The sequence below is a fragment of the Pseudomonas wadenswilerensis genome (genome assembly GCF_024749185.1).
Classification (GTDB): Bacteria; Pseudomonadota; Gammaproteobacteria; order Pseudomonadales; family Pseudomonadaceae; genus Aquipseudomonas; species Aquipseudomonas wadenswilerensis.
On sequence record NZ_CP087191.1, the window covers coordinates 4,244,765 to 5,167,510 of the forward strand.

A 922,746-nucleotide genomic window follows, 5' to 3' on the forward strand; every position below is an offset into this window, starting at 1 on the left:
TTTCGTCATCACCAATGTTGGTGATGTCGTGAGTCCAGCCAGGCACCGTCTCGACAATGGTCGGCGTCTCGCCTGTGGTCTCGAGTTCATAGAACTCGCCGGACACGATGTGACGGAAGCGGAAGTTGGCCTTGCCTTTGATCACCAGAAATTTTTCGGTTTTCGAATGGTGATAATGGCCACCACGGGTAATTCCCGGGTGTGCGGTGAAATAGGAGAACTGCCCGGCATCCGGGGTTTTCAGCATTTCCACGAACACACCGCGAGGGTCGCCGTACTTGGGTACCTCGTAGGTGAACGATGCCGGCGGCAGGTAGCTCAGGTAGGTAGAGTAAAGCGCCCGCACCAGACCGGTTCCGACCGGCTCGGTGATCAACGTCGCGCGGCTGGCACGAAATGCGCGGATCTGCTCGGCAACAGCCCCCACAGTGGTGGCATACACCGGCTCAACATCGACCTTGCCTGGTGCTGATACCTGACCATCCATGATCGCCAGGAAGTGGCGAACGACATCGTCAACATACACCAGGGTGAGCGCTGCCGACTCATCGTGAATCTGGATAGGCAGATCATGTGCGATGTTATGGCAGAACGTGGCAACGGCAGAGTTGTAGTTGGGCCGTGCCCATTTACCAAACACGTTGGGCAAACGGAAGACATAGACCGGGCAGCCATGCTGTCCGGCCAGTTCATCCAGCGCCTGCTCTGCTGCCAACTTGCTCTGGCCGTAGGGGTTGTCCCGATCGGCCTGTATCGAAGAGGTGTAGACCAACGGAATTTTGCGGCCGGAGGCGACCACTGCATCACACAGTTGCCGAGTCAGGTCCCTGTTGCCGGTCGCAAATTCAGCAGGGTCTTGGGGACGGTTTACACCGGCAAGATGAAAGATGCAGTCAACTTCGGCAACTCTGGCTTGCAACAACGCCGGGGCATCACCACGGGCAAAACCCAATACCTCGATATCGCTGCGCTCGCGCAGGTGAGCCACCAGGTTACTGCCAATGAAACCGTTAATGCCGGTAATCAGAACCTTCATCTACTACTCCTCTGGCGTGGCATGCTCGCCACGCTGGATCGCCTGCATGAATTCCAGCTTCAGCAACAGTTGCTGCATGCCGGCAACGTCCAGACGCTGAGTATTGTGCGAGTTGTAGTCTTCGGTGTGGGAGATCTTTTCTTCGCCTTGTTCGACAAACTTGCTGTAGTTCAGATCGCGCAAATCTGGCGGTACACGGAAATAGTCGCCCATGTCTTCGGCACAGGCCATCTCTTCGCGGCTGAGCAAGGCTTCGTAAAGCTTCTCGCCATGACGGGTACCGATGACCTGAATAGGATGCTCAGGCTTGCCCACCATCTGGGTCAGGGCTTTGGCCAGCGTCTCTACCGTGGCGGCCGGCGCCTTCTGCACGAACAGATCGCCGCTGTTGCCATGCTTGAAGGCATACAGCACCAAGTCGACTGCGTCAGCGAGCGTCATCATGAAGCGGGTCATGTTCGGATCAGTGATCGACAGCGGAACACCCTGGCGAATCTGTTCGATGAACAACGGGATCACCGAACCACGCGATGCCATCACGTTACCGTAGCGTGTACCGCAGATTACGGTCTTGCGCTCATCGACGTTACGGGACTTGGCAACCATGACTTTTTCCATCATGGCCTTGGAGATCCCCATGGCATTAATGGGGTAGACCGCCTTGTCGGTGCTCAGGCATACCACCCGACGCACTTCGTTCTGGATAGCCGCCTCGAGTAGGTTTTCGGTGCCGATGACGTTGGTCTTGACCGCTTCCATCGGATGGAATTCGCAGGATGGCACTTGCTTGAGCGCCGCCGCATGGAAAATATAATCAACACCGCGGGTGGCGTTCAGGACACTTTGATAATCACGCACGTCGCCGATATAGAACTTCAGCTTGCTATTGGCATAGCGCTTGCGCATGTCATCCTGCTTTTTCTCATCACGGCTGAATATGCGAATTTCTGCAATATCCGTATCGAGAAAACGCTTGAGCACCGCATTACCAAAAGAGCCGGTGCCGCCAGAAATAAGAAGTTTTTTTCCACTGAACATAATGAGTCCTGAATTCGATGCAAGCGTCTGTCAGTTTGATTGCAAGGCTGAGTAGATGACGTCGTCCTTTTGCTGCGCGCTTGGGTAGCTGATCAATACGGCGCGGTAAGGCCCCTTGAACACAAAGAAGCTACCTGCCGAAACGCCCACCACGCCACACTTGGCAATCACTTTGTGCATGTCCTCGAGCGATCCGCCGCCGCCAAGGATAGTGATGGGGATATTGACCGTCTGGCGCAGTTTAACCGCGAGCTCGACATCGTAGCCTTTCATCCGACCGTCGTTGTCGATCGAATTGATGACAATCTCCCCGGCTCCGAGCTCGGCCATCTCGGCAGCGACCTCCAGGACCGAGCGTTTGGTATTGCGGGTACCGTTGTGAGTCCATACATCCTGGGTGCTACCCAGCAACCTGCGCTTGTGGTCAAGGACCACGACCACGCTCTGGCGTCCGATTTCCTCAGCGATCTGGGTGATCAGCTGCGGGTTTTCCAGGGCTGCCGAACTGATCGCAACCTTTTCCACACCCAGGCTGATGATCTTGCGGGCTTGCTCGGGAGTGCGTACACCGCCACCATAGCAAAGCGGCATGCGGCATTCGGCGGCCAGGTTGGCAATACGTTGGTAGTTGGGCTCTGCGCCTTGTACCGAAGCGTCGATATCCAGCACCACCAACTCGTCAGCTTCCTTCTCGTTGAAGATTTTGACTGCGTTGATCGGGTCGCCGACGTATTTAGGGTCCTTGAAGCGGACGGTCTTTACCAGACCGCCATCCTGAATCAGTAGGCAAGGAATAATTCTGGGCCTGAGCATGTCAAATTTCCGCGAAGTTCTTCAGGAGGTTGGAACCCCAGTGATGGCTTTTTTCGGGGTGAAACTGAACACCGAAAACATTGCCTTGCGCCACCGCACAGACAAAATCATGGCCATAGGAGGCGCTAGCCGCAGCCCCTTCGGCACCTTCGCAATCAAAGTAGAAAGAGTGCAGGAAATAGAACCTGGCATCGTCTTCCATACCCTTGAACAACGGAGAGCCCGACGCCGGACGCACATCATTCCAGCCCATGTGCGGCAACGGAAGGTCCTTCAGACCGGGGGCACTGGCAAATGCCTTGACCCGCCCGTTGACCCAGCCCAGCCCAGGCAACGAGCCTTCATCGCTGGCTGCCGCGAGAATCTGCATGCCCACGCAGATCCCCAACACCGGCACCTTCTCTTCACCCACCATACGCTCAAGGGTAGGACGCATGCCTGAAGCGTCCAGGCGCTCCATCGCATGATCGAATGCGCCGACCCCTGGAAGGATCAGGCGCTGTGCGCCCCGCAAGTCATCCGCCTGCCGGGCAACGCTCACGGGAATGTTCAAGCGCTTGTAAACATTGACAAACGCCTGAATGTTACCTAATCCATAATCGATGATCGTGATCATCTGAACAGCCTTCTTTCCAAGCCCAAAGCGCTCATTACACGCGATCCGACGCCAATGAGGAAGCGCTTGTTACGGTAATCGTGGTAGGTCTTGTTGTCGCCTTCGAAAATTTCCTGCAACTGTTCGACTGTCAGGTCCAGTTTGTTGGCGACATACTCGAACTCGCCTTTGAGGAACTGCTCGTCCAGCTCGGGCGTGGAAATGCGTTCCAGCGCCGCGTCACGGGTCATCTGGCCGGTCATGATCAGGCTCGAGAAGTGTGCGCGACGCTTCTCATAGCCGAATTTGCGAGGCATCCAGTAGTCTTCATAGAAACGAGTAAAACGCGACTCATGGTGCTTATGTTTGAAGCGCTTCCAGCCGAACTTCTGCTCGAGGGTATCCTCGGCGTCCTTCTTGATATAGGGCACCAGGTTCAGCGGCTTGACCACTTCCATGCCCAGGATGCGCTGGTAGAGAATCTTGTAGATGAGAATATCGGTCAGCGGGAAGCTCTTGAGCTGACGTGTCCCGAAGCGACCGTGAATATCCTTGAATAGTGTCTTGTCGATACCTGGGTAGCCGCCCCACTCCTCGGGCTCACGACAGCATTCGGTCGAGTAGTTGGCACCAGTCAGCACATACTTGATCCGGTGCTGACGAGCAAATTTGTACAACCCGGAGAAAAAAGCCGCATCCTGCGGCATGTCCTGATCCGCAATCTGGGAACGCAAGAACGCCACTTGCAGGTCCTTCATCTCTTCCCAGTTGATCACTTCGGTATAGAGATCAAGCCCAAGGCCGTCGACCAGCTTTTCGATGTTGCCAACCGCCTGATCCGTGTTCCATCCGGCATCGACATGGAACAACAGCGGGCGCAAGCCCATCTTTTCCTTGGCTACGTAAGCCGCATAGGAGCTGTCCAACCCTCCGCTCAAACCAATGATGCAATCGAAATCCTTGCCACGCCCATGGGCCTTGATTTTGTCGGCCAACGCCATCAGCTCGGCTTCGCCGCGGTGATCTGTATGCCAGTTTGGCTTGATCGCTGCATTGAAGTTGTTGCAGTAGTCACAAATCCCATTGGCATCGAACGTGATCCGTGGGTCACGCGTATCCATGATGCATTGGGTACAGATCTGGTAGTGAGCCATTGTAAATTCCGTGGTTAAACCAAAAGGCGCGTCGCCATGCGGCGATAGTCTAAAAGGTCGGATGCGATTTCCAAAGAGCGCTGTGACATTTCCTCCAGTGCCGCCGGATTGCTTTCGACCGATCTGAAGGCTTCCACCAGTTGCTCTTGAGTGCTTACCTTCCAGCCGTTGCCTTTCACGAACGGCTGGTGGCTAGGAACATCGGCGATCACAACCGGGCGCCGGGCACACAGGCTCATCTGCATAGTGGCAGACTGGCTTCCAGGCTGAACATAGACATCGACAGCGCAGAGCAAACGGTACAACTCATCTGCAGTCTTCCATCCCAAGTGCTGCACCCGGGCGTCCGCAGAGGATAACTGAGTGACTTTTTCTTCGATTGACTCATGAACGCGGCCGACGATCAGAAAGCGAAAATCCTCGGCGCGTGTCGACGCAAACGCAGCCAGGCTTTCAATCAGCTTTTTCTTGGAGTCAAATTTCCCGGACTGCAGAAATACCGTGTGGTGCTGCTGGAGCCCCAGCGACGCCCTGGCTTCTGAGCGGTATTTTTGGTAGGTCGCATCGTCGGCAATATAGCCTCCCAGCGGAAAGAACTCCATGTCCTTCTCAGCCACCCCGTACTGATCACGGCAAAAATCAACGGTTTCCAAAGAGATGCATAGCACCTTGTCAATCCAGGGTAATGCGCGCCGAATAATTGGACGGTAGTAGAACCGATGGAGCAACTTGGATAACGTACCCGTCGCACTGTTATTCGCGTCTTCGTGGCTATCGACGTAGAGCCGCACTTGAGGATTGGCACGCTTGTAGGTTGCGACAGTAAGCAACTCCCAACCGCACATTCCATGAAAGACAATCACATCCGGGGAAAAGCGCTCAAGAATGGAAGCCACACCAGGGTGCATGCGGAGTTTTTTCTTGATGAAAAATGGAAACGCACCGGCATACGGCAAGCGAATAACCTTTGCACCATCGCTGCCCATGTACTCACTTGGAGCAACATAACCAAGGGATAAGTTATCAATATAGGTTTCAGTCGAAGCCACGACCAGTACATCGTGCCCGGCGGAGACATGCTCACGTACCAGTTCGTTTTCCTGGTAGCGATAGTTGTCGATGTAGAAGCAGGACAAACAGAGGTGAACGATTTTCATAAGAGGTTCTGACTTTTCAAAAAGGCTTCCGGGTCATTGAATTGGGTAGCGACCGCTGCCAGCTTCTCGTCAGAGTACTCCCACCACTTGCTCGCTAACAGCCCGGTGATGATTGCTTCAGAAAAACGATAGCGAATCAATTTTGCTGGATTACCAGCATAAATCGCATAGGGTGGAATGTTTTTTGTGACCACACTCCCCATTCCGACAACTGCACCGATGCCAATCGTCACCCCCCCTTTGACAAAAACCCCCTCACCGATCCAGACGTCATGCCCAATTGCAGTTTTTGCCTCCCAGCGATAGTCGTGCCGAGAGAATTTTTTCTTGATACTTTCCTTGTGTGCAAGAAATACCGGACTGGTGGAAACGAACTCGATCGGATGGCGCGCGCCACCGACAACCACGCGACTGGCAATTGAGCAAAATCGCCCAACCGAGGTATTGATAAAGGAGCAGTCATAACCGCAAAACGAATGCTCACCAAACTCACTCGAAATCACAGTACAACCAGATTCGATTTTTGAAGTTGCAGGAATGGACGAGTCAATGACCGCAGCCCCTCTCGCCTTCTTTAGAATCCTTGAAAACAGGTATCCAATCATTTTCTTACCTTCGCACGAATCTAAATCTGAATTTGTCCAGCCACAGCACCAGGATCCACAGCGCACCGCCAAATGAAGTCAACGCGGTAAAAATCGACCCATTCGTCGTTACAAATGCAAGCGGAAAAAGCACAGCAATCAAAAACAACTTATCCCAACCTCGCGATACTCTGTCGAGCACCAACATCCACAAGGTATATAAAAGACAGATAATCAAGACCCCAACATTGCCAAAACCAGCCACCCCGTCGGTTGCAATAAAGCTGGCATTGGATTGACTCTGAATACCCAGCAACCGTTCGGCAAGAATTTTGCCGATTGCCGGCCACTTGTCGTCACCCGCATAGGCTGCAGGAATATCTACAAGACTACCGATGACAGAAATATGCGCCCACTGCGTATACCCTTCAACCGAGAAAAAATCATAGTACTGACTTACCAACAAACCGGGACCGGCAATCAACCGAGTGAAAAAATAGAATCCTATCTGATTCAGAAAGCCCGATGACTCAGAAAACAAAGCCACCAAGGCAACCATCAACACCCCCGCGATGAACAAACCGCGAGTATTTCTTGCTCCAAATCCGCGCCAACGAAACATCATGACCAGTACAGTGATGACAAATGGCAGCAGCAGAACGGTACGCTCGGCGGTAATCATGTACATGAAAACAAATCCGCAGAAACCCACGAACAGTAGAAAAAACCGTTTATAGATGAGTCCCGTAGCAAACAACCCGGGAGAAAAAACATAAGCCAGGTAAACCTGACAGTAACCGATAAACAACGACGTGGCCGCCCCGGCCTCTCGCTGTTGATAAATCTGATCCAGGCCAGAGAAGGAAAGGATCGCACCATAGGTAGAATACAGCGTGATAAAGCAAATAGCCGCGCCCGCCAAAAAGCCGCTGATTACCAACGAGGATGGGCGTTTGGCACCTTGCTCACTGACGGCCACGGCGCGAACGGCAATACAACAAATCACAATACCCAGGGAAAAATTAAAAAAAAGCCAAAAATACCGCGCTAATGAATCGTTGTAATTAAGCATCGCAACAATCAAAGAGGGTACGTAAACAAAAAATAAATGGCATAGATAAATAATGAAGATGGCTTCTGAAAGTGCAGCGGCAAGAAAGCGGCTGTACATGCCAGGAAAGTGAACGCTACTAACAGTGCGCCCACGCCATACTCGGGTTGATTGAACCCCCAGAATGCTTGCTCCACAGCAAGGTACCGCTCGTGCCCCAAGACAATAGCGCCCCCATAGACCAACACCCAGAAAATCAACCATAGGCGATCCTTGGACACAAGCCAGGATACCTTTTTGCCCGGCTCCATCACCTCTATAGAACTCAACACCACCCCCGCGCACCTTTATTAGACAATTCTATTAGCTCAGCAACTCCTAGCCGCCTGCAGGAGATCCAGACACCGCCCCTGAACCCAACCAAAATGCTTAAATTTTTTCTAAGCTCAAAAACAGTCAACCCAGGATACTCGAATAGAACGCTCGCTCTTCACGGGTTAGCAAGTTTGAATTATGCCAAAGCAACGTAAACTGACCGCCTACCGCTCGACAGGCAGCCTTGAGCTCTTCAACCAACGCCAGCGCCTGATCTCCCACCCCAAGACCCAAATAAGAATCACTCGTCAAGGTCACATCCATAACCACCAGCGGTCGGATACGAAGCTGCAGTTGCTTTTGCTCAACCGCGTCGAACGCTGGATACTCATGGCAGGTTCCACACCGGAACCCCGGAACCTCAGCATACCCTAAAGTGCTGTCGTACCTCATGAGCGCCTCTTCCCAGGCGTTGAGAGTGACAGGATGTCGCCAACGCAAAAAATGCATCCGCCCACCCCACGTCTGTTGCACAACCCCCTCCTCCTCACACACCTTGCGTAGGCGGTCGGCCTCTCTCTTTACTCCGGCGGGCGACAAGTAGGTGTTGTAACTCGGATGCAGACCGATTTCATGGCCACGCTGGTGAATGGAGCGTAATAACTCCCGAATGGCTGGATGTTCAATCTCATAGTCACTATCTTTGCTAGCATCGGTGCGGCCACAAATGAAGTAAAAAGCGCTCACCAGGCCATGCTGCTCCGATTGATCCATCAGCCAGGCGAAGGTGTTGCTCGGATCCAAACGACTTATGCGCTTTCGGCCGGCATACTTGATAAACGGTCCGCGTATTGCTGATAGCAAGTCACGACGCTTGAGCAAATCCCCACCCATGGCCCGCACCACCCCTCGAGCAGAGCGAAAAGCATATCTGCTTGGTTCATCTACATCATGGGAAACCAGAGTAGTGAAAACCGGTTGTTTCAGCGAAATATCTTGCCATTGTCGACAAACCATCTCTCCAAAAACCGCCAACCATTCATCAACTAGAGGACGATCCAGGTACCCTCGTTTGAATGCATTGGATTGGTAGGCTGGAAAGCGATCATGCTCATCGACGACTGAAGAGTGAATTTCCTCACAACGCGCGAGCATCCAGTAGATGAAACCGAACAAATCATAATTAACCAGATAGCCGCCATCCTTCTCAGATACCAACGGCGCGGGTAAATGCTCGACCCCCGGGGCAATCAATGTATCCAGATAGACAGGGCTCCAACCTTCCTGCCGCGCCGGCCATTGCGCGCAAGGAAGCTCTGAGTCGTGGCGGTTGAAGGTCACAACATCGATTGGAAACTGCAAGCTCCCAGACCGCCCTGCGATAGACACGTTGAGGAAAGGCGCTGAAAGTTCAAATACGAACGCTTGCCCGAACCGCTCGTAAAGCAGCGCATGCAACCAGTCAAAGATGGACTGATTCGGCCAACCGGAAGCACTCATTAGCCTTTCCTCCGGAGATCCTGAAGAAAAAAATAAGTCTTCAGCAGTTTGGATGGGGTCTTGGTAATGGAGAAGTAAGGAACTTGCGACGCACCAAAACCGCGAAAAAATCGCTCAACAGGCTCAAGCATCGAACCTTCGAAATCGAACGCCTTGGTTACTGTGCTGGCCAGCTTTATTGCTTCCCACATGCACAGGCTGGTAGCACCACTATTGCGCAACTCGGGATCACCGCCCCCCATGATGTAATAGGCACTGTTCTGGTCCCAGACGATATAAACACCGGCGTGACGGCGCCCTTCCGGGTCTTCGGCGATCAGAATCGCACGACGCTTGCGCTCCGCGCAGGCGTCGTCAATGCGCTTGACCAAATCACGGGAGTAAGGGACCTTCATCCCCTGCCGCTGAAAGACAAGGTTGTTGAGCTTGAGAAACTCGTCCACATCCAGGTCAGTTCTTATTTTTAACGAAAAACGCCCTTCCGCCTTTCTAACGTCGCCGCGAATATTCTGCTGGAATTGATCCCAGAGTGCCGTGTGATCATTCAAGTTATCGAGAATATAGGTGTAACGGGTCGTCTGGGCAAAACCCGCCCAATAGAAGGGCAACCAGTTAGTTTTACTGCTTGGCCAACCAGCAGCAAAATGATCGAAATTATAGGCAGAGAGTTGCCCGACCAACTCCGTCAGCAAATCCTTCTCATGTGCCAAACGCTTTGAGTATTTGGCCGAAGTTGGCTTGAACCAGGGCCCCAGGTGCTGAGTGAGTACAGGCATGGTCAGAAGCTTCAGACCTGCTCGTTTCTTCACAACGAATGGCATGCTCGCGACGACCTGATCGTCCTTGAGGCACAGGGCCACATCCCAATCTTCCCCAGCTACCGCGTCCAGCCACCAATCCTGGCTAAAAAGGGGCAATGCGTCTTCCGAACGACATAGCGCGCGATAACGCTGTTTCCGGTCAATCACAGTGACCCCCTTCTCAAAACAGTGACTAAGACAAATACGGCGAAACGCTTGATACTGAACGCCTGGGTCAATTTAATAGTTCCTTCTTTACAGGCAATGCGATACTCCCCGTTTTGGCGGTGTATTCTACCAACACGAAGTTGGCTTGTATCCTCTAACCGATAGTCCTCAACAGACCACCGCTGCCCACGGTAAAGGCCCTGAGGCGGCGGCACGGCATTCAACCATTGCTCGGTGCCACGAAGAACATGCCAAATTTTTTCAATCGACCAGGTCTGCCAATCAATGATTGCCCCGTGTTCTTCGGTCTTGAGATTACGAGCACGGACAGTCGGCGAGTCCGCCGGTTGCGCCATGCGTTGCTCTGCCCCCGCCTCCAACTGATCTAGAACACGTAAAAGCAAAGCGACTCCCAGCTCACTGACAACTCTTTGAGAACGCTCCGGTGACTTCATGCCCAAAGGAACGTCGAGTTTCTCCTGCAGCAGAATATCCCCTGTATCTTCCCCGTCGTCGACAAAGTGAACAGTCGCCCCAGGATGAAGATCGACATCATAGTAGTGCCAAAAATCTGGGTTTGGACCACGGTAATTAGGTAAATATGAAGGATGGAGATTGATCGCCCCTAGCCGCGGAATCGAGTAAATGTTTCGACGCAGCAACTGCGACATGCTATGGACAACAATCACATCCGGCTGCAACTGACGGAGCCACTCCTCCAGCCCGGCATCCTGGCTCGAATACATCAAGCGATAGGCGATACCTTTCTGTTGGCAAAAGCTTTTCAGGAAGCCAACAGCAAAAAGCCACTGAGCCAGCCACCCTAGAGCGTTACGCATGAACACGGAAATACGGCCTCTGGCCGCGCCACGCGACGCAGATTCAAGAATCCCTACCACCGAGTGGCCAGATTCGACCAAGGGGGGAACTATTCGGGAAACACCCTGGGTAATGATGACTATCTTTAACGACATTTAGCATCCCTTAGCCGAATAAAATGCGCTCACCCCGAGCGAATCGGTACGTCATGAGGCCATTGACGATATACATGACACTATATCCAATACTAAACAGGACCAGCGCCAAGTGGACATCACCGTTATAACCACCAAGTGCGAGGGAAGAGCACACGACAAAAAACAGAAAGAACTGCCAGATCAAATCGGCACGTTGCTTGCCAGCAATAAAGAACATGCTACTCAACGGGCTGGTAATAAACTGAAAGAACAACATGGGCGTAAGAATTCTGGCGTACTCCCCAGAAACCGTCCATTGCGCACCAAACACCCAACCAAAGAAATCCGGGGCAATCAGGAAAAACACCAAGAACGGCACTACCGATATACACAGTAAACGCTTAAACGTTTTTCGATAGATATCCTTGCACTCGCCGTTACGCGAGTACTCTTCACTTGCCTGCTGCCTAAATACGTCACCAATCGCCCCTGCGACAATACTCATGGGCGCACCGATTACACGCTGGGTCAGCATGAAAAAACCTGCCACACCACTGCCAAAGAAAGTCCCTAACAGAAAAATCGGTGACTGGAACGATGCCATGTTAAAGCTATGCGCAAGTACCAAAAATTTTGGAAAATCCGAATGGCGTCTTGCCGCGGCCTTGATCCTTGGACCCGTCAACTGGGCAAAGGCTTTGCGATCGTTACGAAAAACCCCTTGCAGCAACATCAAGAAAGCAGAAACATGTCCGAATACTGCGCCGGCTATCAGCCCGAGCATGCCAAACCCGGCATACCCCAATGTCAGGTGTACCGCTGACATCCCGGAATTTTGCACTACCCGTGTGGAGGACATGCGTCGATAGTAAGCTCGTCGGTTACACCAGTAGTTAAGACTTTGATATGCTGCAGTTAGCATGACGCTGAGCGGAACCCAGTACAACCAGTGAGCATGTCCAGAGATATTGAACAGACGGGCAATAGGCTCATTAAATACACTGACTACGACCAACAACAATGCACTGATGCACAAACAACAAAGAAATGCGACTGCAACAATCGCAGCCGCATCGCGATCTCGCTTGGGGACCATAATCGCCAGTTCATAACGTCCGGTCGCCAACACCGCCAACACCGAGACAATTGCCATGTACAGCGCGAAAACCCCGAACTCCGCAGGGCTGTACAATCGGGTCAACAAGGGGCTGATTGCAACCGGAATCGCTTGGGCCAAGGTGGTGCCTGTCATTAATGTGATGACATTACGGGCAAACGCCCCCTTGGGTAAGAGTTTCGCGATCACACTTGAGCTTCCGCAAGCACATCAACAATCAGCGCTTGATCGGCACCTTTCAAATAGGGGTGCATTGGTAGACTCAGCACGGTTTCAGCCAGTTGATCCCCGATGGGAAGCACTACCTGATGATCGGCTACCGCCGGCTGACGGTTGAGAGGAATCGGGTAGTGCACCGCCGTTGGTACACCGCGCTCCTTCAGCTTTTTCTGCACCTTCTCGCGCTCTGCAACACAGACCGTGAACTGAGCAAACACACTCTTGTTATGTGCCGCGACAAATGGTAGCCCACTCAGCCCCACCCGCTTGAGCAAGTCCATATAGTTATCTGCCACTTGTTGGCGAAGCGCTATTTCTTCTTCAAAGATATCCAGCTTGGGTAGCAGAATTGCCGCCTGCATTGTGTCAAGACGACTGTTAACGCCGACACGAACATGGTGGTAACGACGATCCTGACCGTGACGGGCAATTTGCCGCAACACCGTGGCCAACTGTTCATCGTTGGTAAAAATTGCCCCGCCATCGCCGTAACAGCCCAGAGGTTTGCTCGGAAAGAAACTGGTGCAGGCCAAGGTGGTCAGATTGCACGAGCGGCGCCCGTTATACTCGGCACCAAAACTCTGGGCAGCATCTTCAATAACCGGTATTCCGTAACGCTCGGCAATCGCATTGATGGCATTAAAATCCGCGCACTGCCCGTACAACGATACCGGGATAATTGCTTTTGTTCGGGGGGTTATCGCGGCTTCAAGCAAAGCCGGGTCGAGATTGTAGGTGAGCGGATCAACATCGACATAGACAGGCTTCGCCCCCAATAGCGCAACAGTCTCGGCGGTCGCGATATAGGTAAAACCAGGGGTAATGACTTCATCGCCGGGACCGATACCTAGTGCCATTTGGGCAATTTGCAAAGCATCGGTACCATTGGCAACAGTAATACAGAATTTCGCGCCGACAAATGTCGCCAACCGCTGTTCAAGTTCGCTGACTTCAGGGCCAAGGATGTATTGACCGTGCGCAAGAACACGTTGAATCGCAGCATCCAGATTACTCTTAATCCGAAGTTGCTGAGCACTGAGATCGATGAATTCAATCACGATTTAACTTCCTTCTTGGTTACACAACCTGCAGCCAGTACATAATGAGCGCTGGAGTGAATGCAGGCCGCCTCGCCTTCCCCGCTCAGGGGTAACTCCAATTGCTCACCATATTCACTCATCCAGCCAATTTGACGAGCTGGAACACCGACCATCAATGCGTAGGCAGGCACATTTTTGTTCACTACCGCGCCGGCGCCGATAAACGCATATTCCCCGATTGTCACACCGCAGACGATCGTACAGTTGGCGCCGAGCGTGGCACCTCGACGCACCAAGGTATCGCGGTACTCACTTTTACGTTCAATCAACGAGCGCGGATTATATACGTTGGTAAACACCATGCTCGGGCCACAGAACACACCCTCTTCCAAGGTTACGTTGTCATACACCGAGACATTGTTTTGAATTTTGCAATGGTCACCGATGGAAACTTTATTACCGACGAATACGTTCTGCCCCAGGGAAACACCCTTTCCTATAATCGCCCCGGAACAAACATGAACAAAATGCCAAACCCTTGACCCCTCGCCAATTTGCGCACCTGGGTCGACGATTGCGCTTGGATGTTGAGTATGCAGCATGATGCTCCTCCGCGATCAGTGTTGCGGGAAAAGTAGTTTCGCCAGGACCGGTGCCGCGGCTTCGCCATATCGACGCGCGCCCCGTTCATTCAAGTGATGATTGTCCTGGTAGATGAGCATGCCATCCTCATAGGGGGCATGCTGAAAAAATGGCAGCGGGGAAAGATCCAGGAAATAGACATTGTCAATTCCCGACAGCCGCTCGGCGACCTTGCTGTTCCCCGCCTTCCAGGCTGCATTGAACTCCGGTGCCATGTGCATGCCCAGCACGGAAAAGCGCTGCATTCGTTGCACATTGACTTCAAACATAGGTACCTGACCCAGTACGATAACTCGCTTGCCTTGACTGGCAAGCGTCTTGACGAAGTCGGCAAGCGCTTGCAGGAACGCATCGCTTTGAGCCTGCCATTGCCACATGCCGGCAATGATGACCCTATCTGTCCGCGCAAGCATAGGCGCCAGCGCCTGACTTTGTGCCAGGCAATCCGCCCGGGAGTAGTCAGGTATGCGTTCGACGTCGAATCCCGGGATGGGCACACAATTGCTGGCAGAAATGACCTGCACCGCAAATTTCTGCTGCTTCCCGGCCGTATCGAAAAAGTAGTTCAGCTGAGCCGCATGGCTGTCCCCGAGCACAAGCGCAGCCACAGGCTGCTCCGGATCGCCTCGCCTGCATTGGCCAACCAGCTTACCATGGCATATCTCTTCGGCCGGCGCATAGCGGGTCAACTCCACAGGCAGCGGCCGCTGGATCTTTTCATTCACAGTGGGCGCGACGGCAAAGGCGACTAACAAGACCACAGCGACCAGCCCGCCAAGACGCCCCATGGAGCCGGGCTTGCGCATTGGCGTTTCGATCCAGTAGTAGGACGCACACGCCAGGGACACCGTGAGCAATGCAAATAACAGCATCGGCACCAGGCCCAATTCATAGCGGCCAGACCAATACCGAATGAATGCCAGAACCGGCCAATGCCATAGATAGAGAGAATAGGAAATCGCCCCAATCCACACCAAGGCCGGGTTGGACAACCCACTACCGATCCGGCTCTTGTTACCGACGATGATCAGCGCTGTCGCTAGACAGGGCAAAATTGCGAGCAGGCCGGGAAAATGTGCTGCATCGATCAAAAAAAAGCATGCAAGCAACAACAAGACGCCACACACGCTAGCGGCCTCTGCCCTCGCGCCCCGCCAGCTGCGCCCGATGGCGCTGGCGGCGAGCCAAGCACCGATAAGAAACTCAGGGACTCGGGCGAGTAATGCAAAGTAGACATGTCGCTGGTTATCGACCTCACCGAGCTGCCATTGGGCGTAGACCGTACAGGCGACAATGGCAACGAGCAATGCCGGGGGTACCCATCGCTTGGGCAGCACAAACAAAAGCAGCGGCAGCAGCAAATAAAATTGCATTTCTACGGCCAGCGACCAGGTATGCAGCAATGGCAACTCATGGGCCGCCGGAGCAAAGTAGCTACCGAAATCAGAAAAATAGGAGTTGCTATGAAAAAGCAACGCCGACTGGAAACTGTCCTGAAAAAACTTAAAGTCCGACGGCACCAGGAGTACTGACGCCACCAGACAGGAGAACAGCAACGTCACCAGATAGGCCGGTACGATTCGTCGTATTCTTCCCAAATAGAAAGACCGCGAAAAGCCGCCTCCACCGCCTGTAACGATAGAGGTAATGATGAATCCGGAAATAACAAAAAATACGTCCACGCCTAAAAAACCAGCTGGCAGCCAGTTTTTGTTGACGTGGTAGAGGATCACCGCGAGAACGGCGATGGCGCGAAGACCTTGAATATCGGTGCGATACCCGGCCGACGGCTCTCCCTTGATCGAATGCAGTGTGTGAGCCACTTCTTTATTTAATAATTTTACATTCACAACACGTGACTCAAGCGCAGGCATCAGCAACCTGGGCAGCGCTTTACGCCGCCCAGCCTTTTCAATTCAAATGCTCAAACGAGCCAGAACCGGATGCCCTTCTCCTGGTGCAGCCGACACAACAGGAGCCGACCGAATGTACTCAACCGTTTCCACACAGTGCCTGGCATCTTCAATACCATAGCCACGCCCCGCCAGAATCTCCTGGTAACTGACAGTATGCAGATCGGTAAAGCCTTCCGAAAACTCCATTTCCTTACCGTTTACGGTAATCGAGCGATAGGTAGGTTTCTTACCTTTCACTGAATCAGGAAGATCATTGGCGTCGATGGACAGGAACCACCGGACACGGGCTTTCTCGTATTCCAGAAAACCGGCAGCCTTATAGTTGTCGGCATAATGCACAACATTGCGCTGAAGCTTGCCGAAGACAAAGTGCAGCATATCGTAAAAGTGCACACCGATATTGGTTGCTACACCGAAGGACTTTCGCGGATCGCCCTTCCAGCTCTCCATGTACCACTTGCCACGTGAAGTGATATAGGTCAGCTCGACTTCGTATTTCTCTTCCCGCTGCTCTTCGGCCACTTTGGCCTTTAGGTCGAGAATCGCCTGATGGTGACGCAGCTGAAGAATATTGTAGACACGTTTACCGGTCTCTTTCTCGATCTGTGCCAGTTCGTCAAGCACTTCTCGGTTAGGGACCAGCGGCTTTTCGCAAATTACATCACAGCCCAGGCGCAGGCCTGCTGCTATATGGGCGTGATGAAGATAGTTAGGCGAGCACACCGCTACATAATCCAGCGCTGTCGCAGACTGCCGTTTCAGTCGATAAGCATGTTCCTGAAAACGCTCGAATTCGGTAAAGAACTCACTGTCAGGAGAAATGCTGTCAATTACCCCAACAGAGTCATTGATATCATAGGCAGAAACCAGAACGTTGCCAGTATCTTTGATAGCGCGCATATGCCGCGGCGCGATATAGCCTGCGGCACCGATCAGAGCAAATTTTTTCATCTAACGACCTTTCATAATCGAAGCCGGAAGACACTCTGTCTTCCGGCGAAATCAGTTAAATTATGCTTTGATAATATTCGCCGCAGCTGCGCGATACTTTCCACGACTGTCAACGATCAACTTAGCGGAAGACTTGATCAGCTCATAATCAAACTTGTCATGGTCCGTCGCGAGCACAATGGCGTCAAAACCAGCAAGATTCTCAGCGGTCAATGGCTCGCTGCTCAGCGCGAAGTGATGTTCGCGCATGGTCGGGAATACTGGTACGTGGGGATCGCTGTAAGCTACGACGCAGCCTTTGGCTTCGAGCAACTCCATGATTTCCACCGATGGCGACTCACGCATGTCATCGACGTTCTTCTTGTAGGCGATACCCAGGACCAGAACCTTGCTGCCCTTCAAGGCTTTGCCATGCTCGTTGAGACCGTCCATCAGTTTGCCTACAACGTATTCCGGCATTGCCTGGTTTACTTCACCGGACAGCTCGATGAAACGCGTGTGCAGACCGTATTCACGGGCTTTCCAGGTCAGGTAGAACGGGTCGATCGGGATACAGTGGCCACCCAGGCCCGGCCCTGGGTAGTAAGCGGTGAAGCCAAAGGGTTTGGTCGCTGCGGCATCCACCACTTCAAAAATATCGATCCCCATCCGGTCAGCAACGATTTTCATCTCGTTGACCAGGCCGATGTTCACGGCGCGGTGGATGTTCTCGAGCAGCTTGGTCATCTCTGCAGCTTTGGTCGAGCTGACAGGAACCACTTTATCGATGGCTTGCTCGTACAGCGCAACACCGACTTCCAGACACGCGGCAGTGTCGCCACCGATGATTTTAGGAATAGTCCGGGTTTCGAAATTAGGGTTGCCCGGATCTTCACGCTCAGGCGAATAGACCAGGAAAATGTTCTCACCGACGACCAGGCCTCCTTCCTGCACCCGCGGCAGCAATTCTTCCTCAGTGGTACCCGGGTAGGTGGTGCTCTCCAAGGAGATGACCTGACCCGCTCGCATATAGGGCTTGAGCGCATCGGTGGTATTGATCACGAAACTCATGTCCGGCTCGCGATACTTGTTCAGCGGGGTCGGCACACAGAGAATCAGTGCATCACACTCTGTGGCGCGTGAGAAATCCGTAGTTGCCTCGAAGCCACTTTCACGGGCAGCCGCGATTTTGCTGGCCGGAATATGCTCGATGTAACTTTCACCTTTGTTCAGGCGGGCAACTTTACTATCGTCGATATCGATACCCAGCACGCTGAAACCGATAGCATTATAGCGAAGCATCAGCGGCAAGCCGACATAGCCAAGTCCCACGATCCCAACCAGAGCTTTTCGGCTTTTAAACTTCTCTATGCTGGCCTGCTTCTGCAACGACATCCCTAATACTCCAACTTAATAATCGTAAAAACGAGTCAAATTCCACACGTCATTTATGGTGAGACAAGGACCGCGCCAAACATAGAGCCCTGACCGTCAGCGCGTCACCATTACCTGGTCGCAGCTGCCCACGCCATACATGGATCGCATCATATCGCTCCTTGCTCCCGACGGCCACTGACTTTGCCCTCCCTCCCGGGGATACCTAGACTTTGGCCGGCAGCACAACCGGTGCAATGCCGGGCTTGTCGAGCGAGTCCAACCGGGTCACCCCCGAATGAACAAATGAATGGCTCCGAGCCATCAAGTGGCGAATTGACACTATCAGTACACCCGCCGCCAGACCAAGCAATAGGCCGAGAATCACAACCAACCCCTTTTTGGGCTTAATCGGAGCAACAGGCTCAACAGCTTGTCGATCAACAACCGCTAATTTCAAACGGGCCAGGTCGATATCCAGACTCTTGAGGCGAACCATCTCTCTATTCATTGCCTCGGTGTCCTTCAAAAAATCGTCCTCGCCTCGACGACTTTTCAGCACCTCGACCTCACGGTTGCTGCGCAGCAACTGCAATTCTTTGTTTATCTGCGCAATACGCGGCTCAGCAAAGTCGTCCGACACCCGGCGCAAGAGTGCCTTTTTCTCTGCTTCCAGCGCATCACTACCCATAAAGTAAAGGGGCGTAGTCTGATTGGTAACTTCGGTGCGCAGGACATTGACTGCCGCCCCCGACTCAGACGCACCCAGTGCGGAAGGCGTGGTCGGTCGCTTAATACCCAATGAACTTGCGATCTGAATGGCTTCGGACAATTCCGCGATACGGTCCGCACGGCGCGCCTTCAATTGCGCGCGAAGGGCCTTGAGCTCATCCACCAACTGGGCATGCTTGATGCTATCGGCCTCAAGCAGCCTGGCAATTCTGGAGTTCTTGTCGATTTGATATACCGCGCGCGACGCAGAAAGTTTATCTTCTAGCTCCTTGATTCGATTGCGGACAATAACTTCCATATCCGCCTCAATCTCAGCCCGCTCCTGGCTAATAGCATATCCAACCAGGCCGTTGACGATGGAAACACCATCGACCCCCTGCGGGTAGGTCAATTGCAGCTCGATTTTTGGCGACAATGCATCGGACTTCTTGGGATCAGGCAAGACCAAAAGCACATCACGATTAAATCGCTGAAAACTTTGCTCGGCAGTCAAGCCAGGCATTTGATAGTAAGTCATCAGCGCAGGATTGCTCTGAAAAAAACCAAGACGAACTTCGTAAGAGTTCAGTGCACCTGCAACTTCTAATAACGCTTCTTGCGGTGTCAGGCTGTAAAGATTCGTGCGATTGAGCGCATCCAGCTCATTCAGCGCAGCGGGCCGAAGCACAGAGTTGACCGAATAAGTGGGGGTAGACAAATACGCGTAAGCAGCCGCAACCAAAGCAAACATGAACCCACAAACAACGAGGATGTTCTTCTGCCTCCAGATATCTTTTGCGAGTGCAACGAGATCTATTTCACTGAAATGAGCTGCGGGGAGCTGGTTGAGCGTGGTCAAGGTTAGCCTGCCTTCTATAAGAAATGCGGGCTCGCTGGAGAAATCGGCTTGGGGGAGTCTGTTCCCGGTGGGGCAATAGCCCCACCATCAGCCTTGCCTGGCCATCGAGCGCCAGGCATTTTGCCACTAAATTACCACTTCACCAAGGGCAACCCATTCAGGCTGCTTCCCTTTCATGTACCGACTGTCGCCTCACGCGAGCGGCGCCCCAGCAAATAGCCAAACATTGCTATCAACACACCCACCACCAAGCCCAGGGCCGCCCCACCCGCAACAGCCATCACGCGCTTGGGCTTGACAGGAATATCAGGCTGACTGGTTGGCCCGTCGAAGCGAAAGACCGATACAGCCTCCGAATCGACCTCCAGATACTTGTAAAAATCGTACTTTGACTGAAGATCCCTCAAACTGTGAATGAAGGGATCATCCGATTTGCGCTCCTTAAGATTGCGAATCTCAGCCTCAAGTGCGTTGGTGCCGCGCATATAAGTCAGCTCACCATCCATGCCAGCCGATACTTCGCTCGACAGGTTCCCACTGATCAGAGGCGGTTTGTGAAGACCAATCGCCTGCGCAACTGCAAGCGCCTCATTCAACTGGATGATCAAGTCTTCGCGGACCTTCCTGCCCGTTTCGCGCAACATGTTGATCTGCCGACTGAGGTTCCGCGCAAGCACCTCCGCCTCACGCTCGACGTTGCTGATCAGCTCAGCCTTGGCCTGTGCCCCGGCTTGCTCGATAAACAACGATGCCCATCGGGCCGCCAATGCGGGATCACTACTCTGCACCTGCACCGAATATCGATCAGGTACACTTTTGTCAATCAGGGTAATCTGCAGCGTACGCGAGAAATCACGGTACAAGTCGGCTTCCGAGCGCTGCTTGCTTTTAGCATCCAGCGAAGGGAGGTACTGCTCTTCGAAAAAGCGACGGCGCAACGTTTCCGAGCGAAGATTGCGCAGAAAAACATCATAAACAGCAGAAATATTGAACGGTGCCAATCCGGATTCACTGGTACGCCCGTAGTTCAGTTCGGCAATACCATTCTGGGTCGGCGGAATCACCACGCCCTTGGCTTCGTAAATGGGAGTCACCAAAATGGCATAAGCAACACCACAGGCGCCCCCTAGCAACATCATGCTAACAATCAGCACTTTTTTTAACCATAGCCAATGCGCCAGATCAAAAAGGTCAATATCACCCTCTCGTGCAACTCGGTCAGATCTACTCTGCATTTAATCATCGGCCTTTTTCAGTTTAGCGGTCGTTATTGTTATTTGATTGAAGATGGCATTCTATGCGATTACAGAGCAACTACGAACCGGCTCCCATCAAGTTAAGAACTCTCCTACGCGCCCCCATTACTGACAGCCAACGCCAGGGCTTCGACACCAGCATCCGACCTGCTACCGCCTAATTACTCGACTGCCGAGCACCAACAAGGGCCCAACCGATAACCCAAGTACCAAGGCCACAAGCACAAACACCGACAAAGGCATCGAAGGTAACGTCAACCCAAGAAAAGCCAAGGTCGCCGGCTGCTGATTCTCCAAAACAAATATCAATACTGCCGCCACAAGCAGTAAAAAAAATACGACCAGAATCAACTGCTTGAAGTTCCGCACGGTGACTCCCTTTTATCCGAATTAATGTTCGTCCAGCCCTTCTTCCTCATTCACCCGATCCCGCAATTCCTTGCCTGGCTTGAAGTGTGGCACAAACTTGCCATCCAGGCTGACGGACTGACCGGTTTTCGGGTTGCGGCCTACGCGGGGGGCGCGGTAATGCAGGGAGAAGCTGCCGAAGCCGCGGATTTCAATGCGGTCGCCAGTAGCCAGGCATTGGGACATCTGCTCAAGCATGGTCTTGATGGCCAGCTCGACATCCTTGGATGAGAGCAGCCCTTGATGGGTGACAATACGTTCGATCAGCTCCGACTTCGTCATATTTTTCCCTTCTTTATCAAGCAGCTAGATCATTGCTTCGTTGTTTTTAGCACGACCTGAGGGATTTGAACAGGGCGGTTCTTGACTTAATCGGATTCTCAAAAAATGGGCGTAGGACAAATGTATAGTGGCGCTTTACCACTGCCCCCGGCAAAGCGCGCTGGCACAAGGGTTCCAGCCGCAACAAGAAATCGCAGGCACAAAAAAGGGCGACCGAAGTCGCCCTTTTTTAAACACCAGCAGAACTTAGTTCTGTTTGGCCATTGCCTGACGCAGCAGCGCAGCCATGGTGGTGTCAGCAGCTTCCGCAGGAGCTTCTTTCAGGCTCTGGATAGCTTCTTTCTCTTCAGCGTCGTCTTTCGACTTGATCGACAGCTGGATGACGCGCGATTTGCGGTCAACGCTGATGATCTTCGCTTCGATCTCTTCGCCTTCTTTCAGGACGTTACGCGCGTCTTCAACGCGGTCACGGCTGATTTCAGAAGCTTTCAGAGTGGCTTCGATGTCGTCGGCCAGGGTGATGATGGCGCCTTTGGCGTCAACTTCTTTTACAACACCCTTAACGATTGCACCCTTGTCGTTAGCAGCAACGTACTCGGAGAACGGATCGCTTTCCAGCTGCTTGATACCCAGGGAGATGCGCTCGCGCTCTGGGTCAACAGACAGGATGACGGTGTCCAGCTCGTCGCCCTTCTTGAAGCGACGTACGGCTTCTTCGCCGACTTCGTTCCAGGAGATGTCCGACAGGTGAACCAGGCCGTCGATGCCGCCATCCAGACCAATGAAGATACCGAAATCGGTGATCGACTTGATGGTGCCGGAGATCTTGTCGCCCTTGTTGAACTGGCCAGAGAAGTCTTCCCATGGGTTGGACTTGCACTGTTTGATGCCCAGGGAGATACGACGACGCTCTTCGTCGATGTCCAGAACCATGACTTCCACTTCGTCGCCGACTTGTACGACTTTCGAAGGGTGGATGTTCTTGTTGGTCCAGTCCATTTCGGAAACGTGTACCAGGCCTTCCACGCCTTCTTCCAGCTCTGCGAAGCAGCCGTAGTCGGTCAGGTTGGTAACACGCGCCATGACGCGGGTGCTTTCTGGGTAACGAGCCTTGATAGCAACCCATGGGTCTTCACCCAGTTGCTTCAGACCCAGGGATACACGGTTACGCTCGCGATCGTACTTCAGAACCTTGACATCGATCTCGTCGCCAACGTTGACGATTTCCGATGGGTGCTTGATACGCTTCCAAGCCATGTCGGTGATGTGCAGCAGACCATCAACGCCGCCCAGGTCAACGAATGCGCCGTAGTCGGTGAGGTTCTTGACGATACCTTTGACTTGCTGGCCTTCCTGCAGGGATTCCAGCAGAGCTTCGCGCTCGGCGCTGTTCTCGGCTTCCAGGACGCTGCGACGGGAAACGACAACGTTGTTGCGCTTCTGGTCCAGTTTGATGACCTTGAATTCCAGCTCTTTGCCTTCCAGGTGGGTGGTGTCGCGCACTGGGCGGACATCAACCAGGGAACCAGGCAGGAACGCACGGATACCGTTAACGTCGACAGTGAAGCCGCCTTTAACCTTACCGTTGATAACGCCCTTGACCACTTCTTCGGCGGCGAAAGCTGCTTCCAGAACAATCCAGCACTCGGCGCGCTTGGCTTTTTCACGGGACAGTTTGGTTTCGCCAAAGCCGTCTTCGACCGCGTCCAGCGCAACGTGAACTTCGTCACCGACCTTGATGGTCAGCTCGCCAGCTTCGTTGTAGAACTGCTCGAGCGGGATGACGCCCTCGGACTTCAGGCCAGCATGTACGGTAACCCAGTCGCCGTCGATGTCGACAACGATACCGGTGATGATCGCACCCGGCTGAAGATTGAGGGTTTTCAGGCTTTCTTCAAAGAGTTCTGCAAAGCTTTCGCTCATTTTAATTCCTGTAGATTAGGGCGGGACATACGCCCATCAGCCACATTCCAGACAATGTGGGTTTCGTTCATATAAAGGAAAGCCGACAGGACGTTGACTGGTGCCCCTGCCTGCCTTCCTGGTCATCAGGCGATATCGCGCAGGGCGATCTCGCTCTTGATGCGTTGCAACACCTGCTCGATGGACAACTCCGTGGAATCCAGCTGGATCGCATCGGCCGCCGGTTTGAGCGGGGCCACTGCGCGCTGGGTGTCGCGCTCATCACGCGCACGAATCTCATCTAGCAGACTCGACAGACTAACATCTTCGCCCTTGGCCTTCAACTGCAAGTAACGGCGACGGGCACGTTCCTCGGCGCTGGCGGTCAGAAATACCTTGAGCGGTGCGTCCGGGAACACCACGGTGCCCATGTCGCGACCATCGGCAATCAGCCCCGGCGCTTCCTGGAACGCCCGCTGGCGTTGCAGCAGGGCTTCGCGCACCGCCGGCAGCGAGGCGACCATGGAGGCGCCGGCACCCACGGTTTCGGTACGGATGACATTGCTGACATCCTCGCCTTCAAGAATGATCTGCTGCAGCTTGCCCGGCTCGGCGGCGATGAACTGCACATCCAGGTGGGCAGCGATCTTGACCAGCAGCTCTTCATTGGTCAGGTCGACACCGTGGTTGCTGGCGGCAAAGGCCAGCAAGCGGTATAGCGCGCCCGAATCCAGCAGCTTCCACCGAAGCTCCCGAGCCAGCAGGCCGGCAACGGTACCCTTGCCCGAACCGCTTGGCCCGTCGATGGTGATGACCGGTGCGTTGGAGTTCACGACTTGCCCTCTTCTGCCACGCGGATACCGACTTCGGCGCACAGGGCGAGGAAGTTCGGGAACGAGGTCGCGACGTTGGCGCAGTCATGGATACGGATCGGTGCCGTAGCGCGCAACGAGGCAACGCTGAAAGCCATGGAAATGCGATGGTCGCCATGACCGTGCACTTCACCGCCACCGATCACGCCGCCGTCGATGATGATACCGTCCGGGGTCGGCTCGCACTTCACGCCCAGGGCCAGCAGGCCGTCGGCCATGACCTGGATGCGATCGGATTCCTTGACCCGCAGCTCTTCGGCGCCGCGCAGCACGGTACGGCCTTCGGCACAGGCGGCAGCGACGAACAGCACCGGGAACTCGTCGATGGCCAGCGGCACCAGATGTTCGGGAATCTCGATACCCTTGAGTTTAGCCCCGCGCACGCGCAGGTCAGCCACCGGCTCGCCGCCGACCTCACGCTGGTTTTCCAGGGTGATGTCGCCGCCCATCAGGCGCAGGATGTCGATGACGCCGGTGCGGGTCGGGTTGATGCCGACGTGCTCGAGCAGCAGCTCGGAACCTTCGGCGATCGACGCCGCCACCAGGAAGAAAGCTGCCGAGGAAATGTCCGCTGGCACTTCGATATGAGTTGCCGTCAGCTTGCCGCCGGATACCAGCGAAGCCGTAGGACCGTCGACTTTAACGCTGTAGCCGAAACCGCGGAGCATGCGCTCGGTGTGGTCACGGGTTGGCGCAGGCTCGGTGACAGTGGTCTTGCCCTGGGCATACAGGCCGGCCAGCAGCAGGCAGGATTTGACCTGGGCACTGGCCATAGGCAACGTGTAGGTCAAGGCCTTGAGCGTGTGGCCGCCACGGATGGTCATCGGCGGACGACCTTCGGCGGCGGTTTCGATCACTGCGCCCATTTCCCGCAGCGGGTTGGCCACGCGATTCATCGGCCGCTTGGACAGCGAGGCATCACCAGTCAACACGGTGTCAAACGGCTGCGCGGCCAGCAGGCCGGAGAGCAGGCGCATCGAGGTACCGGAGTTGCCCAGGTAGATCGGGCCCGGTGGCGGCTTCAGACCATTAAGGCCAACGCCGTGGATGGTCACCCGGCCATGGTGCGGGCCTTCGATGACCACACCCATGTCACGGAAGGCCTGCAGGGTCGCCAGGGCGTCTTCGCCCTCGAGGAAACCTTCCACTTCGGTGGTGCCTTCGGCCAGGGAGCCGAGCATGATCGAGCGATGGGAAATCGATTTGTCACCTGGTACACGAATACGGCCAGACACGCGGCCACCAGGATTTGCCAGGAAAATCAGGTCGTTGGAGTTCATAGCGTCCACATAGGCCCGGCGGGCCAGGATTTTACTGAAATGCTCGCGGGCAACACGGGCGCGAGTGAAGACGCCCAGCAGCTGATGCCCATCCCCTGCATCGACCGCGTCGCGCAAGGCGTCGAGATCGCTGCGAAATGTATCGAGTGTGCGCAGGACAGCTTCGCGGTTGGCGAGAAAGATGTCGTGCCACATGACCGGGTCGCTTCCGGCGATTCTCGTGAAATCGCGGAAACCTCCGGCAGCGTAACGGAAGATATCGAGGTTTTCATTGCGCTTGGCCAGGGAATCGACCAGGCCGAAGGCCAGCAGGTGTGGCAAGTGGCTGGTAGCGGCCAGGACTTCGTCGTGGCGCTCGACCTGCATGTGCTCGACATCGGCCTCCAGCGCACGCCAGAGCTGATCGACCAGCGCCAGGGCAGCCGGATCGGTTTCGGCCAGCGGCGTAAGAATGACTTTGTGGCGGCGGAACAGAGAAGCATTGGAAGCTTCCACCCCGCTCTGCTCGGAGCCGGCAATCGGATGGCCAGGCACGAAACGCGGCAAACGCCCGGCAAGGGCCTCGCGGGCTGCGCGCACGACATTGCCCTTGGCACTGCCGACGTCGGTCAGCACCGCCTGCCCCAGATCGAGCCGAGCCAGGCGGGTGAGGAGTTTTTCCATGGCCAGGATCGGCACGGCAAGCTGAATGACATCGGCGCCGACGCAGGCGACGGCGAGATCTTCTTCGCAGCGGTCGACCACGCCCAGTTCCACCGCCAGCTTGCGCGACTGCGGGTCAAGGTCGACACCGACTACTTCGCGGCACAGGCCGCTTTCACGCAAGCCTTTGGCGAAGGACCCGCCAATCAGGCCCAACCCGACTACCACCAGGCGACCGATGACCGGCCCAGGCTTGTTTACCACGACTTCACCCACGGAGCTGGACCCTGTTCAAAACTGCATGCACGCCATTCATAGCCTCAGAGTACCGCTTTCGGGTAGGAACCCAGCACCTTCAGGGCCACGGCTTCCTGGCTGATCTGCTCGAGCACGGCCTTGATCAGCGGATCGCGGTGGTGGCCGACGAAATCGATGAAGAACACGTAGGTCCATTTGCCGCTGCGCGACGGACGGGTCTCGATACGGGTCAGGTCGATACCGTTCTCGTGGAACGGCACCAGCAACTCGTGCAAAGCGCCCGGCTTGTTGCTCATGGAGACAATGATCGAGGTCTTGTCGTCGCCGGTCGGCGGTACTTCCTGGTTACCGATCATCAGGAAGCGCGTGGAGTTGTCCGGACGGTCTTCGATCTTCTCGGCCAGACGGGTCAGGCCGTACAGGCCCGCCGCCATGTCGCCGGCGATGGCCGCCGAGTTCCACTCGCCCTTGACCCGCTTGGCCGCTTCGGCGTTGCTCGACACCGCCACGCGCTCGACATTCGGGTAGTGGGCATCCAGCCACTTGCGGCACTGGGCCAGCGACTGGGCGTGGGAGTAGATACGGCTGATGCTGTCGGTCTTGGTGTTCTCACCCACCAGCAGGTGGTGGTGAATGCGCAGCTCGACTTCGCCGCAGATCACCATGTCGTGCTCAAGGAAGCTGTCGAGGGTGTGGTTGACCGCACCTTCGGTGGAGTTTTCCACCGGCACCACGCCAAAGTTGACGGCACCGGCCGCCACTTCGCGGAACACTTCGTCGATCGCCGCCATCGGCTTGCTGATCACCGCATGGCCGAAATGCTTCATTGCCGCAGCCTGGGTAAAGGTACCCTCAGGGCCGAGGTAAGCGATCTTGAGCGGCTGCTCCAGGGCCAGGCACGACGACATGATTTCGCGGAACAAGCGCGCCATCTCTTCGTTGCCCAGCGGCCCCTGGTTGCGCTGCATGACGCGCTTGAGCACCTGCGCCTCCCGCTCGGGGCGGTAGAACACCGGCGTCTCGCCTTCGGCCAGGGTCGCGGTCTTGACCCGCGCCACTTCCTGCGCGCAACGGGCGCGGTCACTGATCAGCTCGAGGATCTTCTCGTCGAGGCTGTCAATGCGCACCCGCAGCGCCTTGAGTTCCTGCTCCGACATCAGCCGTGCTCCTTCTCGAATTCAGCCATGTAGGCAACCAGCGCTTCGACGGCGTCCAGGCCCAGGGCGTTGTAGATCGAGGCGCGCATGCCGCCAACCGAACGGTGACCCTTGAGGTTGAGCAGGCCACGGGCATCGGCGCCAGCGAGGAAGGCCTTGTCCAGGCGCTCGTCAGCCAGGCGGAACGGCACGTTCATCCACGAACGGGCGTTGACGCTGATCGGGTTGGTGTAGAAATCGCTGTTGTCGATGAAGCCGTACAGACGGTCCTTCTTGGCCCGGTTGCGCTGCTCCATGGCCTCGACGCCGCCCTGCTCTTTCAGCCACTCGAAGACCAGCCCGGACAGGTACCAGGAATAGGTCGCCGGAGTGTTGTACATCGAGCCGTTGTCGGCCGCAACCTTGTAGTCGAGCATGGTCGGGCAGCTGCTGCGGGCACGGCCGAGCAGGTCTTCACGGACGATCACCACCACCAGTCCGCTCGGGCCGATGTTCTTCTGGGCGCCCGCGTAGATCAGGCCGAAGTCGGAGACGCCAACCGGTCGCGAGAGGATGTCCGACGACATGTCGACCACCAGCGGTACGTCACCGGTCTGCGGCACCCAGTCGAACTCCAGACCACCAATGGTCTCGTTCGAGGCGTAGTGCACATAGGCGGCGTTCTTGCTCAGGTTCCATTCGTTCTGGCCAGGGATGGCCAGGTAGTCGTAAGCCTTGGCGCTGGCAGCAACGTTGATGTTGCCGTAGCGACGGGCTTCCTCGATGGCCTTTTTCGACCAGATACCGGTTTCGATATAGTCGGCAGTGCCGTCTTCAGGCAGCAGGTTGAGCGGGATTTCAGCGAATTGCTGGCTCGCGCCGCCCTGCAGGAACAGCACCTTGTAATTGGAAGGAATGGACATCAGGTCGCGCAGATCCTGCTCGGCCTTCTCGGCGATCGCCACGTAGTCGTCGCTACGATGACTCATCTCCATCACCGACAGGCCTTTGCCACGCCAGTTCAGCATTTCAGCCTGGGCGCGCTGCAGTACAGCGTCAGGGAGCGCAGCAGGGCCTGCGCAGAAGTTAAAGGCTCGTTTGCTCACATCCACTCTCGCTCTGCTCTCGATGTCCGCAGGAGCCGGCCGGGCAGCGAGCTGTGCTCGACTGCCGCGGCCTTCCCCCACCAGGGTTGCGCTACTAATTTATTCCGGCTGTGCCTCTTCGTCGGCAGCGGCGTCGGCCTGTGGTGCCGCATCGGCGTCCACTTCAGCGCCATCCACCTCGGCGTCGAAGTCCTCGTCGCCTTCCTCTTCGGATGGCTCCTGGACCCGTTCCAGCCCCACCAGGGTCTCGTCGCTGGCCAGTTTGATGAGGGTCACACCCTGGGTGTTACGACCCAGGCTGGAGACTTCACCGACACGGGTACGCACCAGGGTGCCCTGGTCGGAAATCAGCATGATTTCCTCGCCATCCTGCACCTGCACTGCACCCACCAGGCGACCGTTACGCTCGTTGCTGACCATGGCGATAACGCCCTGACCGCCACGTTTGTACTCGGGGAACTCGGCGATTTCGGTACGCTTGCCGTAACCACGCTCGGAAGCGGTAAGGATCTGGCTGCCTTCTTCCGGGATGATCATGGAGATCAGCTTCTGCCCTTCGGTCAGACGCATGCCGCGTACACCGCGGGCGGTACGGCCCATGGCGCGAACGTCGGATTCCTTGAAGCGGGTGACCTTGCCGGCGTCGGAGAACAGCATGACCTCACGCTCGCCATCGGTGATGGCCGCGGAAATCAACACGTCGCCTTCGTCCAGCTCCAGGGCGATCAGGCCGACGCTGCGCTGACGGCTGAAGGATTCCAGCGGGGTCTTCTTCACGGTGCCGTTGGCGGTCGCCATGAAGATGAAGTGACCTTCGGTGTACTCCTCGACCGGCAACATGGTCGAAATGTACTCGCCCTCGTCCAGCGGCAGCAGGTTGACCAGCGGTCGACCGCGCGCGGCACGGGAGGCCTCGGGAATTTCATAGGTCTTGAGCCAGTACACCTTGCCCTTGCTGGAGAACAGCAGCAGGGTGGTGTGGCTGTTGGCGACCAGCAGGTGCGAGATGTAGTCCTCGTCCTTGACGCCGGTAGCCGACTTGCCTTTACCACCGCGACGCTGGGCCTGGTAGGCGGCCAGCGGCTGGGTCTTGGCGTAGCCGCCATGGGAGATGGTCACGACCCGGTCTTCTTCCGGAATCATGTCACCCAGGGTCAGGTCCAGGCGTGCATCGAGGATCTCGGTGCGGCGCACGTCGCCGTATTCGGCACGGATCAGTTCCAGCTCTTCGCGGATCACTTCCATCAGGCGCTCGGCGCTGTTGAGGATGCGGATCAGCTCGCCGATCTGGTTGAGGATCTCCTGGTACTCGGCCAGCAGCTTCTCGTGCTCAAGACCGGTCAGGCGGTGCAGGCGCAGGTCGAGAATGGCCTGGGCCTGTTCCGGCGACAGGAAGTACTTGCCGTCGCGCAGACCGAACTGCGGATCGAGGTTTTCCGGGCGGCAGGAGTCGGCGCCAGCGCGCTCGACCATCACCTGCACGGCGCTGGATTCCCACGGCGTGCTGATCAGCGCTTCCTTGGCCTCGGAAGGCGTCGGCGAGGCCTTGATCAGGGCAATTACCGGGTCGATGTTGGACAGGGCAACCGCCTGGCCTTCAAGGATGTGCCCGCGCTCACGCGCCTTGCGCAGTTCGAACACGGTACGACGGGTGACCACTTCACGACGGTGACGAACGAAGGCTTCGAGCAGATCCTTGAGGTTCAGCACCCGCGGACGGCCGTCGATCAGCGCAACCACGTTGATGCCGAAAACGCTCTGCAGCTGGGTCTGGGCGTAGAGGTTGTTGAGGATCACCTCCGGCACTTCGCCACGACGCAGTTCGATGACGATGCGCATACCGTCCTTGTCGGACTCGTCGCGCAGCTCGGTGATGCCTTCGAGTTTCTTCTCCTTGACCAGCTCGGCGATCTTCTCGATCAGACGCGCCTTGTTCAGCTGGTACGGCAGCTCGGTGACGACGATCTGCTGGCGGCCACCGACCTTGTCGATGTCTTCGACCATCGAGCGGGCGCGCATGTAGATGCGGCCGCGACCGGTGCGGTAGGCCTCGATGATGCCCTGGCGGCCGTTGATGATCGCGGCGGTCGGGAAGTCGGGGCCCGGGATGAACTGCATCAGCTCATCGATGGTGATGTCGGCGTTGTCGATCAGTGCCAGGCAACCATCGATGACTTCACCGAGGTTGTGTGGCGGAATGTTGGTCGCCATGCCCACGGCGATACCGCTGGAACCGTTGACCAGCAGGTTGGGGATCTTGGTCGGCATGACCGCCGGGATCTGCTCGGTACCGTCGTAGTTGGGTACCCAGTCGACCGTCTCTTTATGCAGGTCGGCCAGCAGTTCGTGGGCCAGCTTGGTCATGCGGACTTCGGTGTATCGCATGGCGGCGGCGTTGTCGCCGTCGACCGAACCGAAGTTACCCTGGCCGTCGACCAACAGGTAACGCAGCGAGAACGGCTGGGCCATGCGTACGATGGTGTCGTAAACGGCGGTATCACCATGCGGGTGATACTTACCGATCACGTCACCGACCACACGGGCGGATTTCTTGTACGGTTTGTTCCAGTCGTTACCCAGTTCGCTCATCGCATACAGAACGCGGCGATGCACGGGCTTCAAGCCATCACGCGCATCGGGCAGTGCACGCCCGACAATGACGCTCATCGCGTAGTCGAGGTAGGACTGTCTCAGTTCGTCTTCGATATTGACCGGGAGGATTTCTTTGGCCAGTTCGCCCATGAGAAGCCTGATTCCTTTTTCTGGTGAAACCTCGTCACATCCATATGGGACGAACGAAGCTCGCCGCTGCAAAGTGACTCCTTGCAACGACTTACGACAAATCAACGAGTTATGCCATGGATCTGCGCAGTAAAGGCTGCCCCGCGGGGCAGCCTTGGAAACCGTCGGATGTTACCACAATCGCCCAGAGGGTGGGAGTAGGCTGCGGCACTACTACCCTACTGCTCGTCGAGAACGCCCGTTAGCCGCTACAGCAGGCCGCAGACGGGGGCAAAGTCTCAATGCAAACGCTTGCGACACATCAGTTGCGCCATCTTCACCGTGTCCGGGCGCTCGACGATGCCTTTCTCGGTGACGATCACGTCGATCAGGTCGGCCGGGGTCACGTCGAACACCGGGTTGAACGCCTCGAAAGCAGCGCCCAGCGGCTCGCCGCCAAGCGCCAGCAACTCGCTGGCGCTGCGCTCTTCGAGGAGGATGTCGTCGCCGCTCTCCAGGTTCATGTCAATGCTCGAACTCGGCGCCACGACCATGAAACGCACGCCGTGGTGCATGGCATTGACCGCCAGCTGGTAGGTACCGATCTTGCTCGCCACATCGCCATTGGCGGTGATGCGGTCGGCGCCGACGATCACCCAGGTGATGCCTTTGGTTTTCATCAGGTGGGCGGCGGCGGAATCGGCGGTAATGGTTGCCGGGATGCCCTCGCCTGCCAGCTCCCAGGCACTCAGGCGCGAACCCTGTAGCCACGGGCGGGTTTCATCGACATAGACGCGCTCGATCATGCCCTCCAGGTAAGCGGCGCGCACCACCCCGAGGGCAGTGCCGAAGCCGCCGGTGGCCAGGGCGCCGGTATTGCCGTGGGTAAGGACTGCCTGCTCGTTACCCTGGTGCTTGCGGATCAGGTCGACACCCAGCTGTGCCATGGTCAGGTTGGCTTCGCGGTCGCTTTCATGGATGGCCATGGCTTCGGCCTCCATGATGGCCAGCACGTCATCACCTTCCTTGAGCCGCAGCAAGCGCTCGCGCATGCGGTTCAGGGCCCAGAACAGGTTGGCGCCGGTCGGCCGGGCATGCACCAGCAGCTCGAAATCCTCTTCCAGGGCCATCTCCCAGTCACCACCGGCGGCCAGGCGCTGACGAATCGCCAGGGCCAGGCCATAGGCGGCGCTGATGCCAATGGCTGGCGCACCGCGCACCACCATCGAACGAATGGCCTCGGCCACTGCGGCGGCATCGCTGCAGGCCAGCCAGACCTGCGTGCCCGGCAGCGCGCGCTGGTCGAGCAGATAAAGGGTGCCATCCCGCCAATCGATGGCTTTCACCTTCTCTGCAGCCATTAGTCGATCGCGCATGCCTCACCCCATCATTCGGACATCAAAAGCGGACGATTATAGCGAGCCCCAGGCGCGGACGCTCGGGTATACTTCGCCCTCACCTTCAGTCGCCCAGGGAAACCTGCCATGCCCAAACCCGCTACGCCGCTCGACCTGCTGCTCCTGCCTACCTGGCTGGTGCCGGTCGAACCTGCCGGAGTGGTTTTGAAGGATCATGCCCTGGGCATCCGCGACGGGCAGATCGTGTTCATCGGCCCGCGCAGCCAGGCCCAGGCGTTCATCGCTGGCGAAACCCGCGAACTGCCGGGCTGCCTGCTCAGCCCGGGGCTGGTCAACGCCCACGGCCATGCGGCGATGACCCTGTTCCGCGGCCTGGCCGATGACTTGCCGCTGATGACCTGGCTCGAAGAGCACATCTGGCCGGCCGAAGGGCGCTGGGTCGATGAAGACTTCGTCCGTGATGGTACCGACCTGGCCATCGCCGAGCAGGTCAAGGGCGGCATCACCTGCTTCAGCGACATGTATTTCTACCCCAAGGTGGCCAGCGAGCGCGTGCACCACAGCGGCATCCGTGCGCAGATCGCCGTGCCCCTGCTGGATTTCCCGATCCCCGGCGCGCGCAGCACCGAAGAAGCCCTGCAACTGGGCATCGAGCTGTTCGGCGACCTGCGCCACCACCCGCGCATCACCGTGGCCCTGGGCCCGCATGCGCCGTACACGGTGAGCGACGACAACCTTGAAAAGATCCGCGTCATCGCCGAAGAGCTGGACGCGCCGATCCACATGCACATCCATGAAACCGCCTTCGAGGTCGAGCAATCGCTGCAGACCCGCGGCGAGCGCCCCCTGGCCCGGCTTGCCCGCCTCGGCTTGCTCGGCCCGCGCTTGCAGGCGGTTCACATGACCCAGGTCAGCGACGAGGATCTGGCCCTGCTGGTAGAAAGCAACACCAGTGTGGTGCACTGCCCGGAGTCCAACCTCAAGCTGGCCAGCGGCTTCTGCCCGGTCGAGCGCTTGTGGCAGGCCGGCATCAACGTTGCCGTTGGTACCGACGGTGCGGCCAGCAACAATGACCTCGACCTGCTCGGCGAAACCCGTACCGCTGCCCTGCTGGCCAAGGCTGTGGCCGGCTCGGCAAGTGCCCTGGATGCCCATCGGGCGCTGCGCATGGCAACCCTCAACGGCGCCCGGGCCCTGGGCCTTGAGGCGATTACCGGCTCGCTGGAGCTGGGCAAGGCTGCCGACCTGGTCGCCTTCGATCTTTCGGGGCTGGCCCAGCAGCCGGTGTATGACCCGGTTTCGCAACTGATCTACGCCAGCGGCCGGGACTGCGTGAAGCACGTCTGGGTCGCCGGCAAGCCACTGCTTGACGACCGGCGCCTGACCCGCCTGGACGAACAGGCCCTGCACGCCACCGCCTGCGCCTGGGGCCAGCGGATCGGCGAGCACAACGAATAAGCGCCCGGCAGCCAGTGCTGGCGGGCAAGAGCAAATTATCCAAGTTTCAGAGGACTGTTCCATGAGCAACGTCGACCACGCCGAAATCGCCAAGTTCGAAGCCCTGGCCCACCGCTGGTGGGACCGCGAGAGCGAGTTCAAGCCGCTGCACGACATCAACCCGCTGCGGGTCAACTGGATCGACGAGCGGGTCAAGCTGGCCGGCAAGAAGGTCCTCGATGTCGGCTGCGGCGGCGGCATCCTCAGTGAAGCCATGGCCCTGCGTGGCGCCACCGTCACCGGCATCGACATGGGTGAAGCGCCACTGGCCGTGGCCCAGCTGCACCAGCTCGAATCCGGGGTCAACGTCGAGTACCGGCAGATCACCGCCGAGGCCCTGGCCGAAGAGCTGCCCGAGCAGTTCGACGTGGTCACCTGCCTTGAGATGCTCGAGCATGTGCCAGACCCGTCCTCGGTGATCCGCGCCTGCTTCCGCATGGTCAAGCCGGGTGGCCAGGTGTTCTTCTCGACCATCAACCGCAACCCCAAGGCTTATCTGTTCGCCATCATTGGCGCCGAATACATCATGAAGCTGCTGCCGCGCGGCACCCATGACTTCAAGAAATTCATCCGCCCGTCCGAACTTGGCGCCTGGAGCCGCGACGCCGGCCTGACCGTCAAGGACATCATCGGCCTGACCTACAACCCGCTGACCAAGCACTACAAGCTGGCCAACGACGTTGACGTCAACTACATGATCCAGACCCTGCGCGAGGAATAAGCATGCGTTTGCGAGCGGTACTTTTCGACATGGACGGCACCCTGCTCGACACGGCGCCGGACTTCATCGCCATCTGCCAGGCCATGCTCGCCGAGCGCGGCCTACCGGCCATCGAGGACCAGAAAATCCGCGACGTGGTCTCCGGCGGCGCCAAGGCCATGGTCTCGGTGACCTTCAACCTCGACCCTGAAGCCGAAGGCTTCGAGGCTCTGCGCCTGGAATTCCTCGAGCGCTACCAGCAAGGTTGCGCGGTGCACAGCAAGCTTTACGACGGCATGGCCGAACTGCTGGCCGACATCGAGAAAAGCAACCTGATCTGGGGCGTGGTCACCAACAAGCCGGTGCGTTTCGCCGAGCCGATCATGCAGCAGCTGGGCCTGAGCGAGCGTTCGGCGCTGTTGATCTGCCCGGACCACGTGAAGAACAGCAAGCCGGACCCCGAGCCGCTGATCCTCGCCTGCAAGACCCTCAACCTGGACCCGGCCAGCGTGCTGTTCGTCGGCGACGACCTGCGCGACATCGAGTCGGGCCGCGATGCCGGCACCCGCACTGCGGCAGTGCGCTACGGCTACATTCATCCAGATGACAACCCCAACAACTGGGGCGCGGATGTCGTGGTCGATCATCCGCTGGAGCTGCGCAAGGTGCTCGATAACGCGCTTTGCGGCTGCTGAAACCTTCGTACTGGCAAGGCTTTGCCTTGCATCGCCGGCAAGGCCGGCTCCCACAGACCACCATCAACCTTGTGGGAGCTGGCTTGCCAGCGATGAAGCCATCACCTACCTAGAGGTAACCCCATGTTCGATTACTCTGCCCGCCCCGACCTGCTCAAAGGCCGGACCATCCTGGTCACCGGCGCCGGTCGCGGCATCGGCGCGGCTGCGGCCAAGAGCTATGCCGCCCATGGCGCCACCGTCTTGCTGCTGGGCAAGACCGAAGCCAACCTGAGCCAGGTCTACGACGAGATCGAAGCGGCCGGCCACCCGAAACCCGCGGTCATCCCGTTCAACCTGGAGACTGCCCTGCCACATCAGTACGACGAGCTGGCAGCGATGATCGAAGCCGAGTTCGGCCATATCGACGGCCTGCTGCACAACGCCTCGATCATTGGCCCGCGCACGCCGCTGGAGCAGCTTTCGGGCGACAACTTCATGCGCGTGATGCAGGTCAACGTCAATGCCATGTTCATGCTCACCAGCACCCTGCTGCCGTTGCTCAAGCTGTCGGCGGATGGTTCGGTGATCTTCACCTCCAGCAGCGTCGGGCGCAAAGGCCGGGCCTACTGGGGTGCCTATGGAGTGTCGAAGTTCGCCACCGAGGGCCTGATGCAGACCCTCGCCGACGAGCTTGAAGGTGTGGCGCCGGTGCGTGCCAACAGTGTCAACCCGGGCGCCACCCGTACCAGCATGCGCGCCCAGGCCTACCCTGCGGAAACACCGGAAAACAATCCGCTGCCAGAGCAGATCATGCCGGTCTACCTGTACCTGATGGGTCCAGACAGCACCGGCATCAACGGCCAGGCGTTCAACGCCCAGTAAGCTCAGCCCTCGGCCAGCTCCGCCCGGGCCCGGGCGGGCTGCTGGCGCTGTTCCTGCTCTTGCTGCATGCAGCGCTCAAGGAACAGGAACATATAGTCATAGCTCTTGCAGATGGCCCGGCGCAATTCGGTTTGCAGCGCCACCGACGGGTTATTGCCGGCCAGGGTGCAGACGATCTCCAAGGCCTCCCAAGGGTGTGCGTCATCGTACTGGGCGTGCATCTTCAGCCACTTCATCGCGCGCTTGCGGCCTTCTTCCGGGAAGCCCTGGGCGTAGACGCCAGTCGAGCAAACCACCGCCGACCACTCACCGGTTGCGCCTTCGATGGCGTAGTTGGTGGCAGCAATGGCAACCACCAGCGAATCGGTCGCGCAGGTATGCCAGCACCAGTCGCTGAGGGCGTTGAGTTCGCTAGGTACTTCCTGCGCCTGCAGGTCTTCGAGGCTGACGCCATGGGCCTGGGCCCAGAACAGCCAGTAATCGGCATGGTTGAGTTCGACGCGAATGTTGCGCATCAGCCAGCGCCGCGCCATGTCTTCGCCGGGGTGGCGGGCGTACTGGGTCTTGGTGAGGTTCTTGGCCATGTACAGGGAAAACTGCTCGACCACCGGCCAACCGCCGATCAGGTACTGGCGCATGGTCCGGCCACTGAGGCGGCCATCGCGCATGCGTTGATAAAGCTCGTGCTCCACCACCCGACGCTTGCTCTCGCTGCAGTCCTTGATCAACTGCTGGGCCCAAAGCGGGTAACTGCTGGGGTCCATCAATGGACCAGTACGAATAAACGCGTCAATCACTGTCAGCTCCTTGTTCCTTGTGATTATCGGTGGATCTCAGCGAAAGGTCCCCGGCGCCTTGAACAACAGGGGCCTTGCAGCAATCCGTTTGCGCTGCAAGCTGTCACAGGTGAACACCTGTGGCCGCTCGATCAGGTATCCCTGGGCGTAGTCCACGCCTATTTCCTGCAGGGCCTGCTCGATCAACGGGGTTTCGACGAACTCGGCGATGGTGCGTTTGCCCATCACGTGACCGATGTGATTGATCACCTCGACCATGGCCCGGTTGATCGGGTCATCGAGCATGTCCTTGACGAAACTCCCGTCGATTTTCAGAAAGTCTACAGGCAAATGCTTCAAATAAGCGAACGACGACATACCGGCGCAAAAGTCATCCAGCGAGAACCGGCAACCTAGGCCCTTGAGCTCGTTGATAAAGCGGATGGCACTGCCGAGGTTGGCAATCGCGCTGGTTTCGGTGATTTCGAAACAAATCATGTGCGGCGGGATGGCGAACTCGCTGAACAGCCGCTGCAGGTACTCGAGGAACTTGTCATCACCGATGCTGCTGCCCGACAGGTTGATCGCGCACATGGCCAACGGGCCATCGCGCTGTTCGTCCAGGCACTGGCGGATGACCTTGAACACACTGCGCACCACCCAGCGGTCCAGCGCGGTCATCAGGCCATAGCGCTCGGCGGCGGGAATGAAGCTGTCAGGGAGGATGATGCGGCCGCCCTCGTCGTGCAGGCGCAGGAGGATCTCGATATGCCCGGCGCCTTCATGGGGTCCAAGGGCGGCAATTTCCTGGGCATAGAGGCAGAAACGGTTTTCTTCCAGGGCCACGTGCAGGCGCTGGATCCAAGCCATCTCGCCAAAGCGCATGGACAGCTCGCTGTCATCGGCGTGATACACCTGCACGCGGTTGCGGCCCTTCTCCTTGGCCATGTAGCAAGCCATGTCGGCGGCCCGCAGCGAGGCTTCGAGGGTGGTCGGCCCTTGGGCAATATGCACCAGGCCCAGGCTGACGGTGGTCATGAACGGCCGCCCTTTCCACACGAAGTGCAGGCTCTGCACGGCCTGGCGCAGGCTCTCGGCAATGCGCTCGGCCTGCTCCTGGGGGCAGTTCTCCAGAAGGATACCGAACTCGTCACCACCCAGCCGCGCCAGGGTGTCGCCTTCGCGTAGGCCGGCCTGGAGCACAGCACAGATATGCCGCAGCAACTCATCGCCGGCGGCATGACCGCAGGTGTCGTTGACCAGCTTGAACTGGTCCAGGTCAAGGAACATCAAGGAGTGGCGCGCCGGTTTGCGCGCCATGGCGTTGAGCGCCAGTTCCAGGCGGTATTCGAATTCGCGGCGGTTGGCCAGGCCGGTCAGGGCGTCGTGGGTCGCCTGCCAGGACAGGTTGGCGATGTACTGACGCTCCTGGGTCATGTCGTGCAGCACCAGGACGATGCCGCTGATCTTACCCTCAGCCATGATCGGCGCACCTACCAGGGTGACCGACACGGTGCTGCCGTCCAGGCGCTGGATCAGCTTGGTATGTTCACTGCCGCCCTTGAGGCCACCTTCGAGCACGCGCTCGACCAGGGTCAGGCTGTCCTTTTCGGCATTCTCGTCGAGCAGGCTGAACAGCGCAGCCAAGGGCAAGCCCTGGGCCTGGGCCGCATGCCAGTGGGTCAACTGTTCGGCGGCCGGGTTCATGTAGGCGATGCAGCCTTCGACATCGGTGGTGATGACGCCATCGCCGATCGACTCAAGGGTGATCTGCGCCCGCTCCTTCTCCACTTCGAGGGCATTGGCAAAGGCCTGGCGCTGAGCCAGCAGCTTGCTCGAACGCATCCAGGCCAGGGCAATCAGGAACAGCGCAGTGGCCAGGTTGGTGACCAGCAATACCCGCAGCAACATCCGCGACCCTTCACCCAGGGCATCGCTGAACGCCCGGGCAGCCGGGGTCACGGCATCGTTGATCGAAGCAATCTGCGCCTTCCAGCCCGCGACGCTACGGGCATCGGCACGGCCAGCACGAAAACCGCTGTACATCTGCTCGGCCACTTCATCCAGCTGGCGCAAAAATCCGTCACCGACCGCCCACAGCTCGATGGCCTTCTGCATATAGCTGACCTGATGAAAGTTCAGGTACAGCCAGATCACACTGGAAACGTCGTCGGGATGGTTGCCGCCCTGGAGGATGCCACGGCGTGCGGCGTCGATATCCGGGGTCGGCAGGTCGAGGGCCACGCGCAGGTCATGCCCGCCCTGGGGCACGGCAATCGCCTTGCGATACTTCTGAAAGGCCACCTCGTCGCGGCTGTCAGCGTACTGGTTGAGGTAATAGATGGCGTCTTTCTGGCCCTTGGACCACAGGCTCTCCCCCGCCACATAACCACGCACTGCCGACAGCGCGTACAGGCTGATGCTCCCGAGCAAGGCCTGAAACAGCACCACAGCAACAAATGGCCAGATAATGCCCAACAACTTTGGCGCTTCGAGAGTCCGTTTTCGCTTCATGAGGTCCCTTGCAACAGAGCCGGATGAATCCCACCTACCAAAGCACAGCCTAGGCTATTTGCCATTAATACTGCAGAGCTTTTCTCACTTGCACACCAATTTGCCCTAACTCTGTTGCAAATGGCCGTACAGCTTGGCGTACAAGCCACCATCGGCGATCAGTTGCTGGTGATCGCCGTCCTCGGCGACATGGCCGCCGTCGAACACCAGCACCCGGTCGGCCTGCTTCACTGCAGATAGGCGATGGGCAATGATCAGGGTGGTACGGGCGCTGAGAAAGCGGGTCAGGGCCTGATGCAGGTTGTATTCGGTGGCCGCGTCCAGCGCCGAGGTGGCCTCGTCGAGGATCACCACCTTGGGTTCGGCCAGGACCATCCGCGCAATCGCCAGGCGCTGGCGCTGGCCACCGGACAAACGCACCCCGGAGCGGCCAACCACGCTGTCCAGGCCTTGCGGCAAGGCAGCGATGGTGGCGTCGAGCTGGGCGATGTTCAGCGCCTGCCAGCAGGCATCATCGCTGCAGTCGCGGCCCATGGTCAGGTTGGCGCGCACCGTGTCGTTGAACAGTGACGGGTGCTGCAGCACGACCGCGACATGCTCGCGCAGGGTTTCCAGGCCGATTTCCTGCAGGGTCGAGCCACCAAAGCGGATGGTCCCGGCCTGGGCGCTGTACAAGCCCAGCAGCAGTTGCACCAGGGTGCTCTTGCCGCCGCCGCTGGCGCCGACGATGGCGACCTTCTCGCCCGGGGCGATCGACAGGTTGAGCTGATCGAGCACCGGCTCGTCGTTGTAGGCAAAGCGCAAACCCTGCACTTCGATGCCGACGGTGTCGCGGCCCTTGAACGGGTCGATGCCGCCGGGATACTGCGGCTCGTCGGCACGCGCCAGCAGCTCGTTGAGCCGGCTCAAGGCGCCGCCGGCGGCGTAATAGGCGTATTGCAGGTTCAGCAGTTGCTCGACCGGGCCGATCATGAACCACAGGTAGCTGAACACCGCCAGCATCTGCCCGATCGACAAATCGGAGAACAGCACCGTGAGCATCGCCGCCGCGCGGAAAATATCGATACCGAACTGGAACAGCAAGCCACTGGCACGCCCGCTGGCATCGCTTTTCCATTGCGAGGCGACGGCGTAGTTACGCACCTCCTGGGCGCGCAGGCCGAGGCGACCGAGGAAATAGCCCTGGCGGTTACTGGCGCGGATTTCCTGGATGGCATCGAGGGTTTCGGTCAGCGCCTGGGTGAAGCGCGAGGTGCTGTCGTTCTCCAGCTTCTTCAGGTGCTTGACCCGCTTGCCCAATTGCACCGTGGCGAAGATCACCAACGGGTTGAACAGCAGAATCAGCAGCGCCAGCTTCCAGTGCATCCACATCAGGATGGCCGCGGTACCGGTCAGGGTCAGCATGGCCACCAGAAAGCGGCTGAGGGTTTCGCCGACAAACTTGTCGAGGGTGTCCAGGTCGGTGACCAGGTGGGTGGTCACGGTACCGCTACCGAGGCTCTCGTACTCGCTGAGGGAGATGCGCTTGAGGCGCTCGATCAGGCGAATGCGCAAGCGGTAGACGATGTCCTTGGCCAGGCCCGCGAACAGCTTGGCCTGCACCACGTTGAAGGCCAGGGCGGCGCAGCGCAGGGTCAGGGTGAACAGCAGCATCAGGCCGATGTAGCCAGCAGCAACCTGCCAGTTACCGGGCAGGAACTGGTTCATCCACTTCAGTGCGGCATCGCCATGGCCGAGTAGCACTTCGTCGACCAGCAACGGCAACAGCAAGGGGATCGGCACACTGCACAATGCCGCCAGCACGGCCACGCCATTGGCGATCCACAGGGCTTTTTTATGACGCAAGGCCAGGCGGCGGATTTCTGCCCAGCTCAAGCGATCAGCATGCACAGGGCCTGGCCCTGGTACCGGGTCGGGTGAACCCGGCAGGTCAAGCACAGGCGGCCTGCTTCAGCCAGCGGCCGAGCAGCGGTTCGAGGGATTCGAGGGTCTGGTAGCCGTTGGTCAGCAAGGCCAGCTGGCCATTGCGCTCGGCCAGCAGGGTCGGGAAACCGGCGATGCCCAGGTCCTGGACCCAGGTGAAGTCTGCCGCCGTGGCCGAGCGTTGTTCGGCGCTGGTAAAGGCGTCGGCAAAGGCTGTGCGGTCGTAACCGGCCTGCTCGGCGAGCTCCACCAGCATCGGCGCGCGAGTAACATCTTCGCCACGCTGGTAGAAGGCTTGCTGGATCAGCTTGAGCAAAGAGCCGACACGCTGCGGGTCAAGGCTGCGCGCGGTGACCAGGGCCCGGCAGGCAGGCTCGGTGTCGTAGACAAAACCGTCTGGCAGCGCACCTTCGAACTGAAAGTCCTGCCCGGTGGCGTCGTGCACCGCCTGCCAATGATCGAGGATGTAACCGCGCGTCGAGGCATCCAGCGCCCGGCTGCCGGAACGCAGGCCGCCAAGCACCACCTGGGTCGGCACGCCCGCAGCCTGAGCCTGGGCGATCAGGGCCTCGGCGACGGGAGCAAAGCCCCAGCACCAGGAACACATCGGGTCCATCACATAGAGCAGGCGTGCGGACATCAATCAGGCCTCGGCAGCTTTGCGGTAGTTATGACCGATCGGGTGAGGCTGATTGCGTGCCTTGGCCAGCTCGATCTGCTTCTGCCGGTCAATGGCGCTGCGACGGGTCTTTTCGCTCAGGCTGTCCCAGCAATGCGGACAGCTGATGCCTGGCGAATAGTGCTCGGACGCACGTTCTTCCACACTGATCGGGGTGCGGCAGGCATGGCACTGGTCGTAATCGCCCTCGGTCAGGTCGTGACGCACGGTGACCCGGTTGTCGAACACGAAGCAGTCGCCCTGCCAGCGGCTTTCATCCTGTGGCACCTCTTCGAGGTATTTGAGGATCCCGCCCTTAAGATGATAGACCTCTTCAAAACCCTCGCCGAGCATATAGCTGGAGGCTTTCTCGCAACGGATGCCGCCGGTGCAGAACATCGCCACTTTCTTGTGTTTGGCCGGGTCGAAATTGGCCTTGATGTACTCGGGGAACTCGCGGAAGGTGGTGGTCTTCGGGTCGATCGCACCCTCGAAGGTACCGATCGCCACTTCGTAGTCGTTGCGGGTGTCGATCAGCAGCACTTCAGGATCGCTGATCAGCGCGTTCCAGTCCTGGGGTTCGACGTAGGTGCCGACCTTGTGGTTCGGGTCCACGCCCGGCACGCCAAGGGTGACGATCTCTTTCTTGAGCTTGACCTTGGTGCGGTAGAACGGCTGTTCGTCGCAGTAGGATTCTTTATGGTCGATATCGACCAGGCGCGCATCGCTGCGCAACCAGGCCAGCAGGCCGTCGATACCTTCACGGGAAGCCGACACGGTGCCGTTGATGCCTTCTTCGGCCAACAGCAGGGTGCCTTTGACGCCATTCTTTTCCATGGCCTCGAGCAGCGGTTCGCGCAGCTCGACGTAATCTTTCAGGGTGACGAACTTGTACAACGCCGCGACGACGATAGCTTGGGACATGCAGTAAATCTCCAGGTGGTCACCCTCGCAAAGGGCGGACCGGATAACAAAAAAAACGCGCCGACGAGCGGCGCGTTTTTTATTCTAGCAAAAACCTGGCGAGGAAATCAGTGCTTGCTGCCACCGACACAGGTAGGCGACGCCGGAGCGACCCCTACTTTTTGCCATTCCTGCGGCGTGTAGGTGTGCAGCGCCAGGGCATGGAACTGGCCCATCAAGTCGCCAAGGGTGGCGTAGACTTTCTGGTGGCGCTTGACGCTGTTCAGCCCCTCGAACTGCTCGCTCACCAGCACGGCCTTGTAGTGGGTCTGCTGACCGCGGCTGTGCATGTGGCTTTCGTCGAGCACCTGCAGGTGCTGAGGTGCCAGCGCTTGCAGGCTTTGCTCGATCTGTTGCTGCATGGTCATGTCAGGCTCCGCTCGTTACTTCTTGGCCGGCGCGGCCTTGCCGGCGTTCGGGTCGAGTTCCTTGGTCATGTCAGCCAGCAGCTTGTTGACCACCGGTACCGCGCTTTCCAGTTTCTGCTGGGTCAGCTGGGCCGATTGCTGGGTCACTTGCGGCATCTTTTCCAGGACTTTCTTGCCCAGTGGCGACTGGTAGAAGGCTACCAGGTCCTTCAGTTCGCTTTCGGTGAAAGTGCTGGTGTAGAGCTTGACCATGTCCGGCTTGAGCTTGTTCCAGCCGATGGCCTGGTCCAGGGCGGCATTGGCCTTGGCCTGGTAGCTGTCGAGCACGGATTTCTTCGAGGCTGGGGCCTTGGTTTGTTCGAAACGCTGGGCAAACATCTGCTGCACCTGCATGTAGACCGGAGTACCGAGCTTGTCGGCATGCGCCATCATGAGGAATTTTTCAGCACTGGCGTTGTGACTGGCGGTATCTGCAAGCACCTGGCCGCTGGCGCAGACCAGCGCTACAGCAGTGCAGAGGGCGCGAAGACGGGTCATCGGAATTCCTTCAATAGACAGAGGAGGTAGTACCCCAGAGTAGAGCATTCTGCGCCGACAGTGGCACAGTGCTCAAGTAGGGCGACGTGCGATGGAACCGCTACGCCAAATAAGGACCTAAACTGCGAATTCAGACCACAAGGGAGTGAGCGCAGCATGAGCCGTATCGAAACTGACAGCCTGGGGCAGGTCGAAGTTCCTGACCAGGCCTACTGGGGTGCCCAGACGCAACGCTCGCTGATCAACTTTACCATCGGCAAGGAGCGCATGCCGCTGGCGGTTTTGCATGCCCTGGCACTGATCAAAAAAGCCGCAGCCCGGGTCAACAACCGCAACGGAGACCTTCCGGCGGATATCGCCCGACTGATCGAACAGGCCGCCGACGAAGTGCTCGACGGGCAACTGGACGACCAGTTTCCACTCGTCGTCTGGCAGACCGGCAGTGGCACTCAAAGCAACATGAACGTCAACGAAGTGATCGCCGGTCGGGCCAACGAACTGGCCGGCAAGGGCCGTGGCGGCAAAGCGCCAGTGCACCCCAACGATCACGTCAACCGCTCGCAGAGCTCCAACGACTGCTTCCCCACCGCCATGCACATCGCGGCTGCCCAGGCGGTACAGCACAAGCTGCTGCCGGCGATCATCGAGCTGTCTTCGGGGCTGGCCGAATTGGCAGTGCGCCATCAACACCTGGTGAAAACCGGCCGCACCCATATGATGGATGCCACGCCGATCACCTTCGGCCAGGAACTCTCGGCTTATGTCGCCCAGCTCGACTACGCCCAGCGCGCCATTCGCTCGGCCTTGCCGGCGGTGTGCGAGCTGGCCCAGGGCGGCACCGCCGTGGGCACCGGGTTGAACGCCCCGCACGGTTTTGCCGAAGCCATCGCCGCAGAGCTTGCCGCCCTTTCCGGCCTGCCTTTTATTACCGCGCCGAACAAGTTCGCAGCCCTCGCCGGCCATGAGCCGCTGACCACCCTCGCCGGCGGCCTGAAAACCCTGGCCGTGGCCCTGATGAAACTGGCCAACGACCTGCGCCTGCTCGGCTCCGGGCCACGCGGCGGCATTGCCGAAGTACGCCTGCCGGCCAACGAGCCGGGCAGCTCGATCATGCCCGGCAAGGTCAACCCGACCCAGTGCGAGGCCCTGTCGATGCTGGCCTGCCAGGTGCTGGGCAACGACACTGCGATCGGCTTTGCCGCAAGCCAGGGGCACTTGCAATTGAACGTGTTCAAGCCGGTGATCATCCACAACCTGCTGCAGTCCATCGAACTGCTGGCTGACGGTTGCAGTAACTTCCAGCAGCACTGCATTGCCGGCATCGAACCGGACCCCGAACAGATGGCCGCGCACCTGGAGCGCGGGCTGATGCTGGTGACCGCACTCAACCCGCACATCGGCTACGACAAGGCCGCCGAAATCGCCAAGAAGGCCTACAGCGAAGGCACCACCCTGCGCGAGGCGGCGCTGACCCTGGGCTACCTGACCAACGAGCAGTTCGACCAGTGGGTGCGCCCGGAAAAAATGCTCGAACCGGGCGGCAAAGGCTGAGTCACCGGGCCAGGCGTACGCGCCTGGCCCGCCAGCCGGCCATGATCGACGGGCCCAGGGCGGTCAGTACCGAGCCCAGCACCACCACCAGCGCACCGATATAACCCAGGGTGTTGATCTGCTCGGCGTGCACGTAGTCAGGCCAGAACCAGGCTGCCAGGGCCACCGCGACAAAGGTAATCAGCGGAGTGATCGCCAAGGTCGCACTGACCTTGGAGGCTTCCCAGTGCGCCAGGGCTTCGGCAAAAGCGCCATAGGCCACCAGGGTGTTCAGGCAGCAGGCGAGCAGCAGCCAGCCTTGCAGCGGGCTCAGTTTCAGCGCCTCGGACGGATGCACCCAGGGCGTCAGCAACGCCGCGCAAAACAGGTAGATCACCATCATCACCTGCACCGAATTCCACACCGTCAATAGCTGCTTCTGGCTCAGCGCATAAAACACCCAGATGGTGGTCGCCAGCAGGATGGTCAGCACGCCGGTGGTGTAGACGCTCAGGGAGGTGAGCAACTCATCCAGGCGCTGATTGAAGAACAGGCCGAAGCCCATCAGCAGGATCACCAGGCCCATGCCCTGCCCCAGGCTGAAGCGTTCCTTGAACAGGAACACACTGGCCACCAGCAACAGCACCGGGCCCATCTGCACCACCAGTTGCGCAGTCCCGGGGCTGAGAAGCTTGAGCCCGACCAGGTAGAGGACGTAGTTGCCGACCAGGCCGCAGGTGGCCAGCAATACCAATCCCCAGCCCTTGCGCCCGAGGGTTTTGAACGACGGCAGGCGCTTGCTCGCCGCCAGCCAGGCCAGCAGCAGACCACCGGAAACCAGCAGGCGAAACCAGGTCACGGTGATCGGGTCCATCACCTGCAGCACCTGTTTGAGCTTGATCGGCAGGATGCCCCAGAGCACGGCGGTCAACAGTGACAAGGACAGACCGTAGACCCAGCGTCCGGAAGAAATATGCATAACCAGCCTCGATAGCCCTTTGGTGGGGGGAAACCGGATTCTACGGGGTGGGCTGATGGGGAGACAGGCGCGATTGCGGAAAAGAATTCAGTACTTCATTCCCTGAGTTCCTGCTGGGGCCGCACGCGCCCCATCGCCGGCAAGGCCGGCTCCCACAAGGCCAGCTTTGCACCATTTCTGTGGGAGCTGGCTTGCCAGCGATGAGGTCCTATTTCTTGTGCTTCTTGAACGCCGCCTCCAGCGCCTCATTGATAGTGCGCAACACCTTGACCCGCGCCCAGCGCTTGTCATTGGCTTCGACCAGGGTCCAGGGCGCGATCTCGGTGCTGGTCCGGTCGACCATGTCGCCCACCGCCTCCGCGTACTGCCCCCACTTGTCGCGGTTGCGCCAGTCTTCTTCGGTGATCTTGAAGCGCTTGAACGGGATCTGCTCGCGCTCCTGGAAGCGTTCGAGCTGGGTCTGCTCGTCAATCGACAACCAGAACTTCACCACCACCACACCCGCGTTGCTCAGCTGTTCTTCAAAGTCGTTGATCTCGCCATAGGCGCGCATCCAGTCGGCCTGGCTGCAAAAGCCTTCGACCCGCTCGACCAGCACCCGGCCGTACCAGGAACGGTCGAACACGGTGAACTTGCCACGCGCCGGAATATGCCGCCAGAAGCGCCACAGGTACGGCTGCGCACGCTCCTCGTCGGTGGGCGCGGCAACCGGCACGATGCGGTACTGGCGTGGGTCGAGCGCTGCCGCCACCCGGCGAATGGCGCCGCCCTTGCCCGCCGCGTCGTTGCCCTCAAACACGGCAATCAAGGCATGCCGGCGCATGCGCTTGTCACGCAACAAGCCGGCCAGGCGTGCCTGTTCGGTAATCAGTTGTTCCTGGTAGTCGTTCTTGTCCAGACGCAGACTCAGGTCGAGGCTGCCGAGCAAGCTGCGCTGGTCGATGCTTTCGCCCAGCGGGGCGATGTTGGCCTGGTGAATCGGCGCATGATTGACCTTGAGCGCGGTCTGCAGCCCTTCCAGCAGAATCTTGCCCACGGCCAGGCTGCGGTAATGCGGATCGACGCCTTCGATCACATGCCAGGGCGCGTAGTCCCGGCTGGTTTGCCGCAGCACCCGCTCACCAAAACGCACGAAACGGTCGTAGGTTTCCGACTGTTGCCAGTCCAGCGGGCTGATCCGCCAGCTGTGCAGCGGGTCGTCTTGGAGCGCCTTGAGCCGGGCTTTCATCTGCTTCTTTGACAGGTGGAACCAGAACTTGAAGATCAGCGCACCTTCATCGCAGAGCATCTCCTCCAGGCGCTCGGCGCCGCGGATAGCCTGGTCGAGCACGGCATCCTTGAACTGGCCGTGCACCCGGCCCTGAAGCATCTGGCTGTACCAGTTGCCGAAAAACACGCCCATCCGCCCCTTGGCCGGCAGCGCCCGCCAGTAACGCCAGGCGGGGGGGCGAGCGAGTTCTTCGTCGGTCTGCTGGTCGAAAGTGCGCACCTCGATCAGGCGCGGGTCCATCCATTCATTGAGCAGCTTGACCGTCTCGCCCTTGCCCGCGCCTTCGATGCCGTTGATCAGCACGATCACCGGGAACCGCGCCTGCTGCTTGAGTTCGAACTGGGCCTCGAGCAGCGCTTCACGCAGCGCCGGGACCTCGGCTTCATAGGTGTCTTTGTCGATGGCGTGACCAATTTCAGCGGATTCGAACATACCAGGCTCCCTACTTGGATAAGCAAGACTAGCGGATTGTCGAAACCTTTGTCGGCACAAAACAAAGCCTGCCACAGGTCAAACAGCCTGGCGCCGATCAGCTAAAATGGCCCTCTTGCCAATGCTGAGCCGAACATGACCGAAGTAACCCAATACGCCCAGATCGACTGGGATGACCAGGGCCGACCGCACTCGCGCCAATACGACGACATCTATTTCTCCAAGGAGCAGAGCCTGGAGGAAACCCGTCATGTGTTCATCGACCAGAACGATCTGCGCCAGCGTTTCAGCGCGCTGGGGCCGGGCCAGTGCCTGGTGATCGGCGAAACCGGCTTCGGCACCGGCTTGAATTTCTTCTGCGCCTGGCAGCTGTTTGCCGAGTGCGCCCCGGCCGATGCGCGGCTGCATTTCATCAGCGTCGAAAAATACCCCCTGACCCGTGCCGACCTCAGCCGCGCCCTGGCCCTGTGGCCGGCGCTGGCGCCGTTCAGCAGCCAGTTGCTGGCCCAATACGTGGCGGTGCACGAAGGCTTCCAGCCGTTCGAGTTCGAACAGGGCCGGGTGCGCCTGACCTTGATGATCGGTGATGTGCTGGAGCAATTGCCGCAGCTCGATGCCGAAGTCGACGCCTGGTTTCTCGACGGTTTTGCCCCGGCCAAGAATCCGGAAATGTGGACCCCGGAATTGTTCGCCCAGATCGGCCGGCTGTCATCGCCCACCGCCACCCTCGGCACCTTCACCAGTACCGGCTGGGTACGCCGCGGCCTGATTGCCGTGGGCTTTACCATGAAGCGCATTCCTGGCATCGGCAAGAAGTGGGAGATCCTGCGCGGCACCTTCAACGGTTGGCCGGCCGAACAACCGCTGCCGCCCGCCAGCGCGCCGTGGTTTGCCCGCCCGCCCGCAGTGCCCGGGCCGCGCCAGGCGCTGGTGATCGGCGCCGGCCTTGCCGGTTGCGCCAGCGCCGCCAGCCTTGCTGCCCGCGGTTGGCAGGTGAAGGTGCTGGAACGCCATGCAACGCCGGCAGCAGAAGCCTCGGGTAACCCGCAAGGGGTGCTGTACCTCAAGTTGTCCGCTCACGGCACGGCGTTGTCGCGCTTGATCCTCAGCGGTTTCGGCTACACCCGGCGACTGCTCGAACGCCTGCAGCGCGGGCAGGATTGGGATGGCTGCGGGGTACTGCAACTGGCCTTCGACGCCAAGGAAGACCAACGCCAGCAACAACTGGCCGAGGCTTTCGATCCGCAATTGCTGCAACGCCTGAACCGTGAGCAGGCTGAACAACTGGCCGGGGTTGCCCTGGGCAGTGGCGGGCTGTTCTACCCCGAAGGCGGCTGGGTGCATCCGCCGGCGCTGTGCCAGGCGCAACTGCAACACCCGAACATCACCTTGCTGCCCCATCATCAAGTGCTGCAACTGCGCAAGGTCGATGGCCAGTGGCAGGCCTGGGAAAGCGACAAACTGCTGGCCAGCGCGCCGCTGGTGATACTGGCTACAGCCGCCGAAATCCAGCGTTTCGAGCCTTGCGCCGGCCTGCCGCTCAAGCGCATTCGCGGGCAGATCACCCGCCTGCGGGTCACTGGGCAAAGCCAGGCGCTGGCCACAGTGGTCTGCGCCGACGGCTATGTAGCACCGCCACGCAACGGTGAACACACCCTCGGCGCCAGCTTCGACTTCCACAACACCGACCTCACGCCCACCACCGGCGAGCACGTCGGCAACCTCGGCTTGCTCGAAGAGATCTCCAGCGACCTGGCCGAACGCCTGGGTGCCCACAGCCTCGACCCGCATGCCCTGCAAGGGCGCGCCGCCTTTCGCTGCACCAGCCCAGACTACTTGCCGATTGTCGGCCCGCTGGCTGACCAGGCGCAGTTCAACCAGGACTACGCGGTATTGGCCCGGGATGCCCGGCAAATTCCCGCCACCCCCTGCCCCTGGCTCGAAGGCCTGTTCATCAACAGCGGCCATGGTTCGCGCGGGCTGATCACCGCGCCGCTTTCAGGCGAATTGATCGCCGCCTGGGCCGACAACGCACCCCTGCCAGTGCCCCGCGCGGTGGCCGAAGCCTGCCACCCGAATCGCTTCATGTTGCGGGAGTTGATCAGGGGGAAAAAAGCAGCGGCAAGCGGCAAGCCACACACTAAAAGCTGATTGACCCGGCGCCCTCTTGCAGCTTGAAGCTTGGCGCTTGCAGCTACAGCTTATAACCGATTGATCTAAAACTCTCGCTATCCGCACCGGTCAGTTTCCATGTGCCCGCGGTTCGGGCACTTTCCCCAACGGCAAAACCGGTAAGGACTTATGTGCGGATTAGCTGGAGAGTTTCGTTTCACCCCTGTTGCCCACCCACCACGCCCGGCGGACCTCGCCGCAGTCGAGCGGATCACCCATCACCTGGCACCTCGCGGCCCCGACGCCTGGGGCTTTTATAGCCAGGGGCCGATTGCCCTCGGCCATCGCCGATTGAAAATCATGGATCTGTCCGACGGCTCGGCCCAGCCCATGGTCGATAATCCGTTGGGCCTGGCGCTGGCCTTCAACGGTGCCATCTATAACTTCCCCGAGCTGCGCAGCGAGCTGGAAAGCCTCGGTTATGCCTTCTATTCGGACGGTGATACCGAAGTGCTGCTCAAGGGTTATCACGCCTGGGGCGCCGACCTGCTGCCGCGCCTGAACGGCATGTTTGCCCTGGCGATCTGGGAGCGCGACAGCCAGCAACTGTTCCTCGCCCGCGACCGCCTCGGGGTCAAACCCCTGTACCTGTCGCGCACCGGCGAACGCCTGCGCTTTGCCTCAAGCCTGCCAGCGCTGCTCAAAGGCGGCGACATCAACCCGGTGCTCGACCCGCTGGCGCTCAACCACTACCTGAACTTCCACGCCGTGGTGCCGGCGCCGCGCACCCTGCTGGCCAATGTCGAGAAACTGCCACCGGCCAGCTGGATGCGCATTGACGCCCAGGGCCGCTGCGAGCAGCAGGTCTGGTGGCAACTGCATTACGGCCCGCGCACCGATGAACAGGACCTGAGCCTGGAGGACTGGCACGATCGTGTACTCGACAGCACCCGCGAGGCGGTGGCGATTCGTCAGCGCGCCGCCGTGGATGTCGGCGTGCTGCTCTCCGGCGGTGTCGATTCGAGCCTGCTGGTCGGCCTGCTGCGCGAGGTCGGCGTCGACGACCTGTCGACCTTCTCCATCGGCTTCGAGGATGCCGGCGGCGAACGCGGCGACGAGTTCCAGTACTCCGACCTGATCGCCCGCCATTACGGCACCCGTCATCATCAGTTGCGCATCGACGAGCGGGAGGTCATCGAGCAATTGCCGGCAGCTTTCCGCGCCATGAGCGAGCCGATGGTCAGCCACGACTGCATTGCCTTCTACCTGCTATCGCGGGAGGTGGCCAAGCACTGCAAAGTGGTGCAAAGCGGCCAGGGCGCCGACGAGCTGTTCGCCGGTTATCACTGGTACCCGCAGGTCGACGGCGCACGCGATCCGTTCGCGGCCTATCGCGAGGCCTTCTTCGACCGCAGCTACGACGACTACGCCGCCACCGTGCAGCCGTCCTGGCTGCTCGATCACGACGCTGCCGGCGACTTCGTCCGCCAGCACTTCGCCCAGCCCGGGGCCAGCGATGCGGTGGATAAAGCCCTGCGCCTGGACAGCACGGTGATGCTGGTCGACGACCCGGTCAAACGGGTCGACAACATGACCATGGCCTGGGGCCTGGAGGCGCGCACGCCGTTCCTCGACTACCGCCTGGTCGAACTCTCGGCGCGGATTCCGGCACGCTTCAAGCTGCCCGACGGCGGCAAGCAGGTGCTCAAGGAAGCCGCGCGGCTGGTCATCCCCAGCGAAGTCATCGACCGCAAAAAGGGCTACTTCCCGGTGCCGGGCCTCAAGCACCTGCAGGGCGCAACCCTGGACTGGGTGCGTGAACTGCTGCTCGATCCCAGCCAGGACCGCGGCCTGTTCAACCCCGCCGCCCTCGACCGCCTGCTCAGCGATCCCCATGGTCAGTTGACGCCGCTGCGCGGCTCCAAGCTCTGGCAACTGGCCGCCTTGAACCTGTGGCTCAGCGAACAAGGAATCTGATCGATGAAAGCCCATGCCTCACCTTACGGCCAGCGCCTGCTGCGCGGCCAGGTGCCGTCCTATGAGCGACTGCAGGCGCAACTGGCCGGCGATGGCAGCCAGCCCCACGACCAGCCGCGTTCGCTGCATTGCGGCTGGGGCCGGCTGCTGATCGGCCACACCTACCCTGACCCGGCCAGCCTGGCCAGCGCCTTGCTCGACGAACGCCCCGGCGAGCGCGATATCGCCTTGTACGTGGCGGCGCCGCAGCAAGTGCTGGCTCAGGCGCCCCAGCAACTGTTCCTCGACCCGTCCGATACCCTGCGCCTGTGGTTCAGCGACTACCGTCCGGCGCAGCGGGTGTTTCGCGGCTTTCGTATCCGCCGGGCGCAGAGCGACAGCGACTGGCAGGCCATCAACGCCCTGTACCAGGCCCGCGGCATGCTGCCGATCGACCCCGAGCTGCTGACCCCGCGCCACCATGGCGGGCCGGTCTACTGGCTGGCCGAAGACGAAGACAGCGGCGCGATCATTGGCAGCGTCATGGGCCTGAATCATTACAAGGCCTTCGCCGATCCGGAGCATGGCTGCAGCCTCTGGTGCCTGGCGGTGGACCCACAGTGCACCCGTCCCGGTGTCGGCGAAGTGCTGGTGCGGCATTTGATCGAGCACTTCATGAGCCGCGGCCTGACCTGCCTCGACCTCTCGGTGCTGCACGACAACCGCCAGGCCAAGCGCCTGTACGCCAAGCTGGGGTTTCGCAACCTGCCGACCTTCGCGGTCAAGCGCAAGAACGGCATCAACCAGCCGCTGTTCCTGGGCCCAAGCCCTGAAACCGGGCTCAACCCCTATGCGCGGATCATCGTCGAAGAGGCGTACCGGCGCGGTATCGAGGTGCAGGTCGACGATGCCGATGGCGGCCTGTTCACCCTTATCCATGGCGGTCGGCGGGTACGTTGCCGGGAGTCGCTGAGCGACCTGACCACGGCGGTCAGTATGACCCTGTGCCAGGACAAAAGCCTGACCCACAAGGTGCTCGCCAACGCTGGCCTGCAAGTCCCCGCGCAGCAACTGGCCGGCAATGCCGACGACAACCTGGCCTTCCTCGAAGACCACGGCGCGGTGGTGGTCAAGCCGCTGGACGGCGAACAAGGCAACGGCGTGGCAGTCAATCTGACCACCCTGGAGGAAATCAATGAAGCGGTAGAGGCCGCCCGGCAATTCGACAGCCGCGTGCTGCTGGAAAGCTTCCACGCCGGCCTCGACCTGCGCATCGTGGTCATCGGTTTCGAGGTGGTGGCCGCCGCCATCCGCCATCCGGCGCAGATCGTCGGCGACGGCCAGCACGCCGTCGGCGCCCTGATCGAAGCCCAGAGCCGTCGGCGCCAGGCGGCGACCGGCGGCGAAAGCCGCATCCCGCTGGACCACGAAACCCAGCGCACCCTGCACGCCGCCGGCGTCGACTACGACAGCGTACTGCCCGCCGGCCAGCGCCTGGTGGTGCGCGGCACTGCCAACCTGCACACCGGAGGCTGCCTGGAGGACGTCAGCGAACGCCTGCACCCAGTGCTGGTGGACGCCGCCATCCGCGCCGCCCGCGCCCTGGACATTCCGGTGGTGGGCCTGGACCTGATGGTCAAGGCCGCCGACCAGCCCGACTACGTATTCATCGAAGCCAATGAGCGGGTCGGCCTGGCCAACCATGAACCGCAACCAACTGCCGAGCGCTTCGTCGACCTGTTGTTCCCCCACAGCCGACCGGCGCCATGAGCACAGGAGTTCGCATGCCAGAACAGATCCCCGAACCGGACCTCAACTACCTGCAGAAAGTCCTGCTGGAAATGCTCGCCATCCCCAGCCCCACCGGCTTCACCGACACCATCGTGCGCTACGTCGCCGAACGTCTGGAAGAGCTCGGCATCCCCTTCGAGCTGACCCGCCGCGGCACCATCCGCGCCACCCTCAAGGGCCGCAAGAGCTCACCGGACCGTGCGGTGTCCGCGCACCTGGACACCATTGGCGCCAGCGTGCGGGCGATCCAGGACAACGGCCGGCTGTCGCTGGCAGCGGTGGGTTGCTGGTCCAGCCGCTTTGCCGAAGGCAGCCGCGTCAGTGTCTTCACCGACACTGGCGTGCTGCGCGGCAGCGTGTTGCCGCTGATGGCCAGCGGGCATGCGTTCAACACCGCCATCGACCAGATGCCGGTCAGTTGGGAGCACATCGAACTGCGCCTGGATGCCTACTGCACCACCCGCGCCGATTGCGAGTCGCTGGGCATTGGCATCGGTGACTTCGTCGCCTTCGACCCGTTGCCGGAATTTACCGAGAGCGGCCATATCAGCGCCCGCCACCTGGATGACAAGGCCGGTGTCGCAGCGCTGCTGGCATCACTCAAGGCCGTGGTTGAAAGCGGCGCGCAGCCGTTGATCGACTGCCACCCGCTGTTCACCATCACCGAAGAGACCGGCTCGGGCGCCGCCGCAGCCCTGCCTTGGGACGTCAGTGAATTCGTCGGCATCGACATTGCCCCGGTGGCGCCCGGGCAACATTCCAGCGAGCATGCAGTCAGTGTGGCCATGCAGGACTCCGCCGGCCCCTACGACTACCACCTGTCCCGCCACCTGCTCAAGCTTGCCCGCGAGTACGAGCTGCCGGCGCGACGCGACCTGTTTCGCTACTACTTCAGCGACGCGCACTCGGCGATCACCGCCGGCCACGACATCCGCACCGCCCTGCTGGCCTTTGGTTGCGACGCCACCCACGGCTACGAGCGCACCCATATCGACAGCCTGGCGGCGCTGAGCCGCCTGCTGACCGCCTACCTGCTCAGCCCGCCGGTGTTCGCCAGCGACTCGCAAGCCACCGGCAGTTCGCTGGAAAGCTTCAGCCATCAGCTTGAGCACGATACGCAAATGGAAAGCGATACCCGCGTGCCGGCAGTCGATAGCCTGGTCGGCAACAAGCACTAGCGCCTACACAGCCAGGACAGGTTTCGCGTAGCATGGCGGTACCTTTTCGCCAGACCTGTCCTGTTCATGCTGATTCCCTACGACCAACTGGAAGCCGAAACCCTCACCCGCCTGATCGAGGATTTCGTCACCCGCGACGGCACCGACAACGGTGACGACACCCCGCTGGAAACCCGCGTGCTGCGAGTGCGCCAGGCGCTGGCAAAAAAACAGGCGTTCATCCTCTTCGATCTCGACAGCCAGCAATGCCAGCTGCTGGCCAAGCACGACGTTCCCAGGGAACTGCTCGACTGATTCAGCCCGCTTGCTTGGCCAGATGTTCGACGATGCGTTTGTAGATCTCCGCCCGGTGCACTTCGATGTGCCGTGGCGCGCTGATGCCGAAGCGCACCGTGTTGCCTTCCACCGACAACACCTTGATCTTGATGTGATCGTCGATGGCGATGATTTCACCTATTTCCCGGCCTATTACCAACATGCTCCGCTCCTCCACAAATCAGGGAATCCGGAGACTGCACGGGGTGCCGGACGCCTTCAATGCTCCGGCGGTTAATTAGACAAATCCCACTTTCCCAAGCGACTTTGCCTACAGATTTCCTTGGTTTTCGCTCCTTCAAGCACTCTGCAGGCGTGGCCCCAGGACGATGATGCTCGCGCCCAATACACACAGCAGCGCGCCAATCCAGTCACTGCCCAGCGGCCGGGCACGCTCGACCAGCGCCAGCCACAACAGCGACGTGACGATGTAGATACCGCCATAGGCGGCATAGGCGCGACCGGCATAAGCGGCCTCGACACGGGTGAGAATCAGGGCGAACAGGGTAAGGCTGAGCAAGGCCGGGGCAATCCACCACGCGCTCTTGCCCAGGCGCAGCCACATGTAGAAGGCATAGCAACCGGCGATCTCGAAGACCGCCGCGAGGAAAAACCACAGGTAATTGATCACACCAGGTACTCAAGGCTGTTTCAGGGATGGCCAAGAATACCTGACACCGGCGCTCACGCCTGGGAAGGCCGGGCCTTGGCGCGCATTTTCTCGGCCATGCTGGCCATTTCGTCGTAGAGCATCTGCGGGTTGCGCTGCTTGAGCTTCCAGGCTTCGCGGCCCTGCTCATGGGGCAGGATCAGGAACTCGCCGGCGGCCACTTGCTGGTGGATGTAGTCGGCAATATCGGCGGCGCTGATCGGCGAGCTTTCCAGCAGCTTGCCGACCTGGGCTTTCATCGCCGGGGTCGGGCCGCGGAACGAGTCGAGCAGGTTGGTCTGGAAGAACGACGGGCATACCACGTGCACCGCCACTTCCTGCTGGCGCAACTCGATCAGCAGGCTTTCCGACAGGGCCAGCACCCCGGCCTTGGCGACGTTGTAGTTGCTCATCGCCGGGCCCTGCATCAAGGCTGCCATCGAAGCGATGTTGATGATCTTGCCCTTGCTGCGCTCCAGCAACGGCAGGAAGGCCTTGCAGCCCTTGACCACGCCCATCAGATTGATTGCGATCTGCCAGTCCCAGTCTTCCAGCGACAGCTCGGCGAAAAAGCCGCCAGAGGCCACCCCTGCGTTGTTGACGATGACATCGATACCGCCGAGTTTTTCTTCACAAGCCTGGGCCAGGGCGGTGAGCTGGCTGTAATCGCGCACATCGCAGCGCTGCACGAAGCCGTCGGCACCAGCCTCACGCACCAGCGCCAGGGTTTCCTTGAGGCCGGCCTCGTTGACATCGGCCAGGGCCAATTGCCAACCCTCGCGCGCCCAGCGCAAGGCTATTTCGCGCCCAAGCCCCGAGCCGGCACCGGTGATCATCATGCGCTTTTGCATAGCAGGCTGCCTTGTACTGTTCTGGAAAGTTCAGGCCAGTGTAGCGAAGGCGACGCCGCGACCCACGCAGTATCAGGATGCTGAATGGCCAGGGCAAACAAGGGTGAAAGTGCCGAGTAAAGATGCAATAAAACTTTTAGCCACTGGCAGGAGTCGGAATTAACAGGCGGGCATGAAACACATGACCGAAGAGATGGATTGCACCGTAACGCCTACTTCTCAAGTCAAACAAGGATACTGCCATGGGCACCATACTTATCATCATCCTGATTCTGCTGTTGATCGGTGGCTTACCCGTCTTTCCGCACTCCAGAAGTTGGGGCTATGGGCCGTCCGGCATCATCGGTACCGTGCTGATCATCCTGTTGATCCTGTTGTTGCTCGGCAAAATATAGAAAAGCTGCAAGCCATAAGCAGCAAGCCGCCAGTCAAAGCAGTACGCGTACGGCTTCAACTGGCGGCTTGTAGCTTGGAGCGTGCAGCTGGAAAGGCAGCCAAAGGCTGCCTTTTACTTACTTAGTGAGACACCGCACCGCTGGCACCCAGGCCAGTCTGCGAGCGCACGAACTGCGGGAAGAACAGCGCACGTTCATCGTCGGCTGCCTTGGACTTGTCGGTGATCGAGAAGAACCAGATACCGGCAAAGGCAATGATCATCGAGAACAGCGCCGGGTACTCGTACGGGTAGATCGCCTTCTCGTGACCGAGGATCTGCACCCAGATGGTCGGGCCGAGGATCATCAGCGCCACGGCACTGATCAGGCCCATCCAGCCGCCGATCATGGCGCCACGGGTGGTCAGTTTCTTCCAGTACATCGACAGCAGCAGAACCGGGAAGTTACAGCTGGCGGCGATGGAGAATGCCAGGCCGACCATGAAGGCAATGTTCTGGCTTTCGAACAGGATGCCCAGGCCGATCGCCAGCACCGCGAGGGCGATGGTGGTGATCTTCGAGACGCGGATTTCATCCTTCTCGTTGGCCTTGCCCTTCTTGATCACGCTGGCATACAGGTCGTGGGACACCGCCGAGGCACCGGCCAGGGTCAGGCCGGCAACCACTGCCAGGATGGTGGCGAAGGCTACCGCCGAGATGAAGCCGAGGAATACGCTGCCACCCACGGCATCGGCCAGGTGCACCGCCGCCATGTTGTTGCCGCCGATCAGGGCGCCGGCGGCGTCCTTGAACTCAGGGTTGGTGCTGACCAGCAGGATCGCGCCGAAGCCGATGATGAAAGTCAGGATGTAGAAGTAGCCGATGAAGCCAGTAGCGTACAGCACGCTCTTGCGCGCTTCCTTGGCGTCGCTGACAGTAAAGAAGCGCATCAGGATGTGCGGCAGGCCAGCGGTACCGAACATCAGCGCCAAGCCGAGCGAAAACGCCGAGATCGGATCCTTGACCAGGCCGCCCGGGCTCATGATCGCTTCACCTTTGGGGTGAACCTTGATCGCCTCGGAGAACAGCGCATTGAAGTCGAAGTTGACGTGCTTCATTACCATCAGCGCCATGAAGCTGGCACCGGAAAGCAGCAGCACCGCCTTGATGATCTGTACCCAGGTGGTCGCGAGCATGCCGCCAAACAGCACGTACATGCACATCAGGATGCCGACCAGAATCACCGCGACGTGGTAGTCGAGGCCGAACAACAGCTGGATCAGCTTGCCGGCACCGACCATCTGCGCGATCAGGTAGAAGGCCACCACCACCAGCGAACCCGAGGCCGACAGGGTGCGGATTTCCTTCTGCCCGAGGCGGTATGAGGCCACATCGGCAAACGTGTATTTACCCAGGTTGCGCAGGCGTTCGGCGATCAGGAAGAGGATGATCGGCCAGCCGACCAGGAAGCCGATCGAGTAGATCAGGCCGTCGTAGCCAGAGGTGAACACCAGGGCGGAAATACCCAGGAAAGAGGCTGCCGACATGTAGTCGCCGGCAATCGCCAGGCCGTTCTGGAAACCGGTGATACGCCCGCCGGCGGCATAGTAGTCGGAGGCGGACTTGTTACGTTTGGAAGCCCAATAGGTGATGCACAGGGTGGCACCGACGAAGGCGACGAACATGACGATCGCCGACACGTTCAACGGTTGTTTCTGCACCGCGCCGGTGAGGGCGTCAGCGGCCCAGACGGCGGGTGCAAAAACGCCGAAGGCCAGGGTTGCCAGTAGACGCCGGATCATTGCTGAGCCTCCTTGAGGATCGCCTTGTTCATCTCGTCAAACTCGCCGTTGGCGCGACGCACGTAGATGGCCGTGAGGATGAAGGCCGAGACGATCAGACCAACACCGAGGGGAATACCCCAGGTGATCGACGAGTCAGGGCTGAGCTTGGCACCCAATACATGCGGGCCATAGGCAATCAACAGGATGAAGGCGGAATAGAGACCGAGCATGATCGCCGAGAGAATCCAGGCGAAGCGTTCGCGTTTTGATACCAGCTCCTTGAACCGCGGGCTGTTTTGTATCGAGAGGTAAATGCTGTCGTTCATTGTTTTTGTCCTCGCAGCACAGATTAGGTAGAACCCACTCCACTTTATGCTGCCTTCGAACGCACTCCAGACGACCTTAGTCTTAGATGCAAAACTCTTTTACCGATTCGGTAACAGCCTGAAACGACAAGGCCGCGACAGCGTTTTCGCTGCCGCGGCCCTGGAAGGTGCCAGACAGAGGCTTTAAGCCATTACTTGCCGGTCCATTCCGCTACGCGTTCCGGGTGTTTGGCCACCCAGTCCTTGGCCGCGGCTTCGGGTTTTGCGCCCTCTTGAATGGCCAACATGACCTCACCGATTTCATCCTTGGACTGCCACTGGAACTTCTTCAGGAACGCCGCCACTTCCGGCGCCTTCTTGTCCAGGTCCTTGCTACCGATACTGTTGACGGTTTCCGCGGCGCCATACACGCCTTTGGGATCCTCGAGGAACTTGAGCTTCCACTTGGCGAACATCCAGTGCGGCACCCAGCCGGTCACCGCGATCGATTGCTGCTTGGCATAGGCGCGGCCCAGTTCTGCGGTCATCGCTGCGCCGGAGCTGGCCTGTAGCTTGTAACCGGCCAGGTCGTAGTCCTTGATTGCCTGGTCGGTCTTGAGCATGACGCCGGAGCCGGCGTCGATGCCGACGATTTTTTTCTTGAAGCTGTCATCGGTCTTGAGGTCGGCCAGGGAACTGGCCTTGACGTACTCGGGGACGATCAGGCCGATCTTGGCATCCTTGAAGTTGGGGCCGTAGTCGACCACGTTGTCCTTGTTCTTGGTCCAGTATTCGCCATGGGTTACCGGCAGCCAGGCCGAAAGCATGGCGTCGAGCTTGCCGGTGGCAACCCCCTGCCACATGATGCCGGTGGCCACGGCCTGCAGTTTGACGTCATAGCCGAGTTTCTGCCTGATGACTTCGGCGGCGACGTTGGTGGTCGCCACACTGTCGGACCAGCCATCGACATAGCCGATGCTCACTTCCTTGGCCAGCGCGTGCCCCGCGCCAATGGCCATTACCAGGGCGGTGCCCACCCCCAGGAGTCGTCGCATTTTCATCCAAGCATCCCCTCGTCACGTCACGGAAGCTGCATCATCAACCGCGCATGGTCGCTGACCTGCTCTGGTAACGACCTCAAGGCAACGAGAAACGACATCACATCGCCAGCAAGGCAGATCGTTACATCAAGCAACACCCACCCTGGCTAAGTTTGTAGCCCAAGGCTTTGGCCGGCGCCATTTGCGGGTACTATTGGCGGCTTTGTTCCCAGACGGTCCGATCCATGCCCTCGACTGCGCGCTTCCCGCTCCTACCCTACCTGTTCGCCTGCCTGCTGGGCCTGTTTGCCCTGGGAGGGCTGTGGTACGGCCTGGGCAAGCCGGTGGTGCTGCCGGATGCGGCCAGCGCTTCGCACAAGCTGCAATGCGCCTCCTACACCCCGTTCGACAAGGACCAATCGCCGTTCGACCAACCGTTCCAGCTGCGCCCGGCGCGCATGGACGCCGACCTGGCCCTGCTGGCCCGGCGTTTCGAGTGCATTCGCACCTACTCGATGACCGGCCTTGAGGCCATCCCGGACCTGGCCCGCAAGCATGGCCTGAAGGTGATGCTCGGCGCCTGGATCAACGCCAACCCGGTGGACTCGCAAAAAGAGGTCAAGGCCCTGATCGCCTCGGCCAACGCCAACCCGGATGTGGTCAAGGCGGTGATCGTCGGCAACGAAACCCTGCTGCGCAAGGAAGTCACCGGCCCGCAACTGGCGGCGCTGATCAACCAGGTGAAAAGCCAGGTCAGCGTGCCGGTGACCTACGCCGATGTCTGGGAATTCTGGCTGCAGCACCCGGAGATCGCCCCGACGGTGGACTTCTTGACCATCCACCTGCTGCCCTACTGGGAAGACGATCCGAAGAGCATCGACGATGCCCTGGTGCACGTCGGCGAGATTCGCCAGGTGTTCGGCAACCGCTTCGCGCCCAAGGATATCGTCATTGGCGAAACCGGCTGGCCGAGCGAAGGCCGCCAGCGCGAGACCGCCCTGCCCAGCCGGGTCAACGAGGCGCGGTTTATCCGTGGCTTCGTCGCCATGGCCGAACAACAGGGCTGGAAGTACAACCTGATCGAAGCCTTCGACCAGCCGTGGAAACGTGCCAGCGAAGGCGCCGTGGGTGGCTACTGGGGCCTGTATGACGCCGACCGTCAGGACAAGGGCATTCTTGAAGGGCCGGTGAGCAACCTGACGTTCTGGCCGCAATGGCTGGGTGCCGGTGTCGTGCTGTTCGGCATCACCCTGCTGCTGGCCGGGCGTGTGCGCGGTACCCGCGCTGCGTTGCTGCTGCCGCTGTTGGCAGCGCTGGGCGCAGCCAGCCTGGGCTTGTGGGGTGAAATGGTGCGAATCAACAGCCGTTTTGCCGGAGAGTGGCTCTGGGCGATCCTGCTGGTGGGGCTGAACCTGCTGGTGCTGGCCCATGCCGCGCTGGCATTGGCGCAGCGCCAGGGCTGGCGCGAACGGGCGTTTGCCTGGCTTGAAGCGCGTGCGGGCTGGTGGTTGCTGGCGGCAGGTTTTGCTGCGTCGGTAAGCATGCTGGCGCTGGTGTTCGACCCGCGGTACCGCAGTTTCCCGAGCCCGGCCTTGCTGTTGCCGGCGGTGGTGTACCTGCTGCGGCCGGTAGCGGCACGACGGGCTGAAGCGGCCTTGCTGGCGTTGATCATTGGTGGCGGCATTGCCCCGCAGTTATTCCTTGAGGGGCTGAGCAACCAGCAGGCGCTGGTCTGGACCGGGGTCAGTGTACTGATGGTGGCGGCGTTGTGGCGCAGCCTGAGGGTTCGGGCTCAGCAGTGAGCCATCGCGGGGCAAGTCGAGGCGTCGCACCGCCGCTCCCACAACAGATCCTGTGGGAGCTGGCTTGCCAGCGATGGCAGCGCCGCAATGTCAGCTGGAGCGCCGCACCAAGCGCAACCCCGCCAGCACCACGGCAAACACGGCAATGCTCGCAGTGTACAGCACCAACGCCGGAATGCCGCACACCAGTGCCGCAACCGCCAGGCGCCAGCCTGCGCGTCCGGACACCAGCATGGCCAGCAACGCCAGGCCCAAAGCCGACCACGCCAGCACCCTGAAGTGAATCATCAAGCCCATCACCGAACGCGCCTGGCAGCCCCAGAGTTGCGCCTGGTCGGCGCAGGTAGCGACCCAGTGGGCATCTTCCATCAGCACATAACGCAGCCCATAGCTCGCCGCCAGCCACAAGGGCAGAAAAACCAGCAAAGCGATCAGCGGTAAACGGCGGGACATGCGACACTCCAGAAACTTGAAATCGGCGCCCAGCATAATCGTCCGGGGCGTCTATGCAAGGCAAAAGCGCCAGCCTCAGCTACTTTGTCCTATAGAGAAATGGAACCAATTGTTGCGAGCCCTCATGGGACAGCGGCAACATCTGGGACGATAAATGCCGGAGCGCCAGGCAACTTTGCCAGGGCCACCATGGTCCTAGCCTGCGTAACGCACTTTGCTGCTGCTTTTTTGGGGATCCGTCATGCTTCGTTCTCTGCGCCTCGCTGCCCTGTTGGGTGGCTTTATCTCGAGTGCGTGCGCTTGGGCACAAACCATCGACGCCGCCACTTATGGCTATCCGTTGACCAACCCGTTCGAGGCGACCATCGCCACGACGCCGCCGGAGCTACGCCCGGAACTGCCCAGCGACGACGACATCACCCAGTCCGACTACAGCCTGAACATGCGTCCGGAGCGGGCCTTCACCCTGCCGGACAACTTCTGGGCGGTGAAACAACTCAAGTACCGCCTGGCCCGCCAGGACCACGAAGCGCCGCTGATCTTCCTGATCGCCGGTACCGGCGCGCCCTACTCCAGCAGCATCAACGAATACCTGAAGAAGCTCTACTACAAGGCCGGCTACCACGTAGTGCAGTTGTCGTCGCCGACCAGCTTCGACTTCATCACCGCCGCCTCGCGCCACGCCACCCCAGGCGTAACCAAGGAAGACGCCGAAGACCTCTACCGGGTGATGCAGGGTGTGCGTGCCCAGCACCCGCGCCTGCCGGTCAGCGAGTACTACCTCAGCGGTTACAGCCTCGGCGCCCTGGACGCAGCCTTCGTAAGCCACCTGGACGAAACCCGGCGCAGCTTCAACTTCAAGCGCGTGCTGCTGCTCAACCCGCCGGTCAACCTCTACACCTCGATCAGCAACCTCGACAAGCTGGTGCAGACCGAGGTCAAGGGCGTCAACAACAGCACGACTTTTTATGAGCTGGTACTCAACAAACTGACCCGTTACTTCCAGCAGAAAGGCTACATCGACCTCAACGATGCGCTGCTCTACGACTTCCAGCAGTCGCGCCAGCACCTGTCCAATGAACAGATGGCGATGGTCATCGGCACCTCGTTCCGCTTCTCGGCGGCCGATATCGCCTTTACCTCCGACCTGATCAACCGCCGTGGCCTGATCATTCCGCCCAAGTACCCGATCACCGAAGGCAGCAGCCTCACGCCGTTCTTCAAGCGTGCCCTGCAATGCGACTTCGACTGCTACCTGACGGAGCAGGTGATCCCCATGTGGCGTGCCCGCACTGACGGCGGCAGCCTGCTGCAACTGGTCGATCAGGTCAGCCTCTATGCGCTCAAGGACTACCTGCAGAAGAGCCCGAAAATCGCCGTGATGCACAACGCCGACGACGTCATCCTCGGCCCTGGCGACCTGGGCTTCCTGCGTAGCGCCTTTGGCGACCGCCTGACCCTGTACCCTCACGGCGGCCATTGCGGCAACCTCAATTACCGCGTCAACAGCGACGACATGCTGGAGTTCTTCCGTGGTTAAACGCCTACTGATTATTAGCGCGCTGCTGGCCAGCGGCCTGGCCCAGGCAGCCGAAGAAACCGCGCCGCGCGCCAGCGTCATCGAGGCCGACAAGGTCGATACCGATGGCTTCACCGAACCGCTCAAGGAACTGAAATTCAACCCGGGCCTGGACCAGCGCGAATTCGAACGCTCGACCCTGGCGGCGCTAAACGTCTATGACCCGCTCGAGTCGATGAACCGCAGGATTTATCACTTCAACTACCGCTTTGACCAATGGGTATTCCTGCCGGTAGTCAACGGCTACCGCTACATCACCCCGCACTTCGTGCGTTCCGGCGTGAGCAATTTCTTCAGCAACGTTGGCGATGTGCCCAACCTGCTCAACAGCCTGTTGCAGTTCAAGGGCAAACGCTCGATGGAAATCACCGCGCGGCTGCTGCTCAACACCACCATCGGCGTTGCCGGCCTGTGGGACCCGGCGAGCAAGATGGGCCTGCCGCACCAGAGCGAAGACTTCGGTCAGACCCTGGGTTTCTATGGCGTGCCGGATGGCCCGTACCTGATGCTGCCGATCCTCGGTCCGTCGAACCTGCGCGATACCGGGGGCCTGGCGGTGGACTACAGCGCCGAGAACTGGATCAACTTCCTCAACGTTGCCGAAGTCAGCAGCAATCATCCGGAAGTCTGGATATTGCGGGGTGTCGACAAGCGCTACACCACCAGCTTCCGTTATGGCCAGCTGAACTCGCCGTTCGAGTACGAGAAGGTGCGCTACGTCTACACCGAGGCACGCAAGCTGCAGATCGCCGAGTAAGCTGTTCTAGGCAAGCGGCGGCAGGCCGAGAAAGCTACACAGTTCGCGGCGCTTGGCCAGCGCGTCGCGGCGCCCCAGCTCGATCAGCTCGCAGCAGTAACCGGCTTCGAACAGCAGGTAGCTGAGCACCCCGGCGCCACTGGTTTTGGTCGCTCCCGGGCCGCGCAGGAACAGGCGCAGGGCGGCCGGCAATTCACGCCGGTGGCGGGCGGCGATCTCGTCCAATGGCTGGCTGGGCGCGACGACCAGCACCTCGACCGGCGCCAGGCCCAGGCGCCGGCGTTCCAGGTGCTCGGGCATCAGGTGGCTGAGATGATTGAGCCGCTGCAGCAGTTCGATATCGTCTTCCAGGCTGTCAATGAAGGTGCTGTTGAGCATGTGCCCGCCGATCTGCGCCAGGCTCGGTTGCTGACCGCTGAAGATGCGCTGACGCATCTCGCCTTCATTGGGCCGCTGCGGGTTGCCGCTGACCCCGACCACCAGCACCCGGCTGGCCCCCAGATGCAGCGCCGGGCTGATCGGCGCCGACTGGCGCACCGCACCGTCACCGAAGAACTCCTCACCGAGCTTGACCGGCGCGAACAGCAACGGGATCGCCGAACTTGCCAGCAGGTGCTCGACGCTCAGGCGGGTCGGCAGGCCGATACGCCGGTGGCGCAGCCAGGGGTCGATGGCGCCTCTGCCCTGGTAGAAGGTCACCGCCTGGCCAGATTCGTAACCGAAGGCCGTCACCGCCACGGCACGCAAGTGCTGTTGCTCGATGGCGTGGCCGATGCCGTTCATGTCCAGGTGTTCGCTGAGCAGCTTGCGCAAGGGTGAGCTGTCGAGCAGCGCCACCGGCACCGGTGCGCCGAGGCCGAGCAGGCTATGGCCGACGAAGCGGCTGGCCTGGCGGATTACCCCAGGCCAGTCGCTGCGCAGCACCTGATGGCTGCGAAAGCCCTGCCAGAAGCTGGTCAGGCGGCGGATTGCGTCGGCAAAGTGCAAGGCGCCGCTGGCCAGGGTCACGGCATTGATGGCGCCCGCCGAGGTGCCGACGATCACCGGGAAGGGATTGGCCGCGCCCGGCGGCAGCAGGTCGGCGATGCCGGCCAGCACACCGACCTGGTAGGCAGCGCGGGCGCCACCGCCGGAGAGGATCAAGCCGGTGATCGGTTTTGCTGCCATGGGTTCCTCCCGCCAATTGTGTCGCCCCTATCGCCGGCAAGGCCGGCTCCCACAGGTTCAGGGCTGGCTCGACCCTGTGGGAGCTGGCTTGCCAGCGATAGCCTCAACGCCGTTTTTCGTAGAGCTTGGGCGCCCCCGGGGGCCGCGACTTGAAGCGCCGGTGCGCCCACAAGTACTGCTCCGGACACTCGCGCAGCGCAGCTTCAATCCACTGATTGATGCGCAGGCAATCGGCCTCTTCGGTCTCGCCGGGGAAGTCCGCAAGCGGCGGATGAATCACCAGCCGGTAACCGCTGCCGTCGGCCAGGCGCTGCTGGGTGAAGGGAATCACCCGCGCCCTGCCCAGCCGGGCAAACTTGGTGGTGGCGGTAACGGTCGCCGCCTCGATACCGAACAGCGGCACGAACAGGCTCTGCTTGGCGCCGTAGTCCTGGTCGGGTGCGTACCAGATGGCGCGTCCGGCGCGCAGCAGCTTGAGCATGCCGCGCACGTCCTCACGCTCCACCGCCAGCGAATCGAGGTTGTGCCGCTCGCGGCCCCGACGCTGGATGAAATCGAACACCGGGTTGCCGTGTTCGCGGTACATGCCGTCGATGGTATGTTCCTGGCCCAGCAGTGCGGCGCCGATCTCCAGGGTGGTGAAGTGCAGGGCCATGAGAATGGCACCCTGGCCATCACGCTGGGCAGCCTGCAGGTGTTCCAGCCCTTCGATGTGCGCCAGGCGCGCCAAGCGGGCCTTTGGCCACCACCAGCTCATGGCCATTTCGAAGAAGGCGATGCCGGTGGAAGCGAAATTTTCCTTGAGCAGACGCTGCCGTTCGACGGACGGTAGTTCGGGGAAACACAGTTCCAGGTTGCGCGCCGCAATGTAGCGGCGCTCGCCGGCCACCCGGTACATCAGCGCCCCCAGGGCACGGCCGATCACCAGCAATGCCCGGTACGGCAGCTGCACGATCAGCCACAGCAGGCCCAGTCCCAGCCACAGCAGCCAGAAGCGCGGGTGCAGAAAGTAACGACGAAAACGCGGGCGATCCATTAAAGATTCCGGAAAGACAAGGGCCGGGCATTCTACAACGGTTCGGCACGGGTTGCGGCCAACCGGTGTTCTCGTTATAAGTCTGGGCACTTTTTCGTAACAAGCCGCCCTAATGCAGACCATGAGCCAATCCCAAACGCCAGACCAAGACCCCGTGTTCCAGCTCAAGGGCAGCATGCTCGCCATTACCGTGCTCGAGCTTGCCCGGAACAACCTCGAAGGCCTCGACCGGCAGTTGGCGGCCAAGGTGGCCCAGGCACCGAATTTCTTCAGTAACACCCCGCTGGTGCTGGCCCTGGACAAGCTCCCGGCCGGCGAAGGCGCGGTCGACCTGCCCGGGCTGATGCGCGTCTGCCGCCATCACGGCCTGCGCACCCTGGCCATCCGCGCCAGCCGTATCGAAGACATCGCCGCAGCGATCGCCATCGACCTGCCGGTGCTGCCACCGTCCGGCGCCCGTGAGCGGCCGCTGGAGCCAGAGCCGGAAGTGAAGAAGCCCGAGCCTGCGCCAGCACCGCCGCCCCCGCCGGAACCGTCCATCCGCCCGACCAAGATCATCACCACGCCAGTACGTGGTGGCCAGCAGATCTACGCCCAGGGCGGCGACCTGGTCGTGGTGTCGTCGGTCAGCCCGGGGGCGGAACTTCTCGCCGATGGCAACATCCATGTGTACGGTGCAATGCGAGGACGGGCACTGGCCGGGATCAAGGGCAACACCCGCGCGCGGATCTTCTGCCAGCAGTTGACCGCCGAGATGGTCTCGATCGCCGGGCAATACAAGGTCTCCGAGGACTTGCGCCGCGATCCGCTGTGGGGGGCCGGGGTGCAGGTCAGCCTGTCCGGTGACGTGTTGAACATCACCCGTCTTTAACGGATACTTGCCGCCATTTTCTGCGCAACTTTTTTCGATGTTGCCGTTTTTTGTATTTTTAGGGACTCGACGTCCTTTTCTTTAGGGGTGAAACACCTTGGCCAAGATTCTCGTGGTTACATCCGGCAAGGGTGGTGTGGGTAAGACCACCACCAGCGCCGCTATTGGTACCGGCCTCGCACTGCGCGGCCACAAGACTGTCATCGTCGACTTCGACGTCGGCCTGCGTAACCTCGACCTGATCATGGGCTGCGAACGCCGCGTGGTGTACGACTTCGTCAACGTGGTCAACGGCGAAGCCAACCTGCAGCAAGCGCTGATCAAGGACAAGCGCCTTGAGAACCTCTACGTGCTGGCCGCCAGCCAGACCCGCGACAAGGACGCGCTGACCCAGGAAGGCGTGGAAAAAGTCCTGATGCAGCTCAAAGAGGACTTCGAATACGTGGTCTGCGACTCGCCGGCCGGTATCGAGAAAGGCGCCCACCTGGCCATGTACTTCGCGGACGAAGCGATCGTCGTGACCAACCCGGAAGTCTCCTCGGTACGTGACTCGGACCGTATGCTGGGCCTGCTGGCGAGCAAATCGCGCCGCGCCGAACGCAACGAAGACCCGATCAAGGAGCACCTGCTGATCACCCGCTACCACCCGGAGCGCGTCAGCCAGGGCGAAATGCTCGGCGTCGAAGACGTCAAGGAAATCCTCTCGGTGGCCCTGCTGGGTGTTATTCCGGAATCCCAGGCGGTGCTCAAGGCATCCAACCAGGGTGTACCGGTGATTCTTGACGACCAGAGCGATGCTGGCCAGGCCTATAGCGATACCGTTGACCGCCTGCTGGGCAAAAACGTGGAACATCGGTTCCTTGATGTGAAGAAGAAGGGATTCTTCGAGCGCCTGTTTGGAGGCAACTAACCAATGAACCTTTTTGACTTCTTTCGTGCCAGCAAAAAAGTAAGCACCGCCTCGGTCGCGAAAGAGCGTCTACAGATCATCGTGGCGCACGAGCGCGGTCAGCGCAGTACTCCGGACTACCTGCCAGCCCTGCAGAAGGAACTGGTGGAAGTGATCCGCAAGTACGTCAACATCGGCTCCGATGATGTGCAGGTCGCTCTGGAAAACCAGGGCAGCTGCTCGATCCTGGAACTCAACATCACCCTGCCCGATCGCTGATAGCGTTTTCCGGCACCCTGTGGGAGCGGGCTTGCCCCGCGATAGCGATCTGTCAGTCACATCGCATCGCGGGGCAAGCCCGCTCCCACAACTATTTTGGAACACGCAATGCCGCTGTCCAACGTTCACATCCTGCATGAAGATGACGCCATCCTGGTGGTCAACAAGCCGACCCTGCTGCTGTCCGTGCCGGGCCGGGCCGAAGACAACAAGGATTGCCTGATCACCCGCCTGCAGGAAAACGGCTACCCCGATGCCCTGATCGTCCACCGCCTGGACTGGGAAACCTCGGGGATCATCCTCCTGGCCCGCGACGCCGACAGTCACCGCGAACTGTCCCGCCAGTTTCACGACCGCGAAACCGAGAAGGCCTACACCGCCTTGTGCTGGGGCCAGCCGGCGCTGGACAGCGGCAGCATCGACCTGCCGCTGCGCTACGACCCGCCGACCAAGCCGCGGCACGTGGTCGACCACGAGCAAGGCAAGCATGCCCTGACCTTCTGGCGCATCGTCGAGCGCTGTGGCGATCATTGCCGGGTTGAGCTGACACCGATCACCGGGCGCTCGCACCAGTTGCGTGTACACATGCTGTCGATCGGTCACCCGCTGCTGGGCGATCGCCTGTATGCCTATCCCGAGGCGCTGGCGGCCCATGAGCGGCTGTGCCTGCATGCGAGCATGCTGAGCTTTACCCATCCGGTTTCCGGGGAGCGGCTGCGCTTCGAGTGTCCGGCGCCGTTCTGATCGACCGCAGCGCTCCAATCGCCGGCAAGGCCGGCTCCCACAGGACCTGTGTGGGAGCCGACCTTGCCGGCGATGGGGTCCGCACAAATCCCCAGCCAAGTACGCTAAACTCGCGCCACTGCTGTCTGGAGTGACCTATGCGCGATGCACTGAATCAAGGCCTGATCGACTTCCTCAAGGCCTCCCCTACGCCGTTCCATGCCACCGCCGCCCTGGCCCAGCGCCTCGATGCCGCCGGTTACCAGCGCCTGGACGAGCGCGACAGCTGGGCCACCGTGGCCGGCGGTCGCTACTACCTGACCCGCAACGATTCCTCGATCATCGCCTTCAAGCTCGGCCGTCACTCGCCGCTGCTCGACGGTATCCGCCTGGTCGGCGCCCACACCGACAGCCCGTGCCTGCGGGTCAAGCCACAGCCCGAGCTGCAACGCCAGGGCTTCTGGCAACTGGGCGTGGAAGTCTACGGCGGCGCCCTGCTCGCACCGTGGTTCGACCGTGACCTGTCGCTGGCCGGGCGGGTAACCTTCCGCCGTGACGGCAAAGTCGAAAGCCAGCTGGTCGATTTCAAGCTGCCGATCGCGGTGATCCCGAACCTGGCGATCCACCTCAACCGCACCGCCAACGAAGGCTGGGCGATCAACCCGCAGACCGAACTGCCGCCGATCCTGGCCCAGGTCGCCGGTGACGAGCGCGTCGATTTCCGCGCCCTGCTTACCGACCAACTGGCCCGTGAGCACGGCCTGAACGCCGATGTGGTGCTGGACTACGAACTGAGTTTCTACGATACCCAGAGCGCCGCCCTGATCGGCCTGCACGGCGAGTTCATTGCCGGCGCCCGCCTGGACAATCTGCTGTCCTGTTATGCCGGCCTGCAGGCGCTGCTCACTGCCGACAGCGATGAAACCTGCGTGCTGGTGTGCAACGACCACGAAGAGGTGGGCTCTTGCTCGGCCTGTGGCGCCGACGGCCCGATGCTCGAACAGACCCTGCGCCGCCTGCTGCCCGACGGCGACGACTTTGTCCGCGCGATCCAGCGCTCGCTGCTGGTCTCGGCCGACAACGCCCACGGCGTGCACCCCAACTACGCCGACAAGCACGACGGCAATCACGGCCCCAAGCTCAATGCCGGCCCGGTGATCAAGGTCAACAACAACCAGCGCTACGCCACCAACAGCGAAACCGCCGGCTTCTTCCGCCACCTGTGCATGGCCGAGGAAGTGCCGGTGCAGAGCTTCGTGGTGCGCAGCGACATGGGCTGCGGCTCGACCATCGGCCCGATCACCGCCAGCCACCTGGGCGTGCGCACCGTCGATATCGGCCTGCCGACCTTCGCCATGCACTCGATCCGCGAGCTGTGCGGCAGCCATGACCTGGCGCACCTGGTCAAGGTGCTGACGGCGTTCTATCGCAGCCGCGACCTGCCGTAACTGCGCGGCGCCTGCATCGCTGGCAAGCCAGCTCCCACATGCCGAACCTGTGGGAGCTGGCTTGCCAGCGATGAGGCCCGCCAGCCTGACCCCGATCAACCCTCCCCCCGGCGAATCCCGCTATGCTTGAGCCATAACTCTCAAGTAAGGACCTTGCCGCATGTCAGCCTTTGCCTCTCTGTTCCTTCCGGTCATCGCCGGCCTGATCCTGCTGACCGTGGGCTTCAACATGCGCGATCGCAATATCGGTGTACTGATGATGTGGGTCGGTACCCTGGGCATGATCGGCATCATGTGCTGGAAGATCCTCGAGAAACTCAACTGACAAATACACTACACTCGGGCGATTGATCGTTTTGAGGTTGATTGTCCGGTGCCTGTCTTTTTCCGCGTTATTCTTTTGCTTCTGCCCTTGTTCTTGGTTGCGCCAGCGCACGCCGCCGGCCTGCCGGGCCTGCTCGGTGGCGGCAGCAAGGCCCAGCCCGAAGCCACAGAACCCCTGGGCCAGTCACTGGACGAAGTGATCAAGAGCCTGGAGAACGACCAGCAACGGGCCAAGCTGCTGGCCGATCTGAAAAAGCTGCGCGACAGCACCAAGCAGGCGCAACCCAGTGCCGAACAAGGCGTGCTGGGCCTGATCGGCAGCACCTTCAACGAGCTGGAAAAACAGTTCAGCGGCGAGGCCAGCCCGTTCAACCGCTGGACCCGCGAACTGGAGCTGGCGCAGATCGAGCTCGACGCCCGCCTGGTGCCCTGGCACGAGTGGCCGCCGATCCTCTTCGGCTTTGCCGCGATCATTGCCCTGTGGAGTCTGCTGGCCTACGCCCTGAACTGGGTCGGCCACCAGGTCCGCCTGCGCTTCGGCCTCACCGAAGAACTGCCACAACATCCACGGACCTGGGACCTGGTGCGCTTCGCCCTGCGCAAGCTCGGGCCCTGGCTGGTGGCGCTGGTGATCACCGTGTACCTGAGCTTCGCCCTGCCCTCGTCACTGGGCAAGTCGATGGCCATGGTCCTGGCCTACGCGCTGGTGGTGGGTACCTGCTTCTCGGCGATCTGCGTCATCGCCTTCTCTTTGCTCGACGGCCCGCACCGCCATCGCGCCCTGCACATTCTCCGCCACCAGGCCTTTCGCCCGCTGTGGCTGATCGGCAGCTTCGCCGCCTTCGGCGAGGCCATGAACGACCCGCGCATGGCCAGCGCCCTGGGCGATCACCTGTCGCACACCCTGGCAACCCTGGCCAATATCCTTGCCGGGCTGTCTACCGGGTTGTTCATCCTGCGCTTTCGCCGGCCCATCGCCCACCTGATCCGCAACCAGCCGCTGTCACGGCGCCTGACCCGCCGGGCGTTGAGCGACACCATCGAAATCCTCGGGACCTTCTGGTACCTGCCGGCGCTGGTGCTGGTGGCGATCTCGCTGATCGCCACCTTCATCTCCGCCGGCGACACCAGCACCGCCCTGCGCCAGTCACTGATGTGCACGGTGCTGCTGATTTTGTGCATGGTCATCAACGGCCTGGTGCGCCGCCACGGGCTCAAGCCGCAGCGGGCCAACCGTCGTCAGGCGGTGTACTCGGAACGCTTGAAGAGCTTTACCTACACCCTGGTGCACCTGGCCATCTGGCTGGTGTTCATCGAACTCGGCCTGCGCGTCTGGGGCTTTTCGCTGATCGGATTTGCCGAAGGCGAAGGCCATGAAGTGGCGGTGCGCCTGTTCGGCCTGGCCGGCACCCTGATCGCCGCCTGGCTGGTGTGGATTCTCGCCGACACCGCCGTGCACCACGCCCTGACCCGCTCGCGCAAGGGCCTGGCCAATGCTCGCGCGCAAACCATGATGCCGCTGATCCGCAACGTGCTGTTCGTGGCGATCTTCATCATTGCGGTGATCGTCGCCCTGGCCAACATGGGCATGAACGTCACCCCGCTGCTGGCCGGTGCCGGTGTCATCGGCCTGGCCATCGGTTTTGGCGCACAATCGCTGGTCGCCGACCTGATCACCGGGCTGTTCATCATCATCGAAGACTCCCTGGCCATCGACGACTACGTCGATGTCGGCGGCCACCTGGGCACGGTCGAAGGCCTGACCATCCGTACCGTGCGCCTGCGCGATATCGACGGCATCGTCCACACCATCCCGTTCAGCGAGATCAAGAGCATCAAGAACTACTCGCGCGAGTTCGGCTACGCGATCTTCCGCGTGGCCATCCCGCACAGCATGAACATCGACCAGGCGATCACCCTGATCCGCGATGTCGGCCAGAAGATGCGCAACGACCCGCTGATGCGCCGCAACATCTGGTCGCCGCTTGAACTGCAAGGCGTGGAAAGCTTCGAGTCGGGCTCGGCGATCCTGCGCGCGCGTTTCAAGACCGCGCCGATCAAACAGTGGGAAGTGTCGCGGGCCTTCAACCTGGCGCTCAAGCGTCAGCTCGATGAAGCCGGCCTGGACCTGGCCACCCCGCGCCTGAGCGTGCAGGTGATCACCGCCGATGCCAGCACGCCGTTCAGCGAAACGCCCACCAAGGCCTAACCGGCTTCGGCCTTGATGCGGATCGCATCATGGCGCCAATACTCCAGGTCACAGTCGATCAGCCGCCCGTGCTGGTCGCTGTTGACCCGGGTGATGTGTAGGCCGGGGCTGCCCGCCGACACCTTGAGCGCCAGCGCCGCCGCCACCGGCAAGGCGGTCGGCAGGATCTCGAAACGCACCCGGCCATACTCGATGGCGTAATGGCGGGCATAGAGCTCGGTCAGCGACTGGCTCAGGTCATGCTCGAGAATGCTCGGAAAGTATTCAGGGTTCAGGTAGTGCTCGGCATACAGCACCGCGCGCCCGTCAATCCGGCGTAGCCGGCAGACCTGGATCACACTCGACAACGGCGCCAGTTGCAGCCGCGCGCACACCGTTGCCGCCGCCGGCTGCAGGCGCGCCGACAATAGTTCGGTGCGCGCCTCGCGCCCTTGCTCACGGACCATGGCATGGAAGTGACTGCGCTCGTTCAGATCGTAGGTCAGCCGTGCGGGCGCGACAAACCAGCCGCGCCGCTCCTCGCGGTAAATCAGCCCGCGCGCCTCCAGTTGCACCAGCGCCTCACGCAGAGTAATGCGCGTGGTGTCGAACACCTCGCTGAGCTTGCGTTCGGCCGGCAGCTTGCAGCCGGGCGACAGGAGGCCATGCTCGATCTGCTCCTGCAGGGCATGACAGATGGCTGTTACTGCGCGTGGCGGCAGTGGCTGCATCAAAGGTTACCTATCTGGACTAGTCCAGCACCGGCAGCGCCCACATTTGGCGCCTTCAGGGCTATGAGAATAGTGCAAGCCTAGGCACTCCAGATGAATGCCAGATGACAGCCAGGGTGGTCTACGCTTGATTTTCAGGGGCGCGAGCCCTGGCTGGCAGCACGCCTGGACATCAAATTGTCATGCAACAGGCCTACCTTGGCTCAGGTATTGCTGACCTAGACCAACCGAACCGCAACAACGTCCAACAACACCATTAGCGTTTTGCAAGGCACCCATCAAGGAGCTTCGGATGAAACAGTTTTTTCTGGCGTCACTGTTAGGCTCGAGCATCGCTCTGTGCACCACGGCCATGGCCGCCGACACCGACCTCAAGGCCCTCGAGGACGCCGCTCGCAAGGAAGGCGCGGTCAACAGCGTGGGCATGCCCGATGCCTGGGCCAACTGGAAAGGCACCTGGGAAGACCTGGCGAAAAAATACGGCCTCAAGCACATGGACACCGACATGAGCTCGGCCCAGGAAGTGGCCAAGTTCGATGCCGAAAAAGACAACGCCAGTGCCGACATCGGTGACGTCGGCGCCGCCTTCGGCCCGATCGCCGTGGCCAAGGGCGTGACCCAGCCGTACAAGCCGAGCACCTGGGATCAGATCCCGGGCTGGGCCAAGGACCAGGATGGCCACTGGGCCCTGGCCTATACCGGCACCATCGCCTTCATCATCAACAAGCAACTGGTGAAGGAACAAGACATGCCGAAAACCTGGCATGACCTGGAAAAAGGCAAGTACAAGGTCGCCATCGGTGACGTCGGCACCGCCGCCCAGGCCGCCAACGGCGTACTGGCCGCAGCCATTGCCTACAAAGGTGACGAGAAGAACATCGAACCGGGCCTGCAGCTGTTCACCAAGCTGGCCCAGCAGAAGCGCCTGTCGCTGGCCAACCCGACCATCCAGACCCTGGAGAAGGGCGAGATCGAAGTCGGTGTGGTCTGGGACTTCAACGGCCTGAGCTACCGCCAGCAGATCGACCCGAAACGCTTCGAGGTGCTGATCCCGTCTGACGGTTCGGTGATCTCCGGTTACACCACGATCATCAACAAGTACGCGAAAAACCCCAACGCCGCCAAACTGACCCGCGAGTACATCTTCAGCGATGCCGGGCAGATCAACCTGGCCGAAGGTCACGCCCGGCCGATCCGTGCCGAGCACCTGAAGTTGCCGGCCGAGGTTCAGGCCAAGCTGCTGCCTAACGAGCAGTACCGCGCCGTGCAGCCGATCAAGGATGCGGCGGCGTGGGAAGCGACCTCCAAGGCCCTGCCGCAGAAGTGGCAGGAGCAAGTGATCATCGAGATGGAGTGAACCTTTGGGGGGTGTCAGGCAGCCCCTGCCGCCCCGATCGCTGGCAAGCCAGCTCCCACAAGGTCCGGTGTATGCAGTACCTGTGGGAGCTGGCTTGCCAGCGATGAGGTCAGCCACAATTGCGGAGTCCCTATGAACCACAACGTCATCCTGGTCCTGCTCGATGGCCTCAACCATCAGGTCGCGCACCACGCCATGGGCCATCTGCATGCTTATGTCGAAGCCGACCGCGCCGCGCTGTACCGGGTCGAATGCGAGCTGCCGTCGTTGTCGCGGCCGCTGTACGAATGCATCCTCACCGGTGTCGCACCGATCGACAGCGGCATCGTCCACAACAACGTCAACCGCCTGTCCAACCAGCGCAGCGTATTCCATTACGCCCGCGAAGCCGGCCTGGGCACGGCAGCGGCGGCCTATCACTGGATGAGCGAGCTGTACAACCGCTCGCCCTTCGACCCGCTGCGCGACCGCCACACCCACGCGCCCAAGCTGCCGATCCAGCATGGGCTGTTCTACTACGCCGACCACTACCCCGACTCGCACCTGTTCGCCGACGCCGAATACCTGCGCCGCCGTCATGCACCGAACTTTCTTCTGGTGCACCCGATGAACATCGACGATGCCGGCCACCGTCACGGCCTGGACAGCAGCCAGTACCGCAACAGCGCGCGCAGCGCCGACATCCTTCTGGCCGACTACCTGCGCACCTGGCTCGAAGAGGGCTATCAAGTGCTGGTCACCGCCGACCACGGCATGAACAACGACCGCTCGCACAACGGCCTGTTGGCCGAAGAACGCGAAGTACCACTGTTTGTTTTTGGCGAGGCGTTCAGCCTCGACCCGGCAGCCAAACCGCTGCAGACCGAACTGTGCGGCACCCTCTGCGAATTGCTCGGCGTGCCCCACGACAAACCGGTGTGCCGGGAGCTGCTCAAGTGAATTCGATCACGCGCGGCAAATGGCTGGCCCTGCTCTGCCTGGTACCTTTCGCAGTGTTTTTCATCATCTTCCAGATCGCCCCGCTGGCCTGGGTAATGCTCCACAGCGTGCAGGTGGAATCGACCTGGGGCCTGGATAACTTCAGCAAGGTGTTCAGCTCGAAGTTCTATCGCCAAGCGATCCAGCACAGCCTGGAAATCAGCTTCTGGTCGAGCCTGTTCGGCATCCTCATCGCCATCCTCGGCAGCTATTCCTTGCGCCGGGTCGACTCGCGCCTGCGCGATTTCGTCAACGCCTTCGCCAACATGACCAGCAACTTCTCCGGGGTGCCGCTGGCCTTTGCCTTCATCATCCTGCTCGGCTTCAACGGCGCGTTGACGATGCTGCTGAAACAGGCCGGGATCATCGAAGACTTCAACCTCTATTCCAAGACCGGACTGATCATCCTCTACACCTATTTCCAGATCCCCCTCGGCGTGCTGTTGCTCTACCCGGCCTTCGACGCCCTGCGCGAGGACTGGCGCGAATCGGCCGAGCTGCTTGGCGCCGGCGCCTGGCAATACTGGCGGCACATCGGCCTGCCGGTGCTCACCCCGGCGCTGCTGGGCACCTTCGTGATCCTCCTGGCCAACGCCCTGGGCGCCTACGCCACGGTCTATGCGCTGACCACCGGCAACTTCAACGTGCTGCCGATCCGCATCGCCGCGCTGGTGGCCGGCGACATCTCGCTGGACCCGAACCTGGCCAGCGCCCTGGCGGTCATCCTGGTCGGGCTGATGACCCTGGTGACTTTCGTCCATCAATGGCTGTTGAAGCGGAGCTACCATGTCGCGCGCTGAACCGGGCTCTGCCACGTTGTACCACCGCCTGGTGGTCTACCTGCTGTTCATCATTCTGCTGCTGCCGCTGGCCGGCACCCTGCTCTACTCGCTGGCCACCAGTTGGTCGGCCAGCCTGTTGCCCAGCGGCCTGACCTTCAAGTGGTACCTGGCGCTGTGGAGCGACCCGCGCTTTCTCGCCGCCTTCGGCCAGTCGCTGCTGGTCTGTGTCGGCGCCCTGCTGCTGTCGGTGCTGCTGATCCTGCCGCTGTTGTTCGTGGTGCATTACCACTTCCCCCGGCTCGATGCGCTGATGAACATCCTCATCCTGCTGCCCTTCGCGGTGCCGCCGGTGGTGTCGTCGGTGGGCCTGCTGCAACTCTACGGCTCGGGGCCGATGGCCATGGTCGGCACGCCGTGGATCCTGATCGGCTGCTACTTCACCGTGGCCCTGCCGTTCATGTACCGGGCGATCACCAACAACCTGCAGGCGATCAACCTGCGCGACCTGATGGACGCCGCCCAGCTGCTCGGTGCCAGCACCTTCCAGGCCGCCTTCCTGGTGGTGTTGCCGAACCTGCGCAAGGGCCTGATGGTGGCCTTGCTGCTGTCGTTCTCGTTCCTGTTCGGTGAGTTCGTGTTCGCCAACCTGCTGGTCGGCACCCGCTACGAGACCCTGCAGGTGTACCTCAATAACATGCGCAACAGCAGCGGCCACTTCAACAGTGCCCTGGTGGTTTCCTATTTCCTCTTCGTGCTGGTGCTGACCTGGGCAGCCAACCGCCTGAACAAGGACAAGTCCTGATATGAGCTTCGTCAGCGTACAGAACCTGCAAAAAAGCTATGCCGGCAGCCCGGTGTTCAACGACATCAACTGCCAGATCGAACGCGGCGAATTCGTCACCCTGCTCGGCCCTTCCGGTTGCGGCAAATCCACCCTGTTGCGCTGCATCGCCGGGCTGACCGCCGTGGACAGCGGGCGGATCTTGCTCGATGGCAACGACCTGGTGCCGCTAAGCCCGCAAAAGCGCGGGATCGGCATGGTGTTCCAGAGCTACGCGCTGTTCCCCAACATGACCGTCGAGCAGAACGTCGCGTTTGGCCTGCGCATGCAGAAGGTCAACAGCGACGATAGCCAGGCGCGGGTACGCGAGGTGCTGCAACTGGTCGAGCTGCAGGATTTTGCCCGCCGCTACCCGCACCAGCTGTCCGGCGGCCAGTGCCAGCGCGTGGCCCTGGCCCGCTCGCTGGTCACCCGCCCGCGCCTGCTGCTGCTCGACGAGCCGCTGTCGGCGCTGGACGCGCGTATTCGCAAACACCTGCGCGAGCAGATCCGTGCCATCCAGCGCGAGCTGGGCCTGACCACCATCTTCGTCACCCATGACCAGGAAGAAGCGCTGACCCTGTCTGACCGCATCTTCCTCATGAACCAGGGCCGCATCGTTCAGAGCGGCGATGCCGAAACCCTCTATACCGCGCCGGTGGACGTATTTGCCGCCGGCTTCATCGGCAACTACAACCTGCTCGATGCCGACAGCGCCAGCCGCCTGCTGCAGCGGCCGATTGGCAGCCGCCTGGCAATCCGCCCGGAAGCCATCGTCCTGAGCCTCAACGGCGAACTCGAGGGGCTGGTACGCAGTCACAGCCTGCTCGGCAACGTGATCCGCTACCGGGTCGAAGCGCGCGGGGTAGAATTGCTGGTCGATGTGCTCAACCGCTCGTCCGCCGACCTGCACCCGGATGGCCAGCGGGTATCCTTGTCGATCGATCCCACCGCCCTCTGCGAAGTCGCCTGAGGGTTGCACAGGAGTTTTTCTGAATATGGCACTAGCGATTTTCGATCTGGACGAAACCCTGATCCACGGTGACTGCGCGTCATTGTGGAGCGAGCAGATGGTCCGCCTTGGCTGGGTCGATGGCGAGTCGTTCCTGCGTCGTGACAAGGAACTGATGGATGCCTACGGCAAGGGCCATCTGGCCATGGAGGACTATATGACCTTCAGCCTGGAGCCGCTGATTGGCCGCACCCCGGAAGAAGTCGAGCATCTTGTAGCACCGTGGGTGGAAGATTTCATCGAGCCGATCATCTTCAGTGACGCCACCAAAACCATTGCCGCCCACCGCAAGGCTGGCGACCGGATCCTGGTGATTTCGGCCTCCGGTACCCACCTGGTCAAGCCGATTGCCGACCGCCTGGGCATCGATGAGATTCTCGGCATTGAGCTGGAGGTTGAGCGCGGCGCCTATACCGGCAAGACCACTGGCGTGCTGACCTACCGCGAAGGCAAGATCACCCGCTTGCTGGAATGGCTGGACCAGGAAGAAGAAAACCTTGAAGGCGCGAGTTTCTACTCGGATTCACGCAACGATCTGCCGTTGCTGCTGAAGGTGGATTTCCCGCATGTGGTCAATCCGGACCCGGTGTTGCGTGAGCATGCCGAGAAGAACAAGTGGCCGATTCATACCTGGAAATGAAAAGCATCGCTGGCAAGCCAGCTCCCACAGGTACTGCATATACCTGACCTGTGGGAGCTGGCTTGCCAGCGATGGGCGGACTACACCAGGCTCTCGTCGATCACCAGCACCAGCTTGCCCGACACCTGATTACTCGCCAGCTCGGCAAACGCCGCTTCGGCATCCTTGATCGGGAAGGCCTTGGCCAGTTGCGGCTTGAGCCGGCCTTCGCTGAACAGCGGCCACACCTGTTGGCCCAGATCGCTGAGCAGGTCAGCCTTGAACTGATCATCACGGGTACGCAAAGTCGAACCCATTACCTGCACGCGCTTGCCCAGCAGTTGCGCCAGGTCCAGCTCGGCCTTGCGCCCGCCCATCAGGCCGATGATCACCCAGCGTCCGTCCCGTGCCAGCAGCTTGAGGTTGAGCTCGGCATAGTTGGCGCCGACCGGGTCGAGGATCACGTTGAATGGGGCGAAATCATTCAGCGCGTTGAGGTCTTCACCACGCACCACGCCGCCGCTGGCGCCCAGCCCTTGGCAATAAGCCAGCCGCTCGGCCGAGCCAACGCTGACCCAGCACGGGCTGCCAAAGGCCTTGCACAGCTGGATCGCCGCCGAGCCGACGCCACTGGCGCCGGCATGCAGCAACACCTTCTCACCGGGCTTGAGCGCGGCCAGCTGGAACACGTTGAGCCAGGCCGTGGCATACACCTCGGGGATTGCCGCTGCTTCCTGCAGGCTGAGGCCTTCGGGTACCGGCAACACGTGGCGGCCATCGACCACCACTTCCTCGGCCATGCCGCCGCCGGCGAGCAAGGCACAGACCCGATCGCCGACCTTCCAGGAGGAACCGGCGCCCACTTCGCTGATGATCCCTGAGCATTCCAGGCCGAGAAACTCGCTGGCCCCCGGCGGTGGCGGGTAGAGCCCGGCACGCTGGAGCAGGTCGGCACGATTGAGGCCGGCTGCGGCCACGCGAATTCGTACTTGACCGATATCGCAAGCTGGACTTGTCGTCGCAACCCACTCCACATGTCCGTCAACGCCTTGCAATGCCTTCACAGTGCCTCCATAGTTGAGTCATGACTGAGCCCGGGTGCTGTAGCCCCGGGCTTTTTGCATTATGCGTCCGGTTTTCATGGAACCGGCGAATTCAAAGACGGCCTAATATGCGTGATCAATTGTCCCTACGTCGAATCAGCATGAAGCATTTTCTGCCGAGCACCACCCTCGCCCTGTTGATCGGTCTGGGCAGTCTGCCATTGGCGGGCAGTGCATGGGCCGCCAACAGCTGGGATAAGCTCCAGCCTGACCGCGATGAAGTGGTCGCCAGCCTCAATGTGGTCGAGCTGCTCAAGCGCCACCACTACAGCAAGCCGCCGCTCAACGATGCGCGCTCGGTAATCATCTACGACAGCTACCTCAAACTCCTCGATCCTGCGCGCAGCTACTTCACCGCCAGCGACATCGCCGAGTTCGACAAATGGAAGACCCAGTTCGACGATTTCCTCAAGAGCGGCAATCTCGACCCCGGGTTCACCATCTACAAGCGCTACCTGGACCGGGTCAAATCACGTCTGGACTTCGCCCTCGCCGAGCTGAACAAGGGCGTCGACAACTTCGACTTCACCACCAAGGAGACCTTGCTGATCGACCGCAAGGACGCTCCGTGGATGAAGAACCAGGCCGAGCTCGACGACCTCTGGCGCAAACGCGTCAAGGATGAAGTGCTGCGCCTGAAAATCGCCGGCAAAGAGCCCAAGGCGATCCAGGAACTGCTGACCAAGCGCTACAAGAACCAGCTCACGCGCCTGGACCAGACCCGCGCCGAAGACATCTTCCAGGCCTACATCAACACCTTCGCCCAGTCCTACGACCCGCACACCAACTACCTGTCGCCCGACAACGCGGAAAACTTCGATATCAACATGAGCCTGTCGCTCGAAGGTATCGGTGCCGTGCTGCAAAGCGACAACGACCAGGTCAAGATCGTGCGTCTGGTACCGGCCGGCCCTGCCGCCAAGACCAAGCTGGTGGCACCGGCCGACAAGATCATCGGCGTGGCCCAGGGCAACAAGGAAATGGTCGACGTGATCGGCTGGCGCCTGGATGAAGTGGTCAAGCTGATTCGCGGGCCGAAAGGCTCGGTGGTGCGCCTGGAAATCATCCCGGCCAGCAACGCGCCGAACGACCAGACCACCAAGATCGTGCCAATCACCCGTGAAGCGGTGAAACTCGAAGAGCAGGCCGCGAAAAAATCGGTGCTCAAGCTCAAGCAGGACGGGCGCGACTACAAGCTCGGCATCATCGAGATCCCGGCCTTCTACCTGGACTTCAAGGCCTTCCGTGCCGGCGATCCGGAGTACAAGAGCACCACCCGCGATGTGAAGAAACTGCTGACCGAACTGCAGAAGGAAAAAGTCGACGGCGTGGTCATCGACCTGCGCAACAACGGCGGCGGCTCGCTGCAGGAAGCCACCGAGCTGACCAGCCTGTTCATCGACAAGGGCCCGACGGTGCTGGTGCGCAACAGCGACGGCCGCGTCGACGTGCTTGAGGACGAGAATAGCGGCGCCTTCTACAAAGGCCCGCTGGCGCTGGTGGTCAACCGCCTGTCGGCCTCGGCGTCGGAAATTTTCGCTGGCGCCATGCAGGATTATCACCGCGCGCTGATCCTTGGCGGGCAGACCTTCGGCAAAGGCACGGTGCAGACCATCCAGCCGCTCAACCATGGCGAGCTGAAACTGACCCTGGCCAAGTTCTACCGGGTTTCCGGGCAGAGCACCCAGCACCAGGGCGTGCTGCCGGACATCGATTACCCGTCGATCATCGACACCAAGGAAATCGGCGAAAGCGCCCTGCCCGAAGCCATGCCATGGGACACCATCCGCCCGGCGATCAAGCCTGCGGTCGACCCGTTCAAGCCGTTCCTGGCCCAGCTCAAGGCCCGTCACGACACCCGTACGGCCAAGGATCCGGAGTTCGTCTATATCCGCGACCGCCTGGCCCTGACCCAGAAGCTGATGAACGAGAAAACCGTCAGCCTCAACGAAGCCGAACGCCGTGCCCAGCATGCCGATATCGAAAGCAAGCAACTGGCGCTGGAAAACACCCGACGCAAGGCCAAGGGCGAAGAGCCGCTCAAGGAACTGAAGAAGGAAGACGAAGACGCCCTGCCGGTCGAGCCGGACGATACCAAGCCGGAAGACGACGCCTACCTGAAGGAGTCCGGGCTGATCCTGCTGGATTACCTGGGCCTGAATTCGCAGGTGGCGCGGAACAACCCGTAAAACGGTGATGGCAAAATAATGTGACTGTGCGTCATTGCGTCATCAAATAGTCATCAGACTGTCGTGAAATAAGGGACTGAGCGCCGCGGGTGCTCAGTCCCTTTTTTTCAAGGTAGCCCTGCCATGACCGTCAACGAACAGCTCAGCGCGTTGAGCACCATCCTGGCTCAAAGCGGCTTGCACAGCCTGTTCCAACCCATTGTCTGCCTGTCCGAACGGCGCATCCTCGGCTACGAAGCACTGAGCCGCGGCCCGTCCAACAGCCCGTTGCACTCGCCGATCAACCTGTTCGCCGTGGCCCGCCAGGCCGGCCGCCTGACCGAGCTGGAAGTGGCCTGCCGCGAGAGCGCCTGCCGGCGTTTCAGCCAGCAGAACCTCGAAGGCAAGCTGTTCCTCAACGTCTCGCCGGAATCCTTGCTCGAGCCGCAGTACCAGTCCGGGCGTACCCTGAAGATGCTCCACGAGCTTGGCGTGCCGCCCAGCCGGGTGGTGATCGAGCTCACCGAACAGACGCCGACCGACGACTTCCAGCTGCTGTTCAACGCCCTGCACCACTACCGCGACATGGGTTTTTCCATCGCCCTCGACGACCTCGGCGCCGGCTATTCGAGCCTGCGCCTGTGGTCGGAGCTGCGCCCGGACTACGTCAAGATCGACCGTCACTTCATCGACGGCATCCACCTGGATGCGGTCAAGCGCGAGTTCGTCGGCTCGATCCTGCAGATCGCCCGAGCGTCACGAGCCCAGGTGATTGCCGAAGGTATCGAACTGGCCGAAGAGCTCAAGGTGCTCACCGAGATGGGCGTCGACCTGGTCCAGGGCTACCTGCTGGGCCGCCCTCAGGAGCTGGCGGCGCGGGATGTGCAGGGCATGCTCGGGCAACCGGCGCAGGTGCTGCAGAGCCTCAATGAAGACAGCGGCAACCTCGCCGCGCTGCTGATCGAACAGCCCGCGGTGAACCGCGAGGCGCCCACGCCGCAGGTGCTCGAACTGTTTCGCAGCCAGGCCAATCTCAATTCCCTGGCGGTGCTCGACGCGCATGGGCAGCCATGTGGCATCGTGCATCGCCACTCGCTCTCCGAGGCCCTGCTCAAGCCGTTTGCCACTGATTTGTTCGCGCGCAAGCCGATCAGCCGGTTGATGAGCGATGATTTTCTCGCCGTGGATCTGGGCCAGTCGCTGCAACAGGTCAGCCGCCTGCTCACCAGTCGCGCCCGCCAGCGTATCGAAGAAGATTTCATCATCACCCACAACGGCCGCTACCTGGGCCTGGGGCGGGTGATCGACGTGCTCAAGCTGATCACCGAGCAGAAGATCCAGCAGGCCCGCTATGCCAACCCGCTGACCCTGCTGCCGGGCAACGTGCCGATCCAGCAGTGCCTGACCCGCCTGCTGCAACAGCAACGCGCGGCAGCGATCTGTTACGTGGATATCGACAGTTTCAAGCCGTTCAACGATATCTACGGCTATGCCCGCGGCGATGAAGTGCTGCTGTGCCTGGCCCAGTGCCTGAGCGAACGGGTCGACCCCAGCCGGGATTTCGTCGGCCATATCGGTGGCGACGATTTCATGCTGGTGCTGGGCTCGGAAGATTGGCAACAGCGCTTGCAGCTGTTGCTGGAGGACTTTCAGAAACAGTGCCGGCGCTTCTACCGTGCCGAGCACCTGCAGGCCGGGTGCTTCGTTGCCACCGACCGTCAGGGCCGGCGCCAGGAATTCGCCTTGCTATCGCTGTCGATCGGCGTGGTGCAGTTGCACCCGCAGGCCTGTGCCGGGCTCGATGCCGGGCAACTGGCCGAGCTGGCCTCACAGGCCAAGCATCAGGCCAAGGATGTGCCCGGGCACAGCCTGTACCTGATCGATACCGCGCCTGCCGTTCAGGCTTCTTCGTGTTCGGGGTAGCTGTACTCGAACACCCGCACCACTTCCGAGGCGTGCCAGGAGGCTGCGGCCATACCGTCGGACGGCCCGGAGAAACGCCCCAGGCGCTCGACGCACTCGAAGAAACCGGTGCGCGGCAAACGGCTGGCACCCTGGCTGATCACCAGCGAACTGCGCAGCGGCTGCTCGGCGCGGGCGTCAAGCGCCGCCAGGTGCTCCAGCGCCGCGGTCAGGGTCTGCATGGCCGGGCTGGGCAATTGCAGACGCTCGAGCAAGGCACGGTAAGTCAGCAGGTGACGTTGGCGGCGGGCGACATCCAGCTCGCCGAGCAGGCCTTCCCAGTGCTGGCGGCTGATCCGCACGCTCACGACGGCTCGCTCCAGCCGGCCACACCCAGTTCCCAGGCCAGGCTGCGGCGGATCGCGGCATCCGGCTGGCGTTCGCCGCTTTCGATCAGCGCCAGGTACACCGGGCTGATGCCGACGCTGCGTGCCAGCTGCTCCGGCGCCAGGCCCTTGCCCTCACGCAAACGCGCCAGCTCGCTGAAACTCGGCAAGCTGGCGCTGTCTGTGGCGCTGGATGGTGTGTTTTCGGCGGCAACCGGCTCGCCTTGCCCGGCTGCTTTAAGCAGTGCCTGGTACTGCTCCCAGGGAACAACCGCGTACTCGGGTTGACCGTCTCGGCTGATGACCTGAATACCCATTACAACCCCCTTGTAGGATTACGATATGTAATCGGTAGGCATAATCCTTATGCCAATTATATTACCAGCCAACAAGGGTGTGCAGGGTCGCGATGTGATCAGCTTTTTTCCTGTTCCAGACGTAGCGCTTCCGGCGTGTCGGGCAGGCGTTCGACCACCCGCAGTTTTTCCGGTGCCTGACGGCTGCGCCAGGCGCTGAAAGCGGCCAGTTCATCGGATACGGCTTTCATCACCCAGGCCAGCACGGCGATGTCGTCGAGCATGCCGACGCCCAGCAACCAGTCGGGGATCGCATCCAGCGGGCTGACAAAATACAACAATCCCGCCACTACCGTGATCAGCGCCTTGGGGCTGATGGCCCGGTACTCGCCGCGCCACCAGGCCAGGCACAGGGCCTGCATCAGGCGCACGTCCTCGCGCAGCTTGCCCAGCCGCGGGCCTTTGCGCGCCACGGCAAAAATCAGCGCCGGCAGGCGCCCGCGGCTGAGCAAGCGCTCGGCCAGGGGCAGAAATCGGGCGAAATTCCACGGTGCTTTCATACGGCCTCCAGGGCCAGTGCCAAGGAAGGTTATCCACAATAATTGTGGATAACCTTGTGAACAGAGCTCAGTTTCAGGCTCAAGGCGCCCGCCCGGCAAGGGTCCGGGTTAAATCGGGCGTTTTTTACACACCTGTTTCAATCACGCAAACGTTTTGCCCGCTGCGCCATGATTCGTCAACAGCCGCAGCTTTTAAGACCCTGCATGGCCCCGAGGGTTCGTTAAACCCCAGAAACGACAACGCCCCGTCGAGACGGGGCGTTGCCGGTATCAGCTGGCCTTACTCGGCAGCAGGATCGGCAGGCTCATCAGCCTTGGCCTGGTCCTTAATACCCAGCAGTTCCAGTTCGAATACCAGCACCGAGTTGGCCGGGATCATCGGGCTCGGGCTCTGGGCGCCGTAAGCCAGGTCCGACGGGATATACAGCTTGTACTTCTCGCCCACGTGCATCAGTTGCAGGCCTTCGACCCAACCCGGGATCACGCCGCTGACCGGCAGGTCGATCGGGCTGCCACGCTCGACGGAGCTGTCAAAGACCTTGCCGTCGATCAGCTTGCCTTCGTAGTGGACGGTTACCACGTCAGTCGGTTTTGGCTGGGCGCCATCAGCCTTCTTGATCACTTCGTACTGCAGGCCCGAAGCGGTAGTCACTACGCCAGTCTTCTTGCCGTTTTCTTCAAGGAACTTCTTGCCGGCCGCAGCCGACTCTTCGCTCATCTTGACCAGGCGCTCTTCAGCGCGCTTTTGCAAGGCTGCGAAGGCTTCAACCAGCTCTTCGTCCTTGATCTTCTGTTCTTTCTTGCCGACAGCGTCTTCGATACCTTGAGCAACAGCTTTCGAATCAAGGTCGTCCATGCCTTCCTGAGCCAGGCTTTTGCCCATGTTCAGGCCAATACCGTAGGAGGCTTTCTGTGCCGGAGTCTTCAGCTCGACGCTGGTCTGCGAATCGCAACCCGCCAGTACCAGGCTAACCAGGGCAACCGCAGCCGCCAACCGATGCTGTTTCATGCTATTTCCTTGTTCATGCGCCAATAGGGCAATCGAGTAAAGCCGCGAGCTTATCAGGCGGCCACGACCAATGGCTACCGGCATGAGAGCAAGAAAACCCGGATAAGTTCAGCCAGATTAAACCTTCTTCATCCTCGGCTGCAGCCAGTGGCCAGTATTGACGGGACCCGGCAGTTGGGCAAATCCGCCGGTGAGGTTTTGTAGCAGTTTGTATCGATGCCGTGCAGCGGGCGGTTATCATCCTGGGCAGCGCAGCAGCGGCAAGGACGGCAGCAATGTGGGACGGCAGGGTCACCTTCAGCGACTACTGGTTCGGCTATGTGGGACACAGTGAGGATTCATCGGCCCACAGCCATGTGGCCATCCAGCTTTGCATCGGGATTCGCGGCCCGGTGCGGGTCGATTTCGAACAGCACAGCCTGGAAGGCGCTGGCGTCATCATCGGGCCTTTCGTCAAACACCGCTCGGTGCAACAGCCGCAGCCGCTGGCGTTTCTGTTCATCTACCCGGAATCGCCCCTGGGGCGCGCACTCAACGCACAGTTGCCACTCAATGGCAGCGCCCTGGCCAGCCAGGCCATCGTCGACTGCTTCGCCCAGCAGCGCAGCACCGAACAGACCGTAGCGGCACTGAACCGCATCGTCGGCAGCCCAGCGGATTTCGACCCGCGCCTGGCCAGCGCCCTGTCCTTGTTGCGCGAAGACTGCGACGGCAGCGGCGCGGTCGGCCGCGCAGCCGAAGCGGTCGGGCTGTCCAGCCCGCGCCTGCGTCACGTGGCCACGCGCGACATGGGCGTGCCGCTGTCGCAGTGGATCATCTGGCGCAAGCTGGAGCGCGCCGCACACGCCCTGGCAGCCGGCCATAGCTTGAGCGAAGCGGCCGTGGATGGCGGCTTTGCCGACCAGGCGCACCTGAGCCGGATGATGCGGCGCATGCTCGGCCTGTCTCCGGCGCAAGCGGCTGGCGTGCTGATGCGCACGAGCGATTCGTTCAATACCTGACCTGCTGCACACGCCAAGCTCTGCCCTTCTTGATGACTAGAGGCGCAGTTCATGGGCAAGCCTACCTACCTGAAGCTAGTGGTCTGTACCGCAGTAATCGGCAGCCTGATGCTGCTCGGCTGGCAACGCTGGCAGTACAAACTGCAATACGTCAGCACCGATAACGCCGAGGTCGAGGGCATCATCGTGCCGATCCGCGCCAGACTTTCGGGCATCGTTGTGCAAGTGCCGGTGCAACACAACGGCCGGGTAGCCAGCGGCGACCTGTTGCTGCAGCTGCGCGATGATGAATACCTGCAACAACGAGACAAGGCCCAGGCAGCATTGAACAGGTTGCATGCGGCCACCGGCAGCCAAGGCACGCCCGGATTGCTTGATAGCCAGGCGCGCAGCGCGGCGGCCAACAGCCAGGCCGCCACCGCAACCATCGGCCAGCTCTCTGCCGGGCTTGAACAGGCCCGTAGCGACTTTCAGCGCGCCCGACGCCTGGCCGCCCAAGGCGTCCTCAGCAACCAGGACCTGGAAGCGGCCAAGGCGCAGTTCGATGCCCTCGGCCACCAGTTGCAGGGCGCGCGCAACAACGCCCAGGCCGCGGCGCAGGGCAGTCTGGCGCAACAGGCTGCGCTGAAGTTGCAAAGCTATCGAATCGATGCCGCCCGGGCCGACCTGGAACTGGCGCAGATTCGCTTGCAAGACACCCGTCACCGCGCGCCGCTGGCCGGTATCGTCGCCGACAAGCATGTCGAACCCGGGCAGTTCGTGGTGGCCGGGCAAAAGTTGCTGAGCCTGGTCGCTACCGATCATTTGTGGGTAGTGGCCAACTTCAAGGAGACCCAGATCAGCCGGGTCCGGGTTGGCCAGCCAGCACGCGTCACGCTCGACGCCTTCCCCGACAGGGTATTGCGCGGCCGGGTGCAGAGCCTGGTGCCGGCCACAGGGGCACGCTTCTCGCTGCTACCGCAGGAAAACGCCAGCGGCAACTTCACCAAGGTGGTCCAGCGCCTGCAAGCGCGGATCGAACTTGAGCCGCTTGCGCTGCCTTACCAGGCCGCCATGAGCCAGGGCATGAGCGCCTTGGTCGAAGTCGATACCGGTGATGAGCAACGCTTATGAAATCGCCCTGGCTGGTCGCCTTCAGCGTGACCCTGATCTCGATGATGGAGCTGCTCGACGTCACTATCGTCAACGTTGCCATTCCCAGCCTGATGGGCAGCTTCGGCGCCTCGGTGGATGAAATTTCCTGGGTCTCGACCAGTTACATCGTCGCCAACGTGGTAATCCTCCCGGCCAGTGGCTGGCTGTCGGCCTGGTTCGGCCGGCGCAACTACTACCTGGTTTCCTCGATCCTGTTCGTACTGGCCTCGCTGGGCTGCGCGATGTCCACCGAACTCTGGCAACTGGTGGCCTTTCGGATTATCCAGGGCCTGGCCGGCGGTGGCTTGCTGGGTATCTCCCAGGCGATCATCTACGACGTGTTCCCCAAGGAAAAGGTCAGCACTGGCCTGGCCCTGTACGGGGTCGGGGTAATGATGGGACCGACCCTGGGGCCCTCGGTGGGCGGTTACCTGATTGATGAATTCTCCTGGCACTGGATCTTTCTGATCAACCTGCCGATCGGCGCTGTGGCGATCCTTCTGTCGTGGCTCTGCGTGCATGACTCGATCAACGAGAAACGCCCGCAAAGCATCGACTACATCGGCTTCGCCCTGCTCGCCCTGGGCGTCGGCAGCCTGCAGATCATGCTTGAGCGTGGCGAACACTGGGACTGGCTGGAGTCGGACCTGACTATCGCCTGCCTGTTGCTGGGCAGCTTCGGCCTGCTGGCGTTTTTCTGGTGGGAGCAGCGCGTGGCCACGCCGATCGTCAACATGGCGCTGTTTCGCAACCGCGAGTTCCTCATGGGCTCGATCTGTGCCTTTTGTGTCGGCTTCGGCCTGTACAGCACACTGTTCATGGTGCCGTTGCTGCTGCAGACGCTGCTTGAGCAGAGCGCCTACCAGAGCGGCATGGTGATCTTTCCCGGCGCCCTGGCCAGCGCCGTTAGCACCCTGGTGATCGGCAAGCTGTCCCAGGAAAACAAGATCGATGAACGGCTGTTCGTCAGCATCGGCATCCTCATCTACGGCTATGCGATGTACCTGCACACCCAGTTCACCCTGCAAAGCAGCCCCGACACCCTGTACTGGCCGCTGATCATCCGCGGGCTTGGTCTGGGCATGATTTTCGTTCCGCTCACCAACCTGGCGATGCGCCAACTGCCTGCACAACTGATCTCGGTCGGCTCGGGGGTGCTCAACCTCATGCGCCAACTCGGTGGCAGCGTCGGCATCGCCATTGCCGCAACTTTGCTGACGCGCTTTTCCTGGGCGCGCTACCGGCAATTATCCGAGCACGTCACCGAGTCGAGCATCATCGCCAGCGGTTGGGATGTTGCCCGCTACGACCCGCGCGTGCTTTCGCTGGGCACCAGCGATCCCGCTCAGGCGCAAGCCCTGCTGGTCCTGGTCAATACCCGTGAACAGGCACAGATGCTCGGCTTCAGCATGCTTTTCGGCCTGCTCGGCGCAGTCATGCTGATCGGTGTGCCGATGGTCCTGCTGATGCGCAACCCCAAACGAATCGCTCAACCCGAACAGGAAGCCTTGCCGTGCTCGAACAACTCTCGCGAATCCACGCAGGCCTGATGGCCCTGGCACTGCTCGGCAGCAGCCAGCAGGCCCGGGCTGAAGACCTCTACCAGCTCTATCAAAAAGCCCTGGCCCATGACATGAAATACGCCGCGGCCATCGAACAGCAACGTGCCAGCAACGAAAAAGAACCCCAAGGCCGCGCCCTGCTGTTGCCCAACCTGTCACTTGAAGGGGGCGCCGCTTGGGTCGACCGCGACGACAGCGGTGCAGCGACACGCAATCGCGACAACTCCAATGCCTACGCACTGGTGCTGATCCAGCCGCTGCTGCGCTGGCAGAACGTGATCGGCCATGACCAGAGCAAGGCGCTGGTGCTGGCCGGGGAAATCAACCTGCAGGCCGCCCGCCAGGACCTGATGCTGCGGGTCGCCGACGCCTACTTTGACCTGCTGCTGGCCGAAGACCTGCTCGGCACCAGCCGCCAGCAGGTGCGCACCCTGCAGGAGCAACGCGGCAAGGCTGAACGCTTCTACCAGGCCGGCTCCGGCACCGAAAGCGAGGTGCAGCGCATCCAGGCCCGCTACGACCTGGCCTATGCCCGGCAGATGGCCACGCACAACGCCGTGCAATTGCACCAGGAAACCCTGGCGCAGTTGACCGGCAGCGTGCCCGCGTCCCTCGCCCGACTCGACCCGCAGGTGCGTTTTCAGGGGCCGCAACCGGCGTTGATCGGCACCTGGGCCGAGCAGGCGCAACAGCACAACCTCAAGGTCCAGGCGGCGCAGATCAAGCGCCTGGTGGCAGAAAAGGAGATCGACAAGCAACAGGCCGGGCATTTGCCCACGGTCGACCTGGTGGCCGCTCACGGGCGCTTCGCCTCGGTGGGCGGCAGCCTGTACGACGTCACCCTGCCGGAAGAAAAGTACACCCAGACCGTGGTCGGTGTGCAGGTCAGCCTGCCGTTGTACGCTGGTGGCGGCACTACCAGCCGCAGCCGCGAGGCCCGCGCCCTGCACGGTGTGGCCCTGGATGAAGTCGAAGACGCCCGCCGCGAGGCTGGCCTGATGGCGCGCCAGGCCTACCTGACCCTGACCAGCGGCATCAGCCAGTATGCGGCGCTGCAGCAGGCGCTGCGCTCGAGCCAGACCAACCTGACCTCGACCACCCGTGCCTTCGAAGCCGGTGCGCGGATCAGTGCCGATGTGCTGGATGCCGAACAGCAGGTGACCCAAACCGAGCAGCAACTGGCCGAACAGCGTTATTCAATCGTGCTGGCCCAGCTCAGGCTGCTGGCCGCCAGCGGCAGCCTCGGCGATGCCGGCCTGCAAGAAATCAACGCGCTGTTGTCAGCGGGCACTCAAGGGTAGTGGCCGTCGCGGTACTGCGCCGCCACCTCGCGCAAAACCTCGCACAGCCATTGCGCCGGCACTGCCAGGGGCAAGGCGGCGTTGCTGCAGATGCCGACCGAGCCGCCCGGCTCGCTGACGCCCAGGTCCAGCTCGCACAGCTCACCGCGGCCGAGGTCGACGCGCACCGCATCCCGAGGCGCAACCCAGACCGCATCGCTGCCTTGCACATAACGGCGGCTGAGGGCCGGCGACAGGGTTTCCAGGCGCTGCGCGGGTTGCTCGATGGCGCACTGCACGAACAGGCTGTCGGCGTGCTTGCGGATGGTCGTGCCGGCCAGCGGCAACACCAGCGGGTAGCGCCCGACCTGGCTGCGCTCGATCGGCTGGCGGCCCAGCAAGGGATGACCGGGGCGCACCACCAGCGACATCGACTCACTGTACAGGTGCTCGAACATCAGCCCCTGGATTTGCGGGCTGTCGGTCATGCGTCCGATCACCAGGTCCAGTTCCCCCACATGCAATTGCCCGAGCAGGTGCGCGCTGGGGCCGGTGGCAACGCTGACCACCAGGGCGTCATGGCGCTGGTGCAGGCGGCAAAGTACTTCGGGCATCAGCAGGCTTTCGACGGTCGACAGCACGCCGACACGCACCTGGGGCGGCGCATGCTCTTCGCCGCGCAAGGTGCTGACGCCTTCGCGCAGGGCCTGCACGCTGGGGCCGGCGTAGCGCATGAAACGCACCCCGGCCGGGGTCAGCTCGACGCCCTGCTTGCTGCGCTCGAACAGCCGCGTCTGCAGCAGGTCTTCAAGTTCCTTGAGGGTCTTGGAGATGGCCGGCTGACTGATCGCCATGGCGTCGGCGGCCTTGGCAAAACTGCCCTGGCGGGCAATCTCGAGAAAGCACAACAGGTGGCGGAATTTGATCCGGGTATCGAGGTTCATCCCCGGAGTTTATCGGGGCTCCGGCAAGACTGCGACCGCTTTGCGGTCGATCGCCGGCAAGACCGGCTCCCACAGGTACTGCATACCCCAGACACTGTGGGAGCTGGCTTGCCAGCGATGAGGCCATCAATAGCGCCCCAGCTCTACCTGCTCGCCACTGATCCGCACCGGCCACACCTGCAACGCCTGCTGCGGATCCTCCAGGCAACGCCCGTCACGCAAGCAGAAATGCTGCTTGTACAACGGTGCCGCCACCACCAGTTCGCCCTTGAGCTCCCCCACCAGCCCGCGGCCGATCACATTGGCCCCGGACCTGGGGTCGTGGTTGTCCACGGCAAACACCGGCGTGGCCTGCCCTGGCAGGTAGAACAGCGCCACCTGGCGGCCGTCGAACCACACCACCACCCCCGACTGGGCGACCAGGTCGGCACGGGTGCAGACCGTCTGCCAGTGTTGCGCCTGAACAGTTATCGCAGCGTTGGACTGGCTCATCAAAGCACCTCCTCGGTGGTCGGGATCAAGTGAAGTTCGCCAGCGCCGATGGGCCGGCGCTGGCCGCGTTCGCGGACAAAGTGCACACCCGGGTCCGGGCGCTGGTCGTTGACGAAGGTACGGAAGCGCTTGAGCTTGTCCGGATCCTTCAGGGCATTGGCCCACTCGCACTCGTAGCGGTCGACCACCTGTTGCATCTGCGCTTCCAGCTCGGCACCCAGGCCGAGGCTGTCGTCGAGGATCACCTGTTTGAGGTAGTCCAGCCCGCCCTCCAGGCTTTCGCGCCACACCGAGGTGCGCTGCAGCTTGTCGGCGGTGCGGATGTAGAACATCAGCACGCGGTCGATGATGCGGATCAGGCTGGCGTCGTCCAGGTCGGTGGCGAACAGTTCGGCATGCCGCGGGCGCATGCCGCCGTTGCCGCAGATGTACAGGTTCCAGCCTTTCTCGGTAGCGATCACGCCGATGTCCTTGCTCTGTGCCTCGGCGCATTCGCGGGTGCAGCCGGACACCGCGAACTTGAGCTTGTGCGGCGAACGCAGGCCCTTGTAGCGGTCTTCCAGGGTCAGGGCCATCTGTACGCTGTCCTGTACGCCGTAGCGGCACCAGGTGCTGCCCACGCAGGATTTCACCGTGCGCGTCGACTTGCCGTAGGCGTGGCCGGTCTCGAAGCCTGCGGCAATCAGTTCGGCCCAGATTTCTGGCAATTCATGCAGCTGGGCGCCGAACAGGTCGATGCGCTGGCCGCCGGTGATCTTGGTGTAGAGGTCGTATTTTTTCGCCACTTCGCCGATGACGATCAGCTTCTCGGGGGTGATCTCGCCGCCGGGAATCCGCGGCACCACCGAGTAGGTGCCGTTCTTCTGCATGTTGGCCATGAACGTGTCGTTGGTGTCCTGCAGCGGCACCAGCGACGGGTCCATGATCGGCTGGTTCCAGCACGAGGCGAGGATCGAGCCGACCGTGGGTTTGCAGATATCGCAGCCGACATGGCCGCGCCCATGCTTGGCGAGCATCTCGTCAAAGCTGAGGATGCCCTCGACCCGCACCAGCGCGTACAGCTCCTGGCGGGTGTAGGCGAAGTGTTCGCACAGGCTCTTGTCGACGCTGACGCCGCGGGCGATCAGCTCATGCTCGAACACCTGCTTGAGCAATGCCGCACAACCGCCGCAACCGGTGCAGGCCTTGGTCTGCTGCTTGAGCTGGCCAAGCTCGCCGCAACCGCTGTCGATGGCGGCGCAGATCGCGCCCTTGCTGACGTTGTGGCAGGAACAGATGGTCGCGCTGGCAGGCAAGGCATCCGCGCCCAGTGCCGGCGCGCCGGCCGACTGCGGCAGGATCAGGCCGGCCGGATCGGCTGGCAGGGCAATACCGTTCTGCACGTATTGCAGCAGGGTATCGTAGTAGCTGTTGTCGCCAACCAGCACCGCACCGATCACCTGTTTGCCGCTGGCATCGACCACCAGGCGGCGGTAGGCCGAGGCAGCTTCATCGATAAAGCGATAGCTGCGCGCACCCGGGGTGGCGCCATGGGCGTCGCCAATGGAGCCGACATCGACGCCGAGCAGCTTGAGCTTGGTCGACATGTCGGCACCGGTGAAGCTGCCACCGTCCTCACCGGACAGCGCCGCCGCGACATTACGGGCCATGCTGTAGCCCGGCGCTACCAGGCCGAACACGCTGCCGTTCCACGAGGCGCATTCGCCGATGGCGAAGATCCGTGGGTCGCTGCTGCGACAAGCACTGTCGATCATCACCCCGCCGCGTGGCGCGATGTCCAGACCGCTGCTGCGGCCCAGGGCATCCTGCGGGCGGATACCGGCGGAGAACACGATCAGGTCGGTTTCGAGAAATTCGCCGCCGTCGAAGTTCATCCGGTAGCGATAGTCTTCACCGGCAACGATGGCCTGGGTCGCCCGCGACAGGTGCACGCCAACCCCCAGGGCTTCGATCTGCGCACGCAAGGCCGCGCCGCCTTCGGCATCCAGTTGCACCGGCATCAAGCGCGGGGCGAACTCCACCACGTGGGCTTCCAGGCCCAGGGATTTCAAGGCATTGGCCGCCTCCAGGCCGAGCAGGCCACCGCCGACCACCACGCCCCGGCGGGCACTGTTGGCGGCGGCACGGATGGCATCGAGATCATCGAGAGTGCGATAGACCAGGCGCGCCGCCCCGTGCGAGCCTTCGATCGGCGGCACGAACGGATAGGAGCCAGTGGCCAGGACCAGTTGATCGTAAGGATAACGCCCGAGGTGGGTGACCACTTCGCCGCGCGCCCGGTCGATCTCCAGCACCTGCTCGCCCAGGTGCAGGTGAATGCCGTGCCCGGCGTACAAGCCCGCCTCGCCCAGCGCCAGGGTCTCGGCATCGCTGCCGCTGAAGTATTCCGACAGGTGCACGCGGTCGTAGGCGCGCTGGCGTTCTTCGCCGAACACCCGCACCTCGAAGCGACCCAGGGCACCGCGTTCGATCAGTTGCTCGACGCAGTGATGACCGACCATGCCGTTGCCGACGATGATCAGCTGTTGCCGCGCTTCGATGCTGGTAAACCCATTCATACCCGATCCTCACTCAAGGCCATTCACGGTGGCTTTGCTGCTGGGGCCAACCCCGAAAAACAAAAAAAGGCGCCTGGAGCCGAAGCTCCAGGCGCCTTTGCCTGGTCGTTTTATGTAGTCCCGGTTGCGAATCGCCATTGACCCGCGAGGACGTTGTACTTAAGCAAAAGCAGGTAGCGTGCCAACTGCCAAAGCCTTTGAAACCGGGGCTTGAGGACTGTCCACCACGGCCGTTATCGACCCAGGCTGGTGCAGCCCTCCCCCTTATGGGGCACTCAGTACACGTCGCGCAGGTAGCGTTTGGCGCGGCTCAGCTCGCTGACATAGGCCTCGGCCCGCTCCACACTCATGCCGCCGTACTGATGCACCACCTGCTTGAGCGCCGCATCGACATCCCTGGCCATGCGCTCGGCGTCACCACAGATGTAGAAATGCCCACCCTCCTCCAGCCAGCGCCAAAGCTCGGCGCCCTGTTCGAGCAGGCGCTGCTGCACGTAGATCTTCTGCGCCTGATCGCGGGAGAACGCGGTGTCCAGGCGGGTCAGGTGGCCGTCGCGCTGCCAGGCCAGCAGCTCGTCGCGGTAATAGAAATCCGTGGCGGCCTGCTGTTCACCAAACAACAGCCAGTTGCGGCCTGTGGCGCCTTCAGCCTGACGCTCCTGGAGGAACGCCCTGAACGGCGCGATACCGGTACCGGGGCCGACCATGATCACTGGCGCCGTACTATCGCTGGGCAGGCGAAAGTGCGCGGTCGGTTGGCTGAAGATTTCTACGCGGCCCGGCTCACCGCGGTCGGCCAGGTAGGTCGAGCACACGCCCTTGCGCTGGCCGTAACGGACGGTGGAAACCGTCAGGTGAACCTGATCAGGGTGCAACTTCTGGCTCGAGCTGATCGAGTACAGCCGCGGCTGCAAGGGTTTGAGCAGGCTCAACCAGGTCTCCAGGCTCAGCTCGGGTGTGCAGCCGTACACCAGGTCGATCAGTTGCTTGCCCCACAGCCAGTCCTTGAGCGCAGCCTTGTTGTGCGGTTCAAGCAACTCGCGCAACTGTGGATTGCCAACCGCGAAGGCCTCGAGCAGCTGCGGGGTAATGCGGGCGATCTCCAGGTGTTGCAACAGCGCCTCGGCCAGCGGCATGTCGGCCTGGCCCTTGAGGCTGACGCAGCGGCTGCCATCGAAGCGGGTGGCGCTCAGCAGTTCGTCGACCAGCGCCGGGCAGTTGCGCGGCCACACGCCCAGGGCGTCACCGGCCTGATAAGTGAAACCGCTGTCGCCCAGGTCGAATACCAGTTGGCGGGTTTCCTTGAGCGCGCCGGGGCCGTTGAGCAGGCGATTGCCGACCAGGGTCGTTGCCAGCGGCCTGGTTTTGCTGAAGCCGGTTGCGGCCGGCGCTGCCACTGGCGCTTCGAGCAGCAGCTGGCCGTGGCCCAGTTTGCCCAGCAGCGCCTGCAGCCATTGCCCGGCCGGTTCATTGAAATCGCCCTCGCAATCGACCCTGTCGAGCAAGCGCTCAGCCCCCAGTTCTGCCAGGCGCTGATCGAGCTTGCGACCAAACCCGCAGAACTGTTCATAGCTGGAATCCCCCAGGGCCAGCACCGCATAAGGCAAGCCGGCGCAGCGTTGAGAATGCTCGCCGTGCAGGCCACGCCAGAATGCCGCGCCGCTGTCCGGCGCGTCACCGTCGCCAAAGGTGCTGGCGATCAGCAGCAGGCTGGCCGGGCTGTCCAACCGCTCCAGGGCCACGTCTTCCATACAGCTCAACTGCACCGGCAAGCCGACCTTGCGCAGGCGCTCGGCACACTGCTCGGCCAGGGCCTGACCGTTGCCGGTTTGCGAGGCCCAGAGCAGCAGGTGCTTGTCCTGTACCGAAACGGGCTGCTGATCGATCTGGACGGCCTCGATACGTTCGCCAGCGACCCGGCTCAGGGCCACCGCGCAATACTTGAAGGCCGGTTGCAGCGACAGCGGATCGACCGCGTCGCTGGTGAGCGCATTGATCGCCAGGTGTTCACCGTAGACGTCGTTCCAGTGGAACGGCGCAAAGCAGTTGCCCGCCAATACCCGGGTGGTGATCCGTGCCGGCAGTACGGCCTGCCCGCGGCGTGAACGGATCTGCACCTGATCCTTTTCAGCAATGCCCAGGCGCTCGGCATCGTCCGGATGAATTTCCACGAACGGCCCGGGGTCAAGCTTGTTCAGCGCCGCCACCTTGCCGGTCTTGGTCAGGGTGTGCCACTGGTGCTGGACCCGGCCGGTGTTGAGCACCAGCGGGAAGTCAGCGTCCGGCAGCTCGGCGCTGGGCAGGCACGGCCGGGCAAAAAAGCGTGCCTTGCCCGTGCGGGTGGGGAAGGCAATGGCAGGTGCCTCGCCTTGCGCATCGCGCAACAGGGCCTGGCTGATACCGTCGTTGCGATAACGCAGCGGGCTGCGATCGTTCTCACGCCCGGGTTCACACGGCCATTGCTGCGGCGTCTCACGCAAAGCGGCATAGCTGACGCCGCGCACATCGTAGCCGGTGGCCGGGTTCCAGGCCTGGCGCAACTCGTTGAACACCGCTTCAGCATTGGCGTAGCTGAACGCCTCGGCATAGCCCATGGCGCAGGCGATACGGGCAATGATCTGCCAGTCGGGCAAGCTCGCGCCCGGCGCCTCGACGGCCTGGTTCATCAGGGTCAGGTTGCGCTCGGAATTGACCATCACCCCCTCGCCCTCAGCCCACAGCGCGGCGGGCAGGAGAATATCGGCGTAGCGGTTAGTCTCGGTGTCGAGGAAGACATCCTGGGTGATCACCAGTTCCGCCGCCTGCAAACCTTCGATCACTTGCTGGCGGTTGGCGACGCTGGCCACCGGGTTGCTGCAGATGATCCAGCAAGCCTTGATCTGCCCGGCAGCGAGGTTTTCGAACAGCGCCACCGTGCCGTCACCGGCTTCGCTGCGCAGGCTGCCGGTGGGGATCTGCCACAACTGCTCGACGAAGGCGCGATCCGCCGCGACCAGCGCCGAGCGTTGCCCTGGCAGGCCCGGGCCCATGTAGCCCATTTCGCGCCCGCCCATGGCATTGGGCTGGCCGGTCAGCGAGAACGGTCCGCTGCCCGGCCGGCAAATGGCGCCGGTGGCCAGGTGCAGGTTGCACAGGGCGTTGCTCTGCCAGGTGCCATGGATGCTCTGGTTCAGGCCCATGGTCCAGCAGCTCATCCACTCCGGGGCCTGGCCGATCCAGTTGGCGGCCTGGCGGATATCGGCTTCGCGCAGCCCGGTGATAGCAGCGACCCGCTCGGGTGTGTAGTCCTGTAAAAAGGCCGGCATATCCTCCCAGCCTTCGGTGTAGCGCTGGATGAAGTCGGCGTCGCACTGACCGTTTTCCAGCAACAGGTAGAGCAGGCCATTGAGCAACGCCAGGTCGGTACCTGGCTTGATCTGCAGGAACAGGTCGGCCTTGTCGGCGGTGGCGCTGTGCCTGGGGTCGACGACAATCAGCCGGGCACCGGCCTTGAGCCGGTCGAGCAGGCGCAAAAACAGGATCGGGTGACAATCGGCCATGTTCGCGCCGATCACCAGGAACACCTCGGCGCGGTCAAAATCCTGGTAGCTGCCCGGCGGCCCGTCGGCGCCCAGCGACAGCTTGTAGCCGCTGCTGGCGCTGGCCATGCACAGGCGCGAGTTGGACTCGATATGCCGGCTGCGGACAAAACCCTTGGCCAGTTTATTGATCAGGTACTGGGCCTCCAGCGACATCTGCCCGGAGACATAGAACCCCAGGGCATCGGGCCCATGTTCATCAATGATCGCCTGCAGGCGCTGTGCTGCCTGTTCGATAGCGGTATCGATGCCGCTCTGCACCGGGTCGCGCTGACGCTGGTCGCGCAAATAAGCGTGCTCCATGCGCCCGGACTCGCGCAGCGGTTGATGGGCGGTCAGGCCCTTGGTGCACAGGCGGCCAAAATTGCTGGGGTGCAGTTTGTCACCACTGACCTTGGTCACCCGCCCGCCTTCGACGCTCATGACGATGCCACAACCGACGCCACAATACGGGCACACGCTGCGCACGCTGGTGCTGCTCATCGGCCTACCTCCTGATTGCGCAAACAAAAAGGCGCCCTGCTGCCTCGGCTTGAATGAACAAGCGGGGCAACACGGCGCCTTTGTCGTGAACGGGGCAATCTGCGTTGATTGCCGGATACTCAAGCTGTAGCAAGGGCCGCGCCAGAATGGCCGGAGCCTTGCGTTACGGGGCTCAGGCACTTGGCGGCGCCTGGCAGCCTGCACCGCAATGGGCCCGCTTGCACCATCGGATGGCACTGCCACCCGGCGAGGCCTTATCATTGGCGCACATTCCGAGAGACGAAATACCTTCCCCCATGAGCCAAGTGGTCCTCAAAAACGCCGAGCAGCTGGCCCTGATGCGCAATGCCGGGCAATTGTTGAGCCAGGTGTTCGCCCACCTCGACAGCTTCATCGCCCCCGGGGTCAGCACCCTGCAGATCAACGACCGGGCCGAGGCCTTTATCGTCGATGTACTCAAGGCGCGCCCGGCGAGCAAGGGCCAGTACGGCTTCGCCTATTCGCTGAACACCTCGGTCGACCATGTGGTGTGCCACGGCGTGCCGCATGCCGACGAGGTGCTCAAGGCCGGCTCCATCGTCAATGTCGACATCACCCTTGAGCACGGCGGCTACATTGCCGACTCGTCGAAGATGTATTGCCTGGGGCAGATCGATGCCGCCGCCTGGCACCTGGTCGACACCACCTATGCCGCGCTCTGGCAGGGCATCCGCCAGGTACGCCCGGGAGCGACCCTGGGCGATATCGGCTACGCCATCCAGCGCCATGCCGAAGCGGCTGGCTACAACGTGGTGCGCGAGTACTGCGGCCATGGCATTGGTCGGCAGATGCACGAGGCGCCCGAGGTGCTGCACTACGGCCACAAGGGCAGCGGCCTGCAGCTCAAGCCAGGCATGGTGTTTACCATCGAACCGATGATCAACCAGGGCGGGCGCGGGGTGCGCACCCTCAAGGATGGCTGGACGGTGATCACCCGCGACCGCAGCCTGTCGGCGCAATGGGAACACACCATCGCCGTCACCGCCGAGGGCTTTGAGGTGCTGACCCTGCGCGAGGAAGAGCGCGCCATGCTGGCCAGCGCCTAAGTCGGCGAATCCGGTTTGCCGCGCACCGCGCGGCTCTCTACAATCCGCGCCATTACGGCCGGCACCCGCACATTCCCCTACCGGCCCCGGAGCTTTTTCATGGAAGAAATCGAGCAGCACTGGCTGTACGCCCTTTCCGCCCCCATGGCCGCCCTCAACGGCGCCAGCTACACCGCCGCGACCTACTTCGAGACCTACGACGAAGACGAGACCGACCTTAAAAAGTGGTGGGGCATCAACAATCGCCAGGAGTTGCTGAACATGCTCAGCATGGCCGACACCGGCCACGCCCTGGAGCTCAAGGACGCCTACTGGCAAGCCGCGCGCTGCCTGCCCAGCGAATGGCCGCAGGTGCTTGAAGCGCTGACACCGCGCAAGCGCATCCAGTACGAGTTCGCCCGGCGCACCCTGGCCGACTGCGGCCAGGGCGGCGTGCGCGCCTGGGACCTGGGGCGCATGGGTTACCTGCTGCGGGCAGGGTTGCGCAAGGGCTACCTCAGCATCGCTGAAAGCCACTGGCTGCAAGGCCGCCTGGCCCTGCGTGCACGGCACTACTACAACAGCTGGGACCGCTACCTGGCCGGCTACCTGTTTGGCAAGGCGCTGTGGAACTGCTCCAGCGCCAGCGACGAAGAACTGGCGCAGTGCCTGGAGCGCCAGGGCAGCGAACACTGGAACCGCTGCATCATGATGAACCTGAGCCAGGACGCCCTGGGCTTTTTCGCCAGCATCCCCTGGGAGCTGCCGCTGAACCTGCCGGAACGCCCCGACACCCTGCAAGGAGGCTGGTCATGAGCTGCTGGATTCGCCTGGGCATCGAGCCGACCAACGACCCCGATGTCATCCGCGGCGCTTACCGCGCGCTGTTGCCGCAGCACCACCCGGAAACCGACCCGCAGGGTTTCCAGGCCCTGCGCGAGGCTTACGAGCACGCCCTGCGCCTGGCCCGCGACGAGCAGGATGAGGCCCCTGAGCACGACGAGCCGGTGCTGGTGCGTAATGCACTGATCGAACAGACCATGAGCGACTTTTCCAAGCTGCTCGGCGACCCGACCCGCCGCTTCGACCCGCCAGCCTGGCAGGCCTTCATCGATGGTTTCGCCAGCCTGACCCTGGATGACCAGGAACAGGTCAGCTGGCACTTGCTGTACAAGCTGATGGAGACCGGCCCGTTGTCGCACGCCTGCGTGCAACTGATGGCCAGGCACCTGGGTTGGGAAAACGAGGTACTGCGCCTGGAAGATCCGCGCCAGGCTGATGAATTTCTTGAACGCATCAGCGAGCCGGACCCGTTTGACACCGGCGTGATGAAGCACTGGTCGATAGAAGCGCAAATAGAAACCCTGTGGTTCGCCAGGAACCTGGATTTCCTCTACCACACCCGGCCGCTGTTCGAGTTCGAGAGCTTCGTCACCCTGCACACCTGCCTGCCGTTCCCGGATGACCCGGCCTTTATCCAGCGCCTGATGGTCAAGCTGTGCCAGGCCGGCATCGGCAGTACCAGCTTCTTTGCCATGATCGCCGAGCAGCAACGCCAGGCACCGGACGATATCGACCTGCTGTACCTGCTCGCCTGCCAGGCCAGCGACACCGGCCAGGAAGAACTCGCCCGCCAGTGCTGGACCCGCCTGTGGTGCGAGCACCAGCACCCGGAAGCGGGACGCTGGCTGCTCAACCTGTGCGCCCAGCACCAACCGCAGCGCCTGCCGCTGTTGATCCAGGCCCTTGATCGCCTGGAGCCGGTGTACCAATGGCCACAAGACTTGAACGATCTGGCGCAGATCTGGGGCAGCCCGTCGCAGCGCCCGGAAACCCTGACACGCTGGTTCGAAGCCGCACGTGACGAGCACGAAGGCATCGCCGGGATTTTCGTCAAATGGCGCCTGGACGGCAAAGACGAACTGCCGCTGCTGGCCTGGCTGCTCGACGACCAGCCGGATCGCCAGCTGCAGCGCCTGTACCGCCACGCCTGGGCGCTGCACCGTGGTGACAGCGGCCTGCTGCGGCAGATCATGGCCGAGCCGCTGGGCGACGACCCGCTGGATCAACTGATCATCGAAGGCTTCAAGTACCAGGCCGAGCAACAGTTGCGCTGGCTCGAGCAGTCACCGCTGGCCCTGGCCCTGACCGCCTTCATCAACAGCCCTTCGCCACAGCCGCAACTGCCCGAAGTGCTCTGCGAAGGCAGCGGCCTGTCGGTAGCCCGCGACTGGCTGCGGCGGATGCGCAGCTACCCGGCCGCCACCCTGCCCAAGCTGACCGCGCTGATCAAGCCGGCCAACCTGATGCCGACGCCTTTCGGCGTGCAGCTGCTTTCGGACCTTGCCGAAGCCGGCATCGAACTGCCGCGCCCACCTGCCGACGATGGTCTGTGGACCTGGCACCGGCAGAACCTGTTCATGCTCGCCCTGGTTGACCAGCCCCAACGCTGGCTGGCGATGGTGCCAGCGCAGTTGCTGGCCAGCCTGCCATACCCGGCCGGCCATCCGTTCGCCGGCCTGCAGCAGTTGCTGCTACGCCTGCAGGGCCAGCAAGGCAACGTCGATGGCCTGCTCGGCTGGCTGGATGACAACGACCCGCTGCAAGGCTTTATCGGCCAGCGCCTGTCGACGGTGCAGCAAGCCCTGGACAGCGCCAAGCTGCCCAGCAACCTGAAACTGTACGCCTGCCTGGAAAACGACCCGCACGCCTTCGATGATGACGTACTGGGCATGATGGTGCTGTGCGCCATTCTCTATCACGACCCGAGCCTGAACGCCGAACAGCATGGCAGCCTGCTGCGGCGCATCTCGACCCTGACCTGCCCGGATGCCTGGTTCGAACCGTTTCGCAACGGCCTGATCAAGGGCGAGCCGGTGCGCCCGCCGCGCAAGGTGCTGGAGGAAGACGAGCTGATCAACAGCACGCTGTTCTACAGCATGCTCGACAGCCTCAAGGACCTGGCGCGTTACGGCAGCGCCGGGGTGCCGCGGGCCAAGGTGCTCAAGGAATTGCAGCGCGGCAAGGATTACCCGGGCATGGACGCCGGCATTCGCGCAGCCCTGACTGCCTTGTTGTCGTGGTCCGAGCGCCTGCTGCTGGCCAATTCCGGCAGCCAACCGGTACCGGCCTCGCACGTGTGGAAAATCGATAGCCGCCTGGGCCGCAAGGGTTACGGCGTGCAGGTAGTCGCCAGCATCCTTCTCGGGCCGATCCTGACCCTGATGGCCAGCAGTGCAGTCGAGCAGATCTTCTTCGGCCTGCTGTTCGTCGGCCTGCTCGGCAGCGCCACCCTGCGCCGCCTGCACGACATTGGCCGGGGCATCCCGATGATGATCATCTTCGTGATGCTGATCCCGTTCCTGCACTTCTTGCCGCTGGTGCTGCTGCTCCTGCCGGGCGAACCGCTGCCCAACCGCTACGGCGTGCCGCCCGTCAATCAGCCGCAGGACAACCTGCAGGGTGGCCTGCAAGCCGCCCTGCGACGGCTCAACGGTCAGTAACGCATGTCGTCCAGCGCCTCGATGAGGCGCTGGCGAGCGCCGGCGATCTCGGTCGACTCCTGGCCGGCCAGGATCGCGCTGAACTCATTGAGCCAGTCGCCGATCGCATCGCGTTCAGCCCCCAGGCTCTGCGCCCAGGCCCGCTCCAGGCGTGCCAGCAAGGTGCGGTTGGGCAAGGCATCGCGCGGGTGGATCTTCAGCCCGGCAAGGCGTTCATGGCTGGCTTGGCGCGCGTCTTCATCCAGCCCGGTGGGGCTGCGATCGATCACGTGACTGAACTGCTCGCGAGTCTGCGGCAAGGTCACATCGACTTCCAACAGGCCGTTGATGTCATAGCTGAAGCGCACGTCCAGGCGCTGGATCTTGCCGTTCGGGGTCAGCGGGATCTTGAAAGAATCGACAAAGATGTTGTCTTCGACCCAGGGCCGCTCGCCTTGATAGACGCGGATGCTGATGGCTGTCTGTTCAATATGAGTGCTGTAGAACGGCTTGATCCGTGACGTAGGGATCACGGTATTGCGGTCGATGATCGGCGCAAAGATCTCGGTCTGGTATTCGCCATCCATCGCGGCGATACCCAGTGTATAGGGGCAGACGTCGGTGAGGATCAGCTCTTCGATCGCCGAATCGCGCGCCTTGCACGCCGCCTGGGTGGCAGCACCGAGGGCAACGATGGTGTCCGGGTCGAGGTAGCGGTAAGGCAGGCGGCCGAACAGGGTCGAGACCATCTGCTGGATTACCGGCATGCGCGTGGCACCGCCGACCAGCACCAGGCTGTCGAGGTCGCTGGCGCGCAGGCGTGCATCGCGCAGGGCCTGCTCGATCGGTGCACGAATCCGCGCCAGCAACGGCGCCCAGATCTTCTGCGCACGGGCTTCATCGAGCGACCAGTGGCGGCTGACGCCGTCACCGTTCCAGCTCAAGTGCTGCTCGCCCTCGCCCAGCTTGCACTTGAGCTGCTCGATGGCATCGGCAAGGCTGGCCAGGGCCTGGGGCGCAAGCATCGCCGGCTTGAGTTGCCAGTGCTGCAGGCAGGCCTGCAGCAAGGCGCCGGTAAAATCTTCGCCGCCGAGGAAGTTGTCGCCGGTCGAGGCATGCACCTCGATCAGCGGCAGCGCGTATTCCAGTACAGTCACGTCGAAGGTGCCGCCACCGAGATCGAAGATCAATGTGCGTTCGAATTTCTGCTCGTGCAGGCCGTAGGCCATGGCCGCGGCGGTCGGTTCGTTGATCAGGCGCTGGACTTTCAGGCCAGCAAGCTCGGCGGCAAAGCTGGTGCGCTTGCGCTGCTCGTCGCTGAAATAGGCCGGCACGGAAATCACCGCTTCGCTGATCGGGCAACCGAGAAACGCTTCGGCATCGGCCTTGAGTGCACCGAGCACCAGCGCCGACAGTTCTTCGGGGCTGAATACCTGGTCACCGAGGGTGATCTTTTTTTCGCTGCCCATGAAGCGCTTGAAGGCGGCGGCGGTGCGTTGCGGATGGGTAGTCAGGCGTGAGCGTGCGGCCTTGCCGACCAGAATGCTGCCGTCTTCGTCGAGGCTGACCACCGAAGGCGTGAGCACGTCGCCAAGGGCGTTGGGGATCAGTTGTGCCCGGCCATCCTGCCAGACCGCCACCAGGCTGTTGGTGGTGCCCAGGTCGATACCCAGCATTGGCGCCGGGGAAGTGCTTGCATCCTGCATGTTCGTTCTCTTGCTCAGAAGTGGTGCTGGCACGGAGCAAAACAGTAGCGTCCCAGCGTACTGGTGGATTCTGGACGAATTCCAGAAACAAAAAAAGCGACCCTAAGGTCGCTTTCTTTGTTGCTTCCGGGTGTTCAGTGGGCCCTGGAAGCTAAATATGGCGCAGCGGACGGGACTCGAACCCGCGACCCCCGGCGTGACAGGCCGGTATTCTAACCGACTGAACTACCGCTGCGCGATACACTGAGAAGTGGTGGGTGATGACGGGATCGAACCGCCGACCCTCTGCTTGTAAGGCAGATGCTCTCCCAGCTGAGCTAATCACCCTTCGTCTCGGTGTGGCGCGCATTCTACGGAGCACCGAACACTCTGGCAAGCACTTTTTTAAAAAAATTTTTGAGGCGTTCCAAAGACTTAGCGGTGCTTGGCCTGAAGTGCCCGCTCGGAGTTTAATGCCCTCCTTATGTGTTGAGGAGAGATTCACCCCATGTGGTTCAAAAACCTGCTGACCTACCGCCTGACCCAGGACATTTCGTTCGACCCCGAGGCACTGGAAACCGCTCTGGCCAGCAAGCCGGCTCGCCCATGCGCCAGCCAGGAGTTGACCACTTACGGCTTCGTCGCCCCGTTCGGCAAAGGTGAAGACGCACCGCTGGTGCATGTCAGCGGCGACTTCCTGCTGATTGCCGCGCGTAAAGAAGAGCGCATCCTGCCGGGCAGCGTCGTGCGCGATGCGGTTAAAGAGAAGATCGACGAGATCGAAGCCGAGCAGATGCGCAAGGTCTATAAGAAGGAGCGCGACCAGATCAAGGACGAGATCATCCAGGCCTTCCTGCCGCGCGCCTTTATTCGCCGCTCGATGATCTTCGCCGCCATCGCCCCCAAGCAAGGCCTGATCCTGGTCAACTCGGCCAGCGCCAAGCGTGCCGAAGACCTGCTGTCGACCCTGCGTGAAGTCATCGGCTCGCTGCCGGTGCGCCCGGTGACCGTGAAGATCGCCCCGAGCGCGACCATGACCGACTGGGTCAAGACCCAGCAGGCCGCGCCTGACTTCTATGTACTGGATGAGTGCGAGCTGCGCGACACCCACGAAGACGGCGGCATCGTCCGTTGCAAGCGCCAGGACCTGACCAGCGACGAGATCCAGCTGCACCTGGGTACCGGCAAGGTGGTCACGCAACTGTCGCTGGCCTGGCAGGACAAACTGTCGTTCGTGCTCGACGACAAGATGGTCATCAAGCGCCTGCGCTTTGAAGAGCTGCTGCAGGACCAGGCCGAAGAAGACGGCGGCGACGAGGCCCTGGGCCAGCTCGATGCCAGCTTCACCCTGATGATGCTGACCTTTGGCGAGTTCCTGCCGGCGCTGTTCGAGGCGTTGGGAGGAGAAGAAATCCCGCAGGGGATCTGAGTATTGTAGCGACCTTGCCGGCCTCATCGCCGGCAAGGCCGGCTCCCACAATGGATCTGTGTACGCCGAACCTGTGGGAGCTGGCTTTGCCAGCGATCGAGCGCGCAGCGGTCGTGATAAGAAGGACCTGCGCCATGCGTACCCTCGCTGCCCTCAGCCGCTTCGTCGGCAATACCTTCGCCTGGTGGGTGCTGTTGTTCGCCATCCTGGCCTTCTTGCAACCGCAGTGGTTCATCGGCCTTAAAAGCGCCATCGTGCCGCTACTCGGCCTGGTCATGTTCGGCATGGGCCTGACCCTCAAACTCGATGACTTCGCCGCCGTCGCCCGCCAGCCCTGGCGCGTGGCCCTGGGCGTGGTCGCGCATTTCATGATCATGCCCGGCGTGGCCTGGCTGTTGTGCCGGTTGTTCCAGCTGCCGGCGGAAATCGCCGTGGGCGTGATCCTGGTGGGCTGCTGCCCCAGCGGCACTTCATCCAACGTCATGGCCTGGCTGGCCAAGGGCGACCTGGCCCTGGCCGTGGCGATTGCCGCCGTCACCACCCTGCTCGCCCCGCTGCTGACCCCGGCGCTGATCTGGCTGCTGGCCTCGGCCTGGCTGCCGGTGTCTTTCCTCGACATGTTCTGGTCGATCCTGCAACTGGTGATGCTGCCGATCGTGCTTGGCGTGCTGGCTCAACGCCTATTGGGCGCGCGGGTACAACTGGCGGTGCAGGTGCTACCGCTGGTGTCGGTGGTCAGCATCGTGATGATCGTCTGCGCCGTGGTGGCCGCCAGCCAGGCGAAAATCGCCGAGTCCGGCGTACTGATCATGGTGGTGGTCATGCTGCACAACGGCTTTGGCTTCATGCTTGGCTATATCACCGGCAAGCTGTTCAAGCTGCCGTTGGCACAGCGCAAGTCGCTGGCGCTGGAGGTCGGCATGCAGAATTCCGGGCTGGGCGCGGCCCTGGCCAGTGCACACTTTTCGCCATTGGCGGCGGTGCCCAGCGCACTGTTCAGCGTCTGGCACAATATTTCCGGGGCGTTGCTGTCGACCTGGTTTCGGCGCATGCAAGAGCCTGAGGTGGAGCTTAAAACCCAGCCGCTCGGTTAATGCCAACACTGTGGGAGCCGGCCTTGCCGGCGATGGGCCGCAAAGCGGCCCAACTTGCAGTACAAAAGCAACTTGGGCACCATACCGCCCACTGTGAGGACGGCCTCACGACGCACCGCGTGACCATTCCGGGGACGGCCCCATCACTTGATGGAGACTCTGCATGTCCTGGATCATCCTGTTTTTCGCCGGCCTGTTCGAAGTCGGCTGGGCCGTTGGCCTGAAGTACACCGACGGCTTTTCCCGCCCCCTGCCCACCGTCCTCACCGTCGGCGCCATGGTCATCAGCCTCGGCCTGCTGGGCCTGGCCATGAAAGAACTGCCGCTGGGCACCGCCTACGCGATCTGGACCGGAGTCGGCGCAGTCGGCACGGTGATCGCCGGGATCATCCTGTTCGGCGAATCCATGGCCCTGGTGCGTCTGGTCAGTGTGGCGCTGATCATCTGCGGCCTGGTCGGGCTCAAGGTCAGCGCCAGCTGACCCAGCCCTGCCCCTTCAGCGTGAGTCGCCGCGCAGCTCGCTGACCCGCTCACGCAGCAACGCCGGTTCCGCCGCCTCTACCGGGACGGCAGAACCGGCCACCAGGGTCACCCGCGACCACAAGCGGCGGAAGAACCCCTTGGCCGGGTCGCGGCTGAAGAAACTCCCCCACAAGCCCTGCAACGCCAACGGGATCACCGGCACCGGCGTCTGCTCGATGATCCGGCTCACACCGCCCTTGAACTCGTCGATTTCACCGTCGGTGGTCAGCTTGCCTTCAGGGAAGATGCACACCAGCTCTCCATCGGCCAGGTACGCAGCGATCTGCTTGAACGCGCGCTCGTAGGTCTCGGCATCTTCGCTGCGCCCGGCAATCGGAATCGCCCCGGCGGTACGGAAGATGAAATTGAGTACCGGCAAGCGGTAGATCTTGTAGTACATGACAAAACGAATCGGCCGGCGCACCGCGCCACCGATCAGCAGTGCATCGACGAACGACACATGGTTGCACACCAACAGTGCTGCGCCCTGATCAGGAATCTGCTGCAGGTCACGGTGCTCGACGCGGTACATGGAATGGCTGAGCAGCCAGATCATGAAACGCATGGTGAACTCGGGGACGATGCGGAAGATATAGAAATTCACCGCGATGTTGAGCAGCGACACCACCAGGAACAGCTGCGGGATGCTCAGCTCAAGGAAGCTCAGCAGCACCACGCTGAAGATCGCCGAGACCACCATGAACAGTGCGTTAAGGATGTTGTTGGCGGCAATCACCCGCGAACGCTGGTCTTGCGGGGTGCGCGACTGGATCAGTGCATACAGCGGCACGATATAGAAGCCGCCGAACACACCCAGGCCGAGAATCGACCCCAGCACCCACCAGGCCTGGCCGATGCCCAGTACCGCCAGCCAGTCGTAAGGCGCGGCCGCCGGCAGGATCTCGCCGGAGTGCCACCACCAGAGCAGGCCGAACAGGCTCAGGCCGAAGGAGCCGAACGGCACCAGGCCGATTTCCACCTTGTGCCCGCTCATGCGCTCGCACAGCAGCGAACCGACGGCGATGCCCACCGAGAACAGGGTAAGGATCAGGGTGACCACGGTCTCGTCGCCGTGCAGCCATTGCTGGGCGTAACCGGGGATTTGCGTCAGGTACACCGCGCCGATGAACCAGAACCACGAGTTGCCGACGATCGAGCGCGACACCGCAGGCGTCTGCTTGAGGCCCATGCGCAGAGTGGCCAGGGTCTGGCTGGCGATGTCCCAGTTGATTTTCAGCTCCGGTGTAGAAGCTGCGGCGCGCGGGATGCTGCGACTGGCCAGGTAGCCCAGCACGGCCACCAGCACCACCGCCGACGCAGCCCAGACGCCGTAATCGGCGCTGGACATCAGTACCCCGGCACAAATGGTGCCGGCGAGGATCGCCAGGAAGGTGCCCATTTCCACCAGGCCATTGCCGCCGACCAGCTCTTCCTCGCGCAGGGCCTGGGGCATGATCGAGTACTTCACCGGGCCGAACATGGCCGAGTGGGTGCCCATGCCGAACAACGCCAGGAGCATCAGCAAGGGTATCTGGGTCATGATGCCAATGGCACCGACCGCCATGATGGCGATCTCGGCCAGCTTGATCACGCGGATCAAAGCGTCCTTGGCGTACTTCTCACCGAACTGCCCGGCCAGCGCCGAGAACAGGAAGAACGGCAGGATGAACATCAAGGCGCAGGCGTTGACCCAGATGGCAGTGTCCTGGCCGTGGGGGCTGGCGATCTTGTAGAGAAACAACAGGATGACCGACTGCTTGAACAGGTTGTCGTTGAACGCACCCAGCGACTGGGTGACGAAGAACGGCAAGAAGCGCCGTTTGCCAAGCAGGCTGAATTGTGAAGATTGACTCATCGTCCGTGTACCTGAGTGGGGCTTTGTTATTGGATACGCGCAGGCCGCACAAAGCCACAAACCCCCAGGTAAATGCAATCTACTTGTTCAGACCGGCAATGCATGGCGACACGAACAGCTCACCGTGCCAGGCGCCGCGCAGGGTCAGGGCGGTGACCAGCAGCCAGAGTGCGGCCAGCGCCACCACCAGTAGCATGCCCAGCTCATGGAAGAAGCCCAGGCCCAGCCAGGCCGCCAGTTTCAGGGTGGCCAGGGTGTACACACCGAGCGGGAAGGTAAAGCCCCACCAGCCGAGGTTGAACGGCATGCCGTGGCGGATGTAGCGCAGGGTGATCAGCACCGCCGTCAGTAACCACCACAGGCCCGCACCCCACAACACGATGCCGGCAATCAGGCCCAGGCCGCGGGCGACTTCACCCAGGTTACCAAGGCCGTTTGCAGCGAAGATCGCCGGGGCATCGGCCCCCAGCAGCAACATGCCCAGGGCGCCGGTACCGATCGGCCCCAGGGCCAGCCAGCTCGACGCGGCCATGTTGGCCTGCGGCAGTTTGTGCAGGGCCATGCGCAGCATGAGGATGGTGAGGATGCTGAACGCCACCGGCAACGACACCGCCCACAGCACATAGCTGGTGATCAGCACCTGAAATTGCGCGTGCGTATCCACCAGGTGCGGCGCCAGCAGGCCGCCGCTGGCAGCGGCGACTTCCGCGGCCACTACCGGCAGCAGCCACACGGCGGTCATCTGGTCGATGCTGTGTTCCTGGCGGGTGAACATCAGGTAGGGAATGGCCACGCCGCACAGCAGTGCCAGGCCGACGTCGAACCACCACAGCGCCTCGACCCAGGGCAGGATGCCCTCGCCCCAGCGATTGATGCCGAACACCAGGCAACCGTTGAGGATGGTCGCCAGGCCCATGGGGATGGTGCCGAAGAACATCGATACGGTGGAATGGGCGAAGATCCGCCGCGCTTCATCAAAGAACAGCACCCAGCGCGCGGTGTACAGCAGGGTAAACAGCACGAACAGGCCGATGGTCAGCAACCACAGGGATTCGGCCAAGGCGTGCAGGCCGGGTACATCGACCTGCGCCAGGGCCAGGGCGAGCACGCCGGTGCCCATGGTCGCGGCGAACCAGTTGGGGGTGAACTGACGGATCACTTCACGCGGATGCGCCAGCTGGCTCAGCGGGCGTAACGGCGAGGTGCGGGTTTGGCTGCAAGGCATGATGAATTCTCCTGTCCTCCGGTGAGGTTGAGTTCATCTTATGCTGGGAAAATATATCTATATAACGGGTAATTTCTCTATCTGTTATCGGTTTTACCAATATACAAATTGCCTTGCACAAGGCGTATGCTCAGCGCCGATAACAACAAGGACGTCGTTAATGCTCACCGCCATCAAACGCTATGCACCGCAAGTTCGCCTGCTGCTGGCGACCACCTTCACCCTGACCCTGGCCCGGGCGATCACCCTGCCCTACCTGGTGGTCTACCTTGCACAGAACTTCGCCCTGGACATCAGCGGCATCGGCCTGATGATCGGCGGCGCGCTGATCGTCGCCTCCTTGCTGAGCCTGTACGGCGGCTACCTGATCGATACCCTGCGCAGCTACACGGTGATCATCGCCGCGACCCTGACCTTTACCCTGGCCTTCATTGGCGCGGTGGTCAGCCGCGAGCTGAGCCTGTTCTTCATCTGCCTGGTGCTGATCAACCTGGCCCTGGCGGTGGTGGACATCGCCGCCAAGGCCGGCTTTTGCGCGCTGCTGCCGCTGGAGGAGCGCAGCGAAGTGTTCTCGATCAAGTACACCCTGAGCAACGTCGCCTACGCGGTCGGGCCCTTCGTCGGCGTGGCGCTGGTGCTGCTGGATGATCACCTGCCGTTTTTGCTCTCGGCGCTGCTCGGCCTGGCCATGTGCCTGAGCTACCGGCGCTGGGGCGAGCGCGCGGCGCGGGCGCGGGTCGAAGGCAGCGAACAGGCCGGGTTTCTCAGTGTTGGCGTGCAACTGGTGAAAGACCGCCGGCTGATCTGCTTCACCCTCGGCGGTGCCCTCAGTGCGGTAGTGTTCGGCCAGTTCACCGCCTACCTGTCGCAGTACCTGGTGGTGACCAGCAGCGCCAGCGAAGCGGCGCGCTACATCAGCTACCTGGTGGCGACCAACGCGGTGACGGTGATTGCCTTGCAGTATGTGATTGGCCGGCGCATCAGCAGCCGCCAGCTGATGCCCTGGCTGATCGCCGGCATGACGCTGTTCCTGGTCGGCCTGCTGGGATTCTCGCTGGCCCAGTCGCTGCTGGTCTGGTGCCTGGCGATGCTGGTGTTCACCCTCGGCGAGATCATCGTCATCCCTGCCGAGTACATGTTCATCGACAGCATCGCCCCGGAGCATCTGCGCGGGGTGTATTACGGCGCGCAGAACCTGTCCAACCTCGGCGCGGCGCTGGGCCCGGTGATCTGCGGCTTTGCCCTGGCGCACCTGGTGCCGGTGGCGACCTTTTACCTATTGATCGGTTCGGTGCTGTTGGCGGCGCTGTTTTATTACCTGGGGGCTCGGCGAACGCCGAATTAAAGCATCGCGGGGCAAGCCCGCTCCCACTGGCTCTGCAGTGAACCCGTGGGAGCGGGCTTGCCCCGCGATGAGGCCAGTACCGTCAGCCGCGGGCTCGGTATTGCGATCCTGAACGAGCTCGATAAACCCACAACCAGCAGCGAGAAATCGCAATGCCGTAAGTGTTTTCTGTCAGACCGTTCTGAATCATACTTCCGGCGCCGTTGCTCTGTTGTGCCATGTCCGTCATGGACCTAGGCTGCTGTCGTCGTTGGAAAATCCAATGAGCGGATTTAGCAGTCCGAGAATGACAGAGATCTACGAACACCCCTGTTATGGCGGTTGTACGTGGGGCACCTTCGGGTGCGCCGGTTCTCTGTCACCGGTCTGCTAACCCGCGTACAGCTGCCACCTTTCGTTTAGCAGCGAAAGATGGTTGCGCCACTGACAGAGGTTACCCATGAAGAAAATCGTCCCCGATCCCCCTAGTCTCGACCTGACCGAGACGACCACCGCGAGCACATCGTTCGGCACCAACCGCATGTTCAGCGTCCGCGAAGGCATACCTGCCGAAGAGGCCCTGCTGCACGCAGGCCAACTTCTGCGCTGCGCCGAAGCCACAGTGAGCGATGCGCTGGATCATCTCACCCTCAACGACCGCTCAATCGTCGCTGGCGCAGGCCAGCATATCGAGACTGCCCGCGCGCTGATCGATGCGGTGATTGATGGGGGTGGCGTGCAACGGATTTTCTCGGACTAAAAGCATCGCGGGGCAAGCCCGCTCCCACAGAGGATCAATGAAATCCTGTAGGAGCGGGCTTGCCCCGCGATGAGGCCAACACAGTCAGCCGCGGGACAAAGCCCGCACCGGCAAGCTCAGAATCGCTGCCACGGCACACAGTATGATCACCCCCAACGCATAAACCTCCCCGGTCGGCACCAGGCCGAAGCTGCGCACCATCCACCCGGCCAGCATGGCCGGCACACAGAAGGCCAGGTAGCTCAGCACATAGAATGTCGCCATCAGCCCGGCACGCTCGTGGGCCTCGGCCAGCGGCATGATGCTGCGTAGCGCGCCCAGGAAGCTCGCGCCAAAGCCGACGCCGGTGACCACCGTGGCCATGAAAAACAGCCCCAGTTCACCGCGATGCAACGCCAGCAGGATCAACAGCATCCCAGCCGGCAACACTCCAGTGCCCAGGCGCAGGATCTGCCCGGCCGGGCGCAGTCGCAGGTGGTAGATCGCCACGGCGCCGGTCACCGTCAACGCCGCCACCAGCCCGCCGCCCACCAGGTTGGAGGTCGCCCCGGTCGCCTCGCGCGCCAGTGACGGCGCCAGCGACAGGAAGAACCCGCCCAATGCCCAACCGGCAACGTTCACCGGCAACATCCGCCACACCGCTGCTCGCGCCTGGGGCGGTACATGCAGGGCCGGGCGCAACGATGCCAGGACGCCGGGCTGGCGGCTGACGCTCTCGGGCAGATGCCACACCAGCAACGCCTGCGCCACAAACAGGCCGAGCAACAGCCCGTACGCCAGGCGCAACGGCCATGGGGCAAACTCCACCAGCAAACCAGTACCCAGCGCACCGCTGGCCATGCCGAGCAAGGGGGTCAGGCTGTTGACCAGCGGCCCCTGTTCCCGGTCGATATCCAGCAACGCGGCCCCCAGCACACTGGTGGCCATACCGGTGGCAAAGCCTTGCAGGATCCGCGCCGCGATCAACCCACTGACACTGTCGGCCTGCAGGAACAACAGCATGGCGACGCTTTCCAGTACCAGCGCGGTAAAGATCAACGGCCGCCGCCCCAGGTAGTCCGACAGCGAACCGACCGTCAACAGCGCCGCCAACAGGCTCACGGCATACACGGCGAAGATCAGCGTCAGGGTCACCGCCGAGAACTGCCACGCTTGCTGGTACAGGTGATACAAGGGCGTGGGGGTGCTCGACGCCGCGAGAAAACCAAGCAGAGCAGTGGCCAGAAACACCAGACGAAAACGCCGCGAGGCCGGGGCTTTGAACAACATGAACATGGTCAGCACTCCGCTAAAGCAATTATTTAGCTTTTGCGCAGTCTGCTCGCCTTCATTCCTTAACGCAAACCCTTTGTGTTAAGGTCGACCGATGGCGATTAAAGAAGGTATCCGCACGGGTGGGCGCAGCGCCCGTGTTCAGGCATCGGTACATGCGGCGGTACGCGAGCTGCTCAAAGAGCAGGACCGCGCGAGCCTGACCGTGCCGCAAATTGCTGCCCGCGCCGGCGTCACCCCGTCGACCATCTACCGGCGCTGGGGCGAACTGGCGGCCTTGTTGGCCGATGTCGCCGTCGAGCGTGTGCTGCCCGACGTGGCGCCGCTGGACACCGGCGAGCTACGCGCCGACCTGCGCGCCTGGACCGAGCAATACCTCGACGAAATCACCTCCGAGCCAGGCCGCAACCTGATGCGCGACGTGCTCAGCAGCGCCTGCCCGGGTTACTGCACCAACATCCTGCGCGGGCAGTTGCAGGTCATTCTCGATCGTGCCCAGGCGCGCGGCGAGGCCTTGCCAGACATCGAGCACCTGCTCGATTTGATCGTCGCGCCGACTGTCTACCGTACCTTGTTCGCCGAAGCCCCGCCGACCCTGGAACAGCTCTACCGCCTGCTTGACCTGGCCTTGCCCGGTTAAGGCCTGCGACGCTCTGCCACTGCGACCATCGTCGGCGCTGACGAAGCCTCGGCGGCGTGCCAGACTGATTGATCGAGGTTCGCTGTCAGGCTGAATCACCCTTTTGCTTCGGAGTTGTCATGTCGCTGTCCAGTGGGCTGATCGCCGTGGTCGCCCTGGCCTATATGGCCATCATGTTCGCCATCGCCTTCTACGGCGACCGCCGCAGCACACCGTTGCCGCCGCGCCTGCGTGCCTGGGTGTACAGCCTGTCGCTGGCGGTGTACTGCACCAGCTGGACCTTCTTCGGTGCCGTCGGCCAGGCCGCCGAACAACTCTGGGCGTTCCTGCCGATCTATCTCGGCCCCGTGCTGTTGCTGCTGTTCGCCCCCTGGGTGCTGCAGAAGATGGTGCTGATCAGCAAACAGGAAAACATCACCTCGATCGCCGACTTCATCGCCGCCCGCTATGGCAAGTCGCAGAGCCTGGCGGTGGTGGTGGCGCTGATCTGCCTGATCGGCGTGCTGCCGTATATCGCCCTGCAGCTCAAGGGCATCGTGCTCGGCGTCAACCTGCTGATCGGTGCCGGCGCCGACGCCACCGGCAGCCGCGTGCAGGACACCGCGCTGGTGGTGTCGCTGGTGCTGGCGCTGTTCTCGATCGTCTTCGGTACCCGCAGCCTGGACGTCACCGAACACCACCGCGGCATGGTCCTGGCCATTGCCTTCGAATCCCTGGTCAAGCTGCTGGCATTCCTTGCCGTCGGCGCCTTTGTCACCTTCGGCCTGTTCGATGGCTTCGACGACCTGTTCAGCAAGGCGCAACTGGCACCGCGCCTGGAAGGTTTCTGGAGCGAGACCATCAACTGGCCGTCGATGATCGTGCAGACCGGCGTGGCGATGATGGCGATCATCTGCCTGCCGCGACAGTTCCACGTCACCGTGGTAGAGAACATCGAACCCCAGGACCTGCGCCTGGCGCGCTGGGTGTTCCCGATGTACCTGATCCTCGCCGCGCTGTTCGTGGTGCCGATCGCCCTGGCCGGGCAGATGCTGCTGCCTGACTCGGTGCTGCCCGACTCCTTCGTCATCAGCCTGCCGCTGGCCGAGGCCCATCCGGCGCTGGCGCTGCTGGCCTTTATCGGCGGCGCCTCAGCGGCCACCGGCATGGTCATCGTCGAGGCCGTGGCGCTGTCGACCATGGTCTCCAACGACATGCTGCTGCCCTGGCTGCTACGGCGCAACAACGCCGAGCGGCCGTTCGAAGCCTTCCGCCACTGGATGCTCTCGGTGCGCCGGGTGACTATTGTCGTCATCCTCCTGCTGGCCTATGTCAGTTACCGCCTGCTTGGCTCCACCGCGAGCCTGGCGACCATCGGCCAGGTGGCCTTTGCCGCCGTGACCCAATTGACCCCGGCCATGCTCGGCGCCCTGTACTGGAAGCAGGCCAACCGCCGCGGTGTGTTCGCCGGCCTGGCCGCCGGGGTGTTCCTGTGGTTCTACACCCTGGTGTTGCCGATTGCCGCCCATAGCCTGGGCTGGTCGCTGGAGCTGTTCCCGGGCCTGGCCTGGCTGCACGGCAACCCGCTGAACCTGCCGATCACCCCGCTGACCCAGGGCGTGGTGCTGTCGCTGGCGGGCAACTTCACCCTGTTCGCCTGGGTGTCGATCCTTTCCCGCACTCGGGTGTCAGAGCACTGGCAGGCCGGGCGCTTTATCGGCCAGCAGACCAGCGCACGGCCGAGCAGCCGTTCGCTGCTGGCGGTGCAGATCGACGACCTGCTGCACCTGGCCGCACGTTTTGTCGGCGAAGAGCGCGCACGACAAAGCTTCATCCGTTTCGCCTACCGCCAGGGCAAGGGCTTCAACCCCAACCAGAACGCCGACGGTGACTGGATCGAGCACACCGAGCGCCTGCTCGCCGGCGTGCTCGGTACCTCCTCCACTCGCGCCGTGGTCAAGGCCGCCATCGAAGGCCGCGACATGCAGCTGGAAGACGTGGTGCGCATCGCCGACGAAGCCTCGGAGGTACTGCAGTTCAACCGCGCCTTGCTGCAAGGGGCGATCGAGAACATCAGCCAGGGCATCAGCGTGGTCGACCAGTCGCTGCGCCTGGTGGCCTGGAACCGCCGCTACCTGGAGCTGTTCAACTACCCCGACGGGCTGATCAGCGTCGGCCGGCCGATTGCCGACATCATCCGCTACAACGCCGAACGCGGCCTGTGCGGCCCGGGCGAGGCCCAGGTGCACGTGGCAAGGCGCCTGCACTGGATGCGCCAGGGCCGTGCACACACCTCCGAGCGCTTGTTTCCCAATGGCCGGGTAATCGAGTTGATCGGCAACCCGATGCCCGGTGGCGGCTTTGTCATGAGCTTTACCGACATTACGCCGTTCCGCGAAGCCGAACAGGCCCTCAAGGGTGCCAACGAAAGCCTGGAGCAACGGGTCGCCGAACGTACCCATGAACTCTCGCAACTGAACCAGGCGCTGACCGAAGCCAAGAGCCATGCCGAAGCGGCCAACCAGTCCAAGACCCGCTTCCTTGCTGCCGTCAGCCACGACCTGATGCAACCGCTGAACGCCGCGCGGTTGTTCTCGGCGGCGCTGTCGCATCAAGGTGACGGCCTGTCGGCCGACGCCCAGCAACTGGTCCAGCACATGGACAGCTCGCTGCGCTCGGCCGAAGAACTGATCAGCGACCTGCTGGACATTTCGCGCCTGGAAAACGGCAAGATCACCCCGGACGTCAAGCCTTTCGCCCTCAACGAGCTGTTCGACACCCTCGGCGCCGAATTCAAGGTGCTGGCCCAGCAGCAAGGCCTGGATTTCCGCCTGCGCGGCAGCCGCCTGCGGGTGCAGAGCGACATGAAGCTGCTGCGGCGCATTTTGCAGAACTTCCTCACTAACGCCTTCCGCTATGGCAAGAGCCCGATCCTGCTGGGTGTGCGCCGCCAGCAAGACCGCTTGTGGCTGGAGGTCTGGGACCGTGGCAGCGGCATCGCCGATGACAAGCTGCAGGTGATTTTCGAGGAATTCAAACGCCTGGACAGCCACCAGACCCGCGCCGAAAAAGGCCTGGGCCTGGGCCTGGCGATTGCCGATGGCCTGTGCAAGGTGCTCGGGCATCCGCTTGAAGTGAAATCCTGGCCGGGCAAGGGCAGCGTGTTCCGCGTCAGCGTGCCGCTGGCCACGGCGCCGGCGGTACCGGTGGTCAGCCCCGCCGAACAGGCCGGGCAGCCATTAGCGGGCATGCAGGTGCTATGTGTCGACAATGAAGACAGCATTCTCATCGGCATGAACAGCCTGCTCAGCCGCTGGGGCTGCCAGGTGTCGACCGCGCGCAACCGCGCAGAATGCGATGCCTTGCTGGAAAACGGCCTGCGCCCGCACCTGGCGCTGGTCGACTATCACCTGGACGATGGCGAGGTCGGCACCGAGCTGATGGCCTGGCTACGCACCCGCCTCGGCGAGCCGGTACCCGGCGTGGTAATCAGCGCCGACGGGCGCAGCGAGATGGTTGCCCAGGTACATGCCGCCGGCCTCGACTACCTGGCCAAGCCGGTCAAGCCGGCGGCCCTGCGCGCCCTGCTCAATCGGCATCTGAGCCTGGTCCAGTAAGGGCACTGGCGGCCAGCGGGTCGCCTTCGCTCATGGCCCGCTCGAGCAAGTCGGCAGGCAGGCTCTTGCTGGCCCGGGCGCCGAGCAGCTTGAGCTGTTCGCTGCGGCTGATCAGGTTGCCACGGCCTTCGCAGAGTTTGTTGCGCGCCGCGCTGTAGGCTTTGTCGACCTGTTGCAAGCGGTTGCCCAGCTCGTCCAGGTCCTGGATGAACAGCACGAACTTGTCGTACAGCCAGCCGGCGCGCTCGGCGATTTCCCGGGCGTTCTGGCTCTGGCGCTCCTGCTTCCACAAGCTGTCGATGACCCGCAAGGTGGCCAGCAAGGTCGTTGGGCTGACGATCACGATCTGGCGGTCGAAGGCTTCCTGGAACAGGTTCGGTTCGGCCTGCAAGGCCGCCGAAAACGCCGCCTCGATGGGCACGAAGAGCAGGACGAAATCCAGGCTGTGCAGGCCTTCGAGGCGGTTGTAGTCCTTGCCGGACAGGCCTTTGACGTGGTTGCGCAGCGACAGCACGTGCTGCTTGAGCGCGGCCTGGGCGATCTCGCTGTCGTCGGCGGCAACGTACTGCTGATAGGCGGTCAGGCTGACCTTGGAGTCGACCACCACCTGCTTGTCGCCCGGCAGCATGATCAGCACGTCGGGCTGGAAGCGCTCGCCATCGGCACTCTTGAGGCTGACCTGGGTCTGGTACTCGCGGCCCTTCTCCAGCCCCGCGTGTTCCAGCACCCGCTCCAGAATCAGTTCGCCCCAGTTGCCCTGGGTCTTCTGACCCTTGAGCGCCTGGGTCAGGTTGGTGGCTTCATCGCTCAGGCGCAGGTTGAGCTGCTGCAGGCGTTCCAACTCCTTGGCCAGCGAGAAGCGCTCGCGGGCTTCCTGCTGGTAGCTGTCTTCGACACGTTTTTCGAAGGCCTGGATGCGCTCCTTGAGCGGATCGAGCAATTGCCCCAGATGTTGGTGGCTGGTCTGGGCAAAGCGCTGCTCGCGCTCATCGAATATCTTGGTGGCCATTTCGGCGAATTGCGCCCGCAGCTCGTCACGCGAGCCCTGCAGGTCGTCGAGGCGTTGCTGATGGCTTTCCTGTTGTTCGCGCAGCTCGGCGCTCAGGGCTGCGCTCTGGGCGTCCAGGCGGCGCAATTCGGCTTCACGGGCCGAACGCTCCAGCTGCCAGGCGTGGGCGGCATCCCGAGCGTTATCACGGTCGATCTGCAACAGCTCAAGCTCGCGGGCCTGGGCGGCCAAAGTGGCCTGCTTGGCGGCGTTGGCCTGGCTCAAGTCGCTGATTTCGTCACGGCTGGCATCCAGCTGGGCGAGCAGGCCTTCCTGGGCCAGTTGCACGCTGCTCAGGCGCTCTTCGAGCAAAGCCGCTTGCGCCTGGCGCGTACTCAGGCGCCGCTGCACCTGCAGCACCAGCGTCAGACACGGCACAGCCGCCACCACGATACCCAGCAGAATGCTGGTCAGATCCACTGCCATAGCCACCCCGAACTCCCTCGGCCAACAATCAACGGCTCAGCTTATCAGCCTTGGGCCTGTGCGCCGTATTCAGGCTTCAGGCAATTGCCTGAGCAGGCGCAGGGCTTCCTGCGAGCCTTGGGCTGCCGCCTGCTCCAACCAGAAGCGGCCCTGAGCGGGTTCGTTCAGTTGCCCCAGGACGCACAGCCGGCCGTATTCAAGCTGGGCCCGGCGATCACCGGCCCGCGCCGCTTGGCGCAATAGTTCATGGCCGATACGACGGTCGCGCGCATTGCCGCAATCGCGGCAGAGCATCTGCCCCAAGCGGCTCTGGGCCACCACCACGCCCTGGCGCGCCGGCTGCTTGAGCAAGCGCCCGGCAAAGTGCTTGACGTTGGGGTTGTCACCCAGGCGCGGACTGTCGAGCAACCACAAGGCAACCTTCAAGGAGAAGCGCTTGGGCTCGGGCAGAGGCGGTTGGGCAGCTGGGTCAACGGGGATTTTGGAGCGAAACTTCATAAAAAACAGCGAAGGCAACTCGAGAGGCGCGCCACTCTACTCCATTTCTCTGACAATGGCCCGGTGCTTTTTTGCACTTTTTTTCAAAATATTTCAGCGTTTTTTCTTGACGTCAGGGCGGGCATTTTGTCGCTGACAGAAGACTGCCGAAGGATTGTCGGACACCGGCTAAAAAGCTGGCACGCCCGTCCTAGAGCAAGCGCTCGGGACAATCCACAGAAGCTGTGGATAACTCGGTGGACAACCCCCTAAACCACCCCGCAAACCCCTATGGAATGGGGCTTTCAGTCAAACTGTCGATTTTTTCACCAGCTAAAATAAGTGTTTTTTTTCATTGACTTAAGGCAACGGCCAAGTCATTAGCGGCCATGTGCCGCGTTGTTGCAGGGCTGTAACAGGGGCCGCCCCAAATGTGTACAACCGCCCTGAAGCGAGGCGTTTATCTGCACGAAACTGGCACGTTCCCTGCCTCACGACGCTACAAAGCCGGTGAAATACCACTTCACAGAGCGCCGGGAACGCGACATACTGATCGGCTCGCCAGACGAAAACCCCCAAAGCTTGCCAAGACCCGGAAAGTCCTGTAGTCTTGCCGCCGTTAGTACCAAGCTGAAAGTCAATTCTGGCCAAAGCAGTCCTTACAGTGCCCTGCCCCCTCACATCGGACAGGCCTGTTGAAACCAGGACCGGCCCACTCGATGGTTCCCCAGGTAAATCACTTCTTACTCTGACCGAACCAACCTGCAGATTGATCAGGATCTTCACCCAGCGGCATTGAACCCGACCCTGGCTGTTGCCTGTCCTCCGACGTACCTACCAGTCAGCCCCAGCGCCACATGATAAATGCGCCCAAAACTGGCTGCCCTGTTCCAGTCAGGTTCTTCGCACCGGCTTAAATGCCCGCGTTACTGGAACGTTTTATATGTGCACGGATCGAATCCGTGTCTATTGCAGGAACACCTAATAACTATGAATCACTCCAACCATACTCAGGCTGCCATTCGCACCCTTTCCCAGGCATTTGCCCCTCTGAACTGCTTGATCCTGGCGTCGCGCAAAGGCGGCTTCAGCTTCACCCTGGTCAACGAGCACGGCATTGCCCGTCACAGCGAGCGCCTGTACCCGGAGCAATACTCCGAAGCCGAGCCGCTGCAGGCCGTCATCGAGCGCACCCGTCAGGCCCTGGTGGCCTGATCCGCACGGCGCTGCAAACGCTCAAGCCCCGCCCTCTGGCGGGGCTTTTTTATGCCTGGTAAATCTGTCGAATCCCCCTGTGGGAGCTGGCTTGCCAGCGATGAGGGCAGCCCCGGCTAACGTGTTGCGGCCATCGCTGGCAAGCCAGCTCCCACAGGAATTTGGCCATCCTTAAGTGCGAATCACTAATCGCCACACGGCATATGATTTATAACTAAAAGCCGCAAATGTTTTAAAAACAGGCCTTTACAGCGTGAATATGACACTACACTTCAACTCAAGCGGCAAAGGCCGCTTCCGGCGGGCCTGACCGACTCACCAGCTGCCAAGCTCCAGCGTCCGCCGGTCAATTTCAAGTTCGAGGGCATCATGGGTATCGCCGCGAGCGAGTTGAGCCAGTTTGTCATTCGTCCGACCCTGATCTACCTGGGTCGTCATTGCGCCAGCGCCGAAGCCCTGCTGCTCGGCGTCGCCGCCAGCCAGTCAGCACTCGGTTCGGCCCTGCACGACCGTCGCGGGCACGGCCTGTACCGCATCGGCGAACTGCGCCACCAAAGCCTCTGGGACCAGTTCCTGGCCCGCGACCCGGACCTTGCCAGCCTGGTCCGCGGCCTGGCCAGCCAGCACGCCTTCCTCAGCGGCCCGCACCTGGAACTGACGGTAAACCTGCGCTACGCCACCGCCATCGCCTGGATGCTGATCGAAGAACAGGCCCCTGAACTGCCCGCCGCCGACGATTTACTGGGCCTGGCACGCATCTGGCGACAAACCTTCCAACCTCAGGGCCGGCTGCGCGATTTCACCTGCGCCTGGCAAACCTGCATCGCTCCTGTGACTCTTCAGGCCTGCTGAGAGTCACTGCTTTCCATAATCGGAAAATTCCCGCCATTTTGGTCGGATTGTCCTACAAAACCGCTCTATCTCCTGCGATACAGCCTATAGCGCTGCGGGCGAAATGTTGGTAGTTTTCGCCCCGGAGATCCCAAGGAGTTCTAATAATGAAAAAAGTCATGCTCAAAACCTCTCTTAGCCTCGCCGTCACTCTCGCTTCGACTCAACTGTTCGCCAGCGGCTTTGCCCTCAACGAACAAAGCGTCAGCGGCATGGGCACAGGTTTCGCGGGTCGTTCTTCTTCTGCCGATGATGCCAGCACCGTTTTCGGCAACCCTGCCGGCATGTCGCGCCTGAAACGCGAACAGATCACCGTTGGCGGCGCCGCCGTCATCGCCAAGTCCGACATTTCCGGTGGCGGCCGCCCAGGCGGCAGTACCGATGGTGACATGGTGCCGTTCGTTGGCGTGCCCATGGGCTACTACGTCAAGCCGATCGATGATCACTGGACCGTCGGCTTTGGTGTCTACGCACCCTTCGGCCTGGTGACCGAATACGAAGACGAAGCTGCCAGCCGCTACTGGGGCAAGAAAAGCTACGTTGAAGTCATTACCTTCCAGCCTACTGTCAGCTATGCCTTCAACGACAAGGTCTCGATCGGTTTCGGCCCGACCTTCAACCGTATCAAGGGCGAACTGAGCTCCAACGTCCTCAACCCACGCAGCCCGGGCTTCAACGACGGCGAAGTGAAGATCAAGGGCGACGATACCGCGGTCGGCTACAACATCGGCGTCATGGTGCAAGCCACCGACAAGACCCGCCTGGGCCTGACCTACCACTCGATGGTCGACTACAAGCTCGAAGGCAACACCAAGATCAACTCGGCCCTGATCGGCCCGTTCAGCGGCAGCAAGTTTGACGCCGAACTGAAGATCAAGACCCCTGAGTCGGTAGACTTCTCGGTCACCCACGAACTGGATGACCAGTGGACCCTCTACGCGGGCAGCACCTGGACCCGCTGGAGCCGTCTGGAAGCGATCACCGTAACCAACGAAGTGCCTGCGCCGATTGCCGGTCAGTTCGGCACCATCAACGAAGACCAGAACTGGCACGACACCTGGGCACATGCCATCGGTGCTTCGTACAAGCTGAACAAAGAGTGGGTACTGCGCACCGGTTTCACCGTCGACCAGTCGCCGACCAACAACCACGACCGCTCGCCACGCATTCCGACTGGCGACCGCAAGGTGTTCAGCCTGGGCGCTGGCTACAGCCCTACCGAAGACATGACCATCGACCTGGCTTACTCCTACCTGTGGGAAGAAGACACCAAGGTCAACCTGGCCAGCCCGACCAAGGGTTCGTACAACGCCAAGTACGAAAACAGCGCTCACGGTATTGGCGCGTCGCTAACCTATCGCTTCTGATTGCAGCACCACTAAAAAAACCGCCTTCATTGGCGGTTTTTTATGCCTGATGGACCGGCCAGGCAGGCCCGACCTCAAGCTGGATGTACTCCATGAACGCCCGCACCTTGGGCGTCAGGGCAAAGCGATCGGCCACGCACAGATAGACGTCCATCGGCTCGGTCTGGGCATAGGCCATGGCGGGCTGCGAATACTCGAACAGCGCCACCAGCTGGCCACGCTCAAGCAAGGGCCGGGCGACGAACTCGGCCAGCCGGGCGATGCCACCATCCTGCACGGCCATCTGGGTCAGTACATCGATGTCATCGCTGATCAGCACATTGTCGAACTCGGCATCAAAACGCAGACCCTCGCGGATAAAGCCCCAGCGTAAAAAGCGTCCGTCTACCGGGTAACGAAACACCAGGCAGCGATGCTCCTTGAGCTGCTCGGGCGATTGTGGCCAGCCGGCCGCCGCCAGATAGCCCGGGGAGGCGCAGCAAATGAACGGCACCCTGGCGATGTGCCGGGCCAGCAGGCCATCTTCGAGTTGTGGCTGGATGCGAATACTGACATCGACGCCCTCCTGGGCATGATTGACCCGCCGATCATTCGTAACCAATTCAATTGAAAGCTGCGGGTATCGTGCGCTGAACGCCGGAATCAACGGCGCCAGTACATGACGGCCAAACGCCGAAGACGAAGCGATGCACAAGCGCCCCTTGGGTTCGCAATCCGGGGTGGTGACCGCCTGCTGCGCTTGTTCAAGGTCGCGCTCGATATGCTTGACCTTGTCGTAGTACAGGCTGCCACTGGGCGTCAGCACCATGCTACGGGTGGTGCGCGCGAGCAGGCGCACCTGCAGGTGAGCTTCCAGGCGGGCGACGTTCTGGCTCACGGCGGCGGCACTCAAACCCAGGCTACGGGCGCCACCGGCAATGCTGCCGGCTTCGACAACCTTGATGAAACTCTTGATCGAACCGAGCAGGTTCATGGCAGGCTTCCGGGCATTCGTAAGATCTTCTTTATAAAGACCTAAGCCGCAGGCGTCTACCCGAGCCAAAGGCGGCCTTGCTAGGCTGCGCCCTCCCCCACACCAATGGAGCCAGCATGACGACCCAGACCAGCGCCCGCAGCCGACGCAAACTCGGCGTTCGCGCCACCCCCTACGTGTTTGCCTTCTACATGTCGGCGATCATGGCCCTGTTGATGTGCTTCGTGATCACCGCCGCCAACGCCGGCATCGACGAGCAGTACCTGGGCAACGTGCTCAAGGCCTACCAACTGGCCATGCCGGTGGCCTTCGCCTGCGTACTGGTGGTACGCCCGATCGTGCTCAAGCTGGTGGCCTGGACCGTGCACGCCAGCCACTGAGGCCGCTCAGGGCTGGGAAGCGATGGCCTTCTCGATCGCCGCCTTGAACGCCGGATCATCCGGCTTGGTTCGGCTGGAGAAGTTAGCCACCACCTTGCCCTGGCGGTCGATCACGTACTTGTAGAAATTCCACTTCGGCGCGCTGCTCTGCGCAGCCAGCTCCTTGAACAGTGGCGTGGCATCACTGCCGCGCACCGGCTGGGCCTGGGTCATGGTGAAGGTCACGCCGTAGTTGGCATAGCAAACCTTGGCGGTTTTCTCGGCATCGGCGTCTTCCTGCTTGAAGTCGTTGGAGGGCACCCCGAGCATTTCCAGGCCCTGCTCGCGGTATTCCTTATAGACGCTCTCGAGCCCTTCGAACTGCGGGGCAAAGCCGCAATAGCTGGCGGTATTGACTACCACCAGCGGTTTACCGGCAAAGCGCTCACAGAGGTCGATCTGCTCCTTGCCGCGCAGTTCCGGCAGCTTGCTGTCGAGCAGCGCCGGGCAATCGGCGGCCAGGGCATTGGCAGCGGCGGCCAGGGTCAACAGCGGAACCAACATCCAGCGTGTGCGCATCTTCTCTCTCCCTCGAACGTTCCTGGAGAAATCAGAGTACTCCTAGCACACGCCCATGCCCAACTGCATCAATGCCAGGCCGCCCTCATGCCAGCCCCACCAGGCCAACCCCAGTAGCAACAGTGCGCCAAGGCCGAGCAAGGTGCGAATAGCGACAGGGTTCATGCCGCTTGCGCCTGCAAGCGCGCGACCGGGCGCTCGCGTACCGGCCAGTTGAGTGCCGCGGCGAGCAGGCTGAGGAGGATGGAAATCTGCCAGACCAGGTCGTAGTTGCCGGTCTGGTCATACACCACCCCGCCCAGCCAGCCGCCAAGGAAAGCGCCCAACTGGTGGAAAAGGAACACGATACCGCCAAGCATCGACAGGTTGCGCACACCGAACAGGGTAGCGACGGTGCCGTTGGTCAAGGGTACGGTCGACAGCCACAGCAGGCCCATGGCAATGCCGAACAGGTAGGCGCTGAACTGGGTGATCGGCGCCCACAGGAACAGCACGATCACCACCGCACGCAACAGGTACAGGGCGGTCAGCAGGCGCGGCTTGGACATACGCCCGCCAAGCCAGCCGGCGGTGTAGGTGCCGACGATATTGAACAGCCCGACCAGCGCCAGCACCGTGGTACCGATGGTCGCCGGCAGGTGCTGGTCGACCAGGTAGGCCGGCAGGTGCACACCGATGAACACCACCTGGAAGCCACAGACGAAAAAGCCCAGGGCCAGCAGCCAGAAACCGGAATGCGTGCAAGCTTCGCGCAGGGCCTGGCCGAGGGTCTGCTCATTGCCGGTGCTGGGCAAAGGCCGATCACGCAGCAAACCCACCAACGGCACGATAAAGGCCACCAGCAAACCCAGTACCAGCAAGGCCGCCGACCAGCCCAGCGAGCCGATCAGGCCGAGGGTGCCGGGCAGCATGGCGAACTGGCCGAAGGAGCCGGCGGCGCTGGCGATGCCCATGGCCATGCTGCGTTTCTCTGGCGGCACGGCGCGGCCGACCACGCCCAGGATCACCGAGAACGAGGTGCCGGACAGGCCGATACCGATCAACAAGCCGGCACTGAGCGACAGGGTCAGGGCCGAGTCCGACATACCCATCAGCACCAGCCCGACGGCATAGAGAATACCGCCGACCATGACCACCTTGGCCGCCCCCAGGCGATCAGCCAGGGCACCGGCAAACGGCTGGGCCAGGCCCCAGATCAGGTTCTGCAAGGCGATGGCGAAGGCGAACACACCGCGGCCCCAGCCAAAATCGGCGCTCATCGGCGCCAGGAACAGGCCAAAGCCATGTCGCACGCCCAGCGACAACGCCAGGATCAGCGCCGCGCCGAGGAGAATCCAACCACTGGTTCGCCATACCGATGTCATTTTTGTTGTCTCCAAAGCGCCGCAAGGCTTATGCGGGTATATACCCGCTTATAGTTTAAAAAAGCTCAGGCCAACAGCTCCAGCAGGCGTACCAGTTCATCGCGCCGGCCCTCGCCCAGGGTATCGATCAAGTCGCTTTGCGCCTGTTCCCAGGCCGGCTCTGCCGCTTGCAGCCTGGCTTGGCCCTGCTCGGTGAGCAGAACGATCCGGTTACGCTGATCCTGCCCCTCGGCCAAAGCCACCAGGCCCTCAGCCTCCAGCACCCGCAGGTTGCGCCCGAGGGTGCTGCGGTCCAGGCCCATGGCCTCGGCCAGGGTGGAAATGCTCGGTTGGTCCAGGCGACGCAAATGCCGTAGCAAAGAAAACTGCGCGACATTGATCCCAAAGCCTTCGAGGGCCTCGTCGTAGTGTCGGCTCACCCCGCGGGCGGCGCGACGCAGGTGGGTGCAGATGCATTCGCTGGTCAACATAATGCGTGTATATACCCGCACCTGGCCAACTGCAAGCTTTTACTCGCCACTCACAGCACCAGGGCGATCAATACCGCCAGCTCCAATAGCTCAAGCATGGCCCCGGCGGTATCACCGGTGGTGCCACCCAGACGGCGAACCATCAAGCGACGCAGCCAGGCGAAGACCCCTGCGGCAACCAGCACAACCCACAGGCCCTTGAGCCCCGCCAGCAGCACACAGGCCAGCGCACTGACCAGCAATACCAGCTTGCCCGCCCCACGAGGCAGGTGGTCCGCCAGGGCCTGGCCCAGCCCACCGCTGCGCACATAGGGCGTGCTGAGGAACAAACCCAGCAATGCCGCGCGGCCGATCAGCGGCGCGAGCAACAACAGCACGCCCTGGCCGCTGTCGAGCAACGCCAGCAAGGCACAGAACTTGAGCAACAGCACCAGCACCAGCGTGACCACGGCAATCGGCCCGCTGCGCGGGTCCTTCATGATCAGCAACGTGCGCTCGCGGTCGCCGAAACCGCCCAGCCAGGCGTCGGCGCTGTCGGCCAGGCCATCCAGGTGCAAGGCGCCGCTGAGCAGCACCCAGGCACTGAGCAGCAAGGCAGCGTGCAGCAGCACCGGGCTGCCCGCCAACAGCGCGTTCAGCCCCCAGAGCAGCACCCCGAACAACAGCCCCACCAGCGGGTAATACAGCAGTGAGCGGCCCATTTGTTCGGGGGCCGGCATGCCCGGCAGGCGCACCGGCAAGCTGCTGAGAAATTGCAGGGCGATCCAGAACGCCAGCATGTCAGTGCACTTCCCGCAGGCTGCCGTCCGCCAGCAGCTCAAGGCGACACAGGGCACCATGGGCCACTTCGACCTGCAGCAACTGCTCACGGGGCAAGCCTCGAGCGCGGGCCAGCAACAGGCGCATCACACCGCCGTGAGTGACCAGCAACAGGCGCTTACCGGCGTGCGCCTGGTGCAAGGCGCTGATGGCTTGCAGCACGCGTGCGGAAAAGTCCGCCACCGGCTCGCCAGCAGGCGGTGTGAACGCATAGGGATCAGCCCAGAATTGCCCAAGTTCGGCTTCGTGGGTGAGCATCAGATCTGCGGCACTACGCCCTTCCCACTCACCAAAATGCAGCTCCTGCAGACCCGGCACCCGCTGCAGCGGCAGGTTCAACTGCGCCGCCAACGCTTCGGCAAAGCGCGCGCAGCGCTGCAAGGGCGAGCTGACCAGCACATCCCAGAAGCCCGCGCCACTCACTGCCGCATGCATCTGCGCCCAGCCCTTGGCGGTCAGGGCATCGTCGAGGCTGCCACGCAGGCCGCCACCCAGTTCAGTTTCGCCGTGGCGCAGCAGGTCGATGATCATGCCGGGCGGTCCGCCACTGCCGCTTCGGCGAAGGTCGCCATCTGCCCGTGCAGGTCGCAGGCCAGGCGCAATACCGGCACCGCCAGCGCCGCGCCACTGCCCTCGCCCAGGCGCAGGCCCAGCTCCAGCAGCGGCTCGGCGTCGAGCTCGGCGAGCACCCGGCGATGCCCGGGCTCGGCGCCACGATGGCCGAACAGCAGCCAGTCGCGGCAACCCGGGTTGATGCGCGTCGCCACCAGCGCAGCGACCGTGCAGATAAAGCCATCCACCAGCACGGCAACACCGGCCTGGGCGCACCCCAGGTAGGCACCGACCAGTGCGGCGATCTCAAAGCCACCAAAACAGAACAGGCGCTGCAGCGGGTCGTCGCCGAGATCTGCATGCTGCTGCAACGCTCGCTCGATGACCTCGGCCTTGTGCCGTACACCGGCGGCGTCCAGCCCTGTGCCCGGGCCGCTGAGCTCCACAGCCGGGCAGCCGAGCAAGGCACAGGCCAGGGCGCTGGCGGCGGTGGTGTTGCCGATGCCCATCTCGCCGCCGATAAACAACTGGGCGCCGCTGGCGGCCGCGCGCAAGGCACTCTCGCGCCCGCCCTGCAGGGCCAGCACGCCCTGTTCATGGGTCATCGCCGGCACCTGGGCGAAGTTCGCCGTGCCGGCGCCGACGCGCAGATGGCGTACACCCGGCAGCTCCAGCGCGAGGTCGATGGTGCCCAGGTCGACCACTTCCAGCTGTGCATTCAACTGCCGCGCCAGCACGCTGATGGCGGCGCCACCGCTGACGAAGTTATGCAGCATCTGCCCGGTCACTGCTTGCGGATAGGCCGAGATACCCTCGGCGACCACGCCGTGATCGCCGGCAAAGATTGCGATCCAGACCTGCTCAACGCTGGGCTTGAGCTGGCCTTGCAAGCCGGCCAGCTGCACCGCCAACTGCTCCAGGCGGCCCAGCGAGCCAGCCGGTTTGGTCAGTTGCTGTTGACGCGCCAGGGCCTGTTCGCGAACAGCCTGGTCAACAGGACGACAGGCTTCAAGCCACCAGGTTTGACTCATAGTGCAGGTCCTTTAAGGGTGAGCGGCAGGCCGGCGACGGTCAGCACCACGCGCTGACAGCGTTCGGCAATGGCCTGGTGCAGCCAGCCGGCTTCATCGACATAACGGCGGGTCAGCTCGCCCATGGGCACCACGCCCAGGCCGGTTTCGTTGCTGACCACAATGATTTCGCCCGGCAGCTGCGCCAGGCAATCGAGCAGTGCAGTGCGTTCAGCCGCCAGGCGCTCGGGGTTGTCGAGCATCAGCAGGTTGGTCAACCACAGGGTCAGGCAGTCGACCAGCAGGCAGCGCCCGGCACTGGCATTGGCACGCAGCACCCGGGCCAGTTCCAGCGGCTCTTCGATCAATGCCCACTCCGGCGGACGCCGCTCGCGGTGCAGTTGCACCCGCGCGTTCATCTCGCCGTCGAGCGGTTCGCTGGTGGCGATGTAGGTAACGGCCAGGCCGCTCTGCACCGCCAGCTGTTCGGCCAGGCGGCTCTTGCCCGAACGGGCACCGCCAAGAATCAGGTTGAGCATTTCAGTTCAGTCCGCAGAGTTGGCGCAGGCGCGCGGTGTCCAGGTGCTGCTCGACCAGATCGGCAAGGCGCTCGATGTCGCGTTCGCGCAGGGCCTGATAATCGATCTGCTCTGCCTCCTGCAGCCCGGCCCAGCGCAACAGCGCGGCGCAGCAATGCGGCGCCTCGAACAGGCCATGCAGGTAGGTGGCGAGGATCTGCCCGTCGGCGCTAATGGCGCCATCGGCGCGACCATCGTCCAGTTGCACCGCCGGGCGCTCCAGCGCCGGTCCCTGGGTGACGCCGGCATGAATCTCGTAGCCGTTGATGGCCGCTTGTTCCAGTTGCAGGGTACCGGCGACATTGCGCAGCTGTTTCTCGGCCTCCAGCACGGTGACAAAGTCCAGCAGCCCCAGGCCGTCGCTGACACCCGCCGGCCCTTCCAGGCCCAATGGGTCTTCCACGCGCCGGCCGAGCATTTGCAGCCCGCCGCAAATACCCAGGACCTTGCCGCCATAACGCAAATGACGGCTGATCGCCTGGTCCCAGCCGCGCTCGCGCAACTGCGCCAGATCCCCGCGCACACTCTTGGAGCCGGGCAGGATGATCAGGTCGGCCGGCGGAATCGGCTGGCCGGGGCCAATGAACTGCAGGTCGACCTGCGGGTGCAGGCGCAGCGGATCGAAATCGGTGTGGTTGCTGATACGCGGCAGCACCGGCACGATGACCTTGAGCTGGCGCCCGGCCTTGATGCCCTGGCGCTGGTCGATGCCGTCCTCGGCTTCCAGGTGCAGGTCCATCACATAGGGCAGCACGCCCAGCACCGGTTTGCCGGTACGTTCTTCGAGCCAATCCAGACCGGGCTGGAGCAAGGCGATGTCACCGCGAAAACGGTTGATGACAAAACCTTTGACCCGCGCCTGCTCGCTCGGCGAGAGCAATTCCAGGGTGCCGACCAGATGGGCGAAAACCCCGCCACGGTTGATGTCGGCAATCAGGATCACCGGGCAATCCACCGCCTCGGCAAAACCCATGTTGGCGATGTCGCCGGCCCGCAGGTTGATCTCGGCCGGCGAGCCGGCACCTTCAACCATCACCACCGGATAGGCTGTGCTCAGGCGCTGGTGCGAGGCCAGCACAGCCTGCATGGCGATGACCTTGTAGTCGTGATAGGCCACGGCATTCATGCTGGTGACCGCGCGGCCATGGACGATTACCTGGGCCCCGGTGTCGCTGTTGGGCTTGAGCAGCACCGGGTTCATGTCTGTGTGCGGCGCCAGGCCGGCTGCCTGGGCCTGAACCGCCTGGGCTCGGCCGATCTCGCCACCCTCGGCGGTCACTGCACTGTTGAGCGCCATGTTCTGCGGCTTGAACGGCACCACGGCAACGCCCTGACGCAGCAGCCAGCGGCACAGCGCGGTCACCAGGGTGCTTTTGCCGGCATCGGAGGTGGTGCCCTGCACCATCAAGGTGGTCATGGCTGTTCCTTGCGGTAATCGGTGAAGGCCCGGGCCAGGCGCTGGAAATCCTGCTCACTGGCCGGCAGGCCGAAGCGCAGGCTGGGCGGCTGGTTGAACAGGCGCAGCAGGATGCCGCGCCGGGCCATGAATTCATGCAGTTGCGGCGCCTGCTCGGTGACCAGGTACTGGAACAGGTCGCAGCTGCCGTGCGCAGCGAATCCACCAGCGCTGAGCACCTCGGCCAGGCGCTGGCTGGCCACGGCGCAGCGGATAATCTGCTGCTGATGCGCGGCGCTATCGAGCAGGCACGCCTGGCCGAGGATGCGCGTCGGGCCACTGATGGTCCAGGGCCCGAGCTGTTCGGCGAGCAATTGCAGGAGTTGCCGCTCGGCAAGGACAAAGCCCAGGCGCACACCGGCCAGGCCAAAGAACTTGCCGAACGAGCGCAGCACGATCAGGCCCGGGCGCTCGGCGTGTTCGCCGATGCTGTGCTGCGGGGTGTTGTCCATGAAGGCTTCATCGACCAGCAGCCAAGCACCGCGACGGGCCAGGCGCGCATGCCATTCGAGCAGTTGCTCGGCAGGTATCAGCCGCCCAGTGGGGTTGTTGGGGTTGACCACCACCAGTACGTCGAGACTGTCGAGGTAGTAGTCAACCTGATCTTCAGCCAACTCACGCACCCGATGCCCGGCACGGCGCCAGCCTTCGGCGTGCTCGGCGTAGCATGGCGACAGTACGCCGACCGTACCGGGGCGGCGCAAGCGCGGCAACGCCTGGATCGCTGCCTGGGAACCGGCCACGGGCAGCAACTGGTTGACCTGGTAGTACTCGCAGGCAGCCTGTTCCAGGCCGTCGTCGGTCTCGGGCAAGCGTGCCCAGGCGCGCAGCGGGATCTCGGGGATTGCATAGGGCCAAGGCGCAATACCGCTGGACAGGTCCAGCCAGTCTTCGCGGGCGATACCGTATTGCTGCACTGCGCGCTGCAGGCGACCACCGTGCTCAAGCATAGAATTCAGCCCCCAGGCACAACAGCAGTAACCACAACCACACGCCCTGGCACACCAGGCGCCAGCCGCGCTCGATGGCCTCGGCATCGGCCTGCGGGCCTTCGCCCAGCTGCGGGCGCTCGTGCAGCTCGCCGTGGTACACCGCCGGGCCGCCCAGCTCGACACCCAGCGCCCCCGCTCCGGCAGCCATTACCGGGCCGGCGTTGGGGCTGTCCCACAACGGCGCCTGGCGCCGCCAGCAGTTCAGGGCCAGGCGGGTCTTGCCCAGCAGCGCGTAGGTCAGGGCCACCAGCCGCGCCGGAATGTAGTTGAGCAGGTCGTCGATCTTCGCCGCGGCCCAGCCGAAGCGTTCGAAGCGCTCATTGCGATAGCCCCACATGGCGTCCAGAGTGTTGCTCAGGCGATAGAGCACCACCCCCGGCACACCGCCAACGACGAACCAGAACAGCGCGGCAAACACCGCATCGCTGCCGTTCTCCAGCACCGACTCGGTGGCGGCGCGGGCCACGGCGGTTTCATCCAGCTCACGGGTTTCGCGGCTGACCAGGTAACCCACGCGCTGGCGGGCGTGTTCCAGGTTGCCCTGGCGCAAGGCTTCGGCCACCGGCGTCACGTGCTCGCCGAGGCTGCGCAGGCCCAGGGCGCAATACAGCGCCAGCACTTCCACCAGCCAGCCAATGTACGGCAACCAGGACAGCAGCATGGCCAGGAAGGTCAGCGGCACCACGGCCAGGAACCAGGCGGTGACGCCATGGCTGCGCCAACCGCGGCCACCGGCATTGAAGCGTTGCTCCAGGCGCCCGGCCATGCGCCCGAACGCGACCAGTGGATGCCGGCGCTTGGGCTCGCCCAGCAACGCATCCAGCGCCACCCCGGCCACAGTCAGCAACGCCACACTCATCAAGACTCTCCCCACTGGTTTTCAAACAGCATTTCGTGCAACGGACGCGCCGTGGTCCAACCTTCAAGCACCAGCATGGGCGCCGGGTAAAATTCGTGCACCGGCCCCAGGCAAAGGATTGCCAGCGGCTTGGCACCGGCCGGCATGCCCAGCAGCTCGGCCAGGGCCCGGGGTTCGAACAGCGATACCCAGCCCATGCCCAGGCCTTCGGCGCGGGCGGCCAGCCAGAGGTTCTGGATCGCACACGACAGCGATGCCAAGTCCATTTCCGGCAAGGTTCGGCGGCCGAAGATATGCGCTTCGCGCTCATCCATCAGCGCGGCAACCAGCAGTTCGGCACAGTCATTTATGCCTTCGACCTTGAGCTTCATGAAGTCGTCGGAGCGCTCGCCCAGGGCTTGGGCGGTACGCAACCGCTCCTCCTCCACCAGGGCCTGGATACGCTGGCGCAGTTCACGTCGGGTAATGCGGATAAAGCGCCAGGGCTGCATCAGGCCAACACTGGGGGCCTGATGCGCGGCTTGCAGCAGGCGTGCAAGCAGTTCAGGGGCGACTTCGCCGCCGCTGAAGTGGCGCATGTCACGGCGTTCGCCAATGGCGCGGTAGACCGCCGCGCGTTCGGCTTCGGTAAAGGCATGCTCGGTCATGGACACAACAGCGCCGCCGACGCCTGGGGGTTGGAGGCAAAGTAGAAATGCACGTAGGAAGCGGTCAGCCGGCCACAGCGATACACCGCTTCGGCACCACGGCCACCGTTGGGGCTCTGGCCACGGGCAATCGGCTCAAGCCCGGTGCTGGTCAGCGAGTGATGGTAGGTGTGCCCGCGCAAGGTACCTTCGGGCAATTCCACCGCCTGCAAGGCCAGGGCGGCCAGGCGCTTCTGCATCACCGCCTCACCAGCCAGCAACCCGAGCAATTCGGCGCGCTCACCAGCGACATCGGTCAGGGCATCGAGCAGATAGAGCATGCCGCCACATTCGGCGAGCAACGGCTTGCCGGCGTGATGATGGGCGCGAATGGCTGCGAGCATCGGCGAGTTGGCCGCCAGGGCCTGGTGATGCAGCTCCGGGTAACCACCGGGCAGGTACAGGCTGTCGGCCTGCGGCAAACTCACGTCATGCAGCGGCGAGAAGAACGCCAGCTCCGCGCCCATGGCCCGCAGCAGGTCGAGGTTGGCGCCATAGGTGAAGGCAAAGGCTTCGTCGCGGGCGACCGCGATGCGCACACCTTGCAGCAAGGGCTCGCTCACAAGCTCGGTCGGCGCGGCGAAACTCACCGCCGGCGGCAAAGCCGCATCGCAACTGGCGCCCAGGGCGGCTGCAGCTGCATCCAGGCGTGCTTCGAGGTCGTTCAGTTCACTGGCCTGGACCAGGCCCAGGTGGCGGCTCGGCAGTTCGATGCCGGTTTCTCGCGACAGCCCGCCGTACCAGCGCAGCCCTTCGGTCAGGCTGCCTTCGAGCAATTGAGCGTGGCGCAGGGTACCGACGCGGTTGGCCAGCACCCCGGCAAACGGCAGGTCCGGCTGATAGCGCGCCAGGCCCAGGGCCAGGGCACCGAAGGTCTGGGCCATGGCCGTGCCATCGATCACCGCCAGCACCGGCACACCAAAATGACGAGCGAGGTCGGCGCTCGATGGCGTGCCATCGAACAGCCCCATGACCCCTTCGATCAGGATCAGGTCGGCCTCAGCCGCCGCTTCCCATAACAGACGGCGGCTTTCCTGCTCGCCGACCATCCACAGGTCGAGCTGATACACCGGCGCACCGCTGGCGCGCTCGAGAATCATCGGGTCGAGAAAGTCCGGGCCACACTTGAATACGCGAACCTTGCGCCCCTGGTTGCGATGCAGGCGCGCCAGAGCGGCGGTCACCGTGGTCTTGCCCTGGCCGGAGGCCGGTGCGGCGATCAATACCGCCGGGCAATGGCGCGCATCCCTCATAGCTCGACGCCCTTCTGGGCGCGGATACCGGCCTGGAAGGCGTGCTTGATCATGCCCATTTCGGTGACGGTGTCGGCCAGTTCGATCATTTCATCCTTGGCCGCACGACCGGTGACAATCACGTGCTGCATCGGCGGGCGCGCCTGCAGGTCGCTGAGGACCTGGTCCAGATCGAGGTAACCGTGCTTGAGGGCGATGTTCAGCTCATCGAGCACCACGAAGGCAATCGACGGGTCCTGGAGCATCTGCCGCGACACTGCCCAGGCGGCTTCGGCAGCAGCGATGTCGCGCTGGCGGTCCTGGGTTTCCCAGGTGAAGCCCTCGCCCATCACGTGGTAGCGCACCTGTTCCGGGAAGCGCCGGAAGAACAGCTCTTCGCCGGTGCTGTTGCGGCCCTTGATGAACTGCACCACGCCGCACTGCATGCCATGGCCCATGGCCCGGGCGAGCATGCCGAAGGCCGAACTGCTCTTGCCCTTGCCGTTGCCGGTGAGCACCAGCAGCAAGCCGCATTCGTTAGGCGAATTGGCGATGCGCTCGTCGATAACGGCCTTCTTGCGCTGCATGCGCGCCAGGTGGCGTTCGTCGCGCTCGGTGGATTCAGTCATGAGGTTCTCCGCAAACCACTGTCGGCCGACCCGCAACGAGCGTAGCAGTCTATGGCTGCTCAGGGTTCGCGGCGAGGAACGGCGTGACAAATGAATGGATATGGCAGACGGAAAACGCGCAGGGCTACGGCACAGGCCGGAGGAACCGCGCATCACCCTCCGTGATGCCGTTGGCTGTAACAGGCCGGTCTCCGGGCTTGTGAGCGGGGCCATGAACACCCGGGACCGCGCGCCTTCCCGGGTCGAGCACCCAGTGGCCCTGCGCGGCCTTGACTCACCTACCGTTGCGGGGGCAGCGCCGGATTCGCGCGCCTTGCGCGCCCACCGGCTTCCCTGTTTCACCCTGCCAGGCCATCGCCTGCAGAGCACCTGAAACAAGTCGCGAAGGTTAGAGGGTTGCACCCGGAGCGTCAATGAAAGGCGCTGAACTGGCCTGGATCAATGGCGCCTTTGACATCTTGTGCAACACTGACTTCAGTGATATCAAATAGCCATACCTCGGCTGTACTCGATCACAACTATAAGGGAGAGCAGCATGCAAGGCCTGATCATCAACAATGCGCGCCTGGAATTCCTGCGCCCCGCCCTGGAGCGCTGGGTCGATTGTATCGACCGCTTCAACCAGACCCTCGGTGATGGCGATGCGCCCTACTGGCACGGTGCCCAAGCCAACCTCGGCCTGCTTTCGGCCGCCGCCTGGCAAGCCGAGCTGGTGACCCTGCAGCAGCATCAGAGCAAGAAGCAGCGCGATGAAGGTGATCGTGAAGGTCGCTGCGACCTGTACATCGCCAACCGCGAAGAAGCCGCCTACCTGCAAGCCAGCCAGCGCTGGCCGAAAATTGCCAGGCTGGACCTGAACAATGCCCTGGCCGAAACCGTGTATGCCGCACGCCAGGTTGCCGCGCCCAGCCAGCTCAAGGTCGCCGCGCTGTTCGCCAGCCCCTGGAAAGCCGGCCAGCACGCCAGCCCCGAAGAACTACAGGACCTGGTCGACGACCTGCAAAAGCACAACGCCTGCGCCATTGCCTGGTACTTCCCCTACGCCTACCGCAAGCTGCACAACGAAGCCGGCCAGTACCACCCCGGGGTGGCGTTGCTGCTCAAGCAGGCCTGAACCAGGGAACCTCCCGCGCCTGATCCGCCTCTACTGGCAATAGCGGCCATCATCGCGAGGGAAACGACATGGGCATCAGCCGGATTGCACTGCTGCTGGCAGTGACTGCGGGATTAAGCGGGTGCGGCGAGAACGCGCGCCTGGAGGTCAGCGACGGGGTCGGCCCGTCGCCGCAATTGCCCGAACCCAACAAGACCCTGATTCCCACCGTCAACATCGCCCCGGCCATCGGCTGGCCCCGGGGTATGACGCCCAAGGCCGCGCCCGGCACTCAGGTGGCGGCCTTTGCCGAAGGCCTGGACCACCCGCGCTGGCTCTACGCCCTGCCCAATGGCGATATCCTGGTGGCCGAAACCAATGCCCCGCCCAAGCCCGATGACGGCAAGGGCATTCGCGGCTGGGTGATGGGCAAGGTCATGGACCGCGCCGGCGCCGGCGTCCCCAGCGCCAACCGCATCAGCCTGCTGCGCGACAGCGACCATGACGGCGTCGCGGAAACCCGCACGACCTTTATCGAGAACCTCAATTCTCCGTTTGGCATGGCCCTGGTTGGCAACGACTTCTACGTCGCCGACACCGATCGCCTGCTGCGCTTTCATTACGAATCCGGCGCCACCTCGATCAAGGGCCCGGGTACGCCGGTGGCTGATTTGCCGGGCGGCACACTGAACCATCACTGGACCAAGAACGTGATCGCCAGCCGTGACGGCAAGAAGCTCTACGTCACTGTCGGCTCCAACAGCAATGTCGGCGAGAACGGCATGGACCAGGAAAAAGGCCGTGCGGCGATCTGGGAAATCGACCCGGCCAGCGGCCAGCAGCGCATATTCGCCTCCGGCCTGCGCAACCCCAACGGCCTGGCCTGGGAACCCCATACCGGCCAGCTGTGGACCGCCGTCAACGAGCGCGACGAGATCGGCAGCGACCTGGTGCCCGACTACATTACCTCGGTCAAGGATGGCGGCTTCTACGGCTGGCCCTACAGCTACTACGGCCAGCACGTCGATCAGCGGGTCAACCCTTCTGATCCGAACCTGGTAGCCAGCGCCATTGCGCCGGACTATGCAGTGGGGCCGCACACGGCGTCGCTGGGCCTGACCTTTGCCGAGCAGGGCGTGCTACCGGCGCCTTTCGAGCAAGGCGCATTCATCGGCCAGCATGGCTCATGGAACCGCAAGCCGCACAGCGGCTACAAAGTGATCTTTGTGCCGTTCAGCACCGCAGGCAAACCTGCAGGCAAGCCAATTGACCTGCTGACCGGGTTCCTCAATGACGAGGGCAAGGCCATGGGCCGCCCGGTCGGGGTGATCAACGACCGGCGCGGAGGGTTGCTGGTGGCGGATGATGTGGGCAACAAGATCTGGCGGGTGAGCAAGGCCAAGTGACCTGGGGGCCGCTATGCGGCCCATCGCCGGCAAGGCCGGCTTGTGTCTTGAGGTAGGAATAGAATCAGAAGTGAGAGCGGTGAATGGCAAGCTGTACGCCGGTAGTGCTTAAAGCACGTGTGGGAGCAAAGCTGCCATTCACCTCTCCACTCTGGCCCGAGCCCGAACAGTTGATTGAGCGCCTCTCGAATCACAAGCGTGGGCCAAGCCAGAGCGCTCTCACAACTGAGTGTAAGAGGGTTCAGCCATGTTGTCTTCTGTTGGAATCGACACTGCCAAAGCCACTTTGGAAATCTGCATCAAACCTCAGAAAATCCGCTTCGAAGTGGCCAACAACTCCGCAGGCTTCGAGGCGTTGCTTGAGCGTCTGAAGGACTTCAATATCAGTCGAGTGCTGATCGAAGCGACAGGCGGCTACGAGAAAGATGTGTTGATCGCCCTGGCCTCAGCAGGACTGGAAACCATCTGCATCAACCCAGCCCGTGCCCGAAAATTCGCCGATGCCATGGGTAAAAAAGCCAAAACCGACAAGATCGACGCCGAAGTCCTTGCGGACTTCGCTGCACACCTCAGCGCCCCTCAAGGCCAACCGGTCAGCCCTGAACGCGAAGAGCTGCGCGAGTTGGTGAAGCAGCGCGCCCAATTTGTGCAGAGCCGTGATGACGACAAGCGGCGTCGCCAGCAATGTCGCTCGGCAACAGTGATGGCCCACTTCGATGAGCATATAGAGCAGCTGAAAGTGCTGATCAAACGCCTCGACGAAGAAATTGATCAGGCGATGGTGCAACTGGACGATACTAGGGCGCGTCAGTTATTGGCAGTGACCGGAATCGGTCGGGTAACCGCCGCAAATCTGCTCGCCTCACTGCCTGAACTGGGGCAGTTGGACCGCCGTCAGATCGCCGCGCTGGTGGGCGTAGCGCCTTACAACAACGATAGTGGTAGCCATCGAGGGCACCGCCAGATATGGGGTGGTCGGGCCCATGTAAGGCGAGTGCTGTACATGTCGAGCTGGATCATCATCCGTCACAACACAGAATTTAAAGCACGCTACGAAGCACTTCGGGCACGTGGCAAGTGCGCCAAGGTGGCACTCGTAGCTTACATGCGGGTGCTGATCGTCAGGCTGAATGCAATGCTGCGGGACAATACCCCTTGGCGAGAGCAAACAGCCTGATCAAGACAGTTGCTCCCACACAGATCGCATGCACCATTACCCAGCGCCCTCTCAGCGCTTGCGGCACAGGGTCAAGCCATCGCCAATCGGTAACATCGACAGGTCCACCCGCGGGTCATCCTTGAGTGTGAGGTTCAATGCCTGGATCGCCCGGGTGTCTTCGCTGTCCGGCGCTCCCTGCAGCACCCGCCCGCTCCACAAGGTGTTGTCGAACAGCACCAGCCCGCCAACCCGCAGCAAGCGCAGGGCCTGTTCCAGGTAGTGTGGATAGTTGGCCTTGTCGGCATCGATGAAGATCAGGTCGTAGCGCTCTGACGGCAGCGTCGCCAGGGTCTGCAGGGCGGGCGCCAGGCGTAGTTCAATGCGCTCGGCGACCCCGGCCTCCTGCCAGTAGCGCCAGGCCACGGCGTTGTAGCTGCCTTCAAGATCACAACAGAGCAACTGCCCGTGTTCCATGGCCTGGGCCATGCATAAGGCGCTGTAGCCGGTGAAGGTACCCACTTCAATCACCCGCTGCGCGCCGATCAGGCGTACCAGCAGTGCCAGCAGTTGCCCCTGTTCCGGTGCTACCTGCCAGCGCGCTTCGGGCATGGCCTGGGTTTCGGCACGCAAACGGGCAAGCAACGGCGTTTCGCGCAGCGACACGCTTTGCAGGTAGTGGTAGAGGGGGTCGTCGAGGTAGAGCGTCTGCGCGGTCATCATCTACCTCGCGAAGGTCAGGGGTTACGCGCCAGATGCGCTGGCTGCAGCACGCGCTTGGCATTCAGGTAGGTTTTTTGCCAGTAGCTGTTGGACAGGTAGTCCAGGCGCACCGTTCCGCCGGTGGCCGGGGCATGGACGAAGCGCCCCTCGCCGACATAGATGCCGGCATGGCTAACCTGCGAACCGCCATTGGTGGCAAAGAACACCAGGTCGCCGGACTGCAGGTCGGTGCGCTCGATGCTCGGCGCTCGGATGCCGATCATTTCCCGGGTCGAACGCGGCAGCGAAATACCGGCGGCATCGCGATAGACATAGCCAATCAGGCCGCTGCAATCGAAACCCGAATCCGGGGTGTTGCCGCCCCAGCGGTACGGCGTGCCAACCAGGCCCAGGGCGCGGAACAGCACGTCTTCGGCAACCGGGGAGAAATAGACTTGCGGGGCCATGACCGCAGGCTCGACCACTTTACGCGGGGCCGGGGCATGACTTGAGCATGCACCGAGCAGTGCTGCGAGGGAAAGTACAGCGAAGCGCGCCATCATCGCCATGGTCAGAACATCCTGTCTGAAGCCGCTTCGGCCAAGAGCCGAAAAGAGTTGAGAATTTAGATTAGACGCTTTCTGTAAACACGCACGGCGACGAGCTTTTCAGCTACGTCGCCGTGGTCAAACCTGTCGAAGGATCAGTTGCGCGAGAGGGTGGTCGCGGCCGGAGCCATGGCCAGTGCACGCTTGGCTTCGATGAAGGTCTTGCTCCAGTAGCGATCACCGAGCTTGTCGATGCGCACACCACCGCTGCGGCGGCTGCTGGAGTGGATGAACTGGTCGTCACCGAGGTAGATCCCGGCGTGACTGACGCGGCCGCGGCCATTGGTGCTGAAGAACAGCAGGTCGCCTGGCTTGAGGTTGTTACGGGCAACCAGCGGGGCCTTGACGTTGATCATTTCGCGGGTGGAGCGCGGCAGGTTGAGGCCAGCTTCTTCGCGGAACAGGTAGCCGATGAAGCCGCTGCAATCAAAGCCGGTGTTCTCGGAGGTACCGCCGAAACGGTAGCGGGTACCGATCAGCGACATGCCGCGCTCGAGAATGTTGTCGGCCAGGGCGGGCAGTTGGTAAGGCTTGCTGCTGGCGAAATCTTGCAGCTCTGCTTCGGTGTTCAGCTCTTCCTCGAACGTCGCCTGGACGGAGGACTTGGTCAAAACCTGAGCGGTAACCGGTTGCTGCTGAACCTGCTGCTGGGATACGGGACCGGTGGTCGCGCAACCAAAAAGCAGGGTCACGAGTGCGAGGGGCACGAGGGGTGCGAAGCGATTTAGCATGGGCACGACCGTGTCTGGGATTTAAAGAAGCCGAGACTATGCCTTCTATCGCATCGATTTGCAAATTCAATCGAAAAAAATGTGACTTTTATGTGCCGAGGCTCTAGCCCCTGCCTTACCAGCCCAAAGTTTCTTTCAAAAACGGGATGGTGAGTTTGCGCTGAGCCTGCAAAGAGGCCTGATCGAGGCGCTCGAGCAGGTCGAACAAAGCACTCATGCTGCGGGTACCACGCGTGAGGATGAAGTGCCCGACCTCATCGGTCAGGTGCAAACCACGGCGCGAAGCGCGCAGTTGCAGGGCGCGCAGCTTGTCTTCGTCCGACAGCGCACGCATCTGGAAGATCAGCGCCAGGGTCAGGCGCGACTTGAGGTCGGCGAGCTTGATCGGCAGTTCCCGGGGCGAGCTGGAGGCGGCGAGCAACAGGCGCCGGCCACTGTCGCGCAGGCGGTTGAAGAGGTGGAACATGGCCTCCTCCCACTCCGGCTTGCCGGCAATTACATGCAGGTCATCGAGGCACACCAGTTCGTACTGTTCGAGGTTGTCGAGCAGTTCGACGCCGCGGTCGAGCAATTGTGCCAGGGGCAGGTACACCGCCGGCTCACCCAGTTGCTCAAAGCGCAGGCAGGCGGCCTGCAGCAGGTGGGTACGGCCCACGCCTTGCTTGCCCCACAGGTAGATCAGGCTTTCGGTCCAGCCGGCGTCGGCTTCGCAGAGTCGCTCGACGTAGCCCAAAGCGGCGGCGTTGGCACCCGGATAGTAGTTGATGAAGGTGGCGTCATCACGCAGACGCACACCCAGGGGCAACTGGATCGGTTTCATGCTGGCTGGGCAGTTCCGGGGAACCGCAAGGGGCCTTTTGTGAAAAGTCTGCAAAGTTTATACCCGTGGCGCCAGTCGCACAATCGGCGCAGACCACAAGTAAAATCAAAGGCTTGCATTAGCGTCTAACGACCAATGCAAGCCAGGTGCTATCAAGCTACAGATCCGGGTCGATTTCACCGCCGTAAATATCCGACTCTTTATACAGGTCGTGGACATGGCGCAGCAGCACCATGATCACGGCCGCCACCGGCAAGGCCAGCAATACGCCGGTAAAGCCGAACATTTCACCACCGGCGAGAATCGCGAAAATCACCGCCACCGGGTGCAGGCCGATACGATCGCCCACCAGCAACGGCGTCAGCACCATGCCTTCGAGCGCCTGACCGACCATGAACACTGCTGCAATCCCGAGCAATGGGTAGGGGTCGCCACCAAACTGGAACAGCCCGGCAATCATCGCCGCGCCGATACCGATAATGAAACCCATGTACGGCACGATCGCCGCAAGGCCCGCCAGCAGGCCGATCAATAGGCCAAGCTCCAGGCCCACCAGCATCAGCCCCGAGGCATAGATGATGCCCAGGGCCAGCATCACCAGCAGCTGGCCACGGACGAAGGCGCCGAGCACCTCGTGACATTCCCCCGCGAGCGCCACCACCCGCTCCTCGCGCTGACGCGGCAGCAGGCTGCGGATTTTGGCCATCATCAGGTCCCAGTCGCGCAGCAGGTAGAAACTCACCACCGGGATCAACACCAGATTGGCCAGCCAGCCGAGCAGGGCCAGGCCCGAGGCGGTGGCCTGGGACAGGATGACCCCGACGATGTCGGTGGTCTGGCCCATGTGCTCGCTGATGGCCGCCTTGATCTTGTCGAACTTCCAGAAACCGTCGGCCAGACCCAGGCGCGCCTGTACCCAGGGCAGGGCCTGGTGCTGCAGCCAGTCGAGCATCTGCGGCGCCAGCTCGTACAGGCGCACCAGCTGCTTGGCCAGCATCGGCACCAGCACCAGCAGCAACAAGGTCAGCAACAAGGTGAACAGGGCGAAGACCACCACCACGCCCCAGGTGCGCGACAGGCCTGCGCGCTCCAGGCGGTCGACCAGCGGGTCGGCCAGGTAGGCCAGCAGGATGCCGACCAGAAAAGGCGAAAGAATCGGGTGCAGCCAGTAAAGCAAGGCGGCGCACAGTAGCGCCCCGCCTACCCATACCCAGCGACGTGTATCAGTCATGAACGGCTCCGGCCAGGTCAGGGGTTACCAACGAAAACGCAGCCCGTTGAAGGGTTGTGGGGCGGCGGCCTGGGTTGCCCCGGGATTGGCCGGATCGACGGCGGCAGGTGCCGCTGGCGCTTCGGGCGGCAGTTCCTGCAGTTTGGCCAGGCCCAGTTGCGCGCGCAGCTGATCGCTATTGCCGGTGACCTGGTAGGTCAGGGTGTCGCCCTGCACCACCTTGAGTCGCGCACCATAAGGTTCGAGCACCCGGCCCAGTTCGGCATAACGCTCCAGGGTCATGCCCTGGACCTGCACCTGCATTTCGCTGCTGGCGCCTGGACGGGCGACGAAACGCGGGGCCAGGCGATTGCTGACGGCAAGCATCACCGCATCGGCCAGGGCAGCCTGGTCAGCAGCCTCGACAGTGCCCTGCTCGCGCTGGTCACCCAGCCACAGGCGCCATTTGCCCTGCCACTTGCCATCGGCTTCGCTGGCGTGCACCGCCAGCAAGGCATCGGCGCCATAGCGCTCGGAAGCCTCACGCAGCGGCGCCGGGTCAGTGCCTTCAAGGTTCTTGCCGGTCGCCACCAGTTGCTCCTGCAAGTCTGCCAATGGCAGCCGCAATGGCAGCCCACGGTGCTGGGCTGCACGGCGCAGCGGTTCGGCGCTGCCCTGGCCGTCGCCGACCAGGCTCGAGCCCTCGGTGCTGTCGTTCAACCACCAGCCGAGGATCGACGGCCGGTTGTTGCCCCACAGGGCCAGGCCGGCCTGGCGCAAGGCGCGCTCGGTGCTGCCGGGATCGAAGTCGACCAGCACGGTTTCCGGCGGACCGGCCTCGAAACCGAACTGGCTGATGATCTGTTGCGGGTCTTTACGCAGCGCAGCCAGGCCCGGGCTTTGCGCGGCCTTGGCATCGCCGGTCAGGCGCAGCACCAGGGTCTCGAGGGCTTTTCCGGTGGCCTGGGTACGGGCTTCGGCGCCCTGGCCGTTGACCGGCTCGCGGACCTGATACAGGCCGGAGAGGGTTTCGGCCTGAGCCGAGAGGCCGAACAGGGCCAGACAGCCGGCGGCCAGGTAGTTACGCAAACGCATGGAGGATTCCTGTCCTGGTAATAAAGAAGCGAGGGCGACAAAAACGGACGCAGCTCAGACCGCAGCACCCGGTAAAACATTCAACCGCTGGCGGTAAATTCTGCCCATCGCCTTTGCTATACCTTATACAGCCTGCGCCGTGGCAACCAGTCGCGCACTGTTAAAGCGTATTTTTCGCAAGAATAAAGGCTCTGCCCGTCGGCCTGAGGATGGCCGCTACCGGGCAACCCTGATAAAATCGCGCGCCTTCGCAGACCGGCGACGGTCAGGCAGCCGGATTCCCTCCGCCTTGCCTGGCAGGTCACGGTCGATTCCCCTGAATCCCTCCCCCCTAAAGGCCTGGATCATGAGCAAGCAACCCTCCCTGAGCTACAAGGACGCCGGTGTAGACATCGACGCCGGTGAAGCATTGGTCGAACGCATCAAAGGCGTTGCCAAGCGCACGGCGCGCCCGGAAGTCATGGGCGGCCTGGGCGGTTTTGGCGCCCTCTGCGAGATCCCGGCCGGCTACAAGCAGCCGGTTCTGGTCTCCGGCACCGACGGCGTCGGCACCAAGCTGCGCCTGGCACTGAACCTGAACAAGCACGACAGCATCGGCCAGGACCTGGTCGCCATGTGCGTCAACGACCTGGTGGTCTGCGGTGCCGAGCCGCTGTTCTTCCTCGACTACTACGCCACTGGCAAACTCAATGTCGACGTTGCCGCCACCGTGGTTACCGGTATCGGCGCTGGCTGCGAACTGGCCGGCTGCTCCCTGGTTGGCGGTGAAACCGCTGAAATGCCAGGCATGTACGAAGGCGAAGACTACGACCTGGCCGGCTTCTGCGTCGGTGTGGTGGAAAAAGCCGAAATCATCGACGGCTCCAAGGTTGCCACCGGTGATGCGCTGATCGCCCTGCCATCGTCCGGCCCACACTCCAACGGCTACTCGCTGATCCGCAAGATCATCGAAGTCTCCGGTGCCGACATCGAAACCGTGCAGCTCGACGACAAGCCGCTGACCGAACTGCTGATGGCCCCGACCCGCATCTACGTCAAGCCACTGCTCAAGCTGATCAAGGACACCGGCGCGGTCAAGGCCATGGCCCACATCACCGGTGGCGGCCTGCTCGACAACATCCCGCGGGTACTGCCAAAAGGCGCCCAGGCCGTGGTTGACGTGGCCAGCTGGGAGCGCCCGGCGGTGTTCAACTGGCTGCAGCAGCAAGGCAACGTCGACGAGCACGAAATGCACCGTGTCCTCAACTGCGGCGTCGGCATGGTCATCTGCGTCGCCCAGGACCAGGTCGATAACGCCCTGAAGGTCCTGCGTGAAGCTGGCGAGCAGCCATGGGTCATCGGCCAGATCGGCGTCGCCGCCGAAGGCGCTGCCCAGGTCGAGCTGAAGAACGTCAAGGCACACTGATGCCGAGCAAGACCTGTGATGTCGTGGTGCTGTTGTCCGGCACCGGCAGCAACCTGCAAGCGTTGATCGACAGCACCCGCACCGGCGACAGCCCGGTGCGGATCTGCGCGGTCATCTCCAACCGCGCCGACGCCTATGGCCTGCAGCGTGCCAAAGACGCCGGCATCGCCACCGCCGTGCTCGACCACAAGGCCTTCGACGGCCGCGAGGCGTTCGACACGGCGCTGGTCGAGCTGATCGATGGCTACCAGCCGCAGCTGGTGGTGCTGGCCGGTTTCATGCGCATCCTCAGTGCCGGTTTTGTCCGTCACTACCAGGGCCGCCTGCTGAACATCCACCCTTCCCTGCTGCCCAAGTACAAAGGCCTGCACACTCATCAACGGGCGCTGGAAGCCGGTGATGCCGAGCATGGCTGCAGCGTGCACTTCGTCACCGAGGAACTCGACGGCGGGCCGCTGGTCGTACAGGCAGTAATACCGGTAGAGTTGGATGACACGCCAGAACGCCTGGCACAGCGGGTTCACAGCCAGGAACACCTGATCTATCCGCTGGCGGTGCGCTGGTTTGCCGAAGGCCGTTTGCGCCTGGGCGAACACGGTGCTCTACTGGATGGCCAGCCTCTGGCGGCCAGCGGCCACTTGATTCGACCCTAGGAGAAATTATGCGTCGCGCCCTGCTCTTCGCTCTCGCCGTGCTCGCGTTGCCGTTGCAGGCAGCCGATCTGAAGCCTTTCTCGGCCAGCTACACCGCCGACTGGAAGCAGTTGCCCATGAGCGGCACTGCCGAGCGCAGCCTGGAAAAGAACGCCAACGGTACCTGGAACCTCAATTTCAAGGCGTCGATGATGATCGCCAGCCTGATTGAGCAAAGTACCCTGACTCTGGACAAGGACACCCTGCTGCCAAAGACCTACCACTTCGAACGTGGCGGCCTGGGCAAAGCCAAGAAGGTTGACCTGGACTTCGACTGGACGACCAAGAAGATCACCGGTACTGACCGCGGCGACGCGATCAACCTGCCACTCAACCGCGGCGTGCTGGACAAGTCCACCTATCAACTGGCCCTGCAGCATGACGTGGCAGCGGGCAAGAAGAGCGTGAGCTACCAGGTGGTCGATGGCGACGAGATCGATACCTACGACTTCCGCGTCCTGGGCACCGAAAAAGTCACCACCAAGACTGGCCAGGTCGATGCCATCAAGGTCGAGCGCGTGCGCGACCCGAGCCAGAGCAAGCGCATCACCGAGCTGTGGTTCGCCAAGGACTGGGATTACCTGCTGGTGCAACTGCGCCAGGTCGAGACCGACGGCAAGGAGTACGTGATCGTGCTGCAGGACGGCACGGTCGATGGCAAGGCGGTCAAGGGCAACTGATAGCCCTGATTGCTGCTAGTAGCCGAAACCCCGCCTGGTGCGGGGTTTTTTATTGCCCTTGGCCAGTCAGCTCCCAAGAGCCTGCGCCTACGTGAAAGATGTTTCATGCGCCAGTCATTTACTTAGCCTGCTAACAAATTCTATAAAAGAGACCTGCGACACGGTGCCGCAGTTAACTGAAAGTGGAGTTTGCAGATGACTGTCAAAGTAACTGAGCGCGACGAAAGCAAAATGTCTCACGAAGGCCTGGCTGCAGGCGTGCGCATCTGGGATGTGCATCAGCAGGGCGAGCTGGTCGGCATGTTCCACAATGAACATGAGGCCCACAGCTACCGCATCGAGCTGGAATACCTCGAGACCAGACGGCAACAGCAATAACCCCTCCAGAAAAAACAAACCCCGCCGAAGCGGGGTTTGTCGTCATTACCACATCAGATCGTCAGGGATCACGTAGGCCGCGTACGGATCGTCGGCATCCGGCTCTTCTACCTGGGTGTTGAGCAGGACGATACGCTGCGGGTCGCGCTCCTGGATCTTCAGCGCCGCCTCACGGGGGATCACCTCGTAACCGCCTCCATGGGCAACGATGGCCAGCGAACCACTGCTCAGCTTGCTGCGCATCAGGGCGTTGACCGACAGGCGCTTGACCTTCTTGTCGTCGACGAAGTTGTAGTAGTCCTCGGTGGTCAGCTTGGGCAGGCGCGAGACCTCGATCAATTGCTTGACCTGGGCGGCGCGGGCCTTCTGCTCGGCCTTCTCCTGCTGCTGGCGGTTGAGCTCCTGGTCGCGCTTGGCCTTCTCGGCCATGGCTTCCTTGGCCATCCGCTGCTGGGTATCGTCGACCTCGACCTGGCCTTTGTGCTCCAGGCGCTTTTGTTTCTTCTGTTCTTTACTGACCTGCTTGACCTGTTTCTGGTTGACCAGACCGGCCTTGAGCAATTGGTCGCGAAGGGAAAGGCTCATCGTTCACTCACTTATGCAACAGCTCAGCCGCAGCTGGGCAGGTTCTTTTCCTGACGTTTGGCTTCGCCCCAGAGCGCATCCATGTCTTCGAGGGTGCAATCTTCAATCGGACGGCCTATGTCGCGCAATGCCTGTTCGATAAAACGGAAACGTCGCTCAAACTTTCTGTTGGCCCCGCGCAGGGCGTTTTCCGGGTCGACCTTCAGGTGCCGGGCCAGATTCACTGCGGCAAACAGCAGGTCACCGAGCTCGTCAGCCAGGGCCACGCTGTCATCGTCGGCCATGGCCTGGAGCACTTCATCGAGCTCTTCGCGGACCTTGTCCAGCACCGGCAAGGCATCCGGCCAGTCGAAACCGACCCGGGCCGCGCGCTTTTGCAGTTTGGCCGCCCGCGACAAGGCCGGCAACGCTGCCGGCACATCATCGAGCAACGACAACTGCTCGGGCTCGCCCTTCTCGGCGCGCTCCTGGGCCTTGATCTCGTCCCAGCGCTGCTTGACCTGGGTTTCGTCGAGCTTGGGTGTGTCGAGCGCGGCGTAGAGCTCGCCGGTGGGGAACACATGCGGGTGACGGCGGATCAGCTTGCGGGTGATGCTGTCGACCACGCCGTCGAATTCGAAACGGCCTTCTTCGCGCGCCAACTGGCTGTAGTAAACCACCTGGAACAGCAGGTCACCGAGTTCGCCCTGCAAGTGCTCGAAGTCGCTGCGCTCGATGGCGTCGGCGACTTCGTAGGCTTCTTCGAGGGTGTAGGGGACGATGGTCGCGTAGGTCTGCTTGAGGTCCCACGGGCAGCCATACTGCGGGTCGCGCAGGCGGGCCATGAGGTGGAGCAGGTCGTCTAGGGTGTACATCAAAAGGCTCTCTCAGGTCTGGCCTCATCGCTGGCAAGCCAGCTCCCACAGGATCGGAGCAACCTGTTTCCTGTGGGAGCCGGCTTGCCGGCGATAGGGCCTCAAGGCGTACGGTTACGCCGCGTCTCGATGATGTTCGGCAGTTGCGAAATCCGCCCCAGCAAGCGCCCGAGGGCATCCAGGCCAGGAATCTCGATGGTCAGCGACATCAATGCGGTGTTGTCTTCCTTGTTCGAGCGGGTGTTGACCGCCAGCACGTTGATCCGCTCGTTGAGCAAGACCTGGGAGACGTCTCGCAGCAAGCCCGGACGGTCGTAGGCACGGATGATGATATCCACCGGATAGGTCTGTACCGGCACCGGGCCCCAGCTGACCTGGATGATCCGCTCCGGCTCGCGCCCGGCCAGTTGCAGCACCGAGGCGCAGTCCTGGCGGTGGATGGTGACGCCGCGGCCCTGGGTGATGTAACCGACGATCGCATCGCCCGGCAGCGGCTGGCAGCAACCGGCCATCTGCGTGAGCAGGTTGCCGACGCCCTGGATCTGAATGTCGCCACGCTTGCCCGGCTTGTAGCCGGTAGCCTTGCGCGGTACCAACTCGACATGATCGCTGCGCTCCGGCTCCACCAGTTGCTGCGCGGCGTTGACCAGGTGCGCCAGGCGCAGGTCACCGGCACCCAGCGAGGCGAACATGTCCTCGGCAGCGCGCAGGTTGGCTTTTTCCGCCAGGCGTTCGAAGTCGACCTGCGGCAAGCCCAGGCGGTTGAGTTCGCGTTCGAGCAGGGTCTTGCCGGCGGCGACGTTCTGGTCGCGAGCCTGCAGCTTGAACCAGTGGACGATCTTCGCCCGCGCCCGCGAGGTGGTGACGTAGCCCAGGTTCGAGTTCAGCCAGTCGCGGCTGGGGTTGCCGTGCTTGCTGGTGATGATCTCGACCTGCTCACCGGTCTGCAGGCTGTAGTTGAGCGGCACGATACGGCCGTTGATCTTCGCCCCGCGGCAGTTGTGGCCGATCTCGGTGTGCACCCGGTAGGCGAAGTCCAGCGGCGTGGCGCCCTTGGGCAGGTCGATGGCGTGACCATCCGGGGTGAACACATAGACCCGGTCCGGCTCGATATCGACCCGCAGCTGTTCGGCCAGGCCACCGATATCGCCCAGCTCTTCGTGCCATTCCAGCACCTGGCGCAACCAGGAGATTTTCTCTTCGTAGTGGTTGGAGCTGGATTTGACGTCGGTGCCCTTGTAGCGCCAGTGCGCGCAGACGCCGAGCTCGGCCTCTTCGTGCATGGCGTGGGTGCGGATCTGCACCTCGAGGACCTTGCCCTCCGGACCGATCACCGCCGTGTGCAACGAGCGGTAGCCGTTTTCCTTGGGGTTGGCGATGTAGTCGTCGAACTCTTTGGGGATATGCCGCCACAGGGTGTGCACGATGCCCAGCGCGGTGTAGCAGTCGCGCATTTCCGGGACCAGCACGCGCACCGCGCGCACGTCGTAGATCTGGCTGAATTCCAGACCCTTGCGCTGCATTTTGCGCCAGATCGAATAGATGTGCTTGGCCCGGCCGCTGATATCGGCGTTGACCCCGGTGGCCAGCAGCTCGTTCTGCAGCTGGTTCATCACGTCGCTGATGAAGCGCTCGCGGTCCAGCCGGCGCTCGTGCAGAAGCTTGGCGATCTGCTTGTACTGATCGGGTTCGAGGTAGCGGAAGGACAGGTCTTCCAGCTCCCACTTGATATGACCGATGCCCAGGCGATGGGCCAGCGGCGCATAGATATCGAACACTTCGCGGGCGACGCGGTTGCGTTTCTCGTCGTCGGCGCCCTTGACCGCGCGAATCGCGCAGGTGCGTTCGGCTAGCTTGATCAGCGCCACACGGACGTCGTCAACCATGGCCACGAGCATCTTGCGCAGGTTCTCGACCTGCGCCTGCGAGCCCAGCACCAGCGACTGGCGCGGGCTGAGGCTGGCGCTGATGGCGGCCATGCGCAGCACGCCGTCGATCAGCTTGGAGACTACCGGGCCAAAGCGCTGGCCGACTTCAGCCAGGGTCACCTTGCCTTCGCGTACGGCGCGGTAGATGACCGCGGCGACCAGCGAGTCCTGGTCGAGCTTGAGGTCGGCAAGGATTTCGGCGATTTCCAGGCCGGCCTGGAAACTCGACGTACCATCGGCCCAGGAATGCTTGGCCGGGTTGCCCTTCTTCTCGATGTCCTGGGCGAACTCGCAAGCGGCCTTGAGGGCCTCCCGGTCCAGCGCCAGGTCGACGCTCACCACATGATCCAGCCATGCTTCGAGATTGATACTGCCGTCGGTGTTGACCGGCTGGTGCACTCTCACCTGTACCATCTTTGTTTACCTTTCCCTACAGCGCATTCGCGATGCGCTTGAAATCACTGGTGCTGCCCCTGCCGGACCCAAGGTGCAGCGCCGAACGCGTCAGCCTGGCTAACCCGCTTCGAATAACGCCATGGCTTCGACATGCGCCGTCTGAGGAAACATGTCGAGAATCCCGGCACTTTTTAACCGGTAACCCTGCCTGACCAGTTCGACGGTGTCGCGGGCCAGGGTCGCCGGGTTGCACGATACATAAACAAGACGTTTTGCGCCGAGGTCTGCGATTTTTCGCACAACCTCGAATGCACCGTCACGCGGTGGGTCCAAGAGTACCGCAGAAAAGCCTCCTGCGGCCCAGCCCGACGCCGCCAAAGGCTGCGATAAATCGGCCTGAAAAAACTGCGTGTTATGCAAATTGTTACTACGAGCATTGGCTGCCGCCCGCTCGACCATCGCCTGCACCCCTTCCACCGCCACCACTTCCCGCGCCTGCCGGGCCAGCGGCAGGGCAAAGTTGCCCAGACCGCAGAACAGGTCGAGCACGCGTTCATCGGCTTGCGGCGCCAACCAGGCCAAGGCCTGCTCGATCATCGCGGTGTTGACCTGGGCGTTGACCTGGACGAAATCGCCGGGCCGGTACGCCAATTCAAGGTTCCAGGGTTCAAGACGAAAACCGAGGCTCTGACCCGCATCCACCGGTGAAGGTTCACCCTCGCCTTGTAACCACAGCTGTACACCCGCCTGCGCGCAGAACGCCTGCAGGCGCGCCAGGTCGCCGTCCCCCAAGGGCCCGGTATGACGCAACAGCAGCGCCAGCGCGGTACCGCTGAACAGCTCGACGTGGCCAACCACCTGCGGTTTGCTCAAGCTGCGCAAGAGCGTGGGCAGGTGACGCATGATCGACTGCAAGGGTTGTACCAGCACCGGGCAGTCGTCGATGGCGACGATGTCCTGGCTGGCTTCGGCGCGAAATCCGACGTCGAGATGTTTCGCCTTGTTGTCCCAACGCACCGCAACCCGTGCCCGGCGCCGGTAGCCGAACTCCGGCCCGGTCAGCGGCGCAGCCCAGTGCTCGGGCTGCACGCCCGCGACCCGCTGCAACTGTTCGGCCAGCAGGCGTTGCTTGAGCGCCAGTTGATCGGCATGAGGCAAGTGCTGCAGGTTGCAGCCGCCACAGCGGTCGAAGTGCTTGCACGGGGCCTCGCGGCGCGCCGGGCTGGCATTGAACACCCGCTCCAGGCGGGCCTCGACCACCTTGCCGTGGGTATTGAGTACCCGCGCTTCGACCTCTTCCTCGGCCAGGGCGCCACTGACGAACCAGGTGCGACCGTCGAGAAAGGCAATGCCACGGCCGTCGCCAGCGAGGCGCTCGATGCTCAGGCGCTGTTTCTTGCCGGTGGGGATCTGTGGCGCGCGGGTGCCACCGGCCGGCTGAAAGCGCAGGCCGCTGTTACGTTTGTTCTTGGACATCAGTTCACTGAATCGAAAATGCCGGTCGACAGGTAACGGTCGCCACGGTCGCAAATGATCGCCACCATCACGGCGTTTTCCAGCTCGCGGGACAGCCGCAGCATGGCTGCCACTGCACCACCGGAGGACACGCCACAGAAAATGCCCTCTTCGCGGGCTAACCGGCGGGTGGTTTCTTCGGCTTCGCTCTGGGCCATGTCGACCACGCGGTCAACGCGCTCGGACTGGTAGATCTTCGGCAGGTATTCCTGCGGCCAGCGGCGGATGCCGGGGATGGCCGAGCCTTCCATCGGCTGCAGGCCGACGATCTGCACCGCCGGGTTCTGCTCCTTGAGGTAGCGCGAGCAGCCCATGATGGTGCCGGTCGTGCCCATGGAGCTGATGAAATGGGTAATGGTGCCCTGGGTCTGGCGCCAGATTTCCGGGCCGGTGCTCACATAGTGGGCTTCAGGGTTGTCGACATTGCCGAACTGGTCAAGCACCAGTCCACGGCCTTCGGCCTGCAGGCGGTCGGCCAGGTCGCGGGCACCTTCCATGCCCTCTTCCTTGCTGACCAGGATCAGTTCGGCACCGTAGGCGGTCATCGCCGCCTTGCGCTCGGCACTGGAATTGTCGGGCATGATCAGGATCATCTTGTAACCCTTGATCGCCGCCGCCATGGCCAGAGCGATGCCGGTGTTGCCCGAGGTCGCTTCGATCAGGGTGTCACCCGACTTGATCTGCCCACGCAGTTCGGCGCGGGTGATCATCGACAGCGCCGGCCGGTCCTTGACCGAGCCTGCCGGGTTGTTGCCTTCGAGCTTGAGCAGGAGGGTATTGCTGGTTTCGCCGGCAATGCGCTGCAGGCGGACCAGAGGCGTGTTGCCGACGCAATCGGCGATGGTTGGGTACTGCAAGGTCATGGCGTATTCGCAATCCAGACTGCGGGGGCGCCTATCATACCGGCAAACGGGATTTGCCCATATCACGCAATGTGTTGGGGTTATAGCTGCAAGCTATAAGCAAGAGTTTACGGCCCTCTCGCTGGCAAGCCAGCTCCCACAGTGGATTTGCATGCCCCTAGTACCTGTGGGAGCCGGACTTGCCGGCGATGGGCCGCGAAGCGGCCCCAGGATCACACCGCCGGCAGTTGCATGTTCAGCCGCAGGCCCTGGCCGGTGTTTTGCGCCCACAGACGCCCGCCCTGGCGGACGATGGCATTGCGGGCAATGCTCAGGCCCAGCCCGAAGCCACCATCGCCCGGGCGCGAACCGTCCAGCCGGGTAAAGGGCGCGAAAATACGCTCAAGCTCACTTTCCGCTACCCCACCGCCCTGGTCTTCCAGCCAGATCAGCCAGTCATCGCCCTGACGCCGCCCGTCCAGGCGAATCACGCCACCGGCTGACGAATGCCGAATGGCATTACGCAAAATGTTTTCCAGGGCCTGGGCCAGGCTGTTGAGGTTACCCTGCACCCAGCACGAGGCGTCCAGCGCACAGTGCAGTTGCGCCCCGGGCCAGGCACTTTCGTAGCAGGCATCCTCAGCCAGCATCTCCCACAGAGCCTGGACCTGGATCGGCTCCTTGCTCATCGGCGCCCGCTCGGTGTCGAGCCAGGCCAGCTGCAGTGCATCCTCGACCAGGCGCTGCATGCAGTCGATTTCGCGGCCCAGGCGCTCGCGCAGCTGGCCGGCATCAGCCTCGCTGTCGCAAGCCACGCGCAAGCGGCTCAAGGGCGTGCGCAGTTCGTGGGAAAGGTCGCGCAACAGCTGCTGTTGCAGGGCCACCGTGCCCTGCAGGCGTTCGGCCATGTCATCGAAGGCGCGGCCCAGCTCGCCCAGTTCGTCCTGGCGGCTGGTGGTGCTGCTGGCGACCCGTGCCGAGAGCTGATCGGCGCGCCAGGCATTGGCCTGCTCTCGCAACTGGATCAACGGCACAATCAGCATGCGGTACAGGCCGACACATAGCAGCAAGGTAAACAGCCCGGGGATGATGCCGTTGGTCACTACTCGCCACAGTACCCGGTACTGCCCCGGCGCCAGACGTTGCGGCAGCTCCATGACCAGGGTGCCCAGGTGCGGCTGCTGCGGGAAAGGCAAGCGCATCCACGGCATGCCGATCGAGCGCGGGCTCACCGGCCAGTCGATTCCGCGCAGGAAGGTCAGGCGCCGGCTTTCAACCTCGTTGAGCGGCGTGCTGCTCAACGACTGCAGGTCCGGGCCTATCACCCCGACCCAGCCGGGCTCCTGTTCGCGAACTGCCGCCAGCCAGGCGTCGATACCTGCCTGCCCTCCTCGCGACCAGGCCTGCTCGGCCTCGCCGGCATAGCCTTGCAGGGTGGTTTTGGCCACCTCGGACAGAAAGGCATTCTGGGTTTCCATATGCCGGCCCCAGGTCCAGCTCAGGCCGATCATCAACAGGCAGAAGCCGACCAGCAGGATGGCCAGTTTCCAGAACAATGAATGACGGTTCGGCACTTCAGTTGACCTCGGCGCCGCTAAGCACATAACCCTTGCCCCACACCGTGCGCACCTCGCGCTCGAGGTAACCGATGGCCTTGAGCTTGCGGCGGATCTGGCTGACATGCATGTCCAGGCTGCGATCGTGGCGGGCATAGCCGCGCTGCAACACTTGCTGGTAAAGGAAGGCCTTGCTCAGCACCTCTTCATCGCTGCGGTGCAGGGTGTCGAGCAGGCGGTACTCGCTGAGGGTCAGCCCCGCCCACTGCTCGCCATAACAGACATCGCACGCCTCTTCATCGAAGCGCAGTTCCCCGGCCTGTACCTGTACGGGTTGTTGATGGCGCCGCTCCAGCGCCACCCGGCGCAGGATCGCCTCGATGCGCACCTGCAGCTCGATCATGCTGAAGGGCTTGGGCAGGTAGTCATCGGCACCGCGCTGGAAGCCGGTGATGCGGTCGGCCTCGGCGCCCAGCGCAGACATCAGGATCACCGGCGTCGAGCTGCTCTGGCGCAGCTGCGCCAGCACATCCAGGCCGTTGAGGCCGGGCAGCAGGATGTCCATCAGCACCACGTCAAAGCAGCTGTTTTGCGCGACCTGCAGGCCATCGCGGCCATTCTGGCACCAGGTGACCTTGAAGCCGCCGCGTTGCAGCTCCTCACGCAGGTACGCACCCAGGACCGGATCGTCCTCGATGGCAAGGATGTTGGAGGTGCTAATAGATACAGGAGTCATTGGCTGATGCTAGCAATTCTCAATCACGCGATTATTGGTTATTCACTGCGTGCAGGCAACCAGGGCTGGACCAAAGCCCCGGTTATAGTTGGCAATCGACAAAAGCAGATACAAATGAGTGCATTACGCGAGTAGGCGCGGTACTTTTCCGACTTGGTCCGTCAGCAGGAGCTGGCGGAGGCTTACAGCGCTTACCGGGCACAGGAGAGTGGCGTGCTGAATAGATTGGGGATCAGAAGCCGCGTGCTGTTGCTCGCCTTGTTACCAGCCGGCCTGATGGCGCTGGTACTGGGCGGCTACTTCACCTGGTTGCAGCAGAGCGAGCTGCAGACCCAACTGCTGCAACGCGGCAAGATGATTGCCGAGCAGCTGGCCCCGCTGGTGGCGCCAGCCCTGGCGCGACACGACCCGGCGCAGCTGGAGCGTATCGCCGCCCAAGCCCTGGAGCAGTCCGACGTGCGTGCCGTGGCCTTCCTCGGCCCCGACCGCAACGCCCTGGCCCACGCCGGCCCGAGCATGCTCAACCAGGCGCCCACCGGCGGTGGCACGCAGTTGCTGCAACGCACCGGCAATGACGCCACCCGTTACCTGCTGCCGGTGTTCGGCCGCCACCGCGACCTGGCCGGCGAGCTGATCCCAGGTGAAGCCGACCGCCTGCTCGGCTGGGTGGAAATCGAGCTGTCCCACGACGGCACCCTGCTGCGCGGCTATCGCAGCCTGTTCACCAGCCTGCTGCTGATCCTGCTGGGGCTGGCCGCCACTGCCCTGCTGGCCTTGCGCATGAGCCGCACGATCAACGGCCCGATCGGCCAGATCAAGTACGCCGTCACCCAGTTAAAAGATGGCAACCTGGAAGAACGCCTGCCGCAAATGGGCAGTTACGAACTGGACGAGCTGGCTGCGGGCATCAACCGCATGGCCGAAACCCTGCACAACGCCCATGAAGAACTGCAGCACAGTATCGACCAGGCCACCGAAGACGTACGCCAGAACCTGGAAACCATCGAGATCCAGAACATCGAGCTGGACATGGCGCGCAAGGAAGCCCTGGAGGCCAGCCGGATCAAGTCCGAGTTCCTCGCCAACATGAGCCACGAGATCCGTACGCCGCTAAACGGCATCCTCGGCTTCACTCATCTGCTGCAAAAAAGCGAACTGACCCCGCGCCAGCTCGACTACCTGGGCACCATCGAAAAGTCCGCCGGCAGCCTCCTGGGAATCATCAACGAGATCCTCGACTTCTCCAAGATCGAGGCCGGCAAGCTGGTGCTCGACAGTATCCCGTTCAACCTGCGCGACCTGATCCAGGACACCCTGACCATCCTCGCCCCGGCCGCCCATGCCAAACAGCTGGAGCTGGTCAGCCTGGTGTATCGCGATACGCCGCTGTCGCTGGTCGGCGACCCGCTGCGGCTCAAGCAGATCCTCACCAACCTGGTCAGCAACGCCATCAAGTTCACCCGCGAAGGCACCATCGTTGCCCGGGCCATGCTCGAAGAGGAACGTGAAGACAGCGTGCAGCTGCGCATCAGCGTTCAGGACACCGGTATCGGCCTGTCCAGCCAGGATGTGCGGGCGCTGTTCCAGGCCTTCAGCCAGGCCGACAACTCGTTGTCGCGCCAGCCCGGCGGCACCGGTCTGGGCCTGGTAATTTCCAAGCGCCTGATCGAACAGATGGGCGGCGAGATCGGCGTCGACAGCACCCCCGGCGAAGGTTCGCAGTTCTGGGTCAGCCTGAGCCTGCCCAAGGCCCGCGACGATGCCGAAGACCTGCCCATGCAACCGCTGGTGGGCCGCCGGGTTGCGATTGTCGACAGCCACGAACTGGCACGTCAGGCCCTGGAGCATCAACTGGAAGACTGCGGCCTGAGCGTCAGCCTGTTCGCCACCGTCGAACAATTGCTGCACGCGGTCGAAGCCGCCACCCTGGCCGGGCAACCCTTCGAGCTGGCGGTGCTCGGGGTCAACCTCGACAGCGTCTCGCCGGAACGCCTCGGCCAGTACATCCAGCAACTGGAGCACCTGGCCTGCCAGGCTCTGGTGCTGTGCCCGACCACCGAACAGGCGCTCTATCATCCGTACCTGCCCAACGCCCACGGCCAATTGCAGGCCAAGCCTGCGTGCACGCGCAAGCTGCGCCGGGCGCTGGTCGAGATGGTCCAGCCGCGGCGTCCGGGCAGCGAGAGCAAGCCGGTGTCCGACCAGCCGTTGCCGAAGGTGCTGTGCGTCGACGACAATCCGGCCAACCTGCTGCTGGTACAAACCCTGCTGGAAGACCTCGGTGCCGAAGTGCTGGCGGTCGACAGCGGTTATGCGGCGGTTCAGGCGGTGCAGGACGAGCGTTTCGACCTGGTGCTGATGGACGTGCAGATGCCCGGCATGGACGGGCGCGAATGTACCGAACAGATCCGCCAGTGGGAAAGCAGCCAGAGCGGCGCGCCCCTGCCGATCGTCGCCCTCACCGCCCACGCCATGGCCAACGAAAAACGCGCCCTGCTGCACAGCGGCATGGATGACTACCTGACCAAGCCGATCAGCGAACGGCAACTGGCCCAGGTGGTGCTCAAATGGACCGGCCTGGCCCTGGGCGCACCGCGCCAGGAACGCTCGCTGGAATCCACGCCGGACAGCAGCGAACTCAAGGTGCTCGACCCGGAGGAAGGCTTGCGCCTGGCAGCCGGCAAGCCGGACCTGGCCGCCGACATGCTGGCCATGCTGCTGGCGTCGCTGGAGTCCGACCGCGAAGCGATTCGTGCGGCCCGCGAGGTCGCTGACCGCAATGGCATGATCGAGCGCGTGCACCGGCTCAATGGCGCCTCGCGCTATTGCGGGGTGCCACAATTGCGTGCTGCCTGCCAACGCAGTGAAACCTTGCTCAAGCAGGATGACCCGCAAGCGCCGCAAGCCCTCGACGAACTGGACCGGGCCATCACCCGGCTCACGGCCCAGGCGCGGATGAGCGCCTGAACCCTGGCTGACCTGGGGCAAGCCTTGATCCTTGCCCCTTGGTTAAACTTTCAGGCAAAGCCTTCAGGAAGATCCCATGCGCGTATTGTTTTTCAGCAGCCAGGCCTACGACCAGGACAGCTTCACCAACGCCACAGCCGTGCCGGGGCTTGAGCTGCACTTCCAGCCCGCACGCCTGACCGCAGACACCGCAGCGCTGGCCGCCGGCCATGAAGTGGTCTGCGCTTTCATCAACGACGACCTCGGCGCTGGCGTACTGGAACGCCTGGCGGCGGCCGGCACGCGCTTGATCGCCCTGCGTTCGGCCGGTTACAACCATGTCGACCTGGCCGCCGCCAAACGCCTGGGCCTGGCCGTGGTGCGGGTGCCCGCCTACTCGCCCCACGCCGTGGCCGAACATGCGGTGGCGCTGATCCTGGCGCTCAACCGGCGCCTGCACCGGGCCTACAACCGCACCCGCGAAGGCGACTTCACCCTGCACGGCCTGACCGGCTTCGACCTGCACGGCAAGACCGTCGGCGTGGTCGGCACCGGGCAGATAGGCGCGGCCTTTGCGCGGATCATGGCCGGTTTCGGTTGCCAGCTGCTGGCCTACGACCCCTACCCCAATCCCGAACTGCTGGCGCTGGGCGCGCGCTATCTGAGCCTGCCGGAGCTGCTACGCCAGGCGCAGGTCATCAGCCTGCACTGCCCGCTGACCGACGACACCCGTCACCTGATCAACGCCCAGAGCCTTGCCGACCTGCAACCCGGTGCCATGCTGATCAACACCGGCCGCGGCGCCCTGGTCGACACCCCGGCGCTGATCGAGGCGCTGAAAAGCGGCCAGCTCGGCTACCTGGGGCTGGATGTCTATGAAGAGGAAGCCCAGCTGTTCTTCGAAGACCGCTCCGACCTGCCATTGCAGGACGACGTGCTGGCGCGGCTGCTGACCTTCCCCAATGTGATCGTCACCGCCCACCAGGCCTTCCTCACCCGCGAGGCGCTGGCTGCCATTGCCGCCACCACCCTGGACAACATAACCCGCTGGGCGGCGGGCAATCCGCAGAACTTGGTCGAGGGTTGATGCTAGGATACGCGGCAGATTTGGAGGACCCATGGTCGAACACGATTTCCGCTACACCCTGTTTAACCCGCAACACACCCTGATCGAGTGCCGCGCCCTGGTGCCGGGCCGCTATCAAGTGACCGGCAACGGCGGCTCGATCCAGAAGAACGACGTTCTGCTGGTGACCCTCAAGGGCAGCAAGGATTTGTCCATGCGCCTGACCGTGGAATCCGTGCGCCACCTGATCAACCCGACCGGCCAATGGGTCGCGGTGGCCAGTGGCCCGGTGTTCGGCGAGCTGGCGATCCATACCTGGGACGTCAACTGCGACAGCTGCCAGGCAACCCTGAACTTCGAGTTCGCGGTCGACGCCAAACTGGGCAAAAAAGCCCAGCAACCGGCCGCCACTGCGCGCATCGCCGAACTCGGCTGGATCAGCCGCGGCGACAAACACCTGTGCCCGAAATGCAAGGAGACGGCCCAGTGAAAACGCTGTTGCTCTCAGCCCTGACCGGCACGGCCCTGCTGGGTTGCGCCGCCGAGCCGATGAAGCTGGAACAGGAACGCAGCTACCTGCTGGAGTGGATTGGCGAGCGTCCGCTAATGGACTACAGCCACCTGACCCTGACCCTGGCCACCGACGGCCGCGCCTATGGCAATGCCGGCTGCAACCACTGGTTCGCGCCTTACCAGCTGGACGGCGACAAGCTGACCTTCGGCAAGGTCGGCAGTACCCGCAAGCTGTGCGCGCCGGCGCTGATGGAGCAGGAAAAACGCTTCCTCCAGGCGCTGGAAACCGTGCAGCGTTGGGATATCTCGCCGATCGAGCAGGTGCGCTTCTGGCCGGCCGAGGGCAAGCCACTGCGTTTCTGGCCTGAGGAAGGCTGACTTAAGCGGCAAGCCACAAGCTTCAAGCAGCAAGTAAAAGCAGACTGTGCGCGGTCTTGCTCTATCTTGCAGCTTGTCGCTTGTAGCTTGAATCTGCTGTCAAGCGCCCTTGAGCGCCTTGATCTTCTGGTTCAAACCCTCAAGCGTCTGCTCGCCCATCAACTGCTCCCTTACCTTGCCCTTGTCATCGATGATGTAGGTCACCGGCAAGGCTTCACTACGCGGCAGTTGGTAACGCTCGGCCGGGTCGCTGGCCAGCACCGTGAAGCCGATGCCCAGCGCTTCGCTGGCCTTTTTCAGGTCTTCTCCCTGCAGGCCGTCGAAGTTCACCCCGAGCACCTGCACGCCCTGCCCCTGCCATTGCTTGGCAGCAGCGTTGAGTTCGGGAATTTCTATGCGGCACGGGCCGCACCATTCCGCCCAGTAGTTGAGCACCAGCCAGTGCCCTTCAATCTGCTCGGCTTTCACTGCCTGGCCGTGTTGGTCCAGACCGTAATCTGCACCGCATCCGCCGAGCAACAGGCTCGCGGTGATGGCCAGTGCTGCTGCCAAACGCCTTGTCATGGGTCAATCCTTCTCGAAGATTCAAGCAAAATGCGAAGTCGCTGCGGTTAGAATAGCCGCCACACCCTGCTGGATGCGACCCGAACATGACTGACCTGACCCTCTATCACAATCCGCGCTGCTCCAAATCCCGTGGCGCCCTCGAGCTGCTCGAAGCCCGCGGCCTGGCCCCGACCGTGGTGCGCTACCTGGAAACCCCGCCGACTGCCAGCGAACTCAAGGCCCTGCTCGGCAAGCTGAACATCAGTGCACGCCAGCTGCTGCGCAGCGGTGAAGACGAATACAAAACACTCAACCTGGCCGACGCCAGCCTCAGCGAGGCGCAGTTGATCGAAGCCATGGTCCAGCACCCCAAGCTGATCGAGCGGCCAATCCTGATTGCCGGCGATAAAGCCGTGATCGGCCGGCCACCGGAGAAGGTGCTGGAGATCCTGCCGTGAGCGCGCCGTACATCCTGATCCTGTTCTACAGCCGTCACGGCTCGACCAGCGAGATGGCCCGGCAAATTGCCCGCGGCGTCGAGATGGCCGGCCTGGAAGCGCGCATCCGCACCGTACCGGCGATTTCCACCGAGTGCGAAGCGGTAGCCCCGGACATCCCCGATACCGGCGCGCTGTACGCTACCCTGGACGACCTGCGCCATTGCTCGGGCCTGGCCCTGGGCAGCCCGACGCGCTTTGGCAACATGGCCGCGCCGCTCAAGTACTTCATCGACGGCACCAGCAGCCTGTGGCTGAGCGGCGGCCTGGTCGGCAAGCCGGCGGCGGCGTTCACCTCCACCGCCAGCCTGCACGGCGGCCAGGAATCGACCCTGCTGTCGATGCTGCTGCCGCTGATGCACCACGGCATGCTGATCATGGGCCTGCCCTACAGCGAGTCGGCGCTGCTGGAAACCCGCGGCGGCGGCACCCCTTACGGCGCCAGCCACCATGCCGGTGCCGACGGCAAGCGCGATCTGGATGCCGACGAAATCGCCCTGTGCCGCGCCCTTGGCCAGCGCCTGGCGACCACCGCCAACCTGCTGGAGAACGGCCGTGGCTAAAAAGCCCAAGGTGCTGCCCCCGATCGCATGGCTGACGCCGCGCCTGCGCCTGACCCGGGCGCTGAGCCTGGCGAGCTTTTTCGGCCTGATCGCCTTGCTGACCCTGAACAACCTGCTGTTCGCCGACCTGCACGGTGCGCGGGTCGGGGTGATCCTGGCGATTGAACTGGTGCCGCTGGTCCTGCTGTTGCCAGGCATGCTCCTGGGCAACGCCCGCGCCCACGCCTGGACCTGCTTTGTGGTCAACCTGTACTTCATCAAGGGCGTGCTGGCCGCGTTCGACCCGGCCCGGGCACTGTTCGGCTGGCTGGAAGTGGCGATCAGCCTGGCGCTGTTCGTCAGTGCCCTGCTGTATGTGCGCTGGCGCTTTCAGTATGAGCGGCGGCTGGCGGGGGAAGGTTCGAACTAAGAGTTGAATCCATCGCTGGCAAGCCAGCTCCCACAGGGTTTTGTGGGAGCTGGCTTGCCAGCGATCATGGCACCACCGATCTCAGTGGTTGACGGTATGCGCCAGCATCACCGACAGCTGGCACAACGGCCGCCCACTCTCGGCATGCCACTGATTGAAGGCATCCTGCACCAGGGCCAGATCGCGCTGGCTGGTCGGCGGCTTGTCGATGATGTCCTGGGCGATCAACGCCGCAGCCATGTCATTGGTGGGGATGAACGTGTCCTTGCCGCACATGCGCAAGAAGCGCGGCGCCGACAGCCCGCCCAACTGGTTGCCATGCTTGGCCAGGTACTTCCACAGGCCGACGATATCGGTCACCGGCCAGTCGGCGATAAACGCACCGAAACTGCCGAATTCCTTCTCGATATCGAGGATCATCTGCGCATTGCGCGGCACGCTCTTGAGCTTGCCCAGGTGGCGGATGATCCGCGTGTCCTGCATCAGCCGCTCCAGGTGCTCGGCGCCCATCAGCACGACCTTTTCCGGGTCGAAGCCAAAGAACACCTGCTCGAAGGCCGGCCATTTGGCGTCCACCAGGCTGTGCTTCAAACCGGCGCGAAACACCCGCAGGGCCAGGGTCGACAGGTAACGGTCGGCGCCGATCGCGCGCAACTGCTCGGGGCTTTTCGCCTGGGGCAGGTGCGCTTCGAGGGCGGCGGCCGAGCCGAAGCGGTTCAGGCAGTACTCATGCAGCCAGTGGTAATCGCGCATGGCCGTCAGATGTTCAGCACGTCGACAAAGCGCGGGGTGGCGGTCTCGTCGATCTTCAGGCTGGTGAAGTCGAACAGGTTGCGGTCAGCCAGTTGCGACGGCACCACGTTCTGCAGGCCACGGAAGATATTCTCGGTACGCCCCGGGGTCTTGCGCTCCCACTCCACCAGCATGTCCTTGACCACCTGACGCTGCAGGTTTTCCTGCGAGCCGCAGAGGTTGCACGGGATGATCGGGAATTCGCGCATGTCCGAGTAGGCCTGGATGTCCTTCTCGCTGCAGTAGGCCAGCGGGCGGATCACCACGTTGCGCCCGTCATCGGCACGCAGCTTGGGCGGCATGGCCTTGAGGGTGCCGTTGAAGAACATGTTGAGGAAGAAGGTCTCGACGATGTCGTCGCGGTGATGCCCCAGGGCCATCTTGGTCGCGCCGATCTCGTCGGCGAAGGTGTACAGGGTACCGCGACGCAGGCGCGAGCACAGCGAGCAGGTGGTCTTGCCTTCCGGGATCAATTCCTTGACCACCGAGTAGGTGTCCTTCTCGACGATGTGGTACTCGACGCCAAGCGTCTCGAGGTAGGCCGGCAGCACGTGCTCGGGGAAGCCCGGCTGCTTCTGGTCCATGTTCACCGCAACGATGTCGAACTTGATCGGCGCCACTTTCTGCAGGTGCAGCAGAACATCGAGCATGGTGTAGCTGTCTTTGCCGCCGGACAGGCAGACCATGACCTTGTCACCGTCTTCGATCATGTTGAAGTCGGTGATGGCTTCGCCGGCGAGACGACGCAGGCGTTTTTGCAGTTTGTTCTGGTTGACCGAAAGGGTGCCCATAGCGCTTGGAATCCGCGAGGTGTGACAAAAGCCGAACATTTTACCCTTAAACCGCAGGTGGGCGTAGGCCAATCCGATAAAGACTGCATTGTGATTAAGCAGGCCCCTGACAGCGCGATTTGCTCTAAAAAGCCGGCTTTGTGCGGCGAACGCCTTTCTATACTGCGACATAAGGCCACACAAAGGTGACCTCCAACCTCTGGCCCAGACTTGGGGCCGCAAGCGCTCCACTGGGGGGCGATGGCAACAACGAAGGAGTGACCGGCATGATCCATCACGTTGTTGGGCTGTTTACCCATCCCGATCAGGAATGGAAAGAAATACGCGGTGAAGAAGAAAGCATCAGCCACATGTACCTGACCCACACGCTGATCCTCGCCGCGATCCCGGCGATCTCGGCGTTTATCGGTACCACCCAGGTCGGCTGGGTCATTGGCGATCGCGCCCCGGTTATGCTGACCCAGGAAAGCGCACTGTGGATGACCATCATGTCCTACCTGGCCATGCTCGGCGGCGTGGCGGTGATGGGCGCGTTCATCCACTGGATGGCCCGCACCTACGACGCCAACCCCAGCCTGGCGCGCTGCATTGCCTTTGCCACCTACACCGCAACGCCGCTGTTCATTGGCGGCCTGGCGGCGCTGTACCCGCACCTGTGGCTGGGCATGATCGTCGGCACCGCCGCGGTGTGCTACACGGTTTATCTGCTGTATGTCGGCCTGCCGACTTTCATGAACATTCCTTCCGATGAGGGCTTTCTGTTCTCGAGTTCGGTACTGGCGGTAGGGCTGGTGGTGCTGGTCGCCATCATGGCCTTTACCGTGATTGTCTGGGGACTGGGCGTGGGGCCCGTCTACACCAACTAACCCAAACCATTAGAATCAACGGCAACATAGGTGCAACAACCTTCAGGCCGCCGCAAGGCGGCCTGATGCTGTGCGCTGACAGGTGGCTCGGCAGCGCCGCCGCGGTTGCGGCATAATTATCGGCCAGGAGTGTTCCCCGATATGCCCGAACTGCTCAAATCCCGCGTCGAAACCTGTTACCAGCAAGCCGAAACCTTTTTCAAACGCCCCTTCCCGCGCCCCGAAGTCAGCTTCAAGCTGCGCGGACAGAAGGCCGGCGTCGCGCACCTGCACGAGAACCTGCTGCGCTTCAACCTGCAGCTGTACCGCGAGAACAGCGACGACTTCCTCAAACAGACGGTGCCCCACGAGGTCGCCCACCTGGTTGCGCACCAGCTGTTTGGCGACCGCATCCAGCCCCATGGCGAGGAATGGCAATTGATCATGCGCGGCGTGTACGAGCTGCCGCCGCACCGTTGCCACAACTACGCGGTCAAGCGCCGCACGGTGACCCGCTATATCTACCGCTGCCCCTGTGCCGGCAGCGACTTCCCGTTTTCGGCCCAACGCCACAGCCTGGTGCGCCAGGGGCGGCGGTACCTGTGCCGGCGCTGCCGCAATACCCTGGTGTATAGCGGCGAGACCCGGGTGGAGTAAAAGCATCGCGGGGCAAGCCCGCTCCCACCCCATCTGTAGGAGCGGGCTTGCCCCGCGACGAAGCCCCCCCGCAGACACAAAAAAGCCCATCCGAAGATGGGCTTTTTGCGTTACGCAGCCTGCCTGTTAGCGAGCAGGACCTTCAGCCACGCCCAGGTCATCCATCGGACGGGTGTCAGTCAGTGGCGAACCACCGGAAGCCAGCTCGGCCTGCAGCTTGTCTTCGTCCAGCTCGTTGACCCACTTGGCCACGACCACAGTGGCCACGGCGTTACCGATCAGGTTGGTCAGGGCGCGGGCTTCGGACATGAAGCGGTCGATGCCGAGGATCAGCGCAAGGCCGGCAACCGGCAGATGGCCAACAGCCGACAAGGTCGCGGCGAGCACGATGAAACCACTACCGGTAACGCCCGCAGCACCTTTGGAAGCCACCAGCAATACCAGCAGCAGGGTGATCTGGTGGGTGATGTCCATGGTGGTGTCGGTCGCCTGGGCGATGAACACGGCGGCCATGGTCAGGTAGATCGAGGTACCGTCGAGGTTGAACGAGTAGCCGGTCGGGATCACCAGGCCTACCACGGATTTCTTCGCGCCCAGACGCTCCATCTTGGTCAGCATGCGTGGCAGCGCCGACTCCGAAGAAGAAGTACCCAGAACGATCATCAGCTCTTCACGGATGTAGCGGATCAGCTTGAGGATGCTGAAGCCGTGGGCGCGGGCGATGCTGCCGAGCACCACCAGGATGAACAGCACGCAGGTGACGTAGAAGCAGATCATCAGCTGGCCCAGTTGCACCAGCGAACCGACGCCGTACTGGCCGATGGTGAAGGCCATGGCACCGAAGGCACCGACTGGCGCCAGCTTCATGATCATGTTGATGATGTTGAACATGACATGGGCGAAGCGGTCGATCAGGTCCAGCAGCGGCTTGCCGTAGGCACCCAGGCGATGCAGGGCGAAGCCGAAGATCACCGAGAACATCAGCACTTGCAGGATATCGCCGTTGGCGAAGGCGCCGACCACGGTGTTGGGGATGATGTTGAGCAGGAAGCCCACGGTGGTCTGCTGCGCGCCGGCGGCGGCGTAAGCGGCCACACTGCTGGCGTTCAGGGTGCTGACGTCGATGTGCATGCCGGCGCCAGGCTTGACCACGTTGACCACGACCAGGCCGATGATCAGGGCGATGGTCGAGACGATTTCGAAGTAGAGCAGCGCGTAGCCACCGGTCTTGCCGACCGATTTCATGTTCTGCATGCCGGCGATGCCGCTGACCACGGTGCAGAAGATGATCGGGGCGATGACCATTTTGATCAGTTTGACGAACCCGTCACCCAGCGGCTTCAGGGCCACGCCGGTTTCAGGGTAGTAATGGCCCAGCAGGATACCGATGGTGATCGCTACTAACACCTGGATATACAGCGATTTGTACAGTGGCTGACGCGTCGTCATGGCTAATTCCTCAAGGGTACCGGCCCATCCTTCCCAGGATGCGGGGTACCTAAAGCGCGAACCCTCCTGCACTGGAGGGATTTGTTGTGTCGAGCTGCCTGGCAGAACTCTGATGAGTCCATAGCAAGCCCGATGCCAAAATGCGCTTTAACGGTGCAAGCCCCGGTTTTACGGGGCTGCAATGCACAACGAGGTTGCAGGTTGACGCGATGGGGTTGGCGGTTTTCCGCACGCCACGGAAAAGAATCCGACAATGATGGCGGTAATCCGCCTAGGTATTTCTTTCCAACTCGAAGCGAATGCGAAAGGCAGCACCGCCCAGTGGCGAGTCATCGAGGGTCAAGGTCGCGTCGTAGCTTTCGATGATGTCCTTGACCACCGCCAAGCCAATGCCCTGCCCCGGGTTCTGCCGGTCGAGACGCTCGCCACGCTGCAGGATGCGCTCGCGCTGATCGGGCGGCACACCCGGGCCGTCGTCCTCGATACACAGCACCACCTGCGTTTCGCCCGCCTGCAGACTGATGCGCACCTGGTTCAGGCACAGGCGGTAGGCGTTTTCCAGCAGGTTGCCAAGCAGTTCGAGCAAGGCGCCCTGCTCCATCGGCACCATCGCATTCGCCGGCACATCCACACTGATGTGCACGTGTTTGTCGCGATAGACCTTGGCCAGGGTGCTGCACAGGCTGTCGAGCAACGGCCGCAACTGCACCTGGTGGCGCACCAGGCCGCTCTTGCGCAGGCTGGCGCGTTGCAGCTGATAGTCGATCTGCTGGCTCATGCGTTCGATCTGGCTTTGCAGCACCCGCGCCTGTTCACGGTCTTCGCGGCGCTGGGCCATGCTTTCGCTGACCCCCTGGAGCACGGTCAGCGGGGTTTTCAGGCTGTGGGCCAGATCGCCCAGCGAATCGCGGTAGCGCCGGCGCTGCTCACGCTCGCTGCGCAGCAGGCGGTTGAGCGAGTCGGTCAGGCGCAGCAGTTCACGCGGATGCTCGCCGCTCAGGCCTTCGCGGGCACCTGATTCGACATCATCGAGTTCGCGGCTCATCTGCCGCAGTGAACGCAGGCCCCAGGTCAGACCGGCCCAGAGCAGCACCAGCAAAGCCAGCAACGCTGCGCCAAAGCCCAGGTAGAGCTTTTCGCGCAGGCCGTCGAGGGTGTGCTGGTATTCACGTACCGGCTGCAGGGCAACGATACTGAAGGCGGCGGTCTTGCCACCGAGCAGCTTGACCTCGACGTCATAGACGAAAAACTCCTCGCCGTCGTCCTGACGAATCCGCGCGAACTCGTTGCCGCGCCCGTCGTAACGCGGGGTGTAGTTGATGTTCTCGTCCGCCGTGGCCCGAGAGCGCCACACCAGGTTGCCCTGGCGGTCGTAGATGTAGCCGAGCAGGCGGCTGTCGGGCAGGTTGAATTTCTCGTCGGGCAACAGCACCGGCATCTGCAGGTTGCCGCCCTCGATGCGCGCGGCGGAAATCAACGTGGTGACGTCCGACGCCAGGCGCTGCTCGATCGACTCCTGCAAGGCCAGGCTGAAGGCCTTCTGCAAGGCCGGCAGCAAGCCGAGCATGAACAGTAGCGCCAGCACCGCGGCCGCCAGCATCAGACGCAGGCGTAGCGAACGGATCATCGGCAACGCTCGGTGAACAGGTAGCCCAGGCCACGCACGGTATCGATCGGCTTGAAGCCGTTGCTACCCTCAAGCTTGCGCCGCAAACGGCCGACCAGCACCTCGATGACGTTCGGATCGCGCTCGTCATCGTCCGGATACAGCTGCTCCATCAAGCGGTCCTTAGCCACCACCTGCTGGTGATGACGCATCAGGTATTCGAGGATGCGGTATTCATAGGCGGTCAGCGCCAGGGGCTGTTCGTCGAGGGTTGCCTGCTTGCGATTGAGGTCGAGCACCAGGGGGCCTGCGGCGATGGTCGACTGGGTAAAGCCGCTGGAGCGGCGCAGCAAGGCGTTGAGGCGGGCTTCGAGCTCTTCGAACTGGAAGGGTTTGACCACATAATCGTCGGCGCCGGCGGCCAGGCCTTCGACCTTGTCCTGCCAGTTGCCGCGGGCGGTGAGGATCAGGATCGGGAAGCTCTTGCCCTGGGACCGCAACTGGCGGATCAGGTCGAGCCCGCTCATGCCCGGCAGGCCCAGGTCGATCACCGCCAGGTCATGATTGAACTGCTCGGCCTGGTACAGGGCCTCCTCGGCATTGGCCACCGCTTCGACCACATGCCCGCTTTCCGTCAAGCGGCTGTACAAGTGATGACGCAAAAGTGCTTCATCCTCGACCACCAGCAGTTTCATACGCTCCTCCAGACCCGTGCCGGCCTTCATTGGCCAGTCAGTTTTGTAGACCGAATGCAGAATAACAGCGAACCGGCCGTGCGCATGCAGGCCGGTTCGGACATCGCCAGGCGACTTAGAACGCGTAGTTGGCCGACAGGTAGGTCTGGGCGCTGCTGTTCAGGCGCAGGCTGCCGACTTTCGGACCATCATGTTCGGACAGCTCGGTGCTGGCGTTGCTGCGCAGGTAACGGTAGCCCAGTTCCACCGAGGCATTGTCGCTGACTTGCTGCAACACGCCGGCTTGCAGGCCGATGGCGTAGCCGGTGTCGGTGTCGCGGCTGTAGCCGGAGGACTCCATGCTCATCTTGGTCAGGCCGGCGCTGGCGCCACCGAACAGCTTGGTGGTGCTGCCCAGCGGGTAGAACAGGTCGTAGCTGCCCAGCAGGTTTTCCTGGCGCACTTTCAGGCCGCTGTGGTCGTTGGAGACGTTGTCGTAGGTGAGGTAGTAGCGGCCCTGGTCGTTCATCTGGCCGACGCGGATGCCGTAGGTGCTGTCCTTGCTGATGATGCCGTCGGTGTTCAGGTGATCAGTGTTGCGGGTCAGCAGGCCGGACTTTTTCATCTTGTCGCTGGTCTGACCATAGGTGACGCCGGCGAAAGTGGTGTCAGCGGCCTGGGCGGCGGCGCTGGCGCCAAGGAAAGCAACGGTGAGCAGCAGGGTGTTGAGCTTTTTCATCGTGTGGTACTCCAGGTGATGCACTGTGTTGGTGTGGAAGCTAGAGTAAGCAAGCCGTCCTGAACCGCCGCTGAACCCAGGCTGAACCTCGGCTGAACAGCTGCACTGAGTGCAAAACCGACTGCAAGTAAGGAGTACGACCATGCGTTGTCTGCTCGCTCTGGCCCTGATCGGTGCCGCCAGCCTGGCCCAGGCGGCGGTGCAAACCCGTGAGATCCCCTACCAGGACGCCGACGGCAAGCGCCTGGTCGGCTACTACGCCTACGACGACGCCGCCGAGGGCAAGCGCCCGGGCGTGGTGGTGGTGCATGAATGGTGGGGGCTCAACGACTATGCCAAGCGCCGCGCCCGCGACCTTGCCGGGCTTGGCTACAGCGCCCTGGCCATCGACATGTATGGTGACGGCAAGACCACCGAGCACCCGGCCGATGCCCAGGCCTTCATGGCCGCCGCGCTTAAAGACCCGGATGCGGCGGCCGAGCGCTTTGATGCCGGGGTTGAGCGGCTGAAGATTCAGCCGCAGACCGATACCACGCAGATCGCCGCCATCGGCTACTGCTTCGGCGGCAAGGTGGTGCTCGACGCCGCGCGCCGCGGCGAAGCGCTGGCCGGTGTGGCCAGTTTCCATGGTGCGCTGGTGACCAACACGCCGGCGACGCCGGGCAGCGTCAAAGCCAAGGTGCTGGTCGAGCACGGCGCCAAAGACAGCATGGTGACGCCGGAGCAGGTGGAGAAATTCAAGGAAGAAATGGACGCGTCCGGGGCGAGCTATGAGTTCGTCAGTATTCCCGGAGCCAGGCATGGTTTTACCAATCCGGATGCCGACCGCCTGAGCCATGGCGGGCATGGCGGACCGGATATTGGCTATAACAAGGCCGCAGATGAAAGCTCCTGGGCGGATCTGCAGGCGTTCTTCAAGAAGATCTTCAAGTAAACCGAACACGGTGAAGCACTCTGTGGGAGCTGGCTTGCCAGCGATGTGGCCGGTGCAATCGACGCAGAATGCACTGCCTGAATCGCGAGCGCGTTGCGCTCGATCGCTGGCAAGCCAGCTCCCACAAGAACGGCCCGTGCAAGGTATCTGGTCAGCCCTCCCGCACCACGGCACAATAGCGGCCATGAATCGACTGCCCACCTGCTGCGCCCCGCTCCTGCACCACTGGCCCCTGCCGCGTCCGGTCCCCGGCGCGATTCTGGTCAGTTGCCCGTTCGACCCGGCCCTGCTCGCCAGCGACGACTTCAGCCGCGCCGGTATCGAACAGACCGCCAGCCTGCAACGCTCGGTGGCCAAGCGCCAGGCCGAGTACCTGGCTGGCCGGGTGTGCGCCCGCGCGGCCTTGATGCAGCTCGATGGCCGCGACTATGTCCCGGGCACTGACGAAGACCGCGCCCCCATCTGGCCGGCCGGTATCAGTGGCTCGATCACCCACGGCAAAGGCTGGGCCGCCGCGGTGGTGGCGCGCAACAGCGATTGCCAGGGCCTGGGCCTGGATCAGGAAAGCCTGCTCAGCGACGAACGCGCCGAGCGCCTGGCCCGGGAGATTCTCACCGAAGCCGAAATGCAGCGCATGAACCCCAGCCAGGTGGGCCTGAGCGTGACCCTGACCTTCTCGCTGAAAGAAAGCCTGTTCAAGGCGCTCTACCCGATCGTCAGGCAGCGCTTCTATTTCGAGCACGCCGAAGTGCTGGAGTGGTCCGCCGACGGCCATGCGCGCTTGCGTCTGCTGACCGACCTGTCGGCGCAGTGGCACCACGGCCGCGAGCTGGAAGGGCAGTTCTGCCTGCAGGATGATCAACTGTTGAGCCTGGTCAGCGTCTGAGCTTCAGGGCAGTAGCGGGCAGTGCTCGCAATGCCCGACCCAGTCGACCTTGTAACTCAGGCAGCAGGTACGGCGCCGACGCCGGCCCGCAGCATCCTGGCTGACAGCGGCATACAAGGGGCTGCCGGGCGTTTGCAGCAGCACCTGCAATCCTGAGCTGCCCCCCCTGCCTTGCAGCGCCTGATCCAGGCAATCGCCGGCATTGCCCCACAACACCGCCATCGAAACCGGTCCCAGCTCGGCCAGGCGCACAACCAACGGTTGCAGATGCTCAGCGAACAGGTCCTGGCACGGTGTTGCTTCGGCGACCAGCGTGACCGGCAAACCGCGCGCATCCACCTGCACCGCGGTATCGCTGAAAGCCGACAAGGGTTCGCCCTCGCCCAACATCCGCCAGACCAGTGCGAAGTAATACTTCGACCACTGCGACACCAGCACCGGCCGTTGCGCAGGCATCAACTGGGGGCCATAAAGCGCCAGCAGCAGAGGGTCGAACCGTGCTTGGTCGAGCAAAGCCTGCAGGGCAATCGGCGAACTCATGCGCCGTCCTGATTGCGCGGCCAGTTCAGGCTGAAGCAGGCGCCGCCCAGGCGCTCGCTGTGCCCCACTGACGCTCGCCCGCCATGCCAATAGATGATCCGCCGCACGATCGACAAGCCCAGGCCATGCCCGCCCGAAGCGCGGGTGCGGCTGTCATCGAGGCGGGTGAAGGGGGTGAAGATGCGCTCCCAGACGCTTTCCGGCACGCCGGGGCCATCGTCCTCGACATCGATCCGGCAACGCTGCAGGCCCAACTGATAGCTGAGGCTGACCTGCGATTCGGCGTGGCGCATGGCGTTGCTGACCAGGTTCTGCAACGCCCGGTGCAGGTAGCGCGGCTCGGCCTCGACCCACGGTCCCTGCCCGTCCGGGCCTTTTTCACCGCCCTGGCACGGGCCACGCAGCACCCGCACCTCGCGGCGCAGCGGCGCCAGTTCAGCGATCACCTGGTCGAGCAAGGCATCCAGGTCGACCCGCTGGAAATGCAGGGCCGGCGCGCCCTGCTCCAGGCGCGCGTAGGTGAGCATCTCATCGACCAGCTTGTCCAGGTCCTGGATATCGCCATCCATGCCGGTCAGGTACTTGTCCCGGGCCTGGTCATTGCTGGCGCTGGCGATCATTTCCAGGCCAAAGCGCAGGCGCGCTACCGGCGTGCGCAGTTCGTGGGACACCGCCCGCACCAGCTCGCGCTGGATGGTCAGCGAGCGCTGCAGGTGTTCGGCCATGCCATTGAACGCCGCGGCCAGGCGCCCGACCGAATCGGCGTCGTCGGCGGCTACGCGGGTTTCCAGGCTGCCCTGGGCAATCAGCGTTGCGGCGGCTTCAAGCCCGGACAGGCGCCGTTCCAGCTGGCGCACCAGCAGGTAGACGATCAGGCCGATCAGGCACAGGCCCAGCACCGCAATCAGCACCAGCAGTTGCGGCGGATAGGGGTTCATCTGGTACAGCGGGCCGATTTCCAGCACCCAGGGCGTACCGACCAGGCCGGCGAACACACGGATCGAGTTGCCGTCCTTGCCCAGGGCCATCACCGTGTCGCCTTCGTCGATGCGTCGGCGCTGGTCTTCGTCCATGTTGGTCTGGCTGACCCGCTGCAGGCGCAGGTCGAAGCCAAAACCCTTGCTCTGCTTGAGTGCGGCCAGGCGCTGGGGCTGCTCGGCCACCGGGTAGCGCACCAGCTCATCGGCCAACAGGTAGATAGTGGCACGGGCCAGTTGCTCGCTGATCTGCTGCACTTCGCCAACCAGCAGCAAATCCTGGTCACCGACCTGACGCAGCACCTTGGCCGCGTGCGGGCCGGTCTTCTCGACCAATACCTGGCCGCGCTGCAACTGGCTGCGCTGGCTGCCGTCGAGGGCAGTGCTGCTCAGCACCTGCAACTCCAGCGGAATCCCCAGCAGGCGCTCCCAGATCAGCAGGGCGCGCTTGCGCTCGACAGCGTCCAGTGGCGCCAGGTTGTCAGCCATCAGGGTAAAGGTGCCGTGGGCCAGGCGCTCGCGGTACTGGCCGGCGCGCACCTCGTTGAGCAGATGCAGGCTGAGCACGCCCAGCACCGCCACCAGCACCAGGGCGGCGAGCATGCCGCCATAGATGCGCAGGAAGATCGAGTTCATTGCACCTGGCCCATGGCTTCGGCCGCTTCGCGGACGAACAGGTAACCTTTGCTGCGGATGGTCTTGATCATCCGCGGGTGCTCCGGGTCGTCGCCTATTTTCGGACGGATGCGCGAAATACGCACATCAATGGAGCGGTCCTGGCCGTCATAGCCGACGCCGCGCAGGGAAGTGAAGATCTCTTCGCGCGACAAGGTGCGCCCGGCGTTGCTCACCAGCAGCCATAAAAGGTCGAATTCGGCGCTGGTCAGTTCGATACCGCTGTCGTACAGCCAGGCCTCGCGCAGGGTGTTGTCGACCCGCAGCGGGCCGAACTGCAGGGCTTGCAGCGCTTGCGCCTCAGCCGGCGCCTCGCTGCGGCGCAACAGGGCATTGATGCGTGCCAGCAGCAAGCGCGGGCGCACCGGCTTGCATACGTAGTCGTCGGCGCCCAGGTCCAGGCCCTGGATCTGATCAAGGTCGTCGCTGCGCGCGGTCAGCATCAGGATCGGCCCGGGGTACTGTTGGCGCACCTTGCGGCAGATGCTCAGGCCGTCCTCACCGGGCAGCATCAGGTCGAGGATCACCAGGTCCGGCTGCTCGGCAATGATCCGCGCCGCCGCCCGGGCGCCATCGCCCTCCACTTCCACGGCAAAGCCATTGGCCTGCAGGTATTCACGGGTCAGGTCGGCCAGCCGCTGGTCATCCTCGACGATCAATACCCGACTGCTCTGCTCCACGGCTCACCTCAACAGCTTGTTGTTATAAAGAGTGCCCACTTCACCAAAAGGCAACATTGGCCCCGGATACTACGTCGGGCACCCGCGCCTGCCAACCGCCGTTGCAAGCGGTTAAAAACCTGCGGGAAAGCCGCTCGGACAAGCCGATTTTTTGTGATAGGGTTCGCGCCCGCAAAATCGGCCTGCGACCCTAAGACCTGCGAAAAAATCGGTGACAGCCGGTCATTCCGCGCTAAGACGCGGCCTACAAGGGGTTGAGTGAAATCACTCACAAAATACGCACAAGTTATCCACAGACCCCGACCTTGCATTACCCCCAAGACCGCATTATCTTGTATCCCCAGCGAAACAAAACACTACATCTTGGGGTTTCCTGAAAATCCCAAGCACAAGTCAAGCAGAGAACTCAAGCCCTCAACGGGTAGATTTTTTGCTTGAACTTTAGAAGAGATCAGCAGCCAAACCGCTCCTGCGGAGGCGACCGGTGCAAACCCCTGGAGGGTGTTGTTTCGGGTACGGGTGAGGCCAACGGCACACCCGACAGCAACAGTTTTGAGTCGTAGATTCAAGACCTTTGACTTCGGCCAGGGAGCGGCAAGCATTTGCCCTAATTCCTGAACTGTCCCGAAGTGAGTATGCCCGACCTGTGCGGCATGCCGGAACTCTCGTTCCTGCGCGCCCTCGGGGTCGGTTGTTGAGCTTTCGGACGGAACGGTTGGCGCTCACCAAGCGCCTAAACATACTTAGAGAACGTGGAGACACCCATGCAAACCGACACAACTCGCGAGAACCCGCAGGCCAAGGCGCCGCAGGCCGCTGATTCGAACCAGGATCTGGCTGCCACCGCCCCGGGCCAACTGCGCGTGATCAAGCGTAACGGCACTGTCGTCGCCTACACCGATGACAAGATCACCGTGGCCATCACCAAAGCGTTCCTCGCAGTTGAAGGCGGCACCGCTGCCGCCTCGTCGCGCATCCACGACACCGTTGCCCGCCTGACCGAACAGGTCACCGCGACCTTCAAGCGTCGCATGCCTTCGGGCGGCACCATCCACATCGAAGAAATCCAGGACCAGGTCGAACTGGCCCTGATGCGTGCCGGCGAGCAGAAAGTCGCCCGTGACTACGTGATCTACCGCGACCAGCGTGCCAAGGAGCGTGCCACCCGTGGCCACGCCGAAGACGCCAGCGTCCAGCCGCACCCAAGCATCCGCATCACCCTGGCCGACGGCAGCCTGGCGCCGCTGGACATGAACCGCCTGAACACCATCATCAGCGAAGCCTGCGAAGGCCTGGCCGAAGTCGATGGCGAGCTGATCCAGCGCGAAACCCTGAAGAACCTCTACGACGGCGTGGCCATCACCGACGTCAACACCGCCCTGGTGATGACCGCCCGCACCCTGGTCGAGCGTGAGCCGAACTACTCGTTCGTCACCGCCCGCCTGCTGATGGACACCCTGCGCGCCGAAGGCCTGGGTTTCCTCGAAGTTGCCGACAGCGCCACCCACCACGAGATGGCCGACCTGTACGCCAAGGCCCTGCCTGCCTACATCGCCAAGGGTGTCGAGTTCGAACTGCTGAACCCTGCCCTGGCCGACTTCGACCTGGAAAAACTGGGCAAGGCGATCAACCACGAGCGTGACCAGCAATTCACCTACCTGGGCCTGCAGACCCTGTACGACCGCTACTTCATCCACAAGGATGGCGTACGCTTCGAGCTGCCTCAGGTGTTCTTCATGCGCGTGGCCATGGGCCTGGCGCTGGAAGAGAAAGAAAAAGAAGCCCGTGCCATCGAGTTCTACAACCTGTTGTCGTCGTTCGACTACATGGCTTCGACCCCGACCCTGTTCAACGCCGGTACCCTGCGTCCACAGTTGTCGAGCTGCTACCTGACCACCGTGCCGGACGACCTGTCGGGCATCTACCACGCGATCCACGACAACGCCATGCTGTCGAAATTCGCCGGTGGCCTGGGCAACGACTGGACCCCTGTGCGCGCACTGGGCTCCTACATCAAGGGCACCAACGGTAAATCCCAGGGCGTCGTACCTTTCCTGAAAGTGGTCAACGACACCGCCGTCGCCGTTAACCAGGGTGGCAAGCGCAAGGGCGCTGTCTGTGCCTACCTGGAAACCTGGCACCTGGACATCGAAGAATTCATCGAGCTGCGCAAGAACACCGGTGATGACCGTCGTCGTACCCACGACATGAACACCGCCAACTGGATCCCTGACCTGTTCATGAAGCGCGTCTTCGATGACGGCAAGTGGACCCTGTTCTCGCCATCGGAAGTGCCAGACCTGCACGACCTGACCGGCAAGGCCTTCGAAGAGCGCTACGAGTACTACGAAGCCCTGACCGAGTACAACAAGATCAAGGTGTTCAAGACCATCCAGGCCAAAGACCTGTGGCGCAAGATGCTCTCGATGCTGTTCGAGACCGGCCACCCATGGCTGACCTTCAAGGATCCGTGCAACCTGCGTTCGCCGCAGCAGCACGTGGGCGTGGTCCACAGCTCGAACCTGTGCACCGAGATCACCCTGAACACCAACAAGGACGAGATCGCGGTCTGCAACCTGGGCTCGATCAACCTGCCGAACCACATCGTCGATGGCAAGCTGGACACCACCAAGCTGCAACGCACCGTCAACACCGCCGTGCGCATGCTCGACAACGTGATCGACATCAACTACTACTCGGTGCCGCAAGCGCGTAACTCGAACTTCAAGCACCGTCCGGTCGGCCTGGGCATCATGGGCTTCCAGGACGCGCTGTACCTGCAGCACATCGCTTATGGCTCCGACGCTGCCGTCGAATTCGCCGACAAGTCGATGGAAGCGGTCAGCTACTTCGCCATCCAGGCTTCCTGTGACCTGGCCGACGAGCGTGGCGCCTACGAGACCTTCCAGGGCTCGCTGTGGTCCAAAGGCATCCTGCCGCTGGATTCGCAACAGATCCTGATCGAAGCCCGTGGCCAGAAGTACATCGACGTCGACCTGAACGAGACCCTGGACTGGGCACCGGTGCGTGCCCGTGTACAAAAAGGTATTCGTAACTCGAACATCATGGCCATCGCGCCGACCGCGACCATCGCCAACATCACCGGCGTATCGCAGTCCATCGAGCCGACCTACCAGAACCTGTACGTGAAATCGAACCTCTCGGGCGAATTCACCGTGATCAACCCGTACCTGGTTCGCGACCTGAAAGCCCGCGGCCTGTGGGACTCGGTCATGATCAACGACCTGAAGTACTACGACGGTTCGGTGCAGCAGATCGAGCGCATCCCGCAAGAGCTCAAAGACCTCTACGCGACTGCCTTCGAAGTGGAAACCAAGTGGATCGTCGACGCCGCCAGCCGTCGTCAGAAGTGGATCGACCAGGCCCAGTCGCTGAACCTGTACATCGCCGGCGCCTCGGGCAAGAAGCTCGACGTGACCTACCGCATGGCCTGGTACCGTGGTCTGAAAACCACCTACTACCTCCGTGCCCTGGCCGCGACCAGCACCGAGAAGTCGACCATCAACACCGGCAAGCTCAACGCCGTTTCCAGCGGTGGCGACAGCGCCCCGGTACAAGCAGCGCCAGCCGGCCCTGCTCCGGTACCGAAGGCTTGCGCGATCGACGAGCCGGATTGCGAAGCCTGCCAATAAGCGCCTGAAAGCTGGCCAGCTCTCCTGTGGGAGCTGGCTTTGCCAGCGATAGGGCCGGCCCTGCCGCCCTCTTCGCCAGGCCGAACAACAAGGTCGGGGCCACCCCGACCTCCCCCGAGGGCCTCAGCCCCGGGAAGCATTCCAAGTTTTTGCGTGCACCGCAGTACCAACCGCAAGCACCGCAACCAAGATCCACCGGCCATACTGATATGGCCCTCAAGCAGGAGACCCACCATGCTGAGCTGGGACGAATTCGATAAAGACGAAGGCGAAGAAGCCGCCAAAGGCACTACCGCCACTCAAGCTGCTGCCGCAGGCATCGACAAGCTCGACAACGCCGGCGGTGTTGCTGCCCTGGAAGCTCGCGCCGTAACTGCCGAAGACTCCGAAGCGGTCAAACGCGCCAAGGCTGCCCTGGACCAACTCGACATCGCCGAAGGCCTGGCTGAGCTGGAAGGTTCCGCTGCCCGTGTCGCGGTTGACGAAAAGCGCATGATCAACTGCCGCGCCGACCTCAACCAGCTGGTGCCTTTCAAGTACGACTGGGCCTGGCAGAAGTACCTGGACGGTTGCGCCAACCACTGGATGCCGCAAGAGGTCAACATGACCGCGGACATCGCCCTGTGGAAAAACCCGGAAGGCCTGACCGACGACGAGCGTCGTATCGTCATGCGCAACCTGGGCTTCTTCTCCACCGCCGACTCCCTGGTTGCCAACAACCTGGCCCTGGCCGTGTACCGCCTGATCACCAACCCCGAGTGCCGCCAGTACATCCTGCGCCAGGCGTTCGAAGAGGCGATCCACACCCACGCCTACCAGTACTGCATCGAATCGCTGGGCATGGATGAAGGCGAGATCTTCAACATGTACCACGAGATCCCGTCGGTCGCTAAAAAAGCCGCCTGGGGCCTGAGCTACACCCGCGCGATCTCCGACCCGGAATTCAACACCGGTACCGTCGAGACCGACAAAGAGCTGCTGCGCAACCTGATCGCCTACTACTGCGTCCTGGAAGGCATCTTCTTCTACTGCGGCTTCACCCAGATCCTGTCCATGGGTCGTCGCAACAAGATGACCGGCGTTGCCGAGCAGTTCCAGTACATCCTGCGTGACGAATCCATGCACCTGAACTTCGGTATCGACGTGATCAACCAGATCAAGATCGAAAACCCGCACCTGTGGGATGCCGAAATGAAGGAAGAAGCCTCGCAGATGATCCTGCAGGGCACCCAGCTGGAAATCGAATACGCCCGCGACACCATGCCTCGCGGCGTGCTGGGCATGAACGCAGCGATGATGGAGGACTACCTCAAGTTCATCGCCAACCGTCGCCTGTCGCAGATCGGCCTGAAGGAAGAGTACCCAGGTACCACCAACCCGTTCCCATGGATGAGCGAGATCATGGACTTGAAGAAAGAGAAGAACTTCTTCGAGACTCGGGTGATTGAGTATCAGACCGGTGGGGCGTTGAGCTGGGATTGATTTCCCCGTTCATGTTCTACAAGAAAAGGCTGCCGCTAGGCAGCCTTTTTTATTTGTCCTGCTCAAGCCTCAGCGAAACGCCCAAGTACAGTCTCGACAAAGCACCGAAGCTTGGCCGTGCGCTGACGGCTTGCCGTATAGAGCAAATGCATCTGCCGGCTCGGCGGCTGGTAGTCAGCCAGCACCCGCACCAGCTCGCCACTTTGCAGCGCCGGGCGCAGAAAGTCTTCCGGCCCCAGCACAATCCCGAAGCCATCCAGCGCCGCTGACATCAGCGCCCTGCTCTCGTTGACCTGCAAACGGCTGGCGACCTGCACCTTGTGCAGCGTATCGCCCTGGACGAATTGCCATTCACGGTCGGCTGGGCGCGACCAGTAGGCGTAGCCCAGGCATTCGTGCTGTTCGAGGTCGGCTGGCGTTCGTGGGGTGCCGTGGGCGGCCAGGTAGCGCGGCGATGCGCAGGTCACCAGCCGGTAGGGCGCAAGCGGCCTGGCGGTCAGGCTGGAGGTGCCCAGGGGGCCGATGCGAAATGCCACTTCGAAGCCCTCCTCTACCAGGTCGACGAAGCGGTCGGTCAGGTGCAGGTCGATCTCGACCTCGGGGTACTGGCGCAGAAAGTCGGTCACCAGCGGCATCAGGCTGTAGGAGCCGAAGGTGACCGGCGCACTGACCTTCAGCTTGCCACGGGGCGTTTCGTTCATGATCTGCGCCAGGGAGTCGGCCGCCTGCGCCTCGCTGAGGATGTGTTTGCAACGCTCGTAGTAGGCGCTGCCAAGCTCGGTCAGGCTCTGGCGGCGGGTTGTGCGGTTGAGCAGGCGCGCGCCCAGGCGTTGCTCCAGGGCAGCTACATGCTTGGCGACCATCTGTGGCGACATGCCCAGACGCAGCGCTGCACTGGCGTAGGAGCCCGCTTCGGCCGCCATCACAAAGGCGCCCATGCTGGTCAGGCGATCCATCATTCAACACTCCTGGTAACGACACTTGATCCAGACCGCTAATTTATCTCCATCTGGTTGCCAATCATCATAAACGCTCCTATCACGCAACGGAGCAAGGACATGCGTATCGGCATTATCGGGGCAGGTTTTATCGGTCGGGCAGTAGCGCAGCTGGCGCTGGCAGCCGGGCATGAGGTGATGCTCAGTAACTCACGTGGGCCGCAGACCATGAGCAGCGTGCGCAGCGGCATTCTGGGCTGCGAGGTGGGCAGTGCAGAAGATGCGGCACGGTTTGCTGAGCTGGTACTGGTGGCGATTCCCTTCGCGCACTACCGCAGCGTGCCCGCGCAGTGGCTGGAGGGCAAGATCGTCATGGACGCCAACAACTACTACCCGGACCGCGACGGTCAGTTTCCCCCGCTGGAGCGCTTCGAGACTACGACCAGTCGCCTGCTTGCCGAGCACCTGCCGGGTTCGCGGGTGGTGAAGGTGTTCAATGCAATCCTTGCCCAGGACCTGGAGAAAGACGCACGTGTCAGGGGTGCGGCAGATCGGCGTGCCCTGCCTATTGCCGGCGATGATGATGAAGCGAAGTCAGCGGTGAGCAAGTTGCTCGACGATCTGGGCTACGACGCCGTCGATGCCGGAGGCCTGGATGAAAGCTGGCGGTTCGAACGGGCCAAGCCGGCTTACTGCATCCCCTTTGATGTAGAGGGCTTGAAGCTGGCCCTGGCGCAAGCCGAGCGTGAGGTTGAAGTGCCCGAAGGTGCCTGGCGGCGTTGAATTGCAGCGCTCCAGTTGAATCTGATCCGTATTTTGCAGCGCCATCTGCATCTGTTTCGGTAACAGCGCCAGAGCGAAAATACGCCTGCGCCCCGCTCTACCGGGCGCATTTCGCGGGTGCGGCCTGGCGCTGCACCGCAAAACCTCTATCTGGAGCGCTCAATGGGTAAGCTTGCATTCTTCGTCGTAGGGTTTCTGGTGCTGGCCATTGCGATTGGCGCACTCGGTACCATTTCTCCCCTGTAAACAACGCTGTTCTCCAACCTTCTGACTCAAGCCTCCAGCATGACGTTGACGATGGCGCCGCATCCGCCGCCAACCTGTGCGAAAATAGGGGGCTTTTGTTCATATGTTTGGAGATGTACAGCTTGGTAATGCACTACTCAACCAGCGGCGACGCAGTCGCTTGCGGTCGCGCCGGTAACAACCTCACCAGCACCTCCACCCCTGACCAGGTTTCCTGCAAGTCGTGTCAGCGGTCCCTGGTCAAGACGGAATCGCCTGCGTCGGCCAAGAAATCCACCCCGTCCCTGGCAGAGCTGCGTAAACAACGCATGGCCAAGGCCAGCCCCAGCCCCAGCCCCAGCCCCAGCACGTTCTGCTTCAAGGCCAGCTGGCGTGCACGCCTGAGCGCCCTGCCCGGCAGCAACCGCCTGCCCCGCGGCGTAGTGCCTCAGCGCTTCGTCTAAGCGCCCTTGCGAGGACACGTGGGGCCGACACCCGGCCCCACGTGATCTTGCCTTCACCGCGGCTGACGATACTCCGCCAGCCAGTGCTCCAGTTCATCATCCATCCCGCAGCCGATCAGCACCCACAGTAATACCCGGCATTTGCGCGGGCACAAGAACCCCGCCATCAGCGCGCCCTTGCGTTGCAGGTCCATTTCCCCACCCTCGAAGCCATAGGTGTGGCGCGCCGTAGGACCGGAGCCGGTTCGCGAGGCGACAATGACCGGCATTCTCGTGACGATGTATCCCACGCATTTGGCCCATGCTGCCGGCACGTGCCCGGCGCCAAAGCCGGCGATCACCAGGCCTTCGTAACCCAGGCCGGCGACTTGCTCGAGCAGCAGGGTATCTGCGGCGAAATCAGCCTCCAGCAACGCCACACGCTGATCCAGGCGCCAGGGTTCGGGCAAGGGATGGCGAGGCCTGGCGGGCTTCAGATAGCAGGCGCGCCCCTCGATCAGCAACCCTTCGCAGCCGAAGTGCGGTGAGCTGAATGCGGCCATAGCCAGGCTCTCGGTTTTGCGCACATGTTCAGCGGCGTGGATCTGATCATTGATCACCACCAGCACGCCTCGTCCACGACTCTGCGAATCCAGCGCCACCTGCACCGCCGCCAGCAGATTGGCCGGGCCATCGGCGCCGGGCTCGCTGGCCGCACGCATGGCGCCGGTCAGGATCAATGGCGCGTCAAAGGGCCAGAGCAGTTCGAGAAAGTACGCCACTTCCTCCAGGGTATCTGTGCCCTGGGTCAGCACCACAGCGTGTGCGCCCTCTTCCACCTGGGCTTTGGCCCAGTACAAGACATCGATCAGTTGAATGAACGACAACGATGCACTGGGCAGCATTTGCAGGGTTTTCGCCGAGATGCGCGCAAGGCTTGCAAGCTGCGGCGCGTCGGCCAGCATCTGCGTGCTGTCCAGGCCCGGAGTGACACCTTCGCCAGCTGCTGCCTGGAGCATGCTGAGGGTACCGCCGAGGGTTCCTATGGCTAGTGTGGGCAGGGTCATGCGTCACCTCCTGCAACCAGGCTGATGAAGGGGAGAACTAGCAAAGTGGAAATAGCCATAGACAGCACATTACCGATGAAGCCATGCATATGACTTGGCAGGCGCTGGCTGATAGAGGCCGCCAACGGTGGAGCCACAAGGGCTCCCAAGACCGCACTGAGCCCGATCACCTGCCAGTTGCCGCCGAAGGTCAGCACGGCGGCCGGGACAACTGAGACGATCGGGATATAGGTTGGATACCAGCCCTGGCGCATCCATTGCCTACGCCAGATCAACACGCCGACAAAGGATGCCAGTGCTTGCCCTGCCACTATTTCCACTACCAGCTGTGAGCCGTACGCAGGGCCAGTGGGTGACAGGATGTAGGCCAGCAATACGCCCAGCAACAAGCCGAGGCTCGCCAGTTCATTGCCGAAGAACGGTGCTTCACTGAAGTCGGCCAGCACCCGGCGCAACGTCCAGGTGATGCCGTAATCGGTTTGGATCTGGCCGAGCGCTTGTGGGGTGTAGCCCGACGCGGTTGACCTCACCAGCAGCGGAAATCGGCGGATCAAGATGAACGCCAGGACACTGGCAACCGCCATGCCGCCGACATTGCCGACTACCACTGGCAGCTTCAAGGGATAGCACAGGTAGTTGACCAATAGCAGGCTGGCTGGCGTTACCAGCAAAGCGCCCATCAGCGCGCCATTGAAAGCCACCTTCCAGCCCGCACCGAACACCAGCACCATGGCCGCCGGCAGCGAAACGAAAGCCACGAAGGTCGGTTGCCAGATGCCACTGTTCAAGGTCCAGCCCCATAGCGCATGGCTGAACCACAACCCCAGCAGCGAACTGGTCACCAGCCACGGCCACAAGCCCGTGCCGTAACAGATGGCGAAGCCTTGCCAACGCTTGCCGTTGCGGTTGGCCCAATGAGCCAGGGCCGCGCCCGCCAGCAAGCCCAGTGCCGGCAACTCATGCTTGTAGAAGGCCGCTTCACTGATATCACCGATGACCCAGCGCAAACGCGCCAAGGGCTCGCCAAGATTGGCCATCATGTGCGCATAGTCTGGCCACTGGCCAATCCAGGCGTCGGCGCGGCCGCTGATAACTTCAAGCAGCACCGTGGTGACCAACGACACCGTCAGGCACAACAACAGCAAAGGCCAGAAGGTGGAACGGGAGGTTTCGATTGAGTTGTCCATCCCCCCTCCTTAGCGCGGCAAGGCTGGGTGCAGGTCATAACCGAGCATCGAGCCGTAGAGGTCGGTCCGTCCCCAGTTGTTCAGGCTAGGGCCGTCCGCCAGAGCTTCGGCGTGAGCCCAGGCTTCGGCGCGGGTATTGAAGCTGTAGCCGGTGTTGGTCAGTTCAGGCAGGACTATCAGATTGGCGCCCTCACGAACCGCTTGTTCGGCGAGCTGCAGGCCATGGCAGAGGTTGTTGTCGCAGTGTTCAAGACCCACCTGCGGGTCGAACTGGATGACTGCGACGCGGGCGGGACTGATCGGGGCGGCATTTGCAGACATGGGCGTTGGCCTTCTTATCGTTATGGGAGGGACGCCAGTTAAGCGGACACTCGGCTAGATAAGACAGTCAGGCGGGTCTGAAGCTACTGTGGGAGCGGGCTTGCCCCGCGATGCGATGTGGCTGACAGAAGGGGATCGCGGGACAAGTCGAGGCATCGCACCGCCGCTCCCACAGTGGCAAATGCCAGAAAGACAAAACCCCTACCTGCGTACGCAGATAGGGGTTTCGGAATTTAATCTTGACGATGACCTACTCTCACATGGGGAAACCCCACACTACCATCGGCGATGCATCGTTTCACTGCTGAGTTCGGGATGGGATCAGGTGGTTCCAATGCTCTATGGTCGTCAAGAAATTCTGTTGCCAGAAGGTCTTGTTAGACACTCCAGCGAATCGGGTATGTGATGCTTGTGAGTTACAAATTCTCGGCTTTGCAGTCTTCACTACCGCAATTTGGCCTGCTCTTTATTTAGGAGCAGCAAATTGCTTGGGTGTTATATGGTCAAGCCTCACGGGCAATTAGTATTGGTTAGCTCAACGCCTCACAGCGCTTACACACCCAACCTATCAACGTCGTAGTCTTCGACGGCCCTTCAGGGAGCTCAAGGCTCCAGTGAGATCTCATCTTGAGGCAAGTTTCCCGCTTAGATGCTTTCAGCGGTTATCTCTTCCGAACATAGCTACCCGGCAATGCCACTGGCGTGACAACCGGAACACCAGAGGTTCGTCCACTCCGGTCCTCTCGTACTAGGAGCAGCCCCTCTCAAATCTCAAACGTCCACGGCAGATAGGGACCGAACTGTCTCACGACGTTCTAAACCCAGCTCGCGTACCACTTTAAATGGCGAACAGCCATACCCTTGGGACCGGCTTCAGCCCCAGGATGTGATGAGCCGACATCGAGGTGCCAAACACCGCCGTCGATATGAACTCTTGGGCGGTATCAGCCTGTTATCCCCGGAGTACCTTTTATCCGTTGAGCGATGGCCCTTCCATACAGAACCACCGGATCACTAAGACCTACTTTCGTACCTGCTCGACGTGTCTGTCTCGCAGTCAAGCGCGCTTTTGCCTTTATACTCTACGACCGATTTCCGACCGGTCTGAGCGCACCTTCGTACTCCTCCGTTACTCTTTAGGAGGAGACCGCCCCAGTCAAACTACCCACCATACACTGTCCTCGATCCGGATAACGGACCTGAGTTAGAACCTCAAAGTTGCCAGGGTGGTATTTCAAGGATGGCTCCACGCGAACTGGCGTCCACGCTTCAAAGCCTCCCACCTATCCTACACAAGCAAATTCAAAGTCCAGTGCAAAGCTATAGTAAAGGTTCACGGGGTCTTTCCGTCTAGCCGCGGATACACTGCATCTTCACAGCGATTTCAATTTCACTGAGTCTCGGGTGGAGACAGCGCCGCCATCGTTACGCCATTCGTGCAGGTCGGAACTTACCCGACAAGGAATTTCGCTACCTTAGGACCGTTATAGTTACGGCCGCCGTTTACCGGGGCTTCGATCAAGAGCTTCGCGTTAGCTAACCCCATCAATTAACCTTCCGGCACCGGGCAGGCGTCACACCCTATACGTCCACTTTCGTGTTTGCAGAGTGCTGTGTTTTTAATAAACAGTCGCAGCGGCCTGGTATCTTCGACCGGCATGGGCTTACGGAGCAAGTCCTTCACCCTCACCGGCGCACCTTCTCCCGAAGTTACGGTGCCATTTTGCCTAGTTCCTTCACCCGAGTTCTCTCAAGCGCCTTGGTATTCTCTACCCAACCACCTGTGTCGGTTTGGGGTACGGTTCCTAGTTATCTGAAGCTTAGAAGCTTTTCTTGGAAGCATGGCATCAACCACTTCGTCGCCTAAAGGCAACTCGTCATCAGCTCTCGGCCTTAAGATCCCGGATTTACCTAAGATCTCAGCCTACCACCTTAAACTTGGACAACCAACGCCAAGCTGGCCTAGCCTTCTCCGTCCCTCCATCGCAATAACTAGAAGTACAGGAATATTAACCTGTTTTCCATCGACTACGCTTTTCAGCCTCGCCTTAGGGACCGACTAACCCTGCGTCGATTAACGTTGCGCAGGAAACCTTGGTCTTTCGGCGTGGGAGTTTTTCACTCCCATTGTCGTTACTCATGTCAGCATTCGCACTTCTGATACCTCCAGCAAGCTTCTCAACTCACCTTCACAGGCTTACAGAACGCTCCTCTACCGCGTCACCTAAGTGACACCCGTAGCTTCGGTGTATGGTTTGAGCCCCGTTACATCTTCCGCGCAGGCCGACTCGACTAGTGAGCTATTACGCTTTCTTTAAAGGGTGGCTGCTTCTAAGCCAACCTCCTAGCTGTCTAAGCCTTCCCACATCGTTTCCCACTTAACCATAACTTTGGGACCTTAGCTGACGGTCTGGGTTGTTTCCCTTTTCACGACGGACGTTAGCACCCGCCGTGTGTCTCCCATGCTCGGCACTTGTAGGTATTCGGAGTTTGCATCGGTTTGGTAAGTCGGGATGACCCCCTAGCCGAAACAGTGCTCTACCCCCTACAGTGATACATGAGGCGCTACCTAAATAGCTTTCGAGGAGAACCAGCTATCTCCGAGCTTGATTAGCCTTTCACTCCGATCCACAGGTCATCCGCTAACTTTTCAACGGTAGTCGGTTCGGTCCTCCAGTCAGTGTTACCTAACCTTCAACCTGCCCATGGATAGATCGCCCGGTTTCGGGTCTATACCCAGCGACTAAACGCGCTATTAACACTCGCTTTCGCTACGCCTCCCCTATTCGGTTAAGCTCGCCACTGAATATAAGTCGCTGACCCATTATACAAAAGGTACGCAGTCACCTAACAAAGTAGGCTCCCACTGCTTGTACGCATACGGTTTCAGGATCTATTTCACTCCCCTCTCCGGGGTTCTTTTCGCCTTTCCCTCACGGTACTGGTTCACTATCGGTCAGTCAGTAGTATTTAGCCTTGGAGGATGGTCCCCCCATATTCAGACAAAGTTTCTCGTGCTCCGTCCTACTCGATTTCATGACTAAGAGATTTTCGCGTACAGGGCTATCACCCACTATGGCCGCACTTTCCAGAGCGTTCCGCTAATCTCAAAGCCACTTAAGGGCTAGTCCCCGTTCGCTCGCCACTACTAAGGGAATCTCGGTTGATTTCTTTTCCTCAGGGTACTTAGATGTTTCAGTTCCCCTGGTTCGCCTCTTGCACCTATGTATTCAGTACAAGATACTCAGCTTATGCTGAGTGGGTTCCCCCATTCAGAGATCTCCGGATCAAAGTCTGTTTGCCGACTCCCCGAAGCTTATCGCAGGCTACCACGTCTTTCATCGCCTCTGACTGCCAAGGCATCCACCGTATGCGCTTCTTCACTTGACCATATAACCCCAAGCAATCTGGTTATACTGTGAAGACAACATTCGCCGAAAACTTGTAATTACTCACAAATTTTACCTTAGCCTGAACACACACCAGTGAAAGTGCTGTCCAGTCTATCTTTCTATCACATACCCAAATTTTTAAAGAACGATTCTGAAAAAGTTCAGAAATCAATATTCGAGGCGAATATTCATTTCTAAGCTTTGACGTAAGGTGGTGGAGCCAAGCGGGATCGAACCGCTGACCTCCTGCGTGCAAGGCAGGCGCTCTCCCAGCTGAGCTATGGCCCCGTATTGCTACAGGCTGCACCACATGTAATTGGTGGGTCTGGGCAGATTCGAACTGCCGACCTCACCCTTATCAGGGGTGCGCTCTAACCAACTGAGCTACAGACCCAATCGTCTTCTTCAATGAATCAAGCAATTCGTGTGGGAGCTCATAAGACAGCTGATGTCTGTCGATTAAGGAGGTGATCCAGCCGCAGGTTCCCCTACGGCTACCTTGTTACGACTTCACCCCAGTCATGAATCACACCGTGGTAACCGTCCTCCCGAAGGTTAGACTAGCTACTTCTGGTGCAACCCACTCCCATGGTGTGACGGGCGGTGTGTACAAGGCCCGGGAACGTATTCACCGCGACATTCTGATTCGCGATTACTAGCGATTCCGACTTCACGCAGTCGAGTTGCAGACTGCGATCCGGACTACGATCGGTTTTGTGAGATTAGCTCCACCTCGCGGCTTGGCAACCCTCTGTACCGACCATTGTAGCACGTGTGTAGCCCAGGCCGTAAGGGCCATGATGACTTGACGTCATCCCCACCTTCCTCCGGTTTGTCACCGGCAGTCTCCTTAGAGTGCCCACCATAACGTGCTGGTAACTAAGGACAAGGGTTGCGCTCGTTACGGGACTTAACCCAACATCTCACGACACGAGCTGACGACAGCCATGCAGCACCTGTGTCAGAGTTCCCGAAGGCACCAATCCATCTCTGGAAAGTTCTCTGCATGTCAAGGCCTGGTAAGGTTCTTCGCGTTGCTTCGAATTAAACCACATGCTCCACCGCTTGTGCGGGCCCCCGTCAATTCATTTGAGTTTTAACCTTGCGGCCGTACTCCCCAGGCGGTCAACTTAATGCGTTAGCTGCGCCACTAAAATCTCAAGGATTCCAACGGCTAGTTGACATCGTTTACGGCGTGGACTACCAGGGTATCTAATCCTGTTTGCTCCCCACGCTTTCGCACCTCAGTGTCAGTATGAGCCCAGGTGGTCGCCTTCGCCACTGGTGTTCCTTCCTATATCTACGCATTTCACCGCTACACAGGAAATTCCACCACCCTCTGCCCTACTCTAGCTCGCCAGTTTTGGATGCAGTTCCCAGGTTGAGCCCGGGGATTTCACATCCAACTTAACGAACCACCTACGCGCGCTTTACGCCCAGTAATTCCGATTAACGCTTGCACCCTCTGTATTACCGCGGCTGCTGGCACAGAGTTAGCCGGTGCTTATTCTGTCGGTAACGTCAAAATACTCACGTATTAGGTAAGTACCCTTCCTCCCAACTTAAAGTGCTTTACAATCCGAAGACCTTCTTCACACACGCGGCATGGCTGGATCAGGCTTTCGCCCATTGTCCAATATTCCCCACTGCTGCCTCCCGTAGGAGTCTGGACCGTGTCTCAGTTCCAGTGTGACTGATCATCCTCTCAGACCAGTTACGGATCGTCGCCTTGGTGAGCCATTACCTCACCAACTAGCTAATCCGACCTAGGCTCATCTGATAGCGCAAGGCCCGAAGGTCCCCTGCTTTCCCCCGTAGGGCGTATGCGGTATTAGCGTTCCTTTCGAAACGTTGTCCCCCACTACCAGGCAGATTCCTAGGTATTACTCACCCGTCCGCCGCTGAATCGAAGAGCAAGCTCTTCTCATCCGCTCGACTTGCATGTGTTAGGCCTGCCGCCAGCGTTCAATCTGAGCCATGATCAAACTCTTCAGTTCAATACTGCTTGGGTTTTGAGAAAACCCTAAACTTGGCTCAGCAATCTCAAATGACTTACTTTCAAATCTTTCGATTTTTCGTGTAACCACTTGTGATGCTGATAATCTTTTTGACTATCAGTCTGAGCTCACAAGCACCCACACGAATTGCTTGATTCAGTTGTTAAAGAGCGGTTGGTTAAGAGCTTTTCGTCTCAACCGAGGCGCGCATTCTACGCTTTCCTCAGAGCCTGTCAAGCGTTTATTTTGAAGTTTTTCGTTCAACTTCAACCACTTGACTCGCTGCGATCTCTCGTCAGCGGGAGGCGAATTCTACAGCGTTTCAAACCGCTGTCAACTGCCTTTTTCACCGCTGTCGATCTTTCGATCGAAGCCCTTCCGGATGACCCTGGAACCGCTAACTCTTTGAAACTCAAGGAGTTTTCAGTTCCGACTGCGCCGGAAGTGGGGCGAATTATAGAGAGATTAAATCGGGCGTCAAGGGTTAATTCAAAAAACATTGAACAAAGGCAAAATGAGCACCATATATAGAATGAGCACCTTATATAGAGAGTACCGGCCTGCCCTGGGAGGCACTATGTTTGAACCTTACCTGCAACACTGGCAATTAACCGCCGACGGCGAGCCAATCATCACCCACAGCAGCCACTTGCTGCCCGTCCTTTATAAAGGCAAGGCAGCGATGCTCAAAATCGCCCACGAACCCGAAGAACAGTCCGGTGCCTTGTTGATGCAGTGGTGGGATGGCCAAGGCGCCGCCGCGGTGCTCGAGCACACCGATCACGCCGTCCTGCTTGAGCGGGCTCAGGGGACCGCCTCACTGGCCGATTATGCTCAACACGGTCGCGACGAAGAGGCCACGCGTATCCTCTGCACGGCGATTGCCCGCCTGCATGCACCACGGGACCAGCCGCTGCCGCCACTGGTCGAGCTCCAACCCTGGTTTTCCGGCCTGTGGCCCGCCGCCGAAGAAAATGGCGGGCTGTACCGACGTTGCGCCGACATTGCCAGCCAGTTGCTCGCCTCCCCCGGCGAACAGAGGGTGCTGCATGGAGATATCCACCACGGCAACGTTCTCGACTTCGGCAACAGAGGCTGGCTGGCCATCGACCCCAAGCACCTCTACGGCGACCGCGCCTTCGACTACGCCAACCTGTTCTGTAATCCGACCCACGCTCTGGCCACCGACCCACACTGTTTTCAGCGGCGCGTGCAGATTGTTTGCGAAACAGCCGACCTGCCTCGTCAGCACATGCTGCAGTGGATCGTCGCCTGGTGTGGTTTGTCGGCGGCCTGGTTTCTCGAGGATGACTTGCACGAAGACGCCCGCACGCCCCTGCAGGTCGCGCAACTGGCACTGAACCTGCTGGAGGCAGGCAACTAATCGAAGCAGCGTCGATCTGTAGATAAGGCACCCCATAGATGAGCCACCGCCATGAGTGAAGCGCAAAGCGGCAAAACCCCCGGCCTGTCTGCAGACGAAGAGCAGGAAGTCAGCCATAACCAGCCACCCCGCGCGGCGGTATTGCACGAGATCATTCGTTTCCAGGGTGACCAGGAGCTGGAGCGCACCATCGCCGCGCTGTTCTGGTCGGCACTTGCCGCCGGGCTGAGCATGGGCCTGTCGCTGATGGCCATGGGGCTGTTCTATTCGCGCCTGCCCGAAGACGACAGCAGCCAGGTGATCGCCAGCCTGGGTTACTCGGCCGGATTTCTTGCCGTGATCCTGGCCCGCCAGCAACTGTTTACCGAAAACACCCTGACCGCGGTACTGCCGGTGATGACCGAACCGAGCCTGCGCAACTTCGGTCGCTTGCTACGTTTATGGTCGGTGGTGCTGCTCGGCAATCTGGCCGGCACCATCCTGGTGTCCTATGTGATGCTCAACCTGCCGATCTTCGACAGCAAGACCGACGTCGCCTTCCTCGACGTCGGCCGCAAGGTGATGGAAAACGACCTGAACCAGATGTTTGCCAAGGGCATCATCTCGGGCTGGATGATCGCCACCATGGTCTGGATGATCCCGTCGATGGAAAGCGCCAAGGCGTGGATCATCCTGATGATCACCTACCTGATGGCCCTGGGTGATTTCACCCATATCGTCGTCGGCTCGGTGGAAGTGTCCTATCTGGTCTGGGCCGGCGAAGTCAGCTGGACGGCATTCTGGCTGGACTTCGCCGCGCCGACCCTGATCGGCAACATCATTGGCGGCAGCTTCATTTTCGCCCTGATCAGCCACGCCCAGGTGCGTAGCGACAGCAGCAAGCCGCCCACTGCCCTACCCCGGCGTGACCGGCAAAGAGACCAGTCGGCAGGCAAGAAACCCTAGGGTTCTCGCGCCGCCAGCACCCGTTCGCCGCCCGGACGCAGCTCCCGTTGTGGCTTGGACTGCCACCAGGCCGGCCCACTATGCGGCTGCTCGATGCTGACCCGCTCGCCGATCTGCGGCGTACTCAACGGCACCTGAGCAGCGTTGGCCAGGGCCAGGATGCGGTCGAACGGTTCATGCCAACTGTGGGTGGAAAGGTCAAAAGTGCCGTTATGAATCGGCAGCAGCCAGCGCCCACGCAGGTCAAGGTGCGCCTGCAGACTCTGCTCGGGCTGCATATGTACATCGGGCCAGTTGAGGTTGTAGGCGCCGGTTTCGATCAGGGTCAGGTCGAAGGGGCCGTACTGCTTGCCGATCGCCTTGAAGCCATCGAAATAGCCGGTATCGCCACTGAAAAACACCTTCAGCTGGTCATCGATCATCACCCAGGACGCCCACAGGGTGCTGTTGCTGTCGAACAGGCCACGTCCGGAAAAATGCTGAGCCGGGGTCGCGATGAATCGTACGCCTTCGACACTGGTTTCCTGCCACCAATCCAGTTGCCGGACCTTGGTCGCCGGCACGCCCCAGGCGATCAGGATATCGCCCACGCCCAGGGGGGCGATGAAATGCTCGGTGCTGGTGGCCAGTTGGCGTATGGCCTGCTCGTCGAGATGATCGAAGTGATCGTGGGAAAGGATGACGGCGGTTAACGGCGGCAACTCGTCTAGTTTCAGTGGCGGCTGATGAAAGCGCCGGGGGCCGGCCCATTGCACCGGCGAGGCGCGCTCGGCGAACACCGGGTCGGTAATGAAGAAGCGCTCGCGCAGTTTCAGCAGTACCGTGGAGTGGCCCAACCGCCAAACACTGTGGTCCGGCGCCTCCAGCAACTGCTGGCGACTCAGGGGCTGCACCGCAATACTGACACTGGGCCGAGTATCGGCGGGTTTTTTAAGCAACAGGTACTTAAGGCCAATGCGCAGTTTTTTCATCACCCCGTCCTGTGGCAACTGCGCCTGGTTGCGATAACGCCCATCCTGGCGTTGAGCCGGTTCACCGGCCTGGGAGGTCAGCGGGGCCATGAGCAGAAACACTCCAAGGATGAAGGTAAGTTTCATGGTACCCCACAGTGATTGGATCAACCGTGAAATGGCTTGTAAGGCCATTTTTCAACAGCCTGCGATTGTTCAACAATATTGACAGCAATTATGCGATAAACGGCGCCCCGGAACAGACCAGCATCCATGATGGAAAAGAAAAGCGGTAAGGGACTTTCATTTGTAAGGCGGATTTACCTGCCGCGTATCATCGGCCTGGGGATCGGCATGCTCAGCGTAATGGCCGGGATTTCCAGCCTGCCTGTGCCGTCCTGGGTCTGGGGCCTGCTGCTGTTCAACGGCCTAGCCTGGCCGCACCTGGCCTATCAGATCGCCCTGCGCGCCAACGTTCCGTACCACGCCGAGTACCGCAACCTGCAACTGGACTCGCTGATGGGCGGGTTCTGGACCGCCACTCTGCAATTCAACCCGCTGCCCAGCGTGACCATCCTGGCGATGATGGCCATGAATAATTTCGCTGCCGGTGGCCAGCGCCTGTTCTTCAAGGGCCTGTTGATCCAGGGCCTGGGCATGCTGCTGTCGATCGCCCTGTTCGGCCCTGGGCTGCAACTGCACGCCAGCACCCTGCAAGTCTATGCCTGCCTGCCGATGCTGACCCTCTACCCCATGGCCGTCGGCTGGGTCTGCTATCGCCTGGCGATGAAGCTGTCTGAACACAAGCGCCGACTCAGCGCCCTGAGCCGTACCGACAGCCTGACCGGCCTGCTCAATCACGGCTCGTGGAAAGACCTGCTGCAGCTCAAGTTTCAGATCTGCCAGCAGCAACGCCGCGAGGCGGTGATCGCAATCATCGACATCGATCACTTCAAGACCATCAACGACACTTACGGCCATGTGGTCGGCGATTGCGTCCTGCACCAGTTGAGCAATGAACTCAAGCGCACCCTGCGCGAGGACGACCTGGCCGGGCGTTACGGGGGTGACGAGTTCTGCGTGATCCTCCCGGACACCCGCCTGGAGCACGCGAGCCAGGCCATGGAACGCCTGCGCGAGCGGGTCGGCAGCTATCGCAACCCGCAATTGCCGGAGCTGCGCATCAGCCTGAGTATCGGCCTGGCCAGTTGCAACGAGGCCCTGCCCGGCCCGGAAGCCTGGCTCAATGAGGCCGACAAAGCCCTGTACTGCGCGAAGAAAGCAGGCCGTAACCAGGTCAATTTCGCCCATTCGGACCTCACCGCGCTGAAGCTGGCCTATCCTGACTGAACGTTCGTCCTTGCGGCCTGGCCGCAGGGATGCAGCTTCAACAAGGATCAGCCCGCGTATGGACAGGATTGCCGATGCTCCGCCAGCCAGCCAACGCCCCAGCCTGCAGACGCGCAAACTCATTGCCGCGATAGCGGCGCTGTTCGCCCTGGCCTGCCTGATCGCCCTGGGGGCATTGTTCAATATCGCCACCACGCTCAATGCCAACGAGCGGGAAAAAAGCAGCTTCTACGCCCATAAGGCCCTGGAGCAGCGCCTGGAGTCGTCGCGCCAGTTCCTCTCCAGCTATGCGGTATGGAACGCCGCCTACGATCACCTCAATGGCAGCCCCGACCTGCACTGGGCCTATGAAGAGAAGAACGTCGGCGATTCGCTCTACACCGCCAGCGGCTACGAAGGGGTGTTCGTTGTCGACGACCAGATCACCAAGTACGCGCTGTTCAAGGGCCAGCTGAGCAAAGCGCCGGCCGGTACATATATAGAGAACCCGCTGCCCCCGATCATCGCCAAGGCGCGCAATGTTGCCGCCGAACGCCAGCAGATCACCGAGCACGTGCTGTTCAATGGCTGGCCCGCGGTGCTGGTGGCTGCGGCCATTCGCCCGGATGACGAAGTGCTGAGCATCGATCCGCAAACCACCTCGGTGATGCTCTTCGTTGATCAGCTGACCCCGGAAAAGCTCACCCGCCTGGGCACCGGCGTCGGCCTCAACGGCATGCACATCGAGAAAGCCAACGCCCCCCTGGGTGATCAACCCAGCCTGCTGTTGGGCGATACCGGCTACCGGCTCGACTGGATCACCCCGCGCCCTGGCGACCAGTTGCTCTGGGCGGTGTTGCCGCCGTTGCTTGGCGCCATGCTGGTGCTGGGTTTGCTGATGGTGTACTTCTTCCGCTATGCGCTGCGCACATCACGAGAAATCGACGCCAACCTGCGTAGCCTTCAGGCCAGCAATCAGGCGCTGGAGGCCAGCGAGCAACGGTTTCGTGCGGTGGCCGAAGCGGCGTCGGACTGGATCTGGGAAACCGACCGTCATCACCGCCTGAGCTACCTGTCCCAGCGTTTTGTCGCGGTTACCGGCTTTCAGAGCGAAGACTGGCTGGGCCAACCGCTCAACCAGCTGCTCAGTTGCGAGACCACGCCGCTGATCCAATGGCTGGATAACCAGGCCGACGCCGACTCGCCGCAAGTTGCCAACCTGCGCTGCGCCTATCGCGATCAGAGTGGCCAGGTACGGTTTTGCCGGGTTTCGGCGCGCTCGATCATGTTCGACGGCAAACTGGCCGGTTATCGCGGCACCGCCAGCGACATTACCGATGAAGTGGCTGCCCACGCACGCATACAGCACCTGTCGATGCACGATGCGCTGACGGGCCTGGCCAACCGCAACAAGCTCTCGCGCTTCCTCGATCACGCGTTGCTCAAGGGCCAGGAAGCCACGCCGCTGACCCTGTTGCTGCTCGACCTGGACAGCTTCAAGCCGATCAACGATTCCCTCGGCCACGCCGCTGGCGACGCCGTCCTGCTGGAAGTGGCCGCACGCTTGCGCGAATCGACCCGCGACGGCGACCTGGTGGCGCGCTTGGGGGGCGACGAGTTCGTGCTGGTAATGAACGGCATGGACAGCCGCAACGAGATCGACCGCTTTTGCGGGCGCTTGATCGACAGCCTGCACCAGCCGATCTACTTCGAAGAGCAGGCCCTGCATATCGGCGCCAGCCTGGGTGTGGCGCAGACGCGCCTGCAGGGTTTCGATGCGGGTGAACTGATCCGCTGCGCCGATATCGCCCTGTACCAGGCCAAGGCCGAGGGCAAGAACACCTGGCGCTACTTCTCGCCGGAAATGAACGAGCAGATCCAGTACCGCCGCCAGCTGGAAAACGACTTGCGCAAGGCGCTGAAAAACAACGAGTTCGTTCTGCACTACCAGCCGCGCTACCGCCTGGAATCCCTTGAGATCGTTTCGGTCGAGGCGCTGGTGCGTTGGCAGCATCCGGTCGAGGGCCTGCTTGGTCCGGACACCTTCATTCCCCTGGCCGAGCAGACCGACCTGATCGCGCCCCTGGGCCGCTGGGTGCTACGCGAAGCCTGCGAAACTGCCCGCAACTGGCCAGCCAACCTGCTGGTGTCGGTGAACCTGTCGCCCGCGCAGTTCTCGCGCAGTGACGTGGTCAAGGATGTTCACGAGATCCTGGTGGAGACCGGCTTCCCGGCCCAGCGCCTGGAACTGGAGATCACCGAGAATGTGATGCTCAACGATATCGAGGGCGCGCTAGGGACCATGAACGCACTCAAGGAACTGGGCGTGCGCCTGAACATGGACGACTTCGGCACCGGCTACTCGTCGCTGGGCTACCTGCGCACCTACCCGTTCGACAGCATCAAGATCGACAAGCGCTTTATCGCCGGGCTCAGCAGCGATGGCAACGACCGTGCCGTGGTTCAGGCGATCATCAACCTGGGCAAGGCCATGGGCTTGACCGTGACCGCCGAAGGGGTGGAAACCGAGCAGCAACTCATGGCCCTTGGCAAGGAGAAGTGCCATGAGGTGCAGGGCTACTACCTGAGCAAGCCGATCGACAAACTGGCCTTCGAAGCGCTACTGCAATCAGGAAAGAACAGCCGCGCCGGTGTTTCCTAGGCCGCAGGCAAACCAAGCCGGGCCCGAACCAGCTTGAGCAGGTTCGGCCCGACCTCGTCGAAGCCCTTGTTCTGCGCGACGATTTGTACTCCCTCGAGCAGCAGCGTCAGCTCGAACGCTGCCTGCTCTGGCTCGACCATCCCCGCCTCCTCGCACAAGTGCACCAAGCGTGCCGCCTGACGACGCTTGTGCGCCTCGATCAGCTCGCGCGCCGGGCTGTCGCACACCGGCAGCTCTGCCAGGGTGTTGGTGTAGGCGCAACCACGGTGCGAAGACAGCACCGGCTCCTGGACCAGGAATTCGGCAAAGCCGAGGATCTGCCGCGCTGGCTGGCCGCTGAACTGCTCGGCCAAACGCGCCCAGACTTCATCGTACTCGGCCATCAACAGGCGCAGCCATTCCAGTACCAGAACGTCCTTGGACTCGAAATGCCGGTACACGGTCATCTTGGTGGTTTCAGCCTTCGCGGCAATGGCATCGACGGTGACGCGGCTGATGCCCTCATTGAAAAACAGCTCGTGGGCGGCATCCAGGACCCGCTCACGAGGGGGCAGACGGGCGATTCGTTGCGAACGCATGGGCAGACTCCGGTTGACGACGATACTGACAAGTATCACTCTATACTCATGAGTATCGCTCGATACCCATCGGTATTTTATCGTCAATTGTCACGGGAGTGCGCAATGAAGGTGAGTGAATATGTGCAATTCGACGCCATCGGCCTGGCCGACCTGATTGCTCAAGAGCAAGTCAGTGCCGACGAAGTGCAGGCGGCAGCGCGGCAGGCCATCGCCGACGTCGAGCCAAAGGTCAATGCGCTGGCCGAGCACTGGCATGACGAACCTCTACCCGCCCGCGCTGAAGGGCCGTTGAACGGCGTGCCGTTTCTGATCAAGGACCTGGCGATCAGCATGCAGGGCCGCGCCCACGAGTTCGGCAGCCGCCTGGCACAAGGTACCGGCAGTACGGCCGATTCGTTCCTGATGCAGCGTTTTCGCCGGGCCGGGCTGGTCACCCTGGGGCGCACCACCACGCCGGAACTGGCCGTCAGCACCACCACCGAATCGCGCCTGTGCGGCCCGACCCGCAACCCCTGGGACCTGAACCGCAGCGCCGGTGGTTCCAGCGGTGGTTCGGCAGCAGCAGTTGCCAGCGGTATGGTGCCCGTTGCCCATGCCACCGATGGTGGCGGTTCGATCCGGGTGCCTGCTGCGGCCTGCGGTTTGTTTGGCTTGAAGCCCAGCCGCGGGCTGATTTCCATGGGGCCGTTCCTGGACGAAGCCTGGAACGGCCTGGCGGTGCAGGGTGTGCTCAGCCGTTCGGTACGCGACAGCGCCCTGCTGCTCGATTGCATGACCGGGCCGGAACCTGGCGATCCGTTCCAGGTGGCACCGGCCAAAGGCAGTTACCTGAGTGCAGTGAAGCAAGTGCCTGGTCCCTTGAGAATTGCCGTGCAACTGCATCCGCTCAATGGTCAGCGCAGCAATCCGTTGATGGTTGAGGCTTTGCAGGGGGTGGTCCAGACCCTGGAACATCTTGGTCACCAGTGCGAACTGGTGGACCTGGATATCGGCATGTCGTGGGACGCTTTCGTCGAGATGAATGCGCGTTTCTGGGCCAGCAATACAGCGGCCTGGCTTGATGCCCTAGGTGCCGAGACTTGCCGCCCGCTCAACGGTGACTGGCTGGAACCGGCCACACTGGCGCTGCATCGCTATGGTAAAGCGCTGTCGGCTATCGACCTGCTGGCGGCGATGGATCAGCGCAACCTGGTCAGTCGGCAACTGGGCGGGTTCTTCCAGCGTTTTGATCTGTTGCTGAGTCCGACCCTGAGCGAGTTGCCGCCAGTAGTCGGTGCCTACAACGCCGGGCAGGAGCAGCTCGATGGGTTGGGCTGGATGCACCGGGTGTTCAACCACTCTCCTTTCACTGCCCTGGCCAACATCAGCGGCACGCCGTCGATGTCGCTGCCGTTGTCTCAGGATGCGGCCAGCGGTATACCGATCGGCATGCAGTTCACGGCGGGTGCAGCAGGTGAGCGCCTGCTGCTGAGCCTGGCCGGGCAGCTGGAACAGGCGTTGCCCTGGCGCGGGCGAACCCCGCCGGTCTGGGCGGCGCAAGACTGAGACGCATCGCGGGGCAAGCCGCTCCTGCAGTGGGAGCGGGCTTGCCCCGCGATCAGGCCCGCAAGCGCCGCTGCGCGGCGATTTCCGGCAGGTCCTTGCGGCGCAGATACACCCGCAGCGGCTCTGTCACATTGAGCCGCTCATCGACATTCTGCGCCAAAAGAATCTCGATCAAGGCACGGCTCAAGGTCATGACCTCACCATCGGCGCCCTGCCAGACGAATTCGCTGCTGGGGGTAATGCTGTCGTCAGCCACGTCCATGCCGAACGAGTCTTCGCTGAATCGCACGATGTGCTTGCCAAGCTTGCGGTGAAAACCGACAAAGCCCTTGAGCTGGTCGGCAGCGGCGCAGATGTCCTGGGATGTGATGTGCATGTCAAACCTCGCTTGAACAGGGGATTGGCACGCTGGCGAAAGGGGTTGCGCTCTGACGGGCAACTCGGGGCCAAGGTTAATGGAAATTCATCGCATCCGGTAAAGGATTTTTTTACCCAGGCGCCAGTTGCTCGCTAGACTTATCCTTTTCAACGCCTCCCAGCCGTCAGCGAACGTGGATGATTCATGAGCACCCCCGTCACTTCCGATATCGCCACGATCAGCCGTATCAATGCAGTACCTGCCATCCTGCAAGTTATCTGCGAGACCACCGGCATGCGTTTTGCGGCAGTCGCCCGGGTCACCGACAGCAGCTGGACGGCCTGCGCGGTTCTCGATTCGCTGGGCTTTGGCCTGGAGGTCGGCGGCGAGCTGGACCTGATCACCACCCTGTGCCACGAGAATCGCGCCAGCCACCAGACCATCGTGATCGACAAGGCCAGCAAAGACGAGCTGTACTGCAACCATCACACACCGCGCATCTACAAGTTCGAAAGCTATATCTCGGTGCCGGTGTTTCGCACCGACGGCAGTTTCTTCGGCACTATCTGCGCCCTCGACCCTTTGCCTGCCGAGCTCAAGGGCAGCGCCATCCAGCCAATGATGGAGTCCTTCGCCCGCGTGCTGTCGATCCAGATCGAAAGCGAAGAGAATGCCCAGCAGACCGAGCAGGCCCTGGAGGAAGCACGCGCCATCGCCGACCTGCGCGAACAGTTCATCGCCGTGCTCGGCCATGACCTGCGCAATCCACTGTTCGCCATTACCGCAGGCGCGGAGTTGCTGGCTCAGCGCCTGCAGGATGAAAAAAGCCGCGCCATCGCCCAGCACATCCTCACCTGCGGACGACGCGCCAACCAGCTGGTACGCGATGTCCTCGATTTTGCCCGCGGCCGCCTGGGCAATGGCATCATGATCAACGTCCAGCCCTGCCCGGACCTGGCCGAAGCCCTCTGCCACGTGGCCTCTGAGCTGAAACGGGTGCACCCCGAACGGCTGATCCGCCTGAACATCGGCGACCTCAGCGGCCTGCACTGCGACCGCGAGCGGGTTACCCAGTTGCTGTCCAACCTGATCGCCAATGCCCTGACCCATGGCGCTGCCGACAGCCCGGTGGATGTCATGGCGGATATCCGCGAGCAGGTGTTCGTCCTCGGCGTGCACAACCTGGGCGAGCCCATTGCGCCACAGGTCATGGCGCAATTGTTCCAGCCCTTTTCGCGACCACGTGACGATGCACCGCAGCCCGGCCTCGGCCTGGGCCTGTACATTGCCAACCAGATCGCCCTGGCCCACGGCGGGTGTATGGAAGTGGTGTCGAGCGCCGAGGCCGGAACGCTGTTTACCTTCCGCCTGCCACTGGATCGAGTTGTGCCTGAAGCAACTGCGCCAGCCAGTCCATAAAGGCCCTGACACGTTGCGGCACGTGCAGTTGCCCGGCGTAGAGCAATGACACCGGCATCGGCGGTGCGCTGTACGCCTCCAGCACGGACACCAGTTCACCGCGCTCCAGGTATTCGCGCAACCCGGCAGCCGGCGCCTGGATAATCCCGAGCCCCGCCAGGCAAGCGCTCTCATAGGCTTCGGTACTGTTGACCGTGATCACCCCGGCCATCGTCCGATACCGCGTGGCGCCGTCCTGTTCATACTCGAAGCCCGGGCTGCGGGCGCCCAGTTGCCTCACATAGTGAATCAACTGATGATCGGGCAAGTCCGCAAGGCTGGTCGGCGTACCAAAGCGGGCCAGGTAGGCGGGACTGGCGCAGTTGACCATGCGCAGGCTACCCAGGGGCCGGGCGACCAGGTTCAGGTCACTCAACACGCCGATACGCAGCACGCAATCAAAGCCTTCACGCAGCAGGTCGACCTGACGATCGGTGCAACTGATCTCCAGTGTCAGGCCCGGGTGGCGATCCACGAACTGCGGCAGGTTCGGCAGAATGATGCGCCGCGCCATCAAGGTCGGCAGATCGATTCGCAAGCGGCCACTCAGGGCTGCGGCATCGGTGCGGAACAGCCCTTCGAGCTCATCCATGCGCGCCAGCAGGTCTTTGCTACGCTCGTACAGTTGCAGGCCTTCCTGAGTGGCCTGCACCCGCCGCGTGGTGCGGTTGAACAGACGCGCACCGAGCAGCATTTCCAGCGCCCGGACCTGTTCGGAAACACTCGAACGCGGCAACCCCAGGCTTTCTGCGGCGAGGGTGAAACTCGACAACTCGCTGACCCGCACGAAGGTGCGCAGCAATTCCAGCTTGTTCATGGGCGAACGCTCTATTGTTCGAATTACTCGAGCAGTATTTCCGAATTTGCTGGATTTATCAGCAGAATTCAGACCAATAAACTCCTCTCAACTTCAGCCACCGGCTCAACCACGAGGACCACACCATGACCCGCAAACTCGCTTTGATCACCGGTGCCAGCCGCGGCCTGGGCAAGAACACCGCCCTGCACCTCGCGGCCCAGGGCATCGATATCATCGGGACCTACAACAGCAAGGCCGATGAAGCCCAGGCACTGGTCAATACCCTCGAGGCCAGCGGTGTGCGTGCGGCCATGCTGCAACTGGACGTGAGCAATAGCGCCAGTTTCGAGGACTTTGCCCAGCAGTTAAGCGAAACCCTGCAGCACGTATTCGGCCGCCAGCAACTGGACTTTCTGGTAAACAACGCGGGTATCGGCATCAACGCGCCGTTCAGCGAAACCAGCGAAGCGCAGTTCGAACAGTTGTTCAACATCCAGCTCAAGGGCCCGTTCTTCCTGACCCAGCGCCTGCTGCCGCTGATTGCCGACCAAGGCCGAATCGTCAACATCTCCACCGGCCTGACCCGCTTCGCCCTGCCCGGCTATGCCGCCTACGCGGCAATGAAAGGCGCCATGGAAGTGCTGACCCGGTATCAGGCCAAGGAGCTCGGTGCCCGCGGCATTCGTGTCAATATCCTGGCCCCGGGGGCGATCGAGACCGACTTCGGCGGCGGCGTTGTGCGCGATAACACTGAGGTCAACGATTTTATCGCCGGCAACACCGCCCTGGGTCGGGTAGGCCTGCCAGACGATATCGGCGCCGCGGTTGCCCTGTTGCTGGGCGATGGCGGCGGCTGGATTACCGGTCAGCGCCTGGAGGTGTCAGGCGGGATGTTCCTTTAAGCGCTCAGCGCTGCACTTCATCCTCGCGCACCTGCACGCTGGCGGTCATGCCGGCGCTCAGGTTGACCCCTTCAGGCACCTGGTCGAGCTTGATCCGTACCGGAATGCGCTGGGCCAGGCGCACCCAGTTGAAAGTCGGTTCAACTTCGGCGAGCAACTGGCTGTCGGGGTTGGCGTTGCGGTCGGTGATACCGCGGCTGATGCTTTCGACATGCCCCTGCATCGGTTCACCCGCACTCATCAGCCAGACCTTGACCGGGTCGCCAACGCGGATGCGCGGCAACTTGGTCTCTTCGAAATAGGCTTGAACGTAAAAGGTCGAATCATCCACCAGGGCCATCACTGACTGCCCGGCATTGACGTAGTTGCCTTCGGCCAGGCGCAGGTTGGTGATGTGCCCGTTGCGCGGCGCCTTGACCTGGCTGCGCGCCAGGTTGATGGCCGCGACCTTGACCTCGGCGAGCGCTTCGCGCAGCTCGCCACGGGCAACGGCGGCGTTGATCTGGGCATTTTCGCGCAACTCGGCGCTGATCGCCTGGGGCCCCAGGGCGGCACGACGCGAGGCTTCGTGTTCACGCAGGCGCAGTTGCTGCTGGCGGGTTTCGGCCACGGCATTGGCCTTGTCCAGGGCCGCTTCGAAGCGGTCGCGATCGATCGCCATGAGCAACTCGCCGGCCTTGACCTGCTGGTTGTCGTGCACCTTCAACTCACGCACCCAGCCGGACACGTCCGGAGCAATGATCACCACGTCGGCGCGAATCTTCGCATCACGGGTCCAGGGCGTGAGCATGTAGTACTGCCAGAGTTTCCATCCGGCAAAAATGGCCACCACCACCAGGCACAGGGTTACTGCGATACGTACAGCAGCACGCATGGTCACACTCCTTATAACGGCCCCAGCACATGGGTCACCAGGGTCAAAATACACACGAAAAGCGCGCAGTCGAACAACGCCTCATGCCAGACCCAGCGCCCCAATGGCGTGTAGCGCAACAACAGGCGCACCACGCCGGTCAGCAGCAAGGCCAGCAGCACATAAACCAGAAACGGGCTGAGCAACACACCGCCCAGCGCCCACTCACGCAAGCCCATGAATTTCCTCCTGTCGACGGCACCACTTGCCCCAGCTCTTCTGCAATTGCAGCACGGCGCCAACGGCCAGGCGCAGCGGGTCACTGCTCGGCACTCGCTGCAGGGCCTCGATGAACTGCTCGCTGGCAGCGTCCAGGCGCTGGCCACGACCCGGAGCCGGGCCACTGGCCAATACCGCTTCAAGTTGTTGCAAGTACTGGCGCTCGGCCGCGGCCACCGGCGCCTGGGCGACCGCCAGGCACATGCGCAGGTGCAGCAGTTCGTCACCGATATCCAGGCCGTGCAGGCCATCATCCCAGCGCCCACGCTCCTGCTCGGGCAACGCACTGTAATGGCGGGCCAGTTGCAGCAGCCGATCGGCCATGCGCCCGCCAAACCAGGTGTCGGCGCCACGCAACTCACGGCGGGTCAGACGCACCAGGTCGCTCTGGGTGGCAGCGCGCAGGCGCTTGCCATGCCAGGCCGGGTTGCGCAGCACCAGCAGCTTGAATGCCAGCACCGCGGCGCCGACGCCCATCAGCATGGCCTGAGCGCTGTTGAAGAAGGTGGCGACATCGAAACTCATGACATTCAGCGGCGCCACCAGCACGATGAAGTGCAGGCAGTAGGAGGTCGCAGTGGCGCCAATCTTCGGATTGGCCATGCCCAGGGCACCAAAGAACAGCGGCACGCCCATGGCCAGGCAGAGCATGGCAAAACTGCTGAGCTCCGGCAGCAGGATCTGCCCGACCACGAACGCCACCGGAATCGCCAGAAGAATCCCGCGCAGGAAGCTCATGCCGATCTGCGCGCCGTTCTCGCGGCTGGCGAACAGGCTGCACACTACACAGGTCAACACCAGGCCACCGGGGGCAGCCTGCCAGGCGGTGGCCAGCCAGAAGCTGGCCATGGCCAGAAATGCCAGGGCGCTACGCGAGCCGAACAACAGGGCCAGCGACACATCGCGGTGAGCGGCCAGGCTGTCGGGCACATCGGCGGCCGGCTTGCCCTCCTCTACCCCGCTCAGGGCCAGGGTCGCGGCCATGGCGTTGTCCAGCAGCAGGGTCAGGCGCGCCAGGCAGTAGTGTTCGGCGGAGCTGATGCGCTCATCGTGGGCAGCATCCCAAACGCGCTGGCGCAACAGCAACAGGCTGGCCTGATCAGGATTGGCCAACAGCGCCTGGACCTCTTCGAGCCAGGGCGCCATGTGCTGCGCCTGCTGCTCATCCAGTTGCCGCCATTGCCGGCGCACCGAACGGGAAATACGCAACAGCACCAGCAGCTTCTGGCTCAGCCCGCGAATCGCCCGGGCGCGCTGGCGGCCGAGGCTGCCTTCGAACCAGGCATGCTCGCGCTGGGAATCAACGGCGACAATGCGCCCGAGTATCTCCAGCAGGCCCTTGCGTCCCTGTGCTTCACCACTCAAGGCGGCACTGGCGGCGTGTAGACCGCTTTGCCAGGCCTGCCGCGCCTGCCCGCTCAGTTGTTGCTCGACGCGCATAGGCCAGAACAAGGCGCTGGTGGCAGTAGCGCAGACAATCCCCAGGCAGATCTCGGTACAGCGCGCCACCGCCTGGTCGAACACTAGCAGCGGATGGTTGATGGCCGGCAGGGCAATGATCGCCACCGTGTAACCGGCCAGCACGAACGAATAGGCCCAGGCGCTGCGCAGCAAGGTCGAGCAGGCGGTACACAGCGCCAGCCACAGGGCCAGGGCCAGCAAAAACAGCCACGGGGTCTGGGCGAAGGCGCCGATGAACAGCACCGACATGACGGTTCCGACCAGCGTGCCGAGCAGCCGCGCCAGGCCCTTCTGCACCACCATGCCCGACAGCGGCTGGGCGACGATGAATGCCGTCATCAGGGCCCAGGCCGGCTGCTCAAGGCCCCAGCGCAGCGCCAGCCACAGGGCCAGGCCGCCGCCAAGCAGGGTCTTGAGGGCAAATTGCACAGCGGATTTGTTTGGCGCCAGCAGGGCCTGCAACGTGATGGGCACGGGACGCACCTTGAACGACGGTGTGGTAAAGATAGTCAGAATGAGGCAAGAAGTTCAGGGCTTAATTATTAGCTAGCTAACTATTAATAGTCCAGAGGTGCTGAAAGGTTTTTTCACCGGACAAAAAAATGGGCGACCGAAGTCGCCCTAAATGCCTTGCGTGCTCGTGACTGAAAAGGATCAGCGCTCTTTGCGCTTGTTCGAGTCTTTCCAGATGAAAATTCCGAATCCGACGAAGAACAGCAGCATCAGACCGACTGTAATCACTCCAGCGATAACCACATTATCGAAGAACATGTCGGCCTCCATTCGCCTGAACCTGTCCGATGGGCTTAAGGTAACGAATGGGGCGGGGGAGGAAATTGACCGAGGTCAATAGCGCCCGGAACCGGGCGCGCAAGGCGGGTGCAGGCTTGACCTGCATCAAGTTTTCAACGCTTCTTGGGTTTGCCCTTGGGCTTCTTCTTCGCCTTGCCCAGCGGCATGGCCTGCTCGAACGCCTGGCGAACTTCGTTCAGGCGCTTTTCATTGAGGTCGTGGACCCGGCGTGCACGTTCGGCACCGAGGTCGATCAGGTTGTCGTCTTGGCTCATGGTGGGCTCGGGAAGCTGACTGCAGTGCTGCAATGATGAAGGCTGCAGCCGGCGCTGACCAGTAGCGCTTGTATCCTCAGACTTCGATGTCCACCAGCAGCCCCTGGCGCGGCTGCTCACCCATCAACGGCGCCACCGGCACGGTGTTGTCGGCGTTGACCTCATCGCCGGGCAGCGCTTGATACAGTTCTTCGTCCTGGCTCGACTGGCGCCGACGCTGGTGACGCCGCTGCTCTTCGCGCAAGAGAATGGCCGCCTGCTCCGGGTCACGCTGCTTGAGGTCGATGGCACTGTCACTGGAGGTCGGCTGGGCCGGGACCACGGGCTTGATGTCCGGCGTCGGCTTCACCGGGTCCAGTTGTTGTGTCACGGGTGCAGCGCTGAGCGGGATGAGGGGCGGCAGCATGGGGTGATCTCCTGTCGCCAGTGTGTCGGCTGATGGCCTAAGGCCTTTAGCCAGGGCCGGTAAAATGTGCGGGGCGCTTCACAATTGCCGGCTACTGATCGTCTTCCTCGTCCGTCGGCGCGGGCTGGGCTTCGCTCCACGGACGTTTGAGCACCTTGTTCCACACTTCGTTCAGATGATCGCGCAGGGCTTGCGGCGCGTCCTTGAGCGACGGGCTGTCTTCGCGCTCACCGCCATAGGGCTCATCGCCCTCGATCGCGATCAGCGACTGGCCATTGATAGCATAGCTGGCCTGGCCTTCACGCAGCTCGACATGCAGTTCATGGGGGTCGATGCCGCCACCACAAAAGGCGTGGCTGGCCACCGTCAGTTCAGCCACGCCGTTGTTGTTCAGGTCGCTGACGCCGCTGACATCGGTATAGAAGCCGACATCCAGGTCGAGCCCGGCACAGGTGGTCTCGTTCTCGATCTTCCAGCGCGCCTTGAAGCTGTCATCGCCCTGGCGCTCATAGAGTGTTGCACTGAGCACCACGCGGTCGACGTCCTGATCGGTTTCCTCGTCGCTGACCTGATCGTCATTGCGGCTCAGCATGAGCAGGCCTTCGCCCTCGTGGTCGCGGTAATGCACGCTCTGCACCGGCGATTGCACGCCCAGGGCCTCAAGCTGCGCAGTGGGAATCGGCGCAAGTATTTCGAAACTTTTCTTGTCGCAGGCACCCAGCAGTAGCAGTCCCGCCACGGCCAGTGTTCGGATGAACCAGGGGTTGGAGATCGGCATGGCTGTATCAGGCCCTCACTGGCGACAGCGGTTTTCGTCGATGAAGTTGCTAGACTCTTTGGTCTGCACAGAGCTATCCGTTAAGATAGTCGGCTTTTCATGGCGGGAGTCAGGCAGTATGGCGCAGCAGTATCAACCGGGGCAACGCTGGATCAGCGACAGCGAAGCCGAGCTGGGTCTGGGGACCGTTCTGGCACAGGACGGCCGCTTGTTGACCGTGCTCTACCCGGCCACTGGCGACACCCGCCAGTACTCCCTGCGCAATGCGCCCCTGACCCGGGTGCGCTTCTCGCCTGGCGACCAGATCACCCATTTCGAAGGGTGGAAGCTGACCGTGCGCGAGGTCGAGGATGTCGACGGCCTGCTGGTCTATCACGGCCTCGACGCCCAGAACCAGGCGCGCACCCTGCCGGAAACCCAGCTGTCGAACTTCATCCAGTTCCGCCTGGCCAGCGACCGCCTGTTTGCCGGGCAGATCGACCCGCTGCCGTGGTTCTCGCTGCGCTACAACACTCTGGAGCACACCAGCCGTCAGCTGCAGTCGTCGCTCTGGGGCCTGGGCGGCACCCGCGCACAACCGATTGCCCACCAGCTGCACATCGCCCGGGAAGTGGCCGACCGTATCGCTCCGCGGGTACTGCTGGCCGACGAAGTGGGCCTGGGCAAGACCATCGAAGCAGGCCTGGTCATCCATCGCCAGTTGCTGTCGGGCCGCGCCAGCCGCGTGCTGATCCTGGTCCCGGAGAACCTGCAGCACCAGTGGCTGGTGGAAATGCGCCGGCGCTTCAACCTTGAGGTCGCCCTGTTCGATGTCGAGCGCTTTATCGAAAGCGACGCCGGCAACCCCTTCGAGGATGCCCAGCTGGCGCTGGTCGCCCTGGAATGGCTGACAGAAGACGAGAAGGCCCAGGACGCGTTGTTTGCCGCCGGCTGGGACTTGCTGGTGGTCGACGAGGCGCACCACCTGGTCTGGCATGAAGAGCAGGTCAGCCCCGAATACGCCCTGGTCGAGCAACTGGCCGAGGTCATCCCCGGCGTGCTGCTGCTGACCGCCACCCCGGAGCAACTGGGCCAGGACAGCCACTTCGCCCGCCTGCGCCTGCTCGACCCGAACCGTTTCCACGACCTGGCCGCCTTCCGCGCCGAGAGCGAACACTATCGCCCGGTAGCCGAAGCGGTACAGGAACTGCTCGACGAAGGCCGCCTGTCGCCCAAGGCCCACGCTACCATCGAAGGATTCCTCGGTGCCGAAGGCGAAGCTTTGCTGGCCGCGGTCAACGATGGCGACACCCAGGCCAGCGCCCGCTTGATCCGCGAGCTGCTTGACCGCCACGGTACCGGCCGCGTGCTGTTTCGCAACACCCGCGCCGCCGTCCTGGGCTTCCCTGAGCGTAACCTGCACCCCTATCCGCTGCCCAACCCCGACCAGTACATGGAGCTGCCGCTGGGCGAGCACGCCGAGCTGTACCCGGAAGTGGCCTTCCAGTCCCAGGGCGAAGGCAGCGAAGAAGAGCGCTGGTGGCGTTTCGACCCACGGGTCGACTGGCTGATCGACACCCTGAAGATGCTCAAGCGGGTCAAGGTCCTGGTGATCTGCGCCCACGCCGAAACCGCCATGGACCTGGAAGACGCCCTGCGCGTGCGCTCCGGCATTCCGGCCACGGTGTTCCATGAAGGCATGAGCATCCTTGAGCGTGACCGCGCCGCCGCCTACTTCGCCGACGAAGAGTTTGGCGCCCAGGTGCTGATCTGCTCGGAAATCGGCAGTGAAGGCCGCAACTTCCAGTTTGCCCATCACCTGGTGCTGTTCGACCTGCCCGCCCACCCGGACCTGCTCGAGCAGCGTATCGGGCGTCTGGACCGGATCGGCCAGAAGCACACCATCGAACTGCACGTGCCGCACCTGCAGAACAGCCCGCAAGAGCGTCTGTTCCAGTGGTACAACCAGGCCCTGAACGCCTTCCTCGCCACCTGCCCGACCGGCAACGCCTTGCAGCACCAGTTCGGCCCGCGCCTGCTGCCGCTGCTCGAAAGCGGTGACGACGATGAGTGGCAAGCGCTGGTGGACGAGGCCCGTGCCGAGCGCGAGCGCCTGGAAGCCGAGCTGCACAGCGGCCGCGACCGCCTGCTGGAACTCAACTCCGGTGGCGCCGGTGAAGGCCAGGAACTGGTCGAGGCGATTCTTGAGCAGGACGACCAGTTTGCCCTGCCGATCTACATGGAAACCCTGTTCGACGCTTTTGGCATCGACAGCGAAGACCATTCGGAAAACGCCCTGATCCTCAAGCCGAGCGAAAAAATGCTCGACGCCAGCTTCCCGCTGGGCGACGACGAAGGCGTGACCATTACCTACGACCGCAACCAGGCGCTGTCGCGTGAAGACATGCAGTTCATCACCTGGGAGCACCCGATGGTCCAGGGCGGCATGGACCTGGTGCTGTCCGGCTCGATGGGCAACACCTCGGTGGCGCTGATCAAGAACAAGGCGCTCAAGCCCGGTACCGTGCTGCTGGAGCTGCTGTACGTCAGCGAAGTGGTTGCCCCGCGCGCCCTGCAACTGGGCCGTTACCTGCCGCCAGCCGCCTTGCGCTGCCTGCTCGACACCAACGGCAACGACCTGGCTTCGCGAGTTTCCTTCGAAACCCTCAACGACCAGCTCGAAAGCGTGCCCAAGGCCAGCGCCAACAAGTTCATCCAGGCCCAGCGCGACGTGCTGGCCCCGCGGATCAACGGTGGCGAAGCCAAGATCATGCCGCGCCATGCCGAGCGTGTCGCCGAAGCCCAGCGCCGTCTGGCCGCCGAAACCGACGAAGAGCTGGCGCGCCTGACTGCGCTGCAGGCGGTCAACCCGACCGTTCGCGACAGTGAAATCGACGCCCTGCGCAAGCAGCGTGAACAAGGCCTGGCGATGCTGGAGAAAGCGGCGCTGCGCCTGGAAGCGATCCGGGTGTTGGTCGCCGGCTAAACCGCGTCGTGTTCATCGCTGGCAAAGCCAGCTCCCACAGGATCTTTATCAACCTGCAGATTGCAGGCAAACATTGAACCTTGTGGGAGCCAGCCTTGCTGGCGATGAGGCCCCTCAGGCCTGGGCAAACTTGCCCGCTCCCCCCTCACTGTCAGCCACCATCCCCTCCCTCATCCTCTGCGCATCGCGGCTAAAGCACCGAGAGGCGAACAACAGGAACACCAGCGTCAGCGACAACGCCACCGGTATCAGGTACATCGCCCCATGCAGGCCTTCAGCCTTGAACGCCTCGCTCATCTGCACCTGCCCCGCGGCCTGCATCGCCGCCACGGCAAAATGGTCCGACAGCGCCCCCACTACCACCGGCCCCAAGCCGCCGCCCAGCAGATAAAGCCCGGCAAAGAACAGCGCCATCGCCGTCGCCCGCAGCCGCGGCTGCACCACATCCTGAATTGCGGTGTAGACGCAGGTATAGAAGTTGTAGGCAAACAACCAGCCGACACCGAACACGGCCACGAACACGCCAATCTCGATGCGCCCCGCGTGCAATGCCCAGGCGGTGGCCAGCGACGCAATCAGCATGCTCAGGGCACCGAACAACAAGCGTCCGTTGGCAAAGCGCTGGTGCACCTTGTCGGCAATCCAGCCGCCGAGGGTCAAGCCCACCAGGCCGGTCAGGCCGACGATCACCCCGGTGGCTACCGCCGCCTGCTGTAGCGAGAGCAGGAAGTAACGTTGCAGCATCGGCACCATGAACGAGTTGCACGCGTAGGTAGCAAAGTTGAAGGTCAGGCCGGCCAGCACCAGCCAGCAAAAGGTCGGTACGCTCAGGACCCGGCGTAACGGCCGGTCCAGCGGCGCCTGGGAAATCGCCACCGACTCTGCCGCCCCCCGCGCCGGCTCGCGGATCATGAACATGAACACCGCCAGCAACAGCCCCGGCACCGCAGCGATAAAGAATGGCGCCCGCCAGCTGTCAAAGGCTTGCACCATCGCACCAATAGTGAAGAACGCCAGCAACAACCCCAACGGCAGCCCGAGCATGAAGATGCCCATGGCCCGCGCCCGCCGTTCAGCGGGGAACAGGTCGCCGATCAGCGAGTTGGCGGCTGGCGCATAACTGGCTTCACCGATGCCCACGCCCATGCGCACCAGCAAAAAGCTCCAGAAACTGCCGACCATGCCGTTGACCGCAGTCAGCCCGCTCCAGGCCATCAGCCCCCAGCCCATCAATTTGCTGCGTGAACCGTTGTCGGCCAAGCGCCCCAACGGCAGCCCGGCAATCGCATAAACCAGAGTGAAGGCCGTGCCGAGCAAACCGATCTGAAAGTCGCTCAGGTGCCATTCCAGGCGGATCGGCTCGATGATGATGGCGGGAATGGTGCGGTCGAAGAAGTTGAACAGGTTGGCCAGAAACAACAGAAACAGGATTCGCCAGGCGTTCGCCGCTTGAGTGGAGCTCTGCATCGATCAGTCCCTCGTTGTTATTGTTCGGGGCTTTCCAGCACACCGAACTGAATCTAGAGGGCCATCTGCGATCTGTCTGCCACCATTGACCGCACTGATACTGGGTAATTGTAACCATTTGCAGTTTTAGAACCCGGCGCTATTGGCTCAATGACCAAATCGTAGGAGTCAATGTGCCATTAATCAGGATGGGCTAATGCTGAGTTCCTATACTCCTGCAGAACGGTCTCCGAGCGGGCGATTGGGGGACGAGTGCACACTCGACGACGAGGAATGCTATGGAGTGGCTGGGGCTAGAAATGCTCGCCGAACTTCCGGCAACCGGACAGATCCTGATTGATTGCAGGCATAACCCCTACCTGGTGCTGCTTGCATTCCTGATTGCCTGTGCTGGCAGCTTCGCCACCCTCGATATGGCCGAACGCCTGAGCCACGTCGAATTGCCCGCAGCCCAGCGGCAGTGGCGCCTGCTCGGTGCCTGCTGCCTGGCTGGCGGCATCTGGGCCATGCACTTCATCAGCATGCTGGCCTTGCAGACACCGCTGGAAGTTCACTACGACGTAGCCCTGACCGGGGTGTCGCTGCTGATCATGCTGCTGGCCGGCTGGATGGCCATGAATACCCTCGGCCGCCAGGAACTGCGGCCACGCCACTACCTGCAAGCGGCGGTTTGCTTCGGCCTGGGCATCGTCGCCATGCACTACACCGGCATGGCTGCCATGCGCTCGACCGCCCAGCAGTTCTATCGCCCCGACCTGTTCGCCGCCTCCGTCGCCGCCGCAATCGCTACCAGCCTGGCAGCGCTGCTGTTCGCCCGCTTCTTTCGCAACGGCAGCGGCACCCTTTATCAACTGATGAAGTACGGCGCCAGCCTGCTGATGGCCGCTGGCATTGTCGGCACCCACCTGCTGGGGATGGCGGCACTGACCCTGGTGATTCCCCCAGACACCCCGTTGGCGCTGCCGGTCAGCGACAACAGCCTGCAACTGAGCCTGACCATCGCCTTTATCACCCTGCTGATCAGCGCCAGCAGCATCAGCGCCGCGCTTTCGGACAAGAAGCTGCAAAGCAAGGAGCACGACCTGCGCCGGGTCAACGTGTTGCTCAGCCAACTGGACCAGGCCCGGGTCTCCCTGCAGCAGGCCGCCCACTACGACGCCCTGACCAACCTGGTCAACCGCCGCGGCTTCAACCAGGTGTTCGCCGAGCGCCTGGCCGAACAAACAGCCAATGACGGCATGCTGGCAGTGATGTTCCTCGATATCGACCACTTCAAGCGTATCAACGACAGCCTCGGCCATGACGCTGGCGACGAGCTGCTAAAGGTGATTGCCACGCATATCAAGACTGCCACCCGCAGCCAGGATGTGGTCGCCCGTTTTGGCGGCGACGAGTTCTGCATCCTCACCGCCCTGCACAGCCGCGACGAGGCCCGGCACCTGGCCCAGCGCATCATGCAGAAGATGAAAGAGCCGATCGACCTGGCCGGGCGGCGCATGGTCATGACCACCAGCATCGGTATCAGCGTGTTTCCCGACGATGGCCGCAGCTGTGAAGAGCTGCTGAAAAACGCCGACCTGGCCCTGTACCAATCCAAGGGCTGCGGGCGCAATAACCTGAATTTCTTCAACAGCAACCTGAAAACCCGCGCCACCCTCGAGCTGCAACTGGAGGAGGAGCTGCGTATCGCCCTTCTGGAAGAGCGGGGCCTGCGCATCCACTACCAACCGATTTTCGATTTGCATAGCGGCCAGGTCGCCAAGCTCGAAGCACTGGTGCGCTGGCAGCACCCGCAGCATGGCCTGCTCAGCCCCGACCGTTTTATCGGCATTGCCGAAGCCAATGGCCTGATCGCCGAACTCGACCTCTGGGTACTGCGCCATGCCTGCGAAGACCTGGCCCAACTTAACCGCCACGGTTATGACGGGCTCAAGGTGACGGTCAACTGCTCGGCCTTGACCCTGGCCCGCGAGGAACTGGCCCGGGAGGTTGAAGATGCCCTGCGCCAGGCCGGTATCCCGGCGCACCAACTGGAACTGGAAGTCACTGAAAACGCGCTGATGGGCAACATCCACACCACCATCACCCTGCTCAAGGGCATCCGTGCCCTGGGCGTGTCGCTGTCGATCGATGACTTCGGCACCGGCTACTCGTCACTGGCCTACCTCAAGCGCCTGCCGCTGGACACCCTGAAGATCGATCGTTCGTTCATTCAGGATGTACCGCGTTGCCGACAGGACATGGAAATCGTCCAGGCAATCATCGTCATGGCTCACACCCTGCACCTGCAGGTGATCACCGAAGGCGTCGAAACCATCGAGCAGTACCAGTTCCTCGCCCAGCAAGGCTGCGATTTCCTCCAGGGTTATCTGCTCAGCCGGCCAGTACCGCTGGGTGAACTGCGGCCGATCCTTGGCGAGCTAAACCAGCGCCATGAACAAGCGCTGAGCAGCTTCAATCCTTACGCCGGTACAGATCAATCAAGGTCGCCGGATCTTTTTGCAGATAGCCCTGACTACCATGCAAGCGCATCAGTTGGGCGGCCAGGCCACTGATCGGCGTCGACGAACCCTGTTCGCGGGAAAATTTCACCGCAGTGTCCAGGTCCTTGAGCAAGGTGCGCACGTGCCACTTCACCGGCTCGAAACGGCTTTCGGCCATTTGCGGGGCAAGGATCTGCAGCGGCTTTGAATCGGCGAAACCACCCGCCAACGCCTCGGCGATCAGGCTGGCGTCCACGCCCGACTGCTCGGCCAGCGCCACCACTTCGGCAATTACCAGCGCATTGCAGGCGACGATCATCTGGTTACAGGCCTTGGTCACCTGCCCTGCCCCGACCGGTCCCATGTGGGTCACGCGCTGGCCGAGGGTCAAAAGCGCCGGGCGTACGCGATCAAGGTCCGCCACCGCACCACCGACCATGATCGCCAAGGTACCGGCTTCGGCGCCCGGAGTGCCGCCGGATACCGGGGTATCGAGCCAGCCCATGCCGGTCTTCGCTGCCAACTCGCTGGCCATCTCGCGGGTGGCTGTCGGTTCAAGGCTGGAGAAATCCACCAGCAACTGACCGGCCTTGCCCGCGGTAACGATGCCCTGTTCGCCAAACACTACCTCGCGCACCACGGCCGTGTCGGCCAGGCACAGCATCAACACATCGGCGTGCTGGCACAGCTCGGCCGGGGTCGCCACCTGACGGGCACCGGCCTTGACCAGTTCGGCGCATTTGTCCGGCGAGCGGTTCCACACCGTCAGCGGATAACCCGCCGCCAACAGCCTACGACACATCGGCAAGCCCATCAGCCCGATACCGGCAAACCCCAACGAAGGACGTGCAGTGCTCATGTAAAGCTCCAGACAGATTAAAGAAGTTGACTGATCGGACGATTCAGTTTGCAGGCGTGGCAAGGAAAACACCTACATAGGCATAGGGTTAACCCCTATCGCTCACGCCAAATGCGCACTGATACAGTCGCGAACCTCATCCAGTGATGGCTCTATGCTACCTACTAGAACAGCCACCCACCTCCAGGCAAATGGCGCAAAATGACCTCCAAGACTACTTCTGCCAACGCGGTTTCCGAGCTGACTTCATCCACTCCCGCGTACAGCGCTCCCGGCTCGAGTTTCTACAGCCCGCGGGCGCTTAACCCGCAGCAGTACCTGTACTTCACCGAGACCGATATCCAGCGCATCCTCGACAACCTCGACGGCCTGCGCGACCTGGTGTTCCCGCCCAGCGTGCATGTCGAAGACGACACCCAACTGCGCCTGGACCAGCAGTTTCCTTCGGTGTGCCTGATCGGCCTGGGCCGTTGTGGCTCGAACATCGCCCTGGATGTTGCAGAACTTGTATACAACGCCAGGACCTTCTACCTCAACGAATTCAACAACGAAGACCGCGCCGGCAGCGAACCGAACTACAGCCCGGCACGCTGGATTCGCAACAACCTGCGCCTGGTGCAGAACAAGGGCAGCAAACCGGTATTCCTGGTAGAGCCACTGGTCATGCTCGGTGATCTCGACAAGGACATCGCCGGGCGGATCCGCTTTTCGCGCAAGGGCGAGAAGAGCGGCTTTATCCGCGACTACAGCAAGATGAAGATCATGGACCTCTCGGAAGTCCATGCCGGTGGCGCCGGTAACGCGCCGATCCTCGGCCAGTACCTGGCCAAGATCATCCTCAACAAGGAAACCCACCGCTTTTCCAGCGCGGACTGGAAGCTGATCCACTCGTACCTGATCGACTCCTGCGGGATCAAGGCCAACCAGTCGCGGCTGTACTTCTACATCTTCAGCGCCGGTGGCGGTACGGGTTCGGGCATGGCTTCGGAATTTGGCCTGGCCCAGCAGTACTCGTACATGAACAAGACCTTCGACACCAAGCCGGCCGACGAGAACGACGGCAAGAGCGGTCATTCGTTCGTCTTCGAGCCGATCTTCACCAGCGGCATCTGCGTGCTGCCAAACATTTCCGATCACCGCAGCGAAATGTCCGAAGCCCTGCACATCAACGCCGGGCGGCTGCTGTGCAAGTATTTGTCGGAGGAATGGGACTTCTCTTACAACTTCGACAATGAAGACAGCAGCGAAGCCAGCGTCATGGGCCGCATCCGCCCGTGGAACGCGATGATGCTGATTTCCAACGACATCATGCGCTACGCCGAAGAGAACGATGACGGCAACATCCAGAACATCGACGTCAATGCCATGGAGAAGCACGCCAACCAGTACATCTCCCAGCAGATCTTCAACATCCTCACCGCCCAGGCGGTAACCACCGACTACGACCAGAACTACTTCCGCCGTGCCGGCATCGACATCGGCGAAACCATCCGCCTGGATGCCAACGACCTGTTCATGAGCCTGGCCGGCCCCGTGGCCATTGCCTATGCCGAATCGGTGGTACCGGAACAGCCGTCGCCAAGCTCGGACAAGTTCAAAGTGTTCGAGAAAGAGCAGCCGCGGCTGAACATCGACGACCTGTTCTTCCGTTCCATCGACCTGCCGCATTTCAACAAGGTGACCCAGGCGATCGAAGGTATCAGCCTGTTGCCGATCGAATCCCGCCGCTACCGCGCCGCCCTGGAGCAATACCAGGCCTCCGGCTATGACGCAGCGGCGCTGCACGACCTGCACTTTTTCAAGAATTGCTCGTCGGTGGTGTCGATCGTCTCCCTGCCCAAGGACTACAAGCTGTCGTACATGGACCTGAACCGGCTCAAGACCCACCTCAACAGCCTGTTCCCCAACACCACGCTCAAGCGCTACGCGCTGGTCATCGGCGCCTCGGCCAACCTCTCGCTGACCACCCTGATCGCCAAGAGCCCGTGCCTGTCGGACGACTTCCTGACCTTGATCGTGGCGTTCATCAAGCGTTGCTTTGCGCGTAACCCGTACCGCTTCGACGATACCCTGGACAATGCCATCCTCGAGTTCATCACCAGCGACGCCTTCGATGAAGACCGCATCGATGAGCTGCTCAACGAATTCGAGAACCCGGCGAAGATCCTCGATACCAACTGGTACGCGATCAAACCGATGTACGAGAAGAAATACCGCGAGCTGATCAACGACAAGAGCAAGTTCGTCTCGATCAATGACATCCGGCTGTCACGCGAATGCGTGAAGAAAGCGGTGAAATACCTGCGTGAGATTTACCGTCACCGCATTGGCAAGACCCGGGTGATCTCTTTGAACAGCCACACCGGGAAAGTGGATTACTGATTGAAAGCATCGCGGGGCCAGCCCGCTCCTACATCTGTAGGAGCGGGCTGGCCCCGCGATCAGACTGTTACCGTACTCTCTCGGCACACCCAACTGTTACCAACAGCCACCCCGGCTGAACAGTCCCGCGCACCAAAACCTCCTCGCTGTGCATTTTCACGCACCATTTTGGCGCGCTTTCAACCGTTGGTCTTTTCCTGAATCACAATGAACGGCGAGACCACCACGGCCCAGATCTCTGGATCGCGGTTCTGAAGGTCTAGCGCCTGCTCTGCAGTGACCGGGCCGACAGTGCCAGCATTACGCCACTCAGCGAAGGTTTCGCTACGGTTTTCGGCCATTGCCTGTGCAACTTCGATCAGGTCCAGGGTTGGGTCGACCCAAATCAGGTCACCCTTGGCCCAAAAACGCTCCAGCGCTTTCCACTCGATTCTTCCAGTCTCGCCGAGCAATTTGGCATAGAGGGTGCTTGGTTGATCTGTCATGGGTTCCTACCAGAAATAATTCGACCGCGATAAAGGTCGGTATTTTTGCAGAAAAACCCAGTTTCAAAATAAGTAATTGATCGACAAGGTGGTAAATGCCCGGGATGGGCCAGTAAAACTGGCTAGCCAGTGGCGTTTTTCTATAACTTTCTGTCGATTAGGCGACACCCCTGATTTTGCCCCAGCGGGCCTGCTTTTCAAGCGACAAAGCAGCGCTCTACACTGTACCGGTACAGTTGCCAGGGCCAATCCGGGGGTTATCCGGGTCCGTGACGAGGCGTGGCCTCCCATGGAACCTGATCCGGTCCTCAAGCTCTGGCCGCCAGGACTATAAAAATTACAACAGAATGAGTGGAGCACTATGAGTAAGGCTACTAAGCAGATTTCCAAGCTGTTTGCCGCAATGGTTCTGGCCGGGGTTGCCAGCCATTCGTTTGCAGCCGATACCATCAAGATCGGCATCGCCGGCCCGAAAACCGGCCCGGTCACTCAGTACGGCGACATGCAGTTCATCGGTGCAAAACAGGCCATCAAGGACATCAACGCCAAGGGCGGCGTCGACGGCAAGATGCTTGAAGCCAAAGAATACGATGACGCCTGCGACCCTAAACAGGCCGTGGCAGTCGCCAACAAAGTGGTCAACGACGGCGTCAAGTACGTGGTCGGCCACCTGTGCTCCAGCTCCACCCAGCCTGCGTCCGACATCTACGAAGACGAAGGCGTGATCATGATCACTCCGGCCGCCACCAGCCCGGAAATCACCTCCCGCGGCTACAAGCTGATCTTCCGTACCATCGGCCTGGACAGCGCCCAGGGCCCGGCAGCCGGCAACTACATTGCCGACCACGTCAAACCTAAAATCGTTGCCGTACTGCACGACAAGCAGCAATACGGTGAAGGCATCGCCAGCGCCGTCAAGCAGACCCTGGAAGGCAAAGGCACCAAGGTTGCCGTCTTCGAAGGCCTGAACGCCGGCGACAAGGACTTCTCCTCGATCATCCAGAAGCTCAAGCAAGCCAACGTCGACTTCGTCTACTACGGCGGCTACCACCCAGAGCTGGGCCTGATCCTGCGCCAAGCCAAGGAGAAAGGCCTGAACGCCAAGTTCATGGGCCCGGAAGGTGTCGGTAACGATTCCATCTCGCAAATCGCCCAGAACGCTTCCGAAGGCCTGCTGGTCACCCTGCCGAAGTCCTTCGACGCCGACCCTGCGAACAAGGCAATCGCCGATGCCATCAAGGCCGACGGCAAAGACCCAAGCGGCCCGTTCGTGTTCCCGGCTTACTCGGCTGTCGAGCTGATCGCCGAAGGCATCAAGGCCGCCAAGTCCGAAGACACCGACAAGGTGGCTGCAGCCATCCACGCCGGCACCTTCAAGACCCCGACCGGTGACCTGTCGTACGACGCCAAAGGCGACCTGAAAGACTTCAAATTCGTGGTCTACGAATGGCATTTCGGCAAACCTAAAACCGAAGTTTCTCCTCAGTAATCCCGTCTGACTATATGACTACAAGCCCACTGTGCGAGCAGTGGGCTTTGTTTTACGAGGTTCATGGGCCTGATTCCCGCGATCCGGGAGCAGGTTCACCTGAAAATCTTAAAACCGTCACCAGCGGTTCGCTGGCAGTTGCCTGTGCCGAAGTGGCCAAGACCACAAGACCGGGCCGGGGGCACCCCCACCAGTGAAATGCGTATCAGGTTTTTAGGAGCGCTGTAATGCCTGAGATCTATCACTTCTTCCAACAGCTGGTTAATGGCCTGACCATTGGCAGCACCTATGCCTTGATAGCCATTGGCTACACAATGGTTTACGGCATCATTGGAATGATCAACTTCGCCCATGGCGAGGTGTACATGATCGGTTCCTACGTGGCTTTCATCGCCCTTGCCGGGCTGGCCATGATGGGTATCGATTCACTGCCGATATTGATGACCGTCGCCTTCGTCGCCACGATCTTCGTAACCAGTGCCTATGGCTACAGTATCGAACGGGTCGCCTACCGTCCGTTGCGTAACAGCAACCGGTTGATCCCGCTGATTTCTGCCATCGGCATGTCGATTTTCCTGCAAAACACCGTATTGCTATCCCAGGACTCCAAGGACAAGTCCATCCCCAACCTGATCCCTGGGAGTATCTCCTTCGGCCCGGGCGGCGCAGAGGAAGTGCTGATCTCCTACATGCAGATCCTGGTTTTCATCGTCACCCTGGTGGCCATGACCGGTTTGACCCTGTTCATCTCCCGCTCGCGTCTGGGCCGGGCCTGCCGGGCCTGTGCCGAAGACATCAAGATGGCCAACCTGTTGGGCATCAACACCAACAACATCATCGCCCTGACCTTCGTCATCGGTGCTGCCCTGGCAGCCGTGGCGGCCGTGCTGCTGAGCATGCAGTACGGGGTGATCAACCCCAACGCCGGTTTCCTGGTGGGCCTGAAGGCCTTTACCGCGGCAGTGTTGGGCGGCATCGGCAGCATTCCGGGCGCCATGCTCGGCGGGCTGGTGCTGGGGGTGGCTGAAGCCTTTGGCGCCGATATCTTCGGTGACCAGTACAAGGACGTGGTGGCGTTCGGTCTCTTGGTTCTGGTGCTGTTGTTCCGTCCGACCGGCATTCTCGGCCGTCCGGAGGTTGAAAAAGTATGAACAAAAATCTCAAACAAGCGTTTTTCAGCGCCTTGCTGGTCTGGGCCGTCGCCTTCCCGGTGCTTGGCCTGAAACTCAGCATCGACGGCATCAACCTGATCGTCCACAGCCAAGGGCCGTTCACCCTCACGGTCATCGCCGTGTGTTCGGTGCTGATGTTCTTGCGCGTGCTGTTCGACAAGCAGTGGAGCGCGGTAACCAGCCGGCGTTCGAGCCGCAAGTTGATCTCGCCGGCCATGAGCAACTTCCTGACCCTGCCCAAGACGCAACGCTGGGTCATCATCGGTCTGATCATGGTTGCGCTGGTCTGGCCGTTCTTCGGCTCGCGCGGCGCGGTCGACATCGCCACCCTGATTTTGATCTACGTGTTGCTGGGCCTGGGCCTGAACATCGTGGTCGGTCTGGCTGGCCTGCTCGACCTGGGTTATGTCGGCTTCTACGCCGTCGGCGCCTACAGCTATGCCCTGCTGTCGCACTACTACGGCCTGAGCTTCTGGATCTGCCTGCCGATCGCCGGCCTGATGGCGGCGACCTTCGGCTTCCTGCTCGGTTTCCCGGTACTGCGTCTGCGCGGCGACTACCTGGCCATCGTGACCCTGGGTTTCGGTGAGATCATCCGTCTGTTCCTGCGTAACCTCACCGGTCTTACCGGCGGTCCAAACGGGATCAGCAACATCGAGAAACCAACCTTCTTCGGCCTGACCTTCGAACGCAAGGCCGCCGAGGGCATGCAGACCTTCCACGAGTTCTTCGGCCTGCAGTACAACTCGATCAACAAGGTGATCTTCCTCTACCTGGTGGCACTGCTGCTGGCGTTGCTGGCACTGTTCGTGATCAACCGGCTGCTGCGCATGCCGATCGGTCGCGCCTGGGAAGCCCTGCGTGAAGACGAGATCGCCTGCCGCGCACTGGGCCTGAACCCGACCATCATCAAACTCTCGGCGTTCACCCTGGGTGCCTGCTTTGCCGGTTTCGCCGGCAGCTTCTTCGCCGCGCGCCAAGGCCTGGTGACACCGGAGTCGTTCACCTTCATCGAGTCGGCCATCATCCTCGCCATCGTCGTGCTCGGCGGCATGGGCTCACAACTGGGCGTGATCCTCGCGGCCATCGTGATGATCCTGCTGCCGGAACTGATGCGTGAGTTCAGCGAATACCGCATGTTGATGTTCGGTGCGCTGATGGTGTTGATGATGATCTGGCGTCCGCAAGGCCTGCTGCCTATGCAACGTCCACATATGGAGCTGCGTCGATGAGCCGCGAAATTCTGCAAGTCAGCGGCCTGAGCATGCGCTTCGGCGGCTTGTTGGCGGTCAACGGCGTGGCCCTGACCGTCAAGGAAAAACAGGTGGTGGCGTTGATCGGCCCGAACGGCGCCGGCAAGACCACGGTGTTCAACTGCCTGACCGGTTTCTACAAGCCGAGCGCCGGCAGCATCCTGCTCGACGGCCAGCCGATCCAGGGCCTGGCCGGCCATCAGATCGCCCGCAAGGGCGTGGTGCGGACTTTCCAGAACGTGCGTCTGTTCAAAGAGATGACCGCCCTGGAAAACCTGCTGATCGCCCAGCACCGGCACCTGAACACCAACTTCTTCGCCGGCCTGCTCAAGACCCCGTCCTTCCGCCGCAGTGAGCTCGAAGCAAAAGAGTACGCACGGTACTGGCTGGAGAAGGTCAACCTCCTCGAGTTCGCCAACCGCCCCGCCGGCACGCTTGCCTACGGCCAGCAACGGCGCCTGGAAATCGCCCGCTGCATGATGACCCGTCCACGGATCATCATGCTCGACGAACCGGCGGCCGGCCTCAACCCGAAAGAGACCGAAGACCTCAAGGCCCTGATCACCGTGCTGCGCGAAGAGCACAACGTCACCGTGCTGCTGATCGAGCACGACATGAAGCTGGTCATGAGCATCTCCGACCACATCGTGGTGATCAACCAGGGCACGCCCCTGGCCGACGGTACGCCGGAACAGATCCGCGACAACCCTGAAGTGATCAAAGCCTACCTGGGGGAAGCGTAAATGCTGCAGTTCGAAAACGTTTCCACCTTCTACGGCAAGATCCAGGCACTGCACAGCGTCAACGTCGAGATCCGCCAGGGCGAGATCGTCACCCTGATCGGCGCCAACGGCGCCGGCAAGTCGACCCTGCTGATGACCCTCTGCGGCTCGCCGCAGGCCCAAAGCGGCAGCATCCGCTACCTGGGTGAAGAACTGGTCGGCCAGCCGTCCTCGCACATCATGCGCAAAAGCATCGCCGTGGTCCCTGAAGGCCGCCGGGTGTTCGCCCGCCTGACCGTGGAGGAGAACCTGGCCATGGGCGGTTTCTTCACCAACAAGGGCGATTACCAGGAGCAGATGGACAAGGTCCTGCAACTGTTCCCGCGCCTGAAGGAGCGCTTCAGCCAGCGCGGCGGCACCATGTCCGGCGGCGAACAGCAGATGCTCGCCATCGGCCGTGCGCTGATGAGCAAGCCCAAGCTGCTGTTGCTTGACGAGCCGTCACTGGGCCTGGCGCCGATCATCATCCAGCAGATCTTCGACATCATCGAGCAACTGCGCCGCGATGGCGTCACGGTGTTCCTGGTCGAACAGAACGCCAACCAGGCGCTGAAAGTCGCTGACCGTGCCTATGTGCTGGAAAACGGCCGGGTAGTGATGGAAGGTACCGGTGAAGCGCTGCTGACCGATCCTAAGGTTCGTGACGCCTACCTGGGCGGTTGATACCCACGGTTGCATGCAACATCAGGAAAAAGGCCTTCGGGCCTTTTTTCTTGCCCGCTGTAACGCCTCCCGGGCAAGGGACTCTAGTGCTGCAGGTGAGCCAGAACCACTGGCTCTTACCTCCTCTTACTACTGGAGCCTCATCATGAACAAGACCCTCAGCGCCGCCGCACTCATCCTCTCCCTGGGCTCGGCCCTGGCCTTCCTGCCTGCGGTACAGGCTGCCGACGACATGAAAATGAGCAAGGAAGCGAGCATGGACAAGGACATGAAAATGGACAAGAAAATGGCCGACGACAAGATGATGGACATGAGCAAGGACAAGAAGATGGAAAAGGACGACAAGATGATGAAAAAAGAAATGAACGACGACAAGATGTAACCCTAGAGGGTCCGTAGCGCCTGACTGCTACGCCTGAACCAGGCCAGCAGGTAATCGGCCAGCACCTGGACCCGCTTCGGCATCCCGCCCTGATAGGGGTGTACCAGAAACAACGGTACGCTGCGCGTCTGATAGTCGCGCAGCAACCACTGCAGGCGACCGTCAGCCAGTTCTGCATGCAGCATGTACGACGGCAAGCGAGCGACGCCAGCACCCAGCAGTGCCGCCTTCTTCAGCAAGCTGTAATGATTGCTCGCAAAGCTTCCGGCCACCTGCACCCGCAACAATTCATGCTGCTGGTGGTACAACCATTCTTCACGGCCACTGTAATGGCTATTGAGCAGGCAACGATGGCCGCTCAAGTCGGCCGGTATCCGCGGCTCTCCATGACGTTGCAGATAGGCTGGGCTGGCACAGGTGAGTTCCTGCATGGCCAGCACCGGACGAGCCACCAGGCGCGCGTCATCCTGCACCTCGGTACGAATCGCCAGATCGAAACCCTCGCCCAAAAGGTCGCGATAACCATTGTTCAGCTCAAGCTCCACCTGCAGGTCCGGGTAGGTGGCGGCGAACTCCATCAGCAACCCCTCGAAGAACGTCTCCCCCAACGACACCGGCACGGTGATACGCACCGGCCCCGCCAGTTCGTCCTTGAGCATGGCCAGGGTTTGCCGTGCCCCTTCCATCTGCCGCACCAACGCCTGCGCTTGAGGCAGCAACATGGCGCCGGCAGCCGTCAGGCTCAGGCGCCGGGTGGTGCGGTGCAGCAACTTCACTGAATGGCTGGCTTCCAGGGCGCTGATGCGCTTGGACAGTTGCCCCTTGCTCCAGCCCAGTTGCTGCGCGGCCAGGGTGAAACTGCCGGCATCCATCAACGCGGCAAAGGCCGCCAGATCGTCGAGGTCGCTCACGGATTGTTTCCACATGAAAACCAAAGGTTGCCTATTAGCACGCTTATCTGCAGAAAAATCCACCCTAGACTTGAGCCTTGTCTTCACTACCCACGAGGAATGGCTCAATGAAAATCCTGTTGATCGGCGCCAGCGGTACCATCGGTTCGGCGGTTGCCAAAGAGCTGGAACAACGTCATGAAGTGCTGCGCATCGGCCGCAGCAGCGGCGACTATCAGGTGGACATCAGCGACAGCGCCTCGATTCGCCGCCTGTTCGAACAGACCGGCCGCTTCGATGCCCTGGTCTGCGCCGCCGGTAACGTGACCTTTGCCCCCCTTGATGAAATGAATGCGGAGCACTTCGCCCTGGGCCTGAGCGACAAGCTGATGGGCCAGGTCAACCTGCTGTTGATCGGCCGCGAGTTCATCAACGATGGCGGCTCATTCACCTTTACCAGCGGCATTCTCAACCGCGACCCGATCCGCTCCGGCGCCTCGGCCAGCCTGGTCAATGGCGCGCTCGATGCCTTCGTCAAGGCGGCAGCCATCGAATTGCCCCGTGGCCTGCGGGTCAACTCCATCAGCCCCAACGTACTGGTCGAAGCCATGCCGGCCTATGCTCCGTATTTCCGCGGGTTCAAGCCGGTGCCGGCCGCCGACGTGGCACTGGCCTATGCCAAGAGCGTTGAAGGAATGCAGACCGGCCAGACCTACCAGGTTGGCTAAGGCCTTGTGATCGGCGAGCAGCCTGCGTAACGTGGCGGCACCTTTTGCTCGAGATGCTGGAGTTTGCTTGATGCGTGCCGCCCCTTCGCTGTTGCTTGTCGCCTTGTTGCCGTTGTTTGCCGGCTGCCAGATGCTGGCTGAAAAGCCGCAAGCCGCCTCTACCGCAGGCCAGACCCGCATGCAGGGCGAACTGACTGCCCAGGGCGGACAACTGCTGTTCAAGCCCTGCGAAGAAACCCGCCGCTTTGCTGTCAATGACAGCGGCAACACCGGCCTGCTGCAGGAAGCCAGCGCACTGGCGGCAACGCCCGGCACCCTGTTCGCCGACGTGCGCGGCACGCTGTCGGCCAGCCAGAAAGGCGGCAACGATGGCCAGTTGAATGTGCAGCGCCTGTACCGCGTCGAGCATTCCAGCAGCGCCTGCAGCGATCCCAACTTCAAGCGCCTGACCCTGCGCGCCAGCGGCCATGAGCCGGACTGGAGCCTCAAGGCCGGCGGCAAGGGCATGGTCCTGGAGCGCGTCGGTCAGCCTTCGCTGGCCGTGCCCTACCTGGAAGAACAACTGCCCGACGGACGCTTCAGCCTGAGCACCGAGGCCAACGGCCAGAAAGTCGAACTCTGGGTCGCCCCGCAGCGCTGCGTCGACAGCGCCACCGGCAGCGTCCAGCACCTGAGCGCCGAGCTGCGGGTGGACGGCAAGACCCTGCGCGGTTGTGCCTACTACGGCGGCTCGCGCAACGACTGATCATCGGCGCCTGCGTTTAACCTGTCTGCAAAGGCGGCGAACAGCTTATACTTGGCGGTTTGTGTAAAGCCGCCGGCCGTTCATGGCCGGGATACTGGACCCTGCCATGTTACGAATCACCGAACTGAAGCTGCCGCTGGATCATCCTGATGAAGCCCTGCGCGAGGCCATCGTGCAACGCTTAGGCATCAGCGACGAGCAACTGCTGGACTTCACCCTGTTCAAGCGCAGCTACGATGCGCGCAAGAAGAACAGCGAGCTGCTGTTCATCTACACCATCGACCTGCAAGCGAGCAACGAAACCGAACTGCTGCAAAAGTTCGCCGACGATCACAACGTCAACGTCGCTCCAGATGTCAGCTACAAAGTGGTTGGCCAGGCCCCCGCCGACCTGCAGGAGCGCCCTATCGTCGTCGGCTTCGGCCCGTGCGGGATTTTTGCCGGCCTGCTGCTGGCGCAGATGGGCTTCAAGCCGATCATCCTTGAGCGCGGCAAGGAAGTTCGTCAGCGCACCAAGGACACCTGGGGCCTGTGGCGTAAAAGCGTGCTCAACCCCGAATCGAACGTGCAATTTGGCGAAGGCGGTGCCGGGACCTTCTCCGACGGCAAGCTCTACAGCCAGATCAAGGACCCGCAGCACCACGGCCGCAAGGTACTGCACGAGTTCGTCAAAGCCGGTGCACCGGACGAGATCCTCTACGTCAGCAAGCCGCACATCGGTACGTTCCGCCTGACCGGCATGGTCGAGAACATGCGCCACGAAATCCACGCGCTGGGCGGCGAAGTGCGCTTCGAGCAAAAGGTCACCGACCTGCTGATGGACGACGGCCAGCTCAACGGCGTGGTCCTGGAAAGCGGCGAACAGCTGCATTCGCGCCATGTGGTCCTGGCCCTGGGCCACAGTGCCCGTGACACGTTCCGCATGCTGCATGCCCGCGGCGTGTTCATGGAGGCCAAGCCGTTCTCGATCGGCTTCCGTATCGAACATCCGCAATCGCTGATCGACCAGGCGCGCCTGGGCAAGTATGCCGGTCACCCGAAACTGGGCGCGGCCGACTACAAGCTGGTGTACCACGCCAAGAACGGCCGTTCGGTCTACAGCTTCTGCATGTGCCCGGGCGGCACCGTGGTTGCCGCTACCAGCGAGCCGGGCCGGGTGGTCACCAACGGCATGAGCCAGTACTCGCGTAACGAGCGCAATGCCAACTCCGGTATCGTCGTTGGCATTACCCCTGAGCAGGATTATCCGGGTGGCCCGCTGGCCGGTATCGAGCTGCAGGAAAAACTCGAAGCCCACGCTTACGTGCTGGGTGGCAGCAACTACCAGGCGCCGGCGCAACTGGTCGGTGACTTTGTCGCCGGACGGCCGTCCACTGCCATCGGCAGTGTCGAGCCGTCCTACAAGCCAGGTGTCAGCCTGGGCGACCTGGCCCCGAGCCTGCCCGACTTTGCCATCGAAGCCATTCGTGAAGCCCTCCCGGCCTTCGATCGGCAGATCAAGGGCTACAACCTGCCTGACGCGGTATTGACCGGGATCGAAACCCGTACCTCATCGCCGCTGCGCATCACCCGTGATGCCAGCATGCAGAGCCTGAACCTCAAGGGCTTGTTCCCGGCGGGTGAAGGTGCAGGTTATGCCGGCGGGATCCTGTCGGCGGGTGTTGACGGGATTCGCATTGCTGAAGCGGTGGCGCGCAGCATGCTCGGTCTGCAGGCCTGATTCATACCGCAACACAGTAATCGCCGGCAACGCCGGCTCCCACAAGGGCCTGATTTGTGGGAGCCGGCGTTGCCGGCGATGGGCTGCAAGGCAGCCCGCCTTCAAACACCCTCGCGCAATACCGACGCCGGCAACGCCTCACCGCGCTCGACACAAGCAGCCACCGCCGCAATCATCCCCTCCAGCTGATACCCCTGCCCGCTCAACCAGTCCTGGTCATAGTACGTGGTCGCATAGCGATCGCCGCCATCACACAGTATTGCCACGATCGACCCGGCCTCCCCCGCCGCGCGCATTTGCTGCGCCGCTGCCAGGGCGCCAATCAGGTTGGTGCCGCTGGAACCGCCAACACGCCGTCCCAGGCGCTGGGCCAGGTAATGCATGGCCGCCAGGGACAGGGCGTCCGGCACCTTGACCATGGCATCGATCACCTGCGGCAGGAACGAAGCCTCCACTCGTGGCCGGCCGATGCCTTCAATGCGCGAACCGCAGTCCAGGCGCAGGGAACGGTCACCCGTCTTGTAGCAGTCGAAAAACACCGAGCGCTCGGCATCGGCGCACAGCACCCGAGTGACGTGCTGGCGATAGCGCACATAGCGGCCTAACGTAGCGGTGGTACCGCCCGTGCCCGGGCTGGAAATCAGCCAGCTCGGCTCCGGGAACTGCTCGAAGCGCATCTGGGCAAAGATCGACTCGGCGATGTTGTTGTTCGCCCGCCAATCGGTAGCGCGCTCGGCATAGGTGAACTGGTCCATGAAGTGCCCGCCACTTTCCCGGGCCAGGCGCTCGGATTCGGCGTAGATCTGCGTCGGATCCTGCACCAGGTGGCTCTGGCCGCCATAGAAGGCAATCTGGGCAATCTTTTCCTGCGAGGTGCTGGCCGGTACCACGGCAATGAAGGGCAAACCGAGCAAACGCGCGAAGTAGGCTTCGGAAATCGCCGTCGAGCCGCTGGATGCTTCGATCACCGGCGCGCCCGGGCGCAACCAGCCATTACACAGGGCATAGAGAAACAACGACCGCGCCAGCCGGTGCTTGAGACTGCCGGTGGGGTGGCTCGACTCATCCTTGAAATACAGCTCGACCTCGGGAAAGCCTGGCAGCGGCAGCGGGATCAGGTGAGTGTCGGCGCTACGCTGGAAGTCCGCTTCGATAATACGGATGGCTTCACGAGCCCACTGGCGGTGATCGTTCATGGTCGATTCTCGGGCAAAAAGGTCGAAGTTCTGCAGAACATGTTAGGAAAATTCTGATAATTCCTACAGATACAGCCACGGTGAATTATCGACTACAACTGCTAGGCTGCAGGGCGTGAGATGGTTACAGCTTATAACAAAAAAGAATATAGTTTTTGTTTTAAAGAATATCACCACAGGGTAGGGTGTGCCCCTATCAGAACCTTCAGGATGGAGAGCGCCCTTGCCCCTGCGTAGCACTTTCACACGTTTCTTTCAGTTGGAAGCTGCCAGCGGTCTATTACTGATTGCTGCAGCTGCCCTGGCCCTGATCATCAACAACTCGCCGCTGTCGTACCTGTACAACGGCCTGCTGGATGTTCCCGTGGTCGCCCAGATTGGCGCGCTGAAAATCGCCAAACCCTTGCTTTTGTGGATCAACGACGGGCTGATGGCCCTGTTCTTCCTGCTGATCGGCCTTGAGGTCAAGCGCGAAGTGGTCGACGGGCACTTGTCCAAGCCCTCGCAAATCGTCCTGCCCGGTGCTGCCGCCATCGGCGGCATGGTGGTGCCGGCGCTGATCTACTGGTTCCTCAACAAGGACAACCCGGCCGCCGTTGCGGGTTGGGCCATCCCCATGGCCACCGACATCGCCTTCGCCCTCGGCGTGCTGGCCCTGCTGGGCAAACGCGTACCGGTTTCGCTCAAGCTGTTTTTGATGACCCTGGCGATCATCGACGACCTGGGTGCGATCATCGTCATTGCCCTGTTCTACTCCGGCACGCTGTCGAGTCTCTCGCTTGGCCTGGCGGCAGCCTGCCTGCTGGTGCTGATCGCGATGAACCGCATGGGCGTGGTCAAGCTTGGTCCGTACATGGTGGTTGGCCTGATTCTCTGGGTCTGCGTGCTCAAGAGTGGCGTGCACGCCACGCTGGCCGGGGTCACCCTGGCACTGTGCATCCCGCTGCGGACGAAAAACGCCGAGCCCTCGCCGCTGCTGAGCCTGGAGCATGCCCTGCACCCCTGGGTCGCGTATGGCATCCTGCCGTTGTTCGCCTTTGCCAACGCCGGTGTGTCGCTGTCCGGCGTCAGCCTCGAAAGCTTCACCCATCACGTGCCGATGGGCATCGCCGTGGGCCTGCTGCTGGGTAAAACCCTCGGGGTGTTCGGCTTCGCCTGGGTGATGATCAAGGCCGGCATGGCCGCCTTGCCCGCGGGTGCCAACTGGGGCCAGGTGCTGGGGGTGGCAATTCTCTGTGGCATCGGCTTTACCATGAGCCTGTTCGTCGGCTCCCTGGCCTTCGTACCGGGCAGCAGCGAGTACGCCGGCATGGACCGCATGGGTATTCTTACCGGCTCCATCCTCGCCGCGCTGATTGGCTATGGCATCACCGCGCTGTCGAGTCGCAAGCCCGTCACGGCCTGAGCCTCAAGGCAATAAAAAACCCCGACCGGCATTGCCGAGTCGGGGTTTTTAATGGGGGGGCAAAACTCAGTGAGTGACGCGGCTGGTGCCGTCGACCGTCATGATCCGCACACGCTCGCCTACGCGGAAAATCTCGTTCTGCTGCACTGCCTGCACGTAGGCACGCATGCTGCCGTCGTCTTCACGCACGGTGATTTCCACGCCCTGGGTGCGGGTCAGGCCTTCTTCAGCCGCGGAGCCTGCCAGGCCACCGGCCACGGCACCGATCACGGCGGCAACGATACTGCCGCGACCACCACCCACCGCGCTACCGGCGACGCCACCGACGATTGCACCAGCGCCACCGCCGATCGGGGTTTTGGTACCTTCGATTTTCACCGGACGCAGCGACTCGATGGTGCCCATGCGCACGGTCTGCACACGACGCGCTTCATCACGGGAGTACGAATCGCCGGTCAGGCTCGAGGCACAACCACCAAGCAGCAGCGACATTGTGGTGAAGCTTGCCACCAGCAGAACAGATTTACGCATTGGATGATCTCCGTAAGACAGATGCTCATTAGACTCCGCGCATTGACGACTGTCACGACACATGCGGGGTAAAATTGCTTCCATTCAGCTTCCGTACAGCCTGTGCTATCGGGGCAGCCTGTAGAAACTTCTAGCGCAAGGATAGACATGGATTACTTCATCGTCGTCATCACCACCGTGGCAGGCCTGTACTTCCACTGGTGGATCTACGTTCGCATCAAGCGCTGGATGGACCGTGACCTGGCCTTGTCGCTGGCCGGCCAGGACGAAGGCAAGAAGGCCTTCATGCTACAACGTCTGGACAGCGCCAAGGCGCAAAAGGTCAAACGCAGTGAACTGGCGGCCTGGCTGGAACGCGAGGCCGCCGGTTACCAGGCCGATTAAGGCGCGAGGCGCTCACGCAGCCAGTTGCCCTGCTGCAAGCGGTAGTTGAGACGATCGTGCAGGCGGCTGGCGCGGCCCTGCCAGAACTCGATGCGCTCGGGCAGCAGGCGATAGCCGCCCCAGTGCTCCGGGCAGTGTGGCTGACTTTCGCTGAAGCGCTGCTGGGTGGACTTGACCAGCCCTTCGAGCTCCGCGCGATCGGCGATCACCTGGCTTTGTGGCGAAGCCCAGGCCCCCAGGCGGCTGCCCAGCGGGCGCACCTGGTAATACTCGTCCGATTCCTGCGAGGTGACCTTGACCACCTTGCCTTCGATACGTACCTGGCGTTCCAGTGCCGGCCAGAAGAAGGTCATGGCCGCGAAGGGGTTGGCCAGCAATTGCTGGCCTTTGGCGCTTTCGTAGTTGGTGAAGAAGGTGAAGCCCTGCTCGTCCAAGCCCTTGAGCAGGACGATGCGGCAATGCGGACGGCCGTCGGCGTCCACCGTGGCCAGGGTCATGGCATTGGCTTCCACCGGTGGCTGCTCGGTTTTCAGGGCATCATTGAACCATTGACGAAACAACCCGAACGGTTGCTCCGGGGCCTGGGCTTCAGTCAGGCCGTCACGGGTATAATCGCGGCGCATATCGGCCAGGGACTGGGTCATTACTGCGTTCCTTGACGATCAGTTGGTCTTCGCAGGGCTGGTGTTGGCAGCAACTTTTTTCGCCGCCGGTGCCGCAGCCTTTTTCGCTGCGGGCTTGGCCGCAGGCTTCTTGGCAGCAGCCTTGGCCGGTGCGGCCTTCTTGGCTGCAGTGGCCTTTTTCGCCGGGGCCTTGGCCGCAGGCTTGGCAGCCGGTTTCGCTGCGGCCTTGGCCGGAGCCTTGGCATCCTGCACGGCAACCAGTTCGGCCGGGCTCGGGGTTGGCTGCTTGTATTTGGCCAGCAAGGCGACCATGGTGTTTTGCGGCGTCAGCACCAGTTCGACGCGGCGGTTCAGCGAACGGCCTTCAAGGCTGTCGTTGGCTGCACGCGGCATTTCCGAGCCCATGCCGCGCAGCATCAGGCGATCGCGCTCCAGGCCGCTGAGGCGGAAGATGGCGGCTACCGACTGGGCGCGCTCCTGGCTGAGCTTGGTGTTGGCTGCGGCGACACCACTGGTGTCGGCATGGCCAAGCACCAGTACCGCGGTCTGCTTGTCGGTCTCGACGGCCTTGGCCACACGGGTGATCGGGCCGAGGGTGACCGGCAGAAGCATGGCCGGACGATCCGGGTTGTAGGAGCTGTCGACCGGTACGGTAACTACCAGCACGTCTTCACGGCGCTCGACTTCGAACTTGCTGTCCTTGATGGCTTCGCGCAGCTTCGGCTCATAGCTGTCCAGCCAGGCCTGGGTGGCTTTGTGGTCGATTTTCGGCACGGCAGCGACCTTGCCCTTGTCACCCTCGCCAAACGGCCACCACCAGCGGCTGGCGCTTTCCGACTTGGCGTCGGCCTTGGCGACTTTTTCGGTTACCACTTCCTTAACTTCCTTGTCGACGACCTGGTCCGAGCCAAACGGCCACCAGTTGAAGCCGGCATCAGCGGCCCCGTCCTTCTGAGGATGCTGCGCGCAGCCGGTGACGGCCAGGCACAGGGCGAGAGCTAAGGATTTATGCGAAGACATCAGCGATACACCATGAAAATGAAAGAAATTTGGCCCAGCAATGCAGGGCTTTGGAATTCAGAATAGTCAAAGGGTTCAGGCAGCATCGGGGTTAACCGATCAAAGGCAGCGGGCCAATACCCGTACCAGCTTCTGCGCCCGGGGGTCCATGAGCACATAAGGGCCCAGGGTATTGGTAACAAAGCCAAAGGAAACATCATGTTCCGGATCGGCAAAACCTACCGAGCCGCCCGCCCCCGGGTGACCGAAGGCGCGCGCGCCCAGACCAAAGGTAGCGTTGGCAACGCTTGGCTGGTCGAGCATGCAGCCCAGACCAAAACGAGTCTGGGTCAGCAAGGTCTGATCCTGACCGAGGCTGTGTTCCCGGGTCAGCTCATCCAGCAGTTCCGACTCCAGCAGGCTGCCATCGAGCAAGCCGGCATAGAAACCGGCGAGACTGCGGGCGTTGCCGTGGCCATTGGCCGCCGGTTGCTGCATGCGCCGCCACTCCGGTTTATTGACACTGGTGAGCATCCCTGGCGGGTTGGTGAAGGCGCGGGTCGACAAGGCCTGTGGCTCGCGCAGGGTCACCTGCAGCAGGCGCTTAGCCGCCTCGTCACCCATGTTGCCTTTGCCGCGGGCGATATGCGCGACGCGGTGGAACTCTGCTTCGGCCAGGCCTATATGAAAGTCCAGGCCCAGCGGCCTGGCCGTGCGTGCAACGATCGACTCGCCAGGTTCACGGCCATCGGCACGGCGGATCAACTCGCCGATCAGCCAGCCAAAGGTGATGGCGGCGTAACCGTGGGCGGTACCCGGCGTCCACCAGGGCGATTCGCCAGCCAGCGCCTGGACCATGGTTTGCCAGTCGTAGAGGGCTTCGGCCGGCATCATCTCGCGCAAGGCCGGGACACCGGCGCGATGGCTGAGCAACTGGCGCAGGGTAACCGACTGTTTGTCGGCCTGGGCGAATTCCGGCCAGTAGCGCGCCACCGGCACATCCAGGGCCAACTTGCCCTCGCCCACCAGTTGCAGGGCGGTCACGGCGGTGAACATCTTGGTGCAGGAAAACAGGTTGGCAATGGTGTCGCTGTGCCAGGCCTCGGCCCCGTCTTTATCGGCGCTGCCGGCCCAGAGGTCGATGACGGTTTCGCCGCCGACCTGGATGCACAATGCCGCGCCACGCTCCTGAGGATCGTCGAACAGCGCCGCAAAGGCTTCACGCACCGCTTCGAACTTTAGCTCGTAATGACCCTGAATCTGCACCCAGCAACTCCCCGCGAAACCGGCTTCTCAAAATGGCGTGCATTGTTTCAGCCTGCGCACGATTTGGGAACAGACAGAAGCCGGGCGGTCCATGCCAGGCGGCTGGGGTCAGGGGGCCGTGGGCGCTTTTTCTGTGACACTAAGCGTTTTGCCGAACTGTTCCTGAGTCTGCAGGTTGCTCTTGCGCACACCGTCGACAAAGCCCTGGAATGGCACATCGGTAATACCGACCAGGCCGAAGTGGCCGTTCTCGCCATCGAGCAGACGCCCGCTGGCCGGCTGATCGAGGTACTGGAACCAGTGCACGCCGACAATCGACGGCTCATCCAGCGCCGCCTTGACGAAGCTGGCATAGGCCGGCGCCCTGCCCTCTTCCTTGGCCACTTCCATCGGCCCCGGCCAGAACGGGCCACGGTCACGGGAGCCGAACTGGAACTCGGAGACCAGCACCGGTTTGTCCAGCGCCTTGAGCTGGTTGAAGTCGTAACCGTCCTGAGGCTTGGGCGTGTAGAAGTTGAAGCTGATGACGTCGCAGTACTCGGCACAGGCGGCGACTGCTTCCGGAGTACTCACGGCATAACGGCCACCCAGCAGCAGGTGGTTGGGCGCATGCCATTTCAGTGAGTCGGCAATGGTCTTGAAATAGGTTTCGGCGAAGACCTTCTGGAAGTACTTGAAGTCGGCTTCGATCTCCGGGTGTTCCGGGCTTGGCAGCGGCGGCTCGAAACCCGGGTCTTCCATCAGCTCCCAGGCTGGCAGGTCGATGCCCCAGGCCTTGGACAGGCCAGCCTGGTTGCGGTACTTGTCGCGCAATTGCTTGAGGAAGGCACGCTTGGCCGGCACGTCGGTGGTCAGGCGCAAGGTGCCGTAAGCCAGGGCGTAGCGCGCTTTGGGGTCATCACCGGGGGCAGCCCAGGCCAGTTCGTTGTCGGCAAAGTAACCGATCAGCCAGGGATCGTCGCGGTGGTCGCGGGCGGCAATCGCCACCGCACGCTCGGTGGCCATGGCAAAGCGCGGGTCGAACGGGTCGGGCATACCGCCCCACCAGTCCATGCCGGTGCTGATGCTGGTGTAATCGCCGACGATCGACAGCGGCAAGGTATAGGGCATGCGGCTGGCCTGGCCCAGCGACGGCTCGCTCCAGTTGCCCAGGGTATTGAAGCCCCAGGCCTGCAGGCGGTCGAGGCTATGACCCTGCCAGCGTTGCTTGTCGAAGCTGGCTACCGGGCACTCGACCGCCGGAGCCTTTTCGCTGGCCGCGACCGGCGTGCACGGCGTGCCATGGCTGCGCTCGATATTGGCGGCATAAAAGTCGAACCAGCGCCCCTGGTTGAAGTTGCGGCCACGGGCCGAGCCATTGCCGTCGTTGTTGTTGCCTTCACCGTAGAACTGCGCCAGCGCTTCGCCGGCTTGAGGCAGCGCACTGAACATGGTTTCGCGCCCGGCCACATAGGTGCGGCCACCGTCGGCGGCCACGGTGTTGACGCCCAGGGAATAGAACGGGTGCCCTTCCGGGGTCACCAGGTACCAGCGGCCATCGCGTTTTTCAGTGCGAAAGAAGCCCTTGGCCTCGAACGCCGGGCCATCGCTGATGCCGCCGAACTTGTCCAGCTTGAGCTTGCTGCGCTCGCCCAGCCAGCCCTTGAGCTGCTGCTGTTCACGGCTGGCAGCGGCCTTGAGCTGATCGTCGCTGACAATCTTTTCCGGCCAGCGGCCGCGGGTGGACTGGCCATAGCCGTCGATCAAACCGGTGTACACGGCCTTCTGCAGTTGGTCGTCATCCTGGGTGCCGACGCGCTCGATGAGGATGCTCTGGGCGACGTTGGGTTTGTTCATCGACAAGGTCACCGACACCACCTGCTTGAGATCAACCTCGCCGGCACTGCTGGTCAGCAGCACCCGTTGGCCTTCATGCACCCACGGCATCGGCGGCCCGGCACGCATGCCCTGGCTTAACGGCGAACTGGCCTTGAGCGGCACGTAAACGGTTTGCGCCGGGCCCGCCGGCAGGTCGATGCGGCTGGTGAGGGTCTTGCCGTCGCTGCTTTGCACCGTCACATCGACGGTCAGCGCCCAGTCCATGGCGCTTTGCAGGCGCAGGGTCAGGGCCGTGGCGCTGGACCAGTCCCAGGCCCCGGCTTGCGGGCTCAGGCGTAGTTTTGGCTGCTGCACCGGGTTGAACACCACCCGGCGCAGCACCTCGCCCTCGGCCGTCTGCTCTGCGTTGTACTGCGGCAGGCTGGCATCTTCGGTCACCACATTGACCACGGCGGCCGGGCGAACGAAGCTGAACAGCGTCTGTTGCCCGGCCAGCAGCGGCGTGCTGAACAACAGTGCGAATACGGCAGGCAAGGTACGGCGAATCATAGGGCTGGAGCTCTCCTTGAGGGCCCATGGGGCCTTGAACTGAGTGATAGACAACGCCCGGAGCATTGCGCTCCGGGTTTCAGGAAATTTCTCTGCGAAACGGTGGCAACGCATTGAGAATAGCCTTGCCGTAGCGCTGGGTGACCACGCGCCGATCAAGCAGGGTGATGGTGCCGCGATCCTCTTCGGTGCGCAGCAGACGCCCGCAGGCCTGGATCAGCCGCAGCGAGGCATCCGGCACGGCAATCTCCATGAACGGATTGCCGCCTCGGGCCTCGATCCATTCGGCCAGGGCGGCCTCGACCGGATCATCCGGTACGGCGAATGGGATCTTGGCAATTACCACGTGCTCGCAATAGGCACCCGGCAGGTCGACGCCTTCGGCGAAACTGGCCAGGCCGAACAGCACGCTGGAATCACCGCCATCGACCCGCGCCTTGTGCTTGTTGAGGGTTTCCTGCTTGGACAGGTTGCCCTGGATGAACACCTGCTTGCGCCAGTCGCGATCCAGGCCGTCGAACACGTCCTGCATCTGCTTGCGCGAGGAAAACAGCACCAGCGAACCGCGCGAACCTTCCACCAGCTCCGGCAGGTCGCGGATGATCGCCGCCGTGTGGGCGGCGGCATCACGCGGGTCTGCGCGCAGGTCCGGCACTCGCAACACACCGGCATCGACGTGATGGAACGGGCTCGGCACGACGCTGGTGACCGCAGTTTTGGGCAGCCCGGCACGCATGCGGAAGCGATCGAACTTGCCCAGCGCAGTCAGGGTGGCCGAAGTCACCAGGGCGCCGTGGGCGACGTTCCACAGGTTGCGCCGGAGCATTTCGGCGGCGAGGATCGGGCTGGCATTGACCTCGATATCGAACAAGGCGCCGCTTTCGGCCAGGGTCAGCCAGCGGGCCATGGGCGGGCTGTCTTCCGGGTCTTCGGCAGTGAAAGCGGTCCACAGCTCCCAGTTGCCCTGGGCGCGCATCAACAGGCTGCCGAACAGCGGGTACCATTCTTCGGCCTGATGGCTGGCAATACCGATGTTGACCTCGCCATCCATGCCTTCCTTGAGCAGCTCGGTCAGACGGGTGAACAAGTCGTTCAGTCGCGAGAAGCCCTTCTTCAGCTCGATGCCCATCTCGCGCATGTGCTCGGGCACCACGCCGCCTTCGAAGCGATGGCGGGGCCGCTCGCGGCCTTCCGTGTCTTCGCCTGGGCGGAAGTCGGCGACCTGTTCACAGGCGCTGAACATGAACTGCTGCTGGGCCTTGATCTCCCGGGCCAGTTCCGGCACCTGCTCGATCAGCTTGCCCAGGTCACCCGGCAGCGGGTGCTGGGCGAGTAGTTTGGTCAGGTTCTTGGCGGTCTGCTCGAGCCAGTCGGCGGTCGAGCGCAGCCGGGTGTAATGGGCGAAGTGGCCGATGGCCTTGTCGGGCAGGTGGTGGCCTTCGTCGAACACATAAATGGTGTCGCGCGGGTCCGGCAGCACGGCGCCGCCACCCAGGGCCAGGTCGGCCAGGACCATGTCATGGTTGGTAACGATCACGTCGACCTTGCCCATGCCTTCACGGGCCTTGTAGAAGGTGCATTGGCCGAAGTTCGGACAATGGCGCCCGGTGCACTGGCTGTGGTCGGTGGTCAGGCGCGCCCAGTCCTGGTCTTCCAGGGCCTGGGGCCAGCTGTCCCGGTCGCCATCCCAGCGGTTGCCGGCAAGTTTCTCGATCATGCTGGTGAACAGCTTCTGGCTGGCCTCATCGACCTCGATCCTGAAGCCTTCTTCTTCGAACAGCTGAGCGGTAGCCGATTGTGCCTGGCCTTCCTGCAACAGCACGTCGAGTTTCGACAGGCACAGGTAGCGGCCCCGACCCTTGGCCAGGGCGAAGCTGAAGTTCAGGCCACTGTTGCGCATCAGGTCGGGCAGGTCCTTGAAGACGATCTGCTCCTGCAGGGCAACCGTGGCGGTGGCGATCACCAGGCGCTTGCCGGCCGCCTTGGCCGCCGGGATCGAGGCCAGGCTGTAGGCAACCGTCTTGCCGGTACCGGTACCGGCCTCGACTGCGACCACGGCCGGCTCACCGACGCGCCGACCTTCGTCGTCGCAGTCGATATCGCCAAGCACCTTGGCCACTTCGGCAATCATCAGGCGCTGGCCATAGCGGGGCTTGAGGCTCTTGGCTTCGAGAAAACGCGAATAGGCGCCCTGAATCGTGGTTTTGAGTTCGTTGCTGATCATGGTTTCGGGGCGCCCGAAGGGCTGGATAAATTTTCAGTGTTTCGATTGGGTCGCTATCATACCCCGCTATTGCCCTTTGCGCCGAATGGAGATCCCGATGCCCGTCTTTGCCCTGTCTTATAGCCTGCATGTTCTGGCCGCCCTGGTGTGGGTAGGCGGGATGTTCTTCGCCTGGCTGGTCCTGCGCCCGGCGGCGGTTGCAGCCCTGGACGGTCCCGCTCGCCTGCGCCTTTGGGTGGAAGTGTTTCAGCGTTTTTTCGTGTGGGTGTGGATGGCAATTGCGCTGTTGGCGATCAGCGGTATGCTCATGATCAACACGCGTTTTGCCAGCTTCGAAACGACACCGCGCCATGTCCAGGTGATGATCGGCGGCGGCATCGCGATGTTCGCCCTGTTCTTTCGTATCCAGTCGTTGCTGTACCCGGAGTTGCGCAAGGCGGTGCAGGCCGAAGACTGGCCTGCGGGCGCGGCGGCAATGGCGAAGATTCGGCGGATGGTCGGGATCAACCTGATGCTGGGGATTGCGGTGGTGCTGTCGGGTGGGGTGTTGTGGTGAATTGAAGGCCGGGGGGCTGCTACGCAGCCCATCGCCGGCAAGGCCGGCTCCCACAGGGTCGGCGTATTTTTTACAGGCGCTGCAAAATCAACTCCCCAGCCGCCCCGGCCGAGCCCGGCTGACCCGCCGCACCAGGCTTGCCCGCAGCACCGCCCGCCGTGCTGTAAACCAGACAACCCTTGCTCGCGCCACCAGCACCCGGCTTGCCCGCTGCCCCTGCGACGCCTGGCGCACCACCCTCTAGCTGCACCACTATGCGCTCGGCGGGGAAACCTGCCGGTAGCGCCAGCCGTACCCGGCCACCAGGCGCGCCATCATGGCCATTGCCACCGTTGTCGCCATTAGCCCCGCGGCTGGCCTGGCCCCAGGTACAGCCACCGGGCTTGCCGTTGGCGCCATCGAGGCCGACGTACCCCGGAGCACCGGCTCCGCCACGGGCATCAATTGCCAAAGTCGACGCCTGCAGCTCATGCAACTGCAACTCCAGGTTGCGTCCGGCCTTTGCCGCCTTTTCATACGTACCCGGCGCACCATGGGCGACAATCTGGCTGCCCTCGCCCAAACTGGCCCGGCTCACTTCGATCTGCAGGGTGGTCTCTGCCGGCACGATGGCAATCCGCGCCTCTTGGCCCAGGTGCAACTCATCGACCTTGAGATCGACCAGGCTGGCGGGCAACAACAGGGTGGCGGAATCAGCAACGTCCAGGCGCTGCAAGTGCACGACGCTGGACTTGTTTGGCAAGCGCAGCACCGAATGGGCGGCCACGCTGATGGCATCGGCCAGGGCCAGGGGGCTGAACAACGCGGCCAGAATGATCAATTTACGCATGAGCAGCTTCCTTGCGGGGTGCCGGAATTGAAAGAACATGAAAAATACCGACCAGCAGGATCTGCAAGCGATCGAACCAACGGTGGCTGCGCTCGCGCAAGCAACCATTGAACATCAACACTTCCAGCAGGTGCAGGCCAAGCAGGGCAGCACCGGCGGCATTGATCAGCAGGTGGAAGGGGTGCTCCAGCGGGATCAGCAGATTCACCAGTACCACCCACCAGAACACCACGGTAAGGGCCTTGGCCAACCCCAGTAAGCCTTGCATAGGCGCCCCCTGTTGTTATTTTTCACAGGCGATGCCAGGTACGCTGGCATCGCCTGCAACAGTAACGGCTGACACAGCCCTTGTGCCAGCGCTTCGATCAATTAAGGTGCAGCTCCACCCTGCGGTTCTGCGCGCGGCCGGCATCGGTCGAGTTGTCGGCGATCGGCTGGCTTTCGCCACGGCCCTGGCTGGTGACTTTCGACGGCGCCAGGCCCTGACTGATCAGATACTCGGCAACGCTACTCGCACGCCGCTCGGAGAGTGCCTGGTTGTAGGCATCGGAACCCTGACTGTCGGTATGGCCGATGACCTTGACGCTGACGACGTTGGCGCCATTGAGCTTGCCGGTCAGCGCCTGCAGCTGTTGATGGGCCGCGCTGGTCAGTTCCGCTGAGTCGTAGGCGAACATCACGGCGCCCTGATCGTTGAGGGTGATCACTTCTGAAGTAGCCGCAGGTTCCGCCGCTTTCTGACTGGTCGGGTACTGCGGCAGCGGGCAACCGGTGTGGCTGACCGGAGTGTTGGCCGGTGTATCGGGGCAACGGTCGCGACGGTCGAACACGCCGTCTTCATCTTTGTCACCGTCCTGGGCATAACAGATCAGGCCGCCGGCAATTGCACCGGCGGCACCGGCGCCGGCTGCCCAGGCGGAGCTTTCGATGGCGCCCAGGCCACCACCGACCAGGCCGCCCAGCAGACTGCAGATAGGCCAGGTCCTTTGATTGAGTGGGGCACTGCCATCGCTGTGGGTCGCGCAACCGGAGAGCAGGCTTGCGGCCATAAGGACCGGCAGCGCGGCCTTGGAGAGAACACTCATGAGAATTGCTCCTGTGTCACCGGCCTCTACCGGTCACACAGGAGTAAAGACCGGCCTGCGGTACTTCTCAAGCCGCAGGCCGCTGGCGCTTCAGCGCTCGATGCGAATTTCCGTACGACGGTTCTGCGCCCGGCCATCGGCAGTGGCATTGTCGGCCACCGGCTGGGTTTCACCCGCGCCCTGTACCGAAACGAAACTGCTGCGTGGCACACCGCTCTCGATCAGGTACTCGGTGACCGAATGGGCGCGGCGTTCCGAGAGCTTCTGGTTGTAGGCATCGGAGCCTTTGCTGTCGGTATGGCCGGTGACGCTCAAGCGCGCGCTCGCCGCTTCGTTTTTCAGGCGCGTGGCAATGGTATTGAGGCGTTCCTTGTCGGCCGCGGTCAGCTTGGCCGAATCGAATTCGAAGTGAACATCACGGATGACAATGACCTCTTCCTTGACCACGGCCACTTCTTCAACCACGGCCACCGGCTCTGGTGGACAGCCGTTGGCATCGACCTGCACGCCACGCGGTGTGCCCGGGCACTTGTCGCGGCTGTCTGGCACGCCATCGCCATCTTCGTCGCCATCACCATGGGCCCAGCAGTAGCCCGCCGCCAGGCCACCGCCCAGCAACGCGCCCCAGCCTGCCCAGCTGGAACTTTCGATGGCGCCCAAGGCTGCGCCGCCTACGCCCCCGACGGCAGCACACTTCGGCCAGTCGGTTTTTTGCAAACCTGCACAACCAGTCAACACGCTGGTTAGCAGAACCAGAGGTAATGCTGTGCGTACTATGCTCATTTTGATGCATCTCCTAGGGGGAATCGGTGCAAAACCGATGCTCTGGGAGTAAAGACCGCCTCATTGATATCCGCCAGCAATAGGCCATGATGCGACGGCGCAGCACTATGCCAAGTGACGCCAGACCGTTAATCTTGACGCATCTGACCGAGGATTCCCGATGATGGACGGCTTTTCCCAACGCACTCCGCAACAGGCCCTCGCCGCCCTGCTCGATCGCCACGTACCGCAACGCCTGCTATTGATAGGTGAGCGATTTCCGGCCCTGGAGGCTTTCGCCCTGGCCCATCCCGAGGTGCACATCGACGTCGCCAGCCCCGGCCCGCTACCTGTGGAGCTGGCAGCGCAACGCTTCGACCTGGCGCTGCTGGTCGATTGCCTGGAGCACCTGCCCAAACGCGATGGCCTGCAGTTGCTCGGCGGCATCCGCAACCTCAATACCAGCCGCGTGGCGGTGCTGGCCGACTTGAGCGCCTGCGGCTGGCAGGAGACCGACTTCTTTGCCCTGGCGTTGCAGGCCAGCGAAAAATTCAAGCGGGATGCGCAGGTTCTGAACCTGTTCACCTATGATCTACGTGAATACAAACAGGTCCCGGACTGGCTCAACGCCAAGTTCTGGGCCAACCCGGAAAATTTTGGCAAGTACTGGTGGTGAAGCAATGAGTATCTCGGTTTGTCCCTGCGGTAGCGGCGATCTGCTTGATACCTGTTGCGGGCATTATCACGCAGGGCTTCCCGCCCCCGACGCACAGACCCTGATGCGTTCGCGCTACAGCGCCTACGTGCTGGGGCTGGTCGACTACCTGGTGACCACCACCCTGCCGGTGCAGCAGGCAGGGCTCGATCGCGAGGCGATCAAGGCCTGGAGCCAGCAAAGCACCTGGCTGGGCCTTGAGGTGGAAAGCGCCGAGGTGTTCGGTGGCAAGCCTGAACATGCGTTCGTGACCTTCACCGCCCGCTGGCACGACAACGACGGCGAGCATTGCCACCGCGAACGCTCGGCTTTCGTGCAGAACCAGGGCTGCTGGTACTTCATCGACCCCACGGTTGGCCTCAAGGCCACGCGCAACGATCCCTGCCCGTGCAACAGCGGGCAGAAATTCAAGAAGTGCTGCTCCAGTTACCTGGGTAGCTGAGCCTGATGGCCCGCCTGTTGCTGATCGGCGTTTTGCTACTGCAACTGGCGGGTTGCGCCAGCTGGCTGGACGCTGACTATCAGGACCCGCAGGTCCATCTGCTCAAGGTCGAACCGCTGAAGATGCGCCTGCTGCAACAGGAGTTCGTGCTCCATGTGCAGGTCGACAACCCCAATGACAGCCGTCTGTTCATCCGTTACCTGGGCTACAAGGTGCTGATCAACGACCTGCCGCTGACCGAAGGCGAAGCCAGCCTGTGGCGCAGCGTCGGCCCTCACGCGCGGCGCACCTTCAAGATTGCGGTGCGCACCAACCTCTGGCAGCAGGTCAAACCCCTGGCAAAACTGCTCAAGGGCGCCGAGGGTCCATTGCGCTATCGCCTGGAAGGTGAGCTCAGCAGCGGATTATTCTTCGCTCGCGACCTGCACTTGTCGCGCAGTGGTGAGATAATTCCCGGCGATCTTATTCCGGAGTAACCTAAGATGACCCAGCAACCCCATGTCCATGGCCCTGACTGCAACCACGATCATGATCACCACGACCATGACCATGGCCATGTACACGGCCCGCACTGCAACCACGGCCACCAGGAGCCGGTGCGCAACGCCCTGAAGGACGTCGGCCGCAACGATCCGTGCCCATGCGGCAGCAGCAAGAAGTTCAAGAAGTGCCACGGGGCCTGATCGCGGCCCCATAGCAGTGGTCGCCGCTTGTGTCCTGCGCAGGCGCGACCGCTAGCCCCACCCTTTCAGGCTTGACGTCACGTCAGCTACTGAAAATAAAGGCTGCGCCCCGCTTGCATGGCGTGATCGCGCTCACTAACGTAGCGCCTTTTACCGCCACGCCCTGCAGGAGCCTGAACATGGCCGCGCCAGCCCTTCCCCCTTTTACCCCCCGGTTCGGCGTAGCCGCTGCGTTGCTCGGGCTGCTCAGCCTGGGTGGCTGCCAGATGGCCGGCCAGCGTGACAGCGTGCTGCCCAGTACCGGCGTACAGCCGCTCAAGGGCCTGGCGCAGAATGTTTCGGTACGCCGCAACGCCATGGGCATGCCGCTGATCGAATCGAGCAACTTCCACGACGCACTGTTCGCCCTGGGTTACGTCCACGCCGGTGACCGTATCGGCCAGATGGTCGGCATGCGCCTGCTGGCTCAAGGTCGCCTGGCGGAAATGGCCGGCGCCGATGTGCTGGAAGTCGACCGCTTGATGCGCGCGGCCAACCTCAAGGCCAGCGCCAACCAGCTGTACGCCGATGCCTCGCCACGCCTCAAGCGTTTCTTCGAGGTGTATGCCCGCGGGGTCAACGCTTATATGTTCCGCTACCGCGACAAGCTGCCGGCGCCACTGGCGCAGAGTGGCTACCGCCCGGAATACTGGAAGCCCGAGGACTCGGCGCTGATCTTCTGCCTGTACAACTTCAGCCAGTCGGTCAACCTGCAGGAAGAACTCGCCGCCCTGGGCCTGGCGCAAAAAGTCGGCACCGACAAGCTGGCCTGGCTGTTGCCAAGCTACCCTGACGAGCCCCTGGCCCTGGCCGAAACCGACAAGCTCAAAGGCCTGAACCTGAACACCCAGCTGGCGGGCCTGGCGCCACTGACGGCGGTCAGCGAACAATTGGCCGCGCTCAACCTGCTCGGCACGGCCGGCTCCAGCAACTGGGCGATTGCCCCGCAGCGCAGCCGCAGCGGCAAGAGCCTGATGGCCAGCGACAACCTCGGCGCCTGGGCCATGAGCCCGGTGCAGATCCGTTCGCCCAAGTACCAGGCCGCGGGCGTGTCGATTGCCGGCCTGCCGCTGGTGCTCTCCGGCTACAACGGCAAGCTGGCCTGGAGCGCCAGTGCGGTGATGGCCGACAACCAGGACCTGTTCCTGGAAAAACTGCGCAAGGAAGGCAGCCGCCTGATGTACCAGGCCGACGGCAAATGGCTGCCGGCCCAGGCACGCAACGAGACCTTCTTCATCAAGGGCCAGCGCCCGCTGCGTGAAACCCTGTACGACACCCGCCACGGCACCCTGCTCGGCCAACCGCAGAATGCCAGCCTGGGCCTGGCCCTGCGCATGCCTGAGCTCAAGGGCGACCAGAGCCTGGACGCCTTCTTCAACCTGTCGCGGGCGCAGAATGTCGAGCGCGCCTTCGACAACACCCGCGAGATTGGCGCTGCGGCGCTGAACTTCGTGTTTGCCGACGCCAGCAATATCGGCTGGCAGGTCAGCGGGCGCTTCCCCAACCGCCGCGAAGGCCAGGGCCTGCTGCCGTCGCCGGGCTGGGACGGACGCTACGACTGGGACGGTTACGCCGACCCGATGCTCCACCCCTATGACCAGGACCCGCCCCAGGGCTGGATCGGCAATGCCAACCAGCGCAGCGTGCCCAAGGGCTATGGTATGCAGCTGTCCAACAGCTGGTACTACCCCGAGCGCGCCGAGCGCCTGGCGCAACTGGCCGGCAACGGCAAGCACGACAGCCGCAGCCTGATGCTGATGCAAAACGACCAGACCACGCTGTTTGCCGACAAGCTGAAAAAGATGTTCCAAGCCCCCGGCATGGCCCAACCGCTGAAACAGGCGATCGACGCCCTGCCTGCCGAGCAACGGACCAAGGCCCGCGAGGCCTACACCCGCTTGATGGCCTTCGATGGTCGGCTGAGTACCACTTCGGCAGATGCCGCCCTGTACCAACTGTTCCTGCAGGAAAGCGCCAAGCTGACCTTCCTCGACGAGCTCGGCCCTGAATCCAGCCCGAGCTGGCAGGCCTTCGTCGGCAACGCCCGGCTGTCGTACTCGGCCCAGGCCGACCACTTGCTCGGTCGCGAAGACAGCCCGTTCTGGGACGATCAGAAAACCGCGCAAAAAGAAGACAAGCCGGCCATTCTCGCCCGCAGCCTGGCAGCAGCAATCACTGCCGGCGAAGCGCAACTGGGCAATAATCCGCGCGCCTGGCAATGGGGCAAGCTGCACCAGTACCGCTGGCCGGCGCCGACTTTCCATGGACTGGGTGACGCGGTCAGTCGCGGCCCGCTGGCCACGGGCGGCGACCACAGCACCTTGAACCTTGCGCCCTATGCCTGGGGCAAGGACTTCAACGCGCAATTGGCACCGTCACTGCGCATGGTGGTGGACTTCGGCCAGATTGAACCGCTGCAACTGCAAAGCAGCAGCGGCCAGTCCGGCAACCCGGCCAGCCCGCACTTTGCCGATGCTCTGGATGCCTGGTTCAAGGGCCGCTACATGAGCCTGCCGCTGCAACCACAAAACTTCGACCGCGCCTACGGCAACAAGCGCCTGACCCTGGTGCCGGGCAGGTAAAACCGCGCAATCCGCATGCGCAGCCGGTGCAATGCCGGCTGCGCTGATCCATATCAACAGCCCCCGCCGGCAAATCCCTTACAACGAAACTGAGGCAAGTTTCGTTACCCGCCTCCGCCTGATGAACCATAAAAACGATTGCAGCCCTGCGCCCAGGGGACCACCCCAGGCCAGGTGACTAAAGGAATAATGCAATGGCATCTGCCTTCTCCCGTCTGGCCCTGGTGGCCACGACCGTGTTCTCGTTCTCCGTCCTCGCCAGCGAGCCGTCCCCGGCAGCGGCGGCCGACAGCGAACTGCTTGCCCGAGGCAAATACATCGCCCAGCTCGGCGACTGCATTGCCTGCCACACCGCCCCGCAAGCACCGGAAATGGCCGGTGGCCTGCAACTGAAAACGCCGATGGGTACCATCTACTCCAGCAACATCACCCCCGACCCGGACACCGGCATCGGCCGCTACAGCTTCGAGCAGTTCGACAAGGCCATGCGCGAAGGCGTGACTCCGGACGGCACCAACCTCTACCCGGCAATGCCCTACCCGTCCTACGCGAAAATGAGCGAAGCGGACATGCGCGCTCTGTACGGGTATCTGATGCAGGGCGTGACGCCGATCAGCCAGTCCAACCAGGAAGCGGACATGAGCTGGCCGTTCAACATGCGCTGGGGCCTGTCGCTGTGGAACTTCGCCTTCGTCGACAGCGAGCCCTTCGAGCCCGATCCCGCCAAGGACGAAGTGCTCAATCGGGGTGCCTACCTGGTGCAGGGCCTGGGCCATTGTGGTGCCTGCCATACCCCGCGCGGCATCGCCTTCCAGGAAAAGGCCATGAGCGACGCCGGCCGCAGCGGCAAGCACTTCCTCGCCGGTGAAACCGTGGAGCATTGGCAGGCCCTGAGCCTGCGCAACCTGTGGACGGTGCAAGACACCGTGCAATTGCTCAAGACCGGGCAGAACCGCTTTGCCACGGTGTCGGGCAACATGGCCGACGTCATTCATCACAGTACCCAGCACTTCAGCGACGGCGACCTGGTGGCCATCGCCAGCTACCTGAAATCGCTGCCGCCGGGCAAGGATGACCTGCCGATGCCGGATATTCCGCTGGCCGCAGCCGTCGCCCCGGATGACCTGTTCAGCAGCCGCGGCGGCCTGGGCTACACCCAGTTCTGCAGCGATTGCCACCGCCCGGACGGGCGTGGGGTCCCGGGCCTGTTCCCGCCGTTGGCCGGCAACCCGAGCATCGCCTCGGCCAACCCGACCTCCTTGCTGCACATCACCCTCACCGGCTGGGAGACCGCGCAAACCGCCACCCATTCGCGGATCTACACCATGCCGGGCTTCGCCCGCCTGGCCGATGAAGAAATCGCCGAAATCCTGAGTTTCGTGCGTAGCCGCTGGGGCAACGACAGCTCGCCGATCACCGCCAAACAGGTGAAAACCCTGCGTGGCCAGCTCAACCCGCAGACCACCGACTCAACGGCGTTTGAAACCCCGCGCCTGGCCAACCTGCTCGCCGCAGCCAACGCCGACCAGGTGATCCGTGGCATGCGCCTGCACTTGCAGACCCGCGAGTTGCTGCCGGACAACGTTGGCAACGCGCTGAACTGCACCAGTTGCCACCTCAACGCCGGTACCGTGGCCGACGGCTCGCCGTTTGTCGGCGTTTCGGCGTTCTTCCCCAGCTACGCACCCCGGGCGGGCAAGGAAGTCACCCTTGAAGAGCGCATCAATGGCTGCTTCCGTCGTTCGATGAACGGCAAGCCGCTGCCGCCGCAATCAGCGGACATGCAGGCGATGGTGGCCTATTTCGACTGGATGAAAATGAACACCCAGCCGGGCGACAAAGTGGCCGGGCGCGGGGTCGGCAAGATCGATACCGCGATCAAGCCGGACCTGGACAACGGCAAGCAGGTGTATGCCGAACAATGTGCGGTGTGCCATGGCAGCAATGGCGAGGGCCTGGCCCGTGAAGACGGCAGCCTGGTGTACCCGCCGCTGTGGGGCGATCAGTCGTTCAACATCGGCGCCGGTATGGCCCGCACCTATACCGCCGCAGCGTTCGTCAAACGCAACATGCCGATCGGCTTCCACGAGAAGTTCCCGCTGGGCCAGGGTGGCTTGAGTGATCAGGAAGCGGTGGATGTCGCAGCCTGGTTCTCGCAGCAGCCACGGCCGGACTTCCCGGACAAGGTCAAGGATTGGCCTAACGGTGGCAAGCCGGTGGATGCGCGCTACTGAGGCTATTCAGGGCCGCGCTGCGGTCCATCGCTGGCAAGGCCAGCTCCCACAGAATGTGGGCGCTGGCCTGGAATATGGTGTGAAACTTGCTATCACTGTGTTGTCTGGCATCGACCGGTAACGGCTTTGTGCCACCCCAACACTTTGCGAATCCAAGGACACACAATGAAAAAAGCATGGCTGACGCTTTCCGCACTCGCGTTGTGTCTGGCTGCGGGGAATACCCTGGCCAAGGAATACAAGGAGCTGCGCTTTGGCGTCGATCCGTCTTATGCACCGTTCGAATCGAAAGCCGCCGACGGTACCCTGGTGGGCTTCGATATCGACCTGGGCAATGCCATCTGCGCTGAGCTCAAGGTCAAGTGCAAGTGGGTGGAAAGCGACTTCGACGGCATGATTCCGGGGCTCAAGGCCAATAAGTTCGATGGCGTGATCTCGTCGATGACCGTTACCCCGGCGCGCGAGAAAGTCATCGACTTCTCCAATGAACTGTTCTCCGGCCCCACCGCCCTGGTATTCAAGAAAGGCTCGGGCCTGACTGCCGACCCGGCCTCGCTCAAAGGCAAGACCGTCGGCTATGAGCAAGGCACCATCCAGGAAGCCTATGCCAAGGCAGTGCTGGATAAAGCCGGAGTCAAGACCCAGGCCTACCAGAACCAGGACCAGGTCTACGCCGACCTGACCTCCGGACGCCTGGATGCCTCGATCCAGGACATGCTCCAGGCTGAACTGGGCTTCCTCAAATCGCCAAAAGGCGTCGACTACGAAGTCAGCCAGCCGGTCGAAAGCGAATTGCTGCCGTCCAAGACCGCCATCGGTATCAAAAAAGGTAACACTGAGCTCAAGGCGCTCCTGGATAAAGGTATCAAAGCGTTACACGACGATGGCACCTACGCCACGATCCAGAAAAAACACTTCGGTGACCTGAACCTCTACAGCGGCAAATAACCATTGGGGGAACCGGTAACGCCGGTTCCCCCATGATCGTGTCTACTGGCATAGGTTCGTTTCATGTTCGAAGACCTGCTGCAGTTCCTGGGGCTCTCGGCATTCAGCTTGAAGGGCTTTGGCCCCTTGCTGCTGCAGGGCACCTGGATGACCATCAAATTATCCATCATGTCGCTGCTGGTCAGCGTTGGCCTGGGCCTGCTCGGCGCCAGCGCCAAGCTCTCGCCGGTGCGCCCGCTGCGCCTGATCGCCCAGGCCTACACCACGCTGATTCGCGGGGTGCCGGACCTGGTACTGATGCTGCTGATTTTCTACAGCCTGCAAACCTGGCTGACGACCCTGACCGATACCATGGAATGGGAATACATCGAAATCGACCCGTTTGCCGCCGGGGTCATCACCCTCGGTTTCATCTACGGCGCCTATTTCACCGAAACCTTCCGCGGCGCCATCCTCGCCGTGCCCCGTGGCCAGGTCGAAGCAGCAACCGCCTACGGCCTCAAGCGCCTGCAACGCTTTCGCTTCGTGGTCTTCCCGCAAATGATGCGCTTCGCCCTGCCGGGCATCGGCAACAACTGGATGGTGATGCTCAAGGCCACCGCCCTGGTGTCGATCATCGGCCTGGCCGACCTGGTCAAGGCCGCCCAGGATGCCGGCAAAAGCAGCTACCAGCTGTTCTACTTCCTGGTGGTCGCGGCCTTCATCTACCTGTTGATCACCAGTGCCTCGAACGTGGGCCTGCGCTGGCTGGAACGGCGCTATAACGTCGGCACCCGGGAGGCCATCCGATGATCGAACTCCTGCAGGAATACTGGCGCGACTTCCTCTACACCGACGGCACCCACATCACCGGCCTGGCCATGACCATGTGGTTGCTGACCGCGTCGCTGGCCATCGGTTTCGTGGTCTCGATCCCGCTGTCGATTGCGAGGGTTTCGCCGCGCTTCTGGATTCGCTGGCCGGTGCAGTTCTACACCTACCTGTTCCGCGGCACGCCGTTGTATATCCAGTTGCTGATCTGCTACACCGGGATCTACAGCCTGGAAGCGGTACGCGCCCAGCCAATGCTCGACAGCTTTTTTCGCGATGCGATGAATTGCACCATCCTCGCCTTCGCCCTCAACACCTGCGCCTACACCACGGAGATTTTCGCCGGGGCGATCCGCAGCATGAACCACGGTGAAGTCGAGGCCGCCAAGGCCTACGGCCTGCGCGGCTGGAAACTTTATGCTTATATCATCATGCCGTCGGCGCTGCGCCGCTCGCTGCCGTACTACAGCAACGAGGTGATCCTGATGCTGCATTCCACCACGGTGGCCTTCACCGCCACCGTGCCGGACATCCTCAAGGTCGCCCGCGACGCCAACTCGGCCACGTTTCTGACATTCCAGTCGTTTGGCATTGCCGCCGTGATCTACCTGTGCGTGACTTTTGCCCTGGTAGGGCTGTTCCGCCTCGCCGAACGTCGCTGGCTGGCTTTTCTAGGACCGACTCACTAGGACTGATATGCATCACTCGACTCACGACATTCTGGCACCGGTGCCCGGCATTGCCCGCCAGATCCACAGCTTCCACTTCGGCCCGCGTGACGCCGGCAAAATCTACATCCAGGCTTCGCTGCATGCCGACGAACTGCCCGGCATGCTGGTGGCCTGGCACCTCAAGCAACGCCTGGGTGAACTGGAGGCCCAGGGCCGGTTGCGCCGCGAGATCGTGCTGGTGCCGATCGCCAATCCGGTGGGCCTGGAGCAGGTGCTGATGGATGTGCCGCTGGGCCGTTACGAACTGCAAAGCGGCGAGAACTTCAACCGCCACTTCGTCGACCTGAGCGACCAGATCGGCGACCAGATCGCCGATCACCTGAACCAGGACCCGCAGCACAACATCGCCCTGATCCGCGAAAGCCTGCGCCGCGCCCTGGATGCCCATGCCGCCCACACCCCGCTGCAATCCCAGCGTCTGACCCTGCAGCGCCTGGCCTGCGATGCCGAGATGGTGCTCGACCTGCACTGCGACTTCGAAGCCGTAGCGCACCTGTACACCACCCCGGAAGCCTGGCCCCAGGTCGAGCCGCTGTCACGCTACCTCGGGGCCCAGGCCAGCCTGCTGGCCACCGATTCGGGTGGCCAGTCCTTCGATGAGTGCTTCACCCTGGTCTGGTGGCAATTGCAGCAGCGCTTCGGCAAGCAGTTCCCGATCCCCCAGGGCAGCTTCTCGGTGACCGTCGAGTTGCGTGGCCAGGGCGATGTCAGCCATCCGCTGGCCGAACAGGACTGTGCGGCAATCCTCGATTACCTGACCCGTTACGGCGCCATCGACGGCGAACCGGCCGCCCTGCCCGCCCTGAGCTACCCGGCAACGCCGTTGGCCGGTGTGGAGCCGGTGGCAACTGCGCTGGGCGGCTTGCTGGTATTCCACGTCAAACCGGGCCAGTACCTGCAGGCCAATGAACTGATCGCCGAAGTCATCGACCCGTTGACCGACCGGGTAACCCCGGTGCGCAACACCCAGCCCGGCCTGCTCTATGCCCGCTCGCTGCGGCGCATGGCCACCGCCGGCATGGTCATCGCTCACGTGGCCGGTAACCAGGCCTACCGCAGCGGCTACCTGTTGTCGCCTTGAATCTCACCTTTAGAGCCTGCGCATGTACAAACTGACCATCGAAGACCTGCACAAACGCTACGGCGAGCACCATGTGCTCAAGGGCGTTTCGCTCAAAGCGAAGACCGGCGACGTGATCTGCCTGATCGGCGCCAGCGGCTCGGGCAAGAGTACCTTCCTGCGTTGCATCAACTTCCTCGAGCAACCCAACGAAGGCAGCATGACCCTCGACGGCAAGCCGGTGCACATGACCCAGGACCATCATGGCCTGCATGTCACCGACCCGGACGAACTGCAGCGCCTGCGCACACGCCTGGCCATGGTGTTCCAGCACTTCAACCTGTGGAGCCACCTGAGCGTGCTGGACAACATTGCCATGGCGCCGCGGCGGGTGTTGGGGGTGAGCAAGCACGAAGCCGAAGAACGCGCCCGGCGCTACCTGGACAAGGTCGGCCTGGCGCCACGGGTGGCGGATCAGTACCCGGCATTCCTCTCCGGCGGCCAGCAACAACGGGTGGCGATCGCCCGGGCACTGGCGATGGAACCTGAAGTCATGCTGTTCGATGAGCCGACCTCGGCCCTCGACCCGGAGCTGGTCGGCGAAGTGCTGCGGGTGATTCAGGGGCTGGCCGAAGAAGGCCGGACCATGATCATGGTTACCCACGAAATGGCCTTCGCTCGCAAAGTGGCGAGCCAGGTGATGTTCCTCCACCAGGGCCTGGTGGAGGAACAAGGGCCGCCGGAAGAGGTGCTGGGCAATCCGAAGAGCGAACGCCTGCGTCAGTTCTTGAGCGGCAACCTCAAGTAGGGCTCAGGCGACGGGTGCCGGCGGTGGCTCGTCCGGCAAGGTCGGCTCACCGGGTTCCATCGGCGGATTATCGCCTGGTTGCGGCGAGTCCGGAGTGTCTGGATCAGGCTGACCGGGCACGCCACCTGCCTGCACGATGTGCGGGTGCGGATGAGCCAGCAACGACCAGGCCAACACCCCAACGCTGTTGGGTTGCAGCACGGCCAGCTTGGCACTGATGGTCGGGTCGAGTTTCATGGGCTGCTCCTGGTTGACGTCCGCCTGGCGTGGTGCCGGACGGAACGGTTCAACTCTTTGGAGTCTGCCGGCGGCGAGGAATTCCCTCGTTTTGTCGCCTCAGGTGCGTGGCAGGGTGACGCCGCGCTGGCCCTGGTACTTGCCGCCACGGTCCTTATAGGACACTTCGCATTCTTCATCGGATTCGAGGAAGAGCATCTGCGCCACGCCTTCGTTGGCGTAGATCTTTGCCGGCAGTGTGGTGGTGTTGGAGAACTCCAGGGTCACGTGACCTTCCCACTCAGGCTCGAGCGGGGTGACGTTGACGATGATGCCGCAACGGGCATAGGTGCTCTTGCCCAGGCAGATGGTCAGCACGTTACGCGGGATACGGAAGTATTCGACGGTACGGGCCAGGGCGAACGAGTTCGGCGGGATGATGCAGACGTCGCTCTTGACGTCGACGAAGCTGCCGGCGTCGAAATTCTTCGGATCGACGGTCGCCGAGTTGATGTTGGTGAACACCTTGAACTCGTCGGCGCAGCGCACGTCGTAGCCGTAGCTGGAGACGCCGAAGGAGATCAGCCGATTATCGCTCTCACCGCGCATCTGGCGCTCGACGAACGGCTCGATCATGCCGTGCTCCTGCGCCATGCGGCGAATCCACTTGTCCGATTTGATGCTCATGGCGGGGGTGTCCTGAAATTGCGTGGTGAAAAAATTCTGTGCGGCATCTTACCGGGCCCGGCGCCGGGTTCAAAGTTCCATGCTGCATCAACCGTCGGATCCACGTATGACGGGGCCTGCACGGGGGCCCCAGGCACCGTCAGTCATGAATTATGAGAAAGCATCACAAGACCATTGGCACGTTCTGGAAAAAGGGTTAAGGTGACGCCACTGTGCTGCACGTGTCACTGAGAATATCTACCTGATGCAAGATTTCGATCAACCCATCTTCATGAATTTTCTGCCTCTTTGCACTCAGTCTCGGCCAGGGCGTTTCCTGAGTCGTAGTTAACTTTGTCCAAGGAGACAGACCATGTCCAATCGCCAAACCGGTACCGTTAAGTGGTTCAACGATGAAAAAGGCTTCGGCTTCATCACCCCACAATCCGGTGACGACCTGTTCGTACACTTCAAAGCCATCAAGGCTGACGGCTTCAAGAGCCTGAAAGAAGGCCAAGCGGTCTCTTTCATCGCTACCCGCGGTCAGAAAGGCATGCAGGCTGAAGAAGTAGAAGTTATCTAACTTCCGCTTTACAGCTTGAAGAAAGCCCCGCCCTTAACAGGTGGGGCTTTTTTTATGCCCTGATTTTAGGCTGCCTGGTGGCCCATCGCTGGCAAGCCAGCTCCCACAAGGTCCAGTGCATGCAGAACCTGTGGGAGCTGGCTTGCCAGCGATAGCATCACCTCAATCTTCGCTGATAGTGATATTCGGCATCGCCGGTGCCGCCGCTTCCTGCAACACGATCCGCGCCCCCACCTGGCGGGCCAGCTCCTGGTAAACCATGGCAATCTGGCTTTCCGGCTCGGCAATCGCCGTCGGCTTGCCGCTGTCGGCCTGCTCACGGATCAGCATCGACAAAGGCAACGATGCCAACAGCTCGACACCGTACTGGGCCGCCAGCTTCTCGCCACCGCCTTCGCCGAACAGATGCTCGGCATGGCCGCAGTTCGAGCAGATGTGCACGGCCATGTTCTCGACCACACCCAGCACCGGAATGTTGACCTTGCGGAACATCTCCACGCCCTTCTTGGCATCGAGCAACGCCAGGTCCTGCGGCGTGGTGACGATGACCGAACCGGCCACCGGGACTTTCTGCGCCAGGGTCAGCTGGATGTCGCCAGTGCCCGGCGGCATGTCGATCACCAGGTAGTCGAGGTCGTCCCAGGCGGTCTGGGTTACCAGCTGCAGCAGTGCCCCGGAGACCATCGGCCCGCGCCAGACCATCGGCGTGTTGTCGTCGGTCAGAAACGCCATGGACATGACCTCGACACCATGGGCCTTGAGCGGCACGAACCACTTCTGCTCGCGGATCTGCGGCCGTGTACCTTCGGCGATACCGAACATCACGCCCTGGCTCGGGCCATAGATGTCGGCATCGAGAATCCCCACCCGCGCACCTTCACGGGCCAGGGCCAGGGCCAGGTTGGCGGCGGTGGTCGACTTGCCGACACCGCCCTTGCCCGAGGCTACGGCGATGATGTTCTTGACGTTGGCCAGGCCCGGAATCTGCGCCTGGGCCTTGTGCGCGGCGATGACGCAGTTGATCTCGACCCGCGCCGAGGCAACCCCGTCGATACCTTCGACGGCCGTTTGCAGAACTTGCGCCCAACCGTTCTTGAACAGGTCGGCGGCATAGCCCAGTTGCAGTTGCACGCTGACGCGATCGCCCTGGATATCGATGGCCTGGACACAGCCGGCGCTGACCGGGTCCTGGTTCAGGTAAGGGTCGGTGTACTGGCGAAGAACGGCTTCGACGGCTGCGCGAGTGACGGCACTCATGGAGACTCCCGTGATAAAGACTGAGCAAAACAGACCACTATGCTAACCCGCCATACATCCTCAGATACGTCCATGGGGTGAAATATATTTCCCGGCGTTTTATAGTGGCCGATCACCGTTTCATCTCAAGTAGCCGAAAAAAGTAGCCGAGCCCCCATGTCCGAGCCACGTCAGATTCTCGTCACCAGCGCCCTGCCCTATGCCAATGGTTCCATTCACCTTGGCCATATGCTCGAGTACATCCAGACAGACATGTGGGTGCGCTTCCAGAAGCTTCGCGGCAACCAGTGCATTTATGTCTGCGCTGACGACGCCCACGGTTCGGCCATCATGCTGCGCGCCGAGAAGGAAGGCATCACTCCTGAACAGCTGATTGCCGCCGTCCAGGCCGAGCACAGCGGGGATTTCGCCGATTTCCTGGTCGATTTCGACAACTTCCACTCGACCCACGCCGAAGAAAACCGCGAGCTGTCGAGCCAGATCTATCTCAAGCTGCGTGACGCCGGGCACATTGCCACCCGCTCGATCACCCAGTACTTCGACCCGGACAAGAAAATGTTCCTGGCCGACCGCTTCATCAAGGGCACCTGCCCCAAGTGCGCCGCTGAAGACCAGTACGGCGACAATTGCGAAAAATGCGGCGCCACCTATGCGCCGACCGAGCTGAAGAACCCCAAGTCGGCGATCTCCGGCGCCACCCCGGTGCTCAAGGACTCGCAGCACTTCTTCTTCAAGCTGCCCGACTTCCAGGCCATGCTCCAGCAGTGGACCCGCAGCGGCACACTGCAGGACGCGGTTGCCAACAAGATCGCCGAATGGCTGGATGCCGGCCTGCAGGAATGGGATATCTCCCGTGACGCGCCGTACTTCGGCTTCGAGATCCCCGACGAGCCGGGCAAGTACTTCTACGTCTGGCTGGACGCACCGATCGGCTACATGGCCAGCTTCAAGAACCTCTGCGCACGCCGCCCGGAGCTGGACTTCGATGCGTTCTGGAACAAGGACTCGAAAGCCGAGCTGTACCACTTCATCGGCAAGGACATCGTCAACTTCCACGCCCTGTTCTGGCCAGCCATGCTCGAAGGCGCCGGCTACCGCAAGCCGACCGGCATCAACGTGCACGGCTACCTGACCGTCAACGGCTCGAAGATGTCCAAGTCGCGCGGCACCTTCATCAAGGCCCGCACCTACCTGGATCACCTGGCGCCGGAATACCTGCGCTACTACTACGCCTCCAAGCTGGGCCGCGGCGTCGACGACCTCGACCTGAACCTGGAAGACTTCATCCAGAAGGTCAACTCCGACCTGGTTGGCAAGGTGGTCAACATTGCCAGCCGTTGCGCCGGCTTCATCCACAAGGGCAACGACGGCGTAATGGTTGACGGCGACGCCGCGCCTGAGCTGACCGAAGCTTTCCTCGCCGCCGCGCCGGGCATTGCCGAAGCCTACGAAGGCCGCGACTTCGCCCGGGCCATGCGCGAAATCATGGGCCTGGCCGACCGCGCCAACGCCTGGATTGCCGACAAGGCGCCATGGTCGCTGGCCAAGCAGGAAGGCAAGCAGGACGAAGTCCAGGCGATCTGCGCCCAGGGCATCAACCTGTTCCGCCAGCTGGTGATCTTCCTCAAGCCGGTGCTGCCAGTGCTGGCCACCGACGCCGAGGCGTTCCTCAACGTCGCCCCGCTGACCTGGACCGACCATCAGACCCGCCTGAGCAACCACCAGCTCAACCCGTTCAAGGCGCTGATGAGCCGTATCGACCCGGCCAAGGTCGAAGCCATGACCGCTGCCTCCAAGGAAGACCTGGCGGCCAGCCAGACCAGCGTTGTCACCGGCAATGGTGAACTGACCAAGGACCCGCTGTCGGCCGAGATCGACTTCGACACCTTCGCCGCCGTCGACCTGCGGGTTGCCCTGATCCTCAAGGCCGAAGCCGTGGAAGGCGCCGACAAGCTGTTGCGCCTGACCCTGGATATCGGCGACGAGCAGCGCAACGTGTTCTCCGGCATCAAGTCGGCCTACCCGGACCCGGCCAAGCTCGAAGGTCGCCTGACCATGATGATCGCCAACCTCAAGCCACGCAAAATGCGTTTCGGCGTCTCCGAAGGCATGGTCATGGCCGCCGGCCCTGGCGGCGAAGAGATCTACCTGCTCAGCCCTGACAGCGGCGCCAAGCCGGGCCAACGCATCAAGTAAGGCTCTCGCCCCGGCTGATTGCGGCCGGGGCGTTCTCATCCTCGCGTCATTGCCGGATAATGGCGGACAGCCTCAGCATTCGGCCCCCTCATGAGCGAATTCTTCCTGGCCCTGGTCAGCGCCGCGCTGATCAACAACCTGGTCCTGCACCAGGGGCTGGCCATCGACCCACTGCCACGCAGCAGTACCGATCAGTATCGGCGTCAGGTGCATGCGCTGGGGCTGGCGACTTTGCTGTTGCTGGTTTTGACCGTCGGGATCGGGCAACTGATTTATCGCTTGGCGTTGTTGCCCCTGGCGCTTGAGTACCTGCGCCTGTTCGTGTTCCTGGCGCTGAGCGTGCTGCTGATCTCGCCACTGCTCAAACTGCTGACACACCTGCTACCGGCCCTGCCGTTCGATGACCTGCTGCCACTGCTGCTGGCCAACATGGCACTGCTAGGCTTGAGCCTGCAGGTCAGTGAAGGCGGCTATGGCATCGCGCAAACCCTGGGCTGGAGCCTGGGGGGCGGCCTGGGTTTCTGGCTGGCCCTGAGCCTATTCGCCGACCTGCGCCAGCGCAGCGACAACGACGATATCCCCATGGCTTTTCGCGGCCTGCCGATCGAGCTGATCGGCGCCGGCGTAATGGCCATGGCGTTTCTCGGTTTCAACGGATTATTCAACCCATGAGCCTGATTCAACGCATCGACGCCCTGCTGCCGCAGACCCAATGCGGCAAATGTGGCCACCCGGGTTGCCGGCCTTACGCCGAAGGCCTGGCGGCGGGCGAAGCGATCAACAAATGCCCGCCTGGGGGCCGCGAAACCATCGCCGCCCTGGCCCGGCTACTGGATGTGCCGGTGATCGAACTTGATCACGAGCGCGGCCATGCACCGGCGCAGGTCGCCTATATTCGCGAAGCCGAATGCATTGGCTGCACCAAATGCATCCAGGCCTGCCCGGTGGACGCCATCATCGGCGCGGCCAAGCTGATGCACACCGTGATCAGCGCCGAATGCACGGGCTGCGACCTGTGCGTGGCGCCCTGCCCGGTTGACTGCATTGACCTGCTGCCGCTCACCGCCAGCAGCAACGTCGTGCCAATTGTCGGCGGCCTGGCCCGGGACGCCGAAGCGCTTGCAGCCCGCGGCCACAAGCGCAACCATGCCCGGCGGCGCTTTGAGCAGCGCAACCAGCGCCTGCAGCGCGAAGAAGCACGCAAGCAGGCCGAACGCCTGGCTCGCAGCCAGCGTGCGGCCAACGCCACCGCCGCCACCTCGAGCGCGGTTGTCGACGACCCGATCAAGGCCGCCATCGAACGCGTCAAGGTGCAAAAGGCCGCTGCCGCCGATGCCGCCCTCAAGCAGGCGAAAATCGCCGCTGCCATGAGCCGGGCGCAACTGAACAAGGCCAGGGCTGCCTTTGGCGATGTACCTAGCGAGGCCCAGCAAGCACAACTGGCTGAACTTGAGAGCGAAGCGCAACTGGCCCAGACACGCCTGCAAGCGCTACAACCGGCAGCCGGCGATGGCCGCGGCTGATAACCGCGAGCGCCTGCGCAGCACCATGGCCCTGGTGCTGCTGGCCTGTGCGCCAGGGTTGCTGACCTTATTGTGGCTGCACGGCTGGGGGCTGCTGCTGAATCTGCTGCTGTGCGCCAGTGCCGCGTTGGCAAGCGAAGCGATGCTACTGAAACTGCAACAACGGCCGAGCCTGCCCGCACTGAACGACGGCAGCGCCCTGGTCACTGCCGTCCTGCTGACGGCAGCACTGCCCGCCTACGTCCCCTGGTGGCTGCCAATGATTGCCGCCAGCAGCGCCATTGCCCTGGGCAAACAACTCTACGGCGGTGTCGGCAAGAATCTGTTCAACCCGGCAATGGTTGGCTATGCGCTGGTGTTGTTGGCGTTTCCACAGCATATGACCCAGTGGCCGGTCACTCAGGTGCTTGGACTGACAGACACGCTGCAGCAGGTATTCGGCCTTGGTTCCGGCAGCCAGCCGGATGCCTGGGCGCAAGCCACGGTACTGGACGGCCTGCGCAACAACCGCAGCCTGACCATGGATGAGCTGTTCGCCAGTCATCCGGGCTTCGGGCGCTTGGGTGGCCGGGGCAGCGAAGCGGTCAACCTGGCCTTTTTGCTCGGCGGCCTGCTGCTGTTGCAGCGCAAGGTCATCAGCTGGCACGCCCCGGTCGGCCTGCTGGCCAGCCTGATGCTGATCAGCCTGGTGTGCTGGAACGGCTCGGGCTCGGACTCCAACGGCTCGCCGCTGCTGCATCTGCTGTCCGGCTCTACCATGCTGGCAGCGTTTTTCATCGTCACCGAGCCGATATCAGGGCCGAAAAGCCCAAGGGCCAAGCTGCTGTTTGGCATCGGCGCGGGCTTGCTCATCTACCTGATCCGTACCTGGGGCAGCTATCCCGACGGCGCCGCGTTCGCGGTATTGTTGATGAATCTATGCGTTCCGACGCTGGAGCGCTGGGCAGAGCGTGGGCAGACGCAATGAACACCTCATCGATACGCACCGCGCTGCTGTTATTGACGCTCATCGTGCTGGCCGTAGGCGGCACGGTACTCTGGCAGCAGTTCACCGCCCCGCGCATCACTGAAGCCGAGCAACAGCTCAAAGCCCAGCGCTGGCTGAGCGTGCTGCCAGAACAGCGTTACGACAACCAGCCGCTGCAACACCCCCTGCGCCTGGGGGCCGCCACCCTGGATCACAGCCGCCTGCTCGCAGGCTATCTGGCGACCCTGAAGGGCCAGCCCCGCGCGGTCGTGCTGCATAGTCAAACCCAGGGCTACGGCGGCCCGCTCGACCTGCTGATTGCCATTGACGAGGGCGGTCGCCTGATCGGCGTCAAGGTGTTGCAGCAACAGGAAACCCCAGGCCTGGGCGGCAAGCTGGTTGAGCCCGGCAACACCTGGCTGCAGGGTTTTGTCGGCAGCAGCCGGCAAAGCATTGCCGATACAGCCTGGGCGCTCAAGCGAGATAGCGGCCAGTTCGATCAACTGGCCGGCGCTACCGTCACCTCACGCGCAGTCATTCAGGCTACCCACGATGCCCTGCGCTATTTCGACGAGCACCGTCAGCAGCTACTCGCTGGAGGCGCCGATGAATAGACCATGGCTCGCCGCCGTAAGCCTGGCACCCTTGCTGGGAGCTACCCAGACGTTGCTGCAGGCCAGTGCCATTGCGCTGTGCAGCCTGCTGGTCATCGGCCTGCACCGGCTGTGCATGACACCGCTGCGCAAGGTGCTGGACGGTAGCGCCAAGCTGTTCGCCAGCGTGCTGCTGGCAGCCTTGCTGGTCACCTGTCTGGAACTGGGCCTGCGCGCCTGGGCCCTGCCGCTGTCGCTGGCACTGGCCCCCTATCCGGCATTGATCGCCGTACAATGCCTGCTGTTCGAGTTTGCCCTGGGTAACAATGCCCGCTGGCGTACTGCTGCGATGACGTTGGCAGGATTCGCCTCGCTGTGCATTGCCATGGGGCTCACGCGACAGTTGCTGGGCGAATTTGCCAATCTGCGCCTGGCCAGCCTGTTGCCGGGTGCGCTAATGCTTCTGGGCCTGTTACTGGCCTTGTATAACCGGGTTCGCCAGAGGCGGGCCCCTTCACGTCGTCAAGGAAAGCTTTGACCCCATGAATGCCGCCAAACGCCTGGAAATCTTTCGCAGGCTGCACGAAGACAACCCCGAGCCGAAAACCGAGCTGGCCTACACCAATCCTTTCGAACTGCTGATTGCGGTAATCCTCTCGGCCCAGGCCACCGATGTCAGCGTGAACAAGGCCACGGCCAAACTGTATCCGGTCGCCAATACCCCGGAAGCGATCTACGCCCTGGGCGTTGAAGGCCTGTCCGAATACATCAAGACCATCGGCCTGTACAACAGCAAGGCGAAAAACGTCATCGAAACCTGTCGCCTGCTGGTCGAGCAGCATGGCAGCCAGGTGCCGGAAACCCGTGAAGCGCTGGAAGCCCTGCCCGGAGTTGGCCGCAAGACCGCCAACGTGGTGCTGAACACTGCGTTTCGGCAAATGGCCATGGCCGTCGACACGCATATCTTCCGGGTCAGCAACCGCACCGGCATAGCCCCGGGCAAGACTGTTCTGGAGGTCGAAAAGGCTTTGATGAAGTTCGTGCCCAAGGCTTACCTGCTGGACGCTCACCACTGGCTGATCCTGCATGGCCGCTATGTGTGCCAGGCACGCAAGCCCCGCTGTGGAAGTTGCCGCATCGAAGATTTGTGCGAGTACAAGCAGAAAACCTCGGACGATTGAGCGGATAGTGAAAACACTGCCCAGTCGATTGAAAAAATCTTTTTTACCCGCTCAGAAATTCTCGCTATAAGGTGCGCCAATGGCCCTCTTGGCTTGGAGTGACTTATGAGCACCGATAAAGAAGACCTGGATGTAGAGGTAGTAGACGACATCGGCACTGAAGATGCAGATGACGAGCCCCAGGTTGAAGTGGCGAAAACCAACCTGAGCAAACGCCGCACCATCGATAACCTGCTGGAAGAGCGGCGCTTGCAGAAGCAATTGGCCGATTACGACTTCGACCTCTGACGGATCGACGTCTATTAATCAAAAAGCCTCCTTGCTGGAGGCTTTGTTGTTTCTGGGTGTATCAAACCAGACCGTTGCGCTGGGCCAGTTCGATCAGGTCAACCAGCGAGCGTGCATTGAGCTTGAGCAGCAAACGCGTCTTGTAAGTGCTGACCGTCTTGTTGCTGAGGAACATGCCATCGGCGATCTCCTTGTTGGTCTTGCCCCGCGCCAGTTGCTGCAGGACCATCATTTCCCGCCCCGACAAGCGCTCGACCATATCAGCCTCGCTTGAGCCACCGAGGTTCGACCGTACCGAATGCAGCGCCTGGTTCGGGAAATAGCTGTAGCCGGAAAGCACCGCCTTTATGGCACTGAGCAACTCGGTGAGATCCTGTTGCTTACAGACATACCCGGCTGCCCCTGCCTGCATGCAGCGCATGGAAAAATGCCCGGGTGCCTGGGACGTCAGCACCAGTACCTTGATACCGGCATTATTGGCGGTCAACCTGGCGATGACCTCCAGGCCATCAAGCTTGGGGATGCCGATATCCAGAATGACGATGTCCGGGCCATGCTCCCGCGCCAACTGCAACGCGTCCACGCCGTTATCCGTCTCCGCAATGACTTCATAACCATGCCGCTCCATCAACATGCGTACAGCCAGGCGAATGACCGGATGATCATCCACGATCAGGACTTTATTCATGGGCAAATCCAATTGTTCGCTGTTCTATTTTTTGAGTCCGCACAATAGCCTAGTTACATGACATATTGTATTGCGCCATTAACCAGCAATTGCATACAAGGACACTGCCTACAGCCTTAAAAGAATTATCCTACAAAGCACCTAAATAACGATACTTTGCAAAATAGCATTGGAGCACACGCACAAAGCCTCCAACACTTATTGGATAAAGGTAGCACCAGATATAGAAACCACCTATGAAACTTAGCTTAATTACCTGAAGGAAATGTCCTATAGGCTTGTTTGATAAAAACAAAATCCCCCAGCAACGAAATACCGCCCTACGTAACCCGGGATATATTGCCAAGCCGTGAAATGCGCCACGCTGTCCGAATACCGTCGGAGATGCTAAACCCTGCTCTCACACCGCAGTGCAATCGCTGAACGCAAGGGGAGCTGTATGAGTAAAGCCGAGCCGAAAAGCCCACTGACGATCATTGCCATTTTCGCGGGCATCATCGAAGCGTCGGCACTGGCCTCTTTGCCATTTCTGGGCGAGGATAGCCAGAGTACCTACACTTGGTTCCTGGTGGGATTCCCGTTCTTCCTCACGGTGTTGTTCTTTCTTACCTTGAACTTCAACTATAAATCCCTTTACTCACCCGACATTAGCGAGCCGGCGCCCGGCACAATCACCGGCCCTGCTCCGGTGGTCAGGCCCATGTATATACCCGCCTTGCCTGAAACATCCGCAACCGAGGATCTCCGCGCAAGTTCAGCGAGCATACAAGCTGAAACAATTAACGCAACGCATATGCTTCCGGATATTTCCGAACAAAGTACAGTGATCATCACCCTGCGCGGGCCTGCAGCAACTCACCTGATGAAATACTTCGCCCTACAGGCACTCCAACCCTCGCGGCTGCCGTGTAATAAATGGATTCTGTACAACCTCGACACCGGGGCGCAAACCACTCTGCAGACTCAATCATCGAGCGAAACCCAGCCTTGAGTGCAACCTGCAGCTAAAAAAAACCCCGGCAAGCCGGGGTTCTTTCACAGGCAGCAATGATCAGATCAGGGTCCGACCCTTGTTGGCCGCAATGCGCATGCGCAGGGCGTTGAGCTTGATGAAGCCCGCTGCGTCTGCCTGATTGTACGCGCCGCCATCTTCTTCGAAGGTGGCGATGTTGGCGTCGAACAGCGAGTCGTCCGACTTGCGGCCGGTGACGATGACGTTGCCCTTGTACAGCTTCAGGCGTACCACACCGTTCACGTTGACCTGCGAAGCGTCGATCATCTGTTGCAGCATCAGACGCTCCGGGCTCCACCAGTAACCGGTGTAGATCAAGCTGGCGTACTTGACCATCAGCTCATCCTTCAGGTGAGCGACTTCGCGGTCCAGGGTGATCGACTCGATCGCCCGGTGGGCGCGCAGCATGATGGTGCCGCCTGGGGTTTCGTAGCAGCCGCGCGACTTCATGCCGACGTAACGGTTCTCGACGATGTCCAGGCGACCGATGCCGTTCTCGCCGCCGATGCGGTTGAGGGTGGCCAGTACGGTGGCTGGCGACATTTCAACGCCGTCCAGGGCAACGATGTCGCCGTTGCGGTAGGTCAGTTCCAGGTAGGTCGGAACGTCCGGGGCGTTTTCTGGCGACTTGGTCCAGCGCCACATGTCTTCTTCGTGCTCGGTCCAGGTATCCTCCAGTACACCACCCTCGTAGGAGATGTGCAGCAGGTTGGCGTCCATCGAGTACGGCGACTTCTTCTTGCCGTGACGCTCGATCGGGATACCGTGCTTCTCGGCGTAGTCCATCAGTTTTTCACGGGACAGCAGGTCCCACTCACGCCATGGCGCAATGACCTTGACGCCTGGCTTGAGCGCGTAGGCACCCAGCTCGAAACGTACCTGGTCGTTGCCCTTGCCGGTCGCACCATGGGAGATGGCATCGGCGCCGGTCTCGTTGGCGATTTCGATCAGGCGCTTGGCGATCAGCGGACGAGCGATGGAAGTACCCAGCAGGTACTCGCCTTCGTAGACGGTGTTGGCGCGGAACATCGGGAACACGAAGTCGCGTACGAATTCCTCGCGCAGGTCATCGATGTAGATTTCCTTGACGCCCATGGCCTGAGCCTTGGCGCGGGCCGGCTCGACCTCTTCGCCCTGTCCCAGGTCAGCGGTGAAGGTCACCACTTCACAGTTGTAGGTATCCTGCAGCCACTTGAGAATCACCGAAGTATCAAGGCCGCCGGAATACGCCAGTACGACCTTTTTTACGTCCGCCATGCCATCACTCCACGGGGTTGTACGGAAAGCCGTCGATTCTACCGGCCTTGCGACAAAATTTACAGTGGGGCGACAGCTTGTGACGACAAAGCGACAGGAACTGTCGAGAGCGCGACGGACGGTCGCAGCTCAGGACTTGCTTGCGGGCTTGACAGTATCGGCTACGGCAGCAGGCGTGGCCGGCGGTTTGGCTGCCGGCTCAACGGGTTTTGCTACCGTTTTTTCGACAGGCGTCACCCGATCGAGCTGAATGTTCACCCGCCGGTTGCGCGCGCGGTTGGCCGCGGTGTTGTTGCGCGCCAGCGGATAGCGCTCACCATGAAAGCGCACGGTGATCTGCTCTTCGGGAACGCCGTGGGCCTTGAGGTACTCCATCACCGCCAGCGCCCGGCGCCGCGACAGATCGCGGTTGGTCAGGCGGTTGCCGCTGTTGTCGGAGTGGCCGTCGAGCTCGACGTGGTTGACCGTCGGGTCGGCCTTGAGGAAGTCGAGGATCACGTCCAGGCGTGCCCGGGCATCGGCATCCAGGTCAATACCACCGCCCGGAAAGCCGACCCGCGCCTGGCGCACCTGGTCATAGTTCATCGGCAGGAGTTTCGCCGCGCAGGCCTGATAATCTCCGTAGGCCTTGTTGAACTTGACCGGCAACACCCGCACTTCCATGGTCCGCCCGGCTTCACCGGCAGCGTTGCGCACCACGGTGCTGCGTCCATCGAGCAAACCGTTGATAAGGCGGCTGGCCTGGCCCTGGGAGCTGGTAAAAAGCACACCGCTGCGGGCCATGCGCACCGCGCCCAGGTTGATATCGCCCCGCCCGGGCTGCCACGGCGCAGCCGCCGCCAGCAGAGTGGCGGAGCCGGCACCCAGTACATTGCTGCTTGAACGCAGCTGGAAAGTCGGCTGTTCACCGGCACGGCGGACAAACTCGCCGCTACCGAAATCGGCAATGGGTTGAACCAGCCGACATTCGAACTGATCGCCTTCGACCTTCCACTCGATGTTCTCCAGACGGGTCTGGAAGGTGAGTGCCATGGCGGGCATGCTGGCAAACACACTGAGCAGGGCTAGATAACGCTGGCGCACGGGCGGCTCCACAGATTTTCACGGTATACCTGCACGCTATCGGTCGGTCGCGGCAAAACTTGATAGCGAGTGCTCGTAACCGGCTTTTCCGGTAGCATTCACCTTGAGTTCGACCCGCCTGGAATCCCCAATGTCCGACCGCCTGACCCTCCTGCGTCCCGACGACTGGCACATCCATCTTCGTGATGGCGCTGTATTGCCGCATACCGTCGGCGACGTTGCGCGCACCTTTGCCCGCGCAATCATCATGCCCAACCTGGTACCACCGGTGCGCAACGCCGCCGAAGCCGGTGCCTACCGCGAGCGCATCCTCGCCGCACGCCCTGCCGGCAGCCGTTTCGAGCCGCTGATGGTGCTGTACCTCACCGACCGCACCCAGCCCGAGGAAATCCGCGCGGCCAAGGCCACCGGCTTCGTCCACGCCGCCAAGCTCTATCCGGCTGGCGCGACGACCAACTCTGACTCCGGTGTAACCAGCGTCGACAAGATCTTCCCGGTGCTCGAAGCCATGGCCGAGGTCGGCATGCCACTGCTGGTGCACGGTGAAGTGACCCGCAGCGAAATCGACGTGTTCGACCGCGAAAAGCTGTTCATCGACGAACACCTGCGCCGCGTGGTCGAGCGCTTCCCGACCCTCAAGGTAGTGTTCGAACACATCACCACCAGCGACGCCGTGCAGTTCGTCAACGAGGCCCCGGCCAACGTTGGCGCGACCATCACTGCCCAGCACCTGCTGTACAACCGCAACCACATGCTGGTAGGCGGAATTCGTCCGCACTTCTATTGCCTGCCGATCCTCAAGCGCAACACCCACCAGGTGGCCTTGCTGGACGCCGCCACCAGCGGTAGCAGCAAGTTCTTTCTCGGCACCGACTCGGCTCCGCACGCCCAGCACGCCAAGGAAGCCGCCTGTGGCTGTGCCGGTTGCTACACCGCCTATGCCGCGATCGAGATGTACGCCGAAGCGTTCGAACAACGCAATGCGCTGGACAAGCTCGAAGGCTTCGCCAGCCTGCACGGCCCGGCCTTCTACGGCCTGCCGGTAAACACCGATAGCATTACCCTGGTCCGCGACAGCTGGACCGCCCCAAGCAGCTTGCCGTTCGGCGAGCAGACCGTTATCCCGCTGCGCGCCGGTGAGCAACTGCGCTGGCGCCTGCTGGAGGAAACTGCGTGAGCGAAGATCAGTACGAAGACGACCAGGAAGGTCATGGCGGCGGTTCGCGCCACCCAATGGCTGAACGCTTTCGCGGTTACCTGCCAGTAGTTGTCGATGTTGAGACCGGCGGTTTCAACAGCGCAACCGACGCCCTGCTGGAGATCGCCGCGGTCACCATCGGCATGGACGAAAAAGGCTTCCTGTTTCCGGAACACACCTATTTCTTCCGCGTCGAGCCGTTCGAAGGCGCCAACATCGAACAGGCTGCCCTGGAGTTCACCGGGATCAAGCTCGACCACCCGCTGCGCATGGCGGTCAGCGAGGAGTCGGCCCTGACCGACATCTTCCGTGGCGTGCGCAAGGCGCTGAAGGCCAATGGCTGCAAACGGGCGATCCTGGTCGGCCACAACAGCAGCTTCGACCTGGGCTTCCTCAATGCCGCCGTGGCCCGCCACGACATGAAGCGCAACCCGTTTCATCCGTTCTCGAGCTTCGACACCGCCACCCTGGCCGGCCTTGCCTATGGCCAGACCGTACTGGCGCGGGCCTGCCAGAGCGCCGACATCGACTTCGATGGCCGTGAGGCGCACTCGGCGCGTTACGACACCGAGAAGACCGCCGAGCTGTTCTGCGGCATCGTCAACCGCTGGAAAGAAATGGGCGGCTGGCAGGACTTCAACGACTGATGTTGGAGCGGGCTTGCCTCGCGATGCGATATAGCATGCAGAATGCTATCGCGGGGCAAGCCCGCTCCTTCAGGCATAAAAAAACCGGCCATCAAGGCCGGTTTTTTTATGCCTGGCAATTACAGCTTGCCAGCGTTCTCGCTCAGGTAAGCAGCAACGCCTTCTGGCGAAGCGGTCATGCCCTTGTCGCCTTTTTTCCAGTTGGCAGGGCAGACTTCGCCGTGCTCTTCGTGGAATTGCAGGGCGTCGACCAGACGCAGCAGCTCGTCCATGTTGCGGCCCAGCGGCAGGTCGTTGACGATCTGCGAGCGAACAACGCCCTTGTCGTCGATCAGGAAAGCACCACGGAAAGCTACGCCGCCTTCGGACTCTACGTCGTAGGCCTTGGCGATGTCGTGCTTCATGTCGGCAGCCATGATGTACTGGACCTGACCGATGCCGCCGGCATTGATCGGGGTGTTGCGCCAGGCGTTGTGGGTGAAGTGCGAGTCGATCGACACGGCGATCACTTCAACGTTGCGCGCCTTGAATTCGGCCATGCGGTGGTCCAGGGCGATCAGCTCGGACGGGCAGACGAAGGTGAAGTCCAGCGGGTAGAAGAACACCAGGCCGTACTTGCCCTTGATGGCCGAAGCCAGGTTGAAGCTGTCGACGATTTCGCCGTTGCCCAGAACAGCTGGAACGGTGAAGTCCGGGGCATTTTTGCCAACGAGTACGCTCATGCGATATCTCCTGATGGGGTGGAATCATCTTGCACAGGCCAGCATGCAGCGGCCCGGCATCGAAATGGCCGACCATCATACACCGCCCGGCGCGACTCGCCGAATTTCAGTCCGAATGCTCGACAATCTGCCGTTGGTCGCTCTAGTCCGCGCCTTGCAGAAAGAGTTTTGACAAGCATTCTCATTAACATTAAGCTTCTTCGCATTGAGCCTTAACCAGCGATGGTCAGCCCTATGTATGTGTGTCTTTGTGTTGGTGTGACCGACGGACAGATCCGCGATGCGATCTATGAAGGATGCTGCAGCTACAAGGAAGTCAGAACCGCCACCAACGTGGCGAGCCAGTGTGGCAAATGTGCCTGCCTGGCCAAGCAGGTAGTGCGCGAAACCCTCACCGAGCTTCAGGTCAGCCAGGCTGCCCTGCCCTATCCTGTAGAATTTACTGCAGCATAATTCAGCGAATTCCAAGAACCGGACCCAGTGTCCGGTTTTTTTATGCCTGTAATTCAAGTAGTTAGAGGTTTAACGCGGAACACAAACATTCTTATTCCGATTAATTTTCATTTATTATTCAATAACTTAGGTTTGACAGTAGAAGTTGCGAGGCTCAGACTTGCCTTTATAGACACACTTACAGGGCAGGACCCCATCATGAAAGGCGACGTTAGCGTCATCCAGCATCTCAACAAGATCCTCGGAAACGAGCTGGTCGCAATCAACCAATACTTCCTGCATGCACGCATGTACGAGGACTGGGGTCTGGAGAAGCTCGGCAAGCACGAGTACAAAGAATCCATCGAAGAGATGAAACACGCTGACAAACTGATCAAGCGTATTCTGTTCCTCGAAGGCATCCCCAACGTCCAGGACCTGGGCAAGTTGCTGATTGGCGAGCACACCAAAGAGATGCTTGAGTGCGACCTGAAGATCGAGCAAAAAGGCCTGGTCGACCTCAAGGCCGCCATCGCCCACTGCGAGACCGTCGGCGACTTCGGCAGCCGTGAGCTGCTCGAAGACATTCTCGAAGCCGAGGAAGAGCACATCGACTGGCTGGAAACCCAGCTGAGCCTGATCGACAAGGTCACGCTGGAGAACTACCTGCAGTCGCAAATGGGCGAGTAAGTTCAACGCCCTGCCCTACAGGCACAAAAAAGCCCCGCACTGCGGGGCTTTTTTTTGACCAAACCTGGAATCAGGCCTTGGCTGCCTCAGCCTTGGCTGCAGCTTCCTTGATCAGGGTCTGCAGTTCGCCGTTGGCAAACATTTCGGCCATGATGTCGGAACCGCCGACCAGCTCACCGGCAACCCACAGTTGCGGGAAGGTTGGCCAGTTGGCGTACTTTGGCAGGTTGGCGCGGATTTCCGGATTCTGCAGGATATCCACGTAAGCGAATTTTTCGCCACAACCCATCACGGCTTGCGCCGCCTTGGCCGAAAAACCGCACTGCGGGGCATTCGGCGAGCCTTTCATGTAAAGCAGAATGGTGTTGTTGGCAATCTGCTCTTTGATTGTTTCAATGATATCCATGAAGCACCTCGCGGCTGAACTTTCCGACCTGGTTGTCGGCACGGTGACGCATTGTATCGGAAAGCCGAGCAGGACGCTCGGCCTTGCCGATATCAGGCCGCAACCACCTGCACCGGCACGCCGTTGAGCGCCGCATTGCCCGACACCGCATCCAGCTGGCGCTCATCGGTAAGGTCGTTGGCGCTGGCGCCGGGCTGGCCCTGGGCGATCTCCATGCGCACCCCGGCACGGGCATGGCCAAAGCCATGGGGCAAGCTGACCACCCCCGGCATCATGTCGCTGCTGGCCTGCACCTCGACCTCGATTTCCCCGACCCGCGAGCTGACCCGCACCCGCTGGCCATCCTGCAACTGGCGGCCGGCCAGGTCATCCGGATGCATCAACAGCTGGTGACGCGGCTTGCCTTTCACCAGGCGATGGTAGTTGTGCATCCAGGAATTATTGCTGCGTACATGGCGACGACCGATCAGCAGCAGTTGATCCGCCGCCAGCGGCTGTTGCCCGGCAAAGCGCTGCAGGTCGCCGAGAATCTCCGGCGGTGCGGCTTGAACCCGTTGGTTAGCCGTCTTCAAACGCGCAGCCAGGTTCGGCTGCAGCGGGCCCAGGTCGATGCCATGCGGGTACTGATCGAGGGTCTCAAGCGACAGTTTGAACGCCGAAGCATCCCCATATCGGCCCTGGCGCAAGCCGATATCGATCATTTGCGCCGGCGGCAAGGTCGGCTTCAACGGCTTCTCGCTGAGAGCGGCAAAGGCCTTGGCCAGGCCGACGAAGATCTCCCAGTCATGCAAGGCGCCTTCGGGTTTGGGCAGCATGGCCCGATTGAAGCGACTGACATTGCGTACCGCGAACAGGTTGAAGGTGGTGTCGTAGTGATCGTTCTCCAGTGCCGAGGTGGACGGCAGGATCAGGTCGGCGTAACGGGTAGTTTCGTTGATGTACAGGTCGATGCTGAGCATGAACTCAAGGCCGTCCAGGGCCCGCTCCAGCTGCCGGCCATTGGGCGTGGACAGCACCGGGTTACCCGCGACCGTCACCAGCGCGCGAACCTGCCCTTCCCCTTCGACCAGCATCTCTTCGGCCAGGGCCGCCACCGGCAATTCGCCGCCGTACTCGGGAAGCCCGGAGACCCGGCTCTGCCAGACATTGAAATGCCCACCCGACGTACTGGCCACCAGATCCACCGCAGGCTCGGTACACAGGGCGCCACCCACGCGGTCGAGGTTGCCGCTGACCAGGTTGATCAACTGCACCAGCCAGTGGCACAAGGTGCCAAAGGCCTGGGTCGAGACGCCCATGCGCCCGTAACAGACCGCCTTGTCGGCGGCGGCAAAGTCCCGGGCCAATTGGCGAATTACCTGGGCATCGACGCCGCACAGCGGGCTCATGGTCTCGGCGGTGAACGGCGCGATCGCCGCTTGCACCTCGTCCAGACCATCGACCGGCAATGTCGATTGGCGGGTAAGGCCCTCGGCAAACAAAGTGTTGAGCAGGCCGCAGAGCAGCGCCGCATCACCGCCAGGACGGATGAACACATGCTGGTCGGCCATGGCCGCCGTCTCGCTACGGCGCGGGTCGACCACCACCAGTTTGCCGCCGCGGGCCTGGATTGCCTTGAGGCGCTTCTCGACGTCCGGCACGGTCATGATGCTGCCGTTGGAGGCCAGTGGGTTGCCGCCAAGGATCAACATGAACTCGGTGTTGTCGATGTCCGGGATCGGCAGCAGCAGGCCATGGCCGTACATCAGGTAGCTGGTCAGGTGATGCGGAAGCTGGTCCACCGAGGTGGCAGAGAAGCGGTTACGGGTCTTGAGCAGGCCGAGGAAGTAGTTGCTGTGGGTCATCAGCCCGTAGTTGTGCACACTCGGGTTGCCTTGATAGACGGCCACGGCGTTCTGCCCGTGGGCCTGCTGGATGGCCCAGAGCTTTTGCGCGGCCAGTTCGAAGGCTTCCTCCCAACTGATCGCCTGCCAGCTGTCAGCGACGCGCTTGTGTGGCGCACGCAAGCGATCCGGATCGTTCTGAATATCCTGCAAGGCCACCGCCTTGGGGCAGATATGGCCGCGGCTGAAGCTGTCCTCGGGGTCGCCCTTGATCGAAGTGATGCGCGGGGCGGCATCGGGTTCGTGGGTGATCTCCAGGGTCAAGCCGCAGATGGCTTCACATAGATGACAGGCACGGTGATGCTGGGTCTTGTTCATGGCCACCTCTTGCTCGGGTGTCTGGGATCAACCGACTATGAGCCTGACCCGGCCTGGCGACCAGTGAGGTTTGTCGCGTGAATCTTCAGGCATCAGGCGCAGCGATTCGCCGCGGGGCCGCTGCCGGGTTTGCCAAGGCGCTGGCAGGCAGTGTAAAACCCTTGTGTAACGTATAAAAAAAGCTTCTGACCAATGGGTTACGACACTGCCTGAAACATCGGCGACGAAACCCCCTCTTGGTATGACGCGACATTTAATTATAGTATTGCGTCTTCCCCTAATTCGTCGCCCCGTGCGGCTTTCGCCGCAGGTCACTTCCGTTGTTTTGAAAAACCGGTATGGCTGATCTGCGGTCTGTTGCAAAAAGGTAGTCAAAAATGAGCGCTAGGCACTTTCTCTCCCTGATGGATTTCACACCCGACGAACTGCTCAGTGTGATCCGTCGAGGTATCGAGCTGAAGGACCTGCGTAACCGCGGCGTACTGTTCGAACCGCTGAAAAACCGCGTGCTGGGGATGATCTTCGAAAAGTCCTCGACCCGCACCCGCCTGTCGTTCGAAGCCGGCATGATCCAGCTTGGCGGCCAGGCCATCTTCCTCTCGCCACGGGACACCCAGCTGGGCCGTGGCGAGCCGATTGGCGACTGCGCCATCGTCATGTCGCGCATGCTCGATGCGGTGATGATCCGTACCTTTGCCCACAGCACCCTGACCGAATTCGCCGCCAACTCGCGGGTGCCGGTGATCAACGGCCTGTCCGACGACCTGCACCCGTGCCAGCTGCTGGCCGACATGCAGACCTTCCTCGAGCACCGCGGCGCCATCCAGGGCAAGACCGTGGCCTGGATCGGCGACGGCAACAACATGTGCAACAGCTATATAGAAGCGGCGATCCAGTTCGACTTCCAGCTGCGCATCGCCTGCCCAGCCGAATTCGAGCCCAATCCGCAGTTCCTGGCCCAGGCCGGTGACCGCGTGCAGATCTTCCGTGAACCCAAGGATGCGGTGCAGGGTGCCCACCTGGTGAGCACCGATGTCTGGACTTCCATGGGGCAGGAAGAGGAAACTGCACGGCGTCTGGCCTTGTTCGCGCCTTACCAGGTAACCCGCGAACTGCTCGACCTGGCAGTACCCGATGCCCTGTTCATGCACTGCCTGCCCGCTCACCGCGGCGAGGAAATCAGCCTGGACCTGCTCGACGACCCCCGTTCGGTCGCCTGGGACCAGGCCGAAAACCGCTTGCATGCACAGAAGGCGCTTCTCGAATTTCTTGTTGAACCGGCCTATCACCACGCATGAGTCAACCTTTACTGCTTAACCTGCGCGAGCTCGCCTGTGGCTATGGCGAGCAGCGCATCGTCCAGAACCTCAACCTGCACCTGAACGCCGGCGACATCGGTTGCCTGCTGGGCTCCTCAGGCTGCGGCAAGACCACCACCCTGCGCGCCATCGCCGGCTTCGAGCCGGTGCACGAAGGCGAGATCCAGCTGGGCGGCGAGGTCATCTCCAAGGCCGGATTCACCCTGGCACCGGAGAAACGCCGGATCGGCATGGTGTTCCAGGACTACGCGCTGTTCCCGCACCTGACCGTGGCCGAGAACATTGCCTTCGGTATCGGCAAGCACCCGCAACAGCGCCAGGTGGTCGAAGAGATGCTCGAGCTGGTCAAGCTCGGCGGCCTGGGCAAACGCTACCCCCACGAGCTTTCCGGCGGCCAGCAGCAACGTGTGGCCCTGGCCCGCGCGCTGGCGCCCGAACCGCAACTGCTGCTGCTCGACGAGCCGTTCTCCAACCTCGACGTAGAGCTGCGCCGGCGCCTGAGCCACGAAGTGCGCGACATCCTCAAAAGCCGTGGCACCAGCGCGATCCTGGTCACTCACGATCAGGAAGAAGCCTTCGCCGTCAGCGATCACGTCGGTGTGTTCAAGGAAGGCCGCCTGGAGCAATGGGATACCCCCTACAACCTCTACCACGAACCGCTGACGCCGTTTGTGGCCAGCTTCATTGGCCAGGGCTATTTCATTCGCGGCCAGCTGACCAGCCCGGAATCGGTACGCACCGAGCTCGGTGAACTGCGCGGCAACCGTGCCTATACCCTGACACCTGGTAGCGCCGTGGATGTGCTGCTGCGCCCGGACGACATCATCCATGCGCCGCACAGCGAGCTGAAGGCGCTGATCGTGGGCAAGAGCTTCCTTGGCGCCTCGACCCTGTATCGCCTGCAACTGCCGACGGGCAGCCAGCTGGAAGCGATCTTCCCGAGCCACAACGACCATCAGGTCGGTGCCGAAGTAGGGATTGAAGTGGCGGCGGATCACCTGGTGGTGTTTGCCGTTCCGGGCAGCGTGGCGGCGCAGTTGCCGGTGCCGGAGAACGGCGTTCGCCGGTACAGCTCGGCGGTCTGATGTAAGGCCAATCGCGGGGCATGTGGGAGCGTGCTTGCCCCGCGATGCTTCTAAATCATCAAAACCCCACTGGCCACCAGCCTGGCATTCCCGGCAATCTTCACCCGCTCCCCCTCCAGCCGGCAGAACAACTCACCGCCGCGACTCGAACACTGGAACCCGCGCAGCTCGCTCTTGCCCAGGCGCTGCGCCCAGTACGGGATCAGGCTGCAGTGGGTGGAACCTGTCACCGGATCTTCCGGTATGCCTATCCCCGGCGCAAAGTAGCGCGAAACAAAGTCGTGCTCGATACCTGGCGCCGTGACGATCACTCCCAGCCCCGGTAATTGCGCCAGTGCTGTCATGTCCGGCGTACAAGCGCGCAACACCTGCTCGGATTCGACCCGCACCAACAGTTCGCTGGTTTTCCATACTTCCAGCACCGGGCAGCCCAGGGCTTCGGCCACCGGCAGCGCTTCATCCAGCAGTTGCGGATCGACACGCGGAAAATCCAGCTGCAAGCGCCCGCCCTCGCGGCTTACGCTCAGCGGGCCGGATTTACTCTGGAACAGCAGCCGCTCGCCCGGCACGTTATAGATCTCCAGCAACACATGAGCACTGGCCAGGGTCGCGTGGCCACACAGCGGTACTTCGGTGGTCGGGGTGAACCAGCGAATCTGCCAGCCTTCGGTATGGGGGACGACGAACGCGGTCTCGGCCAGGTTATGTTCGGCGGCAATCTGCTGCATCAGCTCATCGGCGAGCCAGCTGCCGAGGCGATAGACCATGGCCGGGTTGCCGGCAAAGGGACGGTCGCTGAAGGCATCGACCTGATGGAATTCAAGCTGCATGGGACGATTTCTCTCAGTGGCGGGCCACAGAGCATGCCCGCCAAGCACTGACGACCGACAGAGACAGAATCAAGCGATTTTGAGCATACAGATGTCAGTCACGACCAATGGCGGCGAATTTTCCCTGGGTGTGCTCGGCCAGCACCGCAGCGGCCAGTTCGACTTCCAGACCCCGGCGGCCGGCACTGACGAAAATTGTTTCAAAGGATTGAGCGGTTTCGTCAATAAAGGTACGCAGGCGCTTCTTCTGGCCCAACGGGCTGATCCCGCCCAGCAGGTAACCGGTCGAACGCTGGGCCGCCGCCGGATCGGCCATCTCGCACTTCTTTACCCCGGCAGCATGGGCCAGACCCTTCAGATCCAGGCTACCGACCACCGGCACCACCGCCACCAGCAACTCGCCCTTTTCGCTACTGGCCAACAAGGTCTTGAACACCTGCGCCGGCTCAAGATTGAGCTTCTCCGCCGCTTCCAGGCCGTAGGACGCAGCTTTGGGGTCATGTTCGTAACTGTGGATATGGTGTTCGGCGCGAACCTTTTTCAGCAGATCCAGGGCGGGCGTCATGCAGGACTCCAAACAGTAGGGTGAATGCCATTTCGCTGGCTACTTTAGGGCAAAACCCCAACCGCAACCAACGCCCATCACCGCCTCCAATAGTCAGATTATGAATGGTGGTTCACTTTCGACCTTTGACATAAGCGTTTCTTGTCTATATTTTTTCGATTATGAATATAGCTATGCCCCGTTAAGGTGCATTTCCTGCCGCCGCCCGACCGAAATGGGGATTTCTGTCGGGTTTTTGTCGAGCGCTCACTGCGCCTCACAACAACAAGAACCGAGGTAACGAATGACGACTGCTCTGCGACAACCAACACTTTCAAGCCAGTGCATGGCCGAATTTCTCGGCACCGCACTGCTGATCTTTTTCGGCACCGGTTGCGTCGCTGCGCTCAAGGTGGCGGGTGCCAGCTTTGGCCTGTGGGAAATCAGCATCATCTGGGGCGTCGGCGTGAGCATGGCGATCTACCTGACCGCCGGGGTTTCCGGCGCGCACCTGAACCCGGCGGTAAGCATCGCCCTGTGCCTGTTCGCCGGTTTCGAGAAGCACAAACTGCCGTTCTACGTCGTCGCCCAGATCGCCGGCGCCTTCTGTGGCGCAGCGTTGGTTTACACGCTGTACAGCAACCTGTTCTTCGATTTCGAACAAGCCCATGAAATGATCCGTGGCAGCCAGGCCAGCCTCGAGTTGGCCTCGGTGTTCTCCACCTACCCGCACCCGGCGCTGTCCACCGGCCAGGCCTTCCTGGTCGAAGTGATCATCACCGCCGTACTGATGGCGGTGATCATGGCCCTGACCGATGACAACAACGGCTTGCCGCGCGGCGCCATGGCGCCCCTGCTGATCGGCCTGCTGATTGCAGTGATCGGCAGCGCCATGGGCCCGCTGACCGGCTTCGCGATGAACCCGGCGCGGGATTTCGGGCCCAAGCTGATGACCTTCCTCGCCGGCTGGGGCGAAGTCGCCTTTACTGGCGGTCGTGATATTCCCTATTTCCTGATTCCGATTTTTGCGCCGATCATAGGGGCAAGCCTTGGGGCCGCCCTGTACCGCGGTGTGATCGCCCGCAACCTGCCGGTTGCCGAGAGCGAAAGCGCCCAGACCGACGCCAACCCTCAGGGCAAGACCCAGGCATCCTGATGCCTGCAGTGGCGAGCCAGGCTCGCCCCGCCCTGATCTCCACCCTATTTAGTGCAAGGCCAACGACATGACAGACACCCAGAACAAGAACTACATCATTGCCCTGGACCAGGGTACGACCAGTTCGCGGGCCATCATTTTCGACCGTGATGCCAACGTGGTTGGCACCTCGCAGCGCGAATTCGCACAGCATTACCCACAAGCCGGCTGGGTCGAGCACGACCCGATGGAAATCTTCGCCACCCAGAGCGCGACCATGGTCGAAGCTCTGGCCCAGGCAGGCCTAAGCCACGACCAGGTAGCCGCCATCGGCATCACCAACCAGCGTGAAACCACCGTGGTGTGGGACAAGGAAACCGGTCGTCCGGTGTACAACGCCATCGTCTGGCAATGCCGGCGCAGCACCGAGATCTGCGAACAGCTCAAGCGTGACGGCCTGCAGGACTACATCCGCGAAACCACCGGCCTGGTCACCGACCCGTACTTCTCCGGCACCAAGCTCAAGTGGATCCTCGACAACGTCGAAGGCGCCCGCGAGCGCGCCGAGCGTGGCGACCTGCTGTTCGGCACTGTCGACAGCTGGCTGATCTGGAAATTCTCCGGCGGCAAGGTCCACGTCACCGACTACACCAACGCCTCGCGCACCATGCTCTTCAACATCCACACCCTTCAGTGGGACGAGAAGATGCTCGAGGTGCTGAACATCCCTCGGCAGATGCTGCCCGAAGTGCGCAGCTCCTCGGAAGTCTACGGCCGCACCAAGAGCGGTATCGCCATTGCCGGTATCGCTGGCGACCAGCAGGCCGCGCTGTTCGGCCAGATGTGCGTGGAGCCCGGCCAGGCCAAGAACACCTACGGCACCGGCTGCTTCCTGCTGATGAACACCGGCGACAAGGCGGTCAAATCTTCCCACGGCCTGCTCACCACCATCGCCTGCGGCCCTCGCGGCGAAGTGGCCTACGCCCTGGAAGGCGCCGTTTTCAACGGCGGTTCCACCGTGCAGTGGCTGCGTGACGAGCTGAAGATCGTCAACGACGCCCACGACACCGAATACTTCGCCAGCAAGGTCAAAGACAGCAACGGCGTGTACCTTGTACCGGCCTTCACCGGCCTGGGCGCACCGTACTGGGACCCCTACGCCCGTGGCGCGCTGTTTGGCCTGACCCGCGGGGTCAAGGTCGATCACATCATCCGCGCGGCGCTGGAGTCGATCGCCTACCAGACCCGCGACGTACTCGACGCCATGCAGCAGGACTGCGGCCAGCGCCTGAGCGAGCTGCGGGTCGATGGTGGTGCTGTAGCCAACAATTTCCTCATGCAGTTCCAGGCCGACATCCTCGGCACCTGCGTCGAGCGCCCGCAAATGCGTGAAACCACTGCCCTCGGCGCGGCCTACCTGGCGGGCCTGGCCTGCGGTTTCTGGGGCAGCCTGGATGAACTGCGCGGCAAGGCAATCATCGAGCGCGAGTTCACCCCGCAACTGGACGAAGTGCAGAAAGAGAAGCTGTACGCCGGCTGGCTGAAGGCCGTGGATCGCACGCGCGATTGGGAACCGCACGAGGAGTGAGCAGTAGAAACAAGCTGTAAGCTACAAGCTGCAAGCGTGTAGGCCACGAATCATCTTGTGGCTTGCAGCTTGCAGCTTGAGCTGTTTTCATGGCGCAATTTGCCCGGCTGCCCCAAAGGACCGCCCATGAATCTGCCCCCTCGCCAACAACAAATCCTCGAACTGGTCCGCGAACGCGGCTATGTCAGTATCGAAGAAATGGCGCAGCTGTTCGTCGTCACCCCGCAAACCATCCGCCGTGATATCAACCAGCTGGCGGAGGTCAATCTGCTGCGCCGTTACCACGGTGGCGCAGCCTACGACTCCAGCATCGAAAACACCGCCTACGCCATGCGCGCCGACCAGATGCGCGATGAAAAACAGCGTATCGCCGAAGCCATTGCTGCGCAGATTCCCGACCACGCCTCGCTGTTCATCAACATCGGCACGACCACCGAATCCATCGCCCGCGCCCTGCTCAACCACAACCACCTGAAAATCATCACCAACAACCTGCACGTGGCTTCGATCCTCAGTGCCAAGGATGATTTCGAAGTGCTGCTGGCCGGCGGCAATGTACGTCGCGACGGCGGCGTGGTCGGCCAAGCCAGTGTCGACTTCATCAACCAGTTCAAGGTCGACTTCGCCCTGGTCGGCATCAGCGGCATCGATGAAGACGGCAGCCTGCTGGATTTCGACTATCAGGAAGTGCGGGTATCCCAGGCAATCATCGCCAATGCCCGCCAGGTGATCCTCGCCGCCGACTCGAGCAAGTTCGGCCGTAATGCCATGGTGCGCCTGGGTTCGATCAGCCTGATCGACTGCCTGGTGACCGACCAGGCACCAGTGCCCGCCCTCAGCCAACTGCTCAACCAGTACAAGATCCGCCTCGAAGTGGTCTGAGCCGCCGCAAGCTGCCATCGCAACGATGGCAGCTCGAATGTTCGTTATTTTTCATTTATTTGTCATCTGATCAGTATTTTCTATGGGAAGTGACTGGCGAGCAGCATTCTGTTGCGCTAGTATTTTCGAAAGTGAACATTAATGTTCAGATTCGATGTCGGAAAGACCTTCAGGAGGCCACCCGTGTCCCAATCCAGCGTGTCATCGCCCGCCCTTGCCGAAATCTATGACCTCGCCGTAATCGGCGGTGGCATCAATGGTGTGGGGATTGCCGCCGATGCAGCCGGACGCGGTCTTTCCGTGTTCCTTTGTGAAAAGGACGACCTGGCCAGCCATACCTCCTCGGCCAGCAGCAAGCTGATCCACGGCGGCCTGCGCTACCTCGAACATTACGAATTCCGCCTGGTGCGTGAAGCCCTGGCCGAGCGCGAAGTGCTGCTGGCCAAGGCGCCGCATATCGTCAAGCCGATGCGCTTCGTCCTGCCGCACCGCCCGCACCTGCGCCCGGCATGGATGATCCGCGCCGGCCTGTTCCTCTACGATCACCTGGGCAAGCGCAAGCAGCTCGGCGCTTCGCGCAGCCTGCGCTTCGGCCCGGGCAATCCGCTCAAACCGGCGATCACCCGTGGTTTCGAATATGCCGACTGCGCCGTAGACGACGCCCGCCTGGTAGTACTCAACGCCATGGCCGCCCGTGAAAAAGGCGCCGATATTCGTACTCGCACTCGCTGCACCAGCGCCCGCCGGGTCGATGGTGTGTGGAACGTGCAGCTGGAAAACGCCGACGGCAGCCAGCAGTCGATCCAGGCCCGTGCCCTGGTCAATGCGGCCGGCCCGTGGGTGGCCAAGTTCATCCAGGACGACCTCAAGCTCGACGCGCCATATGGCATCCGCCTGATCCAGGGCAGTCACCTGATCGTGCCGAAGCTGTACGACGGCGAACATGCCTACATCCTGCAGAACGAAGACCAGCGCATCGTCTTCGCCATTCCGTACCTGGAACGCTTCACCCTGATCGGCACCACCGACCGCGAATACACTGGCGACCCGGCGAAAGTGGCAATCACCGAGGGCGAGACCGATTACCTGCTGAAAGTGGTCAACGAGCACTTCAATCACCAGCTCAGCCGCGCCGATATCCTCCACACCTATGCCGGAGTTCGTCCGTTGTGCAACGACGAGTCCGACAACCCGTCGGCCGTTACCCGCGACTACACCCTGGCGCTGTCGGCCAGCACTGGCGAAGCACCGCTGTTGTCGGTATTCGGTGGCAAACTGACCACCTACCGCAAACTGGCCGAGTCGGCGATGGCCGAGCTGGCCCCGTTCTTCACCCAGATGCGCGGTAGCTGGACGGCTACCGCCCCTCTGCCGGGCGGCGAAGACATGAGCACCCCGCAAGCGCTGGTCGATGCCATCCTGACCCGCTACGGCTGGTTGCCCGCCGAAATCGCCAAGCGCTGGGCACGTACCTATGGCAGCCGCGTGTGGCGCCTGCTGGAAGGCGTACAAGGCCCGGAAGACCTGGGTGAGGCGATTGGCGGCGGCTTGTTCACCCGTGAGGTGGATTACCTGTGCAGTGAGGAATGGGCGGTGAATGCCGATGACATCCTCTGGCGCCGGAGCAAGCTGGGGCTGTTCACTACCGCAGCTGAACAACAGGCTTTGCAGGACTATCTTCAGCGCCTGGAGCTGAATCGCGCGCGGGTTCAAGCTGCCTAGTCGCTGACCAACATCGCGGGGCAAGCCCGCTCCTACACTGGGAGCGGGCTTGCCCTCGGACGCGGCCCATCATTCGGATTTCCGAACACCAAACCCCGCCGCATTCGGCCATCCGGACGAATCCTACCTCCCGCAAACCGTCAAAAAAGATTAATCCCCCGATTTTTCATGGCGTTATGATCGAAATCAGGGCTTGGCACGAGTCATGCTCTACACTCAGTACCCGAATGCGCAAACCGCTTCACTGCAGTGTTCGCTGAACGAAAGAGCCGGCCAACGGCTCCATAAAAAAAACAACGTCGAGGAAATTTTGATGCGTATCGTTCCCCATCTGTTGGGCGCCGCTGTTGCGGCCGCTTTGATCAGTGCGCCAGCCTTCGCTGCCGAACTGACCGGCACCCTGAAAAAGATCAACGAGTCGGGCACCATTACCCTGGGGCACCGCGACGCTTCCATTCCGTTCTCCTACATCGCCGACGCTTCGGGCAAACCCGTCGGTTACTCCCATGACATCCAGCTGGCAATCGTCGAGGCCCTGAAAAAGGACCTGAACAAGCCGGACCTGAAGGTCAAATACAACCTCGTCACCTCCCAGACCCGTATCCCGCTGGTACAGAACGGCACCGTTGACGTCGAATGTGGTTCGACCACCAACAACGTCGAGCGCCAGCAGCAGGTCGCCTTCTCGGTCGGTATCTTCGAAGTCGGTACCCGCCTGCTGACCAAGGCAGAAGACGGCAAGCCGGAAAACGCCAAGTACAAGGACTTCCCGGACCTGGCCGGCAAGAACGTGGTCACCACCGCCGGTACCACTTCCGAGCGCATCCTCAAGGCCATGAACGCCGACAAGCAGATGAAGATGAACGTCATCTCGGCCAAGGACCACGGCGAGTCGTTCCAGATGCTCGAGTCCGGCCGCGCCGTGGCCTTCATGATGGACGACGCGCTGCTCGCCGGTGAAATGGCCAAGGCCAAGAACCCGAAAGGCTGGGCAATCGTCGGTACGCCGCAGTCCTATGAAATCTACGGCTGCATGGTCCGCAAGGACGACCCGGCGTTCAAGGCTGCCGTCGACAAGGCCATCGTCGAGCTCTACAAGTCGGGCGAGATCAACAAGATCTACGACAAGTGGTTCAACCAGCCAGTCCCACCTAAAGGCCTGAACCTGCAGTTCCCGATGAGCGACGAGCTCAAGGCGCTGATCGCCAATCCTACCGACAAAGCTGCAGACGAAAAGAAGTCCTGATCCCCAGCTAGTTAGTGTCTAACCTTTCATCCGAGGGCGCCTTGCGCCCCCGGATGCTCGAAGGTGCCCGTGAAACAACTGATCTGAGGGGAGATCCCGATGAATTACAACTGGGACTGGGGCGTATTCTTCAAGTCCACTGGCGTCGGCAGCGAAACCTATCTGGACTGGTATATCACCGGCCTGGGCTGGACCATCGCCATTGCCATTGCCGCCTGGATCATCGCATTGCTGCTGGGTTCGGTACTCGGCGTCATGCGTACTGTGCCGAACCGTCTGGTATCGGGCATTGCCACCGCCTACGTGGAACTCTTTCGTAACGTACCGCTGCTGGTGCAGCTGTTCATCTGGTACTTCCTGGTGCCCGACCTGCTGCCGGAGAACCTGCAGGAGTGGTACAAGCAAGACCTCAACCCGACCACCTCGGCACTGATCAGTGTGGTCGTCTGCCTGGGCCTGTTCACCGCTGCGCGGGTTTGCGAACAAGTGCGTACCGGTATCCAGGCGTTGCCCCGCGGCCAGGAAGCCGCCGCCCGCGCCATGGGCTTCAGCCTGCCGCAGGTGTACTGGAACGTGCTGCTGCCGCAAGCCTACCGGATCATCATTCCGCCACTGACCTCGGAATTTTTGAACGTGTTCAAGAACTCCTCGGTGGCCTCGCTGATCGGCCTGATGGAGCTGCTGGCGCAAACCAAGCAGACCGCCGAGTTCTCGGCCAACCTGTTTGAAGCCTTCACCCTGGCCACCCTGATTTACTTCACCCTGAACATGGGCCTGATGCTGCTGATGCGCATGGTCGAGAAAAAAGTCGCGGTACCCGGACTGATCTCCGTGGGGGGCAAATAATGGACTTCAGTGGAATCATCCCTGCCCTGCCGGGCCTGTGGAACGGCATGGTCATGACCCTGCAACTGATGGTCATGGGCATTGTCGGCGGTATCGTGCTCGGCACCATCCTGGCCCTGATGCGCCTGTCGTCGAGCAAGCTGCTGTCGAATTTTGCCGGCGCCTACGTCAACTACTTCCGCTCCATCCCGCTGCTGCTGGTCATCACCTGGTTCTACCTGGCGGTGCCGTTCGTGCTGCGCTGGATCACCGGCGAAGACACCCCGGTCGGGGCCTTCACCTCTTGCGTCGTGGCGTTCATGATGTTCGAGGCGGCGTATTTCTGTGAAATCGTCCGTGCCGGCGTGCAGTCGATCTCCAAGGGCCAGATGGGCGCCGCCCAGGCCCTGGGCATGACCTACGGCCAGACCATGCGCCTGATCATCCTGCCCCAGGCGTTTCGCAAGATGACCCCGCTGCTGCTGCAGCAGAGCATCATCCTGTTTCAGGATACCTCGCTGGTGTACACCGTCGGCCTGGTCGACTTCCTCAACTCGGCACGGGCCAGTGGCGACATCATCGGGCGCTCCAATGAGTTCCTGGTGTTTGCCGGCGTCGTGTACTTCGTCATCAGCTTCTCCGCTTCCTTCCTGGTCAAGCGTCTGCAGAAAAGGATAACCGTATGATCTCCATCAAGAACGTCAACAAGTGGTACGGGGACTTCCAGGTTCTGACCGACTGCAACACCGAGGTCAAGAAAGGCGAAGTGGTCGTGGTCTGCGGCCCGTCGGGCTCGGGCAAGTCGACCCTGATCAAGTGCGTCAACGCCCTGGAACCCTTCCAGAAGGGTGACATCATCGTCGACGGCACCTCGATTGCCGACCCCAAGACCAACCTGCCCAAGCTGCGCTCGCGGGTCGGCATGGTGTTCCAGCATTTCGAGCTGTTCCCGCACCTGACCATCACCGAAAACCTGACCATTGCCCAGCGCAAGGTGTTGGGCCGCAGCGAAGCCGAAGCGACCAAGAAGGGCCTGGCCCTGCTCGAGCGCGTCGGCCTCAGCGCCCACGCCAAGAAGCACCCGGGGCAACTGTCCGGTGGCCAGCAGCAACGTGTGGCCATTGCCCGCGCCCTGTCGATGGACCCGATCGTCATGCTGTTCGACGAACCGACCTCGGCACTGGACCCGGAAATGGTCAGCGAAGTACTGGACGTAATGGTCGAGCTGGCCCATGAAGGCATGACCATGATGTGCGTGACCCACGAAATGGGCTTCGCCCGCAAGGTCGCCAACCGGGTGATCTTCATGGACAAGGGCAACATCATCGAAGACTGCACCAAGGAAGAATTCTTTGGTGACCAGAGCGTACGCGACCAGCGTACCCAGCACTTCCTCAGCAAGATCCTGCAACACTGAGGTCACAACGCTGCTTGTCCGGTGTACGCCGGGCAGGCAGCGCTGTTAGTTACCGGGCTACTGTGATGAAATGCGACCCTACGCTCTTTCGCCCTGCCAAGCCTGCCCTTGCCGTGAAACCCCGTCTGATCCGCCAACTGCTGTTACCGCCACTGATCATCCTGCTGATGATCGGTCTGGGCGTGGCCGGTTTCATGATCAGCGAACACAACGGCATCCGCACCTTGAGCGAAAACGGCGAGCGCCAGCTCGAGCTGCACGCGCGCGCGGTCGAGAGCGAGATCAGCAAGTACACCTACCTGCCGAGCCTGCTGGAGCTTGAAAACAACGTTTCCAACCTGCTCACCGAAGCCGATGGCGAACACCGCCAGGCGGTCAACGAATACCTTGAAGGCCTGAACCGCCGCAGCCGTAGCCGGGCGATCTTCGTCCTCGACACCACCGGCCGGGTCCAGGCCACCAGCAACTGGCGCGATGTCGACAGTTTCCTCGGTGAAGACCTGTCGTTCCGCGCCTATTTCCAGGACGCCGTGCGTGGCCAGCCAGGGCGCTTCTACGGCATCGGCAGCACCACCGGCGAGCCGGGTTATTTCCTTGCCCACGGCCTCGAAGAACACGGCAAGATCATTGGTGTAGCGGTGATCAAGGTGCGCCTGGAGGCCATGGAAGAACGCTGGCAACGGGCACGCCTTGAAGCTTTTGTCAGCGACGAGAACGGCATCATCATCCTCTCCAGCGACCCGGCGCGGCGGCTCAAGTCGGTGCGCCCGCTGACCCCGGAAATCAAGGAGCGCCTGGCGCGCAGCCTGCAGTATTACTGGTGGCCGCTGAATGAACTGGAACCGCTGTCGCGAGAGAAAATCGCCGACGGTGTCGAGAAGCTGAGCTTCCCGGCCAATGCCGAACTCGGCGACGGCCGCCGCGAAGTGGCTTATCTCGCGCAAACCCGGCGCCTGAGCGATACGCCCTGGCACTTCACCCTGCTCACGCCCTTGCAGGACCTGCGCCGCGAATCCATGGTCCAGGGCATCCTGGTCGGCGTCGCCTTTGCCTTGCTGGCCATCCTGCTGATTGCCTGGAACGAACGGCGCAAGGTGATTGCCACCCGCCTGGCCGCTCGTGAAGCGCTGGAAGAAGCCAACAGTCAACTGGAACGCAAGATCGCCGAACGCACTGCCGACCTGCGCGCCAGCAACGAACGCCTCAAGGGCCAGATCCGCGAACGCCGGCATGCCGAACAGACTTTGCGCCACGCCCAGGATGAACTGGTCCAGGCCGGCAAGTTGGCAGCCATCGGCCAGATGTCGACCAGCATCGCCCATGAACTGAACCAGCCGCTGGCCGCCCTGCGCACCTTGTCAGGCAACAGCGTGCGCTTCCTCGAACGCGGCGCGCTGGAAACCGTCAGCACCAACCTGCGCACCATGAACGACCTGATCGACCGCATGGGCCGTATCACTGCCAGCCTGCGCTCCTTCGCCCGCCGCGGTGAAGACAGCGGCAAGGCCTCGCTGAGCAAGGCCGTCGAGGCCAGCCTGCAGGTGCTGGGCAACCGCATCGCCGGCTGCCATTTGCAGCTGCACAGCAACTACGAAGACCAGAAGCTGGCTATCGACCAGACCCGCCTGGAGCAGATCCTGGTCAACCTGATCGGCAACGCCCTCGATGCCATGGCCGCGCAACCCATGCCGCAACTGTGGCTGGAAGGCGAGCTGCTGGGCGACAAATACCGCCTGCGGGTGCGCGACAACGGTCACGGCATCGATGACGAAACGCGCAAGCACCTGTTCGAACCGTTTTTCACCACCAAACCGGGAGAGCACGGCCTGGGCCTGGGCCTGACCCTGTCTGCCAGCCTCGCCGCCGCCGCCAAGGGCAGCCTCAGCGTCGAACATCCCGCCACCGGCGGTACCGCGTTCGTGCTTAGCCTGCCGCTGGTCAATGCCCCCACAGAATCAGCCGAGTCCCTATGAACCAAGCGCCCCTTACCGTCCTGATCGTCGAAGACGACCCGCATGTGCTGCTCGGCTGCCAGCAGGCGCTGGCGCTGGAAGACATCGCCTGCGAAGGCGTCGGCAGCGCCGAAGAAGCCCTGCAGCGCATCGGCGATGACTTTGCCGGCATCGTTGTCAGCGATATCCGCCTGCCCGGCATCGATGGCCTGGAACTGCTCAGCCGCTTGAAAGCCCGCGACCGCAGCCTGCCGGTGGTGCTGATCACCGGCCACGGCGACATCGACATGGCGGTCGGTGCCATGCGTAACGGCGCTTACGACTTCATGGAAAAACCCTTCGCCCCGGAACGCCTGGTCGAAGTGGTGCGTCGTGCCCTGGAACAACGCGGCCTGTCCCGCGAAGTGTTCGCCCTGCGCCGCCAACTGGCCGGGCAAAGCACCCTTGAAGGGCGCATCATCGGCCGTTCGCCGGCCATGCAGAACCTGCGCGAACTGATCGCCAACGTCGCCGATACCTCGGCTAACGTGCTGATCGAAGGCGAGACCGGCACCGGCAAGGAACTGGTCGCCCGCTGCCTGCACGATTTCAGCCGCCGCCAGGGCGCGCCGTTCGTGGCGCTCAACTGCGGCGGCCTGCCGGAGAACCTGTTCGAGAGCGAAATCTTCGGCCACGAGGCCAACGCCTTTACCGGCGCCGGTAAACGGCGGATCGGCAAGATTGAGCACGCCAACGGCGGCACGTTGTTCCTCGACGAAGTCGAAAGCATGCCACTCAACCTGCAGATCAAGCTGTTGCGTGTATTGCAGGAGCGCACCCTGGAGCGCCTGGGCTCGAACCAGAGCATTGCCGTGGATTGCCGGGTGATCGCCGCGACCAAGTCCGACCTCGACGCCCTGGGCCAGAGCGGGCAGTTCCGTAGCGACCTGTACTACCGGCTGAACGTGGTGACCCTGGAGCTGCCGCCACTGCGCGAGCGCCGTGAAGACATCCTGCAACTGTTCGAACACTTCCTGCAGCAGTCGTCCCTGCGCTTCGACCGGGAAACCCCGCAACTGGACAGCCAGACCCTGTCGCGGCTGATGGCCCACGACTGGCCGGGCAACGTGCGCGAACTGCGTAACGTCGCCGAGCGCTACGCCCTGGGCCTGCCCGCATTCAAGAAGGCCGGGGCCAGTGCCAACCAGGGCCTGGGCTTTGCCGAGGCGGTCGAGGCCTTCGAGCGCAATCTGCTCAGCGATGCCTTGCAGCGCACCGGCGGCAACCTCAGCCAGGCGAGCCAGGAGCTGGGCATGGCCAAGACCACGCTGTTCGACAAAGTGAAAAAATATGGCCTGGGCTAACCGGCCGGTGAAACGGGACAAGACGTGGACCTGATACTCAAAGCCTGCCTGGGCGCTGCCGTAGTGGTGATCCTTGCCGCCCTGGCGAAGACCCGCAACTACTATATTGCCGGCCTGGTGCCGCTGTTCCCGACCTTCGCCCTGATCGCCCACTACATCGTCGGCAAGGGCCGCTCGCTGGATGACCTGAAGACCACCATCCTGTTCGGCATGTGGTCGATCATCCCCTACTTCGTCTACCTGGCGGCGCTGTACCTGCTGGTCGATCGCCTGCGCCTGGAGGCTTCGCTGGCCCTGGCGGCGGTGGCCTGGCTGGTGGCGGCGACGGTGCTGGTGAGTGTCTGGGTCAGGCTGCATTAAGGCTCTTGGGGGCTACTTCGTAGCCCATCGCCGGCAAGACCGGCTCCCACAAAATCCGGTGCATGCAGATCCTGTAGGAGCGGGCTTGCCCCGCGATCAGTACACCGCCAGATGGGTATCGGCCAGCCGTTGCGTCTTCAGATAGGGCAGCACCGCACCCAGCAACGGCCCCTTGAACTGCTCCTGAAAACGATGGGCCAGGCCCGGAATCAGCCGTAACTGGCTGCCCTTGATGTGCGCAGCCAGGTGCACACCGTGCATCACCGGCAGCAGCGGGTCGGCGGTGCCGTGCACGACCAGGGTCGGCAGGCGCAGGGTGTTGAGCATCTCGACCCGGCTCTGTTCGGCCAGGATCGCCATGATCTGGCGCTTGACCCCTTCGGGATTGAAGGCGCGGTCATAGGCAAGCGCCGCCTGCTCGAGCAGCGCCTGGCGGTCATCCTTGACCTCGGGGCTACCCAGGGCCGCCAGCAGGTCGGCCTGCTGCTCAAGCGCCACCTCGCGATTCGGCGCGCCACGCCGGGCCAGCAACTGCACCAGCGCCGGGTTCGGTGCCGGCAAGCCCTGGGCACCGGAACTCGACATGATCAGGGTCAGGCTCTCGACCCGCTCCGGCGCCTGCGCCGCCAGGTGCTGGGCGATCATCCCGCCCATGCTCACGCCCATGACATGAAAGCGCCGCACCTGCAGGGCATCCATCAGCCCCAGGCCGTCTTCGGCCATATCGCTCAGGGTGTAAGGCGCGGCCACCGGCAGGCCGAGCTTGTAGCGCAGCAGCTCGAAGGTCAGGTTGGCGCCGTTGGGGGCCTGGTTCCAGCTGGACAGGCCGACATCGCGATTGTCGTAGCGGATCACCCGAAAGCCCTGCTGACAGAGGGCGACCACCACTTCATCGGGCCAGTGGATCAGTTGCCCGCCCAGGCCCATGACCAGCAGCAAAGCCGGGTCCGAATCGCGGCCGATACTCTGATACGCCAGGCTGACCTGCGAAAGCTCGACCCGTTCGGTCGGCACGCTGACGTCGCAACGCGACGCCGCAAAAGAAGGAACGGCGCACATCAGCGCCAGAAAAAAAGCAAAAGCCCGCATGAGCGAAACACCAGAATGCAAATCCCCAGTAGAGCGCGAGTCTGATGAACTTCGTTCAAGCGCGCTGCCACAGTTGCGTGACAGTTTGATGAATGGCGCCCAACGGTATTCAGCAATATGTACCGCAGCGATCAGCCCGGTTTTCCGCCAAATGCGAGACGCCATTACCGGCGTCATCCCGATCCTGGAAAACCATCATGAGTGAACAGCCTGAAACACTGCCGAGCCTGCCCCTGTCTGCCGTCCACTTCCTTAGCGACCAGGCATCTGCCCACGCCATACCCCGCTCCGTACTCAGACGCTGGGAGGATCACCTGCAAACCTTCCACGCACTGCTTTCCCAGGCGCCTAGCGTCTACCAGACATTACTTGAGTCGTTGCGCACGCAGCTGGGCAGCGACCCGATCAGCACCGCCCTGCGCTTTCAGGTGGGCTCCGTGCACACCACGGATGTCAGCTTGGTGGCGCTTGCCGTGCATGCTCGCCATCACCCTGCCGCCCCTGCCAACCTGGACAGCACCGCGATAGTCGTGGACCTGGCCGGCCAGAGCCCGCTGCTGAACATGACCCCCAGCCAGTTGCTGGCCCACGTCGCCAGACTGGACCTGGTAGGTGACCTGCGCCTGCAATGGAACAGCTATTGGCAAGCAAGGGCCAAGGGTACGCCAACCAGCCGACATACCCACGCCCTGAACCAGTACCTTGGGCTTCTCCGGGCAAGCTGGGAGGCGGCGGTGGCAGTTGGCGAGTTCGATGACCAGCAGCAACGCCCGGTTACTGGCCTATTGAACAATCCCGAATGGATGCGCGTGGGCAACCAGCGTCTACATCTGGAGACTCCCCTGATCTCAGGGAAGGCTGTACCCGGTGCCCTGGTGTTCAGTGTCGAGGATGAGCCTGCGCTGATGTTTTACCAACCTGGTCGCAAGCCAGCGTTCAGCGCCCATGCCACTCGTCAGGCCCTGACTACCGCCTTGATGGAGCAGGCCAGCGCCATGTCGGAAAGCATCGGATTTCAAAGTCACGACACCCTTTCGGCCGGTTTCACCACACTGTTCGATAGCCTTCTCGATGCACGGCTCAAGGCCCTGGAACACGACCCCGGCGCCGATATCCAGCAATACGGCGAACTTGCACTGTCCTTGACTCATTGGGTCGACAGCAGGCAACGCAGCCCCGACGTATTCCAGGCTCCGCCGCTGCTCATGGAAGAGGACCACGACGAGGTACCCCAGCTCTCGTTCTACGACTTCGGCAACCTGGGAATCGAAGCCCCGTACCTGGTACGCCTGGAGCAAATCATCCGGCAGAGAAATCTGTTGGACAGCACTACGCAAGAAGACCTGCAATTCCTGAGCGGTCAGCGCCGGGCCTTGCTCGATGCCTGCGATATTGCTGAAAAGGCCATTGAGCAGTTGCTGTCCACTGACGAATGGCGCTCGGCGCAAACGGCTACTGTCCCCAGCGATCTGCTCACGGCTCATCATCAAGGCCTGCGCGCTCATGCTCGCTTGCAGAACACGCTGGGGCAGATCAATGACGAAGAGCTCAGATGGATCGAAAGCCTGCTCGACCAGCCCGACAGCTTTCCCGGCATGGGCTCTAGCATCATCGCAGCCCATCCGCAATTGAACACCACGACCGTACACGACGACACCGAAACGACCACCAGCACTGTTGTCCATGACTGCCTGATCGTCACCCTACAAAATGAGGACGCGCCGCACAGCCTCCTGCTGTACTGGCCAGGTGAGTCGGGCGGGCTCATACGTTGCGCCAACCAGGAGGAACTGGAGCGATGCTTCGGCCTCACAGATACAGATGGGCTGTCTTTGCAACTCACCCACGTCACTGGCGATGTGCTGGAGAAGGTCCTCGATTACCACCTGAGCCGCAGCAAAATCGCATCGCAATCAAGCCCGTCGGACGATTCGCACGCACGCATTCGCACATCTCTCGCACAGTCCTTGCAAATTCCTCGTCATGCCGCCCGTGAGTTTGCCTTCAGCCAGTTGCAAGCGGAGCAGGCCAGCGCCACCTTGAGCGAAACCTCCGTTCCCTGGCTGGCCAATCTGACGGCAACTGATCGTCAGACGCTGAGGTCCAGCACCCTGGCCTACATCGACGCCATGCGTCGATCCCAGGCATTGATTTCCCGCGACCTGCCCAACCTGTCGCTGTTTTGCCGTCAACACATCAACCAACGTCTGCAACAGGATTTCCCTGACTTCGACGGCAGTTCCCTCTCCGTCGACCTGCCCAAGAGCACCTCACTTGGCAATGATCCGGTTGCCGGCAGCGGTGCCCCTGGCGTACCGGTCAAACAGGTGCCGGTGGCCAGTGACGCGCGGGAAACCCTGAGCCTGGAGACCCTGCTGCTGGAGAACATCGACGCAGAGATGAAAAGCCGCCTGGGCTTCATGAAGTTACAGACAACGACCTCCGATTCAACCCTTGAACAGGCGCTGCGAAGCGGTTTCGATGCCGACTACCTGATCAAGCTGGCCAAGGATATCGATCTGGCGCAAAAACGCGAAGACATGATTCTGGCCGCCTATCGCGGCACCGAAGAAGGCTACTTTGCCCGCCAGTTTCGCCGTGAATGCCTGGGCGAACCCTTGCGCCTGATGCTCAAGATGCATAGCGTCCAGGCCAGGACAACAGGTGATATGAACGCCGGGGGGCAGGCCATTCTCGATATCGCCATCGATGCCGACAGCACGGAGGCTTATCGGGCCAATGGACACGATATTCGCCTGATCCCCGCCAGGCTTACCGCTGGAGGTGAAGACACCGAAAGTTACGGCGTTACCCTTTCCGGTGTGACCTTCATCACTGACCAGAAAAGCGGCAATACCTTGCTTTACTGCCCTGACCATCCGAAAAAACACCTGCGCCAATACTCCAGCCTCGAAGCGGCGCGCCTGGGTTTGTACGAGTTGAGCAAACAGAGCGGTGAAATCGACTATATGGCCGGTCGTGCCTTGCTGGGCGACCCGGACTCACACCGCTCACGCATGCGTCTGGCCATCGAGCATCGTTTCGACGGCATCATCGGCCTGGGCTCAGCCTGGCCGCGGACCACCTCGCTGGCCCAGCACCTGCTTGACGCCCAAGGCGGTCGGGTTCTGGAGGCGCATCGGGCGACCTCGCGCTCGAACCAGCAGTTATGGCTGGAGAACTTCGCCTACCAGAGCGGCATGATCTTCAACTACATCAAGATGGCGCTAGGCTTCGTTCCAGTGATCGGCCTCGCTGTCGGCGCTTACGACTATTACAAGGCCAGCGCCAACGCTGCCGCTGCATTGGTGCGCGGTGAGGTGGGCAAAGCACTGGACGAGTTGGAACAAGCACTGCTGTCGTTCATTGATGGTGCCATGGATGTGCTCCCTAGCGTAGTCGCCAAGTCCAGCATCGCACGCAGGCTCACCCGCCAACGTCAGTTGCGCCAGCTGCTCAAGGGCCCCGGTACCGGCTTTCGCCCCGGCGCCCCCAGCGCCCAGAAGCGCCTGGAAGCTTTCGAAGGGTACGAGTATCACCAACCGCTATCGTTGATGGGCATACAACCTGGCCTGGAAGGCAAATACCGCGGCATCTACCAACACGCCGATGGCGATTTCATTCTGGTCGAAGACCGTCCTTGCCAGGCTGAATGGCTCGAAACGGAACACACCTGGCGCCTGCGCGGCAACGCGCACAAGACCTGGAGAAAGAACATCGCCCTGGATGAGAACGGCCAGTGGAATACCCATTTCGCGCTGTACGGTGTGCATCTGCACGGTGGTGGTTCGGGTGGTGGCCAGGTAGTCGGACGCCTGGCCGACCTCGCTGATCCTTTGTGGCCTGCCCCTATACGTGATCGGCTGCCCCGCTGGTGGACTGATGCCACCCATCGTCGTCGCTTGGCTCTGAAGGAAAACACTGAACGCACCTACAGCAAGCTGGCTGATCAGTATGACCCCAATGACCAACTGAAAAACAACGGTTCTTCCGACCCCATCGAACTCGCGCGCATCGACCGGGCTTGCGCAGACGAAATCGCCGAAGCCAAAGCCGTGTTCAAGACGCTGGAGGAATACCGCCCCTTGCTCTCCGGTAACAACCTGGCCGACAACAGCCGATTCAAGAACAGTGCTGTAACCATCATCGTCCATCGCTCGTTCAATCGGGTTAGCCACGCCAGGAAGCTCGCCAAGACGGTGCAAAACAGCATCGGCCACTCAGGAACCACCCTACTGACCCAGGCACAATTTGATCAATACATCCAACAAATCAAGAAGTTCATCGAAACCCTGGATCACATCGAGAACCTGGAAAAAGACATCAGGACCTGGCTTGCGCGTACGACGAATAAACAGACGATTACTGCTGTGAATGCCGACTTACCCAAGATACTCAACGTCAATCATTTCACCACAAAAACCAGCGAACTTGCCCAGCTCGTACATATTGCCCGCCCAACAAACGACCTGGCCTGGCAGTATTTCAATGACAGCATCAAGCAGGCGGTAAAACGATTTGAGCACGCCTTGAGCAATCATCATAACGTGCACAAAATCAGCCTTGCGAGTGAGCGCAAGACACTCTTGAGAGACTGTGTCGTGGTCTATCAGCAGCACATTTCAAATCTCAGGCTGTGGTCGGTCAACTACCCGCAGTATTTTGATTCAACCTTTATTGCGCCAATCGGCGAGGCCATGGAGCAACTGACCCGGTTGGCCAACAAGGAATTGGGCACAGCGGGTGCAGCCGGTGCAAGCCAGACAGTAAAGCCCAAACCTGCGGCCCCAGGGCAGCCGCCCTCTCGTGTATTTGAAACGGAAGATGAGTATTTTCTGATCGGCTCCGAATCCGTTGCCTCAGGCGCTCAGCCGCACCGATTCAGCGTCACTGGCCCCGGAGGGCTCACGGAAACCTATGTGCAAGGCCCTCGGGGTAAATGGCAATTGGAGTCGCCACGGCCCCCCGCTGCCGGGACGCGATTCAGCCTGCAACAGCTGATGACTGAAGCAAAACAGCGGCTGGGCAACATCGAACAGGATGCCACTCGCATTCGCGCCTACATAAAACCTGACTCAATTCCCGCAGAGTTGGAAGACTTGATGAACGAGTTGGCCGAACAATTGAGATCCCGTGCTCAAAAAATTCATCAACTCGACGACAAACAGCCACTCATTGCCAGCCTAAGAAGCAAAGCGGCGCAGCTTGCCGAACAAGGCAAGCAGCTGCGAATCACGCAGGCATTGGCCAGCCAGAAACCCAATGCCGGCCATCTGGATTACCTGGTTGCACAGCAGGCAGTCGACATTATAAAAAAGGAAGGGCTTATCGAACTTGCCCGAAGCCCAGAGGGGCGCCGCGACTTCATGCAGGAATACGAAGTTCGCGACTTGACGCAAACACCACCACGGCCCCTGTGGTATGCGCACTTCCATTACAACGCACAGTCAGCAGCGTTCAGCGACTTTGTCAAAGCCCACCTCAAGTTGCGCGACTACCGCTATCTGGGGTCAAAATGGCAACAATCGCTGGGCGCTCAGGCTGAAACTATCTGGCGCGGAGACATCAACCGAGAAATCGCTAGCAAGCATTTTCAATTGCTATGAGTTAATCCAGGCGCCAAGGGAACAGGCAAGCTGCTCCCTTGGCGTATTCTCACGCCAGCTCGCTACGCAATTGCCGCGCCGCCGCCACCATGTTCACCAGCGCAGCTTCCGTCTCCGGCCAGGCGCGGGTCTTCAGGCCGCAATCCGGGTTGACCCACAGGCGCTCGGCCGGGATACGCTTGACCGCCTTGCTCATCAACTTGACCATCTCGGCAGTGTCCGGCACCCGTGGCGAGTGGATGTCGTAGACGCCCGGGCCAATGTCGTTGGGGTAGTCGAAGGCTTCGAAGGCGTCCAGCAGTTCCATGTCCGAGCGCGAGGTCTCGATGGTGATGACGTCGGCGTCCATGGCAGCGATCGCTTCGATCACATCGTTGAACTCGCTGTAGCACATGTGGGTGTGGATCTGGGTTTCATCGCGCACACCGCTGGAGCACAGTCGGAACGCTTCCACCGCCCAGTCCAGGTACGCCTGCCATTGCGCACGGCGCAGCGGCAGGCCCTCACGGAATGCGGCTTCGTCGATCTGCACGATCTTGATGCCAGCGGCTTCCAGGTCCTGCACTTCGTCACGGATGGCCAGGGCCAGTTGCTCGGCCTGGACCTTGCGCGACACGTCTTCACGCGGGAACGACCACATCAGCATGGTGACCGGGCCGGTCAGCATGCCTTTCATGACCTTGCTGGTCAGGCGCTGGGCGTATTCGATCCAGGCCACGGTCATGGCCTGCGGGCGGTTGAGGTCGCCATAGATGATCGCCGGTTTCACGCAACGCGAACCGTAGCTCTGGACCCAGCCGTAACGGGTGAAGGCGTAACCGTCCAGTTGCTCGGCAAAGTACTCGACCATGTCGTTGCGCTCGGCTTCACCGTGCACCAGCACATCCAGGCCCAGGCGCTCCTGCACCTGCACGGCATGGCGGATCTCGCTGTGCATGGCGTCGGTGTAGTCGTTGGCCGAGAGTTTGCCCTGCTTGTAGGCTTGACGCGCCAGGCGGATCGCCGAGGTCTGTGGGAAAGAACCGATGGTGGTGGTCGGGAACGCCGGCAGTTGCAGGCGCTGACGCTGGGCTTCGATACGCTGGGCGAAGGCCGACTGGCGCTGGCTGTCGGCAGCGGTCACGGCGGCCAGGCGGGCCTGAACCTGCGGCTTGTGAATGCGTGGTGATTCGGCACGGCGCTTCTGTACGGCGCGGCTGTTGCTCAGGGCGTTCTGCACGGCAGGCAAGTGCGGATTGTCCAGGGCCTTGGCCAGCACGGCGATTTCCTCGCACTTCTGCACGGCAAAGGCCAGCCAGCTTTTCAGTTCGGCATCGAGCTTGTCTTCCCGGCCGAGGTCCACCGGGCTGTGCAGCAGCGAACAGGAGCCGGCCACCCAGAGGTTGGCACCAAAGCGTTGCTGGGCTTGTTGCAGCTGCTCCAGCGCCTTGTCCAGGTCACAGCGCCAGACGTTGCGGCCGTTGACCACACCCAAGGACAGCACTTTATAGGTAGGCAGGCGATCGAGTACCGCCGGCAGTTGTTCCGGTGCGCGCACCAGGTCAATATGCAGGCCATCCACCGGCAGGCCGACGGCCAGGCCGAGGTTGTCCTCCAGGCCGCTGAAGTAGGTGGCGACCAGCTTCTTCAGGGGCGAGTACTGCAGGATGTGGTAAGCACGTTCGAAGGCGTTCTTCCATTCCTGCGGCAGGTCAAGGCCGAGGATCGGCTCGTCGATCTGCACCCACTCCACGCCCTGGCGCGACAGGCGGCTGAGGATTTCGCCGTACACCGGCAGCAGCCGCTCAAGCAGGTCGAGCTTGTCGAACTCGCCGCCCTTGGCCTTGCCCAGCCACAGGTAGGTCAGCGGGCCGATCAGCACCGGCTTGACCGCGTGGCCGAGGGCCTGGGCTTCGGCCACTTCATCGAACAGCTGTTCCCAACTGAGCAAAAAGCGCTGGTCGGCGCTGAATTCCGGGACCAGATAGTGATAGTTGGTGTCGAACCACTTGGTCAACTCTTGCGCATATTGCGTCTGGCCGTGGCTACCGCCGCAGCAGGTGCTGGCGCCACGAGCCATGGCGAACAGGGTGTCGAGGGTCGGCAGGCCATTGTCGCCCCTGACCTGGGCGAAGCGCTCGGGGATCGCCCCGAAGGTCAGCGAGTGGGTCAGGACCTGGTCGTACCAGGCAAAATCGCCGACCGGCAGCAGTTCGATACCGGCGTCTTTCTGCAGCTGCCAGTGGCGGGCGCGCAGTTCGCGGCCAACAGCCTCGAGACCTGCCTGATCGAGATCGCCTTTCCAGTAGGCTTCTTGCGCTTTTTTCAGTTCGCGGTCAGCGCCGATGCGCGGGAAACCAAGGTTGTGGGCCAATGCCATGAGAAAACGTCCTCCCTGTAAAAGATGACGCTATTGTCGACAGCCAGACCAACATGAGACAAACTCAATAAATTCGTGTTCATCTCAAAGTTTACTCATGGAGCCCCTCGGTGCTGGAAATTCGTCACCTGAAAACCCTGCACGCCCTGCGCGAAGCCGACAGCCTGGTCGAGGCCGCCGAACGCCTGCACCTGACCCAGTCGGCGCTGTCCCATCAGTTCAAGGAGCTGGAAGAGCGCCTGGGCATGCCGCTGTTCATGCGCAAGACCAAGCCGCTGCGCTTCACCAGCGCCGGCCTGCGCCTGCTGCAGCTGGCCGATGCCACCCTGCCGCTGCTGCGCGGCGCCGAGCGCGACATCGCCCGCCTGGCCGGTGGCACCGCCGGGCGCCTGCACATGGCCATTGAATGCCACAGCTGCTTCCAGTGGCTGATGCCGACCATCGACCAGTTCCGCGATGCCTGGCCGGAGGTCGAGCTGGACCTGGCCTCGGGTTTTGCCTTCGCCCCGCTGCCAGCCCTGGCCCGTGGCGATCTGGACCTGGTGGTGACCTCCGACCCGCTGGAGCTCAGCGGCATTACCTACGTGCCGCTGTTCACCTACGAAGCCATGCTCGCCGTGGCCAACCAGCACCCGCTGGCGCACAAGCCGTACATGGTGCCGGAAGACCTGGCCACGGAAACCCTGATCACCTACCCGGTGGAGCGCGACCGCCTGGACATCTTCACCCGCTTCCTGGAGCCGGCCGACGTCGAGCCGGCGCAGGTGCGCACAGCCGAGCTGACGGTGATGATGATGCAACTGGTGGCCAGCGGCCGCGGGGTCTGCGGCATGCCGCACTGGGCCCTGCACGAGTACAGCTCGCGCGGTTACGTGAAGGCCAAGCGCCTGGGTGAGAAAGGCCTGTTTGCCACGCTGTACGCGGCGGTGCGCAGCGACATGCTCGATGCGCCATACATGCGCGACTTCCTGCTGACCGCCAAGGATACGTCCTTCTCCACCCTCGACGGCGTCAGCGCGGTACGTTGAGCCTTATACGGTCCGGCGCTGCTCCTGCACCAGGCGCAGCGCCAGGCCGGCCAGGACGAAGCCCATCACGTAGCGCTGCAGCATCAGCCACAGCGGGTAACGCACGAACCAACCGGCAATGCCGGCGGCGAACAGGGCAATCAGCAGGTTGACCGAGAAGCTCACGGCGATCTGGGTCAGGCCCAGGGCCAGGCTCTGCGCCAGCACCGAACCGTTTTCCGGCGAGATGAACTGTGGCAGCACCGAAAGGTAGAACACCGCCACCTTGGGGTTCAGCACGCTGGTCAGAAAGCCCATCAGCACCAGCTTGCGCGGGGAATCCGGGGCCAGTTCACGGGGCTCGAACGGCGAGCGGGCACCGGGCTTGACTGCCTGCCAGGCCAGCCACATCAAGTAGCCGGCACCGGCCCACTTGAGCAGGTCGTAGGCCAGCGGCACGGCCATGAACAAGGCGGTCAGGCCAATGGCTGCGGCGCTCATGTGCACCAGAAAGCCGCCCACCACGCCGAGCAACGAGGTTACCCCGGCCGTGCGGCCCTGGCAGATCGAACGGGAAATCAAATAAATCATGTTCGGCCCCGGGGTCAGGACCATCAGCAGCGCGGCGCCGATAAACAGCAGCCATTCATGGGTGGGGATCATCGGCATTCCTTTGCAAGTGAGATCAGGCAGGGGTTGTAGTTAACTGCCGGTACAGGGGCAGAATCAAGTCCCGTGTGAGCGGAGCCAGCTCAAGGGTCAGTTGCTTGCGTGCCGAGATCCACACCACTTCTTCGATTTCTGCGGCGGGCTCGACCGGCATGGCGGTGTGCACCTTGAAAATCTCGGCCTGGACTACAAAACCCGGCTCGTTGGCGGCCGGGGCACTGAACTGGCCCAGATACTCGGCGTCGTGCGGCTCGATCGCCAGGCCCAGTTCTTCGAACAGCTCGCGGGCCAGGGCATTGACCGGCTGCTCGTCGGCCTCGATCTTGCCGCCAGGCTGCATGAACGCCTGGGTACCGCGCTTGCGCACCAGCAGGGTACGGCCTTGCGGGTCAAGCAGGAGGGCAGCGGCGATGCGGATGGTTTTGCTCATGGGACGCTCGTGAACGGGAAAGCGCGCAAGGATCACATGTTGGCGGGGGCCTTTCAATGGTGGAGCGGGCTTGCCCCGCGATCAGGCTGGCCTGTGCGATTGCATCGCGGGGCAAGCCCGCTCCCACACACCGGTCTGACGAACGCCCCTTGCAACCCCGCACCATTGGCCGCATAAACAGCCCATGAACCTCCCCGCCCTCAAGCACCCGGAACTGGACGCCTTCCACCCCGCGGTCCGCACCTGGTTCCAGCGCCAGTTCCCAACGGTAACCGCCGCCCAGGCCCGGGCCTGGCCGTTGATTCGCAGCGGGCAATCCTTGCTGGTCGCCGCACCCACCGGTTCAGGCAAAACCCTGACCGCCTTCCTGGCGATCCTCGACGAGCTGTTCGAACAGGGCCTGGCCAGCGCAAACCTGCCAGACCAGACCCAGGTGGTCTACGTCTCGCCACTCAAGGCGCTGTCCAACGATATCCAGATCAACCTGCAGGCGCCGCTGGCCGGGATCAACGCGGTGCTGGCCGAACAAGGCCTGGAGCCGCTGGAAATCCGTACGGCGGTACGCAGTGGCGACACCCCGCAAAAGGAACGCACGGCCATGCGCCGCCAGGCGCCGCATATCCTGGTCACCACCCCCGAATCGCTGTATGTGTTGCTCGGCTCGGCCTCCGGGCGCCAGGGCCTGGCCAGCGTACACACGGTGATTGTCGATGAGATCCACGCCCTGGCCGGCAACAAGCGCGGCAGTCATCTGGCCCTGAGCCTGGAGCGCCTTGAAGCGCTGTGTGGCCGGACATTGCGGCGCATCGGCCTGTCGGCCACGCAACGACCGGTCGAGCGGGTGGCGCAATTTCTGGCAGGCAAGGCGCGCGAGTGCGCCATCGTCAATATCGGCCATGCCCGTCCCCGTGACCTGGGCCTGGAAGTACCGCCGGTGCCACTCGGGGCGGTGATGGCTACTGATGTCTGGGGCCTGGTTTACGACCGTCTGGCGGCCCTGGCCCGCGAGCATCGCACCACCCTGGTGTTCGTCAACACCCGGCGCCTGGCCGAACGCCTGACCCGCCATTTGAGCGAGCGCCTGGGCCGCGATGCCGTGGCTGCGCACCACGGCAGCATGGCCAAGGAATACCGCCTGGACGCCGAGCAACGGCTCAAGCGCGGTGAGCTGCAGGTGCTGGTGGCCACCGCCTCGCTGGAGCTGGGCATCGATATCGGTGAAGTCGAGCTGGTGTGCCAGATCGGCTCGCCCGGTTCGATTGCCGCGTTTTTGCAAAGGGTCGGGCGCTCCGGGCACCAGGTCGAGGGCACGCCCAAAGGCCGGCTGTTCCCGCTGTCGCGCGACGACCTGATCGAATGCGCGGCACTGCTCGATTGCGTACGCCGCGGCGAGCTGGACCGCTTGCAGGTACCGCAAGCTCCGCTGGACGTATTGGCGCAACAGATCGTCGCCGAGGTCAGCAACCAGGAGTGGCACGAGCAGGCGCTGTTCGACTGCCTGCGCCGGGCCATGCCCTACGCCGAGCTGGATCAAGACCATTACCAGGCGCTGTTGCGCATGCTTGGCGAAGGCTTCAATGGCCGCCTGGGCATCCGCAGCGCCTACCTGCACCGTGATGCAGTCAACGCCACCCTGCGCGGGCGGCGTGGCAGCCAGCTGACGGCCTTGACCAGCGGCGGCACCATCCCTGATAACGCCGACTACACCGTGGTGCTCGAACCCCAGAGCCTGAACATCGGCACCGTCAATGAAGACTTCGCGGTCGAAAGCATCGCCGGCGATATCTTCCAGCTGGGCAACGCCTCCTACCGCATCTTGCGCGTGGAAAGCGGCCGGGTGCGGGTCGAGGACGCCAAGGGCCTGCCGCCGAGCATCCCGTTCTGGCTCGGCGAAGCGCCGGGGCGCAGTGATGAGCTGTCAGCAGGCGTCGCGCGCCTGCAAGGCGAGATCGACCAGCGCCTGAGCGATAGCGATGGCCAGCTGCAACCGCTGCTCGACTGGCTCACGGCCGAACTGGGCCTGAGCCTGGACAGCGCCGAACCATTGCTTGAGTACCTGGCCCACACCCGCCAGGTGCTCGGCGCCCTGCCCTCGCAGCAAACCCTGGTGATGGAGCGTTTTTTCGACGAGTCCGGCGGCACCCAACTGATCATCCATTCGCCGTTCGGCAGCCGCATCAACCGCGCCTGGGGCCTGGCCCTGCGCAAGCGTTTTTGCCGCACCTTCAACTTCGAACTGCAGGCTGCGGCCAGCGAAGACGCGATTGTCCTGTCGCTGTCGGCCAGCCACAGTTTTGCCCTGGAAGAGGTCTGGTGTTACCTGCACAGCAACAGCGCCGAGTCGATCCTGGTTCAGGCCCTGCTCGATGCGCCGCTGTTCGGTGTGCGCTGGCGCTGGAATGCCGGTACCGCACTGGCGCTGCCGCGTTTTGTCGGCGGGCGCAAGGTGGCGCCGCAGATCCAGCGGATGAAAAGCGAAGACCTGATTGCCGCGGTGTTCCCCGACCAGATCGCCTGCCTGGAAAACCTTGCCGGCGAGCGGCAGATACCCGACCACCCGCTGGTCGAGCAAACCCTCGACGACTGCCTGCACGAGGCCATGGACAGCGAAGGCTGGCTGGCGCTGCTGCGGCGTATCGAGCAAGGCCGGATCAAGCTGGTTGCCCGTGACCTGCCGGCACCTTCGCCGCTGGCCTCGGCCATTCTCAACGCACGGCCCTATACCTTCCTGGATGACGCACCGCTGGAAGAACGGCGTACCCAGGCCGTACTCAACCGCCGCTGGAATCAAGCGCAGAGCAGCGATGACCTGGGCGCGCTGGATCCGGAGGCAATCGCCGCGGTACAAGCCGAAGCCTGGCCAATGCCAACCCGTAGCGACGAAATGCATGAAGCCTTGATGAGCCTGGCCGGTATCAGCCAGGCCGAAGCCGAGGCCAATGACGGCTGGCAGGACTGGCTGGCGGCGCTGGGCAAGGAAGGCCGCGCCTGCCGTCTGCAACTGGCTGGGGGGCAAGCGTTGTGGCTGGCCCGCGAACGCCTGGTACTGCTGCGCACCCTTTATCCGCAGGCTGTCGTCACGCCTGAGGTCGCCGCCCTGCCCGGCTTTGCTCAAGCCATGGACGCCGATGCGGCGCTGGTCGAGCTGCTGCGCGCGCGCCTGAGCGGTTTCGGCCCGCTGACCAGCGAGCAGATTGCCGCACCGCTGCAACTGTCGATCAGCGCCATCGAGCAGGCCCTGGCCCGCCTGGAAGGCGAAGGTTACGTGCTGCGCGGGTACTTCCAGCCGAGCCAGCAGCCGGGCCAGCAGGCACTGCAATGGTGCGAACGCCACCTGCTGGCGCGCATTCATCGTTACACCATCAAGCGCCTGCGCCGGGAAATCGAACCGGTCAGCCTGCAGGACTTCATGCGTTTTCTGTTCGACTGGCAGCACCTGTCGCCCGCCTCGCGCCTGCAAGGGCAGGCAGCGCTGAGTGCCGTGCTCGATCAGTTCGAAGGTTACCCGGCAGCTGCAGCAGCCTGGGAAAGCGACCTGCTGCCCACCCGGCTCAAGGACTACAGCCCGCGCTGGCTCGACGAAGCCTGCCGCGCCGGCAAATACGCCTGGGCGCGTCTGGCCCCGAGTGCCGCAGCCAGTACCCTGCGCAGCACGCCACTGGTGCTGCTGCCACGGGCTCGCCTGGGTTTGTGGCGGGCCCTGAGCCCGGCGCTGGACAGCAGTGAACTGAGCCTGCGTGCCCAGCGCGTGCACACCGTCTTGAGCGAGCACGGCGCCTTGTTCTTCGAAGAGCTGGTGCAAGACGCCCACCTGCTGCCCAGCGAACTGGAGAACGCCCTGCAGGAGCTGGTGGCCGCCGGCTTGATCAGCGCCGACAGCTTTGCCGGCCTGCGCGCCCTGATCACCCCGGCCAGCAAACGCCAGGGCCGCAGCCATCGCCGCGGTCGCGGGCCGTTGTTCGGCGGCATGCAAGACGCCGGGCGCTGGGCCCTGCTGCGCAAACCCAACGCCAAGCGCGACGAAGACCTCGAACACATCGCCCGCACCTTGCTGCGCCGCTATGGCGTGATCTGCTGGCGCTTGCTCGAACGCGAAGCCGACTGGCTGCCCAGCTGGCGCGAACTGCTGCGCTGCTACCACCGCCTGGAAGCCCGTGGCGAAATCCGTGGCGGGCGCTTTATCAGTGGCCTGGCCGGCGAGCAGTTTGCCCTGCCCGAGGCCGTGGCGCTGCTACGTGAAGTGCGCCGGCGCCCGCTCGATGGCAGCCTGGTTGCAATCTGCGCCAGCGACCCGCTGAACCTGGTCGGCACCCTGCTGCCAGGCAACAAGGTCCCGGCGGTCAGCGGCAACCGCCTGCTCTATCTGGATGGTGCGCCGGTGGCGACGCTGATTGCCGGCAAGGTCCAGTTCAGTGGTGACGATGAATTGGCGGCGCAGGGCGAGTGGCGCGGTCGTTTGATCCGCGATCCTGCCCTGGTCACTTGACCTGCGGCGCAGCGAACCCGGCGAAACGCTTGTTGAAGCCAGCCACCCGGCCTTCGACCGTAGCCTTGCGCTGCTGGCCGGTATAGATCGGATGCGAAGCACTGGACACATCCAGAGCCACATAGGGGTAGATCTTGCCGTCACTATGGGTATGGCTGCGGTCAGTGTCGACGGTCGAGCCGATCAGGAAATACACATCTGCAGCGGTGTCGTGGAACAACACAGGACGGTAGTCGGGGTGAATGCCGGGTTTCATGGCCAAGCCTCTCGGGAAAATGAACGAAGATGAATTGATACTATATAACATATCAATAAATCGCAAATACAAATGATTTTCGATTCCAAGATGAAGCTTGCAGCCCTTGCGCGCTGCGGGCTGGCGCTTTAATCCCCAACCGGGATAAGGTCGGGGTTTGACCAGGCCCTGAGCCTGACCGCGCCATCGCAAGGAAACCGTATGAGCCTGTCACTTCTCAGCCGCTACGCCTTCTTCGCTGCCTGTGTGTTGTTCACCCTGGCCAGCCTGCCCTTTCTCCACCACGAATGGCTGTGGCCGTTCACCCTGGTGACCGCCGTGCTCAGCCTGATCGGCCTCGGCGACCTGCTGCAAAGCCGTCACGCGGTGCGCCGCAACTACCCGATCCTCGGCAACATCCGCTATCTGGTCGAAGGCATTCGCCCGGAAATCCGCCAGTACCTGCTGGAGGCTGACAGCGATGCCCTGCCGTTTTCCCGGGCGCAGCGCTCGCTGGTGTATGCGCGGGCCAAGAACGAAGCATCGGACAAACCCTTCGGCACCCTGATCGACGTGTACCAGTCCGGTTTCGAGTTCATCGGCCACTCCATGCGCCCGGCGCAGCTCAGCGACCCGTCGAACTTTCGGGTAATCGTCGGTGGCCCGCAGTGCAAACAGCCGTACTCGGCTTCGGTATTCAACATCTCGGCCATGAGTTTCGGTTCGCTCAGCGCCAACGCCATCCGCGCCCTGAACCAGGGCGCCAAGCTCGGCAACTTCGCTCACGACACCGGTGAAGGCAGCATCAGCCCTTATCACCGCGAGCACGGTGGCGACCTGACCTGGGAGCTGGGCAGCGGCTACTTCGGCTGCCGCACCTCGGACGGGCGCTTCGACCCCGAGCGTTTCGCCGAACAGGCGCGCAACCCGCAGGTGCGGATGATCGAGATCAAGATGAGCCAGGGTGCCAAACCCGGCCACGGCGGCATCCTGCCCAAGCACAAGGTCACCCGCGAGATTGCCGAGACCCGCGGCATCCTGATGGGTGAAGACTGCATCTCGCCGTCACGTCACAGCGCCTTCTCCACCCCGATCGAGATGATGCAGTTCATCGCCCAGTTGCGTGAGCTGTCTGGCGGCAAGCCGGTAGGATTCAAGTTCTGCCTCGGTCACCCGTGGGAGTTCATGGGCATTGCCAAGGCCATGCTGGAAACCGGCATCCTGCCCGACTTCATCGTCGTCGACGGCAAGGAAGGTGGCACCGGCGCTGCGCCCGTGGAATTCACCGACCATATCGGCGTGCCGCTGCGCGAAGGCCTGCTGTTCGTGCACAACACCCTGGTGGGCCTGAACCTGCGCGACAAGATCAAGCTCGGCGCCAGCGGCAAGATCGTCAGCGCCTTCGACATTGCCAGCGTGCTGGCCATCGGCGCCGACTGGGCCAACTCGGCGCGCGGCTTCATGTTTGCCATCGGCTGCATCCAGTCGCAAAGCTGCCACACCAACAAATGCCCGACCGGCGTCGCCACTCAGGACCCGCTGCGCCAGCGCGCCCTGGTGGTGCCCGACAAGGCCGAGCGAGTATTCAACTTCCACCACAACACCCTCAAGGCCCTGGCCGAGATGCTTGCCGCCGCCGGCCTCGATCACCCCTCGCAGCTGGAAGCCAGGCACCTGGTGCGGCGCATCTCGGCCACCGAGATCAAGCTGTTCTCGCAGATGCATGTATTCCTCAAGCCGGGTGAATTGCTCAATGACGAGGTCAATGGCGAGTTCTACTCGCGGATGTGGCAGATGGCGCGGGCCGACAGTTTCGAACCGCTGGCCGCCTGACAGGTTCAATGGCCAGTCGTCTGCGACTCTGATCGCTCGGGCACTGCGAACAGCATTGCCCGGGTCTCTCCCGCCCTGATTTCCGCCAGCTTGGTCCAGTTACCGGGCAAGTGACGCTCCTTACCAGGGCCCGGAACGCCACCTACCCACCATACCCTGCCGGATTTCGGTGCTAACGCTTGAGGCATCTGTACGTACAAGTGCTCCGCCCGGGAAAAGAGCAATGTCGCACCACCATAGCTGGAGCTCGAGGTGCCGGTACTATCGCCCTTCGCACCATTTTCATAGATCAACGGTATGCTACCGGTCCTGTTGTAGTACGCCACACTGAAGTACCAATACAGGCCATCGACAACTATCAAGTCTCCCTGCTGCCACTGTGCGCTGACCCCATCGACCACAACATCCAGGCGATTGACATACCAGCCTACGGCATCATTCAAGCTGTGCTGCTGGCTGTAGATACGCGCAATGCCGGTCACTTCCAGCGTCAGGCAAGCGGCGGCCAACAGCCAGGCCAAGCCACGATGACTGGCTGCAAGGCGATCCAGCGCCAATGCCAGCACAATCGGCAAACCGACAGCCGCGAACAACAGATAGCGTTCGACGAACAGCGGCATCGCGAATGAAATGCACCACACCAGCACAAGTGGAACATAACTGGACGCTACGATCAGAGCGTTCGGGCGCAAGGCCTGCCTATCCCTGCGCAGAATAAAAACCGAGGCAACGAGCAACACCATTGGCATCACCAGGAATATCGGCCGAGGATAAGCACTACCGTTATCGAGGGTGAAAAACTGCCACACGGCAGCAGGAAGCGTTTCAAGTGTCACCCGAGGAATCCAGGAGACTGCCGAAGTATGTCCCAACTGCCCCACCAGCGAGGGCAGCCAAGGCAGATAGGCGAGCGCGATTGCCACATTGCACAGCCACCACGGCCAGGCTCGAACAAGACGCCGTGTATCCTTCACACATAACAGATACAACCAATGCGCCGCGGCGCAGAGTACGGTGAAATAGTGGGTATACAGCCCGGCCACCATCAGCATTGCATAAAGCATCAGGAGAGGCTTTTGTGCCGGTCTGCTCACCCAGAGCAAAAGCACAAAGGTTGCTGCCAGTAACAACATGCCCAGCAACGAATACATCCGTACTTCCTGGCTGTAACGCACCGCGATGGGCAGCAGCGCCAGCAATGACCCGGCGATCAAGGCTGCTCGCAGGGAGGCCAGTCTGCGCGTTAGCCACATGCCCAGAGCCACCGTCAGCACGCCCGTGAACACACTAAGGCCACGAAGGGCCAACACGTCGCTGCCCAGCCAGTGCATCCAATAATGCAATAGCAGGTAGTACAACGGCGGATGAACGTCGCGAGCGGTGTGGAACAGGATCTGCGACGGTGACAAGGCACTCAGAGCCACGGAAAAAGCTTCGTCGTACCAGAGCACCGGTTGTGTTACCTGGTAAAGACGCACAGCGCTGCTCAGCAGCAATATGGCCAAGCAAGCCAGCGGCCATGCAACCTGAGTCCGCAGGCGCAGCGTCAGGCTCATCTGCTCTCCTTGAGCAAAGGCCTATGGGTGTGCTGCTCGGGTTTTCCGACAATACTTTTTATAACGTAGCGAGGACGATGCTTGGCCTCCATGTAAATACGGCCGATGTATTCCCCCAATATGCCGATGCCGATCAGCTGTACCCCACCGAGGAACAAAATCGCTGTCATCAACGACGGATATCCGGGCACATCGTTGCCGAACAGGATCTTGTCTACTACCAGGTAACCGGCGTACAGCAACGCCAATAAAGAAATGCACGCGCCGAGGTAACTCCACAGGCGCAAGGGCAAGGTGCTGAACGAGGTGATGCCGTCCAGCGCCAGGTTCCACAGGCGCCAGGCGTTGAACTTGCTGCGGCCCACTGCCCGCGCCGCGCGGTCGTATTCAACAATGGCAACATTGAACCCCGCCCACGACAGCACGCCTTTCATGAACAACTGCTGTTCGGGCAGGGTCTTGATCACGTCCACCACCTTGCGGTCCATCAAGCGGAAATCGCCGACGTTTTCTTCAATATGGGTATAGGCGATGCGATTAAGCAGGCGATAGAACAGCGAGGCGCTGCGGCGCTTGAGGTAGCCATCACTGGAGCGGTCCCGGCGTTTGGCCAGAACCACGTCGGCGCCGTTCTGCCATTCATCAATCAACTGCGCAACCACCGCCACCGGGTCCTGCTGGTCAACGTCCATGGGCACCACGGCGTCACCGCTGGCGTACTCCAGGCCGGCGAACAAGGCCGGCTCCTTGCCAAAGTTACGCGAGAAGTTGATCAACACCACGTCGCTGTCGGTCAGGGCGATGGAGCGGGCGATCTCGGCCGTGCGATCACTGCTGCCATCGTTGATGAACACGATTTCGATGAGGTGGGCCTGCAGCGAGGGTTCCTGCCTCACCGCCTGGTAAAACCCCCTGACGGCCTGCTCTTCGTTGAACACCGGCACGATCAGCGAGACTTTCATGGCTCGGCCCTGCGAAACACCAACCACCTGGACAACAGGAAGCCAAACGTCAGACTGATCAGGGAAAACGTCACCACCGTGATCATCCCGTGCAGCCGCCAGTGGTCGCCCATCCAGCCCACTGCCAGGCTGACCCCGCCCAGGCACAGCATGAACAGCAGGTAGCGGCCGAACGAAGGCGACACGGCGAAGGTGTAGAGGGCATTTACATAAAAGGAAAGACTTGCTGCAACGCAAAACGCCAGCAGATTACTGAGGGCCTGAGTTAAAGCGAACACTTCCCTGAGCACGAAAAAGAGCTGCCAATGGACCAGGGTATTGGCAATACCGATCACGGCATAGGTGGAAAACCCTTTCCATACGTTGGCCATTGCGCGTCGCGCCTCGATGGCTGTTGCGGCTGAACTCAAGCAGGCCACGTAACCCGTGGTTCGTCTACTAGCAAATCTGACAGGTACGGGTGATTTGCGATCAACGGTCTACGGCGCAAGGGGCGAATAGAGACATTCAGTAATAAGCCCCCTTTGCAATTACCCACGAATACCGCCACCCTGCCCCCCGCCCGACGTGCGGCGCGAGAGAATGCCGCCGTGCGCCTGTCACTACTTAACCAACTGTTCAAGAGCCCGCTGCCATGCTTAACGGACGCGACCCGCGCATCGATTTTTTTCGAGGCCTGGCGTTGATCTTCATTTTCTGGGATCACGTCCCCCACAACCCTTTAGGCCAGATCACCCTGCGTAACATCGGTTTCAGCGATGCTGCGGAGGTTTTCGTCTTCCTCGCTGGCTACGCCGCGGTACTGGCTTACGGCAAAGTCCTGCAACGCGACGGCTACCTGATCGCCTGCGTGAAGATCCTGCGCCGTACCTGGGTGCTGTATGTCGTGCATATCTTCCTGCTGGCGATGTTGATGGGCATCGTGTTCTACGCCAACAGCCATGTGCAGACCCGCGACCTGGTGCAGGAGATGGGCCTTACCCACTTCATCACCAACCCTCAGCAAGCCCTGACGGACGAGCTGTTGCTGCGCTTCAAGCCCAACCTGATGGACCCGCTGCCGCTGTACATTGTGCTGCTGGCCGGTTTGCCCCTGGTGCTGCCGTTGCTGATGCGCATGCCCTGGGCGGTAGTGGGGGTATCGATGGCGGTGTATCTGATGGCCCCGGGGTTCGGCTGGAACCTGGCGAACTTCTCCGATGGCGTGTGGTATTTCAACCCGGTCACCTGGCAGTTCCTGTTCATCCTCGGTGGCGCAGCGGCGCTTTACGGGCAACAGGCACGGCCGCCACAAACCCGGCCGTTGCGGCGCCAACCGCTGTTTCTGGCGGCAGCCGCCTACTCGCTGGCGGCAGGCATCATTACCTTGTCCTGGCGCTGGCCAGAGCTTCACGATGCACTGATGCCGGCCAGTATCAACAATCTGCTGTACCCGATCAGCAAGACCGACCTGTCGCCGGTGCGCCTGTTGCACTTCCTGGCCCTGACCTACGTCACGGCCAAGCTGCTGCCGGGCAGCGGCTGGACGCAGAACTGGCTGGCGCAGCAAACCTGCCGCATGGGCCGCTACTCGCTTGAGGTGTTCTGCCTGGGGGTACTGCTTGCGCCCTTGGCGGACATGATCAATGCCATGGCCGGCGATGCCTTTGCCATGCAGATATTCACCGCACTGGTGGGTGTCGCCGTCATGGCCCTGCTCGGCGCCTGGCTGGATTTCAACAAACGCCTGAACCAGCCGATGCGTGCGGTTGCCACCTGAAAACCGCAATCGACATAGGGGCCGGCCTTGCTCAGGCCGTTCCTGAGTTCCAAGCGACTGTTGCGCCACCAGCGCGGCCGGGTCAAGAGATCGAGTTTGCAGGATAGGCGTATTCGACGGGATCGCAGATCAATCGCACCTGTTCAGATCTCGTCCGGATGACTCAGGTAGGCGCTATTGGTTTCCAGGACGTTGACGTGAAAGTCCATTGCCTGGGCGCCATGGGCGGCAATACAGGTGACCGGCCTGCTCCTCCAGGCTTTATTGCGGTAATAGCTGAGCGTTTGCTCGCGCAGAGCGAGGGGCTTGCCTGTGTCCAGGGAAATCAGACGGCTGAAAATCGCGCCACCGCCCAGTTGAATCTCTTGGCCGCTGGCGCCGTCAGCAACACCCACGGCTTCCAGGCCGAATTTGGCTGGCGATTGATCTTTCGGGTCGAATGCACCGAAGTAACCATTTTTGTAGCCAATGCATTTACCGAAATGGGCCTTGCTCCTGACGTACAAGATGTAGCCGCCCTCAGTGAAGCGCACGTAGAGCTTCAAGGGCTCCGACGTCAGCTTCTCGTTCACGTGACCGAGCATGTGCCCGGCGCTGGGGATGCTGATGCCGGTCCAGGTGAAGGTACGTTGCGGATCGGCGTAGAAGACCGAATGCAACTGGTCGAGAAAGCCAAAGCGGCCAGAGGGGGTTGAGAGTGTGGCGATGAACGAACGTTGTCGATGGGTGGTCATGCTGCGGCTCTCCTGAGTCCATGAAGGCGTAACTGCCTTCGCAGCGATTCTCGGGATTGCAACTGCGCCGGTGCGGTACTTAATTGTTCTTCACCAGATCCCCCAGAGAATCTCAAGCGCGCAGTGCAGCAGATACATCTGCAAGATCTGTTGGCTGCCAACGACTTTCCCGGCAATCCGTGAAGAACCCCCAAAAAAAAGCCCGTATCCATCGATACGGGCTTTTTCATGACAACCAGAGGGTCAGGACACTGAACTTGCAGCGCGCTGCTCCACGGTGCTTGGCGACAGCTTGAGCACGTAGTAGAGCACGGTCAGCATCACCAGGAACGCCGGGCCGATGTACAGGGCCACGCGGGTTTCCTCGAAGTAGGCCATCAGGCCGACCACCAGGATCAGGAACGCCAGCGCCAGATAGGAGCTCAGCGGCCACAGCCACATGCGGTATTTCAGTGCGGCACGCTCGGCGTTGCTCAAGCCCGCGCGGAATTTCAGCTGGGCCAGGAGGATCATCACCCAGGTCCAGATCGCGCCGAAGGTGGCGATGGCGGTTACCCAGACGAAGACTTTTTCCGGTACCAGGTAGTTGGCCAGCACGCCCAGCAGCAAGGCTGCAATCGACAGCAACAGGGCATTACGCGGCACGCCGTTGCTCGAGGTGCGGGCGAAGGTGGCCGGGGCCTGACCGTTCTGCGCCAGGCTGTAGAGCATGCGTCCGGTGCTGAAGATACCGCCGTTGCACGACGACAGCGCAGCAGTGATCACCACGAAGTTGATGATACCGGCAGCGGTCTTGATGCCCAGACGCTCGAAGGTCATCACGAACGGGCTGCCCTGGCTGCCGATTTCATTCCACGGGTAGATCGACAGGATCACGAACAGTGCGCCGACGTAGAACAGCAGGATGCGCCAGAACACCGAGCCGATGGCCTGGGGAATGGTCTTTTGCGGGTTGCGTGCTTCACCGGCAGTCAGGCCGATCATCTCGACGCCCAGATAGGCGAACATCACCATCTGCAGCGACATCAGCACGCCGGTCACGCCATTGGGCATGAAGCCGCCGTTGCTCCAGAGGTTGGAGATGCCCATGGCCACGCCATCGTTACCGAAGCCGAAAGCGATGACGCCAATACCACCCAGGACCATGGCAATGATGGTGACGATCTTGATCAGGGCGAACCAGAACTCGAACTCACCAAAGGCCTTGACGGCGATCAGGTTGATCGCGCCCATGCTGCCCAGGGCCGCCAGGGCCCAGATCCAGCGCGGTACTTCGGGGAACCAGATGCCCATGTAAATGGCCACCGCGGTGATTTCCGCCACGCAGGTCACCAGCCACAGGAACCAGTAGTTCCAGCCGGTGAGAAAGCCCGCCAACGGGCCGAGGTAGTCTTGAGCGTAGCGGCTGAAGGAGCCGGCTACCGGGTTGTGCACGGCCATTTCGCCGAGGGCGCGCATGATCACCAGGATCGCCAGGCCACCAATGATGTAGGACAGCATGATGGCTGGTCCGGCCATTTCGATGGCCTTGGCCGAACCCAGGAACAGGCCGACACCGATACAGGCGCCCAGCGCCATCAGGCGAATGTGGCGTTCGCCGAGTTCTCGCTTGAGTGGGCCGCCCTGGGCGGTCTCACCATGAGAAGGGTGGTTGCCGACTGGCATAGAAATACAACCTCATTTTGTTATTGGATATGACCATTCGTGCAGGCCTGGCATCGCCGGTGGGCTTGATGCGTTGCCTCGCCGGGCACCGCCTTGTGAGCGGGCCCGTCTGCCGTCAGTGCAAAACCGGCAGAGCGAAAGGGGCGAGCAGTATAGAAAGGCCCCTGCAGGACATTTCACTGTATAAAGCGCGATATTTGGCGAGAACTCTCGGCAAAATCCGCTTCTACGGAGGGGCATTCCCCGTGCTTTAGCCTCTGCAGGAAACAGGGCGGCTAACATAGCACCAAAACGGGGCAATTCAAGCTCCACCAAAGGAGCATTTCTGACACGTTTTTAGGAAATGCCCGGCAACTGACTACAAAATTTTCACCAAACCCGGCCACCGTCTAAGCTTCAGGCAAGCAAGACGAAAATACGTAGCCGGGCTGAAGACTATGGGCGCATTGTGGCAATCGGAACCGAACAGTACGGAAGCTCCCCCTGAACAACTCCCATTGCCGAAAAGCCCACGCCAGCGCCATCTCTGGTGGCGGCTGTTCTGGTTGGTGCTGCTGATCGCCCTGATCGCCCTGGGTTACGCCGTCACTACCGAAATACACACCTCGCGCCTGCAATCCCGGGAGTTCAGCCGGTTCGCCGCGACCCTCAGCTACTCCATGCAGCCCGGCCCCAGCGATGCCATTCGCTACCCGGGTGAAGGTCCGTTCGACAAGCGTCTGGGCTACAGCTCTCTGGGTGAATTCCTGCCGCGCCTACTGAAGCGCGACTACGTGATAAACGAGCAGACGCGCTTTTCGCCTGCGCTGATGGACTACGTCGATCACGGCTTTTTCGTTCCCTACGCCGAAAAAATTCAGGCCGGCTTGTCGATCACCGACTGCAAGGGCGATGCGCTGTACCAGTTTCATTACCCGCAGCACCTGTACCCCGACTTCGCCTCGATCCCGCCGGTCATTGTCCACAGCCTGCTGTTCATCGAAAACCGCGACCTGCTCGACCCCAACGACCCGCTGAACAACCCCGCCGTGGACTGGCCGCGCTTTGCCAAGGCCGCCTATACCCAGGTGGCGAAGTACCTGGCCCTGCCCGGCCAGTCGGCGGGCGGCAGTACCCTGGCGACCCAACTGGAAAAATACCGGCATTCCCCCGACGGCCTGACCGCCTCGGGCAGCGAGAAGATCCGCCAGATGATTTCCGCCAGCGTGCGCGCGTATAAAGGTGGCCCGCAGACCCTGGAAACACGCCAGCGTATCGTGCGCGACTACCTCAACAGCGTACCGCTGTCGGCGGTGCCCGGGCATGGCGAAGTGCATGGCATGGCCGAGGGTTTGCGCGTCTGGTATGGCGCTGATTTTGCCCAGGTCAACCAGGCCCTGTCGTCCACCGACAACGACCCCGCGAGCCTCGCCACCCGTGGCCTGGCCTTGCGCCAGGTGCTGTCGCTGATGATCGCCCAGCGCCGCCCCTCGCACTTTTTGTCCAAGGGGCGTGCGGAACTGGCGCTGCTGACCGACAGCCACATCCGCATCCTCTCGGCCAGCAACATCATCGACAAGCCGCTGGCGGATGCGGCCCTCTCCAGCACGGCCATCTACCGCGACTGGGTGGCCCAGCCGACCATTCAGCCGATCGTTACCAACAAAGGCATCAGCGTCGCCCGCAGCCGCCTGTCTTCGGCGCTGGGCCGGCCGTTGTATGACCTCGACCGTCTCGACCTGTCGGCCACCAGCACCCTGCAGTCGGATTTGCAGGGCCAGGTCAGCCAATACCTGAAGAACCTCGCCGACCCGGCCTTTGCAGAAAAAATGGGCCTGTTTGGCGAACGCTTGCTGACCCCGACCAGCACCACCCAGGTGCGTTACAGCTTCACCCTGCTGGAGCGTACCGCCGACGGCTCGAGGGTGCGGGTACAAACCGACAGCACCGACCAGCCCTTCGACATCAACGAAGGCAGCAAACTGGAACTGGGCTCCACCGCCAAGCTGCGGGTACTGACCAGCTACCTGGAAATAATCGCCGAACTGCACGACAAGTACGCCGCTACCCCGGCCGCCGAGCTGAAAAAAGTCCAGGTGGCCGAGCTGGACTTCATCACCCGCTGGGCCATCGACTACCTGGTCCAGAACAAGGACCGCGACCTCAGCGCCATGCTCAACGCCGCGCTGGAGCGCAAGTACTCCGCCAGCCCCGGCGAAGCCTTCTTCACCGGCGGCGGCCTGCATGTATTCAACAACTTTCGCAAGGAAGACAACGGCCGCATCCCCACCCTCAAGGACGCCCTGCGCGAGTCGATCAACCTGCCGTTCATTCGCCTGATGCGCGATCTGGTGCGCTACAGCACCTACCAGCAGCCGGGCAATAGCGCCAGCCTGCTCAAGGACGATGCCGAACCGCGCCGCCAGGAATACCTGGCACGTTTTGCCGACAAGGAAGGCACCGATTACATGCGCAGGTTCTGGAAAAAATACCAGCGCAAGACCTCGCAACAGCGCCTGGACACCTTCCTCGACAGCCTGCGGGTCACACCGATCCGCCTGGCCGCGGTGCACCGTTACCTGTTTCCGGAAGCCGACCAGGCCACCTTCAATGCGTTCGTCCAGGCTCACCTGAAAAAGGACCGGGTCGAGAACAAACGCCCGGCCACCAAGCAGAACACCGTCACCGAGAAACGCCTGCAAGAGCTGTACGAAGCTTACCGGCCAGGCGCCTATGACCTGCCCGACCAGGGCTTTATCGCCAAGGTGCATCCGCTGGATTTGTGGCTGCTTGGCTATCTGCTGCAACACCCCAGCGCCACCTTCCAGGAGGCGGCGCAGGCCGGCCATTTTGAACGCCAGGAAGTCTACGGCTGGCTGTTCAAGAGCCGCCACAAGGGCGCGCGCGACAGCCGCATCCGCACCCTGGTGGAAATCGAAGCCTTCCTCGATATTCATCAACGCTGGAAACGCGTCGGCTACCCCTTCGACCACCTGGTACCGTCGCTGGCCACCGCCATCGGCAGCTCCGGCGACCGTCCGGCAGCCCTGGCTGAACTGATCGGGATTATCCAGAACGACGGCGTACGCCTGCCGGTGCTGCGCATCGACACCCTGCATTTTGCTGCCGACACACCCTACGAAACCCGTCTGACCAGCGACCCCGACCTGGGCCAGCGAGTGCTTTCGGTGGAAGTCGCCCGGGCCCTGCGCGGCGCCCTCTCGCAAGTGGTGGATGCCGGTACCGCGCGGCGAGTGTCGGGCAGCTTCAAACTGGCCGACGGCAGCCCGCTGGTGATGGGCGGCAAGACCGGTACCGGCGACAACCGCATCGAAAGCTTCGGCGCCGGCGGGCGGCTGATCGGCTCACGCTCGCTGAACCGTACCGCCACCTTTGTGTTCTACCTCGGAGAAAACCACTTCGGCACCCTCACCGCCTTCGTCCCCGGCCGTGCCGCGGAGTCCTTCCGCTTTACCTCGGCGCTGCCGGTGCAGGTGCTCAAGGGCATGGCGCCAATCCTGATGCCGTACCTGGAGCCGGGCAGTCACACCCTGTGCAAGCCACCGCGGATGGTGCAGCGCTAGTGGAAGCGCTTGGCAGTCGTATAGCTTTTGGCCCAGTAGCTGTTGCTCAGGGAATCGATACGGATGTTCTTGCCGGTGCGGGGGGCGTGGATGAAGCGCCCTTCGCCGATGTACAGGCCGACGTGACCGATCCGGCCCTGGCCATTGCGATTGAAAAATACTGCGTCTCCGCGTTTTAGCTGGCTCTGCTTGATGGTCCGGGCGCCGGACTTAAGCATGGCCGCGGTGGTGCGCGGAATCCTGATATCGGCCTCGTGGCGAAACAGGTAGACCAGCAGCCCACTGCAATCAAACCCGCCCTTTACCGACATGCCGCCCCAGCGATAGGGCACGCCGATCAGTTCGTGTGCGCGCTCGACCAGACGATCGAGGTTGGCTTCCAGTTCGTGCCGCACAGTGTGCTCACGAGCGATATGGGTCACGGAGAAACTGGCCTGGGCAAAAAATGACAGCCCCCAGAGCAGGCCGATGAAAAAAATTGAACGCGCCACGGAGAAATACTCACAGGTGAAGAAAACGTGGCGAATCTTAGGAGCGATTTCCGTGTGTGTAGATCAAGGCAATCCGAGGCATCTGTAGGAAAACCCTGAAGCATTCCTACACAAATTCAGCGCTTCCTACGATCATCATGAGAAATATTCCTATTCTCACGCTTGATTTAAGATATATCTTGAGTAATATCTGAAGATACATCTAACGCAAACGGAGATTCCCCCATGCGTGACCATCATCCCCACCGCGAACATGGCGACCGGCATGACGGCTTCGAACGTCGTCACGGCCGTGAACGTGGCGACCGCGGCCCCCGCGTATTTGCCCCCGGCGACCTGAAGCTGCTGCTGTTGTCGATGCTGGCCGAACAGCCCTGCCACGGCTACGACCTGATCCGCCAGATCGAAAGCCTCTTCGATGGCAGCTACAGCCCCAGCCCCGGGGTGATCTACCCGACCCTTAATTTCCTTGAAGAAGCCGAGCTGATCAGCGGCCAGACCCAAGGCAGCAAGCGCCTCTACGGCATTACCCCGGCCGGGCAGAAGTCCCTGGCCGACCAGGCCATTGCCCTGGACGGGGTACGCATGCGCATCGAAGTCAGCAAGCGCTCGCTGCGCGGCCACGACCGCCCGGCAGAGATCCACGAGGCCGTACACAACTTGCGCCACGCCCTGCAGATGCACAGCGGGCGCTGGAACCCGGCGGAAATCGAGCGGGTTCGTACCCTGCTCAATGACACCGCCAAAGCCATCGTCGCAGGGCCCACTGCGACCTCACCGGAGCAACCCGAATGACTGTTAGCGAAAACGCCACCATTCACCGCGTCAACCACGAGATCAAACACCGCCGCCTGAACGTGCTGCGGGTTACCGACCTGACCCCACGCATGCGCCGCATCACCCTCGGCGGGCCAGAGCTGCAAGGCTTTGCCAGCGTTGGCAGCGACGACCACGTCAAGCTGATGTTCGCCTGCTCGGCAGAAGAACAGGCGGTGCTCGACAACCTCGATTTCAGCCGCGACGGCCTGCGCCCGACCATGCGCGAATACACCCCGCGGCGCATCGACCTGGCGGGCGGCGAGATGGATATCGACTTTGTCCTGCACGGCGACGGCCCTGCCTCCACATGGGCGGCCCAGGCGCAGGTCGGCCAGGTGCTCAACATTGCCGGCCCGCGAGCCTCGCTGGTGGTGCCGGACATCTTCGACAGCTACCTGCTGATCGGTGACGAAACCGCGATCCCGGCCATCGCCCGGCGCCTGGAAGAACTGCCGACGGGCCGCAAGGTGGTGGCAGTGATCGAGATCGAGGATGCCCAGGAACAACAGCCACTGGCCAGTGCTGCGCAGGTCGAGGTGATCTGGGTACAGCGTCAGCAGCAGGATCTGCTGGAAGTGGTGAAGGACCTGCCCCTGCCAAGCGGTCAGCTGTATACCTGGGTAGCCCTGGAAAAGTCGCTGATGCGTAAGACCAAGCGCCTGCTGATTGATGACAAGGGCGTCAAGGAAGACCTGATCAAGGCCGCCGCCTACTGGCACCTCGATTCACACGACGAATAAACGGCTACCTCAGGGTTGCGTCCTGGCCTTGGCCAGGCGCCCGCCCTGCCAATGATCGAGGCCAAGCAACAGCAGGCCGATAGCGACGAATCCACCGAGAATCGCCAGCGCATTGAGCAGCACCTGACCGTAGCCCAGTTCGGCCACGTCGATGAACGGATAGGGATAGGCGCCCAGCACATGCCCGCGCAACAGCGCGTAGGCAAAATACCCCGCCGGATACAGCAGCCAGGCCAGCAGATGCCTGAAGCGCAGGCTGCCCTTCTCTACACAGCACCACCAATAGGCCACGAACAGCAGCGGCATGACATCGTGCAGCAGCTCGTCCGCCAGCCATTGCCAGCCTTGCGGGTGCCACAGGTGACGCAGTAACAAGCTGTAGGCAAGGCCCACGAGGATGATGCTCGCGGCAATCCCGGAACTGACCCAGGGCGCGAGAAAGAAGCGCCGCAGCGGCGAGTCCCGGCCGAATGCCGCGTGACTGAGCACTACGGCGACCAAAGTGTTGCTGAGCACGGTGAAGAAACTGAACAAGCTCACCAGGCCACCCAGCAGGCTGGCCTGTTCCTGCCAGCGCGCCAACAACAGCAGGTACATCTGGATTGCCAGCGCGCTCCAGCCCAGGCACGCGGCCAGGGCGATGAACAGCCTGCGCCGGCTCACCGGCTCAGCGGCCGCGTTGCATTTTCAGGTACAGGCGCTCGACCTTTTCCCGGGCCCAGGGCGTCTTGCGCAAGAAGGTCAGGCTCGACTTGATGCTCGGGTCGCTCTTGAAGCAGCGGATATCGATGCGCTCAGCCAGGCCATCCCATTGGTATTTCGCGACCAGCGCGGTAAGGATCTGCTCCAGGGTCACGCCATGCAGCGGGTTTTGATTTGCGGCGGTCATGCCTGTGCTCCAGCCAACGAAAGGTGCGCACCTTAGCCGAGGCACGGCTGCAAGTCTTCAGACTTTTCGCATCCAAGGTGCTGCTTACAGACATTCTAGTGTGGGCAAAGGCTCTAGCCAGCGCATGGGCGTTTTATCTTTCATGGTAATGTTATATTGTATCAGTACTATAACACTGCCAAGGACCCCTTCCCTCCATGCGTCACTTACCCCTGCGCCTCTCCCCCCTCGCCGCTGCGCTCTGGCTCGCCTCGCCCTTGAGTCAGGCTGTCGAGCTGCAACCCCAGGTGATCACCGCCAACCCGCTGGGCAACAGCGAACTGGCCGCGCCCAGCACCGTACTCGACGGCGACAACCTGGCCCTGCAACAAAAAGGCAGCCTCGGCCAGACCCTGAACAACCAGCCCGGCGTCGCCTCGACCTGGTTCGGCCCCGGTGCCAGCCGCCCGGTGATCCGCGGTCTGGACGGCGACCGTATCCGTATCCTGCGCAACGGTGTCGGCGCCCTGGATGCCTCTTCGCTGTCTTATGACCACGCCGTGCCACTGGACCCGGCCACCGTCGAGCGCATCGAAATCGTCCGCGGCCCGGCCGCCTTGCTCTACGGCGGCAACGCCATCGGCGGGGTGGTCAACAGCTTCGACAACCGCATCCCGACCTCGCCCATCGACGGCATTCACGGGGCGGGCGAACTGCGCTATGGCGGTGCCGACACCACCCGCAGCAGCGCCGGCAAGCTGGAGGCCGGTGACGGCCGCTTCGCCTTGCACCTGGACGCCAACAGCCGCCAGTTCAATGACCTGCGCATTCCCGGCTACGCCCGCAGCTCGAAAGTGCGCGACGCCGACGAACCGGGCAGCAAACACCGCCTGGAGAACAGCGACGGTCGCCAGGATGGCGGCGCGCTGGGTGGTTCCTACCATTGGGATCATGGCTATGCCGGCCTTTCCTACAGCCGCTATGACTCCAACTACGGCTCGGTGGCCGAACCGGGCGTGCGCCTGGACATGCAACAGGATCATTACGGCTTCGCCTCGGAACTGCGCGACCTCGACGGTCCGTTCAGCTCGGTGAAGGTCGACCTTGGCTACACCGACTACCAGCACCGCGAGGTTGAAAGCGGCGAGGTGCATACCACCTTCAAGAACAAGGGTTACGAGGCGCGGGTCGAAGCCCGGCACCAGCCGCTGGGGCCGGTCGAAGGGGTGATTGGCGCCCAGGTCAGCCGCAACGAGTTCTCCGCCCTCGGCGAAGAAGCCTTTGTGCCGCAGACCGACACCAACAGCCTGGCGCTGTTCATGCTCGAGCAGTGGCAAGCCACCGAACGCCTGAACCTGAGCCTGGGCGGGCGCCTGGAGCACACCCGGGTCGAACCCGACAGCAAGGGCAGCGAGCGCTTTGCCGAGGCCGATCGTTCGAGCAGCTTCACCGCGGCCAGCCTGTCGTCCGGCGCGGTCTACGAGCTGACCCCGGTCTGGTCCCTGGCCGCGACCCTGGGCTACACCGAGCGCGCACCGACCTTCTATGAGTTGTACGCCAACGGCGCCCACGTCGCCACCGGCACCTACGAGGTCGGCGATCCGAACCTGAGCAAGGAGAAAGCCATCTCCAGCGACCTGGCCTTGCGCTTCGACAATGGCACGCACAAGGGCAGCGTCGGCGTGTTCTACAGTCATTTCCGCAACTACATCGGCCTGCTGGCCAGCGGCAACCTGCGCGAAGGCCATGACCACGACCATGGTCACGGCGATGAAGAGCACGATCACGACCATGATCATGATCATGATCATGACCACGGCGGCGATGTGCCCGAATACCTCTACCACGGGGTTCGCGCGCGCTTCTACGGCATCGAGGCCCAGGATCGCTGGCAATTGGCGCAAAACCGCTACGGCAGCTTTGCTCTGGAACTGTCCGGCGACTACACCCGGGCCAAGAACCTCGACACTGGCGAAGACCTGCCGCGCATCGCCCCGCTGCGTCTGAACAGTGGTCTGCTGTGGGAACTGGACCGCTGGCAGGCACGGGTGGATGTGCAACACGCCAGTGCCCAGCACAAAAAGCCGGCCAACGAGACCAGCACCGACGGTTACACCACCCTCGGCGCCAGCGTGGGTTACCGCTTCGACATCGGCCAGAGCCAGTGGCTGGCCTTTGTTCGCGGCGAGAACCTCACCGACCAGACCGTGCGCTACTCAAGCTCGATCCTGCGCGACATCGCCCCGGCACCAGGGCGTAGTGTTGAAGTCGGCCTGCGTACCACCTTCTAAGCCAACACCCATCCCGAGGGAGCCGGCCTTGCCGGCGATTGGTCGCATTGGTCTGCGCCTGATGTGCTGATTGTGCCGGCCTCATCGCCGGCAAAGCCGGCTCCCACAAGGGATCAGTGTCACCTGCCTCAGCCGGACTGTTACCGATCCGGCAACGGTGCCTCTCGTTGAATTGACTTTTTTTCTTACAAGTTCAGCTATATCCTCCCCGCCGCAAGCTGAACCGCTTCAGTTTATTTCCCTGCAACTTTATCGCCGATGATCCTCGAAACTCGGTGGCCTTGCCGTTTTTTCAATAATCAAAAGATAGCGCTATCTCATGCCTCAGATTGATCGTTTCCGCTTTTCCCCCGCCACCCGGACACTGCTTTCGGGTCTGGCCATCGCCAGCCTCGCGCCCTGCGCCCAGGCCGCGGCGATGTTCGCCAGCGACTCGCCATGGATGCTTGGCGATTGGGGCGGTACCCGCACGGAGCTGGCTGAACGCGGCTACGACTTCACCCTCGGTTACACCGGCGAGATGGGCGCCAACCTGCATGGCGGTTATGACGACGACAAGACCGCGCGCTACAGCGACCAGTTCGCCCTCGGCACCCACCTGGACCTGCAGAAGATCCTTGGCTGGCACGATGCCGAGTTCCAGCTGACCGTCACCGAACGGCACGGCAACAACATCAGTAACGACCGCATCAATGACCCACGCGTCGGTGGCTTTACCTCGGCCCAGGAAGTCTGGGGCCGCGGCCAGACCTGGCGGCTGACGCAGATGTGGATCAAGCAGAAATACTTCGACGGCGCGCTGGATGTGAAATTCGGCCGCTTCGGTCAGGGCGAGGACTTCAACAGCTTCCCCTGCGACTTCCAGAACCTGGCGTTCTGCGGCTCGCAGGTGGGCAACTGGGTAGGTGACATCTGGTACAACTGGCCGGTCAGCCAGTGGGCCCTGCGGGTCAAGTACAACCTGACCTCAGAGCTGTACGCGCAAATCGGCGCCTATGAGCAGAACCCCTCCAACCTCGATCGCGGCAACGGATTCAAGCTCAGCGGCAGCGGTACCCAGGGCGCGGTGATTCCGGTCGAACTGGTCTGGAGCCCGGCTGTGAATGGCCTGAAAGGGGAATATCGCGCCGGTTACTACTACAGTAATGCCAAGGCAAGCGATGTCTACAAGGACAGCAACGAACAACCGGCAGCATTGAGCGGCCAGGCTTACCGCAGCAGTTCGAGCAAGCACGGCTTCTGGCTCGGTGCCCAGCAACAGGTGACGTCGCTGGCATCAGACCACTCGCGAGGGTTGAGCGTATTCGCCAACGCCACGCTGCACGACAAGAAGACCAATGCCATCGACAACTATGTTCAGGCAGGTGTGGTGTACAAGGGGCCCTTCGATGCCCGCGCCAAGGACGACATCGGTTTCGCCCTGGCACGCGTGCACGTCAACCCTGCCTACCGCAAGAACGCCCAGGCCATCAATCAGGCTCGCGGCGTCAGCGACTACAACGATCCCCTGTTCCGTCCGATCCAGGACACCGAGTACAGCGCCGAGCTGTATTACGGCATCCACCTGGCCGACTGGCTGACCGTGCGCCCGAACCTGCAGTACATCCGCCATCCCGGTGGCGTGAGCCAGGTCGATGACGCACTGATCGGCGGGATCAAGATCCAGAGCAGTTTCTAACCACCCTTTTCACCTAACGGAGAACACACGATGAGCACTGATGGTGCCTTGAGTAGAACCCGCTGGCTGCCGCGACTGATCGGTGTGCTGTTGTTGCTGATGGGCCTGGCCCTGCTGGCTGGCGGTATCAAACTGAGCCAGCTGGGCGGTTCGCTGTATTACCTGATCGCCGGCATCGGCTTCGCCCTGTCCGGCATCCTGCTGCTGGCCCTGCGCCGCAACGCCCTGGGCCTGTACGGCCTGGTGCTGCTGGGCAGCACCCTGTGGGCATTGTGGGAAGTGGGCCTGGACTGGTGGCAACTGGTACCGCGCCTGGCCCTGTGGTTCGCCCTGGGTGCGGTGTTGCTGCTGCCGTGGGCGCGCCGCCCGCTGCTGGGCAACCCGTCCAAGGTCAACACCGGCCTGCTGAGCCTGGCCGTGGTGCTGTCCGGCGCCACTGCAGTGGCCAGCCAGTTCACCCACCCGGGTGAAATCAAGGGCGAGCTGGGCCGCGAAAGCGCCGAGATGAGCAGCACTGCACCGCAGATGCCGGATGGCGAGTGGCAGGCCTATGGTCGCACCGAATTCGGCGACCGCTACTCGCCGCTGCGCCAGATCACCCCGCAGAACGTGCACAAGCTGCAGGAAGCCTGGCGCATCCGCACGGGTGACCTGCCAACCGACAACGACCCGGTCGAGCTGACCAACCAGAACACCCCGCTGAAGGCCAACGGCAAGCTGTATGCCTGTACCGCCCACAGCAAAGTGCTGGCCCTGGACCCGGACACCGGTGCCGAAATCTGGCGTTTCGACCCGCAGATCAAGAGCCCGGTGGGCTTCAAGGGCTTCGCCCACATGACCTGTCGCGGCGTGTCGTATTACGACGAGAACAACTACGTCAATGCCGACGGCAGCCCGGCGCCGAAAATCAGCGATGCCGGCCAAGCCGTTGCCATCGCTTGCCCGCGTCGCCTTTACCTGCCGACCGCCGACGCCCGCCTGATCGCCCTGAACGCCGACACCGGCAAGGTCTGTGAAGGTTTCGGCAACCAGGGTGTGATCGACCTCACCACCGGCATCGGCCCGTTCACTGCTGGCGGTTACTACTCCACCTCGCCTGCAGCGATCACCCGCGAACTGGTAATCATCGGCGGCCATGTCACCGACAACGAGTCGACCAACGAGCCGTCCGGCGTGATCCGCGCCTACGACGTGCACGATGGCCGTCTGGTGTGGAACTGGGACAGCAACAACCCGGACGACACCGCACCGCTGGCACCCGGCAAGACCTACAGCCGCAACTCGGCGAACATGTGGTCGCTGGCCAGTGTCGACGAGAAACTGGGCATGGTCTTCCTGCCGCTGGGCAACCAGACCCCGGACCAGTGGGGCGCTGACCGCACCCCGGGCGCCGAGAAGTACAGCGCCGGCATCGTCGCCCTGGACCTGGCCAACGGCAAGGTACGCTGGAACTACCAGTTCACCCACCACGACCTGTGGGACATGGACGTCGGCAGCCAGCCAACCCTGCTGGACCTGAAAACCGCCGACGGCGTGAAACCTGCGCTGATCGCCCCGACCAAACAGGGCAGCCTGTACGTGCTCGACCGTCGCGACGGTACGCCGATCGTGCCGATCCGCGAGATCCCGGTACCGCAAGGTGCAGTCGAAGGCGACCGTACTGCGCCGACCCAGGCCCGCTCGGACCTCAACCTGCTCGGCCCGGACCTGACCGAACAGGCCATGTGGGGCGCCAGCCCGTTCGACCAGATGCTCTGCCGCATCCAGTTCCGCGAACTGCGCTACGAAGGCCAGTACACCCCGCCGTCGGTGCAGGGCAGCCTGGTCTATCCGGGTAACGTCGGCGTGTTCAACTGGGGCAGCGTCTCGGTCGACCCGGTTCGCCAACTGCTGTTCACCACCCCGAACTACATGGCTTTCGTCTCGAAGATGGTGCCGCGCGCCGAAGTCGCCGCCGGTAGCAAGCGCGAGAGCGAAACCAGCGGTGTGCAACCCAACACCGGCGCACCGTACGCGGTGATCATGCACCCGTTCATGTCGCCACTGGGCGTACCGTGCCAGGCGCCAGCCTGGGGCTACGTGGCCGGTATCGACCTGACCACCAACCAGGTGGTGTGGAAGCACAAGAACGGCACCAGCCGCGACAGCTCGCCAATCCCGATCGGCCTGCCGATTGGCGTGCCAAGCATGGGCGGCTCGATCGTCACCGCTGGCGGCCTGGGCTTCCTCAGCGGCACCCTGGACCAGTACCTGCGTGCCTATGACACCAACACCGGCAAGGAGCTGTGGAAATCGCGCCTGCCGGCCGGTGGCCAGGCCACGCCGATGACCTACACCGGCAAGGACGGCAAGCAGTACGTGCTGGTCACCGCCGGTGGTCACGGCTCGCTGGGCACCAAGATGGGTGATTACGTAATCGCTTACAAATTGGCTGAGTAGACCTTAGCTGCTAGCTGCAAGCTTCAAGCTGCAAGCACCGCGCTCCCCACTTGCGGCTTGTAGCTTGAAGCTTGAAGCTTGAATCTTTCCTCCACCCGCCCCATCTAAGCACCATAGTCATTGAGCAGGTGCGCCATGAGCGATCAGCAGGATCTACCGGAACATCCCGAGGAAGACGCCGAAGTCGAACATCTCGAAGCCTCCGAACACAGCGGCCATAACCTCGCCTTGCCGGGCCAGCAGTTACCCGACAAGGTCTATATCATCCCGATCCACAACCGCCCGTTCTTCCCCGCGCAAGTATTGCCGGTGATCGTCAATGAAGAACCCTGGGCCGAAACCCTGGATCTGGTAGCCAAGACCCCACATCACTCCCTGGCCCTGTTCTTCATGGACACGCCGCCAGAAGACCACCGTCATTTCGACACCTCGGCCCTGCCGCTGTACGGCACCCTGGTCAAGGTGCACCACGCCAGCCGCGAGAACGGCAAACTGCAGTTCGTCGCCCAGGGCCTGACCCGGGTGCGCATCCGTACCTGGCTCAAGCACCATCGCCCGCCGTACCTGGTCGAGGTCGAGTACCCGCATCAACCGAGCGAGCCGACCGACGAGGTCAAGGCCTACGGAATGGCCCTGATCAATGCGATCAAGGAGCTGCTGCCGCTCAACCCGCTGTACAGCGAAGAGCTGAAGAACTACCTCAACCGCTTCAGCCCCAACGATCCGTCGCCCCTGACCGACTTTGCCGCCGCGCTGACCTCGGCCACCGGCAACCAGTTGCAGGAAGTGCTCGACTGCGTGCCCATGCTCAAGCGCATGGAAAAGGTCCTGCCGATGCTGCGCAAGGAGGTCGAAGTCGCGCACCTGCAGAACGAGATCTCTGCCGAGGTGAACCGGCAGATCGGCGAGCACCAGCGCGAGTTCTTCCTCAAGGAGCAGCTCAAGGTCATCCAGCAGGAGCTGGGCCTGACCAAGGACGACCGCAGCGCGGACATCGAACAGTTCGAGCAGCGCCTGCAAGGCAAGACCCTGCCCGCCGCCGCGAAAAAGCGCATCGACGAGGAGCTGGGCAAGCTGTCGATCCTCGAAACCGGTTCGCCGGAATACGCCGTCACACGCAACTACCTGGACTGGGCCACCGCTCTGCCCTGGGGTGTCTACGGCAAGGACAAGCTCGACCTCAAGCACGCGCGCAAAGTGCTCGACCAGCATCACGCCGGCCTCGATGACATCAAGGAACGCATCCTCGAATTCCTCGCCGTGGGTGCCTACAAAGGCGAGATCAGCGGCTCCATCGTGCTGCTGGTAGGCCCGCCGGGCGTCGGCAAGACCAGCATCGGCAAGTCCATCGCCGAATCCCTGGGCCGGCCGTTCTACCGCTTCAGCGTCGGCGGCATGCGCGACGAGGCCGAGATCAAGGGCCACCGCCGCACCTACATCGGCGCCCAGCCGGGCAAGCTGGTGCAGGCACTCAAGGATGTCGAGGTGATGAACCCGGTGATCATGCTCGACGAGATCGACAAGATGGGCCAGAGCTACCAGGGCGACCCGGCCTCGGCGCTGCTGGAAACCCTCGACCCCGAGCAGAACGTCGACTTCCTCGACCACTACCTGGACCTGCGCCTGGACCTGTCCAAGGTGCTGTTCGTGTGCACCGCCAACACCCTCGACTCGATCCCCGGGCCGTTGCTCGACCGTATGGAAGTGATTCGCCTGTCCGGCTACATCACTGAAGAAAAACTGGCCATCGCCAAGCGCCACCTGTGGCCCAAGCAATTGCACAAAGCCGGTGTGGCCAAGACCAGCCTGAGCATCAGCGACAGCGCCCTGCGCACGGTGATCGAAGGTTATGCCCGCGAAGCCGGTGTGCGCCAGCTGGAAAAGCAGCTGGGCAAGCTGGTACGCAAGGCGGTCGTGCAACTGCTCGAAGATCCCGAGAAAAAGATCAAGATCGGCCCCAAGGACCTTGAAGCATCGCTGGGCATGCCAGTGTTTCGCAGCGAACAGGTGCTCTCCGGCAAGGGCGTGATCACCGGCCTTGCCTGGACCAGCATGGGCGGCGCCACCCTGCCGATCGAGGCGACACGCATCCACACCCTCAATCGCGGCTTCAAACTGACCGGTCAGCTGGGTGAGGTGATGAAAGAGTCCGCCGAAATCGCCTACAGCTATGTCAGTGCCAACCTCAAGCAATACGGCGGTGATCCGAGCTTCTTCAATGAGGCCTACATTCACCTGCACGTACCGGAAGGTGCCACGCCCAAGGACGGCCCCAGCGCCGGGGTGACCATGGCCAGTGCATTGCTGTCGCTGGCCCGTGACCAGGCACCGAAGAAAGGCGTGGCCATGACCGGCGAACTGACCCTGACCGGCAAGGTCCTGCCGATCGGCGGGGTGCGCGAGAAGGTCATTGCGGCGCGGCGGCAGAAGATCTTCGAGCTGATCCTGCCGGAAGCCAACCGGGGTGATTTCGAAGAGTTGCCGGAGTACCTCAAGGAGGGTTTGAGCGTGCACTTTGCCAAGCGCTTCAGTGATGTGGCGAAGGTGCTGTTCTAACCCCGGACCATAGATGTGGGAGCGGGCTTGCCCCGCGATCGGGCGCGCAGCGGGCGCAATTCAGGCTTCACCTGGAGTGCTGGCTGTACCGGCCTCATCGCGGGTCAAGCCCGCTCCCACAGACGATGCAGGCCCTTGCCCTGCGATCATCTTCGGTTATGCTGCGCTATCGTCGCCTATCCGGAGCTTTCATGACTGCTGCCCGCCTGCTCGTTCCCCTGAGCCTCGCCCTGCTTGCCGCCTGCGCACAAAAACCGGTGCATAACGTCGAACTGGACAAACAGGCCGACTGCCCGCTGCAACTGCAAACGGGCCAGAACCTCACGCTGACACTGCCCAGCAACCCCAGCACCGGTTATCGCTGGCTAGTACAAAACCCAGCCACCGGCATCCTGCGCAGTCTCGGCCCCGAGGTCTACAGCCACCCGGAAGACGCCGGCGTGGTCGGCAGCGCCGGGCAATCGGTGTGGCGCTTCCAGGCCCAGGCCGCTGGCGAAGGCCATCTGCTGCTGGTCTACCAGCAGCCCTGGGCCCCGGAAGTGCGTCCGGTGCAGACCTTCGACTGCGCAATCACGGTGAAGTAGGCCGCGCTGGTCAGCGGGCCATGCATCCTGCCGCCAGTTTGGCTAAAATGCCGGCCCTTTACCGCCCAACGCCTGGATTGCCCCCGTGAGCAAAGAACCCGACCGCCTATTCGCCCAGCCCCTTGGCCAGGTGCCCGACTTCGTCTTCAACGAAGACGTGGTGCGGGTGTTCCCGGACATGATCAAGCGTTCGGTCCCCGGTTACCCGACCATCGTCGAGAACCTCGGCGTGCTTGCCGCCCAGTTCGCCCAGCCCGACACGGCCCTGTACGACCTGGGCAGCTCGCTCGGTGCCGTGACCCAGGCCCTGCGCCGGCATGTGCGCAGCGAGGGTTGCCGGGTGATTGCCATCGACAACTCGGCGGCCATGGTCGAGCGCTGCCGGCAGTACCTCAACGCCCAGGACTCGATGTGCCAGGAGCTGCTGCCGGTCGAGGTGATCGAAGGCGATATCCTCGCCCTGCAATTCCAGCCGGCCTCGGTGGTGGCGATGAACTTCACCCTGCAGTTCATTGCCCCCGAACAGCGCCTCGAACTGCTCACGCGCATCCGCCAGTCGCTGCTGCCGGGCGGCGCGCTGATCCTCTCGGAGAAGCTGCGTTTCGTTGACGATGAGGAACACGCGCTGCTCACCGACCTGCATGTGGCCTTCAAGCGGGCCAATGGCTACAGCGAACTGGAAATCGCCCAGAAGCGCAGCGCCATCGAGAACGTGATGAAGCCCGACAGCCTCGAAGAACACCGCGAACGCCTGCTGGCGGCCGGATTCTCGAAAGTCGTGCCCTGGTTCCAATGCCTTAACTTTGCCTCGTTGATTGCCCTGCCATGATTGATCTGTCCCCCCTGGTCCGCCGCTTGGCGGGCACTCCCCTGGCGCAATGGGCACAAGGCCTGCAAGCGCAACTCGACGCCAAGATGGAAAAGGGTCATGGCGACCTGGAACGCTGGCAGGCTGCGCTGGATGCCCTGCCAGCGCTGACGCCCACGCGCATTGACCTGCAAAACGGCCTCAATCTGGATTGCGACTGCGATGACGACACCCGTGCGCGCATGCAGCAGGCGTTGATGGGCCTGTCGCCGTGGCGCAAGGGCCCGTTCGATCTGTTCGGCGTGCATGTCGATACCGAGTGGCGCTCGGACTGGAAGTGGTCGCGGGTTGCCCCGCACCTGGACCTCAAGGGCAAGCGGGTACTGGATGTCGGTTGCGGCAACGGCTACTACCAGTGGCGCATGCTTGGTGCCGGTGCCGACAGTGTCATCGGTGTCGACCCCAACTGGCTGTTCTTCTGCCAGTTCCAGGCCGTGCAGCGCTACCTGCCGGAGCTACCGGCCTGGCACCTGCCCTTCGCCCTGGAAGACCTGCCGGCCAACCTCGAAGGCTTCGACACGGTATTCTCCATGGGCGTGTTCTACCATCGCCGCTCGCCCATCGAGCACCTGCTGGCGCTCAAGGACTGCCTGGTCAAGGGCGGTGAACTGGTGCTGGAAACCCTGGTGATCGAAGGCGATGAAAATCAGGTACTGGTGCCGGAAGATCGCTACGCACAAATGCGTAACGTCTGGTTCCTGCCGTCGGTGCCGGCCCTTGAGCGCTGGTTGCGCCGTGCCGGTTTCAGCGATGTGCGTTGCGTCGACGTCAGCACCACCAGCGTCGAAGAACAGCGCAGCACCGAATGGATGCGCTACCAGTCGCTCAGCGACTTCCTCGACCCCGACGACCACAGCCGCACCATCGAAGGCCTGCCGGCACCACGGCGCGCCGTGCTGGTGGCGCGCAAGTAAAACAGGCGCCCGTGTAGGGCGCCAAAGTTCACCTTTTCCGTTGGAGCGGGAGCTTCGAAGGTGAATGGAGCTACTCCTTGGCGACCTGCCTGCTCGCCGTGTCAGGTTTTTGCGCGTCGGACTTGGCCACTGCCTGGTCCTTCTTGCCGTGAATCTGTTCCTGGCTGAGGCGGAAGTTTTCCCAGAACTGCTTCGAACGCTCCGCCCCGCCTTCGGCCAGTGCCGCGCTACTGCCCAGGGCCAATACAGCCATCAGCACATACTTGTTCAGGCTCATGTTGCTCACCTCGTGATTGAATTTCAGGACAGTTCAATCTTACGGAGGGCAAGCTAACGCCAAGGTGAGGCGGACATTACAGTGCTGCAAGATTCGCCCTACAGCAGGGTCAGCGGGTACTCGACAATCAGGCGCACCTCATCCAGGTCCGATTCGAAAGCCGTGGCCCGGGTCGTGGCCTGACGCACGCGCAGCGACAAATCCTTGAGGCTGCCGGACTGCACCACGTACTTCGCCTCGATATCGCGCTCCCAGCGCTTCTGCCCGGTCAGCGGGTTGCCGTCGGCATCGCGGCGCATGTACACGCCATTGGCATCGGAATAATCGATGCCGCTACCACGCCCGTAGCGGCTCATGAACGACAGGCCCGGCACACCATAAGCGGTTATGTCGAGGTCGTAGCGCAGCATCCACGAGCGTTCTTTCGGCGAGTTGAAGTCGCTGTACTGGATCGAGTTGTCGAGGTAGATCGAGTCGGACTGGCGCACGTAGTCAAAGTCGTTGTCGCCCTGGTTGCGCTGGTGCGACAGGGCCAGGGTATGGGCGCCATAACTCACGCCGACACGGGCGCTCCAGATGTCATTGTCGAATTTGCCCAGCAATTGCTGGCCCTCATCCTTGGCCTTGTAGTAGTTGAAGCTGGTGAAGCCGGTCAGCTCGTCGGTCATCGGGTACTTGTAGCTGACACCGGCGTAGTACTGATCCCAGGCGTCCTTCAGACGGCTGCTGTAGAGGCTCAGGCTGAGGTTGTCGCTGGCCTGGTAATCGCCGCCAAAATAGCCCAGCCAGGGCGAATCGACGGGGCCGCCGTAAAAGGTCACGAAGCCGTCGCGGTTGTTGCTCGACAGCGGCTGGCTCATGGCGTGCAAGCGCCCGCCCTGGACTTTCAGGCCTGCCAGGCTGGTGTTCTCCAGGGTCCAGCCGGTGAAACTTTCCGGCAACAGGCGCGAGTCGCCGAAGTGCACCACCGGGGTGGTCGGGAACACGTCACCAAACTTCAGCTCGGTATCGAACAGGCGCGCCTTGATCGCGCCACCCAGCTTGCTGAAGTTGCTGGCGGTATTGCCATTGCGGTCCACCGGCAGCATGTCGAACGAACTGCGCCCGCCGCTGCGGCCATCGCCGCTGTCGAGCTTGAGAGCGAGCATGGCGTGAGCATCCAGGCCAAAACCCACGGTGCCCTCGGTATAACCCGACTCGAAACGGGCGATAAAGGCCTGGGCCCAGGCTTCGGCGTAGCCGGCCTTGCCGGTGGGCGACTGTTCGCCTTTACGGTAGTCGCGGTTGAAATAGAAGTTACGGCTGAGCACCGTCAGGCTGCTGTCTTCGACAAAGCCGCCACCCTCGGGCTGGCTGACGGCATTGGCGGTAGCGCAACTGGCCAGGGCCAGGGCCCCGGTAAAACAGGCTGTGGTTTTATTCCCCATCTTCAACTCCTGATTATTGGCAGAGATACGCAAGGCGCCCGCAATGCGGGCGCCATGGGTATCCTGACAAGGGCTGAATAACCCGAAGATGAGCGGCGAATTACAGTTTCGTCACCTCGGATACGACCTCTTCCTCGTCTTTGCGGTGAGCCCAGTAATACAACGCGGGCAATACCAGCAGGGTCAGCGCCGTGGACGAGAGAATGCCGCCAATCACCACGGTGGCCAGCGGCCGCTGCACTTCGGCGCCGGTGCCGGTGGCCAGGGCCATGGGGATAAAGCCCAGGGAGGCGACCAGCGCGGTCATCAGCACGGGCCGCAAGCGCGTCAGTGCGCCTTCGTCGATGGCCTGATTCAGCGAACGACCCTGCTCGCGCAGGCCGCGGATAAAGGCAATCATCACCAGACCGTTGAGCACCGCGACCCCGGACAAGGCAATAAAACCCACGCCTGCCGAGATCGACAGGGGGATATCCCTTAGCCACAGGGCCACCACCCCGCCGGTCAGGGCGAAGGGAATACCGGTGAACACCAGCAGCCCGTCCTTGAGGTTGTTGAACATCATGAACAACAGGCCAAAGACCAGCAGCAAGGCCACCGGCACCACCACCTGCAGACGCTGCGCCGCCGACTGCAACTGCTCGAACTGGCCGCCCCAGCGGGTCCAGTAACCGGCCGGGATGTTCACCTGGCTATCGATGCGCGCCGCCGCCTCGTCAACGAACGAGCCGATATCCCGGCCGCGCACGTTGGCGCTGACCACCACCAGGCGCTTGCCGTCCTCGCGGCTGACCTGGTTGGGGCCCTGCACCAAGTCCAGGCTGGCCACATCCGCAAGGGTGATAAAGCCGATCTGGCCACCGCTGCCGCTGCTGGCCGGCACCGGTATCAGCAACTGCGACAGGCCGTCGATATCGGTGCGCAGGGTGTCGGACAGGCGCACCACCATGTCGAAGCGCCGATCCCCCTCATACAGGGTACCGGCCTGGCGACCGCCCACGGCCACGGCAATGGTGTCCTGCACGTCACCGACATTGAGGCCATAGCGCGCCGCTTTGTCGCGGTCGACGTCAATGGTCAGCACCGGCAACCCCGAGGTCTGCTCGACCTTCACCTCCGACGCCCCCGGCACCGCCTGCAAGGTACTGGCGATCTTCGCCGCGGTGCTGTTGAGCACGGCCATGTCATCACCGAAAACCTTCACCGCGACATCACTGCGCACCCCGGAGATCAGCTCGTTGAAGCGCAACTGGATCGGCTGCGACAGTTCATAGTTACTACCCGGCACCCGCGCGCTGGCGCGCTGGATGTCGGCAATCAGCTGTTCGCGACTCTTGCTCGGGTCGGGCCACTGGTCTTGTGGTTTGAGCATTACATAGCTGTCGGAAATGTTCGGCGGCATCGGGTCCGAGGCGATCTCGGCGGTACCGGTGCGGGCGAATACGCGCTCTACTTCCGGCACCTGACTGAGCACGCTCTGCTCCAGGCGCTGCTGCAACTGTACCGACTGGCTCAGGCTGGTGCCGGGCACGCGCAGGGCCTGCAGGGCAAAGTCGCCCTCACTCAGGCTCGGCACGAACTCGCTACCCATGCGGCTGGCCAGCACGCCCGAGAGCAGCACGGTGAGCGCGGCGAGGGAAAACGCCAGCGGGCGATGGCCCATGACCCACTTGAGCAACGGCGCATAGCCGCGCTTGGCGCTGCGCATCAACAGGTTCTCGTCTTCCTTGACCTTGCCGGTCACGAACAGGGCAATGGCCGCTGGCACGAAGGTCACCGACAGCAGCATGGCACCGAGCAAGGCGATCACCACGGTAAACGCCATCGGGTGGAACATCTTGCCCTCGACCCCGCTCAGGGCAAAGATCGGCAGGTACACCACCATGATGATCAACTGGCCGAAAATCAGCGGCCGGCGTGCTTCGCGGGCGGCATTGAACACTTCGTGCAGGCGTTCGGAACGGGTCAACAGGCGGCCGTGATGCTGCTGGGCATGGGCCAGGCGCCTGATCGCATTTTCGACAATCACCACCGCGCCATCGACGATGATGCCGAAGTCCAGCGCGCCCAGGCTCATCAGGTTGGCACTGACCTTGTTGCCGAACATGCCGGTGAAGGTGAACAGCATCGACAGCGGAATGACCATGGCGGTGATCAGCGCTGCGCGAATGTTGCCGAGGAACAGGAACAGAATGACGATGACCAGGATCGCGCCTTCGATCAGGTTCTTCTTCACCGTGGCAATGGCCTTGTCGACCAGGTTGGTACGGTCGTAGACGGTCACCGCACTCACCCCTTCAGGCAGCGAGCGGTTGATCTCCACCAGCTTTTGCGCCACCGCCTGGGACACCGTGCGGCTGTTCTCGCCGATCAGCATGAACACCGTGCCCAACACCACTTCGCGGCCGTTCTCGGTTGCCGCGCCGCTGCGCAGTTCACGCCCGATACCGACTTCGGCGACGTTGCGCACACGGATCGGCGTGCCGTCGACGTTGGCCAGGACGATATTGGCGATGTCATCGATGCCGGCCAGTTGCCCCGGTGCGCGAATCAACAACTGCTCGCCGCGACGCTCGATGTAGCCGGCACCGACGTTGGCGTTGTTGCGCTCAAGTGCGGTGAGCAGGTCGCCCAGGGTCAGCTTATAGGACGCCAGCCGTTTGGGGTCTGGCGCAATCTGATACTCCTTGGCGAAACCACCGATGGTGTTGATCTCCGCCACCCCACGCACATTGCGCAGTTGCGGCTTGATGATCCAGTCCTGGATCTCGCGCAGGTCGGTCGGCGTGTAGGGGCTGCCATCGGCCTTGCGCGCATCGTCGGCAGCTTCGACGGTCCACAGGAAGATCTCGCCAAGGCCGGTCGAGATCGGGCCCATGGCCGCTTCAACGCCTTCCGGCAATTGTTCACGCGCCTGCTGCAGGCGCTCGTTGACCAGTTGCCGGGCGAAGAACAGGTCGGTGCCCTCCTCGAAGATCACCGTCACCTGCGACAGCCCCGAACGCGACAGCGAACGGGTCTGTTCCAGCCCCGGCAGGCCGGCCATCGCGGTTTCGATGGCGAAGGTGATGCGTTGCTCGGTTTCCAGCGGCGAAAAGCCCGCGGCCTGGGTGTTGATCTGCACCTGGACGTTGGTGATGTCCGGCACGGCATCGATCGGCAGCTTCTGATAGCTGGCAACCCCCAGACCGGCCATCAGCAGCACTGCCAGCAGCACCATCAGGCGCTGCTCGATGGCAAATTGTATGAGGCGTTCGAACATGTGAGGTTCCCGGTCAGTGGGCGTGTTCGGCGCTGGCCTTGCCCAGCTCCGATTTGAGGATGAAGCTGCCCTGCGCCGCCACTTGCTGGCCGGCCTGCAGGCCCTTGCGGATCTCGACGAAGCCGTTGGCACTGGCGCCTGGTTCAACCGCCTGGGCGATGAAGCCTTCGGTGGTGCGCACGAACACCGTGGGTTGCTCTTCCAGGGTCTGCAGGGCCTGGTCCGGTACGCTCAGGGCGGCGGAATACTGCTCGGTGGGCACCTGCACGGCGACGAACAGGCCGGGGCGCCAGGCGCCTCGTGGGTTGTCGAGGGTGACCCGCACAGCGGCGGTACGGGTCTGCTCGCCGAGCAGGCTGCCCACATGGGTGACCGTACCGCTAACCTGCTCGCCCAGCTCACTGGCGACGATGGTCACCGGCATGCCGGCGCGTACTTTAGGCAGGTCACGGGGCGCCACACCGAAGGTCGCCCAGACCCGCGACAGGTCCGAGAGGGTGAAGGCGGCGCTGGTTTCGTTGACCACCTCGCCCGGAACCAGGTGCTTCTCGACGATCTGCCCGGCAAAGGGTGCGCGCAGCTCGTAACGGTTGCCGCCGGCCAGGACCACGCTGCCGCTCAGGGCGCTGATCTTCTGCCGGGCGTTGGCCTGGGCGATTTCCGCTTCCTGCAGGACCTGACGGGCCTGCTGGTAATCCTGCTCGGCGGAGATACCCTCCTGCCACAGGTCCTTCTCGCGCTGGTAGCTGCTGCGGGCGAGTTCCAGGCGGCGCTGGCTGGCGGCCAGTTCACTGCGCTGCTCGGAGATCTGCGGGCTGGCGATGACCGCCAGCAAGTCGCCGGCCTTGACCTGCTGGCCAAGCACCACGGCGACTGACTCGACCACCCCGCCAGCACGCGGTACCAGGTGCGCGGTGCGGTCTTCGTCGAAACGGATCTCGCCAGGCAGGGACAGGCTGCGCTGCAGTTGGCGCGGGCCAACGGCGGCCAGTTCGATACCGGCCAGGTCGATCTGCTCCTGGCTGAGGGTCAGTGCACCCTCTTCTTCGTGACCTTCTTCGGCTTTTTCCGATTCGCCATGCTCTTCTTCCTCGTGATCGCCTTCGGCATGGGCGTGAGCGGATGCAGGGGCAGCGGCAACCGGGCCGCCCTGGCGCGCCAGCAGCACGCCCAGGCCCAGGCCGAGCAGCAAGGCCGCGACCAGCAGCGTGGTGGACTTCTTGTTCATGCAGGTTCCTCAGCAAATAGTCGGGTGAAGGTCGCGTTCAGCGACTGGCGAGGCTCAGGTCGCCAAAGATCCGTTCCAGGCGAACCCGCGCCTCGCTGCCCTGGGCCTGCGCCTGCAGGTATTGCAGGCGTGCCGCCACCAGCGTGCGCTGGGCATCGAGCACATCGAGGAAGGCGAACTTGCCGCGCTCGAAGCCGCGGGTGGCGGCATCCAGCGCCTGCTGCGCCGAGGGCAGGATCGCGCGGTCGAAGGTCTGCACCTCCTGGACCGCCGTGCTCCACTGGGTCAAGGCCTGGATCACTTCGCTGCGCAGGCGCAGTTCGGCGCCATTGCGCTGGTCGCGGGCCTGGTCGGCGCGCCGGGCGGCGGCGAGGACATTGCCCTGGTTGCGGTCGAACAAGGGAATGGGCACGGACAGCCCGACCACATTGATGCGCTCGCGGTCGGTTTCGCTGTACTGGCTGCCGACACTGACGGTCAGGTCAGGAATGCGCTGACTGCGGGCCAGGCCCAGGGCCGCTTCGCGCTGGTCGATCTGCAGGCGGGCCAGACGTAGATCGGCAGTCTGCTCCAGGCGGTCAAGCAACAGCGTGCGGCTGGGAATGCTGTTGTCCGTGACCAGGCCGCCGTCGACCCGGCTGAATTGCACCATCGGCGCGCCGGTCACGGCCGCCAGCTGCTGGTAGGCGATGGTCAGCGCCTGCTCGGCACGGCCCTGCTCCAGGCGCACCTCGGACAACTGCACCTGGGCGCGGGTTGCCTCGACCGGCGATGCGCTGCCGGCCCGGACCCGGCCTTGCACCACCTGCAAGGCTCGCTCGCTCAGGCGCAACGACTGTTCGGCCAGCTGCAAACCTTCCTGAGCCTGGGCTGCGGCCTGGAACGCGCCGATGACTTCGGCACGCAATACATTGCGCTGACGCTCCAGCTCCAGCGCCGCAAGCTCGGCATCGCGTCCGGCGACGTCCAGACGTGCACCGCGCTTGCCACCCAGCTCGAACAGCTGGCTGACGCCGACGGTGGTGGTCTGCGAGCCCTTGCGGGTGTCTTCCACTTCCCAGCTCAGTTCCGGGTTGGGCAGCACACCGGCCTGGCGCCGTTCGCCTTCGGCAATGTCGATGCCCCAACGCGCTGCGGCAAGCTCGGGGTTGTTGTCGCGGGCCGCCTGCAGCGCCGACTCCAGGGTCAATACGCGCTCTTGCGCCAGGGCCAGCGCCGGCAAGACTAGCAACAGCAGTGCCAGCAATATTCGGCCAGGGCCTGTGCCTGGCCGGTCCAGGGTGCAAAACATGGCAGACTCCTGCGCCTTGATCGGAGCCCGCACTCTAGTAATCGAGGTTTATCGCCAGGATGACTCAAGTATTACAAATCTGTAATCCAGGCAAACCGCGCGCCCGGATGGCTTAGTATCCGCCGCTCGATGCATTTCACCGCTTGACCTTGCAGTAACTACAGGGTTGAGAATCAGCGCCTTTCACTGCCAACGAGTCATCTCATGCGTCTACTGATTGTCGAGGACGAACTGCGCACCGCCGAATACCTGCAACAGGGCCTGCGCGAAAACGGTTACATCGTCGATTGCGCCCACACCGGCGCCGACGGCCTGCACCTGGCTCGGCAGCAGGCCTATGACCTGGTCATTCTCGACGTCAACCTGCCCGAGCTCGATGGCTGGACCGTGCTGCAGCGCCTGCGCGCCGAGTCCAGCACGCGGATCATGATGCTCACGGCCCACGGCCGGCTGGCCGACCGGGTCAAGGGCCTGGACCTGGGTGCCGACGACTACCTGCTCAAACCCTTCGAGTTCCCTGAACTGCTGGCGCGCATCCGCAGCCTGCTGCGACGCAACGACCAGGCGCTGCAACCGAACACCCTCAAGGTCGCCGACCTGGAGCTGGACCCCAGCCGTCACCGCGCCTACCGCAGCGGCCAGCGCATCGACCTGACCGCCAAGGAGTTCGCCCTGCTGCACCTGCTGATGCGCCAGAGCGGTGAAGTGCTGTCGCGCACGCAGATCATCTCGCTGGTCTGGGACATGAACTTCGACTGCGACACCAACGTCGTGGAAGTGTCGATCCGCCGCCTGCGGGCGAAAATCGACGACCCCTTCGACAACAAGCTGATCCATACCCTGCGCGGCGTCGGCTACGTACTCGAGGCCCGCGAATGAAACCTGCGCGCCTGTCACTGCGCCTGGGCCTGAGCGTCAGCCTGATGGGCGCGGCACTGGTGCTGCTGCTCGCCTGTCTGGCGGTGTTTGCCCTCGACCATGAGCTGGACAGCCGTGCACGCAAGCACCTGGCCAACAAGATGGCGCAGATCGAGCACAGCCTGACCATCGACCTCAAGGCCGCCGACCTGCGCACGCCGGTACATCCACTGCTGGATGTGGTCATGGGCCACGACAACCTGAGCCTGAGTGTCATCGCCCTGACCGGTCGCCATTCGGCCTTGCTGACCCTGGGCCCGGCCCTGGAAGCCAGCGCCTTGCTGCAGATTGAGAGCGGCCCGCAGCTAAGCTTCAGCCCGTGGCGCGATCAGGAAGGCGAGCACCTGCTCACCGCCTCGCGGCTGATGCGCCTGCAGGACGGCACCCTGGTGCGCGTGCTGCTGACAGTCAACCGTGCCGACGACCATGCCCTGCTCCAGGCCTACCTGGGCTCGACCCTGTGGGCCTTGCCGTTGCTGCTGGTGCTGATCGGCCTGGGCGCCTGGAAGCTGGTCCAGCGCGGGCTGCTGCCATTGCGCCGCTTCCGCCGGGTTGCCGAACAGGTCTCGGCGCAAACCCTCAGCCACCGCCTGCCGGAAACCGGCCTGCCGCAAGAGCTGGGTGACCTGGCAGGTGGTATCAACATCATGCTCGACCGCCTGGACGACGGTGTGCAGCGGCTTTCGCAATTTTCCGATGACCTTGCCCATGAGTTGCGTACGCCCATCGGCAACCTGATGGGCAAGGCCCAGGTCACCCTCACCCGCGAGCGCTCCAACGACGAGTACCGCGAAGCGCTGGAAAACAGCATCGAAGAACTGACCCGACTCAACCGCATCATCAACGACATGCTGTTTCTGGCCCAGGTCAGCCAGCCACAGACGCAGGTGCCGCTCAAGCCAGTGGTGCTGGCCGACGAGGTACAGCGGGTGTGCGAACTGTTCGAATGCAATGCCGAGCAAAAAGGCATTGCCTTGCGCGTACAGGGCTGGGGCACGGTGCTGGGCGAGCGGTTGATGGTGCAGCGGGCGCTGTCCAACCTGCTCAGCAATGCGATCCGCCATGGGTATGAGGGGCAGCCGATCGATATCGCGATTGAACGTAGGGACGGTTCGGTGTGGGTGTCGGTGGAGAATCGCGGGCCGGGTATTGCCCAGGCGCATTTGCCGCACCTGTTCGAACGCTTTTACCGCGTGGGTTCGGGGCGCTCGCGGCTGGAAGGCGGGACGGGCCTGGGGCTGGCGATCGTGCGCTCGATCATGCAGGTGCATGGCGGGCGGGTTGAGGTGCACAGCGAACTGCAGGGGGTGACGCGGTTCAGCCTGGTGTTTGCCGATCAGGTTGGCTGATCGGGCCTCATCGCGGGTCAAGCCCATTCCCAACAGTAGGCTTGGGATCGAGCTTGCCCGGCAAGAAAGTCAACCCAATCACTGAGTATGGATACACGCTAGAGAACAGAAAAAACTGCTTGATGGTTACGATAAAATTGCTCGACCCCGAATTGGCGTAACCGCTCAAGCCAATCTTCAGCCACGGTTCGTGAGTAACCTAAATCAATTGCAGCCTCTCGCACGAGCTCAAACTCAGTTCGTAATGTGGTCGGCATCACTCCGGGGTCGTCGGTGTTTATCAGTACCCTGATGGGCCCTCTTCGCAGACCATACGGGTTGTGCCTTCCTTCAATTTGTAGCTCACGCTCGTCTGGTGGATTCCAACGGAAGATCGGATGTTCACAGTAAGTTTCCAATCGAGCAATGTAGAGATTAGAAGTAGGATTGACTTCGATGATCAAGCCTTGGCGGTCATACTCATCTAGAAGATAGTCCTGCAAGGCACGCATAAATTCAAGCTCCTCAGGGCTTTCTGTGTCGCGAAACGGCGCGTCCGGATCCAGAGGTATTCGGTCGCCATTATACTGGGCGCTGCTCCGCGCAGCTTCCACAATAGCCATACGTACTGGCCTTGTTCTACCTGCACTGTACTCTGCCTGTCGCAGCATGTAGAAGCACGCAGGCGTCTGCTTCGAGAGCTCAGCGCTATAGGCCTTCAGCACTTGGGCGCATACTAATTGTTCGTAATCAGGCACGCCGATGCGTTGTTCTTCGTCGTATAAAGGAATGGGATAATTTTTTTCAAACTGATGATAGCAATTTCTACGCAATTGCCACGCTTTAAAGAGAATATCTGGAGACGGACCTGCCTGCTCCAGTCCCCTAAAATGAGTAGCAGTGGACTCTTTTCGAATTGGCCCAAGTAAATCAATACTACTAAGTCCACCGCACCAATCAACAAACGGGGCTACTCGCGCAATACGTCGCTCAAGACGACTGATGACCTGACTGGCCAAGTCAACCTTGCCGCTCAATTCGCACGCGTAATGCCACAACCACACCAAGTTATCCAAATGTTCGTCGACAGGCAAGATCATGTCCCCCTGCCGCTCGGCCCATAAACGGGGTTCAATCCCCAGTGCAAGCGCATGACCCAATCGATCGCCGCTGCGCATTGAGCAGAAACGTACGGTCTCGTCGACATGCCGCATACCAGACAGCGGATGTGCGTAGTCCTCTCCCGCGTGAACACTTAAGTGAAATCCAGGCGTGGCACTATCGCCTTTATCGCGCTGAAGTATATAGCTACGTAGCCAGCGAAGTACGGGAGCAAACCACTCGATACGAAGCGCATTTTCATCCCCGGCCACATCCAGCCCGCGCAGCCAAGAGCTGGGTTGGAAATGAAAATTCGGATTATGCAGACCGCCTAGGAACACCTCATCGTCTTGATCTGCACGACTCTGCATCGCGTGAACCATGTCACGTGCTGATTTCCAATGTTTTGGCGCGTTGTACACGGCGGGTAGCCGGCGGCCTTTACTATCGTACTTTTTTTTATCGCCGGAGCGCGAGAAATGCATACAGAAATGCCAACGCTCAATACTCTCCAGATACTTCTGATGCTTAGAGCCAAAGCCTTGATATTGAGGATAACCAAAGGCGCCTTTTTGTTCCGGAAACGGGACACCTTGCGCTTGGGCGACAGCATTGGCCATCTTAGCAAACACCTTGGTTCGAATCTGGCTGGGCGAAACCTTAAACTCCGCAACGTCGCCGGGTGCCGACATCATCCGGGAGATACAATCGATTTGAGCAGTTACGCTTTTAGCAGCTTGACCCAACTCGGGGTGGGCAAAATCCTCGGAAAAGCGGGTCAGGCCCTGACCGTCCATGATCAATTCTTTACGTAACACCATCAACTCGGTGAAGAAGTAGAATACTGCCACACGCACGCTAGTGGGGGCCTGTTCATCACGATAGGTATGCCACAGCCAAAGCACCAGCCACATCCAGGCCTCGGAGGAAGCTAAAGCGTTAGCCAGTTGCGTAAGTAACCATTGGCTATCGATCAACTCGACTGGTCCACGTTTTTCGCGGAAAAACTCCAGATACAAACTTAGCGAACCGGGAAGCTCTATAAGGGTTTCTTCGCAGGCTGAGGCCAACTTCTTCCCTATACCTTTATTCCTGTCTTTTCCTTCGCGCTGTTCTCTATCTAGCAGTATGCATAACAATCGCTGCAGACGAATTAACACTTCCTTATGAGGATTTTCTTTACCTACCGGATTCAGCAGATTGCTCGCTAACACGATTCCATCGAAGGCAATCCCCCCAAGATGTACATGTCCTTCGGCATAGACTTTGTGTTTGACAGCGGGAGGAGCGAAGAACTGCCTTTGCGCCGCGACGATGCGTTTGAAATCAAATGGACGTAGATAGTCCCCGTTGGCTAACCAGCCTGACAGATGCCATCCGGCAATCAAGGTAGGATCAATGTCCACGGCCAACCTTGCATATGCTTGCACTTGGCTGTCGCGATATTGTAGTAAATCTCCGTTACGAACCATCAGACGTTCGAACAACTCATCCATCATCGGTAATCTAGGAGAGTCGAACATATCCTCACCGACCAAACCGGTAAAGGCATGATTCATATCGCCCCGACGAAAACGACGAGCGTGGTTACCGTCGAGGGACGCGACCAAATGCTCCATACGCTGTGCACACCACCTAACATAGTCGTCGGAGGGCAAGGGGCGTATGGAGTTAGTAAGAAACTCCCTAAGTAAACGGGCGTGCTCAGCGCCAGAGAAAATTTCGCCGACCGCCAGTTCGAGAAGCGAGCGCTTTATCATTTCTCATAGTCTTTTGAAGCTAACAATACTGCTACAGCTTGATCGAATCGCTTGCGTAGAGCTGGAGGCACATCACTATTTTCAGTATAGAAGTTTGTTTGAATTTCCAACAACTCATCTTCATTCGAGCACTGCCGACGCAACCCTCTTATTAATTGGTTCACAGTAAAAGCCTTGGCATCAATTTCCAGCACGCTCGACAGCCAATGCCTCACTGCGTCGTCAGGACTAAATGAAACACCCGCGTCACTCAAATCGCTTGCTGGGGCACTGAAGCCATAATCTGCACCAAGCCAATCCCGCAAAGGATGGTCACCTAGATAATAAGTTGCAGATCGAACACTTTCACCAAACACCTTAACAGCTTCAGCTGAAGCAGAAAGAAAATTGGAACCGCCTGTTACAACCCCTCCAAACGAAGCATTCATCCTTGGATAAAATGGCTGTATATTCTGAATATATAAAGCATTGCTTTCAAACCTATCAACAGCCCCAACATTGACAGTAGCTATAATAGGGGGCAAACCAAACAACTTCCCTTTCTCGAAACTACCAAACGCAGCCCAGACACTATTAAATGCTTGACCAGCAATATTCACAGCCTGCTGACGACTGACTACCTCTTGGCCCTTTACATTGAAAAAACCAGCTTGATTCATAACTTTATTGAAAACATTGTACACTAGCCACGGCGAAAGCTCATAAGCACTCAAACCATGAATTCGTCGCCATTCATTAATACTGCCAGCCAGCTCCCTGATTGAGCCATAATACTGCTCAATATCAAACAAACTTCCAAGCTCACCAAGCTCTTCGCGCCCACCCATCATATCTAAATGAACTTTTGTTGCTGCAACCGCCGCGGTTGAGTAAAACGGAGCACGTAACAGCAGCTGCACAATATCATCCACTTCGACATCGCGAACCAAACTGGTTATAACCAGCTCAACAATTCGCCCAACACTGACCATTCTACCTCGACTGGATGTTGAGTAATAGTTAAGGTGCAGAACCAACGCCAGCAGGAGATCCGCTCGAGGATGATCAGTAGCGTCCAACTTTATTGCGGGAAGCAGACGCCCACCGACCTCAGGCACCGGATAAGGTAAGATAGCGGATTCAGGAAGACGCTCTAACCAAGTCTTAGGCAATTTACCTGTAAGTTGGAGACGCCAGCTTGAAATATCTGCACCTCGCTCAAACACTGAAAATTCAGAAGTACGGTGCAATAGAGGTCTAAACAAGGGAGTATCAAACACTTCTCTGGCTGGATCTGGATTATCAAACCAATGCCTCTGGGCGGTCAGAACGAGATAAGCGCCGCCACCTTTTGGCTCATATGTAAAATAGTCTCTTAGTGCAAGATACCAAGAACTTCTTTGCTCGGGTGTAAGCTTAACGCTTACACCCCCATCCGCAACCCGCCCTCGCTCATACTCCTTCAGAAAATCAGAATACGCTTGAGCATATTCACGCTTCTCCAGCTTACTAATTCTTACGTAGCAATCTTCGAATGCTTTAATTGCGGCGCGCGGCACATCAGGCATTTGGGAAAAATGCGCAATATCCCCAACATCACGTTTACCAAGAAAACCTAAAGGAAGCTGAGGAATAAGCAACTTGCAACATTGAATTAACTGCGCAAGCGCTCTTACCGAAGAAATAGGAATTACCAACTGGCTATTTTCCAAACCATTGACGGGACCGGCGAGCAAGGCATACAACCACTCATTGAATGCTCTCAACTGTAGATGACTACTAGACCGCTCGAGACTACGTAAAAAAATATTGGCATCCGCTAAGTAACTCGTCACCTCTGGCATCCGCAACCGATATTGCAGCGGCAGCACCTTGCGCTGGTATTCAATTGCCAGATCTGTGGCGCGTGCGTAGGCATCTGCTCGTCGGTAATTAGAGTCGGTCAAAATTCGCCCATGAAAATCGCGCCAACTTACTTCATTGTAGAGCGCACCATCACCGCTAATTATAGGTAGTACTGTAGGTGTTGTTAGATAGCGTCTTACGATCTCTAAATTTTCAAAAGCCCGACTCAACGACGTATCGATATCGTCAATAGTCAACACCAAAAGATCTTTATCTATAAGCTCTAGCGCAACACTGAAGAAATTATGAACTTCCTCAACCAGTTGTTGGTTACCCATAAAAGCACGTAACTTGTCTAAGCCTTTGGTGTCATCCTGTGACTGCATATTTTCTAACGCACGCCCGAGCTTTTGCAACTGCAGCGCTAACTTCTTACGCGTTACTTCGCTGTATTCCTGTGCCTCACGAACTTTTTCATCCGAAAGCACCGCCGCAACGATAACATTTAGAAACAAGTCATTATGATCTTCCAGCAAGGTAGGATCGACCGGCTTGAGAATATGCACACGTGTTGCGAACTTCTTCTCCATCGCACTCATCTGAAGGTAACTCGGCAAATTTACCAAAACTGAGCTCTTGCCTGTTCCCCGCTGACCATCTAGCAGTACCGCACTGTGTAAGCGACTTGCATCTAACTTAACTTTATTATCCCGAGCGTACACTGCGCGCGCATGCGCATCGCCGATAAAGGTCAGAAGATTATTATAAATTCCATGGGCGAGCAATGTATCCGTTTTAGCCTGATACGCACTTTCAACCTGATCAATTGGAATAAATCTAACGTTCTTATCGCCCATTTGTAAACTTTCCTTAGCAAATTCTAAACAAGGGCGGTTTGCGCTGTCACCGCTTTAATACAAACAAACCTTTCAAACAGCTGGCAAGACCTGCGTTGTCTCAGCGTGTGCTGGCCGCCAGAATCAGCGCCTTCATCTCCGCCACCGCCGACTTGAAGCCAACGAACAGCGCATGGGCCACCAGCGCATGGCCGATGTTCAGTTCGTTGATGCCCTTGATCGCCGCCACCGCTTCAACGTTGTGGTAATGCAGGCCGTGGCCGGCATTGACGATCAGGCCCTGGCCGAGCCCAAAGGCTACGCCGTCGGCCACGCGCTTGAGTTCTTCAGCCACTTCGCTCGGGGTTTGCGCATCGGCATAACGGCCGGTGTGCAACTCGATGGCCGGCGCACCGACACGGCGCGAGGCTTCGATCTGGCGCTCGTCAGCATCGATGAACAAGGACACTTCCGCGCCCAGACGCGACAGGCGCTCAACCGCAGCCTTGATCCGTGCTTCCTGGCCGGCGACGTCCAGGCCGCCTTCGGTGGTCAGCTCCTGACGGGTTTCCGGAACCAGGCAGATGTGCGCCGGGCGAATGCGCTCGGCAAACACCATCATTTCTTCGGTGACGCCCATTTCGAAGTTCATGCGCGTCTGCAACACATCCTTGAGCAGCAGCACGTCACGCTCCTGGATGTGCCGGCGGTCTTCGCGCAAGTGCACGGTAATGCCATCGGCACCGGCTTCTTCGGCGTCCAGCGCGGCTTTGACCGGGTCCGGGTAGCGGGTACCACGCGCCTGGCGCAGGGTCGCCACGTGGTCGATGTTCACGCCGAGCAGCATGCGGTTGCTTTGAGTCACGAAGAGGCTCTCCTGAAGATTGAGCCCCACAGCATACGACGTTGTTCAGCGCTTGCGAAACAGTTCGCGACTGACCAGCGGCCGACCGCCCAGATGCACGGCCAGGGCCTGGCGCATCAGGCGCTTGGCCGCGCTCAGGGCGCCGGGAATTTCCCAGTCGGCATCGGCCATGGCCAACAACTCGGCACCGTTGAACAGCCCCGGCTGCAACAGGTAGACCCGCTCAAGCCCGGCATCGACCTGCAAGCGGTACAGGCCATCGACGGCCAGTGGTTCGCCGTTGACGTCATGGTCGAGGGCAAAGGCGTAACCCAGCTCGTCCAGCAAGCGCCACTCGAACGCCCTTAGCAGCGGCTCCAGCGGACGACCGGCGGCCAGCGCCTGCAAGGTCGCAGCATAGTGCTCGAACACCACCGGATGCGGATCCTCGGCGGGCAGTAGGCGAATCAGCAGCTCGTTGAGGTACAGCCCGCTGAACAGCGCATCGCCATGCAGCCAGGCCGCCACGCCGACGCTGTCCAGACGGCCGACATTTTTCAGCTCGCCGCGGCCGCGAAATTCCACTTCAAGGGGTACGAAGGGACGCACCTGGCTGCCGGCCTTGCCACGGGCACGGCGCATGACCGCGCGCAGGCGCCCTTGCGGGGTGAGGAAATCCACCAGCGCGCTGGTTTCACGGTAGGCCCGGCTGTGCAGCACGTAGGCCGGTTGGCCAACTGGCAGTTCCATGAGCGGCGCTTCAGAAGAGGTTCGACCCGGCAGCGGACGCTACCGGGCCTGGAGCAATCAGAGGTCGCCGTAGCCCAGCGAACGCAGGGCGCGTTCGTCGTCGGACCAGCCACCCTTGACCTTGACCCAGAGGTTGAGCATGACCTTGGCGTCGAACAGTACTTCCATGTCCTTGCGCGCCTCGGAGCCGATGCGTTTGATCCGCTCGCCCTTGTCGCCAATGATGATCTTCTTCTGGCCGTCACGTTCGACCAGGATCAGCGCATGGATGTGCAGGATCTTGCCCTGCTGCTTGAACTCTTCGATCTCGACGGTGATCTGGTACGGCAGCTCCGCGCCGAGCTGACGCATGATCTTCTCGCGTACCAGCTCTGCCGCCAGGAAGCGGCTGCTGCGGTCGGTGATCTGGTCTTCCGGGAAGAAGTGATCGTTTTCCGGCAGGTGCTTGGCGATCAGGCCTTCCAGCGCTTCCAGGTTATGCCCCTGCTGGGCCGAGATCGGCACGATTTCGGCGTTAGGCAGTTGCTCCTGCAGCCACTGCAGGTGCGGGATCAGGTCGGCTTTCTCTTCGATCCGGTCGGTCTTGTTGATCGCCAGGATCACCGGGCCCTGCACGTACTGCACGCGCTCGAGCACCAGCTGGTCTTCGTCGGTCCACTTGGTGCGGTCAACGACGAAGATCACCACATCGACGTCCTTGAGGGCGGCCGAGGCGGTTTTGTTCATGTAGCGGTTGAGCGCCTTTTCGTTGCTCTTGTGCATGCCCGGGGTATCGACGTAGATCGCCTGGACATCACCCTCGGTCTTGATCCCGAGCATGTTGTGGCGGGTAGTCTGCGGCTTGCGCGAGGTGATCGCGAGCTTTTGCCCGAGGATATGGTTGAGCAGGGTCGACTTGCCCACGTTCGGGCGGCCGACAATGGCGACATAGCCGCAGCGGGTAGTGTTGGTATCAGTCATTGCCATTCTCCACGCCCAGGGCGATCAGTGCTGCGGCGGCCGCGACTTGCTCGGCGATACGCCGGCTGACGCCTTGCCCTCGGCTTTTTTCAGTCAAAAGGGTCACTTCGCATTCGACGAAAAACGTCCGGCAATGGGGTTCACCTTGAATATCCACCACTTCGTAGCGCGGCAGTTCGCAGCCCCGTGACTGCAGAAATTCCTGCAGACGGGTTTTCGGGTCCTTGTTGGTATCGACCAGGGTCAGGCTTTCGAATTCGCCCGCCAGCCATGCCAGCACCCGCTCGCGGGCGGTCTGCATGTCCGAATCCAGGTAGATGGCACCAATCAGCGCCTCCAGGGCATCGGCAAGGATCGACTCGCGGCGGAAACCGCCGCTCTTCAGCTCGCCCGAGCCCAGGCGCAGGTATTCGCCCAGGTCAAAGCCTCGGGCCAGTACCGCCAGGGTCTCGCCCTTGACCAGCCGCGCACGCAAGCGCGACAGCTGGCCTTCGCGGGCCTGGGGGAAGCGCTCGAACAGCGCTTCACCGGCGACGAAGTTGAGGATCGCATCGCCGAGGAACTCGAGGCGTTCGTTGTTGCGCCCGGCAAAACTGCGGTGCGTCAGGGCCAGCAGCATCAGCTCCTGGTTCTTGAAGGTATAACCGAGCTGGCGCTCGAGGCGGCTCAAGGAAACGCTCACAGTGTACCCACGCGCAGTTCGTGGTCGAAATTCAGCCCGCACGCCTGGGCGCGAGGCTCACACTTTGCAACTCGGTACGCCGCCATCGGGGCTACCGTCGGATTTAACGCGTTGTTCAAATCAACATCCTGAAAGACTGTTTGGCTCATGCTCGCTGGCCGGGGTGATCGGTTGAATCCAGGGATCCCTGAACACAGCCTATGCCAGAAACGCATTCGGCGCTGTCCCAGGACAGCGCCGTTGTGGTGTTACTTGATCAACCCGACCCGCGACAGGTTCGGGAAGTGGCTCAGTTTAGGCTCTGGCCAGCTCATCCAGACCGCGAAGGCCTTGCCGACGATGTTCTTGTCCGGAACCATGCCGTGCAGTTCCTTGGGAATGTTGGGATCATCCCAGTAACGGCTGTCGTTCGAGTTGTCGCGGTTGTCGCCCATCATGAAGTAATGGCCGGCAGGGACTGTCCATTGCTGGTCAGGCGGCATGCGGTAACGGCTCATTTCCTTGCGGATCAGGTGCTCGGCTTCGCCCAGTTTTTCCTTGTACAGCTCGGCGCTGCCCAGGGTGCCCGGCTCGGTACCGACCAATTGCTCGGCAATCGCCTGACCGTTGACGGTCAGCTTCTTGTCGCTGGTGTAACGAATCTGATCGCCCGGCAGGCCAACCACACGCTTGATGTAGTTGACGTTCGGGTCGCTCGGGTAGCGGAACACCATGACATCGCCACGCTGCGGGTCACCGACCTCGATGACCTTCTTGTCGATCACCGGCAGACGAATCCCGTAGGAGAATTTGTTCACCAGGATGAAATCGCCCACTTCCAGGGTCGGCTTCATCGACCCCGAAGGGATCTGGAACGGCTCGACCAGGAACGACCGCAGCACCAGGACAATGAACAGCACCGGGAAGAACGATTTACCGTACTCGACCAGCAACGGTTCCTTGTTCAGGCGCTCGACCACTGCCATCTCTGGCTGGCTGACGCTGCCCTGATAGTTGACGATTGCCGAACGCCGGCGCGGGGCCAGGAACAGCAGATCGACCAGGGCCAACAGACCGCAGACGGCGACGGCGATGACAAGCAACAGCGGGAAATTTAGCGACATAGGACCTAACTATCCAACCTGAGCACGGCGAGGAAGGCTTCTTGTGGGATTTCCACGTTGCCGACCTGTTTCATGCGTTTCTTACCGGCCTTCTGCTTCTCCAACAGCTTGCGCTTACGGCTAACGTCACCACCGTAGCATTTGGCCAGTACGTTCTTTCTGAGCGCCTTGACAGTGGTACGCGCAACAATCTGCCCGCCAATGGCGGCCTGGATTGCCACATCGAACATCTGCCGAGGAATCAGTTCCTTCATCTTCTCGGTCAATGCGCGGCCCTTGTAGTGCGCATTGTCGCGGTGCACGATCAGCGCCAGGGCATCGACCTTGTCACCGTTGATCAGTACGTCAAGCTTGACCAGGTTAGCCGACTGGTAGCGGTCGAAATGGTAGTCCAGCGAGGCGTAGCCACGGCTGGTGGACTTCAGGCGGTCGAAGAAGTCCAGTACCACTTCGTTCATCGGCAGATCGTAGCGTACTTGCACCTGCGAACCGAGGAACTGCATGTCGCGCTGCACGCCACGCTTCTCGATGCACAGGGTAATGACGTTACCCAGGTGCTCCTGAGGCACCAGGATGGTGGCCGAAACGATCGGCTCACGGAAGTCTTCGACCGCGGACACATCCGGCAGCTTCGACGGGTTGTCGACGTAGATGGTTTCGCCGGTCTTGAGCTTGACCTCGAAGATTACGCTTGGCGCGGTGGTGATCAGGTCCAGGTCGTATTCGCGCTCGAGGCGCTCCTGGATGATCTCCATGTGCAGCATGCCGAGGAAGCCGCAACGGAAGCCGAAGCCCAGGGCGTCGGAGCTTTCCGGCAGGTACTGCAGCGACGAATCGTTCAGGGTCAGTTTTTGCAGAGCGTCACGAAAATCTTCGAAATCTTCGGAACTGACAGGGAACAGGCCGGCATAAACCTGCGGCTGAATGCGTTTGAAACCTGGCAGCACCTCGACCTCGGGGGTCGTGCTCAGGGTCAGGGTATCGCCCACTGGCGCACCGTGAATGTCCTTGATGCTGGCGATGATGAAGCCTACTTCACCGGCTTTGAGGTCAGCGGTCTGGGTGTGCTTGGGGTTGAACACACCGACGCTGTCGACCAGGTGGATCTTGCCGGTGGACTTGACCAGGATCTTGTCGCCCTTCTTCACCCGGCCGTGACGTACACGCACCAGGGAGACGACGCCCAGGTAGTTGTCGAACCAGGAGTCGATGATCAGCGCCTGCAGGGGCGCCTCGATGTCACCGGTAGGCGCAGGAATGGTTTGCACCAGGCGCTCGAGCACCTCGTCCACGCCCATGCCGCTCTTGGCGCTGCAGGCCACGGCGTCGGTGGCGTCGATGCCGATGATCTTCTCGATCTCGTCCTTGACCTTGTCCGGGTCGGCCTGGGGCAGGTCCATCTTGTTCAGCACCGGCATGACCTCAAGGCCCTGCTCGATGGCGGTGTAGCAGTTGGCAACCGACTGGGCTTCTACGCCCTGGCCGGCATCGACCACCAGCAAGGCACCTTCACAGGCCGCCAGCGAGCGGCTGACTTCGTAGGTGAAGTCGACGTGGCCGGGGGTGTCGATGAAGTTCAGCTGGTAGGTTTTGCCGTCCTGCGCGGTGTAGTACAGGGTGACGCTGTGGGCTTTGATGGTGATACCGCGTTCACGCTCCAGGTCCATGGAATCGAGTACCTGGGCTTCCATTTCACGCGCAGTCAGGCCACCGCACATCTGAATGAAGCGGTCGGCCAAGGTCGACTTGCCATGGTCAATGTGGGCGATGATGGAGAAATTGCGGATATGACTCAAATCACTCACGGGTCAACACTCAAAAAGGCTGCGGGCCGAACGCCCACCGAAAAATAGCCGGGAATTGTACCTGAAGCTTGACGTTGGCGTCACGTGAACTGTGGGCAAGGGAACCGTAGGAATTGTTTCCAGGTCGGGACGCCGCCCCGCCGCTCCCACAGCCTGCCTGCAAGGGCCTGGGGCAGCACCCAGAAAAAAGGGCAGCCGAGGCTGCCCTTTTCTGCTCAACCCGGCTTATTCCGCCAGTTTGAAGGTGATGAAGCTGGCGCGCCCCTGACGCAGGACGCGCATGGACACCGAACGGTTCTTCGGCAGCTCCTTGGCGATTTCGGTGAACTGCTTGGCCGAGAGGATCGCCTGGTTGTTCAGGTGGCTGATGACATCACCCGGACGCAGCCCGATCAGCGCGGCCGGACCTTCCTGGACTTCCTTGATGACTACGCCGCCCTTGAGCTCAAGGGCCTTTTTCTGGTCGGCGGTCAGGTCGGACACCGACACGCCCAGGCGGTTGCTGCTGCGCTCGACACCGCCGTTGGCGTTGGTGGTGATCTCGGCGTCGTCATCCGGCAGTGCGCCGATGGTGATGTCCAGCGATTGACGCTTGCCATTGCGGATGATGTCCAGCTTGGCCTTGGCGCCGTCCTTGAGGCCACCGACCAGGTGCGGCAGGTCGGCAGACATGACGATCGGCTGACCGTTCATGCTCAGGATCACGTCACCGACCTGCAGGCCACCCTTGGCCGCCGGGCCGTCTTCCAGCACCTGGGCGACCAGGGCTCCGGCCGGCTTGTCGAGACCGAAGGATTCAGCCAGGTCCTTGTTGACCTCCTGGATCACCACGCCCAGCCAGCCACGGCTGACCTTGCCGTCTTTCTTCAGCTGGTTGGAGACATCCAGCGCCACGTCGATCGGGATGGCGAACGACAGGCCCATGAAGCCGCCGGAACGGGTGAAGATCTGCGAGTTGATCCCCACTACTTCACCGTTCATGTTGAACAACGGGCCACCGGAGTTACCCGGGTTGATCGCCACGTCGGTCTGGATGAACGGCACGTAGGTGTCGTTGGGCAGGGTGCGACCCTTGGCACTGACGATGCCTTTGGTCACCGAATGGTCGAAACCGAACGGCGAACCGATGGCCAGCACCCACTCACCGACCTTGAGCTTCTCGGAGTCACCCAGTTTGACGGTCGGCAGGTCCTTGCCTTCGACCTTGAGCAGGGCCACGTCGGTGCGCGGATCGGTGCCGACCAGCTTGGCCTGCAGCTCGCTGCGGTCCGACAGGCGGACGATGATCTCGTCGGCATCGGCGACCACGTGGTTGTTGGTCAGCACATAACCGTCGCTGGAGATGATGAAGCCCGAACCCAGCGATTGCGCTTCACGCTGACGGTCACCGCGCGGCGAACGCGGGGCCTGTGGCATGTTGCGTTCGAAGAACTCGCGGAACATCGGCGGCAGGCCTTCGAGGTCTGGCACCTGCCCCGCCGCATACTTGCGGTCGGGCAGTTTCTGCTTGGTACTGATGTTGACCACCGCAGGCGATGCCTGCTCGACCAGGGTGGTGAAGTCCGGCAGGGCTTCGGCCTGGGCGGTGAGCACCTGGCCGAGCATGAACACGGCGGCGACCATCGATAAGTAGGTTTTCAAGCGTGGTATTGACATACGGCTCCCGTCACAACGAGCGTGGTTAGCAGTAGGGACCTGCAGAAGCAGGAAAGGCCAGCCCCCGAAAGGACTGACCTATAGAAAAATTCTGGAGTTTTTGCAAACTGCAAAGCTTGCCAATCATGTCAGCCAAGCAATCCTCGACCTGTCAGCCTCATTGCCTGCGCCTCATTTTTTCACCTGGGCATCCTGGACGCGCATGGACAGCGCGATGCGTTCGGCAGTACCGATAGGGATCTCGCCAACCACGGTGACCATCATTTCACCCTTGGGCGTGGTCAACCGGCGGGAGACCGCTACGGTCGGGCCCAGTTGCGTGCGGATATCGGCAGCAGTGCCTTTATCCAGGGCTTCGACGAATACCGAGAAGCGTGCCAGGCCGTCGTCGTACATCAGGCTGCTGACCGCGTTCTTGCTTTGCGGATCCTTGCGCACCGAACTGTTGATCAGTTCAAAGCCCGGAGGCAACCAGTCCGAACGCCAGCCGGTGACAGGCTGGGCAGCTTGCGCACTCAGTTGAGCGAGCGGCTTGCAGATACCGCTGGCCTTGAGTTCATCGTCTGTTGGCGCGTCACGGGTATCCAGGCGGGTGAACTGGAAGCGCTCCAGCAACCGCCCTCCGTCATCGAGCATCAACGACTTGAGCGGCAGCCCGGTCTGGCGATCCAGGTGCAGCTCGAAGGCATAACGGTGTTGATCACGCGGGGTAAGGGTGACGATGACCGCTTCACGGTCTGCCACCCTGGACTTGCCGGCGACCCCGAGGTCGTACCAGCTCATCAGCTTCAAGGGGTCAAGCACTCGCGCCGCCGCTTCCGGGGTATTGGCCACACCTGCCACCAGGGACCCGCTTACGCACTGGGTATGACCATCGACACGCACGACTTCCTGGGCCGAGCCATCGAGCTGCAACAGCCGCTCGCTGACCTTGCCGTCCTGGACACGATGCCAGATATCGTGGGTGGAGAAGCTACCGTTACGCTCGTAAACGAAAGTACCCTGATAACTCTGCTGTTGCTCGGCCTGGGCCAGACGTTTGAGCCAGTCACCTGCCTCCGGAGAGGAGTTGGCGGCAAGGGCCGGCAGCGTCAACCAGCCACCAAGCAGCAGCGGTATGAGAGGTAGCGCGCGCATGATCCTCCTTACTTAGCGATTTTCCAGGCTGGCTGCACGTGCGTACGGCAGAGCGCTCTCGGTACCCTTGAGGGCTGCTTCCTGAGCATGCTGACGCAGGTAGCCAGGCAGACGCTGGTCATGCCAGCCGGTTTGCCCTTGCAGCACGCCATTGGCCATCGGGCCTGGCTGATCTGCACTTTCACTATAGCCTGCCAGTACGGCCGGCCCTTGCGCTTGTGGCAGGCTCAGGCCTTGCTGGGCCGGCTGCTGGGCCGCCAGCTGGGCACCGCTGATTTCATCCTGGTTGTACAGGCGTACACCGGCCAGTACCGCGACAGTCACCGAAGCGGCGACGGCCAGGCGGCCCAGGCTGCGCCATGGGCCACGAGAGGCCTTGGCGGGAGCGGCTTCATCGGCCAGCGCGGCGGATACGGCCGAAGCGATATCCAGCCGTGGCAGTACCAGCTCCTTGTGCATGGCTGCACGGGCAACCTGGTAACGCGACCAGGTGGCACGGGTTTCGGGATCATCGACGGCATTCAATACCCGACGCAATTCCAGTTCGTCCGCTTCGTTATCCATCACCGCGGACAGCGATTCCTGCAAAGCTTCACGACTCATGGCGGTTCCTCTCTTGGCTGTCGCCGCTGTCTCAGGTTTCCTGCAACAACGGCTGCAGGGCTTTGTCTATGGCCTCCCGAGCGCGGAAGATTCGAGAGCGCACGGTACCCACTGGACACTGCATGACGCTTGCAATGTCCTCGTAACTCAGACCATCGAATTCACGTAAAGTTAACGCCGTACGTAAATCTTCTGGCAGTTGCTGAATGGTCCGATGGACGGTGCCTTCGATCTCATCTCGCAACAACGCGCGCTCGGGGGACTCCAGATCCTTGAGGCCATGATCGCCGTCGTAAAATTCCGCATCCTCGGAACTTACATCGCTGTCCGGTGGCCGCCGACCGCGGGACACCAGATAGTTTTTTGCCGTGTTGATGGCAATGCGGTACAGCCAGGTATAAAAGGCGCTGTCACCACGAAAATTACCAAGCGCCCGGTAAGCTTTGATGAAAGCTTCCTGCGCTACATCCTGGGCTTCATGGGTGTCGTGTACAAAACGCACGATCAACCCGAGAATCTTGTGCTGATACTTCAGCACCAACAGATCGAACGCTCGCCTGTCGCCACGCTGCACGCGCTCGACAAGCTGCTGATCCTCTTCCTGGGTTAGCATGAACACTCCTCAGTGAACTCGAAGGAGCGTTGCAACAGCCATCGTTCAGGCTTGCAACCATAGACTCGGGCTTTTCGCAAAAGTTCTCCCCTCCAAGCAAGTTTCCTGCGGCCCTTGGTCGGCTCGCACGAAAAACGCAGCGCGGTCACGGCCGGCTGCGTCGATAATCGGGTCTCGAATACGCAGACAGTGCCTTCAAGGGGCGCCTGCCGTGCGTCGCCGCGGCATTGTGGCGTGCGGGCATCCTTCTATGGATATCCGTGCACCACGGAAAGTTCCCACAAAAGGCTGCCTGGACTGCGCAAGCGCCATTGGAAATCAGGGCCTTGGGGCTGCTATAAAGGCAGCCGGTCCAGATTCACGATAGTTTCACAATGCCATAAGCGCCTGACTATTGTGCCGATCCCCCCCTTCAGATACTAGTGTCCTGACATGAGCCAACAATTCCAACATGATGTTCTCGTGATCGGCAGCGGCGCCGCCGGCCTCAGCCTGGCCCTGACCCTCCCCGGTCACCTGCGCATCGCCGTGCTCAGCAAGGGCGACCTCGCCAATGGCTCGACCTTCTGGGCCCAGGGTGGCGTGGCCGCGGTGCTGGACGACACCGACACGGTGCAATCCCACGTCGAAGACACCCTCAATGCCGGCGGCGGCCTGTGCCATGAAGACGCCGTGCGCTTCACCGTTGAGCATAGCCGCGAAGCGATTCAGTGGCTGATCGACCAGGGCGTGCCGTTTACCCGTGACGAACACGCCGGCGACGAAGACAGCGGCTTTGAATTCCACCTGACCCGTGAAGGCGGCCACAGCCATCGGCGCATCATCCACGCCGCCGATGCCACGGGGGCGGCGATCTTCACCACCCTGCTGGCACAAGCGCGCCTGCGCCCGAACATCGAGCTGCTGGAGCAGCGGGTGGCAGTCGACCTGATCACCGAGCGGCGCCTGGGCCAGGACGGCGATCGCTGCCTGGGGGCCTATGTCCTGGACCGCAATACCGGAGAGGTCGACACCTTCGGCGCCCGCTTCACCGTGCTGGCTACCGGCGGCGCGGCCAAGGTCTACCTGTACACCAGCAACCCCGACGGCGCCTGCGGCGATGGCATCGCCATGGCCTGGCGTGCCGGTTGCCGGGTGGCCAACCTTGAGTTCAACCAGTTCCACCCGACCTGCCTGTACCACCCGCAGGCCAAGAGCTTCTTGATTACCGAAGCCCTGCGTGGCGAGGGTGGCTTGCTCAAGCTGCCCAATGGCGAGCGTTTCATGCCGCGCTTCGACCCGCGTGAAGAACTGGCCCCGCGCGACATCGTTGCCCGCGCCATCGACCATGAAATGAAACGCCTGGGGGTGGACTGCGTCTACCTGGACATCAGCCACAAGCCGGCCGAGTTCGTCAAAAGCCACTTCCCGACCGTTTATGAACGCTGCCTGACCTTTGGCATCGATATCACCCGCCAGCCGATCCCGGTCGTGCCGGCCGCCCATTACACCTGCGGCGGGGTGATGGTCGACGAACAGGGCCTGACCGACGTACCGAGCCTGTACGCCATCGGCGAAACCAGCTTCACCGGCCTGCACGGCGCCAATCGCATGGCCAGCAATTCGCTGCTCGAATGCTTCGTTTACGGGCGTTCGGCCGCCAACGACATCGTCGCCCGCCTGGATCAGGTCGAAATGCCCCAGGCGCTGCCATGCTGGGATGCCAGCCAGGTCACCGATTCGGACGAAGACGTGATCATCGCGCACAACTGGGACGAACTGCGGCGCTTCATGTGGGACTACGTGGGGATCGTGCGCACCAACAAGCGCCTGCAGCGTGCCGAGCATCGGGTACGCCTGCTGCTCGACGAAATCGACGAGTTCTACAGCAACTACAAGGTCAGCCGCGACCTGATCGAATTGCGCAATCTGGCCCAGGTTGCCGAATTGATGATCCGCTCGGCCATGCAGCGCAAGGAAAGCCGCGGCCTGCACTACACCCTGGATTACCCGGGCATGCTCAGCGAGGCCCGCGACACTATCCTGCAGCCGCCCACCTACGCCGACTGAACTTCAGACGCAAGCGCAGGCGCCGGTGCTGCACCGGCTCCAGCGCGTCGAACGCTATGCACTGACCCTCACTGAAACGCCGCCCGGCCCTGCGAAAGCGCAGTACCACCCATCCGGGCAAGGCCAGGCTGTCGGGCTTGAGCTGCACCGCCTGCCAGCCCTGGGCGCGGCTGAACAACTGCCAGCCGTGGGCATCGCGGCGCAGTGCGGTAATGGCGTTGGGATCGGTCAGCAAAATGCGCCGGGGGATGATCCAGGCGCCGTGCGGCAGGCACAAGGCGATGGCCGCCAGGCGTAACCACAAGGGAACCTGTAGCAGGCTCAGTGCCAACAAGGCCAGCAGCAGGCTGACGAGGTACGCCGCCAGCAGGGCCCTTGAGCCCTGCCAGCGACATTCGAAGCGGTCACTTGGGCTGGACACGGTCCAGGATGATGCGAACCATGCGTTGCAGCTCCGGGTCTTCGGACTCGTTGCGTTCCATGAACCAGCCGAACATGTCCTGGTCTTCGCAGCCGAGCAAACGCCAGTACAGCTGTCGATCTTCCGGGCTCAGGGTTGGAAAAACGTCCTGGCTGAAAGGAACCAGCAACACGTCCAGCTCGAGCATGCCGCGGCGGCTGTGCCAAAAGAGCTTGTTGAGTTCAATTTGTTCGACCATGAAGCCCTCCAAAAATAGGCCGCCAGTATACAGAGCCAGCAGCCGAGGGACACGCGACGTTGGTCCGGACATGTGAGCAAATAATGACGGAGGGCCGCGCTCAACTACCTATTTTGCCAACAGCGCTCTATCATGGCCCCCAGACCTATCACCTTGCGATAAACCATGGCCGATTCCGCTTTTTTCTGCACCCTTTCCCATGAAGGCGTTCTCGCCGTCCGCGGTTCGGACGCCGGCAAGTTCCTGCAAGGCCAGTTGACCTGCAACATCAGTTACCTCAACGACCATACCGCCAGCCTCGGCGCCCGCTGCATGGTCAAGGGCCGCATGCAGTCGAGCTTTCGCATCCTCCCCGAGGGCGATGGCTACTTGCTGGCGATGACCCGCGAACTGCTCGAACCGCAACTGGCGGACCTGAAGAAATATGCGGTGTTCTCCAAGGCCAAGCTGAGCGACGACAGCGCCGCCTGGGTGCGTTTCGGCCTGCACAACGGTGCAGCCGCCCTGCAGGCCCTGGGCCTGGAAGTGCCGGCGCAGACCGACGCCGTAACCCGTCACAACGGCCTGATTGCCATCGAGGTCTCGACCGCTCGTGTCGAGTTGTGGGTACCTGTCGAACAGGCCGAAGCGGTGCAAGCCCAACTGGCTGCACACCTGGCCAGTGCTGATCTCAACGACTGGCTGCTCGGCCAGATCCGCGCCGGTATCGGCCAGGTCATGCTGCAAACCCGCGAGCTGTTCATCCCGCAGATGATCAACCTGCAGGCCGTGGGTGGCGTGAGCTTCAAGAAAGGCTGCTACACCGGTCAGGAAATCGTCGCGCGCATGCAGTACCTGGGCAAGCTCAAGCGCCGCCAGTACCGCGTGGCGCTGGCCGAAGGCAGCCTGCCGGAGCCCGGTACCGAAGTTTTCTCGCCAACCCATAACTCCTCCGTCGGTGAAGTGGTGCTGGCCGCCCGCAGCGAACAGGGCTGCGAACTGCTGGCCGTACTGACCGCCGATGCCGTGGAAGACAACAACCTGCACCTGGGAAGCCCCGAAGGCCCGCGCCTGGCGCTGCTGACGCTTCCTTACGAACTGGATCGCGATCGCGAAATCCAGCGCTGAGCCTGCTCCCGCCCTCCCGGGCGGGGCACTCCTGAATTGCGGTAGAGAATCACCATGAACAAGATGGCCGAGATGATCCAGGCCCACCTGCTGAGCGCCATCGACAACGATGACCTGGTGCTGCCGACCCTGCCGGAAGTGGCCTTGAGCATTCGCGAAGCCGCCGAAGACAGCGAGATCAGCGTCAGCACCCTGAGCAAGGTGATCGGCCGCGATGCGGCGCTGTCAGCGCGCCTGATCAAGGTGGTCAACAGCCCGCTGCTGCGCGCCGCCACCGAGGTCACTGACCTGCACACGGCCATCACCCGCCTGGGTATCAACTACAGCTGCAACCTGGCGATCGGCCTGGTGATCGAGCAGATCTTCCACGCCCGCTCCGATGTCGTTGAACAGAAAATGCGCGAAATCTGGGCGAAAAGCCTGGATGTGGCCGGCATCAGTTATGAACTGTGCTTGCGCTTCACTCAGCTCAAGCCGGACCAGGCAGCATTGGCCGGGCTGGTCCACCAGATTGGCGTGCTGCCGATCCTGCTGTATGCCGAAGAGCACAACGAGCTGCTTGCCGACCCGGTCAGCCTGAACTATGTGATCGAGCAGATTCACCCGGCACTGGGCGACAAGATCCTCAGTGTCTGGGAGTTTCCCGAGCAACTGGTGCACCTGCCCGGACTGATCCAGGACCTGGACCGCGGCACCGACAAGGTCGACTACGTCGATATCGTGCAGATCGCCCAGGTGCTCAGCAGCAACAGCAAGGAACGGCCGCTGGCCGCCCTGCCCGCCTACCGCCACCTCGGCCTGCCCACCGGCACCGAGCTGCAGGCCAGCGACCTGCTCAATGCCAAGGCAATGTTCCGCTAGTCGGTGCTGAAGCTGACCCGCACTTTCAAACCGCCGCGCTCGCCATCATGCAGGCTGATCTGCGCCAGGTGCGCCCGGCAGATCTCGCCGACAATCGCCAGGCCCAGGCCCGTGCCTTGCGCACTGCGCCGGTAGAAGCGCTCGAAGACCTTTTCCCGCTCGTTTTCAGGAATGCCGGGGCCATCGTCCTCGACTTCGAGAACGCCCGGCTCGCTGACCCGCAGGATCACGTTGCCGCCCTTGGGCGTATGGGCCAGGGCGTTGTCCACCAGGTTGCTGAGCAGTTCGTTGAGCAGGGTTGGCTCACCGCGCACCCACACCGGCACCTCGGCCTCCAGCGCCAGGGCCACGCCACGAGCATGGGCCAGCGGCGCCATGGCCATGCCCAGTTCACGGGCCAACTGGCTCAAGTCGAGCAATTGCGCGCCACCTTCGGCAATCGCCCGCGCGCCGTTCTCGACCCGCGCCAGCGAGAGTAGCTGGTTGGCCAGGTGGGTCAGGCGATCGGTGCCTTGCGCGGCGGACTCCAGGGTTTCACGCCAGACCTGCGGCTCGTTCGAGCGCAGCCCCAGTTCGACCCGCGCCTTGAGCGCCGCCAGGGGCGTGCGCAGTTCATGGGCGGCCTCGGCAATGAACTGCGCCTGCCGCTCGAACTGGCCGCGCAGGCGTTCGGTAAAGTGATTCAGGGCGCGTACCAATGGGCTCAGCTCACGCTGCACCTGCACCACTGGCAAGGCCCGCAGGTCATCCGGCTGACGTTCTTCGACGGCACTGCGCAAGCGCTCCAGCGGGCGCAGGGCGGCGCTGACGGCAAACCACACCAGCATCAGGGCGCCAAGGGCGAGCATGCCCAAACGCAGCAAGGTATCGGCCATCAGGCTGCGGGCCATGCGCACCCGGGCTTCTTCGGTCTCGGCCACGCGAATTTCGGCCATGCCGTTCATGTTCGGCTCGCTGACCGCCTTGAGCAGGCTGACCACGCGCACGTCCTGGCCAAGGTAGCGGGCGTTGTAGAAGCGTGCGAGGGCCGGGTAATCGTCAGTGCGCGGGGTATTGGGTGGCGGTGCTGGCAGGTTTTCGTAGCCGGAGATCAAGCGCTGGTGAATGTCGTTGACCTGGTAGTAGATACGTCCGGCGCTGTCGTAGGCAAAGGTGTCCAGAGCCACATAAGGCACATCGGCGCTGAGGGTACCGTCACGCTGCGACAGGCCGGCGGCAATGGTCCGCGCCGAGGCCAGCAAGGTACGGTCGTAGGCGGTGTCGGCGGCTTCACGGCCGTTCCAGTAGGCGCTCAGGCCGCTGGCCAGCATCAGCACTACCAGCAGGATCGCCAGGTTCCACAGCAGTCGCCCACGCAGGCTGCCGCTGTCACGCATCTTTATGCTCGAGCAGGTAGCCGAGCCCCCTGAAGGTGACGATGGCCACGGCATGGCCGTCGAGCTTCTTGCGCAGGCGGTGCACGTAGATTTCGATGGCGTCGGCGCTGGCTTCCTCGTCCAGGCCGAACACCTGGGCGGCCAGTTGCTCCTTGCTCATCACCCGCCCGGGCCGGGCGATCAGGGCTTCGAGCACGGCCTGTTCGCGGGAGGTCAGGGTCAGCAGTTCTTCGCCGAGGCTGAAGCGCCGGGTATCGAGGTCATAGACCAGCGGCCCGCAGCGCTGTTGGCGTTCGCCACCGAGGACGCTGCGGCGCAGCAGGGCCTTGACCCGCGCTTCCAGCTCGGTCAGCTCAAAGGGTTTGGCCAGGTAATCGTCGGCACCCAGGTTCAGGCCATGGACCCGGTCCTTGACGTCGCTGCGCGCGGTCAGCATCAGCACCGGCACGGTCTTGCCGCGGGCACGCAGGCGCGCCAGCACCTCGAAGCCGTCCATGCGCGGCAGGCCGACATCGAGCACCGCCACGGCATATTCCTCGCTGGCCAGGGCCAGGTCGGCGGCCACGCCATCATGCAGTACATCCACGGTCAGGCCGGTGCTTTTCAGGGCCTGGGCCACGCTTTCGGCCAGTTGCAGATGGTCTTCGACGAGCAGCACACGCATCGATCTCTCCCCTTTGCGTCGCGTTCAATGGCGCGGAGTGTACAGCCGACAGCCCGCCTGTGAAGCCTTCGCAGCAATCAAAAGCTGCTGAAAGGTTAGCGAAAGGTTCACGTCCTAGCATCCTCTCACGGCTCACTCTGCTTGCCGTAAAACCGGACCCAAGGTCCGAACTAATAAGAACAATAACGGAGTCACTCCACGATGCTGTCCATGCAGCCGCAGGCGTACGCGCCTACCCGACGTCTACCCTCCCGCCAGACCGCAGTTGCCAGCGCCCTCGCCCTTGCCGGCGTCGCCCCGTTGAGCCAGGCCGCCTTCTTCGATGACAGCAAGGCGAGCTTCGAAACCCGTAACATGTACTTCAATCGCGACTTTCGCGACGGCACCAGCGCCCAGCAATCCAAGCGTGACGAATGGGCCCAGGGCTTCATGCTCAACTTCGAGTCGGGCTACACCGACGGTACCGTAGGCTTTGGCCTCGATGCCCTGGGGATGCTCGGTATCAAGCTCGACTCCAGCCCCGACCGCACCGGCACCGGCCTGCTGCCGACCCACGACGATGGCCGCGCCGCCGACGAGTATTCCAAGCTCGGCCTGACCGGCAAGGTGAAACTCTCCGAGACCGAATTGAAGATCGGTACCCTGATCCCGGAACTGCCGACCTTGCAGCCCAACGACGGGCGCATCCTGCCGCAGACCTTCGAGGGCGGCCTGCTGACCTCGGGCGAAATCAAGAACCTGACCTTCACCGGCGGGCGCCTGGAAAAAGCCCGTGACCGCGACAGTACCAACAACGAGGATATCGCCCTCAACAACAAGAACAGCCGCTTTCTCGGCACCGTCGCCGGCGACCATTTCGACATGGCCGGCCTGGACTACAAGTTCACTGACAAGATCACCGGCAGCTACCACTGGGCCCAGCTCGATGACGTCTACCGTCAGCACTTCGTCGGCATGATCGCCTCCCAGCCCTGGGGCCCGGGCACCTTCGGCGCCGACCTGCGCATGGCCTTCAGCGACGACCAGGGCCAGGCCCGCGGCGGCAACATCGACAACACCGCGCTCAACGGCATGCTCAGCTACGGCCTCAATGGCCACAAGCTCAGCGCCGGCTACCAGCACCTGTCCGGCGACACCGCCTTCCCCTATGTCGATGGCGCCGACCCGTACCTGGTCAACTTCGTGCAGATCAACGACTTCGCCGGCGCCGACGAGCGTTCCTGGCAAGCCCGTTACGACTATGACTTCGCCAAGCTTGGCATCCCCGGCCTGACTTTCATGACCCGCTACATCAGCGGCGATAATGTCAGCCTGGCCGATGGCGGTGAGGGCAAAGAGTGGGAACGCAACACCGAGTTCAAGTATGTGGTGCAAAGTGGCGCCCTGAAAAACGTCGCCGTGCGCCTGCGCAATGCCACCTTCCGTTCCAACTTCGCCCGCGATGCCGACGAAGTGCGACTGCTGGTGAGTTACAGCCTTGCGCTGTGGTAATCCCCCGACAACAATAATGCTCACGGAGATAGACGATGACTTTTTCACTGCGCCGTATTGCCCTCGCCACCGGTTGCCTGCTGCTTGCCGGTAACGTCCTGGCCGCGGAACCGAAACGCCCCGAATGCATCGCCCCGGCCTCGCCCGGCGGTGGCTTCGACCTGACCTGCAAGCTGGTGCAAAGCGCCCTGGTCAACGAGAAGATCCTCAGCAAGCCGATGCGCGTCACCTACATGCCTGGCGGTGTCGGCGCGGTGGCCTACAACGCCGTGGTCGCCCAGCGCCCGGCCGATGCTGGCACTCTGGTAGCCTGGTCCAGCGGCTCGCTGCTGAACCTGGCCCAGGGCAAGTTCGGCCGTTTCGACGAGAATGCCGTGCGCTGGCTGGCGGCGGTGGGTACCAGCTACGGTGCCATTGCGGTGAAAAACGATTCGCCCTACAAGACCCTCGACGATCTGGTCGCGGCATTGAAGAAAGATCCGAGCAAGGTGGTGATCGGCTCCGGCGGTACCGTTGGCAGCCAGGACTGGATGCAAACCGCGCTGATCGCCAAGGCCGCCGGGATCAACCCGCGCGACCTGCGCTACGTCGCCCTGGAAGGCGGCGGCGAAATCGCCACGGCACTGCTCGGCGGGCATATCCAGGTCGGCAGTACCGACATCTCCGACTCCATGCCGCACATCCAGAGCGGTGATATGCGCCTGCTCGCGGTGTTTGCCGAAACCCGCCTGGACGAGCCGGAAATGAAGAACATCCCCACGGCCAAGGAACAAGGCTATGACATCGTCTGGCCGGTGGTGCGCGGTTTCTACCTCGGGCCAAAAGTGACCGATGAAGAGTACGACTGGTGGAAGGCCTCGTTCGACAAGCTGTTGGCCTCGGAAGAGTTCGCCAAGCTGCGCGACCAGCGCGAGCTGTTCCCCTTCGCCATGACCGGTGCCGAGCTGGACACCTACGTGAAGAAGCAGGTGGCTGACTACAAGGCCCTGGCCAAGGAATTTGGCTTGATTCAGTAAGCCTCTCCCCTTTCGAACGCATCGCGGGGCAAGCCCGCTCCCACTTGCCCCGCGAATAGAGGATTCCGCAATGATCCTGCAACGCCTGTTCGCCCTGTTTTTGCTGGCGGTGTGCACCGCCCTGGCCGTAATGGCCTGGCCCTACCAGGCAGCCTTTTCCTACGAACCGGTCGGCCCTCGCGCCTACCCCTTGCTGATGCTGGGCCTGATGGCCGCAGGCTTGCTGTACCTGGCCTTTCGCCCCACGCCCATCGTGCACAAGGACGACGAACCGCAACTGGACCGCGAAACCCTGAACAAGATCGGCCTCTGCGTCGCCTTGCTACTGGTCTTCGCCGCCACCTTCGAGCCGCTGGGCTTCATTGTCAGCAGCATCCTCATCGGCGTGCCGATGGCGCGCCTGTATGGCGGGCGCTGGCTGCCCAGCGTGGTGATCATCGGCCTGATGAGCATCGCCCTGTACTGGCTGTTCGACCGCGTGATGGATGTGCCCCTGCCCCTCGGCCTGCTCGACGTTCTGGAGAACTGACATGGATACGCTTGGCTATCTCGGCCAGGGCTTCGGCGTCGCCCTGAGCCCTTACAACCTGGTTACCGCCCTTGCCGGCACGCTGATCGGCACCGTAGTCGGCCTGCTGCCGGGCCTGGGCCCGATCAACGGCGTAGCGCTGTTGATCCCGATTGCCTTTGCCCTGGGCCTGCCGCCGGAGTCGGCGCTGATCCTGTTGGCGGCGGTGTACCTGGGCTGCGAATACGGCGGGCGGATCAGCTCGATCCTGCTCAACATCCCCGGTGAAGCCTCGACGGTCATGACCACCCTCGACGGCTACCCCATGGCCCGCCAGGGCTTGGCCGGGGTGGCGCTGTCGCTGTCGGCCTGGAGCTCGTTCATCGGCGCCTTTATCGCGACCTGCGGCATGGTGCTGTTCGCGCCGCTGCTGGCGAAATGGGCGATCGCCTTCGGACCGGCGGAATACTTCGTACTGATGGTGTTTGCCATTGTCTGTCTCGGCGGCATGGCCGGTGACCGGCCACTGAAGACGTTCATTGCTGCACTGATCGGCCTGTTCCTCTCCAGTGTCGGCATCGATGCCAACAGCGGCGTCTACCGTTTTACCGGCGACAGCGTGCACCTGGCCGACGGCATTCAGTTCGTGGTGCTGGTGCTCGGCCTGTTCTCCATCAGCGAGATCCTCCTGCTGCTGGAAAAAACCCATCATGGCCACGAAGCAGTCAAGGCCACCGGGCGCATGCTGTTCAACTTCAAGGAAGCGGCGTCAGTGTTCGTGGTGAACATTCGCTGCGGCCTGCTCGGTTTCATCATGGGCGTGCTACCCGGCGCCGGCGCGACCCTGGCCAGTGCCGTGGCCTACATGACCGAGAAACGCATCGCCGGTGCCAGCGGCACTTTCGGCAAAGGTGACAAGCGCGGCCTGGCGGCGCCGGAAACCGCCATCGGTGCTTCCTGCTGCGGCGCCCTGGTGCCGATGCTGACCCTTGGCGTACCCGGCTCGGGCACCACGGCGGTGATGATCGGCGCCCTGACCCTGTACAACATCACGCCGGGCCCGATGCTGTTCGCCCAGCAACCGGACATCGTCTGGGGCCTGATCGCCTCGTTGTTCATCGCCAACATCATGCTGGTGATCCTCAACATCCCGATGATCCGCATCTTCACCCGCATCCTTGCCGTGCCGAACTGGGCGCTGGTGCCGGTGATCGCGATCATCACCGCGATCGGTGTGTACGCGGTGCATGCCACCACCTTCGACCTGTTCCTGATGATCGGCATCGGCATCTTCGGCTACATCCTGCGCAAGCTGGACTTCCCACTGTCGCCGATCCTCCTCGGGTTCATCCTCGGCGGGCTGATGGAGCAGAACCTGCGCCGCGCGCTGTCGATCTCCAACGGCGCTCTGGATATCCTCTGGTCGAGCCCGATCAGCATCAGCGTCTGGGCCCTGACCATCGCCATGATGCTCCTGCCGCTGCTGCGCATCTGGCGCAAGCGCAGCCTCCAGCGCCGTGCCCTGGCCGATGTCTGATGGGCGACTGAAACTGTACTGGGCCACCGGCCTGGTCGGCCTGGCCGGCGGTTACCTCGCAAGCAGGGTCGGCTGGCCGCTGCCGTGGATGGTCGGTTCGTTGTTGGCGATCATCCTGGTGCGTTGCCTGACGCCCTGGCAACTGACTGAGATCCCCGGCGGGCGCAAGTGCGGGCAGTGGATCATCGGCATCGGTATCGGCCTGCACTTCACCCCGGCGGTGGTCGAGCAGGTGGCGAGCAACTTCGGTTTGATTTTCTGCGGAGCGCTGATCACCAGTGTTTCCAGTGTGGTCGGGGTGTGGTTGCTCAGGCGGACCGGGGAAGACCGCGCCACGGCGTTCTTTTCCAGCATGCCCGGCGGTTCCGGGGAGATGGTCAACCTCGGCGCCCGTAACGGCGCGGTGCTCAGCCAGGTGGCGGCGGCGCAGAGTTTGCGGGTGCTGGCGGTGGTGCTGTGCGTGCCGGCGCTGTTCAAGTTCCTGCTCGGCAATGGCGTGCCACTGACCCATACCGGCAGCGTCAACTGGGGCTGGCTGTTGCTGATCTGCCCGCTGGGCGTTTTGCTGGCCCTGGGCTGGCAACGCTTGAAGCAACCCAATCCCTGGCTGTTCGGGCCGTTGCTGGTGGCGGCGGTGGCCAGTGTCAGTGCCAACCTGCAGGTTGCCCTGCCCGATGGCGCCAGCCAGATCGGCCAATGGCTGATCGGCAGCGGCCTGGGCTGCCACTTCAACCGCGCGTTCTTTCGCCGGGCGCCGTCGTTTCTCGGGCGCACCTTGATTGCCACGGCCTTGACCATGCTGATCGCCGGCCTCGCCGCGTGCGTGCTCAGCGTCATGACCAACCTCGACCTGCGCTCGCTGACCCTGGGCATGATGCCCGGTGGCATCGCCGAAATGAGCCTGACCGCCGAAACCCTGCAACTGTCGGTGCCACTGGTCACGGCGCTGCAGGTGATGCGCTTGCTGTTCGTGCTGTTTCTGGCCGAGCCATTGTTCAGGCATTGGGACAAACGCTGCGACTGAAGCAAAAAAAGAGGAAGCCAGGGCTTCCTCTGTTTCATTGCGCGCTTACCAGGTGAAGCGCACGCCGACGTTGGCACCGAACGGCTTCTCGATCTTGTCGCCGTTGCTGTAGTCGATATCGGCATGCAGCTGCAGGCGCTCGGACAGCGACACGGCGATACCGGCACCGACCTCGGCACGCGAGCCTGACAGGTCATTGTTGAACACGTTGTCGTTGACCTTGACCTGGTTGTTCTTGGCGAACTCATGCACCGCCGCAGCGCGCAGGTATGGCTGGGCAAAGCGGCCCTCACCCAGATCAAAGTTGCGACCCACCGTGGCACCGGCCTTACCAAGCACCGAGGTGGTCCGGTCACCTTCTGCCTTCAGGCCGCTGTCCAGGTCATAGGACGCGCCCTGGATGCTCACCGCCGACACCTGGGCGAAGGGTTCAACGAAGTAGCCGTCATCGAGCTTGATGTGACGGCCAAACTCAGCCGATGCACCCACACCGTTGGTCTTGTAGTTGCCCTTGGCCTGGCTACCGTCGCTCATGGCTACCTTGGACTTGTTGTCGAAGCGGTTGACCTTGGCCACGGCGTCGAAGTAGTAACCGCTGTCCTGATCCAGCCAGGTGGTGTAGGCACCGGCGTAGTAGCTGTCGACCGTACCGCTGGTACCGCGGCTCAGGTCCAGATCCGACTTGCTATGACCGGCCAGTACGCCGACCAGCCACTGGCTGTCGCCCAACTGCGCGTCGGCACCCAGGGTGAAGCCTTGCTGGGTCTGCTTGTAGGCGGTGCCAGACGACTCGGCAACGTTGTACTTGCTGCCATAGGCACGGCCCCAGGCGCCGCTTTTACCTTCGTTGTAGCGCAGCTCGCCCATGCGGGTGCGCAGCGACGACAGCTCGCCGTACCAGATGGTCGGGGCGGTGTTGAACAGCGCCAGCACCGAACGGGTACCGGGGCTGATGACCTTTTTCTCGGTGTCCAGGTGCCAGTCGTTGCCTTCCTTGGTCAGACCGTAGGAAAACGCACCCAGGTCTACAGGACCGTTCAACAGGCTGAACTCGGCATCGCCGCCACCGGTAGTGACCACGGTGATCCGCTCAACGGCGGCCGGGTCATGACCACTGGCACTGATGGCGAGGGTATGCTGACCATCGGCCTGACCGCTGACATTGAGCAGGTCAGCTTCGCCAGTGGCGAAGTCCGCCGACATATGAAAGGTACCGTTGCCAGACAACTCGCCCAGGTCCAGGCGATAAAACTGGCCTGGCTCGCCGAATTGCACATGACCGCCCTGCAGGCTCAACTGCTCAACCTGGCTGTCGCCAATCAGCGCCCAGGTGCTGTCGCCATTGAGCGCCAATGCGTCGACGTTTTCCAGGCGCCCCTTGAACAGCGATTGATCGTTCAGGCTCAGTTGCGCCGCGCCGCCCGCGGCGACGATCACATCACCTTCCAGGCTGGCGTTGCTCAAGTCCAGATTTGCAGTGCTGCCTTCACCGACCAGGATGTTACCGGCCAGGGTGCTGCGGCTGACCTGCATATCCGCCGAGCCGGCGTTCTTGAGCTCAAGCAAGTTGCCGTTGGCGCCTTCCAGGCTCGAACCATTGAGTACGTCGATACGGGCGGTGGTTGCAGAGTCCACCACCAGGGCCGCTCCAGTCCCCCCGATCACTTTGCTATTGTCCAGGAGCAACGTCGGGGCCTGGTCGTTGGCTTCAGAGCCATAGTATTCATGGGACAAGCGCACGCCGCTCTCGGCGCCTTCTATCACGCTGTTGTACGCCTGCGCCTGGCCGCCGATCATCAGCAGACCATCAGCCGTAGCGCCGCTCAGGCTCGAGTCCTTGAGCGACAGGCTGCTATAGGCGCTGAGCGTTGCACCGAATCGGCCACCGGTGATTTCGCTGCTCTGGACCTGGACCTCAGAACCGGTTGCCGAACCATCCAGTAATCGGCCAATCGTCAGGCCGCTGCCTTGAGCGCTGTCGATACGAGCGTTGGCGATGCGGGCGGTACCACTGACCAGGGCAACAGCATTGTTTGAGCCCCCGGCAGTGACCGTGCCACCGTCGATGTTCAACTGGCCCTTGCGCACTTGAATGTGCTCGGTACGGGAACCCTGGACATTCAGGGTGGCATTTTCCATTACGCGATAGTTGTAGGACGGCGTCCCCGAGGTAGCCGTAAAAGTCTGGTTGCTTTCGACAACCTTGGTGATAGCCAGGGCCTGAGCCGATACCATCACCAAGGGGGCGACAAAGGCTGCCTGCAAGGCGCAAGAAAGCGCCGAGGGTTTGAAGATGCTTGGCTTGGTCATGAAAATCTACTCCGCAGCATTGATACTATTCAGTTCCGGATTAAACAGAGCCAACTAGTTCAAGCCCCGTTTGTTCGGAGCGCAGAATAGAAACTTCTGACAGAATCTTATGTAGGAATATTCCTCATAAGAAGTAGGCGCAATCAACAGGCAGTGTCGCGTCCATATAGAAAAAATGAAGCCGAGCATTGCTCGGCTTCATTCATTATCAAACACTCAGCTTATGGCCTTCCAGGGCAAAGCCCGGTCCCCTGTTCGCCAAAGTAGTAGTAAGACTTCACTGGAGAACGGCCAATTGCCTGGCCACCACGTTCCTGAATCCAATACAGCTCGACAAAACCGCTGCGCAGCGGCTCCATGCAGGGAGCCCACGGAATCATGAGATTTACCCCAGTGTCAACTTCGTTTTGAGTGAGCACATCCCGTGGAAAAGATGAACGCGTTTCTTCGACAGGCACCGAACCGGTAAAACCTTCCAGGCCCAGCCAGTGCAAAGTAACGGTGTCGCCCACTTGAAGATTTTGAGCATCAAGAATCCTGGCATTAACACCTCGCCATGGAGAATCGGAACAACTGATACCCACTTGGTTACCAAGCAAATTCAACTCGGGCTCGTTGACCTCCGCCAATGGAATGGCACTGACATCCACCAATTGACTGCCCGACGCCTGGAAGTTGGTAGTGGTCGCATTGGCAAAGATCTTATAGAACAGCGGGATGTCCGTTCCATTGCCGACCGTGACAATATCGTCCCAGCTGATTTGCAACGGGATCGAGTCACCGGGATTGTCTGTACTCAGCACTGTGTATGTGGCCACCAACAGGTTTTCCGGGCCATAGTAAAGCCGAATAACCTCCCCCGTTTGCGCAGGATCATAAAGGGCAAAACTGACGTCGGCAGGCTGGCCTGCATCCTCTGGGCGCAGAAGATTCAGTTCACCCGTCGACGAGGTCAGGAGCGGAACATCCAGCGCCGGGTTGACCGGATCGGGCTCGCCCGGGTTAGGCGGCCCAATCAACTCCAGGTCAACTTCCACGTCCAGGACAGGAGAAGGGTAGGTTTTGCTGCGGATGACTTCATAGCGCACTTTGGCCGTATGCGCGGTACCTTCGACCCCGCTAGAGACGATTGCCCACGGTGCGGTAAACGGCAAAGGCCAGTTAGGCGTTGGCGGCAGGGAGACTTGATCCACATGAAGATCATTCCAATACACACGTACTTCATCGCCCGCCAGGGCATTGGTATATTCATCCACCTCGATCAACACGCCTTCACGTGCCTCGACAATATCAATGGGCGCTGCATCCACCCTTGGCAGTAGCAAGTCGATTGGCGTCGGCTCGAGGATTACGGTTACTGGCTGACGGAATGCCAGTTTACTGGGGTTGCCGGCCCGGTCTTCCAGTAAATAGGTCACCTGCTTGGTACCCGGCCCAGCAAGGAGCAACTCTTCTGTTGTCAGCACTACATTGATGGGCCTTTCGCTGACCAGCCCGCCCTTATTGGGTTGGGACTGCTCATCGCCAAAGAGGATCGCCCAATAGTCACCCACTTGCGGGTCAAGGTAGCCTGGAATCTGCAACACTAACTGATTGTCGTGCGTTTCCAGATACTCAGGCGTCACCGTGGCATCCGGCAGATCCGCCGGAAGAATGATGGCCTCTGGGAAAGCACCCAAATTCGGATCGAGCCTGTCTACTGTTACCGTAAGATTTTGCGAAGCCCCATTATTGGGGTTTATGGAGTTGACGACGTCAAAGTAGACAATTTTCTCACCGTGCGACTCAAGCACCGGGTCCTGTAGCGTCACGGGAATGGGGAACGTAATCACGTGAGGGACCGGCAACTCAACGCTGTGAACTGGCCTTTCATTAATATAAACGGTTACCGTATCGATCGTTCCGGGCGGCCCCACTGTAGTAAAAGCCGGAATTTCCACCTTGAGCCCTTCCGGGATCTTCGGTGTTCGCAGTAAGTTAATTTGTCCCCCGGGAATATTTTGCTCTGTGTTGGTCGGCTCCGGCGGATTAAACAAATTCCGAAAACGTCTAGGCTGCGGCGCTCGCGTCTTGGCTTTTACAGTCGGCACACCGGTTGTCTTTTCAAACTTGGTCATCTTGGTATCTCCTGAAATATAAATAGATTTGGAACACCATCAGCACCACGCCGTCGGCCCAGCCGCCACCCTGCCGTCCAACAGCCAAGTGGTAACAAAGCCAAACATTGTTCAACGCAGAACGTCACCCTAAGTACGGGTGCTCAGCACTTCACCGTGCTGAGCAAAACCTCATGCACGACACTGTTCAAGTTTCCGGATCACAGTACAAACCCGTGCTCAGATCGAGGACCGAGAGTCGCGCGCGCGCTAATCCAGAGTTGCCCGCACCGCTTCCGTCAGCCTTATCAAGTCGGTAACGGACATTCCCGCCGCCACGCCCGTCCTCCCGTGCTGCCAACTTGATCAACGGGTCGTAGGGCAGCACGGTAAAGATGTAACCTTGCTCGGACTCAAGATCCTCACGCGTCAGCACATGTTCGAAACTTGCCTGGGTCCCGGGAATAGGGTTATTACCTATCTGGCCGTAGTCGCCTTCCCAGTGCAGGGTAATTTTGTCATCTACCTGGAACTGTGGGTCTTTGGGAATTTCTACCCGCACGCCCAGCCACGGCTGGTTGCTGCAATTGATCCACTGGTTTCGATCGGCGTCTGGGAAAGTGGCCGGCGCCAGGCCTTCGATGACACGCACCTCGACACGCACGGGTGTTACGGGCGACCTTTGCCGGTTAACCCCGTTGAAGGTGGTGTACTGCATGGGGAGTGCCGGTGAATTGCCGACCCCATGGATAATCGTCCAAGGAACGCTCAGCACAATCAATTGCCCGCCGACATCCTCAGCCTTCACCTCGTAGCGATCTACCGCCTGCGGATGGCTCCCCCAGAACAATTCCAGCACCTGACCGGCTTGCGGGTTGTCGTACAGACGGATCTCGACGCGTGCGTCCTGCCCGGCATCGGCGCCTGTCAGTACATCGTCGGCGGTCATGCCCTTGACTACAGCCGGTAGCAACAAGGGGTTGACCGGATCCGGACCGGGAGGCGGACCGGCCACCGTCAGGTCGACGTCTACCCATAAGGTCGCGGAAGTGAGCAAAGCCCCGCCGCGTCGCCAGGTGTAGTGCACCCGATCGACAAAAGGTGCAGCAAAGCCTCCTGCCGCGAGGATTGCCCAACTGACCGGGGCCCTCAAAGGCCATTGCTGATCGTCTGACAGGGTTATCAAGCGAAGCGGCAGCCCACGCCAGTAGGCCTGAACCTGATCGCCTGCCTGTGCGTCGGTGATGGCGTCAATATGAACTTCGACGCCTGTCTGGGCGTCTTCCAGGTCGATCAGCCCATCAGCATCGAACCTGGGCACCCGAGGATCAGGCAAGGCTCCCGGCAACTCATCCAGCACCACCTCAAGCCGCTGGACCTCGGACTTTGGCCCGCGGTTACCGGTTCGATCTTCCAGGCGATAGTAGGCTTCATGTGGGCCTGAACCGCTCTCACGGACCAGCATCGCATCGTATTGCACAATGATCGGAGCGTTGACATCGGTAATGCGCAACTCACCAGCGTAGGGCAGTTCGAGGGATTGCTCATCCGTTTCAATGGCGGGCAACTTTTCCCAGTAATACATCAGCAGGTCGCCCACCCTGATATCTGGCCAAGGCTCGACCCGGGCATCGACTGAGTCGTGCCGGCTGAGGTAATCCTCGGTGACGCCGCTGATCAGGACTTCCTGATCAAATTGCAGGGGCCTACCTTCCTCGTCGCCATTTGGCGCCTGCTTGTCGATAAACAAGTGCGTTGCGTGCGAAAGGGACGGGTTCACCGTTACCGTAACGCGGTATTCGACCCGCGCAGGGCCCGGTGCCGCCATGTAGTCCGACGGCATCGTGCAGACCACTGGAATAACATCAGCCGGGATGACCGGTTGCGGGAAGGTGAATGTTTCAACCACATCCCCTCGCCAGAGAAACTCGACCTTGGTGTCAAAGTCCGGAGGCGCAGTATCGTAGTCCGCCCAGATCTCCTCGATCCTGATCTCCAGTGGACGTAACTGGTCTTCCTTGCGCACCAAATGCCCCAGTACGTCATCGTCCGTCAGTTCCATGGCGGCCGGAACGACCGGTGCGGCGTAACGCTCCCGGGGTTTTACCGGATCATCAGCGGTACCAGAATCATCCGAGCCCATGGCGACAGTTCCTTCCAGCGAAGAGGACCGTGGCAGCCAGCCTGTAGCTGACTGCCGTGGAAAACCTGGAAGTATTAGATGCCTATTTCAAATCGGCCGAAACTGACAAAAATGCTAGGTACCCAGCCTCAAACCGGCGGCAAACGCCAGTCGATCGGGCTCAACCCGCGCTGCTCGAGGAAGCGGTTGGCCTGGCTGAAATGCCCGCAACCGAGAAAGCCCCGGTAAGCCGACAGCGGCGATGGATGCACCGACTTGAGCACCAGGTGCTTGGTGGCATCGATCAACTTCTGCTTGCTCTGGGCATGGGCGCCCCAGAGCAGGAACACGCTGTTGGGCTGGTGTTCGCTGACCACTTCGATGATGCGGTCGGTGAAGAACTGCCAGCCCCGGTTGGCGTGGGACGCGGCATTGGCCCGCTCGACGGTCATGGTGGTGTTGAGCAGCAACACGCCCTGCTCGGCCCAGGACTGCAGGCAGCCGTGCTTGGGGATCTCGATGTTCAGGTCACGCTGCAACTCTTTGTAGATGTTCACCAGCGACGGCGGCGGCGCCACCCCCGGTTGCACCGAGAAGCACAGGCCATGGGCCTGGCCCGGGCCGTGGTACGGGTCCTGGCCGAGGATCACCACCTTGACCTGGTCCAGCGGGGTGGAGTTGAGGGCGTTGAAAATCAGCGGGCCCGGCGGGTAGATCTCTTTGCCGGCGGCGTGTTCCTCACGCAGGAATTCGCGCAGCTGGTGCATATAGGGCTGGTCGAACTCGGCGCGCAGGGCCTCTTTCCAGCTCGGTTCAAGTTTGATGCGGTCGTCGTCAGTCATGGTCGGGTCCGTAAAACAATGGCGCGACACTAGGAAAGCTGCCTGCGCTTGTCAATCGATCCGACCGGCGACCGCCGAAATCGCCAGCAGCGGCCATACTTGTGCGGATCACTCGAGAGGTCGCCCATGGCTGCAGTACAGTGCGAAGAACTCACCGGCGTCGACGGCGCGCGCATCGGCGTCGCCACACTCAATGCGCCACAAACCCTCAATGCCTTGTCGCTGCCGATGATCGAGGTGCTCGACGAACAGCTCAAGGCCTGGGCCGATGACCCGGACATCGTCTGCGTGCTGCTGCGCGGCGAAGGCGCCAAGGCTTTTTGCGCCGGTGGCGAGGTGCGCAGCCTGGCCCAGGCCTGCCGTGACCATCCCGGCCGGGTGCCGCCCCTGGCGGCGCAGTTCTTTGCCGCCGAGTACCGCTTCGACTACCGCTTGCATACCTACCCCAAACCGCTGATCTGCTGGGGCCATGGCCATGTGCTGGGCGGCGGCATGGGCCTGTTGCAGGGCGCCAATGTGCGCGTGGTAACCCCAAGCAGCCGCCTGGCCATGCCGGAAATCAGCATCGGCCTGTACCCGGATGTCGGCGGCAGCTGGTTTTTGTCGCGCCTGCCCGGCAAGCTGGGCTTGTTCCTCGGCCTGACCGGCGCGCCGATCAATGCCACCGATGCCCTCGACCTGGGCCTGGCGGACCGTCTGCTCGGTGAAAGCCAGCAGGAAGAACTGCTCGATGACCTGCTGCAGTTGAACTGGCAGGAGCAAACCGCCCTGCAGCTCAACAGCCTGCTCAAGGCCCAGCAGCATGGCGCCCAGGCTGAACGCCCCGAAGCCCAGTGGCTGCCCAGGCGCCAACAGATCGACGCCCTGCTCGATGTCGCCGACCCGGTGTGCGCCTGGCGCGCCATCGCCCAGTTGCGCAACCACACCGATCCACTGCTGGCCAAGGCCGCACAAACCATGCTCGAAGGCAGCCCGCTGACCGCTCATCTGGTCTGGCAGCAGATCCAGCGCGCCCGCCACCTGTCACTGGCGCAGGTGTTCCAGATGGAATACACCATGAGCCTCAATTGTTGCCAGCATCCGGAGTTCAGCGAAGGGGTACGCGCACGGCTGATCGACAAGGACCAGAAACCGCGTTGGCACTGGGCGGACATTGCCCAGGTGCCAACGGCGGTGGTCCAGGCGCATTTCAGCAAGGCTTGGGAAGGTCGTCACCCCTTGGCGGACCTCGCCTGAATGGCGCCTCAGCGGCGCCAGTTGCGATCCGGCCAGCCGTCACGGTTGCGATCGTGACGTGACGAGCCCTGACGATAGCGGTCATGGCCGCGGCCCGGGTAAGGCTTGTAGTAGTTATGCGGCGTTTCACGGTAGTAGCCGTGGGGCGCCGGACGATAGTAGTGCGGTGGCGGCGCGTAATAACGCGGGGGTGGCGCCACGTAGTAGCGCGGTTGCGGCGCTACGTAATAGCCGCGGCTGTAGGGGTAGGACGGTCGATAGTAACCCGGATAACCGTAGCGGTCGGCGGTGTAGATTTCAGTGCGGTAGTAACCGTTACCTCCGTAGGGGACACAAGCGGTTGTCAGCAAACCCAGCACTACAATCAGCAAAAGTCGGCGATACATGGCGGCCTCCTGGACCGCGAAACTGCCCATCCCAGCGGCGCTGGTCGGCGTCGATCGGCAAGCGTTCATCGACATTGAATAAGACTGCCAAAACCAGGTCCGGTGCCATTGCTGCAATAAATTGAAACAAGGCCGATACCCTTAAAAATCGTAAAGTTATTTTTCCGCCAGACCACTAGAATGAAGGCCAATGGCCCACAGACCGGGAATGTCATGCCGCCTCGTTCCGCCCTGTTTTCGCAGCGCTCGCTGATCCTGACATTACTGCTGTTGCTCGCCTGCGGCTTCCTGTCGACCTCCTTGCTCAGCTACTTCGCCTCACGCAGCTCGATCCGCGACAGCATCATCAACACCGAGCTGCCGCTGACCTCCGATACGGTCTATTCGGAAATCCAGAAGGACCTCGTGCGGCCGATCCTGATCTCGTCGATGATGGCCCACGACACCTTCCTGCGCGACTGGGCCCTGGGCGGCGAGCGCGACACCGCTCAGGTCACCCGCTACCTGGGCGAAATCATGCGCCAGTACCAGGCCTACACGGCGTTCTTCGTCTCCAGCAACACGGGTGTCTACTACCAGGCCAAAGGCGTACTGAAGAAGATCGACCCACAAGAACCGCGGGATGCCTGGTACCAGCGGGTGCTGAAAATGAACACGCCCTACGAGATCAACGTCGACCTCGACATGGCCAATCAGGACCGCCTCACGGTATTCATCAACTACCGGGTGTTCGATTACGACGGCAAGTTCATCGGCGTTGCCGGTATCGGCCTGACCGTCGAAGCGGTGATCCGCCTGATCGATGACTATCAGCAGCGCTACCAGCGCCAGGTGTTCTTCGTCGACCAGCAGGGGCTCATCGTGCTGACCGGCTCGAACGGCGGGCCCCATGGTGCCAGGACCGGGCAGTCGCTGGTCGAACTGGACGGGTTCGGGCAAATGCCCCAACCGGTCAGCGGCAGCCACGAGTACCGCAGCAGCGACGGCCACAGCCATTTCCTCAACGTGCGCCTGGTGCCGGAGCTGAACTGGTACCTGTTCGTCGACAAGCGCGAAGACGGCGCCATGGACGCCATTCGCCAGTCGCTGTACCTGAACCTGGCAATCTGCGCGATGATCACCCTGGTGGTGCTGTCGCTGCTCAATGCCATGGTCAAGCGCCATCAGGACAACATCGAGGCCCTGGCCACCCTCGACAGCCTCACCGGCCTGCCCAACCGCCGCGGTTTCGACCTGCTGGCCGCGCAAGCCCTGCAAGAAGCCCAGCGCGAACCCAAACCGCTGATCGCCCTGCTGATCGACCTCGACCACTTCAAGGCGCTCAACGACACTCACGGCCACCTGGCCGGCGACGAAGTGCTGCGCCAGTTCGCCCAGGTGCTGGAAGAGTGCCTGCGTCATGCTGATATCATCTGCCGCTGGGGTGGTGAGGAATTCATCGTGCTGCTCAAGGACACCGACAGCCACAGTGCACTGGCGGTGGCCGAGAAGATTCGCAGCAAGACCGAAGCACTGGCTTTTACCTATGCTGAGCAACCGATCCACCTGACCGCCAGCATCGGCTTGAGCAACCTGCAGGCCGACGACACCCTGCACAGCCTGATTGCCCGTGCCGATCACGCCCTTTACCGGGCCAAACAGAGTGGACGCAACCGCGTTTGCGCCGAGATGCCCCGATCCGACCATGAACAGCCTCGATCATGAATGACAGCCGCCTTTGCCCCGCCTGTGGCGCCAGCAACCGTTGCAGCCTGGCCGACCCGCGCACGGCCGCCCAGGCCTGCTGGTGCTATGGCGTGAGCATCGACCCCAAGGTCCTGGAGGCCCTGCCGCCCGAACTGCGCGACAAGGCCTGCCTGTGCCCGCGCTGCGCCGAGGTCGAGGCGCAATTGCAGGCAGCCAAGGCCTCGCCCGAAGGTTAAACTGTCGCGCCCTGCGCCTGGCTTTGTATGCGTCTCGATCGATTCCTCAGCAACCTGCCCTGCTTCAGCCGTCAGCAAGTCCGCCTGCTGCTGGTCGAGCGGCGCGTGCGCGTGGATGGCCAGTGCGTCAGCGATCCGCGCGTCGAGGTGCGCGAGTTCAGCCGCATCGAAGTCGACGAGCAACTGCTGCAGGCCGGGCGCCCGCTGCGCTACCTGATGCTGCACAAGCCCCAGGGTTGCGTCAGTGCCACCCAGGACCCGCAGCACCCCACAGTGATCGAGCTGATCGACCAGCCCGATACCCAGGACCTGCATATCGCCGGGCGCCTGGACTTCAACACCACCGGGCTGATGTTGCTGACCAACGACGGCCTGTGGTCGCGGCGCCTGACCCAGCCGCAGACCAAACTGCCCAAGGTCTACTACGTCGAGACCGAGCAGGAGATTGGCGAACACTACATCGACAAGTTCCGGCAGGGCTTCTACTTCGCCTTCGAAGACCTCACCACCCAGCCCGCCGAACTGACCCTGCTGGGCCCGCGCAGCGCCCGCCTGAGCATCGTTGAAGGGCGCTATCACCAGGTCAAGCGCATGTTCGGCTACTTCGACAACAAGGTCCTGCGCCTGCACCGCGAACGCATGGGCCCATTGCAGCTGGACCCGAACCTGCAACCGGGCCAGTACCGGGCGCTCTATCCGGAAGAAATCCAGGCGATCTGAGCCTGCGACCGCCTGGCGGAAAAATTTCACCAATTGCCCGAAAGGCACTTGCGGGTTGCCCAGGTGCCTGCTTGAATCCAATCGTCAGTCTGCATGTGACTCACCGGTCACAGTCGTAGTCCAAGACACCTTTTTGCTGGCGACCCGTGCCTCGAAGCATCGGCGTCCGGCAGATTGCCCTCCTAGAACAATACCGGTCGACCAGCGTGCCAACGGATCGACCAGGGCCCTCAGCTACTTCAAGGCGTATGCCTACCTGTCATAAAGAACGCGCATCCTTGCATGTGCGAACACCCTTTTTGCGCCAGGAGTCGACGACATGAGGCCAGAAATCGCTGTGCTTGATATACAAGGTCAGTATCGGGTTTACACGGAGTTCTATCGCGCAGACGCCGCTGAGAAGACGATCATCCTGATCAATGGCTCGCTGGCCACTACGGCCTCCTTTGCCCAGACGGTGCGCAACCTGCACCCGCAATTCAACGTGGTGCTCTATGACCAGCCCTACGCCGGCAAGTCCAAGCCACACAACCGCAACGAACATCTGCTGACCAAGGAAACCGAAGGGCAGATCCTCCTGGAGCTGATCGACCATTTTGGCGCCGATCACGTCATGTCCTTCTCCTGGGGCGGCGCCTGCACCCTGCTGGCCCTGGCGCACAAGCCACGGCGCATCGAAAAGGCCGTGGTCAGTTCGTTCTCGCCGGTGATCAACGAACCGATGCGCGACTACCTCGAACGCGGTTGCCAGTACCTGAGCGCCTGCGATCGCTACCGGGTCGGCAACCTGGTCAATGACACTATCGGCAAGCACCTGCCGTCGCTGTTCAAGCGCTTCAACTACCGGCACGTCAGCAGCCTGGACAACCACGAATACGCGCAGATGCACTTTCACATCAACCAGGTGCTCGACCACGACCTGGGCAACGCTCTGCGGGCGGCGCGGGTGATCGACATTCCGGTGCTGTTCATGAATGGCGAGTGGGACGAATACACCACCACCGAGGATGCCCGCCAGTTCGGTCAGCATGTGCGCAACAGCCACTTTCGCGAGATCCGCGCCACCGGCCATTTCCTCGACATGGAACACAAGGCCGCCTGCCGCGACACCCGTGAAGTGCTGCTGGGTTTCCTCAAGCCTGCGCTGAAAGAATCGCGTCCCCGTTACAGCTACACCCAGGAGCACCATGCACTGGCTATCTGAGCGACACGGTGACCGCTAGCGCAGCCTCCTGCATCAACGGCCCCAAAGGCCAGAAAGAAGATGCACGACCTTGCACTAGCGGCCACCGGCCGATGGCTCTGCAGCAACAAAGAGCTTCAAATCGCGGCGAAGTTCTGGTACAAAGTCAGCCCTGAAAGCGGGTGTCGTATAATGGCATTACTCCAGCTTCCCAAGCTGATAACGAGGGTTCGATTCCCTTCACCCGCTCCAGTTTCTTTCAGGTTTCAGCGCAGCTGAGGCCTTGGCCACCGCCCTGGTGGCTGTTTCGCTAAATCCCCTTCGCCTCAACTGCTGCCAGCACCAGTATTCCCTGGGCCAGCTCGCGGTCCGTTGCGCCTGCTCCACGCCCCTCGCTGCGCAACCAATTCAGCGCCGATTGCAGATAGACACCCCGGTAAGCCCCGTCACTGGCAATGAACGCCGCAGCATCGTCACGGGCTTGTGCAAGCACCCGCTTGCCATCGCTGCCGGAAGTCCCCTCGGAGGCCATGGTGGGCCCGAAGGTTGTTGCCCCGGTGAGCATGAAGGGCACGTACACCGTGGCCCCCAGGGTCAGCATGCCATCAACATTGCCAGTGCCATCGCCAAAGATGTCGCCCATGCCCTGGGCGGTGCAGCACCAGGCCAGGCTCAGCAGGATTGCGGGCTTTTTCCAGCTATTGATCGTGCGTTCCATCGGCTTCCATTCAATGTCCCTGTAATCGGCCGGCATTCTCCACGGCTTGAACCAGACTTAACAGCGGTGTTTTTGATTTGACGCCCTGCCCAGGCACTACGCACTGCGCTTTAATAGCCCACCGCGAAACACTCGAAAGGATCCGTGCATGTTTCTCTCCCGCTGGCTGCCAGGCCTGGCCAATCTGTTGCAATACCGCCGCGAATGGTTTCGCCATGACCTGCAGGCCGGTTTGTCGGTGGCGGCGATCCAGATTCCTATCGCCATTGCCTATGCGCAGATCGTCGGGCTGCCGCCGCAGTACGGCTTGTATGCGTGCATCCTGCCGATGATGGTCTATGCCCTGATCGGCAGTTCGCGGCAGTTGATGGTCGGCCCGGATGCCGCCACCTGCGCCATGGTCGCCGGGGCCATTGCACCGTTGGCCATGGGCGACCCGGCGCGGCTGGCGCAGTTGTCGGTGATTGTCACCATCCTGGTCGGTTTGATGCTGATCGGTGCCGGGCTGGCGCGGGCCGGGTTTATTGCCAGTTTTTTCTCGCGGCCCATTCTCATCGGCTACCTCAACGGTATTGGCCTGAGCCTGCTGGCCGGGCAACTGGGCAAGGTGGTGGGATTCCAGATCGAAGGCAACGGCTTCATCCTCAGCCTGATCAACCTGCTGCAGCGCCTGGAAGAAATCCACTGGCTGACCCTGGTGATCGGCGTCGCCGGGCTGGGTTTGCTGATCTGGCTGCCGCGCCGCTACCCGCGCCTGCCGGCGGCGCTGGTGACCGTGGCAGTGGCAACCCTGGTGGTCGGGCTGTTTGGCCTCGACCGCTTCGGCGTGGCGATTCTCGGCCCGGTGCCGGCCGGCATGCCGGAACTGGCCTGGCCGCAAACCAATCTGGAAGAGATGAAAAGCCTGCTGCGCGATGCCCTGGGTATCGCCACCGTGAGCTTTTGCAGCGCCATGCTCACTGCCCGCAGCTTTGCTGCCCGCCATGGATATGCGATCAACGCCAACCATGAATTCCTGGCGCTCGGGGTAACCAACATTGCCGCCGGGGTTTCCCAGGGCTTTGCCATCAGCGGTGCCGACTCACGCACCGCGGTCAACGACATGGTCGGTGGTAAAAGCCAGCTGGTGGGGATTATCGCCGCCCTGGTCATCGCCCTGATCCTGCTCGCCTTCACCACGCCCATGGCCTGGATTCCCCAGGCCGCCCTCGGCGCGGTGCTGCTGATGGCCGGCTGGGGCCTGATCGATGTGCAGTCGCTGAAGAAAATCTACAGCCTCAGCCGCTTCGAGTTCTGGTTGTGCGTGCTGACCACCGTCGGCGTGCTCGGGGTCGGCGTGCTGCCGGGCATCATCATCGCCGTGACCCTGGCGATCCTGCGCCTGCTCTACAGCATCTATCAGCCCACCGATGCAGTACTCGGCTGGGTACCGGGCATCGAAGGCCAGGTCGACATCCGCCGCCACCAGGATGCGCGCACGGTGCAGGGGCTGGTGGTGTATCGCTTTGACGATGCGATCCTGTTCTTCAATGCCGACTACTTCAAGATGCGTTTGCTTGAGGCGGTGCAGCGCGAAGAGCAGCCGCGCGCGGTGCTGTTCGATGCCGAGGCGGTCAGCTCGATCGATGTCAGCGGCATCGCTGCCCTGCGCGAGGTGCGCGATACCTTGAAAGCCCGCGGCATCTACTTCGGCATCGCCCGGGCGCGCGGGCGCTTCTTGCGCATGCTGGTGCGCTCGGGGATCGCGCGGGAGATGGAGAACGGCTTGCTGTTTGGCTCGGTGCGCTCGGGGATCAGGGCGTATCGGTTATGGCGTAACCGCAGTCGCAGGGCAACGGTGCCGGGGATGGAAACGGCATCGCGGGGCAAGCCCGCTCCTACAGATGGGTAGGAGCGGGCTTGCCCCGCGATCGAGCCATTACCGGAGCTGACAGGCCTCGGGCGCTTGCGCAGCCTTGCCGATCAAGCTGATCAAGCCACACGGCAGGCTGCCCCGCCACTGCAAATAATCATGCCCGGCCGGGTACTCGACCTGCTCCACTGCATAGCCTTTGGCCAACAGCACATCACGCAGATGGCGGTTGGTGTCGAGGATTTTCGGTCCTTCGAACAGGCCCGACTGCAGGTAGAAGCGCAGCGGTTGCTTAGGCGACTTGACGTATTCGCGGGTGAGCCAGCCCGGCTCCTCGCCCTCATGCCCCCACCAGTAGGAACCGGACATGCTCAACACATTGCCGAACAGTTCCGGGTGCTTCAGTCCCATATAGGCCGAAGCCAGGCCGCCGTAGCTGGAACCGGCGACCACGGTGCGCGCTGCCGACGCCGCCAGGCCTTGCTGGCGCGCCCAGGGCATCAGCTCTTCCGCCATGAAGCGGGCGAACTGCGGGTTGGGCGGCAACTCCTGCTGGCGGCTGAGGTCGCTGGGGTTGGCGATGATCAACGCCGCGGTGGGTGGGATCAGACCCTCGGCGATCAGGTTGTCGAGAATCGTCGGCGTCGGCACCTGGCGGGTATAGGCATGGGCATCGAACAGCACCAGCAAGCCCTGCCCCTTCGCGCCAGCCTGCCACTGCGCCGGCCGGTACAGGTACACGTCACGCTCGTTGCCCAGCAGTTTGCTGCTCAGCACCTTGCGCTCCAGGGTGCCACGGGCAATGCCCGGGCGTTCGGCGACCCAGGGCTGCGCGGGCGCTGCAGGCAGTTCCAGGCGCGAGCGCGACAGGAACGGATCACCGCTGCCATCAGCAAAGCGGTTCGGGTTGAGCGGATCACGCTGGGTGCTGGCGAGGATCATTCGACGATCATCGGACGCCGGGACGTCCGGGGCCATCTGGTAGCTCAGGCGTGCAGACGCAGGCAGCAGATAGCTGCGAAACCACACGTCACTGTCGCCAAGACGTTGCAGCTCATCGTGATTACCCGAGGGCGCGCCGAACACCCGCACGTTGTTCCGCGCACCGCGCCAGAGGAAGGTCACCAAGGACAAGCCAGGCTTGCCCTCCACCGCTTCGACCATCGGCGCGCCCTGTTGCTGACGATCCTTCCAGAAGGTTTCGGTGCTCGCCCCCTGGGCCAGCTGTTGCTGCAACGCCCGCAGGGTCGGGCTCTGCAACGGGGCAGCCGTGCGCTTCTGCGCGCTGGCTGAAATCACCGGCTTCAGGCTTAACGCGTAGGTGGCTTGCGGCCGGGTGGCCAGCGCCTCGGCACGCAGGCCGTAGGCGCCATCGCGATCGGCGATGAAGATGAACTCGCGCGGCTGGTCCCGGCCATCGATCAGCAGCCGCACAGGTTGGCCCTGGGCATCGAGCAAACGCAGGCTGACATCGCCCTGCAGCCGCCCCTGGACCAGATCGCCGGTCTTGAGCTGCACGGTCCAGATTGGTTGTTGCGCCTGGGCAAAGCTGGCGCTGACAGTTTGCCCCGGGTGCAGGATATTGTCGGTTTCCGCCATCGCGTTGCCACTCACGCACAGGGCCAGCGCCAGGGCGCAGCTCCATTGATTGAACGTCTGCATGTTCACCTCAGAAGTCGATGCTGGCGGAGAGTTTCAGCGTGCGTGGCTCGCTGACCGTGGCATAACCGTCGTTGAACACCCCGGCCCAGTAGGCGCGGTTCTCGACGTTCTCCAGGCTGGCGCGCAGTACCACGTCCTTGCTGAGGATGCGCGTGCTGTAGCGGCCGCCGAGGTCGTAGCGGGTCCACTGCGGGATTTTCAGGTCGTTGGCGCTATCGAGGTACTGCGAGCTGCTGTGGATGCCCAGCGCGGTCAGGGTCAGGCCCTCGACCCAGGGGGTGTCCCACTCGGCGCCGAGGTTGGCCGACCAGGCCGGCACACCACGGGCGGTGTTGCCATCGAAAGTGCCGCCAGCGGTGCGGGTCAGTTCGGCACGGGTGTAAGTGACACCGCCGAGCAGGCGCACGCTCGGGGTCAGCGAGCCGAACAGGTTCCATTCGACGCCACGGTTACGCTGCTCGCCATCGTCGGTGTAGCGATTGCTGGCGCGGTCGAGGAGCATGCTCGGCTTCTCGATCTGGAACACGCTGAGGGTGTGGGTGAAGTCGCCCAGGTCCCACTTGACCCCGGCCTCCATCTGCTTGGCCTTGTACGGGGCGAACTGCTCGCCGTAGTTGGCGGCGGCCAAGTCGGTGACCATGCCGCCCTGGGTCAAGCCTTCGATGTAGTTGGCGTACAGCGACACCGGCGCGTCCCAGGGCTTGAGCACCAGGCCCAGGGCCGGGGTCAGGGCGCGCTCGTCGTAGGCCGGCTTGCTCATCTTCTGCCGCACCCGTTGCGAGCGCACGCCGAGGGTCAGCAGCACTCTGTCGTCGATAAAGCCCAGGGTATCGGCGACGGCGAAGCTGGACAGGGTGTTGTCGCCAGTCTTGTCGCTGGAACCGATGTCACCGGCAATGATCGGCTTGCCCGGATGGTAGATGTTGGTCAGGTACTTCTTGCTGGTCACGGTGGCGGCGCGACCAATGTCCTGATGCAGCAAAGTGGTGCTCAATACCACCTGGTGGTTGACCGGGCCGGTGACGAAGTTGCCGCGCACCCCGGCCTCGGTGGACAGGCTATGAGTGTAGCCGGCCTGGTTGTAGGTCTCGCCGCTGGCATCGCCGTTGGCGCCGGTGACGATCACCCGGGTGCCATTGAGAAAGCCTTTGTAGCGGGTGCGGGCGCTGCCGACGCTGGCGTAGGCGCTCCAGTCATCGTTGAGGTCGTATTCGCCGCGCAGCACCACGGCCTTGCTGATCTGCTTGGCCGAGATGCCGTCGAGGATGTTGGTATCCGGTTTCGGCGCCTTGGTGACGTAGCCCAGTTTGCTGAAGCCGGCCATCATCGGGCTGCCGTCCTCAAGTTTTTCGTGGCTCTCGTAGGCATCCAGTTCGAGCTTCCAGCCATCGCCACGGTAGTCCATGCCCAGCGATGCCAGGGTGCGGTCCTTGGACTGCTGGTCGACACCGGTTTCGCCGCTGCCATAGACACCGTTGAAGCGAATGCCGAAGCGCTGCTCGTCACCCAGGCGACGGCTCAGATCGATGTGTTCAGCAACATAACCGTCAGACACGTAGCTGCTGGTCAAACGGGTCAGCGGCGCTTCGCCGGCGCGCTTGGGCACCAGGTTGATCACCCCGCCGACACCGCCGTTGGGCGCCATGCCGTTGAGCAAGGCACCGGGCCCCTTGAGCACTTCAACCCGCTCAAGGAACTCGGTCGGCACGTGGCCATCCGGGGCCAGGCCGTACAGACCATTTAGCGCAAGCTCGGTGGAGTCGAGGGAGTAGCCACGGATCATGAAGTTTTCGTAGGCGTGGCCTTCGCCCGTGCTGAAGCGGATCGACGGATCGTTGCGCAGCACCGCGCCAACCGTGCCGCTTTGCTGGTTTTCCATGTGCTGGGCGGTGTAGGACGTGACGTTGAAGGGCGTCTCCATCACATCGCGATTACCCAGCATGCCCAGCCGTGCGCCGCGAGCAACCTGGCCACCGCTGTAGGCCTCGGGTACGCCGCTGGGGTTGCTGTTGGCGTTGATGTTCAGCTCGCCCAGGGTCAGGGCGCCGTCGCTGTTCAGGCTGCGCAGGATGATCACCCCGTTCTCTTCGCTGGCCACCAGGCCGCTGTTGGCCAGCAAGCGCTGCAAGGCCTGCTGCAAGGTGAACCGGCCCTGCAATGCCGGGGCGCTGCGGCCGGCCAGCAACTGGCTGTCGGCGGCGATGGCGACCCCGGCTTCGCGGGCCAGGGCATGCACTGCGGCTTCCAGGGACTGGCCCGGCAGGTTCAGGCTCAAGGCCTGAGCATCGGCGGCCAGGGCGGCGGCGTTGACCGCGCTCAACGGCAACAGGCTGGCGCTACCCAGGGCACAGGCCAGCGCCAGCCGACGCAGGGTACCGGGGAAAGCCACAGGGTGTGCCGGGCGGGCATGGGGAAGCGACATGATCTGTCCTTGCAGAGGTGGGTTCAGCGATGAAGACGGGCCACCTCGCCATTACCCCTCAAAATTTTTTCAGCGCCGTTGCAGGGTGCGTTGCTGTCCATGCTGAACCAGGCTCACCGGGAGGATTTTCGGTAGCGTCTGCAGGAGCATTTCCGGTTGGTCGCTAGGGAAGCTGCCGGTCAGGTGCAGTTGGGCGGCATCAGCGGCCAGCGTCACCGGTTGCAGGGCATAGGCGTTGAGCTCGGCGATCACCTCGACCAGCGGCGCATCGGTGAACGACCACCAGCCACGCTGCCAATGCTGCAGACTCGCCGTGGCATGCGGATCAGCCCTGAGCGGCAGCAAACGGCCTTGCGCATCGAGGCTGATGCGCTCACCGGCCTGCAACACCTGCGAACCTTCACGCAGGCCTCGCACCTCGACCCGTCCACGGGCCACGGCAATCTGAATCTCACCGCCGCGGTCGCTGACACTGAACGCCGTGCCCAGCACCTGAACCTCGCCCAGCCGGGTGCTGATCAGAAACGGCCGCAAGCGCTCGCGCGCCACATCGAAATAGACATTGCCATGCAGCAAGCGCACCTGGCGCACGCCGTTGCTGTACTCGATGCGCAGGCTGGATTCGGCGGCCAGCAGCAACTGGCTGCCATCGGGCAAGATCTCGCGGCGTGGCGGTTCGGCATGCACGGTTTGCAGCAGGCGATCGAACTGCGGCGTACGCCGCCACAGCCAGCCCAGCCAACTGGCCCCCGCCACCGCCACCAGCAAGCCACCGCCCTGGCGCAGCAGACGCCGACGGCTGATATTGAGCGGTTCCGGGGCCACTGCCGTACGCAGTTGCGGGGTCAGTCGATGCACCAGTTGCCAGCGTTGTTCAGCCTCTTGCCAGGCCCGTTCGTGCTCGCTGCTTTTGCCGCGCCAGCGTTCCAGCTGACCGCGCGCCTGCTGCACCCGTTCGGGGTCGTCGCTGTTCAGCGCGGCGAGGTAGGTCAGGGCCTGCTGCACCTTGCGCGTGGAGACCGGCGAAGACTCAGGCATGCCGCGCCGCCAGGCTCAGCTCGGACAAATCGAACACCGCACGGGCGATGTGCAGCTCCACAGCCTTGGCCGACAGTTCAAGCTCGGCACACACCTGGCGATGGGGCTGGCCGTGCAGGCGCACACGAACGAACACCTCGCGGCGCAGGCGCGGCATGCGCTCGATACGCTCGATCAACTGCTGCAACTGCTCGCGGGCGATGATGATCTCTTCAACGCTCGGGCTCAGCACATCAGCCCGGGTCAGCCAGTCTTCCAGCGCCGCCAATTCGTTGCTGCGCCGTCGGTATTGATCGATGCACAGGTTGCGCGCGGCCTGGAACAGCAAGGCCCGGGCGTTGACCACTGGGGCATTCAAGGCGTGGGCATAGGCCTGGGCAAAGCTCGACTGGGCAATGTCGGCCGCATCATCCGGATTGCGCAGGCGTCCACAGAGGTAGCGGCGCAAGTCGCTGTAGTTGGCCAGCAGATCGTCGGCGACCGCCTGCAAGGCCGGGGCAGCCGCGGTCCAGGGCGTAGAGAGCGAAGTCATGAAGGTCCGGCGTGCGAGAAGGACATGAATAGGAATTCATATCATTCTCACATACCTGTGTAGCCTTCTGCCAGCCCTCAGCTGTTGCGCGGCAACAGGCCTGGCAAGGCGTGCGCCAGGGCATTGACGGCAAAGCCGATGAACATCAGCCCGCAAGCGCGGGTGATCCACAGCTCGTAGCGGGTGTAGACAGTGCGCACGTGGCGGGCGCCGACCACGCCGATCAGGATGACGTAGGCCAGCAAGCCGCCGACAAAACTCAGGGCGATCAGCGCCGGCAGCATCGACCAGTCGAGCGCTTCGGCGCGACTCGAAAGCAAGGCAGTGAACGTCGCCACCGCCACCGGGTAGGCCTTGGGGTTGGTCAGGCCAAACACCACGCCGTGCCAGAACGGCTTGCGCACCGGCCCCTGCTCGCCGTCACCGTTGCCCGGGCGGCTGCGCAAGGCCCGCATGCCCAGCCAGAACAGGTACAGGCCGCTGATCACACCAAGGATGTCGAACACCGAACTGCCGATTTGCCGGGCACCGACGATCGCCACCAGCGCGGTACTGCACCACAGCACATCGCCGAGCAAGTGCCCGCAAAGAAACCCCGCACCGGCACGGCGCCCGCGGGTGGCACCAATGCCGAGCACCGCCAGCACGCCGGGCCCCGGGGTAATACCGTAGATAAAACCGGAAGCGAGTACGGCGAGCAGCAGCGAAAAGGTCATCGGGGCAGTGTCCTGAAAGTCAGTGCAAGGCGCGAAGTCTACGGCAGCCGCCTGGCCTCAGCCAGTCTCTCAGTAGCCGTGAGCGCGCAGGATCTGTGCCTCGCTGTGGGCGCTTGGCCGGGCGAAATAGCGCAGCAGCTGGCCGCTGCGATTGGTGAAGATACCGTCGACGCCAGCGGCCATCACCTTGCGAAAATCTACCGCCTCATCAACCGTGTACACATGCACCAGCAGGCCTTTGTCGTGGCTGAGCTGATTCATCCAGGGCTGCACCAGGTCGGCGTAACTCTGCGCGCCCCCCTCGGCAAGTGCCGCCGACGGCCCGGTGCCAATGGCGCCTGCAGCCTTGGCGTAATCCAGCCAGCGCTCGAATTCGGCCTTGTCCTTGGGTTGCTGGCGGGCATAGAAGGCTGCCTTGTCGCTCTCGCCCGACTCGGCGAAGGTTTGCTGCGCGGCCGGTTCGATACTGCCTTTGCCGATCCACAACAACAGAATCTTGGGCACCTGGGGCATTTGCTGGTGCAGCAGCGCCAGGCTGTTGCGGTCGAAACTCTGCAGCACCACCCGGCCCGGCTGGTCGAGCCAGCCACGGGCCTGCAGGCCTTTCCCCAGATCAGCTTCGATGCCGGGAAACAGGCCTGGCACCTTGGTTTCGATGTACAAGCCAGGCTGGCGCTGCGGGTTCGCCGCGGCGATGTCCATGACTTCATCGAGGGTCTGGATCTTCAGGCCCTTGAAGCTTGCCCGGGCGCGCTCGGGATAGGCCTTGTTGAACCAGCTGCCGACATCCAGCGATTTCAGTTCGGCCAGGGTGAAGGCGCTGACCGGGCTGCTCTGGCGTTCGGGAAAACGCTCGGCAACATCGCTGGTACGCAACAGGTTGTCGTCATGCACGGCAACCAGTATGCCGTCGCTGGAGCGCTGCAAGTCCAGTTCCAGGTAATCTGCGCCCAACTCACGCGCCAACAGGTAGGCCGGTGCCGTGGACTCCGGCGCATCATAAGAAGCGCCGCGGTGGGCGATCACCGCCGGGTAAGCAATCCCCTGGGCCCTGGCCAGCTCAGCGCCCTGCCCGGCCTCGGCAAGCCCCGCCATCGGCAACAGCGCCAGGCAACACACACGTCCAATTGCGTTGAACATTTTCAGCCTTCCTTTGGTTCACAGCGAATCCAGCATAGTCGCCAACGCTGATGACAGACCGGTTGCATGCTAAAGTCGCCGGCGATTGCCTGCCCTGCCACAGAGATGCCCGATGCCTCACGCCAACCTCGACGCCAGCCTCAACCACTGGCCAGACCTGAACGCCAGTCACCCGTGCAGCGGCCTGCTGCTGGGCAATGGCGCCAGCCGGGCGCTGTGGCGGCCGTTCAGCTATTTCTCGCTGTTCGAAGAGGCCCAGCGGGTGCGGCACAAACCCCTGAGCCTGACCGACCAGGCGCTGTTCAAGTCGCTGGGCAGCGAGCTGTTCGAGCCGGTGCTCAGTGCCCTGAACACCACGGTGCGGATCAACGCCGCGCTGGCGATCAGCGCGTCGGCACCGCTGAACCGCTACTACGCGATCAAGGAAGCGCTGATCCACGCCATCCGCAGCGTGCACGTCCCCTGGCGCATGCTGCCGAGCCAGACCTTGCAGCTACTCAACCGCGAGCTGGGCACCTACCAGAGCGTCTATTCCAGCAACTACGACCTGATCTGCCACTGGGCCGCCAGCCAGGCTCCGGAAGGCTTCCAGCAGTTGTTCGATGAAGACGGCGACTTCGATATCCGCCGCACCCGCAGCCCGGGCACGCGCTTGCTGTACCTGCACGGCGGCCTGCACCTGCTCAAGCAGCAGGACGGCAGCACCCGCCAGCGCAGTGCCACCGACAGCCAGCTGCTCGATGGCTTTGCCGTCAACACACCGGGCGACGTGCCGCTGTTCGTCAACGAAAGCAGCAGCGCCGACAAGCTCAAGGCCATCCGCAGTTCCGACTACCTCAGCTGGGCCCTCGGCGAACTGGCCGGCCATCGGGATGGCTTGTGCATTTTCGGCCAACACCTGGATGGCACCGACCGGCATTTGCTGGAGGCAATCAAGCTGGCGCGCCCGGCGCACCTGGCCATCGCCATCCGGCCCTTGAGCGACGCCTCGATCATCAGCCAGAAGCAGCACTATGTGCAGCGCTTTGCCGATATGCCTGACCTGCCACTGTACTTTTTCAACGCTTACAGCCACCCGCTGGGAACGCCTGGGCTGGAGATCCCGGTGCCGGTACCGATCCGCAAGCGGCGTTAATGGGCGACAAAAACAGGCATGGTAAATAACAATAATTCTCGATACCATTCGCAACCTTTCTCTCCGGTCCGTCCTGGAAAGCTTGCATGCCGCGCCCCAAACCCGACCCTTTTGCCCACGAAACCTGTCGCGGGTTCTATGCCGATATCCTGCATTTTCTGCGTAAGCGCATGGACAATGCCAACGATGCGGCAGACATGACCCAGGACGTGTTCACCCAGTGGCTGGGCTATCGCGACCGGGCGCGGGTCGAGCAACCGCGGGCGTTCCTGTTCCAGATGGCGCGCAACCTGCTCAGTGACCACTGGCGCCGGCAGAAGGTGCGCCACAGCGTGCTCGACGAAGACGCCCAGGCCAGCGAACAGACACCGGCCGGCACCGCCAGCGACCCGCTGAAGCATGCCCAGCAGCAACAACGCCTGGAACAATTGAAACTTGTCCTCGCTGAACTCTCGCCGCGCCGCCGCGAAGCCCTTATGCTGCACCGCTTCGAAGGTTTGACGCAGGCGCAGATCAGCGCGCGCATGGGCATTTCCGTGAGCATGGTGGAAAAGCACATCGCCGCGGCCCTGCTGCATTGCAAGCAACGCCTGGACAGTGACAACGGCATGGAGCAGCCAGAATGACCCCCACTCCTGAAATCGATAAGCGCAGCATCGATGCCCAGGCGGCCAGCTGGTTTACCCGTAACCGCAACGACAGCTCGCGTGAATCGCGCAAAGCCTTCGCCCAGTGGCTGCAGCACCCCGAGCACGCCCGCGCCTATGCCCAGTTCGAACAACTCTGGGACGACCTGGCCGCGCTCAAGAGCCTGAACAAACCGGTCGTCCTGCCCAGCCGCAAACCGCTGCGCTGGCGCCCGGCACTGGCCGTGGCCGCCGGGCTGGTCTGCGCCGTACTGGCCGCCAACCTCGGCCTGCCGAGCCGCCATCATCAGCAACAGCTGGCCGTACAGAGCGAACACCCACAGCACCTGGCCCTGCCCGATGGCAGCCAGCTGGATGTCAACGCCCGCACCCGCCTGAGCCTGAACTTCGACAACGAGCGCCGGCTGATTCGCCTCGACCAGGGCCAGCTGTACATCGAAGTGGCTGCCGACAAGGAACGCCCGCTGTTCGTCGATGCCGGCAATGCCCGGGTACGGGTGGTCGGCACCGGCTTTGACCTGCGCCGCGGCCAGCAGGAGCTGGTGGTCAGCGTCGCCCACGGTCAGGTGGCCCTGGAAACCCCGGGCGAGAATCGCCCGCCGGTGCTGTTGAGCGCCGGCCAGCGCGCCGTCTATGACCTGGCCCGCGGCAGCCTCAACGTGCAGAACCTGAGCGCTCGGGAGGTGGCCGACTGGCGCAGTGGTCATGTGAGTTTTCGCAACCGCGAACTGGCCAGCCTGATCGACGAACTGGCACTGTACCGCTCGGCACCGGTGCTGCTCGCTGATCCAGCTTTGGGCCGCTACAAGGTCTCCGGCAACCTCGACGTCAACGACCCCGATGCCTTGCTCAATGCCCTGCCGGCGCTGCTGCCGATCAAGGCTGTGAACCTCGCCGACGGCCGAGTGCGGATTGAACGCAAACCGTAAATTGAGAATATTTTTCATTCGCATGTGAGGGTTTTCCGCAGCCCTGCGTCTTCCTCCCGTCTGCGTAATCACTGCAGGCCTTTTCTGGCCTTTGTTGCCGTATTGGGGGGTTTCATCTTGCGTGCGTTTGCTCCTTTCAAGCCGTTGTCTGTTCGTCCTTCACTGCTGGCCGCGTGCCTGGCCCTGAGCCTGCAGGCCCAGGCCGCGCCGCTGCAACTGAACCTGCCGGCGCAGCCGCTGGCGGCGTCGCTGAGCCAGCTGGCGCAGCAGGCCAAGCTGCAGTTGCTGTTTGACGAATCCTTGCTCAACAGCGTCCAGGCCCCAGCCTTGCAAGGTGCTTACGAACCGCTCGAGGCGATCAGCCAGTTGCTGCACAACAGCCGCTTTGCCCTGGTCAAGGTCGGCAATACCTATGTGGTGCGCCTGCGCGAAGACGACGCCACCGCTGACAACAGCATCCAGCTCGGCGCGGTGAGCGTGGTAGGTGACGGTCAGCAGGTCGACCCGAGCACCGTCGGCCGCTCGACCCTGACCCAGGAAGACATCGACCGCTACCAGCCGAGCAACATCCCCAGCGTGCTGGCGACCCTGCCCGGGGTGAACATGGGCGGCTCGGCCAAGCCTGGCGGCCAGACCATCAACATCTGGGGCCTGGGCGACGCCGAAGACGTGCCGATGACCGTCGATGGCGCGACCAAGAGCGGCTTCGAGCGCTACCAGCAAGGCACCATCTTCATCGAGCCGGAACTGATCAAGAACATCGAGGTGGAAAAGGGCCCGCACTCGATCTACACCGGCAACGGCGGCTTCGGCGGCAGCGTCAACATGACCACCAAGGACGCCCCCGACCTGCTCCAGGAGGGGCGCAACAGCGGCGCCATGCTCAAGTATGGTTACGCCAGCAACGACCACCAGCAGGTCTACAGCTCGGCGCTGTTCGGCCGCACCGACGATGGCCGCATGGACGCCCTGGTGTACCTGACCAAGCGCGACGGCGACGACATGAAGCTGGCCGGCACCCTGCCCGACCCGGAAGGCCGTTACCCGGTCAACCCCCAGCGCCTGCCCAACAGTGCCCTGGACCTGGACGGCGCGCTGCTCAAGGCCAACCTGCACTTCAACGACGAACACAGCCTCGGGTTCTCCTGGTCGCGCTCGGAAAGTGAACGCTGGGCACCGTTCTCCTCCACCGCCTACCCGACGCCGCCGACCCAGTCGGACATCAACCGGTTCGGCTACAAGGATGCCCTCAAACGCTTCCTGGCCAACCGCACGACCACCGACACCACCTGGTCGACCACTTACAAGTACCAGCCGGTGAACAATCCGCTGATCGACCTGCAGGTCAAGTACTCCGAGTCCGACACCAAGCAGACCGACGAGCGTGATGCCACGGCGTTCTTCCAGCCGTCCACCGGCGGGCGCAAGATGGACACCGAGTACCAGGACCAGATGCTCGACGTGCGCAACACCAGCCTGTTCGCCACCGGCCCGCTGGAGCACGCCTTCACCAGCGGCTTGCAGATCCGTCACCACGACCGTGACACACAGATGTGGATGCCCGGCAAAAGCTACGAGATTCCCAAATACAACAACGGCCATTACCAGCCGTACTTCATGCCCAGCGGCACCGTCGACAGCCAGGGCTATTTCATCCAGGACGCCATCACCCTCGGCGACGTGACCATCACCCCGTCGCTGCGCTACGACCACGTCGCCAACAAGGGCAAGCCGAACCAGGCGCCGTACTACACCGTTGCCGAAAACGGCCACGACTACAGCGAGAAGACCTACACCGGCTGGTCGCCGCGCCTGTCGCTGTTCTGGAAAGCCACCGCCAACACCGCCTTCTTTGCCGACTACAGCAAAACCTGGCGCGCGCCGGTGCTGGATGAACAGTACGAAGTCCAGGGGATCGGCAGCCGCACCGCCAGCAGCCGCAACCTCGACCCGGAACGCATCACCGCCCTGCGCGCCGGTAACGTTACCGACTTTGCCAACGTCTTCACTGCCGACGACAGCATGCAGATCCGCACCACGCTGTTTCGCAATGAAATCAAGGACGAGATCTTCAAGGCCACCGGCATCGGCTGCGAAGCTCAGCTGGCCAAGGGCGAAAGCATCTCCGATGCCTGCGGTAAAGGCTTGATGTCCAATTACCGTAACCTCAAGGGCGTGACCATCAAGGGCTTCGAGGTCGAAAGCTTCTACGACTCGACCTACCTGTTCGGTTCGGTGTCCTACTCGTGGATGACCGGCCGCCATGAAGGTGCCTACACCAACCCCTGGGGGCCGGACGTCTGGGCCAAGGACATTCCGGCACCGAAGTGGATCACCACCCTGGGAGTTAAGATCCCCAGCTGGGACGCCAAGGTCGGCTGGCAGGCGCAGTTCGTGCGCAAGACCGACCGCCTGCCGAGCGACAAGTACCGCGAAGGCCCGGCCAGTTCCCTGGGTGACCGCTACTACGACCACTATGCCAACGACGACTATCAGCTGCACGGCCTGTTCGCCAACTGGAAGCCGCAGCAGCCTTACCTCAAAGGCACCGAGGTCAACCTGACGGTGGATAACCTGTTCAACAAGGACTACCGCTCCGAGCTCAGCGGCGAATACGCCTACAGCCAGGGCCGGAACGCCAAGGTCAGCATCACCCGCTTCTTCTGAGGCAACTGTACGGATGAACTTGTTAGCAACTGTAACAAGATCATCCGTCCCGCCTGTGGCTCAATGAAGGCACTTCTCTGCCACAGGCGCTCTGTATGTCCAGCCGCGAAAACACCGGGATGGTCCTTGGCCTTCTCGGTGTGATTATTTTCAGCCTGACCCTGCCCATGACCCGCATCGTCGTGCAGGAACTGCACCCTTTGCTCAACGGCCTGGGCCGTGCGTTGCTGGCGGCGATTCCGGCGGCGGCGCTGCTGCTCTGGCGCCGGGAAAAATGGCCGACCTGGACGCAGATCAAAGGCCTGAGCCTGGTGGCGCTGGGGGTGATCCTGGGGTTTCCGGTGTTCTCGGCCTGGGCCATGCAAAGCGTGCCGGCGTCCCACGGTGCGTTGGTCAATGGCCTGCAGCCGTTATGCGTGGCGGTGTACGCCGCCTGGCTGTCCCACGAGCGACCGTCGAAAGCCTTCTGGGCCTGCGCCGCCCTGGGCAGCGCGCTGGTGCTGGCCTACGCGATGATCATGGGCGCCGGGCAGATCCAGGCCGGCGACCTGCTGATGCTGGCGGCGATTGCCGTGGGCGGCCTGGGCTATGCCGAAGGTGGCCGGCTGGCGCGGGAAATGGGCGGCTGGCAGGTGATCTGCTGGGCGCTGGTGCTGTCGGCGCCGCTGTTGCTCGGGCCGGTGGTGTACCTGGCTTTGCAGCATCAGGGACCGGTGAGTGCAAAAACCTGGTGGGCCTTTGGCTATGTGTCGTTGTTCTCGCAGTTCATCGGCTTCTTTGCCTGGTACGCCGGGCTGGCCCTGGGTGGCATTGCCCGGGTAAGCCAGATTCAGTTGCTGCAGATTTTCTTCACCATCGCCTTTTCGGCGCTGTTCTTTGGCGAACAGGTCGAGCCGACTACCTGGGTGTTTGCCGCCGGGGTGATTGCGACGGTGGTGCTGGGGCGCAAGACGCGGGTGCATTCTGCGCCGGTGCGGGGCCTGGGCTGACACTATCGCCGGCAAACGCCGGCTCCCACAGTGGATCTGCGTGCTCCGACCCTGTGGGGGCTGGCTTGCCAGCGATCGAGCGCGCAGCGGTCGCAAAGTCTTCAGGCAGGGATCAAGCCATCGGCCCGCAACAAGGTCTCCAGGCAATGCTCCTTGACCCCATAGAAGTCCTTGAGCTGCTGGATCTTCTCCAGCAACGCTGACGCCTCAACCGGCGCCTGACGCTTGACCGCCAGGATCATCTTGTTCTTGTTGGTGTGCTCCAACGAAATGAACTCGAAGACCTTGGTCTCGTAGCCGCAGGCTTCCAGGTACAACGCGCGCAAGCTGTCAGTGAGCATTTCAGCCTGCTGGCCCAGGTGCAATCCGTACTGCAGCATTGGCTTGAGCAAGCCCGGGCTGTGCAGCTGCGGGCGAATCTGCTTGTGGCAGCACGGCGAGCACATGATGATCGCCGCGCCGCAACGAATACCGGTGTGGATCGCGTAATCAGTGGCGATATCACAGGCATGCAATGCAATCATCACCTCGATGGCGCTGGGCACCACGCTGCGCACATCACCGCATTCGAACACCAGGCCCGGATGCTCCAGACGCGAGGCCGCGGCGTTGCACAGCTCGACCATGTCCGGGCGCAGCTCGACGCCGGTAACCTGCGCCTCGCGCTGCAGGGTATTGCGCAGGTAGTCGTGGATGGCAAAGGTCAGGTAACCCTTGCCCGAACCAAAATCGGCCACTCGCAACGGCTGCTCGGCGGCTAGCGGCGCCGAGTTCAGGGCGTGGGAAAACACTTCAATGAACTTGTTGATCTGCTTCCACTTGCGCGACATGGCCGGGATCAGCGCCTGCTGCTTGTCGGTCACGCCCAGGTCCTGCAGGAACGGCCGGCTCAGTTCCAGGTAGCGCTTCTTCTCCCGGTCGTGCTCACCAGCCGGCGCCTGGCGCTCTTGTTGCACAGCGCTGCGATGGAGCATCGGCTTGCCCTTCTTGCTGAACTCCAGCTGCGCTTCGTCGCTGAGGCTGAGCAGGTGGGCGTTGCGAAACGAGGCCGGAAGCAACTCGGCCACCAGCGCCAGCGCTTCATCGTTGCCCAGGTTGCGGGTGATGTCGCGGGTCTTGTAGCGGTAGACGAACGACACGCAGGCCTGGCCCTTGACCGTCAGCGGCTTGGCAATGATGCGCTGCAGGGTTTCTTCGTTGCCGACATGGCGCGCCAGCACCAGCTTGATCAGGGCGTTCTGTTCCAGGCTGGTGGCGAGCAGGCTCAGAAACTGCGCACGCGCATCCGGCGCGGCCTGGGCGGTGGGGGAATCGGACATCGGGAAAAGGTGCCTCGGGTTGCGGAGGGGGCGCAGGTAGGCGCAGTGCCGGGAATTTTACGTGGATGCGCTTGCCCTGCACAGCATTTGTCGATGGGCGCCGCCGCTAGCCCAGCACCACCAGGCGATTGGGCAACTCGTTGCGCTCGTGGGTCAGCGGCACATGGGTACGCAGCAGTTCGCCGCAAGCCTCGATACAGCTGACAAAGCCCTGCAACGTCTGGCCCTGGCGCACCTGTTCGGTAAAGCGCTTGACGATGACATCCCAGACCTTGTTGTCCAGATGCCGGGATATGCCTTCATCGACGAGGATTTCGACATAGCGCTCGGCCTCGCTGACAAAGATCAGCATGCCGGTGCCGCCCACGGTGTGGTGCAGGTTCTGCTCCAGAAACTGCCGCCGGGCCAGGTTCGCCGCACGCCAGTGGCGCACCGAGCGCGGAATCAAGCGAGTGGTCAGCGACGGAATGCGAAACAGCAGACACAAGGCGATGAAGGTCAGCCACTGCACGATCAGCAAGCTGTGCACACTCATCCAGCCGCTGAGGTAATGGACGATGCCCGGCACCACCAGAGCCAGGAGGCTGGCCCACAGCAAGGGGATATAGGCGTAGTCGTCGGCGCGGCTGGCCAGCACCGTGACCAGTTCGGCATCGGTGTGACGCTCGACCCGTGCAATGGCTTCAGCGACCTGGCGCTGCTGTTGTTCAGTAAGCAATGTCATGCGTTGCGCTACTCGTTATTGATCATTTACCAGCCACCCGACGATCCACCACCGCCGAAGCTGCCCCCGCCACCGCTGAAGCCCCCTCCGCCGCCACCGCCACCAAAACCACCGCCGCCGTAGCCACCGCCGAAACCACCCCCCATGCCGCCGCGCCCGCTACCACCAAGGCCCAGGGACTGCAGGGCGAACACCACGACGATCAGCAGGATGAACAGGCCAATGCCCCAGGCCGGCGCACCGTCTTCGGTCTCGCCGCCCAGCGCCCGCGAGGGCTCGGCCAACGGGTTGCCGCCCAGCACCTGGAGAATCGCCGCGGTGCCCTGGACGATGCCCTGGCTGTACTCGCCACGGCGAAACGCCGGGGTGATGATGCGATTGATGATCACCGAGGACTGCGCATCCGTCAGGCGTTCTTCCAGGCCGTAGCCGACTTCGATGCGCAGCTTGCGTTCCTGAGGGGCGACGATCAACAGCGCGCCGTTGTCCTTGCCCTTCTGGCCGATGCCCCAGTGGCGGCCGAGCTGATAGCCGTAGTCTTCGATGCTCTGCCCCTGCAAATCCGCCAGGGTCACCACCACGACCTGCTCGCCAGTACCCTGTTCATGGGCCTTGAGCATGCTGTCGAGCTGGCTGCGGCTGGCACCGTCGAGCAGGCCGGCATTGTCCACCACCCGCCCGCTCAGCGCCGGGAAACTCAACTCGGCACGCAGCGGTGTGGCAAACAGCAGCGCCAGCAGCAGCGCGAGCTTGAACAGACGCATCAGAATTTCACTTCAGGCGCTTTTTCGGCATCGGCGCTGGTGGCCTCGAAGTTTTCCCGGATCGGCAGGTCGCTGTACATCACGCTGTGCCACAGCCGCCCGGGGAAGGTGCGGATCTCGGTGTTGTAGCGCTGCACGGCGGCAATGAAATCCTTGCGCGCGACGGCGATGCGGTTCTCGGTACCTTCAAGCTGCGACTGCAGGGCGAGGAAGTTCTGATTGGATTTAAGGTCCGGGTAACGCTCGGACACCACCATCAGGCGACTCAGGGCCCCGGTCAGCTGCGACTGGGCCTGCTGGAACTGGCGCAACTTCTCGGGATCGTCCAGGGTGCTGGCATCGACCTGGATCGAGGTCGCCTTGGCCCGGGCTTCTATGACCGCGGTCAGGGTTTCCTGCTCTTGCTTGGCGTAGCCTTTGACCGTTTCGACCAGATTGGGAATCAGGTCGGCGCGGCGCTGGCACTGGTTCTGCACCTGGGCCCAGGCCGCTTTTACCTGCTCGTCATAGTTGGGGATGTTGTTGATCCCGCAACCGGCCAGCAAGCTGGCAAGCATCAGCAGCAGCCACAGTCGTACGCCCTTGAAATGAATTACCTGCATGTTGCTACGCTCCTTGATCGCCGTGATTCACCGGACTTGAGGCATAATCCGTCGTCGCCGCTGGATCGGGATCGCCCAATCAGCTAAAAGATGCCCCAGCAAACTACAACAATAGCCGCTTCCCCAACTTCGGCTGGGCAGTATCGACCTGCCGCAAGCCTTGAGAACAGAATTCATGAACAAGCTGTGTTTGCTGGGTCTGGTTGTCAGCCTGGCCAGTCACTCGGCCTTTGCCGACACCTCTGCCGCCCCGCTGCAGGACAAACAGGCGTTCATCGCCGACCTGATCAAGCAGATGACCCTGGATGAAAAGATCGGCCAGTTGCGCCTGATCAGCATCGGCCCGGAAATGCCCCGTGAAATGATCCGCAAGGAAATCGCCGCCGGGCGCATCGGCGGTACCTTCAACTCGATCACCCGCGCGGAAAACCGGCCGATGCAGGATGCCGCCGCCAAGAGCCGGCTGAAGATCCCGATGTTCTTCGCCTACGACGTGATCCACGGCCACCGCACGATCTTCCCGATCAGCCTGGGCCTGGCCGCCAGCTGGGACATGGACGCAATCGCCAAGGTCGGCCAGGTGTCCGCCCTTGAAGCCGCCTCCGACGGCATCGACATGACCTTCGCGCCGATGGTCGATATCGCCCGCGATCCGCGTTGGGGCCGCACCAGTGAAGGCTTTGGCGAAGACACCTACCTGGTCTCGCGCATTTCCAGAGTGATGGTTGAATCCTTCCAGGGCCAGAGCCCGGCCGAAGCCACCAGCCTGATGGCCGCGGTCAAGCACTTCGCCCTGTACGGCGCAGTGGAAGGCGGCCGCGACTACAACACGGTCGACATGAGCCCGAGCAAGATGTTCAACGACTACCTGCCGCCCTACCGCGCCGCCATCGATGCCGGCGCCGGCGGGGTGATGGTTGCGCTGAACTCGATCAACGGCGTGCCGGCCACCTCCAACACCTGGTTGATGAACGACCTGCTGCGCAAGGACTGGGGCTTCAAGGGCGTGACCGTCAGCGACCACGGCGCGATCACCGAGCTGGTGCGCCACGGCGTTGCCCGCGATGGCCGCGAAGCCGCCAAGCTTGCAATCAAGGCCGGCATCGACCTGAGCATGAACGACTCGCTGTACGGCGAAGAGCTGGCCAGCCTGCTCAAGGCCGGTGAAATCGACCAGGCCGACATCGACAACGCCGTGCGCGAAGTACTCGGTGCCAAGTACGACATGGGCCTGTTCGAAGACCCGTACCGGCGCATCGGCAAGGCCAGCGACGATCCGGCCGACACCTATGCCGACAGCCGCCTGCACCGCGCCGAAGCACGCGACGTGGCCCGCCGCAGCCTGGTCCTGCTGGAAAACCGCCAGCAGACCCTGCCGTTGAAAAAAGCCGGCACCATCGCCCTGGTCGGCCCGCTGGCCGATGCCCCGATCGACATGATGGGCAGTTGGGCCGCCGCCGGCCGCCCGCACCAGTCGATCACCGTGCGCGAAGGCATGCGCCAGGTCCTCGGTGACAAGGCCAAGGTGATCTACGCCAAAGGCTCCAACGTCACCCACGACAAGGCCATCCTCGATTACCTGAACTTCCTCAACTTCGATGCCCCGGAAATCGTCGACGACCCACGCCCTGCCGCAGTGCTGATCGACGAAGCGGTCAAGGCTGCCAAGCAGTCCGACGTGGTCGTGGCCGTGGTTGGCGAGTCTCGTGGCATGTCCCACGAATCCTCCAGCCGCACCACCCTGGAAATCCCGGCGGCCCAGCGCGAGCTGATCAAGGCCCTGAAAGCCACCGGCAAACCGCTGGTGCTGGTGCTGATGAACGGCCGGCCGCTGTCGCTGGCCTGGGAACGCGAGCAGGCCGATGCCATCCTGGAAACCTGGTTCAGCGGCACCGAAGGCGGCAACGCCATTGCCGATGTGCTGTTCGGCGACTACAACCCGTCGGGCAAGCTGGCCATCACCTTCCCGCGCTCGGTCGGGCAGATCCCGATGTACTACAACCACCTGAGCATCGGCCGCCCGTTCACCCCGGGCAAACCAGGCAACTACACCTCGCAGTACTTCGAAGAGCCGAACGGCCCGCTGTACCCCTTCGGCTACGGCCTGAGCTACAGCGACTTCAGCCTCTCGAACCTGAGCCTGTCGAGCAAGACGGTGAAACAGGGCCAGGATCTCGAAGCCAGCATCGTGGTCAAGAACACCGGCAAGCGTGACGGCGAAACCGTGGTGCAGCTGTACCTGCAGGATGTGACCGCGTCCATGAGTCGTCCGGTCAAGGAACTGAAGAACTTCCAGAAAGTCATGCTCAAGGCTGGTGAAGAACGCACCCTGCGCTTCACCATCAAGGCCGACGACCTGAAGTTCTACAACGGCCAGTTGCAATGGGCTGCCGAGCCGGGTGAGTTCCGGGTCCAGGTCGGCCTCGATTCGCAGGCCGTGCAACAACAGAGCTTCGAGCTGCTGTAAAACGTTGCCATGCTCCAAGGGAAGGCCAGGAGGCCTTCCCCACTGCCGGGACTTGCACCATGCCTTCTTCCTTTCGCGCCCTGCGTCTGGGCCTGATTCTGTTCTTCATCCTCGCCGGCACCTTGCTGACCGCGGGCTGGGCCATGCACCACGCCAAGCGCCAGTCGATGGTCGAGGATGCCCGCCGGGCCAGTGAGCAGTTGGGGCTGTATGCCAACTCGCTGCACACCCTGATCGAACGTTACCGCGCCCTGCCGGCGGTGCTGGCCCTCGACCCGGAACTGATCAGCGCCTTGCGCGGCCCGGTTGCAGGCCCGGTGCAGGATGCCCTGAACCGCAAGCTGGAGCGCATCAACGGTGCGGCCAATTCCTCGACCCTCGAGCTGCTCGACCGCACCGGCCTGGCCGTGGCCGCCAGCAACTGGCGCCTGCCCAGCACCTATGTCGGCTCCAACTATGGCTTCCGGCCATATTTCAAACAGACCCGTAGCCAGGGCAGCGGCCGCTTCTATGCGGTGGGTGTGACCAGCGGCGTGCCGGGCTATTTTTTGTCCAGTGCCGTGCAGGATGAAAACAGCCGCTTCCTCGGTGCCATGGTGGTCAAGCTGGAGTTCCCCGAGCTTGAGCGCGAATGGCGCCAGGGCAGCGATATCCTCCTGGTCAGCGACGCCCGCGGGATCATCTTCATCGCCAACCAGGACGGCTGGCGCTACCGCGAACTGCAAGCGCTGACCAGCGCCGACCGCGCGGAACTGGCCGCCACCCGCCAGTACGACAAGCAACCGCTGGTGCCGCTACAGCACCATATCCTCAGCAGCTTTGACGCCAACAGCCACCTGATGCGCGTGCAGGGCCCCGAGGGCAATACCGACTACCTGTGGGAAAGCCTGCCGCTGGAAGCCGAGGGCTGGACCCTGCACCTGCTGCGCAAGCCGCAGGTCAGCGAAGATGGCCGCAACGCCGCGCTGGCTGCCGCTGCGGTCTGGCTGAGCCTGGTGTTCGCCCTGCTGTTCATCAGCCAGCGCCTGCGCCTGGCCCGCCTGCGCCAACGCAGCCGCGAAGAACTCGAACGCCTGGTCGAAGCCCGCACCCGCGACTTGCGCACCGCCCAGGAGGGCCTGGTGCAATCGGCCAAGCTGGCGGCGCTTGGGCAGATGTCGGCGGCGCTGGCCCACGAGATCAACCAGCCGCTGACCACCCAGCGCATGCAGCTGGCAACCCTGCGCCTGCTGCTCGATAACCAACGCCTGGATGAAGCACGCCAGGCCCTGGAGCCGCTGGAGCAGATGCTCACGCGCATGGCGGCCCTCACCGGGCACCTGAAAACCTTCGCCCGCAACAGCCCCAGCGGCCTGCGCGAACGCCTGGACCTGGCCACCGTGGTTGACCAGGCGCTGCAATTGCTCGATGCGCGCATCCGCGCCGAAGACGTCAGCGTCGCCCTGTACCTGGCCCGCCCGGCCTGGGTGCGCGGCGATGCGATACGCCTTGAGCAGGTGCTGATCAACCTGCTGCGCAACGCCCTGGATGCCATGGCCGAAAAGAGCTACAAACGCCTTGAGGTGCGCATCGATGCCGAACGGGACCACTGGCGCCTGAGCGTGCTCGACAGCGGCGGCGGTATTCCCGTCGAGCACCTGGCCAGTGTCTTCGACCCGTTCTTCACCACCAAGCCGGTGGGCGAAGGCTTGGGCCTGGGCCTGGCGATTTCCTATGGCATCATTCACGAAGCCGGCGGCCGCCTGCAGGTCGACAACCAACCCGGCGGCGCCCGTTTCAGCCTGACCTTGCCTATGGACCCGGAACCCGCATGTTGAATTCAGTGATGGTCGTCGACGATGAAGCCAGCATCCGCACCGCCGTAGAGCAATGGCTGAGCCTGTCCGGCTTCAATGTGCAGCTGTTCAGCCGTGCCGAAGACTGCCTCCAGCAACTGCCCGGGCACTTCCCCGGGGTGGTCCTCAGTGATGTGCGCATGCCCGGCATGGACGGCCTGCAATTGCTCGAACAGCTGCAGGCCAGCGATGCCGACCTGCCGGTGATCCTGCTCACCGGCCATGGCGATGTGCCGATGGCGGTCGAGGCCATGCGCAATGGCGCCTACGACTTTCTTGAAAAGCCCTTCAGCCCCGAAGCCCTGCTCGGCAGCCTGCGCCGCGCCCTGGAAAAACGCCAGCTGGTGCTGGAGAACCGCCGCCTGCATGAACAGGCCGATTTGAAGGTACGCCTGGAGGCGGATCTGCTGGGCGTGTCCCAGGGCATGCAGCAGTTGCGCAAGCAGGTCCTGGACCTCGCCAGCCTGCCGGTCAACGTGCTGATTCGCGGCGAAACCGGCAGCGGCAAGGAGCAGGTCGCGCGCTGCCTGCATGAGTTTGGCCCGCGCGCCGGCAAGCCCTTTGTCGCTCTCAACTGCGCGGCGATCCCCGAGCAATTGTTCGAGGCCGAGTTGTTCGGCCATGAAAGCGGCGCCTTCACCGGCGCCCAGGGCAAGCGTATCGGCAAACTCGAATATGCCAATGGCGGCACGGTGTTCCTCGATGAAATCGAAAGCATGCCACTGGCCCAGCAGGCCAAGCTGCTGCGCGTGTTGCAGGAGCAGAAGCTCGAACGCCTGGGCGCCAACCAGAGCATCAGCGTCGACCTGCGGATCATCGCCGCGACCAAACCCGACCTGCTCGAAGAAGCCCGGGCCGGCCGCTTTCGCGAAGACCTGGCGTATCGCCTGAACGTCGCCGAATTGCGCCTGGCGCCGTTGCGCGACCGGCGCGAAGACATCCCGCTGCTGTTCAACCACTTTGCCCGCCTGGCCGCCGAGCGCGTTGGCCGTAGCACGCCGGTACTCAGTGGCGCGCACCTGGGCAAGCTGCTCGGTCACGACTGGCCGGGCAACGTTCGTGAACTGGCCAACGCCGCCGAACGTCATGCCCTGGGGCTGGGCGAGCCGGCGGCAGCAGAAATCGAAGCCGGGCAATCGCTGGCCGCCCAGCAGGAAGCCTTCGAAGCCCAGTGCCTGCGCGCCGCCCTCAGCCGCCACAAGGGCGAGATCAAGGCGGTGATGGAAGAGCTGCAACTGCCGCGGCGCACCCTCAACGAAAAAATGCAGCGCCACGGCCTGCTGCGTGAAGATTTTCTCGGCCCTGCTTGATCGACACAGCTGATCGCCATAAGCGGATTTTCGCCTACCCACTCGTTTGGATAGGCGGATTTCCGCTCATCACACCCGTACAACCCTTCTAGACCGGGCCTCCAGCACCTGGCACAGCTTCTGCTATAGCCCTGGCAGGCTGCGTTTCGACGCGCTCCACAAAAACAACTATGAAGGTCCCTTCGATGGATAACTCCAGCACTCTGCCCGCCGGGGCGGCCGTTGCGCCCGCCGCGGAAAAAACCACCCGCAGCCGACTCAAGTCGATTTTCAGCGGCTCGATCGGCAACATGGTCGAATGGTACGACTGGTACGTTTACGCCGCGTTCTCCCTGTACTTCGCCAAAGCCTTCTTCCCCGCTGGCGACACCACCGCCCAACTGCTCAACACCGCCGCGATCTTCGCCGTGGGCTTCCTGATGCGCCCGATCGGCGGCTGGCTGATGGGTATCTACGCCGACCGCAAGGGCCGCAAGGCCGCGCTGATGGCTTCGGTATTGCTGATGTGCGCAGGCTCGCTGGTCATCGCCCTGACCCCGGGTTATGAAACCATCGGCGTCGCCGCGCCGGTGCTGCTGGTCATCGCGCGTCTGATGCAAGGCCTCTCGGTGGGCGGCGAGTACGGCACTTCCGCCACCTACCTCAGCGAGATGGCCACCAAGGAACGCCGTGGCTTCTTCTCCAGCTTCCAGTACGTGACGCTGATTTCCGGCCAGCTCATCGCCCTGGCGGTGCTGATCATCCTGCAGCAGACCCTGACCACCGAGCAGCTGTATGCCTGGGGCTGGCGTGTGCCTTTCGTGATCGGCGCCCTGTGTGCGGTGGTCGCCCTGTACCTGCGCCGTGGCATGGAAGAAACCGCCTCCTTCACCAAGAAGGAAAAGTCCAAGGAAAGCCTGATGCGCACCCTGATGCGCCATCCGAAGGAGCTGGCCACCGTGGTCGGCCTGACCATGGGCGGTACCCTGGCCTTCTACACCTACACCACCTACATGCAGAAGTACCTGGTGAACACGGTGGGCATGAGCATCAGCGACTCGACCACCATTTCGGCGGCCACCCTGTTCCTGTTCATGTGCCTGCAGCCAGTCATCGGCAGCCTTTCCGACAAGATCGGCCGGCGTCCGATCCTGATCGCCTTCGGCGTGCTCGGCACGCTGTGCACCGTACCGATCCTCACCACCCTGCACACCATCCAGACCTGGTGGGGCGCGTTCTTCCTGATCATGGCGGCGCTGATCATCGTCAGCGGCTACACCTCGATCAACGCGGTGGTCAAAGCCGAGCTGTTCCCCACCGAAATCCGCGCCCTGGGCGTTGGCCTGCCGTACGCCCTGACCGTGTCGATCTTCGGCGGTACCGCTGAATACGTGGCGCTGTGGTTCAAGAGCATCGGCATGGAGACCGGCTACTACTGGTACGTGACCGCCTGTATCGCCTGCTCGTTGCTGGTGTATGTGTTCATGAAGGACACCCGCAAGCATTCGCGGATCACCACTGACTGATCCCAGTCATCGGCAGAAAAAAGGGGGCATCCGCCAGCGGATTGCCCCCTTTTTTGTTTATGGCGCTTTAACCCGCAATTAATCCCACACCCTCAATCTTCACTCATAGCGTAGACCGCATCGCCTGCATCGCTGGCAAGGCCAGCTCCCACAGGTCCGTGCATGGCCTTGCTGGCGATGAGGGCGAACTGCCGTCAAATACATCTACTTTTTAAATTCTTATACGTTATTTTTTGCACTTTTTAATCAATTTTATCGGCGTAGCATTACACCCATAGAAACAAACAACCCCTCACCACCTCGGAGCAACGACCATGAAAAGCAAACTGATCCTGACCCTGGCCTTCTCGGTACTGGCTGCCAACGCCTTCGCCGAAGACGGCTTCGACCGTACCAACGCCCACAACTTCAACGCCGTGCCAACCCAGCCGGCCACTTATGTAGAAGACGGTTTCGATCGCACTGGCGGCGCCAAATTCGCTGAAGACGGTTTCGATCGCACCCAGGCCCACCGCATCAGCTAAGCCCTGATGTGACGCAGTCAGCCCGGCCTCGGCCGGGCTTAGTCATTTTCAGCAAGGCCAAGCCTTGGCACACTAGGCGCTTACTCACAGGGAAGGCCCTCGGGCCAGCGCAGATGTATTACTACGAACCGGCAAAAGGCCACGGCCTGCCCCACGATCCGTTCAATGCCATCGTCGGCCCACGCCCGATTGGCTGGATTTCTTCCCAGGACGCCGAAGGTCGCCTGAACCTTGCGCCCTACAGCTTCTTCAACGCCTTCAACTACATTCCACCGATCGTCGGTTTCGCCAGCGTCGGGCGCAAAGACAGCCTGAACAACATCGAGCAGACGGGCGAATTCGCCTGGAACCTGGCCACCCGGCCGTTGGCCGAGGCGATGAACCAGAGCTGCGCCGCGGTTGCACCGCAAGTTGACGAGTTCGCCCTGAGTGGGCTGACCCCGGTGGCGTCCAGGGTGATTGCCGTGCCGCGGGTGCAAGAAAGCCCGGTGTCATTCGAGTGCAAGGTCACCCAGATCATCCAGCTGCAACGTGCTGACCAGGCGCTGGTGCCAAGCTGGCTGGTTCTGGGTGAAGTGGTGGCGGTGCATATCGCCGAGCATCTGCTCAAGGACGGCATCTACGATACCGCTGCAGGCCAGCCGATCCTGCGGGGTGGCGGCCCGGCGGATTACTTCGAACTGGGCAACCTGTTCAAGATGGCCCGCCCGCAGGTCAACGGCTGAGTTACCAGACCAGTTCGGCGTCGTCATCGACGCCCTGCAGGCGCTCAAGTTCGGCGCAGGCCGCTTCGTCAGCAGCCAGGGCAGTCTGGAAACGCTGCCCTTCAAGGACCTTATGAAAGCGCGGTGCGCCACTGGCACCCAGGCCTTTGACGGCGATGGCGGCGTTATAACCGTCGTCGCCACGTACAGCTGCCGATACGGCTTCGAACCGTGAAAATTCTTTACGTGCCATGTGCTTCAAATCCACATCAATTACCTGAAGCCGGCATTCTAACCTGCGCAAGGCGAGCCGAAGGTATGCAGGTCGAGGCTGTCGACCACCCGCGCCTGCACCAGCTCGCCAAACAACTCAAGGGTCGGTGAAGCGAAGTAGCCGCTCATCGATTGCTGATCGCGCCAGAAGCCGCTGAGCAGCCACAGGTCGGCATCGGCCTGGGAGCGTTGCAGGCTGAACTTCAGGCAGCCGGGGGCCTGACGCGACGGCTCCAGCAGGTCACGCAGGCGCTCGCCCAGTTCCTCTGAGCGACCGCTGCTGGCGCGGATAAATGCAAGGTGGGTGACCGAATGTACCGAGGTCATGAGCGTTTCTCCATGTGCAGCCAGATGAAATTGCCAGGCTGCACAGGTTAGGCCTCCCGCCCGCGCGGCGGTTAGGCAATTCCTGTCGAGCGCTTGCCTGATCCTGCGCACCTTGCAGGATCAGGCAAGCGGGCGGCAGCTTTCGACTAGCGCCGTGGCTTGCACAAACCTATCCTGCAGTCGTTCTCCCTGGAATCGCCCCCATGTCTGCTATTGAGCCCGACCGCCTGATCCTCGACCCCGCCCTGGAACAACAGCGCCAGGAGCTGGCCGCACTCATCCAACGCCATGCGCCACGCCAGGCTGGCGTCGAGTCGGCGGTTGAGGACCTGTTTCTGGTGCGCTACGAAGAAAGCGTGCGCTCCATGCCGGCCCTGGCAGAGCCTGCACTGTGCATCCTGGCTCATGGCAGCAAGGAGGTGTGCCTGGGCGACGAGCACTACAGGTACGACCCGCTGCATTACATGGTGGTGTCGGTGGCATTGCCGATCAGCGGCGTGCTGCTGGAGGCCAGCCCGGAAAACCCCAGCCTGGGTGTGCGCCTGAACATTGATCCGGCGCAGATCAACAACCTGTTGGCCGATGCCGGCCCCCTCGGTGTGCCGGCTTTGCCGTCGGGCCGTGGGCTGTATGTGGAGCGTACCGATCCGCTGTTGCTCGATGCCCTGCTGCGCCTGATTCGCTTGCTCGATTCGCCGAAGGACATCCCGATTCTCGCACCGTTGATCCAGCGCGAGATTCTCTATCGGTTGCTACGCGGCCCGCAGGGTTACCGGCTGTATGAAATTGCCATGGCCAACAGCCAGACCCACCGCGTGTGCCAGGCCATTGAATGGCTCAACCAGCATTTTCATCGGCCATTGCGTATCGATGACCTGGCGCGCGAAGTCAACCTCAGTACCTCGACCTTGCATCACCGCTTCAAGGCGGTGACCTCCATGAGCCCGTTGCAGTACCAGAAGCAGCTGCGCCTGCAGGAAGCGCGGCGGCTGATGCTCAATGACGGGCTTGAGGCGGCGGTGGCAGGCTATCGGGTGGGCTATGAAAGCCCGTCGCAGTTCAGCCGCGAGTACAGCCGCTTGTATGGGGCGCCGCCGGTTAGGGACCTGGCCAGGTTGCGCAGTGCGCTCTAGATTGCTATCGCCGGCAACGCCAACTCCCACAGTGAGAAGTGCAAGCTGATAACCCTGTGGGAGCCGGCGTTGCCGGCGATGGAGCGCGCAGCGGTCCGCTTTTACACCGCCCTGACGACGTGCTTGATCTCCTGAAAGGCACTCAAGCCCCAAGGCCCCAGCTCCCGACCCAGGCTGCTCTGCTTGTACCCACCCCAGGCCGTCTGCGGGAAGATCATCTGCGGTGCGTTAATCCACACCAGCCCCGCCTGCAAGGCGTTGGCTACCCGCTCGGCAGCCGGCAAATCACGGCTGAGCACACTGGCCACCAGGCCGAACTCGGTGTCATTGGCCAGCGCCAGCGCCTCGGCTTCAGTGGCAAACGAACGCACGCACAGCACCGGACCGAAGATCTCCTCACACCACAAGGCGCTGTCCAGCGGTACATCGGTGAACACCGTGGGGCTGACGAAGTAGCCGCAAGGCAGCTGCGCCGGCCGTGAACCGCCACAGAGCAACCGGGCACCGGATTGCACACCCGCCGCAATATGCGCCTGTACCCGCTGGTACTGGGTCTGATTGACCAACGGCCCCATTTCGCTTTCGCCGCTGAACGGCTCGCCCACGCGGATCGCTTCGGCGCGGGCCTTCACTGCCTCGATAAACGCAGGGTACAGGGCTTCGGCCACCAGCACCCGACTGGTGGCCGAACACATCTGCCCGGCATTGAAGAAACCACCCAGGCAAGCCAGCTCCACCGCAAGTTCCAGGTCGGCGTCCTCCAGCACCAGCAACGGCGATTTGCCGCCCAGTTCCAGGCTCACACCCTTGACCGTCTCCGCCGCCCGCTGCATTACCTGCACACCCACCGCATTGCTGCCGGTGAAGGAAATCTTGGCAATACGCGGATCGGCCGCCAAGGGCGCGCCCACCGCCAGCCCGGTACCGCAGACCAGGTTGAACACCCCATCCGGCAGCCCCGCTTCGGCGATGATCGCCGCCAGTTCCAGCTCGGCCAGCGGGGTGACTTCCGAAGGCTTGAGCACCACGCAGCAGCCTGCCGCCAGTGCCGGCGCCAGCTTCCAGGCGGTGGTGACCATGGGGAAGTTCCATGGCACGATCAAACCGACCACACCGCACGGTTCACGCCGTACCCGGGCGACAAAATCTTCGCTGGGCAGGGTCACCGAGCGGTCACGCCCGAGGTTGTCCGCCAACTCCGCGTAATAGCGAAAGGTCGCGACGACATCATCGACATCGATGTGGGCTTCAACCAGCGGCTTGCCGTTGTTGCTGGCTTGCAGCTGTACCAAGCGCTCGCGGCGCGCCTCGACACCCTCGGCAATAGCCCGCAAGATGGCCGCGCGGGTCGGCCCGCTGGATGTAGACCATTCAACAAATGCCGCTCGGGCCGCCAGCGTTGCCCGCTCGACCGCCGCAGCGTCGCCACCGGCAACTTCGGCCAGTACCTGCTCGTTGCTCGGGTTGATCACCGTCAGCGCCTGGGGGCCATGCTGCCAGACGCCTGCGATATAGATACCAGGCAGCTTGATCATGCTGGCACCGCCTGCATCCAGGTGGCCTGGTCGATTTCGATCAGGCTCGGGCCTTTGCGATCGCAGGCCTGACGCAATGCTTCGCGCAGCTGGGCGACGTCGCCCACAGACTCGGCGCTGCAGCCCAGGGCCTTGGCCACGCCAATAAAATCAGGGGTGTAGATATCGACGCCGACCGGCTCGATGGCGCGGTTGACCATGTAGCGCTTGATCTCTTCATAGCCCTGGTTGTTCCACAGCAGCACGATCAGCGGCACCTGCGCCTCGCGGGCACTGGCCAGTTCCGGCAGGGTGAACTGCAAGCCGCCGTCGCCGATCAGGCACACCACCGGCGCGCGATCGGCCACCGCTTCGGCGCTGCCCAGCCAGGCGCCCATGGCTGCCGGCAGCGCGTAACCCAGGGTGCCGTAGCCAGTCGAGGCGTTGAACCAGCGCCGCGGTTGGTCCATGTCCAGGGTCAGGTTGCCGGTGTACACCGGCTGGGTCGAGTCACCGACCAGCACTGCGCCCGACAGGGTTTCGAGAATGGTATTGAGCATACGCGTCTGGCTGCGCATCGGCAGGTCGCGGTCAGCCTCCAGCACTGCACGCAAGCGGGCGGCACGGGCCGCGCCCCACTCGGCGCCGCGCACCGGTGCCGGTTGCTCGGCCAGGGCGACCAGCAAGGCCTGGGTAGCGAGGGTCGAATCCGCGACCAGGGCGACCTTCGGCGGGTAGTTGCGCACGGTCTGGTCGGGGTCGATATCGATGCGCAGCAGCTCACCGGGGATCTCGAAACCACCCTTGAAGGTCACGTCGTAGTCGGTCTCGGCAAGCTCGGTACCGATCGCCAGCACCACATCGGCTTCGGCGACCAGGGCACGGGTGGCCACCAGCGACTGGGTCGAGCCGATCTGCAGCGGGTGGCTCGCCGGCAGAACGCCCTTGGCGTTGATGGTCAGGACCACCGGCGCCTGCAGGTATTCTGCCAGGCGGGTCAGCGCCGCGCTGGCATCGATGGCACCACCGCCGGCGAGGATCAGCGGCCGCCGGGCTGCCGCGAGCATGGCGGCCATTTGTGCAACCGGCGCAGGCGCGGCGCCAGCGCGGGCGATACGCACCGGGGCACAGGCCAGCAGGTGATCGGCGTCTTCGACCAGCACATCCAGTGGAATCTCGATATGCACCGGGCGCGGCCGCGCGCCATCGAACACGGCAAAGGCGCGGGCCAGTACCGACGGCAGGTCATCGGCGCTCATCAGCGTGTGGGAAAACGCCGCCACGCCTGCCACCAGATTGCCCTGCGCCGGCAGCTCATGCAGCTTGCCGCGCCCGCCGCCCAACTGGTCACGCGACTGCACGCTGGAAATCACCAGCATCGGAATCGAGTCAGCGTAGGCCTGGCCCATGGCGGTGGTGATATTGGTCATGCCCGGGCCGGTGATGATGAAGCACACGCCCGGCTTGCCGCGGGTACGCGCGTAGCCGTCAGCCATGAAGCCGGCGCCTTGCTCGTGGCGCGGGGTGATGTGCCGGATGCGCGAGCTTGCCAGCCCGCGATAGAGTTCCACGGTATGCACGCCGGGAATTCCAAAGACATGGTCTACGCCATAGCCTTCAAGGAGTTTGACCAGTACTTCGCCGCAAGTCGCCATGATCGTCTGCCTGTCATTGTTCGGGAAACAGGCTGTATTGGACCGCCCGACGGCTACCTGCACAATGCAAAAAAGCTCATACTAGCCATGTCCTAAGATCATGGCTCAAGCCGATGAAACGCCTGCCTCCACTGCCTGCCCTGCACACCTTTCTGGTCACTGCCCAGTGCTGCAACTTCACCCGCGCCGCACAACTGCTGCACATCACTCAGGGCGCGGTGAGCCGTCAGATTGCCGGCCTTGAAGAGCACCTGGGTTATCCGCTGTTCCTGCGCCAGGCCCGTGGCCTGAGCCTGACTCGCGAAGGCCAGGACTGGCTGCCGCGGGTGCAGCAGGTGTTCGCCCTGATCGAGGAAGGGGTGCAGCAAGTAGGCGCGCGCAGCACCACCTTGCAGCTCAAGGCCCCGACCTGCGTGATGCGCTGGCTGCTGCCGCGCCTGATGGAATGGCAAGCGTTGCGCCCGGACGTGCCTGTGGAGCTGACCACTACGGTGCAGCACGGGGTGGATTTTCGTCGGGAAGTGTTCGATGCGGCGGTGGTCTATGGCGCCCGGCCCAACCATGGCCTGCAGACCCAGAAACTGTTCGATGAACAACTGACGCCGGTGTGCGCGCCGCAACTGCTGAGCGGCGCCCTGCCCTTGCAGCAGATCGCCGACCTTGATCAGCACATGCTCCTGCACCCGACCCGCGACCAGCGCGACTGGAATGCCTGGCTCGATGCCGCCGGGGCGAGCCTGCCCCGGCAAGGCAAGGGCCAGCATTTCGAAACCCTGGACATGGCCATGTCGATGGCCTCCCAGGGTACCGGTGTGGCCATCGGCGACTGGTCGCTGATCGGCGATGACCTCAAGTGCGGGCGGCTGGTAACGCCGTTCCCGCTCAAGGTCAGCACCGGCCAGGCCTATTACCTGGTGCGGCCGCAAGGGTCGGCTTCAGCCGCGTTGCAGGAACTGCTCGCCTGGTTGTGCGAGCAGGCCCAGGCCCCTCAATAACCGACAGTGAAGCGCTGCCGCGAGTGCGCCGGCGTTTCCACTTCATCGAGCATGGCGATAGCGTAGTCGGCAAAGCTGATCCAGCTCTTGCCCTTGTCACCGATCAGCAGGTGATCCTTGCCCAGCTTGTAAGCGCCGCTGCGGGCACCTTCGACGAATTCGGCCGAAGGGGACAGGAAGGTCCAGTCCAGGTCCTTTTCCTGACGCAGGGTGTCGAGGTAGTGACCACCGGCGGTTGCTTCAGCCTTGTAGGCCTCGGGGAAATCCGGGCTGTCGATGACCTTGTGCCCCGACGGCAGCAGCAGGCTGCCCGCCCCGCCCACCACCAGCAGGCGCTTGACCCCGGCGCGCTTCACCGGCTCGATGATGGCCTGCGGTTTGATACTGGAAAAGTGCGCGGCGCTGAGCACTACGTCGTGCCCTGCCACTGCCTGTTCCAGGGCGGCGGCATCGCTGACGTCCAGCGCCACGGCGTTGATCCCGGCGCGCCCCTGCAGTTTCGAAGTGTCACGGGCAATGGCGGTAACGCTATGACCCCGACGCAGGGCCTCTTCCAGCAACTGGCTGCCAGCACGGCCGGTAGCACCGATGATTGCGATCTTGCTCATGGGAAATCTCCAGTCAAAGTTGAACGACGCTTACCACTTCATCTCGCCCTTGGCGACCTTGGCGCTGAGCTCCAGCGAGCTCTCTTCACCCAGGTCCGGGTAACGTTTTTTCATGGCCGCGATCAGTTCGGCGGAGTTGCCAGCCTTGGCGGTTTCTTCGTCGAAGGCACGGATATAGTCTGCGGTGAACTGCACCGCCTTGAGCGAGCGGCTGCCCTGGCCCAGGTAGTGGCCAGGGATCACGGTGTCGGGCTTGAGCTGTTCGATGCGCTTGAGGGTCGACAGCCAGTCCTTGTGCGATTGCGCCGACTGCGTGTCGGCCATCCACACGTGCAGGTTCTCGGCGACCACCACACCACCGACCACCGCCTTGATCGACGGAATCCACACGAAACTGCGGTCCGGCTGCGGGCCGTCGAGGCCGACCACTTGCAGGCGCTGGCCTTCAAGCTTCAGCTCATTGCCTTGCAACACCTGCGGCACAATCAGCTTCGCCGGTTTGTCGGCGCCCATCTGCGGCCCCCAGTAGGCCAGCTTGCCGTCCATGGTCTGCTTGATATGGGCGACGGTCGCCGCCGAGGCCACGACCTTGGCCTTGGGGTAGGCATCGGTCAGGGTCTGCAGGCCGAAGTAGTAGTCCGGGTCACCGTGGCTGATATAGATGGTGGTCAGTTGCTTGCCGCTCGCTTGCAGCTTGGCCAGCACCTGCTCGGCCTGGGCCTTGCCGAACTGGGCATCGACCAGGATGGCGTCATGCTTGCCGCTGACGATCACCGAGATGACCGGGAACAAGGCGTTGGTGCCCGGGTTGTAGACATCCAGGTTCAGCGGCTCGGCGGCCGCAGCCTGGGCCATGACCCCAAGGGTGGCGAAAGCCAGCAACAGACGGCGCAGGGAAAACGAACGAGGCATCAAGGCGATTCCTGTGAAGTGGGCGATGAACAACAGCTTAGTTGCACGATCCGTCACAAAAAATGCGATGCTTAGGATTAGTTTGTTTCTGAAAGCGTGCAAATCATGGATCGTCTGACAGCAATGCGGGTTTTCGTCAGCGTGGTCGACCTGGGCAGCCAATCGGCCGCCGCCGACCACCTGGAACTCTCCCGACCGGTGGTTTCCCGGTATCTCGCCGAACTTGAGGACTGGGTGGGGGCGCGCCTGATGCAACGCACCACGCGCCGCCTGAGCCTGACCGCCGCCGGCCAGGAAACCCTGCCGCGCTGCCGGCAGATGCTCGAGCTTGCCGGTGACCTGCAGGCGGCTGTCAGCACCCCGAACGATGCCCCGCGCGGCGAACTGCGTATCAGCGTCAGTACCTCGTTCGGCCAGGCGCAGTTGATGGACGCCGTGGCCGACTACGTCAAACGCTACCCCGGGGTGAAAATCGACCTGCAGATGCTCGACCGCACGGTGAACCTCGTGGATGAACGCATCGACCTGGCGATCCGCACCAGTAACGACCTGGACCCGAACCTGATCGCCCGGCGCCTGACCGTGTGCCGTTCGGTGATCTGCGCCTCCCCCGCCTACCTGCACCAGCACCCGGCGCCGCAGCACGTGCAGGAGCTCAGCCAGCACAACTGCCTGACCCATTCCTACTTCGGCCGCAGCCTCTGGCATTTCGACGTGGCTGGCGAGGTAGTGTCGGTACCGGTGCAGGGCAACATCAGCGCCAACGAAGCCATGACCCTGCAACGGGCGGCACTGGCCGGCGCCGGCGTGGCGATGCTGCCGACCTATCAGGCAGCCGGCGCCTTGCGCAGCGGCGAACTGATTCGCCTGCTACCCCAGGCCAAGCCGCGGGAGCTGAACCTCAACGCCGTGTACACCTCGCGCAAGCACATGCCGGCCACCCTGCGCAGCATGCTCGACTTTCTCGCCGAGCGCTTTACCGCCGAGCCGATCTGGGACCAGGACCTGCTCTAAACCGGGCATACCCGGCCAGGCTGACCTATGCTTTGAATAGCACCTGTACGTGATTTGCAGGAGGTCAGCATCATGGGCGTCAAATCCAGAAAATGCGCCGTTATCTGTGCCATGGCCGCTGTGGTCGGGCTGTATGCCGCCGCAGCCTACCGGGTCGAGCAGATCCGCAACCAACCCTACTCTGCCGCCAGTTGCAGCCTGGCCCATTGCGTGCCGCACACTGCGACGCTGAGCGCACTCAAGTAGGTGACTGCGGGGCCTGGTAACGAAAGTCGCTGGGGGCCTTGCCGGTCAGGCGACGGAAGAACCGCGAAAAATACGCAGGATCTGCGAAGCCCAGGCTGTCGGCCAGTTGCTTGATGCTCAGGCTGGTGTAGACCAGCTCGCGCTTGGCTTCGAGCAACAAGCGTTGATGGATGATCTGCAAGGCCGACTGCCCGGCCAGCTCACGGCAGATGCTGTTCAGGTGCGCTACCGAAACCCCCACCTCATAGGCCAGCGCCTCGACGCTCGGCTGCTGGCGAAACTGCTGCTCCACCAGCTTGTTGAAGCGTTCCAGATACTCACGCCCGCGCGCCACCGCAAGACCTTGGCCATGGTGCTGCAAGCATTGTCGGCTGATCCACACCACCAGCAGGTTGATCAATGAGCGCAACTGCAAGTCGCGCCCGGGCTGGCCCTGCTGGTACTCCTGCTGCAAGGCGCTGAACAGGCTGTACAAGTAAGTACGATGGTCGCCCGCCAGATAAGTACCGACCTGGGCCAGGGCCGCCGGCGCGCCTGCCAGCTGCGTGTGCAGCAGACTCACCAGGGGTGCTGCCAGGGTTACCACGTAGCCATCGACGTCGCTGGAAAAGCGAAAACCATGCACACACAACGCCGGCACCACCTGAATCGCCGCCTGATCCAGGCGCCGCACCTGACCTTCCACCTCGATCTCGGCCTGCCCTTCATAAAGGAACAGCAACTGGCACAGGTCGGCATGCCGATGGGGTTCGATTTCCCAGTCATGCAAGCGGCTGCGCGCCGGGATCGACTCGCAGTGCAGCAGGTCCGGGGTAGGCCACTGCAACGGCTCGCCGTAGAGCTTGAACACCGGGATCGAGGCTTTGCTCATCTGTTGATTGGCTCCCGGGCCGATGCCCGATAATCGCACTGATTGGTGAAAAGTACTGCTATACGCCTGTTTTATCCCTTCTTCGCTCGGGTTTCCAAGCGAAAAATGCAAGCACAACAATCATAAGCTGCTTTCGGCCCTGCGCTGAAGCTTGCCTGGGATAACAACAATGAAGACTCAAGTCGCAATTATCGGTGCCGGCCCTTCCGGCCTGCTGCTCGGCCAGTTGCTGCACAAGGCCGGGATCGCCAACGTCATCGTCGAGCGCCAGAGCGCCGACTACGTACTCGGGCGCATTCGCGCCGGGGTACTGGAACAGGGCATGGTCGAGTTGCTGCGCGAAGCCGGGGTCGGCGCGCGCATGGACGCCGAGGGCCTGCCCCACAGCGGTTTTGAACTGGCCTTCGACGGGCGCCGCGAACATATCGACCTCAAGGGCCTGACCGGCGGCAAAGGCGTCATGATCTACGGCCAGACCGAAGTTACCCGCGATCTGATGGCCGCGCGCGAAGCCTGCGGCGCCGTCACTGTCTATCAAGCCGACAACGTCCGGCCCCATGACCTGAAGTCCGAGCGTCCTTACCTGACGTTCGAAAAGGACGGCGAAGTGCAGCGCCTGGACTGCGACTATATAGCCGGCTGCGACGGTTACCACGGCATCGCCCGGCAATCGATTCCCGCCGAAGCACTGAAGGTTTTCGAACGGGTCTACCCTTTCGGTTGGCTCGGCGTGCTGGCCGACACCCCGCCGGTCAGCGACGAGCTGGTGTATGCCCGCCACGAACGCGGCTTTGCCCTGTGCAGCCTGCGCTCGCCGACCCGCACCCGTTACTACGTGCAGGTGGGCGCTGAAGAGAAGGTCGAGGACTGGTCCGATGAGCGTTTCTGGGCCGAGCTCAAATCGCGCCTGCCGGCGGATCTGGCCGAACGCCTGGTGACCGGTCCTTCGATCGAAAAAAGCATCGCGCCGCTACGCAGCTTCGTGGTCGAACCCATGCAGTACGGCAAGCTGTTCCTGCTCGGCGACGCCGCGCACATCGTCCCGCCCACCGGCGCCAAGGGCCTGAACCTGGCGGCCAGCGATGTCAGCACCTTGTACAACATCCTGCGCAAGGTCTACGGCGAAGGGCGTACCGACCTGCTCGAGCGCTACTCGCAGATCTGCCTGCGGCGGATCTGGAAGGCCGAGCGCTTTTCCTGGTGGATGACTTCGATCCTGCACCGCTTTCCTGACAGCGATGCCTTCAGCCAGCGTATCCAGCAAACCGAGCTTGAGTACTACGTCAGTTCTAAAGCCGGTCGTACGACCTTGGCAGAAAACTATGTCGGCCTGCCCTACGAGGCTATCGAGGAAGACGCTTAGCAAGCTATCGAGTAGACTGGTCGGCACCTGCTCCCGCAGCTGATCGGCTGCGGGCCTTACCTGCCCCAGAGCTGGCCCGTGACTCAACTGAACACTCCGCAACCGGTACTGCGCAGCGTGCTCGTCGCGCTGATGCTGGCGATCTTTCTCGGCGCCCTCGACCAGACCATCGTCGCCGTGTCGATGCCGGCGATTTCAGCGCAATTCAACGATGTCGGCCTGCTGGCCTGGGTGATTTCCGGCTACATGGTGGCCATGACCGTGGCCGTGCCGATCTACGGCAAACTCGGTGACCTGTATGGCCGGCGGCGGATGATCCTTACCGGCACCGCGCTCTTTACCCTGGCCTCGATTTTCTGCGCGCTGGCACAGAACATGGAGCAACTGGTGCTGGCGCGGGTGCTGCAGGGTGTCGGCGCCGGCGGCATGGTCTCGGTCAGCCAGGCGATCATTGGCGACTTTGTGCCGCCGCGCGAACGTGGTCGCTACCAGGGTTACTTCAGCAGCATGTACGCCCTGGCCAGCGTCGCCGGGCCAGTGCTGGGCGGGTTGCTCACCGAATACCTGTCATGGCGCTGGGTGTTCTGGCTCAACCTGCCCCTGGGCCTGACCGCCTGGTGGGTGACGCGCCGTGCCCTGCGCAGCCTGCAGGTACCAACGCACAAAGCGCAGGTCGATTACCTCGGCGCCGCCCTGCTGATTCTCGGCCTGGGCAGCCTGTTGCTGGGCATCTCCCTGATCGGCCAGGGCCAGCCCTGGGATTCTGCACAAGTTGCCAGCCTGCTCGGTTGTGCACTGATCGGGCTGCTGCTGTTCGTGCTTCATGAGCAACGCGCCGCCGAACCGCTGCTGCCGTTGAAGCTATTCGCCAATCGCATCGCCACCCTGTGCTGGTGCACGATCTTCTTCACCAGCTTCCAGGCCATTTCGCTGACCATGCTGATGCCGCTGCGCTATCAGAGCATCACCGGTGCCGGCGCCGACAGCGCGGCCCTGCACTTGCTGCCGCTGGCCATCGGCCTGCCGATCGGCGCCTATTGCGGCGGCCGCCTTACCACTTTCACCGGGCGCTACAAGCCGCAGATTCTCGGCGGCGCCCTGCTGATGCCGTTTGCCATCGTCGGCATGGCCTTCAGCCCGCCGCAGGCGGCCTGGTTCAGTGGGGTGTTCATGCTGTTGACCGGGATCGCCTCGGGCCTGCAATTCCCCACTTCGCTGGTGGCGACCCAGAGTGCGGTCGAGCCCCGGGATATCGGCGTGGCCACCAGCACCACCAACCTGTTCCGCTCCCTGGGCGGGGCGATGGGCGTGGCCTGCATGTCGACCCTGCTGCTGGCGATGCTTGCCCAGGGCGGCCTGAACCTGGCCGGCGATGCCCTGCTTGGCAGCCTGCAGGCTGGCGAGCCGACCGCGGCGATGCAGGCCGAGTTGCTGTTGACCTTTCGCAACCTGCTGCTCGGCAGTGCTACGGTTTCGCTGCTGGGGCTGACGGCGGCGCTGGCCTTGCCTGACAGGCAATTGCGCGGCCGCCAGTAGGACCTTTATAACCGGCGTAGAAACAAATGATCACAAAGCTTCACAAAGTGTCATTTGCGCAAGGCGGGGCTCAAGCGCAGCATATCCAGCCCGGTATCGATCCACTGCTCGGCCTGGTTCAGCAGGTCAAAGCTGTCGGGCAGCAGTAGCCAGCGGCGAATCAGCCCGTCTATATAGGCGTAGATGGCCAATGCCGCGCGTTCCGGGTCCACGTCGGCGGGCAGTTGCCCGCGCTTGACTGCATTGCCCAGCGACAACGCGATATGGGCATGACATTCGATCGTCGAGGACTGCCGTTGCTGGCGGATCTCACACATATCATCGGTGAACTCGCATTTGTGATGCAGAATTTCATTGATTCGCCGGGTTTTCGGATCAAGCACCATCTGGTGCATCAACCGCACCAGCAGCTTGCGCATACAGCCGAGCGGGTCGACTTCATCCTCGCTTTCACTGGCCCGGGCCAGGGCGTCCAGCGGCTCGTGCAGGCTGTCGAGCATGGCCTCCACCAGTTCGGCCTTGTCGTTGAAGTGCCAGTAGATTGCGCCGCGGGTCACGCCCGCCTCTTTGGCGATATCGGCCAGGGTGGTACGCGCTACCCCGCGCTTGTAGAAGGCCTTTTCCGCGGCCTCGAGAATCTGGGCGCGGGTTTCCTGGGCTTCTTCTTTGGTTCGACGGACCATGGCAGTACAACCTCATCAGGCCCGGGCACGCACGCTGGGTGCCTGGGAGTCGGACCGGGTCAGCCTCTGCAGGCTGTTACCGGCTGTATTAATTTGGGGGCTCGCATCGGCTGAACGCTTCGCCTGCGAGGTATTTACAAACAACCATGAATGTAAGTATATTCCTTAGCAAGCTATTTATCCACTCGACAGCATTTTTTATAGCGCACCCTTTCCATTATTCTTGAGCGTCTTCAGCTCTTGCGACCCGAGGATCTTCATGCAATTCAAGCCAGCTGTTACCGCTCTGGTTTCCGCCGTCGCCCTGGCAACACTGCTCAGCGGCTGTAAAAAGGAAGAGGCGGCGCCTGCGGCGCAAGCTCCTCAGGTCGGCGTCGTAACCCTGCAAACCCAGGCCTATACCCTGACGTCCGATCTCCCAGGCCGTACCACCGCGTACCGCATTGCCGAGGTTCGACCCCAGGTCAACGGCATCATTCTCAAGCGCCTGTTCAAGGAAGGCAGCGAAGTCAAGGAAGGCCAGCAGCTGTACCAGATCGACCCGTCGGTGTACGAGGCGACCCTGACCAGTGCCCAGGCCAACCTGCAATCGACCAGCTCGCTGGCCAACCGTTACAAGCAACTGGTCAGCGAACAGGCTGTCAGCCGCCAGGAATACGACGACGCCAACGCCAAACGTTTGCAGGCTCAAGCCTCGCTGCGCAGCGCCCAGATCGACCTGCGTTACACCAAGGTCCTGGCCCCGCTGAGCGGTCGCGTCGGACGCTCTTCGGTTACCGAAGGTGCACTGGTCAACAATGGCCAGGCCGAAGCCATGGCAGTGATCCAGCAGCTCGACCCGATCTACGTCGACGTTACCCAGTCCTCGGCCGAGCTGCTCAAGCTGCGCCGTGAACTGGAAAGCGGCCAGCTGCAGAAGGTCGGCGACAACGCCGCCAAGGTCACCCTGACCCTGGAAGACGGCAGCACCTATGGCAAGGAAGGTCGCCTGGAGTTTTCCGAAGTCTCGGTTGACCAGACCACCGGCTCCGTCACCCTGCGTGCCGTGTTCCCCAACCCTGAGCACAACCTGCTGCCGGGCATGTTCGTCCACGCGCGCCTGGCCGCCGGGGTCAACAGCGCAGCCATCCTCGCACCGCAGCAAGGCGTGACCCGCGACCTCAAGGGCCAGCCGACCGCGTTGATCGTCAACCCGGACAACAAGGTCGAACTGCGCCAGCTCAAGGCCAGCCGTACCGTGGGTAGCGACTGGCTGATCGAGGAAGGCCTGAACCCGGGCGACCGCCTGATCACCGAAGGCCTGCAGTTCGTCAAGCCGGGCGTCGAGGTCAAGGTCAGCGAAGCCACCAACGTCAAGCCTGCCCAGCCAACCCAGGCCAATGCAACGACTGCAGGGGCCAAAGGGGAATAAACCATGTCGAGATTCTTTATCGATCGCCCGATCTTTGCCTGGGTGATCGCCTTGGTGATCATGCTGGTCGGCGCCTTGTCGATCCTCAAGTTGCCAATCAACCAGTACCCGAGCATCGCGCCGCCGGCCATCGCCATCGCCGTGACCTACCCGGGCGCCTCGGCGCAGACCGTGCAGGACACCGTGGTCCAGGTGATCGAGCAGCAGCTCAACGGTATCGACAACCTGCGTTATGTATCGTCGGAAAGTAACTCCGACGGCAGCATGACCATTACCGCGACCTTCGAGCAGGGTACCAACCCCGATACCGCGCAGGTCCAGGTGCAGAACAAGCTGAACCTGGCCACCCCGCTGCTGCCGCAAGAAGTGCAGCAGCAGGGTATCCGCGTGACCAAGGCGGTGAAGAACTTCCTGCTGGTGATCGGCCTGGTGTCCGAAGACGGCAGCATGTCCAAGGACGACCTGGCCAACTACATCGTCTCCAACATGCAGGACCCGATCTCGCGCACGGCCGGTGTCGGTGACTTCCAGGTGTTCGGTGCCCAGTACGCCATGCGTATCTGGCTCGACCCGGCCAAGCTGAACAAGTATCAGCTGACCCCGGTCGACGTGCGTACCGCCGTGGCCGCGCAGAACGTCCAGGTGTCCTCCGGCCAGCTCGGCGGCCTGCCTGCCCTGCCAGGCACCCAGCTCAACGCCACCATCATCGGCAAGACCCGCCTGCAGACTGCCGAGCAGTTCGAGAAGATCCTGCTCAAGGTCAACCGTGACGGCTCCCAGGTGCGCCTGGGCGATGTCGCCAAGGTCGGCCTGGGTGGCGAGAACTACGCGATCAGCGCCCAGTTCAACGGCAAGCCGGCTTCCGGCCTGGCAGTAAAACTGGCCACCGGCGCCAACGCCCTGGATACCGCCAAGGCCCTGCGTCAAACCATCACCGACCTGGAACCGTTCTTCCCGGAAGGCATGAAGGCGGTGTTCCCGTATGACACCACGCCGGTCGTGACCGAATCGATCAGCGGGGTAATCCACACCCTGATCGAAGCGATCGTGCTGGTGTTCCTGGTGATGTACCTGTTCCTGCAGAACTTCCGCGCCACCATCATCACCACCATGACCGTACCGGTGGTGTTGCTGGGTACTTTCGGCATCCTTGCCGCGGCGGACTTCAGCATCAACACCCTGACCATGTTCGGCATGGTGCTGGCTATCGGCTTGCTGGTGGACGACGCCATCGTCGTGGTGGAGAACGTCGAGCGGGTGATGGCCGAAGAGGGGCTGTCACCCAAGGAAGCGACCAAGAAGTCCATGGGCCAGATCCAGGGTGCCCTGGTCGGTATTGCCCTGGTACTGTCGGCAGTATTGCTGCCAATGGCGTTCTTCGGCGGCTCCACCGGGGTGATCTACAAACAGTTCTCGATCACCATCGTCTCGGCCATGGCCCTGTCGGTACTGGTTGCCCTGATCTTCACTCCGGCGCTGTGCGCAACCATGCTCAAGCCGATTGCCAAGGGCGAGCACCACGTTGCCAAGCGCGGCTTCTTCGGCTGGTTCAACCGCAACTTCGACCGCAGCGTGCGCAGCTACGAGCGCGGTGTCGGCAACATGTTGCGGCACAAGGCCCCTTACCTGCTGGCCTACCTGCTGATCGTGGTCGGCATGATCTGGCTGTTCACCCGGATCCCAACGGCGTTCCTGCCTGAAGAAGACCAGGGTGTTCTTTTCGCCCAGGTGCAGACCCCGGCCGGTTCCAGCGCCGAGCGCACCCAGGTGGTGATCGACGAGATGCGCAGCTACCTGCTCGACAAGGAAGCCGATACTGTTGCCTCGGTGTTCACCGTCAACGGCTTCAACTTCGCCGGTCGTGGCCAGAGCTCGGGCATGGCGTTCATCATGCTCAAGCCGTGGGGCGAGCGTTCTGCCGAGAACAACGTGTTCAACCTGGCGAACCGCGCCCAGCAGCACTTCTTCAGCTTCCGCGATGCGATGGTGTTCGCCTTTGCCCCGCCTGCGGTACTGGAGCTGGGTAACGCCACCGGTTTCGACGTGTTCCTGCAAGACCGTGCCGGTGTCGGCCACGACAAGCTGATGGAAGCGCGTAACCAGTTCCTCGGCATGGCCGCGCAGAGCAAGATCCTTTCGGCAGTGCGCCCGAACGGCCTGAACGATGAACCGCAGTACCAGCTGACCGTCGACGACGAGCGCGCCAGTGCCCTGGGCGTGACCATTGCCGACATCAACAACACCCTGTCGATTGCCCTGGGTGCCAGCTACGTCAACGACTTCATCGACCGCGGTCGGGTCAAGAAGGTCTACATCCAGGGTGAAGCCGGTGCACGGATGAGCCCGGAAGACCTGCAGAAGTGGTACGTGCGCAACGCCGCCGGCGAAATGGTGCCGTTCTCCTCCTTCGCCAAGGGCGAGTGGATCTACGGGGCACCGAAGCTGTCGCGTTACAACGGTGTAGAAGCCATGGAAATCCTCGGTGCGCCAGCCCCTGGCTACAGTACCGGTGAAGCCATGCTCGAGGTCGAGCGCCTGGCCGCGCAACTGCCGGCGGGTATCGGTTACTCCTGGACGGGCCTGTCGTACGAGGAGCGGCTGTCCGGCTCCCAGGCGCCAGCGCTGTACGCCCTGTCGCTGCTGATGGTGTTCCTGTGTCTGGCGGCGCTGTATGAAAGCTGGTCGATCCCGATCGCGGTCATGCTCGTGGTACCGCTGGGGATTATCGGTGCGCTGCTGGCTACCAGCCTGCGCGGGTTGTCCAACGACGTGTACTTCCAGGTGGGCCTGTTGACCACCATCGGCCTGGCGGCGAAGAACGCGATTCTGATCGTCGAGTTCGCCAAGGAACTGCACGAGCAGGGCCGCAGCCTGATGGATGCGGCCATCGAAGCCTGCCGGATGCGTCTGCGGCCGATCATCATGACCTCGCTGGCGTTCATCCTCGGCGTAGTACCGTTGGCCATCTCCAGCGGCGCAGGCTCGGGTAGCCAGCACGCCATCGGTACCGGGGTAATCGGCGGGATGCTGACCGCCACCGTACTGGCAATTTTCTGGGTGCCATTGTTCTTCGTAAGCGTGTCGTCGCTATTCGGTAGCAAGAAGCCCGAAGAAGACGCCACCCCTGAAACTCCACGCTATGAGGCCGGGCAATGAGTAAGTCCCTGTTGTCCCTGGCAGTAACCGCTTTCATTCTTGGCGGCTGCTCGCTGATCCCTGACTACCAGACCCCGGAATCGCCGGTGGCCGCGCAGTGGCCGCAAGGCCCTGCCTACTCGCCGACCGAGTCGGCCGAGGTGGCTGCCGCCGAACAGGGCTGGCGTCAGTTCTTCCATGACCCGGCGCTGCAGCAGTTGATCCAGAGCGCGCTGGTCAACAACCGCGACCTCAAGGTCGCGGCGCTGAACATCGATGCCTACCGCGCGCAGTACCGCATCCAGCGGGCCGACCTGTTCCCGGCGGTCTCGGCCAATGGCAGCGGCAGCCGTCAGCGGATGCCGGCGAACATGTCGCAAACCGGTGAATCCAGTATCAGCAGCCAGTACTCGGCGACCCTCGGGGTCAGCGCGTACGAGCTCGACCTGTTCGGCCGGGTGCGCAGCCTGACCGAGCAGCAACTGGAAATCTACCTGTCCAGCGAAGAAGCGCGGCGCTCGACGCAGATCAGCCTGGTGGCCAGTGTGGCCAACGCCTACTTCACCTGGCAGGCCGACCAGGCGCTGCTCAAGCTGACCGAAGACACCCTCAAGACCTACGAGGAAAGCTACCAGCTGACCTTGCGCAGTAATGAAGTAGGTGTGGCTTCGGCCCTGGACCTGAGCCAGGCACGTACTTCGGTTGAAGGCGCGCGGGTCAAGCTGGCGCAGTTCCAGCGCCAGGTTGCCCAGGACCTCAACAGCCTGACCGTGCTGCTCGGCACCGGCGTGCCGGCCAACCTGCCGGCGGCGCAGAAGCTCGACAGCGACCTGCTGGCCGAAGTCCCGGCGGGCCTGCCGTCCGACCTGCTGCAACGCCGCCCGGACATCCAGGAAGCCGAACACCTGCTCAAGGCCGCCAATGCCAACATCGGCGCCGCCCGCGCAGCGTTCTTCCCGAGCATCAGCCTGACTGCCAACGCCGGTACCCTGAGCCCGGACATGGGTGGCCTGTTCAAGGGTGGTTCGGGCACCTGGCTGTTCCAGCCGCAGATCAACCTGCCGATCTTCAACGCCGGTTCCCTGCGTGCCAGCCTCGACTACTCGAAGATCCAGAAGGACATCAACGTCGCGAAATACGAGAAAACCATCCAGACCGCCTTCCAGGAAGTCTCCGATGGCCTCGCCGCGCGCCAGACCTTCAATCAGCAGTTGCAGGCCCAGCGCGACCTGGTTGCCGCCAACCAGGACTACTACCGCCTGGCCGAGCGTCGTTACCGCATTGGTATCGATAGCAACCTGACCTTCCTCGACGCCCAGCGTCAGCTGTTCAACACCCAGCAGTCGTTGATCAGTGATCGCCTGTCGCAGCTGGTCAGCGAGGTCAACCTGTACAAGGCCCTCGGTGGCGGCTGGTACGAGCAGACCGGTCAGGCGCAGCAGCAGGCTGCAGCCCAGACGCCGAAAGGCTGAGTGTTTGCGTTGTGAAAGAGCCCACCCTTGCGGTGGGCTTTTTTATGCAATCGCCTGCAGGAGCGGGCTTGCCCCCGCGATGATGAATTAACCAACCAGTTACCGTTCGATTATCGCCCAATTCCGCCTGTAACGAATTGATTCACCCCCGCCCGCCGCCGCACCATCGCTTCGCAGCTTTTCCAAAGCGTACCCCCAAAAGATCGTAGCCCGGCCTGTGACCTCCAACTGTCGCAGCGGATGGCTTCGGCTTACATAAAAACAAGAGACAACAGACGATGACCACACCCGCACCCGCACGACACCTGCTTCCCGGCTTGTTGGCCATGACTTGCGCCCTGCCCGCCTTCGCGGCCGAAGGCGGCTTTGTCGAGGACGCCAAGGCCAGCCTCAACCTGCGCAATTTCTACATCAACCGCAACTTCGTCGACCCGGCCAACCCGCAAGGCAAGGCCGAGGAATGGACCCAGAGCTTCATCCTCGACGCCCGCTCCGGCTTTACCCAGGGCCTGGTCGGCTTCGGTGTCGATGTATTGGGCCTGTACTCGGTCAAGCTCGATGGCGGCAAGGGCACGGCGGGCACACACTTGTTGCCGGTGCACGATGACGGGCGCCCGGCCGACGATTTCGGCCGTCTCGGCGTGGCACTGAAAGCGAAGATCTCCAACACCGAACTGAAGGTTGGTGAATGGATGCCGGTGCTGCCGATTTTGCGTTCGGACGACGGCCGCTCGCTGCCGCAAACCTTCCGCGGCGGGCAGATCACCTCCCAGGAAATCACCGGCCTGACCCTGTATGCCGGGCAGTTCCGCGGCAACAGCCCGCGCAATGACGCGAGCATGGAAGACATGTCGATGAACGGCCGGGCGGCCTTCACCTCCGACCGCTTCAACTTTGCCGGTGGCGAATACAGCTTCAACGACAAGCGCACGATGATCGGTTTGTGGAACGCCGAACTCAAGGACATCTACAACCAGCAGTACCTCAACCTGGTGCACAGCCAGCCGCTGGGCGACTGGACCCTGGGCGCCAACCTCGGCTACTTCATCGGCAAGGAAGACGGCGCCGAACGCGCCGGCAAACTGGACAACCGCACCGCCTCGGCGATGCTCTCGGCCAAGTACGGCGCCAGTACCTTCTATGTTGGCCTGCAGAAAGTCAGCGGCGACGATGCCTGGATGCGGGTCAATGGCACCAGTGGTGGCACCCTGGCCAACGACAGCTACAACTCAAGCTTCGACAACGCCCAGGAGCGCTCCTGGCAGTTGCGTCACGACTACAACTTCGCCGGCCTCGGCGTGCCCGGGCTGACCCTGATGAACCGCTACATCAGCGGCGACAACGTGCATACCGGCGCCATCACCGATGGCAAGGAATGGGCGCGGGAGTCGGAGCTGGCCTATGTGATCCAGTCCGGGACGTTGAAGAGCCTGTCGCTCAAGTGGCGCAACTCGACCATGCGCCGGGACTACAGCACCAATACCTTTGATGAGAACCGGCTGATCATCAGTTACCCGATCAGTATTCTCTGAACTTGGGGCTGCTTCGCAGCCCATCGCCGGCAACGCCGGCTCCCACAATGTCCGCTGTGCACAACACCCGGACTGTAGGAGCGGGCTTGCCCCGCGATTGCTTCAAGCCCCGCGTGTGGTGCGGCTATGCTGCCCGGCCACCCCCACCGGCACGTCGCCCTGCAAGGTCACCCGGCGTACCACGCGGCCCTGGGGGCCATAATCGTCCACCGCGTAATGCTGGGTCGCGCGGTTATCCCAGATCGCCACGTCACCCGCCTGCCAGCGCCAGCGCACGGTGTTCTCCAGCCGTGTGACATGGCTTTGCAGCAGGTTGAACAGATGTGCCGAGTCGCTCTGCGAGTAGCCCTTGATGCGTTTGACAAAGTGCCCGAGCAAGAGGTTCTTTTCGCCGCTGACCGGGTGCTCGGTTTCATACACCGTCGAGGTGAAGATCTTCCGGTAATTTTCCAGCTGCTCGAGGCTCACGTTGGGCTTGGCTGCGGCGTAGTCGTACTCGTTGCTGTGCACCGCCCAGAGCTGGTCAGCCAGGGCCTGCAACTCGGCAGAAAGGTCCTGATAAGCCGTGGCGGTATTGGCCCATACGGTATCACCGCCGGACGCGGGCGCTACCACCGAGCGCAGGATCGACGCCTTGGGGTAGGCATCGACGAAGGTCACGTCGGTGTGCCAGGAATTGGCCCGGCGCCCTTCGCCACCATCGAGTTCAAGCAGGTAACGCGTGCCTTCGCGCACCGGCACGGTCGGGTGGGCGATCGGCTCGCCGAGCAGGTGGGCAAAGGCTTCCTGGCCCTGGTCATCAAGATGAGTCTGGGCGCGGAAGAACACCACCTTGTACTGCACAAGCGCGGCCTGGATGGCCTCGATCACGGCAGGTTCAAGGTCGGCGCTCAACTGGACCCCGCGGATCTCGGCACCGATGCGACCGGCCACCGGGTGGATGTCCAGCGCGTGGGTGACAGGTGCTACGACGCGTGCGGCATTGCTCATGGTTTGACCCTCATCTGGCTAGGTTGCGCGAAGTGCCGATGAAAGCTCTGCTCTATTGATATGCAAATAAGCTCTAACAAATAAACAGATGCTTCATTGACGGAATAAGAGCTTGCATTTAAAACCTGAGCCTGCACGGCGGCAAATACCTTCGCCGTATTTTTGGAATGCCGGGAAAGCATATGGATCTTCGCCAACTGCGTTACTTCATCGCCCTCACTGAACACCGCAGTTTTGTCCGCGCCGCCGATGCCATGGGCATCACCCAGCCGGCTTTCAGCCGCAGCATCCAGGGCCTGGAACAGGAGTTCGGCTGCGTGCTGATCGATCGCGGCAACAAGGATCTGCGCCCCACGCCCGAAGGCCAGGTGGTGCTGCAGCACGCCCTGCGCCTGGTGCAAGGCGCGGCGCAGCTGAACAGCGAAGTGCAGCAGATGACCAAGCTCGATGCCGGCGAGCTGCGCTTCGGCTGCGGCCCGGCGCCTGCGGTGCACCTGGTGCCGCAGGCGGTGGCACGCTTTCTCGGCGCCCACCCCAAGGTGCGCACCTGCTTCGACGTGGATAACTGGGAAAAACTCAGCCGCGCGCTGAGTCGAGAAGAGATCGAGTTCTTCGTCGCCGACATCCGTCATTTCGAGGCCGACCCGAACTTCCAGACCCAGCCGCTGAGCCCGCGCCGCGGCCTGTTCTTCTGCCGTCCGGGGCACCCGCTGCTGGCCAAGGACAGCCTGTCGACCAACGACATGTTCGACTACCCGCTGGCCACCACCCTGATCCCGCCGGGGGTGCGCAAGCTGCTGGCCAACCTCAGCGGCAAGACCGACTTTGCCCCGCAGGTGCAGACCGAGCACCTGCCGACCCTGGTGAAGATCGTGCTGGGCACCGACGCCATTGGTATCGGCACCGAAGAAGCCTTTGCCGAGGACATCGAACAGGGCCGCCTGATACGCCTGCACTGGCGCAACCTGCCGGCCAACCTCGACAGCCTCAATGCCCGCTGCGGCATCGTCAGCCGCAGCGGTTATCGCCTTTCGCCCGCCGCCCGGGCAATGATCGAAACCCTGATCAGCCTCGATCGGCAGCCAGAGGTGCAGGTGCTGGCCGGATAGCCTGAGGCGCCAGCCACTGCTCGACCTTGAACGGTTTGCGGATCAGCCGCTGCCCGGCGGCCAGGTCAACTGAAGCCTGCAACTTGGCCAGAAAGTCGGCATCCAGGGTCGAGGGGAAGATCTTGCTCAGCTGCTCGTTCTGCAAGTCTTGCTGCAGGATCGCCGGCGGGTAGCTGGCCAGCCCCGAGACCAACTGAATGTAAGCCTCCTTGTTGTCGTCCTGGGTCAGCCAGTGCACGGCCTTCTCCTGAGCAGCTAGCAGTTTTTCCACCAGTTCCGGGTGCTCGTCGACAAAGCGCCCAGCCCCTACCAGCACCGCCTGAACATTACCGGCGCCGCCCAGGTCACGGGTGTTCAGCGGCAGCTCGGCCAGGCCGCGTTGCTTGAGGGCGCTGATGCCGGTCGAGCCCCAGGTGGCGTCGATCTGCCTGGCAGCCAGGGCGGCGATCGCCGCGTTGAAATCCAGGTTGATGACTTTCAGGTCCTTCTCGCTCAGGCCCTGGCTGGCCAGGGCGGCGTCGAACGACAGCTGGGTGGCAGTGCCGCGAAACACCGCCACGCGCTTGCCCTTGAGATCTTGCAAGGTCTTGATGTTGCTGCCCGGCGCCACTCCGAGGTAATGCTTGATGCCGCGCCCGGTGGCGGCCAGCAGGCGGGTGTCGAGGCCATTGGCCTTGCCGATGATCGCCGCCAGGTCGCCGAGGTAGGCGAAGTCGACCTGGCCGTTGGCGAATGCCTCGTTGATCACCGGGCCCGCGCCCTTGAAGTAGTTCCACTGGATGCTGATGCCATCGGCGGCGAAGGCTTTTTCCAGCAATTGCTGGTCGCGCAGTACGTCGGTCACACCGCCGCCGGAGTGCTGGGTGCCGGCGCTCAGGTCGGGCACGGCGATGCGGATTTCCCTGACCTCGCCAGCCTGGGCCAGCGGCGGCAGCCAGCCGACCACCGCGGCCAGGGCGGGAACGGCAAACAGATTGAACACACGGTTGATCGACAGGTTCATGGCACGCGACTCCTTGTAATGGTGCGGCCACGCTACCGACAACCCAGACCAGTAAATAAATACTAATAAATTACATTTTAATAACTTGTAAGCATAAAAGCCGTTCTACGGGCGTTCCAGCGCGCCATGCATCAGGCACAAGAAAAATATGCTTCGAATGCATTGGCTGCGCGTTGTGACAGCAGCTTTAAATGCAGATTCTTATCACCTAAACGAATTGATATTCAAATCTGTAATTCAATTTAAGAATAAGCAAATTTCAACTCGCAGAGGTTTCCATGGCCCGAGCTTCACTTTCCAGCCTGCCACTGGCCAGCCCGCCAGGCCGGACGCGACGGTTCGACGGCCTGTACCTGAGCCGCCTGCAAGCCTGGTATCTGCCCCTGTTACTGGCAGCACTGTGGTGGCTGGCCAGTCGCAACCAGTGGATGAGCGAACAGATATTGCCGGCACCGAGCCTGGTCTGGCAGAGCGGCCTGGAGCTGGCCCAGGGCGAGCTGTGGACGCACCTGGCGATCAGCCTGCAACGCCTGGCCCTGGGCCTGCTGGTGGGCGTCGCCAGCGGCGCCTTGCTCGGTGCCTGGCTGGGTTTCAGCCGTCGCGCCGAACGCCTGGTACTGCCAACCTTCAATGCCCTGGCGCAGATCCCGACCCTGGCCTGGGTGCCGCTGTTCATGGTGCTGTTCGGTATCGGCGAGGTGCTCAAGCTGGTGGTGCTGGTCAAGGCGATCATCGTGCCAGTGACCCTGCATACCCTGGTGGGGGTGCGCGATACCCAGCCACGGCTGCGCGAGGCGGCCACGGTGTTGCGCCTGCCGCCGCGCCTGCTGGTCAGCCAACTGATTTTTCCGGCGGCCCTGCCGGCCTTTCTCGCCGGCGTGCGCCTGGCCCTGGCCACCGGCTGGACATCGTTGCTGGCGGTGGAACTGCTGGCCTCCAGTGAAGGTATCGGTTACCTGATGGTCTGGGCCCGGCAGCTGTTCATGCTCGATATCGTGTTTGTCTGCATCCTGGTCATCGGCCTGCTGGGTTTTGTCATGGATCGCATCCTCGGCTGGCTCGACCGGCACCTGGTGCATTGGCCGCATCCGCCCAGCGCCGAGCTGCGGGTGTCGCGTTTGCAAGGCGCCCAGCGCTTGCAGGCCTTGCTGCTGCCGATCGCGCTGCTGGTGCTGTGGCAGCTGGCCAATCAACTGGACTGGGTCGACACGCAGATTCTGGTTGCCCCGTTGCAAGTCCTGCAGACCACCTGGAATGGCCTGCTCGACGGCTCGCTCAGCGGCGCCCTGGCGATCAGTGTCGGTCGGGCCCTGGGCGGTTTGCTGCTCGGCGGCAGCCTGGGCTTCGCCCTGGGCCTGTGGCTTGGGCTGTCGACGCCCGCCGAACGGCTGCTCGGGCCAAGCCTGGCCGGTTTGCGCCAGATCGCGATCTTCGCCTGGGTGCCGCTGCTGACCGCCTGGTTCGGCCTCGGTGAATTGGCCAAATGGGTATTCGTCGGCCTGGCGGCGTTCTTCCCGTTGTTCATCGCCACCCAGCGGGCGGTGGCCAACCGCTCGCCACAGCTGGAGGAAGTCGCCCGCGTGCTGCACCTCAACCTGCCCCAGCGCCTGCACCGACTGGTGCTGCCAGGCGCTGCGCCGGGGATTTTCGCCGGCCTGCGCATCGGCCTGATCTACGCCTGGCTGGGTACCATCGGCGCCGAATACTTCATGCCCTCGGGCGGCGGTATCGGCAGCCTGATGATCGGCGCCCAGCAGTTGCTGCGCATGGACATCATCATGGCCGGGATGCTCCTGGTCGGCCTCACTGGCGCGCTCCTCGGCGCCTTTGGACAACACCTCGAATTGCGCGCCACGCGCTGGAGACGAGCATGAACGCCATCGCCCCTGCCCTGGTCAGTTTCAATCAGGTCGGCAAACACTTCGCCGTGGCCGGCGGTGAGCTGGAAGCCATCCGCGACTTCAACCTGCAAATCGCCGACGGTGAGTTCGTCGCCATCGTCGGCGCCAGTGGCTGCGGTAAATCTACCCTGCTGCGCCTGCTGATCGGCCTGGACAACGACTACCAGGGGCAGATCCTGATCGACGGCCAACCGCTCAATGGCATCGGCAGCGAACGCGGCATCGTTTTTCAGGAGCACCGCCTGTTCCCCTGGTTGAGCGTGGCGCAGAACATCGCCCTGGGCCTGGTCAACGAGCCGTTGAACAGCGAGCAGCGCCAGCAGCGCATCGACCAGTACATCGCCCTGGTGGGCCTGCAGGACTTCAGCCAGGCCTACCCGCACCAGCTCTCCGGTGGCATGGCCCAGCGTGTGGCAATTGCCCGTGGCCTGGTGGCCAGCCCGCGTATCTTGCTCCTCGATGAACCCTTCGGCGCCCTCGACGCGCTGACCCGCCAGCAGATGCAGGACGAGCTGCTGGCGATTCGCGAGCGGGCACGCATTACCACCCTGCTGGTGACCCACGATGTCGAAGAAGCGCTGTTTCTCGCCGACCGCGTGGTGGTACTGGAGCCGCGCCCCGGGCGGATCAAGCGCATCGTCGACATCGACCTGGCGCACCCGCGCCAACGCGCCAGTTACGCCTTCCACCGTCTGCGCGAAGACCTGCTGCACGAACTGACCGCCGACGAACGCTATCTGCCGCCGGCGCTGGAACAGATCCGCGACCTGCCTTTGACCTACCTTGCCTACTGAGAACCGACCATGAGCCAACGCCCCAACTTTCTGGTCATCGTTGCCGACGACCTGGGTTTCTCCGACCTCGGCGCCTTCGGCGGTGAAATCGCCACGCCGAACCTCGACACGCTGGCCACTGCCGGCCTGCGCCTGACCGATTTCCATACCGCGCCGACCTGCTCGCCAACCCGCTCGATGCTGCTCACCGGCACCGACCACCATATCGCCGGCATCGGTACCATGGCCGAAGCGCTGACCCCGGAACTGATCGGCAAGCCAGGCTACGAAGGCTATCTCAATGACCGCGTGGTGGCCCTGCCGGAGCTGCTTCGCGATGCCGGTTACCAGACCCTGATGAGCGGCAAATGGCACCTGGGCCTGACCGCCGAACTGGCGCCCCAGGCCCGCGGCTTCGAGCGCTCCTTCGCCCTGCTGCCCGGCGCTGCCAACCACTATGGCTTTGAGCCAACCTATGACGAACACACCCCCGGCCTGCTCAAGTCGACGCCGGCGCTGTACATCGAAGACCAGACCTTTATCGAAGAACTGCCCAAGGATTTCTATTCCTCCGACGCCTTCGGCGACAAGCTGCTGCAGTACCTGAAGGAGCGCGACCAGAGCCGGCCATTCTTCGCCTACCTGCCCTTCTCGGCGCCGCACTGGCCGTTGCAGGCGCCTGCCGAGGTGGTGGCGCGCTACCAGGGCCGCTACGACGCCGGCCCCGAAGTGCTGCGCCAGGAGCGCCTGGAAAAACTGCGCCAGTTGGGCCTGATCGCCGCCGATACCCAGGCCCACCCGGTGGACAACCACTGGCACAGCCTCAGCGCTGAGCAACGCCAGCGTTCGGCGCGGGCGATGGAGGTGTACGCGGCGATGGTCGAGCGCATGGACTGGAATATCGGCCGGGTGCTGGACTACCTGCGCAACCAGGGCCTGCTCGACAACACCTTGGTGCTGTTCATGTCCGACAACGGTGCCGAAGGGGCGCTGCTCGAAGCCTTCCCCAAATTCGGCCCGCAACTGGCCAGCTATCTCGACCAGCACTACGACAACAGCCTGGAGAACATCGGCCGGGCCAACTCCTATGTCTGGTACGGCCCACATTGGGCCCAGGCGGCCACTGCACCGTCGCGGCTGTACAAGGCCTTCACCAGCGAAGGCGGAATTCGCGTGCCGGCGCTGGTGCATTACCCGGCATTGGCGCGCCAGGGCCAGATCAGCCATCAGTTCAGCACGGTGATGGACATCACCCCGACCCTGCTTGATCTTGCCGGCGTGCGTCACCCCGGCAAGCGTTGGCGCGGTCGCGACGTGGCGCCGCTGCGCGGTAAGTCCTGGCTGGGTTTCCTGTCGGGTGAGACCGAGCAGGTACACGACGAAAACACCGTCACCGGCTGGGAGCTGTTCGGCCGCAGGGCGATTCGCCAGGGCCACTGGAAAGCCGTGTACATCCCCGGCCCGGTCGGCCCGGCCACCTGGCAGCTCTACGACCTGGCCAGCGACCCGGGCGAAATCAATGACCTGGCCACGGCACAACCAGCGAAACTGGAGGCGCTGCTCGGCGAATGGCAGAAGTATGTCGAGGAGACCGGGGTGATCCTCAGTCAATCACCGTTCCAGCCGGATTAGCCAGCGCCTGCAGGCGTGCGGGGTCGATGATTTCGATCTCGCCATAGCCCAGGCGCAAGGCGCCCTCCTGTTGCAGCGACTTGAGGATCTGGTTGGTGGTCTGGCGCGACAGCGAGAGCATCAGCGCCAACTGCTCCTGGGACAGTTGCAGCACGCGCCGGCTGCCCCGCAACTCGCCATAACCGGCGGCGATCTGCAACAGCCTGTGGGCTACCCGCGGCGCCGCCGCCAGCAGGCTCTGCTGCTCCAGGGCAACAAACACCACGCGCAGTTTATGGCTCATCAGCAACGCCACGTCGCGCCAGTGCTGTGGCTGCTGTTCGAGCCACTTCAACAGCGGCGCCTGGGGTATCCATAACAGCCGGGTCGGCCCTTCAGCCTGGGCGTCGTGGGTACGCGGCTGGCCGTCGAACAGACTGATCTCGCCGAACCAGTGCGGCGCTTCGATCAGGGTCAACAGCGCTTCCTTGCCATCGGTAGCCACCGCGCCCACGCGCATCGCCCCGTCGAGCACCGCATACAGCCCGCACGGCGCATCACCGCGCTGGAACAGGTATTGCCCGGCTGCCAGCTCACGCTGCCGGGCCAGCGCCAACAGGCTATCCTGAAAGCAGGGAGGCAACGCCTGGAACCAATGACCTTGCAGCAGGGTTTCGCGCATAGCGCCTCGAAGGTGAGCTCTGTCGGCTAGCCGACAGACAGGCGGAAATCTGTAGGACATGCTCACGCCACCTACAGGAGGAACAACAATGAAAAACCTGGTCGAACACCTGAGTCAATACGCCGCCTACCACCGCGACCCGCGCAACATCGTCACCCACTTTATCGGTATTCCGCTGATTGTGCTGGCGGTGACGGTTTTGTTGTCACGACCGGGGGTTGCGGTGGGCGGCGTCTGGGTGTCGCCGGCGCTGCTGGTGGCGCTGGTTACCGGCTGGTTCTACTTGCGCCTGGATCAACGCCTGGGCCTGCTGATGGCGGTATTGCTTGGTTTGTGCCTGTGGGCCGGGCAGGCGTTGGCCGTGCAAAGCACCCTGGTGTGGCTGAGTGCCGGGCTTGCGCTGTTCGTGATTGGCTGGGTGATCCAGTTTGTCGGCCACCACTATGAAGGGCGCAAGCCGGCGTTTGTCGATGATCTGATGGGGTTGATCATCGGGCCGTTGTTTGTGGTGGTGGAGCTGGGGTTCTTGCTGGGCATGCGCCTGGAGCTGAAAAAAGCCATTGAAGACACTGTCGGGCCGGTGGCGATTCGGCAGAAGAAGGCGGCGGTCTGATTAGGGCTGCTTTGCAGCCCATCGCTGGCAAGCCAGCTCCCACAGGTTGGGTGGTTGCAATACCTGTGGGAGCCGGCCTTGCCGGCGATAAGGCCCTGAAGGTCAGCCCCGCGACTCAACCCCCAACTCATCCCACACCGACTCGGCCAGGTGGAAGGTGGCATTGGCCGCCGGGATCCCGCAGTAGATCGCGCTCTGCATCAGCACTTCCTTGATCTCTTCACGGGTCACGCCATTGTTGGCCGCCGCGCGCAGGTGCAGTTTCAGCTCCTCGTTGCGGTTCATGCCGATCAGCATGGCGATGGTGATCAGGCTGCGGGTATGCCGGGGCAGGCCCGGGCGGGTCCAGATGTCACCCCAGGCGTGGCGGGTGATCATTTCCTGGAACTCGCCGTTGAACTCGGTCAGGTTGTCCAGGCTGCGCTCGACATGGGCATCGCCCAGCACCGCGCGGCGCACCTGCATGCCGGCTTCATAACGTTGTTTCTCGTCCATGGTCATTCCTCACGGGCCAGCAGAAAATCGATCACCCGGCGGCTGAACGGCGCACCGACTTCAACGTTGGACAGGTGCGCAGCGTGGAACTCGGCATACTCGGCGCCCGCCACGTTCTCCTGGATGAAGCGCCCGCCCGACGGCGGCGTGACCGCGTCATGGGTGCCGGAGATCACCAGTAGCGGCACCTTGATCTCGCCCAACTGCTCACGGAAATCGGCATCGCGTACTGCCCCGCAGTTAGCCGCATAACCTTCAGGCGAGGTGGCGGCGAGCATGTCGGTAATACGCTTGGCCTGCTCGGGGTTGCCCGCGGCATAGGCCGGGGTAAACCAACGCTCGATCGACGCATCACGCAGGCCGACCATTGCCGCCTGTTGATCTCGCAGGACCATCTCGATACGCGGGTTCCAGGTGTCCGGCGCGCCGATCTTGGCCGCGGTGTTGCACACGACCAGGCGCTTGAGCCGGTGACCGGCATTGATCCCCAGCCACTGGCCGATCAGCCCGCCCATGGACAGGCCGCAGAAATGCGCCTGTTCGATGTGCAAGGCATCGAGCAGGGCCAGCACATCCTGCCCCAGTTGCTCGATGCTGTACGGCCCTGCGGTGACCAGCGAGCCGCCATGGCCGCGGGTATCGTAGCGCAGCACGCGAAAATGCGCGGTCAAGGCCGGTACCTGGGTGTCCCACATGTGCAGGTCGGTGCCCAGGGAGTTGGACAGCACCAGCACCGGCAGGTGTTCCGGGCCTTCGAGTTGATAATTGAGTACGCCATCGGCGAGTTGTACCTGTGCCACTGCAGCCTCCTTCAGGCATTGACGCGGTGATGTTCAGCCAGCGCCCGCTCGACCCAGGCACGGGCCTGGCCGAGGTAGTGGGCTGGGTCGAGCAGACGATCAAGTTCGTCTGGCGAAAGTTCGGCGCTGACCTGCGGGTCGTCACCAAGCACGGCGCGCAGGTGGCGCTGCTCGGCCACTGCACGCTTGCAGCAGGTTTCCAGCAAATGGTGGGCGTGGTCACGACCCAGGCGTTGGGCCAGAACGATACTGACCGCTTCGGCCAGGACCAGGCCCTGGGTCAGGTCGAGGTTACGACGCATGCGCTCGGCGTCCACTTCCAGGCCGTCGGCGATGATCTGTGCCTGGCGCAGTGCACCGGACACCAGGCAGCAGATTTCCGGCAGGGTTTCCCATTCGGCATGCCACAGGCCGAGGCTGCGCTCGTGCTCCTGGGGCATGGCGGCAAACAGCGTGGCCAGCAGACCCGGCACCCGGGTGGCAGCGCCGATCAACACCGCGGCGCCGACCGGATTGCGCTTGTGCGGCATGGTCGAGGACCCGCCTTTGCCGGGCGCCGAGGGTTCGAATACCTCGGCCGCTTCGGTCTGCATCAGCAGGCTGACGTCACGGCCGAGCTTACCGAGGCTGCCGGCGATCATGCCAAGCACCGAAGCAAACTCCACCAGGCGGTCGCGCTGGGTGTGCCAGGGTTGTTCAGGCAGTGTGAGTTTCAGCTCTGCGGCCAAGGCCTCAGCCACCGGCAAGGCCTTGTCGCCCAGCGCCGCCAAGGTGCCGGAAGCGCCGCCAAACTGCAGGGTCAGCAGGCGCGGCTTGAGTTCCTGCAGGCGCTCGCGGTGGCGGTTCAAGGCGCCGAGCCAGCCGGCGATCTTCATGCCCAAGGTGACTGGCGTGGCATGTTGCAGCCAGGTGCGACCGGCCAAGGGGGTCTCTGCGTAGGTCTGGGCCTGGCGGGCCAGGGCATCCGTCAGCCGCGCCAGATCCGTTTCGATCAATGCCAGCGCCGCCCGCAGTTGCAACACCAGGCCGGTGTCCATGGCATCCTGGCTGGTGGCGCCCAGGTGCACATAACGCTCGGCCTCCGGGACGCCACTGGCAATCACCTTGCCCAGCGCCTTGACCAGCGGGATCGCCGAGTTACCGGCCACCGCAATGGCTTCGGCCAGCGCGGCAAAGTCATAGCGCTCGGCATGGCAGGCGCTTTCGATCGCTGCCACCGCCACCTGGGGGATAACCCCGGTGGCCGCTTCGGCACGGGCCAGGGCTGCTTCGAAATCAAGCATGCCCTGCACCCGGCCACGGTCGCTGAAGATCTCGCGCATCCCCTGCGCGGTGAAATAGGCATCGAACAGCTGATTGCCCGGTCGTTGCTTCAAATAGGCTGAAGTCATGGCTACTTTCTCTTGGAACTACAGAGAGTCTAGATACACCCAGTAACATCCACGATCCACAGAACAATCACCCCAGGCCGCCAACCTTGCGTGGAGGCCGGCGGCTCGGGATCATTGCTTTACACCCGCTCGATGGCCAGGGCCAGGCCCTGGCCGACGCCGACACACATGGTCGCCAGGCCTTTGCGCCCGCCGGATTTCTCCAGTTGGTGCAAGGCGGTGAGGATCAAACGCGCGCCGCTCATGCCCAGCGGATGACCGAGGGCAATGGCGCCACCGTTGGGGTTTACCTGCGGTGCATCGTCGGCCAGGCCGAGTTCGCGCAGCACGGCCAGGCCCTGGCTGGCAAAGGCTTCGTTGAGTTCGATGACATCGAAATCGGCCACCGCCACGCCCAGGCGCTCGGTCAGCTTGCGCACGGCCGGTACCGGGCCGATGCCCATGACCCGTGGCGCAACGCCGGCACTGGCCATGCCCAGCACCCGCGCCCGCGGGGTCAGGCCATGTTTCTTCACGGCTTCGGCCGAAGCCAGGATCAACGCCGCGGCGCCGTCATTGACGCCCGAGGCATTGCCGGCGGTGACGGTCTTGTCCGGGCCGTTGACCGGCTTGAGCCGGGCCAGGGCTTCAAGGGTGGTGTCGGCGCGCGGGTGCTCGTCGTGCTCGACCACGGTTTCGCCCTTTTTATGGGCGATGCGTACCGGCACGATCTCTTCGGCGAAGAAGCCCGCAGCCTGGGCGGCGGCCGTGCGCTGCTGGCTGCGCAGGGCGAAGGCGTCCTGATCGGCACGTGATACCTGGTAGTCATCGGCGACGTTGTCGGCGGTCTGCGGCATCGCATCGACCCCGTACTGAGCCTTCATCAGCGGGTTGATGAAGCGCCAGCCGATGGTGGTGTCTTCCAGCTTCATGTTGCGCGAATAGGCGTTGTCAGCCTTGCCCATGACGAACGGCGCACGGGACATCGACTCGACGCCACCGGCAATCGCCAGCTCCATTTCACCGCTGGCGATGGCGCGAAAGGCCGTGCCCACCGCATCCATACCCGAGGCGCAAAGGCGGTTGAGGGTCACTCCCGGTACGCTTTGCGGCAAGCCCGCCAACAACAGCGCCATGCGCGCGACGTTGCGGTTGTCTTCACCGGCCTGGTTGGCGCAGCCGAGGAACACTTCGTCGAGTTGCTCCCACTGTACCTGCGGGTTGCGCTCGATCAGCGCCTTGAGCGGCACCGCCGCCAGGTCGTCGGCGCGCACGCCGGCCAGGGCGCCACCGAAGCGGCCAATGGGGGTGCGAATGGCATCGCAGATAAAGACGTCACGCATCAGGCTTCTCCTGGCGCTTGGCCGTGGGCGGCGGCGGTGCGCGCTTCGAGGTCACGCAAGGCATTGAGCTCGACTTCGCTCGGCGCGACGGTGGTTTGCACGTCGTCGGCAAAACGGATGGCCCAGCCGGTGGCGTCGGTGATCTGCTCGCGGGTCACGCCCGGGTGGATCGAGGTCACGACAAACTCATGGGTGCCGGCTTCCGGCTCCATGATGCACAGGTCGGTGATGATCCCCACCGGACCTTCGCCTGGCAGGCCCAGGCGTTTGCGCGAATCGCCGCCTTCGCCGTGGCCGACCGAAGTGATGAAGTCGAGCTTGTCGACAAAGGCGCGGTTCGACTGCTTGAGGATGATCAGTACCTGCTTGGCGGAACCGGCGATCTCCGGCGCGCCACCGGCACCCGGCAGGCGCACTTTCGGCTGGTGATAATCACCAACCACAGTGGTGTTGATGTTGCCGAAGCGGTCGACCTGGGCGGCGCCAAGGAAACCCACGTCGATGCGCCCGCCCTGCAGCCAGTAGCGGAAGATCTCGCCGGTCGGCACCACGGTGTCGGCCGTTTCAGCCAGCTCGCCGTCACCAATCGACAACGGCAGCACGCTCGGCTTGGCACCGATCGGGCCGGACTCGTAGATCAGCACCACATCCGGCGACGAGGTCAGGCGCGCCAGGTTGGCGGCCTTGGACGGCAGACCGATGCCGACGAAACAGACTGCGCCATTGCGCAAGCGACGGGCTGCGGCAACGGTCATCATTTCATTGGTGGAGTAGCTCATTGTGCAACCTCCGCGCTGGCCAGTTTTGCCTTGAATTCAGTGAAGTCGGCGGTGCCGCGAATGTACTGGTCGATCCACGCCGTGAAGCTTTCGCGGCTGCGGGCAATCGGGTCCCAGGCCTGGTAGAAGCGGTTGTCGCGCTCGTAGTAACCATGGGCGTAGGACGGATGCGCACCACCGGGTACCAGGCACACTGCAGACAGCGCCCAGGTCGGCAGCACGCAGGCATTCATCGGTGCCTTGAGGTCGTCGACGATCTCCTCGACCGTAACGATGCAGCGCTTGGCCGCCAGGGCCGCTTCCTTTTGCACGCCAAGGATGCCCCAGAGCAGCACGTTGCCTTTGCGGTCGGCCTTTTGCGCGTGGATCACGGTAACGTCCGGGCGTACCGATGGCACGGCGGCGAGGACTTCGCCGGTGAATGGGCAGGTAACGCTCTTGATCAGCGGGTTGACCTTGGGCAGGTCGGAACCGGCGTAAGCCCGCAGTACTGCGAACGGAAGGCCCGAGGCACCGGCGACGTAGGCGTTGGCCAGGTCGGCGTGGCTGTGTTCCTCGATTTCGATCGCGTGCGGCCACTGTTTTTCAACGGCGTCGCGCAGACGATGCAGGGAACCGACACCCGGGTTGCCGCCCCAGGAGAAGATCAGCTTGCGGGCGCAACCGGCGCCGATCAGCTGATCGTAGATCAGGTCAGGGGTCATGCGTACCAGGGTCAGATCTTTCTTGCCCTGACGAATGATTTCATGCCCGGCGGCAGTCGGAATCAAGTGGGTGAAGCCTTCGAGGGCGACGCTGTCGCCGTCGTTGACGAACTGCTTCACGGCGTCGTGGAGCGAGAGGATTTCAGCCATTGCAGACTCCTGGATATGCTGAGTCGGGGTCGGTTTCAAGGCGCCTTGGGCGGCGCCGGGTGTGGGTTCAGATTAAGGGGGGCTTGGGAGCGGTTCAATCCGATAATCGACTAATTGTTCGATTATCGAACCGATTGTTGTCTTGCTAAGAACCCTTGTGGGAGCTGGCCTTGCCAGCGATGCGGGCACCGCGCAAAGCCAGGCATAGCGTCGATACCATCGCCGGCAAGGCCAGCTCCCACAGGCTGCCGATATCAGGTCGCATCCGCGTGACTGACCATGCCCTTGATGATCACCGCGGTAGTGGCGAGGGCCGCCGGGATCACCAGCGCGGTCAGCACCTGCTCGAAATTCCAGCCCAGGCCCAGCAGGGTCGCGCCCATCCAGGCCCCGAGGATCGCGCCGAAGCGGCCGATGCCGAGCATCCACGACACACCGGTGGCGCGGCCCTGGGTCGGGTAGAAACGCGCCGCCAGTGACGGCATCGCCGATTGCGCACCGTTGACGCACATACCGGCAACCAGCACCAGGGTTGCCAGCAAGGTGATGTTGCCCAGGCTCTGCCCTACTGCGTAGGCAAATACCCCTGCCAGCAGGTAAAAGACACCAATGACCTTGTGCGGGTTGTAACGGTCCATGGCCCAACCCACTGCCACGGCGCTGAGCACCCCCCCAAACTGGAACAACGCGCCGATAAAGGCGGCCTGTTCCATGCTCGCGCCACTGTCACGCATCAGCGTTGGCAGCCAGCTGGTCAGCAGGTAGACAATCACCAGGCCCATGAAATACGTCAGCCACAGCAGTAGGGTGCCGACGCTGTAGGTACCGGAGAAGATCACCGCAAACACGTTGCGGGCTTTGACCGTCTTTTGCTCCGGCACGCTGAAGCTCGACGCCTGGCCGACAATGGCCGGCTCGATCGGGGCAAGGGTCTTGCGCACCTTGTCGGTGCCACGGTTGCGTACCACCAGGTAGCGCGCCGACTCCGGCAGCCAGAACACCAGCACCACTGCCAGCACCAACGGCAGCAGACCGCCGATCAGCAACAGGCTGTGCCAGCCGAACGCCGGGATCAGCTTGGCGGAAATGAAGCCGCCACCGGCCATGCCCAGGTTGAAGCCGCAGAACATGCTGGTCACCAACAGCGACTTGTGCCGCTCCGGGGTGTATTCGGACAGCAGCGTGGTGGCATTGGGCATGCCCGCGCCCAGGCCCAGCCCGGTCAGAAAGCGCAGCACCAGCAACTGGTCGACGTTGGTGCTGTAGGCGGACGCCAGGCTGAAGGCGCCGAACAGCACAACCGCCCCCACCAGTACCACCTTGCGCCCGAAACGGTCGGCCAGCGGCCCGGAACCCAGCGCACCGAAGACCATGCCGATCAAGGCGGCACTCATCACCGGCCCCAGGCTGGCCCGGTCAATGCCCCATTCCTGGGACAGGGCCGGGGCGATAAAGCCCATGGCGGCGGTATCGAGGCCGTCGAGGAAGACAATCAGGAAGCACAGGATTACCACCCGCCATTGGTAGCGCGACAGCGGTTGGCTATTGATAAAGGACTGCACATCAAGGCAGTTTCCGACAGCAGCTTGAGGACTATTCATTATTTTTATCCAGAAGAAGCGCGCGAGTGTGCGGGTGCGCGCATGAACGGCACAGGCGAACAGGAACAGGTTCGGAAAGCTGGATCAGCTGCCGCGCAGTCCAGCGTAGGACAGGTGCAAGCCGTGCGGGGACAGGAAGTCGGTCATGGGGCGTTTGCCTCTCGCTCATTATTATGGGCGGTCAAGGCAGGTTGACCGCTGCGAGGGACATTAATAAGCAGGCGGGCGCGGCGCAATTCGATAAACGCATCTCTGTGCGTTTATCGAACAGGAACGTTCAGGCGAACAGTTGCGCGCTGAGGTCGCGGCTGGCGGCGAGCATGATCGGCAGGAAGCGCTGCTCAAGCTCGGTGCGGCTGACCCGGCCGGCATGGGTGCTGACGTTGAGCGCCGCCAGGACCTGGCCAGAGGCGTCATAGACCGGCACGGCGATCGAGCGCAAACCTTGTTCGAGCTCCTGATCGACCACGCACCAGCCCTGCTGGCGAACCAGCTGCAGGCACTCGAGCAAAGCCACCGGGTCGTGAATGGTGCGACTGGTCTTGGCCTGCAGGTCGGCATGCTCGAGGTATTCGTGCAAGGTCGCGTCGTCCAGCGCCGCCAACAGGATACGGCCCATGGAGGTGCAATAGGCCGGCAGGCGCCCGCCGACCGAGAGGTCGACCGAAATCAGACGCTGCACGGTGGCCGAACGGGCGATGTAAAGAATGTCATCGCCTTCCAGGGTAGCCATATTGCAGGCCTCGTGCAGTTGATCGCTCATCCGGTCCAGATAAGGCTGCGCCGACACCGCCAGGGGGGTCGACGACAGATAGGCGTGGCCCAGGGTCAACACCTTGGGCAGTAACGAGTAAGTGCGCCCGTCGGTGGTGGCATAGCCCAGCTTGATCAGGGTATGCAGGCAACGCCGCACCGCCGCCCGGGGAATCTCTGTGCGGTGGCTGATCTGGGCGATGGTCAGGTGACGCTTGCGCTCCTGGAATGCCTGCACCACCGCAAGGCCGCGGGCCAGCGAGGTCATGAAATCGGGGTCACCGGTAAAGGCCTGGATGCGTTTGGCCGGCGAGGCGACGATGGGCGGCGCCAGGGACGCAAACGAGCTACGCACGTTATCGTTCAACCCTGGCCCTTTGGGCGTTGTTTCTTCTGTCATGGCTAACCTCGGAAAAACGGTCACTGGTGCGATTATCGAACCATCGACCGATAATCGCAATTGACCGCTACCCACAATTGCTTATACCTTTCTACCGCCACAACGTGGCTTCTTGGAGAGACTGGTCAGGTACCCACCGTAGAAGTCCCAGGCACGGCCTTGCCCACGAAGCGAGGCCGTTTTTCCTTCCTCCGTACAACGCGGGGCTGCAAGCCGAAAACTTTTCTATTGCCTCCGGTGCCAATGCCAATCTCGGCCGTCTGACGACTTTCATAACTTGGTAACAAAACTGGCGCTTGTTTGGTCCTATCTACAATAGAGAGTGCTACTGTCAGACTATCTGCTTGCTATAATAAAACTTCGTAACCCTGCCCCAAGTAGGGTTGCTGCGGATCCAACCGCCTCTGCCCAGGCAGACAGAAGCGGACCGCTGCAAGTGCCATTAACGTGAATAGCCCGTTGTTCACATTCGCTTGCACAACCAGAACCTACTGTTGCTGCGACAGTTATGCCGCTCTGGCAGCGTAGCCGTGTGCATATTGCGCCCCGCGCTGTTTGCCCGCGTAAACGCCAGGGTTTATATCCACACTACAGGTAGTACTGTGACCAAAGATGAACTGCGCGCAGAACTAGAGCGCCAGGAGCAACGTTACAAGGAAGTCTATGGTGGTGAAGTCACCACTTACGCCGCGCAACCCGATCCGGAGCGCAAGCCATGGCGCAAGCGAGCAAGCGTGCTTGACCAGGCCTTCGCCCAGGAACTGGAAAAAATCGAGAAAGAACTCAAGGACCAGGCGCCCTAGCCCGCTGCTGCAGGCAGCGCAAGCAGGCCATTGAACGGCGTACCGGGGGCGCTTTTGCCGGCCCGCAATGCTGCGGATTTTTGCGCGGTCCACAGCATGCCGTAACGGAATTTCACAAATTTCATACGGTCGTTTGATTTTTTCCTGACAACCAGACCTGAGTGCAAACCTTTCATTTTTCTCGATTTTTTAGCATTTTAGCCGACGTTAAGCGAAGCATCGCCGCCTCAACGGGTTGGGCGCCGGGCTAGAAAAGTCGTCGAGCGGTCAGCAGCAGGGGCATCGATTACCGGGGATTTCTGGCATAATCGCGCCCCCTTATGACCGGGTCAGAATTCCTTCATGATCGATTTATTCAGCGGACTTGATGCCTGGGTACTGGTGAGCTTGCTGCTCGCTCTGACCTTCGTACTCGCCTTCGAGTTCATCAATGGCTTTCATGACACCGCTAACGCGGTAGCTACAGTCATCTATACCAAAGCCATGCCGCCGCACCTGGCCGTGTTCTTCTCCGGCGTGTTCAACTTCCTCGGGGTTCTGCTCGGCGGTGTCGGCGTGGCGTATGCCATCGTTCACCTGCTGCCGGTCGAACTGCTGATCAATGTGAACACCGGCCACGGCCTGGCGATGGTCTTCTCTCTATTGGCTGCCGCCATCACCTGGAACCTGGGCACCTGGTACTTCGGGATCCCGGCGTCCAGTTCGCATACGCTGATCGGCTCGATCCTGGGCGTGGGCCTGGCCAACGCCCTGATCAGCGACATTCCGCTGGGTGACGGGGTCAACTGGCAGAAGGCAATCGATATCGGCATGTCGCTGGTACTGTCGCCGATGGCCGGTTTCGCTGTCGCCGCGCTGGTGCTACTGGGCCTGAAATGGTGGCGGCCGCTGTCGAAGATGCACAAGACGCCGGAACAGCGCCGCAAGCTCGACGACAAGAAGCACCCGCCATTCTGGAACCGCCTGGTCCTGGTGATTTCAGCCATGGGCGTAAGCTTCGTGCACGGCTCCAACGACGGTCAGAAAGGTATCGGCCTGATCATGCTGGTGCTGATCGGTATCGTTCCGTCCGCGTTCGTTCTCGACCTGAACAGCACGACCTACCAGATCGAGCGGACCCGCGACGCCACCCTGCACCTGAACCAGTTCTATCAGCGCAACGAAGCGACCCTGGGCGAATTCCTGGCCCTGGGCAAAGCCAAAGAAGGCGACCTGCCAGAACAGTTCAGCTGCAACCCGCAGCAGACCGAGCCGACCATCAATGCCTTGCTCGATTCGCTCAAAGGCGTGGCCGACTACCGGTCGCTGACGCCGGAAAAACGCATTGAAGTACGTCGTTACCTGCTCTGCCTGGACGACACCGCCAAGAAGGTCGGCAAGCTGCCAGGCCTGCAGGCACGCGAGAAGGCGGACCTGGACAAACTGCGCAAGGACCTCACTGCCACCACCGAGTACGCCCCGTTCTGGGTGATTCTCGCGGTCGCCCTGGCCCTGGGCCTGGGTACCATGGTCGGCTGGAAACGCGTAGTGCTGACCATCGGCGAGAAGATCGGCAAGCAGGGCATGACCTACGCCCAGGGCATGTCGGCACAGATCACCGCAGCCTGCGCCATCGGCATGGCCAACATCTTCAGCCTGCCGGTATCGACCACCCACGTACTGTCCTCGGGTGTGGCCGGTACCATGGTGGCGAACAAGAGCGGCCTGCAAGGTGGCACCGTCAGGACCATCCTGCTGGCCTGGGTACTGACCCTTCCGGCCACTGTGGGCCTGTCGGCAGGCTTGTTCTGGCTGGCGACCAAAGCCATCGGCTAAAGCACCCCGCAGTAAAAAGGCGCCCCGAGGGGCGCCTTTTTTATGCCTGATACAATCAGCGGCGCTTGCTGCCACCGAGCAACGAGCCCATCAGGCCACGCACCAGCTGGCGACCGAACTGGTTCGCCGCCTGGCGTACCGCCGACTTGATCGCCTGCCCCGCCGCGCTCTGGAGGAACTCGCCGGCCTTGTCGGCAAAGCTCTCTTCAGCCGCTGCCGGTGCTTGTTCAGGCGCAACCGCGCCGCCTTTGCGGGCATTGAGCAGCTCATAGGCCGATTCACGGTCTACCGGCTTGTCATAACGCCCGACCAATGGCGAAGCGGCAATCAGCGCCGCCCGTTCAGCAGCGCTCAGCGGCCCGATACGCGACTGCGGCGGCGCAATCAGCACACGCTGGACCATGCCCGGCGTGCCTTTTTCCTGCAGGGTACCGACCAGTGCCTCACCGATACCCAGCTCGGTCAATACGCTCAGGGTGTCGAATTCCGGGTTGGGACGGAAGCCATCGGCCACGGCCTTGAGGGATTTCTGCTCCTTGGCGGTAAAGGCCCGCAGGCCATGCTGGACGCGCAAGCCCAACTGCGCCAGGACATCATCCGGCAGGTCGCTCGGCGACTGAGTGACGAAATACACCCCTACGCCTTTGGATCGGATTAGCCGCACCACCTGTTCCAGGCGGTCCTGCAGGGCCTTGGGGGTGCCGTTGAACAGCAGATGAGCTTCATCGAAGAACAGCGCCAGTAACGGCTTGTCGGCATCGCCGCGCTCGGGCAATTGCTCGAACAGCTCGGCCAGCAGCCAGAGCAGGAAGGTCGCATAGACCTTCGGCGCTTCATGCACCAGGCGGCTGGCATCGAGCAGGTGAATGCGTCCGCGGCCATCGGCATCCGGTTGCAGGATGTCTTCCAGCTGCAAGGCCGGCTCGCCGAACAGCGCTTCGGCGCCCTGCTGCTCCAGGGTTGCCAGTCGCCGCAACAGGGCCTGGCTGGAGCCTGTGGTCATCAGCGCACTGTCTTCACCGAGCAGTTGCGGGTTGTCCTTCAAGTGCGCCAGCAGGGCCTTGAGGTCCTTGATATCCAGCAGCAACAGGCCTTCGCGGTCGGCGACCTTGAACGCGGCATACAGTGCGGCCTGCTGGCTGTCGGTCAGCTCCAGCAGATTACCCAGCAGTAGCGGGCCCATTTCACTGAGGGTGGTGCGCAACGGATGACCGGACTGACCGTGGATATCCCACAAGCTTACTGGATAAGCCTGAGGCCGATGCCCCAGCCAGGGCATGCCGGCAATGCGTTCGGCCACCTTGCCCTGGGGGTTGCCCACTGCGCCCAGCCCGCACAGGTCGCCTTTGACGTCGGCGGCAAATACCGCCACGCCCGCGTCACTGAAGGCTTCGGCCATATGTTGCAGGGTCACGGTCTTGCCGGTACCGGTCGCCCCGGCCACCAGGCCGTGACGATTGGCCAGGCGCATGGCCTGGGCCACCGGCTGTCCGGCAAGGTCGGCGCCGAGCACGAATTGCGAAGAGTCAGGCATGTTTTTTCACCCTCTGTTTAAAGCTTTGGCTTGAAACGGCCGATATTAAATAGCGATAGACCACCAGGAAGACAGGAATAGCCCGACAAGGAATTGGGACCTGCACCGCTTTTCACGCTGTTCTTTGTGCGAACGACCCGGATAACAAGACCTTAGCGGACCGACACGTTATGAACAAAAGCCTCCGATTCAGCCACAAGATCCTATTGGCCGCCTCGCTGATCGTCATGATCGCCTTTACCCTGTTTACTTTGTACAACGATTTCTTGCAGCGTAATGCCATTCGCGAGGATCTGGAAAACTATCTTGAGGAAATGGGCGAAACCACTTCGACCAATATCAAGAACCTGTTTGACGGTCGTATTCTGCTGGTACAAAACGTTGCACAAAACATTGCCGCGTTTCCCGAGGCCGACAAAATCGGCACCCTGCTCGGCCAACAGGCCCTGGTCTCAAGTTTCCTGACGATTTACCTGGGTGACGTCAACGGTGGTTTTACCATCCGCCCACAAACCAAGATGCCGGACGGCTACGACCCGCGCGTACGCCCCTGGTACAAGGACGGCATGGCGGCCAACGGACCGATCCTGACCGAACCCTATATTGATGTCAGCACCGGCAAGATGGTGATCTCGGTAGTCGCGACCGCTGCGCGCAATGTCGGCGTGGTCGGTGGCGACCTGGCCCTCGATGGCCTGACCGAGATCATCAACTCGCTGAACTTCGGCGGCATGGGCTACGCCTTCCTGATCAACGATCAAGGCAAGATCCTCGTGCACCCGGACAAGAACCTGGTGATGAAGTCGCTGTCGGACCTGTTCCCGCAGAACACCCCGCGCATCAGCAAGGAACCGAGTGAAGTCCAGCTCGACGGCAAGACCCGGATCCTCAGCTTCGCCCCGGTCAAGGGCCTGCCTTCGGCCAACTGGTACATCGGCCTGTCGGTAGACAAGGACGAGGCCTACTCGATGCTGAGCAAATTCCGCACCTCCGCGGTGATTGCCACCCTGGTCGCCGTGGTCATCATCATCGCCCTGCTCGGCCTGTTGATCCGCGTGCTGATGCAACCGCTGCACACCATGACCCGGGCCATGGAAGACATCGCCGAAGGTGAAGGCGACCTGACCAAACGCCTGGCCATTCATAACCACGATGAGTTCGGCATCCTCGGTAGCGCCTTCAACCGCTTCGTCGAGCGCGTCCATGGCTCGATCCGCGAAGTGTCCTCGGCCACCGAGCAGGTCAACGAAGTGGCCCTGCGGGTGGTCAGCGCCTCGAACTCGTCGATGGTCAACTCCGACGAGCAGTCCAACCGCACCAACAGCGTGGCCGCGGCGATCAACCAGTTGGGTGCTGCCGCCCAGGAAATTGCCCACAACGCCGCGCAAGCCTCGCAACAGGCAAGCTCGGCACGGCATCTGGCCGAAGAAGGTCAGCAGGTGGTCGATCGCAGCATCCAGGCGATGAACCGTCTGTCGGACCTGATCTGCACCTCCAGCGCACACATCGAGACGCTCAACAGCAAGACCGTGAACATCGGCCAGATCCTCGAAGTGATCACCAGCATCTCGCAGCAGACCAACCTGCTGGCGCTCAACGCCGCCATCGAGGCAGCACGGGCCGGTGAAGCCGGTCGCGGGTTTGCCGTGGTCGCCGATGAAGTGCGCAACCTGGCGCACCGCACCCAGGAGTCGGCGCAACAGGTGCAGAACATGATCGAAGAGCTGCAGGTCGGCGCCCGCGAGTCGGTCGACACCATGGGCCAGAGCCAGCGCCACAGCCAGGACAGCGTCGAGATCGCCAACCAGGCCGGCGAGCGCCTGGGCAGCGTGACCCTGCGCATCGGCGAGATCGACGGCATGAACCAATCGGTGGCCACCGCCACCGAGGAACAGACCGCCGTGGTCGATTCGATCAACATGGACATCAACGAAATCAACATGCTCAACCAGGAAGGCGTCGAGAACCTGCAGTCGACCCTGCGCGCCTGCGCCGACCTGGAGCAGCAGGCCAGCCGCCTGAAACAACTGGTGGGCAGCTTCCGTATCTGAACTTGAGCTGCAAGCGGCAAGCTTGAAGCTGCAAGAAGAAACAGAGCCGAGTGCGCTTGTCTTTTTCTTGCAGCTTGTAGCTTGCAGCCAGCCGCTGCCGAACCCCATCGAACAAACTATCCTTCATAGAGGTCAACCTTAGGGCGCGTCTCCAGCGGCGAAAAGCTGCCTGGCGACACACTCTGGAGACGATCTCGGAGGGATGCTGATCGTGCACATCGCTGACATCACCATGTTCTACGCTCCTGCCAGTGGCGGCGTGCGTACCTATCTTGATGCCAAACACCGCCGCCTGGGCCTTACTCCCGGTGTCCGTCACAGCCTGTTGATCCCCGGCGCCAGCGCCAGCCACGACAACGGTATCTACAAGGTACCGGCACCGGCCCTGCCGTTCGGCAACGGCTACCGCTTTCCTCTGCGCCTGGCGCCCTGGCGCAATGTCCTGCAGGATCTTCAGCCCGATCTGATCGAAGTCGGCGACCCTTACCTGACCGCCTGGGCAGCCCTGGATGCCCGCCGCCAGCTCGACGTACCCGTGATCGGCTTCTACCATTCCGACCTCCCGCTGCTGGTGAGCAACCGCATGGGCAATTGGTTTACGCCCAATGTCGAAGCCTACGTCAGCAAGCTCTACGGCAACTTCGACCGGGTCCTGGCGCCGAGCCAGGTGATGGCCGACAAGCTGCGCGGCCTGGGCATCGATAATGTTCACGTGCAGCGCCTGGGCGTCGACCTGACGACCTTCAACCCGCAGCACCGCGACCTGTCTCTGCGCCGTGAACTGGGTATAACCGATACCACCCGCCTGCTGGTGTTCGCCGGGCGCGGCTCGCGGGAGAAGAACCTGCCGGTGCTGCTCGACTGCATGAAACGCCTGGGCAAGCACTACCATCTGCTGCTGGTCGGCTCGCACATGCCGGCCAATGTGCCAGCCAATGTCAGTGTCATCGATCACTTCTGCCCGGCCAGCGAAGTCGCCCGCCTGCTGGCCAGTGCCGATGCCCTGCTGCACGCTGGCGACCAGGAAACCTTCGGCCTGGTCATTCTCGAAGCCATGGCCAGCGCCATCCCGGTCATTGCCGTGGCCGCCGGGGCCTTCACCGAAATCGTCAATGACCAGTGCGGCCGGCTGTGTACGCCCAACGATGGCTTGGCCATGGCCCGCACGGTCAGGGAGGTGTTCGAGGTCGGCGCCCGGCAAATGGGCCTGCAGGCCCGCGCCCATGTCGAGCAGCACTACGCCTGGGACACCGTGGTCAACGGGCTGCTGGAACATTACCGGGCAGTGCTGGGCCACCCGATGCTGGTGCGCGCTCATGCCTGAGCATGCTGATCGACAAAGCCTGCTGCTGGTGCTGCATGATGTTGCGCCGGAAACCTGGCCGGACTACCAGCCTTTCGTCGAAGCGGTCGATGCCCTGGGCGACATTCCCATGACCTGGCTGGTGGTGCCGGACTTTCACAAACGCAATGCCCTGGAGCATTCGCCCGGTTTTCGCCTGATGCTTGACCGGCGCCTGCAGCGTGGCGACGAAATGGCGCTGCATGGCTACTTTCATGCTGATGACAGCCCGCCGCCACGCTCGCCGCGGGACTACTTCATGCGCCGGATCTACACCTGGGAAGGCGAGTTCTACAGCCTCGACCAGGCCCAGGCACGCGAGCGTCTGGAGGCCGGCATCGCGCTGTTCCAGCGTTATGACTGGCCACTGGCGGGCTTCGTCGCCCCGGCATGGCTGATGAGCGACGGTACACGCCAGGTATTGCGCAGCTTGCCGCTGCGCTATACCAGCGACTCGCAGCACATCTATCAACTGCCAGACTTCAGCCCGATCCCCGCGCCCGGCCTGGTCTGGAGCGCCCGTAGCCGTTGGCGGCGAGGCCTGTCGAAAGTGCTCTGTGATATGCGTGAAACGCGCCTGCGCCAGGCCCCGGTCATCCGCCTGGGCCTGCACCCGGTGGACATGCGCCATGGCTTTTCCCGCCGCTACTGGCTGCAAACCGTGCAACGCCTGTTGCGCCAAGGCCGCGAACCGCTGACCAAATCCGCCTGGCTGGCCAGCAGGCACGGCCGGTGAACCGCCTGCTCTGGCTGCTCCTGGCGCTGATTGTGGCGTTGTTGGTGCCGGCGTTGCTCGGCGGCAGCGAGCTGTTGCCGCGTCTGCGTGGTTTTGCCCCGCACCTGCTGCTCGGCCTGTTCGCCATGATCGTGCTGTGCTGGATCATCAACGCCGTCCGCCTGCGCTTGCTGCTCGGCAGCCAGGGCGCGGCGTTGGGACGCTGGCGCAGCCTCGGCGTGATCATGGCCACCGAGTTCGCCATCTGCACCACCCCGGGCGGCAGCGGTGGCCCGCTGGCGCTGATGGCCTTGCTGGCCCGCGACCGCATTGGTCCTGCGCGCAGTAGCGCAGTGTTTGCCGCCGACCAGCTCAACGACCTGCTGTTCTTTTTCTGCGCCATGCTGGGGATCGCCGGCTACACGCTGTTCCACAACCTCAACCGCAGCCTGGAAAGCATGTTGCTCGGCAGCGCGGTCTTGATGTTCGCAGCCTTCGGCGCTTTGCTCGGACTGGTGCGCTACCGCCGCGCGCTGCTGTGCCTTAATGGCCGGCTGCTGCGCAGGCTCAAGATGGCCGCCCCCAGGCGTCGGCGCTGGACGCGCAAGCTGCTGCACTTCTTTCGCGCCTTCGGCGAAACCTGGCGCCTGCCCAAGCGCACCCTGGCACTGGTGTTTGCCCTGACCTGCGTGCATTGGGGGTTACGTTACAGCGTGCTGTACCTGGCGCTGCGCGGGCTGGGCGTCGACCTGCAATGGATACCGAGCTTTCTGGTACAGATGCTGTCGCTCAGCGCCGGTCAGTTCAGCCTGCTGCCGGGTGGCGCGGGCGCCGCCGAAATGACTTCGGCCGCGTTGCTTTCGCCCATGGTGGGAACGTCCACCGCGGCGGCGGCAATCCTGATCTGGCGGTTGGTGACCTATTACTTCTATCTGCTCGCCGGTGGCCCGGTGTTCCTCTGCCTGCTGGGTCGGCCATTGCTGCAGCGCTTGCGGCTCAGTCAAGCGCGGATTCGTCGCTAGCCGGCTTGACCCGCTCCCAGAGCTCGGCGGCACCGGGAAAATCGGTGCCGTCTTCGCTGTCCAGCGCATCCGGGTCGTAGCGGCTCAGGCAGCCCTCGCCGAGGGTCGGCGGGGCCTTGGAGGTGGCCTTGTCGAGGGGATCGGCCATGGGGCAACCTCCTGCACTGAGGCTTAGTTGAACACCACGGTCTTGTTGCCGTGCACCAGCACGCGGTCTTCCAGGTGGTAGCGCAGGCCACGGGCCAGGACCATCTTCTCGACATCACGGCCGAAACGCACCATGTCTTCGATGCTGTCGCTATGGCTGACGCGGACCACGTCCTGCTCGATGATCGGGCCGGCATCCAGCTCTTCGGTGACGTAGTGGCAGGTAGCACCAATCAGCTTGACCCCACGCAACGAAGCCTGGTGGTACGGCTTGGCGCCAACGAACGACGGCAGGAAGCTATGGTGGATGTTGATCACCTGCTGGGCGTACTCCTGGCACAGTTGCGGCGGCAGGATCTGCATGTAGCGCGCCAGCACCACCACGTCGGCACCGTGCTCCTTGACCAGGCGCGACACTTCGGCAAAGGCCGGCTGCTTGTTCTGCGGGTCGACCGGGACATGGAAGAACGGGATGCCGTGCCACTCGACCATGCTGCGCAGGTCATTGTGGTTGGAGATCACGCAGGGAATATCGCAATCGAGTTCCTTGGTGTGCCAGCGGTGCAGCAGGTCAGCCAGGCAGTGGGACTCACGGCTGGCCATCAGCACCACGCGCTTCTTCTGGTCGGTATCGGTGATACGCCAGACCATCGAGAACTCTTCGGCGATCGGCGCGAACGCTTCGCGGAACGCCTCGATGCCGAATGGCAGGGTTTCGGCGCGGATTTCGTGGCGCATGAAGAACCAGCCGCTCTGCTCATCGGAGTGATGGTTCGCTTCGTTGATCCAGCCGTTATAGGACGCCAGGAAATTACTGACTTTGGCGACGATGCCAACACGGTCGGGGCAGGCAATCACCAGCCGGTAGGTGCGCATGAAATGGACTCCAGAAACTTTCGCAAAGGCGCACATTCTAGCGAGTGCCCGACAAAACTGCAGTACTCATTGCGCGCGGCCTGTCGCCTGCCCAGGTAGCACCGTACGGGGTGCACCCGCCTGGTGCGGTGGGCCGGCGACTAAGTTAACTATTGGAAAAAAGTCTTAGTTTGTAAATTTTTCTTAACCTATTCTATCGAGGTGATTAACAATTCATTGAGCTAATTGCCCGCTTTAATGTTTACTTGGGGGTACCGTCTGATTATTATTGCCGCACTGTCTCTCTAAACCTTCATTTCCAAGGAACGCCTCATGTCCCTGATCAACGAATATCGCGCTACCGAAGAAGCCATCAAAGAACTGCAGGCGCGTTTGCAGAACCTGTCGCAAGACGACAAGCTGCAAACCGAGCTGGAGTTCGAAGGCAAACTGCGTGCACTGATGGGCGAATATTCGAAGTCCCTGCGTGACATCATTGCGCTGCTGGATCCAGAAGCCAAACTGAACAAAGCCCCTCGTGGCGCGGTAAAGACCACCGGCACCAAACGTGCGCGCAAGGTCAAGCAATACAAAAACCCGCACAACGGTGAAGTCATCGAAACCAAAGGCGGCAACCACAAAACCCTGAAAGAATGGAAAGCCAAATGGGGTGGTGACGTGGTTGAAGGCTGGGCAACCCTGCTGGGTTAATACGCCCGCTGGTAACCATGTGTTACTCGCTAAAAAAAACGCCAGCTTAGCTGGCGTTTTTTATTTTCAACGATTGCTTACATCCCCAATTGCAACTTCAATGCCTGCACATGGCTGCGCCACTGGCCAAGCAGCGCCTGTTGTTCGGCATCGGCTTGCGCCCAGCAGTCCTGCAAGGCCCGCTCGAAATCCCCGAGGGTATTGGGTGCGCCCATCAGCGGATCGCTCAAGCGTTGCTGGCAGAAGGTTTGCCAGCGCTGGCGTTCTTCGGCATTCAAGGTTTCGCTAAAATTACGCGCGCGGTAGCGAAACAACAGTTCCGGCAAACGTTCATCATCGAACATCCACTGGCCCTGCCCCAATTGCTGCGGATCGACACTGCGCACTTGCTCGCACAAACGACGATCGCGGTCGCCAAGAAAACCGTCATACAACTGCTGTTCCGGGTCTTCACTGGGGGCAAACTCCTCGGCGCTGTAGATCACCGGCAATTTGTCCTGCCATTGTCCTGCTGCAGCTATCAGGCTCGCGGCTCGCGCCTGATAAACAGCCATATCCAGTTCCAGACGCTGCTGATCTTCGCCGCGCAATACACTCAAGGGCGCGACCACCGGGCAGCGATTGATATGGATTAGTTTCAGCGGCACCGGCAATTGTCCGTCAGGCATTTCCTCGCGACGTGTGTATAAACGCTGACGCAGTGAATCAGCATCCTCATCTATCAAGGGTTGAGCATCCAGATGCAGGTCACAGACAATCAAGGCATTGCGATTACGCGGATGCCAGGCCAGGGGTAATACCACGCCTAAATAATTGCGTGCGGCAGAGAAGCGTCCGGAAATATGCACCAGCGGTTGTAATAATCGAATCTGGTCGAGGACTTTCTGCTTGCTGCGCAGTTGAAACAACCAGTCATAAAGCTTGGGCTGTTTCTGTCGGATCAATCGCGCAAGTGCAATGGTGGCGCGCACGTCTGACAGCGCTTCATGGGCCTGACCATGGTCGATGCCGTTGGCGGCAGTCAGCAACTCCAGGCGCAAACTGGTGCGACCGTCCTGTTGCGGCCAGACAATCCCGTCCGGGCGCAGGGCATAGGCAGTGCGGACGATGTCGATCAAATCCCAGCGGCTGTTGCCGCCCTGCCACTCGCGGGCGTACGGATCAAAGAAGTTGCGGTAGAGGCTGTACCGGGTGACCTCATCGTCGAAACGCAAGCTGTTGTAACCAGCACCACAAGTACCTGGGCGCGCCAGTTCGGCATGCACCCGGGTCATGAATTCGGCTTCGCTCAAACCCTGGCTGGCCAGCTGCTGCGGGGTGATGCCGGTGACCAGGCAGGCCTTGGGGTGGGGCAGGATGTCGTCGCTGGGCTGGCAATAGAAGTTGATCGGCGCCTCGATCTCGTTGAGGTCAAGGTCGGTGCGCACCCCGGCGACCTGCAAGGGCCGGTCGTTGCGCGGGTTGATGCCGGTGGTTTCGTAGTCGTGCCAGAAAATGCTGGAGCTCACGGGGTCGTCCTGAACAGAAGATCGACCAGAGTCTAGGGCCACAGGCCCGTCACGGCCAGCGTCAAGCCGAAGCGTTCAACGGATGGAAGCTGAAATAGTTGCGCAGGGCGCGCACCAGTTGCTCGTAGTCGCGCGGCGCCTGTAGCAGCATGAAGCCGGAGTCGTAATGCCCGGGCGTCTGGTCTTCATGGCTCCACAGGCAGCTGGCGGTAAGGTTGATCGGGTGCACGGTGCCGTCGCGACCAGGGACTTTGAGTTGCAACTCGAAATCCGGGCCGACCAGCATCGGCAACTGGCTGATCAGCATCAGGCCGTCTTCAGACACATTTCCCAGGTAGCCGATGGGCTGGTCGGTGAAGCGGTTGAAGACTTTGAGAAAATAAGGGAGCTGGTGACGCTCGATGCGGCGCTCGTCAAACATGGTCGGGATCGCTGTCGAAGACCCTTTTAGCAGGGCCGCGCTAGGGCTGCTGATTTTCATTCATCTCAGCAACAAGATTAGCGCACCCTGACCCGCGCGTCACAATCAGACCTGCTGACTTTAGTATTAACGCCAAGGCGTGGTCGTGACCGGGCGGGCAATCGCCGCTTCGCCGGTGCGGTAGTGGCCCAGTTGCTCGAGGGTCTGCAGGCGGGCACGGGCACGGAAGGCGTATTCGCTCTGCGGGTAGCGCTGAAGGATGAACTGGTAGGTCTGTGCCGCATCGACGAACAGCTTCTGCCGTTCCAGGCACTGGCCGCGCAGCAGCGACACTTCCGGCTGGATGAACGGTCGGGCACGGCTGGTGCGTTCGACCTGGGACAGCTCCAGCATCACCTTCTCGCAGTTGCCCCGGTCATAGGCGCGGTAGGCGTTGTTCAAATGATGGTCCATCGACCAGCGGGTACAGCCGACGACGCTGGTGGCCAGGGCTAAAACGATCAAGGCTCGCATGGGGGATCTCCTGTATTGAGCAGTGTATCGGCTTTGTACGGAAAATCTGTAGACGTTGCTGGCTGCAAGGGCCTCATCGCCGGGCAAGCCCGCCCCCACAGCGGCCGCGCTCGGGCCCTGCCGCCGTTCAAACGCCACCCGCGCTAACCGGCAGGTAGTGCAAAGGAACAATGACTACAGCGATTTTCCGGAGTAGCCTTTCGCTGCGCTTCACTATAGGAGTCTGTGCATGACCATCCGCCGTACCAAAATCGTCGCCACCCTTGGCCCCGCCAGCAACTCGCCGGAAGTGATCGAGCAACTGATCCTCGCCGGCCTGGATGTTGCTCGCCTGAACTTCTCCCACGGCACGCCTGACGAGCACAAGGCTCGCGCGCGCCTGATCCGCGAAATCGCCGCCCGCCTGGGCCGCCACGTGGCGCTGCTCGGTGACCTGCAAGGGCCGAAGATCCGTATCGCCAAGTTCAGCAACAAGCGTATCGAACTCAAGGTCGGTGACCGCTTCACCTTCTCCACCGCCCACCCGCTGACCGAAGGCACCCAGGAAATCGTCGGCATCGACTATCCGGACCTGGTCAAGGACTGCGGCGTCGGTGATGAACTGCTGCTCGACGACGGCCGCGTGGTCATGCGCGTAACCAGCGCCACTGCCGATGCCCTGCACTGCGAAGTACTGATCGGCGGCCCGCTGTCCGACCACAAAGGTATCAACCGTCGCGGCGGCGGCCTGACCGCCCCGGCCCTGACCGAAAAAGACAAGGCCGACATCAAGCTGGCAGCCGAAATGGACCTGGACTACCTGGCCGTTTCCTTCCCGCGCGATGCCTCCGACATGGAATACGCCCGTCGCCTGCGCGACGAAGCCGGCGGCAGCGCCTGGCTGGTGGCCAAGATCGAGCGCGCCGAAGCGGTCGCCGATGACGAGACCCTCGACGGCCTGATCGCCGCCAGTGACGCGGTCATGGTTGCCCGTGGCGACCTGGGCGTGGAAATCGGCGATGCCGAGCTGATCGCGATCCAGAAGAAGATCATCCAGCACGCCCGCCGCAACAACAAGGCGGTGATCGTTGCGACCCAGATGATGGAGTCGATGATCCAGAACCCGATGCCGACCCGTGCCGAAGTATCCGACGTGGCCAACGCCGTGCTGGATAACACCGACGCGGTGATGCTGTCGGCCGAAAGTGCCGCCGGTGCCTACCCGATCGAAGCCGTACAGGCCATGGCGCGCATCTGCCTGGGCGCGGAAAAGCATCCGACCAGCCAGAAGTCCAGCCACCGTCTGCACACCCGCTTTGAGCGCTGCGACGAAAGCATCGCCCTGGCGGCCATGTACACCGCCAACCACTTCCCCGGCGTCAAGGCGATCATCGCCCTCACCGAAAGTGGCTACACCCCGTTGATCATGTCGCGCCTGCGTTCTTCGGTGCCGATCTACGCCTTCTCGCCGCACCGCGCCACCCTGGCCCGCGCCGCGATGTTCCGTGGTGTGTACCCGGTGGCCTTCGACCCGGCAGCCCTGCCGGCCGAGAAAGTCAGCCAGGCGGCAGTCGACGAGCTGCTGCAGCGTGGCGCGGTCGAGCCAGGTGACTGGGCGATCCTGACCAAAGGCGACAGCTACCACACCATCGGTGGCACCAACGGCATGAAGATCCTGCACGTCGGTGATTCGCTGGTCTGATGCTCGGACACTGCTGAACAAAGCCCTGCAGCCTGTGCTGCGGGGCTTTTTTTTGGCCGGAATCAGGCGTGACCGATGAAAATGTCGGCGAACAGCTGGTTGCGCGGCAGGCCGGCGAGGAACATGCGCCGGGAAAACTGTTCGACATTGGCTGCAGAGCCACACGCCAGGGCCACGGTCTGGCGTGACTGCAAACGTAACGCCGCCAGGGCCTGGGGCAATTGAGCCGGGGTCAGCAGCTCGACCTGCAGCTGCGGGTGGCGGCTGGCCAGCGCCGCCAGGGCCGGCGCCAGGTAATGTTCCTGTTCGTCATGGGCCAGGTGCAGCAAGCGAATCGGGCCGTGATGCTCCTGGCGCAGCGCCTCGCGCAGAATCCCCCACAACGGCGCCAGCCCCGTACCGGCGGCCAGCAGCCACAACGGGCGTTCCTGCCAGTCCGGATCGTAATGCAGGGCCCCGCCGCGCAATTCGCCCAGGCGCAGCGTTGCACCGAGACTCAGTTGCCGCGCGGCATCGCAGAAAGCGCCGGGTTGCCGGCAATCGAGATGAAACTCCAGAAAGCCCTCCTCCCCCGGCAGGCTGGCCAGCGAGTAAGGCCGGGCGACCCCGTTCGGGCTCCACAACACCAGGTGCTGGCCGGCCTGATAGCGCAGCGATCTTTGTGGCTCAAGACGCAGGCGCAGCACGGTCGGGCTCAGCCAGTCGAGGCTGGTAACCTGGGCCGGCAAGCCATCCTGGAGCGGGTCGAACAAGGCCACCTGCAAGTCTTCCTCGACGCTGCACTGGCACGACAAGCGCCAGCCTTGCTGGCGTTTGTCCGCCGCCAGGGCATCGGGCCGGGCATCCCCCGGCTGGCCCTGCAGGCAGCGCACCAGGCAGGCGTGACAACTGCCCGCGCGGCAACTGTAGGGCACCGACAACCCGGCATCATTCAAGGCATCGAGCAGGTTGCTGCCCGGCGCCACCGTCCATTGCCGCTCACCGACCCGCAACTCAGGCATCGACGGCCTCCCAGGCGGCCAGGCAGCGATTGCGTCCGCTGCGCTTGGCCCGATACAGGGCCTGGTCGGCGCGCTGCAGGGCATCATCGAGGTCATCACCTTCGCTCAGCAGAGTCATCCCTGCCGACAGGCTCAACGGTTCGACCCGCAATCCGACGGCCGGTGGCTGGGCCAGGGCAAAAGCCTTGCGCAGCCGCTCGCAACAGCTGGCCAATTGCTCTTCGCTGCAATCAGGCAGCAACAGCACGAACTCTTCACCGCCGTAACGGGCCAGTACTGCAGTGTCACCCAGGCAGTCGCTGGCGATCGTGGCAAACACCTGCAGCACCTGGTCACCGGCGGCATGACCATACACATCATTGATTCGCTTGAAATGGTCGAGGTCGATCAGCGCCAGGCCATGGCAACTGTCCGCGCGCATCCGCTCCAGTTCGCAGGTGGCCAGGCTCAGGAAGTGCCGACGGTTGAACAGGCCGGTCAGCTCGTCGGTGGCGACCAGGTCTTCAAGCTGGCGCATCATGCCGCGCAAGGTGTCCTGATGGGCTTGCAGGGCATAGCGCCGCTGGCGCATGCGCTGGCGTGCGGCCTGAACATAGCGGGCATACAGGCACAACCAGCACAGCACCACCAGCAAGGCACAGGCCTGCAACGCCAGCAACGACCCATCGAAATGTGCTGCCTGCCAAGCCTCCCAGGCAATCAGCCCAACGAAACTGCACAACACCAGCAGCGCGCAGCGCACAAACACCCGCCCGCTCAGGTGAAACAGGCCGAACATCAGGATCAAGGGGTAGAACATCAGGAAGGTGCCGCGGCCCTGGTCAAGCTGGGCCAACAGCCAGGTTTGCCAGCCGATCGCCAGCAGCACCTGGAATTCGGTCAGGCTCGGGTCGCTAAAACGCAGGTTGTGGCCGCTGGCAAATACCCAGCCGAGCAGCAACTGGCACACCAGCAACAGGCCACTACCCAGCAGCAAAGCATTCAGGGAGGCTTGCAGATGACCGCTCAAAAGCGCCACCCAGACCAGCGCCAACACCAGCAGATAAGTGCCAGCCGCCATGAGAAAGCGTTTGAGGAGAAGTTTCTGCAGCGCTGTTTCGGTCACAGGTGACTCACCGTGCTCTGGCCAGGGCAGAGGAATGGGGCATGGCCAACCGCCACTTTAGGGTGTGTGAAGAATAATTGCCATGTTTGCACAAATCGCTCGGGCAAACGCTCAGGCAAGAACAGTGCCCGGCCACTGCCGACCTTGGTGGGGACCTTTGGTACGTGTACCAGCGGCGGATGCGCGCTATACTGCCGCGCCTTTTTTGCGCCGACAGCCTTGCGTTGGCGCCTGTTGAAGGTCGTTTCGACACCTCGGCCAGTCCGCGTCGGAATACCTTAATGAATGTTCCCGTCTTTAAGAGGAGCGCGCTGCATGACCGTGATCAAGCAAGACGACCTGATTCAGAGCGTTGCCGACGCCCTGCAGTTCATTTCGTACTACCACCCCGTTGATTTCATCCAGGCCATGCATGAGGCCTATCTGCGTGAAGAGTCGCCTGCTGCGCGCGATTCCATCGCCCAGATCCTGATCAACTCGCGCATGTGCGCCACCGGCCACCGGCCGATCTGCCAGGACACCGGTATCGTCACCGTGTTCGTGCGCGTCGGCATGGACGTTCGCTGGGACGGCGCGACCATGAGCCTGGACGACATGATCAACGAAGGCGTGCGCCGCGCCTACAACCTGCCGGAAAACGTCCTGCGTGCCTCCATCCTGGCCGATCCGGCAGGTGCGCGTAAAAACACCAAGGACAACACCCCGGCGGTCATCCACTACTCCATCGTCCCGGGCAACACCGTGGAAGTGGACGTGGCGGCCAAGGGCGGCGGCTCCGAGAACAAGTCGAAGATGGCCATGCTCAACCCGTCCGACTCGATCGTCGACTGGGTGCTCAAGACCGTTCCGACCATGGGTGCTGGCTGGTGCCCACCGGGCATGCTCGGCATCGGCATCGGCGGCACCGCCGAGAAAGCCGCGGTGATGGCCAAGGAAGTGTTGATGGAATCCATCGACATCCACGAGCTCAAGGCCCGTGGCCCGCAGAACCGCATCGAAGAGATCCGCCTGGAGCTGTTCGACAAGGTCAACCAGCTGGGCATCGGCGCCCAGGGCCTGGGCGGCCTGACCACCGTGCTCGACGTCAAGATCATGGACTACCCGACCCACGCCGCCTCGTTGCCGGTGTGCATGATCCCTAACTGCGCCGCCACCCGTCACGCCCACTTCGTGCTCGACGGTTCCGGCCCGGCTGACCTCGAAGCGCCATCGCTGGACGCCTACCCGGAAATCGTCTGGGAAGCCGGCCCGTCGGCCCGCCGTGTCAACCTCGACACCCTGACCCCGGAAGACGTGCAGAGCTGGAAGCCGGGCGAGACCATCCTGCTCAATGGCAAGATGCTCACCGGTCGCGACGCTGCGCACAAGCGCATGGTCGAGATGCTCAACAAGGGCGAAGAACTGCCGGTCGACCTCAAGGGTCGCTTCATCTACTACGTCGGCCCGGTTGATCCGGTTGGTGACGAAGTGGTTGGCCCGGCCGGCCCGACCACCGCGACGCGGATGGACAAGTTCACCCGTCAGATCCTCGAGCAAACCGGCCTGTTGGGCATGATCGGCAAATCCGAGCGCGGCCCGACCGCCATCGAAGCGATCAAGGACAACAAGGCCGTGTACCTGATGGCCGTCGGCGGCGCTGCCTACCTGGTAGCCCAGGCGATCAAGAAGTCCAAGGTCCTGGCATTTGCCGAACTGGGCATGGAAGCGATCTACGAGTTCGAGGTCAAGGACATGCCGGTCACCGTCGCGGTCGACAGCAACGGCGAATCGGTACACATCACCGGCCCAGCGATCTGGCAGCACAAGATCGCTGAAAGCCTGGCGGTGGAAGTGAAGTAAGCCGTAAAGGTTTGCTGATAGAAAAAAGCGGCAGGGGGATTATTCCCCTGCCGCTTTTTTTTTGCCTGTACCGGCCTCATCGCTGGCAAGCCAGCTCCCACAATGGCTCTTCATGCACCTGACCTGTGGGAGCCGGCCTTGCCGACGATCGAGCGCGAAGCGCTCGTATTTCGGCCAGCACCTTGGTTCACAGGGTAATGCGCGTACCCAGCAGTTGCAGGAAACCCGCCAGCCACGCCGGGTGCGCCGGCCAGGCAGGTGCCGAGGCCAGATTGCCCTGCACATGGGCCTGATCGACGGCGATCTCGACATACTGCCCTCCGGCCAGACGCACTTCCGGGGCACAGGCCGGGTAAGCGCTGCACTCGCGCCCTTCGAGCACGCCAGCCGCCGCCAGCAGCTGTGCGCCATGGCACACCGCGGCAATGGGTTTGCCGGCCTGATCGATCGCCTTGACCAGCGCCAGCACCTGTTCGTTCAAGCGCAGATACTCCGGTGCCCGGCCCCCCGGAATCACCAGCGCGTCGTAGTCATCAGCCTTGACCTGGGCAAAATCAAAGTTGAGCGCAAAGTTGTGCCCGGGTTTTTCGCTGTAGGTCTGATCGCCTTCGAAATCGTGGATCGCAGTGCGCACCGTCTGCCCGGCGCTCTTGCCCGGGCACACTGCATGCACGCTATGGCCAACCATCTGCAGGGCCTGGAACGGCACCATCACTTCGTAATCTTCAACGTAGTCGCCAACCAGCATCAGAATCTTCTTCGCAGCCATGTCATCAACTCCTTCAGGTGCAATGGAAAGGTAAAGACACCATAGACCGTCAGCTTGCGACAGGCTCAATCACGCCGGTCGAGCAGGTTGACCACCAGGCGATCAAGCCAGCCCCACAAACGTTGCTGCACCCGCTTCCACAACGGCCGCGCATGCCAGTGGGCCAGGTCGACGGCCAGGCTTTGGGCAAAGTCGCGCTCGAAGCTTGCCGCCACGTCTGCGGTCAACGGCGGGTCGATTGCTTCGACGTTGGCCTCAAGGTTGAAGCGCAGGTTCCAGTGATCGAAGTTGCACGAGCCGATGCTCACCCAGTCATCCACCAGCACCATTTTCAGGTGCAGGAAGCACGGCTGGTACTCGAAGATTTTCACCCCGGCGCGCAACAGCCGCGGGTAATAGCGATGGCCGGCGTAACGCACCGAAGGGTGATCGGTGCGTGGCCCGGTCAGCAGCAATCGCACATCGACACCCCGGGACGCGGCGCGGCGCAGGGAGCGACGGACTTTCCAGGTCGGCAAGAAATACGGTGTGGCCAGCCAGATGCGCCGTTGGCCGCTGTTCAGGGCACGCACCAGCGACTGCAGGATATCCCGGTGCTGGCGGGCATCGGCGTAGGCTACCCGCCCCATGCCGGCGCCACTGAGCGGTATCCGTGGCAAACGCGACAGGCCGAAATGGGTCGGTGGCCGCCAGGCCGTACGGCGCAAGTTGGCCCGCCACTGGCGGTCGAACAGCATCTGCCAGTCGGCCACCAGCGGGCCTTGCATCTGCACCATCACTTCGTGCCATTCACTGACGTCTTCCGTTGGTGTCCAGAACTGGTCGGTAACGCCGGTGCCGCCCACCACTGCCCAGCTCTGGTCAACCAACAGCAACTTGCGGTGATCGCGAAACAAGTTGCGAAAGCCCCGGCGCCAGCGCAGGCGGTTGTACCAGCGCAACTCGACGCCGGCGGCCAGCAAGCGCTGGCGCAAGCTCAGGGTGAAGGCCAGTGAACCGTAGTCATCGAACAGGCAACGCACCTGCACACCGCGCTCGGCGGCCTGCACCAGGGCCTGGACCATGGTTTCGGCACAGGCCCCCGCTTCGACCAGGTATAACTCAAGGTCGACCTGATGCTCAGCGCGCACGATCGCGGTGAGCATGCGCGGGAAGAATTGCGGACCGTCGATCAATAGCTCGAACTGATTGCCATCGCGCCAGGGAAAGACCGGTCCGGCCATATCAGCGCGCCGTGAAGATCAGCACCGCGGCCACCGGCACTGACGGGCTGATGGACTTGAGCCCGGCCAGCTTGCGCAGAGTGGCAAGCCCCGGGAGCAGATCGAAATCATCAGCACGCAGCATCAACGGCTCCAGGGTTACCACCTGAAAGCGCCGCTCATCCAGGCGCGTGGCCAGCAACAGGGCGCTGTAGCTGTGCTGCTTGCCATGCAGGCTGACGGTCAGCGGCAGGCGCAGTTCCACCTGGGCGCCGTTGGCCAGGTCGTTGATCGGACGCAGGTCGATCTGTGCGTTGACCTTGGCCTCGGGGAATTTGCTGAACTCGAACAGCTCCTTGCGCATGCGCTCATCACGTAGCGGCACGCTGCTGCTGTTGGAGTCCATCTCGATCTGCAACTCGGCGGCGCCCTTGCGATCGACCTTGCCATGCAGGACGAGGAAGCGATGCACCTCGGCGGTGTCGCCATTCTTGCTGGAAACGAACGACAGGCGTGACGACTCGCCATCCAGGTGCCAATTGGCCTGGGCAGGGAGACTCAAGACGACCAGCAGGGCAAGCAGAAGACGCGGCAGACTGAACATGTGAAATCCTGTAACACAATGATCGCCAACCTTACCCGGCTGCCTTCACGGCAGCAAGCGACAGCCCTCGCGCGGGCCCAGCCACTGCGCACGATTCTCTACCCCCAGCCCGGCAGCGCTGATCAGCCGCTGCTGCAGGTCCTCGTCCAGGCGACTCAGCGGCAGGTACTGCTGCACGTAGCCCTGGCAATACTGCGAATCAAAGCCCATGACATAACGGCACGAACAGTATTCCTTGGCCGAGTAGGCACTGAGAATGCCGGGGAAATCCATCAAGGCCTGGCGTTCGTACCAGGCCCAGCCGCCTGTCAGCAGCAACAGCACCAGCAACACGCGCTTCATGGCCGCACCTCGTTGAGCGCAGCCAGTACCCGCTTGAGCAGTTCGTTGTGGGCGAAACTGGCGTCGCGATCATCGGCATATCGCACGATCACCAGCCTGTGCGTCGGCAGCACATACATCGCCTGGCCCCAGTGTCCCAGGGCTGCGTAGGTATCAGGCGGCGCATCCGGCCAGGGTGGCGGGCTGCCGGGCAACGGCAGGTTGAGCCACCAGTGCCCACCCGGATTGGCTTCACCGGGTTGGGCCGTAGCCTGCAGGAACGGCCGGCGATTGAAGGTAACCCACTCGCTGGACAGCAACTGCCGTGAGTGCCAGCGCCCTTCGCGCAACATCAGCAGGCCGATGCGGGCCAGATCGCGAGCACTCATGTACAGGTAGGAAGAACCCACCAGGGTACTTTTGGCGTCACGCTCCCAGACTGCACTGCCGATGCCCAACGGTTCGAACAAAGCGCGCCAGGGATACTCCGCATAACCAGCGTCGCCGACCATGCCACGCAAAGCAGCCGCCAGCACGTTGCTGTCGCCGCTGGAGTAGCGAAAGCGTTGCCCGGGGCTGACCGCTTCGGGCCTGGCCGCCGTGTAGCCGGCCATATCGCCGCGCCCGCGGGTGTAGAGCATGGCCACCACCGAGGACTTGAGCGGTGCATATTCGTAGTCTTCCTGCCAGTCCAGGCCGCTGGCCCAGTGCATCAGGTCCTCGATGCGCACCTGGGGATGGGCACGCATCGGTGAATAAAAACGCGCGACCGGATCCTGCAGGTCAAAGCGGCCTTCGGCGTGGGCAACGCCGAGCAGGGTCGCCAGTACGCTCTTGCTGATCGACCAGGTCAGGTGCGCAGTTTCGGCGGTGCTGGGCGCGGCATAGTGCTCGTAGACAATGCGCCCGTCGGCGATCACCAGCAGCGCGTCGGTGCGTACACCCCGGCGTTGCTGATCATCGCGTGGGGCGAAGGCATAGCGTTCGACCGCCTGCCAGGCGTTTTGGTGGGTAGCGTGCGCAACCGCCCAGTCAGGTACAGGCCAGTATTCCTCGGCCGGCACTGCCTTGCTGAAGGCGAACACAGCCAGCATCCACCACGCCACTTTGCTCATGCCGCTTACTCAAGGCCAGGGTTCGCCCAGCCTGCCAGCGTTTCATGACAGTCCGGCGGCGGCCCAGGCCTTGGCCAGGCGTTTGGCCCGGGCGGCGCTGGCGATCTCCAGCAAGCCCTGATCGCGTTGCCACAGGGTTGCCCACTCGCCTGGGCTGGCCAGCAGCGCCTGGTTGAGTTCCTCCTTCAAAGCGTTGAACTGGGCAAACAGACCGCCCAGCAGCAGATGACTGGCCGCGGCATCAGCGCTCTGGCGGGTGCTTTCGGCACACGCGCCGAGCAGGCCGATAAGGCGCAATTGCAGACCTTGCGGCCAGCCCGTTTCCTGGCCGACGCCATAGAGCCAGGCACACAAGGCACTGAGCACATAGAGATCTTCCAGCGAGCGGAAGGGTTTGACGTAGGCATCCCAGCCGTCCCCCGCCAGGCGCTCGCACAACGCCCCTTGCAGATGCAGGCGGGCATGGCCGACTTCCGGCATCAACGGCAAGGCCGGCAGCGGTTCGAGGCGTACGCCAGGCTCGCCGGCATAGACCACCGCCAGGCTCAGTTCCACCGGCTGCCCTTGCGCCTCGCAGCGCGCCGCCACCAGCAGCCATTCGGCATCGAGCCCAGCGGTGACGAAGTCCTTGCTGCCGCTCAGGCGCAGGTCATCCAGACGCACCTGCATGTCCGCCGGGCGCACGCTGCGCCGCTCGCTGGCGCACAGGGCACCGAGGCTCTGCGGCGCGCTCGGCCACAGCACCCTCAGGGCTGCCTGATAACCGACCAGAAAGGCCAGGCCCGGGGTGGCCATGGCCCGCCCGCCGAGCACCGCCAGCTCGAACGGGCTGACCGGGCCCAGGCGCGCCAGCAGGCTGGAATAGGTGTCGGCCAGATTGGCCGCCTGAGGGTGTCGCTGTCGGTCGTTGAGTCGTTGCAGCCAGGTCATCGAAGCGCTCCTTGAGGGCTGTCATACAAGCATCACCAATTGTTCATGGGGGTGACACCGCATCTACCTAGGCTGAGCTTGCACAACAAAGTCGACCGGCCGCAACCCCATGGCTGGCTTATGGAGACACGCAATGACTCGGATCGCTCGCTCTGGCGACAACAGCACTGAACGCCGTCTGCAAGCCGAACGCCTGGTCGGCCCGGCGGCCCTGCAGGAAGCACAGGCCCTTCGTTTCAGCGTATTCAGCGGTGAATTCAAGGCCAAGCTCAAAGGCGCCGAACTGGGCCTGGACATGGATGACTATGACATTCATTGCCGCCACATCGGCGTGCGCGACCTCAATAGCGGGCGCCTGGTCGCCACCACCCGCCTGCTCGATCATCAGGCGGCCAGCAGCCTGGGGCGCTTCTACAGCGAAGAGGAGTTCAGCCTGCACGGCCTCGGCCACCTGCAAGGGCCGATCCTCGAGCTGGGCCGCACCTGTGTCGACCCGGCCTACCGCAACGGCGGCACCATCGCCGTGCTCTGGGCGGAACTGGCCGAAGTGCTCAACGAAGGCCGCTACAGCTACCTGATGGGCTGCGCCAGCATTCCCATGCAGGATGGTGGCGTGCAGGCCCATGCGATCATGCAGCGCCTGCGCGAACGCTACTTGTGTACCGAGCATCTGCGCGCCGAACCGAAGAAGCCGCTGCCGAGCCTGGCCCTGCCGAGCAACGTCATCGCCGAAATGCCGCCACTGCTCAAGGCCTACATGCGCCTGGGAGCGAAGATTTGCGGCGAGCCGTGCTGGGACGAAGACTTCCAGGTGGCCGACGTGTTCATCCTGCTCAAGCGCGACGAGCTGTGCCCGCGCTATGCCCGTCACTTCAAGGCGGCGGTCTGATGCAGCGCCTGCGCGTCTATGGGCGCGTGGTTCGGGTGCTGCTGGTGGTGCTGTTCGGCCTGGCCATGGCCGCACTGTTCACCCTCTATGAACGCCTGCGCGTGCCGGCCTCGACCGAGCGCCGCCAGCGCTGGTCGCAACTGTTCATGGGCAAACTGAGCAACGCCCTGCCGTTCAAGGTGCGGGTGGTGGGCCAGTTGCCGCAACAGCCGACGCTCTGGGTCAGCAACCATGTATCGTGGACCGACATCCCGTTGCTGGGCATGCTTGCGCCACTGTCGTTCCTGTCAAAGGCCGAAGTGCGCACCTGGCCGGTGGCCGGCTGGCTGGCGCTCAAGGCCGGCACCCTGTTCATCCGCCGTGGCGGCAACGACAGCCAGTTGCTGCGCAAGCAAATCAGCCAGCACCTGCAACAAGACTGCGCGCTGTTGATTTTCCCTGAAGGCACCACCACCGACGGGCGCAGCCTGCGCACCTTCCACGGCCGTCTGCTGGCCAGCGCCATCGACACGCAAACACCGCTGCAACCGGTGGCCCTGCGCTACCTGCGCAACGGGCAAACCGATTCGATCGCGCCGTTTATCGGTGATGACGACCTGCTCTCGCACCTGCTGCGGCTGTTCAGCAATGATTGCGCTGAGGTCGAGATCCATTTGCTCGCGCCGATTGCCAGCGCCGGTGAAGAACGCGCCGCCCTGGCCTTCAAGGCGCAGCAGGCGATCCAGCAGGCATTGTTCGGTAGCGAACCGGCGGTCCAACAGCAACGCCGGGCCAGGGCTGCCTAGGTATTGGCCCGGGCAAAGCGCTGCAGCTGCGGATAGAAATTGCGAAAGTCATCCAGCAACGGCGCATACAGCGCCGCCACCTCCTCCACCGCGCCGTCCATGCCTTCGGGCCGCGACAGGCGCCGGGCGATGCCGCGAAACACCTGTTCAAGCACCGCAAAATCGCGGTAAGACCCCAGCCAGTCATCAGCGGCCATGTACGGTGCAATCTGCGCCAGGCGCCCGGGCAGGGCCGGCTCTGCGGCGAGCACCCGATACACGCGGTCGGTGAACTGGCTCAAGGGCTGCTCGGCATAGTCCTGCCAGTGCAAGGCCAGGCAATGGTCGAAAAACACATCGAGGATGATCCCGGCGTAACGCCGCCGCTCCCGCGGAAAGCGCGACAGCGCCGCCAGCACCAGCGGATGGCTGTCGGTGTAGACATCGATCTGCCGGTGCAGACGGATCGCCGCTTCCAGCGGCAAGGGGAAGCGCCCCTGCAGCGGCCCTTTGACGAAATCGCCATAGAGGCTGCCGAGCAATTGCTCAGGCTGCTGACCGCCGAGATGAAGGTGTGCGAGGTAGTTCATGGGGAGGGATTCTAGCACCCTGCCACCCATATCGTTATAACCCGATATAGCGATTCAAGCTGAGCTCAGAACCACATCATATTTGTATATCGCGAAATACCGATTTATATTTCGCCCCATCGCGATATAACGCTACACACACCACGAGCCCAACCATGCCTCTCGATCTCGACGAAATAATAAAAGCCCTGGCCCACCCAGTACGGCGAGAAATCCTCAACTGGCTGAAGGACCCCGACGCGCAGTTCCCCGACCAGCACCACAGCACCGAACACGGTGTGTGTGCCGGGCAGATCGATCAACGCTGCGGCCTGTCGCAGTCGACCGTCTCCGCCCACCTGGCGACCTTGCAGCGCGCGGGCCTGATCAGCAGCCAGAAGATTGGCCAGTGGCATTTTTTCAAACGCAACGAGGAAACCATCCAGGCCTTCCTCAAGCAGATGAGCCAAGAGCTCTGACAAGGACCTTGCAATGCCCCTTTCGCTGATAATCCTGGCGCTCAGCGCCTTCGCCATCGGTACTACCGAGTTCGTCATCATGGGTCTGCTGCCCGATGTGGCGGCAGACCTGGGGGTATCGATTCCCGGCGCCGGCTGGCTGGTCACCGGTTACGCCCTGGGCGTGGCCATCGGTGCGCCGTTCATGGCCCTGGCCACCTCGCGCCTGCCGCGCAAAGCGGCGCTGATTGCGCTGATGGGCGTGTTCATCGTCGGCAACCTGCTGTGTGCGGTGGCCAGCGACTACAACCTGCTGATGTTCGCCCGGGTGGTGACCGCCCTGTGCCACGGTGCCTTCTTTGGTATCGGTTCGGTGGTGGCGGCAAGCCTGGTGCCGGCCAACCGCCGTGCCTCGGCGGTCGCCTTGATGTTCACCGGCCTGACCCTGGCGAACGTGCTGGGTGTGCCGCTGGGTACCGCGCTGGGTCAGGAATACGGCTGGCGCTCGACCTTCTGGGCGGTAACCGTGATCGGCGTGATTGCCTTGATCGGCCTGATCCGCTTCCTGCCGTTCCGGCATGACGAAGAAAAACTCGACATGCGCGCCGAACTGGCTGCGCTCAAAGGCGCCGGCATCTGGCTGTCGCTGTCGATGACCGTGCTGTTCTCGGCCTCGATGTTCGCCCTGTTCACTTATGTCGCGCCGCTGCTGGGTGATGTTACCGGGGTGTCGCCACGAGGCGTGACCTGGACCCTGCTGCTGATCGGCGTGGGCCTGACCCTGGGCAACATCCTCGGTGGCAAGCTTGCCGACAAGCGCCTGGGCGCCACCCTGATCGGCGTGTTCGCCAGCATGGCGGTGGTCTCCACCGTACTGAGCTGGACCAGCGTTGCGCTGATCCCGGCGGAAATCACCCTGTTCCTCTGGGCCACTGCAGCGTTTGCCGCCGTCCCCGCCCTGCAGGTCAACGTGGTGACCTTCGGCAAGGCTGCCCCGAACCTGGTCTCGACCCTGAACATCGGCGCGTTCAACCTGGGCAACGCCCTCGGCGCCTGGGTCGGCGGCACCGTCATCGCCCAGGGCCTGGGCCTGACCCGCGTGCCCCTGGCCGCCGCAGCGCTGGCGGTACTGGCGCTGATCGTCACCCTGATCACTTTCAGCCAGGGCGGTAACAAAGCCGAACTGGCACCTGCCACTCACTGATAGGCCTTGAGGTACATATGACGACTCTTTTCGATCCGATCACCCTCGGCGACCTCGACCTGCCGAACCGCATCATCATGGCCCCGCTGACCCGCTGCCGCGCCGATGAAGGCCGGGTGCCCAACGCACTGATGGCCGAGTACTACGTACAACGGGCCAGTGCCGGGCTGATCCTCAGCGAAGCCACCTCGGTCACGCCGATGGGCGTGGGCTACCCGGACACCCCGGGCATCTGGTCGAACGATCAGGTGCGTGGCTGGACCAACGTGACCAAGGCGGTGCATGGCGCCGGCGGGCGGATTTTCCTGCAACTGTGGCATGTGGGGCGTATCTCGCACCCCAGCTACCTCAATGGTGAAGCCCCGGTCGCGCCAAGCGCCATCCAGCCGAAAGGCCATGTCAGCCTGGTGCGTCCATTGGCCGACTACCCAACCCCGCGTGCGCTGGAAAGCGCAGAAATCGCCGACATCGTCGAGGCCTACCGCACCGGTGCCGAGAACGCCAAGGCGGCTGGTTTCGATGGCGTCGAAGTGCATGCCGCCAACGGTTACCTGATCGACCAGTTCCTGCAGAGCAGCACCAACCAGCGCAATGACCAGTACGGTGGTTCGCTGGAGAACCGTGCACGGCTACTGCTGGAAGTGACTGACGCGGTGATCGAAGTCTGGGGCGCGCAAAGGGTTGGCGTGCACCTGGCGCCACGGGCCGATGCCCATGACATGGGCGATGCCAACCGTGCCGAGACCTTCACCTATGTGGCCCGGGAACTGGGCAAGCGCGGTATTGCCTTTATCTGCTCGCGGGAGAAGGAAGCGGACGACAGCATTGGCGCGCTGATCAAGCAAGCCTTTGGCGGCCCTTATATCGTCAACGAGCGCTTCACCAAAGCCAGCGCCAATGCTTCGCTGGCCAGTGGCAAAGCCGATGCAGTGGCCTTCGGTATCCCGTTCATTGCCAACCCGGACCTGCCGGCGCGGCTGGCGGCGGATGCACCGCTGAACGAGCCGCACCCGGAGACCTTCTATGCCAAGGGGCCGGTGGGTTATATCGATTATCCGCGGATGTAAACCTTGGGGCTGCCTTGCAGCCCATCGCCGGCAAGGCCAGCTCCCACAAAGTCCGCTGCAAGCAGATCCAGTGTGGGAGCTGGCCTTGCCGGCGATGGGCCGCAACAGCGGCCCTGTTTAGCGCCGATCAAGGCCGGGCGTTGATCTGCTGTTGCAGGTTCTGCACCTGGCTTTGCAAGGTATTGATGTTTCGAGTCACCTGGCCACGAAACGCATCGAACTCCGCCGTTGACGCACCGCCACTGGCCGCAGGCGCCGGGCGGTTCTCCTGCTCGCTCTTGAGCACGATCAGGTCCTGCTCCAGGCGCTGGATCGCCGCCGTCGGGTTGCCCTGCTTCTTCAACGCCGTCACCTCAGCGTTCAGGCTCTTGAGCTCACCATCAAGCTTGCCGCCATCCACCTGGGCCGTCTTCAATGCAGCCAGCTCGTCGTTCACCCGCTTGAGCTGAGCCTGCAGCTGTTCCTGCAACTTGGCGTTGGCCGCCTGTTGCTCACTGGCCTGAGCCAGTACCAGTTCCAGGCGTTTGCCCAGATCGCCGGTCTGCCCGGCCACACCTTGCTGTTGCTTACCCTGCTCGGTCAGGCTCGCCTGCAGTTGCTTGATCTGCAACTTCAGGGCCTCGCTGTCGGTGCTGACGCTGGTCTCGCTGGCCGCAACCTTACCGCTGATCGCCTGCAGGCGCCCCGCCGCGTCTTCACTGATGCGGGCAAAGCTCTCCTGGGTGGCAACCAGTTGCTGCTCCATCAGGGAAATCTGTTGAAAACTCCACCAGCCAAGGCCGGCCAGGGCAATGAACGAGGCGCCGAGCAATGCCCACAGCGGGCCAGTATTTGCCGCCTTCGGTACAGCGCGCGGAGCCGATGCATGGCCACGTCGCGCACCCGCTACCGGTACGAAATCATCGTCATCACGGCTACCGGCGGTCAAGGTCGGCACGTTATCGAAATCATCTGGAGCATCGTTACGCATGGGATCCCTTCAACCACGGTGATAGCAAATGGTCAGTAGTATAAAGCCTGATCAGCGCACTGATCGACCGCAAAGCCTTGATCCGGTTCAGTCCTTGCCGGACGGAAGGTCCTGGGCTTTCCACCAGCCGCAGAACTCATCCAGCGCCGACCACAGGCTGACGCTGGGGCGGTAATCAAGAAACTGCCGGGCGCGGCTGATGTCGAGGGTGAAGTCCTTGCTCATCACCTGCATCCCCAGGCGCGACAGGGTCGGTTGCGGGCGGCCCGGCCAGAGCAGGCAGGCGCCTTCGTTCAAGGCGGCAAGGCTGTAGGCGAGGCCGTAGGAACGGTAGCGGGTAACCTGCGGAAGGTGCATTTGCCGCATCACGTAATTGACCACATCCCACAATGGCAAAGGGTGACCATTGCTGATGTTGTAGGCCTGACCCAGCGCTGCCTCGTCGGCGAGCAAGGCACTGACCAACGCCTCGTTGAGGTTCTGCACGCTGGTGAAATCGACCTTGTTCAGGCCATTGCCGATGATTGCCAGGCGCCGCTTGCGCTGCATCTGCAGCAAGCGCGGGAAGATACTCACGTCGCCCGCGCCGGTGACGAAGCGTGGACGCAAGGCCAGCACTTCGAGACCGAACTCCTGGGCCCCAAAGACCTTCTGCTCGGCCAGGTACTTGGTCGCCCCGTAATGATCATGGAAGCGCCGCGGCACCTGGTCTTCAGTGATACCCAGCTGCGAGCGGCCATTGAAGTAGATCGATGGCGACGACAGGTGCACCAACCGCCGCACATGCTCCTTCAAGCAAGCCTCGACAACGTTTTCAGTGACCGCCACGTTGCCTTGATAGAAGTCCTGGTATCGCCCCCAGTTACCCACCGCACCGGCACAATGCACCACCGCCTCGACGCCCTGGCACAGGCGCCGGGCCAGGTCCGGGTCGTTCAGGTCACCCGGGATGAACTGCGCGCCGCGCCGCACCAGGTGCTCGACGCCTTCGGCGCGTCGGCCGTTGACCCGAACGTCAAAGCCCTGCTCCAGGGCAAAGCGCGCAAAGCGCCCGCCAATGAAGCCGCTCGCGCCGGTGACCAGAATTCGCATGTAGCACTCCGCCTAAAACAGGTTTTTCAGATACTGCTGACGCCGCCAGGGCCTACAAGGGCACCAGCCACTGCCCGGCTGTGAGGCGCAGGTGTTCCGTCAGTTGGCCGAGCAACTGCCCGCCATTGCGCCAATGATGCCAGTACAAGGGCACGTCGATGGGTTTATCCGCTGATATTTCTACCAGACGCCCGCTGGCCAGCTGATCGCGTACCTGCAGTTCCGGCACCAGGCCCCAACCCAGGCCTGCCTCGGTCATGCGCAAAAAGCCTTCGGAAGAGGGACACAGGTGATGAAGGAAACCGTCCTGAATACCCAGGGAAGCCAGATAACGATGCTGGAGAAAATCATCCGGTCCGAACACCAGCGCCGGGGTGCGCGACAAGCGGGCGGCATCGAAGCCCGCTGGAAAGTAGCGGGCCATGAACGCCGGGCTGGCCAGGGCCCGATAGCGCATGGCGCCGAGCAACAGGCTGCGTGCGCCTGCCACCGGGCGTTCGCTGCCACACAGGCAGGCGGCCACTTCACCGGCGCGCATGCGCTTGAGGCCGACTTCCTGGTCTTCCACGACCAGGTCCAGCAGCACTTGCTGATCGGCACAAAACTCACCCACCGCTCCTGCCCACCAGGTCGCCAGGCTGTCGGCGTTCAGGGCAATGCGCAGACGCTCGGGCATGCCCTCCTCGTCCAGCGCCGGCACCTGACTTTGCAGGTCGCGTTCGAGCAGGCGCACCTGCTGTACATGGTTGAGCAAGCGCCGGCCGACATCGGTGGGGCTCGGCGGATTGGCGCGCACCAGCACCGGCTGGCCGACCCGCGCCTCGAGCAGCTTGATGCGCTGGGAAATCGCCGACTGCGACAAACCCAGCACCTGGGCGGCGCGCTCGAAGCCGGCCTGCTCGACAACGGCAGCGAGGGCTGAAAGCAGTTTGTAATCGAACATTATTTTTCCTAATGCCTGATCAGCTTTATTTGTTTTTCTTATACAGATGAAATCCCCACAATGGCCAGCATCTTCTTTGTGTTTGCGCCCGCGCCCTGCGGGTGTCTGTGGAGTCTTCCCTATGTGGCAAAGCTACCTGAACGGCCTGCTGGTCGCCTTCGGCCTGATCATGGCGATCGGCACACAAAACGCCTTTGTCCTGGCGCAAAGCCTGCGCCGTGAACATCACCTGCCGGTGGCGGCGCTGTGCGTGGTCTGCGATGCCATCCTGGTGGCGGCCGGGGTATTCGGCCTGGCCACGGTGCTGGCGCAGAACCCGACCCTGCTGGCAGTGGCGCGCTGGGGCGGCGCGGTGTTTCTGATCTGGTACGGCGGCAAGGCCCTGCTGCGCGCCTGCTCGCAACAGAGCCTGCATCAGGGTGAGGGCCAGGGCCTGCGCTCGCGCCGGGCGGTGCTGCTCAGCGCCCTGGCGGTAACCCTGCTCAACCCGCATGTGTACCTCGATACCGTATTGTTGATCGGCTCTCTGGGTGCCCAGCAAACCGTGCCCGGCGCCTACGTGGCCGGTGCCGCCAGCGCCTCGCTGCTGTGGTTCTTCACCCTGGCCCTGGGCGCCGCCTGGCTGGCTCCGTGGCTGGCGCGCCCAGGCACCTGGCGGCTGCTCGACCTGATGGTGGCGGTGATGATGTTTGCCGTGGCGGCACAGTTGATCTTTACCTGAGGCGCCGCTCGTCCGGCACCGGCAAAGGCTCTGGAACCTCTTTCCCGTACACTTGTTGCGTGGTTAAGCACCGGGCCCGGTGCTATGATCCAGCCCTTGCGTCGCAAAGAGTACAAACTCGCCGACGCACACCGGCCGCCCGTGATCGGCCTTGCGCTCACCGCAACAGACCTGATTAGGAGAATCACCATGGCTTTTGAATTGCCGCCGCTGCCTTACGCCCACGACGCCCTGCAGCCGCACATTTCCAAGGAAACCCTGGAATACCACCACGACAAGCACCACAACACCTATGTCGTGAACCTGAACAACCTGGTGCCAGGCACCGAGTTCGAAGGCAAAACCCTGGAAGAGATCGTCAAGACCTCCTCGGGCGGTATCTTCAACAACGCCGCTCAGGTCTGGAACCACACCTTCTACTGGAACTGCCTGGCGCCAAACGCTGGCGGCCAACCAACCGGCGCCCTGGCTGAAGCCATCAACGCCGCGTTCGGTTCCTTCGACAAGTTCAAGGAAGAGTTCACCAAGACTTCGGTCGGCACCTTCGGTTCCGGTTGGGGCTGGCTGGTGAAAAAAGCCGACGGTTCCCTGGCCCTGGCCAGCACCATCGGCGCCGGCAACCCGCTGACCAGCGGCGACACCCCGCTGCTGACCTGCGACGTCTGGGAACACGCCTACTACATCGACTACCGCAACCTGCGTCCGAAGTACGTCGAGGCGTTCTGGAACCTGGTCAACTGGAAGTTCGTGGCCGAGCAGTTCGAAGGCAAGACCTTCACTGCCTGAGCCGGCTGCTGATCGATACGTTGCACAAGGTATCGAGCGACCGAAAAGCCCACCCTAGCGGTGGGCTTTTTTATGGGCGCCTTCGCTGCAACATTTTTCATCCTATTCACGCGCCGTGTATCTTGCCGCGCACGCAGAGCGCGCTAACATCAAACGTTGGGAAACTCGTTCCCACGGATTAAAGTCGCGAGGCCGGGCAACCGATACAGTGACGGCAGGTAGCCAACCTGCTCCGGGTGCAAAAAAAGCACCCTCGCGGAGCTGGAGAAGTCCTGTTGACGGCCGATAGTGGATTGCCAAGTTTGATGGCAAAATGATGCCATGCGCATGGATTAAGGAAACCCCATTGAAGCTGGAACTCAAGAACAGCTTATCGGTCAAGTTGCTCAGGGTAGTACTGCTCTCGGCGTTGGTCGTCGGTGTAGTTCTCAGTTGTGCGCAGATCGTCTTCGATGTCTACAAGACCCGCCAGGCCGTCGCCAATGACGCTCAACGGATCCTCGACATGTTCCGTGACCCTTCGACCCAGGCGGTGTACAGCCTCGACAAGGAAATGGGCATGCAGGTCATGGAGGGCTTGTTCCAGGACGAATCCGTGCGCATGGCCGCCATCGGCCATCCCAACGAAACCATGCTGGCGGAAAAATCCCGCCCGCTGCAGGAAGTTTCCAGCCGCTGGTTAACCGACCTGATTCTCGGCCAGGAACGTAGCTTCACCACCCAACTGGTCGGCCGTGGCCCCTATAGCGAATATTACGGCGACCTGAGCATTACCCTCGACACCGCCGCATATGGCGAGGGCTTCCTGGTCAGTTCGGTGATCATCTTCATTTCCGGCGTGCTGCGCGCCCTGGCCATGGGCCTGGTGCTGTACCTGGTCTATCACTGGATGCTGACCAAGCCGCTGTCGAAGATCATCGAGCACCTCACCCAGATCAACCCCGACCGTCCCAGCCAGCATCAACTGCCGCTGATCAAGGGCCACGAAAAGAACGAGCTGGGCCTGTGGGTCAATACCGCCAACCAGCTGCTGGCGTCGATCGAGCGCAACACCCACCTGCGCCACGAAGCCGAGAACAGCCTGTTGCGCATGGCCCAGTACGACTTCCTCACCGGCCTGCCCAACCGCCAGCAACTGCAGCAGCAACTGGACAAGATCCTCGTCGACGCCGGCCGCCTGCAACGCCGGGTAGCGGTGCTGTGCGTCGGCCTGGACGACTTCAAGGGCATCAACGAGCAGTTCAGCTACCAGGCCGGCGACCAGTTGCTGCTGGCCCTGGCCGATCGCCTGCGTGCCCACAGTGGCCGGCTTGGCGCCCTGGCGCGCCTGGGCGGCGACCAGTTCGCCCTGGTCCAGGCCGATATCGAGCAGCCCTACGAAGCTGCCGAGCTGGCCCAGAGCATTCTTGATGATCTCGAGGCGCCGTTCGCCCTCGACCATCAGGAAATCCGCCTGCGTGCCACCATCGGCATCACCCTGTTCCCCGAGGACGGCGACAGCACCGAGAAGCTGCTGCAAAAGGCCGAACAGACCATGACGCTGGCCAAGGCCCGCTCGCGCAACCGTTATCAGTTCTACATTGCCAGCGTCGACAGCGAGATGCGCCGCCGTCGCGAACTGGAAAAAGACTTGCGCGAAGCCCTGCCGCGCAACCAGCTGTTTCTGGTCTATCAGCCACAGATCAGCTACCGCGACCATCGCGTGGTCGGTGTGGAAGCGCTGCTGCGCTGGCAGCATCCGGAACTGGGCATGGTTCCGCCGGACCAGTTCATCCCCCTGGCCGAGCAGAACGGCAACATCATCACCATCGGCGAGTGGGTGCTCGACCAGGCCTGCCGGCAACTGCGCGACTGGCACGACCAGGGCTTCAGCGAACTGCGCATGGCGGTCAACCTGTCGACCGTGCAACTGCACCACAACGAGCTGCCGCGGGTGGTCAACAACCTGCTGCAGATCTACCGCCTGCCACCGCGCAGCCTGGAGCTGGAAGTCACCGAAACCGGCCTGATGGAAGACATCAGCACCGCCGCCCAGCACCTGCTGAGCCTGCGCCGCTCCGGGGCGCTGATCGCCATTGACGACTTCGGTACCGGCTACTCATCGCTCAGCTACCTGAAGTCGCTGCCGCTGGACAAGATCAAGATCGACAAGAGTTTCGTCCAGGACCTGCTCGATGACGACGACGATGCCACCATCGTTCGCGCCATCATCCAGCTGGGCAAGAGCCTGGGCATGCAGGTCATTGCCGAGGGTGTCGAGACAGCTGAACAAGAGGCCTACATCATCGCCCAGGGTTGCCACGAAGGTCAGGGCTATCACTACAGCAAACCGCTGCCTGCCCGGGAGTTGACCGCGTTCCTCAAGCAGGCGCAGCGCAACCAGGTTTCGATTCTGTAACCCCTGTTCGCATTGCCCGAAGTGGTGGAAACACGCATTTGAATATTTACGTGACTGCCCCTTTACACAAAATGCAAATCTTTCGCATTATGTTGCAGTTTTGCGTGCCCCGGTACGCCTGTCCAACCTCTCGACGCAGGAATTCGCCATGATTCGTATGCCTCTGGCCACCGCCAGTCTGTTGGCCATTGCCATCTCTCTCGCCGGTTGCGGCGACAGCAAGGACAAGGACAAGGCCGCCGCACCGCAAGCCCCGGCTGCCACCTCCTCGGCTGCCGCACCGGCCGCCGCTGGCGCCGTCGACGAGGCAGCGGCAAAAGCCGTGGTCAAGCACTACGCCGACATGGTCCATGCCGTCTACAGCGACTCGCTGAGCACCGCCAAGACCCTGCAAACCGCCATCGATGCCTTCCTCGCCAAGCCCAACGATGAAACCCTGAACGCCGCCAAGGCCGCCTGGGTCGCTGCCCGTGTGCCGTACCTGCAGAGCGAAGTGTTCCGCTTCGGCAACACCATCATCGACGACTGGGAAGGTCAGGTGAACGCCTGGCCGCTGGACGAAGGCCTGATCGACTACGTCGACAAGAGCTACGAGCATGCCCTGGGCAACCCTGGCGCCACCGCCAATATCATCGCCAACACGCAAGTGCAGGTCGGCGAAGACAAGGTTGACGTCAAGGACATCACCCCGGAGAAACTGGCCAGCCTGAACGAGCTGGGCGGCTCCGAAGCCAACGTCGCCACCGGCTACCACGCCATCGAATTCCTGCTCTGGGGCCAGGACCTCAACGGCACCGGCCCAGGCGCTGGCGCTCGTCCTGCTTCCGACTACCTCGAAGGCAAGGGCGCTACCGGTGGCCACAATGAACGCCGTCGCGCTTACCTGAAAGCCGTGACCCAACTGCTGGTCAACGACCTCGAAGAAATGGTCGGCAACTGGGCGCCGAACGTCGCCACCAACTACCGCGCCACCCTCGAAGCCGAGCCGGTTGCCGACGGCCTGCGCAAAATGCTGTTCGGCATGGGCAGCCTGTCGCTGGGCGAACTGGCTGGCGAGCGCATGAAGGTTTCCCTGGAGGCCAACTCGCCTGAAGACGAGCAGGACTGCTTCAGCGACAACACCCACAACTCGCACTTCTACGACGCCAAGGGCATCCGCAACGTCTACCTGGGCGAGTACACCCGCACCGACGGCACCAAGCTGACCGGCCCGAGCCTGTCGTCGCTGGTGGCCAAGGTCGACGCGGCCACCGACACCACCCTCAAGGCCGACCTGGAAGCGACCGAAGCCAAGATCCAGGTCATGGTCGACCACGCGGCCAAAGGCGAGCACTACGACCAGCTGATCGCAGCCGATAATGCTGCCGGCAACCAGATCGTGCGTGACGCCATCGCCGCCCTGGTCAAACAGACCGGTGCAATCGAACAGGCGTCGAGCAAACTGGGCATCGCCAACCTGGCGCCAGACACCGCCGATCACGAGTTCTGATTCAGCGGCGGTAAAAAAGGCGACCTTCGGGTCGCCTTTTTTATGCGCATCATCGCGGGCTAGCCCGCTGCCACCTGTAGGAGCGGGCTTGCCCCGCGATAGATTTCATCCAGCAAACGCAAATCCCTCTTATTCAATTACCCTGAGCCTGCTAAGCTTGCACGCCGGTTTTTTGCCCAAGCCCCAGGATTATTGATGTCCTCGTTGCTTCCCCGCCTCAGTCCCCTGCTTCTGGCCGTCCTTCTGGCCGGTTGCGACGACGCACCGCGTTTCACCCAGGCCGAGCCCGGTGAAGCGCTGGCCGGTGGCAAGGCGACGGTGAACAAGCGCGACCAGAACGCCTATTCCATGCCTTCGGCGAACCTGCCGCCGAGCCGGCGCCTGGACTTCAGTGTCGGCAACAGCTTCTTCCGCAGCCCCTGGGTGATCGCGCCGTCGACCACCACCGCCCGTGACGGCCTGGGCCCGCTGTTCAATACCAATGCCTGCCAGAACTGCCACATCAAGGACGGCCGCGGCCACCCGCCCGGGCCCACCGCCGCCAACTCGGTGTCGATGCTGGTGCGCCTGTCGATCCCGGATCAGCCGCAGTACGCCAAGGTCATCGAGCAACTGGGCATCGTTCCGGAGCCGGTGTATGGCGGTCAGTTTCAGGACATGGCAGTGCCCGGTGTCGCCCCCGAGGGCAAGGTCAGGGTCGAATACGACCCGGTAGCCGTGGCCTTCAAGGACGGCACTCAGGTCGAGCTGCGCCAGCCCAGGTTGCAAATCAGTCAACTGGGCTACGGCCCGATGCATCCGGACACGCGCTTTTCCGCCCGCGTCGCCCCGCCGATGATCGGCCTGGGCCTGCTCGAGGCCATCCCCGAGGCGGCGATCCTGGCCAATGCCGACCCCGATGACCGCAACGGCGACGGTATCCGTGGTCGCGCCAACCGGGTCTGGGACGATGCCCTGGGCAAGACCGTGGTCGGCCGCTTCGGCTGGAAGGCCGGGCAACCGAACCTCAACCAACAGAATGTCCACGCGTTTTCCGGCGACATGGGCCTGACCACCAGCCTGCGGCCGATGGACGATTGCACCCCGGCGCAGACCGACTGCCTCAACGCCCCCAACGGCAACGGCGCCAATGGCGAGCAGGAGGTCAGCGACAACATCCTGCGCCTGGTGCTGTTCTACACCCGCAACCTGGCGGTGCCGGTGCGCAAGGACGTCGACTCGCCCCAGGTGCTGGCCGGCAAGAACTTGTTCCACCAGGCCGGCTGCCAGAGCTGCCACACGCCGCAATTCACCACCGCCAGCGACGCCGCCGAGCCGGAGCTGGCCAACCAGCTGATCCGCCCCTACAGCGACCTGCTGCTGCATGACATGGGCCCGGGCCTGGCCGACAACCGCAGCGAGTTCGCCGCCAGCGGCCAGGACTGGCGCACCCCGCCGCTGTGGGGCATCGGCTTGAACGAGACCGTCAGCGGTCACACCCAGTTTCTCCACGATGGCCGCGCCCGCAGCCTGCTCGAAGCCGTGCTCTGGCATGGCGGCGAGGCCGAAGCGGCCAAGCAGTACGTACTGACCTTCAATGCCGAGCAGCGCGCCGCGTTGCTGGCCTTCCTGAATTCACTTTAAGCAAAGGAGCCGGGCATGTTCCGTCCCAAACTGTTGTTCACCAGCCTTGCCGCCCTCGCCCTCGGCGCCTGCTCGCCGCAAGACCCGCAAGCGGTGACTTCGGCAGCGATCGCCAAACAAGTGATCCTGCCGACCTACAGCCGCTGGGTCGAAGCCGACCGCCAACTGGCCGTCAGTGCCCTGGCCTTCTGCGAAGGCAAGGCGGACCTTGCCACTGCCCGCGCCGACTTCCTCCACGCGCAAAAAGCCTGGGCAGAGCTGCAGCCGCTGCTGATCGGCCCGCTGGCTGAAGGCAACCGCGCCTGGCAGGTGCAGTTCTGGCCCGACAAGAAAAACCTGGTCGGCCGTCAGGTCGAGCAACTGGTCAACGGTGACAAGCCGGTCGACGCCGAAACCCTGGGCAAATCCAGTGTCGTCGTGCGCGGCCTGTCGGCTTACGAATACATCCTCTTCGACAGCAAGCCGGATACCGCCAACGCCGAACAGAAAGCCCGCTACTGCCCGCTGTTGGTGGCCATCGGCGAGCACCAGAAGGCCCTGGCCGAAGAAATCCTCAAAGGCTGGAACACCACCGACGGCATGCTGGCGCAGATGACCAAGTTCCCCAACCAGCGTTATGCCGATTCCCACGAGGCCATTGCCGACCTGCTGCGTGCCCAGGTCACCGCGCTGGACACCCTGAAGAAGAAGCTCGGCGCACCCATGGGCCGCCTGAGCAAGGGCATCCCGCAGCCACTGCAGGCCGAAGCCTGGCGCAGCCACTCTTCGCTGAAAAGCCTGGAAGCCAGCCTGAACGCTGCCCAGACTGTCTGGGTCGGGGTCGACAACAAGGGCCTGCGCGGCCTGCTGGGCAAAGACCAGCAAGCCCTGGCCGACAAGATCGACGCCGCCTACGCCAACGCGATCAAGCTGCTGACCAGCAACCAGAAAACCCTGGGCGAGTTGCTCGACGACGAAGCCGGTCGCCAGCAGTTGAACACCCTTTACGACAGCCTCAACGTCGTCCACCGCCTGCACGAAGGCGAGCTGGCCAAGGCGCTGGGCATCCAGCTGGGCTTCAACGCCAACGACGGTGACTGATCATGTTGCGACGCCAGGCTCTCAAACTCGGTAGCGTTGTGCTCAGTGCCCTCACCCTCGGCGGCTGGGCCCTGTTTCGCAACAAGGGCAGCACCCCGCTGCTGCTCTCGGCGCGGGACGATGGCGATGGCAAGCACTACGCCGTCGGCTACCGCCTGGACGGTACCCAGGTGTTCGCCACCCAGGTGGGCCTGCGTTGCCACGACATCATCAACCATCCCGAGCAGCCGATTGCCCTGTTCGTCGCCCGCCGCCCCGGCACCGAGAGCTACCTGATCGACCTGCGTGATGGTCGCTTGCTGCAGACCATCACTTCGCAGCCGAACCGGCATTTCTACGGCCACGCGGTGATTCACAAGAGCGGTGAATGGCTGTACGCCACCGAGAACGACACCACCGAGCCCGGTCGTGGCGTGCTGGGTGTGTATCGGTTCGACGGCGAACGCCTGCAGCACAGCGGTGAAATCTCCACCCACGGTATCGGCCCGCATCAGGTGTCGTGGATGCCCGACGGCGAAACCCTGGTGGTGGCCAACGGCGGCATCCGCACCGAAGCCGAAAGCCGGGTAGAGATGAACCTCGACGCCATGCAGCCAAGCCTGGTGCTGATGCAGCGCGACGGCACCTTGCTGAGCAAAGAGGTGCTGAGCCAGCAGATGAACAGCGTGCGCCACCTGGCGATTGCCGCCGATGGCACCATCGTTGCCGGCCAGCAGTTCATGGGGGCCAGCCACGAGACCGCCGAGCTGCTGGCGATCAAGCGCCCGGGCCAGGCTTTCGAAGCCTTTCCGGTGCCCGAGCAGCAGTTGCAGTCCATGGCCCACTACACCGCCAGCGTCGCCATTCACAACGAGCTGCGCCTGGTCGCCCTGACCGCGCCACGGGCCAACCGCCTGTTCATCTGGGACCTGGACACTGCCCAGGTGCGCCTGGATGCACCGATGCCCGATTGCGCCGGCGTCGGCGCCGTGGCAGACGGCTTTGTCGTGACCTCCGGCCAGGGCCGCTGCCGCCTGTACGATTGCCGCAAAAGCGAGCTGATCGGCCAGCCGCTGCAACTGCCTTCAGGGCTCTGGGACAACCACCTGCACCTGGCCTGAAATTAGCCTGGAACACAGGCTTCCCAGGCCCGGTCAACAGAGTAATATTCGGCTACATCGCACGTGGGCAGGAGCGCCCGCAGTCGTGCCAATCGAACAAAAAATCGTATCCAAGGAACTGGACTATGCTGCGCCGCCGCATGCTGATCATGTTAGGTGTTGTCCTGCTGCTCGTACTGATCCTGGGGGGCTATAAAGCCTTCACGATTTACCAGCAGGTGCAGATGTTCTCGGTCCCCAAGCCGCCGATCAGCGTGGCGGCGACCGAGGCCCGCGAGCGCGCCTGGCAGAACCGCCTGCCCGCCGTCGGTAGCCTCAAGGCCCTGCAAGGGGTCGACCTGAGCCTGGAGATCGCCGGTACGGTCAAGACGCTGCTGTTCGAGTCCGGGCAGCAGGTCAGCAAGGGCCAACCGCTGCTGCAACTGGACAGCGATGTCGAAACCGCCCTGCTCGGTACCGCCTTGGCCGATCTGGGCCTGGCCCAGGTCGATTACAACCGCGGCAGCCAGCTGGTCGGCAGCCAGGCCATTTCCAAGGGCGAGTTCGATCGGCTCAGCGCCCAGTTCAAGCGCAACAAGGCGGTGGTCGACCAGCTCAAGGCCTCACTGGCGAAAAAGAGCATCAATGCGCCCTTCAGCGGTACCATCGGCATCCGCCAGGTCGACGTCGGCGACTACCTGGCCAGCGGTACGGTAATCGCCACCCTGCAAGACCTTAGCAGCCTTTACGTCGATTTCTTCGTCCCGGAACAGTCGATTCCCAAGTTGAGCATCGGCCAGCAGGTGCTGGTCAACGTCGCCGCTTACCCGCAAGAAAACTTCCCCGGCAGCATCAGCGCAATCAATCCCAAGGTCGAGGACAGCACGCGCAACGTGCAGGTTCGCGCCACCCTGGCCAATCCCGAGGGCAAGCTGCTACCCGGCATGTTCACCAGCCTGCAGGTGCTGCTGCCCGACCCGCAGCCACAGGTGGTGGTCCCGGAAAGCGCGGTGACCTACACCCTGTATGGCAACTCGGTGTATGTCGCCGTACCGCAAAAAACCGACGACGCTCAGCCGCCGCACAACGCCGATGGCCAGCCGCCGGCGCTGATCGCCGAGCGGCGCTTCGTCGAGACCGGCGAACGGCGTGACGGCCTGGTGGTGATCAGCAAAGGCTTGAAACCCGGTGAAACCGTTGTGACCGCCGGCCAGTTGAAACTCACCCAGGGCGCGGCGATCAGCATCAGTCCGGACAAGACCCAGGCAGCACCGAACAGCCAGTCGCGCGTCAACTGAGCGAGGAACCGTCATGGCTTTTACCGATCCGTTCATCCGCCGCCCGGTACTGGCCACTGTGGTCAGCCTGTTGATCGTCCTGCTCGGCTTTCAGGCCTGGAGCAAGTTGCCGATCCGGCAGTATCCGCAGATGGAAAATGCCCTGATCACGGTAACCACCGCTTACCCCGGAGCCAACGCCGAGACCATCCAGGGTTATATCACCCAGCCACTGCAACAGAGCCTGGCCAGCGCCGAAGGCATCGACTACATGACCTCGGTGAGCCGGCAGAACTTCTCGGTGATTTCGATCTACGCGCGCATCGGCTCGGACAGCGACCGGCTGTTTACCGAGCTGCTGGCCAAGGGCAACGAGGTCAAGAACAAGCTGCCTCAGGACGCCGAAGACCCGGTGCTGAGCAAGGAAGCCGCCGACGCTTCGGCGCTGATGTACATCAGTTTCTACAGCAGTGAACTGAGCAACCCGCAGATCACCGACTACCTGTCACGGGTGATCCAGCCCAAGCTTGCAACCCTGCCGGGCATGGCCGAAGCGCAGATCCTCGGCAACCAGTTGTTCGCCATGCGCCTGTGGATCGACCCGGTCAAGCTGGCCGGCTACGGCCTGAGCGCCAATGACGTGACCCAGGCGGTGCGCGGCTACAACTTCCTTTCCGCGGCCGGCGAACTCAAGGGCGAGTACATCGTCACCAGCATCAACGCCACCACCGAGCTGAAAACCGCCGAAGCCTTTGCCAACATCCCGCTCAAGACCAGTGGCGACAGCCGGGTGCTGCTGGGTGATGTGGCACGGGTCGAAATGGGTGCGGAAAACTACGACACGGTCAGCTCCTTCGACGGCACGCCATCGGTGTACATCGGCATCAAGGCCACCCCGGCGGCCAACCCGCTGGAGGTGATCAAGGAGGTGCGCAAGCTCATGCCCGAGCTTGAGAGCCAGTTGCCGCCAAACCTGAAATCCTCGATCGCCTACGACGCCACGCTGTTCATCCAGGCCTCGATCGACGAAGTGGTGAAAACCCTGGTCGAAGCGGTGCTAATCGTCATCGTCGTGGTCTTCCTGTTCCTCGGCGCCCTGCGCTCGGTGCTGATCCCGGTGATCACCATCCCGCTGTCGATGATCGGCGTGCTGTTCTTCATGCAGTTGATGGGCTACTCGCTGAATCTGCTGACCCTGTTGGCGATGGTGCTGGCGATCGGCCTGGTGGTCGATGACGCCATTGTCGTGGTGGAAAACATCCATCGGCATATCGAAGAAGGTAAATCGCCCTACGACGCAGCCCTGGAAGGCGCGCGGGAGATCGCCATGCCGGTGGTATCGATGACCATCACGCTGGCGGCGGTCTATGCCCCTATCGGCTTCCTGGAGGGGCTCACGGGCGCGCTGTTCAAGGAGTTCGCCCTGACCTTGGCAGGCGCCGTGGTGATCTCCGGGATCGTCGCCCTGACCCTGTCACCGATGATGTGCGCCCTGCTCTTGCGCCACGAACAGAACCCCACCGGCCTGGCCCACCGTCTGGATGTACTGTTCGAGCGGCTCAAGCAGCGCTACCAGACAATCCTCCACGGCACCCTCAACACCCGGCCGGTGGTGCTGGTGTTCGCACTGATCATGCTGTGCCTGATTCCGGTGTTCCTGATGTTCACCAAGAACGAACTGGCGCCAGATGAAGACCAGGGCATCATTTTCATGATGGCCACCGCCCCGCAGCCGACCAACCTCGACTACCTGAACAGCTACACCGAGGAGTTCCTCAAGATCTTCAAGGCGTTTCCCGAGTACTACTCGTCGTTCCAGATCAACGGCTTCAACGGTGTGCAGTCGGGTATCGGCGGCTTCCTGCTCAAACCGTGGAACGAGCGCGAGCGCACCCAGATGGAGCTGCTGCCGCTGGTACAGGCCAAGCTTGAAGGCATCAGCGGTCTGCAGATCTTCGGCTTCAACCTGCCCTCGCTGCCCGGCACCGGTGAAGGCTTGCCATTTGCCTTCGTGATCAACACGGCCAACGACTACGCGTCGCTGCTGGAGGTGGCCGAGCGGGTCAAGACGCGTGCCCAGGCGTCCGGTAAATTCGCCTTCCTCGACATCGACCTAGCCTTCGACAAGCCGGAAGTGGTGGTCGATATCGACCGGGCCAAGGCCGCGCAGATGGGCGTGTCCATGGACGCCCTTGGCGGCACCCTGGCGACCCTGCTCGGTGAGGCGGAGATCAACCGTTTTACCATCGACGGGCGCAGCTACAAGGTCATTGCCCAGGTCGAGCGACCCTACCGCGACAATCCCGACTGGCTGAACAACTACTACGTGAAGAACCAGCAAGGGCAGATGCTGCCGCTGTCGACCCTGATCAGCATCAGCGATCGTGCCCGCCCGCGTCAGCTCAACCAGTTCCAGCAACTGAACTCGGCGATCATCCAGGGTTTCCCGATGGTCAGCATGGGCGAAGCACTGGAAACCGTGCGCAGCATCGCCCGTGAAGAAGCGCCGGAGGGCTACGGTTTCGATTATGGCGGCGCGGCGCGCCAGTTCGTCCAGGAAGGCAGTGCTCTGTGGGTAACCTTCGGCCTGGCCCTGGCGATCATATTTCTGGTGCTGGCAGCCCAATTCGAAAGCTTCCGCGACCCGCTGGTGATCCTGGTGACGGTACCGTTGTCGATCTGCGGGGCGTTGATTCCGCTGTTCCTGGGCATATCGAGCATGAACATCTACACCCAGGTGGGGCTGGTGACCCTGATCGGGCTGATCAGCAAGCACGGCATCCTGATCGTCGAGTTCGCCAACCAGTTGCGCCAGCAAAGAGGCCTGAGTGCCCGCGAAGCGGTGGAAGAAGCGGCGGCCATCCGTTTGCGTCCGGTATTGATGACCACTGCGGCGATGGTGTTTGGCATGGTGCCGCTGATCCTCGCCACCGGCGCCGGTGCGGTCAGCCGCTTCGACATCGGCACGGTAATCGCCACCGGCATGTCGGTGGGCACCTTGTTCACCCTGTTCGTGCTGCCTTGTATCTACACCCTGCTGGCCAAGGCCGACGCGCCGCAGGTGAATGCGGGCTTGACCCGCGATGAGGTGCTGCCTGAATAACCTTCGCTTCGGGATCGACCGCGGGGCAAGTCGAATCGTCGCACCGCCGCTCCCTCAGGGTTCAGCCGCTGGCGCGTACGCCCTGGCTCAGCCCGAACAGCAACAGCAGCAGATCGTGGTCAGGTTTGGCATCGACCTGGGGTTTCACTACCCGTGGCAGCGGGCATTGCGCACCCGCATCGACCTTGCTGAAAATCTGCGGGCGCGGCTCCTCCCACGCGGCCACGGCGGCGGTTGCCACCCCCAGCGCAATCAACAGAAACACACCTCGAGCAATTTCTAGTTTCATTACTCTAAACCTTTGACTGCGCTGCCAAACGCCCTCTGATAAAAATAGAGCAGTTTTTGCCACTCTGCGTCAGTGAAAGACGAATGGCGGCGCAATTGTTTAAGGTCGTTGGCGGCGGCGCGCTGGCAGCTGATACGCCGGCGGCATTTCTCCAGGTCGAGCAACGCCACCTCAGCCCTGGCTTCGGCGCCTTCGCCGATAACCTTGACGAACACATGCTTGCCGTACAGGCAACCATGTTGCCAGTGGCCACGGTGCATCCGCGCCAGGTTCTGCGCCAGGTCCTGCAGGACCCGCTCATGCAGCGCCGGGTGGTAACGTTCACGGGCGCCGTCGGCGAACCAGCTGTCGATATCCTCGAAACCTTCCAGTGCCTCGCTGACCAGCAGGGCTCGCCACTGATGCTCGGTGTCGCGGTCAACACCGCAATAGACAATATGCGGCACCCGCACGCCGAGCTGCTCGAAACTGTTCAAGGCATCGTACTCACGCAGCACGGTAGGGCGGCCGAAGGGATGCAACAGGCTGCGGTAGATATGGCCGATCTGGCGCTTGGCGTAGAACGTATGGCCAGTGTCATCGCTCAGTCGCTGTACACCACTCTCGCCGCCGCGGCGCTGATTGGGCTCTTCCACCCATTCGCCCTGCTGGTGCCAGAAATGATCGAACTGATCCTTGTTCGTCGTTGCTGTTGTGCGCTCAAACCCCATGCCCCGCTTACCCCTTACGCAATAGATAGACTCGCCACATGGCATAGAACGGCAAGAAGTCCAATCGTTCCTGAATACGGAATCCTGCGGCTTCAAACTCTTCCTCAACCGTAGCAGCTGGTAACACAAAGCGATTCTGGTAACTGCCCTGCCCCTTTTCGGTGTAACGCCGCTGTTCGAGCTTCTTGCGCCGCCAGGCTTTGAAATTGCCATCGACCCACAGCGACACGATCACGCTGTCGCGGGTAACTCGTTGAAATTCCGAAAGTAATGTCTTGCGGTGGGCGGCCTCGCCGATGTGATGCATCAGGCGCATGCAAAAAATGCTGTCGACCGAGTTATCCGGTAAATCGATGGCGAACGCAGAAGTCTGCAAAGTGCGTACCCGTTCCACCACTTCGGCCGGTTGCGAGGCACGTGCCGTTTCGAGCATGGCTTCGGAGTTGTCGGCGCCGATGATCACCCGGTTGGGTTTTTCTGCCAGCAGGGGCCAGAAACGCCCGGCGCCGCACGGCAGGTCGAGGACCAGCCCGGGTTCGCCAGCCAGCGCCAGGGCGCGACGGGCCATTTGCTCGTCACGCTGGTGGGACATCCTGCGCGCCAGACCGTCCTGGTGCTTGTGGAAGTATTCCTTGGCGTGCTGCTGGTCGTACTTTTCCGAAAACTCGAGCTTGATGGGGCTACGCATGGTGCATCTCCTGACTCCAATACGCCCACCTTAGGCAGGCAAGCGTTGGCGTCAGGTCATGCGGGTGTGAAAAATTTGTGAGTTAGCGCGGCAAAGGTTTCAATTAATTACAAACTTTCACAGCTGGCCAATGGCCCTATTGCGCCTCGACCGTCCGATCCGGGGCCAGGCTCAGGTCCACATGAAAGCGGCAGCCGTGGGGCACCATGGCGGTCAGGCTCACCGTCCAGCCCTGGTCGTCGCAGATCCGCTGCACCAATGACAGCCCCAGGCCCAGCCCTTCACCACGCCTCTCATCACCGCGCACGAACGGCCGGAACATGGCTTCGCGCTGCTCTTCAGGAATCCCGACGCCACTGTCTTCGACCAGGAACCCGGCCGGCTCCAGGGTCAGGCGGATAAAACCCTGATCGGTATAGTGCGCGGCGTTGCGCAACAGGTTGCCCATCACTGCCTGGAGGAACGTGGCGTTATACAGGGTCGCGCTTGCAGCCCTGACGTCGTACAGCAAGGTCAGGCCCTTTTGCTCGATGGTGTCGCGCCAGACGCCAATCAGGTCGTCCGCCACTTCCTTCATGCTCGCCTGCGACGCCACGGCCCCTTCGTCGCGCTGGGCGCGGGCGAGCATCAGGAAGGTCTTCACCAGTTCCTGCATTTCTTCGGTGGCGCGGGCGATGCGCTCGACCTGAGAACGCGCACGGGTGTCAATGTTGGGATTGACCAGCAGTAGCTCGCAGGAGCTGGCCAGCACCATCAACGGGGTGCGTAGCTCATGGCTGACATCGCTGGTAAACAGCCGCTCACGGGTCAGGGCATCACGCAGACGCCCCAGGGTGTCGTCGAACGCCACCGCCAGCTGGCCGACTTCGTCCGCAGCGTAATCAGGTGCCAACGGTGGCGCCAGGCCGAGCAACTGGTCACGGTGACGTACCTGGCGCGCCAGGCGGATCACCGGTGCCATCACCCGCCGGGCCAGGACCCAGCCGAGGAACACCGCCAGTGCCAGGCTGAGGATGAAGCCGACCACCACCACCGCGAACAGCACGCGCTCGCGTTCTTCGAAGTCGCTCTGGTCCTGCAGCAGTACATAGTGCCGGCCATCGACGATCTCAACCATCGCGTGGTAGGACAGATCTTCACGAAACACTTCGTGAAAGCCACGGTCGAGGTGGCGCAGATCCTTGGGCAGCTCGAAGTCATCGCGCCCGCCGCTGAAATAGAACAGTTGATCCGGTCGCGGCCGGTGGCTCCAGTCGCCGACGCTGTCCATGCGCAGCAAACGCTGGAGGTCGCCGCCCAGCACTGCGGAAATCAGCCGTTCTTCAACCAGGTGGACGGTAGCGACAATGCCGAAAGCGAAAGCCCCGGCCACCAGCGCGCTCATCAGGGCAAAGGCAATGATGATCCGCTGGGCAAGGCTCTGTCTAAACTCCATCACGGCCCTCGGCCAGACGATAGCCCACGCCGTGAACGGTATGCAGCAGGGGCTTTTCGAACGGCTTGTCGATCACCTGGCGCAGTTGGTGAACGTGGCTGCGCAGGCTGTCGCTGTCCGGGCAATCATCACCCCACAGGGCCTCTTCGAGCACTTCGCGGCGCAGCACGTGGGGGCTCTTCTGCATCAGCACCGCCAGCAGCTTCAGGCCGACCGGGTTGAGCTTGAGCAGCTTCCCTTCGCGGCTGACTTCCAGGGTGTCGAGGTCATACACCAGGTCGCTGACCTGCAAGGTACGCCGGCCGCCGCCTTGGGCCCTGCGCAGCACCGCTTCGATGCGCGCGGCCAGTTCCGACAGGGCAAAAGGCTTGAGCAAGTAATCGTCGGCGCCGGAGCGAAAGCCCTGCAGGCGATCATCCAGCTGGTCACGGGCGGTGAGCATGATGACCGGGGTGTCACGACGGGCATCTTCGCGCAGGCGCTTGCACAGGGTGTAGCCGTCGATGCCCGGCAGCATGATGTCGAGCACGATCAGGTCATAGTGTTCGGTCGCCGCCAGGTGCAGGCCGGACAGACCATCCTGGGCACAGTCCACCGTATAGCCCTTCAGGCCAAGGTAGTCGGCCAGGTTGGCAAGGATATCGCGGTTGTCTTCAACCAGTAGAATTCGCATTGGGGTATCTCCCGTCTGGCGCTTTTGCCTGCTTGGCAGGCGCAGCTTAAGGCCATCGGCGACGCCCGGCTAGGTCGGCGCGACTTTATTGCAGGTTAACGTTTTTTTCACCGAGCCTTCACGGACAGGTGATGGCGGCTGCCCGAGAATTGCCGGTCGGATTGTCCCCTCCATTCACCTGGACTTGCCATGTCGCTACCTGCCTACTCCCGTCCGCTGAATTTCTGGATTGCCCTGGGCATCCCCGCCGTCACCGCGGTGATATTGATCCTGCTGGAGCTGACCTCACTGGACATGGACCTGGCCAAGCTGGCGTTCGACCCGCTGGCCGGGCAGTTCATTGGCCGGCACAGCTACTTCCTCGAAGACATCCTGCATGACCGGGCGAAACAGGCCGTGATCGTCCTGGGTCTGCTGGCGATCGTCGCCTTTGCGATGAGTTTCTTCTGGTCGCGGCTGTTCAGCTGGCGTCGGGAACTGGGCTGCCTGGTGCTGGCCATGGGGTTGTCGACCAGCTTTGTCACACCGGTCAAGGCAGTGACGGCGGTGCAGTGCCCGTGGAGCCTGACCGAGTTTGGCGGCAAGGAGACCTACAGCGAGCTGCTCAGCCCGCGCCCGGCGACGGACAAGCCCGGGCGCTGCTGGCCGGGTGGCCACGCGGCGACTGGCTTTACCCTGTTTGCGCTGTTCTTTGTCCTGCGCGACCGGCGCCCGCGCCTGGCAAAGGCGGCACTGTTGTTCGCCTTTGGCCTGGGCACGCTGTTTTCGGTAGGGCGCATGCTGCAGGGCGCGCACTTCTTTTCGCACAACGTGTGGACTGCGGTGTTTTGCTGGTTGATCAGCCTGGGCTGTTACTACTGGGTGTTGTATCGCCGGCCGGTTGAACTGAAGCACAAGGCTGCGGTTACCGTGCCGACCTCGTAAGGCTGGAATGTGCGGTGACTGCATCGCTGGCAAGCCAGCTCCCACATACAGCCCCCCGTGGGAGCCGGTCTTGCCGGCGATGGGTTGCACAGCAACCCCAGAATTCAGGCAAAAAAAAGCCCCGCACTAGGCGGGGCTTTTTATCGAACGGGTAAGGCTGGCTTACATCATGCCGCCCATGCCGCCCATACCACCCATGCCGCCCATGTCTGGCATGCCGCCGCCAGCACCAGCTTCAACTGGAGCGTCAGCAACCATGGCTTCGGTGGTGATCATCAGACCGCCGATCGAAGCTGCAGCTTGCAGGGCCGAACGGGTTACCTTGGCAGGGTCCAGGATACCCATTTCGATCATGTCGCCGTACTCGCCGGTAGCAGCGTTGTAACCGAAGTTGCCGGAACCTTGCTTGACCTTGTCGACCACTACGCTTGGCTCGTCGCCGGCGTTGGCAACGATCTGGCGCAGCGGCGCTTCAACAGCGCGACGCAGCAGCTGGATACCAACGTTCTGCTCTTCGTTGTCGCCTTTCAGGCCTTCGATGGCTTGCAGAGCGCGAACCAGTGCAACACCACCGCCAGGCACCACGCCTTCTTCGACGGCTGCACGGGTAGCGTGCAGGGCGTCTTCAACGCGGGCTTTCTTCTCTTTCATTTCGACTTCGGTGCCAGCACCAACCTTGATCACGGCAACACCGCCAGCCAGTTTGGCCAGACGCTCTTGCAGTTTTTCACGGTCGTAGTCCGAGGAAGTCTCGTTGACCTGAGTGCGGATCTGGGCGATACGCGCCTGGATGTCGCCTTCTACGCCAGCACCGTCGACGATGATGGTGTTTTCCTTGGACAGGGTCACGCGCTTGGCGTTACCCAGGTGCTCCAGGGTAGCGGACTCCAGGCTCAGGCCGATTTCTTCGGAGATCACGGTACCGCCGGTCAGGACAGCGATGTCCTGCAGCATGGCCTTGCGGCGGTCGCCGAAGCCAGGTGCCTTGACCGCTGCAACCTTGACGATGCCGCGCATGTTGTTGACTACCAGAGTAGCCAGCGCTTCGCCTTCGACGTCTTCAGCCACGATCAGCAGTGGACGGCCGGCCTTGGCAACGGCTTCCAGAACTGGCAGCAGTTCGCGGATGTTGGAGATCTTCTTGTCAACCAGCAGCAGCAGCGGGCCATCCAGCTCGGCGACCATGGTGTCTGGCTTGTTGACGAAGTAAGGGGACAGGTAGCCACGGTCGAACTGCATGCCTTCCACGACCGACAGTTCGTTTTCCAGGCCCGAGCCTTCTTCGACGGTGATCACGCCTTCTTTACCGACTTTTTCCATGGCTTCGGCGATGATGTCACCGATGGAGTTGTCGGAGTTGGCCGAGATGGTACCGACCTGGGCGATGGCCTTGGAGTCGGCGCATGGCTTGGACAGGGTCTTCAGCTCTTTGACGATGGCGATGGTGGCCTTGTCGATACCACGCTTCAGGTCCATCGGGTTCATGCCGGCAGCAACGGCTTTCAGGCCTTCGCTGACGATGGCCTGAGCCAGAACGGTTGCGGTGGTGGTGCCGTCACCGGCTTCGTCGTTGGCCTTGGAGGCAACGTCTTTGAGCAGCTGGGCGCCCATGTTTTCGAAAGCGTCTTTCAGCTCGATTTCTTTGGCAACCGAAACACCGTCTTTGGTGATGGTCGGAGCGCCGAAGCTCTTGGCCAGAACAACGTTACGGCCTTTCGGGCCCAGGGTGGCTTTTACAGCGTCAGCCAGAACGTTGACACCAACGAGCATTTTCTTACGGGCGGAGTCGCCGAATTTTACGTCTTTAGCAGCCATGATCGTTTAATCCTTGAATACTTTGGAGTAACGGGAAACCAGCGGAATCAGCCTTCGATGACAGCGAGAATTTCGTTCTCAGCCATCACCAGCAGGTCTTCGCCGTCAACTTTCACAGTGTTGCTGCCCGAGTAAGGGCCGAAAACCACCTTGTCACCCACTTTCACGGCCAGCGCACGCACTTCACCGTTGTCCAGGATGCGACCGGTACCTACAGCGACGACTTCGCCACGGTTAGGTTTTTCAGCGGCCGAACCTGGCAGAACGATACCGCCAGCGGTTTTCGATTCTTCTTCGCTGCGACGGATAACGACGCGGTCATGCAGAGGACGAAGCTTCATTGTCGATCTCTCCTAATTGTGGTTTTCATCGGCCGGTATCGACACCGGCGGGTTGATGCTTGCGGCTTGGCCGCTCGTAGCCCGCGGGGCGGACCACACATGTAATGTCTGGTGCAAATCACCAGAAACCTTGCGGTGACCCATACATGAGGTCGCCAAGAGCAATTACAAGGCTTGCTGATGAAAATTTTTAGCGATCAGCCCCCTGTACAGCAAAACGGCCCCAAAAGGGGCCGCTGGCACAGCACAAGCAACCTTTACAGATCCCGAGGATTGCGCAGGTTGGGCTGAGCAGGATCTTCACGGCCGACCACTTCGCCTTCGATCACCGTTGGCTGATGGCCACGGCTGGACTGACCTGGGCGCGCCATGAACGGGTCATCGCCAAAGGCGCGCTGGCGCATGGCCTGGGCCTCGGCGCGCTCGCGCATCTTGCGCCCGAGCAGGCGGCGGGTGAACGGCAGCAGGCAGACCAGACCGATCACGTCACTGATGAAACCTGGCAACAGCAGCAGGCCGCCACCCAGCGCCAGCATCAGCCCGTGGAACATGTCTTCGGCAGGCAATTCGCCACGCTGCAGGCTCTCGCGGGCACGCAGGGCGGTGGCCAGACCCGCCACCCGCACCACCAGCACACCCAGGGCAGAGCCGGCGATGATCAGCAGCAGCGCCGGAAAGAAGCCGATCGCGGTGCTGACCTTGAAAAACACATACAGCTCCAGCACCGGAAAAATCAGAAACAGCAATAGAAAAGCACGCATCAACGGTTCCTCTGCGCAAGATGTCCTTGCAGTAGACCTTTAATGGATGCGATCCATCGCCATTTCAAGCCTCGGCGGTTGCACGTTGCGGCCATTGATCGGCGCGGGCCAGAAAAACCAGGGCCTCGCGCACTTGTATCGGCGTATTGCAGGGCGCAGCGAACGGCAACCAGTGCAAGCCCTGACCAATGCGCAGGTGCATGCCCTCGCTGTCGATGCCGACCATCTGCGCCGCCACGCCCTGGGGCAGGCCGCTGAGCTGGACGTAGTGTTCGATGGCATTGGCATGATCGCTGTTCATGTGCTCGATCATGCTCTGTTCGGCCTTGCCGGCAAAGGGGTTGGCCAGGCTCAGGTGATCGACCCAGTGGATCGCGCCGAAGCCGCCGATGTAGCGATGGCGCACCGGCTTGAGCACCCAGAAGTCAAAATCGTGGGCTTGATGGTAGTTGGCCGACTCTGGAAAATAGCGATAGTAGCGCTCTGCTGCGGCTTCGACCGCTTCGGGCTCAACCAGCTTGTGCGCCTCGGCCAGCACGGTCAGGCGGCCCACTGCCTGGACGTCCTGGGCATCACGCTCGCCTACCAGCAACGAGCACTTGGGGTCTTTTTGCAGGTTGTGGGTGTGCTGGGCAATGCGGCTGATCAGGATCAGCGGGTTGCCGTCGGCATCCAGGCAGTAGGGCACCACCGAACCGAAGGGAAACCCCGGCATCGACTTGGAATGGGTCGACAGCACCCCGCGGTATTCCTTGAGCAGCAGCTCCCGTGCCTGTGTTGCGGCTTTCGCGCTCACTGTATGTCTCCCCGCTCGATAATCGTCGTCGTGGCTGGCGGTGAAAGTGCCCGACCAGCCTGGTTAACCGACAAAATAATCATTATCGCCCGGGGTTGCCAGCGTGCTTACCAGGCGACGCCAAAACCTGCGGTGTAGCGGGTCTTGTCCAGGTCGCTGTCGCGGGTGCCGCTGATGATGTCCTTCTCGGCCTTGAGGTTGAGCGAGGCCCATTCGGTGACCTTGTAGCGCAGGCCGACTTCGGCATCCAGGGCGTACTCGGCGACGCCGCCGAGCGGCTTGCCGACCTCGCCGTTGGTGAAGAACTCGACGCGCTTGCCGATCAGGTAGCGGTTGTAATCCCACTTCATGGCCAGCGAGTAGAAGTTGTCCTTGCCGCCATCAGCGTATTCATAGTCGGTACGGTTGATCAGCGAGCCGAGGGAGAACGCGCCCAGCTCGTTGTCCCAGAACTGGTAACCCGGGCCGGTACCCACAGTGCGCTGGCGGGCCAGGTCTTCGATATGGTCACGCTTGTATTCCAGACGGCCCTGCCAGAACCACTTCTCGGTAATGAAGCGGTCCAGCGCGTATTCGGCGCTCCAGTTGTTGGTGGTGGTGACGTCGTCCTTGCTCTCGCGGTTGTATTCGCCCTCGGCCTGGTGACGCCAGCGGCCGTGACGGGCGGTGGTCTTGAAGTCGATGTCGTAGTCGTCGCTGTTGGTTTCGGCGCGTTTGTAGTCCAGGGCCAGGTCGACGTTACCCTTCCAGGTCAGGTCCTCGACCACCGGCTTTGGCTTCATGATCTGCTGGATGCTGGCCAGCTCGACCGTCCTGGGTGTCTCGCCGTTGGCCAGAGTGACCTTACCGTTGTCCGCAGCGTGCAGCGACTTGGCCTTCTCGCCGGTGTAGGCGTCCTGCTTGACCAGCAGTTCCTGGTCGCTTTCCAGAGTCTTGACCTGCTTCCAGTCCAGTGCAATGGAGCCGCCATAGGGCGTTTCGAGCAGCAGTTTACCGCCATCAAAGACCTTGATCTTGCCGCTCAGCTTGTCACCGTTTTTCATCCACACGGTATCGGCAAGGGCTGGGGTACAGGCAGCGGCCAGGGCAACGCACAACAGGGCTCTAGGAGACATAAGCAGCAACGGACTCGGGTTCGCGAAAAAAGTCGGGCATTATCCAGATACCCGCCATCAGAGCAAGGACTGACCTGCACCATGTCGATGAGTTCAATTCTTATTTGCCCGCTCTACCCGGCACATCCCGCGTGGCCTGGGTCAATTGCGCGATGAGCGGGATTCCTGGCGATCCGACCGAAAGCGCCGAAGCCCGACGAATGGCACTCTATCTGGTGCTTGGCCAGGTACCCGCCGGCAAGGTGATCAGCTACGGCGAGCTCGCCCACCTGGCCGGCCTTGGCCGTGCAGCGCGCTGGGTCGGGCGTACCCTGAGCCAGCTGCCCAGTGACACCCAGTTGCCCTGGCACCGGGTGCTGGGCGCCGGCGGTCGCCTGAGCCTGGCGCTGGGCACCCCATCGGGCGACGAGCAGCGTGCCCGGCTACGGGCAGAAGGCATCACCCTGCACAATAATCGTGTGGATATGTTGCGCCATGGCTGGCGCCCGATGGAGCACAGCGGTTAGAGTGCGCGCTTTGTTTTCGTAAACTTGAGGCAGATGTTGGCCCATGCCCCGTAAAACCTGGCGCGCTGCGCTCGCTGCCTATGCCAGCCCGTCGACACTGGTACTGTTGTTGCTCGGCTTTGCCGCCGGCTTGCCTTACATGCTGGTGTTTTCGACCCTGTCGGTATGGCTGCGCGAGGCCGGCGTGGCCCGTGAAACCATCGGTTATGCCAGCCTGATCGGCTTGGCCTATGCCTTCAAATGGGTGTGGTCGCCGCTGCTCGACCAATGGCGCCTGCCCTTGCTCGGCAAACTCGGGCGCCGTCGCTCCTGGCTGGTGCTGTCTCAGGTGCTGGTGGTCATCGGGCTGGTCGGCATGGGCTTCTGCGACCCGCAAAAACACCTGTCGTGGCTGATTGCCCTGGCGGTGCTGGTGGCCTTTGCCTCGGCCACCCAGGACATCGCCGTCGACGCCTATCGCCTGGAAATCGCCGACGACCAGCGCCAGGCTGCGCTTGCCGCCAGCTACATGGCCGGCTACCGGGTTGCCGCGCTGCTGGCCACCGCCGGTGCGCTGTTCTTCGCCGAGGGCTTCGGTTCCACCGGCTTCAGCTACCTGCACAAGGCCTGGACCGGCACCTACGTGCTGTTCGGTGTGATGATGCTGCCGGCAGTGATCACCACCCTGTTGATGCGCGAGCCTCCGGTGCCGCTGCGCACCCAGCTGTCGGCGGCGCGCTACGGCCTGAGCCACCAGCTGGTGTCGGTGTTCGTGCTGATCATCCTGCTGGTATCGGTACCGGCAACGTTCACCCAGCTGTACAACACCGATTTCGCCAGCGTGCTGTTCGAAGGCGTGAGCCTGCTCGACCTGCTGCTCGAAGACCGCGCCTTCCTGCGGGCGATCCTGTACATCACCCTGACCGTCCTGTGCCTGTCGTCCATGGGCCGCCGTGGCCTGGCACCGGTGCTGACCCCGGTCAACGACTTCATCACCCGCTACCGCTGGCAGGCCCTGCTGCTGCTCGGGCTGATCGCCACCTACCGGATGTCCGACACGGTGATGGGCGTGATGGCCAACGTGTTCTACATCGACCAGGGCTTCACCAAGGACCAGATCGCCAGCGTCAGCAAGATCTTCGGCCTGATCATGACCCTGGTGGGTGCCGGTTTTGGCGGCCTGCTGATCGTGCGCTTCGGTATCCTGCCGATCCTGTTCATCGGCGGCGTGGCGTCGGCGGCGACCAACATTCTGTTCCTGATGCTCGCCGACATGGGCGCCAACCTGCAGATGCTGGTGGTGACCATTTCGCTGGACAACTTCAGCTCGGGCCTGGCCACCTCGGCGTTCGTCGCCTACCTGTCGAGTTTGACCAACCTGAAGTTCTCGGCGACGCAGTACGCCCTGCTCAGTTCGATCATGCTGCTGTTGCCGCGGCTGATCGGCGGTTACTCGGGAGTCATGGTCGAGAAGTTCGGCTACCACGACTTCTTCCTGATCACCGCCCTGCTCGGCGTGCCGACCCTGATCCTGATCGCCCTGCAATGGCGCCAGGAGCGGGGCAAGCAGGAACCGCTCGAGAACCAGGTTGGAGAACGCCCCTGAACCGCGCTGAGGCTATTACCGGAGCTACTCCGGGATAGCCTCTGGCAAGTTGGTGGAAGCGCTCAGAACGACCCTCAGCGGCCATAGCGCCAGAATTCCCGCCGCCCCCGCCGCCAGGGCGAAGTGCACAAGGCTGGCGCCAGCCCCGAGCATCGCCAGCAACGCCCCGCCAAGGCCCAGCAGGGCAATGGTGATCATCCCCAGCATCGCCGACACCAGACCCTTGCTCTGCTCGCTGGAAAACAGCGTCATGCGGTACAGCACGGCGTTGGCAATACCCAGGCCCAGCGCATACACCGACATGCCGATCACCAGGCTCGGTACCGAAGGGTACAGCCAGGTGCCGAGCATCATGCCCAGCAAACCGATCAGAAACGGCCACAACGCCAATCGCACCAGGGTGGTGAGCGCATGGCGATCGGCAATCCGGTTGATCACCAGGTTGCCGAGGATCAGGCCGCCGAACACCGGCAATTGCCACAGGGCGTAATCCAGGGTGCTCAGGCCCTCGTCGTGGATCAACAGCACCGGCGACAGGCCGATCCAGCCGATCAGCGGCAGGCCGACCAGGCCCAGCGCGGCACTGCCGGCGACAAAGCGGCGGTTGGCCAACAGTTGCCCGTAGCCGGCCAGCAACGGCAGCAATTGGATCGGCTGGAACGCCAGGCGCGAGCCATCCCGGCGTTCGACGCCGAGGGTCTCCGGCATGAACCGGTACAGGGCAAACCAGGCCAGCACCGCTGCCGCACCGAACAGCACGAACAGCCAGCGCCAGGACACCCACTCCAGCAGCAGGGTACCGACCAGCGGACCAAGCAGCGGCGACAGCAGGGCGATATTGGCCAGCAAGGCCATCATCCGCACTGCATCGGCTTCGCTGAACGCCTCGTTGAGTGCCGGGTAGCTGACCGTCACCACAAAGCCCAGGCCAATGCCCTGCAACAGGCGCAGCAGGTTGAACAGCTCGATGCTCTGCACCCAGAAGGTGGCGATACAGGCCAGGCAGAAGAACGCGCAGCCGCCCAGCAGCAACGGACGACGGCCGTAACGGTCGGCCAGCGGGCCGATCAGCCATTGCAGCAGCACGCCACCGAGCAGGTAGAGGTTCAGGGCATGGGGGATGAATTCGGGGCTGGCGTTGAGCTCACCGACCACCACCGGCATGGCCGGCATCACCACGTCGCTGGCGAGGTAGGTAAGCAGTTCGAACAGCGCCAGGGTCATGGCGAAACAAAACGCCCGTAGCGGCGTAATGTTGATCAGGGGGGTAAGCATGATAAGACCGGGCAAACAGAAGTAAGCGAGCCTATATGCCAGAAAGCACTGGGCGCAGATAGCGCGAAGACGTGAACAAGTGTAATGGCTGCTGAAAGCATCGCGGGGCAAGCCCGCTCCTACAGGATTGTGTAGGAGCGGGCTTGCCCCGCGATTGCGTCGGTCGTTACTGCACCGCCGCTTCCTGCACAACGCGGATCACCCGCTGTGGAAAGGGAATGTCGATGCCCTCGGCCTTCAGGCGGTCACGGGCATGCTCGTTGAGCATGAACAGCACGTCCCAGTAATCGGCGGTGTTGACCCAGATGCGCAGCGATACGGTGATCGAGCTGTCGCCCAAGGTCGAAATCACTGCCTGTGGCGCCGGATCCTGGTGCACCCGCGGGTCCTGGGCCAGTTCCAGCAGCACGTTGCGGGCCTTTTGCAGGTCGGCGTCGTAGTCAACGCCAACATCGAACACCACCTTGCGCGTCGGCTGGCGGTTGGTGTTGGTGATGATGCCGTTGGACAGGCTGCCGTTGGGCAGGATCACGGTCTTGTTGTCGCCGGTACGCAGCACGGTATGGAAGATCTGGATGCTGTCGACGGTACCCGCCACACCCTGGGCTTCGATCCAGTCGCCGATACGGAACGGACGGAACAGCAGGATCAGCACGCCGCCCGCGAAGTTGGCCAGGCTACCTTGCAGGGCCAGACCGATGGCCAGGCCCGCAGCACCGATGGCAGCGACGAACGAGGTGGTCTCGATGCCGATCATCGAGGCCACGCTGACAATCAGCAGGATCTTCAGAATGATGTTGGCCAGGCTGCTGATGAAACCTTGCAGGGCCAGGTCGGCGTTACGCAGGGCAAGCAGTTTGCCCAGGCGATAGGTGACCTTGTTGATTACCCACCAGCCGATGGCCAGGGTCAACAACGCCAGCAACAGACGGCTACCGTATTCCATGATCATCGGAAGCCAGGTTTGCGAAGCCTTGACCAGCTGGTCGACCTCAGCGTTCAAATCCATAGTGTGTTCTCCTGATGCCGGGCGGCACAAAGCTGAATAAGACCTACCGCAAACGTTTCAGCGGCACCTCGGCCCTCGGACGCCAAAAAGGCGCCAAGGTTCCGGGCTCCGTGACTTCAGTCGCGGAAATTGTTGAACTGCAGGGGCATGCCGAACTCTTTGGCGCGCAAGGCGGCGATGGCCTCTTGCAGGTCGTCGCGCTTCTTGCCGGTGACGCGCACCTGCTCGCCCTGGATGGCGGCCTGGACCTTGAGCTTGGCGTCCTTGATATGAGCGACGATCTTCTTCGCCAGTTCTTTATCGATACCCTCTTTGAGCACCGCTTCCTGCTTCATGACCTTGCCCGAGGCGAAGGCGTCCTTCACTTCCAGGCACTGCACGTCGATCTTGCGCTTGACCAGGGCCAGCTTGAGGATGTCAATCATCGCCTCGAGCTGGAATTCGGCTTCGGCGGTCAGGTTGACGGTCAGTTCCTTTTCCTTGAACTCGAAGCTGCCCTTGCCCTTGAGGTCATAGCGGCGATCCAGCTCTTTGACCGCGTTTTCCACGGCGTTGGTGACTTCGTGCTTGTCCAGTTCCGATACCACGTCGAACGACGGCATACCTTTTCTCCAAAAAATAAAGGCACCCTCGCGGCTCTGCTGAAAGAGCGCGATGGAGCGCGCAGGGTTTGACGGTTAAAATACCGGATCATTATAACGGTTGCGAAACGCTGATGAGCAGCACCTGGCATATTCTCGGCGCCGGCAGTCTGGGCAGCCTCTGGGCCTGCCGGCTGGCCCGCGCCGGCAAACCGGTCCGGCTGGTCCTGCGCGACAAGGCGCGGTTACAGGCCTATGAAGCCGCAGGCGGCCTGACCCTGGTCGAACAGGGCAAGGCGCAACTGCAGGCGATTCCGGCGCAACTGGCCGACGACAACACGCCGATCCACCGTTTGCTGGTGGCCTGCAAGGCTTACGACGCCGAACAGGCGGTGGCGCAACTGGCGCCGCGCCTGGCCCGGGACGCCGAGCTGATCCTGCTGCAGAACGGCCTGGGCAGCCAGGAAGCAGTGGCCAATCGCGTGCCACACGCCCGCTGCGTGTTCGCCTCCAGCACCGAAGGCGCGTTCCGCGAACAGGACTGGCAGGTGAATTTCGCCGGTCACGGCTTCAACTGGCTGGGCGATCCGGCCAACCCCGGCGCTCCGGGCTGGCTCGAAGACCTGAGCGACGCCGGCATTCCCCACCAGTGGACCCCGGACATCCTCACCCGCCTGTGGCGCAAGCTGGCGCTCAACTGCGCGATCAACCCGCTGACCGTGCTGCATGACTGTCGCAATGGCGGCCTGCAGGCGCATCACTGCGAAGTCGCCACCCTGTGTGCAGAACTGGCCGAGCTGCTGCAGTATTGCGGCCAGCCGGAAGCGGCCGAGGGCCTCAACGAGGAAGTCGAACGGGTGATCCATGCCACCGCGGCCAACTACTCTTCCATGTACCAGGATGTTCGCCATGGCCGGCGCACCGAAATCCACTATCTGCTCGGCCATGCCTGCCGCACCGCCAGCCGTCACGGCCGGCAGCTGCCGCACCTGGAACGGCTGTACCGGCGCCTGGTCGAACACCTGAACACGCGCGGATTGCCCAGCGACTGAGCACGGCGCTACCCTGCCCTTTCACCTACAGACCGGGATAACGCCTTTCACATGACCTTGCGCGAACGCCTGGAGAACCTGCCGGTCGGCCAGAAGTTGCTGGCCGCCCTGCTGGTGTTGTTGATCACCATCCTGCTGGTGGCCAACCTGACCTTTATCAGCGCTGCCTACTGGATCTCCCAGGAGAGCATGGCCCCGCAGGCCCTGCAGACTATCGGCCGACTGGTGTCCAATCCGCAACTGGCGCAACAGGCCAGCGATTCGCCGGAAGCCGCCAAAGCCCTGCTCAAGGAACTCGACAGCTACACCCCACTGCGCGCCGCCGCCCTGTACGGCAGCGACGGCAAGATGCTGGCGCAGTTGCAGCATGGTGAAGCCCTGCCGTTGCCCAAGCGCTACCGCAACATCGACAATTGGCGCCTGACCGAATTTCGCAGCACGCAACTGGTGAGCCTGCCCCGTGCGGGCGGCCCGCCCGGCCACCTGTTGCTGGTGGCCAGCAGCGAACTGCCGATGGCCTTCTACACCGGCACCCTGACCGCCAGCCTGGGCATCCTGGTGTTCAGTATCCTGCTGTGGATGATCATCGCCCGGCAGATCAAGCGCCTGATCACCCAGCCGATCTACCAGCTCGAAGAACTGTCGCGCCAGGTCACCCGCGAAGAGAACTACGCCCTGCGCGCCAAACGCGGCAATGACGACGAAATCGGCAGCCTGGCCGACGCCTTCAACACCATGCTTTCGCGCATCGAAGCCCGCGAGCAGCAGCTCAAGCGCACCCGCGACGAATTTCAGGACGCCTACGACCAGGCCCAGGGTCTGGCCGAAGAAACCCGTCACACCAACCGCAAACTGGAGCTGGAAGTTCAGGTACGCAGCAAGATCGAGAAAAAACTCACCGGCTTTCAGAATTATCTCAACAGCATCATCGACTCCATGCCCTCGGCGCTGATCGCCCTTGACGAACAGCTCTACGTCACTCAGTGGAACCAGGAAGCCAGCGCGCTCTCCGGCACACCGCTTGACGAAGCGTTGAACCAGCCGATCTTCCTCGCTTTCGAACCGCTCAAGCCGTTCCTGCCGCAGCTCAAGGAGAGCGTCGAAAAGCACCGGGTGGCGAAGATCGAGCGGGTGACCTGGACCAAGGACGACGACGCCCGCCACTATGCCCTGACCTTCTACCCGCTGATGGGCGGTGGTGGCCGCGGCGTGGTGATCCGGATCGACGACATCACCCAGCGGCTGTCGCTGGAAGAAATGATGGTTCAGTCGGAAAAGATGCTTTCAGTCGGCGGCCTGGCAGCCGGCATGGCTCACGAAATCAACAACCCCCTTGGCGCCATCCTGCACAATGTGCAGAACATTCGCCGGCGGCTGTCGCCGGACCTGGCCAAGAACCAGGAACAGGCCGATGAGATCGGCATTGATCTGCCCACCGTCAACCGCTACCTGGAAAGCCGCGAAGTACCGCAGTTGCTCGACGGCATCCAGCAGGCCGGTGCCCGTGCAGCGAAGATCGTCACCCACATGCTCAGCTTCAGCCGCCGCAGCAACCGCCAGCTGGCGCCTTGCGACCTGCCGGCGCTGATCGACCAGGCGGTGGAAATTGCCGGCAACGACTTCGACCTGACCATCGGTTTCGATTTCAAGGGCCAGGCCATCGTCCGCCAGTTCGACCCTGATCTGGGCCCGGTGCCGTGCACCGCCAACGAACTGGAACAGGTGCTGCTCAACCTGCTGAAAAACGCCGCCCAGGCCATTCACCTGCGCCAGGATGACAGCGAGCCCGGGCGTATCACCCTGCGCACCCGGCTCAATCCGCCGTGGGCGGAGATCCAGGTCGAGGACAACGGTATCGGCATGCCCGAAGCAGTGCGCAAACGTACCTTCGAGCCGTTCTTCACCACCAAGGAAATCGGCCAGGGCACGGGCTTGGGCCTGTCAGTGTCATATTTCATCATCACCAACAATCACAAGGGGCAGATGGAGGTGCAATCGGCACCTGGCCAGGGCACCTGCTTCACCTTGCGCCTGCCGCTTGCCCCCCTGAAGACGGAGTCATGAGCATGGGTTTTCGTTTGTCGAAGATCTACACCCGCACCGGCGACAAAGGTGAGACCGGCCTGGGCGATGGCCGCCGGGTACCCAAGGACCACCCGCGGATCGAAGCCATTGGCGAGGTGGACAGCCTCAACAGCCAGCTGGGTTTGTTGCTGGCCGGGTTGGCCGAGCACAGGCTGGATGAGCTCAGCGAGGTGCTGGCGCCTTGTCAGCACCGGTTGTTCGATCTGGGCGGGGAATTGGCGATGCCCGCTTACCAGGCGCTGAACAGTGCTGAAGTGGAGCGCCTGGAGGCGGCGATCGACCGCTGGAACGAAGAGCTGGGGCCGCTGGAGAACTTTATCCTGCCCAGTGGTTCGGCACTGATTGCCCAGGCCCATGTGTGCCGCAGCCTGGCGCGCAGTGCCGAGCGGCGTTGCCAGCAGTTGAACAGTGTCGAGCCTTTGGCCGGGGTGGGGCTGGCGTATATCAACCGGTTGTCGGATTTGCTGTTTGTCGCGGCGCGGTTGATTGCGCGGCGTCAGGGCGTTGCCGAGGTGTTGTGGCAGGCTGCGGCCAAGCCTTGAGGGCCTCATCGCTGGCAAGCCAGCTCCCACAAAGACTGCATACACCGAACCTTGTGGGAGCTGGCTTGCCAGCGATGGGCTGCAAAGCAGCCCCCTATCAGAGCTCAGGCCAAAATGCGCGGATCCCCGCCACACCCTGAGCGCCATGCAGCCAGGCCTTGTCCAGCTCGGCAGCACCCACGCCACCGAGCAAATACACGGGCTTGCTGAAGCCTTCGATCAGTTGCTGCGCCTGCTCCCAACCCAACGGCACGGCGTGTGGATGAGTCTGGGTCGCCTGCACCGGCGACAGGGTGACGAAATCCACGCCCATCTGCTCGGCCAACGCCAATTCTTCAGCATTGTGGCAGGACGCCGCCAGCCAGCGTTCCTTGGGGAACGGCCGGCCTTTGCTGGCGTACTTGCGCAACTGCTCGGAGGTCAGGTGCCAACCGGCCGCCGGGAAGTCACCCAGCCACTCCAACGGGCCCTTGAGCATCAACTGCGCCTTGCCCGCACACAGCCCGACCGCATCCACCGCCACATCGCGGTACTTGGGGTCGTACATGTTCGGCGCACGCAGTTGCACCAGCTTGATCCCGCCGGCAATGGCCTTCTGGATGCCACGCAGCATCTGCGGAACTTCCAGGCCTTCGGGCGTGATCAGGTATTGCCCCGGCAAGCGCGCGGCAGCAACGATCGGCTGGTTGGCTTCGGGGAAGTCGTAGTGCGGCAGCTCCCGCGCGCTTACCCAGGCCAGAGGCTGGCCTTCTGCGCCGTGGGGCTCGCCGGTAAAACCGTTGACCTCCCAGACATCCAGCAGCACCTGCTTGTCCGGGTAATCGTGCTTGACCTTGATCAATGGCCGCGCCGCAGTGACGACGATGCCCAGCTCTTCATGAAGCTCCCGCGCCAGGGCCCGCTCGACCGCTTCGCCGTCTTCAACCTTGCCGCCCGGGAACTCCCACAGGCCGCCCTGATGCTGGCTGTCGGCACGGCGGGCAATCAGGATGCGCCCGTCGGTACCGCGGATGACCGCAGCGGCTACATGCACACGTTTCACCCTTCACGCTCCGCCAGGCCAGCCTTTTGCCAGGCCTGGAAGGCTGGCCACTGGTAGATGGTTTCGATATAGGCCGCCGCTTCTGCCGGCACCTCTACCCGATAGGTGCGCAGGCGCACGGCGATCGGGGCAAAGAAGGCATCGACCAGGCTGACGCGGCCGAACAGGTACGGGCCTGCTTCCTTGGCGGCCAGGCGGCATTCGGACCACAGCGCGACGATGCGGTCGATATCCACCTGCACGTCCAGCGGCACGGTTTCCAGCGCTTCATCCCGGGACAGGTCGAACGGCATGTTGCCGCGCAGGGCGAAAAAGCCGCTGTGCATCTGCGCGCAGGCCGAACGGGCCTGGGCCCGGGCGGCGATGTCGGTGGGCCAGAGGTTGGCGTGCGGGTAGCGTTCAGCCAGGTACTCGGCGATCGCCAGGGAGTCGGCGATTACCCCATGCTCGCTCTTGAGCAGCGGCACCTTGGCAGTGGGCGAATGCTCGAGCAGACGCTGGCGGGTATCGGGCTGGTTGAGTTTGATCAGGGTTTCATCATAGGAAGCACCGGCCAGCTCAAGGGCCAGGGCGGCGCGCAGCGACCAGGAGGAATACAGCTTGTCGCCGATGATCAGTTGGTAGCTCATGGTGCGGCTCCATCAGGGACTTTTCGCGGGTCAAGCCCGCTCCTACTGGTTTTGTAGGAGCGGGCTTGACCCGCGATGAGGTTAGGTACGGTATTCGGCGTTGATTTTCACGTACTCGTGGGACAGGTCAGTGGTCCAGATGGTTTCGCTGCACTGGCCACGGCCCAGCTCGATACGGATGGTGATCTCTTCCTTGGCCATTACTGCCGAACCCTGGGCTTCGGTGTAGCTGGCGCTGCGCCCGCCCTTGCTGGCGATGCACACATCACCCAGGTAGACGTCGATCAGGCTGACGTCCAGGTCCGGCACGCCGGCACGGCCGACGGCGGCGAGGATCCGGCCCCAGTTCGGGTCGGAGGCGAACAGCGCGGTCTTGATCAGCGGCGAGTGAGCCACGGCGTAGCCGACGTCCAGGCATTCCTGGTGATTGCCGCCGCCGTTGACTTCAACGGTGACGAACTTGGTCGCGCCTTCGCCGTCACGGACGATGGCCTGGGCCACTTCCATGCACACTTCGAACACGGCCTTTTTCAGCGCTTCGAACAACGGGCCGCTGGCTTCGGTGACTTCGGCGACATCGGCCTTGCCGGTGGCAATCAGCATGCAGCAGTCGTTGGTCGAGGTGTCGCCGTCGATGGTGATGCGGTTGAACGACTTGTTGGCGCCGTCGAGGATCAGGTCCTTGAGCACCGCCGGCGCCACCTTGGCATCGGTGGCGATGTAGCCGAGCATGGTCGCCATGTTCGGACGGATCATGCCCGCGCCCTTGCTGATGCCGGTGACGGTGATGGTCACGCCGTCATGCTGGAACTGACGGCTGGCGCCTTTTGGCAGGGTATCGGTGGTCATGATGCCGGTGGCGGCAGCTGCCCAGTTGTTTTCCGACAGGTCATCCAGGGCAGCCTGCAGGGCGCCTTCGATCTTCTCGACCGGCAGCGGCTCGCCGATCACGCCGGTGGAAAACGGCAGCACGGCGCTGGCGTCGACGCCAGTCAGCGCGGCCAGCCTGGCGCAGGTGCGTTCGGCGGCGGCCAGGCCCGGCGCGCCGGTGCCGGCGTTGGCGTTGCCGGTGTTGGTCAGCAGGTAGCGCACGGTGCCCTGCACGCGCTGCTTGGCAAGGATCACGGGAGCGGCGCAGAACGCGTTCAGGGTGAACACGCCGGCAACACTGGAGCCTTCGGCGCAGCGCATTACCACCACGTCCTTGCGCCCCGGGCGCTTGATGCCCGCAGAGGCGATGCCGAGTTCGAAACCTGGAACCGGGTGCAACGTTGGCAAAGGACCAAGACCAACAGCCATGAAAGCGCTCCTAGAAAAAATGCGCCGGGTCGAGATAACCGGCGCTTGAGATGGAACAACGCCGCGACGGTGAGTACCAGTCGCGGCGCGGTGTTCAGATGTCAGCGGGGTGCAACGACGGTTTGATCAGTCGATCTTGCCGTGGCACTGCTTGAACTTCTTGCCCGAACCGCACCAGCATGGCTCGTTGCGGCCCAGCTTCTGCTCGTTGCGTACGGGCGCGGTGGCCACGGCAACGTCAGTGCCCTCTTCCTGCGGCTCAGCTTCCAGGCCTGGGGCCTCGGCGTGCTGGAACTGCATGCGCGCGGCCAGTTCTTCGGCTTCGCGGCGCAGACGGGCTTCTTCCTCGACCGGATCTTCGCGGCGCACCTGAACGTGCGAGAGCACGCGGATGGTGTCGCGCTTGATCGAATCGAGCAGCTCCTGGAACAGGTTGAACGACTCGCGCTTGTACTCCTGCTTCGGGTTCTTCTGCGCATAGCCGCGCAGGTGGATACCGTGACGCAGGTGATCCATGGTCGACAGGTGGTCTTTCCACAGGTCGTCGAGGACGCGCAGCAGGATCTGCTTCTCGAAGGTGCGCAGGGCTTCGGCGCTGGCCTGCTCTTCCTTCTCGTTGTAGGCCGCCAGCAGCTCGGCCATGAGCTTCTCGCGCAGGGTTTCTTCGTACAGGTGGTCGTCTTCGTCGAGCCATTGCTGGATCGGCAGCTTGACCCCGAAATCGCTGGCCAGCGACGCTTCCAGGCCGGCAACATCCCACTGCTCGGGCAGCGACTGCGGCGGAATGTGCTGGGCGACGGTGGCGTCGAGCACTTCCTGGCGGAAGTCGGCGATGGTGTCGCCAATATTGTCAGCTGCCAGCAGGCTGTTACGCATGTGGTAGATGACTTTACGTTGCTCGTTGGCGACGTCGTCGAATTCGAGCAGCTGTTTACGAATGTCGAAGTTGCGGCCTTCGACCTTGCGCTGGGCCTTTTCGATGGCGTTGGTGACCATGCGGTGTTCGATGGCTTCACCGGACTGCATGCCCAGCGCCTTCATGAAGTTCTTCACCCGGTCGGAGGCGAAGATACGCATCAGGCTGTCTTCCAGCGACAGGTAGAAACGGCTCGAACCCGGGTCGCCCTGACGGCCGGAACGGCCACGCAGCTGGTTGTCGATACGGCGCGACTCGTGACGCTCGGAGGCGATCACGTGCAGGCCACCGGACTCGATCACCTGCTGGTGACGCTTCTGCCAGTCGGCCTTGATCTGCGCAACTTGCTCAGGCGTCGCGTTTTCCATGGCGGCGACTTCGACTTCCCAGTTACCGCCCAGGAGGATGTCGGTACCACGGCCGGCCATGTTGGTGGCGATGGTCAGCGCACCCGGGCGACCGGCCTGGGCAATGATCTCGGCTTCTTTCTCGTGGTACTTGGCGTTGAGGACCTTGTGATCGATGCCTTCCTTCTGCAGCAGGTTGGACATGTGCTCGGAGGTTTCGATGGTCGCCGTACCCACCAGGACGGGGCGGCCCTGGGTCATGCTTTCCTTGATGTCGGCGATGATCGCCTGGTACTTCTCTTCGGCAGTCAGGTACACCAGGTCGTTGAAGTCCTTACGGGCCAACGGCTTGTTCGGCGGGATCACCATCACGTTGAGTCCGTAGATCGACTGGAACTCGAACGCTTCGGTGTCGGCGGTACCGGTCATGCCGGACAGCTTGTTGTACAGGCGGAAGTAGTTCTGGAAGGTGGTCGAAGCCAGGGTCTGACTCTCGGCCTGAATGTTCAGGTTCTCTTTCGCTTCGATCGCCTGGTGCAGGCCTTCGGACAGACGACGGCCCGGCATGGTACGGCCGGTGTGTTCGTCGATCAGCAGGATCTGGCCGTCCTGGACGATGTATTCAACGTTGCGATGGAACAGCTTGTGCGCGCGCAGGCCGGCGTAGACGTGGGTCAGCAGGCCCAGGTTGTGCGCCGAGTAGAGGCTCTCGCCCTCGGCCAGCAGACCGACCTGGGTGAGCATCTCTTCGATGAACTGGTGGCCGGCTTCGTTGAGTTCAACCTGACGGCTCTTCTCGTCGATGCTGTAGTGGCCTTCCTGGGTAACCTGGCCCTCGACTTCCTCGATGTGCTGCTTGAGGCGCGGGATCAGCTTGTTGATCTCGATGTACAGCTTGGAGCTGTCTTCGGCCTGGCCGGAGATGATCAGCGGGGTACGGGCTTCGTCGATCAGGATGGAGTCGACTTCGTCGATCACGGCAAAATTCAGCTCACGCTGGAATTTCTCTTCCATGCTGAAGGCCATGTTGTCGCGCAGGTAGTCGAAACCGAATTCGTTGTTGGTGCCGTAGGTGATGTCGGCGGCATAGGCGATGCGCTTCTCTTCCGGCGGCTGGAACGGCGTAACGACGCCGACGGTCAGGCCGAGGAATTCGTACAGCGGACGCATCCAGTTGGCGTCGCGGCGGGCCAGGTAGTCGTTCACCGTGACCACGTGCACGCCTTTGCCCGACAAGGCATTGAGGTACACGCCCAGGGTTGCGACCAAGGTCTTGCCTTCACCGGTACGCATTTCTGCGATCATGCCTTCGTGCAAGGTCATGCCGCCGATCAGCTGCACATCGAAGTGACGCATGCCCATGACCCGCTTGCCGGCTTCACGGGCAACCGCGAAGGCTTCAGGCAACAGCTGGTCGAGGGTCTCGCCTTTGGCCAGGCGCTCTTTGAACTCTGCGGTCTTGGCGCGCAGCTGCTCATCCGAGAGGGCCACCATCTGCTCTTCGAAGGCATTGACGATCTGTACCGTCTTGAGCATGCGTTTGACTTCACGCTCGTTCTTGCTTCCAAAAAGTTTTTTTAACAAAGGCGCAAACATATCGGCAGGATCTTCCACACGTGGGGATGGAGGGCGGCCCCGTAAGTCGCCCGTGCAGCCCTTATGGCCGCATGCGAACGAGCATTCTACCCGGAAACGATGGTGAGGAAAGTGGCGGATTTCCACGATGCTGGCACAGCGCTTTGACGGGGCATGGTTAAAATAAGGCCTTTTTCGCCAACTTCAACCCATTGCAACATGAAGTTTTACCCTGACTGCCTGGCCAAGGCTTACCACAGGCGATCTGCTAAGATGGCAGCTCTGTAACTTCAGGTGTCCCTTCATGGCTTTTCGCCCCTCGCCAGCCCGCGCCCCCGCTGTTCTTCTGCGCGAAGCCCGGCCGCTCAAAGCCCTGTTCAGCCAGGCCCAGCGCCTGGCGCAACTGCAGAAGCTGCTCGACAGCCAGTTGCAGCCGGCTGCCCGTGAGCATTGCCACATCGCCTCCTGGCGCGAAGGCACGCTGCTGCTGATCGTCACCGACGGCCACTGGGCCACCCGCCTGCGGTACCAGCAAAAACGCCTGCAACGCCAGTTGCAGACCCTGGAGGTCTTCGCCAGCCTGACCCGGATCCTGTTCAAGGTGCAGCCACCGACCACCCAGAGCCGGGCGGTCGGGCACACCGCAGACCTGTCGAGCCGCGCGGCCGAGAGCATTCAGGCGACGGCGGAGGGCATCAGCGATCCCAAGCTGCGGGCGGCGCTGGAGCGGCTGGCCAGTCATGCGCGAGACAAGGATTCGGCGGACGGTTGATATTCCGTACATGGGGCTGCTGCGCAGCCCATCGCCGGCAAGACCGGCTCCCACAGGTACTGTGTCGAGCAAAAACCAGGCATAAAAAAGGCCACCCGAAGGTGGCCCAAAAAAACTAAAGAAGAGAGTGTTCGTACTTACACTGCCGCAACCGGACGCATGTAAGAGATCGGTGCCGTGCTGGCATCTTCGAAAGTCACCACTTCCCAGGCGTCTTTTTCCTCGATCAGCTTGCGCAGCAGCTGGTTGTTCAGCGCGTGTCCGGACTTGTAGCCCTTGAACTCGCCGATCAGGCTGTTGCCCAGCAGGTAGAGGTCGCCGATGGCGTCGAGGATCTTGTGCTTGACGAATTCGTCTTCGTAGCGAAGACCGTCTTCGTTGAGCACGCCGTCCTTGTCGACCACGATGGCGTTTTCCACACTGCCACCGAGTGCGAGGTTGTTCTTGCGCAGGTACTCGATGTCACTCATGAACCCGAAGGTACGGGCGCGGCTGACTTCCTTCACGAACGAGGTGCTGGAAAAGTCCACGCTGGCACTTTGAGTCCGGTTGTGGAACACCGGGTGATCGAAATCGATCTCGAAACTCACCTTGAACCCGTCGAACGGCAGGAAAGTGGCGCGCTTGTCGCCGTCTTCCACTGTCACTTCGCGCAGGATGCGGATGAACTTCTTGGCTGCGTCCTGTTCTTCCAGGCCGGCAGATTGAATCAGGAATACAAAGGGCCCAGCGCTACCGTCCATGATCGGCACTTCGGACGCGGAGAGCTCGACGTAGGCGTTATCGATGCCCAGGCCAGCCATGGCCGAGAGCAAGTGCTCAACCGTGTCTACCTTGGTATCGCCGTTGACCAGTGTCGTCGACATGGTGGTCTCGCCGACATTCGCCGCGCGGGCAGGAATTTCCACCACGGGGTCGAGGTCGGCACGACGAAATACGATGCCGGTATCCACAGGTGCGGGTTTGAGGGTCAGGTAAACCTTTTCCCCGGAGTGCAGGCCGACACCTGTGGCACGGATGATATTTTTCAGGGTGCGTTGTTTAATCATGGCATTGGCCGCTTCAGCGCAAATTGCGAACTGGTATCAACAAAGGCTGAGGATAATACCAGACCCGGCCTTTGCTGAACACCAATCACCCTTATACCCCTGATAAATTTCATTAATCGGCCTGACGACGCAGGAATGCCGGGATGTCCAGGTAGTCCAGATCGTCTTGCGGATTAAGTTTGGCAGCCGCTGCCGCACCGGCGTGAGCCTGGTTGCGCATCACGGTCGGACGCTCCAGATCACGGTAGTTCACCGAAGATTCGTGACGAACAGGAGCCGGTGCCGGGGTCTGCGCCGCAGCAGTCTGCATGGTGTTGTCGATAACCTTGACCGGCTTCTCGATTTTTGCACCCAGACCAGTGGCAACCACGGTAACGTGCAGCTCGTCGCGCATGTCCGGATCGATAACGGTACCGACCTTGACCATGGCGTGATCGGAAGCGAAGGCTTCGATGATGCTGCCGACGTCCGAGTATTCACCCAGCGACAGGTCAGGACCCGCCGTGATGTTGACCAGGATGCCGCGAGCGCCCTGCAGGTTGACGTCTTCGAGCAGCGGGTTGCGGATGGCTGCCTCGGTCGCTTCACGTGCACGGTTAGGACCGCTGGCGCAGCCGGTACCCATCATCGCCATGCCCATCTCGCTCATCACGGTACGCACGTCGGCGAAGTCGACGTTGATCATGCCCGGACGCTTGATGATGTCGGAGATACCGCGAACGGCACCGGCCAGTACGTCGTCAGCCTTGGCGAATGCCGACAGCAGGCTGGCATCCTTGCCGAGGATGGTCAGCAGCTTCTCGTTGGGGATGGTGATCAGCGAGTCGACGCTGTCAGCCAGTGCACGGATGCCCTCGTCGGCAATCTGCATGCGCTTGCGGCCTTCGAACGGGAACGGACGAGTGACCACGGCAACGGTGAGGATGCCCAGCTCTTTCGCCACTTCGGCGATGATTGGCGCCGCACCGGTACCGGTACCGCCACCCATGCCGGTAGTGATGAACACCATGTTGGTGCCTTGCAGCACTTCGGCGATGCGCTCACGGTCTTCCAGCGCGGCTTGGCGGCCGACTTCCGGATTGGCACCAGCACCCAGGCCCTTGGTCACGCCGGTACCCAGTTGCAGGATGGTGCGCGCGCCGATGTTTTTCAGCGCTTGAGCATCAGTGTTGGCGCAGATGAATTCGACGCCTTCGATGTTGCTCTTGACCATGTGATTGACGGCGTTGCCACCGCCGCCACCGACGCCGATCACTTTAATGACCGGACTTTGCGGGACGTTGTCTACGAGCTCGAACATTTTCCCTCTCCTTACAGTTCTCTAGTTTTTGCGCCTACTACTACTGCTTTGAAACTTTAAAAGTTGCCCTGGACCCAACGTTTGAAGCGTTCGAACGCTGGAGCCTTCGGTTCATCGCCATAGCCGTTGCTGCTGCTGCTGATACCGGTCAGGGTCAAGCCGTCGGACTGCTTCTGCAGGCCGTAGGTCAAAAGGCCCACACCGGTGGAATAGATCGGGTTGCGCACCACATCGCTAAGGCCGCGAACACTGTGCGGTACGCCCAGGCGTACCGGCATGTGGAAGATTTCCTCGGCAAGTTCTACCGCGCCTTCCATTTTCGAGGTACCGCCGGTCAGGACGATGCCCGCCGGTACCAGGTCTTCGTAGCCGCTGCGACGCAGTTCGGCCTGGATCAGGGTGAAGAGCTCGTCGTAACGCGGCTCGACCACTTCGGCCAGGGCCTGGCGCGACAGTTCGCGCGGCGGACGGTCGCCGACGCTCGGCACCTTGATGGTTTCACCGGCACCGGCCAGTTTGGCCAGGGCGCAGGCGTAACGGATCTTGATCTCTTCGGCGTACTGGGTCGGCGTGCGCAAGGCCATGGCGATGTCGTTGGTCACCTGGTCGCCGGCAATCGGGATCACCGCGGTGTGACGGATCGCGCCTTCGGTGAAGATGGCGATGTCGGTGGTGCCGCCGCCGATGTCGACCAGGCACACGCCCAGCTCTTTTTCGTCGTCGGTCAGGACCGAGTAGGCCGAGGCCAACTGCTCGAGGATGATGTCGTCGATTTCCAGGCCGCAGCGACGCACGCACTTCTCGATGTTCTGTGCGGCATTGACGGCGCAGGTGACCACGTGGACCTTGGCTTCCAGACGCACGCCGGACATACCCAGCGGCTCGCGCACGCCTTCCTGGTTGTCGATCACGTAGTCCTGCGGCAGGGTGTGCAGGACCCGCTGATCGGCCGGGATGGCAACGGCCTGGGCGGCGTCGAGCACGCGCTCCAGGTCCGCCGCGCTGACTTCGCGGTCGCGGATGGCGACGATGCCGTGGGAGTTCAGGCTGCGGATGTGATTGCCGGCAACACCGACGAACGCCGAGTGAATCCGGCAGCCCGCCATCAGCTGGGCCTCTTCGACCGCGCGCTGGATCGACTGCACGGTGGACTCGATATTGACCACCACGCCCTTCTTCAGCCCGCGCGATGGGTGGGTGCCGATACCGACGATTTCCAGGGTGCCGTCGGCGGCGACTTCGCCCACCAGAGCCACAACCTTGGAGGTGCCGATATCCAGCCCGACGATCATTTTGCCGCTATGCGCATTTGCCATGGGTCCTGCCTCTCTCTAATTCTTCGCAACGGCGGGTTGGGCCGTTGTCGGTGCATTCGGTTCCCGCCAGCCAACGGCCAGGCCATTGGCATAACGCAGATCGATGCGGGCGATGTTCGTGATCTGTTCTTTGAGTGTCTTGTCGTAAATGGCAATGAAGCGGCGCATCTTTTCCACCAGATGATCGCGTCCCAGCAGCAGTTCGATACCTGGCCCGGCGCTACCGGCACCGGTGGTCAGGAACCAGCTGCCGCGCTCGCGCAACTCCAGCCGGGCAATCGAAAAGCCCATCGGCCGCAACATCTGGCTCAGGACCTGATATTGCTGCATTACTTTTTGCTGCGCCCGCTGCGGCCCGAACAGCTGCGGCAGGTGCTCGTAGTTGGCAAGTTCGCGCGGGGTGAAGGCCTGGCCCTGGTTATTGAGCAAGGCTTCGTCGCCCCAGCGCGCTACCGGCAACTGTTCTTCCAGGCGGATCACCACTTCATCCGGCCATACCCGGCGCACTTCGGCGTGGGCGATCCAGGGCATCTGCTCCAGTTCCGCACGCATGCTCGCCAGGTCGACGGTGAAGAAGCTTGCCGCCACGTACGGAGCGATCCGCTGCTGCACCGCCTGTTGGCTGATGTAGCTGAGGTCGCCCTGCACGGCGATCTTGGTGATCGGCCGGTCGGCGTACGGCATCAGGCGCTGGGCACCCTCGTAGGCGCCAAACCCGGCGGCGACCAGCAACACCGGCCAGAGCAGGCGCTTGAACACGCTGAAGTTGGCCTTGGGCAGGCGCGCCGACAGTGGCTCCTTGGCCACCATCCGGCTGGCACCACGCGGCACCGGCTTGTTACGGCCGGGGGCGGGTTGCTGATGACGTAACATCGCGCCTTGCATGGGCTTAACCTCGCGCCTCGACGCTTGCCGCCAGGATCGCCAGCACCAACTGCTGGAAGTCCAGGCCGGCCGCGCGTGCCGCCATCGGGACCAGGCTGTGATCAGTCATGCCTGGTGCGGTGTTGACCTCGAGCAGCCAGAAACGCCCCTGCTCGTCCTGCATCACGTCCAGCCGGCCCCAGCCAGCGATGCCAATGGCGTCGCAGGCGCGGGCGGTCAGGTCGATGAGTTCCTGCTCTTTCTCAGGGCTCAAGCCACACGGGATCCGGTACTGGGTATCGGAGGCCAGGTACTTGGCGTCGTAGTCGTAGAACGTGTGCGGCGTGCCCAGGGCGATCGGTGGCAACACCTGGCCACGCAGGGTCGCGACGGTGAACTCCGGACCGTGAATCCATTGTTCGACCAACACTTGCGAATCGTAGGTAGCGGCGTCTTTCCAGGCGGCGATCAATTCGTCGACACCGTTCACTTTCGCCATACCGATACTGGAACCTTCATGGGCCGGTTTGACGATCAAAGGGAAGCCCAGTTCCGCACCTGCAGAAATACAGTCAACTTCGCTGCTAAGCACGGCATGACGCGGGGTCGGAATACCCAGGCTGTGCCAGACCTGTTTGGTCCGCAGCTTGTCCATGGCCAGCGCCGAAGCGAGGATGCCGCTGCCGGTGTACGGAATGCCCAGGCACTCCAGCAGGCCCTGCATGCTGCCGTCTTCACCGCCACGACCGTGGAGGATGATGAAGGCGCGATCGATCTTCTCGCTCTGCAGGCGCTGCAGCAGGTCGTCACCGACATCGATGGCGACCACGTCGACACCGGCGCTGGTCAGCGCTTCGATGACTGCGGCACCGGACTTGAGCGAAACCTCGCGCTCGGCGCTCTTGCCGCCATAAAGCACGGCTACGCGGCCGAAGGCTTTCGGCTCGATGGTCGAGTGCAAAGTGGCGTATGCGTTATCAGTCATTTCGACTTCCCCTGACTGGCAACTGCACCAGCGAACAACGGACTCTTGAGTAATTGCGGGGCCAGGCCACCGATGTCACCGGCCCCCTGGCACAGCAGGATGTCGCCGGCGCGCAGCAGCGGCTTGACCAGCGGCGCCAGCTCGATGCCGCGCTCGATGTAGATCGGGTCGAGCTGGCCGCGCTGGCGGATGCTGTGGCACAGCTGACGGCTGTCGGCGCCCGGGATCGGCTCTTCGCCGGCCGGGTAGACTTCCATCAGCAGCAGCACGTTGGCATCGGCCAGGACCTGGACGAAATCGTCGTAGAGGTCACGGGTGCGGCTGTAACGGTGCGGCTGGTACACCATCACCAGGCGCCGCTCAGGCCAGCCACCGCGCACGGCCTTGATCACCGCCGCGACTTCGGTCGGGTGGTGGCCGTAGTCGTCGACCAGCATCACGCTGCCGCCGTCCACCGGCAGTTCGCCGTAGACCTGGAAGCGCCGCCCTACCCCCTGGAACCCCGAGAGGCCCTGGACAATGGCTTCGTCGCTGATGCCTTCGTCGGTGGCAATGGCGATGGTCGCCAGGGCGTTGAGCACGTTGTGGTTGCCCGGCATGTTGACCGACACGTCCAGCGGCTCGCGATCGCGGCGCAGCACGGTGAAGTGGGTCTGCATGCCCGACTGGCGAACATTGATCGCACGCACATCAGCTTCTTCGCTGAAACCGTAGGTAACCGCCGGACGCTTGACCTGCGGCAGGATCTCGCGCACCACCGGGTCGTCCAGGCACATCACCGCCAGCCCGTAGAACGGCAGGTTGTGCAGGAACTCGACGAAGGTTTTCTTCAGCTTGTTGAAGTCGCCTTCGTAGGTCGCCATGTGGTCGGCGTCGATGTTGGTGACCACGGCCACCAGCGGCTGCAGGTGCAGGAAGCTAGCGTCGCTTTCATCGGCTTCGGCGATCAGGTAGCGGCTGGTGCCGAGCTGGGCATTGGTGCCGGCTGCATTCAGGCGGCCACCGATGACGAAGGTCGGGTCCAGGCCACCGGCGGCGAATACCGAGGCCAGCAGGCTGGTGGTGGTGGTCTTGCCATGGGTACCGGCAACGGCGATGCCGTGGCGGTAGCGCATCAGCTCGGCGAGCATCTCGGCCCGCGGCACCACCGGAATGCGCCGCTCAAGGGCAGTGGCGACTTCCGGGTTGGCAGTGTTGATGGCACTGGACACCACCAGCACATCGGCGCTGGCGGCGTTCTCGGCACGGTGACCGATGAAGATCTGCGCACCGAAGGATTCCAGACGCTCGGTAACCGGCGAGGTCTTGAGGTCGGAACCCGACACCTGGTAACCCAGGTTCAGCAGCACTTCGGCAATACCGCACATGCCCACACCGCCGATACCGACGAAGTGGATGCGACGGATACGGCGCATTTCCGGTTGTGGCATGGCTTTTTTGTTCTCAACCATGGGCCACCTCCAGACAGATATCGACCACGGTGCGGGTGGCAGCGGGCTTGGCCAGGCGCCGGGCAGTGGCGGCCATGGTGGTGAGTTTTTCCGGTTGCATCAGCACCTCGTTCAGGCGTTCAGCGAGTTGCGCTGCGCCAGTTGTCGCTTGTGGCATCAGGAAGGCAGCGCCTTCACGGGCCAGATAATGGGCGTTGTGGGTCTGGTGGTCGTCGATGGCGTGGGGCAAGGGCACCAGCATCGAGGGCAAGCCGGCCGCGGCCAGCTCGCTGACAGTCAGCGCACCCGCGCGGCAGACCACCAGATCAGCCCAGCCATAGGCATGGGCCATGTCCTTGATGAACGGCTCTACCTGAGCCTCGACACCGGCCTCGCGATAACGCTCGGCGGTAATCTGGTCATGCTGCTTGCCAGCCTGGTGGAATACCTCGGGACGAATCTCCTGAGGCACCTGGGCCAAAGCCTGGGGCAGCAATTTGTTCAGCGGTTCGGCACCCAGGCTTCCGCCGAGCACCAGCAAACGAGGCTTGCGCGCACCCAGGGGCTCGCGCAGGGTTTCCATGAACAGTTCGCTGCGCACCGGGTTACCGGTGGTGCGCAGTTTGTCCGACGCCGCGAAGGTGTCGGGGAAAGCTTCGCAGACTCGGCCAGCCAAAGGCACCAGCAGCCGATTGGCGGTACCGGCGCGGGCGTTCTGCTCGTGAATCACCACGGGTACGCCGCACAGCCGGGCAGCGACGCCCCCCGGACCGGTCACGTAACCACCAAAGCCAACCACACACACCGGCTTGAGCTGACGAATGATCCGCCGCGCCTGCAGCACGGCCTTGACCAGGGTGAACGGCGCCTTGAGCAGCGACAGCTTGCCTTTGCCACGCAGGCCAGTGACCTGGATCAGGTGCAACTGCAGGCCGGCCTGGGGCACCAGTTCGTTTTCGATACCGCGCGGGGTGCCCAGCCAGTGCACGCTGTAACCGCGCGCCTGGAATTCACGGGCGCAGGCCAGCGCCGGGAACACGTGGCCCCCGGTGCCGCCTGCCATGATCAATACGCTCTTGCCGTTAGCGGCCATGATTCGGCTCCTCGGCAAAATCGCTTTCATTGAATTCGTGTTCTTCACTGCCCAGGTGCGTACGGCTCTCCCATTCGATGCGTAGCAGCAAGCCGACGCAGGCACAGCAGATCACCAGGGAGCTACCGCCGTAGCTGAGGAACGGCAGGGTCAGGCCCTTGGTCGGCAGCAGGCCGACGTTCACGCCGATGTTGATCAGGAACTGACCGATCCACAGGAACGCCAGGCCGAAGGCCATATAGGCGGCAAAGAATTGTTTGGCTTTTTCTGCCCACAGGCCGATGTACAGCGCGCGCACAGTGACGAACACGAACAGCGCCACGGTAACCAGCGAGCCGACCACACCCAGCTCTTCGGCCAGTACCGAGAAGACGAAGTCGGTGTGCGCTTCGGGCAGGTAGAACTGCTTCTGCACGCTGTTGCCCAGGCCAACGCCGAGCCACTCGCCGCGACCGAAGGCGATCAGTGCCTGGGTCAACTGGTAGCCGGAGCCGAACTGATCCGACCAGGGGTCGGTGAAGGTGATCAGACGCGCCATCCGGTAGGGCTGGGCCTGGACCAGAATGAACACCGCTGCAACCGCCAGCACCACCATCAGACTGAAGCGGAACAAGCCGACGCCGCCGAGGAACAGCATCGCCGCCGCCGCGCCCATCATTACCACCGTGGCGCCGAAGTCCGGCTCCATCAGCAACAGGCCGGCCATCGGCAGCAGCACGATGAACGGCTTGAAGAAACCCATCCAGCTTTCGCGCACTTCCTGCTGGCGACGCACCAGATATCCGGCCAGGTAAATGACCACGAAGACCTTGGCGATTTCCGAGGGCTGAACGTTGAAGAAACTGAAACCGATCCAGCGCATCGAACCGTTCACTTCGCGGCCAATGCCTGGCACCAGTACCAGTACCAACAGCGCGAAGGCGCCGACCAGCATGGTGAAGCCCATCTTCTGCCAGGTGGCGATGGGCACCATCATGGTGACGATGCAGGCGAACACGCCGATTGCCACGTACACCAGGTGGCGGAACATGTGGTAAAGCGGGTTGCCCGACTGCACCGCGGCCACTTCCGAGGAAGCCGAGGTAATCATCACCAGGCCCAGGCCCAGCAGTGCCAGGCACCCGGCGAGCATGGCGAAATCGAGATCGACGCCGCGCCCGCTGATCAGCGGCGATGGATAAGGCTTGATGATGCCGAAGATCATGCCAGCCCTCCTGCGGCCTGGGCGAACAGGCGCCCACGCTCTTCAAAGTTCTTGAACATGTCCAGGCTGGCGCAAGCTGGCGACAGCAGCACGGCGTCGCCGGGCTGGGCCAGTTCGGCACATTGCTGCACCGCTTCATCGAGGGTTTTCACCCGGATCAGCGGCACGCCGTCACCCAGGGCTTCGGCCAGGCGCTCGGCATCGCGGCCCAGCAGCACGACGGCGCGGCAGTTGGCGGCAACCGGCGCAGTCAACGCGCTGAAGTCGGCGCCTTTGCCGTCGCCACCGGCGACCAGCACCAGCTTGCCGTCGATATCGGCGCCCAGGCCTTCGATAGCCGCAAGGGCGGCACCGACGTTGGTCGCTTTGGAATCGTCGTACCAGTTCACGCCATTGCGCTCACGAATCCACTGGCAACGGTGCGCCAGGCCAGCGAAGGTGCGCAGGCTGGACAGCATGGCGTCCATCGGCAGGCCAACAGCGTGGCCCAGGGCCAGGGCTGCCAGGGCGTTGGACTGATTGTGCGCGCCGCGGATTTTCAGTTCACGAACCGGCATCAGGTTCTGGAACTCGAACGCCAGGTATTTCTCGCCGTTTTCTTCACGCAGACCGAAGGCCTTGAAGTCGGGCGCGTTCAAACCGAAGGTCCATACCGGCTGGCCTTCAGCCAGCAGCGGGCGGCTCAGGGCGTCCTGACGGTTGACCGCCACCTGCCGCGCACCACGGAAGATCCGGTGCTTGGCCAGGTGATAGGCCGGCAAGCCACTGTAGCGGTCCATGTGGTCTTCGCTGACGTTGAGCACGGTGGCCACTTCGGCGTTGAGCTGGTCGGTGGTTTCCAGCTGGAAGCTCGACAGTTCCATCACGTACAGCTCGACGTCGTCGCTGAGCAGATCCAGCGCCGGGGTACCGAGGTTGCCGCCGACTGCCACACGCTTGCCTGCCGCGGCGGCCATTTCGCCGACCAGGGTGGTCACGGTGCTTTTCGCGTTGGAACCGCTGATGGCAATGATCGGCGCCTTGGCGTTGCGGGCGAACAGTTCGATGTCGCCCGACAGCTTCACGCCACGGGCAGCTGCCTGCTGCAGGGCCGGGGTGGCCAGGGCCAGGCCGGGGCTGACATACAGCTCGTCGGCGCGGCAGAGGAACTCTACGTCCAGCTCGCCACAGCGCACTTCCACCTGCGGAAAATCACGGCGCAGGGTATCCAGTTCCGGCGGGTTGTCACGGGTGTCGGCAACCGCAAAGGCAACGCCCCGGTTCGCCAGGAAGCGAACCAGGGACATGCCGCTCTTGCCGAGGCCGACAACGATGCGGAAGTGGTCAGAAGCGATCAAGGACACGCGTTTCTACCTCAGTTTCAGGGTGGCAAGGCCGATCAGCACCAGAATCACGGTGATGATCCAGAAGCGGACGATCACCCGAGGCTCGGGCCAACCCTTGAGTTCAAAGTGGTGGTGAATCGGCGCCATGCGGAACACGCGCTTGCCGGTCAACTTGAAGGAGGCCACCTGGATCACCACCGACAGGGTCTCCATGACGAACACACCGCCCATGATGAACAGGACGATTTCCTGACGCACGATCACGGCGATGGTGCCCAGTGCGGCGCCCAGTGCCAGGGCACCGACGTCGCCCATGAACACCTGGGCCGGATAGGTGTTGAACCACAGAAAGCCCAGGCCGGCACCGATCAGCGCGCCGCAGAACACAATCAGCTCACCTGCGCCCGGCACGTAAGGGATCAGCAGGTATTCAGCGAATTTCACGTTACCCGACAGGTAGCAGAAGATGCCCAGGGCGCCGCCAACCATCACCGTCGGCATGATCGCCAGGCCGTCGAGGCCGTCGGTGAGGTTCACCGCGTTGCTCGAGCCGACGATGACGAAGTAGGTCAGGACCACGAAACCGATACCCAGCGGGATGGTGACGTCTTTGAGCATTGGCACGATCAGGGTGGTTTCGACGCTGGTCGGAGCGGTCATGTACAGGAAGATTGCTGCACCGAGGCCGAACACCGACTGCCAGAAATACTTCCAGCGGCTTGGCAGGCCGCGCGAGTTCTTCTCGATCACCTTGCGGTAGTCATCGACCCAGCCGATTGCGCCGAACAGCAGAGTGACGATCAGCACCACCCAGACATAACGGTTGGTCAGGTCGGCCCACAGCAGGGTACTGATGCCGATCGCGGAAAGAATCAGTGCGCCACCCATGGTCGGGGTGCCGGATTTGGACAGGTGCGATTGCGGGCCGTCGTTACGGACCGCTTGACCGATCTGGCGAATCTGCAGGGTACGGATCATCCATGGGCCCAGGCAAAGGGCCAGCGACAACGCGGTCAGTACACCAAGGATCCCGCGCAGGGACAGGTACTGGAAGACCGCGAAGCCTTTGTAGAACTGTTGCAGATACTCAGCCAGCAGCAGCAGCATTAATGTTTCTCCCCGCTGGAACCGCACAAAGCCGCCACGACGTTCTCCATCGCAGCGCTGCGCGAACCCTTGATCAAAATAGTGGTGTTGGTGGCCTGCTCGGCGGCGCGAACGGCGTCGATCAGGTCAGCTTGATTAGCGAAATGTCGGGCATTGGTGCCGAACGCTGCTACCGCGTGGGCCATGTTGCTGCCCACCGCATAGAGTGCCGAAACCTTGTCTTTGGCGTACTCGCCTACCTGCCGATGCCCTTCCTCAGCCCACTGGCCCAATTCGCCGATATCCCCGAGCACCAGGACGGTGCGGCCGGAAAAGCCGGCGAGTATATCAACGGCAGCGCACATGGAGGTGGGGTTTGCGTTGTAAGTGTCATCAATTACCCGCACACCGTTGGGCGCCATCTGCACCACAGTGCGGCCCTTGACCGGTTGCACGGCATTGAGGCCCTGGACGATACCGTCCAGCGTCAGACCAAAGGCATGGGCGGCAGCGGCGGCGGCCAGAGCATTGGCCACGTTGTGGGTACCGAGCAGGTTGAGCTGGACCCGCGCCACGCCCAGCGGGCTGTGCAGGTCGAACGACGGGCAACCACGCTCGTCGTGAGCAATGCTGCCAGCGTGGAAATCCGCGCCGGCGTTGTTCAGGGCGAAGGTCAGCACCGAGCGATTGCCGGCGCGCTTTTTCCAGATGGCGAAGGCCTTGTCATCAAGGTTCAATACCGCCACGCCATCCTGACCCAGACCTTCGAGGATCTCGCCCTTGGCTTCGACAATCTTCTCTGGCCCGCCGAACTCGCCGACATGAGCGGTTCCGGCATTGTTGATCAGCGCTACCTGTGGCTTGGTCAGGCCGACGGTATAGGCGATTTCACCGATGCGCGAGGCACCCAGCTCGATGACCGCCGCGGTATGCTCCGGGGCCAGTTCGAGCAGGGTCAGCGGTGCGCCGAAATCATTGTTGAGATTGCCGCGAGTGGCCAGCACCGGGCCACGGGTACGCAGAATGCTCGCAAGCATTTCCTTGACCGTGGTCTTGCCGCTGGAACCGGTGATGGCGGCAACCGGCTTGTCGAATGCGGCGCGGTTCAGCGCGCCCAGCTGGCCCAGGGCCAGGCGGGTGTCGCTAACCACCAGCTGCGGCAGGTTGCTGCCCGGCACTTCGCGCTGCACCAGGGCGGCGACCGCGCCCTTGGCGGCAACGTCGTTCAGGTAGTCGTGACCGTCGAAGCGCGGCCCGGCCAGGGCGACAAACAGCTGCCCGGCAGTGATTGCCCGGCTGTCGATGCTGACGCCATTGAAGGTCGCGTCCTGGCCCTGCAGGCGGCCGTTGAGCGGCGCGGTCAGCTGGCTGAGGGACAATGGCTTAAGCATCGGGGGCCTCCCACACGGCAAGGGCTTTCTCGGCTTCGACCAGATCGGAGAAGTCGTGGCGCTCGCCGTTGATTTCCTGATAGTCCTCATGCCCCTTGCCGGCCAGGACGATGACATCGTCAACGCCAGCACTGGCAATCAACTGCGCAATGGCAGGGCCACGACCGGCAACGAATTCGACGGCATCGGCCTGGGCAAAGCCAGGGCGGATATCGGCGAAGATCTGCTGCGGATCTTCAGTGCGCGGGTTGTCATCGGTGACCAGCACGCCATCCGCCAGGCGCTCGGCCACTTCGGCCATCAGCGGACGCTTACCGCGATCACGGTCGCCACCGCAGCCGAACAGGCACAGCAACTGGCCTTTGGCATGCGGGCGCAGTGCTTGCAACACCTGCTCCAGGGCATCGGGGGTATGCGCGTAATCGACCACCACCAGCGGCTTGCTGCCGCCGCCCAGGCGCTGCATGCGCCCGACCGGGCCTTCCAGCACCGGGGTGACCTTGAGAATTTCGTCCAGCGGGTAATCCAGGGCCATCAAGGTGCCGACCGCCGCGAGTATGTTGCTCAGGTTGAAGCGCCCGAGCAGGCGGCTGCGCAACGAGTGCTCGCCTTGGGCAGTGACGATCACGGCGCGCACGCCATCATCATCGAAATGCGCTTCGCGGCAGTACAGCGAAGCGGCTGGATCCTTCAGGCTGTAGCTGATCAGGCGCGACTCGCCCTGCTCGGCTGCCAGCCGCCGACCAAAGTCGTCATCGAGGTTGACCACCCGGCAACGCAGGTTCGGCCAGCCGAACAGGCGCGTCTTGGCGTCTTCGTAGGCCTGCATGCTGCCGTGGTAATCGAGGTGATCACGGGACAGGTTGGTCATCACCGCGATGTCGAATGCCAGGGCGGCGACCCGGCCCTGGTCCAGGGCATGGGAAGACACTTCCATGGCCACGGCCTTGGCCCCGGCCTTCTTCAGGTCGTTGAGGGTGGCCTGCACGGCGATCGGGTCCGGCGTGGTCAAGCGACCGCTTTGCAGGGCGCCATAGAAGCCGGTACCGAGGGTGCCGATCAGACCGCAGTGCTGACCGAGCAGGTCCAGCGCCTGGGCCACCAGCTGGGTGACGCTGGTCTTGCCGTTGGTACCGGTGACACCCACCAGGTCGAGCAGACGGCTTGGCTCACCATAGAAACGCCCGGCGATGTCCGAGAGTTGCGCCGCCAGGCCCTTGACCGGAATCAGCGGCACTTCGGTGATCGGCAGCACGGTGGCGCCTTCGGCTTCGTAGGCAACCGCCGCCGCACCGCGCTTGAGCGCGTCGGCAATGTGTTCACGGCCATCCATGCGCGTACCCGGCACCGCCAGGAACAGGTCGCCCGGGCGTACGTTACGGCTGTCCAGGGTCAGTTCGCGGATCGACGGATCGCGGCTGGCCTGGGTAAAAAGCTTGCTCAATGGCATCGTCATCAACCGCGCCCTCCTTTGGCGGGCGCAGCATTGACCTGCTGCGGTGGGGTTGCCGGCGGCAGGTTGTCCGGCGGAATGTTCATCAGGCGCAACGTACCGGACATGACCTTGCTAAATACCGGTGCCGATACCAGGCCACCGAAGTAGCCGCCTTTGCTCGGCTCGTCGATGACCACGACCACCGCATAGCGCGGATCGCTCATCGGCCCGAAGCCGGCGAACAGCGAACGGTACGAATTTTCGGTGTAGCCCTTGGAACCGATGGTGGCTTTACGCGCCGTACCCGACTTGCCACCCACGTGGTAGAACGGCACCTGGGCGCGGAACACCCCGCGCGGCGCTTCGATGACCTGCTGGACCATGCCCTGGATGGTCTCGGCGACTTCCTTGGGCACCACCTGGGTGGACTCCGGCGCCTTGTCGACCTTGAGAATGCTCAGCGGCACCATCTTGCCGTCATTGGCCAGCGCCGCGTAGGCATGCACCAGTTGCAGCGCGGTGACCGACAGGCCGTAGCCATAGGACAGGGTCGCGGTTTCGGCCTTGCGCCATTCACGGTGGTTCGGCAGGTTGCCGACGCGCTCGCCCGGGAACCCCAGGCCGGTGTATTGACCGAGACCCAACTGGGACATCACCCGGTAGATCGATTCGCCACCGATATCGAAGGCGATCTTGCTCATGCCGACGTTACTGGAGTTGATCAGGATGCCGGTCAGGTCAAGGATCGGCCCCTCGCTCCTGGACACGTCACGAATGGTGTAACGCCCCAGTTGCAGGGTGCCGGGATAGACCTCGACCTTGTCGGTCGGCTTCCAGCGCCCGCTCTGCAGGGCCGCGCTCATGGACAGCGGCTTGACCGTCGAGCCGGGCTCGAAGACGTCGATGATCGCCCGGTTACGCATGGCCGCCGGGAACATGCTGCGGCGGTTGTTGGGGTTGTAGGTCGGCTGGTTGACCATGGCCAGCACTTCGCCGGTCTTGACGTCGAGAATCACCAGGCTGCCGGCCTTGGCTTCCTGTTCGGCAATGGCGTTGCGCAACTCGCGGGTGGCCAGGTATTGCAGGCGCAGGTCGATCGACAACGCCAAGGTCTTTCCGGCCTTGGCGTTTTTGGTTACCTGGATGTCCTTGATCAGCCGGCCGCGCCGGTCCTTGATCACCTGTCGCTTGCCGGGCACGCCGGCCAGCCATTCATCGTAGGCCAGCTCGACCCCTTCGCGACCGTGATCATCGAGGTCGGTAAAGCCGACCATGTGCGCGGCGACGTCGCCGGCCGGGTAGAAACGGCGGAATTCCTCGATGCCATAGACACCGGGGACTTTGAGATCGAGCACTACCTGGCCCTGCTCCGGGGTCAGGCCGCGGACCAGGTAGATGAATTCCTTGCTGGCCTGCTGCTCCAGGCGCGCCGCCAACTGCTGCGGGTTCTGCTTCAGCGCGGCGGCCAGGGCCGGCCAGCGCTCCTTGGCAGCCTGCATTTCTTTCGGGTTGGCCCACAGGGTGGTCACGGGAGTACTGACAGCCAGCGGCTCGCCATTACGGTCGGTGATCAGCCCGCGGTGCGCAGGAATAGGGATATGGCGCAGGCTGCGGGCATCGCCCTGGCCCTTGAGGAAGTCACGGTCGACCACCTGCAGGTCGATGATGCGCCAGGCAATTGCGCCGACCATCAGCGCCAGCAGGGCGATGACCACGCGGAACCGCCAGGGGTAGAGTGCGCCGTCGAGTTTCATCATGGCGCCACCATCCGCACTTCGTCAGCCGCCGGAATGCGCATCTTCAGCTGTTCGCTGGCGAGGTTCTCGATGCGGCTGTGGGCAGTCCAGGTGCTCTGTTCAAGAATCAGCCGGCCCCACTCGGCCTGCGCCTTGTCGCGCTCGCTGAGTTCGCCGTACAGGCTGTTGAGCAACTGACGATTCCAGTGCGCGCTGTAGGACACCGCCACCGAGGAAACGAGCACGCCGATGAACAGCAGAAGCATCAGGAAGCTTCCGCCTGGCAAAGGCTTGGCGAACAAGCGGCTCACCGCAGCTTCTCGGCGACGCGCATGACCGCGCTACGCGAACGTGGGTTGGCCTTGAGCTCGGCCTCGGAGGCGAACTGGGCCTTGCCGTGGACCTTGATCTTCGGTTCGAAATGCTTGTGCTGGACCGGCAGGTTGCGCGGCAGGTTGTCGGCCTCGCCCTTGACCAGCTTGCGCATGAACAGTTTGACGATGCGGTCTTCCAGGGAGTGGAAGCTGATCACCACCAGGCGCCCACCGACTTCCAGTGCTTCGAGCGCAGCATCAAGGCCGGCTTCGAGATCACCGAGCTCGTTGTTGACGTGAATGCGCAGGCCCTGGAAGGCACGGGTAGCCGGGTTCTTGCCCTTTTCCCAGGCCGGGTTGGCGACCTTGAGCACTTCGGCAAGGTCGGCGGTGCGGGTGAACGGGGTTTCTTCGCGGCGCAGTACCACGGCACGGGCCATGCGTTTGGCAAAGCGCTCCTCGCCGTATTCCTTGAACACCCGGGCGATTTCTTCTTCGGGCGCGTTGGCAATGAACTCGGCAGCACTGACGCCACGGGTCGGGTCCATGCGCATGTCCAGCGGGCCATCGTTGAGGAAGCTGAAGCCACGCTCAGGGTCGTCCAGCTGAGGCGACGACACGCCCAGGTCGAGCAGGATGCCGCTGACCTTGCCGGCCAGGCCGCGCTCGGCGACTTCGGCGCCCAGCTCGGCAAAACTGCGCTGCACAATGACAAAGCGGCCGTCTTCGGCCGCCAGCGCTTGCCCGGTGGCAATCGCTTGAGGATCTTTGTCAAAACCCAGCAGCCGGCCCTGCGGCCCGAGCTTGCTGAGGATCAACCGGCTATGCCCGCCGCGTCCGAAGGTGCCATCCAGATAGCAGCCATCGGCGCGTACAGCGAGAGCCTCGACGGCTTCGTCAAGCAGTACGGTGATGTGGTTAAAGCCGCTATCTATAGTCACAGGATCAAATCACGCAGTTCATCAGGCATGGCGCCCGGTTGTTGGATAGCTGCAAGGTCGGCTGCCGAAACCGCGTTCCAGGCATCCTCGTCCCACAGCTGAAATTTGTTCAGTTGCCCCACCAGCATTGCCTTCTTGTCGAGCTTGGCGTACTCGCGCAAACGCGGCGGCACCAGGAAACGACCACTGCCATCAAGCTCCAGATCCACCGCATTGCCGATCAGCAAACGCTGCAGGCGACGGTTCTCTTCACGCAATGACGGCAAGGCGCGCAACTTGGCTTCAATCAGTTCCCACTCATCGAGCGGGTACACGCATAAACAGGGATCAACCGCATCGATGGTCACGATCAACTGCCCGGAACTACGCGAATCGAGCTCGTCACGGTACCGGCTCGGCATTGCGAGACGGCCCTTTGCGTCGAGGTTGATGGCGTTGGCTCCGCGGAACACGGCTGCGATTCCCCACAATGTTAGCGTTTTTGTGTCAGAAAACCCACTTCATGCCACTTTCTGCCACTTGCGCACACTATAGGAATCCGCCTACCACACCGTCAAGGCACGCTTATAAGGAAATCCCTTACAGATCGGAGATTTAGCGCGCACAGAGAAGATAGAAGGACAATTCGGAAGGGATTTTGACGAAAAAACTCAAACCCACTCAGACGGATAGAGTGAGAAGTTAAAGTAATTTATTAAGAGTAAGATTTTTTCGGTATTACGAAGACGCATCTGCTATCGATTCAAGCAGGAGGGAAGAGGTGGAGAGTCGATCTGTAAGCCGGGTTCTGTCGAGGACAGTCATTCCTCTACGACGGCCATCACTGGACGCCTTTAGCAACCTACCCGGTTCCAACGCGGGCCGCGCCATATGGAACCCTATTTGGTCTTGCTCCGAGTGGGGTTTACCTAGCCATGAACTGTTGCCAGTCATGCGGTGCGCTCTTACCGCACCTTTTCACCCTTACCGGCACCGAAGTGCTTAGGCGGTTATTTTCTGTGGCACTTTCCGTAGGCTCGCGCCCCCCAGGCATTACCTGGCACTCTGCCCTATGGAGCCCGGACTTTCCTCCCCCCTCTATTGCGGAACAATAGAAGGCAGCGACTGTCCAATCGACTCTCCGCCGCAAAGGTTAACGGTAGCGGGCGCCAAGAACAAGCGATAAAACCAATAATAGCACTATAACATCAGTGGTCTTTCTGTTTTTCCAGCGCCACCTGGTACAGCAGGTTCTTGCGCACACCGGTGATTTCCGCCGCCAGCGCCGCGGCGCGCTTGAGCGGCATCTCCGCCAGCAGCAGGTCGAGGATGCGCATCGCCTCGGTGCTTACCGCCTGCTCATCCTCCGGCGCGGTATAGCCCGCCACCAGCACCACGCACTCGCCACGCTGCTGATTGCTGTCGGCCTCGACGAAGGCGCGCAGTTCAGCCAGCGGCAAGCCCTTGAGGGTCTCGAAGGTCTTGGTCAGCTCGCGGGCCAGCAGCGCCGGACGCTCACCCCCGAACACCTCTTCCATATCCTGCAGGCATTCGAGAATCCGGTGCGGCGCTTCGTAGAAGATCAGCGTCCGCAGTTCTTCCTTTACCTGACTCAGGCGCGCACGACGTCCTACCGCCTTGGCCGGCAGGAAGCCTTCGAAGATGAACCGGTCCGACGGCAGGCCAGCGGCCGACAGCGCCGCGATCAGCGCGCAGGCGCCAGGCACCGGCACCACCGATATGCCCGCGGCACGGGCCTGGCGCACCAGGTGATAGCCAGGGTCGGAAATCAGCGGCGTGCCGGCATCGGAAATCAGTGCGACGTTGTCCCCGGCCAGCAAACGGGTGAGAAAGCGGCTGCCCTCATCACGCTCGTTGTGCTCATGGCAGGCGGCCAAGGGGGTATTGATACCAAAGTGTTGCAACAGACGAATGGAGTGACGGGTGTCCTCGGCGGCAATCAGCGCCACATCGCCGAGCACCTTGAGCGCCCGGGCACTCATGTCATCCAGGTTGCCGATCGGCGTGGCCACCACGTAAAGCGTGCCCGAAGTGGATTGGGAAGCCCCTGGAACATCAGTCACTGCACACACCTGTCATCATGATCAAAGCGCCATTGTAGCCCGAGACTCGGCAACATTGGGCAATCAGGATTGCCGCAAACCGGCGCTCCACGACCTATATTGAAGGATTAACGCCAGCAAGATCGCGCCCCGGCCAGCGCTTGGGTACAATTGCCAGTTAATTTGATCGAGTAACAGGACCCTTACATGATCGCTTGCCTGCGGCTGCTCACAGCCCTTTGCCTCGCCGCCCTGCTGGCAGCCTGCGCCAGCTCGCCCTCGTCGAGCCTCGGCGAACTGCCGCGCACACCGGATGCCAGCATCGAGCAACTGCTTGAACAGGCCACCACCAGCAAGACGCCGGAGCAAGCTGCACTGCTGCGCCTGAGCGCCGCCGACCTGGCCTACAAGCAAAAGGACAATGCCCGCGCCGCGCGCATCCTCGAGCAAGTGCCACTGGAGCAGCTCAAACCGGCCCAGCAGATCTTCGCCAGCACCCTGGCGGCAGAACTGGCCATGAGCCGCAACCAGCCGAAGTTGGCCCTGACCGCCCTGAGCCACCCGAGCCTGGCGCGCCTCAACGAGCTGCCGGAAGATCAACAGATCCGTACCCGCAGCGTGCATGCCGCGGTGCTCGAAGCCAATGGCCAGCCCCTGGCTGCCGCCCAGGAGCGCGCGCAACTGACGCCGTTGCTCAAGGGTGATGCCGCCAACACCAACAACGACGCGATCTGGAACCTGGTAGCGGCAGTCCCGCGCGACCAGCTCAAAGACCTGAGCACCGGCACCGACACCATGGCCGGCTGGGCCAGCCTGGCCCTGGCAGTAAAAGGCGCCGGCACCGTCGAGCAGCAACAAGCCGCCATCGATGCCTGGCGCGCCCAGCACGCCGATCACCCGGCCGCCGCCCAGCTGCCGCCCTCGCTGATCAAACTGATGGAGCTGACCAGCCAGCCGCTGACCAAGATCGCCCTGCTGCTGCCACAGGAAGGCCAACTGGCCGGTGTGGCCCGCGCCCTGCGTGACGGCTTCATGGCTGCGCACTTCCAGGCCCAGCAAGCCGGGCAGAAGCCGCCAACCATCGAAGTCTTCGACAGCTCGCGACTGACCTCGCTGGATGACTTCTATCGCCAGGCCCAGGCCTCGGGCGTGCAACTGGTGGTTGGCCCGCTGGAAAAACCGCTGGTGAAAAAGCTCGCCGCCTACCCGCAGCTGCCTATTACCACCCTGGCCCTGAACTACAGCGACGTAGGCCAGAAAGGCCCGGAGCAGCTGTATCAGTTCGGTCTCGCCGCCGAAGACGAAGCCCGTGAAGTGTCCCGTCGCGCCCGCGCCGACGGCATGGTTCGCGCCGTAGCCCTGGTGCCAAAAGGTGAATGGGGCGACCGCGTGCTCAAGGCCTTCCGCCAGGACTGGGAAGCCAACGGCGGCAGCCTGCTGGCCGCCCAGCACATCGATCAGCCAGTGGCCCTGGCTCAGCAGATCGCTGACCTGTTCCAGCTGCGCCAGAGCGAAGGCCGTGCCAAGAGCCTGCAAAACACTGTAGGCGGTGCGGTATCGGCCCAGCCTTCGCGCCGCCAGGACATCGACTTCATCTTCCTTGCCGCCACCCCGCAGCAAGGCCAGCAGATCAAGCCGACCCTGAACTTCCAGTACGCCGGCGACGTTCCGGTGTACGCCACCTCGCACGTGTACAGCGCCAGCGGCGACGTCAACCAGTACAACGACCTCACCGGCGTGCGCTTCTGCGATACCCCGTGGCTGCTCGACAGCGGCAATCCGCTGCGTCAGCAGGTCGAGCGCCAGTGGCCACAAGCTGCCGGCAGCCTGGGCCGCCTGTACGCCATGGGCATCGACGCCTTCAGCCTGGCACCGCGTCTGGGCCAGCTGCGCGCGCTGCCTGAAAACCGCATCGACGGCTTGTCCGGCAGCCTGAGCATGAACGAGAACCAGCGCATCGAGCGGCAACTGCCCTGGGCCGAGTTCTCCGGCGGCCAGGTCAAACGCCTGCCCGACACCCCACGCTGATGCCCGACAGTTCGCGCCAACAGGCCGGCCAGGCCGCCGAACGGCAAGCCCTTGAATACCTTCAAGGGCAAGGCCTGCGGCTGCTGGCGCAGAACTGGCGATGCAAACGCGGCGAGCTTGATCTGGTCATGCTCGACAGCGATACAGTAGTATTCGTCGAAGTCCGCTACCGGCTGCACGCGGACTTTGGCGGTGCGCTCGCCAGTATCGACGGGCGCAAGCAGGACAAACTGGTGCTAGCCGCCGAGTCTTTTCTGCAAAAGGAAACACGCTGGGCCAATCACCCCTGCCGTTTCGATGTCATCGCCTTGCAAGGCAGAGGTCATTCGGGCCCACCGCTGGACTGGCTGAAAAATGCCTTCGAGTGCTGAACCCGCCATACCCGCGCCCCATTACCCCTACAACTTTTTTGCTCTTTGCTTCACGGGCTGCACAGTCATGTGCCGGGACCTTTTTTTGTATACTCCCGACGCGCCCGGCCAGCCGCCCTACTTAAGGTCACACTGATGGACATGCAATCCCGAATTCGCCAGCTTTTTCAGGCCAGCATCAACACCAAGCAACAGGCGATGGAAGTCCTTGCACCACACATCGAGCAAGCCAGTCAGGTCATGGTCAATGCGCTGCTCAACGAGGGCAAGATGCTTGCCTGCGGTAACGGCGGCTCGGCCGGCGATGCCCAGCACTTCTCTTCCGAACTGCTCAACCGCTTCGAGCGCGAACGCCCGAGCCTGCCGGCCATCGCCCTGACCACCGACAGCTCGACCATCACCTCGATCGCCAACGACTACAGCTACAACGAAATCTTCTCCAAGCAGATCCGCGCCCTGGGCCAACCCGGCGATGTGTTGCTGGCGATTTCGACCAGCGGTAACTCGGCGAACGTTATTCAGGCGATCCAGGCCGCACATGATCGCGAAATGATTGTCGTAGCTCTGACCGGACGCGATGGCGGCGGCATGGCCTCGCTGCTGCTGCCTGAAGACGTCGAGATTCGCGTACCGGCCAACGTCACCGCACGTATCCAGGAAGTCCACCTGCTGGCGATCCACTGCCTCTGCGACCTGATCGACAGCCAATTGTTCGGGAGTGAAGAATGACCCCTAACCGCCTCGGCCTGATGGCCCTGACCCTGTGCCTGAGCCTCACCGGTTGCAGCTCGGTGCTCACCGCCACCCGCGACAAGCCGATCGAGGACGACCGCGGCACCCGCACCTTCGGCAGCAAGATCGATGACTCGCTGATCGAAACCAAGGTATCGGTCAACGTTGCCAAGGCCAGCCCTGACCTGGACAAGAGCTCGCACATTGTCGTCAGCAGCTTCAACGGTATCGTCCTGCTCGCCGGACAAACTCCGCGCGCCGACCTCAAGAGCCTGGCCGAACAGGCCGCAGGCCAGGTCCAGCGAGTGAAGAAGGTGCACAACGAACTGCAGGTGCTGCCGCCCTCCTCGATCCTGGCGCGTAACAACGACGCTTGGCTGACCACCAAGATCAAGACCCAGATGCTCACCGACAGCAACATTCCCGGCTCGCGCATCAAGGTGATCACCGAGAACGGCATCGTCTACATGCTCGGCCTGCTGACCCAACAGGAAGCCACCCGCGCCACCAACCTGGTGCAGGGCGTGTCGGGCGTGCAGAAGATCGTCAAACTGTTCGAATACATCGACTGATAAACCCATTGCGGGGCAAGCCCGCTCCCACCTGTGGGAGCGGGCTTGCCCCGCGATCCAACCATCTCTAGGAAGTCCCCATGAAAAACGGCCTGCTGCCAACCTTGCTGATTGGCGCCTTCGCCACCCTGGCCGGCTGCTCCACCCCAAGCCAGATCACCCTCAACGACGGCCGCGAATTCCAGGCAGTCGACGCGCCTCGCTACGATCGCGCCGCCGGCTTCTACGAATTCAAGCAACTCGATGGCAAGGTGATCAAGGTCAACAAGGACCAGGTCCGCACCATCACCGACCTGTAATCCAGGCCGGACAGACACAAAAAAGGCGATCCCTGCGGATCGCCTTTTTTGTTACTTGACCACCTTCAGGCTCGGACGCCCGCTTGGCCGTGGCGGCTGGCCGCCACTGGTAGGCGGACCGTCGTCATCCGGCTCGACGGTATCGTCATCTTCTTCGTCTTCATCGTCGAGCAGCGGCGGCTCGAGCTCGAAGACCATGCCCTGGCCGTTTTCCCGGGCATAAATACCCAGAATCGCACCCGCCGGCACGAACAGGGTGTGGGCAACGCCGCCAAAGCGGCCCTCGAAGCTCACTGCTTCGTTATCCATGTGCAGGTGACGTACGGCACTGGGTGAGATGTTCAGGACGATCTGGCCGTCACTGGCGAAGCTCTGGGGTACCTGGACGGCCGGGTATTCGGCATTGACCAGCATATGCGGCGTGCAGTCGTTGTCCACGATCCACTCATAGAGTGCACGTACCAAATAGGGGCGACTGGAGTTCATCGACAGCTCCTTAAAACCTAGCGCATTTCACGTTCAGCAGCGGACAGGCTTGCCTGGAAGGCTTCGCGGGCAAACTGTCGCTCCATGTAATCGAGCAACGGCTTGGCCGGCCGCGGCAGTTCGATACCCAACACTGGCAAACGCCAGAGTATGGGCAGTAGACAACAATCGACCAGACTTTGCTCCTCACTGAGGAAACAAGGCTTGTCGGCAAACAACGGCGACACCCCGGTCAGGCTCTCGCGCAATTCCTTGCGCGCCTGCACGCGTGCAGGCTCCTTGCTGCGCGGGTCGAGTATGAGGTCGACCAGTGCACACCAGTCGCGCTGGATGCGGTGAATCAGCAGGCGGCTGTTGGCCCGCGCCACCGGATACACCGGCAACAGTGGCGGGTGCGGGTAACGCTCATCGAGGTATTCCATCACCACGGTCGACTCGTACAACGCCAGGTCGCGATCGACCAGGGTTGGCACGCTGCCATAGGGGTTCACTTCAACCAGCTTGGGCGGCAGGCGACCAGGATCGACGTTGATGATCTCGACACTGACACCCTTCTCGGCGAGAACGATGCGCACCCGATGAGAATAATGGTCAGCGGGGTCGGAGTAGCAGGCTAACCGGTTGGTCACGCCCATAGTGGTCCTCCTCGCGTATGAATTTATAAATGCTGCAAATGCAAACGCGCCCTGCGGGCGCCCCTGTGAATCCAGAGGCGCCCCAGGGCGCGTTCAACTACCAGAAACTACTGCGTGATCAGTGCACGTCCTTCCAGTATTCGCGCTTGAGCAGATAAGCGAATACGAAGAAGAAGGCCAGATACAGCAGCACATAGGTACCGATGCGCTGGCTTTCCAGTTTGACCGGGTTAGCCGAGTAAGCCAGGAAGGTCACCAGGTTCTTGACCTTCTCGTCGAACTGCTCTGGCGTCAGGGTACCGGATTTCGGCTCCACGGTCAGCTGGTCACATGCTTCATGAGTCAACGGCGAGCCGGTCAGCGGGTCATATTGCTTCTTGCCATCGACCACGGTCTGCACTTGCTTGCAGCCAATCACCTGGTTGCCTTGCAGGCCAACCAGCACGTTGGGCATGCCGACGTTCGGGAAAACCTTGTTGTTCACCCCGTACGGACGCGACTTGTCCTCATAGAAACTGCGCAGGTAGCTGTACAGCCAGTCGGTGCCACGCACGCGGGCAACCAGGGTCAGGTCAGGCGGAGCGGCACCGAACCAGGTCTTGGCATCGTCAGGCTTCATGCCGATCTTCATGTGGTCGCCAATCTTGGCCCCAGTGAACACCAGCTTCTCGAGCATCAGCTCGTGAGGAATACCCAGGTCGTCAGCCACTCGCTCGTAACGCTGGAACTTGGCGCTGTGGCAACCCATGCAATAGTTGGCAAAGGTGCGTGCGCCGTCCTGCATGGCGGCCTTGTCGGTCAGGTCGATATCGACCTTGTCCAGCTCCAGGCCGTGTTCGGCGGCGAAGGTCAACGCGGGCATCACTGCCAGAATCAATACTGCAAATAGCTTTTTCATCAGCCAGTCACCCTTTCCGGAACCGGTTTGGTCTTCTCGAGCCGGGTGTAGAACGGCATCAGAAGGAAGTAGGCGAAATACAGGAAGGTGCACACCTGCGACAGCAGCGTACGGCCCGGGGTAGGCGCCAGAACGCCGAGCACACCGAGGATCACGAACGAGATGCAGAACACCAGCAGCCAGGTCTTGCTCATCCAGCCCTTGTAGCGCATGGACTTGACCGGGCTGCGATCCAGCCACGGCAGGACGAACAGCACGGCAATCGCAGCGCCCATGGCAATTACGCCGAGCAGCTTGTCCGGAACCGCCCGCAAGATCGCGTAGAACGGCGTGAAGTACCAGACCGGGGCAATGTGCTCAGGGGTCTTGAAGGCGTTGGCCTGTTCGAAGTTCGGTTTCTCCAGGAAGTAACCGCCCATTTCCGGGAAGAAGAACACGATGGCGCAGAACACGAAGAGGAACACGACGACGCCGACGATATCCTTCACGGTGTAGTAAGGGTGGAACGCGATACCGTCCAGCGGAACGCCGTTTTCATCCTTGAGCTTCTTGATGTCGACGCCATCAGGGTTGTTCGAACCCACTTCGTGCAGCGCCAGGATGTGCAGCACCACCAAGCCGAGAATGACGATCGGCAGGGCCACCACATGCAAGGCGAAGAAGCGGTTCAGGGTGATGCCGGAGATCAGGTAGTCACCACGGATCCACTGGGTCAGGTCGTCGCCGATCACCGGAATGGCACCGAACAGCGAGATGATCACCTGGGCACCCCAGTAGGACATCTGGCCCCACGGCAGCAGGTAGCCCATGAAGGCCTCGGCCATCAGTGCCAGGTAGATCAGCATGCCGAACACCCACACCAGCTCGCGAGGCTTCTGGTACGAGCCGTACAGCAGGCCGCGGAACATGTGCAGGTAGACCACGATGAAGAACGCCGAAGCGCCGGTGGAGTGCAGGTAGCGCAGGATCCAGCCGTATTCGACGTCACGCATGATGTATTCGACCGAGGCGAATGCCTCTTCGGCCGACGGCGTGAAGCTCATGGTCAGCCACACACCGGTGACGATCTGGTTGACCAGCACCAGCAGTGCCAGGGAGCCGAAGAAGTAGAAGAAGTTGAAGTTCTTCGGCGCGTAATACTTGCTGAGATGGTCTTCCCACATCTTGGTCGCGGGGAAGCGGGCGTCAACCCAGTCCATTAACTTACTCATCACGCGTTCTCCTGATCGACGCCGACGACGATAATGTCGTCCGACTCATAAGAGTGCGGCGGCACTGGCAGATTGAGCGGCGCCGGCTGAGATTTGTAGACGCGGCCAGCCAGGTCGTAGTGGGAACCGTGGCACGGGCAGAAGTAGCCGCCGACCCACTTCGGACCCAGGTCGACAGGTGCCACTTCCGGACGGAAGGTTGGCGAGCAGCCCAGGTGGGTGCACAAACCGACGAGCACCAGGATCTCCGGCTTGATCGAGCGGTTCGACGGATCGACATAAGTCGGTTGAACCGATGCCTTGGACTCAGGGTCGGAGAGGTCGCCGGTGATCTTCTTGAGGTTACCGAGGATCTCTTCGGTACGGCGGACGATGAACACCGGTTGGCCGCGCCACTCAGCAATCATCTGCTGACCAGGCTCTACCTTGGCGATATTGACCTTCACCGGTGCACCTGCGGCTTTCGCCTTGGCACTGGGGAACCATGACCCTACGAACGGGACCGCAGCCCCCACCGCTCCTGCAGCACCCACCACGGACGTGGCTGCTACGAGGAAGCGACGCCGGCCTGCATTGACGCCGTCATTGCTCATTCAGTCCTCTCCCATCAGCTTTATGGCCTGTTGCAACAGGCATCTACTAAGTAATTTCTGAACTGCTAAAAATTTGCCGCATGGTAATGAAAAGACCCTTCTCTGACAAGGTGATTAGCCTTGTGCCACCCCGCTATCCCTTGTAACTCTTGACTTGCGTCTATGCGGCAAGTTGTCACAGCAAACAACAGCATAGTTATTCAAGACATAAAAAAAGCCCGGTTCCACCAGGAACCGGGCTTTTTTTGAACACCGAAGCGAAATTAACGCTTGGAGTACTGAGGACGCTTACGTGCTTTACGCAGACCCACTTTCTTACGCTCGACTTCACGAGCGTCGCGGGTGACGAAGCCAGCACGACGCAGAGCGCCACGCAGGGTTTCGTCGTAGTCCATCAGTGCACGGGTGATACCGTGACGGATCGCACCGGCCTGGCCGCTGACACCACCACCGATAACGGTGACGTAGATGTCGAACTTTTCGGTGGTCTCGGTCAGTTCCAGCGGCTGGCGTACTACCATGCGCGCGGTTTCACGACCGAAGAACACGTCCAGAGAACGGTTGTTGATGGAGATGTTACCGGTACCTGGACGCAGGAAAACGCGAGCGGTTGCGGTCTTGCGACGGCCAGTGCCGTAATTTTGAGTCGCCGACATAATGAACTATTCCGTTAAATCTTCAGTTCTTGGGGCTGCTGAGCAGTATGAGGGTGAGCAGCGCCCGCATAGACTTTCAGCTTACGGTACATGTCGCGACCCAGTGGGTTCTTAGGCAGCATGCCTTTAACCGCGGTCTCGATCACGCGCTCTGGGGCCTTGGCGATCAACTTCTCGAAGTTGATTTCCTTGATACCGCCCGGGAAGCCGGAGTGGGAGTAGTACATTTTGTCCGAAGTCTTGGCACCAGTGACGCGAACCTGCTCGGCGTTGATGACGACGATGTAGTCGCCGGTGTCAACGTGAGGAGTGTACTCTGGCTTGTGCTTGCCACGCAGACGGCTCGCGATCTCAGTGGCCAGACGACCCAGGGTCTTGCCAGCAGCGTCAACGACGAACCAGTCACGCTTTACTGTTTCCGGTTTAGCAGTAAAAGTTTTCATTCTTTATAGCCTCAGGGGCCGCCCAGCGAAAATAAGACGGCAGATCTTACTGGATAGTGCGCACCTTGACAAGTCAAGGACACAGCCGCACACGGACGCTATCGGGGGCTCGGGTCAGCGCGTCCAATATTCGGCAGGGTTCTTCTATGGAGCGGGGCATCACTTCCGCTGCACGGAGAGGGGCTGAATTATCCAGATTGCGAAAAAAAATTCAACCTGCTTTTATGCTTCTTTTAGACAGGAAGCAGCCGAATGGACTATCGCCAGCTGGGCCGAACCGATCTCAACGTCAGCGCCCTGTGCCTGGGCAGCATGACCTGGGGCGAGCAGAACGACCAGGCCCAGGCCTTCGCCCAGATCGAACGGGCCAAGGCCGCCGGGATCAATTTCATCGATACTGCCGAGATGTATCCCGTCCCTCCCCGCCCGGAAACCTACGCCGCCACCGAGCGCATGATCGGCAACTGGTTCAGCCAGCGCGGCGACCGTGCCCAGTGGATCCTGGCCAGCAAGGTGGCCGGGCCCGGCAACGGCATCAACCATATTCGCGACGGCCTGCTCAAGCACAACCGCCAGCACATCGTCGCCGCCCTGGACGACAGCCTCAAGCGCCTGCAGACCGACTGGATCGACCTCTACCAGTTGCACTGGCCCGAGCGCAGCACCAACTTCTTCGGCAAGCTGGGTTACCAGCACGCGCCGCAGGACCTGTTCACCCCGCTGGAAGAAACCCTCGAGGTGCTCGACGAACAGGTCAAGGCCGGCAAGATCCGCCACATCGGCCTGTCCAACGAAACCCCGTGGGGCACCATGAAATTCCTGCAGTTGGCCGAAAGCCGTGGCTGGAGCCGTGCAGTTTCAATCCAGAACCCCTACAACCTGCTCAACCGCAGCTTCGAGGTGGGCCTGGCGGAGATCGCCATCCGCGAACAGTGCGGCCTGCTGGCCTACTCGCCACTGGCCTTCGGCATGCTCTCGGGCAAGTACGAGAACGGCGCGCGCCCGGCCGCAGGGCGCCTGACCCTGTTCAGCCGCTTCTCGCGCTACTCCAACCCGCAAACCGTGGCCGCCTGCAGCCGCTACGTGAAGCTGGCCCACGACCACGGCCTGGACCCGGCCCAGATGGCCCTGGCGTTCGTCACCCGCCAGCCGTTCGTGACCAGCAACATCATCGGCGCCACGACCCTCGAGCAACTGGACAGCAACCTGGCCAGCTTCGACCTGAAGCTCAGCGACGAGCTGCTGGCGGGCATCGAGGCCATCCATCAGGACCAGCCCAACCCCGCGCCCTGAGACGCGATCCCGGTTCCCACAAACAAGGTGGGAACCGAGGGTAGACACAATCGCCAAAAAATAAGACGATCCAGCCGGTGATTGACCACTCTACCCTATAAGAATAAAGAAAATGATGTTTACCCAACCCACGGCGTCCTTGCGGCGCGTCAGTATCCTGGCCATCGACAATGTCTTCGCATCGACCCTGATGCAGGCCAAGGATTTCTTCCACCTGGCCAGCCTGCGCTACGGCAAGCAGTTGGGCCTGGGCCTGCAACCGATGTTCGAAACCCGCCTGGTGAGCCCTGACGGCCAGCCTGTGCGTAGTTTCAGCGATGTGATGCTGCCGGTCGACAGCGGCCTGGAACAGGCCGACATCATCATCCTGCCGGCCTTCTGGGACGACTTCGATGCCCTCTGCCAGCGCTACCCGCAAGTACTGCCCTGGCTACGTGAGCAGCACGCCCGCGGCGCCGTGCTCTGTGGCGAAGCCAGCGGCGTGTTCTGGCTGGCCGAGGCCGGGCTGCTCGATGGCAAGGAGGCGACCACCTACTGGCGTTTCTTCAACCAGTTCGAAGAACGCTTCCCCAAGGTCAGCCTCAACCAGGACAAGCACCTGACCGACGCCGACAACCTCTACTGCGCCGGCGGCACTACTTCTGCCTGCGACCTGTACATCTACCTGATCGAGCGATTCTGCGGCGCCAACGTGGCGCAAGCGGTGGCCCGCGACATCCTCTACGAAGTGCAGCGCAACTACACCCCGGGGCGCATGGGCTTTGGCGGGCAGAAACTGCACCAGGACCTGATCATCCTGCAGATCCAGCACTGGCTCGAAGAGCATTTCGCCGACAAGTTCCGCTTCGAGGACGTGGCCCGCAACCACGGCATGAGCATCCGCAACTTCATGCGTCGCTTCCAGAGCGCCACCGGCGACAAGCCGCTGCACTACCTGCAACGGCTGCGGATCGAAACGGCCAAGGGCTTGCTGTCGGGCACGCGCAAGAGCATCAAGACCATCAGCTATGAAGTTGGCTATGACGATGCGAGTTTCTTTGCCCGGTTGTTCAGGCAGCACACGGAGTTGTCGCCGAATCAGTATCGGCAGCAGTTTATGCAGGAGGCCTGAAAGGCCTCCTCAGCTTCAAGCCTCAAGCTTCAAGCGGCAAGCAAGAGCAGGATCAAGAGCAGCGCGCGGTCGGCTCTTGATCCTGCTTGCAGCTTGAAGCTTGAAACTTGCAGCTGCTTTTAAGGCTTATGCGCCCGCGACAGGAATTCGTGGGACTGCATTTCCAGCAAGCGGCTCAGGGTCCGCTGGAATTCGAAGGTCAGGCGACCACCGGTGTACAGGTCCTTGAGCTCAACCTCGGCCGAGATGATCAGCTTGACGTTGCGGTCATAGAATTCGTCGACCATGTTGATGAAGCGCCGGGCGATGTCATCGGTCGCCACGCTCATCTGCTCGACGTCGCTCAGCAGCACGGCATGGAAGATCTTGCCCAGTTCGATGTAGTCGTTCTGGCTGCGCGGGCCGTCGCACAGTTCGCGGAATTCGAACCAGGCCACGTCGTCACAGGTGCGCAGGGCACGAATCTCGCGGTTCTCGATCACCAGTACATCGTTCTCGACCGCCTGGGTGCATTCCGGCGTCAGCGCGCGGAAGCTCTTGCGCAGGCTTTCGTGGGCCGCTTCGTCGAGCGGGAAGTGGAACAGCTCGGCCTGCTCCAGGTGGCGCAAGCGGTAGTCGACGCCGCTGTCGACGTTGACGATCTCGGTGTTCTGCTTGATCAGGGCAATTGCCGGCAGGAAGCGCGCACGCTGCAGGCCGTCCTTGTACAAGCCGTCCGGGACGATGTTGGAGGTGGCCACCAGGGTCACGCCGTTCTTGAACAGCTCCTCCATCAGGGTGCCGAGGATCATCGCGTCGGTAATGTCGGAGACGAAGAATTCGTCGAAACAGATCACCCGGGCCTCATCGGAAAAACGCTTGGCGATGATGGTCAGCGGGTTCTTCTCGCCCTTGAGGGTTTTCATTTCCTCGTGGACGCGCTTCATGAAGCGGTGGAAGTGCGTACGCACCTTCTGCTTGAACGGCAGCGCCTCGAAGAAGGTATCGACCAGGTAGGTCTTGCCGCGGCCTACCCCACCCCAGAAGTACAAGCCCTTGACCGGTGCCTGGTCCTTCTTGCCGAACAATTTGCCGAACACGCCCGGCTTGTTGTTCTGCGCCGCGATCAGATCGTCGTACAGGCGCTGCAGATGACGCACTGCAGTTTCCTGCGCCGCGTCATGGAAGAATTCGGGACGTTTCAGATCTGCTTGATATCGTTCTAGGGGCGTCATAATTCGTTAGCAAGGTAACAAAAACGGGCCGTCACTGTAGCGACGGCCCGGGATAATGGCAATCAGACTTGCGATAAGCCGTTCAGTCCTGCTGGGGCACCAGGGCCGCGCGCAGGGTTTCGATCGCGCTGTCGCGGGCAGCGGCATCGGCGAACTGCGGGCCGTCGCCGACGCACTCGCCTTCCAGCCACAGGCTGAAGCCCAGGCCTTCGTGGCGCACGTCGAGCTCGCCGCCCTGTTGCAGTTGCTTGCTCACCGCACCCGCAGTCTTGCCATCGGCGAAGTTGCGCGACAGCAGCAGTTGCTCGCCATCGGCAGCCAGCAGACGGAAGCGGAAACTGCCGTCGTCTTCGCGGAAGCTGACAAAGCGCGCGGTCTTGGCGGCCTTCTTCTTGACCTGGGCAGTGGCCTGCTCGATGTTGCGGAATGAGCGCAGGCCCACCGCTTCGCGCAGTTGCTCAAGGAACGGCGTGGCCACCTTGCGGGCTTTCTGCGCACCGGCCAGGAGGATGTCCTCAAGGTCGGCCGGGCGACTGATCAGTTGGTGATAACGTTCGCGTGGCTCGCTCAGCTGACCGTCGAGCAGCTGGAACAGACGCTGCTTGGCTTCGCCCCAGCCCAGGCCCTGGAGCAGTTCGCTGCGGAACTCGTCGGCTTGCGAAGCCGTGGCGAAGGCCTGGAACAGGGTGAACAGGTGCGAGTTGTCCGGGTCCTTGGCTTCGCCCGGGGCGCGGGAGTCGGTGACGATGCGCGAGATGGCATCCTTCATGTCCTTGGCACTGGTGAACAACGGGATGGTGTTGTCATAGCTCTTGGACATCTTGCGTCCGTCCAGGCCCGGAAGGGTGGCGACGCTTTCTTCGATCAGCGCCTCGGGCATGGCGAAGAACTCCTTGCCCTGGCCGAACAGGTGGTTGAAGCGCTGGCCGATATCACGGGCCATCTCCACGTGCTGGATCTGGTCGCGACCGACCGGCACCTTGTTGGCGTTGAACATCAGGATGTCGGCGGCCATCAGCACCGGGTAGCTGTACAGGCCCATGCTGATACCGGCATCCGGGTCTTCACCGCTTTCGACGTTCTTGTCTACCGAAGCCTTGTAGGCGTGCGCGCGGTTGAGCAGGCCCTTGGCCGCGACGCAGGTCAGCAGCCAGGTCAGCTCGGGGATTTCCGGGATGTCGGACTGGCGATAGAAGGTCACTCGCTCCGGGTCCAGGCCACCGGCCAGCCAGGTCGCGGCGATTTCCAGACGCGAGCGCTGGATGCGCTGCGGGTCATCGCACTTGATCAGGGCGTGGTAGTCGGCCAGAAAATAGAACGAGTCGACACCCGGTTCACGGCTGGCGAGAATCGCCGGGCGGATGGCACCGGCATAGTTGCCCAGGTGAGGCGTGCCCGTGGTGGTGATACCGGTAAGGATGCGCGTAGTCATGGGTAATCGCTTATCAGGCTTGTATCAGTTCGAAAGGCGCGGCAGCACCAGTTCCTTGAGGTCGGTGAGCTTGCCATGGAAAAAGTGTCCGCATTCTGCCACTTTCAGCAGCTCATGGGGGCGTGGCAGTGCGTCGGACCAATCGTAGACGATCTGCGGATCGATCACTTCGTCGGTTTCCGGCTGGATCACGCTGAGTTCGCCCTGCTGCGCCAAGGGGTTATCGCCCAGGCGCATCACCGCCGGGGCAACCATGAACAGGTGCTTGAGGGCAACGCCCTGGGCTTCCAGGCGACCACCGAGGCTGGCTGCGACGAAGCCGCCGAAGGAGAAGCCCATCAGGGTCAGTGGCAGCTCAGGGTGCTGTTCCCGCAGCCAGCTCACCGCCGCCTCGGCGTCGTCCACCTCGCCGCTGCCCATGTCATGGCTGCCGGCACTCTGGCCAACGCCGCGGTAGTTGAAACGCAGGGTAATGTAGCCGGCATCGCGGGCGGTGCGCTGCAGCATCGACACCACCTTGTTCATCATGGTGCCACCTTGCACCGGGTTGGGGTGGCACAGCAGCACAACGCCGCGGGCGTCGGCGACATCGAGGTACAAGGCTTCCAGTTGGCCGACCGGGCCATCGATGAATACGGGGGTTTCGCGGATAAGCAAGGATAAACTCCGTGACCTCGGAAAGGGTCGACTCGTCTAGCTGAATGATTCTGTCTGAGATATTTGCGATGGTTCGCGGTATACAGCGCAGGTCCGAGCCGTTAACGTAAAGCAAAGCCGTTTATAGAGGAAGGACTCGTGGAACTCTCGCTCTTAGTTTGGTTGTTGCCGACCCTGGCCCTCGTCGTGGGTGTCGTCGTTGGTTTCCTGGTCGCCCGCCTGTTGCCTAATGCTGCACCGAGCAGCACCCAGCGTCAGCTGGATGATATCCAGGAACGTTTCGACAGCTACCAGAATGAGGTGGTTACTCACTTCAACAGTACGGCTGCGCTGGTCAAGAAACTGACCCAAAGTTACCAGGACGTCCAGGATCACCTGGCCGAAGGCGCCAACCGCCTGGCCCTGGACGAACTCACCCGTCAGCGCCTGCTGGCCGCCCTGCACTCCGAAGCCGTGCAGCCTGCGCGTGATCGCCTGACCCCGCCGAAGGACACCGAGGTGCCGCGCGACTACGCACCGAAAGCGCCCAACTCGCCGGGCATGCTCGATGAGCATTACGGGCTCAAGCGCTGAGCAAAATAAAAGGCCCCTGTGAGGGGCCTTTTTTATAAGCGTCGCCTGCGTTGCGAGCGCTATGCGCTCGATCGCTGGCAAGGCCAGCTCCCACAGGGTCACTTGTGGGAGCCGGCCTTGCCGGCGATGGGCTACGCAGTAGCCCCTGCCAGCCTCAGCAATACCAAGGCGCCTCCCCCTCCCGATAGCCGTACCTCTCCCGCGCCGCATCCAGCACCCGCCGCTCCACCCCACCCTGGCGCACCAGGCTGTGCAAGCTGGCCAGCACGATACTGAAGCGATCGACCTCGAAGAAGCGCCGCAACTGCTGGCGGGTGTCACTACGGCCAAAACCGTCAGTCCCAAGCGTCACATAAGGCGCCTGTACATATTCAGCAATCAATTGCGGCCAGGCACGCACATAGTCGGTTGCGGCAATCACCGGCGCATCACCGTCCAGGCAGCGCTGCACATGACTGACATCACCACTGCCCTGCCCCAGCCGGCTGGCGCGATCAACATCCCGTGCCTCCCGCGCCAGCTCGCTGAAGCTGGTGACACTGAACACTTCACTGGCAATTTGCCATTCGCTGGCCAGCAACTCACTGGCGGCAATGACCTCCCGCAGGATCGCCCCGGAGCCCAACAGGCGCACCTGCCCCCGGGCATCCGCCACCTGCTGTTCGACATAACGGTACATGCCGCGCAAGACCTCTTCATGCACCTGCGCCGGCAGGGACGGCTGTGGATAGTTTTCGTTCATCACCGCAACGTAGTGAAACTCGTCGCGCTGTTCGGTGAGCATGCGCCGCGCCGCGTACTCGAGGATCACCGCCAGCTCACCGGCAAAGCAGGGTTCCCAGGCGCGGCAGTTGGGCACCATCGAGGCCATTACCAGGCTAGAGCCGTCCTGGTGCTGCAACCCCTCACCCCCCAGCGTGGTACGCCCGGCCGTTGCCCCCAGCAGCAGGCCACGGGCACGCTGGTCGGCGGCGGCCCAGATCAGGTCACCGACGCGCTGGAAGCCGAACATCGAGTAATAGATGTACACCGGCAGCATCGGCTCGCCATGCACGGCGTAAGACGTTGCCGCTGCCACCCAGGAAGAAATCGCCCCGGCCTCGGTGATACCTTCCTCCAGCAGTTGGCCATCACGCGCTTCCTTGTAGGACAGCAGCGAACCTGCGTCTTCCGGCTCGTAGCACTGCCCTTGAGGCGAGTAGATGCCGATCTGGCGGAACAGACTGGCCATGCCGAAGGTGCGCGCCTCGTCGGCCACTATCGGCACCACCCGCGGCCCCAACTGCGGCGCCTTGAGCCAGGCGCTGAGCATGCGCACGGCGGCCATGGTGGTGGACATTTCCTTGCCCTCGGCCTGCAGGGCGAAGCCGCCCATGGTCTCCAGGGCGGGCACCGGCACCGGGCGCACGTCACTGCGCCGGGCAGGCAGCGGGCCACCCAGGGCGGAGCGACGCTCGCGCAGGTAACGCATTTCCGCGCTGCCTTCGGCCGGCCGATAGAACTGCAACTGCTCGACCTGCGCATCCGACAGCGGCAAATGAAAACGATCACGGAACGCCAGCAAGGCCTGCACGTCGAGTTTCTTGGCCTGGTGCGCGGTCATCCGCGACTCACCGGCGGCACTCATGCCGTAGCCTTTCTTGGTCTTGGCCAGAATGACCGTCGGCCGGCCCTTGCAGGCCTTGGCGGCGGTGAAGGCGGCATACAGCTTGCGAAAGTCGTGGCCACCGCGCTTGAGCGCGTTGATCTCGGCCGAACTCATGTGCTCGACCAGTTTCTGCAAGGCCGGCTGCTGATTGAAAAAGTGCTCGAGGTTGTAGGCGCCATCCTTGGCCCCGAGGTTCTGGAACTGCCCGTCGGGTGTTGCCGCCAACTGACGCAACAGTACGTGCTCGGTGTCACGGGCGAACAGTGCATCCCACTCCGAACCCCAGAGCACCTTGATCACGTTCCAGCCAGCGCCACTGAACAGCGCTTCCAGTTCCTGGATGATCTGGCCGTTGCCTCGCACCGGGCCGTCCAGGCGCTGCAAGTTGCAGTTGACCACGAACGTCAGGTTATCCAGTTGCTCGCGGGCGGCCAGGGTCAGGCCGGCAATGGACTCCGGCTCGTCCATCTCGCCATCGCCGAACACGCCCCAAACATGCCGGGCGCTGGTGTCGAGCAACTGGCGGTTATGCAGATAACGCATGAACCGCGCCTGGTAGATGGCGTTGATCGGCCCGATGCCCATGGAGCCGGTAGGGAACTGCCAGAAGTCGGGCATCAGCCATGGGTGTGGATAAGAACACAGGCCGTTGCCTGCCACTTCCTGGCGGTAGCTGGCCAGTTGCTCTTCGCTCAGGCGGCCTTCGAGAAAGGCCCGGGCATAAATGCCCGGTGCCGAATGCGGCTGGAAAAACACCAGGTCAGCCGTACGCTGTTCAGCGCCCGCTTCGCCGCGAAAGAAATGCTGGAAGCCGACTTCGAAGATCTCCGCTGCCGAAGCGTAACTGGCGATATGCCCCCCCAGGTCGCCATAGGCGTGGTTGGCCCGCATTACCATGGCCAGGGCATTCCAGCGCAGGATGCTGGTGATGCGTTCATCGAGTTCGAGGTCGCCCGGGTAGACGCCCTGCTGCTCCACCGACAAGGTGTTGCGATAGGCCGAAAAGGCCTGGGCGCCGCGTTCCAGGCCCAGCTCACGAGCGTGGGCTTCCAGCTGTTCGAGCAAAAACCGCGCACGCTCCGGGCCGCAGTGCAGCAGGGTCGAATCCAGCGCCTCCAGCCACTCGGCGGTTTCCCCCGGGTCGCTGTCCAGCTGTGGATCACCCAGGCGCCGCGGCACACCTTCGCCAGGCACAAGGTTCATCATTGCCACCATTGCATTGACCTCGTCCGTGAAGGGTTCAGGCGCAGGCCTTGAGCGCCTGTTGGATATCCGCCAGCAGGTCGTCGATGTCCTCAAGGCCCACCGACAGCCTTACCAGCCCTTCGGAAATGCCGTACTGGGCAAGCTCCTCTGGGGTATAGCTGGAATGGGTCATGCTTGCCGGGTGCTGAGCCAGGGACTCGGCGTCACCGAGGCTGACGGCACGGCTGAACAATTGCAGGGCGTTCATGAAACGCCGACCGGCGGTGACGCCACCTTTGAGTTCGAAAGCGATCATGCCGCCGGGCAAGCGCATCTGCCGCTGTGCCAGCTCGTACTGGGCAAAACCGGGCAAGCCGGGGTAACTGATCAGTTCAACTTCTGGCTGTTGCTCCAGGTATTCAGCGATGGTTTGAGCATTGCTGCAATGGCGTTCCATACGCAGGGTCAAGGTTTTCATCCCGCGCATCAGCAAGGCGGCGTCATGGGGCGACAGCACTGCGCCGGTCATGTCCTTCAAGCCTTCCAGACGAATCCGATCAACCAGCGCCTTGCGTCCCACCACCAGACCGGCGGTGATATCGCCATGGCCGCTGAGGTACTTGGTCGCCGAATGCACCACCAGGTCGGCACCCAGCTCCAACGGCCGCTGCAGGTACGGGGTGCAATAGGTATTGTCGACCACGACGCTGATATCGTGCTGGTGCGCAAGCTTGGCCACGGCGGCGATATCGGTCATGTGCATGTTGGGGTTGGCCGGGGTTTCGAAGTAGATCACCCGGGTCCTATCGCTGATCGCAGCGGCCACCGCCTGCAGATCGCTCATGTCGACATGCCGGACCTTGACCCCGAACTCGCCGATGCCATGGTGCAAAAAGGCGAAGGTGCAGCCGTACAGGGTCCGCCCCACCAGTACTTCATCACCGGGACGCAGCAACGTCCAAAGGGTGGCAGTGATCGCGCCCATCCCCGAGGCCAGCGCCAGCCCCGCCTCCCCGCCCTCCAGCGAAGCCATGCGTTGCTCCAGCAGGGCCAGGGTCGGGTTGGAAATGCGGCTATAGAAGTGCCCGGCCTCTTCCCCGGCGAAGCAGGCAGCACCATATTCGACCGTGGGGAAAGCAAAGGTGGCCGTCTGATAGATCGGCGGTACCAGGGCACCATTGTGGTCCAGCGGGTTGTAACCGTGGTGAATGGCGCGGGTGGCAAAACCTGATTTGTTGTTGGTGCCGCTCATGGCAAACAGCCTCTAGTGGTTTGTTATAAGCTTATGCCACTGAGGTGCTGATTTTTTTCCAAATGTAGCCACCCCTTCGGATGGTTATTGACATAAAAACAACGATTTCAGACCACGGAGGGTAAAACATGCCTACGACCATTGATCGCACCGACCGCGCATTGCTCGCGGCCCTGCAGGACAACGCACGGTTGACTGTTTCCGAACTGGCCGACCAGGTCTCGCTGACCACCTCGCCGTGCTGGCGGCGAGTCAAGTTGCTGGAAGAGTCCGGCTACATCACCGGCTACCAGGCCATCCTCTCGCCCAAGGCCCTGGGCTTTGGCGTGACTGCTTTCGTCAGCATCATGATGGACTCGCACACCAAGGAAATGGCCCGCGCCTTCGAGCAGCGGCTGATGGAAATCCCCGAAATCGTCGCCTGCCACAACATCTCCGGGCGCTATGACTTCCTGCTGGAAATCCTTGCGCGGGACCTGGAGTCATTCGGTGAGTTTGCGCGGGAAGTGCTGCAGACCTTGCCGGGGGTGAAGGAGATTTACTCAAGCTTCTCGTTCAAGGCGGTGAAGGAGAAACGGGTGATTCCGGTGTCGGAAAAACATATCTAAGTTCGAGCCGTCATATGCGCGGGACAAGCCCGCTCCCACCCTGTCGGCACGCAACAAAAAACCCCACCGGGGTGGGGTTTCCTGTTCAGCGCGCTAACGCTTAGATCGCGCCACGCTTGCGCAGCAGATCCAGCACCTGCTTGACGCCGTCTTCCAAACTGACGTTCTGGGTGTCGATCACCAGATCCGCATCCAGCGGTACGTCATACGGGAAGCTTTCGCCCGGGATGTTGTCGCCGCCGGCGGCATACAGGCCCTGCGGGTCGCGCTCGCGGCAAGCCAGAGGCGAAGCCTGGACGTAGACGGTGAGCAAGCGTTCCTTGCCGATCAGCGCCTTGGCCTGTTCGCGGCCTTCGGCATCCGGGGCGACGAAGGCGGCCAGGGTCAGCAGGCCGGCCTCGTTGAACTGACGCGCGACATGTGCGGCGCGGCGCCAGTTCTCGGTACGCCCGGCGCGGTCCTGCGGCAGGCCCTTGTTCAGGTCGTGACGCAGGTTCTGGCCATCGAGCACGTACACCGCACGGCCCATGTCGAACAGCTTGCGCTCCACGGCGTAGGCCAGGGTGCTCTTGCCCGCGCCCGAGAGGCCGCTGAACAGCACGGTGGCTGGCTGCTGGCCAAAGCGCAGGGCACGCTCCGCAGTGTCCACGTGGGCCAGCTTGCCGTGCTGGCCGACGGTGCCATGAGGCACAACCGGTGGCGCGATGATCATGCCGGCGCCAACGGTGCCGTTGGTCAGGCGGTCGATGACAATGAAGGCACCGGTGGTGCGGTTGCTGTCATAGCCGTCCAGCGCGATCGGGGCGTCGAGGCTGACCTTGACCTTGCCGATCTCGTTGAGCTGCAGGGCACTGGCAGCGCCCTGCTCCAGGGTATTCACATCGACCTTGTGGGCGATGCTGGCAATCGAGCCCGGCACGTAGCTGGTGGCGCGCTTGATGTCGTATTTCTTGCCCGGCAGCATCGGCTCTTCAGCCATCCACACCAGCATGGCGTCGAACTGGTCGGTCACTGGCGGAACGTTGTCGGCGTGCACCAGCAGGTCGCCGCGGGAGATGTCGATCTCGTCTTCCATGGTCAGGGTCACGGCCTGGCCGGGGCCGGCGTTCTCCAGCTCACCCTCGAAGGTGACGATGGACTTGACCCGGCTGCTCTTGCCCGACGGCAGCACGACGATTTCATCGCCCTTGTGCACCACGCCGCTGGCCAGGGTGCCGGCAAAGCCACGGAAGTTCAGGTTCGGGCGGTTGACGTACTGCACCGGGAAGCGCAGGTCGGTGAAGTTGCGGTCGGCCGCGACTTCGACGGTTTCGAGGATTTCCATCAGCGCCGGCCCCGTGTACCACGGCGAACGCTCGCTGCGGTTGACCACGTTGTCGCCCTTGAGCGCCGACATCGGCACGAAGTGCAGGCTGCTCGGGTTCATGTTGATGGCTTCGGCGAACTTCAGGTAGTCGGCCTTGATGCTCTCGAACACGCCCTCGTCGAAGCCTTTGAGGTCCATCTTGTTGACCGCGACGACGATGTGCTTGATGCCCAGCAACGAGGCAATGTAGCTGTGCCGGCGGGTCTGGGTCTGCACGCCGTAGCGGGCATCGACGAGGATGATCGCCAGGTCGCAGGTCGACGCACCGGTGGCCATGTTGCGGGTGTACTGCTCGTGGCCCGGGGTGTCGGCAATGATGAACTTGCGCTTGGCGGTAGAGAAGTAGCGGTAGGCCACATCGATGGTGATGCCCTGCTCGCGCTCGGCCTGCAGGCCGTCGACCAGCAGCGCCAGGTCGATGTCGTCACCGGTGGTGCCGACTTTCTTCGAATCGCGGGTGATGGCTTCCAGATGATCTTCGTAGATCATCTTCGAGTCGTGCAGCAGGCGCCCGATCAGGGTGCTCTTGCCGTCATCGACGTTACCGCAGGTAAGGAAGCGCAGCAGCTCTTTACGTTCGTGCTGGGCCAGGTAAGCGAGGATGTCCTCGCTGATCAGATCAGATTGGTGGCTCATTACATTCAAGCTCCAAGCTGTAAGCTTCAAGCGGCAAGCTTGTCGGCATACAACTAGTCAGAAATTTTGTTGATCAACCCGCTCAGCATTCTTGAAAGCTCACGAGTCTCTGTAATCCACTCATTCGACAAAGGCTTTGGCAGATAGCCTACCTCTCCCCCGATGATGATCTGCGTACGCAACTCACCGCAGGAAGCCTTGGCAATACACAGATAACGAACCTTTTCTTTTGCCGTTCTCCGTTCCATGCCTTCAGCGATATTCGACGGGATGGAAAGTGCCGCCCGCGTGATCTGATCCTTGAATCCAAGATCCCGGCACACCCTCTGCTGCCTGTAAATCGCTACCGTCAAATCTTTGCTTCTCTGCCAAACAGCAAGCTTCTCAAAGTCCATTGTGAGCACTCTCACGCGCCCACAATGGGGCGGCAGCCGACAAAATCCAGAAGCTACGCATCTTGCTTCTAACTTGCAGCTTGCCGCTTGTAACTTGAAGCTTAGAAGTACCCTTGCCGTTTCTTGTCTTCCATTGAGCCGGCGCCATCGTGGTCGATGACCCGGCCCTGGCGCTCGGAAGTGCGCGTCAGGAGCATTTCCTGAATGATGTCGGTGAGGCTTTCGGCCTCCGACTCCACCGCGCCCGTCAACGGGTAGCAGCCAAGGGTACGGAAACGCACCTTCTTCTTGACGATACGGGCCTTTTCTTCCTCCGAGAGGTGCTCGAGGATGCGCGCATCGTCGATCATGATCAGGGTACCGTTCTTCTCGATCACTTCGCGTTCGGCTGCGAAGTACAGCGGCACGATCGGGATGCCTTCGAGGTAGATGTACTGCCAGATGTCCAGCTCGGTCCAGTTCGACAGCGGGAACACGCGAATCGATTCGCCCTTGTTGACCTTGCCGTTGTACACGTTCCACAGCTCGGGGCGCTGGTTCTTCGGGTCCCAGCGGTGCTTGCTGTCACGGAACGAATAGACGCGCTCCTTGGCCCGCGACTTCTCTTCATCGCGGCGCGCGCCACCGAAGGCAGCATCGAAGCCGTACTTGTCGAGCGCCTGCTTGAGGCCCTCGGTCTTCATGATGTCGGTGTGCTTGGCACTGCCGTGGGTGAACGGGTTGATGCCCTGGGCGACGCCGTCCGGGTTGACGTGAGTGATCAGCTCCAGGCCCATTTCCTCGACCATCTTGTCGCGGAAGCTGTACATCTCCTGGAATTTCCACTGGGTGTCGACGTGCATCACCGGAAATGGCAGCTTGCCCGGGAAGAAGGCCTTGCGCGCCAGGTGCAGCATCACGGCCGAGTCCTTGCCAATCGAGTACAGCATCACCGGGTTATCGAACTCGGCGGCCACCTCACGAATGATGTGGATGCTTTCCGCCTCCAACTGTTTCAAATGCGTCAGTTTGTCGACCATGGTTACTCACGGAAATACGATCTTATGGACGGCCAGCGGGCCGTGTTCGAGCGAGCCACTTTATCACAGCACCCGATTCTATTTAGGCGGCCAACTAGAACGAAACAGTATAAGAATATGCCCTGCCGTTTTAGCTTCAGATCGGGTTCGGGCAGTCGATGAACAGGTGCTCCAGGGCAAAGCGCCGGGCCAGGTAATCGCCCAGCGCCTGCACGCCGTAACGCTCGGTGGCATGGTGGCCGGCGGCGATGAAACTGATGCCGTTCTCGCGGGCGCTGTGGAAGGTCTGCTCGGAGGCTTCGCCACTCAGGTACAGGTCGACTCCGGCGGCAATCGCCTGGTCGATGTAGCCCTGGCCGCCGCCGGTGCACCAGCCGACCCGGCGGATGATCTGCTCGCCTTCGATCAGCAGCGGCTCGCGGCCCATCACGTCCTGCACCTTGCGGGCAAAATCCCGTGCCGACATCGGTTCGGCCAGCGACCCGACCAGGCCGACGACCCGCGGGTTCTCGGGGTCCAGCGGGCCTTCGACGGTGATGTCGAGCTGCCGCGCCAGCTGCACGTTGTTGCCCACTTCCGGGTGCAGGTCCAGCGGCAGGTGGTAGGACAGCAGGCTCAGGTCGTTCTTCAGCAGGGTTTTCAGCCGGCGCTGCTTCATGCCGGTGATGCACGGGTTCTCGCCCTTCCAGAAGTAGCCGTGGTGCACCAGCACCAGGTCGGCATCGGCCTCGACCGCGGCGTCGAGCAATGCCTGGCTGGCAGTGACGCCGCTGACGATGCGGGTCACCTGCGGACGGCCCTCGACCTGCAGGCCGTTGGGGCAGTAGTCCTGGATTTTCGCGCTGCCGAGGTAGCGTTCGGCTTCCTCGACCAGGGTACTCAGGGCAACAGCCATGGAAAGACTCCTCAATTTCGCAGTTCAGCGCGGCCCAAGGCCCCGTATAATGACCGCCATTATGGGCCGTCGCCGGGTTTGGGGAAACCGACGGCAGTTGCCTGGGGGCCGGCATTGTTGGCTTTCGTGACGATTTAGCAGTTCCTGCCCGAGCCCGGGCACAGTATGATCGCGCGCGTTCACGCTCCCAGCTGTCATCGGCCCTCTGCCAACTCCCAGGATTCCTTCAATGTTCAAGGCTTTGCGTTACTTTGGCTGGCCGCTGCTGGTCGGCGTGCTGATCGCCCTGTTGGTCATCCAGCGCTTTCCGCAATGGGTCGGCCTGCCCAGCCAGGACGTCAACCTGCAACAGGCGCCGCAGACCACGCGGATCATGCAGGGGCCGGTGTCCTACGCCGACGCCGTGAGCATCGCCGCCCCGGCGGTGGCCAACCTGTACACCACCAAAGTGGTCAACAAGACCGCCCACCCACTGTTCGAAGACCCGCAGTTCCGCCGCTTCTTCGGTGACAACCTGCCCAAGCAGCGCCGTTGGGAATCGAGCCTGGGTTCGGCAGTGATCATGAGCCCGGAAGGCTACCTGCTGACCAACAACCACGTGACCTCCGGTGCCGACCAGATCGTGGTGGCGCTCAAGGACGGCCGCGAAACCCTGGCTCGGGTGATCGGCAGCGACCCGGAAACCGACCTCGCGGTACTGAAGATCGACCTGAAGAACCTGCCGTCGATCACCATCGGCCGCTCCGACAACATCCATATCGGCGACGTCGCCCTGGCCATCGGCAACCCCTTCGGTGTCGGCCAGACCGTGACCATGGGCATCATCAGCGCCACCGGGCGCAACCAGCTGGGCCTGAACAACTACGAAGACTTCATCCAGACCGACGCCGCGATCAACCCGGGCAACTCCGGTGGCGCGCTGGTCGATGCCAACGGCAACCTTACCGGCATCAACACGGCAATCTTCTCCAAGTCCGGCGGTTCGCAAGGCATCGGCTTTGCCATCCCGACCAAACTGGCGCTGGAGGTAATGAAGTCGATCATCGAGCACGGCCAGGTGATCCGTGGCTGGCTGGGTATCGAGGTGCAGCCGCTGAGCCAGGAACTGGCAGAGTCGTTCGGCATGCAGGGGCGCCCGGGGATCGTCGTGGCGGGGATTTTCCGTGATGGCCCGGCGCAGAAGGCCGGCCTGGAGCTGGGTGACGTGATCCTGAGCATCAACGGCGAGCCGGCTGGCGATGGCCGTCGCTCGATGAACCAGGTGGCGCGGATCAAGCCTAACGACAAGGTGGCGATCCAGGTCATGCGCAACGGCAAGGAGCTCAAGCTGACCGCCGAGATTGGCTTGCGTCCACCGCCGGCACTTGCTGCCAAAGAAGAAAACTGACCTTCTACCAAGAAGCGGGGCTGTTTCACAACCCATCGCCGGCAAGGCCGGCTCCCACCGCCGAACCTGTGGGAGCCGGCCTTGCCGGCGATGGGCTGCAAAGCAGCCCCAATGGGTCAGTGCAGAATCTGGCTCAAGAACAACTTGGTCCGCTCATTCTGCGGCCGGTCGAAGAAGTCGTCCGGTGCTGCCTGCTCGACAATCTCACCCTTGTCCATGAAGATCACCCGGTTCGCCACGGTGCGGGCAAAGCCCATCTCGTGGGTCACGCAGAGCATGGTCATGCCGTCTTCCGCCAGGCCAACCATGGTATCGAGCACTTCCTTGACCATCTCCGGGTCCAGCGCCGAAGTCGGTTCGTCGAACAGCATGATCTTCGGCTTCATGCACAGCGCCCGGGCAATCGCGACCCGTTGCTGCTGACCACCGGAAAGCTGCCCCGGAAACTTGTTGGCCTGCTCCGGAATACGCACCCGCTCAAGATAGTGCATGGCGATTTCCTCGGCCTTGCGCTTGGGCATCTTGCGCACCCACATCGGCGCCAGGGTGCAGTTCTGCAGGATGGTCAGGTGCGGGAACAGGTTGAAATGCTGGAACACCATGCCGACTTCGCGGCGGATCGCTTCGATCTGCTTGAGGTCGTTGGTCAGCTCCACGCCATCGACGACGATGCGCCCCTGCTGGTGCTCTTCCAGGCGGTTGAGGCAACGGATGGTGGTCGACTTGCCCGAGCCCGACGGCCCGCACAGCACGATACGCTCGCCCTGACGGACATTCAGGTTGATGTCCTTGAGCACGTGGAACTGGCCGTACCACTTGTTCACGCCCTGCATCTGAATAATGCCTTCAGGGCTCACAGGCTGTTTGATCGCTTCACTCATGGGAACACTCCTAACGCTTGTGGCCTGTGTCCAGCTTGTGCTCCAGATGCATGGAGTAGCGGGACATACCGAAACAGAAAATCCAGAAAACCAGGGCGGCGAATACATAGCCCTCGGTCGCCATGCCCAGCCAGGTCGGGTCGGCAGCGGCCTGCTTGACGCTGTTGAGCAGGTCGAAGAGGCCGATGATGATCACCAGGCTCGTGTCCTTGAACAGGGCAATGAAGGTGTTGACGATGCCGGGGATCACCAGCTTCAGGGCTTGCGGCAGAATCACCAGGCCCATCGAACGCCAGTAGCCCAGGCCCATGGCCGCAGCAGCTTCGTACTGGCCCTTGGGAATGGCCTGCAAGCCGCCGCGCACCACCTCGGCGATGTACGCCGACTGGAACAGGATCACCCCGATCATGGCCCGCAGCAGCTTGTCGAAGCTCATGCCTTCGGGCAGGAACAACGGCAGCATCACCGAGGACATGAACAGCACGGTAATCAGCGGCACGCCGCGCCAGAACTCGATGAAGGTCACGCAAACCACCTTCACCGCCGGCATGTTCGAACGCCGCCCCAGCGCCAGCAAGATCCCCAGCGGCAAGGCACCGACGATGCCCACGGTGGCGATCACCAGGGTCAGCATCAACCCGCCCCACTGGTTGGTCGGTACCGTGGCCAGGCCCAGGTAGCCGCCGTGCAGCAGGGTGTAGGCGACGATCGGGTACAGCACCAGGAAGCCCAGGCCGTAAACCGCCTTGCGCGGGAAGCGCGAGATGAACAACGGCGCAGCGCCGATGACCGCTAGCCAGACAGTCAGATCGACACGCCAGCGCAGCTCGCTCGGGTAGTAGCCGTACATGAACTGACCGAAGCGCTGCTGGATGAACACCCAGCAGGCGCCCTCCTTGGTGCAGTCGGCGCGGGTAGTGCCGACCCAGTTGGCGTCGAAGATCGACCACTGCAGCAGCGGCGGTACGATCAGCCACACCAGGTACACGGCCAACAGCGTCAGCAGGGTGTTGAGCCAGCTGGAGAACAGGTTGGCGCGCATCCAGGCCATCACGCCGACGGCTTTGACCGGTGGCGGCATATCAGGTTTGAAAACATGGGTACTCATGCGCTTGTCCTCACCGCTCGATCAGCGCAATGCGCTTGTTGTACCAGTTCATCAGCAGGGAAATGCTGATGCTGATGGCCAGATAGACGCTCATGGTGATGGCGATCACCTCGATGGCCTGACCGGTCTGGTTGAGCACGGTACCGGCGAACAGCGAGACCATTTCCGGGTAGCCGATACCGGCCGCCAGCGACGAGTTCTTCGCCAGGTTCAGGTACTGGCTGGTCAGCGGCGGGATGATCACCCGCAGGGCCTGGGGAATGATCACCTTGCGCAGCGTCGGCCCTTCGCGCAGGCCCAGGGAACGGGCCGCTTCGGTCTGGCCGTAGCTCACCGAACGGATGCCCGAACGCACGATCTCGGCGATAAAGGCTGCGGTGTAGATGGTCAGCGCCAGGGTCAGGGCCAGCAGTTCCGGGATCAGCACCCAGCCGCCGACGAAGTTGAAGCCCTTGAGCTGCGGCATTTCCCAGTGCACCGGCGCGCCGAACAGCAGCACGCACAGCGCCGGAATACCGAAGAACAGGAACAGGCCGACCCAGAATTTGTGGAACGGCTCGCCGGTGGCCTCAAAGCGCCGGTTGGCCAGGCGCACCATCACCACAATGGCAATGATGGCCAGCCCCACGGCGACGACGAATGGCCAGAATCCTTCGGCCATGGAAGCACCGGGCATGTTCAGGCCCCGGTTGCTGATAAAGAAGGTGTCGTTGAGATTGATGCTACCCCGCGGTCCCGGCAGGGTCAGGAACACCGCGAAGTACCAGAACAGGATCTGCAGCAGCGGTGGAATGTTACGGAAAGTCTCGACATACACCGTGGCCAGCTTGCTGATCATCCAGTTCGGTGACAGTCGCGCCACACCGATGATGAAGCCCAGCAGGGTCGCGAGGATGATGCCGATGAAGGTTACCAGCAGGGTGTTGAGCAGGCCGATGACGAAGACCCGCGCATAACTGTCCTGTTCGGTATAGGGAATCAGGTGCTGGGCGATGCCAAAGCCGGCACTGCGTTCAAGGAAGTCGAAGCCCGAAGTGATCCCGCGGTGTTGCAGGTTGGTCTGGGTATTGTGAAACAGGTACCAGCCCAGACCGACCACCGCGACCACGGTGAGGATCTGGAACAGCCACGCACGCACACGTGGATCGCTCAGGGATAGTCCCTTGGGTGCGCCGATATTATTTTGCATGTAATGCCCCGAAAGGAAGGGAACCGAACAGCCTGCGGCGGCCGAATGCCGCCGCAGGCTGCAAGCGTCAGCGCACCGGTGGCGCGTACTGGATGCCGCCGTTGTTCCACAGGGCGTTCAGACCGCGGTCGATTTGCAGTGGGGTTTCCTTGCCCAGGTTTTTCTCGAAGACTTCACCGTAGTTGCCGACCTGCTTGACGATCTGTACTACCCAGTCCTTCGGCAGTTTCAGGTCTTTGCCGTACTCGCCATCGGCGCCGAGCATACGGGCCACGTCAGGGTTCTTGGTGGCCTTGGCTTCGGCTTCGACGTTTTTCGAGCTGATGCCCATCTCTTCGGCGTTGAGCATGGCGAACAGGGTCCACTTGACGATGCTGAACCACTCTTCATCGCCTTTGCGCACTACCGGGCCCAGCGGCTCCTTGGAGATGGTCTCTGGCAGTACCACGTAGTCAGCCGGGGCGGCCAGCTTGGAGCGCTGTGCGTAGAGCTGCGACTTGTCGGAGGTCAGCACGTCGCAACGGCCGGATTCCAGCGACTTGGCGCTCTCGTCGGAAGTGTCGAAGGTGATCGGGGTGTACTTCAGGCCATTGGCGCGGAAGTAGTCGGAGACGTTGAGCTCGGTGGTGGTACCGGCCTGGATGCAGATGGTTGCCCCGTCCAGTTCCTTGGCGCTGGAAACACCCAGCTTCTTGTTGACCAGGAAACCGATGCCGTCGTAGTAGGTAACACCGGCGAACACCAGGCCCATGCCGGCGTCGCGGGAGCTGGTCCAGGTGGTGTTGCGCGACAGCACGTCGACTTCACCGGACTGCAGCGCAGTGAAGCGCTCCTTGGCGTTGAGCTGGCTGAACTTGACCTTCTTGGCGTCGCCGAACACTGCAGCAGCCACCGCGCGGCAGACGTCAGCGTCGATACCGACGATGTTGCCCTTGGCATCCGGAACCGAGAAGCCCGGCAGGCCATCACTGACGCCACATTGAACGAATCCCTTCTTCTGTACTGCGTCCAGGGTCGCACCTGCCTGTGCGAAACCACTGATACCCAACGCGGTAGCAGCGGTAACCACTGCCAGTGTGGATTTCAACATCTTCATTCAAACCTCCGGTTTTGCTCTTGTTGTGTGAGCCGGGATTGCACCGCACCCTTATGAGGCGCATCCGACCCGTGTTGGCTTGTTTTTGGGTCAATTGGCGCAATGCGCTGTTCTGTGACAGCCTTGGGGACCGCTAACGGGTGTTACCGTCCAAAACGTGTAACCTCGCATCAGGAGTTTCATAGCAAAGCGCGTACCACACTGAAGGGCTAAAGCGTTTCAGTTAACGTCAAGAGGAAAACTTGCAACGTTGCGACAGGTTTTTCCCGGATTTACCCGACGCGCCTTCATTTCATGCACGCAAACAAGAGCGCGCGCACACTTTCGGAGCAGTCATGACCCACCCGCTGATTCTCGAACCACAAAAAACCACTGATGCCTGTGTGATCTGGTTGCACGGCCTGGGGGCCGACCGTTACGACTTCATGCCGGTGGCCGAAGCCCTGCAGGAAGTGCTGCTGACCACCCGCTTCGTCATGCCCCAGGCGCCCACCCGGCCAGTGACCATCAACGGCGGCTATGCAATGCCCAGCTGGTATGACATCAAGGCCATGAGCCCGGCGCGGGCCATTGATGAAGAGCAGCTGCAGGAATCGGCCGAGCAGGTGATAGAACTGATCAAGGCCGAACAGGCAAAAGGCGTGGCCCTGTCGCGCATCATCCTCGCCGGCTTCTCCCAGGGCGGCGCGGTGGTACTGCACACGGCCTATATAAAGTGGCAAGAAGCCCTGGGCGGTGTACTGGCGCTTTCGACCTATGCCCCGACCTTCGCCCAGGAACGCGAACTGAGCGCCTGTCAGCAACGGACCCCGGCCCTGTGCCTGCACGGTGTTTATGATCCCGTGGTGCTGCCGGCGATGGGCCGAACCGCCTTCGAGCACCTCCAGCATTGGGGCGTCAACGCCGAGTGGAAGGAATACCCGATGGAACACGCGGTGCTACCTGAGGAAATCAGCGATATCGGCGAGTGGCTGATCAAACGCCTGCGCTAAATGCAGAGTTCCCTGTAGTTGTCAGTGCAATCCACTACGCCGCGCCCGATTCTTGCATTACACTGCCCGGCGTACATTCCTTAACCAATTGATGAGATGACCGTGCTCAAAGCACTCAAGAAGATGTTCGGCAAGAGCGAGGTTGAGCAACTCGCCACCGAAACCGCTGCCCCCGTGATGCAGCCGCCCGCAGCACTCCAGGCCCCTGCCCCGTCGGCTCCGCTCAAGACCGAGGCCGCAGCCCCTGCACCGGCCCCGGCCCGCGCCAAGAAACCGGCCGAGGCCAAGCCGCGCCGTGAGCGCAAGCCAAAACCCGCAGCCTCCACCTGGAAGCTGGAAGACTTCGCCGTCGAGCCGCAGGAAGGCAAGACCCGTTTCCATGACTTCAAGCTCTCGCCCGAGCTGATGCATGCGATCCACGACCTCGGCTTCCCTTACTGCACGCCGATCCAGGCCCAGGTCCTGGGCTACACCCTGCGCGGCAAAGACGCCATCGGCCGGGCCCAGACCGGTACCGGCAAGACCGCGGCCTTCCTGATCTCGATCATCACCCAGCTGCAGCAGACCCCGCCGCCGAAAGAGCGCTACATGGGCGAACCACGGGCACTGATCATCGCCCCGACCCGCGAGCTGGTGGTACAGATCGCCAAGGACGCCGCGGCGCTGACCAAATACACCGGCCTCAACGTCATGACCTTCGTCGGCGGCATGGACTTCGACAAGCAGCTCAAGGCCCTCGAAGCCCGCCACTGCGACATCCTGGTGGCCACCCCGGGCCGCTTGCTGGACTTCAACCAGCGCGGCGAAGCACACCTGGACATGGTCGAGGTGCTGGTACTGGACGAGGCTGACCGCATGCTCGACATGGGCTTCATCCCCCAGGTGCGGCAGATCATCCGCCAGACCCCACCCAAGAGCGAACGCCAGACCCTGCTGTTCTCGGCAACCTTCACCGAAGACGTGATGAACCTGGCCAAGCAGTGGACCACCGACCCTGCCATCGTCGAGATCGAGCCGGAGAACGTTGCCAGCGAAACCGTCGAGCAGCACGTCTATGCCGTGGCCGGCAGCGACAAGTACAAGCTGCTGTACAACCTGGTGACCGAGAACAAGTGGGAACGGGTGATGGTCTTTGCCAACCGCAAGGACGAAGTACGGCGCATCGAAGAACGCCTGGTGCGCGACGGTGTCAACGCCGCCCAGCTGTCGGGCGACGTACCGCAGCACAAGCGCATCAAGACCCTCGAGAGCTTCCGCGAAGGGCGCATCACCGTGCTGGTGGCCACCGACGTGGCTGGCCGCGGGATCCACATCGACGGTATCAGCCATGTGATCAACTTCACCCTGCCGGAAGACCCGGACGACTACGTGCACCGCATCGGCCGTACCGGTCGTGCCGGCACCAGCGGCGTGTCGATCAGCTTTGCCGGTGAAGATGACTCCTACCAGCTGCCGGCCATCGAGGAGCTGCTGGGACGCAAGATCAGCTGCGAGATGCCGCCGACCGAGCTGCTCAAGCCGGTACCGCGCAAGCATCACTGATTGCGTTGAGCCTATCGCGGGGCACGCCCGCTCCTACCCCATCCGGTAGGAGCGGGCGTGCCCCGCGATGCTTTTTACACCGCCCTATATTGCCCAAATAAACTAAAAGTCCATAATAGACAAAATAGTTCATTTGGAGCTTCGCATGTCTGCGCCTCTCGTCATCGATCAACAGCACGCTCGCCAACTGCTCGCCCAGGTGGATGTCCCGCAGATCCTGCGCAACCTGTTCCGTGACCTGGCGGCCGGGCAGGCAGTGCAACCGCCCCAGCAACTGGTGGAGTTCCCGGCCGGCAAGGGCGACTTCATCAACTACGGCGGCGTACTGGCCGAAGAGCGCGTGTACGGCGTCAAGACCTCGCCCTACATCGTCCGCGAACAGGGTCCGCTGGTCACCGCCTGGACCCTGCTGATGTCCATGGACAGCGGCCAACCGCTGATGCTCTGCGATGCCGGCGAATTGACCAGCGCCCGCACCGCCGCCACCACCGCCGTGGCCGTCGATGCCCTGGCCGCAACTGACGCCCGGCGCCTGACCCTGATCGGCAGCGGCCCGATCGCCCGCGCGCACCTGCATTACGCCCGCGGCCTGCGCGAGTGGCAGGACATCCGCCTGTATTCGCCAAGCCTGGGCGAACAGACGGCCGAGCAGCGCCAGGCCCTGACCGATCTCGATCCACGCCTGGTGCTGAGTGAGAGCCTGGAGCAGGCAGTGATGGATGCCGACGTGATCCTGCTGTGCACCTCCTCGGCCAGCCCGGTGCTCGACCCGCGCCAGCTGAGCAAGCCTGCGCTGATCACCTCGATCAGCACCAACGCCGTGCGCGCTCATGAAGTGCCGCCAGCGACCCTGAACGAGATGGACGTCTACTGCGACTACCGGGTAACCACCCCAGGCAGCGCCGGTGAGATGCGCATCGCCGCCGAGCAACATGGCTGGCAAGCCGAAGCGATCGTCGGCGACCTGGCGCAATTGATCAGTGGTACCGCGAAAAAACCGGACTACCAGCGCCATGCCTTCTTCCGCTCCATCGGCCTGGGCCTGGAAGACATCGCCCTGGCCAACGCCCTGTACCGCCTGCAACGCGCCGACTGAGGAAACCTCCATGCAACACGCTGATTTCATCATCATCGGCGCCGGTATTGCCGGTGCCTCCACAGGTTACTGGCTGGCCGGCCACGGGCGTGTGCTGCTGCTTGAGCGCGAGTCGCAGCCGGGTTACCACTCCACCGGCCGCTCGGCCGCGCTGTACACCGCAGCCTATGGCACACCGCAGGTCCGCGCGCTGACCCTGGCCAGCCGTGAGTTTTTCGACCATCCGCCTGCGGGCTTCGCCGAGCACCCGTTGCTCAGCCCTCGCGGGGAAATGACCGTCGACCTCAACGGCGACCCTGAAGAGCTGCAGCGCCAGTACCAGAACGCCAAGGCCTGCGTGCCTGAAGTCGAGCTGCTCAGCGCCGAGCAGGCCTGCGCGCGCCTGCCAGTGTTGCGCCGCGACAAGGTTCATGGCGCCCTGTACGACCCGAGCGCCAGTGACATCGACACCGACGCCCTGCACCAGGGCTACCTGCGTGGTATTCGCCGTCAGCAAGGTGAAGTGCACAGCGACTGCGAAGTGCAGCAACTGAGCCGCGATGCCGACGGCCTCTGGCAGGTGCAGACCAGCCGTGGCACCTTCAGCGCCCCTGTGCTGATCAATGCCGCCGGTGCCTGGGCCGACAAGCTTGGGGAACTGGCCGGTGCCCAGCCGCTGGGCTTGCAGCCAAAGCGTCGCGCGGCGTTCATCTTCGCCGGCCCCGAAGGCATCGACAGCCATGCCTGGCCAATGCTGGTGAGCCTCGATGAGTCGTTCTACATGAAGCCCGACGCCGGCATGCTGCTCGGTTCACCGGCCAATGCCGACCCGGTCGAGCCTCATGACGTGCAGGCCGAAGAGCTGGACATCGCCATGGGCATCTACCAGATCGAAGAAGCCACCACCCTGAGCATTCGTCGCCCGACCCGCACCTGGGCCGGGTTGCGCAGCTTCGTTGCCGACGGCGACCTGGTCGCCGGATTCGATCCGCAGGTTCCCGGCCTGTTCTGGGTCGCCGCGCAAGGTGGCTATGGTATCCAGACCTCGCCGGCCATGGGCCAGGCCAGCGCGGCCCTGGTGCGTGGCGAGGACTTGCCCGAAGCACTCAAGGGCTTTGGCTTGAACGCCGCAATGCTGTCGCCGCACCGCCTGCAAGGGTGACGCCCGGCCGCGATTGCGGCACACTCCCAGCGCCCTTTTGCCAAGGGCGCTGACACCGCCTGGAGCCTGCCCGAATGCCCACACCCCGCCCCGATCCAGCCCTGCACAACTACCGGGCCATCGCCGACGCCATCGCCACCCTGTTCTTCCCCCACGCCGAAGTGGTGCTGCACGATTTGCGCAGCCAGAAGATCGACTACATCGCCAACAACCTGTCCAAGCGCGAGGTAGGCGACGATGCGGCCCTGGAGGACATGTTCGAGGAAGGTACCGACGAAACCAATATCGGCCCGTACGAAAAGCTCAACTGGGACGGCCAGAAGATCCGCTCGCTGAGCACCGTGCTGCGCGACCCGGCCGGCAAGCCGCTGGCGGTGCTGTGCATCAACCTGAACATTTCCCTGTTCGAGAACGCCAAGGCGGCGCTCGACCTGTTCCTTTCGCCGAGCAAGCTGATCCCGCAGCCCGATGCACTGTTCCGCGATGACTGGCAGGAGCGCATCAACACCTTCCTCAACAGCTGGCTGCGCCAGCGGCAACTGAGCCTCAACCTGCTCAGCCGCGACCACAAGCGCGAGTTGGTGCTGGCCCTGCATGCCGAAGGCGCGTTCAAGGGCAAGAGTGCGGCCAACTATGTGGCCAATGTGCTGGGGATGGGACGGGCGACGGTGTACAAGCACCTGAAGGAACTCAAGGCCTGACTACCTTCAGGCCTTGAGTGAGGCGGCGATCAGTCGCCGTAGATATCGGATTTGAAGTACCTGGCCTGGATCTTCTGGTATTCGCCGCTGGCGCGAATATCGTCGATGGCCTTGTTGAGCCTGCTGACCAGCTCGCCGTTGCCTTTGCGCACGGCAATCCCGGCACCTTCACCGACGTATTTCGGATCTTTCAGCTCAGGGCCGGTAAAGGCATAGTCCGCGCCGCGTGGCATCGACAGGAAGTCTTCCAGCGGGATGGTGTCGGCAAAAATCGCATCGACCCGTCCGGATGCCAGGTCCATGTAGATTTCTTCGTTGTTGCCGTAACGCTGGACCTTGATGCCCTTGGGTTCGAACACTTCGGTGGCGTAGCGATCAGTGGTGGTCGCGCGCTGCACGCCAACCGTCTTGCCCTTGAGGCTCGCGTACTGGTCATCGACCACCGCACCTTTCTTCATCACCAGCCGCGATGAAGTGAAATAGTACTTGTGGGTGAAGTCCACGGATTTCTTGCGTTCTTCGCTGATGGTCATCGACGACAGGGCGGCATCGATTTTCTTCACTTTCAGCGAAGGGATCAGACCGTCGAACTCGACCTCTTTCCACTCACACTTGACCTGCATCTGGGCGCACAGGGCATTGCCGATGTCGTAGTCGAAACCGACGATCTGGCCCTTGTCATTCTTCGAGGCAAAGGGTGGGTAGGCGGCTTCGATGCCGAGGCGCAGGGTATCCCCAGCGGCGAACAGACTGCTGCTGGCCACCAGGCTCAAGGCCAGACCGCTGATCAGGGTGAACTTGTTCATGACGGGTCTCTCTCGCTCGTTGTTGGAGGTGTGTTGCAAGACAGAGGAATAGGGGCAGGCAAGGGTCGGCCTGGAATTATTTTGTACTTATAATTCCATACTGGACTTTTTGGTATGAAAACTCAACAAGCAAAAGCATTGTGGGAGCTGGCTTGCCAGCGATGAGGCCAGTGCAATCAGCACATCAGGTGTTGCCTGCTTTGCGACCGCTACGCGCTCGATCGCGGGCAAGCCAGCTCCCACAGGGTTACCAGCGCCCGGCAGCCTCTTCATCACTCTGCTTGCCTTCGACCCAGCGCGGGCCGTCCCCGGTCTGTTCCTTCTTCCAGAACGGCGCGCGGGTCTTGAGGTAGTCCATGATGAAGTTGCAGGCGTCGAACGCGGCCTGGCGATGGGCACTGGCAACACCGACAAAAACGATCGGCTCACCCGGTTCAAGGCCGCCGATGCGGTGCAGCACCTCGACCTTGAGCAGTGGCCAGCGCGCCTCGGCTTCAACCACGATCTTGGCCAGGGCCTTTTCGGTCATGCCCGGGTAGTGTTCGAGGAACATCCCCGCCACTTCCTGGCCATCATTGAAGTCGCGCACATAGCCAACAAAGCCGACCACCGCACCAACGCCGACATTCGCCGCGTGCATGGCATTGACTTCGACACCCGGATCAAAGGGTTCGCTCTGGACTCGAACGCTCATGCTCAGCCTCCGGTCACGGGCGGGAAGAACGCCACTTCGTCACCGTCTTCGAGCGGCTCATCCAGCTTGCACAGCTCTTCGTTACGCGCGCACATCAGGTTCTGTTCGCTCAGCACATCATGCTTGCCGCCCTTTGCGACCAGTGCCTTGCGTACGTCATCCAGGGTAGCGAACGAACCCTCGAGCTTCTCGGCATCAACACCCAGAGCTTCCCGATAACGGGCGAAATACATCACCTTAATGCTCATTTCACTTCATCCGCCTGGTAATGGCCGCTCTTGCCGCCCAGTTTCTCCAGCACGCGCACGCCGTCGATGATCATGCCGCGGTCGACCGCCTTGCACATGTCGTAGATGGTCAGGGCCGCGACGCTGGCAGCGGTCAGGGCTTCCATTTCCACGCCGGTCTGCCCGGCCAGCTTGCAGCGGGCGACGATGTAAACGGTGTCGTTGCCTTCAGCGCTGAGCTCGACCTTGACGCTGGTCAGCAGCAACGGGTGGCACAACGGGATCAGGTCGCTGGTTTTCTTTGCCGCCTGGATGCCGGCAATGCGCGCCACGGCAAACACGTCGCCCTTGGGGTGCTCGCCTTCGACGATCATCTGCAGGGTTTGCGGGAGCATGCGCACCCGCGCTTCGGCCACGGCCTCACGCGAAGTCACGGCTTTATCGGTGACGTCGACCATATTGGCGCGACCTTGGGAATCGAGATGAGTCAGCACAGCTTTCCTCCTGTTCAGGAGCAAAGAGTGTAAACCCTGGGGTCAGGTCTTCGAAGCGAAAAAAACCGGGCGGTATGACCGCCCGGTGCCTGGGGTTACAGATGCGATTCGGCGTATTCGGCCAGGATCGAGCGCGGCACGCCCTGCAGGGTGATGTGTACGCCGTTGGGGAAGTCCTTGAAGCGCTCGGTCAGGTAGGTCAGGCCCGAGCTGGTGGCGGACAGGTAAGGGGTGTCGATCTGCGCCAGGTTACCCAGGCAGATCACCTTGGAACCGGTACCGGCACGGGTGATGATGGTTTTCATCTGGTGCGGGGTTAGGTTCTGGCATTCGTCGATCAGGATCAGGCTTTGCTGGAAGCTGCGACCGCGAATGTAGTTCAGCGACTTGAACTGCAGCGGCACCCGCTCAAGGATGTACTCGACACTGCCATGGGTGTTTTCATCATCCATGTGCAGGGCTTCGAGGTTGTCGGTGATTGCCCCGAGCCAGGGCTCCATTTTTTCTGCTTCAGTGCCCGGCAGGAAACCGATCTCCTGGTCCAGCCCCTGCACGCTGCGGGTGGCGATGATGCGCCGGTAGCGCTTGCTGACCATGGTCTGCTCGATGGCGGCAGCCAGGGCCAGGATGGTCTTGCCGGAGCCGGCAGCGCCGGTCAGGTTGACCAGGTGGATATCCGGGTCGAGCAAGGCGAACAGCGCCAGGCTCTGGTGAATGTCGCGAGGCTTGAGGCCCCAGGCTTCCTGGTGCAGCAGCGGCTCCTGGTGCAGGTCGAGCAGCACCAGCTCGCCATCCTTGATGCCTTTGATCCAGCCAACGAAGCCCTGTTCGTCGATGATGAACTCGTTGATGTGCACGGCCGGCAGGTTGTCGATCATCTGTACCCGGTGCCAGGTGCGGCCATGATCCTGACGGGTCTCGACCTTGCTGACGCGGTCCCAGAATGACCCGGTGACGCTGTGATACCCCTTGGACAGCAAGGAAACGTCGTCGACCAGTTGGTCGGTGCTGTAGTCCTCGGCCGCGATCCCGCAGGCGCGGGCCTTGAGGCGCATGTTGATGTCTTTGGTCACCAGCACCACGTCCAGTTCCTGGCGCCGGCTGCGCAGCTCCAGCAACTGGTTGATGATGATGTTGTCGTTGAGGTTTTCCGGCAGCAGGCGGTTGGGCTCGTTGCGCGGGCTCATGAGAATCGACAGGAAGCCTTTGGGGCCGCTCTTGCCACGCTGGATCGGCACGCCCTGCTCGACATCGGTCGGCGAGGCATCACCCAGGGTCTGGTCGATCAGACGGATCGCCTGGCGACATTCGGCGGCAATCGTCTGTTTGCCAGTCTTGAGTTTGTCGAGCTCCTCCAGCACCGTCATCGGGATGGCGACGTGGTGCTCCTCGAAGTTGAGCAAGGCGTTTGGATCGTGAATCAGTACATTGGTATCGAGCACATAAAGGATTGGCTGGTTGGAGGAATTGGTGCGTCCTTGATCATCCATACTCGGTCACCTTTGTGGAAGCCAGACGACGCAATACCTGTGCGGTGCTGCGCCGCGAAGTGGCCGCCGGTTCTCCCCAGGCCCGCGTCGTTACGGGTAGGGAGCTGCGAACAAAGAATGGGCCGTAGGACGCCACCTGTGCTGCAGGGTTCGGCGGTCTGTCTTCGTAATACCGCAAAACCCATGACCGAAAAAAGCATTTTTACGTATTTTTGAAGTTTATTTTTCGATCGGCCAATTAGCCCTTGGCGCAGGGGCAAAGCACCGCTACAGTCATAAATCCAGTCATGTGAAATGCGTGCGGCGCTTTATTCCCTGCCGTCCAGAATCCCGGTCAATTTCACGACTTTTCGCCGAAATTCCTGCAATCTTCCCAACCAATTCCACTTTGCGCCGTTTGCTTGAGCAACCAGGCAACCACCTCCTGCGCCTTGGGTTGGGCATCGTGAAACTGGATCAGTCCCTTGCGCCACAGCAGCATCAAAGTCAGTACCCGCTGGGCCGACTGCTCACTGCTCAATGGCCCTTGATCCTGGGCGTCGATATCCCACAACACCACCTGCAGATGCTGACTGGCGAAGAACGCCTGGCTGTCGGCGCGGCGCTGGCCGTAAGGCGGTCTGAACAAGGGCACATACTGCTCTGGCAAGTCGCCCTGCACCCGCGCCTGGCTGCGCAGCACCGAATCCTGCCAGCCCTGCCACTGCCCATGGGAGCGGTACTGCCAGCCTTGCAGGCCGACGCACTGGCCTTTGTAGAGTGCGCGAAGCTCAGCCAGCGACGCCTTGTCGCGGCGGTTCTGCAGGCTGTTGCCAAGCACGAAAAAGGTAGCGCCAAGCCTTTGCCGGCGCAGGAACTCGGTCAGGCCGTCGGTGCTGCCGCCCGCCAGCGACGGGCCGCCGTCGAAGGTCAGCAGGAACAGCCGGTCATTGAGTTCGTCACCATTACGTTCAAGGTCGGAAAAGCGTTCGATCTCGCTGGCAGTCTGGGGGAACAGCGCGGCCTTGCGTAGCAGCTCATTCAGGTAGTGCTCATGAAAAGCCCGGCCCGGCTCGGCCCAACCGGCGTAGAACGAATCGGCGGCGACTTCGAAGGACGCGGTCTGCCTGCGAAAATCAGCCAGGTCGTCGATGGCATAACAGAACGAGGCATCCTGCTCGCAGCTCTTCTGGGCCAGGTCGTAGTTACGCCACAAGCGCTGCCACAGGCGCTGGCGCACGCTGTTGATCGACAGCAGGTTGACCTGACGCAGGTTCAGCCGCGCCGCCAGGGCGCCCTGGTCGAGCATTTCACTTTCGCCCAGCACCCGGGCAAAACCGAGGATCTCGGCACGCGAGGCGACATCGAACAGCGCCGGGCTGTCGAGCTGTTCCGGCCAGTGGCTGCGGTCGAAGGTGGCGACCGGGGCTGGTGCGGCCTGGGCCGTGAGGCTGAACAGGCCAGCCAGTAAGAGAAGGGCAATGCGCACGATCGGGCTCTCCGTTTTCCTCGCCGCGCACTATAACGCCAAGTGTCGGGATGGTCTGTGGCTATTGCCTTGATAGCTGGAGATCGCCGCCCCCGCCCCGTAGAATCGGCGCCACGAATAAAGGAGCCGACCTGATGCTGACGGTGATTTCCCCCGCCAAGACCCTCGACTACGACACCCCGCCGGTGACCCAGCGCTACACCCAGCCGCAGTACCTGGACGATTCCCAGGAGCTGATCGTACAGCTGCGTGAATTGTCGCCGGCACAGATCAGCGAGCTGATGCACCTCTCCGACAAGCTTTCGGGGCTCAACGCCGCGCGTTTCGGCAGCTGGACCCCGGCCTTCACCCCGGACAACGCCAAGCAGGCGCTGCTGGCGTTCAAGGGTGACGTGTACACCGGCCTGGATGCCCAGACCCTCAGCGAAGACGACTTCAGCTATGCCCAGGACCACTTGCGCATGCTCTCCGGCCTGTACGGCCTGCTGCGCCCGCTGGACCTGATGCAGCCCTACCGCCTGGAAATGGGCACCAAGCTGGCCAACGCCCGTGGCAAGGACCTGTATGCCTTCTGGGGCACGCGCATCAGCGAGTGGCTGAACCAGGCCCTGGCCGAGCAAGGCGACGACCTGCTGCTGAACCTGGCCAGCAACGAGTACTTCAGCGCGGTCAAGCGCAGCGCCCTCAAGGCGCGGGTGATCAACACAGAGTTCCGCGACTTCAAGAACGGCCAGTACAAGATCATCAGCTTCTACGCCAAAAAGGCCCGCGGCATGATGAGCCGCTTCGTGATCCAGGAGCGCATCAACGACCCCGAGCAGCTCAAGCAGTTCGATGTGCAGGGCTACTACTACAGTGCCGAGCTGTCGAAGGCGGATAACCTGGTGTTCCTGCGCGATCACGCGGACGAGTAAATACCAATCGCGGGGCAAGCCCGCTCCCACAGGTCCAGTGGACACAGGTTTTTTGTGGGAACTGGCTTGCCAGCGATGACGCCCGAATAATCGACGCAATCCTGACGTCAAAAAACCACCCTTCTAGCTTTATCGCAAAACGCCATAAGACCGTTCGTAATTTTTTGACGAATTTCGAAAAATAATTTCCGGTACTGGCACAAAAACATCCCCCCTCGAGTTCGTCCTTTATAAACAGGGACGAAACTGCCAAGTGCTATCAAAGTGAAAGTATGGCCATCAGCTAAAATATTAAAAAATCTTTCACCACCGCTGAACTCACCCCGGAACTTATCCCTTCAGCCGTCGCTCATACCACCCGTAACGATTCTCGAGCGTTATGTGAGAGATGACCTACATCATTGACTGGAGCGCACAGCCATTGTGCATCCAGACAACTTTGACTTGAGTGTCGGTCGCCCGACCTACAGTTGAACCCAGGAGAAACGCGCCCCTACAAATCGTCCTTGTGGTTGATTTCAAAGGATTTTATTCACTTGAAAGAACAAGCACTGCAGTTCCGGGTAACCGATCTGCAATAAAGACGGCTGCATAACAGGGCACGTCCATAATTATTGGCCTTTGGCTGCCAACTTTAAGTGCAGACACTTTTGCACTTGATACTTATATGCCTGCACACGGTGAAGTGACATCTTTTTGCCACGCCGCCGTGTGCCCGATAACTGCTGGTTAATCAACCCGGTCTGGCTCTTCTAATTGAGCCGGCGTGATAAACACATGAGGTGAATGCGATGCGTATCAGCATCTTTGGTTTGGGTTATGTGGGTGCAGTCTGTGCTGGCTGCCTGTCGGCACGTGGCCATGAAGTGATTGGCGTCGATGTATCCACCACCAAGATCGACCTGATCAACCAAGGCAAATCGCCAATTGTCGAACCGGGCCTCGAGGCCCTGCTGCAACAGGGTATCGACAACGGCCGCCTGCGTGGCACCACCGATTTTGCCGCCGCCATCCGCGACAGCGACCTGTCGATGATCTGTGTCGGCACGCCGAGCAAGAAGAACGGCGACCTGGGCCTGGAATACATCGAGTCGGTGTGCCGCGAAATCGGTTTCGTACTGCGGGAAAAATCCAGCCGCCACACCATCGTGGTGCGCAGCACCGTGCTGCCGGGCACGGTGAAGAACGTGGTCATCCCGATCCTCGAAGACTGCTCGGGGAAAAAGGCCGGCGTCGACTTCGGCGTGGCGGTCAACCCGGAATTCCTGCGCGAAAGCACCGCGATCAAGGACTACGACCAACCGCCCATGACCGTCATCGGCGAGCTGGACAAGACCAGTGGCGACCTTCTGCAATCGCTGTACGAAGAACTCGACGCACCGATCATCCGCAAGGACATCGAAGTGGCCGAGATGATCAAGTACACCTGCAACGTCTGGCACGCCACCAAGGTCACCTTCGCCAACGAGATCGGCAACATCGCCAAGGCAGTCGGCGTCGATGGCCGCGAGGTGATGGACGTGGTCTGCCAGGACAAGGCCCTGAACCTGTCGCAGTACTACATGCGCCCGGGCTTTGCCTTCGGCGGCTCGTGCCTGCCCAAGGACGTGCGCGCCCTGACCTACCGCGCCGGCAGCCTGGACGTCAAAGCACCGCTGCTCAACTCGCTGATGACCAGCAACGAATCGCAGGTGCAGAACGCCTTCGACATCATCGAGAGCCACGACAAGCGCAAGATCGCCCTGCTCGGCCTGAGCTTCAAGGCCGGCACCGACGACCTGCGTGAAAGCCCGCTGGTGGAACTGGCCGAACGCCTGATCGGCAAGGGCTACGACCTGAACATCTACGACAGCAACGTCGAGTATGCGCGGGTCAACGGCGCCAACAAGGACTACATCGAGTCGAAGATCCCCCACGTGTCGTCGCTGCTCAATGCCGACTTCGACCAGGTGATCAAGCACGCCGACGTGATCGTCCTGGGCAACCGCGACGAGAAATTCCGTGCCCTGGCCCAACAGGCTCCGGAAGGCAAACAGGTCATCGACCTGGTCGGTTTCATGAACAAACCATCCTGCCCGGCCAGCCGTACCGAAGGTATCTGCTGGTAACCCGCAGGCTGGGCGGGGCCTTCCGGCCCCGCCCAGCATCAACGCCCTTTCCATTCGATACGGATGCAGAACATGCAAAGGCTCAAGCACGGCCTGCTACAGGTCGCCGGTTGGCTGTTCTACGTGAGCTTGCTCATGTTGATCGCCCTGGCCTTGCCCAACTCCATTTTCGACCCCGACTCGAAGGACTTCATTTTCCTGGTCGGCGCCGTCGGCATCTGGCGCTATTCCATGGGTGCCACGCACTTTGTGCGCGGCATGCTGTTCCTCTACGTGGTCTACCCCTACCTGCGGCGCAAGGTGCGCAAGCTCGGTAGCGCGGCCGACCCGTCCCACGTGTACCTGATGGTCACCAGTTTTCGCATCGATGCCCTGACTACCGCCCAGGTCTACAGCTCGGTGATCCGCGAGGCAATCGACTGCGGCTACCCGACCACTGTGGTCTGTTCGCTGGTGGAAATGTCCGACGAACTGCTGGTGAAAAGCCTGTGGGAAAAATACAACCCGCCGGAGCGCGTGACCCTCGACTTCGTGCGCATTGCCGGTACCGGCAAGCGCGACGGCCTGGCCTATGGCTTTCGTGCCATCTCCCGCCACCTGCCGGATGAAAATGCCGTGGTCGCGGTGATCGACGGTGACACCGTGCTCGGCGAAGGCGTGGTACGCAAGACCGTGCCCTGGTTCAAGCTGTTCGGCAATGTCGGCGGCCTGACCACCAATGAATTCTGTGAAGTGCGTGGCGGCTACATCATGAGCGAGTGGCACAAGCTGCGCTTCGCCCAGCGCCACATCAACATGTGCTCGATGGCCCTGTCCAAGCGCGTGCTGACCATGACCGGGCGCATGTCGGTGTTCCGCGCCGCGGTGGTGACCAACCCCGAGTTCATCGCCGACGTCGAGAACGACTCGCTGCAGCACTGGCGCCTGGGCCGCTTCAAGTTCCTCACCGGCGACGACAAGTCGAGCTGGTTCAGCCTCATGCGCCTGGGCTACGACACCTTCTACGTGCCGGACGCGGCGATCAACACGGTCGAGCACCCGCCGGAAAAGAGCTTCATCAAGGCCAGCCGCAAACTGATGTACCGCTGGTACGGCAACAACCTGCGGCAGAACTCCCGGGCCCTGGGCCTGGGTATCCGCCGCCTGGGCCTGTTCACCAGCGTGGTGCTGTTCGACCAGCGCGTGTCGATGTGGACCAGCCTGCTGGGCCTGACCGTCGCGGTGATCGCCAGCCTCAAGTTCGGCCCGGCGTTCCTGCTGGTGTACCTGCTGTGGATCGGCATCACCCGGTTGATCCTGACGATCATGCTGCTGTGCTCGGGCCACAACATCGGCCCGGCCTACCCGCTGATTCTTTATTACAACCAGATCGTCGGCGCGATCATGAAGATCTACGTGTTCTTCCGCCTCGACAAGCAGTCCTGGACCCGCCAGCCCACTGCCCTCAAACGCGACCTCGCCAGCTTTCAACAATGGTTCAACACCTGGTCCTCCCGGACCATGACCTTCTCGGCGGCCAGCATCTTCATTGCTGTGCTGTTCATGGTCGTGTGAGCCGGAACCCGATTGGATTAAACAGGAACAAATCGCCATGAATACCGCCGTGAACGTCAATGTCGTGCATGAGTCCGAAGCACAGCGCCAGCACGCCCGGGTGCGCATCCCGGCCAAGCTGCGCTACCTGGGTCAGAACCGCGAAACCCTGGAAGTGAAGGTCGATGACCTCTCGGCCGGCGGCCTGAGCTTCCATGCCAAGCACCCGTTGAAAGTCGGCGAAGTGCTGCGCGGGCGCCTGCAGTTCACCGTCGACAAACTCGGCCTGGCCATGGACATCGAGTTCCAGGTGCGCTCTTTCGACCCCTCCAGCGGCCGCACCGGCGTGCAGTTCCAGAACCTTGAACCACGCGACATCGCCACTCTGCGCCACATCATCACCTCGCACCTGTCGGGTGAGCTGATCACCATGGGCGATGTACTCAGCACCCTGCAGCGCGACAACTTCACCAAGGCGCGCAAACAAAAAGACGCCAACGGCGGCATGAGCGCTTTTGGCCGCCTGCGGGCAGTGACCTTCAGCCTCGGCGTGTTCGTGGTCGGCGTGGCGGCGTTCGGTTTCATCGCCAAGTCGGTGTATGGCCTGTACTTCGTCAGCCATGCCCAGGCCGGGGTGGTCAGCGTGCCGACCAGCAACGTCACCATGCCGCGCGACGGCACCGTGCAGGGCCTGGTGGAAAACGGCGGCCAGGTGGTCAAGGGCGCGCCATTGGCCTCGTTCAGCACCAGCATGCTGGACATGCTCAAGGGCCACCTGGATGACCAGCAGCTGGAGCCGGCCAAGGTCGAGGAGCTGTTCGGCAAACAGATGAGCGGCACCCTGACCAGCCCCTGCGATTGCGTGGTCGCCCGCCAGCTGGTGGATAACGGCCAGTACGCCAGCAAGGGCCAGGTGATCTTCCAGCTGGTCCCGCGCACCACCATCCCCACCGTTGAAGCACGCTTCAGCTATCGCCAGTTCGATGACGTCCAACCGGGCTCGCGCGTGCACTTCACCGTCGCCGGCGAAGACCAGACCCGCACCGGGCAGATCGTCAACAGCACCAGCCTGAACAGCGAAGACCTGTCGTCGGACATCCGCGTGCAGATCAAGCCGGATGAGTCGCTGCCCAGCAAACTGGCCGGCCGCCCGGTAGCGGTGGACAGCAACCGTGGCCCGTCGCTGGACTGGCTGATCGATAAAGCCATGGCCCGTGGGCTCTAAGGGAGACATGCCGGTGAACACCAAGATTGCCACCCTCTCCGTGGGAGCCGGCCTTGCCGGCGATGGGCTGCGCAGCAGCCCCAATGGGCAAGGCTGCGCCTTGCTTCGCCGGCAAGGCCGGCTCCCACAGGGGTCGAGCTATATCCTCAGTCTGTGCAGCCTGGCCCTGGCCATCAGCCTCGCCGGTTGCGCCGGCCTGCCCGACCAGCGCCTGGCCAACGAAGCACTCAAGCGCGGTGACACCGCCCTCGCCGAACAGAATTACCGCCAGCTCGCCGACCTCGGTTACAGCGAAGCCCAGGTCGGCCTGGCCGATATCCAGATGGAAACCCGCGACCCGGCCAAGCTCAAGGAAGCCGAAGCCACCTACCGCGCCGCCGCCGATATCTCGCCACGCGCCCAGGCCCGCCTCGGCCGCCTGCTGGCAGCCAAGCCGGACGCCACCGAGGCCGAGCGCCAGGAAGCCGAAACCCTGCTGAAAAAAGCCTTCGCCAATGGCGAGGGCAACACCCTGATCCCACTGGCGATGCTCTACCTGCAATACCCGCAGAGCTTCCCCGGCACCAACGCCCAGCAGCAGATCGACCAATGGCGTACCGCCGGCTACCCGGAAGCCGGCCTGGCCCAGATTCTGCTGTACCGCACCCAGGGCACCTACGACCAGCACCTGGACGAAGTCGAGCGCATCTGCAAGGCAGCCCTGAACAGCACCGACATCTGCTACGTGGAGCTGGCCACCGTCTACCAGAAACGCGCCCAGCCCGAGCAACAGGCAGCGCTGCTCGAACAGGTGAAAAGCGCCTACCAGCGCGGCGCGATCCCGGCCACCCGGGTCGACAGCGTTGCCCGGGTACTGGCCGACCGCAGCCTCGGCCAGACCGACGAGAAAACCGCCCAGGCCCTGCTCGAACAGGTGGCACCGGTCAACCCCGGCTCCTGGGTCAGCCTGGCGCAATTGCTCTATGACTTCCCCGAGCTTGGCGACACCGACAAGCTGATGGAGTACATCGACAAGGGCCGCGCCGCCGAACAGCCGCGTGCCGAACTGCTGCTGGGCCGCCTGTACTACGAAGGCAAGACCGTACCGGCCGACGCGCAGAAGGCCGAGAGCCACCTGCTCAGCGCCGCCAACGCCGGCGAAGTCAGCGCCCATTACTACCTGGGCCAACTGTACCGTCGTGGCTACCTGGGCAGCGTCGACCCGCAAAAGGCCGTCGATCATCTGCTCCGCGCCGCCCGCGGCGGCCAGCTCAGCGCCGACTATGCCCTGGCCCAGCTGTTCAGCGAAGGCCACGGCATTCGCCAGGACCTGGTCAACGCCTGGGTGTTCAGCCAGCTGGCGCAAGCCAACCCCAGCGAGCAGTCACGCCAGCTGGCTGCCCAGCTCGACCAGCAACTCCCCCCGGCGCAGAAGGCCCAGGCTGAACGCCTGTTGCAACAAGAACGCCAGGCCCGTGGTGCCATGGGCCCAGGCCCTGGTGCCCTGCCCCTGCAGGCCGTAGCGCAACCCGAACAAGGCGAGGACTCCCTATGACACTCAATCCGTGGATGAAAGCAGGCGTAGGTCTGGGCTTTGCCCTGCTCTGGTCGTGCCCGACCCTGGCGGCGATGACTGCTGAAAAGAACTTCGGCCTGGACGTGAAAATCACCGGCCAATCCGAAGACGACCGTGACCTGGGCACCCGCTCCGGCGGTGACGTCAACGGCCTGGGCCTGGACCTGCGCCCCTGGGTGTACGGCGAGCGCGGCAACTGGAGCGCCTTCGCCATGGGCCAGGCGGTGGCGGCCACCGACATCATCGAGACCGACACCCTGCGCCAGTCCGGCGACGAAGCCGAGTCCGACAGCGGTCGTGCCAATGGCCGCGAAGCGGACAAAAGCTACCTGGCCATGCGCGAATTCTGGGTCGGCTACAGCGGCCTGACCGCTTACCCCGGCGAGCAGCTGCGCTTCGGCCGCCAACGCCTGCGCAACGACGATGGCATGTGGCGCGACACCAACATCGAAGCGCTGAACTGGACCTTCGACACCACCCTGCTGCGCGCCAATCTGGGCGTGGCCGAGCGCTTCAGCGAGTACCGCACCGACCTTACCGAGCTGGCCCCGGAAGACAAGGACCGCCTGCACCTCTACGGCGACGTCGCCAAGCAGTGGACCCCCGGCCACTGGGTCGGCCTGCGCGCCCACCACACCCACGACGACGGCAACCTGAAAAACCCTGGCGAAACCGTCGACGCCCTGGACAAGACCCGCACCGGCGACCTCACCTGGCTGGGCCTGGAAGCCAACAGCGACGCCTATAACTGGCGCAACCAGAACCGCGTCAATTACTGGGGCAGCATGACCTGGCTGACCGGCGATCGCGACAGCCTCAGCAGCACCACGGTCAATGGCGAGCAAGTGGCCAGCGGCAAGCACAGCGGCGACGTCAATGCCTGGGCCACCGACCTCGGCATCCGCCTGCGCCTCGACCCCAACTGGCAGGTCGGCGCCGCCTATGCCCGTGGCAGTGGCGGCGGTGGCAGCGACGGCTCGGGCAACTACGAGCAGACCGGCCTTGAGAGCAACCGCTCCAACTTCACCGGCACCCGCTCGCGCGTGCACCGCTTCGGCGAGGCCTTCCGTGGCGAACTGGGCAATTTGCAGGCGGCGACCCTGTTCACCTCCTGGCAACTGCGCGACGACTATGACGCCAGCCTGATCTACCACAAGTTCTGGCGCGTCGATGGCGACCAGAACATCGGCAGCAGCGGCATCAACGCCGTGGTCGAGGACAACGGCATCAACCGGCCGCTGATCCAGGGCGAGAAAGACCTCGGCCAGGAGATGGACCTGGTGGTCACCAAGTACTTCAAGCAGGGCCTGTTGCCGGCGGCACTGAGCCAGTCGATCGACGAGCCGTCGGCGCTGGTGCGTTTCCGTGGCGGCGTGTTCAAGCCCGGTGATGCCTATGGCAAGGAAGCGGACTCCTACATGCACCGCGCTTTCGTCGACGTGATCTGGCGCTTCTGACGCCTGGGGTGCAATGAAATGAGCCATCAACCGAACAAGCTCCACGCCCTATTGGCCGGCACCCTGCTGCTGGCCAGCAGCATCGCCCTGGCCAACGGCCAGGCGCCGACGCCGGTGGCCAAGGAGCTGCAGCAGGCCAAGACCTACACGGTCAGCAGCGCGCCGATCGAGCCGCTGCAGATCCCGGCGCCGACCCTGCCGGACCTGTCTGGCTACACCTACGATGCCGTGCAGAACAAGATCGACCGTAAGCGCAACGGCAAGGTCTCGGTCCGGCGCATGCTCCAGGAAAACAGCCTCAAGGAGTTCATCGGCGGTGACAACAAGATGGCCGAATGGGTGGCGCGCCAGCATGGCATTCCCCAGGCGATCTTCATCGACGACGGCCATGTCGACTTCACCGAGCTGAGCAAGCAGGTGCCCAGCCAGTACCTGCGCGAAACCGCACCGGGCGTGTACCTGGCGCGCCTGCCGATCGTGGTCGGGCAAAAAGGCGTGCTGGAGATCGACGCCAAGGTCAAGGAACTGCGCCTGTCCCAGGAAGGCGGCGCGTTCCTGGTCAATGACGGCAAGCTGTTCGTCAGCGACACCCGAGTGACCGGCTGGCGCGAGAAGGACAACGGCCCGGCGACCTTCCGCTCGCCCAAGGAGTTTCGCCCGTTCCTGCTGTCGTGGGGTGGCACCGAGACCTACATCGTCAACAGCAAGATGGCCAGCTTCGGCTACGCCAAGAGCAAGTCCTACGGCGTGAGCATCTCGCAGTACACGCCGAACATGGCCAAGCAGATGGGCCGCCCGGAACCCACCGGCTGGATCATCGGCTCCGAGTTCAGCGACATGTGGTACGGCTTCTACTGCTACGAGACCAGCGACTTCGTGGTCAAGGACAGTACCTACCGCGACAACATCGTCTATGGCATCGACCCCCACGACCGTTCGCACCGGCTGATCATCGCCGGCAACACCGTGTACGGGACCAAGAAGAAGCACGGCATCATCGTCTCGCGCGAAGTCAACGACAGCTGGATCATCAACAACAAGAGCTATGACAACAAGCTCTCGGGCGTGGTGATCGACCGTAACAGCGTCAACAACCTGATCGCCTACAACGAGATCTACCGCAACCACACCGACGGCATCACCCTGTACGAGAGCGGCGACAACCTGATCTGGGGCAACAAGCTGATCAGCAACCGCCGCCACGGCATCCGTGTGCGCAACAGCGTGAACATCCGCCTGTACGAGAACATCGCCATGGCCAACGGCCTGGTCGGGGTCTACGGGCACATCAAGGACCTGTCCGAAACCGACCGCGACATCGCCCTCGACCCGTTCGACACCAAGGTCTCGCTGATCGTCGTCGGCGGTGAGCTGGCCGCCAACGGCAGCGGCCCGCTGTCGATCGACTCGCCGCTGAGCGTGGAGCTGTACCGGGTCTCGATGCTGGCCCCGAGCAAGGCCAGCGGCATCAGTTTCTCCGGGGTACTGGGCGAGCGTCAGGACGAGATTCTCGACCTGATGGTGCGCCAGGGCAAAGCCGTGCTGATCGATCCGGTCGAGCGCCAGACCGAAATGCTGGACTGAGGAAGCCAATTCTATGCAACCACAACTGACCAAGCTGCTGAGCCTTTCCGGACTTGCCGCCGCCCTGCTCGCCATCAGTGCCCAGGCGTCGGCCGAGCAGGTCCAGGCGCCAAGCTTCAGCGCCGAGCCGTGCTGCCAGCTGTGCCCGGAGGCCCACGACGCCAGCCGCTACACCACCCGCTACCAGCAGAACTTCACCACCCTGGTGCAAGCCCAGGGCGACTGGCTGTTCCGTACCCGCGAAGACCTGCGCACCGAGTTCGACACCACGCCAGCCGGCTACCGCCGCCTGCAGCAGTTGCACGATGCGTTCAAGGCCAAGGGCGTGGAACTGGTGGTGGTCTACCAGCCAACCCGCGGCCTGGTGAACCGCAACATGCTCAAGCCCGCCGACAAGGCCGCGTTCAACTACGCCAAGGCACTGCAGAACTACCAGGCCATGCTCGGGCGCTTCAGCAAGATGGGCTACACCGTGCCCGACCTGTCGCCGCTGACCAACGAACAGTTGGCCGCCGCCGACCAGGGCAAGGATTTCTACTTCCGCGGCGACCAGCACTGGACGCCGTACGGCGCCGAGCGCGCGGCAAAGATCGTCGCCGACAGCGTGCACAAGATGGCGGCCTTCGCCGACGTGCCCAAGCGCGAGTTCGAAAGCCACAAGTCCGGGCGCATGGGCAAGACCGGCACCCTGCACAACGTCGCCGGGCAACTGTGCGGCACCAGCTACGCGGTGCAGTACATGGACCAGTTCGTCACCGAGCCCAAGGGCGAGAGTGGCAGCGGCGATCTGTTCGGCGACTCCGGTAACCCGCAGATCACCCTGGTCGGCACCAGCCACAGCGGCAAGAACTACAACTTCTCGGGCTTCCTCGAGCAATACATCGGCGCCGACGTGCTCAACGTCGCCTTCCCTGGCGGCGGCCTGGAAGGCTCGATGATCCAGTACCTGGGCAGCGAAGACTTCCAGAAAAACCCGCCGAAGATCCTCATCTGGGAATTCTCGCCGCTGTACCGCCTGGACCAGGAAACCATCTGGCGGCAGATGCTCGCCCTGATCGACAACGGTTGTGAAGGCAAGCCTGCGCAGTTGAGCGCCAACACCGCACTCAAGCCGGGCAAGAACGAACTGATGGTCAACGGCCGCAATGGCGTGATCAAGGACCTGACCAATGGCCGTCATCAACTGGATATCCAGTTCGAAGACAAGTCGGTCAAGACCCTGCAAGCCACCCTCTGGTACCTGAACGGTCGTCACGAAGACCTGAAGATCGAGAAGCCGGAAACCGCCGACACCGATGGCCGCTTCGCCTTCGAGCTGCGCGAGGATGAGGACTGGGCTGCCCAGACCCTGCTCGCTGTCGAAGTCCAGGGGCCGGAAAGCGGCAGCCAGAAAGTCGCAGCCACGCTGTGCAAACGAAACTGAGGTGCTTATGAACACATTCAGCACATCCCCTGCAGGAGCGGGCTGCTTCAAGGTGCTCGCACTGGCTCTGGCCCTGTTCGGCTCGGCCGCGCAGGCCGCCGGGCTGGTCCCCCCCCAGGGCTATTACGCCGGGATCGAGAAACTCAAGACCGGCGACAGCGACTTCAAGTGCGAAGCCATCCCCCGGCCCTACACCGGCAAGCTGCAGTTTCGCAGCAAGTACGAAGGCTCGGACAAGTCCCGCGCGACCCTGAACAAAGCCTCGGAAAAAGCCTTCCGCGATTCCACCGCGAGCATCACCACCCTTGAGCGCGGGGTCAGCAAGCAGGTCATGCAGTACATGCGCGACGGCCGCCCACAGCAGCTCGACTGCACCCTCGAGTGGCTGAGCAACTGGGCCAGCGCCGATGCGCTGATGTCCACCGACTACAACCACACCGGCAAGTCGATGCGCAAATGGGCGCTGGGCAGCCTGAGCTCGGCCTGGCTGCGCCTGAAGTTCTCCAACTCGCAGCCCCTGGCGGCGCACCAGCAGCAGGCCGAGCTGATCGAGAAATGGTTCGGGCGCCTGGCCGATCAGGTGGTCAAGGACTGGAGCGACCTGCCGCTGGAGAAGATCAACAACCACTCGTACTGGGCGGCCTGGTCGGTGATGGCTACCGCCGTCGCCACTGACCGCCGCGACCTGTTCGACTGGTCGCTGAAGGAATACCGGGTAGCCGCCAACCAGGTCGACGCCCAGGGCTTCCTGCCCAACGAGCTCAAGCGCAAGCAGCGCGCCCTGGCCTACCACAACTATGCCCTGCCGCCGCTGGCGATGATCGCCAGCTTCGCCCAGGCCAACGGCGTCGATGTGCGTCCCGAGAACAACGGCGCGCTCAAGCGCCTGGGTGATCGGGTGCTGGCCGGCGCCAAAGACCCGAGCCCGTTCAAAGCCAAAAACGGCGAGAAACAGGACATGGACGACCTGAAGATCGACAGCAAATACGCCTGGCTCGAACCCTGGTGCAGCCTCTACCGCTGCAACAGCGACGTGCTCGGGCGCAAGCACGACATGCAACCGTTCAAGAGCTTCCGCCTGGGCGGCGACCTGACCCGGGTCTACGACCCGCAGGCCGAACAGAAAAAGTAAGGATCTGCATTGTCCCTGTGGGAGCTGGCTTGCCAGCGATCGGAACACCGCGGTGTGTCAGATACGACGCCTCGCTGGCAAGCCAGCTCCCACAGGGTTGGTGCAAGGCAAAGATTTGATCTGGTTTCTCCCGGGAGGTTTCACGGGGGGTTTGGGGGGCTGTTGCCCCGGTTGATAACGACAAGGAGAGATCGGGATGGTGTTTTCATCCAACGTGTTCCTGTTCCTGTTCCTGCCGATCTTTCTCGGTTTGTACTACCTGAGCGGGCAACGCTATCGCAACGCCCTGTTGCTGCTGGCCAGCTATGTGTTCTATGCCTGGTGGCGGGTGGATTTCCTGGCGCTGTTCGCCGGGGTCACCCTGTGGAACTACTGGATCGGCCTGAAAGTCGGCGCCGCCGGCGTGCGCACCAAACCGGCCCAGCGCTGGCTGCTGCTGGGCGTGGGGGTCGACCTGTGCATCCTCGGCTACTTCAAATACGCCAATTTCGGCGTCGACAGCATCAACGCGATCATGACCTCGTTCGGCCTTGAGCCGTTCATCCTCACCCATGTGCTGCTGCCGATCGGGATCTCGTTCTACATCTTCGAGTCGATCAGCTACATCATCGACGTGTACCGCGGCGACACCCCGGCGACCCGCAACCTGATCGACTTCGCCGCCTTCGTGGCGATCTTCCCGCACCTGATCGCCGGCCCCGTGCTGCGCTTCAAGGACCTGGCCGACCAGTTCAACCACCGCACCCACACCCTCGACAAGTTCTCCGAAGGCTGCACGCGCTTCATGCAGGGCTTCATCAAGAAGGTGTTCATCGCCGACACCCTGGCGGTGGTCGCCGACCATTGCTTCGCCCTGCAGAACCCGAGCACCGGCGACGCCTGGCTCGGCGCCCTGGCCTACACCGCGCAGCTGTACTTCGACTTTTCCGGCTACAGCGACATGGCCATCGGCCTGGGCCTGATGATGGGTTTCCGCTTCATGGAAAACTTCAAGCAGCCGTACATCAGCCAGTCGATCACCGAGTTCTGGCGGCGCTGGCATATCAGCCTGTCGACCTGGCTGCGCGACTACCTGTACATCACCCTGGGCGGTAACCGCGGCGGTACCTTCGCCACCTACCGCAACCTGTTCCTGACCATGCTCCTGGGCGGCCTGTGGCACGGCGCCAACTTCACCTACATCGTCTGGGGCGCCTGGCATGGCATGTGGCTGGCGATCGAACGGGCCCTGGGCATCAACGCCGCGCCGCAACGCTTCAACCTGGTGCGCTGGGCCTTCACCTTCCTGCTGGTGGTGATGGGCTGGGTAATCTTCCGCGCCGAGAACCTGCACGTCGCCGCACGCATGTATGGCGCCATGTTCAGCTTCGGTGACTGGCAGCTGTCGGAACTCAACCGCGCCAACCTCACCGGCCTGCAAGTGGCGACCCTGGTACTGGCCTACGTGACCCTGGCGTACTTCGGCCTGCGCGACTTCTATCGCAACGCCAGGCCCGAGCCCAAGGCCAGCCCGGTGGCGGTCCATGCCGACGGCAGCCTGAGCCTGGACTGGGGCCTGTACGCCACCCGTGCGCTGGTGCTGCTGCTGTTCGTGGCCTCGATCCTCAAGCTCTCGGCGCAAAGCTACTCGCCGTTCCTCTACTTCCAGTTCTGAGCGAGCCGACCATGACCCGATCATTACGCAAACTCTACGCCCTGCTGTTCCTCGCCCTGTTGCTGGGCCTGGGCCTGTGGTCGCTGGGCGGCCTGGGCAGCTTCCAGCGCACCGCGCAGATGACCGCCCTCGACGGCAAGCTGGCCAAGGCCGCCGAGACCCACTACGACGAGCAGTTCCCGCTCAAGCGCATCGGCACCAACCTGTGGGCGGCGCTGGATTTCAAGCTGTTCAACGAAGGCCGCCCGGGCGTGGTGCTGGGCCGCGAGCACTGGCTGTTCAGTGACGAGGAGTTCAAGCCGGTGGCCAACAGCGACCAGTTCGAACAGGAAAACCTCGCGCTGATCCGCGGTGTGCGCGACACCCTGCAGCAACGTGGCGTACAGCTGGTACTGGCAATCGTGCCGGCCAAGGCGCGGCTGTATCCGGAGTACGTCGGCGAACAGACCCCGGCCAGCCTGCACACCGACCTGTACAACGAGTTCCACGCCCAGGCCCGCCAGGCCGGCGTGTTCGCCCCCGACCTGCTGGCGCCGCTGCAGGAGGCCAAGGCCCGTGGCCAGGTGTTCCTGCGTACCGACACCCACTGGACGCCCATGGGCGCCGAAGTGGTCGCCCAGCACCTGGCCGCCGCCGTCGCGCGCCAGACCCTGCTCAACGGCGAGCCGCAGCAGTTCGTCACCGAACAGCGCCAGAGCGCGCCGTACAAAGGCGACCTGACCAACTTCCTGCCGCTCGACCCACTGTTCAGCAACCTGCTGCCGCCGCCGGACACCCTGCAACAACGCAGCACCCGCCCGGCCCAGGCTGAAGGTGAAAACGGCGACGCACTGTTCGCCGACAACGAAATCCCGGTGGCACTGATCGGCACCAGCTACAGCGCCAACCCCAGCTGGAACTTCCTCGGTGCCCTGCAGCAAGCGCTGCGCAGCGACGTGGTCAATTACGCCGAAGACGGTCATGGCCCGCTGCTGCCGATGCTCAAGTACCTGCAAACCGACGCCTTCAAGAACAGCGCGCCGCAAGTGCTGATCTGGGAGTTCCCGGAACGTTATCTGCCAATGAAAAACGACCTCAGCGCATTCGATCCGCAGTGGATCGCGCAGCTGAAAAAAACCCGCAATGCCAATCAAGACCTGGCCCTGTCGTCCCATCGGACGGAAAACTGAAGAGGAAACGCACATGACCTTGCATACCCAAAAGCTCCGCATCGCCAAAGCCTGCGCCCTGGCCGCCGGTCTGAGCCTGCTCTCGCTGCAAGCCCTGGCCGGTGCCGACGCCGCGCTGTATGGCCCGACCGCGCCGAAAGGCTCGACCTTCGTGCGCATCTACAACGCCGGTGCCCAGCCGGTCAGCGCCAGCGTCGGCAATACCCAGATCAACGAAGTGGCCGCCCAGGGCAGCAGTGATTTCAGCTTCATGCCCCAGGGCGATTACAGCGCCAAGGTCGGCAGCCAGAGCCTGCCGGTCAAGCTCGCCGCCGATCACTACTACACCCTGGTCAACAACACCTCGGGCCAGCCGCAGCTGGTCGAGGAGCCGCCGTTCAAGAACAAGCAGAAATCCCTGGTGCGGGTACAGAACCTCAGTAACCAGGCTTTGACCCTGAAGACCGCCGACGGCAAGACCGAAGTGGTCAAGCCGGTGGCCGCCAAGGCCCGTGGCGAGCGTGAGATCAACCCGGTCAAGGTCAGCCTGGCGCTGTATGAAGGCGATAAGAAAGTCAGCGATCTGAAGCCTGTGGCTCTGGAGCGCGGCGAAGCGGCGGTGCTGTATGTCACCGGCTCCGGCAGCAACCTGTCGCCGGTCTGGGTCAAGCGCCCGGTATCCACCCGTTAACCACCTGCCTATTTCTATTTTTGGAGAACACCCATGATTCCAGTCATTCTGTCCGGTGGTAGCGGCTCGCGTCTGTGGCCCCTGTCGCGCAAGCAATTCCCCAAGCAGTTCCTGGCCCTGACCGGCGAACACACCCTGTTCCAGCAGACCCTCTCGCGCCTGGTGTTCGACGGCATGGACGCCCCCATCGTGGTCTGCAACAAGGACCACAAGTTCATCGTCAGCGAGCAGCTGCAAAGCCTGAAACTCGAAACCCAGGGCATCCTCATGGAGCCCTTCGGCCGCAACACCGCGCCAGCAGTGGCGCTGACCGCGATGAAACTGGTCAACGAAGGCCGTGACGAGCTGATGCTGGTGCTCCCGGCCGACCATGTGATCAACGACCAGAAAGCCCTGCAGCGGGCCCTGGCCCTGGCCACCGTGGCCGCCGAGCGCGGCGAGATGGTGCTGTTCGGAGTCCCGGCGACCAAGCCGGAAACCGGCTACGGCTACATCAAGTCGAGCCAGGACGTACTGCTGCCCGAAGGCGTCAGCCGGGTGGCGCAGTTTGTCGAGAAGCCGGACGAAAAACGCGCGACCGAGTTCGTGCGGGCGGGTGGCTACTTCTGGAACAGCGGCATGTTCCTGTTCCGCGCCAGCCGCTTCCTCGAAGAGCTGAAAAAGCACGATGCCGACATCTACGACACCTGCCTGCTGACCCTGGAGCGCAGCGAGGAAGACGGCGACAACCTGAGCATCGACGAAGCCACCTTCGCCTGCTGCCCGGACAATTCCATCGACTACGCCGTAATGGAAAAGACCCAGCGCGCCTGCGTGGTACCGCTGTCGGCGGGCTGGAGCGATGTCGGTTGCTGGTCGTCGCTGTGGGACGTGCATGAAAAAGACCACAACGGCAACGTGACCAAGGGTGATGTGGTGGTCCAGGACAGCCACAACTGCATGATCCACGGCAACGGCAAGCTGGTGTCGGTGATCGGCCTGGAGAACATCGTCGTGGTCGAGACCAAGGACGCCATGATGATTGCCCACAAGGACAAGGTTCAGGGCGTCAAGCAACTGGTCAACACCCTCAACGAACAGGGCCGCAGCGAAACCCAGACCCACTGCGAGGTCTACCGGCCGTGGGGCTCGTACGACTCGGTGGACATGGGCGGGCGTTTCCAGGTCAAGCACATCACCGTCAAGCCCGGCGCCAGCCTGTCGCTGCAGATGCACCACCACCGCGCCGAGCACTGGATCGTGGTGTCCGGCACCGCCGAGGTGACCTGCGACGAGAACGTGTTCCTGCTCACCGAGAACCAGTCCACCTACATCCCGATCGCCTCGGTGCACCGCCTGCGCAACCCGGGCAAGATCCCGCTGGAGATCATCGAGGTGCAGTCGGGCAGCTACCTGGGCGAAGACGATATCGAGCGCTTTGAAGATGTCTACGGGCGCTCGACACCGATCGAGCGCGGGATTTCGATCAAGACCATCGCGCAGTAAAACCCCAATCGCGGGGCAAGCCCGCTCCTACACATTGTGGGAGCGGGCTTGCCCCGCGATGCTTTTTGGTTAGGATGAAAGAATACCCGCACACAAGGTTCGCTCCATGTTCATCGGCGCCCTGCTCATCCTTACCTGGCTGGTCCTGCTGCTGCGCTACCCGGCCAAGGCCCTGCCGATTTCCCTGGCGGCGCTGTTCGGCCTGGGGCTGGTGGCGTTGTGGGTGGTGTGGCTGGACAATCGCGAAGCCAACCAGCTGGCCCGCCTGGAACTGCGCCTGACCTACGCCCCGGAGCAATGCCCGGCCGATCGCCCGCTGCAAGTCCACATCAACAACGGCAACTCGGTGCCATTAGTGGAGCTGCGCTGGCGAGTAGCAGCCTATGCCCCCGGCGATACCGTCAACCTTGCCGAAAACACCTATGCCGCCCCGCGCTACCGCGGCCCGGGCGAGCTGCAACCCGGCGCCAGCTGGCAGGAGTGCCTGCCATTGCCGCCGCTGCGTTCCGGCTACCGGCCACAGAGCGTCGACTACCGCGCCGAGCACCTGCAAGGCAGTTTCGCCGACTGAGCACCTGATATTTTTGCCAGGTTACCTACACCCCGAAGCCGTGTTGAATAGACACTCACATTTCCAGCGTCGGGAGCGGGACCATGGCGGACACCTCAACAGCGGTTCAGGCCGAGTTCAAGGCGCTTGTCGAACGTATCCAGGGCAACACGCAGCTGGATCGGCCAGTGGCCATTCTGGTTTTTTCCGATACCTGCCCGGCCTGCGCAGGCGCCAAGGCGCAGTTCAGCGCGCTGGCCGATGAAGGTTATCGAGACAAGGTCGACTTCTACCAGATTCCCTTCAGCGCCTTCAGTGCGCTGCGACTGGACAGGGAAGTCAAACACGTACCGACCTACCTGCTGTATGACCTTCCTGGCACACCCCGCCGGTTTCTCGGCCCCAGTGCCGAGCCGCTGAAAAAAACACTGGTGCAGCGGTTTCCTGACGTAGTATTCGTGGCGACTCCCCCTGCTTAAGGACAGCAGCTCATGCCCAGCGTGTTGATCACCGGTTGCTCCAGCGGTATCGGTCTGGCTTTGGCCGAGGCCTTCAAGAACGCCGGCTTCGAGGTCTGGGCCACGGCGCGCAAGGCCGAGGACGTCCAGCGCCTGGCCGCCAACGGCTTCAATGCCCGCCAGCTGGACGTCAATGACCCAGCGGCATTGAGCCAATTGGCAAGCGAACTGGAACAACGCGGCCAGGGCCTCGATGTGCTGATCAACAACGCCGGCTACGGCGCCATGGGCCCCCTGCTCGATGGCGGGGTCGAGGCCATGCGACGGCAGTTCGAGACCAATGTGTTTGCCGTGGTCGGTGTCACCCGCGCACTGTTCCCGGCCTTGCGTCAGAACAAAGGCCTGGTGGTGAATATCGGCAGTGTCTCCGGGGTCCTGGTCACGCCGTTCGCCGGTGCCTACTGCGCCTCCAAGGCTGCGGTGCACGCCCTGAGCGAAGCGTTGCGCCTGGAAGTGGCGCCGTTTGGTGTGCGCGTGATGGAAGTGCAACCCGGGGCGATTGCCTCGCAGTTCGCCAGCAACGCCGGGCGCGAAGCTGAGCAATTGATCGAAGAACACTCGCCCTGGTGGCCGCTGCGCGAAGGCATCCGTGCCCGCGCCCGCGCCTCCCAGGACAAGCCGACCCCGGCCGCCGACTTCGCCCGGGGCGTACTCAAGGCCGTGCAGCAGCCAGAGCCCGCGGCACTGGTGCGCCTGGGCAACGGCAGCCGCGCCTTGCCGCTGCTGCAAGCCTGGCTGCCCCAGGGCTTGCTGCAACGGGTGCTGAAAAAACGCTTCGGCCTGGACCGCGCGCTCTAGGCGATCGAACGCACCACGCCACCATCGACGCGCATGGCCGCGCCAGTAGTGGCGCTGGCCTGGCGCGAGGCCAGGTAGATCACCAGGTTGGCCACTTCTTCTACCGAAGCCAGGCGCTGGATGATCGAACTGGGACGGTGTTCGGCAATGAAGCCGGCCTCCAGTTGCTCCACCGGCACACCCTGCTCCTCGGCCATCTTGGCGAAGAAGCCGCCGAGTCCTTCGGAGCGGGTCGGCCCGGGCAGCACGGCGTTGACCGTGACGCCGGTGCCGGCGAGGGTTTCCGCCAGGCCGCGGGACACCGCCAGCAGTGCGGTCTTGGTGGTGCCGTAATGGACCATCTCCACCGGAATCTGCAAGGCCGATTCACTGGACAGGAACAGCACCCGGCCCCAGCCGCGCTCGGCCATGCCCGGTGCGTAATGCCGCGCCAGGCGCACCGCGCTCATGACGTTGACCTCGAAAAACAGCTGCCAGTCTTCATCGGTCAGCTCGAAAAAGCCCTTGGGCTCGAAGATGCCGAGGTTGTTGACCAGGATGTCGGTCTGCGGCACTTCGGCAAACAGCCGGGCGGCGCCTTCGGCACAGCCCAGGTCCGCGGCAAGCCCCGAGACGCGAGCGCCGGGCAGCTTCAGGCGAATGTGCTCCAGGGCCTGATCGACCCGTTCCTGGCTACGGCCATTGATCACCACGTCGGCACCCGACTCGGCCAGGCCTATGGCAATCGCCAAACCGATACCGGCGGTGGAGCCACTGACAATCGCGCGCTTGCCATGCAATGAAATGTTCATACCTGTGTCCTTACGCTGGATGAAAAAAACTGACAGATCAGCCCTGTGCGGCGGTCTGCAACGGCGCACTGAACGGCTGCCATCCGCCCCCCAGCGACTTGTACAAACCGACCAGGGCCTGGGACACCGCCGCCGAGCTTTCGACCCACTGCTCCTGGCTGGCCAGCAAGGCGCCCTGCACGCTGAGCACATTGAGAAAGTCCACGGCGCCCTCGACGTATTGCTGCTGGGCGGTCTGCAGGGCGATGCGGTTCTGCCGCACGGCCTCTTCAAGCAGGTCGCGGCGCAACTGGCTGGCGTTGTACAGGCGTAGCACATCGTCGATTTCGTGCCAGGCGCGCAGCACCACCTGCTGGTAGCGCAAGGCGGCTTCCTGCTGCTGGGCTTCGCGCAACTTGAGCACTCCGCGCAAGCGCCCGCCTTCGAAAATCGGCAGGCTCAACTGCGGGCCGATTGCAAACCGGCGTGAATCCCAGCTTCCGAAATCAGACAACTGCATCGACTGAAAACCAACATTGCCCGACAGACGGATGCTTGGATAAAAGTCGGCCTTGGCCACACCGATGCTGGCGGTGGCGGCATGCAATTGTGCCGCGGCCTGGAGAATATCCGGGCGGCGCTCGGCCAGCTCCGACGGCACGCCGATGGCAAAGCGTTGCTGTGGCGTCGGCATCGCCGCAGGTTCCAGCAGCTCGGACTGCAAGCTGCGCGGCGGCTCAGCCAGCAGCAGGCCCAAGGCGTTGATCAGTTGCGCCTGGCGCTCTTCCAGGGTTGGCAGGCGTGCCTCGATCGAGGCGACCTGGGCACTGGCCTGAGCCACATCGAGGGCGGTGGCGACACCGTCGCGCAAGCGCATCTGCGACAGGCGCAGGCTGTGCCGGGAGACCTCGAGGTTTTCCCGGGTAACAGCCAGGTTGCTCTGCACGGCGCGCAACTGGATGTAGTTGCCAGCGGTCTCGGCCAGCAGTGACAACAGCACACCACGACGGTCATTCTCGGCCACTTCGACCACCGCATCGGCGGCTTCGACCTGGCGGCGCACGCGGCCCCAGAGGTCGAGTTCCCAACTGGCGGTAAAGTCGCCCTGCCAGAGGTTGAAGGCCGACTTGCCGCTGTTGCCGGACGGGTCATTGAGGCCTTCGGCACTGTTGCGCGCGCGGCTGTAACCGCCGCCCAGGTCAACCGATGGGGTCTGCTCGGCAGCGATGCTCATGCGTAGCGCACGGCTTTGCAGCAAGCGCGCACTGGCGATCTGCAGGTCGAGGTTGCGCTGGCTGGCGCGCTCGATCAGGGCGCTGAGCTTGGGGTCGTGAAAGCTTTCCCACCAGCGTTGCTCCAACGGGTCGGCCTGGGCCTGGCTGGCGGCGGGCGTTTCCTGCAGCGCTGCCCAACTGGCGGGGGCATGACTGTCAGGCTTGTTGAAATCCGGGCCCAGGGTGCAGCCGGCCAACAGGCTCAGCAACAACGGGCAAAAGGCGAACGCAGGTTTCATCGGGCGCTGACCTCTTCACCGGTAGCCAGGGTCGCGCCAGTGTCGATCTTCGCCACGACCGACATGCCGACCCGCAGGCGCTCCAGCAATGGCTGGTTGGCGTCGAAGACAATCTTGACCGGAATGCGCTGCACCACCTTGGTGAAGTTGCCGGTGGCGTTGTCCGGTTTGACCGCAGCGAAGGTGACGCCGGTCGCCGGGGCGATACTTTCGACCCGCCCGTGCAGGTATTCATCGGCGAAGGTATCCACACGGATTTGCACCGGCTGCCCGGGCTGCACGTGGGTCAGCTGGGTTTCCTGGAAGTTGCCGACCACATAGGCGTGCTCCAGCGGTACCACCGACAGCAAGCGTGCACCCGGATTGACGTAGGCTCCGACGCGCAGCGCACGCTCGCCGACCATGCCGTCGATGGGCGCGACGATGCGGGTGTAGGACAGGTCCAGTTGCGCCCGATCCAGGCTTGCCTGGGCATGCTTGAGGCCACCTGCGGCACTGTCGACCTGAGCGCTGAGAATGTCCACCTGCTTGCGCGCCGCGGCCAGCGCGGCCTGTGAGTTGGCCAGCCGCGCCCGTGCCTGATCGACCCGGCTGCGCGCCTGCTGGGCGTTCTGCACGGTACCGGCGCCCTGCTCGGCCAGGCGGCTGTGACGGGTCAGTTCGTGGTTGGCAAAGGCCAGCTCGGCCTGATCGGCGCTGACTGCGGCCTGAGCCTGATCAATCAGTGAAACCTGACGTTCGAGGGTCGCCCGGGCATTGTGGCTTTGCGCGGTGGACACCAGCAGTTGCGCCTGGGCCGCCGCCAGCGCGGCCTGGTAGTCACGGTCATCGATCAGCGCCAGCAACTGGCCGGCCTTGACCTGCTGGTTGTCTTCCACCAGTACCTGTTTGATGAATCCGGCCACCTTGGGCGCGATCACCGTGTAGTCGGCAGACACATAAGCGTCGTTGGTGCTCTGCTCGCTGTCGTGGCCCAGCAGCATCGGGCCGAGCACGCCCGCCAGCCCGGCAACGACCAGGGCGGCGACGAGCAAGGCGGTTTTTTTATGGTTTGTTGTAGTGGTCATGTCTTTCTCTCAAGTCCGCAAACCTAGGCCACCGCACGCGGTGGGTAGATCCGGGTAGGCACAAAAGGAATCAGCACAATCAGCGCCGCGGCCAGCAGCGCCATGCACAGGTAGAGGTCGGCCGAGGTCAGCACCAGGGCTTGTTCGTGGATGCGCCTGGCCAGGCCCGGCGCGCTGCTGTCGGCCAGCGGCGAATTGCCCAGGCTGTCAACCAGCGAGTTGGAATGAAAATGCCGGCGCACGGTAGTCAGTGCCTCGATCAGCCCGGCGGCGACCACCGAGGCCAGGCCCTTGACCGTGTTGAACCAGGCCGAGGCGAACGGCCCGTCCTGCGGGGTCATGCCGCCGGTGGCCAGCATCAGCAAAGGGATCACCGACATCGGCTGGCCAAAGATGTGCAGCAGTTGCAGCAGGTAGAAGTTGTCGCGAATCCACACGCTGGTGAGCTGGGTGCCCAGCGCGCACGACAACGACAGCATGCCCAGCCCCGCCGCCAACACCCAGCGGCAATCCACCGCGCGGATGTTGCACAGCGCCGCTACCAGCGGCAGCGCCAGCAATTGCGGCAAGGCCACCAGCAGCATCAGCGGGCCGGTCTGCGCCGGGCGGTAACCCTGGATCTGCGCGAGGTAGCTGGAGGGGATGATGATCACCGCAGTCAACACGATCAGCACGCCGAACAGGGTCACCAGGGCGTGGGTCAGGTTGCGCACCTTGAGCATCTGCAGCTTGAAGAACGGCAGCGGCTCGGACCACTCGTTACACAGGAACAGCACCAGCAGTACCAGGCCGCCACCGAGCAGCCAGCAGATCAGCGTCGAGTCGAACCAGCCCATGCGGTCACCCAGGGTCAGGCCGATCACCAGCGTGCAAATGGCCGGCAGGCCGAGCAGCAGGCCGCGCCAGTCGAACTGCTTGAAGCGTTCAAGGCGCAGCGGGTCCTGAGGCAAACCCCAGGACACACAGGCCATGGCCAGCAACGACGGCAGGATGATCTGCCAGAACGCCCACTGCCAGCCGACATACTCGGTCCACAGCCCGGCCAGCGGCGTGCCCAGGTTGGGCCCGAAGGTGGCGGTCAGGGCGTAACCGGCCAGGCCGTAGACCTTGATCCCCGGTGGCAGAAAGCGCAGGGCGACGCTCATCAGCATCGGTGGCAGCGCCCCCGACGCCAGCCCCTGCAACGTGCGCAACAGGAGCAGGCTGGACAGGTTCGGTGCATAGGGCTGCAGCAGGCCGAGCAGGGCAAACACGCCGATGGCACAAAGGGTGAAGCGGCGCAGGGAAAAGGTCGCCGCCAGCCACGGCGAAAAGGCCATGGCCGAGACCGACGCCGCCGAATACACCGCAATCAGCCAGGCGCCTTCATCGGCGCCAATGAACATGCCGCCACGGATATCGGCCAGCGAGGCCTTGGTGACCATCTCGTTGAGGCCGGCGCACAGCACCGCCAGCAGCACCCCGAGCAGGCCGACCAGAATGCGCGTGCCGAAAGCCGCCGGCGCCGCAGCGGCGGCGGCAGGTGGGGGCAGCACAGGTAAGGGAGTCGCGATCAGCGAACTCATGACAGACATCTCCGGACAGACAAGGAACCGGCAGAAGTCTATGAAGGGTCAATGCTAACGAAAACTGACATATTGGCAGTTTACTAGTGCAGCAAACGCAATCGGCCGGTTCAGCGCTGCTCGCTGCAGCAGGCCTTGAGGATCTGGCGCAGCCAGCGGTGCGCCGGATCGTTGTCAAAGCGTGGGTGCCAGGCCTGCATCACCGTCACCCGCTCCATCGGCAAGGGGATGTGGAACGAGCGCAGCGGCAGGCCGAGCTTGGTCACGCTGCTGAGGATGTTGGCCGGCATCGGCAGCAGCAGGTCAGAGTCCGGCAGGGAGAACATCGCCGAATGAAAGCTCGGGGTGATCAGCGCCACCCGCCGCTGCACCTTGTAATTGGCCAGCTCGACATCGATCGGGCCGTTGGCCCGACCACGGCGCGACACGCTGATCTGCGGGTAGGCGGCAAAGCGTTCGGGGGTGATCTCGGCCTCGAAGATTGGGTGATCGTGGCGCGCCAGGCCGACGTAGATGGTGTTGAACAGGCTCTGCATCTTGATCTCGGGACCCAGGTCGATGGTCGAGCTGACGATCAGGTCGGTACCACCGTCGCGCAGTACCGCATCATCGTCGCCACCGCTTTCGGGGACGAAGCGCAGCACGGTATGCGGCGCCTGCTCGTGCATCATCTGCAGCAGTTGCGCGCCATACAGGGCGATGAACAGGTCATTGGTGCGGATGTTGAAGGCCCGGTCGAGGGTCGCCAGGTCGACTTCTTCACGGCTGCGAAACACCAGCCCGGCCTGCTCGACCAGGGCCCGCACCTGCTCGTGCAGGGCCAGCGCCCGCGGTGTCGGCACCAGGCCGCGGCCGGCGCGAACCAGGATCGGATCGCCGATGGCCTCGCGGATCCGCCCCAGGGTCCGGCTCATTGCCGCCGGGCTGAGGTTCATGCGCCGCGCCGCGCCGACCACGCTGCCTTCATCGAGCAGGGCATCGAGGGCGACCAACAGGTTCATATCCGGGATCTGCATTGCCAGGCATCCATGACGTGTAAACAAGGGGCGATCTTAACAGCTCGACAGCGACCTTCGGTTTGCGCCGCACGCAACTACACAGTGCAGGCCAGGCCATTTATCCGCAGGCCGGGAATCCCCAACAATAGCCGGCTCGACTGCCGCCCACAGGAGCCGCCCATGCTCAGCCCCGTATTGATTGCCATCGATGGATCGCCCGCTTCCCAGCGCCTGGTCGAACTGGCGCAGCAGTACTGCCTGCCCAACTGCCATCGCCTGCTGGTGGTGCTGGCCATCGACAGCGCCTTTGCCCTGAGTGACGGGCCGGGGGCGATCAGCCTGTACGAGCAGCAGGAGTATCCGGCGGCCACCGATGAGCAGCGCCATGCCACCCAGGCCGTGCGCCAGGCCCTGGAGAACCTGCGCGCGCTGGGGTTCGAGAGTGAAGGCAAGCTGGTCCAAGGCGAGCCGGTGGCGGCAATCGTTGCTGCCGCCCGCGAGCTTGAGTGCGAGCTGATCATCGTCGGCCACCGGCACTTGAACCGCCTGGGGCGCTTGCTGGATCCGTCGATCAGCAACAAGGTGATCGATCAGGTCAGTTGCCCGGTGCTGGTGGATTCGCGCCAGGACTGAGCCGCTTTTAACCCTCTTTCTGACCCGGCTTGACCACCACCGTACAGGTGGTCCCCGCCGCCAGCAAAAAGCCCTCCGGCACTTCATCGATATGAATCCGCACCGGCACGCGCTGGGCCAGCCGTACCCAGTTGAAGGTCGGGTTGACGTCGGCGATCAGCTCGCGGCTTTCCGGGTTGTCGCGGTCATAGATGCCGCGCGAGATGCTCTCGACATGCCCCTTGAGCCTTTCGCCGCTCATCATCTGCAGCTCGGCCTGGTCACCCACCCGAACATGCGGCAGTTTGGTTTCCTCGAAGAAGCCGTAGACCCAGAACGAGTCCTTGTCGACCACCGCCATCTTCGGCTCGCCGGTGCGCGCGTAGTCACCGCGATGGACGTTGAGGTTGGTGACGTAGCCATCGACCGTGGCAAGGATCCTGGTGCGCTTGAGGTCGAGCTCGGCCGCCGCCAGTTGCGCCTGGGCCTGCTGGTAATCGGCCAGCGCCGAGTTGGCGATGTTGCTGGCATCGTCACGGTTCTCCCGCGAGATCACCAGGTTGTCCATGTCGGCGCGGCGATGGGCGTTGACCTTGCGCATTTCCCAGGTGGCCTTGCGCGAGGCGACCAGCGCCTGGGCCTGGCGGACCGCCACTTCGTAGTGCTCGGGGTCGATCTGCAGCAGCACATCGCCCTTCTTCACCAACTGGTTGTCGCGCACCGGTACATCGACCACATAACCCGGCACGTCGGCAGCAACGTTGATGATGTCGGCGCGCACGCGCCCGTCGCGGGTCCAGGGCGTGTTCATGTAATGCACCCAGAGCTGGCGACCGATCACCACGGCAGCGGCCAGCACGAGCAAGGTGGCGATCAGGCTGAAAAACTTTTTCATCAACAGGGGTCTCAACGGTAGAGAGTCAGGGCCATGGAACCGAACAGGCAGATAAACAGGCACAGGCGCAGCAACGCCGGGTGCCAGAAGAAGCGGTAGCCGTCATGGCTGGCGATAAACCGGTCCAAGCCCCAGGCAAGCCCGGCAGCGAACAGGAACATCAGGGTCATGGTCGGCATGTAGACGCCATGGAAGGCGATTTCACGAGGCATGGGGCAGTCCTTTGGCCGGGGCCAGTTCGGCCAGCGGCGACTGAGGGTCGAGCAACGAAGTACGGATGAAATGCAGGTAGCTCTGCACCCGGCGCAGGGCCGAGGTGTCGAAGTGGCGGGCGAACGGCTCGTCGGTGGCCTGCACCCGGCTGATGGCGTGATCCACCGCCACCAACGCACGCTCGTGGTTGCTCGCGCTCGGCTGCATGAACAGCCGCGCCAGCGCCCGGCCCATGACCCGGATGGCCTGGCGCCAGGGCTGCGATTCGGCGTAGCACGGGTGCACCGGCAAAATCGCCTGCTCCTTGCGCAGCTCGATGATCGCGTGACCGACCTCAAGCACCACGAACATCCAGCGCAGCAACTTGCTCTGCACCCGCGGCTGGCCGACCGCCAGGCCATAGGCCTGGTGCAGCAGGTCGCGGGTGCGGCTTTCGAAGCTCGAACCCAAGCCGCGTAGGCGCCCGGTGATCGCATACAGCACCTGGGCACGCAAATCCTGCTCCAGGCGGCTCCACAACCAGCGGCTGTTGGGCGGCAGGATGATTGCCCCGGCAGCGGCGCAGACCAGCATGCCGATGACCATGGCGATGTAGTCGTTGATGAAGTTGTAGGGGTTGTAGATGGTCAGGTTGTCGGGCACGGAACCGGTGGCAAAAAAGATCAGCAGGCCCAGCCCGTAACCGGCATAGGCCGGTCGCGAAGCGAGGAACGCGCCGAACACGAACACCGGCGCCAGCACCAGGCACAGCAGCGGGAAACCGTCGATCCAGGGGAACACGAAGAAGGTTTCGAAGAAGCCGACAAAGGCGCCGAACAAGGTCCCGCAGGCCATCTGGAACGACATGCGCTTGGGGTTTGGCGTGGCCGCCGAGAGGCCGACGGTGGCCGCGGCGATCAGCGTCATCATCGCCCCGCTCGGCCAGGCGGTGAGTATCCAGAAGCTGCCCAGCACCAGCAGGATGAACGAGGCGCGCACACCGGCGGCCAGTGAGGCCATCCAGTTGGTCTGCGCCACATAGGGCTCATCCCACTGCTCGCGGGCATGGTTGTGCTCGGTCAGCGAAGCGTGGGTCTGGGCGTAGCTGTGCATGTCGTCGACGAAGCGGTACAGCAGTTCGTAGGCGGTGTGGAAGTCCAGCAGGTCGGCATCGCTCGGGCCGCTCTCGACATACGCTGCACGCAGGGTGCGCACGCGCTCCGGCAAGCCTTCCTTGTAGGCGGCCAACTGCTCGGCCAGGCGCGCCGCATCACCCTCGGTAAGTCCGCGACCGGCATAGCCGTCGAGCAGCTCGGCCAGGGCGGTGAGTCCCGGCTCGATGGCGGTGACGATCTGCAGCGGCCCACGCAAACGCAAGCGCTCCAGCAACTGGTGCAAGGCGTTGAAGCGCGTGGTGATGGCCATGAATTCGCTGTTCATCCGCCCCAGGCGCCCGTTGCGCCGGCGCATGTGCGGGTCTTCGAAGGCGGTGACACTGCGCAGGCTTTCCAGGCCCACGGCCTCGGCGATAAAGCGCACGTTGCTGCTTTCGAAACGGTCGCGCTGGCTGTCGCCGCGCAGGCCCTCGGCAACGAAGCCGGCAAACACGCCGAAGCGTTGGTACAGGGCGTTGCGCATCGAGGCGCTGGCCGACTGCGGCAAAATCGCGGCGCTGACCAGGGTCGAAACCAGAATCCCCAGGGAGATTTCCAGCACCCGCCACACCGCGGCCATGAACGCGCCGTCGGGATGCTGCAGGGCCGGCAGGCCGACCATCGCCGCGGTGTAACCGGCGAGCACGAAGCCATAGGCGCGGAAGGTGCGGTAGCGCATGGCGCCGGCCGAACACAGGCCGACCCAGATCGCCAGGCTCGGCAGGAACAGCTCGGTGTTCTGCGGAAACAAGGCGATCAGCGCGACCATCATCGACGAGCCGGCCAGGGTGCCCAGCAGCCGGTAGAAGCTCTTGGCGAACACATGGCCGCTCTGCGGTTGCATGACGATGAACACGGTGATCATCGCCGTGCGCGGCTGCGGCAACTCCAGGCGCATGGCCAGCCACAGGGTCAGGAAGGCGGCGCTGAGAACCTTGAAGATGTACACCCAGGTCACCCCGTCGGTGCGCACCCATTCAAAGAACCCGCGACGCCACTCCAGGGTGGCCAGCCAGCGAAACGGCAGGGTCAGTGCGCTCATTCGGCATGGCCCGGCTTGTCGAAAATCGCCAGGGTCGCCGGGGTTTTCGGTGCCTGTTGCCGGTCTGCTTCCGGCACATCATGGCCCGCGCCCAGGCCGCCGCCCAGGGCCGTGACCAGTTCGGCGTGGGCACTCAGGCGTGCGGCCTGGACCTGCTGCTGGATCTGCTGCTGGCGGAACAGCATCGTCTGCGCGTTGAGCACATTGAGGTAATCGGTCAGGCCGCGCTGAAAGGCGATCATGGCGATGTCGTAGGTCTTCTGCGCCGAGGCCACCGATTCGGCGGCAAAGTGCTGCTGCTCGTGCATCGACTCACGGCGGATCAACTGATCGGAAATCCCCTTGAGCGCCTCGACCACGGTCTGGTTGTAGCGCGCCACGGCGATGTCATAACCGGCCGAGGCAACCCCCAGTTGCGAACGCAGGCGACCGCCATCGAACACCGGCAGGCTGATCGCCGGGCCGACGTTGTAGTTGAACTTGCGCCCGGTCAGAAACTCCAGCGCCCCGCCACCGGTGGCCATGAAACCGAGGCCACCGACCAGGTCGACGTTGGGGAAGAAACCGGCATGGGCGACATCGATACCGCGGGCCTGGGCCGCGACCTGCCAGCGGCTGGCGACCACGTCCGGGCGCTGACCGACCAACTCGGCGGGCAAGGCCGAGGGCAATTTCAGCGCGGTCCCCAGCGCCAGCTGTGGACGCTGCAGTTGCGCGCCCTCGCCTGGACCTTTACCGGCCAGGGCTGCCAGCTGGTTACGGGCCAGGGCGATTTCTTCATTCATTGCATCGAGCTGACGGTGGGTTTCCGGCAGCGGCGTCTGCGCCTGGCTGACTTCGAAATGGGTGCCGATGCCGCCGGCCAGACGCCGTTCGGCCAGGGCCAGGATCTGCTCCTGCTGCTCAAGCTCGGCCTTGACGATATCGCGCTGGGCAAAGTGCAGCGACAGCTGGATGTAAACCTTGACGATATTGTTCTGCAGCTCGAGCTGGGCCTGGCGGGCCTGGGCCACGCTCATGTGGGCCATGTCCACGGCCTGCTCGCTGGCATTGCGCTCACGGCCCCAGAGGTCGAGGGCGTAGCTGAAGCCGAGCGCGGCATTGTTGTCCCAGGTGTTGGAACCGGACAACGCGCCGGGGCCATAGAACTGGTCTTCCGGCCAGTTGTGGCGCTTGAGCGTCGACTGGCCATTGACCTGCAGTTTTTCCGCCGACTCGACCACCCCGGCCATGGCCTTGGCTTCGCGCACACGGGCGGCGGCCATGGCCATGCTCGGGCTGTCTTGCACGGCCAGGGCGATCCAGCGATCGAGTTGCGGGTCGCCGTAGGCCCGCCACCATTGCTGGTCGGGCCAATGGGCGTCGCGGGCGGCTTCACGGATCGCCGCGTCGGTGGTCAGGGTATTGGCTTGCAGCGTCTTGCTTTGCGGGGCAATGCCCCAGGTTCCGATACAGCCGCTCAAGGTCAAGCTAAAGGCACAGGCACTGAGCGCATTGAGCGCTCTGATGATGCGACGCGGCACAGCTGCAAATTCCCGACGTAGAAGGTGGATGACGCTTGGAGACGCAATTCTAGGGGGCTGCCGCACTGGCGATAAGCGTGCATTACTGCGAATCTTTGTTACGAAAACAGCGATAATCCGGCTTTAGTCTGAAGACCGCCTCGGTTACTTCATGTCACAATTTGTCGTCTACTTTGAGAGCGACCCATGGACACCCTGCAAAACATGCGTGCTTTTAGTTGCGTCGCGCAAGTCGGCAGCTTCACTGCCGCGGCCGTGCAACTGGATACGACCACCGCCAACGTGTCGCGGGCGGTCTCCAATCTTGAAGCCCATCTGCAAACCCGCTTGCTCAACCGCACCACCCGGCGCATTGCCCTGACCGAAGCCGGCAAGCGCTACCTGATGCGCTGCGAACAGATCCTCACCTATGTCGAGGAAGCCGAAGCCGAGGCCAGCGATGCCCACGCCCGCCCCGCCGGGCAGCTGAAGGTGCATTCGATGACCGGGGTAGGCCAGCATTTCGTCATCGACGCCATCGCCCGCTACCGCGAAACCCACCCGGACGTAACCTTCGACCTGACCATGGCCAACCGCGTGCCGGACCTGCTCGACGAAGGCTATGACGTGTCCATCGTGCTGGCCAGCGAGCTGCCGGACTCGGGGTTTGTCTCCCAGCGCCTGGGCATCACCTACAGCATCGTCTGCGCCTCGCCCGAGTACGTGAAGCGCCACGGCATTGCCCACAAGCCCAGCGACCTGCTCAACCACGCCTGCCTGCGCATGGTCAGCCCGGTGATCCCGCTGGAGAAATGGCTGTTCGACGGCCCCGAAGGCCAGGAAGTGGTCAACATCACCCAGGCGCCGTTCCAGGTGAACTCCGCCGACGCGATGAAAACCGCGATCCGCAGTGGCATGGGCGTCGGCGTGTTGCCGATCTACTCGGCCATAGAGGGCCTGCGCGATGGCTCGCTGGTGCGGGTGATGCCCGAGTACCGCCTGCAGGAGCTCAACCTGTACGCGATCTACCCGTCGCGCCAGTACCTGGATGCCAAGATCAAGACCTGGGTCGAGTACCTGCGCAACTCGCTGCCGGAGATTCTCGCCGCCCATGAAGCGGACCTGAAAACCCACGAACTGCGCATTGCCACCTGAAATCTTGCTGCACAGCGGCGGTGGAGAATGATAGCGTGCTACCCATTCTCCACCGCCCGCAGAGATTTCGCCGATGAAAAAGACCGTCCTTGCCTTCAGCCGCATCACCCCGGCGATGGTCGAACGCCTGCAGCAAGACTTCAACGTGATCGTGCCGAACCCCAAGCTCGGCGACATCAGCGCCCAGTTCAACGAAGCCTTGCCCGAGGCGCATGGCCTGATCGGCGTCGGCCGCAAACTCGGCCAGGCACAGCTGGAAAACGCGAGCAACCTGGAAGTGGTCGCCAGCGTCTCGGTGGGTTATGACAACTATGACCTGGCCTACTTCAACCAGCGCGGCATCGCCCTGACCAACACCCCGGATGTGCTCACCGAAAGTACCGCGGACCTGGGCTTTGCCCTGCTCATGGGTGCGGCACGGCGGGTGGCCGAGCTGGATGCCTGGACCAAGGCCGGGCAATGGCAGGCCACCGTGGGCCCGGCGCAGTTTGGCAGCGACGTGCACGGCAAGACCCTGGGCATCGTCGGCCTAGGTAATATCGGCGCGGCCATCGCCCGGCGTGGGCGCTTCGGCTTCAACATGCCGGTCCTCTACAGCGGCAACAGCCGCAAGCCGGCCCTGGAACAGGAACTGGGCGCGCAATACCGCAGCCTCGATGAGCTGCTGGCTGAGGCTGATTTCGTCTGCCTGGTGGTGCCATTGGGGGCGCAGACCAAACACCTGATCAGCACCCGTGAACTGCAACTGATGAAGCCGAGTGCGTTTCTGATCAACGTGTCCCGTGGCCCGGTGGTCGATGAGGCGGCGCTGGTGCAAGCCTTGCAGGCCGGCACCCTTCGCGGTGCCGGGCTGGATGTGTACGAGAAAGAGCCGCTGAGCGAATCGCCGCTGTTCCAGCTGAAAAACGCCCTGACCTTGCCGCACGTAGGTTCAGCCACCGCTGAAACCCGTGAGGCCATGGCCAATCGCGCGATTGATAACCTGCGCAGCGCGTTGCTGGGTGAACGGCCGCGGGATCTGGTCAATCCGCAGGTGTGGAAGTAAGGCGTTACGTATAGCTAATCAACAACCCTTACCGTTACCAGTGGTGAGATCTGTGACGGCAGGCTGAGCACCGCCAGATCGAAAAACAGCACACCGGTACCGCCCAGCGCGCTTTGCAGATAGCGCCTGGGCAGTACGAAGTCGTGCCCACGGTAGTCTTCCCAGCGTTCGATTACATAGGTTTTCCCGTAGTGTTCCGGCGCCCCTTCCGGTGGAAAGCCAACCCAGCCAAACACCAAGGTTGCCCCTTGAGAGCCCTGCAGGCCTGGCAAGGAATAACCACTAAGCGTCAGTCCCTCGTCCCCGACCTGGGAAAGGCTGATGGTCCAGACTGCGTCTTTGGGAGTGGGCGGCGCGACCACCGGTTTATCGGACTTGCCAATCATCACTTCCATAACCGTTGCTCCGAACACTGCGAATGTGTTCTGCAAGCTACGCCGTTGGAACGCCATTGAAACCTGGCATTTTTACCAGGTACCGCTAATCAGCTGCACCGGCTACATCGTTGTAACGAAACCTGAGCCCGCAGACTCCATCAGTCTGTTTGAGCCTCAGGACAACAACAGCATGGAAACCTTATCGACTCACGGATTGATCCGCCTCGGCAAGATCCTGGTCACAGCGTTCATCGGGATCTTCAGTGCCTTGGTGGTATTCGGCAACCTCACCGACTACGCCAGCAACTTTCTCTTCGTCCAGCACACCTTGAGCATGGACACGACCTTCCCGGGCAATGCCCTGCTCTACCGATCGATCACCTGGCCACCCCTGCACCATCTGTCCTACTGGCTGATCATTGCCGCCCAGGCCCTCTGTACGATGTGCTTTGTAATCGGTGCCTGTCAGTTGTTCAAGCACCGATGTGCCGACGCCCGAGACTTTCACCAGGCCAAACGCTTCGCCGTTATGGGGTGCCTGCTGGGGCTGCTGATCTGGTACCTGCTCTTCCAGGTAGTGGGCGGTGAGTGGTTTGCCATGTGGCAATCTACCCAGTGGAACGCCCTGGCCACTGCGGGGAGGATCGTCGATTTTCTGTTTGCCACGCTGATTTTCATCAGCCTCAAAATAGATGATTGAGGCCGGTTGCCAACAATGCTCCTGCTTGAGCCGGCCCCTGTGGGCTGGCTGTACCGGCCTCATCGCGGGGCAAGCCCGCTCCCACCGCTACCTCAAGGCCACAACCGGCTCGACCACCTTGGGCCGGGGCTTGCGAAACACCAGGACGTTGCCCAGCATCACCAGCACCAGGCCTGCCAACGCCGGCGCCGTCCATTGATAACCTTCGTAGAACGCCGAGACGTTCAACGCCACCAGCGGGAACAGCACCGTGCAGTAAGCGGCCCGCTCCGGCCCCATGCGTCCGACCAGGGTCAGGTAGGCAGTAAAGCCGATCACCGAGCCCGGGATCACCAGGTACAACAGCGAGCCGATGTAGCGCGTGTTCCACTCCATCGCAAACGGAATGCCATTGGCCAGGCAATACAGCCCGAGCATGGTCGCGCCATAGAGCATGCCCCAGGCATTGGTGGTCAGCGGCCGCAGGCCAGCCTTTTGTTGCAGGCTGGAAAGCATGTTGCCGGCTGAGAAGCATAGGGTGCCCAGCAGGGCCAGGCCCAGACCGATGATGGTTTCGCGGCTGGCGGCATGCCCGGACAGTTCCGGCCAGAACAGCAGGCCCAGCCCGGCCAGGCCCAGTGCGCCGCCGGCCAGCACATTGGCAGCAACCCTCTGCCCAAAGAACACCCGCGCATTCAGCGCGTTCCACAAGGTGGCGGTGGAGAACACCACGGCGATCAGGCCACTGGGGATCCACTGGCTGGCGGTGAGAAAGCACATGAAGTTGACGCAGAACAGGCACAGCCCCTGGGCCAGGCAGATCAGGTGGCCGCGGCGGTTCATCGGTTGCAGGCGGCGGCTGAGCAGCAGGATGACAAACAGCACCAGCGCCGCCAGGGCAAAGCGGTAGACGATCGACACCGGAATGGCAACCACCCCCAATTGCAGCTTCAGGGCAATCCAGGTAGTCCCCCAGATCAGCACAGTGAGCAGATATAACGACAGGTTCATGGCGGCACTCCTCGATTCCAGGCCACCAGTGTGCAACTGCACCTCAGCCGGCACTTGCACATTCTTGCGCTTTTGCGCAGGCAGCAGCTGCCAGCCCCGGCCTGGCGGAGTACGATGGCCCACAGAGGTAAGAACCATGACGCCGTTGGACCAGCTGCAAGTCTTCAAAGCCATGCACGACTCACCCCATGCTCGCCTGGAACACAGCGCGCACCTGGGTGACGGCCTGGCTGCAGCCCTATGGAACAACCGCCACGACGCCCGCGACTACGAAGCCCCCAGCCATCACACCCTGTCGTGTTACATCGCCGACGGCACCGGCACCTTCCGCCGCGACCGTCCCGGCCACACCGGCGCGCCCGACAAGCTGTGCATCATGCCTGCAGGGTCGGCGTCGCACTGGGTGGTCAACGGCTCGATCCGCCTGGCGCACCTGTACATCAGCCAGGAACAGTTCGCCCTCGGCTGCGTCAGCCTGCTGGACCGCGAACCCCGTGAGCTGCAACTGCAGGAAGCGACCTTTCTCGACGACCCTGAGCAGGCCCGACGCTTTCGTCAGTTGATCGCCCTGGACTGGGACGAGCCCGCCGAGCGCCTGCTGACCAGTAGCCTGGCCCACGAGATTCTCGACCACGCCCTGCTCAGCCAGGTCGGCCTGCGCCAGGGCCTGCGCCTGAAGGGCGGGCTGGCCGCGCACCAGCGCCGGCAACTGAGCGAGTATGTCGAAGGCCATCTGGATCAACCCCTGAGCCTTGGCGAGCTGGCGGCGCTGTGCAACCTCTCCGAGTACCACTTCGCACGGATGTTTCGCGAAAGCTTCGGCCTGCCGCCGCACCAGTACCTGCTGGCCCGGCGCCTGGCCAAGGCGCGTCAACTGCTGCGCTATAGCCAACTGCCGCTGGGCGAAGTAGCCCTGCTGTGCGGCTTTGCCAGCGCCAGCCATTTCAGCAACCGCTTCCGCCAGGCCCTGGGCGCGACGCCCGGTGCCTACCGAACCGCGCTCAAAAGCTGATACCCCCCGCCTCACAAGCCCTCACCAGGACGCCCGCTCCCTGGCGCTGCCCCGGCACGCCGGGCCGCCGTCTGCTCATTGAATTTATTCATAATCTCGATCAAAACAATCGAATTAGTGAATACGTCTGCGCACCTTAAGCTTCGCCGCCTTCATCTTCCTAAGCCGAAAACGTGCGCTGAACGGGGTGAAATAACAGCGGAGCTTCGCTGTTTGGTTATTGGGGAATTAACAAGAATTCAGAGAAATTCGTGCCTAACAAAAACCATTTATTCATCAGGACAATTCCAGCGGCCTGCTTACGCGGCCCCTAAAACCAGGACAGCACCATGAGCGACGTACAGACTCCCAGCCACTTGCGACAGCGGCACTCCCTGCAGCGATCGAGCCTTTATCTTTCATTGCTGGCAGTGCTTTCGCCACTGGCTCAAGCGGACTCAGTCTCAGGGTTTGGCACCGACAACACCTACGGCGCCGGCGCCGTAGACCCCGAAATCACCAGCAACTCGGGAAACTCGGCCTACGGTTTCAATGCCGGTGCCAAGGTTACGGGCAAGCACAACACGACTGTCGGATCGAACGCCGGGGTCAATGTCGAAGGCTCATTCAACAGCGCTGTCGGGCGCAACGCGGGCAGTAACGTGGTTGGTGACAACAACACCTACGCCGGTAACGATTCCGGTAATGGCGTCAAGGGTCGGGGCAACACCGGATTCGGCATCAATGCCGGTCGCACCGTCAACGGAACGGGCAACAGCGGTTTAGGTGCAAACGCCGGGCAGAACATTACCGGCAACTTCAACTCCGGCGCCGGCAACAACGCAAGCAATCGGGTCAACGGCAGCTTCAACAGCGCCAACGGGGCATTTTCCGGCTGGAATGTGACCGGCGACACCAATACCGCGACAGGCGCACACGCCGGAAAACAGGTTAACGGCAGCTCCAACTTCGCCGCAGGTTTCTCCGCCGGCAACAACGTAAGTGGCGATAACAACATTGCCATCGGCAGAACCTCAGGCTCGAAGATCAGCGCCAACGACACGGTGGCCATCGGCACCGACGCCAGCGCCACGGCCTCCGACGCGGTTGCCCTGGGTAACCGCGCAAGCGCGATCAATCACAATGACGTGGCACTGGGTGCCGGCAGCCAGACCGCCGCCGCACAGCCGACAGCCGGCGCGGTGATCGACGGTAACGCCTACATCTATGCAGGCAGCAAGCCTGCCAGCGTGGTCAGTGTCGGCGCCCAAGATGCCGAACGCCAAATCAGCAACGTCGCGGCCGGACGCGTCACCGGCACCAGCACCGATGCGATTAACGGCAGTCAGCTGTTCGCTACCCATCAGGCGGTCAACCTGGTGGGCAGCCGCTTGAACAGTCTCGGCGGTGACATCGCCAATTACTTCGGCGCCGGTGCCGTGTACAACCCGTTCACCGGCAACATGTCTGCACCGAGCTACCTCATCCAGGGCTCCAACTACAACAATGTCGGCGACGCGTTCAAGGCAGTGAACACCACACTGACCAGCCTGGACACCCGGATCACCGATCTGCGCGATAAGAGCCCCGTGCAGTACAGCAACCCGCAAACGCCTACCCAGGCAAACCCCTATGCGCCCGGCTCGGGAGGCGCGGGTGGAAGCTCAAGCGCCGGTTCGGTCAACGGCATTACCCCCACTCAGGACGTCACCCTGGTCGGCAACGCCCCGGGCCAACCCGTGAGCCTGCACAACGTGCAGGATGGCGTGGTGGCGCGCGACAGCAAGGACGCGGTCAATGGCGGCCAACTGCAGCAGACCCGACAGCACCTCCACAATCAGGGCAATAGCGTCGCCAACACCCTGGGTGCAGGCTCGCGCTATGACGCAAACACCGGCAAGGTCAGCAACCCGACCTACACCGTGTATGGCAACAACACCAGCAATGTCGGCGAAGCTATCGACAAGCTGCAGACCGGCGCGCCGGTTCAGTACTCGGATGCGCACGGCGTAGCGACACCTGATGTGCCCTCCAATGACGTCACCTTGTCCGGCAGAAACAGTGGCCCTGTCGCTGTGCACAACGTCGCGCCAGGCATCCAGGGCACCGATGCGGTCAACGTGAATCAACTGCACTCGGCAATCAGGGGCGGCACGCAAGGCCAGTTCGACCAGATCCGTTCGGACGTCAACAACCTGCGCAAGGATGCGATGGGCGCGGCTGCCGGTGCCATGGCCATGGCCAGCATGCCCCAGGCCTATCTGCCCGGCCGAAGCATGCTGGCTAGCGGCATGGCCACGACCGGTGGCGAGGCCTCGATGGCCGTGGGCCTGTCGACGCTGTCCGACAACGGCAAGTGGGTGTTCAAGGCCAATGGTTCGGCCGACACCCGCGGGCAGATGGGCGTTGGCGTCGGTGCGGGCTTCCACTGGTAAACGGCAAGGCAGTTGCCCGCTACAGGGCAACTGCCACGGGTCAATCAATCACTCTGATTCCAACGGATTTCGACATGAACAAACGTTCGATTTTGCCTGCTGCCCGCTGGGCTGCCTTACTAGCAATCGGCACCGTGCTGGCGGCTTGCGGTACATCCCGACTAAGCCAGATTACCGAGGACGGGCATCTGCAAGCCCATACCGAGCCGGTCTGGCCCTCCGTCGAGGACAACCACTGGCAGCCGGAAGGCAGCCTCCCTGACCTTGATAACCTTGGCCGCATGATGCCGGGACTGAGCAAACCTCAGGTCTACGAGCTGTTGGGGCGCCCGCATTTCGCCGAGGGGCAAGTGGCCGTACGCGAATGGGACTATGTCCTCAAGCTGCCTAGCGGTAACGGCACTGAATATAGAACCTGCCAATACAAGATCCTGTTCGACCGGAACATGAAGACTCAGGATGTTTTCTGGTTGCCCGCGCAATGCGCCGAGCAACTCAAGCACGGGTAACCGGGTTACCCCCTGGCCAGCGCCACAGCCGTGAACGAAGTTCGAGGTGTGGCGCAGCGGCTAGAACTCCAGGGTGCTGGACAGGCTGACCTGGCGCGCATCACCCACCGAGACAAAGTTGCGGTTCACCGCCGAGCTGTAATAGGTGCGGTCGAACAGGTTCTTCACGTTCAACTGCAAGCGCACCTTGTGCTCGTCCAGGCGGGTTTCGTAACTGGCGAAAGCATCGGCGACGGTGTAGCCCGGCAGCTCGAAATCATTCTCGGCGTTGCCCGCCCGCTCACCGACATAGCGCGCACCGGCGCCCAGGCGCAGGCGGTCGCCACCGAACAGGCTGCCAGCGTCATACACCGCCGACAGCGAGCCGCTGTGACGCGCCACGTTCTGCAGGCGATTGCCTTCGAGCGTGGGGTCCTGGGTAACTTCAGCGTCGGTAAAGGCATAGTTGCCGATCAGGCTCCAGCGCTCGCTCAACTGGCCGGTCAGGTCCAGTTCGACGCCCCGCGAGCGTACCTCGCCGGCGTTGCTGTAGAGGGTGTCGCCGGTTGCCGAGTCGAAGTTGGCCACCAGCACGTTGCGCTTACGAATGTCGAACAACGCCAGGGTGCCGGTCAGCGCCCCCGGCATGTCGAGCTTGGCACCCAGTTCCCAGGATTTGCCTTCTTCCGGTTCGATACCCGAGTCCAGCACCAGGCCGCCGGTCAAGGGAGCGATACTGGAGTTGGGCTTGAACGATTCGGTGTAGCTGCCATAGAACGACAGCTGCTCGTCAACCTTGTACACCAGGCCCACCCGCGGCACCCAGGCCTGGCCGTTGTTGTTGGTGTTGGCCTTGAACGGCCGCCCGCGCCCGGCGATTTGGTCGTACATCTGGTAGCGCGCACCGGCGACCAGAATCCAGTGCTCGTCGAGGTGGATCGAATCCTGGAAGAACAGCGAGTCGCTGCGCAGCTTGTCGGTCTGCGCGCTGTCGCTGTCACGCACGCTGGTGCCCTCGACTTCGCGGCCATACACCGGGTTCAGGTAACTGAAGGTACTCAGGCTGCTCTGGCGGATCAGGTCGGCGCGGTAGACTTTACGGTACTCGTTATCCAGGCCGAACAGCAGGTCATGCTGCATCCCCGCCAATTGCACCTTGCCCTCAAGACTGACGGTGGCGAAACGGTCGCTGCTGAGCGCGCCGTGGGTACCGTCCATGCTCCGGGTCAGGGTGCCGCGGGCAGCGTTGACGGCGGTCACCCGCACCTGGCTGGCGTCGTAGGTTTCGCGGTTGTAGCTGAAACCGAAGTGAGCTTTCCAGTCGTCCGCAAGCTGATGGTCGACTTCCAGGCGGTAGAGGTCCGAGCGCCCCTCCATGTCATTGAACGGCTCGTCCAGGCGCCGCGTGCTGGGGATATCCAGCGGGTGGTTGGTGCGCGGATCGATGGCCGTGCCACGGTCGAACGGATAGAGAAACTCGCGGTGCTCGTAGGCCAGCAGCACCTGGGTGTCTTCGCCGAACCAGGCCAGCGACGGCGCCACCAGCGATTCGCGGTGGGTACCGAAGTTGCGCCAGTAGTCTTCGTCTTCATGGTCGAGCACCAGGCGGTAGGCGAAGTTGCTCTCGCCCAGCGCGCCGGTGCTGTCCAGGCCGCCGCCGCTGCCGTTCTTGCCGCTGCCATAGGTGGAGCCACGCAGGTTCAGGGCGTTGTAGCGCTGCAGCTGTGGCCGCTTGCTGACCACATTGATCACCCCGCCCGGGTCCTGGATGCCATACAGCAACGAGGCCGGGCCCTTGAGCACTTCGACCCGTTCGGTGGTGGCGTTAAGGCTGCGCCCCTGCACGATCGGCATGCCGTCGCGCATGATCGAACCGTCGCGGTTGTCGCCGAAGCCGCGTTTCATCACCGTGTCCTGGGTGCCGCCGAAGTTGTTGCCCTGGGTCACGCCGCTGACATTGGCCAGGGCGTCGTCGAGGTTGCGCGGGGCCTGGTCCTTGAGCACCTGGGCCGGCACCACGTTGATGGCCTGGGGCGTCTCCATGATCGAAGCCTGGCTGCGCATCACCGAGCTGTTTGGCGGCGGCTGGTAGCTGTAGTCGGCATCGGCTTGCGAGTTCACCGTGGTCGCGTCGAGCTTGAGCGCAGCGCTGGTATCCAGCGGTTCGAGGGTCAGGGTGCGAGCGTCGACGCGGCGAAAGACCAAACCGGAATTGCCCAGCAGTTGCTGCAAAGCCTGCTCGGCAGTCAGGCTGCCATTCAGGGCCGGGGCGTTGAGCATCGGCAGGTCGGTGGTGTAGATCACGCTTTGCCCGGTCAGCCGGCTGAAGTCGTTGAGCGCCTGCACCAGTGGCTTGCTCGCCTGGGCAAACACGTAGACCTGCTGCGCGGCAACGGCCCCCAGGGGTAACGCGCTACCCGCAGCCAGAGCCGAAACACTGAGCCAGATTGAAAAGCTACGCGCTGCCAAGGGTGTGAACTTCATGACCGGTGACCTGTGAAGGAGTGACGTTTATGCGAATGAATCGCACTTTCACTCACTACACGGTTGTCGCGCGAACTTACCTCATCACTTTTCTGAAAATATTTTTCAGCGGATCAGGGTGACCCGTTCCAGCAGGGTACTGCGCTTGAAGCCCAGCACCGCGCCGAGCGAATCCAGCGCCGCCAGCGGCTGGCTGGCCGGGAAGCTGCCGCTGACCTTGCGTTTGCCCAGTTCGCTGTCGAGCAGCATGATGCGCCCCGGGTAGTAGCGAGCCAGGTCGTCGATCACCGTGCTCAGCGGCACCTGATAATAATTGAGCCAGCCTTGGCGCCAGGCCAGGCGCGACTCGCTGTCCACCGCTTCGACCGCGCTGGCGGTGCCGTCGCGATAGCCCACCTGCTGGCCGCCGCTCAGTTGTTGCTGCACGCGCCCCGGCGCGGCCGTCACCGCCACCCGGCCATCGAGCACGGTGACCCGCGCGCCGCCATTGTGCTTGCGCACCTCGAAGCGCGTGCCGAGCACACGGGTTTGGCCTTTTGCCGCCTCGACCACGAACGGCGCGCCGGTGTGGGTGACATGAAAGAACGCCGCGCCGCGGCGGATCGTCACTTGGCGCTCACCGTCGCGAAAATCCACTGACACCGCACTGCCGGCATCCAACGTCATGTGCGAGTTGTCCGCCAGCACCACCTCTTCGACCTGCCCCGCCGCCGTGACGTAATCCGCCTGCAGATCATCCAGCCAGTACCCTGGATGCCAGCCCGCAGCAGTCCCCAGCGCCAGCACCAGGCAAGCGGCTGCAGCGAAGGTGGCAATGCGGCGCCAGGTGCGTCCCGGCGCAGGTTGCTGCATCGCGCGCAAATAACCTTGCAGGGCCTGGTCATCCTCGCTCGCCAAAAGGCTCGCCGGCCCCTCACTCAGGCGCCACACTGCCTGGGCCTGGGCATAGGCGCGGCCATGGGCCGGGTTGGCCAGCAACCAGCGCTTGAACTCGGCGCGCTCGGCCAGTTGCGGTTGCTCGTTGATCCGGCTCAGCCAGTTCAGGGCAGCTTGTTCGTGCTCGGCGCTGATTTCACTCATGGTGCTTTCCCTGGCATGCGCGTACTGGCTGGCGGCAGCGCAACACTCGCCTTGCACGCCTCCAGGGCACGCATCATATGTTTTTCCACCGCGCTCTGAGACAGGTCCATGGCCTTGGCGATCTCGGCGTACTTGCGGCCATGGATACGGTTGAGCAGAAAGATCTGCCGGGTACGCTCGGGTAGTTGGCGCAATGCCGCTTCGATGCGCTGCAGGTCGCTGTTCGCCTCCAGTGCCAATTGCGGTTCGCTGACATGATCGTCGGCCACTTCCCGCTGCAAGCTGTCGTTGACCCGCTCGCGGGCACCTTCGCTGCGCAGGTGATCGATGGCGATGTTGCCGGCGCAACGCAGCAAGTAGGTATCGAGCGCCTCGACCTTGACCTGCGGGCGCCGCCAGAAGCGCAGGAACAGCTCCTGGACCAGGTCCGAGGCCGTGGCCCGGCAGCCGATGCGCCGGTTGACCAGGGCTTCCATCTGCGCCCGCTGGGCGAGGAACACCTGCACAAAACGCGCGCGCCCGCTCGCCGCGTCGGTGTCGTTGGCACCGTCGGTGGGCAGATCGAGCGGCTCGTTGACCAACTTACAGCGAAGCCACGGCCGTCAACGGCGCCAGCACCACGCTGGCCGCCGCCAGGCACAGCAGCAGGCGCGGCTGGTAGGGCAAGAGGAACACCCAGAGGGTAACGCCGGCCATCAGCACCGCGAACAGCTCGACCAGGCCCATGGCCCAGCCGCTGTGGCGCACGGCCAGCAGCAACGCCAGGGCCAGCAGCACCCAGCCCGCCACCCGCAACGCCTTGAGCCGGGTACTGCTGGGCTTGTGCCCGAGCAGGTCCTTGTAGTGCTTCTCCATCGCCAGGCACAGGGCGGCGAAGCCGGCAAAACCAAACAGGGCAATGGCCAGCATCAGTTCACCTCACTTTCGATCAGCTTGCCGGGTGCGGCCTTTGGCGCACGCTTGGCCGCCACTACCGGCGCCCGCCACATCTTGCTGGCAGCCCATGCCAGGAACAGGCCGCTGGCCAAGGCGGTCAGGTCGAAACCGGCCATGGCCCAGTCGCCGACGGCGAGCGAGTGGTTCAGGCCCTGGCCGGTGGTCAGGCCGTTGAGTAGTGGCAAGCCCGCCCACATCAGCGCACCGAATCCCAGTTGCTCGGCCCAGGCTCGGCGGCCGCGGCGCAGCATGGCGTGTACCAGCGACAAGGCCCAGAGCAGGAAGAAACAGTTGGTCTCCCAGTCGGCACGGCCCTCCAGGCCAATCGGCAACAGGCGGTTGGCCCAGAAGAACGCCGCCACGCCGATCAGCAGGCCGCTCATGCTGGCGATGTTCAGCACCTCGACCAGGCGCAACTCGAACGGCTGGGTGCCGCTCTTGGCATGCTTGAGCTGGCGCTTGCCCAGCCACATGACCAGGCCAGTGCCGATCACCGCCGTGCCGGCCAGGCCGAAGAAGAAGTACAGCCAGCGCAGCCAGGGGCCGGCGAAAATGCCCATGTGCAGGCCGTACATGCCGCCGGAAATCAGCACCGGCGTGGCCTCAATCTGGCTGCCGCCCTCAAGCGTGCCATTGACCCCGTCGAACAGCCAGCCACCGCCGCGCTGGTGCGCGATGCGGTCACCGGCATGGCGGGCGAACCGGACCCGGGCGTTCTGGTCACCGGGGTTCTGTACCTCGACCCAGGCCAGGTTGGCCCCGGGCGCCTGCTCCTGGACCTTGGCGTACAACTGCGGCAACGGCAGCAACGGCGCCGCAGTACCGGCAGCCTGTACCTGGCTCTGGCCGCCGAACAGGTCGTTGAAAAAGCCACGGGTGTTGTCGCCATAGCTGGCGATGATGCTGGCCGGCATGACCATGGCCATGAAGATCACCAGGCTGCTGTAGCTGATCATCAGGTGGAACGGCAGCACCAGCACGCCAATGGCGTTATGCCCGTCGAGCCAGGAACGCTGGCCCTTGCCCGGACGGAAAGTGAAGAACTCCTTGAAGATCTTCTTGTGGGTGATGATCCCGGTCACCAGGCCCAGGAGCATGATGAACGCGGCAAAGGTCGACAGCCAGCGGCCCCAGGGGTGAGGCATCTCCAGCTGGAAGTGGAAGCGGTAGAAAAAATTGCCGCCACGGGTCTCGCGCGCCTGCAATTCGGCGCCGGTGGCAGGGTCGAGGGTCTTGGAGGTGAAGTCGCGGCGCCCGCCACCGGCCTTCGGCCAGCTCACGCTCAGCGCCGGTTCGCGGGCATTGGGCAACTCGATGAACCAGCTGCCTGCGGTCGGCGCATGCTCTTGCAGGTAGCGTTGGGCGAGGTCCAGGCTGGCCGCCGGGTCCAGCGCCCGGTTGGGCACTTCCGGCTGGGTCCAGTGGCTGATTTCTTCCTTGAAATAGGACATGGTCCCGGTCAGGAAAATCGCAAACAGCAACCAGCCGAAAATCAGCCCGGTCCAGGTATGCAGCCAGGCCATGGCCTGGCGAAAGCCCTCTTTCATGGGTTTTTCATCCAGTAGGCCAGGCCGCTGATCATCGCCAGCAACAGGCTCGGCACCAGTACCCCCAGCCAGGCCTGCCAGGCGCTACGACAGGCGAAGCACCAGAGAAAGGCCACCAGGTAGAACAGGAACGACAGCATCATGCCGCTGATCACCGCCTCGGCGCGCGGCACCGGCAACAGCAGGGTGATGCAGACGCTGGCCATGGCCGCCAGCAGGTAGCCACCGAACACGGCAGCCAGGCTGCGGGAAGTCACGGCCAGGCGATAGCTGATGGGCAGCCCGGCGGCTTTGCTTTTCATGGCATCCGTCCATTACGAGAAGCGCACAATAATAATGATTTATATTCTCATAAGCAAAGCCGCGGGCCAGACGGATCAGAACGACAGGTCGACGCCCATGGTGTAGCGGCGGCCGTCCAGTACGGTCTGGTAGTTGTCGTAGTCCACTTCCTTGTTGAAGACGTTGTACACACCCGCCAGCAGCTTGACGTTCTTGGTCACCCGGTAGGTGCCGCCGAAGTCGACGAAGGTGTACGACGGCGTGCCGTCGGACATGGTGCTCCGGCCCAGGTAGTCCGAGGTTTTGCCGCGGTAGTTCAGGCGCGCCCAGGTACCCAGCTGATCGGTGGCCTGCCAGTCGAGGGTGGCGTTGAACATGTGCCGCGGCATCTGGTTCAGGGCCTTGCCTTTCTGCGGGCCGCTCTTCTGCTCGGAGGCGGTGAAGGTGTAGTTGGTGGCCAGCGAGACGGTCTGGGTGATGTCCCAGTCCAGGGTCGCTTCAATACCACGCATCTGCGCTTCATCGACGTTGACCCGGTCACTGATGAACTTGTACGAGGTACCGCCGATCTGGCACTGGCCCGAGGCATTGCCGGTGCTGTCGGTGCAGCGGCGGGTCTCGGTGATCTTGTCCTTGAAGTCGGTGTTGAACAGGGTCAGGCCGGTGGAGAAACCTTCGAGGTTGTCCCAGATGAAGCCGATTTCCTGGCTCAGGCTCTTCTCCGGCTTGAGGCTGGAGTTGCCGACGATGATTGCCGGGTCGCCACCGCCACCGGTGATCTGGCCCCAGTCATCCACGGCGGCGCGGATGTCCGGCGAGCGATAACCACTGGATACGCCACCCTTGACGGTCCACTGCTCGGTCGGGTGATAGACCCCGTACAGGCGTGGCGACCAGTGGGTGCCGTAGTTCTCGTCGCGGTCCATGCGCAGGCCGCCGGTCAGGGCGAAGGCTTCGGTCAGGCGCCATTCGTCTTCGGCAAACAGTGCCCACGACCAGCGGGTCAGCTGGTTGACGCTGGCCGCCGAGGCCAGTTGGTTGCCCTCGTCGCTGAGGTCTTCGTATTTGTACTGGCCACCGAAAGTGGTGATGTGCGAATCGCTGAAGAACGACACCTGCGAATTGAGCACGGTGTTTTCCAGTTCCATGCGCCGGCCGGGGTTCTCGATCTTCTCGCGCTGCAGGTAGCTTTCGCTGGTGAGGCTGTCCCAGCGCCCGGAATGGGTGATGGAGAAATTGGTGCGGTCGTAGTCGTTGCGGCTGTCGGATCGGCTCGCCGAACGACCTTTGTGCGAGTTGCGCTCCTGCTCGGACTTGCCCGCTTCCAGGGTGATGTCGTTGTGTTCATCCGGGGTGAACGACAGCTTGGCCGTGGCGCTGTCGGTGCTCTGCTCGTTGAAGCCGTTGACGATATGGTCTTCGTCGCGGCGCGAACGCTGGCCGTACAGCTGCAGGCCGACCAGGTTGTCGACCAGCGGCCCGGAGATGAAGGCATTGGTGCTGTTGTAGTTGCCCGAGTCGGAGCGGTCCTGGAAGGTCGCTTCGGTGCGGATGCCGCCGTACCACTGCGGGGTAACCTTGCGGGTGATGATGTTGATCACCCCGCCCATGGCGTCGGAGCCGTACAGCGACGACATCGGCCCGCGCACCACTTCGATACGTTCGATAGCTTCCAGCGGTGGCATCCAGCCCTGCTCGATACCGGCGCCGTCACTGTTCGGGCGAGTGGCACGCGAGTCCTGGCGTTTGCCGTCGACCAGCATCAGGGTGTACTTGGAGGCCATGCCGCGAATGCTGATGTCGCTGGAGCTGGCGCCACCGGTGACCACCACGCCCGGCACATCGCGCAGGGCATCGGTGACGTCACGGTAGGATTTGTTCTCGATCTGCTCGCGGGTAATGACCGAAATCGACGCCGGCGCATCCTTGATCTGCTGGGAGAAACCCGACGCGGTCACCACCATGTTGTCCAGCTCCAGCGGTTGGGTCTGGGCAGTGGCGTTCGCGGTGTACAACGAGCAGAGGGTGAGTGCGAGGCAGGATTTGCTGAAAGTCGGGGACACGAGGACCTCTCCCTGAGAAATGTAAAGGTTGCGTAAATTCATCAAGGGAGCGAATGCTAGTTATTCTCAAATGAGAGTAAAGCGTATTTACGTTTTTTACATTTTCCCGATCCTCTGCTATGCCCGTCAGTCAGCCGCCGATTGCCGAGTAGTGGCACTTTTCACTACAATGCGAACAATTCTTATTCTGTTGCGCGTCCCGGCGCCGGAGTGTTCACGGTGCCCAGCGCTCCCTCTTCCTCGCTCGAAGGCCTCTACCTCGACCATCACAACTGGCTGACCGGCTGGTTGCGCCGGCGTCTCGGCTGCCCCGACAGCGCCGCGGACCTGGCCCAGGACACCTTCATGCGCCTGCTCCAGGCCCGCCAAACGCCGCTGCTCAACGAGCCGCGGGCGTTCCTCACCACCGTGGCCAAACGTGTGCTGTGCAACCACTACCGCCGCCAGGACCTGGAACGCGCCTACCTCCAGGCACTGGCGCAGCTGCCGGAAGACCTGGCGCCATCGGAAGAACACCGGGCAATTATTTTCGAGACCCTGCTTGAGCTCGACCGCCTGCTCGACGGCCTGCCCTTGCCGGTCAAGCGCGCCTTCCTGATGGCTCAGGTCGATGGCCTGAGCTACAGCGCGATCGGTGTGCAACTGGGCATCTCCCTGGCCACGGTCAAGCGCTACCTGAACAAGGCGGCCATGCGCTGTTACTTTGCCCTGTGAACGGCCATCAGGAATTTTCCCCGCAGGTGGCCGAACAGGCCGTGCACTGGCTGATCGAGATGCAGGGCGGTGCTTTCGATGCGCGTCAGCAGCAGGCCATGCAGCAGTGGTTGCAGGCCGACGACAATCACCAGCGCGCGTGGGAGCACATTCAGCGGGTCAACCAGCGCTTGCGTGGTTTGTCGTCGCCGCTGGCCCACGCCGCCTTGCAGGCGCCGCGTTCGACCAGCCGCCGACGGGCGCTGAAAACCCTACTGATCCTCGGCGTCGGCAGCGCCAGTGGCCTGGCTTTGCAGCAGCACAACCCACTGCCGACGCTACTCGCCGATTACCGCAGCCCGGTCGGCGAGCGGCGCCGCCTGGCCCTGGACGACGGCAGCCAGCTGCAGCTCAACACCCGCAGCGCCGCCGATGTCCGTTTTGATTCCCGCCAGCGCCTGGTGCGCCTGCTTGAAGGTGAACTGCAACTGACTGTGGCCCGTGATACGCGACCACTGCAATTGCTCGGCGAACATGGCCTGCTGAACCTGAGCAGCGGTCGCTACAACCTGCGTCAGTTCGCCCAGTACAGCCAGTTGACGGTGTTTGAAGGCAGCGCCAGCCTGGCTGGTAATCTCTTGCCCAGCGGCCAGCAAGCGCGTTTCAACGGCCCGCAATGGCAGGCCAGCCAGGCGCTGGACAGCAACGTCGGGGCCTGGGTCGACGGCATGCTGGTGGCCGCGCACATGCCCCTGGGCGCGTTTCTCGACGAGCTGGGCCGCTACCGTCGCGGGCAGCTCAACTGCGCGCCAGAAGTGGCCAATTTGCTGATTTCCGGCAGTTATCCACTGGCTGACAGCGAGCGCATTCTGGACATGCTCGAGGTGGCGCTGCCGGTGCGCGTCAGGCGCTTTACCCGCTACTGGGTGACAGTCGAAGCGCAGGCCTGAAACTTTTTTCAACTGACCTGAGCCGTTTTCAATTCTCGCGTGACAGAGAAGGCAGAACCCTTTGCTTTGACCTTCTCAAGGACCTCCTGCATGCCCCTTCGACCGAGTCCACTTGCCCAGGCCCTGCGCGCCCTGCTGCTGGGCGCCAGCCTGAGCGTTGCCGCTGTTGGCGCACACGCCGCCCAAGCCCCTGCGCGCACTTACCAGATCGCGCCGACCAGCCTGGAAAACGCCCTGAACCAGTTCGGCCGCGAAAGCGGTGTGCTGATCTCGTTCGGCTCGCAGGTCACCCGCGGTGTGCAGAGCCCCGGCCTGCAAGGCCAGTACAGCCCGCAGCAGGGTCTGGATGCACTGCTGCAAGGCAGCGGCCTGCAAGCCCGCGCCGAAGGTGACAACGCCTTCAGCCTGCAACCGCTTGCCGCTGCCAGTGCGCCGGTCGAGCTCGGTGCCTCCACCGTGATCGGTGACTGGCTGGGTGCGGCGCAGCAGGACAACGTCTTCGAACATGCCGGTGCCCGCGACGTGATCCGCCGCGAAGAATTCGAACGCAGCGGCGCCACCACTGCGCGCGAAGTGCTCAACCGCATCCCCGGCGTCAACGCCCCGGAGAACAACGGCACCGGCAGCCACGACATGGCGCTGAACTTCGGCATTCGCGGGCTCAACCCGCGCCTGGCTTCGCGCTCCACAGTGCTGATGGACGGCATCCCGGTGCCTTTCGCCCCCTACGGCCAGCCGCAGCTGTCGTTCGCCCCGATCAGCATGGGCAACATGGACGCGGTGGACGTGGTGCGCGGCGGCGGAGCGGTACGCTATGGCCCGCAGAACGTCGGCGGCATCGTCAACTTCGTGACCCGGGCGATCCCCGACGAGCCGACGGTCAAGGCCGGTTTCCAGACCCAGACCAGCCCGTCATCCAGCCATGACGGTTTCAAGACCAGCGCCAACCTGCTCGCCGGTGGCACCAACGCCAACGGCCTGGGCGGCGCCCTGCTCTACTCCGGCAGCCGTGGCGGCGACTGGCGCGAGCACAGCGACACGCAGATCGACGACCTGATCCTCAAGGGCAAATACCAGCTCGACGAGGCCAACAGCCTGCACGCCATGGCCCAGTACTACGAAGGCGAAGCACAGATGCCCGGCGGCCTGAACGTTGCCGACTACGATGCCGACCCGTACCAGTCGACCCGCCTGCAAGACAAATTCTGGGGTCGGCGGACGATGTTCAACTTCGGCTACGACTACAAGGAAGACGCCCGCCAGTTCAGCGTCAACAGCTTCTTCACCAAGACCCTGCGCAGCGGCTACCTGGACCAGGGCAGCTTCGTCTCGCTGTCGCCACGCGAGTACTGGGTACGCGGCATCGAAACGCGCTTCTCCCAGGGCTTTGCCCTCGGTGAGAGCTGGCACGAAGTCGGCGTCGGCTACCGCTACATCAACGAAGCCGGCCATGAACTGCGCTACCGCGAACCGATCGCCGCCAACCAGCTGCCGACCACCGCCAGCCGCAACGACCGCGACACCCGTGGCAGCACCGAAGCCCACGCGATTTTCCTCGATGACCGCATCGACATCGGCCAGTGGACCATCACCCCGGGTATCCGCTACGAAATGATCGACTCCGAGCAGTCCAACAAGCTCAACGGCCAGCGCTACCAGGGCGACTACAACACCGCCCTGCCGGCGCTCAACGTCATGTACCACCTGACTGACAGCTGGAACCTGTACGCCAACACCGAAGGCTCGTTCGGCAGTGTGCAGTACAGCCAGATGCCCAACCGGGTCAGCAGCGGTGAAGTAAAACCGGAAAAAGCCCGCACCTGGGAACTGGGTACCCGCTACGACAACGGCAACCTGCAGGCCGAAATCGGCGCGTTTCTGATCAACTTCGACAACCAGTACGAAAGCAACCAGACCAACGATTCGGTGATCGCCCGCGGCGAAACCCGCCACCAGGGCATCGAGACCAGCGTCAAGTACGCCCTCGAAGGCCTCAACCCGGCGCTGGCAGGTTTTGACGTGTACGCCACCTATGCCTTTGTTGACGCTAAAATCCGCGAAGACGGGTCTAACAAGGGTAATCGTGTGCCCTTCTCGTCACGCCACAAAGGCACCCTGGGCGTCGGCTACAGCGAAGGCCAATGGAAGCTCAACCTCGACAGCACCTACCAGAGCGACCAGTTCGCCGACAACGCCAACACCTCGGCCGAAAGCGCCGACGGCAGCACCGGACGCATCCCCGGCTACATGCTGTTCAGCAGCCGCGCGGCCTACGATTTCGGCCCGCAACTGGCGAACCTCAACGTCGCCGTGGGGGTGAAGAACATCTTCAATCACCAGTACTACACCCGCTCGTTCGACGACAACAACAAGGGCAAGTACGCGGGTGAACCTCGTACGGTATACCTGCAGACCTCCGTCGCGTTCTGATCCAGCGCATGCAAAAGCCCGGCCTGTGCCGGGCTTTTTGCTACAAGATATTTTTATTTCAAAAGGGCTTGAATTGTTCGGCCAAGTGCCTGACCTTGTAGTCAAGAGGCGATGGTTCTCACAGGCCGCAAAGGCCCCATCGATTCTCTTGCGAGCTAGCTGAATAAGGGATTGAACTATGCAAATCCAAGTCAATAGCGACAACCATATTCAAGGCAACATCCGGCTGGAAGAGTGGGTCCGCAGCACGGTAGAAAGCACGCTCGAACGATTTGACGAAGACCTCACCCGCATCGAGGTCCACCTGCGCGACGAGAACGGCGACAAGCCTGGTCCGCACGACAAACGCTGCCAGATGGAGGCACGCCCAAAAGGCCATCAACCGATTTCCGTAAGCCATAAATCCGCATCCCTCGACCAGGCTGTCGAAGGCGCCGCAATCAAACTGAACCACGCCCTGGAGCACTTCTACGGCAAACTGCGCAGCAAACGCGCGGTGGCCCAGCAAAGCATCGACGGCGCCCAGAATGACGGGCTGTTGCAGGAAGAGTTTCTGGAGAACGAGCAAGCTCGCAGCAACGGATAATCAGCAACGCAGACGGTAAAAAGGCGAGCCCAGGGGGCTCGCTTTTTTTTCCGAAGTAGGAGCGGGCTTGCCCCGCGATGAGGCCAGTACAGTCAGCTGATCAGGCGTTGCCTGGACTGCGACCGCTACGCGCTCGATCGCGGGGCAAGGCCCGCTCCCACAGGGTCCAGTGCCTGTTACTTCGCTTCCTCGATCTCCTTGCCACTAGCATCGATAGCCTTGGTCGACGGGTAGCGGTACGAGGCGTAGCGCACCACCAGGATCGAGAACGCCAGCAGCAGGATGCCGCCGCACACGTACAGCAAACCGGCGTCCGGCGCCTTGTGGTGCGACACGTCGCCAATCAGCAGGCGGGTCAGAGCGGTGATCGCCACATACAGCAGGAAGCGGATCGGCATGTGGTTGGTCTTGAAGTAGATCCCCACCATGGCGCCGAGTTCGAGGTAGATGAACAGCAGCAGGATGTCGTCGACGCTGACGCCCTTGCCGAGCATCTCGATAAAGGTGACCACGGCCGCGTAGGCGGTGATGCCACCGATGCCGAACAGGGCCAGGTAGTGGAACGCTTCGACGCACAGGTTGCCCAGCGAATCGGCCGAGCCATGCAGGCTCTTGCGCAGTTTGTCAGCCCAATTGATGCTCACGATACGGTTTCCTTGATACGGCTGGAAGGATGATGCGGCAAGCGCATGACGCTTTGTCTGCATGCAGTAAAAAGGCCAGGCCCCCTGCTTGAGAAGGCGACCGATTGCCGCAAGGCACAGCCATCGCTGGCTGTGCCCCTATCCTTTCAGTTCGCGGTTACCGAAACGTGTTTACTCCAGCGCAGACGCCGGGCCGAAGAACTCGTAGCGGCTTTGCTGCTCTGGCACGCCCAGGCCCTTGAGGTGGCGCTTGATGCTGGCCATAAAGGCTTTCGGGCCAAGGAAGTAGGCGTCCACATCACGCTCTTGCGGCAACCACTGGCCGAGTTGATCGGCGCTGAGCAGACCCACTGCATCCGCCGGCTGGCTAACGCCATCGTCTTCGGCATAGCAGTAGAAGCGCTTGACCTGCGGGTGGCGCGCCGCCAGTTCATCGACCCAACCACGGAAGGCATGCACCGCGCCGTTGCGCGCGCAGTGGATGAAGTGCACCAAACGACCGCTTTCCAGCGCTGCTTCGAGCATCGGCAGGGTCGGGGTGATGCCGACGCCGCCGCTGATCAGCACCAGAGGCTTGGCGCTGGCACTCAGGGTGAACTCACCCGATGGCGGGAACAGGTTGATAGTGTCGCCTACCGCCAACTGCTCGTGCAGGTAGTTGGAAACCTTGCCGCCCGCTTCGCGCTTGACGCTGATGCGGTACTGGCCGGCATTGCTCAGGGCCGACAGCGAGTAGTTGCGGCGCTGTTCCTGGCCGTCGATGAACAGTTGCAGGCCGATGTACTGGCCAGGCTCAGCCTGCAAAATCGCACCGCCATCGACCGGGGCGAAGTAGAAGGAGACGATTTCGCTGCTCTCCTCGACCCGCTCGACCAGCTTGAACGCTCGCGCACCGCGCCAGCCACCAGGGGCCGCGGCTTTTTGCGCGTAAACATCGCCTTCAGCGCCGATGAGGATATCGGCCAATTGCTGATAGGCCGCGCCCCAGGCTGCGATCACTTCGGGGGTGGCAATCTCTTTGCCGAGTACTTCTTCGATGGCGCGCAGCAGGCAGCTACCGACGATCGGGTAATGCTCCGGAAGGATCTGCAAGGCCACATGCTTGTTGATGATCTGGCCGACCAGGCCGCCCAATTGTTCGAGCTGGTCGATGTGCCGGGCGTACATCAGCACGCCGTTGGCCAGGGCCCGTGGCTGGTCGCCGCTGGCCTGGTGCGCCTGGTTGAACAGCGGACGCACTTCGGGGTACTCGCTGAGCATCAGTTTGTAGAAATGGGTGGTCAGTGCTTCACCGCCGCTTTCCAGCAGAGGTACGGTGGCTTTGACGATTGCACGATCCTGGGCATTGAGCATGGATGACTCCTGAGCCTGTGGCTTCTTGATGAATGCCTTGGTTATTACAGCTTTCGTGCCAACTTTTTAATCCTTATAAATCAATGACTTAAAAATTAAAGAGTCATAAGGACAACACTTGCGATATAGTCATTTTGACCCACAGGAGTCTTTATGACCGCAAAATCCCTGCTCACCGCCTTGCTGCCGCTGGTCAGCGACCTGTCCCGCGAACTGCCCGAGCGCGAACGCTACCGGCGCCTGCTCGAAGCCATGCGCAGCCTGCTGCCGTGCGATGCCGCCGCGCTGCTGCGCCTGGACGGCGAATGGCTGGTGCCGCTGGCGGTGGACGGCTTGAGCACCGACACCCTCGGGCGGCGCTTCAAGGTCGATGAGCATCCACGCTTTGCAGCGATTCTCAGCCGCAACGAGCCGACCCGCTTTGCCAGCGACAGCGAGCTGCCCGACCCCTACGACGGCCTGGTCGAAGGTCTGCACCAGCACCTGGAGGTGCACGACTGCATGGGCTGCCCGTTGTTCGTCGATGAACAGCCCTGGGGCCTGATCACCCTCGATGCGCTGGACCCGGAGCAGTTCCAGCAGGTCGAGCTGGATGCCCTGCAAGCCTTTGCCAGCCTGGCGGCAGCCACGGTCAACGTCGCCGAGCGCATCGAGCACCTGGCCTTGCGCGCCGAAGATGAACACGCGCGTGCCGAGGTCTATCGCCAGGCCAGCGGTCAGCAACACAAGGAACTGATCGGCCAGAGCAAGACGCACAAACGCCTGCTGGAGGAAATCCGCCTGGTCGGCAGCAGCGACCTGACGGTGTTGATTACCGGCGAAACCGGGGTTGGCAAGGAGTTGGTAGCCCAGGCCATCCACCAGGCCTCGAGCCGCGCCAACCAGCCGATGATCAGCCTCAACTGCGCCGCACTGCCCGACACCCTGGTCGAGAGCGAGCTGTTCGGCCATGTGCGCGGCGCCTTTACCGGCGCGGTGGGCGAGCGCCGCGGCAAGTTCGAGCTGGCCAATGGCGGCACGTTGTTTCTCGATGAAGTCGGCGAGTTGTCGCTGACCGTACAGGCCAAGCTGTTGCGCGTGCTGCAGAGTGGCCAGCTGCAGCGCCTGGGCTCGGACCAGGAGCACCGCGTCGATGTGCGCCTGATCGCCGCCACCAATCGCGACCTGGCCGAAGAAGTGCGCGCCGGGCGCTACCGCGCCGACTTCTACCATCGCCTGAGCGTGTACCCGCTGCTGGTGCCGCCGCTGCGTGAGCGCGGGCGCGATGTGCTGCTGCTCAGCGGCTACTTTCTCGAGCAGAACCGTTCGCGCATGGGCCTGGGCAGCCTGCGCCTGAGCCCCGAAGCCCAGGCCGAGCTGATTGCCTACAGCTGGCCGGGTAACGTACGCGAGCTCGAACACCTGATTGGCCGCTCAGCGCTCAAGGCCCTGGGGCAGCATGCGCAGCGGCCGAAAATCCTCACCCTGGATGCCGCCGATCTGGACCTGCGCCCGGTCGAGTCGCTCCCCACACAAACCGAAACAACTCAGTTGAGCGATGCGCCACTGCCCGGCGGCGACCTGCGCCAGGCCCTGGATGACTACCAGCGCCAGCTGATCCAGGCTTGCCTGGAGCGTCACCAGCACAACTGGGCCAGCACCGCCCGCGAGCTGGGCCTGGACCGGGCCAATCTCAGTCGCCTGGCGCGGCGCTTGGGTCTACGCTGATTTCACCGACTGATTAAAGCCACGGGCTGCCGGGTCGATAACCTGGCATCTCCCCCTATTACTCTGCCCTGAAGGTGCCTATGGCGTCGCAAAATGCCCGCGCGGATTCGCTGTCGCTGCTGCTGTTCACCCTGCGCAGCGGCAAGCTGATGGCGATCAACCTGCTCAAGGTCAGTGAAATCATCCCCTGCCCGCCGCTGACCAAGCTGCCGGAGTCGCACCCCCACGTCAAAGGCGTGGCTACCCTGCGGGGCAACTCGCTGTCGGTCATCGACCTGTCCCGGGCCATCGGTGAACGGCCGCTGGAAGACCCGGACGGCGGCTGCCTGATCGTCACCGACATCAGCCGCTCCAAGCAGGGCCTGCATGTGCAGGCGGTGAGCAAGATCGTCCACTGCCTGAGCACCGACATCAAGCCTCCACCCTATGGCTCGGGCAGCAAGTCGTTCATCACCGGCGTGACCCGGGTCGACAACACCCTGGTGCAGGTGCTGGATATCGAAAAGGTCATCCACGGCATCGCCCCCCCCCCCCACGAGGTGGTCACCTCCGAGCTCAGTGCCGAAGACGCCGCGGTGCTGGCCGCCACCAACATCCTGGTGGTCGACGACAGCCAGGTGGCGCTGCAGCAATCGGTGCATACCCTGCGCAGCCTCGGTATCGAATGCCACACCGCGCGCAGTGCCAAGGATGCGATCAATACCCTGCTGGAGCTGCAAGGCACCGAGCGCGAGATCAACGTGGTGGTGTCGGACATCGAGATGTCGGAGATGGACGGCTACGCTTTCACCCGCACCCTGCGCGAAACCCCGGATTTCCAGCACCTCTACGTGCTGCTGCATACCTCGCTGGACAGTGCCATGAACAGCGATAAAGCCAAGGACGCCGGGGCCAATGCGGTGTTGACCAAGTTCTCCTCGCCGGACCTGACCGACTGCCTGATCGTCGCCGCCCGCACCGTGGCCTTCGAAGAGCGCTGATACATACCCGGGAAGCCTTGCGCTTGAATGTGCCTGAAGCTCAGGCACAATTGTGCGTACGTCTTTGCGAGTACCCGCCATGAAAGCCCTCCTCTTCACCCTGCTAGGCTGCGCTGTGTTCAGCAGCGGCGCCCAGGCATCCAGCAGCCAGGCCTGGAGCGATCATGAACAACGCGTGCTGCAAAGCTGCATCGCCGCCAGCCAGCTCAAAGAGGTCAAGGCCCTGGGCAAGGCTGCCGAATTCGACGATCGCGTCGGTTACAGCGCCCTGCTGCTCGAAGGCCGCTACCCGCAAAAACACATGAACAACCGCAAGGGCACCGAACTGTGCCTGTTCGATAAAAAGCGCAAGGCTGCTTTCGTCACCGAATGGACACCTGGCCAACCGTGAACAGCGCACCTGCATCCGATATCCGTTTCGACTGCACCGGCTGTGGCAAATGCTGCACCGGCCACCATGTACCCCTGACCCTGGGCGAAGCCCGGCAGTGGGCTGGCGCTGGCGGCCAGGTCATGGTCCTGGTCGAAGCCTTTCTCGCCAACGGCCTGGGCCTGCCGGCAGAACAGCGCGAGCACGCCATGCGCCGCTCCTGGCTGGTGCCCTGCGGCAGCAGCCAGGCCTGGGTGACCATCACCTTCGCCGCCTTCAACCCCGGCCGCTGCCGCAACCTGGATGACGACAACCGTTGCGGCATCTACGAGATCCGCCCGCTGGTGTGCCGTATCTACCCGATGGAAATCAATCCGCACATCCCGTTGCGCCCCGAAGCCAAGGACTGCCCGAGCGAAGCCTGGCAAAGCGGCCCGGCGCTGATTCACGGCAATCAGTTGGTGGATAAGCGCCTGGCCGAACTGATCGAGCGCTCGCGCCAGGCCGACCGCGACGATATCCGCGCCAAGCTCGCCATCTGCCAGGCGCTGGGCATCGACGTCAGCGCGCTGAAAGGCAATGGCTTTACCGCTTACCTGCCCGACATCGCGGCGCTGGAGCAAGCCCTGCAGCAACCACAGCTGGACCAGCCTGTGGCGCCGTGGACGCTGCACGTCGTCGATCCGGCCTTGAGTGCCGAACTTGAGGCCTGCGGTGCGCAGGTGCGCAGCGAACCGGGCACCTACTACAGCTTCATCGGTTTCTGAACTGCCCTACTGGCAGCGCCGCCAGAATTCATCCGCCAGCCGGCGCAGGTCCTGCGCCAGCCCGGCCACATCAGTGGCGCTCAGATGGCTCTGCTGGCCGACCTGCACGGTGGCTTCGCTGGCCTGGCGGATGCTGATGATGTTGCGGTTGATGCTCTCGCTGACCTGGCTTTGCTGCTCCACTGCCGCAGCAATCTGCAGGCTCATTTCACTGATCTGGTTGACCCGCAGGCTGATGCCGTCCAGGGCACTGGCGGCGCGCTGGGCCTGCTCGACACTGTGCCCGGCATGTTCGCTGCTCTGCTGCATGACCTGCACTGCTTCACGCGCGCCATTTTGCAAGGCGCTGATCATCCGCTGGATTTCGTGGGTCGACTGCGCAGTGCGCTGGGCCAGGCCGCGTACCTCGTCGGCGACCACGGCAAAACCGCGGCCCTGATCACCGGCCCGGGCCGCTTCGATGGCGGCATTGAGGGCCAGCAGGTTGGTCTGCTCGGCAATGCCGCGAATTACCTCCAGCACCCCGGTAATCTCGCTGCTGTGGCTTTCCAGATTGTGGATAACTTCAGTGGCCGAGTTCAACGAGTTGGCCAGGTTCTGGATGGCGCTGCGGTTGAGGTCAACCAACTGGTGCCCGGCCTGGGTTTCACCCTCGGCCTGATCGGCGGCCTGGGAGGCCTGCTGGGCGCTGCTGGCAACCTGGGCAACGCTGGCGGCCATCTGATTGATCGCGGTGGCCACCTGATCGGCTTCGCTCTGTTGTTCCAGGCTGTTGCTGTGGCTGCTTTGCAGCGACTGGGCAAGCGTGCCGGTATGCCCGGCCAGGCGCCGCGAGGTGTCGCCGATACGCCCGACCACCGCGCCCAACTGGCCCTTGAGCATGCGCAGGGCGAAGTCGATCTGGCCGATACCGTCTCGCCGGCCGGTGTACAACTGCTGGCTCAGGGGGTTGTCGGCGATGGCCTGGGCCTGGACGCGCAAGCGCTCGAGCGGGCGCAAGGCGATGAAGATCATCAAGGCCGCCAGGCCACTGGCCAGGATCAGCTCCAGCGCACCTTGCCATGGCAGGGCCGGCAATAGCAGCCGGCTGAATGCGAACACCGCCGCCAGCGCCAGGGTCACCCCGCCCCACAGTTGCCAGGCCAAACCAACCACCGGCAAACGCTGCCACCAGCGCAGCGGACCGCTGCGCATCCTCGCGTAGCAGCGCTCGGCTGCCTCGACCTGCTCGGCACTGGGCTTGGTCCGCACTGACTGATATTCCACGGCCTGGCCGTTACTGGAAATCGGCGTGACGAAGGCGCTGACCCAATAGTGATCGCCGTTCTTGCAACGGTTCTTCACCAGGCCCATCCACGAGCGGCCGCTCTTTAGCGTCTGCCACATCTGCGCGAAGGCCTGGGGCGGCATGTCCGGGTGGCGGACGATATGGTGGGCGCTGCCTATCAACTCTTCGCGGGTAAAGCCACTGACCTTGACGAAGTCGTCATTGGCATAGGTGATCTGGCTGGTCAGGTCAGTGGTGGAAAGGATATTGGCGTCACCGGGATAATCCACATTGCGACCGGTCACAGGCAAATTGCTCTTCATCGGAGGCACTCGTTATTGTCGGGAGAATCGGCAGGGCGTACGACTCTAGTGGCAATTTATTGCGCAATCTTGATCCAGCGCAGGATATTGGCACTTGGCCATTACCGCTGATTCCAGGCAGGACTGGCCTTATCGCGGGTCAAGCCCGCTCCTACGGGGGATGTGTACGCCGAACCTGTCCGCGCTGTCAGTTAGCGGTCACTCTGCTGACCTGATTGAGCAGCTATAACGCTAAATACCCACCCCTGCGCCCGCGGTGCCCTGCAAGCATGCGAATCAAGCCTCGTTCCCTCGTTATCTGCGCCCTGCTCATCGCCCTGGCAGGCACCGCCCTGTGGCTGGTGAACCGGCCTGGCAAGGAAAACTCCACCACCGCCGCCGCTATCCCGGTGCGCATCGTCAGCGTCAAGCAGCAGGACGTACCGCGCTTTGTCAGCGGCATCGGTTCGGTGCTATCGCTGCACAGCGTAGTGATTCGCCCGCAGGTCGAGGGGGTGCTGACCCGCGTGCTGGTCAAGGAAGGCCAGGCGGTCAAGCAGGGCGACCTGCTGGCAACCATCGACGACCGCTCGATCCGCGCCAGCCTCGAACAGGCCAAGGCGCAACTGGGCCAGAGCCAGGCGCAGTTGCAGGTGGCCGAAGTCGACCTCAAGCGCTACCGCCTGCTGAGTACCGACAACAGCGTCTCAAAGCAGACCCTCGACCAGCAGCAGGCGCTGTTCAACCAGCTCAAGGCCACGGCGCTGGGCAACCAGGCGGCGATTGACGCCGCCCAGGTGCAACTCTCCTATACCCAGATTCGCTCCCCGGTCAGCGGCCGGGTAGGTATTCGCAATGTGGATGAAGGCAACTTCCTGCGCGTCGCCGATGCCCAGGGGCTGTTCAGCGTTACCCAGATCGACCCGATCGGCGTCGAGTTCTCGCTGCCTCAGCAGTTGCTGCCGACCCTGCAAGGCCTGCTCGCCGCGCAAACCCCAGCCGTGGTGCAAGCCTATCTGGAAGGCGACGGCGACAGCGGCGGCACGCTGCTGGGCGAAGGCAAGCTGACCCTGATCGACAATCAGGTGGCGGCCAACACCGGCACCATCCGGGTCAAGGCCGAGTTCGCCAACCCCGACGCGCGGCTGTGGCCCGGGCAACTGGTGACCCTGAAGCTGCAAACCGCGCTGGATCAAAAAGCCCTGGTAGTACCGCCGCAGGTGGTGCAACGCGGCATCGACGGCCATTACGTGTACCGCCTCAATGGCAACAAGGTCGACAGCGTACCGGTCAAGGTGCTGTACCAGGACAGCGTGCTGAACATCATTGCCGGGGTCGAGGTCGGCGACCCGTTGGTGTCCGACGGCCAGTCGCGGCTCAAGCCCGGCGCGCACGTTGAAGTGGCACCTGATGCGCCGCCGGTGGAAGACGTGGCCAGCGGCAAGGAGCGGCCATGAACCCGCGCGGCTCGATTTCCGCCTGGTGCATCGACCGCCCGGTCGCCACCCTGCTGCTGACCTTCGCCCTGCTGCTGCTCGGGGTCATTGCCTTTCCGCGCCTGCCGGTGGCACCACTGCCGGAAGCCGATTTCCCGACCATCCAGGTCACCGCGCAACTGCCCGGCGCCAGCCCGGAAACCATGGCTTCGTCGGTAGCAACGCCGCTGGAAGTGCAGTTCAGCGCCATCCCCGGCATGACCCAGATGACCTCCAGCAGCGCCCTGGGCTCGACCAACCTGATCCTGCAATTCACCCTCGACAAGAGCATCGACACCGCCGCCCAGGAAGTCCAGGCAGCGATCAACACCGCCACCGCGCGCCTGCCCCAGGACATGCCCAGCCCGCCAACCTGGCGCAAGGTCAACCCGGCCGACAGCCCGGTGCTGATCCTCACCGTCAGCTCGGCGCAGATGCCGGCCAACGAACTCAGCGACTACGCCGAAACCCTGCTGGCCCGCCAGTTGAGCCAGATCGACGGGGTCGGCCTGATCAACATCACCGGGCAACTGCGCCCGGCGATTCGCGTGCAGGCCCAACCAGAGAAACTCGCAGCATTGGGCCTGACCCTGGCCGACCTGCGCCAGGCCATCCAGCAAACCAGCCTGAACCTGGCCAAGGGCGCGCTGTACGGGCAGAACAGCGTGTCGACCATCGCCACCAACGACCAGTTGTTCCATCCCGAGGAATACGCCCAGCTGATCGTCTCGTACCGCGACGGCGCGCCGGTGCACCTGCAGGATGTCGCCAAAGTCATCAACGGTGCCGAAAACGCCTACGTCAAAGCCTGGTCCGGCGAGCAGCAGGGCCTGAATCTGGTGGTGTTCCGCCAGCCCGGGGCGAACATCGTCGATACCGTCGACCGGGTCATGGAGGCCTTGCCCGGCCTTGAGCAGATGCTGCCGGCGGCGGTGCAGGTGTCGGTGCTCAACGACCGCACCCAGACCATCCGCGCGTCGCTGCGCGAGGTGGAGATCACCCTGATGATCGCCGTGCTGCTGGTGATCGGGGTGATGGCGCTGTTCCTGCGTCAATGGTCGGCGACCCTGATCGTTTCCAGCGTGCTCGGCGTGTCGCTGGTCGCAAGCTTCGCCCTGATGTACCTGTTCGGCTTCAGCCTGAACAACCTGACCCTGGTGGCCATCGTCATCTCCGTGGGCTTCGTGGTCGATGATGCAATCGTGGTGGTGGAAAACATCCACCGCCACCTGGAAGCCGGCGACAGCATGCGCGAGGCGGCGATCAAGGGCTCGGGCGAGATCGGCTTTACCGTGGTGTCGATCAGTTTCTCGCTGATTGCCGCGTTCATTCCGCTGCTGTTCATGGGCGGGGTGGTCGGTCGGCTGTTCAAGGAGTTCGCCCTCACCGCCACTTCGACCATCCTGATTTCCGTGGTGGTATCGCTGACGTTGGCGCCGACCCTCTGCGCCCTGTTCATGCGCCGCCCGCAGCACAACGCGCATGACACCCCCAGCCGCCTGCTCGGCTGGTACGAGCGCGGGCTGGTCAAGGCCCTGGCCCACCAGCGGCTGATGCTGGGGATCTTCGGCCTGACCCTGGCGCTTGCGGTGATCGGTTACGTGGCCATTCCCAAAGGCTTTTTCCCGGTGCAGGACACCGGCTTCGTGCTCGGCACCAGCGAGGCGGCGGCCGATGTGTCCTACCCGGACATGCTCGAGAAACACAAAGCGCTGGCCAGGATCGTCGAAGCGGACCCTGCAGTACGGGCCTTCTCCCACGCCGTCGGGGTCACCGGCAGCAACCAGACCATTGCCAACGGCCGCTTCTGGATTGCCCTCAAGGACCGCGGTGATCGCGACGTGTCGGCCAGCGAGTTCATCGACCGCCTGCGGCCGAAACTGGCCAAGGTGCCGGGCGTGGTCCTGTACCTGCGCGCCGGCCAGGACATCAACTTGAGCTCCGGGCCGAGCCGCAGCCAGTACCAGTACGTGCTCAAGAGCAACGACGGCCCGGCGCTGAACCTCTGGACCCAGCGCCTGACCGAACGCCTGAAGGCCAACCCGGCCTTTCGCGACCTGTCCAACGACCTGCAGCTGGGCGCCAGCGTCACCCGCATCGACATCGACCGCAAGGCCGCGGCGCGTTTCGGCCTGACCACCACCGACGTCGACCAGGCGCTGTACGATGCCTTCGGCCAGCGGCAGATCAGCGAATTCCAGACCGAGACCAACCAGTACAAGGTGATCCTCGAACTCGACGCCCGCCAGCGTGGCAAGGCCGAAAGCCTCAACTACTTCTACCTGCGCTCACCGCTGAGCGGTGAGATGGTGCCACTGTCGGTGCTGGCCAAGGTCGCGCCACCGAGCACCGGGCCGCTGTCGATTGCCCATGACGGCCTGTTCCCGGCCGCCAACCTGTCGTTCAACCTGGCCCCCGGCGTCGCCCTCGGCGATGCGGTGCAGATCCTCGAGCGCACCCAGCGCGAACTGGGCATGCCCGACTCGATCATCGGCACCTTCCAGGGCGCGGCCCAGGCCTTCCAGAGTTCGCTGTCGAGCCAGCCGTGGCTGATCCTCGCGGCGCTGGTGGCGGTGTACATCATCCTCGGCGTGCTCTACGAGAGTTTCGTCCATCCGCTGACCATCATCTCCACCCTGCCCTCGGCCGGGCTCGGCGCCCTGGCGCTGCTGTGGCTGTCGGGCCAGGACTTCTCGATCATGGGCCTGATCGGCATCGTGCTGTTGATCGGCATCGTCAAGAAGAACGGCATCCTGCTGATCGACTTCGCCCTCGACGCCCAGCGCCATCAGGGCCTGAGCCCCGAAGAGGCGATCCACAAGGCCTGCCTGACGCGTTTTCGGCCGATCATGATGACCACCCTCGCCGCCCTGCTCGGCGCCGTGCCGCTGATGTTCGGCATCGGCGCCGGCGCCGAACTGCGCCAGCCGCTGGGCATTGCCGTGGTCGGCGGGCTGCTGGTCAGCCAGGCCCTGACACTGTTTACCACACCGGTCATATACTTGGCCCTGGAGCGCCTGTTCCACCGGCGCCAGATGGCCGTGACCCTGGCGCAAACCGATGCCCGTTGAGAGCCGATCATGCGTGTGCTGATTATCGAAGATGAAGCAAAAACCGCCGACTACCTGCACCGCGGCCTGAGCGAGCAAGGCTTTACCGTAGACCTGGCGCGCGACGGTATCGATGGCCTGCACATGGCGTTGGAAGGTGACTACGCGGTGATCGTCCTCGATGTGATGCTCCCGGGCCTCGACGGTTACGGCGTGCTGCGCGCCCTGCGCGCGCGCAAGCAGACGCCGGTGATCATGCTCACCGCCCGCGAGCGGGTCGAAGACCGCATTCATGGCCTGCGCGAAGGTGCTGACGACTACCTGGGCAAGCCGTTTTCCTTCCTTGAACTGGTCGCCCGCCTGCAGGCCCTGACCCGTCGCGGCGGCGCCCATGAGCCGGTGCAGATCCAGGTCGCCGACCTCTGGGTCGACCTGATCAGCCGCAAGGCCAGCCGCGCCGGGCAACGCCTGGAGCTGACCGCCAAGGAGTTCTCGTTGCTCAGCGTGCTGGCCCGGCGGCACGGTGAAATCCTGTCCAAGACGGCCATCGCCGAGCTGGTCTGGGATATCAATTTCGACAGCGACGCCAACGTCGTCGAGGTAGCGATCAAGCGCCTGCGCGCCAAGCTCGACGGCCCTTTCGAAACCAAACTGCTGCACACCATAAGGGGCATGGGCTATGTTCTGGAAAACCGTGCCGACTAACTCCATCGCCCTGCGCCTGAGCGCGCTGTTCACCCTGGTCGCGCTGGGCGTGTTCCTGCTGATCGGCACGGCGCTGTACAAGCAGGTCGACCGCAGCCTCGACCTGCTGCCCACCGCAGAGCTTGAAGCGCGCTTCAGCGTGCTGGAGTCATCGCTGACCCGCTACGACACCCGCGAGCACTGGCTGAAGATCACCAACAAGCTCAACCTGCTCAGCGAAGAAGACCGGCGCATCCGTTTCTGGGTGGTGAGCGGCGCCAGCCCGTTCGAATACGGCCAACCCGACGCCAGCCTCCGCAACTTCGCCCAGGGCCCGCTGGGCATGCGCGACCTGCACCTGGCCGGCAGCCCCTATCCGTACAAGGTGCTGGTCAGCGAACTGCCGGCCATGGGCACGCGGCCGGCCCTGCGCTTTTTGATCGGCATCGACACCGAGACCTTCTGGCACACCCAGCACACCTTGCTGGTGGCAATCATCAGCCTGTCGGTGTTCGGCGTGGTGCTGGCCTCGTTGCTCGGTTACTGGGTCGCGCGGGTTGGCCTGCGGCCGCTGCTGGCGCTCTCGGCCGAAGCCCAGAAGCTGGCGCCGCCGCGCCTGAGCGGGCGCCTGCAACTGGCCGACCTGGCGCCGGAGCTGGCGCAGTTCGCCAGCGCCTTCAACTCGACTCTGGAGCGCGTCGACCTGGCCTACAGCCGCCTGGAAGCCTTCAACGCCGACGTCGCCCATGAACTGCGCTCGCCATTGACCAACCTGATCGGCCAGACCCAGGTGGCCCTGACCCGTGGGCGCAGTGCCGAGCACTACTTCGAGGTGCTGCAATCGAACCTCGAGGAACTGGAACGCCTGCGCAGCATCATCAACGACATGCTGTTCCTCGCCAGCGCCGACCAGGGCAGCAAGGCCACGGCGCTGACCTCCACCTCGCTTGCCGAAGAAGTGGCGACCACTCTCGACTACCTGGATTACATCCTCGAAGACGCGCACATCCGCGTGCAGGTCAGTGGCGATGCCCAGGCGCGGATCGAAAAGGCCCAGTTGCGCCGGGCGTTGATCAACCTGCTGAACAACGCGGTGCAGCACACCCTGCCCGAGCAGGTGATCCAGGTGCGCATCGAGGAGCAGGATGGCCAGGTGAGTATCGCCGTGAGCAACCCGGGGCCGGCGATTGGCGAGGAGCACCTGGCGATGCTGTTCGAGCGCTTCTACCGGGTGGATGCGGCGCGCAGCAACAGTGGCAGTGGCAACCACGGGCTGGGCCTGGCGATCGTCAAGGCGATTGCGCTGATGCACGGCGGCAGTGTGTTTGTGCGCAGCCAGGCGGGGGCCAATACCTTCGGGATCTTGTTACCGGCTTGAGGGCCTCATCGCCGGCAAAGCCGGCTCCCACAATAGATCGGTGCACGCCACTCCTGTGGGAGCTGGCCTTGCCAGCGATGGGCTGCGAAAGCAGCCCCCGGTCAACTATTACCTTGGACGCAACAGTGCTTATCCCAAAAGTCACTGTTTCTCCCACCCATTTCCGACTAATTTACTCAGACCTAATTCACTCTTGCCAAGCAAGAAGGTTATTGCAAATGTCCAACAGTATGGGTGTTGCCAGCGTATTCGTCCTGTCGTCCCTGTTGCTGTCGCCACTGGCCATGGCTGAAGAATCCCAGGCCTTTGTTGCCCGAAATGCCGAGCGTGCCGCCGTCCTCCAGGAAGCCATCGCCGCACAGAAGTCCGAGCAGGCGCAAAGCCTGGAACAGACCGCTTCCAAGGCTGATGCGAGTGACGCCTCCGAAAGCTGATCGGCCCACGTTCCACCCCTTCGACTCCCTCGATGGCCGCACAGGTGACTTGAGCGCCTGTGCGGTTGTCTTTCAAAGCCGCTGCCGATCAGCGGCTTTTTTTTCGTGTGTCGAAAAGTGCCAGCGCGCTGGCTCGTTTGTTCATGACAAGACCGTCTTTCGCACAATAAAAACTGCCGTACATTCACCCCAAGGAGTCCACACCGGTGAACACTGCTTTACGCTTCACCCCGCTGTTCGTTGCATTGGCTGCAACGATGCCCTTCACCGCCCAGGCCGACGAGGAAAAGGCCGAAGGTTTTATCGAAGGGTCGAGCCTCAACGTGCACGCACGCAACTACTACCTGAACCGCAACCAGCTGCTGCCAGGTGTGCGTGACAACCGCGAATGGGGTCAGGGTTTTCTCGGCAAGTTCGAATCGGGCTACACCCCGGGCACGGTCGGGTTCGGCCTCGATGCCTACGCCATGCTCGGGCTGAAACTCGACGGCGGCGGCGGTACCTCGGGCTCGAGCATTTTGCCGATCAACACCAAGGGTGATGGCCAACCGGGCAAGGCCCATGATTCGTTCTCCACGGCCGGTGCTGCGCTCAAGCTCAAGGCGTTTGACACCGTGCTCAAGGCCGGCGACCTGTTCCTCACCAACCCGGTGATCGCCGGGGGCGAGTCGCGCATGCTGCCGCAGACCTTCCGCGGCGTCAGCGTCACCAACAACAGCTTTGACGGGGTGATGCTCGAAGCCGGCCAGGCCAGCTTCACCAAGCCTTACAACCAGAGCGGCCATCGGCGCATCAACACCTTCTACAGCAAGTTGCAGGACGAGCGCGACAGCCGCCACCTGAACTGGGCCGGCGTGGCCTGGAGCGGCGTGCCGAACCTGACCTCGAGCCTGTATGCCGCCGAGCTCGAGGACATCTGGAACCAGTACTACTTCGACGTTGACTACACCTGGCAGGTCAACGAGCTGGTCAGCCTCAACCCCGGCCTGCACTTCTATCACACCCAGGACACCGGTCAGGCGCTGCTCGGGCACATCGACAACAACACCTACAGCCTGCATTTCACCGTCAACGTCGGCTACAACAGCCTTACCGCGGTGTACCAGCGGGTCAACGGCAACACGCCGTTCGACTACATCAACCAGGGTGACAGCATCTTCCTGGACAACTCGCAGATCTACTCGGACTTCAACGGCCCCAACGAGCGCTCGTGGAAGCTCAAGTACGCCTATGACTTCGCCGGTGCCGGGATCCCGGGCCTGAGCTCGGTGGTGTCCTACTCGCGCGGTGAGCTGGACATGAGCAAGGTCGACCCCAATAGCGTCGGCTACGGCCACTGGTACAACGCCGACGGCGAGAACGCCCAGCACTGGGAACGCGACGTCGACCTGCGGTACGTATTCCAGGAAGGCCAGCTCAAGGACCTTTCGGTGCTGCTGCGCTGGGCCTCGCACCGTGGCACCCAGGGCTACTCGCATATCGACAACGATGTCGATGAGTACCGTGTGATCGTTGACTACCCGCTGAACATTTTCTGATCGGCAGTGCAGGAGCGAGCTTGCCTCGCGATGCGATGTGCCTGGCCCATTGCAATCGCCGGGCAAGCCCGCTCCTGCATTCGTCAGACGACACGATTAAATCCTTGTCCGACAATCCCCAGCCCCCTAGAATACGGCCGCCGCGCAGTAATACCGCACTTTCCAGACGGTCTTCGGCATCAGTGACCATGACGTTGCCCACCCGATCCCAGCGATCCACCCTGTACAAGTCTCATCCGGAGCTGATCCTCAATCTGGGCAGTTGCCTCGCGGTGCTCGCCATCGTTGCCATTGTCACCTTCCTGTTGATGCGCGAACGCAGCAGCGTCGAACAGGCCGCCGCACGCTCGGCCAGCAACATCGTGCAACTGATCGAAAGCGACATCGTGCGCAATGTCGAACTCTATGACCTCTCGCTGCAAGGCCTGATCTGGGCCGTACAGCGCCCGGAACTGCTCGCCGTACCCGCCGAGCTGCGCCAACAGATTCTCTTCAACCAGGCCGTTACCGCACCGGTACGCGGCGATATCCTCTGGCTCGATGCCACGGGCAATGTAGTCGCCGACTCCACCAGCGCCATCCCGCGCCAGGCCAATTTCGCCGACAGCAAAGACTTCCTGCAGCACCGCAACAACCCCAACCTGGGCCTGCTGATTGGCCAGCCATTCAAGGCGCGGCTGGGCGACCTGGACTGGTGCATCAGCTTCAGCCGGCGCATTTCCGGGCCCAACGGTGAGTTTCTCGGGGTGGCTGCCGGCGCCTTGCGCCTGTCGTACTTCAGCACGCTGTTCCAGCGTCTGGATATCGGCAGCGACAGCAGCATCAACCTGATGAACACCGATGGCGCCCTGCTGGTGCGCCAGCCGGGCACGCCCGACGAACCGCGCATCGGCCAGAACTACAGCGACCGGCCGAATTTTCAGCGCATGCGCGCGGATGTCAGCGGCACCTTTGCCGGCATCTCCACCCGCACCGGCAAAGAACGGCTGTTTACTTTTGCCCGGGTCGGCGACTTGCCGCTGATCGTTATCGTCGCCCACTCCGCCGACGAAGTCTTCGAGTCGTGGCGGCGCACGGCCTTGCTGGTCAGCGTGGCCACCGGTGTGCTGTGCATCGGCATTCTCTGGCTGACCTTGCTGCTGGGCCGCGAATTGCGCCGCCGGCAGAGCGCCGAACAAGGCCTGGCCGCCCTCGCCGCCACCGACAGCCTGACTGGCCTCGCCAATCGCCGGCGCCTGGACCAGGTACTGCGCCAGGAATGGGCACGCAGCCAGCGCAATGCCCGGCCGCTGGCAGTGCTGATGGTCGATGTCGATCACTTCAAGGCGTTCAACGATCGCCATGGTCATCCGGGCGGTGATGCCGCCTTGCGCCAAGTGGCCACAACAATAGCCAGCAGCATCCGCCGCCCGGCCGACCTGGCCGCGCGCTACGGTGGCGAGGAGTTTCTGGTGGTGTTGCCGGAGACCGAACTGGCAGGGGCGCGGTTGTTGGCTGAGCGTATTCGCGCGGCAGTCGAAGCGCTGCCGCCGTTTGGCGATGACACGGCGCCGGTCACCGTGAGCATCGGCATCGGTTGCCACACGCCAGGCACCCAGCAAGATCTTCAGACCTTGCTGGGCGCTGCCGATGAGGCGCTTTACCGTGCCAAGGGCAACGGTCGCAACCGGGTCGAAGCCGCCGCTTAAGAGCGGGCGCGAGCCTCGTTGCGCAGGGCCTTGACCTGGTCATGGTTGCGCTGCACGCCATGGTACTGACGCTCCACCAGGGCATAGACCTCACTGCTTGGCAGGGTGTTGAGGCGGGCCAGTTTTTCCAGGGCGTCCTTGTAGGCTTTCAGGGCATGGTCCTCGCCGCGCTCGACTTCGTTGAGCACCGCGGCTTCATCCTTGCCGGTGAGCATCGACTTCAGGTTGACCCAGCCACGGTGCAGGTCACCGCTGACACTGGTAGAGGTTTCCGGATCGCCACCGAGGCTGCGCACTTGCTGCTGCAGTTCCGCGGCAGCGGTACCGCATTCGCCAGCACGCTGGATGAAGTAGCTTTTCAGCTGGGGATTCTTCACATCCTCGGCAGAGGTTTTGAAACCCTTTTCGCCATCCTTGCTGAACTCGATCAGTTCGTTGAGAACCGAGACGACTTCTTTGTTGGGGGTAGTCATGACATTGCTCCTTTGCATGAGGGAAGATGCAATAGATCGGAGCAGGGTTCGTGCCAGCCTGATAATTTATAAAATATCGTTTACTTTCAATGACTTGAAATTAAATGAACTTATGACTTCCACGCGTTCTGCATGAACTGTCCTTTGGCCTTCATGCAGATTGCATGTATGTTGGCCTCATCCTTTCAAAGAACAGCGTTGCCATGAACCCGGAAGCCCTCGTCCTGCTGGTCACCCGTGAAATGCCCTACGGCAAGTACCAGGGCCGGCTGATCGCCGACCTGCCTGGTGATTACCTCAACTGGTTCGCCCGCCAGGGCTTTCCCAAGGGCGAGCTGGGCGGCCTGCTGGCGCTGATGCACGAGGTCGATCACAACGGCCTGAGCGACCTGCTGGTGCCCCTGCGCAAGAAGCACCCGCGCCCGCGCAGCTGATCAGGCCTTGGCGGGCTGCACCGCCAGCTCCACCCCTTCGCCGCGCTTGAGCACGGCATACACCAGCGCCGTCAGCAGGCTGCCGGCGACGATCGCCAGCAGATACAGCAAGGCATGGTTGATCGCATTGGGGATCAGCATGACGAACAGGCCGCCATGGGGCGCCATCAGCTTGCAGCCAAAATACATCGACAAGGCGCCGGTCAGCGCGCCACCGACGACACTGGCCGGGATCACCCGCAGCGGGTCCTTGGCGGCAAACGGAATCGCCCCCTCGGAAATGAAGCACAGGCCCAGCACCAGCGCCGCCTTGCCGGCTTCGCGCTCGCTCTGGGCGAACTTGCGCCGGGCAATGAAGCTGGCGATGCCCAGGCCAATCGGCGGCACCATGCCCGCAGCCATGGTCGCGGCCATCGGTGCATAACTCTGCGAAGCCAACAGCCCGACCGAGAACGCATAGGCCGCCTTGTTGATCGGCCCGCCCAGGTCGACGCACATCATCCCGCCCAGCAACACCCCAAGCAGAATCGCGTTGGTGGTGCCCATGCTGTCGAGAAAATGGGTCAGGCCTTCGAGCATGCCGGCCACCGGTTTGCCGACCACGTAGATCATCACCAGGCCAGTGAACAGGCTGGCCAGCAGCGGGATGATCAGGATCGGCTTGAGTGCTTCGAGGCTGCTGGGCAGGCGCGCCCAGCGGCTGATGGCCTTGGCGCTGTAACCGGCGAGAAAGCCTGCGACGATCCCGCCGATAAAACCCGCGCCCAGGATGCTGGCCAGCAAGCCACCAATCATCCCGGGCGCCAGCCCTGGGCGGTCGGCAATCGAATAGGCGATGTAACCGGCCAGCAACGGCACCATCAGTTTGAAGGCCGCGTCACCGCCAATCTGCATCAAGGCGGCAGGCAGTGTGCCGGGCTCCTTGTAGGCTTCGATACCGAAGACGAACGACAGCGCGATCAGCAAGCCACCGGCCACCACCATCGGCAGCATGAACGACACGCCGGTGAGCAGGTGCTTGTACACGCCAGTTTTTTCGCTGCGGGCCGGGGCTGCGCTGTCGCCTTGCGCGGCAGCTTCTTCGCGGCCTTCGGCCAGGGCTTTCTTCAGCGTCGCCTGGGCCTGCTTGAGGGCCACGCCGGTGCCGCAGCGGTAGATGCGCTTACCGGCAAACCGCGCAGTGGGCACCTCGATATCGGCGGCCAGCAACACCACATCGGCTTCGGCAATGGCCGCTGCCGACAAGGGGTTACGCGCGCCTACCGAGCCCTGGGTCTCGACGCTGAGCTGGTAGCCCAGTTGCTGCGCCGCCTGCTGCAGGGCTTCGGCGGCCATGAAGGTATGGGCGACGCCAGTCGGGCAGGCGGTGACCGCGACGACTTTGGCGCTGCGCTCGACAGGGGCTGCAACCTGCTCGGCTTCGGGCTGATAGACCACAGCCTTGTCGGCCGCTTCACGCAGAAAATTCTCCACCTCCGTCAGGGCTTGCGCCGGGGTGCTCTGGTACAGGCGCTTGCCGGCGAAACGGCGCAGGTCCAGTGGGCCGGTGTTGATCACCAGCACCCAGTCGGCGGCGGCAATCGCGGCTTCGGATAATTGGCGTTCGGGTTGCTGCGGGTCGTGCACTTCGACGCTGGTGCTCCAGCCCTGGCGCTGGGCTGCCGCTGCCAGCAGGCGCGCGCTGAGCACGCTGGACACCTGGCCATTGGGGCAGGCGGTGACGATGGCAATGTTCATCTGCAACCCTCTTGTTGTTCTGTCAGCTGCACCTGGCTTTCCAGCTGCGCCAGTTGCGCCCGGTCGTTAATACCGAAGCCGATCTGGGTCACCGCCTGGGCGGCAATCGCCGTGGCCCGGCGCAGGGTTTGCGCAGGGCTATCGGCGCTCAGCAAGCCATGGACCATGCCCGCCAGCAGCGAGTCACCGGCACCGACGGTACTGGCTACCTTGACTTTGGGCGGCACGGCGCCGAGGGCGCTGCCCTGGCGGAACCAGTTGACGCCCTGCTCGCCCTGGGACACCACCACATGCTCGACGCCCTGGCCGATCAGGCGGGTCGCCGCCTGCTGCTGTTCGGCAAAGTCATGCACAGCGCTGCCCAGCACTTCACCCAGCTCGTCGGTGTTCGGCTTGACCAGCCACGGTGCGCAGGCAAGCCCGGCACGCAAGGCTTCGCCGCTGCTGTCCAGGGCCACTTTCAGGCCCATGGCCTTGAGCCGGGCCAGCAGCATCTGCAGCCACTGCGGGCTGATGCCCCGCGGCAAGCTGCCGGCGACCACCACCGCAGCGTGGCCGGGGGCGATCTGCTCAAGGCGGGTCAGCAGTTCCAGGCGCGCTTGCTCATCGACCTGCGGGCCGGGGCCGTTGATATCGGTGACCTGGCCACTGGCTTCGACCAGTTTGATGTTGCAACGGGTCTCGCCTGCCACCCGCACGAAACAATCGGCAAAACCACGGCGGGCGATCAGGGCCTCGAACGGCGCCAGGTTATCGCGACCGAGAAAGCCGCCCACGGTGACGCTATGGCCGAGGTCGGCCAGCACCTGGGCGACGTTCAGGCCCTTGCCGGCGGCGTGGCTGTGCTGCGCCTGGCTGCGGTTGACCTGACCTGCCTGCAGGCTGTCGAGGCTGACGGTGAGGTCCAGCGCCGGGTTCAGGGTCAGGGTCAGTATCTTGGCCATCAACGGGTCTCCACCAGTGCCCGCACTGCGCCGGCACTGCCCTGCAGCAACGCTTGGCGCGCCAGCTGCCGGGCATGTTCAAAATTCAGTTCACGTACTTCGGCTTTCACCTCGGCAATGCTCCTTGCCGCAACGCTCAGCTCATCGACGCCAAGGCCGAGCAACAGCGCCACCGCCTGCGGATCGGCCGCCAGCTCGCCGCACACCCCGACCCACTTGCCATGGGCATGGGCGGCGCGCACGGTGATGTCGATCAGCTGCAGCACCGCCGGGTGCAGGCCGTCGGCTTGCGCCGAGAGGCTCGGGTGGCCGCGGTCGATGGCCAGGGTGTACTGGGTCAGGTCGTTGGTACCGATGCTGAAGAAGTCCACTTCCTGGGCCAGTACCGGCGCCAGCAAGGCGGCCGACGGCACCTCGATCATGATCCCCAGCTGCAGGTCGCTGACGGCGATTTCCTCGCGCAGGCGCTCGACCATGGCCCGGGCCTGGCGCCACTCTTCGAGCTGGCCGACCATCGGGAACATGATCCGCAGCGGCCGGTCGCCGGCGGCCCGCAGCAGGGCACGCAGCTGGCTTTCCATCACGTGCGGGCGTTGCAGGGTCAGGCGAATGCCGCGCACGCCGAGGAAGGGGTTTTCTTCCTTGGCGATCGGCCAGTAGGGCAACGGCTTGTCGCCACCGACATCGAGGGTGCGCACCACCAGCGGCCGACCGGCGAGGCCATCGAGCACGCGGCGATATTCGGCCTCTTGCACGGCTTCGTCGGGGGCTTGCTGGTGGGCCATGAAAATCAGTTCGGTGCGCAGCAGGCCGACGCCTTCGGCGCCTTGATCAACCACCGCTTCGATCCCGGCGCTTTCACCGATATTGGCGAACACCTCGATGGCATGGCCGTCGCGGGTGATCGCCGGCTCCAGACGCCGGGCCTTGGCGGCTTGCAGGCGTTGCTCGCGACGGTCACGTTCGGCCAGGGCACGTTCGAGTTCGTCAGCGGCTGGCGCCACGGTCAGGCGACCGCGTTGGCCGTCAAGCAGCAGCGGCGTGCCCGGGGCAATCAGCAGCACGGCATCGCCAGCGCCAACGACGGCAGGGATACCCAGGGCGCGGGCGACGATGGCGCTGTGGGCGGTGGCGCCGCCACGGGCGGTAAGAATCCCGGCCACCCGTTGCGGGTCGAGTCGCGCCACATCCGACGGGCCGACCTCCTCCATCACCAGCACATAAGGCTGCTCCGGCGCCGACACGTCGGCTTCGCCACACAGTTGGGCCAATACCCGCCGACCGATATCGCGCAGGTCGGCGGCGCGCTCGGCGAGCAGCGCATCATGCAAGGCTTCCTGTTGGCGCGCGGCGGCATCGATCACCGCCATCCACGCCGCCGCCGCGCTTTCGCCCTGGCGCAGGCGCTGGTCGACTTCGTCGCTGAGGTCCGGGTCGGCGAGCATCTCCTGGTGGGTGACGAAAATCTCGCGGATGGCCTTGGCCGGGCTGCGCTGGGTCAGCGCTTCGATTTCGTGGTTCACATTGGCCAGCGCTTGCTGCAGGCGTTGCCGCTCGATGGGCAGCGACTCACCGCGCAACGGGTAGTCGAACTCGCGCAGTACCTGGATATGCGCCGGGCCACTGGCAATGCCCGGTGCGGCGGCAACGCCCTGGATCAGCGCACCGGCTACGGGCGCGACAAGTTCAGGCTCAGCCATCACCTCGATGAGCACCTCGACGACGGGCGCCAGCGCCTCCACCTCTTCGCCCAGGCCCGCTTCAATCGCTGCCAGCAGCGCAGGCAAGGCATCGTTGGCAATGGCTGGTTCAGCGATGATTTCCAGAATCTGCCCACGCCGTGCGCCGAGGCTGAGCAGCTTGCTCAGGCTCTTGGCCGACACTGCGGGCTGGGCGCTGTCGACCAGGCGCAGGCGAATTTCGCCGTCAAAGTGTTTCGCCAGTTGCGCCAGCTCCTTGGCCGGGCGCGCATGCAGGCCGTGGGCGTTGGCCAGGCCGATACGGGCGCTCGGCCAGTCGGCGGGCAACTCGCCGCCCAGCACTTCCAGTACGGTGCGGCTGTTGGTGGCGCGGCACAGCTCCTGGCCGCGGCCTTCGATCAACAGCGTGCACAGGCGCTCAAGCAAGGCTTGATGCGCAGCGCCGAGGCTGGCCAGGCAGAACAGGCCATGCACCGGCTGGCCGTTGTGGCGCAGCGGCTGTTGCGGGGTGACGAAGGCCAGGCCCGGCTGGCGCACCGCCTGCTCGCTGTGCAGCCACCACAGGCCCTCGCCCAGCGGCAGCGGATCAACCTGCTGCAACACCCCGGCAAAACCGCCGCCAACGCATTCTGCACGGGTCAGCAAGCGCGCGGCGCGCCACACCAGCTCATCAAAATCTTCGGCGGGCAGCCCCAGGCCGATCATCTGCGCATCCAGGGCCAGCTCTTGCGGCGCGCCTTGCAGCAACTTGAGCAAGGCTTCGGCGGAGCTGGCGCGGCGCAGGGCTTCGGCCAGGTCAGTCTCGCCCAGGGCGCGGGTCAGCAGTTGCAGCAGGCGCAGGTGTTCATCGGAGCGCGCGGCAATGCCGATGGCCAGGTAGACGATCTGGCCATCGCCCCAGTCCACCCCTTCGGGGAACTGCAGCAGGCGCACGCCGGTGGCGTGCACCAGCTCGCGGGTTTCGGGGGTGCCATGGGGGATGGCAATACCTTGGCCGAGGAAGGTCGAGCCTTGCGCTTCGCGGGCTTGCAGGCCGGCCAGATAGCCGTCGGCAACCAGGCCATCGCTGACCAGGCGCTCGGCCAACAGGTGCAGTGCCGCCGACTTATCCACAGCCGACTGGCCCATGGATATCTGCTCCACGGTGAGCTCGAGCATGACCTTCTCCTTTGCAGCACCAGGTGGGTGCTGAGGTATTGTTGTGAATTGTTCAGCGTAGGGCCAGTTACAATGGCCCTGTCCAGGCGAATGGATCGGCAGAAAATCGCCTGCTGAAACGTTTAATCTAGATTCACGAGCACGTTACTCGATAATGTGCGATCAATGAAGCCCTGCTTGTCGTATTGCTGGAGCTGCACCGCTCCCACAGGTACTGCGCCAACGCTGTGGGAGCTGGCTTTGCCGGCGATCGAGCGCGAAGCGGTCGCAATCCAGGCACCACCTACTTTGTTGGCTGCACTGGCCTCATCGCTGGCAAGCCAGCTCCCACAGGTACTGCGCTAACTCTGTGGAAGCTGGCCTTGCCGGCGATCGAGCGCGAAGCGGTCGCAACCCAAGCGCCACCTACTTTGTTGGCTGCACTGGCCTCATCGCTGGCAAGCCAGCTCCCACAGGTACTGCGCCAACTCTGTGGGAGCTGGACTTGCCAGCGATTCAGCGCGAAGCGGTCGCAACCCAAGCGCCACCTACTTTATTGGCTGCACTGGCCTCATCGCTGGCAAGCCAGCTCCCACAGGTACTGCGCCAACTCTGTGGGAGCTGGCCTTGCCGGCGATCGAGCGCGAAGCGGTCGTAACCCAAGCGCCACCTACTTTATTGGCTGCACTGGCCTCATCGCTGGCAAGCCAGCTCCCACAGGTACTGCGCCAACTCTGTGGGAGCTGGACTTGCCAGCGATCGAGCGCGAAGCGGTCGCAACCCAGGCACCACCTACTTTGTTGGCTGCACTGGCCTCATCGCTGGCAAGCCAGCTCCCACAGGTACTGCGCCAACTCTGTGGGAGCTGGCCTTGCCGGCGATCGAGCGCGAAGCGGTCGCAACCCAAGCGCCACCTACTTTGTTGGCTGCACTGGCCTCATCGCTGGCAAGCCAGCTCCCACAGGTACTGCGCCAACTCTGTGGGAGCTGGCCTTGCCAGCGATTCAGCGCGAAGCGGTCGTAACCCAAGCGCCACCTACTTTGTTGGCTGCACTGGCCTCATCGCTGGCAAGCCAGCTCCCACAGGTACTGCGCCAACTCTGTGGGAGCTGGCCTTGCCGGCGATCGAGCGCGAAGCGGTCGTAACCCAAGCGCCACCTACTTTGTTGGCTGCACTGGCCTCATCGCTGGCAAGCCAGCTCCCACAGGTACTGCGCCAACTCTGTGGGAGCTGGACTTGCCAGCGATCGAGCGCGAAGCGGTCGCAACCCAGGCACCGCCTGATATGCTGGCTACCTGCCAATGACAGTTGCTCACACCGATGTGAACAACATTGCCCATCTTGTAGGACAATTGCGACAATGGTCGTCTGCGCCGTCCTCACAGGATCGGCGACAATACCCGGTCAGGCTCTGCAGCCAGTCTCGGTAATAACAAGGAAAATGCGGTGAAACTCAGCGATATCGCGCGTCTGGCCGGTGTGTCCGTCACCACCGCCAGCTACGTCATCAATGGCAAGGCCGAACAGCAACGCATCAGCAACAGCACTGTCGAGCGGGTGCGGGCGGTGGTCGAAGCCCATGGCTTTACCCCCAACCCCCAGGCTGCAGGTTTGCGCAGCCGGCACACGCGTACCCTGGGGTTCATCCTCCCCGACCTGGAAAACCCCAGCTACGCACGCATCGCCAAGCAACTGGAGCAACGCGCCCGGGCCCAGGGCTACCAACTGCTGATCGCCAGCAGCGACGACCAGCCCGAGAGCGAGCGCCAGCTCCAGCAACTGTTCCGCGCCCGCCGTTGCGACGCCCTATTCGTCGCCAGTTGCCTGCCGCCGGAAGACGACAGCTACCGCGAACTGCAAGCCAAGGGCCTGCCGATCATCGCCATCGACCGCAGCCTCGACCCGGCGCACTTCTGCTCGATCGTCAGCGACGACCGCAACGCCAGCCAGCAACTGACCCGCAGCCTGCTGGCCACCAAACCCGCGCACATCGCCCTGATCGGCGCCCGCCCGGAGCTGAGCGTCAGCCAGGCCCGCGCCGGCGGCTTCGACCAGGCCCTGGAAGGCTTCAACGGCAAGATCAGCCGGCTGCAAGGCGAAGCCTTCAGCCGCGAGTGCGGCCAGCGCCTGATGAACCAACTGATCGAAGAACTCGGCCGCCTGCCCGACGCCCTGGTGACCACCTCCTACGTGCTGCTGCAAGGCGTGTTCGACGTGCTGCAAGCACGCCCGGCCGACTCGCGCAGCCTGCAGTTGGGCACCTTCGGCGACAACCAGTTGCTGGACTTCTTGCCGCTGCCGGTCAACGCCATGGCCCAGCAACACGGCCTGATCGCCGAAACCGCGCTCAAACTGGCCCTCGCCGCTGTTGAACAAAAGCAATACGAACCGGGCGTGCACGCCATCGGTCGAACCTTCAAACAGCGAATCTTCACGGCCTGACCATGCGCCTGATCGACACCCACACCCATCTGGATTTTCCAGACTTCGACCCCGACCGCCCGGCCCTGCTGGCCAATGCCCGGGCCGGCGGGGTCGAGCGCATGGTGGTGCTGGGGGTGTATCAAAGCAATTGGCAGCGGGTCTGGGACCTGGTGCGCAGCGACCCGCAGCTGTACGCGGCGTTCGGCCTGCACCCGGTGTACCTCGACCAGCACCGCCCCGAACACCTGGTCGCACTGGGCGACTGGCTGACCCGCCTGCAGGGTGAGCGCCAGCTGTGCGCCGTCGGCGAGTTCGGCCTGGATTACTACCTGCCCGAACTCGACCGCGAGCGCCAGCAGGCGCTGTTCGAAGCCCAGCTGCAACTGGCCGTTGACTGCAACCTGCCCGCCCTGCTCCACGTACGCCGCAGCCACGCCGTGGTTATCGCCACGCTCAAGCGCTACAAGCTCAAGCGCGGAGGCATCATCCACGCCTTTGCCGGCAGCGTTGAAGAGGCGCGCGAGTATCACAAGCTGGGCTTCAAACTCGGCCTTGGCGGCGCCGCGACCTGGCCGCAGGCGCTGCGCTTGCACAAGGTGCTGCCGCAGTTGCCGCTAGACAGCGTGGTGCTGGAAACCGACGCGCCAGACATGGCGCCGGTGATGTTCCCGGGCGTGCGCAACAGCCCGGAGCATCTGCCGCAGATTGCCCAGGCGCTGGCTGGGATCATGGGGATCGAGGTTGAGCGGTTGGCTGAGGCGAGTACGGGCAATGCCTGTGAGTTGTTTGGCTGGGAATAACCCTGCCGCACGCCTCACCCTTCCTTGCTGAAATACCGACTCGGCGCCGCCCCCAAGGCTTTACGAAAAACACTGGTAAACGCACTGGGGCTGCTGTAGCCCAGGTCCATCGCCACCCGGGTAACCGACTCGCCATTGCCCAGGCGTGCCACCGCCGCCAACAGGCACGCCTGCTGGCGCCATTCGACAAAGCTGATACCGGTTTGCTGACGAAACAGCCGGGTGAAGGTGCGCCGGCTCCTGCCCACCTGCCCGGCCATGTCATCGATGCTCACCTCAAGCGACGGTTGCTGCAACAGCCGCTGGCAAGCCTGGGCCAAGCGCGGATCATCCGGCAGCGGCGCATTCAGCGACAGCGGCGCCATGCTGGCGATTTCGTGCAACAGCAACGCCATCAAATGACCGTCGCGCTGTTCTTGCGCATACAGCGCCGGCACCTGCGCCGCCTGGATCATCAACTGACGCAAAAATGCCGAAACATCGAACACCTGACACAACCCCGGCAGCCCCAAGCGTGCCGCCGCCGCGTTGCTGATGTAGGTGTTGAGCATGGTCACCGGCCCGCTCATGACCATCTCATGGGGTACCTGCGCCGGCACCCAGATGGCCCGTTGCGGCGGCACCACCCAGTTGCCCTGGCGCGTGAACACGGTGATCACCCCACAGGCCGCATAGGCGAACTGCCCGCGCGGGTGGGTGTGCAGGGCGAAGTGATGGCCATCGGCATAGTCAACGGACGTCACCACCGCGTCGCGGGGAATGTGTTCAGACAGGTCAATTTCAATCATGGCCCGAATCTACCGATCTGCGACCCGGTAGCGCAAGCGGGCCAGCAGCCGCATTGCGCATAGTTGCGCCCTGCCCGCCTGTGGATAACAACACCATGCAACGAAAACACCTGCTGCTCGCCGTGTTGGTGACAGCCGTCTGGGGCCTGAACTTCCCCATCAGCAAACTGGCCCTGGCCGAGATCGACCCGCTGTTGCTCACCGCCCTGCGCTTTAGCCTCGCCGCCCTGCCCTGGGTGTTCTTGATCAAACGACCACCCGTGGCCCTGGGCTGGCTGGTCGCCTACGGCTTGATCTTCGGCGTGGCGATGTGGGCACTGATCAACCTGGGGATCAGCCTGGGCGTGCCACCCGGCACCGCTGCCCTGCTGATCCAGTTCAGTGCCTTCTTCACCTTGGGCTGGGGCGTGCTGTTGTTTCGCGAAGGCATGAGCCTTGGCCAGTGCGTTGGCGTGGTACTCGCCGCCCTGGGTTTGATCTGCATTATCGCCAACAGCCCCGGCCAGGCAACGACCGCGGGCTACAGCGTATTGCTGGTCAGCGCCTTCAGCTGGAGCGTTGGCAACGTCATCATCAAACGCTCGAAAGTGCGTGAGATGTTTGCCTTTGTGGTGTGGGCCAGCCTTTTCCCGCCGATCCCCTTGCTGCTGCTCACCTGGCTCAGCCAGGGCAGCGCGCCGTTCACCGCCCTGGCCAGCCACATCGAGGGCGTCGCAGTGTTATCGCTGTTGTTCCAGGTCTACGCGGCGACGCACTTCTGCTACTGGGGCTGGAACCTGTTGCTGCGCGAATACCCGGTTTCAACCGTTGCGCCGCTGTCGTTGCTGATCCCGATTTTCGGCATCGCCGGCTCCATCGTCATGCTCGGCCATCACATCGACCGCAACGAAGGCATTGCCATTGCCCTCATTCTGGCGGCCCTTGCAGCGGGGCTGATCAAGACCCGCCCGCTGTTGCGCCGAACGGTCTAAAACCAACCGCGATCATCTTCCAGCTCTTGGCGACAGGCCTTGAGCTGGGCACCGTAGAGCCGCGACTGCGCCTCCACCTTGCGCGCCACCTGCATCAGCCACGGCTTGCTGCGATAGGTCCCACGACTAAAACCGCCGCGCCCTTCGTGATAGGCCAGGTACTGGTTGTAGGTATCCCACTTGGAAATCCCCAACTGCCGCTGGGTGCCGGCGGTGTACCAGCCAATGAACATGACCGCGTCATCGAAGTTGTCGCGCGAGCCGCCATTGCCGGTACCGGTCTTGTACTCACCCCAGACCGGGTCCTGGGCCTGTGCATAACCATAGGCCGAACTCACCCGCCCCCACGGAATTACCCACAGCAAGTAATCGCGGGGCGGCAGCGCATCGGAGACGAAACTGCTTTCCTGCTTCATGATCGCCATCGCCACATGTTGCGGCGTGCCGAACTGCTGCTGCATCTTCAGCGAATCTTCGTACCAGTCCGGGTACTCGCGGTAGATATTGCACAGATTGTTCTGATCCCTCGGCGGCGCCGTGGCGCAGCCCGACAAGACCGCAACCATCAACATCAGCGCCCACACTCGCCCTTGCTTCATCCATCGCCCCAGCAGAAAAAGAGGGCTCTCGTTGCCCTTCGTATAAATCGCAGCGCCTGGCCGGGCCAGGTTGCGGTGACCTCCTATGATGGCGTGGGTGATGGCAGGGTCACCAGAGAGGTGTTGTGGATTTGTAACGAATAGTCGCGAGAACGGTACTTTAGCGGCGGAAATCTTCAGAATTTCCTGATTCCATGTAGTCCATTTCCCAATCATACTTTTGCCGCGCGTAAACCATTGCGATGGCATTGGCCTCACTCTAGTCTCGACCGGTCGTTGACCTTTAACGACAGGCTTTGACAGGCCTCCAGATCTCTAGAACACGTGCACGCTTTATGGCGGCTGTACGTGGGGCACCTCGTGTGCGCCGAGTTTCTAGAGTCCTCGGTCTGTCAACCCGCGTACCGCTGCCACCTACTTGTTTGACAGCAGGTCTGTAGCAGCCTCAATGACTCTAGAGGTTCGCATGCTCAAGATCGTCCCTGATCCACCGCATCATCCCACCCCATCCCTTGAAGACCTTCTCGTCCAGACTTCCGGATACTTGGTCCGCGCGCTGACTATTGCTCAGCAGACAGTGCTGCTCCATCCCAGGCCACCTGAGCAAGTACTGACCTTGGCGACCATGCATGAGATTGAACACGCCCGAAGCTTGGTTGAAGTGGCTTTGAGCAAGGTTCAGTTGAAGCACTGAGGCTTTCTTCAGGCGAGCGCCAGTGTTGCTTAGGCAAGGCTGGCTGCCTGCTTTGGGAGGTATGGATGAGCGAAGATCGTGCTTCAGTTCTGAAAACGATAGGTGTTGGTACGTTCGGCGAAGGCCAGGGCGGGAAGACCACTGAACGATTGTTTCGGGTTGAGCCAGGGCACAGTGCGGAATTTGTTCTGGAGCAGGCGGCTTTGTTAATGGGGTGTGTGAGCAAGCTGACTCATCAGGTGATGATTGAAGAGGATGAGGCGATGGCTTGTGCGGCTCATTTTCTGAGTGGGATGGCGAAGGCGTTGGTTGAGGATTTGGCGACGGCGAATGAATCGCCTGGTCTCGTAGAAACCTCTTTGCCTTAACATGGTCTGCTAACCTGCTGCGCCGTGGCTTGCGTAAATCTGAAACCCACTGAACGAAGTCCAATGAGTATGAATAAATCACATCTTTCGTTTTCTTTGGCGCTGCTGCTGGCGGTGGGCGTGATGCCCGCACAGGCCAAACAGCGAGCCGTACTGAAAACGCCAGTGTCGGGCGTGCTCTGCGACCGTTACGTGTGCGCCAATGACAAAGGCATCTCCCGCGAGCTAACGGAAAAGTATCTAGGCAAGAAGGCAGCTGCGACCGACGTATTCACATCGAGTGACGTTGACCTGACCGAGTTCACCTTCGCTAACGGGATTTTCTGCGACGTGAAAGCGCGGCTATGTCGTGAAGATCGCTACTACGGCGCGAACGGGGAACGATCCGGGGCCGTCTCAGAAAAATACACCAGGGCGCTGTTTGGCGAATGACCGAAAGGTGGCGGGCGAGGTTGAGCGCGTCTGGTTATCCTCGCCAACACTGCCCCCCCTTTTGTACTCAGCCCTCCGCTGTTCCCTTTCTCAAGCAAGCCCCTGCCTTCCCGAGCTCGAAAAATCTTCTCAAATTATCAAGAACATCGTACTCGGATACTTTCTCGTCCCGAACCATGATGGCCTTTTGTTTAGTCAGCCATAGATGGTTTTCCTTATTTTTATTCGGCACTACAGAGATTTCGAAGCTCATCTTTGAGCTCTCGGGCATGGCGCCGCGCACCTTGGCGTGAGTGAAGTTGAACGTGAGTTCATTGTCTTTGGTGGGGGAGACGTTTTGCACGCTAGTAATGGGCATTTCGGCTTTTGCAACTGATGGGAGCTTGGCGGAGTACGACACGCTTCCATTGTTTGCTTGCCTGGTTATTTCCAAAAAATACTTCTCGCTATCTTCTGCACTTGCCGGATTCGTGCAGCCTTCACCTTCAGTTATGAAGTACGTGCCCTCGAAGTCATACGATGGTCCTTTCTCACAGGCTGCTAGGCACAGCGATACTATGCCGACTAAAGCTGACTTACACTTTTTCACACTGAACACTCCGTGATTCCATTGTATCCATTATCCGCAATACTGATCGATGGTACCACCCGAATGTCCCTGTTTAGTCCTTGGGCCAGCAGATAGACAACAAAATATCAGGAGATCCCAGAATTAACATAGTAGAGGTCCTAGATAGCTATAAATCAGATATCTGGTGTGGATACAGGCGAATACCGGCGAATCCAACCGTCAGGGGGGAGTAGCTACTAACCATCGCTGGGCTCAAGCTGGCTTTACCGGCTCCTTCGGAGGCCCCGGAACAAAAGCTAACTACCTCAGATCCTCGACGTTCAGATCAATCCCTTCGCCTTTCGAATTTCCCTCGAGAATTCCCAGCATGAACAACGTAACGTACCTCACCTCTTCGCTTTCAGATACCGCCGATAGCGATAGGCGCTCATTTGCACTGGAGACACGTACAGGGAAACACGCTGATTCGATAGAGTGTCGTAGAAGGTGAAACTGAAACCCTCAGCGTAACATTTTACGGTGCCTCCTCCGAACAGGACACAGCCGTCGAGACAGACAGAAACAACCAAGCCCGCGCAAGGCGGGCTTGGTTGGGCGTTTCGTAGACAATCATAGACTGCTAGAAACTGTTCTCTGGTGCGGAGACAGGAATCGAAATATTAAGCAATCAATTGATTTTTATGTGTTTTTTAAAACCAAGTATCGATTGTATCTCTAAAGCTACCTCTAAGCTCTCGCCCGATATCAAGGAGCGCTCTGGATGGAGTGCATGTATCCTTCGCATCAAGATGCTTGGTATACAGTTAACTAATGCACCTTCAAATAAAACTATGTCGCCTACCCCTCTCGTATAAAACTCCGCCATAGAAAGCAATAGCATTTAATTTATCAAAAATTTCTAGACATCGGCGAGCCAAGCACGGTAATAAATCCAACACGAAACGTTCGCATGCTTGAACCATATACTAAATGCCGAAATTCAAACAATAACCATAAACCGCAGCCGATTATAACCCAGGGATAAATAACTGATTTTATTACGCGCCTCACAACCCTCTTCAGCTCCAACTATTCCCGCGAAGATAGAATCATCAAGAAAACCATTAGAGCCCCTGCGAATAAAATTATTACCCAATTATCCCGCTCATTAGCTTCGCCCTTATAAAGATTAAAAAGAAAATTTTAAACATATTAAAGTCATGATAGGAATTAAACTTTTTGATTTGAATTGCGATTAGCGACGCCTCCACAAACCCCGGTAGCCACTCTGAAAAAGGTGTGGGCTTGGTCAGTCTCTCACCGAGGGCGATGGGCACATACGCTGAGGCCCGATAGGCCGTGGCCGCCATTGCATGCAGGGCCGCCACTGAGCTCAGCTAGTGCAGACGGCTTTAGAATTAGATGGTAATATCGGAGCCAGTCTCACTAACTCGATCACTATCGTAGTATCAAGCAGAGGTTTCACATGGACAGTCTAACAGCAGAAAATAATCAAGCAGAAACTATGCTGCGCCTTCAGGATGAAATAAATAGCAAGATTAACAAAGCATGGCGCGATGAGAACAACCCTTGGTACAGGGCGATCTGGACTGAATGTGCCGAGTTAATGGACCACATTGGCTGGAAATGGTGGAAGTCTCAAGACAGTGACATTCATCAGATGAAGCTTGAGTTAGTAGACATTTGGCATTTCGGCCTAAGCGAAATATTGGCTAAAACCGAAAATCTATCTGAAGCAGCAAAAATAGTTACACCTTCGATTATTGCACTTGGGGTCGGCAACCGCGGGAGTTCTAAAGCCGAACTGCTGCATGCCATTGAGTCGTTTACAACTGCAACTCTATCCAAAAAGTCCTTTGATATTGGCTCCTATGTAGATCTAGCAAAGCTAAGCGGACTTGGTGCAGATGAACTTTATAAGTCCTACGTAGGTAAAAATGTCCTAAATTCTTTCCGACAAGACAACGGATACAAATCTGGAACTTATATAAAAATCTGGAAAGACAAAGAAGACAACGTCTGGCTAAGCGAAATCATTGAGAGCTTGCCCATCGACTCTCCAACCTTTGCTACCGACCTATATAGCAAATTGGAATGTGCGTACAAGTCAATTATTTGAATGGGGCCGCACATGGAAGTCATATTACCGTCAGACAAATGGCGATACATGGTAACTACTGGACTCTGGCCAAAAAAAGGGAATTTTGACCCTATTGGCTGGTGTTCAAACTTTAACAACGACGAGCTTCCACTGGCACTAAGGCTACTGGAGGGCTTCACTTTTTTTGCTGACGAACTAGTCAAGCAAATGTTCAGAAGTGCATTCCTGAATGTTTCTCAACATATAATTACCGACAAGAATGATATTAATAAAGCTCGACAGCAATGGGCCAGCTTTGTCGATTCTTTAGTTGTAGTTCGGGTTACAGGTGAGATCCCTAGAGATGCGGACAGTGGTTTCGCATTTTCTCGATTGGCACGTGATGTATTATTACTTAACGAGGAGAGAATCGTCTCTCCAGAAATCGCATTAGAGTATATCGCCCAAGGCAACAGACCCAACATATTGTTTGTTGATGACTTCGTAGGCTCGGGCAATCAATTCGTGGATACTTGGGAGAGGGAATATCGGATTGGTAATTACGCAATTTCTTTTAAAGCGGCTCAACACGCACTTGGAAATTCGGTCAAGTTTATTTATTGCCCAGTAGTATGCACAGAACTTGGCAGGGGCAACATAAACCAGAACTGCCAAGGCGTTAACATCATTCCAGCGCATTTCTACTCAACCAGGCAAAGCGCATTGAGTAATGACTCCGCGATTTGGCGAGACGACATGCGCACTGAAGGTCCTGAATTTGTAAAAACCGTGAGTATGCGCGCAGGTATACCAGACACCGGTGGTGGAGAAGACTGTTGGCGGGGATTCCATAAGTTGGGGCTCGCACTAGCATTCGCACACGGATGCCCTGATGCAACTCTCCCAATATTTTATAGCCAGAAAAATGACTGGAAACCGCTTATTAAAAAAGGGGCGCTATAATGACATATGAGCCACATGATACTGCCCACCGTCTAAACAAAACACTTGGCCTCTACAAAGCCGAATGGTTGAACGAAGCCATATTCTCGCTTTTTAACGAGCCATCTTATTTTGATGAACTACGGACTCATCGCCCGTGCGTATTAATTGGTGGGCGCGGCACAGGAAAAACAACAGTCTTGCGAGGCCTTTCTTACCAAGGCCAGAAAGCGCTATCTAGTAATACCACACCCATAATTGACTGGCCATTCTATGGGCTGTACTACAGAGTCAATACAAACAGAGTTACAGCCTTTAGAGGCGCAGAGTTAACCGAAGAAAAATGGGCATCCTACTTCGGACATTATATAAATCTAATCTTTTGCCAACAATTATTAGATTTCGTTAATTGGTTCGAAAAGAATGCGAATATAACAGTTGAAATAAGCTCAAAATCCTTAAAAAAAGTTGCAGTCACTCTTGGCCTGGAAGACATTCAGTCAACGGATGAACTAGCAGAGGAAATAGAGTATCTTATACTTGACTTTGAAGCGCTGATAAATACAGTGTCAGATAACCCTCCTGAGCAAATATCGTCTCTTGGTGCACCTCTTGATGCTTTAGCAAGAGCGTTATTGAGTTCCCCCCAGCTTGAAGGAAAGCAATTTTTCTTCCTGATAGATGAATTCGAGAATTTCGAGGACTATCAGCAGCGCGTATTAAACACCATCATAAAACATGCCAACACCGACTACACATTCAAGATCGGTGTGCGGGAGCTAGGATGGCGACAAAGGGGAACTCTCAATAGTAATGAGCTACTTACTTCCCCGGCTGACTATGCGCGCATTAGCATTGCCGACAGGCTGAACGAATCTCGCTTCCCTGCGTTTGCAGAATCTGTCATCCGCCAGAGGATTTCTAGCGCGTTCGCTGGTGAAGCCTCTGTGATCTCAACACCTCATCAGCTTCTACCCTCACTATCTGAACTGGAAGAAGCTGAGATCTTACTGGGTACAGATGGTCTATCTCGGCTTCGAGACAGACTTTCTAAAATTGCACCAGCTGATGTTTTTCAAGCTGCGATCAATATTGACCCAGGACATCTCTACTTCCTTAGTTACTGGGGAGATAACAGCGACGTCAGCTTCTTGAAGAATGTTGAGTCTTGGATTGCCAATAAATCGGAATGGAAGCAAAAGCTTGACAATCACTTCCATGCTTCTCTGTATGCTATCAGAAAGGGCAAACGAGGCATAAGTAAGCACTATTCGGGATGGGATACTTACGTATCCTTGGCAAACGGCAACATACGATACTTACTTGAGTTGGTGCATGCCGCGTTTATTCGACACGTAGAGAATGAAGGCACACCCAACGACCCAATATCCCCTAAATCTCAGACAGAAGCTGCGGAAGATATTGGCCGCAAAAATCTTTCTGAGCTTGAAGGATTAAGCGTAGAAGGAGGAAAGCTAACCAAACTAGTGCTAAGCATTGGACGAATATTACAAGTAATGGCTTCCGATGCTTATGGGCATGCGCCAGAGGTCAACCAATTCCACATAAAACAAGACACATCTAGATCTGAAGACTCGAATCAGGTCAAGCAGTTGCTGGATCAAGCGGTTATGCACCTTGCATTCGTGCGATCGCCCGGAAACAAATTAATGTCGGAAAGTGACACTGCTGATTACGACTATCGCCTGCATCCAATTTTCTCACCACTTTTTGTCTTCAGCCACAGAAAAAAACGTAAGTTTTTACTTGCTGAGCAGCAAATTCTCGGCTTGATCTCGCGTCCGAAAGACACAATCAAGGAAGTTTTATCGCAAAGTAATCGGAGTGATGACGTAAACCTCCCCGACCAACTTAGCCTGTTTGGATCTTACTATGCGTGAAACTAAAGACCTTCCAATCCTAACGGACACCTATAACAGCACCGAAGACTTTCGCCCCGTTGAAAATAGCCTATATATTTTCGCATCAACTGGTGAACGAAGAGCTTCACACATTACATCCTGGAGTACTACCGCCCACAACATAACGCTAATAGAAATCTGCGATGAAACACAAAGCTCTTTCAAAACAAAGGGCAATGACTCTCCTCTCTCCCTTCGATCGGAAGTGGAGATTCAAAGCTTATGGGCGAGCACACCAGCAGGTACAAGAATCTACTTAGACATTACCGGATTAACTCACTCTGTTTGGGCCGGTATATTAAAGTCCGCCATCATATCAAAACTTGATATACTAGTGGTTTATGTAGAACCTGACGTATACTCTCGCAGTTCGGCCCCGGTTGAAGGGCAAATATACGATCTTAGTTCTAGCATTCAGGGGATTTCGCCTCTACCAGGTTTTGCCACCCTTTCTTCACGAAACAATGATGAATTCACCTTTATTCCACTTCTAGGTTTTGAAGGCCCAAGACTCAGATATATTGTTGAACAAATCCAGCCCGGCTATGAGAACATCACTCCTATCGTCGGATCACCTGGCTTCAAGCCATGGTATGTATTTGAAACGTATATCGGGAACAAAGGCGCGCTCACCGAAACATCTGCTTGGCAAGCAGTCAGATACGCGCCAGCGAACTGCCCGTTTAGCTGTTACTATCTTCTGGAAGAAATTGCCAAAGACAATAATGGAAAGGCGCTTAAAGTTGCACTGATCGGTACTAAACCGCACGCGCTTGGAGCTGTGCTTTTTACGCTATCTAATCCCACACCTGTCGAGTTGGTGCACGATCATCCAATAAGAAAAGCAGGACGCACAGGGGGCACTGCACGATTATTGGTGTATCATGTCTCAGCTTTATTTGATGATTCATCGGCGGTCCATCTGTCTCGTACCAGCAATCGCCCTCGTAGGTCTGTCCGTAGATGATTGATATACATTACACACCCCATGACTTAGCGCAGGCGATGATTGCATGCGTGCCTGCTGGTTTTACACCGACCATGGTTGCCGACTTCTCAGCGGGCGAAGGTAGCTTGCTGAATGAAGCATCCAGGCATTGGCCTGAAGCTACAATCTTTGCTAATGATCTTAATAAGAAAAGCACAAGGATGCTTGCTTCACTCAATAAGTCATGGGTTGTGTCTTGTTCCGACTTTCTTAAACCGACCTCACATACGAGCACTAAGTTCTCTTCAAAGCAAAAATCGATGGATTTAATTCTACTTAATCCACCTTTTAGCGAAAGGGGTAGAAAAGCAGCAGAGTGGTTCGATAAACCAAGTGTAAAATCTGGACTTGCCGCAACATTTGTTAATTTGAGCCTTAAATATCTTTCCGCCGAAGGGTATATGATAGCCATTCTCCCAAATGGTTCATTGCACAGCGAGCGAGATTCTCAAGCCTGGACTGAAATCTCAAAAGATTACATAGTCGAAATAATAGCCGACAACCCAATGCGGACATTCAAAACCGCTGTCGCGAGAACATCTATTGTTCGGATAACGCGGAGGCGATTAACCAACACAACAAATAAAGACCCAATCAGCCACGCGAATAATAAGACCTGCGCACTTCACCGAGGCAGAATGCAGATGCACTCTATTAAAAATTGCCTGAACGGTTTTCCGTTAGTTCACACAACAGAACTTCGAAACGGCATTGTAATCCTCAATAACAAGCATGGATTAGTATCAGCCAAAGCTTTTGTAAAGGGCCCCGCCTTGCTTTTCCCGAGAGTTGGAATGATCACACCAGAAAAAATTTGCGTCTTAGAAAGCAGGCACAATATAGTCCTCTCTGACTGCGTGCTCGCTTTAGAATTCGCCAAACTAGAGCATGCCTTGGCAGTACGAAATCACTTACTTAGCGACTGGGGTAATTTCTCTATCATCTACAGCGGCACAGGCGCCAAATATACTACTGTAAAGAGGGTTGCCGCCTATTTTTCAGAGATAAACCATACCGTTACAAGTGAGCAAATTAACACCCCCCTCGATCCAGCATTTTCAGGACCAGAACCGACAGAAACTTATTAACACTATTCACGGACCTTATAACTAAAAAGCCATGCTTTTTCTAATCGGAAAGCTAGCAGCCGCACAGTTAGCAAATAGTAATACTGCGTCGCCTCACTCCTCTGGCTTAAACACTCCTGTAGAAACCACGCAATATGCTTCCTTTGCCAAGCCCATGGCGTCTTTCGCTGCCAACGCCCTGCAATAGCGGCCTGAATGACCTTCGCCTGTCTCAAATGGCGTTGTCGCGTAGCGTGCGATCCGGTCAACACACCAGCCAAGAACAGCTCCATATCAAATCGCTTACTCATGCTCGCCCTCCAATGTAGGCACAGACCACATCGATACGCCCGTGCCCCAGCTCATAGCTGATCTGCCTCCGGGCTTCATGATCAAGTGTCCTATCTACCTGGCAACATTGGCCGCCGTTGATAGGTGCGCGATGTTGGGTGATTTGCTCATAGCGCTCACATGCGTATGCCGCTCTTAGCTCATGGAAGCCTTTGAGATTGTGTGCATGCAGGATGTCCCGCGCAGGGCGGACGATTTGTTGCAGAAGACTCAGATAGCTTTCGTGTGGCGCAATCAGGTTGCGGCTACTCGCAGGCGACACCTGCCGTGCAAACCCAAGTGCGTCTTGAACATGGTGGTCTACCGCAATACATCGTGGCGCTGAGGCGCCAGCTCGGCCGCCTTTGGTGCCATCCTGAATGTTGATCCTGCCTAAGTCGTTAGCCTCACGGCTTAGCCTTGGCAGGTCAGCCAGGATGGCCTCGCGTAAACGCATGCCGGTGGCTCGCGCCAACAGGACGATCGCGGCGGCCCGTCTCTGGTCACGACTGCAAAGCGCATCGACGATCTGCTTAACCTGTTCGCGGTCTTGGCCCTGCGGCACCGACTGACGAACTCCGCTGCGCTGCATACCCAACGCCTTGCTCGGACTTGTAATCTTCACGCATTGATCACCGCGAAGCGCTGCCATGGTCCTGTTAACGCTGGATAGGCGGTTTTGTGCGGTGCTGACGGCGAGATCACCGCGCCTAACCATGTCGCGCAGATACGCCGCGTAGTCGGCCAACACCTTTCGATCAATCTGCCGCGCATCATTGATAACGGGCCACTGTTCGGAGCGGCACCATTTTACGAAAGCCTGCCACCGATCACAGTGTGCCTTCACCGTGCCGTAGTGGCCGCCGCCGAACATGTCTTTCAACGCCTGCGACCCTGCATAGCTCAGTTGCCTGCCGTAGCCGAAATTGCGGCCATCACGTCTACCCACCAATGCCATGTCAGTCACCTCATCATCCGATCTCCGATCCTCGCCCCACGTCATCCCGCCAAGAATGCTGAGTGTTATCAGGGATCAAGGCCCCTGCGACCTGTGGGGATGTCCTCTAACGCGGGACTGGCGGCTCCTTACGTCCGGGAGCAAGGGCATCTCATGATCTGGCCTCCTGAACACCGTTACCGGTGGGCGGGTGGAGGCAGCAGTGGCTGACGAGACCAGCGCCTGAAGATCCTGAGCCATGTGCAAGCAGCAATGCGATGACCGGGGCATGCCTGACTGTCAGTCAGGTGCAGTCCATTCCGTGGTCTGCGGCACCATCATCTACAGCGCTGTTGCTGGTGACATCGGAGTTTGTCACGCCGATTGTCACGAGGGGGAATGCCGCAAAGCCAGGTGCGATCAGAGCTGCAGCAGTGGTAGAAGTGCCCGTCTCTTTCCAGAAGAAAGAGACGGGCACAGGTTGGCGCAATATTTGGCCAAGCGGATAGGTTGCTGCAGGGCAGCGAGGTACGGTGTGTCTGGCGCACGAGCGCTATATGTGTAAGAGCATCCATCACATGGGTAGTGACCGGGCGAGCTGCCGGATGCGAATCGCCCTTGGGGAGAACCACCGCGAGAGCGGCGTGACCTTGAAGGCTCGGGTCACCTGGGGTGCTGCCAACGACAGCCTTTGCACTGTCTTTTCTACGCCCGCAATCCGAGAGGGTCAAGCAACTCGCCCGCTGGATTTTGCAGTTGAACATGACGTTGGGCGTGTACGGAGTGTCGTGGTTTCCAGTGGCCGATTTGGTGTTTTTGATTTTTCAGATGAGGTCCATCCAAACAGGGCGGCTTTGCAGCCCTGTTTGGATGGACCCGTATGGAAAGCGGATCACCGAAATTTCAAAGCCGTGCGCTCACTCGACAGCGCCACGCTTTGCTCTCAGGCTGGAAACGTTTGCCCCGGTCTGATTAGCGAACTCATGCGGCGAGATATGCTCCTGCCGGTTCGCTTCGAGGTAACGGCTCCACCAACTCATGATCATTCGCCGCTCCTCCAGGAACTCGGCCTTGTGGATATACGCCGCCCGAACGTTGTTGCGCTCCCTGTGGCTCATCTGCCGCTCGATAGCGGTCTCTGACCACAGTCCAGATTCCACCAAGGTACTGCACGCCATGGACCGGAAGCCATGCCCGCAGATTTCGGTCTTGGTGTCATAGCCCATGTTCCGCAAAGCGCTGTTGACCGTGTTCTCGGACATAGGCTTCCACGAGCGAGCGTCACTGGTGAACACCAGATCAAAGTACCCCGTGATCGCGTGAATCTGTTCGAGCAACGCCACCGCTTGCGGTGACAGAGGGACCAGATGGATGTCGCCCGCCATCTTCGTGCCTCTGGTCGAATACGGGACGCCATCCAAAGCGGGCCGCGTATCAGGTATCTCCCATATACCGCGCTTCAGGTCGAACTCACTCCAACGTGCGAAGCGCAATTCGCTGGACCGGACAAACACATGCAGGGACAGCATGACGGTCAGCCGAGTGAGCTCGCGTCCTTTGTAGTTCTCGATACGGTCCATCAACTCAGGCAGGCGTGACAGCGGAAGTGCGGGCCGATGCGTAACCCGTGGCGCGCTGATGAAGCCCTCAAGGTCATACGCAGGGTTCACCGTGATCAGCCGTAACCGCTTCGCCTCACGCATGATGCTTTGAAGGTAGTTTTGTACCCTCAAGGCCACATCGATCGTGCCGCGCTTCTTGATCGCCTCAAGCGGCTGCATGAGATCGAAGGTATCCAGATCAACGATGGCGCGAGCGCCTAGCAGCGGGAATACGTGAGTCTTCAAACGACTCAGCACGGTCCTAGAATGGCCCGGCGCCCACTTCACGGACATTTCCTTATGCCAGTCCAAGGCAACGCGTTCGAATGTGTGGCCTCTGACAATCGCCTCAGCCTTGGCCTGCTGCTTGGACGCAATCGGATCAATGCCCTCAGCCAGCATCCGCCTAGTCTCCAGACGCTTCTGCCGAGCATCTGCGAGACCAATGACGGGATAGTTGCCAAACGAGGTCAGCCCCTCTCGCCCATCCGGTTTCACATACCGGAAGCGCCAGCCTTTGCGGCCATTGGGGTAAACGAGGAGGTAAAGACCGTCACCGTCGAAAAGCTTGTAGGGGCGGTCAGTAGGTTTGGCCGAGCGGCAGGCGGTGTCAGTCAGGGGAGCAGTAGTACGAGCCATAAGGGTAAACCCCTTTATCGAATCGACTTTATCTCAAACGTTACCCCTAAATCGGCTGGCAGCTGTCGGAATCCGACGGAACGCCATAACGAAAAAACCCGCCAGAAGGCGGGTTTTACGGGGGTTCCAGAGATTTTGGTAGCCTTCGCTGGAACCTGAACTGGTGCCGGAGACAGGAATCGAACCTGCGACCTTCGCGTTACGAGTGCGCTGCTCTACCGACTGAGCTACACCGGCGTGGCGATAACGCTACCACTGCCGGATCGCTTACGCAAATCACTGTTTATTAACAGCAATTGCGCCGGTTTCAGAGGGCTTTGCAGCCTGCCGGGGCGAGGTCTTCGCTGAGGGTGCTGGTGCAGGCCCAGCCGGTCGCGGCGCGGGTCAGGGTGATGGTTTTGTCGGTGGCGATGGCCGGGGCGTCGATCAGGGTGCAGACGATGCTGCCCACGCCCGTGGCCGCGGTGCCGCTGGCGGCAATGGCGCAGTGGGCGGTGCGCTCCTGGCCGCCCAGGGCGGTGACGTTGGCGATGTCTTTGCCTTCGTTCAGGCGCAGGTCGAAGGCGGTCTTCAGGGCAGAAATTTCTACCAGGGCCGCCGTGGCTTTGGTGCGTACCTGGCTGTTGGTGTAAATCGGCAAGGCGATGGTCGCCAGAATGCCGATGATCGCCACCACGATCATCAGTTCGATCAAGGTAATACCGCGTTGCCCTTTCATGGACACTCTCCCTCACAAAATCAGTTCATGCCGGCCGCAGTGGTGCGGCGCCAGCAGGCGCGCCAGTAGGCCCGAACAGACACCTTTTGTCACCCCGTGACGGTCATTCGGTCACTCTGGCTCGACTACTCTAGTGGGCGGCGGGCATCACTGCCCGCCGCTCGGGGCCTGGAGCTGTTACCAGGCTTGTGCAAGGCAGCGCAGCAAGGATGTGGCGATGACCGCAAGCAACAGGATGTACAGTTGGCAAGGCACTAACGCCCAAGGCGCCGCCATCAGCGGCCAGAGCGCGGCGCGCAGCCCGGCGTTGATCAGGGCGCAGTTACGCCAGCGCGGGATTCGCCCGGGGCGCATCGACAGTGTGCGTCCGCCGTTGTGGCAATGGCGTCGGCCACTGGATGGCAAGGCGCTGAGCCAGTTCAGCCGCCAGCTGGCCACCCTGCTCAAGGCCGGGGTGGCGCTGCTGCAAGCGCTGGATGTGGTCGCCCAAAGCAGCGCCAACCCGGCGATGGCCAGCCTGCTGGGCGCAATCAAGGCCGATATTGCTGCCGGCAGCAGCCTGGCCACGGCACTGCGCCGGCACCCGCATTACTTCGATCGGCTGTATTGCAACCTGGTGGATGCCGGTGAGCAGTCCGGCAGCTTGGAGGTGGTGTTGGCCCAGGTCGCGGCGCTGCAGGAGCAACGCCAGGCCCTGCGCGCGCGGCTTAAAAAGGCCATGACTTATCCACTGCTGGTGCTGCTGGTGGGCTTCGGGGTGTCGGCGCTGTTGCTGCTGGAGGTGGTGCCGCGCTTTCAGTCGTTGTTCGGCGGCTTTGGTGCCGAGCTGCCGGCCTTTACCCAACAGGTGATCGGCTTGTCACAGTGGTTGGGGGCGCACTTCTGGTGGCTGTTGATAACTTTTGGCGGCGCTTGTGCCGCGGGGGTTTGGGGTTATCGACACAAGCCTGCGTTGCGTTTGTGGCTGGTGCGCGTGGCCCTGCGTTTGCCGGTGCTTGGCAGCCTGCTCCGGCATGCCGCCCTCGCCCGCTTTGCCCGCACCTTGTCGACTTCGTTCGGCGCCGGGGTGCCGTTGGTGGAAGCGCTGGGGACAGTTGCCGGGGCGTGTGGCAATCCGTTGTATGAGCAGGCGCTGCACAAGGTGCGCGAGGACCTGGCCAGTGGTCTAGCCTTGAACGTGGCATTGCGCGCCAGCGGCTTGTTCCCGGCGCTGGTGGTGCAGATGTGCGCCATTGGCGAGACAGCCGGCACGCTGGACGATATGCTCGCCAGGATCGCCAGCCACTATGAACAGGCCATCGACCACCTGCTCGACACCCTCACGGCCCTGATTGAGCCGTTGATCGTGCTGATCCTGGGGTTGCTGGTGGGCAGCCTGGTGATCGCCATGTACCTGCCAATCTTCCAGCTGGGCAATGTGATCTGACCATGAACCTGTTGAACTCCCTGGCCAGCCAGCCACTGATGTACCTGAGCATCGCCCTGTTGCTCGGGCTGATCGTCGGCAGTTTTCTCAATGTGCTGGTGCATCGCCTGCCGATCATGCTCGAACGCCAATGGCAGGCCGAGGCGCGCGAGGTGCTGGAGTTGCCTAGCGAGGCACAAGCGCCGCGCTTCGACCTGTTGTTGCCGCCATCGCAGTGCCCCCATTGCGCCCACCGTATTCGCCCCTGGGAAAACATACCGGTCATTAGTTACCTGGCCTTGCGCGGGCGCTGTTCCGGTTGCCAGGCGCGCATCAGCCCGCGCTACCCGCTGGTGGAACTCGCCTGCGGGGCGCTGACCCTGTTTGTCGCCTGGCGCTTCGGCGTCACCGGCACCGCCCTGGCCCTGCTGGTGCTGAGCTGGGGCCTGCTGGCCATGAGCATGATCGACATCGAGCACCAACTGCTGCCCGATGCCCTGGTGTTGCCGCTGTTGTGGCTGGGGTTGATCGTCAATGCCTTCGAAATGTTCGTGCCGCTGGAAGATGCCCTGTGGGGCACGGTGGCCGGTTACCTGAGCCTGTGGTCGGTGTTCTGGTTGTTCAAGATGGTTACCGGCAAGGAAGGCATGGGCTATGGCGACTTCAAGTTGCTGGCGATGCTGGGCGCCTGGGGCGGCTGGCAGATCCTGCCCCTGACGCTGCTGCTGTCGTCCTTGTTGGGGGCGTTGATCGGGCTGATTATGCTGCGCCTGCAGCGCAAGCAGGCCAGCACGCCGATCCCCTTTGGTCCCTATCTGGCCATCGCGGGCTGGATCGCGCTGCTCTGGGGTGGTCAAATAACCACTTCCTATCTGAAATATTCCGGATTCTGATGACCACCGCTGCTTTCACCCCCTGGATTCTCGGCCTTACCGGCGGCATCGGCAGTGGCAAGAGCGCCGCTGCGCAGCGCTTTGTCGAGCTGGGTGTGCACCTGGTCGACGCCGATCAGGCCGCGCGCTGGGTGGTCGAGCCGGGCCGCCCGGCGCTGGCCCGTATCGTCGAGCGTTTCGGCCCGGGGGTGCTGCTCGAAGACGGCCAGCTCAACCGCGCCGCCCTGCGCGAGCTGATCTTTGCCGACCCGCAGCAGCGCCTGTGGCTCGAAGCGCTGCTGCATCCGTTGATCGGCCAGGAGATTTTCAGCTACCTGGCCAAGGCCGAGTCGCCCTATGCGGTGTTCGTTTCGCCGTTGATGGTGGAGTCCGGCCAGTACAAGCGCACCGACCGCCTGCTGGTGATCGATGCACCGCAGGAGTTGCAAGTGCAGCGCACCCTGCTGCGCGACCAGACCAGCGCCGAACAGGTGCAGGCCATCCTCAAGGCCCAGGCCAGCCGCGAAGAACGCCTGCGCCACGCCCACGACGTGCTGGTCAATGACCGCGATCTGGACTGGCTGCGCTCGGAGGTCGACCGCCTGTACCACTTTTACCTGACTTTGCGAGGAGGCCAAGCATGAGCCAACCAACAACCGTAGATTGCCCGACCTGTGGCGCCCCCGTGGAATGGAACGCGGCTAGCCCGTTCCGGCCGTTCTGTTCCGACCGCTGCAAGCTGATCGACCTGGGTGCCTGGGCCTCGGAAGAACACAAGATTCCGGTCGCACCGGATGCCGAAGACGAGTTGTTCTCCGGCGATATCAACCCGCACCACTGAGCCGTCAGCGCTCGGGGTCGTCATCCTTCCACGGGGCCTGCAAGTAGCGGGTCCGGTTGAAGGTCTCCAGCCACTCGGGGCAGAACACCACCAGGGCGCTGACCACCATGCCGTTGATGAAGGCTTCGGGGAAGATGATCAGCCACAGGTAGCCGATAAAGTCCTCGATCCACTCCGGCATGACGAAACGCCCGTCCATCCACAGCAAACCCAGCCCACCGAGCAGGCACAACAGTGCCGACAGCGCCGCGGCAAAAAAGCCCGAACAAAAGATATAAACGAACAGGTTGCGCGGCTGTGCCCGCTCCACCAGCATCGCGCACACTTCGGTAACCAGCACCGGCAGGCCGATCAGCAGCAGGCCATTGACCCCCATCGCCGCCAGGTCCTGGCGCCCCAGCGCCAGCAGGCCGAGCTGCGCCAGCAAGCCCCCGACAATCGCCAGTGGCCAGTCCAGCAGCAGGGTCACGGCGGTCATGCCGATGAAGTGATACGACACCCCGGTGTCGAAGTCACGCCGCACCAGCCACAGGGCAAACAAGGCGAACACCGTGCCGAACAGCAAATGCTGGCGACGGCTGTCGGCGAACAGTTCGAGCCAGCGGGTACGCGCCACCGCCCAGATCAGCACAGGCACATAGGCGACCCAGGCGATGGTCAGGGTCTGGCTGGAAAGCACGGCGGCACTGATCACGGCAAATAACCCTTGTTCAAGTGAGGCAATAGGCGTGGGGGCAGTCTACACCTCGGGGCGGGCTTGATCAGCCTCGGTGGTTGAGGAAAATGCAGGCGTGGCGCGGCGCCGCGCACCTGACGCAACCAGCAGCACAATGGCTGGGACTATCACCATGCTGGCGCCGAGCATGGCGCCCCGCAGGCCGATCACCTCAAGCGCGCCACCGCCGATGATCACCCCCAGGCCGATTGCGCCATTGAGCACTGCTGTATGCAGGGCCGTGGCCGGAACGGTATGGGCGCCGGCGATGCGCAACACCCAGGTCTGCAGGCCGGTGAACAGCGCCGAGATGGCAACGCCCCAGACCATCAGCAAGGTCGCCACGGCCAGCAGATTCAACTCGGGCCCGAGCAGGCCCAGGGTCAGCAGCGCCCCTGCCATGGCGATCAGGGCCAGGAGGATGAAGAGCTTGAGGTAGCGGTCGATGAAGATCGCGCTCAGCAGATTGCCGATAAAGCCGGCAGCACCGAAGGCAAAAAGCAGTGCTGCGATCAGCACCGGCGTGATGTCACGCACCTGACTGATAAAGGGCTCGACAAAGGTGTAGGCGGCAAAATGTGCGGCCGCCGTCAGCGCGGTTATGGCGAAGGTGATCAGTAGGTCCCGGCGCCTTAGCACCGCCGCATAACCCGTGCCTGGTGCTGCGGCAACCAGGCCAAGATCAGGGACGACCAGGGCGATTGCCCCGGCACTGGCGACACAGAGCAACGCCAGGCAAGCAAAGGCGGTTCGCCAGCCGTCGTACTGGCCCACCAGGTTGACCAGTGGCACGCCCATGACCGTGGCGAGGGTGATGCCGCCCAGCACGATCGAGGTGGCCAGGCCCATCTGCCGGGCGGGCGCGATCAGGGCGGCGGTGGCGGCCACGGTGGCCCAGAACACGCCATGGGCCAACGCCCCCACTGCCCTGGCCCCCAGCAGTGCAGAAAACTCCGGGGCGATTGCCGAGAGCGCATTCGATGCCGCCAGTATCAACATCAGGGCGATCATCAGCGGCTTGCGGCCAATCCAGCGGCTCAGGCTGTTGGCGAGCAAGCCGCTCAGCGCGCCGATCCAGGCATACAAGGTCACGCTGAGCCCGACCGTGGCGGGCTCCTGCGCCAGGTCGGCGGAGATCTGTGACAACAAACCGATCGGGGCAAACTCGGAGGTCACCATCGCAAAGGAGGCGATGCACAGCACCGTCACCGCGCTCCATATCCGCCAGACTGACACAGCCATACGCACGTCCGTCCCTGTAATGAGCTGAACTACACCTCGGGGGTGGCCTGATCAGCCTCGGCGGGTGCTTTCGGTGCCTCGAACAGGCGGAACACGGCGCCTTCAACCAGCCAGTCCGGTGGTTGGCAACTGGGGTTGCGCTGTTGCTCGATGACGCTGATGGTGGTCGCCGACACCTGCACATCGGCCCAGGCGCCGTAGCAGCCGAACTCGTTCAGGGTCAGGCGCACGCGGTAGTCGCCGGGCATGACGCTGAGCACCTTGGGGTTGAACTCGGCGTAGCTGCGGACGATTTCATCTTCGGCGCCGCGATGGTCGATGAGCTTGACGCTGTAGGGCGCTGAATCGCCCTCCTTGAGCACTACATAGCGGCCATCCGGGGTGTCGTAAGGCACGGTAGGCGTCCAGAACAAAAAGCCCACGCCATATACCAACAGGCCGCACAGCACCGTACCGGAGCCAAATACACCGCCCATCTTTACTACGCTCATGTTTCTTCCCTGATATTCGAGCCCACAACGGGTGCGCAGTCTAGGCGCTAGCTTACCGGCGCAGCAATGGCTTGCAGACATTTCCTGCAAAGCTCAATTGAACGCTAAGCTTGTGCCCATGGACGACTCAGACTACTTGCGCCTGCTCACCATTCAGGCCGAACAAGCCAATGCGTTTCTATCCAATGCCCGTAAATGGGAACGTGAGCGTTGGGTCTGCCAGCGCCTGCTGCAAGGCCTGAATATTCCCTACCGCAGCGAAGACTTTGCTGCCGCCGGGCAAGAGCCGCCTGACGTGCTGTTTCGCGATGCCGCCTTCGAGGTGTTCTTTGTGCTGGATGAAGGCCGGCGCCTGAACGACGAATGGCGCGAAGAACTGCAGCGCCGGCGCAGTGCCTTTTCATTGAGCCAGCTGGTGCGCCGCGAAGCCCGGCCACGGCGGATCAGCGCCCAGGAATTGCTGCAGCGCCTGGCGCCGACTCTGCGTAAAAAATCGCACAACTATCAGGAGCGCGGCCTCGACCTGAGCGAACTGGACATCATTGCCTTCGCCAGCCTCAAGCGCGAAGTGCTCGACCTCAACAGCCACTTTCCGCCGCCCACCGAATACCTGCGCCAGGGCTGGCGCTCGTTGTCACTGGTGGGCCCGACCTTTGCCCGGGTGCTGTTTGCCCACCCGGATGCGCCGGACTTCCTGCGCGGCAACCTGGGGCGCAGCATCGTTTTTGATGTCGGCATAAGCCTCTGAGCTGGCCCCCTGCCAACGCCCAATGGCATAAATTCTGCGCCGGTGATACAAAGCGCAATCATTCGTTATAAAGACAGCCAAGTGACTGAAAGATGGGCGACCTTCGAGCTACTACAGTGAACACTGTAGCTTTCCCACAGTCACATGCGTCTATCTGACGAGGCCCTCATGACCAGCCGCCTGAATCCCGAAGACCAGCGTCGCGTCGATGAATACCTGCGAGCCCCCCAGCACCAAGTCGAGCGCAAGCCGTTCCGGCCCTGGCTGCTCCTTCTGCTGGTGGTGGTCGTGACCGTTGCACTCGGCTTGTTGAGCCGCCTCTTGAGTCATCTGGTGCTATGAGCTGCCTTGCGCTCGCCCACAACGCCCGCCCCGTGCGGCCTGCCACTCAAGACCCGAATTCCGTAAACCTTATGAGATATCTCCATGACTCACCGTATTGTGATTGTCGGCGGCGGCGCCGGCGGCCTGGAACTGGCGACCCGCCTGGGTAAGACCCTGGGCAAAAAAGGTAGCGCCAGCATCACCCTGGTCGACGCCAACCTGACGCACATCTGGAAGCCGCTGCTGCATGAAGTGGCGGCAGGCTCGCTCAACTCTTCCGAAGACGAACTGAACTACGTGGCCCAGGCCAAGTGGAATCACTTCCAGTTCCAGCTCGGGCGCATGAGTGGCCTGGACCGCGAAACCAAGCAGATCCAGCTGGCCGCCACCCTTGATGAGGACGGCCGCGAGCTGCTGCCTGCGCGTACCTTGGGCTATGACACCCTGGTGATCGCGGTGGGTAGCAACACCAACGATTTTGGCACCTTGGGCGCGGCGCAGCATTGCCTGTTCCTCGACACCCGCAAGCAGGCCGAGCGTTTCCACCAGCAGTTGCTCAATCATTACCTGCGCGCCCACGCCGGCGATCAGGCCAATGAGCAAATCAGCGTGGCTATCGTCGGTGCCGGTGCCACCGGTGTCGAGCTTGCGGCCGAGCTGCATCACGCAGCCCATGAGCTGGCGGCTTACGGCCTGGATCGTATCCAGCCCAAAGACATGCACATCACCCTGATCGAAGCCGGCCCGCGGGTGCTGCCAGCACTGCCGGAGCGCATCAGCGTGCCGGTGCACAAGACCCTGGAAAAACTCGGGGTGACGGTGATGACCAACGCGGCGGTCAGTGAAGTGACTGCCGATGAACTGCGTACCAGCAATGGTGACGTGATTCAGGCCAGTCTGAAGGTCTGGGCGGCGGGTATTCGTGCGCCGGGTTTCCTCAAGGATATCGACGGCCTGGAAACCAACCGGATCAACCAGCTGGTGGTGCGTCCTACCCTGCAGACCACCCTGGACGACAACATCTTCGCCTTCGGCGACTGCGCCGCCTGCCCGCAACCGGGCAGCGACCGCAACGTGCCGCCACGGGCGCAGGCTGCGCACCAGCAGGCGTCGTTGCTGGCCAAGGGCTTGAAGGCGCGTCTGGAAGGCAAGCCGTTGCCGACGTATGCGTACCGGGATTATGGCTCGCTGGTGTCGCTGTCGCGCTTTTCGGCGGTGGGTAACCTGATGGGTAACCTGACCGGTAGCGTGATGCTGGAGGGCTGGTTGGCGCGGATGTTCTATGTGTCGCTGTACCGCATGCACCAGATGGCGCTGTACGGGACCTTCCGCACGCTGATGCTGATGCTGGGTAGCCGGATCGGGCGCGGGACTGAGCCGCGGTTGAAGCTGCACTGACGCTGGATTGGCTGTGAGGGCCTCATCGCGGGGCAAGCCCGCTCCCACAGGTATGGCGGTGTTTCTGTAGGAGCGGGCTTGACCCGCGATGGCGTCGGTACAGTCGATGTAAATGTGCTGCTGGCAAGCCAGCTCCCACAGGTCCGTGGTGTAGGTTTTACTTGAGGACCCGATAGGTACTCTGCACAAACCCGCTCTCAAAGGTGGTGCTGCGCATATGCTGCAGCGTCACGTCCTTCGCCAGGGCCCCGAACAGCGGGATGCCGCTGCCCAGCAACACCGGTATGCGGGTGATGGTCAGTTCATCCAGCCGGCCTTCGCGCAAGAAACTCTGAATCACCTGCCCGCCATCAAGGTACAGGCCCTTGGCGCCTGTTTCATTCAGGTGCTCGACCAGGTCGGCGACCGGCCCCGGGTGCACTTCGACGCCGTGCTGCATATCGGCCTGCTGCAAGGTGCTGCTCAGCACCACCACACGCTTGTGCGGATACGGCCACTCGCCAAAGGTCAGGACCTTCTCGAAGGTGTTGCGGCCCATGACCAGGGTGTCGATGGTGGCCATGTACGCCGCGTAACCGTGGTCGTCACTGGAGCTGGTGGCGACCATCAGCCAGTCCAGTTCGCCGCTTTCACGGGCGATGAAGCCATCGAGGCTGGTGGCGATGTAGACAGAAGTTTTCAGGGGCATGGCGCGGCGTCCTTGCAGGAAATAGCCGGATAGTATCAGGCAGGCCGCAGAAACGAAAAAAGGGCACCTTTTGCAAGGTGCCCTTCTTTCTGAATATGGTCGGGGTAAGGGGATTCGAACTCCTGACATCCTGCTCCCAAAGCAGGCGCGCTACCGGACTGCGCTATACCCCGGTAAAAAAAAGGCACCGATTAAGGCGCCTTTTTTATGGCTGGCTGCTAATGGCAAACCAACCTTTTAAGATTTGAACCCAGCGTACCGGCTTCAAAAATGGTGGGTCGTGTAGGATTCGAACCTACGACCAATTGGTTAAAAGCCAACTGCTCTACCAACTGAGCTAACGACCCAAAAATGGTCGGGGTAAGGGGATTCGAACTCCTGACATCCTGCTCCCAAAGCAGGCGCGCTACCGGACTGCGCTATACCCCGGCTTGAAATTTGGCTCCGCGACCAGGACTCGAACCTGGGACCCAATGATTAACAGTCATTTGCTCTACCGACTGAGCTATCGCGGAACTATCAATTTCAATTACAACAGTGCTGCAATTTCGAGTGCTGTATCACTACCGCTTCGAACTCTTCGACCTTGTGCATCGCTGCGTTCATGTCTCTGAGGCGCGCTATTCTACAACCTTCAAAACCCTTGTCAACCCCTAATTTGCATTCAACTTACTGATTTGCAACTTTTTTTCAGATTCCCAATTTTGCCGGGAAACTGCGGGGTGACATACAGCGGGGCGCACTTTACAAGCACTCGAGAAAAAATGCAAAGAAAAAAGGCCTCGAAATTCGAGGCCTTAGCGTAACCCGCCGAAAACTCAGGCGAAGACGATCTCTTCGCCCTCTACCTTCGCCGTAATGGCGCTGCCTGGCAGGAACTGGCCCGACAGGATCAGCTGCGCCAACGGGTTCTCGATCCAGCGCTGGATCGCCCGCTTCAGCGGCCGTGCGCCATAGACCGGGTCGTAACCGACGGCGATCAGTTTATCCAGCGCCTCGGGGCTGAGCTCCAGGCTCAGGTCGCGTTCGGCCAGACGGCTGCGCAAGCGGCCGAGCTGGATCTGGGTGATGCCGGCAATCTGCTCGCGACCCAGCGGTTCGAACACCACCACTTCGTCGATCCGGTTGATGAACTCCGGACGGAAGTGCGAACCCACGGCGTCCATTACCGCCGCACGCTGTGCTTCACGATCGCCCACCAGTTCCTGGATCTGCGAGGAGCCCAGGTTGGAGGTCATGACAATCACGGTATTGCGGAAATCCACCGTCCGCCCGTGGCTGTCGGTCAGGCGACCGTCTTCAAGCACCTGCAGCAACACGTTGAACACATCCGGGTGAGCCTTCTCGACCTCGTCGAGCAGCACGACGGCATAAGGTTTGCGCCGCACGGCTTCGGTCAGGTAGCCACCCTCTTCGTATCCCACATAGCCTGGTGGTGCACCGATCAGGCGAGCCACGGAATGTTTCTCCATGAACTCGGACATATCGATACGCACCATGGCCTCTTCAGTATCGAAGAGGAATTCGGCCAACGCCTTGCACAGCTCGGTTTTACCGACACCGGTCGGGCCGAGGAACAGGAACGAGCCGCTTGGGCGGTTCGGGTCCGACAGGCCGGCACGCGAACGACGCACAGCGTTGGACACCGCGACGACCGCTTCTTCCTGGCCGATCACCCGCTCGTGCAGCAGGCTTTCCATCTTCAGCAGTTTTTCCCGCTCGCCTTCGAGCATCTTCGACACCGGGATGCCGGTCCACTTGGAGACGACTTCGGCAATCTCTTCTTCGGTGACCTTGTTACGCAGCAGCTGGTTTTCTGCCTTGCCGTGCTGGTCGACCATCTGCAGGCTGCGCTCCAGGTCCGGGATCACCCCGTACTGCAGCTCGGCCATGCGGCTGAGGTCGCCCTTGCGGCGGGCAGCTTCAAGCTCCTGACGCGACTGCTCGATTTTCTGCTGAATCTGCGCCGAGCCCTGCACTTCGGCTTTTTCCGAGGTCCAGATCTCTTCCAGGTCAGCGTACTCGCGCTCCAGCCGGACGATCTCTTCGGTGAGTTTCTCCAGACGCTTGAGCGCGGCTTCGTCGTCTTCTTTCTTCAGCGCCTGGGATTCAACCTTCAGCTGAATCAGGCGGCGCTCCAGGCGGTCGAGCACTTCCGGCTTGGAGTCGATCTCCATGCGGATGCGGCTGGCCGCTTCATCGATCAGGTCGATGGCCTTGTCCGGCAGTTGCCGATCGGTGATGTAGCGGTGGCTGAGCTTGGCCGCGGCGATGATCGCGCCGTCGGTGATCGCTACCTTGTGGTGCACCTCGTAACGCTCTTTGAGGCCACGCAGGATGGCGATGGTGTCTTCTTCGCTCGGCTCTTCTACCAGTACTTTCTGGAAACGCCGCTCAAGCGCCGCATCCTTTTCAATGTACTGGCGGTACTCGTTCAGCGTGGTGGCGCCGACGCAGTGCAGCTCGCCACGGGCCAGGGCCGGCTTGAGCATGTTGCCAGCATCCATCGAGCCTTCGCCTTTACCGGCGCCGACCATGGTGTGCAGTTCATCGATGAACAGGATGATCTGCCCTTCCTGCTTGGACAACTCGTTGAGCAGGCCTTTGAGGCGCTCTTCGAACTCGCCGCGGAACTTGGCACCGGCGATCAGTGCGCCCATGTCCAGCGACAGCAGGCGCTTGCCTTTGAGGCCATCCGGCACTTCGCCATTGATGATGCGCTGGGCCAGGCCTTCGGCGATGGCGGTTTTACCCACGCCAGGCTCACCGATCAGCACCGGGTTGTTCTTGGTACGGCGTTGCAACACCTGGATGGTGCGGCGAATTTCGTCGTCACGGCCGATCACCGGGTCAAGCTTGCCGTCTTCGGCGCGCTTGGTCAGGTCGACGGTGTATTTATCCAGGGCCTGGCGCGATTCTTCGGCGTTGGGGTCATTGACCGCCTCGCCGCCACGCAGGTTGCTGATGGCGTTTTCCAGGGCTTTTTTGGTCACGCCCTGGCCGAGCAGCAACTTGCCGAGCTTGCTGTTCTCGTCCATGGCCGCCAGCAGCACAAGCTCGCTGGAGATGAACTGGTCGCCCTTCTGCTGGGCCAGGCGGTCAGCCTGGTTGAGCAGGCGCGCCAGGTCCTGGGACATGTTGACGTCGCCGGTGGGGTTCTGGATTTTCGGCAGTTGGTCGAGCTCTTTGCTCAACGCCTTGCGCAGGCTGTTGACGTCAAAGCCGACCTGCATCAGCAGCGGCTTGATCGAACCGCCCTGCTGATCGATCAGGGCCTGCACCAGGTGCGCAGGCTCGATGGCCGGATGGTCCATGCCCACGGCCAGGGATTGGGAATCGGATAACGCTAATTGCAGCTTGCTGGTCAAACGGTCTATTCGCATGGGTTACCTTCCTTTATGGGCAGGTCGGAGCGATGGACACACCTGATGAAGAAAAACCTGCCTGAGATACCACTGTAGATGAGGGTGATTCTGGAGGTTTCAAGCTTGACGGGCTTGATCCAGGTCAGCGCGGTGCCAGCCAGACCAGGGAAGCGAAGCGGCCACCCTGCGGGGTGCGCCGATAAGAATAGAAGCGCGGGTCGCTGACGGTGCACAAGCCACCACCATAGACTGCATCGACGCCGCGTGCTGCCAGGCGCAGGCGGGCCAGCTCGTAGATATCGGCCATCAGCTTGCCGGGCTGGGCACCGGGCACGAAGGCCTGGGCCGTTTCCGGATGAACGGTCGTGAACGCGTCGCGTACTTCCAGGCCAACTTCGAAGGCTTGCGGGCCAATGGCCGGGCCGAGCCACACCAGCACCTCGTCGGGCGGCAGCCCCAGGCGGTCCAGGGTGGCTTCGAGCACACCGTTGGCCAGCCCGCGCCAGCCGGCGTGGGCGGCGGCTATCCGGGTGCCGGCGCGGTCGCAGAACAGCACCGGTAAACAGTCGGCGGTCATCACCGTGCAGGCAATGCCCGGGGTCGCGCTGTAGCTGGCATCGGCTTCGGCGATAACACTGGGGTCGGCATCGGCCACCACCACGCCATGCACCTGCTTGAGCCAGGCTGGCTGGATGCCGAACTCGGCGGTCAGGCGCCGGCGGTTCTCGGCCACCGCGGCTGGCGCATCGCCAACATGGTCACCGAGGTTGAAGCTTTCATAGGGCGGCAGGCTGACCCCGCCGCTGCGCGTGGTGACGCAGGCGCGAACCGCGGCTGGCGCAGGCCAGTCGGGGATCAACAACGCTTGCGTCAGCTCGCTCATCCGACGAACGCCTCGCGGTCCTGCTTGAGCAGCGACAGCAGCCAGACGAAGTCGTCCGGCAGCGCCGATTCCCAGCCCATGCGCTCGCCGGTCACCGGGTGATCCAGCTCCAGGAAGCGTGCATGCAGGGCCTGGCGCGGGAAGGTCTTGAGCGCGTCGACCATGGTCAGGCTGGCCGCTGGCGGAATACGGAAACGCCCGCCATAGACCGGATCGCCGACCAACGGGAAGTTGACGTGAGCCATGTGCACGCGGATCTGGTGGGTACGCCCGGTCTCGAGCTTGACCCGCACGTGGGTGTGCGAGCGGAAACGCTCCAGTACGCGGTAGTGGCTGACCGCCGGCTTGCCGCCTTCGGTCACCGCCATGCGCTGGCGCTGCCCGCCATGACGCCCGATCGGCGCGTTGATCTTGCCGCCGGCGGTGACCACACCAATCACGATGCATTCATAGATGCGGCTGACGCTGCGGCTTTGCAACTGGGCGACCAGCTGGGTCTGCGCCTGGATGGTCTTGGCCACCACCATCAGACCGGTGGTGTCCTTGTCCAGGCGGTGGACGATACCGGCGCGCGGCACATTGATGATGTCCGGCACATGGTGCAGCAGGGCATTGAGCAGGGTGCCATCGGCGTGGCCCGCAGCCGGGTGGACCACAAGCCCGGCAGGCTTGTTGATCACCAGGATGTGGTCGTCTTCGTAGACGATATCCAGCTCGATGTCCTGGGCCACCCACTCGCCCTGGGCTTCCTGCTCGGCATCGAGCGCCAGCAGCGCACCGCCGTGGACGATATCGCGTGGACGCAGGACAGCGCCATCGACCGTCAGGCGCCCCTCCTTGATCCAGGTGGACAGGCGCGAGCGCGAGTGCTCAGCGAACAATTGGGCGGCGACTTGGTCGAGGCGTTGCCCGCCCAATTCGGACGGCACCTCTGCGCGAAGTTGAATGATCTCGGACATGCTCGAATCAGCGGGCGGCACAGCCTTTGGTTTCGACTGCGCGCTTGTGGTTAAATACGACGTCTTTTGCCCCGAGGGTTGCATCGGGGTGCTCATCATAACAGGACGGCCACGCCCAAGACAGCGGCCGTCATAGGGACGCAAGCCGCCATGCAAGTGAAACACCTGCTGCTGATCGCCATCCTCGGACTGACCGCTGCTTGTTCTTCGAAGGAAGTCGTCGACGAAAACCTGAGCGAAGCCGAGCTGTACCAGCAGGCGCAGGCCGACCTGGACAACCACAGCTATACCAGCGCCACAAGCAAGCTGAAGGCTCTGGAATCGCGCTATCCGTTCGGCCGCTACGCCGACCAGGCCCAGCTCGAGCTGATCTACGCGAACTACAAGAACGCCGAACCGGAGGCTGCCAAGTCTGCTGCCGAGCGTTTCATTCGCTTGCATCCGCAGCATCCGAACGTCGACTACGCCTACTACCTCAAGGGTCTGACCTCTTTCGACCAGGACCGCGGCCTGCTGGCGCGCTTCCTGCCGCTGGACATGACCAAGCGTGACCCGGGTGCTGCCCGCGACTCGTACAACGAGTTCGCCCAGCTGACCAGCCGCTTCCCCAACAGCCGCTATTCGCCAGACGCCAAGCAGCGCATGATCTACCTGCGCAACCTGCTGGCCTCCTACGAAATCCACGTGGCCGACTACTACCTGACCCGTCAGGCCTATGTCGCTGCCGCCAACCGTGGCCGCTACGTGGTCGAGAACTTCCAGGAAACCCCATCGGTCGGCGACGGCCTGGCGGTGATGACCGAAGCCTACATGCGTCTGCACCTGGACGAACTGGCCGCTACCAGCCTGGAAACCCTCAAGCTCAACTACCCGGATCACCCGAGCCTGGTCGATGGCCAGTTCGTGCCGCAGCAGAACGAGGCCGACAACCGCTCGTGGCTGTCCAAGGCCACCCTGGGCCTGATCGATACCGCCACGCCGCTGCCGCCGGGCGAAACCCGCGCCAACCAGGACGTGATCAAGCAGTACCAGGACGCCAAAGATGCGATCCCGCAAGAGCTGCAGCCTAAAGATGCCAACGGTGACGTCATCGAAGAAGAGAACCACGAAGCGGAAGGCAACAACGAAGACCGCTCCTGGTTCAGCTACATGACCTTCGGTGTGTTCGACTGAGCCATCGTGTAAAAGATAAAGGGAGGCCAAGGCCTCCCTTTTTTCATGCCTGAGCCCTAGACTGAAGGCTCTTCACTGATAAAGCTGGACACCATGGTTCGCCTACTTTTCTGGATTGCCCTGATTGCTGCCGCCTTCTGGCTGTGGCGCAAGTTCAAGGCCAGCAATGCTGCTGGGCAAAGCAACAGCCTCGAAGACCCGCTGAAGATGGTCCGCTGCGCCCATTGCGGCGTGCATTTGCCCAGTGACCGGGCGCTGCATCGCGGGGCGCAGTGGTATTGCAGCCAGGCGCACCTGGAGCAGGGGCCCGGGGCGCAGCGCTGATTGCGCGGCGCGGCCATCGCTGGCAAGCCAGCTCCCACAGATACGGCAGGGGTCTGAAGATATCTGCTTTCCTGTGGGAGCCGGCCTTGCCGGCGATAGGGCCCTAGAGAGCAGCCAAGCGCCCAGCCGGCGCATACGGCGCCGGGTCAATGATCGGCTCACGACCCAGCAACAAATCCGCAAACAACTGGCAGGACGCCGGCGCCAGCACCAGGCCATTGCGGTAATGCCCGCAGTTCAGCCACAGCCCGGCATAGCCCGGCACCTCGCCGATGTACGGAACGCCCTCCGGCGAACCCGGCCGCAACCCTGCCCAATGGGCTACCGGGGTGGCATCGGCCAGCGCCGGCAGCAACTCCACCGCCGACGCCTTCAGGCTTTCCAGCGCCTCCCCGGTCGGGGTCTTGTCGTAACCGGCATGCTCCAGGGTGCTGCCCACCAGAATATGCCCGTCACGCCGCGGGATCGCATAGCGCCCCTTGGCCAGCACCATGCTCGGCAGGAAGTCTTCGGCGCACTTGTACAGAATCATCTGCCCTTTCACCGGCTCGACCGGCAGCTCCAGGCCCAATGGCCGCAGCAAGTCGCCGCTCCAGGCGCCAGCCGTCAGCACCACGCGATCGGCCTGGATCGCTCCGTTCGCAGTTTCGACACCGGTGACGCGCTCGCCCTCACGGCTAAAGCCGGTGATTTCGCAGTGCTCGCGAATGCTCACGTTCGGCAGCGCCAGCAAGGCGGCCTTGAGTGATTTGACCAGACGCGGGTTACGTACGTTGGCAACCCCGGCCATATAGATGGCGCGACGGAAACCGCCGCCAAGCACCGGCACCGCGTCATAGGCCGCAGAGATATCCACAGCGCTCAACGGCCGCCCTTCGCGCTCGGCCCAGGCCAGGGCTTCGGCTTCGTCGTCCAGGTCCAGCCAGTACAGGCCGGTGGTGTGCACTTCAGGGTCTACCCCGGTGCTGGCGAACAGGCGCTCGCCCAGCTGTGGATAAAAATCCTGCGACCAGTGCGCCAGGGCCGTTACCGCCGCGCTATAGCGCCACGGGTACAGCGGCGAGACGATGCCGCCACCGGCCCAGGAAGACTCCTGGCCGAGCGCGCCACGATCACACAGCACCACCTGCTCGACGTCGGCCGCCAGGTTGAACGCTGTCAGCAGGCCGATCACCCCGCCGCCGACAATCACTACTTGCTTGGTCATGTATTGATCCAACTTCTGAAGTAAACCTCAGCCACCCCAACAGCCACGACCGGCCTCGACGGCGCCGGGATTGCTGCGCACACCGGCCTGGTCGAGCTCGAAATCGGCGCAGCGGTCACTGGTCATCAAGCCACCCGGAATACGCCGGGCGGTAAGGATGAATGACGTCGAATGACGAACGGCTTGTAGCCGGTAGTGCTCGGTCCCAGGCGCCAATGGGGTGACCAGGGCTTCGCTGTCGGCATACTGGCCGGTGCGTGAATAGTGACGCTCCAGTATCTGCGCGCTCTCGAACAGCAACCCGGCAATTTCCGTGCGTGCGGCCTTGCGGACCTGTTCGCTGTAGCTGGGGTAGGCAATGCCCGCCAGAATGCCGACCACGGCGACGACAAGCAACAGTTCAATCAGGCTCAAACCTTTCTGCAGGTTGTACATAAATCGAACTCCTAGTGAATCTGCCGCCAGAGGATGCGCCTGGGTTGATGGGCGCCCTCTTCTACAGCCTGTGCATAAACGCTCTCCAGCACGCTGCGGCCTGCCCCGCCATGGCTGACTGCGGTGATCCGGTAAAGCGTGACGGCCAGATTGGCAGGCAGGTGCGCGGCGTGGGTGCTCTGGCCAAGGTTCTGCACCAGGTAGAAGCCGCTGGCGCCGCGTTGCCAGTTCAGGCCGGACGTTGGCCCCTCGCCGCGGTATACACCTGCGGCCCTCACCCGCCCGGCTTCAGGGGGTGGCAAACAGTACGTGCATGGCTGCGCGCCAGACACGTCCGATTCCCCCAGCAGCAAGGCCTGCTCCGCATGCTCGAAGCTTTGCAGGACCGCCAGCAGGTTGCCAGCCATGCGCTCCTGCAGGGTGGCACTGACCATGGCCGAGATGCCGAGCAACCCCAACAGCCCCAGCAACACCAGGCTGATCAGCAGGATCACGCCGCGCTGGTTGCCGGGCCTAGCCATTGCGCAGCGCTACCGTCAGTTGATACTGCTGCGGCCTGACCCGTGACTGCGGGTCAATCAAGGTCAGGCTCAGGCGTAGCCCGGCGATACCGTTGGTGTTTCGCCTGACGATGTCGACGCGCAGTTCACCGAGGTTGTCGATCAGCGGCGCATAGCTGGCGCCGCTACCGAGCATCAGGCTTGCGCCATCAACGCGATAGGTCTGGCGCCGTATCGGTATCGCGTACTGGCCGGCAGGCGCAGCCTGCCCCTCGGGATAGACCCTGGCCTGGGCAATGCAGTCGGTGACCAACGTCCAGTTCGGCCGTCCACCTGCACCAGCCACTTCGGCGCTGATCAGACTCAGTTGCTGCAGTTGCCCATCCGCTGCCCGGGTTATTTCCAGCGGTTGGGCAAACGCCTGGGCCGACGACGGATGCACATGGTGGATTGCATCCGCGCGCAGGCAGCCGAACATGCCGCTCATGCGAATGTCCTGGGCCATGCGCTGCAACGTCAGGCGCGCGTCTTCCTGCAACTGGGCCGCGACGCCTTGAGCCTGCCAGTTCTGACTGGCCGCCAGGAACAAGCGGCTGGCAGCGAGTATCAGCAATAACCCGAGGCTGAGGGCCAGCAACACCTCGACCAGGCCGACGCCGCCTTGCCGGCTCATCGGCTTGGCCCTTGCAGCGCGCCGTTGATCCGCGCCTGTTCGAGCACGCCATGCTGCAGATACGCCGCCTGGGTACTCTGCAAGGCACTGTCGGTAGCCTGCAACGCCCGCACTTGCGCAGCCGCAGCAGCAAACAGACCCAGCCCCAGCACCAGCATGGCCAGCAGCACCTCGATCAGGCTCATTCCTTGTTGCCGTCCGCCATCCATGGCGCCTTCCCCCCTGCGACTTTTCCACAGCCCTTTGCCAACCCGGCCGACTGGACGTTCCTGTCCGCCGGCCTGACTCTATAGAAGCACTTCCAGGGAGGAATGCACGGTGAAGCAACAGGGCGTAACACTGATACAAATGATGTTCGCGTTAGCGCTGGTGGGGGTGCTGACGCACATCAGCGCGCCGACCTACAGCACCATGAGCAGCGGGCTACACCAGCAAGCTGCCGCCAAAGATCTGGCCCAGGCTTTGCGCACCGCGCGCAGCGAGGCCTTGCTGCGTAACCAGGTGGTCCGCCTGCAGGCGCTGGAGGATAACTGGGGCAACGGCTGGCGCATGGTCGTGGAGCAGGACGGCCCACAGCTGCTGTACCAACAGCGGCTTGAGCGGGTGAGCATCGTAGGCAATCAACCGGTGGCCCGGCAGGTACGCTTCAGCGGGCTGGGGGTGCCCTTGCACGAGGGGGGAGCGTTTCAGGCCGGGACGCTGTTCGTCTGCCAGCGCCCCGATCCCTTCAGCCAGTACCGGGTGGTACTGGCACACACAGGCCGGGTCAGCCTGCGCGAGGAGCCCGGCGAGCAGCCGCTGTGCGCGGCTGCCGGGTCAGATCAATGAACGCACGCGCAGCTCTTTGGGCATCGAGAAGGTGATGTTCTCCTCGCGGCCATCGAGCTCTTCGGCGCCGGTGGCACCCCAGGCCCGCAACTGCTCGATCACGCCACGCACCAGCACTTCGGGCGCCGAAGCACCGGCAGTGATACCAATGCGTTCGACGCCATCGAACCAGCTTTTTTGCAGGTCTTCAGCGCCGTCGATCAGGTAGGCCGGGGTCGACATGCGCTCGGCCAGCTCACGCAGGCGGTTGGAGTTGGAGCTGTTCGGGCTGCCGACCACCAATACCACGTCGCATTCGTTGGCCAGTTGCTTAACCGCGTCCTGACGGTTCTGGGTGGCGTAGCAGATGTCGTCCTTGCGCGGCCCGCCGATATTGGGGAAGCGCGCGCGCAGGGCATCGATCACCCGGCTGGTGTCGTCCATCGACAGCGTGGTCTGGGTGACGAAGGCCAGTTTGTTCGGGTCGTTGACCTGCAGGCTGGCAACATCGTCCTCGTCTTCGACCAGGTAGATGGCGCCACCATTGCTGGTGTCGTACTGACCCATGGTGCCTTCGACTTCCGGGTGGCCTTCGTGGCCGATCAGGATGCACTCACGGCCGTCGCGGCTGTAGCGCGCCACCTCGATATGCACCTTGGTCACCAGCGGGCAGGTCGCGTCGAACACCTTCAGGCCGCGCCCCGCCGCTTCCTGGCGCACGGCCTGGGAAACACCGTGGGCGCTGAAGATGACGATGACGTCATCTGGCACCTGGTCCAGTTCTTCGACAAAAACGGCCCCGCGCGCACGCAGGTCCTCGACCACGAACTTGTTGTGCACCACTTCATGGCGCACGTAGATCGGCGGACCGAAGACTTCCAGCGCGCGGTTGACGATTTCGATCGCCCGGTCCACACCGGCACAAAAGCCACGGGGGTTGGCGAGTTTGATTTGCATGGATGACTCCTGGCTCAAAGGGCCTTGACCCCGAGGATTTCCACCTCGAAGTTCAAGGTTTTGCCGGCCAGCGGGTGATTGAAGTCGATGGTCACTTGCGCGTCATCGAATGCTTTCACCACGCCGGGCAACTCCGCATTGGCTGCGTCGTTGAAAATCACCAGCAGGCCTTCGGACAGTTCCATGTCGTTGAACTGCGAGCGGGGAATGATCTGCACGTTCTGCGGGTTCGGCTGGCCGAAGGCGTTCTCCGGGGTGACGGTCACGGTGCGCTTGTCACCGGCCTTGAAGCCGAAGATGGCTGCTTCGAAACCTGGCAGCAGGTTGCCGTCGCCGACCTTGAACACCGCCGGCGCCTTTTCAAAGGTACTGTCGACGGTGTCGCCGTTTTCCAGGTGCAGCGCGAAGTGCAGGGTCACTTCGGTGTTCTGGCCGATACGGGTCTCAGTCATGGACGGGCTCTCCGGACTTTTTGCTCTTGAACATGTCCAGCGCCAGCATCACCGCACCGACGGTAATGGCGCTGTCGGCCAGGTTGAAGGCCGGGAAGTACCAGCGGTTCTGCCAGTGCACGAGGATGAAGTCGACCACGTGGCCAAGCACGATGCGGTCGTACAGGTTGCCCAGCGCGCCGCCGAGCACCAGCGCCAGCGCGACGGCCAGCCAGGTCTCGCTGCGCCCCAGGCGCTTGAGCCAGACCACCAGCACGGCGCTGACCACCACGGCGATCAGGGCGAACAGCCAGCGCTGCCAGCCGGAGCTGTCAGCCAGGAAGCTGAAGGCAGCACCGGTGTTGTAGGCCAGGGTCCAGCTGAAGTAGTCAGGGATGACCACGATCTGCTGGTACAGGCTCAGCGCGCCCTCGAAGTAGAACTTGCTGGCCTGGTCGAGGACCAGGACCAGCACGCTCAGCCACAGCCAGCTGAGGCGCCCGAAGCGCCCCACACCAGGGTTAGGCATAGTGGCGCACCTCGCCTTTGCCGCCGATGTTGTCGGCGCAACGGGCGCAGATTTCCGGGTGCTCGGGGTTCGAGCCCACGTCTGCGCGGAAGTGCCAGCAACGGCCGCACTTGGCATGGCCGGACTTGACCACTTTCAGCTTGAGGCCAGGCACTTCGGTCTCGACCGCATCGGCTGGAGCCTGGGCGAACGGCGCAACGCTGGCCGCCGAGGTGATCAGCACGAAGCGCAGCTCGTCGCCCAGCTTGTTCAGGTCGGCGCTCAGGGCGTCGTCGGCGAACAGGGTGACTTCGGCTTGCAGGTTGCCACCGATGGCCTTGGCCGCACGCTGGTTTTCCAGTTCCTTGTTGACCGCAGTCTTGGCGGCCATCACGCGGTCCCAGTAGGCGCGACCCAGTTCGAAGCCTTCCGGCAACTCGCTCAGGCCTTCGTACCAGGTGTTGAGCATGACCGATTCGTTGCGCTCGCCCGGCAGGTACTGCCACAGCTCGTCGGCGGTGAACGCCAGGATCGGCGCGATCCAGCGCACCAGCGCTTCGCTGATGTGGTACAGCGCGGTCTGGCAGGAACGACGGGCAACACTGTTGGCACCCGTGGTGTACTGACGGTCCTTGATGATGTCCAGGTAGAAGCCGCCCAGCTCCTGCACGCAGAAGTTGTGGATCTTCGAGTAGACGTTCCAGAAGCGGTATTCGCCGTAGTGCTCTTCCAGCTCGCGCTGCAGCAGCAGGGTACGGTCGACCGCCCAGCGGTCCAGCGCCAGCATGTCTTCGGCCGGCAGCAGGTCGCGGGCCGGGTCGAAGCCGGACAGGTTGGAGAGCAGGAAGCGCGCGGTGTTGCGGATACGCCGGTAGGCGTCGGCGCTGCGCTGCAGGATCTGCTCGGAAACCGCCATTTCGCCGGAGTAGTCGGTGGCCGAAACCCACAGGCGCAGGATGTCGGCACCCAGGGTGTCGTTGACCTTCTGCGGCTCGATGGTGTTACCCAGCGACTTGGACATCTTGCGGCCGTTTTCGTCGACGGTGAAGCCGTGAGTCAGCAGCTCGCGGTATGGCGCGTGGTTGTCGATGGCGCAGCCGGTCAGCAGCGAGGAATGGAACCAGCCGCGGTGCTGGTCGGAACCTTCCAGGTACAGGTCGGCGCGCGGGCCGGTTTCGTGGCCGATGCTGTGCGAGCCACGCAGCACGTGCCAGTGGGTGGTGCCGGAGTCGAACCAGACGTCGAGGGTGTCGGCGATCTTGTCGTACTGGCCGGCCTCGTCACCGAGCAGCTCGGCGGCGTCGAGCTTGAACCAGGCTTCGATGCCTTCTTTCTCGACGCGCTTGGCCACTTCTTCCATCAGCTCGACGGTGCGCGGGTGCAGCTCGCCGGTTTGCTTGTCGAGGAAGAACGGGATCGGTACACCCCAGTTACGCTGACGCGAGATGCACCAGTCCGGGCGGTTGGCGATCATCGAGTGCAGGCGCGCCTGGCCCCAGGCCGGGACGAACTTGGTCTCTTCGATGGCCTTGACCGCACGCTCGCGCAGGGTCTCGCCGTTGTCGGGCTGCTTGTCCATGCCGACGAACCATTGCGCAGTGGCGCGATAGATCAACGGGGTCTTGTGGCGCCAGCAGTGCATGTAGCTGTGGCTGATGGTTTCGGTGTGCATCAGCGCACCGACTTCCGAAAGTTTTTCGACGATGGCCGGGTTGGCTTTCCAGATGAACTGGCCGCCGAAGAATTCCAGCGACGGCACGTACACACCGTTGCTCTGCACCGGGGTGAGGATGTCGTCGTTGACCATGCCGTAGCGCTTGCAGGTGACGAAGTCGTCTTCACCATAGGCTGGCGAGGAGTGAACCACACCGGTACCGGCGCCCAGCTCGACGTAGTCAGCCAGGTACACCGGCGACAGACGATCGTAGAACGGGTGACGGAAGTTGATCAGCTCCAGGGCCGAGCCTGGCGCGGTGGCGATTACCGAACCTTCCAGCGAATAACGCTTCAGGCACGATTCGACCAGTTCTTCAGCCAGCACCAGCAGCTTGTCGCCGGTATCGACCAGGGCGTAGTTGAACTCCGGGTGGACGTTCAGCGCCTGGTTGGCCGGGATGGTCCACGGCGTGGTGGTCCAGATCACGATCGAGGCAGGTTTTGCCAGCGACGCCAGGCCGAAGGCGGCGGCCAGCTTGGCGTCATCGACCACCGGGAAGGCGACGTCGATGGTCTGCGATTTCTTGTCGGCGTACTCGACCTCGGCTTCGGCCAGGGCCGAACCGCAATCGAAACACCAGTTGACCGGCTTGAGGCCCTTGAACACGAAGCCGTGCTTGACCATTTCAGCCAGCGCGCGGATTTCACCGGCTTCGTTGGCGAAGTTCATGGTCTTGTACGGGTTGTCCCAGTCGCCCAGCACGCCCAGGCGGATGAACTCGGTCTTCTGCCCTTCGATCTGCTCGGCGGCATAGGCACGGCACAGCTCGCGGGTCTGGTCGGCGCTCAGGTGCTTGCCATGGGTCACTTCAACCTTGTGCTCGATCGGCAGGCCGTGGCAGTCCCAGCCCGGGACGTACGGGGCGTCGAAACCGGACAGGGTCTTGGAGCGGACAATCATGTCCTTGAGAATCTTGTTCAGCGCATGACCGATGTGGATCTTGCCGTTGGCGTAGGGCGGGCCGTCGTGCAGCACGAACTTCGGACGATCCTTGCCAATTTCGCGCAGCTTCTGGTACAGGCCAATGCTGTCCCAACGCTGCAGGATCTGCGGTTCGCGCTGTGGCAGGCCGGCCTTCATCGGGAAGGCGGTGTCCGGAAGGTTTAGCGTGGCTTTATAGTCGGTCATTTCAGGCTCTTCGTTAGCGGTTGACCGTGCCAATGGGCACGTGCGGCGGCGATATCCGCATCGATCGCCGACTTCAGCGCCTCCAGGGAGGCGAATCGCTGCTCTTCACGCAGCTTGTGGTGGAATTCCACCGTCAGACGCCGGCCATAGAGATCGCCGGCAAAATCCAGAAGATGTACTTCCAGGTGGGCTTTGCCATCACCTGAAACGGTTGGCCGTACGCCGATGTTGGCGACACCCGGCCAGTTCTTGCCATCGACTTCGACGCTGACCAGGTAGACACCGGTGAGCGGTACGCGATGGCGCTTGAGCTGGATGTTGGCCGTCGGGGTACCCAGCTGGCGCGCCAGCTTCTGCCCGTGCAGCACGCGCCCGCGGATGCGGAACGGCCGGCCCAGCAGGCGCTCGGCCAGGGCGAAGTCGGCACTGGCCAGGGCATCGCGCACTTGCGTGCTGCTGACCCGCAGGCCGTCGAGCTCGACGGTTTGCGCTTCCTCGACGGTAAAGCCCTGGAGGATGCCGGCTTGCTCGAGGAAGTCGAAATCACCGACCCGGTCGCAGCCGAAGCGGAAATCGTCGCCCACTTCCAGGTGCTTGACGCCCAGGCCGTCGACCAGGATGGTGTCGACGAACTCGGCGGCGCTGAGCTTGCTCAGGCGCTGGTTGAACGCCAGGCACAGCACCCGGTCGACGCCTGCGGCGGCCAGCAGGGCGACCTTGTCGCGCAGGCGGGCCAGGCGCGCGGGCGCGGTGTCGGGGGCAAAGTATTCACGCGGCTGTGGCTCGAAAATCACCACGCAGCTGGGCACGCCCAACTCGTCCGCTCGCTCACGCAGGCGCGCCAGGATTGCCTGGTGGCCGCGGTGAACACCGTCGAAGTTGCCAATAGTGGCGACACAGCCCCGGTGCTGGGGGCGCAGGTTGTGGAGGCCTCGAACCAGCTGCATAACGCGCTTCTTGCTCATAAAGTGGTCGATTATAACCACACCCGGGCGTTGACGACAGGCAGCAGCGTCACCCCGTGGCGTGGAATGTGTAAAACCGACGTCTGACCGTCGTCAGGCCTTAATGCAACGCCTTGCGGGCGAAGTCACGCGGGCGAAAACCAAACAGCACCAGACAGCCGAAATAGGTCACGACCCCGGCCAGGATCAGCGCACCCAGGCGCAGGAAGCGCTCGAGCATCTGCCCTTCGGCCCAGGCCGGCATGTAGTGCATGCCCACCAGCAATACCGCCGACATCAGCAATACCGCCACCACCAGCTTGGCGAGGAACTTGGCCCAGCCCGGTTGTGGCTGGAACAACTGCTGCTGACGCAGCTTCCAGTACAAAAGGCCAGCATTCAGGCAGGCGCCCAGACTGATGGCCAGGGCCAGGCCGGCGTGCTGCAGGTGGGTAATGAAGACCAGGTTGAACAACTGGGTACAGACCAGGGTGAAGATGGCGATCTTCACCGGGGTACGGATGTTCTGTTGGGCATAGAAGCCCGGTGCCAGCACCTTGACCAGAATAATTGCCAGCAGGCCGACCGAGTAAGCGATCAGGGCACGCTGGGTCATCGCCGCATCAAAGGCGCTGAATTTACCGTACTGGAACAACGCCACGGTCAGCGGCTCGGCGAGGATGGCCATGGCCAGGGTGCACGGCAGCACCAGCAAGAAGCACAGGCGCAGGCCCCAGTCGAGGATTCGCGAATACTCGTGGCGGTCACGGTTGGCGTAAGTCTTGGCCAGGGTGGGCAGCAGGATGGTGCCCAGGGCCACGCCAAGCACACCGGACGGCAGTTCCATCAGGCGATCGGCGTAGTACATCCAGGACACCGAGCCCGCCACCAGGAACGAGGCGAAAATGGTGTTGATGATCAGCGAGATCTGGCTGACCGACACCCCGAGGATCGCCGGCAGCATCTGCTTGAGCACCCGCCACACGCCGGTATCGCGCAGGTTAAGGCGCGGCAGCACAAGCATGCCGATCTTCTTCAGGTGTGGCAGCTGGTACAGCAATTGCGCCAGGCCACCGGCCAGCACGCCCCAGGCCAGGGCCATGATCGGCGGATCGAAGTACGGCGTGAGGAACAGGGTAAATCCGATCATCGCCACGTTGAGCAGGGTTGGCACGAAGGCCGGCACCGAAAAACGGTTCCAGGTATTGAGGATGGCCCCGGCCAGCGAGGACAGCGAGATCAGCAATATATAAGGAAAGGTCACCCGCAGCAGGTCGGTGGTCAGCTGGTACTTCTCGGCGCTGTCGACAAAGCCCGGCGCCGTTACCCACACCACCCAGGGCGCGGCGAGGATGCCCAGGGCAGTCACCAGGGCCAGCACCAGGGTCAGCAGGCCGCTGACGTAGGCAATGAAGGTACGGGTCGCCTCCTCGCCTTGCTGGGTCTTGTATTCAGCCAAAATTGGCACGAACGCCTGGGAAAACGCGCCCTCGGCGAAGATGCGCCGCAGCAGGTTGGGCAGTTTGAAGGCAATGAAGAAGGCGTCGGTGGCCACGCCTGCGCCGAACACCCGTGCCAGGATGGTGTCACGGACAAAGCCCAGCACCCGCGAGATCATGGTGATGGAGCTGACCGCGGCCAGGGATTTAAGAAGATTCATCGAAAGTTTTTCACGCCTGAGGATAAAGGGCTGTGCCGCAACGCGCCCAGTTGTGCGATACTCCGCGCCGCAACGCAAGCAGAGCAAAAGCTCCCGAGTTTACAGGTCGTGCCGCAGAAGGGAATCACTCCCTTGTACAGAACGACCACTCAGCGGAACCATGCAAGTGCCCTTGACAACCGATCAACTCATCGGCATGATTCGCGGCCTATTTTGTTTGCTATTTACCAAGTCTTTCGAGGAGCTCGACGGTGGCCAACTCACCTTCCGCCAAAAAACGTGCAAAACAGGCTGAGAAGCGTCGCAGCCACAACGCCAGCCTGCGTTCCATGGTTCGTACCTACATCAAGAATGTAGTTAAAGCCATCGACGCAAAAGACGCCGAAAAAGCGCAAGCTGCTTACACTCTGGCTGTTCCAGTTATCGACCGTATGGCCGATAAAGGTATCATCCACAAGAACAAGGCTGCTCGCCATAAAGGCCGTCTGAATGGCCACATCAAGGCGCTGAAAGAAGCTGCAGCTGCCTAAGCGACATGCTTGTTGAAAAACCGACCCTAGGGTCGGTTTTTTATTGCCTGTGATTCCTGAGATTGACCTTTAACCCTGTGGGAGCTGGCTTGCCAGCGATCGACCGCAAAGCGGTCGCAGCCCAGGCAACACCAGATGGGTAGCCTGGACCGGCCTCATCGCTGGCAAGCCAGCTCCCACAATGGGCTGCAATGCAGCCCGGGCTGTTTGTTACTTACCAATCTGAATCTTCGGTGCCCACTGCAGCCATTCATCCTCGGCCTTGTCGAACAGGGCAAAGGTCTGCTGCGGACGGGCCGGGTTACCGATCTTCTCGCCGTCCGGCGTTGCGAAGGCAATACCGCCCTCGATCAGGGTCTCCAGCGACTCGGTTCGTACCGTAGCGCCCTTGAACAGGCCGATGTCGAAGCCAAAGCCGCTGCTGTTCCAGAAACGGCTTCCACTACGTACCAGCGCTGCGTACCTGGGCTCGATGAGGATGTGGATCAACACCCGATCCGCCGTCTGCCCCAACTCGAAACCGGTAACCTTGCCCACCGGAATCTCGCGGTAGGTCACTGGCACGCCCGGCTTGATCGAACCCCGCCGCGCAGCACTGAGCACCAGCGACAAGCCGGCTTCGCGCTCGGAGAAGTCCGGCGCCTGTGGCAATGCATTGAAGTTGAGCTGTGGCCCTGCGCTTCTCACGGCCGGCTGCACTTCCAGGTACTGACCGGTGACCAGGGTTTCCAGGTTGGCAGTCTTGACGATGCCCAGGGCAGGCTTGACCACCCAGAACTGTGTACCTTCGCGGGCAATGCGCTCCGGCACCTCGGTGATCCGCGCCTTGAGCAGCACCGCCTGCAAATCCTTGGTCAGGTCGACCTGCTCGACCTTGCCGACATCCAGGCCCTTGAAGCGAACCGGCGTGCCCACCTTGAGGCCGTCTGCGCGATCGACACGGATGGTCACCGTGGTTCCGCTGCGGTTGGCTGCTTCCTGGTCTTCATGCAGGAGGAAGAACGGAATACGGCGCTTGAGCTTCACATTCGGGATCGGTGTGTCGAAGGCAATACCGCCAGCCATCAGGCTTTGCAGCGATTCACTCTTGATCTGGATGCCCGACAGGCCACCGCTCAGGGTAATGCCGCTGGCATTCCAGAAGCGCGTCGAACCGTTGACCAGGCCGGCGTACTCTTTCTCGATATGCACGCCGATCAGCAGGCGTTTGCTCTTCTTCGAGAACTGGTAGCTCTGCACCGTACCGACCTTGACCTGACGGTAGAGGATCGGGCTGCCGACTTCCAGCGAACCGAGGTTGTCGCTGTACAGCACCAGATGCAGCCCCGGTGCCTTGAGGTCCAGTGGCGGCGCCTTGGCCCGCGCCTCGAACTCACGCTGCGGTGTCGCGCCCTTGTCGCCCGGGCGGATGGCGATGTAGTTACCTTTGACCAGCGCCTCCAGGCCGGTAATACCGGCCAGGGAGATCGATGGTTTGACCACCCAGAACTGCGTGCCGTCGACCAGGTAGTCTTCGGCCAGCGGATCGAGGGTCAGCTCGGCCATGGCGCTAGCCAGGTCGGCATCGACCTTGAGGGTCTTCAGCGAGCCGACCTGGATACCTTTGTACATTACCGGAGTACGCCCGGCCTGCAGGCCCTCGAAGTCGCTTAGCTTGACCTTGACGCGAATACCGGCCTGGGCCGCATCGAAGTCTTCGTACAGGCGGAACGGCAGGTTCGGATCGGTTGGCGGGCTGTCCTTGCGGTGCTCGGGCGTGGCGAAGGCGATGCCGCCGGCGACAATACTGGCCAGCGATTCACTACGGACCTTCACTCCGGAAAGGTCGGCATCGATGCTGACGCCGCTGGCGTTCCAGAACCGCGTATGTTTGCGCACAAGGGCGGCATAGGCCGGCTCGATGAACACCTTGATCTCGACCGTACCCTGGTCTTCGGCCAGGCGATAGCTCTTCACCCGGCCGACCTGGATCTGCTTGTAGAACACCGGGCTGTCGCGGTTGAGCGAGCCCAGGCGGTCAGCCTTGAGGGTCAGGTGCAGGCCCGGCTCGCTGTCGGACAACGGCGGCGCCTCATCCAGCGCCTTGAAGCGCTTGGTCGGCTCGCCCTGCCCCGGGCTCACGGCAATGTAGTTGCCTGAGACCAAGGTTTCCAGGCCGGTGATCCCGGCCAGGCTGACGCTCGGCTTGACCAGCCAGAAGCGCGTCCCGGTGTTCAGGTGCGGCTCGGCTTCCTTGTTCATCTCAATGGTGGCGATGACCCCGGTATTGCTGCCCTTGGCATCCAGTACCAGCTCTTTCACCTTACCGACCGACATACCCTTGAAGACCACTTCGGTCTTGTTGGCGACGATACCTTCACCGCTTTCAAAGCGGACCTGGATGTTCACCCCTGACTCGCGATAGGCCTGCCAGCCAAGCCAGCCACCGATCACCAGGGCGATCAGGGGCAATATCCATATGGCCGACCAGTTCGAAGCTGGGCGGGTTTTAGCCGTAGGCAAATCACTCATGGTCGTCATCCGACTCCGTGTTATCCCAAATCAGTCGGGGATCGAAGGTTACTGCAGCGAGCATCGTCAGAATCACCACACTGGCGAAGGCGACGGCGCCCAGATTGGCTTCGACACTGGCGATCCTGCCGAAATTCACCACCGCCACCAAAATGGCGATCACGAAAATATCCAGCATCGACCAGCGTCCGATGAATTCGATGAAGCGGTACATCAGAATCCGTTGCCGCGCCGACAACGGTTGGTGGCGCTGCACCGAATAAAGCAGCAGGGCAATGCCCACCAGCTTGAAGGTCGGCACCAGGATACTGGCGATGAACACCACCGCAGCGATCGGCAGCATGCCGTGCTTCATCAGGGTGATGACGCCGGACATGATGGTGTCCGGACTGCCCTGCCCCAAGGCGCTGACGGTCATGATCGGCAGCACATTGGCCGGGATGTACAAGATTGCCGAGGTCATCAGCAACGCCCAGGTTCGCACCAGGCTGTTTGGCCGCCGTGCGTGCACCACTGCGCCACAGCGGGTGCAGGTTTGCGCGTCACTGTCCGGCTCCTGGCGATTCAGCTCGTGGCATTCACCACAAACCAGAATGCCAGCATCAATCGCACGCATGCAGGTCTTCCCCCGATAAAGCGCTCCATATCTGGTGGGGCGACATCACCACCTCCAGCCACACCTGCACCAACAACAAACTGATAAAGCAGGCCAGGCCCAGGCCCAGGCTCAGCTCCGCCAGGTCGACCAGCTTGACCATCGCCACCAGCACACCCATGAAATAGACCTCGAGCATGCCCCAATCGCGTAGATGGTGATAAATCCGATAGAGCAACAAACCGTAACTGCGGCCGATGTTCAGGCGAATGCTCAACAGCACAGCCAGCTGGCACAGCAGTTTGAGCAAGGGAATGGCCATGCTGCAAAGAAACACCACCACTGCCACGCCGCGCATACCGGTGTTGTACAACCCGACCACGCCACTCCAGACGGTGTCGTCGGAGCTTTGGCCGAGCAGGTGCAATTGCATGATCGGCAAGAAGTTGGCCGGTACATAGAGCAGCAAGGCTGCCAGCACCAGGGCCAGGCTGCGCTGGACCACATTGTGCCGATGGGCGTAGAGCTCGTAGCCACAGCGCGGGCAGTGGGCCTTTTCGTCCTGCTTGAGCACAGGCTTGCGCATCAGCAGGTCGCATTCGTGACAGGCCACCAGGTCATTGAGGGGCAAGTCGGCGAGCTGATGGGGGTCGGCAGGTTCTGACATAGTGAACTTCTGAGTCAACGCGAGGGCGCTATTCTAACCGATGTAGGAGCGGGCTTGCCCCGCGATACCCTTCTGTCAGCCACATCGCATCGCGGGGCAAGTCGAGGCGTCGCACCGCCGCTCCCACAGGGACAGTGCGCACAGAGGAAAATGCCAGAAAGACAAAACCCCTACCTGCATACGCAGATAGGGGTTTCGGAATTTAATCTTGACGATGACCTACTCTCACATGGGGAAACCCCACACTACCATCGGCGATGCATCGTTTCACTGCTGAGTTCGGGATGGGATCAGGTGGTTCCAATGCTCTATGGTCGTCAAGAAATTCTGTTGCCAGAAGGTCTTGTTAGACACTCCAGCGAATCGGGTATGTGATGCTTGTGAGTTACAAATTCTCGGCTTTGCAGTCTTCACTACCGCAATTTGGCCTGCTCTTTATTTAGGAGCAGCAAATTGCTTGGGTGTTATATGGTCAAGCCTCACGGGCAATTAGTATTGGTTAGCTCAACGCCTCACAGCGCTTACACACCCAACCTATCAACGTCGTAGTCTTCGACGGCCCTTCAGGGAGCTCAAGGCTCCAGTGAGATCTCATCTTGAGGCAAGTTTCCCGCTTAGATGCTTTCAGCGGTTATCTCTTCCGAACATAGCTACCCGGCAATGCCACTGGCGTGACAACCGGAACACCAGAGGTTCGTCCACTCCGGTCCTCTCGTACTAGGAGCAGCCCCTCTCAAATCTCAAACGTCCACGGCAGATAGGGACCGAACTGTCTCACGACGTTCTAAACCCAGCTCGCGTACCACTTTAAATGGCGAACAGCCATACCCTTGGGACCGGCTTCAGCCCCAGGATGTGATGAGCCGACATCGAGGTGCCAAACACCGCCGTCGATATGAACTCTTGGGCGGTATCAGCCTGTTATCCCCGGAGTACCTTTTATCCGTTGAGCGATGGCCCTTCCATACAGAACCACCGGATCACTAAGACCTACTTTCGTACCTGCTCGACGTGTCTGTCTCGCAGTCAAGCGCGCTTTTGCCTTTATACTCTACGACCGATTTCCGACCGGTCTGAGCGCACCTTCGTACTCCTCCGTTACTCTTTAGGAGGAGACCGCCCCAGTCAAACTACCCACCATACACTGTCCTCGATCCGGATAACGGACCTGAGTTAGAACCTCAAAGTTGCCAGGGTGGTATTTCAAGGATGGCTCCACGCGAACTGGCGTCCACGCTTCAAAGCCTCCCACCTATCCTACACAAGCAAATTCAAAGTCCAGTGCAAAGCTATAGTAAAGGTTCACGGGGTCTTTCCGTCTAGCCGCGGATACACTGCATCTTCACAGCGATTTCAATTTCACTGAGTCTCGGGTGGAGACAGCGCCGCCATCGTTACGCCATTCGTGCAGGTCGGAACTTACCCGACAAGGAATTTCGCTACCTTAGGACCGTTATAGTTACGGCCGCCGTTTACCGGGGCTTCGATCAAGAGCTTCGCGTTAGCTAACCCCATCAATTAACCTTCCGGCACCGGGCAGGCGTCACACCCTATACGTCCACTTTCGTGTTTGCAGAGTGCTGTGTTTTTAATAAACAGTCGCAGCGGCCTGGTATCTTCGACCGGCATGGGCTTACGGAGCAAGTCCTTCACCCTCACCGGCGCACCTTCTCCCGAAGTTACGGTGCCATTTTGCCTAGTTCCTTCACCCGAGTTCTCTCAAGCGCCTTGGTATTCTCTACCCAACCACCTGTGTCGGTTTGGGGTACGGTTCCTAGTTATCTGAAGCTTAGAAGCTTTTCTTGGAAGCATGGCATCAACCACTTCGTCGCCTAAAGGCAACTCGTCATCAGCTCTCGGCCTTAAGATCCCGGATTTACCTAAGATCTCAGCCTACCACCTTAAACTTGGACAACCAACGCCAAGCTGGCCTAGCCTTCTCCGTCCCTCCATCGCAATAACTAGAAGTACAGGAATATTAACCTGTTTTCCATCGACTACGCTTTTCAGCCTCGCCTTAGGGACCGACTAACCCTGCGTCGATTAACGTTGCGCAGGAAACCTTGGTCTTTCGGCGTGGGAGTTTTTCACTCCCATTGTCGTTACTCATGTCAGCATTCGCACTTCTGATACCTCCAGCAAGCTTCTCAACTCACCTTCACAGGCTTACAGAACGCTCCTCTACCGCGTCACCTAAGTGACACCCGTAGCTTCGGTGTATGGTTTGAGCCCCGTTACATCTTCCGCGCAGGCCGACTCGACTAGTGAGCTATTACGCTTTCTTTAAAGGGTGGCTGCTTCTAAGCCAACCTCCTAGCTGTCTAAGCCTTCCCACATCGTTTCCCACTTAACCATAACTTTGGGACCTTAGCTGACGGTCTGGGTTGTTTCCCTTTTCACGACGGACGTTAGCACCCGCCGTGTGTCTCCCATGCTCGGCACTTGTAGGTATTCGGAGTTTGCATCGGTTTGGTAAGTCGGGATGACCCCCTAGCCGAAACAGTGCTCTACCCCCTACAGTGATACATGAGGCGCTACCTAAATAGCTTTCGAGGAGAACCAGCTATCTCCGAGCTTGATTAGCCTTTCACTCCGATCCACAGGTCATCCGCTAACTTTTCAACGGTAGTCGGTTCGGTCCTCCAGTCAGTGTTACCTAACCTTCAACCTGCCCATGGATAGATCGCCCGGTTTCGGGTCTATACCCAGCGACTAAACGCGCTATTAACACTCGCTTTCGCTACGCCTCCCCTATTCGGTTAAGCTCGCCACTGAATATAAGTCGCTGACCCATTATACAAAAGGTACGCAGTCACCTAACAAAGTAGGCTCCCACTGCTTGTACGCATACGGTTTCAGGATCTATTTCACTCCCCTCTCCGGGGTTCTTTTCGCCTTTCCCTCACGGTACTGGTTCACTATCGGTCAGTCAGTAGTATTTAGCCTTGGAGGATGGTCCCCCCATATTCAGACAAAGTTTCTCGTGCTCCGTCCTACTCGATTTCATGACTAAGAGATTTTCGCGTACAGGGCTATCACCCACTATGGCCGCACTTTCCAGAGCGTTCCGCTAATCTCAAAGCCACTTAAGGGCTAGTCCCCGTTCGCTCGCCACTACTAAGGGAATCTCGGTTGATTTCTTTTCCTCAGGGTACTTAGATGTTTCAGTTCCCCTGGTTCGCCTCTTGCACCTATGTATTCAGTACAAGATACTCAGCTTATGCTGAGTGGGTTCCCCCATTCAGAGATCTCCGGATCAAAGTCTGTTTGCCGACTCCCCGAAGCTTATCGCAGGCTACCACGTCTTTCATCGCCTCTGACTGCCAAGGCATCCACCGTATGCGCTTCTTCACTTGACCATATAACCCCAAGCAATCTGGTTATACTGTGAAGACAACATTCGCCGAAAACTTGTAATTACTCACAAATTTTACCTTAGCCTGAACACACACCAGTGAAAGTGCTGTCCAGTCTATCTTTCTATCACATACCCAAATTTTTAAAGAACGATTCTGAAAAAGTTCAGAAATCAATATTCGAGCCGAATATTCATTTCTAAGCTTTGACGTAAGGTGGTGGAGCCAAGCGGGATCGAACCGCTGACCTCCTGCGTGCAAGGCAGGCGCTCTCCCAGCTGAGCTATGGCCCCGTATTGCTACAGGCTGCACCACATGTAATTGGTGGGTCTGGGCAGATTCGAACTGCCGACCTCACCCTTATCAGGGGTGCGCTCTAACCAACTGAGCTACAGACCCAATCGTCTTCTTCAATGAATCAAGCAATTCGTGTGGGAGCTCATAAGACAGCTGATGTCTGTCGATTAAGGAGGTGATCCAGCCGCAGGTTCCCCTACGGCTACCTTGTTACGACTTCACCCCAGTCATGAATCACACCGTGGTAACCGTCCTCCCGAAGGTTAGACTAGCTACTTCTGGTGCAACCCACTCCCATGGTGTGACGGGCGGTGTGTACAAGGCCCGGGAACGTATTCACCGCGACATTCTGATTCGCGATTACTAGCGATTCCGACTTCACGCAGTCGAGTTGCAGACTGCGATCCGGACTACGATCGGTTTTGTGAGATTAGCTCCACCTCGCGGCTTGGCAACCCTCTGTACCGACCATTGTAGCACGTGTGTAGCCCAGGCCGTAAGGGCCATGATGACTTGACGTCATCCCCACCTTCCTCCGGTTTGTCACCGGCAGTCTCCTTAGAGTGCCCACCATAACGTGCTGGTAACTAAGGACAAGGGTTGCGCTCGTTACGGGACTTAACCCAACATCTCACGACACGAGCTGACGACAGCCATGCAGCACCTGTGTCAGAGTTCCCGAAGGCACCAATCCATCTCTGGAAAGTTCTCTGCATGTCAAGGCCTGGTAAGGTTCTTCGCGTTGCTTCGAATTAAACCACATGCTCCACCGCTTGTGCGGGCCCCCGTCAATTCATTTGAGTTTTAACCTTGCGGCCGTACTCCCCAGGCGGTCAACTTAATGCGTTAGCTGCGCCACTAAAATCTCAAGGATTCCAACGGCTAGTTGACATCGTTTACGGCGTGGACTACCAGGGTATCTAATCCTGTTTGCTCCCCACGCTTTCGCACCTCAGTGTCAGTATGAGCCCAGGTGGTCGCCTTCGCCACTGGTGTTCCTTCCTATATCTACGCATTTCACCGCTACACAGGAAATTCCACCACCCTCTGCCCTACTCTAGCTCGCCAGTTTTGGATGCAGTTCCCAGGTTGAGCCCGGGGATTTCACATCCAACTTAACGAACCACCTACGCGCGCTTTACGCCCAGTAATTCCGATTAACGCTTGCACCCTCTGTATTACCGCGGCTGCTGGCACAGAGTTAGCCGGTGCTTATTCTGTCGGTAACGTCAAAATACTCACGTATTAGGTAAGTACCCTTCCTCCCAACTTAAAGTGCTTTACAATCCGAAGACCTTCTTCACACACGCGGCATGGCTGGATCAGGCTTTCGCCCATTGTCCAATATTCCCCACTGCTGCCTCCCGTAGGAGTCTGGACCGTGTCTCAGTTCCAGTGTGACTGATCATCCTCTCAGACCAGTTACGGATCGTCGCCTTGGTGAGCCATTACCTCACCAACTAGCTAATCCGACCTAGGCTCATCTGATAGCGCAAGGCCCGAAGGTCCCCTGCTTTCCCCCGTAGGGCGTATGCGGTATTAGCGTTCCTTTCGAAACGTTGTCCCCCACTACCAGGCAGATTCCTAGGTATTACTCACCCGTCCGCCGCTGAATCGAAGAGCAAGCTCTTCTCATCCGCTCGACTTGCATGTGTTAGGCCTGCCGCCAGCGTTCAATCTGAGCCATGATCAAACTCTTCAGTTCAATACTGCTTGGGTTTTGAAAAAACCCTAAACTTGGCTCAGCAATCTCAAATGACTTACTTTCAAATCTTTCGATTTTTCGTGTAGCCACTTGTGATGCTGATAATCTTTTTGACTATCAGTCTGAGCTCACAAGCACCCACACGAATTGCTTGATTCAGTTGTTAAAGAGCGGTTGGTTAAGAGCTTTTCGTCTCAACCGAGGCGCGCATTCTACGCTTTCCTCAGAGCCTGTCAAGCGTTTATTTTGAAGTTTTTCAGATGCTTTCGATTAAAAAGCCTTTCAACTTCAACCACTTGACTCGCTGCGATCTCTCGTCAGCGGGAGGCGAATTCTACAGCGTTTCAAACCGCTGTCAACTGCCTTTTCACCGCTGTCGATCTTTCGATCGAAGCCCTTCCGGATGACCCTGGAACCGCTAACTCTTTGAAACTCAAGGAGTTTTCAGTTCCGACTGCGCCGGAAGTGGGGCGAATTATAGACAGATCCACAGGGGCGTCAAGCACTTATTTAAGCTTTTGTTACAGGTGCCGTTTTACGCACTGCCAGGCGCGGGATTCGCCGCTCCAGCGCAGGAATACGCAAGGCCAACAGGAACAAGCCGATAGCAGCGTATATGACCCACTCTTTAAGGTCGGCGCGTACTACCCAGAGAAAGTGCAACAAGCCCAGCCCCAGAATCACGTAAACCAGTTTGTGCAACTTCTTCCAGCGCGCGCCGAGACGGCGCTGACTGTATCGATTGGAAGTGACCGCTAAAACCAGCAAGCCCAAAAAGCCCAGCATCCCGACAATGATGTAAGGACGCTTGCTTAGCTCAACCCCCAACTGCCCCCAGTCCAGCCCCAGGACGAAGAACATGTAGGCACTCAGGTGCAGCACTATATAAGCAAAGCACCACAGCCCCAGCTGGCGCCGCGAGACAATCCAGCCCGCCCAGCCGGTAAGGCGCTGCAAGGGCGTCATGCTCAGGGTTATCAACAGGAAGATCAAAGCCCCCAGCCCCAGGCGATCGACCAGGATCTTGCCCGGATCCGGCCCAAGGGCTTCCATGGCTGCTTCATACAACCACCATAGCGGCCAGACACTGGCCAAGATAAAGATGCCGAGCCTGAAGAGTGGATAACGCATCAGTAGTTCTTCCGCAGGTCGAGGCCGCTGTACAGCCCTGCCACTTCTTCGGCATAGCCATTGAACATCTGCGTGGGCCGCACATTGGGACTGAACAGGCCACTGGGCAGGCGCCGCTCACGGGCCTGGGTCCAGCGCGGGTGATCAACCTCGGGGTTCACGTTGGCGTAGAAGCCATATTCTTCTGGAGCAATCGCCTGCCAGGTGGTGCGCGGCTGCTCTTCGACCAGGCTGATGCGCACGATCGACTTGATGCTCTTGAAGCCGTACTTCCAAGGCACCACTAGACGCAACGGCGCACCGTTCTGGTTGGGCAGTTCGCGCCCGTACATGCCAACGGCGAGGATCGCCAGCGGGTTCATCGCCTCATCCAGGCGCAAGCCTTCTATATAAGGCCAGTCGATCAGGGCAAAGCTTGAGCGCTGACCAGGCATGCTCTTCGGGTCCTGCAGGGTTTCGAAGCGAATGAAACGGGCCTTGGAGGTTGGCTCGACCTGATCAAGCAGCGCCGATAAAGGAAAGCCCAGCCAGGGGATGACCATCGACCAGGCTTCCACGCAGCGCAGGCGATAGATGCGCTCCTCCAGTTGGTAGGGTTTCATGAAGTCTTCCAGGGCATAGCGCCCGGGCTTGCCTACTTCACCATCCACCACCACGGTCCAGGGCTCGGTTTTAAGGCTGCCGGCATTGGCCGCCGGATCGCCCTTGTCGGTGCCGAACTCATAGAAGTTGTTGTAGTGGGTGGCATCCTTGAACGGCGTGATCGCCTCCCCCGGCGCCGTCACTGCTTGCCACTTGGTAGCGACGAGCTTCTCGCTGAACCAGCCAGGCGCCCTGCCCGCCTCGACATCGGCATAGCGCGATGCGTCGGCAGCACTGGCCCACCGCGGCAGCGCGGTTGCCGCGATGGCAGCCAGCGACCCGCCGAGCATGGCGCGGCGCGAGACATAAAGGGATTCGGGGGTGACATCCGATTCTTTGCAATCGGAGGCTTTGGACAGCTTGATGAGCATGATGGCTCCGTAGAACTGGAGGACTGATGCACCAGTAGACTACGGAGCCCGAGCGAAATTACATCACTCGATGTTTTTGCGCCGACGCATGCGCAACAGGTATTGCACAGGGCCGGAGGCCGCATAGCCGAGGAACACCAGCAGCAGGATGCGCGGTGGATCACTGAAGACTACCGCGAACACCAGCACCACGGCGAGGATCGCTACGAACGGTACGCGTCCCTTGAGATCCAGTTCCTTGAAGCTGTTGTACTTGATGTTGCTGACCATCAGCATACCGGCCGCAGCCACCAGCAGCGCCACCAGGAACGACAGTTTCGAACCCTGGATGCCGTAGTCGCTGAAGGCCCAGACGGTACCGGCCACCACACCGGCAGCAGCCGGGCTGGCCAGGCCGATGAAGTAGCGCTTGTCAGCCTTGCCGACCTGGGTGTTGAAGCGCGCCAGACGCAGCGCGGCGCCAGCTACATAGATGAAGGCGACCATCCAGCCGACCTTGCCCATGTCTCCCAGGGCCCAGCCAAAGGCCAGCAACGCCGGGGCGACACCGAAGGCGACCATGTCCGACAGCGAGTCGTACTCGGCACCAAAGGCGCTCTGGGTGTTGGTCATGCGTGCCACACGGCCGTCCAGGCCATCGAGGACCATGGCGACGAAAATGGCGATAGCGGCGAAGGCGAAATACTTGCTCGCCTCACGTGGATCACCCGCGCTGAGGGCCGCCTGGGCACTCATGGAGTTGATGATCGAATAGAAACCGGCGAACAGGTTCGCAGTGGTGAACAGGTTGGGCAGCAGATAGATGCCGCGATGCCGAACCTTGCGTCCTTCGGCGTCATGCCCTTCTTCAACATGCTCATCGATCGGTAGCAGGCTTTCGGCGTCAGAGGCCTTGTTCGGCTCTTCGGGACGTTCGCTCATGGACATTACCTTGCAACGGTGTGGAAAGTTTCGACAGACGTCTGCGACGAGGGTTCGCCGACAAACGATGAAGCTTTATACCAGAAGCTGACCGCCTAAACGAAAAAACGCGGCCGAAGCCGCGTTTTCATCGCATCAGGACAAGATCAGTTCTTGGCCTTGTCGACGATTTTGTTCGCCGCGATCCAAGGCATCATCGAGCGCAGTTGCTCGCCGATGACTTCGATGCCGTGAGCAGCGTTGTTACGACGCTTGGCGGTCATCGAAGGATAGCCGGTGGCGCCTTCGCTGATGAACATCTTGGCGTACTCGCCGTCCTGGATGCGCTTCAGAGCGTTGCGCATGGCCTGACGGGATTCGGCGTTGATGACTTCAGGGCCGGTCACGTACTCGCCGTATTCGGCGTTGTTGGAGATCGAGTAGTTCATGTTGGCGATGCCGCCTTCGTACATGAGGTCAACGATCAGCTTCAGTTCGTGCAGGCACTCGAAGTAGGCCATCTCTGGCGCGTAGCCCGCTTCAACCAGGGTTTCGAAACCGGCTTTGACCAGCTCGACGGTACCACCGCACAGAACAGCCTGCTCGCCGAACAGGTCGGTTTCGGTCTCGTCCTTGAAGGTGGTTTCGATGATGCCGGTACGGCCGCCACCGACGCCAGCGGCGTAGGACAGGGCAACGTTCTTGGCATTGCCGGAAGCATCCTGGTAGATCGCGATCAGGTCAGGGATACCGCCGCCTTTGACGAATTCAGAACGCACGGTGTGACCTGGCGCTTTTGGCGCGATCATGATCACGTCCAGGTCGGCGCGTGGGACAACCTGGTTGTAGTGGATGGCGAAACCGTGGGAGAAGGCCAGGGTGGCGCCCTTCTTGATGTTCGGCTCGACTTCGTTCTTGTACAGCTGGGACTGGAACTCGTCCGGGGTCAGGATCATGACCAGGTCGGCACCGGCAACAGCGGTCGCTACATCGGCAACTTTCAGGCCGTGAGCTTCGGCTTTGGCAACGGTGTTCGAACCTTTACGCAGACCGACAGTGACATCCACACCGGAGTCTTTCAGGTTGCACGCTTGAGCGTGGCCCTGGGAGCCGTAACCGATGATGGCAACTTTCTTGCCCTGGATGATGGAAAGGTCACAGTCTTTGTCGTAATAAACTTTCATGAAAATACCCCTGTTATCTCGGCCCATAGGGCCATCGCTAATTTTTTGAGTTAGATGCTGAGCACTTTGTCGCCACGGGCAATGCCGGTAACGCCGCTGCGCACTGTTTCGAGAATGGACGCGGTACCGATGGCCTGAATGAAGCTGTCAAGCTTGTCGCTGGCGCCAGTAAGCTGAACGGTATAGACGCTGCTGCTGACGTCGACGATCTGCCCACGATAGATATCGGTGGTGCGTTTGATCTCGGCACGCTGGGCGCCCGTGGCCTTGATCTTGACCAGCATCAGTTCACGTTCGATGTGCGCGCTTTCCGAGAGGTCGACCAGCTTGACGACTTCAACCAGCTTGTTCAGGTTTTTGGTGATCTGCTCGATCACCTCATCATGACCGACCGTGGTCAGCGTCAGACGCGACAGGGTCGGGTCTTCGGTTGGCGCCACCGTCAGGCTTTCGATGTTGTAGTTACGCTGCGAGAACAGACCAACCACGCGAGACAAGGCACCGGGTTCGTTTTCCAACAGCAGGGAAATAATGTGCCGCATGATTAGGTACGCTCCGTCTTGCTCAGCCACATATCGCGCATAGAGCCGTCTTTGATCTGCATCGGGTAGACGTGCTCGCTGTTGTCGACCTGGATATCGATGAACACCAGCCGGTCTTTCATGGCGAACGCTTCCTCGAGCTTGGGCTTGAGGTCTTTCAGGCTGGTGATGCGAATACCCACGTGACCATAGGCTTCGGCCAGCTTGACGAAGTCAGGCAGCGATTCCATGTAGGAGTGCGAGTGACGGCTGTTGTAGGCCATGTCCTGCCATTGGCGGACCATGCCCAAGACACCGTTGTTCAGGTTGACGATCTTCACCGGCAGGTCGTACTGCAGGCAGGTCGACAGCTCCTGGATGTTCATCTGGATGCTGCCCTCACCGGTAACGCAGGCAACGTCCTGGTCCGGGAAGTTCAGCTTGACGCCCATGGCCGCCGGGAAGCCGAAGCCCATGGTGCCCAGGCCACCGGAGTTGATCCAGCGGTTCGGCTTGTTGAAGCGGTAGTACTGAGCCGCGAACATCTGGTGCTGACCAACGTCGGAGGTAACAAAGGCATCGCCCTTGGTCACTTCGCAGAGGGTCTCGATCACGGTCTGCGGCTTGATCACGCTGCCGTCGCCCTTGTCGTAAGGGAACATGTCGCGATCACCACGCCATTCTTCGATCTGCTTCCACCAGGCATCCATGGCGGCCTTGTCCGGCTGCTCGCCGATTTCGCGCAAGGTCGCAACCATTTCGGTCAGTACGCTCTCGACCGGGCCAACAATCGGCACGTCGGCCTTGATGGTCTTGGAGATCGACGCCGGGTCGATGTCGATGTGGATAACCTTGGCGTTCGGGCAGAACTTGGCCGGGCCGTTGACCACGCGGTCGTCGAAACGCGCACCGACGGCGAAGATCACGTCAGCGTGGTGCATGGCCAGGTTGGCGGTGTAGCTGCCGTGCATGCCGAGCATGCCGAGGAACTGGCGATCGGTACCCGGATAGCCGCCCAGGCCCATCAAGGTGTTGGTGACCGGCAGGTTGAGCATCTGCGCAACTTCGGTCAGCGCTGCAGAACCGCCGCCGAGGATCACGCCGCCACCGGCGTAGACCACTGGGCGCTTGGCGGCCAGCAACATCTCGGCAGCCTTGCGGATCTGCCCCGAGTGACCACGAACGGCCGGGCTGTAGGAACGCATCTTGACCTTTTTGGGGTAGACGTATTCGAACTTTTCCGCGGGGTTGGTCATGTCTTTGGGGATATCGACCACGACCGGGCCCGGGCGGCCGGATTGCGCCAGATAGAAAGCTTTTTTCAGGACTTCAGGGATTTCCGAGGCGTGCTTGATCATGAAGCTGTGCTTCACGATCGGCCGGGAAATACCAATCATGTCGGTTTCCTGGAAGGCATCGGTACCGACCATGGTGCTAGGCACCTGACCGGAGAGGATGACCATCGGAATGGAGTCCATGTACGCGGTGGCAATACCGGTGATGGCATTGGTCGCGCCTGGACCAGAGGTCACCAGTACCACGCCGGCCTTGCCGGTGGCACGGGCATAACCGTCCGCCATATGGGTAGCTGCCTGCTCGTGACGAACCAGGATGTGGCTTACTTCCGGTTCTTTGAACAGGGCATCGTAAACATGAAGGAGAGCACCACCAGGGTACCCGTAGATGTGCTTAACGCCTTCGTCACGCAAAAAGCGGACGACCATCTCAGCGCCAGATAAAAGCTCCACGTTGTTCACCTCTAAAACGCCAGAATACCGTCCACGGTGGACGGGTCTTAATAGGTTTACTGCCAAGCAGAGCATGAGCGACGGAATCGCCGACTACGTCAGCACTGACTGAGCAAGTATTGGGAGCGCCCCAAAGTGTTGCGGGGTTTTCCCACCCAGCGCGAGGTAACGCGTTGCGGGGTGTAACAGGTCGGCGCGGGTATGCGCCTCATGATCTGCTTAGCGGGTCTGCTTCTGGCAGTCCCTCTACAGCGGAATCTGGATTCTTCTTTTTCGGCGCGCGCAAGTCAAGAAAAATTATTGCCAATTTCGCGCAAGGACGATCCACAGCCACCACTAATGCCAGTGACAGCAGCAGAAAAACAAACAATACAAACAAAAAGAGCCACAATCTGTGGCTCCAAGGGTGAAAAGAGGGAAATTCAGGCAGAAGGACTGATCAATTGGTCAAACTCTGCTAGCAGCCTGCGTAGCTCGCGGCTTTGCTCCGGGCGATCGACGTATACCGTTTCAGCCATGACCAGGATGCCGGAGGCATTTGGCAACGGCAGGCCCTTTTCGAGAATCTCTTTCATTTTTGGCAGGAAGATCCACTGCAGCCACTGATCGAAGCTCATGCTGTCGACCGCGAACGGCACGCTGCTCGCCAACGCTTGAGGCGTCGGTGAAACATCACTCCACCAGCCTTGGGCATGGAGTTCATGCTCGATCAACAGCAGGTGATCGGCAATATCGAGAATGCGTGGATCCATTACAGGTTGACCTGGGCTTTCTGCCGGGCCAGCGCTGCGCCTGCCGAATCACCCTGTTTTTCGCGCGACTGGGCAATGATGTTCCACAGCCCGGCCTGCAGGTCGGGGCGACCGTTGGCGTAGGTCAGCGCGCGGCGAGCCAGTTGCTCGGACTGCGCGGCATCGCCTTGAGCCAGGCGCACCTGGGCCAGCCGGTAAAGCACTTGCGGCTCGCGTGGCGCGATGCGCTGGGCACGCTCCAGACTCGACGAGGCACCGTTGTAGTCGCCACCGGTCTGTTGCTGCTGGGCGGTGGTCAACAACGCCAGTACCGGGCCGTCGAGCTGTTCGTCAGCCGAGAGGCCGCCGCTGGCTGCACTGGCGCGCGGAATACCGCTCGGCGCGCTGGGCGCAGTGGTGCTCGGCATGGTGTAGCTGCCGGCATTGGTCGAGCTGCTGTCGAACGGCGCCGAGCTGCTCGGGCCCGGGGTAATCGGGCCGGTGCTGATCGGCGCGGCACCGGTGGACGCTGGGAAAGTCTGGATCGGTGTGGCGCCGGAACCTTGCGGGACCATGACCATCACCCCGGAATCCTGCGGCACGGACTGAGCCTGACGCGTCCCGCCATTGACCTGCGCAGGCGCACCACGGTTAGCCGTGACCCGCTCGCTGTTGGAAACCCGGGTACTGGAATCGACCACGGGAATGGAGCCGCGCGGATTGCTGGCGCAGCCGTTGAGCAAAGCCAGCGCCGTCAAGGCTGGAAACCACCACTTGTTCACTTCACACCCTCTTTAGGCTAGTGCTTAATTCATCCAACCCTTGACCCAGTCCATGACGGACTCGGCGGGATCCGGCTCGCCGCCACAGGCGGGCCCAGCCGGCGGTTCACTACCGCGAATATACGGCATCTGCACGGCGCCCGGGCAACTGGCATCCGAGCCCTGGCCGCTATGCGGATCGATCCAGGCCTGAACCACGTTATCGGGCAGCGGCATGTCCAGCGGCAAGGGGTCGGCCTTGCGCATGAAGCTGGTCCAGACCTGCAGCGCGCCGGTAGCACCCGTGAACGGTGTTTTACCGTTGTCATCGCGCCCCAGCCAGACCACCGCCAGCAAGTCCTGGCTGAAACCTGCGAACCAGCTGTCACGCGAATCGTTGCTGGTACCGGTCTTGCCCGCCAGGTTCAACGAGCTTGGCAGCACACTGTAGACCGAACGCCCGGTACCTTCGCGCATCACCCGCTGCATGGCGTTCTGCACCAGATAGATGGCGCCCGGATCGAAGGTTTGCTGGATCTGGAACGGATAACGCTTGAGCGGCTCGCCTTCGGCGGTCAGCACGCTGCGAATACCGCGCATCGGTGTATTGAAACCACCGTTGGCCAGGGTCTGGTACATGGTCGCGACCTGCATCGGCGACATGCCGCCAGCCCCGAGCATCATCGACGGGAACGCCGGCCAGTCGACGTTCACGCCTAACCGGCCAATGGTCTTGAGCACGTTTGGCACGCCCAGTTCCAGGCCCAGCTTGGCGGTCGACAGGTTGTAGGAGTTGGCCAGGCCCTGGTACAGATAAATCGTACCGTGGGAGCGGCGGTCATAGTTCTGCGGCCGCCACACCTGGCCATCGGCGCCTTTGATCGAGAACGGCTCGTCCTGCACCCAACTGGTCAGGGTGTACTTGCTCGGTTTTTCCAGGGCGGTCAGGTATACCGCCGGCTTGACCAGCGAGCCGATCGGCCGCACCGCATCGATAGCGCGGTTGAAACCGGCGAAACCGGCCTGACGGCTGCCGATCAGGGCCTGGACTTCACCGGTTTCCGGGTTGGTCACGACCATTGCCGCTTCGACTTCATCGGCGCCCTTGCGCCCGGCCAGGCGCTTGAAGGTCTCGCCCATGGCCGCTTCCGACTTCATCTGCAGGATCGGATCGAAGCTGGTGAAAATGCGCAGGCCTTCTTCGGTCAAGTCTTCGTCACGGTAGTCCTGGCGCAGCTGGCGTTTGACCAGGTCGAGGAAGCCCGGGTACGAACTGTCGGCCAGGCTGCCGCGCTTGGTCACGCCCAATGGCATCTTCTTCGCCGCTTCCACCGCTTCCGGGGTTGCCACGCCCTGCTCGGCCAGCAGGTCGAGTACCAGGTTACGCCGCACCGTCGCCCGCTCCGGGTAACGCCGCGGGTTGTAATAGGAAGGGCCCTTGACCATACCGACCAGCAAGGCAATCTGGTGCAGCTTGAGTTCCGACAGCGGCTGGCTGAAGAAGAACTGGCTGGCCAGGCCGAAGCCGTGCACCGCGCGCTGACCGTCCTGGCCGACGAACACTTCGTTGAGGTAGGCCTCGAGGATTTCGCGCTTGTCGTAATGCAACTCGAGCAGCAAGGCCATCATCGCTTCATTGAGCTTGCGGCTGAGGCTGCGTTCGTTGGTCAGGTAGAAGTTCTTCACCAACTGTTGGGTCAGGGTACTGCCGCCCTGGCGCATGGCGCCGGACGAGGTGTTGACCCACACCGCCCGGGCAATCGACTTGGGCGACACACCGAAGTGGTGATAGAAGTCACGGTCTTCCACCGCCACCAGGGTTTCCAGCAGGTACGGCGGCACCTGGTCGATCTTGATCAGGATGCGGTCTTCGAGGTTTTTCGGGTACAGGCCGCCGATCAGCAGCGGCTCGAGGCGCACCACGTCGAGCTTCGAGCCGTTGGCGCCACTCAAGCCGGCTACATAGTCACCGGAGAAACGCACGCGCACCGCTTGCGCCGTTTCCATGCCTTCATAGAACTGGAAGCCGCGAGTATTCAGATCAACGGTATTGCCATTGACTGCAGCCGCGCCCGGGCCATTGGCAACGCTTTCGCGGCGATATCCGAGGGCATCGAGTTCGATGAGGAAGTCGGCCTTGCTCAGTTTCTGGCCGACGAACAGCTCCAGCGGCCGGGCATACACCTTGGCCGGGATAGTCCAGCGCTTGCCGGAGAATTTCTCCTGGACCACGGCGTCGAGGTAAATGGCATAGCCCGCCACCAGCACAAAGCCGACCAGGCTGAGCTTCAAGGCCCAGCCCAGCCAGGCACGCGAGCGGCCAGACGGGCGTTTTTTAGCGGTACGGGGGGATCGGGATCGAGTCATGGCGGCGGATTATACGCACTTTATCGCACATCGACAGGCGCCCTCCGGCGGTTTGCACCAGCCACGCTTGCAGCCATAATGGCCCATTCGAATCTCCCGACCCAGAAGGATCGCCCGTGAGCCAAGCCTTGATTACAGCCCTGCAGAACCCCGCCCTGTTCCCTCACCCAGTGACGGCGTTTCAGGTTATCGAGACGCATATCTCCTGGGTGCTGCTCACCGGTGAATATGCCTACAAAATCAAGAAGCCGATGAACTTTGGCTTCCTCGACTTCACCGAGCTGCCTCAGCGCGCGCACTTCTGCGCCGAAGAGCTGCGCCTGAACCAGCGCCTGACCGACGGCTTGTATCTGGAAGTGCTGCCGATCACCGGCAGCGCCGAAGCACCGCAACTGGGTGGCGAAGGCGAGCCGATCGAATACGCGCTGAAGATGCGCCAGTTCCCTCAGAGCCAGATGCTCAGCACCCTGCAGGCCAACAGCGAACTGACCGCCGCGCACATCGACCAGATGGCCGAGCAGATCGCCCGCTTCCACCTGGCGGCGCCAAAAGTTGCCGTGGAGCATCCACTGGGCACGCCAGACAGCGTCATGGCTCCGGTCGAGCAGAACTTCGAGCAGATTCGCCCGTTCCTTTCCGACAAGGCCGACCTGCAGCAACTGGATGCCCTGCAAGCCTGGGCCCAGGACAGCTTCAAACGCCTGAATCGCCTGCTTGAGCAACGCAAGGCAGAAGGTTTCATCCGTGAATGCCACGGTGATATCCACCTGGGCAACGCCACCCTGATCGATGGCAAGGTGGTGATTTTCGACTGCATCGAGTTCAACGAACCGTTCCGCCTGACCGACGTTTATGCCGACGCCGCATTCCTGGCCATGGACCTCGAAGACCGCGGCCTGAAATCGCTGTCGCGCCGCTTCATCAGCCAGTACCTGGAGCTGACCGGTGACTACGCCGGCCTGGAACTGCTGAACTTCTACAAGGCTTATCGTGCACTGGTGCGGGCCAAGGTCGCCCTGTTCAGCATGCCGGCCAACGCCGATGCCGTGCAGCGCGCCACTACCCTGCGCACCTATCGCAACTATGCCAACCTGGCAGAGAGCTACAGCGCCATCCCTTCGCGGTTTCTGGCCATCACCCACGGTGTTTCCGCTGTCGGCAAGAGCCACGTGGCCATGCGCCTGGTCGATGCCCTGGGCGCCATTCGCCTGCGTTCGGACGTCGAGCGCAAGCGCATGTTCGGTGAGCAAGCCAGCGCCAATGCCGGCCAGCTGCAAGCCGGTATCTACAGCGAAGACGCCAGCCAGGCCACCTACCAACGCCTGCACCAAATGGCCGAAACCATCCTGCGCGCCGGCTTCCCGGTGGTGATCGACGCCACCTACCTCAAGCAAGACCAGCGCCAGGCCGCCGCCGGGGTCGCCAGCGAAACCGGCGTGCCGTTCCTGATCCTCGACTGCAACGCGCCGGATGCGGTGATCGCCAGCTGGCTGGCCAAGCGTCAGGCCGATCAGAACGATCCGTCGGATGCCACCCTGGAGGTGGTCAAGGCCCAGCAAGCCAGCCGTGACCCGCTCAGCGCCGAAGAGCTGCTGCAAAGCAAGCGCGTGGAAACCAACGAAAGCGGTAGCCTCGACCTGCTGGTCAAGCAGATCCGTCAGCGCCTGCCAGGGCTCTGAAGCCTCCCGGGACGTGAAGTAGTCGACACTTCACGCTTGATTCCGGGCGCCTCCGCAATGATGGCCCTATAGTGTCACCATCAGGGCAAACAAGGAGGCGCCTCATGAATCAGCCACGGCAACTGGACAGCGCGCTATATGCGTTGGTGCATGACGAACAGATCGCCAGCTTCAATCGCGAGAAACCCAAGGACGGCGCCGTCGACTTTCGTGGCGGCGATTTCCGCGGACTCGACCTGCGTGAACTGGACACCAGCGGCATCGACTTCACCGATGCCTACTTCCGCGCCTCCGACCTGCGCGGCCTGGACCTGCGCTACAACGGCCTGGAAGGCGCCAGCCTTGCCCATGCGCAGATTTCCGGCACCTACTTCCCCAGCGAACTGAGCGCCGACGAGATCCTGATGTCGGTCAATTTCGGCACCCGCCTGCGTTACCGCACACGCTGACAGCAACGAGTGAAACGCCCGCCGGCTGTGGCCTGGCGGGCAGCTTTCGGCTACCCGTCGGCACATGGATGGCAAAACGCCGCGTATTTTCCAAGTGCCGCTACACTCCTCATTGACCTGCCGCGATTCCTTAATCAAGACCCGTTCAGCCGTCGCAAGGAGGCTTGATGAACGATGAACTCCAGCATCTGAAAAATCTTGGCAAGACTTCTGCGCAGTGGCTGCATGCGGTCGGCATCCACAGTGCTTCGGATTTACGCCGACTGGGTGCGGTGACTGCCTACAAGGCCGTGCGCAGCCGCGGCTTCAGGGCTTCGAAGGTGCTGCTCTACGCAATTGAAGGCGCCTTGCTCGACGTGCACTGGAACGATATTCCGGCCGAGCGCAAGGAAGCCCTGAACCAGCAACTCGACGGCAAAACTGCCGTACAGAAAAATAATCGGGAATATTGAGTCAGGACGCTTGACTACGAAATGAGAATCGTTATGATTATCACAACTGGTCGCGAGACTGGTTGGGTAACCTGAAAGCCCCTGGTTCGGACTCTCAGATTATCTCCTCATCAGGCTAATCACGGTTATTGACCCGGCACTTTGCCGGGTCTTTTTTTGCCTGGGGTTTTTACCCGCCTTTGCGCATCTGCGCGCAGTAGTCCTGCTCCGGCAAAGCCGGGGTGTACCAGACATAATCGGCCATTTGCGCATCAACCACCTGCCCCACCTCAGCGAGCATCAGTACCTGCGTGGTGCCTTCAGCACCCAGATCGGCAAGGTGCAAGGGCACGCCGATGTCCTTGCGCACGTGATAACCGCCGGCCAACAGCAGCGCCGGTTGTGGTGCGGCCAGCAGGCGCTCGGCGATGCGTCGGTCGCGCTGTTGCTGAACCGCCAGCATGGCCGGCAACTGGCTTTCGGGCAGCAGGCCGCAATGGGATTCCCTGACTTGCTCCAGCAGCACGGCTTGTACCTTGGCTGCTGCCGAGCGCGCCCCCTTCAACGCTGGCGACTGGCGATAGATCCTGCGCACTTCGTCGGTGTCGAGGTTGGCGGCCAGTAACGAGTAAGTTTGCCCCAGGGCTTCACGGACGATCGGCCCGTACAAGGCCCAATCCCAGCCATCCTGCCAGCCCAGCGCCTTGGGCAGGTCCTGCGGGCGTGTTTGCTGCTGTTTCAGTGCATCGACCTGGCCTTGCTGCACCGGCTGCAGCATCTCCAGCAGCAGGCTGCCCTGCGGCCGTTGCGCGTCCAGTGCGCGCAGCAGCCAGAGCTGCAGGGCATGGTGATCGGGGTTGTCGTGTTTCTCGCCAACCAGCAGCCGTTGAGCCTGCGCGAGCCGCTCCAGCAGTTGCGCGGGCGTCAGTAGCCGGCCGCTGCTCAGTTCACGGATGTGCCCAAGCTCGGCATGCTCACGGCCTTCGGGGCTTTGCCAGGCTGGCAAAGGCGGTGCCTCGGCTCGGGACTGGCAGCCGGCGAGCCCCCAGACCAGCAACAGCAATAACGCGGGCAACCGGGGACGACGCATGGGGCAGTTCTCCTAACGGGCGATGATCAGCGGGTGCCCCCGCTCGGGATGAGGCTGTACCAGCACATCGATGCCGAACACCGCCTTGAGGGAATCGGGGCGCAACACCTGCTGCGGGGTATCCAGGGCGTGGGCGCGGCCCTGTTCGAGCAGCAGGATACGGTCACAGTAGCGCGCCGCCAGGTTCAGGTCATGGAGGATGACCATCACCGCCGCACCACGATCAGCGAACTCGCGGACCGCTTGCAAGGTGGTGTGCTGGTGCAGCGGGTCGAGCATCGAGGTCGGCTCGTCAAGCAGCAGGATTCGCCCGTCCTCCCCTGGCCACAGCTGCGCCAGCACCCGCGCCAGGTGCACGCGCTGACGCTCGCCACCGGAGAGTGCCAGATAGCTGCGCCCGACCAGATGGCCGGCATCCGCCGCCTGCAGGGCCGCGTCGATGATCTGCTGGTCACGTTCGAGGCCGGTTTTATGCGGCAAACGACCCATGCCGACCACCTCTTCAACCTTGAAGGCAAAACCCAGGCTGGAGACTTGCGGCAACACCGCCAGGCGCTGGGCGCGCTGCTGGCCTGGCCAGTCGGACAGGCCTCGGTCATCCAGGGTCACCCGCCCCTGGCTGGCATTCAGCTCGCCGCACATCACCCCGAGCAGGCTGCTTTTGCCCGCGCCGTTGGGACCCAGAACCCCAAGTACCTGGCCGGGTTGCAGCGCCAGGCTGATATCGCTCAGGACCTGGTTCGCGCCACGGCGCAGGGACAGGTTCTCGACTCGCAGCATCAGGCACGCCCTCGCAACAGCAGATAAAGGAAGAACGGCGCACCAATGAACGCGGTGACGATACCGATCGGCAGCTCCGCAGGCGCCAGCGCCAAACGGGCGATCAGGTCGGCGAACAGCAACAGCGAAGCGCCAGCCAACAGCGAGGCCGGTAACAGCACGCGGTGATCAGGCCCGGCCAGCAAGCGCACCAGATGCGGCACCACCAGGCCGATAAAGCCGATCAGCCCCGCCGCCGCTACTGCCGCGCCAACCCCCAAGGCGGTACAGAACACCAGTTCGCGCTTGAGCTTCTCGACCTCGATGCCCAGGTGCCGGGCTTCGGATTCGCCCAGCAACAAGGCATTCAAGGCCTGAGCCCGGCGCGGCAGCCACAGTGAGACCACCACGGCGACCAGCACCAGTGGCCAGAGGCGCAGATAACTGGCGCCATTGAGGCTGCCCAGGTTCCAGAACGTCAGGGTGCGCAAGGTGGCGTCATCGGCCAGGTAAGTGAACAGCCCCACGGCCGCGCCGGCCAGGGCGGTCAAGGCGATACCGGCAAGGAGCATGGTCGCTACGTTGGTCTGACCATCACGTCGGCCCAGGCGGTACACCAGCGCGGTCACCCCGAGGCCACCGAGAAACGCACACAGCGATAACAAATAAGGAGCGAATACCTCGGGAATACCGCCCATCCATGAGCCGCCGACAATCGCCACCGCCGCACCGAGCGCGGCGCCAGCGGACACGCCGACCAGGCCAGGGTCGGCCAGCGGGTTGCGAAACAGCCCCTGCATCGCCACCCCGGACAGCGCCAGCACGGCGCCCACGGTCAGCCCGAGCAAAGTCCGCGGCAAACGAATCTGGCCGAGGATCAGCTCGGCCTGCTCCAGCCCTTCCCCGGCCACCGGCAACCCGATCAGCCGGGCGCCGGCGCGCAGGGTATCGATCAGTGGCAGGCTGACCGGCCCCAGCGCCAGCGACAACCAGATCGCCAGCAGGCACAGCAGCGTCAGGGTGACGAACAGCGTGCGCGGTTTGACCAGCCGGTTCATTGCGCGGTCGGGTAGAAGGCTTGGGAAAGGCTCTGCAAGGTAGACGGCAGACGCGGACCGAGACCACCAACCAGCAGGGTCGGGTCCAGCTCGATCATGCGCTTGTTACGTGCGGCACGCGAAGCATTCAGGGCGGGGTTTTCCTTGAGCAATGCCTGCAAGGCCTGGTCACCGCTCAGACTACGGTCGGCGAATACCAGCACATCGGGATCGAGGGCCGCCAAGGCCTCTACGGAGAAGTTCTTGTAGCCTTCGTTGTCAGCCAGGTTGCGCGCACCGGCCTGCTTGAGCAACCAGTCGCCGGCAGTGCCTTTGCCGGCAATCATTGGTTTGGAGCCGGCATGGCCGACCAGCAGGATCACGCCCGGGGCGGCTTGGCTGTTTTGCAGTTGCTTGATCTTGCCCTGCAGGGCATCGAGTTGCTGACGGTACTCGGCGAACAGTTGCTGGGCTTGTTGCTCATTGCCGAGCAAGCGGCCCAGCTGCTGCAGATTGGTTTCGACTGCGCCAAGGTCGGCCTTGCTCGAAAGCAGTTCGACCTTGACCCCGGCCCCGCGGATTTGCGCGAGCACCGGCGGCGGGCCCATTTCTTCGGTGCCCACCAGCACATCCGGACGCAGGCTCAGCACCCCTTCGGCGGACAGCTGGCGCTGATAACCGATACTCGGCAACGCCTTGAGCGATTGCGGATGCTGGCTGGTGGTATCGACCCCGACCAGCTTCTGCTCGCCGCCCAGCGCCGCCACCCACTCGCTCAGTGCCCCACCGGCGCTGACCCAGCGCTGCGGCAACGTGTCGGCCTGGGCCAAGGTGTTGAACACAAGACCGGCACATAGGGCGATCAGGCGGGCACGTGGGCGCATAACAGGCTTCCTTGAATGAGGAGGAGCGGCAATCCGGGTGGATAATGCCGGGGACGCACGGTATAAAGCGTCCGATACGGCTGATGCAGGCAATTTGATAATTATTTGCATTTGCACGTCAAGCCGTCACTGTGACTTCGAGTAACCCTCACCATGCATTTTCTTTGTCGTTCCGAACACCTGGGCGAAGGCCAGAGCCGAGGCTTCAGTGTCGATGACCTCGGGATTTTCGCGGTTCGGCGCGCAGGCACGGTCTACCTGTACCGCAATTACTGCCCCCATCGCGGGATCCCGTTGAACTGGGAGCCTGACGCCTTTCTCGACAGCAGCGCCAGCCTGATCGCCTGCGGGCGCCACGGCGCGCTGTTTCTGATCGAGTCCGGCGAATGCGTGGCGGGCCCCTGCGAGGGCGAGCAACTGACTGCCCTGGACTGCCGCGAAGACAGCCAGGGCATCTGGTTTATCGACTGAGCAACACCGGCAACGGCCGATCGATATAGACCTGTTCGCCATCGATCCGCGTGCCGTAGGCTAGCACCTCGACGCCATCGGCCACCGCAGCGCGCAGCGCCTCGGCATAGGCACTGTCGATCTCGTCGGCCGGGCGTACGGCTTCGACACCGCTGAGGTTCACGCAATATAGCTGCACCGCGCGCACACCCTGGCGTGCCAGGGTTGCCAGCTCACGCAGGTGCTTGGCGCCGCGCTGGGTCACCGCATCGGGGAAGGCGGCCACGCTGGAGTCATCAAAGCCCAGGGTCACGCTCTTGACCTCGACATAGGCCGGACCGTCAGCAAACTCCAGGCGAAAATCCACCCGGCTGCGTTCTTCACCGTAGGCCACCTCGCGCTTGAGCCCGGTAAATCCGGCCAGCTCGCTGATGACGCCGGCACGCAAGGCCTCTTCTACCAGGGCGTTGGCCCGCCCGGTGTTGACACAGGCCAGGCGCCCTTGCGGCGTTTCGCTGATTTCCCAGGTACCGGGCAGCTTGCGCTTGGGATCGTTGGAGCGGCTGAACCAGACCTGGCCGCCCTCGACCATGCAATTGAACATCGAACCGGTGTTGGGGCAGTGAATGGTCATCTGCTCGCCGTTGGCCAGTTCGATGTCGGCCAGGAAGCGCTTGTAGCGACGCAGTAAGCGTGCGGTTTCAAGTGTTGGAGAAAAACGCATCAGCCTTGCCAGCTCCGCAGTCCACGGGCAATCCGCTCAACCGCTTCCTGCAAGCGCGGCAAGCTCTGGGTGTAGGCAAAGCGCACATGGTGCCCGGCCTGGTGACGGCCAAAATCCAGGCCCGGGGTAAAGGCCACATGCTCGGTTTCGAGGAAGTGCCGGCAGAAGGCGAAGGCATCACCGCCAAAAGCGCTGATGTCGGCATACAGATAGAAGGCACCCTGAGGCTCGACGGCGATCTGGAAACCCAACCCGCGCAATGCGGGCAGGAGGAAGTCGCGACGACGGGCGAACTCGGCACGGCGCTCTTCGAGGATCGCCAGGGTAGCTGGCTGGAAGCACGCCAGCGCTGCATGCTGGGCCATGCTTGGCGCGCTGATGTAGAGGTTTTGCGCGAGTTTTTCCAGGTCAGCCACTGCTGCCGGTGGCGCCACCAGCCAACCCAGGCGCCAACCGGTCATGCCGAAATACTTGGAAAAACTATTAAGGACGAACGCCTCGTCGTCGACTTCCAGCACACTTGGCGCATCCATGCCGTAGGTCAGGCCGTGGTAGATCTCGTCCACCACCAGGTGACCCTTGCGCGCGCGGGTAGCGGCCGACAGGCCGGCAAGCTGGTCGCGATCGAGCACCGTCCCCGTCGGGTTGGCAGGTGACGCCACCAGGGCGCCGACGGTGTCCTGGTCCCAGTAGCGCTCGACCAGATCGGCGCTCAATTGATAATTCACCTCTGGCCCCACCGGCACCAGTTGCGCAGCACCTTCGACCAGGCGCAGAAAATGCCGGTTGCACGGGTAACCCGGGTCGGCCAGCAGCCAGTGCTTGCCCGGGTCGACCAACAGGCTTGCGGCCAGCAGCAAGGCGCCGGAACCACCCGGAGTGATGAGGATGCGCTGCGGGTCGATGCTCAGCCCGTAGCGCTGCTGATAGAACCCGGCAATCGCCTCACGCAGCGCCGGCAGCCCGCGGGCGGCGGTATAACGGGTGTGCCCCTGGGCCAGTGCGGCCTGGCCGGCCTCGACGATCGGCGCGGCGGTGGTGAAATCCGGTTCGCCGATTTCCAGATGGATCACGTCGCAGCCGCTCGCCTGCAGCTCGTTGGCGCGGGCCAGCAGGGCCATCACGTGGAAAGGTTCGATGGCGCGGCTGCGCGCACTGTAGGGCTGGGCCATTAGCCTTCTCTCAAAAGGGTCTAGAATAATGATTCTACTCATGCACTGGGTCGAACGTGTGGCAAAAGCTGTGGTCCACTGCAAAGATCGTCAAGGCCTGGCACAGTTGTCCCGGCCTTGACAACCGGGAGTAGCGTACCCCGATTCGATCTGGTAAGTTCGGCGGCTCGCAGTCGCAGGGCCGGCGGGCGCCGGAGATGGAGCAGCCTGCGCAATGGATTAGAAGAGTGAGAGGCGGTCTATTCATGTCCACCCAAGAAAAGCAACAAAGTCAGTCAGTTCTTGTTCATGGCGTCGAACCCTATAAAGAGACAAAGGGTGAGGAATACATGAGCAAAGCCATGCGCGACCACTTCACCAAGCTCCTCAATGGCTGGAAGAAAGAGCTGATGATCAGCGTGGACAACACCGTTGACCACATGAAGGATGAAGCGGCCAACTTCCCTGACCCAGCCGACCGTGCCAGCCAGGAAGAAGAATTCGCCCTGGAACTGCGCAACCGTGACCGTGAGCGCAAGCTGATCAAGAAGATCGACAAGACGCTGCAGCTGATCGTCGATGAAGAATACGGCTGGTGCGAAAAATGCGGTGTCGAAATCGGCCTGCGTCGCCTCGAAGCGCGCCCGACCGCCGACATGTGCTACGACTGCAAGACCTTGGCGGAAATCAAGGAAAAACAGGTCGGCAAAGCCTGACCTGACCAGAACGGGGCGCTCAAGGCGCCCCGTTTCATTTATGGCTATACGTATTCCTCTGCAGTTGCGTCCATGAGCATGAACAACCCTCGCTACATCGGGCGCTTCGCCCCTACCCCCAGTGGTTTCCTGCACTTCGGCTCGCTGGTCGCCGCCCTGGCCTCATGGCTGGACGCGCGTGCGGTCGGCGGCACCTGGCTGGTGCGCATGGAAGACATCGACCCGCCCCGCGAAGCCCCCGGCGCCCAGGCAGCGATCCTCAACACCCTGGAAAGCTACGGCCTGGAATGGGATGGCGAGGTGGTGTACCAGAGCCAGCGCCACGAGGCCTATGCCGAAGTGATCGAACGCCTGTTCCGTCAGGGTCTGGCCTATGCCTGCACCTGCTCGCGCAAGCAGCTCGAAGGCTATCACGGCGTTTACCCGGGCCTGTGCCGCAACGCCGGGCACGGCTGCGAGGACGCGGCCATCCGCGTACGGGTGCCAGAGCTGGCCTACCATTTCGATGACCGGGTCCAGGGCCGTTTCGAACAGCATCTGGGCCGCGAGGTCGGCGACTTTGTCATTCGCCGCCGCGATGGCCTGTACGCTTATCAACTGGCCGTGGTGCTGGATGACGCCTGGCAAGGGGTGACCGATATCGTCCGCGGCGCCGACCTGCTCGACAACACTCCACGCCAGCTGTACCTGCAAGAATTGCTGGGGCTGTCGCAACCGCGTTACCTGCATGTGCCACTGATCGTGCAGCCGGACGGACACAAGCTGGGCAAGTCCTACCGTTCACCGCCACTGGCCGCCGAGCAGGCGACGCCCTTGCTGCTGCGGGCATTGCGCGCGCTGGGCCAGGCGACCGAAGCGGGCATGGAGCAAGGCACCCCGGGCGAAGTGCTGGCGCATGCCGCACTGCACTGGAACCCCGACGCCCTGCCCCGACGCCTGAGCGTGCCCGAGGCCGACCTGCACTGACCCTTGCAGGAGCGGCGGTGCCCCGCGATGAGGGCAATCCGCACTTGATCGCGGGGCAAGCCCGCTCCTACCAGTCATGCAGAAAGCCTAGTAAATTCAATTCTTTGGCAAAAACGCACAAGCCCGTTACCATCGCCGCAGCCATTTGCGCCAATAATAAGTCCAAGCCGCAGCGCCCTAACCTTTGAGGCCAGCATGTATATCTATCGTTTGGTCCTGCTTCTGGTCGTGGGGATCTACCTGTTCTCCCCGGCCATCATGGACTGGTGGATCGAGCCAACCGGTGCCTGGTATCGCCCTTACCTGCTCTGGCTGATCCTGATCGTCGTGACCTTTATCCTGCAGAGCCAACGTGATGCCGATGAGCTTTAGCCTGACCCAGATGATCCTGATCAGCGCCGCCTACCTGCTGGTGCTGTTCGGCGTGGCCTGGGTCAGCGAACGCGGGATGATCCCGCGCTCGATCATCCGCCACCCGCTGACCTACACCCTGTCGCTGGGCGTCTATGCCAGTGCCTGGGCCTTTTATGGCTCGGTGGGCCTGGCCTACCAGTACGGCTACGGCTTTCTCGCCTGTTACCTCGGGGTATCCGGGGCCTTCCTGCTGGCGCCGGTGCTGCTGTACCCGATCCTGAAGATCACCCGTACCTATCAATTGTCGTCGCTGGCCGACCTGATCGCCTTCCGCTTTCGCAGCACCTGGGCCGGGGCGCTCACCACCATCTTCATGTTGATTGGCGTACTGCCGTTGCTGGCGCTGCAGATCCAGGCGGTGGCTGACTCGATCAGTATTCTTACCGGCGAGCCGGTCAAGGCGCGGGTCGCCTTTGCCTTTTGCGCGCTGATCACCCTGTTCACCATCTTCTTTGGCTCGCGGCACATCGCCACCCGGGAGAAACACGAAGGCCTGGTGTTTGCCATTGCCTTCGAGTCGGTGATCAAGCTGCTGGCCCTGGGCGGTATCGGCCTTTATGCGCTGTACGGCGTCTTCGGCGGTCCGCATGAACTGGAAGTCTGGTTGTTGCAGAACCAGACCGCCCTCGCCGCCTTGCACACACCGTTGCAGGAAGGCCCATGGCGCACCCTGCTGCTGGTGTTCTTCGCCTCGGCCATCGTCATGCCGCACATGTATCACATGGCCTTTACCGAAAACCTCAATCCGCGCTCGCTGGTCAGCGCCAGCTGGGGCCTGCCGCTGTTCCTGCTGCTGATGAGCCTGGCCGTGCCGCTGATTCTCTGGGCCGGCCTGAAAATGGGCGCCAGCACCAGCCCGGAATACTTCACCCTGGGCCTGGGCATCGCCGCCAACAACCAGGCACTGGCGCTATTAGCCTATATCGGTGGGCTCTCGGCCTCCAGCGGGCTGATCATCGTCACCACCCTGGCGCTCTCGGGCATGGCCCTCAACCACCTGGTGCTGCCGCTGTACCAGCCACCGGCCGAGGGCAACATCTACCGCTGGCTGAAATGGACCCGGCGGGCGCTGATCGTCGCCATCATCGCCGCCGGTTTCGGCTTCTACCTGACCCTGGGCAGCCAGCAGGACCTGGCCAACCTCGGCATCGTCGCCTTCGTTGCCACCTTGCAGTTCCTGCCGGGCGTGCTCTCGGTGCTGTACTGGCCGACCGCCAACCGCCGCGGCTTCATTGCCGGCCTGCTGGCAGGGATCCTGGTGTGGATGGTGACCATGCTGTTGCCGCTGGTGGGCAACCTGCAGGGCTTCTACATCCCGCTGCTGAACATGATCTATGTGCTCGACGACACCAGTTGGCACATGGCCGCGATCGCCTCGCTGGCCGCCAACGTGCTGCTGTTTACCCTGATCTCGCTGTTCACCAACGCCAGCAGTGAAGAAGTCAGCGCCGCCGAGGCCTGTGCGGTGGATAACGTGCGCCGCCCGCAACGCCGCGAGCTGCACGCCGCCTCGCCCCAGGAGTTCGCTACCCAGCTGGCCAAGCCCCTGGGTGCCAAGGCCGCACAGAAGGAAGTGGAACAGGCCCTGCGCGACCTCTACCTGCCGTTCGACGAGCGCCGCCCTTATGCCCTGCGCCGTCTGCGCGACCGCATCGAGGCCAACCTGTCAGGGCTGATGGGCCCGAGCGTGGCCCAGGACATGGTCGAGACCTTCCTGCCCTACAAGTCCGGTAACGAAAACTACGTTACCGAGGACATCCACTTCATCGAAAGCCGCCTGGAAGACTACCACTCGCGCCTGACTGGCCTGGCCGCCGAGCTCGACGCCCTGCGCCGTTACCACCGCCAGACCCTGCAAGAGTTGCCGATGGGTGTTTGCTCGCTGGCCAAGGACCAGGAAATCCTGATGTGGAACAAGGCCATGGAAGAGCTCACCGGCATCCCCGCCAAGCGCGTGGTCGGCTCGCGCCTGACCACCATCGGCGAACCCTGGCGCGGCCTGCTGCTGGGCTTCATCAACGTGCCCGACGAACACCTGCATAAACAACGCCTGGGCCTGGACGGCCAGACCCGCTGGCTGAACCTGCACAAGGCGGCCATCGACGAGCCGCTGGCACCGGGTAACAGTGGCCTGGTGCTGCTGGTCGAAGACCTCACCGAAACCCAGGCCCTGGAAGACAAGCTGGTGCACTCCGAGCGCCTGGCCAGCATCGGCCGCCTGGCCGCCGGGGTTGCCCACGAGATCGGCAACCCGGTCACCGGTATCGCCTGCCTGGCGCAAAACCTGCGCGAAGAGCGCGAAGAGGATGGCGAAATCACCGAGCTGAGCAGCCAGATCCTGGAGCAGACCAAACGCATCTCGCGCATCGTCCAGTCGTTGATGAGCTTTGCCCATGCCGGCAGCCACCAGCACAGCGATGAGCCGGTGTGCCTGGCCGAAGTGGCCCAGGATGCCATCGGTCTGCTGGCCTTGAACCGGCGCAATTTCGAAGTACAGTTCTTCAACCTGTGCGACCCGGAACACTGGGTCGAGGGCGACCCGCAACGCCTGGCCCAGGTGCTGATCAACCTGCTGTCCAACGCCCGCGACGCCTCCCCGCCCGGCAGCGCCGTACGGGTCAAGAGCGAAGCCAGCGAACATACCGTCGACCTGATCGTCGAGGATGAAGGCAGCGGTATCCCGAAAAACATCATGGATCGTCTGTTCGAACCCTTCTTCACTACCAAGGACCCGGGCGAAGGTACCGGACTGGGGCTTGCTCTGGTCTATTCCATCGTGGAAGAGCATTATGGACAAATCACCATCGACAGCCCGGCCGATAGCCAGAGCCAACGTGGCACCCGGATCCGAGTGACCCTGCCGCGCCATGTCGTAGCGACGTCCGCTGTGAACTGAGACCGTCGAGAGAATTGAATCAATGCCGCATATTCTGATCGTCGAAGACGAAACCATTATCCGCTCGGCGTTGCGCCGATTGCTTGAGCGCAACCAGTACCAGGTCAGCGAGGCCGGCTCGGTGCAGGAAGCCCAGGAACGCTTCAGCATTGCGACCTTCGACCTGATTGTCAGCGACCTGCGCCTGCCGGGCGCGCCTGGCACCGAACTGATCAAGCTCGGCCAGGGCACGCCGGTACTGATCATGACCAGTTACGCGAGCCTGCGTTCTGCCGTCGACTCGATGAAAATGGGTGCGGTGGACTACATCGCCAAGCCATTCGATCACGACGAAATGCTGCAGGCCGTGGCCCGCATCCTGCGCGACCGGCAGAACGCGCCCGCCGCGCCCGCTGAACGGGGCAACGGCAAGTCTGCAGGTGGCGACAAGGCCGCGGCCAGCAATGCGGCCAATGGCGAGATCGGCATCATCGGCTCCTGCCCACCGATGCAAGACCTGTACAGCAAGATCCGCAAGGTCGCCCCAACAGACTCCAATGTGCTGATCCAGGGCGAATCGGGAACCGGTAAAGAGCTGGTGGCCCGCGCCCTGCACAACCTCTCGCGGCGGGCCAAGGCACCGATGATCTCGGTGAACTGTGCGGCCATCCCGGAAACCCTGATCGAGTCGGAACTGTTCGGCCACGAAAAAGGCGCCTTTACCGGTGCCAGTGCCGGACGTGCCGGTCTGGTCGAAGCCGCCGATGGCGGTACGCTGTTCCTCGACGAGATCGGCGAACTGCCACTCGAAGCCCAGGCGCGCCTGTTGCGCGTGCTGCAGGAAGGCGAAATCCGCCGGGTCGGTTCGGTGCAATCGCAAAAGGTCGATGTGCGCCTGATCGCCGCGACCCACCGCGACCTGAAGAACCTGGCCAAGGTCGGCCAGTTCCGTGAAGACCTTTATTACCGCCTGCACGTCATCGCCCTCAAGTTGCCGGCCTTGCGCGAGCGCGGTGCCGACGTCAACGAGATCGCCAATGCCTTCCTCGCCCGCCAGAGTGCGCGGGTCGGGCGCAACGACCTGCGCTTCGCCCACGACGCTGAGCAAGCCATTCGGCACTACTCCTGGCCAGGTAACGTGCGCGAACTGGAGAACGCCGTGGAGCGTGCGGTGATCCTGTGCGAGAGCCCGGAAATTTCCGCCGACCTGCTGGGCATCGACATCGAACTCAGTGACCTGGTAGACGACGATCCGTTTGCCGGCCTGCCGGGTACCGGCAGCAACGCCAGCAACACCAGCCACGAACCGACCGAAGATCTGTCACTGGAAGATTACTTCCAGCATTTCGTCCTCGAGCACCAGGACCACATGACCGAGACCGAGCTTGCACGCAAGCTTGGGGTCAGTCGCAAGTGCCTGTGGGAGCGTCGTCAGCGCCTGGGTATTCCGCGACGCAAGAGTGGCGCCACCAGCGAAAGCTGAGCCGTTTCAGCAGGTTGTGCGGGTGCACGGCGGTAACACCGTCACCTTGCGACAAACTGTTACCGCAACATGAAGTCGTAACAAAAACCGGGGCTTAAGGTAACGAAGCCCCGGTTTTTTTTCGCCCTCCAGGCTGTCAAAAAACGCTTCAACCCCTTGTTTTACTGGGGTTTGCAAAAGTTGGCACGGCACCTGCTATATGTTTGGTACAAGAACAATAACAAGCACTGCAAAAGACAATAAAAATAAGACGAATCGGCTCACGCACAATAAGAACAAGACGGCGGAGGCGCAGCTAACTGATTCTTTTGGAGAGGAGTTGTATTTGGGGCTTGCCCCACAACCAGGCAGAGAACAATAAAAACTGCACTCAAGCAGGGCCTGAACTGGTTGGATCGCATGATCATTGCAACCTCAGCGACCAAAGCAATCCGTTTGCTCTTGATCCCGATTAGGGAGACCGCCCACAAGCTTTTTTTGTGGGCAGGGCACTCAACAAAAACAAGAAGCCCGGCAAAAAAACAATAAGAGCACGCAACTACTTCTTGGGGAGCTTCGGCTCCCCTTGTAGTTTCTGCCCGCCCCAGCCTGTCCGTGCGTCGTCCGACGCGACCGCCTACACCATCCTCCGAGTAAATGCTAGAATCCCCGCCCATCATGCGGCCATTCTTCGTTTTTGGCCGAACATTCCTTCAAACAGTGCATCCCATGCTGAAGAAGCTGTTCCAGTCATTCCGTCCTACCGTGCGTGGCCAGCACCATATTCGCACCACGCCCGAAGTGATCAATAGTGGTCAACATTCGCTGCAACGCGGCCAGTTCAGTCGCCATGCGGTGAACATCGTCGAGCGCCTGCAAAACGCTGGCTACCAGGCCTACCTGGTCGGTGGCTGCGTGCGGGACCAACTTCTGGGCATCACCCCCAAGGATTTCGACGTCGCCACCAGCGCCACCCCTGAACAGGTCCGCGCCGAATTTCGTAACGCCCGTATCATCGGTCGCCGTTTCAAACTGGTTCACATCCATTTCGGGCGTGAAATCATCGAAGTCGCCACCTTCCGCGCCAACCACCCGGAAAGCGAAGAAGAGAACAGCCACACCTCGTCGCGTAACGAGAGTGGGCGGATCCTGCGCGACAATGTCTACGGCACCCTGGAAGAAGACGCGCAGCGCCGCGACTTCACCATCAACGCCTTGTATTACGATCCGGTCAGCGAGCGCATCCTCGATTACGCCAACGGCGTGCACGACATCCGCAACCGCCTGATCCGCCTGATCGGCGACCCGACCCAGCGCTATCAGGAAGACCCGGTACGCATGCTGCGTGCCGTGCGTTTCGCCGCCAAGCTCAATTTCGGCATCGAGAAGCACACCGTGCAGCCGATTCGCCAGCTGGCGCCGATGCTGCGCGAGATCCCGGCGGCGCGCCTGTTCGAAGAGTCGCTCAAGCTGTTCCTCTCCGGGCAGGCTGCCGACACCTTCGAAATGCTCGTCGACCTGGAGCTGTTCGACCCTCTGTTCCCGGCCAGTGCCGAGGCGCTCGAAGAGCATCCGACCTACACCCACACCTTGATCAGCCAGGCATTGATCAATACCGACCTGCGCGTCAGGCAGGGCAAGCCGGTAACCCCGGCCTTCCTGTTCGCCGCCATGCTCTGGCCGGCGCTGCCGGGTCGCGCCCTGCGCCTGCAAAGCCGTGGCATGCCGCCGATCCCGGCAATGAATGAAGCCGCTCACGAGCTGATCGCCGAGCAGTGCCAGCGCATCGCTATCCCCAAGCGCTTCACCATGCCGATTCGCGAGATCTGGGACATGCAGGAGCGCCTGCCACGGCGCAGCGGCAAGCGTGCCGACCTGTTGCTCGACAACCCGCGCTTCCGCGCCGGTTACGACTTCCTGCTGCTGCGTGAAAGCGCTGGCGAAGAAACCGATGGCCTTGGCCAGTGGTGGACCGATTATCAGGACTGCAACGACAGCGAGCGCCGCGACATGATCCGCGAGCTGGGCAACCGCGATGAAGGCGCCGGTGCCGGCCCGCGCAAACGCAAGCGTAGCCCGAGCAAGCGCAAGCGTGCCGACGGCGCAGCAGGCGAGTAACACATGATCCGCGCCTACATTGGCCTGGGCAGCAACCTGGCCGATCCCGAGCAACAACTGCGCAGCGCCGTCGAGGCGCTGGGGCAGTTGCATGAAAGCGCCCTGGCCGGGGTTTCGGCCTTCTACACCAGCGACTCGCTGTCGCCCGGCCAGCCGCGCTACACCAATGCCGTGGCGGCGCTGGAGACCACCCTGGCGCCGCTCGACCTGCTCGATGCGCTGCAGGCCATCGAGGCCGATCAGGGCCGCGAGCGCAAGGAGCGCTGGGGCCCGCGCACCCTCGACCTGGACATCCTGCTGTACGGCGACCAGGTCATCGATGTGCCGCGCCTGAAAGTGCCGCATTACCACATGCAGGCCCGACCGTTCGTCCTTTACCCACTGGCCGAACTGGTACCCGAAGACTTCTGCCTGGCCGATCAGCGGCCCCTGTCCCAATTACTGGCAGATTGCCCGTTCGTCGGTCTGGAACGCTTGTAACCGGGCGATCCCCCAGCCGGTAACGCCCGTAACAGCGCATTAGTAACAATGCGGTAACAGGGTAATTGACTTCAGCCCCCTCGCTCACGACTATAGGCGTCCCGTGGCGCCCCGAGCGCCGCAAAAAGGCGTATATAGGCCTGGAACAGGTCGTATTTCAAACACCACGATCGATGATGTGCTGTTCCAGAAGATGAATACACGCGTTGTACGCAGTCGTTTTTCACAGCGCCTGAACGAGGATTCCTTTTCATGCCAGAAGTAACCCTGACCACCCTGCAGAGCCTCAAGGCCAAGGGTGAGAAAATAACCATGCTGACCTGCTACGACGCGACCTTTGCCCAGGCCGCCAGCCGGGCTGGCGTGGAAGTATTGCTGGTGGGTGACTCCCTGGGCATGGTCCTGCAAGGCCATGACAGCACCTTGCCGGTATCCAATGCCGAGATGGCCTACCACACCGCCTGCGTCAAACGCGGCAACGAAGGTGCGCTGATTCTCGCCGACCTGCCGTTCATGGCCTGCGCCACCACCGAGCAGGCGTTCGCCAACAGCGGCGCGCTTATGCAGGCTGGTGCGCACATGGTCAAGGTCGAAGGTGCCGCCTGGCTGGCGGAAACCATCCGCCTGCTGGCCGAGCGTGGCGTGCCGGTCTGTGCCCATATGGGCCTGACCCCGCAGACCGTGAATATTCTCGGTGGCTACAAGGTTCAAGGCCGCCAGGAAAACCAGGCTCGGCAGATGCGCGCCGACGCCATCGCCCTGGAGCAGGCCGGTGCGGCCATGCTGCTGCTCGAATGCGTACCGACCGAGCTGGCCGCGGAAATCACCCAGGCGGTGAGCATCCCGGTGATCGGCATCGGCGCCGGCAGCGCCACCGACGGCCAGGTGCTGGTGTTGCATGACATGCTCGGCCTGTCGCTGACCGGCCGGGTACCGAAGTTCGTGAAGAACTTCATGGCCGGCCAGAGCGACATTCAAGGCGCGCTCAAGGCTTATGTAGCCGCGGTCAAGGATGTCAGCTTCCCCGGCAGCGAACACGGGTTCAGTGCATGAATACAGTCAAGACCGTCCGCGAACTGCGCGCCGCCGTGGCGCGGGCGCGCAGTGAAGGCAAACGCATCGGCTTCGTGCCGACCATGGGCAACCTGCACAGCGGCCATGCCGCGCTGGTGACCAAAGCCGCGCAACGGGTCGATTTCGTTGTCGCCAGCATCTTCGTCAACCCGCTGCAGTTCGGCCCCAGCGAAGACCTCGACAAGTACCCGCGAACCCTCGCCGCCGACCAGGAGAAACTGCTCCAGGCCGGCTGCCACCTGCTGTTCGCCCCGACCGTCGAGGAGATGTACCCGGACGGCATGGCCGGGCAGACCCGGGTCAGTGTCCCGCAGCTTTCCGACGGGCTTTGCGGTGCCAGCCGCCCGGGCCATTTCGAAGGCGTGGCGACGGTGGTCAGCAAGCTGTTCAATATGGTCCAGCCAGACCTGGCCGTGTTCGGTCAGAAGGACTTCCAGCAGTTGGCGGTGATTCGCGCGCTGGTACGTGACCTGAACATGCCGATCCAGATTATCGGCGAGCCGACCGTGCGCGCCGAAGACGGCCTGGCGCTGTCGTCGCGCAATGGTTACCTGAGCGACGAACAGCGCGCCACGGCGCCAGCGTTGTATCGGGTGCTGAGCCAGATGGCCGCCGCGATCGAGCAGGGTGAACGCAACTATCCGGCGTTGATCGCCAATGGTCAGCAACAACTGAGCGCGGCAGGTTTTCGCCCGGACTACCTGGAAATTCGCCAGGCCCTGAGCCTGCGTCCGGCAGCGTCTGAAGACCGCGATCTGGTGATCCTGGTGGCCGCCTTCCTGGGTGCCACCCGCCTGATCGACAACCTGCACCTGAATCTCGACGACAAGTAAAACGGTCGCCCGCTGGGGACACTCCCTGTAACGCAGGTTGCATGCCTATAATTGGCATCAGCCTGCAAACAGGATGCTTTTTCCAGTGTCCAAGGCAGCTCACGCAATAAGGAAACCTGCAGCGATGGCGTACTACCGCACTCCTCATGATGTCACCGCCCTGCCCGCCTGGCAGGCGCTCCAGCAGCACCGCGAAGCCATGCAGGACTTCAGCATGCGCGACGCGTTCAATGCCGAGCCAAAACGCTTCGAACAGTTTTCCCTGAGTACCTGCGGGCTGTTCCTCGATTACTCGAAAAACCTGATCAACGGCCAGAGCCGTGATCTGCTGGTCAATCTGGCCAACGAGGTCGGCCTGCAAGAGGCAATCAAGGCGCTGTTCGCCGGTGAGATCCTCAACGCCTCCGAAGGCCGCCCGGCCCTGCACACCGCCCTGCGCCGTCCGGTTGGCGACAAGCTGAGCGTCAACGGCGTCAACGTGATGCCCGAGGTGCACAAGGTGCTCAACCAGGTGACCGAACTGGTTGGCCGCATCCATGACGGCCTGTGGCGCGGCTACAGCGAAAAGCCGATCACCGACGTGGTCAACATCGGCATCGGCGGTTCGTTCCTCGGCCCCGAGCTGGTCTCCGAAGCGCTGCTGCCTTACGCCCAGCGCGGCGTGCGCTGCCATTACCTGGCAAACATCGACGGCAGCGAGTTCCACGAGCTGTCGGCCAAGCTGCGTGCCGAAACCACGCTGTTCATCGTCTCGTCCAAGTCGTTCAACACCCTGGAAACCCTGAAGAACGCCCAGGCGGCCCGCGCCTGGTACCTCGCCCAGGGTGGCTCGGAAGCCGAGCTGTACAAGCACTTCATCGCCGTATCCAGCAACAAGGCCGCTGCGGTGGCCTTCGGCATTCGTGAAGAAAACATCTTCCCGATGTGGGACTGGGTCGGCGGGCGTTACTCGCTGTGGTCGGCCATCGGCCTGCCGATTGCACTGGCCATTGGTACTGCCAACTTCAAGGAACTGCTGTCCGGTGCCTACACCATGGACCAGCACTTCCAGAACGCGCCATTCGAACAGAACATGCCGGTGCTGCTGGCCTTGCTGGGCGTCTGGTACGGTAACTTCTGGGGCGCGCAGAGCCATGCGATCCTGCCGTACGACCATTACCTGCGTAACATCACCAAGCACCTGCAACAGCTGGACATGGAATCCAACGGCAAGAGCGTCCGCCAGGACGGCACGCCGGTCAACCACGACACCGGCCCGGTGATCTGGGGTGGCGTGGGTTGTAACGGTCAGCACGCCTACCACCAGTTGCTGCACCAGGGCACCCAGCTGATTCCCGCCGACTTCATCGTCCCGGTGGTCAGCTTCAACCCGGTCGCCGACCATCACCAGTGGCTGTACGCCAACTGCCTGTCGCAGAGCCAGGCGCTGATGCTCGGCAAGACCCGCAGCGAGGCCGAAACCGAACTGCGCGACAAGGGCATGGCCGAAGCCGATATCCAGAAGCTGGCGCCACACAAGGTGATCCCGGGTAACCGCCCGAGCAACACCCTGGTGGTCGAGCGCATCAGCCCGCGGCGCCTCGGCGCACTGGTGGCGATGTACGAACACAAGGTGTTCGTGCAGAGCGTTATCTGGGGCATCAACGCCTTCGACCAGTGGGGCGTGGAGCTGGGCAAGGAGCTGGGCAAGGGTGTGTACCAGCGCCTGACCGGCGGCATCGAAGAGCCTGCCGAGGACGCTTCGACCCAGGGCCTGATCAACTTCTTCCGCAGCCGTCACCGCGGTTGATCGCCTGCGCTGCCCCTGGCCGAACGAACACGGCCAGGGGCAGCGGCTACACTGTCCTGACAAAAACAATCCGTCAGAACAGGACCCCGCCATGTTCGATATCAGCGACTTTCCCCAAGCCGATGCCGTCAGCAAAGCGGCGCAACTGAGCCAGGCCGACTATCAGCGCCTGTACCGCCAGTCCATCGATGACCCGGATGCCTTCTGGACCGAACAAGCCAAGGCCCTGGACTGGATCGAGCCCTGGAGCCAGATCCAGCAGAGCGACATGAAGACCGGCCAGGCCGTCTGGTTCAAAGGTGCGCAACTCAATGTCAGCTACAACTGCATCGACCGTCACCTGGCCACCCGGGGCGATCAGCCGGCGATCATTCGTGAGGGCGACAACCCCACCGATTCCAGTGTCATCACCTACCGCGAACTGCACCAGCAGGTCTGCCGCCTGGCCAATGTACTCAAGCAGCGTGGGGTAAAAAAAGGCGACCGGGTGTGCATCTATATGCCCATGGTTCCGGAAGCGGCCTACGCCATGCTCGCCTGCAGCCGCATCGGCGCCATTCACTCGGTGGTGTTCGGCGGCTTCTCGCCGGATGCGTTGCGCGACCGGATTCTCGACGCCGATTGCCGCACACTGATCACCGCCGACGAGGGTGTTCGCGGCGGCAAGAGCGTGCCGCTGAAGAACAACATCGACAAGGCCCTGCTCAGTTGCCCGAATGTCGGTACGGTGGTGGTGATCAAGCGCACCGGTGGCAAGATCGACTGGCGTGAAGGCCGCGATATCTGGTACCACGAAGCAATCAAATCGGTAGGTGACCAATGCCCACCCGAGCCGATGGATGCCGAAGACCCGCTGTTCATCCTCTACACCTCCGGCAGCACTGGCAAACCCAAGGGCGTGCTGCACACCACCGCGGGTTACCTGCTGCAAGCGGCGCTGACCTTCAAGACCGTGTTCGATTACCGCGAGGGCGAGGTGTTCTGGTGCACTGCCGATGTTGGCTGGGTGACCGGTCACAGCTATATCGTCTACGGGCCGCTGGCCAACGGCGCGATCACCCTGATGTTCGAAGGCGTGCCCAACTACCCGGATACCTCGCGCTTCTGGCAGGTGGTCGACAAGCACCAGGTAAACATCTTCTACACCGCGCCCACCGCCCTGCGTGCGCTGATGCGTGAAGGCCCGGGCCCGCTGGCGAGCACCTCACGCAAGAGCCTGCGCCTGCTCGGCAGCGTTGGCGAGCCGATCAACCCGGAAGCCTGGGAATGGTATTTCGAGGCCGTGGGCGAAAAACGCTGCCCCATCGTCGATACCTGGTGGCAGACCGAAACTGGCGGCATCATGATCAGCCCACTGGTCGGCACCCGGCGGGTCAAACCCGGCTGCGCCACCCAACCGATGTTCGGCGTGCAGCCGGTGTTACTGGACGACAAGGGCAAGCTGATTGAAGGCCCCGGCAGCGGCATGCTGGCGATCAAGGCCAGCTGGCCCGGACAGATCCGCAGCGTGTACGGCGACCCGCAACGAATGATCGATACCTACTTCAAGCCACTGCCGGGTTACTACTTCACCGGCGACGGCGCGCGCCGCGACGAGGACGGTGACCTGTGGATAACCGGACGGATCGATGACGTGATCAACGTCTCCGGCCACCGCATCGGCACCGCCGAAGTCGAAAGCGCCCTGGTGCTGCACGACAGCATCGCCGAAGCGGCCGTTGTCGGGTACCCTCACGATCTCAAGGGGCAAGGCATCTATGCCTTTGTCACGCCCATGAACGGGGTGACCCCGGACGACAGGCTCAAGCAGGAATTACTGGCCCTGGTCAGCAAGGAGATCGGCAGTTTTGCCAAACCCGAGCTGATCCAGTGGGCGCCGGCGCTGCCCAAGACCCGCTCAGGCAAGATCATGCGGCGCATTCTGCGCAAGATCGCCTGCAACGAGCTCGACAGCCTCGGCGATACCTCGACCCTGGCCGATCCGAGCGTGGTCCAGGGCTTGATCGACAAACGCCTGAACACTTAAGCGGCAGCGCTGTTTGGCTGCCTTGCAGACAAGGTAACCATGGAAGCGATTCGCCGCCGTATCGAAACCCAGGTGATGAGCCTGACCGGCTTGTCCCTGGGGCAACTTGACCTGGAAAACCCCAAGGGTGACCCTGGGCTGTTCGGCCCGGGCAGCATCAGCTGGCGCGTGCATGGCGACTTCCCCAGCATGCTGATCGGCGGCATCAGTGCCCTGCTCCTGCAACTGTTGCACCCGCTGGCGCTGGCCGGCGTGTGGGATCACTCCAACTTTCGCCAGGACCTGCTCGGCCGCCTGCGCCGCACCAGCCAGTTCATCTCCGGCACCACCTTCGGCTCGACTCAAGATGCCAACTGGCTGATCGAAAAAGTGCGCACCATTCACTTGCAGGTGGTCGGTAGCGCCGCCGATGGCCGGCCTTATGCTGCCAGCGATCCAGACTTGCTGACCTGGGTGCATGTGGCCGAGGTCAGCAGCTTCCTGGCAGCACACATGCGCTACCGCAACCTGCACCTGCCGATCGCCGATCAGGATGCCTACTACGCCGAGATCGCCCTGATCGCCGAACGCCTGGGCGCCCGCAACGTACCGCGTTCGCGCCAGCAGATTGCCGACTACCTGCAGGCCATGCGCCCCCAACTTATCTGCGACACCCGCAGCCATGAGGTGGTACAGGTGCTGCTCGACGCGCCGGCGCCCAGCCGCCTGGCCCAACCGGTAGGCGCCTTGATGCTGCGAGCCGGAATTGACTTGCTGCCCGAATGGGCCAGCACCATGCTCGAGCTGAGCCAGAACCCGCTGCAGCGCCGGCTGATCCGCCTGGGCATCAACAGCACCGCACCGGTCCTGCGCTGGGCCATGCGCGATGGCTCGGCCCATCGTGCACGGCGACGCATGGGTATCGCCTGAGCAGTGCGCCAATAGCCCTCGCCCGGCCATCTATGCCACCATGCGGGTCTAGCCAGGCCCTGGGACCTGAACCGTTCTGACGCCAAATCCAATAAGAATGAGGAGCCGCGCCATGCAAGATGTCGTAATCGTTGCCGCCACCCGGACCGCCGTGGGTAGCTACCAAGGGGCATTGGCCAACATTCCCGCCGTCGACCTTGGCGCCGCGGTGATCCGCCAGCTGCTGACCCAGACCGGCATCGATGCCGAACTGGTCGACGAAGTCATTCTCGGCCAGGTGCTCACCGCCGGCGCCGGGCAGAACCCGGCGCGCCAGGCCGCGATCAAGGCCGGCCTGCCCCATGCCGTCCCTGCCATGACCCTGAACAAGGTCTGCGGTTCGGGCCTCAAGGCCCTGCACCTGGCGACCCAGGCGATTCGCTGCGGCGACGCCGAGGTGATCATCGCCGGCGGCCAGGAAAACATGAGCCTGGCCAACTACGTCATGCCCGGTGCCCGCACCGGCCTGCGCATGGGTCACAGCACCCTGATCGACAGCATGATCAGCGATGGTTTGTGGGATGCGTTCAACGACTATCACATGGGCATCACCGCCGAGAACCTGGTGGAAAAGTACGGCATCAGCCGTGAAGAACAGGACGCCTTCGCCGCCGCTTCGCAGCAAAAGGCGGTGGCTGCCATCGAAGCCCGGCGTTTCGTCGACGAAATCACCCCGATCCTGATCCCGCAGCGTAAAGGCGAGCCGGTTGCCTTCGCTACCGACGAACAACCACGCGCCGGCACTACTGCCGAGTCGCTGGGCAAGCTCAAGCCGGCGTTCAAGAAGGACGGCACGGTAACAGCCGGCAACGCCTCGTCGCTCAACGACGGTGCGGCAGCAGTACTATTGATGAGCGCGGCCAAGGCGCAGCAGCTGGGCCTGCCGATCCTGGCGCGCATCAAGGCTTACGCCAACGCCGGGGTCGATCCGGCGATCATGGGTATCGGCCCGGTCAGCGCCACCCGCCGCTGCCTGGAAAAAGCCGGTTGGCAGCTGACCGAGCTTGATCTGATCGAAGCCAACGAAGCGTTCGCCGCCCAGGCCCTGTCGGTGGGCAAGGAGCTGGGCTGGGACGCCAGCAAGGTCAACGTCAACGGCGGTGCCATCGCTCTGGGCCATCCGATCGGCGCCTCGGGTTGCCGGGTGCTGGTGACCTTGCTGCATGAAATGATCAAGCGTGATGTCAGCAAGGGCTTGGCTACCCTGTGCATCGGCGGCGGTCAGGGCGTGGCCCTGGCGATCGAACGCTGATCACCGCGGGAGGGGCTGCAACGGCCCCTCCCCTGGCTTGAACTGATAAACTGCACGTCCGCAAACCAAGGCCACGTGCATGTCCCTCTTGAATCAGGCGCTGCGCGCCGCCCTCGACGCCCGCCAGGGCCTTCTCGCCGAACTGCATGCCCAGGGCACCGACTGCTATCGCCTGTTCCATGGCAGCCAGGAGGGCGCCAGCGGCCTGACCATCGACCGCTACGGCCCGCAGCTGCTGGTGCAGAGTTTCCACCAGACCCTCGAGACCAGCGCCTTGCTGGGGCTGCACGCGGCAGTGCAAACGCACCTGGGCCAGGAACTGCTGCTGGTCTACAACGACCGCTCCCAGGGCAACAGCCGCATCGACCGCCGCGATCCGGTGTATCAGGCCAGCGAAGCCGCGCTGGCCGATCATGTCGGTCACGAATGGGGTCTGAACTACCGGGTGCGTGGCCGCCATGCCGGGCAAGACCCGCTGCTGTTCCTCGACCTGCGCAACGCCCGTGGCTGGGTCAAGCAACACAGTGCCGGCAAAAGCGTGCTGAACCTGTTCGCCTATACCTGCGGCGTCGGCCTCAGCGCCGCAGCGGGTGGTGCCCGCGAGGTGTGCAACCTGGACTTTGCCGAAGGCAACCTGGCCGTGGGCAAGGAGAACGGCGCGCTCAACCCGCAACTGCTGCCGATGGGTTTTATCCAGTCCGATTACTTCCCGGCGATCCGTCAATTTGCCGGCCTGCCGGTCAGCCAGCGCCGCGGCCACAAGCTGCCGCCGTATCCGCGCCTGGAGCAGCGCCAGTTCGACCTGGTGTTCCTCGACCCGCCAGCCTGGGCCAAGAGCGCCTTCGGCACCGTCGACCTGCTGCGCGACTACCAGAGCCTGCTCAAGCCGGCCCTGTTGAGCACCGCCGACGATGGCGTGCTGATCTGCTGTAACAACCTGGCAAAGGTCAATCTCGACGACTGGCGCGAGCAGGTGCTGCGCTGCGCCGACAAGGCCGGGCGCCCGGTACGCGACTGGCAGGTGCTCAAACCCGACGGCGACTTTCCGTCGCAGGATGGGCAGCCTCCACTGAAGACCTTGATTCTTCAGCTCTGAAACAAATATCCGTTAATTTTCGGGGTAGCTTCGGAACCGTTTTTACGTGCCATACTCCAACCACCTCCGTTCGAGACAGACGACGCCACACATGCCCAAAGGATTGAAACGCGCCCTCGGCGCCATGCTGGCCGCAGTGGCCTTGTACAGCCTGCTAGGCTTTCTGATTCTCCCAGGGGTTGCCCTGCGTATCGCCAATCAGCAACTGGCCAATTACGCCACGGTGCCGGCGCACCTGCAGCGGATCGAACTCAACCCGTTCAGCCTCGAACTGACCCTCTGGGGCCTGCAGATCGGCGAGCCGGGCAAGGAGCAGGTCGGCTTCGAACGCCTGTACGCCAACCTGCAGCTCGACAGCCTGTGGAGCGGTGCCCTGCACCTGGACGGGGTCGAACTGGACAAGGCGCGGACCGAGCTGCTGTTCGCCAAGGACGGCAGCCTCAACCTCACTCAGTTGTTCAAGCTGCCACCGAGCGAGCCCAAGCCTGAAGAGCCCGCCAGCGATCCGTTCCCGCTGCGCATCGGCAGCATCAAGCTCAGCGAAGGCTACCTGCACTTCCAGGACCTGCGCCCGAGCGAGCCGATCGAGTTCCTCTACGACTCGATGAACCTGGAGCTGAAGAACCTCAGCACCCTGCCCGACGACAGCGCCGACATGACCCTGGTCGCAGTAGGCCCCGGTGGCGGCCGCATCGACTGGAGCGGTACGTTCAGCGTGGTCCCCCTCGCCTCCGAAGGCACCTTGAAAGTCACCGACGGCAAGATGAAGGCCTTCTGGCCTTATGTTCGCGACGCGGTGCCGCTGGTACTGGAAGACGGCGTGGTCAGCCTCGATACCCGCTACAAGCTGAACCTGTCCAAGGAAACCGAGCTGCTGCTGGACAACACCTCGGTGAGCATCGCGCCCTTTGCCATCAAGGCCCCGGATGGCCGTCCGCTGGCCCGCCTGGCGCGTCTGGATGTCAGTGAAACCTCGATCGACCTGGCCAAGCAACTGGTGACCGTCGGCAAGATCCGCAGCGACAAGCTCGAAACCTGGGCAGCAGTGGAGTCCGACGGCCAGCTCGACTGGCAGAAATTGTTCGCCAGCCAGCCGGCCAAGGCCACGCCAAAAGAGAAAGCCGAACCTGCCGCCGCCGAGCCGGATACCAAGGAGAAAGCCGCCGCCGAAGCGCCGAGCAAGCCATGGCAGGTGCTGCTCAAGGACGTGCAACTGCGCAATTACCAGGTGCACCTGGCCGATCGCTCGCAGAAAGAGCCAGTGGCCCTGGATGTCGGCCCGCTGAACCTCGACCTCCAGAATTTCGACAGCCTCAACCAGTCGCCCTTCACCCTCAAGCTCGATACCGGCGTGGGCAAACAAGGCAAGCTGCAGGCCGCCGGTGAAGTAAACCTGGCGCCCGTTACCGCCAAGCTCAAGGTCAATACCCAGGACATCGACCTGCGCGTCGCCCAGGCCTATATCAGCCCGTACATCCGCCTGGAACTACGCAGCGGCATGCTCGGCAGCGACCTCAACGTCGACCTCAAGAGCATCGAGCCGCTGGCCTTCAGCATCGATGGCAAGGCCCAGGTCAACCAGTTGCACACCCTGGACACCATCAAGGACCGTGACTTCGTCAAATGGCAGCAGCTGAACCTCGACGCCTTGTCGTACCGCCACGGTGACGCCCTGACCATTGGCAAGGTGACCCTCAAGCAACCCTATGCGCGCTTCATGATCAACGAGGACCGCACCACCAACGTCGATGACCTGCTGATCCCGCAACCGGCCACCGCGCAATCCAGGGCGCCCAGCAAAGCCAAGGCCCCGGCCGAGAAGCCACTGGGTATCCGCATCGGTGCAATCGACATCAACGACGGTTCGGCCAACTTTGCCGACTTCAGCCTGACGCCGAACTTCGCTACTGCCATCCAGCAGCTCAACGGCCAGATCGGCACCATCGACAATCGTCAGCCGAAACCTGCCAAGGTCGACATCAAGGGCAAGGTCGATCGCTATGCACCCGTGACCATCAAAGGCTCGCTGAACCCCTTCGACCCGATGGCCGCGCTGGACATCGCGACCAGCTTCAAACGCGTCGAGCTGACCACCCTGACCCCTTATTCAGGCAAGTTTGCAGGTTTCCGCATCCGCAAGGGCCGGCTCAACATCGACCTGCACTACGTGATCACCCAGGGCAAGCTCAAGGCCGAGAACAAAGTGGTGGTCGAGCAGCTGCAATTGGGGGAGAAGGTCGACAGCCCGGATGCGGTGGACCTGCCGATTCGCCTGGCAGTCGCCCTGCTCAAGGATACCGACGGCAAGATTTCCATTGAGCTGCCAGTGACCGGCGACCTCAACGACCCGCAGTTCAGCGTCATGCCGATCGTCTGGCAGACCCTGCGCAACCTGGTGCTGCGTGCGGCCCAGGCGCCCTTCAAGTTCATTGGCGGGCTGGTCAGCGGCGGCGACTCCCAGGACCTGGGTAACGTGGCCTTCGCCGCCGGCTCCAGTGACCTGGGCCCGGATGCGCAAAGCGCTCTGGACAAGCTGGCGACGGCGCTCAAGGAACGCCCGGCCCTGCGCCTGGAGATCGAAGGCACCAGCGCCCAGAGCAGCGATGGGCCGCTGATTGCCCAGCAGCGCCTGGAGCGTGAGTACCAGAGCACCTACTACAAGATCCTCCAGCGCCGCGGTGACAAGGTGCCAGCACAGGCCTCCGACCTGAAGGTCCCGGATGGCGACAAGCCGGCCATGCTCGAAGGCATCTACCGTACCCGGATGAAGAAACAGCCGCCGACGGAATGGGAACAGCTGGACCGCGAGCAGCGCACTACCCAGTTGCGCGATGCAGTGCTCAAGTCCTGGGGCGAAAGCGCCCTGCTGCTGCGCCAGTTGGGTCAGGCCAGGGCCAGCAGTATCAAGGACTACCTGGTGGACAAAGGCCAGTTGGCTGATGACCGGGTGTATTTCGTCGATGCCAGCCTGGGCCAGGCTGAGGCGGATGGGCGGGTGATCTCGCCACTGCATCTGGACGCGGAGTGAAGTAGGCCCCTATCGCGGGGCAAGCCCGTTCCCACAAACCGCCCCCAAAAAGAAGCCCCGGCAACCAGTGCCGGGGCTTTGAGTGACCAAGTCCTTTTGGTCGTTCGCATGAACCTGAAAGGTCAGCGAGTCGGAACAAACTATTAATTGGTTTTCAGGCCATCAGCCGAGACGGCTTGAACGCCTTTGATCTTCTTGGCGATAGCGACCGCCATGTCTTTCTGCGAATCCGTCACGGCAACATCGGAAGACAGGGAGACCACGCCTTTGTTGGTTTCGACCTTGATGTCGGTGCCTGGGATGCCTTTCTCGGTCATCAGGTCAGCTTTGACCTTGGTGGTGATCCAGGTGTCGGAGGTCGCTTCTTTTGCTTTGGTAACTTCACCAGCAGCAACGGTCAGCGGAGCCTGGGAGGGCTGTTGGGCAAATGCCGCGTTAGCCATGGTCAGGGTCAGGGCGGTGGCAGTAGCGGCAGCAATAGCGAACTTCTTCATACGAGACACTCCTGTTTTTCGAAAAGTCTGCGCCGTCAGTCCTGGCAGCAGGGGTATGAATACTGTTGCAGGGCCTGTGCCAGCTTTTGCTATTAATTTTTCCCTTATAAATCAGATACTTGTACAAACAGGCAAACATCTGAATCGTGCATTTTGCAAGCAGTGGCAAAATCCTGCATGCAAGATGCAAGTCCGCAAGACATTGTGCGCAGGCACAAAAAAAGGACCCCGAGGGGTCCTTCTTCTTAAGCTGCGTGCTTAGACGCCGGATGCCTTGGCAGCGGCAACGTCCTTGATCGACAGCTTGATACGGCCGCGGTTGTCCACGTCCAGTACCAGTACTTCAACTTCCTGACCTTCTTTGAGGATGTCGGTCACTTTCTCGACGCGAGCATCGCTCAGCATGGAGATGTGAACCAGACCGTCCTTGCCAGGCAGGATGTTGACGAAGGCACCGAAGTCGACAATGCGCTCGACCTTACCGACGTAGATCTTGCCGATCTCGGCCTCGGCAGTGATGCTCAGAACGCGCTGACGAGCAGCTTCAGCGGCGTCTTTGGTCTCACCGAAGATCTTGATCGAACCGTCGTCTTCGATGTCGATCGAAGCCTTGGTTTCTTCGCAGATGGCACGGATGGTCGCGCCGCCTTTACCGATGACGTCACGGATCTTGTCGGTGTCGATCTTCATGGCGATCATGGTCGGAGCGTTTTCCGACAGTTCGCTACGGGACTGACCAATGATCTGGTTCATCTGGCCGAGGATGTTCAGGCGCGCTTCCAGGGCTTGGCCCAGGGCGATTTCCATGATCTCTTCGGTGATACCGTTGATCTTGATGTCCATCTGCAGCGCGGTAACACCCTTGGCGGTACCGGCTACCTTGAAGTCCATGTCGCCCAGGTGGTCTTCGTCACCGAGGATGTCGGTCAGAATGGCGAATTTCTCACCTTCTTTAACCAGACCCATGGCGATACCGGCAACCGGCGCCTTCATCGGTACACCGGCGTCCATCAGTGCCAGGGAAGCACCACAGACCGAAGCCATGGAGCTGGAACCGTTGGATTCGGTGATTTCCGATACGACGCGGATGGTGTACGGGAACACGTCAGCGGCAGGCAGCATGGCCTGAACCGAACGGCGGGCCAGACGGCCGTGACCGATTTCGCGACGGCCAGCACCGCCCATGCGGCCACACTCGCCCACCGAGAACGGCGGGAAGTTGTAGTGCAGCATGAAGGGGTCTTTCTTCTCGCCTTCGAGGGTGTCCAGCAGCTGGGCATCACGGGCAGTACCCAGGGTTGCAACGACCAGGGCCTGGGTTTCGCCACGGGTGAACAGCGCCGAACCGTGGGTCTTCGGCAGCACGCCGACTTCGATGTTCAGCGGACGTACGGTCTTGGTGTCGCGGCCGTCGATACGTGGCTTGCCGTTGACGATGTTTTCGCGAACGGTGCGGTATTCGATTTCGCCGAAGATTTCTTTGACTTCGGAAGCCGAAGGTTGACCTTCTTCACCGGAGAACTTGGCGATCACTTGCTCGCGCAGTTCGCCCAGGCGAGCGTAACGGTCAGCCTTGACGGTGATGGTGTAGGCGTCGGAAACCGCAGCACCGAACTCGCCACGGATGGCGCTCAGCAGTGGGGTGTTCTCGGCCTTGGCAGTCCAGTCCCAAGTCGGCTTGGCAGCTTCGGCGGCCAGCTCTTTGACAGCCTGGATCACGGCCTGGAATTCGTCGTGAGCGAACAGTACGGCGCCCAGCATCTGGTCTTCGGTCAGCTCTTTGGCTTCCGATTCAACCATCAGTACGGCGTCGGAGGTACCGGCAACGACCATGTCCAGGCTCGAGGCAGCCAGTTGCTCGTAGGTCGGGTTCAGCAGGTAGCCGGTGCTTTCGTGGAAAGCTACGCGGGCGGCGCCGATCGGGCCTTCGAACGGAATGCCGGAGATGGCCAGGGCAGCCGAGGTACCGATCATCGCAGCGATGTCCGGATCGGTCTTCTTGCTGGTGGAAACGACGGTGCAGACAACCTGCACTTCGTTCATGAAGCCTTCAGGGAACAGCGGACGGATCGGACGGTCGATCAGTCGCGAGGTCAGGGTTTCTTTCTCGGAAGGACGGCCTTCACGCTTGAAGAAACCACCAGGGATCTTGCCGGCGGCGTAGGTCTTTTCCTGATAGTGAACGGACAGGGGGAAGAAGCCTTTGCCTGGATCGGCCTGTTTGGCACCGACCACGGTCACCAGTACGGTGACATCGTTGTCGACGGTGACCAATACGGCGCCGGACGCTTGACGAGCAATACGGCCCGTCTCGAGGGTAACGGTCGATTGACCGAATTGGAATTTCTTGATTACCGGGTTCACGGTTTCCTACCTTTTTCAGTGGCTCTGGGGGAACTGGTTCTTGCGAATTCTTGGGCAGAACAGGGAATCGGCCCTGTTGGCAGTCCAGATAAAACTAGAGGTTGGAAGCCTGCCCTGCCCTTGCGGTAAACCGCTCAGGCGAGACAGACAGCCAACCTCATAGATACGCAAGGCGTGCTCACCAGCACGGGGGCCAAAGGCTCCGCCTGGTGACTGCAGCACGCCGTGCACACCACTGGCCAGGCCGCTATTAGCGACGCAGACCCAGACGACCGATCAGGGCGCTGTAACGAGTGGTGTCCTTGCCTTTCAGGTAGTCCAGCAGCTTGCGACGCTGGTTAACCATGCGGATCAGACCACGACGGGAGTGGTGGTCTTTGCCGTTGGCCTTGAAGTGGCCTTGCAGCTTGTTGATGTTGGCGGTCAGCAGTGCAACTTGCACTTCTGGGCTACCGGTGTCACCGGCGGCTTGCTGGTATTCGCCAACGATCTTTGCTTTTTCTTCAACGCTGAGTGCCATCTGGCTTCTCCAAATCAAGGGAAACCGAACAAACGGTTTCCAATAGGCCAGGGACTGCTCCCTGTATTCATAAAGTGAGGCGTGACCGTGCCTATTAACAGCCATCCTCTTTACCACCAGTACCAGGCCTGAACCTGACACTGAAGGTTTCGATCATTCTGACCGAATCAAGCGACGCGGCGCGATGCGCCCGTCTTCGCTCACTTCACCGATACCGATGAAGCGACCATTGTGATCCTGTACCCGGACCATGCCGAACTTCGGCGCGTCGGGGGCTCTGACCGGCTGACCATTCAGCCAGTAGAACGCACTGTGCTCGGAGAACTGCAACAGTGGCCAGTCCTGCAGACCGCTGTCCGATGGCATCAGGAAGCGATCGACCGCTTCGTTGCCACCTTCGGCGTGGACCGCTTCGAGTTCTTCGAGGGTCACGGTCTGGGCCAGCTCGAAGGGACCGGCGTGTGTGCGACGCAGTTGGGCGACATAAGCCCCGCAACCAAGCACCTCGCCGATGTCCTCGACCAGGGTGCGGATGTAGGTGCCTTTGCTGCAGCCGACCGACAGCCGGACACGGGTGCCTTCGCACTCGAGCAATTCCAAGCGGTTAATAGTAACAGAACGCGCCTCGCGCTCCACTACTTCACCTGCACGGGCCAGCTTGTACAGCGGCTGGCCGTCACGCTTGAGGGCCGAGTACATCGGCGGTATCTGACTGATTTGACCACGAAATTGTGGCAAAACCGCTTCGATATCGGCGCGACCAACGGTCACGTCACGGGTTTTCAGCACCTCACCTTCGGCATCGCCGGTGGTGGTGGTCTGCCCCAGTTGCATGACCGTCTCGTAGCCCTTGTCGGAATCGAGCAGGTACTGCGAGAACTTGGTCGCCTCACCGAAGCACAGTGGCAGCACGCCACTGGCCAGTGGATCGAGGCTACCGGTGTGCCCGGCCTTTTCGGCGTTGAGCAGCCAGCGGACCTTCTGCAAGGCAGCGTTGGAAGTGAACCCCAACGGCTTGTCGAGCAGGATGATGCCGCTGACGTTACGACGGATACGCTTGACCTGAGCCACCGCTTACTCCTTGGTGTCCAGGGGCGTGTCGGAAGCCTGGTGCAGCTTGTCTTCGGCGACGGCGCGTTCGATCAGGGCCGACAGGTGGGCACCGCGACTGATGCTCTCGTCATAGTGGAAATGCAGTTGCGGCACGCTGCGCAGTTGCATTTCCTTGCCCAGGTGCACGCGCAGGAAACTGGCCGCGCCGTTGAGCACCTTGAGGGTCTGCTTGATGTCTTCCGCGCCTTCCTGGCCCATGGAGGTGATGAACACCTTGGCATGGCCGACATCGCGGCTGACATCCACAGCGGTAATGGTGACCACGCCGACACGCGGGTCTTTGACTTCACGACGGATCAACTGAGCCAGCTCGCGCTGAATCTGATCGCCAATGCGTTGGGTACGGCTATATTCTTTTGCCATTTTTGCTACCTGTAACTAAAGCGGCAAACGCCCGGCCAGGCTAGAGCCGGACCGGGCGTTGCGTTCAGAGCCGCCAAGCGACGCCCTGGGGCGGACAATTGGCGGTTCCCATGCTCGCGGCTTAGAGCGTACGAGCCACTTGGACTTTCTCGAAGACTTCGATCTTGTCGCCGACCTTGACGTCGTTGTAGCTCTTGACGCCGATACCGCATTCCATGCCGGCACGTACTTCGGACGCATCGTCCTTGAAGCGACGCAGCGATTCCAGCTCGCCTTCGAAGATCACCACGTCCTCGCGCAGTACGCGGATCGGACGGTTGCGGTAGACCACACCCTCGACGACCATGCAGCCGGCGATGGCGCCGAACTTCGGCGAACGGAACACGTCACGCACTTCGGCGATACCCAGGATGTTCTCGCGAACATCGCTGCCGAGCATACCGGTCAGGGCTTTCTTGACGTCTTCAATGATGTCGTAGATCACGTTGTAGTAACGCATATCCAGACCTTCCTGCTCGACGATCTTGCGCGCGCCGGCATCGGCACGCACGTTGAAGCCGAACAGTACTGCATTGGAAGCCAGGGCCAGGTTGGCATCGCTCTCGGTGATACCACCGACGCCGCCGCCAATCACGCGAACCTGTACTTCGTCGTTGCCCAGGCCGCTCAGGGAGCCCTGCAGGGCCTCGAGAGAACCACGAACATCGGACTTGAGCACGATGTTGAGGGTCTTCTTCTCTTCCTGGCCCATGTTCTCGAAGATGTTCTCGAGTTTGCCAGCGTGAGCGCGAGCCAGTTTGACCTCGCGGAACTTGCCTTGACGGAACAGGGCAACTTCACGGGCTTTCTTCTCGTCAGCCACTACCGACAGCTCGTCACCGGCGTCCGGAGTGCCATCCAGGCCGAGAATCTCGACCGGGATCGACGGGCCGGCTTCCTTAACAGGCTTGCCGTTTTCGTCGAGCATGGCCCGTACACGGCCATAGTTCGAACCGCACAGAACCATGTCGCCCTGACGCAGGGTACCGTCCTGAACCAGCACGGTAGCCACCGGGCCACGGCCCTTGTCCAGGCGCGACTCGACCACTACACCACGACCCGGGGCCGATGGAGTGGCCTTGAGCTCGAGGATCTCGGCTTGCAGCAGAACGGCTTCGAGCAGTTCGTCGACACCGGTACCCATCTTCGCCGACACCTTGACGAACGGAGTGTCGCCACCCCAGTCCTCGGAAGTGACGCCTTCGACGGACAGCTCGTTACGGATACGATCGAGGTCAGCACCTGGCTTGTCGATCTTGTTCACCGCCACGACCAGCGGAACACCGGCAGCCTTGGCGTGCTGGACCGCTTCGCGGGTTTGCGGCATCACGCCGTCGTCCGCTGCAACCACCAGGATCACGATGTCGGTCGCCTTGGCACCACGGGCACGCATGGCGGTAAACGCGGCGTGACCCGGGGTGTCGAGGAAGGTGACCATGCCGCGGTCGGTTTCCACGTGGTACGCACCGATGTGCTGGGTAATACCACCGGCTTCGCCAGCAGCAACCTTGGCACGACGGATGTAGTCGAGCAGCGAGGTCTTACCGTGGTCAACGTGGCCCATTACGGTCACGACTGGTGCACGGGAGAAGGTCTCGCCTTCGAACTTCAACGACTCAGCCAGGGAATCTTCCAGGGCGGTGTCGCTGACCAGGGTGACCTTGTGGCCCAGCTCTTCGGCGATCAGCTGAGCTGTCTCCTGGTCGAGCACCTGGTTGATGGTCACCGGAGTGCCCAGTTTGAACATGAACTTGACCACTTCAGCGCCCTTGACGGACATCTGGTTGGCCAGGTCGGAAACCGTGATGGTCTCGCCGATCTGCACGTCGCGGACAACCGGACCGGTCGGGTTCTGGAAGCCATGGGCGTTGCGCTTCTTCGGCTTGCCCTTGCCACGGCCACCACGACGGAAGCCATCGCTTTCTTCGTCGGTGGTACGCGGAGCGGCACGCGGGGTAGGCGCCTTTTCCTTTTCCTTGACCTTGACCGAAACGCGCGGCGCTTCGTTGCGGCGCTCGCCGCCACGACGCTCGTCGTCACGCGACTTGTCGCTGCGACGCACGTCGTCTTTCTTGCGGTCGGCAACCGGTGCCGGAGCGGCGTCCGCGGCGGCCTGGATCACTGGCGCTGCAGCCGGAGCCGGAGCGGCAGCAGCCGGCGCGGCAGACGCAGCGGCTGGCTGACGACGGGCTTCTTCCTCGGCACGCTGACGTGCTTCGCCATCGGCTTTTTCACGGGCAGCGTTTTCCGCTGCACGGCGCTCTTCCAGCTCGCGCTTCTGCTCGGCCTGGATTTCTTCCGGGCTGCGCTGAACGAATACTTTCTTCTTGCGTACTTCTACGCTGATGCTCTTGCTACCGGCGACACGCAGGGTGCTGGTGGTTTTGCGCTGCAAGGTGATCTTGCGCGGCTCTTCCACTTTTGCCTTGTGGCTGCTCTTCAAATGAGCCAGCAATGCCTGCTTCTCATTGTCGGTCACTACCTGACCGGCGTCGGTGTGCGGCAGACCTGCCTCACGCATCTGCTGCAGCAGGCGCTCTACCGGTGCAGCGACCTCTTGGGCCAATTCTTTCACCGTGACTTGCGTCATGCACTTCTCTCCTCAGGCCGCGCCTAATTACTCGAACCAGTGGGCTCGGGCGGCCATGATCAACTTGCCGGCACGCTCTTGGTCGATGCCGTCGATGTCGAGCAGGTCATCAATCGACTGCTCGGCCAGGTCTTCGCGGGTAACTACGCCGCGCACCGCCAGTTCCATCGCCAAATCCTTGTCCATACCCTCAAGCGAGAGCAGGTCTTCGGCCGGATGGGCGTCTGCCAGCTTTTCCTCAGTAGCGATGGCTTTGGTCAACAGGCGATCCTTGGCGCGAGCACGAAGCTCGTTGACGATGTCTTCGTCAAAGCCGTCGATGTTGAGCATTTCTTCCAGCGGTACGTAGGCAATCTCTTCCAGGCTGGTGAAGCCTTCATCGACCAGCACCTGTGCCAGTTCTTCGTCGACTTCCAGCTCGTCGATGAAGTTGCGCAGGATGTCACCGGTTTCAGCTTGCTGCTTGGCCTGGATGTCCGATTCGGTCATCACGTTCAGGGTCCAGCCGGTCAACTGACTGGCCAGGCGCACGTTCTGGCCACCACGGCCAATCGCCTGGGCCAGGTTGTCGGCACCCACGGCGATGTCCATGGCGTGGGCGTCTTCATCGACGATGATCGCCGCGACTTCAGCCGGCGACATGGCGTTGATGACGAACTGTGCAGGGTTGTCGTCCCAGAGGACGATATCCACGCGCTCGCCACCCAGTTCGCCGGACACTGCCTGGACACGCGAACCGCGCATGCCGATACAGGCACCTTGCGGGTCAATGCGTTTGTCTTTGGAGCGTACGGCGATCTTGGCGCGCGAACCCGGATCACGGGACGCGGCCATGACTTCGATCAGGCCCTCGGCGATTTCCGGCACTTCGATGCGGAACAGCTCGATCAGCATCTGTGGCGCGGTACGCGACAGGATCAACTGCGGGCCGCGGTTCTCGGTGCGGATTTCCTTGAGCAGTGCACGCAGGCGCACACCGACACGGAAAGTCTCGCGGGAGATGATGTCTTCACGGGCCAGCAACGCTTCGGCGTTGTTGCCCAGGTCAACGATGACGTTGTCACGGGTGACCTTCTTGACGGTACCGGAGATGATCTCGCCCAGACGCTCGCGGTAGGCATCTACCACTTGAGCGCGCTCGGCTTCACGGACCTTCTGGACGATGACTTGCTTGGCGGTCTGGGCGGCAATACGGCCGAACTCGATCGACTCGATCTTCTCTTCGATCACGTCACCGACTTTAGCTTCAGGATGGGTGTCCTGAATCTTCGCTGGCCACACTTCGATCGCCGGATCGTCAAGATCCTTTTCTTCGACGACAGTCCAGCGACGGAAGGTTTCGTAGCTACCGGTGTGGCGGTTGATTTCCACACGCAGGTCGACTTCGTCGTCAAAACGTTTTTTGGTTGCAGTGGCCAGAGCCACTTCCAGCGCTTCAAAAATTACGCCGGCCGGTACGCCCTTTTCGTTCGATACCGACTCAACAACCAGCAGTACTTCTTTGCTCATCGTACGCCTCGCCTTTCGCAAGCCATTGGATCCGCGCGGTCCGCGGGATCCGGCACGTCTCAGTCAAAACTGGGAATAATGTTGGCCTTGTCGATCGAATCGATCGGCAACAGGAATTCGTTGTTGTCTACCTGGACCACAACATCCTGCTCCTCCACGCCACGGAGAAGGCCCTGAAAGTTACGACGACCTTCAAAGGGCGTACGCAGCTTGATCTTCACTTGTTCGCCGGCATGCGAAGCAAACTGTTCCAAGGTGAACAGCGGGCGATCCATGCCAGGAGAGGACACTTCAAGGGTATATTCGGAAGTGATCGGGTCTTCGACATCGAGGATCGCGCTGGCCTGGTGACTGACTTTTGCGCAGTCATCAACAAGCACGCCATCTTCTTTATCGATATAAATCCGCAGGACCGAATGTTTGCCTTGAGAGATGAATTCGATCCCCCAGCATTGATAGCCAAGAGCCTCGACCACCGGGGCCAACAAGGCCTGCAACTGTTCTAGCTTGCTCGACACCTGAACCCCCTCGTGCATGCTATGCAAATAAAAAATGGGCAAAGCGCCCATCCCTGATACGCCGTTGAATACCGGCGTTATGACTGTTCAGCCAAGAAAAAGCCCCTGCAAAAGGGGCTCCGCTGAAACTGGTTGCGGGGGCTGGATTTGAACCAACGACCTTCGGGTTATGAGCCCGACGAGCTACCAGACTGCTCCACCCCGCGACAAAGCTGGGGCGAAAGTATACGACCGAACCCCGACAGGGTCAATCTAACCTCCACCTACAAGAAAGCCCGCTGTAGCGGGCTGTCTTGTTTCAATTGGTACCGAGAAGGGGACTCGAACCCCTACACCCTATGGGCACAACCACCTCAAGGTTGCGTGTCTACCAATTCCACCACCTCGGCAATACTACTTTGAAACCCGTTACTTCTGCTCTTGAGCGGGAGGAACATCACCAGTGTTAGTGGCTTCGCTCTTCTGCTCCTGGAGCACCGGTACATCATCTGTTGCCGGCTTTTGCTGCTTCACTTCCAAGACCGCTGGATCTGGCAACCCTACTTGAGTCAGCTCTTGAGCTTTCTCCTTAGCAAAGTATCCTAACCCAAGAGCAGTTAAGAAGAAAGAGGCAGCTAGTATAGCAGTAAACTTACTCAGAAAGGTAGCAGAACCTTGGCTTCCGAACACAGTATTTGAAGCACCTGCGCCGAAAGATGCACCCGCTTCCGCACCTTTACCCTGTTGCAGCAACACCAGCACTACCAAACCCAGCGCGCCCAACAGATGCAAAACAACGATCACTGTTTCCAGCATTTTTCAGTTTCCTGCGGCGCGACAAATTGCACCGAATTCGTCTGCGTTCAGGGAAGCCCCACCAATCAGGCCCCCATCGATATCCGGCATGCCGAACAGTTCAGCCGCATTGGCCGCCTTCACGCTGCCGCCGTATAGAAGCCGCACACTCGCTGCGACTTCCGGGTTCTTTGCCGCCAGCTGCTCGCGAATGGCCTTATGCACATCCTGAGCCTGCTGTGGCGAGGCTGTCAGCCCTGTACCGATGGCCCATACAGGCTCATAGGCAATCACCGCACTGGCGAAGACTTCGACACCGAACGCTTCGATGACGCTGTCCAGCTGACGCCCGACAATCTCAAGCGTTTTACCCGCTTCGCGCTCTTCGAGGGTTTCCCCTACACAGAGCACCGGCTTCAAACCACAAGCCTGTGCCGCAGCGAACTTGCGATTGAGAACTTCGTCGTTCTCGCCAATGATCTGGCGGCGCTCGGAGTGCCCAATCAGTACCAGCTCGCAACCTGCCTCGGCCAGTTGACTCGGTGCAATTTCACCGGTCAGTGCGCCTTGCTCAGGCTGTACCGCAGAATTCTGAGCGCCGACGGCGATCGCCTTGCCTTGTACGCCATCAATTACCTGATTGATGTACAGGGCGGGGGGAAACACCGCGACCTCGACACCGCTCGGCAGGGCGAGATTACTCAAGCCCTTGATCAGCTCAGCGACGCTGGCGCGGGTACCGTGCATCTTCCAGTTACCAGCTACCATAGGGCGACGCATGCTGTACCTCGTCGGTCAAAGAGGGCGCAGATGTTACCCAACCCAATCACCTCTGGCAAGCGTATTTCAAACGCAAACTTCACTTACCAGTTTTGCCAGGGCTTCGGCGTGGCCGCGGACCTGATTTTCATCCTCGCCTTCGACCATTACCCGCACCAGAGGCTCTGTCCCGGACTTGCGCAGCAGCACACGGCCACGACCGGCCAGTGCCTCGGTAACCTTGGCACTGGCCTCCTGGACAGCCGGATGCTCCAGGGGGTCGACCTTGCTCGCACCGAAGCGCACATTGATCAGCACCTGCGGGCATTTGCGCAGGGCCTGACGGGCCTGGGCCAGGGTCTCTTCGCGGCGTTTGAGGGCCATCAGCACCTGCAGCGCGGCGATGATCGCATCACCAGTGGTGGTGTGGTTGCAGCACACCACGTGCCCGGAGTTCTCGCCACCGATCACCCAGTCGCGCCCCAGCAGCTCGGCCATCACGTAGCGGTCACCGACCTTGGCGCGCACGAACGGGATGTCGAGGTCCTTCAGGGCCAGTTCCAGCCCCAGGTTGCTCATCAGGGTACCCACCACCCCACCCTGCAGCTTGCCACGCTCGTGCAGGTCACGGGCGATGATGAACAGCAGTTCGTCGCCATCGACGATGGCACCGGTGTGATCGACCATCAGTACACGGTCGCCGTCGCCATCGAAGGCGATACCCAGGTCGGCATGACCAACCAGGACCGCCGCCTGCAGCGACTCGATGTGGGTCGAACCACAGTTTTCGTTGATGTTCAGACCATCGGGCTGTGCCGACAGCACGGTGACATCGGCACCCAGCTCGCGGAACACGCTTGGCGCGACCTTGTAGGTAGCACCGTGAGCGCAGTCGACCACCAGCTTGAGACCGGCAAAATCGGTGCTGCTCGGCACGCTGCTCTTGCAGAATTCGATGTAACGGCCAGCCGCATCGTTGATACGCGACACCTTGCCCAGCTTGCTCGATTCGACCACGGTCATCGGCTGGTCGAGCAGTTCCTCGATCATCAGTTCGACTTCGTCCGGCAGCTTGGTGCCCTGGCCGGAGAAGAACTTGATGCCGTTGTCGTCATGCGGGTTGTGCGACGCACTGATGACAATGCCCGCTTCGGCGTGGAAGGTGCGGGTCAGGTAGGCGATGGCCGGGGTCGGCATCGGCCCGAGCAGCATCACATCAGCGCCAGCCGCCGACAATCCGGCTTCCAGTGCCGACTCGAACATGTAGCCCGAAATTCGCGTGTCCTTACCGACCAGTACCCGGCAAGCGCCTTGCTTGCGAAAGGCCATACCCGCAGCCCAACCGAGCTTGAGCATGAAATCAGGGGTAATCGGAAACTCGCCGACACGGCCACGAATGCCATCGGTGCCAAAGTATTTTCTGCTCATAGATGCTCCATCACTCTTATTCGGCGGCTTGCACCGCAGCAATCATCCGCACTACATCGGCGGTTTCGGCGACATCGTGAACGCGCAATATGCTCGCTCCCTTGGTCATCGCCAGCGCAGCCAGGGCCAGGCCGCCATAGAGCCGTTCTCCGACCGGGCGGCCCAGGGCCAGACCGATCATGCTCTTGCGAGAAACACCCACCAGCAAAGGACGCCCCAACCGATAGAGCGCCTCCATGTGCTTGAACAGGCTGAGGTTGTGTTCCAGGGTCTTGGCGAAGCCGAAACCCGGATCGAGGATGATCCGCCCGGCCTCGATGCCCACGGCCGCGCAGGCAGCCATTCGCTCTTCAAGATAGCTCGCCACCTCGGCGGTGACATCCTCGTAATGAGGATTATCCTGCATATCGCCCGGCTCGCCACGCATATGCATCAGGCACACCGGCAAACCGGTGGCTGCTGCGGCATCCAGGGCGCCATCACGACTGAGCGAGCGCACATCGTTGATCAGCCCGGCACCAAGCCTGGCCGACTCACGGATCACCGCTGGCGTAGAAGTATCGACCGAGATGATCACATCGAGTTCGCGATTGATCGCCTCGACGATCGGCGCAACGCGCTCCAGTTCTTCAAGCGCCGACACCGCGCGAGCGCCAGGGCGGGTGGACTCGCCACCGACATCGACCAGGGTCGCACCGGCAGCCACCATCGCCTCGGCGTGACGCAAGGCTGCGTCACGCTGGGTGAAGCGGCCGCCATCGGAGAAGGAATCGGGGGTGATATTGAGGATACCCATGACATGGGTACGGGACAAATCAAGAACCCGGTTGCCGCAAGGCAACCGGGTCGGGTACTGCTGTGAGGTCATATGTGCCCTTAGACTTGCGCCGCTGGACCGCCGATCGGCGACTCTGGGCGATCGCTCTGCGGAGCAGAGGTGCCTGGAGTGCCTGACCCACCTTCCCAATCACGCGGCTCGCGTGGCTCGCGACCAGCCATGATGTCGTCGATCTGATCGGCATCGATGGTCTCGTACTTCATCAGCGCATCGGCCATGGCGTCGAGCTTGTCGCGGTTCTCAGTGAGGATCTGCTTGGCCGTGGCATAGCACTGGTCAATGATGCTGCGCACTTCGGAGTCGATCAGCTTGGCGGTTTCACCGGAGACGCTGGCGTGCTGGGAACCGGCACTGCGGCCCAAAAACACTTCGCCTTCTTCTTCGGCATACATCAGCGGACCGAGTTTTTCCGACAGGCCCCATTTAGTGACCATGTTACGGGCGATCTGGCTGGCACGCATGATGTCGTTGGAAGCACCGGTGGTGACGCCATCGAAGCCCAGGGTCATCTCTTCGGCGATACGGCCACCGTACAGCGAGCAGATCTGGCTGATCAGCGCGCGCTTGGACAGGCTGTAGCGGTCTTCCTCAGGCAGGAACATGGTGACACCCAGTGCCCGGCCCCGCGGAATGATCGATACCTTGTAGACCGGGTCATGCTCGGGCACGACGCGACCGACAATGGCGTGACCAGCCTCGTGATAAGCGGTGTTCTGCTTCTCTTTCTCGGACATGACCATGCTCTTGCGCTCGGCGCCCATCATGATCTTGTCTTTGGCCAGCTCGAACTCTTTCATCTCGACGACGCGCTTGCCACCACGGGCAGCGAACAACGACGCCTCGTTGACCAGGTTGGCCAGGTCCGCACCGGAGAAGCCTGGAGTACCACGGGCAATGACCGCTGGATTGACGTTCTCGCCAATCGGCACCTTGCGCATATGCACTTTGAGGATCTGCTCACGGCCACGGATATCCGGCAGGCCAACCACCACCTGGCGGTCGAAACGGCCTGGACGCAGCAGCGCCGGGTCGAGTACGTCCGGACGGTTGGTCGCGGCGATGACGATGATGCCGTCGTTCATTTCGAAGCCGTCCATCTCCACCAGCAACTGGTTGAGGGTCTGCTCGCGTTCGTCGTGACCGCCGCCCATGCCGGCACCACGATGGCGGCCGACGGCGTCGATTTCGTCGATGAAGATGATGCACGGAGCATGCTTCTTGGCCTGCTCGAACATGTCGCGCACACGGCTGGCACCAACACCTACGAACATCTCGACAAAGTCGGAGCCGGAGATGGTGAAGAACGGCACCTTGGCTTCGCCGGCAATAGCCTTGGCTATCAGGGTCTTACCAGTACCTGGCGGGCCAACCATGAGCACGCCGCGAGGAATACGACCGCCCAGGCGCTGGAACTTGCCCGGGTCGCGCAGAAATTCGACCAGCTCGCCGACTTCTTCCTTGGCTTCGTCGCAACCAGCGACGTCGGCCAGGGTGGTTTTCACCTGGTCTTCGGAAAGCAGGCGCGCCTTGCTCTTGCCGAAGCTCATCGGCCCGCCCTTGCCACCGGCGCCGCCCTGCATCTGACGCATGAAGAACATGAATACGGCAATGATGACCAGGATCGGGAAGCTGGCGACCAGCAGTTGGGTCCAGATGCTCTGCTGCTCTGGCTGCTTGCCTTCGACCACGACGTGGTTGTCGACCAGGTCGCCGATCAGGCCGTTGTCCTGAATGGCCGGACGGATGGTCTTGAAGCTGTCGCCATCGGTACGTTTACCGGTAATGACGTAGCCGTCGACCGCAACGCGCTCGACCTTGCCATCCTTGACCTGCTGAATGAAGTCGGAATAGTTGAGGGTCTGCGGCTCATTCGGGCTGGAGAAGTTGTTCATCACCGTCACCAGGACAGCCGCGATGATCAACCACAGGATCAAGTTCTTTGCCATATCGTTCAATTAGCTACCCTCTGAAGCCGGCTGACGGCGCAGCCGTGCCTCGCATGATATTCACCGGCTTAACTTACTACATAACCTACACATCTGCAGGCGCCGTCTGTAACCCTTTGTGAAACCTAGACTACACGAAGTACATCCAGGTCAGGCAGGAGAGCCGATTGGAAAAAACTATCGGACACCCTGGAAGCCGCCGGCCTGACGCCCCTACTCGCCGCGGTAACCCCTCGCCAGCAAGTACTGTTCACGGGAGCGGTCCCGCGAAGAATCAGGTTTGAGCATCTGGACCTTGTCGAATTTCTGACGAGCGTCCTTGAGGTATACGTCAAACCCTTCGCCCTGGAAAATCTTGATCAGGAAATCACCACCCGGCTTGAGTACCCGGGTCGCCAGATCAAGGGCCAGCTCACAGAGAAACATGGCCTTGGGAATATCCACGGCAGGCGTACCACTCATATTGGGGGCCATATCGGAAATCACAAGGTCTACATGCGAATTACCCACCGCCTCAAGGATCTGTGCCAGCACTTCGTCCTGGGTAAAGTCGCCCTGGATGAAGGTAACGTCGGGAATACTGTCCATTTCCAGGATATCGGAAGCGATCAAGCGGCCCTGACCGCCGATCAGACGACTGGTCACCTGCGACCAGCCACCCGGCGCCGCGCCGAGATCGACGACACTCATACCCGGGCGGATAATCCGGTACTTTTCTTGAATTTCCAGCAATTTATAGCTCGCACGCGAGCGATAACCATCCTTTTGCGCTTTTTTAACGTAAGGATCGTTGAAGTGTTCTTTCAGCCAGCCAAGGCTTGTCTTGGAACGCGCCATTGGGCACCTCGATGATAAGGGTCGTGATTAACTGGGCGGATCCACGGGCCCTCGGGTAAAATGGCCGCCATTTTTACAGAATCAGACAAAGGGTCAGATTATGCCGCTCAATAACGAGCAGAAGAAACAGTACAAATCCATTGGCCACGACCTGAAACCAGTTCTGATTGTGGCAGGCAACGGGCTGACTGAAGGGGTTATCGCCGAACTCGAACGCGCTCTGGCCGATCACGAACTGATCAAAGTCGAGATTCGCTCCGAAGACCGCGAAGAGCGTGCTGCCGCAATTGCCGCGCTGTGCAAGGCCGGCCGCGCCGAACTGGTACAGACCATCGGCAAGAAAGCGCTGATCTATCGCCGCAATCCGCAGCCGAACAAACAGCTGTCGAACATCCACCGTTACAAGTGATGTTCGCCCCGGTCAGTGGCGCGCCTTGCGCGCCCTGCCCGGCACGGGTTGCATGACCAGCAGCAAGCCGGTCAGGCCCAGCACCAGGTAGCAGAACAGCTGCCAGCGCAACTCCTCCGGCATGCCCATGCGCAAGGCGAAATACACCACGCACGCCAGCATCGCCATCGACAGCAACTGCCCCCGCATGTCCCGCCACAGACTGGCCAGGCCCTGAGCCTGAATCAGCACCAGTGCCTGCACGCCTGCGCAAAACGCCGCAAACGCCACCAGCAACGATGCCATCAGGCTGCCAATATCCTCGATCAGCAGCGGCGCCAGGCCAATCTGGCCCAACGCCGGCAACAGACCGAAATGCAGCATCCACAGGCCACCAACCCAGAACACCTGAGTCAGTTGCCAGATCACCGGGGCCGCGGCAAAGCCGCGGCGACGGTCAAATGTGGGCGACTTCGACAATCTCGTACTCGACCAGGCCGCTCGGGGTTTTCACCGCCACAACGTCGCCTTCTTCCTTGCCGATCAGAGCACGGGCGATGGGCGAACCCACCGACAGTTTGCCGGATTTGATGTCGGCTTCATCCTCACCGACGATCTTGTACTTCAAGCTTTCGTCCGTCTCGACGTTGGCGATTTCGACGGTAGTGCCGAAGATCACCTTGCCGGTGTGCGCAATAGTGGTGACATCAATGACCACCGCGTTCTGCAGACGCCCTTCGATATCACGGATTCGCGCTTCGACCATACCCTGCTCTTCACGGGCAGCGTGGTATTCGGCGTTTTCCTTGAGGTCACCGAGTTCGCGGGCCTCGCCAATGGCCTGGCTCAGGCGCGGACGCTCGGTCTTGCTGAGGAATTCGTGCTCATCTTCCAGGGCGCGATGGCCCTGGACAGTCATCGGGTATTTGATCATGCCTTGAGTCCTGCATGGAGATCCTGCAAGCGGCGCACGGTCTTTTCCGGACCGAACTTCAGCGCTTCACAGATAGCTTCACCGGCCGCAATGGTGGTGGTGCAGTAGATCTTGTGCTGCAACGCATTGCGGCGAATCGAGTAGGAGTCGGCGATCGACTGACGGCCTTCGGTGGTGTTGATGATCAGCGACACTTCGTCGTTCTTGATCATGTCGACCACGTGCGGACGACCTTCGGTCACCTTGTTCACGCGACGCACTTTCAGGCCAGCCGCTTCGATGACCTTGGCGGTACCGACGGTGGCAACCACTTCGAAGCCCAGGGCGATCAGGTCGCGAGCAACGCCAGCCACTTGTGGCTTGTCGTCGTCACGCACGCTGATGAACGCAGTACCGCCGGTCGGCAATACTTCGCTGGCGCCCATCTGGGCCTTGGCGAAGGCTTCACCGAAGCTGTCGCCGACACCCATGACTTCACCGGTGGATTTCATCTCTGGGCCGAGGATCGGGTCAACACCCGGGAACTTGGCGAATGGGAACACCGCTTCCTTGACGCTGTAGAAGTTAGGAATGATTTCCTTGGTGAAACCGATTTCCTTGAGGGTCTTGCCGGCCATGACCCGCGCGGCAATCATCGCCAGCGAAGTGCCGATGCACTTGGAGACGAACGGCACGGTACGCGAGGCGCGCGGGTTGACTTCGATCACGTAGATCTTGTCGCCCTGCAGGGCCAACTGCACGTTCATCAGGCCGACAACGCCCAGTTCCAGGGCCATTTTCTTGACCTGTTCACGGACTTCGTCCTGCACATGGGCGGGCAGCGAGTACGGAGGCAGCGAGCACGCCGAGTCACCGGAGTGAACACCGGCCTGCTCGATGTGCTGCATGATCGCGCCGATCACCACGTCGGTGCCGTCGCAGACCGCATCCACGTCCATCTCGATGGCGCAGTTGAGGAAGTGGTCGAGCAGCACCGGGCTGTCGTTGGACACTTGTACCGCTTCACGCAGGTAGCGCTTGAGCTCGTCCAGTTCGTAGACGATTTCCATCGCGCGGCCGCCCAGTACGTAGGACGGGCGAACCACCAGCGGGTAACCGATCACGCCGGCAGCACGAATCGCTTCGTCTTCGCTGCGCACGGTGGCGTTTGGCGGCTGCAGCAGGTTCAGGCGCTGAACCATCTGCTGGAAACGCTCGCGGTCTTCGGCGCGGTCGATGGAGTCCGGGCTGGTACCGATGATCGGTACGCCGGCTTCTTCCAGGGCTCGCGCGAGTTTCAGCGGGGTCTGGCCGCCATAATGGACGATCACGCCCTTCGGCTTCTCGACGCGAACCACTTCCAGTACGTCTTCCAGGGTCAGCGGCTCGAAGTACAGGCGGTCGGAGGTGTCGTAGTCGGTGGAGACGGTTTCCGGGTTGCAGTTGACCATGATGGTCTCGTAACCGTCTTCACGCAGGGCCAGTGCCGCGTGTACGCAGCAGTAGTCGAACTCGATGCCCTGGCCGATACGGTTAGGACCGCCACCCAGGATCATGATCTTGTCGCGGGTCGACGGATTGGCCTCGCACTCTTCCTCGTAGGTCGAGTACAGGTAGGCGGTATCGGTGGCGAACTCGGCGGCGCAGGTGTCGACGCGCTTGTAGACCGGGAACACTTCGAGCTTGTGACGGTGACGACGCAGGTTCTTGTCGGTGATACCCAGCAGCTTGGCCAGACGCTGATCGGAGAAGCCCTTGCGCTTGAGGCGCAGCATCAGGTCCTTGTCGATCGCCGACAGGGCCAGGGTCTTGACCTTCTCTTCTTCCTTGATCAGGTCTTCCATCTGCACCAGGAACCAGTGGTCGATACCGGTCAGGGCGAAGATTTCATCGCAGGTCATGCCCGAACGCATGGCGTCGGCGACGTACCAGATGCGCTCGGCGCCCGGCACGGTCAGCTCGCGCTTGAGGATGCTGGCAGCGTCCGGGCTGGCCAGGTCGACTTTCGGGTCCAGGCCGCACACGCCAACTTCCAGACCGCGCAGGGCTTTCTGCAGCGACTCCTGGAAGGTCCGGCCGATGGCCATGACTTCACCCACGGATTTCATCTGGGTGGTCAGGCGGGCGTCGGCTTTCGGGAATTTCTCGAAGGCGAAACGCGGCAGCTTGGTGACGACATAGTCGATCGACGGTTCGAAGGACGCCGGGGTACGGCCGCCAGTGATGTCGTTCTGCAGTTCGTCGAGGGTGTAACCGACCGCCAGCTTGGCGGCGATCTTGGCGATCGGGAAGCCGGTGGCTTTCGACGCCAGGGCCGAGGAACGCGAAACCCGTGGGTTCATTTCGATCACGACCATGCGGCCGGTGTCCGGGCAGATACCGAACTGCACGTTGGAACCGCCGGTCTCGACACCGATTTCACGCAGCACCGCCAGCGAGGCGTTGCGCATGATCTGGTATTCCTTGTCGGTCAGGGTCTGTGCCGGCGCCACGGTGATCGAGTCGCCGGTGTGCACGCCCATCGGGTCGAAGTTTTCGATCGAGCAGACGATGATGCAGTTGTCCTTTTTGTCGCGGACCACTTCCATCTCGTACTCTTTCCAGCCGATCAGCGATTCGTCGATCAGCAGTTCCTTGGTCGGCGACAGGTCCAGACCACGGGCACAGATTTCTTCGAATTCTTCACGGTTGTAGGCAATGCCGCCACCGGTGCCGCCCATGGTGAAGGACGGACGGATGATGCACGGGAAGCCGAGCTTCTCGAGGACCGCATTGGCCTCTTCCATGCTGTGGGCGATACCGGAGCGCGGGCACTCAAGGCCAATGGCCTTCATGGCGGTGTCGAAGCGCGAACGGTCTTCAGCCTTGTCGATGGTGTCGGCGTTGGCGCCGATCATTTCCACGCCGAACTTTTCCAGGACGCCTTCGCGCTCCAGGTCCAGGGCGCAGTTCAGGGCAGTCTGGCCACCCATGGTCGGCAGCAGCGCGTCAGGACGCTCTTTCTCGATGATCTTGGCAACGGTCTGCCACTTGATCGGTTCGATATAGGTCGCATCAGCCATGGCCGGGTCGGTCATGATGGTGGCCGGGTTGGAGTTCACCAGGATGACGCGGTAGCCCTCTTCGCGCAGGGCTTTGCACGCCTGGGCGCCGGAGTAGTCGAATTCGCAGGCCTGGCCGATCACGATCGGGCCAGCGCCGAGAATCAGGATGCTTTTAATGTCTGTACGTTTTGGCATGGGTTGTCACTCAATTCCGCAGGTCAGTCGGCAAGCCGCATTGAACAATCTTGGGGGCGGCACCTGAACGCGGCTTGCACCGGTCCAGGGCCTTCTCGCCAGATGCTCAGCGGCGCTTGGCCATGGCATCGATGAAACGGTCGAACAGTGGCGCGACGTCGGTCGGGCCCGGGCTGGCTTCAGGGTGGCCCTGGAAGCTGAACGCGCTCTTGTCGGTGCGCTCGATGCCTTGCAGGGTGCCGTCGAACAGCGACTTGTGGATGGCGCGCACGTTACCCGGCAGGGTTGCTTCGTCAACCGCAAAGCCGTGGTTCTGGCTGGTGATCATCACAACGCCGGTGTCCAGGTCCTGGACCGGGTGGTTGGCGCCGTGGTGACCATGACCCATTTTCACGGTCTTGGCACCGGAGGCCAGGGCCAGCAACTGGTGACCCAGGCAAATGCCGAACACCGGGATCTCGGTTTCGAGGATGTCCTTGATCGCCTGGATCGCGTAGTCGCAAGGCTCCGGATCGCCAGGGCCGTTGGACAGGAACACGCCATCGGGGTTGAGCGCGAGGACTTCGCTGGCCGGGGTTTGCGCCGGCACTACAGTCAGGCGGCAGCCGCGGGCGACCAGCATGCGCAGGATGTTCAGCTTGACGCCAAAATCGTAGGCAACCACGTGATACGGCAGCTCGGACGCTTCAATGGTGGCGTGGCTGTCGGTCTTCAGCTCCCAGACGCTGGAGCGCCATTCGTAGCTGTTCTTGGTGCTGACGACTTTCGCCAGGTCCATGCCCTTCAGGCCCGGGAAGCCGCGAGCGGCGGCGATTGCGGCCTCTTCGCTGATGTTGTCGCCGGCGAGGATGCAGCCGTTCTGCGCGCCCTTCTCACGCAGGATGCGGGTCAGGCGACGGGTGTCGATACCAGCGATCGCCACCACGTTGTGGGCCTTGAGGTAATCAGGCAGGGATTGCTTGTTGCGCCAGTTGCTCGCGATCAGAGGCAGGTCGCGAATCACCAGACCGGCCGACCAGACGCGGTCGGATTCGGCGTCTTCCGGCGTGGTGCCGGTGTTGCCGATGTGCGGGTAAGTCAGGGTAACGATTTGCTGCGCATAGGAAGGGTCAGTCAGGATTTCCTGATAGCCGGTCATTGCGGTGTTAAACACCACCTCACCAACGGTCTGACCGTCGGCTCCAATGGCTTCACCGCGAAAAATGCTGCCATCAGCAAGGGCGAGTATGGCTGGCTTAGTCAAGAAGACCTCCCGTAAATCTAGCCTGAAGGGGCGATCGCAGGTTGCAAAAAAGCGGAATGACGTATAGACACGTCACCCCGCTTTCTTCGTCGAATTATCTGCGCGCTTTTAGTGGACACACTAAAGCTGTAGCTTACAGAAAAACGCTTTTTTGGTCTACCACTGAAGTGCCTGAAAGGCGCAGGAATGCGACAGGGCGTCGCGGGAATGGAAAAGCATCGCTGGCAAGCCAGCTCCCACAGGAGATACTGAGACGCAGGAATTGCAGCCATGGCGCAATTCCTGTGGGAGCTGGCCTTGCCAGCGATGGGCCGCGCAGCGGCCCCTGAACAGCGTTCAACGCAGGTCGAGCACGTCCTGCATGTCGTACAGGCCAGGCTCGCGCCCGTCCAGCCACAGGGCCGCACGTACCGCACCCTTGGCGAAGGTCATGCGGCTGGAGGCCTTGTGGGTGATCTCCAGGCGCTCACCTTCGGCAGCAAACAGCACGGTGTGATCACCGACCACATCGCCGGCACGCACGGTGGCGAAGCCGATGGTCTTGCGATCACGCGCACCGGTCTGGCCTTCACGGCCATACACCGCCACTTCCTGCAGGTCGCGGCCCAGCGCATTGGCAACCACTTCACCCATGCGCAGCGCAGTACCCGACGGCGCATCGACCTTGTGCCGGTGGTGAGCCTCGATGATCTCGATATCGACATCATCACCCAGCACCCGCGCAGCCATGTCCAGCAGCTTCAGGCTGAGGTTGACGCCAACACTGAAGTTGGCGGCGAAGACGATCGCAATGTCCTTGCCCGCTTCGGCCAGCAGTTGCTTTTCTTCGGCCGTGAAACCGGTGGTGCCGATGATCATCGCCTTGCCTGCCTTGCGGCAGAACGCCAGGTTCTTCAGGGTCACCGAGGGATGAGTGAAGTCGATCAGCACGTCGAACTCGTCGGCGACCTTGGCCAGGTCGTCGGACAGCAGCACGCCGATCCGGCCCAGCGCCGCCAGCTCACCTGCATCAGCGCCGACCAGCGAGCTGTCGGGGCGATCGATCGCCGCGGTCAGCCCGGCACCCGGGGCTTGCTGCACCGCTTCGATCAGGGTCTTGCCCATGCGCCCTGCCGCGCCCATTACCGCTATACGTCGCATGCCCTATTCCTTCTTAGAGATCACCGAAGAAGCGCTTCACGCCTTCGAACCAGCCATTGGCTTTCGGCGAATGGGAACTGTCGCCTTCCAGCGAATCACGCAGCTCTTCGAGCAGCTCGCGCTGACGACGGCTGAGGTTGACCGGGGTTTCCACCGCGACCCGGCACATCAGGTCACCGGCACCACCACCGCGAACCGGCGCCACACCCTTGCCGCGCAGACGGAACTGCTTGCCGGTCTGGGTACCTTCCGGGATCTTCAGCTTGACCCGACCATCGAGGGTCGGCACTTCCAGCTCGCCACCCAGGGCAGCGTCGGTGTAGCTGATCGGCACTTCGCAGTACAGATGCTTGCCGTCGCGCTGGAAAATCGAGTGTTCACGCACGTTGATCACAACGTACAGGTCGCCAGTCGGGCCACCTTGCGAACCGGCCTCGCCCTCACCGGACAGACGAATACGGTCGCCGGTGTCGACACCTGCCGGAACCTTGACCGACAGGGTCTTGTACTCTTCGGTGCGGCCTTCGCCATGGCACGAATCGCACGGGTCGGTGATGATCTTGCCCTGGCCGTGGCAACGTGGGCAGGTCTGCTGGACCGAGAAGAAGCCCTGCTGCATGCGCACCTGGCCGATACCGCCACAGGTCGGGCAGGTCGAAGGCGACGAGCCTTTCTTGGCGCCGGAGCCGTCACACGGCTTGCAATTGACCAGCGTCGGCACACGGATATTGACCGTGGTACCGCGGACGGCCTCTTCCAGGTTCAGCTCAAGGGTATAACGCAGGTCGCTGCCACGCTGGGCACCACCACGCGAACCACCACGGCCACCGCCGAAGAAATCGCTGAACACATCACCGAAGATATCCGAGAAGTTCGCGCCGCCGAAACCGGCGCCGCCACCACCCATGCTCGGATCCACGCCGGCATGACCATACTGGTCATAGGCCGCACGCTTGCTGGCATCGGAGAGCACTTCGTAAGCCTCGTTGGCTTCCTTGAATTTCTCTTCCGAGTCCTTGTCATCAGGATTACGGTCCGGGTGATGCTTCATCGCCAGGCGGCGATAGGCCTTCTTCAGGTCCGCTTCACTGGAGCCGCGCTCAACTCCCAGAACTTCGTAATAGTCACGCTTTGCCATAAGTCTTTGCACTCTTGAGGACGTTCGGCAAACCTCTGCGCATTCCGCGCTGTGCCGCCAGCACCCACCCCACCTACCCCACGGGCGGCTGACAGATGCTGTAAAAATTCGGGTATTGCAGACACGCCAACGCGGGAGCAAGCCCCCGCGCGGCGACATCCTACCAGCCAACCATCAAAAAACAGTCAACTGGCCGACAACCTGTAGCAATTACTTGTTCTCTTTGACTTCTTCGAACTCGGCATCGACGACGTCGTCGTGCTTGGCTTCCGGCTCAGCTTGCTGAGCGCCGCCCTGAGGCTGTTCAGCCGACTGCTCGGCGTACATCTTCTGGGCAACCGGAGCCGAGACTTTCGACAGCTCTTCGACCTTGGCGTCGATGGCAGCCTTGTCGTCGCCCTTGATGGCGGCTTCCAGGGCAACCACGGCAGCTTCGATCGCGGTTTTCTCATCGGCAGTGACCTTGTCACCGGCGTCTGCGACCATCTTGCGAGTCGAATGAACCAGTGCATCACCCTGGTTACGGGCAGCGGCCAGTTCTTCGAACTTGCGGTCTTCTTCCGAGTTCGCTTCGGCGTCGCGGATCATCTGCTGAATTTCTTCATCAGACAGGCCGGAGTTGGCCTTGATCACGATCGACTGGGTCTTGCCGGTGGCCTTGTCTTTGGCGCCGACATGCAGGATGCCGTTGGCGTCGATATCGAAGGTCACTTCGATCTGTGGCACGCCACGTGGTGCTGGTGGAATGTCAGCCAGGTCGAACTTGCCCAGGGACTTGTTCTGTGCAGCCTGCTTACGCTCACCTTGCAGCACGTGAATGGTCACGGCGCCCTGGTTGTCATCGGCAGTCGAGAACACTTGCGACTTCTTGGTCGGGATAGTGGTGTTCTTCTCGATCAGCGCGGTCATCACGCCACCCATGGTTTCGATACCCAGGGTCAGCGGGCTGACGTCCAGCAGCAGTACGTCCTTGACGTCACCGGCCAGTACCGCACCCTGGATGGCAGCACCCATGGCAACCGCTTCGTCCGGGTTGACGTCTTTACGCGCTTCTTTGCCGAAGAAGTCGGTAACAGCTTTTTGCACCAGCGGCATACGGGTCTGACCGCCGACCAGGATCACGTCGTCGATCTTGCTGACGTCGATACCGGCGTCTTTCATGGCGATGCGGCATGGCTCGATGGTGCGCTGAACCAGGTCTTCTACCAGCGATTCCAGCTTGGCGCGGGAGATCTTCACGTTCAGGTGCTTAGGACCGGTAGCATCTGCAGTGATGTACGGCAGGTTGACGTCGGTCTGCTGGCTCGAGGACAGCTCGATCTTGGCCTTTTCAGCAGCTTCTTTCAGGCGCTGCATGGCCAGCGGGTCACCTTTGAGGTTCATGCCGCTTTCTTTCTTGAACTCGTCGACGAGGTAGTCGATCAGGCGGATGTCGAAGTCTTCACCACCGAGGAAAGTGTCACCGTTGGTGGCCAGAACTTCGAACTGGTGCTCGCCATCGACTTCGGCGATTTCGATGACCGAAACGTCGAAGGTACCGCCACCCAGGTCATAAACGATCACGGTGTGATCGCCCTTGGCCTTGTCCATGCCGTAGGCCAGAGCCGCCGCGGTTGGTTCGTTGATGATCCGCTTGACGTCCAGACCGGCGATACGGCCGGCGTCCTTGGTGGCCTGACGCTGGCTGTCGTTGAAGTAGGCCGGAACGGTGATCACCGCTTCGGTCACTGGCTCGCCGAGGTAGTCTTCGGCGGTCTTCTTCATCTTTTTCAGGATTTCAGCCGAGATTTGTGGCGGCGCCATTTTCTGGCCGTTCACTTCAACCCAGGCGTCATTGTTGTCAGCCTTGACGATCTTGTACGGAACCATCTGGATGTCTTTCTGCACCACTTCTTCATCGAAGCGACGGCCGATCAGACGCTTTACCGCGTACAGGGTGTTGTGCGGGTTGGTGACCGCCTGACGCTTGGCCGACTGGCCAACCAGGATTTCGCCATCGTTGGCGTAGGCAATGATCGACGGCGTGGTACGAGCGCCTTCGGCGTTCTCGATAACCTTGACGTTGCCGTTTTCCAGAATGGAGACGCAGGAGTTGGTGGTCCCCAGGTCGATACCAATGATTTTACCCATGTTAACTCTCCCGAAACTTGAATTTGGTTGCCGCAGCAGTGGTGGCTAACTGCGGTAATACTTGAATGCTTGACACCTAGATGGGGGCGCTGAAAACGATTTCAAGCCTGCTCGTCAATCGACGGCGAAACCGTTGCCGGGGCCTTGCTGACCACGACCATGGCCGGGCGCAGCAGACGGCCGTTGAGCTGATAGCCCTTCTGGAACACCTTGAGCACGCTGTTGGGCTCGACCTCGGCGCTTTCCTGCATGGCCATCGCCTGATGGTGCTCGGCATTGAACGGTTCGCCGTGCGGGTCGATGGCCTCGAGGTTGTAGCGCTTGAGGGTGTCGTGGAACATTTTCAGGGTCAGCTCGATGCCTTCGCGCATCGGGCGGATGCTCTCGTCGTCCGGGCTGGACAGTTCCAGGCCGCGCTCGAGGCTGTCGATGACCGGCAGCAGGTCAGCGGCGAATTTTTCCAGGGCGAACTTGTGCGCCTTTTCTACGTCCTGCTCGGCGCGGCGGCGCACGTTCTGCAGGTCGGCGGCGGTGCGCAGGGATTGATCCTGGGCCGCCGCCAGCTGCTCTTCGAGCACCTGCACGCGGGCGCTCAGCTCTTGGTCGCCAGCCGCTTCGGCGTTCAGATTCTGTTCATCCAGCTGTTCGTCAGCCATAAAATCTCTCCTCTCGAATTAGGTCTGCGAGCATTACTCGCGCGTCTGCCGGCTATATGGGGTCGCAAAACCCAGGTTCAAGGGCCTGCAAGGCAGCTCGCTCAGATTCGTTCATAACCCATGGCGATCAGAACAGCGCCCTGATAACCAAATTGAACTAAACATCAGCATTGTCAGCGGATTTGAAAACACTGTATAAATAACCAGACCTAACGCCTGGGAGCCGCCCCAATGCTGGTGCACCTGTCCGTACACAACTATGCCATCGTCGAACACCTGGACCTTGAGCTCGCCCGCGGGATGAGCGTCATCACCGGTGAAACCGGGGCCGGCAAATCGATCATGCTCGACGCCCTGGGCCTGACCCTGGGCGATCGCGCCGACAGTGGCGTGGTGCGCCCAGGGGCCGACAAGGCCGACATCCTCGCCACCTTCGACCTGGTGGATATCCCCGAGGCGCGCACCTGGCTGGCCGAGCGCGACCTCGACAGCGACGGGCCGTGCATCCTGCGCCGGGTGATCACCGCCGAAGGCCGCAGCCGTGGCTATATCAACGGCACGCCCTGCCCGCTCGGCGACCTCAAGGCCCTGGGCGAGCTGCTTATCGACATCCACAGCCAGCACGAACACCAGTCACTGCTGAAAACCGACACCCACCGCCGCCTGCTCGACGAATACGCTGGCGCCACCGACCTCGCCCGCCAGGTACAGCTCGCCGCCCAGCGCTGGCGCCAGACCCGCCAGGAACTGGAGCGGCTGTCCAATTCCGGCGATGAGCAGCGCGCGCAGCACCAGTTGCTCAGCTACCAGCTCGAAGAACTGGACAACCTTGGCCTGGGCGAGAACGAACTGGAGCTCCTGGAACAGGAACACAAGAACCTGACCAATGCCGAAGCGCTGTTCGGCATCTGCCGCCAGGTCATCGACCACTGCAGCGAAAACGATTCGGGCAACGTACTCAACGCCCTGACTGCCAGCCTCAACCGCCTGACCGCCGTGCACAACGCGCCCAAGGCCCTGGGCGAGGCGGCCACCATGATCGCCAGCGCGCAGATCCAGGTAGAAGAAGCCGTTGGCGAGCTGAACCGCTTCCTCGACAACTTCGATGCCGACCCGGCGCGCCTGCAACAGCTCGAAGAGCGCCTCGACACCATCTATACCCTCGCCCGCAAGCACCGGGTGCACCCTACCGAGCTGGCCGGCCTGCAGCAGCGCTTGATGGAAGAGCTGGAAAACCTCAACGCCAACGACGAATCGATCGAGCGCCTGGCTGAAGAGCTGGCCGCCTATGCCCGCCACTACCAGGACAAGGCCGGTGAACTGAGCGCCCTGCGCCAGCAAGCCGCCAGCCAGCTGGCCAGCGCCGTGGAGCAGGAAATCCAGCGCCTGGGCATGCCTGGCGGGCGCTTCAGTATCGAGTTGCGGCCCAACAGCAGCGACGAACTGCAGCCCCAGGGCCTGGAACAGGTCGAGCTGCTGGTCAGCGCCAACCCCGGGCAGCCGCTCAAGGCCCTGGCCAAGGTTGCCTCCGGTGGCGAGCTGTCGCGGATCAGCCTGGCGATCCAGGTGATCACCGCGCAGACCTCGCGCATCCCGACCCTGGTATTCGACGAAGTCGACGTGGGTATCGGCGGGCCAACGGCAGAGATCGTCGGTCAACTGCTGCGTCGCCTGGGCGAACGCGGCCAGGTGCTGACCGTCACCCACCTGCCGCAGGTGGCCGCCCAGGGCCATCACCACCTGTTCGTGCACAAAGTGCGCAACAGCGATGCCACCCATACTGCCGTGGCCAATCTGGGCAAGCGCGAGCGTGTTGAAGAGGTTGCGCGCATGCTCGGCGGCATCGACCTGACCAAGGAATCCCTGGCACACGCACGCAAGATGGTGGTCACCAGCAAGGCCTGAAACGCGCAGCTATAAAAAACAATCAGGCAGAAAGCACGAAGGCGACCCCAGGGTCGCCTTCAGTACTTATGCAGCAATGTAATAATTGCTTACTTTTTCTTGCGTACGTACAGAACCAGGTTGTGGTCAACCAGTTCGAAACCGTGCTCTTCCACGATTTGCTTCTGACGCTTCTCGATTTCACTGTCGAAGAACTCGATGACTTCGCCGGAATCGACGTTGACCATGTGGTCGTGGTGACCACCGTCAGCCAGCTCGAACACAGCGTGGCCGCCATCGAAATTGTGGCGCACGACCAGGCCAGCGGCTTCGAACTGGGTCAGAACACGGTAAACCGTGGCCAGACCGACGTCCTCGCCTGCCTCCATCAGCGCCTTGTAGACATCTTCAGCACTCATGTGACGCTGCTCGGTAGAGTCGAGCATCTGTAGAATTTTTACTCGAGGCAGTGTCACCTTGAGACCGGCTTTGCGCAGTTCGCTATTTTCAACCATGGTCAGCTTTCTCGCCGATGCTGCTTCGCAGCTTCTCTGAATACGGGTATGATCGGGGTTTACGTTGTCCAGCCAAGATAGTGGAAGTCGCCCACCGATGCAAAACACCAAGCTCTTGCTAACCAGCCTCACCTTCGTGGGACTGCTCGCACTCGCCGGTTGCTCGTTCCCCGGGGTTTACAAAATCGACATCCAGCAGGGCAATGTCGTCACGCAAGACATGATAGACCAATTGCGCCCCGGAATGACCCGTCGGCAAGTACGGTTTATCATGGGCAACCCGCTGATCCAGGATACTTTCCACACCAATCGCTGGGACTACCTGTATAGCCTGCAGCCCGGTGGCGGTGAGCGCCAACAGGAGCGCATGAGCATCTTCTTCAACGAGAACGATCAGCTCGCCAGCCTGTCCGGCGACTTCATGCCAGGTGTCAGCCGCGACCAGGAAATCCTCGGTGGCAGCAGCGACACCACTGTCAGCCCGGCCGGCACCACCGAACCCGCTGCGCAGGAGAAACCTGCCAAGCCAGGCTCGCTGGAAGACACCATCCAGAAAGACGTGGATACCATCGAGGTCATCCCGGTGCCGGTGCCAGAAGCACTGGACACCTCGCCGCAGTAAACCTGCAGCGCACACAAAAAAGCCCGGACCAGTCCGGGCTTTTTTATTGCCTGCGATTCAGCGCTTGGCTTTCTTGAAGACCCTGGCGACTTTTGCGGCGCGCTGCTTGCGCACCTCTTTCGGGTCTGCCAGCAATGGCCGGTAAATCTCGATGCGATCCCCCGCCTCGACTTTTTGCTCTTCAGGGTTAGCGATTACCCGGCCAAAAATACCGAGCGGGCAGGCTTGAATATCGGCCTCGGGAAAATGCGCGGCGATCCCCGACAGTTTTACCGCTTCATTGATAGTCGCCCCCGCCGGCACCTCAACACTGAGCAGCACCTGCCGCTCGGCCAGGGCGTACACCACCTCGACCGCCAGCAGCGCTTCAGACATGGAGCTGTTTGGCACGCTGACAGAAGGCATCGACCAGGGTATTGGCCGCCTGGTTGAACAACGGCCCCAAGGTGGCGCGCACCAGCGGCCCGGCGTAATCGAACGACAGGTCGAGGCTGATCTTGCAGGCCTTCTCGCCCAATGGCTTGAATACCCAGACGCCATGCAGCTGGGTAAAAGGCCCCTCCTCAAGGTTCATTTCAATGGACTGGCCCGGCACCAGCACATTGCTGGTTACAAACTGCTGGCTCATCCCCCCCTTGGCCACTTCCAGGCGCGCGCGCATGTGCGTGTCGCTTTCTTCCATCACGGTGCTGGACGAACACCAGGGCAGGAATTCCGGGTAGCGCGCTACATCATTGACCAGGTCGTACAGGGCCTGGGCGGGATATGGCAGCAGGGCCGAACGTTGAATATGGGTAGTCATCCAGGGGTCAATTCCAAAGCTGGGCGGCAAACACAACCAGAATGCCGAGGGGCGCCATAGAGCGCATCAAGTGCGCGCATTGTCCGGGATTCACGGCAATGGCTCAAGCGCACTGCTACCCCGTAGCCGACAGCGCGGCGACTGCCTATAATGCCGCCCCTATGGCTAACCAAAAGAAACATCCGACAGGGACTATCGCGCAGAATAAAAAGGCGCGTCACGATTACTTCATCGAACACAAGTTCGAGGCCGGATTGGTCCTGTCCGGTTGGGAAGTAAAAAGTCTGCGTGCCGGCAAGGCGCACCTGACCGACAGTTACGTGGTGCTCAAGGATGGCGAGGCCTGGCTGATGGGCAGCCATATCACGCCACTGACAGCCGCCAGTACTCACGTCATTGCCGACCCGACACGTACCCGCAAACTGCTGCTCAACCGTCGAGAGCTGGAACGCCTGCATGCGGCCGTCCAGCAGAAGGGCTACACCTGCGTAGCCTTGTCGATCTATTGGAGCAAGCACTTGATCAAGTGCGAAATCGCACTGGGCAAGGGCAAGAAGGAATACGACAAGCGCGATACCCAGCGCGAGCGTGATTCCGACCGCGAATTGCAGCGCGCGGTGCGTAACAAGGGCAAAGAAGACTGATTCCAGCCTGAAGCGCCTTTATCGCGGGGCAAGCCCGCTCCTACAGGAGCGGGCTTGCCCCGCGATTGCTAACGCCCGCTACGCCGTTCCGCCCGCGCCACCCGCTGAACCTCCTGGCGCACTTCGTCGAGCACCTCCTGCACATAGGTGATGTGCCGGCTGGACACTTCGCGAGCATCTTCCGCACGCCCTTCGACAATCGCCAGGTACAGCTCACGGTGCTGGCTGATGAGCATGTCGCGAGTTTCGGCGCGCTGTTTGTACATGCCGCCGATGTTGGTCACCACGTTGCGCTTGAGCAGGTCGAACAGGCCACGAATGGTGTGCAGCAGCACCGCGTTATGGCTGGCTTCGGCGATCGCCAGGTGGAAACGCGCATCGGCCGCGCCCTCCTCGGCCCGGTCCACTTCATCGGCGCGGGCGTAGCAATCCTGCAAGGTGTCGAAGGCCGCCTTGAGCCGCTGGCGATCAGGCTCGGTGGCGCGGATCGCCGCATAATAGGCGCAGGATGCCTCCAGGGTATGCCGGAATTCCAGCAAGTCGCGCTGCGCTTCAGGGTTGCTTTCGAGCAACTGCAGCAGCGGGTCACTGAAGGTCGAGCCGAGCGATTCGGCCACATAGTTGCCACCGCCCTGGCGGCTGACCAACAAGCCCTTGGCCACCAGCTTCTGGATCGCTTCGCGCAACGACGGTCGTGACACGCCGAACTGTTCGGCCAGCGCCCGCTCGGCAGGCAGGCGCTGACCGGCCGTCAAGGTGCCTTCGAGAATCATCCCTTCCAGCCGCTCGACGATATCGTCGGACAAACGGCGTTGGCGGACCTGATCAAAAACCATCACATGCTCTCCACATCCCGAGTGCGTTCGGGGCTGTCTATTCTGGCGCATCCGCGACCCGCCGACACCCATCAGTTGGCAAATTTCCCTGCCGCTCAGGCCCGTGCCCCCGCACAAATCCGACGAAAGTTTTCCTGGGACAAATTGACACAGCCGCAGCGAGGCTTTTAACCTAGCGCCTCGACATTGTAAATTGGTCTTACCAATTATCCAATGCCAGTGCTGACCAACAACAATTAGGGGCCACCCCATATGCAAACCTGGCAACAGCTTTACAGTCCGCTTGGTAGTCTTGGCCTGTCCGCGCTCGCGGCAGTCATCCCGATCGTGTTCTTCTTCCTCGCGCTGGCGGTGTTCCGCCTCAAGGGTCATGTGGCCGGCAGCATCACGCTGGGCTTGTCGATCCTGGTGGCGATCTTTGCTTTCCAGATGCCTGCCGACATGGCGCTTGCCGCCGCCGGATATGGCTTTGCCTATGGCCTGTGGCCAATTGCCTGGATCATTGTCGCCGCAGTGTTCCTCTACAAACTGACGGTCAAGAGCGGCCAGTTCGAAGTGATCCGCAGCTCGGTGCTGTCGATCACCGATGACCAGCGCCTGCAGGTGTTGCTGATCGGTTTCTGTTTCGGCGCCTTCCTCGAAGGTGCGGCAGGTTTCGGCGCACCGGTAGCCATTACCGCCGCTCTGCTGGTGGGCCTGGGCTTCAACCCGCTGTACGCCGCCGGCCTGTGCCTGATCGCCAACACTGCGCCAGTGGCCTTCGGCGCCCTGGGCATCCCGATCATCGTTGCCGGTCAGGTTACCGGTATCGATGCGTTCAAGATCGGCGCCATGACCGGTCGCCAGCTGCCACTGCTGTCGCTGTTCGTGCCGTTCTGGCTGGTGTTCATGATGGACGGCCTGCGCGGCGTCAAAGAGACCTGGCCTGCCGCCCTGGTGGCCGGCTTGAGTTTTGCCGTAACCCAGTACTTCACCTCGAACTTCATCGGCCCGGAGCTGCCGGACATCACCTCGGCCCTGGCCAGCCTGATTTCCCTGACCCTGTTCCTCAAGGTCTGGCAGCCCAAGCGCTCGTTCGCCAGCGCCACCGGCAGTGTCGGCGCTGCCGTGGTCCAGGGCGGCGGCAGCCAGCCTTCGCCCTACAGCTTCGGCGAGATCTTCAAGGCCTGGTCGCCGTTCCTGATCCTCACCGTGCTGGTCACCATCTGGACCCTCAAGCCATTCAAGGCTGCCTTCGCTGCTGGCGGTTCGATGTACAGCTGGGTGTTCAACTTCGCCATCCCGCACCTTGATCAACTGGTGATCAAGTCCGCACCGATCGTTGCCACCCCGACGGCGATCCCGGCGGTGTTCAAGCTCGACCCGATTTCCGCCACCGGCACCGCGATCTTCTTCTCGGCGCTAATCTCGATGCTGGTGCTGAAGATCAATTTCAAAACTGGTCTGACCACTTTGAAAGAGACCTTCTTCGAACTGCGCTGGCCGATCCTGTCGATCGGCATGGTCCTGGCCTTCGCCTTCGTCACCAACTACTCGGGCATGTCGTCGACCATGGCCCTGGTACTGGCCGGCACCGGCGCGGCGTTCCCGTTCTTCTCGCCGTTCCTTGGCTGGCTGGGCGTGTTCCTCACCGGTTCCGACACCTCGTCGAACGCCCTGTTCAGCTCGCTGCAGGCCACCACCGCGCACCAGATCGGGGTCAACGACACCCTGCTGGTGGCCGCCAACACCAGCGGCGGCGTGACCGGCAAGATGATTTCGCCACAGTCTATCGCCGTGGCCTGCGCCGCTACCGGCCTGGTCGGCAAAGAGTCGGACCTGTTCCGCTTCACCCTCAAGCACAGCTTGTTCTTCGCCACCATCGTCGGCCTGATCACCCTGATCCAGGCCTATTGGCTGACCGGCATGCTGGTTCACTAAAGTGTCAGGGGCCGGGCGCGTTGTGGCGCGCCCGGCAGCCGCCCCTTTAACCAACGCTGCGAGACCCCATGATCATTTCTGCCTCTACCGATTACCGCGCAGCTGCCCAACGCAAGCTGCCGCCGTTCTTGTTCCACTACGCCGACGGTGGTGCCTACGCCGAGCACACGCTGCACCACAACGTCCAGGACCTGGCCAGCATCGCCCTGCGCCAGCGCGTATTGAAGAACATGTCCGAGCTGAGCCTCGAGACCCGATTGTTCAACGAAACCCTGAGCATGCCCGTGGCCCTGGCGCCGGTCGGCCTGACCGGCATGTACGCGCGCCGGGGCGAAGTGCAGGCTGCCCGTGCGGCAGCGGCCAAAGGCATTCCGTTCACCCTGTCGACCGTATCGGTGTGCCCGATCGAAGAAGTGGCACCCGCCATCGACCGGCCGATGTGGTTCCAGCTCTACGTTCTCAAGGATCGCGGCTTCATGCGCAACGCCCTGGAGCGCGCCAAGGCTGCTGGCGTCACCACCCTGGTGTTCACCGTCGACATGCCGGTACCCGGCGCTCGCTACCGTGATGCGCACTCCGGCATGAGCGGCCCGAATGCACCGCTGCGCCGGGTCTGGCAGGCCATGACCCACCCACAGTGGGCCATGGATGTCGGCCTGCTGGGCAAGCCCCATGACCTGGGCAACATCTCCGCCTACCGCGGCAGCCCGACGGGCCTGGCCGACTACATCGGCTGGCTGGGCGCCAACTTCGACCCGTCGATTTCCTGGAAAGACCTGGAGTGGATCCGTGAGTTCTGGGAGGGCCCGATGGTGATCAAGGGCATCCTCGACCCGCAAGACGCCAAGGACGCCGTGAAGTTTGGCGCCGACGGCATCGTCGTCTCCAACCACGGCGGCCGCCAGCTCGACGGCGTGCTGTCCAGCGCCCGCGCCTTGCCAGCGATTGCCGACGCGGTGAAAGGCGACCTGAAGATCCTCGCCGACTCGGGCATCCGCAGCGGCCTGGACGTGGTGCGCATGATTGCCCTGGGTGCCGATACCGTGCTGATCGGCCGCGCGTTCCTCTACGCCCTGGCTACCGCCGGCGAAGCCGGGGTGAAGAACCTGCTGGACCTGTTCGAAAAAGAAATGCGCGTGGCCATGGTGCTCACCGGCGCCAAATCGATCAGCGAAATCACCCGCGACTCGCTGGTCCGCGAACTGGGTGCCTGATTGCCGCACCTTCGAATCACAGCCTGATTGACCGGGGCACGCGGCGCACCAGACGCCACGGCCCCGCGAGGAGATTGCATGAGTCTGCCCGCCGCGTTCCTCGACTCGGTAGCCCGCCTGATACCCGGCGAGCGACGTTTCGACGACCCGCTCTCGACCCTGGCTTTCGGTACCGATGCCAGCTTCTACCGGCTGATCCCCAAGCTGGTGGTGCGGGTCGAGTCCGAAGATGAAGTGGTCGCCCTGCTCAAGCTGGCCCAGCGCGAGCGCGTGCCGGTCACCTTCCGCGCCGCCGGCACCAGCCTGTCCGGCCAGGCCATCAGCGATTCGGTGCTGATCGTGCTCGGCGATAACTGGAACGGCCGCGAGATTCGCCACCAGGGCCAGCAGATCCGCCTGCAACCCGGGGTGATCGGCGCCCAGGCCAACGCCTGGCTGGCCCCCTTCGGGCGCAAGATCGGCCCGGATCCGGCCTCGATCAACGCCTGCAAGATCGGCGGTATCGTCGCCAACAATGCCAGCGGCATGTGCTGCGGCACCGCGCAGAACACCTATCACACCCTGGCCGGCATGCGCCTGGTGCTGGCCGACGGCACGCGCCTGGACAGCGAAGATCCGGCCAGCGTCGCCGCCTTCGAACAAAGCCACGCCAGCTTGCTCGATGAGCTCACGCGCCTGGCTCGGGAAACCCGCGCCAACACCGAACTGGCGGCGAAGATTCGCCACAAGTACCGCCTGAAGAACACCACCGGCCTGTCGCTCAATGCCCTGATCGACTACGACCAGCCGCTGGATATCCTCAGCCACCTGCTGGTCGGCTCCGAGGGCACCCTGGGTTTTATCAGTGCGGTGACCTACGACACGGTGGTCGATCACCCGAACAAAGCCTCGGCACTGATCGTCTTTCCGGATGTGGAAACCTGCTGCAACGCCGTCACCGTGCTCAAGAGCCAACCGGTATCGGCCGTGGAGCTACTTGACCGGCGCAGCCTGCGCTCGGTCCAGGACAAGCCCGGCATGCCGGCTTTCGTCCAGCAACTGTCCGACGGCGCCTGCGCACTACTGATCGAATCGCGTGCGGCAACCCAGGCGTTGCTGCACGAGCAGCTGGCGCAGATCATGGCCTCGCTGGCGGGCTTCCCGGTGGAAAAGCAGGTCGACTTTACCGAAGACGCCAAGGAGAACGCCAAGCTCTGGGCCATCCGCAAGGACACCTTCCCCGCCGTCGGCGCAGTACGCAAGACCGGCACCACGGTGATCATCGAAGACGTGACCTTCCCGGTCGAGCAACTGGCCATCGGCGTCAATCGCCTGATCGCCCTGTTCGACAAGCACCGCTACGACGAAGCCATCCTGTTCGGCCACGCCCTGGAAGGCAACTTGCACTTCGTCTTCACCCAGGGCTTTAACAGCGCCGAGGAAGTCGCGCGTTACCAGGCCTTCATGGACGATGTGGCGCAACTGGTGGCGGTGGAATTCGGTGGTTCGCTCAAGGCCGAACACGGCACCGGGCGCAACATGGCGCCCTTCGTCGAGCTGGAATGGGGCAGCGATGCCTACCGGTTGATGTGGCAGCTCAAGCGCTTGCTCGACCCCAATGGCATCCTCAACCCGGATGTGGTGCTCAGCGAAGACCCGCAGATCCACCTGAAGAACCTCAAGCCACTGCCCGCCGCCGACGAGATCGTCGACAAGTGCATCGAATGCGGGTTCTGCGAGCCGGTCTGTCCCTCCAAGGGGCTGACCCTGAGCCCGCGCCAGCGCATCGTCATGTGGCGCGATATCCAGGCAAAAAAACGTGCTGGCAGCGATACCCGCGAACTGGAGCGCGACTACCAGTACCAGGGCATCGACACCTGCGCGGCCACCGGCCTGTGCGCCCAGCGTTGCCCGGTGGGTATCAACACGGGTGAGCTGGTGAAAAAGCTGCGCGCCCAGGCGGCGGATCATGTCAAGACCGCCGACTGGCTGGCTGACAACTTCCACACCGCCCTCAGCGGTGCGCGCTTTACCCTACAGGCGGCCAATGGCGCCCGTCGCTTGCTCGGTGCGCCGCGCCTGAGTCGCCTGAGCGCCAGCCTGAGCACGCTCAGCCATGGCCGCGTGCCGCAGTGGACGCCAGCCATGCCGCAACCGCTCAAGGCCGTGCAGTTCACCCCGGCCAGCAACGACGCGCGACCGCGGGTGGTGTACCTGGCAGCGTGCGTCTCGCGGGTGATGGGCCCGGCGGCGGCTGATCGCGAGCAGACTTCACTGCTGGACAAGACTCGCGCCCTGCTGGAAAAGGCCGGCTATCAAGTGATATTCCCGGACAACCAGGACAACCTGTGCTGCGGCCAGCCATTTGCCTCCAAGGGCTACGCCGAACAAGCCGAGCACAAGCGCCAGGAGCTGATCAACGCGCTGCTCCACGCCAGCCGCGGCGGACTTGACCCGATCTACTGCGACACCAGTCCGTGCACCTTGCGCCTGGTTCAGGACCTGGCCGAAACGCGGCTGGACCTGTATGACCCGGTGCGCTTCATCCGCACCCACCTGATCGACAAACTGGAGTTCACGCCCCAGGATGAGCCGATCGCCGTACACGTAACCTGCAGCACCCAGCACCTGGGCGAAAGCCAGGCATTGATCGACCTGGCGCGGCGTTGCAGCAAGCAGGTGGTAGTTCCCGAAGGTATTCATTGCTGCGGCTTTGCCGGCGACAAGGGCTTTACCACCCCAGAGCTCAATGCCCACTCGCTGCGCAGCCTCAGGGATGCGGTGCAGTACTGCAGCGAAGGGATCTCCACCAGCCGCACCTGCGAGATCGGTCTGTCGAACCATGGCGGGATCGATTATCACGGTCTAGTTTATCTGGTGGACCGCGTGACCCGGGCGCGAGCAATCTGAACCCTAGGCAAGCAGTGCAGTCCATCCATTTAGGCCCCTGTTTCCCGAGGCCTTTCCAGCCAAGGAGATTCACATGAAGCGTACTGCGATTTCCGGACTGTTCATTGCCGCCGCACTGCTTGCCTCCCCTGTGTTCGCGGAAGAAGACCTGTGTGCCCTAAACCTGCAGAAGATTGAAGATGCCACGGCCACCGCCGGAGCTACCTCCGAAGGTATGGACAATGCCGTGGCCGAGCATGTCAAGGACGCCAAGGCTGCCCAGGCAGCGGGCAACACGAAAGACTGCATTGCTATTACCAGCAAAACTCTGGAGCGCCTGGAGAAAACCGAGAAAGGCAGCAACGGCCAATAACCCGTCTGCCGGGCGATGTTAGGCCAGCAGTCGACGTCGCCCGACCGATGGCGTATACTCGACCTTGAGCGTTGAAAAACGCTTACAGCTAGAGCGCAGCAAATGGGGCCGATTAGGATTCGACGCCGGTAGTGAAACTCTAGGTGCATGCCGAGTTGGTAACAGAACTCGTAAATCCACTGTTGCAACTTTCTATAGTTGCCAATGACGAAAACTACGAGGGTTACGCTCTCGCTGCGTAAGCAGCTGAGCCCGCTCTCCTGGTAGCTTCGGCTCCAGCAATCACTAGGGGATGCCTGTAAACCCGAAGTGATTGTCATACAGAACAGGATCGCCGTGCAGTACGTTGTGGACGAAGCGGCTAAAACTTACACAACTCGTCCAAAGCACCCTGCCCGTCGGGCGGCTGCGGATTAACTCAATAGACACGGCTAAGCATGTAGGACCGACAGCGGATCACTGGCGGACGGGGGTTCAAATCCCCCCGGTTCCACCAAATACGCAAAACGAAAAAGGCATCTGGCGCTTGCGCCGATGCCTTTTTTGTTGCCTGAAAATCATACCTGTACGCGCTGGCATGTCCGCCTCGACACGCCTTGCAAAAAACCTCGCTCATCCTATCGTGCTAGCGGTCGATAAAAAGGCTGAATGGCTACCCCACTCATCTCTTCGTCGCCTAGGGAAAGGCTGCGCCCACAACACAACAAAAGGAGCAGGTATGAAAGTCTGCATGACCCACCGGGAAACCTTCTACCACCTTCTCAGCGCGGTTTTTAACGCCTACAACAAACAGCCGGTAATCGCCGAGCTCGGCGTCCTGCGCGGTGAAAACGCACTGCGGCTGTACAACGCCCTCAACCCAGAAAAAATGGTCCTGATCGACAGCTGGAGCCCGGCGGCCAATGACGCCTACAGCCCGTTTGACCAGTTGCCGCCTTGGGTAGAAGCCATCGATACCTACGCGTACTACTACGGCGGGCCGATGTACGACATGGCAACCTGGGACAACCTGTATCAGGAATGCCTGAGCAAGTTCGCCGACAAGGAAAATGTGACCGTCATTCGCGCCGAAACCATCGACGCCATTCCCGACATTCAGCCCAGAACCGGTATCGAGAAATTCGACCTGGTGTACATTGATGCCAACCATCAATACGAGTACATCCTGCGCGACCTGATGTACTACCAGGACCTGGTGGCCGAAGATGGTTTCATGCTGCTCAATGATTGCTGCCACAGCCCCAATGGCACCAAGCAGAACCTTGGCGTTCTGGAGGCACTCAGCAGCTTCCTCAAACGCTCGGACTTCGTCCCGGTGGCCGTGACCAACACCGACTGGTCGGATGTGATCCTGGTTAGAAAAAACTCGGTCATGCTGCAGCTCGTGGACATTGCGATCACCAACTCGGATATCCCCTTCGTCGAGATTCCTCATCAACTGATGTCCGCCGCACGCGTTGTCTATGGCGCGCAGCGCACCAACATCAGTTTTGCCTGAGCCGAGACAAAGCCCCGGACATATGAAGAACCAATGCGCCCATTGATTATCCTTACCCTGCTCCTGCTGTGCGGCCCGCTTCAAGCCGCACCGCAGTGCGCAGACTTCCTGGGTGCATTGGGCGCGTACCCAAAGGGCATCGAGTACCTGGGATGCCGCCAGGAACCCGAACTGCAGACGGCCCCCTTAATCGCGACCTATAGGGTCAAAGGTGCCGAAGCAGGGGCTGCCGAGGGCTATCTGCACCACGCCTTCGGCATGCCCCGCCTGCTGTTTATGTGCTGCATGTGGGATTCATTTCGCCACTTCCACCGCGCCCCGCAGAGCGGCATCGGCTACGAAATCCTCATGGCTTCCGAAGAGACACCGGTCAACCAGCGCTCGCAATGGGCACAGATCGAGTTCTTCTACATCACCGTCAGCGTCGATACCCTCGAGCCCTGACCGGGCATCAGCCCTTGGCGTACTGCAGCAGCACCTCCAGCGGATGACGCAACTGGCGGTCTGCCAAGCGCTTGACCTGGCTGCGGCATGAATAGCCGGTCGCCAACGCCTCCCCCTGTTTACCCAGCTTGCCGGCCCAGGATTGCTCGAAAATGGTTCGCGAGGTGTCCTGGTTGCGCGCTTCGTGGCCATAGGTGCCGGACATGCCGCAGCAACCGGTCGCTTCGGTGAGCAGTTTCAGCCCCAGTCGCGCAAATACCTGCTCCCACTGGCGGGTACTGGCCGGCACGTTGGTTTTCTCGGTGCAGTGGGCCAGCAGACGGAAGGTTTCGCCGACGCCCGCGGCCTGTTCGGGCAGCACGTCGATCAACCATTCCTGCGGCAGCAGCACCTTCGGGCAGTCGCTCAGGCCTTCGACCTTCTGGTACTCCTGGCGGTACACCAGGGTCATGGCCGGGTCGAGGCCGACCAGTGGCACGCCGCAATCGGCCAGGGCCTTGAGCTGGTTGGCGTTGCGAATCGCCGCCTTGGCAAAGGCGCCAAGGAAGCCCTGAACATGCAAGGGTTTGCCGTTGGCGCTGTAGGGCGCGAGGAACACCTTGTGGCCAAGACGGTGGGCCAGCTCGATAAACGACGCCAGCAGCGGTGTTTCGAAGTAGCGGGTGAACGCATCCTGGACCAGCACGATGCTGCGCTCACGCTGGGCCGGGGTCAGTTCGCGCAGCGCCGGTACGCTGGCCGCGCGGACGTTGCAACGGGTCAGGGTGTTCTGCAGGTTGTAGCGGCTGATCAGCGGGCTGTCGAGCATGCCGACATGGCGCTCGAGCAGGCGGCTGACCCACTTCGACCCCATCACCGCGTTGTACAACCCTGGCGCATAGGCCATGTAGGGAATGCTGAACTCCAGCGAGCCGATCAGGTAGTCACGCAGCGGGCGCTGATAGCGACCGTGGTACAGCTCCAGGAAGCGCGAGCGAAACTCCGGCACGTTGACCTTGATCGGGCACTGCCCCGCGCAGGATTTGCACGCCAGGCAGCCGGCCATGGCTTCGTAGACTTCGTGGGAGAAATCGGCTTCGCCACGGGAGCGTGCCTGGTTGTTGCGCAGGCGTTTGGGCAGCTCCTTGAGCCACGAAGTCTTGTTCTTTGCCGCCGCCAATACATCGATGCTGGCCGCACCCTGCAGGCGCAACCATTCACGGATCAGCGAGGCGCGGCCCTTGGGCGAATGCTGGCGCTCACGGGTGGCCTTCCACGATGGGCACATGGCGTCGTTGGGGTCGAAGTTGTAGCAGGCGCCGTTGCCGTTGCAGTGCACGGCGCTGCCAAAGCTTTGCCAGACCCGCTCATCGATCTGCCGGTCAAAATCACCGCGCATTGGCGCTTCGTTGACCTTGATCAGGCCCTGCTCGCTATCGGGCGGGGTGCAGATCTTGCCGGGGTTGAGCTGGTTGTAGGGGTCGAACGCGCCCTTGAGCGACTGCAGTGCCGGGTACAGTTCACCGAAGAAATCCGGCACGTATTCCGAACGCAGGCCCTTGCCATGCTCCCCCCAGAGCAGGCCGCCATAACGCTGGGTCAGTGCCGCCACGGCATCGGAAATCGGCTTGACCAGTGCAGCCTGGGCCGGGTCTTTCATGTCCAGCGCCGGGCGTACGTGCAACACGCCGGCGTCGACATGACCGAACATGCCATAGGCCAGGCCGTAGCTGTCGAGCAATGCGCGGAAGTCGGCGATGTAGTCGGCCAACTGCTCTGGCGGTACGGCGGTGTCTTCAACGAACGGTTGCGGACGCACTTCGCCGTCGACGTTGCCAAGCAGGCCTACCGAACGCTTGCGCATGGTGTAGACCCGGGTCACCGCCTCGGCGCCTTCGGCCAGGGTGTGGCCCAGACGCTCGACGCCGGTGTCAGCCTGCAGGTGGGCGACAAACGCCTGCACCCGCGCGTTCACTTCAGCCGGATCATCACCGCAGAACTCCACCAGGTTGATGCCCAGGGTCGGGCGCTCGGCTTCGGCGGGGAAGTACTCGGCGACGCTGTGCCAGACGATGTCCTTCATCGCCAGCATCAGTACCTTGGAGTCCACCGTCTCGATCGACAGCGGCTTGTGCGCCATCAGCGCATTGGCGTCGCGCAGGGCGTCCATGAAGCTGCTGTAACGCACGTTGACCAGCACAGCGTACTTCGGAATCGGCAGCACGTTGAGCTTGGCCTCGACCACGTAGCCCAGCGAGCCTTCGGCGCCGCACAGCACACTGTTAAGGTTGAAGCGGCCCTGCTCGTCGCGCAGGTGCGCCAGGTCGTAACCGGTCAGGCAGCGGTTGAGCTTGGGGAAGATGGTCTCGATCAGCTCGGCCTGGGTTTCCTGGATCTGCCGGGCCATGCGGTACACCTCACCGCTGCGGCCTGGTTGCGCGCAAGCCTGCTCCAGCGCCTGGTCATCGATGGGCAGGCTGTGCAGGCGCTCGCCGCCGAGCAGCACACTGTGCAGTTCAAGCACGTGATCGCGGGTCTTGCCGTAGGTGCAGCTGCCCTGGCCGCTGGCGTCGGTGTTGATCATGCCGCCGACGGTGGCGCGGTTGGAGGTCGACAGCTCCGGGGCGAAGAACAAGCCGTGGGGCTTGAGCGCGGCGTTGAGCTGGTCCTTGACCACCCCGGCCTGGACCCGCACCCAACGCTCCTCGACGTTGATCTCGAGGATGTTGTTCATGTGCCGCGACAGGTCGACGACGATGCCGTCGGTCAGCGACTGGCCGTTGGTACCGGTGCCGCCACCACGGGGGGTGAGCTTGACCTGGCGAAAGCGCGGTTCGGCCATCAGCGCGGCAACCCGGGCGACGTCCTCGGCATCCAGCGGGAACACCGCCGCTTGTGGCAGGCGCTGGTAGATCGAGTTATCGGTGGCGAGCACCGTGCGGGTGGCATAGTCGGCGCTAATCTGGCCACGGAAACCGTTGGCACGCAGGGCGGCGAGGAAATCGGAATAGTCGGCAGCAGGGGCGCTGGTCGGCAACTGGGCGATCATCAAAGGATGGCCTCTTTAATTTGGCTAATCACGGGATATCGGAACACTTGCTGGCTGAGCATAATTAGGTCAGCCTCAAGACACTGATATGCCAATGATCCCGGAGCGTGCCGCCGCGGACAACTGGATATTTCTGCCGCTATCGATGACTTTTACGAATGAATTACCGCCATCTAACGCCGTCCATGTCATTGCTGCTGGCTTTCGAAGCCGCCGCCCGGCATGAAAGCTACACCCGCGCCGCCACCGAGCTGTCGCTGACCCAGAGCGCGGTGAGCCGCCAGGTGCAGGCGCTGGAGCAGCAACTGGGCCTGACCCTGTTCCGCCGCGAAGGCCGCCAGGTGCGCCTGACTGATGTCGGTCGGCTGTATCAGCGGGAGATGAGCGAAGCCCTCGGGCGGATCCGCAGTGCTACTTTGCAGGCCATGGCTTACCAGTCTGGCGAAGGCAGCCTGCGCCTGGCGACCCTGCCGACCTTCGGCTCCAAATGGCTGCTGCCGCGCCTGCATGAGTTCTACAAGCTGCACCCGGGCATGCTGGTGCACATCAATTCACGCATCGAAGCCATCGATTTTGAAACCAGCGGCATCGACGCCGCCATCGTCGTCGGTAATGCCGACGTACCGGGGCTGGTCTGTCATCGCCTGCATGCCGAAGAGTTGCTGGTGATCCTCTCGCCGGACACCGCCGCCGGCCAGGCCGACTGGTCACCGCCGCGCCTGCATGAGCAGTTGCTGCTCAACGTGGCCAACAACCCCAACGCCTGGGGCGAATGGTTTTCCCACCATGGCCTGGCGCACCGCAGCATGCGCCTGGGGCCCAGCTTCGAGCTGACTTCGCACCTGATCCAGGCAGTGCGCGCCGGCATCGGCATCGGCCTGGTACCGCGCATCCTGGTGGCCGACGAGCTGGCCAGCGGTGAACTGGTCAGTGCCGGTGCACCGTTTGCCAGCCAGCGCAGCTATTACCTGATCTACCCGCCACGCAACCAGTCGCTGCCATCGCTGATGGCATTTCGCGGCTGGTTGCTGGGGCAGATCTGAGGCGCTGGCTCAGATGCTCAGGCAGATCTTGCCGAAGTGCTGGTTGCTTTCCTGATAGCGGAAGGCTTCGACGATCTGCTCCAGGTCGAAGGTCTTGTCCACGACCGGGAGCAAGCCATTGGCATCGATGGCGCGGACCATCGCCTGCTGCTGGGCACGGCTGCCCACCAGCACGCCTTGCAGGCGAATCTGCCGTACCAGGGCCTGGACCAGCGGCAGGTTGCCCGCCACGCCGGTCAGAATACCGATCAGCGACACATGCCCGCCGATACGCGCAGCGATCATTGATTGCTCGAGGGTCGCCGGGCCACCGACTTCGATCACGTGATCGACACCGCGGTTGGCGGTGAGCTGGCGCACCTTCTCGCCCCAGGCCGGAGTCTTGCGGTAGTTGATCAGGTGGTCGGCGCCGAGGGCCTTGAGGCGTTCGAGCTTGTCGTCGCTGGAGGACGTGGCGATCACCGTGGCACCGGCCAGCTTGGCGAACTGCAGGGCGAAAATCGACACGCCACCAGTACCTTGCACCAGCACGGTATCGCCTGGCTTGAGCGAGTCATCGGCCATCAGTGCGCGCCAGGCGGTGAGGCCGGCGGTGGTCAGGGTCGCCGCTTCGGCGTGGCTGTAGCCCTTGGGCGCATGGGTAAAAGAGGTTGCGCGGGCAGTCACCTGTTCGCGGGCGTAACCATCGATGCCGTCGCCCGGTACGCTGGCGAAACCTTCGACCAACGGCTGGCCGTCCAGCCAGTCTGGGAAGAAGGTGCTGACCACCGAATCGCCCACGGCGAACTCGCTCACGCCAGCACCCACTGCGGTCACCACACCGGCGCCGTCGGCCATGGGGATACGCGGCGCAGTCGGCCCCCACATGCCGCTGACCACGGCGAAGTCGTGATAGTTGAGCGAGTTGGCGTGCAGGCGCACGCTGATTTCGCCGGCTTGCGGCGCCGCAGCCTCGCGGGTGCCTACCTGCACCTTGTCGTAACCACCGCCGGTCTGGACGATAATGGCCCTGCTGGTCATGGAAACCTCCTGAGTCGATTGGGCAAATAGCTGACCAGTCTTTGCCTGCCCCTGCCCCAGGTCAAGCACGAGCGCTTGCATAGTGCGCCAGCAAACCACAATAATGCGACTAATTATCAATTACTCGATATTGCCTCACCATGCCCGCTCCCGATCATGCTGCCCTGCACGCGCTCTACAGCGAACATAACGGTTGGTTGAAGAACTGGCTGCGCGCCCGCCTGGGCAATGCCAGCGATGCCGCCGACCTGGCCCAGGACACCTTTATCCGGGTTTTGAACGCGCGCAATGCAGACACCATTCGCGAGCCGCGCAGCTACCTGGGCGCCATTGCCCATGCGCTGATGATCGACAAGTTCCGCCGCAAAGCGCTCGAACAGGCCTACCTGGACGAACTGGCGTTGCGCCCGGAGCGGGTCGCCGAATCGCCGGAAAGCCGCTTGCTGATCCTCGAAACCTTGCTGGCCGTGGACCAGATGCTCGATGGCCTGGGCGAGCGCACGCGCAATATTTTCCTGGCCGTGCAGCTCGAAGGCCTGAGCTATGTGGCCACCGCTGAGCGCCTGGGAGTGTCGGTGACCACGGTGAAGAAGCACCTGATCCGCGCCATGACCCACTGCCTGCTACTGACGGACGACTGACATGGCCCAGCCGCTGGACTATCGCACCCTCGAAGCTGCCGCCACCTGGTACGTGCAGCTCAACGCCGCGCCGCCCAGCGATGCGCAGTTACAGGCCTGGCAAGACTGGCTGGGCAAGAGCCAGGCCCATGCCCAGGCCTGGGCGCGGGTAGAAAAGCTGCAGCGTCAGTTGGGACGACTGCCGGCCGATGTCGCCCTGCCGGCCCTGGCCGGTGTGCGCGCCCGGCGCCGCGCCGTACTCAAGACCCTGGCCCTGCTCATGGCCGTCGGTGCAACCGGCTGGGCCGTACGGGAAAGCACCCCGGGCCAGGCCTGGATGGCCGAGTTGCGCACCGGCAAGGGCCAGCGCCGCCAGGTACGCCTCGCCGACGGCAGCCAGCTCGAACTCAACACCGACAGCGCTGTGGATATCCGCTACGACGGCCAGCAACGCCTGCTGCGCCTTTACAGCGGTGAAATCATGGTGCAGACCGCACGCGATAGTGCGGCTCGCCCGTTCATTGTCGAAACGGCCGAAGGCCGGGTGCGCGCCCTGGGCACGCGCTTCAACGTCCGTAGCGACAACGGCCTGAGCCGCGTCAGCGTGCTCGAGCATGCGGTTGAAGTACGCCCGCTCGACCAGCCGCTGCTGATGCTGCGCCTGGAGACCGGACAAAGCGTCAGCTTCGACCGCACGCAGATTGCTGCCGCCAGCACCGCCCTGCCCGGCACCGGAGCCTGGACCCAGGGCATGCTGACCGTGATCGAATGGCGCCTGGGCGACTTCATCAGTGAACTGCGCCGCTACCGCCCCGGCGTGCTGCGCTGTGCCGAGAGCATTGCCGACCTGCGCCTGTCCGGCGCCTTTCGTATCGACGACACCGACACCGTCCTGGAAAACCTTGGCGTGTCGTTGCCGGTCAGGGTGCGTTACATGACCCGCTACTGGGTCAGCATTGAAGCAGTCTGAAGAAATTTCGCACAAAGGGTTGCCGATTTTCATTCTCATTCGGCTACGCAGTTAAAGCGGCAAATTTCGACCGCCCCTCTGCCCAGCCAATCGAAGGAAATCCTGCATGACCCCGACTTGTCCGCGCGCACCCCGCCCTCTGGTTCGCGCTGTCCACCTGGCGCTGTTCGGCCTGACCCTGGCGCCTTTGCCGCTGCTCGCGCTGCTGCCTGCCCAGGCCATGGCGCAGAGCGCCAGCACGCAATTCCAGATCGCCCCGGGCCCGCTGGGCACCACTCTGAGCCTGTTCGCCACCCGCGCCAACATTACCCTGTCGTTCGATGCCCGCCAGACTCAGGGCCAGCAGTCGGCCGGCCTGCAGGGCAACTATTCGGTGGAAGAAGGCCTGGCCCGTCTGCTCAGCGGTACCGGCCTGCAGGCTCAGCGTCAGTCCAACGGCGGCTACGTATTGGTGCCGGCCAACACCGGCGCAGCGATGGAACTGGGCGCCACCAGCATCAACGCCCAGGGTCTGGGTGAAACCACCGAGGGCACCCATTCCTACACCACGGCGGCGACCCGTACCGCGACCAAGCTGCCGCTGTCGATCCGCGAAACACCGCAAACCATCACCGTGGTCACCCGCCAGCAGATGGACGACCAGGGCGCCCAGAGCATTTCCGATGTACTGCGCAACACCCCCGGCGTGTCGGCGCAAACCTATGACAGCGACCGCACCGAGTTCACCAGCCGCGGCCTGGTGATCACCAACTACCAGTACGACGGCGTCAACACCGTGTATGACGGTGTGTATGGCGAAGGCACCGCCCACGTCGACATGGCCATCTACGACCGGGTGGAAGTGCTCAAGGGCGCCACCGGCCTGATGACCGGCTCCGGCGACCCGTCGGCCACGGTCAACCTGATCCGCAAAAAACCGACCGCGCAGTTCCAGGGTTCGCTGACCGGCAGTGCCGGCAGCTGGGATAACTACCGTGGCGAAGTCGATGTCTCCGGCCCGATCAACAGCAGCGGCAGCGTGCGCGGGCGCTTCGTCAGCGCCCAGCAGGACAAGAAGGGCTACCAGGACCACTACCAGCAGAGCAAAGAGGTGTACTACGGCATCCTCGAAGCCGACATCACCCCGGACACCCTGCTGACCGTCGGCATCGACCAGCAGACCACCACCCCGCGTGGCAGCTCCTGGACCGGTAACCCGGTGTATTACACCGACGGCGGCCGCACGGACTTCTCACGCTCGTTCAACCCGGGCGCCGACTGGAGCCGCCGCGACTTCCAGAACCGTACCTACTTCGCCTCGCTGGAGCAGGCGCTGGCCAACGACTGGTCGCTCAAACTCACCGTCAACCAGCTGCAAAGCGACCACGACACCCGCCTGGCCTCGGCCAGTGGCGGTGCGCCGGATCGCAATGGCGATGGCATGTCGTTCTTCTGGGGCCGCTGGGAAGGCCATCGGGTGCAGAACAGCGCCGACCTCAACCTCTCGGGCCCGTTCACCCTGTTCGGTCGCCAGCATGACCTGGTCGTCGGTCTGGACACCAACCATTCGCGCCAGACTGGCGCCACCTGGGACACCAGCGAGTTTGCCATGGTGCCCGGCAGCATCTTTGACTGGGACGGCCACATCGGCGTGCCGGACTTCCCGAAAAACGGCAAGTACGAACAGAAAAAGAGCCAGAACGGCGCCTACATCGCTACCCGCCTGCATCCGACGGACGACCTCTCGGTGATACTCGGCACCCGGGTCAGCACCTTCAAGTACGACGACAACTACGACTACGACGGCCTCAACCCGACCTTCCAGGACAGCCAGTCCGGCTACAAGCAACATGGCGTGGTCACCCCGTACGCCGGTGTCGTCTATGACCTCGACGACACCTACTCGGTGTACGCCAGCTACACCTCGATCTACCAGCCACAGAGCAACAAGGACAGCAATGGCGCGACCCTTGATCCGGTCGAAGGCGACAGCTACGAAACCGGCCTCAAGGCGGCCTACTTCGACGGCAAGCTCAACGCCAGCCTGGCGCTGTTCCGCATCGAGCAGGACAACGTCGCAGACTCGATCGGCACCAACCCTGCGACCAACGAGGGCATCTACAAGGCCACCAGTGGCGCCACCACCCAGGGCATCGAGCTGGAAATCGCCGGCGAACTGCAGGAAGGCTGGAACCTCTCGGCAGGCTACACCTACGCACGCTCGCGCGATGCCGACGAGCAGCGCATCTATGGCTTCCCGATGAGCACCAGCAAGCCTGAGCACCTGGTGCGGATGTTCACCACCTACCGTTTGCCGGGGGTGCTGGATAAAGTGACCGTGGGCGGGGGAATCAACTGGCAGAGCGCGTTCTACGGCAAGATCTACAATCGCTCGGTGAACGACTACACCTTCATCAAGCAAGGCGGCTACACCCTGGTCGACCTGATGACCCGCTACCAGTACAACGAACAGTTGAGCTTCACAGTCAATGCCAACAACGTGTTCGACAAGCGCTACCTGAGCGGGCTGGGCAACTTCGATACCACCTACTACGGTGATCCGCGCAATGTGATGCTGACCACGCGCTGGGAGTTCTGAGTAAGGTGTGAGGGCCTCATCGCTGGCGAGCCAGCTCCCACAAGGACCGCGTGCAGCCCACCTGTGGGAGCCGGCCTTGCCAGCTATTGGTCGAGCATCAACTGCAGCGCCCGACAATCCGCCGCATGCCAGTCGGCCAGTTCCGGCCAGGGATTGTCCGGCAGGTTGACCAGAATCGTCCGCGCCCCCGCCGCCCGGCCGCAATCCAGGTCAAAGCGATAATCGCCGACCATGACCATCTCGGTCGGCGCCACGTCCCAGGCTTCGGCCAGCTTCAACAAGCCACCCGGGTGTGGTTTGGGCGGTGCTTCATCGCGACCGACGATGTGCTCGACGGCAAAGCAGTCAGCCAGGCCGATGGCCTCCAGGGTGATATGCGCCAGCTCACGGGCATTGCGGGTGAGGATGCCCAACCGACAACCGCGCGCCGCCAGGTCGCGGACCAGCTCCACGGCGCCGGTAGCCGGGCGCGAGCCGATCGCCAGCTCACGCTCATGTTCCAGCAGCCAGGCGTGCTTGGCCGCGGCCTCGGCGGCCGGCAAAGCCGCCAGGTGGGTAAGGATATCGTGCGTCTGCGGAATCTCCAGCGCCTCCTTGATCGCCGCAAAATCGTGCACGGCGACGGTCAGGGTACCGTCCATGTCGAACACCCAGTGGCGAATCTGCTGCAGGCTCATTGCCAATCCTTGCGATGACGAATCAGGCCTTCCTGGCACGACGAGGCCACTAGATGCCCGGCCTGGTTGTAGATGTTGCCGCGGGCAAAACCACGGGCATTACCGGCCCATGGGCTGTCCATGGCGTACAGCAGCCACTGGTCGGCGCGCAGGTTGCCGTGGAACCACAGCGCGTGGTCGAGGCTGGCAATCTGCATGTCTTTCTGCCACACCGATTTGCCATGGGGCAGCAGCGAAGTGGTCAGCAGGCCGAAGTCCGAGGCGTAGGCGAGCATGTACTTGTGCAGCGCCGGCACATCCGGCAGGTTACCATCGGCGCGGAACCAGACGTACTTCACCGGCTCGCCCGGCTTGGGGTTGAACGGGTCCTCGGCGGTCACCGGGCGCATTTCGATCGGCTTGGCGCAGAGCATCTTGTCGCGGATGGCTTCAGGCAGGCGATCGGCCATGCCCTTGGCCAGCTCGACTTCCGACGGCAGGTTCTCCGGGCCGACCACATTGGGCATCTGGCTCTGGTGCTCGAAACCTTCTTCGTCGTACTGGAACGAGGCGCTGCAGGTGAAGATGGTCTTGCCCTTCTGGATCGCGGTCACCCGCCGGGTGCTGAAACTGCCGCCATCGCGCACGCGGTCGACCGAATAGACCACCGGCATGCTGGCATCGCCCGGGCGCAGGAAGTAACCGTGCAGCGAGTGCACATGACGCGCCTCTTCGACCGTCTGGCTGGCCGCCGACAGCGACTGGCCCAGTACCTGTCCACCGTACAGCTGCCGAAAGCCCAGGTCCTGGCTTCGCCCGCGGAACAGGTTTTCCTCGATCGATTCCAGGCTCAACAGGTCAACCAGATCGTCCAACACGTGGCTCATTCAAGATTCTCCAAGGCAATGCGCAACTGCTGCAAATAATACAGGGTTTGTCATTGCCAGCCCGTATGTTCTGCAATTCAGCCGCGCAGGGTAGCTTGCCACTGGGCGCGGTCGATGCGGTACAGCACGTGCGGGCGCAGGGGGTGGCCAGGCTCTAGCTTGGGGTGTTCGAAGCTACCTGCCAGGTCCTGCTGCATGCCGATGGCCTGCATGACTTTCTGCGACGCCAGGTTGCTTTGCGTGGTGAACGACACCACCTGCTCCAGGCCCAGTTGAGCGAAGGCGCAGCGCAGGCTGGTCCAGGCTGCTTCACTGGCAAACCCCAGCCCCCAGTGACGCCGGGCCAGGCGCCAGCCGATCTCCACCGCTGGGGCGAAGTCGGCGTCAAAACTTACATTGAGCAGGCCGGTCATGCCGATGAAAGCGCCGGTATCCTTGCGTTCCAGGGCCCATAGGCCATAACCGTATTCATTGAAGTGACCGCGGATCCGGCCGATCAGCGCGGCGCTCTCGACCCGGGTCAACGGCGCAGGAAAGTAGCGCATGACCATAGGGTCGGCGCACATGGCGGCGAACTCGGCGAGGTCGTCATCCTGCCATTGGCGCAACTGCAGCCGCGCGCTTTCAAGTTGCAGTATCGGGGTCATGCTCGGCTCCTTATCCACAGCCTGCAGTTTACAGCGTAGGCTGTTCATCGGCTGCTGGCGCTTCAGTGCTGGTAGCACAACAAGGCAAGGAGCTGGCAAGATCGATTCCTGCTCTGACCAAGACCCTGCCATGCCCCTGCCGCTGATCTATCACGACGACTACAGCCCGGCGTTCCCCGCCGAGCACCGCTTTCCGATGGACAAGTTCCGCCTGTTGCGCGATCACCTGGTCGCCAGCGGCCTGACCACGGATGCGGCGCTGCTACGCCCGGAAATCTGCCCCAACGATATCCTCGCCCTGGCCCACGACCGCGCCTACATCGAGCGCTACATGCATGGCGAGCTGTCGCGTGAAGACCAGCGCCGCCTCGGCCTGCCCTGGAGCGAAGCCCTGGCGCGGCGTACCGTGCGTGCGGTCGGCGGCTCGCTGCTGGCCGCCGAGCAGGCGCTGGAGCACGGCATCGCCTGCCATTTGGCGGGAGGTACCCATCATGCCCATTACGATCACCCGGCCGGTTTCTGCATCTTCAATGACCTGGCAGTGATCAGCCATTACCTGCTGGAAGCCGGGCGGGTGCACAAGGTGCTGATCTTCGATTGCGACGTGCACCAGGGCGACGGTACCGCGCGCATCCTCCACGACACCGCGGATGCCATCACCGTGTCGCTGCATTGCGAGCAGAACTTCCCGGCGCGCAAGGCTGAAAGCGACTGGGACATTCCGCTGCCGCGCGGCATGGGTGACCAGGCTTACCTGAAGGTGGTGGATGACGCGCTCAACTACCTGCTGCCGCTGTATCGCCCTGACCTGGTGCTGTACGACGCCGGCGTCGACGTGCACAAGGACGACGCCCTGGGGTATCTGCAACTCACCGATGAAGGCGTCGCCGCGCGTGACGAAAGCGTGCTGCGCCACTGCCTGGGGCGTGACATCCCGGTGGTCGGCGTGATTGGCGGAGGCTACAGCAAGGACCGCGAGGCCCTCGCCCGCCGTCACGGGATACTGCACCACAGCGCCAGCCGCGTGCTGGGTTACTCACAATGACTGTGGAACCGCCTGTGGATAACCTGCTGGAAACCCCCTCAAGCCCTTTAACTACCTGGCCTTGAGGCTGCTGTTCATTTTTTGATCAGTGTTTCCGGGCGGCCCGCTAAGGTAGAATGCCGGCTCTTTTTCCCAGCTTGCAGCCGACCATGACCGACACCCGCCCCACCGACCGCCCACACGTTGCCATTATCGGAGGCGGGCCGGCCGGGTTGATGGCCGCCGAAGTGCTGAGCCAGGCCGGGGTCGCCGTCGAGCTGTACGACGCCATGCCCTCGGTGGGCCGCAAGTTCCTCCTGGCCGGGGTCGGTGGCATGAACATCACCCATTCCGAGCCTTACCCGGCGTTCATCGCCCGCTATGCCGAACGTACGGATGAAGTTGCCCGCCTGCTCGAAGGCTTCGATGCCGATGTGCTGCGCCAGTGGATTCACGACCTGGGTATCGAAACCTTCGTCGGCAGTTCCGGCCGGGTCTTCCCCCGCGACATGAAAGCCGCGCCGCTGCTACGCGCCTGGCTCAAGCGCCTGCGCGACGCCGGAGTAGTTATCCACACCCGCCATCGCTGGCTGGGCTGGAACGCCGAAGGAGCCTTGCGGATCGCTTATCCACAGGGCGAACTGGCGCTCAAGCCGACGGCCACCGTGCTGGCGCTGGGCGGCGGCAGCTGGGCGCGGTTGGGCTCGGATGCAGCCTGGCTGCCCTGGCTGCAAGCGCAAGGCGTGCAGATTGCGCCGTTGCAGGCGGCCAACAGTGGTTTCGAGGTCGAGGGCTGGAGCGCTGTGCTCAAGGACAAGTTTGCCGGCGCGCCGCTGAAGAATATCGCCCTGAGCCTTGAGGGCCATGCACCGCGCCTGGGTGAGTGCGTGCTCACCGCACAAGGGCTGGAAGGCAGCCTGGTATACGCCTGGTCGGCGCAGATTCGCGAGGCGATCAACCGCGATGGCAGCGCCAGGGTGCTGATCGACCTGCTGCCCAACCGGCCTGTGGATAAAATCCAGCAGGCCCTGGCCAAGCCGCGGGGTTCACGCTCGATGGCCAAGCATCTGCACAGTCAACTGGGGCTGGACGGGGTCAAGGCAGCGCTGTTGCGCGAGCAGACCGATCAGCAGACCTTTGCCGACCCGGCGTTGCTGGCGCAAGCGATCAAGGCCTTGCCGGTCACCCTGGTGCGCCCTCGCCCGCTGGATGAAGCGATCAGCAGTGCCGGTGGGGTGACCTTCGAAGCGCTGGATGAACGCTTGATGCTCAAGCAGATGCCCGGCGTGTTCTGTGCCGGCGAGATGCTCGACTGGGAGGCGCCGACGGGCGGCTATCTGCTGACGGCCTGTTTTGCCAGTGGGCGCAAGGCGGGGTTGGGGTTGCTGGAGTGGCTCAAGGCCTAAGGGAAGGCTTCGCCTTCCATCGCCGGCAAGTCCGGCTCCCACAGGTTATCGCTGCCCTCTGTAGGAGCGGGCTTGACCCGCGATGGCGTACTCAAGGCTTGCGCTTGCGCGGCCCGGTGTTGAAAGTCGGCACCTTGCGCACCGGCTTGGCCTGCGGCGCCGCCGCTGGCGTTTCAGCGCTGTCCAGCCAACGCCCGAGGCTGCGTTTGCTGCTGTTCTCCTTGGGCTTCTTCGGCTTTTTCGGCTTCTTCAGCACCTGGCCATTGGCGTCGGTCATCGGCACCTTGTGGTCCGGAGTGAAGTCCGGCTCTTCATGGCGCGGCAAGGTCTTGCGGGTCAGGGTTTCAATCGCCGACAGCAGTTGAACCTCGTCGGCACACACCAGCGAAATCGCCTCACCACTGTTGCCCTTGCGCCCGGTACGGCCGATGCGGTGGATGTAATCCTCGGCCACGATCGGCAGGTCGAAGTTGACCACCAGCGGCAGGTCGTCGATATCCAGCCCGCGCGCCGCCACATCGGTGGCTACCAGAATCTGGATCTCGCGCGCCTTGAAGCTGTCCAGTGCACGCTGGCGAGTGGCCTGAGGCTTGTCGCCGTGGATACCGTCGGCGTTGACACCCTGGCCACGCAGGCGCTCGACCAACTGGTCAACGCCATTACGGGTTTTGGCAAACACCAGCACCTGCTTCCAGCGCTGTTTGCGCATCAGGTGGCTGAACAGCTCAGGCTTGCGCTTCTTGTCCACCGGCACGATCCACTGCTTAACGGTGCTGGCGGTGACGTTGCGCGGGCTGACTTCAATGCTCAACGGATCATTGAGGGTTTGTGCGGCCAGTTGGCGGATCTCGTCGGAGAAAGTTGCCGAGAACAGCAGGGTTTGCCGGCGTGCCGGCAAGGCGGCGTACACCGCGCGCAGCTCTTCGGCAAAACCGAGGTCGAGCATGCGGTCCGCTTCATCGAGCACCAGCGCCTGCAGCTGGTTGAACTTCACCGCGTTCTGGCGGAACAGGTCGAGCAAACGGCCGGGGGTGGCCACCAGCAGGTCGATACCCTTGCGCAGCTTCATCATCTGCGGGTTGATGCTGACGCCGCCGTACACCGCGTAGGTACTCAGTGGCAGGTGCTCGGCGTAGTCGCGAATGTTGGCGTGTACCTGTTCGGCCAGTTCGCGGGTCGGTACCAGCACCAGCGCGCGTACCGAGTTGCTGGCGACCTTGGCCCCTTCCAGGGTCAGGCGCTGCAACAGCGGCAGGGCAAAACCTGCGGTCTTGCCGGTGCCGGTCTGGGCGGCGGCCATCAGGTCGCGGCCGGCCAGTACGGCAGGAATGGCCTGGGCCTGGACCGGGGTCGGGGTGTTGTAGTCCAGGCGCTCGAGCGCGCGCAGCAAGGGTTCGATCAGGCCGAGTTTGGCGAAAGTCATGGCAATACCGTCAGGGGAATTCAGCAATGGCGGCAGTTTACCTTGTTCAGGCCCGGCGCGTGCCCCTGTCGGTATCAGCCTGGCGGTTGAAAGCGTACCTTGAGCAGACGATCGACACCTTCCCCCAGATAGAACGAAAAGGGCCTGCCGCTCTGGTAGGCAACCGCTCGACAAGCGTCGAATGCCTCGGGGTCGTTGCGGATGAAGTACATGTAAGGCTGATACCTGACGGTGCCAATCGAGCCGAACTCGAACACCAGACGGTCTACAGTGTCCGGGCGGTCGATGCGTACCCGCATACCGCCCATCTCCAGACGTTCGAGCAACTGCTGATCATCGAAAAACAGCTGCGCCGGCGCCTGGACTTGCTCACCGCTGGCCATGCGCAACTTCATTTCGCCGCGCAGGTCGCTGCCACTGACATCGAACTCGGTCACCTCGAAGGGCAACGCTGCCTGCAGCCTGGCATTGGCCTCACAGATCATATCGGCCTGCGGCTTTTGCGCAGTCGCCTGCTCTTTGCGTCGCAACTGCACATCGATTCCAGAGCGAAAACTGAAGTGCAGTGGCAGCGACACCTCACCGAGTGCGACGATCTCCCTGGGCGCCGGGCCGAAGTCATAAACACCCAGGCCCAGCTTTCGCGCCTGGCGCATGTCGACCATCAGCCGACCACTGAGCCGGGCCGCTTCACGAGCGGGCTCGAATGACTCGAACAACGCCCGCAGATCCTGGCGCTGCCTGGCATTCAGGGCATCATCGGCAAAGCGCAGCTGCAGTGCCCGCCGGCTGTCGGGATCGAGCACCAGGTCGATCTTTTGTGTATCGATCTGCTGCGTAGCGATGATCTGCTGCAGCGCCTGGACATAGCGCGGGTCGATTTCGTCGCTGGCGCTGGTGCGGGTAACCGACTCCTGAAAGTACAGGGTCATGAAGGTGCTTCGGTCGTCGCGCAACATGACCATGCATACCGCGACCACTGCCACGCAACCCACGATTTTCACTGCCGTCCTGGCAAAACGTCCTTTCATTTACAGAGTTCACCTTCCACTTCGCCAACGGGTTTGGCCTTTTCAACTGCCGGTCGGCGCCACTGCGGCACACCGATCAACACCACGGCGCCAATGATAACCGCCATTGCCACGCATTCCTCGAAACCGATCTGTTCGCCGGCAAAAACGATCCCCAGCAGCACCGCCACTGCCGGGTTGACGTAGGCATAGCTGGTGGCTGCGGCCGGACGCACGTGCTTGAGCAGGTACATGTAGGCGCTGAAGGCCAGGATCGAGCCAAAGAACACCAGGTAGGCCAGCGCCCCCCAGCCGGCGGCGGTGGGCATCTGGGTCATGCGTTCGCCGCTCAACGCGCTGCCGAGCAGCAAGACCACGCCACCAACGAGCATTTCCGCGGCACTGGCCATCGGCCCCTGGGGCAGCGGCAGGCTTTTGCTCCATACCGAGCCGAAGGCCCAGGAGGCGGCGGCAAACAGGATCAGCGCGGCACCGACGGGGCTGGCCTGCAGGTTGGAGCCGAGGTTGAGCAAGGCGATGCCAACCAGGCCGAGGACAATCCCGGCCCATTCCAGGCGAGTGTTGCGATGGCCCCAGAGCAGGCCGAACATCAAGGTGAACAGCGGCACTGTGGCCACCGCCAGCGCGGCCACACCAGAGGCCACGCCAGCGTGCTCGGCCAGGGTCACGCCACCGTTGCCACAGCTGAGCAGCAATACACCGATGACACCCGCTGCCCGCCATTGCGGCCAGGTCGGTGCCGGCACGCCGCGCCAGCGCAAAAAGCCGTAGAGCAAAGAACCGGCAATGACAAAACGCACCCCGGCCATCAGTAACGGCGGCCAGGATTCGACGCCGATGCGAATCACCAGGTAGGTCGAGCCCCAGACCAGGTACAAGGCGAGAAAGGCGCCGATCAAGACTAACGGGAAGCGACGGGAGGCAGGCATGGGGGGCTCGAATTATGGGTGTCGGGCGGTTAGTTTAGAAAGGCAGCACGGCAAACATAAGTTACAAAACCTGTTTAAACGAGCCGTACACTTTTGAAACAACGGTTATTCAGGTCTCGTACCTTTGAATCGACAATCAGCCTCTGGAAGCCCATGGACAAGTACGATCGCATGCTCCTCAGCGCCCTGCTGGACAACGGCCGCGCCTCCTTCGCCGAGCTCGCGCGCAAGGTCAATCTCTCCGCCCCGGCGGTGGCCGAACGGGTGGCCAAGCTTGAGGCCAGCGGGGTGATTACCGGCTATCAGGCCAAGGTCGACCTGGAGAAAATCGGCCTGCCGATCCAGTGCGTGATCGAGCTGCGCCTGGCCAGCCATGGCAACCAGCAGACCTTTGAGGAGCTCACGCAGATCCCGCAACTGACCGAGTGCCACCGGGTGACCGGCGACCCCTGCGTGATCATGCAGGCGGCCGTGGCCTCGATGCCGGAACTGGAGGAACTGATCAACCGCATCGCCCAGTTCGGCTTCAGCAAGACTTCGATCATTCTCTCCAGCGCCGTGGAGCGGCGCCTGCCGCTGGGCCACCTGGAGCACAACGGCAAGAAGGCCTAGCGATAGTTGTTCAGCGCTTCGCCGATCTTCGCCGCGGGGACTTTCTGCAGGCTGCAGAACAACTGGTGGGAGACGCCGTTGACGCCCTGCTGGCGCAATTGCCCGACCAGGTGCTGGGCAAGGTTGGCGGCCATTTCCGCATCAGCCATGGCCCGGTGCGCGGTGCCGGTGTCAGGCAGGCCGGCCCAACGGGTCAGGGTGCCCAATTTGTGGTTAGGCGCCGATGGCATCAGGCGCCGCGCCAGCAACATCGAACAGGCGAACCGCTGGCTGCGGCTACGGCCGATCTGTGAAAGCTCGTAGTCCCAGAATTTCTGGTCGAACGAGGCGTTGTGGGCGAGCATCGGCGTATCGCCAACGAACTCGGCCACCTCGTTCATCACCCGGGCGATCGGTGGCGCACTGCGCAGCATGGCGGTGGTGATGCCGGTCAAGCCGGCGACAAACGCCGGCACCGGCACCCCGGCATTCATCAGGCTTTGATAGCGCTCGACGATGCGCCCGCGCTCCAGCATGACCACCGCCACCTCCGTGGCCCGGCAACCGGCCCCTGGTGAAATACCGGTGGTTTCAAAGTCAATGACAGCGATACGTTCCAAAACGACAACCTCGGAAATCTTAATGCTTGAGCAGCAGGCTGCCCTCGATGGGCACATAACGGCTGGCCGCGCGAATCAGTGAATTGGCGGTCAGCCCCGGCACGCCATAGGCGACGGCCTGAATGCCGTGACGGCTGATGACCCGCTCGAGCAGCAGGTCGAAATCGCCATCGCCGGAAGCCAGCACCACCTCATCGACCCGCGCGGCGGCGTCGATCACATCGAGGGTGATGCCCACGTCCCAGTCGCCCTTGGCCGAGCCGTCGCTGCGCTGGATATAGGGTTTGAGTTTGACTGTGAAACCAAGGTTGCGCAGTATCTGTTGAAACTGCTGCTGCTTGCTGTCGCCGCGGTCGATGGCGTAGGCCACCGCTTCGACGATCTGCCCGTGCTGGCTGATGTCGGCCCACAGCGCCGCGTAGTTGAAGTGGCAACCGTAGGCCTGGCGCACGGTGTAGTAGAGGTTCTGCACATCGGCGAATACCGCGATCTTCTTCACCGCTTTTCCTCATGGCGCCACGGCGCTGTTACCGGCCGCCGCACACCGGGGCCGTTTCGGCGCCCAGTATGCCAGCCCGCGAGCCATGCGGGTAAGCGCGGTCAGACGAAGCTGTCGTCGTCACCGCCGAAGAAGCCGCCGTCATCATTGCCGTAGTCGGTGTCCATGAAGCCGCCCTGGTCATTGCCATAGCTGCCATTGTCGGCGGTCAGGCGTTGCTCGTCGTTGCTGCCCCAGCCGCCCGTGTCGCTGGCGGGCGCCGGTTCTTCCTTGATCACCTCGACCACTTCTTCAGGCTGCGAGTGGTGGTTGAACAGGCTGCTGATACCCTGGGCCAGCATCACCCCGCCGGCCACGCCAGCGGCAGTCTGCAGCGCGCCACCGAGAAAGCTGCTGGCACCACCGCGGGCCGGAGCCTGGGCGGGAGCTGCGTTGAAACCCTGCTGCTGGGCAGGTTGGTTGAATGACGGGCGCGACGGTTCGCGCCAACCGCCGCCACGGCTGGGAGTGCTGGCGGGGGCCGGGTTCTGTACCGGCTGTGGATCGCGGGTGCCACTGCCGAATATGCTCGACAAGAAGCCGCCGCCGCTGCTCGGCGCGGTCGCTGCAACCTGGGCCCTGGCCTGTTTCAGCTCGGCCTCCAGCTGTTTGTTCTGTTCGTCGAGACGCTTGAGCGCCGCTTCCTGCACCAGGATCGCCTGGGCCATGTAGTAAGGCGCCGCGGGTTGCTGCTGCAGGTGTTCGCCGATGCGCGCCTGGGCCTGGGCGTCGCGCGGCACAGCCGGGTCCTCGGCTTGCTTGAGCCGACCGAACAGGCCGTCGATCAGGGTTTGTTCTTCACTGTTCATGGGCAACCTCACTGCAAAACCGGAAAATCGAGTACGGGTAAAATGGGGTGCCGGGGCCGTAGATTCAACACAAGCCGGGATTAAACTTTCTTCAGGTTGGCCTACGGCTGGGCTAAAGTGACGCCCTGCTTTTTTTCAATGCGATATCGACCGATGAATCCGCTTAGTGTTCTGCGCGACTCCCTGTATTTCTTCCGCCGTCACCTGCTGAGCATTGCCCAGCTGTGCCTGCCGCTGGTGGTGCTCGAAGCACTGTGCACCCAGCTGCTGAACCAGCAACTGGGCGAGGATGCCTCGCCAGGCTACGGCATGCTGGTCAGCCTGCTGTTCTACCCGTTGTACAGCGCCGCGCTGATCCTCTACCTCGACACCCGCAGCAACGGCTACACCCCGCTCAAGCGCAACCTGCTGGCCATGGCCTTGCGCCTGTGGCCGTCGTTCGCCCTGATGGTGATGCTCAGCTCGTTGCTGATCATGGCCGGCGCCGCACTGTTCATCATTCCCGGCATCTGGGTGATGATCCATCTGGTGTTTGCCGAATACGTCCTGGTGCTGCGCGGCCTGGCGCCAATCGAAGCCATGCGTGAAAGCTTCAAGCTGAGCACCGGTAATTTCTGGCGCATTTTCAGTTGCATCCTCGGCGTGCTGGCGCCGCTGTGGCTGATCGACGGCCTGAGCATGATGCTGGTGCCCGAGCCTTCGGCGCTGGTGCAACTGGCCCTCGACAGCGCCAACGGCTTCCTGCAGCTGTTCAGCACCGTGGTGATGTTCCGCCTGTACATGCTGGTCAGCGAACCGGTTGCAGAGCCACCGGTATCCTGACTGGTTAGCGGACGAACGGCTCGGGTATGCTTGGCGGTGACCTGCCAAGCCAAGCCGAGCCGATGACCCGACTACTGCGCAACGCACTGCTGACCCTGCTTGTTCTGTTCGCCCTGCTGTGGCTGCTGGCCACGCAGCTGAGCTGGCAACCCGAGCCACGCGAAACCCTGCCGGTCAGTTGTCGCGCCGGCAACGCAACGCTGGTGCCGGGCCAGGTGCTCAAGGTGATGACCTGGAACGTGCAGTACCTGGCCGGCAAACGCTACGTGTTCTGGTACGACCAGGGCCGTGGCGACGACACCCGCCCTACCCCTGAAGACCTCGCCTTCAACCTCGATGAAGTGGCGCGGGTTATCCGCGCCGAGCAGCCGGACATCGTCCTGCTCCAGGAACTGGACAACAACGCCAAGGCCAGCGACTACCAGGACCAGCTGGCACTGCTGCGTGAGCGCCTGGTCGATATCTACCCCTGCGCGGTGCAGGCCTATGACTGGAAAGCCGATTTCGTCCCCGACTGGCATATTTTCGGCAGCGTCGGCCGCAGCCTGGCGACCCTGAGCCGCTACCCGATCAAACAGGCCGAACGCGCGCAATTGCCAGTGACCGCGAGCAACACCCTGCAGCGCTTGCTACAACCTCAGCAAGCCATCCTTGCCAGCTACCTGCCACTGCGCGACGGCGGCCAGCTAGCGGTACTCAACACCCGCCTCGCCCCCTTCGAGGCGGGCAGCGATATCCAGCGCCAGCAGGTGCAACAGCTAACGCGGCTGCTCGACAAGCTCGAAAGCCAGGGCACCCCCTGGTTGATCGGCGGCGACTTCAACCTGCTGCCGCTCGGCCAGTACCGGCGCCTGCCGGCCGAACTGCGCGGTCAGTACAGCGCCGACAGCGACTTGCACCTGCTCTGGGACAAGTACCCGATGATCCCCAGCAACGCCGAAGCCAGCGGCGCCGACCGCGCGGCCTGGCTGACCCACTACCCCAACGACCGCAATGTGCAAGGGCCGGACCGCACCCTCGACTACCTGTTCCACAGCCCCAAACTGCAGCGTCTGGGGGCACGGGTGATTCAGCAGGACACCCTGGAAATTTCCGATCACCTGCCGGTAACGGCGCGCCTTGTGCTGCCTGCGATGCCCTGACTATTTGCGTGGCTTGGCCCGCGCGGTGGCCTCGGCTACCAACGGGTCATCCGGCCAATAGTGCTTGGGATAGCGCCCCTTCAGATCCTTCTTCACCTCGGCATAGGTACTGCGCCAGAAGTTGGCCAGATCCTGGGTCACCTGCACCGGCCGCCGCGCGGGCGACAGCAGGTGCAACAGGACTTGCTGTCGGCCCTGGGCAATACGTGGGGTTTCGGCCAGGCCGAACAGCTCCTGCAGGCGCACGGCGAGGATTGGCGGGGTTTCGCTGTAGTCCAGGCGGATGTTCGAGCCTGAAGGCACGCTCAGGTGGACCGGCGCCTGTTCATCCAGGCGCTGAGGCAGTGGCCAGGGCAACAGATTGCGCAGGATCGACGAGAGGTCGAGCTGGGCGAAATGGCTCAGACGGGTGACCTTGCCCAGGTAGGGTTGCAGCCAGTGCGAAAGGCTTGCCAACAGGGCGGCGTCGCTCAGGTCCGGCCATTCACTTTCACCCAGGGTTGCCAGGTCGAGCTGGCGCAACAGTGCCACACGCGCCTGCCACTGGCGCAGCTCGGGGGTCCACGACAGCAGCTCCAGGCCCTTGCGCCGCACCAGTTCCAGCAGGGCCTTTGCGCGGGCGTCTTCGTCCAGGCCGGTCAGTGGCTCTCGGCTGAGCACCAGCTCGCCGACCTTGCGCTGACGCTCGGCACGCAAAACGTTTTCGCGTTCGTCCCAGTCAAGGATATCCAGGCTGCGCACCTGTTCGGCCAGCACCCCGTCGAACAGTGCCGGGTCGAAGTCGGCGGCGAGATAAATGCGCTCCTCGCGCTGGCCCTGGCGGCTGCCCAGGTCGGCAATCACCAGCCACGAATGTTTCATCAAGGCATCGGCTTCGCCGAACAGCGCGGCACGGCCGTTAGCCAGCCGATATTCCGCACCGCCGGCACGCCGCTGTTGGCCGACCCGGTCCGGATAGGCCAGCGCCAGCAAGGCGCCCAGCCAGCGGGAATGGTCAGGGTCGGCAACAGCTGAAGTGGCTTTGCCACGCAGATAACCACGGTACTGGCGAGCCAGTTGCCGGGCGCGCTGCACGCCGCCCTGCCCGCCTTTGGCTGCGCGGGTTTCGCCGCTGAGCAAGGCCAGGCGACTGTGCAGGTCAGCACCGCCGCCGCGCAGAATGTCGCGTTCACCGAGCAATGCGGCGACGTCGCAAGCCATGTCGGCCAGCCCCAGGTCCTGGCCGCGCAGCAGCAAGTGGGCGATGCGCGGATGCGCCGGCAATTCGGCCATGGCCTGGCCGTGGGCGCTGAGGCTGTCCTGACTGTCGGCCTTGAACGCGCCCAGACGCCGCAACAGGTCCAGCGCCTGGCCGTACGCGGCAGCAGGCGGCTGGTCGAGCCAGCGCAATTGTTCGGGGGTGACGCCCCAGCGCGATAGCTGCAGGGCCAGCCCGGCCAGATCGGCCTGGAGGATTTCGGCCGCGCCATACGCCGCCAGTTGCTCATGCTGGGCTTCGGACCACAAGCGATAGCACACGCCGGGCTCAAGGCGTCCGGCACGGCCGGCGCGCTGGGTGGCGCTGGCGCGAGAGATGCGCTGGGTGTCCAGGCGGGTCATGCCACTACCCGGGTCGAAACGCGGTACCCGCGCCAGGCCGGCGTCGACCACCACGCGCACGCCGTCGATGGTCAGGCTGGTCTCGGCGATGTTGGTCGCCAGCACCACCTTGCGCAGGCCGGCAGCGGGCGTGTCGATGGCGGCGCGTTGGGCATTGAGGTCGAGCTCGCCATGCAATGGGCATAGCAGGATATCGCGGCGATCACCGAGGGCCTCCTGCAAGGATTGATGCACCCGGCGAATCTCCGCCTGCCCCGGCAGGAACACCAGGACACTGCCCGACTCGTCAGCGATGGCCTGCAGCACCGCATCGACCACCCGCGGCTCGATGAACTCACCCGGCTGGAACGGCCGGCCCCACCGCACATCGACCGGGTACATGCGCCCTTCGCTGCTGACCACCGGGGCATCGTCGAGCAAGCTCGACAGACGCTCGCCCTCAAGGGTCGCCGACATCAGCAGGATCTTCAGCGGCGGCTCGTCACGCAACAACTCGCGACCATTGAGGCTCAGGGCCAGGGCCAGGTCGGCATCGAGGCTGCGTTCGTGGAATTCGTCGAAGATCAGCAAGCCCACGCCGTCCAGGGCCGGGTCGGCTTGCAAACGACGGGTGAGAATCCCTTCGGTAACCACCTCGATCCGCGTGTTCGGGCCGACCTTGCTGTCCAGCCGAATGCGGTAACCGACCGTTTGCCCGACCTGCTCGCCCAACTCGCTGGCCAGCCGCTCGGCTGCCGCCCGTGCCGCCAGGCGCCGCGGTTCGAGCATGAGGATGCGCTGCCCGGCCAGCCACGGCTCAGCAAGCAGCGCCAGCGGCACACGGGTGGTCTTGCCGGCGCCGGGGGGCGCTTCGAGCACCGCTTCGTGGCGCTGGCTCAAGGCTGCGCGCAAGGCTGGCAGTACGGCATCGATCGGTAATGATTTCATGGTGGCCCTCAAACAATCCGCCGAGTATAACGGCGAACCGAGCCTGCCTTATCATGGTCTTAGCTGTAGATACCGGCTCTTTGCCTGTATCGTTGTCGCCTTCATTCCGGAGATTTCCATGCGTATTCCCTCCCGTGTCATTGGCGGCGTCGTGATCGCCACCCTGCTGACCCAACTGACCGCCTGCGGCACCCTGTTCTTCCCCGACCGACGCGGCCAGATCGAGGGCAAGATCGACCCGGTGGTCGCCGCCCTCGACGCAATCGGCATCCTTTTCTACGTGATCCCGGGCTTGATCGCCTTCGGTATCGACTTCGCCACCGGCGCTATCTACCTGCCAGGCGGCACCACTGCCCAGGTCGCGCCCGAGAAGCTCAATGAAGCCATCAGCGCCGACGGCAAGGTCGACAACAGCAAGCTGCAGGCTATTCTCGAGAGCGAACTGGGCCAGCGCCTGCCGCTCAACGACCCACGCCTGATCCAGCACAAGGGCAGTGTCGAGCAACTGGCCATGTACGGCCTCAAGCCCGCTGCTTGATCTTTGACAGGAAGCCACCTTCGGCATGACTCCCTCGGCTGAACACCAACGCCTGCTGCGCCTGGCCACCCGCGCCTCGCTGGCGGTGGCCAGTATCCTGATCCTGACCAAGGCGGTGGCCTGGTGGCTCAGCGGTTCGGTCAGCCTGCTGGCCGGGCTGACCGATTCGGCGCTGGATGGCGTGGCCTCCTTTCTCAATCTGCTGGCCGTGCACTACGCCCTGCGCCCGGCCGATGACGACCACCGCTACGGCCACGGCAAGGCCGAAGCCATGGCCGGCATGGCCCAGGCGCTGTTCATTGCGGTCAGTGCGGTGCTGATCGGTGTACAGGCGGTGGAACGGCTGCAGAACCCGCAACCTTTGGGTGATACCGGCATCGGTATCGCGGTGATGCTGTTATCGCTGGTGCTGACCGTTGCCTTGTTGATGCTCCAGGGCAAGGTGATCCGCATCACCGGCTCGACCGCGGTGCGCGCCGACTCTCTGCATTACCGCTCCGACCTGCTGCTCAACGGCAGCATCCTGGTGGCGCTGGTGCTGGCGCGCTTCGGCTGGCCGCAGCTCGATGCGATTTTCGGTCTGGGCATCGCCCTGTACATCTTCTGGAGTGCCTTGCAGATTGCCCGGGAGAGCAGCTCGATCCTGATGGATCAAGAGCTGCCCAGCGACATCAGCGAGCAAATGCTGGCGCTGGCCTGCAGTGTGCCGGGGGTACGCGGCGCCCATGACTTGCGCACGCGTGTGTCGGGCAGTCACTGGTTTGTGCAGTTGCACCTGGAACTGCCCGGGGACTTGCCGCTGACCCAGGCCCATGCCTTGTGTGACCAGGCTGCGGCGGCGATCAACAGCAAGTATCCGAAGGCTGAAGTGCTGGTGCATGCGGATCCGGTGATGTGAGGCCATTGGCAAGGCCGGCTTGTGTCTTGAGGTAGGAATAGAATCAGAAGTGAGAGCGGTGAATGGCAAGCTGTACGCCGGTAGTGCTTAAAGCACGTGTGGGAGCAAAGCTGCCATTCACCTCTCCACTCTGGCCCGAGCCCGAACAGTTGATTGAGCGCCTCTCGAATCACAAGCGTGGGCCAAGCCAGAGCGCTCTCACAACTGAGTGTAAGAGGGTTCAGCCATGTTGTCTTCTGTTGGAATCGACACTGCCAAAGCCACTTTGGAAATCTGCATCAAACCTCAGAAAATCCGCTTCGAAGTGGCCAACAACTCCGCAGGCTTCGAGGCGTTGCTTGAGCGTCTGAAGGACTTCAAGATCAGTCGAGTGCTGATCGAAGCGACAGGCGGCTACGAGAAAGATGTGTTGATCGCCCTGGCCTCAGCAGGACTGGAAACCATCTGCATCAACCCAGCCCGTGCCCGGAAATTCGCCGATGCCATGGGTAAAAAAGCCAAAACCGACAAGATCGACGCCGAAGTCCTTGCGGACTTCGCTGCACACCTCAGCGTTCCTCAAAGCCAACCGATCAGCCCGGAACGCGAAGAGCTGCGCGAGTTGGTGAAGCAGCGCGCCCAATTTGTGCAGAGCCGTGATGACTACAAACGGCGTCGCCTGCAATGCCGCTCGGCAATGGCGATGGCCCACTTTGATGAGCACATAGAACACCTGAAAGTGCTGATCAAACGCCTCGACGAAGAAATTGACCAGGCGATGGTGCAACTGGACGATACCAGGGCGAGTCAGTTGTTGGCGGTGAGCGGAATCGGTCGGGTAACCGCCGCAAATCTGCTCGCCTCACTGCCTGAACTGGGGCAGTTGGACCGCCGTCAGATCGCCGCGCTGGTGGGCGTAGCGCCTTACAACAACGATAGTGGTAGCCATCGAGGGCACCGCCAGATATGGGGTGGTCGGGCCCATGTAAGGCGAGTGCTGTACATGTCGAGCTGGATCATCATCCGTCACAACACAGAATTTAAAGCACGCTACGAAGCACTTCGGGCACGTGGCAAGTGCGCCAAGGTGGCACTCGTAGCTTGCATGCGGGTGCTGATCGTCAGGCTGAATGCAATGCTGCGGGACAATACCCCTTGGCGAGTGCAAACAGCCTGATCAAGACAGTTGCTCCCACAATGGAACTGCATGCACCGTTAAACTGTGGGAACTGGCCTTGCCAGCGATGGGCTGCGCAGCAGCCCCCGGTTCAGTTGACGCTATACCCCCGCCCGCTCAAACAAGCACCCTGCGCCCGCCGATAGTCATCGGCCACTTGCGCCGCTGGCGCGTAGCTGGCCGCCGCCGGGTCAAACCCGGTCTGCTGCACCGCCCAGCGATGGCATTCGTAACGATCACGATCAAGCTGCTGAGGGCTCTGGCCCTGGGCCGGATAGGCGATCACGTCATAACCGGGGCTACTCTGTACCGGCGCACTGGCCGTCGGTGGATTGACCACCACGTACTCGCGGCTGTCCTCGAGGTACTGGTAGTAAGTACCCGCCGCGAGGAACAACAGCGCGCCGCCACTCCATACTTGCCGGGCATAGTCGGGCAGGTAGTTGACCCGTGCACCATAGGGCGGCGTCACCACCACATAGCGCGGGCCTTGCGGGCGATACCAGTAGCCGCCGGAATAGAAGTAGTCATCCCCGCGATAGGGCACTTTCCAGTAGCGATCGGGGAAGCGGTCGATTGTGTGCCCCGGCCGATACTGCGGGCCGGGCCCCCAGCCATTGCCGTGGCCATCCGGACGCCCGGCGCCACCGGCCTGGTAGTAGCGATTGTCGTTACGCCGCGGAATGTCCTGGTAGTAACCGGTACGCGGCTCCTGAGTCTGACGCACTTCATCGGGCCGCGACTGCAAAGGTGAAGCTCCCTGCCCTTCGGCCAGTAGCGGCAGATTGACACTCATGCACAGCAAACCAACACCTGCCATACGCCAGACGCGCGACTTCATGCTTTTCCTCTCGGACCGGTAACAAGGGGCCTGGGATTACTTTATCAGGCCGTCTGCAACGGGGTATCGGCCGCCAGATGAAATTTGCCAGGCAATAAAAAAGGGAGACCCTGGGGTCTCCCTTTGAGAATTTTGTCCGTGCTCGGCGCTTGTGACACCGGCTCACCTCACGCCGTCTTGTGGACAGTGTGTAGCCCGGGGGCCGAGCACAACCTGGTGGGGTTGCTGGCCGCAGCTGGCCTGATTCGGCCCGCCGCACTGGACTGATGTCCGGGCAGTGATTCTGGTGAAAAGAATACGGCGAAGGCAGCGGCAGAGGATTGCGAAGATTGCTCAATTAAATATCACTTGCGCAATTTTTGCCTACAGATTGATAATTCAACGCAATCGAAACAGAAAAGGCCAACCCCATGAGCAAGCTTGACCGCTATGACCTGAGCATTCTTGCTGAATTGCAGCGCGATGCGCGTATCTCCAACCAGGAACTGGCCGAACGCATCGGTCTTTCACCCTCGCCTTGCTCGCGCCGGGTCAAGCAACTGGAAGACGACGGTTACATTGCCCGTCAGGTCGCCCTGCTCGACCGCAAGAAGCTCGGCCTGAGCCTGACTGCCTACGTATTGATCGGCATGGACCGCCACACCCCCGAGCGCTTCGAGACCTTCGAGTCGGCGATCCGCAGCCTGCCGCAAGTGCTCGAATGCAGCCTGGTTACCGGGATGGATGCCGACTATCAGTTGAAAGTCGTGGTGCCCGACATGGACCATTACCAGCAGTTGCTGCTGGGCCACCTGACCCGCATTGAAGGCGTTACCAGCGTGCGTTCCAGTTTCGTTCTCAACCAGGTACTGGCCAGCACCGAAATGCCGCTCACGCACCTGCGTTAGTCAGGCTGGCAAGGGGGGCGTATAATCGCGCGCCTCAACCTGCCGGAGAAAATCGATGGATCCTGCGTTGTTCGAAGAGTGGATGATGACCATCCTGGTCACCATCCTGATTGGTTTCATGGGCTTTATCGTCTGGGACCTGGCGAAAAAATCCAAGGCCGGCAAGTTCGGCACCTTCATCCTGTTTTTCGTGCTGGGCCTGGGCATCCTCGCCTTCATCATCAAAAGCGTGGTGATCGGCTTTATCGAAGGCGTTTAAAGCCTGGCCGGCACTTCCCGCCACTGGCCCTGATCGAGGCCATCCAGGCTCCAGTCGCCGATCCGCACGCGCACCAGGCGCAGGGTCGGCAGGCCGACGGCAGCGGTCATGCGCCGCACCTGACGGTTGCGCCCTTCCTTGATCACCAGCTCCAGCCAACGGGTCGGCACGCTCTTGCGAAAGCGTACCGGCGGGTTGCGTGGCCAAAGGTCTGGCTCGTCGAGCTGACGGGCCTGGGCCGGCAAGGTCGGGCCGTCATTGAGTTCGACGCCATCGCGCAAGCGCTGCAACTGCTCCTCGCTCGGCTCACCCTCCACTTGTACCCAATAGGTTTTCGCCAGCTTGTGCCTGGGGTCGGCAATGCGTGCCTGCAACTGGCCGTCGTTGGTCAGCAGCAGCAAGCCTTCACTGTCACGGTCCAGGCGCCCGGCCGGGTAAATGCCGGGGATGGCGATGAAGTCCTTGAGGGTCGCGCGCCCTTCGCCGTCGCTGAACTGGGTCAGCACGTCAAAGGGTTTGTTGAACAGGATCAACCGCGGCTCGGCCGGCGGCGCCTTGGGCAGGCGACGCGGGCCGGCGGGTTTGGCCGCGGGACGCCGCGGCTTGGTGCGTGGGGGTAACGGCATGGGGCCTCAGCGGAACGGCGGCTCGTCAAAACTGCGCAGTTTACGCGAGTGCAGCGAGTTGAGCTCGGTACGCAGCAGGTCGAGGGCGGCGATGCCGATCTTCAGGTGCTGGCTGACTGCCCGGTTGTAGAAAGCATTGGCCGCCCCCGGCAATTTGATCTCGCTGTGCAGCGGCTTGTCGGAGACGCACAGCAAGGTGCCGTACGGGACCCGCAGGCGATAGCCCTGGGCGGCGATGGTGCCGCTTTCCATGTCCACCGCCACTGCCCGCGACAGGTTGATCAGCGGCCGTTCCTGCGCCCAGCGCAGCTCCCAGTTGCGGTCGTCGTAGGTCAGCACGGTACCGGTGCGCAGGCGCTTTTTCAGCTCGTCGCCGCGCTCGCCCGTGACCTGCGCCGCCGCTTCCTGCAACGCCAGTTGCACCTCGGCCAGGGCCGGAATCGGAATGTTCGGCGGCACCACCCGGTCGAGAATCCCGTCGCGGCGCATATAAGCGTGGGCCAGCACATAGTCGCCGATGGTCTGCGATTGGCGCAGGCCACCGCAGTGGCCGATCATCAGCCAGCAGTGCGGACGCAGCACCGCCAGGTGGTCGGTGATGTTCTTGGCGTTGGACGGGCCGACACCGATATTGACCAGGGTAATGCCGTCGCCATCGGCAGCGATCAGGTGATAGGCGGGCATCTGGTAGCGGTGCCAGACCACCCCGGCGACCAGCGCCTGGGCTTCGCCGTTGTCCATGGCCTTTTCGATGATCACATTGCCGGGCAGGACCATGCGCACAAAACGCGGGTCATCACGCAGGCGCTCAAGGCCGTGGCTGATGAACTGGTCGACATAGCGGTGGTAGTTGGTCAGCAGGATCCACGGCTGCACTTGTCGCCAGTCGCTACCGGTGTAATGCACCAGGCGGCGCAGGGAGAAATCCACCCGCGCGGCGTCGAACAGCGCCAGCGGCAGCGGATCGACGTTGGCCCAGTCATACAGGCCGTCGGCGATGCCGTCGGTGGCGGCGGAAAGATCGGTACTGGGGAACACCCGCGCCAGCGCGGCGGCAGTGATGCCGGTGCCGGCCAGCTCGTCGCCCTGCTCGACCACATAGGGGTAAGGAATATTCTGCTGGCTGACGCCCACTTCGACCGTGACGGTGAAGTCGCGCATCAGTGGCTTGAGCTGCTCGAGGAGGTAGCCACGGAACGCCGCCGGCTGGGTCACGGTCACGCTGTAGGTGCCAGGCAGCTGGACCTTGGCGTAGGCGCGGGTGATCGCCGGAACTTCACCATGGTACTGGTAGGTCAGACGCAGTTCGGGGTAGCGGAACAGCGCCCGCTCCTCGGCATCCGGCTCGGTGCGGTCCTTGAGGTAGCGCTTGAGCGCCTGGCTCAGGGCCGCGGTGGCTTGTTCGTGCAGGGCCGCGAGGCGATCGACGGCCTGCTCGGCGGTTTCTACGACAACGAAGGCTTCATCAGTACGGCTCACAATGTACTTCCTGTCTGACATGCATGCGCCCATCTTGCCTATATCCGGCGGCAAAGGCACGCACGTTAGAGCGGCCAGTTCGGGGTCGAGCGCTGCACCAGCGCCGCGACGTCGACGCCACGGGGCAGCACGCCGTATACCCGGCCGTTGCCACTCAGGCGGCTGGCGATAAAGGCATCGCTGACCGCCGTGTTACCGGCTTCGAGCAGCAGCTTGGCCTGCAGGCCGACGGCGATGTCTTCGCTGAGCTGGCGGGCGCGGTACTGGATGTCGGCGGTGTCGGCAAAGGCCGCCTTGAGGTTGCCAATATGCGCGGCCAAGCGTGGATCGCCGTGACCATCACCCAGCTCGGCGAACAGCGTGTCGAGAACGCCCGGCTCCTTGGACAGTGCGCGCAGCACATCCAGGCACTGGACGTTGCCCGAGCCTTCCCAGGTCGAGTTGACCGGTGCTTCGCGGTACAGCCTCGGCAGGATGCTGTCTTCGACATAACCGGCGCCGCCCATGCACTCGGCCGCTTCGTTGATCATCGCTGGCGCCCGTTTACAGATCCAGTACTTGCCCACGGCGGTGATCAGCCGGGCAAAACGCGCCTGATGCGGATCATCCGGCTGGTCGAGGGCCCGCCCCATGCGCAGGCTCAAGGCCAGCGCCGCCTCGCTTTCCAGGGCCAGGTCGGCCAGCACGTTCTGCATCAATGGCTGCTCGGCCAACAGGCGTCCGCCGACCTGGCGATGAGCGCAGTGGTGGGCGGCCTGGGTCAGGGCCTGGCGCATCAGGGCGCTGGAGCCAACCATGCAATCGAAGCGGGTCATGGCGACCATTTCGATGATGGTCGGCACCCCCCGGCCTTCCTCGCCGATCATCCAGGCCAGGGCGCCGCGGAACTCGACTTCGCTGGACGCGTTGGAGCAGTTGCCGAGCTTGTTCTTCAGGCGCTGGATATAGAACTGGTTGCGACTGTCATCCGGGCGGTGGCGCGGCAGCAGGAAGCAGCTCAGGCCCTTGTCGGTCTGGGCCAGGGTCAGGAAGGCGTCGCACATCGGTGCCGAACAGAACCATTTATGCCCGACCAGCTCATAAGCCTGGCCCGGGCCGGGCGCACCGACCGGGTAAGCACGGGTTGTGTTGGCGCGTACATCGGTGCCGCCCTGCTTCTCGGTCATGGCCATGCCCAGAGTCACGCCGACCTTGTGGCGATCGCCAACGTTGCGCGGGTCGTATTCAGTGGCCAGCACTTTCGGCAGCCAGTACTCGGCCAGTTCCGGCTGCAGCTTGAGCGCCGGCACCGCGGCAAAGGTCATCGTCAGCGGGCAGCCACTGCCGGCTTCGGCCTGGCTATGCAGGTAGGTCATCGATGCGCGGGCGACATGGGCGCCCTCCCGCGGGTCGGTCCAGGGCAAGGACGGCAGGCCATGCTCGATGGCCGTGCGCATCAGCTCGTGATAGGCCGGATGAAACTCCACCAGGTCGATGCGATGACCATAACGATCATGGCTGCTGAATTGCGGCTTGTTCTGGTTGGCCAGAAAGCCCGCGGCCATCAGCGGCCCGCCAGCCAGAGCACCGTACGCATCGATGCGCTCCTGCGCCCAACCCGCCCCGTAGCGCCGCGACCATTCCTGCAACGGCAGGTCGATGCGGTACAGGTTGGCGCCGTCCAGGGATGGCGGCTGGTTGGTGACCTCATGGGTTTCAGCGTACTGGTGCAGGTTCATCGAGGGGCCTCCTGGATCCTGGCGTGACTGAAATTTCAGTGAATCACGCCCTGCCCCCCTGTCAAAGTGACAAAAACGCCTAACTAGCCGTGATTTAGCCCTGGCCTGACCATGCCCAGCTGCGCCTGGGGCGGGCTCAAGGGCGCGCGCAGGCTCAGCTCGAAGCGACTGCCCAGCCCCGGGTTGGATTCGTGCTGCAGGCGCGCGCCGATCAGCTCGGCCAACTGCCGACAAATCGCCAGGCCAATGCCCAGGCCGCCGTATTCACGGGTCATCGAACCATCGACCTGGAAGAAGCGCTGGTACAGCGTGGCTTCATCCAGGCAGTCGAAACCGATGCCGCTGTCGCTGACGCTGATGCTCAAGCCCAGTTGGTCCGGCCCCAGGCGATCACCGCGTACCTGCAACATGACTCCGCCCTGATGAGTGAACTTGATGCCGTTATCCATCAGGTAACCCAGACACATGGCCAGCTTGTGCCGATCGCCGATCAGCACATCCGGCAGCTCCGCCGGGGTATCCAGGCTCAGGTACAAGCCCTTGGCTATGGCGGGAGCAGCGTATTCGGCACGCACCTCCTGCAGCAGCGAACGCAGGCTGAACGGGGCGTTCTGGGCGCTCAGGCGGCCGGCCTGCAGCTCGGTGAGGATGAGAATGTCATCGACCATGCCCATCATGTCCTGGGCCGCCGAAGTAGCGGTGTGCTGATACTGGGCCAGCTCGCCGTCCAGCGACATGGTCTGCATCAGCTCCAGCGAACCGATCACACCGTTCATCGGCGTGCGCAGTTCATGGGTGACGGTGGCCAGGAACTGGTCCTTGAGGCGGTTGCTGTTGGCCAGCTGGACGTTGAGCTGCTCAAGGGTCCGACCGGTTTCGCGCAGGGTCTGGGCCTGCTCTTCACGCATACTGTTTATGCGGTCGGCCAGGGCCAGCGACAGCAGGCCGACCTCCAGCGCCGAACCGATCTGGCTGGCATACATGGTCAGGAATACGTTGGGCAAATAGCCCAGTACCATCAGGGTGTTGACCAGGCCGCCGAGCAAGAACGCCGACCAGGCGATGATGAAGTAGCGAGCCACGCGCAAACCACGGTGCCAGGCATAAATCCCGGCAGCGAAGATGCATACGGTAAACAGCAGCGCCAACGCCGTGGCCAGACGCAGGGCGACGCCGTAGCTGCTGGTCAGCGACAGCAACATGACCAGCGCACCACCGCCCATCAATACCTTGAGCACCCCATCGAAGGCACGGCTGTGATTGCGCAGCTGCAGGAAACTGCGGGCAAACTGGCAACCGAACAGGCCGGACGCACCGATGAACATTGGCGTGGCGGCGTTCGCCCACCAGGGGCTGTCCGGCCAGAAATAGGCCACCCCGGCGCCGTTGACCGAGACCTGGTAAAGGCCGAACGAAGCGATATAGAGGATGTAATACAGGTAACTGGTGTCGCGCACGCTGAGGTAGATGAACAGGTTGTACACCAGCATCCCCAGCAACACGCCATAGATCAGGCCCAGCACATACAGGCGGGTCGGCTGTGCTTCCAGGTAGGCCTGGGCCGACCACAGGGTCAGCGGCGCCTGCACCGAACCCTGGCTGTGCAGGCGCAGGTAGGCGGTGGTGGTCTGGCCGGGAGTAAAGGGCAGTTCGAAAAGGTAGTTGTTCTGCTTGATTTGCCGACTGGCGTAAGGCAGGGCGTCGCCGGTGCGCTGGGCCAGGCGAAAGGTGCCGCTGGCGTCCGGCAGGTAGAGTTCAAGGTGATCGAGGGGTGGATAGGCCAGCTCCAGCAACCAGGTACGTGGCGCGGCCGACGGCAAGGCGGTGTAGTGCAACTGGATTTTCAGCCAGAACACCGAGGTGGAATAGCCGGCATTGAGGACCTCGGCCCGGTGCGGGCGAAAATGCTCGCTGAACGACGGCGCACTGACCTGCGCAATGCTGGCATTGCCATCGCGGTCTTCGAACACCTGCATCATCTGCCCCAGCGGCAAGCTGCGGGTGGAGTCGTCGAAATCGACCGCCGTGGCCAGTAACGGCAACCAGCCCAGCACAACAATCAGCAAATAGCGCATACAGCCCCAGCATGGTCTGTCCCGGTCGCGTCGCGTAGCCTCCTGTCCGTTTGAGGCGACGCAATCCGGCAGTAACCGTTATCGGTTTATTCGAGCACTCTAGCATAGCTTTCCGAGCCTGCCAGACGCCACTGAAAACTTTGCGCCGAAGGCTCTAGAACGGCACTTTCAGCGATTTTGAAACTGCAGTTCAAACGCCCGTTGAAAAATCCGCGACGCCGGGGCGGACCCAGCAAAAGCGTTTGGTGATAAGCTCGCGCACCATGAATACCTACAGCTCCCGCCCCGTTGTCCTCTGTCTCTCCGGCCACGACCCCAGTGGCGGCGCCGGCTTGCAGGCAGATATCGAAGCCCTGATTGCGCAAGGCTGTCATGCCGCTCCGGCCGTGACCGCCCTGACCGTCCAGGATACTGTCAATGTCAGCGACTTCCGCGTCCTCGACCGCGAGTGGGTACTGGCCCAGGCCAATGCCGTGCTCGCCGATTCGACGGTAGCGGCGGTCAAGCTGGGCATGCTCGGCTCTACCGAAATGGTCGATACCGTGGTCGAACTGCTCAGTGCTCATCCGCATCTGCCGCTGGTCTGCGACCCGGTCCTGCGCGCTGGCGGCGGTGGCCGCCTGGGCAAGGATGAAGTCGGCTACGCCATGCGCGAGCGCCTGCTGCCCTTGGCAACCATCGCCACCCCTAACCTTCCCGAAGCGCGCATCCTGGCCGAACTGCCCGAAGGCAGTGCCGATGAATGCGCAGAAAAGCTCCTGCCGTTTGTCAGACACCTGCTGATCACCGGCGGTCACGGCGACGAACACGAAATCCATAACCGCCTGTACAGCCGCGACGGCCAGCGTCACACCTGGACCTGCCAGCGCCTGCCCGGCAGCTACCACGGCTCCGGCTGCACCCTGGCCAGCACCCTGGCCGGCCGCCTGGCCCTTGGCGAACAACTGCAGAGCGCCGTGCGCACAGCCCTGGACTACACCTGGCGAACCCTGCGCGACGCCGAGCAACTGGGCAAAGGCCAGTTCGTGCCGCGCCGCCTGCCCCTGGATTTCTGTTCCTGATCTTCGCTTGAGGTCTACACCATGAAGTTACGCGGCCTGTATGCCATCACTGACAGCCAGTTGCTGGCCGGCAAGTTTCTGCCCTATGTCGAAGCGGCCCTCGAAGGCGGCGTGACCTTGCTGCAGTACCGTGACAAGAGCCAGGACGAGTCCCGCCGGCTGCGCGAAGCGGAGGCCCTGGCCGAGCTGTGTGCACGCTACAACACTCAGTTGATCATCAACGATGACGCCGAGCTGGCCGCGCGCCTGGGCGTCGGCGTCCACCTAGGTCAGACCGACGGGCCGTTGACCCCGGCGCGAGCCTTGCTCGGGCGCAACGCCATCATCGGTTCCACCTGCCACGCGCAAATTGACCTGGCCGAGCAGGCCGCCCGTGAAGGCGCCAGCTACGTCGCCTTCGGCCGCTTCTTCAACTCGGTGACCAAGCCGGGCGCACCCGCCGCCGACATCGCCCTGCTGGAGCAAGCGCACGACCGCATCCATCTGCCGATCTGCGTGATCGGCGGCATCACCCTCGACAACGCCGCCCCGCTGGTCGCTCACGGCACCAGCCTGCTTGCGGTGATTCATGGCCTGTTCGGCGCCGACAGCACGCAGGAAGTCACCCGTCGTGCCCGCGCCTTCAACGCCCTGTTCGCATCTGCCTGATTGAGAGAGCCCATCATGTCTCGTTCCGAAACCCTGTTTGCCAACGCCCAGAAACACATCCCCGGTGGCGTCAACTCGCCGGTGCGGGCGTTCAAAAGCGTTGGCGGCACGCCGCTGTTCTTCAAGCACGCCGCCGGTGCCTATGTCACTGACGAAGACGACAAGCGCTACGTGGACTACGTCGGCTCCTGGGGCCCGATGATTCTCGGCCATAGCCACCCGGACGTGCTCGAGTCGGTACGCAAGCAACTGGAGCACGGCCTGTCCTACGGCGCCCCCACCGCCATGGAAACCGAAATGGCCGACCTGGTCTGCTCGATCGTGCCATCGATGGAAATGGTGCGCATGGTCAGTTCCGGCACCGAAGCGACCATGAGCGCCATCCGCCTGGCCCGTGGCTACACCGGCCGCGACAGCATCATCAAGTTCGAAGGCTGCTACCACGGCCACTCCGACAGCCTGCTGGTAAAAGCCGGTTCCGGCCTGCTGACCCAGGGCGTGCCAAGCTCCGCTGGCGTTCCGGCAGCCTTTGCCAAACACACCCTGACCCTGCCGTTCAACGACATCGACGCGGTCGAGAAGATGCTCGCTGACGTCGGCCAGGAAGTCGCCTGCATCATCGTCGAGCCGGTCGCCGGCAACATGAACTGCGTGCCGCCGGCGCCTGGTTTCCTCGAGGGCCTGCGCACACTGTGCGACCAGCACGGCGTGGTGCTGATCTTCGACGAAGTGATGACCGGTTTTCGCGTCGCCCTGGGTGGCGCCCAGGCGCACTACGGGGTCACCCCCGACCTGTCGACCTTCGGCAAGATCGTCGGCGGCGGCATGCCGGTGGGCTGCTTCGGCGGCAAGCGCACGATCATGGAACAGATCGCGCCGCTGGGCCCGGTCTACCAGGCCGGTACCCTGTCGGGCAACCCGCTGGCCATGGCCGCCGGCCTGACCACCCTCAAGCTGATCAGCCGCCCGGGCTTCCATGACGAGCTGAGCGCCTTCACCAGCCGCCTGCTCGATGGCCTGCAACAGCGCGCCGATGCCGCTGGCATCCCGTTCGTCACCACCCAGGCTGGCGGCATGTTCGGCCTGTACTTCAGTGGCGCCGACGATATCGTCACCTTCGATGACGTCATGGCCAGCGATGCCGAACGCTTCAAGCGCTTCTTCCACCTCATGCTCGAAGGTGGCGTGTACCTGGCGCCAAGCGCCTTCGAGGCAGGTTTTACCTCGATTGCCCACGGTGAACCCGAGCTGCAGATCACCCTGGATGCGGCTGAGCGAGCGTTCGCCAAGCTCTGATTTTTGCAGCCCTCGCGGGGCAAGCCAGCGCCCACAGTGATCATTGTGGGAGCGGGCTTGCCCCGCAATGGGGCCTTGCAAAGCAGAAAATCGAGTAAAGACTTTGTAAGGTAGGCGCTGCTTATCCCATAATGTGCCACCAGACACTTTGGCCGCAGCTTTGCAGAGGTATGTCGATCCCCATGAACCGCACCGGCCGCGCCCTTGCCCTGGGCTGCCTGTTGCTTCTTCAGCCCCTGCTGGCCACGGCAGGCGGTAACTCGTTGCTGATTCCAGCAACGGGCCGCTGCACCCTCGATTCCCAGCCCGAAGACCTGCCGCAAGCCCTCGCCGCCTGCCAGGACGCGGCCAAGTCCGGGGATGCCCAGGCCCAGTACGAGCTGGGTGAGTTCTACTACGAAGGCACCCATACCCCACGTGACCTCAACCAGGCCCTGAGCTACTTCGAGCAAGCCTCGCTGCAAGGCCACGCCGAGGCTCAATACCGCCTGGGCACCATGTTCTACAAGGGTGAAGGTGTGGCAGCCAACAATGTGCAGGCCTACATCGTACTGAAGATGGCCGCGGTCAACGGCGCAGAAGACGCGCTGGACATGGCCGACGAGGTGTCTGCCAAGATGCCCCGCGATGAGCTGGAAGTCGCTACCCAGGTGCTCGGGCAGATTTTCCGCAAATACCTGTTGGAGCTGCAGACCGCCGAAGGTCGCACGCCCTTCTCACCGCTGCCCTGAAACGCTCGCCTACTTCTCCGGCATTGGCATCGGGAACGGCATTACATTGCCAGTACCGCGCGCCTCGCTGATCTTGGGCGTGCCCAGACGCTCGACCTCGTCGATGCGCACGATCGAATGCATTGGCACAAAGCTGCGCACCACGCCTTCGAACTGGGCCTTGAGCTTTTCTTCGCTCGGGTCGACCACCACCTGGGTGCGCTCGCCAAAGACAAATTCCTCGACTTCAAGGAAGCCCCACAGATCGCTTTGATAGATCTGTTTGGCGTACATCTCGTACACCTGGCCCTGGTTGAGAAAGATCACTTTGTAGATCGGAGCTTCGCGTTTGGTCATTTTTGGCGGGGACAATCACGGGTGGTAAAGAAGGCGCAAACTATAACATAGGCACCGGGCCGACAACGCTAGGATCCAAAGCCCCAGGCCCTTATAATGTGCGGTTCTTCGAATCACCAGATGATCTCCCATGGCCAAGAAGCTTTACATCGAAACCCACGGTTGCCAGATGAACGAGTACGACAGCTCGCGCATGGTCGATCTGCTGGGTGAACATCAAGCCCTTGAAGTCACGGCCCGCGCCGAAGACGCCGACGTCATCCTGCTCAACACCTGCTCGATCCGCGAGCGCGCCCAGGACCGGGTGTACTCCCAGCTGGGCCGCTGGCGTGAACTCAAAGACCTGAAGCCGGACATGGTCATCGCCGTCGGCGGCTGCGTGGCCAGCCAGGAAGGCGAGTCGATCCGCAAGCGCGCGCCCTATGTCGACGTGGTCTTCGGCCCGCAGACCCTGCACCGCCTGCCGGAAATGATCGACGCCGCGCGCACCACGCGCCTGCCGCAGGTCGATGTGTCGTTCCCGGAAATCGAGAAGTTCGACCACCTGCCCGAACCGCGCATCGATGGCCCCACCGCCTATGTCTCGGTGATGGAAGGCTGCAGCAAGTACTGCACCTTCTGCGTGGTGCCCTATACCCGTGGCGAGGAAGTCAGCCGGCCGTTCGATGATGTACTGGCCGAGGTCATTCACCTGGCCGAGAACGGCGTGCGTGAAATCACTCTGCTGGGGCAGAACGTCAACGGCTACCGTGGCCAGACCCACGACGGGCGCCTGGCGGACCTTGCCGAGTTGATCCGCGTGGTCGCCGCCGTCGACGGTATCGAGCGTATCCGCTACACCACCTCGCACCCGCTGGAATTTTCCGACAGCCTGATCCAGGCCCACGCCGAGGTGCCGGAGCTGGTCAAGCACCTGCACCTGCCGGTCCAATCGGGCTCCGACCGGGTACTGGCGGCGATGAAGCGCAACCACACCACCCTCGAATACAAGTCCAAGCTGCGCAAACTCAAGGCCGCGGTGCCAGGCATCTGCATCAGCTCGGACTTCATCGTCGGCTTCCCCGGCGAAACCGAGAAAGACTTCGAGCAGACCATGAAGCTGGTGGCCGACGTCGGTTTCGACTTCTCCTACTCGTTCGTCTACAGCCAGCGTCCGGGCACCCCGGCTTCGGACCTGCCGGATGAAACCCCGGAAGAAGTGAAAAAAGAGCGCCTCAAGGCCTTGCAGCATCGCCTCGATACCCAAGGCTTCGAGATCAGCCGACAAATGGTCGGTACCGTCCAGCGCATTCTGGTCACCGACTACTCGCGCCGTGACCCCGGCCAGTTGCAGGGACGCACCGAGAATAACCGTATCGTCAACTTCCGCTGCGACAATCCCAAGCTGATCGGCCAGTTCGTCGACATCCATATCGACGACGCGCGTCCGCACTCGCTGTTCGGCTCGCTGGCCCATTGACCTGTCCTGCCGGGCCTTGTTACAGGCCCGGCGACCCTTGATCGTTTCAGCGCTTTCGCCCTGCAGCGGCTAGGGTTATCCTTGAGACCATATCCTTTGCCGTTGGGCGGCTGAAAAACGACCTTGAACGCACCTATCGAACCACATCGCTTCATCCTAGAGCCCTTCGAGGCCCATCGCTTCGCCAACCTGTGCGGGCAGTTCGACGAGCATCTGCGCCTGATCGAACAGCGCCTGGCCATCGAAATCCGCAACCGCGGCAATCAATTCGAGCTGATCGGCGAACCCAAACACACCTCCTCTGCCGAGCAACTGCTGCGCCGGCTCTATCGCGAAGCCAAGGCCACCGACCTGTCGCCGGAAATGGTCCACCTGTACCTGCAGGAATCGGCCGTCGAAGAGCTGGAAAATCCGGCCGTCAACGAAGTCAGCGTTTCCCTGCGTACACGCAAGGGCATGATTCGTCCTCGCGGGCTGAACCAGCAGCGCTATGTGAAGGAAATCCTCAGCAACGACATCAACTTCGGCATCGGCCCGGCCGGCACCGGCAAGACGTACCTGGCCGTGGCCTGCGCCGTCGATGCCCTGGAGCGTGAACAGGTGCGGCGCATCCTGCTGGTACGCCCGGCAGTCGAAGCGGGCGAAAAGCTCGGCTTCCTGCCTGGCGACCTGGCGCAGAAGATCGATCCGTACCTGCGTCCGCTGTACGACGCGCTGTACGAGATGCTCGGCTTCGAGCACGTGGCCAAGCTGATCGAACGCCAGGTGATCGAGATCGCCCCGCTGGCCTACATGCGCGGCCGTACCCTGAACAACAGCTTCATCATCCTCGACGAAAGCCAGAACACCACGGTCGAGCAGATGAAGATGTTCCTCACCCGTATCGGTTTCGGCTCCACCGCCGTGATCACCGGCGACATCACCCAGGTCGACCTGCCACGTGGCACCAAGTCGGGCCTGACCCAGGTCATCGAGGTGCTCAAGGGTGTGCCGGGCATCAGCTTCACGCACTTCCAGCCCAAGGACGTGGTCCGCCACCCGTTGGTGCAGCGGATTGTCGAAGCCTACGAGCGCTTCGACAGCCAGCAGCAGAACCCGACCGAAGGCAAACAACGCGATGCTTGAGCTCGATCTGCAGCTGGCAAGCGATGCGAACCACCCGAGCGAAGAGCAGTTCCGCCAATGGTGCGAGCTGGCCCTGCGCCAGCGCACGGCCGATTCGGAGCTGACCATTCGTCTGGTCGATGAAGCCGAAGGCCGTGAACTGAATCTCACCTGGCGAGGCAAAGACTACGCCACCAACGTGCTGTCCTTCCCGGCCGACGTGCCTGATGAACTGCTCGACATCCCGCTGCTGGGCGACCTGGTGATCTGCATCGCCGTGGTCGAGCGCGAAGCCGCCGAACAGAGCAAGGCGCTCGACGCCCACTGGGCGCACCTGGTCATCCACGGTTGCCTGCACCTGCTGGGCTACGACCACATCGACGACGATGAGGCCGAGGAAATGGAAGCACTGGAACGCACGTTGCTTGCGGAACTGGGCCATCCGGACCCGTACGCCGACGACGAACACGACGACATTTCAACACTGATATCTGCAAAGGATCACGAGTAACCGCCATGAGCGAAGATCGATCGAGCAACGGGCAAAAGTCCTGGCTGGGCAAACTGACCCAGGCTTTTGCCCACGAGCCGAAAAACCGTCAGGAGCTGCTTGAGCTGCTGCGCGAAGCCCATCAGAACAAGCTGCTCGACAGCGAGGCGCTGACCATTGTCGAGGGCGCCATCCAGGTCGCCGACCTGCAAGTGCGCGACATCATGGTGCCGCGCTCGCAGATGATGAGCATCAAGGCGACCCAGTCGCCACGTGAGTTCCTGCCGGCGGTGATCGACGCCGCGCACTCGCGCTACCCGGTCGTCGGCGAAAGCCATGACGACGTGCTCGGTGTGCTGCTGGCCAAGGACCTGTTGCCGCTGATCCTCAAGGAGAACGGCGACAGCTTCAACATCAAGGACCTGCTGCGCCCGGCCACCTTCGTGCCCGAGTCCAAGCGCCTGAACGTTCTGCTGCGTGAATTTCGCGCCAACCATAACCACATGGCCATCGTCATCGACGAATACGGCGGCGTGGCGGGCCTGGTGACCATCGAAGACGTACTTGAGCAGATCGTCGGCGACATCGAAGACGAACACGACGTCGAGGAAGACAGCTACATCAAGCCGCTGCCCAGTGGCGACTTCCTGATCAAGGCGCTGACCCCGATCGAAAACTTCAACGAGTTCTTCGACAGCCAGTTCTCCGACGACGAATTCGACACCGTCGGCGGCCTGGTCATGAGCGCCTTCGGCCACCTGCCCAAGCGTAACGAGACCACCGAGATCGGCCCGTACCGTTTCCGCATTCTCAACGCCGACAGCCGCCGGATTCACCTGCTGCGTCTGACCCCTATTACCCGTTAAGGACAACCATGCGCTGGATCACCCGCCCCGGCTGGCCCGGTAACCTGCTGGCCGTGGCGGCCGGTGCAATCACCACCCTGGCCCTGGCGCCGTTCGACATCTGGCCGCTGGCATTGCTCGCGGCCGGCCTGTTCTACCTCGGCCTGCGCGAGCTTAGCCCGCGCCAGGCCCTGGGCCGCGGCTGGTGCTTCGGTTTTGGCTTGTACGCCGCTGGCACCAGCTGGATCTACGTCAGTATCAACACCTATGGCGGTGCCACGCCGCTGCTGGCCACCGGGCTGTTGCTGGCGTTCTTCGCCGCCATAGCCTGGTTCTTTGCCCTGCCCGCCTGGCTCTGGGCACGCTGGCTGCGCCGCAACGAGGCGCCGTTGGCCGATGCCCTGTGCTTCGCCGCCCTGTGGGTAGGCCAGGAAGCTTTCCGCGGCTGGTTCCTTACCGGTTTCCCCTGGCTGTACTCCGGCTACAGCCAGCTTGACGGCCCCCTGTCGGGCCTGGCACCGCTGGGTGGCATGTGGCTGATCTCCTTCTGCCTGGCCCTGTGCGCGGCGCTGCTGTGCAACCTGCCACGCCTGCGGGCGCGCAAATCGTTCCTGGCGGTGGCCATCGTCCTGCTGCTGGCACCCTGGGCAATCGGCCTGGCGCTGAAGAACCACGCCTGGACAAGCCCTGCGGGCAAGCCGCTGACTGTCGCTGCGCTGCAAGGCAACGTCGAGCAGGAACTTAAATGGAACCCGGAACACATCAACGCCCAGTTGGCTCTGTACCGCGACATGAGCTTCAGCTCGAAACCGGTCGACCTGCTGGTATGGCCGGAAACCGCGGTGCCGATCCTCAAGGAACAAGCCCAGGGTTACCTGGACATGATGGGCAACTTCGCCGCCGAGCGTAATTCGGCGCTGATCACCGGGTTGCCGGTGCGCGAAGTGGTGCACGAGCAACGCCGCTATTACAACGGCATCACCGTAACCGGCGAAGGCGATGGCACTTACCTCAAGCAAAAACTGGTGCCGTTCGGCGAGTACGTGCCGCTGCAGGACATGCTCCGCGGCCTGATCGCCTTCTTCGACCTGCCAATGTCGGACTTTGCCCGCGGGCCGGCTGACCAGCCTCTGCTGCAGGCCAAGGGCTATCAGATCGCGCCATATATCTGCTACGAAGTGGTCTATCCGGAGTTTGCGGCGAGCCTGGCGGCGCGCAGCGATATTCTCCTGACCATCAGTAATGACACCTGGTTCGGCACCTCGATCGGCCCCCTGCAGCACCTGCAGATGGCCCAGATGCGCGCGCTGGAGGCCGGACGCTGGATGATCCGCGCCACCAACAATGGCGTCACCGGCCTGATCGACCCGTTCGGGCGGATCACCGCGCAGATCCCGCAGTTCGAGCGCGGCATCCTCTACGGCGAAGTGGTGCCGATGCAGCAACTCACCCCGTACCTGCAATGGCGCTCCTGGCCACTGGTGATTCTCTGCGCACTGCTGCTGGGCTGGGCCCTGCTGGCCAGCCGGATCGCCAAGACCGTCTAGTAGAACAGTTTGTAGCCGAGCAGGCCGACTGCCTCGTTGAGCAGTTGGCCGCTCTGCCACATGGACTTACCTTCCGGCAGCCAGCCACCGAAAGGCCGGGCGTGATCGCGGCCGAGAAAGCCCACCGGTGCCGGCACCACTTCAAACCCCGCCTGCTCGAAGCTCCAGCGTGAACGCTGCATGTGCCAGGCCTGGGTTACCACCACCACGCGCTTGATCCCCAGGGGCTGCAACAGCTCGGCGCTCATTTGGGCGTTTTCCCAGGTGGTGCGGCTGCGCTCTTCCTTCCAGCGTACAGTCACGCCCAGGTCACGTTGCAGGGCATCGGCCATCAGTTGCGCTTCGCTGGGTGGCGTATCGTAGTGCAGGCCGCCGCTGGTCAACACGGGCAACCCCGACGCCTTCGCCAACTGCGCGGCGTACCGCATGCGTTCCATGGCAACGCCCGTGGGCTGGTCCTGAGAATCCCAGGCCGGATCACCGCGTTCGCGGCCGGCGCCGAGGATGACGATGGCATCGGCATGCTGGCTAAGCCCTGCCCACTGGCTGGTGGCCAGTGCCGGTTCGCTTTCCAGTCGATAGGCGGCCTGCTCCACCATAATCGGCAGGCTCATCACCCACAGCCCGCCCAAGCCCAGGACGAAGCACAGGGTCGACAGCCGCGGCCAGGACCCGCGCAGCCACCAGGCAACCATAAGCAAAAAAAACAGAATGCCAGGCGGCATGATCATTTGTTTGATGAGATAGCGAAACGGCACGGGACACCTCCTTGGAGGTGCGCAGCCTAAGACGATCGGCACCTGGCAACAATAGCCAGGTGTCGATCAGAGAAGTTATTGACTCAGTGGCGCACTCCGCATTGCGCCGGAAAAACCCGAACGGCTACTTGAATTGCAGCGTCCTGGACTTTGCTGTGGTAGCGGAACGCTTGTCCTTGAGCCAGACGACTCTGGCCGCAGGCGGCGACTCCGGTTGTGGCAATGCGCCGACGCGTCCATGCCCGCCTTCCGGAAGGGATTCCAGATAGGCCTTGATCACTTCGAATTCAGCGCGGCTCAGACCACGCAACTCCAATTCAGCAGGCACTTCATCGCGTAATCGAACGGAAGTTCTGGCGACCTCGAGGGCCAGGCCCAGACGATCGATCAGCCGTTCGTAAAGCTCCGGTTTCGTTGCTTGTTGCTGCGACTCTCCCATCCGTTCACCTCATTGAAGGTAGATGTATCTCCCCCCACACATGAGCTTAGCGTTACTCGTAAAAGCAGCAGGACGCCGCGACCAACGGCCCGCCGCGCCACAGGCGGTGCAATCAGGGTTTCCCTCGATGGACAGGGGTCATGTATGCTAGGCCGTTCACCATACTTGACACCGGATTGCCGATGCAGCGGTTTGATCGCTGCCTGGATAAGGTCTCCCATTTCTCAGCGCAAAGTAGCCATGCACGAACTCTATCAGCCCCGCGAAATCGAAGCCGCCGCCCAGTCTTACTGGGATGAGCGAAAGTCTTTTGAAGTCAGTGAACAGCCAGGCAAGGACACGTACTACTGCCTATCGATGTTCCCGTACCCAAGCGGCAAGCTACATATGGGCCACGTGCGCAACTACACCATCGGTGACGTGATCGCCCGTTACCAGCGCATGCTCGGCAAGAACGTGCTGCAGCCAATGGGTTGGGACGCCTTCGGCATGCCGGCGGAAAACGCCGCGATGAAGAACAACGTCGCCCCGGCCAAGTGGACCTACGAAAACATCGAATACATGAAGACCCAGCTCAAGAGCCTGGGCCTGGCATTCGACTGGTCGCGAGAAGTCACCACCTGCAAGCCGGACTACTACCGCTGGGAACAGTGGCTGTTCACCCGCCTGTTCGAAAAAGGCGTGATCTACCGCAAGAACGGTACCGTGAACTGGGACCCGGCCGACCAGACCGTACTCGCCAACGAGCAGGTCATCGACGGCCGCGGCTGGCGTTCGGGCGCGCTGATCGAGAAGCGCGAAATTCCGATGTACTACTTCAAGATCACCGACTACGCCGACGAGCTGCTGGAAAGCCTCGATGAGCTGCCGGGCTGGCCTGAGCAGGTCAAGACCATGCAGCGCAACTGGATCGGCAAGTCCCGCGGCATGGAAGTGCAGTTCCCCTACGATCAGGCCAGCATCGGCCACGCCGGGGCCCTGAAGGTCTTCACCACCCGTCCGGACACCCTGATGGGCGCCACCTACGTGGCCGTTGCCGCCGAACACCCGCTGGCCACCCAGGCCGCCCAGGGCAACCCCGAGCTGCAAGCCTTCATCGATGAGTGCAAGAGCGGCAGCGTCGCCGAAGCCGACATCGCCACCCAGGAGAAAAAGGGCCTGGCCACTTCGCTGTTCGTGGAGCACCCGCTGACCGGCGAAAAACTGCCGGTGTGGGTCGCCAACTACGTGTTGATGCACTACGGCGACGGCGCGGTCATGGCTGTTCCGGCTCACGACGAACGCGATTTCGAGTTCGCCCACAAGTACAACCTGCCGGTCAAGGCGGTGATCCGTACCAGCGCTGGCGATGAAGTCGGCAGCGAGTGGCTGGTCGCCTACGGCGAGCATGGCCAGCTGATCAATTCCGGCGCATTCGACGGCCTGGACTTCCAGGGCGCCTTCGACGCCATCGAAGTGGCACTGATCAAGAAAGAGCTGGGTAAATCCCGCACCCAGTTCCGCCTGCGCGACTGGGGCATCAGCCGTCAGCGTTACTGGGGCTGCCCGATCCCGATCATCCACTGCCCAGCCTGTGGCGATGTTCCAGTACCGGAAGACCAATTGCCGGTCACCCTGCCAGAAAACGTCGTCCCCGATGGCGCCGGCTCGCCGCTGGCGCGCATGCCCGAGTTCTACGAGTGCAGCTGCCCTAAATGCGGCACCGCGGCCAAGCGCGAAACCGACACCATGGACACCTTCGTCGAGTCGTCCTGGTACTTCGCCCGCTACGCCTCGCCTAACTACGAAGGCGGCATGGTCGACCCGAAAGCGGCCAACCACTGGCTGCCGGTCGACCAGTACATCGGCGGTATCGAACACGCGATCCTGCACCTGCTGTACGCGCGCTTCTTCCACAAGCTGATGCGCGACGAAGGCCTGGTCACTTCCAACGAGCCGTTCAAGAACCTGCTGACCCAGGGCATGGTCGTCGCCGAAACCTACTACCGCGTTGCCAGCAATGGCGGCAAGGACTGGTTCAACCCGGCCGACGTCGAAATCGAGCGCGATGCCAAGGCCAAGATCATCGGCGCCACGCTGAAGACCGACGGTCTGCCGGTCGAGATCGGCGGCACCGAGAAGATGTCCAAGTCCAAGAACAACGGCGTTGACCCGCAGGCGATGATCGAAGCCTACGGCGCCGACACCTGCCGCCTGTTCATGATGTTCGCCTCGCCACCGGACATGAGCCTGGAATGGTCCGACTCCGGTGTCGAAGGTGCCAACCGCTTCCTGCGCCGCGTCTGGCGCCTGGCTCAGGCCCACGTAGCCCAGGGTCTGCCGGGCAAGCTGGACATCGCCAGCCTCGATGACGGGCAAAAAGTGATCCGCCGCGCCATCCACGCTGCCATCAAGCAGGCCAGCACCGATGTCGGTCAGTTCCACAAGTTCAACACCGCCATCGCCCAGGTGATGACCCTGATGAACGTGCTGGAAAAGGCCCCGCAAGCCAGCGAACAGGACCGCTCCCTGCTGCACGAAGGCCTGGAAGCCGTCGCCCTGCTGCTGGCACCGATCACCCCGCACATCAGCCATGAGCTGTGGCAGCGACTGGGTCACCAGGGCGCCGTGATCGACGCCGCCTGGCCGGTGCTGGACGAAAGCGCCCTGGTCCAGGACAGCATCGTCCTGGTCATCCAGGTCAACGGCAAGCTGCGTGGCCAGATCGAAATGCCGGCCGCGGCCAGCCGCGAGGAAGTCGAAGCCGCCGCCCGCAGCAACGAGAACGTGCTGCGCTTCACCGAAGGCCTGAGCATCCGCAAGGTCATCGTGGTACCGGGCAAGCTGGTCAACATCGTCGCCAACTGACAGGAAACGCCGGCCCGCCATAGCGCGGGCCGGCGCACAGAATCGGCCCACAAGGGAGCTACAACATGATCAAACGCAATCTGCTGGTAATGGGCCTGGCCGTCATGCTCAGCGCCTGCGGTTTCCAGCTGCGCGGTACTGGCAACACGGAACTGGCGATCAAGGAACTGGACCTGAGCGCGCGTAACGCCTACGGCGAAACCGTGACCAAACTGCGTCAGGCCCTGCAGAGCAGCGGCGTCAACGTCCACGCCGGCGCACCTTACAAGCTGGTGCTGACCAACGAGCAAGAGTCCCAGCGTGCGGCGAGCTACGCCGGTTCAGGTCGTTCTACCGAGTATGAGCTGACCACCGTGCTGACCTTCAGCATCGAAGGCCAAAACGACGCCAACCTGCTCAACGACAAGATCGAAGTGCGTAAGATCTACGTGCATGACGGCAACAACATCACCGGTTCCGATCAGGAAGCCGTCCAGACTCGCAAGGAAATGCGCCGCGATCTAGTGCAGAACATGCTCGTGCGCCTGCAGTTGCTGACCCCAAGCCAGCTCGACAGCCTGCAGCAAAAGGCTGACGAACGCGCCAAGGCCGAAGCCGACGCCCTGGAAGCCGCCCGCCGTGCCCAGGACGAAACGCCTCAGCAATCGCCGCTGCAACTGCCGGTCAACTGAGAATGAACGGGGCACTTCGGTGCCCCGTCTGCCATCATGAAACTCACTCCCGCCCAGCTCAACAAACACCTGCAAGGCAGCCTCGCGCCGGTCTACGTGATCAGTGGCGATGACCCGCTGCTGTGCCAGGAAGCCGCCGATGCCGTGCGTGCCGCGGCACGCCAGCAAGGTTTCGATGAACGCCAGGTGTTCAGCGCCGATGCCAACTTCGACTGGGGCACCCTGCTCCAGGCCGGGGCCAGCCTGTCGCTGTTTGCCCAGCGCCGTGTGCTCGAACTGCGTTTACCCTCCGGCAAGCCCGGCGACAAAGGCGCGGCGGCGCTGATCGAATACTGCTCCAACCCCGCTGAAGACACCCTGCTGCTGATCAGCCTGCCCAAACTCGATGGCAGCGCGCAGAAGACCAAGTGGGGCAAGGCACTGATCGAAGGCCAACACGCCCAGTTCGTACAGATCTGGCCGGTAGACAGCCACCAGCTGCCGCAATGGATCAGCCAGCGCCTGTCCCAGGCCGGGTTGAGCGCCCAGCGCGACGCAGTTGACCTGATCGCCGCCCGGGTTGAAGGCAACCTGCTGGCGGCGGCCCAGGAGATCGAGAAGCTCAAGCTGCTGGCCGAAGGCAATCAGATCACGGTCGAAACGGTGCAGGCGGCGGTAGCCGACAGCGCCCGTTTCGATGTTTTCGGCCTGGTCGATGCGATTCTCAATGGCGAGGCGGCCCACGCCTTGCGCATGCTTGAGGGATTGCGCGGCGAAGGTGTCGAGCCACCCGTGATTCTCTGGGCCCTGGCCCGGGAGCTGCGCCTGCTGGCCGGACTTGCCCAGCAGTTCAGCCAGGGCGTGCCGCTGGACAAGGCTTTCAGCCAGGCCCGGCCACCGGTCTGGGACAAGCGCAAGCCATTGATGAGCAAGGCCCTGCAACGCCATTCGGCGCAGCGTTGGAGTCAGTTGCTGCAAGATGCCCAGCGTATCGACGCACAGATCAAGGGCCAGGCACAGGGTTCGGCCTGGACCAGCCTGGCGCGCTTGTCGTTGTTGATGGCCGGGCAGCGCCTGGCGTTGCCGGCGGAGTGAAGCCGGGGGCTGCTTTGCAGCCCATCGCTGGCAAGCCAGCTCCCACGACCGTCCCTGTGGGAGCTGGCTTGCCAGCGATGGCTTCAACGCCTATATTGCGCTCCACACCCACCCCAGCAGGATCCCCTGTCATGAGCAAAAAACCCGCAAAACCCAGGCCCAACAAGGCCAAATCAATCGTTGCCCAGCCTCTGTTCCGTAGCCGCCAGGAACCCGCAGGCAAAGGCAAAGGCAGCTACCGCCGCGAAGCCTTCCAATCGAGAGATTGGGAGGCTTCTTACTTTTTGGCCGCATAAAGGCAAGAATTCGGCAGGCATGGTATGGTCGACACCTGACCTGAAATACCTGGACCTGTGCATGCCCCTTTGTCTTTCCCGTCGCTGGCAACCTCGTCAGCTGATTGCCGCCTCCAGCCTCATCCTGCTTGTCGCCTGCGCGGAAAAACCCACCGCCGCCGATGCACTGCCGCTGGCCCCTGCCCAGCCTGCTCCGGTAGTCACCCTGCCCAACCCCGCCGTCGACACCAGCACTGAAATCCAGCCGCTGCAAACTTTTGCCCAATGGCAGGCAGGCTTCCGTCAGCAAGCCCTGCAAGCGGGCATCAACGCCAGCACCTTCGACAGCGCCTTCCTCGGCGTCACGCCTGACATGGACGTGATCAAGGCTGACCGCAGCCAGCCGGAGTTCACCCGGCCGGTATGGGAATACCTCGATGGCGCGCTGTCGCCGCTGCGCGTTCGCAATGGCAAGGGCCTGCTGGAAAAACACGCTGAACTGCTGAGCCAGATCGAACAACGCTATGGCGTTGATCGCAACGTGCTGGTGTCGGTGTGGGGCATGGAAAGCAACTTCGGCCAGTTCCAGGGCAACAAATCGGTGATCCGCTCCCTGGCCACCTTGGCTTATGAAGGCCGCCGCCCGGCTTTTGCCCAGGCGCAGCTGATCGCGGCCCTGCAGATCCTGCAAAACGGTGATATCCAGCCCGACGCCATGAAAGGCTCGTGGGCCGGCGCCATGGGCCAGACCCAGTTCATCCCCACCACCTACAACACCCATGCCGTGGACTTCGATGGCGATGGCCGTCGCGATATCTGGAACAGCTCGGCTGACGCCCTGGCCTCCACTGCCCACTACCTGCAGAGCTCCGGCTGGAAACGCGGCGAGCCTTGGGGTTTTGAGGTGCAGCTGGCGCCTGGCTTCGATTACTGGCTGGCGGATGGCAGCCAGCGCAAGACAGTCTCCGAATGGCTGCAACTGGGGCTGAAACTGCCTGCCGGCGTACGTCTGCCTACCGGTAGCGAGCAGCTCTCTGCCGCCCTGTTGCTGCCGGCCGGTTATCGCGGCCCGGCGTTCCTGGTGCTGGACAACTTCCGCGCGATCCTCAAGTACAACAACTCGTCGTCCTACGCCATGGCCGTCGGCCTGCTTGGCCAACGGTTCGACGGCTCGGGTTACATCGCCGGATCCTGGCCCAAGGACGACTTGCCGCTGAGCCGCAGCGAGCGGGTCGAATTGCAGACCCTGCTCAGCGCCCGCAACTACGACGCCGGGGCCGCCGACGGCATTATCGGCGCCAACACCCGCAAGGCCATTCGCAGCGCCCAGCAGGCGATGGGCTGGCCTGCCGACGGCTATCCGACGCACAAGCTGCTGGATAGCCTGCGCCAGCGTTGATCCCTAATCGCGGGGCAAGCCCGCTCCTACACAGGTAGGAGCGGGTTTGCCCCGCGGATGGCGCTCAAACAGATCCTGCTCAAGGCGCAAACACTTGCCATCGGCATCCAGACACACCCTGGCCCCCATCGGCAAGGTCAGGTTCGGGTCGCAATGACCACTGCGCCATCCCCCCAACACCGGCACCTGCAACGGCTCGAAGAACTGACGCATCAAGGGCGCCAGCGCCTGCAGCGTGATCCCGGCAAAATCCCCGACCAGCACGCCACGAATGCCTTCAAGCTTGCCCGCCAGGCGCAACTGGGTCAGCAGGCGATCGACCCGGTACAGCGGTTCGTTAACGTCTTCAACAAACAGGATACCGCTGCCACACTGTATTTCTGCGGGTGTCCCCAGGGTCGCGCACAACAGTGACAGATTACCGCCCAGCAAGGGCCCGCTGGCCGCGCCTGGCAGGATGGTGGTCAACGGCCAGGCCTGCGGATGCTCAATAACATCGCCAGCGCTCAAACGGCCGCTGAGCTGCTCGAACAGCGACGCCAGGGTCGGTTCCTGCTTGTTACCCAGCAATTCCGACTTGAGCATGGCGCCGTGGAACGACACGAACCCGGCATGACGGGCAATGGCCGTGTGCAGCGCGGTGATGTCGCTGTAGCCGACCAAAGGCTTGGGGTGACGGCGCAGCAGGCCAAAATCGATGTTGTCCAACAGGCGCATGCTGCCGTAGCCACCGCGCAGGCAGATGATGGCATCGACATCCTCGGCAGCGAAGGCGCTGTGCAGATCTTGCAACCGCTGCGCATCGCTACCGGCCAGGTAGCCCTCGGCGGCGGTCACCCCCGGGTAGATCCGGCAACGATAGCCGCGCGCCTCGAACCACTGGTTGACCTTGAGCGTATCGACCTGGGCAGGACCTGCCGGGGCAATGATTGCAATCAGTCCACCTGCCGGCAAGGCCGCCGGCAGGGGCTGGGCATTCGTCAACAGGCCGGCCTGTTGCGTGAAGGGAAGGTTCATCCAGACGACTCCTTGTGTGGACTGATCCGTCCACAGTAAATCAACGATCCGTTCGACGGCGCAAGGAAGCCTTGCCGCAAACAAAAATGCCGATGCCGCAGGGTAGCGGGCATCGGCATTGAGGCACGGCGGCGTCGATCAGAGCTTGATCTTGGCCTCGTGCGCTTGCTGGTCAGCATGGTACGAAGAACGCACCAGCGGGCCGGAGGCGACGTTCTTGAAGCCCATCTTGTAGCCTTCTTCGGCGAACCAGGCGAAGGTGTCCGGGTGCACGAAACGCTGCACCGGCAAGTGGCTACGCGACGGCTGCAGGTACTGGCCGAGGGTCAGCATGTCGATGTTGTGCTCGCGCATGCGGTGCATCACTTCGATCACTTCTTCGTCGGTTTCGCCAAGGCCCAGCATCAGCCCGGACTTGGTCGGTACATGCGGCACCAGTTCCTTGAACTTCTGCAGCAGGGTCAGCGACCACTGGTAGTCCGAACCCGGACGCGCAGCCTTGTACAGGCGAGGCACGGTTTCGAGGTTGTGGTTGAACACATCCGGCGGGGTCTCGGCGGTGATCGCCAGGGCCACATCCATGCGCCCGCGGTAGTCCGGCACCAGGGTCTCGAGCTGGACGCCCGGCGACAGTGCGCGAATTTCACGGATGCAGTCGGCAAAGTGCTGGGCACCGCCATCACGCAGGTCGTCGCGGTCCACCGAAGTGATCACCACGTACTTCAGGCGCAGGTCGGCGATGGCCACGGCAAGGTTCTTTGGCTCGTCAACGTCCAGAGGCTTGGGCCGGCCATGGCCGACGTCGCAGAACGGGCAACGGCGGGTGCAGATGTCACCCATGATCATGAAGGTGGCGGTGCCGCCAGAGAAGCATTCGCCCAGGTTCGGGCACGAGGCTTCTTCGCAGACGCTGTGCAACTTGTGTTTGCGCAGCAGTTGCTTGATACGGTCGACTTCCGGCGAAACCGGAATACGCACGCGAATCCAGTCAGGCTTTTTTGGCAGCTCGTCGGTGGGGATGATCTTCACCGGGATACGCGCGACTTTTTCCGCGCCACGCAGTTTGACACCCGCCTCGACCTTCGGCCGTGGCGCTGGCGTCACGCTTTGCACTGATTCTTGCACAACAGTAGTCATATTCAGAAGATTCCGCCCGTAAGGGTCGTCTGCTCAGCATAGTCGAGGTGCTTGACCAGCTGCCCGCGCAGCCTTGCCCTTACCTCAGAGAGTTCGATCGAGCCTGCCTGATCGCGCAGCTGGGTCATGGCCAGCCCCGCATACCCGCAGGGGTTAATCCGGCGGAATGGCGCAAGGTCCATGTCCACGTTCAGGGCAAGGCCGTGGAACGAACAGCCATTGCGAATCCGCAAGCCGAGGGAGGCGATTTTCGCCCCTTCGACATAGACGCCCGGCGCATCGGCCTTGGCCGCCGCCTCGACGTTATAACTGGCCAACAGCTCGATCAGGCAGCGCTCAATGCGGCTGACCAGATCGCGCACGCCAAAGCCCAGGCGGCGCACATCCAGCAACAGGTACGCCACCAGCTGGCCCGGGCCGTGATAGGTCACCTGGCCGCCGCGATCGGTCTGCACCACCGGGATGTCACCCGGTACCAGCAGATGCTCGGCCTTGCCGGCCTGGCCCTGGGTAAACACCGCCGGGTGTTCAACCAGCCATACCTCATCCGCCGTGCCGGGGCCACGCTGGTCGGTGAACCGACGCATGGCCTCCAGCACCGGCTCATAAGGCAGCAGGCCGAGGTCGCGAAAGCCGAGGCAATCGGGCATCAGAGCACCATTTTCACGATTCCGGTCGCGCGCAGGGCGCTGTTGATATCGTGCAGCTGGTCTTCACCGGTGGCGACGATGTGCAGTTGCACCGTGGTGTACTTGCCTTCCTTGCTCTGGCGTTCGGCCAGGGTATTCATGTCGACCGTGGCGTACTTCTTCAGGATCTCGATCACCGTGTCCTTGAAATTGACCACGGTGTCACCGATGACCTTGATCGGGTAATCGGCGCAGGGGAATTCGATTTTGTGCGATTTGACGTCTTCGGTCATGGCAGTAACGGCCTCGTAAGCCGTGGCAACAACAACGCCCCCGCGTGAGTGGGCGGGGGCGTGGCAGGTCACGATATCAGTTGAACAACCCGTAGAAGAATAGCCGAATGCTATCCCACACACGACGGAAGAAACCACCTTCCTCGACGCCATCCAGCGCGATCAGGTCGGCACTGTGGACAACCTTGTCATCCAGTTTGACTTCCACTTTACCGATCACGTCACCTTTGTTGATCGGAGCGATCAATTGCGGGTTCATGGTCATGCTTGCAGCCAGCTTTTTCAATTGGCCTTTAGGCAAAGTCATGCTCAGATCCTGAGCCAGACCGGCTTTGACCTGGTTGGTCGCCCCTTTCCATACCGGCGCCTGGGCCAGTTCGGTACCCTTCTGGTAGAAAGTCTGGGTTTCGAAGAAGCGGAAGCCGTAAGTCAGCAGTTTCTGGGTTTCGGCTGCACGCGATTGCTCGCTGTTGGTACCGAAGACCACGGCGATCAGGCGCATGCCGTCACGTACCGCCGAAGACACCATGCAGTAGCCGGCTTCGTCGGTGTGGCCGGTTTTCAGGCCGTCGACGGTCTTGTCGCGCCACAGCAGCAGGTTGCGGTTAGGCTGCTTGATGTTGTTCCAGAAGAACTCCTTCTGCGAGTAGATCGCGTAGTGAGCCGGGTCTTCGTGGATGATCGCGCGTGCCAGAACCGCCATGTCGTGAGCCGACGAGTAGTGCTCGGGGTTCGGCAGGCCGGTCGGGTTCATGAAGTGGCTGTTGCTCATGCCAAGATCGGTAGCGGTCTTGTTCATCATGTCGGCGAAAGCGTCTTCGCTGCCGGCGATGTGCTCGGCCAGGGCGACGCTGGCGTCGTTACCCGACTGGATGATGATACCGTGCAGCAGGTCGCTGACGCTGACCTGGGTGCCAACCTTGATGAACATCCGCGAACCGCCGGTACGCCAGGCGTTTTCGCTGACGGTGACCGGGTCGTTTTCGCCGATCTGCCCGCGACGGATATCCAGGGTCGCGATGTAGGCGGTCATCAGCTTGGTCAGGCTCGCCGGAGGCAGACGCTGGTCACCATTGTTCTCGACCAGGATGTTGCCGCTGGAGGCTTCCATGAGCACGTAGGACTTGGCAGCCAGTTGCGGCGGCGACGGCATCATCTGCTCTGCCGCGAAGGCGGCAGGGGCAATCATCAGCGGTACAAGCAGGCAAAGGCGTTTGGCAAAGCTGGTTATGTTCATCCGTCTCTCGAAATGGCTAATGGGCTCATGCCCTCATGGGCAAAACGTTTACAGGCGCATGGCCTGACGGGCAAAACCGCCATTGTACATGGCGGCTGCGCCCGGCTGCATGACAAACCGATCAGTCCCCCCGATCAGTCTGCCGTGACGACTTTGGGCTGCCCCAGATTGGCCAGCCGCACGCTGTCCTGCATCTGCTGGGCTTCGCCCTGGCTGTTGATCGGCCCCAGGCGGACCCGGTGCAGGGTCTGCTGGTTACGCACCACCGAACTGATGAAGACCGGCGCGCTGACCATGCTGCTGAGCTTGGAGCGCAGCAGTTCGGCGGCGTCCGGGTTGGCAAAGGCGCCGACCTGCAAGTAAAGACCATTGCTGGCCAGGCCATTATTGCTGGCGACCTGTACCGGGACCACGGCGGCGGCGTGCTGCTGCGGTGGCGGAGTCCATTGTTCGACCGTACCGGTGCTGGCCGGCAGGGCCTGGGTCTGGGCCACTTGCGGCTGGTCGAGCACCATCGGCGCCGCTTGGCCACGCTGAGCCCACCATTGTTTCGGGTCGATACCCTCGACGCGCACCCGCGCGGTACCGGTTTCGGCATAGCCGAGCTTCTTCGCCGCCGCGTAGGACAGGTCGATGATGCGGTCGGAATAGAACGGTCCGCGGTCGTTGACCCGCAGGATCACGCTACGGTGGTTGTCGAGGTTGGTGACCTTGACGTAGGCCGGCAGCGGCAGGGTCTTGTGCGCCGCGCTCATGCCGTAGAGGTCATAGACCTCGCCGTTGGCGGTGTTCTGGCCGTGGAACTTGGTGCCGTACCAGGACGCCGTGCCCTCGGCGCGGTAGTTGCGCGAGTCGGGGATCGGGAAGTAGGTCTTACCCAGTACGGTGTAGGGGTTGGCCTTGTAGTTGCCGGTGTGCACGGTCGGCGTGGCATCGGGGATCTTCGAGACATCGACATCCCACCAGGGCGCGCCGTCCTTGTGGGCCCGGTTGATGTCCAGCCCGGGCTTGGCCCGCACCACATTGGCATTACCCTGGGTAGAGGTGCTCGGGCGGCTGCTCGAGCAGCTCACCAGCACCAGGCCCAGGGCGGCGCAACCAAGCATTTTCAGCGATGTAGCGGAGAACATTACGCGCATTACTTGGCGCCCCGTGCTTGAACCAGCAGGTCCGAGAGCTGATGCACTGCCATGGCATACATCACGCTGCGGTTATAGCGAGTGATCGCGTAGAAGTTTTTCAGGCCCAGCCAGTATTCGGGGCCATTGTCGCCTTCGAGCCGGAAGGCGGTGACCGGCAGATCATCGCGCAGCGCATCATGACTCGACCAGCCCAGTGCCCGCAACTCCCCGACTGTCTTGACTGCGTCGATACCCGGGCTCAGGCCCTCATCGACACGTTCGCCACGTACCGTGGCACGGCTGACCACCTGCTCGCCAGCGACCCAGCCATGGCGCTTGAAGTAGCTGGCAACGCTGCCAATGGCATCGTCCGGGTTGTTCCAGATATTGATGTGGCCGTCGCCGTCAAAGTCCACGGCGTAGGCGCGAAAGCTGCTCGGCATGAACTGCGGCAGGCCCATGGCGCCAGCATAGGAGCCTTTGAGGGTCAGCGGGTCAACCTGCTCTTCACGGGCCAGCAGCAGGTATTCGCGCAGCTCCTTGCGGAAGAATTCGGCGCGCGGCGGGTAATCGAAGCCCAGGGTCGACAGCGCGTCGATCACCCGGTAGTTGCCGGTGTTGCGGCCAAAGAAGGTCTCGACACCGATGATCGAAACGATCACCTGGGCCGGCACGCCGTATTCCTGCTCGGCGCGGGCCAGGGTGGCCTCATGCTGGCGCCAGAAGTCGACGCCACGGGCGACCCGGGCGTCGGTGAGGAACATCGGGCGATAGTCCTTCCAGGGTTTTACCCGTTCGGCCGGACGCGAGATCGCATCGAGGATCGACTGCTTGCGCTGAACCTCGCGAAACACCCCCATCAGTTGCTCACCGGCAAAACCGTAGTCGCGGGTCATTTCGCCGACGAACTCGGCCACCTGGGGCGAGCCGTCATAGTCGCCGGCAGAGGCACCCTGCACCCCGCCGAACAAACCCAGAAAGCCGACCCAAGGCGCGCAACGAGCCGCCCAGCCACGCATTGCTTGCATGTAATTCTTCACCTTATTCAAACCTGCGCAATCCATTTGCGATGCGTATGGATCGACATTAAAACTCCAAACGCTGACAGCAGCGTCACCAACGAAGTTCCGCCATAACTAATGAAGGGCAGCGGCACACCCACTACAGGCAACAAGCCGCTGACCATACCGATATTGACGAACACATAAACAAAGAAGGTCATGGTCAGGCTGCCGGCCAGCAACTTGCCGTAGAGCGTCTGGGCCTGGGCAGTAATCACCAGGCCACGGCCGATCAACAGCAGGTAGATGAGAAGCAGCGCGCAGATGCCGACCAGGCCGAACTCTTCGCCGAGCACGGCGATGATGAAGTCGGTGTGGCTTTCCGGCAGAAAGTCCAGGTGCGACTGGGTGCCCAGCAGCCAGCCCTTGCCGAACACCCCGCCCGAGCCGATCGCCGCTTTCGACTGGATGATGTTCCAGCCGGTGCCCAGCGGGTCGCTTTCCGGGTCGAGGAAGGTCAGTACCCGTTGCTTCTGATAGTCGTGCATGACGAAGAACCACATGGCCACCGCCACCGGTACCGCCGCCGCCACCACGCTAAGGATCCAGCGCCAGCGCAGGCCGCCCATGAACAGCACGAAGGCGCCGGAGGCCAGGATCAGCAAGGCGGTGCCGAGGTCTGGCTGACGCACGATCAGGATGAACGGCACGCCGATCATGATCAGGCTGATCATCACGTGCTTGAGGTGCGGCGGCAGCGAGCGCTTGGCCAGGTACCAGGCGATGGTCGCCGGCATGATGATCTTCATGAATTCCGAGGGCTGGAAGCGGATCACCCCGGGGATGTTGATCCAGCGCGTGGCGCCCATGGCGTTGTGGCCCATGACGTCGACCACCACCAGCAGGATCACCCCGACCACGTAGGCCAGGGGCACCCAGCGCGCCATGAAGCGCGGTTCGAGCTGGGCAATGACGAACATCGATACCAGGCCGATGCCGAAGGAGCTGGCCTGCTTGAGCAGCAGGTCCCAGTTCTTGCCGCTGGCCGAATAGAGGACGAACAGGCTGCCGGCCGCCAGGGTCAGCAGCAGGATCAGCAACGGGCCGTCGACATGGATACGCTGCAGGAAGCTGGCGCGACGACGCATCACGTCTTCGCTGGAAAGCATGCGATCGAAATTGTTCTTCACTGGGCCGACTCCTGAACAACGGTGGCGGGAGCGAACTCGGATTTGAGCCGGCCGTTCTCGTCGAGCAGCCAGGCGTCCATCACCTGCCGCATCACTGGCGCTGCGACGCGACCACCGGCCTCGCCGTTTTCGATCATGACCGAGACCACGATCTTCGGGTTCTCTGCCGGGGCGAAGCCGACGAACAGGGCGTGGTCACGGTGGCGTTCCTGAACCTTGTTGCGGTCGTACTTCTCGCCCTGCTTGATCGCTACCACCTGGGCGGTGCCGCTCTTACCGGCAATCCGGTACTGGGCCCCGGCAGCGGCGGCGCGTGCGGTACCGCGGGCGTTGTGCATCACCTGCTCCATGCCGTGGGTGACCCTGGCCCAGTCGGACTTGTCGCGCAGCACAATGTCTTCCATCGGGTTGTCGTCCACCGGCGGCTGGCCTTCGATGGTCTTGGCCAGGTGCGGACGGTACCACTTGCCCTTGCTGGCGATCAGCGCGATGGCCTGGGCCATCTGCAACGGCGTGGTCTGCATGTAGCCCTGGCCGATACCGAGGATCAGCGTCTCACCCGGGAACCAGGCCTGGCGGCGGGTGGCGCGCTTCCATTCGCGGGTCGGCATCAGCCCGGCGGACTCCTCGAACATGTCGAGGGAGACTTTCTGCCCGAGACCGAACTTGTTCATGTAGCTGGACAGACGGTCGATGCCCATCTTGTGCGCCAGGTCGTAGAAGTAAGTGTCGTTGGAGCGCATGATCGCCAGGTCCAGGTCGACCCAGCCGTCGCCGCTGCGGTTCCAGTTGCGGTACTTGTGGTCATAGTTGGGCAACTGGTAGTAGCCCGGGTCGAACACCCGGCTGCTGGCCGTGACCACGCCACTGTCGAGGCCGGCGATGGCCACTGCCGGCTTGATGGTCGAACCCGGCGGGTACAGCCCACGCAGCACGCGGTTGAACAGCGGGCGATCGATCGAATCGCGCAGGTCGGCGTAGGCCTTGAAGCTGATACCGGTGACGAATGGGTTAGGGTCGAAGCTCGGCTGGCTGACCATCGCCAGCACTTCGCCGGTGTTCGGATCGAGCGCGACGATAGCGCCGCGTCGCCCGCCCAGTGCGGCTTCGGCGGCCTCCTGCAGCTTGATGTCGAGGCTCAGGACGATGTCCTTGCCGGGGATCGGGTCGGTGCGCTTGAGCACCCGCAACACCCGGCCACGGGCATTGGTCTCGACCTCTTCGTAACCCACCTGGCCGTGCAGCTCCGGCTCGTAGAAGCGCTCGATGCCGGTCTTGCCGATATGGTGAGTGCCGCTGTAATTGACCGGATCGAGGGTTTTCAGCTCTTTCTCGTTGATCCGCCCAACATAGCCGACCGAGTGGGCAAAGTGCGCACCCTGCGGGTAATGGCGCACCAGCTGGGCAACCACCTCAACACCCGGCAAGCGGAACTGGTTCACCGCAATACGGGCGATCTGCTCTTCGGTCAGCTCGAACAGGATCGGCACCGGCTCGAACGGCCGGCGCCCCTGGCGCATGCGCTTTTCGAACAGGGTGCGGTCATCCGGGCTCAGTTCCAGCACCTCGACGATTACGTCGAGCACCTGCTGCCAGTCGCCGGAGCGCTCGCGGGTCATGCTCAGGCTGAAGCTTGGCCGGTTGTCGGCGACAATCACCCCGTTGCGGTCGAAGATCAGCCCGCGGGTCGGCGGAATCGGCTGCACATGCACCCGGTTGTTTTCCGACAGGGTCGAGTGATAGTCGTACTGGATCACCTGCAGGTAATACAGGCGGACGATCAACACGCAGATCAGCAGGACGATCGCCACTGCACCGACCACGACGCGGCTACGCACCAGACGGGCGTCTTTCTCGTGATCCTTGAGGCGAATCGGCTGCGACATTGAAAAGGCTTAAGGCTTATTTATGGTAGGGGTGCCCGGACAGTACGGTCCAGGCGCGGTACAGCTGTTCGCCGATCAGTATCCTTACCAACGGGTGGGGCAGTGTCAGTGGCGACAGCGACCAGCGCTGCTCGGCCCGCGCGCAGACTTCCGGCGCCAGCCCTTCGGGGCCGCCAACCATGAAGTTGACAGTACGCGAGTCCAGGCGCCAGCGGTCCAGCTCGACCGCCAGTTGCTCGGTACTCCAGGGCTTGCCATGGACCTCCAGAGTGACAATCCGTTCCCCTGGCTGGACCTTGGCGAGCATGGCCTCGCCCTCCTGACGAATCAGGCGGGCGACGTCGGCATTCTTGCCCCGGGTATTGAGCGGTATTTCCACCAGCTCCAACGACAGCTCAGAGGGCAGGCGCTTGGCATATTCATGCCAACCGTCCTCAACCCACTTGGGCATGCGCGAGCCGACCGCGATCAAACGCAGACGCACGAGCCTTCCTTATTCCCGATCTTTCAGCTTGTCTGAAAACTCGTGGGCATGATCCGGGCTGTGGTGTTTGCCATCAGCTGAGCGGCTCTGCTCCGCACCCAGCCACAGGCGCTCGAGATCGTAGAACTGACGGGCAGCGGCGGTCATCATGTGGACGATGACGTCGTTCAGGTCGAGCAGGACCCAGTCGCTGTCGCCCTTGCCTTCTTCGCCCAGCGGCTGCACGCCCTTGGCCTTGACCTGCTCGCGGACCTTTTCCAGCATCGCGCTGATCTGGCGGTTGGAGGTACCGGTGGCGATGATCATGTAATCGGTCAGGCTGTGCTTTTCACGCACGTCGATAACCTGGATGTCCTGGGCCTTGACGTCTTCCAGGGCGGATTTGGTCAGTTCGACCAGCTCTTCGGCGCTGACGGCGTTGTGTTTTTGCTTGGTCATATAAAACTCATTCAACTCAATAGTATGAGGCGCTTTTCAGCGCCCTCAGTTCGGCGCACGGTAAAGGTTGTGCGCATCGATGTAGGCCAGTACTGCGTCCGGCACCAGAAACCGCACCGACTTGCCGCTGGCCAGCAGCTGTCGGATCTGCGTGGCTGACACCGCAAGCGGCGTCTGCCAGACGAATGCAATATTCCCGGCAGGCCCTTCGAGGGCCTGCGGATCACTGACCGAGCGTGCGGCCAGCAGGTTGCGCAAGGCATCCGGCGGCTCGACGTCGGCATCCGGGCGTTGCAGCACCAGGATGTGACAATGTTGCAGCAATTCTTCCCAACGGTGCCAACCGGGCAGGCCGCAGAACGCGTCCCAGCCCAGCAGCAGAAACAGTTGCTCCGAGGCGGCCATTTCGGCGCGCATCAGCTCCAGCGTTTCAATGGTGTACGACGGCTTGTCGCGGGCAAGCTCGCGGGCATCGACCGACAGCGTTGGCACACCCTGTACGGCGCACCGGACCATCGCCAGACGGTCCTGGGCCGACACCTGCGGTGTGTCGCGGTGCGGCGGGCGGGCGTTAGGCATCAGCCGCAGCTCGTCCAGCGCCAGCACTTCAGCTACCTCCAGCGCACTGCGCAGGTGGCCGATGTGCACGGGGTCGAATGTCCCGCCGAGCACGCCGATGCGCCGGGCGGGCGACAGCGTCGAAACGTGGGCGGGCGGTTTGCGCTCGGCCAAGTCAGAGCGACTCCTGTCCGCGCAGTTGACCGTCGCCGATCACCACGTACTTCTCGCAGGTCAGGCCTTCCAGGCCAACCGGGCCGCGGGCGTGCAGCTTGTCGGTGGAAATACCGATCTCCGCGCCCAGGCCGTACTCGAAACCGTCGGCAAAGCAGGTCGGGGTGTTGATCATCACCGAGGACGAATCGACCTCGGCCATGAACTGGCGAGCCTGCGCCTGATGTTCGGTCACGATGGAATCGGTATGGTGCGAGCCATAGTGATTGATATGTTCGATGGCCTGGTCCAGGCCGTCGACCACGCGAATCGACAGAATCGCCGCGAGGTATTCAGTGTTCCAGTCCGCCTCGGTCGCCGGCACCGCCTCGATAATCTCGAGGGTGCGCTCGCAACCACGCAGTTCGACACCTTTTTCCCGAAATTGGCGGGCCATTTCCGGCAAGAATTCGGCCGCTACCGACTGATCGACCAGCAGGGTTTCCATCGCCCCGCAGATGCCGTAGCGGTAGGTCTTGGCGTTGAAGGCGATGCGCCGGGCCTTGTCCAGCTCTGCATGCTCGGCCACATAGACGTGGCAGATGCCGTCCAGGTGCTTGATCACCGGCACCCGCGCGTCGCGGCTGATGCGCTCGATCAGGCCCTTGCCGCCACGCGGCACGATGACATCGACAAACTCCGGCATGCTGATCAGCGCGCCGACCGCTTCGCGATCGGTGGTTTCCACCACTTGTACCACCGCCGCCGGCAAGCCGGCCTCGGCCAGCCCGCGCTGGATGCAGGCGGCAATAGCACGGTTGGAGTGGATGGCCTCGGAGCCGCCACGCAGGATGGTGGCGTTGCCGGACTTGAGGCACAGGCTGGCGGCGTCGATGGTCACGTTCGGACGCGACTCGTAAATGATGCCGATTACACCCAGCGGTACGCGCATCTTGCCAACCTGGATACCCGATGGCCGGTAGCTCATGTCGCGGATCGCGCCGACCGGGTCCGGCAGGCTGGCCACCTGGCGCAGGCCGACAATCATGCCGTCGATGCGCGCCGGGGTCAGTGCCAGGCGCTCGAGCATGGCCGGTTCCAGGCCGTTGGCCCGGCCAGCGGCCAGGTCCAGCTCATTGGCGGCGGTCAGCTCGGCGCGGGCAGCGTCCAGCGCGTTGGCGGCGGCTTGCAGGGCGCGGTTCTTCTGCGCGGTGCTGGCACGGCCGATCACGCGCGACGCCGCGCGGGCAGCGCGACCCAGGCGGGTCATGTAGTCAAGAACGGACTCAGTCATGGGCTCAGTGGTCTTGGCGAAGGGGAAAATCGGATGATTATAACTGTCGCGTGGTCCCACGCCCAGCGGTGACAGGCGGATGGTCGAAAAGAGTGCTGATATTGGCCATTCAGGGTTGGTTAAGACAGAAATTGCTATCATCGCCCACCTGCCCACCCGCGAACCCCGCCAGCATGCCCGATTCTGCCCCCTGCCCGCTCAAGGCCCTGCCCGACAGTTTCTTCGACCGCGACGCCGGGGAACTGGCCAGGGCTCTGCTGGGCAAGGTCATCCGCCACCGTCACGGCCCGTACTGGCTGGCGGCGCGGATCATCGAGACCGAGGCCTACTACCTCACCGACAAGGGCAGCCACGCCTCGCTCGGTTACACCGAGAAACGCAAGGCGCTGTTCCTCGACGGCGGGCACATTTACATGTACTACGCCCGCGGCGGCGACTCGCTGAACTTCAGCGCCCACGGGCCGGGCAATGCTGTGCTGATCAAGTCGGCCTACCCCTTCGTCGACGCCCTTTCGGATGACAACAGCCTGGCGCAAATGCAACTGAACAACCCCGACGCCAGCGGCCAGGCGCGCCCGCCCGAGCGCCTGTGTGCCGGGCAGACCCTGCTGTGCAAGGCACTGGGCCTGAAAGTTCCGCATTGGGACGGCAAACGCTTCGATGCCGAGCAGCTGTTTGTCGAGGACTGCGGTATCAAAGTGAAACAAATTATCCAGACCACCCGCCTGGGGATTCCCCACGGCCGTGATGAACATCTGCCCTACCGGTTCGTCGACGCCGACTTCGCCCGCCATTGCACACGGAACCCGCTGCGCCGGGGCCAAGTCGAAGGCCGGGATTACTTCTTACTGACACAAGGAAACTGACACGATGGGCCCATGGCTCGACAGCCTGACCACTTGGCTCAGCGCCAACCCGCAATGGCTGGGATTGGCGATTTTTCTGGTGGCCTGCGTGGAATGCCTGGCAATAGCCGGGATCATCGTCCCCGGCACCGTCCTGTTGTTCGCCGTCGCGGTACTGGCTGGCAGCGGCGCCCTGACGCTGGGTGAAACCCTGCTGCTGGGCTTTGCCGGTGGCCTGCTCGGTGACGCGATCTCCTACACCCTGGGCCGGCGCTTTCACCAGAACATCCGCCGCTTGCCGCTGCTGCGCCATCATCCTGAATGGATCGGCAGCGCCGAGACCTATTTCCAGCGCTACGGTATCGCCAGCCTGCTGGTCGGGCGCTTCATCGGCCCGCTGCGACCAATGCTGCCCATGGTCGCCGGCATGTTCGACATGCCGCTGCCACGCTTTATCGCGGTAAGCCTGATCGCCGGGGCCGGCTGGGCGGTGGCTTACCTGCTGCCAGGCTGGGCCACGGGAGCAGCCATGCGCCTGCCGCTGCCGGAAGGCTTCTGGCCACAGGCCGGAGTGGTCGTCGGCGGCCTGGCGGTGCTGATCGGCCTGAGCATCAACAGCAGCCTGCGCAGCATGCGCCGCGGCACCCGACTGATTGCCGGGATGAGCCTGCTGGCCCTGACCGGGCTGTTTTTCGGCTGGCCGTACCTGACCCAGTTCGACCAGGGCCTGATGACCCTGATCCAGGAAAACCGCAGTCGCGCCATCGACGGCACGGTGGTGCTGATCACCCGCCTCGGCGATTTCCGTACCCAGTTTTTCCTTGGCGGCCTGCTCACTGGCCTGCTGCTGCTGGCCCGGCAATGGCGCCCGGCGATTTTCGCCGGCAGCACCCTGATCGGCACGGCACTGGCCAACGGCAGCCTTAAATGGCTATTTGCCCGGGCCCGCCCGGAAGTACTGACCGATCCGCTGACCACCTATAGCATGCCCAGCGGCCACAGTTCGGCGTCGTTTGCGTTCTTTCTGGTGCTGGCAGTACTGGCCGGGCGCGGACAACCGCCGCGCATGCGCCTGACCTGGATCCTGCTGGGCTGCATTCCGGCGCTGTCGATCGCGCTGTCACGGGTCTATCTGGGCGCGCACTGGCCGACCGACATTCTCGCCGGCGCCATGCTCGCCTGCTGCGTGTGTGCCACCAGCCTGACCCTGACCCAGCAGCGTCAACCGCTCACGGCCCTGCCGCTGCGGGTGTGGTGGCTGATCCTGCCGGCGTGCGTCGCGCTGCTGGCATTCTTCGCCCTGCACGCGCTGCCCCACGCCCTGCTGCGCTACCAGTACTGAGGGCTCAGGCGAACAGCTCGCCCTGCAGCCGATCGAGCAGCGCCTGGATAGCCTCCAGGCGTTTGTGCGGCGAATCGATGGCCAACAGGTCGAGCTTGTCTTCTTCGACGAAGGGCAGCAGGTAGGCCAACTGATTGGCCAGTGCCTGCTGGCCCGTCACGGGTACCGGCATGCCCAAGGCTTCGACCATCGGGTGCTCGCCCAGCGCCTGCAGCAGCGCCAGCAAGTCGTGGTGGTCATCTTCCAGCGATTCATCGGCAAGTTCAGGCAGCCAGGACACATCAGCAACCAGCAACTGATCCTTCTGCACCTCGAACGGCCCGACGCGAAAGCGTCGGGTGCCCTCGACGCGAATACCCAGCAGGCCGTTGTCCTGCTGCTGGAAATCACGAATCAGCGCCTCGCAGCCGACCTGCGAGAAACCGCTCGGCGCACTGCCAACCTGCTCGCCTTCAAGAATGCACACCACACCAAAGCCGCCGCCCTGCTTCATGATGCGGCCGATCATGTCCAGGTAGCGCGCCTCGAATATCTGCAAATCGAGAAAGCAGCCTGGAAACAGCACGGTATTGAGCGGAAACAGGGGTAACGTCATTGCAACTCCTCAAGCAACCAGGCTAACCGCCAGGGGCAGGAACACCGCCGTGGCAACCCCCATCAGGCTCATCGCCAGGGCCGCGAAGGCCCCGCATTCTTCACTTTCCTGCAGCGCCACCGAAGTGCCCACCGCATGCGCGGTAACGCCGAGGGCCATGCCCCGCGCCTCGGGGCTGTGCACGCCACAGCGCGACAGCAGCGCCGGACCGAAAATCGCCCCGATCACCCCGGTGATCAGTACGAACACCGCCGCCAGCGCGGCCACGCCGCCAATCTGCTCGGCCACCAACATGGCAATCGGCGAAGTCACCGATTTTGGCGCCATGGTCATCAGGATCATGTGCTCGGCGCCGAACCACCAGCCCAGCAACAGGCAGGCGCCGGTGGCGAACACCCCTCCGATTACCAGCGTAGTAAAAGTCGGCCAGAACAGCTGGCGAATGCGCCGAAGGTTGAGGTAGAGCGGTACCGCCAGAGCCACGGTCGCCGGGCCCAGGAGGATGTTCATGATCTCGGTGCTTTTACGGTACTCGCTGTAGGTCAGGCCACAGGTGAGCAGTACGCCAATGACCACCAGCATCGACACCAGCACCGGTTGCAGGAAGATCCAGCGGGTCTTCTCATAGGCAGCCAGCACCAGTTGATAGGCGCCCAGGGTGATGCCGATGCCGAACAGCGGATGGTGAATGACGGCGTCGACGGCGCCGCTCCAGTCCAGGCTCATGGCTGCTCCTTGTGGGTGCCCTGGCGGGCCATCAGCTTGTGCATCAGCACACCGACAAACACCAGGGTGAGCAACGCCGACAGCACCAGGGCGCCGACGATGGCCCAGAAGTCCGCGGCAATATCCGCGGCATAGACCATCACCCCCACCGCCGGCGGTACCAGCAAGAGAGGCAGGTAGCGCAGCAGACTGTTGGCCGCCTCGCTCAGGGGCGCGCCCACTTCGCCGCGCAGCATCAGGAACACCAGCAGCAACAGCAGACCGATGATCGGCCCCGGAAGGATCGGCACGAACAGGTGATTGATCGCCGTCCCGAACAACTGGAACAGCACCAGCCAGGTCAAACCACGCAACAGCATAAGCATCTCCTTGAAGCCCGGCGGCCATTATAAGCACGCTAACGACCGGCTTATAAGCCGATATTCGCCGACTTGACCGCACCCTGCAGGCGTGCTGATCTTAGGTCTTCGAATCTGCCGAAGTCATAAGAAACCAAAGACAATCTGGAGAGTCACAATGCCCTATGTACCTGTTGCAGAGCTTTCGCAGTACGTTGGAAAGGAACTTGGACGTTCCGAATGGCTGACCATCGATCAACAACGCATCAACCTGTTCGCCGAGGCCACCGGCGACTTCCAGTTCATCCACGTCGACCCGGACAAGGCGGCAAAAACGCCATTTGGCAGCACCATCGCTCACGGTTTTCTCACCCTGTCGCTGATTCCCAAGTTGATGGAAGGCATTCTGGTTGTGCCTGAAGGCCTGAAGATGGCTGTCAACTATGGCCTGGACAGCGTGCGTTTCATCCAGCCGGTGAAGGTCGACAGCAAGGTGCGGCTCAAGGTCGACCTGACTGACGCCACCGAGAAGAAGCCCGGGCAATGGCTGCTCAAGGTCACCGCCACCCTGGAAATCGAAGGCCAGGAAAAACCTGCCTACATTGCCGAACCGCTGTCGCTCTGCTTCGTCTGAGCCAGGCAATGGGTGAAACCGTCCTGGCGACTGTTTCACCCGCCGCATTCTGCGGCATACTCGGGGCCTCACTCGTCCGGACCCCGCCATGCGCCCACTCGTTCCTCTTGCCCTGACCCTGCTACTGGCCGCTTGCGGTGACGGCGAGCCGTTGTCGCCACCCGATGCGCGCCTGCCCGATGGCGGCCGCTATCGAGGCGAGGTGGTCGATGGTCTGTTGCAAGGTGCCGGGCGCATCGACTACCCCAATGGCAGCTGGTATGAAGGCAACTTCCTCAATGGCCAATGGCACGGCCAGGGTGAATGGCACGGCAGCAATGGCGAGGTCTACCGGGGCCAGTTCCAGCAGGGCCTGTTCCACGGCCTGGGCACCCTGAAGACGCCGGGTAGCAGCTACACCGGCGGCTTCAAGCTTGGCCGCCGTGATGGCGAAGGCACCCTGAAAGAACCCGGCCTGCTCTACCGTGGCCAGTTCAAGGACGACCAGTACAACGGCGCCGGCCACCTTGAACTGGCTGACGGCAGCCAGTACCAGGGCCTGTTCGCCCGGGGCAAGCCCAACGGCGAAGGCATTCGCAGCGATGCCAGCGGCAACCAGTTCAGCGGCCATTTCGTCAACGGCCAGCTCGAAGGCAGCGGCACCTTCAACAGCGCCGAAGGCGATCAGTACATCGGCGCCTTTCACGACAACCGCCTGGAAGGGCGGGGTCGTTATGAAAACGCCGACGGCGACGTGTGGATCGGTCAGTTCAAGGACGGCTCGCTCAGCGGCAAGGGCGAACTGATCGGCAGTGACGGCAGCCACTACAAAGGTAATTTCAGCGACTGGCGCTTTTCCGGTAACGGCCGCCTGCAGTTGCCTGACGGCAGTGTCTATGTCGGCGGCTTCGAGAACGACACCTACCAGGGCAATGGCCGCCTGACCCTGGTCGACGGGCGCAGCGAAAGCGGCCTGTGGCTCAATGGCCAGCGAGTGCGCGACGAGCATGGCAAGCTGCTGCCCGACCCGCTGGAACTGGCACTGCTCAACCAGGGCAGCCTGCTTGACCAAGCGCTGACCAAGGTGCCGGCTTCGACCGCACAAATCGAACTCTACAGCCTGGCTCTGGGTGGCGATGGCAAGCAGAGCGTATTCCTGCGTGAAGCCGACTACGTCAGCAACATGCTCAAGAGCCGCTTCGGCGCGGTCGGCCAGGTCAGCCTGGTCAACCACCGCGACCACCTCGCCGACCGGCCCATGGCCACCCGCGAGAACCTCGCCCGCGCCGTGCGCACTTTGGCAGAGCGCAGCGGCCCGGAAGACCTGGTGTTCATCTATCTGACCAGCCACGGCAGCCATGAGCATGAACTGGTGCTCGACCAACCGCGCCTGCAACTGGCCGACCTGCCCGCCGATGCCCTGGCTGCCACCCTGGCGCCATTAAAAGACCGCGACAAGATCATTGTCATCTCGGCCTGTTATTCAGGGGGCTATATCGCTCCGCTCAAGGACGACAGGACCCTGATCATGACCGCTTCGCGCGCCGACCGGGTGTCGTTCGGCTGCTCGGAAGAGGCGGACTTCACCTACTTCGGCGACGCGCTGTTTGCCCAGGCCTTGAACCAGACCGATGACCTGCAACAGGCCTTTGAACGAGCCAGGGCCGCCGTCTCGGAGCGCGAGGCGATCGAAGGTTTCGATGCCTCCGAACCACAGATCTGGGCGCCCAAAGGCGTACTCGATCACTGGCAGCGCCTGCGCCAGCAACAAGCGCGCAAAGCCCTGCAAAGTGATACGGGCAAGCAACAGGCCGAGCATGCAAAAAATGCCGGTAACCACTAAGCTGACTGTATCAAGGGAGAGACATCATGTACTTGACGCCTCAGCATATCCTGCTTGCCGGAGCCACCGGTCTTACCGGTGAACACTTACTTGATCGGCTGCTCAACGAGCCCACCGTCAGCCGCGTATTGGCCCCAACCCGTCGTCCACTGGCCGAACACCCACACCTGGAAAACCCGGTGGGTGACCCGGCGGTGTTCCTCCCACAACTGGCAGGCCGCGTCGACATCGCCTTCTGCTGCCTGGGCACCACCATCAAGCAGGCCGGATCGGAGCCGGCCTTTCGCGCAGTCGACCTGGACATGGTCGTCGCCTTCGGCAAACGCGCCCGGGAGATGGGCGCGCGGCATTTGCTGGTGGTCAGCGCCCTGGGTGCCGACCGTAGATCGCCGATCTTCTACAACCGGGTCAAAGGCGAAATGGAGGCCGCATTGAAAGCCCAGGACTGGCCGCAACTGACCATTGCCCGGCCTTCGCTGCTGCTGGGCGATCGCGTCGAACCGCGGCTGTCGGAGAGGCTGGCCGGGCCACTGTCCAAGCTGATTCCGGGCAAGTATCGAGGGATCGAGGCATGCCAGCTGGCCCGGGCACTGTGGCGTCTGGCGCTGGAAGAGCAGGACGGGATTCGGATTGTCGAGTCCGATGAGTTGCGCAGGCTGGGCAAGTAGAACCTGGGGCTGCTTTGCAGCCCATCGCTGGCAAGGCCAGCTCCCACAAGGAGCTACATTCTCCCTGTGGGAGCCCGCGTTGCCGGCGATGAGGCCAGCCGCTACAACCCGCCAGTCGCCTGAAACCCAACCCCCAGCGCGGTCAATACCGACAGCGGCAACAGCAAGGTATCGAGCAAGGCACTGCCCGGCAGATCCAGCCCGGGATACTTCGGCGCCTCGGCACCGAAGCGGTCCATGGCGCAACAGCCACCCTGCATGGCATACAGATCCAGGCGCGTACCGGCATACACCAGCGGCGCACCCGGCTTGGCCGCGTCCAGGGTGCGCACGCTGGCGCAACCGCTAGCCACCAAGCACAGCGTCATCACGCCAAGCAGTCGCTTCATTCATCCGCGCCGAAATGATGCTCGCCCCAACGTGGCAGCATGTCCTGGGGAATGTTCAGCAGGTTGAGAATCCGCGCGACAACGAAGTCGATCAGGTCATCGATGGTCTGCGGCTGATGATAAAAGCCCGGCGCCGCCGGCAGGATCACCGCGCCCATGTTCGACAGCTTGAGCATGTTCTCCAGGTGGATGGTCGAGAATGGCGCTTCACGCGGCACCAGGATCAGCTGCCGACGCTCCTTCAAGGTGACATCCGCAGCCCGCTCGATGAGGTTGTTGCAGGCGCCGGTGGCGATCGCCGACAAGGTACCGGTAGAGCACGGCACCACCACCATCGCCGCCGGCGCGCCGGAGCCCGAGGCCACTGGCGACATCCAGTCTTCCTTGCCATACACGCGAATCTGCCCGGCCGCAGCGCCGGTGTATTCGGTGAGGAAGGCTTGCATGGCTTGCGGTTTGGCCGGCAGCAACACATCAGTCTCGGTGGCCATCACCAGTTGCGCGGCCTTGGAGATCAGAAAATGCACCTCGCGGTCTTCGCGCACCAGGCAATCGAGCAGGCGCAGCCCATACTGCGCCCCCGAAGCCCCGGTCATGGCCAGGGTGATGCGTTCCGGCCCGCTCATTTCAGGGCCTCGGCCAACTTGCCGTGCAGGCCGCCGAAGCCGCCGTTGCTCATGATCACCACCTGGGTGCCGGGCTTGGCCTGGCTCTTGACCCGTTCGATGATGGCTTCAAGGCTGTCGGCGACCACAGCGGGTACCTTGCATTCGGCAGCGGTGGCGGCCAGGTCCCAGCCCAGGTTCGGCGGTGCGTACCAGATCACCTGGTCGGCATCGTTGACGCTTTCCGGCAGGCCATCGCGGTGGGCACCGAGTTTCATCGAATTGGAACGCGGCTCGATCACGGCAATCAGCGGCGCATCGCCGATGCGCTTGCGCAGGCCGTCCAGAGTGGTGGCGATGGCGGTCGGGTGGTGGGCGAAATCATCATAGATGGTCACGCCTTGCACTTCAGCGACCTTTTCCATACGGCGTTTGACGCTCTTGAAAGCGCTCAACGCGGCAATGCCCATAGCTGGCACTACACCAACATGACGCGCGGCCGCCAGGGTGGCCAGGGCGTTGGCGACGTTGTGCTGACCGGTCAGCTCCCACTCGACCACGCCCTGGGTTTCGCCCTCGAAGCTGACCTCGAAACGCGAACCATCGGCGCTGAGCAGCTTGACCTGCCACTGCCCGCCCTCACCGGTGGTCTGCACCGGCGTCCAGCAACCCATCTTGATCACCCGCTCCAGAGCAGGCTCGGTGGTCGGATGAATCACCAGCCCTTCGCTCGGAATGGTCCGCACCAAGTGGTGGAACTGCCGCTCGATCGCTGCCAGGTCAGGGAAGATATCCGCATGATCGAACTCAAGGTTGTTGAGGATCGCGGTGCGTGGGCGGTAATGAACGAACTTCGAACGTTTGTCGAAGAAGGCGCTGTCGTACTCATCGGCCTCGACCACGAAGAACGGCGTGCCGCCCAAACGTGCCGATACCGAGAAATTCTGCGGCACGCCGCCGATCAAAAAGCCCGGGCTCATGCCGGCGTGCTCCAGCACCCAGGCGAGCATGCTGCTGGTGGTGGTCTTGCCATGGGTACCGGCAACCGCCAGCACCCAGCGGCCTTGCAGCACATGGTCGGCCAGCCACTGAGGCCCCGACACATACGGCAGGCCCTTGTTCAACACGTATTCCACTGCCGGGTTGCCCCGCGACAGGGCGTTGCCGATCACCACCAGGTCCGGTGCCGGGTCCAGCTGGGCGGCGTCATAGCCCTGGGTCAGTTCGATGCCCTGGGCTTGAAGCTGAGTGCTCATCGGTGGGTAGACGTTGGCATCGGAGCCGGTGACCCGATGGCCCAGCTCCTTGGCCAGGACGGCCAGCGAACCCATGAAAGTGCCGCAAATACCGAGAATATGAATGTGCATGATCGACCTCGCAAAACGTCGAGGCAGGGTAGCCTAGGGCGCGACAAATCGCATCCTGTGTTTCGCTCAGGCGTCCCGGGCGATGCCGTGTTTGCGAAGTTTTCGATACAAGGTATTGCGGCTGACCCCCAACTGCGCCGCGACATGGGTCATGTGCCAGCGTTGTTGCTCCAGCACCGTCAGCAAGGCATTGCGTTCGGCGCTGTCCAGCGGCGGAGCGGGGTTATCCACAGGCGGATTGCTTTTGATAAGGACCGGTGCCTGGCGCACCACGGCTGGCAGGTCGGCAAACTCGATGCGCCCGTCTTCGCACAGGGCCACCAAGGTGCGCAGGACGTTACGCAACTGGCGCACGTTGCCCGGCCAGTTGAAGTCGAGCAACGCCCGGCGCGCCGAAGGCTCAAGGGCAACCGTTTGCTCGCCGGCCTCTTCAGCCAGGATGAAATCGAGCAGCTGGGATTTGTCGCTACGCTCGCGCAAGGCCGGCAGGTCGATTTCCAGGCCGTTGAGGCGGTAGTAAAGGTCTTCCCGGAAACTGCCATCCTCGACCCGCTCCAGCAGGTTGCGGTGGCTGGCGCTGATGATGCGCACGTTGACCGCTTGTGGCTCGCCACCGATGGGCACCACCATGCGGTCTTCCAGTACCCGTAGCAAACGGGTCTGCAGAGCCAGTGGCATGTCGCCGATCTCGTCCAGCAGCAGCGTGCCGCCATCGGCCTGCTGCAACTTGCCGCGCATGCCTTCCTTGCGCGCGCCGGTAAAGCTGCCGCCGCGATAACCGAACAGTTCGCTCTCGATCAGGCTTTCAGGGATCGACGCACAGTTGAGAGCGACAAACGCCTTGCTGCTGCGTTGACTGGCCTGGTGCACGGCTTTGGCGAAAGCCTCCTTGCCGCAGCCGGTCTCGCCGCTGAGCAGCAACGGCACATCGCGCTCGAACACGCGTACGGCGCGGCGAAAGTCGTTCTGCAGGGCCGGATCGACCAGGCAGATGCCACCGGGCTGCGCGGTTTTGGCCGGAGCAACAAAGGGCGCCGCCGCAGGCACCACCGAACGCACCTGCCCGCGCACACTGGCGAACAACACGCGGCCATCCCGGGTGCGCAGCGGCCAGCTGGTGTTGGCCTGGGCGGTGGCGCGGCTGAACAGCTCGTCCTGGGCGCAATCGAAGAACATATCCACAGGCTTGCCGAGCACACCACCGCGGATGGTGCCCAACAGGTTCAAGGCGCTCTGGTTGACCGCACAGATTCGCCCGTCGCCATCAAAAGCCAGCAGCCCTTCACTGAACATCCCGACCGATTCGGCCTGCAGATGAAAGCGCAGGAGGAACTGGTTGTCGAAATAACGCAGGAAGTAACTGCTCTCGATCATCTTCGCCGAGAGGTTGACCAGCGCCATGGTGTGAAACTGGCTCTGGCGCGATACATCAGCCCGCGCCGACGACACATCGAGCACCGCCAGCAATTCACCGTGCGGGTCGAACACCGGGCTGGCCGAGCAGGTCAGCCCGGTATGGCGGCCACGAAAGTGCTCATCCTGATGAATGGTCACCGCCTGACGTTCGACCAGGCAGGTACCGATGCCATTGGTGCCTTCGCGCGCCTCGCTCCAGTCGGCACCGAGCCACAGCCCGGCGCGTTCGAAAATGCGTCGCTCGCTGGGCGCGGTGACGCAGTTGAGGATCACCCCACGGGCGTCGGTGAGCAGCACGGCATGGCCGGCGCCGGAAAGTTGCTGGTGCAGGCTGTTCATCTCGTTGCCGGCGATTTGCAGCACCTGTTGCAAGCGCTCGCGGCTTTCCAGCACGCGGCCGTGTTCGAGCACGGTCGGCGCCATGCTCTGGGCCGGGTCCAGGTGATAGTCCTCGAGGCAACGCAGCCAGGAACGGGCGATCGACGGGTCGCTACCGGGGCCCTGGGCCAGGGCCTTGCCCTGGGTCACGGTGAGTACTTGCCGGGCGTGCCGGCTGAGGTGATTGCTCTGCACTTTTTATTGTTCTCCGCAGACGAGATAGGCCCAGCATCCTCCACCCGTCGGCGCAATGCAATGCTGGCTTGACCGTAGGGTCACGCTTTGTGTCAGTAACGGTACAAAGTGTCACCCAGGCTGTACCGCAGCCGCTACAGCCCCTCGCCTGCGCCCCCGCAAAAACCTACCAAGCCCTTGATTTAACTGGGCCCGGCCACACTGGCCCAACCCTTGCTCTATGCTTTACATCCTCCCCAACAAGCACAATAGCCAGGAGACACACCATGCGTTATGCACATCCCGGTACCGAAGGCGCCAAGGTTTCCTTCAAGAGCCGTTACGGGAACTACATCGGTGGCGAGTTCGTCGCTCCAGTCAAAGGCCAGTACTTCGAAAACACCTCGCCGGTGAACGGCCAACTGATTGCTGAATTCCCCCGCTCCTCTGCCGAAGACATCGAAAAAGCCCTGGATGCCGCCCATGCCGCCGCAGATGCCTGGGGCGCAACGTCGGTGCAGGCACGCTCGCTGATCCTGCTGAAAATCGCCGACCGTATCGAACAGAACCTCGAACTGCTGGCCATCACCGAAACCTGGGACAACGGCAAGGCTGTGCGCGAAACCCTCAACGCCGACATCCCGCTGGCTGCCGACCATTTCCGCTACTTCGCCGGCTGCCTGCGCGCCCAGGAAGGCAGCGCCGCCGAGATCGACGGCAACACCGTGGCCTACCATATCCATGAACCGCTGGGCGTGGTCGGGCAGATCATCCCGTGGAACTTCCCGATCCTGATGGCCGCGTGGAAACTCGCCCCGGCCCTGGCTGCCGGCAACTGCGTGGTACTCAAGCCCGCCGAGCAAACCCCGCTGGGCATCACGGTGCTGCTGGAAGTGATCGGCGACCTGCTGCCACCCGGCGTGCTCAACGTGGTGCAAGGCTACGGCCGTGAAGCCGGTGAAGCCTTGGCCACCAGCAAGCGCATCGCCAAGATCGCCTTCACCGGCTCCACCCCGGTCGGCTCGCACATCATGAAATGCGCCGCCGAGAACATCATCCCGTCCACCGTCGAGCTGGGCGGCAAGTCGCCGAACATCTTCTTCGAAGACATCATGCAGGCCGAACAGAGCTTCATCGAAAAAGCGGCTGAAGGCCTGGTGCTGGCGTTCTTCAACCAGGGCGAAGTGTGCACCTGCCCATCCCGCGCGCTGGTGCAGGAATCGATCTACCCGGCGTTCATGCAAGAGGTGATGAAGAAGATCAAGCAGATCAAGCGCGGCGACCCGCTGGACACCGACACCATGGTCGGCGCCCAGGCCTCCGAGCAACAGTTCGACAAGATCCTCTCGTACCTGGAAATCGCCGAGAAGGAAGGCGCCGAGCTGCTCACCGGCGGCAAAGTGGAAAAACTCGAAGGCAGCCTGTCGACCGGTTACTACATCCAGCCGACCCTGCTCAAGGGCACCAACAAGATGCGCGTGTTCCAGGAAGAAATCTTCGGGCCAGTGGTGAGCATCACCACCTTCAAGGACGAAGCCGAAGCCCTGGCGATTGCCAACGACACCGAGTTCGGCCTCGGCGCCGGTGTCTGGACCCGCGACATCAACCGCGCCTACCGCATGGGCCGCGGCATCAAGGCCGGCCGCGTATGGACCAACTGCTACCACCTGTACCCGGCCCACGCCGCGTTCGGTGGCTACAAGAAGTCCGGCGTCGGCCGTGAGACCCACAAAATGATGCTCGACCACTACCAGCAAACCAAGAACCTGCTGGTCAGCTACGACATCAACCCGCTGGGCTTCTTCTAAACGGGCAACAGGGCGGTCCCGACCCGGGGCCGCTCTGGCTCGCTTCCTGCAAGACCATCACCAGACAAACCGGCACCCGCCGGTATTGATAAAAAGAACAGGTGAACCCTATGCCAAGCGATCATACCGGCAGCGTGCCGGCAGGCTCTTCTGTCGACTTCGAAAAGGTCGGCTCCGATTACTTCCAACAACGTGAACTGAAAAAGGGCGCCGCCGGCTGGGTTTTGCTGGTGGGCCTGGGCGTCGCCTACGTGATTTCCGGCGACTACGCCGGCTGGAACTTCGGCCTGGCCCAGGGTGGCTGGGGTGGCATGTTCCTCGCCACCTTGCTGATGGCGACCATGTACCTGTGCATGTGTTTCTCGCTGGCTGAACTGTCGTCGATGATCCCCACCGCCGGTGGCGGCTACGGCTTTGCCCGCAGCGCATTCGGGCCCTGGGGCGGGTTTCTTACCGGTACGGCGATCCTCATCGAATACGCGATTGCCCCGGCGGCCATTGCCGTGTTCATCGGCGCCTATTGCCAGTCACTGTTCGGCATCGGCGGCTGGATGATCTACCTGGCCTTCTACATCATCTTCATCGGTATCCACATCTTCGGTGTCGGTGAAGCGCTCAAGCTGATGTTCATCATCACCGCCGTGGCTGCCATTGCCCTGGGCGTGTTCCTGGTGGCGATGGTCCCGCACTTCGACGTCAACAACCTGTTCGATATCGCCCAGACCGACGCTGTCGGCGCCAGCAGCTTCCTGCCGTTCGGCTATGTCGGGGTGTGGGCGGCGATCCCTTACGCCATTTGGTTCTTCCTCGCCGTCGAAGGCGTGCCGCTGGCCGCCGAAGAAACCAAGAACCCCAAACGCGACCTGCCCCGCGGCCTGATCGGCGCCATGCTGGTATTGCTGGCCTTCGCCCTGCTGATCCTTGTGGTCGGCCCTGGCGGCGCCGGCGCCGAAGCGCTGAAAGCCTCCGGCAACCCGCTGGTTGAAGCGCTGTCGAAAGCCTACGGCGGATCGACCTGGATGGGCGGCTTCGTCAACCTGGTGGGCCTGGCCGGCCTGATCGCCAGCTTCTTCTCGATCATCTACGCCTATTCGCGGCAGATCTTTGCCTTGTCGCGTGCCGGCTACCTGCCGCGCAAGTTGTCGGAAACCAACAAGAGCAAGGCCCCGGTGCTGGCCCTGGTAATCCCCGGGATCATCGGCTTCGCCCTGTCGCTGACCGGCCAGGGTGACCTGCTGATCCTGGTCGCGGTGTTCGGCGCTACGCTGTCTTATGTACTGATGATGGCTGCGCACATCACCTTGCGCATCCGCCGGCCGAAAATGGAGCGTCCTTATCGTACCCCTGGCGGTGTCTTCACTTCGGGCGTGGCCCTGGTGCTGGCCTGCATCGCCGTGGTGGCGGGTTTCCTGGTCGACCCACGGGTAGTGATTGGCGCCGCAGTGATTTATGCGGTATTGATTGCCTACTTTGCTTTCTACAGCCGGCACCACCTGGTCGCCGGGACCCCGGAAGAAGAATTCGCCGCGATCCAGAAGGCCGAAGAGGCCCTGCACTGATCAACGCCACCTACGCCGCAGGCCAGCCCTGCGGCGTTCTGGAGATTCTGTATGGCAAGTTTTGTACACACGGCAGGCAACCAGACCTACCGTTTCGACAGCCTGAAAGAAGTCATGGCCAAAGCCAGCCCGGCGCGCTCGGGGGACTTTCTCGCCGGTGTCGCCGCCAGCAACGATGGCGAACGGGTGGCGGCGCAGATGGCCCTGGCCGATATCCCGCTCAAGCACTTTCTGACTGAAGCACTGATCCCTTACGAAGACGATGAAGTCACCCGGCTGATCATCGACACCCATGATGCCAATGCCTTCGCCGCCGTCAGCCACCTGACCGTCGGCGGTCTGCGCGACTGGCTGCTCAGCGAGGCCGCCGACGAAGACAGCCTGCGCGCCCTCGCCCCGGGCCTGACCCCGGAAATGGCCGCGGCGGTCTCAAAGATCATGCGTGTGCAGGACCTGGTGCTGGTGGCGCAGAAGATCCGCGTGGTCACCCGCTTTCGCGGCACCATGGGCCTGCGCGGGCGCCTGTCGACCCGCCTGCAGCCCAACCACCCCACCGACGAGCCGGCCGGCATTGCCGCGAGCATCCTCGACGGCCTGCTCTACGGCAACGGCGATGCCATGATCGGCATCAACCCGGCCACCGACAGCATCGCCTCGATCTGCGCGCTGCTGGAAATGCTCGACGCCATCATCCAGCGCTATGACATCCCGACCCAGGCCTGCGTGCTCACCCACGTCACCACCTCGATTGAGGCGATCAACCGTGGCGTACCGCTGGACCTGGTGTTCCAGTCGATCGCCGGCACTGAAGCGGCCAACGCCAGCTTCGGCATCAACCTCAATGTGCTCAAGGAGGGCTACGACGCCGGCCTGAGCCTCAACCGCGGCACCCTCGGGCAGAACCTGATGTACTTCGAGACCGGCCAGGGCAGCGCCCTGTCGGCCAATGCCCACCATGGCGTCGACCAGCAGACCTGCGAAACCCGCGCCTACGCCGTGGCCCGGCACTTCAAGCCGTTCCTGGTCAATACCGTGGTCGGCTTCATCGGCCCCGAGTACCTGTACAACGGCAAACAGATCATCCGCGCCGGCCTTGAGGATCACTTCTGCGGCAAGCTGCTCGGCGTGCCCATGGGTTGCGACATCTGCTACACCAACCATGCCGAAGCCGACCAGGACGACATGGACATGCTCCTGACCCTGCTGGGTGTTGCCGGAATCAACTTCATCATGGGCATCCCCGGCTCCGACGACATCATGCTCAACTACCAGACCACCTCGTTCCACGATGCGCTCTACGCCCGGCAAACCCTGGGCCTGAAACCTGCGCCGGAGTTCGAGGGTTGGCTGGCGCGCATGGGCATCTTCACCCAGGCCGACGGCCGGGTGCGTTTCGGTGACAACCTGCCACCGGCCTTCCGCCAGGCCCTGGCGCAACTGGGATAAGCGAGTCGACTATGGCCAACACCCCACAACACGACAACAGCGCCAATCCCTGGCTGGAGCTGCGCCGCCTGACCCCGGCGCGCATCGCCCTGGGCCGCACCGGCACCAGCCTGCCCACCGGCGCCCAGCTCGACTTTCAGTTCGCTCACGCCCAGGCCCGCGACGCCGTGCACCTGGCCTTCGACCATGCCGGCCTGCGCGAGCAGTTGAGCGAGCGCGGGCGTGACAGCCTGTTGCTGCACAGCGCCGCCGCCGATCGCCACAGCTACCTGCAACGCCCCGATCTGGGGCGCCGGCTGCACGAAGATTCAGCACAACGGCTGCGCGAGCATGCCCAGGCCAACCCCGGTGGCGTTGACCTGGCCATCGTCGTCGCCGACGGCCTCTCGGCCCTGGCCGTGCACCGCCACACCCTGCCGTTTCTCGCCCGCCTGGAGGAACAGAGCGCCGCCGACGGCTGGTCAACATCACCGGTGGTATTGGTGGAGCAAGGCCGGGTGGCGGTAGCCGATGAGGTGGGTGAACTGCTCGGGGCGAAAATGACCGTGATCCTGATCGGCGAACGCCCGGGCCTGAGCTCACCGGACAGCCTCGGGCTGTACTTCACCTACAACCCCAAGGTCGGCCTCACCGACGCCTACCGCAACTGCATCTCCAACGTGCGCCTGGAAGGCCTGAGCTACGGCATGGCTGCCCATCGCCTGTTATACCTGATGCGCGAGGCCTGTCGGCGGCAGCTGTCGGGGGTCAATCTGAAGGATGAAGCCCAGGTGCAAACACTTGAGTCAGATTCGGATACGCCGAAAAGCGGAAATTTCCTGCTGAGTAAACCTTGAGATCCTAGATTGCGTTTTCTAATTGCTTTCAGGCAGCATCTACCAAGGCTGTCGGCGACTTGCCGTAAACTCCCATGGACTCTGAGGCCTGCTTATGCGAATCATCCAAGCAACCCTGGAACACCTGGACATACTGGTTCCGCTGTTCGTCAGATACCGCGAGTTCTACGGCCAGTTGCCCTACCCGGACTCCTCGCGCTCGTTCCTCGAGAAACGCCTGGAGCGTGGCGAGTCGATCATCTACCTGGCCCTGCCGGACGATGACGAGAGCAAGCTGATGGGTTTCTGCCAGCTCTATCCGAGCTTCTCGTCGCTGTCGCTCAAGCGCGTGTGGATCCTCAACGATATCTATGTCGCCGAAGACTCCCGGCGCATGCTGGTGGCCGACCACCTGATGCGCGCAGCCAAGAAGCTGGCCAAGGAAACCAACGCCGTGCGCCTGCGGGTGTCCACCAGCAGCGACAACGAAGTGGCGATGAAAACCTACGAATCCATCGGTTTTCACGAAGACACCGAGTTCAAGAGCTACATCCTGCCTATCAACTCGGACTGATCCGAGCGCAACGGCAGGCACCACGCCTGCCGTTCACATCCATTCGACATCCGCCGCTACAAACTGCGCAGGCACAATCTGTTCGTAGCCGTATAATGCGCCTCTTCATTGTGTGTGAAACTTTACCCATCTTCCGGGTAGCGACCGTCCGCATTCGCACTGCCAGCCATCGCAAGCCCGTCGCTCGGGTCAAGAACACAGGTGCTGTACATGGATTTCAACCCGCTGGACCTTATTCTGCATCTCGACGCCTACCTGGACCTGTTGGTCAACAACTATGGCCCGTGGATCTACGCGATCCTGTTCCTGGTGATCTTTTGCGAGACCGGTCTGGTGGTCATGCCGTTCCTGCCGGGTGATTCCCTGCTGTTCATCGCCGGCGCCGTGGCTGCGGGCGGCGGCATGGACCCGGTGCTGCTCGGCGGCCTGCTGATGGCTGCGGCCATTCTCGGCGACAGCACCAACTACGTGATTGGCCGAACGGCGGGCGAACGCTTGTTCCGCAACCCCAACTCGAAGATCTTCCGCCGCGACTACCTGCAGCAGACCCACGATTTCTACGAGCGTCATGGTGGCAAGACCGTGACCCTGGCGCGCTTCCTGCCGATCCTGCGCACTTTCGCACCGTTCGTCGCCGGCATCGCGAAAATGCACTACCCGCGCTTTCTCGGCTTCAGCGTCGCCGGCACCGTACTGTGGGTCGGCGGCCTGGTCACCCTCGGCTACTTCTTCGGCAACGTGCCGTTCATCAAGCAGAACCTGTCGCTGATGATCGTCGCCATCATCCTGCTGTCGCTGGTGCCGATGATCATCGGTGTAGTGCGCAGCCGCATGGGCCGCAATGAAGCCAAGGTTCACTAAGCCCGGTTTATGTGGTCGCTGAGCGCCTGGCGCCGTCGTCGCACCCTGGCCCGACATCCGCTCGACCCGCAGCGCTGGCAGCGGGTGCGCCAGCGCCTGCCGATGCTCGATGGCCTCAGCGACGAGGAAGACCAGTGGCTGCGTGAAGCCTGCGTGTTGTTCCTGCACGACAAGCACCTCACCGCCCTGCCCGGGGTCGAGCTGGACGGCGAGCAGCGGCTGTTTCTCGCCGCCCAGGCGCAACTGCCGCTGCTGCACCTGGGCGAGCTGAACTGGTACCAGGGTTTTCACGAAATCATCCTCTACCCCGACGACTTCGTGAGCCCGCAGCGCCATCGCGACGCCAGCGGTATCGAGCACGAGTGGGACGGCGAGCACAGCGGCGAAGCCTGGCAACAGGGGCCGGTGATCCTCGCCTGGCCGGGGGTGCTGGCCAGCGGCGGCTGGGAAGGCTACAACCTGGTGATCCACGAACTGGCGCACAAGCTCGACATGCTCAATGGCGACGCCAACGGCCTGCCGCCGCTGCACAGCGACCTGCGCGTCAGCGACTGGGCCCAAGCCATGCAGGAAGCCTTCGACGACCTCAACCGGCAGCTCGACCGCAACCCCGATGCCGAGACCGCCATCGACCCCTATGCCGCGGAAAACCCGGCAGAATTCTTCGCCGTCACCAGCGAATACTTCTTCAGCGCCCCGGACCTGCTCAACGACGCCTACCCCGCGGTGTACCAGCAATTGCGCGGCTTCTACCGCCAGGACCCGCTCGCCCGCCTGCAGCAGCTGCAGCACCATCACCCGCATTACCAGGACGCGCAGGACTGAGCCTGCCGGACATCCGGCCGGGCGTGGCAAGCGCGCTGGAATGTGCCTATAATCGCGACCAATTTTTGGCCAAACATGGGGGCACTGCCCAATGAGCTACAGCAAGATTCCGGCTGGCAAAGACCTGCCGAACGACATCTACGTCGCCATCGAGATTCCAGCCAACCACGCGCCGATCAAATACGAGATCGACAAGGACAGCGACTGCCTGTTCGTTGACCGTTTCATGGCCACCCCGATGTTCTACCCGGCCAACTACGGCTACATCCCCAACACCCTGGCCGACGACGGTGATCCACTCGACGTGCTGGTTGTTACCCCGTACCCGGTTGCTCCAGGCTCGGTAATCCGCGCCCGTCCGGTCGGCATCCTGAACATGACCGACGACGGCGGCGGCGACGCCAAAGTCATCGCCGTACCGCACGACAAACTGTCGCAACTGTACGTCGACGTCAAAGAATACACCGACCTGCCTGCCCTGCTGATCCAGCAGATCGAGCACTTCTTCGCGAACTACAAAGATCTCGAGAAAGGCAAGTGGGTCAAGATCGAAGGCTGGGATGGCGCTGACGCCGCTCGCGCCGCGATCACCAAGTCGGTTGCAGCTTACAAAGGCTAAGCAACCCTCAACAAAAAGCCCCGCAAATGCGGGGCTTTTTGTTTCAGGGCAAGAACACCCCATCAAGCCCGCTCCCACAGCAAAGGCAGCTACCTTCTCAAGCCCTATTCATTCCCAAACCCACATCATCAACAATCGCCTTGGCGAACCCGCTCAGATAAAAAGCGGCCCACATCATGTCGCCGTCTTCATCCATAACCCCGGCCCGGGTCAGCTTGTGCACACATCCCAGCAGGGTTGAAGCCTGCTCCAGCGCGTAATCACACGGCACGCCTGGCGTAATCCGAAACAGCCCCATGGGCAATTGCTGGCTGCTGATAAAGCTTGTGACACCTACCGTCTCGTCGCACGAATCCTCGTTCATGCCACTACTCCCTCTTCCACGGCCTGCAGCTTGCGCAACGCATGCTCGACCAGCGCCCTGGCCATCTCGGCCGAATGCAGCACATTCATCAGCATGCCCTGACCAGGTTCATTGACGTGGGTTCGGCAGAATTCGTCGGTGGTTTCGTGAATACCGCGCAGCAGTTCGCTGGCGTAGGCCAGGGAATCAGGAGGGATCAGGTCGCTGTGAATGGAGAAATAAGGGGTGGTGAAGCTATTGCGGGAAATATCGGAATACGGTGGATCGGGGACGATCTTCTTCATGGCTTAACTCCCAGTCAATTCAGGAGCCTCCACCTCAATCCTTCTCACAAGATTAGGGTGGCAGCTGTACGCGGGGTGAGAAACCGAGGACATAGGAAACTCGGCCAGACCGAAGTCTGCCCGCGCACAGCCGCCATAACATGGCTGCTCTAATGTCATCGGGTTTCTCACGCCCGGTAGCCCACAAGCGACCCGAGGAAGTTAGACCCGATGCATTTTTCGAACAACAGTGAAAAGGCAGCAGCGTGCGTAGGATAGTTCCGAACGCCATTTAAGTGGATTTTTTGCCGCGAAACCTCCTACACCAGCCTAAGCAAACACCTGTAAGCCAGACAATTTCCCGCCCTCAAAATGAACCTCGCGTTTATAGCCCGGGCTATGCAAGCCCACTAGACTCGGGCCTCATGAATACATCCGGTGATCGTCTCAAAGCGCTCCTGAGCGAGTGCAACCTGTCCCCTTCCGACTTTGCCGCACAGCGCAAGGTCACGCCGCAGCATGTCAACAACTGGTTCAAACGCGGCGTGCCCCTGGCGCGCCTGGATGAAATCGCCGAACTGCTGTGCGTGCGCAGCCGCTGGCTGCGCAACGGCGAAGGCCCCAAGCACCCCAACCCCTTGCCGCGCCTCAACAGCCAGGCCGCCCGCCCGGGCGTCGAAGGCCCCGATGCCAGCCTGCTGGCGGCGCACAACTACAACGACATCCAGCTGCCGTTCTACGGTATCCAGGCCCGCCAGCTGAAACCGCTTGATGACCGCTACCTGCGCTTGCCGATCCGCGCCCTCGACGCCCTGGGAGTCGACCCTGGCGACGCCCTGTGCCTGAGCATGCCCGGGCACAACATGAGCCCGCTGCTGCCACGCGGCACCACCCTGGCCGTCGACCGCAGCCTCACCCGCGTGGTCGAAGGCGAAATCTACGCCCTGCTGCACAACGGCCGCCTGCGCATCAACAGCCTCAGCCGCCGCGCCAACGGCGCCTTGCGCCTGCACAGTCAGGACAGCGACGAATACCCGACCGAAACCTACAGCCCGGCGCAACTCAAGACCCAGCGCCTGGAAGTACTCGGCTGGGTTTTCTGGTGGGGCCACCTGCGCGACAGCCACCCGGCTTGAGCGTCGGGGGTGATTTTTTGCTGGGCATCGCCGGCCAATCCCAGTATGCTACGCCGCACATTTAGCCCGGCGGCCCAGCCCGCCCGCGGCCCTGGCGCGGCACCCCACAGCTTGCCCGCCACCTCCCGGCCCCAGCGCCGGAGCAACGATTTTAAGGCGGTTGCGGCTTACCAAAAATTAGCCAAGCCCGTCCCCGGAAGCCGGCCACAAGCCGGCTTTTTAATGCCTGCGATTCCACGCCCCCGCCCCTGCTGAATATGCCCGGAAGACATTCATCTCCAAGGCTACCGGTACGCTTTCATTTTTCAGGAACATCCCCGGCACTACATTAAATTCGACGGCTAAATCGCAAAAATCATTTAAAACCTCATTAATACAGGCGCGAACTCCTCTTAATCTTTAATCAACAACTTACGGAGGCGCCACCATGCTGATTTTCTTCAAATCATTGATCATCGGACTCTGCATCGCCGCGCCCGTCGGACCGATCGGCCTGCTGTGCATTCAACGCAGTCTTTCCCAGGGTTGGCGCGCAGGCTTTGCCACTGGCCTGGGCGCGGCGACCGCCGACTCGATCTACGGCTTTATCGGGGCGCTCGGCATTACTGCGCTCATTGCCACGCTGGTCAGCTGGAAACCCTGGTTGTGTATCTTCGGCGGCGCGTTCCTTGCGTATGTGGGGTATCAGATAATCAGATCGAAAGACAAAGCCGAGTCCCTGACGGGAGAGCGAAGCAACATGCTCACGGCCTATACCACCACCTTGTTCCTGACGCTGTCGAACCCGATGACGATCCTGTCCTTCATCGCCATATTTGCCGCCATGAGTGACGGTATCGGCGGCGAGCAAGGCAGTACCCTGTCAGTGGCACTGATGGTCGCCGGAATCTTTCTCGGTTCTGCGGCATGGTGGCTGGGGTTGAGCGGCTTCTCCTCCGCCTTCAAAGCCAGGATGTCCGGCGCAAAGCTGCGACTGATCAACTACTGCTCAGGCACCGCGATCAGCCTGCTCGGCGCGTATCAGATCGTCAGTGGCGTGATGCTCAGCAGCGCTGCGTGAACCGCTACCGAGCTGTGTATCGACGTAGGCGCCAAAGCGTTCGATGGCAACGCGGATCTGCTCGAGCGACACATTGCTGAAGGACAAGCGGACTTCCCGGGTGCCGTGTCCCAACAAAGAGAACAACGCGACCGGAAAAACGATGACCCTGAAGGCAATGGCACACTCTTTCATCTGCGCCTGGGTAAATTCAAAGGGCAGTTTCAGATTGATGAAAAAGCCGCCTGCCGGGCGATTCCACGACACCCCGGGCTGATCGGCGAATGCCTGTGCAAGGCACTCAAGCATGTAATCGCGCTTGCGTGCATAGACCGCCACACGGGCGGCGTTCAACTGCACCAGAGAAAACTGGTTATCCAGCAGCAAACCGCCGACGACCGCCTGGCACAGTACCGGTGTATGCACGCTCACCAGGCTTTTGCTTTTACGCAATCTGGCCGCCCACTCGGGTGCATGAACGCCTTGCGGTGCAACCACATAGCCCATGCGCAAGCCGGGGAAGATCGATTTGGCAAACGAGCCAAGATAAAAGACCCGCTCGCTGTCGAGTGCCTTCATCGCAGGCAGCCGATCGCCTTCGTACCTGAAGTAACGGTAGGCATTGTCTTCCAGCACATAGAAATCGCACGCCCGGGCGATGTCCAGCATGGCCTGCCGGGCATCGAAGGACAGGCTGTCGGCAGACGGATTACTGAAGTCAGGAATGGCATAAATCGCCCGCACCTTACGCCCCTGACACTGCACGGTGCTGATGAAATGGCGCAACGCGCGCGGGTCGAGAAAAGTGGCCATGGGTACGGCAACAACCTCGATCTTCAACAGTTTGGCAATCCCGGTTATGCCGGAAAACACCGGGTCAGGCACCAATAGCACCCCACCCTTGTCGAACAGTGCCAGCAGCGCCAGTGTCACTGCTTCCTGAAAACCCTGACACACCACCAGGCAGTCCGGATCAACCGGACACAAGCCTTCGTCGACCCGCAGGTGCTCGGCCAGTAACTCGTTGATGATCCCTGCCGTTGCCGAGTACTGGCACAGCAATGTCGCCACCGATGCAGGCTGATCGAGATACCGCGTGTAACTGGCCAGGCCACGCTCGATCAACGCCGGATCGCATTGCTCATCGTCCGGACGGCCAGAGGCCAGTGAAATTGCCTGCGGATGCTCGCCCGTCAATGAGTTCAACAAATGAATGACATTCAACACTGGCTCATCAAAAACAGAAGATTCACTGATAGTCGACACCTTGTCGCTCCTGTAAAAAAACAACGGGCCACCTGAGCCCGTTGTTCAATTGCCGACACTTTTGCGCGCTATTGGCGTGTCGCTTGCTCAGCCGTCTGAAACGCTTGCAGCAGGTCATCCTGAAGGTCTTCCAGCGCTTCCAGACCAAAGCACAAGCGCACCAACCCCTGGCCAATGCCCATCAGCGCTTTTTCTTCGTCAGTCATTGACGCATGGCTGCCGCTAAAGGGTTGGGCAACCATCGACGTGACACACGCCATGCCTGTACCGGTTCCGAACCATCTGAGCGAGCGTGTGAAGGTTTTATAGACCGGCACCAGGTCACGGCGAATATCGACAAACACGATCCCGCCATAGCCTGTCAGCTGCTTGCCATCGATGTGCGGGTAGTAAACCCGCTCGATATAGGGGAGGTCCTTCAGATAGTTGAGCATTTGCACGGTGGTCTTGCCGTGCCGCTCCATGCGCAACTCAAAGGTCTGCATGCTTCTGCGCAACAACCAGGCGCTATGGGGCGTCAGGATTGAACCCGAATAAAAGCGCCCTTCCAGCAAGCGCTGGTAAAGTGCCTGGTCATTGACCATTACCAGCCCACCCATGACATCGCTGTGCCCTGAGAAGTACTTGGTGGCGCTGTACAGCGAAATATCCGCGCCCCAGGCCAGCGGCTTTTGAAACAACGGCGTCGCCCAAGTGTTGTCGACCACGATCAACGCCTGGGGATTGATGCTCTTGACCGCCGTCGAAACGGCCTGGATGTCGATATCCTTCAAGAACGGATTGGTCGGTGTTTCAAATATCACCATGTCGACCTTCGCCGGCAAGGCTGCCAACCCCTGCGCACAGCTCAGGTCGAGGATGCTCAATTGCACACCCAGGCGTGCTGCGTAACGCTGGAAAAGTTTGTACGAACAACCGTAGATAAGCCTGTTGATCACCAGCGAATCGCCCGGTTTGAGCAGTTCGAGCACCATGTAGAGTGCACTCATGCCCGTGGCGTAGGCCAGGGCATGTTCGCTCCCTTCAAGGGCCGCAACGACTTGTTCAAGCTCGCTGACGTTGGGATTCGCCTTTCTCGAATAGAAAAATGCCGAGTCGGCGCTGAAAGCACTGCATTGATAAAGGGGCGTGACCGCGGGTTGAGCGCCATGGTCATCCACCCGGATGTGCAACATCTCGGTCGAAATGTTCATGCCTTGCTCACCAGTTTGATGACTTGCTCATACATGTTCTGTTTGCCTTCATAGCCGACGGCTGGCGTGATGTCGTTTTGCGCTATGCCGATTTCCTCGATCGATTCAGTGGGAAAATGGGCACGGTCAAACACTTCATGCAGGTTGGAATTCACCCCCGCTGGCAGCCAGACTTCAGGGCCCAACTCGTCCACTCGAGCCTTCGCGATGATGAACCGATAGCTTTCAAACGGCCGCAGCGTCAGGGTTTTCCACTCGCTGCTGTGGCCATCGGCATAGTTTCGACGCAGGTACACGCTTTGCTCCCGGTCAAGGGTGTTGAGAACCTGGGCGTGCAATGAAACGATGTCGCCGTGCCATCCAAACTTCCTTTTCTCGTACGCAGTCAACGCCTCCTCGCGCAACTCGACCGGCTGGCCAGCGGGCAACTCGGGCAACAACCTGAAGTGGGCATCATGACCGCATTGAGTACAGCAACCCTGGCTATCCAGGCCGATATTCCTGGCGTTCAGCCCGTAGCGGGTGACCAGCAAGGCGCTGCAGTTGTTGCAACTGGTATTGGTACCGTCGACATCATTCACGTTGCCCAGATAGACATGCTCGACCCCCATCGACCGGGCAACGTCCCTGGCCTTGAGTAACCGGTCAACCGGTGTGCGGATGCTGTTGCTCATCTTGTAGTCGGGGTGGAAGCGCACAAAGTGCAACGGCACCTCTGGGCCCAGCTCATCCAGGACCCACTGGCTGATCGTGCGTGCGGTGTCTTCGTCATCACTGATATCGGTCACCATCAACGTGCTGACTTCGACATACTTGCCCGCGTCATAGACTTTCTTGATACCCGCCAGCACCGGCTCGACCCAGCCGGTGGTGACCTTGCGGTAATACTCGGGAGAAATGGACTTCAGCGAGATCGAGAAAATATCGATGACCGGCAACAGTTCATCGATCGCTTCCTCGCTGATGAAAAAGGCCGATTTGTACAGGTTGATCAAGCCAGCTTCTTTGGCCAGCTTGGCCGTGTCCAGAATAAACTCATGCCAGACCACTGGATCATTGTAGGTCCACGACAGTACGCGAATACCGTGCTGCAACGCGGTTTCCACGACCTGTTCGGGGGTGTAGTAATAAACGTCCTTATCGGTAACGTATTTGGCCTGCGAGGTTTTCCAGTTATGGCAGTAGCCACAATTGAGCATACAGCCGATATTACCCAGCGAGAGAATCCGCTCACCGGGTGCGAAGTGGAAAACAGCCTCGGTTTCGATGGTCTCCTCGGTACTATGAACACCCTTGCCATAGTTCAATGTAACTAAACGTCCGCCGCGATTGCCACGCACCTTGCAAAAGCCGAGCTTGCCTTCCTGAATGACACAATTACGCGGAGAAAGATGACACTTTACTGCGCCGTCCGGCAACAGCTCTTCCAACTTGGCCGGGGTGCTTTGCAGGGTCCAGGTTTTATTATTGAGATCGTTCACTGTTTATTCCTCATCCATCAGCACAGTAGTTACATCATCGGTTAAGTACGCAGCCGCTCGCGCGCCAGTCACTGACTGCCGAGGAGGGTTGTTGTTATGGTTTTAAATCAGGAGGCGCTGGCCAGGCCGTGATTGGTCAGCGAAAAATGCCGGGCATTGATGGTCATGAATGGTTGAATCAACGGACCGATCACCAGCAGGAACAGAAGCGTCCCGACACCAAACGGACCGCCCAGCAACCAGCCGGTTGAAAAGATACCGATTTCAATGAACATCTTGGCCTGGGTGAATGACCAGCGCCATTTGGCGACCATGGTCAATACCACCAGGTCCATGATGCGAATACCAACGCCGCTCATGATGATCAGCGCCGAGGCATAGGCACAAAGCAGTAAACCCAGGGCCAACATGGCATAGGCATTAAGGTGGGGGACCACATGGCCCTCCAGGTCGAGCACCGTCCACAGATCGATCAACAACCCCGTCAGGGTGGTAGTGATGAACGGGCTGATCGGCGGATATTTCTTGTTCCAGAGCATCCACCAGGTCAGGAAGATCAGCGACACAATCGCCGAGCAGACGCCCATGCCGACCATCAGGATTTGATTGAAGGCAATAATAAGCACATCCAGCGGGTCGGTTCCGAGGTGACTCATAATGAACAACTTGGCACCCAGCGAGAACAGGCCGACACCGACCAGATACATGCACACCTGATCAACTTTCAAGTGGCGAAAGCCAAATAATTGCCCGGTGAGGTACTGGCGAAACGAAGGGTAGTTATTGTTATTGCAGCCGCGCGTCTTATTCCCCATACGAACTCCATTTCCAAGGAAAGACCTGGCCCGTGATCCGCGGACCGGGAAATAATTCTTATTATGTCAACGCCGTTCCCAAGCGACTCTTCGAGCGACGAAATTAGACTAGCATCGCACTATTTTTTGATGCATTATTTTTTAATGAAAAAGACACCTTTTTCATTAATTTCTTTGCTTTTGCCAGAGGAAATCTACATGGACCGTATAGACATAAAAATCCTCGCCGCGGTGCAGACCTCGGGCCGAATTTCCATCACCGAGTTGTCTCGGCACGCTGGTCTTTCTATCCCCGCGACCACTGACCGCTTACGCAAACTCGAAGATGCCGGGGTGATCAAGGGCTACAGCGCCCAGGTCGACCCCGTCAAACTCGGATACGGCATCTCGGCCGTGGTTGGCATGACCACCTTCAAGCCAGCCAAAACCAAGTTGATTGCCCTCCTTCAGGAAATACCCGAGGTCGTCGAGTGCCTGCACGTAACGGGTAACGATTCTTACCTGATCAGGCTCTACGCCAAATCCATGGCTGATATCGAAAACACCATCGCCAGGATCAATCCCTTTGGGGAGACACGCACCAGCATCGTACTGTCAGAACCCATCGAGCGACGAAAACTGGCGCCGTGAAGCGCGACATCGATCTTCAGCTACTTTCTACGCAGTCAACCTGTCCTGAATGAATGGAGGCCTCATGAAACTGATCGGCATGCTCGATTCCCCCTACGTACGCCGCGTCGCGGTATCGCTGGAGCTGTACGGCATCACTTTCGAGCACCAGGCGTTGTCAGTGTTTCGCAATTTTAACGAGTTCGCCGCGATCAACCCGGTGGTCAAGGCACCCAGCCTGGTCCTCGACGATGGCACGGTGTTGATGGATTCGACGCTGATTCTGGATTACTTCGAAGCTCTGGCCGTGCCCGCTAAAAAGCTATTGCCGCAAGACGCTCTGGCCCGCGCCAGCGATTTGCAGGTGATCGGCCTGGCGCTGGCAGCCAGTGAGAAGTCGGTGCAGATCTATTACGAACACAACCTGCGCCCGCAGGAGAAACTGCATACGCCCTGGCTCGAGCGGGTGACCGGGCAGTTGCTGGCGGCGTACGCACAGCTCGACGGGCTACTTGCCGAACAGCCGACGAAATGCCCCAGCCTGCCCTTGAGCCAGGCGGAGATCACCACGGCCGTGGCCTGGTCATTCACTCAATACGTGTGCGCCGAGGTAGTTGCGGCCAGTGAGTTTGCGCATGTGCAGCGTCTGGCTGACAAGATTGAAGGCCATCCGGCGATGCTCAAGTATCCGATCGAATAGCACCTGCCGCCAAACCCTCGCGCAACATCTGCACGAAGGCATCCCTTGCCGGATGCCTGCCCGCCTGGGCATGCCAGTAGAAGGCGTTGCTGATGGCCTTGAGTTCGGCGAACTCATGGCCAGTCCAGCCGGCGCCTTTGCGGTATTGCTCGAAAATGCCCCTGGGCACCAGCGACACCCCGGCGCCAGCACTCACGCAACTGACGATGGCGCCATAGCTGGCGATGCCGACAATCGGCAGCTTTTGCCCCTGTTCGAGTAGCCAGCGCTCCAGCGCCGCCCGATAAGGGCAGCCTTCCGGCCACATGAAAATGGCCTTGCCCAGCAGGTCTTCAGCGCTGCGGATCGGTCCGAAGGATTCAGGGGCGATCAGTACCAGGTCCTCCTGATACATGGGCGTGCGCTTGAGCAACGGGCGCTCGACCTCCACCGCGACAATGGCCCCATCGAGGCGATGGTTGAGCACGTCATCGAGCAGTTGCGACCAGGTACCCGTGCTCAGTTCCAGCGAAACCTCGGGGAAGCGCGCATGGTATTCCGCCAGCAATCGCGGTAATCGGCCACTGGCCGAAGACTCGATGGCGCCGATGCGCAAGCGCCCGCTGGGTAAGGCTTGCGGGCTCAAAGCAGCCTTGGACTCTTCAGCCAGGGCGAGCAGCTGGGTGGCGTATTCGAGAAAGGTTTCCCCCGCCGGGCTGATCTTCAAGCCACGCCCATGACGCAAGAACAGCGGCACGCCCAGCTCCTCTTCCAGCGCCTTGATCCGCGCGGTGATGTTCGACGGCACATAGTGCAATACCTCGGCCGCACGGGCGATGCTGCCGGTGTCGTAAACCGTCTTGAACATGCGAATCTGCATCAGCTCCATACATCACCCAAAGTGAACGATCCGTTCAGTATAAGTCGATTGTGGTGAGCAGATACCTTTCTGATACTGAAGCTCCACGCCTCTGGAGCCTCTTGCGATGCCACGCGCCCACCCCTTGAAAATCGTTCTGGCGACACTGTTCGTGGTGTTGTGCTGGGCCTATTCACCCGCGGGTATCCATATCGCCCTGCAAGGTTACGAGCCGGGGCATCTGGCCCTGGCGCGGTTTATCGTGGCGTCGCTATTCATGGCGTTTGTTGCGGTGTGGCGCGGCATCAGCCTGCCGCGACCCAAGGACTTGCCGCTCTTGATACTGCTCGGGCTTTTTGCCGTGTTTGGGCATCATGTGGCGCTCAACTTTGGCCAGCGCGGAGTAAGCGCCGGAGCCTCCAGCGTGCTGGCGCAGTCGACGCCGCTGTTCACCTTGCTGATTGGCTTTTTTGTCCTGCGTCAGCGCGTCAGCGCCTGGCATTGGGGTTGCCTGGTACTGGGGATGCTCGGTGCGGCCATTGTCGCCGTCGCTGATCGCGGCTTGGGCACACTCGATGCACATGGTCTGCTGGTGCTGTTGGCCGCGCTGTCGTGGAGCATCTACTTCACCCTGCAGAAACTTCACGGCCATCGTTACGACGGCCTGACCATGGTGTGTTACACCGTGTGGACCGGCACGGCGTTGTTGCTGGTGTACCTGCCAGGCCTTGGCGCTGCGGTGACTGCGGCGTCGCCACAGGCAAACCTGGCGGTACTGATCCTCGGCGTGTTTCCCAGTGCCCTGGCGTACCTCGGTTGGGCTTATGTACTGAGCCATTCCGACGTCAGTCGGGCGTCCATGGCGCTGTACCTGATCCCGCCCTGCGCAATATTGATTGCCGCCGTTTTGCTCGGCGAACAACCTTCACTGCTGGTGGTGCTCGGGGCACTGGTGGTATTGAGCAGCGTGCTGGCCTTGAACCTGACGCCGGGCTTGTCCTGCCCTAAGCCGGCGCGGCAAATTTCACCTTGAAGTAGTCCAGCAGGTTTTGCCCACGGCGAAAGGCCTTGCGCACCTCGTCACTTTCTTTGAGCAGCGCCTCGCTGGGCACCGCATGCTGATCCACCGGCAATGGCCTGGACCACTCCCGCACCCCCTTGGGAAACATCGCTCTGGGGCGATTGTTGACCCAGTTGGAGAGATGACACGGCAAGGTCCAGCCGCCGAACGCCTGAACGAACAGAAAGCCAAACACATACTGCAGCCACGGAAAGTTGTCGCGATAGCCGAGGCGGGCCATATGGAAAAACGCCACCGTGCCCTCCTCGAACTCTTCTGGCGGCGCAGGCAAGGCAGCCGGGCCCTCTTCCATGTAGACGCGAATCGCCTCCCATTCGGCAACTGCACCGCGCAGGCTGCCACAGGCCACGGTCAGCCACAGGACGTTACCGCTTTGCGCGTCGCGCAGGCCGATCATCAGCTTGAACTCGGGCATCACCGCGTATTCGGTGACCAATTGCCCGGCCGAAACACAGGCGATGACCTCTTCCCAGGGCACATACTGGGGTGCAGCGCCCTTCTTCGGCACCATCGCCACTTCGCGGCGCTGGCGATTGAAGCGGATCGGTGGCTGGACGCTGACCTGGCGCACGGCCAGGCAAAATATGACGACGTACATCAACGCCAGCAGCCCGATAAAACCCCAGATGGGCGGCGATGCGAGAAAGTCGTAGACCCCCTCCCAGAACGGCTCAAGCCTACGCCGCACCCAGGCCCCGAGAAATGCCGTCATCACCACGCAGCTCACCACCCCCATGACCGCGGCAATACCGCAGCGGGCCATGAATTCGAAGTTGCCCCGGCCGATGCCGAAGTCCAGGTAGACCTCATTGGCATCACGATGCAAATGCCGGTAGCTGTAGGCTTCTACACCCGTGGGCAAGGGTTTGGGCGACAGGTAGACGATCTGGGTACCGGAGACTTGCTCGAAGTCTCCGGCATGGGGCAGGCGCTGGTATTTGCTGTCAGGCATGAAAACGTTCCGAGTCCTTTCGACAAGGAAGGCACGCCAGGCGCGCTTCCTATGAATAACGCCGCACAGTATCGCGCAAATAGTCATCCAGCAGTTGTGTATCACCGCGCAGCCTCGGCAAGGTCGGCGAGGTTTCGGCGCGCAGCAATTCGCTGTCGATAAACTGCTGCAGCAACACCCGCCGTGGCCCGTAGTCAGCCTCGACCGCCTGGCGCTTGATGCGCAGCAACTCATCGATCTCGGCGAGCATCTGCGGCTCGCTCAGGGTGCCCGCGAGCAGATCGGCAAAGGCCGTCGGTGGCATGCCCAGGCCCAGGTCGATCCAGCGCACGGCCAACAGCGAACGCAGCACGTACAGGTACTTCTTGAAACGCACCTGCGTGCCCTGGAGGAAGTCGCGGTGGTTCTTTTTCGCCATCGACAGGTAGTGGTGCCGCGCCGCCCTGGCGCTGTAGAACTTCAGCGCCAGCGCCTGGAGCGACTCCACTGCACCCGGTTCAGCGCGGTACACCAGCGGCGAACCGAGCCATTCGAGCAGGGTCGGGTTGGAGTTGCGCAGCAGCTTCAGGGTCTTGCGCAGTTCCCAGCCGCTGATGTCCAGTTCGTCGGTCAGCGGCCGCTCGATGACGTCGCGCGGCTCATCGATGCGCAGGTACCAATCCTGGCGCGGGACGTAGATGAAACGCACGTCGAAGTCGCTGTCGGTGGAGGCAAAACCCCAGGCGCGGCTGCCGGATTCGCAGGCGTAGAGCACGGTGACGTCGTGCTCGCGCTCGACCCGGCGCAGCTCTTCAAGCACCCACTCGCGCATGGCGTCCGGCAGTGGGTGACGGTCTTCCTTGTTCATGTTCGTATCCTTGCACTCGGGCGCCTCAAGGCGCCCTCTCTATCCTTTGACGCACACCACCTGACGCAGGGTGTGCACCACTTCCACCAGCTCACGCTGGGCTTGCATCACCGCGTCGATATCCTTGTAGGCCATGGGGATCTCGTCGATCACGTCCTTGTCCTTGCGGCATTCGACATGGGCGGTGGCGCGTCGCTGATCCTCGACGGTGAACGCCTGCTTGGCCCGGGTGCGGCTCATGACCCGCCCGGCGCCGTGGCTGCAGGAGCAGAACGCCTCTTCGTTGCCCAGGCCGCGAACTATGAAACTCTTTGCCCCCATGGAGCCAGGAATGATCCCCAGCTCGCCCTTCTGCGCCGACACCGCGCCCTTGCGGGTGACTAGCACGTCGTGGCCAAAGTGATGCTCGCGCTGCACATAGTTGTGGTGGCAGTTGACCGCTTCGAGGTTGGCCTCGAAGGGTCTACCGAGCACTTTGCGCGTGGCGGCGATCACCGCGTGCATCATCAACGCGCGGTTCTGCCGGGCGAAGTCCTGGGCCCATTCCACCGCTTCGACGTAGTCGGCAAAGTGCCGGCTGCCTTCTTCGAAATAGGCCAGGTTGCGGTCCGGCAGGTTGGCGATGTGCTGGCGCATGTCGGCCTGGGCCAGTTCGATGAACAGGTTGCCGATGGCATTGCCAACTCCGCGCGAACCGCTGTGCAACATGAACCAGACGCGGTTGGCTTCATCCAGGCAGACCTCGATGAAATGGTTGCCGCCGCCGAGGGTGCCCAGGTGCTGGCGGTTGTTGGTTTTCTCCAGCTTCGGGTACTTGTCGGTGATTGCCTTGAAGCGCGCCGCCAGGTCGTGCCAGGCATGGTCAGCCATGGCCGGCACGCTGTCCCAGGCCCCCTGGTCGCGACGACCGAAGGTCTTGCCGTGGGGCACCGCTTTCTCGATTGCAGTGCGCAGGCCATGCAGGTTGTCCGGCAGGTCGCTGGCGGTCAGCGAGGTGCGCGCGGCGATCATGCCGCAGCCAATATCGACGCCGACCGCCGCCGGGATGATCGCGCCCAGGGTCGGGATCACGCTGCCGATGGTCGAGCCCTTGCCCAGGTGCACATCGGGCATCACCGCCAGGTGCTTGAAGATGAACGGCATCTTCGCGGTGTTCAGCAGTTGCTCACGGGCGCCCTCGTCCACCGGGACGCCGTCGGTCCAGAGCTTGATCGGCTTGCCGCCGGCCACTTCGAGTATGTTCATTGTCGTACTTCCACTTTTATCTGTTGCTGCCGGGCTGCTTGAGCCCGGCAAACCTCATCCGGCCTTGATGCTGACCAGTCCATTCAACACCTGATCCAGGCCGCCGAACACCGAAATCCGGTCGATTCGCTCGGCCACCCGTTCCAGGGTTTCCAGTTCCTTCAGGCGCAGGGCCGTCGGGTTGTCTTCCATGACCTTGGCGGTGTTGAGCAGCGAACGGGTTGCCGAGGTCTCTTCGCGGCGGCGGATGACGTTGGCCTGCGCCGCTTTCTCCGCCTCCACCACCTGCGCCAGCAGGGCCTTCATCTCACCTGGAAGGATGATGTCGCGCACCCCCAGGCCGCTGACTTCGATACCGCTGCCGGCGAGTTTCTCCTGCAGGTACTGGCTGACCGAATCGTCGATCAGTTGCTTGTTTTCCAACAGCTCATCCAGCGTTCGGGTGCCCACCGCCGCCCGCAGGCCGAACTGCACCTCGCGGTACAGGTGCTCCAGCGGTTTGCTCAGTTGCGCGAACGCACCGAGCACATCGCTGTAGCGCCAGTTGGCCGCAAGATTCAGGCGCAGGCTGACCTTGTCGCGGGTGAGGATTTCCTGCCCGCTGATTTCCATGGCCTGGATGCGCATGTCGACCAACTCGACACTCACCTGGCGACTGAAGCGCCAGAAGCCGTACTGCCCGGCGCCGAGCAACTCGACCACCACGCCATCGACCTTCAACACACCGACATGAAAGGCCGGCACAGACGCCAGCAACACCGCGTCCAGCCCGGCCAGGTTACGGCTGCGCAATTTCGGCTGGTTGAGCTGGGCCACCAGGGCGCCGTCCAGGCGATAAGTCTGGCTCAGGTCGATGCGCTGCAGGGTCTGCGCGCTCTGGCCTTTCCAGTACAGCTGGCGGCTGCCCGGGGCCAGCAACTCGACCAGGGCACCGTCCTCAAATCGCAGGCCGGCTTCGTTTTCCGCCAGGTCCATGCGTTCGAAATACTGCTCGACCAGAGCCGGCTCGCTTTGCCGCAGGTAGCCGGCCAGGCGATGTTCGAACAGCGAAGTATTGAGGCTGAAGGTTTCTACCGTCAGCCGGTTGTGCAGGTCGAAACGCTTGTGCACGCCAGGTTCGAGGATCGACACAAAGTCGCCTTCGCAGAACAGCAGGCCGCGTTCGTTCTTTTTCACGATAAAGCGTTTCAACAGTTTCATCTTGATCATCCTGTGCAATTAATCCTTGGTGCCGGTGCTGCCAAAGAGCCGAGCGTTGCGGGCGTGGCCCGGAGGAGTCAGTTGCCGGGACGTCCTGTCCACTGACCGCATCCTGCGGTCCGGCAACTGCCTTGCTCCGGGCCCGGCCGGCAAGCCGGGCAAATCGGCGGTGGGCGTGTGCGCTCCGTGCGCACCTTGCAGCCTTCCCTGGCTACGCCCCACCGGCGGGTACAACATTCGAGATACCTTGGAGGGTATGTAAGGTTCGAGTCAGGCCTCGAGACCAGCGTCTCCGTGAGGAGCCACGCTATCGACTGCTCGTTGCGGCGGCGGCATGCACGACACCAACACCTGGGGTGGGCTCGTGCACCGGCGGGGACATAAACCCCGTCCCGTTGGCCAGCTTGGCGATGCGGTCGAGGGAGATATTGCGAGGGGCGTGCCAGGTTTTGATTTAAAGACAGAATAAATTTTTATCTTATTGATTTATAAGGATTTTATTTTAACAACCATAAGCAAATGAAATTTCTCAGCCCACAACAAACAAGATTTTTATATATGATGAGATAGGTATTTATCTTTTGAGCTAAATAGAAATGAGCAAGCGTAGCGTCGCCATCGGTTTTCTCGGCACCACCCTTGATCGCAACGGCAAAGGCGCCGCGCGCTGGCAGCGCTGGCGCCCAACCATCAGCCTGTGCCAGCAAGCGCAAACCCCGATCGATCGCCTGGAGCTGATCCACGGCACCAGCGCCCGCGATCTGGGCCTGGCCGAGCGCATACGTGACGACATCCAGAGCATCTCGCCACACACCGAGGTGCGCCTGCAGCCCATGGTCCTGCGCAACCCCTGGGACTTCGAGGAGGTCTATGGTGCCCTGCACGATTTTGCCAGCGCCTACCCGTTCGATACCGAGCACGAGGACTACCTGGTCCACATCACCACCGGCACCCACGTCGCGCAGATCTGCTGGTTCCTGCTCACCGAGGCGCGCTACCTGCCGGCGCGGCTGATCCAGACCTCGCCAGCCCGCGGCAAGGAAGACACGGCCGACCCGGCCGGCACCAGCACGCTGATTGACCTGGACCTGTCGCGCTACGATCACATCGCCTCGCGCTTTCAACGCGAGCAAGCCGACAGCCTGAACTTTCTCAAGGCCGGTATCGCCACCCGCAACGCCGCCTTCAACCGCTCCATCGAGCAGATCGAACGTGTGGCGCTGCGCTCGCGGGCGCCGATGCTGCTGGTCGGCCCGACCGGCGCGGGCAAATCCTTCCTGGCCCGGCGCATCTATGAACTCAAGCGCGCTCGCCACCAGTTGGAGGGGCGCTTTGTCGAAGTGAACTGCGCCACCTTGCGCGGTGACGGCGCCATGTCGGCACTGTTCGGTCACAGCAAAGGCGCCTTCACCGGTGCCCAGAACGCCCGCGAAGGTTTGCTGCGCGCAGCCGATGGCGGCATGTTGTTCCTTGATGAAATCGGCGAGCTGGGCGCCGACGAGCAGGCCATGCTGCTCAAGGCCATCGAAGAAAAACGCTTCTTCCCGCTGGGCTCGGACCGCGAAGTAGAGAGCGACTTCCAGCTGATTGCCGGTACCCATCGCGACCTGCGCAGCCGGGTCGCCGAAGGGCTGTTCCGCGAAGACCTGTACGCACGCATCAACTTGTGGACCTTCGAGTTGCCGGGGCTGGCCGGGCGCAGGGAGGACATCGAGCCGAACATCGATTTCGAACTGCAGCGCCATGCCCGCGAACAGAACCGCCAGGTGCGCTTCAACCTGGAGGCCAAGCGTCGCTACCTGGCCTTTGCCAACTCGCCGCACGCGCGCTGGGCCGGCAACTTCCGCGAGCTGTCGGCCTCGATCACGCGCATGGCCACCCTCGCCGACAGTGGGCGTATCGACGAAGCGCTGGTGCTGGAGGAGATCGAGCGCCTGCAGCGCGCCTGGGGCCTGGCGCAGGGAGCGGACCCGCTCGACGCGCTGCTCGGCGACAAGGCGCTGGACCAGTTCGACCGCCTGCAACTGCAGGCCGTACTCAAGGTTTGCCGCAACGCCCGCACTTTGTCCGAAGCCGGACGCCAGCTGTTCGATGTATCACGCCAGGAAAAAGAAAAGCCCAACGACGCCGACCGCCTGCGCAAATACCTGGCGCGCTTTGGCCTGGAATGGAATCAACTCAAGGGTTGAACAGGGTGCTAGAATTCGCGCCCTCTTCGGCCGCATCTGGCCGAGCACTACCGAAAAAGGACTCTCGGCCATGTCATTGCTGACAGCTACCCGCTTGCATCTCTGCTCCTTCGGCCTGCTGGCCGGCCTCAGCCTCACCGCCGCCAGTGCCTACGCCGACGAAGCCACCGACCAGGCCGTGCACAAGGGCCGCTGGCAAGGCATGGCCGCCATGGCCAACCTGTACCTCAACGACGCCACCCCGGCCGAGTTCATGGATGCCGGTGACAAGGAAAAGAGCGAGCACGACAACTATGCCGGCGCCCTGGCCTTCTATCTGACCGCCGCCCGCCTGGACCCGAAGAACGCCTTCGCCTCTTACCAGGCCGCTGCCGCGCTGTCGTCCATGGACAGCCCGGAACTGGCCGCGCAATACCTCGACCAGGCGCGTGAGCGCGGCTTCTGGCAAGCGGTGATCCTCAAGGAAGACGACGAACTGGAGCCGATGCAGAAAGACCCGGCCTACCAGAAGCTGCTGCAAGCCGCCGAGAAGAACTACCCGACCCAGGCCAAGGACGCCGGCCTCGCTGCGTTCAGCATTCCTGAAGGCAAGGCGCCGGCTGGCGGCTGGCCAGTGGTGGTATGGCTGGCCGGTTTCGGCACCGAAGGCGTCAAGGGCACCAACATGCGCGCCGACCTGGTGGGCGACAAGGCCGTGCTGGTGGCCCTGAACGGCACCCTCAAGCGCGACGAGCATCAGTTCATGTGGCAGCGGCAATCGGTCGAGCCGACCGAGCAAGCGGTGGCCGCGGCCCTGAAGAAGCTGGAAAAAGACACCCGCATCGACCGCTCGAAAGTTGCCCTGATCGGCTTCTCGCAAGGCGCCGAACACGCCGCGCACCTGATCGCCCAGTACCCGCAGAACTACAGCGGCGCCGTGCTGCTGTCGCCGGGCGGCTTCAAGATCCCGTTCACCGTGCAGAAGGCCAAGGACAAGCGCCTGGTCGTGGTCCATGGCGCCCAGGAACATGAAAGCAACCTGCAACTGACCGCCACCACCGAAAAAGCCTTCGCCAGCAACAACAAGGTGCAGAGCCACGAACACCCTGAAGGCCACACCTTCCAGGACGACTGGCGCAAGACCTACCCTGGCTACCTGGATTACGCCCTGGGCCTTTAAGCCTGGCTTAGACCTAGGTCGTAGCCCTGAGGCTTGCAAGCATGATGGCACCCTGATGTATGCTTGCACGGTCTTCAGGGCGGGGTGCAAGTCCCCACCGGCGGTAAATCGAAAGATGAGCCCGCGAGCGCCTCGGCCTTTGGTCGAGGGTCAGCAGATCTGGTGAGACTCCAGAGCCGACGGTCATAGTCCGGATGAAAGAAGGCGTCAGGTCAGGGCCATCGTGCGCCCTGGCGCACGCATTTTGTTCGCCCTGAAACGTTCATCGATCACTTACGAGGAGCGTTTCATGTCCCCTTTGCACCGCAAGCAATTCCCTAACGTCGCTGCCGCCGTCGCTGCCTATCAGGCCGGTAAACCCGTGCTGTTGCTCGATGACGACGACCGCGAGGACGAGGCGGATATCATCGCCGCCGCCGAAAACATCAGCCTGCAGACCATGGCCATGATGATCCGTGATTGCAGCGGCATCGTCTGCCTGTGCCTGGATGAAATCACCGTTGACGAGCTGTCGCTGGCACCGATGGTGCCGAACAACCGCGCCCGCCATGGCACCGGTTTCACTGTGACCATCGAAGCCGCTGAAGGCGTATCCACGGGCGTGTCGGCCCAGGACCGCATCACCACCATCCAGGCAGCGCTGGACTCGACCCGCGCAGACCTGCGCATCGTCAGCCCCGGCCACGTGTTCCCGCTGCGCTCACGCGATGGCGGCGTGCTCACCCGTCGTGGCCACACCGAAGGCTCGGTAGACCTCGCCCGCCTGGCTGGCCTGCGTCCGGCAGCGGTCCTCTGCGAGCTGATGAACCCCGATGGCAGCATGGCCCGTGGCGAACAGGTGGCAGAGTACGCCAGGCTGCATTCGCTGCCGGTACTGACCATCGACGAGTTGGCCCGTTACCGCCAGGCAGCCTTGACTCCCGCCCTGGAAAGCGCCTGAAAAATATTCTGTTCGAGAAAATTTACAGCCCTGCAGACAGCTACTAAGGTGAATGCAGAGGAGTGAATCGCGGCTGATTCAAGGCAGTCGCATCGTGCTGAGCGGGTGCAGCTTCATGCACCCGGATTTGCCTCTATTAGGAGGCGGGAAGACGACTTCATGGGGCGCCGCAAGCCAACCCGGAGTCGTCCCCGCCTCTGCTTTTTTCTGCCCTACTTCAAGCCCAGCTGCGTGCGCAAAAAGTCGTGCAGGCCGACCGCGCTTTTCTTGTAGCCGTCCGCCGTCAGGTGCACCAGATCGCCACGGGCCAAGCCTGAAGCCTGCCAGCCGGCAATCGAACACTGTCCGCCCATATACGCCTGCCAGTCCCAGAACAGGGCATTGGCCTGCTTGGCTGCCTGGCGCTGGATGCGGATCACCTGGGCCAGTTGCTGCGGCTGGCGCGCGGCGCAACTGCGGGCCTTGCGCTGCTTGATCGAGTCCGGCGGACCAACCAGCAGCACCACCGCCCGCGGCAGGTCCTGGCGCAGGCGCTTGAGGGTATTGCGCAGTTGCGTCTGGTACAGGTTGAGATCGAGGGTGTCATCGAAGGCTTCGTTGGTGCCGTAGGCGAGGATCACCAGGTCCGGGCGCAAGGTCTTGAGGTTGTCCTGCCAGCCGGCCTGCCATTTGTCCTGCACCTCAAGACGCGCGCCGTTGATACCCAGCGCCGAATAGATCACCCCGGCATTCTTCTGGCCCTGGATGTACCACCCCCCCAGCACGGTGCCGGGACGGCCGTTGAGGGTCAGGTCCAGCGGCAGACCGAGGTTGCCGACCTGCGGGCCGAAGCGCCATTGCCCGCCGGTTGCCGCCAGCATGCGCTGGTTGCGTCCACGACCGTCGCGCAGCACCAGGGTACTGTTCTCCCGCGCCTGGTACAGCGCCTGCACGCGATAACGTTGGGCACCAGGTTCACGGGCCTCGATGCGTACGCTGGGGTTGGCCGCCATCGGCACCGACAAGTAACCGCCGAGCGGGAACTGCGTGCTCTGCTGATTACGCGCCGACACCAGCTCCCACTGGCGCTTGGCGGCTTTGAGGATAACCTGGTCGTAGCGGGTGCCCGGCACCGGCGTGGCGGCGATCAGGCCGATACCGCCGTCGCCATATCGCGCTTGCAGCAGGCGGCGCATCTCGCCACTGAACAGATCGGCAGCGGTGTGCGAGTCGCCGAACTGAATGATATTGACCGGCGCGCGGTTGGCGTTCTTGAACTTGCCCGCCAGTACCGCCAGGTTGCCATCGACGCGGTTGACCGGGGCCTTGGCCGCCGTATTGGCTGGCCTGGCCGTGGTATTGACCGCCGCCACCGGGCTACAGCCCGGCAGCGCGCAGATCAGCAGGGCCAATCCCAGAATGTTGTGCAGTCGACGCATCAGTGTCCCGTTACAGTGAGGCCGGGAAAGGCGATCATCGAGAGAATCCGTTCCGAGATCAGCTTCTGTCCGGTGGTGGTGAAATGGATGCCGTCATCGACCCGGGTCTTGATCCGTTTGCCCTGGCTGTTCTGCAAAGTAGCGGAGAAGCTGTCGTCGTTGTAACCGAGTGCCGGGTTGGCCGAAACGTAGTGCTGTTGGTACAGGCCGGTCTGTTGCTCGTACAACCCGCTCAGATAAGCCATGGCCGTAGACAGCTTGGGCTTCTGCATGTTCGGCGGCCCGACCCAGATCACCTGCACATTGTGCGCACGGGCCTGGTCAAGAATCGAATCGATGCGCTGGCGATAGGTGACTTCCCACTCCGGCGACTTGAAGCGCAGGAACGGCTTGCCCTTGCCCTGGGGCATGTCCCACGGGTCATTGGGGCCGAGGAAGATCACCATCAGGCGAATGTTCGGCTCGCTTTCCAGGGTCTTGGCCACGGTCTGCGGCCAGTTGAAGAACCCCGGATAGGCAAGGCCGGTGCTTTGCTTGCTGAGGTTGACGCTCTTGATCTGGTAGCGCTTGCGCAGGCTGTTGGCCAGGTGCGGGGCGACGCCCTGCATCAGCGAGTCGCCGACCAGGAACACTTCATCACCGGCCGCCAGGGACACAACGGTGCCCGCTTGCAGCGGCGTCTGGGCAACCTGGGCCGCAGGTTGGGTCACCGGCGCAGCAACGGGCGCAGCAGGTGCCGCCACCTGGACTACGACCGGCTTGCTGACCGCTACCTGCGCGGTAACTGGCGGCTTGCCCAGGTGCACCGGAACCACCTGGATCGGCGCCGGCAGCTCGACCGTATCGCTGGCCTCGACCTTGGCCACCAGTACCGGCTCGTTACGTTTTTCCAGGCTATCGACAAAACTGTCGCGGGCATCGCCCAAGGCGTGGGTCAGGTTGCCACCCAGGCGCCAGGCCGGGCTTTGCCCGAGCACCGGCAGCTCGCAGCTCTGGTGATATTTCTGCTGGCAATAGAGGCTGATCGAATCCTGGTTCAGCCAGAACAACAGCAGCGTAGTGATGACGATGGCGTACAACGCCTTGGCCGCGCCCGCTTGCGAGGACATCAAACGACCGGCATTAGAAACTTGCATAGATGAACCCCGGCACGCCCGATTGCGAAGCAAAAATAACCAAGGAAACGAACAACCCCAGCGGTATCGGATACAACTGCCAAGGCAAGCGCGTGGTCGCTGCAAAGAACTGACGCAGGAGCACCAGCAACTGCGGGTAGACAGCCACATACAGCACGCTCACCAGCAACAGCAGGCCGGTACTGGAGAACAATCCATCCAGGCTCAGCCCGCCGATTCCGGCGAGCATGTCCACGGCTTCATCAAGGCTCGCACTGCGGAAGAAGATCCAGGCGAAGGCCACATAGTGGAAGGTCAGCAGACGCGCCGCCAAACCGGCCCCCTGCCAGCGCATCGGCTGCGGCAGGATGTAGGTCGAGGCCTTGTACAGCGCCAGGCCGATACCGTGCAACGCGCCCCAGATGATGAAGTTGATGCTCGCCCCGTGCCACAGCCCGGAAACCAGCATCGCCAGCAGCATGTTCAGGTTGCCGCGCCACACGCCCTGGCGGTTACCGCCCAGGGGGATGTAGACATAGTCGCGAATGAACAGCGACAGGCTGATATGCCAGCGGCCCCAGAATTCCTTGAGGTTGTGCGCGGCATAGGGCGCATTGAAGTTCTCGGGCAGGCGGAAGCCCAGCAGCAAGGCAATGCCGGTGACCAGGTTGGTGTAGCCGCTGAAGTTGAAATAGATCAGGAAGCTGTAGCCATACACGCTCAGCAGGATCTGCTCGGGCGAATAGCTGCCCGGCGTTTCAAACACCGGGTCGACCCACTCACTGGCCAGCCAGGCGCTGCAAAAGAACAGCTTGACCACCGCCAGGGCGATCAGGCCCAAAGCCCGTTGCGGCTCCAGCACCTCACGGATACCGCTGGTGCGAATCTGCGCCAGCATGTGGCTGGCGCGGTTGACCGGGCCGGCAATCAGGCTGGGGAAGAACGCCAGGTACAGGGCCAGGTCGAACGGCGAAGCCGAGGGCATCTCGCGGCGGTTGATCGACACCAGGTAGCTGACCGAGTGAAAGGCGTAGAACGACAGGCCGATCGGCACCAGCACTTCCAGCACCGGCAGTGACACATCCAGCCCGGCACTGGCCAGGGCACCCTGCACGCCGCCGACAAAGAACTCCTGATACTTGAACAGATAGAAGCAGCCCAGCACCAGCAGCAACACCAGCAAATAGCTGAAGCGCCGCCCGGGATACCGCTCACCGACCAGGCCGAGCAGGTACACCAGGGCGCTGTAGCCCAGCAGGATATACAGGGAGTTGAAGCTGAAACTGGCCACCAGTGCGTAACTGGCCGCCAGCAGCAGGACGTTCTGCAGGCGAACGCTCCAGCACAGGCTCCAGTAGACGATGAAAAACAGTGTGAAGCAGAGGCCGAACTCGATCGAAAGGAAGCTCACAACGTAGTCCATTACGTGACAACAGAAATAGGAGGCTTCACCGCGAGAAACCCGCGGGGTAAAGCGGGCGCGATTATGGCAGAGAGCCATAAGCCCTCACAATGCGAGCCCTGCAGAAAAATCAAGACTTCACCGGCAGCCTTTGTGCAACAGAATGCGACGAAAGATCGCCCCTATCGATTTGCTCCCCCCGCCCCGCTCTGCTAGTGTCGCGCCGTTTATACCGCCACCGAGACAGCCGCCATGGCCCGAAAAAAAGCCTCCATTGATTTCGAGCAATCCCTCGCCGACCTGCAGGTCCTGGTCGAGCGCCTGGAGAACGGCGAGCTGTCGCTGGAAGACTCGCTGACCGCCTTCGAACAAGGCATCAGCCTGACCCGCGACTGCCAGAGCGCTCTGGCCCAGGCCGAACAGAAGGTCCAGGTGTTGCTTGAGCGCGATGGCGAGCTGGCCGCCGAGCCTTTCGATGCGGACCAGGCAGAATGATCAGTCGCTATCAGGCCGACTGCCAGGCCCGGGTCGACGCCGCCCTTGAGCAACTGTTCGTGCCGCCGTCGCAGGAACTCACCCGCCTCTACCAGGCCATGCGCTATAGCGTGATGAACGGCGGCAAGCGCGTACGCCCGCTGCTCGCCTACGCCGCTTGCGAAGCCCTGGGTGGCACGCCGGAGCAAGCCAACGGCGCTGCCTGCGCGGTCGAGCTGATTCACGCCTACTCGCTGGTGCACGACGATTTGCCGGCCATGGACGATGACGACCTGCGCCGCGGCCAGCCGACCACCCACAAGGCCTTCGATGAAGCCTGTGCGATCCTGGCTGGCGACGGCTTGCAGAGCCTGGCCTTCAGTGCCCTGCTCGACCCGCAACTGAGCCCGCAGCAAGACAGCATCCGCCTGGCCATGGTCCAGGCCCTGGCGTTGGCCGCCGGCCCTGCCGGCATGGTCGGCGGCCAGGCCATCGACTTAGGTTCGGTGGGCCTCAAGCTCGACCAGACGGCGCTGGAGTTCATGCACCGGCACAAGACCGGCGCGCTGATCGAAGCCAGCGTCAGGCTCGGCGCCCTGGCCAGCGCCCGCGCCGACCAGACCCAGCTCAAGGCCCTGCAAACGTATGCACAGGCCATCGGCCTGGCGTTCCAGGTCCAGGACGATATCCTCGACGTCGAGAGCGACACAGAAACCCTGGGCAAGCGCCAGGGCGCAGACATCGCCCGCGACAAGCCGACCTACCCGGCCTTGCTCGGCCTCGACGCCGCCAAGGCCTATGCCCTGGAACTGCGCGACCAGGCCCTGCATGCCCTGCGTCCGTTTGACGCGGCGGCCGAGCCGCTGCGGGAACTGGCGCGTTATATCGTTGAACGGCGTAATTAAGCGCAAACCGCATCGCGGGGCAAGCCCGCTCCCACAGCGATCACTGTAGGAGCGGGCTTGCCCCGCGATTAGCTCAAATGGGCAGCCAATACCGCAATAAGGTAAACTGCCGCCACTTCATATCTATAACGATTCGCCTGATGCCCACGACGTTTCAAGAGATCCCCCGCGAACGCCCGGTCACGCCGCTGCTTGACCGTGCTGATACGCCTGCCGGCCTGCGCCGCCTGGCTGAAGCCGACCTGGAGAGCCTGGCCGACGAGTTGCGCCAGGAATTGCTCTATACCGTTGGCCAGACCGGCGGGCATTTCGGTGCCGGCCTGGGCGTCATCGAGCTGACGATCGCCCTGCACTACGTCTTCGACACCCCGGACGACCGCCTGGTGTGGGACGTTGGTCATCAGGCCTATCCGCACAAGATCCTCACCGGTCGCCGCCAGCGCATGAACACGCTGCGCCAGAAGGACGGCCTGGCCGCCTTCCCACGCCGCGCCGAGAGCGAGTACGACACCTTTGGTGTCGGTCACTCCAGCACCTCGATCAGTGCTGCCCTGGGCATGGCCATCGCCGCCCGCCTGCAGAACGATCCGCGCAAGTCCATTGCCGTGATCGGCGACGGCGCACTGACCGCCGGCATGGCTTTCGAGGCGTTGAACCACGCCCAGGAAGTCGATGCCGACATGCTGGTGATCCTCAACGACAACGACATGTCGATTTCGCGCAATGTCGGCGGCCTGTCCAATTACCTGGCCAAGATCCTCTCCAGCCGCACCTACTCGAGCATGCGCGAGGGCAGCAAGAAAGTCCTGTCGCGCCTGCCCGGCGCCTGGGAAATCGCCCGCCGCACCGAAGAATACGCCAAAGGCATGCTGGTGCCCGGCACCCTGTTCGAAGAGCTGGGCTGGAACTACATCGGTCCGATCGATGGCCACGACCTGCCGACCCTGATCACCACCCTGCGCAACATGCGTGACCTCAAGGGCCCGCAGTTCCTGCACGTGGTGACCAAGAAGGGCAAGGGCTTCGCCCCGGCCGAAGTCGACCCGATCGGCTACCACGCGATCACCAAGCTCGAGCCTGTGGACAAACCTGCCGCCGCGCCGAAACAGGCCGCTGGGCCGAAGTACTCCGCGGTGTTCGGCCAATGGCTGTGCGACATGGCGGCGGCCGACCAGCGCCTGGTCGGCATCACCCCGGCCATGAAGGAAGGCTCCGACCTGGTGGCCTTCAGCGAGCGCTACCCGGATCGCTACTTCGACGTCGCCATCGCCGAACAGCACGCGGTAACCCTGGCGGCGGGCATGGCCTGCGAAGGCAGCAAGCCGGTGGTGGCGATCTATTCGACCTTCCTCCAGCGCGCCTACGACCAGCTGATCCATGACGTTGCGGTGCAGAACCTCGACGTACTGTTCGCCATCGACCGCGCCGGCCTGGTCGGCGAAGACGGCCCGACCCACGCAGGCAGCTTCGACCTGTCGTTCCTGCGCTGCATCCCCGGCATGCTGGTGATGACCCCGAGCGACGAGAACGAACTGCGCAAGATGCTCAGCACCGGCCACCTGTACAACGGCCCGGCGGCCGTGCGCTACCCACGCGGCAGCGGCCCGAATGCGACCATCGAGAGCAACCTCGAGCCGTTGGAGATCGGCAAGGGCATCGTTCGCCGCCAGGGCAGCAAGGTCGCCTTGCTGGTGTTCGGCGTGCAGCTGAGCGAAGCCCTGAAAGTTGCCGAGCAGATCGACGCCACCGTGGTTGACATGCGCTTTGTCAAACCGCTGGATGAAGCCCTGGTGCGCGAAATCGCCGGCAGCCACGAGCTGCTGGTGACCCTCGAAGAGAACGCCATCATGGGCGGCGCCGGTGCGGCGGTAAGTGAGTTCCTCGCGCGTGAAGCCCTACTCAAGCCGGTGCTGCACCTGGGCCTGCCAGATGTGTATGTCGAGCATGCCAAGCCTGCGCAGATGCTGGCCGAGTGCGGGCTGGATGCGACCGGGATCGAGGCTTCGGTGCGTCAGCGGATGCAACTGCTCGGTCTTTGATCTTCGGGGCCTTAACCGGCCTCATCGCTGGCAAGCCAGCTCCCACAAGTACAGCGCATGCAGAACCTGTGGGAGCTGGCTTGCCAGCGATAGCAATGGAACTGCCCATGAAATCCCTGCGCCTGGTAGCCCCACTCCTGCTATTGCCGACCACCCTGCTGGCCGAGCCCATCGACCGCGAAAGCGCCCTGAAGCTGCCCGACACGCTGATCAGCGCCAACCGCCAGGTCGAAGACCGCACCCAGACCAGCGCCGCCAACACGGTGTTCACCCGTGCTGACATCGACCGCCTGCAACCTTCCAGCATCACTGACCTGCTGACCCGGGTACCCGGCGTTCAGGTCTCGCGCACCGGCGGGCGTGGCAGCCTGCCCGGCATCTTCATTCGCGGCACCAAGTCGGCCCAGAGCCTGGTGCTGGTGGACGGCGTACGCATCGCCAACACCTCGTCCGGTGACAGCGGCCTGCAGTTTCTCAACATCGACCAGATCGAGCGGGTCGAAGTACTGCGCGGGTCGCGCTCGGCGATCTACGGCAGCGATGCGATTGGCGGGGTGATCCAGATCTTCACCCGCCGCGCCAGCACGCCAGGCCTGCAGCCACGCCTGCACCTGGCCGGCGGCAGCAACAAGACCTGGCAGCGTGATGTTGGCCTGTCCGGTGGTGACGAGCGCACCCGTTTCAACCTCGCCGCCGGCCTGGACGAAACCGCTGGCATCAACGCCACCCGCGAATCGTTTCCCGCCAACGGCGATCACGATGCCTACCGCAACAAGAGCCTGAGCCTGAACCTCAGCCATGTCGCCAGCGACTCGCTGGAGCTGGGCCTGAACTGGCTCGACAGCCACGGGCGCAGCGAATACGACAATCTGTTTGGCGACCAGAGCCAGCCTTATACCGACTTCAACGTCTCCAGCGTCGGCACCTATGCCGACGCCCAGTTCACCGAGATGTGGCATTCACGCCTGGAGCTGGGCCACAGCGAAAACCGTGATACCAAGCGCGACTCACTGCAACCGGGCGGTAGCGAGTTCAACACCTATCGCGATTCGCTGAACTGGCAGAATGACCTGAGCCTCGACGAACACAACAACCTGCTGCTGGGTGGCGACTGGTACCAGGACCGCCTGCACGGCAGCACGCCCCTGGACGAAGACAGCCGCTGGAACCGCGCCGCCTTTGTGCAGCACCGCTACAAGGGCGACAGCTTCAGCACCGAAGTGGGCGTGCGCCGCGACCAGAACCAGCAGTTCGGCAGCCAGAACAGCTGGAGCGCCAGCCTCGGCCTGCCGCTCAACGCGGACAACGACCTGCTGCTGTCCTACAGCGAAGGCTTCCGCGCGCCGACCTTCAATGACCTCTACTACCCGGACTTTGGCAACCCCGACCTCAAGCCCGAGCGCTCGAAAAGCTACGAATTGCAATGGCGCAGCCAACTGGCTGAAACCACCCGGCTGGAGGCGTCGCTGTACCGCACCGACCTGCGCAATGCGATCTCCCTGGGCCCCAACTACATTCCGCACAATGTCGGTTCGGCACGGATCAACGGCTTCGAAGCCAGCCTGCATCAGGCGTGGTTCGGCTGGCAGAGCAACCTGGGCCTGTCGCTGATCGACCCGCGTGACCGCGATTCCGGGCACACCCTGGAACGCCGTGCCCGCCGTACCTTGAGCCTGGACCTGGATCGCCAGTTCGATCGCCTGGGCCTCGGTGCCAGCTGGCAGGCGGTCAGCAGCAGTTACGCGGATGCGGACAACAAACGCTCACTCAGTGGCTACGGTCTGCTCGGTTTGCGCAGCAGCTGGAACCTGAGCCGCGAGATTCGCCTGGAGCTCAAAGCCGATAACCTGCTGGACAAAGCCTACAGCCGCGCGCAGTACAACTATGGCGCAGGCTATGCTGACTATCGCGAAGAGGGCCGGACCTGGCTATTGGGCGTCACCTGGACGCCGGCGCTTTAGCCTGCAACAACGCACACAACTTCGCCGTCGCTTCGATCATCTGCCCACTGGGGCGCTCCAGGCCTTTGTCCGGCACCTGCAGCAACAGGCCGTCGCGCACTGCCGCAACGTTGGGCCAGGCCTTCCAGGCGTCTAGCTGAGGCTGATCGGGGGCGAGGATGACCTGGGGATTGCGCGCCAGCACGGTCTCCAGGTTGACCTGAGGCGCCGGCTGGGTGAGGTCGGCGAACACGTTGCGCGCGCCACAGACGCTGAGGGCATCGGAGATGATCTGATAGCCACCGACGGTGTACAGCGGCTTGTCCCAGACCTGATAGAACACCGACAGCGGGCGCTCTCGGCGGTACTGTTGGCGTAACGCTGCAAGGCGGCTGCGCAAGGCATCGGCCAACTGCCCGCCTTGCTCCTTGCGCCCGATGCGCACGCCAATTTCGTCGACCTGGGAAACCAGGTCATCCAGCTCGTGCACATCGACGCTATACAGCGGGATACCGAGACGTTCGAGCTGGTCGCGCTGGGCCGCCGGCACGCTGCCCGGCCAGTACAGCACCAGATCCGGGCGCACGCTGAGCAGGCGCTCCATGTCCAGCTGGCCATAGCGGCCAACCAGCGGCACGTCTTCCAGTTGCGCCGGCCGTTCGTGCCACTCGGCCATGCCCACCAGCAGATCGCCGGCCTGCAGGTCGAGAATGATTTCAGTGATCGAAGGCGCCAGGCTGACCACCCGCGGCGCTGCCGCCAATGGCATGCCGAGGGCCAGCAGCAACAGCCACAGGTAACGGCGCATCAGCCGAGCTGGCGAGGGATACGGTAGAGGTAGAGCAGGACCAGGCTGGAGATCGCCAGGAGGATCTGCGGCACCGCCTCAAGGCCGACGAATACCGACAGCGCAGCGATCCAGGCCGGCAGGCAGGCGAACAGCATGCCCAGCCGGCGGATGCGTGCCAGCTCGATCCAGGCCCCAGGCTCGTCGTCAGTGTTCAAGGCTTTCTGGGTCGCGATCAGCCCGTGCTTGTACGCACCGAAGCGCGGCAGGCTGAGGAACATCGACGCCACGCCGGCGATGAACATCGGCATGGCCAGGATCGGAATCAGCGCCTGCACGCCACCAAAGGCCCAGGCAAACACCAGCAACGGTGCCAGCGCCACCGCCAGGTACTGCCACCAGGCCAGCTCCAGACGACGGCGAACCTGGGCGCGGGTCACGCCCGACCGGCCTCGCCCTGGTGCTCGTTGCCCATCATGTGGCCGAGCTTGCCGGCTTTGGTCGCCAGGTAGTGTTTGTTATGTGGGTTGTGGCCGGTGTGCAGCGGCACGCGTTCGGCAACCGGGATGCCCATGCTGGTAAGGGCCTTGACCTTGCGCGGGTTGTTGGTCATCAGCCGCAGCGACTTGACCCCCAGATGCTCGAGCATCGGCTGGCACATGCCGTAGTCACGCTGGTCGGCGGCAAAGCCCAGGCGCTCGTTGGCCTCGACAGTGTCGGCGCCGCCGTCTTGCAGCTCGTAGGCGCGGATCTTGTTCAACAGGCCAATGCCGCGGCCTTCCTGGCGCAGGTACAGCAGCACGCCGCGGCCTTCGCGGGCGATCGCCTGCAGGGCCGCTTCGAGTTGCGAACCGCAGTCGCAGCGCTGGCTGAACAAGGCGTCGCCGGTCAGGCATTCGGAATGCAGGCGCCCCAGCACCGGCTGCCCGTCGGCCACATCACCCAGGCTGAGCACGACGTGCTCGCGGCCGGTGGCTTCATCGAGAAAACCATGCATGGTGAAGGTCGCAAAGGGGGTAGGCAGCTTGGAAGCGGCAACAAAAACGACGGGCACGTTGTGCTCCTGATCAGTAACTTGAAAATTGACGTGGGGCGATTGTATCAGCAGCGCAGCGCCGCTGCTTAGGCTGAATTATTGGGCAAACAGATCGAGAGGTTCGATATTGCCTAACGGTTCTTGCCCTCGCCGTCGAACGGATACGGCTGTTGCCAGTGCTCGAAGATCGCCCGCAACTCGCCACTGGCCACCAGCTTGTCCATGCGTTGATCGAACAGGACGCGCAACGCCTTGCCCTCGGCGGTGCGGCCAAAGGCGATGTACAGCGGCAGTTCGGCCAGATGGCTGCGGCGGAACAGCTCGGGCTTGGGCGCCTGTTCGAGGACATAGTCGACTTCGGTCAGGGCATCGATGTAGAAGTCGACGCGATCGTGCTCAAGCATCGGCAAAATCCCCTCGCGGCGCTGGATCTCGCGAAAATGGCCGACGTTGGGCAGGTAGTTCTTGTAGTCATAACCGCGCACCCAGGCCAGGCGATACTGGCCAAGGGTCTGCTGGGTGGGCACAGGACGGCTGGCCAGGCCCAGGGCATAGATATGGTCCATGTCGAAGTACCAGCGCGGGTAGAGGTTGTCGGCGTTCTCTTCGTGATAGGAGCCGACCCAGGCATCCGCCTCACCACGCTTGACCAGGCCGACCGCACGGCTGTACGGCGCACTCAGGGTACGGACCCTGACGCCGGCCGGCTCGAACACCTTGCGCAGCACGTCCCAGGCCAGGCCGCTGCCATCGGCGTTGGTGTAATCGAGCCATTCCTCACTGACCAGACGGACCTGGCCGGGCGTCGCCAAGGGCGCATCAGCCGCCTTTACCACATTTGCCGCCAGAACCAGCAACAACAGCAACAGCCGCCATCCCGTCATCACCCCGCTCCCTTAGGTAAAGCTCCATACCAGAACCTGCATGCCCAGCCAGGCAAACACCCCCGCCAGCACATCGTCGAGCATGATCCCGACCCCGCCATGTACGTGACGGTCAACCCAGCGGATCGGCCAGGGCTTGAGGATGTCGAAAAATCGGAACATCAAGAAGCCCGCCAGCAGCCACAACCAGCCTTCTGGCACCAGCCACAGGGTGATCCACATACCGACCATTTCGTCCCAGACGATCCCCTCATGGTCGTGGACTTTCAGGTCATCGGCGACCTTGCCGCACAGCCAGAAGCCGAACAGCATGGTCAGGCCGAGCATCAGCCAGTAGCCCCAGTCGGGCAGCATCTGCCACAACGGGATAAAAGGTAGAGCCACCAGCGAGCCCCAGGTTCCCGGCGCCTTGGGCAAAGTCCCGGAGCCGAAGCCGAAAGCCAGAAAATGCCAGGGATTGCGCCAGACCGACGGCGGAACGAACTCCGCTGGCACCTGTTTGGGGTGATCGGTCACGGTGTCTCCTTAAAATGTTGATAGCCCCGGGTTTGCGGGGTGATGTCCTGGCCGCCGCCATCGAGCAGGCGCACGCCGCTCCCGGCACCGACCCGCCCGACCACATGGATCGGCCAGCCGGCCGCCAGCAGGGACGCAAGCTCGGCTTCGGGCAAGGTAAAGGCCAGGACGTAATCATCGCCCCCGGCCAGTGCCGCCTGTTGCGCGTCGTCGTGGCCGAGAACAGCCTGCAGTGCCGCCGACAACGGTAACCGCTCAAGCTCGACCTGCAATGCCACATCCGACGCCTTGGCGATATGCCCACAATCGGCGAGCAGGCCGTCGGAAATGTCCAGCGCCGCCGTAGCCTTGCCGCGCAACGCCTGGCCCAACGCCAGTTGCGGCTGCGGCGACCAGTAATGGGCAAGCAGGGGCTCGGCCTGGGCAGCATCGGCCACGCGTTCGCCCAGCACCAGCGGCAAGGCGCCGGCGGCATTGCCCAGCTCGCCACCGACACAGAGCAGATCACCGGCTCGCGCACCGCTGCGGGTCAGGGCCTGACCGCCCGGCACACGGCCGAACACGGTCATGGTCAGGCTCAGCGGGCCACGGGTGGTATCACCGCCAATCAGGCTCAGCTGGCAACTTTCGGCCATCTGGTTCAAGCCACGGGCATAGGCTTGCAGCCAGTCGGCACGAACCTCCGGCAGGGTCAGGGCAAGGGTAAAGCCGATGGGCGTGGCGCCCATGGCCGCCAGGTCACTGGCAGCGACGGCCAGCGAACGCTGACCGAGCAGAAAAGGGTCGCAGACAGCCGGGAAATGCACCCCGGCCACCAGCGTATCGGTGGAGATCGCCAGCTGTTCGCCCGGTGGCACGCTGAGCAAGGCGCAATCATCGCCAATGCCCAGCGCCACGCCTTCACCACCTTGCGCACAGGACGCGGCGGCGAAGTAATGACGAATCAGCTCGAACTCACCCATTGGCACATAGCGCCGCAATCAGCGCTTGAACGCCTTGACTTCGGCTTCACGCAGGCGTGGAGCCAGCTTGTCGAGCACGCCATTGACGAATTTGTGGCCGTCGGTGGCGCCAAACACTTTGGCCAGTTCCACACCTTCGTTGATCACGACGCGGTACGGGACGTCAACGCGCATCATGAACTCCCAGGTGGACAGGCGCAGCACTGCCAGTTCAACTGGATCGAGCTCTTCAAGGGCCAGGTCCAGGCACGGCTTCAGTGCTTCGTCGATTTCGGCCTTTTTCACCGGAACCCCGTGAAGGATTTCGCGGAAGTAGGCACCGTCGACATCGGTGAAATCGTTATCGACCCGGAACTGCGCTTCGATCTCGTTCAGCGACTGCTTGGCCATGTGCCATTGGTACAGGGCCTGAGTCGCGAGCTGACGGGCTTCGCGACGCTTGGCGCTTTTCGATGGCTTGCCAGCATCCGCAGGTTTTGGATCGCGCGGGTTGAAACGATCGCTTTCGTCGCTAATCACTTGGCCTCCAACTGCGCCAGCAGGCTGACCATTTCCAGAGCGGACAGGGCAGCTTCGGCGCCCTTGTTGCCGGCCTTGGTGCCGGAACGCTCAATGGCCTGTTCGATCGAGTCGACGGTCAGGACACCGAAGGAGACCGGCACGCCGAACTCCATGGACACCTGGGCCAGGCCCTTGGTGCATTCGCCCGCTACGTACTCGAAATGCGGGGTACCGCCACGGATCACGGCGCCCAGGGCGATGATCGCGGCATATTCGCTTTGCTGGGCGACTTTCTGTGCTACCAGCGGGATTTCGAAGGCACCCGGGGCACGGATGATGGTGATGTCGCTTTCGTTCACACCGTGGCGAACCAGGGCGTCAACGGCACCGCTCACCAGGCTTTCGACAACGAAGCTGTTGAAGCGGCCAACCACCAAAGCATAGCGACCTTTGGGGGCGATGAAGGTACCTTCGATGGTCTTCAGGGTCATTCCGGAGTTCTCATCTTAAAGAGCCAGGCCGCAAACGGGCGGCCTGTGGGGGTTTGGGACACGAATGGCAGCGCGACAAACCGCCTGCTTTATTCGGAGGGCACGTATTCTACAACTTCCAGATCGAATCCGGATATCGCATTGAACTTCATTGGCGAACTCATCAGGCGCATTTTGCGCACGCCGAGGTCGCGCAGGATCTGCGAACCGGCACCGACGGTGCTGTAGGTGGTCGGGGTTTTCGCCTGCGGGGCAGCGTCGGCGCTTTCGCGAATGTGCGCCAGCAGCACGTCGCCATCGAGCGGGTGACCGAGCAGCAGCACCACACCGCTGCCAGCGTCTGCAACGGCGCTCATGGCCGCGCGCAGGCTCCAGCGGCCCGGTTGCTTGACCATCAGCAGGTCGCGCAGCGGGTCCATGTTGTGCACCCGTACCAGGGTCGGTTCTTCGGCGCAGATGTTGCCCAGGGTCAGGGCCATGTGCACGTCGCCCTCGACCGAGTCACGGTAGGTGACCAGGTTGAAATGGCCCAGCTCGCTGTCCAGCGGCTGCTCGGAAACCCGCTGAACGGTACGTTCGTGGATCATCCGGTAGTGGATCAGGTCGGCGATGGTGCCGATCTTGATGTTGTGTTCGGCGGCGAAGGTTTCCAGCTCGGCACGACGGGACATGGTGCCGTCATCGTTCATCACCTCGCAGATCACCCCGCTCGGCTCGAAACCGGCCATGCGCGCCAGGTCGCAGGCAGCTTCGGTGTGGCCGGCACGGGCCAGGGTACCACCCGGCTGGGCCATCAACGGGAAGATGTGACCGGGGCTGACGATGTCTTCAGCCTTGGCATCACGGGCAGCGGCAGCCTGCACGGTGCGCGCGCGGTCGGCGGCGGAGATGCCGGTGGTGACTCCGGTGGCGGCTTCGATCGACACGGTGAACTTGGTACCGAAGCCCGAGCCATTACGTGGCGCCATCAGCGGCAGCTTGAGCGTTTCGCAGCGCTCGCGCGACATCGGCATGCAGATCAGGCCCCGGGCGTGCTTGGCCATGAAGTTGATGTGTTCGGCCTTGCAGCACTCGGCGGCCATGATCAGGTCGCCTTCGTTCTCGCGGTCTTCGTCGTCCATGAGGATGACCATTTTGCCCTGGCGGATGTCTTCGACCAGTTCTTCGATGCTGTTGAGCGCCACGTGGCACCCCCTTTCAAATCAGGATTTCAGGTAGCCGTTGGCGGCCAGGAAACTTTCGGTGATGCCGCTGCCTTTGCTCGGCTCGGCGGCCTTGTCACCCAGCAGCAGACGCTCCAGGTAACGTGCCAGCAGGTCGACCTCAAGGTTCACCCGACGACCTGGACGGTAGTCGGCCATGATGGTTTCGGCCAGGGTGTGCGGGACGATGGTCAGCTCGAACTCGGCGCCATCGACGACGTTCACCGTCAGGCTGGTGCCGTCGACGGTGATCGAGCCCTTGTGGGCAATGTATTTGGCCAGTTCTTTCGGCGCACGGATGCGGAACTGGATGGCGCGGGCGTTATCGCTGCGCGAGACCACTTCGCCGACGCCGTCGACGTGGCCGCTGACCAGGTGACCGCCCAGGCGGGTGGTCGGTGTCAGGGCCTTTTCCAGGTTGACCCGGCTGCCGCTTTTGAGCTCGTTGAAGGCGGTGCAGTCGAGGGTTTCGCGGCTGACGTCGGCCCAGAAGCCATCGCCAGGCAGTTCGACCGCAGTCAGGCACACGCCGTTGACGGCGATGCTGTCGCCCAGTTTGACGTCGCCCAGGTCGAGCTTGCCGGTTTCGACATACACCCGCACATCACCGCCTTTGGGGGTCAGGGAACGGATGCTGCCAATCGATTCGATGATGCCGGTGAACATGGAGTCCTCCTCGAGAACAGGGCTGCGCGTGGCGCTAGCCGCAAATTATACGCCGGGCGCCGGCTTCGGTACCGCAGTGACTCGCCAGTCATCGCCTATTGCGCGCATTTCGGTGATCTGCAAATGGGGCGCCTGGCTCATTTTTTCCAGTGGCCAGTCGAGCAATGGCCGGGCATTGGAGCCGAGAATGCGCCCGGCGACAAAAATCTGATACTCATCGATCAGGCCCTGCCGGGCAAAGGCACCGACCAAGCCGGCGCCGGCTTCGACCAGCACTTCGTTGATGCCACGGGCCGCCAGCTCGAGCATCAGTGCGGGCAAATCGACGCGGCCATCGCTGCCCGGCAGGTGTAACAACTCATGCCCGGCTTCAACATAACGCGGGTCGACTTCAGCGGCGGTTACCACCAGGGCCGGCCCCGCTTGAAAGAACGCTGCATCGAGCGGCAAACGCAAACGGCCGTCGATCAACACCCGCAAAGGTGGACGGGCCAGGGCCAGCGCGGTGGTTTCAGGGTCCAGGCCAAGTTCTTCGCCGCGCACGGTCATCCGCGCGTTATCGGCCAGCACGCTTTCGGCGCTGGTCAGCACCACGCTGGATCGTGCACGCAAACGCTGCACCGCCGAGCGCGCCGCCGGGCCGGTGATCCACTGGCTCTCGCCGCTGGCCATGGCCGTGCGGCCGTCCAGGCTCATCGCCAGCTTGGCCCGCACGAACGGCAGGCCGTGTTCCATGCGCTTGAGAAAACCCGGGTTCAGGGCGCGGGCTTCAGCTTCAAGCACACCGCTGGCGACTTCTATGCCAGCGTCGGCCAGGCGCTTGAGGCCTTGGCCGGCGACTTGCGGATTAGGGTCCTGCATGGCCGCTACCACCCGCGCCACGCCGGCCTTGACCAGCGCCTCGGCACAGGGCGGCGTGCGCCCGTGGTGGCTGCACGGCTCAAGGGTGACGTAGGCACAGGCGCCGCGGGCCAGCTCACCGGCCTGGCGCAAGGCATGTACTTCGGCATGGGGCTCGCCGGCACGCACGTGCCAGCCTTCACCGACGACCTGGCCATCACGGACGATCACGCAGCCGACGCGCGGGTTCGGGTGGGTGGAGTACAAGCCCTTGCGGGCCAACTCGATGGCCCGGGCCATGTAGTGCGCATCAAGCACCGCGCGTTCGCTGGACATGCTCACTCTTTAGCCGGCACACGGGCCAGGCGGTCGATTTCTTCACGGAACTCGTTGAGGTCCTGGAAGCGCCGGTACACGGAGGCAAAGCGGATATAGGCGACTTCATCGAGCTTCTGCAGCTCGGCCATGACCAGCTCGCCAACCACCAGCGACTTGATCTCGCGCTCGCCGGTGGCCCGCAGCTTGTGCTTGATGTGCGCCAGCGCCGCTTCCAGGCGCTCGACGCTGACCGGACGTTTTTCCAGGGCGCGCTGCATACCGGCGCGCAGTTTTTCTTCGTCGAAGGGCTGGCGGCTGCCGTCCTGCTTGATCAGCCGGGGCAGAACCAGTTCGGCGGTTTCGAAGGTGGTGAAGCGCTCACCGCAGGCAACGCATTCGCGCCGACGGCGCACTTGCTCGCCCTCGGCAACCAGTCGCGAGTCGATGACCTTGGTGTCGTTGGCACCGCAGAAGGGACAGTGCATGGTGGCAGGCAACAAAAAAAGGGAGGGCCATGGTAGCGCATCCCACTGGCAAGACAAGCCAAAGGGGTTACCATCCAGTGAGGAAATATGCCGCGAAGGAATTCCCCATGCCATCAAGAGCGCTTGTCGTGCTCAGTTTCGCCGCCCTGCTGGCCGCTTGCAGCAGCGATAAACCCCAGCCTGCGCCGGCCCCGAAAGCCCCTGTAGCCAGCAAACCGGCCAAAGAACTCGGCCCGCTGCCGGCCTATCAGCGCGAGTTGAGCGGCACTTTGCTCAACATCCCGGTCGGTGCCGAAGTCGAACTGGCCTTGCTGGTGATCGATGAACGTGGCCGTCCGCAAGGCCTGCTGGCCAGCAGCACGTTCAGCGGCAATGGCCTGGACCTGCCGTTTCGCCTGCGCTTCAACCCCGAAGCCTTTCCGGCCGGTGCGCGGGTCGAGCTGCGCGGCCGCGCGAGCAAATCCGGGCAACTGATCCTGCACCTGCCGCCCCTGCGTATCGCCCAGGCACAAACCCAGGCTACCGGCCCGCTGCGCTTCGAAAAGGCGCCATGATGGCGCCCGCTCCGCTGCAACAGGCCTTGAGCGAACTGCTGGGTGACGCGCAACTGGTGGTCAGCGATCTGCCCGAGTGCGCGCTCAGGTTGTGGCTGATCGATGCGCAGAACATGGACCGCGCCTTCAGCTCCGAAGAAACCCGGCGCATCCTCCACGAACCGCCGTACTGGAGCTTCTGCTGGGCCAGCGGCCTGGCCATGGCACGGTATCTGGACGAGCACCGGCACTGGGTCGAAGGCAAGCGCGTGCTCGATTTTGGCGCAGGGTCCGGCATTGCCGGTATTGCCGCGGCCAAGGCCGGGGCGCTTGAAGTCGTCGCCTGCGATCTTGATCCACTGGCGCTGCACGCCTGCCGGGCCAACGCCGAACTCAACGAGGTGGAACTGAGCTATTCCAGCGATTTCTTCCAGGAGGCCGACCGTTTCGACTTGATCCTGGTCGCCGATGTGCTCTACGACCGCGCCAACCTGCCGCTGCTGGATGAATTCCTCAGCCGAGGCCAGCAGGCCCTGGTGGCCGATTCACGGGTACGGGATTTCAGCCATCCGCTGTACCGGTCCCTGGGTGTGCTGGATGCCCTGACCTTGCCGGACCTGGCCGAGCCCCACGAATTCCGCCGGGTCAGCCTGTACCACGCCAGCCGCCAGCCTTTATAGTGATGCCATTCACGGATTTTCGAGAGTCGCGATGAACCCTGCTACCCCGTACATATTCGACGCCACGGCCACCGACTTCGATCAGTCGGTGATCCAGAACTCTTTCCACAAACCGGTGCTGGTCGATTTCTGGGCCGAGTGGTGCGCGCCGTGCAAGGCGCTGATGCCGCTGCTGGCGCAGATCACCGAGAGTTACCAGGGCGAACTGCTGTTGGCCAAGGTCAACTGCGATATCGAGCAGGACATCGTTGCCCGCTTCGGCATCCGCAGCCTGCCGACCGTGGTGCTGTTCAAGGATGGTCAGCCCGTGGACGGCTTTGCCGGTGCCCAGCCGGAGTCGGCGATTCGCACCCTGCTCGAACCCCACGTAAAACTGCCGCCACCCGCTGCCGCCGACCCGCTGGAACTGGCCCAGGCACTGTTCGCCGAAGGGCGCTTCAGCGAAGCCGAGAGCACCCTCAAGGCACTGCTCACGGAAGACAACAGCAATGCCGGTGCGCTGATCCTCTATGCCCGTTGCCTGGCTGAGCGGGGCGAGCTGGGTGAAGCCCAGACCGTGCTCGACGCGGTCAAGAGCGATGAGCACAAGGCCGCCCTCGCCGGCGCCAAGGCGCAACTGACCTTCCTGGGCCTGGCCGCCAGCCTGCCGGAAGTCGCCGACCTGAAAGCGCGCCTGGCGCAGAATGGCGAAGATGATGAAGCGGCGTATCAGCTGTGCATACAGCAACTGTCGCGCCAGCAGTACGAGGCGGCGCTGGAAGGCTTGCTGAAGCTGTTCAAGCGCAATCGCGGCTACGATGGCGGGGTGGCGCACAAGACCTTGCTGCAGGTATTTGACCTGCTGGGGAATGACCATCCGCTGGTCGGCACCTATCGTCGCAAGTTGTTTGCTGCCTTGTATTGAATTGATCGCGGGGCAAGCCCGCTCCTGCCGATCTTGTAGGAGCGGGCTTGCCCCGCGATACCCTCATCACCCCACCCAGTGATAAACCGGCGCATCCGCCCCGCTTTCCACCTTCACCTCGGCACTATGGCGCAAGCGAACCAGCAAGCGCTTGCCGGCCGCCATACTCCCCGCCAGCCCTTCCAGATGCTCGAGCAACTCCGGCCCGTTGAGCTGCCCGGCCTTGCGCAGCACCTCGCGCGCGGCCTGCCATAGCGCATCATCCGGCCGCACCGCTGCCACGGGAGCGGCAGCCACCGCCGGCGCTGGCGCCACAGCAACCAGCTGACCGCCCAGTTGCGCCCATTCCGCCGGGTCCAGTTCCAGGGTCAGGTCTACCGGCCAGTCGCCGATGTGTCCGCGAATTCGCATGGGTTTGTCCTTGTGCGCAATCAATGGGCCCATGCTCCCACGCCAACGCCTCATCGCCAAGCACACTGGCGCGGCCCGAACAAGTTGTTATAACATTACCAAATCCATCCAGTGCCTCTGCGGAGTCCGCCCATGCGTCGTCTGTTGCTTGCCTTGCCGTTTGCCTTGTTGCCCCTGGCCGTCGCTCATGCCCACGACGACCACGATCACGATCATGACCACGCTCATGGCAGCCTCGCCGCCCATGAGCACGGCGTTGCCCGCCTCAATGTAGTGCTGGACGACAAGACCCTGGAGCTGGAACTGGACAGCCCGGCGATGAACCTGGTCGGCTTCGAACACCCGGCCACCAGCGCCGCCGACAAGGCCAAGGTCGCTGCCGTACGCACACAATTGGAAAAACCATTGGCCCTGTTCGGCCTGGCTAAAGCGGCCAACTGCAGCGAGAGTGATCAGGAGCTGGAAAGCCCGCTGTTCGGCGACAAGCCGGCAGTCGATGACGATGGCGACGAGCACGAAGGCCACGCACACAGTGAAATCCATGCCCATTACCGGCTGGCCTGTGACAAGCCCGGCGAGCTCAAGAGCCTCGACCTGAGCCCATTGTTCAAGGCCTTCCCCGCCACCCAGAAAATTGCGCTACAACTGATCGGGCCCAACGGCCAACAAGGTGTCGAAGCGACCCCGGCCAAGGCCACGATCAACTTCTGATAGCCCTTTTGCAGCGAAACGCCCGGGGTAACCCGGGCGTTCATTTATGAGCCAGGCACTGATTGAACTGACCGACCTGGGCTTTGCCTGGCCGGGCCAAGCCCCCCTGCTGGATATTCCCGCCCTGCGCCTGGAAGCCGGCGAATCGCTGTTTCTCAAAGGCCCCAGCGGCAGCGGCAAGACCACCCTGCTCGGCCTGCTCGGCGGCGTGCAAAAACCCGATCGCGGTAGCATCCGCCTGCTCGGCCAGGACTTGAGCGAACTGAAGCTGGCCGCCCGCGACCGCTTTCGGGTCGACCACACCGGTTACATCTTCCAGCAGTTCAACCTGCTGCCGTTCCTCTCGGTACGGGAGAACGTCGAACTGCCCTGCCGCTTCTCGCGCAGCCGCGCGCAACGCGCCGCCGAGCGCCACGGCAGCATCGACCAGGCCGCCGCCAGCCTGCTTGCTCACCTGGGTTTGAAAGACCCGGCGCTGCTCGCCCGCCGCGCCGACAGCCTGTCGATCGGCCAGCAGCAGCGTGTCGCGGCCGCCCGGGCCTTGATCGGCCAGCCGGAACTGGTGATCGCCGACGAGCCGACGTCCGCCCTCGATGCCGACACCCGTGAAGCCTTCATTCGCCTGTTGTTCGCCGAGTGCCGTGCCGCCGGTTCCAGCCTGCTGTTTGTCAGCCACGACCAGAGCCTGGCGCCGTTGTTCGACCGTCAGCTGTCCCTTGCCGAACTCAACCGTGCGGCCCAGCCGGCCAATGACCTGGAGGCCTGATGTACCTGCTCCGCCTTGCCTTGGCCAGCCTGGCCAACCGCCGCTTTACTGCTTTTTTGACCGCCTTCGCCATTGCACTCTCGGTGTGCCTGCTGCTGGCGGTCGAGCGGGTGCGCACCGAAGCCCGCGCCAGCTTCGCCAGCACCATCAGCGGCACCGACCTGATCGTCGGCGCCCGCTCAGGCTCGGTGAACCTGCTGCTGTACTCGGTATTTCGCATCGGCAACGCCACCAACAACATTCGTTGGGAGAGCTTCGAACACTACGCCAGCGACAAACGGGTGAAATGGGCCATCCCCATTTCCTTGGGCGATTCGCATCGCGGCTACCGGGTAATGGGCACCGACGCACGCTATTTCGAGCACTACCAGTACGGCCGCAAGCAGCACCTGCAACTGGCCGAGGGACGGGCCTTTGCCAGTGATCCGTTCGAAGTGGTGCTTGGCGCCGAAGTGGCCGACGCCCTGCACTACAAGCTTGGCGACAAACTGGTGCTGGCTCATGGCGTGGCAGCCATCAGCCTGGTCAAGCACGATGACAAACCCTTCACCGTGGTCGGCGTGCTGCAACGCACCGGCACTCCCGTCGACCGTACTTTACACATCAGCCTGGGCGGGATGGAAGCCATCCACATCGACTGGCACAACGGCATGCCAGCCCGCGGCGCTGGGCGCATCAGCGCCGAGCAGGCGCGCAACATGGACCTCGACCCCGTAGCCATCACCGCGTTCATGCTCGGCCTGAACAACAAGGTGGCAACCTTCAGCCTGCAACGGGAAATCAACGAGTACCGCGGCGAACCGCTGCTGGCGATCCTCCCCGGTGTAGCCCTGCAAGAGCTCTGGAGCCTGATGGGCACGGCTGAGCAGGCACTGTTCGTGGTCTCGTTGTTTGTGGTACTGACCGGCCTGATCGGCATGCTCACCGCGATCCTCACCAGCCTCAATGAACGGCGCCGGGAAATGGCCATCCTGCGCTCGGTAGGCGCGCGCCCCTGGCACATTGCCGGGCTGCTGGTGCTCGAAGCCCTGGCCTTGGCGGTAGCCGGTATCGGCGCCGGGCTGGCCTTGTTATACGGCGGCATCGCCCTGGCTCAGGGCTACGTGCAAGCCAACTACGGCCTGTTACTGCCGCTGGCCTGGCCCAGCGCCCATGAGTGGACCTTGCTGGGCATCATTCTTGGCGCTGCCCTGCTGATGGGCAGCGTGCCGGCTTGGCGCGCCTATCGCCAGTCGCTGGCCGACGGCCTGTCCATTCACCTGTGAGCACCTCGATGACCCGCGCCCTGCTGCTGTTACTGCTGTTGAACGCCTCGCCTTTGTGGGCGGCCGAACCCCGCACCCTGGAATGGCAGCAACTGATCCCGGCCGGGGCGCCGGTGATCCAGCCGCAGCTGGCGCCGCTGCACGACCTCTCGCAATTGAGTGATGCCCTGGCCGCGGAAGCGGCGCCAGCAGCGCGGCAAACCGCACCCAATGCCCCGGTGGTCAAGGCCCTGGATGGCCAGCAGGTGAAACTGCCCGGCTATATCGTGCCACTGGAAGTCAGCGAGGAAGGCCGCACCACCGAGTTCCTGCTGGTGCCTTACTACGGCGCCTGCATTCATGTGCCGCCACCGCCGTCGAACCAGATCGTTCACATCTTCAGCGAGATTGGCGTGAAGGTCGAAGACCTCTACCAGCCTTACTGGATCGAAGGCCAGATGCTGGTCAAAGCCACCAGCAGTGAACTGGCCGATGCCGGATATCAGATGGAAGCCGAGAAAATCTACGCATACGAGCTAGAATAAATGGCCGCCTGCAGGGCTTTGACGATTTCATTGAGCTGAGTCAAAAGTCGCCGTCCGTCAGCTCCTTACCATTGGACTCATTAAATTCTAAACGTCCTTTGGGAGCTTCCATGAACAAGTCCTTGCTTGGCGCCTCGCTCGTTGCTCTGGCGCTTGCAGCCCCTGTTGCCCACGCCCACCAGGCTGGCGACTTCATCCTGCGTGCCGGTGCGATCACTACCGCTCCCAACGAGAACAGCGGCGACATCAAGCTCGACGGCACCAAGATGTCCGGCACCAAGGCAACCCTGGACAGCGACACCCAACTGGGTCTGGCTTTCGCCTACATGCTGACCGACCACATCGGCCTCGAGCTGCTGGCCGCCACCCCGTTCCAGCACACTGTCGGCGTCAAGGGCCTGGGCGCGGGCCTGGATGGCAAGCTGGGCGACATCAAGCAACTGCCACCGACCCTGTCGCTGCAGTACTACCCGATGGAAGCTTCGTCGAAGTTCCAGCCTTACGCTGGTATCGGCCTGAACTACACCATGTTCTTTGACGAAGACCTGAGCAGCAACCGCAAAGCTCAAGGCTTCAGCAACATGAAGTTGAAAGATTCGGTCGGCCTGGCCGGTCAGTTGGGCATGGACTACATGATCAACGACAACTTCCTGGTCA

Annotated in this window: 829 protein-coding genes, 14 tRNA genes, 6 rRNA genes, 2 other RNA genes, 6 pseudogenes and 2 riboswitches (2 of these 859 only partly in view); of the genes and pseudogenes, 387 read left to right on the forward strand and 470 right to left on the reverse strand. The window is 62.2% G+C overall.

The annotated features are described in order from the left end of the window. The 27 genes from wbjC to mtnA all read right to left on the reverse strand — a co-directional run. Positions 1-1,036: the 5' portion of a UDP-2-acetamido-2,6-beta-L-arabino-hexul-4-ose reductase gene (gene wbjC / locus LOY45_RS19475; protein WP_258578203.1), read on the reverse strand. It extends 77 nt beyond the left edge of the window; the window shows 1,036 of its 1,113 coding nt (coding positions 1-1,036); its start codon is at positions 1,034-1,036; its stop codon lies beyond the left edge, outside the window. A 3-nt stretch (positions 1,037-1,039) separates the two neighbouring features. Then, a complete protein-coding gene (locus tag LOY45_RS19480) occupies positions 1,040-2,074 on the reverse strand; it encodes a polysaccharide biosynthesis protein (RefSeq protein ID WP_134061703.1) in 1,035 nt (344 codons plus the stop codon). A 30-nt stretch (positions 2,075-2,104) separates the two neighbouring features. Continuing rightward, the gene (locus LOY45_RS19485; RefSeq protein WP_134061701.1) at positions 2,105-2,887 is read right to left on the reverse strand and encodes an AglZ/HisF2 family acetamidino modification protein; all 783 of its coding nucleotides are present in this window, start codon (positions 2,885-2,887) and stop codon (positions 2,105-2,107) included. 1 nt (position 2,888) lies between these two features. Further along, complete coding sequence (hisH, locus tag LOY45_RS19490; RefSeq protein ID WP_134061699.1) at positions 2,889-3,503, reverse strand: imidazole glycerol phosphate synthase subunit HisH; 615 nt, start codon at positions 3,501-3,503, stop codon at positions 2,889-2,891. Next, on the reverse strand, positions 3,500-4,636 hold the full coding sequence (locus LOY45_RS19495) for an N-acetyl sugar amidotransferase (RefSeq protein ID WP_258578204.1): 1,137 nt from the start codon (positions 4,634-4,636) through the stop codon (positions 3,500-3,502). The genes hisH and LOY45_RS19495 overlap by 4 nt, the downstream gene beginning before the upstream one ends. Before the next feature lie 14 nt (positions 4,637-4,650). Then, positions 4,651-5,793: a glycosyltransferase family 4 protein gene (locus LOY45_RS19500; protein ID WP_258578205.1), complete on the reverse strand. Its 1,143-nt coding sequence runs from the start codon at positions 5,791-5,793 to the stop codon at positions 4,651-4,653. After that, positions 5,790-6,398 carry a CatB-related O-acetyltransferase gene (locus LOY45_RS19505; protein ID WP_258578206.1) on the reverse strand — a complete coding sequence of 203 codons (609 nt, stop codon included), beginning with the start codon at positions 6,396-6,398 and terminating at the stop codon, positions 5,790-5,792. The genes LOY45_RS19500 and LOY45_RS19505 overlap by 4 nt, the downstream gene beginning before the upstream one ends. A gap of 4 nt (positions 6,399-6,402) precedes the next feature. Continuing rightward, on the reverse strand, positions 6,403-7,692 hold the full coding sequence (locus LOY45_RS19510) for a hypothetical protein (protein WP_258578207.1): 1,290 nt from the start codon (positions 7,690-7,692) through the stop codon (positions 6,403-6,405). A gap of 192 nt (positions 7,693-7,884) precedes the next feature. After that, positions 7,885-9,243: a polysaccharide deacetylase family protein gene (locus LOY45_RS19515; RefSeq protein WP_258578208.1), complete on the reverse strand. Its 1,359-nt coding sequence runs from the start codon at positions 9,241-9,243 to the stop codon at positions 7,885-7,887. Then, a complete protein-coding gene (locus LOY45_RS19520) occupies positions 9,243-10,211 on the reverse strand; it encodes a GNAT family N-acetyltransferase (RefSeq protein ID WP_258578209.1) in 969 nt (322 codons plus the stop codon). The genes LOY45_RS19515 and LOY45_RS19520 overlap by 1 nt, the downstream gene beginning before the upstream one ends. Next, on the reverse strand, positions 10,208-11,185 hold the full coding sequence (locus tag LOY45_RS19525) for a methionyl-tRNA formyltransferase (protein WP_258578210.1): 978 nt from the start codon (positions 11,183-11,185) through the stop codon (positions 10,208-10,210). The genes LOY45_RS19520 and LOY45_RS19525 overlap by 4 nt, the downstream gene beginning before the upstream one ends. A 10-nt stretch (positions 11,186-11,195) precedes the next feature. Continuing rightward, a complete protein-coding gene (locus tag LOY45_RS19530) occupies positions 11,196-12,473 on the reverse strand; it encodes a lipopolysaccharide biosynthesis protein (RefSeq protein ID WP_258578211.1) in 1,278 nt (425 codons plus the stop codon). Further along, positions 12,470-13,561, reverse strand: coding sequence for a DegT/DnrJ/EryC1/StrS family aminotransferase (locus LOY45_RS19535; protein ID WP_258578212.1), 1,092 nt, complete (start codon positions 13,559-13,561; stop codon positions 12,470-12,472). The genes LOY45_RS19530 and LOY45_RS19535 overlap by 4 nt, the downstream gene beginning before the upstream one ends. Beyond that, positions 13,558-14,145: an acyltransferase gene (locus LOY45_RS19540; protein WP_258578213.1), complete on the reverse strand. Its 588-nt coding sequence runs from the start codon at positions 14,143-14,145 to the stop codon at positions 13,558-13,560. Before LOY45_RS19540 ends, LOY45_RS19535 begins: the two co-directional genes overlap by 4 nt. 15 nt (positions 14,146-14,160) lie before the next feature. Continuing rightward, entirely contained in the window at positions 14,161-16,059 is a 1,899-nt protein-coding gene (locus LOY45_RS19545; RefSeq protein WP_258578214.1) for an acyltransferase family protein, read from the reverse strand. Positions 16,060-16,101: 42 nt separating this feature from the next. Then, a complete protein-coding gene (gene wbpB, locus LOY45_RS19550; protein WP_258578215.1) occupies positions 16,102-17,052 on the reverse strand; it encodes a UDP-N-acetyl-2-amino-2-deoxy-D-glucuronate oxidase in 951 nt (316 codons plus the stop codon). A 60-nt stretch (positions 17,053-17,112) separates the two neighbouring features. Continuing rightward, positions 17,113-18,426, reverse strand: coding sequence for a UDP-N-acetyl-D-glucosamine 6-dehydrogenase (gene wbpA, locus LOY45_RS19555; RefSeq protein ID WP_258578216.1), 1,314 nt, complete (start codon positions 18,424-18,426; stop codon positions 17,113-17,115). 205 nt (positions 18,427-18,631) lie between these two features. Further along, entirely contained in the window at positions 18,632-19,975 is a 1,344-nt protein-coding gene (locus LOY45_RS19560) for a Wzz/FepE/Etk N-terminal domain-containing protein (RefSeq protein ID WP_258578217.1), read from the reverse strand. A gap of 173 nt (positions 19,976-20,148) precedes the next feature. After that, a complete protein-coding gene (locus tag LOY45_RS19565) occupies positions 20,149-21,210 on the reverse strand; it encodes an LPS O-antigen chain length determinant protein WzzB (RefSeq protein ID WP_258578218.1) in 1,062 nt (353 codons plus the stop codon). Positions 21,211-21,621: 411 nt separating this feature from the next. Next, positions 21,622-21,921 (reverse strand): integration host factor subunit beta, encoded by a 300-nt coding sequence (gene ihfB, locus LOY45_RS19570; protein WP_258578219.1) that lies wholly within the window; start codon positions 21,919-21,921, stop codon positions 21,622-21,624. 246 nt (positions 21,922-22,167) lie between these two features. Next, entirely contained in the window at positions 22,168-23,844 is a 1,677-nt protein-coding gene (rpsA, locus tag LOY45_RS19575; protein ID WP_115085827.1) for a 30S ribosomal protein S1, read from the reverse strand. A gap of 125 nt (positions 23,845-23,969) precedes the next feature. After that, on the reverse strand, positions 23,970-24,656 hold the full coding sequence (cmk, locus tag LOY45_RS19580; RefSeq protein WP_115085826.1) for a (d)CMP kinase: 687 nt from the start codon (positions 24,654-24,656) through the stop codon (positions 23,970-23,972). After that, the gene (locus tag LOY45_RS19585; protein WP_258578220.1) at positions 24,653-26,893 is read right to left on the reverse strand and encodes a bifunctional prephenate dehydrogenase/3-phosphoshikimate 1-carboxyvinyltransferase; all 2,241 of its coding nucleotides are present in this window, start codon (positions 26,891-26,893) and stop codon (positions 24,653-24,655) included. Before LOY45_RS19585 ends, cmk begins: the two co-directional genes overlap by 4 nt. 44 nt (positions 26,894-26,937) lie before the next feature. Continuing rightward, on the reverse strand, positions 26,938-28,032 hold the full coding sequence (gene pheA / locus LOY45_RS19590) for a prephenate dehydratase (RefSeq protein WP_134061674.1): 1,095 nt from the start codon (positions 28,030-28,032) through the stop codon (positions 26,938-26,940). Then, entirely contained in the window at positions 28,032-29,117 is a 1,086-nt protein-coding gene (gene serC / locus LOY45_RS19595; protein WP_258578221.1) for a 3-phosphoserine/phosphohydroxythreonine transaminase, read from the reverse strand. The genes pheA and serC overlap by 1 nt, the downstream gene beginning before the upstream one ends. A gap of 99 nt (positions 29,118-29,216) precedes the next feature. After that, on the reverse strand, positions 29,217-31,859 hold the full coding sequence (gene gyrA / locus LOY45_RS19600) for a DNA gyrase subunit A (protein ID WP_115085823.1): 2,643 nt from the start codon (positions 31,857-31,859) through the stop codon (positions 29,217-29,219). A 278-nt stretch (positions 31,860-32,137) separates the two neighbouring features. Next, a complete protein-coding gene (mtnA, locus tag LOY45_RS19605) occupies positions 32,138-33,214 on the reverse strand; it encodes an S-methyl-5-thioribose-1-phosphate isomerase (RefSeq protein ID WP_115085822.1) in 1,077 nt (358 codons plus the stop codon). Between the two features lie 108 nt (positions 33,215-33,322). Between mtnA and LOY45_RS19610 the strand changes: the two genes are divergently transcribed. The 4 genes from LOY45_RS19610 to LOY45_RS19625 all read left to right on the forward strand — a co-directional run bounded on the left by LOY45_RS19610 (position 33,323) and on the right by LOY45_RS19625 (position 36,952). Continuing rightward, positions 33,323-34,654 carry a TRZ/ATZ family hydrolase gene (locus tag LOY45_RS19610; RefSeq protein WP_115085821.1) on the forward strand — a complete coding sequence of 444 codons (1,332 nt, stop codon included), beginning with the start codon at positions 33,323-33,325 and terminating at the stop codon, positions 34,652-34,654. 61 nt (positions 34,655-34,715) lie between these two features. Then, complete coding sequence (ubiG, locus tag LOY45_RS19615) at positions 34,716-35,414, forward strand: bifunctional 2-polyprenyl-6-hydroxyphenol methylase/3-demethylubiquinol 3-O-methyltransferase UbiG (protein ID WP_115085820.1); 699 nt, start codon at positions 34,716-34,718, stop codon at positions 35,412-35,414. A gap of 2 nt (positions 35,415-35,416) precedes the next feature. Beyond that, positions 35,417-36,088, forward strand: coding sequence for an N-acetylmuramic acid 6-phosphate phosphatase MupP (mupP, locus tag LOY45_RS19620; protein ID WP_115085819.1), 672 nt, complete (start codon positions 35,417-35,419; stop codon positions 36,086-36,088). Between the two features lie 123 nt (positions 36,089-36,211). After that, positions 36,212-36,952 carry a YciK family oxidoreductase gene (locus LOY45_RS19625; RefSeq protein ID WP_010224149.1) on the forward strand — a complete coding sequence of 247 codons (741 nt, stop codon included), beginning with the start codon at positions 36,212-36,214 and terminating at the stop codon, positions 36,950-36,952. A 2-nt stretch (positions 36,953-36,954) separates the two neighbouring features. On the opposite strand, the gene LOY45_RS19630 is transcribed toward LOY45_RS19625, so the two are convergent. The 7 genes from LOY45_RS19630 to LOY45_RS19660 form a co-directional block, all read right to left on the reverse strand. After that, positions 36,955-37,749 carry an iron-containing redox enzyme family protein gene (locus tag LOY45_RS19630; protein ID WP_115085818.1) on the reverse strand — a complete coding sequence of 265 codons (795 nt, stop codon included), beginning with the start codon at positions 37,747-37,749 and terminating at the stop codon, positions 36,955-36,957. A 36-nt stretch (positions 37,750-37,785) separates the two neighbouring features. Continuing rightward, positions 37,786-40,242, reverse strand: coding sequence for an EAL domain-containing protein (locus tag LOY45_RS19635; protein ID WP_258578222.1), 2,457 nt, complete (start codon positions 40,240-40,242; stop codon positions 37,786-37,788). Between the two features lie 105 nt (positions 40,243-40,347). Continuing rightward, positions 40,348-42,180 carry an ABC transporter ATP-binding protein gene (locus LOY45_RS19640; RefSeq protein ID WP_115085816.1) on the reverse strand — a complete coding sequence of 611 codons (1,833 nt, stop codon included), beginning with the start codon at positions 42,178-42,180 and terminating at the stop codon, positions 40,348-40,350. Beyond that, positions 42,173-42,805, reverse strand: coding sequence for a DsbA family protein (locus LOY45_RS19645; protein ID WP_258578223.1), 633 nt, complete (start codon positions 42,803-42,805; stop codon positions 42,173-42,175). The genes LOY45_RS19640 and LOY45_RS19645 overlap by 8 nt, the downstream gene beginning before the upstream one ends. A gap of 3 nt (positions 42,806-42,808) precedes the next feature. Further along, complete coding sequence (trhO, locus tag LOY45_RS19650; RefSeq protein ID WP_115085814.1) at positions 42,809-43,747, reverse strand: oxygen-dependent tRNA uridine(34) hydroxylase TrhO; 939 nt, start codon at positions 43,745-43,747, stop codon at positions 42,809-42,811. A 107-nt stretch (positions 43,748-43,854) separates the two neighbouring features. Further along, positions 43,855-44,154, reverse strand: coding sequence for a BolA family protein (locus LOY45_RS19655; protein ID WP_258578224.1), 300 nt, complete (start codon positions 44,152-44,154; stop codon positions 43,855-43,857). A gap of 15 nt (positions 44,155-44,169) precedes the next feature. Beyond that, entirely contained in the window at positions 44,170-44,691 is a 522-nt protein-coding gene (locus tag LOY45_RS19660) for a DUF2059 domain-containing protein (protein WP_038994023.1), read from the reverse strand. 156 nt (positions 44,692-44,847) lie between these two features. Here LOY45_RS19660 and LOY45_RS19665 point away from each other — a divergent pair, with 156 nt between their 5' ends. Then, complete coding sequence (locus tag LOY45_RS19665) at positions 44,848-46,242, forward strand: class II fumarate hydratase (RefSeq protein WP_258578225.1); 1,395 nt, start codon at positions 44,848-44,850, stop codon at positions 46,240-46,242. A gap of 1 nt (position 46,243) precedes the next feature. Here LOY45_RS19665 and LOY45_RS19670 read toward each other — a convergent pair whose 3' ends face one another. Then, positions 46,244-47,200, reverse strand: coding sequence for a DMT family transporter (locus LOY45_RS19670; RefSeq protein ID WP_258578226.1), 957 nt, complete (start codon positions 47,198-47,200; stop codon positions 46,244-46,246). A gap of 208 nt (positions 47,201-47,408) precedes the next feature. Continuing rightward, positions 47,409-48,902, reverse strand: coding sequence for a polyphosphate:AMP phosphotransferase (gene pap, locus LOY45_RS19675; RefSeq protein WP_115085810.1), 1,494 nt, complete (start codon positions 48,900-48,902; stop codon positions 47,409-47,411). 135 nt (positions 48,903-49,037) lie between these two features. Here pap and mnmC point away from each other — a divergent pair, with 135 nt between their 5' ends. The 5 genes from mnmC (at position 49,038) to LOY45_RS19700 (ending at position 56,233) form a co-directional block, all read left to right on the forward strand. Then, the gene (gene mnmC / locus LOY45_RS19680) at positions 49,038-51,053 is read left to right on the forward strand and encodes a bifunctional tRNA (5-methylaminomethyl-2-thiouridine)(34)-methyltransferase MnmC2/FAD-dependent 5-carboxymethylaminomethyl-2-thiouridine(34) oxidoreductase MnmC1 (RefSeq protein WP_258578227.1); all 2,016 of its coding nucleotides are present in this window, start codon (positions 49,038-49,040) and stop codon (positions 51,051-51,053) included. A gap of 150 nt (positions 51,054-51,203) precedes the next feature. Beyond that, positions 51,204-52,991, forward strand: a complete 1,788-nt coding sequence (locus LOY45_RS19685) for an N-acetylglutaminylglutamine amidotransferase (protein WP_258578228.1) — start codon at positions 51,204-51,206, stop codon at positions 52,989-52,991. 3 nt (positions 52,992-52,994) lie between these two features. Further along, positions 52,995-54,740: an N-acetylglutaminylglutamine synthetase gene (gene ngg, locus LOY45_RS19690; protein ID WP_134061660.1), complete on the forward strand. Its 1,746-nt coding sequence runs from the start codon at positions 52,995-52,997 to the stop codon at positions 54,738-54,740. A 14-nt stretch (positions 54,741-54,754) separates the two neighbouring features. Next, a complete protein-coding gene (locus tag LOY45_RS19695) occupies positions 54,755-55,939 on the forward strand; it encodes an osmoprotectant NAGGN system M42 family peptidase (protein WP_115085806.1) in 1,185 nt (394 codons plus the stop codon). A gap of 66 nt (positions 55,940-56,005) precedes the next feature. Beyond that, positions 56,006-56,233: a YheU family protein gene (locus LOY45_RS19700; protein ID WP_010224164.1), complete on the forward strand. Its 228-nt coding sequence runs from the start codon at positions 56,006-56,008 to the stop codon at positions 56,231-56,233. 1 nt (position 56,234) lies between these two features. On the opposite strand, the gene csrA is transcribed toward LOY45_RS19700, so the two are convergent. The 3 genes from csrA to LOY45_RS19715 form a co-directional block, all read right to left on the reverse strand. Then, complete coding sequence (csrA, locus tag LOY45_RS19705; protein ID WP_115085804.1) at positions 56,235-56,417, reverse strand: carbon storage regulator CsrA; 183 nt, start codon at positions 56,415-56,417, stop codon at positions 56,235-56,237. A 135-nt stretch (positions 56,418-56,552) separates the two neighbouring features. Further along, positions 56,553-56,885: a YnfA family protein gene (locus tag LOY45_RS19710; RefSeq protein WP_115085803.1), complete on the reverse strand. Its 333-nt coding sequence runs from the start codon at positions 56,883-56,885 to the stop codon at positions 56,553-56,555. A gap of 53 nt (positions 56,886-56,938) precedes the next feature. Further along, a complete protein-coding gene (locus tag LOY45_RS19715; protein ID WP_134061658.1) occupies positions 56,939-57,754 on the reverse strand; it encodes an SDR family oxidoreductase in 816 nt (271 codons plus the stop codon). Between the two features lie 242 nt (positions 57,755-57,996). Between LOY45_RS19715 and LOY45_RS19720 the strand changes: the two genes are divergently transcribed. Next, positions 57,997-58,149 (forward strand): DUF3309 family protein, encoded by a 153-nt coding sequence (locus LOY45_RS19720; protein WP_010224169.1) that lies wholly within the window; start codon positions 57,997-57,999, stop codon positions 58,147-58,149. Between the two features lie 121 nt (positions 58,150-58,270). Here the strand turns inward: LOY45_RS19720 and LOY45_RS19725 are convergent, their stop codons facing one another. From LOY45_RS19725 to LOY45_RS19735, 3 genes are all read right to left on the reverse strand, one after another. Then, positions 58,271-59,929: a cation acetate symporter gene (locus LOY45_RS19725; RefSeq protein WP_115085801.1), complete on the reverse strand. Its 1,659-nt coding sequence runs from the start codon at positions 59,927-59,929 to the stop codon at positions 58,271-58,273. Further along, positions 59,926-60,237 carry a DUF485 domain-containing protein gene (locus LOY45_RS19730; RefSeq protein WP_010224173.1) on the reverse strand — a complete coding sequence of 104 codons (312 nt, stop codon included), beginning with the start codon at positions 60,235-60,237 and terminating at the stop codon, positions 59,926-59,928. Before LOY45_RS19730 ends, LOY45_RS19725 begins: the two co-directional genes overlap by 4 nt. 191 nt (positions 60,238-60,428) lie before the next feature. Next, positions 60,429-61,277 carry a glycine betaine ABC transporter substrate-binding protein gene (locus LOY45_RS19735; RefSeq protein WP_115085800.1) on the reverse strand — a complete coding sequence of 283 codons (849 nt, stop codon included), beginning with the start codon at positions 61,275-61,277 and terminating at the stop codon, positions 60,429-60,431. Between the two features lie 224 nt (positions 61,278-61,501). On the opposite strand from LOY45_RS19735, the gene LOY45_RS19740 reads away from it, so the two are divergent. Further along, a complete protein-coding gene (locus LOY45_RS19740; RefSeq protein ID WP_258578229.1) occupies positions 61,502-63,058 on the forward strand; it encodes a glycoside hydrolase family 17 protein in 1,557 nt (518 codons plus the stop codon). 90 nt (positions 63,059-63,148) lie between these two features. Here the strand turns inward: LOY45_RS19740 and LOY45_RS19745 are convergent, their stop codons facing one another. Continuing rightward, positions 63,149-63,511 (reverse strand): hypothetical protein, encoded by a 363-nt coding sequence (locus LOY45_RS19745; RefSeq protein WP_115085970.1) that lies wholly within the window; start codon positions 63,509-63,511, stop codon positions 63,149-63,151. 241 nt (positions 63,512-63,752) lie between these two features. Between LOY45_RS19745 and LOY45_RS19750 the strand changes: the two genes are divergently transcribed. Both LOY45_RS19750 and LOY45_RS19755 read left to right on the forward strand, forming a co-directional pair. Next, positions 63,753-65,051, forward strand: coding sequence for a serine/threonine protein kinase (locus tag LOY45_RS19750; protein ID WP_115085798.1), 1,299 nt, complete (start codon positions 63,753-63,755; stop codon positions 65,049-65,051). Next, positions 65,044-65,847: an MlaA family lipoprotein gene (locus tag LOY45_RS19755; RefSeq protein ID WP_134061652.1), complete on the forward strand. Its 804-nt coding sequence runs from the start codon at positions 65,044-65,046 to the stop codon at positions 65,845-65,847. The genes LOY45_RS19750 and LOY45_RS19755 overlap by 8 nt, the downstream gene beginning before the upstream one ends. A gap of 6 nt (positions 65,848-65,853) precedes the next feature. Here the strand turns inward: LOY45_RS19755 and LOY45_RS19760 are convergent, their stop codons facing one another. Both LOY45_RS19760 and LOY45_RS19765 read right to left on the reverse strand, forming a co-directional pair. Beyond that, positions 65,854-67,014, reverse strand: coding sequence for a patatin-like phospholipase family protein (locus LOY45_RS19760; RefSeq protein ID WP_115085796.1), 1,161 nt, complete (start codon positions 67,012-67,014; stop codon positions 65,854-65,856). Positions 67,015-67,117: 103 nt separating this feature from the next. Next, positions 67,118-68,050, reverse strand: a complete 933-nt coding sequence (locus tag LOY45_RS19765) for a lipid A biosynthesis lauroyl acyltransferase (protein ID WP_115085795.1) — start codon at positions 68,048-68,050, stop codon at positions 67,118-67,120. 121 nt (positions 68,051-68,171) lie between these two features. Between LOY45_RS19765 and minC the strand changes: the two genes are divergently transcribed. The 7 genes from minC (at position 68,172) to LOY45_RS19800 (ending at position 74,793) form a co-directional block, all read left to right on the forward strand. Further along, positions 68,172-68,921 (forward strand): septum site-determining protein MinC, encoded by a 750-nt coding sequence (gene minC, locus LOY45_RS19770; protein WP_415842499.1) that lies wholly within the window; start codon positions 68,172-68,174, stop codon positions 68,919-68,921. 97 nt (positions 68,922-69,018) lie between these two features. Continuing rightward, on the forward strand, positions 69,019-69,831 hold the full coding sequence (gene minD, locus LOY45_RS19775) for a septum site-determining protein MinD (protein ID WP_045195453.1): 813 nt from the start codon (positions 69,019-69,021) through the stop codon (positions 69,829-69,831). A gap of 3 nt (positions 69,832-69,834) precedes the next feature. After that, positions 69,835-70,089 (forward strand): cell division topological specificity factor MinE, encoded by a 255-nt coding sequence (minE, locus tag LOY45_RS19780; RefSeq protein WP_010224188.1) that lies wholly within the window; start codon positions 69,835-69,837, stop codon positions 70,087-70,089. Positions 70,090-70,197: 108 nt separating this feature from the next. Next, positions 70,198-70,833 (forward strand): RluA family pseudouridine synthase, encoded by a 636-nt coding sequence (locus LOY45_RS19785; RefSeq protein WP_115085793.1) that lies wholly within the window; start codon positions 70,198-70,200, stop codon positions 70,831-70,833. 137 nt (positions 70,834-70,970) lie between these two features. Further along, on the forward strand, positions 70,971-72,260 hold the full coding sequence (locus LOY45_RS19790) for a M18 family aminopeptidase (RefSeq protein ID WP_115085792.1): 1,290 nt from the start codon (positions 70,971-70,973) through the stop codon (positions 72,258-72,260). A gap of 160 nt (positions 72,261-72,420) precedes the next feature. After that, a complete protein-coding gene (locus tag LOY45_RS19795; RefSeq protein WP_166675657.1) occupies positions 72,421-72,585 on the forward strand; it encodes a hypothetical protein in 165 nt (54 codons plus the stop codon). A gap of 48 nt (positions 72,586-72,633) precedes the next feature. Beyond that, a complete protein-coding gene (locus LOY45_RS19800) occupies positions 72,634-74,793 on the forward strand; it encodes a mechanosensitive ion channel family protein (protein WP_115085791.1) in 2,160 nt (719 codons plus the stop codon). On the opposite strand, the gene phnR is transcribed toward LOY45_RS19800, so the two are convergent. Continuing rightward, positions 74,790-75,503, reverse strand: coding sequence for a phosphonate utilization transcriptional regulator PhnR (gene phnR, locus LOY45_RS19805; protein ID WP_115085790.1), 714 nt, complete (start codon positions 75,501-75,503; stop codon positions 74,790-74,792). The two genes, LOY45_RS19800 and phnR, sit on opposite strands and share 4 nt — an antisense overlap. 292 nt (positions 75,504-75,795) lie before the next feature. Between phnR and LOY45_RS19810 the strand changes: the two genes are divergently transcribed. From LOY45_RS19810 to LOY45_RS19835, 6 genes are all read left to right on the forward strand, one after another. After that, positions 75,796-76,860 carry an ABC transporter substrate-binding protein gene (locus LOY45_RS19810; protein WP_115085789.1) on the forward strand — a complete coding sequence of 355 codons (1,065 nt, stop codon included), beginning with the start codon at positions 75,796-75,798 and terminating at the stop codon, positions 76,858-76,860. 132 nt (positions 76,861-76,992) lie between these two features. Further along, positions 76,993-77,799, forward strand: a complete 807-nt coding sequence (locus tag LOY45_RS19815; protein WP_233673618.1) for an alkaline phosphatase family protein — start codon at positions 76,993-76,995, stop codon at positions 77,797-77,799. Further along, the gene (locus LOY45_RS19820) at positions 77,796-78,638 is read left to right on the forward strand and encodes an ABC transporter permease (RefSeq protein ID WP_258578230.1); all 843 of its coding nucleotides are present in this window, start codon (positions 77,796-77,798) and stop codon (positions 78,636-78,638) included. The genes LOY45_RS19815 and LOY45_RS19820 overlap by 4 nt, the downstream gene beginning before the upstream one ends. Then, complete coding sequence (locus LOY45_RS19825) at positions 78,625-79,422, forward strand: ABC transporter permease (protein WP_115085786.1); 798 nt, start codon at positions 78,625-78,627, stop codon at positions 79,420-79,422. The genes LOY45_RS19820 and LOY45_RS19825 overlap by 14 nt, the downstream gene beginning before the upstream one ends. Before the next feature lies 1 nt (position 79,423). Beyond that, positions 79,424-80,413: an ABC transporter ATP-binding protein gene (locus LOY45_RS19830; protein ID WP_115085785.1), complete on the forward strand. Its 990-nt coding sequence runs from the start codon at positions 79,424-79,426 to the stop codon at positions 80,411-80,413. Between the two features lie 25 nt (positions 80,414-80,438). Beyond that, positions 80,439-81,092: an HAD family hydrolase gene (locus LOY45_RS19835; RefSeq protein ID WP_134061643.1), complete on the forward strand. Its 654-nt coding sequence runs from the start codon at positions 80,439-80,441 to the stop codon at positions 81,090-81,092. 80 nt (positions 81,093-81,172) lie between these two features. On the opposite strand, the gene LOY45_RS19840 is transcribed toward LOY45_RS19835, so the two are convergent. Continuing rightward, a complete protein-coding gene (locus LOY45_RS19840) occupies positions 81,173-82,135 on the reverse strand; it encodes an NAD(P)H-quinone oxidoreductase (protein ID WP_115085783.1) in 963 nt (320 codons plus the stop codon). A gap of 140 nt (positions 82,136-82,275) precedes the next feature. Here LOY45_RS19840 and LOY45_RS19845 point away from each other — a divergent pair, with 140 nt between their 5' ends. Next, on the forward strand, positions 82,276-84,363 hold the full coding sequence (locus LOY45_RS19845; protein WP_166675656.1) for a carboxy terminal-processing peptidase: 2,088 nt from the start codon (positions 82,276-82,278) through the stop codon (positions 84,361-84,363). 123 nt (positions 84,364-84,486) lie between these two features. Continuing rightward, positions 84,487-86,265, forward strand: coding sequence for a bifunctional diguanylate cyclase/phosphodiesterase (locus LOY45_RS19850; RefSeq protein WP_258578231.1), 1,779 nt, complete (start codon positions 84,487-84,489; stop codon positions 86,263-86,265). On the opposite strand, the gene LOY45_RS19855 is transcribed toward LOY45_RS19850, so the two are convergent. The 4 genes from LOY45_RS19855 to LOY45_RS19870 form a co-directional block, all read right to left on the reverse strand. Then, entirely contained in the window at positions 86,241-86,612 is a 372-nt protein-coding gene (locus LOY45_RS19855; RefSeq protein ID WP_010224211.1) for a hypothetical protein, read from the reverse strand. The genes LOY45_RS19850 and LOY45_RS19855 overlap by 25 nt on opposite strands. Then, positions 86,609-86,947 carry a helix-turn-helix domain-containing protein gene (locus LOY45_RS19860; RefSeq protein ID WP_115085780.1) on the reverse strand — a complete coding sequence of 113 codons (339 nt, stop codon included), beginning with the start codon at positions 86,945-86,947 and terminating at the stop codon, positions 86,609-86,611. Before LOY45_RS19860 ends, LOY45_RS19855 begins: the two co-directional genes overlap by 4 nt. Before the next feature lie 98 nt (positions 86,948-87,045). After that, entirely contained in the window at positions 87,046-87,486 is a 441-nt protein-coding gene (locus LOY45_RS19865; RefSeq protein ID WP_115085779.1) for a YkvA family protein, read from the reverse strand. 280 nt (positions 87,487-87,766) lie between these two features. Further along, positions 87,767-88,495: a BamJ family beta-barrel-assembly machinery protein gene (locus tag LOY45_RS19870; protein WP_095161523.1), complete on the reverse strand. Its 729-nt coding sequence runs from the start codon at positions 88,493-88,495 to the stop codon at positions 87,767-87,769. A gap of 275 nt (positions 88,496-88,770) precedes the next feature. On the opposite strand from LOY45_RS19870, the gene LOY45_RS19875 reads away from it, so the two are divergent. From LOY45_RS19875 to LOY45_RS19890, 4 genes are read left to right on the forward strand one after another with little or no spacing between them, the layout of a single operon-like run. Next, a complete protein-coding gene (locus LOY45_RS19875; protein ID WP_233673614.1) occupies positions 88,771-89,496 on the forward strand; it encodes an AraC family transcriptional regulator in 726 nt (241 codons plus the stop codon). Positions 89,497-89,547: 51 nt separating this feature from the next. Further along, positions 89,548-90,609, forward strand: a complete 1,062-nt coding sequence (locus LOY45_RS19880; RefSeq protein WP_095161519.1) for an HlyD family secretion protein — start codon at positions 89,548-89,550, stop codon at positions 90,607-90,609. After that, positions 90,606-92,180, forward strand: a complete 1,575-nt coding sequence (locus LOY45_RS19885; RefSeq protein WP_258578232.1) for a DHA2 family efflux MFS transporter permease subunit — start codon at positions 90,606-90,608, stop codon at positions 92,178-92,180. The genes LOY45_RS19880 and LOY45_RS19885 overlap by 4 nt, the downstream gene beginning before the upstream one ends. Beyond that, positions 92,144-93,493: a TolC family outer membrane protein gene (locus tag LOY45_RS19890; protein WP_258578233.1), complete on the forward strand. Its 1,350-nt coding sequence runs from the start codon at positions 92,144-92,146 to the stop codon at positions 93,491-93,493. The genes LOY45_RS19885 and LOY45_RS19890 overlap by 37 nt, the downstream gene beginning before the upstream one ends. On the opposite strand, the gene pcaQ is transcribed toward LOY45_RS19890, so the two are convergent. The 4 genes from pcaQ to LOY45_RS19910 all read right to left on the reverse strand — a co-directional run bounded on the left by pcaQ (position 93,484) and on the right by LOY45_RS19910 (position 101,527). Beyond that, complete coding sequence (gene pcaQ / locus LOY45_RS19895) at positions 93,484-94,416, reverse strand: pca operon transcription factor PcaQ (protein ID WP_134061632.1); 933 nt, start codon at positions 94,414-94,416, stop codon at positions 93,484-93,486. The genes LOY45_RS19890 and pcaQ overlap by 10 nt on opposite strands. 126 nt (positions 94,417-94,542) lie before the next feature. Continuing rightward, positions 94,543-94,908, reverse strand: coding sequence for a nitrite reductase small subunit NirD (gene nirD, locus LOY45_RS19900; RefSeq protein WP_115085775.1), 366 nt, complete (start codon positions 94,906-94,908; stop codon positions 94,543-94,545). After that, a complete protein-coding gene (gene nirB / locus LOY45_RS19905; RefSeq protein WP_258578234.1) occupies positions 94,908-97,466 on the reverse strand; it encodes a nitrite reductase large subunit NirB in 2,559 nt (852 codons plus the stop codon). The genes nirD and nirB overlap by 1 nt, the downstream gene beginning before the upstream one ends. A gap of 275 nt (positions 97,467-97,741) precedes the next feature. Further along, a complete protein-coding gene (locus tag LOY45_RS19910; protein WP_258578236.1) occupies positions 97,742-101,527 on the reverse strand; it encodes a bifunctional nitrate reductase/sulfite reductase flavoprotein subunit alpha in 3,786 nt (1,261 codons plus the stop codon). Between the two features lie 296 nt (positions 101,528-101,823). Here LOY45_RS19910 and map point away from each other — a divergent pair, with 296 nt between their 5' ends. The 3 genes from map to LOY45_RS19925 all read left to right on the forward strand — a co-directional run bounded on the left by map (position 101,824) and on the right by LOY45_RS19925 (position 106,094). Next, positions 101,824-102,612, forward strand: a complete 789-nt coding sequence (gene map, locus LOY45_RS19915; RefSeq protein ID WP_258578238.1) for a type I methionyl aminopeptidase — start codon at positions 101,824-101,826, stop codon at positions 102,610-102,612. A 99-nt stretch (positions 102,613-102,711) separates the two neighbouring features. Beyond that, positions 102,712-103,407, forward strand: coding sequence for a DUF1266 domain-containing protein (locus LOY45_RS19920; RefSeq protein ID WP_115085771.1), 696 nt, complete (start codon positions 102,712-102,714; stop codon positions 103,405-103,407). Further along, a complete protein-coding gene (locus LOY45_RS19925) occupies positions 103,404-106,094 on the forward strand; it encodes a DUF805 domain-containing protein (protein WP_258578240.1) in 2,691 nt (896 codons plus the stop codon). The genes LOY45_RS19920 and LOY45_RS19925 overlap by 4 nt, the downstream gene beginning before the upstream one ends. On the opposite strand, the gene LOY45_RS19930 is transcribed toward LOY45_RS19925, so the two are convergent. The 3 genes from LOY45_RS19930 to LOY45_RS19940 all read right to left on the reverse strand — a co-directional run bounded on the left by LOY45_RS19930 (position 106,088) and on the right by LOY45_RS19940 (position 108,106). Beyond that, complete coding sequence (locus tag LOY45_RS19930) at positions 106,088-107,779, reverse strand: molecular chaperone HscC (RefSeq protein WP_258578242.1); 1,692 nt, start codon at positions 107,777-107,779, stop codon at positions 106,088-106,090. The two genes, LOY45_RS19925 and LOY45_RS19930, sit on opposite strands and share 7 nt — an antisense overlap. 158 nt (positions 107,780-107,937) lie before the next feature. Further along, a tRNA-Asp gene (locus LOY45_RS19935) sits at positions 107,938-108,014 on the reverse strand. A gap of 16 nt (positions 108,015-108,030) precedes the next feature. Then, a tRNA-Val gene (locus tag LOY45_RS19940) sits at positions 108,031-108,106 on the reverse strand. Between the two features lie 160 nt (positions 108,107-108,266). On the opposite strand from LOY45_RS19940, the gene rdgC reads away from it, so the two are divergent. The 3 genes from rdgC to sugE all read left to right on the forward strand — a co-directional run bounded on the left by rdgC (position 108,267) and on the right by sugE (position 110,762). Next, complete coding sequence (gene rdgC, locus LOY45_RS19945) at positions 108,267-109,187, forward strand: recombination-associated protein RdgC (protein WP_115085768.1); 921 nt, start codon at positions 108,267-108,269, stop codon at positions 109,185-109,187. Positions 109,188-109,321: 134 nt separating this feature from the next. Beyond that, positions 109,322-110,281 (forward strand): bile acid:sodium symporter family protein, encoded by a 960-nt coding sequence (locus LOY45_RS19950; protein WP_258578243.1) that lies wholly within the window; start codon positions 109,322-109,324, stop codon positions 110,279-110,281. A 163-nt stretch (positions 110,282-110,444) separates the two neighbouring features. Continuing rightward, complete coding sequence (gene sugE / locus LOY45_RS19955) at positions 110,445-110,762, forward strand: quaternary ammonium compound efflux SMR transporter SugE (protein ID WP_038993957.1); 318 nt, start codon at positions 110,445-110,447, stop codon at positions 110,760-110,762. 15 nt (positions 110,763-110,777) lie between these two features. Here the strand turns inward: sugE and LOY45_RS19960 are convergent, their stop codons facing one another. Together LOY45_RS19960 and LOY45_RS19965 are read right to left on the reverse strand one after the other, a co-directional pair. Next, positions 110,778-112,658 (reverse strand): MFS transporter, encoded by a 1,881-nt coding sequence (locus LOY45_RS19960; protein ID WP_258578244.1) that lies wholly within the window; start codon positions 112,656-112,658, stop codon positions 110,778-110,780. 79 nt (positions 112,659-112,737) lie between these two features. Next, positions 112,738-113,883 carry a TDT family transporter gene (locus tag LOY45_RS19965; protein WP_233673605.1) on the reverse strand — a complete coding sequence of 382 codons (1,146 nt, stop codon included), beginning with the start codon at positions 113,881-113,883 and terminating at the stop codon, positions 112,738-112,740. Between the two features lie 160 nt (positions 113,884-114,043). On the opposite strand from LOY45_RS19965, the gene LOY45_RS19970 reads away from it, so the two are divergent. Beyond that, positions 114,044-115,228: an MFS transporter gene (locus tag LOY45_RS19970; protein WP_134061620.1), complete on the forward strand. Its 1,185-nt coding sequence runs from the start codon at positions 114,044-114,046 to the stop codon at positions 115,226-115,228. Between the two features lie 439 nt (positions 115,229-115,667). Beyond that, complete coding sequence (locus tag LOY45_RS19975) at positions 115,668-115,967, forward strand: DUF6124 family protein (protein ID WP_010224261.1); 300 nt, start codon at positions 115,668-115,670, stop codon at positions 115,965-115,967. 84 nt (positions 115,968-116,051) lie between these two features. Here LOY45_RS19975 and LOY45_RS19980 read toward each other — a convergent pair whose 3' ends face one another. Beyond that, positions 116,052-117,242, reverse strand: a complete 1,191-nt coding sequence (locus LOY45_RS19980; RefSeq protein ID WP_115085763.1) for an MFS transporter — start codon at positions 117,240-117,242, stop codon at positions 116,052-116,054. Between the two features lie 91 nt (positions 117,243-117,333). Here LOY45_RS19980 and LOY45_RS19985 point away from each other — a divergent pair, with 91 nt between their 5' ends. Both LOY45_RS19985 and LOY45_RS19990 read left to right on the forward strand, forming a co-directional pair. Continuing rightward, positions 117,334-117,879, forward strand: a complete 546-nt coding sequence (locus LOY45_RS19985) for a TetR/AcrR family transcriptional regulator (protein WP_115085762.1) — start codon at positions 117,334-117,336, stop codon at positions 117,877-117,879. A 119-nt stretch (positions 117,880-117,998) separates the two neighbouring features. Next, positions 117,999-121,475 (forward strand): hybrid sensor histidine kinase/response regulator, encoded by a 3,477-nt coding sequence (locus LOY45_RS19990; protein WP_134061614.1) that lies wholly within the window; start codon positions 117,999-118,001, stop codon positions 121,473-121,475. On the opposite strand, the gene LOY45_RS19995 is transcribed toward LOY45_RS19990, so the two are convergent. Together LOY45_RS19995 and LOY45_RS20000 are read right to left on the reverse strand one after the other, a co-directional pair. Next, positions 121,447-122,835, reverse strand: coding sequence for a DNA recombination protein RmuC (locus LOY45_RS19995; RefSeq protein ID WP_166675658.1), 1,389 nt, complete (start codon positions 122,833-122,835; stop codon positions 121,447-121,449). The two genes, LOY45_RS19990 and LOY45_RS19995, sit on opposite strands and share 29 nt — an antisense overlap. A 183-nt stretch (positions 122,836-123,018) precedes the next feature. Next, on the reverse strand, positions 123,019-123,447 hold the full coding sequence (locus LOY45_RS20000; RefSeq protein ID WP_258578245.1) for a tetratricopeptide repeat protein: 429 nt from the start codon (positions 123,445-123,447) through the stop codon (positions 123,019-123,021). Between the two features lie 969 nt (positions 123,448-124,416). Here LOY45_RS20000 and LOY45_RS20005 point away from each other — a divergent pair. The 3 genes from LOY45_RS20005 to LOY45_RS20015 all read left to right on the forward strand — a co-directional run bounded on the left by LOY45_RS20005 (position 124,417) and on the right by LOY45_RS20015 (position 126,899). Beyond that, positions 124,417-124,641, forward strand: a complete 225-nt coding sequence (locus LOY45_RS20005; RefSeq protein WP_115085759.1) for a hypothetical protein — start codon at positions 124,417-124,419, stop codon at positions 124,639-124,641. Between the two features lie 369 nt (positions 124,642-125,010). After that, entirely contained in the window at positions 125,011-125,493 is a 483-nt protein-coding gene (locus tag LOY45_RS20010; RefSeq protein WP_045195516.1) for a hypothetical protein, read from the forward strand. 146 nt (positions 125,494-125,639) lie between these two features. Then, on the forward strand, positions 125,640-126,899 hold the full coding sequence (locus LOY45_RS20015) for an OmpP1/FadL family transporter (RefSeq protein WP_115085758.1): 1,260 nt from the start codon (positions 125,640-125,642) through the stop codon (positions 126,897-126,899). Between the two features lie 40 nt (positions 126,900-126,939). On the opposite strand, the gene LOY45_RS20020 is transcribed toward LOY45_RS20015, so the two are convergent. Beyond that, positions 126,940-127,872, reverse strand: coding sequence for a LysR family transcriptional regulator (locus LOY45_RS20020; RefSeq protein ID WP_134061612.1), 933 nt, complete (start codon positions 127,870-127,872; stop codon positions 126,940-126,942). 116 nt (positions 127,873-127,988) lie between these two features. On the opposite strand from LOY45_RS20020, the gene LOY45_RS20025 reads away from it, so the two are divergent. After that, positions 127,989-128,252, forward strand: coding sequence for a DUF2798 domain-containing protein (locus LOY45_RS20025; RefSeq protein WP_233673602.1), 264 nt, complete (start codon positions 127,989-127,991; stop codon positions 128,250-128,252). A 6-nt stretch (positions 128,253-128,258) separates the two neighbouring features. Here the strand turns inward: LOY45_RS20025 and LOY45_RS20030 are convergent, their stop codons facing one another. The 14 genes from LOY45_RS20030 to cobO form a co-directional block, all read right to left on the reverse strand. Further along, positions 128,259-128,810: a glutathione peroxidase gene (locus tag LOY45_RS20030; RefSeq protein WP_233673601.1), complete on the reverse strand. Its 552-nt coding sequence runs from the start codon at positions 128,808-128,810 to the stop codon at positions 128,259-128,261. 42 nt (positions 128,811-128,852) lie between these two features. Further along, positions 128,853-128,975 (reverse strand): hypothetical protein, encoded by a 123-nt coding sequence (locus tag LOY45_RS20035; RefSeq protein ID WP_258578246.1) that lies wholly within the window; start codon positions 128,973-128,975, stop codon positions 128,853-128,855. Continuing rightward, the gene (locus LOY45_RS20040) at positions 128,972-130,174 is read right to left on the reverse strand and encodes an MFS transporter (protein WP_258578247.1); all 1,203 of its coding nucleotides are present in this window, start codon (positions 130,172-130,174) and stop codon (positions 128,972-128,974) included. The genes LOY45_RS20035 and LOY45_RS20040 overlap by 4 nt, the downstream gene beginning before the upstream one ends. Positions 130,175-130,239: 65 nt before the next feature. Then, entirely contained in the window at positions 130,240-130,644 is a 405-nt protein-coding gene (locus tag LOY45_RS20045; protein ID WP_115085753.1) for a MarR family winged helix-turn-helix transcriptional regulator, read from the reverse strand. A gap of 50 nt (positions 130,645-130,694) precedes the next feature. Next, positions 130,695-131,423 (reverse strand): adenosylcobinamide-GDP ribazoletransferase, encoded by a 729-nt coding sequence (locus tag LOY45_RS20050; protein ID WP_258578248.1) that lies wholly within the window; start codon positions 131,421-131,423, stop codon positions 130,695-130,697. Position 131,424: 1 nt separating this feature from the next. Next, a complete protein-coding gene (gene cobC, locus LOY45_RS20055) occupies positions 131,425-131,994 on the reverse strand; it encodes an alpha-ribazole phosphatase family protein (protein ID WP_258578249.1) in 570 nt (189 codons plus the stop codon). After that, positions 131,991-133,046, reverse strand: a complete 1,056-nt coding sequence (cobT, locus tag LOY45_RS20060; RefSeq protein ID WP_134061602.1) for a nicotinate-nucleotide--dimethylbenzimidazole phosphoribosyltransferase — start codon at positions 133,044-133,046, stop codon at positions 131,991-131,993. Before cobT ends, cobC begins: the two co-directional genes overlap by 4 nt. Next, complete coding sequence (gene cobU / locus LOY45_RS20065; protein ID WP_233673597.1) at positions 133,043-133,564, reverse strand: bifunctional adenosylcobinamide kinase/adenosylcobinamide-phosphate guanylyltransferase; 522 nt, start codon at positions 133,562-133,564, stop codon at positions 133,043-133,045. Before cobU ends, cobT begins: the two co-directional genes overlap by 4 nt. A gap of 1 nt (position 133,565) precedes the next feature. Further along, positions 133,566-135,020: a cobyric acid synthase gene (locus tag LOY45_RS20070; protein ID WP_258578250.1), complete on the reverse strand. Its 1,455-nt coding sequence runs from the start codon at positions 135,018-135,020 to the stop codon at positions 133,566-133,568. Continuing rightward, complete coding sequence (gene cobD, locus LOY45_RS20075) at positions 135,017-136,009, reverse strand: threonine-phosphate decarboxylase CobD (protein WP_134061596.1); 993 nt, start codon at positions 136,007-136,009, stop codon at positions 135,017-135,019. The genes LOY45_RS20070 and cobD overlap by 4 nt, the downstream gene beginning before the upstream one ends. Further along, positions 136,002-136,910, reverse strand: a complete 909-nt coding sequence (gene cbiB, locus LOY45_RS20080) for an adenosylcobinamide-phosphate synthase CbiB (protein WP_134061594.1) — start codon at positions 136,908-136,910, stop codon at positions 136,002-136,004. Before cbiB ends, cobD begins: the two co-directional genes overlap by 8 nt. After that, entirely contained in the window at positions 136,910-137,563 is a 654-nt protein-coding gene (gene bluB, locus LOY45_RS20085) for a 5,6-dimethylbenzimidazole synthase (protein WP_166675655.1), read from the reverse strand. Before bluB ends, cbiB begins: the two co-directional genes overlap by 1 nt. Beyond that, entirely contained in the window at positions 137,554-138,849 is a 1,296-nt protein-coding gene (locus LOY45_RS20090; RefSeq protein WP_115085744.1) for a cobyrinic acid a,c-diamide synthase CobB, read from the reverse strand. Before LOY45_RS20090 ends, bluB begins: the two co-directional genes overlap by 10 nt. After that, positions 138,846-139,457 (reverse strand): cob(I)yrinic acid a,c-diamide adenosyltransferase, encoded by a 612-nt coding sequence (gene cobO, locus LOY45_RS20095; protein WP_010220352.1) that lies wholly within the window; start codon positions 139,455-139,457, stop codon positions 138,846-138,848. The genes LOY45_RS20090 and cobO overlap by 4 nt, the downstream gene beginning before the upstream one ends. Before the next feature lie 165 nt (positions 139,458-139,622). Further along, a riboswitch (cobalamin riboswitch) is annotated at positions 139,623-139,845 on the reverse strand. Positions 139,846-139,992: 147 nt separating this feature from the next. Between cobO and LOY45_RS20100 the strand changes: the two genes are divergently transcribed. From LOY45_RS20100 to LOY45_RS20110, 3 genes are all read left to right on the forward strand, one after another. After that, positions 139,993-140,571, forward strand: coding sequence for a hypothetical protein (locus LOY45_RS20100; RefSeq protein ID WP_115085743.1), 579 nt, complete (start codon positions 139,993-139,995; stop codon positions 140,569-140,571). Positions 140,572-140,639: 68 nt separating this feature from the next. Beyond that, positions 140,640-141,956, forward strand: coding sequence for a PQQ-dependent sugar dehydrogenase (locus LOY45_RS20105; RefSeq protein WP_115085742.1), 1,317 nt, complete (start codon positions 140,640-140,642; stop codon positions 141,954-141,956). A gap of 247 nt (positions 141,957-142,203) precedes the next feature. Further along, a complete protein-coding gene (locus LOY45_RS20110; protein ID WP_258578251.1) occupies positions 142,204-143,133 on the forward strand; it encodes an IS110 family RNA-guided transposase in 930 nt (309 codons plus the stop codon). Between the two features lie 51 nt (positions 143,134-143,184). Here the strand turns inward: LOY45_RS20110 and LOY45_RS20115 are convergent, their stop codons facing one another. From LOY45_RS20115 to LOY45_RS20140, 6 genes are all read right to left on the reverse strand, one after another. Next, complete coding sequence (locus tag LOY45_RS20115) at positions 143,185-143,832, reverse strand: O-methyltransferase (protein WP_258578252.1); 648 nt, start codon at positions 143,830-143,832, stop codon at positions 143,185-143,187. Between the two features lie 17 nt (positions 143,833-143,849). Beyond that, the gene (locus LOY45_RS20120; RefSeq protein ID WP_115085741.1) at positions 143,850-144,383 is read right to left on the reverse strand and encodes a C40 family peptidase; all 534 of its coding nucleotides are present in this window, start codon (positions 144,381-144,383) and stop codon (positions 143,850-143,852) included. Between the two features lie 134 nt (positions 144,384-144,517). Then, positions 144,518-145,153: a C40 family peptidase gene (locus LOY45_RS20125; protein ID WP_115085740.1), complete on the reverse strand. Its 636-nt coding sequence runs from the start codon at positions 145,151-145,153 to the stop codon at positions 144,518-144,520. A 115-nt stretch (positions 145,154-145,268) separates the two neighbouring features. Continuing rightward, positions 145,269-145,973 (reverse strand): DnaA regulatory inactivator Hda, encoded by a 705-nt coding sequence (gene hda, locus LOY45_RS20130; RefSeq protein WP_010220358.1) that lies wholly within the window; start codon positions 145,971-145,973, stop codon positions 145,269-145,271. A 157-nt stretch (positions 145,974-146,130) separates the two neighbouring features. Next, entirely contained in the window at positions 146,131-147,204 is a 1,074-nt protein-coding gene (locus LOY45_RS20135) for an AI-2E family transporter (RefSeq protein ID WP_115085739.1), read from the reverse strand. Positions 147,205-147,228: 24 nt separating this feature from the next. Continuing rightward, on the reverse strand, positions 147,229-148,278 hold the full coding sequence (locus LOY45_RS20140; RefSeq protein ID WP_115085738.1) for a DUF2066 domain-containing protein: 1,050 nt from the start codon (positions 148,276-148,278) through the stop codon (positions 147,229-147,231). A gap of 346 nt (positions 148,279-148,624) precedes the next feature. Here LOY45_RS20140 and purM point away from each other — a divergent pair, with 346 nt between their 5' ends. From purM to LOY45_RS20160, 4 genes are all read left to right on the forward strand, one after another. Next, entirely contained in the window at positions 148,625-149,683 is a 1,059-nt protein-coding gene (gene purM / locus LOY45_RS20145) for a phosphoribosylformylglycinamidine cyclo-ligase (protein ID WP_258578253.1), read from the forward strand. Further along, positions 149,683-150,336 (forward strand): phosphoribosylglycinamide formyltransferase, encoded by a 654-nt coding sequence (gene purN / locus LOY45_RS20150; protein WP_115085736.1) that lies wholly within the window; start codon positions 149,683-149,685, stop codon positions 150,334-150,336. The genes purM and purN overlap by 1 nt, the downstream gene beginning before the upstream one ends. Before the next feature lie 8 nt (positions 150,337-150,344). Beyond that, the gene (locus LOY45_RS20155; protein ID WP_115085735.1) at positions 150,345-151,055 is read left to right on the forward strand and encodes a DUF3108 domain-containing protein; all 711 of its coding nucleotides are present in this window, start codon (positions 150,345-150,347) and stop codon (positions 151,053-151,055) included. A gap of 195 nt (positions 151,056-151,250) precedes the next feature. Then, entirely contained in the window at positions 151,251-151,433 is a 183-nt protein-coding gene (locus LOY45_RS20160) for a hypothetical protein (protein ID WP_010220364.1), read from the forward strand. A gap of 45 nt (positions 151,434-151,478) precedes the next feature. Here LOY45_RS20160 and LOY45_RS20165 read toward each other — a convergent pair whose 3' ends face one another. The 7 genes from LOY45_RS20165 to LOY45_RS20195 all read right to left on the reverse strand — a co-directional run bounded on the left by LOY45_RS20165 (position 151,479) and on the right by LOY45_RS20195 (position 159,845). Further along, a complete protein-coding gene (locus LOY45_RS20165) occupies positions 151,479-152,018 on the reverse strand; it encodes a DUF2058 domain-containing protein (protein ID WP_258578256.1) in 540 nt (179 codons plus the stop codon). A 23-nt stretch (positions 152,019-152,041) separates the two neighbouring features. After that, positions 152,042-152,872 (reverse strand): nucleoside triphosphate pyrophosphohydrolase, encoded by an 831-nt coding sequence (gene mazG / locus LOY45_RS20170; protein ID WP_115085733.1) that lies wholly within the window; start codon positions 152,870-152,872, stop codon positions 152,042-152,044. 101 nt (positions 152,873-152,973) lie between these two features. Beyond that, complete coding sequence (gene relA / locus LOY45_RS20175; protein ID WP_115085732.1) at positions 152,974-155,214, reverse strand: GTP diphosphokinase; 2,241 nt, start codon at positions 155,212-155,214, stop codon at positions 152,974-152,976. Between the two features lie 99 nt (positions 155,215-155,313). After that, complete coding sequence (gene rlmD, locus LOY45_RS20180; RefSeq protein WP_115085731.1) at positions 155,314-156,672, reverse strand: 23S rRNA (uracil(1939)-C(5))-methyltransferase RlmD; 1,359 nt, start codon at positions 156,670-156,672, stop codon at positions 155,314-155,316. Then, positions 156,672-157,574, reverse strand: coding sequence for a cysteine synthase CysM (cysM, locus tag LOY45_RS20185; RefSeq protein ID WP_115085730.1), 903 nt, complete (start codon positions 157,572-157,574; stop codon positions 156,672-156,674). Before cysM ends, rlmD begins: the two co-directional genes overlap by 1 nt. Positions 157,575-157,786: 212 nt before the next feature. Next, complete coding sequence (locus LOY45_RS20190) at positions 157,787-159,157, reverse strand: sensor histidine kinase (protein ID WP_115085729.1); 1,371 nt, start codon at positions 159,155-159,157, stop codon at positions 157,787-157,789. After that, the gene (locus LOY45_RS20195) at positions 159,129-159,845 is read right to left on the reverse strand and encodes a response regulator transcription factor (RefSeq protein WP_115085728.1); all 717 of its coding nucleotides are present in this window, start codon (positions 159,843-159,845) and stop codon (positions 159,129-159,131) included. The genes LOY45_RS20190 and LOY45_RS20195 overlap by 29 nt, the downstream gene beginning before the upstream one ends. Positions 159,846-160,058: 213 nt before the next feature. Here LOY45_RS20195 and LOY45_RS20200 point away from each other — a divergent pair, with 213 nt between their 5' ends. The 4 genes from LOY45_RS20200 to LOY45_RS20215 all read left to right on the forward strand — a co-directional run bounded on the left by LOY45_RS20200 (position 160,059) and on the right by LOY45_RS20215 (position 164,748). Continuing rightward, positions 160,059-162,812 (forward strand): response regulator, encoded by a 2,754-nt coding sequence (locus tag LOY45_RS20200; protein ID WP_115085727.1) that lies wholly within the window; start codon positions 160,059-160,061, stop codon positions 162,810-162,812. A gap of 76 nt (positions 162,813-162,888) precedes the next feature. Next, the gene (locus LOY45_RS20205; RefSeq protein ID WP_258578258.1) at positions 162,889-163,878 is read left to right on the forward strand and encodes a 2-hydroxyacid dehydrogenase; all 990 of its coding nucleotides are present in this window, start codon (positions 162,889-162,891) and stop codon (positions 163,876-163,878) included. A 31-nt stretch (positions 163,879-163,909) separates the two neighbouring features. Next, positions 163,910-164,347: a hypothetical protein gene (locus LOY45_RS20210; protein WP_115085725.1), complete on the forward strand. Its 438-nt coding sequence runs from the start codon at positions 163,910-163,912 to the stop codon at positions 164,345-164,347. Next, positions 164,344-164,748 (forward strand): META domain-containing protein, encoded by a 405-nt coding sequence (locus LOY45_RS20215; RefSeq protein ID WP_415842500.1) that lies wholly within the window; start codon positions 164,344-164,346, stop codon positions 164,746-164,748. Before LOY45_RS20210 ends, LOY45_RS20215 begins: the two co-directional genes overlap by 4 nt. A gap of 99 nt (positions 164,749-164,847) precedes the next feature. Here the strand turns inward: LOY45_RS20215 and LOY45_RS20220 are convergent, their stop codons facing one another. Then, positions 164,848-165,312 (reverse strand): TlpA disulfide reductase family protein, encoded by a 465-nt coding sequence (locus tag LOY45_RS20220; RefSeq protein ID WP_115085723.1) that lies wholly within the window; start codon positions 165,310-165,312, stop codon positions 164,848-164,850. 86 nt (positions 165,313-165,398) lie between these two features. Here LOY45_RS20220 and arsC point away from each other — a divergent pair, with 86 nt between their 5' ends. Genes arsC through LOY45_RS20235 form a run of 3 tightly spaced genes read left to right on the forward strand, consistent with a single transcriptional unit; the run spans position 165,399 to position 166,763 of the window. Beyond that, the gene (gene arsC / locus LOY45_RS20225) at positions 165,399-165,752 is read left to right on the forward strand and encodes an arsenate reductase (glutaredoxin) (RefSeq protein WP_115085722.1); all 354 of its coding nucleotides are present in this window, start codon (positions 165,399-165,401) and stop codon (positions 165,750-165,752) included. Next, positions 165,749-166,354: an NAD(P)H:quinone oxidoreductase gene (wrbA, locus tag LOY45_RS20230; protein ID WP_115085721.1), complete on the forward strand. Its 606-nt coding sequence runs from the start codon at positions 165,749-165,751 to the stop codon at positions 166,352-166,354. The genes arsC and wrbA overlap by 4 nt, the downstream gene beginning before the upstream one ends. Beyond that, the gene (locus tag LOY45_RS20235; RefSeq protein WP_115085720.1) at positions 166,347-166,763 is read left to right on the forward strand and encodes a DUF2069 domain-containing protein; all 417 of its coding nucleotides are present in this window, start codon (positions 166,347-166,349) and stop codon (positions 166,761-166,763) included. The genes wrbA and LOY45_RS20235 overlap by 8 nt, the downstream gene beginning before the upstream one ends. 81 nt (positions 166,764-166,844) lie before the next feature. Here the strand turns inward: LOY45_RS20235 and LOY45_RS20240 are convergent, their stop codons facing one another. After that, positions 166,845-167,516 (reverse strand): DNA-3-methyladenine glycosylase I, encoded by a 672-nt coding sequence (locus LOY45_RS20240; protein ID WP_258578259.1) that lies wholly within the window; start codon positions 167,514-167,516, stop codon positions 166,845-166,847. Positions 167,517-167,521: 5 nt separating this feature from the next. Beyond that, positions 167,522-168,346: a tRNA 2-thiocytidine(32) synthetase TtcA gene (gene ttcA, locus LOY45_RS20245; protein ID WP_115085718.1), complete on the reverse strand. Its 825-nt coding sequence runs from the start codon at positions 168,344-168,346 to the stop codon at positions 167,522-167,524. 266 nt (positions 168,347-168,612) lie between these two features. On the opposite strand from ttcA, the gene LOY45_RS20250 reads away from it, so the two are divergent. Next, positions 168,613-169,212: a Yip1 family protein gene (locus LOY45_RS20250; RefSeq protein WP_010220386.1), complete on the forward strand. Its 600-nt coding sequence runs from the start codon at positions 168,613-168,615 to the stop codon at positions 169,210-169,212. Positions 169,213-169,353: 141 nt separating this feature from the next. After that, on the forward strand, positions 169,354-169,848 hold the full coding sequence (locus tag LOY45_RS20255; RefSeq protein WP_115085717.1) for a SprT family zinc-dependent metalloprotease: 495 nt from the start codon (positions 169,354-169,356) through the stop codon (positions 169,846-169,848). A 126-nt stretch (positions 169,849-169,974) separates the two neighbouring features. Here the strand turns inward: LOY45_RS20255 and LOY45_RS20260 are convergent, their stop codons facing one another. The 4 genes from LOY45_RS20260 to LOY45_RS20275 form a co-directional block, all read right to left on the reverse strand. After that, entirely contained in the window at positions 169,975-171,297 is a 1,323-nt protein-coding gene (locus LOY45_RS20260; RefSeq protein ID WP_010220388.1) for a dicarboxylate/amino acid:cation symporter, read from the reverse strand. Between the two features lie 271 nt (positions 171,298-171,568). Continuing rightward, complete coding sequence (locus tag LOY45_RS20265) at positions 171,569-172,924, reverse strand: ATP-binding protein (protein WP_258578261.1); 1,356 nt, start codon at positions 172,922-172,924, stop codon at positions 171,569-171,571. After that, complete coding sequence (locus tag LOY45_RS20270; protein ID WP_010220390.1) at positions 172,921-173,598, reverse strand: response regulator; 678 nt, start codon at positions 173,596-173,598, stop codon at positions 172,921-172,923. The genes LOY45_RS20265 and LOY45_RS20270 overlap by 4 nt, the downstream gene beginning before the upstream one ends. A 115-nt stretch (positions 173,599-173,713) precedes the next feature. Beyond that, complete coding sequence (locus tag LOY45_RS20275) at positions 173,714-174,316, reverse strand: outer membrane protein (RefSeq protein ID WP_115085715.1); 603 nt, start codon at positions 174,314-174,316, stop codon at positions 173,714-173,716. A 142-nt stretch (positions 174,317-174,458) separates the two neighbouring features. On the opposite strand from LOY45_RS20275, the gene LOY45_RS20280 reads away from it, so the two are divergent. Further along, entirely contained in the window at positions 174,459-175,250 is a 792-nt protein-coding gene (locus LOY45_RS20280) for a dienelactone hydrolase family protein (RefSeq protein WP_258578262.1), read from the forward strand. Positions 175,251-175,434: 184 nt separating this feature from the next. Next, positions 175,435-176,136 carry a 4'-phosphopantetheinyl transferase family protein gene (locus LOY45_RS20285; protein ID WP_115085713.1) on the forward strand — a complete coding sequence of 234 codons (702 nt, stop codon included), beginning with the start codon at positions 175,435-175,437 and terminating at the stop codon, positions 176,134-176,136. A gap of 3 nt (positions 176,137-176,139) precedes the next feature. Here LOY45_RS20285 and LOY45_RS20290 read toward each other — a convergent pair whose 3' ends face one another. The 3 genes from LOY45_RS20290 to LOY45_RS20300 are packed head-to-tail and all read right to left on the reverse strand — an operon-like array spanning position 176,140 to position 179,008. Next, positions 176,140-176,676, reverse strand: a complete 537-nt coding sequence (locus LOY45_RS20290; RefSeq protein ID WP_258578263.1) for an IucA/IucC family C-terminal-domain containing protein — start codon at positions 176,674-176,676, stop codon at positions 176,140-176,142. Next, entirely contained in the window at positions 176,673-178,289 is a 1,617-nt protein-coding gene (locus LOY45_RS20295) for an ATP-binding protein (protein WP_115085711.1), read from the reverse strand. Before LOY45_RS20295 ends, LOY45_RS20290 begins: the two co-directional genes overlap by 4 nt. After that, positions 178,286-179,008, reverse strand: a complete 723-nt coding sequence (locus LOY45_RS20300) for a response regulator (RefSeq protein ID WP_115085710.1) — start codon at positions 179,006-179,008, stop codon at positions 178,286-178,288. The genes LOY45_RS20295 and LOY45_RS20300 overlap by 4 nt, the downstream gene beginning before the upstream one ends. Before the next feature lie 764 nt (positions 179,009-179,772). Here LOY45_RS20300 and LOY45_RS20305 point away from each other — a divergent pair. Both LOY45_RS20305 and LOY45_RS20310 read left to right on the forward strand, forming a co-directional pair. Then, the gene (locus tag LOY45_RS20305; protein WP_115085709.1) at positions 179,773-182,661 is read left to right on the forward strand and encodes a ribonucleoside-diphosphate reductase subunit alpha; all 2,889 of its coding nucleotides are present in this window, start codon (positions 179,773-179,775) and stop codon (positions 182,659-182,661) included. Between the two features lie 234 nt (positions 182,662-182,895). Continuing rightward, positions 182,896-184,143, forward strand: coding sequence for a ribonucleotide-diphosphate reductase subunit beta (locus LOY45_RS20310; RefSeq protein ID WP_115085708.1), 1,248 nt, complete (start codon positions 182,896-182,898; stop codon positions 184,141-184,143). 62 nt (positions 184,144-184,205) lie between these two features. On the opposite strand, the gene LOY45_RS20315 is transcribed toward LOY45_RS20310, so the two are convergent. Next, complete coding sequence (locus LOY45_RS20315; protein ID WP_233674809.1) at positions 184,206-185,102, reverse strand: LysR family transcriptional regulator; 897 nt, start codon at positions 185,100-185,102, stop codon at positions 184,206-184,208. 99 nt (positions 185,103-185,201) lie between these two features. On the opposite strand from LOY45_RS20315, the gene LOY45_RS20320 reads away from it, so the two are divergent. Both LOY45_RS20320 and LOY45_RS20325 read left to right on the forward strand, forming a co-directional pair. Continuing rightward, positions 185,202-185,864 (forward strand): NADPH-dependent F420 reductase, encoded by a 663-nt coding sequence (locus tag LOY45_RS20320; RefSeq protein WP_258578264.1) that lies wholly within the window; start codon positions 185,202-185,204, stop codon positions 185,862-185,864. 374 nt (positions 185,865-186,238) lie between these two features. After that, positions 186,239-186,553 (forward strand): hypothetical protein, encoded by a 315-nt coding sequence (locus LOY45_RS20325; RefSeq protein ID WP_258578265.1) that lies wholly within the window; start codon positions 186,239-186,241, stop codon positions 186,551-186,553. A 53-nt stretch (positions 186,554-186,606) separates the two neighbouring features. Here the strand turns inward: LOY45_RS20325 and LOY45_RS20330 are convergent, their stop codons facing one another. The 8 genes and pseudogenes from LOY45_RS20330 to LOY45_RS20365 all read right to left on the reverse strand — a co-directional run bounded on the left by LOY45_RS20330 (position 186,607) and on the right by LOY45_RS20365 (position 194,496). After that, the gene (locus LOY45_RS20330) at positions 186,607-187,599 is read right to left on the reverse strand and encodes an asparaginase (RefSeq protein ID WP_258578266.1); all 993 of its coding nucleotides are present in this window, start codon (positions 187,597-187,599) and stop codon (positions 186,607-186,609) included. Beyond that, a complete protein-coding gene (locus tag LOY45_RS20335) occupies positions 187,596-188,786 on the reverse strand; it encodes a hypothetical protein (protein WP_134061564.1) in 1,191 nt (396 codons plus the stop codon). Before LOY45_RS20335 ends, LOY45_RS20330 begins: the two co-directional genes overlap by 4 nt. Before the next feature lie 72 nt (positions 188,787-188,858). Beyond that, positions 188,859-189,107: pseudogene (locus LOY45_RS20340) on the reverse strand (nitrilase-related carbon-nitrogen hydrolase); the annotation flags it as partial. A 237-nt stretch (positions 189,108-189,344) separates the two neighbouring features. Further along, positions 189,345-189,460, reverse strand: a 5S ribosomal RNA gene (rrf, locus tag LOY45_RS20345). Positions 189,461-189,606: 146 nt separating this feature from the next. After that, positions 189,607-192,497: ribosomal RNA gene (locus LOY45_RS20350) — 23S ribosomal RNA — on the reverse strand. A gap of 214 nt (positions 192,498-192,711) precedes the next feature. After that, positions 192,712-192,787: transfer RNA gene (locus LOY45_RS20355), tRNA-Ala, on the reverse strand. Between the two features lie 29 nt (positions 192,788-192,816). Then, positions 192,817-192,893: transfer RNA gene (locus LOY45_RS20360), tRNA-Ile, on the reverse strand. A 66-nt stretch (positions 192,894-192,959) separates the two neighbouring features. After that, a 16S ribosomal RNA gene (locus tag LOY45_RS20365) occupies positions 192,960-194,496 on the reverse strand. The 16S, 23S and 5S rRNA genes sit together here with 2 tRNA genes alongside, the layout of an rRNA operon. 577 nt (positions 194,497-195,073) lie before the next feature. Between LOY45_RS20365 and LOY45_RS20370 the strand changes: the two genes are divergently transcribed. Then, positions 195,074-195,880, forward strand: coding sequence for an aminoglycoside phosphotransferase family protein (locus tag LOY45_RS20370; RefSeq protein ID WP_115085688.1), 807 nt, complete (start codon positions 195,074-195,076; stop codon positions 195,878-195,880). Positions 195,881-195,931: 51 nt separating this feature from the next. Beyond that, positions 195,932-196,825, forward strand: coding sequence for a formate/nitrite transporter family protein (locus LOY45_RS20375; RefSeq protein WP_258578267.1), 894 nt, complete (start codon positions 195,932-195,934; stop codon positions 196,823-196,825). Here LOY45_RS20375 and LOY45_RS20380 read toward each other — a convergent pair. Next, a complete protein-coding gene (locus LOY45_RS20380) occupies positions 196,822-197,922 on the reverse strand; it encodes an MBL fold metallo-hydrolase (protein WP_115085704.1) in 1,101 nt (366 codons plus the stop codon). The genes LOY45_RS20375 and LOY45_RS20380 overlap by 4 nt on opposite strands. A gap of 129 nt (positions 197,923-198,051) precedes the next feature. Between LOY45_RS20380 and LOY45_RS20385 the strand changes: the two genes are divergently transcribed. Next, complete coding sequence (locus LOY45_RS20385; protein WP_115085703.1) at positions 198,052-199,125, forward strand: diguanylate cyclase; 1,074 nt, start codon at positions 198,052-198,054, stop codon at positions 199,123-199,125. 58 nt (positions 199,126-199,183) lie between these two features. After that, positions 199,184-201,766 (forward strand): bifunctional diguanylate cyclase/phosphodiesterase, encoded by a 2,583-nt coding sequence (locus LOY45_RS20390; protein WP_258578268.1) that lies wholly within the window; start codon positions 199,184-199,186, stop codon positions 201,764-201,766. Here LOY45_RS20390 and LOY45_RS20395 read toward each other — a convergent pair. Further along, on the reverse strand, positions 201,763-202,344 hold the full coding sequence (locus tag LOY45_RS20395; RefSeq protein ID WP_258578269.1) for a TetR/AcrR family transcriptional regulator: 582 nt from the start codon (positions 202,342-202,344) through the stop codon (positions 201,763-201,765). The genes LOY45_RS20390 and LOY45_RS20395 overlap by 4 nt on opposite strands. A 105-nt stretch (positions 202,345-202,449) precedes the next feature. Between LOY45_RS20395 and LOY45_RS20400 the strand changes: the two genes are divergently transcribed. After that, entirely contained in the window at positions 202,450-203,892 is a 1,443-nt protein-coding gene (locus tag LOY45_RS20400) for an amidase (RefSeq protein ID WP_258578270.1), read from the forward strand. Positions 203,893-203,944: 52 nt separating this feature from the next. Here the strand turns inward: LOY45_RS20400 and LOY45_RS20405 are convergent, their stop codons facing one another. Then, entirely contained in the window at positions 203,945-204,268 is a 324-nt protein-coding gene (locus tag LOY45_RS20405; protein WP_115085683.1) for a DUF2025 family protein, read from the reverse strand. 186 nt (positions 204,269-204,454) lie between these two features. Here LOY45_RS20405 and LOY45_RS20410 point away from each other — a divergent pair, with 186 nt between their 5' ends. Further along, entirely contained in the window at positions 204,455-205,669 is a 1,215-nt protein-coding gene (locus LOY45_RS20410; RefSeq protein ID WP_258578271.1) for a GAF domain-containing sensor histidine kinase, read from the forward strand. Here LOY45_RS20410 and LOY45_RS20415 read toward each other — a convergent pair. Beyond that, positions 205,608-206,525, reverse strand: a complete 918-nt coding sequence (locus tag LOY45_RS20415; protein ID WP_115085681.1) for a LysR family transcriptional regulator — start codon at positions 206,523-206,525, stop codon at positions 205,608-205,610. The genes LOY45_RS20410 and LOY45_RS20415 overlap by 62 nt on opposite strands. A gap of 125 nt (positions 206,526-206,650) precedes the next feature. Here LOY45_RS20415 and LOY45_RS20420 point away from each other — a divergent pair, with 125 nt between their 5' ends. Then, positions 206,651-207,409 carry an SDR family NAD(P)-dependent oxidoreductase gene (locus LOY45_RS20420; protein WP_115085680.1) on the forward strand — a complete coding sequence of 253 codons (759 nt, stop codon included), beginning with the start codon at positions 206,651-206,653 and terminating at the stop codon, positions 207,407-207,409. Positions 207,410-207,413: 4 nt separating this feature from the next. Here LOY45_RS20420 and LOY45_RS20425 read toward each other — a convergent pair whose 3' ends face one another. From LOY45_RS20425 to LOY45_RS20450, 7 genes are all read right to left on the reverse strand, one after another. Further along, positions 207,414-208,283 (reverse strand): efflux RND transporter periplasmic adaptor subunit, encoded by an 870-nt coding sequence (locus tag LOY45_RS20425; protein WP_115085679.1) that lies wholly within the window; start codon positions 208,281-208,283, stop codon positions 207,414-207,416. A gap of 11 nt (positions 208,284-208,294) precedes the next feature. Next, positions 208,295-208,501 (reverse strand): DUF1656 domain-containing protein, encoded by a 207-nt coding sequence (locus LOY45_RS20430; protein WP_010221104.1) that lies wholly within the window; start codon positions 208,499-208,501, stop codon positions 208,295-208,297. After that, a complete protein-coding gene (locus tag LOY45_RS20435; RefSeq protein ID WP_258578272.1) occupies positions 208,488-210,476 on the reverse strand; it encodes an FUSC family protein in 1,989 nt (662 codons plus the stop codon). Before LOY45_RS20435 ends, LOY45_RS20430 begins: the two co-directional genes overlap by 14 nt. A 180-nt stretch (positions 210,477-210,656) precedes the next feature. After that, positions 210,657-210,773: a cytochrome c oxidase subunit CcoM gene (gene ccoM / locus LOY45_RS26865; protein ID WP_276330486.1), complete on the reverse strand. Its 117-nt coding sequence runs from the start codon at positions 210,771-210,773 to the stop codon at positions 210,657-210,659. 134 nt (positions 210,774-210,907) lie between these two features. Continuing rightward, entirely contained in the window at positions 210,908-211,069 is a 162-nt protein-coding gene (locus tag LOY45_RS20440; RefSeq protein WP_010221101.1) for a hypothetical protein, read from the reverse strand. Between the two features lie 76 nt (positions 211,070-211,145). Then, positions 211,146-211,475 (reverse strand): aspartate-semialdehyde dehydrogenase, encoded by a 330-nt coding sequence (locus LOY45_RS20445; protein WP_115085676.1) that lies wholly within the window; start codon positions 211,473-211,475, stop codon positions 211,146-211,148. Between the two features lie 91 nt (positions 211,476-211,566). After that, entirely contained in the window at positions 211,567-212,253 is a 687-nt protein-coding gene (locus LOY45_RS20450) for a M949_RS01915 family surface polysaccharide biosynthesis protein (RefSeq protein WP_258578273.1), read from the reverse strand. A gap of 118 nt (positions 212,254-212,371) precedes the next feature. Between LOY45_RS20450 and rapA the strand changes: the two genes are divergently transcribed. Further along, positions 212,372-215,218, forward strand: a complete 2,847-nt coding sequence (gene rapA / locus LOY45_RS20455; protein WP_115085674.1) for an RNA polymerase-associated protein RapA — start codon at positions 212,372-212,374, stop codon at positions 215,216-215,218. A 114-nt stretch (positions 215,219-215,332) separates the two neighbouring features. On the opposite strand, the gene LOY45_RS20460 is transcribed toward rapA, so the two are convergent. Next, positions 215,333-216,685, reverse strand: coding sequence for a spinster family MFS transporter (locus LOY45_RS20460; protein ID WP_258578274.1), 1,353 nt, complete (start codon positions 216,683-216,685; stop codon positions 215,333-215,335). Positions 216,686-216,963: 278 nt separating this feature from the next. On the opposite strand from LOY45_RS20460, the gene LOY45_RS20465 reads away from it, so the two are divergent. Continuing rightward, positions 216,964-219,240 carry a putative bifunctional diguanylate cyclase/phosphodiesterase gene (locus LOY45_RS20465; RefSeq protein WP_115085672.1) on the forward strand — a complete coding sequence of 759 codons (2,277 nt, stop codon included), beginning with the start codon at positions 216,964-216,966 and terminating at the stop codon, positions 219,238-219,240. On the opposite strand, the gene LOY45_RS20470 is transcribed toward LOY45_RS20465, so the two are convergent. Beyond that, entirely contained in the window at positions 219,140-220,027 is an 888-nt protein-coding gene (locus LOY45_RS20470; RefSeq protein WP_115085671.1) for an NAD(P)-dependent oxidoreductase, read from the reverse strand. The genes LOY45_RS20465 and LOY45_RS20470 overlap by 101 nt on opposite strands. A 201-nt stretch (positions 220,028-220,228) precedes the next feature. Here LOY45_RS20470 and LOY45_RS20475 point away from each other — a divergent pair, with 201 nt between their 5' ends. Then, positions 220,229-222,409, forward strand: coding sequence for a hypothetical protein (locus LOY45_RS20475; protein ID WP_115085670.1), 2,181 nt, complete (start codon positions 220,229-220,231; stop codon positions 222,407-222,409). A 179-nt stretch (positions 222,410-222,588) separates the two neighbouring features. On the opposite strand, the gene LOY45_RS20480 is transcribed toward LOY45_RS20475, so the two are convergent. Next, complete coding sequence (locus LOY45_RS20480) at positions 222,589-222,894, reverse strand: DUF2288 domain-containing protein (RefSeq protein ID WP_115085669.1); 306 nt, start codon at positions 222,892-222,894, stop codon at positions 222,589-222,591. Positions 222,895-223,255: 361 nt separating this feature from the next. On the opposite strand from LOY45_RS20480, the gene LOY45_RS20485 reads away from it, so the two are divergent. The 6 genes from LOY45_RS20485 to LOY45_RS20510 all read left to right on the forward strand — a co-directional run bounded on the left by LOY45_RS20485 (position 223,256) and on the right by LOY45_RS20510 (position 228,635). Beyond that, a complete protein-coding gene (locus LOY45_RS20485; protein ID WP_115085668.1) occupies positions 223,256-224,383 on the forward strand; it encodes a branched-chain amino acid ABC transporter substrate-binding protein in 1,128 nt (375 codons plus the stop codon). Positions 224,384-224,610: 227 nt separating this feature from the next. Next, positions 224,611-225,534: a high-affinity branched-chain amino acid ABC transporter permease LivH gene (livH, locus tag LOY45_RS20490; protein WP_045185823.1), complete on the forward strand. Its 924-nt coding sequence runs from the start codon at positions 224,611-224,613 to the stop codon at positions 225,532-225,534. Beyond that, positions 225,531-226,787: a high-affinity branched-chain amino acid ABC transporter permease LivM gene (locus tag LOY45_RS20495; RefSeq protein WP_115085667.1), complete on the forward strand. Its 1,257-nt coding sequence runs from the start codon at positions 225,531-225,533 to the stop codon at positions 226,785-226,787. Before livH ends, LOY45_RS20495 begins: the two co-directional genes overlap by 4 nt. Continuing rightward, positions 226,784-227,551 carry a high-affinity branched-chain amino acid ABC transporter ATP-binding protein LivG gene (livG, locus tag LOY45_RS20500; RefSeq protein ID WP_115085666.1) on the forward strand — a complete coding sequence of 256 codons (768 nt, stop codon included), beginning with the start codon at positions 226,784-226,786 and terminating at the stop codon, positions 227,549-227,551. The genes LOY45_RS20495 and livG overlap by 4 nt, the downstream gene beginning before the upstream one ends. Further along, positions 227,552-228,253: an ABC transporter ATP-binding protein gene (locus LOY45_RS20505; protein ID WP_115085665.1), complete on the forward strand. Its 702-nt coding sequence runs from the start codon at positions 227,552-227,554 to the stop codon at positions 228,251-228,253. It abuts the gene before it with no gap. Between the two features lie 145 nt (positions 228,254-228,398). Further along, a complete protein-coding gene (locus LOY45_RS20510; RefSeq protein ID WP_115085664.1) occupies positions 228,399-228,635 on the forward strand; it encodes a hypothetical protein in 237 nt (78 codons plus the stop codon). A 2-nt stretch (positions 228,636-228,637) separates the two neighbouring features. Here LOY45_RS20510 and LOY45_RS20515 read toward each other — a convergent pair whose 3' ends face one another. Beyond that, the gene (locus LOY45_RS20515; RefSeq protein ID WP_115085663.1) at positions 228,638-229,546 is read right to left on the reverse strand and encodes a LysR family transcriptional regulator; all 909 of its coding nucleotides are present in this window, start codon (positions 229,544-229,546) and stop codon (positions 228,638-228,640) included. Between the two features lie 107 nt (positions 229,547-229,653). Here LOY45_RS20515 and LOY45_RS20520 point away from each other — a divergent pair, with 107 nt between their 5' ends. The 3 genes from LOY45_RS20520 (at position 229,654) to LOY45_RS20530 (ending at position 232,718) form a co-directional block, all read left to right on the forward strand. After that, positions 229,654-230,253 (forward strand): short chain dehydrogenase, encoded by a 600-nt coding sequence (locus tag LOY45_RS20520; protein WP_115085662.1) that lies wholly within the window; start codon positions 229,654-229,656, stop codon positions 230,251-230,253. 70 nt (positions 230,254-230,323) lie between these two features. Next, entirely contained in the window at positions 230,324-230,998 is a 675-nt protein-coding gene (locus tag LOY45_RS20525; protein ID WP_115085661.1) for a COG3650 family protein, read from the forward strand. A gap of 106 nt (positions 230,999-231,104) precedes the next feature. Then, positions 231,105-232,718, forward strand: a complete 1,614-nt coding sequence (locus LOY45_RS20530) for an NAD(P)/FAD-dependent oxidoreductase (protein WP_233673940.1) — start codon at positions 231,105-231,107, stop codon at positions 232,716-232,718. Positions 232,719-232,819: 101 nt separating this feature from the next. Here LOY45_RS20530 and LOY45_RS20535 read toward each other — a convergent pair whose 3' ends face one another. Next, positions 232,820-233,914: a PLP-dependent cysteine synthase family protein gene (locus LOY45_RS20535; RefSeq protein WP_115085659.1), complete on the reverse strand. Its 1,095-nt coding sequence runs from the start codon at positions 233,912-233,914 to the stop codon at positions 232,820-232,822. Between the two features lie 223 nt (positions 233,915-234,137). Here LOY45_RS20535 and nhaA point away from each other — a divergent pair, with 223 nt between their 5' ends. Then, positions 234,138-235,319: a Na+/H+ antiporter NhaA gene (gene nhaA / locus LOY45_RS20540; RefSeq protein WP_115085658.1), complete on the forward strand. Its 1,182-nt coding sequence runs from the start codon at positions 234,138-234,140 to the stop codon at positions 235,317-235,319. 66 nt (positions 235,320-235,385) lie between these two features. Here nhaA and LOY45_RS20545 read toward each other — a convergent pair whose 3' ends face one another. Next, the gene (locus tag LOY45_RS20545; RefSeq protein ID WP_010221079.1) at positions 235,386-235,850 is read right to left on the reverse strand and encodes an outer membrane lipoprotein; all 465 of its coding nucleotides are present in this window, start codon (positions 235,848-235,850) and stop codon (positions 235,386-235,388) included. Positions 235,851-235,997: 147 nt separating this feature from the next. Between LOY45_RS20545 and LOY45_RS20550 the strand changes: the two genes are divergently transcribed. Then, the gene (locus LOY45_RS20550) at positions 235,998-236,234 is read left to right on the forward strand and encodes a hypothetical protein (RefSeq protein WP_038999159.1); all 237 of its coding nucleotides are present in this window, start codon (positions 235,998-236,000) and stop codon (positions 236,232-236,234) included. Here LOY45_RS20550 and pdxH read toward each other — a convergent pair. The 5 genes from pdxH to dinG form a co-directional block, all read right to left on the reverse strand. After that, a complete protein-coding gene (pdxH, locus tag LOY45_RS20555) occupies positions 236,231-236,878 on the reverse strand; it encodes a pyridoxamine 5'-phosphate oxidase (RefSeq protein WP_115085657.1) in 648 nt (215 codons plus the stop codon). The two genes, LOY45_RS20550 and pdxH, sit on opposite strands and share 4 nt — an antisense overlap. Positions 236,879-236,896: 18 nt before the next feature. Beyond that, positions 236,897-237,877: an OmpA family protein gene (locus LOY45_RS20560; protein WP_115085656.1), complete on the reverse strand. Its 981-nt coding sequence runs from the start codon at positions 237,875-237,877 to the stop codon at positions 236,897-236,899. Positions 237,878-237,976: 99 nt separating this feature from the next. After that, the gene (locus LOY45_RS20565; protein ID WP_258578276.1) at positions 237,977-239,122 is read right to left on the reverse strand and encodes a serine hydrolase domain-containing protein; all 1,146 of its coding nucleotides are present in this window, start codon (positions 239,120-239,122) and stop codon (positions 237,977-237,979) included. Positions 239,123-239,230: 108 nt separating this feature from the next. Further along, on the reverse strand, positions 239,231-241,489 hold the full coding sequence (locus LOY45_RS20570) for a beta-galactosidase (protein WP_258578277.1): 2,259 nt from the start codon (positions 241,487-241,489) through the stop codon (positions 239,231-239,233). 79 nt (positions 241,490-241,568) lie between these two features. Then, the gene (gene dinG / locus LOY45_RS20575) at positions 241,569-243,713 is read right to left on the reverse strand and encodes an ATP-dependent DNA helicase DinG (RefSeq protein ID WP_115085653.1); all 2,145 of its coding nucleotides are present in this window, start codon (positions 243,711-243,713) and stop codon (positions 241,569-241,571) included. 97 nt (positions 243,714-243,810) lie between these two features. Here dinG and LOY45_RS20580 point away from each other — a divergent pair, with 97 nt between their 5' ends. After that, positions 243,811-244,269, forward strand: a complete 459-nt coding sequence (locus LOY45_RS20580; RefSeq protein ID WP_115085652.1) for a CopD family protein — start codon at positions 243,811-243,813, stop codon at positions 244,267-244,269. 70 nt (positions 244,270-244,339) lie between these two features. Here LOY45_RS20580 and LOY45_RS20585 read toward each other — a convergent pair whose 3' ends face one another. The 4 genes from LOY45_RS20585 to LOY45_RS20600 all read right to left on the reverse strand — a co-directional run bounded on the left by LOY45_RS20585 (position 244,340) and on the right by LOY45_RS20600 (position 246,966). Beyond that, on the reverse strand, positions 244,340-245,098 hold the full coding sequence (locus tag LOY45_RS20585) for a collagen-like protein (protein WP_258578278.1): 759 nt from the start codon (positions 245,096-245,098) through the stop codon (positions 244,340-244,342). Beyond that, complete coding sequence (locus LOY45_RS20590) at positions 245,091-245,366, reverse strand: DUF1145 domain-containing protein (protein ID WP_038999146.1); 276 nt, start codon at positions 245,364-245,366, stop codon at positions 245,091-245,093. Before LOY45_RS20590 ends, LOY45_RS20585 begins: the two co-directional genes overlap by 8 nt. 97 nt (positions 245,367-245,463) lie before the next feature. Next, positions 245,464-246,183 (reverse strand): PA1041 family peptidoglycan-binding anchor lipoprotein, encoded by a 720-nt coding sequence (locus LOY45_RS20595; RefSeq protein ID WP_115085650.1) that lies wholly within the window; start codon positions 246,181-246,183, stop codon positions 245,464-245,466. Positions 246,184-246,273: 90 nt separating this feature from the next. Further along, positions 246,274-246,966, reverse strand: a complete 693-nt coding sequence (locus LOY45_RS20600) for a PA1041 family peptidoglycan-binding anchor lipoprotein (RefSeq protein WP_115085649.1) — start codon at positions 246,964-246,966, stop codon at positions 246,274-246,276. Between the two features lie 160 nt (positions 246,967-247,126). Here LOY45_RS20600 and LOY45_RS20605 point away from each other — a divergent pair, with 160 nt between their 5' ends. The 11 genes from LOY45_RS20605 to LOY45_RS20655 all read left to right on the forward strand — a co-directional run bounded on the left by LOY45_RS20605 (position 247,127) and on the right by LOY45_RS20655 (position 257,997). Then, on the forward strand, positions 247,127-247,621 hold the full coding sequence (locus LOY45_RS20605) for a DUF6231 family protein (protein ID WP_134061547.1): 495 nt from the start codon (positions 247,127-247,129) through the stop codon (positions 247,619-247,621). A 4-nt stretch (positions 247,622-247,625) separates the two neighbouring features. Continuing rightward, positions 247,626-248,102, forward strand: a complete 477-nt coding sequence (locus LOY45_RS20610) for a YchJ family protein (RefSeq protein WP_115085647.1) — start codon at positions 247,626-247,628, stop codon at positions 248,100-248,102. A gap of 5 nt (positions 248,103-248,107) precedes the next feature. After that, complete coding sequence (locus LOY45_RS20615; RefSeq protein ID WP_134061546.1) at positions 248,108-248,578, forward strand: LEA/WHy family protein; 471 nt, start codon at positions 248,108-248,110, stop codon at positions 248,576-248,578. A gap of 6 nt (positions 248,579-248,584) precedes the next feature. After that, positions 248,585-248,785: an SEC-C metal-binding domain-containing protein gene (locus LOY45_RS20620; RefSeq protein ID WP_010221064.1), complete on the forward strand. Its 201-nt coding sequence runs from the start codon at positions 248,585-248,587 to the stop codon at positions 248,783-248,785. A 179-nt stretch (positions 248,786-248,964) separates the two neighbouring features. Next, the gene (locus LOY45_RS20625; RefSeq protein ID WP_258578279.1) at positions 248,965-251,406 is read left to right on the forward strand and encodes a penicillin acylase family protein; all 2,442 of its coding nucleotides are present in this window, start codon (positions 248,965-248,967) and stop codon (positions 251,404-251,406) included. 194 nt (positions 251,407-251,600) lie between these two features. Continuing rightward, the gene (locus LOY45_RS20630; RefSeq protein WP_258578280.1) at positions 251,601-253,640 is read left to right on the forward strand and encodes a c-type cytochrome; all 2,040 of its coding nucleotides are present in this window, start codon (positions 251,601-251,603) and stop codon (positions 253,638-253,640) included. Between the two features lie 165 nt (positions 253,641-253,805). Continuing rightward, entirely contained in the window at positions 253,806-254,588 is a 783-nt protein-coding gene (locus tag LOY45_RS20635) for a transporter substrate-binding domain-containing protein (RefSeq protein WP_115085643.1), read from the forward strand. Between the two features lie 63 nt (positions 254,589-254,651). Further along, the gene (locus tag LOY45_RS20640) at positions 254,652-255,380 is read left to right on the forward strand and encodes an ABC transporter permease (RefSeq protein WP_115085642.1); all 729 of its coding nucleotides are present in this window, start codon (positions 254,652-254,654) and stop codon (positions 255,378-255,380) included. Beyond that, positions 255,377-256,087, forward strand: coding sequence for an ABC transporter permease (locus LOY45_RS20645; RefSeq protein ID WP_115085641.1), 711 nt, complete (start codon positions 255,377-255,379; stop codon positions 256,085-256,087). The genes LOY45_RS20640 and LOY45_RS20645 overlap by 4 nt, the downstream gene beginning before the upstream one ends. A 7-nt stretch (positions 256,088-256,094) precedes the next feature. Beyond that, positions 256,095-257,210, forward strand: a complete 1,116-nt coding sequence (locus LOY45_RS20650; protein WP_115085640.1) for a succinylglutamate desuccinylase/aspartoacylase family protein — start codon at positions 256,095-256,097, stop codon at positions 257,208-257,210. A gap of 22 nt (positions 257,211-257,232) precedes the next feature. After that, positions 257,233-257,997 carry an ABC transporter ATP-binding protein gene (locus tag LOY45_RS20655; protein ID WP_115085639.1) on the forward strand — a complete coding sequence of 255 codons (765 nt, stop codon included), beginning with the start codon at positions 257,233-257,235 and terminating at the stop codon, positions 257,995-257,997. A 3-nt stretch (positions 257,998-258,000) separates the two neighbouring features. Here the strand turns inward: LOY45_RS20655 and LOY45_RS20660 are convergent, their stop codons facing one another. Together LOY45_RS20660 and dcd are read right to left on the reverse strand one after the other, a co-directional pair. Next, complete coding sequence (locus LOY45_RS20660; RefSeq protein WP_134061543.1) at positions 258,001-258,234, reverse strand: hypothetical protein; 234 nt, start codon at positions 258,232-258,234, stop codon at positions 258,001-258,003. A 99-nt stretch (positions 258,235-258,333) separates the two neighbouring features. After that, positions 258,334-258,900: a dCTP deaminase gene (gene dcd, locus LOY45_RS20665; RefSeq protein WP_115085637.1), complete on the reverse strand. Its 567-nt coding sequence runs from the start codon at positions 258,898-258,900 to the stop codon at positions 258,334-258,336. Between the two features lie 352 nt (positions 258,901-259,252). Between dcd and LOY45_RS20670 the strand changes: the two genes are divergently transcribed. Continuing rightward, a complete protein-coding gene (locus LOY45_RS20670) occupies positions 259,253-259,462 on the forward strand; it encodes a cold-shock protein (RefSeq protein WP_010221054.1) in 210 nt (69 codons plus the stop codon). A gap of 162 nt (positions 259,463-259,624) precedes the next feature. Here LOY45_RS20670 and apbC read toward each other — a convergent pair whose 3' ends face one another. Next, positions 259,625-260,719, reverse strand: coding sequence for an iron-sulfur cluster carrier protein ApbC (apbC, locus tag LOY45_RS20675; protein ID WP_115085636.1), 1,095 nt, complete (start codon positions 260,717-260,719; stop codon positions 259,625-259,627). A gap of 156 nt (positions 260,720-260,875) precedes the next feature. Between apbC and metG the strand changes: the two genes are divergently transcribed. The 8 genes and pseudogenes from metG to LOY45_RS20715 all read left to right on the forward strand — a co-directional run bounded on the left by metG (position 260,876) and on the right by LOY45_RS20715 (position 267,467). Next, the gene (gene metG, locus LOY45_RS20680) at positions 260,876-262,915 is read left to right on the forward strand and encodes a methionine--tRNA ligase (protein WP_258578281.1); all 2,040 of its coding nucleotides are present in this window, start codon (positions 260,876-260,878) and stop codon (positions 262,913-262,915) included. 90 nt (positions 262,916-263,005) lie between these two features. Then, positions 263,006-263,587, forward strand: coding sequence for an Rnf-Nqr domain containing protein (locus LOY45_RS20685; RefSeq protein WP_134061541.1), 582 nt, complete (start codon positions 263,006-263,008; stop codon positions 263,585-263,587). Then, positions 263,584-264,420: pseudogene (rsxB, locus tag LOY45_RS20690) on the forward strand (electron transport complex subunit RsxB); the annotation flags it as partial. The gene LOY45_RS20685 and the pseudogene rsxB, both read left to right, overlap by 4 nt. A 4-nt stretch (positions 264,421-264,424) precedes the next feature. Further along, positions 264,425-265,405, forward strand: a complete 981-nt coding sequence (locus LOY45_RS20695; RefSeq protein ID WP_134061539.1) for an RnfABCDGE type electron transport complex subunit D — start codon at positions 264,425-264,427, stop codon at positions 265,403-265,405. Next, positions 265,402-266,019, forward strand: coding sequence for an RnfABCDGE type electron transport complex subunit G (locus LOY45_RS20700; protein WP_258578282.1), 618 nt, complete (start codon positions 265,402-265,404; stop codon positions 266,017-266,019). Before LOY45_RS20695 ends, LOY45_RS20700 begins: the two co-directional genes overlap by 4 nt. Continuing rightward, positions 266,012-266,536: an Rnf-Nqr domain containing protein gene (locus LOY45_RS20705; RefSeq protein ID WP_115085630.1), complete on the forward strand. Its 525-nt coding sequence runs from the start codon at positions 266,012-266,014 to the stop codon at positions 266,534-266,536. Before LOY45_RS20700 ends, LOY45_RS20705 begins: the two co-directional genes overlap by 8 nt. A 4-nt stretch (positions 266,537-266,540) precedes the next feature. Continuing rightward, positions 266,541-267,179, forward strand: coding sequence for an endonuclease III (gene nth / locus LOY45_RS20710; protein WP_115085629.1), 639 nt, complete (start codon positions 266,541-266,543; stop codon positions 267,177-267,179). A 105-nt stretch (positions 267,180-267,284) separates the two neighbouring features. After that, positions 267,285-267,467: a PA3496 family putative envelope integrity protein gene (locus LOY45_RS20715; protein WP_115085628.1), complete on the forward strand. Its 183-nt coding sequence runs from the start codon at positions 267,285-267,287 to the stop codon at positions 267,465-267,467. Positions 267,468-267,528: 61 nt separating this feature from the next. Here the strand turns inward: LOY45_RS20715 and LOY45_RS20720 are convergent, their stop codons facing one another. After that, the gene (locus tag LOY45_RS20720) at positions 267,529-268,155 is read right to left on the reverse strand and encodes a response regulator transcription factor (RefSeq protein WP_115085627.1); all 627 of its coding nucleotides are present in this window, start codon (positions 268,153-268,155) and stop codon (positions 267,529-267,531) included. A gap of 439 nt (positions 268,156-268,594) precedes the next feature. Between LOY45_RS20720 and LOY45_RS27075 the strand changes: the two genes are divergently transcribed. Beyond that, entirely contained in the window at positions 268,595-269,146 is a 552-nt protein-coding gene (locus tag LOY45_RS27075; RefSeq protein WP_415842479.1) for a hypothetical protein, read from the forward strand. Between the two features lie 60 nt (positions 269,147-269,206). Here the strand turns inward: LOY45_RS27075 and LOY45_RS20730 are convergent, their stop codons facing one another. Both LOY45_RS20730 and LOY45_RS20735 read right to left on the reverse strand, forming a co-directional pair. After that, positions 269,207-270,424: an argininosuccinate synthase gene (locus LOY45_RS20730; protein ID WP_115085626.1), complete on the reverse strand. Its 1,218-nt coding sequence runs from the start codon at positions 270,422-270,424 to the stop codon at positions 269,207-269,209. Between the two features lie 129 nt (positions 270,425-270,553). Then, positions 270,554-271,507 carry a flagellar protein MotY gene (locus tag LOY45_RS20735; RefSeq protein ID WP_258578283.1) on the reverse strand — a complete coding sequence of 318 codons (954 nt, stop codon included), beginning with the start codon at positions 271,505-271,507 and terminating at the stop codon, positions 270,554-270,556. A 130-nt stretch (positions 271,508-271,637) separates the two neighbouring features. On the opposite strand from LOY45_RS20735, the gene pyrC reads away from it, so the two are divergent. Further along, the gene (gene pyrC / locus LOY45_RS20740; RefSeq protein ID WP_115085624.1) at positions 271,638-272,684 is read left to right on the forward strand and encodes a dihydroorotase; all 1,047 of its coding nucleotides are present in this window, start codon (positions 271,638-271,640) and stop codon (positions 272,682-272,684) included. Positions 272,685-272,740: 56 nt separating this feature from the next. Then, the gene (gene rnt, locus LOY45_RS20745) at positions 272,741-273,352 is read left to right on the forward strand and encodes a ribonuclease T (RefSeq protein WP_267954172.1); all 612 of its coding nucleotides are present in this window, start codon (positions 272,741-272,743) and stop codon (positions 273,350-273,352) included. Positions 273,353-273,471: 119 nt separating this feature from the next. Here rnt and LOY45_RS20750 read toward each other — a convergent pair whose 3' ends face one another. Further along, a complete protein-coding gene (locus LOY45_RS20750; RefSeq protein WP_010221038.1) occupies positions 273,472-274,074 on the reverse strand; it encodes a peroxiredoxin in 603 nt (200 codons plus the stop codon). On the opposite strand from LOY45_RS20750, the gene LOY45_RS20755 reads away from it, so the two are divergent. From LOY45_RS20755 to bfr, 3 genes are all read left to right on the forward strand, one after another. Next, a complete protein-coding gene (locus LOY45_RS20755) occupies positions 274,073-274,246 on the forward strand; it encodes a hypothetical protein (protein ID WP_167458864.1) in 174 nt (57 codons plus the stop codon). The genes LOY45_RS20750 and LOY45_RS20755 overlap by 2 nt on opposite strands. A gap of 62 nt (positions 274,247-274,308) precedes the next feature. After that, the gene (locus LOY45_RS20760; protein ID WP_115085622.1) at positions 274,309-274,527 is read left to right on the forward strand and encodes a bacterioferritin-associated ferredoxin; all 219 of its coding nucleotides are present in this window, start codon (positions 274,309-274,311) and stop codon (positions 274,525-274,527) included. A 198-nt stretch (positions 274,528-274,725) separates the two neighbouring features. After that, positions 274,726-275,196, forward strand: a complete 471-nt coding sequence (gene bfr, locus LOY45_RS20765; RefSeq protein WP_115085621.1) for a bacterioferritin — start codon at positions 274,726-274,728, stop codon at positions 275,194-275,196. Between the two features lie 70 nt (positions 275,197-275,266). Here the strand turns inward: bfr and grxD are convergent, their stop codons facing one another. Together grxD and LOY45_RS20775 are read right to left on the reverse strand one after the other, a co-directional pair. After that, complete coding sequence (grxD, locus tag LOY45_RS20770) at positions 275,267-275,602, reverse strand: Grx4 family monothiol glutaredoxin (RefSeq protein WP_028943477.1); 336 nt, start codon at positions 275,600-275,602, stop codon at positions 275,267-275,269. A gap of 92 nt (positions 275,603-275,694) precedes the next feature. Next, entirely contained in the window at positions 275,695-277,803 is a 2,109-nt protein-coding gene (locus LOY45_RS20775) for a molybdopterin oxidoreductase family protein (RefSeq protein WP_258578284.1), read from the reverse strand. Between the two features lie 377 nt (positions 277,804-278,180). Between LOY45_RS20775 and argF the strand changes: the two genes are divergently transcribed. Beyond that, positions 278,181-279,101 (forward strand): ornithine carbamoyltransferase, encoded by a 921-nt coding sequence (gene argF / locus LOY45_RS20780; protein ID WP_258578286.1) that lies wholly within the window; start codon positions 278,181-278,183, stop codon positions 279,099-279,101. After that, entirely contained in the window at positions 279,098-280,207 is a 1,110-nt protein-coding gene (locus tag LOY45_RS20785) for an ABC transporter ATP-binding protein (RefSeq protein ID WP_134061536.1), read from the forward strand. The genes argF and LOY45_RS20785 overlap by 4 nt, the downstream gene beginning before the upstream one ends. 50 nt (positions 280,208-280,257) lie before the next feature. Here the strand turns inward: LOY45_RS20785 and LOY45_RS20790 are convergent, their stop codons facing one another. Both LOY45_RS20790 and ybaK read right to left on the reverse strand, forming a co-directional pair. After that, complete coding sequence (locus tag LOY45_RS20790; RefSeq protein ID WP_258578287.1) at positions 280,258-281,037, reverse strand: PhzF family phenazine biosynthesis protein; 780 nt, start codon at positions 281,035-281,037, stop codon at positions 280,258-280,260. Positions 281,038-281,131: 94 nt separating this feature from the next. Further along, positions 281,132-281,602 carry a Cys-tRNA(Pro) deacylase gene (ybaK, locus tag LOY45_RS20795; RefSeq protein WP_115085616.1) on the reverse strand — a complete coding sequence of 157 codons (471 nt, stop codon included), beginning with the start codon at positions 281,600-281,602 and terminating at the stop codon, positions 281,132-281,134. A gap of 283 nt (positions 281,603-281,885) precedes the next feature. On the opposite strand from ybaK, the gene LOY45_RS20800 reads away from it, so the two are divergent. The 11 genes from LOY45_RS20800 to LOY45_RS20850 all read left to right on the forward strand — a co-directional run bounded on the left by LOY45_RS20800 (position 281,886) and on the right by LOY45_RS20850 (position 294,051). Beyond that, positions 281,886-282,737: an MIP/aquaporin family protein gene (locus LOY45_RS20800; protein WP_258578288.1), complete on the forward strand. Its 852-nt coding sequence runs from the start codon at positions 281,886-281,888 to the stop codon at positions 282,735-282,737. A 67-nt stretch (positions 282,738-282,804) separates the two neighbouring features. Continuing rightward, positions 282,805-284,304, forward strand: coding sequence for a glycerol kinase GlpK (gene glpK / locus LOY45_RS20805; protein ID WP_115085614.1), 1,500 nt, complete (start codon positions 282,805-282,807; stop codon positions 284,302-284,304). A gap of 126 nt (positions 284,305-284,430) precedes the next feature. Beyond that, positions 284,431-285,186 (forward strand): DeoR/GlpR family transcriptional regulator, encoded by a 756-nt coding sequence (locus LOY45_RS20810; RefSeq protein WP_045197716.1) that lies wholly within the window; start codon positions 284,431-284,433, stop codon positions 285,184-285,186. A gap of 183 nt (positions 285,187-285,369) precedes the next feature. Then, complete coding sequence (gene glpD / locus LOY45_RS20815; protein WP_258578289.1) at positions 285,370-286,908, forward strand: glycerol-3-phosphate dehydrogenase; 1,539 nt, start codon at positions 285,370-285,372, stop codon at positions 286,906-286,908. Positions 286,909-287,221: 313 nt separating this feature from the next. Next, positions 287,222-288,154, forward strand: a complete 933-nt coding sequence (locus LOY45_RS20820) for a glutamate/aspartate ABC transporter substrate-binding protein (RefSeq protein WP_115085612.1) — start codon at positions 287,222-287,224, stop codon at positions 288,152-288,154. Between the two features lie 99 nt (positions 288,155-288,253). Continuing rightward, positions 288,254-289,000, forward strand: coding sequence for an amino acid ABC transporter permease (locus LOY45_RS20825; RefSeq protein WP_115085611.1), 747 nt, complete (start codon positions 288,254-288,256; stop codon positions 288,998-289,000). Further along, positions 288,997-289,665 (forward strand): ABC transporter permease subunit, encoded by a 669-nt coding sequence (locus tag LOY45_RS20830; RefSeq protein WP_167458866.1) that lies wholly within the window; start codon positions 288,997-288,999, stop codon positions 289,663-289,665. Before LOY45_RS20825 ends, LOY45_RS20830 begins: the two co-directional genes overlap by 4 nt. Beyond that, positions 289,662-290,396: an amino acid ABC transporter ATP-binding protein gene (locus tag LOY45_RS20835; protein ID WP_115085609.1), complete on the forward strand. Its 735-nt coding sequence runs from the start codon at positions 289,662-289,664 to the stop codon at positions 290,394-290,396. Before LOY45_RS20830 ends, LOY45_RS20835 begins: the two co-directional genes overlap by 4 nt. A 65-nt stretch (positions 290,397-290,461) precedes the next feature. Beyond that, positions 290,462-292,369 (forward strand): two-component sensor histidine kinase AauS, encoded by a 1,908-nt coding sequence (gene aauS / locus LOY45_RS20840; RefSeq protein WP_115085608.1) that lies wholly within the window; start codon positions 290,462-290,464, stop codon positions 292,367-292,369. Then, a complete protein-coding gene (gene aauR / locus LOY45_RS20845; protein WP_115085607.1) occupies positions 292,366-293,691 on the forward strand; it encodes a two-component response regulator AauR in 1,326 nt (441 codons plus the stop codon). The genes aauS and aauR overlap by 4 nt, the downstream gene beginning before the upstream one ends. A gap of 33 nt (positions 293,692-293,724) precedes the next feature. Beyond that, positions 293,725-294,051 carry a GlpM family protein gene (locus tag LOY45_RS20850; RefSeq protein WP_162195932.1) on the forward strand — a complete coding sequence of 109 codons (327 nt, stop codon included), beginning with the start codon at positions 293,725-293,727 and terminating at the stop codon, positions 294,049-294,051. Between the two features lie 96 nt (positions 294,052-294,147). On the opposite strand, the gene LOY45_RS20855 is transcribed toward LOY45_RS20850, so the two are convergent. Beyond that, positions 294,148-295,140: an alpha/beta fold hydrolase gene (locus LOY45_RS20855; RefSeq protein WP_258578290.1), complete on the reverse strand. Its 993-nt coding sequence runs from the start codon at positions 295,138-295,140 to the stop codon at positions 294,148-294,150. Here LOY45_RS20855 and LOY45_RS20860 point away from each other — a divergent pair. Together LOY45_RS20860 and LOY45_RS20865 are read left to right on the forward strand one after the other, a co-directional pair. Next, positions 295,139-295,345, forward strand: a complete 207-nt coding sequence (locus LOY45_RS20860) for a hypothetical protein (protein ID WP_258578291.1) — start codon at positions 295,139-295,141, stop codon at positions 295,343-295,345. The two genes, LOY45_RS20855 and LOY45_RS20860, sit on opposite strands and share 2 nt — an antisense overlap. Next, complete coding sequence (locus LOY45_RS20865) at positions 295,338-300,746, forward strand: dermonecrotic toxin domain-containing protein (protein ID WP_258578292.1); 5,409 nt, start codon at positions 295,338-295,340, stop codon at positions 300,744-300,746. The genes LOY45_RS20860 and LOY45_RS20865 overlap by 8 nt, the downstream gene beginning before the upstream one ends. Positions 300,747-300,795: 49 nt before the next feature. Here LOY45_RS20865 and metE read toward each other — a convergent pair whose 3' ends face one another. Continuing rightward, a complete protein-coding gene (gene metE, locus LOY45_RS20870; RefSeq protein ID WP_258578293.1) occupies positions 300,796-303,105 on the reverse strand; it encodes a 5-methyltetrahydropteroyltriglutamate--homocysteine S-methyltransferase in 2,310 nt (769 codons plus the stop codon). Between the two features lie 110 nt (positions 303,106-303,215). Between metE and metR the strand changes: the two genes are divergently transcribed. Next, positions 303,216-304,133, forward strand: a complete 918-nt coding sequence (gene metR, locus LOY45_RS20875; protein WP_045197692.1) for a transcriptional regulator MetR — start codon at positions 303,216-303,218, stop codon at positions 304,131-304,133. A 3-nt stretch (positions 304,134-304,136) separates the two neighbouring features. Here metR and LOY45_RS20880 read toward each other — a convergent pair whose 3' ends face one another. Together LOY45_RS20880 and LOY45_RS20885 are read right to left on the reverse strand one after the other, a co-directional pair. Next, a complete protein-coding gene (locus tag LOY45_RS20880) occupies positions 304,137-304,775 on the reverse strand; it encodes a LysE family translocator (protein ID WP_115085603.1) in 639 nt (212 codons plus the stop codon). 22 nt (positions 304,776-304,797) lie between these two features. Then, positions 304,798-305,211: an NUDIX hydrolase gene (locus LOY45_RS20885; protein ID WP_115085602.1), complete on the reverse strand. Its 414-nt coding sequence runs from the start codon at positions 305,209-305,211 to the stop codon at positions 304,798-304,800. A 184-nt stretch (positions 305,212-305,395) separates the two neighbouring features. Here LOY45_RS20885 and LOY45_RS20890 point away from each other — a divergent pair, with 184 nt between their 5' ends. Next, a complete protein-coding gene (locus LOY45_RS20890; protein WP_258578294.1) occupies positions 305,396-309,697 on the forward strand; it encodes a DEAD/DEAH box helicase in 4,302 nt (1,433 codons plus the stop codon). Here LOY45_RS20890 and LOY45_RS20895 read toward each other — a convergent pair. After that, a complete protein-coding gene (locus tag LOY45_RS20895; protein WP_115085600.1) occupies positions 309,690-309,953 on the reverse strand; it encodes a type B 50S ribosomal protein L31 in 264 nt (87 codons plus the stop codon). The genes LOY45_RS20890 and LOY45_RS20895 overlap by 8 nt on opposite strands. A gap of 201 nt (positions 309,954-310,154) precedes the next feature. On the opposite strand from LOY45_RS20895, the gene LOY45_RS20900 reads away from it, so the two are divergent. Then, a complete protein-coding gene (locus tag LOY45_RS20900) occupies positions 310,155-311,765 on the forward strand; it encodes an FMN-binding glutamate synthase family protein (RefSeq protein WP_258578295.1) in 1,611 nt (536 codons plus the stop codon). A 5-nt stretch (positions 311,766-311,770) separates the two neighbouring features. On the opposite strand, the gene LOY45_RS20905 is transcribed toward LOY45_RS20900, so the two are convergent. Genes LOY45_RS20905 through LOY45_RS20915 form a run of 3 tightly spaced genes read right to left on the reverse strand, consistent with a single transcriptional unit; the run spans position 311,771 to position 314,654 of the window. Then, entirely contained in the window at positions 311,771-313,321 is a 1,551-nt protein-coding gene (locus LOY45_RS20905; protein WP_258578296.1) for a glycosyltransferase family 39 protein, read from the reverse strand. After that, positions 313,318-314,283, reverse strand: a complete 966-nt coding sequence (locus tag LOY45_RS20910) for a glycosyltransferase family 2 protein (protein WP_258578297.1) — start codon at positions 314,281-314,283, stop codon at positions 313,318-313,320. The genes LOY45_RS20905 and LOY45_RS20910 overlap by 4 nt, the downstream gene beginning before the upstream one ends. Further along, on the reverse strand, positions 314,280-314,654 hold the full coding sequence (locus LOY45_RS20915; RefSeq protein WP_258578298.1) for a GtrA family protein: 375 nt from the start codon (positions 314,652-314,654) through the stop codon (positions 314,280-314,282). Before LOY45_RS20915 ends, LOY45_RS20910 begins: the two co-directional genes overlap by 4 nt. Before the next feature lie 263 nt (positions 314,655-314,917). On the opposite strand from LOY45_RS20915, the gene LOY45_RS20920 reads away from it, so the two are divergent. Beyond that, positions 314,918-316,042, forward strand: a complete 1,125-nt coding sequence (locus LOY45_RS20920; RefSeq protein WP_258578300.1) for an OpgC family protein — start codon at positions 314,918-314,920, stop codon at positions 316,040-316,042. A gap of 143 nt (positions 316,043-316,185) precedes the next feature. Here LOY45_RS20920 and LOY45_RS20925 read toward each other — a convergent pair whose 3' ends face one another. Beyond that, on the reverse strand, positions 316,186-316,776 hold the full coding sequence (locus LOY45_RS20925; RefSeq protein ID WP_258578301.1) for a hypothetical protein: 591 nt from the start codon (positions 316,774-316,776) through the stop codon (positions 316,186-316,188). A 243-nt stretch (positions 316,777-317,019) separates the two neighbouring features. Continuing rightward, positions 317,020-318,441, reverse strand: coding sequence for an amino acid permease (locus tag LOY45_RS20930; protein ID WP_115085593.1), 1,422 nt, complete (start codon positions 318,439-318,441; stop codon positions 317,020-317,022). Between the two features lie 437 nt (positions 318,442-318,878). Between LOY45_RS20930 and LOY45_RS20935 the strand changes: the two genes are divergently transcribed. Next, positions 318,879-322,004 carry a transglycosylase domain-containing protein gene (locus tag LOY45_RS20935; RefSeq protein ID WP_258578302.1) on the forward strand — a complete coding sequence of 1,042 codons (3,126 nt, stop codon included), beginning with the start codon at positions 318,879-318,881 and terminating at the stop codon, positions 322,002-322,004. Here the strand turns inward: LOY45_RS20935 and LOY45_RS20940 are convergent. Continuing rightward, entirely contained in the window at positions 322,001-322,417 is a 417-nt protein-coding gene (locus LOY45_RS20940; protein WP_420832727.1) for a C40 family peptidase, read from the reverse strand. The two genes, LOY45_RS20935 and LOY45_RS20940, sit on opposite strands and share 4 nt — an antisense overlap. 303 nt (positions 322,418-322,720) lie before the next feature. On the opposite strand from LOY45_RS20940, the gene LOY45_RS20945 reads away from it, so the two are divergent. Together LOY45_RS20945 and LOY45_RS20950 are read left to right on the forward strand one after the other, a co-directional pair. Next, on the forward strand, positions 322,721-323,290 hold the full coding sequence (locus LOY45_RS20945; protein ID WP_134061526.1) for a PadR family transcriptional regulator: 570 nt from the start codon (positions 322,721-322,723) through the stop codon (positions 323,288-323,290). Then, complete coding sequence (locus LOY45_RS20950) at positions 323,287-324,054, forward strand: siderophore-interacting protein (RefSeq protein ID WP_134061525.1); 768 nt, start codon at positions 323,287-323,289, stop codon at positions 324,052-324,054. Before LOY45_RS20945 ends, LOY45_RS20950 begins: the two co-directional genes overlap by 4 nt. Before the next feature lie 9 nt (positions 324,055-324,063). On the opposite strand, the gene LOY45_RS20955 is transcribed toward LOY45_RS20950, so the two are convergent. Then, positions 324,064-324,717 (reverse strand): Pr6Pr family membrane protein, encoded by a 654-nt coding sequence (locus tag LOY45_RS20955; protein ID WP_115085588.1) that lies wholly within the window; start codon positions 324,715-324,717, stop codon positions 324,064-324,066. Positions 324,718-324,721: 4 nt separating this feature from the next. Further along, entirely contained in the window at positions 324,722-324,943 is a 222-nt protein-coding gene (locus LOY45_RS20960) for a VF530 family protein (RefSeq protein WP_045197670.1), read from the reverse strand. 197 nt (positions 324,944-325,140) lie between these two features. Here LOY45_RS20960 and LOY45_RS20965 point away from each other — a divergent pair, with 197 nt between their 5' ends. The 7 genes from LOY45_RS20965 (at position 325,141) to cmoB (ending at position 336,252) form a co-directional block, all read left to right on the forward strand. Beyond that, complete coding sequence (locus LOY45_RS20965; protein WP_115085587.1) at positions 325,141-327,213, forward strand: TonB-dependent receptor; 2,073 nt, start codon at positions 325,141-325,143, stop codon at positions 327,211-327,213. 319 nt (positions 327,214-327,532) lie between these two features. Beyond that, positions 327,533-328,891: a carbohydrate porin gene (locus LOY45_RS20970; protein WP_258578305.1), complete on the forward strand. Its 1,359-nt coding sequence runs from the start codon at positions 327,533-327,535 to the stop codon at positions 328,889-328,891. A 30-nt stretch (positions 328,892-328,921) separates the two neighbouring features. Next, entirely contained in the window at positions 328,922-331,330 is a 2,409-nt protein-coding gene (locus LOY45_RS20975; RefSeq protein ID WP_115085585.1) for a glucose/quinate/shikimate family membrane-bound PQQ-dependent dehydrogenase, read from the forward strand. Positions 331,331-331,465: 135 nt separating this feature from the next. Then, positions 331,466-333,886 carry an endopeptidase La gene (gene lon, locus LOY45_RS20980; protein ID WP_115085584.1) on the forward strand — a complete coding sequence of 807 codons (2,421 nt, stop codon included), beginning with the start codon at positions 331,466-331,468 and terminating at the stop codon, positions 333,884-333,886. A gap of 191 nt (positions 333,887-334,077) precedes the next feature. Continuing rightward, positions 334,078-334,470 (forward strand): protease inhibitor I42 family protein, encoded by a 393-nt coding sequence (locus tag LOY45_RS20985; RefSeq protein WP_115085583.1) that lies wholly within the window; start codon positions 334,078-334,080, stop codon positions 334,468-334,470. Positions 334,471-334,555: 85 nt separating this feature from the next. Then, on the forward strand, positions 334,556-335,299 hold the full coding sequence (gene cmoA, locus LOY45_RS20990) for a carboxy-S-adenosyl-L-methionine synthase CmoA (RefSeq protein ID WP_115085582.1): 744 nt from the start codon (positions 334,556-334,558) through the stop codon (positions 335,297-335,299). After that, positions 335,296-336,252, forward strand: a complete 957-nt coding sequence (gene cmoB / locus LOY45_RS20995) for a tRNA 5-methoxyuridine(34)/uridine 5-oxyacetic acid(34) synthase CmoB (RefSeq protein ID WP_258578306.1) — start codon at positions 335,296-335,298, stop codon at positions 336,250-336,252. The genes cmoA and cmoB overlap by 4 nt, the downstream gene beginning before the upstream one ends. Positions 336,253-336,322: 70 nt before the next feature. Here cmoB and LOY45_RS21000 read toward each other — a convergent pair whose 3' ends face one another. The 5 genes from LOY45_RS21000 to LOY45_RS21020 all read right to left on the reverse strand — a co-directional run bounded on the left by LOY45_RS21000 (position 336,323) and on the right by LOY45_RS21020 (position 343,737). Beyond that, on the reverse strand, positions 336,323-336,529 hold the full coding sequence (locus tag LOY45_RS21000; RefSeq protein WP_115085580.1) for a hypothetical protein: 207 nt from the start codon (positions 336,527-336,529) through the stop codon (positions 336,323-336,325). A 98-nt stretch (positions 336,530-336,627) separates the two neighbouring features. Further along, complete coding sequence (locus LOY45_RS21005) at positions 336,628-337,956, reverse strand: OprD family porin (protein WP_258578307.1); 1,329 nt, start codon at positions 337,954-337,956, stop codon at positions 336,628-336,630. Positions 337,957-338,056: 100 nt separating this feature from the next. Next, positions 338,057-341,218 (reverse strand): CusA/CzcA family heavy metal efflux RND transporter, encoded by a 3,162-nt coding sequence (locus LOY45_RS21010; RefSeq protein WP_134061521.1) that lies wholly within the window; start codon positions 341,216-341,218, stop codon positions 338,057-338,059. A 13-nt stretch (positions 341,219-341,231) separates the two neighbouring features. Next, positions 341,232-342,446 carry an efflux RND transporter periplasmic adaptor subunit gene (locus LOY45_RS21015; protein ID WP_258578308.1) on the reverse strand — a complete coding sequence of 405 codons (1,215 nt, stop codon included), beginning with the start codon at positions 342,444-342,446 and terminating at the stop codon, positions 341,232-341,234. 37 nt (positions 342,447-342,483) lie between these two features. Then, entirely contained in the window at positions 342,484-343,737 is a 1,254-nt protein-coding gene (locus LOY45_RS21020; protein WP_134061519.1) for a TolC family protein, read from the reverse strand. A 204-nt stretch (positions 343,738-343,941) separates the two neighbouring features. Between LOY45_RS21020 and LOY45_RS21025 the strand changes: the two genes are divergently transcribed. Continuing rightward, on the forward strand, positions 343,942-344,616 hold the full coding sequence (locus LOY45_RS21025; protein ID WP_045197646.1) for a heavy metal response regulator transcription factor: 675 nt from the start codon (positions 343,942-343,944) through the stop codon (positions 344,614-344,616). Then, positions 344,613-346,004, forward strand: coding sequence for a heavy metal sensor histidine kinase (locus LOY45_RS21030; protein WP_258578309.1), 1,392 nt, complete (start codon positions 344,613-344,615; stop codon positions 346,002-346,004). The genes LOY45_RS21025 and LOY45_RS21030 overlap by 4 nt, the downstream gene beginning before the upstream one ends. A gap of 98 nt (positions 346,005-346,102) precedes the next feature. On the opposite strand, the gene rdrB is transcribed toward LOY45_RS21030, so the two are convergent. From rdrB to rpoE, 12 genes are all read right to left on the reverse strand, one after another. Further along, positions 346,103-348,844: an antiviral RADAR system adenosine deaminase RdrB gene (gene rdrB / locus LOY45_RS21035; RefSeq protein WP_258578310.1), complete on the reverse strand. Its 2,742-nt coding sequence runs from the start codon at positions 348,842-348,844 to the stop codon at positions 346,103-346,105. After that, on the reverse strand, positions 348,841-351,525 hold the full coding sequence (gene rdrA / locus LOY45_RS21040; RefSeq protein ID WP_258578311.1) for an antiviral RADAR system adenosine triphosphatase RdrA: 2,685 nt from the start codon (positions 351,523-351,525) through the stop codon (positions 348,841-348,843). Before rdrA ends, rdrB begins: the two co-directional genes overlap by 4 nt. 100 nt (positions 351,526-351,625) lie before the next feature. Beyond that, a complete protein-coding gene (gene pdxJ, locus LOY45_RS21045) occupies positions 351,626-352,351 on the reverse strand; it encodes a pyridoxine 5'-phosphate synthase (RefSeq protein WP_420832728.1) in 726 nt (241 codons plus the stop codon). A gap of 63 nt (positions 352,352-352,414) precedes the next feature. Further along, the gene (gene recO / locus LOY45_RS21050) at positions 352,415-353,098 is read right to left on the reverse strand and encodes a DNA repair protein RecO (protein ID WP_115085574.1); all 684 of its coding nucleotides are present in this window, start codon (positions 353,096-353,098) and stop codon (positions 352,415-352,417) included. A gap of 57 nt (positions 353,099-353,155) precedes the next feature. After that, on the reverse strand, positions 353,156-354,058 hold the full coding sequence (gene era / locus LOY45_RS21055) for a GTPase Era (protein WP_115085573.1): 903 nt from the start codon (positions 354,056-354,058) through the stop codon (positions 353,156-353,158). Beyond that, on the reverse strand, positions 354,051-354,740 hold the full coding sequence (gene rnc, locus LOY45_RS21060) for a ribonuclease III (protein ID WP_115085572.1): 690 nt from the start codon (positions 354,738-354,740) through the stop codon (positions 354,051-354,053). Before rnc ends, era begins: the two co-directional genes overlap by 8 nt. 248 nt (positions 354,741-354,988) lie before the next feature. Beyond that, complete coding sequence (lepB, locus tag LOY45_RS21065) at positions 354,989-355,843, reverse strand: signal peptidase I (protein ID WP_115085571.1); 855 nt, start codon at positions 355,841-355,843, stop codon at positions 354,989-354,991. Positions 355,844-355,848: 5 nt separating this feature from the next. Next, positions 355,849-357,648 carry a translation elongation factor 4 gene (gene lepA / locus LOY45_RS21070; RefSeq protein WP_115085570.1) on the reverse strand — a complete coding sequence of 600 codons (1,800 nt, stop codon included), beginning with the start codon at positions 357,646-357,648 and terminating at the stop codon, positions 355,849-355,851. A gap of 225 nt (positions 357,649-357,873) precedes the next feature. Beyond that, positions 357,874-359,271 carry a DegQ family serine endoprotease gene (locus tag LOY45_RS21075; RefSeq protein ID WP_258579319.1) on the reverse strand — a complete coding sequence of 466 codons (1,398 nt, stop codon included), beginning with the start codon at positions 359,269-359,271 and terminating at the stop codon, positions 357,874-357,876. A 204-nt stretch (positions 359,272-359,475) separates the two neighbouring features. Continuing rightward, positions 359,476-360,441 carry a MucB/RseB C-terminal domain-containing protein gene (locus LOY45_RS21080; RefSeq protein WP_134061517.1) on the reverse strand — a complete coding sequence of 322 codons (966 nt, stop codon included), beginning with the start codon at positions 360,439-360,441 and terminating at the stop codon, positions 359,476-359,478. A gap of 12 nt (positions 360,442-360,453) precedes the next feature. Then, positions 360,454-361,044 (reverse strand): RseA family anti-sigma factor, encoded by a 591-nt coding sequence (locus tag LOY45_RS21085; protein WP_115085567.1) that lies wholly within the window; start codon positions 361,042-361,044, stop codon positions 360,454-360,456. Positions 361,045-361,075: 31 nt separating this feature from the next. Further along, positions 361,076-361,657 carry an RNA polymerase sigma factor RpoE/AlgU gene (gene rpoE / locus LOY45_RS21090; RefSeq protein ID WP_010220971.1) on the reverse strand — a complete coding sequence of 194 codons (582 nt, stop codon included), beginning with the start codon at positions 361,655-361,657 and terminating at the stop codon, positions 361,076-361,078. A 432-nt stretch (positions 361,658-362,089) separates the two neighbouring features. Here rpoE and nadB point away from each other — a divergent pair, with 432 nt between their 5' ends. Then, positions 362,090-363,706, forward strand: coding sequence for an L-aspartate oxidase (gene nadB / locus LOY45_RS21095; protein WP_115085566.1), 1,617 nt, complete (start codon positions 362,090-362,092; stop codon positions 363,704-363,706). Here the strand turns inward: nadB and LOY45_RS21100 are convergent. Both LOY45_RS21100 and LOY45_RS21105 read right to left on the reverse strand, forming a co-directional pair. Further along, on the reverse strand, positions 363,675-364,127 hold the full coding sequence (locus LOY45_RS21100; protein ID WP_258578313.1) for a protein YgfX: 453 nt from the start codon (positions 364,125-364,127) through the stop codon (positions 363,675-363,677). The two genes, nadB and LOY45_RS21100, sit on opposite strands and share 32 nt — an antisense overlap. Further along, a complete protein-coding gene (locus tag LOY45_RS21105) occupies positions 364,111-364,365 on the reverse strand; it encodes an FAD assembly factor SdhE (RefSeq protein WP_115085564.1) in 255 nt (84 codons plus the stop codon). The genes LOY45_RS21100 and LOY45_RS21105 overlap by 17 nt, the downstream gene beginning before the upstream one ends. A 165-nt stretch (positions 364,366-364,530) precedes the next feature. Between LOY45_RS21105 and ygfZ the strand changes: the two genes are divergently transcribed. Together ygfZ and LOY45_RS21115 are read left to right on the forward strand one after the other, a co-directional pair. Beyond that, positions 364,531-365,472, forward strand: a complete 942-nt coding sequence (gene ygfZ / locus LOY45_RS21110) for a CAF17-like 4Fe-4S cluster assembly/insertion protein YgfZ (RefSeq protein ID WP_134061516.1) — start codon at positions 364,531-364,533, stop codon at positions 365,470-365,472. Between the two features lie 54 nt (positions 365,473-365,526). Continuing rightward, on the forward strand, positions 365,527-366,333 hold the full coding sequence (locus tag LOY45_RS21115) for an HDOD domain-containing protein (RefSeq protein ID WP_258578314.1): 807 nt from the start codon (positions 365,527-365,529) through the stop codon (positions 366,331-366,333). Here the strand turns inward: LOY45_RS21115 and LOY45_RS21120 are convergent. Both LOY45_RS21120 and LOY45_RS21125 read right to left on the reverse strand, forming a co-directional pair. Next, entirely contained in the window at positions 366,330-367,709 is a 1,380-nt protein-coding gene (locus LOY45_RS21120; protein ID WP_134061515.1) for a sensor histidine kinase, read from the reverse strand. The two genes, LOY45_RS21115 and LOY45_RS21120, sit on opposite strands and share 4 nt — an antisense overlap. Then, positions 367,702-368,373, reverse strand: a complete 672-nt coding sequence (locus LOY45_RS21125; protein WP_115085560.1) for a response regulator — start codon at positions 368,371-368,373, stop codon at positions 367,702-367,704. The genes LOY45_RS21120 and LOY45_RS21125 overlap by 8 nt, the downstream gene beginning before the upstream one ends. Before the next feature lie 201 nt (positions 368,374-368,574). On the opposite strand from LOY45_RS21125, the gene LOY45_RS21130 reads away from it, so the two are divergent. The 5 genes from LOY45_RS21130 to LOY45_RS21150 all read left to right on the forward strand — a co-directional run bounded on the left by LOY45_RS21130 (position 368,575) and on the right by LOY45_RS21150 (position 373,949). Next, positions 368,575-369,864, forward strand: coding sequence for an OprD family porin (locus LOY45_RS21130; protein ID WP_258578315.1), 1,290 nt, complete (start codon positions 368,575-368,577; stop codon positions 369,862-369,864). 35 nt (positions 369,865-369,899) lie between these two features. Further along, complete coding sequence (locus tag LOY45_RS21135) at positions 369,900-370,880, forward strand: Bug family tripartite tricarboxylate transporter substrate binding protein (protein ID WP_115085558.1); 981 nt, start codon at positions 369,900-369,902, stop codon at positions 370,878-370,880. A 70-nt stretch (positions 370,881-370,950) separates the two neighbouring features. Beyond that, complete coding sequence (locus LOY45_RS21140) at positions 370,951-371,409, forward strand: tripartite tricarboxylate transporter TctB family protein (protein ID WP_115085557.1); 459 nt, start codon at positions 370,951-370,953, stop codon at positions 371,407-371,409. Between the two features lies 1 nt (position 371,410). Continuing rightward, positions 371,411-372,925, forward strand: coding sequence for a tripartite tricarboxylate transporter permease (locus LOY45_RS21145; RefSeq protein ID WP_115085556.1), 1,515 nt, complete (start codon positions 371,411-371,413; stop codon positions 372,923-372,925). Then, entirely contained in the window at positions 372,918-373,949 is a 1,032-nt protein-coding gene (locus LOY45_RS21150; RefSeq protein ID WP_134061514.1) for an AbrB family transcriptional regulator, read from the forward strand. Before LOY45_RS21145 ends, LOY45_RS21150 begins: the two co-directional genes overlap by 8 nt. A 45-nt stretch (positions 373,950-373,994) precedes the next feature. Here the strand turns inward: LOY45_RS21150 and LOY45_RS21155 are convergent, their stop codons facing one another. The 4 genes from LOY45_RS21155 to ung form a co-directional block, all read right to left on the reverse strand. Beyond that, entirely contained in the window at positions 373,995-376,259 is a 2,265-nt protein-coding gene (locus tag LOY45_RS21155; RefSeq protein ID WP_115085554.1) for an autotransporter outer membrane beta-barrel domain-containing protein, read from the reverse strand. Positions 376,260-376,480: 221 nt separating this feature from the next. Further along, positions 376,481-378,376 carry a hypothetical protein gene (locus LOY45_RS21160; protein ID WP_258578316.1) on the reverse strand — a complete coding sequence of 632 codons (1,896 nt, stop codon included), beginning with the start codon at positions 378,374-378,376 and terminating at the stop codon, positions 376,481-376,483. Between the two features lie 187 nt (positions 378,377-378,563). Next, positions 378,564-380,498: a hypothetical protein gene (locus LOY45_RS21165; RefSeq protein WP_115085552.1), complete on the reverse strand. Its 1,935-nt coding sequence runs from the start codon at positions 380,496-380,498 to the stop codon at positions 378,564-378,566. 128 nt (positions 380,499-380,626) lie between these two features. Beyond that, positions 380,627-381,319, reverse strand: coding sequence for a uracil-DNA glycosylase (gene ung, locus LOY45_RS21170; RefSeq protein ID WP_115085551.1), 693 nt, complete (start codon positions 381,317-381,319; stop codon positions 380,627-380,629). A gap of 126 nt (positions 381,320-381,445) precedes the next feature. On the opposite strand from ung, the gene LOY45_RS21175 reads away from it, so the two are divergent. After that, positions 381,446-382,555 carry an enoyl-CoA hydratase/isomerase family protein gene (locus LOY45_RS21175; protein ID WP_134061510.1) on the forward strand — a complete coding sequence of 370 codons (1,110 nt, stop codon included), beginning with the start codon at positions 381,446-381,448 and terminating at the stop codon, positions 382,553-382,555. An 8-nt stretch (positions 382,556-382,563) separates the two neighbouring features. On the opposite strand, the gene LOY45_RS21180 is transcribed toward LOY45_RS21175, so the two are convergent. After that, the gene (locus tag LOY45_RS21180) at positions 382,564-382,941 is read right to left on the reverse strand and encodes a hypothetical protein (RefSeq protein ID WP_115085549.1); all 378 of its coding nucleotides are present in this window, start codon (positions 382,939-382,941) and stop codon (positions 382,564-382,566) included. Between the two features lie 213 nt (positions 382,942-383,154). Here LOY45_RS21180 and LOY45_RS21185 point away from each other — a divergent pair, with 213 nt between their 5' ends. The 5 genes from LOY45_RS21185 to LOY45_RS21205 all read left to right on the forward strand — a co-directional run bounded on the left by LOY45_RS21185 (position 383,155) and on the right by LOY45_RS21205 (position 387,018). Then, a complete protein-coding gene (locus LOY45_RS21185) occupies positions 383,155-384,645 on the forward strand; it encodes a sensor domain-containing diguanylate cyclase (protein WP_115085702.1) in 1,491 nt (496 codons plus the stop codon). After that, complete coding sequence (locus LOY45_RS21190; protein ID WP_115085548.1) at positions 384,642-384,863, forward strand: cysteine-rich CWC family protein; 222 nt, start codon at positions 384,642-384,644, stop codon at positions 384,861-384,863. Before LOY45_RS21185 ends, LOY45_RS21190 begins: the two co-directional genes overlap by 4 nt. A 27-nt stretch (positions 384,864-384,890) precedes the next feature. Then, positions 384,891-385,583 carry a pseudouridine synthase gene (locus tag LOY45_RS21195; protein ID WP_115085547.1) on the forward strand — a complete coding sequence of 231 codons (693 nt, stop codon included), beginning with the start codon at positions 384,891-384,893 and terminating at the stop codon, positions 385,581-385,583. Positions 385,584-385,902: 319 nt separating this feature from the next. Continuing rightward, a complete protein-coding gene (locus LOY45_RS21200; RefSeq protein WP_115085546.1) occupies positions 385,903-386,787 on the forward strand; it encodes an alpha/beta fold hydrolase in 885 nt (294 codons plus the stop codon). 157 nt (positions 386,788-386,944) lie between these two features. Next, positions 386,945-387,018 (forward strand) — tRNA-Gly (locus LOY45_RS21205). Between the two features lie 58 nt (positions 387,019-387,076). Here LOY45_RS21205 and LOY45_RS21210 read toward each other — a convergent pair. Then, positions 387,077-387,484 (reverse strand): DUF2388 domain-containing protein, encoded by a 408-nt coding sequence (locus LOY45_RS21210; RefSeq protein WP_233673913.1) that lies wholly within the window; start codon positions 387,482-387,484, stop codon positions 387,077-387,079. A 148-nt stretch (positions 387,485-387,632) separates the two neighbouring features. Here LOY45_RS21210 and LOY45_RS21215 point away from each other — a divergent pair, with 148 nt between their 5' ends. Then, positions 387,633-389,375, forward strand: coding sequence for a SulP family inorganic anion transporter (locus LOY45_RS21215; protein WP_115085545.1), 1,743 nt, complete (start codon positions 387,633-387,635; stop codon positions 389,373-389,375). Positions 389,376-389,402: 27 nt separating this feature from the next. Here LOY45_RS21215 and fes read toward each other — a convergent pair whose 3' ends face one another. The 6 genes from fes to LOY45_RS21245 all read right to left on the reverse strand — a co-directional run bounded on the left by fes (position 389,403) and on the right by LOY45_RS21245 (position 396,846). Next, the gene (gene fes, locus LOY45_RS21220; protein WP_233673912.1) at positions 389,403-390,998 is read right to left on the reverse strand and encodes an enterochelin esterase; all 1,596 of its coding nucleotides are present in this window, start codon (positions 390,996-390,998) and stop codon (positions 389,403-389,405) included. A 7-nt stretch (positions 390,999-391,005) separates the two neighbouring features. Continuing rightward, complete coding sequence (locus LOY45_RS21225; protein WP_134061509.1) at positions 391,006-393,420, reverse strand: TonB-dependent receptor; 2,415 nt, start codon at positions 393,418-393,420, stop codon at positions 391,006-391,008. Between the two features lie 69 nt (positions 393,421-393,489). Beyond that, entirely contained in the window at positions 393,490-394,458 is a 969-nt protein-coding gene (locus tag LOY45_RS21230) for a FecR family protein (RefSeq protein WP_115085543.1), read from the reverse strand. After that, entirely contained in the window at positions 394,451-394,990 is a 540-nt protein-coding gene (locus LOY45_RS21235) for an RNA polymerase sigma factor (RefSeq protein WP_115085542.1), read from the reverse strand. The genes LOY45_RS21230 and LOY45_RS21235 overlap by 8 nt, the downstream gene beginning before the upstream one ends. 77 nt (positions 394,991-395,067) lie before the next feature. Continuing rightward, positions 395,068-395,706: a LysE family translocator gene (locus LOY45_RS21240; protein WP_134061507.1), complete on the reverse strand. Its 639-nt coding sequence runs from the start codon at positions 395,704-395,706 to the stop codon at positions 395,068-395,070. A gap of 69 nt (positions 395,707-395,775) precedes the next feature. Next, complete coding sequence (locus LOY45_RS21245) at positions 395,776-396,846, reverse strand: glycerophosphodiester phosphodiesterase (RefSeq protein WP_134061506.1); 1,071 nt, start codon at positions 396,844-396,846, stop codon at positions 395,776-395,778. A gap of 112 nt (positions 396,847-396,958) precedes the next feature. Here LOY45_RS21245 and LOY45_RS21250 point away from each other — a divergent pair, with 112 nt between their 5' ends. The 5 genes from LOY45_RS21250 (at position 396,959) to LOY45_RS21270 (ending at position 403,213) form a co-directional block, all read left to right on the forward strand. Continuing rightward, positions 396,959-397,981 carry a DUF4917 family protein gene (locus LOY45_RS21250; RefSeq protein WP_258578317.1) on the forward strand — a complete coding sequence of 341 codons (1,023 nt, stop codon included), beginning with the start codon at positions 396,959-396,961 and terminating at the stop codon, positions 397,979-397,981. A gap of 86 nt (positions 397,982-398,067) precedes the next feature. Then, the gene (locus LOY45_RS21255) at positions 398,068-398,607 is read left to right on the forward strand and encodes an RNA polymerase sigma factor (protein ID WP_115085538.1); all 540 of its coding nucleotides are present in this window, start codon (positions 398,068-398,070) and stop codon (positions 398,605-398,607) included. After that, a complete protein-coding gene (locus LOY45_RS21260) occupies positions 398,604-399,557 on the forward strand; it encodes a FecR family protein (protein ID WP_115085537.1) in 954 nt (317 codons plus the stop codon). The genes LOY45_RS21255 and LOY45_RS21260 overlap by 4 nt, the downstream gene beginning before the upstream one ends. Positions 399,558-399,671: 114 nt before the next feature. After that, positions 399,672-402,224, forward strand: coding sequence for a TonB-dependent receptor (locus LOY45_RS21265; protein WP_420832729.1), 2,553 nt, complete (start codon positions 399,672-399,674; stop codon positions 402,222-402,224). Positions 402,225-402,319: 95 nt separating this feature from the next. Continuing rightward, positions 402,320-403,213, forward strand: a complete 894-nt coding sequence (locus LOY45_RS21270) for a DMT family transporter (RefSeq protein ID WP_258578318.1) — start codon at positions 402,320-402,322, stop codon at positions 403,211-403,213. A 101-nt stretch (positions 403,214-403,314) separates the two neighbouring features. Here the strand turns inward: LOY45_RS21270 and LOY45_RS21275 are convergent, their stop codons facing one another. The 4 genes from LOY45_RS21275 to LOY45_RS21290 form a co-directional block, all read right to left on the reverse strand. Beyond that, entirely contained in the window at positions 403,315-404,532 is a 1,218-nt protein-coding gene (locus LOY45_RS21275) for a class I SAM-dependent methyltransferase (protein ID WP_134061499.1), read from the reverse strand. A gap of 106 nt (positions 404,533-404,638) precedes the next feature. After that, positions 404,639-405,256: a TPM domain-containing protein gene (locus tag LOY45_RS21280; RefSeq protein WP_115085534.1), complete on the reverse strand. Its 618-nt coding sequence runs from the start codon at positions 405,254-405,256 to the stop codon at positions 404,639-404,641. Between the two features lie 26 nt (positions 405,257-405,282). Beyond that, a complete protein-coding gene (locus LOY45_RS21285; RefSeq protein ID WP_115085533.1) occupies positions 405,283-406,020 on the reverse strand; it encodes a TPM domain-containing protein in 738 nt (245 codons plus the stop codon). Beyond that, positions 406,020-406,622: a LemA family protein gene (locus LOY45_RS21290; RefSeq protein ID WP_258578319.1), complete on the reverse strand. Its 603-nt coding sequence runs from the start codon at positions 406,620-406,622 to the stop codon at positions 406,020-406,022. The genes LOY45_RS21285 and LOY45_RS21290 overlap by 1 nt, the downstream gene beginning before the upstream one ends. 175 nt (positions 406,623-406,797) lie before the next feature. Between LOY45_RS21290 and bglX the strand changes: the two genes are divergently transcribed. The 6 genes and pseudogenes from bglX to LOY45_RS21320 all read left to right on the forward strand — a co-directional run bounded on the left by bglX (position 406,798) and on the right by LOY45_RS21320 (position 414,988). Next, positions 406,798-409,089, forward strand: a complete 2,292-nt coding sequence (gene bglX, locus LOY45_RS21295; protein WP_115085531.1) for a beta-glucosidase BglX — start codon at positions 406,798-406,800, stop codon at positions 409,087-409,089. A gap of 59 nt (positions 409,090-409,148) precedes the next feature. Continuing rightward, positions 409,149-410,906, forward strand: a complete 1,758-nt coding sequence (locus LOY45_RS21300) for an ATP-binding protein (protein WP_115085530.1) — start codon at positions 409,149-409,151, stop codon at positions 410,904-410,906. Further along, on the forward strand, positions 410,900-412,234 hold the full coding sequence (locus LOY45_RS21305) for a sigma-54-dependent transcriptional regulator (protein ID WP_258578320.1): 1,335 nt from the start codon (positions 410,900-410,902) through the stop codon (positions 412,232-412,234). The genes LOY45_RS21300 and LOY45_RS21305 overlap by 7 nt, the downstream gene beginning before the upstream one ends. Before the next feature lie 185 nt (positions 412,235-412,419). Continuing rightward, complete coding sequence (locus LOY45_RS21310) at positions 412,420-413,739, forward strand: MFS transporter (RefSeq protein ID WP_258578321.1); 1,320 nt, start codon at positions 412,420-412,422, stop codon at positions 413,737-413,739. A 314-nt stretch (positions 413,740-414,053) separates the two neighbouring features. Then, positions 414,054-414,260 (forward strand): annotated as a pseudogene (locus LOY45_RS21315) (heme utilization protein); the annotation flags it as partial. Positions 414,261-414,376: 116 nt separating this feature from the next. Then, positions 414,377-414,988: a flavin reductase family protein gene (locus LOY45_RS21320; protein WP_115085526.1), complete on the forward strand. Its 612-nt coding sequence runs from the start codon at positions 414,377-414,379 to the stop codon at positions 414,986-414,988. 1 nt (position 414,989) lies between these two features. Here the strand turns inward: LOY45_RS21320 and LOY45_RS21325 are convergent, their stop codons facing one another. Both LOY45_RS21325 and LOY45_RS21330 read right to left on the reverse strand, forming a co-directional pair. Next, positions 414,990-415,220, reverse strand: coding sequence for a hypothetical protein (locus LOY45_RS21325; RefSeq protein ID WP_115085525.1), 231 nt, complete (start codon positions 415,218-415,220; stop codon positions 414,990-414,992). Positions 415,221-415,258: 38 nt separating this feature from the next. Then, on the reverse strand, positions 415,259-415,567 hold the full coding sequence (locus LOY45_RS21330; RefSeq protein ID WP_115085524.1) for an antibiotic biosynthesis monooxygenase family protein: 309 nt from the start codon (positions 415,565-415,567) through the stop codon (positions 415,259-415,261). Positions 415,568-415,770: 203 nt separating this feature from the next. Here LOY45_RS21330 and LOY45_RS21335 point away from each other — a divergent pair, with 203 nt between their 5' ends. Next, positions 415,771-416,700 carry an AraC family transcriptional regulator gene (locus LOY45_RS21335; protein WP_258578322.1) on the forward strand — a complete coding sequence of 310 codons (930 nt, stop codon included), beginning with the start codon at positions 415,771-415,773 and terminating at the stop codon, positions 416,698-416,700. A 101-nt stretch (positions 416,701-416,801) separates the two neighbouring features. On the opposite strand, the gene LOY45_RS21340 is transcribed toward LOY45_RS21335, so the two are convergent. Then, on the reverse strand, positions 416,802-418,235 hold the full coding sequence (locus LOY45_RS21340) for an aldehyde dehydrogenase family protein (protein ID WP_258578323.1): 1,434 nt from the start codon (positions 418,233-418,235) through the stop codon (positions 416,802-416,804). Next, on the reverse strand, positions 418,232-419,869 hold the full coding sequence (locus LOY45_RS21345) for a 5-guanidino-2-oxopentanoate decarboxylase (RefSeq protein ID WP_258578324.1): 1,638 nt from the start codon (positions 419,867-419,869) through the stop codon (positions 418,232-418,234). Before LOY45_RS21345 ends, LOY45_RS21340 begins: the two co-directional genes overlap by 4 nt. A gap of 113 nt (positions 419,870-419,982) precedes the next feature. Here LOY45_RS21345 and LOY45_RS21350 point away from each other — a divergent pair, with 113 nt between their 5' ends. After that, positions 419,983-420,864 (forward strand): LysR substrate-binding domain-containing protein, encoded by an 882-nt coding sequence (locus tag LOY45_RS21350; protein WP_115085519.1) that lies wholly within the window; start codon positions 419,983-419,985, stop codon positions 420,862-420,864. Here LOY45_RS21350 and LOY45_RS21355 read toward each other — a convergent pair. Together LOY45_RS21355 and LOY45_RS21360 are read right to left on the reverse strand one after the other, a co-directional pair. After that, positions 420,858-421,472, reverse strand: a complete 615-nt coding sequence (locus LOY45_RS21355) for an NAD(P)-dependent oxidoreductase (protein ID WP_115085518.1) — start codon at positions 421,470-421,472, stop codon at positions 420,858-420,860. The two genes, LOY45_RS21350 and LOY45_RS21355, sit on opposite strands and share 7 nt — an antisense overlap. A gap of 30 nt (positions 421,473-421,502) precedes the next feature. Beyond that, a complete protein-coding gene (locus LOY45_RS21360; RefSeq protein ID WP_258578325.1) occupies positions 421,503-422,384 on the reverse strand; it encodes an MBL fold metallo-hydrolase in 882 nt (293 codons plus the stop codon). Between the two features lie 105 nt (positions 422,385-422,489). Here LOY45_RS21360 and LOY45_RS21365 point away from each other — a divergent pair, with 105 nt between their 5' ends. Continuing rightward, positions 422,490-423,398 carry a LysR family transcriptional regulator gene (locus tag LOY45_RS21365; RefSeq protein WP_134061491.1) on the forward strand — a complete coding sequence of 303 codons (909 nt, stop codon included), beginning with the start codon at positions 422,490-422,492 and terminating at the stop codon, positions 423,396-423,398. Between the two features lie 72 nt (positions 423,399-423,470). Next, a complete protein-coding gene (locus tag LOY45_RS21370; RefSeq protein WP_166675649.1) occupies positions 423,471-423,644 on the forward strand; it encodes a hypothetical protein in 174 nt (57 codons plus the stop codon). On the opposite strand, the gene LOY45_RS21375 is transcribed toward LOY45_RS21370, so the two are convergent. Beyond that, entirely contained in the window at positions 423,637-424,515 is an 879-nt protein-coding gene (locus LOY45_RS21375) for a helix-turn-helix domain-containing protein (protein WP_115085515.1), read from the reverse strand. The two genes, LOY45_RS21370 and LOY45_RS21375, sit on opposite strands and share 8 nt — an antisense overlap. A 169-nt stretch (positions 424,516-424,684) precedes the next feature. Between LOY45_RS21375 and pobA the strand changes: the two genes are divergently transcribed. Both pobA and LOY45_RS21385 read left to right on the forward strand, forming a co-directional pair. Further along, positions 424,685-425,878, forward strand: a complete 1,194-nt coding sequence (gene pobA / locus LOY45_RS21380) for a 4-hydroxybenzoate 3-monooxygenase (protein ID WP_115085514.1) — start codon at positions 424,685-424,687, stop codon at positions 425,876-425,878. Positions 425,879-425,956: 78 nt separating this feature from the next. Further along, positions 425,957-427,414, forward strand: coding sequence for an MDR family MFS transporter (locus tag LOY45_RS21385; RefSeq protein ID WP_258578326.1), 1,458 nt, complete (start codon positions 425,957-425,959; stop codon positions 427,412-427,414). 50 nt (positions 427,415-427,464) lie between these two features. Here LOY45_RS21385 and LOY45_RS21390 read toward each other — a convergent pair whose 3' ends face one another. Beyond that, a complete protein-coding gene (locus LOY45_RS21390) occupies positions 427,465-428,097 on the reverse strand; it encodes a TetR family transcriptional regulator (protein ID WP_115085513.1) in 633 nt (210 codons plus the stop codon). Between the two features lie 259 nt (positions 428,098-428,356). Here LOY45_RS21390 and LOY45_RS21395 point away from each other — a divergent pair, with 259 nt between their 5' ends. The 4 genes from LOY45_RS21395 to LOY45_RS21410 all read left to right on the forward strand — a co-directional run bounded on the left by LOY45_RS21395 (position 428,357) and on the right by LOY45_RS21410 (position 435,647). After that, on the forward strand, positions 428,357-429,508 hold the full coding sequence (locus LOY45_RS21395) for an efflux RND transporter periplasmic adaptor subunit (protein ID WP_115085512.1): 1,152 nt from the start codon (positions 428,357-428,359) through the stop codon (positions 429,506-429,508). A 3-nt stretch (positions 429,509-429,511) separates the two neighbouring features. Further along, positions 429,512-432,664 carry a multidrug efflux RND transporter permease subunit TtgB gene (gene ttgB / locus LOY45_RS21400; protein ID WP_115085511.1) on the forward strand — a complete coding sequence of 1,051 codons (3,153 nt, stop codon included), beginning with the start codon at positions 429,512-429,514 and terminating at the stop codon, positions 432,662-432,664. Further along, the gene (locus LOY45_RS21405; protein ID WP_115085510.1) at positions 432,661-434,115 is read left to right on the forward strand and encodes an AdeC/AdeK/OprM family multidrug efflux complex outer membrane factor; all 1,455 of its coding nucleotides are present in this window, start codon (positions 432,661-432,663) and stop codon (positions 434,113-434,115) included. The genes ttgB and LOY45_RS21405 overlap by 4 nt, the downstream gene beginning before the upstream one ends. A gap of 278 nt (positions 434,116-434,393) precedes the next feature. Beyond that, positions 434,394-435,647 (forward strand): OprD family porin, encoded by a 1,254-nt coding sequence (locus LOY45_RS21410; protein ID WP_258578327.1) that lies wholly within the window; start codon positions 434,394-434,396, stop codon positions 435,645-435,647. Positions 435,648-435,749: 102 nt separating this feature from the next. Here LOY45_RS21410 and LOY45_RS21415 read toward each other — a convergent pair whose 3' ends face one another. Beyond that, positions 435,750-436,637: a TauD/TfdA dioxygenase family protein gene (locus LOY45_RS21415; protein WP_258578328.1), complete on the reverse strand. Its 888-nt coding sequence runs from the start codon at positions 436,635-436,637 to the stop codon at positions 435,750-435,752. Positions 436,638-436,819: 182 nt separating this feature from the next. Here LOY45_RS21415 and LOY45_RS21420 point away from each other — a divergent pair, with 182 nt between their 5' ends. Then, complete coding sequence (locus tag LOY45_RS21420; RefSeq protein ID WP_036996727.1) at positions 436,820-437,746, forward strand: LysR family transcriptional regulator; 927 nt, start codon at positions 436,820-436,822, stop codon at positions 437,744-437,746. Here the strand turns inward: LOY45_RS21420 and LOY45_RS21425 are convergent. Beyond that, positions 437,703-438,749, reverse strand: coding sequence for an ABC transporter substrate-binding protein (locus tag LOY45_RS21425; protein ID WP_258578329.1), 1,047 nt, complete (start codon positions 438,747-438,749; stop codon positions 437,703-437,705). The genes LOY45_RS21420 and LOY45_RS21425 overlap by 44 nt on opposite strands. 278 nt (positions 438,750-439,027) lie before the next feature. Between LOY45_RS21425 and LOY45_RS21430 the strand changes: the two genes are divergently transcribed. Genes LOY45_RS21430 through LOY45_RS21440 form a run of 3 tightly spaced genes read left to right on the forward strand, consistent with a single transcriptional unit; the run spans position 439,028 to position 443,055 of the window. After that, complete coding sequence (locus LOY45_RS21430) at positions 439,028-440,623, forward strand: ABC transporter permease (protein WP_258578330.1); 1,596 nt, start codon at positions 439,028-439,030, stop codon at positions 440,621-440,623. Further along, positions 440,620-441,444 (forward strand): ABC transporter ATP-binding protein, encoded by an 825-nt coding sequence (locus LOY45_RS21435; protein WP_115085503.1) that lies wholly within the window; start codon positions 440,620-440,622, stop codon positions 441,442-441,444. The genes LOY45_RS21430 and LOY45_RS21435 overlap by 4 nt, the downstream gene beginning before the upstream one ends. A 9-nt stretch (positions 441,445-441,453) precedes the next feature. Then, positions 441,454-443,055 (forward strand): arylsulfatase, encoded by a 1,602-nt coding sequence (locus LOY45_RS21440; RefSeq protein ID WP_134061458.1) that lies wholly within the window; start codon positions 441,454-441,456, stop codon positions 443,053-443,055. Here the strand turns inward: LOY45_RS21440 and LOY45_RS21445 are convergent. Then, positions 443,027-443,716 (reverse strand): Crp/Fnr family transcriptional regulator, encoded by a 690-nt coding sequence (locus tag LOY45_RS21445; protein WP_233673902.1) that lies wholly within the window; start codon positions 443,714-443,716, stop codon positions 443,027-443,029. The two genes, LOY45_RS21440 and LOY45_RS21445, sit on opposite strands and share 29 nt — an antisense overlap. Before the next feature lie 88 nt (positions 443,717-443,804). Between LOY45_RS21445 and LOY45_RS21450 the strand changes: the two genes are divergently transcribed. After that, complete coding sequence (locus LOY45_RS21450) at positions 443,805-444,329, forward strand: Mpo1 family 2-hydroxy fatty acid dioxygenase (protein ID WP_115085500.1); 525 nt, start codon at positions 443,805-443,807, stop codon at positions 444,327-444,329. A 102-nt stretch (positions 444,330-444,431) separates the two neighbouring features. Here the strand turns inward: LOY45_RS21450 and pcaC are convergent, their stop codons facing one another. The 8 genes from pcaC to pcaR all read right to left on the reverse strand — a co-directional run bounded on the left by pcaC (position 444,432) and on the right by pcaR (position 452,724). Further along, positions 444,432-444,824, reverse strand: coding sequence for a 4-carboxymuconolactone decarboxylase (gene pcaC / locus LOY45_RS21455; protein ID WP_115085499.1), 393 nt, complete (start codon positions 444,822-444,824; stop codon positions 444,432-444,434). Between the two features lie 2 nt (positions 444,825-444,826). Next, on the reverse strand, positions 444,827-445,624 hold the full coding sequence (pcaD, locus tag LOY45_RS21460; RefSeq protein WP_134061456.1) for a 3-oxoadipate enol-lactonase: 798 nt from the start codon (positions 445,622-445,624) through the stop codon (positions 444,827-444,829). Between the two features lie 11 nt (positions 445,625-445,635). Further along, a complete protein-coding gene (locus tag LOY45_RS21465; RefSeq protein WP_420832706.1) occupies positions 445,636-447,015 on the reverse strand; it encodes a 3-carboxy-cis,cis-muconate cycloisomerase in 1,380 nt (459 codons plus the stop codon). 119 nt (positions 447,016-447,134) lie between these two features. Beyond that, complete coding sequence (pcaF, locus tag LOY45_RS21470; RefSeq protein WP_177414832.1) at positions 447,135-448,340, reverse strand: 3-oxoadipyl-CoA thiolase; 1,206 nt, start codon at positions 448,338-448,340, stop codon at positions 447,135-447,137. After that, complete coding sequence (locus tag LOY45_RS21475; RefSeq protein WP_134061454.1) at positions 448,337-449,116, reverse strand: CoA-transferase subunit beta; 780 nt, start codon at positions 449,114-449,116, stop codon at positions 448,337-448,339. The genes pcaF and LOY45_RS21475 overlap by 4 nt, the downstream gene beginning before the upstream one ends. Continuing rightward, positions 449,113-449,970: a CoA transferase subunit A gene (locus tag LOY45_RS21480; protein ID WP_115085494.1), complete on the reverse strand. Its 858-nt coding sequence runs from the start codon at positions 449,968-449,970 to the stop codon at positions 449,113-449,115. The genes LOY45_RS21475 and LOY45_RS21480 overlap by 4 nt, the downstream gene beginning before the upstream one ends. A gap of 254 nt (positions 449,971-450,224) precedes the next feature. Continuing rightward, complete coding sequence (gene pcaK, locus LOY45_RS21485) at positions 450,225-451,571, reverse strand: 4-hydroxybenzoate transporter PcaK (RefSeq protein WP_134061453.1); 1,347 nt, start codon at positions 451,569-451,571, stop codon at positions 450,225-450,227. Between the two features lie 277 nt (positions 451,572-451,848). Continuing rightward, the gene (gene pcaR, locus LOY45_RS21490; protein ID WP_174242307.1) at positions 451,849-452,724 is read right to left on the reverse strand and encodes a pca regulon transcriptional regulator PcaR; all 876 of its coding nucleotides are present in this window, start codon (positions 452,722-452,724) and stop codon (positions 451,849-451,851) included. 602 nt (positions 452,725-453,326) lie between these two features. On the opposite strand from pcaR, the gene LOY45_RS21495 reads away from it, so the two are divergent. Next, entirely contained in the window at positions 453,327-453,527 is a 201-nt protein-coding gene (locus tag LOY45_RS21495) for a hypothetical protein (RefSeq protein WP_038998948.1), read from the forward strand. Here LOY45_RS21495 and LOY45_RS21500 read toward each other — a convergent pair. Then, positions 453,524-453,703, reverse strand: a complete 180-nt coding sequence (locus tag LOY45_RS21500; RefSeq protein ID WP_134061452.1) for a hypothetical protein — start codon at positions 453,701-453,703, stop codon at positions 453,524-453,526. The genes LOY45_RS21495 and LOY45_RS21500 overlap by 4 nt on opposite strands. Before the next feature lie 166 nt (positions 453,704-453,869). Here LOY45_RS21500 and LOY45_RS21505 point away from each other — a divergent pair, with 166 nt between their 5' ends. Further along, positions 453,870-455,342 (forward strand): inorganic phosphate transporter, encoded by a 1,473-nt coding sequence (locus tag LOY45_RS21505; RefSeq protein ID WP_115085492.1) that lies wholly within the window; start codon positions 453,870-453,872, stop codon positions 455,340-455,342. Between the two features lie 55 nt (positions 455,343-455,397). On the opposite strand, the gene LOY45_RS21510 is transcribed toward LOY45_RS21505, so the two are convergent. Beyond that, positions 455,398-456,876 carry a helicase HerA-like domain-containing protein gene (locus LOY45_RS21510; protein WP_115085491.1) on the reverse strand — a complete coding sequence of 493 codons (1,479 nt, stop codon included), beginning with the start codon at positions 456,874-456,876 and terminating at the stop codon, positions 455,398-455,400. Positions 456,877-457,190: 314 nt separating this feature from the next. Between LOY45_RS21510 and LOY45_RS27080 the strand changes: the two are divergent. The 5 genes and pseudogenes from LOY45_RS27080 to LOY45_RS21530 all read left to right on the forward strand — a co-directional run. Continuing rightward, positions 457,191-458,069, forward strand: a pseudogene (locus LOY45_RS27080) (HAMP domain-containing protein); the annotation flags it as partial. A gap of 261 nt (positions 458,070-458,330) precedes the next feature. After that, a pseudogene (locus LOY45_RS27085) lies at positions 458,331-458,927 on the forward strand (methyl-accepting chemotaxis protein); the annotation flags it as partial. A 202-nt stretch (positions 458,928-459,129) separates the two neighbouring features. Beyond that, positions 459,130-460,251: an N-acetylglucosaminyl phosphatidylglycerol synthase gene (locus tag LOY45_RS21520; RefSeq protein ID WP_115085489.1), complete on the forward strand. Its 1,122-nt coding sequence runs from the start codon at positions 459,130-459,132 to the stop codon at positions 460,249-460,251. Next, a complete protein-coding gene (locus LOY45_RS21525) occupies positions 460,244-461,005 on the forward strand; it encodes an N-acetylglucosaminyl phosphatidylglycerol deacetylase (protein ID WP_115085488.1) in 762 nt (253 codons plus the stop codon). Before LOY45_RS21520 ends, LOY45_RS21525 begins: the two co-directional genes overlap by 8 nt. Further along, complete coding sequence (locus LOY45_RS21530) at positions 461,002-462,006, forward strand: glucosaminyl phosphatidylglycerol flippase (RefSeq protein ID WP_258578332.1); 1,005 nt, start codon at positions 461,002-461,004, stop codon at positions 462,004-462,006. The genes LOY45_RS21525 and LOY45_RS21530 overlap by 4 nt, the downstream gene beginning before the upstream one ends. Here LOY45_RS21530 and LOY45_RS21535 read toward each other — a convergent pair. Both LOY45_RS21535 and purU read right to left on the reverse strand, forming a co-directional pair. Next, positions 461,981-462,154, reverse strand: coding sequence for a hypothetical protein (locus LOY45_RS21535; RefSeq protein ID WP_166675645.1), 174 nt, complete (start codon positions 462,152-462,154; stop codon positions 461,981-461,983). The two genes, LOY45_RS21530 and LOY45_RS21535, sit on opposite strands and share 26 nt — an antisense overlap. A gap of 23 nt (positions 462,155-462,177) precedes the next feature. Continuing rightward, the gene (gene purU / locus LOY45_RS21540; protein ID WP_115085486.1) at positions 462,178-463,029 is read right to left on the reverse strand and encodes a formyltetrahydrofolate deformylase; all 852 of its coding nucleotides are present in this window, start codon (positions 463,027-463,029) and stop codon (positions 462,178-462,180) included. Between the two features lie 312 nt (positions 463,030-463,341). Between purU and mvaT the strand changes: the two genes are divergently transcribed. Then, positions 463,342-463,719, forward strand: coding sequence for a histone-like nucleoid-structuring protein MvaT (mvaT, locus tag LOY45_RS21545; RefSeq protein ID WP_045197447.1), 378 nt, complete (start codon positions 463,342-463,344; stop codon positions 463,717-463,719). Between the two features lie 77 nt (positions 463,720-463,796). Here mvaT and sbcB read toward each other — a convergent pair whose 3' ends face one another. The 3 genes from sbcB to LOY45_RS21560 all read right to left on the reverse strand — a co-directional run bounded on the left by sbcB (position 463,797) and on the right by LOY45_RS21560 (position 466,161). After that, on the reverse strand, positions 463,797-465,227 hold the full coding sequence (sbcB, locus tag LOY45_RS21550; protein WP_115085485.1) for an exodeoxyribonuclease I: 1,431 nt from the start codon (positions 465,225-465,227) through the stop codon (positions 463,797-463,799). Between the two features lie 61 nt (positions 465,228-465,288). Further along, positions 465,289-465,648 (reverse strand): PilZ domain-containing protein, encoded by a 360-nt coding sequence (locus LOY45_RS21555; RefSeq protein WP_115085484.1) that lies wholly within the window; start codon positions 465,646-465,648, stop codon positions 465,289-465,291. Between the two features lie 126 nt (positions 465,649-465,774). After that, a complete protein-coding gene (locus LOY45_RS21560) occupies positions 465,775-466,161 on the reverse strand; it encodes a tetratricopeptide repeat protein (RefSeq protein WP_115085483.1) in 387 nt (128 codons plus the stop codon). A gap of 229 nt (positions 466,162-466,390) precedes the next feature. On the opposite strand from LOY45_RS21560, the gene pyk reads away from it, so the two are divergent. Then, on the forward strand, positions 466,391-467,842 hold the full coding sequence (gene pyk / locus LOY45_RS21565; protein WP_115085482.1) for a pyruvate kinase: 1,452 nt from the start codon (positions 466,391-466,393) through the stop codon (positions 467,840-467,842). A 62-nt stretch (positions 467,843-467,904) separates the two neighbouring features. Here pyk and LOY45_RS21570 read toward each other — a convergent pair whose 3' ends face one another. Both LOY45_RS21570 and LOY45_RS21575 read right to left on the reverse strand, forming a co-directional pair. Continuing rightward, positions 467,905-468,843, reverse strand: a complete 939-nt coding sequence (locus tag LOY45_RS21570; RefSeq protein WP_233673899.1) for an iron-sulfur-binding ferredoxin reductase — start codon at positions 468,841-468,843, stop codon at positions 467,905-467,907. Next, positions 468,836-469,948: a GGDEF domain-containing protein gene (locus tag LOY45_RS21575; protein WP_258578337.1), complete on the reverse strand. Its 1,113-nt coding sequence runs from the start codon at positions 469,946-469,948 to the stop codon at positions 468,836-468,838. Before LOY45_RS21575 ends, LOY45_RS21570 begins: the two co-directional genes overlap by 8 nt. A 315-nt stretch (positions 469,949-470,263) precedes the next feature. Between LOY45_RS21575 and LOY45_RS21580 the strand changes: the two genes are divergently transcribed. Next, positions 470,264-471,787, forward strand: coding sequence for a fumarate hydratase (locus tag LOY45_RS21580; protein ID WP_045197431.1), 1,524 nt, complete (start codon positions 470,264-470,266; stop codon positions 471,785-471,787). Between the two features lie 187 nt (positions 471,788-471,974). On the opposite strand, the gene LOY45_RS21585 is transcribed toward LOY45_RS21580, so the two are convergent. The 6 genes from LOY45_RS21585 to LOY45_RS21610 all read right to left on the reverse strand — a co-directional run bounded on the left by LOY45_RS21585 (position 471,975) and on the right by LOY45_RS21610 (position 476,728). Then, entirely contained in the window at positions 471,975-472,556 is a 582-nt protein-coding gene (locus LOY45_RS21585; protein ID WP_134061448.1) for a DJ-1/PfpI family protein, read from the reverse strand. Positions 472,557-472,621: 65 nt separating this feature from the next. Next, positions 472,622-473,779: a phospholipase D-like domain-containing protein gene (locus tag LOY45_RS21590; protein ID WP_134061447.1), complete on the reverse strand. Its 1,158-nt coding sequence runs from the start codon at positions 473,777-473,779 to the stop codon at positions 472,622-472,624. 1 nt (position 473,780) lies between these two features. Beyond that, positions 473,781-474,362, reverse strand: a complete 582-nt coding sequence (locus LOY45_RS21595; RefSeq protein WP_115085477.1) for a YceI family protein — start codon at positions 474,360-474,362, stop codon at positions 473,781-473,783. A gap of 45 nt (positions 474,363-474,407) precedes the next feature. Next, positions 474,408-474,704 (reverse strand): amidase, encoded by a 297-nt coding sequence (locus LOY45_RS21600; RefSeq protein ID WP_115085476.1) that lies wholly within the window; start codon positions 474,702-474,704, stop codon positions 474,408-474,410. Continuing rightward, positions 474,701-475,777: a serine hydrolase domain-containing protein gene (locus tag LOY45_RS21605; protein ID WP_115085697.1), complete on the reverse strand. Its 1,077-nt coding sequence runs from the start codon at positions 475,775-475,777 to the stop codon at positions 474,701-474,703. Before LOY45_RS21605 ends, LOY45_RS21600 begins: the two co-directional genes overlap by 4 nt. Positions 475,778-475,840: 63 nt before the next feature. Then, on the reverse strand, positions 475,841-476,728 hold the full coding sequence (locus LOY45_RS21610) for an acyl-CoA dehydrogenase middle domain-containing protein (RefSeq protein WP_134061446.1): 888 nt from the start codon (positions 476,726-476,728) through the stop codon (positions 475,841-475,843). Between the two features lie 133 nt (positions 476,729-476,861). Between LOY45_RS21610 and olsB the strand changes: the two genes are divergently transcribed. Both olsB and LOY45_RS21620 read left to right on the forward strand, forming a co-directional pair. Continuing rightward, positions 476,862-477,617, forward strand: coding sequence for an L-ornithine N(alpha)-acyltransferase (olsB, locus tag LOY45_RS21615; RefSeq protein WP_134061445.1), 756 nt, complete (start codon positions 476,862-476,864; stop codon positions 477,615-477,617). After that, positions 477,617-478,402 carry a lysophospholipid acyltransferase family protein gene (locus LOY45_RS21620; protein ID WP_134061444.1) on the forward strand — a complete coding sequence of 262 codons (786 nt, stop codon included), beginning with the start codon at positions 477,617-477,619 and terminating at the stop codon, positions 478,400-478,402. The genes olsB and LOY45_RS21620 overlap by 1 nt, the downstream gene beginning before the upstream one ends. On the opposite strand, the gene LOY45_RS21625 is transcribed toward LOY45_RS21620, so the two are convergent. Continuing rightward, on the reverse strand, positions 478,399-478,971 hold the full coding sequence (locus LOY45_RS21625; protein WP_115085472.1) for an acyl carrier protein phosphodiesterase: 573 nt from the start codon (positions 478,969-478,971) through the stop codon (positions 478,399-478,401). The two genes, LOY45_RS21620 and LOY45_RS21625, sit on opposite strands and share 4 nt — an antisense overlap. Before the next feature lie 155 nt (positions 478,972-479,126). Here LOY45_RS21625 and LOY45_RS21630 point away from each other — a divergent pair, with 155 nt between their 5' ends. The 3 genes from LOY45_RS21630 to LOY45_RS21640 are packed head-to-tail and all read left to right on the forward strand — an operon-like array spanning position 479,127 to position 481,679. After that, a complete protein-coding gene (locus LOY45_RS21630; protein WP_028943335.1) occupies positions 479,127-479,429 on the forward strand; it encodes an ArsR/SmtB family transcription factor in 303 nt (100 codons plus the stop codon). A gap of 13 nt (positions 479,430-479,442) precedes the next feature. Beyond that, positions 479,443-480,612 (forward strand): MFS transporter, encoded by a 1,170-nt coding sequence (locus LOY45_RS21635; RefSeq protein ID WP_115085471.1) that lies wholly within the window; start codon positions 479,443-479,445, stop codon positions 480,610-480,612. Between the two features lie 17 nt (positions 480,613-480,629). Continuing rightward, positions 480,630-481,679 (forward strand): alkene reductase, encoded by a 1,050-nt coding sequence (locus LOY45_RS21640; protein WP_115085470.1) that lies wholly within the window; start codon positions 480,630-480,632, stop codon positions 481,677-481,679. 127 nt (positions 481,680-481,806) lie between these two features. Here the strand turns inward: LOY45_RS21640 and LOY45_RS21645 are convergent, their stop codons facing one another. The 3 genes from LOY45_RS21645 to LOY45_RS21655 all read right to left on the reverse strand — a co-directional run bounded on the left by LOY45_RS21645 (position 481,807) and on the right by LOY45_RS21655 (position 484,684). Beyond that, on the reverse strand, positions 481,807-482,649 hold the full coding sequence (locus tag LOY45_RS21645; protein WP_115085469.1) for an ATPase: 843 nt from the start codon (positions 482,647-482,649) through the stop codon (positions 481,807-481,809). Positions 482,650-482,736: 87 nt separating this feature from the next. Beyond that, positions 482,737-483,741 carry an NAD-dependent epimerase/dehydratase family protein gene (locus LOY45_RS21650; RefSeq protein WP_115085468.1) on the reverse strand — a complete coding sequence of 335 codons (1,005 nt, stop codon included), beginning with the start codon at positions 483,739-483,741 and terminating at the stop codon, positions 482,737-482,739. 52 nt (positions 483,742-483,793) lie between these two features. Continuing rightward, the gene (locus LOY45_RS21655) at positions 483,794-484,684 is read right to left on the reverse strand and encodes a LysR family transcriptional regulator ArgP (RefSeq protein ID WP_115085467.1); all 891 of its coding nucleotides are present in this window, start codon (positions 484,682-484,684) and stop codon (positions 483,794-483,796) included. A 121-nt stretch (positions 484,685-484,805) separates the two neighbouring features. Here LOY45_RS21655 and LOY45_RS21660 point away from each other — a divergent pair, with 121 nt between their 5' ends. The 9 genes from LOY45_RS21660 (at position 484,806) to LOY45_RS21700 (ending at position 498,240) form a co-directional block, all read left to right on the forward strand. Beyond that, entirely contained in the window at positions 484,806-485,405 is a 600-nt protein-coding gene (locus LOY45_RS21660; RefSeq protein ID WP_115085466.1) for a LysE/ArgO family amino acid transporter, read from the forward strand. Positions 485,406-485,594: 189 nt separating this feature from the next. Continuing rightward, positions 485,595-486,191 carry a superoxide dismutase gene (locus LOY45_RS21665; protein ID WP_010220832.1) on the forward strand — a complete coding sequence of 199 codons (597 nt, stop codon included), beginning with the start codon at positions 485,595-485,597 and terminating at the stop codon, positions 486,189-486,191. Positions 486,192-486,507: 316 nt separating this feature from the next. Further along, positions 486,508-488,589: a putative bifunctional diguanylate cyclase/phosphodiesterase gene (locus tag LOY45_RS21670; protein ID WP_415842519.1), complete on the forward strand. Its 2,082-nt coding sequence runs from the start codon at positions 486,508-486,510 to the stop codon at positions 488,587-488,589. Positions 488,590-488,737: 148 nt separating this feature from the next. Continuing rightward, positions 488,738-490,078 carry an imelysin family protein gene (locus LOY45_RS21675; protein ID WP_115085464.1) on the forward strand — a complete coding sequence of 447 codons (1,341 nt, stop codon included), beginning with the start codon at positions 488,738-488,740 and terminating at the stop codon, positions 490,076-490,078. Between the two features lie 195 nt (positions 490,079-490,273). After that, the gene (locus LOY45_RS21680; RefSeq protein WP_115085463.1) at positions 490,274-491,701 is read left to right on the forward strand and encodes a di-heme oxidoreductase family protein; all 1,428 of its coding nucleotides are present in this window, start codon (positions 490,274-490,276) and stop codon (positions 491,699-491,701) included. A 15-nt stretch (positions 491,702-491,716) separates the two neighbouring features. Further along, positions 491,717-492,781, forward strand: a complete 1,065-nt coding sequence (locus tag LOY45_RS21685; protein WP_115085462.1) for an imelysin family protein — start codon at positions 491,717-491,719, stop codon at positions 492,779-492,781. 2 nt (positions 492,782-492,783) lie between these two features. After that, positions 492,784-493,881, forward strand: coding sequence for a DUF1513 domain-containing protein (locus LOY45_RS21690; protein WP_134061438.1), 1,098 nt, complete (start codon positions 492,784-492,786; stop codon positions 493,879-493,881). 125 nt (positions 493,882-494,006) lie between these two features. Then, positions 494,007-495,158 carry an efflux RND transporter periplasmic adaptor subunit gene (locus tag LOY45_RS21695; RefSeq protein WP_134061437.1) on the forward strand — a complete coding sequence of 384 codons (1,152 nt, stop codon included), beginning with the start codon at positions 494,007-494,009 and terminating at the stop codon, positions 495,156-495,158. A 13-nt stretch (positions 495,159-495,171) separates the two neighbouring features. Next, positions 495,172-498,240 carry a multidrug efflux RND transporter permease subunit gene (locus LOY45_RS21700; RefSeq protein ID WP_115085459.1) on the forward strand — a complete coding sequence of 1,023 codons (3,069 nt, stop codon included), beginning with the start codon at positions 495,172-495,174 and terminating at the stop codon, positions 498,238-498,240. A gap of 61 nt (positions 498,241-498,301) precedes the next feature. Here LOY45_RS21700 and LOY45_RS21705 read toward each other — a convergent pair whose 3' ends face one another. The 5 genes from LOY45_RS21705 to colR all read right to left on the reverse strand — a co-directional run bounded on the left by LOY45_RS21705 (position 498,302) and on the right by colR (position 502,035). Further along, entirely contained in the window at positions 498,302-498,529 is a 228-nt protein-coding gene (locus tag LOY45_RS21705; RefSeq protein ID WP_115085458.1) for a hypothetical protein, read from the reverse strand. Continuing rightward, entirely contained in the window at positions 498,529-499,239 is a 711-nt protein-coding gene (locus LOY45_RS21710) for a lipopolysaccharide kinase InaA family protein (protein ID WP_233674843.1), read from the reverse strand. Before LOY45_RS21710 ends, LOY45_RS21705 begins: the two co-directional genes overlap by 1 nt. A 7-nt stretch (positions 499,240-499,246) precedes the next feature. Further along, entirely contained in the window at positions 499,247-499,927 is a 681-nt protein-coding gene (locus LOY45_RS21715) for a class I SAM-dependent methyltransferase (RefSeq protein ID WP_115085456.1), read from the reverse strand. A 136-nt stretch (positions 499,928-500,063) separates the two neighbouring features. Then, a complete protein-coding gene (locus LOY45_RS21720; protein ID WP_115085455.1) occupies positions 500,064-501,362 on the reverse strand; it encodes a sensor histidine kinase in 1,299 nt (432 codons plus the stop codon). Beyond that, positions 501,352-502,035 (reverse strand): two-component system response regulator ColR, encoded by a 684-nt coding sequence (gene colR, locus LOY45_RS21725; RefSeq protein WP_100782556.1) that lies wholly within the window; start codon positions 502,033-502,035, stop codon positions 501,352-501,354. Before colR ends, LOY45_RS21720 begins: the two co-directional genes overlap by 11 nt. 189 nt (positions 502,036-502,224) lie before the next feature. On the opposite strand from colR, the gene LOY45_RS21730 reads away from it, so the two are divergent. After that, entirely contained in the window at positions 502,225-502,959 is a 735-nt protein-coding gene (locus LOY45_RS21730) for a phosphatase PAP2 family protein (protein ID WP_115085454.1), read from the forward strand. A 162-nt stretch (positions 502,960-503,121) separates the two neighbouring features. Here LOY45_RS21730 and groL read toward each other — a convergent pair whose 3' ends face one another. From groL to LOY45_RS21755, 5 genes are all read right to left on the reverse strand, one after another. Then, entirely contained in the window at positions 503,122-504,774 is a 1,653-nt protein-coding gene (groL, locus tag LOY45_RS21735) for a chaperonin GroEL (RefSeq protein ID WP_115085453.1), read from the reverse strand. 47 nt (positions 504,775-504,821) lie between these two features. Further along, a complete protein-coding gene (locus LOY45_RS21740; RefSeq protein WP_003260750.1) occupies positions 504,822-505,115 on the reverse strand; it encodes a co-chaperone GroES in 294 nt (97 codons plus the stop codon). 257 nt (positions 505,116-505,372) lie between these two features. After that, the gene (locus LOY45_RS21745) at positions 505,373-505,876 is read right to left on the reverse strand and encodes an FxsA family protein (protein WP_115085452.1); all 504 of its coding nucleotides are present in this window, start codon (positions 505,874-505,876) and stop codon (positions 505,373-505,375) included. Positions 505,877-505,940: 64 nt separating this feature from the next. Further along, on the reverse strand, positions 505,941-506,672 hold the full coding sequence (locus LOY45_RS21750) for a HugZ family pyridoxamine 5'-phosphate oxidase (RefSeq protein WP_115085451.1): 732 nt from the start codon (positions 506,670-506,672) through the stop codon (positions 505,941-505,943). Positions 506,673-506,779: 107 nt separating this feature from the next. After that, positions 506,780-507,787, reverse strand: a complete 1,008-nt coding sequence (locus LOY45_RS21755) for a DUF481 domain-containing protein (RefSeq protein ID WP_115085696.1) — start codon at positions 507,785-507,787, stop codon at positions 506,780-506,782. Between the two features lie 152 nt (positions 507,788-507,939). Between LOY45_RS21755 and LOY45_RS21760 the strand changes: the two genes are divergently transcribed. Next, positions 507,940-508,293 carry an MGMT family protein gene (locus LOY45_RS21760; RefSeq protein WP_115085450.1) on the forward strand — a complete coding sequence of 118 codons (354 nt, stop codon included), beginning with the start codon at positions 507,940-507,942 and terminating at the stop codon, positions 508,291-508,293. A 43-nt stretch (positions 508,294-508,336) separates the two neighbouring features. Continuing rightward, positions 508,337-509,878, forward strand: a complete 1,542-nt coding sequence (locus LOY45_RS21765; protein WP_134061434.1) for an AmpG family muropeptide MFS transporter — start codon at positions 508,337-508,339, stop codon at positions 509,876-509,878. A gap of 24 nt (positions 509,879-509,902) precedes the next feature. On the opposite strand, the gene LOY45_RS21770 is transcribed toward LOY45_RS21765, so the two are convergent. From LOY45_RS21770 to LOY45_RS21780, 3 genes are all read right to left on the reverse strand, one after another. Next, on the reverse strand, positions 509,903-511,153 hold the full coding sequence (locus LOY45_RS21770; RefSeq protein WP_258578341.1) for an MFS transporter: 1,251 nt from the start codon (positions 511,151-511,153) through the stop codon (positions 509,903-509,905). A 166-nt stretch (positions 511,154-511,319) separates the two neighbouring features. Then, positions 511,320-512,162, reverse strand: coding sequence for a mechanosensitive ion channel family protein (locus LOY45_RS21775; protein ID WP_115085447.1), 843 nt, complete (start codon positions 512,160-512,162; stop codon positions 511,320-511,322). A 116-nt stretch (positions 512,163-512,278) separates the two neighbouring features. Then, positions 512,279-512,764: a YajQ family cyclic di-GMP-binding protein gene (locus tag LOY45_RS21780; RefSeq protein ID WP_010220808.1), complete on the reverse strand. Its 486-nt coding sequence runs from the start codon at positions 512,762-512,764 to the stop codon at positions 512,279-512,281. A 113-nt stretch (positions 512,765-512,877) separates the two neighbouring features. On the opposite strand from LOY45_RS21780, the gene LOY45_RS21785 reads away from it, so the two are divergent. From LOY45_RS21785 to LOY45_RS21795, 3 genes are read left to right on the forward strand one after another with little or no spacing between them, the layout of a single operon-like run. Next, positions 512,878-513,795: a putative 2-dehydropantoate 2-reductase gene (locus tag LOY45_RS21785; protein WP_258578343.1), complete on the forward strand. Its 918-nt coding sequence runs from the start codon at positions 512,878-512,880 to the stop codon at positions 513,793-513,795. 51 nt (positions 513,796-513,846) lie between these two features. Then, complete coding sequence (locus LOY45_RS21790; RefSeq protein WP_115085445.1) at positions 513,847-515,859, forward strand: sensor histidine kinase; 2,013 nt, start codon at positions 513,847-513,849, stop codon at positions 515,857-515,859. A 2-nt stretch (positions 515,860-515,861) separates the two neighbouring features. Further along, the gene (locus LOY45_RS21795; RefSeq protein ID WP_115085444.1) at positions 515,862-516,422 is read left to right on the forward strand and encodes a cob(I)yrinic acid a,c-diamide adenosyltransferase; all 561 of its coding nucleotides are present in this window, start codon (positions 515,862-515,864) and stop codon (positions 516,420-516,422) included. A gap of 97 nt (positions 516,423-516,519) precedes the next feature. On the opposite strand, the gene LOY45_RS21800 is transcribed toward LOY45_RS21795, so the two are convergent. The 4 genes from LOY45_RS21800 to secA form a co-directional block, all read right to left on the reverse strand. After that, positions 516,520-517,464, reverse strand: coding sequence for a Nudix family hydrolase (locus tag LOY45_RS21800; protein WP_134061432.1), 945 nt, complete (start codon positions 517,462-517,464; stop codon positions 516,520-516,522). Next, positions 517,461-518,093: a glutathione S-transferase gene (locus LOY45_RS21805; RefSeq protein ID WP_115085442.1), complete on the reverse strand. Its 633-nt coding sequence runs from the start codon at positions 518,091-518,093 to the stop codon at positions 517,461-517,463. Before LOY45_RS21805 ends, LOY45_RS21800 begins: the two co-directional genes overlap by 4 nt. 81 nt (positions 518,094-518,174) lie before the next feature. Continuing rightward, positions 518,175-519,392 (reverse strand): bifunctional glutamate N-acetyltransferase/amino-acid acetyltransferase ArgJ, encoded by a 1,218-nt coding sequence (argJ, locus tag LOY45_RS21810; protein ID WP_258578345.1) that lies wholly within the window; start codon positions 519,390-519,392, stop codon positions 518,175-518,177. Positions 519,393-519,518: 126 nt separating this feature from the next. Next, complete coding sequence (secA, locus tag LOY45_RS21815) at positions 519,519-522,251, reverse strand: preprotein translocase subunit SecA (protein ID WP_233674228.1); 2,733 nt, start codon at positions 522,249-522,251, stop codon at positions 519,519-519,521. A 283-nt stretch (positions 522,252-522,534) separates the two neighbouring features. Here secA and LOY45_RS21820 point away from each other — a divergent pair, with 283 nt between their 5' ends. Next, complete coding sequence (locus tag LOY45_RS21820) at positions 522,535-523,002, forward strand: DUF721 domain-containing protein (protein WP_115085439.1); 468 nt, start codon at positions 522,535-522,537, stop codon at positions 523,000-523,002. A 137-nt stretch (positions 523,003-523,139) separates the two neighbouring features. Here LOY45_RS21820 and lpxC read toward each other — a convergent pair whose 3' ends face one another. From lpxC to rsmI, 18 genes are all read right to left on the reverse strand, one after another. Further along, entirely contained in the window at positions 523,140-524,051 is a 912-nt protein-coding gene (gene lpxC, locus LOY45_RS21825; RefSeq protein WP_115085438.1) for a UDP-3-O-acyl-N-acetylglucosamine deacetylase, read from the reverse strand. A 112-nt stretch (positions 524,052-524,163) separates the two neighbouring features. Then, positions 524,164-525,351 (reverse strand): cell division protein FtsZ, encoded by a 1,188-nt coding sequence (gene ftsZ, locus LOY45_RS21830; protein ID WP_115085437.1) that lies wholly within the window; start codon positions 525,349-525,351, stop codon positions 524,164-524,166. A gap of 56 nt (positions 525,352-525,407) precedes the next feature. Further along, complete coding sequence (gene ftsA / locus LOY45_RS21835) at positions 525,408-526,667, reverse strand: cell division protein FtsA (RefSeq protein ID WP_134061430.1); 1,260 nt, start codon at positions 526,665-526,667, stop codon at positions 525,408-525,410. A gap of 15 nt (positions 526,668-526,682) precedes the next feature. Continuing rightward, entirely contained in the window at positions 526,683-527,552 is an 870-nt protein-coding gene (locus LOY45_RS21840) for a cell division protein FtsQ/DivIB (protein ID WP_115085436.1), read from the reverse strand. Between the two features lie 4 nt (positions 527,553-527,556). Continuing rightward, the gene (locus LOY45_RS21845; protein ID WP_115085435.1) at positions 527,557-528,516 is read right to left on the reverse strand and encodes a D-alanine--D-alanine ligase; all 960 of its coding nucleotides are present in this window, start codon (positions 528,514-528,516) and stop codon (positions 527,557-527,559) included. Beyond that, positions 528,513-529,967 carry a UDP-N-acetylmuramate--L-alanine ligase gene (murC, locus tag LOY45_RS21850; protein ID WP_115085434.1) on the reverse strand — a complete coding sequence of 485 codons (1,455 nt, stop codon included), beginning with the start codon at positions 529,965-529,967 and terminating at the stop codon, positions 528,513-528,515. Before murC ends, LOY45_RS21845 begins: the two co-directional genes overlap by 4 nt. Then, entirely contained in the window at positions 529,960-531,039 is a 1,080-nt protein-coding gene (murG, locus tag LOY45_RS21855) for an undecaprenyldiphospho-muramoylpentapeptide beta-N-acetylglucosaminyltransferase (protein ID WP_115085433.1), read from the reverse strand. The genes murC and murG overlap by 8 nt, the downstream gene beginning before the upstream one ends. Further along, positions 531,029-532,243: a putative lipid II flippase FtsW gene (ftsW, locus tag LOY45_RS21860; RefSeq protein WP_115085432.1), complete on the reverse strand. Its 1,215-nt coding sequence runs from the start codon at positions 532,241-532,243 to the stop codon at positions 531,029-531,031. Before ftsW ends, murG begins: the two co-directional genes overlap by 11 nt. Beyond that, on the reverse strand, positions 532,240-533,586 hold the full coding sequence (gene murD / locus LOY45_RS21865) for a UDP-N-acetylmuramoyl-L-alanine--D-glutamate ligase (protein ID WP_258578346.1): 1,347 nt from the start codon (positions 533,584-533,586) through the stop codon (positions 532,240-532,242). The genes ftsW and murD overlap by 4 nt, the downstream gene beginning before the upstream one ends. A 6-nt stretch (positions 533,587-533,592) precedes the next feature. Continuing rightward, on the reverse strand, positions 533,593-534,675 hold the full coding sequence (mraY, locus tag LOY45_RS21870; RefSeq protein ID WP_115085430.1) for a phospho-N-acetylmuramoyl-pentapeptide-transferase: 1,083 nt from the start codon (positions 534,673-534,675) through the stop codon (positions 533,593-533,595). After that, positions 534,675-536,045, reverse strand: a complete 1,371-nt coding sequence (locus tag LOY45_RS21875) for a UDP-N-acetylmuramoyl-tripeptide--D-alanyl-D-alanine ligase (protein WP_258578347.1) — start codon at positions 536,043-536,045, stop codon at positions 534,675-534,677. The genes mraY and LOY45_RS21875 overlap by 1 nt, the downstream gene beginning before the upstream one ends. Further along, a complete protein-coding gene (locus LOY45_RS21880; protein WP_258578348.1) occupies positions 536,038-537,501 on the reverse strand; it encodes a UDP-N-acetylmuramoyl-L-alanyl-D-glutamate--2,6-diaminopimelate ligase in 1,464 nt (487 codons plus the stop codon). Before LOY45_RS21880 ends, LOY45_RS21875 begins: the two co-directional genes overlap by 8 nt. Beyond that, entirely contained in the window at positions 537,501-539,234 is a 1,734-nt protein-coding gene (locus LOY45_RS21885) for a peptidoglycan D,D-transpeptidase FtsI family protein (RefSeq protein WP_166675647.1), read from the reverse strand. Before LOY45_RS21885 ends, LOY45_RS21880 begins: the two co-directional genes overlap by 1 nt. Beyond that, complete coding sequence (gene ftsL, locus LOY45_RS21890) at positions 539,234-539,527, reverse strand: cell division protein FtsL (protein WP_115085426.1); 294 nt, start codon at positions 539,525-539,527, stop codon at positions 539,234-539,236. The genes LOY45_RS21885 and ftsL overlap by 1 nt, the downstream gene beginning before the upstream one ends. Further along, a complete protein-coding gene (gene rsmH / locus LOY45_RS21895; protein WP_167458863.1) occupies positions 539,524-540,471 on the reverse strand; it encodes a 16S rRNA (cytosine(1402)-N(4))-methyltransferase RsmH in 948 nt (315 codons plus the stop codon). The genes ftsL and rsmH overlap by 4 nt, the downstream gene beginning before the upstream one ends. Further along, positions 540,468-540,923, reverse strand: a complete 456-nt coding sequence (gene mraZ, locus LOY45_RS21900) for a division/cell wall cluster transcriptional repressor MraZ (protein WP_010220775.1) — start codon at positions 540,921-540,923, stop codon at positions 540,468-540,470. The genes rsmH and mraZ overlap by 4 nt, the downstream gene beginning before the upstream one ends. A gap of 308 nt (positions 540,924-541,231) precedes the next feature. Continuing rightward, positions 541,232-541,591, reverse strand: an RNA gene (gene rnpB / locus LOY45_RS21905) — RNase P RNA component class A. Positions 541,592-541,658: 67 nt separating this feature from the next. Next, positions 541,659-542,534 (reverse strand): 16S rRNA (cytidine(1402)-2'-O)-methyltransferase, encoded by an 876-nt coding sequence (gene rsmI / locus LOY45_RS21910; protein ID WP_258578350.1) that lies wholly within the window; start codon positions 542,532-542,534, stop codon positions 541,659-541,661. A 186-nt stretch (positions 542,535-542,720) separates the two neighbouring features. On the opposite strand from rsmI, the gene LOY45_RS21915 reads away from it, so the two are divergent. From LOY45_RS21915 to LOY45_RS21935, 5 genes are all read left to right on the forward strand, one after another. Further along, the gene (locus LOY45_RS21915) at positions 542,721-544,541 is read left to right on the forward strand and encodes a penicillin-binding protein activator (protein ID WP_115085424.1); all 1,821 of its coding nucleotides are present in this window, start codon (positions 542,721-542,723) and stop codon (positions 544,539-544,541) included. Beyond that, positions 544,541-544,912 carry a YraN family protein gene (locus LOY45_RS21920; protein ID WP_045197304.1) on the forward strand — a complete coding sequence of 124 codons (372 nt, stop codon included), beginning with the start codon at positions 544,541-544,543 and terminating at the stop codon, positions 544,910-544,912. Before LOY45_RS21915 ends, LOY45_RS21920 begins: the two co-directional genes overlap by 1 nt. 135 nt (positions 544,913-545,047) lie before the next feature. After that, on the forward strand, positions 545,048-545,641 hold the full coding sequence (locus LOY45_RS21925; protein WP_115085423.1) for a phosphoheptose isomerase: 594 nt from the start codon (positions 545,048-545,050) through the stop codon (positions 545,639-545,641). Continuing rightward, a complete protein-coding gene (locus LOY45_RS21930; RefSeq protein WP_115085422.1) occupies positions 545,638-546,216 on the forward strand; it encodes a BON domain-containing protein in 579 nt (192 codons plus the stop codon). The genes LOY45_RS21925 and LOY45_RS21930 overlap by 4 nt, the downstream gene beginning before the upstream one ends. A gap of 80 nt (positions 546,217-546,296) precedes the next feature. Then, on the forward strand, positions 546,297-546,515 hold the full coding sequence (locus tag LOY45_RS21935; protein ID WP_038998857.1) for a YgdI/YgdR family lipoprotein: 219 nt from the start codon (positions 546,297-546,299) through the stop codon (positions 546,513-546,515). A 51-nt stretch (positions 546,516-546,566) separates the two neighbouring features. On the opposite strand, the gene LOY45_RS21940 is transcribed toward LOY45_RS21935, so the two are convergent. The 7 genes from LOY45_RS21940 to rplM all read right to left on the reverse strand — a co-directional run bounded on the left by LOY45_RS21940 (position 546,567) and on the right by rplM (position 551,437). Then, positions 546,567-547,001: a ClpXP protease specificity-enhancing factor gene (locus LOY45_RS21940; protein ID WP_115085421.1), complete on the reverse strand. Its 435-nt coding sequence runs from the start codon at positions 546,999-547,001 to the stop codon at positions 546,567-546,569. Positions 547,002-547,018: 17 nt separating this feature from the next. Further along, positions 547,019-547,636: a glutathione S-transferase N-terminal domain-containing protein gene (locus LOY45_RS21945; protein ID WP_010220766.1), complete on the reverse strand. Its 618-nt coding sequence runs from the start codon at positions 547,634-547,636 to the stop codon at positions 547,019-547,021. 118 nt (positions 547,637-547,754) lie between these two features. Then, on the reverse strand, positions 547,755-548,534 hold the full coding sequence (locus LOY45_RS21950; protein WP_134061427.1) for a cytochrome c1: 780 nt from the start codon (positions 548,532-548,534) through the stop codon (positions 547,755-547,757). Beyond that, positions 548,534-549,745 (reverse strand): cytochrome b, encoded by a 1,212-nt coding sequence (locus LOY45_RS21955; RefSeq protein WP_115085419.1) that lies wholly within the window; start codon positions 549,743-549,745, stop codon positions 548,534-548,536. The genes LOY45_RS21950 and LOY45_RS21955 overlap by 1 nt, the downstream gene beginning before the upstream one ends. Then, positions 549,745-550,338: a ubiquinol-cytochrome c reductase iron-sulfur subunit gene (gene petA, locus LOY45_RS21960; protein WP_010220763.1), complete on the reverse strand. Its 594-nt coding sequence runs from the start codon at positions 550,336-550,338 to the stop codon at positions 549,745-549,747. Before petA ends, LOY45_RS21955 begins: the two co-directional genes overlap by 1 nt. Positions 550,339-550,601: 263 nt before the next feature. Next, entirely contained in the window at positions 550,602-550,994 is a 393-nt protein-coding gene (gene rpsI / locus LOY45_RS21965; RefSeq protein WP_115085418.1) for a 30S ribosomal protein S9, read from the reverse strand. A gap of 14 nt (positions 550,995-551,008) precedes the next feature. Continuing rightward, positions 551,009-551,437, reverse strand: coding sequence for a 50S ribosomal protein L13 (gene rplM / locus LOY45_RS21970; RefSeq protein ID WP_115085417.1), 429 nt, complete (start codon positions 551,435-551,437; stop codon positions 551,009-551,011). Positions 551,438-551,689: 252 nt separating this feature from the next. Between rplM and LOY45_RS21975 the strand changes: the two genes are divergently transcribed. Then, positions 551,690-552,730, forward strand: coding sequence for an NADP(H)-dependent aldo-keto reductase (locus LOY45_RS21975; protein WP_115085416.1), 1,041 nt, complete (start codon positions 551,690-551,692; stop codon positions 552,728-552,730). 214 nt (positions 552,731-552,944) lie between these two features. Continuing rightward, on the forward strand, positions 552,945-553,841 hold the full coding sequence (locus tag LOY45_RS21980) for a GlxA family transcriptional regulator (protein WP_166675646.1): 897 nt from the start codon (positions 552,945-552,947) through the stop codon (positions 553,839-553,841). Positions 553,842-553,960: 119 nt separating this feature from the next. Here the strand turns inward: LOY45_RS21980 and zapE are convergent, their stop codons facing one another. From zapE to LOY45_RS21995, 3 genes are all read right to left on the reverse strand, one after another. Continuing rightward, positions 553,961-555,055: a cell division protein ZapE gene (gene zapE / locus LOY45_RS21985; RefSeq protein WP_115085415.1), complete on the reverse strand. Its 1,095-nt coding sequence runs from the start codon at positions 555,053-555,055 to the stop codon at positions 553,961-553,963. Between the two features lie 82 nt (positions 555,056-555,137). Then, positions 555,138-556,487 (reverse strand): tryptophan--tRNA ligase, encoded by a 1,350-nt coding sequence (locus LOY45_RS21990; protein WP_134061426.1) that lies wholly within the window; start codon positions 556,485-556,487, stop codon positions 555,138-555,140. A 24-nt stretch (positions 556,488-556,511) separates the two neighbouring features. After that, positions 556,512-557,144, reverse strand: coding sequence for an alpha/beta hydrolase (locus tag LOY45_RS21995; RefSeq protein ID WP_115085413.1), 633 nt, complete (start codon positions 557,142-557,144; stop codon positions 556,512-556,514). Between the two features lie 138 nt (positions 557,145-557,282). Between LOY45_RS21995 and LOY45_RS22000 the strand changes: the two genes are divergently transcribed. Further along, positions 557,283-557,717 carry a Z-ring associated ZapG family protein gene (locus LOY45_RS22000; protein WP_115085412.1) on the forward strand — a complete coding sequence of 145 codons (435 nt, stop codon included), beginning with the start codon at positions 557,283-557,285 and terminating at the stop codon, positions 557,715-557,717. A gap of 154 nt (positions 557,718-557,871) precedes the next feature. On the opposite strand, the gene mdeB is transcribed toward LOY45_RS22000, so the two are convergent. Both mdeB and LOY45_RS22010 read right to left on the reverse strand, forming a co-directional pair. Continuing rightward, entirely contained in the window at positions 557,872-560,568 is a 2,697-nt protein-coding gene (gene mdeB, locus LOY45_RS22005; RefSeq protein WP_167458862.1) for an alpha-ketoglutarate dehydrogenase, read from the reverse strand. A 37-nt stretch (positions 560,569-560,605) separates the two neighbouring features. Then, positions 560,606-561,802, reverse strand: a complete 1,197-nt coding sequence (locus LOY45_RS22010; RefSeq protein WP_134061424.1) for a methionine gamma-lyase — start codon at positions 561,800-561,802, stop codon at positions 560,606-560,608. 128 nt (positions 561,803-561,930) lie between these two features. On the opposite strand from LOY45_RS22010, the gene LOY45_RS22015 reads away from it, so the two are divergent. Beyond that, positions 561,931-562,410 carry an Lrp/AsnC family transcriptional regulator gene (locus LOY45_RS22015; RefSeq protein WP_134061423.1) on the forward strand — a complete coding sequence of 160 codons (480 nt, stop codon included), beginning with the start codon at positions 561,931-561,933 and terminating at the stop codon, positions 562,408-562,410. 100 nt (positions 562,411-562,510) lie between these two features. Here the strand turns inward: LOY45_RS22015 and cysN are convergent, their stop codons facing one another. From cysN to LOY45_RS22035, 4 genes are all read right to left on the reverse strand, one after another. Further along, positions 562,511-564,412 carry a sulfate adenylyltransferase subunit CysN gene (gene cysN / locus LOY45_RS22020; RefSeq protein WP_115085408.1) on the reverse strand — a complete coding sequence of 634 codons (1,902 nt, stop codon included), beginning with the start codon at positions 564,410-564,412 and terminating at the stop codon, positions 562,511-562,513. A 53-nt stretch (positions 564,413-564,465) separates the two neighbouring features. Next, positions 564,466-564,807, reverse strand: a complete 342-nt coding sequence (locus tag LOY45_RS22025; protein WP_010220745.1) for a four helix bundle protein — start codon at positions 564,805-564,807, stop codon at positions 564,466-564,468. A gap of 101 nt (positions 564,808-564,908) precedes the next feature. Then, positions 564,909-565,826, reverse strand: a complete 918-nt coding sequence (cysD, locus tag LOY45_RS22030) for a sulfate adenylyltransferase subunit CysD (protein ID WP_038998836.1) — start codon at positions 565,824-565,826, stop codon at positions 564,909-564,911. A gap of 136 nt (positions 565,827-565,962) precedes the next feature. Next, on the reverse strand, positions 565,963-566,721 hold the full coding sequence (locus LOY45_RS22035; RefSeq protein WP_115085407.1) for a Nif3-like dinuclear metal center hexameric protein: 759 nt from the start codon (positions 566,719-566,721) through the stop codon (positions 565,963-565,965). A gap of 229 nt (positions 566,722-566,950) precedes the next feature. Between LOY45_RS22035 and algW the strand changes: the two genes are divergently transcribed. Next, the gene (gene algW / locus LOY45_RS22040; RefSeq protein WP_100782540.1) at positions 566,951-568,108 is read left to right on the forward strand and encodes a Do family serine endopeptidase AlgW; all 1,158 of its coding nucleotides are present in this window, start codon (positions 566,951-566,953) and stop codon (positions 568,106-568,108) included. 116 nt (positions 568,109-568,224) lie between these two features. Here algW and LOY45_RS22045 read toward each other — a convergent pair whose 3' ends face one another. From LOY45_RS22045 to LOY45_RS22060, 4 genes are all read right to left on the reverse strand, one after another. Continuing rightward, positions 568,225-568,989, reverse strand: coding sequence for an amino acid ABC transporter ATP-binding protein (locus LOY45_RS22045; RefSeq protein ID WP_010220739.1), 765 nt, complete (start codon positions 568,987-568,989; stop codon positions 568,225-568,227). A 10-nt stretch (positions 568,990-568,999) separates the two neighbouring features. Next, entirely contained in the window at positions 569,000-570,097 is a 1,098-nt protein-coding gene (locus tag LOY45_RS22050) for an amino acid ABC transporter permease (protein WP_115085405.1), read from the reverse strand. Positions 570,098-570,107: 10 nt separating this feature from the next. Beyond that, positions 570,108-571,286 carry an amino acid ABC transporter permease gene (locus LOY45_RS22055; RefSeq protein ID WP_115085404.1) on the reverse strand — a complete coding sequence of 393 codons (1,179 nt, stop codon included), beginning with the start codon at positions 571,284-571,286 and terminating at the stop codon, positions 570,108-570,110. A 67-nt stretch (positions 571,287-571,353) separates the two neighbouring features. After that, positions 571,354-572,382 carry an amino acid ABC transporter substrate-binding protein gene (locus tag LOY45_RS22060; RefSeq protein ID WP_038998832.1) on the reverse strand — a complete coding sequence of 343 codons (1,029 nt, stop codon included), beginning with the start codon at positions 572,380-572,382 and terminating at the stop codon, positions 571,354-571,356. A gap of 335 nt (positions 572,383-572,717) precedes the next feature. Between LOY45_RS22060 and LOY45_RS22065 the strand changes: the two genes are divergently transcribed. From LOY45_RS22065 to LOY45_RS22085, 5 genes are all read left to right on the forward strand, one after another. After that, on the forward strand, positions 572,718-573,374 hold the full coding sequence (locus LOY45_RS22065; protein ID WP_134061416.1) for an alpha/beta hydrolase: 657 nt from the start codon (positions 572,718-572,720) through the stop codon (positions 573,372-573,374). A 102-nt stretch (positions 573,375-573,476) separates the two neighbouring features. Beyond that, complete coding sequence (gene rhlB, locus LOY45_RS22070; protein ID WP_420832707.1) at positions 573,477-574,916, forward strand: ATP-dependent RNA helicase RhlB; 1,440 nt, start codon at positions 573,477-573,479, stop codon at positions 574,914-574,916. 145 nt (positions 574,917-575,061) lie between these two features. Then, positions 575,062-576,012: an ornithine cyclodeaminase family protein gene (locus LOY45_RS22075; RefSeq protein ID WP_115085400.1), complete on the forward strand. Its 951-nt coding sequence runs from the start codon at positions 575,062-575,064 to the stop codon at positions 576,010-576,012. 10 nt (positions 576,013-576,022) lie between these two features. Then, positions 576,023-577,153 carry an NAD(P)/FAD-dependent oxidoreductase gene (locus tag LOY45_RS22080; RefSeq protein ID WP_258578352.1) on the forward strand — a complete coding sequence of 377 codons (1,131 nt, stop codon included), beginning with the start codon at positions 576,023-576,025 and terminating at the stop codon, positions 577,151-577,153. 74 nt (positions 577,154-577,227) lie between these two features. Continuing rightward, positions 577,228-577,854 (forward strand): helix-turn-helix transcriptional regulator, encoded by a 627-nt coding sequence (locus LOY45_RS22085; RefSeq protein ID WP_038998828.1) that lies wholly within the window; start codon positions 577,228-577,230, stop codon positions 577,852-577,854. Between the two features lie 29 nt (positions 577,855-577,883). On the opposite strand, the gene LOY45_RS22090 is transcribed toward LOY45_RS22085, so the two are convergent. From LOY45_RS22090 to LOY45_RS22115, 6 genes are all read right to left on the reverse strand, one after another. Beyond that, positions 577,884-578,660, reverse strand: a complete 777-nt coding sequence (locus LOY45_RS22090) for an ABC transporter substrate-binding protein (RefSeq protein ID WP_115085398.1) — start codon at positions 578,658-578,660, stop codon at positions 577,884-577,886. A gap of 247 nt (positions 578,661-578,907) precedes the next feature. Then, complete coding sequence (gene moaE / locus LOY45_RS22095) at positions 578,908-579,354, reverse strand: molybdopterin synthase catalytic subunit MoaE (RefSeq protein ID WP_115085397.1); 447 nt, start codon at positions 579,352-579,354, stop codon at positions 578,908-578,910. A 2-nt stretch (positions 579,355-579,356) separates the two neighbouring features. Further along, positions 579,357-579,602 carry a molybdopterin converting factor subunit 1 gene (moaD, locus tag LOY45_RS22100; protein WP_038998825.1) on the reverse strand — a complete coding sequence of 82 codons (246 nt, stop codon included), beginning with the start codon at positions 579,600-579,602 and terminating at the stop codon, positions 579,357-579,359. After that, positions 579,599-580,075: a cyclic pyranopterin monophosphate synthase MoaC gene (gene moaC, locus LOY45_RS22105; protein ID WP_010220726.1), complete on the reverse strand. Its 477-nt coding sequence runs from the start codon at positions 580,073-580,075 to the stop codon at positions 579,599-579,601. The genes moaD and moaC overlap by 4 nt, the downstream gene beginning before the upstream one ends. 95 nt (positions 580,076-580,170) lie before the next feature. After that, positions 580,171-581,565: a PhoH family protein gene (locus LOY45_RS22110; protein WP_038998824.1), complete on the reverse strand. Its 1,395-nt coding sequence runs from the start codon at positions 581,563-581,565 to the stop codon at positions 580,171-580,173. A 340-nt stretch (positions 581,566-581,905) separates the two neighbouring features. Beyond that, positions 581,906-583,033: a polysaccharide deacetylase family protein gene (locus tag LOY45_RS22115; protein ID WP_258578353.1), complete on the reverse strand. Its 1,128-nt coding sequence runs from the start codon at positions 583,031-583,033 to the stop codon at positions 581,906-581,908. A 134-nt stretch (positions 583,034-583,167) separates the two neighbouring features. Between LOY45_RS22115 and yaaA the strand changes: the two genes are divergently transcribed. The 16 genes from yaaA to LOY45_RS22195 all read left to right on the forward strand — a co-directional run bounded on the left by yaaA (position 583,168) and on the right by LOY45_RS22195 (position 602,808). Beyond that, a complete protein-coding gene (yaaA, locus tag LOY45_RS22120; RefSeq protein WP_134061412.1) occupies positions 583,168-583,947 on the forward strand; it encodes a peroxide stress protein YaaA in 780 nt (259 codons plus the stop codon). 791 nt (positions 583,948-584,738) lie between these two features. Next, a complete protein-coding gene (locus LOY45_RS22125; protein WP_010220716.1) occupies positions 584,739-586,055 on the forward strand; it encodes a nucleotide sugar dehydrogenase in 1,317 nt (438 codons plus the stop codon). Positions 586,056-586,118: 63 nt separating this feature from the next. Continuing rightward, positions 586,119-587,609 (forward strand): mannuronan synthase, encoded by a 1,491-nt coding sequence (gene alg8, locus LOY45_RS22130; RefSeq protein WP_026001177.1) that lies wholly within the window; start codon positions 586,119-586,121, stop codon positions 587,607-587,609. A 37-nt stretch (positions 587,610-587,646) separates the two neighbouring features. Continuing rightward, positions 587,647-588,813, forward strand: a complete 1,167-nt coding sequence (locus LOY45_RS22135) for an alginate biosynthesis protein Alg44 (RefSeq protein WP_258578354.1) — start codon at positions 587,647-587,649, stop codon at positions 588,811-588,813. A gap of 7 nt (positions 588,814-588,820) precedes the next feature. Then, positions 588,821-590,347, forward strand: a complete 1,527-nt coding sequence (gene algK / locus LOY45_RS22140; protein WP_258578355.1) for an alginate biosynthesis TPR repeat lipoprotein AlgK — start codon at positions 588,821-588,823, stop codon at positions 590,345-590,347. Then, on the forward strand, positions 590,344-591,825 hold the full coding sequence (locus LOY45_RS22145; protein WP_258578356.1) for an alginate export family protein: 1,482 nt from the start codon (positions 590,344-590,346) through the stop codon (positions 591,823-591,825). The genes algK and LOY45_RS22145 overlap by 4 nt, the downstream gene beginning before the upstream one ends. A gap of 18 nt (positions 591,826-591,843) precedes the next feature. Then, the gene (gene algG, locus LOY45_RS22150; RefSeq protein ID WP_258578357.1) at positions 591,844-593,409 is read left to right on the forward strand and encodes a mannuronan 5-epimerase AlgG; all 1,566 of its coding nucleotides are present in this window, start codon (positions 591,844-591,846) and stop codon (positions 593,407-593,409) included. A 13-nt stretch (positions 593,410-593,422) separates the two neighbouring features. Then, a complete protein-coding gene (locus LOY45_RS22155) occupies positions 593,423-594,832 on the forward strand; it encodes an alginate O-acetyltransferase (protein ID WP_115085390.1) in 1,410 nt (469 codons plus the stop codon). A gap of 7 nt (positions 594,833-594,839) precedes the next feature. Then, positions 594,840-595,964 (forward strand): mannuronate-specific alginate lyase, encoded by a 1,125-nt coding sequence (locus LOY45_RS22160; RefSeq protein ID WP_258578358.1) that lies wholly within the window; start codon positions 594,840-594,842, stop codon positions 595,962-595,964. Positions 595,965-596,160: 196 nt separating this feature from the next. After that, positions 596,161-597,618, forward strand: a complete 1,458-nt coding sequence (locus LOY45_RS22165) for an MBOAT family O-acyltransferase (protein ID WP_115085388.1) — start codon at positions 596,161-596,163, stop codon at positions 597,616-597,618. Positions 597,619-597,629: 11 nt separating this feature from the next. Next, positions 597,630-598,787, forward strand: coding sequence for an alginate O-acetyltransferase (locus LOY45_RS22170; RefSeq protein WP_115085387.1), 1,158 nt, complete (start codon positions 597,630-597,632; stop codon positions 598,785-598,787). Positions 598,788-598,800: 13 nt separating this feature from the next. After that, positions 598,801-599,457 carry an alginate O-acetyltransferase AlgF gene (locus tag LOY45_RS22175; protein WP_115085386.1) on the forward strand — a complete coding sequence of 219 codons (657 nt, stop codon included), beginning with the start codon at positions 598,801-598,803 and terminating at the stop codon, positions 599,455-599,457. Between the two features lie 33 nt (positions 599,458-599,490). Then, positions 599,491-600,942 (forward strand): mannose-1-phosphate guanylyltransferase/mannose-6-phosphate isomerase, encoded by a 1,452-nt coding sequence (locus LOY45_RS22180; RefSeq protein ID WP_134061403.1) that lies wholly within the window; start codon positions 599,491-599,493, stop codon positions 600,940-600,942. A gap of 106 nt (positions 600,943-601,048) precedes the next feature. Further along, on the forward strand, positions 601,049-601,513 hold the full coding sequence (locus LOY45_RS22185) for a multidrug transporter (RefSeq protein WP_115085384.1): 465 nt from the start codon (positions 601,049-601,051) through the stop codon (positions 601,511-601,513). An 83-nt stretch (positions 601,514-601,596) separates the two neighbouring features. After that, positions 601,597-601,971, forward strand: coding sequence for a YbbN family protein (locus LOY45_RS22190; protein WP_115085383.1), 375 nt, complete (start codon positions 601,597-601,599; stop codon positions 601,969-601,971). A 12-nt stretch (positions 601,972-601,983) separates the two neighbouring features. Continuing rightward, positions 601,984-602,808 carry an SDR family oxidoreductase gene (locus LOY45_RS22195; RefSeq protein ID WP_115085382.1) on the forward strand — a complete coding sequence of 275 codons (825 nt, stop codon included), beginning with the start codon at positions 601,984-601,986 and terminating at the stop codon, positions 602,806-602,808. Here LOY45_RS22195 and LOY45_RS22200 read toward each other — a convergent pair. The 5 genes from LOY45_RS22200 to LOY45_RS22220 all read right to left on the reverse strand — a co-directional run bounded on the left by LOY45_RS22200 (position 602,805) and on the right by LOY45_RS22220 (position 608,739). Next, positions 602,805-603,599: an SDR family NAD(P)-dependent oxidoreductase gene (locus LOY45_RS22200; RefSeq protein WP_258578359.1), complete on the reverse strand. Its 795-nt coding sequence runs from the start codon at positions 603,597-603,599 to the stop codon at positions 602,805-602,807. The two genes, LOY45_RS22195 and LOY45_RS22200, sit on opposite strands and share 4 nt — an antisense overlap. A 37-nt stretch (positions 603,600-603,636) precedes the next feature. Further along, complete coding sequence (locus LOY45_RS22205; protein ID WP_258578360.1) at positions 603,637-605,091, reverse strand: efflux transporter outer membrane subunit; 1,455 nt, start codon at positions 605,089-605,091, stop codon at positions 603,637-603,639. Beyond that, positions 605,088-606,158 (reverse strand): HlyD family secretion protein, encoded by a 1,071-nt coding sequence (locus LOY45_RS22210; RefSeq protein WP_115085379.1) that lies wholly within the window; start codon positions 606,156-606,158, stop codon positions 605,088-605,090. The genes LOY45_RS22205 and LOY45_RS22210 overlap by 4 nt, the downstream gene beginning before the upstream one ends. A gap of 23 nt (positions 606,159-606,181) precedes the next feature. After that, a complete protein-coding gene (locus tag LOY45_RS22215; RefSeq protein ID WP_258578361.1) occupies positions 606,182-607,723 on the reverse strand; it encodes an MFS transporter in 1,542 nt (513 codons plus the stop codon). Between the two features lie 110 nt (positions 607,724-607,833). Beyond that, positions 607,834-608,739 carry a LysR family transcriptional regulator gene (locus LOY45_RS22220; protein WP_115085377.1) on the reverse strand — a complete coding sequence of 302 codons (906 nt, stop codon included), beginning with the start codon at positions 608,737-608,739 and terminating at the stop codon, positions 607,834-607,836. Positions 608,740-608,901: 162 nt separating this feature from the next. Between LOY45_RS22220 and LOY45_RS22225 the strand changes: the two genes are divergently transcribed. Beyond that, the gene (locus LOY45_RS22225) at positions 608,902-609,354 is read left to right on the forward strand and encodes a universal stress protein (RefSeq protein WP_115085376.1); all 453 of its coding nucleotides are present in this window, start codon (positions 608,902-608,904) and stop codon (positions 609,352-609,354) included. Between the two features lie 7 nt (positions 609,355-609,361). Here LOY45_RS22225 and LOY45_RS22230 read toward each other — a convergent pair whose 3' ends face one another. Genes LOY45_RS22230 through LOY45_RS22245 form a run of 4 tightly spaced genes read right to left on the reverse strand, consistent with a single transcriptional unit; the run spans position 609,362 to position 614,139 of the window. After that, on the reverse strand, positions 609,362-610,228 hold the full coding sequence (locus LOY45_RS22230; RefSeq protein ID WP_115085375.1) for an efflux RND transporter periplasmic adaptor subunit: 867 nt from the start codon (positions 610,226-610,228) through the stop codon (positions 609,362-609,364). A gap of 11 nt (positions 610,229-610,239) precedes the next feature. Then, positions 610,240-610,440 carry a DUF1656 domain-containing protein gene (locus LOY45_RS22235; RefSeq protein ID WP_028943216.1) on the reverse strand — a complete coding sequence of 67 codons (201 nt, stop codon included), beginning with the start codon at positions 610,438-610,440 and terminating at the stop codon, positions 610,240-610,242. Next, the gene (locus LOY45_RS22240; protein ID WP_115085374.1) at positions 610,430-612,616 is read right to left on the reverse strand and encodes an FUSC family protein; all 2,187 of its coding nucleotides are present in this window, start codon (positions 612,614-612,616) and stop codon (positions 610,430-610,432) included. The genes LOY45_RS22235 and LOY45_RS22240 overlap by 11 nt, the downstream gene beginning before the upstream one ends. Next, positions 612,613-614,139, reverse strand: coding sequence for an efflux transporter outer membrane subunit (locus LOY45_RS22245; RefSeq protein WP_233674208.1), 1,527 nt, complete (start codon positions 614,137-614,139; stop codon positions 612,613-612,615). Before LOY45_RS22245 ends, LOY45_RS22240 begins: the two co-directional genes overlap by 4 nt. A gap of 186 nt (positions 614,140-614,325) precedes the next feature. Between LOY45_RS22245 and LOY45_RS22250 the strand changes: the two genes are divergently transcribed. Next, on the forward strand, positions 614,326-615,273 hold the full coding sequence (locus LOY45_RS22250; RefSeq protein WP_045197201.1) for a LysR family transcriptional regulator: 948 nt from the start codon (positions 614,326-614,328) through the stop codon (positions 615,271-615,273). Positions 615,274-615,346: 73 nt separating this feature from the next. After that, positions 615,347-616,318, forward strand: coding sequence for a 2-hydroxyacid dehydrogenase (locus LOY45_RS22255; protein WP_115085372.1), 972 nt, complete (start codon positions 615,347-615,349; stop codon positions 616,316-616,318). Positions 616,319-616,332: 14 nt separating this feature from the next. Here LOY45_RS22255 and LOY45_RS22260 read toward each other — a convergent pair whose 3' ends face one another. Next, positions 616,333-616,713: a hypothetical protein gene (locus LOY45_RS22260; protein WP_233674207.1), complete on the reverse strand. Its 381-nt coding sequence runs from the start codon at positions 616,711-616,713 to the stop codon at positions 616,333-616,335. Between the two features lie 172 nt (positions 616,714-616,885). Here LOY45_RS22260 and LOY45_RS22265 point away from each other — a divergent pair, with 172 nt between their 5' ends. Continuing rightward, complete coding sequence (locus LOY45_RS22265) at positions 616,886-617,395, forward strand: DUF2165 family protein (protein ID WP_258578364.1); 510 nt, start codon at positions 616,886-616,888, stop codon at positions 617,393-617,395. An 87-nt stretch (positions 617,396-617,482) separates the two neighbouring features. Here the strand turns inward: LOY45_RS22265 and LOY45_RS22270 are convergent, their stop codons facing one another. After that, positions 617,483-618,385 carry a DMT family transporter gene (locus tag LOY45_RS22270; RefSeq protein ID WP_233674205.1) on the reverse strand — a complete coding sequence of 301 codons (903 nt, stop codon included), beginning with the start codon at positions 618,383-618,385 and terminating at the stop codon, positions 617,483-617,485. Positions 618,386-618,521: 136 nt separating this feature from the next. Here LOY45_RS22270 and LOY45_RS22275 point away from each other — a divergent pair, with 136 nt between their 5' ends. The 3 genes from LOY45_RS22275 (at position 618,522) to LOY45_RS22285 (ending at position 622,320) form a co-directional block, all read left to right on the forward strand. Then, complete coding sequence (locus tag LOY45_RS22275; RefSeq protein ID WP_134061398.1) at positions 618,522-619,397, forward strand: AraC family transcriptional regulator; 876 nt, start codon at positions 618,522-618,524, stop codon at positions 619,395-619,397. A 329-nt stretch (positions 619,398-619,726) separates the two neighbouring features. Next, positions 619,727-621,811, forward strand: coding sequence for a YadA family autotransporter adhesin (locus LOY45_RS22280; protein ID WP_258578365.1), 2,085 nt, complete (start codon positions 619,727-619,729; stop codon positions 621,809-621,811). A gap of 74 nt (positions 621,812-621,885) precedes the next feature. Continuing rightward, a complete protein-coding gene (locus tag LOY45_RS22285) occupies positions 621,886-622,320 on the forward strand; it encodes an outer membrane protein assembly factor BamE (protein ID WP_233674203.1) in 435 nt (144 codons plus the stop codon). Positions 622,321-622,380: 60 nt separating this feature from the next. Here LOY45_RS22285 and LOY45_RS22290 read toward each other — a convergent pair whose 3' ends face one another. The 7 genes from LOY45_RS22290 to LOY45_RS22320 form a co-directional block, all read right to left on the reverse strand. Then, on the reverse strand, positions 622,381-624,783 hold the full coding sequence (locus LOY45_RS22290) for a TonB-dependent siderophore receptor (protein WP_115085366.1): 2,403 nt from the start codon (positions 624,781-624,783) through the stop codon (positions 622,381-622,383). A 105-nt stretch (positions 624,784-624,888) separates the two neighbouring features. Then, a complete protein-coding gene (locus LOY45_RS22295; RefSeq protein WP_258578366.1) occupies positions 624,889-625,863 on the reverse strand; it encodes a FecR family protein in 975 nt (324 codons plus the stop codon). Next, on the reverse strand, positions 625,860-626,423 hold the full coding sequence (locus tag LOY45_RS22300) for an RNA polymerase sigma factor (protein WP_115085692.1): 564 nt from the start codon (positions 626,421-626,423) through the stop codon (positions 625,860-625,862). The genes LOY45_RS22295 and LOY45_RS22300 overlap by 4 nt, the downstream gene beginning before the upstream one ends. A 22-nt stretch (positions 626,424-626,445) precedes the next feature. Then, positions 626,446-626,772 (reverse strand): DUF3325 domain-containing protein, encoded by a 327-nt coding sequence (locus LOY45_RS22305; RefSeq protein ID WP_115085364.1) that lies wholly within the window; start codon positions 626,770-626,772, stop codon positions 626,446-626,448. Continuing rightward, entirely contained in the window at positions 626,772-628,346 is a 1,575-nt protein-coding gene (locus LOY45_RS22310) for a PepSY-associated TM helix domain-containing protein (RefSeq protein WP_258578367.1), read from the reverse strand. The genes LOY45_RS22305 and LOY45_RS22310 overlap by 1 nt, the downstream gene beginning before the upstream one ends. Further along, positions 628,343-628,648 carry a DUF3649 domain-containing protein gene (locus LOY45_RS22315; RefSeq protein ID WP_134061393.1) on the reverse strand — a complete coding sequence of 102 codons (306 nt, stop codon included), beginning with the start codon at positions 628,646-628,648 and terminating at the stop codon, positions 628,343-628,345. The genes LOY45_RS22310 and LOY45_RS22315 overlap by 4 nt, the downstream gene beginning before the upstream one ends. Positions 628,649-628,723: 75 nt before the next feature. Then, positions 628,724-630,691, reverse strand: a complete 1,968-nt coding sequence (locus tag LOY45_RS22320; protein WP_258578368.1) for a ligand-gated channel protein — start codon at positions 630,689-630,691, stop codon at positions 628,724-628,726. Positions 630,692-630,910: 219 nt separating this feature from the next. On the opposite strand from LOY45_RS22320, the gene LOY45_RS22325 reads away from it, so the two are divergent. The 4 genes from LOY45_RS22325 to LOY45_RS22340 all read left to right on the forward strand — a co-directional run bounded on the left by LOY45_RS22325 (position 630,911) and on the right by LOY45_RS22340 (position 635,350). Beyond that, positions 630,911-631,405, forward strand: a complete 495-nt coding sequence (locus LOY45_RS22325; RefSeq protein ID WP_258578369.1) for a sigma-70 family RNA polymerase sigma factor — start codon at positions 630,911-630,913, stop codon at positions 631,403-631,405. Continuing rightward, positions 631,402-632,334 carry a FecR domain-containing protein gene (locus LOY45_RS22330; RefSeq protein WP_115085360.1) on the forward strand — a complete coding sequence of 311 codons (933 nt, stop codon included), beginning with the start codon at positions 631,402-631,404 and terminating at the stop codon, positions 632,332-632,334. Before LOY45_RS22325 ends, LOY45_RS22330 begins: the two co-directional genes overlap by 4 nt. A gap of 90 nt (positions 632,335-632,424) precedes the next feature. Continuing rightward, a complete protein-coding gene (gene fecA, locus LOY45_RS22335) occupies positions 632,425-634,764 on the forward strand; it encodes a TonB-dependent Fe(3+) dicitrate receptor FecA (RefSeq protein WP_258578370.1) in 2,340 nt (779 codons plus the stop codon). A 178-nt stretch (positions 634,765-634,942) separates the two neighbouring features. Continuing rightward, positions 634,943-635,350 (forward strand): HPF/RaiA family ribosome-associated protein, encoded by a 408-nt coding sequence (locus LOY45_RS22340; RefSeq protein WP_258578371.1) that lies wholly within the window; start codon positions 634,943-634,945, stop codon positions 635,348-635,350. A 176-nt stretch (positions 635,351-635,526) separates the two neighbouring features. Here LOY45_RS22340 and LOY45_RS22345 read toward each other — a convergent pair whose 3' ends face one another. Together LOY45_RS22345 and hmpA are read right to left on the reverse strand one after the other, a co-directional pair. Further along, positions 635,527-635,994, reverse strand: a complete 468-nt coding sequence (locus LOY45_RS22345) for a phosphate-starvation-inducible protein PsiE (RefSeq protein WP_093379589.1) — start codon at positions 635,992-635,994, stop codon at positions 635,527-635,529. A 171-nt stretch (positions 635,995-636,165) separates the two neighbouring features. Further along, entirely contained in the window at positions 636,166-637,347 is a 1,182-nt protein-coding gene (gene hmpA / locus LOY45_RS22350; protein WP_134061388.1) for an NO-inducible flavohemoprotein, read from the reverse strand. Positions 637,348-637,500: 153 nt separating this feature from the next. On the opposite strand from hmpA, the gene norR reads away from it, so the two are divergent. The 4 genes from norR to LOY45_RS22370 all read left to right on the forward strand — a co-directional run bounded on the left by norR (position 637,501) and on the right by LOY45_RS22370 (position 641,171). Continuing rightward, positions 637,501-639,054 (forward strand): nitric oxide reductase transcriptional regulator NorR, encoded by a 1,554-nt coding sequence (gene norR / locus LOY45_RS22355; RefSeq protein ID WP_134061387.1) that lies wholly within the window; start codon positions 637,501-637,503, stop codon positions 639,052-639,054. Positions 639,055-639,134: 80 nt separating this feature from the next. Next, on the forward strand, positions 639,135-640,034 hold the full coding sequence (locus LOY45_RS22360; protein WP_115085351.1) for a chemotaxis protein: 900 nt from the start codon (positions 639,135-639,137) through the stop codon (positions 640,032-640,034). A 79-nt stretch (positions 640,035-640,113) separates the two neighbouring features. Next, the gene (locus LOY45_RS22365) at positions 640,114-640,425 is read left to right on the forward strand and encodes a hypothetical protein (RefSeq protein WP_115085350.1); all 312 of its coding nucleotides are present in this window, start codon (positions 640,114-640,116) and stop codon (positions 640,423-640,425) included. Then, on the forward strand, positions 640,404-641,171 hold the full coding sequence (locus LOY45_RS22370; protein ID WP_115085349.1) for a YkgJ family cysteine cluster protein: 768 nt from the start codon (positions 640,404-640,406) through the stop codon (positions 641,169-641,171). The genes LOY45_RS22365 and LOY45_RS22370 overlap by 22 nt, the downstream gene beginning before the upstream one ends. A 6-nt stretch (positions 641,172-641,177) precedes the next feature. Here LOY45_RS22370 and LOY45_RS22375 read toward each other — a convergent pair whose 3' ends face one another. Together LOY45_RS22375 and LOY45_RS27090 are read right to left on the reverse strand one after the other, a co-directional pair. Next, a complete protein-coding gene (locus tag LOY45_RS22375) occupies positions 641,178-642,221 on the reverse strand; it encodes a methyl-accepting chemotaxis protein (RefSeq protein WP_415842521.1) in 1,044 nt (347 codons plus the stop codon). 258 nt (positions 642,222-642,479) lie between these two features. After that, positions 642,480-642,761: pseudogene (locus LOY45_RS27090) on the reverse strand (PAS domain-containing protein); the annotation flags it as partial. Between the two features lie 269 nt (positions 642,762-643,030). Between LOY45_RS27090 and LOY45_RS22380 the strand changes: the two are divergent. The 7 genes from LOY45_RS22380 (at position 643,031) to LOY45_RS22410 (ending at position 652,987) form a co-directional block, all read left to right on the forward strand. Further along, on the forward strand, positions 643,031-644,197 hold the full coding sequence (locus tag LOY45_RS22380; RefSeq protein ID WP_258578373.1) for an efflux RND transporter periplasmic adaptor subunit: 1,167 nt from the start codon (positions 643,031-643,033) through the stop codon (positions 644,195-644,197). Then, positions 644,194-647,286 carry a multidrug efflux RND transporter permease subunit gene (locus tag LOY45_RS22385; RefSeq protein ID WP_134061384.1) on the forward strand — a complete coding sequence of 1,031 codons (3,093 nt, stop codon included), beginning with the start codon at positions 644,194-644,196 and terminating at the stop codon, positions 647,284-647,286. Before LOY45_RS22380 ends, LOY45_RS22385 begins: the two co-directional genes overlap by 4 nt. A 9-nt stretch (positions 647,287-647,295) precedes the next feature. Next, positions 647,296-647,970 (forward strand): heavy metal response regulator transcription factor, encoded by a 675-nt coding sequence (locus LOY45_RS22390; protein WP_115085345.1) that lies wholly within the window; start codon positions 647,296-647,298, stop codon positions 647,968-647,970. After that, a complete protein-coding gene (locus tag LOY45_RS22395; RefSeq protein WP_115085344.1) occupies positions 647,945-649,327 on the forward strand; it encodes a heavy metal sensor histidine kinase in 1,383 nt (460 codons plus the stop codon). Before LOY45_RS22390 ends, LOY45_RS22395 begins: the two co-directional genes overlap by 26 nt. Positions 649,328-649,545: 218 nt before the next feature. Continuing rightward, the gene (locus LOY45_RS22400; RefSeq protein WP_115085343.1) at positions 649,546-649,761 is read left to right on the forward strand and encodes a hypothetical protein; all 216 of its coding nucleotides are present in this window, start codon (positions 649,546-649,548) and stop codon (positions 649,759-649,761) included. Between the two features lie 206 nt (positions 649,762-649,967). Then, positions 649,968-651,299 carry an OprD family porin gene (locus LOY45_RS22405; protein ID WP_258578374.1) on the forward strand — a complete coding sequence of 444 codons (1,332 nt, stop codon included), beginning with the start codon at positions 649,968-649,970 and terminating at the stop codon, positions 651,297-651,299. A gap of 194 nt (positions 651,300-651,493) precedes the next feature. Beyond that, the gene (locus LOY45_RS22410; protein ID WP_258579323.1) at positions 651,494-652,987 is read left to right on the forward strand and encodes a GGDEF domain-containing protein; all 1,494 of its coding nucleotides are present in this window, start codon (positions 651,494-651,496) and stop codon (positions 652,985-652,987) included. On the opposite strand, the gene LOY45_RS22415 is transcribed toward LOY45_RS22410, so the two are convergent. After that, positions 652,984-653,460, reverse strand: a complete 477-nt coding sequence (locus tag LOY45_RS22415; protein ID WP_115085341.1) for a PA2169 family four-helix-bundle protein — start codon at positions 653,458-653,460, stop codon at positions 652,984-652,986. The genes LOY45_RS22410 and LOY45_RS22415 overlap by 4 nt on opposite strands. A gap of 203 nt (positions 653,461-653,663) precedes the next feature. Between LOY45_RS22415 and LOY45_RS22420 the strand changes: the two genes are divergently transcribed. Then, entirely contained in the window at positions 653,664-653,894 is a 231-nt protein-coding gene (locus LOY45_RS22420; protein WP_233674192.1) for a DUF3820 family protein, read from the forward strand. On the opposite strand, the gene LOY45_RS22425 is transcribed toward LOY45_RS22420, so the two are convergent. The 3 genes from LOY45_RS22425 to ptsP are packed head-to-tail and all read right to left on the reverse strand — an operon-like array spanning position 653,895 to position 659,433. Further along, entirely contained in the window at positions 653,895-655,631 is a 1,737-nt protein-coding gene (locus LOY45_RS22425) for a PTS fructose-like transporter subunit IIB (RefSeq protein WP_258578375.1), read from the reverse strand. Beyond that, positions 655,628-656,575: a 1-phosphofructokinase gene (pfkB, locus tag LOY45_RS22430; RefSeq protein ID WP_258578376.1), complete on the reverse strand. Its 948-nt coding sequence runs from the start codon at positions 656,573-656,575 to the stop codon at positions 655,628-655,630. The genes LOY45_RS22425 and pfkB overlap by 4 nt, the downstream gene beginning before the upstream one ends. Then, complete coding sequence (ptsP, locus tag LOY45_RS22435) at positions 656,575-659,433, reverse strand: phosphoenolpyruvate--protein phosphotransferase (RefSeq protein ID WP_258578377.1); 2,859 nt, start codon at positions 659,431-659,433, stop codon at positions 656,575-656,577. The genes pfkB and ptsP overlap by 1 nt, the downstream gene beginning before the upstream one ends. Positions 659,434-660,859: 1,426 nt before the next feature. On the opposite strand from ptsP, the gene cra reads away from it, so the two are divergent. Together cra and LOY45_RS22445 are read left to right on the forward strand one after the other, a co-directional pair. Beyond that, positions 660,860-661,855 carry a catabolite repressor/activator gene (gene cra, locus LOY45_RS22440; RefSeq protein WP_010220638.1) on the forward strand — a complete coding sequence of 332 codons (996 nt, stop codon included), beginning with the start codon at positions 660,860-660,862 and terminating at the stop codon, positions 661,853-661,855. Between the two features lie 2 nt (positions 661,856-661,857). After that, the gene (locus LOY45_RS22445; RefSeq protein WP_159389154.1) at positions 661,858-662,637 is read left to right on the forward strand and encodes a TatD family hydrolase; all 780 of its coding nucleotides are present in this window, start codon (positions 661,858-661,860) and stop codon (positions 662,635-662,637) included. A gap of 14 nt (positions 662,638-662,651) precedes the next feature. On the opposite strand, the gene LOY45_RS22450 is transcribed toward LOY45_RS22445, so the two are convergent. Next, entirely contained in the window at positions 662,652-663,425 is a 774-nt protein-coding gene (locus LOY45_RS22450; protein WP_258578378.1) for an AraC family transcriptional regulator, read from the reverse strand. A 95-nt stretch (positions 663,426-663,520) separates the two neighbouring features. Here LOY45_RS22450 and LOY45_RS22455 point away from each other — a divergent pair, with 95 nt between their 5' ends. Further along, on the forward strand, positions 663,521-664,396 hold the full coding sequence (locus LOY45_RS22455) for an EamA family transporter (protein WP_258578379.1): 876 nt from the start codon (positions 663,521-663,523) through the stop codon (positions 664,394-664,396). On the opposite strand, the gene LOY45_RS22460 is transcribed toward LOY45_RS22455, so the two are convergent. After that, positions 664,393-664,995 (reverse strand): transglycosylase SLT domain-containing protein, encoded by a 603-nt coding sequence (locus LOY45_RS22460; protein ID WP_038998738.1) that lies wholly within the window; start codon positions 664,993-664,995, stop codon positions 664,393-664,395. The genes LOY45_RS22455 and LOY45_RS22460 overlap by 4 nt on opposite strands. 466 nt (positions 664,996-665,461) lie before the next feature. Here LOY45_RS22460 and LOY45_RS22465 point away from each other — a divergent pair, with 466 nt between their 5' ends. The 3 genes from LOY45_RS22465 to LOY45_RS22475 all read left to right on the forward strand — a co-directional run bounded on the left by LOY45_RS22465 (position 665,462) and on the right by LOY45_RS22475 (position 666,489). Then, positions 665,462-665,689 (forward strand): hypothetical protein, encoded by a 228-nt coding sequence (locus LOY45_RS22465; protein WP_258578380.1) that lies wholly within the window; start codon positions 665,462-665,464, stop codon positions 665,687-665,689. Between the two features lie 65 nt (positions 665,690-665,754). Then, positions 665,755-666,057: a DUF3077 domain-containing protein gene (locus tag LOY45_RS22470; RefSeq protein WP_258578381.1), complete on the forward strand. Its 303-nt coding sequence runs from the start codon at positions 665,755-665,757 to the stop codon at positions 666,055-666,057. A gap of 63 nt (positions 666,058-666,120) precedes the next feature. Then, positions 666,121-666,489, forward strand: a complete 369-nt coding sequence (locus LOY45_RS22475; protein ID WP_258578382.1) for a YcgJ family protein — start codon at positions 666,121-666,123, stop codon at positions 666,487-666,489. Positions 666,490-666,556: 67 nt separating this feature from the next. On the opposite strand, the gene LOY45_RS22480 is transcribed toward LOY45_RS22475, so the two are convergent. Continuing rightward, on the reverse strand, positions 666,557-667,087 hold the full coding sequence (locus LOY45_RS22480; protein ID WP_258578383.1) for a hypothetical protein: 531 nt from the start codon (positions 667,085-667,087) through the stop codon (positions 666,557-666,559). A gap of 1,438 nt (positions 667,088-668,525) precedes the next feature. Between LOY45_RS22480 and LOY45_RS22485 the strand changes: the two genes are divergently transcribed. The 5 genes from LOY45_RS22485 to LOY45_RS22505 are packed head-to-tail and all read left to right on the forward strand — an operon-like array spanning position 668,526 to position 674,080. Next, a complete protein-coding gene (locus tag LOY45_RS22485) occupies positions 668,526-669,179 on the forward strand; it encodes a dUTP diphosphatase (RefSeq protein WP_258578384.1) in 654 nt (217 codons plus the stop codon). A 12-nt stretch (positions 669,180-669,191) separates the two neighbouring features. Further along, complete coding sequence (locus tag LOY45_RS22490; protein ID WP_258578385.1) at positions 669,192-670,103, forward strand: phosphoribosyltransferase-like protein; 912 nt, start codon at positions 669,192-669,194, stop codon at positions 670,101-670,103. Continuing rightward, positions 670,103-671,983, forward strand: a complete 1,881-nt coding sequence (locus LOY45_RS22495; RefSeq protein WP_258578386.1) for an ORC-CDC6 family AAA ATPase — start codon at positions 670,103-670,105, stop codon at positions 671,981-671,983. Before LOY45_RS22490 ends, LOY45_RS22495 begins: the two co-directional genes overlap by 1 nt. After that, positions 671,976-672,971, forward strand: coding sequence for a hypothetical protein (locus tag LOY45_RS22500; RefSeq protein WP_258578388.1), 996 nt, complete (start codon positions 671,976-671,978; stop codon positions 672,969-672,971). The genes LOY45_RS22495 and LOY45_RS22500 overlap by 8 nt, the downstream gene beginning before the upstream one ends. Beyond that, complete coding sequence (locus LOY45_RS22505) at positions 672,968-674,080, forward strand: SAM-dependent methyltransferase (protein ID WP_258578389.1); 1,113 nt, start codon at positions 672,968-672,970, stop codon at positions 674,078-674,080. The genes LOY45_RS22500 and LOY45_RS22505 overlap by 4 nt, the downstream gene beginning before the upstream one ends. A 2-nt stretch (positions 674,081-674,082) precedes the next feature. On the opposite strand, the gene LOY45_RS22510 is transcribed toward LOY45_RS22505, so the two are convergent. The 5 genes from LOY45_RS22510 to LOY45_RS22530 form a co-directional block, all read right to left on the reverse strand. Further along, entirely contained in the window at positions 674,083-674,370 is a 288-nt protein-coding gene (locus LOY45_RS22510; RefSeq protein ID WP_258578390.1) for a hypothetical protein, read from the reverse strand. Beyond that, the gene (locus LOY45_RS22515) at positions 674,367-675,347 is read right to left on the reverse strand and encodes an integrase domain-containing protein (RefSeq protein WP_258578391.1); all 981 of its coding nucleotides are present in this window, start codon (positions 675,345-675,347) and stop codon (positions 674,367-674,369) included. Before LOY45_RS22515 ends, LOY45_RS22510 begins: the two co-directional genes overlap by 4 nt. A gap of 896 nt (positions 675,348-676,243) precedes the next feature. Further along, positions 676,244-677,566, reverse strand: a complete 1,323-nt coding sequence (locus tag LOY45_RS22520; RefSeq protein ID WP_258578392.1) for a tyrosine-type recombinase/integrase — start codon at positions 677,564-677,566, stop codon at positions 676,244-676,246. Between the two features lie 161 nt (positions 677,567-677,727). Further along, positions 677,728-677,803 (reverse strand) — tRNA-Thr (locus tag LOY45_RS22525). Between the two features lie 70 nt (positions 677,804-677,873). Then, on the reverse strand, positions 677,874-678,284 hold the full coding sequence (locus LOY45_RS22530) for a pilin (protein WP_258578393.1): 411 nt from the start codon (positions 678,282-678,284) through the stop codon (positions 677,874-677,876). A 217-nt stretch (positions 678,285-678,501) separates the two neighbouring features. On the opposite strand from LOY45_RS22530, the gene LOY45_RS22535 reads away from it, so the two are divergent. From LOY45_RS22535 to yacG, 4 genes are read left to right on the forward strand one after another with little or no spacing between them, the layout of a single operon-like run. Continuing rightward, complete coding sequence (locus tag LOY45_RS22535) at positions 678,502-679,710, forward strand: type II secretion system F family protein (protein ID WP_258578394.1); 1,209 nt, start codon at positions 678,502-678,504, stop codon at positions 679,708-679,710. Positions 679,711-679,712: 2 nt separating this feature from the next. Further along, on the forward strand, positions 679,713-680,582 hold the full coding sequence (locus LOY45_RS22540) for a prepilin peptidase (protein ID WP_258578395.1): 870 nt from the start codon (positions 679,713-679,715) through the stop codon (positions 680,580-680,582). Beyond that, complete coding sequence (gene coaE / locus LOY45_RS22545; RefSeq protein ID WP_258578396.1) at positions 680,582-681,205, forward strand: dephospho-CoA kinase; 624 nt, start codon at positions 680,582-680,584, stop codon at positions 681,203-681,205. Before LOY45_RS22540 ends, coaE begins: the two co-directional genes overlap by 1 nt. Beyond that, entirely contained in the window at positions 681,202-681,402 is a 201-nt protein-coding gene (gene yacG, locus LOY45_RS22550) for a DNA gyrase inhibitor YacG (RefSeq protein ID WP_258578397.1), read from the forward strand. The genes coaE and yacG overlap by 4 nt, the downstream gene beginning before the upstream one ends. A gap of 4 nt (positions 681,403-681,406) precedes the next feature. Here the strand turns inward: yacG and LOY45_RS22555 are convergent, their stop codons facing one another. From LOY45_RS22555 to LOY45_RS22565, 3 genes are read right to left on the reverse strand one after another with little or no spacing between them, the layout of a single operon-like run. After that, positions 681,407-682,096 carry an energy-coupling factor ABC transporter permease gene (locus tag LOY45_RS22555; protein WP_115085295.1) on the reverse strand — a complete coding sequence of 230 codons (690 nt, stop codon included), beginning with the start codon at positions 682,094-682,096 and terminating at the stop codon, positions 681,407-681,409. 45 nt (positions 682,097-682,141) lie between these two features. Beyond that, positions 682,142-683,359, reverse strand: a complete 1,218-nt coding sequence (locus LOY45_RS22560) for an MFS transporter (protein WP_115085294.1) — start codon at positions 683,357-683,359, stop codon at positions 682,142-682,144. A gap of 29 nt (positions 683,360-683,388) precedes the next feature. Continuing rightward, a complete protein-coding gene (locus LOY45_RS22565; protein ID WP_258578398.1) occupies positions 683,389-683,850 on the reverse strand; it encodes a hypothetical protein in 462 nt (153 codons plus the stop codon). 118 nt (positions 683,851-683,968) lie between these two features. Here LOY45_RS22565 and LOY45_RS22570 point away from each other — a divergent pair, with 118 nt between their 5' ends. From LOY45_RS22570 to LOY45_RS22580, 3 genes are all read left to right on the forward strand, one after another. Beyond that, the gene (locus tag LOY45_RS22570; protein WP_010220617.1) at positions 683,969-684,598 is read left to right on the forward strand and encodes a DUF1780 domain-containing protein; all 630 of its coding nucleotides are present in this window, start codon (positions 683,969-683,971) and stop codon (positions 684,596-684,598) included. Between the two features lie 168 nt (positions 684,599-684,766). Continuing rightward, complete coding sequence (locus LOY45_RS22575) at positions 684,767-684,940, forward strand: DUF3094 family protein (protein WP_081492759.1); 174 nt, start codon at positions 684,767-684,769, stop codon at positions 684,938-684,940. An 84-nt stretch (positions 684,941-685,024) separates the two neighbouring features. Beyond that, positions 685,025-686,320: an NAD(P)/FAD-dependent oxidoreductase gene (locus tag LOY45_RS22580; protein WP_010220616.1), complete on the forward strand. Its 1,296-nt coding sequence runs from the start codon at positions 685,025-685,027 to the stop codon at positions 686,318-686,320. Positions 686,321-686,477: 157 nt separating this feature from the next. Here LOY45_RS22580 and LOY45_RS22585 read toward each other — a convergent pair whose 3' ends face one another. The 8 genes from LOY45_RS22585 to rluD all read right to left on the reverse strand — a co-directional run bounded on the left by LOY45_RS22585 (position 686,478) and on the right by rluD (position 692,215). Further along, positions 686,478-687,008 carry a dihydrofolate reductase family protein gene (locus LOY45_RS22585; RefSeq protein WP_093379425.1) on the reverse strand — a complete coding sequence of 177 codons (531 nt, stop codon included), beginning with the start codon at positions 687,006-687,008 and terminating at the stop codon, positions 686,478-686,480. 96 nt (positions 687,009-687,104) lie between these two features. After that, a tRNA-Pro gene (locus LOY45_RS22590) sits at positions 687,105-687,181 on the reverse strand. Between the two features lie 98 nt (positions 687,182-687,279). Beyond that, positions 687,280-687,355, reverse strand: a tRNA-Lys gene (locus LOY45_RS22595). Between the two features lie 5 nt (positions 687,356-687,360). Next, positions 687,361-687,437, reverse strand: a tRNA-Pro gene (locus LOY45_RS22600). Between the two features lie 10 nt (positions 687,438-687,447). Further along, a tRNA-Asn gene (locus LOY45_RS22605) sits at positions 687,448-687,523 on the reverse strand. A 303-nt stretch (positions 687,524-687,826) separates the two neighbouring features. Next, on the reverse strand, positions 687,827-690,391 hold the full coding sequence (gene clpB, locus LOY45_RS22610) for an ATP-dependent chaperone ClpB (protein WP_115085291.1): 2,565 nt from the start codon (positions 690,389-690,391) through the stop codon (positions 687,827-687,829). 124 nt (positions 690,392-690,515) lie between these two features. Next, positions 690,516-691,256, reverse strand: a complete 741-nt coding sequence (gene pgeF, locus LOY45_RS22615; protein ID WP_258578400.1) for a peptidoglycan editing factor PgeF — start codon at positions 691,254-691,256, stop codon at positions 690,516-690,518. Beyond that, the gene (gene rluD / locus LOY45_RS22620; RefSeq protein ID WP_038998723.1) at positions 691,253-692,215 is read right to left on the reverse strand and encodes a 23S rRNA pseudouridine(1911/1915/1917) synthase RluD; all 963 of its coding nucleotides are present in this window, start codon (positions 692,213-692,215) and stop codon (positions 691,253-691,255) included. Before rluD ends, pgeF begins: the two co-directional genes overlap by 4 nt. Before the next feature lie 150 nt (positions 692,216-692,365). Between rluD and LOY45_RS22625 the strand changes: the two genes are divergently transcribed. Both LOY45_RS22625 and LOY45_RS22630 read left to right on the forward strand, forming a co-directional pair. Further along, entirely contained in the window at positions 692,366-693,388 is a 1,023-nt protein-coding gene (locus tag LOY45_RS22625) for an outer membrane protein assembly factor BamD (protein ID WP_115085289.1), read from the forward strand. Between the two features lie 93 nt (positions 693,389-693,481). Continuing rightward, positions 693,482-693,712 carry a PP0621 family protein gene (locus LOY45_RS22630; RefSeq protein ID WP_115085288.1) on the forward strand — a complete coding sequence of 77 codons (231 nt, stop codon included), beginning with the start codon at positions 693,482-693,484 and terminating at the stop codon, positions 693,710-693,712. Positions 693,713-693,815: 103 nt separating this feature from the next. On the opposite strand, the gene thiO is transcribed toward LOY45_RS22630, so the two are convergent. From thiO to LOY45_RS22655, 5 genes are read right to left on the reverse strand one after another with little or no spacing between them, the layout of a single operon-like run. Beyond that, positions 693,816-694,919, reverse strand: coding sequence for a glycine oxidase ThiO (gene thiO / locus LOY45_RS22635; RefSeq protein WP_134061360.1), 1,104 nt, complete (start codon positions 694,917-694,919; stop codon positions 693,816-693,818). 27 nt (positions 694,920-694,946) lie between these two features. Further along, positions 694,947-695,345, reverse strand: coding sequence for a type IV pilin protein (locus LOY45_RS22640; protein ID WP_115085689.1), 399 nt, complete (start codon positions 695,343-695,345; stop codon positions 694,947-694,949). Between the two features lie 20 nt (positions 695,346-695,365). Continuing rightward, positions 695,366-695,875: a pilus assembly PilX family protein gene (locus LOY45_RS22645; protein WP_258578403.1), complete on the reverse strand. Its 510-nt coding sequence runs from the start codon at positions 695,873-695,875 to the stop codon at positions 695,366-695,368. After that, positions 695,868-696,527: a PilW family protein gene (locus tag LOY45_RS22650; protein ID WP_233674833.1), complete on the reverse strand. Its 660-nt coding sequence runs from the start codon at positions 696,525-696,527 to the stop codon at positions 695,868-695,870. Before LOY45_RS22650 ends, LOY45_RS22645 begins: the two co-directional genes overlap by 8 nt. Then, the gene (locus LOY45_RS22655) at positions 696,524-696,736 is read right to left on the reverse strand and encodes a type IV pilus modification PilV family protein (protein ID WP_244211877.1); all 213 of its coding nucleotides are present in this window, start codon (positions 696,734-696,736) and stop codon (positions 696,524-696,526) included. Before LOY45_RS22655 ends, LOY45_RS22650 begins: the two co-directional genes overlap by 4 nt. 142 nt (positions 696,737-696,878) lie before the next feature. On the opposite strand from LOY45_RS22655, the gene LOY45_RS22660 reads away from it, so the two are divergent. Continuing rightward, on the forward strand, positions 696,879-697,355 hold the full coding sequence (locus LOY45_RS22660; RefSeq protein WP_258578404.1) for a GspH/FimT family pseudopilin: 477 nt from the start codon (positions 696,879-696,881) through the stop codon (positions 697,353-697,355). Here the strand turns inward: LOY45_RS22660 and ispH are convergent. The 6 genes from ispH to murJ form a co-directional block, all read right to left on the reverse strand. Then, positions 697,344-698,291, reverse strand: coding sequence for a 4-hydroxy-3-methylbut-2-enyl diphosphate reductase (gene ispH / locus LOY45_RS22665; RefSeq protein WP_115085282.1), 948 nt, complete (start codon positions 698,289-698,291; stop codon positions 697,344-697,346). The genes LOY45_RS22660 and ispH overlap by 12 nt on opposite strands. A gap of 14 nt (positions 698,292-698,305) precedes the next feature. Beyond that, positions 698,306-698,743, reverse strand: a complete 438-nt coding sequence (fkpB, locus tag LOY45_RS22670; RefSeq protein ID WP_115085281.1) for an FKBP-type peptidyl-prolyl cis-trans isomerase — start codon at positions 698,741-698,743, stop codon at positions 698,306-698,308. After that, positions 698,736-699,251, reverse strand: a complete 516-nt coding sequence (gene lspA, locus LOY45_RS22675; protein ID WP_115085280.1) for a signal peptidase II — start codon at positions 699,249-699,251, stop codon at positions 698,736-698,738. The genes fkpB and lspA overlap by 8 nt, the downstream gene beginning before the upstream one ends. After that, positions 699,244-702,075, reverse strand: a complete 2,832-nt coding sequence (gene ileS, locus LOY45_RS22680) for an isoleucine--tRNA ligase (protein ID WP_134061356.1) — start codon at positions 702,073-702,075, stop codon at positions 699,244-699,246. The genes lspA and ileS overlap by 8 nt, the downstream gene beginning before the upstream one ends. Then, positions 702,072-703,022: a bifunctional riboflavin kinase/FAD synthetase gene (gene ribF, locus LOY45_RS22685; RefSeq protein WP_115085278.1), complete on the reverse strand. Its 951-nt coding sequence runs from the start codon at positions 703,020-703,022 to the stop codon at positions 702,072-702,074. Before ribF ends, ileS begins: the two co-directional genes overlap by 4 nt. Before the next feature lie 118 nt (positions 703,023-703,140). After that, on the reverse strand, positions 703,141-704,679 hold the full coding sequence (murJ, locus tag LOY45_RS22690) for a murein biosynthesis integral membrane protein MurJ (protein ID WP_115085277.1): 1,539 nt from the start codon (positions 704,677-704,679) through the stop codon (positions 703,141-703,143). A gap of 251 nt (positions 704,680-704,930) precedes the next feature. Here murJ and rpsT point away from each other — a divergent pair, with 251 nt between their 5' ends. Next, complete coding sequence (gene rpsT / locus LOY45_RS22695; protein WP_010220592.1) at positions 704,931-705,209, forward strand: 30S ribosomal protein S20; 279 nt, start codon at positions 704,931-704,933, stop codon at positions 705,207-705,209. Positions 705,210-705,419: 210 nt separating this feature from the next. Here rpsT and LOY45_RS22700 read toward each other — a convergent pair whose 3' ends face one another. The 17 genes from LOY45_RS22700 to mrcB all read right to left on the reverse strand — a co-directional run bounded on the left by LOY45_RS22700 (position 705,420) and on the right by mrcB (position 724,696). Further along, a complete protein-coding gene (locus LOY45_RS22700) occupies positions 705,420-707,720 on the reverse strand; it encodes a PqiB family protein (protein WP_115085276.1) in 2,301 nt (766 codons plus the stop codon). Continuing rightward, positions 707,713-708,336: a paraquat-inducible protein A gene (locus LOY45_RS22705; RefSeq protein ID WP_115085275.1), complete on the reverse strand. Its 624-nt coding sequence runs from the start codon at positions 708,334-708,336 to the stop codon at positions 707,713-707,715. The genes LOY45_RS22700 and LOY45_RS22705 overlap by 8 nt, the downstream gene beginning before the upstream one ends. Then, complete coding sequence (locus LOY45_RS22710; protein ID WP_115085274.1) at positions 708,323-708,982, reverse strand: paraquat-inducible protein A; 660 nt, start codon at positions 708,980-708,982, stop codon at positions 708,323-708,325. The genes LOY45_RS22705 and LOY45_RS22710 overlap by 14 nt, the downstream gene beginning before the upstream one ends. Positions 708,983-709,188: 206 nt before the next feature. Continuing rightward, positions 709,189-709,304, reverse strand: a 5S ribosomal RNA gene (gene rrf / locus LOY45_RS22715). A gap of 146 nt (positions 709,305-709,450) precedes the next feature. Beyond that, positions 709,451-712,341: ribosomal RNA gene (locus tag LOY45_RS22720) — 23S ribosomal RNA — on the reverse strand. A 214-nt stretch (positions 712,342-712,555) separates the two neighbouring features. Then, positions 712,556-712,631: transfer RNA gene (locus tag LOY45_RS22725), tRNA-Ala, on the reverse strand. 29 nt (positions 712,632-712,660) lie between these two features. Further along, positions 712,661-712,737 (reverse strand) — tRNA-Ile (locus LOY45_RS22730). A gap of 66 nt (positions 712,738-712,803) precedes the next feature. Further along, a 16S ribosomal RNA gene (locus tag LOY45_RS22735) occupies positions 712,804-714,340 on the reverse strand. Between the two features lie 510 nt (positions 714,341-714,850). Further along, positions 714,851-715,471, reverse strand: coding sequence for a protein-methionine-sulfoxide reductase heme-binding subunit MsrQ (msrQ, locus tag LOY45_RS22740; protein WP_115085265.1), 621 nt, complete (start codon positions 715,469-715,471; stop codon positions 714,851-714,853). Then, complete coding sequence (gene msrP, locus LOY45_RS22745) at positions 715,471-716,484, reverse strand: protein-methionine-sulfoxide reductase catalytic subunit MsrP (protein ID WP_115085264.1); 1,014 nt, start codon at positions 716,482-716,484, stop codon at positions 715,471-715,473. The genes msrQ and msrP overlap by 1 nt, the downstream gene beginning before the upstream one ends. A 63-nt stretch (positions 716,485-716,547) precedes the next feature. Beyond that, positions 716,548-717,405, reverse strand: coding sequence for a CDP-diacylglycerol--serine O-phosphatidyltransferase (gene pssA / locus LOY45_RS22750; RefSeq protein ID WP_010223018.1), 858 nt, complete (start codon positions 717,403-717,405; stop codon positions 716,548-716,550). Positions 717,406-717,551: 146 nt separating this feature from the next. Next, positions 717,552-718,568, reverse strand: coding sequence for a ketol-acid reductoisomerase (gene ilvC, locus LOY45_RS22755; RefSeq protein ID WP_045199667.1), 1,017 nt, complete (start codon positions 718,566-718,568; stop codon positions 717,552-717,554). Between the two features lie 50 nt (positions 718,569-718,618). Next, the gene (gene ilvN, locus LOY45_RS22760) at positions 718,619-719,110 is read right to left on the reverse strand and encodes an acetolactate synthase small subunit (RefSeq protein ID WP_010223016.1); all 492 of its coding nucleotides are present in this window, start codon (positions 719,108-719,110) and stop codon (positions 718,619-718,621) included. A gap of 2 nt (positions 719,111-719,112) precedes the next feature. Continuing rightward, positions 719,113-720,837, reverse strand: a complete 1,725-nt coding sequence (locus tag LOY45_RS22765) for an acetolactate synthase 3 large subunit (RefSeq protein ID WP_038999710.1) — start codon at positions 720,835-720,837, stop codon at positions 719,113-719,115. Between the two features lie 422 nt (positions 720,838-721,259). After that, positions 721,260-721,589: a YqcC family protein gene (locus LOY45_RS22770; RefSeq protein ID WP_134061352.1), complete on the reverse strand. Its 330-nt coding sequence runs from the start codon at positions 721,587-721,589 to the stop codon at positions 721,260-721,262. Continuing rightward, positions 721,589-722,350 carry a tetratricopeptide repeat protein gene (locus LOY45_RS22775; protein ID WP_134061351.1) on the reverse strand — a complete coding sequence of 254 codons (762 nt, stop codon included), beginning with the start codon at positions 722,348-722,350 and terminating at the stop codon, positions 721,589-721,591. Before LOY45_RS22775 ends, LOY45_RS22770 begins: the two co-directional genes overlap by 1 nt. Before the next feature lie 24 nt (positions 722,351-722,374). Continuing rightward, entirely contained in the window at positions 722,375-724,696 is a 2,322-nt protein-coding gene (gene mrcB, locus LOY45_RS22780) for a penicillin-binding protein 1B (protein WP_115085261.1), read from the reverse strand. 116 nt (positions 724,697-724,812) lie between these two features. Here mrcB and LOY45_RS22785 point away from each other — a divergent pair, with 116 nt between their 5' ends. From LOY45_RS22785 to LOY45_RS22795, 3 genes are all read left to right on the forward strand, one after another. Continuing rightward, complete coding sequence (locus LOY45_RS22785) at positions 724,813-726,375, forward strand: bifunctional aminoglycoside phosphotransferase/ATP-binding protein (protein ID WP_258578406.1); 1,563 nt, start codon at positions 724,813-724,815, stop codon at positions 726,373-726,375. 104 nt (positions 726,376-726,479) lie between these two features. Then, entirely contained in the window at positions 726,480-726,824 is a 345-nt protein-coding gene (locus LOY45_RS22790; RefSeq protein ID WP_115085259.1) for a pentapeptide repeat-containing protein, read from the forward strand. A 167-nt stretch (positions 726,825-726,991) separates the two neighbouring features. Beyond that, positions 726,992-727,276, forward strand: a complete 285-nt coding sequence (locus LOY45_RS22795) for a TfoX/Sxy family protein (protein ID WP_115085258.1) — start codon at positions 726,992-726,994, stop codon at positions 727,274-727,276. Between the two features lie 169 nt (positions 727,277-727,445). On the opposite strand, the gene LOY45_RS22800 is transcribed toward LOY45_RS22795, so the two are convergent. Genes LOY45_RS22800 through LOY45_RS22815 form a run of 4 tightly spaced genes read right to left on the reverse strand, consistent with a single transcriptional unit; the run spans position 727,446 to position 731,025 of the window. Next, positions 727,446-728,345, reverse strand: a complete 900-nt coding sequence (locus tag LOY45_RS22800) for a ChaN family lipoprotein (protein WP_258578407.1) — start codon at positions 728,343-728,345, stop codon at positions 727,446-727,448. 12 nt (positions 728,346-728,357) lie between these two features. Next, the gene (locus tag LOY45_RS22805) at positions 728,358-729,125 is read right to left on the reverse strand and encodes a heme ABC transporter ATP-binding protein (RefSeq protein ID WP_115085256.1); all 768 of its coding nucleotides are present in this window, start codon (positions 729,123-729,125) and stop codon (positions 728,358-728,360) included. Next, positions 729,125-730,108: a FecCD family ABC transporter permease gene (locus LOY45_RS22810; RefSeq protein ID WP_208644357.1), complete on the reverse strand. Its 984-nt coding sequence runs from the start codon at positions 730,106-730,108 to the stop codon at positions 729,125-729,127. The genes LOY45_RS22805 and LOY45_RS22810 overlap by 1 nt, the downstream gene beginning before the upstream one ends. A gap of 50 nt (positions 730,109-730,158) precedes the next feature. Beyond that, complete coding sequence (locus LOY45_RS22815) at positions 730,159-731,025, reverse strand: heme/hemin ABC transporter substrate-binding protein (RefSeq protein ID WP_115085254.1); 867 nt, start codon at positions 731,023-731,025, stop codon at positions 730,159-730,161. Positions 731,026-731,178: 153 nt separating this feature from the next. On the opposite strand from LOY45_RS22815, the gene LOY45_RS22820 reads away from it, so the two are divergent. Then, positions 731,179-731,496, forward strand: a complete 318-nt coding sequence (locus tag LOY45_RS22820; protein ID WP_115085253.1) for a Rieske (2Fe-2S) protein — start codon at positions 731,179-731,181, stop codon at positions 731,494-731,496. Here the strand turns inward: LOY45_RS22820 and sfsA are convergent. Both sfsA and LOY45_RS22830 read right to left on the reverse strand, forming a co-directional pair. Further along, the gene (sfsA, locus tag LOY45_RS22825; protein ID WP_115085252.1) at positions 731,486-732,199 is read right to left on the reverse strand and encodes a DNA/RNA nuclease SfsA; all 714 of its coding nucleotides are present in this window, start codon (positions 732,197-732,199) and stop codon (positions 731,486-731,488) included. The genes LOY45_RS22820 and sfsA overlap by 11 nt on opposite strands. After that, entirely contained in the window at positions 732,199-733,371 is a 1,173-nt protein-coding gene (locus LOY45_RS22830; protein WP_115085251.1) for a pyridoxal phosphate-dependent aminotransferase, read from the reverse strand. Before LOY45_RS22830 ends, sfsA begins: the two co-directional genes overlap by 1 nt. A gap of 245 nt (positions 733,372-733,616) precedes the next feature. On the opposite strand from LOY45_RS22830, the gene dksA reads away from it, so the two are divergent. The 15 genes from dksA to LOY45_RS22905 all read left to right on the forward strand — a co-directional run bounded on the left by dksA (position 733,617) and on the right by LOY45_RS22905 (position 754,427). Beyond that, positions 733,617-734,066, forward strand: coding sequence for an RNA polymerase-binding protein DksA (gene dksA / locus LOY45_RS22835; RefSeq protein WP_115085250.1), 450 nt, complete (start codon positions 733,617-733,619; stop codon positions 734,064-734,066). Positions 734,067-734,144: 78 nt separating this feature from the next. Beyond that, positions 734,145-735,032 carry a tRNA glutamyl-Q(34) synthetase GluQRS gene (gene gluQRS / locus LOY45_RS22840; protein ID WP_115085273.1) on the forward strand — a complete coding sequence of 296 codons (888 nt, stop codon included), beginning with the start codon at positions 734,145-734,147 and terminating at the stop codon, positions 735,030-735,032. A 195-nt stretch (positions 735,033-735,227) separates the two neighbouring features. Beyond that, complete coding sequence (locus LOY45_RS22845; protein ID WP_003250005.1) at positions 735,228-735,404, forward strand: hypothetical protein; 177 nt, start codon at positions 735,228-735,230, stop codon at positions 735,402-735,404. Beyond that, complete coding sequence (locus LOY45_RS22850; protein WP_166675635.1) at positions 735,388-738,342, forward strand: sensor histidine kinase; 2,955 nt, start codon at positions 735,388-735,390, stop codon at positions 738,340-738,342. Before LOY45_RS22845 ends, LOY45_RS22850 begins: the two co-directional genes overlap by 17 nt. A gap of 22 nt (positions 738,343-738,364) precedes the next feature. Further along, positions 738,365-739,804, forward strand: a complete 1,440-nt coding sequence (locus LOY45_RS22855) for a sigma-54-dependent transcriptional regulator (protein ID WP_115085249.1) — start codon at positions 738,365-738,367, stop codon at positions 739,802-739,804. A 708-nt stretch (positions 739,805-740,512) separates the two neighbouring features. Next, a complete protein-coding gene (locus tag LOY45_RS22860) occupies positions 740,513-741,901 on the forward strand; it encodes a polynucleotide adenylyltransferase PcnB (protein WP_166675634.1) in 1,389 nt (462 codons plus the stop codon). A gap of 3 nt (positions 741,902-741,904) precedes the next feature. Continuing rightward, positions 741,905-742,381 carry a 2-amino-4-hydroxy-6-hydroxymethyldihydropteridine diphosphokinase gene (folK, locus tag LOY45_RS22865; protein ID WP_134061344.1) on the forward strand — a complete coding sequence of 159 codons (477 nt, stop codon included), beginning with the start codon at positions 741,905-741,907 and terminating at the stop codon, positions 742,379-742,381. Between the two features lie 252 nt (positions 742,382-742,633). Further along, on the forward strand, positions 742,634-743,434 hold the full coding sequence (gene panB, locus LOY45_RS22870) for a 3-methyl-2-oxobutanoate hydroxymethyltransferase (protein WP_115085246.1): 801 nt from the start codon (positions 742,634-742,636) through the stop codon (positions 743,432-743,434). Continuing rightward, positions 743,431-744,288 (forward strand): pantoate--beta-alanine ligase, encoded by an 858-nt coding sequence (panC, locus tag LOY45_RS22875; RefSeq protein ID WP_115085245.1) that lies wholly within the window; start codon positions 743,431-743,433, stop codon positions 744,286-744,288. Before panB ends, panC begins: the two co-directional genes overlap by 4 nt. Positions 744,289-744,412: 124 nt before the next feature. Beyond that, positions 744,413-746,077: a glucose-6-phosphate isomerase gene (pgi, locus tag LOY45_RS22880; protein WP_115085244.1), complete on the forward strand. Its 1,665-nt coding sequence runs from the start codon at positions 744,413-744,415 to the stop codon at positions 746,075-746,077. A 91-nt stretch (positions 746,078-746,168) separates the two neighbouring features. Next, the gene (gene acs, locus LOY45_RS22885; protein WP_115085243.1) at positions 746,169-748,103 is read left to right on the forward strand and encodes an acetate--CoA ligase; all 1,935 of its coding nucleotides are present in this window, start codon (positions 746,169-746,171) and stop codon (positions 748,101-748,103) included. 39 nt (positions 748,104-748,142) lie between these two features. Beyond that, on the forward strand, positions 748,143-749,012 hold the full coding sequence (locus LOY45_RS22890; protein ID WP_258578408.1) for an oxygenase MpaB family protein: 870 nt from the start codon (positions 748,143-748,145) through the stop codon (positions 749,010-749,012). Between the two features lie 112 nt (positions 749,013-749,124). Beyond that, positions 749,125-750,303: an acetyl-CoA C-acetyltransferase gene (locus tag LOY45_RS22895; protein WP_258578409.1), complete on the forward strand. Its 1,179-nt coding sequence runs from the start codon at positions 749,125-749,127 to the stop codon at positions 750,301-750,303. Positions 750,304-750,382: 79 nt separating this feature from the next. Continuing rightward, on the forward strand, positions 750,383-751,399 hold the full coding sequence (locus LOY45_RS22900; protein ID WP_258578410.1) for a class I SAM-dependent rRNA methyltransferase: 1,017 nt from the start codon (positions 750,383-750,385) through the stop codon (positions 751,397-751,399). Between the two features lie 46 nt (positions 751,400-751,445). Beyond that, positions 751,446-754,427 (forward strand): DUF748 domain-containing protein, encoded by a 2,982-nt coding sequence (locus LOY45_RS22905; protein ID WP_442795900.1) that lies wholly within the window; start codon positions 751,446-751,448, stop codon positions 754,425-754,427. A gap of 143 nt (positions 754,428-754,570) precedes the next feature. On the opposite strand, the gene LOY45_RS22910 is transcribed toward LOY45_RS22905, so the two are convergent. The 16 genes from LOY45_RS22910 to rlmE all read right to left on the reverse strand — a co-directional run bounded on the left by LOY45_RS22910 (position 754,571) and on the right by rlmE (position 770,519). After that, on the reverse strand, positions 754,571-754,921 hold the full coding sequence (locus LOY45_RS22910; RefSeq protein ID WP_115085238.1) for a BON domain-containing protein: 351 nt from the start codon (positions 754,919-754,921) through the stop codon (positions 754,571-754,573). 258 nt (positions 754,922-755,179) lie between these two features. Beyond that, positions 755,180-757,285, reverse strand: coding sequence for a polyribonucleotide nucleotidyltransferase (gene pnp, locus LOY45_RS22915; RefSeq protein ID WP_038998668.1), 2,106 nt, complete (start codon positions 757,283-757,285; stop codon positions 755,180-755,182). A 250-nt stretch (positions 757,286-757,535) separates the two neighbouring features. Then, on the reverse strand, positions 757,536-757,805 hold the full coding sequence (gene rpsO, locus LOY45_RS22920) for a 30S ribosomal protein S15 (protein WP_010222985.1): 270 nt from the start codon (positions 757,803-757,805) through the stop codon (positions 757,536-757,538). Between the two features lie 153 nt (positions 757,806-757,958). Next, on the reverse strand, positions 757,959-758,876 hold the full coding sequence (gene truB, locus LOY45_RS22925; protein WP_115085236.1) for a tRNA pseudouridine(55) synthase TruB: 918 nt from the start codon (positions 758,874-758,876) through the stop codon (positions 757,959-757,961). A gap of 3 nt (positions 758,877-758,879) precedes the next feature. Further along, positions 758,880-759,281 (reverse strand): 30S ribosome-binding factor RbfA, encoded by a 402-nt coding sequence (rbfA, locus tag LOY45_RS22930; RefSeq protein WP_010222983.1) that lies wholly within the window; start codon positions 759,279-759,281, stop codon positions 758,880-758,882. Between the two features lie 121 nt (positions 759,282-759,402). Beyond that, positions 759,403-761,910, reverse strand: a complete 2,508-nt coding sequence (gene infB, locus LOY45_RS22935) for a translation initiation factor IF-2 (RefSeq protein ID WP_115085235.1) — start codon at positions 761,908-761,910, stop codon at positions 759,403-759,405. 27 nt (positions 761,911-761,937) lie between these two features. Continuing rightward, on the reverse strand, positions 761,938-763,419 hold the full coding sequence (gene nusA, locus LOY45_RS22940; RefSeq protein ID WP_010222981.1) for a transcription termination factor NusA: 1,482 nt from the start codon (positions 763,417-763,419) through the stop codon (positions 761,938-761,940). A 59-nt stretch (positions 763,420-763,478) separates the two neighbouring features. After that, positions 763,479-763,937, reverse strand: coding sequence for a ribosome maturation factor RimP (gene rimP, locus LOY45_RS22945; RefSeq protein WP_038999709.1), 459 nt, complete (start codon positions 763,935-763,937; stop codon positions 763,479-763,481). A 129-nt stretch (positions 763,938-764,066) separates the two neighbouring features. Further along, positions 764,067-764,143 (reverse strand) — tRNA-Met (locus tag LOY45_RS22950). A gap of 97 nt (positions 764,144-764,240) precedes the next feature. After that, positions 764,241-764,326 (reverse strand) — tRNA-Leu (locus LOY45_RS22955). A 19-nt stretch (positions 764,327-764,345) separates the two neighbouring features. Further along, a complete protein-coding gene (gene secG / locus LOY45_RS22960; RefSeq protein ID WP_115085234.1) occupies positions 764,346-764,732 on the reverse strand; it encodes a preprotein translocase subunit SecG in 387 nt (128 codons plus the stop codon). Positions 764,733-764,735: 3 nt separating this feature from the next. Beyond that, positions 764,736-765,491 (reverse strand): triose-phosphate isomerase, encoded by a 756-nt coding sequence (gene tpiA, locus LOY45_RS22965; protein WP_010222978.1) that lies wholly within the window; start codon positions 765,489-765,491, stop codon positions 764,736-764,738. Positions 765,492-765,557: 66 nt separating this feature from the next. Continuing rightward, a complete protein-coding gene (gene glmM, locus LOY45_RS22970) occupies positions 765,558-766,898 on the reverse strand; it encodes a phosphoglucosamine mutase (RefSeq protein WP_115085233.1) in 1,341 nt (446 codons plus the stop codon). 16 nt (positions 766,899-766,914) lie between these two features. Then, on the reverse strand, positions 766,915-767,766 hold the full coding sequence (gene folP, locus LOY45_RS22975) for a dihydropteroate synthase (RefSeq protein ID WP_258578412.1): 852 nt from the start codon (positions 767,764-767,766) through the stop codon (positions 766,915-766,917). 8 nt (positions 767,767-767,774) lie between these two features. Further along, positions 767,775-769,682 (reverse strand): ATP-dependent zinc metalloprotease FtsH, encoded by a 1,908-nt coding sequence (gene ftsH / locus LOY45_RS22980; RefSeq protein WP_115085231.1) that lies wholly within the window; start codon positions 769,680-769,682, stop codon positions 767,775-767,777. Between the two features lie 213 nt (positions 769,683-769,895). Then, positions 769,896-770,519: a 23S rRNA (uridine(2552)-2'-O)-methyltransferase RlmE gene (gene rlmE / locus LOY45_RS22985; RefSeq protein WP_010222974.1), complete on the reverse strand. Its 624-nt coding sequence runs from the start codon at positions 770,517-770,519 to the stop codon at positions 769,896-769,898. Positions 770,520-770,619: 100 nt separating this feature from the next. Here rlmE and yhbY point away from each other — a divergent pair, with 100 nt between their 5' ends. After that, on the forward strand, positions 770,620-770,928 hold the full coding sequence (yhbY, locus tag LOY45_RS22990; protein WP_038606752.1) for a ribosome assembly RNA-binding protein YhbY: 309 nt from the start codon (positions 770,620-770,622) through the stop codon (positions 770,926-770,928). A 12-nt stretch (positions 770,929-770,940) separates the two neighbouring features. Here the strand turns inward: yhbY and LOY45_RS22995 are convergent, their stop codons facing one another. The 8 genes from LOY45_RS22995 to grpE form a co-directional block, all read right to left on the reverse strand. Beyond that, on the reverse strand, positions 770,941-771,336 hold the full coding sequence (locus tag LOY45_RS22995) for an MFS transporter (RefSeq protein WP_115085271.1): 396 nt from the start codon (positions 771,334-771,336) through the stop codon (positions 770,941-770,943). Positions 771,337-771,364: 28 nt separating this feature from the next. After that, positions 771,365-771,841, reverse strand: coding sequence for a transcription elongation factor GreA (gene greA, locus LOY45_RS23000; protein ID WP_115085229.1), 477 nt, complete (start codon positions 771,839-771,841; stop codon positions 771,365-771,367). Then, positions 771,838-775,059, reverse strand: coding sequence for a carbamoyl-phosphate synthase large subunit (carB, locus tag LOY45_RS23005; protein WP_115085228.1), 3,222 nt, complete (start codon positions 775,057-775,059; stop codon positions 771,838-771,840). Before carB ends, greA begins: the two co-directional genes overlap by 4 nt. A 106-nt stretch (positions 775,060-775,165) precedes the next feature. Beyond that, a complete protein-coding gene (carA, locus tag LOY45_RS23010; RefSeq protein WP_115085227.1) occupies positions 775,166-776,302 on the reverse strand; it encodes a glutamine-hydrolyzing carbamoyl-phosphate synthase small subunit in 1,137 nt (378 codons plus the stop codon). A gap of 336 nt (positions 776,303-776,638) precedes the next feature. Further along, a complete protein-coding gene (gene dapB, locus LOY45_RS23015; protein WP_115085226.1) occupies positions 776,639-777,442 on the reverse strand; it encodes a 4-hydroxy-tetrahydrodipicolinate reductase in 804 nt (267 codons plus the stop codon). A gap of 13 nt (positions 777,443-777,455) precedes the next feature. Then, the gene (gene dnaJ / locus LOY45_RS23020) at positions 777,456-778,580 is read right to left on the reverse strand and encodes a molecular chaperone DnaJ (RefSeq protein ID WP_115085225.1); all 1,125 of its coding nucleotides are present in this window, start codon (positions 778,578-778,580) and stop codon (positions 777,456-777,458) included. Between the two features lie 210 nt (positions 778,581-778,790). Next, positions 778,791-780,710 (reverse strand): molecular chaperone DnaK, encoded by a 1,920-nt coding sequence (gene dnaK / locus LOY45_RS23025; RefSeq protein WP_115085224.1) that lies wholly within the window; start codon positions 780,708-780,710, stop codon positions 778,791-778,793. 101 nt (positions 780,711-780,811) lie between these two features. Further along, on the reverse strand, positions 780,812-781,366 hold the full coding sequence (grpE, locus tag LOY45_RS23030; RefSeq protein WP_115085223.1) for a nucleotide exchange factor GrpE: 555 nt from the start codon (positions 781,364-781,366) through the stop codon (positions 780,812-780,814). 231 nt (positions 781,367-781,597) lie between these two features. On the opposite strand from grpE, the gene recN reads away from it, so the two are divergent. Then, the gene (gene recN / locus LOY45_RS23035; RefSeq protein ID WP_115085222.1) at positions 781,598-783,271 is read left to right on the forward strand and encodes a DNA repair protein RecN; all 1,674 of its coding nucleotides are present in this window, start codon (positions 781,598-781,600) and stop codon (positions 783,269-783,271) included. A gap of 89 nt (positions 783,272-783,360) precedes the next feature. On the opposite strand, the gene fur is transcribed toward recN, so the two are convergent. Continuing rightward, positions 783,361-783,765: a ferric iron uptake transcriptional regulator gene (gene fur, locus LOY45_RS23040; RefSeq protein WP_045199750.1), complete on the reverse strand. Its 405-nt coding sequence runs from the start codon at positions 783,763-783,765 to the stop codon at positions 783,361-783,363. A 97-nt stretch (positions 783,766-783,862) separates the two neighbouring features. Here fur and LOY45_RS23045 point away from each other — a divergent pair, with 97 nt between their 5' ends. Continuing rightward, positions 783,863-784,387 carry an outer membrane protein assembly factor BamE gene (locus tag LOY45_RS23045; RefSeq protein WP_115085221.1) on the forward strand — a complete coding sequence of 175 codons (525 nt, stop codon included), beginning with the start codon at positions 783,863-783,865 and terminating at the stop codon, positions 784,385-784,387. 57 nt (positions 784,388-784,444) lie between these two features. Here the strand turns inward: LOY45_RS23045 and LOY45_RS23050 are convergent, their stop codons facing one another. Beyond that, positions 784,445-784,762 carry an RnfH family protein gene (locus LOY45_RS23050; RefSeq protein WP_115085220.1) on the reverse strand — a complete coding sequence of 106 codons (318 nt, stop codon included), beginning with the start codon at positions 784,760-784,762 and terminating at the stop codon, positions 784,445-784,447. Further along, positions 784,755-785,189: a type II toxin-antitoxin system RatA family toxin gene (locus LOY45_RS23055; protein ID WP_010222960.1), complete on the reverse strand. Its 435-nt coding sequence runs from the start codon at positions 785,187-785,189 to the stop codon at positions 784,755-784,757. The genes LOY45_RS23050 and LOY45_RS23055 overlap by 8 nt, the downstream gene beginning before the upstream one ends. A gap of 161 nt (positions 785,190-785,350) precedes the next feature. Here LOY45_RS23055 and smpB point away from each other — a divergent pair, with 161 nt between their 5' ends. Next, positions 785,351-785,833: an SsrA-binding protein SmpB gene (gene smpB, locus LOY45_RS23060; RefSeq protein ID WP_010222959.1), complete on the forward strand. Its 483-nt coding sequence runs from the start codon at positions 785,351-785,353 to the stop codon at positions 785,831-785,833. A 68-nt stretch (positions 785,834-785,901) separates the two neighbouring features. Here smpB and LOY45_RS23065 read toward each other — a convergent pair whose 3' ends face one another. Continuing rightward, a complete protein-coding gene (locus tag LOY45_RS23065; RefSeq protein ID WP_115085219.1) occupies positions 785,902-786,669 on the reverse strand; it encodes a GntR family transcriptional regulator in 768 nt (255 codons plus the stop codon). A gap of 252 nt (positions 786,670-786,921) precedes the next feature. On the opposite strand from LOY45_RS23065, the gene LOY45_RS23070 reads away from it, so the two are divergent. From LOY45_RS23070 to LOY45_RS23100, 7 genes are all read left to right on the forward strand, one after another. Continuing rightward, positions 786,922-788,589: a lactate permease LctP family transporter gene (locus LOY45_RS23070; protein WP_010222957.1), complete on the forward strand. Its 1,668-nt coding sequence runs from the start codon at positions 786,922-786,924 to the stop codon at positions 788,587-788,589. A gap of 68 nt (positions 788,590-788,657) precedes the next feature. After that, complete coding sequence (lldD, locus tag LOY45_RS23075) at positions 788,658-789,803, forward strand: FMN-dependent L-lactate dehydrogenase LldD (RefSeq protein ID WP_258578414.1); 1,146 nt, start codon at positions 788,658-788,660, stop codon at positions 789,801-789,803. A 78-nt stretch (positions 789,804-789,881) separates the two neighbouring features. Further along, positions 789,882-792,692 carry an FAD-binding and (Fe-S)-binding domain-containing protein gene (locus LOY45_RS23080; protein ID WP_258578415.1) on the forward strand — a complete coding sequence of 937 codons (2,811 nt, stop codon included), beginning with the start codon at positions 789,882-789,884 and terminating at the stop codon, positions 792,690-792,692. A 73-nt stretch (positions 792,693-792,765) separates the two neighbouring features. Next, the gene (locus tag LOY45_RS23085; RefSeq protein ID WP_045199770.1) at positions 792,766-793,044 is read left to right on the forward strand and encodes a hypothetical protein; all 279 of its coding nucleotides are present in this window, start codon (positions 792,766-792,768) and stop codon (positions 793,042-793,044) included. A gap of 104 nt (positions 793,045-793,148) precedes the next feature. Continuing rightward, positions 793,149-793,540, forward strand: a transfer-messenger RNA (tmRNA) gene (gene ssrA, locus LOY45_RS23090). A 222-nt stretch (positions 793,541-793,762) separates the two neighbouring features. After that, a complete protein-coding gene (locus LOY45_RS23095) occupies positions 793,763-794,542 on the forward strand; it encodes a class I SAM-dependent methyltransferase (protein ID WP_258578416.1) in 780 nt (259 codons plus the stop codon). 33 nt (positions 794,543-794,575) lie between these two features. Next, positions 794,576-794,986 carry a DUF4952 domain-containing protein gene (locus tag LOY45_RS23100; protein WP_258578417.1) on the forward strand — a complete coding sequence of 137 codons (411 nt, stop codon included), beginning with the start codon at positions 794,576-794,578 and terminating at the stop codon, positions 794,984-794,986. A gap of 7 nt (positions 794,987-794,993) precedes the next feature. Here the strand turns inward: LOY45_RS23100 and ydiJ are convergent, their stop codons facing one another. Beyond that, the gene (gene ydiJ, locus LOY45_RS23105; RefSeq protein WP_115085202.1) at positions 794,994-798,014 is read right to left on the reverse strand and encodes a D-2-hydroxyglutarate dehydrogenase YdiJ; all 3,021 of its coding nucleotides are present in this window, start codon (positions 798,012-798,014) and stop codon (positions 794,994-794,996) included. 158 nt (positions 798,015-798,172) lie between these two features. Between ydiJ and LOY45_RS23110 the strand changes: the two genes are divergently transcribed. Beyond that, positions 798,173-799,057, forward strand: a complete 885-nt coding sequence (locus tag LOY45_RS23110; RefSeq protein ID WP_115085201.1) for a LysR substrate-binding domain-containing protein — start codon at positions 798,173-798,175, stop codon at positions 799,055-799,057. Positions 799,058-799,066: 9 nt separating this feature from the next. Here LOY45_RS23110 and LOY45_RS23115 read toward each other — a convergent pair whose 3' ends face one another. Further along, positions 799,067-800,077, reverse strand: a complete 1,011-nt coding sequence (locus tag LOY45_RS23115) for a zinc-dependent alcohol dehydrogenase family protein (RefSeq protein ID WP_258578418.1) — start codon at positions 800,075-800,077, stop codon at positions 799,067-799,069. Positions 800,078-800,217: 140 nt separating this feature from the next. Here LOY45_RS23115 and LOY45_RS23120 point away from each other — a divergent pair, with 140 nt between their 5' ends. The 3 genes from LOY45_RS23120 (at position 800,218) to LOY45_RS23130 (ending at position 804,245) form a co-directional block, all read left to right on the forward strand. After that, complete coding sequence (locus LOY45_RS23120) at positions 800,218-800,718, forward strand: sigma-70 family RNA polymerase sigma factor (RefSeq protein ID WP_115085199.1); 501 nt, start codon at positions 800,218-800,220, stop codon at positions 800,716-800,718. 1 nt (position 800,719) lies between these two features. Continuing rightward, entirely contained in the window at positions 800,720-801,667 is a 948-nt protein-coding gene (locus LOY45_RS23125; protein WP_115085198.1) for a FecR domain-containing protein, read from the forward strand. A 106-nt stretch (positions 801,668-801,773) separates the two neighbouring features. Further along, the gene (locus LOY45_RS23130) at positions 801,774-804,245 is read left to right on the forward strand and encodes a TonB-dependent siderophore receptor (RefSeq protein WP_258578420.1); all 2,472 of its coding nucleotides are present in this window, start codon (positions 801,774-801,776) and stop codon (positions 804,243-804,245) included. Positions 804,246-804,328: 83 nt separating this feature from the next. Here the strand turns inward: LOY45_RS23130 and LOY45_RS23135 are convergent, their stop codons facing one another. From LOY45_RS23135 to LOY45_RS23145, 3 genes are all read right to left on the reverse strand, one after another. After that, positions 804,329-804,922, reverse strand: a complete 594-nt coding sequence (locus tag LOY45_RS23135; protein WP_258578421.1) for an HAD family hydrolase — start codon at positions 804,920-804,922, stop codon at positions 804,329-804,331. Continuing rightward, positions 804,919-805,788: an acyl-CoA thioesterase II gene (tesB, locus tag LOY45_RS23140; protein WP_115085195.1), complete on the reverse strand. Its 870-nt coding sequence runs from the start codon at positions 805,786-805,788 to the stop codon at positions 804,919-804,921. The genes LOY45_RS23135 and tesB overlap by 4 nt, the downstream gene beginning before the upstream one ends. 77 nt (positions 805,789-805,865) lie before the next feature. Further along, entirely contained in the window at positions 805,866-806,435 is a 570-nt protein-coding gene (locus LOY45_RS23145; RefSeq protein WP_115085194.1) for a GNAT family N-acetyltransferase, read from the reverse strand. Between the two features lie 130 nt (positions 806,436-806,565). Between LOY45_RS23145 and LOY45_RS23150 the strand changes: the two genes are divergently transcribed. Both LOY45_RS23150 and LOY45_RS23155 read left to right on the forward strand, forming a co-directional pair. After that, the gene (locus LOY45_RS23150) at positions 806,566-807,480 is read left to right on the forward strand and encodes a histone deacetylase family protein (protein WP_134061333.1); all 915 of its coding nucleotides are present in this window, start codon (positions 806,566-806,568) and stop codon (positions 807,478-807,480) included. A 149-nt stretch (positions 807,481-807,629) separates the two neighbouring features. Beyond that, entirely contained in the window at positions 807,630-808,865 is a 1,236-nt protein-coding gene (locus tag LOY45_RS23155; RefSeq protein ID WP_258578422.1) for a TIGR03862 family flavoprotein, read from the forward strand. Between the two features lie 91 nt (positions 808,866-808,956). Here LOY45_RS23155 and LOY45_RS23160 read toward each other — a convergent pair whose 3' ends face one another. From LOY45_RS23160 to yedA, 3 genes are all read right to left on the reverse strand, one after another. After that, positions 808,957-810,288, reverse strand: a complete 1,332-nt coding sequence (locus LOY45_RS23160) for an RNA helicase RhlE1 (protein ID WP_115085192.1) — start codon at positions 810,286-810,288, stop codon at positions 808,957-808,959. A gap of 74 nt (positions 810,289-810,362) precedes the next feature. Beyond that, positions 810,363-811,319: a hypothetical protein gene (locus LOY45_RS23165; RefSeq protein WP_134061331.1), complete on the reverse strand. Its 957-nt coding sequence runs from the start codon at positions 811,317-811,319 to the stop codon at positions 810,363-810,365. Then, the gene (gene yedA, locus LOY45_RS23170; RefSeq protein ID WP_115085190.1) at positions 811,316-812,248 is read right to left on the reverse strand and encodes a drug/metabolite exporter YedA; all 933 of its coding nucleotides are present in this window, start codon (positions 812,246-812,248) and stop codon (positions 811,316-811,318) included. The genes LOY45_RS23165 and yedA overlap by 4 nt, the downstream gene beginning before the upstream one ends. A gap of 153 nt (positions 812,249-812,401) precedes the next feature. Here yedA and LOY45_RS23175 point away from each other — a divergent pair, with 153 nt between their 5' ends. Further along, on the forward strand, positions 812,402-812,860 hold the full coding sequence (locus LOY45_RS23175) for an Lrp/AsnC family transcriptional regulator (protein ID WP_115085189.1): 459 nt from the start codon (positions 812,402-812,404) through the stop codon (positions 812,858-812,860). On the opposite strand, the gene LOY45_RS23180 is transcribed toward LOY45_RS23175, so the two are convergent. The 3 genes from LOY45_RS23180 to LOY45_RS23190 all read right to left on the reverse strand — a co-directional run bounded on the left by LOY45_RS23180 (position 812,857) and on the right by LOY45_RS23190 (position 814,806). After that, a complete protein-coding gene (locus LOY45_RS23180) occupies positions 812,857-813,459 on the reverse strand; it encodes a 3'-5' exonuclease (RefSeq protein WP_258578423.1) in 603 nt (200 codons plus the stop codon). The genes LOY45_RS23175 and LOY45_RS23180 overlap by 4 nt on opposite strands. 19 nt (positions 813,460-813,478) lie before the next feature. Further along, positions 813,479-813,958, reverse strand: a complete 480-nt coding sequence (locus LOY45_RS23185; protein WP_036996945.1) for a LabA-like NYN domain-containing protein — start codon at positions 813,956-813,958, stop codon at positions 813,479-813,481. Positions 813,959-814,059: 101 nt separating this feature from the next. Then, positions 814,060-814,806 carry a DUF2076 domain-containing protein gene (locus LOY45_RS23190; protein ID WP_115085187.1) on the reverse strand — a complete coding sequence of 249 codons (747 nt, stop codon included), beginning with the start codon at positions 814,804-814,806 and terminating at the stop codon, positions 814,060-814,062. A 153-nt stretch (positions 814,807-814,959) separates the two neighbouring features. Between LOY45_RS23190 and LOY45_RS23195 the strand changes: the two genes are divergently transcribed. Together LOY45_RS23195 and LOY45_RS23200 are read left to right on the forward strand one after the other, a co-directional pair. Continuing rightward, entirely contained in the window at positions 814,960-815,628 is a 669-nt protein-coding gene (locus LOY45_RS23195; protein WP_115085186.1) for a YciC family protein, read from the forward strand. Positions 815,629-815,690: 62 nt separating this feature from the next. Then, complete coding sequence (locus tag LOY45_RS23200; RefSeq protein ID WP_258578424.1) at positions 815,691-816,770, forward strand: endonuclease/exonuclease/phosphatase family protein; 1,080 nt, start codon at positions 815,691-815,693, stop codon at positions 816,768-816,770. On the opposite strand, the gene hrpB is transcribed toward LOY45_RS23200, so the two are convergent. After that, positions 816,771-819,296: an ATP-dependent helicase HrpB gene (gene hrpB, locus LOY45_RS23205; RefSeq protein WP_258578425.1), complete on the reverse strand. Its 2,526-nt coding sequence runs from the start codon at positions 819,294-819,296 to the stop codon at positions 816,771-816,773. A gap of 118 nt (positions 819,297-819,414) precedes the next feature. On the opposite strand from hrpB, the gene LOY45_RS23210 reads away from it, so the two are divergent. The 3 genes from LOY45_RS23210 to LOY45_RS23220 all read left to right on the forward strand — a co-directional run bounded on the left by LOY45_RS23210 (position 819,415) and on the right by LOY45_RS23220 (position 821,888). After that, complete coding sequence (locus LOY45_RS23210; RefSeq protein WP_115085184.1) at positions 819,415-819,834, forward strand: polyribonucleotide nucleotidyltransferase; 420 nt, start codon at positions 819,415-819,417, stop codon at positions 819,832-819,834. Positions 819,835-819,859: 25 nt separating this feature from the next. Continuing rightward, entirely contained in the window at positions 819,860-820,732 is an 873-nt protein-coding gene (locus tag LOY45_RS23215) for a cation diffusion facilitator family transporter (RefSeq protein WP_134061329.1), read from the forward strand. A gap of 226 nt (positions 820,733-820,958) precedes the next feature. Further along, positions 820,959-821,888, forward strand: coding sequence for an IS110 family RNA-guided transposase (locus LOY45_RS23220; RefSeq protein ID WP_258578010.1), 930 nt, complete (start codon positions 820,959-820,961; stop codon positions 821,886-821,888). A gap of 91 nt (positions 821,889-821,979) precedes the next feature. Here the strand turns inward: LOY45_RS23220 and LOY45_RS23225 are convergent, their stop codons facing one another. Continuing rightward, on the reverse strand, positions 821,980-822,729 hold the full coding sequence (locus LOY45_RS23225; RefSeq protein ID WP_115085182.1) for a DUF6515 family protein: 750 nt from the start codon (positions 822,727-822,729) through the stop codon (positions 821,980-821,982). Between the two features lie 410 nt (positions 822,730-823,139). On the opposite strand from LOY45_RS23225, the gene LOY45_RS23230 reads away from it, so the two are divergent. Together LOY45_RS23230 and LOY45_RS23235 are read left to right on the forward strand one after the other, a co-directional pair. Beyond that, complete coding sequence (locus tag LOY45_RS23230) at positions 823,140-823,616, forward strand: Lrp/AsnC family transcriptional regulator (RefSeq protein WP_115085181.1); 477 nt, start codon at positions 823,140-823,142, stop codon at positions 823,614-823,616. A gap of 55 nt (positions 823,617-823,671) precedes the next feature. After that, a complete protein-coding gene (locus LOY45_RS23235; protein ID WP_010222926.1) occupies positions 823,672-823,875 on the forward strand; it encodes a DUF2788 domain-containing protein in 204 nt (67 codons plus the stop codon). On the opposite strand, the gene LOY45_RS23240 is transcribed toward LOY45_RS23235, so the two are convergent. The 4 genes from LOY45_RS23240 to LOY45_RS23255 form a co-directional block, all read right to left on the reverse strand. Continuing rightward, positions 823,872-824,438: a pseudouridine synthase gene (locus LOY45_RS23240; RefSeq protein WP_167458859.1), complete on the reverse strand. Its 567-nt coding sequence runs from the start codon at positions 824,436-824,438 to the stop codon at positions 823,872-823,874. The genes LOY45_RS23235 and LOY45_RS23240 overlap by 4 nt on opposite strands. 69 nt (positions 824,439-824,507) lie before the next feature. Beyond that, positions 824,508-826,013 (reverse strand): AMP nucleosidase, encoded by a 1,506-nt coding sequence (gene amn, locus LOY45_RS23245; protein WP_115085179.1) that lies wholly within the window; start codon positions 826,011-826,013, stop codon positions 824,508-824,510. Positions 826,014-826,045: 32 nt separating this feature from the next. Continuing rightward, complete coding sequence (locus LOY45_RS23250; RefSeq protein WP_115085178.1) at positions 826,046-827,698, reverse strand: acyl-CoA dehydrogenase family protein; 1,653 nt, start codon at positions 827,696-827,698, stop codon at positions 826,046-826,048. Between the two features lie 83 nt (positions 827,699-827,781). Continuing rightward, the gene (locus LOY45_RS23255) at positions 827,782-829,773 is read right to left on the reverse strand and encodes a sensor histidine kinase (RefSeq protein WP_258578426.1); all 1,992 of its coding nucleotides are present in this window, start codon (positions 829,771-829,773) and stop codon (positions 827,782-827,784) included. 263 nt (positions 829,774-830,036) lie between these two features. Between LOY45_RS23255 and LOY45_RS23260 the strand changes: the two genes are divergently transcribed. From LOY45_RS23260 to LOY45_RS23275, 4 genes are all read left to right on the forward strand, one after another. After that, a complete protein-coding gene (locus tag LOY45_RS23260) occupies positions 830,037-830,834 on the forward strand; it encodes a hydroxymethylpyrimidine/phosphomethylpyrimidine kinase (protein WP_115085176.1) in 798 nt (265 codons plus the stop codon). A gap of 21 nt (positions 830,835-830,855) precedes the next feature. Continuing rightward, positions 830,856-831,482, forward strand: a complete 627-nt coding sequence (gene thiE / locus LOY45_RS23265) for a thiamine phosphate synthase (RefSeq protein ID WP_258578427.1) — start codon at positions 830,856-830,858, stop codon at positions 831,480-831,482. Between the two features lie 15 nt (positions 831,483-831,497). Then, positions 831,498-832,778, forward strand: a complete 1,281-nt coding sequence (gene hemL, locus LOY45_RS23270) for a glutamate-1-semialdehyde 2,1-aminomutase (protein ID WP_258578428.1) — start codon at positions 831,498-831,500, stop codon at positions 832,776-832,778. A 182-nt stretch (positions 832,779-832,960) separates the two neighbouring features. Next, on the forward strand, positions 832,961-833,509 hold the full coding sequence (locus LOY45_RS23275) for a tetratricopeptide repeat protein (RefSeq protein ID WP_115085173.1): 549 nt from the start codon (positions 832,961-832,963) through the stop codon (positions 833,507-833,509). Positions 833,510-833,518: 9 nt separating this feature from the next. On the opposite strand, the gene LOY45_RS23280 is transcribed toward LOY45_RS23275, so the two are convergent. Next, positions 833,519-833,845 carry a DUF1820 family protein gene (locus LOY45_RS23280; RefSeq protein WP_010222917.1) on the reverse strand — a complete coding sequence of 109 codons (327 nt, stop codon included), beginning with the start codon at positions 833,843-833,845 and terminating at the stop codon, positions 833,519-833,521. A gap of 130 nt (positions 833,846-833,975) precedes the next feature. On the opposite strand from LOY45_RS23280, the gene miaB reads away from it, so the two are divergent. The 5 genes from miaB (at position 833,976) to lnt (ending at position 839,290) form a co-directional block, all read left to right on the forward strand. After that, complete coding sequence (miaB, locus tag LOY45_RS23285) at positions 833,976-835,304, forward strand: tRNA (N6-isopentenyl adenosine(37)-C2)-methylthiotransferase MiaB (protein WP_115085172.1); 1,329 nt, start codon at positions 833,976-833,978, stop codon at positions 835,302-835,304. A gap of 123 nt (positions 835,305-835,427) precedes the next feature. Beyond that, complete coding sequence (locus LOY45_RS23290; RefSeq protein WP_115085171.1) at positions 835,428-836,429, forward strand: PhoH family protein; 1,002 nt, start codon at positions 835,428-835,430, stop codon at positions 836,427-836,429. Next, positions 836,422-836,919 (forward strand): rRNA maturation RNase YbeY, encoded by a 498-nt coding sequence (gene ybeY, locus LOY45_RS23295; protein WP_115085170.1) that lies wholly within the window; start codon positions 836,422-836,424, stop codon positions 836,917-836,919. The genes LOY45_RS23290 and ybeY overlap by 8 nt, the downstream gene beginning before the upstream one ends. Before the next feature lie 5 nt (positions 836,920-836,924). Continuing rightward, entirely contained in the window at positions 836,925-837,764 is an 840-nt protein-coding gene (locus LOY45_RS23300) for an HlyC/CorC family transporter (RefSeq protein ID WP_010222913.1), read from the forward strand. An 8-nt stretch (positions 837,765-837,772) separates the two neighbouring features. After that, positions 837,773-839,290, forward strand: a complete 1,518-nt coding sequence (gene lnt, locus LOY45_RS23305) for an apolipoprotein N-acyltransferase (RefSeq protein ID WP_115085169.1) — start codon at positions 837,773-837,775, stop codon at positions 839,288-839,290. Here the strand turns inward: lnt and LOY45_RS23310 are convergent. Beyond that, complete coding sequence (locus LOY45_RS23310) at positions 839,287-840,048, reverse strand: YdcF family protein (protein WP_258578430.1); 762 nt, start codon at positions 840,046-840,048, stop codon at positions 839,287-839,289. The two genes, lnt and LOY45_RS23310, sit on opposite strands and share 4 nt — an antisense overlap. A 124-nt stretch (positions 840,049-840,172) precedes the next feature. Beyond that, positions 840,173-840,487 carry a hypothetical protein gene (locus LOY45_RS23315; protein ID WP_115085167.1) on the reverse strand — a complete coding sequence of 105 codons (315 nt, stop codon included), beginning with the start codon at positions 840,485-840,487 and terminating at the stop codon, positions 840,173-840,175. 240 nt (positions 840,488-840,727) lie between these two features. Here LOY45_RS23315 and leuS point away from each other — a divergent pair, with 240 nt between their 5' ends. The 5 genes from leuS (at position 840,728) to LOY45_RS23340 (ending at position 846,753) form a co-directional block, all read left to right on the forward strand. After that, the gene (gene leuS / locus LOY45_RS23320; RefSeq protein WP_258578431.1) at positions 840,728-843,334 is read left to right on the forward strand and encodes a leucine--tRNA ligase; all 2,607 of its coding nucleotides are present in this window, start codon (positions 840,728-840,730) and stop codon (positions 843,332-843,334) included. A gap of 65 nt (positions 843,335-843,399) precedes the next feature. Further along, positions 843,400-844,005 (forward strand): LPS-assembly lipoprotein LptE, encoded by a 606-nt coding sequence (locus tag LOY45_RS23325; RefSeq protein WP_258578432.1) that lies wholly within the window; start codon positions 843,400-843,402, stop codon positions 844,003-844,005. 36 nt (positions 844,006-844,041) lie between these two features. Continuing rightward, the gene (gene holA / locus LOY45_RS23330) at positions 844,042-845,079 is read left to right on the forward strand and encodes a DNA polymerase III subunit delta (protein WP_115085164.1); all 1,038 of its coding nucleotides are present in this window, start codon (positions 844,042-844,044) and stop codon (positions 845,077-845,079) included. A gap of 131 nt (positions 845,080-845,210) precedes the next feature. Next, entirely contained in the window at positions 845,211-845,375 is a 165-nt protein-coding gene (gene arfA / locus LOY45_RS23335; RefSeq protein ID WP_258578433.1) for an alternative ribosome rescue factor ArfA, read from the forward strand. Between the two features lie 61 nt (positions 845,376-845,436). Next, positions 845,437-846,753, forward strand: coding sequence for a lytic murein transglycosylase (locus tag LOY45_RS23340; protein WP_115085269.1), 1,317 nt, complete (start codon positions 845,437-845,439; stop codon positions 846,751-846,753). Positions 846,754-846,756: 3 nt separating this feature from the next. Here the strand turns inward: LOY45_RS23340 and LOY45_RS23345 are convergent, their stop codons facing one another. The 13 genes from LOY45_RS23345 to LOY45_RS23405 form a co-directional block, all read right to left on the reverse strand. Continuing rightward, positions 846,757-847,770 (reverse strand): S66 peptidase family protein, encoded by a 1,014-nt coding sequence (locus LOY45_RS23345; RefSeq protein WP_258578434.1) that lies wholly within the window; start codon positions 847,768-847,770, stop codon positions 846,757-846,759. Between the two features lie 138 nt (positions 847,771-847,908). Then, positions 847,909-848,907: a lipoyl synthase gene (lipA, locus tag LOY45_RS23350; protein ID WP_258578435.1), complete on the reverse strand. Its 999-nt coding sequence runs from the start codon at positions 848,905-848,907 to the stop codon at positions 847,909-847,911. 2 nt (positions 848,908-848,909) lie between these two features. Beyond that, a complete protein-coding gene (gene lipB, locus LOY45_RS23355) occupies positions 848,910-849,557 on the reverse strand; it encodes a lipoyl(octanoyl) transferase LipB (RefSeq protein WP_115085162.1) in 648 nt (215 codons plus the stop codon). Next, positions 849,557-849,829 carry a DUF493 domain-containing protein gene (locus tag LOY45_RS23360; protein WP_115085161.1) on the reverse strand — a complete coding sequence of 91 codons (273 nt, stop codon included), beginning with the start codon at positions 849,827-849,829 and terminating at the stop codon, positions 849,557-849,559. Before LOY45_RS23360 ends, lipB begins: the two co-directional genes overlap by 1 nt. A gap of 76 nt (positions 849,830-849,905) precedes the next feature. Beyond that, complete coding sequence (locus LOY45_RS23365) at positions 849,906-851,066, reverse strand: D-alanyl-D-alanine carboxypeptidase family protein (protein ID WP_100782774.1); 1,161 nt, start codon at positions 851,064-851,066, stop codon at positions 849,906-849,908. A gap of 134 nt (positions 851,067-851,200) precedes the next feature. Next, the gene (locus tag LOY45_RS23370; protein ID WP_115085160.1) at positions 851,201-852,205 is read right to left on the reverse strand and encodes a septal ring lytic transglycosylase RlpA family protein; all 1,005 of its coding nucleotides are present in this window, start codon (positions 852,203-852,205) and stop codon (positions 851,201-851,203) included. Continuing rightward, on the reverse strand, positions 852,205-853,215 hold the full coding sequence (gene mltB, locus LOY45_RS23375; RefSeq protein WP_233674441.1) for a lytic murein transglycosylase B: 1,011 nt from the start codon (positions 853,213-853,215) through the stop codon (positions 852,205-852,207). Before mltB ends, LOY45_RS23370 begins: the two co-directional genes overlap by 1 nt. A 17-nt stretch (positions 853,216-853,232) precedes the next feature. Beyond that, on the reverse strand, positions 853,233-854,336 hold the full coding sequence (gene rodA / locus LOY45_RS23380) for a rod shape-determining protein RodA (protein ID WP_166675638.1): 1,104 nt from the start codon (positions 854,334-854,336) through the stop codon (positions 853,233-853,235). Between the two features lie 38 nt (positions 854,337-854,374). Further along, positions 854,375-856,264 (reverse strand): penicillin-binding protein 2, encoded by a 1,890-nt coding sequence (gene mrdA, locus LOY45_RS23385; protein WP_258578436.1) that lies wholly within the window; start codon positions 856,262-856,264, stop codon positions 854,375-854,377. 16 nt (positions 856,265-856,280) lie between these two features. Next, complete coding sequence (gene rlmH, locus LOY45_RS23390; protein WP_010222895.1) at positions 856,281-856,748, reverse strand: 23S rRNA (pseudouridine(1915)-N(3))-methyltransferase RlmH; 468 nt, start codon at positions 856,746-856,748, stop codon at positions 856,281-856,283. Positions 856,749-856,757: 9 nt separating this feature from the next. Next, on the reverse strand, positions 856,758-857,186 hold the full coding sequence (gene rsfS / locus LOY45_RS23395) for a ribosome silencing factor (protein WP_115085156.1): 429 nt from the start codon (positions 857,184-857,186) through the stop codon (positions 856,758-856,760). 45 nt (positions 857,187-857,231) lie between these two features. After that, entirely contained in the window at positions 857,232-857,918 is a 687-nt protein-coding gene (nadD, locus tag LOY45_RS23400; RefSeq protein WP_115085155.1) for a nicotinate-nucleotide adenylyltransferase, read from the reverse strand. A 1-nt stretch (position 857,919) separates the two neighbouring features. Next, on the reverse strand, positions 857,920-859,191 hold the full coding sequence (locus LOY45_RS23405) for a glutamate-5-semialdehyde dehydrogenase (RefSeq protein WP_115085154.1): 1,272 nt from the start codon (positions 859,189-859,191) through the stop codon (positions 857,920-857,922). A 173-nt stretch (positions 859,192-859,364) separates the two neighbouring features. Between LOY45_RS23405 and LOY45_RS23410 the strand changes: the two genes are divergently transcribed. Then, on the forward strand, positions 859,365-860,057 hold the full coding sequence (locus tag LOY45_RS23410; protein ID WP_115085153.1) for a DNA-3-methyladenine glycosylase: 693 nt from the start codon (positions 859,365-859,367) through the stop codon (positions 860,055-860,057). A gap of 4 nt (positions 860,058-860,061) precedes the next feature. Continuing rightward, complete coding sequence (locus tag LOY45_RS23415) at positions 860,062-861,378, forward strand: bifunctional DedA family/phosphatase PAP2 family protein (RefSeq protein ID WP_134061319.1); 1,317 nt, start codon at positions 860,062-860,064, stop codon at positions 861,376-861,378. A 4-nt stretch (positions 861,379-861,382) separates the two neighbouring features. On the opposite strand, the gene LOY45_RS23420 is transcribed toward LOY45_RS23415, so the two are convergent. Genes LOY45_RS23420 through LOY45_RS23430 form a run of 3 tightly spaced genes read right to left on the reverse strand, consistent with a single transcriptional unit; the run spans position 861,383 to position 863,058 of the window. Next, complete coding sequence (locus tag LOY45_RS23420; RefSeq protein WP_134061318.1) at positions 861,383-861,973, reverse strand: LON peptidase substrate-binding domain-containing protein; 591 nt, start codon at positions 861,971-861,973, stop codon at positions 861,383-861,385. A gap of 9 nt (positions 861,974-861,982) precedes the next feature. Then, the gene (locus LOY45_RS23425) at positions 861,983-862,699 is read right to left on the reverse strand and encodes an LrgB family protein (protein WP_115085150.1); all 717 of its coding nucleotides are present in this window, start codon (positions 862,697-862,699) and stop codon (positions 861,983-861,985) included. Then, positions 862,696-863,058: a CidA/LrgA family protein gene (locus tag LOY45_RS23430; protein ID WP_115085149.1), complete on the reverse strand. Its 363-nt coding sequence runs from the start codon at positions 863,056-863,058 to the stop codon at positions 862,696-862,698. Before LOY45_RS23430 ends, LOY45_RS23425 begins: the two co-directional genes overlap by 4 nt. A gap of 157 nt (positions 863,059-863,215) precedes the next feature. Here LOY45_RS23430 and LOY45_RS23435 point away from each other — a divergent pair, with 157 nt between their 5' ends. The 3 genes from LOY45_RS23435 (at position 863,216) to LOY45_RS23445 (ending at position 866,161) form a co-directional block, all read left to right on the forward strand. Next, entirely contained in the window at positions 863,216-863,671 is a 456-nt protein-coding gene (locus tag LOY45_RS23435; RefSeq protein ID WP_115085148.1) for a MaoC family dehydratase, read from the forward strand. An 88-nt stretch (positions 863,672-863,759) separates the two neighbouring features. Then, positions 863,760-865,493, forward strand: coding sequence for a C13 family peptidase (locus LOY45_RS23440; RefSeq protein WP_115085147.1), 1,734 nt, complete (start codon positions 863,760-863,762; stop codon positions 865,491-865,493). A 26-nt stretch (positions 865,494-865,519) separates the two neighbouring features. Continuing rightward, on the forward strand, positions 865,520-866,161 hold the full coding sequence (locus LOY45_RS23445; RefSeq protein ID WP_115085146.1) for an oxidoreductase: 642 nt from the start codon (positions 865,520-865,522) through the stop codon (positions 866,159-866,161). Positions 866,162-866,262: 101 nt separating this feature from the next. Here LOY45_RS23445 and LOY45_RS23450 read toward each other — a convergent pair whose 3' ends face one another. The 4 genes from LOY45_RS23450 to LOY45_RS23465 form a co-directional block, all read right to left on the reverse strand. Continuing rightward, the gene (locus LOY45_RS23450) at positions 866,263-866,550 is read right to left on the reverse strand and encodes a YceK/YidQ family lipoprotein (RefSeq protein WP_115085145.1); all 288 of its coding nucleotides are present in this window, start codon (positions 866,548-866,550) and stop codon (positions 866,263-866,265) included. Continuing rightward, positions 866,547-867,176 (reverse strand): flavin prenyltransferase UbiX, encoded by a 630-nt coding sequence (gene ubiX, locus LOY45_RS23455; RefSeq protein WP_115085144.1) that lies wholly within the window; start codon positions 867,174-867,176, stop codon positions 866,547-866,549. The genes LOY45_RS23450 and ubiX overlap by 4 nt, the downstream gene beginning before the upstream one ends. Continuing rightward, positions 867,173-868,522, reverse strand: coding sequence for a UDP-N-acetylmuramate:L-alanyl-gamma-D-glutamyl-meso-diaminopimelate ligase (gene mpl / locus LOY45_RS23460; RefSeq protein WP_010222881.1), 1,350 nt, complete (start codon positions 868,520-868,522; stop codon positions 867,173-867,175). The genes ubiX and mpl overlap by 4 nt, the downstream gene beginning before the upstream one ends. A 66-nt stretch (positions 868,523-868,588) precedes the next feature. Next, complete coding sequence (locus LOY45_RS23465; protein WP_134061316.1) at positions 868,589-870,511, reverse strand: sigma-54-dependent Fis family transcriptional regulator; 1,923 nt, start codon at positions 870,509-870,511, stop codon at positions 868,589-868,591. Between the two features lie 266 nt (positions 870,512-870,777). Here LOY45_RS23465 and exaC point away from each other — a divergent pair, with 266 nt between their 5' ends. The 8 genes from exaC to ppa all read left to right on the forward strand — a co-directional run bounded on the left by exaC (position 870,778) and on the right by ppa (position 878,997). Further along, positions 870,778-872,298: an acetaldehyde dehydrogenase ExaC gene (exaC, locus tag LOY45_RS23470; RefSeq protein ID WP_115085141.1), complete on the forward strand. Its 1,521-nt coding sequence runs from the start codon at positions 870,778-870,780 to the stop codon at positions 872,296-872,298. A 110-nt stretch (positions 872,299-872,408) separates the two neighbouring features. After that, positions 872,409-873,857, forward strand: a complete 1,449-nt coding sequence (eat, locus tag LOY45_RS23475; RefSeq protein ID WP_115085140.1) for an ethanolamine permease — start codon at positions 872,409-872,411, stop codon at positions 873,855-873,857. Between the two features lie 51 nt (positions 873,858-873,908). Continuing rightward, a complete protein-coding gene (locus LOY45_RS23480; RefSeq protein WP_115085139.1) occupies positions 873,909-875,303 on the forward strand; it encodes an ethanolamine ammonia-lyase subunit EutB in 1,395 nt (464 codons plus the stop codon). A gap of 11 nt (positions 875,304-875,314) precedes the next feature. Then, the gene (eutC, locus tag LOY45_RS23485) at positions 875,315-876,139 is read left to right on the forward strand and encodes an ethanolamine ammonia-lyase subunit EutC (RefSeq protein WP_115085138.1); all 825 of its coding nucleotides are present in this window, start codon (positions 875,315-875,317) and stop codon (positions 876,137-876,139) included. 94 nt (positions 876,140-876,233) lie between these two features. After that, positions 876,234-876,692 (forward strand): GNAT family N-acetyltransferase, encoded by a 459-nt coding sequence (locus tag LOY45_RS23490; protein WP_115085137.1) that lies wholly within the window; start codon positions 876,234-876,236, stop codon positions 876,690-876,692. A 210-nt stretch (positions 876,693-876,902) separates the two neighbouring features. Next, the gene (locus LOY45_RS23495; protein ID WP_115085136.1) at positions 876,903-877,553 is read left to right on the forward strand and encodes a DedA family protein; all 651 of its coding nucleotides are present in this window, start codon (positions 876,903-876,905) and stop codon (positions 877,551-877,553) included. A gap of 9 nt (positions 877,554-877,562) precedes the next feature. Then, entirely contained in the window at positions 877,563-878,378 is an 816-nt protein-coding gene (locus LOY45_RS23500) for a M90 family metallopeptidase (protein WP_115085135.1), read from the forward strand. A 91-nt stretch (positions 878,379-878,469) separates the two neighbouring features. After that, positions 878,470-878,997, forward strand: a complete 528-nt coding sequence (ppa, locus tag LOY45_RS23505) for an inorganic diphosphatase (protein WP_007933577.1) — start codon at positions 878,470-878,472, stop codon at positions 878,995-878,997. 97 nt (positions 878,998-879,094) lie between these two features. Here ppa and LOY45_RS23510 read toward each other — a convergent pair whose 3' ends face one another. Together LOY45_RS23510 and LOY45_RS23515 are read right to left on the reverse strand one after the other, a co-directional pair. Further along, positions 879,095-879,361, reverse strand: coding sequence for a DUF3077 domain-containing protein (locus LOY45_RS23510; RefSeq protein ID WP_134061313.1), 267 nt, complete (start codon positions 879,359-879,361; stop codon positions 879,095-879,097). After that, entirely contained in the window at positions 879,358-879,645 is a 288-nt protein-coding gene (locus LOY45_RS23515) for a hypothetical protein (RefSeq protein ID WP_115085133.1), read from the reverse strand. Before LOY45_RS23515 ends, LOY45_RS23510 begins: the two co-directional genes overlap by 4 nt. A 404-nt stretch (positions 879,646-880,049) precedes the next feature. Here LOY45_RS23515 and LOY45_RS23520 point away from each other — a divergent pair, with 404 nt between their 5' ends. Further along, positions 880,050-880,760 (forward strand): LexA family transcriptional regulator, encoded by a 711-nt coding sequence (locus LOY45_RS23520; protein WP_258578437.1) that lies wholly within the window; start codon positions 880,050-880,052, stop codon positions 880,758-880,760. A gap of 427 nt (positions 880,761-881,187) precedes the next feature. Then, positions 881,188-881,820 carry a LysE family translocator gene (locus tag LOY45_RS23525; protein WP_115085131.1) on the forward strand — a complete coding sequence of 211 codons (633 nt, stop codon included), beginning with the start codon at positions 881,188-881,190 and terminating at the stop codon, positions 881,818-881,820. On the opposite strand, the gene LOY45_RS23530 is transcribed toward LOY45_RS23525, so the two are convergent. The 4 genes from LOY45_RS23530 to LOY45_RS23545 form a co-directional block, all read right to left on the reverse strand. Continuing rightward, a complete protein-coding gene (locus LOY45_RS23530; RefSeq protein WP_258578438.1) occupies positions 881,749-883,065 on the reverse strand; it encodes an aminotransferase-like domain-containing protein in 1,317 nt (438 codons plus the stop codon). The two genes, LOY45_RS23525 and LOY45_RS23530, sit on opposite strands and share 72 nt — an antisense overlap. A gap of 68 nt (positions 883,066-883,133) precedes the next feature. Further along, positions 883,134-884,258 carry a trans-sulfuration enzyme family protein gene (locus tag LOY45_RS23535; RefSeq protein WP_115085129.1) on the reverse strand — a complete coding sequence of 375 codons (1,125 nt, stop codon included), beginning with the start codon at positions 884,256-884,258 and terminating at the stop codon, positions 883,134-883,136. Further along, positions 884,255-885,739: an AmmeMemoRadiSam system radical SAM enzyme gene (amrS, locus tag LOY45_RS23540; RefSeq protein WP_115085128.1), complete on the reverse strand. Its 1,485-nt coding sequence runs from the start codon at positions 885,737-885,739 to the stop codon at positions 884,255-884,257. The genes LOY45_RS23535 and amrS overlap by 4 nt, the downstream gene beginning before the upstream one ends. A 107-nt stretch (positions 885,740-885,846) precedes the next feature. Continuing rightward, the gene (locus LOY45_RS23545) at positions 885,847-886,554 is read right to left on the reverse strand and encodes a YczE/YyaS/YitT family protein (RefSeq protein ID WP_115085127.1); all 708 of its coding nucleotides are present in this window, start codon (positions 886,552-886,554) and stop codon (positions 885,847-885,849) included. A gap of 198 nt (positions 886,555-886,752) precedes the next feature. On the opposite strand from LOY45_RS23545, the gene LOY45_RS23550 reads away from it, so the two are divergent. Both LOY45_RS23550 and LOY45_RS23555 read left to right on the forward strand, forming a co-directional pair. After that, on the forward strand, positions 886,753-887,184 hold the full coding sequence (locus LOY45_RS23550) for an Lrp/AsnC family transcriptional regulator (RefSeq protein WP_115085126.1): 432 nt from the start codon (positions 886,753-886,755) through the stop codon (positions 887,182-887,184). Between the two features lie 64 nt (positions 887,185-887,248). Continuing rightward, positions 887,249-887,863 (forward strand): glutathione S-transferase family protein, encoded by a 615-nt coding sequence (locus LOY45_RS23555; protein ID WP_258578439.1) that lies wholly within the window; start codon positions 887,249-887,251, stop codon positions 887,861-887,863. Here LOY45_RS23555 and LOY45_RS23560 read toward each other — a convergent pair. After that, a complete protein-coding gene (locus tag LOY45_RS23560; RefSeq protein ID WP_258578440.1) occupies positions 887,844-888,731 on the reverse strand; it encodes a LysR family transcriptional regulator in 888 nt (295 codons plus the stop codon). The genes LOY45_RS23555 and LOY45_RS23560 overlap by 20 nt on opposite strands. A 97-nt stretch (positions 888,732-888,828) precedes the next feature. On the opposite strand from LOY45_RS23560, the gene LOY45_RS23565 reads away from it, so the two are divergent. Continuing rightward, positions 888,829-889,734, forward strand: coding sequence for a DMT family transporter (locus LOY45_RS23565; RefSeq protein ID WP_134061309.1), 906 nt, complete (start codon positions 888,829-888,831; stop codon positions 889,732-889,734). On the opposite strand, the gene LOY45_RS23570 is transcribed toward LOY45_RS23565, so the two are convergent. From LOY45_RS23570 to LOY45_RS23585, 4 genes are read right to left on the reverse strand one after another with little or no spacing between them, the layout of a single operon-like run. Beyond that, positions 889,706-890,734, reverse strand: coding sequence for a hypothetical protein (locus LOY45_RS23570; RefSeq protein ID WP_258578441.1), 1,029 nt, complete (start codon positions 890,732-890,734; stop codon positions 889,706-889,708). The two genes, LOY45_RS23565 and LOY45_RS23570, sit on opposite strands and share 29 nt — an antisense overlap. Positions 890,735-890,783: 49 nt before the next feature. Continuing rightward, positions 890,784-891,581 (reverse strand): nucleotidyltransferase domain-containing protein, encoded by a 798-nt coding sequence (locus LOY45_RS23575; RefSeq protein WP_134061307.1) that lies wholly within the window; start codon positions 891,579-891,581, stop codon positions 890,784-890,786. A gap of 39 nt (positions 891,582-891,620) precedes the next feature. Next, positions 891,621-892,826, reverse strand: a complete 1,206-nt coding sequence (locus tag LOY45_RS23580) for an RtcB family protein (RefSeq protein ID WP_134061306.1) — start codon at positions 892,824-892,826, stop codon at positions 891,621-891,623. A 54-nt stretch (positions 892,827-892,880) separates the two neighbouring features. Next, entirely contained in the window at positions 892,881-894,026 is a 1,146-nt protein-coding gene (locus LOY45_RS23585; protein WP_115085267.1) for a slipin family protein, read from the reverse strand. Positions 894,027-894,622: 596 nt separating this feature from the next. Between LOY45_RS23585 and rtcR the strand changes: the two genes are divergently transcribed. The 3 genes from rtcR to ribB all read left to right on the forward strand — a co-directional run bounded on the left by rtcR (position 894,623) and on the right by ribB (position 898,314). Further along, complete coding sequence (gene rtcR / locus LOY45_RS23590) at positions 894,623-896,215, forward strand: RNA repair transcriptional activator RtcR (protein ID WP_233674430.1); 1,593 nt, start codon at positions 894,623-894,625, stop codon at positions 896,213-896,215. 70 nt (positions 896,216-896,285) lie between these two features. Then, positions 896,286-897,374 carry an alpha/beta hydrolase gene (locus LOY45_RS23595; protein ID WP_258578442.1) on the forward strand — a complete coding sequence of 363 codons (1,089 nt, stop codon included), beginning with the start codon at positions 896,286-896,288 and terminating at the stop codon, positions 897,372-897,374. Positions 897,375-897,440: 66 nt separating this feature from the next. Next, a riboswitch (FMN riboswitch) is annotated at positions 897,441-897,584 on the forward strand. A gap of 79 nt (positions 897,585-897,663) precedes the next feature. Continuing rightward, positions 897,664-898,314, forward strand: coding sequence for a 3,4-dihydroxy-2-butanone-4-phosphate synthase (gene ribB / locus LOY45_RS23600; protein ID WP_115085117.1), 651 nt, complete (start codon positions 897,664-897,666; stop codon positions 898,312-898,314). A gap of 212 nt (positions 898,315-898,526) precedes the next feature. Here ribB and LOY45_RS23605 read toward each other — a convergent pair whose 3' ends face one another. The 3 genes from LOY45_RS23605 to LOY45_RS23615 are packed head-to-tail and all read right to left on the reverse strand — an operon-like array spanning position 898,527 to position 902,258. Continuing rightward, positions 898,527-899,732, reverse strand: a complete 1,206-nt coding sequence (locus LOY45_RS23605; protein WP_115085116.1) for an SGNH/GDSL hydrolase family protein — start codon at positions 899,730-899,732, stop codon at positions 898,527-898,529. After that, positions 899,732-900,841, reverse strand: coding sequence for an SGNH/GDSL hydrolase family protein (locus LOY45_RS23610; protein ID WP_338106142.1), 1,110 nt, complete (start codon positions 900,839-900,841; stop codon positions 899,732-899,734). The genes LOY45_RS23605 and LOY45_RS23610 overlap by 1 nt, the downstream gene beginning before the upstream one ends. 13 nt (positions 900,842-900,854) lie before the next feature. Then, positions 900,855-902,258, reverse strand: coding sequence for an MBOAT family O-acyltransferase (locus LOY45_RS23615; protein ID WP_258578445.1), 1,404 nt, complete (start codon positions 902,256-902,258; stop codon positions 900,855-900,857). Between the two features lie 243 nt (positions 902,259-902,501). Between LOY45_RS23615 and LOY45_RS23620 the strand changes: the two genes are divergently transcribed. The 4 genes from LOY45_RS23620 (at position 902,502) to LOY45_RS23635 (ending at position 907,628) form a co-directional block, all read left to right on the forward strand. Then, on the forward strand, positions 902,502-902,744 hold the full coding sequence (locus tag LOY45_RS23620) for an exodeoxyribonuclease VII small subunit (protein ID WP_115085113.1): 243 nt from the start codon (positions 902,502-902,504) through the stop codon (positions 902,742-902,744). Then, positions 902,741-903,628 (forward strand): (2E,6E)-farnesyl diphosphate synthase, encoded by an 888-nt coding sequence (ispA, locus tag LOY45_RS23625; protein ID WP_115085112.1) that lies wholly within the window; start codon positions 902,741-902,743, stop codon positions 903,626-903,628. Before LOY45_RS23620 ends, ispA begins: the two co-directional genes overlap by 4 nt. Before the next feature lie 140 nt (positions 903,629-903,768). Further along, positions 903,769-905,667: a 1-deoxy-D-xylulose-5-phosphate synthase gene (gene dxs / locus LOY45_RS23630; protein WP_258578446.1), complete on the forward strand. Its 1,899-nt coding sequence runs from the start codon at positions 903,769-903,771 to the stop codon at positions 905,665-905,667. Positions 905,668-905,774: 107 nt separating this feature from the next. Continuing rightward, complete coding sequence (locus LOY45_RS23635; RefSeq protein ID WP_134061300.1) at positions 905,775-907,628, forward strand: TonB-dependent receptor domain-containing protein; 1,854 nt, start codon at positions 905,775-905,777, stop codon at positions 907,626-907,628. Here the strand turns inward: LOY45_RS23635 and LOY45_RS23640 are convergent. The 12 genes from LOY45_RS23640 to nrdR form a co-directional block, all read right to left on the reverse strand. Next, complete coding sequence (locus LOY45_RS23640; RefSeq protein ID WP_115085109.1) at positions 907,606-908,415, reverse strand: cobalamin-binding protein; 810 nt, start codon at positions 908,413-908,415, stop codon at positions 907,606-907,608. The genes LOY45_RS23635 and LOY45_RS23640 overlap by 23 nt on opposite strands. Further along, on the reverse strand, positions 908,415-908,834 hold the full coding sequence (locus tag LOY45_RS23645; protein WP_134061299.1) for an MFS transporter: 420 nt from the start codon (positions 908,832-908,834) through the stop codon (positions 908,415-908,417). The genes LOY45_RS23640 and LOY45_RS23645 overlap by 1 nt, the downstream gene beginning before the upstream one ends. Then, the gene (gene ribA / locus LOY45_RS23650) at positions 908,831-909,448 is read right to left on the reverse strand and encodes a GTP cyclohydrolase II (RefSeq protein ID WP_115085107.1); all 618 of its coding nucleotides are present in this window, start codon (positions 909,446-909,448) and stop codon (positions 908,831-908,833) included. The genes LOY45_RS23645 and ribA overlap by 4 nt, the downstream gene beginning before the upstream one ends. 113 nt (positions 909,449-909,561) lie before the next feature. Beyond that, positions 909,562-910,314, reverse strand: coding sequence for a substrate-binding periplasmic protein (locus tag LOY45_RS23655; RefSeq protein WP_115085106.1), 753 nt, complete (start codon positions 910,312-910,314; stop codon positions 909,562-909,564). A 12-nt stretch (positions 910,315-910,326) separates the two neighbouring features. Beyond that, a complete protein-coding gene (locus tag LOY45_RS23660; RefSeq protein ID WP_115085105.1) occupies positions 910,327-910,830 on the reverse strand; it encodes a phosphatidylglycerophosphatase A family protein in 504 nt (167 codons plus the stop codon). Next, positions 910,827-911,792 (reverse strand): thiamine-phosphate kinase, encoded by a 966-nt coding sequence (gene thiL, locus LOY45_RS23665; protein ID WP_258578447.1) that lies wholly within the window; start codon positions 911,790-911,792, stop codon positions 910,827-910,829. The genes LOY45_RS23660 and thiL overlap by 4 nt, the downstream gene beginning before the upstream one ends. Positions 911,793-911,810: 18 nt before the next feature. Beyond that, on the reverse strand, positions 911,811-912,311 hold the full coding sequence (gene nusB / locus LOY45_RS23670; RefSeq protein WP_115085103.1) for a transcription antitermination factor NusB: 501 nt from the start codon (positions 912,309-912,311) through the stop codon (positions 911,811-911,813). Further along, entirely contained in the window at positions 912,308-912,784 is a 477-nt protein-coding gene (gene ribH, locus LOY45_RS23675) for a 6,7-dimethyl-8-ribityllumazine synthase (RefSeq protein WP_010222842.1), read from the reverse strand. The genes nusB and ribH overlap by 4 nt, the downstream gene beginning before the upstream one ends. 89 nt (positions 912,785-912,873) lie before the next feature. Beyond that, positions 912,874-913,968 carry a bifunctional 3,4-dihydroxy-2-butanone-4-phosphate synthase/GTP cyclohydrolase II gene (ribBA, locus tag LOY45_RS23680; RefSeq protein ID WP_115085102.1) on the reverse strand — a complete coding sequence of 365 codons (1,095 nt, stop codon included), beginning with the start codon at positions 913,966-913,968 and terminating at the stop codon, positions 912,874-912,876. Between the two features lie 18 nt (positions 913,969-913,986). Further along, on the reverse strand, positions 913,987-914,652 hold the full coding sequence (locus LOY45_RS23685; RefSeq protein WP_010222840.1) for a riboflavin synthase: 666 nt from the start codon (positions 914,650-914,652) through the stop codon (positions 913,987-913,989). A 45-nt stretch (positions 914,653-914,697) separates the two neighbouring features. Continuing rightward, positions 914,698-915,828 (reverse strand): bifunctional diaminohydroxyphosphoribosylaminopyrimidine deaminase/5-amino-6-(5-phosphoribosylamino)uracil reductase RibD, encoded by a 1,131-nt coding sequence (gene ribD / locus LOY45_RS23690; protein WP_115085101.1) that lies wholly within the window; start codon positions 915,826-915,828, stop codon positions 914,698-914,700. 2 nt (positions 915,829-915,830) lie between these two features. Then, positions 915,831-916,295, reverse strand: a complete 465-nt coding sequence (gene nrdR / locus LOY45_RS23695; RefSeq protein ID WP_010222838.1) for a transcriptional regulator NrdR — start codon at positions 916,293-916,295, stop codon at positions 915,831-915,833. 107 nt (positions 916,296-916,402) lie between these two features. On the opposite strand from nrdR, the gene LOY45_RS23700 reads away from it, so the two are divergent. The 3 genes from LOY45_RS23700 to trxA are packed head-to-tail and all read left to right on the forward strand — an operon-like array spanning position 916,403 to position 918,412. Then, the gene (locus tag LOY45_RS23700) at positions 916,403-916,849 is read left to right on the forward strand and encodes a hypothetical protein (RefSeq protein ID WP_115085099.1); all 447 of its coding nucleotides are present in this window, start codon (positions 916,403-916,405) and stop codon (positions 916,847-916,849) included. Further along, positions 916,849-917,508, forward strand: coding sequence for a class I SAM-dependent methyltransferase (locus LOY45_RS23705; RefSeq protein WP_115085098.1), 660 nt, complete (start codon positions 916,849-916,851; stop codon positions 917,506-917,508). Before LOY45_RS23700 ends, LOY45_RS23705 begins: the two co-directional genes overlap by 1 nt. A 31-nt stretch (positions 917,509-917,539) precedes the next feature. Then, positions 917,540-918,412: a thioredoxin gene (gene trxA / locus LOY45_RS23710; RefSeq protein WP_115085097.1), complete on the forward strand. Its 873-nt coding sequence runs from the start codon at positions 917,540-917,542 to the stop codon at positions 918,410-918,412. A gap of 66 nt (positions 918,413-918,478) precedes the next feature. Here the strand turns inward: trxA and LOY45_RS23715 are convergent, their stop codons facing one another. Beyond that, positions 918,479-918,823 carry a hypothetical protein gene (locus LOY45_RS23715; protein WP_115085096.1) on the reverse strand — a complete coding sequence of 115 codons (345 nt, stop codon included), beginning with the start codon at positions 918,821-918,823 and terminating at the stop codon, positions 918,479-918,481. 132 nt (positions 918,824-918,955) lie between these two features. On the opposite strand from LOY45_RS23715, the gene LOY45_RS23720 reads away from it, so the two are divergent. The 5 genes from LOY45_RS23720 to LOY45_RS23740 form a co-directional block, all read left to right on the forward strand. Continuing rightward, positions 918,956-919,534 carry a DUF2796 domain-containing protein gene (locus LOY45_RS23720; RefSeq protein WP_258578449.1) on the forward strand — a complete coding sequence of 193 codons (579 nt, stop codon included), beginning with the start codon at positions 918,956-918,958 and terminating at the stop codon, positions 919,532-919,534. A gap of 46 nt (positions 919,535-919,580) precedes the next feature. Then, positions 919,581-920,300 carry an ABC transporter ATP-binding protein gene (locus tag LOY45_RS23725; protein WP_115085094.1) on the forward strand — a complete coding sequence of 240 codons (720 nt, stop codon included), beginning with the start codon at positions 919,581-919,583 and terminating at the stop codon, positions 920,298-920,300. Next, positions 920,300-921,565 carry an ABC transporter permease gene (locus tag LOY45_RS23730; RefSeq protein WP_258578450.1) on the forward strand — a complete coding sequence of 422 codons (1,266 nt, stop codon included), beginning with the start codon at positions 920,300-920,302 and terminating at the stop codon, positions 921,563-921,565. The genes LOY45_RS23725 and LOY45_RS23730 overlap by 1 nt, the downstream gene beginning before the upstream one ends. 8 nt (positions 921,566-921,573) lie before the next feature. After that, positions 921,574-922,089 (forward strand): DUF3299 domain-containing protein, encoded by a 516-nt coding sequence (locus LOY45_RS23735; protein WP_258578452.1) that lies wholly within the window; start codon positions 921,574-921,576, stop codon positions 922,087-922,089. Between the two features lie 110 nt (positions 922,090-922,199). Then, positions 922,200-922,746, forward strand: the 5' portion of a protein-coding gene (locus LOY45_RS23740; protein WP_115085091.1) for an OmpW/AlkL family protein. 137 nt of this gene lie beyond the right edge of the window; only the first 547 of its 684 coding nucleotides appear in the window; the start codon lies at positions 922,200-922,202; its stop codon lies beyond the right edge, outside the window.

Coding starts and splice junctions, on each gene's coding strand:
- LOY45_RS19480 (WP_134061703.1), bottom strand. CDS start 2,074: ATGTTCAGTGGAAAAAAACTTCTTATTTCTGGCGGCACCGGCTCTTTT.
- LOY45_RS19485 (WP_134061701.1), bottom strand. CDS start 2,887: ATGCTCAGGCCCAGAATTATTCCTTGCCTACTGATTCAGGATGGCGGT.
- hisH (WP_134061699.1), bottom strand. CDS start 3,503: ATGATCACGATCATCGATTATGGATTAGGTAACATTCAGGCGTTTGTC.
- LOY45_RS19495 (WP_258578204.1), bottom strand. CDS start 4,636: ATGGCTCACTACCAGATCTGTACCCAATGCATCATGGATACGCGTGAC.
- LOY45_RS19500 (WP_258578205.1), bottom strand. CDS start 5,793: ATGAAAATCGTTCACCTCTGTTTGTCCTGCTTCTACATCGACAACTAT.
- LOY45_RS19505 (WP_258578206.1), bottom strand. CDS start 6,398: ATGATTGGATACCTGTTTTCAAGGATTCTAAAGAAGGCGAGAGGGGCT.
- LOY45_RS19510 (WP_258578207.1), bottom strand. CDS start 7,692: ATGGTTGATTTTCTGGGTGTTGGTCTATGGGGGCGCTATTGTCTTGGG.
- LOY45_RS19515 (WP_258578208.1), bottom strand. CDS start 9,243: ATGAGTGCTTCCGGTTGGCCGAATCAGTCCATCTTTGACTGGTTGCAT.
- LOY45_RS19525 (WP_258578210.1), bottom strand. CDS start 11,185: ATGTCGTTAAAGATAGTCATCATTACCCAGGGTGTTTCCCGAATAGTT.
- LOY45_RS19540 (WP_258578213.1), bottom strand. CDS start 14,145: ATGCTGCATACTCAACATCCAAGCGCAATCGTCGACCCAGGTGCGCAA.
- LOY45_RS19545 (WP_258578214.1), bottom strand. CDS start 16,059: ATGCCTGCGCTTGAGTCACGTGTTGTGAATGTAAAATTATTAAATAAA.
- wbpB (WP_258578215.1), bottom strand. CDS start 17,052: ATGAAAAAATTTGCTCTGATCGGTGCCGCAGGCTATATCGCGCCGCGG.
- wbpA (WP_258578216.1), bottom strand. CDS start 18,426: ATGTCGTTGCAGAAGCAGGCCAGCATAGAGAAGTTTAAAAGCCGAAAA.
- LOY45_RS19565 (WP_258578218.1), bottom strand. CDS start 21,210: ATGCAGAGTAGATCTGACCGAGTTGCACGAGAGGGTGATATTGACCTT.
- ihfB (WP_258578219.1), bottom strand. CDS start 21,921: ATGACGAAGTCGGAGCTGATCGAACGTATTGTCACCCATCAAGGGCTG.
- rpsA (WP_115085827.1), bottom strand. CDS start 23,844: ATGAGCGAAAGCTTTGCAGAACTCTTTGAAGAAAGCCTGAAAACCCTC.
- pheA (WP_134061674.1), bottom strand. CDS start 28,032: ATGTCGGAGCAGGAACTCAAGGCGCTGCGGGTGCGCATTGACAGCCTC.
- gyrA (WP_115085823.1), bottom strand. CDS start 31,859: ATGGGCGAACTGGCCAAAGAAATCCTCCCGGTCAATATCGAAGACGAA.
- mtnA (WP_115085822.1), bottom strand. CDS start 33,214: ATGCGCGATCGACTAATGGCTGCAGAGAAGGTGAAAGCCATCGATTGG.
- LOY45_RS19610 (WP_115085821.1), top strand. CDS start 33,323: ATGCCCAAACCCGCTACGCCGCTCGACCTGCTGCTCCTGCCTACCTGG.
- ubiG (WP_115085820.1), top strand. CDS start 34,716: ATGAGCAACGTCGACCACGCCGAAATCGCCAAGTTCGAAGCCCTGGCC.
- mupP (WP_115085819.1), top strand. CDS start 35,417: ATGCGTTTGCGAGCGGTACTTTTCGACATGGACGGCACCCTGCTCGAC.
- LOY45_RS19625 (WP_010224149.1), top strand. CDS start 36,212: ATGTTCGATTACTCTGCCCGCCCCGACCTGCTCAAAGGCCGGACCATC.
- LOY45_RS19635 (WP_258578222.1), bottom strand. CDS start 40,242: ATGAAGCGAAAACGGACTCTCGAAGCGCCAAAGTTGTTGGGCATTATC.
- LOY45_RS19645 (WP_258578223.1), bottom strand. CDS start 42,805: ATGTCCGCACGCCTGCTCTATGTGATGGACCCGATGTGTTCCTGGTGC.
- trhO (WP_115085814.1), bottom strand. CDS start 43,747: ATGTCCCAAGCTATCGTCGTCGCGGCGTTGTACAAGTTCGTCACCCTG.
- LOY45_RS19655 (WP_258578224.1), bottom strand. CDS start 44,154: ATGACCATGCAGCAACAGATCGAGCAAAGCCTGCAAGCGCTGGCACCT.
- LOY45_RS19660 (WP_038994023.1), bottom strand. CDS start 44,691: ATGACCCGTCTTCGCGCCCTCTGCACTGCTGTAGCGCTGGTCTGCGCC.
- LOY45_RS19665 (WP_258578225.1), top strand. CDS start 44,848: ATGAGCCGTATCGAAACTGACAGCCTGGGGCAGGTCGAAGTTCCTGAC.
- LOY45_RS19670 (WP_258578226.1), bottom strand. CDS start 47,200: ATGCATATTTCTTCCGGACGCTGGGTCTACGGTCTGTCCTTGTCACTG.
- pap (WP_115085810.1), bottom strand. CDS start 48,902: ATGTTCGAATCCGCTGAAATTGGTCACGCCATCGACAAAGACACCTAT.
- mnmC (WP_258578227.1), top strand. CDS start 49,038: ATGACCGAAGTAACCCAATACGCCCAGATCGACTGGGATGACCAGGGC.
- LOY45_RS19685 (WP_258578228.1), top strand. CDS start 51,204: ATGTGCGGATTAGCTGGAGAGTTTCGTTTCACCCCTGTTGCCCACCCA.
- ngg (WP_134061660.1), top strand. CDS start 52,995: ATGAAAGCCCATGCCTCACCTTACGGCCAGCGCCTGCTGCGCGGCCAG.
- LOY45_RS19695 (WP_115085806.1), top strand. CDS start 54,755: ATGCCAGAACAGATCCCCGAACCGGACCTCAACTACCTGCAGAAAGTC.
- LOY45_RS19700 (WP_010224164.1), top strand. CDS start 56,006: ATGCTGATTCCCTACGACCAACTGGAAGCCGAAACCCTCACCCGCCTG.
- csrA (WP_115085804.1), bottom strand. CDS start 56,417: ATGTTGGTAATAGGCCGGGAAATAGGTGAAATCATCGCCATCGACGAT.
- LOY45_RS19715 (WP_134061658.1), bottom strand. CDS start 57,754: ATGCAAAAGCGCATGATGATCACCGGTGCCGGCTCGGGGCTTGGGCGC.
- LOY45_RS19720 (WP_010224169.1), top strand. CDS start 57,997: ATGGGCACCATACTTATCATCATCCTGATTCTGCTGTTGATCGGTGGC.
- LOY45_RS19725 (WP_115085801.1), bottom strand. CDS start 59,929: ATGATCCGGCGTCTACTGGCAACCCTGGCCTTCGGCGTTTTTGCACCC.
- LOY45_RS19730 (WP_010224173.1), bottom strand. CDS start 60,237: ATGAACGACAGCATTTACCTCTCGATACAAAACAGCCCGCGGTTCAAG.
- LOY45_RS19735 (WP_115085800.1), bottom strand. CDS start 61,277: ATGAAAATGCGACGACTCCTGGGGGTGGGCACCGCCCTGGTAATGGCC.
- LOY45_RS19740 (WP_258578229.1), top strand. CDS start 61,502: ATGCCCTCGACTGCGCGCTTCCCGCTCCTACCCTACCTGTTCGCCTGC.
- LOY45_RS19745 (WP_115085970.1), bottom strand. CDS start 63,511: ATGTCCCGCCGTTTACCGCTGATCGCTTTGCTGGTTTTTCTGCCCTTG.
- LOY45_RS19750 (WP_115085798.1), top strand. CDS start 63,753: ATGCTTCGTTCTCTGCGCCTCGCTGCCCTGTTGGGTGGCTTTATCTCG.
- LOY45_RS19760 (WP_115085796.1), bottom strand. CDS start 67,014: ATGGCAGCAAAACCGATCACCGGCTTGATCCTCTCCGGCGGTGGCGCC.
- LOY45_RS19765 (WP_115085795.1), bottom strand. CDS start 68,050: ATGGATCGCCCGCGTTTTCGTCGTTACTTTCTGCACCCGCGCTTCTGG.
- minC (WP_415842499.1), top strand. CDS start 68,172: ATGAGCCAATCCCAAACGCCAGACCAAGACCCCGTGTTCCAGCTCAAG.
- minE (WP_010224188.1), top strand. CDS start 69,835: ATGAACCTTTTTGACTTCTTTCGTGCCAGCAAAAAAGTAAGCACCGCC.
- LOY45_RS19785 (WP_115085793.1), top strand. CDS start 70,198: ATGCCGCTGTCCAACGTTCACATCCTGCATGAAGATGACGCCATCCTG.
- LOY45_RS19790 (WP_115085792.1), top strand. CDS start 70,971: ATGCGCGATGCACTGAATCAAGGCCTGATCGACTTCCTCAAGGCCTCC.
- LOY45_RS19795 (WP_166675657.1), top strand. CDS start 72,421: ATGTCAGCCTTTGCCTCTCTGTTCCTTCCGGTCATCGCCGGCCTGATC.
- phnR (WP_115085790.1), bottom strand. CDS start 75,503: ATGCAGCCACTGCCGCCACGCGCAGTAACAGCCATCTGTCATGCCCTG.
- LOY45_RS19810 (WP_115085789.1), top strand. CDS start 75,796: ATGAAACAGTTTTTTCTGGCGTCACTGTTAGGCTCGAGCATCGCTCTG.
- LOY45_RS19815 (WP_233673618.1), top strand. CDS start 76,993: ATGAACCACAACGTCATCCTGGTCCTGCTCGATGGCCTCAACCATCAG.
- LOY45_RS19825 (WP_115085786.1), top strand. CDS start 78,625: ATGTCGCGCGCTGAACCGGGCTCTGCCACGTTGTACCACCGCCTGGTG.
- LOY45_RS19830 (WP_115085785.1), top strand. CDS start 79,424: ATGAGCTTCGTCAGCGTACAGAACCTGCAAAAAAGCTATGCCGGCAGC.
- LOY45_RS19835 (WP_134061643.1), top strand. CDS start 80,439: ATGGCACTAGCGATTTTCGATCTGGACGAAACCCTGATCCACGGTGAC.
- LOY45_RS19845 (WP_166675656.1), top strand. CDS start 82,276: ATGAAGCATTTTCTGCCGAGCACCACCCTCGCCCTGTTGATCGGTCTG.
- LOY45_RS19850 (WP_258578231.1), top strand. CDS start 84,487: ATGACCGTCAACGAACAGCTCAGCGCGTTGAGCACCATCCTGGCTCAA.
- LOY45_RS19860 (WP_115085780.1), bottom strand. CDS start 86,947: ATGGGTATTCAGGTCATCAGCCGAGACGGTCAACCCGAGTACGCGGTT.
- LOY45_RS19865 (WP_115085779.1), bottom strand. CDS start 87,486: ATGAAAGCACCGTGGAATTTCGCCCGATTTCTGCCCCTGGCCGAGCGC.
- LOY45_RS19870 (WP_095161523.1), bottom strand. CDS start 88,495: ATGAAACAGCATCGGTTGGCGGCTGCGGTTGCCCTGGTTAGCCTGGTA.
- LOY45_RS19875 (WP_233673614.1), top strand. CDS start 88,771: ATGTGGGACGGCAGGGTCACCTTCAGCGACTACTGGTTCGGCTATGTG.
- LOY45_RS19880 (WP_095161519.1), top strand. CDS start 89,548: ATGGGCAAGCCTACCTACCTGAAGCTAGTGGTCTGTACCGCAGTAATC.
- LOY45_RS19885 (WP_258578232.1), top strand. CDS start 90,606: ATGAAATCGCCCTGGCTGGTCGCCTTCAGCGTGACCCTGATCTCGATG.
- pcaQ (WP_134061632.1), bottom strand. CDS start 94,416: ATGAACCTCGATACCCGGATCAAATTCCGCCACCTGTTGTGCTTTCTC.
- nirD (WP_115085775.1), bottom strand. CDS start 94,908: ATGAGCCAGTCCAACGCTGCGATAACTGTTCAGGCGCAACACTGGCAG.
- nirB (WP_258578234.1), bottom strand. CDS start 97,466: ATGAATGGGTTTACCAGCATCGAAGCGCGGCAACAGCTGATCATCGTC.
- LOY45_RS19910 (WP_258578236.1), bottom strand. CDS start 101,527: ATGAGCAGCACCAGCGTGCGCAGCGTGTGCCCGTATTGTGGCGTCGGT.
- map (WP_258578238.1), top strand. CDS start 101,824: ATGAGCCAAGTGGTCCTCAAAAACGCCGAGCAGCTGGCCCTGATGCGC.
- LOY45_RS19920 (WP_115085771.1), top strand. CDS start 102,712: ATGGAAGAAATCGAGCAGCACTGGCTGTACGCCCTTTCCGCCCCCATG.
- LOY45_RS19925 (WP_258578240.1), top strand. CDS start 103,404: ATGAGCTGCTGGATTCGCCTGGGCATCGAGCCGACCAACGACCCCGAT.
- LOY45_RS19930 (WP_258578242.1), bottom strand. CDS start 107,779: ATGCAGGATGCAAGCACTTCCCCGGCGCCAATGCTGGGTATCGACCTG.
- rdgC (WP_115085768.1), top strand. CDS start 108,267: ATGTGGTTCAAAAACCTGCTGACCTACCGCCTGACCCAGGACATTTCG.
- LOY45_RS19950 (WP_258578243.1), top strand. CDS start 109,322: ATGCGTACCCTCGCTGCCCTCAGCCGCTTCGTCGGCAATACCTTCGCC.
- sugE (WP_038993957.1), top strand. CDS start 110,445: ATGTCCTGGATCATCCTGTTTTTCGCCGGCCTGTTCGAAGTCGGCTGG.
- LOY45_RS19960 (WP_258578244.1), bottom strand. CDS start 112,658: ATGAGTCAATCTTCACAATTCAGCCTGCTTGGCAAACGGCGCTTCTTG.
- LOY45_RS19965 (WP_233673605.1), bottom strand. CDS start 113,883: ATGCCTTGCAGCCAAACCCGCACCTCGCCGTTACGCCCGCTGAGCCAG.
- LOY45_RS19970 (WP_134061620.1), top strand. CDS start 114,044: ATGCTCACCGCCATCAAACGCTATGCACCGCAAGTTCGCCTGCTGCTG.
- LOY45_RS19975 (WP_010224261.1), top strand. CDS start 115,668: ATGAAGAAAATCGTCCCCGATCCCCCTAGTCTCGACCTGACCGAGACG.
- LOY45_RS19980 (WP_115085763.1), bottom strand. CDS start 117,242: ATGTTCATGTTGTTCAAAGCCCCGGCCTCGCGGCGTTTTCGTCTGGTG.
- LOY45_RS19985 (WP_115085762.1), top strand. CDS start 117,334: ATGGCGATTAAAGAAGGTATCCGCACGGGTGGGCGCAGCGCCCGTGTT.
- LOY45_RS19990 (WP_134061614.1), top strand. CDS start 117,999: ATGTCGCTGTCCAGTGGGCTGATCGCCGTGGTCGCCCTGGCCTATATG.
- LOY45_RS20000 (WP_258578245.1), bottom strand. CDS start 123,447: ATGAAGTTTCGCTCCAAAATCCCCGTTGACCCAGCTGCCCAACCGCCT.
- LOY45_RS20005 (WP_115085759.1), top strand. CDS start 124,417: ATGAATCACTCCAACCATACTCAGGCTGCCATTCGCACCCTTTCCCAG.
- LOY45_RS20010 (WP_045195516.1), top strand. CDS start 125,011: ATGGGTATCGCCGCGAGCGAGTTGAGCCAGTTTGTCATTCGTCCGACC.
- LOY45_RS20015 (WP_115085758.1), top strand. CDS start 125,640: ATGAAAAAAGTCATGCTCAAAACCTCTCTTAGCCTCGCCGTCACTCTC.
- LOY45_RS20020 (WP_134061612.1), bottom strand. CDS start 127,872: ATGAACCTGCTCGGTTCGATCAAGAGTTTCATCAAGGTTGTCGAAGCC.
- LOY45_RS20025 (WP_233673602.1), top strand. CDS start 127,989: ATGACGACCCAGACCAGCGCCCGCAGCCGACGCAAACTCGGCGTTCGC.
- LOY45_RS20030 (WP_233673601.1), bottom strand. CDS start 128,810: ATGCGCACACGCTGGATGTTGGTTCCGCTGTTGACCCTGGCCGCCGCT.
- LOY45_RS20035 (WP_258578246.1), bottom strand. CDS start 128,975: ATGAACCCTGTCGCTATTCGCACCTTGCTCGGCCTTGGCGCACTGTTG.
- LOY45_RS20040 (WP_258578247.1), bottom strand. CDS start 130,174: ATGACATCGGTATGGCGAACCAGTGGTTGGATTCTCCTCGGCGCGGCG.
- LOY45_RS20045 (WP_115085753.1), bottom strand. CDS start 130,644: ATGTTGACCAGCGAATGCATCTGCACCCACCTGCGTCGCGCCGCCCGC.
- LOY45_RS20050 (WP_258578248.1), bottom strand. CDS start 131,423: ATGCTGGCGTTCTGGATCGCCCTGCAATTTCTCAGCAGCTTGCCGGTG.
- cobC (WP_258578249.1), bottom strand. CDS start 131,994: ATGATCATCGACCTGCTGCGCCACGGCGAAACTGAACTGGGTGGCGGC.
- cobT (WP_134061602.1), bottom strand. CDS start 133,046: ATGAGTCAAACCTGGTGGCTTGAAGCCTGTCGTCCTGTTGACCAGGCT.
- cobU (WP_233673597.1), bottom strand. CDS start 133,564: ATGCTCAACCTGATTCTTGGCGGTGCCCGTTCGGGCAAGAGCCGCCTG.
- LOY45_RS20070 (WP_258578250.1), bottom strand. CDS start 135,020: ATGACCACCTTGATGGTGCAGGGCACCACCTCCGATGCCGGCAAAAGC.
- cobD (WP_134061596.1), bottom strand. CDS start 136,009: ATGCTTGAGCACGGTGGTCGCCTGCAGCGCGCAGTGCAGCAATACGGT.
- cbiB (WP_134061594.1), bottom strand. CDS start 136,910: ATGAGTGTGGCGTTGCTGACTGTGGCCGGGGTGGCGCTGGATGCGTTG.
- LOY45_RS20090 (WP_115085744.1), bottom strand. CDS start 138,849: ATGAGGGATGCGCGCCATTGCCCGGCGGTATTGATCGCCGCACCGGCC.
- cobO (WP_010220352.1), bottom strand. CDS start 139,457: ATGACTGAATCCACCGAGCGCGACGAACGCCACCTGGCGCGCATGCAG.
- LOY45_RS20100 (WP_115085743.1), top strand. CDS start 139,993: ATGCAAGGCCTGATCATCAACAATGCGCGCCTGGAATTCCTGCGCCCC.
- LOY45_RS20105 (WP_115085742.1), top strand. CDS start 140,640: ATGGGCATCAGCCGGATTGCACTGCTGCTGGCAGTGACTGCGGGATTA.
- LOY45_RS20110 (WP_258578251.1), top strand. CDS start 142,204: ATGTTGTCTTCTGTTGGAATCGACACTGCCAAAGCCACTTTGGAAATC.
- LOY45_RS20115 (WP_258578252.1), bottom strand. CDS start 143,832: ATGACCGCGCAGACGCTCTACCTCGACGACCCCCTCTACCACTACCTG.
- LOY45_RS20120 (WP_115085741.1), bottom strand. CDS start 144,383: ATGGCGATGATGGCGCGCTTCGCTGTACTTTCCCTCGCAGCACTGCTC.
- LOY45_RS20125 (WP_115085740.1), bottom strand. CDS start 145,153: ATGCTAAATCGCTTCGCACCCCTCGTGCCCCTCGCACTCGTGACCCTG.
- hda (WP_010220358.1), bottom strand. CDS start 145,973: ATGAAACCGATCCAGTTGCCCCTGGGTGTGCGTCTGCGTGATGACGCC.
- LOY45_RS20135 (WP_115085739.1), bottom strand. CDS start 147,204: ATGACTGATACACGTCGCTGGGTATGGGTAGGCGGGGCGCTACTGTGC.
- LOY45_RS20140 (WP_115085738.1), bottom strand. CDS start 148,278: ATGCGTTTGCGTAACTACCTGGCCGCCGGCTGTCTGGCCCTGTTCGGC.
- purM (WP_258578253.1), top strand. CDS start 148,625: ATGAGCAAGCAACCCTCCCTGAGCTACAAGGACGCCGGTGTAGACATC.
- purN (WP_115085736.1), top strand. CDS start 149,683: ATGCCGAGCAAGACCTGTGATGTCGTGGTGCTGTTGTCCGGCACCGGC.
- LOY45_RS20155 (WP_115085735.1), top strand. CDS start 150,345: ATGCGTCGCGCCCTGCTCTTCGCTCTCGCCGTGCTCGCGTTGCCGTTG.
- LOY45_RS20160 (WP_010220364.1), top strand. CDS start 151,251: ATGACTGTCAAAGTAACTGAGCGCGACGAAAGCAAAATGTCTCACGAA.
- LOY45_RS20165 (WP_258578256.1), bottom strand. CDS start 152,018: ATGAGCCTTTCCCTTCGCGACCAATTGCTCAAGGCCGGTCTGGTCAAC.
- mazG (WP_115085733.1), bottom strand. CDS start 152,872: ATGTACACCCTAGACGACCTGCTCCACCTCATGGCCCGCCTGCGCGAC.
- relA (WP_115085732.1), bottom strand. CDS start 155,214: ATGGTACAGGTGAGAGTGCACCAGCCGGTCAACACCGACGGCAGTATC.
- rlmD (WP_115085731.1), bottom strand. CDS start 156,672: ATGTCCAAGAACAAACGTAACAGCGGCCTGCGCTTTCAGCCGGCCGGT.
- cysM (WP_115085730.1), bottom strand. CDS start 157,574: ATGACCTTGCAGTACCCAACCATCGCCGATTGCGTCGGCAACACGCCT.
- LOY45_RS20190 (WP_115085729.1), bottom strand. CDS start 159,157: ATGTGCTTAGCGGCGCCGAGGTCAACTGAAGTGCCGAACCGTCATTCA.
- LOY45_RS20195 (WP_115085728.1), bottom strand. CDS start 159,845: ATGACTCCTGTATCTATTAGCACCTCCAACATCCTTGCCATCGAGGAC.
- LOY45_RS20205 (WP_258578258.1), top strand. CDS start 162,889: ATGCGCGTATTGTTTTTCAGCAGCCAGGCCTACGACCAGGACAGCTTC.
- LOY45_RS20210 (WP_115085725.1), top strand. CDS start 163,910: ATGGTCGAACACGATTTCCGCTACACCCTGTTTAACCCGCAACACACC.
- LOY45_RS20220 (WP_115085723.1), bottom strand. CDS start 165,312: ATGACAAGGCGTTTGGCAGCAGCACTGGCCATCACCGCGAGCCTGTTG.
- arsC (WP_115085722.1), top strand. CDS start 165,399: ATGACTGACCTGACCCTCTATCACAATCCGCGCTGCTCCAAATCCCGT.
- LOY45_RS20240 (WP_258578259.1), bottom strand. CDS start 167,516: ATGCGCGATTACCACTGGCTGCATGAGTACTGCCTGAACCGCTTCGGC.
- ttcA (WP_115085718.1), bottom strand. CDS start 168,346: ATGGGCACCCTTTCGGTCAACCAGAACAAACTGCAAAAACGCCTGCGT.
- LOY45_RS20250 (WP_010220386.1), top strand. CDS start 168,613: ATGATCCATCACGTTGTTGGGCTGTTTACCCATCCCGATCAGGAATGG.
- LOY45_RS20255 (WP_115085717.1), top strand. CDS start 169,354: ATGCCCGAACTGCTCAAATCCCGCGTCGAAACCTGTTACCAGCAAGCC.
- LOY45_RS20260 (WP_010220388.1), bottom strand. CDS start 171,297: ATGACGACGCGTCAGCCACTGTACAAATCGCTGTATATCCAGGTGTTA.
- LOY45_RS20265 (WP_258578261.1), bottom strand. CDS start 172,924: ATGATCCGTTCGCTACGCCTGCGTCTGATGCTGGCGGCCGCGGTGCTG.
- LOY45_RS20270 (WP_010220390.1), bottom strand. CDS start 173,598: ATGAAACTGCTGGTGGTCGAGGATGAAGCACTTTTGCGTCATCACTTG.
- LOY45_RS20275 (WP_115085715.1), bottom strand. CDS start 174,316: ATGAAAAAGCTCAACACCCTGCTGCTCACCGTTGCTTTCCTTGGCGCC.
- LOY45_RS20280 (WP_258578262.1), top strand. CDS start 174,459: ATGCGTTGTCTGCTCGCTCTGGCCCTGATCGGTGCCGCCAGCCTGGCC.
- LOY45_RS20285 (WP_115085713.1), top strand. CDS start 175,435: ATGAATCGACTGCCCACCTGCTGCGCCCCGCTCCTGCACCACTGGCCC.
- LOY45_RS20290 (WP_258578263.1), bottom strand. CDS start 176,676: ATGAGTTCGCCGATTGCCCTGCAGGCTTTGCTCGACCAAGCACGGTTC.
- LOY45_RS20295 (WP_115085711.1), bottom strand. CDS start 178,289: ATGAACTCGATCTTCCTGCGCATCTATGGCGGCATGCTCGCCGCCCTG.
- LOY45_RS20305 (WP_115085709.1), top strand. CDS start 179,773: ATGCAAACCGACACAACTCGCGAGAACCCGCAGGCCAAGGCGCCGCAG.
- LOY45_RS20310 (WP_115085708.1), top strand. CDS start 182,896: ATGCTGAGCTGGGACGAATTCGATAAAGACGAAGGCGAAGAAGCCGCC.
- LOY45_RS20315 (WP_233674809.1), bottom strand. CDS start 185,102: ATGATGGATCGCCTGACCAGCATGGGCGCCTTTGTGATGGCGGCCGAA.
- LOY45_RS20320 (WP_258578264.1), top strand. CDS start 185,202: ATGCGTATCGGCATTATCGGGGCAGGTTTTATCGGTCGGGCAGTAGCG.
- LOY45_RS20325 (WP_258578265.1), top strand. CDS start 186,239: ATGCACTACTCAACCAGCGGCGACGCAGTCGCTTGCGGTCGCGCCGGT.
- LOY45_RS20330 (WP_258578266.1), bottom strand. CDS start 187,599: ATGACCCTGCCCACACTAGCCATAGGAACCCTCGGCGGTACCCTCAGC.
- LOY45_RS20335 (WP_134061564.1), bottom strand. CDS start 188,786: ATGGACAACTCAATCGAAACCTCCCGTTCCACCTTCTGGCCTTTGCTG.
- LOY45_RS20370 (WP_115085688.1), top strand. CDS start 195,074: ATGTTTGAACCTTACCTGCAACACTGGCAATTAACCGCCGACGGCGAG.
- LOY45_RS20375 (WP_258578267.1), top strand. CDS start 195,932: ATGAGTGAAGCGCAAAGCGGCAAAACCCCCGGCCTGTCTGCAGACGAA.
- LOY45_RS20380 (WP_115085704.1), bottom strand. CDS start 197,922: ATGAAACTTACCTTCATCCTTGGAGTGTTTCTGCTCATGGCCCCGCTG.
- LOY45_RS20385 (WP_115085703.1), top strand. CDS start 198,052: ATGGAAAAGAAAAGCGGTAAGGGACTTTCATTTGTAAGGCGGATTTAC.
- LOY45_RS20390 (WP_258578268.1), top strand. CDS start 199,184: ATGGACAGGATTGCCGATGCTCCGCCAGCCAGCCAACGCCCCAGCCTG.
- LOY45_RS20395 (WP_258578269.1), bottom strand. CDS start 202,344: ATGCGTTCGCAACGAATCGCCCGTCTGCCCCCTCGTGAGCGGGTCCTG.
- LOY45_RS20400 (WP_258578270.1), top strand. CDS start 202,450: ATGAAGGTGAGTGAATATGTGCAATTCGACGCCATCGGCCTGGCCGAC.
- LOY45_RS20405 (WP_115085683.1), bottom strand. CDS start 204,268: ATGCACATCACATCCCAGGACATCTGCGCCGCTGCCGACCAGCTCAAG.
- LOY45_RS20410 (WP_258578271.1), top strand. CDS start 204,455: ATGAGCACCCCCGTCACTTCCGATATCGCCACGATCAGCCGTATCAAT.
- LOY45_RS20415 (WP_115085681.1), bottom strand. CDS start 206,525: ATGAACAAGCTGGAATTGCTGCGCACCTTCGTGCGGGTCAGCGAGTTG.
- LOY45_RS20420 (WP_115085680.1), top strand. CDS start 206,651: ATGACCCGCAAACTCGCTTTGATCACCGGTGCCAGCCGCGGCCTGGGC.
- LOY45_RS20425 (WP_115085679.1), bottom strand. CDS start 208,283: ATGCGTGCTGCTGTACGTATCGCAGTAACCCTGTGCCTGGTGGTGGTG.
- LOY45_RS20430 (WP_010221104.1), bottom strand. CDS start 208,501: ATGGGCTTGCGTGAGTGGGCGCTGGGCGGTGTGTTGCTCAGCCCGTTT.
- ccoM (WP_276330486.1), bottom strand. CDS start 210,773: ATGTTCTTCGATAATGTGGTTATCGCTGGAGTGATTACAGTCGGTCTG.
- LOY45_RS20440 (WP_010221101.1), bottom strand. CDS start 211,069: ATGAGCCAAGACGACAACCTGATCGACCTCGGTGCCGAACGTGCACGC.
- LOY45_RS20445 (WP_115085676.1), bottom strand. CDS start 211,475: ATGCTGCCGCCCCTCATCCCGCTCAGCGCTGCACCCGTGACACAACAA.
- LOY45_RS20450 (WP_258578273.1), bottom strand. CDS start 212,253: ATGCCGATCTCCAACCCCTGGTTCATCCGAACACTGGCCGTGGCGGGA.
- rapA (WP_115085674.1), top strand. CDS start 212,372: ATGGCGCAGCAGTATCAACCGGGGCAACGCTGGATCAGCGACAGCGAA.
- LOY45_RS20460 (WP_258578274.1), bottom strand. CDS start 216,685: ATGCAGAGCTCCACTCAAGCGGCGAACGCCTGGCGAATCCTGTTTCTG.
- LOY45_RS20465 (WP_115085672.1), top strand. CDS start 216,964: ATGGAGTGGCTGGGGCTAGAAATGCTCGCCGAACTTCCGGCAACCGGA.
- LOY45_RS20470 (WP_115085671.1), bottom strand. CDS start 220,027: ATGAGCACTGCACGTCCTTCGTTGGGGTTTGCCGGTATCGGGCTGATG.
- LOY45_RS20475 (WP_115085670.1), top strand. CDS start 220,229: ATGACCTCCAAGACTACTTCTGCCAACGCGGTTTCCGAGCTGACTTCA.
- LOY45_RS20480 (WP_115085669.1), bottom strand. CDS start 222,894: ATGACAGATCAACCAAGCACCCTCTATGCCAAATTGCTCGGCGAGACT.
- LOY45_RS20485 (WP_115085668.1), top strand. CDS start 223,256: ATGAGTAAGGCTACTAAGCAGATTTCCAAGCTGTTTGCCGCAATGGTT.
- livH (WP_045185823.1), top strand. CDS start 224,611: ATGCCTGAGATCTATCACTTCTTCCAACAGCTGGTTAATGGCCTGACC.
- LOY45_RS20495 (WP_115085667.1), top strand. CDS start 225,531: ATGAACAAAAATCTCAAACAAGCGTTTTTCAGCGCCTTGCTGGTCTGG.
- livG (WP_115085666.1), top strand. CDS start 226,784: ATGAGCCGCGAAATTCTGCAAGTCAGCGGCCTGAGCATGCGCTTCGGC.
- LOY45_RS20505 (WP_115085665.1), top strand. CDS start 227,552: ATGCTGCAGTTCGAAAACGTTTCCACCTTCTACGGCAAGATCCAGGCA.
- LOY45_RS20510 (WP_115085664.1), top strand. CDS start 228,399: ATGAACAAGACCCTCAGCGCCGCCGCACTCATCCTCTCCCTGGGCTCG.
- LOY45_RS20520 (WP_115085662.1), top strand. CDS start 229,654: ATGAAAATCCTGTTGATCGGCGCCAGCGGTACCATCGGTTCGGCGGTT.
- LOY45_RS20525 (WP_115085661.1), top strand. CDS start 230,324: ATGCGTGCCGCCCCTTCGCTGTTGCTTGTCGCCTTGTTGCCGTTGTTT.
- LOY45_RS20530 (WP_233673940.1), top strand. CDS start 231,105: ATGTTACGAATCACCGAACTGAAGCTGCCGCTGGATCATCCTGATGAA.
- LOY45_RS20535 (WP_115085659.1), bottom strand. CDS start 233,914: ATGAACGATCACCGCCAGTGGGCTCGTGAAGCCATCCGTATTATCGAA.
- LOY45_RS20545 (WP_010221079.1), bottom strand. CDS start 235,850: ATGCGTAAATCTGTTCTGCTGGTGGCAAGCTTCACCACAATGTCGCTG.
- LOY45_RS20550 (WP_038999159.1), top strand. CDS start 235,998: ATGGATTACTTCATCGTCGTCATCACCACCGTGGCAGGCCTGTACTTC.
- pdxH (WP_115085657.1), bottom strand. CDS start 236,878: ATGACCCAGTCCCTGGCCGATATGCGCCGCGATTATACCCGTGACGGC.
- LOY45_RS20560 (WP_115085656.1), bottom strand. CDS start 237,877: ATGTCTTCGCATAAATCCTTAGCTCTCGCCCTGTGCCTGGCCGTCACC.
- LOY45_RS20570 (WP_258578277.1), bottom strand. CDS start 241,489: ATGATTCGCCGTACCTTGCCTGCCGTATTCGCACTGTTGTTCAGCACG.
- dinG (WP_115085653.1), bottom strand. CDS start 243,713: ATGATCAGCAACGAACTCAAAACCACGATTCAGGGCGCCTATTCGCGT.
- LOY45_RS20580 (WP_115085652.1), top strand. CDS start 243,811: ATGCCCGTCTTTGCCCTGTCTTATAGCCTGCATGTTCTGGCCGCCCTG.
- LOY45_RS20585 (WP_258578278.1), bottom strand. CDS start 245,098: ATGCGTAAATTGATCATTCTGGCCGCGTTGTTCAGCCCCCTGGCCCTG.
- LOY45_RS20590 (WP_038999146.1), bottom strand. CDS start 245,366: ATGCAAGGCTTACTGGGGTTGGCCAAGGCCCTTACCGTGGTGTTCTGG.
- LOY45_RS20595 (WP_115085650.1), bottom strand. CDS start 246,183: ATGAGTGTTCTCTCCAAGGCCGCGCTGCCGGTCCTTATGGCCGCAAGC.
- LOY45_RS20600 (WP_115085649.1), bottom strand. CDS start 246,966: ATGAGCATAGTACGCACAGCATTACCTCTGGTTCTGCTAACCAGCGTG.
- LOY45_RS20605 (WP_134061547.1), top strand. CDS start 247,127: ATGATGGACGGCTTTTCCCAACGCACTCCGCAACAGGCCCTCGCCGCC.
- LOY45_RS20610 (WP_115085647.1), top strand. CDS start 247,626: ATGAGTATCTCGGTTTGTCCCTGCGGTAGCGGCGATCTGCTTGATACC.
- LOY45_RS20615 (WP_134061546.1), top strand. CDS start 248,108: ATGGCCCGCCTGTTGCTGATCGGCGTTTTGCTACTGCAACTGGCGGGT.
- LOY45_RS20620 (WP_010221064.1), top strand. CDS start 248,585: ATGACCCAGCAACCCCATGTCCATGGCCCTGACTGCAACCACGATCAT.
- LOY45_RS20625 (WP_258578279.1), top strand. CDS start 248,965: ATGGCCGCGCCAGCCCTTCCCCCTTTTACCCCCCGGTTCGGCGTAGCC.
- LOY45_RS20630 (WP_258578280.1), top strand. CDS start 251,601: ATGGCATCTGCCTTCTCCCGTCTGGCCCTGGTGGCCACGACCGTGTTC.
- LOY45_RS20635 (WP_115085643.1), top strand. CDS start 253,806: ATGAAAAAAGCATGGCTGACGCTTTCCGCACTCGCGTTGTGTCTGGCT.
- LOY45_RS20640 (WP_115085642.1), top strand. CDS start 254,652: ATGTTCGAAGACCTGCTGCAGTTCCTGGGGCTCTCGGCATTCAGCTTG.
- LOY45_RS20645 (WP_115085641.1), top strand. CDS start 255,377: ATGATCGAACTCCTGCAGGAATACTGGCGCGACTTCCTCTACACCGAC.
- LOY45_RS20650 (WP_115085640.1), top strand. CDS start 256,095: ATGCATCACTCGACTCACGACATTCTGGCACCGGTGCCCGGCATTGCC.
- LOY45_RS20655 (WP_115085639.1), top strand. CDS start 257,233: ATGTACAAACTGACCATCGAAGACCTGCACAAACGCTACGGCGAGCAC.
- LOY45_RS20660 (WP_134061543.1), bottom strand. CDS start 258,234: ATGAAACTCGACCCGACCATCAGTGCCAAGCTGGCCGTGCTGCAACCC.
- dcd (WP_115085637.1), bottom strand. CDS start 258,900: ATGAGCATCAAATCGGACAAGTGGATTCGCCGCATGGCGCAGGAGCAC.
- LOY45_RS20670 (WP_010221054.1), top strand. CDS start 259,253: ATGTCCAATCGCCAAACCGGTACCGTTAAGTGGTTCAACGATGAAAAA.
- apbC (WP_115085636.1), bottom strand. CDS start 260,719: ATGAGTGCCGTCACTCGCGCAGCCGTCGAAGCCGTTCTTCGCCAGTAC.
- metG (WP_258578281.1), top strand. CDS start 260,876: ATGTCCGAGCCACGTCAGATTCTCGTCACCAGCGCCCTGCCCTATGCC.
- LOY45_RS20685 (WP_134061541.1), top strand. CDS start 263,006: ATGAGCGAATTCTTCCTGGCCCTGGTCAGCGCCGCGCTGATCAACAAC.
- LOY45_RS20695 (WP_134061539.1), top strand. CDS start 264,425: ATGGCCGCGGCTGATAACCGCGAGCGCCTGCGCAGCACCATGGCCCTG.
- LOY45_RS20700 (WP_258578282.1), top strand. CDS start 265,402: ATGAACACCTCATCGATACGCACCGCGCTGCTGTTATTGACGCTCATC.
- LOY45_RS20705 (WP_115085630.1), top strand. CDS start 266,012: ATGAATAGACCATGGCTCGCCGCCGTAAGCCTGGCACCCTTGCTGGGA.
- nth (WP_115085629.1), top strand. CDS start 266,541: ATGAATGCCGCCAAACGCCTGGAAATCTTTCGCAGGCTGCACGAAGAC.
- LOY45_RS20715 (WP_115085628.1), top strand. CDS start 267,285: ATGAGCACCGATAAAGAAGACCTGGATGTAGAGGTAGTAGACGACATC.
- LOY45_RS20720 (WP_115085627.1), bottom strand. CDS start 268,155: ATGAATAAAGTCCTGATCGTGGATGATCATCCGGTCATTCGCCTGGCT.
- LOY45_RS27075 (WP_415842479.1), top strand. CDS start 268,595: ATGAGTAAAGCCGAGCCGAAAAGCCCACTGACGATCATTGCCATTTTC.
- LOY45_RS20730 (WP_115085626.1), bottom strand. CDS start 270,424: ATGGCGGACGTAAAAAAGGTCGTACTGGCGTATTCCGGCGGCCTTGAT.
- pyrC (WP_115085624.1), top strand. CDS start 271,638: ATGTCCGACCGCCTGACCCTCCTGCGTCCCGACGACTGGCACATCCAT.
- rnt (WP_267954172.1), top strand. CDS start 272,741: ATGGCTGAACGCTTTCGCGGTTACCTGCCAGTAGTTGTCGATGTTGAG.
- LOY45_RS20755 (WP_167458864.1), top strand. CDS start 274,073: ATGCGATATCTCCTGATGGGGTGGAATCATCTTGCACAGGCCAGCATG.
- LOY45_RS20750 (WP_010221038.1), bottom strand. CDS start 274,074: ATGAGCGTACTCGTTGGCAAAAATGCCCCGGACTTCACCGTTCCAGCT.
- LOY45_RS20760 (WP_115085622.1), top strand. CDS start 274,309: ATGTATGTGTGTCTTTGTGTTGGTGTGACCGACGGACAGATCCGCGAT.
- bfr (WP_115085621.1), top strand. CDS start 274,726: ATGAAAGGCGACGTTAGCGTCATCCAGCATCTCAACAAGATCCTCGGA.
- grxD (WP_028943477.1), bottom strand. CDS start 275,602: ATGGATATCATTGAAACAATCAAAGAGCAGATTGCCAACAACACCATT.
- LOY45_RS20775 (WP_258578284.1), bottom strand. CDS start 277,803: ATGAACAAGACCCAGCATCACCGTGCCTGTCATCTATGTGAAGCCATC.
- argF (WP_258578286.1), top strand. CDS start 278,181: ATGAGCGCTAGGCACTTTCTCTCCCTGATGGATTTCACACCCGACGAA.
- LOY45_RS20785 (WP_134061536.1), top strand. CDS start 279,098: ATGAGTCAACCTTTACTGCTTAACCTGCGCGAGCTCGCCTGTGGCTAT.
- LOY45_RS20790 (WP_258578287.1), bottom strand. CDS start 281,037: ATGCAGCTTGAATTCCATCAGGTCGATGCCTTCAGCGACCGTCCCTTT.
- ybaK (WP_115085616.1), bottom strand. CDS start 281,602: ATGACGCCCGCCCTGGATCTGCTGAAAAAGGTTCGCGCCGAACACCAT.
- LOY45_RS20800 (WP_258578288.1), top strand. CDS start 281,886: ATGACGACTGCTCTGCGACAACCAACACTTTCAAGCCAGTGCATGGCC.
- glpK (WP_115085614.1), top strand. CDS start 282,805: ATGACAGACACCCAGAACAAGAACTACATCATTGCCCTGGACCAGGGT.
- LOY45_RS20810 (WP_045197716.1), top strand. CDS start 284,431: ATGAATCTGCCCCCTCGCCAACAACAAATCCTCGAACTGGTCCGCGAA.
- LOY45_RS20820 (WP_115085612.1), top strand. CDS start 287,222: ATGCGTATCGTTCCCCATCTGTTGGGCGCCGCTGTTGCGGCCGCTTTG.
- LOY45_RS20825 (WP_115085611.1), top strand. CDS start 288,254: ATGAATTACAACTGGGACTGGGGCGTATTCTTCAAGTCCACTGGCGTC.
- LOY45_RS20835 (WP_115085609.1), top strand. CDS start 289,662: ATGATCTCCATCAAGAACGTCAACAAGTGGTACGGGGACTTCCAGGTT.
- aauS (WP_115085608.1), top strand. CDS start 290,462: ATGAAATGCGACCCTACGCTCTTTCGCCCTGCCAAGCCTGCCCTTGCC.
- aauR (WP_115085607.1), top strand. CDS start 292,366: ATGAACCAAGCGCCCCTTACCGTCCTGATCGTCGAAGACGACCCGCAT.
- LOY45_RS20860 (WP_258578291.1), top strand. CDS start 295,139: ATGAGCGAAACACCAGAATGCAAATCCCCAGTAGAGCGCGAGTCTGAT.
- LOY45_RS20855 (WP_258578290.1), bottom strand. CDS start 295,140: ATGCGGGCTTTTGCTTTTTTTCTGGCGCTGATGTGCGCCGTTCCTTCT.
- LOY45_RS20865 (WP_258578292.1), top strand. CDS start 295,338: ATGAGTGAACAGCCTGAAACACTGCCGAGCCTGCCCCTGTCTGCCGTC.
- metE (WP_258578293.1), bottom strand. CDS start 303,105: ATGGCATTGGCCCACAACCTTGGTTTCCCGCGCATCGGCGCTGACCGC.
- LOY45_RS20880 (WP_115085603.1), bottom strand. CDS start 304,775: ATGATCCCCACCCATGAATGGCTGCTGTTTATCGGCGCCGCGCTGCTG.
- LOY45_RS20885 (WP_115085602.1), bottom strand. CDS start 305,211: ATGAGCAAAACCATCCGCATCGCCGCTGCCCTCCTGCTTGACCCGCAA.
- LOY45_RS20890 (WP_258578294.1), top strand. CDS start 305,396: ATGAACCTCCCCGCCCTCAAGCACCCGGAACTGGACGCCTTCCACCCC.
- LOY45_RS20895 (WP_115085600.1), bottom strand. CDS start 309,953: ATGAAACCCGGCATTCACCCCGACTACCGTCCTGTGTTGTTCCACGAC.
- LOY45_RS20900 (WP_258578295.1), top strand. CDS start 310,155: ATGAGCCTGTCACTTCTCAGCCGCTACGCCTTCTTCGCTGCCTGTGTG.
- LOY45_RS20905 (WP_258578296.1), bottom strand. CDS start 313,321: ATGAGCCTGACGCTGCGCCTGCGGACTCAGGTTGCATGGCCGCTGGCT.
- LOY45_RS20910 (WP_258578297.1), bottom strand. CDS start 314,283: ATGAAAGTCTCGCTGATCGTGCCGGTGTTCAACGAAGAGCAGGCCGTC.
- LOY45_RS20915 (WP_258578298.1), bottom strand. CDS start 314,654: ATGGCCAACGTATGGAAAGGGTTTTCCACCTATGCCGTGATCGGTATT.
- LOY45_RS20920 (WP_258578300.1), top strand. CDS start 314,918: ATGCTTAACGGACGCGACCCGCGCATCGATTTTTTTCGAGGCCTGGCG.
- LOY45_RS20925 (WP_258578301.1), bottom strand. CDS start 316,776: ATGACCACCCATCGACAACGTTCGTTCATCGCCACACTCTCAACCCCC.
- LOY45_RS20930 (WP_115085593.1), bottom strand. CDS start 318,441: ATGCCAGTCGGCAACCACCCTTCTCATGGTGAGACCGCCCAGGGCGGC.
- LOY45_RS20935 (WP_258578302.1), top strand. CDS start 318,879: ATGGGCGCATTGTGGCAATCGGAACCGAACAGTACGGAAGCTCCCCCT.
- LOY45_RS20945 (WP_134061526.1), top strand. CDS start 322,721: ATGCGTGACCATCATCCCCACCGCGAACATGGCGACCGGCATGACGGC.
- LOY45_RS20950 (WP_134061525.1), top strand. CDS start 323,287: ATGACTGTTAGCGAAAACGCCACCATTCACCGCGTCAACCACGAGATC.
- LOY45_RS20960 (WP_045197670.1), bottom strand. CDS start 324,943: ATGACCGCCGCAAATCAAAACCCGCTGCATGGCGTGACCCTGGAGCAG.
- LOY45_RS20965 (WP_115085587.1), top strand. CDS start 325,141: ATGCGTCACTTACCCCTGCGCCTCTCCCCCCTCGCCGCTGCGCTCTGG.
- LOY45_RS20970 (WP_258578305.1), top strand. CDS start 327,533: ATGCCTCAGATTGATCGTTTCCGCTTTTCCCCCGCCACCCGGACACTG.
- LOY45_RS20975 (WP_115085585.1), top strand. CDS start 328,922: ATGAGCACTGATGGTGCCTTGAGTAGAACCCGCTGGCTGCCGCGACTG.
- lon (WP_115085584.1), top strand. CDS start 331,466: ATGAGCGATCAGCAGGATCTACCGGAACATCCCGAGGAAGACGCCGAA.
- LOY45_RS20985 (WP_115085583.1), top strand. CDS start 334,078: ATGACTGCTGCCCGCCTGCTCGTTCCCCTGAGCCTCGCCCTGCTTGCC.
- cmoB (WP_258578306.1), top strand. CDS start 335,296: ATGATTGATCTGTCCCCCCTGGTCCGCCGCTTGGCGGGCACTCCCCTG.
- LOY45_RS21000 (WP_115085580.1), bottom strand. CDS start 336,529: ATGAGCCTGAACAAGTATGTGCTGATGGCTGTATTGGCCCTGGGCAGT.
- LOY45_RS21005 (WP_258578307.1), bottom strand. CDS start 337,956: ATGGGGAATAAAACCACAGCCTGTTTTACCGGGGCCCTGGCCCTGGCC.
- LOY45_RS21010 (WP_134061521.1), bottom strand. CDS start 341,218: ATGTTCGAACGCCTCATACAATTTGCCATCGAGCAGCGCCTGATGGTG.
- LOY45_RS21015 (WP_258578308.1), bottom strand. CDS start 342,446: ATGAACAAGAAGTCCACCACGCTGCTGGTCGCGGCCTTGCTGCTCGGC.
- LOY45_RS21020 (WP_134061519.1), bottom strand. CDS start 343,737: ATGTTTTGCACCCTGGACCGGCCAGGCACAGGCCCTGGCCGAATATTG.
- LOY45_RS21025 (WP_045197646.1), top strand. CDS start 343,942: ATGCGTCTACTGATTGTCGAGGACGAACTGCGCACCGCCGAATACCTG.
- LOY45_RS21030 (WP_258578309.1), top strand. CDS start 344,613: ATGAAACCTGCGCGCCTGTCACTGCGCCTGGGCCTGAGCGTCAGCCTG.
- rdrB (WP_258578310.1), bottom strand. CDS start 348,844: ATGATAAAGCGCTCGCTTCTCGAACTGGCGGTCGGCGAAATTTTCTCT.
- rdrA (WP_258578311.1), bottom strand. CDS start 351,525: ATGGGCGATAAGAACGTTAGATTTATTCCAATTGATCAGGTTGAAAGT.
- pdxJ (WP_420832728.1), bottom strand. CDS start 352,351: ATGCTGCTCGGCGTGAACATCGACCACGTGGCGACCCTGCGCCAGGCG.
- recO (WP_115085574.1), bottom strand. CDS start 353,098: ATGGAACTGCCAGTTGGCCAACCGGCCTACGTGCTGCACAGCCGGGCC.
- era (WP_115085573.1), bottom strand. CDS start 354,058: ATGACTGATACCAACACTACCCGCTGCGGCTATGTCGCCATTGTCGGC.
- lepB (WP_115085571.1), bottom strand. CDS start 355,843: ATGTCGCTAAATTTCCCGCTGTTGCTTGTCATCGCCGTCGCCGTCTGC.
- LOY45_RS21075 (WP_258579319.1), bottom strand. CDS start 359,271: ATGGTCGCCGCCGTGTTCATGCTCGGCCAGGTGCTCACCGCCCAGGCC.
- LOY45_RS21080 (WP_134061517.1), bottom strand. CDS start 360,441: ATGCGCGCGCTACCTCTCATACCGCTGCTGCTTGGTGGCTGGTTGACG.
- LOY45_RS21085 (WP_115085567.1), bottom strand. CDS start 361,044: ATGAGTCGTGAAGCTTTGCAGGAATCGCTGTCCGCGGTGATGGATAAC.
- rpoE (WP_010220971.1), bottom strand. CDS start 361,657: ATGCTAACCCAGGAAGAGGATCAGCAGCTTGTCGAGCGCGTGCAGCGT.
- nadB (WP_115085566.1), top strand. CDS start 362,090: ATGAGCCAACAATTCCAACATGATGTTCTCGTGATCGGCAGCGGCGCC.
- LOY45_RS21105 (WP_115085564.1), bottom strand. CDS start 364,365: ATGGTCGAACAAATTGAACTCAACAAGCTCTTTTGGCACAGCCGCCGC.
- ygfZ (WP_134061516.1), top strand. CDS start 364,531: ATGGCCGATTCCGCTTTTTTCTGCACCCTTTCCCATGAAGGCGTTCTC.
- LOY45_RS21115 (WP_258578314.1), top strand. CDS start 365,527: ATGAACAAGATGGCCGAGATGATCCAGGCCCACCTGCTGAGCGCCATC.
- LOY45_RS21120 (WP_134061515.1), bottom strand. CDS start 367,709: ATGCGTGACAGCGGCAGCCTGCGTGGGCGACTGCTGTGGAACCTGGCG.
- LOY45_RS21125 (WP_115085560.1), bottom strand. CDS start 368,373: ATGCGTGTGCTGCTCGTCGAAGACCATCTGCAACTGGCCGAAAGCGTG.
- LOY45_RS21130 (WP_258578315.1), top strand. CDS start 368,575: ATGCTGTCCATGCAGCCGCAGGCGTACGCGCCTACCCGACGTCTACCC.
- LOY45_RS21135 (WP_115085558.1), top strand. CDS start 369,900: ATGACTTTTTCACTGCGCCGTATTGCCCTCGCCACCGGTTGCCTGCTG.
- LOY45_RS21140 (WP_115085557.1), top strand. CDS start 370,951: ATGATCCTGCAACGCCTGTTCGCCCTGTTTTTGCTGGCGGTGTGCACC.
- LOY45_RS21145 (WP_115085556.1), top strand. CDS start 371,411: ATGGATACGCTTGGCTATCTCGGCCAGGGCTTCGGCGTCGCCCTGAGC.
- LOY45_RS21150 (WP_134061514.1), top strand. CDS start 372,918: ATGTCTGATGGGCGACTGAAACTGTACTGGGCCACCGGCCTGGTCGGC.
- LOY45_RS21155 (WP_115085554.1), bottom strand. CDS start 376,259: ATGACCAAGCCAAGCATCTTCAAACCCTCGGCGCTTTCTTGCGCCTTG.
- LOY45_RS21160 (WP_258578316.1), bottom strand. CDS start 378,376: ATGACCAAGTTTGAAAAGACAACCGGTGTGCCGACTGTAAAAGCCAAG.
- LOY45_RS21165 (WP_115085552.1), bottom strand. CDS start 380,498: ATGGGCTCGGATGATTCTGGTACCGCTGATGATCCGGTAAAACCCCGG.
- ung (WP_115085551.1), bottom strand. CDS start 381,319: ATGACTGACGACGACCGCATCAAACTTGAACCGAGCTGGAAAGAGGCC.
- LOY45_RS21175 (WP_134061510.1), top strand. CDS start 381,446: ATGGCTGCAGTACAGTGCGAAGAACTCACCGGCGTCGACGGCGCGCGC.
- LOY45_RS21180 (WP_115085549.1), bottom strand. CDS start 382,941: ATGTATCGCCGACTTTTGCTGATTGTAGTGCTGGGTTTGCTGACAACC.
- LOY45_RS21185 (WP_115085702.1), top strand. CDS start 383,155: ATGCCGCCTCGTTCCGCCCTGTTTTCGCAGCGCTCGCTGATCCTGACA.
- LOY45_RS21190 (WP_115085548.1), top strand. CDS start 384,642: ATGAATGACAGCCGCCTTTGCCCCGCCTGTGGCGCCAGCAACCGTTGC.
- LOY45_RS21195 (WP_115085547.1), top strand. CDS start 384,891: ATGCGTCTCGATCGATTCCTCAGCAACCTGCCCTGCTTCAGCCGTCAG.
- LOY45_RS21200 (WP_115085546.1), top strand. CDS start 385,903: ATGAGGCCAGAAATCGCTGTGCTTGATATACAAGGTCAGTATCGGGTT.
- LOY45_RS21210 (WP_233673913.1), bottom strand. CDS start 387,484: ATGGAACGCACGATCAATAGCTGGAAAAAGCCCGCAATCCTGCTGAGC.
- LOY45_RS21215 (WP_115085545.1), top strand. CDS start 387,633: ATGTTTCTCTCCCGCTGGCTGCCAGGCCTGGCCAATCTGTTGCAATAC.
- fes (WP_233673912.1), bottom strand. CDS start 390,998: ATGCAGACGTTCAATCAATGGAGCTGCGCCCTGGCGCTGGCCCTGTGC.
- LOY45_RS21225 (WP_134061509.1), bottom strand. CDS start 393,420: ATGTCGCTTCCCCATGCCCGCCCGGCACACCCTGTGGCTTTCCCCGGT.
- LOY45_RS21230 (WP_115085543.1), bottom strand. CDS start 394,458: ATGCCTGAGTCTTCGCCGGTCTCCACGCGCAAGGTGCAGCAGGCCCTG.
- LOY45_RS21235 (WP_115085542.1), bottom strand. CDS start 394,990: ATGACTTCGCTCTCTACGCCCTGGACCGCGGCTGCCCCGGCCTTGCAG.
- LOY45_RS21240 (WP_134061507.1), bottom strand. CDS start 395,706: ATGACCTTTTCGCTGCTGCTCGCCGTACTCGCTTCCGGTTTTATCTAC.
- LOY45_RS21245 (WP_134061506.1), bottom strand. CDS start 396,846: ATGTTCAACGCAATTGGACGTGTGTGTTGCCTGGCGCTGTTGCCGATG.
- LOY45_RS21250 (WP_258578317.1), top strand. CDS start 396,959: ATGCCTCACGCCAACCTCGACGCCAGCCTCAACCACTGGCCAGACCTG.
- LOY45_RS21255 (WP_115085538.1), top strand. CDS start 398,068: ATGCCGCGCCCCAAACCCGACCCTTTTGCCCACGAAACCTGTCGCGGG.
- LOY45_RS21260 (WP_115085537.1), top strand. CDS start 398,604: ATGACCCCCACTCCTGAAATCGATAAGCGCAGCATCGATGCCCAGGCG.
- LOY45_RS21270 (WP_258578318.1), top strand. CDS start 402,320: ATGTCCAGCCGCGAAAACACCGGGATGGTCCTTGGCCTTCTCGGTGTG.
- LOY45_RS21275 (WP_134061499.1), bottom strand. CDS start 404,532: ATGTCCGATTCCCCCACCGCCCAGGCCGCGCCGGATGCGCGTGCGCAG.
- LOY45_RS21280 (WP_115085534.1), bottom strand. CDS start 405,256: ATGACATTGCTTACTGAACAACAGCAGCGCCAGGTCGCTGAAGCCATT.
- LOY45_RS21285 (WP_115085533.1), bottom strand. CDS start 406,020: ATGCGTCTGTTCAAGCTCGCGCTGCTGCTGGCGCTGCTGTTTGCCACA.
- LOY45_RS21290 (WP_258578319.1), bottom strand. CDS start 406,622: ATGCAGGTAATTCATTTCAAGGGCGTACGACTGTGGCTGCTGCTGATG.
- bglX (WP_115085531.1), top strand. CDS start 406,798: ATGAACAAGCTGTGTTTGCTGGGTCTGGTTGTCAGCCTGGCCAGTCAC.
- LOY45_RS21300 (WP_115085530.1), top strand. CDS start 409,149: ATGCCTTCTTCCTTTCGCGCCCTGCGTCTGGGCCTGATTCTGTTCTTC.
- LOY45_RS21305 (WP_258578320.1), top strand. CDS start 410,900: ATGTTGAATTCAGTGATGGTCGTCGACGATGAAGCCAGCATCCGCACC.
- LOY45_RS21310 (WP_258578321.1), top strand. CDS start 412,420: ATGGATAACTCCAGCACTCTGCCCGCCGGGGCGGCCGTTGCGCCCGCC.
- LOY45_RS21320 (WP_115085526.1), top strand. CDS start 414,377: ATGTATTACTACGAACCGGCAAAAGGCCACGGCCTGCCCCACGATCCG.
- LOY45_RS21325 (WP_115085525.1), bottom strand. CDS start 415,220: ATGGCACGTAAAGAATTTTCACGGTTCGAAGCCGTATCGGCAGCTGTA.
- LOY45_RS21330 (WP_115085524.1), bottom strand. CDS start 415,567: ATGACCTCGGTACATTCGGTCACCCACCTTGCATTTATCCGCGCCAGC.
- LOY45_RS21335 (WP_258578322.1), top strand. CDS start 415,771: ATGTCTGCTATTGAGCCCGACCGCCTGATCCTCGACCCCGCCCTGGAA.
- LOY45_RS21340 (WP_258578323.1), bottom strand. CDS start 418,235: ATGATCAAGCTGCCTGGTATCTATATCGCAGGCGTCTGGCAGCATGGC.
- LOY45_RS21345 (WP_258578324.1), bottom strand. CDS start 419,869: ATGGCGACTTGCGGCGAAGTACTGGTCAAACTCCTTGAAGGCTATGGC.
- LOY45_RS21350 (WP_115085519.1), top strand. CDS start 419,983: ATGAAACGCCTGCCTCCACTGCCTGCCCTGCACACCTTTCTGGTCACT.
- LOY45_RS21355 (WP_115085518.1), bottom strand. CDS start 421,472: ATGAGCAAGATCGCAATCATCGGTGCTACCGGCCGTGCTGGCAGCCAG.
- LOY45_RS21360 (WP_258578325.1), bottom strand. CDS start 422,384: ATGCCTCGTTCGTTTTCCCTGCGCCGTCTGTTGCTGGCTTTCGCCACC.
- LOY45_RS21365 (WP_134061491.1), top strand. CDS start 422,490: ATGGATCGTCTGACAGCAATGCGGGTTTTCGTCAGCGTGGTCGACCTG.
- LOY45_RS21370 (WP_166675649.1), top strand. CDS start 423,471: ATGGGCGTCAAATCCAGAAAATGCGCCGTTATCTGTGCCATGGCCGCT.
- LOY45_RS21375 (WP_115085515.1), bottom strand. CDS start 424,515: ATGAGCAAAGCCTCGATCCCGGTGTTCAAGCTCTACGGCGAGCCGTTG.
- pobA (WP_115085514.1), top strand. CDS start 424,685: ATGAAGACTCAAGTCGCAATTATCGGTGCCGGCCCTTCCGGCCTGCTG.
- LOY45_RS21390 (WP_115085513.1), bottom strand. CDS start 428,097: ATGGTCCGTCGAACCAAAGAAGAAGCCCAGGAAACCCGCGCCCAGATT.
- LOY45_RS21395 (WP_115085512.1), top strand. CDS start 428,357: ATGCAATTCAAGCCAGCTGTTACCGCTCTGGTTTCCGCCGTCGCCCTG.
- ttgB (WP_115085511.1), top strand. CDS start 429,512: ATGTCGAGATTCTTTATCGATCGCCCGATCTTTGCCTGGGTGATCGCC.
- LOY45_RS21405 (WP_115085510.1), top strand. CDS start 432,661: ATGAGTAAGTCCCTGTTGTCCCTGGCAGTAACCGCTTTCATTCTTGGC.
- LOY45_RS21410 (WP_258578327.1), top strand. CDS start 434,394: ATGACCACACCCGCACCCGCACGACACCTGCTTCCCGGCTTGTTGGCC.
- LOY45_RS21415 (WP_258578328.1), bottom strand. CDS start 436,637: ATGAGCAATGCCGCACGCGTCGTAGCACCTGTCACCCACGCGCTGGAC.
- LOY45_RS21420 (WP_036996727.1), top strand. CDS start 436,820: ATGGATCTTCGCCAACTGCGTTACTTCATCGCCCTCACTGAACACCGC.
- LOY45_RS21425 (WP_258578329.1), bottom strand. CDS start 438,749: ATGAACCTGTCGATCAACCGTGTGTTCAATCTGTTTGCCGTTCCCGCC.
- LOY45_RS21430 (WP_258578330.1), top strand. CDS start 439,028: ATGGCCCGAGCTTCACTTTCCAGCCTGCCACTGGCCAGCCCGCCAGGC.
- LOY45_RS21435 (WP_115085503.1), top strand. CDS start 440,620: ATGAACGCCATCGCCCCTGCCCTGGTCAGTTTCAATCAGGTCGGCAAA.
- LOY45_RS21440 (WP_134061458.1), top strand. CDS start 441,454: ATGAGCCAACGCCCCAACTTTCTGGTCATCGTTGCCGACGACCTGGGT.
- LOY45_RS21445 (WP_233673902.1), bottom strand. CDS start 443,716: ATGCGCGAAACCCTGCTGCAAGGTCATTGGTTCCAGGCGTTGCCTCCC.
- LOY45_RS21450 (WP_115085500.1), top strand. CDS start 443,805: ATGAAAAACCTGGTCGAACACCTGAGTCAATACGCCGCCTACCACCGC.
- pcaC (WP_115085499.1), bottom strand. CDS start 444,824: ATGGACGAGAAACAACGTTATGAAGCCGGCATGCAGGTGCGCCGCGCG.
- LOY45_RS21465 (WP_420832706.1), bottom strand. CDS start 447,015: ATGACTTCAGCCTATTTGAAGCAACGACCGGGCAATCAGCTGTTCGAT.
- LOY45_RS21475 (WP_134061454.1), bottom strand. CDS start 449,116: ATGAGCTACTCCACCAATGAAATGATGACCGTTGCCGCAGCCCGTCGC.
- LOY45_RS21480 (WP_115085494.1), bottom strand. CDS start 449,970: ATGGCTGAAATCCTCTCGCTCCACGACGCCGTGAAGCAGTTCGTCAAC.
- pcaK (WP_134061453.1), bottom strand. CDS start 451,571: ATGAATAGTCCTCAAGCTGCTGTCGGAAACTGCCTTGATGTGCAGTCC.
- pcaR (WP_174242307.1), bottom strand. CDS start 452,724: ATGACAGAAGAAACAACGCCCAAAGGGCCAGGGTTGAACGATAACGTG.
- LOY45_RS21500 (WP_134061452.1), bottom strand. CDS start 453,703: ATGAAAGGTTTGCACTCAGGTCTGGTTGTCAGGAAAAAATCAAACGAC.
- LOY45_RS21505 (WP_115085492.1), top strand. CDS start 453,870: ATGATCGATTTATTCAGCGGACTTGATGCCTGGGTACTGGTGAGCTTG.
- LOY45_RS21510 (WP_115085491.1), bottom strand. CDS start 456,876: ATGCCTGACTCTTCGCAATTCGTGCTCGGCGCCGACCTTGCCGGACAG.
- LOY45_RS21520 (WP_115085489.1), top strand. CDS start 459,130: ATGCTGATCGTGCACATCGCTGACATCACCATGTTCTACGCTCCTGCC.
- LOY45_RS21525 (WP_115085488.1), top strand. CDS start 460,244: ATGCCTGAGCATGCTGATCGACAAAGCCTGCTGCTGGTGCTGCATGAT.
- LOY45_RS21535 (WP_166675645.1), bottom strand. CDS start 462,154: ATGGCCGATCCCCTCGACAAGGCCACCTCCAAGGCCCCGCCGACCCTC.
- purU (WP_115085486.1), bottom strand. CDS start 463,029: ATGCGCACCTACCGGCTGGTGATTGCCTGCCCCGACCGTGTTGGCATC.
- mvaT (WP_045197447.1), top strand. CDS start 463,342: ATGTCCCTGATCAACGAATATCGCGCTACCGAAGAAGCCATCAAAGAA.
- LOY45_RS21555 (WP_115085484.1), bottom strand. CDS start 465,648: ATGTTTGACGAGCGCCGCATCGAGCGTCACCAGCTCCCTTATTTTCTC.
- LOY45_RS21560 (WP_115085483.1), bottom strand. CDS start 466,161: ATGCGAGCCTTGATCGTTTTAGCCCTGGCCACCAGCGTCGTCGGCTGT.
- pyk (WP_115085482.1), top strand. CDS start 466,391: ATGACCATCCGCCGTACCAAAATCGTCGCCACCCTTGGCCCCGCCAGC.
- LOY45_RS21570 (WP_233673899.1), bottom strand. CDS start 468,843: ATGCCTGAGTTGCGGGTCGGTGAGCGGCAATGGACGGTGGCGCCGGGC.
- LOY45_RS21580 (WP_045197431.1), top strand. CDS start 470,264: ATGACCGTGATCAAGCAAGACGACCTGATTCAGAGCGTTGCCGACGCC.
- LOY45_RS21585 (WP_134061448.1), bottom strand. CDS start 472,556: ATGGCTGCGAAGAAGATTCTGATGCTGGTTGGCGACTACGTTGAAGAT.
- LOY45_RS21590 (WP_134061447.1), bottom strand. CDS start 473,779: ATGGCCGGACCGGTCTTTCCCTGGCGCGATGGCAATCAGTTCGAGCTA.
- LOY45_RS21595 (WP_115085477.1), bottom strand. CDS start 474,362: ATGTTCAGTCTGCCGCGTCTTCTGCTTGCCCTGCTGGTCGTCTTGAGT.
- LOY45_RS21600 (WP_115085476.1), bottom strand. CDS start 474,704: ATGAAGCGCGTGTTGCTGGTGCTGTTGCTGCTGACAGGCGGCTGGGCC.
- LOY45_RS21605 (WP_115085697.1), bottom strand. CDS start 475,777: ATGCTGGCTGTGTTCGCCTTCAGCAAGGCAGTGCCGGCCGAGGAATAC.
- LOY45_RS21610 (WP_134061446.1), bottom strand. CDS start 476,728: ATGACCTGGCTGCAACGACTCAACGACCGACAGCGACACCCTCAGGCG.
- olsB (WP_134061445.1), top strand. CDS start 476,862: ATGACTCGGATCGCTCGCTCTGGCGACAACAGCACTGAACGCCGTCTG.
- LOY45_RS21620 (WP_134061444.1), top strand. CDS start 477,617: ATGCAGCGCCTGCGCGTCTATGGGCGCGTGGTTCGGGTGCTGCTGGTG.
- LOY45_RS21625 (WP_115085472.1), bottom strand. CDS start 478,971: ATGAACTACCTCGCACACCTTCATCTCGGCGGTCAGCAGCCTGAGCAA.
- LOY45_RS21630 (WP_028943335.1), top strand. CDS start 479,127: ATGCCTCTCGATCTCGACGAAATAATAAAAGCCCTGGCCCACCCAGTA.
- LOY45_RS21635 (WP_115085471.1), top strand. CDS start 479,443: ATGCCCCTTTCGCTGATAATCCTGGCGCTCAGCGCCTTCGCCATCGGT.
- LOY45_RS21640 (WP_115085470.1), top strand. CDS start 480,630: ATGACGACTCTTTTCGATCCGATCACCCTCGGCGACCTCGACCTGCCG.
- LOY45_RS21645 (WP_115085469.1), bottom strand. CDS start 482,649: ATGCGTAACGATGCTCCAGATGATTTCGATAACGTGCCGACCTTGACC.
- LOY45_RS21650 (WP_115085468.1), bottom strand. CDS start 483,741: ATGCGAATTCTGGTCACCGGCGCGAGCGGCTTCATTGGCGGGCGCTTT.
- LOY45_RS21655 (WP_115085467.1), bottom strand. CDS start 484,684: ATGTTCGATTACAAACTGCTTTCAGCCCTCGCTGCCGTTGTCGAGCAG.
- LOY45_RS21660 (WP_115085466.1), top strand. CDS start 484,806: ATGTGGCAAAGCTACCTGAACGGCCTGCTGGTCGCCTTCGGCCTGATC.
- LOY45_RS21665 (WP_010220832.1), top strand. CDS start 485,595: ATGGCTTTTGAATTGCCGCCGCTGCCTTACGCCCACGACGCCCTGCAG.
- LOY45_RS21670 (WP_415842519.1), top strand. CDS start 486,508: ATGCCATGCGCATGGATTAAGGAAACCCCATTGAAGCTGGAACTCAAG.
- LOY45_RS21675 (WP_115085464.1), top strand. CDS start 488,738: ATGATTCGTATGCCTCTGGCCACCGCCAGTCTGTTGGCCATTGCCATC.
- LOY45_RS21680 (WP_115085463.1), top strand. CDS start 490,274: ATGTCCTCGTTGCTTCCCCGCCTCAGTCCCCTGCTTCTGGCCGTCCTT.
- LOY45_RS21685 (WP_115085462.1), top strand. CDS start 491,717: ATGTTCCGTCCCAAACTGTTGTTCACCAGCCTTGCCGCCCTCGCCCTC.
- LOY45_RS21690 (WP_134061438.1), top strand. CDS start 492,784: ATGTTGCGACGCCAGGCTCTCAAACTCGGTAGCGTTGTGCTCAGTGCC.
- LOY45_RS21695 (WP_134061437.1), top strand. CDS start 494,007: ATGCTGCGCCGCCGCATGCTGATCATGTTAGGTGTTGTCCTGCTGCTC.
- LOY45_RS21700 (WP_115085459.1), top strand. CDS start 495,172: ATGGCTTTTACCGATCCGTTCATCCGCCGCCCGGTACTGGCCACTGTG.
- LOY45_RS21705 (WP_115085458.1), bottom strand. CDS start 498,529: ATGAAACTAGAAATTGCTCGAGGTGTGTTTCTGTTGATTGCGCTGGGG.
- LOY45_RS21710 (WP_233674843.1), bottom strand. CDS start 499,239: ATGGGGTTTGAGCGCACAACAGCAACGACGAACAAGGATCAGTTCGAT.
- LOY45_RS21715 (WP_115085456.1), bottom strand. CDS start 499,927: ATGCGTAGCCCCATCAAGCTCGAGTTTTCGGAAAAGTACGACCAGCAG.
- LOY45_RS21720 (WP_115085455.1), bottom strand. CDS start 501,362: ATGGAGTTTAGACAGAGCCTTGCCCAGCGGATCATCATTGCCTTTGCC.
- colR (WP_100782556.1), bottom strand. CDS start 502,035: ATGCGAATTCTACTGGTTGAAGACAACCGCGATATCCTTGCCAACCTG.
- LOY45_RS21730 (WP_115085454.1), top strand. CDS start 502,225: ATGTCGCTACCTGCCTACTCCCGTCCGCTGAATTTCTGGATTGCCCTG.
- groL (WP_115085453.1), bottom strand. CDS start 504,774: ATGGCTGCTAAAGACGTAAAATTCGGCGACTCCGCCCGTAAGAAAATG.
- LOY45_RS21740 (WP_003260750.1), bottom strand. CDS start 505,115: ATGAAGCTTCGTCCTCTGCATGACCGCGTCGTTATCCGTCGCAGCGAA.
- LOY45_RS21745 (WP_115085452.1), bottom strand. CDS start 505,876: ATGCGTGCTTTTCTATTGCTGTTTCTGATTTTTCCGGTGCTGGAGCTG.
- LOY45_RS21755 (WP_115085696.1), bottom strand. CDS start 507,787: ATGTCTCCTAGAGCCCTGTTGTGCGTTGCCCTGGCCGCTGCCTGTACC.
- LOY45_RS21760 (WP_115085450.1), top strand. CDS start 507,940: ATGAGCGGGATTCCTGGCGATCCGACCGAAAGCGCCGAAGCCCGACGA.
- LOY45_RS21765 (WP_134061434.1), top strand. CDS start 508,337: ATGCCCCGTAAAACCTGGCGCGCTGCGCTCGCTGCCTATGCCAGCCCG.
- LOY45_RS21770 (WP_258578341.1), bottom strand. CDS start 511,153: ATGCTTACCCCCCTGATCAACATTACGCCGCTACGGGCGTTTTGTTTC.
- LOY45_RS21775 (WP_115085447.1), bottom strand. CDS start 512,162: ATGGATTTGAACGCTGAGGTCGACCAGCTGGTCAAGGCTTCGCAAACC.
- LOY45_RS21780 (WP_010220808.1), bottom strand. CDS start 512,764: ATGCCGTCGTTCGACGTGGTATCGGAACTGGACAAGCACGAAGTCACC.
- LOY45_RS21785 (WP_258578343.1), top strand. CDS start 512,878: ATGAGCAGCACCTGGCATATTCTCGGCGCCGGCAGTCTGGGCAGCCTC.
- LOY45_RS21790 (WP_115085445.1), top strand. CDS start 513,847: ATGACCTTGCGCGAACGCCTGGAGAACCTGCCGGTCGGCCAGAAGTTG.
- LOY45_RS21795 (WP_115085444.1), top strand. CDS start 515,862: ATGGGTTTTCGTTTGTCGAAGATCTACACCCGCACCGGCGACAAAGGT.
- LOY45_RS21805 (WP_115085442.1), bottom strand. CDS start 518,093: ATGAGCTACCAACTGATCATCGGCGACAAGCTGTATTCCTCCTGGTCG.
- argJ (WP_258578345.1), bottom strand. CDS start 519,392: ATGGCTGTTGGTCTTGGTCCTTTGCCAACGTTGCACCCGGTTCCAGGT.
- secA (WP_233674228.1), bottom strand. CDS start 522,251: ATGTTTGCGCCTTTGTTAAAAAAACTTTTTGGAAGCAAGAACGAGCGT.
- LOY45_RS21820 (WP_115085439.1), top strand. CDS start 522,535: ATGGCTTTTCGCCCCTCGCCAGCCCGCGCCCCCGCTGTTCTTCTGCGC.
- lpxC (WP_115085438.1), bottom strand. CDS start 524,051: ATGATTAAACAACGCACCCTGAAAAATATCATCCGTGCCACAGGTGTC.
- ftsZ (WP_115085437.1), bottom strand. CDS start 525,351: ATGTTCGAGCTCGTAGACAACGTCCCGCAAAGTCCGGTCATTAAAGTG.
- ftsA (WP_134061430.1), bottom strand. CDS start 526,667: ATGGCAAATGCGCATAGCGGCAAAATGATCGTCGGGCTGGATATCGGC.
- LOY45_RS21840 (WP_115085436.1), bottom strand. CDS start 527,552: ATGCAAGGCGCGATGTTACGTCATCAGCAACCCGCCCCCGGCCGTAAC.
- LOY45_RS21845 (WP_115085435.1), bottom strand. CDS start 528,516: ATGACTGATAACGCATACGCCACTTTGCACTCGACCATCGAGCCGAAA.
- murC (WP_115085434.1), bottom strand. CDS start 529,967: ATGGTTGAGAACAAAAAAGCCATGCCACAACCGGAAATGCGCCGTATC.
- murG (WP_115085433.1), bottom strand. CDS start 531,039: ATGGCCGCTAACGGCAAGAGCGTATTGATCATGGCAGGCGGCACCGGG.
- ftsW (WP_115085432.1), bottom strand. CDS start 532,243: ATGATCTTCGGCATCATCAAGCCTTATCCATCGCCGCTGATCAGCGGG.
- mraY (WP_115085430.1), bottom strand. CDS start 534,675: ATGCTGCTGCTGCTGGCTGAGTATCTGCAACAGTTCTACAAAGGCTTC.
- LOY45_RS21875 (WP_258578347.1), bottom strand. CDS start 536,045: ATGCTTAAGCCATTGTCCCTCAGCCAGCTGACCGCGCCGCTCAACGGC.
- LOY45_RS21880 (WP_258578348.1), bottom strand. CDS start 537,501: ATGACGATGCCATTGAGCAAGCTTTTTACCCAGGCCAGCCGCGATCCG.
- LOY45_RS21885 (WP_166675647.1), bottom strand. CDS start 539,234: ATGAAACTCGACGGCGCACTCTACCCCTGGCGGTTCCGCGTGGTCATC.
- LOY45_RS21915 (WP_115085424.1), top strand. CDS start 542,721: ATGATCGCTTGCCTGCGGCTGCTCACAGCCCTTTGCCTCGCCGCCCTG.
- LOY45_RS21920 (WP_045197304.1), top strand. CDS start 544,541: ATGCCCGACAGTTCGCGCCAACAGGCCGGCCAGGCCGCCGAACGGCAA.
- LOY45_RS21925 (WP_115085423.1), top strand. CDS start 545,048: ATGGACATGCAATCCCGAATTCGCCAGCTTTTTCAGGCCAGCATCAAC.
- LOY45_RS21930 (WP_115085422.1), top strand. CDS start 545,638: ATGACCCCTAACCGCCTCGGCCTGATGGCCCTGACCCTGTGCCTGAGC.
- LOY45_RS21935 (WP_038998857.1), top strand. CDS start 546,297: ATGAAAAACGGCCTGCTGCCAACCTTGCTGATTGGCGCCTTCGCCACC.
- LOY45_RS21940 (WP_115085421.1), bottom strand. CDS start 547,001: ATGAACTCCAGTCGCCCCTATTTGGTACGTGCACTCTATGAGTGGATC.
- LOY45_RS21945 (WP_010220766.1), bottom strand. CDS start 547,636: ATGGGCGTGACCAACCGGTTAGCCTGCTACTCCGACCCCGCTGACCAT.
- LOY45_RS21950 (WP_134061427.1), bottom strand. CDS start 548,534: ATGAAAAAGCTATTTGCAGTATTGATTCTGGCAGTGATGCCCGCGTTG.
- LOY45_RS21955 (WP_115085419.1), bottom strand. CDS start 549,745: ATGAGTAAGTTAATGGACTGGGTTGACGCCCGCTTCCCCGCGACCAAG.
- petA (WP_010220763.1), bottom strand. CDS start 550,338: ATGAGCAATGACGGCGTCAATGCAGGCCGGCGTCGCTTCCTCGTAGCA.
- rpsI (WP_115085418.1), bottom strand. CDS start 550,994: ATGTCGGCGACTCAAAATTACGGCACTGGCCGTCGCAAGACCGCAACC.
- rplM (WP_115085417.1), bottom strand. CDS start 551,437: ATGAAAACTTTTACTGCTAAACCGGAAACAGTAAAGCGTGACTGGTTC.
- LOY45_RS21975 (WP_115085416.1), top strand. CDS start 551,690: ATGGACTATCGCCAGCTGGGCCGAACCGATCTCAACGTCAGCGCCCTG.
- zapE (WP_115085415.1), bottom strand. CDS start 555,055: ATGACGCCCCTAGAACGATATCAAGCAGATCTGAAACGTCCCGAATTC.
- LOY45_RS21990 (WP_134061426.1), bottom strand. CDS start 556,487: ATGACTACGCGCATCCTTACCGGTATCACCACCACGGGCACGCCTCAC.
- mdeB (WP_167458862.1), bottom strand. CDS start 560,568: ATGAACCTTGTGCCTGGCGAAGGTGTGCCGCGGCGCCTGGGTGATCCA.
- LOY45_RS22010 (WP_134061424.1), bottom strand. CDS start 561,802: ATGAGCGGCACCAACAACAAATCAGGTTTTGCCACCCGCGCCATTCAC.
- LOY45_RS22015 (WP_134061423.1), top strand. CDS start 561,931: ATGCCTACGACCATTGATCGCACCGACCGCGCATTGCTCGCGGCCCTG.
- cysN (WP_115085408.1), bottom strand. CDS start 564,412: ATGAGCCACCAATCTGATCTGATCAGCGAGGACATCCTCGCTTACCTG.
- LOY45_RS22025 (WP_010220745.1), bottom strand. CDS start 564,807: ATGGACTTTGAGAAGCTTGCTGTTTGGCAGAGAAGCAAAGATTTGACG.
- cysD (WP_038998836.1), bottom strand. CDS start 565,826: ATGGTCGACAAACTGACGCATTTGAAACAGTTGGAGGCGGAAAGCATC.
- LOY45_RS22035 (WP_115085407.1), bottom strand. CDS start 566,721: ATGGCTGTTGCCCTGAGTACCCTGGTCGAGGAAGCCGAACGCTACCTC.
- algW (WP_100782540.1), top strand. CDS start 566,951: ATGTTCAAGGCTTTGCGTTACTTTGGCTGGCCGCTGCTGGTCGGCGTG.
- LOY45_RS22045 (WP_010220739.1), bottom strand. CDS start 568,989: ATGAGTGAAGCGATCAAACAGCCTGTGAGCCCTGAAGGCATTATTCAG.
- LOY45_RS22050 (WP_115085405.1), bottom strand. CDS start 570,097: ATGAGTACCCATGTTTTCAAACCTGATATGCCGCCACCGGTCAAAGCC.
- LOY45_RS22055 (WP_115085404.1), bottom strand. CDS start 571,286: ATGCAAAATAATATCGGCGCACCCAAGGGACTATCCCTGAGCGATCCA.
- LOY45_RS22060 (WP_038998832.1), bottom strand. CDS start 572,382: ATGAAGATGTTGAAATCCACACTGGCAGTGGTTACCGCTGCTACCGCG.
- LOY45_RS22065 (WP_134061416.1), top strand. CDS start 572,718: ATGACCCACCCGCTGATTCTCGAACCACAAAAAACCACTGATGCCTGT.
- LOY45_RS22075 (WP_115085400.1), top strand. CDS start 575,062: ATGTCTGCGCCTCTCGTCATCGATCAACAGCACGCTCGCCAACTGCTC.
- LOY45_RS22080 (WP_258578352.1), top strand. CDS start 576,023: ATGCAACACGCTGATTTCATCATCATCGGCGCCGGTATTGCCGGTGCC.
- LOY45_RS22085 (WP_038998828.1), top strand. CDS start 577,228: ATGCCCACACCCCGCCCCGATCCAGCCCTGCACAACTACCGGGCCATC.
- LOY45_RS22090 (WP_115085398.1), bottom strand. CDS start 578,660: ATGAACAAGTTCACCCTGATCAGCGGTCTGGCCTTGAGCCTGGTGGCC.
- moaE (WP_115085397.1), bottom strand. CDS start 579,354: ATGAGCGTTCGAGTCCAGAGCGAACCCTTTGATCCGGGTGTCGAAGTC.
- moaD (WP_038998825.1), bottom strand. CDS start 579,602: ATGAGCATTAAGGTGATGTATTTCGCCCGTTATCGGGAAGCTCTGGGT.
- LOY45_RS22110 (WP_038998824.1), bottom strand. CDS start 581,565: ATGGATGATCAAGGACGCACCAATTCCTCCAACCAGCCAATCCTTTAT.
- yaaA (WP_134061412.1), top strand. CDS start 583,168: ATGCTGACGGTGATTTCCCCCGCCAAGACCCTCGACTACGACACCCCG.
- LOY45_RS22125 (WP_010220716.1), top strand. CDS start 584,739: ATGCGTATCAGCATCTTTGGTTTGGGTTATGTGGGTGCAGTCTGTGCT.
- alg8 (WP_026001177.1), top strand. CDS start 586,119: ATGCAGAACATGCAAAGGCTCAAGCACGGCCTGCTACAGGTCGCCGGT.
- LOY45_RS22135 (WP_258578354.1), top strand. CDS start 587,647: ATGAATACCGCCGTGAACGTCAATGTCGTGCATGAGTCCGAAGCACAG.
- algK (WP_258578355.1), top strand. CDS start 588,821: ATGCCGGTGAACACCAAGATTGCCACCCTCTCCGTGGGAGCCGGCCTT.
- LOY45_RS22145 (WP_258578356.1), top strand. CDS start 590,344: ATGACACTCAATCCGTGGATGAAAGCAGGCGTAGGTCTGGGCTTTGCC.
- algG (WP_258578357.1), top strand. CDS start 591,844: ATGAGCCATCAACCGAACAAGCTCCACGCCCTATTGGCCGGCACCCTG.
- LOY45_RS22155 (WP_115085390.1), top strand. CDS start 593,423: ATGCAACCACAACTGACCAAGCTGCTGAGCCTTTCCGGACTTGCCGCC.
- LOY45_RS22160 (WP_258578358.1), top strand. CDS start 594,840: ATGAACACATTCAGCACATCCCCTGCAGGAGCGGGCTGCTTCAAGGTG.
- LOY45_RS22165 (WP_115085388.1), top strand. CDS start 596,161: ATGGTGTTTTCATCCAACGTGTTCCTGTTCCTGTTCCTGCCGATCTTT.
- LOY45_RS22170 (WP_115085387.1), top strand. CDS start 597,630: ATGACCCGATCATTACGCAAACTCTACGCCCTGCTGTTCCTCGCCCTG.
- LOY45_RS22175 (WP_115085386.1), top strand. CDS start 598,801: ATGACCTTGCATACCCAAAAGCTCCGCATCGCCAAAGCCTGCGCCCTG.
- LOY45_RS22180 (WP_134061403.1), top strand. CDS start 599,491: ATGATTCCAGTCATTCTGTCCGGTGGTAGCGGCTCGCGTCTGTGGCCC.
- LOY45_RS22185 (WP_115085384.1), top strand. CDS start 601,049: ATGTTCATCGGCGCCCTGCTCATCCTTACCTGGCTGGTCCTGCTGCTG.
- LOY45_RS22190 (WP_115085383.1), top strand. CDS start 601,597: ATGGCGGACACCTCAACAGCGGTTCAGGCCGAGTTCAAGGCGCTTGTC.
- LOY45_RS22195 (WP_115085382.1), top strand. CDS start 601,984: ATGCCCAGCGTGTTGATCACCGGTTGCTCCAGCGGTATCGGTCTGGCT.
- LOY45_RS22200 (WP_258578359.1), bottom strand. CDS start 603,599: ATGAACATTTCATTGCATGGCAAGCGCGCGATTGTCAGTGGCTCCACC.
- LOY45_RS22205 (WP_258578360.1), bottom strand. CDS start 605,091: ATGAAACCTGCGTTCGCCTTTTGCCCGTTGTTGCTGAGCCTGTTGGCC.
- LOY45_RS22210 (WP_115085379.1), bottom strand. CDS start 606,158: ATGACCACTACAACAAACCATAAAAAAACCGCCTTGCTCGTCGCCGCC.
- LOY45_RS22215 (WP_258578361.1), bottom strand. CDS start 607,723: ATGAGTTCGCTGATCGCGACTCCCTTACCTGTGCTGCCCCCACCTGCC.
- LOY45_RS22220 (WP_115085377.1), bottom strand. CDS start 608,739: ATGCAGATCCCGGATATGAACCTGTTGGTCGCCCTCGATGCCCTGCTC.
- LOY45_RS22225 (WP_115085376.1), top strand. CDS start 608,902: ATGCTCAGCCCCGTATTGATTGCCATCGATGGATCGCCCGCTTCCCAG.
- LOY45_RS22230 (WP_115085375.1), bottom strand. CDS start 610,228: ATGAAAAAGTTTTTCAGCCTGATCGCCACCTTGCTCGTGCTGGCCGCT.
- LOY45_RS22235 (WP_028943216.1), bottom strand. CDS start 610,440: ATGCCTCGTGAAATCGCCTTCCATGGCGTCTACATGCCGACCATGACC.
- LOY45_RS22240 (WP_115085374.1), bottom strand. CDS start 612,616: ATGAGCGCACTGACCCTGCCGTTTCGCTGGCTGGCCACCCTGGAGTGG.
- LOY45_RS22250 (WP_045197201.1), top strand. CDS start 614,326: ATGGACACCCTGCAAAACATGCGTGCTTTTAGTTGCGTCGCGCAAGTC.
- LOY45_RS22255 (WP_115085372.1), top strand. CDS start 615,347: ATGAAAAAGACCGTCCTTGCCTTCAGCCGCATCACCCCGGCGATGGTC.
- LOY45_RS22260 (WP_233674207.1), bottom strand. CDS start 616,713: ATGGAAGTGATGATTGGCAAGTCCGATAAACCGGTGGTCGCGCCGCCC.
- LOY45_RS22265 (WP_258578364.1), top strand. CDS start 616,886: ATGGAAACCTTATCGACTCACGGATTGATCCGCCTCGGCAAGATCCTG.
- LOY45_RS22270 (WP_233674205.1), bottom strand. CDS start 618,385: ATGAACCTGTCGTTATATCTGCTCACTGTGCTGATCTGGGGGACTACC.
- LOY45_RS22275 (WP_134061398.1), top strand. CDS start 618,522: ATGACGCCGTTGGACCAGCTGCAAGTCTTCAAAGCCATGCACGACTCA.
- LOY45_RS22280 (WP_258578365.1), top strand. CDS start 619,727: ATGAGCGACGTACAGACTCCCAGCCACTTGCGACAGCGGCACTCCCTG.
- LOY45_RS22285 (WP_233674203.1), top strand. CDS start 621,886: ATGAACAAACGTTCGATTTTGCCTGCTGCCCGCTGGGCTGCCTTACTA.
- LOY45_RS22290 (WP_115085366.1), bottom strand. CDS start 624,783: ATGAAGTTCACACCCTTGGCAGCGCGTAGCTTTTCAATCTGGCTCAGT.
- LOY45_RS22295 (WP_258578366.1), bottom strand. CDS start 625,863: ATGAGTGAAATCAGCGCCGAGCACGAACAAGCTGCCCTGAACTGGCTG.
- LOY45_RS22305 (WP_115085364.1), bottom strand. CDS start 626,772: ATGCTGGCCATTGCCCTGTTTGGTTTTGCCGGCTTCGCCGCCCTGTGC.
- LOY45_RS22310 (WP_258578367.1), bottom strand. CDS start 628,346: ATGAAAGAGGGCTTTCGCCAGGCCATGGCCTGGCTGCATACCTGGACC.
- LOY45_RS22315 (WP_134061393.1), bottom strand. CDS start 628,648: ATGAAAAGCAAAGCCGCCGGGCTGCCCATCAGCTATCGCCTGGCCGTG.
- fecA (WP_258578370.1), top strand. CDS start 632,425: ATGCCCCTTCGACCGAGTCCACTTGCCCAGGCCCTGCGCGCCCTGCTG.
- LOY45_RS22340 (WP_258578371.1), top strand. CDS start 634,943: ATGCAAATCCAAGTCAATAGCGACAACCATATTCAAGGCAACATCCGG.
- hmpA (WP_134061388.1), bottom strand. CDS start 637,347: ATGCTCAATGCCCAGGATCGTGCAATCGTCAAAGCCACCGTACCTCTG.
- norR (WP_134061387.1), top strand. CDS start 637,501: ATGACCGCAAAATCCCTGCTCACCGCCTTGCTGCCGCTGGTCAGCGAC.
- LOY45_RS22360 (WP_115085351.1), top strand. CDS start 639,135: ATGGCGTCGCAAAATGCCCGCGCGGATTCGCTGTCGCTGCTGCTGTTC.
- LOY45_RS22365 (WP_115085350.1), top strand. CDS start 640,114: ATGAAAGCCCTCCTCTTCACCCTGCTAGGCTGCGCTGTGTTCAGCAGC.
- LOY45_RS22370 (WP_115085349.1), top strand. CDS start 640,404: ATGGACACCTGGCCAACCGTGAACAGCGCACCTGCATCCGATATCCGT.
- LOY45_RS22380 (WP_258578373.1), top strand. CDS start 643,031: ATGCGAATCAAGCCTCGTTCCCTCGTTATCTGCGCCCTGCTCATCGCC.
- LOY45_RS22385 (WP_134061384.1), top strand. CDS start 644,194: ATGAACCCGCGCGGCTCGATTTCCGCCTGGTGCATCGACCGCCCGGTC.
- LOY45_RS22390 (WP_115085345.1), top strand. CDS start 647,296: ATGCGTGTGCTGATTATCGAAGATGAAGCAAAAACCGCCGACTACCTG.
- LOY45_RS22395 (WP_115085344.1), top strand. CDS start 647,945: ATGTTCTGGAAAACCGTGCCGACTAACTCCATCGCCCTGCGCCTGAGC.
- LOY45_RS22400 (WP_115085343.1), top strand. CDS start 649,546: ATGTCCAACAGTATGGGTGTTGCCAGCGTATTCGTCCTGTCGTCCCTG.
- LOY45_RS22415 (WP_115085341.1), bottom strand. CDS start 653,460: ATGACTACCCCCAACAAAGAAGTCGTCTCGGTTCTCAACGAACTGATC.
- LOY45_RS22420 (WP_233674192.1), top strand. CDS start 653,664: ATGAACCCGGAAGCCCTCGTCCTGCTGGTCACCCGTGAAATGCCCTAC.
- LOY45_RS22425 (WP_258578375.1), bottom strand. CDS start 655,631: ATGAACATTGCCATCGTCACCGCCTGCCCCAATGGCCAGGTGTCCAGC.
- pfkB (WP_258578376.1), bottom strand. CDS start 656,575: ATGGCCAAGATACTGACCCTGACCCTGAACCCGGCGCTGGACCTCACC.
- ptsP (WP_258578377.1), bottom strand. CDS start 659,433: ATGCTCGAGCTCACCGTGGAGCAGATATCCATGGGCCAGTCGGCTGTG.
- LOY45_RS22445 (WP_159389154.1), top strand. CDS start 661,858: ATGCGCCTGATCGACACCCACACCCATCTGGATTTTCCAGACTTCGAC.
- LOY45_RS22450 (WP_258578378.1), bottom strand. CDS start 663,425: ATGATTGAAATTGACCTGTCTGAACACATTCCCCGCGACGCGGTGGTG.
- LOY45_RS22455 (WP_258578379.1), top strand. CDS start 663,521: ATGCAACGAAAACACCTGCTGCTCGCCGTGTTGGTGACAGCCGTCTGG.
- LOY45_RS22460 (WP_038998738.1), bottom strand. CDS start 664,995: ATGAAGCAAGGGCGAGTGTGGGCGCTGATGTTGATGGTTGCGGTCTTG.
- LOY45_RS22465 (WP_258578380.1), top strand. CDS start 665,462: ATGCTCAAGATCGTCCCTGATCCACCGCATCATCCCACCCCATCCCTT.
- LOY45_RS22470 (WP_258578381.1), top strand. CDS start 665,755: ATGAGCGAAGATCGTGCTTCAGTTCTGAAAACGATAGGTGTTGGTACG.
- LOY45_RS22475 (WP_258578382.1), top strand. CDS start 666,121: ATGAGTATGAATAAATCACATCTTTCGTTTTCTTTGGCGCTGCTGCTG.
- LOY45_RS22485 (WP_258578384.1), top strand. CDS start 668,526: ATGGACAGTCTAACAGCAGAAAATAATCAAGCAGAAACTATGCTGCGC.
- LOY45_RS22490 (WP_258578385.1), top strand. CDS start 669,192: ATGGAAGTCATATTACCGTCAGACAAATGGCGATACATGGTAACTACT.
- LOY45_RS22495 (WP_258578386.1), top strand. CDS start 670,103: ATGACATATGAGCCACATGATACTGCCCACCGTCTAAACAAAACACTT.
- LOY45_RS22500 (WP_258578388.1), top strand. CDS start 671,976: ATGCGTGAAACTAAAGACCTTCCAATCCTAACGGACACCTATAACAGC.
- LOY45_RS22505 (WP_258578389.1), top strand. CDS start 672,968: ATGATTGATATACATTACACACCCCATGACTTAGCGCAGGCGATGATT.
- LOY45_RS22510 (WP_258578390.1), bottom strand. CDS start 674,370: ATGAGTAAGCGATTTGATATGGAGCTGTTCTTGGCTGGTGTGTTGACC.
- LOY45_RS22515 (WP_258578391.1), bottom strand. CDS start 675,347: ATGGCATTGGTGGGTAGACGTGATGGCCGCAATTTCGGCTACGGCAGG.
- LOY45_RS22520 (WP_258578392.1), bottom strand. CDS start 677,566: ATGGCTCGTACTACTGCTCCCCTGACTGACACCGCCTGCCGCTCGGCC.
- LOY45_RS22530 (WP_258578393.1), bottom strand. CDS start 678,284: ATGAAAGGGCAACGCGGTATTACCTTGATCGAACTGATGATCGTGGTG.
- LOY45_RS22535 (WP_258578394.1), top strand. CDS start 678,502: ATGACCGCAAGCAACAGGATGTACAGTTGGCAAGGCACTAACGCCCAA.
- LOY45_RS22540 (WP_258578395.1), top strand. CDS start 679,713: ATGAACCTGTTGAACTCCCTGGCCAGCCAGCCACTGATGTACCTGAGC.
- coaE (WP_258578396.1), top strand. CDS start 680,582: ATGACCACCGCTGCTTTCACCCCCTGGATTCTCGGCCTTACCGGCGGC.
- yacG (WP_258578397.1), top strand. CDS start 681,202: ATGAGCCAACCAACAACCGTAGATTGCCCGACCTGTGGCGCCCCCGTG.
- LOY45_RS22560 (WP_115085294.1), bottom strand. CDS start 683,359: ATGGCTGTGTCAGTCTGGCGGATATGGAGCGCGGTGACGGTGCTGTGC.
- LOY45_RS22565 (WP_258578398.1), bottom strand. CDS start 683,850: ATGAGCGTAGTAAAGATGGGCGGTGTATTTGGCTCCGGTACGGTGCTG.
- LOY45_RS22570 (WP_010220617.1), top strand. CDS start 683,969: ATGGACGACTCAGACTACTTGCGCCTGCTCACCATTCAGGCCGAACAA.
- LOY45_RS22575 (WP_081492759.1), top strand. CDS start 684,767: ATGACCAGCCGCCTGAATCCCGAAGACCAGCGTCGCGTCGATGAATAC.
- LOY45_RS22580 (WP_010220616.1), top strand. CDS start 685,025: ATGACTCACCGTATTGTGATTGTCGGCGGCGGCGCCGGCGGCCTGGAA.
- LOY45_RS22585 (WP_093379425.1), bottom strand. CDS start 687,008: ATGCCCCTGAAAACTTCTGTCTACATCGCCACCAGCCTCGATGGCTTC.
- clpB (WP_115085291.1), bottom strand. CDS start 690,391: ATGCGAATAGACCGTTTGACCAGCAAGCTGCAATTAGCGTTATCCGAT.
- pgeF (WP_258578400.1), bottom strand. CDS start 691,256: ATGAGCGAGCTGACGCAAGCGTTGTTGATCCCCGACTGGCCTGCGCCA.
- rluD (WP_038998723.1), bottom strand. CDS start 692,215: ATGTCCGAGATCATTCAACTTCGCGCAGAGGTGCCGTCCGAATTGGGC.
- LOY45_RS22625 (WP_115085289.1), top strand. CDS start 692,366: ATGCAAGTGAAACACCTGCTGCTGATCGCCATCCTCGGACTGACCGCT.
- LOY45_RS22630 (WP_115085288.1), top strand. CDS start 693,482: ATGGTTCGCCTACTTTTCTGGATTGCCCTGATTGCTGCCGCCTTCTGG.
- thiO (WP_134061360.1), bottom strand. CDS start 694,919: ATGACCAAGCAAGTAGTGATTGTCGGCGGCGGGGTGATCGGCCTGCTG.
- LOY45_RS22645 (WP_258578403.1), bottom strand. CDS start 695,875: ATGGCTAGGCCCGGCAACCAGCGCGGCGTGATCCTGCTGATCAGCCTG.
- LOY45_RS22650 (WP_233674833.1), bottom strand. CDS start 696,527: ATGAGCCGGCAAGGCGGCGTCGGCCTGGTCGAGGTGTTGCTGGCCCTC.
- LOY45_RS22655 (WP_244211877.1), bottom strand. CDS start 696,736: ATGGATGGCGGACGGCAACAAGGAATGAGCCTGATCGAGGTGCTGCTG.
- LOY45_RS22660 (WP_258578404.1), top strand. CDS start 696,879: ATGTTCGCGTTAGCGCTGGTGGGGGTGCTGACGCACATCAGCGCGCCG.
- ispH (WP_115085282.1), bottom strand. CDS start 698,291: ATGCAAATCAAACTCGCCAACCCCCGTGGCTTTTGTGCCGGTGTGGAC.
- fkpB (WP_115085281.1), bottom strand. CDS start 698,743: ATGACTGAGACCCGTATCGGCCAGAACACCGAAGTGACCCTGCACTTC.
- lspA (WP_115085280.1), bottom strand. CDS start 699,251: ATGCCTAACCCTGGTGTGGGGCGCTTCGGGCGCCTCAGCTGGCTGTGG.
- ileS (WP_134061356.1), bottom strand. CDS start 702,075: ATGACCGACTATAAAGCCACGCTAAACCTTCCGGACACCGCCTTCCCG.
- ribF (WP_115085278.1), bottom strand. CDS start 703,022: ATGCAGCTGGTTCGAGGCCTCCACAACCTGCGCCCCCAGCACCGGGGC.
- murJ (WP_115085277.1), bottom strand. CDS start 704,679: ATGAATCTTCTTAAATCCCTGGCCGCGGTCAGCTCCATCACCATGATC.
- LOY45_RS22700 (WP_115085276.1), bottom strand. CDS start 707,720: ATGAGTGATTTGCCTACGGCTAAAACCCGCCCAGCTTCGAACTGGTCG.
- LOY45_RS22705 (WP_115085275.1), bottom strand. CDS start 708,336: ATGCGTGCGATTGATGCTGGCATTCTGGTTTGTGGTGAATGCCACGAG.
- LOY45_RS22710 (WP_115085274.1), bottom strand. CDS start 708,982: ATGTCAGAACCTGCCGACCCCCATCAGCTCGCCGACTTGCCCCTCAAT.
- msrQ (WP_115085265.1), bottom strand. CDS start 715,471: ATGCGTTATCCACTCTTCAGGCTCGGCATCTTTATCTTGGCCAGTGTC.
- msrP (WP_115085264.1), bottom strand. CDS start 716,484: ATGCTCATCAAGCTGTCCAAAGCCTCCGATTGCAAAGAATCGGATGTC.
- pssA (WP_010223018.1), bottom strand. CDS start 717,405: ATGAGCGAACGTCCCGAAGAGCCGAACAAGGCCTCTGACGCCGAAAGC.
- ilvC (WP_045199667.1), bottom strand. CDS start 718,568: ATGAAAGTTTATTACGACAAAGACTGTGACCTTTCCATCATCCAGGGC.
- ilvN (WP_010223016.1), bottom strand. CDS start 719,110: ATGCGGCACATTATTTCCCTGCTGTTGGAAAACGAACCCGGTGCCTTG.
- LOY45_RS22770 (WP_134061352.1), bottom strand. CDS start 721,589: ATGGATCCACGCATTCTCGATATTGCCGATCACCTGCTGTTGATCGAG.
- mrcB (WP_115085261.1), bottom strand. CDS start 724,696: ATGACTCGATCCCGATCCCCCCGTACCGCTAAAAAACGCCCGTCTGGC.
- LOY45_RS22790 (WP_115085259.1), top strand. CDS start 726,480: ATGAATCAGCCACGGCAACTGGACAGCGCGCTATATGCGTTGGTGCAT.
- LOY45_RS22795 (WP_115085258.1), top strand. CDS start 726,992: ATGAACGATGAACTCCAGCATCTGAAAAATCTTGGCAAGACTTCTGCG.
- LOY45_RS22800 (WP_258578407.1), bottom strand. CDS start 728,345: ATGCGTCGTCCCCGGTTGCCCGCGTTATTGCTGTTGCTGGTCTGGGGG.
- LOY45_RS22805 (WP_115085256.1), bottom strand. CDS start 729,125: ATGCTGCGAGTCGAGAACCTGTCCCTGCGCCGTGGCGCGAACCAGGTC.
- LOY45_RS22815 (WP_115085254.1), bottom strand. CDS start 731,025: ATGCGCCCACGTGCCCGCCTGATCGCCCTATGTGCCGGTCTTGTGTTC.
- LOY45_RS22820 (WP_115085253.1), top strand. CDS start 731,179: ATGCATTTTCTTTGTCGTTCCGAACACCTGGGCGAAGGCCAGAGCCGA.
- sfsA (WP_115085252.1), bottom strand. CDS start 732,199: ATGCGTTTTTCTCCAACACTTGAAACCGCACGCTTACTGCGTCGCTAC.
- LOY45_RS22830 (WP_115085251.1), bottom strand. CDS start 733,371: ATGGCCCAGCCCTACAGTGCGCGCAGCCGCGCCATCGAACCTTTCCAC.
- dksA (WP_115085250.1), top strand. CDS start 733,617: ATGTCCACCCAAGAAAAGCAACAAAGTCAGTCAGTTCTTGTTCATGGC.
- gluQRS (WP_115085273.1), top strand. CDS start 734,145: ATGAACAACCCTCGCTACATCGGGCGCTTCGCCCCTACCCCCAGTGGT.
- LOY45_RS22845 (WP_003250005.1), top strand. CDS start 735,228: ATGTATATCTATCGTTTGGTCCTGCTTCTGGTCGTGGGGATCTACCTG.
- LOY45_RS22850 (WP_166675635.1), top strand. CDS start 735,388: ATGCCGATGAGCTTTAGCCTGACCCAGATGATCCTGATCAGCGCCGCC.
- LOY45_RS22855 (WP_115085249.1), top strand. CDS start 738,365: ATGCCGCATATTCTGATCGTCGAAGACGAAACCATTATCCGCTCGGCG.
- LOY45_RS22860 (WP_166675634.1), top strand. CDS start 740,513: ATGCTGAAGAAGCTGTTCCAGTCATTCCGTCCTACCGTGCGTGGCCAG.
- folK (WP_134061344.1), top strand. CDS start 741,905: ATGATCCGCGCCTACATTGGCCTGGGCAGCAACCTGGCCGATCCCGAG.
- panB (WP_115085246.1), top strand. CDS start 742,634: ATGCCAGAAGTAACCCTGACCACCCTGCAGAGCCTCAAGGCCAAGGGT.
- panC (WP_115085245.1), top strand. CDS start 743,431: ATGAATACAGTCAAGACCGTCCGCGAACTGCGCGCCGCCGTGGCGCGG.
- pgi (WP_115085244.1), top strand. CDS start 744,413: ATGGCGTACTACCGCACTCCTCATGATGTCACCGCCCTGCCCGCCTGG.
- acs (WP_115085243.1), top strand. CDS start 746,169: ATGTTCGATATCAGCGACTTTCCCCAAGCCGATGCCGTCAGCAAAGCG.
- LOY45_RS22890 (WP_258578408.1), top strand. CDS start 748,143: ATGGAAGCGATTCGCCGCCGTATCGAAACCCAGGTGATGAGCCTGACC.
- LOY45_RS22895 (WP_258578409.1), top strand. CDS start 749,125: ATGCAAGATGTCGTAATCGTTGCCGCCACCCGGACCGCCGTGGGTAGC.
- LOY45_RS22900 (WP_258578410.1), top strand. CDS start 750,383: ATGTCCCTCTTGAATCAGGCGCTGCGCGCCGCCCTCGACGCCCGCCAG.
- LOY45_RS22910 (WP_115085238.1), bottom strand. CDS start 754,921: ATGAAGAAGTTCGCTATTGCTGCCGCTACTGCCACCGCCCTGACCCTG.
- rpsO (WP_010222985.1), bottom strand. CDS start 757,805: ATGGCACTCAGCGTTGAAGAAAAAGCAAAGATCGTTGGCGAATACCAG.
- rbfA (WP_010222983.1), bottom strand. CDS start 759,281: ATGGCAAAAGAATATAGCCGTACCCAACGCATTGGCGATCAGATTCAG.
- infB (WP_115085235.1), bottom strand. CDS start 761,910: ATGACGCAAGTCACGGTGAAAGAATTGGCCCAAGAGGTCGCTGCACCG.
- nusA (WP_010222981.1), bottom strand. CDS start 763,419: ATGAGCAAAGAAGTACTGCTGGTTGTTGAGTCGGTATCGAACGAAAAG.
- secG (WP_115085234.1), bottom strand. CDS start 764,732: ATGCTGGAAACAGTGATCGTTGTTTTGCATCTGTTGGGCGCGCTGGGT.
- tpiA (WP_010222978.1), bottom strand. CDS start 765,491: ATGCGTCGCCCTATGGTAGCTGGTAACTGGAAGATGCACGGTACCCGC.
- glmM (WP_115085233.1), bottom strand. CDS start 766,898: ATGAGCAGAAAATACTTTGGCACCGATGGCATTCGTGGCCGTGTCGGC.
- folP (WP_258578412.1), bottom strand. CDS start 767,766: ATGACCTCACAGCAGTACCCGACCCGGTTGCCTTGCGGCAACCGGGTT.
- ftsH (WP_115085231.1), bottom strand. CDS start 769,682: ATGGCAAAGAACTTGATCCTGTGGTTGATCATCGCGGCTGTCCTGGTG.
- rlmE (WP_010222974.1), bottom strand. CDS start 770,519: ATGGCGCGTTCCAAGACAAGCCTTGGCTGGCTGAAAGAACACTTCAAC.
- yhbY (WP_038606752.1), top strand. CDS start 770,620: ATGCCGCTCAATAACGAGCAGAAGAAACAGTACAAATCCATTGGCCAC.
- greA (WP_115085229.1), bottom strand. CDS start 771,841: ATGATCAAATACCCGATGACTGTCCAGGGCCATCGCGCCCTGGAAGAT.
- carB (WP_115085228.1), bottom strand. CDS start 775,059: ATGCCAAAACGTACAGACATTAAAAGCATCCTGATTCTCGGCGCTGGC.
- dapB (WP_115085226.1), bottom strand. CDS start 777,442: ATGCGACGTATAGCGGTAATGGGCGCGGCAGGGCGCATGGGCAAGACC.
- dnaJ (WP_115085225.1), bottom strand. CDS start 778,580: ATGGCAAAGCGTGACTATTACGAAGTTCTGGGAGTTGAGCGCGGCTCC.
- dnaK (WP_115085224.1), bottom strand. CDS start 780,710: ATGGGTAAAATCATTGGTATCGACCTGGGGACCACCAACTCCTGCGTC.
- grpE (WP_115085223.1), bottom strand. CDS start 781,366: ATGGCTGACGAACAGCTGGATGAACAGAATCTGAACGCCGAAGCGGCT.
- recN (WP_115085222.1), top strand. CDS start 781,598: ATGCTGGTGCACCTGTCCGTACACAACTATGCCATCGTCGAACACCTG.
- fur (WP_045199750.1), bottom strand. CDS start 783,765: ATGGTTGAAAATAGCGAACTGCGCAAAGCCGGTCTCAAGGTGACACTG.
- LOY45_RS23045 (WP_115085221.1), top strand. CDS start 783,863: ATGCAAAACACCAAGCTCTTGCTAACCAGCCTCACCTTCGTGGGACTG.
- LOY45_RS23050 (WP_115085220.1), bottom strand. CDS start 784,762: ATGTCTGAAGCGCTGCTGGCGGTCGAGGTGGTGTACGCCCTGGCCGAG.
- LOY45_RS23055 (WP_010222960.1), bottom strand. CDS start 785,189: ATGACTACCCATATTCAACGTTCGGCCCTGCTGCCATATCCCGCCCAG.
- smpB (WP_010222959.1), top strand. CDS start 785,351: ATGGCTAACCAAAAGAAACATCCGACAGGGACTATCGCGCAGAATAAA.
- LOY45_RS23065 (WP_115085219.1), bottom strand. CDS start 786,669: ATGGTTTTTGATCAGGTCCGCCAACGCCGTTTGTCCGACGATATCGTC.
- LOY45_RS23070 (WP_010222957.1), top strand. CDS start 786,922: ATGCAAACCTGGCAACAGCTTTACAGTCCGCTTGGTAGTCTTGGCCTG.
- lldD (WP_258578414.1), top strand. CDS start 788,658: ATGATCATTTCTGCCTCTACCGATTACCGCGCAGCTGCCCAACGCAAG.
- LOY45_RS23080 (WP_258578415.1), top strand. CDS start 789,882: ATGAGTCTGCCCGCCGCGTTCCTCGACTCGGTAGCCCGCCTGATACCC.
- LOY45_RS23085 (WP_045199770.1), top strand. CDS start 792,766: ATGAAGCGTACTGCGATTTCCGGACTGTTCATTGCCGCCGCACTGCTT.
- LOY45_RS23095 (WP_258578416.1), top strand. CDS start 793,763: ATGAAAGTCTGCATGACCCACCGGGAAACCTTCTACCACCTTCTCAGC.
- LOY45_RS23100 (WP_258578417.1), top strand. CDS start 794,576: ATGCGCCCATTGATTATCCTTACCCTGCTCCTGCTGTGCGGCCCGCTT.
- ydiJ (WP_115085202.1), bottom strand. CDS start 798,014: ATGATCGCCCAGTTGCCGACCAGCGCCCCTGCTGCCGACTATTCCGAT.
- LOY45_RS23110 (WP_115085201.1), top strand. CDS start 798,173: ATGAATTACCGCCATCTAACGCCGTCCATGTCATTGCTGCTGGCTTTC.
- LOY45_RS23115 (WP_258578418.1), bottom strand. CDS start 800,077: ATGACCAGCAGGGCCATTATCGTCCAGACCGGCGGTGGTTACGACAAG.
- LOY45_RS23120 (WP_115085199.1), top strand. CDS start 800,218: ATGCCCGCTCCCGATCATGCTGCCCTGCACGCGCTCTACAGCGAACAT.
- LOY45_RS23125 (WP_115085198.1), top strand. CDS start 800,720: ATGGCCCAGCCGCTGGACTATCGCACCCTCGAAGCTGCCGCCACCTGG.
- LOY45_RS23130 (WP_258578420.1), top strand. CDS start 801,774: ATGACCCCGACTTGTCCGCGCGCACCCCGCCCTCTGGTTCGCGCTGTC.
- LOY45_RS23135 (WP_258578421.1), bottom strand. CDS start 804,922: ATGAGCCTGCAGCAGATTCGCCACTGGGTGTTCGACATGGACGGTACC.
- tesB (WP_115085195.1), bottom strand. CDS start 805,788: ATGAGCCACGTGTTGGACGATCTGGTTGACCTGTTGAGCCTGGAATCG.
- LOY45_RS23145 (WP_115085194.1), bottom strand. CDS start 806,435: ATGACCCCGATACTGCAACTTGAAAGCGCGCGGCTGCAGTTGCGCCAA.
- LOY45_RS23150 (WP_134061333.1), top strand. CDS start 806,566: ATGCCCCTGCCGCTGATCTATCACGACGACTACAGCCCGGCGTTCCCC.
- LOY45_RS23155 (WP_258578422.1), top strand. CDS start 807,630: ATGACCGACACCCGCCCCACCGACCGCCCACACGTTGCCATTATCGGA.
- LOY45_RS23160 (WP_115085192.1), bottom strand. CDS start 810,288: ATGACTTTCGCCAAACTCGGCCTGATCGAACCCTTGCTGCGCGCGCTC.
- LOY45_RS23165 (WP_134061331.1), bottom strand. CDS start 811,319: ATGAAAGGACGTTTTGCCAGGACGGCAGTGAAAATCGTGGGTTGCGTG.
- yedA (WP_115085190.1), bottom strand. CDS start 812,248: ATGCCTGCCTCCCGTCGCTTCCCGTTAGTCTTGATCGGCGCCTTTCTC.
- LOY45_RS23175 (WP_115085189.1), top strand. CDS start 812,402: ATGGACAAGTACGATCGCATGCTCCTCAGCGCCCTGCTGGACAACGGC.
- LOY45_RS23190 (WP_115085187.1), bottom strand. CDS start 814,806: ATGAACAGTGAAGAACAAACCCTGATCGACGGCCTGTTCGGTCGGCTC.
- LOY45_RS23195 (WP_115085186.1), top strand. CDS start 814,960: ATGAATCCGCTTAGTGTTCTGCGCGACTCCCTGTATTTCTTCCGCCGT.
- LOY45_RS23200 (WP_258578424.1), top strand. CDS start 815,691: ATGACCCGACTACTGCGCAACGCACTGCTGACCCTGCTTGTTCTGTTC.
- hrpB (WP_258578425.1), bottom strand. CDS start 819,296: ATGAAATCATTACCGATCGATGCCGTACTGCCAGCCTTGCGCGCAGCC.
- LOY45_RS23210 (WP_115085184.1), top strand. CDS start 819,415: ATGCGTATTCCCTCCCGTGTCATTGGCGGCGTCGTGATCGCCACCCTG.
- LOY45_RS23215 (WP_134061329.1), top strand. CDS start 819,860: ATGACTCCCTCGGCTGAACACCAACGCCTGCTGCGCCTGGCCACCCGC.
- LOY45_RS23220 (WP_258578010.1), top strand. CDS start 820,959: ATGTTGTCTTCTGTTGGAATCGACACTGCCAAAGCCACTTTGGAAATC.
- LOY45_RS23225 (WP_115085182.1), bottom strand. CDS start 822,729: ATGAAGTCGCGCGTCTGGCGTATGGCAGGTGTTGGTTTGCTGTGCATG.
- LOY45_RS23230 (WP_115085181.1), top strand. CDS start 823,140: ATGAGCAAGCTTGACCGCTATGACCTGAGCATTCTTGCTGAATTGCAG.
- LOY45_RS23235 (WP_010222926.1), top strand. CDS start 823,672: ATGGATCCTGCGTTGTTCGAAGAGTGGATGATGACCATCCTGGTCACC.
- amn (WP_115085179.1), bottom strand. CDS start 826,013: ATGGGCGCATGCATGTCAGACAGGAAGTACATTGTGAGCCGTACTGAT.
- LOY45_RS23250 (WP_115085178.1), bottom strand. CDS start 827,698: ATGAACCTGCACCAGTACGCTGAAACCCATGAGGTCACCAACCAGCCG.
- LOY45_RS23255 (WP_258578426.1), bottom strand. CDS start 829,773: ATGCGCTATTTGCTGATTGTTGTGCTGGGCTGGTTGCCGTTACTGGCC.
- LOY45_RS23260 (WP_115085176.1), top strand. CDS start 830,037: ATGAATACCTACAGCTCCCGCCCCGTTGTCCTCTGTCTCTCCGGCCAC.
- thiE (WP_258578427.1), top strand. CDS start 830,856: ATGAAGTTACGCGGCCTGTATGCCATCACTGACAGCCAGTTGCTGGCC.
- hemL (WP_258578428.1), top strand. CDS start 831,498: ATGTCTCGTTCCGAAACCCTGTTTGCCAACGCCCAGAAACACATCCCC.
- LOY45_RS23275 (WP_115085173.1), top strand. CDS start 832,961: ATGAACCGCACCGGCCGCGCCCTTGCCCTGGGCTGCCTGTTGCTTCTT.
- LOY45_RS23280 (WP_010222917.1), bottom strand. CDS start 833,845: ATGACCAAACGCGAAGCTCCGATCTACAAAGTGATCTTTCTCAACCAG.
- miaB (WP_115085172.1), top strand. CDS start 833,976: ATGGCCAAGAAGCTTTACATCGAAACCCACGGTTGCCAGATGAACGAG.
- ybeY (WP_115085170.1), top strand. CDS start 836,422: ATGCTTGAGCTCGATCTGCAGCTGGCAAGCGATGCGAACCACCCGAGC.
- LOY45_RS23300 (WP_010222913.1), top strand. CDS start 836,925: ATGAGCGAAGATCGATCGAGCAACGGGCAAAAGTCCTGGCTGGGCAAA.
- lnt (WP_115085169.1), top strand. CDS start 837,773: ATGCGCTGGATCACCCGCCCCGGCTGGCCCGGTAACCTGCTGGCCGTG.
- LOY45_RS23315 (WP_115085167.1), bottom strand. CDS start 840,487: ATGGGAGAGTCGCAGCAACAAGCAACGAAACCGGAGCTTTACGAACGG.
- leuS (WP_258578431.1), top strand. CDS start 840,728: ATGCACGAACTCTATCAGCCCCGCGAAATCGAAGCCGCCGCCCAGTCT.
- LOY45_RS23325 (WP_258578432.1), top strand. CDS start 843,400: ATGATCAAACGCAATCTGCTGGTAATGGGCCTGGCCGTCATGCTCAGC.
- holA (WP_115085164.1), top strand. CDS start 844,042: ATGAAACTCACTCCCGCCCAGCTCAACAAACACCTGCAAGGCAGCCTC.
- arfA (WP_258578433.1), top strand. CDS start 845,211: ATGAGCAAAAAACCCGCAAAACCCAGGCCCAACAAGGCCAAATCAATC.
- LOY45_RS23340 (WP_115085269.1), top strand. CDS start 845,437: ATGCCCCTTTGTCTTTCCCGTCGCTGGCAACCTCGTCAGCTGATTGCC.
- LOY45_RS23345 (WP_258578434.1), bottom strand. CDS start 847,770: ATGAACCTTCCCTTCACGCAACAGGCCGGCCTGTTGACGAATGCCCAG.
- lipA (WP_258578435.1), bottom strand. CDS start 848,907: ATGACTACTGTTGTGCAAGAATCAGTGCAAAGCGTGACGCCAGCGCCA.
- lipB (WP_115085162.1), bottom strand. CDS start 849,557: ATGCCCGATTGCCTCGGCTTTCGCGACCTCGGCCTGCTGCCTTATGAG.
- LOY45_RS23360 (WP_115085161.1), bottom strand. CDS start 849,829: ATGACCGAAGACGTCAAATCGCACAAAATCGAATTCCCCTGCGCCGAT.
- LOY45_RS23365 (WP_100782774.1), bottom strand. CDS start 851,066: ATGAACATAACCAGCTTTGCCAAACGCCTTTGCCTGCTTGTACCGCTG.
- LOY45_RS23370 (WP_115085160.1), bottom strand. CDS start 852,205: ATGCGCGTAATGTTCTCCGCTACATCGCTGAAAATGCTTGGTTGCGCC.
- mltB (WP_233674441.1), bottom strand. CDS start 853,215: ATGCAAGCAATGCGTGGCTGGGCGGCTCGTTGCGCGCCTTGGGTCGGC.
- rodA (WP_166675638.1), bottom strand. CDS start 854,336: ATGCGTCGTCGCGCCAGCTTCCTGCAGCGTATCCATGTCGACGGCCCG.
- mrdA (WP_258578436.1), bottom strand. CDS start 856,264: ATGTCGCAGCCGATTCGCCTCAAGGATCACGAGAAAGACGCCCGTCTG.
- rsfS (WP_115085156.1), bottom strand. CDS start 857,186: ATGACCAAGCAAAAACACAACGCCGTCAGCGCCGAAGAGCTGGTCGAA.
- LOY45_RS23405 (WP_115085154.1), bottom strand. CDS start 859,191: ATGACTGAGTCCGTTCTTGACTACATGACCCGCCTGGGTCGCGCTGCC.
- LOY45_RS23410 (WP_115085153.1), top strand. CDS start 859,365: ATGCCCGATTCTGCCCCCTGCCCGCTCAAGGCCCTGCCCGACAGTTTC.
- LOY45_RS23415 (WP_134061319.1), top strand. CDS start 860,062: ATGGGCCCATGGCTCGACAGCCTGACCACTTGGCTCAGCGCCAACCCG.
- LOY45_RS23420 (WP_134061318.1), bottom strand. CDS start 861,973: ATGACGTTACCCCTGTTTCCGCTCAATACCGTGCTGTTTCCAGGCTGC.
- LOY45_RS23425 (WP_115085150.1), bottom strand. CDS start 862,699: ATGAGCCTGGACTGGAGCGGCGCCGTCGACGCCGTCATTCACCATCCG.
- LOY45_RS23430 (WP_115085149.1), bottom strand. CDS start 863,058: ATGCTGTTGCGTGGTTTGACCTGGCTGGTGCTGTTCCAGTTGTTCGGG.
- LOY45_RS23435 (WP_115085148.1), top strand. CDS start 863,216: ATGCCCTATGTACCTGTTGCAGAGCTTTCGCAGTACGTTGGAAAGGAA.
- LOY45_RS23440 (WP_115085147.1), top strand. CDS start 863,760: ATGCGCCCACTCGTTCCTCTTGCCCTGACCCTGCTACTGGCCGCTTGC.
- LOY45_RS23445 (WP_115085146.1), top strand. CDS start 865,520: ATGTACTTGACGCCTCAGCATATCCTGCTTGCCGGAGCCACCGGTCTT.
- LOY45_RS23450 (WP_115085145.1), bottom strand. CDS start 866,550: ATGAAGCGACTGCTTGGCGTGATGACGCTGTGCTTGGTGGCTAGCGGT.
- ubiX (WP_115085144.1), bottom strand. CDS start 867,176: ATGAGCGGGCCGGAACGCATCACCCTGGCCATGACCGGGGCTTCGGGG.
- mpl (WP_010222881.1), bottom strand. CDS start 868,522: ATGCACATTCATATTCTCGGTATTTGCGGCACTTTCATGGGTTCGCTG.
- exaC (WP_115085141.1), top strand. CDS start 870,778: ATGCGTTATGCACATCCCGGTACCGAAGGCGCCAAGGTTTCCTTCAAG.
- eat (WP_115085140.1), top strand. CDS start 872,409: ATGCCAAGCGATCATACCGGCAGCGTGCCGGCAGGCTCTTCTGTCGAC.
- LOY45_RS23480 (WP_115085139.1), top strand. CDS start 873,909: ATGGCAAGTTTTGTACACACGGCAGGCAACCAGACCTACCGTTTCGAC.
- eutC (WP_115085138.1), top strand. CDS start 875,315: ATGGCCAACACCCCACAACACGACAACAGCGCCAATCCCTGGCTGGAG.
- LOY45_RS23490 (WP_115085137.1), top strand. CDS start 876,234: ATGCGAATCATCCAAGCAACCCTGGAACACCTGGACATACTGGTTCCG.
- LOY45_RS23495 (WP_115085136.1), top strand. CDS start 876,903: ATGGATTTCAACCCGCTGGACCTTATTCTGCATCTCGACGCCTACCTG.
- LOY45_RS23500 (WP_115085135.1), top strand. CDS start 877,563: ATGTGGTCGCTGAGCGCCTGGCGCCGTCGTCGCACCCTGGCCCGACAT.
- ppa (WP_007933577.1), top strand. CDS start 878,470: ATGAGCTACAGCAAGATTCCGGCTGGCAAAGACCTGCCGAACGACATC.
- LOY45_RS23510 (WP_134061313.1), bottom strand. CDS start 879,361: ATGAACGAGGATTCGTGCGACGAGACGGTAGGTGTCACAAGCTTTATC.
- LOY45_RS23515 (WP_115085133.1), bottom strand. CDS start 879,645: ATGAAGAAGATCGTCCCCGATCCACCGTATTCCGATATTTCCCGCAAT.
- LOY45_RS23520 (WP_258578437.1), top strand. CDS start 880,050: ATGAATACATCCGGTGATCGTCTCAAAGCGCTCCTGAGCGAGTGCAAC.
- LOY45_RS23525 (WP_115085131.1), top strand. CDS start 881,188: ATGCTGATTTTCTTCAAATCATTGATCATCGGACTCTGCATCGCCGCG.
- LOY45_RS23535 (WP_115085129.1), bottom strand. CDS start 884,258: ATGAACATTTCGACCGAGATGTTGCACATCCGGGTGGATGACCATGGC.
- LOY45_RS23545 (WP_115085127.1), bottom strand. CDS start 886,554: ATGGGGAATAAGACGCGCGGCTGCAATAACAATAACTACCCTTCGTTT.
- LOY45_RS23550 (WP_115085126.1), top strand. CDS start 886,753: ATGGACCGTATAGACATAAAAATCCTCGCCGCGGTGCAGACCTCGGGC.
- LOY45_RS23555 (WP_258578439.1), top strand. CDS start 887,249: ATGAAACTGATCGGCATGCTCGATTCCCCCTACGTACGCCGCGTCGCG.
- LOY45_RS23560 (WP_258578440.1), bottom strand. CDS start 888,731: ATGGAGCTGATGCAGATTCGCATGTTCAAGACGGTTTACGACACCGGC.
- LOY45_RS23565 (WP_134061309.1), top strand. CDS start 888,829: ATGCCACGCGCCCACCCCTTGAAAATCGTTCTGGCGACACTGTTCGTG.
- LOY45_RS23570 (WP_258578441.1), bottom strand. CDS start 890,734: ATGCCTGACAGCAAATACCAGCGCCTGCCCCATGCCGGAGACTTCGAG.
- LOY45_RS23575 (WP_134061307.1), bottom strand. CDS start 891,581: ATGAACAAGGAAGACCGTCACCCACTGCCGGACGCCATGCGCGAGTGG.
- LOY45_RS23580 (WP_134061306.1), bottom strand. CDS start 892,826: ATGAACATACTCGAAGTGGCCGGCGGCAAGCCGATCAAGCTCTGGACC.
- LOY45_RS23585 (WP_115085267.1), bottom strand. CDS start 894,026: ATGAAACTGTTGAAACGCTTTATCGTGAAAAAGAACGAACGCGGCCTG.
- rtcR (WP_233674430.1), top strand. CDS start 894,623: ATGAGCAAGCGTAGCGTCGCCATCGGTTTTCTCGGCACCACCCTTGAT.
- LOY45_RS23595 (WP_258578442.1), top strand. CDS start 896,286: ATGTCATTGCTGACAGCTACCCGCTTGCATCTCTGCTCCTTCGGCCTG.
- ribB (WP_115085117.1), top strand. CDS start 897,664: ATGTCCCCTTTGCACCGCAAGCAATTCCCTAACGTCGCTGCCGCCGTC.
- LOY45_RS23605 (WP_115085116.1), bottom strand. CDS start 899,732: ATGCGTCGACTGCACAACATTCTGGGATTGGCCCTGCTGATCTGCGCG.
- LOY45_RS23610 (WP_338106142.1), bottom strand. CDS start 900,841: ATGTCCTCGCAAGCGGGCGCGGCCAAGGCGTTGTACGCCATCGTCATC.
- LOY45_RS23620 (WP_115085113.1), top strand. CDS start 902,502: ATGGCCCGAAAAAAAGCCTCCATTGATTTCGAGCAATCCCTCGCCGAC.
- ispA (WP_115085112.1), top strand. CDS start 902,741: ATGATCAGTCGCTATCAGGCCGACTGCCAGGCCCGGGTCGACGCCGCC.
- dxs (WP_258578446.1), top strand. CDS start 903,769: ATGCCCACGACGTTTCAAGAGATCCCCCGCGAACGCCCGGTCACGCCG.
- LOY45_RS23635 (WP_134061300.1), top strand. CDS start 905,775: ATGAAATCCCTGCGCCTGGTAGCCCCACTCCTGCTATTGCCGACCACC.
- LOY45_RS23640 (WP_115085109.1), bottom strand. CDS start 908,415: ATGCGCCGTTACCTGTGGCTGTTGCTGCTGGCCCTCGGCATGCCATTG.
- LOY45_RS23655 (WP_115085106.1), bottom strand. CDS start 910,314: ATGACGGGATGGCGGCTGTTGCTGTTGTTGCTGGTTCTGGCGGCAAAT.
- thiL (WP_258578447.1), bottom strand. CDS start 911,792: ATGGGTGAGTTCGAGCTGATTCGTCATTACTTCGCCGCCGCGTCCTGT.
- ribH (WP_010222842.1), bottom strand. CDS start 912,784: ATGACCCTGAAGACCATCGAAGGTACCTTCATCGCCCCCAAAGGTCGC.
- LOY45_RS23685 (WP_010222840.1), bottom strand. CDS start 914,652: ATGTTCACCGGCATCATCGAATCGATTGGCAGCATCCGTTCCCTGACC.
- ribD (WP_115085101.1), bottom strand. CDS start 915,828: ATGTCCAGCGAACGCGCGGTGCTTGATGCGCACTACATGGCCCGGGCC.
- nrdR (WP_010222838.1), bottom strand. CDS start 916,295: ATGCACTGTCCCTTCTGCGGTGCCAACGACACCAAGGTCATCGACTCG.
- LOY45_RS23700 (WP_115085099.1), top strand. CDS start 916,403: ATGCCATCAAGAGCGCTTGTCGTGCTCAGTTTCGCCGCCCTGCTGGCC.
- LOY45_RS23705 (WP_115085098.1), top strand. CDS start 916,849: ATGGCGCCCGCTCCGCTGCAACAGGCCTTGAGCGAACTGCTGGGTGAC.
- trxA (WP_115085097.1), top strand. CDS start 917,540: ATGAACCCTGCTACCCCGTACATATTCGACGCCACGGCCACCGACTTC.
- LOY45_RS23715 (WP_115085096.1), bottom strand. CDS start 918,823: ATGCGAATTCGCGGACACATCGGCGACTGGCCGGTAGACCTGACCCTG.
- LOY45_RS23720 (WP_258578449.1), top strand. CDS start 918,956: ATGCGTCGTCTGTTGCTTGCCTTGCCGTTTGCCTTGTTGCCCCTGGCC.
- LOY45_RS23725 (WP_115085094.1), top strand. CDS start 919,581: ATGAGCCAGGCACTGATTGAACTGACCGACCTGGGCTTTGCCTGGCCG.
- LOY45_RS23730 (WP_258578450.1), top strand. CDS start 920,300: ATGTACCTGCTCCGCCTTGCCTTGGCCAGCCTGGCCAACCGCCGCTTT.
- LOY45_RS23735 (WP_258578452.1), top strand. CDS start 921,574: ATGACCCGCGCCCTGCTGCTGTTACTGCTGTTGAACGCCTCGCCTTTG.